Source organism: Bradyrhizobium sp. USDA 241 (assembly GCF_049739505.1).
GTDB classification, from domain to species: domain Bacteria; phylum Pseudomonadota; class Alphaproteobacteria; order Rhizobiales; family Xanthobacteraceae; genus Bradyrhizobium; species Bradyrhizobium liaoningense.
The window spans coordinates 2388256-3303941 of record NZ_JBMGPZ010000005.1 but is presented as its reverse complement, the minus strand read 5'-3'; the positions used below and the strand labels follow the sequence as shown (position 1 = coordinate 3303941).

Here is a 915686-nt window from a genome sequence, read left to right as displayed (position 1 = left end):
CCTTCGAAATTCACTCGAACAATCATCACGTCCCTGGCTGGCGGAAATGCAATTGTTGTAGCGACGCAAAGTCGCCGAGATATCGGTCACCGCCGAGTTGTACGATGAGATTGCATCTTCGCAATCAGCGCGACCGGCGAGCGTACTAGCCCGTCTTATTCGCGAGAGGGCGCCTGAGAGGCTGGCGAGCGTGGTGTAAAGCGCTGATGCGGCGTAGGATTCGGTTGCGAAGCCACCCCATCACCTTCAACCGCGAACGCCACGCCCGCCATGACCGATGATACGATTTCAGACCACTATCGAGAAGCAAGAATTCAACATAAATAAAACCTCTGCCTCGCGCTCGATCTCTTCATGCTTGATAGTCTCGTTTCGGAGGCTGAGCACCTACCGCGTCTAATAGGCCGCTCGCGCCGGTTTCTTTGGACGCGGCACGACCGCGACTCCACGTTTCGGCACAGAAATGATCGGGAGTCACTCAATCTTTCTTCAACTTAACCCGTCTTATTCGTAAGAGTGCGCCTGAGGGGTAAAGCGCTGATGCGGCGTAGGATTCGGTTGCGAAGCCAACCCCATCACCTCCAACCGCGAACGCCACGCCCGCCATGACCGACGATACGATTCCGCCCTTCTCGTTTCCAGCCGTTCACGCCAAGAAAGTCACAGCTGCCTTCGATGGTGGGCGCCTAACCTCGAACGGGGGCGTGATGCTTCTGGCGATGGCCGAGCGGCGTCTCGGTTTGGCCAACAATCTGGCCCGGGTGTTCCCGGATCGGCGCGATCCGACGCGGGTCGTGCACAGCCTGGTCGATATGTTCCGCGCTCGCATGTTCGCGATCTGCTGCGGCTACGAGGACGCCGACGACCTCGATCATCTGAGGTCCGATCCGGCATTCAAACTGGCCTGCGGTCGCCTACCGGACACGGGCCGGGATTTGTGTTCCCAGCCGACGCTGTCGCGGCTGGAGAATGCTCCGCGCCTGCGCGACGTGATCCGGCTGACCTACACTTTGGTCGACGCATGGATGGATAGCTACCCGCGCGAGCCGGCATCCGTCACGCTCGACATCGATGATACCTGCGACGTCGTCCACGGCCATCAGCAGCTCTCGCTGTTCAACGCTCATTATGACGAACGCTGCTTCCTGCCGATCCACGTCTACGACACGGAGAAGAGCCGGCCCGTGGCCGTCGTGCTGCGGCCCGGCAAGACGCCGGGCGGCGTCGAGGTGCGTGCCCATCTGCGCCGCCTGGTACGGCATATCCGGACGCGATGGCACAACACGCAAATTACGTTCCGTGGCGACGGGCACTATGCCCGGCCGGAGGCAATGGCGTGGTGCGAGACCAACGGCATCGACTACATCTTCGGTCTGTCCGGCACCAAGCCTCTCGCCAGAAAAGTCGACGAGGTCGCCGACGACATCCGCACGCGACGCGCCATCGAGAACCTGCCGGTTCTGCGTGGCTATACCGAGACGCGCCACAAGGCAAAGTCCTGGGATCGCGAACGGCGCACTGTCGCCCGTATTGAGGCGACGATGCTCGGCCTCGACATCCGCTTCGTCGTCACCAGCCTCGATGTCGGCTCGGCCGAGTGGATCTACGACAGCCTGTATTGCGCGCGCGGCCAAGCCGAGAATCTGATCAAGCTGCATAAGACGCAGCTCGCCTCCGATCGCACCAGCTGCCGTTCGGCGCTCGCCAACCAGGTCCGTCTCGTGCTCCATACGGCCGCTTATTGGCTGATGCTGACCGTGCGCGACGCCATTCCCAAAGCCCGGGAATTGGCCGCTGCCGAGTTCGCGACGCTGCGTCTTCGGCTCTTGAAAATCGCCGCCCGTGTCGTCGAGACCACGAGCCGCATTCGCCTTGCGTTTGCCGCGGCATGTCCCGAAGCCGACCTGATCTGCGGCTTGCCCGGCGCGCTGCTGCCGCTCGGTCCTTGACCGGCGGGGCGTCCGCCCCCGTTCGCCCAACCCATCCCTCAAGCGCGTTGCAAAGTACCGGTCGTCAGGCGGCGAAAAGCCGAAGGCAATCCTGTGCGCCTCGTCAGACAAGATGTGCGGCCGCATCAATCGGGCCCAAAAGCCGCACTCTCACGAATAGGACGGGCTAGTGGTCGACGTCAATAAGGTTGCGCCGCAAATAAAAAGAAACCCAATCCGCATTGTGTCGCTCCTGCTACCTGAAAGCCATCCAATCGCAACCGGAGGGCGAGGGCAATATAGCGGGAGGTGGCCGCGCTGAGCTACCGCCCGTCGCGGATGGCAATTAGGTCGCGCTCGAGATTCTCCGCTTCAACTGCGCAGGTGGCGGCCATGGCGAGCAGTGCGTCGCGCGCAGGGGAGAGTTCGGGATCAGCGGCCCATTGGCGCGCGATCTCTTCGAGCGATCGCAGCTCGCTCGCGCATCCCAATCGCTTCCCAGATGCGATTTTCTGAGCAGCAAGGGAGGCGAAAGGAAATTAACTTATTGATTTGCTTGGTGAGCGCGCTGGGGCTCGAACCCAGGACCCCGTGATTAAAAGTCACGTGCTCTACCGGCTGAGCTACGCGCTCCCATGGCCGCTGATGGCTTCGACAGAGATCGCCATCGTGCTCGGACATTCGAGAAGCATGTCTTGCCGCTGCGCTCTTAAGCTTGCGTCGCGGGGAAAAACCGGCTGTTTCCGGATCATGCTCTCGGCCCGCGCTGTGTAGGGGGAGTGGCTGCGGAGGTCAATAGTGCGGATGGTTGCCGAGGATCGCGGCAGGAGCGGGGATTCACTCGCTGCTTCCGCTGGTTAGGTCGGGAATCTCAACCTGATTGGCGGGCCGCCATCCACGCCGAACAGCGAGGATGGCCTCCCGCCCGTCAGTTCGTCTCCCGCCGCACCTCGCTCGGCACGGTTTGCGGCGCGCCGACGGGGGGCAGGGCGACCGGGCGCAGGCCGATCAGCTCGGCGGTGCGGATCGCGCTGTCGCGCCAGAACTGGAAGGAGTTGATCCGGCTGAGCTCGAGGATGGCGATGGCGACCGCGGCGAGGAACGGCAGACTCTGCAGCACCAGCACGCCGGCAAAGATGTAGATCTCGGTGATCTGCCGGAAGCTGTTGGAGGCGACCAGCACGCCGGCGCCGATCAAGAGCAGGGAGCCGATCACGGCTTCCCAGAACGCCTGGAACTCGATCGACATCCTGCTGAGGCCGCCTTTGGAGGTGCGGGCGAACGCGATGTGCTCGGTGATCAGGCCCTGCGCCACCGCGCGCGACACCGTCCACTGCACGCTCATCGCCGCGATCATCGCGCCCAGCATCTGGCCCGGCTTGATCGCAACGCGGGCGCGGTACATCGACAGGAAGTGCGCCAGCGAGACGACGAAGGCGCCGATGATCGGCAGCGTCAGGATCTTGTCGGGAATGGCGATGTCGGCGAAGGCCACGATCGGCACCCAGACGAGGTTGAGCAGCGCCACGACCACGCCGAGGCTTTCGGCACCCAGCCAGTTCAGCCAGCCGAGGCCGTATTCGCGCTTCTGGTCGGAGGTGAGCCGGCTCGCGCCCGGCAGGAAGCGGCGCCAGTGCTTCTTCACGATCTGCAGGCCGCCATAGGCCCAGCGGTGGCGCTGCTTCTTGAAGGCCTCGTAGGTATCCGGCAGCAGGCCCGCGCCATAGCGGGTGTTGGTGTAGTGGGTGGTCCAGCCGAGCTCCTGGATCGCAAGGCCGAGATCGCTATCCTCGCAGATCGTGTCGCTCGACCAGCCGCCGGCCATGTCCATCGCGGCGCGGCGGATCAGGCACATCGTGCCGTGCACGATGATGGCGTTGGCCTCGTTGCGCTGGACCATGCCGATGTCGAAGAAGCCGGCATATTCGCCATTCATGATGTAGTGCATGATCGACAGGTCGCCGTCGCGATGCTCCTGCGGCGCCTGCACGAGGCCGACGCGCGGATCGGCGAAGGCCGGCACGAGGTCCTTCAGCCAGTCGGGCTCGACGACATAGTCGGCATCGAGAATGCCGATGATCTCGGCATCGGCGGCGGTGCGGTCCATCGCGATGCGCAGCGCGCCGGCCTTGAAGCCCTGCACCTTCTCGGCGTTGATGAACTTGAAGCGTTCACCGAGCGCGCGGCAATGGTCCTGGATCGGCTGCCAGAAGGCGGGATCCGGCGTGTTGTTGATGATGACCACGCATTCGTAGTTCGGATAGTTCAGCCGCGACAGCGCATCCAGCGTCTGCTTGAGCATGTCGACCGGCTCGAAGTACGCCGGGATATGGATCGAGACCTTCGGACAGTAACTCTCCAGCACGTTCTGGACCGGCTTGCTCTTGGTGAGAAGCCGCTGCGGCGGCCGGCCGAAGGCGACCGCGGCGATCTCGTCGATGCGCGCCATCGCGATGAGAACAAGAGGAACAAGGAGGATCATGCCGAGCGTCAGCGCGAAGGCCGAGCCGAAGATGAAGTAGTGGCTGTTCCAGAAGGCGAACACGGTCGCGGCCCAGGCGCCGACGCCGTTGGCGGTCGCCGAGAGCAGGAAGGCCTGCTTCGCGGTCGCTTTCTGGATCCGCAGGATCGGCAGCGACAGCAGGATGCCGACCAGCAGCGCGATGCCCATCAGCTTCCAATAGTCGGGATTCTCCACCGGGCCGGTCCAGGCGAATTTCGGCTCGCGGCTGGCGTTGAGGATGCCCCAGTACGGACCGACGCCGCCTTCGAAGAACTTCCAGGGCTGATCGATGGCTTCGACGATGTTGTATTCCATGCCGATGGCCTCGGCACGGGTGACGAAGTCGCGCAGGATCAGCGCCTGCTGGAACGGACCCGGGTCGGCGTTGCGTAAGTTGTAGCCCTGGCTCGGCCAGCCGAACTCGGCGATCACGATGCGCTTGCCGGGGAACAGGTTGCGCAGCAGGTTGTAGCGGTCGACGGCCTGGTCCACCGCCTGGTCCGAGCGGAAGTTTTCCCAATAGGGCAGCACGTGGGCGGCGATGAAATCGACGTTGGAGGCAAGGTCGGGATTGTCGCGCCAGATGTTCCAGATCTCGCCGGTGGTCACGGGCACGCGGACCGCGCCCTTCACCTTCTTGATCATGTCGATGAGGTCTTCGACCTTCTGCTCGCCGCGGTAGATCACCTCGTTGCCGACCACGACGCCGACGACGTTGCTGTTCTTGCGGGCAAGGTCGATCGCGGCCTTGATCTCGCGCTCGTTGCGATCCTTGTCCTTGTCGATCCAGGCGCCGACGGTGACCTTGAGGCCGAACTCGGCCGCGATCGGCGGCACCAGTTCCACGCCGCCCGTGGACGAATAGAGGCGGATCGCGCGCGTCATGGTCGACAGCGTCTTCAGGTCGGCGCGGATTTTCTCGACCGTCGGAATGTTGTCGATGTCGGGATGGGCCGAGCCTTCGAACGGTGCGTAGGAAACGCTGGGCAGGAGGCCCTTGAAGTCAGGCGCGGGTTCCTTGTCGCGCAAGACCCCCCAGACTCCTGCATGGAGCACAGACACGAGCAACAGAACGGCGGCGACAACGCGCATCGCGGCTAAACCAAAAGGGGCTGAGGTGGCAGGGAAGCGGATCCGACCCCGAGATCCGACCAAGTCCGCGGCAAAGGGAGCATACCTCTGCCGCGCGGTTTCACAACTGTCATGGCCTCATGTCCTTATGAGGGCATGCCTTTTGGGATGCGTGGCAGTGCCAACCGTCTCTATCGCCGATCGTTCCTGAACGGCAGCTGAAACGATCGCGCTATTTCGAGGGAGCCGGGGACGGGCTTGCCGCAGGCGAGGGGCTCGCGGCCGGCTGCGGTGCCGGGGAGTTGCCTGCGGCCGGCGCTGCCGGCGGGGAGGCCGCGGCCGCCTGCTGCGGCTGGGCGTTCGGGTTGATCCAGCACGCGTGCACGCGGCTGTCCAGGGTCTCGGCCACCTTCGGATCGATCTGGCCGCCGAACCGGGTCAGGCAGCGGAACGCGGCCTGGATGTGGCCGCCGGGACAGCCGAAGCGATCGTAGAGGTCGAGATGGCGGAACGCGGTATCGAGGTCGTCCCGCCACATCAGCCGCACCACGCGCCGGCCGAGCCAGACGCATTCGGGGTTGCCGGCCGGGCCGTTGATGACCTGCGCCGCTTCCGCGAACTCGTCAGTGCGGCGCTGATTCTGGGCTGCGTCCTTGGCGGCGTCGGCGGGCTGGGCGGCCGCCTTGCCCTGGTCAGGGGCCGGCGTGCCGCTCTGGGCGGAGGCGCCGCCGACACCAATCAGAACGAGCAAGGAGGAGACGGCCAAGGTGGCGGCGAACTGCCGCAGGACCGCATTTCGTAACTCGAACACCCGTTGCCGCATGAATTCCCCAATATATCCGCTGACCGTCCGCGCCGAGACCTCACGGACGCGCTAGCTGATGGCGTCCAAATGGGTCTCCAATGCGGCGGAAAATTCCCGTCGAATCCCATGACCTGTATTTCGAATTTTGTCCAGCAAAGTCACGATCCTAGCCCGTCCTATTCGTGAGAGTGCGGCTTTTGGGCCCGATTGATGCGGCCGCACATCTTGTCTGACGAGGCGCACAGGATTGCCTTCGGCTTTTCGCCGCCTGACGACCGGTACTTTGCAACGCGCTTGAGGGATGGGTTGGGCGAACGGGGGCGGACGCCCCGCCGGTCAAGGACCGAGCGGCAGCAGCGCGCCGGGCAAGCCGCAGATCAGGTCGGCTTCGGGACATGCCGCGGCAAACGCAAGGCGAATGCGGCTCGTGGTCTCGACGACACGGGCGGCGATTTTCAAGAGCCGAAGACGCAGCGTCGCGAACTCGGCAGCGGCCAATTCCCGGGCTTTGGGAATGGCGTCGCGCACGGTCAGCATCAGCCAATAAGCGGCCGTATGGAGCACGAGACGGACCTGGTTGGCGAGCGCCGAACGGCAGCTGGTGCGATCGGAGGCGAGCTGCGTCTTATGCAGCTTGATCAGATTCTCGGCTTGGCCGCGCGCGCAATACAGGCTGTCGTAGATCCACTCGGCCGAGCCGACATCGAGGCTGGTGACGACGAAGCGGATGTCGAGGCCGAGCATCGTCGCCTCAATACGGGCGACAGTGCGCCGTTCGCGATCCCAGGACTTTGCCTTGTGGCGCGTCTCGGTATAGCCACGCAGAACCGGCAGGTTCTCGATGGCGCGTCGCGTGCGGATGTCGTCGGCGACCTCGTCGACTTTTCTGGCGAGAGGCTTGGTGCCGGACAGACCGAAGATGTAGTCGATGCCGTTGGTCTCGCACCACGCCATTGCCTCCGGCCGGGCATAGTGCCCGTCGCCACGGAACGTAATTTGCGTGTTGTGCCATCGCGTCCGGATATGCCGTACCAGGCGGCGCAGATGGGCACGCACCTCGACGCCGCCCGGCGTCTTGCCGGGCCGCAGCACGACGGCCACGGGCCGGCTCTTCTCCGTGTCGTAGACGTGGATCGGCAGGAAGCAGCGTTCGTCATAATGAGCGTTGAACAGCGAGAGCTGCTGATGGCCGTGGACGACGTCGCAGGTATCATCGATGTCGAGCGTGACGGATGCCGGCTCGCGCGGGTAGCTATCCATCCATGCGTCGACCAAAGTGTAGGTCAGCCGGATCACGTCGCGCAGGCGCGGAGCATTCTCCAGCCGCGACAGCGTCGGCTGGGAACACAAATCCCGGCCCGTGTCCGGTAGGCGACCGCAGGCCAGTTTGAATGCCGGATCGGACCTCAGATGATCGAGGTCGTCGGCGTCCTCGTAGCCGCAGCAGATCGCGAACATGCGAGCGCGGAACATATCGACCAGGCTGTGCACGACCCGCGTCGGATCGCGCCGATCCGGGAACACCCGGGCCAGATTGTTGGCCAAACCGAGACGCCGCTCGGCCATCGCCAGAAGCATCACGCCCCCGTTCGAGGTTAGGCGCCCACCATCGAAGGCAGCTGTGACTTTCTTGGCGTGAACGGCTGGAAACGAGAAGGGCGGAATCGTATCGTCGGTCATGGCGGGCGTGGCGTTCGCGGTTGGAGGTGATGGGGTTGGCTTCGCAACCGAATCCTACGCCGCATCAGCGCTTTACCCCTCAGGCGCACTCTTACGAATAAGACGGGTTAAGTTGAAGAAAGATTGAGTGACTCCCGATCATTTCTGTGCCGAAACGTGGAGTCGCGGTCGTGCCGCGTCCAAAGAAACCGGCGCGAGCGGCCTATTAGACGCGGTAGGTGCTCAGCCTCCGAAACGAGACTATCAAGCATGAAGAGATCGAGCGCGAGGCAGAGGTTTTATTTGTGTTGAATTCTTGCTTCTCGATAGTGGTCTGAAATCGTATCATCGGTCATGGCGGGCGTGGCGTTCGCGGTTGAAGGTGATGGGGTGGCTTCGCAACCGAATCCTACGCCGCATCAGCGCTTTACACCACGCTCGCCAGCCTCTCAGGCGCCCTCTCGCGAATAAGACGGGCTAGACCACGGCTGAACGGCCGCAGCGAAATTCCGCAGGGCGAGGAGCAGGTCGGTCGCCTGTTACCCCTTGGCAGAAGGCCTGCGAGCAGGTAATCGACGGACCCTTCGCGGAGGACGGAACCGATTTCACTTCGTACGCCACTGGCGCTTCTGCTCGTTTCATTGGGTGCGATCGCTGCCGTGTGGTGGTGGCTTGCCACGCCGATCACGCTCGCGCGCGCCCCGATCGACCCCGCCGACAAGGTCCAGTGCGTCTCCTACGCGCCGTTCCGCGGCGAGCAGACGCCTCTGGAGTCGTGGACCCATATCGAGGCCGACCAGATCGAGCAGGACCTGCGCCAGCTCGGGCAGATCACCGACTGCATTCGCACCTATTCGATGGAGAACGGGCTCGACCAGGTGCCGGCGGTTGCCGCCAAGGTCGGCGGGCTGAAGGTGCTCCAGGGCATCTGGCTCTCCAGCAACCGCACCAAGAATTTCGAGCAGGCCGCGCTCGCCGTTCGCCTCACCAAGGAATTCCCCGACATCATCAGCGCGGTGATCGTCGGCAACGAGGTGCTGCTGCGCGGCGAGATGACGACGGCGGACCTCATCTCGATCATCCGATCGGTGAAGGCGCAGGTCAGCGTGCCCGTCACCTATGCCGATGTCTGGGAATACTGGCTGAAGAACCGCGAGGTCTATGACGCCGTCGACTTCGTCACGATCCACATCCTGCCCTATTGGGAGGATTTCCCCGTCAGGGCGAAATTCGCCGCCGCCCATGTCGGGGCGATCCGCGAGCGCATGGCGGTGGCGTTTCCCGGCAAGGAGATCCTGATCGGCGAGACCGGCTGGCCGAGCGAGGGCCGGATGCGCGACGGCGCGCTGCCGTCGCGGACCAACCAGGCGCGCGTCGTCTCGGAAATCCTGAGCCTTGCGAAGACACAGAAGTTCCGCGTCAACCTGATCGAGTCCTACGACCAGCCGTGGAAGCGCAAGCTGGAAGGCACCGTCGGCGGCTATTGGGGCCTCTACGACTCGGTGCGGCGAAACCCGAAATATCCGCCCGGCCAGCCGATCAGCAATTTCCCGTACTGGAAATGGTACATGGGCGCCGGCATGGGCCTCAGCGTGCTGGTGTTCGCGGTCGCGATGATCACGCTGCGCCGGCGGCCGTGGACGCCGCGCTTTTCGGCCTGGCTCGGCGTCGGCATCTCGGCGACGACGGCGGGCATCCTGCTCGGCATCGGCATCGACAAGATGTACTATGAGAGCTACGGCATTGGCGGCTGGCTGCTGTGGGGCGCGCTGCTGCTCGCCGGCATCCTGTCCCCGATCTTCTGCGCGCAGGCGATGGTGATCGGCCGCAGCCTTCCGACCTTCCTCGATCTGCTCGGCCCGCGCGAGGGCCGGAAATGGTCGAAGCTCACCGCGGTGCTCGGCCTGACGCTGGCGGTGACGGCGGTGATCGCGGCGCAGACCGCGCTCGGCTTCGTGTTCGACCCGCGCTACAAGGATTTTCCCTACGCCGCGCTGACGATGGCGGTGGTGCCGTTTGCGCTGCTGATGCTGAACCGGCCGCAGATCGGCCAGCGTCCGATCGCGGAAGCGGTGTTCGCGGGCGTGCTGACGCTTTCGGCCGCCTATGTGCTGGTCAACGAAGGCCGCGACAATTGGCAGTCGCTGTGGACCTGCGCGATCTATCTGTTGTTCGCCCTCACGCTGTGGCGGGCGCGGGCCGAGCAAACCCAAGAATGAACAGGCCGATCGCCAGGCCCGACAGCACGACGTTGTAGAGCACGATGCCGAGGCCGGCGGCGACGATGCCGACGGTGAGCAGGACGATCGACGGCCGCATCAGGTTCAGCGTCGCCACCACCAGCGCGACGATGCCGAACACCGAATTCTTGAACAGGACGGTCGCAACCGAACGCGCCTTGCAGATCGCAGTCTGCAGGCCGGCGTCGCAGGCAAGCGCGACCGTCGAGAGCTCGATGCCGAGATAGCGCAAGTAACTGGCATAGCCGACGGAGACGAAGCCGACGACGATCAGGAACTGCACCTGGTAGGGCGTGAGGCGAAAGGGCTTTTTTGTCATGGGCGCAATATGGTCGGGATGGCGCGGGCAGGCAACAGGGCAGGCGATGTTTCCGCTGATCCGATATGGGGCGGATGTGTCCTGCCGACGCCAGGACTATTTCAACCCCAGCCGGCGCTCGACCCAGCCCAGAACGAACAGCACGAGCAACGTCACCGCGATGGCTGCGCCGACGAGCAGCCAGGCTCCCAACGCGCAGGCAATGCCGAGGCCGGCCGCGATCCAGACCGTTGCGGCCGTGGTGAGGCCGTGCACCGTCTTCGCCTTGGCGTCGTGCAGGATGACGCCGGCCCCGATGAAGCCGACGCCGGTCAACACGCCGGCAACGACGCCCTGAATGACCCTTGAGATCGCATCCGGGTGGTCGCGCAGGTTCTGGAACTCGATCACGGAGATCGAAACCAGCGCCGAGCCGAGCGCCACCAGCGCCAGGGTTCGCATTCCCACCGGCTTGTCGTTCATGTCGCGATCGATGCCGATCAACAGCCCTGTTCCAGCCGCGACGAGAAGCCTCAAGACATCATCCAGCTCGTTCATCGAAACCCACGAGTTCGGGAGCAGGCGACATTTGGATTGCGCCGGAAACGACTACAAGCTTGCTGCGAAAGAGCGGCTCACGTCCAAGCGTCCGTTGGTCGCATGTCCGCAGCTTCCGTTCGGGGCGGAGGCGTTTACCGTCTGAAGAACGACGACAGCGTCGATCCCGCAGACGTCGATGCGGCCTCCGGTTTCGCCGGTGCCGGCGCCGGCTGCGCCACGGGAGCGGGCGCGGGCTCCTCGCGCTTCGATCGTTTCGAGGAGTAGTTGCGGCGGCGCTGCGGCTTCTCGGGCTTTGCGCTCGGCGCAGCTTCGGCTTGCGGCACCGCGTCCTGATTCTTCTCCGGGCTCTTCTCTTGAACCCTGTCTTGAGTTTTCTCTTGAGCCTTTTCCTGGCTCTTCTCCTGCCCCTTTTCCTGGCCGCCACGCATCGACAAACGCTGACCATCGAACACGGTGGTCTCGCAGTGACGGTCGTTCTCGGCGAGGCTCGCGCAGAATTTTGCGGCGACGGCGGCGTTGACCAGGGGGCCGGCCCCCAAGCGGAGCTGCATGCCGAGGCCGGTGGTGCCTTCCTTGATCATGATGATCGGCCGCAGCGCCGCGATCTCCGGATTGGACTTCGTCAGGCCGCGCCAGAGCGCGCGCAGCCCGTCGATCGAGTTGGCGCCGCCGAGATCGATCGCGAAACGCGTCTGCTGAACCGCGATCGCAGGGGATTCGTTCTCGGCTGCTTCCGGTGGCTTTGGTGCTGCCGCAACGACCTCGGCCGGGGCGGGCGCCGGCTCGGCTTTCTTCTCGGCGGCCTTCTCAGCTGCCTCGGGTTGAATCAGTTTCGATGCGGACGAATCCGGCGGCGCCAATAGCGGTTTCGACGGCACTAGCGGAATGGCCGGCAGCGCCGGGTTCATTGCCGGCGTCTGTTGCACGAGCGAGGCGGCGGCCGCGGTCTGCGGCGGTGGGCTCGGCGGCTCCTTCGGCGCTTCCTTCTGAGAATCCTTGGCGGCTTCGGTGCGCGGCTTGTCGTTTGCCGGAGCTGGGGTCGAGGCGACCGGCGCGACGCTGGGAGCTGCGAGCGCTGGGTCCTGCGGCTTCGCGCCCTGCTGCGGCGTGGCGGTCTGCTTTGCAATGGCGCCCGTGACGGAATCGAGCCCTTGCTCCAGCACGGTGACGCGCGAATAGAGCCGGTCGCGATCCGTGTTCAGCGTCTCGATGGCGGCGGCGAGCCGGCGGGCCTCGTTCTGGCTCTCCTTGGTCAGCATCTGGAGCCGGTCGGCCTGGCGCGCGAGATCGGTGGCGGCAGCCTGGTCGCGCCGCCAGCCGAGCTGGGCCTGGTTGGCCATCACCGCGATGACGACCGCGCCCACGGCCGCTACACCCCACGAGCCCAGCCGCCACATCACGCGACGGTCGAACGCGCTTTCCTCCGCCAAAAGTCCGGAGAACAGCCCGCCGGTCTCCTTGGTGCCGAAGGCATCCGCCAGTCGGTCGGAATCCTTTGCCATGTACGTTAAGTGCCCAGCCCCGGTCCGGGCTTCCCCGAATCAATCAGGGAACATTAACAGGAAAAGCGCCTCGCACTTGAATTCCGGGCGTTTGCGGGGGTAGCAAGGCGATAGCTTCTGAGAAAGCTCGCTGCCCGTCGCGCCAATCGATTCGGCAATATCTGACAGGATCTCGATGACCGCCCGTTCCAGCCTCACGATCGTGCTCGCCGCCGGTGAAGGCACGCGCATGCGATCGAGCCTGCCGAAGGTGCTGCATCAAGTAGCTTCGCAGACGCTGCTCGCCCACGTGCTCGCCGCCGCACCGAAGGGAGCCGGCACCTCGCTCGCGGTCGTGATCGGCCCCGATCACCAGGCGGTCGCGGATGAAGCGAGGCGCATCCGCCCCGACGCGCTCACCTTCGTGCAGAGCGAACGCCTTGGCACCGCGCACGCGGTGCTGGCGGCGCGCGAGGCGATCGCGCGTGGTCTTGACGATCTCCTCATCGCCTTCGGCGACACGCCGCTGATCTCGGCCGAGACCTTTGCGCGGCTGCGCGCGCCGCTCGCCAGCGGCGCCGCGATCGCCGCGCTCGGCTTTCGCGCCGCCGATCCGACCGGCTACGGCCGATTCATCGTCGAGGGCGACCGCCTGGTCGCGATCCGCGAACAAGCCGACGCCAGTGCGGATGAGCGCAAGATCGATCTGTGCAACGCCGGCGTGATGGCGATCGACGGCCGCCGCGCGCTCGACATCCTCGGGCAAATCGGCAATGCGAACTCCAAGGGCGAATATTATCTGACGGACGCAGTCGAAATCGTCCGCGAAAAGGGATGGGAGTCCGTGGTGATCGAGACCAGCGAGGACGAGGTGCGCGGCATCAACACCAAGGCGCAGCTCGCCGAAGCGGAAGGCGTAATCCAGGCGCGCTTGCGCAAGGCGGCGATGGAGGCCGGCGTCACACTGATCGCGCCGGAGACGGTTTATCTCTCCGCGGACACGGTGTTCGGCAAGGACGTGACCATCGAGCCGTTCGTGGTGATCGGCCCCGGCGTGTCGATCGCGGACGGCACCGTGATCCATTCCTTCTCGCACATCGTGCAGAGCACGCTCGGCAAGAACGTCTCGATCGGTCCCTATGCGCGGCTTCGTCCCGGCACCTCGCTCGGCGACGGCGCGCGCATCGGCAATTTCGTGGAGACCAAGGCGGCGACGCTGGAAGCCGGCGTCAAGGTCAACCATCTCTCCTACATCGGCGATGCCACCATTGGCGCCAACTCCAACATCGGCGCCGGCACCATCACCTGCAACTACGACGGCTTCAAGAAGCACAGGACGGTGATCGGGCAGGGCGCGTTCGTCGGCACCAACTCGTCGCTGGTCGCGCCGGTGACAATCGGCAAGGGCGCCTATATCGGCTCCGGCTCGGTGATCACGAAGGATGTACCCGACGACGCGATGGCGCTGGAGCGCAGCCAGCAGGTCATCAGGGAAGGCGGCGCGGCGCGCTATCGCGAGATGAAGACGGGTGGCAAGAAGCCGGAGAAGTAGGCGTTTGCTATTCGTCGTCGGCGAATTCGGAGAAGATGGCGCGGGTCAGGCGCCAGCCGCGCGGCTTGGCGCGCTTCACCGGCTCGCCTTGCGAATGCTTGACGAAGACAGGCTTGCTTTCCTTGCCGCGCTGGGGAGGCGGCCAATGCGCAAGGTGTGTGCCCGTGGTCTCGCTGGCGCGGACGGACATCGATGACAGGCCTTTGCGGTCGGACGAGCCCTTCATGATCTTGTGTCTCCTGGGGGGAAATCGTTGGCTAAACCTGTTGACAACAAGTTAATGCGCGCGGTTTAAGGCCGGCCAATTCGACGCAGGCGAAGCGCAGGGCGCCCGGTGCTGTCTCAATCGGCAATAATTATTGAGTATCTGGTTCGCGGGGAATTTCGCTAAAAACTGAACGCGTCGTTTAGGCGATTTTTCGACGATTTGGGGGATAGTGATCCGCATGTGCGGGATTGTCGGCATTCTCGGGCGCGAGCCGGTTGCAGAGCAATTGGTGGATTCGCTCAAACGTCTTGAATATCGCGGCTATGATTCCGCGGGCGTCGCCACGCTCGAAGGTGCGCACCTCGAGCGCCGCCGTGCCGAGGGCAAGCTGAAGAACCTGGAGAAGCGGCTCGAAGCCGAGCCTCTGAAGGGCACCACCGGGATCGGCCACACGCGCTGGGCCACCCACGGCAAGCCGACCGTCAACAATGCCCATCCGCACGCGACCGAGCGCGTCGCCGTCGTTCACAACGGCATCATCGAGAATTTCCGCGAGCTGCGCGAGGAGCTCGAGAAGAAGGGCACGGTGTTCCACACCGAGACCGACACCGAGATCGTGCTGCATCTCGTCGACGATCTGCTCACACGCGGCAACAAGCCGGTCGAAGCCGTCAAGCTGACGCTGGCGCGGCTGCGCGGCGCCTTCGCGCTCGGCTTCATCTTCTCCGGCGACAACGACCTCATGATCGGGGCCCGCAACGGACCGCCGCTGGCGATCGGCTACGGCGACGGCGAGATGTATCTCGGCTCCGACGCCATCGCGCTCGGCCCGTTCACCGACACGATCAGCTATCTCGAAGACGGCGACTGGGTCGTATTGACCCGCAAGAGCGCGACGATCTTCGACAAGGACGGCTACACCGTCCAGCGCGACAAGGTCAGGCACGCCGCCTCGACCTCGCTGGTCGACAAGGCCAATTACCGCCACTTCATGGCAAAGGAGATCCACGAGCAGCCGGAAGTGGTCGGCCACACGCTGGCGCGCTACGTCGACATGGCGACCGAGCGCGTCGCGCTGCCGGTCGAGCTTCCGTTCGACTTCAAGACCGTCCAGCGCATCAACATCACGGCGTGCGGCACCGCGAGCTATGCCGGCTTCGTCGCGAAGTACTGGTTAGAATGCTTTGCGCGCGTGCCGGTCGAGGTCGACGTCGCGTCGGAATTCCGCTACCGCGAGGCGCCCTTGCGCAAGGGCGATCTCGCCATCTTCATCTCGCAGTCTGGCGAGACCGCCGACACCCTAGCCGCGCTGCGCTATGCCAAGGCGCAAGGCGTGCACACGGTCGCCGTCGTCAACGTGCCGACCTCCACGATCGCGCGCGAGAGCGAGACCGTGCTGCAAACGCTGGCGGGACCGGAGATCGGCGTCGCCTCGACCAAGGCTTTCACCTGCCAGCTCATGGTGCTGGCAAACCTTGCGATCGCGGCCGGCAAGGCGAGAGGCGAATTGTCCGACGAGGACGAGACCAGGCTGGTCCATGGCCTCGTCGAGGTCCCGCGCCTGATGGCAGACGCGCTCACCACCGAGCCCCAGATCGAAAAGCTCGCGCACCGGATCGCCAAGTCGCGCGACGTGCTCTATCTCGGTCGCGGCACCAGCTTCCCGCTGGCGCTCGAAGGCGCGCTGAAGCTGAAGGAGATCTCCTACATCCACGCCGAAGGCTATGCCGCGGGCGAGCTCAAGCACGGGCCGATCGCGCTGATCGACGAGACCATGCCGGTCGTCGTCATCGCGCCCCACGACCGGGTGTTCGAAAAGACCGTCTCCAACATGCAGGAGGTTGCCGCGCGCGGCGGCAACATCATCCTGATGACGGACGCCAAGGGCGCCGCGGAGGCGACCGTCGAGTCCCTCGTCACCATCGTCATGCCCGACATGGCGGCGGCCTTCACTCCGATGGTCTACGCAGTCCCCGTGCAACTGCTCGCCTATCACACGGCGGTCGTCATGGGCACCGACGTCGACCAGCCTCGCAACCTCGCCAAATCGGTGACCGTGGAATAGGCAAAACGGACATCGGTCGGTCGCTTCGTGGTCTTCCAAAACCTGCTAGAAGACCCTAGCTTGTTGCTAGCGACCGACCTGGAACCCGAATGACCCCCCGCGACGACGCGCCTGCGCCTCTTGATCCCGTCCCGGAACCGCATACCGGCCTGATGGGCCGCTTCCGCAATTATTTCCTCACCGGCCTCGTCGTGACCGGGCCGATCGCGATCACCCTGTATCTGGTCTGGTGGTTCGTCACCTGGGTCGACGGCGTGGTCCGGCCCTTCGTGCCGCTGGCCTACCGACCCGAAACCTATCTGCCCTACGTCATTCCCGGCTGGGGACTGGTTGTCGCATTCTTCACGCTGACGCTGGTCGGCTTCCTGGCAGCCAATCTGATCGGCCGGACGCTGGTCGACGTCGGCGAGACGTTTCTGGGCCGGATCCCGGCGGTGCGTGCCATCTATCGCGGCCTGAAGCAGGTGTTCGAGACGCTGTTCTCGGGCAAGGGCTCGAGCTTCCGCAAGGTCGGCCTCGTCGAGTTTCCCTCGCCGGGCATGTGGTCGATCGTGCTGATCTCGCAATCGCCGAACGAGGACATCGCGCGCAGCCTGCCGGGCCAGGAGGAGCACGTCTCGGTGTTCCTGCCGTGCTCGCCGAACCCGACCACGGGATTTTTCTTCTATGTCCCGAAGAGCAGGATCATCGAGGTCGATCTCAGCACCGAAGACGCCGCGACGCTGATCATGTCGGCCGGCGTGGTGCAGCCGGGCTCGGCACCCGATCCGAAGAAGGCGGCGGCGCTTGCCGGTGTGGCGAATGCCGCGCGCATCGCCAATGCCTCCAAGCTCCAGCCCGAACCTGCGAAGGCGGAGTAGGGCCATTCCCCCGCGGGATGGCCGCATTCACGCAGGCGTTTTCGTCATCTGCTAGTCTCGGATTGACCGAGCGCTTCGCTCGGAATGATTTGGAGTGCATGATGTCCAAGACCATTGCGATCCTCGCCCCCGGTGCCATGGGCAGCGCCGTGGCCCGCCGACTCAACGAACATGGCGCGCGCGTGCTGACCTCCTTGAAGGGACGCAGCGAGGCGACGCTCAAACGCGCGGCAGATGCCGGCATGGTCGGCGCCGAGGACGAGGCGATCGCTGAGGCCGACATCATCCTCTCGATCGTGCCGCCGGGCGAAGCCGTCGCGCTGGCCGAACGCCTGGCGTCGCTGATCGTCCGGCGCGAGAAGAAGCCGGTTGTCGTCGACTGCAACGCCGTCAATGTCGATACGGTGCAAAGGATCGAGGAGATCATCGGCTCGGCGCAGGCACCGTTCGTCGACGCCGGCATCATCGGATTTCCGCCGCAGCCCGGCGGCAAGAGCCCGGCCTTCTACATGTCCGGCGAGCACGCCAAGGAGGTCGCCGTGCTGAAGGACCTCGGCCTCGACGTGCGGATCGTCGAAGGCCCGGTCGGCGCGGCCTCTGCGCTCAAGATGTCCTACGCCGGTATCGTCAAGGGCCTCGCCGGCATCGGCTCGGCCATGGTGATCGCGGCAACGAAGGCCGGCGCGGCCGATGCGCTGCGCGACGAACTCGCGCTCAGCCAGCCGGCGATCCTGGCGCGGCTCGAAGTGGCGTTGCCCGACATGATCCCGAAGGCCTATCGCTGGGTCGCGGAGATGCGGGAGATTTCCGGCTTCCTAGGCCCGGATCATCCCGCCAGCCAGATCTACGAGGGCTTTGCGCGGTGGTTCGAGCATCTCGCCGAGGATGCGAAGGGCGAGGCGGTGGATGCGGAACTGATGAAGGCATTCGCAGAAAAGAGCGCAAAGAAGAAAGTCTAGCTGTCGGCCTCTCGCAATCAGCTTGCCGTTCCGGCAGGGCAATGGCTGAATGGTCGACGCATGCAATGGGAGTTCGAATGAGAGTGCTGGTGATCGGCGCAGGGGCGCTCGGAGGCTATTACGGCGCTTGCCTCGTCCGAGCAGGCCGCGACGTGACCTTCCTGGTGCGCGAGAAGCGGGCCGAGCAATTGCGGCGGAACGGACTGCAGGTCGTGAGCCCGCACGGCGACTTCGTGGTGCAGCCGAAGATCGTTCTGGCCGGCGATCTCAGGGAGGCCTTCGACGTCGTGCTCGTCGGCGTGAAAGCCTACTCGCTCGATGACGCGATGAGCCAGTTTGCGCCCGCCGTCGGCCCCCACACGATGATTCTGCCGATCCTGAACGGGTTGAAACACATCGACGCTCTCACCTCCAGGTTCGGCGCCGCTCGCGTCCTCGGCGGACTCGCGAATGTCAGTGCGGGGCTCGATGCGGAGGGCCGGGTCGTTCAGTTCATGGCCAACCAGACGATCGTTTTCGGCGAAATCGAGGGTTCGCTGAGCGAACGTGCGCTCGGGCTGGAGACGCTGCTCCAGGTCCCCGGCATCGACGTGCGTGCCAGCGAAGCCATCATGCAGGACATGTGGGAGAAGTTCGTCCAGCTCTCGACGCTCGCCGGCATCACCTGCCTGATGCGCGCGAGCATCGGAGACATCCTGGCCGTCCCCAACGGCGAGCAATCCATTTTCCGCCTGTTCGCCGAATGCTGCGCCGTTGCGACGGCCTCCGGTTTTGAGCCGCGCGCGCCGTTTATCGAGTTCGACCGAAAACTGTTTACGACCCTGGACTCGCCGCTCAAGGCCTCGATGCTGCGCGACATCGAGCGCGGCTCGATCACCGAGGCAGAGCACATCCTGGGCGATATGGCCAATCGCGCCCGTGCGCTCGGCATCGACACGCCGCTGCTGGATCTCGCCCGCGCGCATGTGGCGGCTTACGAAGTCGGACGGCGACGGGCGGCAGGCTAACCCGCCCCGATCAGCGGGATCGCCTCGTCCCGTTCGTACAGATACAACAGGCACCGCAGCGCCTCGCCGCGCTCGCCCTTCAGCTTGGGATCGTCCTTCAGGATGCGCAGCGCCTCGTCGCGGGCCTGGGTGATGAGCTGGCCGTGAACCTCCGAGCGCGCGATGCGGTAACCGGGCAGGCCGCTCTGGCGTACGCCGAGCACGTCGCCTTCGCCGCGCAGCTTCAAATCTTCCTCGGCGATGCGGAAGCCGTCGGTGGTCTCGCGGATGACCTTTAGCCGTGCCTTCGACATCTCGCCGAGCGGCTCGCCATAGAGCAATATGCAGGTCGACGCTTCCGAGCCGCGGCCGATGCGGCCGCGCAGCTGGTGCAGCTGGGCAAGGCCAAAGCGCTCGGCGTTCTCGATCACCATGATGGTTGCGGCCGGCACGTCGACGCCGACCTCGACCACGGTGGTCGCGACGAGGAGTTCGATCTCGTGGGCGGCGAACTGGCCCATGACGCGATCCTTCTCGGTGCCCTTCATCTGGCCGTGAACGAGGCCGACACGCTCGCCGAAACGTTTCTGCAGGCTCTCGAAACGTTTGGTCGCATTGGTCAGGTGCTCGGTGCCCTCGGCTTCGGATTCCTCGACCAGCGGGCAGATCCAGTAGACCAGCTTGCCGGTTTCGAGCGCGCGGCCGACACCGTCCATCACCTCACCGAGCCGGCTCATGGCGACGGCGCGGGTGTCGATCGGCTGGCGGCCGGCGGGCTTTTCGCGCAGCTCGGAGATGTCCATGTCGCCGAAATAGGTCAGCACCAGCGTGCGCGGGATCGGCGTCGCGCTCAGCACCAGCACGTCGACGGCTTCGCCCTTGGACGTCAGCGCAAGCCGTTCGCGCACGCCAAAGCGGTGCTGCTCGTCGACGACGGCGAGCGCGAGATCATGGAAGATCACGTCGTCCTGGATCAGTGCATGGGTGCCGACGAGCAGGTCGATCGCTCCCTCGGCGAGCCGGGCGATGATCTCGCGTCGCTCCTTGCCCTTTTCCCGGCCGGTGAGGATGGCGACGCGCATGCCGGCGCGCTCGGCGAGCGGGGCGATGGTCCTGATGTGCTGACGCGCCAGAATTTCCGTCGGCGCCATCAGCGCGGCCTGCTTGCCGACCTCGGCGACGGCGGCGGCCGCGAGCAGCGCCACCACGGTCTTGCCGGAGCCGACGTCGCCCTGGAGCAGCCGCAGCATGCGCACCGGCTGCTTCAGGTCGTCGGCAATGGCCGCCGCGGCGCTGCGCTGGGACGGCGTGAGCGCGTAAGGAAGGGCGTCGATGATCTTGTTGCGCAGGTGTCCGTCACCGGCATTGCGCACGCCGGCGGGGCGGCGCAGCTGCGCACGGATCAGCGCGAGCGCGAGCTGGCCGGCCAGCAGCTCGTCGAAGGCGAGGCGCGACCAGAACGGCTGGTCCGGCAATATGTCGGTCAGCTCGACCGGCTGGTGCACGCGATTGAGCGCGTCCGCGATCGGCGGGAAGTGGCAGCGTCGCAGCACCTCAGGGCTGATCCACTCCGGCAAGGCAGGAAGCTTCTGCAATGCCTGCGCGATCGCGCGGCGGAGCGAGCCGAGCGCGAGGCCTTCGGTCAGAGGATAGACCGGATCGATGCCCGACAGTTTCGAGATCGCCTCCTCGTCGAGCACGCGGTCCGGATGCACGATCTGCGGGATGCCGTCATACATCTGGAGCGTGCCGGAGACGTAACGCTTCTCGCCGACCGGCAGCAGTTTTTCGACATAGCCGGGCTTGGCGCGGAAGAACGTGAGCACGACATCGCCGGTGTCGTCGCTGGCGTAGACGAGATACGGCGCGCGCGCATTGCGTGGCGGGGGCGGGCGGTGGCGATCGACGGTGACTTCCAGCGTCACCATGGTTCCAACGGCTGCGTCGCGGATCTTCGGCCGGGCCCGGCGGTCGATGACCTGGCTCGGCAGATGCAGCAGCAGGTCGACCAGCCGCGGCGTCTCGCTCCGGCTGAGCAGGTACTGCAACAGCTTGTCCTGCTTCGGACCGACGCCGGGCAGGCTGGTCACGGGAGCAAACAGCGGATTGAGCAGGCTGGGGCGCATCAGTGGAATCTAAGATTGTTCCTGGCCGTCATGCCCGGCTTTATGCCGGGCATCCACGTCTTTTTTGCAGCCCCACGTGGATGGCCGGGACGAGCCCGGCCATGACGGACGGGATGAGCGACCTGTCGCAACAAAAGGCTGACACGGCCGCCTCGAATGGCTATATCACCCGGCCCGGCACGTCCGGGCTTTCTGCGTTTGACTGGATTTGAGACATGACGGGAACGACACGATCGAGCGACGGGCTGGACGACCGCCGCAAGCGGATTCTGTTCCGCTGCTGGCACCGCGGCACGCGCGAGATGGACCTGATCCTCGGCCGCTTCGCGGATGCCGAGATCGGCAATCTGTCCGACGTCGAACTCGGCGAGCTCGAGCGCCTGCTCGAGGTCAACGATCCCGATCTCTATGCCGCCATCACCGGCGACAAGGTGCTGCCGGCCGATGTCACCGGCGCGCTGTTCGCCCGCATCAAGGCGTTTCCGATCACGGACGGCAATCTATGAAGCAGGGGATGAAGTCGCCGGCCGAGCTGCTCACGCCCGGCCGCGCGCTGACGCTTGCCAATGTCGCGGAGGGCGCGGAAGGCCTCGTCGTCTCCGATCTCGCCCGTGCGATCGCGGCGCGGCCGAAGAAGCCGGCCGTAAGCCTCGCCGTGGTCTGCCGCGACGGCGGGCGCATGCAGCAGCTCGAGCGGGCGCTGCGCTTCTTCGCGCCGGATCTGCCGGTGCTGACCTTTCCGGCTTGGGACTGCCAGCCCTATGACCGCGTCTCGCCGCATGGCGGCATCCTGGCGCAGCGCCTGACCACGCTGGCCCGGCTGGCTCCTCTCACCGGCAGCGACAAGCCGCTGATCGTGCTGACGACCGTGAACGCCGTGGTGCAGCGTGTGCCCGCGCGCGAGCTCGTTGCGGCGCAGGCGCTGTCGGTCGCACCCGGCAATGTCGTGCCGATGGACACCGTCGTCGCCTGGCTCGAGCACAACGGCTACAACCGCTCCTCGACCGTGCGCGAGCCAGGCGAATACGCCGTGCGCGGCGGCATCCTCGATCTGTTTCCGGCCGGCCTCGAGCAGCCCGTTCGGTTCGATTTCTTCGGCGACAGCCTGGAATCGATCCGGTCCTTCGATGCCGAGACCCAGCGCACGCTGCTCGACATGCGTTCGCTCGACCTCGTGCCGGTGTCCGAGTTTCAGCTCGTCACCGACACCATCCGTCGTTTCCGCATGGGCTACGTCGCCGAGTTCGGCGCGCCCGAGCGCGACGATGCGCTGTACGAGGCCGTCAGCGAAGGCCGCCGCCATCCCGGCATGGAGCACTGGCTGCCGCTGTTCCAGGATCGGATGGACACGCTGTTCGATTATCTGCAAGGCGCGGCCGTCGCGATCGAGCCGCAGGCCGAGGACGCCGTGCGCGAACGCTTCAAGCAGATCCTCGACTATTACGAGGCCCGTCGCGAGGCGATGGAGCATCCCGGCAGCGGCGCCATCTACAAGCCGCTGCCGCCCGATCGGCTCTATCTGACCGACGAGGAATGGGGCAAGCGCCTCGGCGATATCCCATTGGCGCGGCTGACGCCGTTCTCCGTGCCGACCGACGGCACGAGCGTCATTGATGCCGGCGCGCGCAAGGGCCGCGACTTCGCCCCGGAACGCAACGACACCGCCGTCAACGTGTTCGAATCCGTCGTCGCGCACGTGATGGCCTTGCAGGCCCAGCGCAAGAAGGTCGTGATCGCGCTGTGGTCCGAAGGTTCGCGCGACCGCATGACTTCGATGCTGCGCGATCACAAGCTGACCCACACCACCAGCGTGAACAGCTGGCGCACGGTGCAGGCGACGCCGCGCAACGAGACCATGCTCGCCGTGCTCGGCCTCGAAAGCGGCTTCGAGACCGACGAGATCGCGCTCATCAGCGAGCAGGATATCCTCGGCGACCGCCTGGTGCGGCCGCGCAAGGCCAGCCGCAAGCTCGACAATTTCATCTCGGAGGTGACGAGCCTCAATGCCGGCGACATCGTCGTGCATGTCGATCACGGCATCGGCCGCTTCATCGGCCTGCAGACGCTCGACGTCGCCGGCGCGCCGCATGACTGCCTCGAGCTGCATTACGCCGCCGAGACCAAGCTGTTTCTCCCCGTCGAGAACATCGAGCTGCTGTCGCGCTACGGCTCCGACCAGACCGACGTCGAGCTGGATCGACTGGGCGGCTCGGGCTGGCAGACCCGCAAGGCGAAGCTGAAGAACCGCATCCGCGAGATCGCGGGCGAGCTGATCAAGATCGCCGCCGAGCGCATGCTGCACGAGGCGCCAAAACTGCTGGTGCAGCAGGGCCTCTATGACGAGTTCTGCGCGCGCTTCCCCTACGACGAGACCGAGGACCAGCTCGGCGCCATCGAGTCCACGCTGAAGGACCTTGAAAAGGGCCGGCCCATGGACCGGCTGATCTGCGGCGACGTCGGCTTCGGCAAGACGGAAGTCGCGCTGCGCGCGGCCTTTGCGGTCGCGCTCGACGGCAAGCAGGTCGCGGTGGTGGTGCCGACCACGCTGCTCGCCCGCCAGCACCACCGGACGTTCAGCGAGCGGTTCAAGGGTTTCCCGGTCAACGTTGCCCAGGCCTCGCGCCTGATCCCCACGAAACAGCTCAACGAGGTCAAGAAGGGCCTCACCGACGGCTCGGTCGACATCGTGGTCGGCACCCATGCGCTGCTCGGCAAGGCGATCAAATTCCGCGACCTTGGCCTGCTCATCGTCGACGAGGAGCAGCATTTCGGCGTCAGCCACAAGGAGCGGCTGAAGGCGCTGCGCGCCGAGGTCCATGTGCTGACGCTGTCGGCGACGCCGATCCCGCGGACGCTGCAGCTGGCGCTCACCGGCGTGCGCGAACTCTCGATCATCGCTTCGCCGCCGGTCGATCGCCTCGCGGTCCGCACCTTCGTCGCCCCGCACGATCCCCTGATGATCCGCGAGGCGCTCTTGCGCGAGCGCTATCGCGGCGGCCAGGCCTTCTATGTCGTGCCGCGCATCGACGACCTCGCCGAGGTCAAGGACTTCCTCGACAAGAACGTGCCGGAGATGAAGGTCGCGGTCGCGCACGGCCAGATGCCGCCCGCCGTGATCGAGGACATCATGACCGCGTTCTACGACGGCAAGTTCGACATCCTGCTGTCGACCACGATCGTCGAGTCCGGCCTCGACATCCCCAACGCCAACACGCTGATCGTGCATCGCGCCGACATGTTCGGCCTGGCCCAGCTCTATCAGCTCCGCGGCCGTGTCGGCCGCTCCAAGCTGCGGGCCTATGCGCTGTTCACGCTGCCGGCGCAGCAGAAGATCACGGCGCAGGCCGAGCGCCGGCTCACCGTGCTGCAATCGCTGGAGACGCTGGGCGCAGGTTTCCAGCTCGCTTCCCACGACCTCGACATCCGCGGCGCCGGCAATCTGCTCGGCGAGGAGCAGTCCGGCCACATCAAGGAGGTCGGCTTCGAGCTCTATCAATCGATGCTGGAGGAGGCGATCGTCAACCTCAAGGCCGGCGTCTCCGAGCCCGCCGCCGACCGCTGGTCGCCACAGATCACGATCGGCATGCCCGTGTTGATTCCGGACGACTATGTCAGCGACCTCTCGGTGCGGCTGTCGCTGTACCGGCGCCTTGCCGATCTCGACACCGAGGAGGAAATCGAGAACTTTGGCGCCGAGATGCGCGACCGCTTCGGCGTGCTGCCGGACGAGGTGCGTTATCTCTTCAAGGTCGCCGCCATCAAGGCGTTTTGCCGCAGGGCCAATGTCGAGAAGATCGATGCCGGTCCGAAGGGAGCCGTGATCGCCTTCCGCGACAATTCCTTCGCCTATCCCGACCGCCTCGTGACCTTCATCCGCAGCCACGGCCAGGCCGCCAAGGTGCGGCCCGACATGAAGGTTGTGTTCCTGCAGGACTGGGAGACCCCGGAAGAGCGCCTCGCCGGCACGACGGAGATCATGCGGCAACTGGCGCAGCTCGCCGAGAGCAAGAAGGCGGCGTAAGCGGTTACTTAGCCAAGTGCGGGCCAGCGCGAGCAGCGCACCGCACTTGGGCCCGAAGGGGGCGACATATCGTCACTTGCGGAATGACCAATAAATAGCCATGTTAAAACCTTCGAGTTTCGGCCGAACGACTTGGCCTCGCCGCGATTTGCGCGCCTGACTGATGACCCTCCCTCCAGATCTCGAATTCGCTGACCGCACTCCTGTGCGGCTCTAAAGACTTATCTATCTCAAAGGACGCTCCCCATGACGACGGGAACTGTGAAGTGGTTCAACAGCCAAAAGGGTTTCGGCTTCATTCAGCCGGACCAGGGAGGCCAGGATGTTTTCGTTCATATCAGCGCGGTTGAACGTGCCGGCATGAGTTCCCTCAACGAGGGTCAGAAGGTTTCCTTCGACGTCGTTGCAGACCGCCGGACCGGCAAGTCTGCTGCGGACAATCTGCGCGCCGCATAAGCTGCCGCAGCCGGCGCCTGTCGCTTTGACCATGGATGTATTGGCAGAGCTTCAGGTTCTTGCGACCCGCGACTGGTTTACCGGCCGCGGGTTTTTTGCACTGCATGCGCGGTGGTCCGCCCGCCGCAACAGCTGAGGTTCGAGCGTGTCTGCGAATATCGAGTCAGATGAGGAACATGACGACGTCATGTATCCGCAGGTTCTGCCGTTCTTGTTGATCCACGTCGGATGTGTCGCGGCGATCTGGTCGGGTGTTTCGTGGCAGGCCGCCGGGCTTTGCGTCGCGCTGTATTGGCTGCGCATGTTTGCTATCACGGCCGGGTATCACCGGTACTTCTCGCACCGGGCCTACGCGACAAGCCGGGTGTTCCAATTCATCCTTGCCTTCCTTGCCCAGAGCAGCGCCCAGAAGAGCGTGCTGTGGTGGGCCGCCAAGCACCGCCATCATCACCTTCACTCGGACACCGCGCAGGATGTGCATTCGCCGCGGCACAAGGGCTTCCTCTACAGCCATGTCGGCTGGATCTTCTACCGTCAGCACGACGGGACCGACCTCGTCAAAGTGGCCGATCTTGCGTCGTATCCCGAACTGATGTGGCTGCACAGGCTGGAGCTACTGCCGGCAGTTGTGCTGGCGGGTCTGTGCTTTATCCTTGCCGGCTGGTCCGGACTCGTGGTCGGCTTCCTCTGGAGCACCGTGCTGCTGTATCACGCCACGTTCTGCATCAACTCGCTGGCGCATGTTCACGGACGCAAGCGGTATGTGACCGGCGACGACTCCCGCAACAACTGGCTGCTGGCCCTGCTGACGATGGGTGAGGGGTGGCACAACAACCATCACGCCTACCAGGCCAGCGCCCGACAGGGATTCTACTGGTATGAGATCGATCTGACCTATTATGTCCTGGTGATTCTGTCCTGGTTCGGAATCGTCCGGGACCTGAAGATGCCTCCCGCTCAGGTTCTGCGTAATCAGCAACGGCTGGGATCACGCGTGGTCAGGCAGGCGGCGGAACAGCTCGCCGCCCGTTTCGATTCCGAGCGCATCGCGCTCGCGATCCGCACGTCGATCCATGAGACCGAATTGTCGGTCCGTGATGCTCTCGCTCTGTTGCAGCAGCGTGCCGGCGAGCGTCTGTCCAGCATGCCGACGCGCGACCAGCTGCTGGCTGAAGCGCAGCGCATGTTCGTCAAGACCATATCGCTGGACGACATTGTCGACCGTGCCTACGAGCTCTTGAACGATTCCGTCGGTTTGCTCCTGGCGGCTCCCGCTCTGTCGACCCAGGCGAAAGCGGAGGGTGGCGTTTAGCGCAGGCGATACCCATATAGGGGTATGACACATTGGCAGAAATCCAGTCCGCGACAAGCACCCAGGTCCAAGGCCGAACTCCGGGAGATGCTGACCGAAGCGGTCCGCAACACGCGACCCGTCCCTAACCGAAACCCGGCGAAGGCGACGACGATCGCCGAAGACCCGTCTATTTCCAATCAGGCGTTCAAAGTCCTCCCGGCCGTTCGCTGACCGGAGCAGAGCTGTATGCGCAAGTTTCCCGATCCCACCGAACAAGAGCTGAGCGAGGGCGCGCAAGCCGTGGCCTTCCAGATCGCGAATGGGAATATGCGGCAGAACTGCATCCTGCAGACGAACTTGCCGACCAAGGTGCAGGCGCAGCGATATCTTCTCGCGAACTGGCCGGCCGTCGAGAAGATGGCCCGCGACGCTCTCGCGCTGGGAAAGGTCGAGAACGGCGAGATCAGGCTCGCGATGCCGCCGACGTAGCGGCAGGCGTCAACGAACCAGTTAGCTCACCAGCTCAAGAGACACTTCAAACGGCTAGGATGCCGCCCGCGACGCGTCGGCGGACAGCCGCGCCAGCAGCGACCGCGCCGTATCCGACGGGGACAGCGAATCCACGCTGACCACGGGATCGCTGCGCATCTCGTGCTTGCCATTGGACGTGTGCCGCATCACCGCCGACAGGCGGCGGGCGATCATGTGCGCCGTGCGGAAGTCGGTCTCCGCAAACACGACGATCACTGAACCGTTTTTCTGCGCCGCGCCGAAATCCATCTGCCGCATCAGGCGGCTGAGGATCCGCGCGGCATCGAGCTGGGCCCGGGAATTGCCGGGATCGAAAGCGAAGCGGGCGACCGAAAGGCCGCCGCCGCGAGCGAGCGCTTGCTCCACCGCCTTGGCAAAATCGCGGGCAAAGGCCTCGACCGTGAGCAGGCCGCTGCGCGGATCGAGCCAGCCGCCCGCATCGATCGAGCGCAGCGTGCGGCTCAGCTGCGATTCCATCGCGTGCTGGCGGATCAAGGGCAGCGCATTGGCGGCGACCTTCGCAGGCTCGCCGGCAATCAGTTCGAGATTGGGCAGATCATAAGTCTGCGTCAGCTGATGCGCGGTGAGGACCACCGGCAGGCTGCGGAAGCGGGTGTCCTCCGCGAGCACCGTGAGGAAGGCATCGGTCACGCGCGGGGTAAAACCTTCGGCCAGCACGACGCCGTCGAGATCGCGGGTGTTGAGGTGTTTGGCGGCGGCCTCGATCGAGAGCGCGCCGACCACGCCGAAGCGCTCACCCAGCGCGACGGAGAGCGCGGGATAGGCTGCGCCGCGACCGATCAGGAGCACGGTGGCATCGCGGGCGGGATCGCCCTCCGGCAGCGCGAGCTTCGCTTCCGGCAGCCGGCGCAGAACCGTTGCATGCAGTGTGCGCACGCGCAGCGCGGCGCGGAGCCGCGCGATCAGGCGCTCGGGATTGCCGCCGCGCGAGGAGAAGGGCAGCGCGTTGTGCGGCAGTGTGCCCGCCGCATCCAGGGTCACGAAAGGCACGTAAGGCGATTGGTCGGCGATCTTCTTTGCGAGCGCCGTCACAGGCGGCTCGTGTCCGGCATGCATCGCAGCGAGAACCGCGGCCGGCTGCACCTCGTCGACCGCGCGCGCCGCGCTGGCCCAATCGGTGTCGACGACGGGAAAGAGCCGGGCCTCGTCCAGCGCCGCCACGAAGGCGGGGCGCTGGGCATCGGACACAAACAGGATCGGGCCCGCCTGGGACATCGACAAACTCTGATCACGCGACAGATGCCGCGCAGCCTAGTTCGGCCGCCTTAATGCAGTGTCAACGGAGCGGGCAAAACTATGCCTAGACCGGCCCGGAGCGGTCGCGAAAGGCCTCGACCATCAGGGGGTTAAGCCCGAGCTCGCTGAGCGCTTCGCGGGCGCGGGCATTGTCCTGGGCGCGTCCCGCCAGCCGGTGACCCGAGAGGCGGTCGGGCAGCGCCGTGAGCAGGGCGCCCTGGCCGAGCCGGCGCGCCCATTCCTGGAGATCGTTGGAGAGGAAGCGATAGCCGCCGACGGCCATGATGCCGGAGGGCGGCGCAGTGATGCAGATCGCGCCGCTCGGTCGGTCGAGCCGCGCGGCGTAACCGGTGTCGACATAGTCGCGCGGCGGCTGCGCGGTCAGCGTCTCGCCGACCGGCTGCGGCGGGGCGTAGGCCGCGATCGGCACCATCGCGCCGCGCAGGCCAAGCGTGCCCTTCGGCGTCAGCAGGATTTCGCCGGCAATGGAGGAGCCCGACTGCTCGCGCGGGGCGCCGTGCGGCCCGGGCATGACCGGCACCGGCATGCCGTCCTCGCCGCGGCGGGCGCCGAACAGTCCGGCCTCGCCGAACAGATAGACGTCGGTCAGCGGCGCATGCGGCGCGATCCAGGCATCGCTCGCCGCGACCTGCTCGGGCGCGCGCCACAGGCCGATGACGTTGCGCAACGAGGGCATTCGTGCCGCGAGGTCGGCAGCACCGAGCCGCAACGCGAGCTGCGCCGGCGCGATCAGCACCTCGCATTCGTGCGCGTTGATCTGCTGCTCCAGCACCTCGTTCTCGAACGGGTGATGCAGCGCCAGCGTGCCGCCCGAGAGCAGCCATACCGCGAGCGAGGAGGCGAGGCCCGCGAACGACATCGGGGCGAACGCCGCCATCACGGTCGCACCCTGCCTGATGTCGGCTTCCAGCGACATGGCGAGCCCCCCGGCGATCAGGCTGAAATGCGGCCGCGGCACCGGACGGAAGCCTTCGGCGGTGACGTCGAAGGAGATCATCGCCGCCTTGCGGCCGTCCTGGATCACGGCGCGCGTCAGGCCGGGCGGGCGGGCGAGGACGTCGTCGAGCGACGCCATGCCTTCGGGCAGGTCGCCTCCGAAGCCGCAGACGTGACGGATGGAGAAGGCTTCGGCGGCCGCATGCATCGCCAGGTCGGCATAGCTGACGCCGTCGACCGTGCTCATGGTGACGATGGCGCGCGCCGCGGTGCGGTTGAGCGCGGCGGTCAGTTCCGCATGCCGCCAGAGCAGCGGCAGCACCGCGACGACGAGGCCGGCGCGATGCGCCGCCAGCACGGTGAGCACGAACTCGACCGTATTCGGCAGCTGGATCGCGATGACGGAATTGGCCGGCAGGCCCGATTCGACGAAATGCGCCGACAGCGCCTCGATGGCCGTGTCAGCCTCGGCATAGGTCATCCGCCGCGGCTGGTGCCCGGTCACGCGCGCCTTGTTGAGGGGATCGCACAGACCGAGCGCGTGCGGCTGCCGCATCAGCGTGCGCTGAAACAGCGTGTCGAGCGTCGGCGATATTGCTGGCTGGTTCACGGCGTCACTTTGCCTGATGAGCTTGCGGCTGCCCCTTCGCCCACCAGGTCTCCGGCAAATAGCCCGAGAGCGAGGTGGCCTTGGGCCGTTCTATCCGATTCCAGCGCGCGATCCATTGCTCCGATACGTTAAACAGCGGGATTGTGTAGAAGCCCGCGATCAGAGCGCGGTCGAGCGCCCGCACCGCCGGGACGAAATCCGTATGTTCACGGGCCTCCAGCAGGGCGGCGATCATGGCGTCCACCGCGGGATCCCTGGCGCCCATGTAATTGCGCGTGCCGGGATTGTCCGCGGCAGCACTGCCCCAATAGAAATATTGCTCGTTGCCGGGCGAGAGCGACTGGTCCCAGCGGTTCTGGATCATGTCGAACTCGTAAGCGAGCCGGCGCTGGTCGAACTGCACGGGATCGACCGAGCGAACGGTCGGCTCGATGCCGGCGCGCTTGAGGTCGCGCTGGAAGGCGAGCGCGATGCGCTCCTGGTCGCGGGTCGTCACCATGATCTCGAAGGTGAAGGGCGCCTTGGTCGCACGATTGCGCAGCACGGTGCCGTCGAGATCGTAGCCGGCCTCCGACAACAGCTTCAGCGCGGCGCGCAGCGTCGTGCGGTCGCGGCCCGATCCGTCGGTGACCGGCAGGCGATAACTGCCATCCATGATATCGGGCGGAATCCGTGCGGCGAACGGCTTGAGCAGTTCGCGTTCGCGTGCATCCGCCGGGCGGCCGTAGGCCGACAGGTCCGAGCCGGCGAAATAGCCGGCAGCGCGCGAATAGAGCCCGAAGAAGTAATTGCGGTTGACCAGCTCGAAATCGAACAGCAGCGTCAGGGCCTGGCGCACCCGGATGTCGGCGAAGATCGGGCGGCGGGTGTTGAACACCAGGAATTCGGAAGGCTGCGGCACGCCGGGCTTGGCGGTGTCGCGGATCACTTCGCCGCTCCGTGCAGCCGGAAAATCGTAGCCGTCGTGCCAGCGCAGCGGCTCGTGCTCGATGCGGAAATCGTAGAGCCCGCGCTTGAAGGCTTCGAACTGGCCGTTGGCCTCGCGAAAATAGTCGAGCCGGATCTCGTCGAAATTGTAGAGCCCGCGATTGATGGCGAGGTCGCGGCCCCAATAGTCGGGATTGCGGGTCAGCGTCACGCTGGCTCCGGGCTTCACGGCCGTCACCCGATAAGGGCCCGAGCCAACCGGCGCCGCCAGCGTGGTCTCCTCGAAGGCCGCGACGTCGACTGCGTGCTTCGGCAGGACCGGCATCAGGCCGAGAATCAACGGCAGCTCGCGGTCGTTGGCGCCTGTGAGATCGAAGCGGACGGTGAGGGGATCGGGCGCCGTGGCCTTGGCAACTTTGGCGTAGTACTGCCGGTGGTTGGGGCGGCCGTGGTCGCGCAGCAGCTGCCAGGAGAACAGCACGTCCTCGGCCAGCACAGGCTTGCCGTCGGAGAAGCGGGCGCGCGGATCGAGGCGGAAGGTGACGAAGCTCCGCTCGTCGTCGGTTTCGACCGTCCTGGCGAGCAGGCCATAGAGCGTGAACGGCTCGTCATTGCCGCGTGCGAGCAGGCTCTCGACCACGTAGCTCCGCATCTGCTGCACGGCCAATCCTCTCACGATGAAGGGATTGAGGCTGTCGAAGGTTCCGAGAATCCCCCAGGTCAAGCGGCCGCCCTTGGGGGCGTCGGGGTTGGCGTAGGGCATGTGGGTGAAGTCGGCCGGCATCGCCGGCTTGCCGTGCATGGCGATGGCATGAGCCTCCTCGGCCCGGGCGCCGCCTGCCGACACTCCGGTGACCGCAGCGAGGGCGAGGACGCAGAAGCGGACGCCGAAGCCTTCGAGAAGGCGCTGGAACATGAACATCGGCACACGGTGATTCGACGACCGGCGGGACTGAATCCTATCACAGGGAATTTGGTGGGGCGTTGGCGCCAAGCCGGCCAAAGGCGGTTGTCGGCATTGATCTTTTCGTCGGCCACGTTAAAAGGCGGGCAATCGCGCAAGAGCGTCGAGCCCGTCACCTATCCGCCTCAATTGACGGGGAGAGAGCCGCGCCCAAGGCGGCCAGGTTCGGCGCTTCGGAGCGGTTCGGGCACTTCCCGTTCAGAAAGGGTTTTCCGCAATGAATTTCCGTTACTTGGCCGCGTCCGTCCGGCCGCGCGGGCGACTTCTCGCCCTGTTGACGGCGACGGCGTTGGCCATTCCGTTTGCCGCCGAGGCCCAGACCCCTGCGCCAGCCCCGGGCGCACCCAAGGCGGCTCCGGCCCCGAAAGCGGCTCCCAAGGCTGCCCCCAAGGCTCCGGCTCCGGCAGCGTCTCCGCAGGCCCAGCAGGCTCCCGCCCAGGGCGCTCCCGGGCAGCAGGGCGCGGCCCAGCCCGCTGACCAGCAGATCCAGCTGATCTACGCCCCCTGGACCAAGTTCTGTCTCAAGGGCCAGGACGCCAACGCCAAGCAAGTCTGCTTCACCGGCAAGGACGGCCGCATCGAGTCGGGACAGCCGGTCATCGCGGCCGTCATCATCGAGCCGGAAGGCGAGCCCAAGAAGATCCTGCGCGTGACGCTGCCGCTCGGCATGCAGCTCGTGCACGGCACCCGCATCATCGTGGACAACAACCCACCGCTGCAGAGCCCGTATGTGATCTGCTTCCAGAACGGCTGCATGTCGGATTACGAGGCCTCGCCCGAGCTCATCAACAACATGAAGAAGGGTCAGAATCTCGTTGTCCAGGCGATCAATGCCAACGGCGCGCCGCTGACCCTGCCGCTGCCGCTCGCCGGCGAATTCCAGAAGGCCTATGACGGTCCGCCGACCGATCCGAAGGTGTTCGAGGAAACCCAGAAGAAGCTTCAGGAAGAGCTTCAGAAGAAGGCCGACGAGCAGCGCAAGAAGCTCGAGCAGCAGGGTGGCGCGCCCGGCGCACCGCCGACTGCGCAGAAGTAATCGGGCCAGATTCCGAGTATGAAAAAGGCGCTCGTTTCGAGCGCCTTTTTTGCTGGTTTGCTGGACGCCTGTCGGCGACGATCAGTTCAGCGATGGATTGCGCGGACGATAGCCGCCGGCCTTGTCCTTGATGAAGATCTCGGCGACCTGGGAATGCCGGACCGGCTCGCCGGAATCATCCGGCAACAGGTTCTGCTCCGAGACATAGGCGACGTATTCCGACTCCGCATTCTCCGCGAGCAGGTGATAGAACGGCTGGTCCTTGTTGGGCCGCACCTCCTCCGGGATCGACAGCCACCACTCCTCGGTGTTGTTGAATTCCGGATCGATGTCGAAGATCACCCCCCGGAACGAGAAGATCCGGTGGCGAACGACCTGTCCGATCTGGAATTTCGCGGTCCGCGCTTTAATCATTCCCCGTCGATAGACCAGGATCGTGGCCGATGCTAGTGCCCTCGTCTGGAATTAACCTTCGTTTCCGGGGCGGATAGCCCCCAAGCCTTCAGAAAACACTTCATCAATGGTCGATATCCTCAATCTGGCGCTGCCCTATTTTGGTTTGATCTTCGTCGGCTTCGCCTGCGGCAAGGTCAAATCCCTCCCGGAATCGGGCCTCGCCTGGATGAACTTCTTCCTGCTCTACGTGTCGCTGCCGGCGCTGCTGTTCGCGATCATGTCGAAGACGCCGTTTTCGGAATTGAATAACCCGCCATTCCTGGTCGCGACCACGCTGTCGACGGTTGCCGCGTTCACGCTGGCGCTGGTCGTCGGTAAGGTCTTGGGCCGGCTGACGCTGCGCGAGGCGACGCTCGCAGGTCTCTCCGGTGGCTACGGCAATATCGGCTATATGGGGCCGGGCCTTGCGCTGGCGGTGCTGGGGCCGAAGGCGTCGGCGCCGACGGCGCTGATCTTCTGCTGCGACAGCATCTTCCTGTTCACGATCGTGCCGCTCTTGATCGAGCTCTCCGACCGTGACCATCCCTCGCTCGTGCACGCCTTCGGCGTCGTGCTGAAGCAGATCGTGCTCAACCCGCTGATCATGTCGGCCTGCTTCGGCGCCGCGGTCGCCGCCCTCCATATCGAGCTGCCGGTCGCGCTCGACCGCACCATCACCTTCCTCCAGAACGCAGCCGCTCCGACCGCGCTGTTCGTGCTCGGCGTGACCGTGGCGCTGCGCCCGTTCGATCGGGTGCCGTGGGAAGTGCCGGGCGTGATCGCGGTCAAGCTCCTGATTCATCCGCTCGCGGCGTTCGGCCTGATGCTGGCGTTCGGTCCGTTCGCTCAACCCTGGGCGGCCACCGCCGTGCTGATGGCCTCGCTGCCGCCGGCGCTGAACGTGTTCGTGATCGCCCGGCAGAACGATGCCTGGATCGAATCAGCCTCCGTGGCAGTGCTGCTCGGCACCTTCGCGTCGGTCGTCACGCTGACCAGCGTGATGTGGGCGATCCAAAGCGGGCGGCTGGCGTTTCCGTGAGGAGGCTTATCGCCGCCACGTCGGCGTCAGGCCTTCGCGCATGGCAAAACGGCGGAGCGGGCCGATGGCGCCGAGCAGGTGCATGCCGACGGCGCGGACCGGCTGGAGCGGCAGGAAATCGTTGAGCAAGGAGCGGTTGGCGATGTCGATCGCAAAGGTGCGGCTCAAAATGTCCGGCCGCCGCGCGCGGTCGTAGCGCCTGAGGATCTCGTCCGCGCCGGGATCCTGCCCCGAGGCGATGGCGTCGTTCGCGAGCCGGGCAATGTCGGCGGCATCGCGCAGGCCGAGATTGAGGCCCTGGGCACCGATCGGCGGAACCACATGGGCGGCTTCGCCGACCAGCGCGATGCGGTCGCGGCCGAAGGATTTTGGACGTTCGATCGCGAGCGGGAACAGGTTGCGCCCGGGCTCCACCGTCATGCGGCCGAGGATCGAATGCGACTGCTTCTCGATCGCGCCGGACAGCTCCTCATCGCTCAAGCTGCGAAGGCGCTCGGCCTCCGCTGCCGCCGAGACCCAGACGATGCTGGAGCGGTCGCCGGGCAGGGGGACGAACACGCAAGGCCCGTGCGGCGTGTGGAACTCGGTCGAGACATTGCGATGCGGCCGTGCGTGGCCGACGTTGAAGGTCAGCGCGGTCTGGTTCAGCTCGCGCCGCGTGACCTCGATGCCGGCGGCCTCGCGGCACAGCGAGTGCCGGCCGTCGGCACCGACGACCAGGCGGGCCGAAAGAAATTGTCCGGAGGCCGTGCGCACCGCGACGTCGTCGGCTTCGATGACGACGCTCTGGGCCTCGTCGTCGAAGCGGACGAGGTTGGGCAGCTCGGCCGCGCGCTCTTCCAGCGCCAGCATCAACGAACGATTGTCGATGTTGTAGCCGAACGCGTCGAGGCCGATTTCGTGACAGGAGAATCGCACCTCCGGCGCGCGGAACAGCCGGCCGGTGTCGTCGACGAGGCGCATGACCTCCAGCGCGGCCGCCTTGTCCTTGCAGCGCGGCCAGACGTCGAGGCCTTCCAGGAGATCGATGGAGGCACCCAGCAGCGCAGTGGTGCGATTGTCGGCGTAGGGCACGCGCCGTGCCACCAGCGCGGTCCGGGCACCCGCCTGCGCCAGTGCGATGGCCGCCGCAAGTCCCGCCGGTCCGCCGCCGATCACGGCCGTGTCATGGAGTGTCGATGCGTCTGTCATGGAACGACATTGGACACGGCCGGCGGCGAATTCAAGCCCGCTGATTTTTGCCTGATTTTATGACGAATTGTGCGACGGAGCGCCGCAATGGCGGATGTGCAAACCGGTCGCATTCTGATAGCAGAAGCCATGGATAGCCAGCAGGATTCCCTGAAACCGAGACCGGCGATCCGCGCCGCGGCGCTCTCGGTGCACATCTTCACCGCGTTCGGCGCGGCGATCGCGCTATTGGCGATGCTGGAGGCCGTGCGCGAGCACTGGGCCGCGATGTTTCAGTGGCTGGGCGTCGCCCTGATCATCGATGCGATCGACGGGCCGATCGCGCGCCGGCTCGACGTCAAGAACGTGCAGCCGAACTGGTCGGGTGACGTGCTCGATCTCGTGGTCGACTTCGTCACCTATGTCTTCGTGCCGGCCTATGCGATCGTGGCGAGCGGGCTGTTGCTGCCGGTCGCAGCTCCCTTGCTCGGCGTCGCCATCATCGTCACCAGCGCACTATATTTCGCCGATCTGCGCATGAAGGCCGACGACAACCATTTCCGCGGCTTCCCGGCGCTGTGGAACGCGGCGGCGTTCTACCTGTTCCTGCTGCACTGGCCGCCGCTCTGGTCGACGATGCTGGTGGCCGCACTCGTCGTGCTGACCTTCGTGCCGTTCCACGTGCTGCATCCGGTCCGCGTCGTGCGGCTGCGCTGGCTGACGATGTCGCTGATCGCGATCTGGGCGGTGCTGGGCATCTACACGCTGGCGATGGATTTCCGCGTCGGCACCGGCGTGATCGTCGTGCTCTGCGCCATCGCGCTCTGGATCAGCTTCAGCGACGCCTTGATCCGCCTGGCGAGATCCCTGGCGAGATCCTTGGCGTGATGCACCTGTTGACCAGCCCGGAAGCCTGGGCCGCGCTGCTTACCTTGACGGCGCTCGAGATCGTGCTCGGCATCGACAACGTCATCTTCATCTCGGTGATCGTCTCGCGCATCCCGGAGCAGCAGGCGTACCGCGCCCGCCAGATCGGGCTCGCGCTGGCGCTGGTGTTCCGCATCCTCCTGCTCAGCGTGCTGGTCTGGCTGATCGGCCTGACTGAGCCGGTGTTCTCGTTTGCAAGTTACGACTTCTCCTGGCGCGACCTCATCCTGATCGGCGGCGGCCTGTTCCTGATCGCCAAGGCGACGCACGAGATTCACGCCGAGGTCGAGGCCGATGATGGCGAGGGCGACGACAAGTCCGGCGGGAGCGCCTTCTTCTGGGTGATCGTCCAGATCATCGTCATCGATATCGTGTTCTCGCTGGATTCGATCATCACCGCGATCGGCATGGCGCAGGACATCGAGATCATGGTCGCGGCCGTCGTGATCGCATGCCTGATCATGTATATTTCGTCAGGCCCGGTGTCGCGATTTGTCGCGGAGCATCCGACGACGAAGATGCTGGCGCTGGCCTTCCTGGTGCTGATCGGCGTCGCGTTGGTCGCGGACGGATTGGCGTTTCATATTCCACGCGGCTACATCTATTTCGCGATTGCGTTTTCGGCGGCGGTGGAATTCTTCAACGTGCTGGCCAAGCGCAACCGCAGGAAGGCCGGCAAGTCGTCTGCTTGATCGTTGCGGCCGGCCCCGAGTTGACAAGGCTGGCGCGATGGCTTTCGCTCAGTCGCGAGAAGAGGAGGTCAAATGATGACCAAAGCCATCCGCGTGCACAAGGTCGGAGGCCCCGAGGCCCTGGTCTATGAGAGCGTCGACGTGCCGGCGCCTGGGCCGGGCGAGGTGCGCATCCGCCAGCATGCGGTCGGCCTCAACTTCATCGACGTCTATTACCGCACCGGCCTCTACAAGGCGCCGGGGCTGCCCTTCATCGCGGGCAACGAGGCCTCGGGCGAGGTCGTCGCGGTCGGGCCGGGCGTCACGAATTTTCATCCCGGCGATCGCGTCGCCTATTATCACAATCTCGGCGCCTATACCGGCGAGCGCAACATCCCCTGGGAGAAGCTGGTCAAGCTGCCCGACCACATCACCTACGAGCAGGGCGCCGTGCTGATGCTGAAGGGGCTGACGGTCTGGTATCTGCTGCACAAGACGTTCAAGGTCGAGCCGCATCACCGCGTGCTGATTCATGCGGCCGCCGGCGGCATCGGCCTGCTAGCCTGCCAATGGGCGAGGGCGCTCGGCGCGCATGTCATCGGCACGGTCGGCTCGCGCGAGAAGGCCGAGCTTGCGGAGGCCAATGGCTGCGATCACGTCATCCTCTACAACGAGGAGGATTTCGTCGCCCGCGTGAAGCAGATCAGCCGCAACGAGGGCTGCGACGTCGTCTATGACGGCGTCGGCAAGGCCACCTTTCCGGGCTCGCTGTCCTGCCTGAAGCCGCGCGGCATGTTCGTCTCCTTCGGCAATGCCTCGGGTCCGGTGCCGCCATTCTCGATCGCCGAGCTGAACAATCACGGCTCGCTGTTCGCGACCCGGCCGAAGCTCAACGACTATGTCGGCACGCGCAAGGAGCTGCTGGAGGGTGCCGACACGCTGTTCGCCGCCGTCATCAACGGCAAGCTGCACGTTCCGATCAACCACGCCTACGCGCTCAAGGACGCCGCCAAGGCGCATATCGATCTCGAAAGCCGCAAGACCACGGGCGCGTCGATCCTGAAGCCCTAACCCGCCGTCATTCCGGGGCGATGCGAAGCATCGAACCCGGAATCTCGAGATTCCGGGTTCGGCTCTTCGAGCCGCCCCGGAACGACTTCGCAGTTACGCCACCCGCCGCGCCGCGCCGGCCTTGGTCAGGATCGCGTCGAGGCGATCGACCATCTCGGCGATCTCTGCCTTCGTGACGTTGAGTGCCGGCATGAAGCGCAGCGTGTCGACCTGCGGCGCGTTCAGGAGCACGCCGGCCTCGAACGCCTGCGCAACGATCCCGGGCGCGATCGGCAGCTTGAGGTCGAGCGCGAGCAACAGCCCGCGTCCTCTTACGCCGCCGAGGCCGTGCCGGGCCGAGACCTTCTGCAACTCGCTTTCGAGCAGGAGGCCAGTCTCGGTGACCGCCTTAAGGAAGTCCGGCTTGCCGACCTCCTCGAGCACCGCGAGGCCAGCGGCACACATGATCGGGTTGCCGTTGAACGTGCCGCCCTGGTCGCCGTGCTCGAAGCAGGAGGCGCGCTCGGTCGCCAGCAGCGCGGCGAGCGGCACGCCGCCGCCGATGCCCTTGCCGAGCGTCATGATGTCGGGCGTGATCCCGGTGTGCTCATAGTGGAAGAGCTTGCCGGTCCGACCCATGCCCGTCTGGATCTCGTCGAAGATCAGCAGCAGGCCGTGTGCCTCGGTGAGCGCGCGCAATTGCTGCAGGAACTGGTCGGTCGCGGGCCACACGCCGGATTCACCCTGGATCGGCTCGAGCATCACGGCGACGGTGTTGTCGTTGATCAGCTTCTCGACCGAGGCGATGTCGTTGAGCTTTGCCTTCTTGAAGCCTGCGACCTTCGGCTCGAACAGCGGCTCGAACGCCTTCTTGCCCGACGCCGACATCGTCGCCAGCGTCCGGCCGTGGAAGCCGCCTTCGAAGCTGATGATCTCGAACGCGCCGCCCTTGTGCACGCTGCCAAATTTGCGCGCGAGCTTGATCGCGCCTTCATTGGCCTCCGCGCCGGAGTTGGCAAAGAACACCTGATCGAAAGCACTGTTCTCGACGAGCGCCTGCGCGAGTTTGAGGCTCGGCTCGTTGTAGAAGGCCGGGCTCGGCGTCAGCAGCCGCCTGGCTTGCGCGGTGAGCGCGTCGGCAATCGCGGCGGGGGAGTGGCCGAGGCAGTTGACGGCCCAGCCCTGCACGAAATCGAGATAGCGCTTGCGGCTGTCGTCCCAGAGGTAGGAGCCGGCGCCGCGGACGAACACGGCCTTGGGCCGTGCGGTGATGTCCATCAGCGCGTCATACGGATGCGTGGTCATGTCGATCTCCTCTGGAGGCGGGTGGAAAACGGGCGCAAAAAGCAGAAAGGCCGCACCTTGCGGGTGCGGCCTTCTCGAAGACTTGAGCTGAATTCTAGTGGTTCAGCGGCGTCGTCGGACATGGCGCACCCTCTCATCGTCGCGGGAGCGACGACGGAGCATTGCGGTGCGCTGGTTGGTCCGGTTGATCATGGGGCGCGGCAATACATGCGAATGCCGGGGCTTGTCAAGCGGGCGTTTTGCCGAATACCCGCTTGGCGTGCATCGGTCAGGTCAGGTGGGCGGCTTCCTCGGCATCCTCGTCGCCCCAATCCGCGTCCGCAATCGCGGTGTCGATGAGTTCGCCGCGCATCAGCTTGAGCGGCGAATTCCAGTACAGCGCGATGTTGTGGAACGGGTCGGTCAGCACCTTGAACGCCCATACCAGGCCGGTCGTGAGGTCGCGCGTGACGAAGAGCTGGAGCATGCGCGCCAGTCCGCCGCCGATGCCGATCGCGAGCCAGAGCGTGCCGACGTGCCGGATGAAGTCGAGACGCCCGGCCGGCGCATCGAACAGTCCGAACAGCGTTGGATAGAAGTACAGCGCGATCGGCGCGCTGCCCCAGACGAAGAGCAAAATGATCTTGCGGGTCTGGTTGTAGCCGACCTTGATCGCTTCCTTGTACTCGTTGCTGACGTCGTTGACGGCGTCATAGCCGTTCGGCTCGAAGAAGAAATGACCGGTCTGCCGCGTCAGCATCGCAAGCCAGCCGACGATGCCGGCGAGCGCGGGGTCTACGAACAGCAGTGCGTAGCAGAACAGGAAGATCACGGCGCTGAAGAGGTGCAGCGTCTGGTTGACGGTGCTCTGGTGGTAAAAGCGGTAATCGTCGAAGCGCTGTGTGCGCAGCATATCCGAGAGGCTCATCCTCGTTCCTCGCTCGCGTTGAAAAGCGCGGGCAGAGTTAGGCCGAGTCCGTGACCTCTGCGTGAATGCACTATAGTGTCACAATACGCTCCGCAGACAGTCTCGCGCGTAGCGCCGCGGCAGTCGAGACGACGAAGCGTGTGAGCGAGGCGATGCGATCACCGGCGCGCGCATAGTCCGCCCCCGATACCGCTGGTTTCCCGGCATTTCATTGTCGCCCCGCAGAAACCATCGCGTCGCTGGCGCGTTTGTGATCGAGATACGCGACTTGGTTCGAACCGGACGCACGGCGGCTCAGACCAAGAGGGCGGGACCAACAGACAGTTTGCAGCCTTGTCCGACACGCCTTATCCGATCGATCTCGACAGCATTCGCGGCGCATTTCCGCCGGGGATCGAGACGCCGCGGCTGCTGGTCGACTTTGCCGGCTGGCTCGAGGGACGTCCCTGGGGCAGCGTCGGCTGCTTCGCGCTGCAAGGCCAGTTCGCAGATCATGCGCCGATCGTCGACGGCAGTCCCCTGCGCGACAGGTTCTCGCTGTTCATGCGCCTGCCGGACGGCTCGGCCGTGGGCGGCTGGTATGGCGCCGGTCTCGACCGCGACGATCCGCCGATCGTGGGACTGGGGTCGGAGGGCGACTACGAGTTGCTCGCACCGAGCCTCGATGCCTTGCTCGGCAAGCTCACATCGCAGGCCTTCGACCGCGCCTGGAGCGATCTGCGGCCGCATGAGGATGTCGCGTGTCAGACGGTCGAGCTTGCGCAATGGCTCGCCGGGCAGCCGGCTGGCGACAGGTCGACATCTGAAGAAGGTGCGCCGGATCTGCCCGACTTCCGCGGCTTTGTCGAAAAATGGAGCAGGGATCGCGAGGACTATTGGGCCAATCACCGCTTGATGGCCGAGCTCGGCTGGCGGCTTGCCGCGCATCTGCCCAAGGGCAAGACTCCCTGGGACAAGACGCATTTCGAGGTAGCGATCGTCGGCAAGCAGTACGAGGCGCGCGTCCTGTCGGGCGGGCCGCAGCCGTTCGAGCAAGCCGCCTCGATCGAGTCTCTGCTGCGCGATCTGCGCGAGGAGATGCGCCGCGCGCAGCCCGAGCTCGGGTTGTGGTATTCAATGAAATTCGGCCTCTATGCCGACGGCCGCGTCATGCCGAGCTTCGAATACGATGTGCGCCCGACCATCGACGGCGAACCTGCGTTGCTGTCCGAAGCGCAAGCCGATCTCGCCCGCGCTCCGCGCCCGGAACGCTGGGTGCCGAAATGGCTGGCGGCATCCTGAAGCTCGGGATCCCGCGATCCTGCCGCCCAGCCGGCGTGCCCCCAATCTTCTGCTGTCGCTCCATCCTGACCTCGCGGGAACCGCACCTTCGATCCCCCTTGACTTAGCAGGCTGCTGCAAAACTGTTCTCGACGGCGATAATGACCTGTGATTCCGTGGAAGTGAAGGCACGGGGAGATTTGCATGCGAGGACGGGACGACCAGTCGGAAGGTTTGTTCGCATATGTTCGGCTTGAGGGGCGGATTCCGGCGGATCACCCATTGCGGGCGATCCGGGGATTGGCGGATGAGGCGCTGGGTTCGCTGAACAAGCGTTTTGATAGGCTTTATTCCTCGACGGGGCGCCCCTCGATTGCGCCAGAGATGCTGCTGCGGGCGACGCTGTTGCAAGCCTTCTTCTCGGTGCGCTCTGAGCGAATGTTGGTGGAGCAGATCAGCTACAACCTGTTGTTCCGCTGGTTCGTGGGGCTGCCGATGGACGCGGAGGTTTGGCATGCGACGGTGTTCACCCACAATCGCGATCGGCTTTTGGAGGCGGAGGTGGCGCGCGAGTTCCTGGGGGCGCTGCTGGCCTTGCCACAGGTGAAGAAGCTACTGTCGAGCGAGCACTTCTCGGTCGACGGGACACTGATCGATGCCTGGGCGTCGATGAAGAGCTTCCGACCGAAGGATGGCTCTGGCGAGCCTCCGGCGTCGGGCCGCAACGGCGAGCGAAACTTCCATCAGGAAAAGCGTTCGAATGAGACCCATAGCTCAACCACTGATCCCGACGCCCGGCTCTATCGCAAGGCGGCTGGCCGTGAGAGCCGGCTGTGCTTCATGGGGCATGTTCTGATGGAGAACCGCAACGGGCTTGCAGTCGATGCGATGCTGACACACGCGACGGGGACGGCGGAACGAGAAGCGGCGCTGACCATGGTCGATGAGGGTGTCAGTAACTCGGTGTAAGATGGTTTCTGTGAGTTTACCTTTGACAGGAGACTCACATGGCTACGGATTTTTCACCTGAGATTTTGGACCAGCTTCTTGCCGGGGGCAGCCTCAAGCCAGAAGACTTAGCCGGCGAAGACGGGCTTTTCAGACGACTGAAGAAGGCGCTTCTGGAGCGCGCACTGGGTGCGGAGCTGACCCACCACCTTGGCTATGAGAAGGGCGACCCGGCGGGCCGCGGGTCGGGCAACAGCCGCAACGGCACAAGCAGCAAAGCGCTGTTGACGGACGACGGCGAGATCGAGATCGAGGTGCCGCGCGACCGCGCCGGCACGTTCGAACCGGTGATCGTCGCGAAGGGCCAGACCCGCTTCGACGGCTTCGACGAGAAGATCATCAGTCTCTACGGGCGGGGCATGACGGTACGGGAGATCCAGGGCCATCTGGCCGAGCTCTACGGCACCGAGGTGTCCCCCGATCTGATCAGCAAGGTCACCGACGCGATTCTCGACGAGGTCCGCGAATGGCAGAGCCGGCCGCTGGAAGCGATCTATCCGGTGGTCTTCTTCGACGCGCTCAGGGTCAAGATTCGCGATGAGGGGATGGTCAAGAACAAGGCAGTCTACGTCGTGCTGGGCATCACTGCATCGGGCGAGAAAGACGTGCTCGGGCTTTGGATCGAGCAAACCGAAGGCGCCAAATTCTGGCTCAAGGTCATGAACGATCTGAGGAACCGCGGCGTCGCCGACATCCTGATCGCCGTCGTCGACGGTCTGAAGGGCTTTCCCGAGGCGATCAACAGCGTCTTTCCCAAGGCGATGGTCCAGACCTGCATCGTGCATTTGATCCGCAACAGCCTATCCTTCGTGTCCTGGAAGGATCGCAAGGCGATCCTTCCCTCGATCAAGGCGATCTATCATGCCGAGAATGCCGACGCCGCTCTGCTCAGGCTCGAGGACTTCGAAGCCGAGTGGGGCAAGCGCTATCCCGCGATCGGGGCGGCCTGGCGCCGGGCGTGGGAGCACGTCATTCCGTTCTTCGCCTTCGCGCCGGAGATACGCAAAATGATCTATACCACCAACACGGTCGAGGCGCTGAACCGTTCGCTGCGCAAGATCATCAAAACACGCGGCAGCTTCCCCAACGACGAGGCGGCGATGAAGCTGCTTTACCTCGCCATCAGAAATGCCGGCATCCATTGGCGACGACCGGTTGCATGGACGGCCGCAATGGGCCAGTTTGCCATCCAGTTCGGCGAGCGCTTTGCAGGCTCAGCGGACTGACCCTATGGGGTCAGTCCGCTGACCCCGCAAACCCCTCACAGAGACGCTCTTACACAAAACTTCTGACACTCCCGGATATCGATCTTTAACGACGATCCGCCACTCCTCCATCGGCCGCGGAGCCTTTTGTGGCAGGGCCCCCTCCCGCTTCGGCGGCCGGAAGCGGGTTCGTCCATAGACAAAGGCGCCCGCGTATGCGGGGTTCTTCAAGATCGCCGCGACGGCAGCCAGCGTCGCGCGCGTCCAGCACAAATCGCCATATCGATCACGACGCGGCAGTTCCAGGTCACGCTCGTTCAACGCTCGCATGACCTTGGCAACGCTGCGCAGCTGCAGGAATAACTGGAAGACGAGACCGAGCCGCCCTTGCACGGCCATGTCGGGATCCTTAACGACCACACCGCTCGGGTCCCGCATCAGCCCGATTGGCAGCATAACCGCAAGTTCGCCGCGTTCGGCTTTGGCCAGCAGGCCGGCGGTCAGCCGGCTGCGGATCGTATGTAGCTCAAGCTCGGAGATCGAACCCTTCAGCCCGAGAAGCAACCGTCCGTTGGGAGTGCCCGGATCATAGACACCATCGCGGTCGGCGATCAGGCAGCCACGTAGACCACAGATATCCAGGAGCGGATACCAGTCGGTACAATTACGCGCCAAGCGGGTCACGTCGATCGACAGGATGAGTCCCACTTCACTCAGGCCAACACGGCCAACGAGTTCCTTGAAGCCGTTACGCTGTGCTATAGACGCGCCGCTCAACCCGAGATCGGCATCAATCACGTCGATGGCCGCCTCACGCCATCCGAGTTCGCGGGCGCGCTGGCGAAGCGCGTATTGAAGGCGCAGGCTCTCCTGATTGCTTACGACCTGATGGGGCGTCGACTGCCGGATGTAGACTACGGCTTTGCGCGCCAAGTGGCTTGGTGTGACCAGCTCGGACTTCATGAGGGATCTCCGCCAAAATTGCGGCGACGTCTTCGACGATCTGGCGTCGGAGCGCGGGCGTCAGCGTCGACCAAAGATCGGCTGGATCCATGCTCATGTGCGTCGGGACAATCCGCTGTCGATAAAAGCTCGAGTAGAGCCTCCATACTCAGCTTAATCTGATTTGCCTCTTGCTCATAATATTCGATTGCGGTTGCTTGAATCAGAAGACTGCTTCCTGCGCGATACTCAACTTCATACGAAGCGGGAATGCCTCGGCCTCGCTGACCGATCTTCCTAATCACTCGATATGAGCGCCCCCACAAAGGATGGTGGGGGTCCCGAACCTCGACCACCTCCGGAAATGATTCGTCAGACTCACTATCAGGGACATTCCTCAATCCCCTCGTTTGAAGGGCTGAACTGGAAGCGAGTGGGCGAACGGATTGTCGCGACGCCAGCTGCGGCGAACTGACTCAGACCCGACAACCTGTTTCGCGCGGGGCTTTGGGATGATAGCTTGCGGATGTGCCGCCGTCCCCCATTGATCCCGCCCGTCTTGCAGCGTTGCCCGCCGATTTGCGCGCGCTCTTCCGCGCGCAGGAAGCGATGATTGAAGCCGAGCGTCGTCGCGCAGACGATGAATGCTCGGCGCGCCTTCATGTCGAGAGTGAACTGGCTGCGTCCAAAGAGAGCGTCGAACGCCTCGAACTGCTCGTGAAGGAGTACGAGCGCGCACGTTTCGGTAAACGCTCGGAGAAGTTCAATCCCGATCAGATGCAACTGGTTCTCGAGGACATCGAGATTGCCATCGCCGAAGTCCAGGAACGCCAGGACGATCGTGCGCGCCGCGCCGGCACGGCGCCGTCCAGCCGCCGGACCAGGCGCGCTGCCCGTGCCTTTCCCGCGCACCTGCCGCGCATCGAGCAGGTGATCGAACCCGAGAACCTCGAGTGTCCCTGCGGCTGCGGCCGGATGGTCCAGATCGGCGAGGATCGCTCCCGCCGTCTCGATGTCATGGCCGCCCAGTATCGTGTGATCGAGACGGTGCGACCGCGCTACGCCTGCGCAAAGGGCTGCACCGGTGTTGCTCAGGCGCCGGCGCCCGCCCATCTCGTGGAGGGTGGCATCCCCACCGAGGCGCTGCTGGCGCAGGTGGCGGTCGCCAAGTTCAGCGAGCACATGCCACTCTATCGTCAGTCGCAGGTTCTGGCTCGGCATGGCATCTTCATCGATCGCGCCGTTCTGGCAGACTGGATGGGAACGGTCGCCTTCCACCTCGCGCCGCTGGTCGAGCGCATGAGCGTCGTGATGAAGCAATCGGGCCGCTTGTTCATAGACGAGACCAGGGCGCCTGTGCTCGATCCGGGCCGGGGCCGAACGAAGACCGGCTATCTGTGGGCTGTCCTGCGCGACGATCGCGGCCACGGCGGCGCTGATCCACCAATCGTGGTCTACCACTACGCGCCAGGACGCGGTGGTGACCATGCTGAGCGCATCCTCGAGGGCTTCGACGGCATCCTTCAGGTCGACGGATACCAGGGCTATCATCGGCTCGCACGGCCCAAGCGCAAAGGCGGCGTGCCGCTGCGGCTGGCCGCATGCCGAGTAGGCGGGGATGTTGCCATCCCCGCCCCTCACAGACCCGGACGAGCGGATTACCCGCATCCGGTTCTTCACGCGTAAGCTTCGCTCACGGGACGGCATATTGGTGGACGATCTTGGCTGTCGGCAGCGGGTGTCGCGCGAGCATGGCCCGGAAGCGCGACCACGGCAGATTGCTGTGGCGGCCACGCCGCGCGAGCCATTTCTTCCATATCCGCGTGATCTGGTGGTGATACCATCTGATCCGTCGGCCGTTGCCGGAGATGCCGTAGTAGGCGCAGTGCCCCCGGATCACCCGCGACAGGTGCGCGTGCTGCGCCCGGAACGGGCGATGCAGGTTAAGCCGACACCATTCCGTCACGGAAGCCAGCGCGCGGGCGTAACGGTCTTTCGCCGTTATCTGTCGGACGACATTCTTACCCTTCCTCGATTGACCCCACACATGGGTGAAGCCAAGGAAGTTGAATGTGGTCCCCGCCGTCGCGGGGTGACGCCCACCCGGGCGCTTGAACCGGAAGTCTACGAAGCGGGTCTTGGTCGGATGGAGTTGAAGCCCATACCGACCGAGCCGCTTATCCAGCACGTTCAGCAATCGCTTGCCGGACAGGTGGTCCTCGAAGGCAATCACCGCGTCATCAGCGTATCGGACCAGTTGGCATCGACCTTTGAGCCGCGGTCGCGCCACCTGCTCGAACCATTCATCCAGCACGTAGTGCAGGTAGATGTTTGCAAGCAGTGGCGAGATCACGCCGCCTTGGGGCGTTCCGCCAGTCGTGCGGCGTAGGACGCCCTTTTCGAGCACCCCTGCCTTCAGCCATTTATCAATCATCCTCCGGACGATGCCGTCCGTGACTCGCTGGTCGAGGAATCGGCGCAGGTGCGCGTGGTCGATGGTGTCGAAGTATTTCGAGATGTCGACGTCCACCACCCAGCGCAGCCCTTGCTCCATGAACCCATTACGCAGGGCATGTAGGGCATCATGGGCCGATCGTCCCGGTCGGAAGCCGTACGAGCACGACAAGAAGTCGGTCTCGTAGATCGGCTCCAGCAGCAGGAGAATCGCCCGCTGTGCCACCTTGTCTTCCAATGTCGGGATGCCGAGTGGCCGTTCGGTCCCATCCGCCTTCGGGATGTAGTGCCGTCGCACCGGCGGCGCGATGTAACGTCCGGATTTGATGCGCGCCAGGAGATCACCGAGATTGGCCTCCAGATTCGCTTCATAGTCCGTCGCCATCATGCCGTCGATGCCGGGCGCGCCATCCTTGCGCGTCAGGCGATAGGCCTCGAGCATCCATTCACAGTCGATCAGGTGATGCAGCGAGGTCAGCACCCGCTTGGGATTCTTCCTCGCCAGATCGGCTATCCATTGTCGTTTCGTGGACAGGTTCGTGGGACTCAGCGTTCCCTCCCGTGTTTCTCGTCAATGGGTCTTAACGCGTGACGGCTCCCTTCCTTCGAGCGGGTCCCGGTGAGCCCAGTTCCCCGCCTTCCTCGGTACTACGAAGCCGCTACGACTCCCCGCCGCGCGCGTCCGTCGGCTTATGTCTTCACCTCGGGATTCCACATGCCTTGGTGTTTTCGTGTTCCGTGCGCGCTCCCGATGCTCGCCAAGTCGGTCATCAGGCCTGGAGCGTTGCTGTGGCCGGTGCTCCGTGCCGGCTTTCCCATGTGGGCACAAACGGGACCTCTCAGGTTTCCTGGTGTCCCATCCCGTACCTTTGCCCTGCTCAGAGACCCCGGCCGAACCGGTCAGCCTGGCCATAGCGGCTTTCCCAGTGCTGCCCCCGGATCCAACACGGCGAAGGCTTCAGCACGACCGTGATTTCGAGGCTGGTCACAGGGCTTCAGTACCCGCTGTCTACGCTTCACGAGTGACGTTGCCGTCACCCATGCAAGACTCGCTTCCGGCTGGCGGGCTCCGCCTTTGCCGGGAGGGCGTCGAACCCTCTGGGTCACGTTGAAAGGTTTCAGACTACATTCTTCCTCCTTTCCAGGACTTATCCTGACGCAAGTTGGTCCCACTCAAGGCGCAAGATCATCGCAGCGACTCCGAAAGCCGGCTCACCCATCGCCGAAGCCGTTCTCGCGCGCATCGCCGCACTCTATGCGATCGAGAAGGAGATCCGTGGCGCCGACGCCCCGGCTCGGCAAACGACCCGTAACGAGCGATCACGGCCGCTCGTCGCTGAACTCGAGAGGTTTCTGCGCGAGCAAGCCGCTCGCCTGTCGCCGGGCAGCGAGATGGGCAAGGCGATCGCCTATCTCCTGAACCATTGGGATGGCCTCACCTTGTTTCTCGACGATGGTTGCGTTGAGATGGACACCAATCCCGTCGAAAATCAAATCAGGCCGCTGACTCTGACGCGTAAAAATAGTTTATTTGCTGGTCACGACGAAGGTGGTCGTTCATGGGCGCGCATAGCTTCGCTCATCGCCACCTGCAAAATCAACAGCGTGGAGCCCTACGTCTGGATGAAAGCGACGCTCAAAGCGATCGCAACCGGTCACCCGCAGTCCCGGATCGACGAGCTCCTGCCCTGGTCGTTCGGCCGCACCTCGTAATTCTCCGTCGTTGCCGCCTCCATACCCCCCGCCAACGATTTGCAAACACGTTGATCAACAGACTGCAATCCCCACGCCAAACCTTTGCGAGTGGGACGCGAACGTCGCTTACTGTTGTCCCCAAGGTATGCCCCCCAATCCTGCACGACGCGATTGGAGGTGACGATGACGCTGCGGCGCAGTTTGTAACGCTGATGGATCAGGGTCTGCAGCAAAGTGCCGGCGTCGTCGGGGATGGCGCGTGCGAGGAATAGATCGTCCAGCACGAGGAGATCGCAGTCGATGATGGTTCGCAGCCGGACCTCGCGTTGTGCCGGAGAGTTCAGGGCGTAGCGGTGGAAGAAGTCGTCGGTCTCAAGATACTGGACCTTGTGGCTTTGCAGGATCGCCTGATAGGCAATCGCCTTGGCGATGTGCGACTTCCCGGTGCCAGGTTTGCCAACAAGCAGAGCGTTCTCGCCAGCGGCAATGAACGCCAGGGTGTGGAGCTGGAAGCAGGTCTGACGTGGCAGTTTGGGATTGAAGGACCAGTCGAACTCGGCGAGCGTCAGCTTTTCGTCGAGCCCGGATTGCTGGTATCGCCGCTCGATAAGACGGGACTGACGACGGTCCAGTTCATCCTGCAGGATAAGGGAGAAGGTCTCGAGGAAGGGCTGGTTGGCGCCCTGCGCCTGGAGCACGCGCGTCTGCAGCGTGTCGCGGACACCCGACAGGCGCAGCTGTCGTAGGCAACGCTCAATTTCCGGCATGGTCATCATGTGGCTAGGTCTCCAGTTTAAGGTGAGAAGGTGCCGCGGGAGCGCTCGTGGCGCCGGAGTTGGCCGGGGTTGCGCAGGCGACACGAGCGCGGATTGCCGTGGCGTGATCGTCGTGAGCCTCGGCCTGCCGACCATTGTCGTCGGCGTCGCGCCGCACAGCGCGGCTGAAGAGGTCGCCGTATTCCGCGGGGGTACGGATCAGCGGATGATCCTGGGTGAGCGGCGATGCCGGCTGTGGCGTCACTCCAACCTGCTCGATCGCCTGTTCGAACAACCGCTCGACGGTCGCACGCACGTGCTTGTAGCGGTAGATGCGGTTGTCGATGGCGTGCGCGCAGGCCTGCTCGACCAGCCGCGCCGGATACTTCCGGCCCAGCCCGACAATGCCCCACATCGCGCGCTGTCCGGGGCGCCCTTCGGTGTCGAACACCTGCTGGCACAAGGCCCTGGTCTGCGGTCCGATGCGCTCGGCGCTCGCCAGCAGCACGGCGGTTTGCCGCGACGGGTTGAACGGCCGTTCGCTGGTCGGCAGGACGACAGAACCGGGGTGCGCCATCCGGGAATGAACACGCAGCAGCGCACGGGTGTGGCGATCACGGATCTCGATCGTGGTGGTGTAGATGCGCACGACGACCTGGCTGCCGATCGGCGCGGGCCGCGCGGCGTAATAGCTGTTGTCGACGCGTACGGTGGTGTCGTCGCAGACAGTCCGGACGACTTCGGTGAAGATGCGGAAGGGAGCGACAGGCAGCGGCCGCAGGTGCGGCTTCTCTTCCTGGAACATCGCCTCGACCTGACGGCGCGTGCTGCCGTGGATGCGTTTGGAAGCCCAGTTCTCCTCCCAGTGCCTCAAGAACTCGTTTTGCGCCTCCAGCGTCTCGAAGCGCCGTCCGGCCAGCGCAGTGCCCTGGGTATGTTGAATCGCATTCTCGACGCATCCTTTCCGATTTGGATCGGCCACGCGCGCGGGATCGGCGACCACGGCGTAATGAGCCAGCATCGCGCTGTAAATCGGGTTGAGCTGGGGCTCGTACAAATCCGGCTTGAGGACGCCTTCCTTCAGGTTGTCGAGCACGACATAGCTGGGGACCCCGCCAAAATACCGGAACGCCTCTTCGTGGAGCTGCGCCCAGACTTGTTGGCTGGACTTCCAGACTACCCGCCGGAAGCTGCGCCGCGAGTAGCGTAGCGTCATCACGAACAGGCGGGGACGACGGTACCGCCCGCTCTTCGGATCAACCGTCGGCGCGCCCTCGCCATAGTCGACCTGAGCTTCCTCGCCGGGGAGGAACTCAAGACGATCAAACTGCTCAGGATCAGCGTGCCGCAACCGGCGCACAAACCGCTTGACACTCTGGTAGCTGGACGGAAAGCCAAATTGATCAACCAGGTCCTGGTAAATCGCCTGCGCGTTCCGCTTCAGCCGGACCTGTTCTTCGATCCACGTCCGATGCGCTTCGCAAGCCGAACGGGCCAGGCTGCTGGTGACCGTCGCTTCCGATGTCCCAAAAGCCGGTGGTCGGGGTGGAGGAATTTGGCCGTCCGCGCTCACCGAGCCGGTGGTCACTTCCCCGGGGGAATTTGCCTCCGCACCGGCCCGCAGCGCCTGATAACGCCGGATCGTCTTGCGATCGACACCCGTCAGCCGGTGAATCTCGCGCTGGCTGGTGTTGCGATCAAGTAATGTAAGTACGGTGCTTTGCAGATGTCGCTTCAAGACGTTCAACTCCCCGGCCCCTTGCTGGCTAAAGGGGTCGAACATAAACGTCCTGCCTGACCGGCTACTGCTGTTCAGCGGCGCTGACGGCGATCATCAGGTGGGGGAGTTTCAAGTGACCATACCCGGGGGATTTTGACCGACCCACGGGGTGATCGGCTCTTGAATGGCGTGATCGCCCCCATAAAGAATTGGATAGCTGATGGTCGTGATGCCGTCACCGGATCGATTGAACGGATCGGAAAGGCGAGCTATGCGGGAAACTGGGTGATGACGGAATGAGATAGGCGGCGTATCGAGGCGGGTGTCGAGCCTGCCAGAACCTCAAGGAGAGCGATACGCCATGAACGAGCATAGCAACATTGTCCCACTGCGTCAGCCCGATGAGATCGACGATCCACTGACGAATATTTTGCGATCTGGAGCTCGGCAGCTGCTTGCGCAGGCTGTCGAGATGGAAGCCGAGGCGTTTCTCGCCGCGATGAAGGGCTTGAAGCTTCCCGATGGCCGCGACCGCCTCGTGCGACACGGCCATGGTCCAGTGCGGACGATCCAGACGGGGATCGGCGCCGTCGAAGTCGCCCGGGTAAAGATTCGCGATCGCGCGGTGACCAGCGATGGCGAGCGGATCCGCTTCACCTCGGCGATCCTGCCGTTGTGGGCACGGCGCACGAAGAGCTTGGATGCACTTTTGCCGGTTCTGTACCTGCGAGGCATCTCGACGGGCGACTTCCAGGAGGCGCTGGCGGCGCTCTTGGGCAAGGATGCGCCGAATCTTTCTCCGGCGGTGGTTTCCAGACTGACGACGGAGTGGCAGCTCGAGTACGAGCGTTGGCAGAAGCGCGATCTGTCGGCGCGCCGGTACGTATACGTGTGGGCGGACGGCGTCTTCCTGCAGGCTCGCATGGAAGACCACAGCGAATGCATGCTGGTGCTGATCGGCGCGACGCCGGAAGGCAAGAAGGAACTCATCGGCTTCCAGGTCGGCGTGCGCGAGAGCACGCAGAGCTGGCACGAACTGCTCGTCGAGGCGAAAACCCGAGGGCTGAAGATCGCCCCGGAAATCGCCGTCGGTGACGGCGCGCTCGGCTTCTGGAAGGCGCTCGACGAGGTCTTTCCCGCCACGCGACATCAGCGGTGCTGGGTGCACAAAACCGCGAATATCTTGAACAAAGTCGCAGTGTCGGTACAGGCCAGCATGAAGAAGGATCTGCGCGAGGTCTATTTGGCGTCCAACCGAGCTTCGGCCGAAGTGGCGATCGATGTCTTTGCCGAGAAATACGGAGCGAAGTACGACAAGGCGGTCGAGTGCCTGACGAAAGATCGCGACGCAATGCTTGCGTTCTACGAATTCCCCGCCGAGCATTGGGACCACTTGCGGACGACGAATCCCATCGAAAGCGTGTTCGCGACGGTCCGGCACAGAACGGTGCGCACGAAAGGTTCGTTATCGTCAACGACTGCCAAGTTGATGGTGTTCAAGCTGCTCTGCGCCGCATCAAAGACCTGGCGGCGGCTGAAAGGCACAAATCAGTTGCCGAAGGTCAGCGCAGGTGTCAGATTCGAAAACGGCATCGAGGTCATCCAAGTGCCGGAAAACCACGCCGCCTGATCGCCTCGTCACCCAAAATCCCGCATAGCTCGCGATACGCCATGAACGAGCATAGCAACATTGTCCCACTGCGTCAGCCCGATGAGATCGACGATCCACTGACGAATATTTTGCGATCTGGAGCTCGGCAGCTGCTTGCGCAGGCTGTCGAGATGGAAGCCGAGGCGTTTCTCGCCGCGATGAAGGGCTTGAAGCTTCCCGATGGCCGCGACCGCCTCGTGCGACACGGCCATGGTCCAGTGCGGACGATCCAGACGGGGATCGGCGCCGTCGAAGTCGCCCGGGTAAAGATTCGCGATCGCGCGGTGACCAGCGATGGCGAGCGGATCCGCTTCACCTCGGCGATCCTGCCGTTGTGGGCACGGCGCACGAAGAGCTTGGATGCACTTTTGCCGGTTCTGTACCTGCGAGGCATCTCGACGGGCGACTTCCAGGAGGCGCTGGCGGCGCTCTTGGGCAAGGATGCGCCGAATCTTTCTCCGGCGGTGGTTTCCAGACTGACGACGGAGTGGCAGCTCGAGTACGAGCGTTGGCAGAAGCGCGATCTGTCGGCGCGCCGGTACGTATACGTGTGGGCGGACGGCGTCTTCCTGCAGGCTCGCATGGAAGACCACAGCGAATGCATGCTGGTGCTGATCGGCGCGACGCCGGAAGGCAAGAAGGAACTCATCGGCTTCCAGGTCGGCGTGCGCGAGAGCACGCAGAGCTGGCACGAACTGCTCGTCGAGGCGAAAACCCGAGGGCTGAAGATCGCCCCGGAAATCGCCGTCGGTGACGGCGCGCTCGGCTTCTGGAAGGCGCTCGACGAGGTCTTTCCCGCCACGCGACATCAGCGGTGCTGGGTGCACAAAACCGCGAATATCTTGAACAAAGTCGCAGTGTCGGTACAGGCCAGCATGAAGAAGGATCTGCGCGAGGTCTATTTGGCGTCCAACCGAGCTTCGGCCGAAGTGGCGATCGATGTCTTTGCCGAGAAATACGGAGCGAAGTACGACAAGGCGGTCGAGTGCCTGACGAAAGATCGCGACGCAATGCTTGCGTTCTACGAATTCCCCGCCGAGCATTGGGACCACTTGCGGACGACGAATCCCATCGAAAGCGTGTTCGCGACGGTCCGGCACAGAACGGTGCGCACGAAAGGTTCGTTATCGTCAACGACTGCCAAGTTGATGGTGTTCAAGCTGCTCTGCGCCGCATCAAAGACCTGGCGGCGGCTGAAAGGCACAAATCAGTTGCCGAAGGTCAGCGCAGGTGTCAGATTCGAAAACGGCATCGAGGTCATCCAAGTGCCGGAAAACCACGCCGCCTGATCGCCTCGTCACCCAAAATCCCGCATAGCTCCGGAAAGGCTGGATCGATCCGCTAACGGGAATTCGCCGATATCGACGGTGGCCGCCAAGCGCAGCTTGTAAGCCGGCGTAGCTCCGGCCGTTCGAATTGTGATCGTTGGGCCGATTGGCGTCCCAGCGCGGACTGGTCCGAAACTGCCGTGATCCACATAGACATACACCCGGAGTTGATGTTCTGCCGTGTGTCGAGCGTCGATAGCGAGGTAGACCGTGGCAATGAACAGGCCCGCAGTCGCGACAAAGAGCCAGTGTAGTCGCCGCTGTGAGTGGTTCGCGAAAGCTCCACAACAACGCCTTTAGCCCCCCGGTGTAGCGTGATGCTCCGCTGCCATTGCCGGTTGCGCTTTGCTGATTGTCGCCATCGGCTGTTGTTGGTGTTGCAATTTGCTGGGATTGATCGCCGTCCATTCCGTGCCCCCCTTGATCGTTGTCGCGACTCGATTGTTATCGCAGAACGAGAATTACGCGACGTCCGGTGGCATAGAATGCATTGCAAGCCGCCAGCAATGTCATCAAACGGCGGCGCAAGCTATGTTGAAACCTAACGGCGGGATCGAGACGCGCGCTGGCGGATGGGATTTTTATCAGAAATGAAAATGAAAACCTTGGCTCAGGTAAATCCCAAAGCAAACTATTCTTTTGATCCCGTCGATCTCGCCTCTTGCCCTCTGGAAGTATTGAGCAAGGTAACGCGCTGCATATCGATATGGTCGCTCATCGAAACGTTAGAGCTGGCCCCGCAAATTCGGACAGTAGCTTGAGTGGATTTTCTGCCTGACAGCGGCGAGGATTCTTGCTGCGAATCAGGAGCGAAGATGACGAAGAAGAGCCGCCGGACGCATTCTCCGGCATTCAAGGCGAAGGTTGCTTTGGCTGCGGTCAAAGGCGACAAGACACTGGCGGAGCTGGCGCAACTGTTTGATGTTCATCCGAACCAGATCACGATCTGGAAAAACCAGCTCCTGGAAGGCGCCGCCGGCGTGTTTGGGCATGACAAGACATCGGCCGAGACGCCGGTCGATTTGAAGGCGTTACATGCCAAGATCGGCGAGCTGGCGTTGGAAAACGATTTTTTGTCCGGCGCGCTCACCAAGGCGGGCCTGCTGAGCGCAAAGCGATGATCGACCGCGATCATGATCTTTCTATCGTGCGCCAGGCGAAGGTCCTGAAGCTGGCTCGCAGCACGGTCTACTATGAACCTCGGCCAGTTTCGGCCGAGGACCTTGCCTTGATGCGTCGGCTCGATGAGCTGCATCTCGATTATCCCTTCGCGGGAGCGCGTATGCTGCGATCGTTGCTGCGGCGGGAGGGCGTATACGCCGGTCGCCGCCACATCGCGACGCTGATGAAGCGCATGGGGATCGAGGCGGTCTATCGTCGCCCGAACACGAGCAAGCCGGCTCCGGGTCACAAGATCTACCCGTACCTGTTGCGCGGATTGAAGATCGAGCGGCCCGACCATGCGTGGGCAATGGACATCACCTACATTCCGATGCGGCGTGGCTTCGTCTATCTCGCGGCGGTCGTCGATGTGTTCAGCCGACGGGTCCTGGCCCATCGCGTCTCGATCACAATGGAGGCGGCCTTCTGCGTCGAAGCGGTCCAGGAGGCGTTGGCGAAGCACGGCAGGCCCGAGATTTTCAACACGGATCAGGGCAGCCAGTTCACCAGCCTCGAGTTCACCGATGTGCTGCTGGACGCGAAGATCGCCATCAGCATGGACGGCAAGGGCGCCTGGCGCGACAACGTGTTTGTCGAGCGGCTCTGGCGCACGGTCAAATACGAAGAAGTATATCTCCGCGCCTACGACAGCGTGTCCGAGGCGCGAGCGTCAATTGCCAAGTATCTGGCCTTCTACAATCAGGGACGCCCTCACTCGAGCCTTGACGGGCGCACGCCCGACGAGGCTTACTTCGGCACGCAAGCTATGGTGATGGCCGCATGGCCGTCGCCGACGGTTTTGTCGTCGCTCTGGTCGGGCTACGCCCTCCCGACGCAACGACAAAACCGTAAAGCCCCGCGTTCAGCATAACCCGGCAGGAATCCACTTAAATCCAGCGGGGCGCTGTCCAAACAACCGGGGCCAGCTCTGTTTGCCGCGATAGATCCGGTCGGCAAAGACATGCTCAAGCCTTGGGAAGCGGCCTCGCAAGTCCTCCAACAGGGGAACGGCACCATGGACGTCCTGAATGTTGGCGGGATGAACATATGCAGCCAGCAGAAAGCCGTTGGTGTCGGTCACGATATGGCGCTTGCGCCCATGGAGACGCTTGCCGGCGTCGAATCCACGCGGCCCGCCGGCCTCCGTTGTCGAGGCCGTCTGACTATCGATGACGGCAGCTGTCGGTGTGGGCTTTCGTCCTAGTTTCCGACGTGCCTTCCGAACCAAGGCTTCGACGATCTCCTGCCATCTACCCGTGTCGCGCCAAGCGTAAAAATAGCCCTGCACCGTCGAGTATGGCGGGAACTCCTTCGGCAAGGCTCGCCATTGGCAGCCGCTCGACAGAATATAGAAGATTGCCTGCACGATCTCGCGTAGGTCGACCTCCCGCGGCCGGCCCAATCGCCGGCGCGGCGGCATCTGCCGGGCGATCAACGCCCATTCTGCATCGGTCAGATCACTTGTGTAACGCAGCCCACTGCGCTGATACTGGAGACGAGCGGCTTTGGTCCACGGCATGGTGTCCTCCCTCGAATCTTTGCAAATCCGAAGGAATCACAGGCCCGCCAAAACCGCTCACCCTTTTTCGGTCAGGCTCTCAGGAGCAGGCTGCGCAGCAGTACTATCGCGGTGGTGGAGGCTATGGCAGATATCGTGTTCCCTGTGGTCACGGCGCAGACGTCGATGTTCGAGACGGTCAATGCTATCCCAACGGTACGGTACCGCCGCAGTGTCAGCAGGGTCGACAGGGGTACTACGGCTACGACGATTATGATCGCCGCCCCAGACGCCGCTATTATTGAGAAGCCCGCCAGCAGTGAATTGGCGGGCCTCGACTTCAGCTCTTCGTATCAGCGCCCTTCAGCGCATTCCACGCGGCTTGGTTCGCTTGATCGAACGCCTCCCGGGATTCGGCGAGCGCGGCGTTCAGGACAGACCAGGATTCACTGCCTGCCTGCTTCAGCTTTTGCAGACGTGCTTCCGCTTCGGACGCATCGGATTTCATCTGCTTGAGCGCGGCATCGACGTCGGCGGTGCGGGCCGTGGCCACTTTGCCCGCGGCCTCGCGGAATTTGTCCGCCGCTTCGCGCCAGGCCTTGGCCTGTGCCGCCGCAACGTCCTTGAACGTGGCCTGCTGCTGCTCGAGCTGCTTGCCCGCGGTTTCGAAGAAGGTCTTCATTTGGGCTTCAAACCCAGCCCATTGCTTTTCCAGGTCTGTCTTGGCGCCCGCCCAAGCGGCTTCGCCGGCCTCCGCCTGCGTCTTGAGCAAGGCCTGAAACTCATCGCGGCGCTTCCTCAGGTCCGACAGGAGTTGATCAGTCTTGACCTTGGACTCGGCCTTGGCCTCGCCGGCCTTGACCTCGAAGGAGGCCAATGCGGCATCCATTTCGTCGATCCGCTCTTTGGCCCAATTGAGGTAAAAATGCATGCTGCTCTGCTGTGACATGGCCGCCTCCGTTTACTTGCCGAGGTCAGGATTTCAGAGCTCGGGCTTGCCCGTATTGACCTGTCTCAATGACCTTGTGGTCTGAAGCGCTGGCGAACGGTCGGTGACGCACCTCCTCCTGGCGCAAAGGAGGAAAAGCGCGTCAGGAACGCCATCGAATTTGAGAGATTAGCCTGACCGGAAGCTTCACAGCGGGCAACGCATGTTCTTCTTCTTCTCAAACCGGCTGGGATGTCTCGGCTCGCTGCTGATCTCCGGCTTGATCACTGTGGCGCTGCTGTTCCTGTTCGGGATACTCCGGTTTTGATCTTCAGCGCGCGGGTCCAAGGCTGCGCCCGCGCCGGAGGGACGGCAGAAGCTGGAAGGTCTGCCTTTGCGCTCCGAACGGCGATGATGGGAACCCCTTGAGCATCCAACGCGTTTAGACGCGAATGCGAATTGCGAGGTCCACCTGCTTCAGAGTTCATCGACACTGATCCCCGGCGACACCGTCTGGCGGCGGTGCGAAGCGCGGCGTGTGGCGGTTCTGAACGATGCTGCCGCTTATTTCGCGGCCCTGCGGGAGGCGCTGCTGGAAGCGCAAGATCTCGTCTATATCGTAGGGTGGGACATCCATAGTGAAACCCGGCTGGTCGGAGCTTCCGGACGAGCCGCCGATGGCTTGCCGGAACAGCTCGGCCCGTTCCTGCGCGCGCTGGTGCAACGCCGGCCCGCCTTGCGGATCAACATTCTCACCTGGGACTTCGTCTCCTTTTACGCCTCCGAAAGGGAGTGGAATTCCGCGGCAAAATTTACCGCCGAAACGGATGGCCGCGTCCGGTTTCATCTGGATTCCACGCTTCCGTTTGGCTCGGCCCAGCACCAGAAGATCGTCTGTGTCGACGGTTCACTGGCGTTCGTCGGCGGGCTCGATCTGACGATCAGGCGCTGGGACACGAGTGACCATCGCGCCGATCACGCATCGCGCTGCGACCCCCAGGGGAAGCCATACCTGCCGTTTCATGACGTTCAATGCATGGTCGACGGGGATGCCGCGGCGTTGCTGTTCGAGCTCGCGGAGGCACGCTGGCGTGCGGCAGGTCAACCGAGGCATGATCGGCGCGCGCTGAAGAGCGTTCGGTGGCCAGCCAACGTGCCGGTCGAGGCCGAGCACTTGCCGGTCGGTATCGCCAGGACCGAGGTGGTCTGTCCTGCAGGTTCGACCATCAGGGAGGTCGAGCGTTCTCTGATTGCAGCGATCCGGTCAGCGACGAGCTTCATCTACATCGAAAATCAGTTCACCAGCGCCACCAAGATCGCGCTTGAATTGGTGGAGCAGATGCGGCGCGCGCCATCGCTTCGGGTTCTGGTGGTCGCTCCAAAACTTCATTCCTCTTGGCTGGAATCCCAGGCCATGCAGAACGGCCGTGGCGCATTCATCGACTGCTTCGGTGCAGCCGGGGTCGCAGATCGCATTCGCTTCCTCTACCCGGTCTCACGCAGCGGAGATACGGAAGTTGCCGTGATGGTGCACAGCAAGCTCATGATCGTCGATAACAGGATATTGAGAATCGGCTCGGCTAACCTTAACAATCGGTCGATGGGGGCCGACAGCGAATGTGACCTTATTTTCGAGGCCGCATCCGAGGAGCATCGGGATTTCATCGCCTCGGTTCGCCATCGCTTGATCGCCCATTTCTGCGGTCTCGAAGAACAGACCCTCGCGCAAAATGAGGATCGCCTTCTTGCTCTCCTCGACGACGTGTCGAAAGGTGATGGGACGAAGACGCTGCGGAAAGTGGAGTCCTCGGGTTTGACCAGTACACTGGCCACGATGGTTCAGCCGGTGGCGGACCCTGAGAGGCCACTTCATTTGGAGCGGGCGGCATCTCGCATGTGGAGCACGAAGACGATAATCGGGATCGTATCGATCGCCGTGGCGCTTCTTGGCTTGACGCTGGCCTGGTCGTACTCATCCTTGAGCGATTTCGCCGATGAAGGCCGCATTTCGACGCTCCTCTCTGCCTATTCGCAATCCATCTGGGGACCATTCTTTGCGATCGCAGCGTTTGTCGTCGGCGGGCTGGTCGTGTTTCCGATTCTCGTCCTCATTGCCGCAACCGCTGCTGCACTGGGGCCGTGGCTGGGTTTCTTCACTGCAATGGCTGGCGCCTTGCTCAGCGCCCTTGTCCTTTTCTCAATCGGACGGGTACTTGGTCGAGAACGCCTCCAGCATCTGCTTGGACGACGCGCAGCACGCATCCAGGAACGGATTGTGGGCAGAGGCATTCTGGCCGTCGTCGTCATCAGGATGATTCCGATCGCGCCGTACTCGATCGTGAATGTCGTGGCCGGTGCGAGCACGCTGCCGCTTCGTGACTTCATGGTTGGAACGCTGCTGGGTATCACGCCAGGGATTCTCGCCATGGCCGTTCTGGGAGCTCAGATCGCGGATCTGGCCAGGAATGCGTCCTGGAGCAACGTTTTGCTGCTCGCACTGGCGTTTCTGGGCTGGCTCGGGTTCTGCGCGGGCGCACAATTCCTCGCGACCTGGCTCGCCGGGAGGCGCTGATGGCGCCGATGCGCTTCATGACGTGGAACGTGCACGGCACGTTCAATCTCAATCCGAAATTCGATCTGGAGGGTGTTTGCTCCATCATTCGCAAGTGGTCGCCGGATGTCGTCGCGCTTCAGGAGGTGGATTCCCGATCGCGGTCGGACGATCCCTTTGCGAAGCTCGCGAGTGCGGTCGGCGATCATGGCGTCCACGCCAAGTCGATCGTCACGGAGGACGGTGACTACGGTCAGATGCTGCTGAGCCGCTTTCCGTTCTCCGGCGTGCCGGAGATCGTCGACGTGTCGTATCGGGAGCGGGAGCCACGCAGAGCGATTGCCACAGGACTGCTGACGCCTCTTGGCGACGTCCGCGTGGTCGCCACTCATCTCGGCCTGAGTATCCACGAGCGTTATGCGCAGGCTCAGGCCCTGGTGAGCCTGGTGAGGCCTGGAAGAACTGTCGTCCTCGGCGATTTCAACGACTGGTTTTGGGTGAAATCGGTGCGGCGCGTGCTCGCGCAGGCCTGCCCAAACCGTACGCGGCTGCGAACGTTCCCGGCGCGCTTGCCCTTGCTTCGGCTCGACCGGATCTATGCAACGCGCGATAGCCGGTTCGGGAAAGTCTGGACCGACGAAGAGGCGAGGGCCTATTCGGACCATTTGCCTGTGATCGCGGACATCGAGATCTGATTTGCCGGCGACGGGGCCGTTTCACTTCCCCTTTGGCCGCGGTCCCCGAAAAGGGGAACTCGGTCAGGCTCCGAGGGATGAAAGGGCTCTTGCGCCTTCAGAAAAGCGTTGTGGCAGCAGGACTTATCTACTGTGCATGGGGTTGTTTTCGCAATCTTCATGACCGGGCCTATGCCCGTGAGCGGGACCATGCGGGAACTTTTTCCTCGCCGCGGCGTTGATTTGGCATGACTGAAGACCTTTCCTTTCGACGCAAGCCCCTGACCCCCGAACAGCGCCAGGCGCGCGATGCGGCGCGCCGGATCGAGGCCGAGAAGGCCATGCGCGACCATGAAGCGGCGCAGAAGGCGTTTTACGCCAACAAGGAACGGCTGAGGGCCGAGCGGCTGGCGCGTGAAGCGGCGGAGCCGAAGGACTGAGCCGACGCGCTTGCTGCCCAATCCGTGAAGCGTTTCTCCCGGCGGCCTCTTTGGCCGCCTGTGCCGCTTGGTGGCGACCTTCAGCGGTCCGCTTCGCGCAAGGTTCAGGGTGGCGCAAGGTTCAGGGTGGAGAGGGCGCGTTGCTAAAGGCAGATCCGTTCAAGCCTTCGAAACTCCGGCAGCTCACTGTTCGGCGTCGGCTCTCGATGTCTCCGCTCCATGCGGCGCCGTGTACCCGCGTGCATCGGCAGGCTTGACGGCGTTCGGCTTCCGGGAGGAAGCTTCAGATGATCCTAAACTGACCTGAAGCACGGAGACTTTCGCTCCCAGCAAGTCCGATCCTCATCAGCGAACCAGAATGGAGCTGACCATGACCACGTTCGACAAGCGCGAGCAGGGCTTTGAAGCCAAATTCGCTCACGACGAGGAGTTCATGTTCAAAGCCGCCGCGCGATCCAACAAGCTGCTCGGGCTGTGGGCCGCAGGCCAGCTCGGGCTCAGCGGCGAAGCCGCTGCAAGCTACGCAACCGCGCTGGTGACGGACCATCTGGAGAGCCGGACGATCGACGATGTCGTGGGCAAGGTGTCAGGCGATCTCGCAGACAAGGGCGTCGCGCGCGAGCAGGTCGCGCAGAAGCTTCAGGAGTATATGCACCAGGCGCTTCAGCAGCTCCAAGCAGAATCCTGAGCGTGTGTAACTGGCGCTCACAGCTCCATGTGAACGATTTCGATGGGTTCGCCGCCGAGGCCGTGAGAGAACTGCCCTCTGCCCGTGCTTCTGAATCCGTATCGTCGGTAGAAGGCCTCGGCGTTGATCGTGGCTTCAAGACGGATCGGTCCGTCATGGCCGAGGCGAGCCTGGGCGAGGCCGATGTCGAGCAGCCGCTGACCGAGCCCGGAACCGGCCGCTTCGGGCAGGACGAACAAGCGCGTGACCTCGCCGGGCTCCGCATCGACGAAACCGACGACGATCCCGTTGCGAAGGCCGACGGTCATTCGCCCCCTGGTGATGAGATCTTCGTAGAACCGGGGTGTCCGTTCGCCCATCCAGTTTTCGATCTGGGCCTGCGAATAGCACCCACGCGACAGACCCGCGATCGAGGCTTTGGTGATGTTGAACACCGTTTCCGCATCGTCAGGACGCGCCGCCCTGAAAGACACCTCGCTATCGGCGGACATGAAACCTCTCAGGGCAGGCGGTGGGTTGCAAGCTGTGCTGGCGGCCCTCACTCCGCATGTTTGCGCATCCCGGACTCACTGAGCTTGTCGACATAGGCAATGCCGATCGCCGACACGACGAAGGTGAGGTGGATCAGCACCTGCCACATCACGGCGGTTTCGGTGAAGCCGGCGCGGTTGGAGCCGAGATTGCCGGCCTCGATGAAGGTGCGGAGCAGCGCGATCGAGGAGATGCCGATGATAGCCATGGCGAGCTTGATCTTCAGGGCGCTCGCATTGACATGGCCGAGCCATTCCGGCTCGTCCGGATGGCCCCGGAGTTCGAGCCGCGAAACGAACGTCTCGTAGCCGCCGATGATGACCATCACGAGCAGATTGGAGATCATCACGACGTCGATCAGCGCCAGCACGCTCATCATGATCTGGTGCTCGGTGAGGTCGAGGGCGTGCCAGGAGAGGTGCCAGAGCTCCTTGAGGAACAGCGCGATGTAGACGCATTGCGCCACGATCAGCCCGAGATAGAGCGGCATTTGCAGCCAGCGTGAGCCGAAAATGATCGTCGGAAGCAGGCCGAGCTGCGGCGAAGGCGGGCGGGGGCCAATTCTGGGGTCAGGCTCAACCGACATTCAGGCCGCATCCTCGCATTCGGACGATCTCGCCGTCATGTACCCCGACAAGATGGCCGGCGGAAGACGCGACGCGCTTGCCGCCTTCCATGGGCAGTGCTGTTTCGTGCTACGGTGCCGGCCGGCCGTCGCGCGACGGCCGGCATCCGGAGGTGGGAGTGTCTCGGAGCAGCCTTGGCAAGTGGTCCGGCGCAGTCGCATGCGCGGGCGCCATGCTGGTTGGTGCAGGCGGCGCCGAGGTCTCGGCGACGCCGCTGACGCCGTTTCGCTACGAGGCGCAGGCGCAGCGTCATTGCCCGCATGACAGGGTGGTCTGGCTCGATTTCAGGAAGGGCGTCTACTACCGCAAGGGTCAGAAGCGGTACGGCCAGGGATTTGAGGGCAGCTTCGTCTGCCAGAGCGAGGCCCGCGACGGCTTCTATCGCCGCTCACTGTTGGGTCTGCGCTGAGCGGCACGTGATCCAGGCTTGCGAACGCGCCGGCTATTTCTGCGCCGGCAGCTTGACCGGCACGTGCGGCGAGGTGCTGATGATCCGGGGACTTCCATCCGGATAGGTGCGGTCGCCGCGGATCAGGGATTCCAGGACCAGGAAGAATTTCTCGGCAAGCATCTGCGTCACCCTCGTTGGTGATGGCTCTCGCAATTGGTCGAGGCGCCGAACGCAGAAATTCAATCAACTGAATGGGAGCGGGACAGTCGTGCTTGCTGCGCCGCGGTGGAGCGATGTCGGAGATCGGGAAGCAGGGCCCTCAGGCAAATGCCAGGGCCATGAGGCTCGAGCAGAGCAGCACCAAGCCGCCCGCGGTCAATGCCAGGAAACCATCGGATACGAGGTCATGGTTGCGCATGGGACACCTGCTGCTCTCGTCTACGATGCTCGGTCGGATCCATCAAAATCGTCCGAACGGGCCGCCTTGAAAGAGGTGACGCTTGCTGCCCGCGCGAGTGCCTTTAGGCCCTCGTGCGGTAACCTTCGAACGCATGGGCCAGGAAGATCACTGCGCTTACCAGACCCATCAGTGCCGAAACCGTCTCGATCATCGTTAAATTCCAATCCGCCCCTGCCAGCCGAGAAAACGCGTGCGGCCTTGCACAGTCAAAAGAATTTCGGTGAGCGCCGCGACAATGGGGGTGGGGTGAGGATTTGGCGCAACAGCTTGTCCAGCAGTGGCACAGACCGGGGCGCCCAGGTTCCGTAGATCAGCGGGGAGAAGCGAACCTGCCGTTTACCATGCCGGCGTGATCGCTGTGGGCTCCCCATTTCCGCCGTGTTCGGGTTGCGTTATCCTTACTACTTCCGAGGCGGTGGTGGGCCGCCTTGGAATCACAGGACCGGATAGCGCCCTCCGTCACCAAAGCGGGTTGGGTACGCCTCCGGCGGAATGGTATTTTGGGGCGCATGGGGATCCGACGGTCAGATTCGGTTTTGCGGGCCGCGCGTGGTGTTGCGGCGGTCGCGACCTGCCTCGCGCTCGCCAATTGCGCCTCGTCCAACAAATTCGCCAGCCGCGTCGATCCGAAATACGGCGTGTCCTCGAGCCCCCGGGTGGTGGCCTGGGGCGAGCCGGTCCCGAAGGGCGGCGGCACCTACCGTGTCGGCAAGCCCTATGTCGTGGCGGGCCGGACCTACGTGCCGGAGGAGGACGTCAACTACCGCGCCGAGGGCATGGCGTCCTGGTACGGCGACGATTTCCACGGCCGTTTGACCGCCAACGGCGAAGTGTTCGACATGACCTCGCTGACCGCGGCGCACCCGACCCTGCCGATGCCGTCCTACGCGCGGGTGACCAATATCTCGAACGGCAAGTCGCTGATCGTCCGCGTCAATGATCGCGGGCCCTATCACGGCAATCGCCTCATCGACGTCTCGAACAAGGCTGCCGAACTCCTTGAATTCAAAGGCAATGGTGTCGCCAAGGTCCGCGTCGAATATGTCGGCCGGGCGCCGCTTGAAGGCTCCGACGACCGCCAGCTGATGGCCACCTTGCGCACCGGCGTTCCGGCACCGTCGCCCTCGATGGTCCGTGTCGCCTCGGCAAAGCCGTTCGTGCCGGAGCTGCCGTCATCGAACCGCGGCTCCATCCGCGGCGAGGTCCCGATGCCGGAAGGACGCCCCTACAATCTCGGCAACACCTCGGCCGACATGGCTTCGCTCAATGCGACCTCGGAAATGTCGGCCTCGAGCCGCGGCCGGGGCCGGGCGCTCCAGAACGCCCGCGCGGTGTCCTATGACGAGGACCGCCGCTACCTCGCCGAGAGCGCGCCCTCATCGGATGGCGCCGCCGAGGCGCGCAACATCCTGAGCGGCCGCGGGCTCTACTGAGCTGCGCACGCCGTCAGGAATTTCACCAGCGCCGCGTTCACCTCGTGGGGCCGCTCCTGCTGCACCCAATGGCCGGCGCCCTCGAGGATCAGCCTGCCCTTGAGATTGGGCAGCACCCGCTCGAGCTCGTTGACGCGCTTGGCGCCGATCAGGCCGGTGATCACCGCGTCTTTTGAGCCTGCGATGAAGAGGGAAGGCTGGTGGATCTGTGCGTCCTGCCAGGGCGCGGTCAGCTCCCAGTTGCGGTCGATGTTGCGGTACCAATTCAGCCCGCCGCGGAAGCCGGACTTGCGGAAGGCTTCGGTGAAATAGGCCAGATCAGTCTCGCTGAGCCAGCCGGGCAGCGACTCCTCGGCGCCCGCATGGCCGAGAAAGCCCTTGTCCTCCTGCACGAACATGGCCGCGGTGGGATCGGCGAGGCCGCGTCCGCCGAGCACGATGCGCATGGTGCGGGCGACGTCGCGCTCGAGCTCGGCCTCGGCGACGCCCGGTGTTTGGAAATACTGCCAATAGAAATTGGTCACGCCACCCTGGCGCAGCAAATCGAGCGGCCTGCCGCGCCCGCGGAACGGTGGCGGCACGCTGAGGCCCGCGACCGCCGTGAAGATGTCGGGCCGGAACAGCGCCGCGTGCCAGGCGACCGGGGCGCCCCAATCGTGGCCGACCACCATCGCCCTGGTCACGCCGAGTGCCTGGACGAGGCCGACCACGTCACCGACCGTATCGAAGATCGAATAGGCCGCAACATCAGGCGGCGCTGAGCTTTGGCCGTAGCCGCGCATGTCGGGCGCGACGACGTGAAACCCGGCCTCGGCGAGGGCGGGGATCTGGTGGCGCCAGGAGTAGGACAATTCCGGCCAGCCATGGCACAGCACCACCAGAGGTCCCTGGCCGGCTTCGCGGACGAACAGCTCGACCCCGTTGGCCTTGATCATGCGGGTTGAGGACATTCGCTTTTCCGCCTTGTTTCAGGGGTTTGGTCCGGAAATATGAGATGCCACGATAGGGGCGCGAGGAGAATCGTGCAATCTCACGGGCAAGCATCCAACCGCGTGTTGTTCGCATCTGTTCCAACTGTTAGAACGCCTTCCTCAGGGCTTCGCCATGGCATTTCGTCTTCCTTTGCTTCGTCGCAGCCGGCTCGCCGCCGGCACGCTGGTGCGCGGGCTGATCGCTGCGGCCCTGGTGGCGGGGATCGGCTGGGGCGGGGCGCTCTATGCCGCCAACCAGAGCGTCCAGGGCGCCAAGAAAGCGGAAGAGGCCGGATTCGATGGCGATGCCCCGACTGCGATCCTGATCGAAGCCTCCAGCGGCAGCGTGCTGTTCGAAAAGAACGCCGACGAGCTGCGCGCACCCTCGAGCATGATGAAGCTGATGACCGCGGAGGTGGTCTTCAATGCGATCAAGAAGGGCGACATCAAGCTGACGGACGAGTACCGGATCAGCGAGAATGCGTGGCGCCGGGGCGGCGCGCCCTCGGGCGGCTCGACCATGTTCGCGGCCATCAACAGCAAGGTCTCGGTCGACGATCTCCTGCACGGCGCGATCATCCAGAGCGGCAACGACGCCTGCATCGCGCTTGCCGAGGCCATGGCGGGCAATGAGCGGATCTTCGCGGCCGACTTCATGACCAAGCGCGCCCGCGAACTCGGCCTCACCAGATCGACCTTCGCCAATTCCACCGGCTTGCCCGACCCCGGCAACAAGATGACGGTGCGCGAGCTCGCCATGCTCGCCCGGCACATCCTTCTCGACTTCCCCGAATTCTACAAACTGTTCGGCGAGAAGGAGTTCACCTGGAACAAGATCCGCCAACCCAACCGCAATCCGCTGCTCAATTCGATGGAAGGTGCCGACGGTCTCAAGACCGGCTACACCAAGGAAGGCGGCTATGGCATGGTGGGTTCGGCCGTGCAGAACGGCACGCGGCTGATCGTCGTCGTCAATGGCCTCGAAGACCCCGAGGATCGCGCCACGGAAGCCAAGAAGATGCTGGAATGGGGCTTCCGCAATTTCGAGACCCGCACCCTGATCCCGGCCGAGCAGCCGGTCGGTTACGCCAAGGTGTTCGGCGGCGAGAGCCGCTCGGTCAAGCTCGTCGCCAGGACCCCGGTGAAGGTGATGGTGCACAAGAACGGCAGCGACAAGCTGATTGCGCGCATCGTCTACAGCGGTCCGGTGCGGGCGCCGATCGAGGCCGGTCAGCGGGTCGGTGTGGTCAAGGTCTGGCGCAGCGGCAACATCGCGGTCGAGACGCCGGTCTATGCGGCGGAAGCGATCGGAACCGGTTCGACCATGCGCCGCGCGATCGACGGTGCCAGCGAGCTCGTGATCGGCATGTTCCGCGCAGGCGCCGAGAAGCTCTGATCATGAGTGAGAGCGCGGTACAGCGGCCGTCCGGACGTGGACGCTTCATCACCTTTGAAGGCGGTGAGGGCGCGGGCAAGTCGACCCAGATCAAGAAGCTCGCTGACCGCCTCAAGGCGGCAAAGCTGCGCATCCGGGTCACGCGTGAGCCGGGCGGCTCGCCAGGCGCCGAGATCATGCGTCACTTGGTGCTGTCGGGCATGGGCAAGCTGCTCGGCCCCGAGGCGGAGACGCTGCTGTTTGCCGCCGCGCGCGATGACCATGTCCGCACCGTGATCCTGCCCGCGCTCAACCAGGGCACCTGGGTGCTCTGCGACCGCTTCGCCGACTCGACTCGGGCCTATCAGGGCAGCCTCGGCCGCGTTCCCGAGGGCCTGATCAACGCCATGCAAAGGGTCACGATCGGCGATCTCAAGCCTGATCTCACCATCATCCTCGATTTGCCGGTCGAGATTGGCCTGCAACGCGCTGCCGCGCGCCGCGGCAGCGGCTCGCCTGACAGGTTCGAGGCCGAGAAGCTCAGCTTCCACGAGGGCCTCCGCGAAGCCTATCGCAAGATCGCGGCGGATGAGCCCGCGCGCTGCGTGCTGATCGACGCCAATTCCGATCCTGACACGGTCGCGGCCCGAATCTGGACGGCGCTGCGCGATCGTCTTCTTCCTACACCGGCGTCGGTGATTTCGGCATGAGCCCGCGTCAGGCCGAGCGCGAGACCGCCATTCCCCATCCGCGTGAGACATCGCGGCTGTTCGGCCATCGAGAGGCCGAGGCCGCGCTGCTGGCGGCCTATCGCAGCGGGCGCATTCCACATGCCTGGCTGATCGGCGGACCGCAAGGGATCGGCAAGGCAACGCTGGCCTACCGCATGGCGCGCTTCGTGCTCGCCCATTCTCAGCCGCTCGCGCCCGCCGTGCAGCGCGCCGAGAACCTTGCGATCGATCCTGACGACGCGGTCGCGCGACAGGTGGCCGCCGGCTCGCATGGCGGCCTGCTGGCGCTGGAGCGAACCGTCAATGATCGCGGCGTGATGCGCACAGTGATCACCGTGGACGAGACGCGCGAGACGATCGCGTTCTTTGGCTCGACCGCGGCTGCCGAAGGCTGGCGCGTCTGCATCGTCGACACCGTCGACGAGCTCAATCCAAACGCGGCCAATGCGCTTCTGAAGATCCTCGAGGAGCCGCCCCAGCAATCGCTGTTCCTTCTGGTGAGCCACGCGCCCGCGCGCGTGCTCGCCACGATCCAGTCACGCTGCCGCAAGCTGCGCCTGCGGCCGCTCGTCACGGATGACGTGATCGCGGCCGCAGCTTCGGCAGCCGAGCTTGATCCGAACGATCCCGCGCTGCGCGAGGCGGCCGAGGCCTCCGAGGGCAGCGTCGCACGGGCGCTGACGCTGCTCGGCGGCGACGCCCTGAAACTTCAGCAGCGTACGGCGGCGCTGCTCGCGCGCCTGCCGCAGGTCGATCCACGCGAATTGCACACGCTGGGCGATTCGCTCGGCACCAGCGACCGCGTCGCGCTTGCCGCCTTCATCGACGGCATCGACCGCTGGATCGCGGAGCGGCTGCATGCGGATGAGGCCAATGCCAACCAGAACCTGCCGCGCCTTGCGCGCCTAGCTGAGGTATGGGAAAAGATCGTCCGCGCCGCGCGCGACACCGAAACCTACAATCTGGAGCGCAAGCCCTTGGTCTTCTCGGTGTTCGGCTGGCTGGCGGACGCAACGCGCTGAAGCATGATCCGGAAAAGTGCGGAGCGGTTTTCCGAAAAGATCATGCGCAAGACAACAACCTAACGCAGGTTCGTTTCCAAATTTCGGACAAGCCGGTAAAGGAATTCGTGGTGGCAACGCGAGCTAAGAAGACCGTCAAAGGCAAGAGCAGCAAGAAGAAGGCTGCCAAGAAGGCCGTGAAGAAAGCCGCCGGGAAGGCCGAGAAGGCGCGCGCGGCCAAAGTCGCCAAGAAGACCAAGAAGGCCGCCGCCAGGAAGGGCGTGACGAAGAGCGCTGCAAAGACGACGAAGAAGACTGGCAAAAAGGCTGCGAAGGGGCAGGTCGTCGCCAAGAAGGCTTCGAAGAAATCGGCTGCCAACAAGCCGGCCAAGGCTCCGGCAAAGGCTCCGGCGAAGAAGGTCGCGAAGAAGGCGGCTGCACCTGCCGTGACCGCCGCGCCGTCTCCTGTCGTCACTCCGCCGAGGGCTGTGACGCCCAAGGCGTCGAAACCCAAGACCCCGCGTGCGCCGAAGCCGGTCGCTGCTCCACAGGTTGCCGCACCCGTTGCCGCCCCCGCGCGCGACAACGTCTTCTACATCACGACCGCGATCGCCTATCCCAATGGCAGCCCGCATATCGGTCACGCCTATGAGGCGATCGCGACCGACGCGCTGGCGCGCTTTGCGCGGCTGGACGGCAAGGACGTGTTCTTCCTGACCGGCACCGACGAGCACGGTCAGAAGATGGTTCAGACCGCGGCCGGCGAGGGCATGTCCGCCGCCGCGCTCGCGACCCGCAATGCCGGCCGCTTCAAGGAGATGGACGAGCGTCTGAACGTGTCGTTCGACCGCTTCATCCGCACCACCGAGGAGCAGCATCACCGCTCCAGCCAGGAGATCTGGCGGCGCATGGAAGCGAACGGCGACATCTATGTCGACACCTATTCGGGCTGGTACTCGGTCCGTGACGAGGCCTATTACGCCGAGGACGAGACGCGCGTGAACGACGACGGCGTGCGCTTGGGCCCGCAGGGTACGCCGGTCGAATGGGTTGAGGAGAAGAGCTATTTCTTCCGCCTGTCGGCGTATCAGGACAAGCTGCTCAAGCTCTACGCGGATCACCCTGATTTCATCGGACCGGACTCCCGCAAGAACGAGGTGGTGAGCTTCGTCAAGGGCGGCCTGCGCGATCTCTCGATCTCGCGCACGACCTTCGATTGGGGCGTGAAAGTGCCTGGCGATGAAGGGCACGTGATGTATGTCTGGGTCGACGCGCTGACCAACTACATCACCGGCGTCGGCTTTCCCGATGAGAGCGACAGGAACTGGCGCTATTGGCCGGCCGACGTGCACGTCATCGGCAAGGACATCATCCGCTTCCATGCGGTGTATTGGCCGGCCTTCCTTCTGTCGGCCGGAATACCGCTGCCGAAGCGGGTCTATGCCCACGGCTTCCTGTTCAGCAGGGGCGAGAAGATGTCGAAGTCGGTCGGCAACGTCGTCGATCCCTTCAATCTCGCCGACCAATACGGCGTCGACCAGATGCGCTATTTCTTCCTGCGCGAGGTGCCGTTCGGACAAGACGGCAACTACAATCACGAGGCCATCGTGGCGCGCATCAATGCCGATCTCGCCAATGATCTCGGCAATCTCGCGCAGCGCTCGCTCTCGATGATCGCCAAGCAGTTCGGCGGCGTGCTGCCCGAGCCCGGGGACTTCAGCGACAACGACCAGGCGATTCTGGCAATGGCCGACGGCATGATCGCTGCGTCGCGCGAGGCCATGGCGACGCAGCAGATCCATCAATGGCTCAACGCCGTCTGGGCCGTGGTCGCGGAGGCCAACCGCTATTTCGCCGGGGAGGCGCCGTGGGCGCTCGCGAAGACGGATCCTGCCCGGCAGAAGACGGTGCTCTATGTCACCGCCGAAGTCGTCCGCCAGGTCGCAATCCTTGCTCAGCCCGCGATGCCGACCGCGTCAGGGAAGCTGCTCGATAGCCTCGGCATCCCCGAGACCGAGCGCAACTTCGCCATGCTAGGCGGCGCCAAGCGCATCGCGCCCGGCTCGACGCTCCCGGCGCCGACGCCGGCGTTCCCGCGCTACGTCGAGCCGGCGGCCTGAAGGCGTTCGCGCGATGCTGGTCGACAGCCACTGCCACCTGGATTTTCCGGACTTCGCGGACGATCTCGACGGGATCGTGTCGCGGGCGCGAGCGGCCGGCATCACGCGCATGGTCACGATCTCGACGCGGGTGCGCCGGCTGAAGGATCTGCTCGCGATCGCCGAACGCTATGACGACGTCTATTGCTCGGTCGGCACCCATCCGCACAACGCGGACGAGGAGGACGGCATCGCGCCGGATGAGCTCGTTGCCCTGACGCAGCACCCCAAGGTCGTCGCGCTCGGCGAGGCCGGGCTCGACTATTTCTACGACAACGGCTCGCCGGAGGCGCAGGCGAGGGGCTTTCGCGCCCACATCGCCGCCGCCCGCGCCACCGGCCTGCCGCTGGTGATCCACACCCGCGAAGCCGACGAGGACTGCGCACGCATTCTGGAAGACGAGGCGGCAAAGGGATCGTTTCGCGCCGTGCTGCATTGCTACACGGGCGGGCGCGAGCTGGCACTGAAGGCGGTGTCGCTCGGGCTCTATATCGGCTTCACGGGAATCCTGACCTTCAAGAAATCAGAGGCCTTGCGCGCGCTCGCGGCCGAGCTGCCATCGGACCGTATTCTGGTTGAAACGGACTCGCCCTATCTTGCGCCCGGCAAGTTTCGAGGCAAGCGCAACGAGCCCGCCTATGTCGTCGAGGTGGCAAAAGTGCTCGCCGAGACACGCGGCGTGTCGTTTGACGAGATCTCGCGCCAGACCACCGAAAACTTCTTCCGCCTGTTCTCGAAGGTGAGAGCTTGAGACTGGGAACCACATGACGTTGACGCTGACGATCCTGGGCTGCGGCTCCTCCGCCGGCGTGCCGCGCCCGGCGCTCGGCTGGGGCGCCTGTGATCCCAACAATCCCAAGAACCGCCGTCGCCGCTGCTCGCTGCTGGTCGAGCGGACGTCCGAGCACGGCACGACACGCATCGTGATCGACACCTCGCCGGATCTGCGCGAGCAGTTGCTCTCGACCAATGTCGACCACATCGACGCAGTGTTCCTGACGCACGAGCACGCCGACCAGACCCACGGCATGGACGATCTACGCTCGGTCGTCATGCACATGCGTCGTCGTATCCCGACCTACTTCAACCAGTCGACCGCCAAGGACATCCTGTCGCGCTTCTCCTATTGCTTCATCTCGCCGGAGGGCAGCGACTACCCGCCGATCCTGACCCGGCATTCGATCGAGGCGGGCGAGAGCCAGACCATCCTGGGGAAGGGCGGCGCGGTGACGATGACAGCCTTCCTGGTGCAGCACGGCAACATTCCCGCGCTCGGCTATCGCATCGGGGATGCCGCCTACACGCCCGACCTCAACGACATCCCGCGCGAGAGCTGGGGCGCACTGGAAAATCTGGACCTCTGGATCGTCGATGGCCTGCGCTACACCAGCCATGTCAGCCATTTCAGCATCAACGACGCGCTGTCGTGGATCGAGCGGTTCAAGCCGAAGCGCGCGGTCATCACCAATATGACCGCCGACGTCGACTACGAGGTCATCCGTCAGTCGCTGCCGGCTGGCGTGGTGCCAGCCTATGACGGGCTGCGGCTGGAGACGCACTGAACCTGGGGTAGAAATTCTGGCGTGAGCCGGCATACTCCTTGCTTGCACCCACCCCATCATGTTGATCTAACGTCTGAAAGACAGGCGTTGGACAGGGCGACATTCAGGCACGACCGGCACGGGTCGATTGAATCGCCTCGTGTGAGGATGGGGATTGCGTTGGCAGGGGACGATGTAGCGGCTCGGGGACCAGTGCGACGCGCGCTGGATCTGCTTTATCTCGGCGCGGGCTACGCCGCGGGCGTCTTCATGGTCGCGATCTTCGCAATCATGATGGTCATGTCGGTCGGGCGCCAATTTGCGATCAACATTCCCGCCGGCGACGATTTCGCGTCCTGGTGCATGGCCGCGATGGCTTTCCTCGGTCTCGCGCACACCTTCAAGCGCGGAGAGATGATCCGCGTCGGCCTGCTGCTGGAGCGTCTGCACGGGCGCACCAAGCAGATCGCCGAGATCGTGGCGCTCGGTATTGCCACCGCCTTCATCCTCTATTTCACCCGCTATGCCGTGCAGATGACCTACGACTCCTGGCGCTTCAACGATGTGGCGCAGGGCGTCGTCGCGCTTCCGCTCTGGATTCCGCAGCTCGGCTTTGCCGGCGGCCTTGGGATCCTGTCGATCGCGCTCATCGATGAAATGGTCAGTGTCGTCGGCGGCAACCGGCCGAGCTACGAGCGGGGCTCGCCGGATGAGACGCCGGACGAATTCATCGAGCGCATCTCGCAGGGCGGCGGAGGTTGACCATGGCCAATCTCGGCATGATCCAGCTGTCGTTCGTTCTGCTCGGCGTCATGATCCTGCTGCTGGGAAGCGGCGTGTGGATCGCGGTCTCGCTTGGACTTGTCGGCTTCGTGGCGATGGCGCTGACGACGAGCCTGCCGCTCGGCGCCGTGCTCGCCACCACCACCTGGAGCGCCAGCTCGTCGTGGACCCTGGCTGCGTTGCCGCTGTTCATCTGGATGGGCGAGATCCTCTTCCGCACCAAATTGTCGGAAGAGATGTTCCGGGGGCTGTCGCCCTGGGTTCAGTGGCTGCCGGGACGCCTGACCCATGTCAACGTGATCGGCTGTGGCATCTTTGCCGCCGTGTCGGGCTCTTCGGCGGCGACCTGCGCGACGATCGGAAAAATCGCGCTGCCTGAGCTGGACAAGCGCGGCTACGACAAGAGCCTGAGTCTCGGATCGCTCGCAGGGGCGGGCACGCTCGGCCTCCTGATTCCGCCCTCGATCCCGATGGTGGTCTACGCGGTCACGGCGAACGTCTCCGTGCTTCAGGTATTCCTCGGCGGATTCCTGCCGGGCGTCCTCGTGATGGTGCTCTATTCGGGCTACATCATCATCTGGTCGCTGCTCAATCCCAAGAAGGTTCCGCCGCGCGATCCGCCGATGCCGTTCCGGCAGAAGCTGCGAGAGTCGGCGAAGCTCGCACCCTGCCTGCTCCTGATCCTGGCCGTGTTTCTTTCGCTCGTGCTGGGCTTTGCGACCGCCACCGAATGCGCCGCATGGGGCGTCACGGGCGCGCTGCTGCTGGCGTGGTGGAGCGGTACGCTCACGCGCAAGAATTTCCTCGAGAGCATCATGAGCGCGACGCGCCTGACCTGCATGATCATGCTGATCCTGGCAGGTGCGGCCTACACCACGGCTGCGATGGCCTATACGGGCATTCCGGCCGCGCTCGCCACCTGGGTTCAGGGGCAGGAGCTGACACCCGGCATGCTCGCGCTGTATCTGAGCATCATGTACATTATCCTGGGATGCCTGATCGACGGCATCTCGATGATCGTTCTGACCGCCGTCATCGTGCTCCCGATGGTCAGGCAGGCCGGGCTCGACCTGGTCTGGTTTGGCGTCTATCTCATCATTCACGTGGAAATGGCGCAGATCACACCGCCGGTTGGATTCAATCTCTTCGTGCTCCAGAACATGAGCGGCCGCGATACGTTCACCGTTGCGCGGGCAGCGTTTCCGTTTTTCGTGCTATTGCTTGCTGCGGTCTTCATCATCACGGAGTACCCGCAGATCGTGATGTTCTTGCCCAAGCTGGCCTTCCCAGACTGAGCGTACGAGGTGTTCAAATTGACTGTGAGGAGAAGCCTGATGACGTCCCGTTTAATCCGCGCATCCTTGATCGCCGGCGCCGTGCTCGCCGCGACGCCCGCCATGGCTCAGACCAAATGGAATCTGCCGGCAGCGTATCCTGCGGACAATCCGCACTCCGAGAATTTGGTCGCGTTCGCCAAGGACGTCGAAGCCGCCACCTCCGGCAAGCTCCAGATCACGGTTCATCCGGGGGCCTCGCTGTTCAAGGCACCCGACATCAAGCGCGCGGTGGTGACCGGGCAGGCGCAGATGGGTGAGGTGCTGCTGTCGATCCACGAGAACGAGGATCCGCTCTTCGGCATCGACGTCGTGCCGTTCCTCGCGACCAGCTTCCCGGATGCGATGAAGCTGTATCAGGCTTCCAAGCCCGCGATCGTCAAGAAGCTCGATGCGCAGGGTCTCAAGCTGCTGTTCGTCGTGCCTTGGGCGCCCCAGGGCGTCTATGTCAACAAGCCGCTCGCCTCGATCGAGGACATGAAGGGCCTGAAATGGCGGGCCTACAATGTCGGGACCGCGCGGATCGGCGAGCTGGTCGGCGCCCAGTCGGTCACGATCCAGGCGGCGGAATTGCCGCAGGCGCTGGCGACGGGTGTGGTGAACTCCTTCATGTCGTCGGGCGGGACCGGTTACGATTCGAAGGCCTGGGAATCGCTCAAGTATTTCTATGACGTGCAGGCCTGGATTCCGAAGGACTACACCTTCGTCAACAAGGCCGCGTTCGAGGCGCTCGACAAGCCGACCCAGGAGGCCATCCTCAAGGCCGCCGCGACCGCGGAAACCCGCGGTTGGAAGGCCTGGCAGGACAAGAGCACCTGGTACATCGACCAGCTCAAGGTGAAGGGCATGACGGTCGAGCCGCCGAGCCCGGCACTCAAGGCCGGCTTCCAGAAGATCGGCGAACAGCTCACGGCCGACTGGCTCAAGAAGGCAGGCGCCGACGGTCAGGCGGTGGTCGACGCCTACAGGAAGATGTGAGAACGGAGAGAGCTTCCGCTCGCCGTGCTTGGGCGGGCGGAAGGCTCTCCAGACGCTGTTCAGGCCGAGATCGCCTTCACTGAGCCGACTTCGTTACGCAGCAGGAATTTCTGGATCTTGCCGGTCGAGGTCTTCGGGATGGGTCCGAACACGACCGCCTTCGGCGTCTTGAAGCCGCTCATATGCGAACGGCAGAAGGCGATGATGTCGGCCTCGCTGGCGCTGGCGCCGTCCTTCAATTCGACGAAGGCGCAGGGCACTTCACCCCATTTCGGATCGGGCTTGGCGACCACGGCTGCGAACAGCACGGCCGGGTGCTTGTAGAGGATGTCCTCGACTTCGACGGAGGAGATGTTCTCGCCGCCGGAAATGATGATGTCCTTGGAGCGGTCCTTGATGATGACGTAGCCATGCTCGTCGAGCACGCCGAGGTCGCCGGTGTGAAACCAGCCGCCCTCGAAGGCTTCCCTGGTTGCCTTCTCGTTCTTGAGATAGCCCTTCATCACGATGTTGCCGCGGAACATGACCTCGCCGATGGTCTCGCCGTCGCGCGGCACCTCCTGCATCGTCTGCGGGTTGATGACGGTGACGGCTTCCTCGAGCGGGTAGGGCACACCCTGCCGGCGCTTCATCCGAGCCCGCTCGGCCGCCGGGAGCTCGTCCCAGCCGGGTTGTTCGGCGCAGACGGAGGCGGGGCCGTAGACCTCAGTCAGGCCATACACGTGTGTCAGCTTGATGCCGATGCGTTCGGCGCCTTCCAGCACCGCGACCGGCGGCGCAGCGCCGGCGATCAGGCCGACGACGCGGCGGGCCGCATTGCCCTTGGGCGCATCGGGTGCGTTGATCAGCGTGTTGTAGACGATCGGCGCGCCGCACATGTGGGTGACGCCGTGCTGCTTGATCAGCTCGAAAATCTTCGTTGGCTCGACCTTGCGCAGGCAGACATTGATGCCGGCGGCGGCCGCAATGGTCCAGGGGAAGCACCAGCCGTTGCAGTGGAACATCGGCAGCGTCCAGAGGTAGACCGGATGCTGGCCGAGATTGCCGGCGAGGATGTTGCTGACGGCGTTCAGGTACGCGCCGCGATGATGGGTGACGACGCCCTTGGGATTGCCCGTCGTGCCCGAGGTGTAGCTCAGCGCGATCGCGTCCCATTCATCGCTCGGCCTGACCGCCACGAAGCCGGGATCGCCTTGCGCAACGGCTGCCTCATACTCGATCTCGCCGATGCGCGTGCCGCCCTTGAACGAAGCGTCGTCGACGTCGACCACGAGCGGCTTGGGGCCCTTCATCTGCGCGAGCGCATCGGTGATCACGCTGGAGAATTCGGGGTCGACCAGGATGATCCTGGCGCCGCCATGGTCGAGCTGGAACGCGATGGAGGGCGCATCGAGGCGGATGTTGAGCGCGTTGAGCACCGCGCCGGTCATGGGCACGGCGAAATGCGCCTCGTTCATCGCCGGAATGTTCGGCAGCATCGCCGCAACGGTGTCGCCGACGCCGATGCCCTTGCCCGCCAGCCACGACGCAAATCGCCTGCAGCGTTCATAGGTCTGTGCCCAGGTGAAGCTGCGGCCCTCATAGACGGTGCTGACGTGATCGGGATAGACGGCGGCGCTGCGCGCGATGAAGCTCAGCGGGCTCAGCGGCACGTAGTTGGCGGGTGTCTTGTCGAGGCCGATATTGTACGGGTTCTGCCGCTCACTCATCGACACACTCCTCAAATCGCGTCAAAGAAATCCGATCGAGATCCAGGGGAAGATCGCGACGATGATCAATCCCACCAGCAGCGCCAGCAGATAGCCCCAGATCGGCCTGATGCCCTCGGCCGGATCGACCCGTCCAATGGCGCAGGCTGCATAATAGCCGACGCCGAACGGCGGGGCGAATAGCCCGATACCCATGGCGAGAATGATCACCATGGCATAGTGGACCTCGTGCACGCCGACGGCGCGGGCGATCGGGAACAGCAGCGGTCCGAACAGCACGATGGCCGGAATGCCCTCCAGCATGCTGCCGAGGATGGTGAAGGCGAGGATCGAGACGGCAATGAAGGTCGCCGCTCCGCCGGGCAGCCCCGTCATGGCGGCCGCCAGCGAGCGCGAGAAGCCGGATTGGGTCAGGCCCCAGGCCATGCCGGTCGCCGTGCCGATGATCAAGAGGATCGCGCCCGACAGCGCTGCCGTCTCGACCAGCATCGGAAACAGCCGCCGCCAGTCGAAGCGGCGGTAGACGAGGAGGCCGACGAGGGCGCCATAGACGATGCCGATGGTGGAGACCTCGGTCGCGGTGGCGATGCCCTCGACGACGGCGTAGCGGATCACGAAGGGCAGCGCGAGCGCGGGCAGGGCGACGATGAAGGTCCTGCCGATCTCGGATGCCGTGGCGCGGCGGACGTGACTCATGTCCTCGTGGCGGTAGCGCCACCACACCAGCATGCACAGCGTGATCGCGAGCACGACGCCGGGCAACAGGCCGCCTGTGAACAGGGCTGCGATCGAGACGCCGGTGACCGAGCCGATCGTGATCAGCACGAGGCTCGGCGGAATCGTCTCGGTCTGGGCGCCCGTCGCCGCAAGAAGCGCGACGAGGTCGCCAGGCTTGGCACCGCGCGCTTTCATCTCGGGAAACAGCACGGGCGCGACGGCGGCCATGTCGGCGGCCTTGGCCCCGGAAATGCCGGAGACCAGATACATCGCGCCGACCAGCACGTAATGCAGGCCGCCCCTGACATGGCCGAGCAAGCTCGCCAGGAACGCCACCATGGCCCGCGCCATGCCGGTCATCTCGATCAGGAGGCCGAGGAACACGAACAACGGCACCGAGAGCAGGATGAGGTGGCTCATGCCCTCGTCCATGCGCCCGACCAGCACCATGACCGGCGTGCGCGTGGCGAGCGCGAGATAGCCAAAGATGGCCAGGCCAAAGCCGAACACAATGGGAACACCGGCAAAGACGCAGAAGCCGGCAACGCCGACGAAGAAGATGACGAGGTTGAGATTGCCGAGCTGCCGCAGGAGCGGCTCCGCCAGCCAGAACAGGCCGATTACGGCAGCAACGGTGACGAAGGCAGTTGCGACCATCCGGTAATCGGCCGCGCGCAGCAGCCGCAGCAAGGCAAAGGCCGCCATGAGGCCGATACCGATCGGCAGCGCGGCGGCGCGCCACATGTTGGAGATCTGGAGCGCCGGGGTGGTTATGTAGCTCTCTTCGTAGGCATAGTCGAAGGACGGCCAGACGATCAGCGCCAGGAACGCCAGCGCCGCGCAGGTTGCGACCAGATCGAGATAGGCCCGCGTCGCAGGCTTGGCGCTCGCGACGACCGCGGTCATGCGCATGTGCTCGGAGCGGCGGAAGGCGACCGCCGCGCCCAGCATGGCCAGCCACAGGAACAGGATCGAAGCGAGCTCGTCGGACCAGATCAGCGGCCGGTGCAGGCCGTAGCGCGCAACCACCCCGGCGAACAGGATCACGATTTCGGCGACGACGAGAATCGCCGCCGGGACTTCGACGAGGAGGCCGAGCACGCGCTCGGTCGAGCTCAGCAAAGAAGGTCGGCGAGGGGACTGCACAGCCACCTCGCCCGTTACTTCGGTCACCTCGACCTCGATATGAGCCATGACGGCCCCGACGCGTTACGACAGCTTGCCGACGGCCTTTTCCAGGAGGTCCCAGGCCTGATCGCCGTATTTGCCCTTCCACTCGGCATAGAAGCCGGCGGCGCGCAGCTTGTCCCGGAACGGCGCAACAGTCGGCTGGTTGAAGGTCAGGCCCTTGCCAGCGAGCTCCTGCTGCAGGCTGGCATTGAGCTTGGCGGTGTCCTCGCGCTCCTTCACGGCCGCGGCATTGATGTTCTTGGCGACGATGGTACGCACGTCCTGCGGCAGCTTTTCCCAGGCCCTGCGGTTGGCCAGGAACCAGAAGCCGTCCCACATGTGGTTGGTGCATCTCGATTATCCCTTCGCGGGAGCGCGTATGCTGCGATCGTTGCTGCGGCGGGAGGGCGTATACGCCGGTCGCCGCCACATCGCGACGCTGATGAAGCGCATGGGGATCGAGGCGGTCTATCGTCGCCCGAACACGAGCAAGCCGGCTCCGGGTCACAAGATCTACCCGTACCTGTTGCGCGGATTGAAGATCGAGCGGCCCGACCATGCGTGGGCAATGGACATCACCTACATTCCGATGCGGCGTGGCTTCGTCTATCTCGCGGCGGTCGTCGATGTGTTCAGCCGACGGGTCCTGGCCCATCGCGTCTCGATCACAATGGAGGCGGCCTTCTGCGTCGAAGCGGTCCAGGAGGCGTTGGCGAAGCACGGCAGGCCCGAGATTTTCAACACGGATCAGGGCAGCCAGTTCACCAGCCTCGAGTTCACCGATGTGCTGCTGGACGCGAAGATCGCCATCAGCATGGACGGCAAGGGCGCCTGGCGCGACAACGTGTTTGTCGAGCGGCTCTGGCGCACGGTCAAATACGAAGAAGTATATCTCCGCGCCTACGACAGCGTGTCCGAGGCGCGAGCGTCAATTGCCAAGTATCTGGCCTTCTACAATCAGGGACGCCCTCACTCGAGCCTTGACGGGCGCACGCCCGACGAGGCTTACTTCGGCACGCAAGCTATGGTGATGGCCGCATGACCGTCGCCGACGGTTTTGTCGTCGCTCTGGTCGGGCTACGCCCTCCCGACGCAACGACAAAACCGTAAAGCCCCGCGTTCAGCATAACCCGGCAGGAATCCACTTAAATCCAGCGGGGCGCTGTCCAAACAACCGGGGCCAGCTCTGAATTCCGCCGATATCACGCACAAGTGGCAGCGCTCGACTTCGTCAAGATAAGCGCAAACCTTGCGCAGGCCTCACGGCACAGAATCCGTTCGACACGGATCAAGCTCGCGTAGGGCACACGTTCGCGTGGCCCAGACCGGTGAGAAACCTCGCACCTGACGTGTGCTTACGGGCCCCTCGAAAGTCGCGCTTCCCGCGGCACCGAATAAGGTCCGACCAAATCAGAACCCGAGCTTCAAGGTCGGATCGACGGAGCCCTTCATTTTCAGCAATTTTTCGCCGAAATCGTCACGCATGCCGTCCGCCTCTGGCTCGGTCAGGGCGTCAATCATCTTCATGTACTCGACCCCCGCCGGCGTGGCCCGGAGCTCGATCCGATCTTCCGCATCGCGGACGGTGGCGTATTCCGCCTCGACCAGTTCGGCAGCGGGTACGATATCGGTCGAACTCACGTGCAAGCTGGTCCCGGCGCCCAAAGTCCCAACGACCTTCCGCAACATCAGAAAGGCGCCGTCAGTCAATTGGATGGGCTTTGCTGGCATTTTGAGTGCGCCTGATGTGTGCTTACCGGCCTGGAACTCGTGCTTCCTGTTCTCGGGGATGTCAAACCGGCACTGAGGTTTGAAGACAAAAACCGCTGGTATGACAGCTCTTTCTAGCCGAATATTCAACTATCAAAGCGCGCTCTGGGCAGCGATTTCCGGTTTACTTCCCATCGCACACGGCGTGACAACCTGGGCCTGTTCCACGAGGATATCGGGACGGGGGTTGCCAGCGGTTGAACTGACGGCGCCTAACTGTTGGCACTCAACGAGATTTCGGTTGGCTGAACTCCGGAGCCCCCGAGCCTTGGCTTAGATCTCCGATAGCTCTCACGCCAAAATATTCTGGCGTCAGACCGTGCTTCTGGGCAGCGAACTCCAATTTGCTTCCCATCACTCGCAACCCGCCTTGCGTACCGCTAAGCGATCAACGCGAGGCGACACTCGGACGTGGAAGGCGTGGCCGCTTCGGGCCAGATAGACGGTCGGAATGGGCATCCGAAAATCCTGGATTGGCTTGAGTGTTGCCAGCCCAGATCATAGGAGACTGTCATTACCTCGCGTGGATCACATCAAGAAATCTCTTTGAGCGCCATGGCTTAGACGCCCAACGTTCAACCGCTGGATCGGCTCGACAGACTCCAGTTGAACGCGAATGACTCAGATCGAACGCGAAACGACAATATTTGATCTGATTGTAGATAAATATATTCCATAATATACCTTATGCGAATTAGAGATTGGGCACGCAGCGTTCCCGCCTATTGAAACTTCTCTCCTGATCCGAGTCTCTTTCGGCCATTTTGAGCCTGGCCCAACGCACCGAGCCGCAGGCCTTCCCATTCGAGGAGGTTCGCCGGACGATGGGTCGTGTCTGCGCGCCAACGCTCAAACACCGAGGTGTCGACGGTCTCGTTCATCCTGGGCGTCGTGGCCTCCAGGCCGATGGGACGGTAGAACGGTCGTGAGAAAGAGCGGTGCCCGAACTCGCCGTAGGAGTTAGTCTCGCCATAGGAGTTAGCAACGGGCGGCACGACCTGCGCCGTGTCGATGACGACCTCATCTCGGAATGCGGATTCCGATTTATTCCGGCCGGGTATTCCGACTTGAAGCCGGCCATCGTTCCGATTTGAAGCCGGCCACGATTCCGAAATGAAACCGGCCGGCATTCCGATTTGAAGTCGGCCGGGTTTTTGGAAGTCGGCGTTTTCGTTTGGATCAGTCCCTCAGGCATCAAGTCCCGCGTTGATCAACGTGGGGAAGCGGATGCCGGCCAAGAGAGAACTGACCATGCGACAGATACGACAGATGCTGCGGCTTGCCCGTGATGGGGTGAGCGCCCGGGAGATTGGGCGCACGCTCGGCGTGGCGCGCAGCACCATCCAGGACAACCTCAAGCGTGCCTCGACTGCCGGGCTGGCGTGGCCTTTGGCGGGCGATCTGACCGACGCCGTTCTTGAACAACGTCTGTTTGCCCATGCCGGCGTCAGGCGCGGCTTTCGCCGGCGCCGGGAGCCGGATTGGGCCTCGCTGGCCTGTGAGCTGAAGCGGCCTGGCGTCAATCTGATGGTGCTGTGGGAGGAGTACCGGGCGGTCCACCCGGAAGGTTATGGCTACAGCCGGTTCTGCGATTTATTCCGAGAATTCGACCGGCGGCTGTCTCCGACGATGCGGCAGGACCATCCGGCCGGCGACAAGGTCTTTGTCGATTACTCCGGCAAGAAGATCATGATCGTTGATCGCGAAACCGGGGTTGTACGCGATGCGGAGATCTTCGTCGCCGTGCTTGGCGCCTCGAATTACACCTACGCCGAGGCGACCTGGACGCAGACACTTCCGGACTGGATCGAGGCCCATGTCCGGATGTTCCGGTTCTTTGGCGGGGTGCCGCGCCTCGTCGTCCCTGACAATCTGAAGTCCGGCGTGCACCGGGCTTCGTTCTACGACCCTGAAATCAATCGCAGCTACGGGATGATGGCGTCCCATTACGGCGTTGGCGTCCTTCCGGCACGGCCAAGAAAGCCGCGGGATAAGGCAAAAGTGGAGGCCGGGGTTCGGTTTGCCCAGACCTATATCCTCGGGCGGCTTCGTCGCCAGACCTTCTTCTCGTTGGCCGAGGCGAACGCAGCCATTGCCGCTGCGCTGGAGCGGATCAACGCGCACATCATGCGCCGGCTCGGTGTCAGTCGCCGTCAATTGTTCGAGACGGTCGAGATGTCGGTCCTGGCGTCGTTGCCGGACGCCGATTATCAGTTTGCGGAATGGCGCGTGGCCCGCGTCTCGCTCGATTATCATGTCGAGATCGACGGCTTCTTCTACTCAGTTCCACACGGCCTGATCCGGGAGCAGGTCGACGTCCGCGCCACCACCCGGACCATCGAGCTGTTCCATCGGGGTTCGCGTGTTGCGGCTCACCAGCGCCGCTACGGCGGCCGCCGGCACGGCACCGATCCCGACCACATGCCCAGCGCGCATCGGCGTTACGCCGAGTGGACTCCCGAGCGGTTCCGTCGCTGGGGACGATCGATCGGGCTAAACACTGAGGGTCTCGTCCTCGCCATTCTGGCCAATCGGCCTCATCCCGAACAAGGATTCCGGACCTGTCTGGGTGTGCTTCGGCTGTTCAAGGATCTCGATCCGGAACGCGCCGAGTTGATCGCGGCCCGCGCGGTTGCGGTCCGCGCGCTGACCTACAAGAGCATCGCCTCGATCATCGCCAACAAGCTCGACCGCAGCGCTCGCCCCACCGATGACGTCGTCGTCGACCATCCCAATCTGCGCGGCCCCGGCTACTTCCATTGAAAGGAAAATCCAGCATGCTGACCCATCCCACGCTCGACCTGCTGCAAAATCTCGGTCTCCACGGCATGGCCAAAGGCTTCAAGGAGCTTGATGCCCAGCCCGAAGCACGCAGCCTCGAACATGCCGAATGGCTGGCCCTGCTCCTGGAACAGGAGAAAACGCAGCGACAGCAAAAGCGGTTTGAGAGCAGAGCTCGCGCCGCCAAGCTACGTCATGCCGCTTGCGTCGAGGATGTCGACTACCGTGCCATCCGCGGGCTCGACCGCACGCTCTTTCTAAAACTCGCCGCCGGCGACTGGATCCGAGCGAGGCATAATCTCCTCGTCACTGGGCCATGCGGCGTCGGCAAGAGTTGGCTTGCTTGCGCCCTCGGCCACAAGGCCTGCCGGGACGACTTCGCCGTTGCCTACCATCGCGTCCCGCGTCTGTTCGCCGCTCTCGCACTGGGACGCGCCGACGGACGCTATACCAGGATGCTGCGGGCGATCGCACGACTTGATCTGCTGATCCTGGACGACTGGGGACCAGAACCTCTCGACGCCGACCAGCGCCGTGATTTGCTCGAAATCGTCGAGGATCGATACGAAGCCCGTTCGATCATCGTCACCAGCCAGCTGCCCGTCGATCGCTGGTACGAAATCATCGGAAACCCCACCATCGCCGACGCGATCCTCGATCGCCTCGTCCACAATGCCTACCGCATCGAACTCAAAGGAGAGAGCCTCAGGAAGCAGAAGCAACCCGCTCAAGATCAACCGGTCTCTTGACCTTCCCAGCCCTCGACGACATCATGAAATTGACCCATGCGAACGACGCCACGGGTGGCCGGCTTCAGATCGGAATACCCGGCCGGCTTCGAATTGGAATGCATGGCCGGCTTCGTTGGAATCCACATCTCGGAACGCGAGGCCGGCGTATTTGTCCATAGGCGATTTCAACGGGCGCCGCGCCAACGGGTCGCTCGCGTATCCGCCATCGAGAAGATTCGGCCGTCTAACAGCCGCGCACGACCGGCAGTGCATGTGATCCTGGCCTTCGCGGCGGGGGTCAATTACTGCCCTGCCCCTCAGCGGCTGCCTTCACATGAAAATGGAGAACGGCGCCCCTAAAGGGCGGGGACGCGCCCTTCTCCGAGTTGTCGAAGGGTCATTTGCGTGGGATCGAGCGCGCCTGCCCTGTGGGAAGATCATGGTTCGCAGCGGGGATGGTCAAATCCGATGGCGGCCTAACCGCTAAATCTCTTGACGAGCTTTGAGCCCTTGGCCGTGCTGATCTGCTGGCTGGTCAAGTCGCTTCCCGCGCTCAATCCCTTCACCATGAGGTTCTTGACGCGCTGCGACGCCTGCTTCTCGTTGGAATAGTCGATCTCGACGTGATCGAGCTCCATCAGATGGCCGAGCTCGTGCGCCCAGGCGCGTCCATTGGCGTGGTCATTGCCATACCACTGGACGAAGCTCGCGGGCTCGGGAGAGCCATTCGGGTATGAACCTCCGCCGGCGTTCAGACTTGCGATCGAATTGACCAGGAAGATGTGGACCGCATTGTCCGCGTCGTGCCGGGACGCGAGAACGCCCAGCAGGACCTCATCGCTGCTGCGCCTGCTCGGTGCCATGTCGAGCGGTTTGTCCAATATGCAATCGCTGATCACGAAGGCGATCTTCGCCTTCGACCAGATCGTATTGACGACATCGAGCGCCTTCTTCGCTGTGTCGCAGTCCCATTGCGCAGGCTCGAGGACGCCCTTGTTGGCGAATGGGGTGACATAAAGTCTAAGCGGAATGGACATGCGCCGGGCTACCGATCAGTCTTACGGCAGGAAGAACGGTATGAAGCCGATTCCGCCACCACCGCCGCCGCCTCCGCCCGCGTTAGCCTCGGGCTTCGGCGGCCTTGCAGGCCGTGCCGGAGCTTCTTCGGGGTCCCTGTACCTGCGCTCGAGCTTTGCGGATGGTGTCGGACGGGCTCTGCGCTTCTCGCACTCATCGTCATTATTCAGGAAGTAGCCCGCGGCGCAGGTGATCTTGACACACCGATCTCCATCGCGTTTCTGGCCGGATCCGCAAATTATCGGGCAAACCCGCGCCGATTTGAGCTTGATCGCGTCGAGCGCCTCGGGGCTCGCAGCCTTGGCATCGAACGTGGTGCCGGCATTCTTGTTGTACAACTCGAGCGAACGCCGTGAGGCCGCATCCCAGTCGCCATCGGCCGGTCCGGTAAAGCAACCGACCCGGCGCAACTCGGCTTGCACCGATTTTGCAAGCTCGGCCTTGGACGGCGGTGCCGGCGCGGACGTCTGTGGAGCCGGCAGCGCGGCCACTTTCGCATCCGAGTTCGGGGGAGCCTCTTGCGACGGGTCGGACCCAGCCTGAGCGCCAATTCTCGCGACGGCTATTTCAGCTTCCCGGCGACGCTGCTCGGCCTGCGCGGCCAATTGTTGCGCGGTTTCTCTGGCCTTCTCCGCCTCGGCACGAGCGTCCTGCGCTGCTTTCAAGTCCGAGGCGGCTTTGGCCAGTTGTGTCTGCTGGGCTCCCTGGTTGACGAGCCGCGCCTGCTCCTGCTCGGCCTGGCGGGCCTTTTCCGCTGCGGCCGCGCGCTTATCTTCCGCATCGATCTTGGCGAGCTGCAGCTTGGCCAGATTTGCGTAGTAGCCGTCCGGATACTGGGCAAGGAAGTAGTTCAGCGCATCCTTGTTGCCGATCTGCAGCGCGAGCTCGTAATCGTGCCGAATTTCTGCACGCGCCGAGACCGGTGGAGTTGCAGGCAGCGGTGGCGGGGCCGGTTGAGGCGCTGCGGCGGCCGCTTCCTTGGCCGGTGCCGGCACGAGCGGCACATCATCGCCACCAAGCGTACCGTACACATAGGGCTCCTGCTTGTTGCCGGTCGCCTTCATGACGTCGTCGCGGACGAAGCCGAATACCCTGCGCAGGTCCATGCCTGGAGTAGCGATATATTTCACCAGTGCCGAGGCATAGGGACTGTTCTTGCTGCCACCGTCGGACGCCGTCGAGCCAGCCTTGGCAGCGAAAGCAACCAGCGTATTCGAGGTCGCCGGCTCGATCCTGGCGAGGCCCCGGCTGACAGCCCGCGAGCCGACCGTCCGCTTCATCTTGTCGGCGAAAGGATTGTTGCGGCAAGCATCGAGGATCACGAGCCGCAGCTGCCGCGCCGGCTCGATCGCCAGCAGCACTCGCTCGAGCGAAAAGGCCTCGTCGTACACATCTGTATCGCGCTCGAGCGTCGCATCCGTGGGGATCAGGTAGTTCGTACCTTCGAGCTCGATCCCGTGGCCCGCGTAGTAGACGACGGCGACATCCGAGTCGCGCGCCACATCGGCAAAATCACGCAGCGCACGCCGCATCTCCGATGCCTGGAGATCCGTGCGGGTCTGGACGACGTCGAATCCCGCTCTCTTCAGGGTTCCCTCAACGATCGCAGCATCATTGGCTGGGTTGGCAAGCGCTGCGGCGTTCTTGTAGGCCGAGTTGCCGATGACGAGCGCGACACGGTTCGCAGCCCATGCCGGCTGACAGACAATCAGCGCAGCGAGAAGAAACAGGGTACGGCGCAATGCCACAGATCGGTGCAAATGCATGGCAGTACTACTTCTAGATTTTCTTCTTCCATCATTTGTGTCGTCACGACAGAAGCGGTTCAATGCGATCTCATGATCCGGCTGTGGAACCCACAGGGATGGCATGACTGCGCTGGCTGGCCGGTCAATTGACCTCACCGCAAGCCTGCCGTTTAATGAGGTAGGTTTCGAACAGGCGAGATCACTCCCGTGACTGGCGCGAAGCTCGATCAGGCGGGAACAGCGCGGAAGGAGATTGCCGGGCGCGGAGGCAATGCCTTGTTGGATTGGACCGCCAGGGCAGTTGTCGTAATCATCTATGGCGGGTCTGCTCTTATGGGCGCCGCCAGCGTCCCTCACCTGCTTCCGCCGGACAATTTCCACGACGGGCTTGCGCTTGCGGCCAGAATTGCCAACATCCTGTTCCTCGGCCTCGTCGCGCTGACAACCATCACCAGGCTGGCGCCGATCATGAAATCGCAGGGCATCGAGACGCGGGTCTCAGCCTTGCTGGGTACTTTCTTGAGCATCGTCCTCGCATTTCTTCCGAAGGCAGAGCTCGGGCCCGTCTGGTCGGCTGTGTCCTCGACGTTGGTCTTGGTGGGTACCTCGCTCTGCATCGTGGTGCTCCGCTGGCTCGGCAGATCCTTCAGCATTCAAGCGGAAGCCAGGCGTCTTGTGACGGAAGGGCCTTATCGGATCGTCCGGCATCCTCTCTATCTCTGCGAGGGGATTGCCCTCGTCGGCATAACACTCCAGGTCCTTTCACCGCTTGCCGTCCTCGTCGCCATCGTGATTGTGATGATCCAATGCCGGCGGATGATCAACGAAGAGCGGATCCTGAGGCGGGCATTTCCCGAATATGCCGCCTACCGCACGACAACTCCTTTTCTGATCCCCACGTGCCGGGCGATCGGCCGAATAGGCCGGGGCCAGGCACCGGCCAAGGCGATCGATCCGCACGCCTGACACCACGCTTCACATCCGCTCGATCTGCAACCAGGCGGAGTTCGATCCGAACCGACTTTCGGCCTTCTTCAGCGCTTCAGGCAAGCGATCGAACAGATCAGTAAAAGTAGACATATCAACAATTTACCTCAAAGAACCGGAGTGCGAAGAGCGCCGGCGCGACCGCTCGCCGGCCCCGAACAATCGTCCGAGGCCCTTGAACGCGTTCACTGGAATACGCGACCAATATCAGGAATGGATCGGGCTCGAGACTGTTCCTTGCACGAGCCAGGCGGTCGCCAGGAGCTATGAGTTTAGTCAGCATCTGCGCGGCCATGCCAACTTCGTTGACGCTCGCTACCATTCTTCGGCTGATGTTGGACGTCGCGCCATGAGCAATTACACGCAGATCAAGTTGTACGCTCTTCTTCTTGCTGCCTTGCTGTTCCTGACCGCTCAGCCTGCTTCCGCGACAAAGCGCGTCGCCCTGGTGCTTGGCAATGCCACATATCAAAACGCTCCCCTGCTTCCCAACCCGGCCAACGACGCCGGCGCCATCGCTGCGACGTTGAGGGCCGCGGGGTTTGACGTGGTCGACTCGAGGCTCAACCTCGCAGCGATGGACATGAAGCGAGCCCTGAGGGATTTTGCAGATCAGGCGCGCGACGCCGACATCGCACTCGTCTACTACGCAGGCCACGGGATCGAGATCGATGGCACGAACTATCTGATCCCAACCGACGCCAGGCTTGAACGTGATACGGACATCTACGACGAGGCGTTCTCGCTCGACCGTGTCTTGATGGCGATCGAGCCTGCAAGGCAGCTACGGGTCGTGATCGTCGACGCGTGCCGCAACAATCCTTTTGCCGACACGATGAAGCGAACGGTCGCCTCGCGATCGATCAGCCGCGGGCTCGCCAGGGTCGAGCCAACGGTCTCCAATACGTTGATCGCCTTCGCCGCGAAGGCCGGGTTGACGGCGCTCGACGGCAACAGCCAGAACAGCCCGTACGCGGCCGCACTGGTCAAGTATATCGCAAAGCCGGGCCTCGACCTGCGCAGGGCCTTTGGGTTCGTCCGCGACGACGTCTTGCAAGCCACGGGCAACCGGCAGGAGCCTTACGTCTACGGCTCGTTGGGCGGCGAGGACGTGGCGCTCGTGCCTGCTCCAAAGGCCGTCGAGCCTACGCCCGCGGCGGCCAACCCCCAGTCGGAGGTTCGCCGTGACTACGAACTGGCGCTGCAGCTCAACAACAAAGCCGCTCTGGGCGCATTCCTGACCCAGCATCCAGACGGATATTACGCAAGCCTCGCCAAGCTTCAGCTCAACCAGATCGAGGCGGAGGAGGCACGGGTTGCGGCGACCGAAAAGGCGCGCCAAGCCCAACAGCAGCAAGCCCGGCTTGCCTCCGAAGGCGCCCTGCGCGCAGAGCAGGAAAAGGCGGCCGCTGATCTGAAGGCTGCGGAGGACGCCCGCATTGCGGCCGAAAGAACAAAACTAGCTGCGCAACAGCAAGCGGCCGATGCCGAGCGGAATCGGACCACATCCGAGGGATCGATCAGCGCCGCGCTCACTCGGAACAAGGCCGCCGTCGATAATTCCACCACGGTGAGTCCGACTCCAGCCGCTGTGGCCGCTCAGAGTGACACAGACACGAAGGTCGCCGCTCTGAGCGCCGGGCCGCAGCAGGCCGATCCGGCCAGGGCCGATATCCCTCAGGCCGATCTCGCCAGGTCGGTACAGAGCGAATTGAGCCGTGTCGGATGCTTCACCAGTGCCGTCGATGGTGAATGGAATGCCGCTTCGCAGCGCTCACTCTCGCTCTTCAACCGCCACGCGGGAACCAAGTTCGACACGAAGCTTGCGAGTCTCGATGCGCTTGACGCAATCAAGCTCAAATCGTCGCGGGTCTGTCCGCTGGTCTGTGAACGCGGCTACAAGGCTAACGGCGACCAGTGCAGCAAGATCACCTGCGCCGAGGGCTCCTTCCTCAACGACGACAATGAATGCGAGAGGCGGCGCGGCAAGAAGCCTGTTGCAAACCGCAACACGGGCGAGCGCCCGGCCCGCGCGGATCGCCCGGCCCGCGAGAGGTTCGCGCCGGCTGCGGAGGCGCCCGCGCCACGGCGACAGGCGACTGCCAAGGGAAGCAGTGGCAGCATCTATTGTGACCAGCATATCTGCCGTCAGGTCAATCGTGGCTGCCGCCTCGAATACCGGGGCGGTGGAGGTCCCGGCGGCAACACTGGGAATGTCGAGGTCTGCAACTAGAGCCTGTTCCGTTCCGATGGAATCGGAACGGGGCTCTAGACTCTTGTTTTGACGCGTTTTTCTCCCCGCGGGTCACTTCAAATTCCTCCGGGTGTGGTCAGTCAAATTCCTCCACCCGCGAGGCAGGACAAGGGACTGTTAGTTTGAGTTTGTTTCCCGGGCAAGAGCTTCAGCGGCTTCTTTGAGCCGATAGCTGCGTCCGTCGAACTCAAGCAGATGGCAATGATGCATAAGGCGATCGAGGATCGTCGTGCTCATAGTGTTGTCCCCAAGGTATGCCCCCCAATCCTGCACGACGCGATTGGAGGTGACGATGACGCTGCGGCGCAGTTTGTAACGCTGATGGATCAGGGTCTGCAGCAAAGTGCCGGCGTCGTCGGGGATGGCGCGTGCGAGGAATAGATCGTCCAGCACGAGGAGATCGCAGTCGATGATGGTTCGCAGCCGGACCTCGCGTTGTGCCGGAGAGTTCAGGGCGTAGCGGTGGAAGAAGTCGTCGGTCTCAAGATACTGGACCTTGTGGCTTTGCAGGATCGCCTGATAGGCAATCGCCTTGGCGATGTGCGACTTCCCGGTGCCAGGTTTGCCAACAAGCAGAGCGTTCTCGCCAGCGGCAATGAACGCCAGGGTGTGGAGCTGGAAGCAGGTCTGACGTGGCAGTTTGGGATTGAAGGACCAGTCGAACTCGGCGAGCGTCAGCTTTTCGTCGAGCCCGGATTGCTGGTATCGCCGCTCGATAAGACGGGACTGACGACGGTCCAGTTCATCCTGCAGGATAAGGGAGAAGGTCTCGAGGAAGGGCTGGTTGGCGCCCTGCGCCTGGAGCACGCGCGTCTGCAGCGTGTCGCGGACACCCGACAGGCGCAGCTGTCGTAGGCAACGCTCAATTTCCGGCATGGTCATCATGTGGCTAGGTCTCCAGTTTAAGGTGAGAAGGTGCAGCGGGAGCGCTCGTGGCGCCGGAGTTGGCCGGGGTTGCGCAGGCGACACGAGCGCGGATTGCCGTGGCGTGATCGTCGTGAGCCTCGGCCTGCCGACCATTGTCGTCGGCGTCGCGCCGCACAGCGCGGCTGAAGAGGTCGCCGTATTCCGCGGGGGTACGGATCAGCGGATGATCCTGGGTGAGCGGCGATGCCGGCTGTGGCGTCACTCCAACCTGCTCGATCGCCTGTTCGAACAACCGCTCGACGGTCGCACGCACGTGCTTGTAGCGGTAGATGCGGTTGTCGATGGCGTGCGCGCAGGCCTGCTCGACCAGCCGCGCCGGATACTTCCGGCCCAGCCCGACAATGCCCCACATCGCGCGCTGTCCGGGGCGCCCTTCGGTGTCGAACACCTGCTGGCACAAGGCCCTGGTCTGCGGTCCGATGCGCTCGGCGCTCGCCAGCAGCACGGCGGTTTGCCGCGACGGGTTGAACGGCCGTTCGCTGGTCGGCAGGACGACAGAACCGGGGTGCGCCATCCGGGAATGAACACGCAGCAGCGCACGGGTGTGGCGATCACGGATCTCGATCGTGGTGGTGTAGATGCGCACGACGACCTGGCTGCCGATCGGCGCGGGCCGCGCGGCGTAATAGCTGTTGTCGACGCGTACGGTGGTGTCGTCGCAGACAGTCCGGACGACTTCGGTGAAGATGCGGAAGGGAGCGACAGGCAGCGGCCGCAGGTGCGGCTTCTCTTCCTGGAACATCGCCTCGACCTGACGGCGCGTGCTGCCGTGGATGCGTTTGGAAGCCCAGTTCTCCTCCCAGTGCCTCAAGAACTCGTTTTGCGCCTCCAGCGTCTCGAAGCGCCGTCCGGCCAGCGCAGTGCCCTGGGTATGTTGAATCGCATTCTCGACGCATCCTTTCCGATTTGGATCGGCCACGCGCGCGGGATCGGCGACCACGGCGTAATGAGCCAGCATCGCGCTGTAAATCGGGTTGAGCTGGGGCTCGTACAAATCCGGCTTGAGGACGCCTTCCTTCAGGTTGTCGAGCACGACATAGCTGGGGACCCCGCCAAAATACCGGAACGCCTCTTCGTGGAGCTGCGCCCAGACTTGTTGGCTGGACTTCCAGACTACCCGCCGGAAGCTGCGCCGCGAGTAGCGTAGCGTCATCACGAACAGGCGGGGACGACGGTACCGCCCGCTCTTCGGATCAACCGTCGGCGCGCCCTCGCCATAGTCGACCTGAGCTTCCTCGCCGGGGAGGAACTCAAGACGATCAAACTGCTCAGGATCAGCGTGCCGCAACCGGCGCACAAACCGCTTGACACTCTGGTAGCTGGACGGAAAGCCAAATTGATCAACCAGGTCCTGGTAAATCGCCTGCGCGTTCCGCTTCAGCCGGACCTGTTCTTCGATCCACGTCCGATGCGCTTCGCAAGCCGAACGGGCCAGGCTGCTGGTGACCGTCGCTTCCGATGTCCCAAAAGCCGGTGGTCGGGGTGGAGGAATTTGGCCGTCCGCGCTCACCGAGCCGGTGGTCACTTCCCCGGGGGAATTTGCCTCCGCACCGGCCCGCAGCGCCTGATAACGCCGGATCGTCTTGCGATCGACACCCGTCAGCCGGTGAATCTCGCGCTGGCTGGTGTTGCGATCAAGTAATGTAAGTACGGTGCTTTGCAGATGTCGCTTCAAGACGTTCAACTCCCCGGCCCCTTGCTGGCTAAAGGGGTCGAACATAAACGTCCTGCCTGACCGGCTACTGCTGTTCAGCGGCGCTGACGGCGATCATCAGGTGGGGGAGTTTCAAGTGACCATACCCGGGGGATTTTGACCGACCCACGGGGTTTCTTGACGCGAACCGGTGTCCACTTCGCTCGAAAACGCTCTAGCGCCACGCAAAAGAGGTGTCCGAAGGAGTGATCTAAGTGACAACCTGCGAGCTGGAGCAGAAGGATGTCGCCACCTTTCCGGGTGTGACGCTCTTCACGAAGCGGCAGGCGCCCGGCATGAGGCCGACGGCGGTCTATCTTCCACCGAAGCACGCAACGGCCGCCACCAAGTTCGATGTCGTAATCTGGCTACACGGTTTCTATGTCAGGGATCATGAATACCTGTTCCGGAACGATCCTGCACGTCTGCGCGAACAGGTCCGGGATTCGGGGAAGGATGTCGTGCTTGTCGCGCCATTCCTGGGCTACGAATATGCCGTCGGTGACACCTTTGCCGGGAACTACAGCGTGAAGGATCTGGCTTCTGCCAAATGGGGCGAACGCTATCTGGACGAGATCCTCGGGGCTCTTGCCAAGTTCGTGGCGCCTGTCGCCGGCACCGGCAACGGCACCCGGAGCATACCCCAGCTCCAGGTCGGCAAGCTCATCATCGCCTGCCATTCCGGCGGCGGGAGAGAGCTGGCCCCGGTTGTTTGGACAGCGCCCCGCTGGATTTAAGTGGATTCCTGCCGGGTTATGCTGAACGCGGGGCTTTACGGTTTTGTCGTTGCGTCGGGAGGGCGTAGCCCGACCAGAGCGACGACAAAACCGTCGGCGACGGTCATGCGGCCATCACCATAGCTTGCGTGCCGAAGTAAGCCTCGTCGGGCGTGCGCCCGTCAAGGCTCGAGTGAGGGCGTCCCTGATTGTAGAAGGCCAGATACTTGGCAATTGACGCTCGCGCCTCGGACACGCTGTCGTAGGCGCGGAGATATACTTCTTCGTATTTGACCGTGCGCCAGAGCCGCTCGACAAACACGTTGTCGCGCCAGGCGCCCTTGCCGTCCATGCTGATGGCGATCTTCGCGTCCAGCAGCACATCGGTGAACTCGAGGCTGGTGAACTGGCTGCCCTGATCCGTGTTGAAAATCTCGGGCCTGCCGTGCTTCGCCAACGCCTCCTGGACCGCTTCGACGCAGAAGGCCGCCTCCATTGTGATCGAGACGCGATGGGCCAGGACCCGTCGGCTGAACACATCGACGACCGCCGCGAGATAGACGAAGCCACGCCGCATCGGAATGTAGGTGATGTCCATTGCCCACGCATGGTCGGGCCGCTCGATCTTCAATCCGCGCAACAGGTACGGGTAGATCTTGTGACCCGGAGCCGGCTTGCTCGTGTTCGGGCGACGATAGACCGCCTCGATCCCCATGCGCTTCATCAGCGTCGCGATGTGGCGGCGACCGGCGTATACGCCCTCCCGCCGCAGCAACGATCGCAGCATACGCGCTCCCGCGAAGGGATAATCGAGATGCAGCTCATCGAGCCGACGCATCAAGGCAAGGTCCTCGGCCGAAACTGGCCGAGGTTCATAGTAGACCGTGCTGCGAGCCAGCTTCAGGACCTTCGCCTGGCGCACGATAGAAAGATCATGATCGCGGTCGATCATCGCTTTGCGCTCAGCAGGCCCGCCTTGGTGAGCGCGCCGGACAAAAAATCGTTTTCCAACGCCAGCTCGCCGATCTTGGCATGTAACGCCTTCAAATCGACCGGCGTCTCGGCCGATGTCTTGTCATGCCCAAACACGCCGGCGGCGCCTTCCAGGAGCTGGTTTTTCCAGATCGTGATCTGGTTCGGATGAACATCAAACAGTTGCGCCAGCTCCGCCAGTGTCTTGTCGCCTTTGACCGCAGCCAAAGCAACCTTCGCCTTGAATGCCGGAGAATGCGTCCGGCGGCTCTTCTTCGTCATCTTCGCTCCTGATTCGCAGCAAGAATCCTCGCCGCTGTCAGGCAGAAAATCCACTCAAGCTACTGTCCGAATTTGCGGGGCCAGCTCTGGAGCGGCATGCGCAACCTGGTCGGGAGCCTCGGAAAGTATCAGCCGAACCTGTCGGCCTGCTGGGGATTTGATTGCCTCTACGGCGCCAAAGCGCAACCGGACGACGCCACGTTCTGGTACCAATGGCTGTCGGGCCAGAGCACCTGCGCGCTCGAAATTGTCTATGGCCCGACCACCCTTTCGCAATCGGTGAAGCTGGACCTGGTCGGACGCGGACTCGCAACGCTCGACGGCAATCGTCCTCCGTCACAGCGCCCTGCTCTCAAAAACCTGACTGTGAGCGTGGGTCACTATGATGCATTTCCGGCGTTTGGGCAGATGGTCAGGGTCAATGATCTGGATCCGGCCTTCGTCGACCGCTTCATGATCCCGCAGGTCGCCGACAAACCTCCACTGGGCTACAAGCCGGCATCGCGCAATGGAGAATTCCTCAAACAGGCGATTGCCAACGTTCGCGGCGCTTTCCCCTTTCCGAAGGACATTCACTACATGATTGCCCGCGGCGGTTTCTACAGCCGCCTGAGTAGGCTGTAGCGTCGCAAAGGCCCTCCCCGGCGGGCACGAATTCGCCAGTCACCGGCTCGCTGCTTAACCTTGGCTGTGATGATGCGAGGAGACACGCAGGACATGACGGAACCACCTTTCGATCCGAACACCGCGCCGAGAGCCGGCAACTCGGCTCAGGACCGCGCCGCGATGCGAGCGGACATGAACAAGGTCGCGCTGAAGCTGCGCGAAGCCGGCATTCAGCTTTACGGATTCTACAAGATCCACGACCTCGTGCCGTACTGGAATCCGCTTGGCTTCGATTTCATGTGCGACAACTGGCGGCAACTGCTCGATGCCGCCGGCAAGGCACCGCGGCTAGGCTCCGACCAGATCAACATGCCGGGCTACGATCCGTGGCTGCAGGCCGGCGTCAAGAGCGTCGGCTTCACGCAGACCGGCAAGGCTCCGCACGTGCATCTCGACATTGCGATCGATCGGCCCGGGCTCTGTCGGATTTACATCCTGGAGAAAGACGAGGAGCGACGTCTCGACGCCCTGCGACGGGCCCGGGTGGTCACCGCGAGAGATACCGACGTATTCAGGAAGATCCACCGGCGGGTGGAGGGTCTCGGCATCGATCTCGACGATCACATCGGCTCGCACCTGGAGGCGGGGCGGCTCGTGCTCGATGGCATCAATTTCGTCGCCAAGGATCACCACCGTCTTCTCGATGCGCTGACGAACCTGAAATATCCCGCCGGCAACAATGTCTTTTTTCGCGGAGAGAGATCCGGCCGCGGTCATTTCTTCGGCATGGCCTCATTCCTGGCTACCGACGGCATCGGCTTTCGGCAAATCTGGCAGACATTTCCGGAGGAAAGGCCGGTCGCAACACCAGATCCGCGTACCGGACCGGCGATGGATCCCAAGGCTTCCGGGCGGTTCGGCGATTCACCGAACCTGCCGGATCTCACCTCGGTGCACTGTGCCGTGTCGAACCGGATCTGCAACGTCCATATCGACGAGATGGGCTTCGTGGTCACGGACAGCAAAGGCACCATCATCGTCGACCCTGACGCGCTGCGGCACATCTTCGTCGAATTGCTCTGGAAGACCAACCTGCAGGGCAAACTGCCCTTCTGGGCGCTCGACAACGTCAATTTCATCATCCCGAGCTCGCCAAACGACTTTTCCCGCGTTGGAGTCAGCGTCGACATCGCGAAGTTCGGGCGTGTCAAGATTGCGCTCAACGGGAGCTGCTCGGCCGACGGCAAGATGGAAGCAGCCGGCACGCTCACGCTCGGGTTCAAATTCTGAGACAGCCGACAGCCACGGCTCACTTGATGGAATAGGACTTGACGTCGAACGACCAATTGTTCGGCACCAGTTTTCCGCTGCCGCCGTCCGGCACACGCAGCTCACTCGTCCACGCCGACAGGTAGCTCAACGTATCGGCTTGATTCTGTAGTTTGCGCGGGAGATCCGGCAAATCGAGCAATTGCACGCGCCGTTCACTCAGGATCGCAACCATGACGGCCGAGCCGGTCGGCGGTGCGACGACATATTCAAAGCCACGTTGCCGCCCTGCCGGGGTCGGCACAACAAATTGCACGCCGGGCTTGACGAGATTGATGTCGCGGCCGTCGGACTGCTCCAACAATTCGGGTGTCGGAAAGATCTGAGACATCCGTCCGTCCGCATCGACATCCACCAGAATGAGATAGCCTGCCTTCTTCGCAGTCACGCCGAATGACACCTTGCCGCCAACGTTGACGGTCAGGCTGGGCAGGATCTCAAGGGACACACTTGCAGCATTGCTCTGCGCGGCGCTGGACTGTCCGCGCGTCGCCTGGATGCGCCAAGACCATGGTGCGCTCGCCAGGCTCGCATGTAGAGATTCGGGCCGCAGCGGCGCTGCGGGCGCGGCCCCGCTTCCCGCCAGCAGCAGGGCGAATGCGAAGCATACTCGTTTACGGCGGATCAGCTCCGATCGCCACATGGCTCCCCCCAAACAGATGTCAGGGAGCGCTGAAAAAGCCGATCGAGGCGATCCGCGCGTCCGCAGGCAGGTAGCGCTCGAGGTTCTTGATCAAGTGCCCTGAGGCACGTCGCCGATTGAGCTGAATCAGGACGGTCTCGAGATCGACCATGCGCCGCTGCGAGGTTACAGCAACGACCTGCTCGGCACCGAACGGCTCACCCACCCGGAGTGGCAGCCGCAAGTTCGATGATTTGGCCACTGCCGTATCTGTACCCACCGGGTACAACATCTGGATGGTACCGTCGCCGGATACATTGAACAGCAGCAATGCCCTTGAAGCCACGTCGGACAGTTCGACTTCGATGGTCTGACCAGCGCGCTGCTGTCGATCATCCGGCCAAATACGCATGATCTGCGGCGATCGGGTCGCCATTCGCTTGAGCTCGCGCATTGCTGCGGTGCGATCCACGACCGTCGGCAAATTGGCCACGTCCATCCCATAGGCGACGACATCGCCCCAGGCGATCACGTCATGGGAGACGGGGTCCCAGATCAGGTCGGGATTGTCCGTCGGCTGAACGGCCTGCACGGTGGCGTCCTTCGGCGTCATGCCGGCGAAATAGTTCATCTTGCCGTCGAGCGCCGCCAGACGGATCGGTGCCGTGAGACGGAGGGGCGCCGGTGCGGCGACGGTCGGGGCTGCAGCAGTCGGAGCGGCGGCAGGCGCAACCGTATTGGGTGCAGCGGCCAGCGTCGGCAGCGCCGGAGCCTTGGTCGTCGCAGCCGGCGGGGCAGCCGCCTGTCCGTCAGCAGCCTGACTGGAGGCCGTCCTCGCGGCCGGGCCCTGAATCAGCACCACGCCGCGCGTCAGCTCGAAGGCGACGGCGGTCTCCGGCGCCTGCGCCGGTGACGATATCGTCACGATGTTCTGGCGCTGGTCCGAGAGCTGATAGACCACCTGCCGGACATTGGCGAAGAGCTCCTTGAGCGTCACCTTGCCATCGCGATCGATGTCCGCGCTGCCCTCCACTGCCCGCGCCACCGCGTAGCTGAGAGCCCCGCGCAGCCCATCGATCCCGGGAATCCGTACTTCGGGCGCCTTGGTGTGGCGATCAACAGCGGCGAGGAACGCCGTATGGTCGAGATCGAGCTCGGACTTCGGACCGTTGCTGTCCGATATCGGTTTCAATTCATCGACAAGCAACGTGTAGCGCGGCACCTGCCGGAAGCTCATCTCTGCAGCCCGCGGGTCGATATCGCGCACCATTCCGCCGCCATGGCAGGTATCCGCAACGAAGATCACCTTCGCGCCGCGCAACTCGAGCTGCCGGATGAAATGGTTGAACTCGCTCCCCAGAATGCGCTCGACGGACCCCTTCGGCGTGGTTTCGAAGCCGGGCAGCAGGAACACGTTCTCCATCCCATCGGGCTCCGAGCCCTTGACGCGCTCAGGCTCCTGCGTGCCGTGGCCGGCGATCGACAGGAAGACGAGGTCGTTGTTCTTTGTGCGCGTCACCAAGGCACTGATTTCACGCAAGACGCTCGCCCTGTCCGCTTGGGCATTGGTCAACTCGACGACATCGCTAACCCCCATCGTCTTCAGGCTGGACACGAGATCTCCAGCGTCAGCGACTGCGCCCTTCAGTTTTCGGACGTGCTGGTAATCGTCGATTCCGATCACGAGCGCGCGCACGGCCGCCCCATCCGGATTGCTGATCGCCAGTGCTTCCGCTGCCTGGGCGCGCTGCAGCGGCAGACCGATCACCGCAGCAAGCGCGATGGCGGCAGCGCAGCAGATCCTGTACTTAAATCCTCTGGACCTTCGCATCGTGATCCACCTCGATGTCATGCAAGCCGGTTCCCGAACCGCGCCGGTCCGACGTGGCGGCGACACCTCGTCCGAACGTCCCGGGTCCAGCCTGCGAACAGCATTCGCTATCCATCTGTAGCGCCAGTGACACACATGGTTCAGCGTCTCTTGGTCGCGGTTTTCGCAGCCGCCGATTTGCGGCCCGCCGGCGCATCGGAGTCCTGGTAGACGTCAGCCGAAACGGTTGTCTGGTCATCGGCGAAGGCACGGAAGCGAACCGGGGTGTAGCCACGCGCAAGCAGGCTCGCCAACGGATAGATGTTGCGGCAAACGCGTCCGTTGCAGCCGCCGGTCGAGGATTCTATCACCTCCGCCTTGCGATCCGGCGTGAACCGCAGGAACAACATCACATGGGAGCCGGGCTTGTTGAGTGCATCGCCAGGCTTCAACTCCCAGGGGTTCGTCACGGGCGACGCGATCGCGGGAATGGCGGCGGTCGTGTAGTGGACCGAGAGTCCCCACGTGGCGCTGACGAACGCCGAGCAGTCGACGCCCGCCACATCCGGCCGGGGCGCGTTGCGGGTGCAGACATTCCCGGCCAACGTGCCGCTCTCGATGCGCTGCCGGAAGTTTGCGAGCGAGCCGTGACAGCCCCAGCAATAGGGTACGCCGCGCACCTCCTGGTTTACCTTGCCCTGAAGGTACCATGGGCGGCGAATGCGGTTGAATCCGCTGCACTGGCTGTCCGGATCGTTGCCATAGTTCGCCTGCGTCAGCTTCCACTGCACACCCTCGAACGCAAACGCGGTCTCGATCGCCTGCTGGCGATTTGACGGCCGCACCGCCGCTGTCGCATTGAACTTGCTGTTGTTGTAGGGCTGCGCGGTTGCCGTCCGCGACGGCCGAGCGTCGATCACCGACGCGTTGCGCAGGGGGCGGAAGCCGACGCCAACCACATCGACACCGTTTGGCTTGGTTCGCAGGAAATAGACGTCGCCGTCACCCGAGATCGTGACGAACCGCCTCGTCAGCGGGGTGTTCTCGAGGGGCAACTCGTAGATTCCCTCGAGCCGGCCGTTGGCGGCATAGCGCACGACGAAAGTGGATGCGTTCTTTCCCGACGGCGGAATGTCTTCGGCCAACACATAGAAGCGATCGCTATTGTCGATCTCGAGGAACTCGACCGTACCGAGCTGGTCACGCACGCGCAGGCCGAGCGCGCCAATGGTCTCATTGGTGACCATGGTCTGGATCTCGATGCGCACGCTGGAATTGCCCTTGTCCGGGATGATATCGGCGATGACCGAGCCCTTGCTGCGGGACGCGACGTACTGCCGGTCGGGCTGCCGGCCCGTTTTGACGACGGCCGCGCGGGTGTTCTGGTCGAGCAGCTCGGTCGCGCTGCCGGGTGGCTGCGATCCCATCTGGGCGAAGGCGGAGATGGCGACCTGGTCGTCCGTGCCGCGGCTCGAGACTTCCTCAAGTTGGATTTCGTCGCCACCGAGCCCGCGCGTGGACTGGTCTGGCGCCGCCTTCAACGTGCGGACGCCGCCGTCCCAAACCATGATGTCGCCGTTATGAACGACGAGATCGGTCGGCTGTACATCCCTCGGCATCTTGAGGACGTCAGGATCGGAATTCGGCTGCTTGGGATCGAACTGGAGAATGCGTCCGTTGACCTGATCGAGCACGAACAGGTTGCCCTGCCCGTCGGCACTGAGCGCCTGGGGGCCTGCCAGTTCCACGTCCTCGCCGGCCGGGACGATGCCGACCATGGAGGCAGCCGAGCCGCCCGAAAAGCTCCGCACGACGGTGTCCTCGGCGTGCGTCCCGGTGGCGAAAATGCTCGCACCGGCGATGAAGACCCAGATCCAACTCGTTGGACGAAACATGTTCGCCTCAATGTGCCCGAACCGATTGTCGCGCCAGATCGACTAATCCGAGATGCCGTTGATGCGGCGCGTCAATTAGTGGTGAGCAATCTCAATCGCGTTCAATTCTATCACCGGACGGTGATAGCCCGAATGTCTTCAGCTTGCGGTGCAGAAATCATGGCCAAGAATAGATTTGAGCAGGTCAACGAGATCCAGCCCGACGCCATTACGCTGGTCCTGAAACGCGACGCTGACGGCGCCACCGGATCGGTTGTGATGCCGGCTGCCAGCAGCGGCGGGAGGCTGTCCAATGACCAGGTCAGCGCCCCGTTGCCGGCCCAGGACGCCTTTCGCGGCGCGATCCGGCTGGCCAATGACGTGAAGCTCGCGATCGTGGTGTGCGATCCGGACGGCGTCTGGAAGCCCGAATGGGGCGATCTTTACCAGGCCCTCGACTGATTCATTGCCGGGCGGACCGGCACATGTTGCGACGCCGTATGGAGACGAGCATGCTGAACGGACCCCTGCCCCGCGCGTCGTTGCGGGTCCGAGCCTTGATGGTCGCGCTGTTGGTTGCGACCAACTGGCCGGCACGAGCCAACGACTCGGCCGCCGAATTGTCGATCGGGGGGCTCCAGTTCGTTCGCACCCGCGATGTGGCCATGGAGAGCGAGGACCTGCGTATCGCACTCGACAGGATCATCGTTCGCTATCAGTTCGCCAACGTCACCACCAAGCCGGTCACGCTGACTGTGGCCTTTCCGCTGCCCGACATCGACCTGTTGGAGGCCGATAACATTGCGCTGCCGTCGAACGACCCGGTGAACTTCGTCGACTTCGAGACCAGGATCGACGGTAGCCCGGCGCCGCTGACGATTGATCAGCGCGCCATGATTGGCGACAAGGATGTCAGCGCACTGCTCCGCCAGCTCAAGCTGCCGCTGTTGCCCATCGGCAGCCGCGAGATCCGCGTGACCGACCTCCCGGCAGCAACCCGAACCCGACTTGTGGACGAGGGGCTATTGATGCCTGCCGGAATGAGCGACAACGGCCGTCAGCAATATGCTCCAGCCTGGGTCACCAGGACGTCTGCCGTGCGCCAGCAGGTGTTTCCGCCCTCGCGCACCGTTGTCGTCGAACACCAGTATCGGCCGAGCGTCGGCTCCAGCGCTGACACCATACTGCGCCCGGGCCTGCGCCGCAGCAACGCACTCGGCCCGGAAGTCGCGCGTTACCGGAAGGATTATTGCGTCACGGACGGGTTCCTTGCCGAGCTCGACAAGCGCGCCGGCGACGGCACGGCCAACACCGCCAAGCTGCAGGAGCGGCGCATTTCATACGTGCTCAAGACCGGCGCGAATTGGGCCGGGCCGATCCGGGCGTTCAAGCTGACCATCGACCCGGGTGGCAGCGACCGCATGGTCAGCTTCTGCCAGGGCCGGCTCAAGGCGCCCCCGACCGGAAACACGCTTGAATATACGGCAAGCGATTTCAAGCCGGATACCGACCTGAAGATCCTGGTGATCGGAAAATTCTGAGCGCCGATCAGTTCGTAAGCATCACGTAGCGCGCGGCCGCGGTGATCGTCACGTGGTTGCGCTGGGCGTCACTCAGCGCCTGCAGGAAGAACGTGTCGGCAGCGGTCGGTCGCGGCTGGCGCAACGAGTCCAGAACCTGCGGAGTCGCTACGGCCAAGATCAGCTGCGGACCGCTCGCGCGCGGGACCGGGAGAGAAAACGACAGCGAGTCAATACCCGGCTTCAGGAGGTAAGACAGGCTCTGCACCTCACCGCGATCCGTTACCACGAGCAATTCCACCACACGATTGGCGAAGTTCTCGATGGTGCCGTTGAGGGTTTCTCCAGCCTTCAGTTCCGTCGCTGACAGGGTGACGCGCGGCACTCGCACCTGATCGCTTCCCACCTGGCTCAAGAACTTGACGGCCGGGCACTGGGCCTGGGTCACCTGCCTGACACCGACCGAAGCCTCAAATCCCTGGTCCCGCCGAAACGCCTTGTCGAACGTATCGAACGGGGCCGTCGAGGCGCCGAAGCCTTCGATCACGGCGGCGGTTTGACTGACCGCAACCGGCAAAATGAAGAAGCAATCGCCGCCGGAATATTGAGTTACATATTTGCGGATGCGCTCGGCGCGTCCCTGCCCCTCGGCTGGCGGAGTGGGCGTTACCGCCGGCGGTGGTGACAGCTTCACCGGCTCCCGGCGTCCGGGCTGTGGTGCAGAGGGCTCGACTTTCGGCGGCGACATTGTCCCCGCGAGTTTCGGAGGCGGCGGCAAGCCCGCCACGCCAGGCGCCGACCAGACCAGCTTGTAGAAGGCATATCCACCCGCGCCCAACATGAGCAGCACCGCGACTGCGCTCGCATAGAGCCAGAGACTGCGCGGCCTCCTCTGCGCGGTTGAGGGCGCCCTGTCCTGCCAGGCCGGCGCCGCGCTTTCCGGCGGCGCCAGCGGATCGAAGCCGGACAGCGGCGCGGTGGATGTCTGAGGCGGACCTGTCGGCGTCCATTTGGCGACCTCCGCCATGGTCGCACGCAACGCCGGATCGGGCTGCAGCATCCGCTCCAGCAAAGGCCTGATGCGCATGTCTACCGCACCGAGATCGGGCACACGCCGGCGCTTCTCCACCAGTTGAAACTGGCTTCCGCCCATGTCGAGCTTCTGTCCGGTCAGCGCATGGAACAGCACGAGTCCGAAGCTGTAGACGTCGGACTTCGCTGTGATCTCGTTGCCGTACAGGCCGACCTGTTCCGGAGACGCGTAGTTGTCCTTGCCGGCGAAGCCCGAACCGATGATGGTCTTGTCACCCATCTGGGTCGATCGGGCGATACCGAAATCGATGATCTTGGCGCGTCTCACATCGTCGAGCGGCACGATGATGTTGTCCGGGGAAACATCGCGATGGATGATGCCGTGCTCGTGGGCGGCCTCAAGTCCCGATGCAACGCGCTGCATCAGCTTGACCAGCGCCTCGAAAGTCAACGGCCCTTCGTCGAGCATGTTCGAGAGCGAACGGCCGTTCACGAACTCCATCGCGAGATACGGTCGCTGCAGCACGGGCTCCACGGTGAACAGGAAGTAGCGAACGATCGCATCGTGCGGGAGATTGTGAAGCGCCGCTGCCTCCCGCCGGAACAGCGCGAGCGCGGCCTCGTTGTCGACCATGTCGGGCAGCAGCATTTTCACCGCAACCGGCGATCCGGTCTGGATCTCACGGCACTTGTAGACCTCACCCATGCCGCCCGCGCCGATCACAGCTTCGATCTCGTAGATGCCGTTGAGGCGGGTGCCGGGCGGCACACCGCGGTAGCCCGACGGGAATGGATCGTTGACGGTCATGGTTGCGGCTCCCGATCCAGCGGCGATCTTGTCGGTTCTGAGGATCGCGGCACCAGCAGTCGCACAACCACGATCGTCACGTTGTCGAGCCCTCCCCGATCAAGAGCCAAAGCGAGCATGTCATCGCAAGCCGCCTGCGAGTGCCGCGTGATCGCATGCTGCAGGATCTCGTCGTCCTGCACATGCTTGGTCAAGCCGTCGCTGCAGATCACGAAGACGTCTTCCGGCTCGGCCGGACCTGTCACGACCTCGAACTCCGGATCATCGGCGACGCCAACGGCCCGCGTAATGGCATTGCTCGGCCAGTCCTTGACGTCTTCGCGCGACACCGCGCCGCCGGCAATCAGTTCCTCCAGCTCGCTGTGATCATGCGATACCTGATTGATGCTGCCCCGGTTGACCAGGTAGACCCGGCTGTCGCCCGCCCATATGCAGGCATAATAGCCGTCGCGCACGAGCAGAACCGCCGCCGTGGTGCCGACGGTGGCACCCTGCCGCTCCTTGCTGAGCGACAGGATCTGCCGGTTCGCGTGGAACAGCCGCTCCTCGCACTGCGCCAGCAAGTCGGCGGCCGAGTCCGGCAAGCCGATCATGTCAAGCGACTGCACGACGATGCGGCTGGCGAGATCGCCGGCCTCGTGACCGCCCATACCGTCGGCAACGGCCCACAGGCCGACATCGGTCCGGACCAGGCACGAATCTTCGTTTCGGGTCCGCACCCGTCCGGCATGAGTGACGCTACCGACATCGAACAAGGAAGGGACATGCACCATCGCGCGTCACCCCGTCCCGGATGCTGCACGGCCGAGATCGCCGGTCAGCAGTGTGGAATAGTGAAATGGATCCGGCAATCCGCGGCAAGCGAGCGCCATTGATGGAAAGCCTTCGCCACCCGCGGTCCACCAGAAACTTGCCGCAGCATAGATCTGCGGATTGGCAGCGGAAAGCGCGGCAAAGGACTTGGTGAATGCGTCATCCGCTGAAACCGCTCCGACGGTCGTTGCGCCCAGTGCGATCATTTGCGGTTCGTCGGCGATCGGCGCCTGCGGTCGCGGCAGCGCGAGACGATCCAGGGCACCCGATATCTGCTCAAAGGTAGAAGTTTGATCCAGGGTCGAAAGCAGGAACGCCTCCGCCTGTCCGTACCATTCATCCTGAGGATCGACGCTCGGCGGCGGCAGTAAGGCGCTTTCGTCCGACACCGCATGCAGCGTCAATGGATAATACCGCCCCACCCCGTCGAGCGAAGGCATCATTGCCCCCGCCACCGTCGTGCCGCAGATGGCGGCGCCAAGCCAGAATCGCCAGACCGGTGCGGTCAGGAACGCCTGCTGCCAGCCCGGGCCAAGCTGATGACGACTGGCCGACAGCGCAGACTGCACCCATGGCTCCCAGGCTTCCAGGAAGCTGCGCGGGGTGGCGATCGCGATGAAATCACGCTTCGCGCCGATTTTGCCGAATAGCCCACAACGCATGGTCATATTCCGGTCGGGCAACGAAACTCGCGGAGCACCGACATGTTGAGGGGATTGCGCAACGACCCGGTCGAAATCTGATAGTTGAGCTCGCGCCCCGCGACGATGAAAGTCGCGCTGGCGGTTTCCGCTTTCACCACCAAGGATCCAGCCTCGAGCATCCGGAATAACGACCAGGGACCGATGCGCTCGAGCACGGACGGCGGCCCGATATCGTTGCTGACCGAAATTGCCGTCCGCGGCGACGGACCCGGCCAGAGGACGGTGGTCGGTGCGTTGCTCTGAGGCTGCGGCGGTGGTGGCGGAGGTTGCGGCCCGCCGAACATGGACGAAGCCGTGGGCGGGCCCGGCGTGACCGGGCTGGTGATCGTCGTACCGCCAATCTCGGTCTTGACCGTCACGCCCGGTCCGGATGCCCCGGGCGGCCGGATCGCGAACGACACCGCCGGCACGCCACCGCCGGTCTGGAAGAAGGCGTCGCGGACATAGGCCGCATTCTGGAACTGCTTGAGCGTGTCGGGCGAGAACGATCGGCCGACGGGACTCTCCTTGCGCCAGGTCCAATCTGATCGCGAAGTGTCGGCGTAAGACGCCAGGAACTGGGTGAAGAATTTGTCCATGACGCCGTTCGGACTGAAAAGCTTGGCGAAGTCGGCGAGTGGCACCTCCTGATTGCTGCCGCGGACGAACGGATATCGGTTGGTCACCGTCTGCTGGCAAACCGGCGTGACCTGATCGCGCAGCGCCTGCAGGATCTGTCCGGCAGTCGAGGCGGCAATGCTGCCCTCGAACTCCGCGGCGGCCGCACGCAGCATGTCGGAGAACGGCGGCGGCATGCGCGAGGCATTGTTGCGCAGGGCCGCAACCTGGCTCTGAAGCGAAGCGGTCGCCTGCGCGGTCAGTTGCGGATTCTCGATCATCAGCGTCAGATTCTGCGCGATGTCGTTCAGGTTGGCGATGGTCGAGTCGATCGGCCGGCGGGTGCTGTCGCCTTCCAGCACCGCATGGTATGGCTTGAACTGCGCTTCGATCGTCGTCCCGAGTGGTCCATCCTGTGCGTTGGTGAACAGTGGCGGCGCGGCCACGGCAGGCGTGGCCGTATTCGTCGCAGCGTTCGCCGGCTTCGGCCGTTCCTTGGTCAGCATCGTCTCGTCGCGCACCGATTCCAGGATTTGCCGCATCGGTGAGGTCGGCGCGGAAACCGCCCTTAGCACCTCGTATTTCGGCTTGTCGGCAAGCAGTTTCTTCAGACGCAAGCTGCCCAGCGCGGTTCGCCAAGTCGTGACAAACTCGTTGGAATAGATGTTCAAGAGGTCGCCGGCGAGGTTATCGTACTGCTGGTCGATGGCCGATTGCTGGCCGGCATCGCCCAGAACCCAGCGTTCCTTCTTCATGCGCTCCGACAAACCCGGCAGTCGGGCGACGAAGTTCTGCTGGAAGCCGTTATACGTGAAGAACTGGGGCACCCGCACAGCGTCCAGAGGCTGCCCCGTCGTGGTTTCGAACACGACCGCCATGTCAGGACCGCCGCGGCGGGCGGCGATCCAGTCGCCTGCAGTCGATGAGCGAGCCTCGGATTTCAGGAATTCGTAGGCGCGCTGCGAGACGCTCAGGCGCGCGAGCGAGTTCTGCGCCTGCTTGATCAGCCGGCCGTCCAGCTCGACAAGCGGGGGCTGCTCCGTCTCGAGGTCGAACATCGCCGTGAGGTTCTCATCGAGCAGGCGCCGTCCTTCTGCGTTGGTTGCACCGGGATAGAGGTTGTCCTGCCAGTCGCGCTGCATCCAGGAGCGGATCAGCTCGCGGTCCGGCGACTGCAGGCCGCCGAGCATCAGATAGACCTTCAGCGCCTCGTAGACGAACGCAGATTCGTTGATGCGCGTGTTGAGCTGCTCCTCCAAACGATACAGCAGGCGTGGCCTGAACATGCGCTCGAGCGCCGTATGATAGGCCGCCTTGGAGGGGGACATCAGCCGCGCGTGCTGGCTGAGCCCGTAACGGGCCGACAGGGGCACCGATTCGTTGCGCGATCCGTAGCCTGCCGGGGCGTTGCGCAGCCGATAGAGCAGTGGCAACACCTTGTCGAGATCATGATCGTCGATCAGCGTCTGCTTGATGAGAGGCGCTCCGGCGGCTGCATATTCGTTGTCCGCCTGCACACTCTGCTCGATCAAGTCGGAATTGCGCTTGTAGCTGGTCAGCCATCCTGCGATCAGCCCGATCGAGACCAGACCGATCAAGGATAGCGCTGCGGTTTTCAGGATCAGTGCGCGGCGCACCGCCGCACGGTCAGTCGAGACCCAGTCGGCCTCGCCGATGATGACCTTGGAAATGAGATCGGCGAGGAAATAGCTCTTGCCCGTCCCTGAATAGGATCCGGAACCGACCTCCTCCGCGCCGAACGTGCGCGCCAGCGACCCGATCAGTTGATCGATGGGCGTCCCTTGCTGCGTACCCGAGGTGAAGTAGAATCCGCGCAGGTTCGCGTTCACGTGGTAGCGCGTTGGCTCGAAGATCTGGTTGAGGAAGTCGTGGATCTGAGGCTTGAGCCGCGCCATCTGTGCCGAGAAGCCGAACAGTTGCACGCGGTGCTGCGGCGTCGGCTCGTCCTGCAGGCGGTCGAGTGTCTCCTCGCTCAGGCGCTCCAGCAGACGGTCGAACTCGACCGGTATCTGTCCCACCAGATTCTGGGTCTTGTCAGCGGTTTGGAATGTCGCGCCCCAGACCTGGCGACGGCCGGCCTCGCCGAGATAGGCGAAGTATTCGGTGAAGCCGGCAACGAGATCGGCCTTGGTAAATAGCGCGTAGACGGGGAAGCTGACCTTGAGCTTCTGATGCAGCTCGAGCAGGCGCATTCTGATGGCGTCGGCGTGAAGCGCGAGCTCCTGCTTCGGCAGCGTCAGCACGTCCTCGATGCTGATGGCGACCAGGACGCCGTTGATCGGCTGGCGTGACCGGCTCTTCTTTAAGATGTCGAGGAAGGCCAGCCAGCTTTCCTTATCGGCCTTGGCGTTGGAATCCTGAGTGGTATAGCGGCCGGCCGTATCGATCAGCACGGCCTCCTCGGTAAACCACCAATCGCAATAGCGGGTACCGCCGACCCCCGCGACCGCAGCCGGCGTCGCCCCGCGTGCGAGCGGAAATTTGAGCCCGGAATTGACCAGCGCCGTGGTCTTGCCGGCGCCGGGCGGGCCGATGATGACGTACCAGGGCAGATCGTAGAGATAGCTCGATTTGTTGCCGCTTGCGGTCTTCAGCGTGGCGAGCGCATCCTTCATGCGCTCCTTGAGAACCGGCTCATCGCTGACGGGCTGATCTGCCGCACTGATCCCGTCGGCGATCTCCTTGGCATTCTTGCGCCGCTTGAAGAAACTGAAGGCGGCGACGCCCGCCACGGCCGTGGTCAGCAGCAGAATCGCGATCTGGCGGATGATGTGGTTCTCGAGCGGATGCCAGTCGCCGAATGCAATGAAGGGACCTGCGAAATAGATCACGGCGCCGAGCGAGCTGAGCCCAACTCCGTAGAGAATGATGCGGATGATATCCTTGGCAAGCATTGATCGGTACCTGTCGCAAACCGCGTGAGCCGTGGAGCCTGCTTATTCGCTGCGTTCGATGAATATCTCGACACGCCGGTTCTTGGCGCGTCCGTCAGGCGTCGAATTGGGTGCGATCGGCGCGTCCGCTCCCTTGCCTTCAACGTCGAAGCGCGAACCATCGGTCAGGCCGGGCTTCAGCGCGGCGGCAACCGCCTTGGCGCGCTCGACCGACAGCTCGAAGTTCGAAGGGAAGCGCACGGTGCGGATCGGCGAGCTATCGGTGTGACCGACGACCCGGATTCGTCCCGGCTCCTTGTCGAGAGTTGCTGCGACGCGGGCCGCAACCGGCTTGAAGCCGTCGAGGACGGTGGCCTGGCCTGACGAGAACAACACGAGGTCACAGACCCTGATCACGATAAAGCTCGCGGTCTGGTCCGCAGTCATGGCGCAGGCGGTGTTCTCCTTGGCGAGCGCGTTGCGAATGCGCTGCAGCTGGGTGATACGGTCCGGCGGTGGCGGCGGAGGTGGTGGAGGCGGAGGTGCAATGACCTTGCGCTTGAGCTCGATCGGATCGCTCGGATGCAGCGCCAGAGCGACTTCGGCAGCGTTCTCCGCCCGGCCGGCCAGCAGCGTCCGCAGGACGAAATAGGACCCCGTCAATAGCGCGGCGGCCACGGCTGCCACCAGCCAGACCGGAACGCGGAGACGCTGCCGGCGACCGGCCAGCGCCTGCCCCCTCCAATTGGGCGACAGGTCGCTCACCGTCTTGGGACGAACCCGGCGCAACAATTCGTAGAGGTTGCGCTGGATCACCTGCAGGTTCGCAAGCCCGCCTGCCGACGTACGGTGGATGCCCTGGAAGCCGAGCGCGAGGCAGGCATGCTGCAGTTCGAGCACTGGATAGTTGATCAGCGGATCAACCTTCAAATGATCGAGGATCTCGAAGAAGCGGACACCACCCACACGCTCGCCGAAGAATCGGCTCAGCATGGAATATTGCGTCCAGACGTGGCGTTCATCGGTCGGGATGTGCTGCACGATATCGTCGGCGGTGGCGCAGAGGATGTATTTCGCCGTGTTGGCCTGATGCTCGGAGATCCCCGCCGAACGGATATCCTTCTCGAAGAACTTGATCGCGTCGGCGACCTGCTCCATCAGACTCGCGAATGACGCACGCATGAGCGCCACGCGCAACCGGCCAAGCAGTTGCAGCAAAGGGCCGGCCGCACGCATCACCGGATTGGCGTTTGGCGCCACCAGATCGTCGACGCGCAGCGGCGGTCCGGGCGGCAGCATCCCCTGCTGCACCGGTGCCTGCGCGGGTGTCGATATCCATTCCTCGGACGGCTGGCTGGTCGGCGCAGCGGCGTAGCTCGGGTGCTGCGGAATGGGAGAAGAGGATGACGGCGAGGAAGGCGCGGGCGCGCCGGGAGACGGCACAGGTGACGGCGAATAGCTTGGACGTGCTGCGGGCCCCTCGCCCGCCGGAGGCTGAGCGGCGGGCGCCGGCGGCAACCTCCCGCCGGGATTGGGACGAATGATCGTCCGCTCGCCCCGACCGAAAGGATTGACCGGCTTGTCCCTGTCGCTCATGGCCTGTCTTCCAGGATAGCCCAAAGGTACAGCTCAAGCTCCGGCCAGTCGCCGGAGAAATGCATCCCGATCGAGGCCGCCGTGCTGAACTCCGGCCATAGCGGCGACTTGCGATCGAGATAGAAATAGACGTGATCGGTGATGGCCCGGATGTGCGGCGGCGGGGTCGGCAGGTGCACCAGCGTCAACCCTGGCAAGTTGGCGTGCACGATCTCGTTCATCTTGGTGTTCGGGCCGACCTTGAACAAATGCGGGAAGTCGTTCTGGATCTCCACGAGCGGCCGCCGTGCGGCGACCTCCAGCACCAGGGTCGCATTCCGGAACAGCGCCCGATCGCGGATCGGCGACACGAACGCATTCTGGGCGCGCTCGATGATCTCCAGGCGGATCGCCCGCCGGCCCAGCCGCGCGCTCAGGAAGTCCTGGATGTCGCTCACCAGGGGTGTGAAGATATTCTCGAGGTCGTCGTGATCGTACGCCGGATAGTTGCGAGCACGGCGTTCTGGTGTGGCAAACGTCGCAAGCTCACCGGCAAACCTCAGCAGCTCCTCGTACAGCCGTTCCGGATGAACGCTGCCCGAACGCTGGAAATGGGTCAGCACGGGAATGGTCCGGTTCAGCACCTGCAGCACCAGATAGTCGACGCTCTGCAACCCGCCCCCGGACGACGGATCGACTGCGTAACGTGCCAGCTCGTCGAGCTTGGTCTCGACCCAGCCGATGATGCGATTGAGCCAGCCGTCGATGATGGGATGTGCGGCGCAGACCAGCATCGGTGGCACGAACTTGTCGTCGAACAGGATGTTCTTGTCGCGCACTTCCAGAATGCGCGCGATGCCGAGCCCCATGTATCCCGGCTTGCTGGTCTTGCGCAGTTCGAACGACAACCGCGGATAAGCGATGTCGATCTCTTCCTCGATGCGCAGCGCCGAGGTCGAATCGATGAAGGTCTCGGACGTGCGAACATAGCGACTGGCGCTGTCGGTGCGATCCTCATCAACCTCGCGGGTGTTTGGCGCGGCGATCGGCATCATCAGCCAGACGATCTGGCCGGCGGCAGAATCCGGCACCTCGATCGCTTCCGGAATCGGGCTGTCCGCGGGGATGTCGAACGGCGTTCCGTCCGGCATGACGCCGGACGCGTTGCGCACCGCGAACTTGCTCTGTTCGGTGAGGTCCTTGTCGATCTCGAGCTGGGCGAATCCCCAGGGGTATGGCGTTGTGTAGCGAACGCGCTTTTCCAGCAAATGTTCGATATAGCGATCGTTCTGCTGCAGATGGTGCGGCCGCAGAAACAGTCCTTCTGACCAGAAAACCTTGCTGTACCAAGACATTCCTACATCCACTCAGCAGAGTTTGGCGACCGCGTGGTCGCCGATAGTCACTTTGAGCCGCCCTTGTCGGCGCGGTCGTAATAGTCCGAAAAATGCAACATGAAAGTATCGATCGGCGCGCTATTGTCGCGGCCGAGATGCGCCTTCCAGCGCGTCAGGAATTCGTCCCAGAGTTTGCCCTTGTTCGAGCCGAACCAGGAGTTTGCGCCGCGCTGAAGCTCGAGCTCGCGCGCCATGAGCGTCGGATCGATGCCGGCGACGAGCTCGTGGACGGCGTGCTGCATCGCCATGTACGTCTTCAACTGATGCGATTTGAGGTCGCTGAAGCCCTGCGCGAAGGCTCGTTGCGCGTCGAGATAGCTGCGCGTCCGCGGCCCGAACAATACGCGCATGGCCTCTTCCGAAGTCGGCGAGAACTTCAGCGGGTTGTTCTCCACGGCCTGGACAGTCGTCTGGCTGGTGCTGCGGGTCAGCTGCTTGGCCTGAGTTCGCGCCTGCAGCAGCGCCATCAGATTGTCTACGGTCATGCGCAAGATCGTGCCGAGCTGTTCGGCGAGCTCCGCGTCGGTCTTGTTGGCAAAGAAATTGTCCGGCAACCCCGCAGCACGTGCCACCAGCCGCGCGAACTCGGTGCCGCCGACCGGCTTGGCCGCGGCTGGCCCTTCGCCTACCACTTGTGCCGGGCGGGATTGCTCAATGGGTGGCCGGGCCGGCGATGGCGGCGGCTGGACGGGGGCTGTTTCATCATCGGTCCACACCAATGGCCGGCGCGGGGTCGGCATGGCGGGTGGTGTCTCGACCAGTGCTCTCGGCGTCGCGGCCGGGCCGGCCACCCAGCTCATGTCGTCCTGCGCATCGGGCTGGTGCGGAGGCGTTGGCGATGGACGTCGAAACGGATCCACTCCCGGCGCCGGGACGCTCGCGGCCCAGTCCAGAAACTCCGGATTGATCGGCCGCGCCGCCTCGCGTGGGTTCTTCAGCTGCTGCGGATCGATCGGCGGCGGCACGTCGCGGTCGGCCGCCCAAAGCTCCTGGTACCCGGCATGCTGCTGGACGGGAGAAGCGCGCGGTTGCGCTTCGCGGTCCGGGACGCGCCCGCCCGCCTCGTCCTCCAGTGAAACTCCGATGATGTAGTGGCCAATGGTAAGTCGATCGCCGTCGCGCAACCGGTGCGGCCCCCGGATGCGCTGGTCGGCGCCATTGAGAAAAGTGCCATTGGTCGAGACGTCATGCAGCCAATAGGCGCCGTCGCGAAAATGCACCTCGCAATGCTTTCCGGAAATCATCCGCGTCGGATCGGGCAACGTCCAGTCGAGGTGACGGTCCCGGCCAATATCGACCGAACGCCTGCCGGTGACCGAAAACGATACAGGGCCGCCGTCAGGAAGGTTCGGTTCGTTCTCGATATTGAAGCGAAGCACCATCTCATCGTCTCGTCAGCGCGGAGGGCGCGGTTCGCCGCGTGCCAATTGAATACCATCCTCCAGGCATGCCGTCATTATCCGGTCCCGGGACTCGCGGGGCAGCCGGCAAAGGGCGATCAGCAGGGCCGCCCGCACCGCGCGCGCGGCTTGGTCGGGCTTGGCCTCGACCGGCGCAAATTCTGCCGGAACCACGCTTCCGCCGGACCATCCGGCCGCCAGCGCCAACCATGTCGCCGGCTGCTCGGGATCGTTGGCATTGCCGACCGCCAGCGCCTTGTTCCGGGATTGCTCGTCCGGCTGCCGGACCCAGGTCTCCACGAAATTCAGCGACCTGCTGTCGTTGGCGTCGAACTGGTCGAACATCCGTCGCAACGAGCGGCATCCCCAGGCAACCGCCACGCGCCTGGGCAGCAGATAGGCGCAGAAAGAGACGGCTCCGTGCCAATTGCGCGCATCGGTGGCGTCCTGAAGGAAGTCCAGCGAAGGCTTGTCGACTTCGGCCTTTCCGACATCGTGGCGCGCCATCGGATAGGCCTGAAACAGATCCTGCACCGTAGCGAACCGAGCCTGGCTCATAGCGGTCAGCCGACAAGAGTTGGCAGGCCGTGGGCGCCCAGCGGTCCCCCGGCTGCGAGTGCCATGGCGCCCTGCGCCGTCATCGCGATAGTCGGCGCGTTGATGACGATACCTGCAGGGGTCAGGATGATCTGGCTGGGGCCAACCTGCAGGGTGATGTTGACGTTCGCCATGAGCGTGATGGACAGGCCTGCGGTGACGGACTGATCCATCGTCATTGTGATATGCTGGCCGCCCAGCGCGATGTCGAGCTTGTCGTTGCCGTTGACGAGCGTGGTCTTGCGGGTGTCACCACCGAGTGCGGCTTCGCCGATGGTCCGCGTCTCGGTGTCGCGGACCGTCACGTCGTGGTCCTTCTCGGCGTGCACCGTGATCTTCTCGGAGCCCTTCTTGTCCTCGAAGTTCCACTCGTTGTAGCCGCCGCCCCCCTTGGTGGAGTCCGATTTCAATCCCGCGATCGTCTTCTTGGACGGCAGATCGTAGGGCAGCTTGTATTCGTCGTTATACACCGTGCCGATCACCAGCGGCCGGTCCGGATCTCCTTCCAGGAATTCGACGACCACCTCCTGTCCGACGCGCGGAATGATCTGACCGCCCCATTTCTTGCCGGACCAGACCTGGGCGACGCGCAACCGGCATGACCGCTTTTTCTTCCGGTCCCAGAAGAACCGGACATAGATTTCGCCGAGATTTTCGACGTCGATCTCCTCGCTGGAATTGTCGTCCTTGGTCACCACCTTGGCGGTCTGGACGCCGTTGATCCTCGGCTTCGGCGTCAGCATCGGCGCGCGGAACGGCCGATCGCTCGGCAGAAACTCGTAGCTGCCGAAATAGACGTGTTGGCCGGCGTCGCTCGGGCCGCCGGTGCGATAGGATTCGATCGAGAACGAATGGGTGGCTCGCACCACGAGATATTCGACGTTCTGCGAGTCCTTGTGGTGCTTTTCGAGCTTGGTCAGTCCGCCGGGGAACAGGTTGACCGCGTCGCCGTTGCCACGCCGCCGCCGGTCCATGGCCTGTTCGGACTGGAGCTGGATCTTCGCGTAACGCTCGCCGTCGGATTTCTCCTTGAACTTGCCTGGATAGTCGTAGAACTCCATCTCCGACCGCGTGTAGTGCTCGTTACCCTTGGCGTCGCTGATCATCTGCGCGTTGGGCTTCTGGTAGTTGTAGTCGTTGAGCTCAACCTTGCCGGTCCGAAACCGGCGCTCCGAGACCCATTCGTAGATGTGTTGCTCGCCGCGCCGGTCGGCTCCCGTCAGCGGAATATAGGGTATCGTGGCAAGACCGTTGATCGGGCTGTGCGACGATTTGGAGTCCGCCAACACCAGCGTGTGCTTGCCGCCCTCGTGCTTGAAATAGTAGTAGATGCCGTGCTGTTCCATCAGCCGGCAAACGAAATTCAGATCGGTCTCCCGGTACTGAACGCAATATTCGAGCTTCGGACAGGAGCCCTCTTCGGTCAGCTTGGATTCATAGTCGGTGAAGCCGCGATCGTTGAAGACCTCCTTGATGATGTCGGGCGCCTTCTTGTCCTGCCAGATCCGGCAATCGGTGGTTCGCGACAACAGCCATAGCCAAGGCCTCAGTACGATCCGATAGCTGAAATAGTCGTTCTTCACCCCCAGCCATTGGGCCTCGGTGAGAATGCCGCTGAACTCGCGTTCCTTTTCGTGCAGCTTGATGGTCAGCGTACATTGCTGACCGATCGCACGGTCGAAGTCGAGATCGGCATCCTCGCTGAGACACTCGATGCGATATTCGAAGAGTTCGCTAAGTCCTTCCGAAGCCTCGTATCCGACGAAAACCAGAACGTCTTTGCCGAGAGGCGTCTTGAGCTCGCAGAGGCGGGTATCCTGGGTAAGCTGGCCCATGTGGGCGTTAACTCCCTCTTCGTCCGCGTGATCGGCACAAGTGCAGATCAGGCGTCATGCAAGAACCACGGAAATCCCTTCTGCCGCTGACAGGGCCGGCAAGTCCGCCCCGAGGGTGGGTGGCCCTTCTGACGCGCCACGGCAGCCGTCCAAAGAACCACCTCGCCCCTCAAGTATAGTCGCCTCCAAGAGCTTGCCGGTTCACGCGAAACTGTCATGATCGTTTGGGGAATGAACCAGGGCCATCATGGATCTGACCTATCAAGGCAATCAGGTCATGATCTTCCCCTGCCCGATCCGCTGGACGACACGGGCTTCGGCAGAGGGGCGGATGGCTTAGGAGACGGACGATCCTCGCATGCTCGACGTCGCATCCCTCACCCAGGCCATAGCGGCCGATGATCCCTGCGGGCCGGACCTCGACGCCGCCGGCGACATCCAGTACCTCAACTTTTTCGCAGGTGCAGAATCCCTGCTGCCGATGTCGTATTTCGAGGTCGTCAACGCCAATGGAGAGCGCGGACGTTTCGATCCGAGGGCCGTCGATATCGCGGGCCAGTTTGAGGCCGTACGGCCCCTTCTGGCGCGCACCCGCGATCTGCGCCTGAACATGCTGCTGGCCAAGTTCTCCATCCTCAACCGGGATCTCGACGGCTTTCTGAATTGCCTGAAGGCGACCAGCACGCTGCTGAGGGATCAGTGGGAAGCGGTGCATCCGAGGGCCCAGGACGGCGACTATGCGCTTCGGGCCGTTACAGTCGAAGCGATCGATGTGTTTCCAACCGTGATCAACCCCCTCCAATTCCTTCCGCTGATCGAGAACCGCAGGCATGGCAGCCTCAATTATCGGGCCTATCAGGTCGCCAAAGGCGAAATTGCTGCCGGCGATGCCGACGCGGGCGGCCCCGATCTAGCGACCATCGAGCGCATCATCGGCGATACCGATCTCGACACCCTCAAGGCCGTGAGTGCCCGGTGCTCGGCGGTCGCGGCTGAAATTTCAGGCCTCAAGGCGATCTGGCACGAAAAGTTGAACACGGGTCAACCCATCAGCCTCGATCGAGTCTCCGGAGTCGTAAACGGTATGGCCGCGTGGCTTGCGGGTCTTGTCACGGAGCGGGATCCCGCCGCAGTGGCCGCGCTACCGGACGATGCCGCACCGGTTGACGCGCAAGCGCCACTGGAGACGACCGGCGCGCTGGCTTCGTCAGCACAGGCCACCGCAGCACTTGCGGCCGTGGCGGACTATTTTTCCCGAATGGAACCGTCCAACCCGGCGCTGTTGCTGGTGCGCCAGGCGCAGGAAATGGTCGGCAAGTCATTCATCGAGGTGATGCGGATGCTGGTGCCCACCCACGTGGAGAGCGCCGCGATCAACATCGGGCGCGACAAGGTTTTCGACCTGCCGATCGAACGGATGGCGGAGCTCGCCATAACACCCTCATCCACGGTCGAGAACGCATCTCAAGATGTTGTTTTTTGTGTAGAAAACAGAACTCAAGCTCTGGGCCTGCTGGCGAAGGTGGCGGCATTTTTCCGAGCCGCAGAGCCGTCCAGCCCGATCCCTTTTTTGGTCGATCGCGCGCGCGATCTCGCGCAGCGAGACTTCCTCAGCCTCTTGAATGACGTCCTGCCCGAGGGGACGCTCAAGACAATCGACAAATCGCATTGAACCCGCTTTTCGCTCGACGGCACTAACAGGACATAAGGAAGCTTGTCGACCGCGAGTTGAGCCGCCTTATCAGCCTGCGTCGCGCAAGTCGGTTTCCAAAGCGATTTTGTAGAGAGGGCAGCCATGGCTACGGACAGCGGTCAAAAATTCATTCGGCGAAACCGCGCACCGCGCGTGCACATCACCTACGAAGATCCCTACGACGCCGAGCGGCTGATCGAGCTGCCGTTTGTCATGGGTGTCCTCTCCGACCTTTCCGGCAACAACGCCGGCGTCGAGAAGTCCAAGGTCGAGGAGCGCAAATTCCTCGAGTTCGACATGGACAATTTCGACAACCGCATGGCGGCAATTCAGCCCGGCGGTGACGACACGCGTGGCCAATCGTCTGGGCGATGCGCCCGACGAGAAGATTTCCGTCGCCCTGCGCTTCAACAAGATGGCCGACTTCTCACCGGTGGCGGTCGCCCGGCAAGTTCCAGCCACGGCCAAGCTGCTGGAGGCCCGCGAACAGCTCGCCAACCTGCTGCGCTACATGGACGGCAAGGTGGCCGCCGAGGATCAGTTGAAAAAGCTTCTCAGCGATCCGCAACTGATGGCCGCGCTGCAGGAGCGCGCAGCCAGCCAGCCGACCGAACCCGACGTTGAGAAATAAGGGAAGGACTGGGGACCATGGCAAAAGAAGCTGGTCAGAAAGCAACCGTTACTCAGCTCGGGACCGTCGAGGCTGACGAGTTCGCAACCCTGCTGAAGCAAAGCTTCAAGCCTCGCACTGAACGCGCGGCGACCGAAGTCGAGAACGCGGTATCAACGCTCGTCCAGGAAGCGTTGAAGGACACCAGCGTCATCAAGTCCGACGTCCTCGACACCATCGAGGAGATGATCGCGCGGATCGACCAGAAGCTCACCGCGCAGATGAATGAGATCCTCCACGCACCGGAGTTCCAGGCGATCGAAAGCGCCTGGCGCGGTCTGCATTACCTCGTCTTCAACTCCGAGACGGACGCCAATCTCAAAATTCGCGTGATGAACGTCTCCAAGAGTGAGCTCTATCGCAACCTCCGGCTTTACCCGGACGCCCGCTGGGATCAGAGCCCGCTGTTCAAGCAGGTCTACGAGTACGAGTTCGGCCAGCTGGGTGGCGAGCCGTTCGGCTGCCTCATCGGAGACTACTATTTCAGCCATCTGCCCACCGACGTGCAGTTGATGCGCGATCTCAGCAAGATTGCCGGCGCGGCACACGCCCCCTTCTTCGCCGGGGCCGAACCCACTCTGATGGGAATGGATTCGTGGACCGAACTGTCCAATCCGCGCGATATCGGCAAGGTGTTCGACACGCCGGAATATGCGGCATGGAAGGGTCTGCGCGACCAGGATGACTCACGCTATCTCGGTCTCTGCATGCCGCGGGTACTGGGTCGCCTCCCCTACGGCGCCAAGTCTGAGCCTGTGGAGGAGTTCGCCTTCGAGGAAGAAACCGACGGGCATACCGGCGACAAATACGGCTGGATCAACGCCGCCTACGCGATGGCAGTCAATATCAACCGTGCCTTCAAGGAGTTCGGCTGGTGCACGCGCATCCGCGGCGTGCAGTCCGGCGGCGAGGTCATCAACCTGCCGACGCACACGTTCCCGACCGACGACGGCGGCGTCGACCTGAAATGCCCGACCGAGATCGCCATTAGTGATCGTCGCGAGCACGAACTTGCAAAGGCGGGCCTTATCCCGCTGATCCATCGCAAGAACACCGACAAGGCGGCCTTCATCGGTGCGCAGTCGCTCTACAAGCCGAAGAAGTATTTCGGCGAGAAAGGCGTGGATGCAACCGCGTCCGACAACCTATCGTCACGTCTGCCCTACATGTTCGCAGTGTCTCGCTTTGCGCACTATCTGAAGTGCATGGTTCGCGACAAGATCGGATCCATGAAGGAGAAGGATGAGCTGACGGTCTGGCTGCAGACCTGGATCAACGAATACGTTGATGCCAATCCAGCCCTGTCGTCAGAAGCTCAGAAAGCGCGCAAGCCGCTGGCCGCTGCGAAGGTTGAGGTCATAGCAAACGAGGAGAACCCGGGATACTACAACGCACGCTTCTTTCTCCGTCCCCACTTTCAACTTGAAGCGATGGACGTCGGCCTCAGCCTTGTCTCGCGCCTGCCGGGCCCGAGCTCCTGACGTCACGTCATCACGACCTTCAATATCAAGATTTTTGAGAGGACTATGCTATGGCTGTCGATATTTTCTTGAAACTCGATCCGATCAAGGGCGAATCGAAGGACGACAAACATCCTGACGAAATCGATGTCTTGAGCTGGTCTTTCGGCGAAAGCCAGACCGGTACATTCCACAGCGGATCCGGCGGCGGCGCCGGCAAGGTCAGCGTCCAGGATCTCCACTTCACGCACTTCGTTGACAAGGCCACGCCGGAACTGTTCAAAGTCTGCGCGAATGGCAAGCACATTGATACCGCGATCCTCACCGTTCGCAAGGCCGGCGAGAACCCACTGGAATATCTCAAGATCGAGATGAAGCACGTTCTGGTCACCAGCGTGTCGACCGGCGGGTCGCACGGCGAAGAGCGTCTCACCGAGAACGTGAGTCTGAACTTCGCGAAGGTCAAGATGACTTACAAGTCCCAGACGGAGAAGGGCGCCGCCGGCGCGTCGCCGACCTTCGGCTGGGACGTTCCTGCCAACAAGGAATGGGCTTGAATCTACGGATCCTCGTCTGGCGCCGGTTACCGATAGCGGAAACCGGTGCCATGCGACGCGATCCCGCCCGCACCTTTCGGGCTATCCCGGTTTTCGGGCTGGACGCTTGATCACGGCAGGTCTCGCCGGACGCCAATTGCCGCCCCCGAAGCTGCATATGCGCCGGCCGACATGGGGACCGGAATGACGCTTACGCCAAAAAAGGATCGGCTTTCTCCTCCGCTCATGCTGGCCTTTCGTGCGGCTCACGAGGCACGTGATGCGCGCAAGGAGCTCAATCTGCGCGACCAGTCCGGTGAACGGATCATTGCAGGCCGGCGCAGCACGGGACGCCATCCGATCTCGGAAACATTGCTGCGGCGCGAGGTCTCCCATGACCTCGAAACGCTCCTCAATACGATCGCTCTGGAATCAACGCTGGACATGACCGGCCGGGATTGCGTGCGAATGTCGATCCTGAACTATGGCTTTCCCGATATTGCCAATCGTTCGATCGACGAAGTCACTGACGATGAACTCAGCAACGCGCTGCGCGAGACCCTGACGACTTTTGAGCCGAGGCTCGATCGCAAGACAATCCGCGTCCGCCGCGACGGCTCGGTCGGCCCTGAGCAGCTCAAGCTGCGCTTCATCGTTCACGCCGACATGAAAGCCGAACCGCTCAACGTTCCCGTGGAATTCGTCGCCGACGTCGAGCTCGACAGCGGCGATATTCAGATCAACCGACTTTAGCATGAACCGCGAATTCCTGGACTTCTACAATCGTGAACTGTCACTGCTGTACGAGCAGGCGGGAGACTTCGCCGAAGAATTCCCCGGAATCGCGGAACGCCTCGGCGGCCTGATCCGGGATCGCTCGGATCCGATGATCACCGGCCTGCTGGAGGGGGCCGCGTTTCTCGCCGCCCGCGTTCAGCTGAAGCTCAAGCACGAATTTCCGGAATTCACCGCAAACCTGCTCGAACAGCTGGTTCCGAACTATCTTGCCCCGACTCCGTCGGCCATGCTGGTCGCGGCGCGTCCACCCTATGCCGATCCGGCGCTGCGCGACGGCAAGAAGATCGCGCGCGGCGCGTATTTCGACGCCACGTACCGCGAGAGAGAACGAAGCCTCGCCTGCCGATTTCGACTTTGCCGCGATATCGTGCTCTGGCCGTTCGACCTCAGCGGCGCCGAGTACTTTTCGACAGCCGGCGCACTGCAGGCACTCGGGATACCGGTCGGCGGCGATGTCATAGCAGGACTGAGACTTTCGCTGACCCACCGTACTGCTGCCCGGCTCGATGAGGAACCGCCCGACACCGAGGCCCGGACCAAACCGGAAACCTGGTTTGCAGGCTGCCGCGTGAGCGAGCTCCCGATCTACCTCGCCGGCGCGGAATCGGATTCCATCGCGCTTTACGAGCAATTGATCTCGAATTGCAGGGGTGTCTACTTCCGCCATCTCGACGACTTCGGCGATCCCGTGGTGACGCGTGCGCCGCTCGACTGCGTTCAACAGATCGGCTTCGATGAGAACGAGTCGCTGTTTCCAAACGATAATCGGATCTTCCGAGGCTCGGAGCTGCTGCGGGAATATTTCGCATTTCCGCGCAAGTTCCTCGGGGTCAACCTGACCGGACTTCGCAGCGTGATGCCGCGGCTGCGCAGCAAGTCGATCGACATCGTCTTCGCTTTCGATGAACACAATTCCCGGCTTGCCGCCGCGGTGCGTCCCGACAGCTTCAAGCTCTATACTGCGCCGGCGATCAATCTGTTCGAGAAGACGAGCGATCGTATCCCCGTCAAATCGAATACTCACGAATACCACGTGGTGCCCGATCGTAGTCGCTATCTCGAATACGAACCGCACCAGGTGATCGAAGTCTACGCGCACCTTCCGGCGGAGAAGGACAAGCGGCTGGTGCGCCCGCTGTATTCGGCTGCCGTCGACCCGACCAGCGGATCGGTCGAGGGTCTCTATTTCACCGTCCGCCGCCTGCCTCGACGCCGCACGATGGAGGAGAAGACGTATGGCTCATCGTCCGACTACACCGGGACCGACATGTTCCTGTCACTGCTCGAGCCCGGTGAGCTGAGCGGAGAAAACCCCGTTGCCGAACTCAGCGTCCGGGCGCTGTGCTCCAATCGGCACCTCACGGAGCACCTGCCGGTTGGCCACGGCGGCGCCGACTTCCGCCTGCTGGATGATACGTCCCTCGATCTGGTGTGCGTCGCAGGTCCCACACGTCCACGGGAGCCGGTAGTGGCTCAGTTGCGCAGCCGCAGCGAGATCGCCAATAGCGGAGTTGTCAGTTGGCGGCTGATCAACATGATGAGCCTGAACTACCTTGGCCTTGTCGAGCGTGGTGGCGGCAAGAACGCCGGGGCGCTGCGCGAAATGCTGTCCTTGTTCGCCGACCAGTACGACGACGCCACGGAACGTAAGATCCGCGGCGTGCGTACGATCGAAAGCCGGCCGGTGGTGCGGCGGGTGCGAGAGCGCACGGGTAGCGGCGCGGCGCGCGGGCTGGAGATCAGCGTCGTACTCGACGAGAAGGCTTTCGAGGGGAGCGGCGTGTTCTTGCTCGGAGCCGTACTGGAACGATTCTTCGCCGACTATTCGGGCTTCAACACGTTTACCCAGACAGTCATCTCCACGCCGGAACGCGGCGAGATCATGCGGTGGCAACCGCGCATGGGCACGCGGAGACCGTTGTGACGCTGATCGACCAGATGAAGTCCGAACCCTGGCGGTTCGATTTCTTCAATACGCTGCGCCAGCTGGAGCGAGCCAACCGGGATCGACCGCGGATCGGTGACAGCGCCGCTCGCCGCGAGGAGTATGTCGACCTCGGTCAGGTCCCCTATCTGGAGTTCCCCGCCTCCAATCTTGCAGCTGTTGACGACCAGAACGGCCGGCTCAGGATACTCGTCAAGTTTCTGGGTCTGCTCGGGCCGCAGGGCGCGCTGCCGCTTGCCACCACCGATGAAAGTCTCAGCTGGTGGCTGATGCGGGATGACGCTTTCCCGCGATTTCTCGACCTGTTTAACGGGCGCTTCCTGCAGCTGTTCTTTCGCGCCTGGGCCGATGCGCGGCCGATCGCGCAGCACGATCGGCCGGCAGAGGATCGCTTCATCGCCTATGTCGGCTCCTTCGCGGGCCTAGGCTCCGACGTCTTCGCCAATCGGGACACCGTACCGGACATGGCAAAGCTCGGCTTCGCCGGGCTTGTCGCCCCAAGGGCGAAATGCGCGTCACGGCTGACGCGGTTCCTGCAGGGGCTGTTCGATGTCAAAGTCGAGATCGACGAGTTTGTCGGGACCTGGCTCGCGTTCGACCCGAGTCACTGCAGCCGGATCGGGCAGGCCCATGCCAGCCTCGGTCGAGACGCTCTGCTCGGCTCGCGGGTGTTCAGCGTCGAGGACAAGATCAGGGTTCGGGTCTTCGTCAAGAATTTTGCTCAATACGAGCAGTTTCTGCCGACCGAAAGCCGCAACTTGTCGGAGCCGCTGGCGGACGCCGTCTTCTTTTATATCGGCGACGAACTGGAGTGGGAGGTTGAACTCGCCATTCCAGCGGGAGAGGTCGCCCCGGTCAGACTCGGTCAGAGCGGACGACTTGGGTGGACCACCTGGGTCTCGCCGAACTGGACGTCCACGGAAGAATATCGCCGCGATGCCCGCTTTCAGCTTGGCGAGCGCTTGAGAGCCCGTCGGAGCAGCGCAGCGGATGCCGCGGCGATTTGAACCTATCGGCCGCCCCTGTCGTCCTAACATCATGGGATTCGAGGCAATTCCGCCAGGTGCGAGGCATCCGCGGAGCAATTGAGCAGGAGGGGCCGCCGTGACCGACATCAGCCTTGAAGCGGTAACCGGCAAACTGAACCGGGCTGGCTATGACGCCTTCATACAGGCTCTCCGCCACGCCAAGAGCGCCGGCAACCGCAACGTCGAGCTTGCGCACTGGCTCTTTCATATCCTGCAGCAGGACCGCACCGACCTCAGCCTCTCGGTCGACCATTACAAGCTCGACCGGTCACGGTTACTGTCGGATCTTGCTGGCGTCATCAACGGCTTCCGCAAGAACGAAACCGATATGCCGGGCGTCGCCAATCCGGTCATCGATCTGCTCGATCGCGGCTGGCACTACGCCACGCTCTTCTTCGGTGAAACCCAGATCCGGACCGGCCATCTGCTGGTGGCCGGGCTCAAGTCGAATGACATCCGTCGCACGCTGAACAACCTCTCCCAGGAATTTGCAAAGGTGAACGTCGACGCATTGGCCGCGGAGCGCCGCGCCGTCTGGGCCGGCTCCGACGAGGAGTCCATGCGTCCGATGGACGGCTCGGGGCTGGTCGGCGCCGGCGCCGAGGGCGCGGATCAGGCGAGCCCCAAGGGGACGACGCCGCTCGACCGGTTCTCGCAGGATCTCACAGCCAAGGCCAAGTCGGGCGAGATGGACCCGATCCTGGGGCGGGACGAAGAGATCCGCCAGCTGATCGACGTTCTGATGCGGCGGCGGCAGAACAATCCGATCCTCACTGGCGAAGCCGGCGTCGGCAAGACGGCCGTGGTCGAGGGATTCGCCCAGCGAATTGCCGCCGGCGACGTGCCGCCACCGCTACGCGGTGTCAGGCTCTGCGCGCTCGACATCGGCCTGATGCAGGCCGGCGCCTCGATGAAGGGCGAATTCGAGCAGCGCCTGCGCTCGGTGATCGATGAGGTGCAGAGTTCACCGACCCCCATCATCCTGTTCATCGATGAAGCCCACACGCTGATCGGCGCCGGCGGTGCAGCCGGCACAGGCGATGCGGCCAACCTCCTGAAGCCTCCCCTCGCCCGTGGCACGCTGCGCACGATCGCAGCCACCACGTGGGCTGAGTATCGCCAGTACATCGAGAAGGATCCCGCGCTCACGCGGCGCTTCCAGCCGATCCAGATCGACGAGCCTGACGTCGAGACCTGCTGCGTGATGCTACGGGGCCTTCTCGGCCCGATGGAAAAGCACCACGGTGTTCGCATCTCCGATGCTGCAATCGTTGCAGCCGTCAACCTCTCGCACCGCTACATTCCCTCTAGACAGCTACCGGACAAGGCCGTCAGCCTGCTCGACACCGCTTCGGCCCGCGTGGCGATCAGCCAGAGCGCGACACCGGCCTTGATCGAGGATACGCGCGTCGCGATCACCGCTCGCGAAGCCGAGAAATCGGCGCTGGTCAACGACAGCGACCTCGGCATCGAGGACAGCGAGCGCGTTGCCGCGATCGACAGCGATATCGCAACACTGAAGGACAAGTTGACGAATCTCGAGGCCGACTGGGCCAAGGAGCAGGAACTAGTCAAGGACATCCGCAGCATTCGTGACATCCTGTCCGAACCCAAGGAAGATCAGGATCCGGTCGCCAAGCGCGCTGAGCTGCGCGGCAAGTTCGAGACGCTGGAGGGCATCAATCCGGAAAAACGGATGGTCTACGCCCATGTGGACCAGCAGTCGGTGGCGTCCGTGGTGTCCGACTGGACCGGCATCCCGGTCGGCCGGATGATGCGGGACGAGATCGAAACCGTGCTGAAGCTGCCGGAGATCCTCAACCGCCGCGTCGTCGGCCAGTCCCATGGCTTGACGATGATCGCCAAGCGAGTTGAGACCAGCCGTGCCAAGCTGGACAACCCGTCGAAACCGATCGGCGTGTTCATGCTGGCCGGACCGTCCGGGGTTGGTAAAACCGAAACCGCCCTGGCGCTCGCCGAAACCCTCTACGGCGGCGAGCAGAACATGATTACGATCAACATGTCGGAGTTCCAGGAGGCGCATACCGTCTCGACCCTCAAGGGAGCGCCTCCCGGCTATGTCGGGTATGGCGAAGGCGGTCGCCTCACGGAGGCTGTCCGGCGCAAACCCTACAGTGTCATCCTGCTCGACGAAGTGGAGAAGGCCCATCCCGACGTCCACGAGATCTTCTTTCAGGTATTCGACAAGGGAGTCATGGAGGACGGCAACGGGCGACGGATCGACTTCAAGAACACCTTGATCATCCTGACCACCAACGTCGGCACCGATCTGATCATGGGGCTTTCGCGCGATCCGAAGTATCGCAATGAGCCGGAAGAACTCGCCAAGATGCTGAGGCCGGAATTGCTCAAGGTATTTCCAGCCGCACTGCTCGGGCGCATCGTCTCGATCCCCTACTTCCCGCTCTCGGACGAGATGCTCGCCGGCATCGCTCGGCTGCAGCTCGATCGCATCGGACGGCGACTGCGCGACAATCACAACGCTGCCTTCAGCTACGACGATGCAGTCGTGGAGCACATCGTGTCACGCTGCAACGATCCGGATTCCGGCGGACGCATGATCGACAACATTATCACCAATACCCTGCTGCCGGAGCTGTCGCGCGAATTCCTCAGCAAATCGCTTGCCAAGGAAGAGATCAAGCAGACACGCGTCTCGATCGCGGACGACAAGTTCGCATATTCGTGGAGCTGAGCGCGATGAACATTCAGACTGAGCATCGACATCCCGTCACCGGCCCCACACCGTACGACGAGGTTTACTACCCCGGCCACGTCTACGGGCTCACCCACCCCAATCATCTCGCAACGATCGGCACCGTTTACGGCATGCAGCCTGCTCCGGTCGAGCATTGCCGGGTGCTGGAGCTCGGCTGCGGCGTTGGCGGCAACCTGTTGCCGATGGCCTTTCAATATCCGGACAGTGAATTCGTCGGCGTCGACCTGAGCGGCGTGACGATCGAGCGCGGCCAGCAGAATATCGCGACCTTGGGTCTGAGCAACATCAAGCTTCTGCACTGCGACATCATGAATGTCGACACAAGCTTCGGGAAGTTCGACTACATCATTGCGCACGGCGTCTACTCCTGGGTACCGCCCCATGTGCGCGAGAAGATGATGGCGATCTTCAAGCAGAATCTGGCACCGCGCGGGATCTGCTATGTCAGCTACAATGCGCACCCATTCTCGCATCTTCGCGACATGGTCCGCGACATGATGCGGTATCACACCCGCCGCCTCACCGGCATGAAGGAGAAGGTCGGACAGGCCCGCGCGATCCTGAAGTTCCTGAGCGAGGGCTCCAAGGCCAACACGGTGCACGGCGCGGTCATGCGGGACCAGTATAATCGTGTCCTCAAGGCTCCGGACGAATTGTTGTTTCACGACGACCTCGACGACGGCGCAACCGCCTTCCTGCTGCACGAGGTCGCCGAGGATGCCGCCCGCCACGGCCTGCAGTATCTCGGCGATTCCCATTTCGCGCGCCGCTATCTCGCCGGCCATTCCGAGGAGGTCCGCGCCACGCTGCAGCGCTTCCCGGAGAGCGAGTTCATGGCGCGCGACCAGTATCAGGACTTTGTCGACGGCAACGGCTTCCGTCGTACCTTGTTCTGCCACGACGACGTTTCCCTCAACCGGCAGATCGACGTGGATTTCGTCAGGCGATATCACCTCCTGAGCACGACCAGCCCGCTCGATCCCGAGGTCTGCCTGACCGACGATTCCCCGATGGAGTTCGAGAACCACGACGGCAGCAGGATTACGGTGACCAATCCGATTCTGAAGGCCGCGCATTTGTGCCTCGGCCGGGCCTGGCCGCGGGCGCTGTCATTCAGTGAGCTGCTGGATGGTGCGCGCGCGCTGCTGGACGGCCGCCGAGCCGATGATGACGAACGGGCACTAACGGATGCGGTGTACATCCTGGCCTGCAGCGGCGAGGTCTCCTTCCTGGTTTCGCCGCCTTTCCTCCTGAAGGAAGTTACCGACCACCCGCAGGCGAGCTTGCTGGCCCGCAAGCAGTCGCAGACAGGTCCGCAGGTCACCAACCTGCTCCACCAAACGGTACAGTTGGAGGACGACCGGACGCGGTATTTCCTGCAACTGCTCGATGGCGCTCGTACCATCGACCAGATCACGGCCGAAATGACCGCAGCATTCGGGTCGACCATCCGGATCGAACAAAAGGACAAGGACGGGAACCCCGTCGAGCCGCTGTTGCTGTCAACCCGAGAGAGCGTCGAACGCTCGCTTGCAATGGTAGGCAAGCTGGGCTTGTTGGTCGCGTGATGCGATAGCGACCCGACTCAACGACGACGCCAGATCAGCGCCGTGGGCGGCGAGCATTCGACTGCTCTCCCCGTTCCCAATAGTAGCGCCCCGTTCGATGTTTTCGAACCGGTTTGCGGCCGTCAGCGCAGCTCAGACCGATTACTGTATCAAAGTTAGGCGTGTGTCGTCACGACGGGAGCTGGACCAGTGTCTCGCATGGGATGATTATATTGTTCAACTGTACGGTCGGGTTCATCAGGAAGCCCGTGTTGTTCTTTGTCGTGATGTGGCCCAGACCCAGGGCATGCCCGATCTCATGCGCGGGCACAATATTGGTGTTCACGCTTCCCGGCGTTGCGGGATTGAACCATAGCATCCGATTGCCGGGATCGCCGCGCCCGGCAACGTTCGAGTCTTCGTCATCGATGATTTGTGTTGAAATGAACATGGTGATCGCCGCACGATTAGTGACGAGCGGCTTCAGATCGTCAAATCGGAACTCCTGTGCCGTGCTCAGTGGGCCGAAGCCGGAGCGGATGCTGAGTTTCTTGTTCGGATCGATCGGCACTGCCCGGCCTTCGGTGGTCACGGCATCGACGATTCGGCTTGTGCCAGATGTGAACGTCAGGTTTGCCTGATTGTCGTAGATCCGACTGACGACGCTGGTAACGGCGCGCTGTGTAGCGATCATGAGGCCGTTGGCGAGCGTCGCCCGACCGAGATGGACCACGTCGATCGGAATCGAAGACGCCTTGCGCACCTGGAGGCGAACCGGGATCGGACCCCTCTGGCCTTCGACGATGACGCTCAAGTCGGCATCACCCTCCAAACGTCCGATTACCGTGACGGTGTCGCTCGTTCGTTCGAGGATTTCCACCTTAGGACTCTCGAGGGCAAATCCCACCGCGGCGCCATTTGTCCCTTTCAACTTCAGCTTCCGCGTCTTGCCGATTGGAACCATCTGGCGAACCGGCGCAAGGCCGTCGAATGCCGACCATTCGCCGCCGACCAGCCTGAGCCTTGCGGCACTGAAGCCGCGCGCATCGCATGGTCCGAATATCGGACCGTCCGGCGTAATCGTCACGTTCACGTCGAGCCCGCCGCCCTTGCGACGGTTGAACATCAGACGCATGCGCTTGATCGTATTCTTTTCAGGGTCGACGCGACCGTCGTGCAGCAGACCAGTTTGGGCATTCTGAAACACGAGAATCGCGTCGATCACCGGCTCCATGGCTTCCGGCGTGTTGGTCAGATCGTTGATATCGAGCGTTCCATCGGCCCCGCCGTCCTGGGGCGCGATGCCGTTCAACAGCGTCTTGATCACGAAGATATCGTCCGGCTCGTTCGAACCCTTCAGGCCAACGGATTCCGCGATGGAGAAGCCGATCACGTTGATGGGTTTCAGGTTGATCACCATGATCCGCTCCGTCCGATGATCTCCGCGCTTTCCGATGGGTCTCATCGGGGCCAACGAGGTTCAAATGGCATGGCAGCGATCGCGACGACTTCCCGTTTACCGTACCTTTCCCGCCTCTGACCAAACTGCGGCATCAAACAGCATCGCATGCTGCGAGCCTTCAATTCGGTCCAGTCCAATGGGAAGGATTCGGAGCTATGCGGGAAACTGGGTGATGACGGAATGAGATAGGCGGCGTATCGAGGCGGGTGTCGAGCCTGCCAGAACCTCAAGGAGAGCGATACGCCATGAACGAGCATAGCAACATTGTCCCACTGCGTCAGCCCGATGAGATCGACGATCCACTGACGAATATTTTGCGATCTGGAGCTCGGCAGCTGCTTGCGCAGGCTGTCGAGATGGAAGCCGAGGCGTTTCTCGCCGCGATGAAGGGCTTGAAGCTTCCCGATGGCCGCGACCGCCTCGTGCGACACGGCCATGGTCCAGTGCGGACGATCCAGACGGGGATCGGCGCCGTCGAAGTCGCCCGGGTAAAGATTCGCGATCGCGCGGTGACCAGCGATGGCGAGCGGATCCGCTTCACCTCGGCGATCCTGCCGTTGTGGGCACGGCGCACGAAGAGCTTGGATGCACTTTTGCCGGTTCTGTACCTGCGAGGCATCTCGACGGGCGACTTCCAGGAGGCGCTGGCGGCGCTCTTGGGCAAGGATGCGCCGAATCTTTCTCCGGCGGTGGTTTCCAGACTGACGACGGAGTGGCAGCTCGAGTACGAGCGTTGGCAGAAGCGCGATCTGTCGGCGCGCCGGTACGTATACGTGTGGGCGGACGGCGTCTTCCTGCAGGCTCGCATGGAAGACCACAGCGAATGCATGCTGGTGCTGATCGGCGCGACGCCGGAAGGCAAGAAGGAACTCATCGGCTTCCAGGTCGGCGTGCGCGAGAGCACGCAGAGCTGGCACGAACTGCTCGTCGAGGCGAAAACCCGAGGGCTGAAGATCGCCCCGGAAATCGCCGTCGGTGACGGCGCGCTCGGCTTCTGGAAGGCGCTCGACGAGGTCTTTCCCGCCACGCGACATCAGCGGTGCTGGGTGCACAAAACCGCGAATATCTTGAACAAAGTCGCAGTGTCGGTACAGGCCAGCATGAAGAAGGATCTGCGCGAGGTCTATTTGGCGTCCAACCGAGCTTCGGCCGAAGTGGCGATCGATGTCTTTGCCGAGAAATACGGAGCGAAGTACGACAAGGCGGTCGAGTGCCTGACGAAAGATCGCGACGCAATGCTTGCGTTCTACGAATTCCCCGCCGAGCATTGGGACCACTTGCGGACGACGAATCCCATCGAAAGCGTGTTCGCGACGGTCCGGCACAGAACGGTGCGCACGAAAGGTTCGTTATCGTCAACGACTGCCAAGTTGATGGTGTTCAAGCTGCTCTGCGCCGCATCAAAGACCTGGCGGCGGCTGAAAGGCACAAATCAGTTGCCGAAGGTCAGCGCAGGTGTCAGATTCGAAAACGGCATCGAGGTCATCCAAGTGCCGGAAAACCACGCCGCCTGATCGCCTCGTCACCCAAAATCCCGCATAGCTCAGGATTCGAGACGTACATCTTTCCGCGCGTTACGAAGGCGGACAATTCAAGCCCCACACCCAAAAGCGGCAAGTCAAGCACAATGACACCCGAGCCTTTGGCTGCCTCGAGTCCTCCGTACAGCGTGTGGAGTGCATTTCTCACGTTCTGAAGTATTCCAACAGCCGTAAAGGCGTTTCGCGCATTTAGCGTGGGCGCCACGTATTTACCGTTTTTCAAGCCATCGATGAAGTACTTGCTGTGATGGATGGAGAGCTATGGCTGATTTTGGGTGACGCGGCCTGATCAGGCGGCGTGGCTTTCAGTGTTCGGAATGACTTCGATTCCGTCGATGAACTTTACACCGGCGATGACTTTCGGCAACTGGTTCGTGCTCTTCAATCGCCGCCAGGTCTTCGATGCGGCGTCGATGAGCTTGAACACCATCAGCTTCGCAGTTTGTTGCGACAGCGATCCCTTGGTCCGCACCGTTCGGTGGCGCACCGTGGCGAAGACGCTCTCGATCGGGTTCGAGCTGCGTAGGTGGATCCAGTGCTCAGCAGGGAAGTCGAAGAAGGCGAGCAGCGCATGGCGATCCTTGATCAGGCACTCCACCGCACGTCCGTATTTGACGTGGTATTTCTCGACGAAGACGTCGATCGCGGTTTCAGCTTCGGCCCGGTGTGGGGCCAGATAGATGTTCCGCAGGTCGTTCTTCATGGGGCCCTGCACGGATTTGGCGACCTTGTCGAGTACGTTGCTCACTTTATGGCACCAGCATCGTTGGTGCCGCGTGCCGGGAAAGGCCTCGTCCAGTGCCTTCCAGAAGCCGAGGGCGCCGTCGCCGATGGCGAGTTGCGGGGCAATCCGTAACCCGCGTTGCCGCAGGTCGATCAGGAGTTCGCGCCAGCTCTGCGCGCTCTCGCGCACGCCGACCTGGAAGCCGATCAGCTCCTTCTTGCCTTCCGGCGTGGTGCCAATCAGCACCAGCATGCATTCGCTGTGATCTTCCATGCGGGCCTGCAGGTACACGCCATCGGCCCAGATGTAGACATAGCGACGCGCCGACAGATCGCGTCTCTGCCAGCGTTCGTACTCGACCTGCCAATCGGCCTTCAGGCCGGCGATCACCGAAGGCGACAGGTTCGGCGCATCCTTGCCGAGCAGCGCCGAGAGCGCCTCCTGGAAGTCGCCGGTCGAGATGCCGCGCAAATAGAGGACCGGGATCAAGGCATCCAGGCTCTTCGTCCGCCGCGCCCATAGCGGCAGGATTGCCGAACTGAAGCGGAGGCGGTCGCCTGGCCCGCTCGCTCCGCGGTCGCGGACCTTGGGACGAGCGACCTCCACCGGACCGATGCCGGTCGCAATCTCGCGCACCGGACCGTGCCCATGTCGGACCAGGCGCGCTCGACCGTCGGGCAGCGTCAGATTGGCCGTGCTGGCCAGAAACGCGCCAACCTCGATCTCGATCGCCCTGGCAAGCAGGTCCCGCGCGCCGGCACGAACGATATCGGTCAGTGGATCATCAACCGCGGACGGCTGACGGAAAGCAAGAACATTGGTAGTCTCGGTCATGGCGTATCGCTCTCCTCGAGAGGTTCTGGCAGGCTCGTCACCCGCCTCGATACGCCGCCTTCCTCACACCGTCATCACCCAGATTCCGCCATAGCTCTGATGGATGGATTGTAGTGCCGATTTCGAGATCAGCTTTTCGGTAAATGCGACATTGACGCCCCAGTCATTCAAGGATTCATGGTCCAACTCATATGGACCCCTGAACCCAAAGCCGATGACAGCAACGGCCCCTCCGCTGCCTCCAAGACCCAGCCCCCACCGACTGCTAACCCGTCTTATTCGCGAGAGGGCGCCTGAGAGGCTGGCGAGCGTGGTGTAAAGCGCTGATGCGGCGTAGGATTCGGTTGCGAAGCCACCCCATCACCTTCAACCGCGAACGCCACGCCCGCCATGACCGATGATACGATTTCAGACCACTATCGAGAAGCAAGAATTCAACACAAATAAAACCTCTGCCTCGCGCTCGATCTCTTCATGCTTGATAGTCTCGTTTCGGAGGCTGAGCACCTACCGCGTCTAATAGGCCGCTCGCGCCGGTTTCTTTGGACGCGGCACGACCGCGACTCCACGTTTCGGCACAGAAATGATCGGGAGTCACTCAATCTTTCTTCAACTTAACCCGTCTTATTCGTAAGAGTGCGCCTGAGGGGTAAAGCGCTGATGCGGCGTAGGATTCGGTTGCGAAGCCAACCCCATCACCTCCAACCGCGAACGCCACGCCCGCCATGACCGACGATACGATTCCGCCCTTCTCGTTTCCAGCCGTTCACGCCAAGAAAGTCACAGCTGCCTTCGATGGTGGGCGCCTAACCTCGAACGGGGGCGTGATGCTTCTGGCGATGGCCGAGCGGCGTCTCGGTTTGGCCAACAATCTGGCCCGGGTGTTCCCGGATCGGCGCGATCCGACGCGGGTCGTGCACAGCCTGGTCGATATGTTCCGCGCTCGCATGTTCGCGATCTGCTGCGGCTACGAGGACGCCGACGACCTCGATCATCTGAGGTCCGATCCGGCATTCAAACTGGCCTGCGGTCGCCTACCGGACACGGGCCGGGATTTGTGTTCCCAGCCGACGCTGTCGCGGCTGGAGAATGCTCCGCGCCTGCGCGACGTGATCCGGCTGACCTACACTTTGGTCGACGCATGGATGGATAGCTACCCGCGCGAGCCGGCATCCGTCACGCTCGACATCGATGATACCTGCGACGTCGTCCACGGCCATCAGCAGCTCTCGCTGTTCAACGCTCATTATGACGAACGCTGCTTCCTGCCGATCCACGTCTACGACACGGAGAAGAGCCGGCCCGTGGCCGTCGTGCTGCGGCCCGGCAAGACGCCGGGCGGCGTCGAGGTGCGTGCCCATCTGCGCCGCCTGGTACGGCATATCCGGACGCGATGGCACAACACGCAAATTACGTTCCGTGGCGACGGGCACTATGCCCGGCCGGAGGCAATGGCGTGGTGCGAGACCAACGGCATCGACTACATCTTCGGTCTGTCCGGCACCAAGCCTCTCGCCAGAAAAGTCGACGAGGTCGCCGACGACATCCGCACGCGACGCGCCATCGAGAACCTGCCGGTTCTGCGTGGCTATACCGAGACGCGCCACAAGGCAAAGTCCTGGGATCGCGAACGGCGCACTGTCGCCCGTATTGAGGCGACGATGCTCGGCCTCGACATCCGCTTCGTCGTCACCAGCCTCGATGTCGGCTCGGCCGAGTGGATCTACGACAGCCTGTATTGCGCGCGCGGCCAAGCCGAGAATCTGATCAAGCTGCATAAGACGCAGCTCGCCTCCGATCGCACCAGCTGCCGTTCGGCGCTCGCCAACCAGGTCCGTCTCGTGCTCCATACGGCCGCTTATTGGCTGATGCTGACCGTGCGCGACGCCATTCCCAAAGCCCGGGAATTGGCCGCTGCCGAGTTCGCGACGCTGCGTCTTCGGCTCTTGAAAATCGCCGCCCGTGTCGTCGAGACCACGAGCCGCATTCGCCTTGCGTTTGCCGCGGCATGTCCCGAAGCCGACCTGATCTGCGGCTTGCCCGGCGCGCTGCTGCCGCTCGGTCCTTGACCGGCGGGGCGTCCGCCCCCGTTCGCCCAACCCATCCCTCAAGCGCGTTGCAAAGTACCGGTCGTCAGGCGGCGAAAAGCCGAAGGCAATCCTGTGCGCCTCGTCAGACAAGATGTGCGGCCGCATCAATCGGGCCCAAAAGCCGCACTCTCACGAATAGGACGGGCTAACAATCTGGAGATCAAAGGTCTCCAAATCTCCCAGGTTCACGACGTACGCGGTCGTGCTCTCGACGCCGCCGATTAACAACTGCCCGCCAGACTTAACGCCGAAGCCAAGCCAACGCTTGAAGAATTTGCGTTCCGCCGGATAGTATTGAGGTCTCGTTTGAGGCGGCGGTGGCGGCGGTGGCGGCGGCGGATTTGGTTTATTTCAAACTGAGATGATGACACCACGCCAGGTCTCGTTTTCCACCCCATCCATTTCACCTGCATACATGGCCGCGCGTTCCCCTTTCGCCACCTCGAACGCGACTTTGAAATTGTTGGGAACTTGCTTGCGAAGCAGATCAACTACGGCCCGCAGCCTATTATGCGACAATAGCATGTTGAAATCGTCGCTACCGGTACGACTTGCAAGTCCTATGATAGAGCTGGCCCCGGTTGTTTGGACAGCGCCCCGCTGGATTTAAGTGGATTCCTGCCGGGTTATGCTGAACGCGGGGCTTTACGGTTTTGTCGTTGCGTCGGGAGGGCGTAGCCCGACCAGAGCGACGACAAAACCGTCGGCGACGGTCATGCGGCCATCACCATAGCTTGCGTGCCGAAGTAAGCTTCGTCGGGCGTGCGCCCGTCAAGGCTCGAGTGAGGGCGTCCCTGATTGTAGAAGGCCAGATACTTGGCAATTGACGCTCGCGCCTCGGACACGCTGTCGTAGGCGCGGAGATATACTTCTTCGTATTTGACCGTGCGCCAGAGCCGCTCGACAAACACGTTGTCGCGCCAGGCGCCCTTGCCGTCCATGCTGATGGCGATCTTCGCGTCCAGCAGCACATCGGTGAACTCGAGGCTGGTGAACTGGCTGCCCTGATCCGTGTTGAAAATCTCGGGCCTGCCGTGCTTCGCCAACGCCTCCTGGACCGCTTCGACGCAGAAGGCCGCCTCCATTGTGATCGAGACGCGATGGGCCAGGACCCGTCGGCTGAACACATCGACGACCGCCGCGAGATAGACGAAGCCACGCCGCATCGGAATGTAGGTGATGTCCATTGCCCACGCATGGTCGGGCCGCTCGATCTTCAATCCGCGCAACAGGTACGGGTAGATCTTGTGACCCGGAGCCGGCTTGCTCGTGTTCGGGCGACGATAGACCGCCTCGATCCCCATGCGCTTCATCAGCGTCGCGATGTGGCGGCGACCGGCGTATACGCCCTCCCGCCGCAGCAACGATCGCAGCATACGCGCTCCCGCGAAGGGATAATCGAGATGCAGCTCATCGAGCCGACGCATCAAGGCAAGGTCCTCGGCCGAAACTGGCCGAGGTTCATAGTAGACCGTGCTGCGAGCCAGCTTCAGGACCTTCGCCTGGCGCACGATAGAAAGATCATGATCGCGGTCGATCATCGCTTTGCGCTCAGCAGGCCCGCCTTGGTGAGCGCGCCGGACAAAAAATCGTTTTCCAACGCCAGCTCGCCGATCTTGGCATGTAACGCCTTCAAATCGACCGGCGTCTCGGCCGATGTCTTGTCATGCCCAAACACGCCGGCGGCGCCTTCCAGGAGCTGGTTTTTCCAGATCGTGATCTGGTTCGGATGAACATCAAACAGCTGCGCCAGCTCCGCCAGTGTCTTGCCGCCTTTGACCGCAGCCAAAGCAACCTTCGCCTTGAATGCCGGAGAATGCGTCCGGCGGCTCTTCTTCGTCATCTTCGCTCCTGATTCGCAGCAAGAATCCTCGCCGCTGTCAGGCAGAAAATCCACTCAAGCTACTGTCCGAATTTGCGGGGCCAGCTCTGATTGTAAGGCTTCCTCCGTCCCTTAATTTCGGAGCGACGACATTATTCAGCCAATTGGAATGTTCCGGCTTTATGGCGAACTTGCCGACGTCAAAGTTGAATAACTTCGCCGCAATCGTATCCGATGCCTGCGATCCGTACTCCTGGATTTTCCCGGGTGATGCCATGTTGTTTATAGCCCAACGGAGAGACCGACTGCGAAACGGGTAGAACTCAGATTGAAATATCCGCGTATTGATGGGTCGCTCTGGACGTTATGGCGGTTCATCGTCGCCCTCAGAGACCCCGTCAGCTACTTGAAGGTGCCATCGACGCCGTCGAAGCTACGAAGGCGAAGCCATAGGACACTCCGTGGTTTTGAGCGGAATGAGCGTACGCGGCGTTGGCTTCATCGTGATGTCGCAGCGAAGCCATTCGGTATTGCCTGTGTCGCGAGGACCCTGCCGAACAAGCCGCAGCATGTCGCCTTTGCCCCTTCGACGAACCGGCGCCTCGGCTAGCGAGCGTCCGTTCATCGAGGTATGGCGGACGACATTAGCCCAGGTTGAGTTCTTTGCACTCTGACCCAAAGGCGAAATTCAACGCCTGGAGTGCCAGCTTCCATGTGATCTTCGGAGTGTCAGCCGGGGAAGTCGCGGAACTCCTTGACGAGATTGAACGGAATTTTCCACCCGGCGCCTCCCCCGCGCATCAGCATCTTGATGTCTTCCGCCCTGTTTTCTTTTCCGGTTTTCGGATCGGTCTCCAACGTGTGGCCTTGGCTGTCCCAAGGTTTGCTCGCGCTCTTCGAGTAGTAGCCGAGAAAATGCCCGGCTTCATGGGCAGACGTGTTGGGCCCGCGTTGTGAGCTGATGAAGGCAAGATCTAACGATCGAGCAAACGATCCATTGGGATACGAGCCATTGGACAGAAGCTTGTCGACGCAGAAAATGGTCAGATGGGCGCCCTTAACTTTGTGTTTGACGAAGAAGCTCTTCAGTTTCTCGACCTCGATCACATCGGGAAGGGCCGCTAGGCTCGCATCCTTCATGCCAGTGGCGTTGGCGAGCTCCTGTTTGACGGCAGCCTGCGAGTCGTCGATGACCAGCCAGTCGCTTGGCACCCGCTCGAAACGGATGTTGGCCTGCGGCCTCCAGATACTGTTCATCGTCAACAATTCATCTTGCTCGTTGCAGGGCTTCTTGGCGTGAAACGCCGGAGCGCCGCCGATCCCCGGAATCATGACGTTGCGGAACGCCACCTTGATCTTGATTTCTGGCAGCACGGCCACATGGAGCCTGGCTTCGATCTTCCGGCCAGCAGACCGCGCTACGACCTCCAGGCCGGGAAAACCAATCGGCTTAATCCGGCCATTGATTTCGAAGAACCGTGCATCGCCGTTGAAGGTGGCAGGAAGTGACGCCGCCTTGAGCTGCGGATCGATATCGGGTGCGGAGAAGGTGTCCCTGGCTTGCATCACGCGTCTAAGGGTATCGGCGCTATCGATTTCCTTGATCCCGAGGGCATGGGGGTTAGGATCGACTTTGAGCTTTCTTCCAGGGTCGATCAGCGCCACGATGTTGGAGCCCCCGAACGGCACCACCATGCCCGGGGGGCTGCGGCGCTCATCGATGCCGGAGCGGCGGAAAACCTCTTGAAAGGCGGCCATGTCTGGTTCTCCTGTCCTCGTTCGGTCCGACAACGGGATATTCGCGCGCGGAAATGAGCCGTCCTGTGGGAAGTGGCTAGATCGTCCCGCCGCCGGCGAAGATTTCGACGACCACAGCGCGATTGGCGGCCCTGTTCATCACAGTCGTGTTGTCCTTCAGATACTCGTAGTGTGGAGCTGGCTTGACGGAGAAGACGCGCGAGCGGGCGCTTGGGCCGAACAGGTGAAAGACGCTCCGGGCCCGGCCCGTGCGCAGGAAGATGTTGTTCCGTTCGCCGCCGGCGCTGTCGCTGTATCCGACGATCTGAAACTGCAACGACTTGTCGGTCTCGAATCGGATGAGCTGCGCTGCCAACAGCGGATCGCGCTTGGCAATGTTCTTGAGATGCCGCCAGTCGACGCCGAAATCCCAGATGATAAGATATTGGCAGATGCCGGCCGGCGGGACCAGACTGACGTCCACACCGAGATGGCCGACCTCGGTGCGGGACGTCGCGACTTCATTGGCCAAGTAGGGAAAGACGGCGGCGCTGTGAACCTTGGCAAGTGGCGAGCACTGCGGTTGCGTCGCCATATTCGGCATCTGTTCCACCGGGCCCGGCGGCGTGTATTGCGGCATTGGCTGCGGCGCGCGTCCCATGGCCATTTCTCCCGTTGCTGGCGTGTCCTGCGCAAAGCCGAGCACTGGAGGGAGCCTCGGTTCCCACCACGGCTATGACTAGTAGTGACGCGAGCGGTCGGGAAAGTTCAAAGGCAAGGTGCGGGGCCCTCAACTGTCATTTCGGGGCGATGCGCAGCATCGAGCTATTGTTCGGATGCTGACGATGCGTGCCGGCGATGCCGCGCCATCCAGGAACGCGAGCCTATTCGCCGCCACCTAGCGACGCATCGGCGGCAATCAAGGTCGCATCGACCGCAAGGGTGGATCCCTCGACCATGCTTTTGCCGGCAGCGCTGGACCATAGTCTTGAAGAGCTTCCGCAGCAGATCGTGCCTTAACCGTGCCGCCCCGGCATGACTGGTCCAAAACCTGCGGCGCAAATGGGCAGCGATTGCGGCCCCTTCTGAGTTCAAACCTGTCTCCTCTCGGGGCGGCCCGATTGCGTTGCTCCGGCGTACTTTCCACCTGGGGTATCGCAACGGAAAGTTGAGTGAGTGTGGGCCAGTTCATAGAATTGAACGCGCGAGAGCCGCAGAATTGGCTCGCGATGGGCTTCGAGGCTTGCTGCTGCGAGGCTCGCGCGCTCGAAAAGCATGGGTCATAGATCCCATGCCCGAATAGGCCGACTATTCTTAAATAGCGTTGCATAACGAAACACGTTTCGGTTGCCGGCTGGGTCCAGGCGCGAAGGAGCCTCGAGCCGCGCGTGCGACCCCAGGGGGAGCCAGAAGCATGCGCCGGGATTTGACGATCAAGACCGGCAGCATGGCCGGCACTTCGGATTTCAGGGTCATCGCCCCGATCAAGAAGGGGTTTGTGCCGTCACTGGATGCGACGACCTACAAGACACGCGTCAAGTACGTGCTGCGCACGCTGAACGCCGGCCGGTCTGGCGCATTCGACGTCGAACTCGCCCGCGTCCTGTCCGACGCCGTGGACCGCGTCGGACGCATCCACTCCGTCGGCATCGCCGTGCTCGAGCCCGAAGACCAGGTGCTGCTGACCGTGACCTTCGACGGCGCGTGGGAAGCCTATATCCGTGTCATCTGGCAAAAGGTTTCACGGCTGCTGGACCTCATCTTTTGCAATACCGAAAGCTATGTCCTTGGCTACGAGAGCACCTACGAAGACTGGGGCGCATGGCTGAAGAGCAGCCAGTCCGAAGCTTACTTTCTCTACGCCACACCTGACTTGACGGTGGACGACACCCGCTACCTACGGACGGAGGAGCGGGTTTATCGCCGAGCGGAAGGTGCGGACGCCGAACGGCGGGTCACGGAGATCAAGATTCCCTCGCCGGAAGAGATTGCCCGGCGCTCGATCTTCCCTGTCGACGGCCTGATCGGTGTCGATCCCTTGAATTGCGGCTTCAGCAAGCCGCTCACCATCGAGGCTGCCGGGCGGCCACCGTTCCGTCACGGCGTCCGCACGCTGGTCGGCCTCTACCGCCTGGCCGACTTCTATCCCCCCGGCACAAGCGACGGACGGATCCTGCATCGTGCCGCCCACGAACTGCTGTCGGAATTCGTCGCCATGATCAACGCCGGCAACAGCTACATCGAAGGCACCGAGCGCGCGCGCCGCCGCTTTGACGAGGCCATGCTTTGGTTGATGTCTCCGCCCGAGGGCGCGGAGGTGCGCACCGACCTCCCCCTCGCCCTGCCCGCCGCGCCGCCCCTGGAGGATGCGGGGAACGTCCAGGGCGGAATTCTGAGCGCCTATGAAGGGACGGATCACGGCTGCTTGTTGTTGTTGCAATTCTCGACGCCGGCTGCGCTCGCCGCATTCCTTAACGTACTGAAGGTGACGACGGAGGCCGACAAGCTCGACCCGGGACAGTTCGCGACCAACATCGCTTTCTCGGTCGAGGGCCTGCGCCAAGCCGGCCTGTCCGATGATGAAGTGCGCAGCCTGCCAGAGGAATTCGTCCAGGGCATGGAACGGCGGGCCGGGCTGCTCGGCGACGTCCGCTGGAATCATCCCCGGCGGTGGCGTCTCCCGGCCAGCAATTGGTCGCTCGGAATCGACGCCCCGGATCTGCGCGAAGACGATCCGTCGCCTCGCATCGACATGAGCGCCGTGCATGCCATCCTTCAGCTTCGACTGGTTTCCACGGGTACCCTGGCGACGGCGGAGGCGCGAGCGCTGCTGATGGCTGAGATGAAGCGGCTGGTCGGCGCGGACCCGGGTGTAAGGCCACTTTCAATCCAGTGGATGCAGCGTCAGTACGATCGGTCTGGCAACGTGCAGGACCATTTCGGTTTCGCCGACGGCAGTTCGAACCCTGTGCTGCACAAGAGCAAGGCAGGCACGCGTTATCCCAACCACGTTCATCTCGGCGAGATGTTGTGCGGCTATCCCAACTTGGCCGACAAGACGGCCCCCTTCGGAGACCAAGCCAATCGTGTGCACAACCTGCTGCGTGATGGCAGTTTTCTGGCTCTGCGCAAACTGCGACAGGATGTCGAGGCGCTTGAGGAAGTACTCTATCGCACCACGCGACAGTCGGCCGATGCGGCCGCCGCCGGTACCCCTGCCCCGGTGCTGACGCGTGAAACGCTTCTAGCCAAGATGATGGGGCGCTGGCCCACCGGCCACCCGCAGGCAGGCGAGCCGCTGACCCCGGTTCCCCCAACAGGCGGACTCAATGACTTCAACTACGATTACGACTCGCAGGGTAAACTGTGCCCATTTCAGGCGCACATCAGGCGCGCCAATCCAAGAGTGCGGGTCACGCGGGCCGATGCGGGCGCCCGGCCGCCACGCATCGTCAGGCGCGGCATGTCCTACGGACCGCCCGTCAAAGCCGACGACGGGCAAGCCGGTAGAGACAGCTTGCAACAAGAGCGCGGCCTGATCTTCATGGCCTACAACGCCAGCCTCGGCGAACAATTCGAGGTGGTGCAGCGCTGGCTTGCGGGCGGCAACAGCTCGGGCTCCTATTCGGGAGGGAGCGACCCCTTCCTCGGCCTTGCCGAGCCGGGCCGGGTCCGGCATTTCCGTTTCGAACATGAAGGTCAGACCGTGCGTATGGCGCTGGACGGTTCGGACCGCCTGCACGATGAACCTCGCCCGTTCGTACGTCTGGAATGGGGTGCCTATTTCTTTGCGCCTTCGAAGAAGGCGCTCGCGGACATGCAGCAGTGGGCCGCGAGTCACCGCAAGCCGCCCGTGGTGTGGAACGCGGATGAGGGCGAAAAAGCGATCGCACGGCTTCGCGAGATCGAGAGCCGGGAAGGCGAAGCCGCGGCGATGGCCGCGTGGAAAACGGCGCTCGAAGATCCGGACTCGGCCACGAAATTCACCAACGCGTCGATCTGGGCTGCGATCCGCAAACGCCACGGCGGCGTGCTACGGACCCCGTTTGGGATCCTGGTGGCCGACCGGGACATGGTCCAGCGGGTCTTCGCCGATCCCGATCGCAATCTGACGATCACCGGCTACCTGCCTCGCATGGAGCAGTCGTTCGGCATTCTCTACCTCGGACGCGATGCCGGACAGGAAGATCATGCTTACGAGCAGGAATCCGAGGCCTGCAACGCCGCCATCATGGCGCTCGACCAGCCAGCCGCATTCGAGCTGGCGCGGAAGATCACACAGAAGGTCCTCGAACATCTGGTCAATGACGCGATCGGCTATGCGCGCAAGGACGGCGAAGCGACCTGGGAGCTGACCGTCGACGTGCGCGAACTGCTGGAGCCGCTACTGGGCAAATTCTGTGAAGAGTGGTTCGGACTGAGCGAGCAGGACGGTTATTTCAGCCGCGGCGGATATCGGTGGGACTGGAAACCAGGAAAGCCGCCATACTATCCCGGGCATTTCCTTTCACCCTCCCGCTACATCTTCCAGCCCCATCCGAACGAGGAAGTCGAGGCGGTCGGCTCGGCGCATGGCCGTGCCGTTCGTAGCGCCATGATCGACTTCCTCACCAAGTTCGGGATGACCATCACCGCGCCTGTCACAAGGGCGGTTCTCGATTCTCCGCGGGGCGCGGGCGACATTCCGTTCGTGGCGCGAACCATCGCCGGCGCCATGATGGGCTTCATTCCGACGGTGGACGGCAATCTGCGACGGATGTTGAACGAATGGCTGCGCGAAGGAACTCTATGGTTCTTGCGCGCACGCTACGCCGGCACCGTTGCGAGGGATTATATGGATGCCCTTAACCGGTTGAGAGACGATTTCATCCCGGCAATGCAGCTGCGGGCGGTACCCGAATTGATTTGGCGAACGGCGGTAATTCCTCACAAGCTGGGAACGGGTGCACACCAAGTGGCGGTCAAGGCGGGTGACATCATCGTTGCCGGCGCCGTCTCGGCCACCCAGCAGAACCTCGTCGAAGGGCGCCAGGATGTTTATCACGCCTTCGGGGGCAATCGTAGGGTTCAGGGGCATCCCACGCATTCGTGTCCCGGAGCAGATCCGGCACTGGCCGTGATGCTTGGTTTCTTCAGCGGGCTGGTCGAAACGCCGCTGCCGTTGCGTGCCGGCCCCGGTCCCCTGACTCTGGGTCTGGATGGACGGCTGCAGGGGCAGCCCGGTTCTCCCCTCACCCTTGCGCTGGAGACCAGAATGCTGACCGCCAATGATTTCCGTTCGTTCGATTTCCGCTCGGCGTCGATCGCCACGCTCCATGATCCTCATGCGTTTCAGATCCAGGAGGTCAAGACGGCATTGCAGGCGACGACGACCGCATTGGCGACGCTCGGCGATTCCTGGCTGTTCGAATTTCCACCCGCCTTCTTTCGGCCGAGCCTGACATCAGCGCTCAAGAAAATCGGATACGTCGTCGGTCGCGGCCTCGCCTTTGGTACATTCGGCGCGCGGCTGGAGGAGATGGCCAGCCCTGACAGCCTGGACGAACTGAGAAACTGCTTCACAAATCCCGATCCCACTCAACCTGCGCCGAAGGCGCTATTGATCGGTGGTGGCGGAAACGACGTGGTCTTTGGCTACCCCCGACCGACCACCACGCCGCTGTACAAGATGCTCGAGGTGCCAGCGGCCGGCGTCGACCCGCTGATCGAACGCGAGGTTCATGCGTTCATCGACGTCAAGATCGCCAACTTCTACCGGACCATCCTGGATTGCATCGTCCATGAATTGAAGGACCATACAGACATTCCGATCCTGATCCACGGCTACGATCATTCAATTCCCGACGGCCGAAAGGACCCGGCTGCCGGCCCATGGCTCGCTCCAATCTTCGCTGCAAGGGGCATCACCGATCCGTCAGCATCGCGAGAGATTATACGACGCTTGATCGACCGGGTCGGCACCATGGTGGCAACCGTCGCAGCCGAATATCCGGGACGCGTATTCCCGGTCAAAACGGCCGGCACTTTGGAGGCGGATCCGCGCTTTCAGCAGGACTACAAACTGCTGTGGGCCAACGAACTTCATCCGACCGACGCCGGTTACGAACTTCTCGCAAGCGTGGTCGCCGCGACAATCAGGGACCAGTTGCATATCGGCTGACCGGAGTGCTGCCGACGCTCCGAATCGCTCGCTCCGCGTGCCAGGCCATGCCCAGGGTGTTCAATCTCTCGGCGGCTTCCAGTGCGGTCTGGTGGGCCGCCTCGCCCTGCCCCTGCTGCGCGAGAAGCTCACCGCGCGCAGCCAGATTCAGGGCCGCATCGCGTAGCGAGGCCCGCAAGCCTGCGGAGTTTTCGGCCCGCTGCAACCAGCGTTGGCTTAGCCCGAAATCCCGGCGCAGGGCCGCGAGTTTCGCGAGCGAACGGCATGCCGCCGCCTCGCCCAGCCGCTCGCCTTCACGCGCGCGGCGCAGGACATGGACGGCATACCGCCGTGCCGTATCGACGTCCCCTTCGGCTGCTGCCGCCTCAACCAGCCAACTATATTGAACCGACGTGTAGAAGTGGAAGTTTCGCCTTTCCATCCATTGCGCGGCGTTCCGCAACTGCTGCAAACCTTCGGCATCGCCGGTCGCCGACCAGCGGGCAAATCCGGACGCGGCGCGGCAGTCCGCCAGCAGCAGCAGGCTGCGCATATTCTCGGCAACGCGAGCTCCTTCGACGGCGAGCCGCTCCGCCTCCTGCCACCGACCTTGCCAGATGAGCACGACCGAAATCCAGTTGCGCACCGAACCGACGACCGGGTGGGTCGAGCCTTCGACCAGGGCCATCGCTTCTCTGAAACAGTCGTGAGCGCCGTCGAAATCTCCGCGATCGGCGAGCACACTACCTTTGCACGACAACGCGTAGGCCGTGCCGATGGCGAGGGCGCCGTGCCGGCGGTTGCGTTGCTGCTTGGTCGAGTTTGCGGCGTCGATCAAGGTGATGGCTTCGTCGTATTGGCAGCTTGCGGCGAGAATCTGGCCCAGCGAAGCTTCGATCTGGGCGATCGGGCGGTGCTCACCGAGCTTGCGTGCCAGTTCCAGTGCTTTCCTTGTGTGTGTCACGGCCTCCCGAAAGCGCCCGAACGCGTAGCACATGTAGCCGAGCCATTCATACGCACTGGCCATTGCCCTAAGGTCGCCAAGCGAGGACGCAATCGCGACCGCCCGCTCGAACACCGTGGTGTCGTCGGCCAACGATAGCGGGTCGAATACACTGACCAAACCTAGTTTATTGGCCAGCAAGCACCAACGCAGGGACTGCTCGCGCGAGCGATCCGGAACGCGATCCAGCGCCTCCATGGCAAGCTGATATTGGGCACGAGCGCGGTCCAGCGCGAATGCCGCCATGGCCTTGTTACCGGCTCGCTCGGCATAATGGGCCGCACTCTCCCAATGACCTGCGCCGCGCGAGTGGTAGGCCAGGGCTTCCAGCGTGTCTTCGCGATCGGTCTGCTCGGATCGTGCCAGCAACCCGGACTCGATACGTCTGTGCAATGCCTGTCGCTCGTGCAGACCGATCGTGTCGTACACGGCGTCCCGCGTGATGCCATGTTTAAAGCGTAGGACGCCGCCCGCTGGATCGGCGTAGAGAAAGTCCGCGTCGGCCAACGCCCGCACTGTTGCCGGGTCGGGTTCGCTGCCGCAGGCCGACACCAACAACCCGTGCGGCACAGTGTTGCCAATGACTGCCGCGGCGCGCACGACATTCACCTCATCCGGCGGCAGGCGCGCCAATCGCGAGGCGACCAGCGTTGCGATCCATCCCTGCTTGCTGCGCATTTCGAACGAAAGAGGATCGTTGGCCGCTATGGAGTGGCACAACTCCTCGATGAACAGCGGCACCCCGCCGGCATAGCTGTGAACACGGGCCACCAGGAAGGGATCCGCCTGGGGCACCCAGCGTCGCACAGCAAGGTCGGTTTCCGGGCCCTGAAACGGCTGCAACTGCAGGGACGGCGCGTTGGCAATCCACTCGGTCTCGTCGTCGCGTGGCCGGCTGGCGAGGATGACGCGCGGTCCATTGGGCAATTGCAAGAGTGCCTCCAGCAACTGTCGGCTCGCGTCATCGGACCATTGCCAATCATCGATCACCAGCACCAACGGACCCTGTGTCGACAAGACGATAAAGAATCCGAGCAGGTCACCGACCACGCCATCGACGGTCATCCGGCCGCCGCGTGCATCGGCGCCGGTCGACGCCAGCGCAAGGATCGATTCAGCGCGCGGGCCGAGCTGGGCGGCCCATGGCTGCAGGCCAACGCGGGCAATCTCATCGGCCTCGACGACAGATGCGTCCGGTCGGATTCCCAGGTAGGCGCGTAGCATTTGCAGGAACGGTTGCAGGACTTCGGCGGCGGCATAGCTTTCGCAGTTGCCGCGCAGCAGCTTGAAGGGTTCGGCACCACAGTGTCGCAGCACTTCTTCCAGGAGGCGCGTCTTCCCAAGCCCGGGACCGCCGACGACGACCACGCAGCGTTGCCTGGTCGGATGTGCCTGGTTGAGAAAACCGGTCAGAAAGTTGAAAACCTCGTTGCGACCAATAAAGGGCGTCAGGCCGCGACGAGAAGTTGCCTCGAATCGGCGGGTCGCCGTGCTTCGTCTCAGCACCACGCGCGCCTGCGGCATTCCGGCCGCTGCACCCGTTGTCTGAAGGCGATCGCCGAGCTCGAAGAAATTTGCATGCGGACCGAGGGCATCGAGGCTAGCAAGAATCTGCCCCGGCGCAGCGTAGCGCGACAGGTGCGCCGCCGTGTTCACGACATCGCCGATCAGGTCGTACCGGCCAGACTCGATATCTCCCTCGGTCAGGAGCAAGGTGCCGGCGTGGATACCGGAATGCATTTGAAGCGGCATGAGAGCCGGGGACACGCCATCGTGGCGCAACTGCCCGACCCACTGGTGAATATCGAGTGCCGCCTCCGCAGCACGACGACCGTCATCTTCGCCTGACTGGGGGTAGCCGAACACAGCGAGGGCACCGTCTCCCTGCGTTCTGATGATGCGACCGCCGTGCTTCGCGACCGCGCGATGCCAGATTTGCCGCAGTTGGCTCAGGAGTTCGGAAAGGTGCTCGGACTCGATATCTCTGCCCAGCGCGGTGGATCCCACCAAGTCAGAGAAAAGCACCGTCAATCGATGACGTTCGCCTTTTCGGTCGCGCGTCTGCGTATTCATCGTCGATCGCAGCCCCGAACAGCAAGCACGGTCTCCGGCTGGTGCCAGACCGGATACCGCAAGCCATCATACGCAGCCATAGTATCTCGCCTACCCTCGGCCAGCACAAGTGGAACTCGTGGATGGCATCCTCCAAACATGGAGATTGGTGCGGCAGCGTTGGGCTAACCAATTCAAAAATCTCATGTCTTTCTCCTTAATGCGGTTCGTTGCACTGGCGAAAGCACCGCCGGCCCGACCACCCGGCAAGTCGACGCCCAGGACGGGCCAGCCCCGGCGCGCTAACAGCGGCGAGCTGGCCACCTTGCCCGTGAAGGTCCAGGCGGAGGATGCGCCAGACGCTCGAGCTGCGGCGCCTAGCGCAACGGCAGCAGATCCAGCTGGCTCTGCGCCTTCTTGACGGCGGCTGCGAACCAGCTCTGGCTTGGCGCTTCCCTGGCAAAGCACTTGGTGTAGGCGTCCATCGCCTGGTCTTCACGAGCCATGGCGTCCTGCGGGGTCTTCCTGGCCATCATCTGCTTCCAGACCTTCTCGCAGGCCGGGATTTCAGCCGTCTTCACGGCGTCCGATGTGGCGATGAAGAAGACCTTGTCGTCCTTGATGGCGACGACATCGATCTCATGCGGTGGTCCCCTGAGGCCGCCATTGCCGCGCACGCCCAGCACGGCGACCGCGGTACTGGCGGATGCGGGCTTGGTGACCGGCAGCTCGGCATATTTGGCGAAGGCCGCGTCCTGGATGGCGTAATGGTAGAAGCGGTCCGACTTGAACGCAGCATCTCTCTCCTGCGGCATGCCGTCCTCGCGGTGCTCGCGCAGCCAGTGCTTGAGCAGCCCGGTCGTGGTCACCACGGCCTGCATCTTGTCGCTCTCGGAAGCGAAGCCGAGCCCGTCGAGATGGCCGAAGCCGACGTCGTTCCTGAACAGCGTGTCGACGTTCGACTTGCCCTCGGTCGGCAGCCCCTTGATTGCCACAGGTCCCACCAGGCCGCGCAGCACGCCGGCCAGCTCCTTGAGCGCCGCATCGTGCTGCTTGTAGATCTCGTCGCTCTCCTTGGCTTTCGAGAATTTTGCGATGTAGCGATCGCGCAGGTCGAGATAGTGCTGCTCGGGCGCGGCCGCGTGGATCGGCGCAGCCAGGAGGAGCAGGCAGAGCAAGGCAAGCGATCTCATTGCAATCCGGAAGACTGGGAGCGGTCTCCAGTCTTTGTGCCTGTGCCGAACGGGAAGGTTCATCCGTCGGCGGAGTGCGGGAGCCCTACTCTGCCGGTGTCAGTTGCTGCCGGTTCAGGCGCATCGCGGCGGTCTGGCGCACGCGGACGCGGGCGCGGCGCTTGCGCCACCAGATCACGACGCCGGTGACCGACAGTGCCGCCACCACGAGACCCATGATCGAGATCAGGATGCGGCCGAACAGCCCGACGATGCGGCCCGAATGCAGCGGGAATTGCGCCTGCACGAAGATGTCGGCGGCGGTGCCGACCCAGGGCAGTCGCTCGCCGATTGGGCGGCCGTCCTCGCTGTCGTAGTAGAGTTGCGCCGGGCCGACGCCGCCTGCGCCGTGGTCGTCGCCGGGGTGGAAGAAGGCGGCGGCATAGACGCCATGGGCCGGGCCGTAATTGATCGAGCCGACCGGGGTCGTCCATCCGCGCGCCTTGCCGTCGGCCGCCGCGCGTGCGGCGATGTCGGCGAACGTCACCTTGGGCTCGATCGGATCGTCGAGACCGCGATAGGGCCGCTGCTCGTAGGGCGTCGGCGTGTAGTTCGACACCATCTTCATCAGCGGCGAGAACACCTCGAAATAGAGGTTCAGCGAGAATGCTGTGAAGGCGATGATGAACAGCACACCCCAGGTCCAGAGGCTGAAGGCCCGGTGGATGTCGAAATTGATCCGATAGCCGCTGCCCGAGGTCTTGATCGTCCAGGCCGGCGCCCAGCGCGCCCAGAAGCCGCGCTCGAGCTGGCGCGTGACTTCAGGCGCCCGCGCCGCCTTGGAACGCCGGCGCGAGGGCAGCGTCAGATAGAAACCGACGAAGCAGTCGATGGTCCAGATGATGGCGATCACGCCGAGCACACGCATGCCCCAGCGGTCGCTGCCCCAGACCTCCGGGATGTGCATCGTATAGTGCAGCTTGTAGAGGAACGAGACAGAGCTGGCCCCGCAAATTCGGACAGTAGCTTGAGTGGATTTTCTGCCTGACAGCGGCGAGGATTCTTGCTGCGAATCAGGAGCGAAGATGACGAAGAAGAGCCGCCGGACGCATTCTCCGGCATTCAAGGCGAAGGTTGCTTTGGCTGCGGTCAAAGGCGACAAGACACTGGCGGAGCTGGCGCAACTGTTTGATGTTCATCCGAACCAGATCACGATCTGGAAAAACCAGCTCCTGGAAGGCGCCGCCGGCGTGTTTGGGCATGACAAGACATCGGCCGAGACGCCGGTCGATTTGAAGGCGTTACATGCCAAGATCGGCGAGCTGGCGTTGGAAAACGATTTTTTGTCCGGCGCGCTCACCAAGGCGGGCCTGCTGAGCGCAAAGCGATGATCGACCGCGATCATGATCTTTCTATCGTGCGCCAGGCGAAGGTCCTGAAGCTGGCTCGCAGCACGGTCTACTATGAACCTCGGCCAGTTTCGGCCGAGGACCTTGCCTTGATGCGTCGGCTCGATGAGCTGCATCTCGATTATCCCTTCGCGGGAGCGCGTATGCTGCGATCGTTGCTGCGGCGGGAGGGCGTATACGCCGGTCGCCGCCACATCGCGACGCTGATGAAGCGCATGGGGATCGAGGCGGTCTATCGTCGCCCGAACACGAGCAAGCCGGCTCCGGGTCACAAGATCTACCCGTACCTGTTGCGCGGATTGAAGATCGAGCGGCCCGACCATGCGTGGGCAATGGACATCACCTACATTCCGATGCGGCGTGGCTTCGTCTATCTCGCGGCGGTCGTCGATGTGTTCAGCCGACGGGTCCTGGCCCATCGCGTCTCGATCACAATGGAGGCGGCCTTCTGCGTCGAAGCGGTCCAGGAGGCGTTGGCGAAGCACGGCAGGCCCGAGATTTTCAACACGGATCAGGGCAGCCAGTTCACCAGCCTCGAGTTCACCGATGTGCTGCTGGACGCGAAGATCGCCATCAGCATGGACGGCAAGGGCGCCTGGCGCGACAACGTGTTTGTCGAGCGGCTCTGGCGCACGGTCAAATACGAAGAAGTATATCTCCGCGCCTACGACAGCGTGTCCGAGGCGCGAGCGTCAATTGCCAAGTATCTGGCCTTCTACAATCAGGGACGCCCTCACTCGAGCCTTGACGGGCGCACGCCCGACGAGGCTTACTTCGGCACGCAAGCTATGGTGATGGCCGCATGACCGTCGCCGACGGTTTTGTCGTCGCTCTGGTCGGGCTACGCCCTCCCGACGCAACGACAAAACCGTAAAGCCCCGCGTTCAGCATAACCCGGCAGGAATCCACTTAAATCCAGCGGGGCGCTGTCCAAACAACCGGGGCCAGCTCTGTCGAAGCCGGCGCAGAACGCGCCCGAGCTGCCGGTCAAGACGACGACCGACGTCGCGGCGTCATCCTCGAAACTGCGCGCCGCCGCGGTCAGCTGCCGCAATGCCTCCGGCGAGAGTGCGTTGATGCCATCGCCGCGGTCGAAACGGACCACCGCAATCCGGCCCTCAGGCCCAAGGCCCTTCTCGATCTTCACGTAGTCCGTCACCATCATCTCCACGCTGCTTTCGGCGATGTTAGCGCACAATTGTCGTCACGAATATGGGACCCGATCACGATGCAAGGAACACTCGACAGGCCTGGGCCATTGCGCATATCTTTGCTGCCATGAGCCACGATCACGACCATCACCACGATCATTCCGAGCTGTCGGAGACCGAGCTGCGTGTGCGCGCGCTCGAGACGATCCTCACCGAAAAAGGCTATGTCGAGCCGGCCGCGCTCGATGCCATCATCCAGGCGTACGAGACCAGGATCGGCCCTCACAACGGCGCGCGCGTCGTCGCCAAGGCCTGGACCGATCCGGCGTTCAAGAAAGCGCTGCTCGAGGACGGCAGCAAGGCGATCGGCACGCTCGGCTATGTGAGCCGCGTCGGCGACCATCTCGTCGTGGTCGAGAACACGCCTGAGCGGCACAACATGGTCGTGTGCACGCTGTGCTCCTGCTACCCCTGGGAAATGCTGGGACTGCCGCCGGTCTGGTACAAGGCTGCGCCCTACCGCTCCCGCGCCGTGAAGGATCCGCGCGGCGTGCTCGCCGATTTCGACGTCACCCTGCCCAGGGACATGGAAATCCGGGTGTGGGATTCGACCGCCGAAACGCGCTTCCTGGTGCTGCCGATGCGCCCTGCAGGCACGGAGGGCTGGACCGAGGAGCAGCTCGCCGAACTCGTCACCCGCGACTCCATGATCGGCACCGGCTTTCCGCGGAAGCCTGGAGCCCCGTCATGAACGGCGTGCACGACATGGGCGGCATGGACGGGTTCGGCAAGGTCGAGCCCGAGCCCAACGAGCCGATGTTTCACGCGGATTGGGAAGCGCGTGTGCTTGCCATGGTACGCGCGATGGGCGCGGCCGGCGCCTTTAACATCGATACCTCGCGCTTCTACCGCGAGACGCTGCCGCCGCACGTCTATCTCGCGAGCTCCTACTACAAGAAATGGTTCCTCGGTCTCGAGGAGATGCTGATCGACAAGGGCTACCTCACCAGGGAGGAAGTCGCCGCCGGCCATGCGATGCAGCCCGCAAGGGTGCTCAAGCACGGCAAGTTCGATCTCGCGAACGTCGAACGCATCATGGTGCGCGGCAAGTTCGACCGCCCTGCCCCGGCGCCGGCGAAATTCAGTATCGGCGACCGCGTACGCGCGAAGAACATCCATCCGGCCACGCACACGAGGCTGCCGCGTTACGTGCGCGGCCATGTCGGCGTCGTCGAGCTGAACCATGGCTGCCACGTGTTTCCTGACACGGCGGCGATGGAGCGCGGCGAGAACCCGCAATGGCTCTACACCGTGGTGTTCGAGGGCCGCGAACTCTGGGGCCCCGACGGTGATCCGACCACAAAGGTCTCGATCGACGCGTTCGAGCCCTATCTGGACCCGGCGTGATGAGCACGACGCTTGCTGCGGCCGCGACGGCGGCCATACCGAGCATTCCCCGCGACGACGACGGCCCGGTTTTCCGGGCGCCATGGGAGGCGCATGCCTTTGCCATGGCGCTGACCCTGCACGAGCGCGGCGTGTTCACCTGGCCCGAATGGGCCGCCGCACTCGCCGACGAGATCAAGCGCGCGCAAGCGGCGGGCGATCCTGATACGGGCGAGACCTACTACCTGCACTGGCTGGCGACGCTGGAAGGCCTCGTGGCGCGCAAGGGCGTCGCATCGGCCGAAACCCTGCACCGCTATCGCGACGCCTGGGACCACGCCGCCGATCGCACGCCGCACGGCAAGCCGATCGAGCTGCGGCCGGAGGATTTCGGGTAACTTGCGGCGATTGCGGGTCGAACTCCTCGTTGCCCAATCCATTCGGCGCCATGCTTCTAGCGGCGAAATGGATTCTCTCTCTTCCTTGTATTCATAGGAACGGAAGGGCCTCGCCGCCTGATCGCGCTTTGAACTGAATCTAAGTTGGGCTTGTTGACCTCGGGCAAAAGCGCGGGGTAACGCATGCGAGCTACCAGCCGCCTCGTCATGTGAGAACTCTGTGAACACGCCAGCAGGAAAAGAATCTGCGATCACCATCATGGCCGAGGAGGAGCCCGTCGAGATTGGTTTCCCCATGGTGGCCGCCTACCATGGCCAATCAGCGCTTGCCATGGCCGCGATCGTATTCCAGGCGCAGCGGGCAGCGTTCGCCGTGCTGTCGCCCGAGAAGCCTCCGGCGCGGCGTGACATCAGCATCGTGAGCGGGCACCCAGGTCCGGGTGTGCGGGACGCGTTCGAAGTGATCACGCGCGCCGTGACCCGCGGCGCCTATAGCGTAGACCGCACGCTGACCGAAGCGAGACTTGTGCCTGGGCACGACATTTCCTACAGCTTTCAAATTACGCTCGGAGAGCGAACCGCCGAGATGGCGTTGCTGCCTGGGGTGTTGCCGGAGCGATTTTTCGAGCTCGTCTTCGCCAAGAATCGCAGCACAGCACAGCAGCGCGAGCTGAGTGCATTGAAACGGTCCATCGCCGAGGACGTTCTGGCGAAGGAACCAGGCGCTCTCTTCACCATGCGTGCGAGTTGATGACGAAGCCCGGACTTGCTCTCAGCTTCGGTTATGACGACGGGTCGCTACGTGCCCTGGCGAACGTCAAAGCCGAGCTGCGGGACATCTATGCGCTGCCCGACATCGATCTGAACGATTTCAGTGTGCTGTTCGTGAGCATGCACAGCGACCAGCGTTTCCTAGCGGCCCGCGCTGGCCAGATCGAGGAATGTCGCGGCGGTGTCGTCGTTGCGAACGGCCATCACGCCTATCCCTACCTACCGCGCATGGCAGGTTTCCACACCATCGACAATTACAAGCTGAGCGACATCACGGTGCTGCGGCTCGCCGCGCATCCCATCTGGCACGGCATTGACCCGCATGATCTGACTTTCCGCCGCGGCGTCTCCGGCTTCTACGGCCGGGTCTGGCACGACGCGCCGCCGGATGCGCTGATTATCCACGCCCTGGGCCAGCCAAACCTGCCGCTCGACTTCATCTATCCGGTCGGTCGAGGTCATGTGCTGTTCCACGGCGGAAATGACCTCTGGACGTTCGGCAGCGAGGACAAGCAGCTGGCGCCCCGGATCATGCAGTGGGTCACAGAGGGACGAAACGTTCAATGAGCCTGGCGATCCTCGACGGCGGCACGTTTTACCACCACGCGGCCATTCACGGTCGGCGCTATCGAGAGCTATTCGACAAGACCATCTACGCTCCTGAACTGACAACGGATGCCTTGGCCGGCGTCACTTTCCTGATCGTGCCGGATCGCATCAATCCGAACATTCTTCGCGCCTGCCGCGATGTCCTGATCCATTTTGCGAAAGCCGGGCACACGCTGGTCGTGTTCGGCGAGAATCGCGCCGACACGTGGCTGCCAGGCGTTACCTGGGCGGCGCGGCCGACAAACTTCTGGTGGTGGCTCGACAAGACAGCGCGTCCACCGAACCGCCTGCTGGCGCCCGACCATGAGCTCTTCCAGGCGGTGCCGTTCGAAAGCACGATATGGCACTTTCACGGCGTATTGACCCCGCCTGCAGGGGCTCGGGCGCTGATCGACGTGCCGGCCGATCCTGAGGGTCGCGACAGTGGCGGAGCGCTCCTTTACGAGGATTGGGTCACGCTGCCGGGGCGCTTGTTCGTCTCGACACTGGATCCATTCTATCATCATGGCAGCAACTTCATGCCCGCAGCCTCGAAGCTCCTCGATGGCTTTCTGCCCTGGGCGAAGCGAAAGGCTGCGCCGCAAATCGATCGCGGCGGTCGCTGATCTCAGGGGACCAGAGGCTGATCCGGAGCCTTGCTCCGCAAGCCGTGCAACGGCACGATCGCCGAGGCCGTCTCCTCGCCTGCATGGACATCGACGCGGCGCACCGGCACGCCATACATCCGAGCGAGATTGCCTTCGGTCAGCACCTCCCCGGTCGGACCGCAGACGTGAGTGCCGTTCCGCTGCATCAGCAAGGTCGTATCGGCGATACCGATTGCATGGTCCGGATGATGCGTTGTGAACAACACGGTCAGGCCCAAGGAGCTTGCGAGGCGCAGGAGCAGGCGAAGAACGACGCCCTGATTGGCGATGTCGAGCGCCGAGGCTGGCTCATCCAGCACGAGGACCTTGCAGTCGCTGGCCAGTGCGCGGGCCAGCAGGACGAGTTGCCGCTGCCCGCCGCTCAGCCGGTCGTAACGCTGCTCCGCGAGAGCCCCCAGACCGACTTCCTCGATAGACTCATATGCACGTTCCCTGTCCTTGCGGCCCGGTGAGCTGAACCTGCCGAGATAGCGGCTTCGACCCATCAGAACCATATCGACGGCACTGTAGGACTGATCGGCCGTCAATGCCTGCGGCACGAAACCCTCATGGCCGTCGATGTCGATGATTCCTTCCTTGAGGGTCAATGTTCGGCTGATCGCGCGCAGCAAGGTTGTCTTGCCGCAGCCATTCGGCCCGAGGATTGCGGCGATCCGGGCCGAAGGAAAGGTGACGGACAGCTCGCGAAAGAGCCAGTGCTGGGATCCGTACCTGTGGCCTGCATTCTCGATGCGGATCATGCTGCGCCGCTCCTGGTGGTGCGCCGGAGGAGCAGCGCGAAGATCGGAGTGCCGATGAGCGCCGTGATGATCCCGACCGGAATCTCGGCCGGCGTGAGCGACCGCGCCAGCGTGTCCGCTGCAACCAGGAAGATGGCGCCCAGGAATGTCGATACCGGCAGCAGCTGGCGGTTGTCCGCCCCCACGATCATGCGCGCAAGGTTGGGAACGATGAGTCCGACCCAGCCGATCGTTCCGCTGACCGCAACTTGAGACGAGATCGCAAGACAGGCCGCGGCCAGAAGGATCAACCGATCGCGTCCTGGATTGACGCCGAGAGTTCGAGCCTCTTCATCTCCGAGCGAAAGAACGTTGACCCGCCACCTCATCCCGATGAGTACGGCGGCTGCGACCGCGGTGCAGACCGCAATCAGACCGCAGTGCAGCCACGTCGAAGGCGCGAAGCTGCCCAGCAGCCAGAACACGATGACCTGCAATGTCGTCTCGGGATCGGCCAGATAGGTCACAAGTCCGACCAGAGCGGTGCAGAACGCGCTGACGACCACACCCGCAAGCACGAGCATGAGGATGGGCGAGAGATTGTCGCTGCGATGGAGCGCAAGCACGGCGACGAGCGCCAAGGCGGCGCCTCCAAAAGCACCGATCTGGACGAGTGGCCCGAACCCGACCAGGAAGATGACGATGACGCCGCCGAGGGCAGCTCCGGAGGAGGCTCCGATTGTCTGGGGGCCAACCAGCGGATTGCGGAAGATCGCCTGAAGCACTGCGCCGCACAGAGACAGGCCTGCGCCTGCGATAGCGGCGGTGAGCACGCGCGGCAGCCTCACCGTTTCGACGACGACGGCTTCCGTGGTCGTCCACGTCGCTTTCACTGCGACCAGGTGCGACACGATGATCGACAAAACCGTGCCGAACGGGATCTGATACCGTCCCGAAGCGATCGCCCACAAAAGGATGAGGATCAGGCCCGCAGGAGCTATGGCTGATTTTGGGTGACGCGGCCTGATCAGGCGGCGTGGCTTTCAGTGTTCGGAATGACTTCGATTCCGTCGATGAACTTTACACCGGCGATGACTTTCGGCAACTGGTTCGTGCTCTTCAATCGCCGCCAGGTCTTCGATGCGGCGTCGATGAGCTTGAACACCATCAGCTTCGCAGTTTGTTGCGACAGCGATCCCTTGGTCCGCACCGTTCGGTGGCGCACCGTGGCGAAGACGCTCTCGATCGGGTTCGAGCTGCGTAGGTGGATCCAGTGCTCAGCAGGGAAGTCGAAGAAGGCGAGCAGCGCATGGCGATCCTTGATCAGGCACTCCACCGCACGTCCGTATTTGACGTGGTATTTCTCGACGAAGACGTCGATCGCGGTTTCAGCTTCGGCCCGGTGTGGGGCCAGATAGATGTTCCGCAGGTCGTTCTTCATGGGGCCCTGCACGGATTTGGCGACCTTGTCGAGTACGTTGCTCACTTTATGGCACCAGCATCGTTGGTGCCGCGTGCCGGGAAAGGCCTCGTCCAGTGCCTTCCAGAAGCCGAGGGCGCCGTCGCCGATGGCGAGTTGCGGGGCAATCCGTAACCCGCGTTGCCGCAGGTCGATCAGGAGTTCGCGCCAGCTCTGCGCGCTCTCGCGCACGCCGACCTGGAAGCCGATCAGCTCCTTCTTGCCTTCCGGCGTGGTGCCAATCAGCACCAGCATGCATTCGCTGTGATCTTCCATGCGGGCCTGCAGGTACACGCCATCGGCCCAGATGTAGACATAGCGACGCGCCGACAGATCGCGTCTCTGCCAGCGTTCGTACTCGACCTGCCAATCGGCCTTCAGGCCGGCGATCACCGAAGGCGACAGGTTCGGCGCATCCTTGCCGAGCAGCGCCGAGAGCGCCTCCTGGAAGTCGCCGGTCGAGATGCCGCGCAAATAGAGGACCGGGATCAAGGCATCCAGGCTCTTCGTCCGCCGCGCCCATAGCGGCAGGATTGCCGAACTGAAGCGGAGGCGGTCGCCTGGCCCGCTCGCTCCGCGGTCGCGGACCTTGGGACGAGCGACCTCCACCGGACCGATGCCGGTCGCAATCTCGCGCACCGGACCGTGCCCATGTCGGACCAGGCGCGCTCGACCGTCGGGCAGCGTCAGATTGGCCGTGCTGGCCAGAAACGCGCCAACCTCGATCTCGATCGCCCTGGCAAGCAGGTCCCGCGCGCCGGCACGAACGATATCGGTCAGTGGATCATCAACCGCGGACGGCTGACGGAAAGCAAGAACATTGGTAGTCTCGGTCATGGCGTATCGCTCTCCTCGAGAGGTTCTGGCAGGCTCGTCACCCGCCTCGATACGCCGCCTTCCTCACACCGTCATCACCCAGATTCCGCCATAGCTCGGCCCGCAGCGAGCGCAACGTAAAGCAGGGCAAAGGATCTTTCACTCCGCGAGGGGAGACTCGTCGCCGATCCGGAGATAGTGCTTCCCATCAATGAGCCCGATAAGCTTCGTAGCCGGCCGACCCGGCGTTGTCCTTGAGAAACAGGATGCCGTCTATCTCCTCATCGGTTGGATTGTAATTATAGAGAAAGCCGAACCAGCTCTTCACCGAGGTACGAATGCTCTCCTGAGCAAGTTCGGGATGCAGCAGGCCGGCCAGCCAGAGCCAACCAAGTGCCGATTCGTGACTCGGCGGATCCCAGCGATAACCCCCGAGAGGAACGCGGTACACGCGGCGAGCCTGAACGGCCTCGATGCCCTGCCAGCGCGGATCGCGATACAGATCCGACGGCATCGCCGGATCGAAATTTCCAAGCAGGATGACTTGCGGATTCCACGCGAGGATCTGTTCAATGGTGATGGTGCTGATCGAAGCGGTGCCGACCGCGTTCTGTCCGCCCGCCAGCTCAATGGCGAAATCCTGCGCCGTTCCTTTGCCGCTGACGCGCAGCATGTTCGTGGCTCGATTGAAGTACAGCACGCGTGGTCGCTGCGTCGACGATAGATCGGCAAACCGCGACGTCAGCGACTGACGAGTCTCTTCCTGCTTTCGGAGCAATTCGCTCGCTCGGTCTTCCGTGCTGCCGACGGTGACCGTCGAGGCCGGAAAACCGTCGAAGCCTCGTCCCCGCGGGTCACTTCAAATTCCTCCGGGTGTGGTCAGTCAAATTCCTCCACCCGCGAGGCAGGACAAGGGACTGTTAGTTTGAGTTTGTTTCCCGGGCAAGAGCTTCAGCGGCTTCTTTGAGCCGATAGCTGCGTCCGTCGAACTCAAGCAGATGGCAATGATGCATAAGGCGATCGAGGATCGTCGTGCTCATAGTGTTGTCCCCAAGGTATGCCCCCCAATCCTGCACGACGCGATTGGAGGTGACGATGACGCTGCGGCGCAGTTTGTAACGCTGATGGATCAGGGTCTGCAGCAAAGTGCCGGCGTCGTCGGGGATGGCGCGTGCGAGGAATAGATCGTCCAGCACGAGGAGATCGCAGTCGATGATGGTTCGCAGCCGGACCTCGCGTTGTGCCGGAGAGTTCAGGGCGTAGCGGTGGAAGAAGTCGTCGGTCTCAAGATACTGGACCTTGTGGCTTTGCAGGATCGCCTGATAGGCAATCGCCTTGGCGATGTGCGACTTCCCGGTGCCAGGTTTGCCAACAAGCAGAGCGTTCTCGCCAGCGGCAATGAACGCCAGGGTGTGGAGCTGGAAGCAGGTCTGACGTGGCAGTTTGGGATTGAAGGACCAGTCGAACTCGGCGAGCGTCAGCTTTTCGTCGAGCCCGGATTGCTGGTATCGCCGCTCGATAAGACGGGACTGACGACGGTCCAGTTCATCCTGCAGGATAAGGGAGAAGGTCTCGAGGAAGAGCTGGTTGGCGCCCTGCGCCTGGAGCACGCGCGTCTGCAGCGTGTCGCGGACACCCGACAGGCGCAGCTGTCGTAGGCAACGCTCAATTTCCGGCATGGTCATCATGTGGCTAGGTCTCCAGTTTAAGGTGAGAAGGTGCAGCGGGAGCGCTCGTGGCGCCGGAGTTGGCCGGGGTTGCGCAGGCGACACGAGCGCGGATTGCCGTGGCGTGATCGTCGTGAGCCTCGGCCTGCCGACCATTGTCGTCGGCGTCGCGCCGCACAGCGCGGCTGAAGAGGTCGCCGTATTCCGCGGGGGTACGGATCAGCGGATGATCCTGGGTGAGCGGCGATGCCGGCTGTGGCGTCACTCCAACCTGCTCGATCGCCTGTTCGAACAACCGCTCGACGGTCGCACGCACGTGCTTGTAGCGGTAGATGCGGTTGTCGATGGCGTGCGCGCAGGCCTGCTCGACCAGCCGCGCCGGATACTTCCGGCCCAGCCCGACAATGCCCCACATCGCGCGCTGTCCGGGGCGCCCTTCGGTGTCGAACACCTGCTGGCACAAGGCCCTGGTCTGCGGTCCGATGCGCTCGGCGCTCGCCAGCAGCACGGCGGTTTGCCGCGACGGGTTGAACGGCCGTTCGCTGGTCGGCAGGACGACAGAACCGGGGTGCGCCATCCGGGAATGAACACGCAGCAGCGCACGGGTGTGGCGATCACGGATCTCGATCGTGGTGGTGTAGATGCGCACGACGACCTGGCTGCCGATCGGCGCGGGCCGCGCGGCGTAATAGCTGTTGTCGACGCGTACGGTGGTGTCGTCGCAGACAGTCCGGACGACTTCGGTGAAGATGCGGAAGGGAGCGACAGGCAGCGGCCGCAGGTGCGGCTTCTCTTCCTGGAACATCGCCTCGACCTGACGGCGCGTGCTGCCGTGGATGCGTTTGAAAGCCCAGTTCTCCTCCCAGTGCCTCAAGAACTCGTTTTGCGCCTCCAGCGTCTCGAAGCGCCGTCCGGCCAGCGCAGTGCCCTGGGTATGTTGAATCGCATTCTCGACGCATCCTTTCCGATTTGGATCGGCCACGCGCGCGGGATCGGCGACCACGGCGTAATGAGCCAGCATCGCGCTGTAAATCGGGTTGAGCTGGGGCTCGTACAAATCCGGCTTGAGGACGCCTTCCTTCAGGTTGTCGAGCACGACATAGCTGGGGACCCCGCCAAAATACCGGAACGCCTCTTCGTGGAGCTGCGCCCAGACTTGTTGGCTGGACTTCCAGACTACCCGCCGGAAGCTGCGCCGCGAGTAGCGTAGCGTCATCACGAACAGGCGGGGACGACGGTACCGCCCGCTCTTCGGATCAACCGTCGGCGCGCCCTCGCCATAGTCGACCTGAGCTTCCTCGCCGGGGAGGAACTCAAGACGATCAAACTGCTCAGGATCAGCGTGCCGCAACCGGCGCACAAACCGCTTGACACTCTGGTAGCTGGACGGAAAGCCAAATTGATCAACCAGGTCCTGGTAAATCGCCTGCGCGTTCCGCTTCAGCCGGACCTGTTCTTCGATCCACGTCCGATGCGCTTCGCAAGCCGAACGGGCCAGGCTGCTGGTGACCGTCGCTTCCGATGTCCCAAAAGCCGGTGGTCGGGGTGGAGGAATTTGGCCGTCCGCGCTCACCGAGCCGGTGGTCACTTCCCCGGGGGAATTTGCCTCCGCACCGGCCCGCAGCGCCTGATAACGCCGGATCGTCTTGCGATCGACACCCGTCAGCCGGTGAATCTCGCGCTGGCTGGTGTTGCGATCAAGTAATGTAAGTACGGTGCTTTGCAGATGTCGCTTCAAGACGTTCAACTCCCCGGCCCCTTGCTGGCTAAAGGGGTCGAACATAAACGTCCTGCCTGACCGGCTACTGCTGTTCAGCGGCGCTGACGGCGATCATCAGGTGGGGGAGTTTCAAGTGACCATACCCGGGGGATTTTGACCGACCCACGGGGTCGTCGCACGGCACGGCAGAATGCAGCGCGCGCGGCGCGACAAACGCAGTCGCAGGCTGTGCAGCCGGCACGAGGCCCGCAAACCGCGCAAACAGCTCCTGAAGGCACGAACAGCGATTCCCTGAAGCCCATGGGCGGCAGGCTGCCGCAAGCGGGAATTCCTCATCTTGCGGAGCAGAGCATCACGGTTGTTGACCGTGCCCAGATCGAGGCGACTTCGCCAACTGGCCTTCTCGATATTCTTGCTTCGGTCCCGGGCGTCTCGGTCGCTCGCTCCGGTGGTATCGGTGGTCAGATCTATTTGCGAGGGTTCTCTTCGAACAGCTTCCGCTCGCCGATGTTCATCGACGGCGATCGCTTCCGCGGCCGCAATACACTGCAGCTCAATTACCTCGCGCCTGACGAGGTCGAGCGCGTCGAAGTGATCCGCGGTCCAGGCTCCGTCGTCTATGGCAGCGAGGCGCTGACCGGACTGGTCAACGTCGTGACCCGCTCGTACACCGGCGATACGTCGGGGCCATTCCGGTTTACGGGTGGCGGCTGGTCGACCGGCTACGGAAGTGCCGCCAGCTCGTTCACCACCTACGACTGGGTCAAGGGCGCCGGACAGGGCTTCGATTTCATCGGCGGGTTCGCCGGGCGCTGGGGCGGCGACTATCAGACTTCGCTCGGAACGGTGCCGAATAGCGACTATCAGAGCGTCGGCGGCAATATCAAGCTCGGCTACTCGCCCGATATCGGACAGAGGCTGGAGCTCTCGTTGCGCTCTTACAGCGAGGTCGATGGGCGCGCCGGCGGTGTCGGCGGAGCGCCGGGGGCGCCGTATCTGCAGGTGCGGCAGGATCCCAACCAGGTGCATTCGGCGCGCATCGCCTATACCGGCGAACTCGACGGCCTGGTGAAGCACGTCGAGAGCTCCTTCTACGTCAACTATTTCGACACGAAACTCTCGACGATCAACAACACGATCAACGCCGCGGGCATCACCACGAGGACCGTCAAATCCACCAGCCACGTCATAGGCCCCCTCGTAATCGGCGGGCGCTCACTGGCCGAGATTCCCTGGCTCAGCCCGTGGGGTGCAACGAAGACCACGGTCGGCCTCGACGGCTTCCGGGAAGCGCGGCCGGGCAGCGAATTGACGTCCGAGACCATCACCCGCAATGGGACGACGGGGATCGTGACGAGCGATGTGTTTTCGCCTTACACCAAGCAAGGCCCCGACACGACGCAATCCAACATCGGCACGTTCGTCCTGCATGAATGGAAGCCGATCCAGCCGCTGACGCTGTCCGCAGGGGGCCGTTTCGACTGGTTCAACACGACCACTGACACCTCGCCGCTCGCGTCCACCATTCCTGCAAATGTCAGAGCGTTGTATGCGAGCAAGGCCAACGTGGATCAAACGGCTCCGACCGGAAGCCTTGGGTTCGTCTACGCCGTCCTGCCAAGCGTCGACCTGATCGGCAACGTGGCGACCTCGTTCCGTCAACCGACGAACTCCGAGCTGTTTGCCGTGACGGCCACTCAGCTTCCCAATCCGGACCTGAAGCCGGAACGCGGCGTGACGTACGAAGGAGGCGCACGCTTTCATACGACCAATGCAGAGCTCAAGGTCACGGCGTTCGATACGCACTACGAGAACTTCCTTCAAACGGTCGCAGTGACGCTCAACGGTGTCGGCGGATACACCCAGTCACAGAACGTCGGCAAGGCCGAGGTGACCGGCGTCGAACTGGAGGCGCGCTGGCAGATGACGCCGTCCGTCAACCTGTTCACGAACTTCACCCAGCTGCGCGGTACCAACACGGCAACCGACAAGCCGCTGCCTTTTCTCGCTCCGTATCGCGGGCGGGTGGGGATACAATATGCGGACCCGGATGGCGCCTACTCGATCCTCGGCGTGATCGATTGGGCCGCCAGCAAGACCCGGATCGATCCGGCGCAGGAGTATACGACTTCGGGTTACGCCATTCCCAAGCTCTATGCGACGCTTCAACTCGGCAAGCTGGTATCGCCGCAACTCGGCGATACCAAGCTGATCCTCGGCTTGGAGAACATCTTCAACACGGCCTATGTCGACGCATCGACGTTCGTGAATCGCTCATACCCGCGAAGCTTCACAAATCCCCTGGTGGAGACCGGCCGCAATATCTCGGTGAAAGTGCAGCACACCTTCTAGCCGGCATCATCTGCCCGCCGCAAACTCCTGCCAGCCCTTCGCCCGCAGGCTGCACGCCGGGCACTCGCCGCAGCCATAGCCCCACTCGTGCTGCGCGCCGCGTTCGCCGAGATAGCAGGTGTGGGAGTGCTCGCGGATGAGATCGACGAGGCCGTCGCCGCCGAGATCGTGCGCGAGCTGCCAGGTCGCGGCCTTGTCGATCCACATTAGCGGCGTATGCAGCTCGAAATTCCGAGCCATGCCGAGCGAGAGCGCGGCCTGCATGGCGCGGATGGTCTCGTCGCGGCAATCGGGATAGCCGGAATAGTCGGTCTCGCACATGCCGCCGACGATGTGGCTGATCCCGCGCCGATAGGCCAGCGCCGCGGCGAAGGTCAGGAACACCAGGTTGCGGCCCGGCACGAAGGTGTTGGGCAGGCCGTCCGCACCCATCGCGATCGCGACGTCGCGCGTCAGCGCGGTCTCGGACACGGCCGCCAGCGTCGGGATCGACAACGTGTGGTTCTCGCCGAGCCTTGCGGCCCAATCCGCGCGCAGCCCCTTGATGCCGTCAAACAACCGGTCGCGACAGGCGAGCTCGATGGCATGGCGCTGGCCGTAGTCGAACCCCAGCGTCTCCACGCGGGCAAAGCGGCTGAGCGCCCAGGCCAGGCAGGTGGTGGAATCCTGGCCGCCGGAGAACAGCACCAGTGCGGTCTCGGATGAAGATGCGTCACTCATGGCCCGCGCTTTAGCATTGCGCGACCTGCTCGCCAATCGGTGGAAATCGGCCTGTTCCGCCGTACCAGGCTGGGAACGCCGGCGCGGTTTTGGCATAAGGTTGCGGACCCAGGAGACTGCCCCGCAATGACCCCTTCCCGCGAGATTTCCCGCCTGATCGAGATCATGGCGGCGCTGCGCACGCCGGTCACCGGCTGCCCCTGGGACCTCGATCAGGATTTTGTGACCATCTCGCCCTACACGATCGAGGAAGCCTATGAGGTGGTGGACGCCATCGCCCGCGGCGATCTCGACGATCTGCGCGAGGAGCTCGGCGATCTCCTGCTCCAGGTCGTGTACCACGCCCAGATGGCTTCCGAGCAGAACGCGTTCGATTTTGGTGACGTCGTCGAAGCCATCACCCGCAAGATGATCCGCCGCCATCCCCATGTCTTCGCCGACAAGGACGGCAATCTCGCCTCCTCCCATGTCAAGGAGGTCTGGGATCGCATCAAGGCCGAGGAGAAAGCCGAGCGCGCCGCGCGCCGGCCGCCGGAGGACGCGCCGTCACACAAATCGCTGTTGTCGGGCGTGAAGGCCGGCCAGCCGGCGCTGACGCGTGCGATGGAGCTCCAGCGCAAGGCCTCCACCGTCGGCTTCGACTGGAACGACCCGCGCGCGGTGTTGCAAAAGATCCGTGAGGAGGCCGACGAGATCGAGGCGGCATTGGACCGCAACGACAAGCAGGAGATTGCGGAAGAGACCGGCGACCTGATGTTTGCCCTCGTCAACCTCGCCCGCCATGTCGACACCGATCCGGAAAGCGCACTCCGCGTGACCAATGCGAAATTCGAGCGGCGCTTCGCCTATATCGAGCGGACGCTGGAGGCGCAGGGTCGGACCCTTGAGCAGGCGTCGCTGGCGGAGATGGACGCGCTGTGGAATGCGGCGAAGGGTGAGGAGAAGCTGGTCTCAGAGGGAGGCAAGGAAGCCAGCCGGTAATCTCACTGTCGTCCCGACGAACGCTGCGCCCCCTAACCACAGGCAGCAATTTGGCGAAAGCTCAAAGTCAAGCGTTCGTCGGTACGAAGACCGCCCGACGTGGATAGATCACGCGGTATGGGTCCCGGCGTTCGCCGGGACGACAGCGGTCATGTAGCGTGATGCGGCACGGCGTCGAACCTGTTCACAACGATATCCCGCTTGGTCTCGTCCACCCGCACGGTCATGTCGAAGCGGCCGTCGTGCAGCTCCTTCGACAGGACCTCTGCGTTGCGGTGCAGCCAGCTGATGCCGGCTCCGTCCGAGGCGTCGACGGAGAGATCGAGCGTGGTGCGCTTGGCGGCGAGGCGTTCCTCGATCGCGGCGAGCAGTGGGTCGATGCCCTCACCTGATACGGCTGAGACCAGCATCGCCGGATGATCCTCCGGCCTGCGCGCAGCGATATTGAGCAGCTCTTCCCGCTGCCCGGCGTCGAACCGGTCGATCTTGTTCCAGACTTCGATGATGCGGCCGGAATCATCAGGGTTGATGCCGAGCTGGCGCAGCACCGCGTCGACATCGCTCTGCTGCGCTTCGGCGTCCTCGTGCGAGATGTCGCGGACATGCAGGATGACGTCGGCCTCCAGCACCTCCTCCAGCGTGGCACGGAAGGCGGCGACGAGCTGGGTCGGCAGATTGGAGATGAAGCCGACGGTGTCCGACAGCATCGCCTTGCCGCCATGCGGCAAAGTGAGTGCGCGTAAGGTGGGGTCGAGCGTCGCAAACAGCATGTCGGCCGCCTGCACGTCGGCCCGGGTCAGGCGGTTGAACAGCGTCGATTTGCCGGCATTGGTGTAGCCGACCAGCGCGACGACGCGATACGGTACGCGCTGGCGGCCGGCGCGATGCAGACGCCGCGTCGCCTGCACCTTTTTCAGCTCGCTCTCGAGCTTGGAGATGCGCTCCTGAATCAGGCGGCGGTCCGCCTCGATCTGCGTCTCGCCAGGACCGCCCATGAAGCCGAAACCGCCGCGCTGGCGTTCGAGATGGGTCCATGAGCGCACCAGGCGCGAGCGCTGGTAGTTGAGATGCGCAAGCTCGACCTGGAGCGAGCCCTCCCTGGTCTTGGCGCGGCGGCCGAAGATCTCCAGAATGAGACCGGTGCGGTCGAGCACCTTGGCCTGCCATTCCTTCTCGAGATTGCGCTGCTGGATCGGCGATAGCGCGCAATCCATCACCACGAGCTCGACCTCCAGACTCTTGATCAGCCCTGCGATCTCTTCGACCTTGCCCTTGCCGATATAGGTCGCGGGCCGAATCTGGCTGACCGGAGCGATGATGGCATCGGCAATGACGAGATCAATCGCGCGTGCGAGGCCCGCGGCCTCGTCGAGCCGGGCCTCGGTGTCGCGCAGGACATGGCCTTCCGATTGCGCGTCAGCATTCCCTGCACGCACCCGCAAATAGGGGCCGATGACCAGCACCCGCCCCGTATTGGCCCCTGCCGACCGCGGACGGTCGGCATCCCCGTCGAAATTCCGGGGTTCCAATCAGATCACTCTCAAGTCGGCTGATCCTCGCCGCCTTCGAACAACTGGATCGGTGCGCCCGGCATGATGGTCGAGATCGCATGCTTGTAGACCAGCTGCGAGTGACCGTCGCGCCGCAACAGCAAACAGAAATTGTCGAACCAGGTCACGATGCCCTGGAGCTTCACTCCGTTGACCAGAAAGATCGTCAGTGGCGTCTTGGTTTTGCGAACGTGATTAAGGAAGGTGTCCTGTAGGTTTTGTGCGCGGTCTGCCGCCATTGTTTTTTTCTCGCTTTGAGTTTCTTTTTATTGCGCCGGTTGCGGCCCTCTTGTGACGTTCGGGGCCTCTCCCGGTTGCTGTCCCTCATGAGATCCCCCTCGGAAGGAACAGCGGTTCGATTAGAGGACAGGTCGGGATATTAGGCAAGTCGCTTCACGCGGCAGGCCACGCCCTATTGTCCCGGAAAACTACGGAAATCGATGATCTTGCTCGCTTATTCCTGACGCGTGGCCGCAAGGTCGCGCGCTGCTATTGTTTTGACGCGTCTCCTTGACGCGAACCGGTCTCTACCCCGCTCGAAAACGCATTAGCCGACGCCGAGCGCTTTCAATTTGCGGTGCAGCGCCGAACGTTCCATGCCAACGAACTCGGCCGTACGAGAAATATTTCCTGAAAAACGGCTTATCTGCGCAATTAAATAGTCGCGCTCGAACACTTCGCGCGCCTCACGCAGCGGCAAGCCCATGATGTGCTCGCCATTGTTGCTGGTCGGCATCGCCGGCACCATCGAGCCGACGTCCTGCGGCAACATGTCGGCCGTGATGATGACCTCCGGCCCCCCTGCCGCGAGAATCATCACCCTCTCGACGTTGTTGCGGAGCTGACGCACATTGCCGGGCCAAACATGGGATTGCAGCACCGCCATCGCGTCCTGCCCGATCTGGCGCTTGGGAAGGCCGCTGCCGGCGGAAATCTGCTCCATGAAATAGTCGATCAATTCCGGAATGTCCTCGCGCCGCTCCGACAGCGCGGGCACGCGGATCGGCACCACCGAGAGCCGGTGGTAGAGGTCCTCGCGGAAACGGCCGGCCGCGATCTCCTCCTCCAGGTTGCGCGCGGTCGAGGAGATGATGCGCACGTCGACCTGCACCCTGGCGGTACCGCCGACGCGCTGGAACGACTGCTCCACCAGCACGCGCAAGATCTTGTTCTGGGTCTCGCGCGGCATGTCGGCGATTTCGTCGATGAACAACGTGCCGCCATGGGCTTCCTCGAGCGCACCGGGCTTGCGCGGCTGCTCGCCATTGGACTGCTCGATGCCGAACAGCTCGTGCTCCATGCGCTCGGGCGTGATCGCCGCCGCATTGATCACCACGAAGGGACCGTCGGCACGGCCCGAGGCCGTATGCAGCGTGCGTGCGGTCAATTCCTTGCCGGCGCCGGCGGGGCCGACGATCAGGATGCGGCTGTTGGCCTTCGCCGCACGCTCGATGGTCTGGCGCAGCTGGTTCATGCTGGGCGAGCGGCCGACGAGCTGACTGGCGCTCGGCGCGAGCTGCTTCAACTCCTTGACCTCGCGCTTGAGTCGCGAGTTCTCCAGCGCTCTGGTCGCGACCAGGATCAGCCGGTCAGCCTTGAACGGCTTCTCGATGAAGTCGTAGGCGCCGCGCTTGATCGCGGCGACCGCGGTCTCGATGTTGCCGTGGCCGGAGATCATCACGACGGGTAGATCGGCATTGTCCTTCTTGACGTGCTCCAGCAGCTGCAAGCCGTCGAGCTTGGAGCCTTGCAGCCAGATGTCGAGAAACACGAGATGCGGCCGCCGATTGGCAATCTCGGCGAGCGCCGTATCGCTGTCGCGTGCGGTCCGGGTCACGAACCCCTCGTCTTCGAGAATGCCCGCAACGAGATCCCGAATATCGGCCTCATCATCGACAATCAGAATTTCACTTGCCATGGATCGCGCCTGTGTTGTCAGCTGCCTGTTGAGGCTTCGATTTTCGTTGATTCATTGGTCTTTTCAGCCGACTCTTTGGTTCCGGCGGCCGGCTCTTTTGTTTCCAGGTCGTCGCTGGATTTCTTGACGGATTCCGTGACCGCTGCCTTGTTTTCCGGCTTGATTGCTTCGTTGGCCGCTGGCTCGGCGCCCCCGGATTTCGCGGGTTGCCCCGAGATCGCAAAGCGCATCCGCATCCAGGCGCCGCGCTGGCCTTCGCGGAAGTCGGAGGCGTCCTTCAGCTCGATCCGCCCGCCATGGTCCTCCAGCACGCGGCCGACGATGGCCAGTCCCAGGCCCGTGCCCTTGGCACGCGTGGTCACGTACGGCTCGAGCAGGCGCGAGCGCGCGACCTTGGGCAGGCCGATACCGTTGTCGATGACGTCGATCAGCACGTCGTCGCCCTCGCGCGACACCACGACGTCGATTCGGCCTTTGCCGAGCTCCTCGGGCGGGACCTGCTCGATTGCCTCGGTGGCGTTCTTGACGATGTTGGTGACCGCCTGGGAGATCAGCCGACGGTCGAACTGGGCGCGGAGCGGATCGTCCTTGAACTCGGCCTCGATATCGATCTCAGGATGGGCGACCTTCATCAGGAACACCGCCTGACGCACGGTGTCGGTGACGTCCTCGCCTTCCATCACCGGTTTGGGCATCCGCGCAAAGCGCGAGAACTCGTCGACCATGCGCCTGATGTCGTCGACCTGGCGCACGATGGTGTCGGTGCACTGGTCGAAGATCTGTTTGTCCTTGACCTCGGTGATGGACTTGCCGAACTTGCGACGGATGCGCTCGGCGGAGAGCTGGATCGGCGTCAGCGGGTTCTTGATCTCGTGGGCGATGCGGCGCGCCACGTCGCCCCACGCCGAGGTCCGCTGGGCCGAGACGAGCTCGGTGATGTCGTCGAGCGTGATGATGTAGCTGTCGTGCGGCTGGTTCTTCTCGGCGCTGACGCGGACCGACAGATTGCGCTCGGCACCGTCGCGGGTGATGGTGATCTGCCCCTGCACCAGGCGCTGGGTCCCTTCCCGCGCCGTCTTCATCATCTCGTCGAGCTCGGGCAGCACGTCCGAGAGCGGATGGCCCAGCGTCTCCGCTTCGGAGTGGCCGATCAGCTTCTCGGCCGAGCGGTTGAGGATGCCGACGCTGCCGGAAGCATCGACGCCGATGATGCCGGCGCTCGCCGAGGACAGCACGGCCTCGATGAAGCGGCGGCGGCTGTCGATGAGGTCGCTGGCATTGACCAGCTCGTCGCGTTGGCTGCGCAATTCCTGCGTCATCTTGTTGAAAGTCTCGCCCAGCTGGGCGAGATCGCCTTCCGACTGATGCACGGGCACCTTGACATGGAGGTCGCCGGTCGAGACCGTTTGCGCCGCGTTCATCAGCCGCCGGATCGGAGAGACAAGCGAGTTGGCGAAGTTGAGGCCGATCAGCACCGAGGCCATCAGAATGGTCAGCGCGATCACCGCGAACATCAGCGCGAAGGCAACCTGGATGCCAAGGCGGCGTGACTCGATCTGGGCGTATTCGGCGACGCTGACTTCGGTCTGCTTGAGCTGATTGACGACGTTCGGATCGAGCGGACGGGCGACATAGAGGAAGGTGTCGTTGAAGGCGCGCAGGCGGATCACCGCGGCGACGAAGCTCGCGTCCGGCAGGACCGCGATCTCGGGTTCGTTCTCGTTGACGTTGCTGAGGAAGTCCGGCGCGGGCGGCGAATAGGCCAGCCGCATGCCGGTGTCGGCGGATTCCAGGATATTGGTGTTCTTGTCGATGATCATCGCGCCCGGCAAGTTGCGCGAGGCGGCGCTCGCCGTCAGCATCTCCCGGAACGAGCGGCGATCCTGGTCGTACAGCGGCCTTGCGTGCGCGATATCGTTGGCCATGCCGAGAATGTCGCCGCGGATCAGCTGCGCGTGGTCCTGCATATAGGCCCGCGCGATCGTCAGCGAGTTCTGGATCACCTCCCTGGTCGGGCCGGAGAACAACCGGTCGAGGCCACGCTCGATGGTGACGTTGGCAACGACGGAGACCAGCACCGCCGGCAGCACCGCCACGATCGAGAACAGGCTGACGATCTGAACATGGAGGCGCGCCGCCGCCCTGCCCCGCCGCCGCGCCAGGATCAGCTGCCAGAGTTCCCTGACGATGATCCCCACCAGGAGCAGGATCGTCGCAGCGTTGATCAGGTAGAACGAGCGGACGACCTCGGGCGTCGGATCGATCTTGGTAAGGCCGGTCAGGACCAGGAAGGTCAGGAGGGCCGACAGCAGCGCCAGCGCCACGGCAAAGGGTGCCAGCCAGCGCCGCACCGACCAACGCCGGGGCTCTTCCGCTGGGGCCGTGTCAAAGTGTGCGGCCGAGGTATCTGCGCTGGTCATTCCGGCAATGGTGGTGATGAAAACGGGTCCGCGACGGGCGGATACTGATGTATTCGTACCACATTGTTGCCGAATTGCGACAATTCCGCGGCGCGACGCCCACGGCAGACCGGTACAATCCACAGGCAGGCTAACCAGCGGGAACGGATTCCCGCCGCTGCGGCTTGACCGAGATGGACAGGTTCTTTCTCGCGATAATGGTTTCTGCCGTTCTGCTGCTGATCGTCGCCGCCGATCTGCTGGTCAACGGTCCCGGCCTGCAGGAGCCGACGGCGGACATCGCGCGCATCCTGCCGCCCGCAGGCGCAATCATCAGGTGAATGTGTTCGCCGCCACCGGTGGCGGAAGGTCCCATTCTTGTGTGACTGCGGAACATTTCTGCCCGCTCCGACTTCTGCTCACCGCGTCAGCCACAACGGCCAGCGCGATCCGGACAGGCTCAGCTCCACCTTGGTAGGGGGGAGCTGAGCCACCGTCCGCTTCGAGAGACTAGCCCCCGCTCCGATAGACCTGGATGTCGAGATCCCGGATCTTCTTGCGCAGCGTGTTGCGGTTGAGGCCGAGCAGGTCGGCGGCACGGATCTGGTTGCCACGGGTGGCGGCCAGCGCGGCCGTGAGCAGCGGCACCTCGATCTCCTTGAGGATGCGGTGATAGAGGCCGGGCGGCGGCACGCCGTTCGGAAAGCCCTGGAAGTGCGAGGACAGATACGCCTCGACCGCGCCGCCGAGATTGTCGACACCCTGCTGGACCGCGGCGCCCGGACTGACTGAGGGCGGCGCAAGCTCGCCGTCGATGACGGAGGCCGTGATCACGTCCTGCGGATAGAGCGCGGCAAGGCGCCGGGCGAGATTTTCCAGCTCGCGCACGTTGCCGGGCCAGCGGTGCTGCTTCAGCCGCTCCAGCGCCAGCGTGTCGAGCTTCTTCGGCGGCAGCCCGTCCTTCTCGGCCAGCGCGAAGAAGTGCCGCACCAGATCCGGCAGATCCTCGATGCGCTCGCGCAAGGGCGGCAGCCGCAACGGTACGACATTGAGGCGGAAGAACAAATCTTCCCGGAACAGGCCCTGCTGGATCAGGACACGCAAATCCTTGTTGGAGGCCGCGACGATGCGCACGTCGGTCTTGATCGGGGTGCGGCCGCCGACCGTCGTGTATTCGCCCTGCTGCAGCACGCGCAGCAGGCGGGTCTGCGCCTCCATCGGCATGTCGCCGATCTCATCCAGGAACAGCGTGCCGCCCTCGGCCTGCTCGAACCGGCCGGAGGCGCGGGTATTCGCGCCGGTGAAGGCCCCGCGCTCGTGCCCGAACAATTCGGACTCGATGAGATCGCGCGGAATCGCCGCCATGTTGACCGCGACGAACGGGCCGTTGCGGCGCTTGCCGTAATCGTGCAGCGCCCGCGCCACCAGTTCCTTGCCGGTGCCGGACTCGCCCGTGATCATCACGGTGAGGTCGGTCTGCATCAGGCGCGCCAGCACGCGGTAGATTTCCTGCATCGCCGGCGAGCGGCCGACCAGCGGGATCGCCTCCATCTCGGCGTCTTCGTCCGGCGTCGAGGTCCGCTCCTTCGGCTCGGCGAGCGCACGACCGACGATGGCGATCAGCTCCTTGAGGTCGAAGGGCTTGGGCAGATATTCGTAGGCCCCGCGCTCGGAAGCGCGGATCGCCGTCATGAACGTGTTCTGCGCGCTCATGACGATGACGGGCAGATTCGGCCGCATCTTCTTGATCCGCGGCAGCAGGTCGAAGGCGTTTTCGTCCGGCATCACCACGTCGGTGATGACGAGGTCGCCCTCGCCCTGGCTGACCCAGCGCCACAGCGTTGCGGCATTGCCGGTCAGCCGCACTTCGTAACCGGCGCGGGACAGTGCCTGATTGAGAACGGTGCGGATGGCGGTATCGTCATCGGCTACGAGAATGCTACCTGCGGGCATCGTTGATCCTCATTTTGCCCCCTGTGACGCAGGCGACGACTTCCCGGCAGAGTCGGCGCGACTGCTTTGATCGGCATGTTTCACCGATGTGGAATACATCGGCATCAGCACGCGGAAGGTGGTCTTGCGCGGCTGAGATTCGCATTCGATGATGCCCCCGTGATCGCCGACGATCTTGGCGACCAGCGCCAGGCCGAGACCCGAGCCGGTCTGCTTGGTGGTCACGAACGGGTCGAACAGGTTGGGCAGCAGATCGTCCGGCACGCCCGGTCCGTTGTCCTTCACGCAGAATTCCAGCGGCAGGGATACCCTGGATTTTTGACCGGGGACTGACAGGCGCACGCCAGGGCGAAACGCGGTGGTGAGCTGGATCTCGGCGTCCGGCACGTCGATCAGGGCTTCGGCGGCGTTCTTCACGAGGTTGAGGAACACCTGAATCAGCTGATCCTGATTCGCCAGCACCGGCGGCAGCGAGGGATCGTAGTCCTCGACGAAGCGGATGTTGCGGGCAAAGCCCGACTGCGCCAGCCGTTTCACATGGTCGAGCACCGAATGGATGTTGACGGGGCCCCGCACCACGGGGCGCTCGTCGCCGAACACCTCCATGCGGTCGACCAGCGTCACGATGCGGTCGGCCTCGTCGCAGATCAGCCGCGTCAGCATGCGGTCCTCGGACGAGGCCTGCTGTTCCAGGAGCTGCGCGGCGCCGCGGATGCCGGACAGCGGATTCTTGATCTCGTGCGCCAGCATCGCGGCGAGCGCGATCACCGAGCGCGCGGCGCTGCGATGGGTGAGCTGGCGGTCCATCTTGTCGGCAATGCTGCGCTCCTGGAGCATCACCACGATGTGGCCAGGCCGCTCCGTGAGAGGGGCAACGTGCAGATCGACCTGGCGGTCGCCGCCCATGCGCGGCGTGCCGAGATCGACCTTGTATTCGTTGACCGGCGAATTCGACGAGCGCACCTGGTCGATCAGCGCCAGCAAGGGGCTGCCGAACGGCACCAGCTCCTTCAACGACTGCCGCTTCAGGAACTGCGTCGAGATCTCGAAGAAGGCTTCGGTCGCGATATTGGCGGCGACGATCTTGCCATCCGGCCCGATCATGAGCACGGGGTTGGGCAAGGCGTCCAGGATTGCGTCGCTGTCGGACTGAAGCGGCCGACGATGTTCAGCGGCTGAGCTCATGCAGCAGCGCTCCATGCGAAGTCGTCGAAGGCGTCTTGCAGTGAATTGTGAACGAGGCGCGGATCCTCCGAGACCAGGATCTTTTGGCGCCAGGATTTCAGCTTCTCCGCCGGCGCACGACTCGCCTGCGCTGCGACGTCGAGTGCCCAGCTCAGATGCTTGCGGGCATGCCTCAGTCCGATGCGCAGGCCATAGAGCGCGCAGACGCCATCATAGAGCGTGCGGACATAATGCAGCTGCGTCTCGAGCGAGGGCATCGCTTCCTTGGCCCCGCCCTGCAGGCGGCGGCCGATCTGACCGGGCAGCCAGGGCTGGCCCTGCGCGCCGCGGCCGATCATCACGGCATCGGCGCCTGAGGCCTCCAATGCTGCGAGCGCCTTCTCGTAGGACGTGATGTCGCCATTGACGACGAGCGGGATCGAGATGGCCTCGCGCACGGCGCGGATCGCGCCCCAATCGGCATCGCCCTTGTAGAACTGGCAGCGGGTGCGACCATGGACGGTGACGAGCTTGACGCCTGCGGCTTCCGCGCGCCGCGCCAGCTCCGGCGCGTTGCGCGTGCGGTCATCCCAGCCGAGCCGCATCTTCAGCGTCACCGGCACCTTCACCGCAGCGATCGTCGCATCGATCAGGCTCAGGGCATGGTCGAGGTCGCGCATCAAGGCCGAGCCGGACTGGCCGCCGGTGACGTGGCGGGCCGGACAGCCCATGTTGATGTCGATGATATCGGCGCCTTCGGCTTCGGCGATCCGGGCGCCTTCGGCCATCCAGTGCGTCTCGCAGCCGGCGAGCTGGACCACATGCGGGCCGATGCCGGTGGCTTCGCAGCGCAACCGGGACATCCGGTGGCCATTGGCGAGTTCATCGCTCGCGGTCATTTCGGACACGACGAGACCCGCTCCAAGCTCGGCGGCGAGCCGGCGGACGGGCGAGTCAGTCACACCCGACATCGGCGCCAGGAAGACCGGGGTGGCGATGTCAATATCGCCTATTTTCAACGGCTTAGAGCCGGATACTGCCGAGCCGGTCACAGGGGTCTCGTTGACTGGGCAGGGCCTCATCGCGCCTGCCATGACTTATCTTGCGCACAATTCTTGTGCAGTCAAGCGTCATGCCTACAGTTTAGACAGTTCTGCAAATCTTTCAAGTGCAGTGCAGCAAAATGCTGTTTCCCACAATCCGGGGAAACCCCCTTTTTTTGCGGGCCTGCCGTGCTAGAGGCATGCCGACAATCCCCTCCCCGACTCCTTGATGAGCAACTGAGTAATTGAGTCCTATGGCGAAATCACAGCGCACCGCAGTCGTTCTCGTCGCAGCCGGGCGTGGACTGCGTGCAGGCGCCGGCGGGCCGAAGCAATACCGCGAGATCGGCGGCGTGCCGGTGATCTATCGCGCCATGGAGGCATTCAGCCGCCACCCGGAGGTATCAGCGGTGCAGCCGGTGGTGAACCCCGACGACAGCGCCATGTTCACCGCAGCGGTCGCAGGGCTGAGGCACGAGCCGCCGACCAATGGCGGCGCCACCCGTCAGGCTTCGGTGCTCGCCGGCCTCGAAGCGCTGGCGAGGCACAAGCCGGACATCGTCCTGATCCACGACGCCGCCCGCCCCTTCGTCTCGGCAGGCGTGATCTCGCGCGCGATCGAAGCGGCGGGCCGCACTGGCGCTGCGATCCCGGTCGTTCCCGTCACCGACACCATCAAGCTCACCGGCGAGGGCGGCAATGTCGAGGATACGCCGGACCGGGCGCGCCTCAGAATCGCGCAGACGCCGCAATCCTTTCGTTTCGACGTCATCCTCGAGGTGCATCGTCGCGCGGCGAAGGACGGGCGCTCTGATTTCACCGACGATGCCGCGATTGCCGAATGGGCGGGATTGACGGTCGCAACCTTTGAGGGCGATGTTGCCAATATGAAGCTCACCACTCCCGAGGATTTCGTGCGCGAGGAAGCGCGCCTGGCTGCCCTGCTCGGCGACATAAGGACCGGCACCGGCTACGACGTGCACGCCTTCGGCGAAGGCGACCATGTCATGATCTGCGGCGTGCGCGTGCCGCACACCAAGGGCTTTCTCGCCCATTCCGACGGCGATGTCGGCCTGCATGCGCTGGTCGACGCCATCCTCGGCGCGCTCGCCGATGGCGACATCGGCTCGCACTTCCCGCCGAGCGATGCAAAATGGAAGGGCGCCTCCTCCGACCAGTTCCTGAAATACGCCATCGAGCGCGTCGCCCAGCGCGGCGGCCGCGTTGCCAATCTCGAGGTGACGCTGATCTGCGAGCGGCCGAAGATCGGCCCCTTGCGCGACACCATGCGCGCGCGCATCGCCGAGATCTCCGGCGTCGATATCTCCCGCGTCGCGGTGAAGGCAACGACCAGCGAGCGCCTCGGCTTCACCGGGCGTGAGGAGGGCATCGCGGCCACCGCGAGCGCCACCATCCGCCTGCCGTTTAGCGAAAAGACCTGGAGCGTCTAGGCCATGGGCGGCAGCGACGCACGCGCCCTCTCCCGCTCGCTGCTCGATCTATGCCGGATGCGCAAGCTGACGATCGCGACCGCGGAATCCTGCACCGGCGGCCTCGTCGCTGGCGCGCTGACCGACATCCCCGGTTCTTCCGACGTGATCGACCGCGGTTTCGTCACCTACTCCAATGACGCCAAGCGCGCGATGTTGGGGGTCGAGGCGAGCACGCTGACGAATTTCGGTGCGGTCAGCAAGGAGACCGCAACCGCAATGGCGATCGGCGCGCTGGAGCGTGCCGATGTCGATCTCGCCGTCGCCATCACCGGCATTGCCGGCCCCGGCGGCGCCACGCCCGGCAAGCCGGTCGGTCTCGTGCACTTCGCCGCCGCCGCGCGCGACGGCCGCATCATCCATCGGGAGCAGCGTTTTGGCGCGATCGGCCGCAGCGCCGTGCGCGCCCGCTCCGTGGTCGAGGCGCTGCGCATGCTGATGGACCTCGCCCGCGGCCCGCAAGTCGCGGCCAAGCCGCAGCGAACCGCCGCCAGCCGCCTGCGCCCGCGCGTGACCCGCTCGCCGCGCCGGCATGCGGTGAAGCGCCGGCCGCCACGTTCGCCGCGAGGCTGAAAGACCTGCGCCGCCGAAACGCCTACGCCGCGAGCAGCGCGCTGGCATGGTCGAGCACGCACTGCCTGACCGCGTCCGCCTGTGACGGCCTGGCCTTCGCGCTGACCGTCAACTCCACGATCGGCGACGCCGGATTGGCGACATCGACCACTCTGGAGATGTTGACGGCAGGCGCAGCCTGATCGTCCATGCGGGAGTCATTGCGCAGCTCCGTCAGGATGCGATCGGCCAGCGCCGAAGCGGCGCCGGCCGGAACCGGAAACGCCACCTTGACCTCGCCCGTGCCGGGATAGGCGCTGTGGTTGACGATCGCTGCACCCCACACCTGTCCGTTCGGCAGCAGGATCTGCGTGTTGTCGGCCGCGACGAGCTCGGTCATGAACAGCGACAGCGACCTCACCTTGCCCGCCTTGCCGGCGACCTCGACGTCATCGCCGATGCGAAAGGGCCGGAACAACAGCAGCATCACTCCGGCAGCGAGATTGGAGAGCGTGCCCTGTAGCGCCAGGCCAATGGCGAGAGATGTGGCGCCCAGCACGGCGACGAGGCTCGCGGTCTGGATGCCGAAGAGCTGCAGCACGGCGATGCCGACCACCGCGAGCACGCCATAGCGCGCAAGGCTACCCACGAACAACGTCACCAGCGGATCGACGCGATGCGTGACGCTCAGGACGCGCGTGACGAAACGCTGCATCGCGCCGGACAGATACCAGCCGACCGCGAGCAGCAGGATCGCATAGATCGCGTTCAGCCCATAGAGAACGAGCGAGGCTTTCAGCGTGTCGAAATTGACGGTCATGGCGGCTCCAACCAAGGCAATCGGTTGAGAACTCGCTGTCGCGGAAAATGATCCCCTTCGGGGCTAGCCAATCGTCAAGCGCCTGACGCGGGATCGCATAGGTGGGAGCGACGTGAAACCCGGGTACTGACCGGCCGGAATTCCAGGTTCATCGCGAATCCCGTTATTGCGCCGTTCGCTCGACACGACAGATGACGGGGAGTTTTTGCTCGATCGCCTTCGCGAGCACCGTCCCCGTGGTCCGTCCGAGCTCTCTCGCGATGGTCGTAATCGGCTTGGTGCCTGCAAGCTCCCTGAGTCGGTTGAGGTCTTCCTCGCTCCACGATTGCTTCCAGCGCGCCATCTGTTCCCGTCCAGCTCCGCAAGCCCCCGCGCCCGACTCATATTCTAGTTGAATACCCTAGTAAATACATCCCTTACAGGTGTACCGCTCGCAGACAAGGGGTGTTCCGCCGCTGCTCTACGTTTGGCACGGACCGCTCGGGTCACCGTGGCCCGCACGAAGTATGACTGCTTGATCGTGCGCCAGAGGCTTGCGCGTGGCAGCCCATCCCTACCAGCCCTTGTGCTGCCTGTCGGGCAAGACACCCAGCCGGCAGGTCAATCCGCGCCCGCGAAAATATTCCGCTTTACCGAAATTCGGCTTTGGCGTATCCGTCCGTCACCTCATCCCGGTCAGAGGGGCGTATCGCGATCGTCACGACACGCGGGGTGAGCTGCGGTGGACGCAGGCAGCATCGGCGCGAGAGGCTTTCGCAGGGCGGGCGACCGTGAGCGACAGGTCTTCGCGCACACGACCGATGCGATCTGCGTACGGCAAAACCGTGTCGTCCTGGCGCCCGGGGTCTGTGCGCCTAGTCTTGCGGTGATGTGGCGGCCCGACCGGGCGCGCGCATCAGTCATCCGCAAGGCGACGGGGGCAATAGTGCATCGCTCCCCGGGGAGAGCTCGGCATAAGCCGTCAAACCACTGCGCAGGGAAGGCCGGATGTTTGGCTTCACCTGTATGCCGCTGTGCAGCCTCTTGTAGCGCAACCTTCGCACAGTGGACCGTGGGTGCCCGGCCGGCACCCGGTCTTCCCTGCGCCCTCTGACTGACGAGGGTGTCAAGATGCAGCAAAGCTCGGGCGAGACAGCCGCGAGAGCGCAGGGTTGTGTCAGATTTTCAAAAAGCACGTAAGTTTTGTCGAATTTGATCGGGAGCGCACATGCGAAGGCCGCGACCAAACGGCATCGCGCGGGCCCGACCTTGCGCGGGAGCATATTGGCGCAATAATGCTCCGCTACTTTGTGATCCGGAATCAACCGGTCCTGTTCTTTGGAGGGTGACGAGAGTGTTCGCTCGCACCATTGCTCTGGCCATCGCCATTGCCAACTTGGCCGCTTTTGATGGTGCGGCCGCACAAACGGCCAACCAGCCACCGGACACGATGGCGGCGCGGGTCGAAGCCTGCACGCCCTGTCATGGCAATCAAGGCGAAGGCACCAGCGACGTCTATTTCCCGCGGCTTGCCGGCAAGCCGGCCGGCTATCTCTACAACCAGCTTCTTGCCTTCAAGAATGGCCGGCGAAAATATCCGCCGATGAACTATTTGCTCGAATTCCTCCCCGATCCATACCTGGAGCAGATGGCGGACTATTTTGCGGATCAACATCCGCCTCTGCCGCCGGTCACGGCAAGCGATGCAAGCAAGGAGGTGCTGCAGCACGGCCAGTCCCTGGTGTCGCGCGGCGATCCGCAGCGCCAGATTCCGGCCTGCGGAAGCTGCCATGGCCCGACCTTGACAGGAATGGAGCCGGGAATTCCGGGCCTGCTTGGACTGCGCCCGAACTATATCAGCGCGCAGTTGGGCGCGTGGCGTTATGGCACGCGCACCGCGAAAGCGCCCGACTGCATGCAGCAGGTTGCCGCCCGGCTCACCGAGGAAGACGTGACGGCGGTCGCGGCATGGCTCGCGAGCCGCCCAGCGCCGGTGAACATCGCGCCCGCGCCGAAGGGCACGTACGTGCTGCCGTTCGCCTGCGGCAGTGAACCGGATTGAGGAGACGGAATTGCGGTCGTGTTCACGAATCCTTGCCGTATCGCTGTTGCTCCTCGCCGGTCCCTCCGCCGAGGCGCAGCCGAAGTCCGGCCATGATGGCGACAGCCTCGTCGCGCGCGGCGAATATCTGGCGCGGGCCGGCGACTGCATTGCCTGCCACACGGCGCCCGAGGGGCACACCTTCGCCGGCGGACGCGCCATGCCGACGCCTTTCGGCACCCTGTATTCCTCCAACATCACGCCGGATCGCGACACCGGGATCGGCAAATGGACTGCCGAAGACTTCTACAAGGCGATGCACTCTGGCCGCTTTCCGGACGGCGGATTGATGTATCCGGCTATGCCGTTCGCATCCTACACCAAGGTCACCAGAGCCGATACTGACGCGATCTTCGCCTATCTGAGGTCGATCCCGCCCGTGAGCCAGCGAAATCGTGAGCACGACCTCCGCTTCCCCTATTCCAACCGCCAGCTGATTCTCGGCTGGCGCACGTTGTACTTCTCAGAGGGCGAATTCAAACCTGACCCGACCAAATCCGCGGAATGGAATCGCGGCGCCTACCTTGTCGAGGGCCTCGGCCATTGCGGCATGTGCCATTCGCCCATCAACGCGCTCGGCGGCACCCCGCAATCGGAAGCCTTCAAGGGCGGCCTGATCCCGATGCAGAACTGGTACGCGCCGTCGCTCACGTCAAATCGCGAGGCGGGGCTCGGTGACTGGAGCATCAAGGACATCACGGACCTGCTGCAGACCGGCGTTTCCATGCGCGGCGTCGTCTACGGCCCGATGGCCGAGGTCGTGCACAACAGCCTGCAATATCTGAACGACGAAGACACCAGGGCGATGGCGGTGTACCTCAAGAACATTGCGGAGCCCTCGCCTCCACCGCCGGCAAGCTCGACGTTGCCGACCAGCGAGAGCAGCCTGCTGGTCAGCCTCGGCAAGACCGTTTACGACAAGCACTGCGCCAGCTGTCACGGCACGCAGGGCGAAGGCAAGCCGCCGCACTGGCCGCCGCTCGCCAACAACCAGTCGATCGAGATGCAATCGGCAGTCAATCCGATCCGCATGGTGCTCAATGGCGGCTATCCGCCGGGCACCAAGGGCAATCCGATGCCTTACGGCATGCCGCCGTTCGCAGGGCTTCTGTCCGACAACGAGATCGCCGCCGTCGTTTCCTACATCCGCACTGCCTGGGGCAATCGCGGCACGCCGGTCTCGGCGCGCGAGGCCAACGAGCTGCGCTCCGCACCGCTGAACTGAGAGACGCCAGAGATCCGCCATGATCAATTCCGATCCGCCGACCAGTCCAGCCGCCGCCGACCAGGCGGTCGAAGAGGTCGTCGCGCAAGGCCCGTCCGGCGCGATCGTGCTCGCGGGCATCGCCACGGCCTGTGTGGTCGCGATGTGGCTCGCGTTCTATCTGTTCGTCTTCCTGCCACGTGGCTCGCTGCAATGAGCGCAGAGGAATCCCATCACGACAGCGCCGAGGTCGCGGCCCGCGTCGAGCGGCGCTGGGCGACCATTTCCGTGATCATCATCGTCGGCATGGCGATGCTCGCCGCATTTGCCGGCATCCATCGCGCGACCATGCCGCAGCCGCGCGTCGAGACCACCGATCCGTCGCGGCTGCATCTCTCCGGCGAATTCGTCGAAAGCAATCTCGGTAGCATGCTGGAAACCAACGGCAGTGTGACCGTGCGTGCGATCGGCCAGCAATATTCCTTCACACCGGCCTGCATCCTGGCGCCCGCGGACACGCCGATCACGCTCCGCGCCACCAGCGCCGATGTCGTGCACGGCATCCTGATCCAGGGCACCAACGTCAACACGATGCTCGTGCCGGGTTACATTTCCGAGCAGCCCTTGCGCTTTGCGAGGACCGGCGACTATCTGATGCCCTGCCAGGAATTTTGCAGTTTCGGCCACGAGGGCATGTGGGGCAAGGTCAAGGTGATCGACAAGACCGAATTCGCCGATCGTGCGAAGGGTGGCGGGAGGCCGAGCTGTGTTGGTCAATAGGAAGCTCATCCTCGCCCATTTCTGGCTGGCCTTTGCCGTGTTCGGCATAGCGCTCACGCTCGGCGCCTGGCAGATGTTCATCCGCAGCCCGATCGGCACCTGGCTCTCCAATCCCGAGCTCTATTACCGCTCGCTGACCGCGCACGGCACAGTGATGGGCTACGTCTTCCCGACCCTGGTCGCGATTGGTTTTGGCTACGCCATCAGCGAGTCCGCGCTGGAGCAGCGTCTTGTCGGCGTGCGCTGGGCCTGGGCCGGATTCTGGCTGATCGTTGCCGGCAGCACCATGGCGGTGATCCCGATCGCGCTGGGCCGCGCCTCGGTGCTCTACACCTTCTATCCGCCGCTGATCGGCAACGTCTTCTACTATCTCGGCGTCGTGCTGGTGGTGGTCGGCTCCTGGATCTGGGTCGCGCTGATGTCGATCAACCTGCGCGCCTGGCGCAAGGCCCATCCCGGCGCGCCGGTGCCGCTGGCGATGTTCGCCAATGTCGCCGGCTCGTATTTGTGGGCCTGGACCGCGGTCGGTGCCGCGCTCGAGCTGCTGCTGCAGATCATTCCCGTCGCGGCAGGGCTGAAGACCACAATCGATGCCGGGCTCGCCCGCGTGTTCTTCTCCTGGACGCTGCACGCCATCGTCTATTTCTGGCTGATGCCGACCTACATCGCTTATTACACCATCGTGCCGCGCGCGATCGGCGGCCGCGTCTATTCCGACACCATGGCGCGGATCTCCTTCATCCTGTTCCTGGTGGTGGCGATGCCGATCGGCATGCACCACACCTTTGCCGATCCGCAAGTCGGTGCCGGCTTCAAGTTCATCCATTCGGCCTTCACGGCACTGGTGACGTTGCCGACATTGCTGACAGTGTTCACGATCTGCGCCTCCGTCGAGATCGCCGCGCGCCTGCGCGGCGGGCGCGGCCTGTTCGGCTGGATCAGGGCCCTGCCCTGGGACAATCCGATGATGCTCGCGCTCGCCTTCTCCTTCGTCATGCTCGGTTTCGGCGGCGCCGGCGGCCTCATCAACATGAGCTATCAGCTCGATGCGTCCATCCACAACACGCAGTGGATCACCGGACATTTCCACCTGATCTTCGGCGGCGCCATCGTCATCATGTATTTCGCGATCGCCTATGATCTGTGGCCGCATCTGACCGGCCGCGAGCTGATTGATCTCCGGCTGATCCGCACCCAGCTCTGGCTGTGGTTCGTCGGCATGATGATCACCACTTTCCCGTGGCACTGGGTCGGCATTTTGGGCATGCCGCGCCGCATGGCCTATTTCGACTTCGGCGATCCCGGGATCGCGCCGCAGGCGCTCTCCGTCACCCTTTCGGCGATCGGCGGCTTCATCCTGCTGGCATCGGGCATCCTCTTCCTCGTCATCCTGGCGCGCGGCATGCGCGCACCACAGACTGACGCCGGCCCGTATCGCTTTGCGCTGGCCGTGCACCAGCCGGCGACCGTGCCGGTCGCGCTCAACACGCACGCGCTGTGGGTGGGGCTGATGATCGCGCTCACCCTCACCAATTACGGCTACCCGATCCTGACGCTGGCGCTGAACGAGGGCACCTCGGTGCCGGCCGTCTATGTGGGAGCGCAGTGATGATCGCGCGCGACCTCTTCACCTTCCGCAACAGGCATTTCACGGCAGCCGTCGGCGTCACCGCCGCGATCCTGATCGTGACTGCGATCGGCGGCTTCATCGTGCTGCCTTTCGCCCAGCCCTGGGTCCAGTTCGCCAATGTCTGGGATGCGATCTGCAGCGCCGCCGGACTGCCGCAGCGGGCGGCGACCGTGGTGGCGCCGGAGCAGACCAAGCGCCTGTCCGAGGTCGTGCTCACCTCCTCCACGCTGGCGCGCCCGAACCAGGAGGCCATCGGCCGCGGCGCCACGCTGGCGCAACGCTGCGCCATCTGCCACGGCCCGACCGGCATCAGCCGCGCGGACTCGCCGAACCTCGCGGGTCAGTATGCGGCGGTGATCTACAAGGAGCTGCACGACTTCCGCTCCGGCGCGCGCACCAATGCCGTGATGTCGCCATTTGCGGTCAACCTGACCGACCAGGAGATTGCCGACCTCTCGATGTACTACGCCTATCTGCCGCGGCTGCCGGCCTACCACCCGACGCCGCAGCTGCCGAGACCCAACATCGTCATCTATGGCGCGCCGATGCGCGGAATCGCGCCCTGCGGTTCCTGCCATGGCAGCCTCGACAACAAGATCGGCAGCCCGTGGCTGGAGGGGCAGTCCGAGGCCTACATGAAGGCGCAGCTCCAGGCCTTCGCCTCCGGTGAACGGCGCAACGACATCAGCCAGCAGATGCGCAACATCGCGCGCGCGATGACGCCGCAGGAGATCGATCAGGCCGCGGCATACTACGCCTCGCAGCCGCCGGATGTGGTGAAGGCGGTGGATTGATCAGGACGACGCCAGCTTCGGCCGGCCGTAGATCGCGTCCGCCCGCTTCTCGAAAGCGGTGGAGAACCGCGCGAACGCGGCATCGAACATCGAGCCCATCAGCATCGCCAGCATGCGGCTCCTGAATTCATAGGCGAGAAAGAATCCGACGTCGCAGACGCCCTCGCCCTTGGGCTCGAACGTCCAGCGGTTTTCGAGGTTGCTGAAAGGACCTTGCAGATACTCGACCAGGATCTTCAGATTGGCGCGGTCGAGCGTCACCCGGCTGGTGAAGGACTCCTTGACCAGCTTGAACGATACCGTCATGTCGGCAACCAGCACCTCGGTGCCGTCGGGCTTTGCCATGCGCTGACGAACCTTCAGCGCGCTGCACAGCGGCACGAATTCCGGATAGCGCTCGACGTCGGCGACCAGATCGAACATCTCGGATGCGCTGTGATTGACACGGCGCTTGCTGGAAAAACGGGGCATATCCGTTCAGTGGGAGTTAGCTGCCCGCGCGGCCTTCAGTCGCGCAAAGTCCTCGCCGGCATGATGCGACGAGCGGGTCAGCGGGCTCGCCGACACCATCAGGAAGCCCTTGGTGTAGGCGACCTTCTCGTAAGACGAAAACTCGTCCGGCGGCACGTACCGCATCACGGCATGGTGCTTGCGGGTCGGCTGCAGGTACTGGCCGATGGTCAGGAAGTCGACCTCGGCCGAACGCAGATCGTCCATCACCTGGAGCACCTCGTGGCGCTCCTCGCCGAGGCCCACCATGATGCCGGACTTGGTGAAGATGGTGGGATCGAGCTCCTTGACCCGTTGCAACAGCCGGATCGAGTGGAAGTAGCGCGCGCCGGGCCGCACCGTGAGATAGCGCGACGGCACCGTCTCGAGATTGTGGTTGAACACGTCCGGCTTCGCCGCGACCACGACCTCGAGGGCCCCCTCCTTGCGCAGGAAGTCCGGCGTCAGGATCTCGATCGTGGTCGTGGGGCACGCGGCCCGGATCGCGCCGATCGTCTCTGCGAAATGTTGCGCGCCGCCGTCGGCGAGGTCGTCGCGGTCGACGGAGGTGATGACGACATGGGCGAGGCCGAGCTTGGCGACCGCCTCGGCGACGTTCTGCGGTTCGGCCGCATCCAGCGCATTCGGCAGGCCGGTCTTGACGTTGCAGAAGGCGCAGGCGCGGGTGCAGGTGTCACCCATGATCATGAAGGTTGCGTGCTTCTTGTCCCAGCACTCGCCGATATTCGGGCAGCCCGCCTCCTCGCATACCGTGTGCAGGCCGTTCGCCCGCACGATGTTGCGGGTGTCGGCATAGCCGCGGGTATTCGGCGCGCGCACGCGGATCCAGTCCGGCTTGGGCGGCGAAACGGAATCAGGCCGGTTCACCTTTTCGGGGTGGCGCGGGCGCAGCGGGTTCGAGATGGTATCGACAATAACGACCATGGGGTGTCCGGCCTATTCAGGTCCTACCTAATCGGTCTGGCTGCCTGCCGCAACCCGGCTCGCGCCGCTTCAGGGAACATGGCAGATATGGGCAATATCCTGCTCTGTTCTCAGGCGATTCTCACCTCGAATGGCTCCAATCTCGAAGGCATCCATACCGCGGCTCGGCAAGCAGTTGAAGCGGACCTTTTTCGGCCGCAGCGTCCACGAGGTCGCCCCCGACCTGATCGGCGCGACCATGCTGGTCAACGGTGTCGGCGGGATTATCGTCGAGGTCGAGGCCTATCATCATACCGACCCGGCGGCGCACTCCTATCGCGGGCCGACGCCACGGAACCAAGTGATGTTCGGCCCGCCCGGCTTCGCCTATGTCTATCGCTCCTACGGCATCCACTGGTGCGTGAACTTCGTGTGCGAGGCGGAAGGCTCGGCCAGCGCCGTGCTGATCCGCGCGCTGGAGCCGACGCACGGCTTGGCTGCGATGCGCCGGCGCCGGCACCTCCAGGATGCGCATGCGCTGTGCTCAGGCCCGGGCAAGCTGACCGAAGCGCTCGGAATCACCATCGCGCACAACGCGCTGCCGCTGGACCGCCCGCCAATCGCACTGCATGCGCGGACGGAGGATGTGGAGGTCGCAACGGGCATCCGGATCGGCATCACCAAGGCTATCGAGTTGCCCTGGCGCTACGGCATCAGCGGCTCGAAGTTCCTCAGCAAGCCGTTTCCGAAATAACCGTCATTCCGGGATGGTCCGAAGGACCAGACCCGGAATGGAGCTATGGCTGATTTTGGGTGACGCGGCCTGATCAGGCGGCGTGGCTTTCAGTGTTCGGAATGACTTCGATTCCGTCGATGAACTTTACACCGGCGATGACTTTCGGCAACTGGTTCGTGCTCTTCAATCGCCGCCAGGTCTTCGATGCGGCGTCGATGAGCTTGAACACCATCAGCTTCGCAGTTTGTTGCGACAGCGATCCCTTGGTCCGCACCGTTCGGTGGCGCACCGTGGCGAAGACGCTCTCGATCGGGTTCGAGCTGCGTAGGTGGATCCAGTGCTCAGCAGGGAAGTCGAAGAAGGCGAGCAGCGCATGGCGATCCTTGATCAGGCACTCCACCGCACGTCCGTATTTGACGTGGTATTTCTCGACGAAGACGTCGATCGCGGTTTCAGCTTCGGCCCGGTGTGGGGCCAGATAGATGTTCCGCAGGTCGTTCTTCATGGGGCCCTGCACGGATTTGGCGACCTTGTCGAGTACGTTGCTCACTTTATGGCACCAGCATCGTTGGTGCCGCGTGCCGGGAAAGGCCTCGTCCAGTGCCTTCCAGAAGCCGAGGGCGCCGTCGCCGATGGCGAGTTGCGGGGCAATCCGTAACCCGCGTTGCCGCAGGTCGATCAGGAGTTCGCGCCAGCTCTGCGCGCTCTCGCGCACGCCGACCTGGAAGCCGATCAGCTCCTTCTTGCCTTCCGGCGTGGTGCCAATCAGCACCAGCATGCATTCGCTGTGATCTTCCATGCGGGCCTGCAGGTACACGCCATCGGCCCAGATGTAGACATAGCGACGCGCCGACAGATCGCGTCTCTGCCAGCGTTCGTACTCGACCTGCCAATCGGCCTTCAGGCCGGCGATCACCGAAGGCGACAGGTTCGGCGCATCCTTGCCGAGCAGCGCCGAGAGCGCCTCCTGGAAGTCGCCGGTCGAGATGCCGCGCAAATAGAGGACCGGGATCAAGGCATCCAGGCTCTTCGTCCGCCGCGCCCATAGCGGCAGGATTGCCGAACTGAAGCGGAGGCGGTCGCCTGGCCCGCTCGCTCCGCGGTCGCGGACCTTGGGACGAGCGACCTCCACCGGACCGATGCCGGTCGCAATCTCGCGCACCGGACCGTGCCCATGTCGGACCAGGCGCGCTCGACCGTCGGGCAGCGTCAGATTGGCCGTGCTGGCCAGAAACGCGCCAACCTCGATCTCGATCGCCCTGGCAAGCAGGTCCCGCGCGCCGGCACGAACGATATCGGTCAGTGGATCATCAACCGCGGACGGCTGACGGAAAGCAAGAACATTGGTAGTCTCGGTCATGGCGTATCGCTCTCCTCGAGAGGTTCTGGCAGGCTCGTCACCCGCCTCGATACGCCGCCTTCCTCACACCGTCATCACCCAGATTCCGCCATAGCTCTTCCGGGAATGACGATGGGATCACGACGCCTGCTTCAGCCGCTCCAGCGCCTCGAGCAGCTTGGCCTTGCGGGCCAGCGCGGCCTCGCGCTTTTCGCGCTCCTCCTCGACGACCTCCTCGGCCGCGTTGGCGACGAACTTTTCGTTCGCCAGCTTGGACTCGGCGCGCTTGATGTCGGCGTCGGCCTTGCCGATCTCCTTGTCGAGCCGCGTGCGCTCGGCAGCAACGTCGATCACGCCCTTCAGCGGCAACGCAGCCACCTCGCCACGCACCAGCAACTGGACCGCCCCATCAGGCGCGCGATCGGCGAAGGCGATGTCGGACAGCCGGGCCATGCGCTTGATGACATCGGTCCAGCGCGGCACGCGTTCCCGGGTCTCGGCCGAGGCGCCGGCGAGCACCAGCGCCGTCAGCGTCGCCGGCGGGATGTTCATCTCGGCGCGCACGGAGCGGATCTGCGTGACGAGGTCGATCACCCAGCCAATCTCGGCCTCGGCCGCGGGATCGGTGAAGTCGGCATGGTCGAAGATCGGCAGCACCCAGGCCGGCGAAACGAGCGCATCAGTCGGCCCCGTCGTCGCCGCGAGCATCGCGAGCTGCTCCGGCGTCGGTTCGACCTGCTTCAGCGGCCACGGCGCCAATGCCAGCAGGCCCTCGCGCTTGGCTGTCACCTCCCACAGCTCCTCGGTGATGAAGGGCATGAAGGGGTGCAGCAGCTTCAGGATCTCATCGCGCGCCCAGGCGACCATGGCGCGGGTCTCGTCCTTGGCGGGACTGTCCGGACCGAGCAGCACGGGCTTTGCAAGTTCGACATACCAGTCGCAATAGACGTTCCAGACGAAGCGATAGATGCTGCCCGCAGCGTCATTGAAGCGATAGGCTTCGATCGCCTCGGTCACCTCGCGCGTGGTGTGCGCGGTCTCATGCGCGATCCAGCGGTTCAGTGTCTCCTTCGCGTTCGCCGGCTCGAAGCCTTCAGGAACAGCGCAGTGGTTCATCTCGGCGAAGCGACACGCGTTCCAGAGCTTCGTCGCGAAATTGCGATAGCCCTCGACGCGGCTGGTGGCGAGCTTGATGTCGCGACCCTGCGCCGCCATCGCCGCCAGCGTGAAGCGCAGCGCGTCGGCGCCGTATTCGTCGATCAGGTTCAGGGGGTCGATGACGTTGCCCTTCGACTTCGACATCTTGGCGCCCTTCTCGTCGCGGACGAGGGCGTGGATGTAGATGGTCGAGAACGGCACCTCCTTCATGAAGTGCAGGCCCATCATCATCATGCGGGCGACCCAGAAGAAGATGATGTCGAAGCCGGTCACCAGCGCATTGGTCGGGTAGTAACGCTGCACCTCGGGCGTGTCATCCGGCCAGCCGAGCGTCGAGAACGGCCACAGCGCCGAGGAGAACCAGGTGTCGAGCACGTCCTCGTCGCGGGTGATGAAGCCTTCGCGCTTGTTGCGGTCGAGCGCCATCTCGCGCCCCTGCTCCGGCGTGATGACTTCCTGCTCGACGTAGTAGCCGAGCGCGTGGCTGACGGCCTCCTCCTCGGTCTCGGCCACGAACACCTTGCCATCAGGTCCGTACCAGGCCGGGATCTGGTGACCCCACCAGAGCTGACGCGAGATGCACCAAGGCTGGATGTTCTCCATCCAGTCGAAATAGGTCTTTTCCCAGTTCTTCGGCACGAAAGTGGTTTCGCCGGAGCGCACCGCGGCGATCGCGGGCCTCGCCAGCGTCTTGGCGTCGACATACCACTGGTCGGTCAGGTAGGGCTCGATCACGCTGTTCGAGCGGTCGCCGTGCGGCACCATGTGGGTGTGCGGCTCGATCCGCTCGACGAAGCCGAACGATTCGAGCCGCTCGACGATGCGCTTGCGTGCCGCGAAGCGGTCGACCTTGTGGAACTCCTCGGCGAATTGCGTGGCGCCTTCGGGCAGGTCACGCAGATAGTCCTCGTTGTCGAGGAGGTCGAGACACCCTTCCCTGTCGAGCACGCTGATTCGGCGCAGGCCGTGGCGATTGCCGACTTCGAAATCGTTGAAGTCGTGCGCCGGCGTTACCTTCACCGCGCCCGAGCCCTTGTCCGGATCGGAGTACTCGTCGGCAACGATCGCAATCTTGCGGCCGACCAGCGGCAGGATGACGTTCTTGCCGATCAGCTTCTGATAGCGCTCGTCCTCCGGATGGACGGCAACGCCGGTATCGCCGAGCATGGTCTCGGGGCGCGTGGTGGCAACCACGATGAAGCTCGAGGGATCCTCGGGGCTGAAATTCTTGCCCTCGATCGGATAGCGCAGATACCAAAGGTGGCCCTTGACTTCGGTCTGCTGCACTTCGAGATCGGAGATCGCGGTGAGCAGCTTGGTGTCCCAGTTCACCAGCCGCTTGTCCTTGTAGATCAGCCCCTCGCGGTGCAGCTCGACGAACACCTTGACGACGGCCTTCGACAGGCCCTCGTCCATGGTGAAGCGCTCGCGCGACCAGTCGCAGGAGGCGCCGAGCCGCTTGAGCTGGTTGATGATGGTGTCGCCGCTCTCGGCCTTCCATTGCCAGACCCGCTCGAGAAACTTCTCGCGCCCCATCTCGCGGCGGCCGGGCTGCTGACGCTCCAGCAGCTGCCGCTCGACCACCATCTGGGTGGCGATGCCGGCATGGTCGGTACCGGGCTGCCACAGCACGTCGCGGCCGCGCATGCGCTCGAACCGGCAAAGGATGTCCTGCAGCGTGTTGTTGAGGGCGTGGCCCATGTGCAGCGAGCCCGTCACGTTCGGCGGCGGGATCACGATGGTGAAGGGCACGGCATCACGACGGTCGGGCCGGCCAGCCTTGAACGCAAGGCTGTCCTCCCACACCACGGACATGCGAGTTTCAATATCGGCGGGCTGGTAATTTTTCTCGATCATGGGGCTGCTAGAAAGCCGCGCGAGGGGGCCAAGTCAACGAAAAGGTCAGCGCACGGGCTTTCCGGCCCGGTCGACGAGCCCAATATGGCGTACGAGCGGGGCTATATCGGGGCCGCACGGCCCTTCTCAGCGGCCGCCGCGCGAGACTCGCTCGATTTCGGCCTTCACGATACGTTCAACGAGACCCGGAAGGTTGTCGTCGAGCCAGGACTTCAGCATCGGCCGCAGCATCTCCTTGACCAAATCCTCCAGCGTCCGTGCATTGCTGCTGAGCACCGTATGGGCCAGTGAATTGAAGGCGGATTCGACCGCGGAGACCGTCGATTGCGCGAGGATCGGCTGCTGCGGCGGCAGCGGCGGGGCGTCAAAGTCCACCGGCGCGTAGGACGGCGGCGGCGTAGGCCGCGGCGGGGGCGATTCGGCGAATTCGAGATCGTCGCGCGGCTCGACCTTGCGGAAGCTGGGCGGCGGCGGAGGCGGTGTCGGATCGACCGCCATCTCGTCCGTCAATTCGAGCACGTCGGGCTCTGGTTCCGGCTCCGGCTCCGGCTCGGGAGCGCGGATCTCGGGCGCGGGCGTGGCCGCGTCGAGCCCCGCCAGCAGCGCGTCGATATCGTCCTGGTTGTTGGTGGCGTCCGCCGCGGGCGCGGGTGGCGGCGGCGGAGCCGGCTTCGCAACTGGCGGGGCCGGCTTCTCGGCAGCAGGTTTTGCGGGCGCGACCTTGGATGGCGGAATGTCGTTCATTCCCTGCGGCTTCGGCGGCGACGCGGGCGCTGCGGCCTTCTCGGGCTTGGTGGCCTCAGCCGGCGGGGGCTTTGCCTCATCGTCGGCAATGATGCGCCGGATCGAGGCCAGAATCTCCTCCATCGAGGGTTCTGTGACCTTTGCAGGCTGCGTCATCTCCGACTCCACATCATCAACGCCCTCGCATGCGTCATTTTACCACCAAGCACGACAGGATTGGCCGGTTCCGGACGGGGGGCCCCTCATTTTCGTCGCGGCAGCCCGACTTGTCCCCAGATCACGGCTCAACGTGCAGCAGTGCGCCCCTGCCCCCGGCACTCAAGCATTACGCACACGACATCAACGCGGGGCCGAATCGACCCGCATCATTCTGGCAAGGCTATGTCAGGGATTTTGACGATTGCAAGCAAAGCACCGGTCGACCTCGGCTGTCGGCGAGGTCGACCGAATCACTAAGGCATGATCCGGAGAGGTATTCCGAAAAGATCGGGCTTGAACAAAAACCTGAAGCGCGATGGCGATTCATCCTGATCGCATCGCGCTTAGGAGGATCAGCGCCCGTCGGGCGTACGCACGCCGGCCCAGCTGTCGCGGACCTGATGATAGTGAACGCTGGGGTCGTAGGTTGTGGTCCGCAGACCAAGCACCTGCGGCGACAGACGGCCGATGGTACTGAGGACCCTGTAGGAATTCACAACGCGATCATGCTGCGCGTTCACGAGATTGATGCGGGCGTTGACCAGCGCCTGCTGCGCATTGAGAACGTCGAGCGTGGTGCGCTGCCCGGCCTTTGCCTCCTCGCGCACACCGTTCAGCGCGATCTCGGATGCTGTCACCTGGGCTTGTGCCGACGTCACCTGCGCTTTGGATGCCTGGAGCAGGCCCCAGGCAGATGCGGTGTCAGCGCGAGCCTGGTCACGAGTCTGATCAAGCGTGAGACGCTGCTGGGCCAGCGATTCCTTGGACTGCCGGATCAGGGAATATTCGGAGCCGCCCGCATAGAGCTGCCACGAAGCTTGCGCGACAGCGGAGGCGGTGAACGCCCTGTTTTGAATCAAGGACTGTTCGTTTGCCTGCTGGGCGGTCGCTTGCAATGTGACCGTCGGCAGCAGCGCGCCTTCATTGATCTTCACGCTCATATAAGCGACATCGATGCCGAACATCGCTGCCGTGACTGTCGGGTTCTCAGTAAGCGCGAGCTCGACCGCTTTTGCCAGCGACGGCGGCAGCAAACGATCCACCGGCGAGCCGGGCGCAAGGTTGACAGGGTCGTTGCCGATCACACGGCGATAGGTCGCGCGCGTCGCCGTCAGCGTGGCCTCGGACTGCTGCTCCAGCGTTCGCCCTGCAGCCAACTGCGCTTCCGATTGCGCCACGTCAGTGCGGGTGACTTCGCCGACGTTGAAGCGGTCGCGGGTCTGTTTCAGCGTCTGCTCGAGGACGCGGACGTTGCTCTTGTTGACCTCGACCGTCGCCGAATCGCGCAGATAATCCATGTACGTCTGCGCCGCCAAGAACAGAACACTTTGCTCGAGATTGCGCAGCCCCTCGCGTGCGCCGGAGACCTGATGCTCTGCGCCCCGAACCCGGTTGGCGGTTTGGTTGCCGTTGTACAGAGACTGCTGAATGGTAAGGGCGGCGCTGCGGGGGACGGTGGTCCCGTTGATTGGTGCGTTGCCCGGCGCGGTCAGCGTGTCCTGATATTGATAGCCGGCGCTCGCAGTCAGCGAAACTCTCGGGCGATATCCGGACAGTGCCTGAGGCACGTTTTCGTCGGTCACACGCACCTGGGCACGCTGCGCGTTGAGTTGCGGATTGTCCTGATAGGCACGCACAAGCGCGCCTTCCATGGTCTCCGCCAAGGCAGGCGTCGGCCCGGCAAGCGCCAGCAGCAGGACCGAAACCGCAGCTCCGGTGAAGAGCTTCACCCCATGCATCCCTTGAATTCCGTTCATCTAACGCCCACCCCGTGCCCACGAGCTGGGTTTACCGTCTACGAGGAGTCATCGCCCCGCCGCAACATAGGACGGGGGCAAGCGCGACGGAACTACCTGAAGGTGGTTCTGAGCGGAAACTCTTCACGTGCAGCATCCCTGCCACACTTCTGATTCGGAACGGGATTTTGGCGGGCTTTGGCCCGTCAGAACACGAAGGCGGCGGCCCGTTCCAGCCCGGGAAGGACCGGGGCTGCGGCATCGAACAGGGCCCGATGGCCGAATTCACCGTGGGTACGGGTCACGATCATGGCGCGCGGCGGCCTGGATTCGGCCGACACCCCCACCAGGCGCCCCCCCTCCTTCAGCTGCCCGAGCAGGGCTTCCGGCATCACCTCGGCCGCTCCGTTGAGGACGATGACGTCATAGGGAGCGGCAGAAGGCTCCCCTTCGGGGCACGCCGCCGCCCGGCAGGTAACATTGGCAAGCCCTAGGGCGGTGAAGGCATCCTTGGCTTTCGTGGCCAAGGCCGAATCGCACTCGGTCGCGACGACCTGCCGCGCAAGCTTGGCGGTCAGCGCCGCGAGGTACCCCGTGGCGCAGCCGACGACAAGAACGCAGTCGTCCTCGCCGATTTCGGCGGCCTGAAGCAGCTTGCCGGTGAGCGCCGGCTTGATCAGGAACCGCTTGGCGCCGCCTTCGCTCACGTCGAGGTCGAGATCGAGATAGGCCAGCGCCTGCCGGGCGGCGGGCACTAAGGCCTCGCGCGGAACCGTGAGCATGGCATCGAGAACACGACGATCGGTGACGTCATTGGTGCGCACCTGGCCATCGACCATTTTCTGGCGCGCGGTCGAGAAACCGGACATTTGCGGACCCTGCAATGCGGACGATGCCGCGGAAGAAATTCGCGGCATCTTTGGAGCATGCTCGGTCAAAACGCAACATGGCCGTTGGCCCCGAGAGACCAAGGCTTCCGCAACTGCCCAATCGGAGGGTCGACCAGTCCTACTCGATCGCCACCGCGAGGCGGCCGATCAGAGCCGCGACCTCGTCCAGCCGTGCCGAATCCGGCGTCTCGACCGCGCGCGCAAGACGGGCGATGCATTCGTCGTCGCTGAGTTCGGGAACGTCGGCCGGCAGAATCGAGGGGGCCATGAGAGAACGGTCGGCCTGGATGTCTGGCATGGGATCAGCTCCGTGAATGTCCGGCGGTCGATGCTCGATTTGAATTGAGTCGATTTGGCGCCGTCCGCATGGCGCAACCGCGCCCGCACACACATCTGCTCAAGCGTGATTCCACGCTGGATTGCGGAAGCCGTGCTCCAACGTCAGGCGAAGAAGATCGCGCGCCGCATGAGGATGCGGGCATAAACTACTGAGTTGACAGCAAAATTTGGCTCCCCGGGCTGGATTCGAACCAGCGACCATCCGATTAACAGTCGGATGCTCTACCGCTGAGCTACCGAGGAAAAGGCGAACCGTTCGTTCGCGCGCGGCTGCGTATAACAAAGCCGCTTGCGCTTGCAAAGGACGAATTCGTCATCATCCGCAACGCGCCTGGGGGAAGGTCTGGAACGGCCCTCCTTCAGGGACCTTCCGAGGATGGGTTCTGGATTGCTTGCGTTACGCTCGCAACGACGGAGTTCGAAGCAACGCCTCTCTCCAGCGACGCAGATCTCTATTGCAGACACACGTGCGCTTCCTCGCGGCTTGTCTCGCCCGAGCTTTGCTGCATCTTGACACCCTCGTCAGTCAGAGGGCGCAGAGAAGACCGGGTGCCGGCCGGGCACCCACGGTCCACTGTGCGAAGGTTGCGCTACGAGAAGCTGCACAGCGGCATACAGGTGAAGCCCAACATCCGGCCTTCCCTGCGCAGTGGTTTGACGGCTTATGCCGAGCTCTCCCCGGGGAGCGATGCACTATTGCCCCCGTCGCCTTGCGGATGACTGATGCGCGCGCCCGGTCGGGCCGCCACATCACCGCAAGACTTGGCGCACAGACCCCGGGCGCCAGGACGACACGGTTTTGCCGTACGCAGGCCGCACCGGTCGTGTGCGCGAAGACCTGCCGCTCACGGTCGCCCGCCCTGCGAAAGCCTCTCGCGCCGATGCTGCCTGCGTCCACCGCAGCTCACCCCACGTGTCGTGACGATCGCGATACGCCCCTCTGACCGGGATGAGGTGACAGACCGATACGCCAAAGCCGAATTTCGGTAAAGCGGAATATTTTCGCGGGCGCGGATTGACCTGCCGGCTGGGTGTCTTGCCCGACAGGCACCGCAAGATCTTGTAGTCCCGTTGGCGCAACCCGGGCTGCGGACGATCACGGCCGCCGGCACACCAGATCGATCTCGATCAGCGCGTCGTAGGCAAGCCCGGTCACGCCGACGCAGGTGCGGGCCGGCAGGCGATCCGGCGCGAAGAACGTGCGGTAGGTCTCGTTCATTGCGGCATAGTCCTCCTTGAACCGGGTCAGATACACGCGCGTCATCACGACATGCTGGAGGCCGAGATCGAGGCCGGCGAGCACCACTTTCAGGTTCTCCATCACGGCGCGGGTCTGCGCGACGATGCCCTCGGGCAGCACGCCCGGCGCCTGCGGCGTGTCCGGCATCTGGCCCGTGACGAAGACGAAGCCATCGGTTTCCACCGCATGGCTGAAAGGCGCGACCGGCTTCGGTCCGCCGCTGATCATGTGGAATTTCACTTGAGTGTCCTTGTTAAGATGCGTCCTGAAACAGGCGCTTGCTGAGGATGGCGTGCACGCCCCAATTGCCGTCGACCACCTGCGTCACGCCGAAATCGACGGCGGCGGACATCAGCGCGATCGCCTCGTCCTCGCTGAGGCCTTTGACGTTCATCAGGAAGCGCCGCATCTTGCGGAACGCGTCCTTCATGGCGAGGTCGAGCGAGGACTTGGCGTAGACCTCGCTCTGCCCTTGGGCGCCGAACTCCGCGAGATAGTTCGGGTGGCTGAAGCCGGTCAGCACCCAATCGGTCTCGGTCTCGATCAGGGGGTAAGAGAGATCGGCGAAGGGCTGGCCGGCGAGATCGGCCTTCTTGTGCAGGATCACCTCGAAGGTACCGGTCATCGAGCACTCGATTGCGGTGCCGCTGAGCTCGCCGTCGCCCTGCGCGGCATGGGGATCGCCGACCGACAGCAGCGCACCGGGAACCGAGACCGGAAGATACACGGCTGCCCCCTTCCCCAGCCGCCAATTGTCGAGATTGCCGCCGAAATAGGATGGCGGCACGGAATCGACGAAATCGACCTCGCGCGGCGCCACAGCGATCACGCCGAAATGCGGACGCAGGGGGATCTTGATGCCGTCGAGTACGCCATGGCGGCGCTTGTTCGTGGCGGGTGCGACGGGAACGCCGGGGTAATCGTAGGTGGTGTGCACGACGCCAAACGGATCGGTCTGCGGCTCCCAGCGGTAGGAATAGAGCGCACGGGCGTGCGGCACCTCGGCGTCGTCGAAAATCTCGTAGATGGTAACCGCTTCGCGCGGCTTGGGACCACCGAGAAACTCGTTGTAGTGATAGCCCCACCACGCCGCGACGGAGGAGCCGAGAGCTATGCGGGATTTTGGGTGACGAGGCGATCAGGCGGCGTGGTTTTCCGGCACTTGGATGACCTCGATGCCGTTTTCGAATCTGACACCTGCGCTGACCTTCGGCAACTGATTTGTGCCTTTCAGCCGCCGCCAGGTCTTTGATGCGGCGCAGAGCAGCTTGAACACCATCAACTTGGCAGTCGTTGACGATAACGAACCTTTCGTGCGCACCGTTCTGTGCCGGACCGTCGCGAACACGCTTTCGATGGGATTCGTCGTCCGCAAGTGGTCCCAATGCTCGGCGGGGAATTCGTAGAACGCAAGCATTGCGTCGCGATCTTTCGTCAGGCACTCGACCGCCTTGTCGTACTTCGCTCCGTATTTCTCGGCAAAGACATCGATCGCCACTTCGGCCGAAGCTCGGTTGGACGCCAAATAGACCTCGCGCAGATCCTTCTTCATGCTGGCCTGTACCGACACTGCGACTTTGTTCAAGATATTCGCGGTTTTGTGCACCCAGCACCGCTGATGTCGCGTGGCGGGAAAGACCTCGTCGAGCGCCTTCCAGAAGCCGAGCGCGCCGTCACCGACGGCGATTTCCGGGGCGATCTTCAGCCCTCGGGTTTTCGCCTCGACGAGCAGTTCGTGCCAGCTCTGCGTGCTCTCGCGCACGCCGACCTGGAAGCCGATGAGTTCCTTCTTGCCTTCCGGCGTCGCGCCGATCAGCACCAGCATGCATTCGCTGTGGTCTTCCATGCGAGCCTGCAGGAAGACGCCGTCCGCCCACACGTATACGTACCGGCGCGCCGACAGATCGCGCTTCTGCCAACGCTCGTACTCGAGCTGCCACTCCGTCGTCAGTCTGGAAACCACCGCCGGAGAAAGATTCGGCGCATCCTTGCCCAAGAGCGCCGCCAGCGCCTCCTGGAAGTCGCCCGTCGAGATGCCTCGCAGGTACAGAACCGGCAAAAGTGCATCCAAGCTCTTCGTGCGCCGTGCCCACAACGGCAGGATCGCCGAGGTGAAGCGGATCCGCTCGCCATCGCTGGTCACCGCGCGATCGCGAATCTTTACCCGGGCGACTTCGACGGCGCCGATCCCCGTCTGGATCGTCCGCACTGGACCATGGCCGTGTCGCACGAGGCGGTCGCGGCCATCGGGAAGCTTCAAGCCCTTCATCGCGGCGAGAAACGCCTCGGCTTCCATCTCGACAGCCTGCGCAAGCAGCTGCCGAGCTCCAGATCGCAAAATATTCGTCAGTGGATCGTCGATCTCATCGGGCTGACGCAGTGGGACAATGTTGCTATGCTCGTTCATGGCGTATCGCTCTCCTTGAGGTTCTGGCAGGCTCGACACCCGCCTCGATACGCCGCCTATCTCATTCCGTCATCACCCAGTTTCCCGCATAGCTCAGGAGCCGAACACGCGGCCCGCATGGTTCGGATTGCGGCTCGTCCGTGGCACGATGTCGAGGATGCGCACCTCCAGCACGTCGCCGGGCTGGGCGTCCTTCACAGCGACGGGTCCGGTGCAGATGTGCACGCCAAAGCCCTCGCCGGCACCGCGGCCGAATACGCTGGCATCCATGGGCCCTGCGCCGCGGCGGTCAACGTTCTTCCTGTCCCGTGTCCAGCCGAACACGCTTTCGGCGGCGGCATCGCCGGCGATCATCAACTCGGGATCGTCGGAGGCGTGCTGCGTCAGCGTCTCGATGGTGATGGTGTCGCCCGAGGCGATCTCGATCTGCGGCGGCAGCGAGCGGCTGAAATAACCCCAATGGACGCGGCTGGCCTCGACCGGGAGATGGTGGTGACGGCGTTCGGCGGTCGTGCGCGCCTCGGCGCCGGCGCAGGCGACGCTGCTACGCGTCTCCACGCTCTGATGGACGCGAAGCTGCGCCAGGGCCTCCTGCGGCCAGCCGCGCTGGCCGGCGACGCCGTGCTGTGCCGTCGCGCGCTCCGCCTCCTGCTGGCGAAACTCGCGCGGCGGCAGGCCGAAGCGATGCCGGAAGGCGCGGCTGAAATGCGCGGAGTCGCCAAAACCGTAGGCGTAGGCGATCTCCGAGATCGAGCGATGCGCCTCGGTGGGGTTGGATAGGTCGGCCCAGGCGCGCTGGAGGCGACGCTCGCGAACGTAGTGGGTGAAATTATCCCCGACCGTCTCGAACATCTTTTGCAGGTAACGTTCGGAAATTCCCTCGGCCTGCGCGACGCGCGCCGGCACCAGATCGGGGTCGTCGAGGCGACGCTCGATGGTCTGGCAGATCCGGTGCAGCAGCGCGGCCTGCGTCGCGCTCGATCCAGCATCGGAGGCCGACGACGCCAGCTGATGCACCAGCGTCAGCAGCAGATCGACGAAGGACTGCGCGACCGAATTCCATTCGGGATCGCTCAGGGTGTGGAGGGTCCGTGCAGTGGCATCGAGCAGACGGGAGAAGACGTCGGCAAAGCCGCTGGGCGGAACGACGCGGGGCCCGCCGAGCCGCGGCTTTCCCGAGAGGCGCCCGTGCAGCGCCTCCGATGTCACCGACAGCACGATGGCGCGCATGTCGCGCTGGAACACGATGCTCCAATCGCCGCTGCGCGGCAACAGCACGAGATGACCGACGGGAACGATACGATGACTGCCGGCGCTCTTCAGCACCATGCCATCCTCGACCGGCATCAGCGCGATGGGAAGGTCTTCGCTAGCTCGTGAGAGCGGAACGACGCTCTGCGCACCCGCAGCCATGCGCGTCAGCGCGACGCCTGCGGCGTGCCGGTGCGACGCGGTCGCGTGTCCGTCCAATACACTGTGGCCACCCGCCGGCTGCAGGCCGACCGCGGCCAGCACGTCCCGCCAGGCTTCTGGGCGGTCGTCTTGCGCGTAGGACTCGCTCGTGAACGGGCGGAAGCTCATCGGATCGACCCAGATTGCAGTCGATCGAAGCAACCTCCGTGCCAGACGCACGCGGTCATCCGTTGCCGCAATGGGCCGGAGACGAGGTTCGTCGGTCACCATCCCATCCTGAAAAACGGGCTGCTCTTCAAAGCGTTAGAGCAGGACGACGTGGAGAGGTTCAGTCGCACCGGAAGATGTTCTTGCGGATCGTGCCGTGGACGCCCCAATTGGCGTCGACGACCTGGGTGACGCCGAAATCGGCCCCCACCGACATCAGCGAGATCGCCTCATCCTCGCTGAGACGATGCACGGTCATCAGGAAGCGGCGGAGCTTTCTGAACGCATCGCGCATCGCACGGTCGAGACTCGAGTGATTGGCAATCTCGGTTTGTGCATCGGCGCCGAGCGTGGCGAGATAGTTCGGATAGGTGAAACCGTAGAACGACCAGGCGTGGTCGGTCTCCAGCATCGGGTGGTCGAGGCCTTCGAGGCTGGTGCCGGCAAGATCGGCCTTCTTGTGCAGGATGAATTCGAAGTCGCCGGTCAGCGAGGTCTCGATCGCGGTGCCGCCGAGCTCGCTGTCGCCCTGCGCGGCATGGGGATCGCCGACCGAGAAATAGGCGCCGGGGACGGCAACCGGATAGAACATCCGCGCGCCCTTGCCGATGCGCCAGTCGTCGATGTTGCCGCCGGTGTAGCTCGGCGGGATCGAGCTGACGAAATCGGCTTCCGACGGCGCGAGGCCCATCGTGCCGAAATGCAGTCGCGCCGGCACCTTCACGCTGGAGAGGATGTTCTCGCGCTTCCTGATGGTGGCGTGATCGACCCGGACGCCGGGATAGTCGATGGTCGGATGCACGATGCCGTCAGGGTCAGTCTGCGGCGTCCAGACATAGTTGTAGACCGCCTTCGCGTAGGGCTCGCCGGAGGTGTCCAGCTCGAAGATGGTGACGACCTCGCGCGGCTTCGGCTCCTCGATCAGGTCGTGATAGTGAAAGCCCCAATTGGCTGCGACGTTGGAGCCGAAGCAGCGGCCGGCATGGCAGGCGCTGCAGCTCGGCCGTGGCCGGACGTCGAGGATGCGCACTTCTAGGATATCGCCGGGCTCGGCGCCTTCGATTGCGACCGGTCCGGTGAGCAAATGCACGCCGATCCCCTCGCCTGCGCCGCGGATGAACGGACCATCCGTCGGGCCGGAGCCGCGGCGCGCGACAGCCTTGTGCTCGCGCGTCCACTGGAACACGCTCTCGACGCCGGGATCGCCCTGGATCATGCGCTCGTAATCGTCATTGGCATGATGGGTCAGTGTCTCGATGGTGGCACGATCGCCTGATCGCAGCGTCAGGGCCGGCGCGACTGTCTTGGAGAAATAGCCCCAGTGGACGTTTTTCGGCGAAACCGGCAGCGTGACATGCTTCATGAGGTGGCCTCTTCGGGAGTCTTGAACCTTGCGGATGCGCCGCTCATCGCACCGCCTCCGGAGTCTTGTCGGCTTCCATCACGCTGAGGAATCGCGCCGTCAGCGGATTGCGGGGATTGGAGAGCACCTCGTGCGCCGGCCCCTCCTCGATGATCGCGCCGCCGCTCAGGAAGGCGACGCGGTCGGCGACCTCGTCGGCGAAGCGGATCTGGTGCGTCGAGATGATCATGGTGAGGCCGTCGTCGATGGCGAGGCGGCGGATCACCTCCAGCACCTCGTTGACCAGCTCCGGATCGAGCGCCGAGGTCGGCTCGTCCAGCAGCAGCACGCTCGGGTTCGGCGCCAGCGCGCGGGCGATGGCGACGCGCTGCTGCTGGCCGCCGGACAGATGCCGCGGCAGCGCGTGGGCGCGATGCGAGAGCCCGACGCGGTCGAGCAGCTCGGCGGCGCGGCGGTCGGCGTCGATGCGGGTCATGCCGTGAACCCAGCGCAGGGGACCGGCGATGTTCTCCTTCGCCGACAGATGCGCAAACAGATTGAACTGCTGGAACACCATGCCGACGCCGACGCTGGCGCGCTCATTGGCGATCGACCGCGGCGACAGCGGCTTGCCATTTTCGCTGAAGCCGAGGCGTCGGCCGCCGACGCGCACGGTGCCGGCGTCCCAGTTCTCGAGGTGGTTGATGCAGCGAAGCAGCGTGCTCTTGCCGGAGCCGCTGGGGCCGAGCAGCGCGACCACTTCGCCGACGCGCACCGTGAGGTCGAGGCCGGCGAGCACCTTCTGCGGGCCGTAGCTCTTGGTGAGGTCCTTCACTTCGACCGCGATATTGTTGCGCGCGATCGTCGCGGCGCGGCGGGCGCGCTCCTCGCGCGTCAGGGCCAGCGGCGGGGTGGCCGCGAGCTCTGCTGGCGCGGGCTCGGGATCGGCGACGGTCGCATCTGCGAGTTCGACCTTGGAGACCAGATCGACGCGGCGCCAGGGCAGATAATCGGCGAGCTTGCGCTCGCGGCGCGTGGTGCGGTCGAGATCGAGCCACCATTCGACGAAGAGCTGGATGACGCTGATGGTCGCGGTCAGCACGAGATAGAGCAGACCCGAGGCGAAGAAGATCGAGAAGAAATCGAAGGTCGAGGACGCCAGCTGCGTCGAGCGCAAGGTCAGCTCCTGCACCGCGACGACGGAGGCGAGCGAGGAATTCTTCAGCGCGCTCACCGCCTCGTTGCCGAAGGCCGGGATCATGGTGCGGATGGCCTGCGGCGCGATGATCCTGCGCATCAGCACCGACGGCGTCATGCCCAGCGCCTGGCCGGCCGTCAGCTGCCCGCGGTCGACGCCGAGCACGCCGGCGCGCAGCATCTCCGCGATGAACGGCGCCTCGTTGCAGGCGAGCGCGAGGCCGGCGGCCAGCACCGCCGGCAGCTTGATGCCGATATGCGGCAGCGCGTCGTAGGCGAACACCATCTGAAGGATCAGCGGCGTGCCGCGGAAGATCACGGTATAGGCCCTGGCGATCGCCGCCAGGGGCCAGAAGCGGGAGAGCTGCATGCCGGCGAGGATCAATCCGAGGATCAATCCGCCGCCGAGCCCGAGGGCAGTCACCTCGAGGGTGAGCTCGATGCCCGCGAGCAGATACGGCATGCTCAGGTAGTGGAGGAACAGCGACATCAGTCGGCCGTGAGAATTTCCGGCTCCATGAAGTTGTTCACATCGAGCCCGAGCTTCTTCAGAAGCTCCATGTGCGTGCCGGCCTTCTGCACCTCGATCAGCGCGGCGAGCACGGCGTCGCGGAATTTCGGCTTGTTCTTGGGCACGGCGATGCCGACGGAATATGGGATCGTCACCGCGATCGCCTTCTCCAGCTTGTCCGGATAGGCTTTTACGGCGCTGTCGACGGTGTTGACGTCGTTGATGTAGGTGTCGGCACGGCCGGCGAGGATCGCCTGAATGCAGTTGGCGTTGTTGTCGTAGAGCTGGATGGTCGGTTCGGGCTTGCCGGCCTTCTTGCACTCCGGGATCAACGCCTGGATCAGGGGCACCTCGACATAGCCGGTGTTTTCGGCAGCAGCGGCGCCGCACAGCGACATGTTGATGCCGTTGATGCCCTTCGGATTGCCCTTGGCGACCAGGACACCATCGAACACCTTCGAGTAGGTGATGAAGTCGGCGGCCTTGGCGCGCTCCTTGGTGGCGTAGATATCGGAGATCACGATGTCGGCCTGTCCCGCGGCGAGCGTGGTCAGGAGCGCCGCGAACGTCACCGCCTTGTAGGTCAGCTTGAAGCCGAGACATTCGCCGATGGCTTCGCCGAGATCGATGTCGAAGCCGATATACTTGCTGGGATCCTTGGGATCGATCGTCTCATAGCCCGGCGTGTGCGGGTTGATGGCGTTGACGAGCGTCTTGCCCTTCCAGTCCGGATACTTTTCCTGAAGCGCGGCGCAGGCGGCGGGCGCTGCGGCCTGCGCGCTCAGCGGTGCGGCGACGACGAGTCCGAGAGCAATGGCGGCGCCGAGCATGAGCTTGAGCCCTGGCAATGATGCGCGCGCCAATCCCCGCCGCGCCTGGGGCCCAACCGATCGCCAGCTCCTCTGAAATGTCATGGCGCCTGCCATGGTCCAGTGATCGGGGCGGAAGCGTGCGGGAGTGCGCCGCGAAAAGCTTGTCCGCGGACGTACAAAAAATTGGATGGAGTGCGCCCGGCGTTTGGGCAGACGGCTGCACAAAAACTGTTCGCAGGCCACGAAGCGGTGCGGGGCGGGATTTTCGAATTCGGGAGAACCAAATGATCCCGGCTGACGCAGCAAACTATCCGATCAGAGAATCATTTGGTGAGGTGATTTGACAGAGATGTGACATTTACCGATGGAGATGCGGCGTCGAACAGAAGCATCTACGGTCGGCATTCGCAGCAAATCCACCGGCCCTCCACAGCCTGTCCGCAGCATATCCACAGGCTCACTATGCCGGATTCGTCAGGCCGTGCGAGGTACTTGCTGCGCACAAACCCACAGGCCGCACAACTCAGCCGCCGGCCTGGTCGAACACCGCGGCAGGCTTCGCTGAGGCTGGACCGGTTGCGGCGCAAGCAGGCCGTGAAGGCGCGGACGTTGGGGATTTCGCCGGCGCAGAGGCGGTAAACGTCAGGGGTGCAGGCCCGTCGCTGCTCCGTTCTGCCCTGCCCGCCTGGCCTGCGGCGGGCGACTTTGGTGCGAAGAGCTCGGAGAAATAAGCCAGTGGGGATGTGATCTCTTTCACACCAACGAGGCCGTGGCGGCACGTAGGATTCGCGCGGGACTTTTTCAGGAATCGCTAACCAATCGGGTCCCGATCGCCGGATCGTTAAAATGCGAGCGATCGGGTCAATCCGAAGACAAGCCGGCTTTGCGACATTGCCTCATCCGCGTTCCGGAGGGTGTGATGAGCGAAGCCGAATTCAACTTGCTGCTGGATGCCGTCCGGGACGTCATGGTCCTTGAAGATCTGGCTCCCGCGCCGGAGGAGGAATTCGTGCCCCGCTCGTGGAGTTTCGACGCGACGTCCAGGACAACTCCGAAGGCCGCCAATGACAACGAGGGCGCTTGGCCCCTCCTGCCCTTTCCCGACGGCGCGGCCTGCTGAGGGCGCTTTCGCCTGACCGGATGCGGCCCCTCGCGCGCGGTTTGGCATTATCGAGCCCGGGCCGGGCGACCACGATCAACTCTTGACGCGTTCCTCGCCGTCCTGCGGCGCCCGGTCGGGTGCCGCCGGCGGAAAGATGCTGTCATAGATCGCACGCGCCTCACGAATGAGGCGAGCCCGCTCCAGCTCGGATTTCGGAACAAATCGGACGATCTCGCCCACAGCTTCTCCAGCGCTCGATTGATCGGACATTTCAGCTGACCGATGCGAAGTCTATGCCAGCGGGCCTAAGCCGCAGGTTTGCGCGGGGCCCGGACAAATCCGGTGTCAGCCCTCACTGCACCTTGTAGCGCCCTCGCGCTGGCGGGCTCGCGCTCGGCGTTACGAAGATGGCGCGGAAGAACCCACCCGACAATACCGGCGGCTGTGATAGCCGGCCCTGTTTGGAACTGGCGGAAGGTAGAATGCGGCCGCTCAAAAGCCGACAGATGAAGGCTGGCAATCCGCCAGCAGGGCGATGCGCCGAACCGCCGATGAAGGGATTTAGCAAGTAATCCAGAGCTTTATGATGGAGGCCACGACCAGAATTGAACTGGTGTACACGGTTTTGCAGACCGTTGCGTAACCACTCCGCCACGTGGCCCCGTAAGGGCGGAGCAATATAGGGGATGAAGCGTTTAGGCAACCGCCTTCGTCCGACTGTGGGAACGACGGGGCTCTTCCGATGTGGATCGAAGTCAGGCGCGCTTGCGACGCCGGAAGTCGCGCCGGCGGCCCTTCGGGGCCGGTTTGGGCGCCAATTCCGGCATCTCGGCCTGGACCTCGCGGTATCGGGTCAACAGCCGCTCAAAACTCGCATGCAGCGTGTCGGCGATGTCAGGACGCCGCTCGAGCCCGGCGAGGATCGTCGCCGCGGCCTCGATGGTCGAGAGCCCGTCGCTGCGCGGCTCGCGACGCAGGCGTCCGTAACGCGAGGGGTGCGCCGGATTGAGGATCACGCGCTGGCACTTGAGCATCCACGGATTGCGCCACCATAGCGCCTTGGCCTGGCTCCAGGTGCCGTCGAGCAGCACCACGCCCTCGAGCTTGCCGAGGATCGCGCGCTGGTTCTCCGCGACCTCACCCTTGCGGTTGAGCGCGACGATCTCGCCTTCGGCCTCGAGATCGGCCGCCCGCGCCGAGCCGAGGTAGAGCACGGCCCAGTGCGAGGCGTTCTCGACCGGCCGCCCCAGTGCCTTGGACAGGCTCGGCCAGGACAAGCCGACCCTCACCGTGGCATCGGCGAAATGCCTGGCAAGCAGCCGCGCGGTGCCGAGCGCCCTGTCCTGCTCCTGCGGATGCTGGAGGATCAGGAGCGACAGCCGGTTTTCGATCGGGGTGACGCTGTCGCAGATGCACAGCGGCATCGGCTTCTGGCAGTGCGGGCATTCGGGAATGGGATCGGCAACGGCCGTATCTGCTGGGTTCGACATGGGCGCGCTATACGCTTCGCGCGGAGCTTCAACAACCTATTCCGCCGGTGCCGCCAGCGGACGCGGCTCGGAACGGCGCCGCAGGCGGTCGATCAGGAGATAGATCACGGGCGTGGTGTAGAGCGTCAGGATCTGCGAGACGAACAGGCCGCCGATGATGGTGATGCCGAGCGGGCGGCGCAGCTCCGTGCCGGGGCCGGTCGCCACCACGAGCGGAATGCCGGCGAACAGCGCCGCCATGGTCGTCATCAGGATCGGACGGAAGCGCGCCTGGCAGGCCTCGAAGATCGCCTCCGCCGAGGACAGGCCGCGCCGGCGTTCGGCGTCGAGCGCGAAATCCACCATCATGATGCCGTTCTTCTTGACGATGCCGATGAGCAGGATGATGCCGACGAAGGCGATCACCGTCAGCGGCGTGTTGGTGATTTGCAGGGCGAGCAGCGCGCCGAGTCCGGCCGAGGGCAGTGTCGAGATGATCGTGAGCGGATGGGCAAGGCTCTCGTAGAGCACCCCCAGCACGATATACATCGCGACCAGCGCGCCGAGGATCAGGAGCGGCTGGCGGCCGCTGGTCCTGGCGAAGTCCCCGGCATTGCCGTCGAAGCTGCCGCGAATGCCCTCGGGCATGTGCAATTCCTCGACCGCGCGCTGGATGTTCTGCGTCGCGGCCTGCAACGGCACGTCCGGCAGCAGGTTGAACGACACTGTGGTCGAAGGGAACGACTGCGAGTGATAGACCGCCAGCGCGGCGAGCCCGCGCGTCGCATGCACCACGGCCGAGAGCGGCACCTGCGCGTCGCCCGCGCCGGCGACATAGATGCGGTCGAGGTTGGAGGGATCGACCTGGAATTTCGGGTCGATCTCCAGCACGATCATGTACTGGTTGCGCTGGGTATAGATGATCGAGATCTGCCGCTGCGCGAACGCATTGTTGAGCGCGTTGTCGATGTCCTGAACCCTGACGCCGAGCGCCGAGGCTTTCTGGCGGTCGATAGAAAGCGTGAGCTGAAGCCCGCCAGGGTCGCGATCGCTGGAGATGTCGGTGATGCCCTCCACGCTCTCCATGCGCTTGGCCACGATCGGCGCCCATTTCTGCAGCAGGCCGAGATCGGTGCTGGTCAGCGTGTACTGGTAATCGGAATCGCTCTGTCGCCCGCCGGCCCGGACGTCCTGGGCGGCGAACATGAAGAGCCGGATGCCGGGCACGGGGTATAACGCGCGCCTGAGGCGGTCGATCACGACCTGCGTCGAGACGTGGTCGCGCTCCTCCGGCGGCTTCAGGCTGATGAACATGGTGCCGCGGTTCGAGGTCGCCCCGCCCGGTCCCCCGCCGCTGCCGACGGTCGAGCCGATGCCGGCCACGGCCGGATCCTGCATCACGATGTCGGCCAGCCGTTGCTGCAGGCCGAGCATCGACTGGAACGAGATGTCGGCCGAGGCGCGCGTCGCGCCGATGATGAAACCGGAATCGTCCGTCGGGAAATAGCCCTTGGGGACCTTGATGTACAGCGTCACCGTGAGCGCGATGGTGGCGAAGAACACCAGCAGCGTCAGCAGCGGGAACTCCAGCACGGTGCGCAAGGTGCGGGCGTAGAAGGCGACGAGGCGCGACAGCGAGCCCTCGACGACGCGGTCGAACAGGGTCGCGGTGCCGGACGTGGTCTGCCGGATGTAATGGGCGCAGATCATCGGCGTGACCGTGAGCGACACCAGCGTCGAGACCAGGATGGCGAAGGTCAGCGTCAGCGAGAACTCGCGCAGCAGGCGCCCGACGATGCCGTCCATGAAGATCAGCGGCGTGAACGCCGCGATCAGCGACAGGCTGATCGAGACCACCGTGAAGCCGATCTGCTTCGCGCCCTCCTGTGCCGCCCGGAACGGCCGCATGCCATGCTCGAGGTTGCGGTACATGTTCTCGATCATGACGATGGCGTCGTCGACCACGAAGCCGACGGAAATCGCCAGCGCCATCAGCGACAGATTGTCGATCGAGAAGCCCGCGACCCACATGCCCGCGCAGGTGCCGGCCAGCGCCAGCGGCACCGAGATGCCGGCCGCGATCGTCGGGGTCAGCCGTCGCAGGAACACGAACACTACGGCCATCACCAGGAACGCGGTCGCCAGCAGGGTCCACTGCATGTCCAGCACGCTGGCGCGGATCGTGCCGGTGCGGTCGACCAAAGTGGAGACCTCGACGCCGGCCGGTATCCACTGCTTCAGCGCGGGGATCAGCGCCTTCACTCTGTCGACGGTGTCGATGACGTTGGCATCACCCTGCTTGGTGATCTGGATCAGCACCGCCGGCTGCTTGTTGAACCAGGCGATCAAGCGGGCGTTGCGGACGGAATCCTCGATGTCGGCGACGTCCGAGAGCCGCACGAAATTGCCGTTGGAGCTCTTGATGATGATGTCGCGAAACTCCTTCGCGGTGCGCATCTGCCGATTGAGCGCCAGCGTCTCGCTCTGACGCTCGCCTTCGAAAATGCCGACGGGACCGAGCGGGTTGGCGTTGATGATCGCGGTTCGGACGTCGTCGGTGGCAATACCGGCGTTCGACAGCGCCACGGGGTTGAGCTGTACCCGCACGGCCGGCTGGTCGGCACCGGACACGGTGACGTCACCGACGCCCGGCACCTGCGAGATGCGCTGCGCCAGCACGGTATCGGCGACGTCGTAGATCGCGCTTGCCGACAGCGTCTTCGAGGTCAGCGCCAGCACGAAAACCGGCGCGCCGGCCGTGTTCGCCTTGCGGAAGCGGGGCAGCGTCGGCAGGTCGCTCGGCAGGTCGACCATCGCGGCATTGATCGCCGCCTGCACGTCGCGTGCGGCCTTGTCGATATTGCGGCCGATGTCGAACTGGAGCTGGATGCTGGTGGTGCCGAGGGTCGAGGTCGAGGTGATCTGGTTGATACCGGCGATCTCGCCCAACCGCCGTTCCAGTGGCGACGCCACCGTGGCCGCCATCACGGACGGATCGGCGCCGGGCCGGCTGGCCGAGACGAAGATGGCGGGAAAGTCGACGTTCGGAACCGAGGCGACGGGAAGGAAATGGTAGGCGACGACACCCAGCAGGAACAACCCGATCGACAGCAGCGTGGTCGCGACCGGCCGGCGGATGAAGGGCTCCGAGATCGATGCCATCACTGCATCCCCTCGGTCGCGCCGGCGACCGGCGGCCCGCCGGATTCGGCGGGCGGCAGCGCCTGCTCGAGGCGGCGGTTGATGCGGTCGAGCGCGAGATAGATCACGGGGGTGGTGTAGAGCGTCAGGAGCTGGCTCAGCAGCAGGCCGCCGATGATGGAGATGCCGAGCGGGAAGCGCAGCTCGGCGCCGGTGCCACTCTCGATCGCGAGCGGCAGCGCGCCGAACAGCGCCGCCAGCGTCGTCATCATGATGGGACGAAAGCGCAGAAGACACGCCTGCACGATCGCCTCGTTCGGCGACATGCCCTGCCCGCGCTCTGCCTCCAGCGCGAAGTCGATCATCATGATCGCGTTCTTCTTGACGATGCCCATCAGGAGAATGATGCCGATCAGGCCGATCACCGAGAGATCCTGACCGCACAGCATCAGCGCCAGGATCGCACCGACGCCGGCCGAGGGCAGCGTCGAGAGGATCGTGATCGGATGGATGTAGCTCTCATAGAGCACGCCAAGCACGATGTAGATAGTGATCACGGCGGCAAGCAGCAGCCAGGGCTGTCCGGCGAGCGCCTTGGCGAATTCGGCGGCATCGCCGGCATAGACGCCGACGATGCTGTTGGGCATGCCGATGCGGGTCTCGATCGTCTTCACGGCCCCGACGGCATCGCCGAGCGCCGCGCCCGGCGCGAGGTTGAAGCTGAGCGACACGGACGGGAATTGCGCCTGGTGCGAGTTCGCGAGCGGCGCCGTTGTCCGTTTGAGCGTCGCCACGGCCGACAGCGGCACCTGCGCGTTGGGCGCGCCGACGGTGGTGCTGGCGGCGCCGGGCAGATAGAGCTTCGACAGGATCGAGGGATCGCGCTGGTACATCGGCAGCGCCTCCAGCACCACGCGGTACTGGTTGGCCTGCCCGTAAATTGTCGAGATCTGTCGCTGGGCGAAGGCGTCGTTGAGCGTGTCGGTGATGGCCTGAAGGCTGACGCCGAGCTGGCCGGCGCGGGTGCGGTCGACATCGAGCTGGGCCCGCAAGCCCCCCTCCTGCGCCTCGGAGGAGACGTCCCGGAACAAGGGATCGCGCCGCATCTCCGCAACCAGCTTGCGCGCCCATTCCGAGACCAGCGTCGCATCGGTGCCGGTCAGCGTGTACTGGTATTGCGAGCGGCTCGACTGGGTCGAGATCTGCACGTCCTGCACCGGCTGGAAATAGACGGTCATGCCGGGAATGCCTGATACCCGCTCCTTCAGCCGGGCCACGACGCCCGTGATGTCGTCACGCCGCTCGCCGCGCGGCTTCAGGCTCATGACGAGCCGGCCGACATTGGTGGTTGGGTTGACCGAGCCCGCGCCGATCACCGAGACCACGCCGACCACGTCGGGGTCGGCCCTGATGGCGTCCGCCGCCTCGGCCTGCCGTCTCTTCATCTCCGCAAACGACACGTCGGGCCCAGCCTCCGTCACCGCCGTGATCGAGGCGGTGTCCTGCAGCGGGAGGAATCCCTTGGGCGCGACGACATAGAGCACGAGGGTTGCGATCAGCGTGGCGAAGGTCACGACCAGCGTGGCGCGCTGGCGTTCGAGGACCCACAAAAGCGATCTGTGATAGCCATCGACCGTGCGATCGATGAAGCGGCTGATCGCGGCCAAGCCCGGCACTGCCAGCTCCTCATGGGCGTGCTTGAGCAGGCGCGAGCACATCATCGGCGTCAGCGTCAGCGAGACCACCGCCGACGTTACGACCGCGATGGTCAGCGTCAACGCGAATTCCCGGAACATGCGCCCGACGAGACCCGACATGAACAGCAGCGGAATGAAGACCGCGATCAGCGACACTGTCAGCGAGATCACGGTGAAGCCGATCTCGCTGGCGCCCTTCAGCGAGGCCTCCATCGCGCTATCGCCGTTCTCCATGTGGCGGACGATGTTCTCGATCATGACGATGGCGTCGTCGACGACGAAGCCGGTGCCGATCGTGAGCGCCATCAGCGAGAGATTGTCGAGGCTGAAGCCGGCAAAATACATGATGCCGAAGCTCGTGATCAGCGACAGCGGCAGCGCAACACCGGCAATCAGCGTGGCGCGCAGCGAGCGCAGGAACAGCAGCACCACCAGCGTCACCAGCACGACGGCAAGGACCAGCGTGAACTGCACGTCGCGCACCGAGGCGCGGATGGTGACGGTGCGGTCGGAGACGATGGTGAGGTTGACGCCGGCCGGGATCGCGCGCTGGACCTTTGGAATCTCGGCGCGGATCTGGCTGACGACGTCGATGACGTTGGCGCCGGGCTGGCGCTGGATGTCGATGATGACCGCCGGCGTGCCCTGGTACCAGCCGCCGGTGCGGTCGTTCTCGAGGCCGTCGACGATCTGGGCGACGTCGCCGATGGTGACGGGCGAGCCGTTGCGATAGGCGATGATGACCGGCCTGTAGGCGTCGGCGGCGGCGATCTGGTCGTTGGCGGCGATGATGTAGGATTGCTGCGCGCCGTCGAGCGAGCCCTTCGGCCCCGAGACATTGGCATTGGCGATCGCAGTGCGCAGATCCTCCATGGCGATGCCGTAGGCCGCAAGGCGCGCGAGATCAGCCTGGATGCGCACTGCCGGCTTCAGCCCGCCGAGCACCGAGACCCGTCCGACGCCCGAGATCTGGCTCAAGCGTTGCGCCAGAATGGTGTCCGCGATGTCGCTCATCACGCGCAACGAGATCGTGTCGGAGCGCAGCGCCAGCGTCATCACCGGCGCATCCGCCGGGTTCACCTTGGCGTAGGTCGGCGGATAAGGCAGCGTCTTGGGCAGCACGCCGGCCGCGGCATTGATGGCGGCCTGCACGTCCTGGGTCGCACCGTCGATATCGCGGTTGAGGTCGAACTGGAGCGAGATCTGGCTGACGCCGAACGAGCTGGTCGAATTCATCGCCGACAGCGACGGGATCTGGCCGAGCTGCCGCTCCAGCGGCGCGGTGATCAGCGAGGCGATCACGTCGGGGCTGGCGCCCGGAAGCTGCGTCGTCACCTGCACGGTTGGGAAATCGACCTGCGGCAGCGCCGAGACCGGCAGCGCGAAATAGCCCAGCAGCCCGCCGATCAGGAGCGCGATGCCAAGCAGCGAGGTCGCTATCGGCCGTCGGATGAAGGGTTCGGAGACACCCATGGGAGCTGCCTGCCGCTTCAAGCGGCTGTTGTCGGGATCATGGCTGCTTCGCTCCACTTCCCGATGCTCCCGGCCCCGGTGCCGGCCCGGTCTGTCCCTTCTGGTCGCCCTCGCTGCTCTTCCGCTTGGCGCGGAACTCGCCGTCCTTGCCTTGGCCGTCCTTCTGGCCCTCTTTGGCACCCTCCTTCTTCAGGGCGTCCGGCCCGCGCGAGCGCTTGCGCGGCGCGAGATCGGCTGACGGGGTCTGGTCGTCGCGGCCCACGATCACCTTGGAGCCATCGGACAGATTGGCAAAGCCCGTGGTGACGACCTTGTCGGTCGGCGAGAGGCCGCTGGCGATGACGGCGTCATGCTCGTTCTGCTGGGTCACCGTCACGGGCTTGGCCGAGACGATGTTGTCCTCGCCGATGACGTAGCTGAAGGTCCCGATCGGACCGCGCTGCACCGCAGAGGTCGGCACCACCAGCGCCTGCGTCAAGGTCTCGACCTTGAGGCGGACATTGACGAACTGGCCAGGCCAAAGCTGGTAGTGGGCGTTCGGAAATTCCGCCTTGAGCTTGAGCGTGCCGGTGGTCTGGTCGACCTGGTTGTCGATGCCGGTGAGCTTGCCGGTGTCGATCACGGTAGTGCCGTCATTTCCGAACACGTCGACGGCGAGAGTGCCCTTTGCGGCGGCCGCGTTGACGCGCATGATCTGCTGCTGCGGGAGGCTGAACCACACCGCGATCGGCTGCAATTGCGTAATCACCACGAGACCTGTGGTGTCGGAGGCGTGGACGATGTTGCCCTGATCGACCTGGCGCAGGCCGGCCCGGCCCGAGATCGGCGCCACGATCTTGGTGTAGCTCAGCGTCGCGGCCGCGTTGTCGATCGCAGCCTGGTCGGCTTTCACCAGCGCCTCGGTCTGCGCCACCAGCGCGCGCTGGGTATCGGCCTGCTGCTTGGAGCCGGCATTGGAGGCGGCGAGCTGCTCGTAGCGGGCCAGATCGATGCGCTGATTGGCGAGTTGGGCCTCGTCCTGCGCCTTCTTGGCCACCGCCTGGTCGTACTGCGCCTGATAGATCGCCGGATCGATCTCGCCGAGCACGTCGCCCTTCTTGACGTCCTGGCCCTCCGTGAAGTTGACGGCGATCAGCTTGCCGTCGACCTGCGAGCGCACGGTCACGGTGTTGAGCGCGCGGATCGCCCCAACGCCGTCGAGATAAACCGGCACGTCCTGGATGCGCGGGCTCGCCGCCAGCACGGGCACCGGCAGATCGGGGCGCTGGTTGCGGTTGTTGGCCTGTTGCTGATGCGTGACGATCCAGCCGAGATAGCCAAGGCCGCCCAGGATCGCGAGCGTGATCAGGGTCATGACGAAGCCGCGGCCGCGCGATTTTTTCGCCGTCCCCTCTTCCGCGCCCTGCTTCGTATCCGGCTTAAAGAGCATTGACCGGTTTTCTCCATTCGCGGCTCCCAACCACCGCCGAGCGCCTGGTACAGGCTGACGATGGCAAGAAGCCGTGCGAGTTGCGCCTGCGACAGCACGTCTTCCGCCTGGAACAGGGTCAGCTGGGTGTTGAGCACGGTCACGATGTCGGCGGTGCCGGCGCGCAATTGCTGCTCCGACAGATCGAAGGCGCGGCGCGAGGCTGCGACGACGTCGCGCTGCAATTGCAGCCGGATCGTGGTCTGCTTGATCGAGAACAGCGCATTGTCGACGTCGGCAAAGGCCTGGACGATGGTCTTGCGGTAGGTCTGGAGCAGCTCGTCCTGGCGCGCCTTGGCGAATTCGAAATTGCCGAGGATCCGGCCGCCGTCAAAGATCGGCTGCGTGGCGCTGCCGACGAGCTGGAAGAAGGCCGCGTGCGGCTGGAACAGCGAGACCAGCGCCGAGCTCTGATAGCCGCCATTGCCGGTGAGCTGGATGGTCGGAAAGAACTGCGCGCGGGCATTGCCGACGTTCGCGGTGGCGGAGGCGAGCTGCGCCTCCTGCCGGCGGATGTCGGGCCGCTGCGTCAGCAGCTCCGACGGCAGGCCGGGCGTCACGCGTGGGATCGCGATCCGGTCCAGCGAGCCGCCGAGCACGCGCACGCTTTCCGGCGGGCGCGAGACCAGCACGGCGAGCGCGTTGACGTTCTGGTCCAGCGTCTGGCGCAGCGGCGGCACCAGGGCCTTCTGGTTCGCCAGCACGCTCTCCTGCTGGGCGACGTCGAGATCGGTGCCGGTGCCGGCCCTGCGGCGCTCCCTGACCGCATCGAGGATGCGCTGCGCGCTCGCGATGTTGCGCTGTGAGGTCCTGATGCGGTCCTGCGAGGCAAGCACCTGGAAATAGGCGTTGGCGACCGCTGCGAGCGTCGTCAGCGCGACCGTGTCACGATCGAAACGATTGGCATTCGCGGTCTCCTCCGCCGTCTGCAGCGCGTCGCGGTTCTGGCCCCAGAAGTCGAGCTGATAGCTCGCGCTGAGCGAGGCCGAATAATTGACGACCTCGCGCCCGCCGATGGACAGACCGGAGGCGCTCGAACCCGAGGTGCGCGAATAGGTTTCCGACCCGGCTGTCGACAGGCTCGGCAGCAGCGCCGCGCCCGCCTGCCGCGCCTGGGCGTCGGCCTGGACGATGCGCGAAACGGCAGCGGCGATGTCGAGGTTGACGGTCTGTGCCTCCACCATCAGCTGCGTCAGCTCCGCTGAGCGGAAGCCGCGCCACCAATCCAGTGACGGCGGCACATCCCCTTTCCCGGCATATTTGTATTGCGCGGGAACATCGAGCGCGGGGTCGGGCAGATCCTGCGTCAGCACGCAAGCGCCTGAACCGGTGGAGAGGCTCAGCACCGCAAGCCAGCGCGCCGCACGACGCGTCCAGGACGCGGAGCGCAATGATCGCCACATGGCGATCGCCGGAACATGTTGTGTCACATCCACCCCCCGCCGGGCAGATCGAGCCGCCACCCCGCCGCGGGATTAGCCGATTCGCGGCAGGACGGTGGGGGGGCTTTCGGCAACTCGTTCACAGGCGATGCTTTCTGCGGAACCTCGAGCTTCATACTAGCCGGGCACGGAACAGGGGGACAGTGTCGCAGTTGCGAGATGCCCGTGCCAACGAGCGGGCGCGAAACTGACAGGAATACAAAAAATGCCTGTCTCGCAGAGACTTCTCTCACTACGTGACGTCGGGAAACGCGATCAAGCTTACCAAGATTTCATGTGATATTGCAGCCACACCGGCTCCTAAGCTTCAATTTGACTGCACACCACGCAGCTTCGGCCCAGTCGCGCCTTCGAAGCACATCACAAGACCGTCAATGCCGAAATCGATTCCGTCCATCGCGCCGATACTTCTTCGGCCTTCCACGCGCTGCCCACGCTCCTCGATTTCGACCCGTCTCGTCCCTGGCAAAAATTGGTCGCAAGACCGCTCATGACGCGCGCTATCGTTTCGTCCCCCGACGGCATTCGGTGATTTCCTCCTACCGGTCTCCCGCCTCGCGGCCGAGCGCATCACCGCCGGTCTCGCCGCTCGGAATATCACTGTTTGGGCGGGCGTTTCGGTCCGGTTCGCCGCAGCGCAAAAGCCTTCCCCTTTGGCTTCCCAAGCACTAGGTTCTGGCCAAAGCTGATCAACCCCTTGCCAGTGATTTCCCCCGACATGACCATTCGAAACGACGTTGTCGAAGCCATCGGCAACACCCCGCTGATCAAGCTGAAGCGCGCCTCCGAATTGACCGGATGCACCATTCTCGGCAAGGCCGAGTTCATGAATCCGGGCCAGTCAGTCAAGGACCGCGCCGGCAAATGGATGATCCTGGAGGCTGAGAAGCGCGGCGAGCTCAAGCCCGGGGGTCTCGTGGTGGAAGCGACGGCCGGCAATACCGGCATCGGGCTCGCGGTCGTGGCGAGCGCGCGCGGCTACCGCACCCTGATCGTGATTCCGGAAACGCAGAGCCAGGAAAAGAAGGACTTTCTGAAGCTGTGCGGCGCCGAGCTGATCGAGGTGCCGGCCCTGCCCTATGCCAATCCCAACAACTACCAGCATGTCGGCCGGCGGCTCGCCGACGAGCTGCGCAAGACCGAGCCGAACGGCGTACTGTTTGCCGATCAGTGGAACAACCTCGACAATGCCAAGGCGCATTACGAATCCACCGGCCCCGAGATCTGGGAGCAGACCGGCGGCAAGGTCGACGGCTTCGTCTGCTCGGTCGGCAGCGGCGGCACGCTGGCCGGCGTCAGCCGTTATCTGAAAGAGAAGAGCAAGAACGTCCGCATCGCCTGCGCCGATCCGCACGGCGCCGGCATGTACGAATATTTCAGGACCGGTGAGGCCAAGGCGACGCCCGGCGGCTCGATCACCGAGGGCATCGGCCTCAACCGCGCCACTGCGATCGTCGAGACAGCCAAGGTCGACGATACCCATCTCATTCCCGATGCCGAAGCCGTCAGCGCGATCTACGAGCTGCTGCAGCACGAAGGCCTGTGCCTCGGCGGCTCCACCGGCATCAACGTGGTCGGCGCGATCCGCCTTGCCAAGCAGCTCGGGCCCGGCAAGACGATCGTCACCGTGCTGTGCGATTCCGGCAGCCGCTATCTGTCGAAGCTGTTCAACGCGGACTTCATGCGGGCGAAGAACCTGCCGGTGCCGGAGTGGCTGGAGAAGCGCAGCAATATCAAGCCGCCCTTCGTGTGATCGTCGCAGGAAGGCGCACGTCGGCGACGTGCGCCCGCAAAGCGTCCCCGGTTCGGCCCATTTATGCGACCTCGCCGCGTTCCGAGGTCGCGGCACAATAGTCGCGCCAGAACTGGCGATAGCCCGCCTCGACCTTGCGCGTGTAGATCTCGACGTTGCCGGCAGGCGAAGCTGCGATCCGGGCCGGCAGTTCCGCGCGCAGCTTCGCCAGATGGGCGGGCTGCGCTGCATATTTGCACGCAATCGCGGCATAGCCTTCGTCGTCCTCGGCGACCCAGTCATCGAGACCGACGGCCGCCACGATCGAGCCACCGGCGCGCGACGAGGCGCCGTTGCCGAGCTTGGCGACGACCGGAACGCCGGCATAGAGCGATTCCCAGGTGCTGATGCCGCCGTTCTGCGGGAACGTATCAAGCGAGATGTCGACCTTCGCGAAGGCCAGCAGATGCTCGTGGCGCGAGGTCGAGCCCATGCAGGTGATATTCTCTGGGGCGATGTCGTGCGCCACGAACCGCGCCACCAGGCTGTCGCGCAGCAAGGGATCGTCAAGCAGCCCGTGCTTGATGATGATCTTCGATCCGGGCACCGCGCGCATCACCTTCGACCACACCCGGATGGCTTCGTCCGAGATCTTGTAGATGCGGTTGAACACGCCGAAGGTCACATGGCCATTGCGGAGCATGGGCAGCTCTGACGTCGGCACGTCCAGCACGGGCTCGATCGTGATCAGGCATGGCAGATCGTGAACCTTCTCGGCCAGCAGATGGCGCGCCGATTGCGGAATGAAGACCGGATCGGCGAGCACGTAGTCCATGGTCTGAAGGCCGGTCCCCGTCGCATGTCCGAAACCCGTGACCTGGATGGGCGCGGGCTTCCGGGCGAAGACATGGAGCCTGTTGCCGGTCGTGTGGCCTGAGACGTCGATCAGCACATCGACCTTGTCGGCCTGAATACGATCGGCCAGCTCGTCGTCCGAGGGCTGCCCGGCGTCGACCCAGACGTCCGCCAAAGGCTTGAAGCGTTCGGTCATCTCGTCCGGCAACGGAAAGCACGAATAGCAGATGATCTCGAACCTGGCGTGATCATGATGGCGCAACACCGGCAACAGAGTGAGCGCGGCCGAGTGGTTCCTGAACTCGGACGCGACATATCCGATCACGATCCGCTTGTCCGGATCGAGCTTGCGCGGCGCGAGCGTCCTTCGCGGCAAATTGGTGCCGACCGCATCCCACCAGGACTTTCGCGCCGCCTGCTGGACCGCGAAACCGGCCTCGGACAGATAGTCCAGCAAGAAAATCTTGCGCTCGATGGCGTCCGCATAATCCGGCCGGAGCTCCAGCGCCTTGTCGAGATGCTCGAGCGCCGTCGCGATGTCTCCCTGGCTCGCATAACACGACGCCAGCAGGGCCATGCCAATCTCGGAGCGCGGATTTTCCTCGAGCAGAGTCTTGACGGCCGAAATCGCCTTTGCCGTATTCCCCAGGAGAATGTTGACTTGCGCCTTCCCGCGCAGCGCCAGCTCGAGCGTGGGCGATTGCGCCAGCGCGGCATCGAAGTCCGCGGCGGCCTGCGGCAGCCGCGACAGATCGAAGTTGAGCCGTCCGCGCTGGGCCAGCATCCTCGCCGAATTGGGCTTGATCGCCAGTCCCGCCGCGAGCGCGGCTTCGGCCTCGTCGAAGTGCCGGAGCTCGACGCTCAGCATCCCCTTGCCGGCGATCGCTTCGGCGTGACGCGGCTGAAACAACAGGGCGCGGTCGAAACTCTCCCTGGCGCGGTCGAACTGGCCCATCATCAGTTCGGCCATGCCCCGATTGCAGAACGCATCGGCATAGTCCGGCTTCAGCTTGATGGCGCGATCGTGCAGTTCGATGGCCTGCTCGGCGAGCTTCATGTGCAGCAGGGTATTGCCGAGGTTGGTCAGCGCGAGCGGGAAGTTCGGCTTCAGCGCGATCGCCCTCTCCTGGCACCTGCGCGCATCCTCGAATTTTTTGAGGTCGAAGTACACGGTCGCGAGGTTGCTGTGGGCTTCGTACGAACGCGGATCGAGCGCAATCGCACGCTCGAGCAGCTGTTGCGCCTCCGCCAGGCGACGGCCGTCATGGGCGCACAGGCCGAGCAAATGCGTGGCATCGAAATGATCCGGAAGCGCCTTCAGGATCTCGCGGCAAAGTGCCTCGGTCTCCGCATATCGGCCCTGGCCATAGGCGCTCGCTGCGGCGGAGATGACGGCATCCGCCTGCTTCATCAGTTTCTTCTGCAATCGCGCGTTCTGGAACGCGCGCGCGCCGGCGCCGCTGCTCTGCAAGGTTGCTCTCCGAAGGATGGCCGCACGGAGAGTCTAGCTGATTCGTCGTCAAGGCCGCCCGGTCGGCCGGAACGGCGAGGCCCCCGGGGTTTCCCGGTGCTCAGGGCAAGACTGGCCCCGGCCTACGCTACATCCCCGCCTTCCGGGGCCGCGGCGCAATAGTCGCGCCAGAACTGGCGATACCCCGCCTCGACCTTGCGCGTGTAGGTCTCGACATTGCCGGCAGGCGAAGCCGCGATCCGGGCCGGCAATTCTGCGCGCAGCTTCGCCAGATAAGCCGGCTGCGCCGCATATTTGCACGCGAGTGCGGCGTAGCCTTCGTCATCCTCGGCGACCCAGTCCTCCAGACCGACGGCCGCGACGATCGACCCGCCGGCGCGCGACGAGGCGCCGCTCCCGAGCTTGGCGACGACGGGAACGCCGGCATAGAGCGATTCCCAGGTGCTGATGCCGCCGTTTTGCGGGAAGGTATCCAGCGAAATATCGACATGCGCAAAGGCCCGCAGATGCTCCTCGCGCGGGGTCGAGCCCATGCAGACGACGTCGTCTTCGGCGATACCCTGTTCCACGAACCGCGCAATCAGGCGGTCGCGCAGCATGGGATCGTCCAGCAATCCGTTCTTGATGATGATTTTCGATCCGGTCACCGTGCGCATCACCTTCGACCACACACCGATGGCCTCGTCCGAGATCTTGAAGATGCGGTTGAACACGCCGAAGGTCACATGGCCGTTGCGGAGCATGGGGAGCTCCGAAGGCTGCGCATCCAGGATGGGATCGATCGTGATCGGGCACGGCAGATCATGGACTTTCTCAGCCAGCAGATGGCGCGCGGATGGCGGAATGAAGACCGGGTCCGCGAGCACGTAGTCCATGGTCTGAAGGCCGGTCCCGGTGGCATGTCCGAAGCCCGTGACCTGGATCGGGGCCGGCTTGCGGGCGAAGACATGGAGCCTGCTGCCGGTCGTATGTCCTGATACGTCGATCAGGATATCGATCCCATCGGCCTGGATACGATCGGCCAGTTCGTCGTCAGAAAGCTGCGCGGCATCGACCCAGGCGTCCGCCAAAGGCTTGAACTGTTCGGTCATCTCATCCTGCGACGGCCAGCAGGAATAGCAGACGATCTTGAACCTGGCGTGATCATGATGGCGCAGCACCGGCAACAGCGAATACGCTGCCGAGTGGCGCCTGAACTCGGACGCGACATAGCCGATGACGATCCGCCTGTCCGGATCGAGCTTGCGCGGCGCCAGCGTCCTTCTCGGCAACTTGGCGCCGATCGCATCCCACCAGTATTTTCGGGCCGCCTGCTGCGCTACGAAATCGGCCTGCGGCAGATAATCCAGCACGAAAATCTTGTATCCGATCGCCTCCGGAAAGTCCGGCGCGATCTCCAGCGCCGCATCGAGATGCGCGAGCGCGGTCGCGATGTCTCCCTGGTTCACATGGCAAGCCGCAAGAAGTGCCAATCCCATCTCCGACCGCGGATTGACCTCGAGCAGCGTCTTGACGCCCGCCATCGCCCGCGCCGTGTTCCCCACGAGGATGTCGATTTGCGCCCTCCAGCACAGCGCGAGCTCGAGCCGTGGCGATTGCGCCAGCGCCGCATCGAGGTCCGCTGCCGCCTGCTCCAGCCGGGACAGGCTCAGATTGAGCCGTCCGCGCTGCAGCAGAATCCTGGGTGACCCTGGCTTGATCGCGAGCGCTGCGTCGAAGGCGGCGGCAGCCTCGTTGAAGTGCCTGAGTTCGAGGCTCACCATGCCCTTGCCGGCGATTGCCTCGGCATGGCGCGGCTGAAGCGACAGGGCGCGATCGAAGCTCTCCTTGGCGCGCTCGAACTTGCCGGTCATCAGCTCCGCCATGCCGCGGTTGCATATTGCATCGGCATAGTCCGGCTTCAGCCTGAGTGCGCGTTCGTGCAACCCGATCGCCTCTTCGCCGAGACCGATGTGCAGCAGCGTATTGCCGAGATTGGTCAGGGTGATCGGACAATTCGGCTTCAGCGTAATAGCCTTCTCCTGGCACGCGCGGGCGGCCTGAAATTTCTGGAGAGCGAAGTACACGGCCCCGAGATTGCCATGGGCGTCGGGCGAACGCGGATCGAGCGCAATCGCGCGCTCGAGCAGGAATTCCGCCTCATCGAGCCGGCCACCGTCGAACGCGCGCAGGCCGAGCAGGTGCGTGGCGTGGAAATGATCCGGAACCTCTTTCAAGATCTCGCGGCACAGTGTCTCGGCCTCGGCAAGTCTGCCCTGCCCGAGCGCCTCGACCGCGAAGGACATGACGGCGTCCGCCTGCTTCCTCAACTTCTTCTGCAATCGCGCGTTCTGGTATGCGCGCGCGCCGAGACTGCTCTGCAAGGTTTCTCTCCGGAGGATGGTCCGAAAAGAGACGAGCTGATTCGCATGGTGCCAAGCTTGCGGCGGCGGTCAGACCGGCGAGGCCACCGGGTTGCGGGGGCTCACCGCAGGATCTGGCTCAGGAACAGTTTGGTGCGGGCATGCCGTGGGGCGGCGAAGAATTCTCTCGGCGTGTTGGCCTCGATGATCTGGCCGGCGTCCATGAACACGACGCGGTTGGCGACCTCGCGGGCAAAGCCCATCTCGTGGGTGACGACCAGCATGGTCATGCCCTCCTCGGCGAGGTCGACCATGGTGTCGAGGACCTCCTTGACCATCTCGGGGTCGAGCGCCGAGGTCGGCTCGTCGAACAGCATCACCTTCGGGTTCATGGTCAGCGCGCGGGCGATCGCGACGCGCTGCTGCTGGCCGCCGGACATCTGCCCCGGAAACTTGTTGGCCTGGTGCGGGATCTTGACCCGCTCCAGGAATTTCATCGCGGTCGCCTCGGCGTCCTTCTTGGGGATGTTGCGGACCCAGATCGGCGCCAGCGTGCAATTGTCGAGCACGGTCAGATGCGGGAACAGATTGAAGCTCTGGAACACCATGCCGACTTCGCGACGCACGGCATCGACATGCTTGAGGTTGGGACCGAGCTCGATGCCGTCGACGACGATCTCGCCCTCCTGGAATTCCTCCAGCGCATTGATGCAGCGGATCAAGGTCGACTTGCCGGAGCCCGAGGGCCCGCAGATCACGATGCGCTCGCCCTTCGCGACCGCCAAGTCGATGTCCCGCAGGACATGGAATTCGCCGTACCATTTGTTCAGGCCGGAAATCTTGACGATGGGGGCGGACATGATGGCCTCGATCAGCTGCGGCGGTGGGCGTTGAGGCGGCGCTCGACGAACAGCGAGTAGCGCGACATTCCAAAGCAGAAGATGAAGTAAATGATCCCGGCGAAGGCGAAGCCGGTGAATGCGGTCGACGGCGTCGACCATTTCGGATCCGAGAACGATGCGCGAAGCGAGCCCAGGAGGTCGAACAGTGCCACGATCGAGACCAGCGAGGTGTCCTTGAACAGCGAGATGAAGCTGTTGACGAGATTCGGAATGACGTGACGCAGCGCCTGCGGCAGCACGATCAGGGAGGTCGTCTTCCACCACGACAGTCCGAGGGCGGCCGCCGCCTCGTTCTGCCCACGCGGGATCGCAGCGAGCCCGCCGCGGACGTTCTCGGCCTGGTAGGCGCCGGTGAACAGCGCGATGCCGATCAGCGCGCGGACCAGACCGTCGACGCTGAAATTCCCCGGCAGGAACAAGGGCAGCATGTAGGTGGCGAAGAACAGCACGGTGATCAGCGGCACGCCGCGCCAGAACTCGATGAAGGCGATCGAGAAGATCCGGATCAAGGGAATGGTGGAACGGCGGCCGAGCGCAAGCGCGACGCCGATCGGCAGCGAGGTGACGATGCCGGTGACGGAGACCACCAATGTCACCAGGAGGCCGCCCCATAGATTGGTCGTCACGATCGGCAATCCGCCGCGATCCAGGCCCATCAGCTTGATGACGATCGCGATGGCAATGGAGGTGGCGATGCTGGATGCCAAAGCCCGCCCGCCGGTGCGAATGCCGCCAGCAAGAAAGAACGCGATCAGGCTGACAATCGCGGCCGTGATGCCGAAATCGGCCCAGACCGGCTGCCCGATCACCTGGACATAGTCGCGCAGCCAGGTGAGCGGAAAGATCAGCCAGGAGATCGCCGTGCCGACCAGCACGATGAGGCTTCCGACAACCCACAGCAACGGTGCGATGGCGGACGTCTTGCTGAGACTGAGGAGCGCCTGCCCGGCACCGATGATGCTCTCGTCGAACAGTTGCAGCAGGCCGGCCGTCCAGCTCAGGCCGAAGCCCTTGATGCCGCCGCCGTGCAGCAGGAAGAATGCGACCACCGGAAAGGCAACGAAGAACAGGCCCGCGTTCAGACCCTTCGCCGGCAGCCGCGGAACGAGCAGCGGAAGCAGCAGCACGACCGCGAGCAACATCGTGAGGTCGACCCGCCAGCGCTCCGCCTCGGGATAGAAGCCGTAGATCAGTTGCGGCAGTTTCGCCTGGATGTAGGGCCAGCAGGCGCCGACCACAAAGCCGGCGTTCTCGGTGAGGCAGGCGGTGCGGTCCTGGCCGCTCCAGACCGCATCGACCATCAGGAACCTGACGGAAGGAACGATGGTGAACCAGAGCAGCAAGGCGCCCACGATCGTGAGCAGGATATTGGTCGGCGAGTTAAACAGGCGCGTACGCACCAGGCCGATGAAGCCCGTGGTCTTGACCGGCGCGGGCCGCTCGGCGAGCAGGTCCTGGCGGACGAAGCTGCTTGAGGTGATATCGGTCATGCGCCGAGACTCCGGCTGACGCGCCAACCGTAGACGCTCATGACGGCGCTGGTGAGCAGCGAGATCAGGAGATAGACGCCCATCGTCATCGCGATGATCTCGATCGCTTGCCCGGTCTGGCTCAGCGACGTGCCGGCGAACACCGACACCAGGTCGGGATAGCCGATCGCGACCGCCAGCGACGAGTTCTTGGTGAGATTGAGGTACTGGTTGGTCAGCGGCGGCACGATGACGCGCATGGCCTGCGGTATGACGATCAGACGGAGCGTGGCGCCGCGGCTGAGACCGAGCGAGGATCCCGCCTCCATCTGTCCCTTGTGAACGGACAGGATGCCGGCACGCACGATCTCGGCGATGAAGGCGGCGGTATAGGTCGACAGCGCCACCGTCAGCGCCACGAATTCCGGGATGATACGCGAGCCGCCCGCGAAGTTGAAGCCCTTGAGCTGCGGCAGCTCGAAGGTGAAGGGCAAGCCGAACACCAGCATGGTCGCGACGGGCAGCCCGAACAGCAGGCCCAGCACATAGGGCCAGATCCGGATCACGCGCCCTTCCTGGAACAGCGCGCGCCGCGCACGGAAGCGCAGGGCCAGTGACGCCACGATGCCGAACACCAGCATCGCCAGGAACGGCTCGAGGCCGCTCTCGCCGATGGGGCGCGGAATGACGAGACCGCGATTGCTGATAAAGGCGATGCCGAACAGGGAAATGCTCTGCCGCGGATTGGGCAGTGCCGCGAGCACCGCGAGGTACCAGAACAGGATCTGGAACAGGAGCGGAAGGTTGCGAATGACCTCGACATAGAGCTCGCCGACGCGCGACAACAGCCAATTGGGCGACAGCCGACACAGCGCGACGATGAAGCCGATCACGGTGGCGAAAACGATTCCCACCACCGAGACGACGAGCGTGTTCAGCAACCCGACCACGAACACGCGCAGGAACGTGTCCGAGCCGGTATAGGGGATCAGGGTCTGGTTGACGTCGAAGCCGGCATTGTTCCTGAGGAAGCCGAAGCCGGCGGCGATGTGCTGGTTCTCGAGGTTGGCGCGGGCATTGGAGACGATTTCATAGCCGATCCAGCCCAGGATCGCCGCGAAGGCAAACTGGACGGCAACGCCGTTCCAGCCTGCCTTGCCGCCCAGGATGCGCCGGATCTTCAGCGCAATCTGGGCCGGCGGTTTTCGGGCCTCGGTGCTCATGCCGTTGCCGGCCGATCGGGGCGATCAGCGGATCGGCGGCGCGTACTGAAGACCGCCCTTGTTCCAGAGATTGTTCAGACCGCGATTGATGGCGAGCGGCGAGCCCGCGCCGACGTTGCGGTCGAACACCTCGCCGTAATTGCCGACCGCCTTCACGATCCGCACCACCCAATCCTTGGTCAGGCCGAGCTGTTCGCCGAAATTGCCGTCGCTGCCGAGCACGCGCTTCAGCTCCGGATTTTCCAGCTTCGCCTTCTCGTCGACGTTCTTCGAGGTGACGCCGAGCTCTTCAGCGGTGATCATCGCAAACAGCGTCCATTTCACGATGTCGAACCACTGGTCGTCGCCGTGGCGCACCATCGGACCGAGCGGTTCCTTCGAGATGATCTCGGGGAGCACCATGTGGTCGTTGGGACTGGCGAGCTTCAGACGATTGGCGTACAGGCCCGACTGGTCGGTGGTGAAGACGTCGCAACGGCCGGCTTCATAGGCCTTGACGGTTTCGTCGTTGGTGGCGAACGCGATCACCTCGTACTTCATGTTGTTGGCCTTGAAGTAGTCGGCGAGATTCTGCTCGGTGGTGGTGCCGGTCTGCACGCAGACCGATGCGCTGTTGAGTTCGAGCGCCGAATTCACCTTGAGGGACTTCTTCACCATGAAGCCCTGCCCGTCATAATAGGTCACGCCGGTGAAATTGGCGCCGAGCGAGGTGTCGCGCGAGATGGTCCAGGTGGTGTTGCGCGAGAGCACGTCGATCTCGCCGGATTGCAGCGCCGTGAAGCGGTCCTTGGCGGACAGCGGCATGTACTTGACCTTGGTCGGATCGTTGAAGATCGCCCCCGCAATGGCGCGGCAGACGTCGACGTCGATGCCGGTCCAGTTGCCCTTGTCATCCGGAGAGGAGAAGCCGGGCAAGCCCTGACTGACGCCGCAGGACAGCATGCCCCGGTCCTTGACGGTCTTGAGCGTTTGCGCATCGGCGGCTTCGGCAGAGAGGCCGGCGGCGAGAGCAAGGGTGAGAGCCAGGGTTACGCGTTTCATGGGCTTTGGGCCTTTCAAGGTCGTCTCAAGATCAGGAAGTTGTCTGTGGGGTCATCTCTGCCAGGGCTACTCGTACCAGGGCTAGCCTTGCAAGAGTCATGCTGGAACACCTTGCCGAACACCCGCCGATCCCGGGAGGCCATACCTTAATCCCCGCCGCAGGCGCCGGCCATTACGGCTGTGGCGCAAGGTCCGGTCAGACATTGGATCGAAGGTCGCGGCAGGCCCCTCAACATGCGGCGACTGAATAGCACCTGCGCATCACAGAACGACTGGCCTGCCGGGTCAAGGGGTTGACGAGACTCTTCTGTGTTCTGTTATTAACGACGATGGCCTTTCGGCCCGCCCGCGGGCGCAACGCACCCCGCGGAAACGCGATTTTGAAAGCAGACGCATGGATTCCTCGCACCCCCAGCAGCAGCACGCCGAGACCCGGCTGGTCACCTCCGGCCGCGACACCAAGGCGCAGAAGGGGTTCGTCAATCCGCCGGTGTTCCACGGCTCGACCGTGCTCTATCCGACCGCCGAAGACCTGCACGCCCATCGCGGCGAGTTCACGTATGGCCGCCACGGCACCCCGACGACCAAGGCGTTCCAGGACACGCTGATGGCGCTGGAGGGACCGCAATGCGCCGGCGTCGGCATCGTGCCGTCCGGGCTGTCGGCGATCTCCACCACCCTGCTCTCGGTACTGAAGACCGGCGACCATATTCTGGTCGTCGACAACGTCTACCGGCCTTCGCGCAATTTCTGCAACGGCATGCTGGCCCGCTATGGGGTCGAGACCACCTATTTCGATCCGCTGATCGGTGCGGGCGTCGACAAGCTGTTCAAGCCCAACACGCGCGCAGTGCTGGTCGAGGCGCCGGGCTCGCAGTCGTTCGAGATGCCCGACATCCGCGCCATCGCCGAGGTCGCGCATACCCGCGGCGCGCTCGTCATCGACGACAACACCTGGGCGACCCCGCTCTATCACCGCTCGCTTGATCAGGGTGTCGACATCAGCATGCAGGCGGCCACCAAATATATCGGCGGCCATTCCGACATCATGTTCGGCACGATCTCTGCCAATGCCAAGGCTTGGCCGCAGATCGTCGAGGGCATCCGCCTGCTCGGCGTCTGCGCCGGCCCCGACGACGTCTTTCTGGCGCTGCGCGGACTGCGCACGCTGTCGGTGCGATTGGCGCAGCATCATCGCTCCGGGCTCGACATGGCGCGCTGGCTCGCTGCCAGGCCCGAGGTCGCGCGCGTGCTGCATCCCGGGCTCGAGACCGATCCCGGCCATGCGATCTGGAAGCGCGACTTCACCGGAGCGTCAGGCCTGTTCAGCATCGTGCTGAAGCCGGCGCCGCAGAAGGCGGTCGACGCCATGCTCGATACGCTGAAGCTGTTCGGCATGGGCTTCTCCTGGGGCGGCTTCGAGAGCCTCGTGATCCCCTTCGATTGCGATGCCTATCGCACCGCGACCAAGTGGGCGCCCGGCGGCCCGACGCTGCGTCTGCACATCGGGCTCGAGAACGTTGACGACCTCAAGGCCGATCTCGATCGCGGCTTCGCTGCCCTGAAAGCGGCAATCTGAGCCTGCTCGCGAGGCAACGCGCCTCGGGACACGGCAACCACGCTCCAGCGGACGCGCAATCGCGCGCCGCGGGAACGCACCGCTGCCGCAAACGTTAACGCCGATGCGCCGACAAAGGGTTTGATCGGCTCCCGTTTGGCGCTAGCCTCACCAATCGACTCCAATCCGGACACGGAGCATGGGAACGTTGGTTCTGCTCGATCTCATGGGCGGCGTTGCACTATTGCTGTGGGGCCTGCACATGGTCCACAGCGGCATCTTGCGCGCCTTCGGTCCCGACCTGCGGCGGCTGCTCGGCAAGGCGCTGAGCAATCGCGCCAGCGCATTCGCCGCCGGCCTCGGGCTCACAGCGCTGCTTCAGAGCAGCACGGCGACGGCGCTGATCACGAGTTCGTTCGCGGCCGAGGGCCTCGTCAGCCTCGCCGCTGCGCTCGCCATCATGTTGGGCGCCAATGTCGGCACGACGCTGATCGTGCAGGTGCTGTCGTTCAACATCGCAGCCGTTGCGCCGGTCCTGTTCGTGCTCGGACTCGTGGCCTTCCGCTCCGGCCCGCGCTCGCGGATCAAGGACATCGGTCGCGTCTGCATCGGCCTCGGCCTGATGCTGCTCTCGCTGCACATCCTGCTCGACACGCTGGCGCCGGCGGAGAACGCGCCCGGCGTCCGCGTCGTGATGTCGGCCATCACCGGCGACCCGGTCCTGTGCATCGTCATCGCCGCCCTCGTCACCTGGGCGGTGCATTCGAGCGTCGCCAGCGTGCTGCTGATCATGTCGCTGGCCTATTCGCAGTTCATTACGCCCGATGCGGCGTTGGCGCTGGTGCTGGGGGCCAATCTCGGCAGCGCCATCAATCCCGTGTTCGAGGGCGCCAGGCGTGACGATCCCGCGAGCTATCGCCTGCCGGTCGGCAATCTCGTCAACCGCGTGGTCGGGATCGCCCTCGTCCTGCCCTTCCTGGGCGTGATCGCCGAGCACATGCACGCCTGGCAGCCCGATCTCGCCAAGATGACCGCGGCTTTCCATATCGCCTTCAACCTCGGCACGGCCGTCGTCTTCATCGGCCTGCTCGACACCATGTCGCGCCTGCTCACCCGCCTTTTGCCGGATCGCGTGCAGGAGGCCGACCCGGCCCGGCCGCGCTATCTCGACGAGACCGCGCTGGAGACACCGTCCCTGGCGCTCGCTGACGCCGCCCGCGAGACGTTGCGCATGGGCGATCTCGTCGAGGTGATGCTGCGCAAGGTGATGGCCGCGATGATGACCGGCGATCGGGCGCTGGTCGACCAGGTCTCGAAGATGGACAATCTCGTCGACGGTCTCGACGAGGCCATCAAGCTCTACGTGACCAAGCTGATGCGGGGCAGCCTCGACGAGACCGAAGGACGCCGCTTGATGGAGATCATTTCCTTCGCCATCAACCTCGAGCACATCGGCGACATCATCGACAAGAGCCTGAGCGAGCTCGCCACCAAGAAGATCAAGCGGCGCTTTCAGTTCTCGGCGGAAGGGGCCGACGAGCTCGCCGCCTTCCACAAGCGCACGATGGACTCGCTGCGTATCGCGTTCGGCGTCTTCATGTCGGGCGACGCCAACGAGGCGCGCAAGCTGCTGGTGGAGAAGACCGCACTGCGCAACACCGAGCTTGCCGCGACCGAGCGGCATCTCGACCGCCTGCGCGAGGGCCGTCCCGAGACCATCGAGACCACGTCGCTGCATCTGGACGTGCTGCGCGACCTGCGCCGCATCCACTCGCATATCTGCTCGGTCGCCTATCCCGTGCTCGACGCGGCCGGCGAGCCCTATCGCAGGACCGAGGCGGACACAGCCACCCTGCCCGCGTCAGGCACGGCGTCGGCACTGCCGCGATAGATCAGCGATCCAGCGTCTTCGAAGCGCTGCCGCGGTTCTTCCAGATCAGCATGATGTTCCTGATGTAGATGACGGTCGCGAGCGACTGTCCGAGGATGATGACCGGCTCGCGCTTCACGACGCCGTAGACCAGCGTCATCAGCCCGCCCCCCATCGAGCAGAACCAGAACGCCATCGGCACCACGCTGTTGCCGGCGCGCTCGCTTGCGATCCACTGCACCAGGAAGCGCGCGGTGAAGAACAATTGCGCGACGAGCCCGAATGCGAGCCAGAAATCGAATTTGGCGACGAAGACGTCGTATAGATAATTGCTCAGCGCCTGACCGTATTGAATGATCATGCGTTCACCTCGGTCACCTCAGGAGTCGGCTTCTTGCGGCGGATCAGCCACCACACCCCGGCGAGATCCATGATGCCGATCCACAGCCGGTCGAAGAAGCCGTAGTTCGATACGCCGGAGTGGCGTGGCCGGTCGATCACATCGACATAGGCGATCTCGTAGCCCTCGCGGCGCACCAGCGCCGGCAGGAAGCGATGCAGCCCGTCGAAATAAGGCAGCATCAGGAAGACGTCGCGCCGGAACGCCTTCAGCCCACAGCCGGTATCGCGCGTGCCGTCTTTCAGGATGGCGTTGCGAACGCCGTTCGCCACGCGCGACTGGAACTTCTTGAAGCCGGTGTCCTTGCGCCCGACCCGCTGGCCGGCGGCCAGCCCGACCCGCGCGCTTTTCTCGACCGCCGCGATCAGGTCCGGGAGGAAGGCAGGATTGTTCTGGCCATCGCCGTCGAGCGTGGCCACGATTTCCCCGCGCGCCACACGCACACCACTGCGCACGGCCGCTGATTGGCCGCCAGACCGCGCATGACGGAGCTGACGCAGATTGCTCCGCTGCTTCATGATCGCGGCAAAACGCTCGCCGGTCGCGTCGGTGGAGCCATCGTTGACGTAGATGATCTCATAGGCCCAGCGGCCATCGAGCGCCGCACCGATCTCCGCGATCAGCGGCGCAATGTTGTCGGCTTCGTTGCGCACGGGAACGACGATGGAAACCGAAGGCTGGGGCGTCGACAAAGGAGGCTCTTGGTTGGATTCGGGCCTGCGCCTTGGGGAACCGGCGGTCCCGGCAGGCAGCCGCTTTTATGGGGCGGATGCCCCGTGGGCAACCCTTTTGAGGCGGCCCCGGGCCGCTCCCGGAAGAGGCACGATGGTGCCGTCGGCGCGGATGGCAAAGCCGAGCCGCCGGGCCGCGAACCAGTAACGCACCGTCATGGCGCCGACCATACCGACCAGGGCGCCGGCCACGACGTCGCTCGGGTGATGCGCGAGCAGCACCAGGCGCGTCAGCAGGATCACGATTGCGTAAGTGAACATGAACACCCGCAGGCGCGGCCACAGCGCCGAGACCGCAAACGCCAGGGCGAACGCTGCCACCGCATGTCCCGACGGCAGGCTCGCATAGGCCCCCGTTCCCTCGAACGGCACGAAATTGAACGGATTGGCCTTGCCGCCGACGAACGGGCGGCCGCGGCCGATGAGATATTTCAGGATCTCGGCGACAAGCGCCGACACGGCAACAGACAGAAATATGTATTGAAGCCGCGTGCCGAAGCCGAGCAGCACTGAGCGGCGCGTCCCGTGCAGCCCTGCCGCAACGAACGCCACAGCCACCAGCGCAGCCCCCAGCACGATCAGCAGATACTCGTCCTTGCCGAAATCGGTGAGGATGCGGATCGGCCACAGGCTTGGCGTGCCGCGCGGCGGCATCAGCTCGATCTCGGTCTGATCGAGCCCGACCATCAGCACGATGACCAGCGCCGCGCCCACCGCGCTGAGCCAGAGCGAGTGCCGCGCCAGCTTTCGGGCGGCCTCGGCCCGGCGCGAATGCGAGGGCGACCGCACGAGCTGCGCCAGCGCCCCCCAGGACACGGCGAGCAATTGTGCGAGATAGCCGGCACGCGGCGCAATGTCGGTCGGCGCCCGCATCCTACTCGGTGCCTTCCGAGCGGAAGATCGAGATCGAGATCGCGCGCCCTTGCGAGAAGTTGTAGCCGTCGATGCGCGCGCCGACCTTGTAGCGCAGCCCGATCGCCTCGGCGCGCTGCACGAAGCTGCGCTCCGAGCGCTGCTCGATCAGCGCGAAGCGGCAGCTGCCCTGCCGCAGGAAATCCGCCGCACCGGAGCCGTCGGTGAGCAAGGTCCGGGTCCCCACCAGGAAGACGAGGCTCGGCTCGTGATAACCGGCCGCAGCCGCTTTCGGCCCGACGCAGGTGACGTTGCGAAGCGCGCGCGCGATCTCGATGCTCGGAAACAGCGGCGTCAGTGACGGCAGGACGATGCCGTAGACCGTCACCGCCAGCATCAGGGCTGCGACCAGCGCGTTGAGCAGCGAGCGCTCGGCACGATTATTGTCGTAGAGCCACCAGGCGAACAGGCCAAAGATCAGCGAGGCCGCGATGAACGGCCAGGCCACGAAGGCCGGCTGCCGCGTCAGCATCACCGACCCGACGACCGCGATGATCGAGGCGGCTGCGGGGATCGCGAACCACCAGGCCGAACCGCGCATCAACCAGGAACGCGACAGCACGCGCCGCTCCACCGCGCCTGCGGTGAGGATCGCGATCGCCGGATAGAGCGGCAGCACGTAATGCGGCAGCTTGGTCAGCACGGCCTCGAACACGATCCAGGACGGGATCAGCCAGGCCAGCAGGAACTGCGCGCCGGGCTCGCGCCGCGCCCGCCACACCGCGGGCGCCGCCATCGCCGCAAGCGGTGCGCCCGGCCAGAACGTGATCCAGAACAACGCGAGGTACAGTCCGGGCGGCGCGCCATGGGATTCCTGGGCGCCCAACTTGCTCAGCATGTCGCCGCCGACGGAATCGGCGAAGAAGGTCTCGCCCGCACGCCAGAAGATCGCGAGGAACCAGGGCAGCACCAGCACCAGCATCCACATCAGGCCCCAGAGCGGGCGCAGCTTCCACAGCCAGGAGGCATCGCGATCCTGGATCGCAAGCACGACGATGGTGAGACCAGCGAACATCAGGATCAGCGGGCCCTTGATCAGGACGCCGACAGCGAGCGCGGTCCAGAAGATCGCGGGCCAGCTCCAGGGCGGATGCGTCTCGTCCTCGGCGCGCTGCCAGGACAGATAGGCCCGCGCCATCGCGCCCATCGCGGCGACGACGCAGAGCAGCAGCATGGCATCGGTCTTCGCCAGCCGCGCCTCGACGCCGAGCAGCACGGACGCGCACATCATCAGCGCCGCCAGCACGGCGGCACGCCGCGTGACGAATCCGAGCGCGGCCCAATAGGTCATGAGCACGGCGCCGATCGCGCCCATCAGCGACGGCAGCCGGTACACCCAGATGCGCAATTCTGCCTTCGGCAGCTTGAGCATCGACGCAGCTTCGACGGTCGCCGATTGCAACCAGTAGATGCCGACCGGCTTCTTGTAGCGGACGTCCTCCTGAAAGCGGATGTCGACGTAGTCGCCGCTCTCAACCATCTGCTTGGTGGCCTGGGCAAACCGTGCCTCATCGCGATCGATCGGCGGGATGGTGAAGAAGCCCGGCAGGAACAGCAGCAGCGCGCACAGCACCAGGAAGCCGACCGCGCGCGGGTGGCTGGCCGTGACGATGTCGAGCATGCGCACGAGCCCGCTGCCCGGATTTGCGGGTGATTTCGACTCGCGGGGTGCACCAAAACGGGGGCTTGGGTAGGTCTCGGCCATTGGTTCCGCTTACGCTGAAACCGCCATCGCCACAACCGCTTGAGGCAGGGTCATTGAATTCGAATGACGACTGTGTCCGCGGCGCCCGTGGCGTCGATCACGGTGAGCCGTGCAAAGCCCGGGCCGGGCGGATCGATCAGCCGCTGGCGGCGGCCGTCGATCTCGCCGAGCGCGGTGCCGTTAACCATGATCGTCATGGGCAGCACGCCGCCGGCGACTTTGACCGGCATGGCTGCGTTCTCCCGGCTGCCTGATCGATCGACATCGATCCGCGAACCGTTGAGCGGAAACTGAATGTGCAGCGCCTGCTCGCTCCCCCGGTGCGCACCAAATCCCCGACCGGGCGGAACCGCTTCAGGGGCAGCGGCAGCTTGGCGTTGCCCGCCACCGGGGTTCCCCTGGGCGCCTTCGGCAGCGGGGCGAGCGTCTTGCCGGTCCTGGCAAAGGCGTCGAACAGGATCGGCGCGGCAGCGACGCGCCCGATCAGGCCGGGAACCGGGGCGCCGTCGGGCCGGCCGACCCAGACGCCGATGGTCATGCGGCCATCGAAGCCGACCGACCAGGCGTCGCGATAGCCGTAGGACGTCCCGGTCTTGAATGCGATCCGGTTGTGGGCAGCGTTCTCCGGCGGCGGCGTTCCCAGCAGCACGTTGCCGACCTGCCAGGCCGCGACCTGATCCAGCAGCCGGAGCGGCTCGCGGTCGTCCTGTTCAGTCACGACCTCACGCAGCGGCTTGGTGGTGCCGAGACGGGCGAAACCCGCATAGAGCTGGGCGAGGTCCTGGAGCGTCACGCCCACCCCGCCGAGCCCCATGGCGAGCCCCGGCGTCTCGTCCTTGGGCAGAACCAGGTTGCCGCCGGCCTGCCGCAACCGCGAGGTCAGGCGGCTGGAGCCGACGCGGTCGAGCAGCACGATGGCCGGCACGTTCAGCGACAATTGCAGCGCCTTCCTCACCGGCACCGTGCCCTGGAAGGTCATGTCGAAATTCTCCGGCGCGTAGGAGCCGAAGCGGACCGGCCGGTCGTCGATCAGGCTGTCGGGATGGACAAAGCCGTCCTCGAAGGCGAGCCCGTAGATGAAGGGTTTCAGCGTCGAACCCGGTGAGCGGACGGCGCGGGTCATGTCGACCTGCCCTGCCCGGCTCTCGTCGAAATAATCCGCCGAGCCGACACGCGCGAGCACGTCGCCGCTTTCGTTGTCGACGACGATGATCCCGACCGAGATGTTCGGCCCAAGCGCGATGGCGCGGTCGCGCGCCAGCGGCTCCAGCACCTTCTGCAGGTTCGCGTCCAACGTGAGCTTGATGACCGGCGCGTCCTTGACCGTCGAAAGCGCGGTGTCCGAGGCATGCGGCGCCAGGATCGGCATCGGCTTGCGCAGCTTTGGCACGGGCACCGCCTTGGCCTGCCTGGCATCATCTGCGCTGACCACATGCTCCTCGACCATGCGGTCGAGCACGCGGTCGCGCGCCTTGCGTGCCGCCTCCGGATGGCGGTCGAGCCGGCGGGTTTCCGGCGATTGCGGCAACGCGACCAGCAGCGCGGCCTCCGCCAGCGACAGCCGCTTCGGCTCCTTGCCGAGATAGGCGATGGAGGCGGCGCGGATGCCTTCGAGATTGCCGCCGTAAGGCGCGAGCGCGAGATAGAGATCGAGGATCTGCTCCTTGCTCAGCGTCCGCTCCAGCTCGATCGCGCGTACGATCTGCCGCAGCTTCGCATGAAGCGAGCGCTGCCGCCGCGGCTCCATCAGCCGGGCAAGCTGCATGGTGATGGTCGAGCCGCCCGAGACGATGTGGCCGCGCGTTCCGAGCTGCAACGCCGCGCGCCCCAGCGCCAGCGGGTCGAGGCCGTTGTGGGCGTAGAATCGCTGGTCCTCATAGGCGAACAGCAGTTTCAGGTACGTCGGATCGACGCTGGTCTTGGCGTCGACCGGCAGCCGCCAGCGCCCATCCGCCATGGCATAGGCACGCAGCAGCTTTCCATTGCGGTCGACGATGGTGGTGGAGACCTGACGCGCCTCGTCGAGCGGGAGGGGACCGAGCGAGTAGACCCAGCCGACGAAACCGACGATGGCGAGGATGAAGGTGAACGCGAGGGCTGAGAGGGCACGAAGGCCCCTGCCCCGCACTCCGTCATGGCCGGGCTTGTCCCGGCCATCCGGTGCGCCCATAGCGCGAGGGATTGTACATGTCCTCGACATAGGCCTGCGGCAGCACATATTTGCCGGGCGACACCGCGCGCACGACATAGGCGACGGTGAACACCGATTTGGAATCCGAGGCCCGGTCGACCGCCGCGGTGAAGCGGTCGTCGCGGAACTCGGTATCCTCGGGCTCCTCGCCGTCCTCGATCCAGTCCAGCGTGCCGCTGTCGCCGGAGGACACCAGCTTGGGATTGTCGATCTCCAGGCCCGCCGGCAGATAATCCGACACCATGATGTGGCCGTACTCGGGCTTCGCCTCGGTGATCTTCAGCACCACCGCGAAGCGCTGGTTCTGCTTGACCTTGCTGATGTCGGCGGGCTTGCCGTCGAGCGTGAAGTAGCTGCGCTCGATCTTGAAGCCGTTCGACGCTGCCGGCTCCGGCGTCACCGGCGAGCCCGACACCGAGACCACCGCCTGCACCGGCGCATCGCCGGTGTTGGTGATCTTCAGCGGCTTGCCGCTCAGCGTGTCCGCCTTGTAGCTGCGGTACAGCGCGGTCTTGACCGGCTGGCCGTCCACTTCCATGGAGAGGTTCTCCCTGGCCAATGCCCGCGCCGCCAGCACCAGCCACGCATTCTCCTGCGTAGAGGTGTAGGGCGTCAGTCCGCGCGCGGACTCGACCCGCGAAACTGCCTGCGTCAACGTCGCCTTCGGCGCGTTGCCCTCGCTGGCGAGCGAGACAAGCGCTGCGGCATCGCGCAGCTGCGAACCGTAATCGGTGCGGCCGAATTCCAGCACCGGCTTGGGCGCGAGGCTGTCGAGCGCGGCAGCATAGACCCGCTCGGCGCGATTGCGGTCGCCGACCAGTGCAAGAGCTGCCGCAAGCTGCGACTTCGCGATCGGCGTCGCAAGATTGTTCAGCTTGGTGTCGGCGAGATAGCGGAGATCGCCGATCGGCGCCGCGCCGTTGCGTGCCAGCACGTAGAGGCCATAGGCGAGATCGCGGCCGCCATCCTTCTCCGGCTCGTCGGCATTGACGACGGAGTTGCGGATGCGATCGAGCGCGTTCTTGAACAGCACGTCCGGCACCGCAAAGCCCTTTTCGCGGGCGCGGGTGAGGAAGTCCGTCACGTAAGCATCGAGCCAGGCATCGTCGCCGCCCGCCGACCACAGGCCGAAGGAGCCGTTCGAGCCCTGGCGGGCCAGCAATCGCTCGATCGCGTCGCGGATGCGCTGGTCGACCTCGGTGTCCATGGCGAGATGCGCGCCGGCGGCGAGATCGTTGACATAGAGCAGCGGCATGGCCCGGCTCGTGATCTGCTCCGAGCAGCCATAGGGATAGCGATCGAGCGCTTTGAGGATCGTCGCCGCATCGAGCGCGGTGGACAGGCTGGCCGAGACCGAGACGCTGCCGGTGCCCGGCACGAGGTCGGAGAACATGTCCGAGGTCAGCGTCAGGCTCTCGCCTTTCGCCAGGGTGCGGATCGAGCGCCGTGCCAGCACCTGCGTCGCCGCCTTGACGTCGAAGGCATAGTGGCGCGCCAGCGCGAGGCCATTCGGGCCCCTGATGTCGACGTCGAGCGTTGCCTGCCCCGCCGCAGTCGCGTCGATCGCGAGCGAGAACGCGTTGCGCTGCTTGGCGGCGAGCTTCACGGTGGTCGCGGGATTGCCGGTCATCTTCACCGGGCCGCCCGTCTTCACGTTGATGACGTAGTCGCCAGCCTGGCCCTCGACATTGTCGATCTCGAGATTGACCGTGCCGTGGTCGCCGTTGAGCAGGAAGCGCGGCAGGGTCGTGGTCAGCACCACGGGATCGCGGATCACGACGTCGGTGTTGCGGCGCCGGCGGCTTGTAATTGGTGAGGTTGAGGATGCCGACATCGACCGCGGCGATGACGACCTTGGCGTCCTCGCCCGGATTGAGCCCGTCGAGCTTGACCGGGATCTTCAGCGTGGAGTTCGGCCGGATCAGCGAGGGCGGCGTCAGCTTCACCTGCAGCGTCCGGGCCTGCTTGTCGATGCCGAACCATTTCAGCCCGATCGCGCGGCCCGGCATGCGCTGGGCCGCCGCATCGAGCGGCCGGCGCAGCGTCGCCACGACGTAGGCGCCGGTGCCCCAATCCTTGCCGACCGGGAGCTTCACCTGGGTGGTGCCTTCCTTTACGTCGATCGTCTGCGTCGTCAGCAGGCGATCGCCGACCACGTTGACGGTCAGCTTGCCGGCGCTGCGGACGTTGACCGACACCGTCATGGTGTCACCCGAGGCGTATTGCGGCTTGTCGATCGAGGTCTCCAACAGATCCGGCGTGTCGGCGCTGCCGTCGGAATACCAGCCGACGTCGAACTGCACCGAGGTCACCGGGCCGTCGGCATCGTTCGATTTCACATCGAGCCTGTAACGACCGGGCTGGGGGCTGAGCGAGATGCGCGATGGCTTGTCGGCAGCGATCGTGACGTCGCCGTCGGCCACGCGCGAGGTCGACTTGACCGGCTCGTACTCCCAATAATTGTTCTGGCGGTACCACTGGTAGCGCGACTCCATCTTCAGGAGCTCATAGCGCAGACCATCACGCGGCAGCGTCTTGCCCTCGGGCGAGACGAACACGATTTCGAACTCGGCCTTGTCGCCCTCGGCGACGTTCTTGTCGCCGAACAGGGGCTTGATGCCGATCTGCGCCGAGACGGGCGCGACCGGCAGCACAATCTTGCGCTCGACGGCGCGGCCGCCGGTCTCGACCATGCGGATGAAGATCTGCGCCTCCTGCGGCCGGGTCGAGGCCGGCTGCTTGTCCAGCGTGACCGGGAAAGTCGCAACGCCGTTGGCGTCCGCCTCGGGCAGGTTCTCGAGCGGCGTGCGCTCGTTCGAGCTGGTCTCCTCGTCGTCGACACCGAATTGGTAGCCGGCAAAGCCCGGACGCTCGCTCGCCGGCGCCACCAGCATGTCGCCTTCGAGCTGGAGGCCGGAAGCCGGCGCGCCATAGAGGAAATGGCCGTCCGCCTTCAGCTCCACTGGAGCATTAGCTTTGATCAGCTTGTCCTTGGTCGACAAATCGAATTCGATCCGATCCGGGACGTAATCCTCGACCAGGAAGGTGGTCTCGCCGACGGACGATCCCTTCGGATCGGTGAAGGCGCGCACCCGCCACGTTCCGGTGGGGACGGCCGAGTTGAGGGGGCAGGGCCAGCGTACGGCCGCCGGCGCCCTGGTCGGCCAGTACGGCACGGCGGAATTCGACGCCGTCGGGACGCTCGATCACCAGCGTCATCGGCCCGCCGGTGACGGCATTGCCCTGACCGTCACGCAACAGCGCGGTCAGATAGACGGTCTCGCTGGAGCGGTAGACACCGCGCTCGGCATAAACGAACGCGTCGGCGCCGGCCGGCACCGCACGTCCCGAAACGCCACGGTCGGAAAGATCAAAGGCGGAGGACTTGAGGCTGAGGAAGGCATAGTCGGCTTTCTCGCCGGTGACGGTGAGCATCGCCGGCGACAGGCCGCCCTCACCGCGCGCGAGCCCGGCTTCGAACAGCACGTGGCCGCTGTCGTCGGTCTTGCGGGTGGCCAAAATCTCGTTGTTGCGGGCAACCAGCCACACCTCGGCCTTGCCGACCGGATCGGTCGAGGCCAGTGAGTTGACGAAGACATGGATGCCGTCATTGCCGGAATAGGCGGAGACGCCGAGGTCGGAGACGATGAACCATTGCGTCGCGAGCTGGGACTCGTCGTCCGAGCCCGGGCCCTTGGCCGCGGCGGTCATCACGTACACCCCGGGTTGGAGCTCGCCGAGCGCCTGGTCCACCGGGAAAGCGGTGGTGACGTCCTGGTTCAGCGTCATCGCGGTCGCGAGCTCGCCGGACCAGACCTTGACGCCGCGCTGGTCGCCGAGATCGGAGAGCTGGTATGTCGACAGCGTCCTCTGGAAGTCGCTGTCGACCACCGTGTTGATCAGATTGCGGTCGCCGATCCGGAAGACGTTGATGTTGACCGCGGGCGTGTTGACGCTGACCACGGGAATGCCGCGCTGGCCGGTCCGCGGCAGCACATAGGCGCGGCTGGTGAAGCGCACGAAGGGCTTGCGGTCGCGGACATAGATGTTGAACTCGGCCGATTTCGGCAGGCCCTCCTTCACGGTGGACGGCAGGCCGGCACGCAGATTGATGTTGTAGCGCTCGCCGTGCTTCAGTCCGTCGACGCAGAGCTGCTTGCCTTCTGCCGACAGCGCCGGCTTGTCCTGCCCCGCCAGCGCCAGGAAAGGCGCGAAGTCGGTTCGCTTGGCAAGCTCTTCCGAGAACTGGAAGCAGGCCCGCGGGCTCGCCGAATCCGAGTCCACGGTGTAGTCGAGCAGCCGGAAGCCGTGCTCGTCGCGCATCTTCTCATATTGACCGCGGACGTCGGCGACCTCACGCATGTCGAGCGACAGCCGCAATGCATCCAGCGCCGGCCGCCACAATTTTCGTTCGGCCAGCGATTTGCCGAGCACGGCGAGTGCGTCGGCCTCCTCGCCCGGGTTTCCGGCGCGCTGATAGGCGATATAGGCGGCGGTCGAGGCGCGCTCGAGCAGGAAGGTCTGCTCGCTCGAGCTCTTGGGCGAGATCTGGAAGATGACCTTGGCAAGCCGCAGCCAGTTGCCGGCATCGTCCGGCGTGGTGGCCGCGATCTGGCCGAGCACCGACAGCCCGGTGCGGTAATCATTGCGCCGGAAGGCGGCGTCGGCATCCGTGCGCAGCGTCGCGCTGGACTTGGCGACCGGCCCCGCCTCGCTCTTGATCTGGGCCTCCAGCTTGATCGCGGAATCGGCGAGATCGTCGCGTTTGAAGGACTTGTCGGCGGCCTGCGCAGCCGTAAGGCCAAGCGCCAGCGCGGCGCAGATTGTGACGGCGCGAAGAAGACCGATCATGGATGGACTCCCGGAAATCGCGGACGAACGCCGCTTGTCGCAAGAAATGCGCGGAAAGGTGACGGCCTCAAGGCGATGGAACCAAAGGTGCAAATCGTCGCAATCGCCATGACAAGGCAAGCCCAGATGAGACCGATCAAGATACCGCCGCACACGCCGTCCTGATGGCGCAGCAATACCGGACCAGTCGACCAGCGGCGGTGTCCCGGAAGCTCCTCAGCGGTCCCGGCGATGTGATCCATCGTCCAGTCCGCTGCCGCTCAACCCGGCACCCTGACACGCCACTGTTCCACTTTGTCGCGGCATTGAGGAAAACGGTTCGGTTCAGGCTTGGCGAAACACCAGATTTTTCATATTGGCATGTTAGATGAACGGCAGCCCCAAACCGGGCGGCTCAAAACGGTCCCGTAGCTCAACTGGATAGAGTAGCGGATTTCTACTCCGCGGGTTGCAGGTTCGAGTCCTGCCGGGATCGCCAGTCTTCGTCTTGCCGACGAGCCTCATTCGTGCATCGGCGTACGCCTCCACAACCGTACGGTGGCTTGACGCGCCATACGACGCGCCGGCGCCGATCCATCGTCCTTCACGAATGCGTGGGTCACTCCGCTCCGGGCTTTCAACCGAGCACATCGGCCCTATCTATCCGCGGGGCGAAGTGTGCCCGAAAAGGATCCCGATGCCTCAATCCGAATGGACGAGAATGGCTGTCGCATCTGCGGTGGCGATTGTCGCGATGTCGTATTTGGCGATTGACGCAGGCCTCGTGAACACCAACGTGGTCACAAAGCCCATCAAGGTGGCGCAGGCATCGATCGTCGGCGCCGCGATGGGTCAGCATCACATTGCCTTCGCCGTTCAGGAGTGGGCGCGTCGCGGCCACGAGAGGCCCGCCCTGGAGCACTGCCTGGCGATCGATTGATGCGGGGCGCACCTCGTGCGGCTGTCGCCGAGACCTCGCATTCACCCTTCACCTCTGATGCGCCATCCACCACCGCGCAATGGCCGCGGTGAGATCGGCCCACACCTCCGTCGGAAGATCCGGGACCGCCACCCGGACGCTATATTCGTCCGTGGTCGCATCGTGAAACCATTCGGTCGCCGCGAAATCGAAGCCGAAGCTGCCGGCGTGGCGGATGGGAAAGCCCTCCCCGCGCAATTCGCTGCTCATGTCTTCGGCAGCCTGCCGCGCTGCCGCCTCGTTGAGCGCCCGCTTTCCTCGGAGAGTCACGTACAGACCATGGGTGAAATGAAGCTCGGCCGAGAGCGATGGAAGCTTCGCAGCAAAATATCGAGCCGCGCTTCGGCCGTTGCGCAAGATCGCCGCGACACGCCTCTGCGTGAGGGCCCAGTACGCCGCGCTGCCTGCGAAGGGCGGGAAGTGCGCCGGCAACGCCGCGCCGCCGAGCAGCCGCACCGCGTTTCGGGTTTCGGACGCGAGACGAGCCCATTCTACGCCCCCTGCCCGCTGCTGCTGATGCTCGTTCCCTTGCACGAAAACGGCTGAGCCGAGCCGGCCATATTCCGCTCCGAGCGAATCGAGCTTGTTGTGGCTTCGCACCAACACCAGCGGGATTCCGTATCGCCGGGCCCATCTCAGGACACGCCTGATGCGGCCTGACCTGCCGGCGAAACATGTCGTATCGAAAACCAGGAGATCGAGGCCCGAACCGTCGCAGCGCAGCGCCGCCTCGTAAGCGCCGGCGAGGGAGCAGGAATCCAACAGAAGTATTCGCGGCGAGTTCGCCGGAGCAAACGCATCGCCCAGAGGCAGCTTCAAGACCTCGAGCCGCAAATGCGGGACGAAGCCCCGGATCAGCTCCAGCGTCTCTCCATAGGAGCCTGGAAGCACCAGGACATCGGCCTTCTCGACGATTTGCGCGGAAGCGAGCAGCACGGCGGAGATCGCGGCCATGCCCGAGGCGGTATAGACCGCGCTGCTCGTGCAGCCGCAGTCGAGCTCATAGAACGAAGGACCGCGCACCGTGAGATCGGCCCGCTGGTAGTCGTAACTGAACGCGAACGGCCCGTTGGCGGGATCGGCCGTATGCGACCAGGCTGTCTCCGTCGCCTTCCACTCCTGCAACTCGTGCTCCGCCCTCAGCGCGGCAGTGATCTGGAATTTGGACCTGACGACCTCGTCGACGGACTCCGGACATGCCAGATCAAGCCGGCTTCTCAGGCAGTCATTCAACAGCCTGAGTTCCTCGTGCTTTCGCTCCAGATAGGCTCGAATGGTCTCCATGCGCTTCTTGACAGTTCCGATGGGACGTCAACGTCCGGAAGACGCCGTGGGTCCAACGCGCCCGCTGCAACGAACACGCGTCCTCGCAGTTGAATCCACGCAAGGAGGACAGCATGGCTGACATCAGAGAGCACATGAAGATCATCGGCAAGGACGGCGCACATGTCGGCACCGTCGATCGCGTCGAGGGCAATCGCATCAAGCTGACGCGCAAGGACAGCCCGGAAGGTCACAAGGACCATCATCACTACATCGATACGAAATATGTCGGCGCCGTCGAAGGCGATATCGTCAAGCTGTCGGTGAATGCCGACGCCGTACCGAAGACGGAAGCCGCCTGAAACACTGAGCTGAAACACTGAGCTGAAACACTGAGCCCCTTCGGGGGCTTTTTGTTTGTTCACGATCCGACTCCGCTTCGTTCGCAAAGCACGAATCGCGATCGCAAATTACGAGGCCGAGGATTCGTTAATAGCCGGTTCAGCCAGGTCGGTCATGCACTCACGAGCACGGGCCGCAGCCGATAGGCATCGATCGCGGCATTCGACAGCAGCAGCCTGCGTCGCTCTCCACGCAACATCAAGCGGTCGATCCGGTTCAATATGAAGCGGGCGGAATCCTTGTGCTCGCCCGTGAGCAGGCCGGACTGGTCGAGATATCGCCAGGCGATCTCGAAAGACTGTGCGCGTAGCTCGGGATCGGTCATAGCCGCACAACGCTGCCGTGGAACGAATGTTCCTGCGCCAAGCGCACGAGCCGTGCAGGAGTTCAGCGGCGCGGATCGATGCGGAACGAACGCGCAATCAGGGCGTTGGACATCCGACTCGAGTGGTGCCGACCTGCCAACCCCGGTCGGCTTTGAAGGACCCCGTGCTTGTCCCCCGAGCACGGGGTTTTTCTCATTCGGCCGCCCTATTCAATCCGAGCCATGTGGCCGCCTGTCGATGAGGAGTCGGCATGCTCATCGTGTGGATCGCGGGCGAGCTGATGCCACGCCAGGGCCAGCTGGATCAGCCGTTGCCGGTCGGCACCTTCGGCCTCCGCGGCCCGCTTCATTGCGGCCTCGGCTTCGTGCTGTGGATCGTACTCGGTGCACATGGGGCGACCCTAGCCGGTCATCTGGACAAGCCCATGGCAATTTCGTCCGTATGATTGCGGGGTGCTTTGAGGCCTCACGGACAGATCTGTGAACTACGTCACAGCCTGTCCCCGGCAATTTCCGCTAAACAGCGCTTCGACGCTTCCTGGATGAGGCCCGGTCATGACACGCAAAGCAGCCACGGAAGTCATCGTCCCGAAGCAGCGACATAGCTCGAACCTGCTTGGCATCGCGTACCTCGGCACCATCGGCGTGGTGATGGTGGCCTGGATCGGCAGCCTGGTCTGGGCCACGATGGCATTCTTCAGCTGGCTCGTGTCCTGACGCGCGAGGCGATTGAGCAGCTCTTAACGCGCATAGGTTGCATACGCCAATCCACGCGCCACGACATTATCCGGGCAAGTGCGCCGCGGTTTTCCCTCGCGACAAGCGCGGAACGCGTTTGCGCGAACATCATGCTGAAGCAAAACAACCTAGAGCATGAGACGATTCATCCTCGTCCCATTGCGCTTTAGAACAGGCAAGACAGCGCCTGAGAGAGTTTGATCCCGCCGCAAACGATCATGGCCCAAAGCGCCACGCTGATCTGGATGGCATCCAGCATGTCCCACATCCCCTCGAATCATCCGGATATTTTTCTTTTGAGACTTGCGTGAGGCGGCCGCCAGCGCCAGCGCTCATTTGAAGCCGGCGCACAAAAAAAAGAGGCGGGCCTGGGCCCGCCTCCACCACGCTCAATCCGCTTGGAAAACTCAGTAGCACGCCCGCGGATCGGCCTGCACATATTGGCCGTTCGGATAGCGGTAGTAGCAGGTGCCCTGCGCCCAGTAGTAGCCGGGCTGGGATGCAGCGGTGGCGCCGGCGATCGCGCCCGTCGCGCCGCCGAGAACCGCGCCCGCGGCGGCTCCTGTTGCGTTGCCCGAGATCAGGCCACCCAGCACGCCGCCGACGATCGCGCCGCCGAGCGCGCTGGCGCCGGGGTCAGCCGGAGGCGGAGGCGGAGGTGGTGGCGCGTAGGCGACGGGAGGCGGGGCATAGGCCACCGGCACGTCGTCGATATAGTCCTCCGAAATGTAGGCAGGCGGGCCAGCCATTCGCTGCGGATAATAATACCAGACGCCGCCAACGTCCCACCACCAGCCGGAGCGTCCGTTGCGGACCTCATGACGCCAGCGGCCGCCTTCCCAGGCGCGATTGCCGCGATAGGCGTGTCCGCCCCAGTCGCGCTCCGGAGCGGGCCCGCGGGCGACGTGACGTCCCGGCGGCGGGCCGCCGGCACTGTGCCGACCGGGACCCGCATGGGGCTGCTGGTCGACGGGCCGGACCGCCTGCTGTGGCGGGGGACCTTTGCGCATGTTCTGATTGGTCGGGGCTGGAGCACCTACGCCCTGGCGGCCCGGCGGCGGACCGGCATCCCTCGTCGGCCTGGCGTCCTGAGCCTGCGCCGAAAGCGCGAGCAACGACACGGCCGAAACCATTGGAATGATGATCTTCATGCGTTTGGACGCACTCATGCGTGCTCGCCCCCTACTCTCTCGATCGCCGTCATTCCTGCGCGATAGACGATTCGCTCGCGCCGGGCTTGTACCGGCCGACATAACTGACCTGCTTGATCGGCTAAGTCCCGTTACAAATGATTAAGATCACGGCAATTTTTGGCCTCAACGGGCTCCCGGCGGGCCGCACTGAAGCGCCTCTAGCGAGCCGGCTCAATCACGTTGCAATTGCTTCGCCCGGACATCAGGCAATCCTGCATCTTGCTGGCTGCGGTGAGATCCCGGGCAAGCCACCAGCCGACTCCAAGAATCACGATCGCGATGATCAATCCCGCGATCGCGCCGCGGCGGTCGTTCCCGGACTGGCGCTGGGGTCGACTGTTCGGGCGAGGATTCGGCTTCTCGCCGGGGTCGGGTTCGGATTTGGGCTTGGACATGGCCGCCTGATCGCGCTGGCGAGCCGGCTTTATCACCTCCGCGGCGTCGCGTCACATCCGGATCGGCCTGCCCCGAATTCAGCCCCGGGGCGGCGGGGTCGCGTCCTTGCGTGAGGTTTCGATGGCCGGGATCGCCCGCTGGACCCGCGGTGCGCAGGTCGTGAGCACGAATGCGGTCTGGCTGCATTCCCAGTCCGCCCCCAGCACGGCACTTTCGACCGTCTGCGGGCGCGCGAACAGCACTGCGGCGCCGGTCACGCCTGCCAGGACGAAGGCGATTGCGAGCGCCTTCAGGCTCGGTCGGAAGGTCATCATGCCCGTGCTCCGTCTCGTTCCGGGCGGACGCTAGGCGTCGCGCTCGTGCTCCCTTATGAGGGACATCACAATTCAGCAGTTTTTTCGGGCTACGAGAGATCGTCGGGAGGGGGGCGATTTTTCGTTGACCTGATCGGCTGCGATTATGGGTGGCTTCGCGACGCGCGCCGATGTACACGCTACAGCGTCGCGTGGCGCCTGCTATGCCCAGCCGACGTACCAACAGGCACGGATGTAGGATCGAAAGCGAGGAAGACAAGGCTCGTAGATGAGTGGATTCAGGGAACCCGGCTTCACAGACCGGCAAAAGGCGGCGCAGGAAGCCCGCAAAAATCTTTTGAACAAATTCAAATCACAACCGGGCCCCGACGATCCGGCGGTGCTCGCGCGCCGTGCTGAACGCGAGGCTCTCGCGGCCAAGCGCGCCGAGGCGAAGGCTGCGCGCGAGGCGGAGAAGGCCGAGCAGAAGCGCCTCGAGGAAGAAGCCAAGGCGGCCGAAGCCGAACGGATCGCGCGCGAGGCTCAGGAAGCCGTCGAAAGACAGGCTGCGATCGAAGCCGAGCAAAAGGCCAAACGCGACGCGCGCTACGCCGCCCGCAAGGCGAAGCGCAAGTAACAAGTAAGGTGCGCTCGTAGCGCCCCATTGAACTTGAACCAAGGCACAGTTCCGGAGGCGGTCTCAGAGGCCGCCGCCGGAATTGGAGGGTGCGCGGCCCGCCCGAGGCAGACGCTGCGCGAGGACGACGAAGATCAATTCTTCTTCATCATCCCGTCGTCTTTCTTCATGCCGTCCTTCGACATGTGGTCCTTCTTCATGCCGTCGTCCTTGGACATGGTGTCCTTCTTCATCATGCCGTCCTTGGACATCGTGTCTTTCTTCATCATGCCGTCATCCTTGCCCATCTTGTCCTGAGCAAAGGCGGCCGGGGCAAAAGCGAGGCCGAGCGAGAGAGCGGCAGCCGAGAGGCCGAGCACGATGCGGGTGCGAATGGTCATGGTTCAACTTCCCTTCGAGATGGAGTTTGTCAGCGACGGACGCCGCTATTCAATCCTGACGGGTCGCCAGCCGACGTTGTTACGCCGCCGCCAACAAATTTCGGTGAGCCTTCCCCTATTTCTCGTTCGACGTACTTCCGGACCGCAACTGGGAAGTGTGCAGCGCAGCACGGCCAGCACTTGCCCGGACGTTCGGTCTCGAACTATCAGATGAGAGAATATCGGGTGAAAGACCGGCTAGGATGGGCCTACCTGCTGGTCTGAAGGACTAGACCGAAATCACACAAACAAGAATCGTCCAAGGAAATCACGCCATGCTCACGCGCCGCCATCTGCTCGCGACCGCCGTCGCTGCGCCCGCCATCCTCCGCTTCGGCACCGGTACGGCGCGCGCCGCGACCACGCTGAAGATCTCGCACCAGTTCCCGGGCGGCACCATCGACAAGGGCGATTTCCGCGACCGGCTCTGCCGCATGTTCGCCGCCGAGGTCAGCAAGCGCAGCAATGGCGACATCGCCGCCGAGATCTATCCGAACTCCTCGCTGATCAAGACCAACGCGCAGTTCTCCGCGATGCGCAAGGGCGCGCTCGACATCAGCCTCTATCCGATGCCCTATGCCGGTGGCGAGGTGCCGGAGACCAATATCGGCCTGATGCCGGGCCTCGTGACCACCTACGACCAGGGCCTGCGCTGGAAGAAGGAGCCGGTCGGCAAGGCGCTGACCGATTTCCTCGCCGACAAGGGCATCATCCTGCTCACCTGGGTCTGGCAGGCCGGCGGCGTCGCCAGCCGCTCCAAGCCGATCGTCGCGCCCGAAGATGCCAAGGGCATGAAGGTGCGCGGCGGCTCGCGCGAGATGGACATGGTGCTTCAGACCGCCGGGGCTTCGGTGCTGTCGGTCCCCTCCAACGAAATCTACGCGGCGATGCAGACCGGCGCCTGCGATGCCGGCATCACCTCCTCAACCAGCCTGATCTCGTTCCGCCTCGAAGAGGTCGCGAAGTCCCTGACCTCGGGCGCGGGCGCCTCCTACTGGTTCATGCTCGAGCCCCTGATGATGTCGAAGGCGATCTTCGACAAGCTGCCGAAGAACCACCAGGACATCCTGCTCGCGGTCGGTACCGAGCTCGAAGCCTTCGGCCGCAAGGGCGCGCAGGACGACGACGTCGAGGTCGCCAAGGTCTACGAGAAGGCCGGCGCCAAGGTCTCCGCGCTCGACGCCGCGACCGTCGGCAAGTGGCGGGACATCGCCCGCGACACCGCCTGGAAGGACTACAGCGCCAAGACGGCGACCGCGGCAAACCTGCTCAAGCTCGCCATCGACGTCGCGGCATGAGTCACGGTCCGCTTCCGGACCGCGACGACAAGACGATCGCTGCCGCAGGGACCGGCCTTGCGCCAGCGATCGATCGCGGTCTCGCCGTCCTCAACAGCATCATCGTGGTGTTCGCGTCGATCGCGCTGGTCGCGGCCTGCACCATCCTGAGCTACAGCGTGCTCAGCCGCGCTCTGTTCAAGGCCGCCAATTACTGGCAGGACGAGGCTGCCGTGTTCCTGCTGGTCGGCGCGACCTTCATGACGGCGGCCTATGTGCAACAGAACCGCGGCCATATCGGCATCGAGGCCTTCGTCGGGCTGCTCTCGCCGCTGGCGAACCGGATCCGGCTCTGGCTGGTCGACGCCGCCACGTTCCTGTTCTGCGCCTTCTTCACCTGGAAATCCTGGACATTGGCCCATGAAGCCTATGTCGACGGCCAGGTCTCGAACTCGATGTGGTCGCCGCCGCTCGCCATTCCCTATTCGCTGATGGCGCTCGGGATGAGCCTGCTCTGCATCCAGATCCTCGTGCAGCTTGCGCTGCCATTCGTCGGAGCCAAGCGGCCATGAGCGTTTTCGGTATCGGCGTCGCTTACGGCATCGTGACGCTGCTGGTGATGTTCTCAGGCATGCCGATTGCGTTCGCCCTCGGCGCGGTCGCCGTCGTGTTCATGGGCATCTACATGCCCTCGGCCTCGCTCGATACGGTTACGCAGAACGTCTACGAGGAAATGGCCTCGATCACGCTGCTGTCGATTCCGCTCTTCATCCTGAAGGGCGCCGCGATCGGTAAATCGCGTGCCGGCCAGGATCTCTATTCGGCCCTGCACGCCTGGCTGCACCGGGTCCCCGGCGGCCTCGGCGTCGCCAACGTGTTTGCCTGCGCGCTGTTCGCGGCGATGGCGGGCTCCTCGCCCGCGACCTGCTCGGCGATCGGCTCGGCCGGCATCCCCGAGATGCGCAAGCGCGGCTATTCCGGCGGCTTTGCCGCAGGGATTATCGCCGCCGGCGGCACGCTCGGCATCCTGCTTCCGCCCTCGATCACCATGATCCTGTTTGCGGTTGCGGCCGAAAAGTCGCTGGGACGGCTGTTCCTCGCCGGCATCGGGCCCGGCCTGCTGCTGGTCACGCTGTTCGGCGCCTATGCCGTCATCCGCTTCCGCCAGGAATATGCCGCGGCCGAGGCGGCCTACAAGAACGGCGGACCAGAGGCTCCGATCCTGCAGCGTGACGAGTACACGCTCGCCGAGCGCTTCAGCGTACTGCCGCGCGTGATCCCGTTCGTGCTGCTGCTCACCGGCGTCATGATCGCCCTCTATGGCGGCTACGCCACGCCGTCGGAGACCGCGGGGCTCGGCGGCCTCCTCGCGCTGGCGCTGATCGCCGCGATCTACAGCGTGTGGCGGCCGAGCGACCTTGCCCCCATCATGAAGTCGACGATCCGGGAATCGACCATGCTGATGATGATCATCGGCATGTCACTGCTCTATTCCTACGTGATGAGCTATCTGCACATCTCGCTCGGTCGCCGAATCCATCGTCGCGATGCACCTGCCGCGCTGGGAGCTGCTGTTCGCGATCCTCGTCATGGTGGTCGTGCTCGGCTTCTTCCTGCCGCCCGTCTCGATCATTCTCATGACCGCGCCGATCATCCTGCCGCCCCTTCGCGCCGCCAATTTCGACATCATCTGGTTCGGCGTGGTCATGACCATCGTGATGGAGATGGGGCTGATCCACCCGCCTGTCGGCCTCAACATCTTCGTCATTCGCAACGTCGCGCCGGACATTCCCCTGCGCGAGGTGATCTGGGGCACCCTGCCCTTCGTGCTCTTGATGATGCTCGCGGTGCTGCTGCTGTGCTTCGTGCCGGGGATATCGACCTGGCTGCCGGACCTCGTGATGGGACCGGACGGGAGCAGGTAGGCAAGCTATCGTAGGGTGGGCGAAGCGTGCCCACCATCTGTCGCAGACGTTCACCGTTTGGTGGGCACGGCGCAAATGCGCCTTTGCCCACCCTACGATTTCTCCTTCCCCCGCGACTTCGGCGCCGTCGCCACGACCTGCAACAGGTCCTTGCGCACGGCCTCGATGTGCCGCTCCAGGAAGCGGCAGGCCTCCTCCACCTTTTGCGCGCGGCAGAGCGCGATCAGATGGGCGTGCTCCTTCTCGGCGGTCCCCATCGCCTTGGTGTTGGAAAGCTGCAGGCGCGTGTAGCGGTCGCTGGTCTGGAGCAGCGACAGCACGATCGCGCGCGTGCGGGGCTGCGGCGCGTGCACGTACAGCGCCATGTGGAAGTCGGCGTTGAGCTGGCCCCATTCGCTGACATTGCGCGCCTTGATCGCCTTTTCGAAGCTCTTGTGGATGTCGTCGAGCCCCTCGAAATCCCCTGCGCCGAAGCGAGGCGCCGACTGCGCCAGCAATCGTGGCTCCAGGATGCGGCGCAGGTCGAAGACGTCGTTGATCTCGTCCAGTGACAGCTCGGAGACGATGGCGCCCTTCTGCGGCACGATCCGCACCAGGCCTTCCGCCTCGAGCTGGAACAGCGCCTCTCGCACCGGGATGCGGCTGACGCCGTAAGCATCCCCGAGCGCGTCCTGGCGCAGCTGCGATCCGGCCGGATAGGTGCCGTCGAGGATCGCCTGCCGGAGCTGATCGACGATCGCAGCCGACAGGGTGCGATGCTTCAGAGGCTGTTTCATCTGACCTTCTGTTGTCCTTCCCGACTCGTACGGCCGACGCGGTCCCTGTCTTGCATGTCGAGGTGCCCGGCAAAAGCCAGGCGCTCCAAAAGCAAAGTGCTCAGTAAAACCGCGCCCTGCCGCAGAAATGACCGCAAACTTCGTTTGACTCCCAAAATGTATAAATTATACATTTGGCAATCGCACGACAATTCTTCGAGAGTTGGGGCCTCTTTCATGATCGAGCAGACCATGCCGGCCACGCGCGCGCTCAGCCTCCGACGTTCGGTCGTCCGGATGTCGGGCGGCCTGCTCGCGGTCGAGCGTCTCGCGCTGATGGGCCTGATGTACCTGCTCACCGGACTGATCCTGGTGAACGTCGTCACCCGCTACTCGCATTTCCCGATCTACTGGATCGATGAATCCGCGGTCTATTGCGTGGTCTGGCTGACCTTCATCGGCGCCTCCGCGATGACGCGGCTGCGGCTCGACTTCGCGGTCACGATGCTGACGGAGCGGCTGTCGCCGCAGCACCAGAAGATCGCCAAAGTAATCTCGACCGGTCTCGTCGTCGTGTTCGGTGTCGCCCTGATCGTCACATGCGTGCTCTGGATGGACCCGGTCGGTCTCGCCCGCGCCGGCTTCGACGGGCGCAAGCTCGCCGCCGAAACCTTCAACTTCCTCTACACCGAGCGCACCCAGACGCTGAACTGGCCGACCTGGGTGCTCTATCTGACTCTGCCGATCTTCGCGGTGTCGATGACCATTCACGGTCTCGCCAACCTGCTGGAAGATCTCGAGCTGGTCCCGCGCACCGCGCCGAAAGGCTTTCAGCTCTCCGAGCTGGACGGGGTCAACTGATGATCACGTCAGCGGCCTTCATGGCGTTCATGCTGGTCGGCGTGCCGATCGGCCTCTGCCTGTGTCTTGCCGGCCTCGTCTACATCGCGGCATCCGGCAATCCGGTGCTGTTCCAGTCCTATCCGCTCCAGCTGTTCGGCGGCGTCGATAGCTACGGCCTGATCGCCATCCCGCTCTTCATTCTGATCGGCGAGATCATGAACGGCGGCGGCATCACGCGGCGCATCGTCGACATGGCGATGGCCTTCGTCGGCTCGCTCAAGGGCGGGCTCGCCTACGTCAACATCCTCGCCAACATGTTCATCTCCTCCATCCTGGGATCGGCGACGGCGCAGGTCGCGATCATGGCCCAGATCATGGTGCCGGAGATGGAGAAGAAGGGCTACGACAAGACCTTCGCAGCCGGACTGACCGCCTATGGCGGCATGCTCGGCCCGATCATCCCGCCGTCGGTGATGTTCGTGGTCTACAGCGTGCTGGCGCAGGTGTCGGTCGGCGACATGCTGATCGCCGGCATCGTGCCGGGCGTCATTCTCACCGTAATGTTCTGCCTCGTCATCGCGCTGATGGGATACATCTACAACTATCCCCGCGCGGACTACCAGACGCCGCGCCAGCGCGTCATGAGGATCCTGCGGACCTCGCCGACGCTGCTGATCCCGATCGTCATCGTCGGCACCATCCTCGGCGGCCTTGCCAACGCCACGGAATCGGCGGCGGTCGGCGCGGTCGCTGCGGCACTGGTCGGAAAATACTGGACCAGGGAGTTCCAGTTCTCTCAGCTGCCGCAGATGATGCTGCGTAGCGCCATCTACTCAGCGATCGTGCTGTTCCTGGTCGCAGCCGCCGCCGTGTTCTCCTGGGTCCTGATCTTCGGCAAGGTGCCGCAGGAGACCGCCGCCTGGATCCAGACCGTCGCCAAGGACCCGGTCAGCTTCATGCTGATCTGCAACGTGATCCTGCTGGTGATCGGCACGGTGATCGACGGCATTCCCGGCCTGATCATGACCGTGCCGATCCTGCTGCCGGTGGCAACCGAAATCTATCACATCGACCCCCGGCAGTTCGGCGTCGTGGTGGTGATCAACCTGGTGCTCGGCCTGCTGTCGCCGCCGGTCGGGCTCTGCTTCTTCGTCGCGGCCGCCGTCACCGGCGCCAAGCCCGGCAAGATGTTCATGGTGACGCTGCCCTTCTTCGTCATCTCCTGCGTCCTCCTGGTGCTGCTCTCGCTCTTTCCCTCGCTCTCGCTGATCCTCGTCAAATAGGCCATCCAATAGGAGCCCGACCATGTCGCTTTCACGCCGCCGCTTTCTCGCCGCCAGTGCCGCCGCCTCGGTGTTTGCCCCGTCGCTGGCGCTCGCCCAGGCCAAGGAATTCCGCCTCGGCCTGATCACGCCCAACGGCCATTCCTGGAACAAGGCCGCGCTCAAATTCGGCGAGGATCTCAAGTCCGCGACCAACGGCCGGCTGACATTGACCGTGTTCCACTCCGGCCAGCTCGGCAACGAAACCGCGATGATGCAGCAATTGCAGTCCGGCGCGCTCGACATGGGCTTCATCCAGGCCGCCGAGCTCGGCTCGCGCGTGCCGCACATCGCCGCGATCAACGCGCCCTACATCGTTCGCTCGACGCCTTCGGTCGCAAAGTTCGTGCGACATCCGGCGGCGGTGAAACTGTTCGACGTGCTGCCGCAGGAAACCGGAACGATCGGGCTCGGCTGGGGCATCACGGGCATGCGCGCCGTGTTCTCGTCCAAGGACCTGAATTCGCTCGCCGACATCAAGGGCATGAAGCTGCGCATCAATCCGACGCCGGTCTATCGCGATTTCTACTCCTCGCTGGGCGCCGCCCCGACGCCGATCCCGACGCCGCAGGTGTTCGACGCCATGGCCAACGGCCAGGTCGACGGCCTCGAGGCCGATCTCGAATTCTCCTGGAATCAGCGCTTCGACAAGGTGTCCAAGGTCATCCTGCAGATGAACGCCGTCTTCATGCCGATGGCGGCGGTCGTCTCCGGGCGGGTCTGGCAGTCGCTCCCCGCAGCCGACCGCGAACTGATCACCAAGACGATCAAGACGACGCTGGACGCGCAGATTGACGAGCTCGCCGGCAATGAGCCCGCGCTGGTCGAGAACTTCAAGAAGGCGCCGATCCCGATCCGCCAGGTCGACGCCAAGGACACCGAGGCCGTCATCGCCGAGTTCGACAAGATCTGGTTGCCGAAAGCCCCCGTCCTCGCCGAGCTACGCAAGGTCGGCGCGACGCTCTGATCCCCACCCATCGCCCTCACGTCAATGCCCGGCGGATCGAACGATCCGCCGGCACAATTCCAATCGGAGCCAAGCAATGAGCCCACGCATCTCCTGGGAAGGCGTCTTCCCGGCCGTCACCACGCAGTTCAACGACGACCTGTCGCTCAACATCGACGCGACCGCCAGGGTCATGGATGGGCTGATCCGCGACGGCGTTTCCGGCCTGATCGTCTGCGGGTCGGTCGGCGAGAACACCTCGCTCGAGCGCAAGGAGAAGGTCGCGATCATGGAAGCCGCGAAGTCGGTCGCGGCCGGCCGCGTGCCCGTGCTGTGCGGCATCGCCGAATTCACCACGGCCTTTGCGGTCGAGACCGCCAAGGAAGCCGCGCGCATCGGCATCGACGGCGTGATGGTGATGCCGGCGCTGGTCTATTCCTCCAAGCCGCACGAAACCGCCGCGCATTTCCGCGCGGTCGCCAGCGCCACCGACCTGCCGGTGATGCTCTACAACAACCCGCCGATCTACAAGAACGACGTCACGCCTGATATCCTCGCCTCGCTGGCGGACGTCGAGACCGTGGTCTGCTTCAAGGACTCGTCCGGCGACACGCGGCGCTTCATCGACACCAGGAACATGGTCGGTGACCGCTTCGTGCTGTTCGCAGGCCTCGACGACGTCATCGTCGAGAGCGTCGCCATGGGCGCCGTGGGCTGGGTCTCTGGCATGTCGAACGCTTTCCCACGCGAGGGCGAGACGCTGTTCCGCCTCGCCAAGGCGGGGCGCTTCGCCGAGGCGATGCCGCTTTACGAATGGTTCATGCCGCTGCTGCACCTCGATGCACGTCCGGACCTCGTCCAGTGCATCAAGCTGTGCGAGCACATCATGGGCCGCGGCACCGCGCTGACCCGCCCGCCCCGCCTGGCGCTGCTGCCGCACGAAAAGGCCGAGGTCGAGGCCATGATGGCCAAGGCGCTCAAGAACCGGCCGCGCCTGCCGGATGTCGGGTTGAAGGCGGCGTAAGCGGGCTTAAGTCGCAGCCCGCTTCCGCTTGGCGTTCAGCGCGGACGCCACGCGGCTCACGGGCGGCTTGCCGAGCACGCCGCTCATCGCGTTGGTGGCCGCGAGCAGCTTGTCCAAGTCGACACCGGTCCTGATCCCCATGCCCTCGAGCATGTAGACGACGTCTTCGGTCGCGACGTTTCCGGTCGCGCCCGGCGCATAGGGGCAGCCGCCGAGGCCGCCCGCGGCGGCGTCGATGACGCGGACACCCTCCTCCATCCCGGCATAGAGATTGGCGAGCGCCTGGCCGTAGGTGTCGTGGAAATGCATCGCGAGCCTGGCGGGAGGAACGCTGGCACTGACCGCGCGCAACATCTCTTTCGCCTTGCTTGGCGTGCCGACCCCGATGGTGTCGCCGAGCGAGATCTCGTAGCAGCCGAGCTCGAACAGCGTGCTGGCGAGATCGGCGACCGCCTTCGGCTTGATCTCGCCGTCGAAGGGGCAACCGAGCACGCAGGAAATATAGCCGCGCACCGGAATGCCATCGGCCTTGGCGCGCGCCAGCACCGGCTTGAACCGCTCGATCGACTCCGCGACCGTGCAGTTGATGTTGGCGCGCGAAAACCCTTCCGAGGCCGCCGCAAACACCGAGACCACTTTGGCGCCCGCGGCACGCGCGGCGTCATACCCCTTTTCGTTCGGCACCAGCACGTGGAATTCCGCGCCCTTGATATGGCCGACACCCCGCAGCACCGCGTCCGAGCTTGCCATCTGCGGGATCGCCTTCGGCGAGACGAAGGCACCGACCTCGACCGTCTTGAGCCCCGCCGAGACCAATGCCTCGACGAAGGCGATGCGGGCCTCGACGCTCACGGGCGTTTTCTCGTTCTGGAGACCGTCACGCGGCCCCATTTCGATGATGCGGACGGGATCGCTCATGTCACTCTCCGGAAGGCTCGACCACGGCGAGCTCGACGCCCTCCTGGACGATGTCGCCGACCTTGCACTTGATCGACTTCAGCACGCCGGCAAAGGGCGCGCGCAGCGTCTGCTCCATCTTCATCACCTCGAGCGTCAGGATCGGCGCGCCCTTCTCGAGTTTCGCTCCCTCCTCGGCGAGCACGGCAACGACCGTGCCCGGCAGGGGCGCCGCGATCTTGTCCTCGCCAGCCTGCTCCTCGCTCTCGCCGCCGAACGGATCCACCCAGTGCAGGTCGAAGCGGCCGTTGCGCGTGCGCAAGTAAAGCTCGTGGCCGTCGATCACGGCCGCAACCTGCGATTTGACGCCGTCCAGCGTCAAGTCGAAGCCGCCTTCCTTCGCCGTGGTCGTGAACGCCAGTTCGCGCTCGCCGACCACCAGCGTCGCGGGGCCACTTCCGTAATTCAGCGTGATCTTCTGCTCCGGCCCGTGCCCGACGCGGAAGGCAAAGTTGCGCTGGCGGCGGCCGACCGGCTGCCAGCCGAAGGTCTGCCAGGGCGAACCCGCCTGCGCACGTGCGGCCTGTTGCTCGTCATTGAGGATCGCAGCCACCGCCGCGCAAAGCTCGAGCTCGCCGGGCGCCGGCGCGGCCTGTGTCAGGACCGCCAGCTCGCGCTCGATGAAGCCGGTGTCGATCGCATTCGTGCGCACCTTGGGATGCGTCATCAGCGCCGACAGGAACGGGATGTTCGTCACGATGCCGCGGACGTCGGACTCTTCCAGTCCCCGATTGAGCCGCTCGATCGCGACGTCCCGCGTCGGCGCCCAGGCGATCATCTTGGCGAGCATGGCGTCATAATACGGCGAGACCGCATCACCTTCGCGATAGCCGGCGTCGATGCGCAAGCCTCCGGCTTCCGCCGGCAAGCGCCAAGTCGAGATCCTCCCGACCGACGGCATGAAGTTCTTGGTGGGATTCTCCGCATAGACGCGCGCCTCGACGGCATGGCCGTTGAGCCGGATCTCGTCCTGCTTCAGCGGCAGCGCCTCGCCGAAGGCGACACGCAGCTGCCACTCGACGAGGTCGATGCCGGTGATCAGCTCGGTCACGGGATGCTCGACCTGGAGACGCGTGTTCATCTCGATGAAGAACACGTCCCTGCCGTCGGAGACGAACTCGATCGTGCCGGCGCCGACATAGTTCACCGCTCCGGCGGCCTTTCGCGCGGCGGCGCAGACCGTCTCGCGCTGGGCAGCATTGAGCGTGGGCGACGGCGCCTCCTCGATCACCTTCTGGTGCCGGCGCTGCAGCGTGCATTCGCGCTCGAACAGCGAGAGCAGATTGCCGTGGCTGTCGCCGATCACCTGCACCTCGATATGCCTGGGATTGTCGACATATTTTTCGATCAGCATGCGATCATCGCCGAACGCCGCCAGAGCCTCGCGTTTGGCGCTGACGATTGCGGGCCCAAGCTCGGCGGCCGAACGCACGATGCGCATGCCGCGGCCGCCGCCGCCGGCCGACGCTTTCACCAGGATGGGGAAGCCGATCTTGTCCGCCGCCTTCGCAAGCGTCGCCTCGTCCTGGGCCTCGCCGTGATAGCCAGGCACCAGCGGAACGCCGGCCTTTTCCATCAGCGCCTTCGAGCCGGACTTCGAGCCCATCGCATTCATCATCCCAGCGGTCGGGCCGACGAAGACGAGGCCCGCTTCAAAGCAGGCTTGTGCGAAATCGGCGTTCTCCGACAGGAAGCCGTAGCCGGGATGCACGGCCTCTGCCCCGGTCTTCCGTGCGGCCTCGATCAGCCGCTCGACATTGAGATAGCTGTCGCGGGCCCGGGCGGGCCCCAGCAGCACGGCCTCGTCCGCGAGCGCGACATGCATCGCGTCGCGGTCGGCCTCGGAATAGACCGCGACCGTGCGCAGGCCCATGGCGCGGGCGGTGCGGATGACGCGGCAGGCGATCTCGCCCCGGTTGGCGATCAGGAGCGTGCGAAAACGCCGGTAGAGCTTGGAACGGTCCATCGCATCACATCCTGAACAGGCCGAATTTCGTCGGTTCGATCGGCGCATTCGATGCGGCCGAGAGGCCAAGGCCGAGCACGAGGCGGGTGTCGGCCGGATCGATCACGCCGTCGTCCCAGAGGCGCGCGGTCGCATAATACGGGTGCCCCTGGCTCTCATACTGCGCACGGATCGGCTCGCGGAATTTGTCTTCCTCTTCCTTCGACCAGCTGTCACCCTTGGCTTCGATGTTGTCGCGGCGGACCTGGCTCAGCACCATCGAGGCCTGCTCGCCGCCCATCACCGAGATGCGCGCGTTCGGCCACATCCAGAGGAAGCGCGGCGAGTAGGCGCGGCCGCACATGCCGTAATTGCCGGCGCCGTAGGAGCCGCCGATCACGACGGTGAACTTCGGCACCGAGGCGGTCGCGACCGCCGTCACCAGCTTGGCGCCGTCGCGTGCGATGCCGCCGGCCTCGTATTTCTTGCCGACCATGAAGCCGGTGATGTTCTGCAGGAACACCAGGGGAATGCCGCGCTGGCAGCACAGCTCGATGAAATGCGCGCCCTTCAGCGAGCTCTCGCTGAACAGGATGCCGTTGTTGGCGATGATGCCGACCGGATAGCCCCAGATATGGGCGAAGCCGCACACCAGCGTCGTGCCGTAGAGTTTCTTGAACTCGTCGAACTCGGAGCCATCCACCACGCGCGCGATGATGTCGCGCACGTCGAACGGCTTGCGGCCGTCGACTGGCACCACGCCGTAGATCTCCTCCGCCGCAAACAGCGGCTCGCGTGGCGGATGCATGTTCAGGTTCGGCCGTGCCGACGGCTTCAGCGTGCCGACGATGCGCCGCGCGATGCCGATCGCGTGGGCATCGTTCTGGGCATAGTGATCGGTCACCCCGGACTGGCGCGAATGCACGTCGGCACCGCCGAGCTCCTCCGCGCTCACCACCTCGCCGGTCGCGGCCTTCACCAGCGGCGGGCCGCCGAGGAAGATGGTGCCCTGGTTGCGCACGATGATGCTCTCGTCGGACATCGCCGGCACATAGGCGCCGCCGGCGGTGCAGGAGCCCATCACGATCGCAATCTGCGGGATTCCTTGTGAGGACATCTGCGCCTGGTTGTAGAAGATGCGGCCGAAGTGCCGCTCGTCCGGGAAGATCTCGTCCTGCAACGGCAAGAAGGCGCCGCCGGAATCGACCATGTAGACGCAGGGAAGATTGTTCTGCCGCGCGATGTCCTGCGCACGCAGATGCTTCTTCACCGTCATTGGGTAATAGGTGCCGCCCTTGATGGTGGCGTCGTTGGCGACGATCACGCATTCCCGACCCGAGATGCGCCCCACCCCGGTGACGACGCTCGCCGAATGCACGTCACCGCCATAGAGGCCGTAGGCCGCGAGCGGCGACAGCTCCAGGAACGAGGTGCCGGGATCGACCAGCAGATCGACGCGCTGGCGCGCCAGCATCTTGCCGCGCGCTGTGTGGCGGTTGCGCGAGACCTCGCCGCCGCCGCCGGCGACCTGGCTGAGTTTTTCGCGCAAGTCAGCGACAAGCGCACGCATGGCCTCGGAGTTGCGCGCAAAGTCGGATGAAGACGGATCGATGCTGGAATGAAGCGGCATGAAAGTCCCGCGTATCTGGTGATCTGACGAGAGGCCGCGAGCAGGTTGGACCAGTCTCGCGGCAATTCCAATTGCGTGCAGGATCTAGGCCGTCTCGGCCATGAGCTCGCGACCGATCAGCATGCGGCGAACCTCCGAGGTGCCGGCGCCGATCTCGTACAGCTTGGCGTCGCGCCAGAGGCGCCCGACCGGGAATTCGCTGGTATAGCCGACGCCGCCGAGCGCCTGGATCGCCTCGCCCGCCATCCATGTCGCCTTCTCCGCGGAATAGAGAATCGCAGCCGCGGCATCCTTGCGCAAGCTGCGCGCGTGGTCGGCGCGATCGCAGGCGCGGCCCACGGCGTAGACATAGGCACGCGTGGCCTGCCAGGTCGAATACATGTCGGCGAGCTTGCCCTGCATCAGCTGGAAATCGCCGATCGGCTGGCCGAACTGCTTGCGCTCGTGCATGTAGGGCACCACCGCGTCCATGCAGGCCGCCATGATCCCGAGCGGGCCGCCGGAGAGGACCGCGCGCTCATAGTCCAGGCCCGACATCAGCACCTTGACGCCCTCGCCCACCTTGCCGAGCACGTTCTCCTCGGGGACCTCGCATTCGTCGAAGAACAGCGGATAGGTGTTGGAGCCGCGCATGCCGAGCTTGTCGAGATGCTGGCCGTGGGTGAAGCCCTTGAAATCCTTCTCGATCAGGAAGGCCGTCATGCCGCGCGGACCGGCGTCCGGATCGGTCTTGGCGTAGACGACCAGCACGTCGGCATCGCCGCCATTGGTGATCCACATCTTGGAGCCGTTGAGCACGTAGCGGTCGCCGCGCTTGTCGGCGCGCAGCTTCATCGAGACGACGTCGGAGCCGGCGCCGGGCTCGGACATCGCGAGCGCGCCCACATACTCACCCGAGATCAGCTTGGGCAGATAGCGCTGGCGCTGCGCATCGTTGCCGTTGCGGCGGATCTGGTTGACGCACAGGTTGGAATGGGCGCCGTAGGACAGGCCCACGGCGGCCGAGCCGCGCGAAATCTCCTCCATCGCGACGATGTGGGCTAGATAGCCCATGTTCGAGCCGCCATATTGCTCCGGGGCGGTCATGCCGAGCAGGCCGAGGTCGCCAAAGCGCTTCCACAGGTCTGCAGGGAACAGGTTGGCCTTCTCGATGTCGGCCGCGCGCGGGGTGATCTCCGCCTCCACGAAGGCGCGGAGCGTGTCGCGCAGCATGCCGATGTCTTCGCCCAGATCGAAATCGATGCTCGGGATGTTCAAGGCGATTCCTCCGTATTTTGGGGTCCGAACCTAGCGGGGTCCCGGGCCTCTTGCAGTCGAAAAGGTTGCATTTTCCGCCAAACTTGGCGAGGATTTTCAGGAGGGATTTCCGATGCCTTTTCAAGCCGCCACCGCGATCCCGCGCCGCGCCGTCACCCCCGCCGCCTTCGTCCGCGGCGTGATCGCCGCCTATGAGCGATACGGCCGCGATCCCGCGGAGGCATTGAACCGGGGCCAGGTCGCGCCGGACCTTGTCAATTCTCCGGATGGACGGGTCACCGCCGCCCAATTCGAGGCGCTGGCGGGCCATGCCATGCGCGAGCTCGACGACGAAGCGCTCGGCTGGTTCTCGCGGCGACTGCCTTGGGGCACCTATGGCATGCTGTGCCGCGCCTCGATCACCGCGCCGACGCTGGAGGTCGCACTCAAGCGCTGGTGCCGGCATCACCGCCTGGTCACCGAGGATGTGCTGCTCGATCTCGAGCTCGGCGACGAGACCGCGGTCGTGTCGATCCGTGAGCGACGCGACCTCGGGCCCTGCCGCGAGTTCTGCCTGGTCACGCTGTTCCGCTACGTGCTCGGCTTCTCGTGCTGGGCCGTCGATTCCCAGATCGCGCTCCGCGCGGCTGAATTCCCCTACCCGCAGCCCGGCCACGTCTCGGTCTATCCGACCATCTTCTGCCGGGCCGTCCGCTTCGATGCGGACCGCGCCGGCATCGTCTTCGACAAGCACTATCTGTCGCTGCCGCTCACGCGCAGCGCGGCCGATCTCGACAACATGCTCAAGGGCGCGTTGCGGCTGACCGTGCTGCCCTACCGGCGCGACCGGCTGCTGGTCGAGCGCGTGCGCCGCGTGCTCCGTAATGCGCGCGGGCGCATTCTCGGCGCCGAGGACGTCGCGCGCGAACTGGCGCTGTCCACTCGCACCATGCACCGGCGCCTGCGCGAGGAGGCAACCTCGCTGCGCGATCTCAAGGAAGAGGCAAAGTTCGAGCTTGCCAAGCAGGAGCTGATGCGCGGCCGCACGCCGATCAAGCGCATCGCGGAGATCGCCGGCTTCCACAACGAAAAGAGCTTTTCGCGCGCCTTCCGCAGCTGGACCGGGACCTCCCCGCGCGAGTTTCGCGGCCGGTACCGGTGAGCGAGCGCGTGCGCTGCGTGGCCGTCATGAATTGCGGCCCCCGAGTTGGATCTCGGAGGCCGTAACATCTCTGAACCGGTCTGATTGGCAGCGTCAGTTCGAGTTGGTCTGGCCGCCCGGCCGGAGCTTGCGCGAGTGGGTCTGCTTCGGCTGCTGGGCGAACGCGTCGTTCGAGGCCTTCGCTCCGCCGCTCTGCGAGCAGGTGCCGCCGATGCCGCCGGCCGCGGCGCGGCACGCTTCCATCGTCGGGTAGCCGCAGCCGTGAGCGGCCTGCGCGCCGTTGGTGATGCAGAAGTCATCGGCCTTGGCAGCCGGTGCGGTCATCATGAGAAACGCGGATGCAAACAGCGTCGCAGCGGATGCGACGAACGTCTTCGAATTCGATGTCATGGTGTCTTTTCCTGCTTCAGAGTCTCACAAAGAGAGGCCTCGGCATGCCAACACGCTGAGGGTTCGCACCTCGCATCTAAGCGGCGCAGGGGAACCGGCAATCACGGCTCAGCGCATTGCAGGGCTTCCCAAATCACATGTCACAGTTAGGTGAGTGACTCATGTATTTCGGTTCGGATTGCATGAAATCCTGGTTTGGCCGCACGGGAGCATTTCCGGTCCTATCCTGCCGGCGCCGCCGCGGCGACCTCCTGCAACGGCAGCGGCACATCCTTGGCGACGCCGAGCACCGGGAAGCTGCGGACGTTCTTCACATCAGGCATCGCCGCGAAATGCAGGAAGCTGCTGGCGCATGCTCTCGACGCTCGGCGCCACGCATTTCAGCAGATAGTCGGTGTCGCCCGAAATCCGCCAGCACTGCTGGATGCGCGGGATCGCTGATATCGAGCTCTCGAACGCCTCCAGCACCGGCTGGGCCTGGCTGCCGAGCTGGATCGAGACGAACGACACCACCTCAAAGCCGAGCCGCCGCTCGTCGATGACGGCGCGCACCGCCCGGATCACGCCGCGGCTGAACAGCGATTTCAACCGCCGCAGGCAGTTCGGCGCGGACACCCCGACGCGCAGCGCCAGCTCGTTGTTGCGCACCCGCCCGTCCTGCTGCAGCTCGGACAATATCTTCAGATCGACGCCGTCGAGCTGGTCACGCCCCGCCATACCCCGCCTCGCCATGAGCTCGTCACGCGAGGCAGCGAAGCACGTGGCGGAATTGATGCCAACCACCTTAAGCGTCCCCGAGGCTAAAAGCGTGGCGGGAAGCTTGCCTGCGGCCCATCCTTCGAGACGCCCGCCCCGGCGGGCCCTCAGGATGAGGTCACGCTTCGCGGCAAGATATCAGACCCTCATGGTGAGGAGCCCGCCAAAGCGGGCGTCTCGAACCATGCAGGCCGAGCTCATGCGGCCAAAACGTGGATGCCGGGACAAGCCCGGGCAATGACGTGCCGATAGAGCTTGCCGAGCCTCAATGCGTCCAGGGCTCGCCGCGGCGGAACGAGAAATTGTCCGCATAGGCGACCGGCCGGCGAATCGATTCCTGGGGCTCGATGACCTGGTAGGCGATGCCCTTGCGCTCGCAATAGGCGACCGCCTCTTCCTTGCTGTGGAAACGCAGCGTGATCTGCTGCTTCATGTCGCCGGACGACGTCCAGCCCATCAGCGGCTCGACCGAGCGCGGCTGCTCCGGCTCGTAATCGAGCTGCCATTCCTTCGTCTTGGACCGGCCGGATTGCATCGCGTTCTTGGCAGGCTTGAAAATGCGTGCGGTCATGGCTGGTCCGGGCCTCTTCGTCTTTTCGTTCGATTTCGATGCGTCACGGTGGCAGTTGGTGGAAACCTCAGGGATAGTATAGAGAAACCGATCGGGACTTGATCGGTGATTCCGGCCCCCCGGCCCCTCGCCAACGGTATAGTCATTATGCTGCACCGTGACAATTCCGTACCTGCCCTCGGCGCCGGGATCCCGCCCGGCGGCACTGCCTCATCAGCCTATCCGATCTCTTCGAGAGCTCCCGTCGCATGGCCTTCCTGAACATCAGTGCAACGCTTCCCGACAAGGGCCGCGATCTCCGGCTCGACCTGTTTCGCGGCGTCGCGAACTGGGCGATCTTTCTCGACCATATCCCCGACAACGTCGTGAACTGGATCACGACCCGCAACTACGGCTTTTCCGACGCGGCCGACCTGTTCGTCTTCATCTCCGGCTATACCGCTTCCTTCGTCTATGCGCGGATGATGCTGGAGCGCGGCTTCATCGTCGGCGCCACGCGGCTGACCAAGCGGGTCTGGCAGCTGTATGTCGCCCACATCATCCTGTTCGTGATCTACATCGCCTCGATCAGCTATCTGGCGTTGCGCTTCGGCGATTCCGAGATGATCAACGAGTTCAACGTTGCCGGCCTCGTCGACAATGCCACCGAGACGTTGCGCCAAGGCCTGTTCCTGCGCTTCAAGCCGCTCAATCTCGACGTGCTGCCCCTGTACATCGTGCTGATGGGCCTGTTTCCGCCGGTGCTCTGGTTCATGCTGCGCAAACCCGACCTGACGATGGTCCTGTCGATCGTGCTGTGGCTGGCCGCGCGCCACTATGGCCTCAACCTGACGGCCTATCCGGCCGGTCAGTGGTACTTCAACCCCTATTGCTGGCAGGTGCTGTTCGTGTTCGGCGCCTGGTGCGCGCTGGGCGGTGCACGCCGTTCGATGACGCTGATCAATTCGCCGATCACGCTGTGGGTCTGCCTCGGCTATCTCCTGTTCGCGCTGGTCATGACCATGGCCGGCCGCTTCCCCACCCTCGGCGGCATGTTCCCGGAATGGCTGTTCTCGGCCTTCAACCCGAATGACAAGACCAACCTTGCGCCGTATCGCTTCCTCCATTTCGTGGTGATCGTGATTTTGGTGATCCGCTTCGTGCCGAAGGAGTGGCCGGGGCTGGAGTGGAGGGTGTTCGATCCCTTGATCGTCTGCGGCCAGCAGTCGCTCGCCGTGTTCTGCGTCGGCGTGTTCCTGTCGTTCGTCGGCCATTTCGAGCTGTCGATGAGCTCGGGTTCGCTGCTCGCGCAGATCTTCGTCAGCATAGCCGGCATCGCGATCATGACGACGGTGGCCTATTACATCTCGTGGTCGAAGAAGCAGGACAAGCCGCTGAAGCCGCCACCGCCGAAGCCGGGGGCAGCCGCGACGAAGGCGGCCTGAACTGGCGCCTTCGGAGCGCGAGGCCTCCGTTGCCCCGCTTGTCGAGCCGGGATCGAATTGACTTGGGTCAACAGAGGCGGCGCCGTCCCGCATAATGTCGCGGCGACATGCGCCGCCGCGCCGACCGCGGCGGACTCCTCTCGCACAAGGCAGAACCCATGCCCTCTCATTTCCACGCCGTGATATGGATCGACCACTCGCAGGCCAGGATCTTCCATTTCGGCCTCGGCGGCTCCGACGAAATCACGCTGCATCCGCATCTGGCGACACGCCATCTTCATCACAAGGCGAATGAGATCGGCAGCGGCCATGCAGCTCCCGACAAGGCATTTTACACTGAGGTGACCAAAACCCTCGCCGATGCCGGCGAGATCCTCATCATCGGTCCGGCGAGCGCGAAGACGGAGCTTGCCAGCCACATTCGCGCGAGCGCAGCCGATTTGGCCAAGCGGATCGTCGCGGTGGAAGCGGCCGATCATCCCTCGGACGCCGAGATCGTCGCCTATGCGAAGCGTCACTTCAAAATACCGCTGCCGCGCGTGCAGACACCGGGCTCGGCAGCAGGCGAGCGGCACTCGGGTTAGGACTGGAAGGCCTCAACAGCCCGGGGCGCGATGATGTCTCGTCCCGGTCTCAGCGCGCTTCAGGCCGCCTCTTCGCCGTCGAACTCGGTGAATTTCTTGTAGATCCAGTCGTGGCCGTCGCGGCGGCGCCAGACCTTGCCGACCACGAACTGCCCATTGATGGAGCGGCGCGGCACGATCACTGTCCAGAGGTGCCAGATATCGGTCCAGCTGGACTGCGGACCAATGGTCTTGAGGTTGCGATCAAGAGACATGTGGCGGAACTCGCTGGCGCAGAACTCAACCGATGGGCACCGTGGCGAACCGTGATCTGTGGTCGCACGGATCGAAGGCCGCCCATCGCGAGCCGGGACAGACCTGATAGCAGCCGCCCGGACGGCCGCAACAAACGCTCGCCTTTAACCTAACCGATCAACCTTACTTCTTGGGATGGAGCGGCGAGATCGGTTGTAAGCCGGCGCCGGGTTTTCTAGACTGCACGTGATTTGAGAACGAACGCTGTTTCAGGCGCATGGTGATTTTCCAGCTGACGTCGAACTTTGAAGCGATCTGACGTTTGGAGATCATCGACGCGCCGGGATGACAATAATGAAACTGCAATGCGCATCTCTGCGCCTCGCGCTGCGAATGACGCCGCCTGCGGCGGTTGCGAAGACGCCGCCGCAAGAGCGGCCGAACGCCGCCAACGACAACGAGGCGATCTGGCCGTTGGTGCCGTTTCCACCCGGCTGGCACGCGTCGAGCTGACCGGCCCGGCCGGAAAAGCGCAACGCCGCGCAAGCGCAATATCATCGCTTGGCGGCGTCCGTTAGGCATTGGGCGCTGAAATCCCCAACACACTTATGTCTGTGGCAACAGCCAAAGGTTCGATGAATCTTTGGCAATTCTGCGCGGCGCGGCCCCTCACCAATGCCTTGAAAAATCGCGCAGAAGTCGTGTGGCGCAGGCTATGAACGCCAGGGGTTCGAAGGAGACATCTCGCAAACGGCTCACGACGCAATGCGCCACCTGCCCTGCCTCGGCGATCAAGCCGACTGGGACGTGGCGCTGGCGCTGGACGCGCTGCCGGACGCGTTCTGGGCATTGGTCCCGAGCGCGCCTTGTGCGTTGTAGGTCTGCCCGGACGGACTGCCCTGACTGGCTTGCGTGCTCACGGAGGTCTCGACCTCCGTGGTGCCGTCCGAATAGGTGGTGGTAGTGGTGGTGACGCCGTCGATGGTCATGGAGACCTCGCTGACGATGGTCTTGGCCGAGCCGCCGCCGCCCGATCCCAAGCTTCCACCCGCCGATTGCGAGGACGATTCCGACGAGGTCGATGAGGCGGCCGCCGTCGACGAGGCCGCCGAGGTTGAGGATGCCGCCGACGTTGAGGATGCCGCAGACGACGACGCCGTCGCGGTCGGTGCGGACGTCGTCACGGCCGCGGTGGTGGATGCAATCGCGCTGATCGACATGGAGACCTCGCTCGATGGAGACATCGGGCAAAGCGCCGGTTGCGCGCCCCCGATCCTCCCTTCAACGCACACAGCCCGCAAAGCAGGCGCGGCCCTTCGAAAATTCTGCCCAGCAGGCATCTTACGGGCTCGGAAGGAGCAACCAAACGCAGCACCGCGCGTTGCAGGTTTTTCCCACCGATCTTGAGGCGTCCGTGAATGTCGACGATCAGCGCGCGCCCGCCATGGACGGATAGTGGTCTCGTCTCACGTCCGTGTGAGCAGGAGCGCAGCCGGTGAATTTCTGCGAGCGGGCCGAGACCAATGATGAGCAGGCCGCATGGCAAGGGGGAGCAGTGAGCCAGATCGATACGACCGAGAAACTATCCGACGACCCCGAGACCGGAAGCTCGCTGTTGCCGCTCTGCGGACTTGGCGTGGCCGGGATTGCAATGCTGGGCTGGATCTGCGCGCCTCGCCTGGGGCGCCTGGCGGCTTGTTGACTGGCTGCTGTTCTGAGGGAGTTGCGGTCGCAGGTCTGCGATCCCATACCCTGCGAGCCTTCTCGGGACTGGTCGGGGCAGCTGGATTCGAACCAACGACCTGCAGTACCCAAAACTGCCGCGCTACCAGGCTGCGCTATACCCCGAATGTCCGGCGAGCCCCGTCGATACACGCTTCCCAAGGCGCCAGCAAGCTTCCAGAAGGCGCCAAAAGGGCCCAGCAAGGCCGGCAATCGCCTCGCCCGCCCCTATTTGCTGCCGAACAGGGGGTGGCCGACGCGGTCACCGGGGCGGATGCCGTACTTCTGCGCCGTTCCCGCCACCACCTCCAGTACGGCCCGGGCCGGGCCCCGGGACGAGATGATCTTGGTCGACAGCGGCTCGGTGTTCTCGGCGATGCGCAGGATGCGGCCGTCGGCGCGGATGAAGATCATGTCGAGCGACACATACGTGTTCTTCATCCACATCGACACTTCCTGCTCGGGATTGAAGTCGAACAGCATGCCTTTGCCGTCCGCCAATTCCTTGCGATACATCAGGCCGGTCTGCTTCTCCTCCTCGGTCGTCGCCATTTCCACCGAGAAAACCTGCACGCCGTTCTTGGTGACGATCTCGAGCGGCTGGAAGCTGGCGGCGCCGACGGGCGCGCTGGCGACGACACAGCCGATGATGACGAGGATGGCGGCAAGCCAGCCCTGCGCAGCGGACCGGACGGCCTTTCGATCAGAATTCATGGGGCTCTCGAGGCGTGGGGGACTGGGCAAGTCCTTACGCGGCGGCCATCGGAAAAGAAAGAGGCGCGCCGGCCAGCCGGCACGCCTCTGCTCACGATCGCGAGAATTGGTGGTGTTCAGTGCGACTGCAATCCCGGCGATCCGGTCTCGGGATGGATCTCGGCCGCCATCATGCCCTTGGAGCCGGGCCCGAAGCGGACCAGGACGTACTGGCCCGGCCTGAGTTCAGTCATGCCGAAGCGGCGCAGGGTCTCCATGTGCACGAAGATGTCGGGCGTGCCCTCGCCGCAGGTCAGGAAGCCGAAGCCGCGCCGCCGGTTGAACCATTTGACCTGGGCCCGTTCCAGCCCGCTGGTCGGGGTGACCATGACGTGGGTGCGCGGCGGCAGCATCTGCGCCGGATGGATCGCGGTCGACTCGTCCATCGAGACCACGCGGAAGGCCTGGTAGCCCTTGGTGCGCTGAATGCACTCGACGACGATGCGGGCGCCTTCATAAGCGGTCTGGAAGCCGTCGCGCCTGAGCACGGTCACGTGCAGGAGCACGTCGGGCCAGCCATTGTCGGGAACGATGAAGCCATAGCCTTTGGAGGCATCGAACCATTTGATGACGCCATGGACCTCGACGAGATTGGCGCTGGTCTCACCGAGCCCGCTGAAGGGGCTGAGCCCGCTGTCGCGGCCGGCACCGCCGTGCTCGCCCGGCGTCATCCGCCCGGGCGATACCCCCTGCCCGGGAACTCCGAGCTTCTTGGACTCAAATCCGTCCGACGACCCCATAACCCCGGACCCCACACTGCCATGCCATCCGCCACATTGGCGGCGCTCGAATCACGCGTCTTTTGAAAATGTTCTCAACTCGACGCGACGCGAATCTTCCGACTCAAAAGATAACACTCCCGGTTGAGAGGCATAGACAAAAAAGAGATTCGCCGGAACCTATGAACAGCTTGCATCGCCGCGAATCAAATTGATTCGTCTCAATTGCCGACGAAGGGACCGAGCGTCTCGCCGATGTCGTGATGGATGACGAGGTCGGCGATGTCGTCCTGCTCGGTCGGCTCGCGGTTGATGATGACCAGACGTGCACCGGCGCGCTTGGCCATGAGCGGAAAGCCCGCGGCCGGCCAGACCACGAGCGAGGAACCGATCGCCATGAAGAGGTCGCAGGATTGCGACAGCGCGGTCGCGCGCTGCATTTCGTCGTCCGGCATCTGGCCGAAGGAGATCGTGGCGGTCTTCACCGGCTCGTCGCATGCCGTGCAATTGGGCGCCGCGCCATCGTCGTCGAAACGGCGCCTCACCCAGTCGAGCGGATAGGCCTGCCCACATCCGATGCAGCGCGCATAAGTGGTATTCCCATGAAGTTCAACCACGTGTTCGCTGGCGAAGCCCGAGGCCTGGTGCAGATTGTCGATGTTCTGGGTGATGACGGCGGGAACCTTGCCGGCGCGGTAGAGCGAGGCCAGCGCGCGATGGCCGCGGCCGGGCTTTGCTGCGGCAAACACCTCCTCCATCGCGAACCGGCGGCGCCAGGATTCGTTGCGCGCCTCCGGGCTCGCGACGAATTCGTCGAACGGGATCGGACGGTTGCGCGTCCAAATTCCGCCCGGCGAGCGGAAGTCGGGAATGCCGCATTCGGTCGAGATGCCGGCGCCGGTGAACGGCACGATGGCCCTGGCCTCGGCGATCATGTCGCCGAGCCGCTCGACGCCGCTCTGAAGATCCGATGCGATCAATCGCGCCTCCCGACTCGTTTGGACTGACAGCAATATGCACAAGCGACAAGATCGCTGACGTACTTATCAAGCGCGAACGCAACGTGCTCGGCAACTTTTTCTTCCGGCCTTCGCTTATCACAATCCTGCAATGCCTCCTCCCCATTGACGCCCCATTCAGGAGCGCCAATGGATGTGTTGACGCGACTCAACGTGATTGCGGCGGCAGCGCTTGAGTTCAGATGTGCACATACTCAGGTGTGTAGGGGATTTCACATGACCGAAGACGAAGAACGCAAAGCGCGCGAGCGCGATGAGATCGCCGCCTTCCGTGCTACGCAAGAGAAGTTCCAGCGCGAGCGCGAAGAATACTTCGTGTCGACGCTGGAGAACGCCCGCAAGGTGGAACGGCCATCGCTCTGGCCCTAGCATCGTCGCGCAGGCAAGCGCGAGGACATGCGAATGAAAAAAGCCCGGAGCAACGCTCCGGGCTTTTCGCTATTGGCGGCTACCAATGGCGCCAGTGGTGATGGCGGTAGTACGGCCCGCCGCCGTAGGCGTACGGACCCGGCCCGTAATAATAGCTCGGGCCGCCATAATAGCCGTAACCAGGACCGTAATAGCCATACGGTCGGGAGGCTGCGACCGCGCCCGCGGTGATGGCGCCGGCGGCAAGGCCGAACGCGAGGCCCGGGCCGATGCCGCGACCGCGCGCCTCGGCCGGCGCAGGCGCCGCGACGGCGGTCACGCCAACGGCCGCGATCGTGGCCAGAACTGCCAATGTCTTCTTCATGCTCCTCTCCTTCGCGTCTTGCGGGATAACCGCGAGTGCCTGCGATGGTTGCGCAACCCGCGGAAAGCCAGCGCGGTCAAAAAGCGTTGATGCGAGGGGAACGAAATCGCCGGACGCGGATTGGTTTGCCAAGTGCGGGAGCCTTCGCCATCCGGGTTGAGGCAACAGCACGAAGACCCCGTCAGTATCTCCGCGATGCTGGCGGGGTTTTTCAGTTTAACGGGAGCCAGTGGCAGCAGACCGCAACTGCTGCCAGCGGGGCGGACGATCGAGGAGGAATTTTTGCCATTATCCGCTTTGCTGGCCCGTATCCGCAGGTTGGTTCCCAGATCTGACGATCAGCACTACGACGAGATCGTCCGCAGCTTCGGTGTCGGCACCCTGCGCCCGCCGCCGACGCCGATGAGCGATGGCGAACTGGCGCGGGCGATCGCCGAGTTCCTGAAGGAGCAGCCGTCGAGCGAATCCGTCGCAGCCCTCGGCCGCCGGCTCGACCCCTCCTCTCCGGTTTGAGTTCCTTTTGGGAGCAGGGAACCAGGATTGCGCGCGGACGTTGAGTCCTTCCTCACGCTGAGCGGAAGGAAAGAGGCCCGACATGCCCGCGTGGCTCGAAGTCTTGCTCAACCTGTCCGGCTATGCCGGCTTCGTGGCGCTCGCCTCGCGCGGCGGCGTCGCTTGCCCGCAGACGCCGGCCGACGATCGCATCTACGGCGACGAACGCTAAAGCATGGTCCGGAAAAGTGCGCAGCGGTTTTCCGAAAAGACCATGCCCAAACAACAACCTGAAGCGCGATGTCAATTGATCCGTAAGCGACGTTCGCGTCCCACTCGCAAAGGTTTGGCGTGGGGATTGCAGTCTGTTGATCAACGTGTTTGCAAATCGTTGGCGGGGGGTATGGAGGCGGCAACGACGGAGAATTACGAGGTGCGGCCGAACGACCAGGGCAGGAGCTCGTCGATCCGGGACTGCGGGTGACCGGTTGCGATCGCTTTGAGCGTCGCTTTCATCCAGACGTAGGGCTCCACGCTGTTGATTTTGCAGGTGGCGATGAGCGAAGCTATGCGCGCCCATGAACGACCACCTTCGTCGTGACCAGCAAATAAACTATTTTTACGCGTCAGAGTCAGCGGCCTGATTTGATTTTCGACGGGATTGGTGTCCATCTCAACGCAACCATCGTCGAGAAACAAGGTGAGGCCATCCCAATGGTTCAGGAGATAGGCGATCGCCTTGCCCATCTCGCTGCCCGGCGACAGGCGAGCGGCTTGCTCGCGCAGAAACCTCTCGAGTTCAGCGACGAGCGGCCGTGATCGCTCGTTACGGGTCGTTTGCCGAGCCGGGGCGTCGGCGCCACGGATCTCCTTCTCGATCGCATAGAGTGCGGCGATGCGCGCGAGAACGGCTTCGGCGATGGGTGAGCCGGCTTTCGGAGTCGCTGCGATGATCTTGCGCCTTGAGTGGGACCAACTTGCGTCAGGATAAGTCCTGGAAAGGAGGAAGAATGTAGTCTGAAACCTTTCAACGTGACCCAGAGGGTTCGACGCCCTCCCGGCAAAGGCGGAGCCCGCCAGCCGGAAGCGAGTCTTGCATGGGTGACGGCAACGTCACTCGTGAAGCGTAGACAGCGGGTACTGAAGCCCTGTGACCAGCCTCGAAATCACGGTCGTGCTGAAGCCTTCGCCGTGTTGGATCCGGGGGCAGCACTGGGAAAGCCGCTATGGCCAGGCTGACCGGTTCGGCCGGGGTCTCTGAGCAGGGCAAAGGTACGGGATGGGACACCAGGAAACCTGAGAGGTCCCGTTTGTGCCCACATGGGAAAGCCGGCACGGAGCACCGGCCACAGCAACGCTCCAGGCCTGATGACCGACTTGGCGAGCATCGGGAGCGCGCACGGAACACGAAAACACCAAGGCATGTGGAATCCCGAGGTGAAGACATAAGCCGACGGACGCGCGCGGCGGGGAGTCGTAGCGGCTTCGTAGTACCGAGGAAGGCGGGGAACTGGGCTCACCGGGACCCGCTCGAGGGAAGGGAGCCGTCACGCGTTAAGACCCATTGACGAGAAACACGGGAGGGAACGCTGAGTCCCACGAACCTGTCCACGAAACGACAATGGATAGCCGATCTGGCGAGGAAGAATCCCAAGCGGGTGCTGACCTCGCTGCATCACCTGATCGACTGTGAATGGATGCTCGAGGCCTATCGCCTGACGCGCAAGGATGGCGCGCCCGGCATCGACGGCATGATGGCGACGGACTATGAAGCGAATCTGGAGGCCAATCTCGGTGATCTCCTGGCGCGCATCAAATCCGGACGTTACATCGCGCCGCCGGTGCGACGGCACTACATCCCGAAGGCGGATGGGACCGAACGGCCACTCGGCATCCCGACATTGGAAGACAAGGTGGCACAGCGGGCGATTCTCCTGCTGCTGGAGCCGATCTACGAGACCGACTTCTTGTCGTGCTCGTACGGCTTCCGACCGGGACGATCGGCCCATGATGCCCTACATGCCCTGCGTAATGGGTTCATGGAGCAAGGGCTGCGCTGGGTGGTGGACGTCGACATCTCGAAATACTTCGACACCATCGACCACGCGCACCTGCGCCGATTCCTCGACCAGCGAGTCACGGACGGCATCGTCCGGAGGATGATTGATAAATGGCTGAAGGCAGGGGTGCTCGAAAAGGGCGTCCTACGCCGCACGACTGGCGGAACGCCCCAAGGCGGCGTGATCTCGCCACTGCTTGCAAACATCTACCTGCACTACGTGCTGGATGAATGGTTCGAGCAGGTGGCGCGACCGCGGCTCAAAGGTCGATGCCAACTGGTCCGATACGCTGATGACGCGGTGATTGCCTTCGAGGACCACCTGTCCGGCAAGCGATTGCTGAACGTGCTGGATAAGCGGCTCGGTCGGTATGGGCTTCAACTCCATCCGACCAAGACCCGCTTCGTAGACTTCCGGTTCAAGCGCCCGGGTGGGCGTCACCCCGCGACGGCGGGGACCACATTCAACTTCCTTGGCTTCACCCATGTGTGGGGTCAATCGAGGAAGGGTAAGAATGTCGTCCGACAGATAACGGCGAAAGACCGTTACGCCCGCGCGCTGGCTTCCGTGACGGAATGGTGTCGGCTTAACCTGCATCGCCCGTTCCGGGCGCAGCACGCGCACCTGTCGCGGGTGATCCGGGGGCACTGCGCCTACTACGGCATCTCCGGCAACGGCCGACGGATCAGATGGTATCACCACCAGATCACGCGGATATGGAAGAAATGGCTCGCGCGGCGTGGCCGCCACAGCAATCTGCCGTGGTCGCGCTTCCGGGCCATGCTCGCGCGACACCCGCTGCCGACAGCCAAGATCGTCCACCAATATGCCGTCCCGTGAGCGAAGCTTACGCGTGAAGAACCGGATGCGGGTAATCCGCTCGTCCGGGTCTGTGAGGGGCGGGGATGGCAACATCCCCGCCTACTCGGCATGCGGCCAGCCGCAGCGGCACGCCGCCTTTGCGCTTGGGCCGTGCGAGCCGATGATAGCCCTGGTATCCGTCGACCTGAAGGATGCCGTCGAAGCCCTCGAGGATGCGCTCAGCATGGTCACCACCGCGTCCTGGCGCGTAGTGGTAGACCACGATTGGTGGATCAGCGCCGCCGTGGCCGCGATCGTCGCGCAGGACAGCCCACAGATAGCCGGTCTTCGTTCGGCCCCGGCCCGGATCGAGCACAGGCGCCCTGGTCTCGTCTATGAACAAGCGGCCCGATTGCTTCATCACGACGCTCATGCGCTCGACCAGCGGCGCGAGGTGGAAGGCGACCGTTCCCATCCAGTCTGCCAGAACGGCGCGATCGATGAAGATGCCATGCCGAGCCAGAACCTGCGACTGACGATAGAGTGGCATGTGCTCGCTGAACTTGGCGACCGCCACCTGCGCCAGCAGCGCCTCGGTGGGGATGCCACCCTCCACGAGATGGGCGGGCGCCGGCGCCTGAGCAACACCGGTGCAGCCCTTTGCGCAGGCGTAGCGCGGTCGCACCGTCTCGATCACACGATACTGGGCGGCCATGACATCGAGACGGCGGGAGCGATCCTCGCCGATCTGGACCATCCGGCCGCAGCCGCAGGGACACTCGAGGTTCTCGGGTTCGATCACCTGCTCGATGCGCGGCAGGTGCGCGGGAAAGGCACGGGCAGCGCGCCTGGTCCGGCGGCTGGACGGCGCCGTGCCGGCGCGGCGCGCACGATCGTCCTGGCGTTCCTGGACTTCGGCGATGGCAATCTCGATGTCCTCGAGAACCAGTTGCATCTGATCGGGATTGAACTTCTCCGAGCGTTTACCGAAACGTGCGCGCTCGTACTCCTTCACGAGCAGTTCGAGGCGTTCGACGCTCTCTTTGGACGCAGCCAGTTCACTCTCGACATGAAGGCGCGCCGAGCATTCATCGTCTGCGCGACGACGCTCGGCTTCAATCATCGCTTCCTGCGCGCGGAAGAGCGCGCGCAAATCGGCGGGCAACGCTGCAAGACGGGCGGGATCAATGGGGGACGGCGGCACATCCGCAAGCTATCATCCCAAAGCCCCGCGCGAAACAGGTTGTCGGGTCTGAGTCAGTTCGCCGCAGCTGGCGTCGCGACAATCCGTTCGCCCACTCGCTTCCAGTTCAGCCCTTCAAACGAGGGGATTGAGGAATGTCCCTGATAGTGAGTCTGACGAATCATTTCCGGAGGTGGTCGAGGTTCGGGACCCCCACCATCCTTTGTGGGGGCGCTCATATCGAGTGATTAGGAAGATCGGTCAGCGAGGCCGAGGCATTCCCGCTTCGTATGAAGTTGAGTATCGCGCAGGAAGCAGTCTTCTGATTCAAGCAACCGCAATCGAATATTATGAGCAAGAGGCAAATCAGATTAAGCTGAGTATGGAGGCTCTACTCGAGCTTTTATCGACAGCGGATTGTCCCGACGCACATGAGCATGGATCCAGCCGATCTTTGGTCGACGCTGACGCCCGCGCTCCGACGCCAGATCGTCGAAGACGTCGCCGCAATTTTGGCGGAGATCCCTCATGAAGTCCGAGCTGGTCACACCAAGCCACTTGGCGCGCAAAGCCGTAGTCTACATCCGGCAGTCGACGCCCCATCAGGTCGTAAGCAATCAGGAGAGCCTGCGCCTTCAATACGCGCTTCGCCAGCGCGCCCGCGAACTCGGATGGCGTGAGGCGGCCATCGACGTGATTGATGCCGATCTCGGGTTGAGCGGCGCGTCTATAGCACAGCGTAACGGCTTCAAGGAACTCGTTGGCCGTGTTGGCCTGAGTGAAGTGGGACTCATCCTGTCGATCGACGTGACCCGCTTGGCGCGTAATTGTACCGACTGGTATCCGCTCCTGGATATCTGTGGTCTACGTGGCTGCCTGATCGCCGACGCGATGGTGTCTATGATCCGGGCACTCCCAACGGACGGTTGCTTCTCGGGCTGAAGGGTTCGATCTCCGAGCTTGAGCTACATACGATCCGCAGCCGGCTGACCGCCGGCCTGCTGGCCAAAGCCGAACGCGGCGAACTTGCGGTTATGCTGCCAATCGGGCTGATGCGGGACCCGAGCGGTGTGGTCGTTAAGGATCCCGACATGGCCGTGCAAGGGCGGCTCGGTCTCGTCTTCCAGTTATTCCTGCAGCTGCGCAGCGTTGCCAAGGTCATGCGAGCGTTGAACGAGCGTGACCTGGAACTGCCGCGTCGTGATCGATATGGCGATTTGTGCTGGACGCGCGCGACGCTGGCTGCCGTCGCGGCGATCTTGAAGAACCCCGCATACGCGGGCGCCTTTGTCTATGGACGAACCCGCTTCCGGCCGCCGAAGCGGGAGGGGGCCCTGCCACAAAAGGCTCCGCGGCCGATGGAGGAGTGGCGGATCGTCGTTAAAGATCGATATCCAGCCTATATCGACTGGCCAATTTATGAAAAAATCCGATCCGTCATCAGAGATAACCGAGCCGAATACATGCGCATCAAAACCCGCGGCGCGCCTCGCAATGGCGAGCTCCTGCTCCACGGCATTGCCTGGTGCGCACGATGTGGCCATAAGATGTACGTCCGCTACAAGGGCGGCGGCGAATATGTATGCAATCACCTGCGTACCCAGGAAGGTCAGCCAACCTGCCAACACATCCGCGCCGCCCATTGAGCTATGGCGGAATCTGGGTGATGACGGTGTGAGGAAGGCGGCGTATCGAGGCGGGTGACGAGCCTGCCAGAACCTCTCGAGGAGAGCGATACGCCATGACCGAGACTACCAATGTTCTTGCTTTCCGTCAGCCGTCCGCGGTTGATGATCCACTGACCGATATCGTTCGTGCCGGCGCGCGGGACCTGCTTGCCAGGGCGATCGAGATCGAGGTTGGCGCATTTCTGGCCAGCACGGCCAATCTGACGCTGCCCGACGGTCGAGCGCGCCTGGTCCGACATGGGCACGGTCCGGTGCGCGAGATTGCGACCGGCATCGGTCCGGTGGAGGTCGCTCGTCCCAAGGTCCGCGACCGCGGAGCGAGCGGGCCAGGCGACCGCCTCCGCTTCAGTTCGGCAATCCTGCCGCTATGGGCGCGGCGGACGAAGAGCCTGGATGCCTTGATCCCGGTCCTCTATTTGCGCGGCATCTCGACCGGCGACTTCCAGGAGGCGCTCTCGGCGCTGCTCGGCAAGGATGCGCCGAACCTGTCGCCTTCGGTGATCGCCGGCCTGAAGGCCGATTGGCAGGTCGAGTACGAACGCTGGCAGAGACGCGATCTGTCGGCGCGTCGCTATGTCTACATCTGGGCCGATGGCGTGTACCTGCAGGCCCGCATGGAAGATCACAGCGAATGCATGCTGGTGCTGATTGGCACCACGCCGGAAGGGAGCTATGGCGGAATCTGGGTGATGACGGTGTGAGGAAGGCGGCGTATCGAGGCGGGTGACGAGCCTGCCAGAACCTCTCGAGGAGAGCGATACGCCATGACCGAGACTACCAATGTTCTTGCTTTCCGTCAGCCGTCCGCGGTTGATGATCCACTGACCGATATCGTTCGTGCCGGCGCGCGGGACCTGCTTGCCAGGGCGATCGAGATCGAGGTTGGCGCGTTTCTGGCCAGCACGGCCAATCTGACGCTGCCCGACGGTCGAGCGCGCCTGGTCCGACATGGGCACGGTCCGGTGCGCGAGATTGCGACCGGCATCGGTCCGGTGGAGGTCGCTCGTCCCAAGGTCCGCGACCGCGGAGCGAGCGGGCCAGGCGACCGCCTCCGCTTCAGTTCGGCAATCCTGCCGCTATGGGCGCGGCGGACGAAGAGCCTGGATGCCTTGATCCCGGTCCTCTATTTGCGCGGCATCTCGACCGGCGACTTCCAGGAGGCGCTCTCGGCGCTGCTCGGCAAGGATGCGCCGAACCTGTCGCCTTCGGTGATCGCCGGCCTGAAGGCCGATTGGCAGGTCGAGTACGAACGCTGGCAGAGACGCGATCTGTCGGCGCGTCGCTATGTCTACATCTGGGCCGATGGCGTGTACCTGCAGGCCCGCATGGAAGATCACAGCGAATGCATGCTGGTGCTGATTGGCACCACGCCGGAAGGCAAGAAGGAGCTGATCGGCTTCCAGGTCGGCGTGCGCGAGAGCGCGCAGAGCTGGCGCGAACTCCTGATCGACCTGCGGCAACGCGGGTTACGGATTGCCCCGCAACTCGCCATCGGCGACGGCGCCCTCGGCTTCTGGAAGGCACTGGACGAGGCCTTTCCCGGCACGCGGCACCAACGATGCTGGTGCCATAAAGTGAGCAACGTACTCGACAAGGTCGCCAAATCCGTGCAGGGCCCCATGAAGAACGACCTGCGGAACATCTATCTGGCCCCACACCGGGCCGAAGCTGAAACCGCGATCGACGTCTTCGTCGAGAAATACCACGTCAAATACGGACGTGCGGTGGAGTGCCTGATCAAGGATCGCCATGCGCTGCTCGCCTTCTTCGACTTCCCTGCTGAGCACTGGATCCACCTACGCAGCTCGAACCCGATCGAGAGCGTCTTCGCCACGGTGCGCCACCGAACGGTGCGGACCAAGGGATCGCTGTCGCAACAAACTGCGAAGCTGATGGTGTTCAAGCTCATCGACGCCGCATCGAAGACCTGGCGGCGATTGAAGAGCACGAACCAGTTGCCGAAAGTCATCGCCGGTGTAAAGTTCATCGACGGAATCGAAGTCATTCCGAACACTGAAAGCCACGCCGCCTGATCAGGCCGCGTCACCCAAAATCAGCCATAGCTCGCCGGAAGGCAAGAAGGAGCTGATCGGCTTCCAGGTCGGCGTGCGCGAGAGCGCGCAGAGCTGGCGCGAACTCCTGATCGACCGAGGGTGTCAGTAACTCGGTGTAAGATGGTTTCTGTGAGTTTACCTTTGACAGGAGACTCACATGGCTACGGATTTTTCACCTGAGATTTTGGACCAGCTTCTTGCCGGGGGCAGCCTCAAGCCAGAAGACTTAGCCGGCGAAGACGGGCTTTTCAGACGACTGAAGAAGGCGCTTCTGGAGCGCGCACTGGGTGCGGAGCTGACCCACCACCTTGGCTATGAGAAGGGCGACCCGGCGGGCCGCGGGTCGGGCAACAGCCGCAACGGCACAAGCAGCAAAGCGCTGTTGACGGACGACGGCGAGATCGAGATCGAGGTGCCGCGCGACCGCGCCGGCACGTTCGAACCGGTGATCGTCGCGAAGGGCCAGACCCGCTTCGACGGCTTCGACGAGAAGATCATCAGTCTCTACGGGCGGGGCATGACGGTACGGGAGATCCAGGGCCATCTGGCCGAGCTCTACGGCACCGAGGTGTCCCCCGATCTGATCAGCAAGGTCACCGACGCGATTCTCGACGAGGTCCGCGAATGGCAGAGCCGGCCGCTGGAAGCGATCTATCCGGTGGTCTTCTTCGACGCGCTCAGGGTCAAGATTCGCGATGAGGGGATGGTCAAGAACAAGGCAGTCTACGTCGTGCTGGGCATCACTGCATCGGGCGAGAAAGACGTGCTCGGGCTTTGGATCGAGCAAACCGAAGGCGCCAAATTCTGGCTCAAGGTCATGAACGATCTGAGGAACCGCGGCGTCGCCGACATCCTGATCGCCGTCGTCGACGGTCTGAAGGGCTTTCCCGAGGCGATCAACAGCGTCTTTCCCAAGGCGATGGTCCAGACCTGCATCGTGCATTTGATCCGCAACAGCCTATCCTTCGTGTCCTGGAAGGATCGCAAGGCGATCCTTCCCTCGATCAAGGCGATCTATCATGCCGAGAATGCCGACGCCGCTCTGCTCAGGCTCGAGGACTTCGAAGCCGAGTGGGGCAAGCGCTATCCCGCGATCGGGGCGGCCTGGCGCCGGGCGTGGGAGCACGTCATTCCGTTCTTCGCCTTCGCGCCGGAGATACGCAAAATGATCTATACCACCAACACGGTCGAGGCGCTGAACCGTTCGCTGCGCAAGATCATCAAAACACGCGGCAGCTTCCCCAACGACGAGGCGGCGATGAAGCTGCTTTACCTCGCCATCAGAAATGCCGGCATCCATTGGCGACGACCGGTTGCATGGACGGCCGCAATGGGCCAGTTTGCCATCCAGTTCGGCGAGCGCTTTGCAGGCTCAGCGGACTGACCCCATGGGGTCAGTCCGCTGACCCCGCAAACCCCTCACAGAGACGCTCTTACACAAAACTTCTGACACTCCCGATCGACCTGCGGCAACGCGGGTTACGGATTGCCCCGCAACTCGCCATCGGCGACGGCGCCCTCGGCTTCTGGAAGGCACTGGACGAGGCCTTTCCCGGCACGCGGCACCAACGATGCTGGTGCCATAAAGTGAGCAACGTACTCGACAAGGTCGCCAAATCCGTGCAGGGCCCCATGAAGAACGACCTGCGGAACATCTATCTGGCCCCACACCGGGCCGAAGCTGAAACCGCGATCGACGTCTTCGTCGAGAAATACCACGTCAAATACGGACGTGCGGTGGAGTGCCTGATCAAGGATCGCCATGCGCTGCTCGCCTTCTTCGACTTCCCTGCTGAGCACTGGATCCACCTACGCAGCTCGAACCCGATCGAGAGCGTCTTCGCCACGGTGCGCCACCGAACGGTGCGGACCAAGGGATCGCTGTCGCAACAAACTGCGAAGCTGATGGTGTTCAAGCTCATCGACGCCGCATCGAAGACCTGGCGGCGATTGAAGAGCACGAACCAGTTGCCGAAAGTCATCGCCGGTGTAAAGTTCATCGACGGAATCGAAGTCATTCCGAACACTGAAAGCCACGCCGCCTGATCAGGCCGCGTCACCCAAAATCAGCCATAGCTCCCGCCCATATCGATGCAGCCGTTGGCGACGCATTCCTAACCGCACTAGCGCCGGCCGAACTCGATGCCTTGTCGCGCTCCCGCCGGGTGCAGCAGCAGACGAACAATGCGCTACGCTCCAGTGCAGAACGAGAGCTCGAGCGCAAGCGATACACGGCGGCGCTCGCCGAACGGCAGTTCAACCGAGCTGATCCAGATAATCGGTTGGTCGCCTCGGAACTCGAGCGTCGATGGGAAGCGGCGCTAAACGACGTGCGCGCCGCCGAAGAGGCGCTTGCCCGACAGACGCCGCCCAAAGCCATCACACAAGTGGCCATAAGCAAGGAGCTCAACGACAAGGTCATCAGCCTCACCGGCCGCCTCCCGCAGATATGGGGTGACGAGACTATCTCGGATGCGCATCGCAAGGCGTTGTTGCGATGTCTCATCGAAAAGGTCGTTCTCGACCGCGGTGAGCGCGACTTGGCCCTGGCTAGGATCGTCTGGCGGGGAGGCGCCGTGACGGAGCTCGAAGTGAAGATGAGCGTCAACTCCGTCACCAGATTGACGCGAGGCACAGAGATGCGGGAACGCCTTCTGACGCTCGCTCGCGACGGCGTCCCAGACGACAAGATCGCCACAATCCTTACTCGGGAAGGTCACCGCTCTCCCCGTTGCGCCGATAAGGTGCTGCCTATCACCGTTGGGCGGCTCCGTCGTGCCGCCGCCATCAAGGTAACTGCCCAGCGCAGCCGATGGGAGCATGACGACTCATACCTCAGCCCGCCCGAACTGGCCCGAAGGCTCGAGATTCCAGTAAACTGGCTCTATGTTCAGATCCGAACCAAGCGTTTGCTAATTGATCGCCAGCCCAGCGGCGCCTATCTCTTCCCGAATACACCATCCGTTCTTCACGCCATCGGAGACCTTCGAAACCACGTCATCGCGCAACTTGATCTAAGAATCTGTCAGCCTAACAAGGAGGGGCATCAACATGGGTGATCGAACAGCGCTTCGAACTGCACGCGCGTCAGATGCATGACGCCGTCGCTGATCTGCGGCCACTCGAAACGACCATCGCGGCCAAGGCGCTTGTAGACCAAAACGAGGCCCGTGCCGTCCCATAGCAAAATCTTCAGCCGGTCGGCGCGCTTCGAACGAAAAACCACGATCAGGCCCGAATGCGGATCGAGCCCAAGCGTGTTTTGCACAAGACCGGCCAGCGCGTCGTGCCCGCACCGGAAGTCAACAGGACGCACAGCAAGCACAATCCGCAGTCCCTGCGCCGGAATGATCATGCGCCGCGCTCGATCGCAGTCACGATCTCCGCGATCCGCACCGCCGACACGTCCGCATCCAGGCGGACCGAAACCTTGCCAATCGTAATCTCGACGGGCCCCTCGCTCTTGCCTGACGCCACTGGATCGCTCAGCTCGATCGACACGAAATCCGCCGCGTCGTCCGTGACCAATGCGAGCCGGCCAGCACGCGCCAATCTGCGCCACGTCGTCAACTGCTGGGCCTTCACACCATAACGCCGTGCGACATCACATACCCGGGCGTCGGGCTTCATGCTCTCGAAAACAGCGCGCCCCTTGATCTCCGCAGACCATAACCGGCCTCCAGAACGCGTCCGGCGCGTAAGCTTCCCCACAAAGCCATCAGCTTCGGCTTCCTCCCCCGATTGTTCCATCGCCTTCAGTCTCCTCTCGGCTCTCTGACAAGCCAAGGATCGCAGAGCGAAAGCCGAAGCGAAACCAGTCAATCAAATGGGAGAAAAGCTCCGCTTACGGACAACACTATGAGCACGACGATCCTCGATCGCCTTATGCATCATTGCCATCTGCTTGAGTTCGACGGACGCAGCTATCGGCTCAAAGAAGCCGCTGAAGCTCTTGCCCGGGAAACAAACTCAAACTAACAGTCCCTTGTCCTGCCTCGCGGGTGGAGGAATTTGACTGACCACACCCGGAGGAATTTGAAGTGACCCGCGGGGGCCGATCACCGTCAACTTCTCGCAGAGAGCCATCGATCTACTCAAGATCGACCATCACAGGCTCTATGTTTTTGGCGGCGTCAAATACCAAGACATTTTTTGGATTCGAGCGAAGATACGACTTTTGCTTTAGCTTTAATGCCGCCCCTAACAGCCCCATCAAAGCGGCTCAGGAAGACGGCTGCGACCGATACAACAAGCCGGGCTAGCAGCGTTCAGGCTGTGACGCGTGGCTGATGGGACGGATTGCTCGCGCCCGCGCCAATCGATGATCCCCCGGTCAAAGCGCCGTGACCGACCAGGAACAGACGGGAACGTTCAGGAGCGTGGTTAGTCGCTCTTGGTGAGTCGAAAGTCTTAAATATTGAAATTATTGGCTTTTTGGCTTGACCTGGCGGAAGGGGTGGGATTCGAACCCACGGTACCCTTGCGGGCACGCCGGTTTTCAAGACCGGTGCCTTAAACCACTCGGCCACCCTTCCCTGTCAGCGGGCTCAAGCACTTAGCCAATGGTGGCGTTGAACGCAAGGCGAACGAATAATCTGGTCCTGAACCGCGCCGCCGCTCCCGCATGATCAGGCCGAGGCGGGGCAGAGCTGGCCCCGCAAATTCGGACAGTAGCTTGAGTGGATTTTCTGCCTGACAGCGGCGAGGATTCTTGCTGCGAATCAGGAGCGAAGATGACGAAGAAGAGCCGCCGGACGCATTCTCCGGCATTCAAGGCGAAGGTTGCTTTGGCTGCGGTCAAAGGCGACAAGACACTGGCGGAGCTGGCGCAGCTGTTTGATGTTCATCCGAACCAGATCACGATCTGGAAAAACCAGCTCCTGGAAGGCGCCGCCGGCGTGTTTGGGCATGACAAGACATCGGCCGAGACGCCGGTCGATTTGAAGGCGTTACATGCCAAGATCGGCGAGCTGGCGTTGGAAAACGATTTTTTGTCCGGCGCGCTCACCAAGGCGGGCCTGCTGAGCGCAAAGCGATGATCGACCGCGGTCATGATCTTTCTATCGTGCGCCAGGCGAAGGTCCTGAAGCTGGCTCGCAGCACGGTCTACTATGAACCTCGGCCAGTTTCGGCCGAGGACCTTGCCTTGATGCGTCGGCTCGATGAGCTGCATCTCGATTATCCCTTCGCGGGAGCGCGTATGCTGCGATCGTTGCTGCGGCGGGAGGGCGTATACGCCGGTCGCCGCCACATCGCGACGCTGATGAAGCGCATGGGGATCGAGGCGGTCTATCGTCGCCCGAACACGAGCAAGCCGGCTCCGGGTCACAAGATCTACCCGTACCTGTTGCGCGGATTGAAGATCGAGCGGCCCGACCATGCGTGGGCAATGGACATCACCTACATTCCGATGCGGCGTGGCTTCGTCTATCTCGCGGCGGTCGTCGATGTGTTCAGCCGACGGGTCCTGGCCCATCGCGTCTCGATCACAATGGAGGCGGCCTTCTGCGTCGAAGCGGTCCAGGAGGCGTTGGCGAAGCACGGCAGGCCCGAGATTTTCAACACGGATCAGGGCAGCCAGTTCACCAGCCTCGAGTTCACCGATGTGCTGCTGGACGCGAAGATCGCCATCAGCATGGACGGCAAGGGCGCCTGGCGCGACAACGTGTTTGTCGAGCGGCTCTGGCGCACGGTCAAATACGAAGAAGTATATCTCCGCGCCTACGACAGCGTGTCCGAGGCGCGAGCGTCAATTGCCAAGTATCTGGCCTTCTACAATCAGGGACGCCCTCACTCGAGCCTTGACGGGCGCACGCCCGACGAGGCTTACTTCGGCACGCAAGCTATGGTGATGGCCGCATGACCGTCGCCGACGGTTTTGTCGTCGCTCTGGTCGGGCTACGCCCTCCCGACGCAACGACAAAACCGTAAAGCCCCGCGTTCAGCATAACCCGGCAGGAATCCACTTAAATCCAGCGGGGCGCTGTCCAAACAACCGGGGCCAGCTCTGAGCAATCCCGTTCTTGAACAGATCGTCCCATCATTGAGACGGATCAACACGCGGCGTTCGCCAGCGGAGCTATGCGGGAAACTGGGTGATGACGGAATGAGATAGGCGGCGTATCGAGGCGGGTGTCGAGCCTGCCAGAACCTCAAGGAGAGCGATACGCCATGAACGAGCATAGCAACATTGTCCCACTGCGTCAGCCCGATGAGATCGACGATCCACTGACGAATATTTTGCGATCTGGAGCTCGGCAGCTGCTTGCGCAGGCTGTCGAGATGGAAGCCGAGGCGTTTCTCGCCGCGATGAAGGGCTTGAAGCTTCCCGATGGCCGCGACCGCCTCGTGCGACACGGCCATGGTCCAGTGCGGACGATCCAGACGGGGATCGGCGCCGTCGAAGTCGCCCGGGTAAAGATTCGCGATCGCGCGGTGACCAGCGATGGCGAGCGGATCCGCTTCACCTCGGCGATCCTGCCGTTGTGGGCACGGCGCACGAAGAGCTTGGATGCACTTTTGCCGGTTCTGTACCTGCGAGGCATCTCGACGGGCGACTTCCAGGAGGCGCTGGCGGCGCTCTTGGGCAAGGATGCGCCGAATCTTTCTCCGGCGGTGGTTTCCAGACTGACGACGGAGTGGCAGCTCGAGTACGAGCGTTGGCAGAAGCGCGATCTGTCGGCGCGCCGGTACGTATACGTGTGGGCGGACGGCGTCTTCCTGCAGGCTCGCATGGAAGACCACAGCGAATGCATGCTGGTGCTGATCGGCGCGACGCCGGAAGGCAAGAAGGAACTCATCGGCTTCCAGGTCGGCGTGCGCGAGAGCACGCAGAGCTGGCACGAACTGCTCGTCGAGGCGAAAACCCGAGGGCTGAAGATCGCCCCGGAAATCGCCGTCGGTGACGGCGCGCTCGGCTTCTGGAAGGCGCTCGACGAGGTCTTTCCCGCCACGCGACATCAGCGGTGCTGGGTGCACAAAACCGCGAATATCTTGAACAAAGTCGCAGTGTCGGTACAGGCCAGCATGAAGAAGGACCTGCGCGAGGTCTATTTGGCGTCCAACCGAGCTTCGGCCGAAGTGGCGATCGATGTCTTTGCCGAGAAATACGGAGCGAAGTACGACAAGGCGGTCGAGTGCCTGACGAAAGATCGCGACGCAATGCTTGCGTTCTACGAATTCCCCGCCGAGCATTGGGACCACTTGCGGACGACGAATCCCATCGAAAGCGTGTTCGCGACGGTCCGGCACAGAACGGTGCGCACGAAAGGTTCGTTATCGTCAACGACTGCCAAGTTGATGGTGTTCAAGCTGCTCTGCGCCGCATCAAAGACCTGGCGGCGGCTGAAAGGCACAAATCAGTTGCCGAAGGTCAGCGCAGGTGTCAGATTCGAAAACGGCATCGAGGTCATCCAAGTGCCGGAAAACCACGCCGCCTGATCGCCTCGTCACCCAAAATCCCGCATAGCTCTCGCCAGCGCCGACGGAAACGGTGCGCATATCCCCCCAATAGGCTCGACGGCTGTCCCAGGCCGGCACATGAACCCTGGCACGCGCCATGCAGACCTATGTTTCACCGGGGATTTTGCACTTCCCTCCCTGGGGCTGGAGCAACGCCGCCTGCCATCATTTCAAACAGGCGGCGTTGCTGTTTCCGCGGCCTGCGGATCGGGCGCCCCCGCATCAACGATCCTATTGCGCCGGCGATCACGGAAGTTCTGCCTGTCGCGCTGAAGTGGCACCGGCAAAAAAAGGCGGCGCCCCCGAGGGAGCGCCGCATGATGCTCTTCCCTGTCAGCTCAGTAGCCGCAGGACGCGCAGCCCATCTGCACCGGGGCGTAGTAGGAATAGCCAGGCGAGACCATCTCGACGCGCTGGCGGGTAGCGTATTGCGGCGGGATGCGCTCGTACTGGACGCTCGGTGGCGCGACCATCACGGTCTGCGGCACCATGACGGTGCGGTACTGCGCCGGCGTGCGGTGCGCGACCACGGCCCCCGGCGACACCATCACGGTCTCGTCGACGCTGCGGTATTGCGGCGGCACGTATTGCTGCTGATAGCAGGTCGTGCAGGGCGGCGGTGCGTAGCAATTGTAGCAGCCGGCGGAGGCCGCGCCCGTCATGGAAACCGCGGCGACGGCAGTCGAGAAGACGACGGCGAGAGTACGAGACATTGTGGTGTTGCCCCAGTTGCCCGAAATGGATTTGCGAAGGTCGGCGCATTATACGCCGCAAAACCTTGCTTTGCCGAACTACGTCGGGGCATCCTTAATGCGAACGGCCGGCTTGCGCCGGCCGTTCAGAACTTGTTGACCATGCGCGTCAGGCGAATGGCGCGTGCTCAGTTCGAGCGACGCTTCACCTCGCGCACCGCGCCGCGCGCGGCGCTGGTGGTGAGCGCGGCATAAGCCTGCAGCGCGGTCGAGACGTTGCGCTTGCGGCCCGTCGCCTGCCAGGCGGCGTCGCCCTTCGCCTCTTCTGCTGCGCGGCGGCTGGCGAGTTCCTCGTCGGAGACCTCCAGCGTGATGCTGCGGTTCGGAATGTCGATGGCGATGACGTCGCCCGTCCGCACGAGACCGATGTTGCCGCCTTCCGCCGCTTCCGGCGACAGATGGCCGATCGACAGGCCGGACGAGCCGCCGGAGAAACGGCCGTCGGTGACGAGCGCGCAGGCTTTGCCGAGGCCCATCGATTTCAGGTAGCTGGTCGGATACAGCATCTCCTGCATGCCGGGGCCGCCGCGCGGGCCTTCGTAGATGATGACCACGACCTCGCCGGCGACGACCTTGCCACCCAGGATGCCTTCGACCGCGGCGTCCTGGCTTTCGAACACGCGCGCAGGGCCGGAGAATTTCAGGATCGAGGCGTCGACGCCGGCAGTCTTCACGATGCAGCCGTCCTGCGCGAGGTTGCCGTAGAGCACGGCCAGGCCGCCGTCCTTGCTGAAGGCATGCGCGAGATCACGCACCACGCCCTTCTCGCGGTCGGCATCGAGCTCGTCGTAGCGGCGCTCCTGGCTGAAGGCGACCTGGGTCGGGATGCCGCCGGGCGAAGCACGGTAGAAGGTGCGCACGGTCTCGCTCTTGGTGCGCTTGATGTCCCAGCGCTCCAGCGCCTCGCTCATGGTCGGCGCGTGCACGGTCGAGACCGAAGTGTCGATCAGCCCGGCGCGGTCGAGCTCGCCCAGAATGCCCATGATGCCGCCGGCGCGGTGCACGTCCTCGACGTGAACGTCGGCGACCGACGGCGCCACCTTGCACAGCACGGGCACGCGGCGCGAGAGGCGGTCGATGTCCTGCATGGTGAACGCCACCTGCCCTTCGTGGGCGGCGGCCAGGAGATGCAGCACGGTGTTGGTCGAGCCGCCCATCGCGATGTCGAGCGTCATCGCGTTCTCGAACGCCTTGAAGTTGGCGATGTTGCGTGGAAGCACGCTGGCGTCGTCCTGCTCGTAATAGCGGCGGACGAGATCGACGATGGTGTGGCCGGCCTCGACGAACAGGCGCTTGCGGTCGGCATGGGTGGCGACCACCGAGCCGTTGCCGGGCAGCGCCAGCCCAAGCGCCTCGGTCAGGCAGTTCATGGAGTTGGCGGTGAACATGCCCGAGCAGGAGCCGCAGGTCGGGCACGCCGAGCGCTCGATCACCTTGACGTCCTCATCGCTGACCTTGGAGTCGGCCGCGGCGACCATGGCATCGATGAGATCGACGGCCTTGGTCTTGCCGGCCAGCTTGACCTTGCCGGCTTCCATCGGGCCGCCAGAGACGAACACGGCGGGGATGTTGAGGCGCAGCGCCGCCATCAGCATGCCGGGCGTGATCTTGTCGCAGTTGGAGATGCAGACGAGGCCGTCGGCGCAGTGCGCGTTCGCCATGTACTCGACGCTGTCGGCGATCAGCTCGCGCGACGGCAGGCTGTAGAGCATGCCGTCATGGCCCATGGCGATGCCGTCGTCGACGGCGATGGTGTTGAACTCCTTGGCGACGCCGCCGGCCTGCTCGATCTCGCGGGCGACGAGCTGGCCGAGGTCCTTGAGATGCACGTGGCCGGGCACGAACTGGGTGAAGGAGTTGACGACCGCGATGATCGGCTTGCCGAAATCGCCGTCCTTCATGCCGGTCGCGCGCCAGAGGCCGCGGGCGCCCGCCATGTTGCGGCCGTGGGTGGTGGTGCGGGAGCGATAGGCTGGCATGGCGGTTTCCGTCCTCGGGTTTGGGACCGGGCGGGAAAATGTGGAGCCGCCTCAGGCCTTTCCGGCCGGATAGCGCACGGGGTGATCAGGCGCAACGGGAACTTGGACATGACAGGGCTCCCCTGCTCCCGGCGCGTGGGCACAGGCGGTCTCAGCCGTCATGCCCGGGCTTGTCCCGGGCATCCACGTTCTTGGTTCTGCGCGGCAAAGACGTGGATGGCCGGGACAAGCCCGGCCATGACGGAGCATTTACTGCAGGGTCGGATCGAGCCGGTCGCGGAGCCAGTCGCCGATCACGGAGACCGCCAACGTAGTGACGACGATCGTGGTGGCCGGCGCCAGCATGATCCAGGGCGCCCGGGTGAGGTATTCCCGGCCATAGCCGACCATGTTGCCGAGGCTGGTCATTGGCGGCTGTACGCCCAGGCCAAGGAAGGACAGCCCGGATTCCATCAGGATCACTTCGGGGAACACCAGCGTGGTCGAGACGATCAGGGTCGAGGCGATGTTGGGCAGGATATGCCGGAGGTAAATCCGCGACGGCGTCGCCCCCAACTGGCGCACCGCCGCCGCATAGCCTTGCGCATTGGCGGAGATGGCGAGGCCGCGCGCGATACGGGCATAGCGCTCCCAGCCGAACAGGCCCATCAGGCCGATCAGCAGGGGCAGCGAATTGCCGAAGAAGGCGAGCACGGCCAGCGCCATGATCAGGAAAGGCATGCTGGCCTGGAAGTCGGTCAGCATCAGCACGAGTTGCTCCGCGGCGCCACGGAAGTGCGCAGCGAGGAAGCCCAGCGTGGTGCCGACGATTGCCGAGATCGCGGTGGCACCGAAAGCGATCAGCAGCGAGATGCGGATGGAAACCAGAAGCCGCGACAGCACGTCCCGGCCGAGCTCGTCGAGCTATCGCCAAATTTTGGTGACGGCCGGGCCGGTCAGGCGGCGGCGGTTTTGGGCTCACGGACAGCCGTGCTTGGCGATGACCTCAATCCCGTCGTTGAATGTCACACCGAGCACGAGTTTTGGCAACTGGTTGTGACCATCGAGTCGACGCCAACTTTTCTGCGCGGCCTCGGCCAGTTTGAAGACCATCGCGAGCGCCGTCCTGTTGGACAGGCAACCCTTCGATCGGATCGTGCGGTGGCGCACGGTGGCGAAGGTGCTTTCAATGGGATTGGTCGTCCGCAGGTGTTTCCAGTGCTCGGCGGGGAAGTCGTAGAAAGCCAGCAGCGTGTCCCGATCCTTGCCGAGGCAGTCGGCCGCCTTTTCGTATTTGGGTGTGTAGCTCTCGATGAAGGCGTCGAATGCCAGCTCGGCGGTGGCCTTGGACTCCGCCATCCAAATCTCCTGCAGCGCGCGTTTGGCTTTCGGCTGCTGGCTCTTTGGCAGCTTGGCGAGCACGTTGGTGGTCTTGTGCACCCAGCAGCGCTGCTCGCGCGTTGTCGGCCAGACCTCACCGGCGGCCTTCCAGAACCCGAGCGCGCCGTCGGCAATGACGAGCCGCGGCGACACGTCGAGCCCACGCCGCTTCAGATCGAGCAGCAGATCGCGCCAATCGTGCGCGCTCTCGCGGGCGCCATCGGTGAAGCCGACCAGTTCCTTGCGGCCTTCCGGCGTCGCGCCGATCAGCACCAGGATGCACTGCTTCTCGTCCTCGAGGCGAGCTTCGAGATGGATGCCATCGGCCCAGATGTAGACATAGCGCCTGGCCGAAAGATCGCGCTTTTGCCACGCGGCGTACTCGTCGAGCCAGCCGTCCTTCAGGCGACCAACGGCGGATGCCGACAACCCGGCAGCATCCTTGCCGAGCAGCGCCGCCAGCGCCTCGGAGAAGTCGCCGGTCGAGATCCCCTTCAAATAGAGGATCGGCAGCAGCGTCTCGATCGACTTCGACCGCCGCATGTAGGGCGGCACGACCGATGGCGAGAACCGGATACGGTCGGGATCGGCGGCGGCGGCCTCGCGATCGCGCACACGCGGCTGGCGGACGGAGACTGGACCGATCCCGGTCATCACCTCGCGCTCCGGCAGGTGACCGTGGCGGACCACACGCTGCTGGCCGTCCTCGGTCTTCACATCGGCATGCTTGCCGAGAAAGTCCGCGACCTCGGCCTCGACCGCCTGCGCCAACAGAGCGCGGGCCCCGTTACGCAAGATTTCGGTGAGTTGGTCGTCGAACACTCCTGGCTGAATCAGCTTGGTGACGTTATCGTTGGACACGGCATATCGCTCCTTCGGTGGAGAAGTGGAGGCGTCAAGCACCCCCACGATATGCCGCCTTCCCGATTCCCGCCGTCACCAACTTTCAGCGATAGCTCGAGCTCGTCCGTGCCGAGCCAGTGCGCTGCATTGCCGGGTGCGGCGAGGCGATTGCGCAGGTCGAGCTGGGTAAAGCTGTAAGGCGCAATCTTCTCCGCGAATGCCGCGATCAGCAGCATCGCGATGATCCAGGCGACCGCGAGCGCGACCGAGACCGGAATTGCCGGCAGGCTGATACGGCGGCGAACGCTAGATTCTAGTCTTGACGCGTTTTCTTTACGCGAACCGGAATCCACTTCGCTGGAAAACGCTTTGGTGTCCTTCAGTGTCGCGTCGGTCATGCGTGGGCTCCTTTCGCGCGCAGCCGCGGGTCGAGGAAGCCGTAGAGGAAGTCGACGATCAGGTTGGACGTCACCATGGTCATCGCGACCAGCAACAGGATGCATTGCACGACCGCGAGATCGCGATTGGCGACGGCGACCACGAGCAGGCGCCCTACTCCCGGCCAGGCGAACACGCTCTCGACCACGACCGCACCCGCGATCAGCGTCCCCACCATGAAGCCGAGAATGGTGACGGTCGGAATCGCCGCATTCGGCAGCGCATGCGACGTCACCACCCTGCGCCACGGCACGCCCTTGGCCGAGGCGGTCCGGATATAAGGCTGGCCGAGCACTTCGAGCATCGCGCTGCGGGTGAAGCGCGCCAGCACCGCAGCGCCGCCAAGGCTGAGGGTTGCGATCGGCAGGATGGCGTGGCGCCAGCTGTCCTGCCCGCCAGAGGGCAGCCAGCCGAGCTGCACCGCAAAGACGAGCACCAGCAGCAGCGCCAGCACGAAGCTCGGCACCGTGAAGCCGGCGACCGCCGTCATCATCACGGCGCGGTCGATGGCGGAGCCGCGATGCAGCGCGGCGTAGATGCCGGCGGGAACGCCGAGCGCGACCTTGAAGAAGAAGGCCGGCAAGGTCAGCGCCAGCGTGGCCGGGATACGCTCCAGCACGAGCTCGATCGCAGGCCGTCCGTCGCGCATGGAGCGGCCGAGCTCGCCCTTGGCGATGGCGCCGAAGTAATCAAGATACTGGAACCAGATGGGATCATCGAGGCCCCAGGCCTTGCGGAAGGCGGCCAGCACCTCGGGCGGCGCCTCGGGTCCCAAAATCATCAGCGCGGGATCGCCGGAGAGGCGAAGCACGACGAAGGCGAAGGTGACGACGAGCACGATCGTCAGCGCCGCGCGCCCGATCCGAATGGCGAAAAAGCGTCCCATCAGGCTGCGTCCCGTGTCGCGGCGCCCGCAACGAGATGACAGGCGACCTGCCTGTTGCCGCCGACGGCCGCGAGTGTCGGTACCTCGCTCGCACAGCGCGCGATGGCGCGCGGGCAGCGCGGGTGGAAGGCGCAGCCGCTCGGCCGTGCCGCCGGATTCGGCGGATCGCCCGACAGGACGATGCGGCCGGCGCTGCGGCGGCCCGGTGCCGGCGATGCGGAGACCAGCGCCTGGGTGTAGGGATGCTCGGGCCGCGCGAACAGGTCGTCGGCGCTGCCGATCTCGACGATGCGGCCGAGATACATCACGGCAACGACATTGCTGATCTGCCTGACGACCCGCAGATCGTGGCTGATGAACAGCAGCGTCAGCGCCAGCCGGGCCTGGAGATCAGCGAGCAGGTTCACCACCTGTGCCTGGATCGAGACGTCGAGCGCGCTGACCGGCTCGTCGCAGACCAGGAAATCAGGTTCGGTGGCGAGCGCTCGCGCCAGCACGATGCGTTGGCGCTGGCCGCCGGACAGTGCGCCCGGATAGCGCGCACCATGCGCCGGCGTGAGCTCGACGGCGCGCAGCAACTCGCGGACGCGCTCCTCGCGCTCGGCGGGCGTGCCGAGGCCATGGATGTCCAGCGGCTCGCGGATCTGCGTCGCCACCGGCAGGCGGCGGTCCAGCGCGCCGAGCGGATCCTGGAAGATCATCTGCATGCGTGCACGCTGCGCGCGCCAGGCGGCCGTCCCGGCAGCGGCCATCGGCTTGCCCTGGAAGCGCACTTCGCCCTTATCGGGCGGCTCGAGGCCGAGCACGATACGCCCCGTGGTCGACTTGCCCGAGCCGGACTCGCCGACGAGCCCCAGCGTTTCGCCCTTGGCGATCGTGAGCGATACGCCATCGACCGCGTGCACGGCCGTGCTGCGGCCGAACATTCCGGAACGCATGGCATAGCTGCGCGAGATCGCAGACACCTCGACGAGCGGCGGGCTCATTCAGCCGCGACCCCAAGCAGCGCGCGGCGCGAGGCCTCGGCGCGGATGCAGGCGACGCTGCGGTCATCCGCGATCGGCGCCAGGCTGGGAGCGGCAAGACGGCACGGTTCGGCCGCCAGCGTGCAGCGCGGCGCGAAGGCGCAGCCGCTCGGCATGTGCGCCGGATCGGGCACCGTCCCGGGAATGGCGGTGAGACGCCGGCGCGGGCCATCGAGCGGCGGCAGCGCGCCGATGAGGCCTTGCGCATAGGGATGCACGGGATCGGCGAAGAGCTGGTTGCTGGGCGCCTGCTCGACGATGCGGCCGGCATACATCACCGCGACACGGTCGCAATTCTCGGCGACGACGCCGAGATCGTGGCTGATCAGCACCATCGCCATGCCGAGCTCGCGGCGGACCGTGGAGAGCAGCTCCAGGATCTGGGCCTGGATGGTGGCATCTAACGCCGTGGTCGGCTCGTCCGCGATCAGGAGATCGGGATTTCCGGCGAGCGCCATCGCGATCATGATGCGCTGGATCTGGCCGCCGGAGAATTCGTGCGGATAAGCCTCTAACCGCCGCACCGCGTCGGGAATGCCGACGAGATCAAGCAGCCGGCGCGCTTCCGCCTTCACGCCGCTGCCTTGGAGATCACGATGCAGGGCCAATGCTTCGCAGAGTTGCTTGCGGATGGTCAGCACCGGGTTGAGCGCGCTCGCCGGATCCTGGAAGATCATGGCAATGCGTCCGCCCCGCACGCGATCGAGTGTAAACGGTACGAGAGGCCCACGGAGCCACGGACTTGGTGCGGACGGCCTACGCACCGCGCTTGAAGCGTATAGGCATCCAGAACTGCCGGAGGGCCTCGACGGTTGCTGGAATGTTGCGCCAGGCGTTTTGGATGATGGGCTGCGTTCCCAGCGTGCGCCGGGCCGGGGGTAGCAAGGGTCGACCGGCGTCGTCGATGCAATGGACCAAGATCGGCCGCAGCATAAGGTGTTCGGTTCCATTCGGGGGGAGAAGCCGCGACCAGACGAGAAGCCGAAGCTTCATGACGGCGTAGAAGCCCATGCACCAGGGCTGCGGGTCGACTTCGCCGTCCGGTGATCGCACGAACAGCGGCTCGAAGCTCTCCGGTCTCGTCGACAGCGTCTCGCTGATAGCGTTGTGGCGCATCAGCGTGGCGGCGATTGCCGAGAACTCCTCGGTGTCGTGATTGAAGGCGTCGGGATCTACGCCGAGGAGCGGGCACACCCATTCCTCGGACGCCATCGAGACCGGCCCGGCGACGACCGCGGCCACCGCGCCATCGAGCATGGAGAGCGACGTCGCCCGCGGATGCCGAAGCGTCGGCGACCTGGCGCGCTTGCTGATCCATTGCCCGAGCCGTTCGAACGACATGGCATAGTCCGCCATCGTCGTCTTGCGTGCTTTTCGCGTTCCCCGCCCTTGCTTCGGCTTCGTCATGCCACGGCCCGCTTTTCGGCTTCGCGTGCGGCCTTCCAGTTCCAGGCCAGAAGTTCGTGAAGCTGGTTGGTCTTCGTGGCGCCGCTCACCATGCGATCGAGAACGTCGACGAGATACGCCTCGGGGTCGAGGCCATTCAATTTCGCTGTGTTAAGAAGCGAAGCGAGTATCGCCCAGGTCTCGCCCCCGCCTTCGTCACCACTGAACAACGAGTTCTTTTTTCCGATCGCAATTGGCCTGATCGATCGTTCGACCGTGTTGGTGTCCGGCTCGAGCCGCCCGTCATCCAGGAACGTCGTCAGGCCCTGCCAGCGTTCGAGCATGTAGTCGATCGCCTTGATGAGCGTCGAGCGGCGGGAGATCCCGTCCTTCACCGCGATCAGACGGGCCCTCAACGCCTCCATCAGCGGCTTCGTCTCGGCCTGTCGCGTCGCGCGGCGTTCCCCAGCATCGAGACCGCGGATCCTCTCCTCGATCGCGTAGACGGCCGCAATGCGCTCGATGACCTCCGCGGCGAAGGGTGAGTTCGTCGTCTTGTGCACCCTCACGAAGTTGCGGCGCGCGTGAACGAGACAATACGCCAGCTGGATCTGGCCCGACATCATCGCATCGCCCGCCAGCGAGGCGTAGGCGGCATAGCCGTCGACTTGCAGCACGCCTTCGAAGCCGGCTAACTGCGCCACGATCTCCTTTTTGCCGCGACCACCTGCGAACACGTAGGCGACCGCCGGCGGCGCCGGCCCCTTCCACGCCCGATCGTCCGTCGCGTGCGCCCAGAACTGGCAGATCCTCGTGCGGCCGCGTCCCGGATCGAGCACTGGCATCGGCGTCTCGTCGCAGAACAGCCGCTCGAAGCCGTGCATAGTCTTCAGTTGCAGATCGTAGAGGCCCCTGACCAGCCACGCCGCGCTCCCCATCCAGCGCGCCAGCGTCTGACGGTCGACGACGACACCCTGACCCGCCAGGATCTGCGTCTGGCGATAGAGCGTCGATTGCCAGGCATATTTGGCCGCGGCGATATGCGCGATCAGCGCCGTCGTTGCCATGCCGCCCTCGACGAGCCGCGCCGGTGCCGGGGCCTGGACAATCGGGCCCTCACAGGAGCGGCAGGCGTATTTTGGACGGATCGTGCGGAGCACGCGCAGCCACGCGGGAACCCGATCGAGCGCTTCGCTGCTCTCCTCGCCGATCCGATGCATCTGACCCGTGCAGCACGGGCACAGCGTGGACGCCGGCTCGATCACCCGCTCGACCCGAGGCAGATGCGCCGGCAGCGCGCCGATGTTGCGCTTCGCTTTGCGCCGCTCCGGCCGCGGCGCGTCCGGTTTGTCGTCATTGGCCGGGAGCTGTGAGCCGGCGGTCCGTTCCAGATCAAACGCGATCTGTTCGGCGCAGACGATCGCCGCGCGCTCCGATCGTGCGCCGAAGATCAGGCTCTTCAACGTGGCGATCTCTGCGCGCAGATCATCGTTCTCGCCTTCGAAAGCCAGCACCATCTCGGCAAGAGCCGCAGGGTCAGAGGGGAGATCTTCGGGGCGAAGCGCCATATCGCAGAGCTACACGAACGCACTCGCAATCGCCAGCAAAACAAGACGCTTCAGGCAACCTTCGTCGGCCGCTTCGTCACCTTCGGGACCACACGCGACCACTCCGCAAGACCTTCAATCAGCATCGCCAGTTGCGCCCCCGTCACCGGCATCGTACCCTCGCGAACAGGTGGCCAGGCAAAGCCCCCATTCTCCAGCCACTTCGTCGCTAGAACCATTCCCGAGCCGTCAAAAACCAGTAGCTTCAAACGATCCGATCGCTTCGATCGGAAGACATAAACGTCACCGCTGTAGGGCTTGCCGCCTAATCCCTCCGCTACCAGCGCGACAAGGCCATGAACGCCTTTACGAAAGTCAATCGGCTGCGTCGCGACGAACACACGGACCATTGGACCGAAAGAGATCATCGCGTCGATCTCACCGCCGCCAGCACGCGCTCCAGCGTCGCGGCGTCGACGCCGACGGGCACGCGCACCGTCGCGCCCGCGATCATCACCTCGATCCGCTCGGCCGGATCCGTCAGAACATGCGCCTTATCGATCGCGTTCGGCTGCGCCTCGACGGCGGCCTGGAGCCTGACTTGCACGAACTGCGGCGCTTCGCTCGACGCGAGCCGCGCCTGGCGCCGCCACACACTGAGCAGTCCCCGGTTCACCCCGTTGCGTCGAGCCACCTCGGAAATGCTCGTCTCCGGATCGGCACTCTCGGCCACGATCCGCGCCTTCTCCGCATCGCTCCAACTGCGCCGTCGCCTCTCCCCTGTGATCACCTCGATCCGCTGATAGGAGGCGGCATCATGCCCGTCTTGATGTCTGTCTTGATGCATGGAACGAGCGTCCCTCGCGTTGTCAAATCCACGCGCGAGTCTCGCTCATCCCGTCCACCTAAACGAGGTGGGGTCGTCGTACCGCTATCGATCGAGTTCGGCAGCCGACGCGCCGAGGATCTCTCGTCCCTCGAGCCGCACCGAGCCGGAGACCTGCGCATGGCGCGGCAGGAGGCCCAGCGCGCCGAGCCATGTGACCGACTTGCCCGACCCGGACTCGCCGACGAGGCCGAGGGCCTCGCCCTTCTCCAAGGTGAGATCGACGCCGCGCAGGACCGGCACGCCGCTGAAGGCGACGCTCAGGCCTGCAATGCTGACCAGCTGCGGCACGTCAGGCCTCGAAATTGCCGGCGCGGAAATCCATCGCGAAGGCGGGAGATGCCTTCCACTTGATCGATTTCGGCTTGGCGGTGAAGGTCGCGTTCTGGTGCAGCACCGTGTAGGCGGGGTCCTCGCGCTCGGCGATCTCCAGCATGCGGCGGAACGCCTTCTTGCGGGCGGCGCGGTCGGTCGAGGTTTCCAGGAACTCCGAGAGCTTGTTCAGCTCGACATTGGTCCATTCGCCGATCTGCTGCTGCTGGCCGTTCGGCCCGTGCTGGGCGACCAGCGAGGAGACTGGGTCGTTGAACGCGGCCGAGTTCGACCAGTCGCGCACGGCGCGCGCGGGTCCCCGCTCCATGACCTGCGACCAGTTCTCCTTGGTCTCGATCTGCACGTTGAGGCCGACCGACTTCCACATCTCGACCAGAATCTGCGCGGTCGCGACCTGGTTGGTGTAGTAATTGTTGAGCAGACGATAGGGAATCGGATCGCCCTTGTAATTGGCCTGCTTGAGCAGATCCTGCGCAAGCTTGGGATCATACGCGGGCACGCTCCAGTCGGCATTGAACATGTCGCCGTAGAATTCCCATTGCAGGCCCTTCGGCACGCGGGTGCGGCCGGCCCACAGGCTGTCGACGATGGCCTGGCGGTCGATCGCATGGGTGAACGCGCGCCTCACCAGCGGATTGGCGAGCTGGGCGTGGTTCTTGTCGAACACGGTCAGGCGATGATTGAGGATGGTGCCGCCCTGCACTTCGAATGCGGCGTTCTTCTCGATGCCGGCGATCTGGTCCGGCGGGATGTCGCAAGCGAACTGGTATTCGCCCGACAACAGGCCATTGATGCGGCTCGCGACTTCAGGCACTTCGAGGAAGCGGATGCGCTTGAGCGGCGGACGGCCACCCCAATATTCGTCGTGGCTTCGAGCGTGAGCGAGACGTCGGGCTTGAGCTCGACGACCTTGTAGGGACCGGTGGTGATCGGCTTGCGCGCCCAGTCGAGATAGCTCGCAGACTCATCCCAGGCGCGGCGGTTCATGATGTCGGAACCGTAGCGCGACAGCCGGCCCTCGATGGTGACGTCGGGCGTCGCGTTGTAGAAGCGCACGGTGTACTTGTCGACGGCATCGACGCGCACGAGGTCCGGCCAGATGCGGCGGGCGACGGCCGGCACATCCGGCGGCAGCTCCTTGCCCGGCCGCGGCGTCGGGATCTTCTCGAACGCCTTGATGGTGGAGCGGTTCTTGGCCTCTGTCTCGCCGAACATGCGTTCGCGGCTGAAGGTGAAGACGACGTCGTCCGCCGTCAGCTCGTCGCCATTGTGGAACTTGACGCCCTGGCGCAGCTTCACCTCGACGGTCTGATCGTCGATGCGGCGCCATTCGGTGGCAAGGCCGGGCACGGCTTCGAGATTGCCACGCCAGTTCTTGGAGATCAGGCCTTCCCAGACCGAGGAGAAGAATACGCGCTCGCCGACATTGGACTGCTCGCGCAGCACGTCGAGCACGTTCGAGTTGGTGACCTTCTGCACGGCGATCGTGACCGACGGACGGTTGTCGCCTTGCGCGATCGCAAAGCGCGGCAGTAACAGCGTGCTTGCGGCAACGCCGCCGGATTTCAGGATGCTGCGACGGGTGAGCTTGCTCATGATGATGACCCTTGCCCTGTGATGACGGCTATTCGGCGAGGCCGAGCGCGGCGAGATGGGCGGCGCCGGCGCGGACGTCGTCGTGATTGCGGAGCTCGAGGATCAACCGCGGATTTGACGTCAGACGGCCAAGGGCGCGGAACACGGCCACCCACGGGATATTGCCTTCGCCCGGCGCCCAGTGCCGGTCGGCAAAGCCGTCGGTGTCCTGGAGGTGCACGTGCGTGAGCATGTCGCCGGCGGTCTCGACGTAATAGTCGACCGGCGGCGCGCCGGTGGAGATGTGCGCGTAATTGGCGTGCCCGGTGTCGAGCGAGACGCGGACCTTGCTGCTTTCGAGCGCCCTGGCGAGGCGCACGCGGTCGCGCGGATCCTTGTCCTCGATGTTCTCGATGACGATCTCGCAGCCGATGGTTTCAGCGCGCGCAATCACCTCGGCGAGCGTCGCCTTGACGCGTTCGACGATGTTGCCGCGGTTATCGGGATAGAGATCGAGATTGTTGTGGTCCCACGTCGTGAACGGCGAGTGGACCACCATCTGCGTCGCGCCGAGGAATTCGGCGGCATCCAGCCCCTGAAGCAGGCGCTTGGTCACCGCCTGGCGGATCATCGGATCGTGGCTGTCGATCTTGAAACCCCAGAACGGCCCGTGGATGCCGAGCCGGCCGGTATGGCCGGAAAGCATCTGCTTGATCTCGCCCGCCGTGCTCCGCCAATCGCTGTCGAGCAGATCGGCGCGGAAAAAATCCTGGATCTCGAGATCGCGCTGCCGTTCGAGAAGCCAGTCGCGATGCGCGGGGATCGATTTGATGGACAATGCGGCGCCCAGCACCGGCTTCGACATGGCTTGCTCCTTGACCGTCGGCGATGACGGGAGCAGCGCTAGACCAGTTCAATGACAGGCCCGTGAATGTGTCTTCGGCGGCGCTGACGAGATGTGGACACCCCGTGGGTCGGTCAAAATCCCCCGGGTATGGTCACTTGAAACTCCCCCACCTGATGATCGCCGTCAGCGCCGCTGAACAGCAGTAGCCGGTCAGGCAGGACGTTTATGTTCGACCCCTTTAGCCAGCAAGGGGCCGGGGAGTTGAACGTCTTGAAGCGACATCTGCAAAGCACCGTACTTACATTACTTGATCGCAACACCAGCCAGCGCGAGAAGAGCTGGCCCCGCAAATTCGGACAGTAGCTTGAGTGGATTTTCTGCCTGACAGCGGCGAGGATTCTTGCTGCGAATCAGGAGCGAAGATGACGAAGAAGAGCCGCCGGACGCATTCTCCGGCATTCAAGGCGAAGGTTGCTTTGGCTGCGGTCAAAGGCGACAAGACACTGGCGGAGCTGGCGCAACTGTTTGATGTTCATCCGAACCAGATCACGATCTGGAAAAACCAGCTCCTGGAAGGCGCCGCCGGCGTGTTTGGGCATGACAAGACATCGGCCGAGACGCCGGTCGATTTGAAGGCGTTACATGCCAAGATCGGCGAGCTGGCGTTGGAAAACGATTTTTTGTCCGGCGCGCTCACCAAGGCGGGCCTGCTGAGCGCAAAGCGATGATCGACCGCGATCATGATCTTTCTATCGTGCGCCAGGCGAAGGTCCTGAAGCTGGCTCGCAGCACGGTCTACTATGAACCTCGGCCAGTTTCGGCCGAGGACCTTGCCTTGATGCGTCGGCTCGATGAGCTGCATCTCGATTATCCCTTCGCGGGAGCGCGTATGCTGCGATCGTTGCTGCGGCGGGAGGGCGTATACGCCGGTCGCCGCCACATCGCGACGCTGATGAAGCGCATGGGGATCGAGGCGGTCTATCGTCGCCCGAACACGAGCAAGCCGGCTCCGGGTCACAAGATCTACCCGTACCTGTTGCGCGGATTGAAGATCGAGCGGCCCGACCATGCGTGGGCAATGGACATCACCTACATTCCGATGCGGCGTGGCTTCGTCTATCTCGCGGCGGTCGTCGATGTGTTCAGCCGACGGGTCCTGGCCCATCGCGTCTCGATCACAATGGAGGCGGCCTTCTGCGTCGAAGCGGTCCAGGAGGCGTTGGCGAAGCACGGCAGGCCCGAGATTTTCAACACGGATCAGGGCAGCCAGTTCACCAGCCTCGAGTTCACCGATGTGCTGCTGGACGCGAAGATCGCCATCAGCATGGACGGCAAGGGCGCCTGGCGCGACAACGTGTTTGTCGAGCGGCTCTGGCGCACGGTCAAATACGAAGAAGTATATCTCCGCGCCTACGACAGCGTGTCCGAGGCGCGAGCGTCAATTGCCAAGTATCTGGCCTTCTACAATCAGGGACGCCCTCACTCGAGCCTTGACGGGCGCACGCCCGACGAGGCTTACTTCGGCACGCAAGCTATGGTGATGGCCGCATGACCGTCGCCGACGGTTTTGTCGTCGCTCTGGTCGGGCTACGCCCTCCCGACGCAACGACAAAACCGTAAAGCCCCGCGTTCAGCATAACCCGGCAGGAATCCACTTAAATCCAGCGGGGCGCTGTCCAAACAACCGGGGCCAGCTCTAGATTCACCGGCTGACGGGTGTCGATCGCAAGACGATCCGGCGTTATCAGGCGCTGCGGGCCGGTGCGGAGGCAAATTCCCCCGGGGAAGTGACCACCGGCTCGGTGAGCGCGGACGGCCAAATTCCTCCACCCCGACCACCGGCTTTTGGGACATCGGAAGCGACGGTCACCAGCAGCCTGGCCCGTTCGGCTTGCGAAGCGCATCGGACGTGGATCGAAGAACAGGTCCGGCTGAAGCGGAACGCGCAGGCGATTTACCAGGACCTGGTTGATCAATTTGGCTTTCCGTCCAGCTACCAGAGTGTCAAGCGGTTTGTGCGCCGGTTGCGGCACGCTGATCCTGAGCAGTTTGATCGTCTTGAGTTCCTCCCCGGCGAGGAAGCTCAGGTCGACTATGGCGAGGGCGCGCCGACGGTTGATCCGAAGAGCGGGCGGTACCGTCGTCCCCGCCTGTTCGTGATGACGCTACGCTACTCGCGGCGCAGCTTCCGGCGGGTAGTCTGGAAGTCCAGCCAACAAGTCTGGGCGCAGCTCCACGAAGAGGCGTTCCGGTATTTTGGCGGGGTCCCCAGCTATGTCGTGCTCGACAACCTGAAGGAAGGCGTCCTCAAGCCGGATTTGTACGAGCCCCAGCTCAACCCGATTTACAGCGCGATGCTGGCTCATTACGCCGTGGTCGCCGATCCCGCGCGCGTGGCCGATCCAAATCGGAAAGGATGCGTCGAGAATGCGATTCAACATACCCAGGGCACTGCGCTGGCCGGACGGCGCTTCGAGACGCTGGAGGCGCAAAACGAGTTCTTGAGGCACTGGGAGGAGAACTGGGCTTCCAAACGCATCCACGGCAGCACGCGCCGTCAGGTCGAGGCGATGTTCCAGGAAGAGAAGCCGCACCTGCGGCCGCTGCCTGTCGCTCCCTTCCGCATCTTCACCGAAGTCGTCCGGACTGTCTGCGACGACACCACCGTACGCGTCGACAACAGCTATTACGCCGCGCGGCCCGCGCCGATCGGCAGCCAGGTCGTCGTGCGCATCTACACCACCACGATCGAGATCCGTGATCGCCACACCCGTGCGCTGCTGCGTGTTCATTCCCGGATGGCGCACCCCGGTTCTGTCGTCCTGCCGACCAGCGAACGGCCGTTCAACCCGTCGCGGCAAACCGCCGTGCTGCTGGCGAGCGCCGAGCGCATCGGACCGCAGACCAGGGCCTTGTGCCAGCAGGTGTTCGACACCGAAGGGCGCCCCGGACAGCGCGCGATGTGGGGCATTGTCGGGCTGGGCCGGAAGTATCCGGCGCGGCTGGTCGAGCAGGCCTGCGCGCACGCCATCGACAACCGCATCTACCGCTACAAGCACGTGCGTGCGACCGTCGAGCGGTTGTTCGAACAGGCGATCGAGCAGGTTGGAGTGACGCCACAGCCGGCATCGCCGCTCACCCAGGATCATCCGCTGATCCGTACCCCCGCGGAATACGGCGACCTCTTCAGCCGCGCTGTGCGGCGCGACGCCGACGACAATGGTCGGCAGGCCGAGGCTCACGACGATCACGCCACGGCAATCCGCGCTCGTGTCGCCTGCGCAACCCCGGCCAACTCCGGCGCCACGAGCGCTCCCGCTGCACCTTCTCACCTTAAACTGGAGACCTAGCCACATGATGACCATGCCGGAAATTGAGCGTTGCCTACGACAGCTGCGCCTGTCGGGTGTCCGCGACACGCTGCAGACGCGCGTGCTCCAGGCGCAGGGCGCCAACCAGCCCTTCCTCGAGACCTTCTCCCTTATCCTGCAGGATGAACTGGACCGTCGTCAGTCCCGTCTTATCGAGCGGCGATACCAGCAATCCGGGCTCGACGAAAAGCTGACGCTCGCCGAGTTCGACTGGTCCTTCAATCCCAAACTGCCACGTCAGACCTGCTTCCAGCTCCACACCCTGGCGTTCATTGCCGCTGGCGAGAACGCTCTGCTTGTTGGCAAACCTGGCACCGGGAAGTCGCACATCGCCAAGGCGATTGCCTATCAGGCGATCCTGCAAAGCCACAAGGTCCAGTATCTTGAGACCGACGACTTCTTCCACCGCTACGCCCTGAACTCTCCGGCACAACGCGAGGTCCGGCTGCGAACCATCATCGACTGCGATCTCCTCGTGCTGGACGATCTATTCCTCGCACGCGCCATCCCCGACGACGCCGGCACTTTGCTGCAGACCCTGATCCATCAGCGTTACAAACTGCGCCGCAGCGTCATCGTCACCTCCAATCGCGTCGTGCAGGATTGGGGGGCATACCTTGGGGACAACACTATGAGCACGACGATCCTCGATCGCCTTATGCATCATTGCCATCTGCTTGAGTTCGACGGACGCAGCTATCGGCTCAAAGAAGCCGCTGAAGCTCTTGCCCGGGAAACAAACTCAAACTAACAGTCCCTTGTCCTGCCTCGCGGGTGGAGGAATTTGACTGACCACACCCGGAGGAATTTGAAGTGACCCGCGGGGGACATCCTGCGCATTGCGAGCAACGATGTTGAGCAGCGGTGCTGCCGTCAATGCAGGCATCTGCAGATTCCCGCAGCAGCAAGTTCGATCGTGTCCGTAGTGATCCGGATTTGAATCCTATTCAGATCTCGCGTACATCGCGCGACATCGATCGGCGGCACTTCAAGAGGCATCACCTTCTGATCGCGCACCTCGGGGTTGGGGGACCACATGGGGCGGGGGATCTAAGGCTGGGGCAAGGTGACGAGGTCCGGACTCCTAGCCCGTCCTATTCGTGAGAGTGCGGCTTTTGGGCCCGATTGATGCGGCCGCACATCTTGTCTGACGAGGCGCACAGGATTGCCTTCGGCTTTTCGCCGCCTGACGACCGGTACTTTGCAACGCGCTTGAGGGATGGGTTGGGCGAACGGGGGCGGACGCCCCGCCGGTCAAGGACCGAGCGGCAGCAGCGCGCCGGGCAAGCCGCAGATCAGGTCGGCTTCGGGACATGCCGCGGCAAACGCAAGGCGAATGCGGCTCGTGGTCTCGACGACACGGGCGGCGATTTTCAAGAGCCGAAGACGCAGCGTCGCGAACTCGGCAGCGGCCAATTCCCGGACTTTGGGAATGGCGTCGCGCACGGTCAGCATCAGCCAATAAGCGGCCGTATGGAGCACGAGACGGACCTGGTTGGCGAGCGCCGAACGGCAGCTGGTGCGGTCGGAGGCGAGCTGCGTCTTATGCAGCTTGATCAGATTCTCGGCTTGGCCGCGCGCGCAATACAGGCTGTCGTAGATCCACTCGGCCGAGCCGACATCGAGGCTGGTGACGACGAAGCGGATGTCGAGGCCGAGCATCGTCGCCTCAATACGGGCGACAGTGCGCCGTTCGCGATCCCAGGACTTTGCCTTGTGGCGCGTCTCGGTATAGCCACGCAGAACCGGCAGGTTCTCGATGGCGCGTCGCGTGCGGATGTCGTCGGCGACCTCGTCGACTTTTCTGGCGAGAGGCTTGGTGCCGGACAGACCGAAGATGTAGTCGATGCCGTTGGTCTCGCACCACGCCATTGCCTCCGGCCGGGCATAGTGCCCGTCGCCACGGAACGTAATTTGCGTGTTGTGCCATCGCGTCCGGATATGCCGTACCAGGCGGCGCAGATGGGCACGCACCTCGACGCCGCCCGGCGTCTTGCCGGGCCGCAGCACGACGGCCACGGGCCGGCTCTTCTCCGTGTCGTAGACGTGGATCGGCAGGAAGCAGCGTTCGTCATAATGAGCGTTGAACAGCGAGAGCTGCTGATGGCCGTGGACGACGTCGCAGGTATCATCGATGTCGAGCGTGACGGATGCCGGCTCGCGCGGGTAGCTATCCATCCATGCGTCGACCAAAGTGTAGGTCAGCCGGATCACGTCGCGCAGGCGCGGAGCATTCTCCAGCCGCGACAGCGTCGGCTGGGAACACAAATCCCGGCCCGTGTCCGGTAGGCGACCGCAGGCCAGCTTGAATGCCGGATCGGACCTCAGATGATCGAGGTCGTCGGCGTCCTCGTAGCCGCAGCAGATCGCGAACATGCGAGCGCGGAACATATCGACCAGGCTGTGCACGACCCGCGTCGGATCGCGCCGATCCGGGAACACCCGGGCCAGATTGTTGGCCAAACCGAGACGCCGCTCGGCCATCGCCAGAAGCATCACGCCCCCGTTCGAGGTTAGGCGCCCACCATCGAAGGCAGCTGTGACTTTCTTGGCGTGAACGGCTGGAAACGAGAAGGGCGGAATCGTATCGTCGGTCATGGCGGGCGTGGCGTTCGCGGTTGGAGGTGATGGGGTTGGCTTCGCAACCGAATCCTACGCCGCATCAGCGCTTTACCCCTCAGGCGCACTCTTACGAATAAGACGGGTTAAGTTGAAGAAAGATTGAGTGACTCCCGATCATTTCTGTGCCGAAACGTGGAGTCGCGGTCGTGCCGCGTCCAAAGAAACCGGCGCGAGCGGCCTATTAGACGCGGTAGGTGCTCAGCCTCCGAAACGAGACTATCAAGCATGAAGAGATCGAGCGCGAGGCAGAGGTTTTATTTGTGTTGAATTCTTGCTTCTCGATAGTGGTCTGAAATCGTATCATCGGTCATGGCGGGCGTGGCGTTCGCGGTTGAAGGTGATGGGGTGGCTTCGCAACCGAATCCTACGCCGCATCAGCGCTTTACACCACGCTCGCCAGCCTCTCAGGCGCCCTCTCGCGAATAAGACGGGCTAGGCACTCTGGACCTCGAAACTTTCGACATCGAACGCAATCGCGCCGCCCGGCTGGTTTCTGCCGGGCGGCGCGTTGTCGTTTCAGCGTCGTCGCAGTCAGCGCGTCTGCGGCTCGATCGTCACCGTGCAGTCGCCCTGCCCTTGCGTTGCGACCACGATGTTGCCCGCGGGAGCGCCGAGCGCGATCGGCGCGGACGAGCCGCCGTCGGGCATCTGGACCGTCACGCTCAGGGAATCGGTGCGCGCAGTCGAGCCAACGGTCGAGGGTTCCGCTTGGGCGACATTGCCCGAGGCGTCACGCCGCATGATCTGGCAGTTCAAAGGGCTTCCGCCGGCCGCCGCCATGCTCGACGAGGAGCTGGCGCCCATTTGTGCACGCGCCCGCGACGGATCGCGGGGCACCTGGCTGACGATGCGATGCGTCCGGGGCTCGACAATGACCACCTCGTCGTCCGTTGCGAAATATTCGTAGTCCCGATATTCGGGCTCGATCGAGACGATCTCGGGCGGCAGCCGGTGGAGACGCACGCGCGGCGGAATCGTCTCGCCGATCCGGATCGAGATGTTCAGATTGCGCTCCGGCTGCGCCAGCCGCGCGCGGCTCATCGTTTCGGAGATCCGCACCTGCTTCTCGGTCGTCACCTGGGCCTGCTGATTGACCTGCGTGGTGGTCTGGGTGGCTTGATTGGCCTGATTGGTCTGTTGCGCTGGCTGCTGTTGCTCGGCGGCATTGCGCGGCGGCTGAGCTTGATTGCGCTCGTTCTGGTTGGCCGCGGCCCCGGTACGCTCGTTCTGCTGGCCAGTTGGGGCGGTCCTAGACTTCTCGGACTCGGCCGTTGATTTCTGCGGCGCTGACTTGTCTTGCTTCGTCTCCGCGCTGCTCTTGCCGCTGTCGCGACCCGGCTTCGCGCTCTCAGCCTCGCGGTTGCGATCGCGTGAAGGTTCGCGAGAGTCTCGTGCCTGATCCTTCGCCTTCGGTTGATCGCGCTCGGCAGAAGGGGCCGGCTGGCGCTTGTCGTCGGCGGCCTCGCGCTTCGCCGCGCCGCCTTTGTCGTCGCGTCCCGCTCCCTGCAGTCTCTCTTGAGCGCCCTGCGCGCGCTCTTGAACGCGCTCTTGAGCGCCTTGGGCCGCGCCACCGCGCTGCGGCGCGGCGCCTTTCGCCGGCTCCTCGGTTCGTTTCGGCTCGTCCCTTCGCTCACCGGGCGCCTGAGCGTAGGCGAATCCGGATGCGAGCATGAGTCCGATGGCCGCAGTCGATAGCATCAAGTGTTTACGCATGGTCCCTCTCCTCAAAATTCGCAACAACAGACGCGAACGTTCTGTCCTTGCGAAGGTTCCTGAGTGGGAACGTAGCGTTTCACCAGCGAGCCGATCAGTCCGCGTTCACATCGCATCCTTGAGCGTCAGCCGCGCCGTGAACGTCACGCTGGTCTTGCCGACCAGTGCCATGCCTTCGACCTCCGCACCGCCGGGAAAATAGTCGCCGGAGAAGCCGCAGGTGACCTCCCTGCCGCCGAATGCAAGCGTCCTGCCGACCGCCTCGGTGTGCTGGTTGACGGTCATGTCGCCACGCCACTTGCCGTTCCGGAAAGTGTAGCTGCCGGTGTAGTAAAAGTAGCTGTCGCCGCCCATGATGCGGCCCTCGCAGAGCACGACCACGCCTCTCGCCCGCCCGCGCTTGCCATCACGCATTTCGATGTCGAAGATGTAGAGGCCGTTGGTGACCTTGGCCTCCTCGCTCGTTTGCGCCCCATCTCCGGCCGACATCGATCGTCTCCCAACAATGCCGATCGGCCGCACCGATCAGTTCGGCACGTTCCGTTCGAGATCCTCGAGCCAAGCGGCCGCACTCGAATCCGACGGCGCACGCCAGTCGCCGCGCGGCGACAGCGAGCCGCCGGCCGAGACCTTCGGCCCGTTCGGCATGGCCGAGCGCTTGAACTGGCTGAAGGCGAAGAAGCGGCGCAGGAACACTTCCAGCCAGCGCCGGATCTCCGGCAGGTCATAGGCCCTGCGCCGATCATTCGGGAATGCTGGCGGCCACTCGCCCTTGGCGACGTCCTTCCACGCCTGGAAAGCCATGAAGGCGATCTTGGACGGCCGCATGCCGAAGCGCAGCGTGTAGAACAGGTTGAAATCCTGCAGCTCGTAAGGCCCGACGGACGCTTCCGTGCTCTGCGGCTTCTCGCCGGGCTGCACCGGCACCAGCTCGGGCGAGATTTCAGCGACCAGGATCGAGCCAAGTGTCCGGTTGACGTCGTCGCTGAACTGCCTGGATGAGATCACCCAGCGGATCAGGTGCTGGATCAGCGTCTTCGGCACGCCCGCATTGACGTTGTAGTGCGCCATCTGGTCGCCGACACCATAGGTGCACCAGCCCAGCGCGAGCTCGGAGAGATCGCCGGTTCCGATGACGATGCCGCCGTGATGGTTGGCGAGCCGGAACAGATAGTCCGTCCGAAGGCCCGCCTGCACGTTCTCGAAGGTGACGTCGTAAACCTTCTCGCCCTCGCCGAAGGGATGGCCGATGTCCTTCAGCATCTGGGTTGCGGTGGTGCGGATGTCGAGCTCCTGCCAGCTCGTCCGCAACGCCTGCATCAGCGCCAGCGCATGGGTCTTGCTCTCGCTGCCGGTGGCAAAGCCCGGCATGGTGTAGGCCAGGATGTTTTCGCGCGGCAGGCCGAGCAGATCGATCGCCTTGGCGGCCACGATCAGTGCATGGGTGGAATCGAGCCCGCCGGATACGCCGATCACGACGCGCTTGGTACCAGTCGCGCGCATGCGCTGCACCAGCCCGGCGACCTGGATGTTGTAGGCCTCGTAGCAATCCTGCTCGAGCAGGCTCTCGTCGCTCGGCACGAACGGAAAGCGCTCGACCTTGCGCAGGAAGCCGATGTCGGCGGCTGGCGGCTTCAGCGCGAATGTCACCTTGCGGTAAAAGGCCTCGCGCTGCCGCCGGTTGTCGTCGAACGTTCCCATCAGGGCGCGTTCCTGCCTGAGCAGGTCGAGATCGACGTCGGCCAGCGTGATCTGGCCGCCCTGGCGGAATCGCTCGCCCTCGGTCAGCAGCACGCCGTTCTCGAAGATCGAGGTCTGGCCGTCCCAGGCGAGATCCGTGGTCGATTCCCCTGCCCCGGCGGCCGCATAGACGTAAGCCGCGAGGCAGCGCGCCGACGTCGATTGGCACAGCAGCGCGCGCGAGCGCGCCCGGCCGATCGTGATCGGGCTGCCGGAAAGATTGATCAGAACACTCGCACCCGCGAGCGCGAGCTCCGAAGCCGGCGTCACCGGGATCCACATGTCCTCGCAGATCTCGACGCCGATGGTGAGGCCCGGAACGTCCTCGGCGGCGAACAGGAGATCCACGCCGAACGGGGCCTGCAGGCCGCCGAAGGCGATCGTCTCGCCGGCGATGCCGGCGCCGGAGGCGAAATGCCGTCCCTCGTAGAACTCGCGGTAGGTCGGCAGGTAGGATTTCGGCACCACGCCGAGGACGTTGCCGTGATGGATGACGACAGCGCAGTTATAGATGCGATGACCAAAGCGCAGCGGCGCCCCGACGATCAGGACCGTCATCAGCCCCGCGGAGGCCTCAACGATCGCGGCGAGCCCACGCTCGACGGCATCGAGCAGCGGATCCTGCTTGACCAGATCCTCGATTGCATAGCCGGACAGGCTCAGCTCGGGAAAAACCGCGACTGCCGCCGACTGCTCGTGGCAGGCCTCTGCCGCTGCCAGGACGGCCTTGGCGTTGGCCGTGGGATCGGCGACATGGGACGTGGTGACACAGGCCGCCACGCGCGCAAATCCGTGAGCGTAGATCGAGTGGAAAGTCATCGAGCGCAGTACCCTTAAATCTATCCGCTGCCGAAGCCGTCAGCTCCGGATCATATGTAGCCCATCGACCGGGTCCCGTGCGAGCCATCCGCCGGCATGCATAACGGACTTGCAGCGCCCCGCCCGGCGCCGGCGAGCTCAGGCGCTGCGGGCCAGCACGCCGGGCAGATCGTCGCGCAGCCACCCGGCGATCCGGCGCCAGACATGCGCGTGGGTGCGCGCGCCCATGAACAGTCCGAGATGATTGCTCGGCTCGGAAGCCGCCGCAATGAAGGCGGGCGGTGTGCCGACAAGCCCGGCGGTGGCGAGCGCTTGCGTCGCGGGCACCACATCGTCGTCGAGCCCGGCGAGCAGGAAGATCGGCGCCACGACGTCCTTCAGATGAATCGGGCGGCCGAGCGCGACGAAACTGCCCTCGGCAATCCGGTTCTCCCGGAAAATCCTGTTGACGATCTCGAGATAGTAAGTGCCCGGCAGATTGAGCGTCTCGGCGTTCCAGCGGTCGAAGCGCGCGAGTAGCGCGGCGCCCTGCTCGTCCGAGAGATCCCGCTGCAATGCCGCGACGATATCGTCGCGGCTCGGCGCCTTGGACCAGAAACGCAACATCTCCTCACCGCTGACATTGCCGCCGCCGCGCGAGACGAGCTGGTCGTAGACCTGCTCGGGCGCGTTGCGGGCGAGGCGGGAGAGCGAGGAATCAATCGACAAATCCACGGGAGCACCGACCATCACGAGCCGCCGCACCTTGGCTGGAAAGCGCGCCGCGTAGAGCAGCGACAGCCATCCGCCCTGGCAAAGGCCGACGAGATCGACCGGCGCACCGATCTCGTCGATGGCGACGTTGAGATCGGCGAGATAGCTGTCGATCGAGAGATAGCGCATGCTCGGGGTGGCCGACCGCCAGTCGGTGACATAGACCCTGTCGACACCGCCCTCTTGCAGCGACTGCACCACGCTATGGCCTGGCGCGAAATCGGCGATCAGGGCCCGATGCAGCGCATAGGGGGCGCAGACCAGCGCCGGCTGGCCGGACCGGATCCGCGAGCAATCGCGCAGCTGCATCGTTGCGAGCTCCAAGGCAACGCTGTTGGGCGTCGTCCATGGCAGGCTGCTCTCACCCTGCTTCGCGGGCCCCCGCTCCAGCCACCAGAAGCAGGCATCCATGGCTAGCTGCGCCGCCGCAAACGGCCACAGCCGTGGATCGTCAGGGGCATGCCCTGGTCCGCGTGGCTGTTTGGCGCTCCTCTCCACCATGGCTACCTCAATATCCTCACAGGAACGCCTCGAGGCTGACGACAGCGATACCGAGGTCCCTGAAACTTTGATGGGTCGCGGCCACCGAGCCGTCGAGATCGATGCCACGGCAGGCATCCTCGATGACGGCCACCTCCAACCCCGCCTTTCGCGCATCCTCCGCCGAGAAGCGGACGCAGAAGTCCAGCGCCAGACCGGCGACGAAGACGGTCTTCAGTTCGCGCTCGCGCAAATAACCGAGCAGTCCGGTCGGCGTCCGATGATCGTTCTCGAACAGCGCCGAATAGGAATCGATGCCACGGCGAAAGCCCTTGCGCACCACGAGGCCTGCCGGCGTCACGTCGAGATCGCGATGAAATTCAGCGCCCGCCGTGCCTTGCACGCAATGCGCCGGCCATAGCACCTGCGTGCCATAGTCGAGCTCGATGGTCTGGAACGGCTGCTTGCCCGCATGGTTCGACGCGAACGAGACGTGGTCACTCGGATGCCAGTCCTGGGTCAGCACCACATTGGTGAATTTTTGGGCGATCCGATTGATGGCAGGGACGACCTTCTCGCCACTGGGAACAGCGAGCGCTCCGCCGGTACAGAAGTCGTTCTGTACGTCGATCACCAGCAACACGTCGCGGTCGGAAATCTTCATTGCAAGGCCCCACTCGATCCGCCCGGCGTCAGGCGCCGGACGCTCCTTCCCAATGTCGATCTTCCGGCGCAGCTTAGCAACCACCGACCGCGTGCGGCGATACCGCGCTGACGGCCGGGATTTGCCTAGAATGCAACGGTTTGACCTTGTCCGTGTTGACTAGGAACAACCAAGCGAGGATTCTCAGACCGTCCGCGGTTTGCGGATCGGATCAGGAACGGAGGCGAAGGTTCCCGAGGGCCGCAAGGCCGCGGAAGCCGCAAGGCTATGGGCATCGGCAAGACAGGAACCATTCTTCTCGCCGATATCGGCGGCACCAATGCGCGCTTCGCGCTGAGCCGGAACGATCAGACCGGACCGATCGACTACGTGAAGGTCGCTGACTTCCCGACCGTACGGGAAGCCATCGCGGATGTCCTGGCGCGCCGGTCAGGCGGCGAGCAGCCCCAAAGAGCGGTGCTGGCCGTGGCCGGTCCCGTCACCAACAACCGCTGCGTCATGACCAACAGCCCCTGGGTCATCGACGGCAACGAGCTGCAGCCCGCGCTCGGCTTCGACAGCGTGCACGTGCTGAACGACTTCGAGGTGGTGGCCTGGTCCCTGCCCGCATTGCAGCCTGCCGATCTGGTCCCGCTCGGCGGAGGCGACGGCCTGCCCGGAGAGCCGTTGCTGGTCGTCGGGCCCGGAACTGGCTTCGGTGTCTCCTGTCTGATCGAACGCCATGGTTCGCGACTGGCCGTCGTCACTGAGGCCGGACATGCGACCCTGCCGCCGGAGAACGAGCGCGAGGAACGCGTGATCGCCTGCTTGCGCCGGCGCCTCGGCCATGTCTCCATCGAACGTGGCGCCCTCTCGGGCTCCGGACTGCAGAACCTCTATGAAGCCTTGGGCGAGATCGATGGCGTCCAGATGCCGCACCGCGATGCCGCCGCCATCACCAAGGCTGCGCTTGAGGGCAGCTGTCCCGTCAGCCGCGCGACGCTGGAGATGTTTTGCGCCATCCTTGGCTCGGTTGCCGGCAATCTCGCGGTGACCTTCGGCGCGCGCGGCGGGGTCTATATCGCCGGCGGAATCGTGCCGCGCTTTCGCGAGTTCCTCGCGGCCTCCGCGTTCCGGGCGCGCTTTGAAGCCAAGGGACGTTTCCAGGACTATCTGCGCGACATCCCGACCAGGCTGGTGATCAAGCCCGATGCGAGCTTCGTCGGCCTGAAGATGTTTGCCGACCATACTGCGGATTGACGGACGATCTCGCTCCGCTGCCGGCGTGTTTCAGTAATTCACAGATGATTCAGCACGCGCCCGGTTCCAGGCAGGAACGTGCTTGCGTGCATGTTTCAGATGCGAAACAATCTCCCCGTGTGTGGCGTAGTTGCGGGGGCGTGACATGCGTAAGCAGGATCTGGGTTTCGACTATCACCGCTATCACCGTCTGCTGAGCGAAGCGGACAGCGAAGACAAGCGGCTGGCCCTGATCGAACTCCTGATCGAGGAAAAGGCGCGCGACCGGCTGGCTGCTCAGCGCGCGTCGGATCGCGCAGCCATGACGGCCCACACCATTGCCAGGGTGCTGAGGAACGGCCGCAACTGCTGAATCACCCTGGCAGCCGTGCGCGTCGGGCGTGATCGGTCAGCCCTGAGTTTTGGTTGACGGCCCGGGAAACATCGAATCGATCATCGCCTTGAGCTGATCCATTGCGATCGGCTTGCGCAGGATCGGCCTGCGCCGGAGCAAGGACGGCAGCAGTTCCGGACCGTAGCCTGTGGCGAACAGAAACGGCTTTCCGCGACGCTCGATCAGGTCGGCGACGGGATCGACGTAGACGCCCATGAGATTGATGTCGAGGATGGCCATGTCGTATTGCGCGGTCATGGCAAAGGCGCTGGCGTCGCGCACATTGTCCGCTTCCGCGACGACGTGGTGGCCGAGTTCCGCCACCATGTCGGCCATCATCATCCGGATCAACGCCTCGTCTTCGACCAGGAAAACGGAGAGTCCGTCCGCCATATCAACCCCGCAGTCAGCTTACGAAGCTAACCCGTCCTATTCGTGAGAGTGCGGCTTTTGGGCCCGATTGATGCGGCCGCACATCTTGTCTGACGAGGCGCACAGGATTGCCTTCGGCTTTTCGCCGCCTGACGACCGGTACTTTGCAACGCGCTTGAGGGATGGGTTGGGCGAACGGGGGCGGACGCCCCGCCGGTCAAGGACCGAGCGGCAGCAGCGCGCCGGGCAAGCCGCAGATCAGGTCGGCTTCGGGACATGCCGCGGCAAACGCAAGGCGAATGCGGCTCGTGGTCTCGACGACACGGGCGGCGATTTTCAAGAGCCGAAGACGCAGCGTCGCGAACTCGGCAGCGGCCAATTCCCGGGCTTTGGGAATGGCGTCGCGCACGGTCAGCATCAGCCAATAAGCGGCCGTATGGAGCACGAGACGGACCTGGTTGGCGAGCGCCGAACGGCAGCTGGTGCGATCGGAGGCGAGCTGCGTCTTATGCAGCTTGATCAGATTCTCGGCTTAGAGCTGGCCCCGGTTGTTTGGACAGCGCCCCGCTGGATTTAAGTGGATTCCTGCCGGGTTATGCTGAACGCGGGGCTTTACGGTTTTGTCGTTGCGTCGGGAGGGCGTAGCCCGACCAGAGCGACGACAAAACCGTCGGCGACGGTCATGCGGCCATCACCATAGCTTGCGTGCCGAAGTAAGCCTCGTCGGGCGTGCGCCCGTCAAGGCTCGAGTGAGGGCGTCCCTGATTGTAGAAGGCCAGATACTTGGCAATTGACGCTCGCGCCTCGGACACGCTGTCGTAGGCGCGGAGATATACTTCTTCGTATTTGACCGTGCGCCAGAGCCGCTCGACAAACACGTTGTCGCGCCAGGCGCCCTTGCCGTCCATGCTGATGGCGATCTTCGCGTCCAGCAGCACATCGGTGAACTCGAGGCTGGTGAACTGGCTGCCCTGATCCGTGTTGAAAATCTCGGGCCTGCCGTGCTTCGCCAACGCCTCCTGGACCGCTTCGACGCAGAAGGCCGCCTCCATTGTGATCGAGACGCGATGGGCCAGGACCCGTCGGCTGAACACATCGACGACCGCCGCGAGATAGACGAAGCCACGCCGCATCGGAATGTAGGTGATGTCCATTGCCCACGCATGGTCGGGCCGCTCGATCTTCAATCCGCGCAACAGGTACGGGTAGATCTTGTGACCCGGAGCCGGCTTGCTCGTGTTCGGGCGACGATAGACCGCCTCGATCCCCATGCGCTTCATCAGCGTCGCGATGTGGCGGCGACCGGCGTATACGCCCTCCCGCCGCAGCAACGATCGCAGCATACGCGCTCCCGCGAAGGGATAATCGAGATGCAGCTCATCGAGCCGACGCATCAAGGCAAGGTCCTCGGCCGAAACTGGCCGAGGTTCATAGTAGACCGTGCTGCGAGCCAGCTTCAGGACCTTCGCCTGGCGCACGATAGAAAGATCATGACCGCGGTCGATCATCGCTTTGCGCTCAGCAGGCCCGCCTTGGTGAGCGCGCCGGACAAAAAATCGTTTTCCAACGCCAGCTCGCCGATCTTGGCATGTAACGCCTTCAAATCGACCGGCGTCTCGGCCGATGTCTTGTCATGCCCAAACACGCCGGCGGCGCCTTCCAGGAGCTGGTTTTTCCAGATCGTGATCTGGTTCGGATGAACATCAAACAGTTGCGCCAGCTCCGCCAGTGTCTTGTCGCCTTTGACCGCAGCCAAAGCAACCTTCGCCTTGAATGCCGGAGAATGCGTCCGGCGGCTCTTCTTCGTCATCTTCGCTCCTGATTCGCAGCAAGAATCCTCGCCGCTGTCAGGCAGAAAATCCACTCAAGCTACTGTCCGAATTTGCGGGGCCAGCTCTATGCCGTACCAGGCGGCGCAGATGGGCACGCACCTCGACGCCGCCCGGCGTCTTGCCGGGCCGCAGCACGACGGCCACGGGCCGGCTCTTCTCCGTGTCGTAGACGTGGATCGGCAGGAAGCAGCGTTCGTCATAATGAGCGTTGAACAGCGAGAGCTGCTGATGGCCGTGGACGACGTCGCAGGTATCATCGATGTCGAGCGTGACGGATGCCGGCTCGCGCGGGTAGCTATCCATCCATGCGTCGACCAAAGTGTAGGTCAGCCGGATCACGTCGCGCAGGCGCGGAGCATTCTCCAGCCGCGACAGCGTCGGCTGGGAACACAAATCCCGGCCCGTGTCCGGTAGGCGACCGCAGGCCAGTTTGAATGCCGGATCGGACCTCAGATGATCGAGGTCGTCGGCGTCCTCGTAGCCGCAGCAGATCGCGAACATGCGAGCGCGGAACATATCGACCAGGCTGTGCACGACCCGCGTCGGATCGCGCCGATCCGGGAACACCCGGGCCAGATTGTTGGCCAAACCGAGACGCCGCTCGGCCATCGCCAGAAGCATCACGCCCCCGTTCGAGGTTAGGCGCCCACCATCGAAGGCAGCTGTGACTTTCTTGGCGTGAACGGCTGGAAACGAGAAGGGCGGAATCGTATCGTCGGTCATGGCGGGCGTGGCGTTCGCGGTTGGAGGTGATGGGGTTGGCTTCGCAACCGAATCCTACGCCGCATCAGCGCTTTACCCCTCAGGCGCACTCTTACGAATAAGACGGGTTAAGTTGAAGAAAGATTGAGTGACTCCCGATCATTTCTGTGCCGAAACGTGGAGTCGCGGTCGTGCCGCGTCCAAAGAAACCGGCGCGAGCGGCCTATTAGACGCGGTAGGTGCTCAGCCTCCGAAACGAGACTATCAAGCATGAAGAGATCGAGCGCGAGGCAGAGGTTTTATTTGTGTTGAATTCTTGCTTCTCGATAGTGGTCTGAAATCGTATCATCGGTCATGGCGGGCGTGGCGTTCGCGGTTGAAGGTGATGGGGTGGCTTCGCAACCGAATCCTACGCCGCATCAGCGCTTTACACCACGCTCGCCAGCCTCTCAGGCGCCCTCTCGCGAATAAGACGGGCTAACCATAACCGAATTGCGGGGAGGATTCACGAATTCGTGGCAGGGCCGTTAATTCAGCCCCGCCCGGACCGATTCAACTTGATCAGTCCAGTCCACGCTCGTGACTGAGGCGCACCATCTCCTGAATGAAAACCTGCCTCTGCTTGTCGTCGAGGCTCGAATAAAGCGGCTCGGCGGCGTCGGCAACGTTGCGCTGGTCGGCGGCGCGATCAATCAGGAACTGGGCCTCGTTGCGCATCTGCTCGATGATGTCGTCGGGCGGATCCCGCTTGGCGCGCGCAACCCTCAGGTTGAGCCGCTCTGCACCATTATGCCCGAGGTAGTGCATCGCGCTCGAGAAGCCGTACCAGTGCTTCTCCTGTTCCGGCGTGAGGTTCAGCTGGGTCTTGATCCGCTCGATGTAGGAATCGCTGTTGGCGACGATCTGTTCGGCGGTCAGCTGCGGCGTGCCGGGCTGGGTGAGAACCGTGACGTCCTTGTTGCCCTTGTCCTGCGGCGCGTTCTTCGCCTCTTTGGTCGCCTTGGCGCCCTTGCCCGGCTTGGCGCTCTTGGCATCCTTGTCCTTGGCTGCGCCTTGCTGCTTGGCGTCCTTGCTGGACTCCCTGGCCGCCGGCGGAGGATTGCCGCTGTTGTTGTTGCCGACACCGAGCACGCCCGTGAAGACGCCAACCACGCCGCCGATTGCGCCGCCGAGCACGCCACCGACCGGACCTGCCGCCTTGTTCCCGGCCGCAGCGCCTTCCTGAACCCCTTTGACCAATCCCTGAGCATTCGCCCAAGTCGCTGCGCCGAGCAACAGCGCGAGCATGGACCCCAGCGCGAGCCATCGTCGCAGGTAAGGCCGCGCTGGCGGCGCTGCATTGATCATTCTCGTCTCCATCGTCGATCCAATTGGTCTTGGCGGGCGGAAGCAAACCACCAGCTGAACTCTATCGTTTCCAGCGCTTTGCGGTCCAGACACGGCCGAGTGCTGTCCACGCCGGAAAAGTCTGTCGCGCGAAGCGGTTATGCAGGCTCATTCGAAACTGCGGCGTAATTGCGCAACGGACCGTTCCGGGTCGGTCTGTGCGCAGTGTGCGTCGCAAAATGTGCGTTCGCGGTCCACATTCGACGCATGGTTCTGAGATGCAGCGACGCGCGTCCTGGACACAACGTTAGTTTTAGACGAGGAGCCGCTCGGCTTTCTCGACAGACGCCATCAATCATGATCTGATCGCGCTACCAATTTGCCCCGGGCGGCGTGAATTTTCGCGTCGGCCGCCGGCATCAATAAGAAAATTCGAAAACAAGAAACTCAAAAGTCTCTCAGAGGAAACTCCAACAACAACACCCAGGCGAGGAAACGAGATGTCACGCAAGACACTGACGCGACGTCAATTTGTGGCTGCCACTGCAATGTCCTCCGCGGCGCTGATCGCAGCGCCCTACGTCCGGGGCGCTTACGCCGCCGGCAAGCTCTCGATCGGCTTCTGGGACCATTGGGTTCCGGGCGCCAACAAGGCCTCTACCGATCTGGTCAACGAATGGGCCGCGAAGGAGAAGGTTGAAGTCTCCATCGACTACATCACCAGCAACAACAAGAAGCTCGAACTGACGGTCGCCGCCGAAGCGCAGGCGAAATCCGGCCACGATATTTTGCAGATGCCGACCTGGTGGCCGCATGCCTATGCGGACAACCTCGAGCCGGTCAATGACGTGATGGAGCCGATCATCAAGCAGAACGGCGAGGTCAACGACACGGTCAAATATCTGGGCCAGGCCGGCGGCAAATGGCTGGCTATCCCGGCAACCGTCGGCAGCCAGATCAAGGGCCCATGCTCACGGATCGACCTGATGAAGAAGCATGCCGGCATCGACGTGCAGGAGATGTACCCGGTCGGCGCACCGCCAAAGGTGGACAATTGGACGATGGAGACCTTCCTGAAGGCCGCCGAAGCCTGCCACAAGGCCGGCTTTGCGTTCGGCATCGGTCTCGGCGAGACCACCGACAGCGTCGATACCGCCGGCGCCATCTTCAGCTCTTTCGGTGCGGACCTCGTCAATGCCAAGGGCGACGTCACGGTGAAGACCGATGCGGTTCGTCAGGCGCTCGAGTTCTACAAGAAGCTGATTGCCGTCCTGCCGCCTGACGCGGCGTCGTGGGACGATGCGTCCAACAACAAATGGCTGATCTCGGGCCGCGGGGCGATGATCCTGAACCCGCCGAGTTCCTGGGCGGTCGCCAAGCGCGACGCGCCGCAAGTGGCCGAGCAATGCTGGACCCACGGCTTCCCGTCCGGACCGAAAGGGCGCTTCGCACCCTTCCTGCCATACTTCTGGGGCGTCTGGAGCTTCGGCAAGAACAAGGAGGCCGCCAAGAGCCTGCTCGTTCATCTGTCGCAGCCGTCATCGATCGAAAAATTCGTCGCGGCGAGCGGCGGCTACGATCTTCCGGCATTCGCCAACATGACGAAGCTCAAGACATGGGCCGAGGAAGGGCCACCGAAGGGCACGCTCTTTCACTATCCCGATCCCTACAAGCACCAGACGATGTCGATCGCGGCCGCTCCGGCACCGCCGAAGATCGCACAGCAGATCTACTCGCAGGCGACGTTGACCAAATTGGCGCTGCGTTATGCGCGGGGCGAGACCATGGAGCAGGCGCTCGCCTGGGCCGAAGGCGAGTGCGAAGGCTTCATGCGGAGCTGATGCCTGTGCGTCACGGCGGCTCACGTGCCTGGGTGTGAGCCGCCGATGATTCCGCCCGTCCCCTTGTCGGGGGAAGCCGACCGATGCGGCCGGCTTCCCCGTTGAATCTTCCGTAAGAAAGTTTGACCATGGCCGATGTCGTCGTTGAGCAGGGTCGCTCCGTCCGCGCCGCGAGCCCGCGCAAACGCACCAGCTTACATAACGCGCTCAGGCGGAAGTCGACGGTGGCGTTCTTCCTGACGCTTCCGCTGATTCTCCTGATCGCGCTGCTGGTGCTCTATCCAGCCTTCTACTCCGCGCATCTCGCGATGCTGAACAAGTCGATGCAGAAGTTCGTCGGCTTGAGCAACTTCACGTTCCTCTTCAAGCGCGACACGTTCTGGATGGTCGTGAGGCAGTCCTGCATCTTCGCCATCACCGCGGTGTTCTTCAAGGCGTTGCTGGGCTTCATCGTCGCTCATTTCGTCCACAACCTGCCGGCCAAGGGCCAGCGCAAATGGCGCGGCATGCTGCTGGTGCCGTGGGTGATCCCGCCCGCCATGAGCACGCTGGCCTGGCTGTGGCTGTTCGACCCCTCCTACAGCGCCTTCAACTACACGCTGTCCGTCTTCGGCATCGGCCCGATCCCGTGGCTCGGCGATACCTTCTGGGCGCGCTTCTCGGTCATCCTCGTCAACGTCTGGTACGGCGCACCGTTCTTCATGATCATGTACCTGGCGGCGCTGAAATCGGTGCCGGACCAGCTCTACGAGGCGGCGGCCATCGACGGCGCCAATTGGTGGCAGCGGATCTGGTACGTGACGTTGCCGATGATGCGCAACATCATCGCCATCACGACGCTGTTCTCGTTGATCGTGACCTTCGCCAGTTTCGACATCGTGCGCATCCTGACCTCGGGCGGCCCGCTGGACTCCACGCACATATTCGCGACGTGGGCGTTCCAGGTCGGCATTCAAAGCAGCGACATTCCGCTGGGCGCCTGCGTCTCGCTGTTCATGGTGCCGATCCTCGCAGTCGCGGCAATCTTCATTCTGCGCGACGTCAACAAACGTGGGAACGAAGCCTGATGAGCACGCTTGCAATCGACAAGGGCGGCCCCACGCGCAAGGTCAAATACCGGAGCATGAGCCGGGATCGCACCTGGGCGCTGCGCTGGTCCTACTTCTTCCTGGTGCTGTTCGCGATATTCTCGCTCACTCCGCCGATCTACATGCTGATCACCTCGCTCAAGAGCAGCGCGGAGATTTCGGCGGCGACCAATCCCTGGTGGGTGTTTCATCCCACCCTGTCCAACTACGTCGAGCTTCTGACCTCGAACCAGTTTCTGCGCTTCTTCTGGAATTCCGCCATCGTCTCCATCGTGGTCGTGATGGTCACCATGCTGATCAGCATCCCCGCGGCGTTCGCGCTGGCGCGGATGAAATTCTGGGGCTCGACGACGCTCGCGACCGGCGTGTTCCTCACCTACCTCATTCCGGACAGCCTGCTCTTCATTCCGCTGTTCAAGATGCTCGCGGTGGTCCAGGACCTGACCGGCATCACGCTGCTCAACCGATGGTACGTGCTGCTGTTCATCTATCCGACGCTGACCGTGCCGTTCTGCACCTGGATCATGATCGGCTATTTCGCCTCCATTCCGAAGGAGCTGGACGAGGCCGCCCTCATCGACGGCGCCTCCTGGCTGCAGACCCTGACGCGGATATTCATCCCGGTCGCCCTGCCCGGGCTGATCGCGGCGACCATCTTCGCCTTCACCGTGTCCTGGGCGCAGTTCCTCTATCCCCTGGTGTTCACGACGTCGGTCGATCAGCTCGTGCTGCCGGTCGGCATCACCACCACGCTGATCAAGGGCGACGTCTTCAACTGGGGGCAGATCATGACCGGCGCGCTGCTGGGCGCCGCGCCGCCGCTGATCATCTACGCCTTCCTGATGGACTATTACATTGCCGGCCTGACCGCCGGCGCGACAAAGGGTTGATGGCTCATGGCTGAAGTTGCTTTGCGGAAGGTAGTCAAGCGTTACGACGACGTCGAGGCCGTGCGCGGCATCGATCTCGACATCGCCGACCACGAGTTCATCGTGCTGGTCGGCCCCTCCGGCTGCGGCAAGTCGACGACGCTGCGCATGATCGCAGGCCTCGAGGACATCAGCGACGGCGACATCATGATCGGCGGCGACGTCGTCAACGACGTGCCGCCAAAGGACCGCGACATCGCGATGGTGTTCCAGAATTACGCGCTCTATCCGCACATGACGGTCGCCGAGAACATGTCGTTCGGGCTGCGCCTGAAGCACTACCCCAAGGCCGAGATCAAGGCACGGGTGACGGAGGCCGCCCGCCTCCTCGACATCACCGACCTGATCGACCGCAAGCCGAAGCAGCTCTCCGGCGGTCAGCGCCAGCGCGTCGCGATGGGCCGGGCCATCGTACGTAACCCGAAGGTCTTCCTGTTCGACGAGCCGCTGTCCAATCTCGACGCCAAGCTCCGCGTGCAGATGCGGATCGAGATCAAGAAAGTGCACCAGAAGGTGCGCACCACCACGGTCTACGTCACTCACGACCAGGTCGAGGCGATGACGCTGGCCGATCGCGTGGTGGTGATGAACAAGGGCCGGATCGAGCAGATCGGCACGCCGAACGAGCTCTACCACAAGCCGGCGACGCGCTTCGTCGCGGGCTTCATCGGCTCGCCGGCGATGAACTTCATTCCGTGCCGGCTCGAGGATGTCGGCGGCAGGCTCCAGATCCGCCTCACCGACCGCATCGCCTTCCCGCTGCCGCCGGCCCGCGCCGCGCGCTACAACGCGCTGCCGCGCACCGACAAGCTGCTGCTGGGCCTCCGGCCCGAGCATCTCACCGAGTCGCATGCGCATCTGGAGCCCGGCGTCGAGACCTTCGACACCGTGCTCGACGTCACCGAGCCGATGGGAATGGAGACGCTGGTCTATTTCGGGCTCGAAGGCACGCCGGTCTGCGGCCGCGTCAATCCCAATGCCGGCGCCAAGGACGGGGCACCCATGCGCCTGGCGATGGACCTCAACAACATGCACCTGCTAAATGAAGAAACCGGCGTCGTGTTGTGACGCCGGCTTAAGAAACGCGAGGCAGGCAGGGGAGCGATGGCGACCAACAAGAAGAAGATATTCGTTACACAAACTTTGTCGCAAGGGGCACGCGCCCTCCTCACCCAGCGGGACGATATCGAGCTCGTCGAGTTTGCGAACCTGATCTCGGCGAAGGACTTCGAGGCCTTGTTGAAGAGCCATGCTCCCGTCCACGGCGTGGCGCTCGGCGCCACCGCCTTCGGCGAGATCGAGCTCGAAGCCGCCGGGGACATGAAGGTGGTGACCCGGATCGGCGTCGGCTACGACGCCGTCGACGTGCCCGCCCTCTCCCGCCGCAAGGTGCCGCTGATGGTGGCCGGCAGCGCGAACTCGCCCTCGGTCGCGGAAGCGGCGCTGTTCATGATGCTGACGCTGGCCAAGCGCGCGCAGGAGATGCACGCCTGTGTCAGGGACGGCAAATGGGCCGACCGGCTCGGCATGCTGCCGTTCGACCTCTACGGCAAGACCGTGCTGATCGTCGGCTTCGGCCGCATCGGCAGCCGCACCGCCAAGCGCTGCCTGGCGATGGAAATGAAGGTGCAGGTCTACGATCCCTTCAAGGAAGCCGCCGAGATCAAGGCGGCAGGATGCGAGCCGGTGCCTGACCTCGACGCCGCGCTGCCAATCGCCGATTTCGTCACCATCCACTGCCCGAAGACGCCGGCAACCGTCGGCCTGTTCGACGCGGCACGGATCGGCCGGATGAAGCCGAAATCCTACCTCGTCAACACCGCGCGCGGCGGCATCGTGAAGGAGGCTGCGCTGTACGACGCCCTGGTCTCCGGCAAGCTCGCCGGCGCCGGCATCGACGTCTTCGAGGTGGAGCCGCCGCCGGTCAGCAACGCGCTGTTCGCGCTGCCCAACGTCATCGTCGCCCCGCATGTCGCCGGCGTGACGGTCGAGGCCGTCCAGCGCATGAGCGAGCAGACCGCGCGCAACATCCTGAGTGTGCTCGACGGCGATCCGATCCGGCAGAACGTGATCAACCAGGACGTGCTGGGCTGAGGCGAACTCCGGGCGGGCGACGGATGCGCCCGCCTTCGGAGCGCCAGAAAGCGTCCCATTTTGGTGCAGATCGAGCCCCAACTCAGCCTTAATCAAACGCGCGTAATAAGACCCGCCGCGGCGGCCGTGGGACAGACTGGCCGGCCGCGTCGAGCTGGAGGATGAACCCTTGTCAGAGATCGACCCGACCGACCACGCGCTCGCGACCATCGCCAGCATCCTGGAGCACCCCGAGCCCGTCCTCGTCGTTCGCGAGACCGAGACCATCCGGGAGACCGAGATCGTCGTCGTCGGTGAGCAGCCGTCCGTCGAAGAGCATCATGCGGTCGACGAGCATCCAATGGTCGACGAGCATCCGATGGTCGACGAGCAGCCGCTGGTGCCGGAGCACACCGATGCGGATGGCTACAGCAAGGTTGGCCCCGGTCCGATGGTCGCGATCCGCCTGAAATGGACTGTCCATCGCGGCGATGACGGCCAGTTCTACGTCCATGAGACCATCGGCGAGCAATCCGCCCCCGTGGTCAGCGGTCCGATGACGAGCGAGGCCGCCGTGCGCTTCGTTGACGAGCGGGAAGACGAGTCACATCGTCGCTTCGAAGAGCTGCGCAGCGAGATCGCCGGCCGAAGCTCGCTCGCCGACTACGAGCGCAAGGGCGAAGCGTAAGCTCTACCGCCGCCCGAGATAATCCTTCTTCACCAGCTCGACGCCGGCGTGCCGCAACAGGTCGTAGGCGGTGGTGACGTGAAAGAAGAACTGCGGGACGCTGAACGTCAGCAGCAGCGTCCGCCCGGTGAAGGGCAGCTCGGTCCCGTTCTTCAACCTGAAGAAGACGTTTCGTTCCGCAGCCGCATCGATCTCCGCGCGCGGCAGGCTTTCGATGAACTCGATGGACGTTGCGATGCGTGCCTGAAGCCCGGCCATGTCGTGCTCGAGGGCCGGCAGCGCCGCCGGCTCGCACTGCGCCAGCAAGGCCGGCGCGACCACCGCGTGACGGCAGGCTTCGCCGACCTGCTGCGCCAGATCGTACATGTTCGGCGCAAGGCGCATGCCGAGCAGAACCGTCGGATTGAATTTGCGGGCCTCCGCATGGGCGACGCCCTTGTCGAGCAGCGCGGACAGGTTGCGCAAATAGGGCACGAAGAGGCCGACTGAGGCCTCGTGCATCGAGATCGTCACCTCAAGGATTCCCCTTCAATATTCTGCCTCACCACCGGGTGGCATCTGGTCCAAATCCACCGCTCAAGGGCTGCACAATGACAGCTTGGGCATGGGTGGAAAAGAGATGATCGTTCGGTTCTGGACGGCTTTGGCCGAGGCGTTGCTGGTGACATGGCGCAGTCCCTCGGCAAGACGCTCGGCGTCAAGATTGATTGGCTCCAGCGCGACATGGCACTGAAAGCCTTCGTCGACCAATGGCTGCATATTTCCATGGAGGACGGCAGCTACAGAATATCTACGCCGCCTGGTTCGACTAGGTCTTTAGCCGCGTCCTCCTGTCGCTTGCCTTGGCCAAAGTTTGGACCGGCTCCGGGCCTATTGAACCCGGAACCACCGGAAGACGACTCATACCAACGACAGTGATCTAGATCACTTTTTGCGAGCGAGCCGGCGCGTAAGCGTCGGTCCGGGGACCACCTGTTCAGGAGACGGAAATGAGGAAGCTGTTGGCCACCGCCGCATTCCTTTTGGCGAGCACCGCCGCACAGGCGCAGTACACGTTCGAATATGGCGGGCGTACCATCCGCATCGATCCGGACCGCGGCACGGTGCAGATCCCCGGCGTCTACGACAACACCGGCCAGAGCAAGCCCAAGAAGGCAAAGAGGAACGAGACGACCCCGGGCCAGCAAGCGCCGCAGCAAGCTACGGTCGAGCCGCAATCGCCAGCCGCGCCCGCTCCCATCGCCCCACCGCCCGCGGCTGCGCAGGCGCCTGTGCCTGCTGCACCCGCCGCAGCAGCACCGCCTGCTCCGCCTCCGGCGGCAACCGCCAGCAATGCGCCGGCCGAGACTGCCGTGCTGCCGCCGCCCGCGCCGCCTCCGGCGCCTGCACCGGCCACGCAGCAGGCAGCTCCCGCCGTGACACCACCGCCGGCCCCGGCCGTGACTGCGGCCCCTCCGGCGCCGCCCGCTCCGCCCCCGGCAACCGCGCCAGTTCAGGCGGCTGCCGTCGCGCCGCCTGCTCCTGCAGCGGCGCCCACGCGCGATCTCAATTCACCGCTCGGCGTCTGGCTGACCGAGGAGAAGGAAGGCAAGGTCCGCATCGAGCAATGCGGCAGCAATCTCTGCGGCTATTCGGTCGACAGCAGATCGAACCAGAACGGCGAGCAGGTCCTGATCAACATGAAGCCCGGCAAGGACCAGAAATGGTCCGGCCGCATCCTCGATCCGAACTCCGGCTCGACCTACGATTCCACGATCGCGATGAAGGGCACCGACCGGCTGCGCGTGCAGGGCTGCGCCTTCGGCGGCATGTTCTGCGGCGGCCAGACCTGGACGCGCGTGAATTGAGTTTTTTGCACTCTCCAATACCGAGTCATTCCGGGACACGCGAAGCGTGAACCCGGAAGCTCGAGATTCTCAGGTGCGCAATTGCGCACCATAGTCGGCTCAATAAGCCGCCCGGAATGACTCTTGAGCAGCGTGCGCCGGCTCACAGAGACGCTTGCGCACGTGACAGCCCTCACATCGCCGGTTCCACGCCCATGCCATGATCCCCGCATGGTCACCCACAGGGGCGTGTCATGCACGGCTTTCGCAAAGGTCTCTTCGCCCTCGTCGCCATCGCCTTCCCGCTCACGCAGGCTGATGCTGCGACAAGCACTTTCGACGGCACATGGAATGTCCGCATCTCGTCGTCGAGCGAAACCTGCGGCAACGGCGCAACCGTCGCAATCGGCATCAACAACGGTCAGATCGCTTCGAGCAGCGCCGCGGTGAACGCGTCCGGTCGCGTCGCCGGTGCCGGCAGCATCAACGTCACCTTGAGCACCGGCATCAAGCGCGCCGTCGGCTTCGGCCGGCTCAGCGGCAGCTCGGGCTCCGGCACATGGCGCGGCGCGATGTGCACGGGGACGTGGACGGCGGAGCGGATGTGAGCTTCCGTGTCCCGGACGCGCTGCAACGCGCCAGCGTTGCTGCGCAGAGCCGGGCCCCAGTGCTCTTGGTGGCGCGAAGACTCTGGGTCCCGGATCGGCGACGCATCGCCTTGGGCGACGCGTCTTGTCCGAGACACGGCGCGTCAGCCGACCGCGGCCCCGTACTCCGCCTCGGTGACCGGCTCGAGCCAGGTCGAGTAGACGCCGTCGAGCGCTTCCTGCATGGCGATGTGGCACATGGCGTTGGTCGGCGATGCCCCGTGCCAGTGCAGTTCACCCGGCGGAATCCAGACAGTGTCGCCAGGACGGATCTCGCGGATCGGCCCGCCCTTGGACTGGATGCGGCCGACGCCGGAAATGACGTAAAGCGTCTGCCCGAGCGGATGATGATGCCAGTTGGTGCGCGCGCCCGGCTCGAACGACACGCGCGAGCAGTTCAGCCGTGCCGGCGCGGGCGCCATGATCACGGGGTCCTGCAAGACAGTGCCGGTGAAGTGTTCCTTGGGCGCGTGGCGGGTCGGCCGCGTGCCTGCAACAGTGATCTCCATCGAAATGACCTCTCTTCTTCCCGGTTACTTCTTGCTCGCGGCGTAGCGCGCCTTGGTTTCGGCATTCATGGGGTAGAGGCCGGGCAGCGCCGCGCCGTTGTTCACCTCGTTGACGATCCAGGCCTCCATCCGCTCCTGCTCGACGCCCTCGGCGAGGACGTGATCAAGCATCGCCTGCGGGATCAGCACGCAGCCGTCCTGGTCGGCGACGACGATATCGTTCGGGAAAACGGCAACGCCGCCGCAGCCGATCGGCTCGCCCCAGCCGACGAAGGTGAGGCCCGCGACGGAAGGCGGCGCGGCATAGCCGTCGCACCATACCGGAAGATTGGTGCCAAGCACGCCCTCGACGTCACGCACGACGCCATCGGTGACCAGCGCGGTGACGCCGCGCTTGACCATGCGCGCGCACAGGATGTCGCCGAAGATGCCGGCATCGGTGATGCCCATGGCGTCGACCACGGCAATGCATCCTTCCGGCATCGCCTCGATCGCGGTGCGGGTCGAGATCGGCGACGACCAGGATTCCGGCGTCGCCAGATCCTCACGCGCCGGCACGAAGCGCAGTGTGAAGGCCGGGCCCACCAGGCGCGGCAGGCCCGGGCGGAGCGGACGGGCGCCGCGCATCCACACATTGCGCAGCCCCTTTTTCAGCAGGACCGTGGTGATCGTGGCGGTGGTGATGCCGGCGAGGGTCTTGCGGGCTTCGGGTGACAGCGACATGGACGAGAACGAGCTCCGGATAGGCGGGAAAGAACGCGCGCATCTTGCGAGCCGCAGCCCTTGCGTCAAGGGCCAAGAGGGTCCCAATTACGCAAGGCCGCCGAGCTGTTATGCGACGTAACAAGGCGTTATCGGCTCCCCCTGCATTAATTTATTGGACTTGCGGGCGCATTTACGCGAAGCAGGGGTGACGCGGAACTCAACGTCGAGCCCGCGCGCTTCCAAAAGTCCGATTTCGACAGCTCTTCAACAGCTCAATGGCCGCGACGCTTCCCCCGCCCCGCCTTCTGCCCAGTGGCGACAGCGCCGTCACGGTCGAGTTCAGCCGTACCATCGACGAGAACGCCAACCAGCGCGTGCTGGCGCTCGACAAGGCGCTCGCAGCGAGCCCCATCGACGGCATCACCGAGACCGTGCCGACCTATCGCTCGCTGCTGGTCCACTACGACCCCGAAAAGATCGGTTTCGACGCTCTCGGCGAGAAGATCCTCCCGATCGCCACCCGGCCGCTGCCGCCGGTCACCAAGGCGCGGCGCTGGCGCATTCCCGTCGCCTATGGCGGCGAGCATGGCATCGACCTCGAGGATGTCGCGAAGGCGCTCAACACCACGCCCGACGACATCATCGCCCGGCATGCGGGCGGCGACTACAAGGTCGCCATGATCGGCTTCACGCCGGGCTGGTCCTATCTCAGCGGCCTCGACAAATCGCTGCACATGTCGCGGCGGCAGAATCCGCGGCTGCTGACGCCGGCCGGCACGATCTCGATCGGCGGCATCCAGGCCGGGATCCAGTGCCTGGCCGCGCCGAGCGGCTGGCATCTGCTCGGCCGCACGCCGGTGCGAACCTATCAGCTCCACCGCAAGCCGACCTTCCTCACCGAACCCGGTGACCGCGTGACGTTCTTCGCCATCGACCACAAGACCTTCGCGGACCTGGATCGCGCCGCGGAAGCCGGCGAGATCGTCGCCGAGCAGGTGGACGCATGAGCCGCCTCGTCGTCGCCAGCATTGGCCCTGCGAGCTCGGTCCAGGATGGCGGCCGTTTCGGCGCGCAGCGCTACGGCTTGACGGTCAGCGGGGCAATGGACCGCCTGTCGCTCGCGGCGGCGAATACGCTCCTCGGCAACGAGCCTTTCGCGGCCGTCGTGGAGATCGGCCCGTTCGGCGCCTCCTTCACTGCCCGCGGCGGCGCCGTCCGCGTCGCGATATCAGGCGCGCCGCGCAATGCGGACATCGCCGGAACCCCGGTCGCGATGGACACATCGGTGACGCTGAAGGACGGCGAGACGCTGACGCTCGGTTTTGCCCGCGGCGGCGCCTTCACCTATCTTGCGATCGAGGGCGGCATCAGGGGCGAGCCGGTATTCGGCAGTCTTGCGGTGAATGCCCGCGCCGGTCTCGGCAGCCCCTACCCGCGCCCGCTCCAGGCCGGCGACGAGTTCAGCGTCGATGCCGCGAGCGGCGCGCCGGAGCTACGCATCGAATTGCCGAAGCCTGCGACAGGTCCGATCCGGGTCCTGCTGGGCCCGCAGGATGACGAGTTCGACGAGGCCAACAAGGCGCTGTTCCTGAACAGCGAGTGGAAGATCTCGGCGACCTCCGACCGCATGGGCTACCGGCTTGAAGGTCCCGCCATCAAGCATCTGCACGGCCACAACATCGTCTCCGACGGCACCGTCAACGGCAGCATCCAGGTGCCCGGCAACGGCGCGCCGATCGCGCTGATGATGGATCGCGGCACCTCCGGCGGCTATCCGAAGATCGCAACCGTGATTACGGCCGATGTCGGCCGCCTCGCCCAGACCTCGGCGGGAACCGCGTTCCGCTTCAAGGCCGTCAGCATGGCCGAAGCGCAGGACGAGGCGCGCAGGTTTGCCCAGTTGATCCGCAGCATGCCCGATCGCCTGCGCTCCTCTGACACCGTCGCGCTCAACATCGCGGCGCTCAGCGATGCTAACGTGGCAGGCTATGCGGTCAGCGCGGTCGATGCCGGGACCTGGCAGGTCACGGCCGAGCCGTAAAGCCACAACGAAGACCAGAGGCGGAGAGCACCCATGAAGACAGTCGATCTCAATTGCGACCTCGGCGAGGGTTTTGGCGCGTGGGAGATGGGCAACGACGCCGCCATGATCGAGCTGGCGAGTTCGGTCAACGTCGCCTGCGGCTTCCATGCCGGCGACCCTGATATCATGCGCCGGACGGTCGAGTTGGCGAAGGCCCGCGGCGTTTCGGTCGGCGCGCATCCCGGCTACCGCGACCTGCACGGCTTCGGCCGGCACCCGATCGCCGGCCTGAAGGCCTCCGAGATCGAGAATCTCGTCGCCTACCAGATCGGCGCGCTGCAGGCCATCGCGACCGCGGCCGGCCACAAGGTGACGCATGTGAAGGCGCATGGTGCGCTCTCCAATGTCGCCTGCGAGGACGACATGACCGCGAAGGCGATTGCCGCCGGCATCAAGGCGGTCGATCCCAGCCTGATCTTCGTCGTGCTCGCGAATTCGAAGCTGGTGAAGGCCGGCGAAGCGGCCAATCTGCCGATGGTGCACGAGGTCTTCGCCGACCGCGCCTATGAGGACGACGGCAACCTCGTCTCGCGCAAGAAGCCCGGCGCGGTGCTGCACGACGCCAAGGCGATCGCGGATCGCGTCGTGCGGATGGTGCAGGACGGCGCGGTGGTGTCGGTGACCGGCAAGGTTATCAAGATGCGCACGGATACCGTGTGCATCCACGGCGACACGCCGGGCGCAGTCGACATCGCGCGCGGTGTGCGTCAGGCGCTGAAGGATGCGGGGATCGAGGTCGCGCCGTTCAAGCGCGGGTGAGGTACGACAGGCGCCGTAGGGTGGGCAAAGCGAAGCGTGCCCACCAAACCGAATATATTGAGAGATGGTGGGCACGGCACGCGAAGAGCGCGCCTTTGCCCACCCTACGAGAACTCTAAAACGGATGCACCGAGAGCGTGCCGAACACGATCGCCGCGATGACCGCAAACGCGCTGTAGAGCGCCAGATGATGGGCGTTCGCCCGGGTCTGCCGCGAGAGCGAGCGCGCGTAGAAGTGCAGCCTGGCTTCCGCCGATAGTTCGCGCATGGTCGATCTCCAACGCCCCATTTGCGGGAGTATGAGGGATCAACCAGGGCGGGAGGCAAGATGGTGGCAAAAATAGCGATGCGCCTCCTCCGAGGCGGCCGTCTCGCAGACGTAAATTCTCTTAGGGCCCAGGTTCCGAGAATCTTATTCGTTCAAATCCGAGCCAGTCGGAACCGGCTCGGATAACGGTGAGCGCAGCGCTCAGTACACATCCGCCTGGAATCGGCCGGTCTTCTTCAGCTCGGCGACAAAACTGACGGCCTCATCCGTCGAACGCGCACCGAACTGGGCGATGATGTCGACCAGCGCACGCTCGACGTCCTTGGCCATGCGCTTGGCGTCGCCGCAGACGTAGAAATGCGCGCCGTCGGCAAGCCAGGTCCACAATTCGCGGCCGACCTCGCGCATGCGGTCCTGCACGTAGAACTTCTTCTCGCCGTCGCGCGACCAGGCCAGCGACAGGCGCGTGAGCACGCCCGATGTCTTCATGGCGTTGAGCTCGTCCTGGTAGAAGAAGTCGCAATCGCTGCGCTGATGGCCGAAGAACAGCCAGTTCTTGCCGGGCGCGCCGGTCGCCTTGCGGTCGAGCAGGAAGGCGCGGAACGGCGCGATGCCGGTGCCGGGACCGATCATGATAACAGGCGTCTTCGGGTCCTGCGGCAGGCCGAAACCGTGCGCCTTCTGCACATAGACCTTGAGCTTGTCGCCCTCGTTGATGCGCTCGCCGAGGAAGGTCGAGGCGACGCCGAGCCGCTTGCGCTTGCCGATGACGTAGCGCACGGAGTCCACCGTCAGCGACAGCTTTCCGGGCGTCGCATTGTGCGAGGACGAGATCGAGTAGAGCCGCGGTTGCAGCGGCTCCAGCGCCTCGACGAAGGCCTCGGGATGCGGCCGCGTGCCGGAGAATTTCTGCAGCGCCGCCATCACGTCGAGGGAGGCGGCATCGCCGTCGGGATCCTCGCCCTGCGCCAGCGCCCGCGCCTTCTCGCGCGCCGCGCCGCCGGTGATGAAGGAGATCAGCTCGAACAGCGTGTCCGGTGCCGGCGACAGCGACACGTCGTCGATCAGCACCTCGCGCAGCGTTTTGCCATTGACCCTGGTCGTGTGGGAAGCGCCGAGCAGCGCGATGATCTGGTCGACGAGGCCGACATCGTTGCGTGCGAACACGCCGAAGGAATCGCCGACGACGTAGTCGAGCTTGCTGTCGGAGAGATCGAACTCGACGTGATAGGTCTCCTTCTCCGACTTCCCCTTGTTGAGAAGGCGGCGCGACAGGAAGGTTGCGGTCACAGGGTTGTCGCGCGAGCGGCCCGGCTCTGCGATCGTCACGGTCACGGCCGGCGCCGCCGCGTCCGGCTTGTCGGCCGATTTGGCCACCGGGGCCTTGTCGAGCTCTTCGTACAGCGACTTCAGCATCCGCGCGGTTTCCTTGCCGCCGGGGACACAGAGGTTGAGCCGTGCTTCGCTGCGGCTCGCGATCGCCTCCGAATAATCGTGGCAATTGTAGCCGCACTGGCCGCAGTCCTGCTGCGCCATCGCCGCCATCATCTTGCGGCGCAGGGGGCGCCCCTCGGCGAGCTTCATCCGCTCGGCAATCGGCATGGTCTGGTCGTGCCACGGCGCTTCGCCATCGTCGCCGTCGCCAGCTGCGCCTTGCATGACGGCAGCGCCCTGCTCCGCCGATAGCGGCGCGGCGACGTCGGGCGACAGCAGCCCGGCGAAGAAGCCGTTCAGCCAGGAGCGCTGCGCGTCCGAGAACGGGGCGCTGGGTGGAATGATGTCGAGCTTGGGCGGAGGGGTGATCTGGTTCATGCGGACACCTGTGCATCGGCAAGCTTGCGCAGCGTTTCGCCGTCATGGCGGCGCGAAAAAGCCAGGAACGTTTCTTCGGGAGAGGAGCGATGGGCGATGTAGGCCTTGAGCAGTGCTTCGACCGTCTTCGGCGCGTCCTCGGCCTTGAGGTCATGATAGACCTCCTGGCCGACATCGGCGTCGGGACCGAACCCGCCCCCGGTGAAGAGATGGTAGCCCTCGACCGTGTCGTCTTCGCCGACCGGCACACGCGCGCCGATCAGGCCGATGTCGCTGATGTAGTGCTGCGCGCAGGAATGGTGACAGCCGGTGACGTGGATGTTGACCGGCTTGTCCATCGCGACGCGCGGCTCGCACCAGTCGCCGATCTCGGCGGCATGGCGCTTGGTGTTCGCCGCGGCGAAGCGGCAGCCGGCGTTGCCGGTGCAGGCGATCAGGCCGGCGCGGATATGCGAGGCTTCCACCGCGAGCCCGATCTGCTTGATCGCCGCGATCGCAAGCTCGGCATTCTCGTCGCGCACACCCGGGATCAAGAGGTTCTGCCAGACCGTGAGGCGGATCTCGCCGTCACCGAGATCCCGCGCGACCTTGGCGAGGCCGCGCATCTGATCGGAGCTGAGCTTGCCGAGCGTCAGCGACACGCCGATCCAGTTGAGGCCCTCCTGCTTCTGCTTGTGCACGCCGACATGCGCCATGCGATCCGCGGCGGGCCGCGGCGCGAACGCTTCTTCCGGCACAAGCGTGAACGGCGTCTTCAGCCGCTCTTCAACGAGCTTGAGGAAGCCGTCATGGCCCATGGCATCGAGCACGTATTTCAGCCGCGCCTTGTTGCGGTTGGTGCGGTCGCCATGGTCGATGAACACGCGCACGATGGCGTCGGCGACGGCCGTCGCCTGCTCCGGCTTGACGATGATGCCGGAATATTTTGCGAAGTCCTTGTGGCCGGTGATGCCGCCAAGGCCGAGGCGGAACCAGACTCCGGGCTCGACGCCGAACCCCTCCTTCACCTCGTATGCGGTGAAGGCGATGTCGTTGGTCTCCTCGAGCACCGCGATCCTGCCGGCGCCGTCGAAGGCGACGTTGAACTTGCGCGGCAGGCCGTAGAGCGAGCGGTCATTGAGGATGTGGTAGTGCCACTCGCGCGCATAGGGCCGCGTGTCGATCAGCTCCTGCGGATCGATGCCGGCCGTCGGCGTTCCCGTCACGTTGCGAATGTTGTCGGCGCCGGAGCCGCGCGAGCACAGGCCGAGGTCCTGGATGCCTTCGATCAGCTTCACCGCGTGCTTCGGCGGAATTTCGCGGAGCTGGAGATTGGCGCGCGTTGTGACGTGGCTGTAGGGGCCGCAGAGTTCGTCGGCGAGATCGGCAAGGCCCGACAGCTGCCAGTGCTTCATGATGCCGTTCGGAATGCGCAGGCGGCACATGTAGGAGTCCTGCGTCGGCGCGACGTAGAAGATTCCGTAATAGCGCCAGCGGAAATTGTCAGCCGGGCTCGGCGGGGTGTTGTCGTGCGCCTGCTGGCGCAGCCGCGGATAGGCATCGAAGGGATGCTCGTCGCGCTTGAACTTCTCCTGGTCGGCGAGCTTCTTGCCGGACGCGATGACCTTGTCCTGCGCCTTGATGTGCACGGCGTCGGGACCAACAGGCTCGGCATTCGCTTTGCCGGCACCCGCGCCGAGACCGCGACCCACCCGGCTGATCTGCAAGCCGGTGGTGAAGCCTTCGAGATAGCGTTTCTGCTCGTCGCTGAAGTCGACTGAGAGCGTTTCGATTTTCATGGTCGGTAACGAAGCTCCTGCGGCCACCAAAGTGGCTTCGACGGAAATTGTGCGACCCGCGGGAAACTCGGCCGGCTCAAGAGCCCGCTTCGCAACCCGACGGTCCATTCAGCTTCGTTGCTGTGGGACTTGGCTCAGCAGGCATCTATGACAAGCTGGCCGCACCGCAACATTCAAGTTGCGTGCCAGCTTGATCGAAATAAAAAGTCTCCTAATATCAGGCGATTAGGAAACGCCTCCGGGGAATACCGGTCAGAGAACACTCCCGAAATTCGAGCAGTCAGCCCAAACATTAGCCAACGAACTTACGTGCTCGAAAACGAAGCAGATCCGAATCAGGCCTTCCAGCGCCCGACCTCGAAGGCCTCGAGATGCCCCCGGATGTTGTCGGGATCGAAGGCTGGCCCGGCGAAGGCACCGAACGCCGCTGGAGCTTCAATGGGCGCCCTGTTGCCAAGGGCTGCGTCGTAAAGGTCGGGCCTGAACACCGCCATCGCCGTCTTGACGCCGTCCGGGGTCAGGGCCGTCTGCCCCCAGCGCACCATCTGGGCATAGAGCCAGGCGGCCTGGACCGGATCGGGGCGCCCTGCCCCTTCTCGCCCGACGAGGAGGTAGCGGCCGCTTTCACGGAAGGTACCGTCGGGCGAGATCTTGAGGCGTCCGGTGAGGGTACGCTGGATGACCTCGGCATCGACGCCGATCCGCTCCGGCTGGGCCAGGATCTGCGCCGCCTCCGTGCGGTTCTCGGGATGCTCGATGAACTCGGCGGCTTTCACGGCCGCGCGCACCAGTGCCGCGACCACATCCGGATTCTTGTCGGCCCAGGCCTGGCGGACCGCCAGCACCTTCTCCGCCGCACGGACCAGGATGTCGGAGACGAAATGCAGGATATGCCCGATGCCGAGATCGACCGCGACCGAATTCCAGGGCGCGCCGACGCAGAACGCATCGACATGGCCGTTCTTGAGGCTGTCGACCATGAAGGGCGGCGGCAGCACCACGAGGCGCACGTCCTCGTCGGGATCGACGCCCGCTGCAGCCATCCAGAACCGCAATTGATAATTGTGGGTGGAGAACGGGAAGGTCATGCCGAAGGTCAGCGGCTCGGCCCCCGCCTTGCGCCTGATGGCAACGACCTTCGCCAGCGCCTTCGCGGTCGCCATCGGGTCGAACCGATCGCCGTCGATCTCCTCCATCAGCGCGGCATGGAGCGCCGGCGACACCGTGATGGCATTGCCGTTGATGCCGAGATTGAAGGGCGCGGCGATCGGCACCTTGACGTGACCGAGCCCGAGCGAGGACGCGATCGCCACCGGCGCCAGCAGATGCGCGGCGTCGAACAGGCCGATATTGAGCTTGTCGCGGACGTTGGACCAGGACACCTCGCGCACGAGCTCGACGTCGAGCCCTTCGGCTGCGGCAAATCCCTTGTCGACGGCGACGATCAGGGCGGCGGCATCGACCAGCGGAATGAACCCGATGCGGAGGGGAACGGTCATTTCAGCATCTCCGACGCGGTGATGATCGACTGTGCGATCTCGCCGATTTTCTTCTTCTCGCGCATTGCGGTGGAGCGCAGCAACACATAGGCCTCGTCTTCGGTCAGGCCCTTCACCTTCATCAGAATGCCCTTGGCGCGCTCGATGACCTTGCGGTCCTCCAGCTGCGACTTGGTCCGCTCCAGCTCTTCCTGGAGCTTGGCGAAGGCGTTGAAGCGGGACACGCAGAGATCGAGAATCGGCTTGATGCGCTCCTTCTTCAACCCGTCGACGATATAGGCGGAGACCCCCGCCTCGACCGAGGCCTGGATCGAGGCTGAATCGCTTTGGTCCACGAACATGGCGATCGGCCGCTTCACGGCCCGGCTGACCTGGAACATCGCCTCCAGCACGTCGCGGCTCGGGTTCTCCAGGTCGATCAGGATGATGTCGGGGTCCACCGCGTAAATACGGGCGAGCAGGCTCTGCATTTCGCTGATATGGACGACCTGGGTAAACCCGGCGTCCCGCAACCCTTCCTCGAGGATCGCGGCCCGGATCGGGCTTTCGTCGACGATCACGATTTTGGGCGACTGTTCGGCGCTCATGGCTCACTCGCGGCGGGTGATTCATCCATAGCATGCCGGTACGCCCTGCAAAGGGTTGTAATTATGGGCAATTGGGACTAGCTCAGGCCGGTCAATCAGGCAGATCAGATATGGATCAGACGGCTGCGCCCAAGGTCAGCTTCGTGTCGCTCGGGTGTCCCAAGGCATTGGTGGATTCCGAGCGCATCATCACGCGCCTGCGCGCGGAGGGCTATGAGCTCGCCCGCAAGCATGACGGGGCCGACATCGTCATCGTCAACACCTGCGGCTTTCTCGACAGTGCCAAGCAGGAGTCGCTCTCGGCGATCGGCGAGGCCATGGCCGAGAACGGCAAGGTGATCGTGACAGGCTGCATGGGCGCGGAACCGGAAGCGATCGAGCAGGCCTATCCCGGCGTGCTCTCCATCACCGGCCCGCAGCAATATGAGAGCGTGCTCGACGCCGTGCACCGCGCGCTGCCGCCGGCGCACAATCCGCATGTCGACCTGGTGCCGCCCCAGGGCATCAAGCTGACGCCGCGGCACTACGCCTATTTGAAGATCTCCGAGGGCTGCAACAACCGCTGCACGTTCTGCATCATCCCGAAGCTGCGCGGCGACCTCGTCTCGCGCCCGGCCAACGACGTGCTGCGCGAGGCCGAGCGGCTGGTCGGCGCCGGCGTCAAGGAGCTCTTGGTGATCTCGCAGGACACCTCGGCCTACGGCGTCGATCTGAAATACGCCGAGAGCCCTTGGAAGGACCGCCAGGTCCGCGCCAAATTCCTCGACCTCGCGCGCGAGCTCGGCGAGTTGGGTGCCTGGGTCCGACTGCAATATGTCTACCCCTACCCGCATGTCGACGAGGTCATCGCGCTGATGAACGAGGGCAAGGTGCTGCCCTATCTCGACATCCCGTTCCAGCATGCTAGCCCCGAGGTCTTGAAGGCGATGAAGCGTCCAGCGGCGCAGGACAAGACGCTGGCGCGGATCAAGCGCTGGCGTGAGGAATGTCCCGATCTCGCTTTGCGTTCGACCTTCATCGTCGGCTTCCCCGGCGAGACCGATGCCGACTTCGCCTATCTGCTCGACTGGCTCGATGAAGCGGAGATCGACCGGCTCGGCTGCTTCAAATACGAGCCGGTCGCGGGCGCGACGTCGAATGCGATCGAGAACCCGGTGCCGGAAGAGGTCAAGCAGGAGCGCTACAACGCGCTGATGGCGCGCCAGCAGAAGATCTCGGCACGCCGGCTGAAGCGCAAGGTCGGCACGCGCCAGCAGATCATCATCGACGAGGTCGGCCCGACCGTCGCCAAGGGTCGCTCCAAGTCCGACGCGCCGGAGATCGACGGCGCGGTCTATCTCTCCAGCCGCCGCCCCTTGCGCGTCGGCGAGATCGTCACCGCGAAGATCGAGCGCGCGGACGCGTACGATCTGCACGGCAGCGTCGCGGGGTTTTGACGGCGCTCGCGTGCACCAATGCTGCCACAACGTCATGGCCGGGCTTGTCTCGGCCACGCGTTGACACCCGGCATGACGGCCTCTCGAGAATAGGCGCACGCAAGCGCAGCCGCTAGCGTCGCTGGAGCCACAGCTCAATCAAACCAGCCATTTCGGCTCCAGCGTTCCGGCCGCGGCACGCGGGCAAGACCCGCGCGTCTCAGGCATTCCACCGGCCCGCGTTCAGGCTGGGCGCGCCGTACTACGGGGTTGCGCGATACACGGCGCCGACGCCCCAGGTTCCAACGAGCAGGTCACCATTCGCCATCCGGCCGAGCGCGACGACGCTGCCATCGAGGCCGTTCACGACCACTCGCGACAGGCCGCCAAACGACACGCGGCGCACCACGCCAGCCCCGTTGTCGATCGCAAGGACTGCATCGGGGCCGTCTGCCACGATGCCTACGCCAGGCCGATCGAAGCTCTCGCCAAGTTCTTGGGTCTTGCCATCCGGAAGAACGCGCGTCAGCCGTCCGCCATATTGTGTGGCGACCAGACTGCCGTCCGCCATCTCCACCACGCCCACCGGCAAGGACAGCGAACGCGCGACGACCCTGCGGTCGCCGCTGACGGCATCGATGCTGAGAATCTCGCCTGAAGACCGGTTCGCGACGAGCAGCCTGCCATTTCGGCTGAGGGCGATACCGGCCGGCGTGGCAAGATCCTTGGCAACGCGCGTGCGGGTGCCGTCTGGTGCGACGCGCTCGATATAGTCGCCAGAGTAGGACGAGATGTAGACGCTGCCGTCCGCACCAATGGCAAGGCCCGCCGGTGACGAAATTGCAGTGGCGAACACGGATCGACCGCCATCCGGTGTGATCCGCTCGACAGTGTCGCCGCTCCAGTTGGACACATAGACCGTTCCGTCGGCGCCGACGGCAATGCCGGTCGGCGACTTGAAGCCGTCCCATAATTTCTCCGGCGACGAGTGCTGGGCGCGGACCGGCGCCGGGGCAAGGCACGTGAGGGAAGCTGCAATGCCCAGGCTGCCGAGCAGAAAGAGAGTTTGGAGCAGGTTGGTCATGTCGCTTCTCCCGACGCCTGCCGTACGTCATAGGCGGCGAACACCTCCTTGGCTGCGAACAGCCCGTTCAGCGCGGCCGGGAAGCCCGCATAGACGGCCATCTGCATGATGATCTCCACGATCTCGTCGCGAGACAGCCCGACGTTCAGACCCGCCTCGAGATGCACTTTGAGCTGAGGCGTGGCATTTCCGAGCGCCGTCAGCGCGGCGATCGTCGCGATCTCTCGATCGCGCAGGCCGAGGTCCGGGCGGCAGTAAATGTCGCTGAACGGAAACTCGATCACGTATCGCGCGAAATCCGGAGCTATGTCGGCGAGTGAAGCGACGACCTTTTCGCCGGCACTGCCGTCAATGCGTGACAGGGCCCGCTGGCCGCGATCGAAGCGGCTTTCGGCTTGTGTTTGGGCGTGCGTCATTTTCCTTCGTCCTCTGTTCGCCGCCGGCATAGCCGGCGATCTTGGTATCAAGGACGAGCAGGCATTCCTGGAGTTCGGCAATCTGCGTGCGAACCTGTTCCCGGTGGATTTCCAGCATCTGCTGCCGGGCGGGCCCGGTGGCTTCGCCTTCATCACGAAGCGCCGCATAACGCAACATGTCTCGGATCGGCATTCCCGTGGTCTTGAGCCGACCGAGGAATGCGATCCATGTGAGGATCGATGCGTCAAAGTCACGCTGGCCGGAGCGATCCCGGTCAGCGTATGGCAGCAGTCCGATGCGCTCATAGTAACGCAGCGTGTGAGTCGACAAGCCGGTTCGTTTTGCGAGGTCGCCGATCTTCATGTGTGCCCGTTCTCGTACTGACGCACGTACAGATACCCCTTCGAGCGCGCTCTAACAGGCTGCTGAAGAAGTCTCGCTTTCGTGTGATTTAAGTCGTTTTGCAGGGGCGGGTCGAGATCGGATGTCGGACAAACGAGCTGGAACGCTGTCGCCTTGTCTCAGGCGATGGCTGGAGCCAGTAGTTTTGGAATGCGGATCAGATTGTAGGCAGCGACCGCAAACGTGAACACCGCGTTGGCCTTGGCAAGTCCTCGCACCTTGACCTGATCGAGGCCGGCCTGCGCCTTGATCCAGCCGAACACTTCCTCGATCCGCTTGCGCGAGATTTGGCTGATCCCGTAGCCCGCATGCCGCGTGGTGCGGCCATCGACCGCCGTCTTGCGGACCACGCCATGCTTGCTGACCGTGCCGTTGATCGCAACGTGCGGCGTCACCTCGCGCTTACGCAAATGTTGGACAAAAGAGGTCGCGTCGTAGGCCTTGTCCGCGCCCAGCGTCATGCGACGCTTTTGCTTCCTCCTCCTGCCTTTCCGACGATCGACCAGGGAGTGTCAGAAGTTTTGTGTAAGAGCGTCTCTGTGAGGGGTTTGCGGGGTCAGCGGACTGACCCCATGGGGTCAGTCCGCTGAGCCTGCAAAGCGCTCGCCGAACTGGATGGCAAACTGGCCCATTGCGGCCGTCCATGCAACCGGTCGTCGCCAATGGATGCCGGCATTTCTGATGGCGAGGTAAAGCAGCTTCATCGCCGCCTCGTCGTTGGGGAAGCTGCCGCGTGTTTTGATGATCTTGCGCAGCGAACGGTTCAGCGCCTCGACCGCGTTGGTGGTATAGATCATTTTGCGTATCTCCGGCGCGAAGGCGAAGAACGGAATGACGTGCTCCCACGCCCGGCGCCAGGCCGCCCCGATCGCGGGATAGCGCTTGCCCCACTCGGCTTCGAAGTCCTCGAGCCTGAGCAGAGCGGCGTCGGCATTCTCGGCATGATAGATCGCCTTGATCGAGGGAAGGATCGCCTTGCGATCCTTCCAGGACACGAAGGATAGGCTGTTGCGGATCAAATGCACGATGCAGGTCTGGACCATCGCCTTGGGAAAGACGCTGTTGATCGCCTCGGGAAAGCCCTTCAGACCGTCGACGACGGCGATCAGGATGTCGGCGACGCCGCGGTTCCTCAGATCGTTCATGACCTTGAGCCAGAATTTGGCGCCTTCGGTTTGCTCGATCCAAAGCCCGAGCACGTCTTTCTCGCCCGATGCAGTGATGCCCAGCACGACGTAGACTGCCTTGTTCTTGACCATCCCCTCATCGCGAATCTTGACCCTGAGCGCGTCGAAGAAGACCACCGGATAGATCGCTTCCAGCGGCCGGCTCTGCCATTCGCGGACCTCGTCGAGAATCGCGTCGGTGACCTTGCTGATCAGATCGGGGGACACCTCGGTGCCGTAGAGCTCGGCCAGATGGCCCTGGATCTCCCGTACCGTCATGCCCCGCCCGTAGAGACTGATGATCTTCTCGTCGAAGCCGTCGAAGCGGGTCTGGCCCTTCGCGACGATCACCGGTTCGAACGTGCCGGCGCGGTCGCGCGGCACCTCGATCTCGATCTCGCCGTCGTCCGTCAACAGCGCTTTGCTGCTTGTGCCGTTGCGGCTGTTGCCCGACCCGCGGCCCGCCGGGTCGCCCTTCTCATAGCCAAGGTGGTGGGTCAGTTCCGCACCCAGTGCGCGCTCCAGAAGCGCCTTCTTCAGTCGTCTGAAAAGCCCGTCTTCGCCGGCTAAGTCTTCTGGCTTGAGGCTGCCCCCGGCAAGAAGCTGGTCCAAAATCTCAGGTGAAAAATCCGTAGCCATGTGAGTCTCCTGTCAAAGGTAAACTCACAGAAACCATCTTACACCGAGTTACTGACACCCTCCGATATCCAGCCTATATCGACTGGCCAATTTATGAAAAAATCCGATCCGTCATCAGAGATAACCGAGCCGAATACATGCGCATCAAAACCCGCGGCGCGCCTCGCAATGGCGAGCTCCTGCTCCACGGCATTGCCTGGTGCGCACGATGTGGCCATAAGATGTACGTCCGCTACAAGGGCGGCGGCGAATATGTATGCAATCACCTGCGTACCCAGGAAGGTCAGCCAACCTGCCAACACATCCGCGCCGCCCATATCGATGCAGCCGTTGGCGACGCATTCCTAACCGCACTAGCGCCGGCCGAACTCGATGCCTTGTCGCGCTCCCGCCGGGTGCAGCAGCAGACGAACAATGCGCTACGCTCCAGTGCAGAACGAGAGCTCGAGCGCAAGCGATACACGGCGGCGCTCGCCGAACGGCAGTTCAACCGAGCTGATCCAGATAATCGGTTGGTCGCCTCGGAACTCGAGCGTCGATGGGAAGCGGCGCTAAACGACGTGCGCGCCGCCGAAGAGGCGCTTGCCCGACAGACGCCGCCCAAAGCCATCACACAAGTGGCCATAAGCAAGGAGCTCAACGACAAGGTCATCAGCCTCACCGGCCGCCTCCCGCAGATATGGGGTGACGAGACTATCTCGGATGCGCATCGCAAGGCGTTGTTGCGATGTCTCATCGAAAAGGTCGTTCTCGACCGCGGTGAGCGCGACTTGGCCCTGGCTAGGATCGTCTGGCGGGGAGGCGCCGTGACGGAGCTCGAAGTGAAGATGAGCGTCAACTCCGTCACCAGATTGACGCGAGGCACAGAGATGCGGGAACGCCTTCTGACGCTCGCTCGCGACGGCGTCCCAGACGACAAGATCGCCACAATCCTTACTCGGGAAGGTCACCGCTCTCCCCGTTGCGCCGATAAGGTGCTGCCTATCACCGTTGGGCGGCTCCGTCGTGCCGCCGCCATCAAGGTAACTGCCCAGCGCAGCCGATGGGAGCATGACGACTCATACCTCAGCCCGCCCGAACTGGCCCGAAGGCTCGAGATTCCAGTAAACTGGCTCTATGTTCAGATCCGAACCAAGCGTTTGCTAATTGATCGCCAGCCCAGCGGCGCCTATCTCTTCCCGAATACACCATCCGTTCTTCACGCCATCGGAGACCTTCGAAACCACGTCATCGCGCAACTTGATCTAAGAATCTGTCAGCCTAACAAGGAGGGGCATCAACATGGGTGATCGAACAGCGCTTCGAACTGCACGCGCGTCAGATGCATGACGCCGTCGCTGATCTGCGGCCACTCGAAACGACCATCGCGGCCAAGGCGCTTGTAGACCAAAACGAGGCCCGTGCCGTCCCATAGCAAAATCTTCAGCCGGTCGGCGCGCTTCGAACGAAAAACCACGATCAGGCCCGAATGCGGATCGAGCCCAAGCGTGTTTTGCACAAGACCGGCCAGCGCGTCGTGCCCGCACCGGAAGTCAACAGGACGCACAGCAAGCACAATCCGCAGTCCCTGCGCCGGAATGATCATGCGCCGCGCTCGATCGCAGTCACGATCTCCGCGATCCGCACCGCCGACACGTCCGCATCCAGGCGGACCGAAACCTTGCCAATCGTAATCTCGACGGGCCCCTCGCTCTTGCCTGACGCCACTGGATCGCTCAGCTCGATCGACACGAAATCCGCCGCGTCGTCCGTGACCAATGCGAGCCGGCCAGCACGCGCCAATCTGCGCCACGTCGTCAACTGCTGGGCCTTCACACCATAACGCCGTGCGACATCACATACCCGGGCGTCGGGCTTCATGCTCTCGAAAACAGCGCGCCCCTTGATCTCCGCAGACCATAACCGGCCTCCAGAACGCGTCCGGCGCGTAAGCTTCCCCACAAAGCCATCAGCTTCGGCTTCCTCCCCCGATTGTTCCATCGCCTTCAGTCTCCTCTCGGCTCTCTGACAAGCCAAGGATCGCAGAGCGAAAGCCGAAGCGAAACCAGTCAATCAAATGGGAGAAAAGCTCCGCTTACATTGATCCCAATCGCATCGCGCTTTAGTTGGCGTGCGCCGCCTGGCCCGCCGTGCGCACCAGCCTGTCGGCCTTGACCGCCACGCGCGTGTCCTCGGCCTGCGGCCGCAGCGAGAAGCTGATCACCACGAAAGCGAGACAGAACAGCGTGCCGACGACGGCGACGCGCCGGTAGGTGTGTCGGTCGCCTTGGTAGAAGGACGGCGTCGAAAAAGGCGTCATGACAAAATTGCTTCTTGGCAAAGTCGCTTCTTGCTTCTTGCCAGACACCTATCCCAGCCCGCAGCAAGCGCAACGCGATTGGGCTTTTAACCTAACCGAATAGGGTTATCGGCGTCCGCGCAAGCACTCGTTAGGCACATCAGAGGCGGCACCTCTGCCGTCGGGACAGGCGAAAGACCGGCCGACTTTGTTCCGGCTTCGACTCCATTTCGTTCTCGAAGAACGAATCGGAATCGCAGAAATGGGTGCGGAGCAGTTCTTAACAAGCACTTTGCGACCTCGATCAGGGCAGTCCGCATCCATGGCGCTTTCCTCGCCTCGCGCTTTCGGAGAAGCCACGCGCGGGGCCGGGCATCACTCCGTCTCCTTCCGACTGCGGGGCCGCATCGCCGCCGCCAGGCGCCCCCGTTCTGCATCCGACTCCATTTCGTTCTCGAAGAACGAATCGGAATCGAGAAAACCGGTGCGGAGCGAATCCTAACGATCGATGAAGGCGCGAACTCTCGCACCTTCGGCGGCACAGCTCTTCGCCGGTGAACTCTTCGGCGGCAAATCGCGCGAGAGCGGATGGACCGCGATCACGAGCGCGGGCTGGTCTCGTCGACGCTGATCAAGCCGCCCGCTTCGTCTTCTTGGAGAAGCATTCGAGGATCTGGATGCGGAGCTCTTCTGCGGCAGGCCCCTCGAGCTTCCTGAGCTCGTTCCAAAGCCTGATCACTTCGCGCTGTTTTTCGACAGTCATGAGTCACCTCCAAAAAAGTCTCCCAAGGCGGCCCACACTAGAACAAAATGAGAACAAAAAGTCCAGCCCCTTCCAGCTAAATTTCGCTGGCCTCCCGTTGAACCTTTTCGGAGCGGCATAGACTTACGGAAGCTGGGGATTTCAGCGCCCAGTCACACAGCAGCGCCGCCTGACGAACATACTCCGTCACCGCGGCGCTGTTGCTTTTTAGATTTTCAACCTTAAGTTTGAAATACGGTTGGCGGCCAGGCGCTGAAATCCCAATGCCGTCAGCCAAGAGAGCCCCGCGCGAAAGCGCGGGGCTTTTCTCTTGAAGTCGGTGACTCTCTTGAAGTCGGCGACTTGGCGACGCGCGCGGATTGCATGCTGGCGAAACGAAGCCTCGCCCTTGCGCATCGACCGGCCGAAATCCAGTGGGCCGGCAACGGTGCGGCGCAGCCGTTCGACGCCACGGAAGCCGGCATCGCGAGCTTCGTCATCGAGGGCCGATGATCTGCGAGGTCTGTGAGAACGAAACCTCTGCCGGTCTGCGCGGCTTGCGGGAACCGCAGAGCCTGCCCGGCCAGAGCGACCGGCGCTCCCTATGGTTGTCCTGATCATCCGGTGATGTTCGGACGTCGCCTTCGCCGAGCACCACCTCTTCAGCCATTGTTCGTCGCGCGGCCTTGCGAAAGTGCCCGCCGCAACGATATCGCCTGCGCCTCAGACGGCGTCCTTGGCGACCTTCAGCGGCGAAGCCTTGACCGATTTGCTCGCGGGCTTCGCCGCAAACTGCATCGGCTCCTTGGTGAAGGGATTGACGCCCATGCGCGCTTCGGTCGCCGGCTTGTTCACGACCGACATCTTCACGAAGCCGGGAATGACGAACTCACCGGACTCATTGAGCTCCTTGTAGCCGACCGTCGCCATGTACTCGATCACCGACTTCACGTCGTTCTTCGAAAGCTGCGTGCCCTCGGCAATTGCATCGATCAATTGGGTCTTCGTCATCTTCGCCATGTCTGAATTCCTTTGAATGGGGGCGCGCGAGCAATTCCCGGAGAGGACGCGGCCGGACCGCGGGGGCGCGCTGCTGATTCATGCCAGAGGTCATGAAGTGTCCGGGCTTAGAACCCATCGAGGCCGAAAACGCAAGCACGGGTTCGCAGGGACTCCCTTCCTCCTGTGAACGATGCCCGCTCTCTTTTTGAACCATTCGGCGGCTGGCGCGTCCTGGGATTGAGGTCCCCAAGCCTCCCCCAGAGAGCCCCGCCTCCCCCCAGGCGGGGGTTTTCGCTGTCGAGACTTTTGTTGATCCGCCTGCTGTGTCACCTGCACGTGAAACCTGTGGCTCGGCCGGCGTTGTTGACACTTCGGTAACCTAACGCGGCCAAGCTTCAATCAGGTCTGTTGCGTTGGAGTATCCCACAGTGCTGGATTTTGACGAGCTGCGTGAACTCGCGGCTGATGTTCGTATTTTTGTCGAGGTCGCCGAAGACAAGGCCGAAGCGCTCAGGGCCGTCATCGCGGCTTACGACGTCGTGCTGGCGATCTTCCCCACTGAAGAGGGCATGGGTCTCCACGTCATCAAGGGCCGCGAGATCCTGGACGGGATTGCGAAGTCGCGGACGCATGCGATGTACAGCCACACCGCCATCGCGGTTCCCGACCTCGCACATGCAGAAGCGCTCAAGTTCCTGACGACACCTGTCGACCACCGGCTTGCGGCCTAAAGCATGATCCGGAGAAGTGCGTAGCGGTTCTCCCTCGCGACAAACGCGGAACGCGTTTGCGCGGAGATCATGCTTGAACAACAACCTGAAGCGCGATGACGATTCATGCTGGTCGCATCGCGCTTTAGCCGCTGGTGCGAATGTGCCGGTCTCGCCGCGAGGCACGGCCGACGCGGCGCGCGCTCAGCTCGCGAATGAAGCCATATGCGCTTGCCCGGCAGGTCCGGCTGTGGATTTTTCTTTTGAACTTTCTGCCGGCTCGCGCGTCTTACAGTTGAAGCGTCCCCAAGCTTCACCCCCGACAGAGAACCCCGCTTCCCCCAGGCGGGGTTTTCGCTTTTTGGCGCGCTCGCGCTGCATCGGCTCGCCCGGAATTTCAAGCCTCTCTTTGCCGTTGACCCGGCTCCCCTCCCGAAGCACCTTTTCGGCGGGCAGGCTTTTGAGGAGGAGTTATGCCGATAACCCTTGTGGAATTCAGAGCGCAGAACCTTCGTTTGCTGGAACGGCTTTGTCCCGATGATCCCCGATACATCCAGGCCTGGTTGAAGCAATTCGACGAGCAGAACGGGATTGCACCCGAAGCGCGTCCGAAGCCCGGCAAAACGCGACGGACTGCTCCGCCGAGGAAGGCCGCTTCGCCCGGTCGGACCAGGTCAGCGGCCTCCTCCTCGGTCTCGCCACGCTGATCGGCGCAACGACCGCGCATGTCTTCGCTCCTGTTGCCCTTCGTAACGGGAGCGCAGAAGACAGTGCGATGACGGCCACGCCTGCGCGTCGCATCTCGAACGGGACACCGGCGACATGCCCCGATGCGATGCACGAGCAACGATACGAGGGCAGCCGCTCACGGAATATCCGCGGCCTTCCGGCTGTCGCCGATCGAAACCGGCTTGTTCAGGAAATACTCGCGGTTGCCTGTCGCGGCTTCCGCGTACTGGTCGATGGCCACGATGATGGCCTGGACGTGGGCGTAGCACCACCCTTCCCGCGTCGCCTTTCTACGAACGTCCTCGAGCGCGGTCAGGAAGGGCGACAGCTCTCTCTCGTCGTCGAACCAGCGCCTGCTCACCATGTCCTCCCGCCGAGCACCCTGCCCTTGTTGTGATGCGGCTCTGCGCTCCTCAGCGCGTCGCGCTGGGCGCAGAGACCTTCAACCTTCGCCTCCATCCGCGACAGCAGCGCTTCGGCCGAGGCGGTCCCGACGCCCGCCCGCTGCAGCTGCAGGATCTCCTTTCTCTGCCTGCCCATCTGGATGCGCATCCGTTCGATCTCCCGCCTGACAAGGTCCAGGTCCGGCATGTTCAGCCCTCGCTGATATGAATATGGCCCAAGAGAACAAAAACGGAACGAAGAGTCGAGTCCGGCGTTTGACGGAAAAGGAGATTTGCGATGGCGGACAACACCCGGAAGGAACCGAAGGACTGGGTTTCCGGGGACGACCCGATGACGGGAGCCCAGGAATCCTACCTCAAGACCCTCGCCGAGCAGGCGCATCGGGACCTGCCCGAGGAGGAACTGACCAAGGCCGAGGCCTCGGAGCTGATCGACGAGATGCGGCAAAAGGCCGGGCTGGAGCGGTGACCCGTATTCTTGCGGGAATCCGGAGCCATGTGTATGCAAACGAAATTGGGAATCGAAAATGCCTTATTTCGTTTGCGCCCGCGACGGAGCGGGCCAGATCATTTTGAAGCGCGACACAAGGGAAGCGGCCGAGAAGAAGGCCGCCGACCTCCGTGACATGGGCTATTTCGAAGTCGAGGTCGTCGTGAAGGATGTCGAGAGGGCGGCGTGAGGGAGTGGGCACGGTCGGCGGAGTTGGCCGTGCATGATCAAACAAGCGCTGCGGCCTCGGCTGCTTTCAAGGTCGAGCCAATCTGCCCCGCGGTGCCCCAAGGCGCAGCAACCCTGGGGGGGCGTGGCTCATCTCCTAATCAAGCTCGCCTCGCTACGGCGATGACCAGAGCTATGGCTGATTTTGGGTGACGCGGCCTGATCAGGCGGCGTGGCTTTCAGTGTTCGGAATGACTTCGATTCCGTCGATGAACTTTACACCGGCGATGACTTTCGGCAACTGGTTCGTGCTCTTCAATCGCCGCCAGGTCTTCGATGCGGCGTCGATGAGCTTGAACACCATCAGCTTCGCAGTTTGTTGCGACAGCGATCCCTTGGTCCGCACCGTTCGGTGGCGCACCGTGGCGAAGACGCTCTCGATCGGGTTCGAGCTGCGTAGGTGGATCCAGTGCTCAGCAGGGAAGTCGAAGAAGGCGAGCAGCGCATGGCGATCCTTGATCAGGCACTCCACCGCACGTCCGTATTTGACGTGGTATTTCTCGACGAAGACGTCGATCGCGGTTTCAGCTTCGGCCCGGTGTGGGGCCAGATAGATGTTCCGCAGGTCGTTCTTCATGGGGCCCTGCACGGATTTGGCGACCTTGTCGAGTACGTTGCTCACTTTATGGCACCAGCATCGTTGGTGCCGCGTGCCGGGAAAGGCCTCGTCCAGTGCCTTCCAGAAGCCGAGGGCGCCGTCGCCGATGGCGAGTTGCGGGGCAATCCGTAACCCGCGTTGCCGCAGGTCGATCAGGAGTTCGCGCCAGCTCTGCGCGCTCTCGCGCACGCCGACCTGGAAGCCGATCAGCTCCTTCTTGCCTTCCGGCGTGGTGCCAATCAGCACCAGCATGCATTCGCTGTGATCTTCCATGCGGGCCTGCAGGTACACGCCATCGGCCCAGATGTAGACATAGCGACGCGCCGACAGATCGCGTCTCTGCCAGCGTTCGTACTCGACCTGCCAATCGGCCTTCAGGCCGGCGATCACCGAAGGCGACAGGTTCGGCGCATCCTTGCCGAGCAGCGCCGAGAGCGCCTCCTGGAAGTCGCCGGTCGAGATGCCGCGCAAATAGAGGACCGGGATCAAGGCATCCAGGCTCTTCGTCCGCCGCGCCCATAGCGGCAGGATTGCCGAACTGAAGCGGAGGCGGTCGCCTGGCCCGCTCGCTCCGCGGTCGCGGACCTTGGGACGAGCGACCTCCACCGGACCGATGCCGGTCGCAATCTCGCGCACCGGACCGTGCCCATGTCGGACCAGGCGCGCTCGACCGTCGGGCAGCGTCAGATTGGCCGTGCTGGCCAGAAACGCGCCAACCTCGATCTCGATCGCCCTGGCAAGCAGGTCCCGCGCGCCGGCACGAACGATATCGGTCAGTGGATCATCAACCGCGGACGGCTGACGGAAAGCAAGAACATTGGTAGTCTCGGTCATGGCGTATCGCTCTCCTCGAGAGGTTCTGGCAGGCTCGTCACCCGCCTCGATACGCCGCCTTCCTCACACCGTCATCACCCAGATTCCGCCATAGCTCCGATGACCACCACGATCAGAACAGCAGCCCCGATCGCCCAGACGCCGTCAGCGCTGATGCTCGCGCCCCATAGATTGACCAGAAGTTTGTCCGACATGATGCAGCTCTCCATTTGAAAAACTTGAAGAGCGAATCGTTCAGGGGGGACTTTTCTACTTAGGCACATCCCGCCAAATCTGCGCAAAAAGGCTGGCACAGATAAAGTGGTAATCGAGCGATTCCAGATAGTTAGATTGCAACATCGCACATATATTTAAAGCGCCGTGGCTCGCTATGTGAGTTAGTGATTGATCTGACAGGCGAATTCCGATGCGTTATGCGGGAATCTTTACCGCCGTCAGTCATCCATATCGGTGCACGAGACGGTCCAGAAGGCCCCTAGCCCGTCTTATTCGCGAGAGGGCGCCTGAGAGGCTGGCGAGCGTGGTGTAAAGCGCTGATGCGGCGTAGGATTCGGTTGCGAAGCCACCCCATCACCTTCAACCGCGAACGCCACGCCCGCCATGACCGATGATACGATTTCAGACCACTATCGAGAAGCAAGAATTCAACACAAATAAAACCTCTGCCTCGCGCTCGATCTCTTCATGCTTGATAGTCTCGTTTCGGAGGCTGAGCACCTACCGCGTCTAATAGGCCGCTCGCGCCGGTTTCTTTGGACGCGGCACGACCGCGACTCCACGTTTCGGCACAGAAATGATCGGGAGTCACTCAATCTTTCTTCAACTTAACCCGTCTTATTCGTAAGAGTGCGCCTGAGGGGTAAAGCGCTGATGCGGCGTAGGATTCGGTTGCGAAGCCAACCCCATCACCTCCAACCGCGAACGCCACGCCCGCCATGACCGACGATACGATTCCGCCCTTCTCGTTTCCAGCCGTTCACGCCAAGAAAGTCACAGCTGCCTTCGATGGTGGGCGCCTAACCTCGAACGGGGGCGTGATGCTTCTGGCGATGGCCGAGCGGCGTCTCGGTTTGGCCAACAATCTGGCCCGGGTGTTCCCGGATCGGCGCGATCCGACGCGGGTCGTGCACAGCCTGGTCGATATGTTCCGCGCTCGCATGTTCGCGATCTGCTGCGGCTACGAGGACGCCGACGACCTCGATCATCTGAGGTCCGATCCGGCATTCAAACTGGCCTGCGGTCGCCTACCGGACACGGGCCGGGATTTGTGTTCCCAGCCGACGCTGTCGCGGCTGGAGAATGCTCCGCGCCTGCGCGACGTGATCCGGCTGACCTACACTTTGGTCGACGCATGGATGGATAGCTACCCGCGCGAGCCGGCATCCGTCACGCTCGACATCGATGATACCTGCGACGTCGTCCACGGCCATCAGCAGCTCTCGCTGTTCAACGCTCATTATGACGAACGCTGCTTCCTGCCGATCCACGTCTACGACACGGAGAAGAGCCGGCCCGTGGCGGTCGTGCTGAGGCCCGGCAAGACGCCGGGCGGCGTCGAGGTGCGTGCCCATCTGCGCCGCCTGGTACGGCATATCCGGACGCGATGGCACAACACGCAAATTACGTTCCGTGGCGACGGGCACTATGCCCGGCCGGAGGCAATGGCGTGGTGCGAGACCAACGGCATCGACTACATCTTCGGTCTGTCCGGCACCAAGCCTCTCGCCAGAAAAGTCGACGAGGTCGCCGACGACATCCGCACGCGACGCGCCATCGAGAACCTGCCGGTTCTGCGTGGCTATACCGAGACGCGCCACAAGGCAAAGTCCTGGGATCGCGAACGGCGCACCGTCGCCCGTATTGAGGCGACGATGCTCGGCCTCGACATCCGTTTCGTCGTCACCAGCCTCGATGTCGGCTCGGCCGAGTGGATCTACGACAGCCTGTATTGCGCGCGCGGCCAAGCCGAGAATCTGATCAAGCTGCATAAGACGCAGCTCGCCTCCGATCGCACCAGCTGCCGTTCGGCGCTCGCCAACCAGGTCCGTCTCGTGCTCCATACGGCCGCTTATTGGCTGATGCTGACCGTGCGCGACGCCATTCCCAAAGCCCGGGAATTGGCCGCTGCCGAGTTCGCGACGCTGCGTCTTCGGCTCTTGAAAATCGCCGCCCGTGTCGTCGAGACCACGAGCCGCATTCGCCTTGCGTTTGCCGCGGCATGTCCCGAAGCCGACCTGATCTGCGGCTTGCCCGGCGCGCTGCTGCCGCTCGGTCCTTGACCGGCGGGGCGTCCGCCCCGTTCGCCCAACCCATCCCTCAAGCGCGTTGCAAAGTACCGGTCGTCAGGCGGCGAAAAGCCGAAGGCAATCCTGTGCGCCTCGTCAGACAAGATGTGCGGCCGCATCAATCGGGCCCAAAAGCCGCACTCTCACGAATAGGACGGGCTAGCCCAAAATTTCTTGCTTTCAGTCGGTACAGCAAAAGACACACGGCAAGGAGCTATGGCTGATTTTGGGTGACGCGGCCTGATCAGGCGGCGTGGCTTTCAGTGTTCGGAATGACTTCGATTCAGAGCTGGCCCCGGTTGTTTGGACAGCGCCCCGCTGGATTTAAGTGGATTCCTGCCGGGTTATGCTGAACGCGGGGCTTTACGGTTTTGTCGTTGCGTCGGGAGGGCGTAGCCCGACCAGAGCGACGACAAAACCGTCGGCGACGGTCATGCGGCCATCACCATAGCTTGCGTGCCGAAGTAAGCCTCGTCGGGCGTGCGCCCGTCAAGGCTCGAGTGAGGGCGTCCCTGATTGTAGGAGCTATGCGGGAAACTGGGTGATGACGGAATGAGATAGGCGGCGTATCGAGGCGGGTGTCGAGCCTGCCAGAACCTCAAGGAGAGCGATACGCCATGAACGAGCATAGCAACATTGTCCCACTGCGTCAGCCCGATGAGATCGACGATCCACTGACGAATATTTTGCGATCTGGAGCTCGGCAGCTGCTTGCGCAGGCTGTCGAGATGGAAGCCGAGGCGTTTCTCGCCGCGATGAAGGGCTTGAAGCTTCCCGATGGCCGCGACCGCCTCGTGCGACACGGCCATGGTCCAGTGCGGACGATCCAGACGGGGATCGGCGCCGTCGAAGTCGCCCGGGTAAAGATTCGCGATCGCGCGGTGACCAGCGATGGCGAGCGGATCCGCTTCACCTCGGCGATCCTGCCGTTGTGGGCACGGCGCACGAAGAGCTTGGATGCACTTTTGCCGGTTCTGTACCTGCGAGGCATCTCGACGGGCGACTTCCAGGAGGCGCTGGCGGCGCTCTTGGGCAAGGATGCGCCGAATCTTTCTCCGGCGGTGGTTTCCAGACTGACGACGGAGTGGCAGCTCGAGTACGAGCGTTGGCAGAAGCGCGATCTGTCGGCGCGCCGGTACGTATACGTGTGGGCGGACGGCGTCTTCCTGCAGGCTCGCATGGAAGACCACAGCGAATGCATGCTGGTGCTGATCGGCGCGACGCCGGAAGGCAAGAAGGAACTCATCGGCTTCCAGGTCGGCGTGCGCGAGAGCACGCAGAGCTGGCACGAACTGCTCGTCGAGGCGAAAACCCGAGGGCTGAAGATCGCCCCGGAAATCGCCGTCGGTGACGGCGCGCTCGGCTTCTGGAAGGCGCTCGACGAGGTCTTTCCCGCCACGCGACATCAGCGGTGCTGGGTGCACAAAACCGCGAATATCTTGAACAAAGTCGCAGTGTCGGTACAGGCCAGCATGAAGAAGGACCTGCGCGAGGTCTATTTGGCGTCCAACCGAGCTTCGGCCGAAGTGGCGATCGATGTCTTTGCCGAGAAATACGGAGCGAAGTACGACAAGGCGGTCGAGTGCCTGACGAAAGATCGCGACGCAATGCTTGCGTTCTACGAATTCCCCGCCGAGCATTGGGACCACTTGCGGACGACGAATCCCATCGAAAGCGTGTTCGCGACGGTCCGGCACAGAACGGTGCGCACGAAAGGTTCGTTATCGTCAACGACTGCCAAGTTGATGGTGTTCAAGCTGCTCTGCGCCGCATCAAAGACCTGGCGGCGGCTGAAAGGCACAAATCAGTTGCCGAAGGTCGTCGCAGGTGTCAGATTCGAAAACGGCATCGAGGTCATCCAAGTGCCGGAAAACCACGCCGCCTGATCGCCTCGTCACCCAAAATCCCGCATAGCTCTGATTGTAGAAGGCCAGATACTTGGCAATTGACGCTCGCGCCTCGGACACGCTGTCGTAGGCGCGGAGATATACTTCTTCGTATTTGACCGTGCGCCAGAGCCGCTCGACAAACACGTTGTCGCGCCAGGCGCCCTTGCCGTCCATGCTGATGGCGATCTTCGCGTCCAGCAGCACATCGGTGAACTCGAGGCTGGTGAACTGGCTGCCCTGATCCGTGTTGAAAATCTCGGGCCTGCCGTGCTTCGCCAACGCCTCCTGGACCGCTTCGACGCAGAAGGCCTGTCAATCGGCGTTTGACTGGGACCCCCTATCGGCCTCCAAAAGGGACCCCTTTGATCGGCGTGCTCTGCTGGTAGCGCTCGGGTCGTCGGAGCTGGTCGGGGTTGCGGAGACGGCGCGAGCGCGGGTTGTTTGAACATCGTCGCGGCTTTTGAATCGCCAGCTGTCGTTGCCGGTCTCGACGATGTCGCAGTGATGGGTCAATCGGTCGAGTAGCGCGGTGGTCATTTTGGCATCGCCGAACACGCTCGGCCATTCGCCGAACGCAAGATTTGTGGTGACAATGACTGAGGTGCGCTCGTAGAGCCGACTGATGAGATGGAACAAGAGCTGACCGCCGGATTGCGCGAACGGCAGATAGCCCAGCTCGTCGAGGACGATGAAGTCCATGCGGGTCAGATGCTCGGCGAGCCGTCCCTGCCGACCGTTGCGGGTTTCGGTCTCGAGCCGGTTGACGAGGTCGACGACGTTGTAGAAGCGTCCTCTAGCGCCATTGCGGATGCAACTTCTGGCGACGGCAATGGCCAGGTGTGTTTTGCCTGTACCGGTGCCGCCAACCAGCACGACGTTGCGTTGTTGGGCGATGAAGCCGCCGTCAGCGAGATCATTGACGAGAGTCTGATTGATCGGCGTGCCGTCGAACTGGAAGTCGGCGATGTCCTTGGCGAGCGGCAGCTTGGCAATGGTGAGCTGGTATTTGATCGACCTGGCTTGCTTCTCGTTGATCTCGGCGTTGAGCAGGTCGCCGACAATGCGCTGAGGTTCGTGCTGGCGCTTAACGGCAGTTGCCATGATCTCGTCGAAGGCAGCCTTCATGCCGTAGAGCTTGAGTTCGCCCATGAGGTCGAAGATTTGGGTTCGTTCCATCAGATGGTCCTCCGGAGGTTGTCGTAGCGGGCACAATCGGCGATCGGTGCATGACGGAGCGTCAGTGCGGCCGGCGTCATGATGTTGGCCGGTGGGGCGGGTTCACGTTGACGGGCCAGGATATTGAGAACGACATCGGCGGAATGAACGCCATGAGCGACCGCCTCGGCGCAGGCGGCTTCCACCGCGGGCAATCCGTCTGTCAGCACCGCATTGAGGATGTCGACCATCTGTCGATTGCCATCGTCGGCACCGGCGAGTTTGCGCCGTACACGCTCAATCGCTGCGGGCAGCACCCAGTCCTTGAAGGGAGCGCCATTACGCAAGGCACCGGGCTTGCGCACCAGCACGGGCACATAGTGCCAAGGGTCGTAGACCGTCTCGCCGCGACCGAATGATCGCGGGTGCTCGGCAACGATACGTCCATCCTGACGGATCACGATGCGATCGGCATAGGCTTGAACCTCGACCGGTCGTCCGACTGCGCTGGCTGCGACCGAGTACTTGTTGTTGTCGAAGCGCACCAGGCAGGTCTTCGAGACCGATGCCGTCACCGCATGGAAGCCGTCGAAGCGGCCGGCATAGGGAACGAGTTTGGGGCGTTCGGCTTCGAACACGTCCCAGATCGTCTGATCGGTCAGCTCCGGATGGCGATGAGCCTTGGCGTAGGCGATGCATTTGTCGAGCAGCCAGGCGTTTAACTCGTCGAGGGTTTTGAACCGCAGCCGCGGCGTGAAGAAGCGTTCCCGGACCAGCCCGACCTGGTTCTCGACTTGCCCCTTCTCCCAGCCCGACGCTGGCGTACAGGCGACCGGATCGACCAGATAGTGGCTGCACATCTGCAGGAAGCGGCGATTGTAGAGACGGCCTTTACCGACAAAGATCGTCTCCACCGCGGTCTTCATGTTGTCGTAGATGCCGCGGGTGCAGGTGCCTTTGAACAAGGCGAATGCCCGGTCGTGGGCGTCGAACACCATCTCCTGCGTCTCCCGCGGATAGGCCCGCACGAACAGCATGCGGCTGTGACAGAGCCGGACATGAGCAGCCTTCACCATCACCGTGGTGCCGCTCAGCAGGACGACCTCGTGGCTCCAGTCGAACTGGTAAGCTTCGCCGGGTGCAAAGCTCAGCGGCACATAAGCCGACGCTGTCGAGGTGCCGCGTTCCTTGCTCCACCGTCGTGCGTATCGACGAACCGCATCATAGCCGCCGGCATAACCCAGGCCGCGAAGCTCCTCGAATAGCCGGATCAGCGTCAGCCGTTCCCGCGCCGCCTTGCTCTCATTCCCTGCCAGCAACCGATCAAGCTCGGCACTCCAGGCACCCATCTTCGGGAGCGGCTGCGTCTCGCGCTCGTACCGGAACTCCGTCGCTTGAGAACGAATGACCTTGCGAACCACCTTCCGCGATACGCCAAGTTCTCGGCAGATCGCCTTGATCGGACGACCATCAACAAAGTAGGCGCGACGGATCTTACCAATCGTCTCCACCACCAGCATCCCAACCTCGGCTTCCATGACTCGATGGAAGCCACTGTGGACCCTTATCCCGGGGTCCCGATTGGATGCCGATCACCCCGAAAACGGGGTCCTTATTCCATGCCGAAACACACAAGGCCGCCTCCATTGTGATCGAGACGCGATGGGCCAGGACCCGTCGGCTGAACACATCGACGACCGCCGCGAGATAGACGAAGCCACGCCGCATCGGAATGTAGGTGATGTCCATTGCCCACGCATGGTCGGGCCGCTCGATCTTCAATCCGCGCAACAGGACGGGTAGATCTTGTGACCCGGAGCCGGCTTGCTCGTGTTCGGGCGACGATAGACCGCCTCGATCCCCATGCGCTTCATCAGCGTCGCGATGTGGCGGCGACCGGCGTATACGCCCTCCCGCCGCAGCAACGATCGCAGCATACGCGCTCCCGCGAAGGGATAATCGAGATGCAGCTCATCGAGCCGACGCATCAAGGCAAGGTCCTCGGCCGAAACTGGCCGAGGTTCATAGTAGACCGTGCTGCGAGCCAGCTTCAGGACCTTCGCCTGGCGCACGATAGAAAGATCATGATCGCGGTCGATCATCGCTTTGCGCTCAGCAGGCCCGCCTTGGTGAGCGCGCCGGACAAAAAATCGTTTTCCCCCGCGGGTCACTTCAAATTCCTCCGGGTGTGGTCAGTCAAATTCCTCCACCCGCGAGGCAGGACAAGGGACTGTTAGTTTGAGTTTGTTTCCCGGGCAAGAGCTTCAGCGGCTTCTTTGAGCCGATAGCTGCGTCCGTCGAACTCAAGCAGATGGCAATGATGCATAAGGCGATCGAGGATCGTCGTGCTCATAGTGTTGTCCCCAAGGTATGCCCCCCAATCCTGCACGACGCGATTGGAGGTGACGATGACGCTGCGGCGCAGTTTGTAACGCTGATGGATCAGGGTCTGCAGCAAAGTGCCGGCGTCGTCGGGGATGGCGCGTGCGAGGAATAGATCGTCCAGCACGAGGAGATCGCAGTCGATGATGGTTCGCAGCCGGACCTCGCGTTGTGCCGGAGAGTTCAGGGCGTAGCGGTGGAAGAAGTCGTCGGTCTCAAGATACTGGACCTTGTGGCTTTGCAGGATCGCCTGATAGGCAATCGCCTTGGCGATGTGCGACTTCCCGGTGCCAGGTTTGCCAACAAGCAGAGCGTTCTCGCCAGCGGCAATGAACGCCAGGGTGTGGAGCTGGAAGCAGGTCTGACGTGGCAGTTTGGGATTGAAGGACCAGTCGAACTCGGCGAGCGTCAGCTTTTCGTCGAGCCCGGATTGCTGGTATCGCCGCTCGATAAGACGGGACTGACGACGGTCCAGTTCATCCTGCAGGATAAGGGAGAAGGTCTCGAGGAAGGGCTGGTTGGCGCCCTGCGCCTGGAGCACGCGCGTCTGCAGCGTGTCGCGGACACCCGACAGGCGCAGCTGTCGTAGGCAACGCTCAATTTCCGGCATGGTCATCATGTGGCTAGGTCTCCAGTTTAAGGTGAGAAGGTGCAGCGGGAGCGCTCGTGGCGCCGGAGTTGGCCGGGGTTGCGCAGGCGACACGAGCGCGGATTGCCGTGGCGTGATCGTCGTGAGCCTCGGCCTGCCGACCATTGTCGTCGGCGTCGCGCCGCACAGCGCGGCTGAAGAGGTCGCCGTATTCCGCGGGGGTACGGATCAGCGGATGATCCTGGGTGAGCGGCGATGCCGGCTGTGGCGTCACTCCAACCTGCTCGATCGCCTGTTCGAACAACCGCTCGACGGTCGCACGCACGTGCTTGTAGCGGTAGATGCGGTTGTCGATGGCGTGCGCGCAGGCCTGCTCGACCAGCCGCGCCGGATACTTCCGGCCCAGCCCGACAATGCCCCACATCGCGCGCTGTCCGGGGCGCCCTTCGGTGTCGAACACCTGCTGGCACAAGGCCCTGGTCTGCGGTCCGATGCGCTCGGCGCTCGCCAGCAGCACGGCGGTTTGCCGCGACGGGTTGAACGGCCGTTCGCTGGTCGGCAGGACGACAGAACCGGGGTGCGCCATCCGGGAATGAACACGCAGCAGCGCACGGGTGTGGCGATCACGGATCTCGATCGTGGTGGTGTAGATGCGCACGACGACCTGGCTGCCGATCGGCGCGGGCCGCGCGGCGTAATAGCTGTTGTCGACGCGTACGGTGGTGTCGTCGCAGACAGTCCGGACGACTTCGGTGAAGATGCGGAAGGGAGCGACAGGCAGCGGCCGCAGGTGCGGCTTCTCTTCCTGGAACATCGCCTCGACCTGACGGCGCGTGCTGCCGTGGATGCGTTTGGAAGCCCAGTTCTCCTCCCAGTGCCTCAAGAACTCGTTTTGCGCCTCCAGCGTCTCGAAGCGCCGTCCGGCCAGCGCAGTGCCCTGGGTATGTTGAATCGCATTCTCGACGCATCCTTTCCGATTTGGATCGGCCACGCGCGCGGGATCGGCGACCACGGCGTAATGAGCCAGCATCGCGCTGTAAATCGGGTTGAGCTGGGGCTCGTACAAATCCGGCTTGAGGACGCCTTCCTTCAGGTTGTCGAGCACGACATAGCTGGGGACCCCGCCAAAATACCGGAACGCCTCTTCGTGGAGCTGCGCCCAGACTTGTTGGCTGGACTTCCAGACTACCCGCCGGAAGCTGCGCCGCGAGTAGCGTAGCGTCATCACGAACAGGCGGGGACGACGGTACCGCCCGCTCTTCGGATCAACCGTCGGCGCGCCCTCGCCATAGTCGACCTGAGCTTCCTCGCCGGGGAGGAACTCAAGACGATCAAACTGCTCAGGATCAGCGTGCCGCAACCGGCGCACAAACCGCTTGACACTCTGGTAGCTGGACGGAAAGCCAAATTGATCAACCAGGTCCTGGTAAATCGCCTGCGCGTTCCGCTTCAGCCGGACCTGTTCTTCGATCCACGTCCGATGCGCTTCGCAAGCCGAACGGGCCAGGCTGCTGGTGACCGTCGCTTCCGATGTCCCAAAAGCCGGTGGTCGGGGTGGAGGAATTTGGCCGTCCGCGCTCACCGAGCCGGTGGTCACTTCCCCGGGGGAATTTGCCTCCGCACCGGCCCGCAGCGCCTGATAACGCCGGATCGTCTTGCGATCGACACCCGTCAGCCGGTGAATCTCGCGCTGGCTGGTGTTGCGATCAAGTAATGTAAGTACGGTGCTTTGCAGATGTCGCTTCAAGACGTTCAACTCCCCGGCCCCTTGCTGGCTAAAGGGGTCGAACATAAACGTCCTGCCTGACCGGCTACTGCTGTTCAGCGGCGCTGACGGCGATCATCAGGTGGGGGAGTTTCAAGTGACCATACCCGGGGGATTTTGACCGACCCACGGGGTTTCCAACGCCAGCTCGCCGATCTTGGCATGTAACGCCTTCAAATCGACCGGCGTCTCGGCCGATGTCTTGTCATGCCCAAACACGCCGGCGGCGCCTTCCAGGAGCTGGTTTTTCCAGATCGTGATCTGGTTCGGATGAACATCAAACAGTTGCGCCAGCTCCGCCAGTGTCTTGTCGCCTTTGACCGCAGCCAAAGCAACCTTCGCCTTGAATGCCGGAGAATGCGTCCGGCGGCTCTTCTTCGTCATCTTCGCTCCTGATTCGCAGCAAGAATCCTCGCCGCTGTCAGGCAGAAAATCCACTCAAGCTACTGTCCGAATTTGCGGGGCCAGCTCTCCCGCTGTGCCACCTTGTCTTCCAATGTCGGGATGCCGAGTGGCCGTTCGGTCCCATCCGCCTTCGGGATGTAGTGCCGTCGCACCGGCGGCGCGATGTAACGTCCGGATTTGATGCGCGCCAGGAGATCACCGAGATTGGCCTCCAGATTCGCTTCATAGTCCGTCGCCATCATGCCGTCGATGCCGGGCGCGCCATCCTTGCGCGTCAGGCGATAGGCCTCGAGCATCCATTCACAGTCGATCAGGTGATGCAGCGAGGTCAGCACCCGCTTGGGATTCTTCCTCGCCAGATCGGCTATCCATTGTCGTTTCGTGGACAGGTTCGTGGGACTCAGCGTTCCCTCCCGTGTTTCTCGTCAATGGGTCTTAACGCGTGACGGCTCCCTTCCCTCGAGCGGGTCCCGGTGAGCCCAGTTCCCCGCCTTCCTCGGTACTACGAAGCCGCTACGACTCCCCGCCGCGCGCGTCCGTCGGCTTATGTCTTCACCTCGGGATTCCACATGCCTTGGTGTTTTCGTGTTCGCGTGCGCGCTCCCGATGCTCGCCAAGTCGGTCATCAGGCCTGGAGCGTTGCTGTGGCCGGTGCTCCGTGCCGGCTTTCCCATGTGGGCACAAACGGGACCTCTCAGGTTTCCTGGTGTCCCATCCCGTACCTTTGCCCTGCTCAGAGACCCCGGCCGAACCGGTCAGCCTGGCCATAGCGGCTTTCCCAGTGCTGCCCCCGGATCCAACACGGCGAAGGCTTCAGCACGACCGTGATTTCGAGGCTGGTCACAGGGCTTCAGTACCCGCTGTCTACGCTTCACGAGTGACGTTGCCGTCACCCATGCAAGACTCGCTTCCGGCTGGCGGGCTCCGCCTTTGCCGGGAGGGCGTCGAACCCTCTGGGTCACGTTGAAAGGTTTCAGACTACATTCTTCCTCCTTTCCAGGACTTATCCTGACGCAAGCAGGTGTCACGCCCGCTGCATTTCGGGGATTACGGCGGCCTGCCGCTCAAGATCATCTGGGCGCTTCTCGACTTCGCCGCCATCGTCGTGCTCGCGAGCGGCGTCTATCTCTGGCTCGGCAGGTGCAAATCGCCTCGGATCACTACGCGCGCGCAGGACCGGCCGCCTGTCGCAGCGACATCCGGAATTCGTCCATGACTCGCAAGCGCCACACCACGGGCGAGATCTTTCGCTGGCCGCTCCTGCTCGGAGTGCTCATCCTTGTCGGGCTAGCGTCAGCGCTGTTCGGAGACGATGGCTGGGACGCGCTGTCCTGGGCAGCACTGGCGATTCCGCTAGCCGTGCTCGGCTGGAAGGCATCGCGCCGGCCGCATCTTCCACGATCATAGGCCGGACACCGGCACGTCGCGCCATGCCGGTCCTGTCAAGTCGATTGCAACCGTCGACAGGGAACCGAGAGCTGACGGGATCTGCTTGAGCTACGAGCCGTTCCCGTTCTCGCCGTTGCCGCTTTCCGCCTCTTCCGTGATGTGCTCGACCGAGACGACGTGCTCGTCCTCGGCCGTGTCGAACACGATCACGCCCTGGGTCGAGCGGCCGGCGATGCGGATGCCTTCGACCGGGCAGCGGATCAGCTGGCCCTTGTCGGTGACCAGCATGATCTGGTCGGCATCTTCCACCGGGAAGGAAGCCACCAGATTGCCGTTGCGGTTGTTGACGCTCATGGCGACGATGCCTTTGCCGCCGCGGCCGGTGGTGCGGTACTCGTAGGACGAGGTCCGCTTGCCGTAGCCGTTGACGGAGACGGTCAGCACGACCTGCTCCTGCGCCGACATCTCGGCATAACGCTCCTGGGAGAGCTGGAAGCTGCCGGACGTCTCCTCGGCCTCGGCATCGGCCGGGACCTCTTCCGCCGCGGCTTCGCCGGCCACCGCTCGGCGCATCTTCAGGTACGCCGAGCGCTCGTCGGACGTGGACTCGACATGGCGCAGGATCGCCAGCGAGATCACCTTGTCGCCCTCGGCAAGCGCGATGCCGCGCACGCCCATCGAGGTGCGTCCGGTGAACACGCGCACGTCGGTGACCGGGAAGCGGATGCACTGGCCGCCGGCCGCCGTCAGGAGCACGTCGTCGCGCTCGGTGCATATCTGCACGTCGACGATCGCCTCGTTGTCGTCGAGCTTCATCGCGATGATGCCGGAGCGGCGGACGTCGACGAAGTCGGACAGCTTGTTGCGGCGGACGTTGCCGCCGGTGGTGGCGAACATCACGTCGAGATTGCCCCAGGTCGATTCATCCTCCGGCAACGGCATGATGGTGGTGATGCGCTCGCCCTGCTCCAGCGGCAGGATGTTGATCATCGCCTTGCCGCGCGCGTTCGGCGCGGCCATCGGCAGCCGCCAGACCTTTTCCTTGTAGACCTGGCCGCGCGAGGAGAAGAACAGCACCGGCGTGTGCGTGGAAGCCACGAACAGGCGGCTGACGAAATCCTCGTCGCGGGTCTGCATGCCGGAACGGCCCTTGCCGCCGCGGCGCTGGGCGCGGTAGGCCGACAGCGGCACGCGCTTGACGTAGCCGGCGTGGGAGACGGTGACGACCATGTCCTCGCGCTGGATCAGGTCCTCGTCCTCGACCTCGCCTTCCTGCTCCATGATCACGGTGCGGCGTGGCGTGGCGAACTCCGCCTTCACCTCGGCAAGCTCGGTCTTGATGATGCCCAGCACGCGCTCGCGCGAGCGCAGGATGTCGAGATAATCGGCGATCTCGCCGGCGAGCTTGTCGAGCTCGTCGCGAATTTCGTCACGGCCGAGTGCGGTAAGGCGCTGAAGGCGCAGATCGAGAATAGCTCTCGCTTGTTCCATCGACAGCCGGATCGTGCCATCCGCACTCATGCGGTGACGCGGATCGTCGATCAGCGTCAGCATGTCCTCGACGTCCCGGGCTGGCCAGTCGCGCGACATCAGGGTGTCGCGGGCGGTAGTCGGGTCGGGCGAGCTCCGGATGACGCGGATCATCTCGTCGATATTGGCGACCGCGATCGCGAGACCGACCAGGATATGCGCCCGATCGCGCGCCTTGGCGAGCAGGTACTTGGTGCGCCGCGTGACGACCCGCTCACGGAAGTCGACGAAGATCGTCAGCAAGTCCTTCAGATGCATGATCCGCGGACGGCCGCTGTCGAGCGCTACCATGTTGACGCCGAAGCTCGTCTGCAGCGGCGTGAATCGATACAGCTGGTTCAGCACCACATCCGGCACGGCGTCGCGCTTCAACTCGATGACGACGCGGTAACCTTCGCGGTCGGATTCATCGCGCAGGTCGCCGATGCCCTCGATCTTCTTTTCCTTCACCAGCTCGGCGATGCGCTCGACCATCGTCGCCTTGTTCACCTGGTACGGAATCTCGGTGATGATGAGCGCCTCGCGCTCCTTGCGGATGGTCTCGATCGCGACCTTGCCGCGCATGACGATCGAGCCGCGGCCGAGGTGATAGGCGGCGCGGATGCCCGCGCGGCCGAGAATGACGCCGCCGGTCGGGAAGTCAGGTCCCGGCACGATGTTGATGAGTTCGTCGATGGTGAGCGCAGGGTTGTCGATCAGAGCGACGCAGGCGTCGATGACCTCGCCGAGATTGTGCGGCGGGATGTTGGTTGCCATGCCGACCGCGATGCCGCCCGCGCCGTTGACGAGAAGGTTCGGGAACTTGGCCGGCAAGACCGACGGCTCGGTCTCGTTGTTGTCGTAGTTCGGCTGGAAGTCGACGGTGTCCTTGTCGATGTCGGCCAGCAGCGCCAGCGCCGCCTTCGTCAGGCGCGCTTCGGTGTAACGATAGGCGGCCGGGGGATCGCCGTCGACCGAACCGAAATTGCCCTGGCCGTCGATCAGCGGCACGCGCATCGAGAAGTCCTGCGCCATGCGGACCATGGCGTCGTAGATCGACTGGTCGCCGTGCGGGTGATACTTACCGATGACGTCGCCGACCACGCGGGCGGACTTGACGTACTTCTTGTCGGGCGTGTGCCCCTGCTCGTTCATCGAGAACAGGATGCGGCGATGTACCGGCTTCAGGCCGTCGCGCGCATCGGGCAGCGCACGTGCCACGATCACGCTCATGGCGTAGTCGAGGTACGACTTCTTCATCTCCTCGAAGATGGAGACGGGGCGAATGTCCGAGGGTTGCGCCGGCTGGTCGCCGGGCTTGTTGTCGTCGTCAGCCAAGGGGGAATCCGGTGAGATTTTGTCTGGGAATCATATAGCGCATCGGGGGGCGGATAACCACCCTCGCGGCGGGTCGAGAAGCGCTTTTTCCGCTTATTTTTCCAATGGCTTACGGCTTAGAACAGGATATCTCGGACAACCCCGGAAATGCCTTGCGGAACCTCCTCCATGCCTCGAAATCCGCGCAGCCAGGGAGGCCCCGCGAGCCCGTCCGCAGCAGCCGGGAGCCGCGACGGGCCATCTCCTCGATGTCGGAACGATTTGAGTTCAAGCCGAACATGAAGCGGGCCCGGAAAACCCGAGCCCGCTCCATCGATTAAGCAGAATTGCTGACACGAAACGCCAAGCTCCGTCCGCGCGGCGTTTCTCGATACTCGTCCTCAGAACGGGATATCGTCGTCCATGTCGCTGTTGCGGCCGCCGCTGGCGGCGACGGGACGGCGCGGTGCGCTGCTGACGGGACCGGAGGAGCCGAAATCGCCGCCCGGCTCGTCGCCGAAGCTGCCGCCTCCTCCGCCGCCACCGCGGCCATCGAGCATCGTCAGCGTCGAGTTGAAGCCCTGGAGCACGACCTCGGTCGAGTACTTCTCGACGCCGCTCTGGTCGGTCCATTTGCGGGTCTGCAGCGCGCCCTCGATGTAAACCTTCGCGCCCTTCTTCAGATACTGTTCGGCAACCTTGCAGAGCCCTTCATTGAAGATCACGACGCGGTGCCACTCGGTCTTCTCCTTGCGCTCGCCGGTCGCCTTGTCACGCCATGTCTCGGAGGTGGCGATGCTCAAATTCGCGATCGGCCGCCCGTCCTGGGTGCGGCGGATTTCAGGATCCTTGCCGAGATTTCCAACCAGAATGACCTTGTTGACGCTTCCCGCCATCGCCGCTCTCCACTCCGAATGCCACTGAATTTCAAATGGGCGAATCCCGCTGCCCGCGTTCCTCTGCGCCCCGCTGAGGCGACCCTATACGCTTGCGGGCACCGATCAGCCCGCCACCCCCACGGTTATCCCCACATATAGCATCGCGGCCGGCTTCGTTCCAGATTTGTTCTTTCGTACTAAGAGCCAGAACAGATTCTGGACACAGGTCGACAGTCAAGGGAACCCGATGGAACTTTTCCGGGTTCCCGAGAAGGACGAAAACCCCTTAACTTTCATCAAGTTGCGGACTTCAATCGGTGCGCGACTGTGGCATTTCGGAGACGGATTTTGCCCGTTTCTTGGGCTATGGTTGCCTTGGAATTAGTTCATATGGGCGTCGCGCCTGATCCGCCGCTTTCGGGGACCTCGAGAAGCGGACGAAACTGGGGAGACTGCAATGAATAAGATTCTGTTTAGTGCAATCAGTGCAATGGCGTTGGGGCTAGCGGCCCCCGCAAGCGCGGCCGATCTTGCCGCCCGTCCCTATACCAAGGCGCCAGCGCCGATTGCCGCCATCTACGACTGGAGCGGCTTCTACATCGGCATCAACGGCGGTGGTGGCACAAGCCGCAAGTGCTGGGATTTCGTGACCCCGGCGACCGGCGTTCTGGTCGGCGAGGGTTGCCACAATGCGACCGGCGGCACCGTCGGTGGCCAGGTCGGCTACCGCTGGCAGTCGACGAACTGGGTGTTCGGTTTCGAGGGCCAGGGCAACTGGGCCGACTTTACCGGCGACAACATCAGCGCGGTGTCCGGTCTTCGCAACAGTCCAAGATCGACTCTTTCGGTTTGATCACCGGGCAGATCGGCTACGCCTGGAACAACGTATTGCTCTACGTGAAGGGCGGCGCCGCCGTCGTCGGGGATCGCTATCGGACCTACGATGTGGCGACCGGCCTCGAGTTCGACCGGGCCAACGAGACCCGTTGGGGCGGCACGGTGGGCGTGGGCGTCGAGTTCGGATTCGCGCCGAACTGGTCGGTCGGCTTCGAGTACGATCACATCTTCCTCGGCCACCGCACGATCGACTTCACCGGATCCGGCAATTTCGTCGCTGCTCCGCTCGGTGCTTTCACTGCCTCCAATCGCATCGGCCAGGACGTCGATATCGGTCTCATCCGGTTGAACTATCGCTGGGGCGGCCCGATGATCGCGAGGTACTGATATCTCGCTGATATTGTTGGAGATCAAAGGCCGGCCTTGCGCCGGCCTTTCTGCTTTGGGCGCGTATTGGTTGCCGGGAAAACGAGTCAGTAACCATTACCTTTTGCGTCGTTGTGGCTTTTCGGAGACACAACTTGCGGCTTTGGTGGTGTAAACACAACCTCAGTTGGGCCGTTGAGTCCGCTGCCCTTCCGGTCACGGAAGGCGACAACAGAAACTGGGACTGGGATTTAGTTAAGATGAAGAAGGTTTTGTTGGCTTCGGCCTGTTTGTTCGCTCTTGCCGCTCCGGCCTCGGCCGCCGACCTCGCGGCTCGCCCTTATACCAAGGCTCCGATCGCTCCGGCCGCTGTTTACAACTGGACCGGCTTCTATCTCGGTGTCGTCGGCGGCGGCGCTTGGGAAGAGTCCTCGACCGATCCGAAGATGAACGGCGGCTTCGTCGGCGGTACCGCCGGCTACAACTGGCAGACCGGCAACGTCGTGTTCGGTCTCGAGGCCGACGGCGCCTGGGCTGACGTCAGCGCTTCGGTCACCGGCGCGACCGTTGTCCCCGGCTTCGGCGTTGCCACCGCCACGCTGAGCTCGAAGACCGACGCCATGGGCACCGTGCGCGGCCGCATCGGCTGGGCCGTCAACAACGTCCTGCTGTACGGCACCGGTGGTTACGCCTGGATCGACAACAAGGTCACCCTCAGCGCACTCGGCGTGAGCGTCTCCGACAGCAAGTGGCACTCCGGCTGGACCGTCGGCGCTGGCGTCGAGGCGTTCTTCGCGCCGCAATGGTCGGTCAAGGGCGAGTACCTCTATCGCAGCTTCGGCAGCGAGAACTACTTCTCCAACCTTGGCGTTCCGGTGGCGTCTGGCACGATCAACTTCCACACCGTCCAGGTCGGCGTGAACTATCACTTCGGCGGCCCGATCGTCGCGAAGTACTGAGCTTCGTCTCCGACGCTCTTGCGTTACGAAAGGCCGGCCTCGCGCCGGCCTTTTTGTTTGGCGGCACGCTCCAGCGCAGTTCCGCACGCCCCGCTGCTGCCAGATGCCGCCAGCACGCCAACAATCCGTTGACGATTCGCAAGTCGCACTGGAAATCCGCCGCCGTTCTTCCTACGTTCGCTGCCATACCCATCGGCGCCGTTCCCGGTTCCGGGCGAAGCGCGCCTTCAACATTGGCGCGATCGCGCGTCTTTGGATTCCTTAAGGACCAGCGGGATGGACGAAGTGATCAAGGCGAAGCGCCAACAACAGAACGCGGGCTCGAGCCTGCGCGCAATTACGATCCGTGGCGCGCGCGAGCACAACCTCAAGAATATCGACGTCGAGATTCCCCGCGACAAGCTGGTGGTGTTCACCGGCCTCTCCGGCTCCGGCAAATCCTCGCTCGCCTTCGACACCATCTACGCCGAGGGCCAGCGTCGCTACGTCGAATCGCTGTCGGCCTATGCCCGCCAGTTCCTCGAGATGATGCAGAAGCCCGACGTCGACCAGATCGACGGCCTGTCACCGGCGATCTCGATCGAGCAGAAGACGACGTCGAAGAACCCGCGCTCCACGGTGGGCACGGTGACCGAGATCTACGACTACATGCGCCTGCTCTGGGCCCGCGTCGGCGTACCCTATTCGCCGGCCACGGGCCTGCCGATCGAGAGCCAGACCGTCTCGCAGATGGTCGACCGCGTGCTGGCCCTGCCCGAAGGCACCCGCCTCTATCTGCTCGCGCCGGTCGTGCGCGGCCGCAAGGGCGAGTATCGCAAGGAGCTTGCCGAATGGCTCAAGAAGGGCTTCCAGCGCGTCAAGATCGACGGCACCTTCCATGAGCTCGCGGAAGCGCCGACGCTGGACAAGAAATTCCCGCACGACATCGACGTCGTCGTCGACCGCATCGTGGTGCGCGCCGACATCGGCCAGCGCCTCGCCGAAAGCTTCGAGACCGCGCTGAAGCTCGCCGAGGGCCTTGCCGTCGTCGAGTTCGCCGACGCGCCGGCGGCCGCGCCTGCCGAAGAGAAGGAGAAAAAGAAGACCGCGAAGATCCACGACAAGAGCGGCCCCGAACGCATCCTGTTCTCGGAAAAGTTCGCCTGCCCGGTCTCCGGCTTCACCATCCCCGAGATCGAGCCGCGGCTGTTCTCGTTCAACAATCCCTATGGCGCCTGCCCGGCCTGCGGCGGCCTCGGCGTCGAGCAGCATGTCGACGAGGATCTCGTCGTCCCCGAAAAGGACCTGACGCTGCGCAAGGGCGCGATCGCGCCCTGGGCCAAGTCGTCATCGCCCTATTACGTGCAGACGCTGACCGCGCTCGGCAAGCACTACAAGTTCACGCTCGACACCAAGTGGAAGGATCTGCCGAAGAAGACGCGAGACGCGATCCTCTATGGCTCCGGCGACGATGAGATCAAGTTCTCCTACGAGGACGGGGTGCGCTCCTACGACACCAAGAAGCCGTTCGAGGGCGTCATCACCAACATCAACCGCCGCTATCGCGAGACCGAGAGCGAATGGGCGCGCGAGGAGCTGGCGAAATACTTCCATGATGTCCCCTGCGAGGGCTGCAAGGGTTTTCGGCTCAAGCCCGAGGCGCTCTGCGTCAAGGTCGGCGGCAAGCACATCGGCGAGATCTCGGAGCTGTCGGTCAAGAAGGCCGGCGAATGGTTCGCGGACGTGCCGGAGACGCTGAACAAGCAGCAGAATGAGATCGCCGGCCGCATCCTGAAAGAGATCCGCGAGCGTCTGACCTTCCTGCTCGACGTCGGCCTCAACTATCTCACGCTGTCCCGTTCCTCCGGCACGCTGTCCGGCGGCGAGAGCCAGCGCATCCGCCTCGCCTCGCAGATCGGCTCGGGCCTGACGGGCGTGCTCTACGTGCTGGACGAGCCTTCGATCGGCCTGCACCAGCGCGACAACGCCCGCCTGCTCGACACGCTGAAGCGGCTGCGCGACCTCGGCAACACCGTGGTCGTGGTCGAGCATGACGAGGATGCCATCCGCCTTGCCGACTACGTCCTCGACATCGGCCCTGGCGCCGGCATGCATGGCGGCCACATCGTCGCCGAAGGCACGCCCGCCGAGATCATGCGCAACCCGAAATCGCTGACCGGCAAGTACCTGACCGGCGAACTCGAGGTCGAGGTGCCGGAGCGGCGTCCGCCGAACCATCGCCGCACCATCAAGGTGGTCAACGCGCGCGGCAACAACCTCAAGAACGTCACGGCGGAGATTCCGCTCGGCCTGTTCACCTGCGTCACCGGCGTCTCCGGCGGCGGCAAGTCGACGCTGCTGATCGACACGCTCTACCGCGCCATCGCCCGCAAGCTGAACAACGCCAGCGAAGGCGCCGCCCCTCACGACCGCATCGAGGGCCTCGAGCACATCGACAAGATCATCGACATCGACCAGTCGCCGATCGGCCGTACCCCGCGTTCGAATCCGGCGACCTATACCGGCGCCTTCACGCCGATCCGCGAATGGTTTGCGGGCCTGCCCGAAGCGAAGGCGCGCGGCTACGAGCCGGGCCGCTTTTCCTTCAACGTCAAGGGCGGCCGCTGCGAGGCGTGCCAGGGCGACGGCGTCATCAAGATCGAGATGCACTTCCTGCCCGACGTCTACGTCACCTGCGACGTCTGCAAGGGCAAGCGCTACAATCGCGAGACGCTCGAAGTCCTGTTCAAGGGCAAGAGCATCGCCGACGTGCTCGACATGACCGTCGAAGAGGCCGCCGAGTTCTTCAAGGCGGTGCCGCGCGTCCGCGAGACCTTCCAGACCCTGCACCGCGTCGGCCTCGACTACATCCATGTCGGCCAGCAGGCCACCACGCTCTCGGGCGGCGAAGCCCAGCGCGTCAAGCTGGCGAAGGAGCTGTCCAAGCGCGCCACCGGCCGCACGCTCTACATCCTGGACGAGCCCACCACCGGTCTTCATTTCCACGACGTCAAGAAGCTGCTTGAGGTGCTCCACGAGCTGGTCGCCCAAGGCAACACGGTCGTCGTCATCGAGCACAATCTCGAAGTCATCAAGACCGCCGACTGGGTCATCGACCTCGGTCCCGAAGGCGGCGACGGCGGCGGCGAGATCGTCGCCTGGGGCCCACCGGAAGACATCGCGAAAGCGCCGCGGAGCTATACGGGCAAGTTCCTGGCGCCGGTGCTGGAGAAGGCGCGAAAGCCGAGGCGGAGACGGACGGCGAGCGAGGCGGCGGAATAGCGCCGCCCGCTGGGCCGACCGGCTGAAGCTGCCGTGGAGTGGTCTCCATGCTGAGCCGAACTTATACACTCTTTCGCGACGCAATCCTCGCAGAGCAGCAGGTGACCTGCGTCTACGAGGGTCGTCCTCGCGAGCTCTGCCCGCACATCATCGGCACCAACAAGGCTGGCGAGGAGGCTGTGCTGGCGTGGCAGTTTGCCGGCGAGAGCACCGGATCGTTGCCGCAATGGCGGTGTCTCAAGCTGGCAAATGTTAGCGGCGCCCGGGCGCGCGACGGGTGCTGGCACGAAGGCGGCTCGCATCGGACAACGCAGACTTGCGTGAACAACATCGATATCGACATCAATGTTCATGTTCGCAAATTGCGTTGATTCATTTCCCAGTGCAGCACGCGTGGCTATCCTAACATTCTGCCCCATCGCGTTTTGTCAGCGAATTCCAGAACCCGCCTCCATGCCCTACTCCCTCGCCATCTTCGATCTCGACGGCACCCTCGCCGACAGCTTCCCGTGGTTCCTGCGCACCATCAACGATGTCGCCGATCGCTTCAATTTTCGCCGCGTGAAGGATGAGGACATCGAAGAGCTGCGGCATGCGTCGAGCCGCGAAATCCTCGCACGACTCGAAGTGCCGCTATGGAAGCTGCCGGCGATCGCGCGGCATGCGCGGCGGTTGAAGGCGGAGGCGGCCGCAGAGATTGCGCTGTTCGCGGGCGTCGAGGCGATGCTGCGGACGCTGGCCGAGAACGGCGTGCAGCTGGCGCTGGTGACCTCGGACAGCGAGGCCAATGCGCGCGAGAAGCTTGGCGAGGCTGCCGCCCTGTTCGCGCATTTCGACTGCGCGGCATCGCTGTTCGGCAAGCCCGCGAAATTCCGCCGGGTTGTCAGGCGCGCAGGCGTCCAGCCCGAAAGTGTCATCGCGATCGGCGACGAGGTCCGCGACATCGAGGCGGCGCGGGCCGCGGGAATTGCCTGCGGGGCCGTATGCTGGGGCTATGCGGCGCCGGCGGCGCTGCGGGCGCTGGGGCCGGATCATGTGTTCGAGCGGATGGATGAGATTGCGCCGACGCTAGCGCGGACTGGTAGGGTGGGTTAGCCCTGCAGATGCGCAAAGCGCATCTGCAGGGCTAACCCACCACTTCTGTCTCCGCGGAATCCAAAGAGGTGGGTTACGCCTTCCGACTGCGCTTCGCGCAGCCGCAAGGCTAACCCACCCTACACACCCCTACTCCGTCCTGCGCAAGAACGCCCCGAATGCGCGCGGGCCATCGCCGACTTTGATCTCGCCGATCACCTTCAGCTCGCTGGCATCGATGATATTAAGCACGTTGCTCTCCCAGCACGCGACGATGATGCGCCTGCCGTCGGCGGTCGTCGCAATGCCTTCGGGATAGTCGCCGACAGTGATGCGCCTGATCGGCTTCAGGCTCGCGAGGTCGAACACGCTGACGGTGCCGCCATATTGGTCGGTGACGAAACCGCGCCCCTGCGTCAGCGCCACCGCATAGGGCCGCATGCCGACCGGCACACGGCCGATCTCGCTGGCCTCCGCGATATCGATCACCGAGACATCATCGGAGCCGACATTGGCGGTATAGGCGCGCTTGCCCTCGCCATCGATCGTGACGCCGAACGGTCGGGTGCCGACCTTGATGGTCGCCTTGCGCTGGCCCGTCGCGGTGTCCACCACCGAAACGCTGTCGTCGTCACGATCCGCCGAGAGCAGCAGCCTTCCGTCCGGCGTCACCGCGAGGCCCGACGGCGAAGCACCGACCGCGATGCTGGCCGTGACGCTGCGGCTCGCCGTATCGATCACCCGCACCGCAGCGGCATACCAGTCGGCGACATAGACGGTGCGGCCATCGGGCGCGACGGCAATGCCGAGCGGCCCGCCGCCGACCTCGATCCGCCCCGCGACTTGCCGCGCGGCCGCGTCCACCACCGTCACCGCCCTGGCGTCGGGACTCGTCACATAGGCAAAACGTCCGTCCGCGCTGACGGCGACGCCCGCCGGCTTGCCGCCGATCGGGATCGTCGCAACGCTGCGCGACGTCGCGAGATCCACGACCATCAGATCATCGCTGAGCTGGTTGGTGACGAACGCCTCTTCAGCGGACGCGCCGCCGACACCGGCAAGGCAAAGGCTGGCAGCGAGCGCCGCCAGGACCAGCGCCCGCACTGTCAGCTTCCGCTCTCGATCTTCTTCTTGAGCGCTTCGAGCCCGGTCTTGTACAGACCGCTCACCGCGGTCCTGGCGGCCTCGTCGCTCAGCTCCGGCGGCGGATCGTTGTTGGGATAGCCGCGATAGAACGCGCCGGCCCATTCCAGCTTCGCCTTGCCATCAGGCGCGGGCGACACCGTCAGTGTCGAGGAATAATTGGTCACCGGCAGCACCTTCACGTCGACCTTGGTGATCCGATACGAATAGCTCAGCATGTCGGGCTCGTATTTGTAGAGCTCCTCCTCGACCGTTGCGCCGCCCGTGAGCGTCAGCGTCCGCGTCGCGCCGATCTCGTTGCCCTTCTCGCCCGTGGTCTTGGTGACCGGCTGGAGCCAGCTCATGTCCTGAAAATTGCCGATCACCGCCCATACCTTGGCCGGGGCCGCGTTGATCTCGATGGATTCCCTCACCTTCTGCCGGGTCGGCCCGTGGGCCCAGACTGGCTCGAACGCCGTCGTCAGTGCCATCCCCGCCACCGCCAGCGCCGCCACCCCGGCGATCGCCGGTCCCATCGTCATCCTCATGTCGTTTCCTCACTTGATCCTGCGCGACTTGAAGCGCGCTGGAAGCATCGTAGCGCATTTTTGGACGGTGGGGAGACCGGTTCGTGGCGCGGCTGTGGCGGCGCGCTCCCCACTATCACACCATCCGTTGCGTTGCCTGACGGGCAAAACACGCCAGACCACGGTCAACTCCTGCGAGCGGAAATAATTCGCTTTACTCGAATTCGGAATTGTCGCATGTTTTGGCCATCCCAGCCCGGGCCGAGGGGCGGATCGCGATCGTCACGAACGCGGGATGGGAATGTGGTGGACGCAGGCAGCGTCGCGCGCAGGCGGTTTGCAGGGCGGGTCACTCCGTGAGCAGACGAGGCGCGCACACGACGGGCGCAGCCAGCGTACGGCAAAATCGTGTGGTCCTGGCGCCCGGGGTCTGTGCGCCAAGGCTTGTGGTGACGTTGCGGCCCGACCGGGTTCGCATCGTCAGTCATCCGCAAGGCGACGGGGGCAATAGTGCATCGCTCCCCGAGGAGAGCACGACATAAGCCGTAAAACCACTGCGCAGGGAAGGCCGGATGTTTGGCTTCACCTGTATGCCGCTGTGCATCACCTCCAGCGCAATTCGCGCACAGCGGACCGCGGGTGCCAGCCGGCACCCGGCCTTCCCTGCGCCCTCGGCACTCTTGAGGGCGGCAATCGACGCAAAGCTCGGGCGCGAAGCGCCGCGAGAATGCGAAGCCGCGCGTATGATGCGGGTAGCAATGCTAGAGAAATTCAGGCTCTCGTGCCCCGGACGCAGCGCAGCGCCCCTTCGGCGGTGCGCTGCTGAGCCGGGGCCCATGCAGCAGCCGACGCGCGGGCTCCTGGGTTCCGGCTCTGCGCCGCAACGCTCACGCGTTGCAGCTTTGTCCGGGACACGCGTGTGGGCGTCGGTGCGCCCCTACTCCGCCAGCGTCGCCTCCACGAACCCGCGTGGATCGGCACAAAACTCCCGCATCACCCGGTAATGATCGGTCTGCTCCACCGTCGTGGGCTGCAGGCCGTATTTCCCGAGCCGCAGCAGCCGCGCGTTGGGATAGGCCATCAGCACCGGCGAATGCGTTGCCATGATCACCTGGCAAATGCGAGACTCTTCCATGCGGCGCAGCAGCTTCAGGAATTCGATCTGGCGCGCCGGCGACAGCGCCGATTCCGGCTCGTCGAAGATGAAGATGCCCTGGCGTTGGCAGCGTTCTTCGAAGAAGCGCAGGAAGCCTTCACCGTGGGAGTGCGAGAGGAAATCGGGACCGGCCTGGCCGGCGTCCCGTGCGGCCTTGTCCAGATATCGCGCAACCGAGAAAAAACTCTCCGCACGGAAGAACCAGCCATTGGTGATCTTCGGCAGCCAGCTTGCGCGCAGCGCCTTCGAGAGTTGGCCGCCCATCTTCTCGCGTGCTTCGGAATGATCGACCGGCATGTAGCCCTTGCCGCCACCGGCATCGTCATAGCCGGCGAGCGCTGCGATGCCCTCGAGGATCGTCGACTTCCCGGTCCCGTTCTCTCCCACGATGATGGTGATGGCCGCGTCGAAGTTGAGCTCGAAGTCATCGGGGAAGATGGGCAGGCAAAACGGATAGGCCTCGCGATCGTGAACTTGCGACGGATCGAGCCAGACCCGCTTCAGATACGGCGCAGGCAGGTTGATCGTTCTTCGGCTCATGCCAGCTCCTAATTCGGACCTATCCCTGAACTGGAACATATCAGGAACACAACCCTCGCGAAAGCTGCATTTGGGAAACATCCAGAAACATCAGGAGATAAAGTCGATCTGCGTTACTTGATCTGCGCTATTTGGGCGCGAGCTGACCACGAGACAGTCTTGCTGGCATGATGCCAGCTTCCACCTCGCGACCCCGCAATGATTGACGGACGTCCGGGACTGCAAAGCCGCGAGGGATGCGAGATGGTGACAACGTATTTCAGCTACAGCTACATCACGCACAATCTCAAGCAGTCCCTCACCCGGGTCGAACAGCAATCGGACGTCGCGCGGAAGGCCGCCTATTACAAAGCCAACATCGGCAAGGTGAAAACCATTGACGATTTCATGAAGGACTATCGCCTGTATCATTATGCGGTGAAGGCATATGGCCTGGAGGACATGGCGTATGCCAAGGCTTTCATGAAGCAGGTGCTCGAGAGCGACCTCAACGACTCAAAAAGCTTCGTCAACAAGCTGGTCGACAGTAAACGGTACGAGAGGCCCACGGAGCCACGGACTTGGTGCGGACGGCCTACGCACCGCGCTTGAAGCGTATAGGCATCCAGAACTGCCGGAGGGCCTCGACGGTTGCTGGAATGTTGCGCCAGGCGTTTTGGATGATGGGCTGCGTTCCCAGCGTGCGCCGGGCCGGGGGTAGCAAGGGTCGACCGGCGTCGTCGATGCAATGGACCAAGATCGGCCGCAGCATAAGGTGTTCGGTTCCATTCGGGGGGAGAAGCCGCGACCAGACGAGAAGCCGAAGCTTCATGACGGCGTAGAAGCCCATGCACCAGGGCTGCGGGTCGACTTCGCCGTCCGGTGATCGCACGAACAGCGGCTCGAAGCTCTCCGGTCTCGTCGACAGCGTCTCGCTGATAGCGTTGTGGCGCATCAGCGTGGCGGCGATTGCCGAGAACTCCTCGGTGTCGTGATTGAAGGCGTCGGGATCTACGCCGAGGAGCGGGCACACCCATTCCTCGGACGCCATCGAGACCGGCCCGGCGACGACCGCGGCCACCGCGCCATCGAGCATGGAGAGCGACGTCGCCCGCGGATGCCGAAGCGTCGGCGACCTGGCGCGCTTGCTGATCCATTGCCCGAGCCGTTCGAACGACATGGCATAGTCCGCCATCGTCGTCTTGCGTGCTTTTCGCGTTCCCCGCCCTTGCTTCGGCTTCGTCATGCCACGGCCCGCTTTTCGGCTTCGCGTGCGGCCTTCCAGTTCCAGGCCAGAAGTTCGTGAAGCTGGTTGGTCTTCGTGGCGCCGCTCACCATGCGATCGAGAACGTCGACGAGATACGCCTCGGGGTCGAGGCCATTCAATTTCGCTGTGTTAAGAAGCGAAGCGAGTATCGCCCAGGTCTCGCCCCCGCCTTCGTCACCACTGAACAACGAGTTCTTTTTTCCGATCGCAATTGGCCTGATCGATCGTTCGACCGTGTTGGTGTCCGGCTCGAGCCGCCCGTCATCCAGGAACGTCGTCAGGCCCTGCCAGCGTTCGAGCATGTAGTCGATCGCCTTGATGAGCGTCGAGCGGCGGGAGATCCCGTCCTTCACCGCGATCAGACGGGCCCTCAACGCCTCCATCAGCGGCTTCGTCTCGGCCTGTCGCGTCGCGCGGCGTTCCCCAGCATCGAGACCGCGGATCCTCTCCTCGATCGCGTAGACGGCCGCAATGCGCTCGATGACCTCCGCGGCGAAGGGTGAGTTCGTCGTCTTGTGCACCCTCACGAAGTTGCGGCGCGCGTGAACGAGACAATACGCCAGCTGGATCTGGCCCGACATCATCGCATCGCCCGCCAGCGAGGCGTAGGCGGCATAGCCGTCGACTTGCAGCACGCCTTCGAAGCCGGCTAACTGCGCCACGATCTCCTTTTTGCCGCGACCACCTGCGAACACGTAGGCGACCGCCGGCGGCGCCGGCCCCTTCCACGCCCGATCGTCCGTCGCGTGCGCCCAGAACTGGCAGATCCTCGTGCGGCCGCGTCCCGGATCGAGCACTGGCATCGGCGTCTCGTCGCAGAACAGCCGCTCGAAGCCGTGCATAGTCTTCAGTTGCAGATCGTAGAGGCCCCTGACCAGCCACGCCGCGCTCCCCATCCAGCGCGCCAGCGTCTGACGGTCGACGACGACACCCTGACCCGCCAGGATCTGCGTCTGGCGATAGAGCGTCGATTGCCAGGCATATTTGGCCGCGGCGATATGCGCGATCAGCGCCGTCGTTGCCATGCCGCCCTCGACGAGCCGCGCCGGTGCCGGGGCCTGGACAATCGGGCCCTCACAGGAGCGGCAGGCGTATTTTGGACGGATCGTGCGGAGCACGCGCAGCCACGCGGGAACCCGATCGAGCGCTTCGCTGCTCTCCTCGCCGATCCGATGCATCTGACCCGTGCAGCACGGGCACAGCGTGGACGCCGGCTCGATCACCCGCTCGACCCGAGGCAGATGCGCCGGCAGCGCGCCGATGTTGCGCTTCGCTTTGCGCCGCTCCGGCCGCGGCGCGTCCGGTTTGTCGTCATTGGCCGGGAGCTGTGAGCCGGCGGTCCGTTCCAGATCAAACGCGATCTGTTCGGCGCAGACGATCGCCGCGCGCTCCGATCGTGCGCCGAAGATCAGGCTCTTCAACGTGGCGATCTCTGCGCGCAGATCATCGTTCTCGCCTTCGAAAGCCAGCACCATCTCGGCAAGAGCCGCAGGGTCAGAGGGGAGATCTTCGGGGCGAAGCGCCATATCGCAGAGCTACACGAACGCACTCGCAATCGCCAGCAAAACAAGACGCTTCAGGCAACCTTCGTCGGCCGCTTCGTCACCTTCGGGACCACACGCGACCACTCCGCAAGACCTTCAATCAGCATCGCCAGTTGCGCCCCCGTCACCGGCATCGTACCCTCGCGAACAGGTGGCCAGGCAAAGCCCCCATTCTCCAGCCACTTCGTCGCTAGAACCATTCCCGAGCCGTCAAAAACCAGTAGCTTCAAACGATCCGATCGCTTCGATCGGAAGACATAAACGTCACCGCTGTAGGGCTTGCCGCCTAATCCCTCCGCTACCAGCGCGACAAGGCCATGAACGCCTTTACGAAAGTCAATCGGCTGCGTCGCGACGAACACACGGACCATTGGACCGAAAGAGATCATCGCGTCGATCTCACCGCCGCCAGCACGCGCTCCAGCGTCGCGGCGTCGACGCCGACGGGCACGCGCACCGTCGCGCCCGCGATCATCACCTCGATCCGCTCGGCCGGATCCGTCAGAACATGCGCCTTATCGATCGCGTTCGGCTGCGCCTCGACGGCGGCCTGGAGCCTGACTTGCACGAACTGCGGCGCTTCGCTCGACGCGAGCCGCGCCTGGCGCCGCCACACACTGAGCAGTCCCCGGTTCACCCCGTTGCGTCGAGCCACCTCGGAAATGCTCGTCTCCGGATCGGCACTCTCGGCCACGATCCGCGCCTTCTCCGCATCGCTCCAACTGCGCCGTCGCCTCTCCCCTGTGATCACCTCGATCCGCTGATAGGAGGCGGCATCATGCCCGTCTTGATGTCTGTCTTGATGCATGGAACGAGCGTCCCTCGCGTTGTCAAATCCACGCGCGAGTCTCGCTCATCCCGTCCACCTAAACGAGGTGGGGTCGTCGTACCGCTATCGGTCGACAAGCGGTACCGGGAGTTTGCCGCGGCATTCTCCTTCGCCGGCGGCACGACGCCGGTCGCGCAATCGGAGCACCAGACCGATGAGATGATCGGCCTGTATACGGCGACCAAGAAGAGCCAGGTGGATGCACTTGCGGACGACTCGAAATACTACAGCGCCCATATCGGCAGTATCACAAGCGCAGACCAACTCCTGAACGACGACCGTCTGCGTAACTATGTCTATTCGGCATACGGGATCGATCAAAGCAAGTGGCCTCGTGACACGATCAGTCAGGTCCTGCGCAGCGACCCATCCGATCCAAACAGCTACGTCAACACCACCTTTGCTTCCCAGTTGAATGGCCTCAAGGCCCAGCTTGCTCAAGCCCAATCCGATGTCAGCGCCGCAAATTCAAAAATAGCCGACTACACGGCCCAACTATCGCAACCGGGCGCTAATGTGACCCAGCTGAAGGTCCAGATCCTGGTCGAGAAACATCATCTGGAGTCTTACGCAACCAACATTTCCAGCCTCAGCGACCAGATCGCGACCATTAACGGGTTCGTGGACCTGGCCGGCGCCTTCGAGTTTTCGCCCGACGGATCGCTTCCGTCAGGCGTGTCCGCACAGACTGCTGCAAATGTCACGATCACGAAACAGCGGTTCGACGACAGCAAGGCGGCCGTCTATTCGGCGGCAAGCCCGCTGAACGAAGCTTTCGCAATCAGGCAATTCAGAACGGCTCTCCTCACCGTCAATTCGGTCGACGCGTTCATATCGACGCCGGATGTGTATGTCTTTGCGCTGGGCGCCGTCGGCCTCGATCCCAAGGAGGTCTCCCAGGCCACGATCAAGGCCGTTCTCGAAAGCGACCTGAGCGATCCCAAGAGCTACGTCCATACCCTCAAGGACGATCGCTATGTCCAGCTCGCGCGCGCCTTCAATTTCGATGCAAAGGGCAATCTGACGACCCCCCTGGTGGCCCAGGACGCTGCTGAAGTGCTCGAGATCACAAGGGACTACGTCATTTCAGCGGTGAAGAGCGCAAGCACGGCGAGCCCCCAGCAGCAGGCGGCAGTTCGGGCCCAGGCAACCAAGGATGCGACGGATTATCAGGAGGCGATTGCAGGCATCGACAGCGTGTCCGATCTTCTTGCAAACAGGCCGATGGTCGATTTCATTCTCTTGGCCAAGGGTTTGGATCCCAGGAAGGTCAGCACCGATTTTCTCAAGAAAATCTTCGCCTCCAACCTGAACGATCCAAAGAGCTTTGCGAACACGCAGAGCGATCTCCGCTTTGCCGACATCGCGGCGTCGTTCAACTTCGACAGCAAGGGCAACGTCGCGCGCCTCCCGATGATGGGTCCCCAGCAGCAAGATCAATTTCGGGAAACCCAGGCGAACTATCTCCAGCAAAGCCTGGAGCAGCAGCAAGGGGACACGAATCCCGGCGTGCGCCTGGCGCTCTACTTCCAGCGAAAGGCGGGCGACATCACGTCGGCATACGACATCCTCGCCGACAAGGCGCTTTCGGAGGTGTTCAGGACCACCTTCAATTTGCCTGATCAGATGGCGGCGATGCCGATCGATCAGCAGGCCAAGTTCGTGGACAAATTCATGAAGATCAAGGATCTGTCCGATCCTGCGAAGGTTGCAAAGCTGTTGAATCGTTTCTCCGCCATGTATGATATCAAAACCAGCCAGAGTATCGGCCAGGGACAATCCCCCTTGCTCAGCCTCTTTCAGGGATCCAGCTCAGGGGTCAGTGAATCCACGTTCTTGGCCATTGCCAAGCTACGTTCTCGCCCCTGATGTTCACTCGCCGCTACTAGCCCAACACCTCGAGCACCAACTCCATCGTCATCAGAACGGGATTGTCGCCACGGACCATTCGCCCCTCCGCGATGCCACCGGTGTAGTCGACCAGCGCAACGTCAAGCGCCGCTTCGAGTGCGCCCGAAGGGCCAGCCGCAATTGTCCCGGCCGTGATCGCCAGCTCCGTCGCAAACGGCTCGGTGATGCCGCCATGGGTGAAACGCGCGCCGATGGTCGAGCCGACGCCGCCGTGAATTTTCGCACGCGCAATACCGTGTGCACGACAGAAGTCCTCGAGGCCGCCGGCAAAATCCTGATTGGGCCGCAGCCGCAATGCGAAGCTTCGGCTCGTCGTGCGAGCGCCGGTGCTCGCGACCGCGACGGGCCCGAACAGCTTGAAATTGGTCTCCGGATCGGGTTCGGCGGCGAACATCGCGCCATCGATGCCGAACGCCTCGACCTCGAAGGGCTCGACCACAACAGTCTCGTCCGGCAGCATGTGGCCGCCGCTGGCCTTGCCATCGGCTTCGGTCCAGAGCCCGTGGCAATGAAAGAACGGCGCGCCATCGCGCATGCCGAGCGTCATGCTGCCAAGCTTCGTGCGCGTCACACCTTCGGGCCGATACGTGTCACTGTAGAACGCCGCGTTCTCGCCGGTCTTCGACAACGCCGGCATGACATAGGCGAACGGCCCGAGCGCACCGCGGCCGAAATTCAGTACGCCGCCGGCAAATCCCTCTGCCGCAAATCCGCGACGTGCAGCTTCCAGCAGCGGCAGACCGGCCTGAAGCGTGAAGGAAAAGGCACGCCCCCTCGCCTCCACCCATTGAATGCGTTCGGCGACGGGCGGGCCCGGCTGCTTGATGCTGCGCATGACGCCTGCTCAGCTGGCCTTGATCTTGTCGAGATCGAGCAGCCCGCGCGCCTCGAGCTCGTCGCGCACCATCCGCTTCGGCACCTTGCCGTAGCCGGATTTGGGCAGCGCCTCCCAGAAGAAAAACCGCTTCGGCATTTTGTAGCGCGGCACTTTTGGCGAGAGGAACGCCGCCATCTCTGCTTCGCTCACTGGCTTCGCGCCTTCGCGCGCAACGCAGACAGCTATTCCGACCTCGCCCCAGGTCGCATCGGGCACGCCGAGCACGGCGACCTCGCCGATTGCAGGATGCGTCAGGATCTTCTCCTCGATCTCGCGCGGATAGATGTTGGAGCCGCCGGAGATGTACATGTCGGAGGCACGTCCCGTGATGTAGACGAAGCCCTCCTCGTCCATGTGGCCGAGATCGCCGGTACGGAACCAGCCGTTACGAAACGCCTTCGCATTGGCTTCGGGATTGTCGTAGTAGCCGGCGAACACCGCAGGCCCGATCACGCAGATCTCGCCGCTCTGGTTGGCGGCAAGCTCCCGTCCCTCGTCGTCCTGGATCGAGACCTGCATGCCCGTGCGCTCGAAGCCGCAGGTGCCGATCTTCGCGTGTGGGCCGTCCTCGGGATCGTGCAGCGCGGCCGGCAGCACGGTAATGTTGCCGGTGACCTCGCCAAGGCCGAAATACTGCACGATGACCTTGCCGAGCTTCTTCAGCGCGGCCTTCTGGTCCTCGCGATACATTGGCGCGCCGGCGTAGATCACATGGCGCAGCGAGGAATGATCGTATTTGTCGGCGGCGGGATGCTCGACCATCATCTTGAGGATCGTCGGCACCGTGAAGAGATTGCTGACGCGATGCGCCTCGATCAGGCGGAACGCCTCGTTGATGTCGAATTTTTCGGTCGGCAGCAGCACCGTGCATGCGCCGCGCGCGGTCTGCATCAGCTGATGCACGCCGGCGCCGTGCGACAGCGGTGCCACCACCAGCGAGGCATCCTGCTCCGTCACACCTGGCGTCAGATCGGCGAGATGATTGGTGACGACGAACCCCATCTGGCCGTGGGTGAGCACGGCCGCCTTGGAACGACCGGTGGTGCCGGAGGTGAAGAAGAACCAGCAGGGATCGTCGTGTTCGACGGCGACGTTCTCGACTGCCGTTCCCGCCCGCGAGGCCATGGCCTCGGCAACCGACATATCCGCGAATGGCGCCTTGCCGTCGATGCTCCAGGTGAATTCGAGTGCGCCGCCCTTCACCGCCGCCGCGTGCTCAGGGAAATCGACATGGCAAAGGAACGCCTTGGCGCCGGAGGCCTGCGCGAGATAAGTGACCTCGTCCGGCATCAGGCGGAAATTGGTGGGCACCCAGACCGCACCGAGCCGGAACGCGGCGAACATCGAGACGAACATCTCCTCGCCGTTCTTGGAATGGACGAGGATGCGGTCGCCCCTGGCAATGCCGCGTGCGGCGAGCGCCGCGGCCAGCGCCGAGACCTGCGCATCGATCTCGCGCCAGGTCCAGGACTTGTCACCCCAGACGAAGCCGGGGCGCGATCCATGCCGCCGCGCATTCTGGGTCAGCATGTAGGCGAGATTCATGACGCGGCGGGACATGCGCAGGGGCTGCATCGGGCTTCCTCTTCGACGACGGACAGCGCACAAGCCGCCCGCTCATTGCCGCCCATTTATCGCCATCGCCAGCGCCCCTGCAAGGCCAGCGGCCGCGGACCAGCTCTACGGCTGCTTGAACGCAAACGGCGTCGCCGTAATGGCCTTCGCCTTCCAGCAGGCCTGCGCACCGAAGCCGCCGCAGAAGCTGCCGTGCAGATCGAAACGGATGGTGCGCGCGGCACCGCGTTTCATCGGCGGCGCCATGATCTTGTAGCTGCGGACATAGCCGCCGAACACCTCGCGCTCGCTGCCGTCCGGCAGCGTCACCAGGATCTTCATGACGCAGCCGCCGGTTCCGCAATACGTCGTCTCGCGATCGCCGCATTTGGTGTCCTGGAAATCGACGATGTAGTCCTCGCGGCCATCGCCCGTGAGATCGATCTTGCGCACGGTGTTTGGCGCGAAGGTCACCTTGCCGCCCTCCTGGGCGTCGCATTCCTCATTGGCGTAGCGCAGCGCCGTCTGCACGCCCGGTGGATGGTCGGCCGGATTGAACGGCTTTGCGTCGTCGGCGCACGCGCTGGTCACGTGCAAGGTGAGCAGAAGGATCAGATATCGCATTGGCGTTGGTCGCAGCCACGATCGCAATTGTTCAGGGAATTTTAAACATGATCGGCGCACCCTCCATCCGTCTTCGCGTACAGAGTGCATTCCATGATCAAAGCGCCGGCCGTCATCCTGCTCACGCTGGCGCTCGCCGGATGTGCCGTTGCGCCACAGGCGCATCTGGCTTCCGATCCCGCCTTCAAGCCTGCGCGTTATGCCTGGGATGGCGCCGGCGAGGATCCCAACCGGCCGCGCGCTGCTTCACAACCAACGCGCACCGCTGCCCACTCCGAGCGCAACAGGTCGCAAGCCGGCGTTCAGCCCTATTCGAAGGAATGGTGGCAGGCGCAAGACGGCATCGAGGCCGAGCAGGACGCCAGGGTCAACCGCTCCCTGGTCATCTGCCAGGGTTGCCTTCGCCCGCCGCCACAGCCCGAAGATGCCAGGCTGGCCAAAGCGACCGATTGAACCGAACGACAGCAACATCGGAAACCTGCCGACCCGACCGCGCGTTACGGTCTCGTGCGCGAGGCTGGCAGCTGGAGGGGCCACGACATGAGCGACGTCATCAACAACAAGGCCCAACACCGCTACGAGCTCGCGGTGGAAGGCCATCTTGCGACCGAGCATTACAAGCTCGATGGCAACGTGATCACGTTCGAGCATACGGACGTGCCGAAGGAACTTGGTGGCAAGGGCATTGGTTCGAAGCTGGTACAAGGCACACTCGACCAGGTCCGCGCCGCCGGATTGAAGCTGATCCCAGAATGCCCGTTCGTGAAGGCGTGGATCGACAAGCACCCGGACTATGCAGATCTCGTAACAAAATAAGTGCACAGGCCCGCCGCCCATGGCCGGCGGGCCTGCCGGCATCTACGGCCTATTGCCCGTGCTTGAGCAAGTCCTGGTCAGTCTGATCCCAGTCCTGCCACAACTGGAGTATGCCGAGCAGCACCACCACCGCACCGAGGGTCGTGTGATAGATGCGGAGGAAGCCGTCAGCGGAGTAACCGATCACGTAAGGCGAAGCGATGAGCCACAGCCCGACCAGAATCGTGGTCACCTCTTGCCACCGCTGCAAGGCCACGTACTCGAGCTGGCTGAGGCCGAACACGATCAGACCGATCGCGACGGTGTTGAGGATGGCCGTCTGGTGTCCGGTGATCGCCTGATCCTGGACGGGAAACCACGGCGAAGCCACGATCGCCGCGCCGAGCAGCATCCCGCACCAGTCTTCCCATGTTCGATGAGTCTTCAAGAAACCAGAGTCCGACATCGTACCCTCCTGCAAAAGAGGCATACGTCTGCGGCTGGCGATCACGACACTCCGAATATCTGGCGACCCTGCCGGCCGCATTCGGGCGTATGTCCTTTCCAGGACGTGGGAACCGAACTTCGGCTTGCAAGAGCCGTATCGAGGAATATTTGCGGTCGCCGCGCCATGCTCGCAGGGCGCGACTTCCATACTGCACTGCGGTCACCGCGGCGCATTTGCGGATATCTCCTCTGCGCCAATCTGCCTTTGCCTCACCTTGGCAAGGGCGAAGTCAGAGTCCTAGATCAGGAGGCAATCTGCATTTCGGAAGGATTCCTCATGGCGGCATCGGTACGCGACAACAAGGACAGGAGCCGCTTCGAGCTCGATGTCGGCAGCGACGTCGCCTTCGCCAATTACCGGCTGACGCCGTCCGCCGTCATCATCACCCATACCGAGACGCCATCCGCGCTGCGCGGCCGCGGCATCGCCTCCGAGCTGGTCAAGGGCGCGCTGGACTTGATCCGGCGCGACGGAAGGAAGGTGATCGCCGGCTGCGGCTTCGTCGTCGACTATCTCGACAGGCATCCGGAGGATGCGGATCTGGTCGCCTGAGTGCAAAAGGGCCCGCGAGATCGCGGGCCCCTCCGGCACGACCCGGCGCGGGTCAGTGCTTAATCTCCGGCGGCAGCTTGCCGCCGTTGGCGGCGAGCTTGGACATCACCTGCTTGTGCAGCCAGACGTTCATGCTGGCCGAGTCGTTCATGTCTCCGCCGTAGCCGAGCTCCTTGGCGAGATCCTTGCGCGCAGCGAGGCTGGAATCGATGTCGAGCGCCTTCATGAGGTCGACGATCGAGGTGCGCCATTCCAGCTTCTCGCCCTTGTGCGCGGCCGCCGCCTTGTCGACGATCGCCGCCACGTCGACGGCAGCCATGGGCGCGGCGGCCGGCGACGAAGCGCCTGGCGCGCTTGCGGGCGCGCCGGGCGAAGCTGTGCCACCGGCGGGCGCGGCGGAGGCCGGCTCGCTGCCGAAGATCGCGCTCATGATTTTCCCGAAAATGCTCATGTCTGCTCCCCGAAAAGGAATCCGTTGGAAGGGCCTTGAGTGGCACTTATAGACGAAGTTGCCGCGCTGCGCCCGCGAAGTTCCGTGGGCTAACAGCAGCATCAGCTTATCTGCGGCGAAATGACGACAGAATGGCGTCGTTGTGGTTGCGGCGCGGCATCGAATTTCACCCAAGCATCAGGGACAGGACTTGGACTTGGGAGTATGGTTGGCGTTCAGCTCGCGATGCCAGCCGGAATTCGCGTGTGGTCGGGATCGCGAGATTTCAGAGAATGGCGGCCGCTTGCGCCGTTTGCCGGCGCCGGTCTTGGCTGCCTGGCAAGGGAGCTAGCGACCATGGCCACACTCTACCAGGGCAATGTTCCTACGATGGGCCAGCCCGCGGATGCGGCTGGACCAGTGATCCGAACCATCCGACTGTCCGATCTGCAGGACGCGCTCAGGCGCGGCTGGGAAGACTTCAAGGCCGTTCCGAGCCACGCCATCATCCTGTGCCTGATCTACCCGGTGCTCGGCCTCGTGCTCGCCCGCGTGGTGATGGGCTATTCGGTGCTGTCGCTGTTGTTTCCACTGGCTGCCGGTTTCGCGCTGATCGGGCCCTTCGCGGCGCTCGGACTTTACGAGCTCTCCAGCCGGCGCGAGCGCTATGAACCGGCCAGCGCCTGGGATGCCCTGGAGGTGCTGCGCTCGCCTTCGTTCGGTGCGATGCTGGGCCTCGGCACGTTACTGCTCGCCCTGCTCGTCACTTGGGTCGCGACCGCGCAGGCGATCTACATCGCAGCGTTCGGCTACGAGGGCGTGACCGGACTCTCGGACTTCGTGACGCGCGTGCTGACGACTCAACAGGGCTGGTGGCTGATCGCGGTTGGCTGCGGCACCGGCTTCCTGTTCGCGCTCGCCGCGCTCTGCATCAGCGTCGTGTCGTTCCCCTTGATGCTCGACCGTCATGCCGGCGCATTCGAGTCGATGGTGACGTCGCTGCGGGTCGTCGCAAAAAACCCCGTGCCGATGGCGGCGTGGGGCTTCATTGTGGCGGTGCTGCTCGCGCTCGGCACAATACCGGCCTTCCTCGGCCTTGCCGTGGTGATCCCGCTGCTCGGCCATGCCACGTGGCACCTCTACCGCAAGGTGATCGTCTCGGAGCCCGGGGCGCGCCCGGTGCCGCCCCCGCCGCATCGTCCGCGCAAGCCAGCCGCCGACTTCCCGGCCAACCTCTTCCCCTGGCGCAATCGGACCGACGCCTGACGATATCGTGACATGCGATCCTGCCTTGCCCTGGCTCGGGCAGGATCGCATGCTGCTGTGCGCCTTGCTTTGGCCGCGGTTCCGACCGAGATTGCGCCGACCGGTCAGATCGCTTCATGGAATTCATTTACACGAATGACCCCGACGATTTCTCGTCTTGCTCTCGCAGCCTTCGCCCTCTCCGCTGCAATCCTGTCAGCCCAGCCAGCGCTCGCTGCTGTTGCCTGCGGCTCGGGCAATTTCGACGCCTGGCTTGCGGATTTCAAAACCGACGCTGCGGCGAAAGGCATCTCGCAGCAGGCCATCACCACCGGGCTTGCCGGCGTGACGCTCGATCAGAGCGTCCTCAACCGCGACCGCTCGCAAAAGGTCTTCACCCAGTCCTTCGAGGAGTTTTCCGGCCGCATGGTGCCGCCACGCATGCAGCGCGGCTCCAACATGATGAAGCAATACGGCTCGGTGCTGTCGCGCATCGAGCAGGCCTATGGGGTGCCCGGCGAGATCCTGGTTGCGATCTGGGGTTTGGAGACCGATTTCGGCGTCAACACCGGCAAGTTCGCGACGATCCGCTCGCTGGCAACGCTCGCCTATGACTGCCGCCGCTCCGAGCAGCTTCGCGCCGAGCTGATGGATGCGCTGCGCATCGTCCAGCGCGGCGATCTCGCCCCGGCCGACATGAAGGGCGCCTGGGCCGGTGAGCTCGGCCAGACCCAGTTCATGCCGTCATCCTGGATGAAATATGCCGTCGATTTCGACGGCAATGGCAAGCGCGATCTCCTGCATAACGCGCCCGACGTGCTCGCCTCCACCGCCAACTATCTCGCCGGCTATGGCTGGCAACGAGGCAAGGATTGGCAGCCGGGCAGTCCGAATTTTGCGGTGCTTCAGCAATGGAACAAGAGCGAGGTCTATTCCAAGACCATCGCTTATTTCGCCACCCAGCTGGCGCGCGCCCCTTAGACCCTCGGACAAGCGAGTAAGGGCCGATCGCGCAGCGATCGGCCCTTTCTTCGATGCGCTGACTTCTCAGCTTTTATTTGGTTCTATTTGGCCATGGTGGCCTGCATCGCCTTGTTCAGATGCGCACCGCACACACCCATCTTGCCGTTGAGCAGCGCGTCCTGCGCCGCCGCGATTTCCTTCTGCGCGACGAACTTGCCGTCGCCGTCGGCCATGTTCTCGATCGCGGTCTCCGTCTTCTCCAGATTCGTCCCGCTGCAGCCGCCCGCGGCGTGCTTGGCGGCCTCAGCCGGCGCAACGGCGAACGCGACGGCAGCAATTGCGATAACCCCGAGTAACTTCGACATGACGTTACCTTCCTTCTTGTTCCTTGCACAGACCAGCGACATTGCCGGATTCTGCGGCATGACTTTCATCTAGGCGCGTCAACTTGTCGCAATAAATTCTCCGCGAGAATTGCGTGATGTTGCGCATGGCACAGAGCGGCATGCAGAAATTCTGTTCTTCATGACAGCCTTGTAATGAAGACTGCGCGCAAAGCGTGCATTCAGCGCGCCGGGCGTTTATCGGTCGAAAGCGATAAGCATCCAGGCGGATCCACAGCAGATATGAATGAATATAAATTCATATTTTTTGTTCCAGACACATGCGAATCGCGCATGTGTGACTTGGGTTCAGTAGCTAGTTCGGGTCCTTGGCAGGTCCAGGAAACGCAACATATTTCCTGGCGCATCCAGCTCACGCTGCCGCCATAAGTCCGTGAATTCACGGATATTTGTTGCTCGTTGCACGAGACTGTGCCCGCTGCTTGGGCGGGAGCGCCTTCGGGTTAATCGTTCGTTACAGGCGCTATGCGCCATGCGCTTAGCTGCATCGCAACATAGGAACTTTCGCACTGCACTACTCCCATCTATATTCACTTCAACGATGAGGCTCGGGCAAGGGCTGAATCGAACTACAGGAGACTACCAATGCTGCTCTCGCTCATCCGCATGATCCAGGCCTTCCGGGACTATCAGCGCAATGTTGCCGAGCTGTCCCAGCTCAGCGATCGCGAACTGGCCGATATCGGCCTCGATCGCTCGGACATCCCGCGCGTTGCCGCCGGTCAGTATCAGGGCTGATAATTTCAGCCCCAACCGGACGACCCGATAGCGCCCGCTTCGTGCGGGCGTTGTCGTCTCTGGTGACAGAAAACTCGATCTCGGCGATTCCACTCTCCGCCGAAAAGCGCTACCTGTCCGTCCCATGACAGGACCCCAATCCAACATCGTCCACGTGATCGGCGCCGGTCTCGCCGGCTCTGAGGCTGCCTGGCAGGTGGCGAAATCCGGCGTGCCGGTGGTGCTGCACGAGATGCGGCCGACCCGCATGACGGAGGCGCACCGCACTGACGGGCTCGCCGAGCTCGTCTGCTCCAATTCATTCCGCTCGGACGACGCCGCCAACAACGCCGTCGGCCTCCTGCATGCGGAGATGCGCCGGCTCGACTCGCTGATCATGCGCGCGGCCGATGCCAACCAGGTGCCCGCCGGCGGCGCACTCGCGGTCGACCGCGACGGCTTCTCGGCGGCCGTCACAAAGGCGCTGAAAGACCATCCCCTGATCGAGATCGCCCGTGGCGAGGTCGCAGGCCTGCCGCCGGCCGACTGGAGCAACGTCATCATTGCCACCGGCCCCCTCACCTCCGCGCCGCTGGCCGACGCCATCCGCGAGCTGACCGACGAGAACGCGCTCGCCTTCTTCGATGCCATCGCGCCGATCGTGCACCGCGAGTCCATCGACATGTCGGTGGCCTGGTTCCAGTCGCGCTACGACAAGGTCGGCCCCGGCGGCAATGGCGCCGACTACATCAACTGTCCGATGACAAAGGAGCAGTATGACAGCTTCGTCGCCGCGCTGATGGCCGGCGAGAAGACCGAATTCAAGGAATGGGAGACCAACACGCCCTATTTCGACGGCTGCCTGCCGATCGAGGTGATGGCGGAGCGCGGCCCCGAGACGCTGCGCCATGGTCCCATGAAGCCCGTCGGCCTCACCAATCCGCACGATCCCGCCACGAAGGCTTATGCGATCGTGCAGCTCCGTCAGGACAACAAGCTCGGCACGCTCTACAACATCGTCGGCTTCCAGACGAAATTGAAGTATGGCGAGCAGCAGCGCATCTTCCGCACCATTCCCGGTCTGGAGAAGGCCGAATTCGCCCGCCTCGGCGGCCTGCATCGCAACACCTTCCTGAATTCGCCGAAGCTGCTCGACACCCAGTTGCGGCTGCGCGCACAGCCGCGTCTGCGCTTTGCCGGCCAGATGACGGGCTGCGAGGGCTATGTGGAATCCGCCAGCGTCGGCTTGATCGCCGGTCTCTATGCGGCAGCGCAGGCACGCGGCGAGACGCTTGTCAGTACACCTGGCACGACCGCGCTCGGATCGCTGCTCGGCCACATCACCGGCGGTCATCTCGAGACCATTGAGCCGGGCACACGGTCGTTCCAGCCGATGAACGTCAATTTCGGCCTGTTCCCGCCGCTCACGACGGTACCGACGAAGAAGCCCGATGGCACGCGATTGCGCGGCAACGAGAAGACGGTGGCCAAGAAGCAGGCGCTGAGCGCACGGGCGCTCGCCGATCTCGATCGCTGGATCGCCGATCACCTTCGCATTGCCGCCGCCGCATGAGTTTTCGATGAGCCTCCCCAAAGACGACGCCGCAGAGCTGTCGGCGCGCTGGACCGAAGGCGTGCTGCTCAAGCGCGACGTGTTCTCGACCGTCGAGCGCGGCCGCTTCCGCACCGAGAGCGGCGAGACCGACGCGGTGCTGCGCCGGCTCGACGAGGTGCCATGGTGGTCGTTTCCGCTGGCACGCCATCTGTTCGCCCGCGAGAAACATGCGCTGGTGCGCGCCAAAGGCCTCAACGTCGGTCCCGAGCTGCTGTGGGCCGGACGCCGCGCGCTGGTGCGCGGCTTCGTCGACGGCGTCGCGCTGCATCTGGCAAAACCGCATGGCGATCTCGCCTATTTCCGCTCGGCCAAGGCCGCACTGCGCCGGCTGCGCCGCGCCGGTATCTGCCACAACGATCTCGCCAAGGAGCAGAACTGGCTGGCCGGCCGCGACGGCCGCGCCTACGTGACCGATTTTCAGCTTGCCGCGTGCTTCAACCGTCGCGGCCGGCTCTATCGCATCCTGGCCTATGAAGACCTGCGGCATCTGCTGAAGCACAAGCGCTCCTACGCGCCGGAGGCGCTGACGCCGCGGGAGCGGAAGATCCTGGCGAAGAAGTCGTTCGCCGCGCGCCTGTGGCTCGCCACCGGCAAGAAGGTCTATCGCGCCATCACCCGCGGCCTGTTCAACTTCACCGACCGCGAGGGCGGCGGCCGCCGGCTCGTCAACGACGCGCCGGTGCTCGCCGAGCTGATCCGCCGGAATCCTGCCGTGCGCGATACCGCCATCGTCGCCTTTGCCGACCGCCGCTCCGGCGTCGGGCTCTATGCCTTCGTCGAAGCCGATCAGGCCGCGCTCGAAGGCCAGCTCCGCAGCGAGCTTGCCGCCGCCAAGGGACCGAAGCCGCCCGAGCACATCCAGATCGTGCACGCCTTGCCGCGCAACGCGAGCGGCGCGCCGCGCACCGAGGTCCTGCAACTGGTCGCCATGAATCAGCTCGACCTGATCGAGCCGATGATGAAGAACGAGCAGGACCGCGCCTTCCTGAAAGACATCCTGGAGCAGCGCAAGAACCTGCGCGACCGCTTCAATTTCGAGGCGAAGCTGCCGGCGGGTTAGCATTGCGGCGTGCCTTGAAGCGTCCACATTGGCGATAGAGAAACGCTTGGATAGCGCAGGGCTGGCAAAGATCATGGGCACTCGGGGGACGATGATGCATCGTGTGATTGGCGGGATGATCGCCGGCCTTCTGCTGCTGGCAGGCGCGCCCGCGATGGCTGACTCGCCGGCCGAGCTGATCTCGAGCTTCCGTCTCAAGCATGGTGAGGTCCGCGTCGTTCGCGATGCCACCCTCGACCGCATCGCCATGGATCAGGCCCGCGCGATGGCGGCGAAGGACGACCTCAGTCACGATGCGCTCGGGCCCTTCAACCGCCGCGTCGCGCCGGCGGGCGCGGGCCGCGCCGCCGAGAACATCGCCTACGGCTACGACAATTTCGAGAAGACGCTGGGACAGTGGATCGACTCGTCCGGGCACCGCAAGAACCTCCTGCTGCACAACGCCTCCCGCGTCGGCATCGCCAGCGCCAAGAATGCCAGCGGCAAGCGCACCTATTGGGCCATGGTGATCGCCGGCGACTACGAGCCGAAGGGCAAGGGTAAGGGCAAGAAGGACAAGGAGCCGCTGGTTGCCGTGAAGCGCGAGGCGGCGCCCGCAACCAAGCCCAAATCCAGCACCTGCACCATCAAGCTGCTCAGCCTCTGCATCTGAGCCAAGACTGCGCCGTCTTGCTCGCAGTCCTCGACGCGTCTAATTCATGCATGAAGATCGCGAGAAGCGGAGGCGTAAGTGATCGACCTCGACCGGATACGCGCCGACACGCCTGCCGCCTCCCGGCTCGCATACCTGCACAATGCGGGTGCGGCTCTGATGCCGGCGCCGGTCGTCGCGGCGATCAAGAGACATATCGACCTGGAAAGCGAAATTGGCGGCTATGCCGCCGCCGACCGTGAGTCCGATCGGCTCGACGCGGTGTATGGCTCGGTGGCGCGTCTGCTCAATGCCGCACCCGACGAGATCGCCCTGGTGGAGAACGCGACGGTTGCCTGGCAGATGGCGTTCTACGCGCTTCCGTTTCGGAAAGGAGATCGGATCCTGACGGCCGAGGCCGAATACGCCGCCAATTATGTCGCCTTTCTTCAGGTCGCGAAGCGAACCGGCGCGACGATCGGTGTCGTGCCTAGCGATGCCAGCGGCGAACTCGACGTGCACGCGCTCGAAGGCATGATCGATGAGCGCACAAAGCTGATCGCCATCACCTGGGTTCCGACCAATGGCGGGCTGGTCAATCCGGCAGCGGCGATCGGCAAGATCGCGCGAGCACATGGTATTCCCTATCTGCTCGACGCCTGTCAGGCGGTCGGCCAGATGGCAGTCGACGTCGATGCCATCGGCTGTGACATGCTGTCGGCCACGGGGCGAAAGTTCCTGCGCGGCCCGCGCGGCACGGGCTTTCTCTACGTCCGCCGGGCTCTACTGCAACAGCTCGAACCACCGATGATCGACCATTTCGCCGCACCCTGGGTCTCGCGGGATGAATATCGGCTCCGCGAAGATGCACGCCGTTTCGAGACCTGGGAGAACAATTATGCGACCCGGCTCGGGCTCGGCGCTGCCGTTGATTATGCACTGTAAGCGACGTTCGCGTCCCACTCGCAAAGGTTTGGCGTGGGGATTGCAGTCTGTTGATCAACGTGTTTGCAAATCGTTGGCGGGGGGTATGGAGGCGGCAACGACGGAGAATTACGAGGTGCGGCCGAACGACCAGGGCAGGAGCTCGTCGATCCGGGACTGCGGGTGACCGGTTGCGATCGCTTTGAGCGTCGCTTTCATCCAGACGTAGGGCTCCACGCTGTTGATTTTGCAGGTGGCGATGAGCGAAGCTATGCGCGCCCATGAACGACCACCTTCGTCGTGACCAGCAAATAAACTATTTTTACGCGTCAGAGTCAGCGGCCTGATTTGATTTTCGACGGGATTGGTGTCCATCTCAACGCAACCATCGTCGAGAAACAAGGTGAGGCCATCCCAATGGTTCAGGAGATAGGCGATCGCCTTGCCCATCTCGCTGCCCGGCGACAGGCGAGCGGCTTGCTCGCGCAGAAACCTCTCGAGTTCAGCGACGAGCGGCCGTGATCGCTCGTTACGGGTCGTTTGCCGAGCCGGGGCGTCGGCGCCACGGATCTCCTTCTCGATCGCATAGAGTGCGGCGATGCGCGCGAGAACGGCTTCGGCGATGGGTGAGCCGGCTTTCGGAGTCGCTGCGATGATCTTGCGCCTTGAGTGGGACCAACATGCGGCCAGCCGCAGCGGCACGCCGCCTTTGCGCTTGGGCCGTGCGAGCCGATGATAGCCCTGGTATCCGTCGACCTGAAGGATGCCGTCGAAGCCCTCGAGGATGCGCTCAGCATGGTCACCACCGCGTCCTGGCGCGTAGTGGTAGACCACGATTGGTGGATCAGCGCCGCCGTGGCCGCGATCGTCGCGCAGGACAGCCCACAGATAGCCGGTCTTCGTTCGGCCCCGGCCCGGATCGAGCACAGGCGCCCTGGTCTCGTCTATGAACAAGCGGCCCGATTGCTTCATCACGACGCTCATGCGCTCGACCAGCGGCGCGAGGTGGAAGGCGACCGTTCCCATCCAGTCTGCCAGAACGGCGCGATCGATGAAGATGCCATGCCGAGCCAGAACCTGCGACTGACGATAGAGTGGCATGTGCTCGCTGAACTTGGCGACCGCCACCTGCGCCAGCAGCGCCTCGGTGGGGATGCCACCCTCCACGAGATGGGCGGGCGCCGGCGCCTGAGCAACACCGGTGCAGCCCTTTGCGCAGGCGTAGCGCGGTCGCACCGTCTCGATCACACGATACTGGGCGGCCATGACATCGAGACGGCGGGAGCGATCCTCGCCGATCTGGACCATCCGGCCGCAGCCGCAGGGACACTCGAGGTTCTCGGGTTCGATCACCTGCTCGATGCGCGGCAGGTGCGCGGGAAAGGCACGGGCAGCGCGCCTGGTCCGGCGGCTGGACGGCGCCGTGCCGGCGCGGCGCGCACGATCGTCCTGGCGTTCCTGGACTTCGGCGATGGCAATCTCGATGTCCTCGAGAACCAGTTGCATCTGATCGGGATTGAACTTCTCCGAGCGTTTACCGAAACGTGCGCGCTCGTACTCCTTCACGAGCAGTTCGAGGCGTTCGACGCTCTCTTTGGACGCAGCCAGTTCACTCTCGACATGAAGGCGCGCCGAGCATTCATCGTCTGCGCGACGACGCTCGGCTTCAATCATCGCTTCCTGCGCGCGGAAGAGCGCGCGCAAATCGGCGGGCAACGCTGCAAGACGGGCGGGATCAATGGGGGACGGCGGCACATCCGCAAGCTATCATCCCAAAGCCCCGCGCGAAACAGGTTGTCGGGTCTGAGTCAGTTCGCCGCAGCTGGCGTCGCGACAATCCGTTCGCCCACTCGCTTCCAGTTCAGCCCTTCAAACGAGGGGATTGAGGAATGTCCCTGATAGTGAGTCTGACGAATCATTTCCGGAGGTGGTCGAGGTTCGGGACCCCCACCATCCTTTGTGGGGGCGCTCATATCGAGTGATTAGGAAGATCGGTCAGCGAGGCCGAGGCATTCCCGCTTCGTATGAAGTTGAGTATCGCGCAGGAAGCAGTCTTCTGATTCAAGCAACCGCAATCGAATATTATGAGCAAGAGGCAAATCAGATTAAGCTGAGTATGGAGGCTCTACTCGAGCTTTTATCGACAGCGGATTGTCCCGACGCACATGAGCATGGATCCAGCCGATCTTTGGTCGACGCTGACGCCCGCGCTCCGACGCCAGATCGTCGAAGACGTCGCCGCAATTTTGGCGGAGATCCCTCATGAAGTCCGAGCTGGTCACACCAAGCCACTTGGCGCGCAAAGCCGTAGTCTACATCCGGCAGTCGACGCCCCATCAGGTCGTAAGCAATCAGGAGAGCCTGCGCCTTTTAAGTGGATTCCTGCCGGGTTATGCTGAACGCGGGGCTTTACGGTTTTGTCGTTGCGTCGGGAGGGCGTAGCCCGACCAGAGCGACGACAAAACCGTCGGCGACGGTCATGCGGCCATCACCATAGCTTGCGTGCCGAAGTAAGCCTCGTCGGGCGTGCGCCCGTCAAGGCTCGAGTGAGGGCGTCCCTGATTGTAGAAGGCCAGATACTTGGCAATTGACGCTCGCGCCTCGGACACGCTGTCGTAGGCGCGGAGATATACTTCTTCGTATTTGACCGTGCGCCAGAGCCGCTCGACAAACACGTTGTCGCGCCAGGCGCCCTTGCCGTCCATGCTGATGGCGATCTTCGCGTCCAGCAGCACATCGGTGAACTCGAGGCTGGTGAACTGGCTGCCCTGATCCGTGTTGAAAATCTCGGGCCTGCCGTGCTTCGCCAACGCCTCCTGGACCGCTTCGACGCAGAAGGCCGCCTCCATTGTGATCGAGACGCGATGGGCCAGGACCCGTCGGCTGAACACATCGACGACCGCCGCGAGATAGACGAAGCCACGCCGCATCGGAATGTAGGTGATGTCCATTGCCCACGCATGGTCGGGCCGCTCGATCTTCAATCCGCGCAACAGGTACGGGTAGATCTTGTGACCCGGAGCCGGCTTGCTCGTGTTCGGGCGACGATAGACCGCCTCGATCCCCATGCGCTTCATCAGCGTCGCGATGTGGCGGCGACCGGCGTATACGCCCTCCCGCCGCAGCAACGATCGCAGCATACGCGCTCCCGCGAAGGGATAATCGAGATGCAGCTCATCGAGCCGACGCATCAAGGCAAGGTCCTCGGCCGAAACTGGCCGAGGTTCATAGTAGACCGTGCTGCGAGCCAGCTTCAGGACCTTCGCCTGGCGCACGATAGAAAGATCATGATCGCGGTCGATCATCGCTTTGCGCTCAGCAGGCCCGCCTTGGTGAGCGCGCCGGACAAAAAATCGTTTTCCAACGCCAGCTCGCCGATCTTGGCATGTAACGCCTTCAAATCGACCGGCGTCTCGGCCGATGTCTTGTCATGCCCAAACACGCCGGCGGCGCCTTCCAGGAGCTGGTTTTTCCAGATCGTGATCTGGTTCGGATGAACATCAAACAGTTGCGCCAGCTCCGCCAGTGTCTTGTCGCCTTTGACCGCAGCCAAAGCAACCTTCGCCTTGAATGCCGGAGAATGCGTCCGGCGGCTCTTCTTCGTCATCTTCGCTCCTGATTCGCAGCAAGAATCCTCGCCGCTGTCAGGCAGAAAATCCACTCAAGCTACTGTCCGAATTTGCGGGGCCAGCTCTGCCAGTCACCTGACTGACGCTGCGTCAGCCCGTCCTTCTTGACCTCCAGCGAGATCGTGTTGCGGCGTGCGAGGTCGGAGAGGTCCATCACGTCACCTTCTTCTTCATCTGCTTCGCGATGCGCTCCGCGAGCAGCTTGATGAGATTGATCTCGGGCGCGATCTGCTGCGCCAGGCTTGGCGCTGCCGCCTCGACCGGCATCTTCTCGGGCATCGTCGGCTTCGGCATCTGCTGGCTGGTGGTGCGCAGCGCGTTGCACTTTGGGCAGCGATGCTCGCGGCGCACCCGGCCGATGAACCAGCCGCGCGGCACCAGCCTGCGACGCACGAACTGGATTTCAACGGCATCCTGATCGCGCTCAGAGGTCGCCGGTCTCGCATGGGTATTGTACGGGAGCCGCTCCTCCGTGCCGCACGGGCAGCGCACGATGATGCCGCGCGACAGCTTGTTGTCCTCGCCGAACACCATCGGTGCATGTCCGAATGCCTGCGCCTCATGCGTCATGGGCGGCTCCTCCGAGCTGTTCGGCCTTCGCCATCACGAGCGCCTTGAGCATCTCGACCTCCTCGTCGCTCAGCTCGTAGCGGCGGCGCGCCGCCCTCTGCCCGTCGCTCCTCCACCACTCGCCCAGCTGCTCGCGGCTGGTGAACTCGTTGGCGATGGTGGCCTTGAGGTGCTCGATGAACTCGGCGCGCTTGGAGGCCAGAGCCTGCCGACGGCGCAGCTCGCTCTCGTCCACCACGTTGAGCTGCTCCTTGTCGTAGAGCGCGAGGCCGAACGGATTGCCGAACGTCATGAGCGCGCGCTTCATCGCGTCGGTCTCGGCTTCCTTGATCGCGCTCTCGTGGGCGAGACCACGGTCGCGGTCGATGCCGTGACCGGAGCCGCAGCCCTCACGCACCACGTCACCCACGGTGACGCGGACCTTGCAGACGTAGGTCACGCCGAAGCCCGGCAGCTTGTTCTCGCCGATCTCGCGCTCGTAGTCCGCGACGACGGTGGCGAAGATGGTTTCGCGCTGCCAGCCGTCGTAGCCGAAGATGCGGTTGGCTTCGGCGATCACCTGCCAGCCCTCGATGTAGGAGAACTGGCGGCCTCCCTGCTTGCGCTCCTTGACGTAGGCACGATTGAGCGGGGCGTTCAGGCTGTCTTTCTGATCATCGCTGAGCATCACGTCGCCCCCTCACTGCTTCGGACCTTCAAGGTGGCGCAGATCGTGGTAGCCCTTGATCACGAGGCTCGCGATCAGCTTGCTGAGCCGCGTGTTGCCATCGTCGCCGGAGCGCGCGAGCTTCTCGATGGTGTTGGCCATGTTGAGGATCATGGTCTGCTGGTCGGAGAGCGTCTGCTGCAGCTCCACCCGCGCGGCGCGCTCATCCTCCAGCAACTTCAGCATCCCCTCGACATCGCTCTTGAGGCGGCTGTTGTCGGAGCGGTTGCCGGTGTTCGGCAGGTTGCCATAGGCCTCGCGACGCAGATTGCCGACCGAGTTGAGCGGCAGCTTCAGCTCGCGGGCGACGCGGGCGTCGTCCCAACCGTCAGCATATTTGCAGGTGGTGTCATCAACCCTGACAATCACCTCACGCAGCTTGTCGTTGATGCGAATGTATTCAAGACGATGGATGCGAACCGGGTTTTTCTTTCCCATAAGTTTTCTCCTACTTCACGGTGACGACGACAGAGGGCGGGGAGTTCGAGAGCGCGAGGCCGGGCAGCTCGCGGCCCGCCTTCAGCGCGTCCTTGATCTTGGTCCGGTCGGGCTTGCGCTCGATCTTGACGAGATCGTCCGGCAGCGAGTCGGCATCGGGTTCGCCGACGAGCTGCGGCGTGTTGTTGCGCAGGAAGACGGTGCCTTCCGGCAGCTCGACCTTGCGCAGGTTCGCCGCATCCAAGATCGACAGCATCAGCGCGCGCGTGAACTCGACGCGCCGCTCGAACCGCTGCGCGCGCGCCTTGAGGTCGTCCTGGCGCGCCTTGGTCGCGGCGCTCATCGCCTTCGCGTCCTCGCCCATGCGGATCAGGTCGGTGAGCACATCGGACAGCCCGGTCTCGCCGTCGAGCATGTCGGCGCGCAGCACCTCGTCCGTCGCGATCTCGGGATACTGCCGGATCAGGTTCTCGATCTCGGCGCGGAGCATGTTGGCTTCACGTTCGTTCATCGCTTGATCACTCCCTCCCATTCGGCGCGGTCGAGGACGCTCGACAGGTTGTCGCGGGCGTCCTGCAGGATCAGGAACACGGCGCGGGCCTGCGCCTTGGTCATCTCGTTTTTGAGGATCAGCGCGTCGCTCTGCATACGCAGGACGCGCTGCTCCATTTCGATGGTGGGCGAGCTATGAACCAGCTCCAGTGTCATGGGGCTTCTCCCTGTACGCATCGAGCGCGCGGGAGACCTGACGCAGCGAGTACGTCAGGGCGTCCTTGGTCAGCACCAGCTGGCCTTCGGCCCACGCCTCGAAATCGGGTTGCAGATGCATCGCGTTGACGACACGCAGGATCGCGTCGGCGTGCCACCTGATCTCGTCGAGGCGTGGTCCGATCCGTTGGTCCCACTGGTCGAGGCTGATGCCCATGCGCGTTACTCCAGACCGCGCATGCCCCAGAGACGCGGGTCCGCAATCGCACGACGACGCCGCAGCGCGCGGCTCATCACGACATACGTGGACGCAGGGAATGCCCCTGCGCGACCCGGCCAGTTCTTCGCGGTGTTGATGTTCGTGTCCGTCAGGACCGCCACCTTCGACAAACCGCCGAGGTGATCGACCACTGCCTTCGCGGTCGTCAGTCTGCGCATGCTCGACCTCAGTTCGCAGGCCTGATTGTTATCGAACTCAGTTCGAGTTGCTCACGAAGGCGGAATTGCGGCGGGGATTAAAAGGACGGTCGAGCTAGAAATTCGTACTCATTGCGCAGGCGCATTAAGTGCGATACAACTTCGCGCAGGTTGCATGACCTATGTGTATACCAGTTATAGGTATCTTTCTGCACACACGCGCTGGGGCGAGATTGCATGAAGAAGATCAAGGGCTTCGAGAAGGACGCCGACGCGTACAAGGCGCGGCTGAGACTATTGCGAGAGGTCGTTGCGGCGGGGAGCCAGCAAGTCTTTGCCGACAAGATCGGCATCGACATGAAGCGGTGGAACAATTACGAGCGCGGCTACCCGATCCCGCGCGAAATCGCCTTCCTTCTCAGGGAGAAGCTGAAGGAACCGCTCGCCGAGTGGCTGTGGTGGGGACTGGACAAACACTTATCCCCGCAATTCAGAGCCAGCCTAAAAACCGCCGAGCAGCGTGCAACAGCGCGCGCCAAGGCGGAAGCTGAACTGGCGGCAGCGAAAAAGCAGGTCGAGCTGCTGAAGAAGAAGGTTCGGGCCTAGATCGAACGCAGTTGCGTTTCGTACTGAGTACGAGATACGCTCCCCGCTCTCAACAAGAGAGCAAGGGGGGTTTCGTCCATGGACGCATACGCTCGCCAATCCGACACACACAGAAATGAACGCGACCGCATCGCCGCCCTGCGCGACGAGATCGAGCGGTCGGCCACGCGCATCTATCCGGCGCATCCGCCTGCACCGCAGCAGCCCATGGTGCAGCCACCCACCTACGGCGCGCCGCAGCGCGACGCTATCAATTCGCTGGTCGATAAGGTCGTCGGCGATGTCTGCGACCGCATCGTCGAATTGAAGAAGCAGCTCGACGCCCTGCAGCAGCAAATCTTGGTCGGCGGTGCCGCCACCAAGGTCACGCTCAACGAGCAGATCGACGCCTGCATGCGTGTCAACGACGAGACCACGCGCATCGGCGATGCGGTCGGGGAGATTGCCGACCGGCTGCTGAGGCTGTGACCATGGCGCAGCATGATCCCTTCATGGGCGTCGGCGATGTCGAAGCGCCGACCCCGGCACCAGCCCCGAAGAAGCCCGAGCGCCTGCTGAGCCTCGACGAGCGCAAGGCGCTTAACTGGTTCAAGGCGAACACCCCCGCCAGCTCCAACGCGAAGGGGTTGCCCAAGAGCGAACACCGCGCCGTCCTGATGGCGCGGTGCCTGATCGAGATCAGCCCGGAGCGCAAGCGCTACGACCCCATCAGCTACTCGATCACCGGCAAGGGGATCGAGGAGACCAACCAGCGCCCGGCAGGCGCGCCTGAACCCGTCTACAAGCGTTAGGAGGGCCGCCCGTGAGCAACCGCGACCAGAGCACCGAGACCACCACCAACGAAAACGAACGCACCGACGAGTCTGCCTCCGAGGAGAGCTGGCCCCGGTTGTTTGGACAGCGCCCCGCTGGATTTAAGTGGATTCCTGCCGGGTTATGCTGAACGCGGGGCTTTACGGTTTTGTCGTTGCGTCGGGAGGGCGTAGCCCGACCAGAGCGACGACAAAACCGTCGGCGACGGTCATGCGGCCATCACCATAGCTTGCGTGCCGAAGTAAGCCTCGTCGGGCGTGCGCCCGTCAAGGCTCGAGTGAGGGCGTCCCTGATTGTAGAAGGCCAGATACTTGGCAATTGACGCTCGCGCCTCGGACACGCTGTCGTAGGCGCGGAGATATACTTCTTCGTATTTGACCGTGCGCCAGAGCCGCTCGACAAACACGTTGTCGCGCCAGGCGCCCTTGCCGTCCATGCTGATGGCGATCTTCGCGTCCAGCAGCACATCGGTGAACTCGAGGCTGGTGAACTGGCTGCCCTGATCCGTGTTGAAAATCTCGGGCCTGCCGTGCTTCGCCAACGCCTCCTGGACCGCTTCGACGCAGAAGGCCGCCTCCATTGTGATCGAGACGCGATGGGCCAGGACCCGTCGGCTGAACACATCGACGACCGCCGCGAGATAGACGAAGCCACGCCGCATCGGAATGTAGGTGATGTCCATTGCCCACGCATGGTCGGGCCGCTCGATCTTCAATCCGCGCAACAGGTACGGGTAGATCTTGTGACCCGGAGCCGGCTTGCTCGTGTTCGGGCGACGATAGACCGCCTCGATCCCCATGCGCTTCATCAGCGTCGCGATGTGGCGGCGACCGGCGTATACGCCCTCCCGCCGCAGCAACGATCGCAGCATACGCGCTCCCGCGAAGGGATAATCGAGATGCAGCTCATCGAGCCGACGCATCAAGGCAAGGTCCTCGGCCGAAACTGGCCGAGGTTCATAGTAGACCGTGCTGCGAGCCAGCTTCAGGACCTTCGCCTGGCGCACGATAGAAAGATCATGATCGCGGTCGATCATCGCTTTGCGCTCAGCAGGCCCGCCTTGGTGAGCGCGCCGGACAAAAAATCGTTTTCCAACGCCAGCTCGCCGATCTTGGCATGTAACGCCTTCAAATCGACCGGCGTCTCGGCCGATGTCTTGTCATGCCCAAACACGCCGGCGGCGCCTTCCAGGAGCTGGTTTTTCCAGATCGTGATCTGGTTCGGATGAACATCAAACAGTTGCGCCAGCTCCGCCAGTGTCTTGTCGCCTTTGACCGCAGCCAAAGCAACCTTCGCCTTGAATGCCGGAGAATGCGTCCGGCGGCTCTTCTTCGTCATCTTCGCTCCTGATTCGCAGCAAGAATCCTCGCCGCTGTCAGGCAGAAAATCCACTCAAGCTACTGTCCGAATTTGCGGGGCCAGCTCTGTCCACGGCCGATCTCAAGTCGATCGCGGCATCGAGCGGCGAACGGCAGCAACGCGCGATCGCAGCCCGCGCGCCGATCGATCCGCGGGTGATCGAGACGCTGATCGAAGGCGGCTTCCGCAGCGTTTGTATTGCGCTGATCGCCAATACGGAGGCACGGTTCTCTGACGCCGCCTACGCCGCGCTGGTCGGGAAGTGCCTGACGGATGATGAACTCACGAAGGCGCTGGCGCTCAGGCCGGACACGCCCGACGCGATCATGCGGAAGTTGCTGTCGGCCTTACCGGCTCCGACATCCGGCACAGGGCCGAAGGCGACCGTCTCGCTTCAAGCCGCAGCGGCCGCGCCGATCGTCCCCAAGCTGCCCTGCGCGGCCGCCTATGCCGGCGCGCGGCCGGAGATCGTCGCGCTCAACCGCATCGGCAAGCTCAACGATTCCACGGTGAACCGCTTCGCCATCCGCGGCGAGACCGCCAACCTCGTCACGGCCCTATCGGTGCTTTCGGGGGCTCCCATCGAAATCGTCGAGCATGTTATGACCGACGACGATTGCGAGGGTCTCGTGATGGCCTGCCGTGCCTCGCGGCTGAACTGGCAGACCACGTTGGCCATCTTGGGCAATCGCTGCGGCAGAAGGCTTTCCTTCGCCGAGCGCGAACGCGCGCAGCACATTTTCGAGACACTGCTTCTGTCCACCAGCCAGTGGACGGTGCGTTGGGGGGAAATTGCCGCGAACGCCACGGAGAGCAGTCGGGAACATCGCGGCGCAAAGATGGGGATTAGCCGATGAAATTCGACGGTCGCAAAGCCTCTCGCGTGAAAATGGACCACAGGCAGCCGGTCAACCTCATGGGGTCGGACGGCACCTGGCGACGCCGTTGCGTATTGCTGGACGTGTCGCAAAGCGGCGCCAAGATCGAGGTCGAGGGCACGCTCGACGTGCTCCAGGCCAAGGAGTTCTTCATGCTGCTGTCGTCGACCGGCCTCGCCTACCGGCGCTGCGAACTGGTCTGGATCGACGGCACCACGGCTGGAGTTCACTTCGTTACGGCTGACGGCAAGAAGAAACCTGCAGGCGCACCAGCGCCTGCGCAGACCGCGGTTCAGAGCAAATAGATTCGAACATTCCACCTCGCGTTTGACATTTATACAGTCGCAAAGTGCAGGTCAGATCGTGCAGCACGCGCCAACCAGATCCGGCCCGGTCAATGGTGAGGGCGGCATCCGTCAGACGCGAACGGATCGCCCCTTCCTGCATGTGCTGGCCGACACGTCCGACAAGCTCTCGGGCGTCTGCGCAATCCTCGAAGAGAAATTCACCATTGCCGGCGAGCGACTCGATGCCGATTCCAGGCTGTCGCAGACGCCGGCCGCCATCGTCATCCGCGCGGAGCTGCGCGACGTCGATAACATCGCCGCGATCAAGAAGCGGGCCGGCAAGCTGGCGAAGGCCAGGAAGCGCATCTTCCTGCTCGAGCACGCCTCCCATGTCTGCATCTCGCAAGCCTACGCGCTCGGGGCGACGCTGGTCCTTCCCAGCACGGTCAGCCGGACCAGGCTGCTGGCGGCGCTGGCCGATCCGGCCGACGGTCCATCCACTTCGTCAGGCGACACGTCGCAACCGGACAACGCCGCGACCGCGATCGCATCGATGTTCACGGCTGTGACCCTGGGCCAACCGCTCGACGTCGACGGCACCAAGGAAGCCGGTCGCCAGATTGCCGACCGTATCATCCAGCATGGCCTGACGGAGTGGCTCATGACGGTGCGGCGCCATCACGAAGGAACCTATCAGCATTGCCTGCTCGTGACCGGCGTGGCCATCGACTTCGGACTGAGCCTCGGCGTCGGCAGGACCGACCTGGAACGTCTCTACTCGGCTGCCATGTTCCACGACATCGGCAAGGCGCAGATACCGCTCGCCATCCTCGACAAGCCGGGCCGACTCGATGCCGCCGAACGCGCGCTGATCGAAACGCATCCGGCCGCCGGTTACGAGTTTCTCAAGGGACATGACGGGATCTCGCCGGAGATACTCGATGCCGTTCGCCATCATCACGAATACCTCGACGGGAGCGGTTATCCCGACGCGCTGTGCGCCGAGAGCATTGGCGACATCGTACGAATTCTGACGATCTCGGACATTTTCGCCGCGCTGATCGAGCACCGGCACTACAAGCCGACCATGCCGCGCGCGGAAGCCTACAACATTCTGTGCGGGATGAACGGGAAGCTGGAGAAGGCGCTGGTCCACTCATTCAAGCAGGTCGCGCTCTCGCGGTGAGCGCGGCAGACCGGTCTCGAACGCGGCCTAATGAGTAGCGCGATGGCTGGCGCGGCGCGGGATGGACCGGCAGGCCAGCCCCTCGGCCAGCAGCTTCATGTCCTCGTGCCGGCCGCTGCGTATCAGCCGGCCGAACTCTTTGGGTGTGAAAGGAAGACTTGGATCGTCATCGATCTTGTGCCGGACTCGCGGACCGAAGAACCGTCGAACCAGACTAGCCAGCCGCCGCATGTCAATTCCCTCGCGCCAGCAACAAACCTCTCAGTCCGCACATTGTTCCTCCTGCATCTTCGAGATTGCAAGAGGCCGCTTGGGACTCCGCAGCAAAAATTTCTGCCAGAGAATAATCTCCTCCCGTCGTGCTAGTCGGCAAAACCCACGTAACGCACGAACTCGTGGTTGTGCTCGCGGTCCGAGCGAACGGCGTTCGCGGCAAAGCTGTCGTCGGGATAGCCCATCGCAACGCAGGTCATGATGACCTCGTCCTCCGGAATCCTGGCGACCTCGCGCACGATGTCGGAACGCATGATGCCCTGTCCGTTGATCACGGAGCCGAGGCCGCGGTCCCATGCCGCGAGCACGATGCCGTAGCAGAGCGCGCCGAGATCGAAATGGCAGACCGCGCCGGGATCAAGCACACGGTCGTAGGTCAGGACCAGCGAGACCGGCGCGTCGAACTGGCGGAAGCCGCGCAACACCCAGTCCTGCCGCATCGGCTTGTCGTCGCGCGCGATTCCCATCGCACCGAACAGCTTCTTGGCGATGTCGACCTGCCGCGCGCGGTGCACACCCTGGTACTCGCCGTGGCTGACGATGTCGCGCTTGACCTTGGCGCCACCGACCATCTCCTCCATGTTGCGGCGGCGCACCTCTTCCAGCGGGCTGCCGGTGAGCACGTGGACATGCCAGGGCTGGGTGTTCATCGACGACGGCGCGCGCTTGGCGCTCTCGATGATCGCCTCGATCACCGCGCGCGGCACCGGCTCGTTCCTGAAGCCGCGCACGCTGCGGCGCGACTGGACCAGCGTTTCGAATTCCACCTCGTGAACCTCCCTGCCTCGTTCGTTCCGCCGACATTGCAGCGCGGTGCCGGTTGCCGATGCCGCGCGCAAAACCTATGCTCGCGACCAAGCAAGACCAAGAACCCCGTGAGGACTCAAATGGCCGCGCCGCTCGATCCCGTCATCGCCCAGATCATTCCGCTCATGCCGATGCGCGATCCCGCCACGATGACGCCACAGAGCGCCCGCGATTCCTTGCGCGCACTGGCTGCCTCGCGCGCGGCTATACCGCCCCCGCCCGTCGATACCGTGCGGGACATCAAGGTGAAAGGCGGCGCCGGGCCGCTCGATGCACGCGTCTATCGGGTCGGCACTACGCCGGCACCGACCGTGGTGTTCTTCCATGGCGGCGGCTGGGTCGCGGGCGACCTCGAGACCCACGACCGGCAGGCGCGCAACCTTGCGATCGAGACCGGCGCGGTCGTGGTGTCCGTCGACTATCGCCGCCCGCCCGAGACGCGCTTTCCCGGCGCCTTCGAGGACGCCTTCGCTGCAGTCGGCGACGTCTTCAACCGCGTCGCGGAATTTGGCGGCGATGCAAGGCGCCTCGGCGTTGCCGGCGACAGCGCCGGCGGCAATCTCGCAGCCACCACCGCGATCGCCTGCCGCGATGCCGGCATCAAGCTCGCCGCGCAATTGCTGGTCTATCCCGTGACCGACGTTCTCGGCGCTTACGCCGATGCGCGCGAGAACGCGCGCTATCCCTCACGCACGGAGAACGCGGACGGCTACTTCCTCACGCGCGCCACGATGGAATGGTTTTGCGGCCACTATCTCGCCGATCCCGCTCACGCGACCGACTGGCGTGCCTCGCCGCTGCGCGCCGCATCGCTTGCCGGGCTGGCACCTGCAATCGTGACCACGGCCTGGTTCGATCCCCTGCGCGACGAGGGTGCGGCCTACGCGCGGGCGCTCGAGGCGGCCGGAGTCCGCGTCAAGCACCACGAGGGCCCCGGTCTGATCCACGGCTATTTCGGCATGGGCGACGCCTCCGAGGTCGCGCGCGCCGAGGCGCAGCGCGCACGCGCCGACTTCAAGGCCTTGCTCGCGCGAGGCGCCTGAGGAGGTACTAGCCGCGAGATGCCCGTTGCGCGCCGGTATGCCCCCAGGTCTCGTCCCAGTCCTGACCGGCGGCGTCGACGACGCGGCCGTCGGCTTCGAAGAACTTGTTCGGCACCTGGAAGATCGCGAGGATCAAGGCGCCGTCCGGACACCAGGCGGCGTGGCGGCTGCCCGCCTCGCGCCAGATGAATTCGCCGGCCTTGCATGCGATGCCCTCGGCCGGGCCCTCCTTGTCGACGAGCGCGCCTTCGATCACCCAGCTCTGCTCAATGCCGACATGCTCGTGGTCCGGCAGCACCGATCCCGGTGCAAAGCGCATCAGGGCGGTCATCAGGCCCGTGCGGCGATCGAACAGCAGCGTCTTGGCCTCGCACCCCGGAAAGCGAGTCTTCTGCCAGTCCATGTCCTGGGGCCGAACCAGATGGGAATGCCGATCGGCAGATTCTCCGTCCTTCGGGATCGTGGCGTCCATGACGATGCTCCATCCAGCTAAGCTGATCGAAGCTAGCAGGATCGCGCGGCGGGGTCAGCGAGCAGTGCAACAAGGATGGACGGCCGCCGACCGCGCTCGAAAAATCGGTACGTCGACCGGACGACGTCCGCTCATCCTGCTTGATTGCGCCATGATTCCCGGCTCCAATCCGGCCGCCATTTCTGGTTTAGGGAGACACCCATGATGAAGCGGATATTCCTGGCGGCGATCGTTGCCACCTTTGCGGCGGGCTCTGCCTTCGCGCAGGAAACCTGCGAGAGCAAAGCGATCGGCAAGGACGGCAAGCCGCTGGCCGGCGCCGCCAAGACCTCGTTCCTGAAGAAGTGCAAGGCGGACGCCTGCGCACCCAAGGCGGTCAGCGCCGATGGCAAGCCGCTCGCCGGCGCCGCCAAGAACAGCTTCATGAAGAAGTGCGAGACCGGCGCGTAAGGCGCTGCGAATCCGCTGCTTCTTCAGCGAGCGATTGCTCCACGAACGCGTCATGCCCGGGCTTGTCCCGGGCATCCACGTTCTTGTTTCCGTGCGGCAAAGTACGTGGATGGCCAGGACAAGCCCGGCCATGACGGAAAGAGTCACTCCCGCTTGAAGCGGTAATCGAACGCCCCATCCAGCGGCCTGATCCACCCCACCGTCGGCGTCGGAAAATGCACCGGCAGGATCAACGTGTCGGTATCCGCAACCGAAGCAAAGAATTTTCGCCGAGAGATCGCCGACTGCCTCTCATCCCAATCGGGCTTGGCCGACCAGTCCGGCTCGCGGCACTGGATCTGGTGATGCATGAGATCGCCCGCGACCACCGCACGCTGCCCCTTCGAAAAGATGTTCACGCAGCAATGGCAGGGCGAATGCCCCGGCGTCGGCGTCAGCGTGACTGTGTCGTCGAGCGCGTAGTCGTCATCGACCAGCAGCGCCTGCCCGGCTTCGACAATCGGCAGGCAATTGTCGCGGAAGACCGTGCCCGGCGGATTGTTGCCCCTGGCATTGCTCGGCCTCCCAGGCCGCGTACTCGTCCTTGTGGAAGACGTATTTCGCGTTCGGAAACGTCGGCACCCAGCGGCCGTCGCGCAACGTTGTATTCCAACCGGTGTGGTCGATGTGAAGATGCGTACAGAAGACGTAGTCGATCTGGTCGAAGCCAATGCCGAGCGCGAACAGCTCGTTGCGCCAACGCTCCTTGCCGGGAAAATCGAAGGGCGCCGGATGTCCTTTCTCCTCGCCGGTGCAGGTGTCCACCAGAATCGTGTAGCGCGGCGTGCGCACCACGAAGGTCTGATAGGTGATCACCATCATGCCGCGCGCGGCGTCGAACACCTCCGGCTCCATCGTCGGCAGGTGGCGGGCGAACACGGCCTCGTCATAAGCCGGGAAAAAATCCTGCGGCCGCCGCCACGGCCCCTCCCGCTCGATCACCGCATCGATGGTGATGTCGCCGATCCGGATTTGCTTCATCGTTGTTCGCTCCCTTTTTTGAGAGAGCGTAGCGGGAGGCGTCAACGCGTCAAGCCGCGCAGCGGAATGCTAGCTCCGCAATCCCGGCGCTTCCTGCCCGGTGCGCGCGACATATTCCGTGTAGCCGCCGCCATATTGGTGGATGCCATCAGGCGTCAGCTCCAGCACCCGGTTCGATAGCGTCGCCAAAAAATGCCGGTCATGCGAGACGAACAGCATGGTGCCCTCGAAATCCGACAGCGCATTGATCAGCATCTCCTTGGTGGCGAGGTCGAGATGGTTGGTCGGCTCGTCCAGCACCAGGAAGTTCGGCGGATCGAACAGCATCTTGGCCATCACGAGGCGCGCCTTCTCGCCGCCGGACAGCACGCGGCAGCGCTTCTCGACGTCGTCGCCGGAGAAGCCGAAGCAGCCGGCGAGCGCGCGCAAGGAGCCCTGCCCGGCGGTCGGAAACGCATATTCGAGTGACTCAAACACCGTCTGCTCGCCGTCGAGCAGGTCCATCGCGTGCTGGGCGAAATAGCCCATCTTGACGCTGCCCCCGAGCGCCACCGTGCCCTGGTCCGGCTCGCTCGCGCCCGCGACCAGCTTGAGCAGCGTCGACTTGCCGGCGCCGTTGACACCCATGACGCACCAGCGCTCCCTGCGGCGGATCATGAAGTCGAGGCCGTCATAGATGCGCTTGCTGCCATAGCCCTTGTGCACGTTCTTGAGCGCCACGACGTCCTCGCCCGAGCGCGGCGCCGGCAAAAAGTCGAACGCCACGCTCTGGCGGCGGCGCGGCGGCTCGACCCGTTCGATCTTGTCGAGCTTCTTCACCCGGCTCTGCACCTGCGCGGCATGAGATGCGCGCGCCTTGAAGCGCTCGATGAACTTGATCTCCTTGGCGAGCATCGCCTGCTGGCGCTCGAACTGGGCCTGCTGCTGCTTCTCGTTCTGCGCCCGCTGCTGCTCGTAGAATTCGTAATCGCCGGTATAGGTTGTGAGCGAGCCGGAATCGATCTCGATCACCTTGGAGATGACGCGGTTGATGAACTCGCGGTCGTGCGAGGTCATCAGCAGCGTGCCTTCGTAATCGTGCAGGAATTTTTCCAGCCAGATCAGGCTTTCGAGATCGAGATGGTTGCTCGGCTCGTCGAGCAGCATCACGTCGGGACGCATCAGGAGAATACGGGCCAGCGCCACGCGCATCTTCCAGCCGCCAGAGAGTTTTCCGACGTCGCCGTCCATCATCTCCTGGCTGAAGCCGAGGCCGGACAGCGCTTCGCGCGCACGGCCATCGAGCGCATAGCCGTCCAACTCCTCGAAACGATGCTGCACCTCGCCGTAGCGCGCGATGATCTCGTCCATCTGGTCGGCCTTGTCGGGATCGGCCATCGCGGCCTCGAGCTCGCGCAGCTCGGCCGCAACCTCGCTGACGGGGCCGGCGCCATCCATCACCTCGGCCACCGCGCTGCGGCCGCTCATCTCGCCGACGTCCTGGTTGAAATAGCCGATGGTGATGCCGCGATCGGTCGAGACCTGCCCCTCGTCGGGCAGCTCCTCGCCGGCGATCATCCGGAACAATGTGGTCTTGCCGGCGCCGTTCGGCCCGACGAGGCCGATCTTCTCGCCCTTGTTCAGGGCGGCGGAAGCTTCGATGAACAGGATCTGGTGGCCGGCTTGCTTGCTGACGTTGTCGAGGCGGATCATGAGGTCTTTTGGGGGGATTTTTGCGTTGCAGCGTCATAGGCCATACGGGCTTCCAGGGGAAGCCCGGGACCAGCGCACCACCCGGCCGCAATACCGTCGTTCAAACCGGAGCTTTCGGGATTATAGACCCCCGATGACCCACCTGTTGGTGGTCGAACCGCCGCCCGGTCTTGACGATCGTCACTTCTTGAGGATGCCCGTATTGGTGTTTCCAAGCTGCTGGATGGCAGCGTTGGCGGCCGGCGTGTTGTAAGTCGGTCGAGATCCGCCACCTTCCTGATCAGAAGGGGTTGCACCGAGTTTCGCGCCCGTCACTCCCCGATTTTTTGCATTGAGCGTGTTGGGGCCTGGCGAACCGCCAGTTCCGCTGAGCGTCGTCCCATTCGAGAGCGTCGAGCCACCCGCGCCGCTCGAACCAGCCGCGCCCGCGCCGCCGCCGGATGAAGAGCCGCCTGAAGAGCCTCCCGAGCTTTGCGCCATGGAGAACGAAATGGTGCCCAGAAGAATGGTCACGACCGCCGCCGGAAGCCTCATTTATCCTCTCCCTCCATCTGCCAGCCAGCTCCGAATCGGGTTCCTCGCGATGAAACGCGCAAGCTACAGCCCCTATCGGCGGCGGGCGATCCATGCTCCGGCCAGGAAAGCGACAAGCAAAGACCTTAAAGGCGCCTTCACTGTCACCTCGCGCAACTGGTCGGCCCATCGCTTTGCGGAGTCCGACCGGGGCGCGTGGGGCTGCGGGCTGGCAGCCCCTCTTTGCTCTCCGGAAACCGGCCGCGGGCTCGAAGCCTGCTCTATGCCGCCCTGATCGTCCGTCAGCCCGGAGGATTCTGTCATTGCCGCGGCTTCCTTCATGTCCATGGGCGCGCTCCAATTGGTGCGGTTGCGGAACAACGACTTGATCTCGGCTGCCCGTCCGGCTCTGGCGAGAAGCGCGTTGGGAACCGATGGGAGCAGCTATGGCGGCGGCATTCATGCGAACTATATGGTCTGTCGAAGCCCCTGCCGTACTGCTCCCTTGAAGAAGCCCTTGCTCATCCTTCTGTTCCTCGTGGTCGCACCGCTTACCGCATCAGCGGCGAGATATTTCTGGCTGGGCGATGGCCGCCAGAATTGGCAAACGGCCGATCGGTCGAGCGCGGGGCTTCTGACCGCCGCGGCCGATCATCGCGAAGCCGTCGTACGGGTATTCGGGGCGAGAACGGTGAGATGGCGCAGCATCTTCGCAATTCACACCTGGATCGTCGTAAAAGAGAAGGATGCGGCGACCTACACCCGGTATGACTACACGGCGTGGGGCGAGCCGATCCGCACCAACGGCTTCGCTCCGGACGGGCGGTGGTTTGGCGCCGCGCCGGAAACCATTGTGGCTGTAGATGGAGAGCGCGCGGAGGCCCTGATCCCGAAAATCAGAGATGTGATCGAAAACTACAAGTTTCGATCCTATGGAGATTACAGCGTCTGGCCTGGGCCCAATTCGAACACCTTCGTGCAGGCCGCACTCGACTCCGTCCCTGAGCTTCGGGCGGTCCTGCCGCCGACCGCGATCGGCAAGGACTTCCCGTATACCGGTAAATGGTTCGGCGTAACGGCGTCCGGCACAGGCATCTATGCTTCGCTTGCCGGATACGTTGGCTTCTCGATCGGCTGGGTCGAAGGCCTGGAGATCAATTTCTTCGGTGCCGTGCTCGGCATCGACATCCGGCGCCCGGCGCTCAAACTACCCGGCCTCGGCCGCTTCGGGGTAACTCCGGGCCTGTAAGAGCGGGGAGCCGGACGCCGGTTTGGCTTTCGCCTCGTTGCCGGTTCAAGCCGCTGCCACTGCCGCCACGAACCTTTCTGCGATGATGTTGTCGGGAGCTGCACCCAGCCCGATCGCCATGCGGCGCGCGCTGTCGGCCATTGCCGGCGGACCGCACAGATAGACATCGTGCCCTGAAAGAGATCGCCCCCCGATCAGGTCGGTGACCAGTCCCTGGCTGATACCCGTCGGGCTCGGCCCATGAGCGACCGCTATCCGCACGTCCAGTTGCGGAATTGCCCTGGCGAGCGCGTTCAGCTCCTCCACGAAGAACAGATCATCGGCAGAATTCACGCCGAAGCAAAGCGTGACCTCGCGGCCCTCGCCGGGCGCCGTGATTTGCCGGAGCATGGACATCATCGGCGCCACGCCCGTTCCGCCCGCCACCATCAGCACCGGTCGTTCGCCGGATCTCAGATAGAAAACGCCCTGCGGGCCGCGGCACTGAACAACGTCGCCTGCCGCGGCGCGCTCTGTCAGATAGCGTGACATCTCCCCGTCATCGAGCAGGCGAACGAGGAACTCGAAAGTACGATCGTCGCCGGGCGAATTGGCCATGGAATAGGAGCGCCAGTACGTCGTGCCCGGCACCTGCAGATTGACGTACTGGCCCGGCAGAAACGGGATCGGTGAAAGTCCGAGGGTTCGCGCAACGACTCGGACCACAGAGGCGCTCAGCCGTTCGATGCTCTCGAGCTTCATCGCGAATGGCTTCGCCGGGATCAGCTTGCCGCGCTCATAGGGCAGCTTGATCCGCACGTCGGTGCAGGCGCTGGCCACGCAGGGCAGCATCTCGCCGGCGTCGATCTCGTCCTGCGACAGCGACACAGACGTGCCGTCTTCGTAGCCGAGATCGCCGCCGAGACACGTCGCGCGGCAGGTCTGGCAATCGCCGACCTCGCAGTCCGAGCTCAGCGGGATACCGGCGCGGCGCGCCGCAGCGAGAACCGTCTCACTGGGCTTCGCCTCGATGCGCACGCAGTCGCCATCCGCAAAGCTGAGGAAAAGGGTCGGCATGGCTTGCTCCTGTGGCCAGCGGCGGTCACTGCGCCAGGGTGAACTTGCCGTCCTTCACGGTCAGCATCACGACGCTGTCGGCCTTTGCGCCGAAATGATCGTCGGGGCCGTAGGAATACACCGCGGTCACACCGACATAGTCCTTCAGACCCTCGATGGCGTCCCGAATTCCGGCGCGATCGGTGCCGGCCTTTCCGATCGCCGCAGCGATCATGTTGACGGCGTCATAGGCATTCCCCGCGAACGTCGCGGGCGGCTTGCCGTACTTGTTCTGGTAGTCGGTCACGAAGCGCCGCAGCGCGGCCTTCTGTGGATCGGAGTCCTTGAGGGAATCGATCACGTAGATCTTCGACGAGGGGATCAGCACGTCGTCGGCCGAGCCGCCGGCCAGCCGGAGGAAATTGAAGTCGTTGGCGGCGTGGGACATGTACAACGGCGCGGTCAGGCCGAGCTGACGGTAGTTCTTCGCCGCGATCGCCTGGCCCGGCCCGGTCGCCCAGATCACCACCGCATCCGGCTGCGCGCTGCGGATCTTGGTGAGCTGCGGCGTCATGTCCTTGTCGGCGTTGGCGTAGGATTCCTGGGCGACGAGCGTCAGTCCGAACGAGCCTGCATTCTTCACGAGCTGGTCGCGGCCGCTGGTACCGAACGGCGAGTCTGCATACAGCAGCGCGATCTTTTTGGCGCCGCGCTTCTGCATGTCCGTCATCATGACGCTCTGCACCAGCACGTCGGTGAGCGGCGACAGGAACAGCCATTTCTTGTCCTGCGCGGGCAGGACGATGCCACGCGAGCCCCCGTTCGAAATCATCGGCGTTGCGGCATTCTGGACGGTGTCGATGATCGCGTAGGACGAGCCGCTGTTCATCGGCCCGACGAGAGCGACCACGCCGCTCTGCTCGACCAGCCGCTTGGCGGCGGTCACCGTCTTGGTGTTGTCGCCCTCGGTGTTGACGTTGTCGAGTTCGAGCTTCTTGCCGGCGACGCCGCCCTTGGCGTTGATCTGCTCGATTGCGAGCATCGCACCCTCGAGTCCGGGCTGACCGAGCGAGGCCAGCGGTCCGGAGGTCTCGAGCAATCCGCCGATCTTGATCGTGTCTTCCGCCTGCGCGCCGACGGCGGACGTCATGAGTATCAGCGCAGCCAGCATGGCCTTGGTCGTCATCATCAGATCCCCTGGGTTTGGAAAGTCGTGGGTGCGATCGAAGCGACCGCGGCGGCGAACGGATCCCGGGGCGGCCGGTAGATTCCGCCGCCGATGCGGCCGTTGTGTCCCTTGCGATCGAGAATGCCGAGGACCACCTCGAGCGGCATGCCGCCGGACACGAGGGCCCGCGCGACGGTCCCGACCCTGATCGCGCTTCGCGCGAAGCCGGGATGAGCCGCGGGTAGCAGCTTGGCTGCTTCCGCCGCGGGGCCGCCGTCTCCCGGGAGCGACCGCGCGGTCATCGCGCCGAAGCCCATGGCGTCGACCAGCGCGCTGTCTCCGATCGCGCCGAGGCGATCGCCGCTCTGAAATCCCGGCAGCAGATTGCCTTCGGGCGGTTCCGCCGCGGCGACGAACCAGCGCCGGCCGCTGCCGCCGAGCTTGACGCCGCAATCGACCCCGTTGCCGCCGAGCGCAGTGACGATGCTGCTACCCTCTCCTGCTCCTGCCTTGGCAATGCACTTCATTGCCGCCATCCAGAGATTGAGGAAGAAGGCCGAGGCACGGTCGAGAAAGCGGCGCTCCGGCGTGTCGCCGCCGAGCCGCGGTGCAAGCTCTTCGATCAGACGACGCGTCGCCGCCGACGTGCGCGAATGGCAATCGTCGCCCTCCATCAACGCGCGGTCGGCAATCTCGATCAGCGGGATGTCGCGGTCGGCGATGATCTCGAGGGTCGCGGCAAGATTTCCGTTCATCCACCGCAGATGCGTCAGCACTTCGCGGCTGCACAAACCCAGCCGTTGTGCCAGCGTCATTCCACCGTTCAGGGGACTGAACGAGACGTTGGTCGCGTCGGCGGCATCGGCCACGATCTGCACGGCCATGCCGGGCGAGAGCACCGCGGCGAGCGGCACCATCGCGTCGAAATCCTGGGCGGGCGCCAGCCGCACCTCCCCCCGCATCAGCATCGCCCGGGCCGCCCCCTCGTCCGCCGCCCAGCGCTCGAACAGGATCGCCATCACGGCGCTGTTGACGATTGGCGCAGCGATCGCATCGAGCCGGACCGGAGGGCCGGCATGGAGGATGGTGCGGTCCGGAAGCGCCATGACGTCCCGCGCCGCCGCGACGCCTCGCCAGACCGGCCGCACCGCATGCATCCGCGCCAGCGCCGCGCGATCGGCAGCGTGAAGGCCGGTCTCGACCCGGCGTTCCATCATTGTGGAGGAAGGATTGGACAATTCAGCCTCCGTTGATGGCGACGACGTTACGGCCCGGCCCGGCGCCGTCCGCCTCGACCTCGCCCGACCCGAGATAAGCCTCGGTGAGGCCGCGGTCCTGAAGCAGCGTCCGACCCGCGCCCTCCGCGATGACCCGCCCGCCTGCGAGCACATAGCCGCGGTCGGCGATCGACAAGGCGGCGGACACGTTCTGCTCTACCAGCAGAATCGTCAGCCCCTGGTCGCGCAACCGTTCGACGCAGCGCAGAATTTCGGTGAGGACTTGCGGCGCCAGGCCAAGCGACGGCTCGTCCAGCATCAGCAATTTCGGCTCGCCCATCAGGGCGAGACCGATCGCCACCATCTGCTGCTGCCCGCCACTGAGCGTGCCCGCGAGTTGGTCCGCGCGTTCCCGCAACACCGGGAAGAGCTGATACACGGTTTCGAGGCGCTGATCGAAAGCGCTTCGCTCGGCCGAGTTGCGCCAGATGACGTGATGGAAGCCCCGCGCCCGCCGCAACGCGTAGCGCCCAGCCGCGAGGTTTTGCAGCACCGTGAGCGAGCGAAACAACGCACGCCCCTCCGGCACCAGGCTGATGCCGCTCGCCACGCGCCGATCCGCCGTCGTGCCGCGCAAGTCGCTCTGATCGAACGTCAGTTTCTCTGCGCTGCAGGGCTCCACCCCCGCGATCGCCCGCAGCAAGCTGCTCTTTCCTGCGCCATTGGCGCCGACCAGCGCAACGATTTCTCCGCGGCCCACCCCGAGCGAGACGCGATCCAGCGCCAGAAGCCCGCCATAGTTGACGCCGAGACTGCCGATCTCCAGCAGCGGTGATGTGACGGCCCGGATCACCTTCGGCGCCTCCTGGGCGACGTCGCGGCGCCCGAGATAGGCATCGAGCACGCGGGGATTTCGCCGCACGTCCGCCGGCTCGCCGTCCGCGATGATGCAGCCCTGGTCGAGCACCAGGATCCGGCGTGCCAGCCGGCTCACCAGCGGCATGTCGTGGTCGATGAACAGGATGGTCTTGCCTGCGCGCGAGAGTGACAGGATGATGTCGCCGAGTGCGCGCTTTTCGCGATCGTTCAGTCCGGCCCCGGGTTCGTCGAGCACGAGCATGCGCGCTCCCGAGGCCAGCACGCGCGCGATGCTGAGGAGCCGCCGCTGGCCGGCGGTCAGTATCGACGCGGGTTGATCGGCGAGGTCTGCCAATCCGACCGCCGCGAGATGTTCGTCGCCCTCCCGCCGCAGCCGCCCGTGGTCGAGCACCGCCGTCCCGCGACCGATCATCGAGGACAACAGACCCATGCGATGCCGCGCGACGCCGCCGACCATCACGTTCTCGCGCACCGACAGATTCTGGAACGGCTCGGCTGCCTGGAACGTCCGCGCCAATCCGCGCGCGACGATGTCGTGCGGCGCCTCGCCCGTGATGGTCTCGCCGTCGAATTGCACCGAACCGGTCTGCGGAGCGATCTCTCCGGAGAGGACGTTGAGCAGCGTGGTCTTGCCGGCGCCGTTCGGGCCGATCAGCGCGACCAGTTCGCCGGCATCGACGTCGAAGCTGACATCGGTGAGCGCGCGAAAGGCGCCGAAACTCACCGACGCGGACCTGACCGAGAGTAGCGGAGCCGTCATTGCATGCTCCCCGCGGTTGCCATCCGCCGGGCACGCGCGGCGAGCGCGGCGATGCCGCGCAACAGTCCATTCGGGCAGTAGATCACGCTGACGACCAGCAGCGCCCCGTAAGCCACGATGTCATAGGCACCAAGCGGCTTCAGCACCTCGCCGATCAAGGTGATGAAGACGACGCCGAGCACCACGCCCCAGACGTCGGCGAAACCACCGATCGCCACCATCAGCAACAGCTTGATGGAGAAACCGACGTCGAACGGGCCGGGACTGAGATAGCCGATGTAGTGCGCGTAGAGCCCGCCGCCGAGCGCGCAGAACACGCCGCTTACCATCATGATCAGCCGCTTGATCGACTGGACATCGTTGCCGACCGACCGGGCCGTGGCTTCGTTTTCGGCGATCGCCCGCATGGCGAGACCGGTCGGCGAGGTCACGAGATTTTGTCCGGCCAGGATCGCCGCGATCGCCGTCAGCCAGACCACCGCGAGCATGGCGATATCGCTGCGCAAGGAGAGTCCGAACAGGCTCAGCGGCGGAATGCCCGTCAGCCCGTCCTGACCGCCGGTGACACCATGCATTTCGGTGAAGCAAATCTGCACGATGATGCCGAACGCCAGCGTCGCCATCGCAAGGTAGTGGCCCTTGAGACGAAACACGAGCCATCCGATCGCCCAGGCCACCAGCGCCACCATCGCAGTCGACAGCGCAATATCGATCCAACCGGGAACACCGAGCCATCGGCCGATGAGCGCAGCGCCATAGGCTCCGAGACCGTAGAAGGCGGCGTGACCGAGCGAGATCTGACCGGTGAAGCCGGCGATCAGCGCGAGACCGATCGCGGGCAGCGCCTGCAGCCCGATCACCACCAGCAGGCTGATGACGTAGCCGTTGCCCGTCGCGGAGCAAGCCAGGAGGGCGCCAGCCAGGGCGAGGACGCGCCACCGCATCATGCGCGCACCCGATCGTAGTCGCCGAGCAGCCCGCCGGGACGGAACAGCAGGAAGCCGAGCAGAAGCGCGAAGGCGATCGCGTTCTTGTATCCAGAGGACACGTAGCCTGCGGAGAACGCCTCCAGCACACCGAGCACCAGGCCGCCCACGGCGGCGCCGACCGGGCCGCCGAAGCCGCCGACGATGCAGGCCACGAAGCCCTTGATTCCCAGTTGCAGGCCGCTGTCGTATTGCGTCAGCGCGATGGGCGCGACGACGATGCCGGCGATCGCACCCAGCGCGCCCGACATGACGAAGCCAACCAGGCTCATCGTCTCGACCTTCATGCCGACCAGCCGCGCTGCGAACGGATTCATCGCGCAGGCCCGAAACATCTGGCCGAGATAGGTGCGACGAAACAGCAGGTCGAGACCTCCCATCGCCAGTATGCCGACCCCGATCACCCATAGCGACTGCGGCATCACGGTCGCGCCGAGAAGGTGGATCAACTTCTCGCCCGAGAACGCCGGCATCGGCTGCGCATCGGTACCCCAGACGATCGCGGCGAGACCTTGCAGCACCACTCCGACCCCGATGGTAACGATGATGCCGCGCATGACGTCGCCGCGGACCGGCTGGATGGCAGTGCGTTCGATCAGGACCGCCACGGCGCTGGTAATCAAGATAGCAAGCAGGATGGCGAGCCACAGCGGCGCGCCGGCTGCGTTCAGCGCAATCGCGCTCATCGCCCCCACCATCGCGAAATCGCCCTGCGCGAAGTTGACGATTCCGGTGACGTTGTAGATGCAGGTGAAACCGACGCCGATCAGCCCGTAGATGCTGCCCACCACCAGTCCACTAATGAGAAACTGCAAGGCGTCGGACATCGTCCCTCCTCCGCGTGTTAAACTTGCATCCAGGATTCCGAGAACGCCAGGAACGCAGTGCTCTTGCGAGTTCCTGCGAAATCCCGCTGCACCACCTTGCCGGCCAGTGGACGACCGTTGATGGTCACCGAGCCTTCGCCGGCGTCGAGGAACAGGCTGTACATCTGGTGGAGCTTGGTCGGGCCGTTTTCAGCGGGCATGTCCACTGCATAGGGTGCGCCGAGCTTCGACCAGGTCGCGACCACCTCGAGGTCGGCGGCTCGCACGATTTCCGAATAGCTCGACAGTGTGCTGCCTTCGCGGCGGCACTCGATCATCGGCAGGTATGTCAGCGCGCCTATGCCGGGCGACACTCGGAATGAGGCGAATTTCGAGAAGAACTCCGCAACCAGATATCTGGCGAGCGGCTCGTTGTCGCTGATGCAGAAATTGTCGGCATCGGGACGGCCTTTCGCAAGATCGGGTTTGTCCAGGACCACGATGCCGCTGCCCATGCCGTGCGCGGAGTAGAAGATGCGGAAGAAGCACATCAGCCCGGTCCACGGACCGTCCTGGGTGTCCTTCAGATAGATTCCGGGATTCTCGCCGGTCCAGGCCACCGCGCCGGGATGAATGGGACTTTTGCTCGACACGTTCATACCCTCTTCGTTCAAGGCTCAGGCCGCGGCCTGCGATGCGACGCTGCTTTCGTATTCGCTCAGAAGCTTGCGGACGATGTCGTGCCGGTCGTCGGCGGCGTGATGGTCGCCCGAGATCACGATCTCGGTGACGCGGCGCCCGACCTCCTCCTGCAGCTCGAGATCGTCGACACCCGCGATCGGCGGGATTGCAAGGACAGTGTCATGGCAATAGGTGGGGATCGCGCCGCCGGAGCGGAGCGTCGAGCGCGGCGGCTCTTCGCCGGCGGCGACCTTGCGGATGTCGCGGCGCAGCAGCTTGCGCAGCATCACCACGCCCTTGTCGCAGTAAGTGAGATGCTCGAGCCCATGCAGCGCGATGGGACGCTGCGTGACGATCGCGTCGTAGTCACCGGGCAGGCGCTGCCGCTCCTCGAACGAACCACCGGCGCCCTGGCCGTAGAAGTCCACCTTCTCCAGGCCGCAATCCTCTTCCTTGCCGATCCCCCTCGGATTGACCTCGGGATGGAAGTGCCGCCACCCGATCACCTTGCAGGTCCTGTTGTCGATCGGCGTGGTCCAGCGGGTGATGCCGACGCGGCCGAACTGCTTGGCGTCCTGGCCGTCTTCCCAGATGTGGCCGACCTGCGCGAGGTTCGGCATGATGATGTCGTTGGAGCGGACCCAGACCTTGTCCTTCCAGCGCCGCGTCGTGACGTAGATCATGCCGGTCGGCGTCTCCACGAAGTCCATCACCGGCAATTCACCCCACGTGTCGGAGAAGTGCGAGAAGGTGACGCGGGTGTGCAGGAATACGGCGTGCGCCGGGTCCATGACGTTTTCCTGCACCTGCAGCCAGTTGCAGGGATAGGTGATGCAGTACGGCACCAGTCCGTCGCCCGGGTAGTCGTAGCTGTCGAAGATCGGAAATTCCGGAATGCTGTCGGGCGGCCCGAAGTAGCCGAAGATCAGCCCCTTGTATTCCTTGCAGGGATAGGCGCCGTGGAACAGCCGGTCCTTGAGCGCGCTACCGGGGGGATCGCCGGGCGTTTCCAGCACCTGCCCGTTCACACCGAACAGCCAGCCGTGATAGCAGCACCGCAATCCATTCTCCGTCGGCAGGCCGAACTCCAGCGACGTGCCGCGATGGCTGCAATGCCGGTCGAGAATGCCGTACTCGCCCTGGGTGGTGCGGAACACCACGAGGTCTTCGCCAAACATGCGAAAGCCAAGCGGCACGTCGGTGAGCTCGGACGTCAACGCGATCGGCTGCCAGTAGCGGCGTAGCAGCTCGCCGGCCGGCGACCCCTTCTCCACGTGCGTGAGTTCCACGTTCTCTCCGGGAATCTCCTGCTTGAGGTAGCCACCATAGGCGGTCGTCAGAAACTGCTTTTGCGCAACCATCGCTGCCCTCGTTCCGCTCGCGCGGGTCGTTGGAATTAGTCTCATTCGAGTATTGTGTGCGGCTCTGGTTCTGCCAATAATAGTTACATGCAAGACGAGTTTGGAAATCTTGAACTGCTCAATAGATCAGCGACAGCGCTCATGATCCGAGCAGACACTGCCTGAAAATGGACCTTTGCGAGGTGAACCGGTTTGGCGAGCGAAAAATACAGGGACCAGATCGAGGTCGGCGAGGCCGTTCCTAACCCGTCTTATTCGCGAGAGGGCGCCTGAGAGGCTGGCGAGCGTGGTGTAAAGCGCTGATGCGGCGTAGGATTCGGTTGCGAAGCCACCCCATCACCTTCAACCGCGAACGCCACGCCCGCCATGACCGATGATACGATTTCAGACCACTATCGAGAAGCAAGAATTCAACACAAATAAAACCTCTGCCTCGCGCTCGATCTCTTCATGCTTGATAGTCTCGTTTCGGAGGCTGAGCACCTACCGCGTCTAATAGGCCGCTCGCGCCGGTTTCTTTGGACGCGGCACGACCGCGACTCCACGTTTCGGCACAGAAATGATCGGGAGTCACTCAATCTTTCTTCAACTTAACCCGTCTTATTCGTAAGAGTGCGCCTGAGGGGTAAAGCGCTGATGCGGCGTAGGATTCGGTTGCGAAGCCAACCCCATCACCTCCAACCGCGAACGCCACGCCCGCCATGACCGACGATACGATTCCGCCCTTCTCGTTTCCAGCCGTTCACGCCAAGAAAGTCACAGCTGCCTTCGATGGTGGGCGCCTAACCTCGAACGGGGGCGTGATGCTTCTGGCGATGGCCGAGCGGCGTCTCGGCTTGGCCAACAATCTGGCCCGGGTGTTCCCGGATCGGCGCGATCCGACGCGGGTCGTGCACAGCCTGGTCGATATGTTCCGCGCTCGCATGTTCGCGATCTGCTGCGGCTACGAGGACGCCGACGACCTCGATCATCTGAGGTCCGATCCGGCATTCAAACTGGCCTGCGGTCGCCTACCGGACACGGGCCGGGATTTGTGTTCCCAGCCGACGCTGTCGCGGCTGGAGAATGCTCCGCGCCTGCGCGACGTGATCCGGCTGACCTACACTTTGGTCGACGCATGGATGGATAGCTACCCGCGCGAGCCGGCATCCGTCACGCTCGACATCGATGATACCTGCGACGTCGTCCACGGCCATCAGCAGCTCTCGCTGTTCAACGCTCATTATGACGAACGCTGCTTCCTGCCGATCCACGTCTACGACACGGAGAAGAGCCGGCCCGTGGCCGTCGTGCTGCGGCCCGGCAAGACGCCGGGCGGCGTCGAGGTGCGTGCCCATCTGCGCCGCCTGGTACGGCATATCCGGACGCGATGGCACAACACGCAAATTACGTTCCGTGGCGACGGGCACTATGCCCGGCCGGAGGCAATGGCGTGGTGCGAGACCAACGGCATCGACTACATCTTCGGTCTGTCCGGCACCAAGCCTCTCGCCAGAAAAGTCGACGAGGTCGCCGACGACATCCGCACGCGACGCGCCATCGAGAACCTGCCGGTTCTGCGTGGCTATACCGAGACGCGCCACAAGGCAAAGTCCTGGGATCGCGAACGGCGCACTGTCGCCCGTATTGAGGCGACGATGCTCGGCCTCGACATCCGCTTCGTCGTCACCAGCCTCGATGTCGGCTCGGCCGAGTGGATCTACGACAGCCTGTATTGCGCGCGCGGCCAAGCCGAGAATCTGATCAAGCTGCATAAGACGCAGCTCGCCTCCGATCGCACCAGCTGCCGTTCGGCGCTCGCCAACCAGGTCCGTCTCGTGCTCCATACGGCCGCTTATTGGCTGATGCTGACCGTGCGCGACGCCATTCCCAAAGCCCGGGAATTGGCCGCTGCCGAGTTCGCGACGCTGCGTCTTCGGCTCTTGAAAATCGCCGCCCGTGTCGTCGAGACCACGAGCCGCATTCGCCTTGCGTTTGCCGCGGCATGTCCCGAAGCCGACCTGATCTGCGGCTTGCCCGGCGCGCTGCTGCCGCTCGGTCCTTGACCGGCGGGGCGTCCGCCCCCGTTCGCCCAACCCATCCCTCAAGCGCGTTGCAAAGTACCGGTCGTCAGGCGGCGAAAAGCCGAAGGCAATCCTGTGCGCCTCGTCAGACAAGATGTGCGGCCGCATCAATCGGGCCCAAAAGCCGCACTCTCACGAATAGGACGGGCTAAGCTTTCGCTGCGACAACTCACGTATTTTCTCGCTACTGCGAACCACGAGAGCGTCTTGCGCGCCTCGGAAACGCTGAACGTATCGTCTGCCTCCATTTCGACTGCGATCGCCCAGATTGAGGAATTTCTGCAGACTCAATTGTTCATCCGCCGTCACGCGCGCGGTCTTGTGCTGACCTCGGCCGGACAGGATCTCGCCGCCCACGCTCGGAACATTCTCCTCCACGCCCGCGAAATCGAGGCCGTTGCGCAACGAGGACCGTTTCGAGCCGCCGGCCGCATCAACGTCGGATGCCTTGCGACGATCACCCCCTATCTGATCCCGCTGGTGTTGCGCGACCTCCAGGAGAAGCAGAGCTATGCGGGAAACTGGGTGATGACGGAATGAGATAGGCGGCGTATCGAGGCGGGTGTCGAGCCTGCCAGACCCTCAAGGAGAGCGATACGCCATGAACGAGCATAGCAACATTGTCCCACTGCGTCAGCCCGATGAGATCGACGATCCACTGACGAATATTTTGCGATCTGGAGCTCGGCAGCTGCTTGCGCAGGCTGTCGAGATGGAAGCCGAGGCGTTTCTCGCCGCGATGAAGGGCTTGAAGCTTCCCGATGGCCGCGACCGCCTCGTGCGACACGGCCATGGTCCAGTGCGGACGATCCAGACGGGGATCGGCGCCGTCGAAGTCGCCCGGGTAAAGATTCGCGATCGCGCGGTGACCAGCGATGGCGAGCGGATCCGCTTCACCTCGGCGATCCTGCCGTTGTGGGCACGGCGCACGAAGAGCTTGGATGCACTTTTGCCGGTTCTGTACCTGCGAGGCATCTCGACGGGCGACTTCCAGGAGGCGCTGGCGGCGCTCTTGGGCAAGGATGCGCCGAATCTTTCTCCGGCGGTGGTTTCCAGACTGACGACGGAGTGGCAGCTCGAGTACGAGCGTTGGCAGAAGCGCGATCTGTCGGCGCGCCGGTACGTATACGTGTGGGCGGACGGCGTCTTCCTGCAGGCTCGCATGGAAGACCACAGCGAATGCATGCTGGTGCTGATCGGCGCGACGCCGGAAGGCAAGAAGGAACTCATCGGCTTCCAGGTCGGCGTGCGCGAGAGCACGCAGAGCTGGCACGAACTGCTCGTCGAGGCGAAAACCCGAGGGCTGAAGATCGCCCCGGAAATCGCCGTCGGTGACGGCGCGCTCGGCTTCTGGAAGGCGCTCGACGAGGTCTTTCCCGCCACGCGACATCAGCGGTGCTGGGTGCACAAAACCGCGAATATCTTGAACAAAGTCGCAGTGTCGGTACAGGCCAGCATGAAGAAGGATCTGCGCGAGGTCTATTTGGCGTCCAACCGAGCTTCGGCCGAAGTGGCGATCGATGTCTTTGCCGAGAAATACGGAGCGAAGTACGACAAGGCGGTCGAGTGCCTGACGAAAGATCGCGACGCAATGCTTGCGTTCTACGAATTCCCCGCCGAGCATTGGGACCACTTGCGGACGACGAATCCCATCGAAAGCGTGTTCGCGACGGTCCGGCACAGAACGGTGCGCACGAAAGGTTCGTTATCGTCAACGACTGCCAAGTTGATGGTGTTCAAGCTGCTCTGCGCCGCATCAAAGACCTGGCGGCGGCTGAAAGGCACAAATCAGTTGCCGAAGGTCAGCGCAGGTGTCAGATTCGAAAACGGCATCGAGGTCATCCAAGTGCCGGAAAACCACGCCGCCTGATCGCCTCGTCACCCAAAATCCCGCATGGCTCGGAGAAGCATCCCGACATCGAAATGCGCTGGCGCGCGGACAAGCACGAAGCGCTGCTCGACGGTCTGCACAACGGAAGCTTCGACCTGATCATTGTCTACGACTACGATATTCCGACGACGCTTCACGCCTCACCGCTGCGATCAATGCCGATCCAGGTGGTCCTGCCGAGTGCACATCCCCTGGCCTCCAGTCAGAGTTGCAGCCTCTCCGACCTGGTCGCACTGCCCATGGTGCTGCTCGATCAGCCGCGGACGCGCGACTACATCCTGTCGCTGTTCGCAAACCGCGGCCTCAGTCCAACCGTGGCGTACCGCGTCGACTCCTTCGAGATGGTCCGCAGTCTCGTAGCGAACGGATTCGGCTACGCGCTGCTGAACTTTGTGCCACCCTACAATGTCTATGGCCATGGGACGCTAACGTCCCGGCCCCTTGCCGATGTGGACCGACCGCAGCAGCTCGTGCTCGCCCGATTGTACCGATTTCGAGCTCCGCGGCTCGTCGACGAGTTCTTCAAAAGCGTCAGCTTCGCCGCCCAGCAGCTGACAATATCGACCCTATAGCCATAGCACCGTGTGCGAAGCGGCCGGCATGGCAGCTGCCCGAGCCGGCACGATATTTGCTCGCTCAAACCAAGACGAGGTCAGATGCGATGCGGTCGATGTTTCTCGATGCAATGAAGGCAGCGGTGAAGTTTCTCGCCGAGGGCGCGAGGTTCGTTCCCTACCATTGAGCGGGCGGCGGGATTACGCTCTTCGCATCAGCTTGAGCGAGGCTGCGAGGCGCAGGCTGCGCTTGCCGGCGAGCGCGATGCCTTCGAGTTCGCCGCTGTCTTCCGTGCAAGTCCCGGAGAAGCCGATACCGACCTCGTAGCCGCCGAACACAGGGTTCTCCCCTTTCGCCGGCGTGTGCTCCTGGTTCAGCATCTCGCCCTTCCAGCGGCCGTCCGCCGAGGAATAGGAGCCGAGATAGTAGAAGAACGCATCGCCGCCGAGGATGCGGCCATCGATCAGGAGCATCACGCCGGACAGTCCGGCATCGACCCCGTCGAGCGCGCGCAGGCTCATCCCATAGAGTCCGTTGACGATGCCGCCCGGCCCAATCGTGCCGCTCGCCGGCAGCGCCCCATCATCAAGCCGCGTGAGATTGGCCCAGAATCTGGCGCTCGGCATGGTATTCGCGCCGCCCTCGAGACGGATCTGGTTGCCGTAGAGCCGGCCGCGCGCCCCGATCGAGGCGACATCGGCTCCGAGCAGCGGCTTGTAGTTTGGATCGTGGTTATGCCGCTCGGTGATGACCTCGGCGATGATCTCACCGTCGCGCTCGACATAGGTGCCAAGATGCGCAAAGCCCGAATTGCCGCCCAGCATCTTGCCGTCATGCAGGCACATGATGCTGCAGCCGAACGCATCGTTCACGCCGTATTCAACCTTGTAGAGCCCGTCCAGCAACGCCTGAACCCGCAAAATGGAAAAAGGAATGCGGGCTACCTAGCATCGTCGCCGCATTGAAGCCACCGGCTTTTCCGCGCAGGGCCGATCCCGGAACGCTCGCCCGCCACGGTGCCAGTATGCCCCTGTTTTGCGCGACGGGTCAAATCGATTTCGCAAAATCAGCAGCCCTGTGATTTCAGTGGCTTGGCTACTGTGCATGGGGTTGTTTTGCGACTTTTTGCGTCCGGCGCGCGGAAAAGGCCCTTCACGCGTCAATGGCGCTTGAAGTACTGCACCTCGCGCTCGTGCTTCTCGGCGGCTGCACGGCTCTTGAACGTACCGAGGTTGCGACGCTTGCCGGTCTTCGGATTCACCTTGCGTGAATAGAGGCGGTATTCGCCCGATGCCAGTTTGCGGATCATGATCGCGCTCCGTTTTGTCCGGACGTCAACGACGTACGCGCGAACCGGGTTCCGTCAGGTCCCGGCTCTGCTCAGAAGCACAACGTGGTGACGAGCTTGCCCTGCTTGTCCTTGATCGCATAGGGACAGCGAATGCGCTCCAGCGCCTTCTTGGCGTCCTCGTCGCCGAGCGCCGCGGCGCGCTCGTAATAGGCCTTCGCGACGTCCTTGTCCTTGGGACCGCCGCGGCCTTCCTGCGCGAAGGCGCCCATCCGCTCCAATGCGCCGGGATGGTTTTGTGCCGCCGCCTTCTCGAACAGCGCACGCGCCGCGACGTCGTCCTTCGCACCACCCGTGCCTTCGGAGAGCATCAGGCCGAGCTGGTACTGCGCTTCCGCGTTGGTCTCGGCAGCCTTGCCGAGCAGCGCGCGCGCCTGCGCGGGATCGGCTGGCGCGGCGCCACCTGCGCCGCCGAGCGCGGCGAGATTGCTGACGCCACGGGGGTTGCCGGCCTGCGCCGCCTTCTCGAACAGCTTTCGCGCCTGCGCCTCGTCCTTGGCAACGCCCGCGCCGGTGGCATAGGCCACGCCGAGTTCGACCATGGCCGCGCTCGATCCCTTGTCGGCGGCCTTGCGCCAGGCCGCGATCGCCTCCGCCGTCTGCCGGTTCGCCGAATAGGCGCGGCCGAGCGCGAACATTGCGCGCCGCGAGGATGGCGCGGCCTGCTTGCAGAACCTGACCGCGGTTGCAATGTCGGAGGCCGCAATCTCCGCCACGCCCTTCACGTCGGCCGGCTTGTCGGGATCGCTGGGATCGGCGGCGACCCGGTCGCACAGAACGAGGTCGGCCGATTGCGCCTGCGCCGTCAGGGGCACGGCGAGCGCGAACAGCATGGCAAGGAGGTAAGTCCGCATGGTCATCACGTTGCGTCCCCGTCCCGGCAAATTCAAGGCTCGAGTCCTGATTGGCGCAGCACGGGCACGACATCAGGCGATGCCAGATAGCGCAGCAGCCGGTCGGCAGCGTCGGCATGTTTCGCGTTCGTCATGCGGCCGGCGGAGAACACGGCCGGCGTCTGCAAATCGTGCGGGATCGGGCCGACGACCTCGATGCCGCCAACCTGCTTCAGCTCGCTGATCTGCTGCACGGCGAGGTCCGCCTCGCCGGTCACGAGCCGCTCCGCCGTGAATCCCTGCTCGACGATGGTGGCCCTGGCGTTGATCTCGGCCGCGATCCCCATCCGCACGATCAGCTTGGCGAAGTACACGCCGCTCGCCCCGAGCCGCGAATAGGCGACGGACCGCGCTGCGAGCAGGGTTGTGCGCAGCGCCGCTTCGCTGCCTGCCCGGCCCGCACGGCGATGCCGACGAAGGACCGTGCCAGATCGGCCGCACTGCCGGCAATCACGCGCCCCTCGCCGATCATCTCGTCGAGCCCCTCGCGGGTGAGGATGACGAGGTCTGCGGCCGCGCCCTCGCGCAACCGCTTGAGCAGCGCCAGGGTCGGTGCGAAATCGGCCTCGACATGGATGCCGGTTGCAGTCTCGAAGGCCGAGGACAGGCTGCGCATCGCGCCCATCAGGCCAAGCGTCGAGAGCAGACGAACGTTTTCCATGAGCAGTTCCTGGCGCGATCAGGCGCGATGCATCAGCTTGAGCGCGGCGGTCAGGCGCAGGCTGCGCTTGCCGGCAAGCGCTGTCGCCTCGAGCACCGCCTGCTCCGCATCGTAGCTGCCGGAGAAGCCGATGCCGACCTCGTGGCCGCCGAAGATCGGATCGTCCTTGGCCGGCGTGTGCTCCTGGTTGAGAATCTGGCCCTTCCAGCGGCCCTTCGCGGCGGTGTAGCTGCCGAGATAATGGAACGACGCGTCGCCGCCGAGGATGCGGCCCTGATTGAGCAGCATCACGCCGGTGAGGCCGCCGTCGAGACCGTCGAGCATCCGCAGATGGATCGAGTAGAGACCGTTGGCGATGCCGGCCTCGCCGACGCCGCCGGCGATCGGCACTTCGTCATCCGTGATCGGCGTCATCACCGACTGGAACGGCACGCCGGGCAGCTCCTTCAGCTCGCCCTTGAAGCGATAGAGATCGCCGTCCGCCCAGCCCTTCGCGATCAAGGTCGCATCGTCCGTGCCCGCCATGGCGCGGTAGCTCGGATCCGGGTTATGGCGGACGGTGCTGATCACGACGTCCACGCCCTCGCCGGTCTTCACGTAGGTGCCGATATGCGCGAAGGCCGAATTGCCGCCGAGCATCTTGCCGTCGCCGGCATGCATCACGCTCCGGCCGACGGTATCGCCGAGCTGAAATCTCACCTTGTAGAAGCCTTCAAACACCAGCCGTGTCCCCGGCCCTGCGCGCATCCTGGGCCACTCTATCCCGCTTTCGGCGGCAATGGACAAGTTTCGCAAAGCGGAGGTCGGCAGACACGGAAACGGCCGTCATTCAAACGCAAAAATCCGCCGGAGCCTTGCAGCTCCGGCGGATTGAGACCAACCCGGGCCAGCCCCCCAGCCCGGGCCGGGAGGATCTTAGGCCGCGGCCTTCTTGTCGGTCGGCACGGACGCGATCGTCTTCAGGATCTGCGAAGCGATCTGGTAGGGGTCGCCTTGCGAGTTCGGACGGCGATCTTCCAGATAGCCCTTGTAGCCGTTGTTGACGAAGGAGTGCGGAACGCGGATCGACGCGCCGCGGTCGGCAACGCCGTAGCTGAACTTGTTCCACGGCGCGGTCTCGTGCTTGCCGGTCAGACGCTTGTCGTTGTCCGGGCCGTAGACGGCGATGTGGTCCATCAGGTTCTTGTCGAAGGCGGCCATCAGGGCTTCGAAATACTCCTTGCCGCCGACCGTGCGCATGTACTCGGTCGAGAAGTTGGCGTGCATGCCGGAGCCGTTCCAGTCGGTGTCGCCGAGCGGCTTGCAGTGGAACTCGATGTCGATGCCGTACTTCTCGGTGAGGCGCAGCATCAGGTAGCGGGCCATCCACATTTCGTCGGCGGCCTTCTTGGAGCCCTTGCCGAAGATCTGGAATTCCCACTGGCCCTTGGCGACTTCCGCGTTGATGCCTTCGTGGTTGATGCCAGCAGCAAGGCAGAGGTCGAGATGCTCTTCGACGATCTTGCGGGCGACGTCGCCGACGTTGGAGTAGCCGACGCCGGTGTAGTACGGGCCCTGCGGCGCCGGATAACCCGAGGCCGGGAAGCCGAGCGGACGGCCGTCCTTGTAGAAGAAGTACTCCTGCTCGAAGCCGAACCAGGCGCCGGCGTCGTCCAGGATGGTGGCGCGCTTGTTGGACGGATGCGGGGTCTTGCCGTCGGGCATCATGACTTCGCACATCACGAGCACGCCGTTGGTGCGCGCGGCGTCCGGAAACACGGCGACCGGCTTCAGCACGCAATCGGAGCTGTGGCCTTCGGCCTGCTGGGTGGAGGAGCCATCGAAGCCCCAGAGCGGAAGCTGCTCGAGCGTCGGGAACGACGCGAATTCCTTGATCTGAGTTTTGCCGCGCAAATTCGGAGTCGGCGTATATCCGTCGAGCCAGATGTACTCGAGCTTGTACTTGGTCATTGAGCCTCTCTGTAGATGATGCGAAAGGTTGGGGGCCTGGAGGCCCCCGCACGTTTTGTACCCGGCCATCATCGGCCGGTGCTTCCCGAGCATTTTACGTGCCAAGAAGCCGCAGGTACGGGCGGTTTTCCACCGCGGGACCCGCTCTCCGCGCCAGTGACGACTCATCCACGACCCTGTGCGTCATAGCCGCGCACCCCTCACGCAAAGCTGCACCGCAAAAATCCCGCGGAAACGCCCGATTCTGGAGCAGCCAGAGTCGCCCCGCAGGTTGCCGACTAAACGCGCATCAACGTCCGGCAATTTTCGCAAACTATCTGACCCCTGCCCCGCAACCTTCGGAATGGCCCATGCGTTGGTCAGCAGGATCGTGCCTTAGAGGGTGCAGAAGGCTGCCTGCCCACAAATTGGGCGGAAACTGATTTCCTTTTCAGCACTTTCCAATCCGGGAAGGGCGGCCGATATGGGCATTCAGTAACCACAATCGAACGAGTCGGGCGCACCATGGAGGGCCAATGGCGCTTCGACCAAGGAGAAATCGCAATGATGAACAATGGTCTGAGTCACGGATCTGCGCAGATCTACCAATTCCCTGTCGGCGGCCGTGCGGCCCTCGGGGGACGCCGTTATGGCGAGACCCGCTTTCCCGCCGATCACGCCGCGCTGCCCTCGAACGTCTCGATCTGCAGCGACAGCTGGTATCACCAGGATGCGGTCGACGAAGCCAAGCCGAAATGGGATCGCTGATGCCCACGGCCTGTTTGTTACCGCCGCGCCCTCGCAAGCGCCCGGCGGCAGTTTGAAAAGGGTCGAAACAACGAAGTTTCGGCCTTTTTTGATTCTTGCACGAGCGATGCCGTTTCAAGTCACTCCGCAGGCCATGACCGGCCGCTTCAGGTGCTTGACTGTAGCCCCGTCTTCCCGATGGTCAGCGTGATACCGGCCCCCGAATAGCGCACGCCAGCAACCGCCGACCGCTTGGCGAGCGTGACGGCTTCGCCGTCGATCTGAAGAAAGGCGCGCAGCAAATTCCGCCCGCCAGCATGGTGACCGCCAAAAGAATGGCCTTGTGGCAGCCCATGATCGCCCCCTCTAGCCCGTCTTATTCGTAAGAGTGCGCCTGAGGGCTGGCGAGCGTGGTGTAAAGCGCTGATGCGGCGTAGGATTCGGTTGCGAAGCCACCCCATCACCTTCAACCGCGAACGCCACGCCCGCCATGACCGACGATACGATTCCGCCCTTCTCGTTTCCAGCCGTTCACGCCAAGAAAGTCACAGCTGCCTTCGATGGCGGTCGCCTGACCTCGAACGGGGGCGTGATGCTTCTGGCGATGGCCGAGCGGCGTCTCGGCTTGGCCGACAATCTGGCCCGGGTGTTCCCGGATCGGCGCGATCCGACGCGGGTCGTGCACAGCCTTGTCGATATGTTCCGCGCGCGCATGTTCGCGATCTGCTGCGGCTACGAGGACGCCGACGACCTCGATCATCTGCGGTCCGATCCCGCATTCAAGCTGGCCTGCGGACGGCTGCCGGACACGGGCCGCGATCTGTGTTCCCAACCGACGCTGTCGCGGCTGGAGAATGCTCCGCGCCTGCGCGACGTGATCCGACTGACCTACATTTTGGTCGACGCATGGATGGATAGCTACCCGCGCGAGCCGGCATCCGTCACGCTCGACATCGATGATACCTGCGATGTCGTCCACGGCCATCAGCAGCTCTCGCTGTTCAACGCTCATTATGACGAACGCTGCTTCCTGCCGATCCACGTCTACGACACGGAGAAGAGCCGTCCCGTGGCGGTCGTGCTGAGGCCCGGCAAGACGCCGGGCGGCGTCGAGGTGCGTGCCCTTCTGCGCCGCCTGGTACGGCGAGGGTGTCAGTAACTCGGTGTAAGATGGTTTCTGTGAGTTTACCTTTGACAGGAGACTCACATGGCTACGGATTTTTCACCTGAGATTTTGGACCAGCTTCTTGCCGGGGGCAGCCTCAAGCCAGAAGACTTAGCCGGCGAAGACGGGCTTTTCAGACGACTGAAGAAGGCGCTTCTGGAGCGCGCACTGGGTGCGGAGCTGACCCACCACCTTGGCTATGAGAAGGGCGACCCGGCGGGCCGCGGGTCGGGCAACAGCCGCAACGGCACAAGCAGCAAAGCGCTGTTGACGGACGACGGCGAGATCGAGATCGAGGTGCCGCGCGACCGCGCCGGCACGTTCGAACCGGTGATCGTCGCGAAGGGCCAGACCCGCTTCGACGGCTTCGACGAGAAGATCATCAGTCTCTACGGGCGGGGCATGACGGTACGGGAGATCCAGGGCCATCTGGCCGAGCTCTACGGCACCGAGGTGTCCCCCGATCTGATCAGCAAGGTCACCGACGCGATTCTCGACGAGGTCCGCGAATGGCAGAGCCGGCCGCTGGAAGCGATCTATCCGGTGGTCTTCTTCGACGCGCTCAGGGTCAAGATTCGCGATGAGGGGATGGTCAAGAACAAGGCAGTCTACGTCGTGCTGGGCATCACTGCATCGGGCGAGAAAGACGTGCTCGGGCTTTGGATCGAGCAAACCGAAGGCGCCAAATTCTGGCTCAAGGTCATGAACGATCTGAGGAACCGCGGCGTCGCCGACATCCTGATCGCCGTCGTCGACGGTCTGAAGGGCTTTCCCGAGGCGATCAACAGCGTCTTTCCCAAGGCGATGGTCCAGACCTGCATCGTGCATTTGATCCGCAACAGCCTATCCTTCGTGTCCTGGAAGGATCGCAAGGCGATCCTTCCCTCGATCAAGGCGATCTATCATGCCGAGAATGCCGACGCCGCTCTGCTCAGGCTCGAGGACTTCGAAGCCGAGTGGGGCAAGCGCTATCCCGCGATCGGGGCGGCCTGGCGCCGGGCGTGGGAGCACGTCATTCCGTTCTTCGCCTTCGCGCCGGAGATACGCAAAATGATCTATACCACCAACGCGGTCGAGGCGCTGAACCGTTCGCTGCGCAAGATCATCAAAACACGCGGCAGCTTCCCCAACGACGAGGCGGCGATGAAGCTGCTTTACCTCGCCATCAGAAATGCCGGCATCCATTGGCGACGACCGGTTGCATGGACGGCCGCAATGGGCCAGTTTGCCATCCAGTTCGGCGAGCGCTTTGCAGGCTCAGCGGACTGACCCCATGGGGTCAGTCCGCTGACCCCGCAAACCCCTCACAGAGACGCTCTTACACAAAACTTCTGACACTCCCGGTACGGCATATCCGCACGCGGTGGCACAACACGCGAATTACGTTCCGTGGCGACGGGCACTATGCCCGGCCGGAGGCCATGGCGTGGTGCGAGACCAACGGCATCGACTACATCTTCGGTCTGTCCGGCACCAAGCCTCTCGCCAGAAAAGTCGACGAGGTCGCCGACGACATCCGCACCCGACGCGCCATCGAGAACCTGCCGGTTCTGCGTGGCTATACCGAGACGCGCCACAAGGCAAAGTCCTGGGATCGCGAACGGCGCACCGTCGCCCGTATTGAGGCGACGATGCTCGGCCTCGACATCCGTTTCGTCGTCACCAGCCTCGATGTCGGCTCGGCCGAGTGGATCTACGACAGCCTGTATTGCGCGCGCGGCCAAGCCGAGAATCTGATCAAGCTGCATAAGACGCAGCTCGCCTCCGACCGCACCAGCTGCCGTTCGGCGCTCGCCAACCAGGTCCGTCTCGTGCTCCATACGGCCGCTTATTGGCTGATGCTGACCGTGCGCGACGCCATTCCCAAAGTCCGGGAATTGGCCGCTGCCGAGTTCGCGACGCTGCGTCTTCGGCTCTTGAAAATCGCCGCCCGTGTCGTCGAGACCACGAGCCGCATTCGCCTTGCGTTTGCCGCGGCATGTCCCGAAGCCGACCTGATCTGCGGCTTGCCCGGCGCGCTGCTGCCGCTCGGTCCTTGACCGGCGGGGCGTCCGCCCCCGTTCGCCCAACCCATCCCTCAAGCGCGTTGCAAAGTACCGGTCGTCAGGCGGCGAAAAGCCGAAGGCAATCCTGTGCGCCTCGTCAGACAAGATGTGCGGCCGCATCAATCGGGCCCAAAAGCCGCACTCTCACGAATAGGACGGGCTAGTAGCCCTCGAGAACGCCCGTCATGCGTCCAATGGAACATAACCCAAGCTGATCTGATGTCAGACTCCCCTGCCCGCCATCTCGCCCTGCAAGGCGCCAGCAATTTTCGCGATCTCGGCGGCTATCCGACCACCGATGGCCGCATCACGCGCTGGCGGCACATCTTCCGCTCCAATCATCTCGGCCAGCTCACCGCAGCCGACGTCGAGATCGTCCGCGCGCTGGGCGTCAGAAGCGCATTCGATTTCCGCGGCCTGGAGGAGCGCGCAGCCGGCATCTGCGTCGTGAACGAGATCACGGTGCATTCGCTGCCGATCGAGCCGACCGTCGTCGCCGCGCTGCGCGCGGAGCTTGCCCGGGGCACGCTCACCGCGCCTGTGGCGCTCGAGCTCATGCGCGAGTCCTACCGGAACTATGTTCGCCACAACACGCACTGCTTTCGCGCGCTGTTCGGCCATTTGCTGGAAGACCGTGCGCCGCTGGTGATCCACTGCACCGCCGGCAAGGACCGCACCGGCTTCGCCAGCGCGCTGATCCTGCATGCGCTGGGCGTGCCCGACGACGTCATTGCCGAGGACTACCTCTTGACCAACCGCCACTACAGGCGCGCCCCGTCGAACGCTTCCGATCTCCCCACTGATGTTCTCGACGCGATCGGCAGCGTCGAGGCCTCGTATTTGGCCGCCGCTTTCGAAGCGGTCGGCAGCGAATACGGCGATCTCGAAACCTATTTGCGCGACGGGCTCAAGCTCGGCACGGCAGAGCGCACCGCACTGAAGGAGCGTTATCTGCAGGCGTGATCAGGGCTTCACTCCGGCCGATAACCAGCCGGCCGACATGGTCGCATCGGTGATCGCCTGACACAACGCTTTGGAAACCTGGAGCGTGCTCCAGTCGCTCTGATGAAGCATGTCGGGCCGATCGGTTGGATCGAGCAACTGCTCGAATGACGCGCCGTTCTGCACATGCCAATGCCGCATCAAGGCCCAACGCTGAAACAGATTCACCCTTGCGGCCTTTCCGATCTCGCGGATCGCCAGCACGATCTTCTCCGAGAGTTCGGCCTTTTCGTCGCGAAGCATGGCGGTCACGTATTGCGGATCAATCAGCACGACGTCCATCGGAGGCTCGCGCGACTGAAGCAATTGCTGCACCCCTTCGGTGATCGCGTCGACGACATCCTTGAACTTGTACTGGTCGTCGTGAAACACAGCGTTGGTTCCGACCTGCCAGAGCACCAGCGAGGGGGTATCGCGAAAGATGTCGGCCTCGAAGCGCTTGAGTTCTTGCGGCGCCTCCTCCCCACCCTTGCCACGGTTCAATACGTCGATCCGTACGTTCGGTAACTGTTCTGCGTAGTGCCGCCTTAGATACATTTCGAGACGATAAGGGTAAGGCACAACGTCCTCTCGCCCTGCCGTCGAAGACGAACCCATCGCCACGATACGAACGGGCCCCTGTCCGCGCAGCGCGTCGAAGAAACTGCGCAGCGGATGCTCAAGCTTGATGATGCCTTGGGGAAAGTCCACGGCCGGCAGACTCTCGCACATATCAGGCCCCTCCCGCCATCCAAGGTTGCAGCGACCATTCAGCCTTGACGCCGCCGCCATTGCAAGTCCAATTCGGACCGCGCAATAGTCGGCGCAGTTTTCGACGGACGGAGAAGCACCGTGCAGGGAAAAGTCATCATCGTGACCGGCGCGCTCGGCGCACTCGGCAAGGTCGTTGCCGAGGCCGCGCAGTCGCGCGGCGCGCGGATCGCCGGCATCGATCACGCGCCCTCGCAACTGTCAGCGACGCCCGAACGCATCGAGATCGGCGGTGTCGACCTGTCCGACGCAGCGCAAGCGAAGAACGCCGTCGATGCGGCCGCACAGCATTTCGGCCGGCTCGATGCGCTGATCAACATTGCCGGCGGCTTCGCCTTCGAAACCATCGGCGACGGCGACATGAAAACGTGGCAGCGCATGCATGCGCTCAACGTGCTCACCGCGCTCAACGCCTCGCGCGCGGCGCTGCCGCAGCTCGCCGCGTCCAAGGCCGGCCGCATCGTCAATATCGGCGCGATGGGTGCGCTCCAGGCGGGCAGCGGCATGGGGCCCTATGCGGCCTCGAAGGCCGGCGTGCATCGCCTCACCGAGGCGCTCGCCAACGAATGGAAAGGCAAGGTCACCGTGAATGCCGTGCTGCCCTCGATCATCGACACCGCGGCCAATCGCGCGGACATGCCGAAGGCCGATTTCTCCAAATGGGTGACGCCGCAGGAGCTCGCCGAGGTCATCCTGTTCCTCGCCAGCGACGCCGCGAGCGGCGTCACCGGTGCGCTGATTCCGGTGGGTGGACGGGTGTGATTGCGCTTTGATCGGATCGCCCGAACACCGGCTTGATTCAATCGGAGACGAGAAGGCACTAGACTAGCCGCAACTGATTCTGCGATCGGAACTCCCTTGGAAACCGCGCTATACCTGCCCGTCAAACGCTTCCTCGAAGAGCTTGGCTTCACGGTCAAGGGCGAGATCGGCGGCTGCGATCTCGTCGGTCTCAGCGCCGGTGATCCGCCGGTCGTGGTCATCGGCGAGCTCAAGCTTGCCTTCAATCTCGAGCTGATCCTGCAGGCGGTCGACCGCGCGCCGTCCGGCGACGAGGTCTGGATCGCGGCGAAGATGTCGGTGCGCGGCAAGGGACGCGAGAGCGATGCGCGCTACCGCAATCTCTGCCGCCGTCTCGGCTTCGGCATGCTCGGGGTGACCGATCGCGGCCAGGTCGAGGTGTTGGTGAAGCCGCCGACCGCGGCGCCGCGCCGCGAGCCGAAGGTGCGCTCGCGCCTCGTCGCCGAGCATCAGCGGCGCCAGGGTGATCCCGTGCTCGGCGGCAGCACCCGCGCACCGATCATGACGGCCTATCGGCAGCAGGCACTCGCCTGCGCGTCGGCGCTTGCCGAGGGCCCGAAGCGCGTGCGCGAGTTGCGCGAACGCTGTCCCGATGCCGGCAAGATCTTGCTTAACAATGTGTATGGCTGGTTCGAACGCACTGAGCGGGGAATTTACCGGCTCACCGACGCCGGAGACGCAGCTCTGAAACGCTGGCCTCAGCAACGGGTAGAGGTCGTTGGAGGTGCTGTGTCACCGCCATGACACCCGAACGGTGCATAGCTGAGCTGCCACGCCGATTTCATATTGCAATGCAACATTCAGGGCACTAGGTATCCCGGCATCAAAACGAGGCCGTTATGAGCGCAGACTGGAACACCAAATATGGCACGCGGCGCGTGCGCCACGATCCGCCTACCCTGGATGAGGCGATCTTCGCCGCCGTTGGCATCACCGACGATCAGGCGCAGCAGGCCGAGATCGCCGCAGCCTTGATGGGAATGCCGCTCGACGTCGTCCAGGCCGAGGTGAAGAAGCAGGCCCGCACCAACAGCCGCATCACTGCCACGCGCGTCATCGCCGGCGAACAGGGCGCGCAGCGCTCCGTGGTGGTCGAACGCCGCGTCGTCCGCCGTTTCGGCAACGACAAGCGCACCGGCACCTGAGCGTTCATTTCACCACCCAGAATACGAAAGCGGACCGGCCGTGCCGGTCCGCTTTTTGATTCGTATCCGTTGCCTTTAGGCTATGCGGCGCGACTGCCGTACATGCTCGAGATCAGCTTCCAGCAAGTGCTGTTGAAGCTGAGAAGAGCGCGCCCGGCCGTGAATGGCGAGGCCGCGAGATCGGCGAGCTCAGCCTCAGGCGTCTTGGCGAGATCGATCGTACCGGTCGATTCGCCCTGGCGGAAAGCCAGATACGCCCCGAACTTCCTGGCGAGCGCTCGCATCGCGTGATTCTCGGCACCAGTGGTGATGCGCAGCTGCTTGTAGCCTTTCCAGCGCGCCTCCGCGATCAGGCGGCGGAACAGCACTGTGCCGACACCCTGGCGGCGCGCAGACGCTTCCACGCTGAAGGCGACTTCGGGCAGGCAATCATCTTCCGGCGGATGTAGTTCGGCCGCGCCGCGGACCACGCCGTCGACGATATAGGCAACGATCACGGTGCCGTCCTCGGCGCAGCGGGCGGCGTAACGCTCGATGAAGCTATCGTCGAGAAAGCCCGTTGAAACGGTCGTGTCGGCTGCCGGCATCGAGCCTCAGCAGATGATCACGCAGGAGCGGCAGTTCTTCCTGCTGGATCAAGGTCCGTACATAGCCGGGAGCGGTGCGGACAGTCTCTTCAAGTACCACGTCAGAACTCCTCTTGGTGTCCCTCGAGGAGGCGTTCGAATCCCTAGGCCTCCTATATTATGCATCGCACCATAATTTTCAAGACGGACACCTGCCCAAGTTAGAGGCAGCGGGAGCGACTAATTCGTTAATGAAATCAAACTCCCGTAGTCTCACAGGACCAGCTGCGTCTGGGTCACCACGGCGACCAGCTTGCCGTCCTCGGTTTCCAGCCGGGTGGTCCAGATCTGGGTCCGTCGGCCACGATGAACCGGAGTGGCCGTGGCGATGACTGTGGTTCCCTCCTTAGCCCCGCCGATGAAATTGGTCTTGCTCTCCAGCGTGGTCGTGCCCTTGGCGTCCTCAGGCAGGTTGATCACGGTCGCCGCCGCGCCGACGGAATCGGCCAGCGCCATCACTGCCCCGCCATGGATGGTGTGGTGAAGCGTGCAGAGATCGGGCCGGACCGTCATCCGCGCCACCACGCGATCCTTCTCGGCCTCGACAAACTCGACGCCCTTGAGCTCGGCGAACGGCATCTTCATCGCTTTAAGTTTCTCGAGCGGCGTCATCACATCTCCTCCCAATTTGTTGTGCTTTCAGGGTGAATTGCTTCGCGCGGCAAAGCAATGACGTCCGAGGTAATGGCCATGCTGACATCGGCGCCCGCATTTGCGCATATGCTCCTCCCATGCGCCACTTCCCGCCCCGCCGCATCGTCTGCCTGACCGAAGAGACGGTCGAAACGCTCTACCTGCTCGGCGAGCAGGATCGCATCGTCGGCGTCTCCGGCTACGCCGTCCGCCCACCGCAGGTGCGGCGCGAGAAGCCTCGGGTGTCGGCCTTCGTGTCGGCGGACATCCCGAAGATTCTGGCATTGGAACCGGACCTCGTACTGGCCTTCTCCGATCTCCAGGCCGGGATCGTCGCCGACCTCGTCCGCGCCGGCATCGATGTGCACGTCTTCAATCAGCGCGACGTCGCCGGAATCTTGGCGATGATCCGCACGCTGGGTGCGCTGGTTGACGCCGCCGGGCGCGCGGAAGACCTCGCGCAAGGCTTGGGGCGGCGCGTCGCGGCGATCGCAGCTACGCCCCGCCCCTCGCCTCGACCAAGGGTCTATTTCGAGGAATGGGACGATCCGTTGATCTCGGGCATCGGCTGGGTGTCCGAGTTGATCGAGATCGCTGGGGGCGCGGATGTCTTCCCGGAACTGCGGCATCGGCAGGCGGCAAAGGATCGCATCGTTTCGGCGGAGGCGGTGCGCGAGGCCGCACCTGACGTCATCCTCGCCTCTTGGTGCGGCAAGAAGGTCGCCCCTGCCCGTATGCGTGCGCGCAATGGCTGGAGCGACATCCCCGCCGTGCGCAACGGCCGCATCGTCGAGATCAAGTCGCCGATCATATTGCAGCCGGGACCGGCGGCACTGACGGACGGCCTCGAGGCAATCGTGACGGCGTTGTGGGGGACACACTCGAGCCTGTCTAACCCGCCGTCCTGAGGTGTGAACTGCGCGGTCCGAAGCACCGTGCTGGGAGCCTCGAAGGATGCGAGGGTGTCAGTAACTCGGTGTAAGATGGTTTCTGTGAGTTTACCTTTGACAGGAGACTCACATGGCTACGGATTTTTCACCTGAGATTTTGGACCAGCTTCTTGCCGGGGGCAGCCTCAAGCCAGAAGACTTAGCCGGCGAAGACGGGCTTTTCAGACGACTGAAGAAGGCGCTTCTGGAGCGCGCACTGGGTGCGGAGCTGACCCACCACCTTGGCTATGAGAAGGGCGACCCGGCGGGCCGCGGGTCGGGCAACAGCCGCAACGGCACAAGCAGCAAAGCGCTGTTGACGGACGACGGCGAGATCGAGATCGAGGTGCCGCGCGACCGCGCCGGCACGTTCGAACCGGTGATCGTCGCGAAGGGCCAGACCCGCTTCGACGGCTTCGACGAGAAGATCATCAGTCTCTACGGGCGGGGCATGACGGTACGGGAGATCCAGGGCCATCTGGCCGAGCTCTACGGCACCGAGGTGTCCCCCGATCTGATCAGCAAGGTCACCGACGCGATTCTCGACGAGGTCCGCGAATGGCAGAGCCGGCCGCTGGAAGCGATCTATCCGGTGGTCTTCTTCGACGCGCTCAGGGTCAAGATTCGCGATGAGGGGATGGTCAAGAACAAGGCAGTCTACGTCGTGCTGGGCATCACTGCATCGGGCGAGAAAGACGTGCTCGGGCGGATCGAGCAAACCGAAGGCGCCAAATTCTGGCTCAAGGTCATGAACGATCTGAGGAACCGCGGCGTCGCCGACATCCTGATCGCCGTCGTCGACGGTCTGAAGGGCTTTCCCGAGGCGATCAACAGCGTCTTTCCCAAGGCGATGGTCCAGACCTGCATCGTGCATTTGATCCGCAACAGCCTATCCTTCGTGTCCTGGAAGGATCGCAAGGCGATCCTTCCCTCGATCAAGGCGATCTATCATGCCGAGAATGCCGACGCCGCTCTGCTCAGGCTCGAGGACTTCGAAGCCGAGTGGGGCAAGCGCTATCCCGCGATCGGGGCGGCCTGGCGCCGGGCGTGGGAGCACGTCATTCCGTTCTTCGCCTTCGCGCCGGAGATACGCAAAATGATCTATACCACCAACGCGGTCGAGGCGCTGAACCGTTCGCTGCGCAAGATCATCAAAACACGCGGCAGCTTCCCCAACGACGAGGCGGCGATGAAGCTGCTTTACCTCGCCATCAGAAATGCCGGCATCCATTGGCGACGACCGGTTGCATGGACGGCCGCAATGGGCCAGTTTGCCATCCAGTTCGGCGAGCGCTTTGCAGGCTCAGCGGACTGACCCCATGGGGTCAGTCCGCTGACCCCGCAAACCCCTCACAGAGACGCTCTTACACAAAACTTCTGACACTCCCAAGGATGCAGCCCCGATGCAGCAGCGCCGTCGCCTTCGAGGCTCGCTCGCGCTTCAGGATGACGGTCAGAGGTTTAAAGCGTTCTGCTGCTTCAAGCTCGACATCGCGAGCACATAGAATTCTTCTCGAACGCCTCACGCTCGGCTGCCCCGCTATTCCTTCCCAGCACAAAGGCCGGGCGCACATAAGCAAGACGCTCCGTCGGCCCTTCGCTAGCGTCTGATCCGACGAACCCTTCGCAACCCAGAGGCTTTTCCATGCGCAATCGTCTGATCCTCAACTGCTTCTCGATGAACGTCGTCTCCCACATCTATCACGGACTCTGGCGCCACCCCGACAGCACACAGATGCATTTCGACAAGCTCAGCACCTGGATCGAGCTGACCAAGCTCCTGGAGCAAGGCTGCTTCGATGCGTTGTTCCTCGCTGACGTCGTCGGCATCGATCCGGCCTACAAGGGATCGTGGGACACCTACATCAGGGAAGGCCTGCAGATCCCCTGCAACGATTCCGCTGCGCTCTCCGCGGTACTGATCGGCGTCACGGAAAATCTCGGTCTTACCTTCACCAGCTCCATCATGTCGGAGCACCCGTTCAGCTTTGCGCGCCGACTGTCGACGCTGGATCATCTCAGCAACGGGCGCATCGGCTGGAACATCGTCACCAGCGTCAGCCACAACGCCGCACAGAACTTCGGCTTCGACGAGATCATCCCGCATGACGAGCGCTACCGCCGCGCCGACGAGTACATGGAAGTCGTCTACAAGCTCTGGGAAGGCTCATGGGACGAAGGCGCGGTGCTTGGCGACAGGGAGAACGGCGTCTATGCCGATGCCAGCAAGATCCATCGCATCTATCATTCTGGCGAGCGCTACAGGGTGCTGGGGCCGCATCTCTGCTCCCCCTCACCGCAGCGTACGCCGGTGCTATACCAGGCCGGCGCCTCGCCGGTCGGCCAGTCCTTCGCTGCCCGCAATGCGGAAGGCACCTTCGTGCTCTATCCAACCATCGAAGGCGCGCGCAAGGGCATCGCTGCGACCCGCGCCGTCGCGGAGGCGAACGGACGGCGGCCGGAGGACCTGAAATTCATCCAGGGCTTCTCCTTCGTCGTGGGTAGCACCGAGGAAGAGGCCTGGCGCAAGTCCGATGAGATCGACAAGGGCGTGAGCTATGACGGGCTCGCCGCACATATCAGCCGGGACATGGGCATCGACCTCGGCATGCTCGACCGCGACATGCCGATCGATCAGGCCAACATCGAGGGCCTGCGCGGATTCATCAGCATGTTCGAGGCCAGCACCCCCGGCAAGAAGGCGCGCGTCCAGGACCTCGCCTACGCGCTATCCTACAACAGCCGCATCGTCGGCACGCCCGAGAGCATCGCCGACCAGCTCGAAGCCTGGCAGGATGCGGGCGTCGACGGCATCAACATGATCTGCCAGTATTTTCCGGGCTCCTATCGCGACTTCATCGAACACGTCATCCCGGTGCTTCAGAAGCGCGGCCTTGCCCAGCGCGAATACGCACCGGGCACGTTGCGCGAGAAAATGTTCCCCGGCAGCGGCGGCCGCCTGAACGACCGCCACCCCGCCTCGCGCTATCGCGGGGCCTTCAAGGGCGGCGGCGAGAAGAGCGCAGGCAGCACCGGCGTCAAGTGGCAGACGGAACGCGCCTGATGAACGAGACTGTCATGGACCGTTCAGAGCCTGGCTTCGACGCGATGTCGAGGGCCAACGCCTTCAAGTCGGGGATGCGAAGATTTGCCTCCGGCGTCGCGCTCATCACGAGCGCCGCCGCCGGACACCGCGCCGGGCTGGTTGCAACCGCGATCAGCTCGGTCAGCACGGCGCCACCGACCCTGCTGGTCTGCATCAACAGGAACGCCTCGGCGCATGAGGTCATCGATCGGTCCAAGGTCTATGCCGTCAACTTGCTGGCCGCCGCCGACCTCGACCTTGTCGACGTCTTTTCAAAATCAGCGCGCCGCGCAGAGCGGTTCACGTCCGGCGATTGGCAGACGCAGATCACGGGCGCGCCCGTGCTGGCTTCGGCGCTCGCCGCGTTCGATTGCAAGGTGGTGCAGCGGCTGGCCTGCGAGACCCACACCATCTTCCTGGGCGAGGTCCTGCAGGTCGGAATCGCGGGGCAGGACGTCGATCCCCTGCTCTACATGGACAGCGCATTCAGGCGGCTGGAGCGGGCTGCCTGACAGGACGCCGGGGCGGTTCACGCTCGCTCACTGCGATATTCCCGCGGCGTCTTTCCGAACCGCTGGCGAAATGTCCTGCTGAAATGCGAGAGGTCGTTGAAGCCCCAGCGCAAGGCGATCTCGGTCACCGTCTCGCTATCCGCCTTCTGCTTCGCGAAATCCCTGGCGCAACGCTCGAGGCGCTGCTCCAGGACGAGGCGGCCGAACGAGCGACCGCCCTCCTCCAGGACCTTGTGCAGATAGCGCACGGAGATGCCGAAATGGTCGGCGACCTTGGCCGGCGCCAGCTCGGGATCGGCGACGTTCGTCTCGATGTGAGTGACCAGGGAGGCACATAGCGCCCGCCGCGCGGAGCCCCGCGCCATCTCCTGGGTCGCCTGCGTTGCACCGAGCGATATGGCCACGAGCTCGACCATGCTGCTGCTCAGTGTTGCGCCGGTCGGCGACAGCCCCTCCACATTGCGCACGATCGACTTGAGCAGATCGATGGCGACAGTACCAATCCCGCCATTGTCGGCGACGATCGTGGCCGTCGCCTTGTCGGGATTGCGCAGCAGCGGACGCAGCAGATGCCGCGGAATCCGGAACGAGTACTGCTCCCAATCGTCACTGCAGTAGTCGTTGAGATAGGGCTCCGTCGAGTCCACGATCGAGAACTCGCCGGGATTGAGCAGCGCGGCACGGCCGCCCTGCTGCATGCAGCATTGCCCCCGGAGCTGGAGATTGAGGAAATAGACTTCCGTCGGCATGCGGCTGATCTCGGAGCGCCCGCGATAGATCTTCTGACGGCCCGACGAGATGGTGGTGACGTTGATCGTCGAAAGCGGATGGGCGGTGACATGCCCGGCAAAGCCGCCCACCGCGGGCTCGCGCACCGGATTGAGCGCGATATAGGCCTCGCAGAGGACCTCTCTCCAATAGCTGAACTGATCGCGCTCGGGCAGATCGTTCGTGGTCCAGGTCTCCATGGCAAATCCTCGACACAGTGACACTGTATCTGAAAAAGCACTTTCCATGCCAGAACAGCATCAGCACGCAGCACAAACATTCGGCAACGGATGAGACAGAACGACTGCCCAATACAGTTCGTTCACTGTCAGCACAAAATCCGGGCGCTGTCGGGCAAGACCGTTACTGCGCACGCACATAGGCTTCTTCCCGTCAATCAGGGCGCGCCACGGGACGGCGCGTCGATATGTCTCGAGGTCTTGAGGAGGAAGCCATGCCGATCGATTTCACGCTCAGCCCGGAGCAGGCCGCGCTTCGCGAAGGCGCGCGCAGCTTCGCCAACACGGTGCTGAAGGACGTCCGCGCGACGATCCGCCAGTATAGCAGGCCGGACGAGCGCTTCTATGCAACGCGGCCGTTTCACAAGAAGGCGGTCGAAGCCGGCTTCGTCAAGGGACTGTTTCCGAAGGAGGTAGGCGGCACCGACGTTCCCGCACTCGACTTCGCCATCGCCGCCGAAGAGCTGGCCGCGGTCGATGTCAACGTGCCCAGCACGCTGCTCGGGACCGGTCTCTGCGTCAAACCCATCGTGTTCTTCGGGACGGAGGCGCAGAAGAAGCGCTTCCTGCCTGACTTCATCGAGGATGGAACCCGGCTCGGCGCGCTCGCCTTCACCGAGGTGACGGGCGGCGCGAACTTCGATGCCGTCGATCCGCGCTACGGCGTGAAAACCTTTGCCAGGCGCGAGGGCGACGAGTGGGTGATCAACGGCGAGAAGCACTACACGACGAATGGGACCGGCTGGGACGGCAAGAACTGCCATCTGTATGCAGTCGTGTGCCGAACCGATCCCACCAAGGGCGCGCAGGAGTCGCTAGCCGTCATCATGGTGCCAGGCAACCTGCCCGGCGTGCAGGTGACGGGAATTCTGGATACGGCGGGACACCGGGCGACGATCTCGCCGCGAATGAAGTTCGAGAACGTCCGCGTCCCCGCCGACAACATCATCGGCAAGCCCGGCGACGGGATCAAGATCGTCTCCACCAACTTTGCCTGGACCGCTGCGCTGATCGGCGCCGCCTGCGTCGGCGTCATGCGAGCTGCCTTCGATCATGCCCTCGACTTCGCCAGGAATGATGCCCGCTCCGGGCCGCACCCCATCATCGACTATCCGACCGTTGGCTACATGCTGGCCGACATCAAAATGAAGATCGAGGCCTGCCGCTACCTGACCTGGAAGTCCTGCCATCAATACGATCTGTCGGGCGGAAAGGAGCACGAGCTCGCCGTGATGACGAAAGTGTTCTGCTCGGAGACCTGCGTGGACGTCGTCTACGACTGCATGCGCGTGGTCGGGGTCGACAGCTACACCGACATGCACCCGCTGGCAGAACTCATGAACGATGCGATGTGCTTCCCGCTCTATGACGGCGGCAACATGGGGGCTCGCCGTCGGCAGCTCCACAGCATCATCAAGGGCTCGTCCTACGATGCGCATTTCGCGCCTTACGGCACGTTCGGCGCATGAATGCGGGGAGGATCCGCCCGCGGTGCCGGTCCTCCCTGCTCACGTCACGGCGTTCACGACCTGATACTCCGGCCGGCGCCACACCTCGCCTGCGATCACATCCTCGATGATCTCGGCCGCCCTCACTATCTCGCTCTCGCCGATATACAGCGGCGTGAGGCCGAACCGCATGATGTCGGGCGCGCGGAAATCGCCGATGACGCCGCGCGCGATCAGGGCCTGCATGGCGGCGTAGCCGCCCCCGAATGCGAAGGAGACCTGCGAGCCGCGGCGCTCATGCGCGCGCGGGGTGACCAGGTTCAAGGACGGGCAGCGGCGCTCGACCTCGGCAATCAGGAGATCACCGAGCGCCAGGGAGCGGGCGCGGACCTCGGCGAGGTCGACGCGGTCCCAGATGTCCAGCGAGGCCTCCAGCGCCGCCATGGCCAGCACCGGCGGCGTGCCGACACGCATGCGCTCGACGCCGCCGGCGGCGGCATAGGCGAGCTCGAAGGCAAAGGGCTTGGCATGACCCATCCAGCCCGACAGCGCGGCGCGCGCAGTATCGGCGTGGCGTGGCGCGACGTAGAGGAAGGCCGGCGAGCCGGGACCGGCATTGAGATATTTGTAAGTGCACCCCGCGGCGAAATCGGCGCCGCTCCCGGCGAGGTCGACCGGCAGCGCACCGGCGGAATGCGCGAGATCCCAGACCGTGACGATGCCGAGAGCATGCGCTTTCGCCGTCAGTTTCGCCATGTCGTGGCGGCGGCCGGTGCGATAGTCGACCTCGGTGAGGTAGAGAACGGCGACCTCCTCTGACAACGAGGCCTCGATTTCCTCCGGCGCCACCACGCGCAATTGATGGCCGCGCCCGAGCGTTTCGATCAGGCCCTCGGCCATGTAGAGGTCAGTCGGGAAGTTACCGGTATCCGACAGGATCACCTTGCGCGAGGCGTTCATTTCGAGCGCGGCGGCGAGTGCCTGATAGACCTTGAGCGACAGCGTGTCGCCGACCATGACGGAGCCCGCTTCCCCGCCGATCAGCCGCGCGATGCGGTCGCCGACATGACGCGGCTGGGCGTACCAGCCGGCGGTGTTCCAGGCGCGGATCAGCTCGTTGCCCCACTCGTCCGTGATGACGCGATTGACGCGCTCGGCAACGCCCAGCGGCAGCGCGCCGAGCGAGTTGCCGTCGAGATAGATCACGCCGTCGGGCAAATGGAACAACGCCCTGGTGTCGTCGTAGACGCGAAGCCGGGTCATGGACATCCCTACAGAATCGTGCGCACGCGCCAGAGTTCGGGAAACAGCTCGACCTCCAGCATGCGCTTGAGATAGCTGACGCCGCCAGTGCCCCCGGTGCCGCGCTTGAATCCGATGACGCGCTCGACCGTCGTCACGTGGTTGAAGCGCCAGCGGCGGAAATAGTCCTCGAAATCGACCAGCTTCTCGGCCAGTTCGTAGAGCATCCAGTGCGTCTCCGGCGCCTCGTAGACGATACGCCAGGCCTGCAGCACGCCTTCGTTGAAGCTGTGGGTCTCACGGACATCGCGCGCCAGCACCGCCGCAGGCATCTTGAGCCCGTTGCGGTCGGCGAGGCGCAACACCTCGTCATAGAGGCTTGGCGTTGCAAGTTCCGCTTCGAGCAGCTTGGTCGTCTCCGCATCGTGCGCGTGCGGCTTCAGCATGGCGTGATTGCGGTTGCCGAGCAGAAATTCGATCAGCCGGTATTGCCGCGACTGGAAGCCCGAGGATTGCCCGAGCTGCGAGCGGAAGCGGGTATATTCGCTGGGCGTCATCGTGCGCAGCACATCCCAGGCGCCGTTGAGCTGCTCGAAGATGCGCGACATCCGCGCCAGCATCTTCATGGCGGGCTGCACCTCGTCCTTCGCGATGGCCCGACGCGCGGCACTGAGCTCGTGGATAGCAAGCCGCATCCAGAGCTCCGTGGTCTGATGCTGGATGATGAACAGCATCTCGTCATGCGCCTCCGACAGCGGGTGCTGCGCGCCGAGGATCGCATCCAGTGCAAGGTAGTCGCCGTAGGACATCCGCCGAGCGAAATCGGTCTCGGCGCCTTCGCTCGTAGGATCGTAGTCACTGGACGTCATGACAGGTCCTTTCGATCGATCTTCCCGGGCTTTGCTCAGTCGAGGCCGACCAGGCGGGCGGTGATCGGCGATGACGGATCCTTCAGCCCGTCGATCACGGTAAAATGGTTGAGGCCGGGCTCGACGACGAGGCGGGTCGGCACGTCGAAGCCGGTCCAGACATTGGCCATCAGATCGGACTGGCGAATGAATTCGGGCCGCTCGCTGCCGCCGACCCAGACGGTCACAGGGGAATGCCCGCGCGGCAGATGCAGCGCCGCGCTTTCCAGCGTCGCCTCCTCCATCGTCATGCGCAACGTCTCGTTCATCTTGGTCTTCAGCAGCGGACGCAGATCGTGCAGGCCGCTGATCGAGAGTGTGCCGGCGATGCGGTTGTAGACGGCGGACTCGAGGCGGCTGTCGTCGCATAGCATGCGGGTGACGAGATGGCCGCCGGCGGAATGGCCGGCGAGCCGGATCGGACCTGCGACCAGCGAGGCCGCCTTGGCGATCGCGGCGGCGATCTCGGCTGTGATGTTGGAGATGCGCGCGGCCGGCGCCAGCGTGTAGCTCGGCAGCGCCACCGTCCAGCCATGATGGCGCGCGCCTTCGGCGAGATCGGTCCAGGTCGATTTGTCGAAGCGCAGCCAGTAGCCGCCATGGTCGAACACGACGAGGCCCTTGCTGTCGCCGTCGAGCAGGACCAGGTCGAGCTTCTGGCGCTCGCCGGCGCCATAGGCGATGTCCGGGCGAAACTCCTTCAGCGCGGCGCGATAGGCCGCCGCCCGCTCCGCCCAGAGCGCCGGCATCTTGTCCGAGCCCGCGATATGGGCCGAATTGGCGTAAGCGTCATCCCAATCGCGCGTCATGATTTCCTCGATGGACTTAAGGCTCCGCGAACCGAACGCCAGTCTGCCACCGGCAAGGCCGCCCTCCTAGTCTTTATTTTAAGCTTAAAGGATTCGGACACGCCCGAGTTTCGGGCAGCGGAGCAGCAGATATTCCGCCTGAATGGGGATCTGATGGACCGCTTCTCTCATTTGCGAGCGCAGCAAAGCAATCCAGGATCTTGCCGCCGGCAGCCTGGATTGCTTCGTCCATCGCTGCTCACAGCGACGGCTGAGAGAGCGACGCTCGACCGCGCTAGGCCTTCTCCACTCCGCACCATTCGGCAATGAACAGCGCCATCGCCTTGGTCGTCTTCTTCAGCGACTCCAGCTCGACGAACTCGTTGAAGCCATGCATCTCGCCTCCGCTGGCCCCGAAACACAGACTCGGAATGCCGTGATTCAGGCCGTAGAAGCGCGTGTCGGTGAGCGCGGTGAAGACGAGGTCCTCGACCGCGCCGCCATAAACCTTGCTGAAGGCCTTGCCGAACGCAGCTTCCGGCGCGGCGGCGTCGGTCAGTTCATAGCCTTCCGACAGGAAGCCCGACCATTCGATCTCCGGCGGATTGTTGGCCAGGAAGCGGTGGTTTCGCGCAGCAGCAGCAACGCAAGCCATGATCTCCTTCTGGTGATCGGCGATCGACCAGCCCGGCAATACCGCAATCCGGCAATCAACGTCGCACCAGGCCGGCACGCTCGAGGCCCAGTCGCCGCCCTTGATGATGCCGGGGTTGAAGTTGATGGGATGGTTGAGCGTCTTGAAGTGACGATCGGCCTTGGCGCGCTCGTTCCATTCGATCTCGAGCTTTTGCAATGCCTGGATCAGGTGATACGCCGCCATGATCGCGTTCGCGCCCGAGCCTGCGAAGGCAACGTGGGTCGGATGCCCCTTCACGCGCAGGCGAAACCAGATCACGCCAACCTGCGAGCGCACCATCTTGCCGCCGGTCGGCTCCGGAATGAAGCAGGCGTCGGCGCGATATCCGCGCTGCAGGGTCGAGAGTGCGCCGACGCCGGTGCTCTCTTCCTCGATCACGGACTGGAAGTGGATCCGCGCCGTCGGCCTGAAGCCGGCGGCCTTGATCGCGTCCAGCGCATAGAGCGCACCGATCGTGCCCGACTTCATGTCGCAGGCGCCGCGGCCGAACATCTTGCCGTCCTTGATGACCGGCGAGAATGGCGGCGTATCCCACAATTCCAGCGGGCCGGCCGGCACCACGTCGCAGTGCCCCTGCAGGATCAGCGATTTACCGCCATTGGTCTGCGGACGGTAAGTGCCCACCACGGAACGTGCCTTCGAGAAATCGTGCTCGATCGGACCGAAGCCGCGCAGATCCTTCAAATCGTCGACATTGATGTGCCAATCGTCGACCTCGTAGCCGCGTTGCCGCAGGAGATCGCCGATCATGTCCTGGCACGGCCCCTCCGCCCCGCGGGTCGAAGGGATCGCAACGAAATCGCGGGTGATTGCAAGCTGAGCTTCGAAGCCGCTGTCGACGGCGTCAAGAATCCTCTGCTGCGTTTCGGCATTCATCAGGGCAACTCCAGGCATCTCAATTGCTCTCAAGGAGTGCGCAAACTAGCCGATTTCAGCCGTTCGGGTACTCCACAAAATATGCATCCCGCAATGCATCTTCGAGCAGCCGGCCTTCGGAATAGCCATTCAGCGTCGCGGGCCGGCTCACACCGTCGAGCAGGCGCGGGCACGGCTCCGGGGCGCCGAGCACGGTGCGGACCGGAATGCGCTCAGCGTAGATCGGCAACGCATAGTCCTCGTCGTCGTCAGCGACACCTTTGGCCCGAATCTTGGCCGAGGCTTCCTCGATCTCCATCGCGATGAAGGAGGTTGCCTTGATCTCCTGCGCGGTGCTCTGCCGCAGGCCGGCGGTGCGATCCGGGAAGAAGCGGTCGACCATGGCGATCACCGCCCGCTCCTTCTCCTCGGGGTCGGTGACGAGATAGGCCGTGCCGAATGCCATGACCGCGCGGTAGTCGGCGGAATGGTTGAAGCCGCAGCGCGCCAGCACGAGGCTGTCGAGATGGGCGACCGTCAGGCAGACGCGCTCGCCCCTGCTCTGGTTGCGCAGCATGCGGCTGGCGCTCGAGCCGTGCCAGTAGAGCCGGGTGCCCTCGCGCCAGAAGAAAGTCGGCGTGCAATAGGGCTGGCCGTCGACCACATAGGAGACGTGGCACAGCATCGAGGCATCCAGGATGCGGTGGACCGTGGCGTGATCGTAGAAGCCTCGATCGTGCCGGCGCTTCACCTGGTTGCGCGCCGACGTCGGATAGGAATTTGAGGTCTCAGTCTGGCTCACGGCCGCTCCCGCTCGGATTGGAAGAATTCCAGCGCAGTTGTAGCGGGGCTTTTGGTCTGCGATAGTTCCAATTACATGCGAAAAATTCCGACCAATTCCTCCGCGCCCGGCAAGACCGAACTGCCCCTCGACCTCACGGGGCCGCACATCACGGCCGGCGCCTCCGCCGCGCACCGGCTCTATCAGGCGCTCTGCGAGACGATCGTCTCCGGCCTCGTCAAGCCCGGCGAGCTGCTGCCGCCATCGCGGACGCTGGCCAGGCAGACCGGCCTCCGGCGCAACGCCGTCGTCACCGCGTATGAGCGTCTGATCGCCGACGGCTTTGCCGACGCAACCGTTGGCTCCGGAACGTTCGTCGCCGCACGAATCCCTGCGCGGGTGGCCGAGCGGAACAAGCCGAAGGTGGTTGTCGAAACGCCCGGGCAAGGCGCGTTCGCGCTCGGCTGCACCCATATCGACGAGCGCGCGGTGCAGCGTTTTCGCGCCTTCGTCGGCCGCCGCATGCGTGCGTTCGGGGCCGAGCACCTGCATTATGGCGATCCCCGCGGCAGCCGCGAGCTCCGCGCGGCGATTGCCGATCATCTGCTGTCGGCGCGCGGCCTGCGCTGCGATCCCGATCAGATCATGTTGACGTCGGGCACGCTGCACGCGCTGCGCATCGTGCTGAGCGCGATCCTGAGGCCCAACGACCAGGTGTGGTGCGAGGACCCCGGCTATCCGGCCGCGCGAAAAACCATCGCGCATTGCAGCTATCGCGCGGTACCCGTCCCCGTCGACGAACACGGGATGCGTGTCGCCAACGGCCGCATCGCGGCGCCGGCCGCGCGCGCAGCCTACGTCACACCGTCGCATCAATTTCCACTTGGCGTGCAGATGTCGATGCCGCGGCGGCTCGAGCTTCTGGATTGGGCAAGGCAGGCCGGCGCATTCGTGCTCGAGGACGATTACGACAGCGAGTTCCGCTATGACGGCGCACCGCTGATGTCGCTCGCCGGCATCGATCGCCTCCAGCGCGTGATCTACCTGGGCACGTTTGCCAAGACGCTGTTTCCGGGCCTGCGCATCGGCTATTGCGCCCTGCCCGAACGCCTGATCGCGGACGTGGCGGCAGCGCACGCGGCGCTCGATCGCTTTCCCGGCACGCTGATGGAAGGCGCGGTGGCCGACATGCTCAATTCCGGCGCCTTCGCCGCGAACCTGAAGCGCGTGCGAAAACTCTATCGCGAGGCGCGTGATGCGCTCGCCGAGACGCTGGAGGCGAGATCCGACGGCGCTCTAACCGTGCCGGTGCCATCCCACGGACTGCATCTTGTCGCCCGGTTCGATCCTTCGGTCGACCTGTCGGTGGCAGCGCTGGCCAAACGAGCGGCCGGCGCCGAGGGCTGGCTATTGGCCGACACTTATTCGCGCGCGCGTCCACTGCCCGGCTTCGTGCTGGGATTTTCGGGGCATGCAATTCCGCAACTCGTGGCGTCCGCCGAGCGGCTCGCGCGGGAATCGCGCTCGGCCTTGCGCGCCAAGAGCAGATCTGGCCGGCGGGCGTAACCAAGCTTCACTATCAGAATCGCTGACCGGCCCCTACATTGCGGCTTCAATTCCGGGAGCTTCCGTCATGTCACTTCTTCGCACCGCCTGCTGTTCGCTCCTGATCGCCACCGCGCTTGCCTCGACGGCGCGTGCTGGCAGCGTCGGACGCGAGCAGGACATCGTCGATCTGAAGCTCGGTCAGCGTGTGCTCGTGGATGACGGAACCTGCCCCGCCGGTCAGGTCAAGGAGGTGCGCGGCGCCAAGATGACGGACAAGGGTGTCTCGCGCACGAGTTCCTGCGTGCCGCGGAACGGTCCGAAATCGAAATGATCAGCTGAGAAGCTACTTCGCCGGATCGAACATGCACTGCAAGGTCGGCTTGGCGATCTTGGTGAAGGTCGGGCCGATCTCACCCTGCTTGGATACCGGCACCCAATCGGTCTCGATCGTCGGCACGCCGGTCTCGGTGATGCCGCGCAGCAGCGCCTCGCGCAGATCGCGGTCCTCGACGGCAGCGGCGGCATGGTCGTGGAGGCAGCCGCAAACCGCTTCCGGATGCTCCCAGCGCCCGAGCATGCGCGGCGCGCACTGGCGCACGAATTCGCTGCGTGGATCGGGCAGCCGGGAGGGTGTGCGAACCTGCGCCTGAACGGAACCGACCGTCAGAAGGGACACGAACGCCGCGGCGCAGAGACGAAGCAACATGATGGCCTTGCCGGCTGTTGTCTTGTGTGCGGTCAGAAGCGCGCGGCGACCAAGATCGGCTGCGCTGGCGTGATGGTCACGGGAGAGCCGCTGTACTGGAAGGTGCCGACACCGGGGAGATTGCCGTCAGGCGCCCCCGCGAACGAGGAGCCGGCGAGCACGAAACCGAAAGCAAGGATGAAGCTGAGCGCGCGCATGATCTTTTATCCCAATTCGGTGGCCGGCGGTGCGCCGTCGTCGTTGTGACGCTGATAACCATGGGCGGTTTCGCGCGTGATGCGCGAAAAGCTGAAAATGGTTTCGTCGCCGTGAGAATTGTTTCGTCCCGTCCGTGACGACGAAACAATTTTCGGAAAATGCCAGTCATTTCAGAGAGGTCAGGCTACAGCTCAAAGTGGCCCGGCAAGTTCCGGCTCCAGCGCGGAAACGCCCCCTGCACCGGCGCCGTCATGTTCCCGCCTCAAGCGCTTCATACGCATTTTACGTTTTTCTGCTGAACAGGGCAGCAATCGAGGGCCGGGTCGATCCTATTGAACCAGGCGCGGTTCGGCCGCGACCCAAGCCATCGAAACCGAGACGCCTGATTGATCGGGCGCGTTCACGTGAGGAATGGCCACCATGAAGGCGGGAAATCGCGCAACGCCGCGCGATGCGGATCCACCGAGGGATCGCGGAGATGAACCACCCGTTCGCGGCAACGCCGGCGAAATGGCGCTGCAATCGAGCCGCGGCTTCGAGGCGGTACCGCAGATGTTCGTGCGGCTGACCGGTTCGCATCTCGCGAAACCGGGCGATCGTCTCTGAGCCAACGCAAGCGCGTCACTGAGTGAAGAACTCGCCGCACTTCTGGACGTTTGTGTCCGCCGGTCCCCACGGCATGATCGGCACGGTCGAGGTCGAGTTCTTGGGCGACCCCTCGATCAGCCTGTCCGAATAGACCATGTAGACCAGCACGTTGCGCTTGGCGTCGCAGCCGCGCACGATCTGCATCTTCTTGAAGAACAGCGAGCGCCGCTGCCGGAACATGTCGTCGCCCTGCTCCATCTTGTGCTTGAACCTGATCGGGGCGACCTGGCGGCAGGCGAGCGAGATGTCCGAGACCTCCTCGGCAAGGCCCAGCCACCCCTTGAAGCCCCCCTTCTCCGGCACCGTGAAATGACAGGCGACGCCCTCGACTTCCGGATCGTCGAGACCATAGGTCGCGAGCTTGTCGTTCGGGCTCATCCATTTGAACACGGTCGAGCGGCGGAAGATCAGATCGGGCTCGTCGGCGGCGGATGCCGACGCCATTGGCGCAGTCAGAGCCAGGAGGAATAAAGCGAGGCCTTTCAAGCGGATGCCTGAAAGACCGGGGAAACGAGATGACATGAAGCTCTCCGGTAACAAGTCCCCGCAATGTAGGAACGCGACAGCCCGACAGGAAGACGACCGGCAGCCCGGCGCGGCCGCCGTTTACCGCTCCGTGAGGCTTTTCTGCTACCGCTTGGACAAAAGTAGCTGATCGCAGAACCACCCTGCTGGTGAACGCGTATCCTCTTTGCGAGACTAACGTCTGATTTGGATTGTGGATTCGAGGATGAACAGCGTGAGTGGGTCGGGTTCTTCCGCCAAGTCGGCACGGCTTTGGCAGGTCGCTATTTTGACGGCAGCGGGTGCGATCGGCACGACCAGCCACGCAGACGCGGCGTTCTACTATTGGACGGATTATTCCGACGGCTCCTATTACGTCCGGCAGCGTCCCGAGCCACTGCGCCAGAAGCCGCAGAAGCGCCAAACAGTCGGCAAGAAAGAAGTCGCCGAGAAGGAAGCCGGCACCAAGCCGCAGGGACCGCTCGTCATCGTCGTATCGATCGACCGGCAGAAGGTGACGGTCTACGACAGCAAAGGCGCGTTCGCGGAATCCCCGGTCTCGACCGGCATGAAGGGTCATTCGACGCCGATGGGTGTATTCAGCGTCATCCAGAAGCACAAATTCCACCGCTCCAACATCTATAGCGACGCGCCGATGCCGTACATGCAGCGGATCACCTGGTCCGGCGTCGCCATGCATGCCGGCGTGTTGCCGGGTTATCCGGCCTCGCACGGCTGCATCCGCATGCCGATGTCGTTCGCCGTGAAGATGTGGAACTGGACCAGGATGGGCGCGCGCGTCATCGTCGCGCCCGGCGAGATGACGCCGCACAGCTTCTCGCATCCCCTGCTCGCCTCCGTGCGTGTGCCGCCGCAGCCCACGGCGAGCCTCGAACCGCAGACTACCGTCGGCGAGAAGGGCGACAAGGCCGCCGAAACCAAGCCCCTGGAGGCGAAGACTGCAAGCGCCGACAACGTGCTCGAGCTGCGCGCGTCGGTCGGCCATGGCGTGATGTCGGATGTGACCACGGGCAGCGCGCCCGCGCGCGAGGAAGCCGTCGCACCGGCCGACAAGGCCAAGACGGCCGAGGCATCCGGTACGGTCAAGCCAGGTCACGACGACAAGCCCGCCAACAAGGTCGAGGCGGTCAAAGCCGAGCCGGTCAAGACGGAGGCGGTGGACCCTGCGAAGACGCCCAATGCGCCGGCCACGGCGCCGACAATGACTGCTTCACCCGACGCAAAGAAGGACGAGACGCGCGTTGCCGACCCGGCGCCAGTTGCAAAACCGGAAACGCCCAAGCGGGCCGGCCAGATTGCCGTCTTCATCAGCCGCAGGGATTCCAAGCTCTATGTGCGGCAGAATTTTGCGCCGCTGTTCGAGGTGCCCGTCACGATCGCCGCGAGCGACCGGCCGCTCGGCACACATGTCTTCACCGCCGAAGTCGACAAGGCCGATGCCAATTCGCTGCGTTGGTCGGTAGTGTCGCTGCCCGTCTCCGCCCGTTCCGCGGCGCGCGCGGACGACAGCCGCCTCGCGCGCGGCCAGCGCGGCGCCGCCGTGATCCCCGTCGCCGCCAGGCCCGTGGTCACGCCGGACGGTCCGGCCGAGGCCCTCGACCGCATCTCGATCCCCGCGGAGACCATGGCGAGGATCAACGAGATGCTGACGTCCGGCGGCTCGATCATCGTCTCCGACCAGGGCATCAACCAGGGCGAGACCGGTGAAGGCACCGATTTCATCGTCCGCCTGTACTAGGGTCTGTACCTAAATAGCGCCACGTGATTCTCTTGCCTACGTGTTGATTCGGGGGCGAGAGAATGCGCGCTGGTTTGTTTTGGCTGAACGACAGGCAATGGGCGCGTATCGAACCGCATCTGCCGAGGGGACTGACGGGGCCGGATCGGGACGACGACCGACGCATCGTCAGCGGCATCATTCACATGCTGCAATCGGGTGCACGATGGCGTGATTGTCCACGTGAATACGGCCCTTACACGACGATCTACAATCGCTTCAATCGCTGGGCCAAGCGAGGACGATGGTGCGCAATCTTCGAAGCGCTGGCCAAGCCTGGCGAAGACGGCGTCGTACTGTCGCTCGACTCGACCTCGATTAAAGCTCACCGGTGTGCCTCCGGCGGAAAAGGGGGGAGCACAATCAAGCAATCGGCCGCTCGCGCGGAGGCCGCACGACAAAAATCCATGCGCTGAGCGATCCGCTCTGCCGGCCGGTCGTCCTGCATCTGACTCCAGGCCAGGATGCCGATATCGCTGCGGCTCCCGATGTCCTGGCGCTCGCGCCACCCATGAGCGTGCTCCTCGCCGACAAAGGGTATGATGGCGACAAGCTTCGCGGCGAAATCATTCGTCGTGGCGCCAAGCCCGTAATCCCCAATAAATCTAACCGTGTCGTCATCCATCGCTTCAACAAACGCGCCTACAAAGGACGAAATGTCATCGAACGCTGCTTTTGCAGGCTCAAGGACTTCCGGCGCATCGCCACGCGATATGACAAGCTCGCCCGTAATTTTTTGGCCGCTGTTCATCTCGCCGCTCTCGTCGCATATTGGCTCAATTGAGTCTGGACCCTAGCACTACTTTGGCAGAATGTGTTTTGGCCGCTGTTTTTCAAGGATTTGCTTTCGGCAATATGGGCATTGCTGAGGCGGCGGCCGAAGGATGAGATCGACGATGGCATGGCGTACGGCGGGCATGGTTGGTTGAGGCGGAGGCCCGTTGATTCTTTTTTTTCCGCCCCGCGTATGCGAGGCGACGATGTTGCAGGAAGGCGTAGGCAATCATTGTCATAAGGGCGTGGCGATGAAGACCTTGCCATGATCGCCCTTCGAAGTGATCAAGTCCAAGCTCCTCCTTCAACTGTTGATGCGCCTGCTCACAAATCCACCGTGCCTTGATGGTGGCGGCCAGCGTGCGCAGATCCGTCGTCGCCGGAAGATTGGCGAGATAGTATTTGCTCTCCCCGGAGGCACGTTGCTCGCCAATGAGCCAGACTTCGTCGCCTGGGAGATGCTGCTGACCTTTATCCCATATCCGCTGCGGAGGGCCGTCGGCGGTGCGGACACGGAGGGCAGCAAATCGGGCTTTGAGCGATAGCGGTACGACGACCCCACCTCGTTTAGGTGGACGGGATGAGCGAGACTCGCGCGTGGATTTGACAACGCGAGGGACGCTCGTTCCATGCATCAAGACAGACATCAAGACGGGCATGATGCCGCCTCCTATCAGCGGATCGAGGTGATCACAGGGGAGAGGCGACGGCGCAGTTGGAGCGATGCGGAGAAGGCGCGGATCGTGGCCGAGAGTGCCGATCCGGAGACGAGCATTTCCGAGGTGGCTCGACGCAACGGGGTGAACCGGGGACTGCTCAGTGTGTGGCGGCGCCAGGCGCGGCTCGCGTCGAGCGAAGCGCCGCAGTTCGTGCAAGTCAGGCTCCAGGCCGCCGTCGAGGCGCAGCCGAACGCGATCGATAAGGCGCATGTTCTGACGGATCCGGCCGAGCGGATCGAGGTGATGATCGCGGGCGCGACGGTGCGCGTGCCCGTCGGCGTCGACGCCGCGACGCTGGAGCGCGTGCTGGCGGCGGTGAGATCGACGCGATGATCTCTTTCGGTCCAATGGTCCGTGTGTTCGTCGCGACGCAGCCGATTGACTTTCGTAAAGGCGTTCATGGCCTTGTCGCGCTGGTAGCGGAGGGATTAGGCGGCAAGCCCTACAGCGGTGACGTTTATGTCTTCCGATCGAAGCGATCGGATCGTTTGAAGCTACTGGTTTTTGACGGCTCGGGAATGGTTCTAGCGACGAAGTGGCTGGAGAATGGGGGCTTTGCCTGGCCACCTGTTCGCGAGGGTACGATGCCGGTGACGGGGGCGCAACTGGCGATGCTGATTGAAGGTCTTGCGGAGTGGTCGCGTGTGGTCCCGAAGGTGACGAAGCGGCCGACGAAGGTTGCCTGAAGCGTCTTGTTTTGCTGGCGATTGCGAGTGCGTTCGTGTAGCTCTGCGATATGGCGCTTCGCCCCGAAGATCTCCCCTCTGACCCTGCGGCTCTTGCCGAGATGGTGCTGGCTTTCGAAGGCGAGAACGATGATCTGCGCGCAGAGATCGCCACGTTGAAGAGCCTGATCTTCGGCGCACGATCGGAGCGCGCGGCGATCGTCTGCGCCGAACAGATCGCGTTTGATCTGGAACGGACCGCCGGCTCACAGCTCCCGGCCAATGACGACAAACCGGACGCGCCGCGGCCGGAGCGGCGCAAAGCGAAGCGCAACATCGGCGCGCTGCCGGCGCATCTGCCTCGGGTCGAGCGGGTGATCGAGCCGGCGTCCACGCTGTGCCCGTGCTGCACGGGTCAGATGCATCGGATCGGCGAGGAGAGCAGCGAAGCGCTCGATCGGGTTCCCGCGTGGCTGCGCGTGCTCCGCACGATCCGTCCAAAATACGCCTGCCGCTCCTGTGAGGGCCCGATTGTCCAGGCCCCGGCACCGGCGCGGCTCGTCGAGGGCGGCATGGCAACGACGGCGCTGATCGCGCATATCGCCGCGGCCAAATATGCCTGGCAATCGACGCTCTATCGCCAGACGCAGATCCTGGCGGGTCAGGGTGTCGTCGTCGACCGTCAGACGCTGGCGCGCTGGATGGGGAGCGCGGCGTGGCTGGTCAGGGGCCTCTACGATCTGCAACTGAAGACTATGCACGGCTTCGAGCGGCTGTTCTGCGACGAGACGCCGATGCCAGTGCTCGATCCGGGACGCGGCCGCACGAGGATCTGCCAGTTCTGGGCGCACGCGACGGACGATCGGGCGTGGAAGGGGCCGGCGCCGCCGGCGGTCGCCTACGTGTTCGCAGGTGGTCGCGGCAAAAAGGAGATCGTGGCGCAGTTAGCCGGCTTCGAAGGCGTGCTGCAAGTCGACGGCTATGCCGCCTACGCCTCGCTGGCGGGCGATGCGATGATGTCGGGCCAGATCCAGCTGGCGTATTGTCTCGTTCACGCGCGCCGCAACTTCGTGAGGGTGCACAAGACGACGAACTCACCCTTCGCCGCGGAGGTCATCGAGCGCATTGCGGCCGTCTACGCGATCGAGGAGAGGATCCGCGGTCTCGATGCTGGGGAACGCCGCGCGACGCGACAGGCCGAGACGAAGCCGCTGATGGAGGCGTTGAGGGCCCGTCTGATCGCGGTGAAGGACGGGATCTCCCGCCGCTCGACGCTCATCAAGGCGATCGACTACATGCTCGAACGCTGGCAGGGCCTGACGACGTTCCTGGATGACGGGCGGCTCGAGCCGGACACCAACACGGTCGAACGATCGATCAGGCCAATTGCGATCGGAAAAAAGAACTCGTTGTTCAGTGGTGACGAAGGCGGGGGCGAGACCTGGGCGATACTCGCTTCGCTTCTTAACACAGCGAAATTGAATGGCCTCGACCCCGAGGCGTATCTCGTCGACGTTCTCGATCGCATGGTGAGCGGCGCCACGAAGACCAACCAGCTTCACGAACTTCTGGCCTGGAACTGGAAGGCCGCACGCGAAGCCGAAAAGCGGGCCGTGGCATGACGAAGCCGAAGCAAGGGCGGGGAACGCGAAAAGCACGCAAGACGACGATGGCGGACTATGCCATGTCGTTCGAACGGCTCGGGCAATGGATCAGCAAGCGCGCCAGGTCGCCGACGCTTCGGCATCCGCGGGCGACGTCGCTCTCCATGCTCGATGGCGCGGTGGCCGCGGTCGTCGCCGGGCCGGTCTCGATGGCGTCCGAGGAATGGGTGTGCCCGCTCCTCGGCGTAGATCCCGACGCCTTCAATCACGACACCGAGGAGTTCTCGGCAATCGCCGCCACGCTGATGCGCCACAACGCTATCAGCGAGACGCTGTCGACGAGACCGGAGAGCTTCGAGCCGCTGTTCGTGCGATCACCGGACGGCGAAGTCGACCCGCAGCCCTGGTGCATGGGCTTCTACGCCGTCATGAAGCTTCGGCTTCTCGTCTGGTCGCGGCTTCTCCCCCCGAATGGAACCGAACACCTTATGCTGCGGCCGATCTTGGTCCATTGCATCGACGACGCCGGTCGACCCTTGCTACCCCCGGCCCGGCGCACGCTGGGAACGCAGCCCATCATCCAAAACGCCTGGCGCAACATTCCAGCAACCGTCGAGGCCCTCCGGCAGTTCTGGATGCCTATACGCTTCAAGCGCGGTGCGTAGGCCGTCCGCACCAAGTCCGTGGCTCCGTGGGCCTCTCGTACCGTTTACCTTTGAGCCGACCTTTCGTCCCGCTACGCCAACTCACGGTTTTCCATTTGGCGCTGGCCAGCATTTGTTCTGCCGCAATCGATAAGATATCGGGCACGTGGTGCTTTCGTGGTTTGCCACGGACTTTGGTGATCGGCCAAATGAGCTTCACATCGACGGGATACACTTTCTGGTGCCGAGGGATACCGACCGCCCAGGCCAGCCCGCGCTCTGTTAGCCCTTGTCGAAACGGTGCGCTGAGGCCGTATCCTGCATCCGCCAGCACACATCCAAAGCGCATGTTGGCTGCCATCGCGCGGTCAATCTCGGCCAAAGCGATCTCCGGCTTGGACCGTGGCGTTCGGTGTTCGATTGGCACGCGAGCGCGCTTCAAACGGGGCATGTCGCTTGTCCAGCTGTCAGGCAGAAAGAGACGTAACGCGACCATCACTGGCACTTCGCCGCGCGCAAGCGTTAAAGACACCAGCGTTTGGCAATTTGCAGTTTTACCGAGAGCCGATGCGTATTGCGCCGCAACACCGACCGATCGCTCACCCTTCTTCGGCAGTGAGGTGTCATCAATAACCAGCACCGCATCCCTGCCGCCGACGAGTCGGTCCGCCTGGTTGAGCAGCTCTGTCTCCAGCGGCGTCGCGTCCCAGACACCGTCGGCAATGAAATGGTGCAACTGGTCGTAGTTGCTCGTGACGAGCTATGCGGGAAACTGGGTGATGACGGAATGAGATAGGCGGCGTATCGAGGCGGGTGTCGAGCCTGCCAGAACCTCAAGGAGAGCGATACGCCATGAACGAGCATAGCAACATTGTCCCACTGCGTCAGCCCGATGAGATCGACGATCCACTGACGAATATTTTGCGATCTGGAGCTCGGCAGCTGCTTGCGCAGGCTGTCGAGATGGAAGCCGAGGCGTTTCTCGCCGCGATGAAGGGCTTGAAGCTTCCCGATGGCCGCGACCGCCTCGTGCGACACGGCCATGGTCCAGTGCGGACGATCCAGACGGGGATCGGCGCCGTCGAAGTCGCCCGGGTAAAGATTCGCGATCGCGCGGTGACCAGCGATGGCGAGCGGATCCGCTTCACCTCGGCGATCCTGCCGTTGTGGGCACGGCGCACGAAGAGCTTGGATGCACTTTTGCCGGTTCTGTACCTGCGAGGCATCTCGACGGGCGACTTCCAGGAGGCGCTGGCGGCGCTCTTGGGCAAGGATGCGCCGAATCTTTCTCCGGCGGTGGTTTCCAGACTGACGACGGAGTGGCAGCTCGAGTACGAGCGTTGGCAGAAGCGCGATCTGTCGGCGCGCCGGTACGTATACGTGTGGGCGGACGGCGTCTTCCTGCAGGCTCGCATGGAAGACCACAGCGAATGCATGCTGGTGCTGATCGGCGCGACGCCGGAAGGCAAGAAGGAACTCATCGGCTTCCAGGTCGGCGTGCGCGAGAGCACGCAGAGCTGGCACGAACTGCTCGTCGAGGCGAAAACCCGAGGGCTGAAGATCGCCCCGGAAATCGCCGTCGGTGACGGCGCGCTCGGCTTCTGGAAGGCGCTCGACGAGGTCTTTCCCGCCACGCGACATCAGCGGTGCTGGGTGCACAAAACCGCGAATATCTTGAACAAAGTCGCAGTGTCGGTACAGGCCAGCATGAAGAAGGATCTGCGCGAGGTCTATTTGGCGTCCAACCGAGCTTCGGCCGAAGTGGCGATCGATGTCTTTGCCGAGAAATACGGAGCGAAGTACGACAAGGCGGTCGAGTGCCTGACGAAAGATCGCGACGCAATGCTTGCGTTCTACGAATTCCCCGCCGAGCATTGGGACCACTTGCGGACGACGAATCCCATCGAAAGCGTGTTCGCGACGGTCCGGCACAGAACGGTGCGCACGAAAGGTTCGTTATCGTCAACGACTGCCAAGTTGATGGTGTTCAAGCTGCTCTGCGCCGCATCAAAGACCTGGCGGCGGCTGAAAGGCACAAATCAGTTGCCGAAGGTCAGCGCAGGTGTCAGATTCGAAAACGGCATCGAGGTCATCCAAGTGCCGGAAAACCACGCCGCCTGATCGCCTCGTCACCCAAAATCCCGCATAGCTCGCTCGTGACAAGGCGTTCCGCCATCGGCTGAACGCTCTTGCGATCGCCAGGACCGATCAATCCCGCAACATACAGAGGACACATCCGCTGCCGGGTCTTATGACCCAGCCGGTCCAAGAACGGCATCAGCCAGCGTTCGAGTTCGTCTTCCCATCCCGGCATGGTCAGCCCTCCAAGAGCCGACCACCCATGAATCATTGAAAAATTGATTCGGGAATCTGGAGGGTTCTGTGAGGTCGCGCTCACGCGAGGGCGCGGCAAGCGCTTGTAACGCGACCTCATTGAAGCCGGATTGAACGTAAACGGTACGAGAGGCCCACGGAGCCACGGACTTGGTGCGGACGGCCTACGCACCGCGCTTGAAGCGTATAGGCATCCAGAACTGCCGGAGGGCCTCGACGGTTGCTGGAATGTTGCGCCAGGCGTTTTGGATGATGGGCTGCGTTCCCAGCGTGCGCCGGGCCGGGGGTAGCAAGGGTCGACCGGCGTCGTCGATGCAATGGACCAAGATCGGCCGCAGCATAAGGTGTTCGGTTCCATTCGGGGGGAGAAGCCGCGACCAGACGAGAAGCCGAAGCTTCATGACGGCGTAGAAGCCCATGCACCAGGGCTGCGGGTCGACTTCGCCGTCCGGTGATCGCACGAACAGCGGCTCGAAGCTCTCCGGTCTCGTCGACAGCGTCTCGCTGATAGCGTTGTGGCGCATCAGCGTGGCGGCGATTGCCGAGAACTCCTCGGTGTCGTGATTGAAGGCGTCGGGATCTACGCCGAGGAGCGGGCACACCCATTCCTCGGACGCCATCGAGACCGGCCCGGCGACGACCGCGGCCACCGCGCCATCGAGCATGGAGAGCGACGTCGCCCGCGGATGCCGAAGCGTCGGCGACCTGGCGCGCTTGCTGATCCATTGCCCGAGCCGTTCGAACGACATGGCATAGTCCGCCATCGTCGTCTTGCGTGCTTTTCGCGTTCCCCGCCCTTGCTTCGGCTTCGTCATGCCACGGCCCGCTTTTCGGCTTCGCGTGCGGCCTTCCAGTTCCAGGCCAGAAGTTCGTGAAGCTGGTTGGTCTTCGTGGCGCCGCTCACCATGCGATCGAGAACGTCGACGAGATACGCCTCGGGGTCGAGGCCATTCAATTTCGCTGTGTTAAGAAGCGAAGCGAGTATCGCCCAGGTCTCGCCCCCGCCTTCGTCACCACTGAACAACGAGTTCTTTTTTCCGATCGCAATTGGCCTGATCGATCGTTCGACCGTGTTGGTGTCCGGCTCGAGCCGCCCGTCATCCAGGAACGTCGTCAGGCCCTGCCAGCGTTCGAGCATGTAGTCGATCGCCTTGATGAGCGTCGAGCGGCGGGAGATCCCGTCCTTCACCGCGATCAGACGGGCCCTCAACGCCTCCATCAGCGGCTTCGTCTCGGCCTGTCGCGTCGCGCGGCGTTCCCCAGCATCGAGACCGCGGATCCTCTCCTCGATCGCGTAGACGGCCGCAATGCGCTCGATGACCTCCGCGGCGAAGGGTGAGTTCGTCGTCTTGTGCACCCTCACGAAGTTGCGGCGCGCGTGAACGAGACAATACGCCAGCTGGATCTGGCCCGACATCATCGCATCGCCCGCCAGCGAGGCGTAGGCGGCATAGCCGTCGACTTGCAGCACGCCTTCGAAGCCGGCTAACTGCGCCACGATCTCCTTTTTGCCGCGACCACCTGCGAACACGTAGGCGACCGCCGGCGGCGCCGGCCCCTTCCACGCCCGATCGTCCGTCGCGTGCGCCCAGAACTGGCAGATCCTCGTGCGGCCGCGTCCCGGATCGAGCACTGGCATCGGCGTCTCGTCGCAGAACAGCCGCTCGAAGCCGTGCATAGTCTTCAGTTGCAGATCGTAGAGGCCCCTGACCAGCCACGCCGCGCTCCCCATCCAGCGCGCCAGCGTCTGACGGTCGACGACGACACCCTGACCCGCCAGGATCTGCGTCTGGCGATAGAGCGTCGATTGCCAGGCATATTTGGCCGCGGCGATATGCGCGATCAGCGCCGTCGTTGCCATGCCGCCCTCGACGAGCCGCGCCGGTGCCGGGGCCTGGACAATCGGGCCCTCACAGGAGCGGCAGGCGTATTTTGGACGGATCGTGCGGAGCACGCGCAGCCACGCGGGAACCCGATCGAGCGCTTCGCTGCTCTCCTCGCCGATCCGATGCATCTGACCCGTGCAGCACGGGCACAGCGTGGACGCCGGCTCGATCACCCGCTCGACCCGAGGCAGATGCGCCGGCAGCGCGCCGATGTTGCGCTTCGCTTTGCGCCGCTCCGGCCGCGGCGCGTCCGGTTTGTCGTCATTGGCCGGGAGCTGTGAGCCGGCGGTCCGTTCCAGATCAAACGCGATCTGTTCGGCGCAGACGATCGCCGCGCGCTCCGATCGTGCGCCGAAGATCAGGCTCTTCAACGTGGCGATCTCTGCGCGCAGATCATCGTTCTCGCCTTCGAAAGCCAGCACCATCTCGGCAAGAGCCGCAGGGTCAGAGGGGAGATCTTCGGGGCGAAGCGCCATATCGCAGAGCTACACGAACGCACTCGCAATCGCCAGCAAAAACAAGACGCTTCAGGCAACCTTCGTCGGCCGCTTCGTCACCTTCGGGACCACACGCGACCACTCCGCAAGACCTTCAATCAGCATCGCCAGTTGCGCCCCCGTCACCGGCATCGTACCCTCGCGAACAGGTGGCCAGGCAAAGCCCCCATTCTCCAGCCACTTCGTCGCTAGAGAGCTGGCCCCGGTTGTTTGGACAGCGCCCCGCTGGATTTAAGTGGATTCCTGCCGGGTTATGCTGAACGCGGGGCTTTACGGTTTTGTCGTTGCGTCGGGAGGGCGTAGCCCGACCAGAGCGACGACAAAACCGTCGGCGACGGTCATGCGGCCATCACCATAGCTTGCGTGCCGAAGTAAGCCTCGTCGGGCGTGCGCCCGTCAAGGCTCGAGTGAGGGCGTCCCTGATTGTAGAAGGCCAGATACTTGGCAATTGACGCTCGCGCCTCGGACACGCTGTCGTAGGCGCGGAGATATACTTCTTCGTATTTGACCGTGCGCCAGAGCCGCTCGACAAACACGTTGTCGCGCCAGGCGCCCTTGCCGTCCATGCTGATGGCGATCTTCGCGTCCAGCAGCACATCGGTGAACTCGAGGCTGGTGAACTGGCTGCCCTGATCCGTGTTGAAAATCTCGGGCCTGCCGTGCTTCGCCAACGCCTCCTGGACCGCTTCGACGCAGAAGGCCGCCTCCATTGTGATCGAGACGCGATGGGCCAGGACCCGTCGGCTGAACACATCGACGACCGCCGCGAGATAGACGAAGCCACGCCGCATCGGAATGTAGGTGATGTCCATTGCCCACGCATGGTCGGGCCGCTCGATCTTCAATCCGCGCAACAGGTACGGGTAGATCTTGTGACCCGGAGCCGGCTTGCTCGTGTTCGGGCGACGATAGACCGCCTCGATCCCCATGCGCTTCATCAGCGTCGCGATGTGGCGGCGACCGGCGTATACGCCCTCCCGCCGCAGCAACGATCGCAGCATACGCGCTCCCGCGAAGGGATAATCGAGATGCAGCTCATCGAGCCGACGCATCAAGGCAAGGTCCTCGGCCGAAACTGGCCGAGGTTCATAGTAGACCGTGCTGCGAGCCAGCTTCAGGACCTTCGCCTGGCGCACGATAGAAAGATCATGACCGCGGTCGATCATCGCTTTGCGCTCAGCAGGCCCGCCTTGGTGAGCGCGCCGGACAAAAAATCGTTTTCCAACGCCAGCTCGCCGATCTTGGCATGTAACGCCTTCAAATCGACCGGCGTCTCGGCCGATGTCTTGTCATGCCCAAACACGCCGGCGGCGCCTTCCAGGAGCTGGTTTTTCCAGATCGTGATCTGGTTCGGATGAACATCAAACAGTTGCGCCAGCTCCGCCAGTGTCTTGTCGCCTTTGACCGCAGCCAAAGCAACCTTCGCCTTGAATGCCGGAGAATGCGTCCGGCGGCTCTTCTTCGTCATCTTCGCTCCTGATTCGCAGCAAGAATCCTCGCCGCTGTCAGGCAGAAAATCCACTCAAGCTACTGTCCGAATTTGCGGGGCCAGCTCTCTTGAACCATTCCCGAGCCGTCAAAAACCAGTAGCTTCAAACGATCCGATCGCTTCGATCGGAAGACATAAACGTCACCGCTGTAGGGCTTGCCGCCTAATCCCTCCGCTACCAGCGCGACAAGGCCATGAACGCCTTTACGAAAGTCAATCGGCTGCGTCGCGACGAACACACGGACCATTGGACCGAAAGAGATCATCGCGTCGATCTCACCGCCGCCAGCACGCGCTCCAGCGTCGCGGCGTCGACGCCGACGGGCACGCGCACCGTCGCGCCCGCGATCATCACCTCGATCCGCTCGGCCGGATCCGTCAGAACATGCGCCTTATCGATCGCGTTCGGCTGCGCCTCGACGGCGGCCTGGAGCCTGACTTGCACGAACTGCGGCGCTTCGCTCGACGCGAGCCGCGCCTGGCGCCGCCACACACTGAGCAGTCCCCGGTTCACCCCGTTGCGTCGAGCCACCTCGGAAATGCTCGTCTCCGGATCGGCACTCTCGGCCACGATCCGCGCCTTCTCCGCATCGCTCCAACTGCGCCGTCGCCTCTCCCCTGTGATCACCTCGATCCGCTGATAGGAGGCGGCATCATGCCCGTCTTGATGTCTGTCTTGATGCATGGAACGAGCGTCCCTCGCGTTGTCAAATCCACGCGCGAGTCTCGCTCATCCCGTCCACCTAAACGAGGTGGGGTCGTCGTACCGCTATCGATTGAACGAAGCCGCGGGAGAATATGCACGGTGGTGCGGCTATGGGGATAGTTTGAGATCGCGGGTTGCTATCGGCAGACTGCGGAGCTGACGCGGCGACGTTTTGGTTGCGCAATGGCGGCAACTTGAGACAGAGAGCATTTTACCGGCTGTAGCGATCGATGGCCCGCTGCATCGAACAATTTCCATCGCGCTGTTTGGCCGCACGGATTCGGCAGCGTCTGCGATGATCGAGACGATGGGATCATAATGACGAATGACGATCTTCGTGCACGGTATAAGTTGGCTCACGATGTGTCGCACCGGTACGATTGGGTGGGAGCGCCGGAACAGCTGAAGCTGTGTCGAAAGCGCTCGATGATGCGCATGACGCCACCACAATCAGGGCAGGCGGGAGCCTTGGCCCACGCCAGAGCGTCCGAATCCACAGGCGACGGCTCGCCATCGTTTGGCGGTGTCCGCTCACGATCGAGAAGTTTGCGGCAAAGAGCAAGTTTGGCAGCGCGATGGCCGTTGGCCATGAAGCCGAAGTGGCGGATGCGATGGAAGCCATCGGGCAGCGTGTGAAGAAGGAAGCGGCGGATGAACTCGTCGGGCTTGAGCTTCATGATCTTTGTCGCGCCATTCTGGCGGTAGTCCTTCCAGGTAAAGGCGACGTGATCCTCGTCGAGGGCGACGAGCCGGCTGTTGGCGATTGCAACGCGATGGGTATAGCGGCCGAGATAGGCCAGCACCTGCGCGGGGCCGCCGAACGGCCGTTTGGCGTAGACGACCCAGCTGATGCGCCGCATAGCGACGAGGTGAGCTGCGAAGGCGGCAGGCTCGGCCAGGGATGCGAGATCGCCGAAGAAGTTCAGGGTGCCGGCGTCGAAGGCGGCGGTCAGACGTTCGAGGAACAGGCGTCTGAACAGCCGGGCGAGCGGTTTGACGGCCAGGAAGAAGTTTGGTCGGCTGGCGATCCAGTGCGCGCTATCGGGCGAGAGGCCGCCGCCCGGCACGACGCAGTGGACGTGGGGATGGTGCGTCAGCGCCTGCCCCCAGGTGTGGAGGACGGCGACGACGCCGATCCCGGCGCCGAGCCGGCGTGGATTGGCGTCGAAGGCGGCGGTCAGACGTTCGAGGAACAGGCGTCTGAACAGCCGGGCGAGCGGTTTGACGGCCAGGAAGAAGTTTGGTCGGCTGGCGATCCAGTGCGCGCTATCGGGCGAGAGGCCGCCGCCCGGCACGACGCAGTGGACGTGGGGATGGTGCGTCAGCGCCTGCCCCCAGGTGTGGAGGACGGCGACGACGCCGATCCCGGCGCCGAGCCGGCGTGGATTGGCGGCGAGCGTCGACATTGCCTCGGCGGCGGCTTTGAACAGGATCGCATAAACGATGGCCTTGTTCTGAAAGGCGATCGCGGCGATCGGAGCCGGCAGTGTGAAGACGATGTGGAAATAGGGAACCGGCAGCAGGTCGGCTTCTCGCGCGGCGAGCCACGCGGCTCGTCTGGCCCCTGACACTTCGGACAGTGCCGGTTGCGACAGGAATTATAGGCGATCCGCGTCATGCCGCAGTCGTCGCAAGCCTCCATGTGGCCGCCGAGCGCCTCGGTCCGGCACGCCACGATCGCGCTCATCACGCGCCGCTCGACCCGACCGAGATGACCGGCATGTACACGGCGATAGGTGTCGCCATGCCGGCGCAGAATATCGGCGATCTCGATGGCGGGCCTGTTGCAGCGGCTGTCGGGGCGGATCATCACCCGCATCCCGCCGCGGCCAGCGACAGGCGATCGAGCGGGCTCTGCGTCGCCCGGATCGTATCGGTGGCGACCTGCGTGTAGCGCGCTGTCGACGACAAATTATTGTGCCCGAGCAAGACCTGGATGATCCGGATATCGGTTCCGTTCTCGAGAAGATGCGTCGCGAAGCTGTGGCGCAGCGTGTGGAGCGTGACGCGCTTGGTCAGGCCCGCAGCCTTCACCGCAGACCGACAGGCGGCGTGCAACACGGTCTGATCGATCGGATGATCTTCGTCACGACCAGGGAACAGATAAAGCCGCGGCCGGGCGAGCCGCCAGTACGTGCGCAGGATACCCAGCAGCTGGGGCGACAGCATCACGTTGCGGTCCTTCGCCCCCTTGCCGTGGCGCACCTGGATGACGCCGCGGGCGCTGTCGATGTCTTCGATCCGCAGTCCCGCGACTTCGGAGGCCCTGAGTCCGGCCGCATAGGCCGTGGTGAGCGCGGCGCGGCTCTTCAGGCTGGACACGGCCTCGAGGAACTGAACCACTTCGTCGGCGCTGAGCACGACCGGCAGCTTGCGCGGTTCTCGCGCATAGGGAATGCGCTCCGGGATCAGTGCCTCGCCGAGCGTGACGCCGTAGAAAAACCGTAGCGCACAGACGATCTGGTTCAGCGCCGGCCATGAGATGCCGGTCGAGACCAGATGCACCTGGAAGGCGCGGACGTCTTCCAGCTCTAACCGGTCAGGCGATCGGCCAAAATAGCGGCTGAACTTCGAAACCGCGCTGATGTAGGATCGTTGCGTCGCCGGCGACAGATTGCGGACGGTCATGTCTTCGATCATGCGGCGGCGAAGAGGGCTCAAATCGGCCATCTCATACTCCTGTCTGAGGGGGTGGGCTCTAACACCCACATCCTCTCAGCCAGGAGGCGATCTACGCCACCTTGCCCCTCACGCCGCGGCAGCGGCTTCGTTCAATCCTATAAAACGCGGCAAAATCAACAATCTGCCAAAGTAGTGCTAGGCTTCGTCGCTCCCGATAACGCGGTGTTGAGCAGTCCGGTCGTGCCGCCGGGGTAACATGCGGCCCGGATCATTTCGGGGGACGCCGTCATGATGAATCGCAGGACCATGCTCGTCGCAACGGTTGCTGGCACGATCGCGCCGGCAGCACGCGCTTTTGCCGATGGCGGCATGAGCCGGATCTCGGCCTACGCCTTCTCCTTCCCCGCATTGTCTGGTGACGACATCCGCCTCGCCGCGTTCACCGGCAAACCGCTGCTGGTGGTGAACACTGCCTCGCTCTGTGGCTACACGCCGCAATATGCCGGCCTGCAAGAGCTATGGAACGATTTCCGCCCCCGCGGGCTCACCGTGATCGGCGTACCTTCCAACGACTTCGGGGCTCAGGAGCCCGGCGGCGCGAGCGAGATCACGGAGACCGCGCACCACCAATATGGTGTTACCTTCCCGGTTACGGCCAAGGCCGTGGTGGTCGGAGCGAAGGCGCATCCATTCTACAGATGGGCTGCCGAGGCGCGACCGAAGGAAGTTCCGAAGTGGAACTTCCACAAATACCTGATCGGCCGCGACGGCTATATCGCCGACGTCTTTGCGTCCGCGGTCGACCCGGCCGACACGCGAATCAAGACGGCCATTGCCAGGGCGCTGGCCGACAGTTGACGCAGGTACGCCATCCGGCTGGGCACAAGTGTCGGGGCGCGTCAAACAGCCGTTGCAATGGCGATGCCGCACCATCTAGGCTAGGATCGTTTGGGGCAGGATGGTTTTTGCCACAGGCGAAGAGCCGCGGCGGGACAACGGGGCCAATCTCGAGGACAACACCATGCGTGTGGCGGCAGGACTGATTCTGGCAGGCGCGATGTCGGTTGCGATGACCGGCGCAGCATGGTCGCAGACACCGGCCGCAAAGCCGGCAGCCGCGACGCAAGCCGCACCGGCGGCGACGCCGGTCGCGTCGGCGCCCGCGACGGCTCCGGCCGCCGCTCCCGCGACAGGCGCCGCGCCAGCTGGATTCGTCAATCCGCCTCCGCCCAAGCAGCCGCCGCAGCCGGCGCGCGCGGCCTGCAACACGCCGGGCGCGCTCGGCGTCGCCCGCACAGTCGAGATCGACACCACGGGCGGTCCCGGCTTCGGCTTCGAGCACTTCAAGGAGCTCGACTTCCTGCGCGACAAGGAAGTGGTGCTGACCTTCGACGACGGCCCCTGGCCGCGCAACACGCCCGCGGTGCTGAAGGCCCTCGCCGACGAGTGCACCACCGGCATCTTCTTCTCCATCGGTAAGCACGCGACCTATGAGCCGGAGATCCTGAAGCAGGTCTACGCAGCCGGCCATACGGTCGGCGCCCACACCTGGTCGCACGCCAATCTCAACAACAAGAAGCTCACCGAAGCGCAGCGCAAGGACGAGATCGAGAAGGGCTTCAGCGCCGTGAGATGGGCGCTCGGCGGCATCTCGCCCTCGCCGTTCTTCCGCTTCCCGGCGCTCCAGCATCCGCCGGAGATGGTCACCTATCTCGGCAACCGCAATGTCGCGATCTTCTCCTGCGACATCGACTCGTTCGACTTCAAGGCCTCCAAGCCCGAGAAAGTGGTCGAGACCGTGATGAAGAAGCTCGAGACCAAGGGCAAGGGCATAATCCTGATGCACGACTTCCAGAAGCACACCGCGGAGGCCCTGCCCGAGCTGCTCAAGCGGCTGAAGGCCGGCGGCTACAAGGTGGTGGCGATGCGCGCCAAGTTCCCGGCATCGACACTGCCGGAATACGACCAGGAACTGCTCAAGGACGCCAAGCTGCCGACGGTGAGCCAGCGCCCGGTCAATTCCGTGGTGACGACCGTTTCCGAATAGAAGGCCGTTGTCTTTCCGTATCGAAGGCTACGTCATCGTCTCGGCGGACGGCATGCTTGCCGACGCCGATCGCGTGATGCCCGAAAGCCTCAAGTTCGAAGCCGACAAGCTGTTCTTCGAGCAGGCGCTCGATCGCGCCGCGCTGATCGTGCATGGCCGGCACTCGCACGAGCAGCAGCCGAATTCGCCGAAGCGCAAGCGGCTGATCCTGACCCGCAAGATCAGGGACCTCACCGTCGACCCGGAGATGCCGAACGCGACGCTGTGGAATCCGCAGCACGCGAGCTTCGATGAGGCCTGCGCCTTCGCGGACGTCGCCTCCGGCATGATCGCCATCATCGGCGGTCCGGTCGTGTTCGACATGTTCATGGACCGCTACGACGCGTTCTGGCTATCGGAAGCCCCGCATGTGCGGCTGCCCGGCGGCGAAGGTTGTTTCGGCGGCGTGCCGGCGCGGACGCCTCACGAGGTGCTGGCTTCGCACGGATTGAAGCCGGGCGCCCCGTACGTGCTCGACGCGGCACATGAGGTGACCGTGACGCCGTGGCGGCCGGCGTAGCTTCCCGGCATGGCCGGCTGGCTTTCGCTCACACCGGTGGGACGAGGCTCCGGTAAGAATCGGAGGAACAACCCCATGCACAGTATCGGTATCAAGACACCTTTGTCTATTCTGCCGGTTTATCAAGCAAAATTGGCGCCGCCGCCGGCCAGCGCAAAGCCGGCTAGCATATTGGCCGAGGCCCGATAATCGGCCCCGACGGCGGTCATGGCGCTATAGCCAACGTCCGCGGCGCCGCGTCAATACGGGCTGACGACTGAGAAACACCGGATCAATAGACTGAGACAAAAGCGCAAAACTGGACGGCCTGGATCGTGGCGGAAGACGCCTGCCCGCCCCGAGACGGCAACATTGGTACACAAACGAGCCGCTTTCCCTCTGCGGAATGATCACCATATACGCCAGGGCTCGGGTCTCCCGCCGAAGCCCTCCGCGACCTCCGGAAATCCTTGCGATGACTGGCCCGGCTGGCCGGCTCCGGCCCCAACGCGACCACGGACACCATGAACGACGACTGCACGACGACAGGTCCGACAGACGCCTCCGGACTGACTGATGATGCAGCCCCGATTTCGTCCCTGCTACCGGCATTCGGCTTCACTGCCGATCGGATGGAGGCAGATGCGAACGTCGCCGCCTGGCGAGAATCTGTCGCCACGCTGTTCGACGTCGACGAGCTCGCCGCCGACGAACCGGGCCCGTTTCGCGCCGACATCAGCTCCTACGCCATGGGGCCGGTGCTGATCGGGCTGAGCCGCGCCAGCGGCCAGCGTTTCCGCCGCACCCCCGAAACGATTGCGCGCAGCGGCGTCGACCACATCATTCTCCAGCTCTATCTCAAGGGCGGCTATGACGGCGTCGCGGGCACCCGGCCGATCCGTGTGCGCGCCGGCGACATCTGCCTGTTCGACCTCGCCCAGACCCTGGAGACCAAGGCGACGGCTTTCGAGAACATCACGCTGGTCGTGCCGCGCCCGATGTTCGGCACCCATCTCTTGCGAGTCGACGACCTGCACGGCCTGGTCCTGCCCGGCACCAGCGTGATCGCAAGGCTGCTGGCGGGACATCTCACCGCTCTGGTCGAATTTGCTCCCCGCATGACACTCGACGAATGCCAATCGGTGGTCGAGGGCACGGTTTCGCTGCTGGCCGCGTGCCTGCGCAACGAGCTCGAACGTGGCGACGCCGACCATACCGTCACTGCGAGCCCGTCCTTGATGCGGATTCGGCAATATATCGAGGCTGGCCTTGCCAGCGAGGATCTGTCGGCCAATTCGATCGCGGCCCATTTCGGCCTGTCCCGGGCTTCACTGTACCGGTTGTTCGCGCCCGTCGGCGGCATCGCGGACTACATTCGCAGCCGTCGGCTGCACCGCGCGTTCTTCGATCTCGCCAATTCGGGCTCGCGTGGTCCGCGCATCAGCGAGGTCGCGCGGCGCTGGCAGCTCGGCACCGACGCGCATTTCACGCGCTCGTTCAAGGCAGCCTACGGCATTACGCCCCGCGCAGCGCGCGAGGCCGCATTGCTTGGCCTGCAGCACGGCACCGATGCAACGAACAGCGCAACGATTTCCCGCTGGATGCGCGAGATCGCGCCCCCAAGGGCGCATTGATCGCTACACGTCGCCGTAGGCCGCCTCGGCCGGACGCGTGGCGCGGCCGTAGCCGATGATCATGCAGAGCGCGCCGATGATCGACAGGTTCTTGAGCGCGTCGACCAGCATCTTGGCGTTGTCCGGCGGGGTCTGGTTCCAGAAATCGTAGAACAGGACGGTCGCGACGGCGACGTAGATGATCAGCAGCAGCGCGAAGAAGCGCGCGCCAAGATTCAGCGCGATCATCAGCCCTGCGATGACCTCGAGTCCGCCGACCGCGATCGCCAGCAGCTGCGGCGTCGTCATGGCCGTCGCCGCCTCGACCTGCGTGGCGTAAGGCGCGATGACATCGGGCAGCACGAGCTTGGTGGCGATGAAGTCCGCGGTCGCCTGAATGGCAAAGAGCTTGGTCGCGCCCGTGTAGATGAACAGCACGGCGAACAGGATTCGCCCGAAAGTCACGAACGCTGGCATGATCGGCCTCTTGGCAAAGCGCTACAGCACGGAACGCTTGAGGGGATTATGAAGAGTCCGTTCGCGGTTTTCAAACAGGGAAATGGAGAACTGCGAGGAATTCAAAAGGGAGCGGCGCTCCGTTCGGTTGGCGCTCCCTAGAGCGCGATGCGATTAGGATGACTCGTCATCGCGCTTAAGGTTGTTGTTTAAGCATGATCTTTTCGGGAAACCGCTACGCACTTTTCCGGATCATGCTTTAGCGGGATCGAACCGAGAGCAGTGTGATCGGCCAAAACGCTCTCGGCGTCATAGCCGGGCTTGACCCGGCCATCCACGGCTTGCCTCGCGGGACGAAGAACGTGGATGCCCGGGACAAGCCCGGGCATGACGAGTTTGCCGAGCGAGCGCTCCCTAAATATCTTGAGGGGGTACGAAGCAACTAAGTGAACAACGTCGGCTGCTGCCGGGCGGCGCGCTCTTGCGCTTCGACGACTGCAACAGCCGTCATGTTGAGGATGCCGCGCGCGGTCACCGACGGCGTCAGGATATGCGCGGGGTGCGCCGGGCCGACCAGGATCGGGCCGACGGGCAGCGCGTCCGCCAGCGACTTGATCATCTGATAGGCGACGTTGGCGGTGTCGAGGGTCGGCATGATCAGGATGTTGGCCTCGCCCTCCAGCTTGGAGTGCGGCAGCACCATCCTTCGCGCAGCGGCGGAGAGTGCGGTATCGCCCTGCATCTCGCCGTCGGCCTCGATCTCCGGATGCTTCTCCTTCAACAGCTGGGTCGCCCGCCGCATCTTGCGCGAGGATTCGGTGTCGTAGCTGCCGAAATCCGAGTGCGAGACGAAGGCGATCTTCGGCTTGATGTTGAAGCGCTGCACGTGGACCGCGGCGAGCGATGCGATCTCCGCGAGCTCTTCCGCGCTCGGGTTGGGCCGAACCTGCGTGTCGGCGATGAAGAAGGCGCCCTTGCTGGTGATCAGCAGCGCAAGCGCCGCGTAGTCGCTGATCCCCGGCGAGAAGCCGATGATCTCGCGGACATGGCGCAGATGGCTCATGTAGCGGCCCTCGACGCCGCAAAGCATGGCATCCGCCTCCCCACGCGTCACCGCGAGCGCGGCGATCACGGTGTTGTTGGTGCGCACCACCGTGCGGGCTGCATCCGGCGTGACGCCGCGACGGCCGGCAACCTCGACATAAGACTGCACATAGGAGCGGTAGCGCGGATCGTCCTCGGGATTGACGAGGTCGAAGTCCTTGCCGGCGCGGATCGAGAGCCCGAAGCGCTTGATGCGCGCCTCCACGACCGAAGGACGGCCGACCAGGATCGGCCGGGCCAGGTTCTCCTCGAGCACGACTTGCGTCGCGCGCAGCACGCGCTCGTCCTCGCCCTCGGCATAGATCACCCGCACCGGCTGGGTCTTGGCCTTGGCGAACATCGGCTTCATGACAAGGCCGGAGCGGAAGGCGAAGCGCTCCAGCAGCGCAGTGTACTCGTCGAAATTGGTGATGGGCCGCGTCGCGACACCCGACTCCATCGCCGCCTTGGCGACAGCCGGCGCGATGCGCAGAATCAGGCGCGGGTCGAACGGACTTGGGATCAGCGAGCCCGGGCCGAAGCCTTGGGTCTCGCCCGTGTCAAAACCCTGCGCGACCGCATCCGACGGCGCCTCGCGCGCGAGCTGCGCGATGGCCTCGACGGCGGCGTGCTTCATCTCCTCGTTGATCGCGGTGGCACCGACGTCGAGCGCGCCGCGGAAGATGAAGGGAAAGCAGAGGACGTTGTTGACCTGGTTCGGATAGTCGGAGCGGCCGGTGCAGATCATGGCGTCGGGGCGCGCCTTTCGCGCCTCTTCCGGCATGATCTCTGGCACGGGATTGGCAAGGGCCATGATCAAGGGCTTGTCGCCCATCGCCTTGGCCATCTCGGGCTTGAGCACGCCGGGTGCCGAGAGCCCGATGAAGATGTCGGCGCCGCCGATGACGTCGGCGAGCGTGCGCTTGTCGGTCTTCTGCGCATAGACCGCCTTCCAGCGGTCCATCGAGGTGTTGCGCCCCTCATGCACGAGACCGTCGATGTCGCAGACCCAGATGTTCTTCCGCTGCGCGCCCATCGAGACGAGCAGGTTCAGCGTGGCGAGCGCGGCGGCCCCTGCCCCCGAGGCCACGATCTTGACCTCCGACAGCTTCTTGCCGTTCAGCCTGAGGCCGTTGGTGATCGCCGCGGCGACGATGATGGCGGTGCCGTGCTGGTCGTCATGGAAGACCGGGATCTTCATGCGCTCCTTCAAGCGCGTTTCGATCTCGAAGCATTCCGGACCGCGGATGTCTTCCAGATTGATGCCGCCGAAGGTCGGCTCGAGCGCCGCGACGGTCTCGACCACGCGGTCGATGGTGTCGGCGGCGATCTCGATGTCGAACACGTCGATGCCGGCGAATTTCTTGAACAGGACCGCCTTGCCTTCCATCACCGGCTTGGAGGCCAGCGGGCCGATATTGCCGAGGCCGAGCACCGCGGTGCCGTTGGAGACCACCGCGACCAGGTTGGCGCGGGTGGTAAGCGTGGCCGCCTCGGCCGGGTTCTTGGCGATCTCGGTGCAGGCCGCGGCAACGCCCGGAGAATAGGCAAGCGCGAGGTCGCGCTGATTGGCAAGCGGCTTGCTTGCCTGGATCTCGAGCTTTCCGGGGCGCGGCAGACGATGATAGGCGAGCGCCGCCTGGTGGAGATCATCAGAATAGGACGACATGCGGAGTCTCGCCTCACGTTACCGGCATCGAAATGCATGATCCGGAGCTGCCGCCCAAGCGAAACGGTATTTCCGGGTCATGGAAACGGGATGAAGCACGCCGGGTGCCCCGGTGGCAACATCCGATTGCGCCCCCATCAACAGGGCGCGCAGTCAACTGTCTGAAAACCATAGCTTTCCCTGGACCGCGCGGCCTTTGCCGAATATGGCAGGTTGCGCGGTGTAGAACGAGCAACTGGAGCTGGGAATGAAGCGAATCCTGATCGGCCTGATCGTGGCAGCCGTGCTCGGCGCGGGCGGATGGTTCGGCTTCAATCTCTACGTCCGGCACCGGGCCACCAGCGAGGTCGAGGCAGCCTTCGAGCAGATGCGCTCGGGCGGCGGCAAGGCCAGCCACGGCAAGATCACGTTCGAGCTCGCGACCCGGACGCTGACGATCGAGGACATCGACGTCGCGCCCGCCCAGCCGCTGCTCGCCAACGTCAAGGTCGCAAAGGTCACGGCCGTCGGTGTACGCCAGCCAGATGAAGCCCATTTCTCGGCCGACAGCATTGAAGCGTCGGGGGTCGAGGTCGGCTTCACATCCACCGAGCGGACAACGGTGAAGGCGAACTACAAGATCCCGCAGATCAGCGCGCGCGACTTTTCCGGTCCCACCCGTGCAGCCAACGCTCCGCCGTCCGGCTCGATCATCGACATGTACCGCTTCATGCTCGCGCAATACGCAACCGTCTCGGCATCCTCGATCGCGGTCCCGACCGTCGCGGTCAACGTCGATGCGGGCACCGGCAATACCGGCAGCGGAGATTACGTCTATTCGGGGAGCTATGGCTGATTTTGGGTGACGCGGCCTGATCAGGCGGCGTGGCTTTCAGTGTTCGGAATGACTTCGATTCCGTCGATGAACTTTACACCGGCGATGACTTTCGGCAACTGGTTCGTGCTCTTCAATCGCCGCCAGGTCTTCGATGCGGCGTCGATGAGCTTGAACACCATCAGCTTCGCAGTTTGTTGCGACAGCGATCCCTTGGTCCGCACCGTTCGGTGGCGCACCGTGGCGAAGACGCTCTCGATCGGGTTCGAGCTGCGTAGGTGGATCCAGTGCTCAGCAGGGAAGTCGAAGAAGGCGAGCAGCGCATGGCGATCCTTGATCAGGCACTCCACCGCACGTCCGTATTTGACGTGGTATTTCTCGACGAAGACGTCGATCGCGGTTTCAGCTTCGGCCCGGTGTGGGGCCAGATAGATGTTCCGCAGGTCGTTCTTCATGGGGCCCTGCACGGATTTGGCGACCTTGTCGAGTACGTTGCTCACTTTATGGCACCAGCATCGTTGGTGCCGCGTGCCGGGAAAGGCCTCGTCCAGTGCCTTCCAGAAGCCGAGGGCGCCGTCGCCGATGGCGAGTTGCGGGGCAATCCGTAACCCGCGTTGCCGCAGGTCGATCAGGAGTTCGCGCCAGCTCTGCGCGCTCTCGCGCACGCCGACCTGGAAGCCGATCAGCTCCTTCTTGCCTTCCGGCGTGGTGCCAATCAGCACCAGCATGCATTCGCTGTGATCTTCCATGCGGGCCTGCAGGTACACGCCATCGGCCCAGATGTAGACATAGCGACGCGCCGACAGATCGCGTCTCTGCCAGCGTTCGTACTCGACCTGCCAATCGGCCTTCAGGCCGGCGATCACCGAAGGCGACAGGTTCGGCGCATCCTTGCCGAGCAGCGCCGAGAGCGCCTCCTGGAAGTCGCCGGTCGAGATGCCGCGCAAATAGAGGACCGGGATCAAGGCATCCAGGCTCTTCGTCCGCCGCGCCCATAGCGGCAGGATTGCCGAACTGAAGCGGAGGCGGTCGCCTGGCCCGCTCGCTCCGCGGTCGCGGACCTTGGGACGAGCGACCTCCACCGGACCGATGCCGGTCGCAATCTCGCGCACCGGACCGTGCCCATGTCGGACCAGGCGCGCTCGACCGTCGGGCAGCGTCAGATTGGCCGTGCTGGCCAGAAACGCGCCAACCTCGATCTCGATCGCCCTGGCAAGCAGGTCCCGCGCGCCGGCACGAACGATATCGGTCAGTGGATCATCAACCGCGGACGGCTGACGGAAAGCAAGAACATTGGTAGTCTCGGTCATGGCGTATCGCTCTCCTCGAGAGGTTCTGGCAGGCTCGTCACCCGCCTCGATACGCCGCCTTCCTCACACCGTCATCACCCAGATTCCGCCATAGCTCCTATTCGGGTGTGGCGGTCCAGAACGTAAACCGCGGCAAGGTCGAAACGGCGAAGACGGACCGCATCACCTATACGATCGACTTGGCCCAGCCGGGCAAGCCCACGAAATTGAACGGCGAGCTGTCCGGTCTGGCCGCCTACGATTTCGACGCAACCGCCGTGAGGGCCGCGCTCGATCAGCCAGGGTCGAGCGACGACGGTTTCCACAGGATCTATCGACGCATCTCGGCCAATTCATACGTGGCGACAACGGCACCGGGCGTGCGCGTGCAGGTCGACGGCATCACCTTCGACGACATTGCGATCCGGCCCTCGAAATTCCGCCCGGCCGAGATCATCGCACTCGTGCCGGCAGACGGCTCGATCCCGACGCCGGCGCAGTCGCGCGACATGATCGAGAAGGTGGCCGACTTCTTCGAGGGCTTTCAGATCGGCAAGGTCGAAATCGGCAGGCAAACGGTCGAGACGCCGCAAGGGACGGGGCGGATCAACGCCGTCAAATACGATCCGGACAATATCGCGCTGGAAGGCCTCGACATGCCGCTGCCACAGGGGCAGCTCAAGATGGAACGCTTCGCGCTGAAGTCCTTCAGCGCCGCGAATCTGATGCGCTGGGCGGCAAGCCTCAAAACTCCCGGGCAGCCGCCCTCGCCCGACCAGATGCTGGGCCTGTTCCGGGTGCTCCAAGGCGCCGAGATCAAGGGCGTTGTCTCACCCTACAAGAACACGCGTCAATTCGTTACCATCGATACGATCAGCCTGAACTGGGGCCAGCTGGTCGGCTCGATCCCCAGCAAGGCCAATCTGGTCGTGAAGATGGTCACGCCCACGGATACCGCCAATCCGGCACTGCGGCCGCTGATCATGGCGGGTGTCGACAAGCTCGCGATCGACCTCGATGTCGGCGCCGCCTGGACGGAATCGTCCGGCGCGTTCGCGCTCGCGCCGGCGAGCATCGAGCTCGGCGACCTCGCCAAGGCGCAAGCCCGCTTCGCGCTCGCCAATGTGCCGCGCGGCCTGTTCACCGCGACTGCCCCGATGGAGGCGATGGGTCAGGCGGCGCAGGTCGAGACCGGCGCGATCGAGCTCTCCTTGCGCGACGGCGGCGTCGTCGATCTCGTCGTGGCGCAGTTCTCGCGCATGCAGAATGTCAGCCGCGACACCGCGCGCAACGCCATCGTCCAGATGATCCGGGCGCAGGGCGAGAAGATCGCGGCGTCGAATGCCGACGTGAGAATGGCGATCGATGCGCTGGCCGGCTTCGTGGAAACGTCGGGGCAGACACTGAGCATCAAGCTCACGCCCCGCGCCATGGTCCCGCTCATGCAATTGATGCAGCTCTCGCAAAGCGACCCGGAGAGCGCGCTGGCGCAGTTCAGGATCGAGGCGTCGACGGGGCTGTAGGAGAGCTGTCTCGTGTCCCGGACGCGCTGCAACGCGCCAGCGTTGCTGCGCAGAGCCGGGACCCAGAATGCTCGCTGTTGGCTGAGAGATGGGCCCCGGCTCTGCAGCGCACCGCTGAAGTCGCGCTGCGCTGCGTCCGGGGCACGAGACCAAAACCGCCGCACGCTCACTTCTGCGGCAGGTTCACCCGGATGTGCAGTTCGCGGAGCTGCTTGGTGGTGGCCTCCGACGGCGCGCCCATCAGGAGGTCCATGGCCTGCTGGTTCATCGGGAATAGCGAGATCTCGCGCAAGTTCGTGGTGCCGCACAGCAGCATCACGATGCGGTCGACACCCGCGGCCATGCCGCCATGCGGAGGCGCGCCGTACTGGAAGGCACGGTACATGCCACCGAAGCGGTCGACCACTTCCTGCTCGCCGTAACCTGCGATCTCGAACGCCTTCACCATCGCTTCCGGCACGTGGTTTCGGATGCCGCCGGAGGCGATCTCGTAGCCGTTGCAGGTGATGTCGTACTGGAACGCCTTGATGGTCAGGGGATCCTGCGACTTCAGCGCGTCGAGACCGCCCTGCGGCATCGAGAACGGGTTGTGCGAGAAATCGACCTTCTTGTCGTCCTCGTTGTACTCGTACATCGGGAAATCGACGATCCAGGCGAGCTCGAACCGCTCCTTGTCGGTGAGGTTCAACTCCTCGCCGACCTTGTTGCGGGCAAGGCCCGAGAATTTCCAGAACTTGTCGGGGTCGCCGGCGACGAAGAAGGCGGCGTCGCCTTCCTTTACGCCGAGTTGCGCGCGGATCGCGGCAGTGCGCTCAGGCCCGATGTTGTTCGCAAGCGGACCTGCACCCTCGCCGCCCTCGCGCCACATGATGTAACCGAGCCCAGGCTGGCCTTCGCCCTGCGCCCAGGAGTTCATGCGGTCGCAGAACGCGCGGCTGCCGCCGCCCGGTGCCGGGATCGCCCAGACCTGGTTCTTGGGGTCTTCGAGCATGCGCGCAAAGACCTTGAATCCGGAGCCGCGGAAGTGCTCGGAAACGTCCTGCATCTCGATCGGGTTGCGCAGGTCCGGCTTGTCGCTGCCGTATTTGCGCAGCGCCTCGGCGAACGGAATCCGACGCCAGCCCTTGGTGACCGGCTTGCCCTTCGCGAACTCCTCGAACACGCCGGTGATAACGGGCTCCATCGCGGCGAAGACGTCTTCCTGCGTCACGAAGCTCATCTCGACGTCGAGCTGGTAGAACTCGCCCGGCAGACGGTCGGCGCGCGGGTCCTCGTCGCGGAAGCAGGGCGCGATCTGGAAGTAGCGGTCGAAGCCCGACATCATCAGGAGCTGCTTGTACTGCTGCGGCGCCTGCGGCAGCGCGTAGAACTTGCCGGGATGGATGCGCGACGGCACCAGGAAGTCGCGTGCGCCTTCCGGCGAGGACGCGGTCAGGATCGGCGTGTTGAACTCGAAGAAGCCCTGCCCCTCCATGCGACGGCGCATCGACTTGATGATCTCAACGCGCGTCATGATGTTCTGGTGCAGCTTCTCTCGGCGCAAATCGAGGAAGCGATATTTGAGGCGGATGTCCTCGGGATATTCCTGGTCGCCGAACACCGGCAGCGGCAGATCGCCGGCCGGGCCCAGCACCTCGATCTCGTTGACATAGACCTCGACCTTGCCGGTCGGCAGGTCGTCATTGTCGGTGCCCTCGGGGCGGCGGCGGACCTTGCCGTCCATCTTGACCACGAATTCCGAGCGCAGCTTTTCGGCCAGGGAGAACGCCGGCGAGTCCGGATCGACCACGCACTGGGTCAGGCCGTAATGGTCGCGCAGGTCGATGAACAGCACGCCGCCATGGTCGCGAACGCGATGGACCCAGCCTGACAGGCGGATCGTCTCGCCGATGTTGCTCTCGCGGAGCGCGCCGCATGTATGTGACCGGTAGCGATGCATGGTCGTCCCAAAAATCAATGTCGGAGGATGCGAATCGAACGGCCTGTCATGGCCGGTCCGAAGTTGCGGCAGGGTTTACCTCGCTAGGACCAAGGCGGCAACCAAGGGAACGCCCTGTTTTGGGCTGGAAATGCCCATTTTCAGGGGCCGAGCCTTTGCCATCAGGCGTTCCAGCCCTATCTTGAGCCTATGACGGTGCATTTCCCCTTCCAGAACTCCTATTCGGCGCTGCCGGACAGCTTCTTTGCCCGCGTCGCGCCGACCCCGGTCGCCGCCCCCCGGCTGATCAAGCTGAACCGGCCGCTGGCAATCCAGCTCGGGCTGGATCCGGACCTGCTGGAAACCCCTGAGGGTGCCGAGATCCTGGCCGGCAAGACGGTTCCGGCCGGAGCCGATCCCATCGCGATGGCCTATGCCGGCCACCAGTTCGGGCATTTCGTGCCCCAGCTCGGCGACGGCCGCGCCATCCTGCTCGGCGAGGTCATCGACAAGGGCGGCGTCCGCCGCGACATCCAGCTCAAGGGCTCGGGCCCCACCCCGTTCTCCCGCCGTGGCGACGGCCGCGCCGCGCTGGGTCCGGTCTTGCGCGAGTACATCGTCAGCGAAGCGATGCACGCGCTGGGCATCCCGACCACGCGCTCGCTCGCCGCCGTCGTCACCGGCGAGCACGTCATTCGCGAGACCGCGCTGCCCGGCGCGGTGCTGACCCGCGTCGCCTCCAGCCATATCCGCGTCGGCACCTTCCAGTTCTTCGCCGTCCGCCGCGACACCGAGGCGGTGCGCAGGCTCGCCGACCATGTGATCACCCGCCACTATCCGGACCTTCTTCAAGCGGAGCGGCCGTATCACGATTTGCTTGCCGCCGTCGTCGCGCGCCAGGCCGAGCTCGTGGCGCGCTGGCTGCTGGTCGGCTTCATCCACGGCGTGATGAACACCGACAACACCTCGATATCAGGCGAGACCATCGATTACGGCCCCTGCGCCTTCATGGACGCCTACAACCCCGCGCAGGTGTTCTCCTCGATCGACGAGATGGGCCGCTACGCCTATGCCAACCAGCCGCGCATCGCGCTGTGGAATTTGACGCGCCTCGCCGAGTGCCTGCTGCCGCTGTTCTCCGACGAGCAGGAGAAGGCGGTCGCCGAAGCCCAGGACATTCTCGGCGCCTTCTCCGACACATTCAGCGCGGCCTATCAGGCCGGCCTGCGCAGGAAGGTCGGCCTGTTCACGGAGCGCGACGGCGACGAGGCGCTGATCCAGGATCTGCTCGACGCCATGGCGAAGAACCAGGCCGACTTCACCCTCACCTTCCGCAAGCTCGGCGACGCCGCAGGCGGCGACGCAGCCGACGCGCGCGCGCAGTTCATGGAGCCCGGCGCGTTCGACGAGTGGGCCGGACGCTGGCGCGAGCGCCTCGTGCTCGAACCGCACACGGCGGCGGAGCGGCAAGCCGCCATGCACGCCGTCAATCCGATGTTCATCCCGCGCAACCACCGCGTCGAGGCCGTGATCCAGGCCGCGGTGAACGATGACGATTACGCGCCGTTCGAGGAATTGGTGAAGGTGCTGGCGAGGCCGTTCGATGACCAGCCGGACTACGCCGCCTACGCCGATCCGCCGCTGCCGGATCAGCGGGTGCTGCAGACGTTCTGCGGGACGTGAGGCAAGCTCGACCGCGCACCACCATCTTGAATTGATCCGCGGCAGGGATTGCGCCTTGCGCTGGTCATTTCTGTCCGCGGGCGTTGTGGACACGTCGCGTCCCGCGGAACCACTGTCATCAAACTGAAACACACGCGCTCTAACCGCCTGTCAGGGTCGTCTTGCCGGAGACGTCCATCCTCCAACCGTCCCGACAGCGCGCCATGCCCTTCAAATTCATCCACCTCACCGATACGCATCTCGCGAATCCCGGGCTGAAGCTCTACGGCCTCGACCCGCGCGCACGGCTGGATGCGGCGATCGCCGACATCAACCAGCATCAATCCGATGCCGCCTTTGCGGTGGTGACCGGCGATCTCACCCATTGGGGCGAGCCGGACTCCTACACCAATTTCGCCGAGGCGATGGCTGCGCTGAAAATCCCCTACATCGCCATGGTCGGCAATCACGACCGCCGTGTCACCTGCCTCGATGCGCTGAAGGCCGCGCCGCGCGATGCCAACGGCTTCGTGCAGGGCACGCGCACCACCGAGCACGGCCTGTTCGTCTTCCTCGACACCCTGGACGAGACCAGCCATGCCGGCGAGATGTGCGCCAAGCGCCTCGGCTGGCTGGCGAGCACGCTCGCCGCCGCGCCCGCGGACATGCCGCTCGTCGTGTTCATGCACCATCCGCCCTTCCCGGTCGGCGTGCACGCGATGGACGAGATCGGGCTGAAGCAGAGCGCGGAATTCGCCGAGGTGATCGCGCCCTATCGCGCGCGCATCCGCCATCTCTTCTTCGGCCATGTGCACCGGCCGATCTTCGGCAGCTGGGGCAGGATCCCGTTCTCGACCCTGCGCGGCACCAACCACCAGGTCTGGTTCGAGCTCGACCAGAGCGCGCCGCACCTCGCCAGCCACGAGCCGCCGGCCTACGGCGTCGTGCTGATCGACGACGAGAACCTCGTCGTGCACAGCCACGACTTCCTCGACCAGAGTCTGCGCTTCCCGTTCGCCCCGCCCGCGGGAATGGATGGCCGCGACTACGCGCTCAGTTTCCCGGCGCGGTGAGATGAGCCTCGCCGAACCCGCGACTCTCTCCGTCGCGACCCCGGCAGCGCCGCGCCTGCACATCCTCAAGCGCGTCACGAAGCGTCTCAAAGCCTCGCTGCCGGCCTATCTGCTGCTGCTGCCCTCGCTGGTCTTCCTCGCGCTGTTCACCTATGGCGCGATGGGCCGCGTGCTCATCGATGCGCTCTATCAGCGCGCCACACCGAAGGCGCCGCTGCGCTTCGTCGGTCTCGACAATATCGCATCGGTGCTGGCCGATCCTGCCTTCACCGGCGCCGTCGTCAACAACCTGATCTACGCCGTGGGCACGGCGGTGCCGAGCATCGCCCTCGCGCTGCTGTTCGCGCTGGCGCTTGCGCGCACCCATGCCGTGAACAGCGCGCTGCGCGCCGCGCTGTTCCTGCCGGTGTTGATCCCGATGGTCGCGGCGTCCGCGCTGTTCCTGTTCATCTTCCTGCCCAATGTCGGCCTGCTCGACTACTATATCGGCCGGCTGCTTCCGGTGCTGCCGAACTGGCTCGGCGATCCCGACATCGCGCTCTATGCGATCATGGTCATCACGATCTGGAAGAACGCCGGCTACTACATGCTGTTCTTCCTCGCCGGCCTCCAGGCCGTGCCCGAGGACGTGATGGAAGCCGCGCATCTCGACGGCGCGGGCCCATATCAGCGCCTGCGCCACATCATCCTGCCGGAGCTCAAGCCCACCTTCCTGTTCGTCACCGTCATCGCGATCCTCAACGCGGTGACGCAGGTCGACCACGTCTTCGTCATGACGCAGGGCGGGCCGTCCAATTCGACCAGTCTGGTGCTGTTCTACATCTACCAGCAGGCGGTGGAGCATTACGACATCGGCAAGGCCTCGGCTGCGACGCTGCTGACGCTGGCCGCGCTGATGAGCCTCACCGCGCTCTCCTTCCGGACCATGGCCAACCGCGAGGGCGGGTCATGAAGCTGGTCGACCGCCTGTTCAGGGATGCCCCGCTCGCCACCCGGGGCGAGATCACGCCGAAGCTCGGCTTTCTGCTGACCGTGCTGCTCGCGATGGTCTGGCTGATCCCGTTCCTGTGGATGGTCGTGGCGACGCTGCGCCCGGCCTCGGACGGCATCAACGCCATGGCCGAGCTGATGCCGAGCCTGAAGCCGACGCTCGACAATGTCAGGGATGCCTGGGAGATCGGCGATTTCCCGCGCTACACGCTCAACACGACGATCATCTGCACCGGCATCCTGCTGGTGCAGTTCGTCACGATCACGCTGGCGGGCTTTGCCTTCGCCCGCCTCGACTTCGCCGGCAAGACGCTGATCTTCTACCTGTTCCTGATGCAGCTGATGCTGGTGCCGGTGCTGCTGATCGTGCCGAACCTGACGCTCGTGGCGCAGCTCGGCCTCTACGACACACTCGCCGGCGTGATGATGCCGTTCTTCGCCTCGGCCTTCGGCACCTTCCTGATGCGCCAGGCGTTCGAGGCGATCCCGACCGAGCTGGAAGACGCCGCCCTGATCGATGGCGCCAGCCTGTTCCAGCGCATCCGCCACATCTACGTGCCGCTGTCGATGCCGAGCTTCTCGGCGTTCGCCATCATCTCCGTGACCAGCCACTGGAACGACTTCCTGTGGCCGCTGATGGTGATCAATTCGCCGGACAAGCGTCCGCTCACGGTCGGCCTCTCGGTCTTCACCAAGACCGCCGAAGGCACGCAGGCCTGGGGCACCATCGCCGCGGGCACGCTGATGGTGATCGCGCCGCTGCTCGTCACCTTCCTGATCTTCCAGAAACGCTTCATCAGCTCTTTCGTCACCTCAGGCATCAAATAGGAGATTTTCCGATGCTATTCTCCCGCAGGCTCATGCTCGGCCTTGCCATGATAGGCACTATGGCAGGCGCCCTCGCCGTCCCGGCGAAAGCCGAAGGTCCCACCGAGATCGATCTGTTCTTCCCCGTTCCCGTCGATGGCAAGCTCGCCCGCGACATGGGCACCTTGATCAAGGAGTTCAACGAGACCCATCCCGGCGTCAAGGCGACCGCCGTCTACACCGGCTCCTATGACGACACCCTGATCAAGACGCGCGCCGCGATCAAGGCCGGCAAGCCGCCGGCTGCCGTGATCATGTCGGCGAACTTCCTGCTCGACATGCAGATCGAGAACGAGCTCACCAATCTCGACAGCCTGATCGCTGCGGACGGCACCACCAAGGAGAAGTTCCTGGGTCAGTTCTTCCCGGCGCTGCAGGGCAATGCCGTGATCAACCGCTCGGTCTACGGCGTGCCGTTCCACAATTCGACGCCGCTGCTCTACATCAACGCCGACAAGGCCAAGGAAGCCGGCCTCGATCCGAACAAGCCGCCGCAGACCTGGGCCGAGTTCACCGACTGGGCCAAGAAGCTGACCAAGCGCGACGGCGACAAGGTGACCCAATGGGGCATCGCGATCCCCTGCGCCTACGATTATTGCGGCTGGATGATGGAAACGCTCACCATGAGCAATGGCGGGCGCTACTACAACGAGGAGTTCGGCGGCGAGGTCTATTACGACACGCCCTCGATGCTCGGCGCGCTCACCTGGTGGAACGACCTCATCTACAAGCACAAGGTCCACGCGCCCGGCGCGACGCCCGGCCCTGCCGTCAGCACCTCCTTCATCTCCGGCAATGCCGCGATGATGATGCTGTCGACGGGCTCGCTCACTTACGTGCGCGACAACGCCAAGTTCGCCTACAAGGTCGCCTTCATCCCCCGCAACGTCCGCAACGCCGTGCCGATCGGCGGCGCCTCGCTGATCATGCCGGCAGGGCTCGATGCCGACAGGCAGAAGGCCGCCTGGACGCTGATCAAGTGGATGACCTCGCCGGAGAAGAGCGCCTGGTGGAGCCGCGCCACCGGCTATTTCGCGCCCAACATGGCCGCCTACAAGACGCCCGACATGGTCGAATTCCTCAACAAGAACCCGGACGCCAAGACCGCCGTCGAGCAGCTCGACGTCGCCAAGCCGTGGTTCGCGACCTACAAGACCGTCCCTGTCCGCAAGAACCTCGAGGACGAGGTGATGCTGGTCCTGAACGGCAAGAAGCAGCCGAAGGAAGCCCTCGCCGCCGCCCAGAAGGCCGCCGACGAGACGCTCAAGCCGTACAACGCGGAGACGTCGCTGAAACTGCCGTAAGTCCGGCTTCGCGCCAAATGCGCGATCTCGCAGGGTGGGCAAAGGCGCAAAGCGCCGTGCCCACCATTCGCGTCTCCACTCGATCGACAGGGTGGGCACGGTTCGCTTTGCCCACCCTACACGCGGCTCCGGCCTCCCCCATTAACCTCCCGTCCACCATCTGACCCGGCCTGCCGCCGGTAACCACGAGAATTAACAGACCCTCAACGTGCCACCGACAAATCTATCAATGTTTCTGGAGGTTTCGCCGTGGATCTGTTGGTTATCGAGTTCCTGGGACTGGCTCTGGTCGCCATGTGCGTCCTCGTGGTGGCGCTGCCCTGCGCGCGAAAATCCTCGCAGCGGGTCCGGTACGAATAGGATTATCGTCGGTAAAAGGTGCCTCCGGCCCAAAAGCAAGGCTCGAATTCGCTCAGAGCCCCTTGACATCACAGCACTTTCGGCAGAACGGCTGATATCACGTGTCATGGGCCGTTCATGGATTTGATTACCACCACCGCTGACCTCGCGGCTGCCTGCAGCCGGCTGGCCAAGCACCCCGTCATCACCGTCGATACCGAGTTTCTGCGCGAAACCACCTATTACCCGCTGCTGTGCGTGGTGCAGATGGCCAGCGCCGACGAAGCCGTGGTCATCGACACCTTGGCCGAAGGCATCGACCTCAAGCCGTTCTTCGAGCTCATGGCCAACGAGGGCGTGCTGAAGGTATTTCACGCCGCTCGCCAGGACATCGAGATCATCTGGCACCAGGCCAATATCATCCCGCATCCGGTGTTCGACACCCAGGTTGCCGCGATGGTGCTCGGCTACGGCGACAGCATCGCCTACGACGCGCTGGTCGAGAAGGTGACTGGCCACCGTCCGGACAAGACCCACCGCTTCACCGACTGGTCGCGGCGGCCGCTGACCAAGGAGCAGATGCATTATGCGGTGTCCGACGTCACCCATCTGCGCGACGTGTTCGCAGCGCTCGACGCCGACCTGAAGAAGCGCCGCCGCAGCGAATGGGTCTCCATCGAGATGGAGGTCCTGACCTCGCCCAGGACCTACGACTTCCACCCCGAGCGCGCCTGGGAGCGGCTGAAGACGCGGGTGCGCAAGCCCAAGGACCTCGCGGTGCTGATGGAAGCCGCGGCCTGGCGCGAGCAGGAGGCGCAGAGCCGCGACGTGCCGCGCGGCCGCGTGTTGCGCGACGAGGCGATCACCGACATCGCGACCCACGCGCCGACCACGCTGGAGAAGCTCGCGCATCTGCGCTCGGTGCCCAAGGGGTTCGAGAAATCCAAATGGGGCGCGGACATCATCGCCGCCGTCGAGCGCGGGCTGGCGCGGGATTTGTCGAAGCTGCCCAAGCTGGAGAAGCCGCGCAACAACTCCAACGGCGCCGCCATTGTCGAGCTGCTGAAGGTGCTGCTGCGGATGACCGCCGAGCGCCATGCGGTCGCAAGCAAGGTCATCGCGACCGTCGATGATCTCGAAGAGATCGCGGCGGACGACGAAGCGGATGTACCGGCCTTGCGCGGCTGGCGCCGCGAGCTGTTCGGCGATGCCGCGCTGAAACTGAAGCGCGGCGAGCTCGCACTGGCGATCGAGAAAGGCCGCGTGATCGGGGTTCAGCGGGCTTAAAGCGGAATGGCTTAGTTTGAATCGATTGCCGCGGCTCCTTCACCTCTCCCGCTTGCGGGAGAGGTCGGCGCGAAGCGCGGGGTGAGGGCTTTCTCCTCTTGGGGATTGTCCCATTGCGGAAATATCCTCTCCCCGACGCTCTCCCGCGAGCGACCCGCGAGCGGGAGAGGGAGTGCACCTCCGTCGTTGCAGCGATCTTCGCTCCCCGCAATGACGCGGAGAGAGCGAGCCCCTACGCCGGCGTCAGCTTCGCCACCTCGCCCTTCATGTCATTCAGCACGCCGGCGATCGCTCCGACCAGCTCGTCGATCTGGGCCTTGGTCGTGATGAGCGGCGGACAGATGGCGATGGCATCCAGCATGTTGCGCGAGATCACGCCGCGCTCCTGGAGCATGCGGCTGGCGATGCCACCGACCGCGCCCGGCGTCGCCGCTGCGGTCTTGCGGCCCTTGTCGAGCACGAGCTCGAGGGCTGCGATCATGCCGACGCCGCGGACCTCGCCGACCAGCGGGTGGCTGGTGAGCTCACGCAGCTTGCCCTGCATGTAGGCGCCGAGCTCGGCGGCATGCGCGACCAGGCCACGCTCCTCGATGATCTTGAGGTTCTCCAGCGCAATCGCCGAGCCGACCGGATGGCCGCCCGCGGTGAAACCGTGGCCGAGCACGCCGATCTTGTTGCCCTCGTCCGCGATCGGCTCGAACATGCGATCGTTCAGGATGATCGCCGACAGCGGGAAATAGCTCGAGGTGATCTGCTTGGAGACCACGATCGCGTCGGGCTTGATGCCATAGGTCTCGCAGCCGAACATCTTGCCGGTGCGGCCGAAGCCGCAGATCACCTCGTCGGCAACCAGCAGGATGTCGTACTTCTTCAACACCTTCTGGATCTTGTCCCAATAGGTCGCCGGCGGCACGATGACACCGCCCGCCCCCATCACCGGCTCACCGAAGAAGGCGGCGATCGTGTCAGGTCCCTCCTTCTGGATCAGCGCATCGAGCTCCTCGGCGCGGCGCGTGGCGAAATCTTCCTCGCTCTCGCCGGGGGCGCCGTCCTTGTAGAAATGCGGCGAGCCCGTGTGCAGGATGTTCGGCAGCGGCAGGTCGAACGAACGGTGGTTGTTCGGAAGGCCGGTGAGGCTCGCGGAGGCAATGGTGACGCCGTGATAGGCACGCAGGCGGCTGATCACCTTCTTGCGCTGGGGCTGACCGAGCGCGTTGGAGCGATAGGCGATCAGCTTCAACACCGTGTCGTTCGCCTCCGAGCCGGAATTGGTGAAGAACACCTTGCTCATCGGCACCGGCGCAAGCGCGACCAGCTTCTCGGCGAGGTCGATCGAGGGCCCGTGCGATTTGGCGGAGAAGGTGTGGTAGAACGGCAGCGCCTGCATCTGCTTGTGCGCCGCCTCGACCAGCCGCTTCTCGTTGAAGCCGAGCCCGACGCTCCACAGGCCGGCCATCGCCTCGAAATAGCGCTTGCCCATCGCGTCGAAGACATAAGGCCCCTCGCCGCGCTCGATCACGAGGGGACCGGCCTGCTGATGCGTGCGCGCGTTGGTGTAGGGATGGAGCTGATAGGCCACATCCCGGGCCTCTTGCGAATTGGGCAGCATGGACATTTGCGGAGATCCTTGAAAGCGTCACGTCGCAGGCAGAGCCGGCGTCATCACTTGATGGCAAGTACCTTGGCTATTGCGACAGCGCAAAAGGGAGTGTCAGAAGTTTTGTGTAAGAGCGTCTCTGTGAGGGGTTTGCGGGGTCAGCGGACTGACCCCATGGGGTCAGTCCGCTGAGCCTGCAAAGCGCTCGCCGAACTGGATGGCAAACTGGCCCATTGCGGCCGTCCATGCAACCGGTCGTCGCCAATGGATGCCGGCATTTCTGATGGCGAGGTAAAGCAGCTTCATCGCCGCCTCGTCGTTGGGGAAGCTGCCGCGTGTTTTGATGATCTTGCGCAGCGAACGGTTCAGCGCCTCGACCGCGTTGGTGGTATAGATCATTTTGCGTATCTCCGGCGCGAAGGCGAAGAACGGAATGACGTGCTCCCACGCCCGGCGCCAGGCCGCCCCGATCGCGGGATAGCGCTTGCCCCACTCGGCTTCGAAGTCCTCGAGCCTGAGCAGAGCGGCGTCGGCATTCTCGGCATGATAGATCGCCTTGATCGAGGGAAGGATCGCCTTGCGATCCTTCCAGGACACGAAGGATAGGCTGTTGCGGATCAAATGCACGATGCAGGTCTGGACCATCGCCTTGGGAAAGACGCTGTTGATCGCCTCGGGAAAGCCCTTCAGACCGTCGACGACGGCGATCAGGATGTCGGCGACGCCGCGGTTCCTCAGATCGTTCATGACCTTGAGCCAGAATTTGGCGCCTTCGGTTTGCTCGATCCAAAGCCCGAGCACGTCTTTCTCGCCCGATGCAGTGATGCCCAGCACGACGTAGACTGCCTTGTTCTTGACCATCCCCTCATCGCGAATCTTGACCCTGAGCGCGTCGAAGAAGACCACCGGATAGATCGCTTCCAGCGGCCGGCTCTGCCATTCGCGGACCTCGTCGAGAATCGCGTCGGTGACCTTGCTGATCAGATCGGGGGACACCTCGGTGCCGTAGAGCTCGGCCAGATGGCCCTGGATCTCCCGTACCGTCATGCCCCGCCCGTAGAGACTGATGATCTTCTCGTCGAAGCCGTCGAAGCGGGTCTGGCCCTTCGCGACGATCACCGGTTCGAACGTGCCGGCGCGGTCGCGCGGCACCTCGATCTCGATCTCGCCGTCGTCCGTCAACAGCGCTTTGCTGCTTGTGCCGTTGCGGCTGTTGCCCGACCCGCGGCCCGCCGGGTCGCCCTTCTCATAGCCAAGGTGGTGGGTCAGCTCCGCACCCAGTGCGCGCTCCAGAAGCGCCTTCTTCAGTCGTCTGAAAAGCCCGTCTTCGCCGGCTAAGTCTTCTGGCTTGAGGCTGCCCCCGGCAAGAAGCTGGTCCAAAATCTCAGGTGAAAAATCCGTAGCCATGTGAGTCTCCTGTCAAAGGTAAACTCACAGAAACCATCTTACACCGAGTTACTGACACCCTCGCGCAAAACATGCAACGCCAATTCGTCGGCAGCAAACGCTCAGCAGCGATGCACAAAGAGCTATGGCGGAATCTGGGTGATGACGGTGTGAGGAAGGCGGCGTATCGAGGCGGGTGACGAGCCTGCCAGAACCTCTCGAGGAGAGCGATACGCCATGACCGAGACTACCAATGTTCTTGCTTTCCGTCAGCCGTCCGCGGTTGATGATCCACTGACCGATATCGTTCGTGCCGGCGCGCGGGACCTGCTTGCCAGGGCGATCGAGATCGAGGTTGGCGCGTTTCTGGCCAGCACGGCCAATCTGACGCTGCCCGACGGTCGAGCGCGCCTGGTCCGACATGGGCACGGTCCGGTGCGCGAGATTGCGACCGGCATCGGTCCGGTGGAGGTCGCTCGTCCCAAGGTCCGCGACCGCGGAGCGAGCGGGCCAGGCGACCGCCTCCGCTTCAGTTCGGCAATCCTGCCGCTATGGGCGCGGCGGACGAAGAGCCTGGATGCCTTGATCCCGGTCCTCTATTTGCGCGGCATCTCGACCGGCGACTTCCAGGAGGCGCTCTCGGCGCTGCTCGGCAAGGATGCGCCGAACCTGTCGCCTTCGGTGATCGCCGGCCTGAAGGCCGATTGGCAGGTCGAGTACGAACGCTGGCAGAGACGCGATCTGTCGGCGCGTCGCTATGTCTACATCTGGGCCGATGGCGTGTACCTGCAGGCCCGCATGGAAGATCACAGCGAATGCATGCTGGTGCTGATTGGCACCACGCCGGAAGGCAAGAAGGAGCTGATCGGCTTCCAGGTCGGCGTGCGCGAGAGCGCGCAGAGCTGGCGCGAACTCCTGATCGACCTGCGGCAACGCGGGTTACGGATTGCCCCGCAACTCGCCATCGGCGACGGCGCCCTCGGCTTCTGGAAGGCACTGGACGAGGCCTTTCCCGGCACGCGGCACCAACGATGCTGGTGCCATAAAGTGAGCAACGTACTCGACAAGGTCGCCAAATCCGTGCAGGGCCCCATGAAGAACGACCTGCGGAACATCTATCTGGCCCCACACCGGGCCGAAGCTGAAACCGCGATCGACGTCTTCGTCGAGAAATACCACGTCAAATACGGACGTGCGGTGGAGTGCCTGATCAAGGATCGCCATGCGCTGCTCGCCTTCTTCGACTTCCCTGCTGAGCACTGGATCCACCTACGCAGCTCGAACCCGATCGAGAGCGTCTTCGCCACGGTGCGCCACCGAACGGTGCGGACCAAGGGATCGCTGTCGCAACAAACTGCGAAGCTGATGGTGTTCAAGCTCATCGACGCCGCATCGAAGACCTGGCGGCGATTGAAGAGCACGAACCAGTTGCCGAAAGTCATCGCCGGTGTAAAGTTCATCGACGGAATCGAAGTCATTCCGAACACTGAAAGCCACGCCGCCTGATCAGGCCGCGTCACCCAAAATCAGCCATAGCTCATGCACAAAGCCGAATGTCACAAATCCGCACATGACAGAAACGCACATCACAGAGCCACACGGTGGCAGCTCTCACGCAGCGCCGTCGTCGCCCCCATCGTCGGCGGCGGCACCGGCTTCCCTCACCTCCACCAGCGCCATCGAGAGCAAGTAGAGTGTCGTGGGCAGACCAAGCCTGCGCGCCCTCTCGGCGGCACGCGACAGATCGCTCGCCAGTTCCTTGAGCTCCTCTCCCCGTGACAATCTCTCACCCCATCCGCCGGTTGCGGACGCCTACACCGCAACGGCGCCGCTGGTTCTGATCAGTTCGGCGCTGGACTGCATTGTAGCAAAATTTCCGATGACATTCACTACCGCATGCCTGTAGGCGGCGGCATCGTCCGTGCCCGGCTGCCGGCAGGCCGCGGCGTCCGTGACCACCTGGTAGCGATGGCTGCGATGAAACCCGTCGACGGCGGTGGCCAGGATGGTCTCGTCCAGGGAAAAGCCGATCAGAATGCAGCGCGTGGTGCGGATACTGGACATGTAGTCTACAAACCGCGACGAGCTGTAGGCGGACGGCAGCGGGTGCTCGAACGTCATCTCCCCCGGCCGCGGCCTGGTTTCCGCGATCCAATCGGTCAGCCCGGATGCCGGATTGAACCAGGCCGCCTGCGCGATGCGCTTCAGATGCATGACCGGCCACAAATTGCTGCGCCACAGCGTGAGGAGTTCCAGGCAACGCGCCGTCACCGCATCGCCGTCGAGGACGACATGGCGACGGCCTGGGGTCAGATATTCGACCTGAAGATCCGCACAGACCAGTATCGGCGGATCATCCTGCATGGAAGCCAGCATTTTGTTGCGCGCAGCTGCACCAGTTTCAACGGTCGGCAAATGCGAGGTCTCGCAGCGGTGAGGTCACCGCCCGCCCCGCCGAGGCATCAAGCACGCCCGGCCGGTCCCAATCGCCCTCGGGACGGATGATCACATAGGGATCGCTCTCCAGCGTGATGGCGTCCGGGCCCGGCTCGATCTCCAGCAACATTTCTGTGTAGGAGAAATCCGAGAACGTGATCTTGCGGTTGTGACCGAGCGGCTTGGCGCCGAAATGAGCCCAGAAATCGACCAGCCGGTCCTGCGCCTGGCCGTAGATCTTGCGAAAGCCCTTGCGCTTCACATAATCGACGCTGGCCTGCACCAGCTTGAACGAGACGCGCGAGCGCCGATATTGGTGACGCACCGCGAGCCGCTCCACCTTGGCGAAATCGCCGAAGAACCGCACCCGCAGGCAACCCGCAGGCTCGTTGCCGACGAAGCCGATGAAATGCGCGGCGACCATGTCGTTGCCGTCGAACTCCTCCTCGAACGGACAATCCTGCTCGGCGAGATAGACCGCCGAGCGGATGGCGGTCACCAGCATGAGATCGTTCGGATCGCGCGCGAGGCGGATGCTGATGGCGCGGGAACAGGGCTTGGCGAGAGGAATCCTAGTACCGTGCATCTGCAAAGCTCCTTGATTGGATGATCGCGCCTGGCATGCGCATCGGCTGCCGATGCCAGGGACGCTCGTAGCACCAAAGGTCGGGTTGGAAGCTCGGGACAGGGGCAAAGCCCGTCGCCTTCATGATGTCGCGTCCGGCCACCGTTGACGGCTGCGCATAGCAATCCGCGCCGCGAAACCTTATCTGCCGCAGATGAGCCGCGGCCTTGCCGAGACCGGCGATGCCGCGCCCCGTCGCTGCGATCGCCCAGATGTAGATGGCTGCGACGTCTTCGTCCGCCGACGCGAGATGGCGCGTCTCGGGCGCGGTGAGGCAGATCTCGTCGAGCAGCAGCGCATCGTGTCCGCGATCATTGAGAAACAGGAAGGCCATGCCGCCGACGAGGCTGCCCTTCCGGCTGAACGTCAGGATGCTCTGAGGATCGAACGTGAAGTACCTCGCAAGCCCCGCTGCGCCGATCTGCACGCCTGGCACCAGCCGATGCGCCATATCCGAAAGCGCCGCAATTTCGGAGAATTGCGCGCAGCGCACGTCGACATCCGGGCTCAGCGGCAAGGCATCGAAATCGTGCCTTGCGGCAAACGGGCCCCTTTCCATACTCATATCACGCCTCTATCGTTCGAGGCTTTCGTGCCCCGCTACGACGATGAGCTTAGCGGTTGGGGATCAGGAGTATGCAGCAGTTATTGCACCGGGGTGCTGCGATGATGCAGCACCGTGAAGAAGCCCTGGATGCGTCCTGGGACGATTTAAAGCTGTTTTTAGCGTGCGCAAAATATAAAAGTTTCCGCAATGCGGCCGAAGAACTCGGGCTCACCTCCACGACCTTGATGCGCCGCGTCGATCGGCTCGAAGAGAGGATCGGGTGCAAGCTGTTCCTGCGCGACCAGAGCGGACTCACGCTCAGCGATGAAGGCACAGCAATGATCGCCGACGTTGCGCATATGGAGCGTCATGCCTTCAACATCTTCCGCCGCGCCTCGCGATCGTCGAACGACACCTCGGGCACCGTGCGCGTCGCGGTGACGGAAGGCCCCGGGAATTTCTGGATCCTGCCGCGACTGATCGACTTCCAGAAGACCTACCGCAAGATCACGGTCGACCTGCGCTGCGCGATGGAGCAGGCCGACGTCGCGCGGCTCGAATCCGATATCGCGATCCAGCTCGAGCCGCCGACCAATCCCGATCTGATCGTCGCCAAGCTCGGCCGTCTCCACATCTATCCCTTCGTCTCCAAGGAGTACGAGACTCTCTACGGCGTGCCGGCAACGCTCGCCGAATTGAAGAACCACCGCATCATCAAGCAGAGCGCGCCGCAGGTCGACGACGGCGCCTATGCCCGTGTGCTCGGACTGAACTCGCTCGAGGGCATCGTCGGGATCAAGACCAATTCGTCGGTCGGCGTGCTCTATGCCGTCGAACGCGGCGCCGGCATCGGCTTCCTGCCGACGGTGTCGATCGCACTCGGTGCGTCGCTCGTTGCCGTCGATCTCGGCGTCAGCCACCACGCCGATCTCTGGCTCACCTATCACAGGGAGTTCCGCACCTCCGAGCGTCACAAGGTCGTGGTCGACTGGCTGAAGAAGATCTTCGACGCCAGGACCTATCCCTGCTTCCGCGACGAGTTCATCCATCCGAATGCGCTGGTGCCGATGATGACGGCCGCGCGCGAGGGGTTTGGATTGGCGGGCTATGTCGCGGCAACACCGACCTGAGCGTGGACGAGCTTCAGCTCACCATTTGTATTCGAAGCCGACGGTACCCTGGTGCAAGGTGAGCTCGTTGCGGAACTTGCCGTCGTAATTGACGTAAAGCCGTGCCACGTTGGTCAGGCTGAGCGAAGCCGAGGCTCCGGCATCCGCGCCGTAGCGGCTCTCGCCGATGCCGGGGACCACGATGCTCTGGGCGCCCAGACTGACCTGAATCGATCCCAGGTCCTGGTGGAAATTGTCGACGAGCTTGCCGTAGGCCAAGAGGTCCAGAATCTTCTGGTCGAAGATGAAGTAGCGGCCGATCTCGGCGCCGACCATCACGCGTGCGCGGGAGAGCGCCGTCGAGCCGACGCTGAGCGGATCGAGGCCGCCGGATTCCTGGAACGCGGCACTGGTGGCGCGCACATATTCGAGCGCGCCCTTGGGCACGATGCGCATCTGGTCCTTGGTCCAGTAATAGCTGATCTCGGTCAGCGCGCCGTCGACCGCGGCGCGATAGCCGGCGGTCGCAAGGCCAAGACCGGTGTCGCGGCTGGACCGGACCTTGCCGAAACCGTGCACCACGGCAAAGGCCCAGGTCCATGGACCCTTGTCGACCGAACCATTGAAGCCAAGCTGGGTCAGGTCGAGCGTGGCCGACTGGAGCGCGAGCGGCACGTCGATGTCGGTGTGGCTCTGGTCGATGGAGAAGCCGATGTTGACACCGGGCGCGAGCCGCGCGCCGAGCCCCGCGACGCCGCCAAACGTCCTGCGCTTGTCGCCGACGAAATCGCCCTGCGCGTCGGTGCGGACCGAGATGCCGTAGCCTTCGAACCAGGTACGGTAGCGCGGATCCTCCGTGCTCGCGGAGGCACCGCCGCCGCCGGGATTGGTCCGGAACGACCGGTTGAAACCATTGGCGGCCTGGTTGCCCAGCCGCTCCAGAAATCCCGAGCCGAAATTGAGCATGCTGTTGCCGGCCGACTGATCGTAATTGGTCGCGGTCGGCATCGGGATCGGGGTCGGCGACGGTGTGGGCGTCGGGGTCGGCGTGGGTGTCGGGGTCGGCGTGGGTGTCACACTTTGCGCGAAGACGGATGTCGCGGCCGACATCGTTACGACCAGCGCAAGCGCGACGGCTGCAAAGGTGTTGGCGACCGCTGCCGCGATCCGGCGGACGCGGTTCAGCCCGATCGTCTGCCGTGTCCCGGACGGCTGCGAGGTGCAGCGCATGACGACTAAATCCCAAAGCAAAGGGCGGCCCGCAAAAATGCAACACGAGCGGCTCGCGCCGTGTGGCGATTTGTGCCGAACTGCAACGGAGGGTCAACCGGTTGGCCCGCTCTCTCCGAGGCTATTGCCCTCGATTGTGGTTCCGCGGCCACAGGTCGCAAATTGCAGACGATGGTGCCCACCCCGGTCTTGAAATTCGCGCTCTGCTTGCTAACGCGCGATTTTCATGTTGCAATATCGGACACAATCGGAATTGGCCGCTCTGCTGTGCGTTTCGCGACATTGAGACTCAAGACTCGAACAGACTTCCGGAAAACCCGTTTGTGGCGTGGCACGCGAAAAGCGGCCGCGTCTTTTTTATCTAGTGGAGGAGACTAGCGATGCCGCAAAAGGGCACCGTCAAATGGTTCAACCCGACCAAGGGCTATGGGTTCATCAAGCCGAACGGCAGCGACAAGGACGTGTTCGTCCATATCTCCGCCGTCGAGCGTGCTGGACTCTCCACCCTCAACGAGAACCAGGCGGTTGAATTCGACCTCGTGGAGAACCGCGGCAAGACATCCGCGGAGAACCTCAAGGTCTCCTGATTTCTCTCGAGTTTGACAAGCGAGAGATCATGACGTTGCCCCCGGCTCTGCCGGGGGATTTTGTTTGGGAATCCCATTTCTTGCGGATGGACTTTGCCCGCGCATTCCCGGTTATATTTCCGGAAAGATCCTCAAGGCGAGCCGTGGCAACGAAATCCCAGCGAAAGGCCACCCGCACCCATCGACGCCGCGCCGCGGCGCGCGGTCTGGTACGAGTTGAAGTCCAAGCCGCCAAGAAGGACGCGAGCCTCATCCGCGCCCTGGCGGAAACTCTGCGCGACAAACCGGACAGAGCTGCTGCACTTCGATCGACGCTCGCCAGCGCCCTCCTCGATCCCGACGTCAAGACAGCCTTTGACGTCTTTGGCTCCGAGCTTCCCGATGAAGCCTTCGACGGAGTGTTCGATCAGCCGCGGCGTGACGGCTGGCGAGAGGTTGACTTGTGAAATTTCTGGTCGATACCAACGTCATTTCCGAAATACGAAAACGCGAGCGTGCCGACCCGGACGTCATTCGTTGGGTCAATCAGACTCCGGCCGCGGATATCGGAACCAGCGTTTTGGTCCTGGCGGAAATTCGCCGAGGCATTGAACTGAAAAGGCGAAGCGATCCGCTCCAGGCGAAATCTCTCGACCGATGGTTTTCACAGATGAAGACGCAACTCACCGAACGGGTTCTTCCCATCGATGAGACCGTTGCCGAGACTTGGGCCCCTCTTGGAATTCCTAATCCGCTGCCGCTCGTTGACAGCCTGCTCGCCGCCACAGCGAAGGTCCACGGCCTGACGCTGGTGACGCGCAACATCGCCGATATCGAATCGACCGGAGTAGCTCTGCTCGATCCGTTTGCCACGCCGTGAGCGATAGACGGATGATTGAACGGTCGGAATATTTCTCTGTCGCAAATGACACCAAATGGCGCGAGCTCCGGGGCTGAACTGAGATGCCCGGCTCAGCGCACCACCGGCGACACCAGAAAATTCTCCGACGCCGTGCTTCCGTCCGTTCTGCAGACATCGCCCTCGATCCGGACCTTGCCGGTCGCGAGCAGCCGCAGCGCTTCGGGATAGATGCGGTGCTCGACTTCGAGGATGCGCTCCGACAGCGTATCCCCCGTGTCGTGGTCGCTGACGGGCACCGCGCCCTGCATCACGATCGGGCCGGCATCGGTCTCGGGGATCACGAAGTGCACCGTCGCGCCCGACAGCTTGACGCCGGCGCGCAGGGCCTGGCCGTGCGGATCGAGGCCGGGGAAGCACGGCAGCAGCGAGGGATGGATGTTGAGCATCCGCCCGTACCAGGCCCTGGTGAATTCCGCCGTGAACAGGCGCATGAAGCCGCCGAGACAGATCAGCTCGATGCCGTGCCGATCGAGCGCTGCCTGCAGCACCTTCTCGAAGCCGGCCCGATCCTTGCCGAACGGCTTGCTCTCGATCACCTCGGTCTTCACCCCGCTCGCCCTCGCCTTTTCCAGTCCGAGCGCATCGGCCTTGTTCGAAATGACGAGCGATATCTCCGCCGGGAAATCCGGGGCGGCGGCGGCCCTGATCAGCGCGGCCATGTTGGAGCCGCGTCCGGAGATCAGGATGGCAACGCGGCGCTTCATCACAGCGCCAGATCGAGGTGGCCGTTATAGACGACGCGGTGCTCGCCTTCAGCAGGGATCACGGTGCCGAGCTGCGCCACGGTCTCGCCGGCGTCGGTGAAGACCTCGACGACCTCATCGACCTTGTCGGGCTCGACGATCGCGATCATGCCGATGCCACAATTGAAAGTGCGCAGCATTTCCAGCTCGGCGATGCCGGCCTGCGCGGCCAGCCATTTGAACACCGGCAGGACCGGCAGACGTGCGAGGTCAATGCCCACGCCGAGATGCTTGGGAAGCACGCGCGGGATGTTGTCGGTGAAGCCGCCGCCGGTGATATGGGCAAGCCCCTTCACCGCGCCGGTCTCGCGGATCGCGCGCAGGCAGGATTTGACGTAGAGCCGCGTTGGCGTCAGCAGCGCGCCGCCGAGCGTCATCACGGGCGCGAACGGCGCCTGTGCCGCGAAGCCGAGACCGGATTGTTCCACGATCTTGCGCACCAGCGAGAAGCCGTTGGAATGCACGCCTGACGAAGCAAGACCAATCACGGCGTCGCCTGCGGCGATGTCCTTGCGCGGCAGCAGCGTACCGCGCTCCGCAGCGCCGACGGCAAAGCCGCCGAGGTCATAATCGCCGTCCTTGTAGAGGCCGGGCATCTCCGCGGTCTCGCCGCCGATCAGGGCGCAGCCGGATTCGCGGCACCCCTCCGCGACGCCCGCGACGATCGCGGCGGTGGCCTCGGGATCGAGCTTGCCGCAGGCGAAATAGTCCAGGAAAAACAGCGGCTCGGCCCCTTGCACCACGAGGTCGTTGACGCTCATGGCAACGAGGTCGATGCCGATGCCGCCATGCAGCCCGGTCTCGATCGCGATCTTGACCTTGGTGCCGACACCGTCGGTCGCGGCCACGAGGACCGGGTCCTTGAAGCCGGCCGCCTTGAGGTCGAACAGGCCGCCGAAGCCGCCGATCTCGGCGTCGGCGCCCGGCCGTGCGGTGGCGCGCACCATCGGCTTGATGAGGTCGACCAGGCGGTTGCCCGCGTCGATATCGACGCCTGAATCGGCGTAAGTGAGGCCGTTTTTGCGGTCGGTCATGCCCGATTTCCAGTGGGTTTGCGGCTGGTTACGTCGAATTCCGGGGACACGCAATGGCTCGCATGGCGCTCCTGCCTATACTATGTAGATATCAACCGGTTCAGCCTCCCGCGGGGGCCGGATTTGAGGTCAGACCGGGTGCCGGGAAGCGCTTTCGTGAGTATTCCGAACATCATTACTCTGGGCCGCATCATGCTGGTCCCGATCATCGTCTGGGCCATTGTGTCGAGCCAAATGGAGGTGGCGTTCGCCGTCTTCCTGATCGCCGGCATCAGCGATGCCGTGGACGGCTTTTTGGCCAAGCGCTTCAACATGACGAGCGAGCTCGGCGCCCTGCTCGATCCGCTCGCGGACAAGGCACTGCTGGTCTCGATCTACATGGCGCTCGGCATCTGGGGCGCGATCCCGCGCTGGATCGTGATCCTGGTGGTCTCGCGCGACATCATGATCGTCGCCGCCGTGATCGTATCCTGGCTGTTCGACCGGCCGGTCGAGATGAAGCCGTCAAAAGTGTCCAAGCTCAACACCGTGGCGCAGGTGGCGTTCGCGGCGCTGGTGCTGGCGGCGCTTGCATTCGGATTCAAGCCGGCACCTTATGATATCATCCTGATGGGCCTCGTCACGATCTTCACGCTCTCCTCCGTGTCGCTCTATCTCGTCGAGTGGCTGCGGCACATGAGCACGATCGAGGCCAAATGAGCCGGGATGCGGCCCCGCAAAAGGCCAAGTCTCGCACGATCAAGTCTCGCACGATCAAGTCGCACCTCTTCAAACGGGCCGGCGCGCCGGCATGGAGCAAAGCAAGCGTGGCAGGCCGCGTCCATCCCCGACAATTGGCGTTCGCACTTCCGCATGCGGAGAGCCTCAGCCGGGACAACTTCCTCGAAGGCCCCGCCAATGCGGCTGGTCTCGGCCTGATCGACAGCTGGCCGGAATGGCCGAACCGGATCATGTGGCTGGCCGGCCCGGAAGGTAGCGGCAAGAGCCATCTCGCCGCGATCTGGGCCGAGGAAGCCGGCGCCCGCTCGACCACGGCCAATGCGCTGACCGCGGCAGGCGTCCCGGGCGCGCTCGCCACCGGCGCGCTGGTGGTCGAGGATCTCAAGGCCAGGGATTTTGACGAGCGGGCCCTCTTTCATCTGATGAACCTCGCCCGCGAGGACGGCGCCTACGTCCTCCTCACCGGACGCGAGGTGCCGGCCTCGCTGGAGATCGAGCTTCGCGACCTGCGCTCGCGTCTGCGGGCTGTTCCGGTGGTCGCGCTGCTGCCTCCCGACGACCAGCTCTTTCGCGGCCTCATCGTCAAATTCTGCGCCGACCGCCAGCTCACCGTGGACGAGAGCGTGGTCGGCTACCTCGCCACCCGCCTGGAGCGGTCCTCGGCCGCGGCCCGGCAGGCCGTGGAGCTGCTCGACAGCGAAGCCCTACGGCTCGGCCGCCCCGTGACCCGGGCGCTCGCCGCCGAGCTGCTCCGGGACCCCTGATCGGCCCCTTGTACCCCGACGCCTTCTGCAACGGCTTGACGCGGCGGAACGGCGGAACATCAATGTCATCGAAACGTCATCGCTGTAACACATGCTCCCCGGGGTTTTGCGCATAAGTCGCAAAGTGAGGCGAGACAGGATGGACCGACTTCTGATGGACTCTGCGCAAGCTATTGAAATTAAAGAAAAAGCTGCAGAGGCCGAGGGCCTGCCGGCGATCGCGTCCAGCCCCGAACGGTTCATCAACCGCGAGCTGTCCTGGCTGCATTTCAACCGCCGAGTCCTGGAGGAATCGGTCAATCCCAGCCACCCCGTGCTGGAGCGGGTTCGGTTCCTGTCGATTTCGGCGAATAACCTCGACGAGTTCTTCATGGTCCGCGTTGCCGGCATCAAGGCCCAGGTGCGCGAGGGCATTGCCGAACGCAGCCCCGACGGCCTGACGCCGTCGGAGCAGCTCGCCCTGATCAATCGCACCGTCTCCCAGCTCGCCTCGGACCAGCAGGCGATCTGGCGCGACCTGCGCAGCGCGCTGGCCGAGGTCGGCATCGTGCTGGTCGACGGCAAGGACGTCTCCAAGTCGGAACGGACCTGGATCGAGGACTATTTCCTCAACAACGTCTTCCCGCTGCTGACGCCGCTTGCGATCGATCCGGCCCACCCCTTCCCGTTCATTCCGAGCCTTGGCTTCACCATCGCGCTCCAGCTCACGCGCGCCGCCGACGGCAGGCAGATGAACGCGCTGATCCGCATGCCCGGCAAGATCGACCGCTTCATCCGCCTGCCCGCCGAAGGCACGGTGCGCCTGATCTCGCTGGAGCAGGCGACTGCCCTGTTCATCAACCGCCTTTTCCCCGGCTACAATCTGCACGGCCAGGGCTCCTTCCGGATCATCCGCGACTCCGAGCTCGAAATCGAGGAAGAGGCGGAGGACCTCGTCCGCCTGTTCGAGACCGCGCTGAAGCGCCGCCGGCGCGGATCCGTGATCCGGCTCGAGATCGACGCCAAGATGCCGGAGCAGTTGCGCAGCTTCGTGCAGCATGCGCTGTCGGCGGCCGATGACGAGGTGTTCCTGGTCGACGGCGTGCTCGCCATGAACGAGCTCTCCCAGCTCACGCGACTCGACCGGCCTGACCTAGAATTCACCCCCTACGTGCCGCGCCACCCCGAGCGCGTGCGCGAGCATGGCGGCGACATCTTTGCCGCGATCCGGCAGAAGGACCTCGTCGTCCATCACCCCTACGAATCCTTCGACGTGGTAGTGCAGTTCCTTCAGCAGGCCGCGCGCGACCCTGACGTCGTCGCGATCAAGCAGACGCTCTACCGCACCTCTAACAACTCGCCGATCGTGCGCGCGCTCGCGGAAGCGGCCGAAGCCGGCAAATCGGTCACGGCGTTGATCGAGCTGAAGGCGCGGTTCGACGAAGAAGCCAACATCCGCTGGGCGCGTGATCTCGAACGCGCCGGCGTGCAGGTCGTCTACGGCTTCCTCGAATTGAAGACGCACGCAAAACTCTCGATGGTGGTGCGCCGCGAGGGCGGCAGCCTCACGACTTACGTCCATACCGGCACCGGCAACTATCATCCGGTCACCGCGCGCATCTACACCGACCTCTCCTACTTTACCTCCGATCCGACCATCGGCCGCGATGCCGCGCGCGTGTTCAATTTCATCACCGGCTATGCCGCGCCCAGCGACCTCGAGAAGATGGCGGTGTCGCCGCTGACGCTGCGCAAGCGCATCATCGAGCACATTCAAGGCGAGACCGCGCATGCGCGACACGGCCGGACCGGCGCGGTCTGGATGAAGATGAACGCGCTGGTCGACCCCGACATCATCGACGCGCTCTACGAGGCCTCCCAGGCCGGCGTCCAGGTCGAGCTCGTGGTGCGCGGCATCTGTTGCCTCAGGCCCGGCATCCCCGGCCTGTCGGAGAACATCCGGGTCAAGTCGATCATCGGGCGCTTCCTGGAACACGGCCGAATCTACTGCTTCGGCATGGGCCAGGGCCTGCCGAGCGCGAAAGCGGCTGTGTATATCTCGTCCGCCGACATGATGCCGCGCAACCTCGACCGCCGCGTCGAGGTGCTATGCCCGCTGCAAAATCCAACGGTGCATCAGCAGGTTCTCGAACAGATCATGGTCGCCAATCTGAAGGACAATGAGCAGAGCTGGCAGTTGTTGCCGGACGGGTCGTCAACGCGTATGAAGACCGCGAAGGGCGAGGAGCCTTTCAACGTCCACAACTACTTCATGACAAATCCGAGTCTGTCTGGCCGTGGAAAGTCGCTCAAGGAATCCTCGCCGCGTCGTCTCACGCGCCGGAACGAACGTCATCCATCCTGATCGGGGATCTGCGACGTGAAGCGGCCGCGCAAGCGCGGCTCGAGCGTCGCGGTTATCGACATCGGCTCCAACTCGGTCCGTCTCGTCGTCTACGAGGGACTGACGCGGAGCCTTATCCCCATCTTCAACGAGAAGACCCTGTGCGGCCTCGGGCGCGAGGTGCAGAGCACGGGTCTGCTCGCGCCCGACGCCGTCGACAAGGCGCTGACCTCGCTCAAGCGCTTCCGCGCATTGTGCCGCGTGATGCAGGTCGGACGCGTGTTCGCGATTGCAACCGCGGCCTGCCGCGACGCCTCCAACGGTCCCGACTTCATCGCCAAGGCCGAGCGCATTTGCGCGGTGAAGATCGAGATCCTGTCGGGTCCGCGCGAGGCTCGGCTGTCGGCGCTCGGCGTGATCTCCGGCATCCACCTTCCCGACGGTATCGTCGGCGACCTCGGCGGCGGCTCGCTCGAGCTGATCGACGTGCGCAGGAACAGCGTGCGCAGCGGCGTGACGCTGCCGCTCGGCGGTCTCGCGCTCCAGGACCTCGCGCACAAATCGCTCAAGCGGACCGATCGCATCGTGCGCGAGGAGCTCGACGAGTTGCCGCAGCTGACCGCGGGCCGCGGTCGCACTTTCTACGCCGTCGGCGGCACCTGGCGCGCGCTCGCGCGCATCCACATCATCCAGAGCGGCTATCCGCTCCAGGTGATGCACGGCTATTCGATTTCGGCCGCCGAGGCGCTCGACTTCTCCCGCCGTCTCCGGCGCCTCGTTGCCGCCGACATGCTCGCCGACATCGAGATCGTCGCCGACGCGCGGCGCCCGCTCCTCACCTATGCGGCGCTGGTGCTCGAGCACATCATCCGCGTTGCAAAGCCGAAGAACATCGTGTTCTCGACCTTCGGTGTGCGCGAGGGCCTCCTGCACGAGAAGCTGCCGGAGGCCGAACGCAACAAGGACGGGCTGATCTGCGCGGCCGAGGAGCTGAACCAGTTGCTGTCACGCTCGGCGAAACACGCCCGCGAGCTGATCGCCTGGACCGACCGCCTCGTCCGCGTCGTGAAGCTGCGCGAGACCGAAGAGGACCGCCGCCTGCGCCGCACCGCGTGCCTGCTGTCCGACATCGGCTGGCGCGTGCATCCCGACCATCGCGGCGAGCAGACGCTCAGCCTCGTCGTCAACGGCAATTTCGGCGCGATCACCCACACCGAGCGCGCCTTCGTCGGCCTGTCCGTGTTCTATCGCTATGCCGGTCTGAGCGAGGAAAACCAGCCGCCGACCATCATGCAGGGGCTGCTGACGCCGGCCCAGCTCGAACGCGCGCGCCTGCTGGGCGCCGCATTCCGCGTCGCCCACCTGATCTCGGCGGCGCGTCCGGGCGTCCTGCCCGCCACGCATTTCCGCAGCGAGGGCCGCAAATTGATGCTGGTGTTCGAGCACCGGCTCGGCGACATCGTCGCCGACCGAGTCGGCAGCCGCTTCCGCCAGCTCGCCCGCCTGATCGGCCGTGCCGGCTCGATCGTGAGGCGCTGACGAACAGAAACAGCGCAACGCTGCCCGGGGTCGTCGGGTCGCGCAACGAGCAGACCAGTCACGCAACGAGGCGGCGGCTGTCCTGCGGCGCGACGATGGCTTTCAGTCCGCCGAGTTCGGAATCGGTGAGAACAAGCTGCCATCCATAGGCGCTGAGCACGTCCTGAACGATCGCGAGGCCGAGGCCGGCACCTTCGCCGCGCTCATCCAGCCTTACACCGCGTTCGAGCACGCGGGCGCGTTCAGCGGACGCGATTCCCGGACCGTCGTCCTCGACCGAGATCGCCGGATTCGCGCAGGCATCGGCGCCAATACGCACCTTGCTCGTGGCGTGACGGGCGGCATTTTCCAGGAGATTGCCGAGCACCTCGGCCAGATCAGTGCGATCGAGCGGCGCGCTCGGCTCGCCAGTTATGAAGGTCCCGAATTCGAGCCGCTGGGCAGCCGGCGTGCGCGCCAGCGTGAGCACCAGGGATTCGACAAGCGGTCTGAGGGGCGTGGAAATACCGCCGCGTTGTCGTGCCGTCCCCCGCGCCCGGGCGCGTGCCAGCTCGCGGTCGACGTGACGGCTCATCGTGTCGCCGACGGCTTCGATTGCCTGGGCGACATCCCGCTCACCTCGCTGACGCAAACGCGCGACATCGGCCGCGAGTGCGGCGAGCGGCGTCTTCAGCCCATGCGCCAGGTCAGCGGCGCGGCTGCGCGAACGCTCGATCTCGCGTTCCTGGGCGTCGATCAGGCTGTTCACCTCTTCCACCAGAGGCTTCACCTCCGCAGGGACGTCGACGGGGAGATGCTTCCGGTGCCCGGAGCGGACGTCCGCGACGCCGCGGCGAAGTGCGTCGAGCGGACGTAAGCCCAGTCCGACCTGGATCGAGGTGGCCGCCGCCAGCACCAGCCCGAGCAGGCCGAGTGCCAGCGCCAGCTCCCTGGCGAATTGCGAGCCGGCGGCCGACACGCGGGCGAGATCTGCCGCCACAACGACGCGCACCGGCGCACGACGGTCGCCGACGGCGAGCAGCACGCGGCGTTCACTGACCAGGAGCCGTGCGTTCGCAGGCCCGGGGATGACGTGACGGTGCAATTCGCTCGGCGACGGCTCGTCCTGCGGCAGATCCAACGCCGTGTCCCACAGCGAACGCGAACGCAGCACCTGACCGGCGTCGTCTGATACCTGCCAGTACAAGCCCGAAAGAGGATCGGCAAAACGCGGATCGGCCGGCGGCCGGCCTACCACCAGCTTGCCCTGCGCATCGGCGTCGATACCCGCAACGAGTTGCTTCAGATAGATGTCGAGGTCGTCGCCGATGGAGCGCATAACGTGGCGTTCGAACAGCAGCGTCAGCCCGGCGCCGGCAATCGTCAGCGCGATCAGGATAGCTACAAGTCCGCCAGCGACCAGTCGCAGCCGCAGCGAGCCCCAGCTCATGGCGGCGTCTCCGGTACCAGATAGCCGAAGCCGCGCCTGGTCTCGATCAGATCGGCACCGAGCTTCTTGCGCACTCGGCCGACCAGCACCTCGAGCGCGTTCGACTCGTGGTCCTCGCCGTGGCCATAGACGTTTTCCTCGAGTTCTTGCTGAGACACCACGCGGCCGCGGTGGCGCAGGAGAAAAGCGATGAGGCGGTATTCCAACGGCGACAACGCGACGGGTACGCCGCGCAGCGTCACCTTCATCTGACGCTCGTCGAGTTCGACGTCGCCGGCGACAATCCGTGGGGATGCATGCCCCGCCGAGCGGCGCACGATCGAGCGCAGCCGCGCCAGCAACTCCTCCATGCGAAACGGCTTGGGAAGGTAGTCGTCGGCGCCCGCGTCGATCCCATCGACGCGCTCGGCCCAGCTGCCGCGCGCCGTCAGGATCAGCACCGGCATCGACCGTCCGTTGGCGCGCCAGCGCTTGAGTACCGCCAGACCGTCCATGCCGGGCAAGCCGAGATCGAGGACGATGGCGCCGTAATCCTCGGTATCACCGCGGAACCAGGCTTCCTCGCCGTTGCGAACGGTCTCGACCACATAGCCGGCCGCGCGCAGCGACTTCTCCACATCGGCCCTGCGATCCGTCGGTCATCCTCTACAAGCAGCAGGCGCATCACTTCTCCTTGATGTGTTCGATCTCGCCGCTGCGCGCGTCCACGTACGCTTCGTAGAGCCGGCCCTTGTCGTCGACGAGGCGAAACTCATAGAGCCAGCGGCCGCGCTCGCGCTCTATTTCGACGCCGGCAACCTCGCCCGGCAGCTTGCCACGGACGGATGCGAGGATGTCGGCGAGTGACTTGATTTCGCCCGCCTCGACCGCGCGGCGCACCGCGTCGGGCGCGCCTTTATCGTGGTCGCTTGCTGCCACAGGCACCGACGCGAGCAAAACTCCCGCCAGCAATGGCACCGCGAGGAATTCCAAAATGCGAGATGGTTGCATCTACGAAGTATGCCGTAATCGACCTGACAGATCGCTGACGTGGATCAACAGGCGGCGGTCAGGGCGCGTCTGCCAATGTCCGCGCATTGCCTCGCCGCATGATGTGGCCGGGCCACACACACCGGAGAGAACCGTGCGCAAGATCACCATCTTCACTGCTGCTGCCGCCGCCCTGCTCGCAGCGGCCGCGACCGCTCATGCCGGCAGCCTCGGGCGTCCCTGCACTGCAGCTCCAGCGAGCCGTTGGCTGCCGCTCGAAGAACTGCAGGCCAAGATCGAAGCCCAAGGCTACAAGGTTCAGAAGGCCAAGCTCAAGAATGCCTGTGGCGAACTCTATACGATCGACAAGTCCGGCAGCCGGGTCGAACTGTTCGTCGATCCGACCAGTGGCCAGATCGTCGGCCAGCTGTAAAGGGCGTCACCATGAGCGCCATCAACGACGGGATCGAGGCCGGCGGCGAGACGCCGCCGGCATCGGTCAGGGTCTGGGACCCCTTCGTGCGCGTGTTCCATTGGTCGCTGGCCGGGCTGTTTCTGCTCGCTTATGCGACGGGTGACGAGATCGAGAACGTCCATATCGCCGCCGGATACACGATTGCCGGATTGCTTGCGCTACGGATCGCGTGGGGCTTCGTGGGACCGCGCAACGCGCGCTTCAGCGACTTCGTGCGCTCGCCGCGCGCGGTGCTCGCCTACATGCGCGACTTGGCGTTGCTCAGGGCGCCACGTTATCTCGGCCACAATCCAGCCGGCGGCACGATGGTCGTGGCGCTGATCGTCATGCTGATCGTCACCTGCTCCACCGGTTACATGATGACGACCGGCACCTTCTGGGGAGCAAAATGGGTCGAGGAGGTGCATGAGGCGTTCGCCAACCTCACGATCGGCCTCGTCGTCGTCCATGCGCTTGGCGTCCTGGTGGCGAGCTTCGAGCACAGCGAGAACCTGGTGAAGGCGATGATCACGGGAAGGAAGCGTCCATCGTAAGCGAGGCCGGGGAGCCCGGTACGAGAGCTTCTCGCTATCTCGACGAATCGGCTCCCGTTCCATCGCAGCGTTCGGCTCTTGCCGCTCCGTCCAGAACTTCAAGGAAGGCCTGATCGCGGGAAGAAGACAGCCGAACGTCGTGAGCGTGGACGGCCAGCACACGCCCATAACGTCCGCTTTTCGAGACATACACCTGGTGCAGGCAACCTGCGGACCTGCAATGAACCGCCCTGTTACGACAATGGAATCGTCGAAATGAAGAGCCTGGAATTGAGCTCCCGGCACGGTCAGATAGAGAGCAAAGCGTCGGGCGGCAGCGATCGGGCCACCGCACGCAATTGGGTATCTCGCTTGAGCCGCTTGAGGCAGATCAACTCACCAACGCGGTGGTGGAGTAAGCCAAACCTACAATCGAACAGCACTTCGCTCGCCGGTGAGCGTGGGACATTCCTCATGCGATTCCGTCACGAAATTCCCCTTCTCGCCTCTTCTCGCGGCGCGCTCGCTCGTACGCTCGCTGCGATTGCATTGAGCTTGCTACCTTCCGTGGCGATGGCGCAGGACAAGCTGAAGCTGAGCGATGCGCAGGCGCGCAATCTCGGCGTGCGTGTGACCCACCCGGTCGCGATCCGGACCGATCTGACGCTGCCCTATCCCGTCAAGATCGTGATTCCCACACAGCAAATGTGGGTCGTCAGCGCGCCGGTGGCGGGCATGGTCGCCACTCTCCTCGTCGGGCGCGGTGACCGCGCCTCGGCCGGCCAGCCGCTTGTCACGCTGGAGAGTCCAAGTTTCGTCTCTCAGCAGCGCGACTACCTGCACGCGATCGCGCAGGAGCATCTCGCCAGCCAGCAGCTCAAGCGAAACATGGATCTGTTCGAGGGCAAGGCGGTGCCCCAGCGCGTGCTTGAGGCCAGCCAGGCCGAAGCGCGCCAGGCCGCCCTCGTGGTCGCCGAGCGGCGCCAGATGCTGCATCTGAGCGGGATGTCCGACGAGGCAATTCTTCGGCTCGGCCAGGAAGCGGCGATCAGCGGCACGCTCACGGTCAATGCGCCGCAAACCGCATCCGTGGTCGAGGTCACGGTGTCGCCGGGGCAGCGACTCGAACAATCCGCTCCGCTCGTCAAGCTGGCGCGGCTCTCACCGCTATGGGCGGAGATCGCGATCCCTGCAGCCAATATTCGAGCAATCCGTACCGGCGCGAAAGTCGAGATCGAGGGCTATTCCATCCCCGGCAAGGTCGTGCTGGTCTCCGAGACCATCGACCCTGCCACCCAGACCATTTTGGTTCGCGCGGAAATCCCCAACGATGGAGAGCTGCATCCCGGTCAGACCTCCGCTGCCCGCATCGGCTTTCTCTCCGCCGGCGAAAGCGCGTGGGAAATTCCCTACAGTGGGCTGGTGCGGCGGGGCGAACGGACCGCGGTGTTCGTTGCCACAGCCGGTGGCTTCCGGCTGGTCCCGGTCAAGCTTGTTGCGGACGACCAGGACCATGTCGTGGTGTCCGGTCCCATCACGGAGCAGGACGAGATCGCGATCGGCGGCATCTCGGCGCTTCGCGGCATTCTCTCCGGCCTGGGGCAATAGATGCCCCGGCGCCTGGTCGCGTTCGCGCTTTCGCAGCGATTGTTCGTTCTGCTGAGTGTGCTGCTGCTGATGGGCGCCGGTGCCGTTCTCCTGCCCGGCCTGCCGATCGACGCGTTTCCCGATGTCTCTCCGGTTCAGGTGAAGATCATCATGAAAGCGCCGGGCCTGACGCCCGAAGAGGTCGAGCAGCGCATCACGGTCCCGGTCGAGCTCGAACTGCTTGGATTGCCGCACAAGAAGGTCCTTCGTTCGACCACGAAATATGCACTGGCCGACATCACGGTCGACTTCGAGGACGGCACCGACATCTACTGGGCGCGCAACCAGGTATCGGAGCGGCTATCGAACATCGCGCGTGATTTCCCCGACGGAGTGAGCGGAGGTCTTGCGCCGATCACGAGCCCCCTCGGCGAGATGTTCATGTTCACGATCGACAGTCCCGAGCTCTCGCTCGCCGAGCGCCGAACTTTGCTGGATTGGGTGATCCGTCCCGCGCTGCGGACGGTCCCCGGCGTTGCGGACGTCAATGCGCTCGGCGGCTATGTCCGGGCCTTCGAAATCGTGCCGCGCAACGATGCACTTGCCGCGCGCGGCATTTCGTACGACGTGTTTCGCCGCGCCATCGAGGCCAACAGCCGTAACGACGGTGCTGGACGGGTGAACCAGGGCGAGGACAGCGCCCTCGTCCGAATTGAAGGCAGCATCCGATCGATCGAAGACATCAAGGCCATCGTCGTCGACACCCGCGAAGGCGTGCCGATCGTGGTCAACGACGTCGCGAGCGTCAAGATCGGGACGCTGACGCGCTATGGGGCAGTCACGTCGGACGGCAACGGCGAGACGGTCGAGGGGCTCGTCCTCGGCTTGCGCGGCGCCAACGCGGGTCAGCTCGTCCGCGACGTGCGTGCCCGGCTCGCTGAGTTGCAACCCTCGCTGCCGAAAAGCGTCTCCATCAACGTGTTCTATGACCGCAGCCACCTCGTCAACCGCGCGGTCGGCACCGTGGTGCGGGCGCTCGGCGAGGCCACTGCCCTCGTCATCGTTCTCCTGCTGCTTTTCCTCGGCAACTGGCGAGCCTCGCTGGTGATCGCTCTCAGCCTGCCGCTGGCCATCGTCATCGCATTGATCGCCATGCGCGTGGTCGGGATGTCGGCCAACCTGATGAGCCTCGGCGGACTTGCGATCGCGATCGGCATGTTGATCGACGCGCTGGTCGTCGTGGTCGAGAACATCGTCGGCAATCTCGGCAAGCACGAACCGGGCAAAGCCGCCTCGGTGATTCACCTGGTGTACCGCTCGGTTTGCGAAGTCCTGGAACCGGTGGCCTCGGGCGTCCTCATCATCATCATCGTGTTCATACCCCTGCTGACGCTGCAGGGATTGGAAGGGAAGCTGTTCATCCCAGTCGCCCTGGCCATCATCTTCGCGCTCACCGGCTCGCTACTGCTGGCGCTCACCGTGGTCCCGGTCATGACCTCCTATGTGCTCAAGTCCGGGGCGCATCGCGATCCCATGCTGGTCCGTGCGGCGCAACGGGTCTACGCGCCTGCTTTGGACTGGGCCCTGAACAACGAGCGCAAGGTGATGGCTGCGGCGCTGATCAGCCTGATCGCTGCGGGATTCGCCTATACGAAACTCGGCAAGACCTTCATGCCGACGATGGACGAAGGCGACGTCATCGTCAGCGTGGAGACGTTGCCCTCGGTCAACCTCGACGAGTCGCTCGCCATGAATGCGCGGCTCCAGAAGGCACTTCTGGCTGTGCCGGACATTGCCGGCATCGTTGCGCGAACCGGGTCGGACGAGCTCGGCCTCGATCCCATGGGCCCCAACCAGACCGACACGTTCCTCGTGCTCAAGCCGGCTGCCGAGAGGCAGACCGACAATCGCGAGGCCCTGCTGCAGAAACTCCGCGAGGTTCTGGCCGGCTTTCCCGGCATCTCGCTCGGCTTCACCCAACCCATCGACATGCGGGTGCAGGAGATGATCAGCGGCGTGCGCGGCGACGTCGCAGTCAAGATCTTCGGTCCCGACATCGCCAGGCTGAACGAAACTGCGGCCAAGCTGTCGGCCATCCTGTCCAGCATCGACGGTGCCGAGGACGTCTACACGACTCTGAACGAAGGCGCTCAATACTACACGGTTGCGGTCAATCGCATGGAAGCCGGCCGCCTCGGCCTGACCGTGGATTCCATCGTCAACTCGCTCCGTACCCAGATCGAGGGCCGAACGATCGGGACCGCGCTCGAGGAGGGCCGTCGCACGCCGATTCTCGTCCGCGGCAGCGAGACGACCAGGGAGGCGCCTACGCTGCTGGCGAGCCTGCCGCTGATGCTCGTCTCCGGACAGCATGTCGCGCTGTCGCAGGTCGCGCGAATCCAGCGCGTGGACGGGCCGGTGAAGATCGACCGCGAAGATGGCGCGCGCATGAGCGTGGTTCGCGCCAACGTCCGCGGCCGCGACATGGTCGGATTCGTCGAAGCGGCCCGCCAGAAGGTTGCGACCGAACTTCCACTTCCGAACGGCTACCGGCTGACCTGGGGCGGGCAGTTCGAGAACCAGCAACGCGCCGCCGCACGCCTGTCCATCGTGGTCCCGGTTGCGATCGGTCTCATCTTCCTGCTGCTCTTCACCACATTCGGCGCCATCCGGCAGGCCTTGCTGGTGCTGGTCAACATTCCCTTCGCCCTGATCGGGGGCGTCTTCGCACTGGTCCTGACCGGTGAGTATCTGTCGGTGCCGGCCTCGGTCGGATTCATCGCGTTGCTCGGCATCGCCGTCCTCAATGGCGTCGTTCTGGTGTCCTACTTCAACCAACTCCGGGCGCATGGCCTGAGCGAGGATCGTATCGTCGTCGAAGGTGCCATGCGCAGGCTTCGGCCGGTGCTGATGACCGCGAGCATCACTGCGCTGGGCTTGATCCCGCTGCTGTTCGCGTCCGGGCCAGGGTCCGAAGTGCAGCGGCCGCTCGCCGTCGTCGTGATCGGAGGGCTGATGTCCTCCACCCTGCTCACCCTGATTCTCCTGCCGATCCTGTATCGCCGCTACGGCGGAACGTCGAAGGTGGCGAAATGAGCGATCGGCCGGTCTGTCTCACGCTGATTGTACCGCGTCAGCTTTGCGACGAAGTATTCGACTTTCTCATCGAACAGACCGACCTCGTTTCGGGATTCACGGCATCGCACGGAGCCGGTCACGGCGCCGAAGTCCGATTGCAGACGGCCGCCGAACGCGTCAAGGGCCACGCCGATCAGACCGCCGTGCAGACGATCCTGGTGGAGAGAGATGCCAGCAGCCTGCTCGACCGGCTGCGGGTCTCGTTTGCCGGAACGAAGCTCGTCTATTGGACGATGCCCGTGACGGAGTTCGGCACGATCGATTGAGCCCCCTCAGAAATCCGTCGACATCGACAAGAGCAGGGTTCGCGGCGCCCCTTGCGCCAGTGCCGAGTAGCTTGCGACGCCGGCCCAGTAATTGGTGTCGAACACGTTCTGGACCAGGGCCCGCAGCGTGACGGGCCGATTGTTGATCCGCGTGGTGTAGCGCGCACCGAGGTCGAGCCTGGTCCAGGCCGGAACGACCTGCGTGTTTGCACCATTCAGATATTGGTGCCCGGTATAGATGGCGTTTGCGACCAGCGTCAGTCCGGGTGCGAACGGGGTGTCCCATTCAGCGGACAGATTGGCCTGCACCTCGGGCACTCCGATCGGCGTCTTGCCGAGATTGGCAAGCGTGCTCGTCTTCGTCAGAACGGCGTCGATCAGCGTCACGCCGCCAAGGACGCGAATGCCCGGCTGCACTTCTCCGAACACGGTGAGTTCCACGCCGCGATTGCGCTGTTCCTGATCGGCCCGGTAGACGTTGTCGGCTCCCAGCTGGCCCGACGGCTTGGTGATCTCGAACAGGCTGATCGTGGTGGCGAGCATGCCGAAATCGACCTTGATGCCCGCTTCCTTCTGCTTGCTGAGATACGGCGCAAGAACCTCGCCTTGATTGCTCGCCGTCGTCGGAGCGACGTCGCCTTTGCTGAGCCCTTCGATGTAATTGGCGTACAGCGAAACGTTACTCAAGGGCTTGACCACGAGGCCGACCATCGGCGTGTATGCCGTCTGATCGTAGGCGGAGGTCACGGCTCCCGTGGTGGTGTTGTAGTTGTTCGACTTGACGCCCTGTTGCCTGACGCCGAGCGTCAGCTGAAGGCGCTCCTGGAAAACCGACATGGTGTCGGCCAGCGCGAGACCGGTCAGCTCGGTGTCCGACAGCTTCGGCACGGTCGCGGGAGCCGGAACGAGCTGCTGGGGACGAGCGATCGGCGCATAGATGTTGGATAGCACCGGCGTGCCGTTCACCGAGCCGCGCGAAACCTCGTCCATGTAATAGCTGCCCTGGAAGGTCACGGCGTGACTGATCGCAGCGGTGTCGAACCGGGCGCGAAGGCCGGCGTCGGCCACGTTCCTGTCGATGTCGAATTTGAACCGTCCCGGCGTCGACGTGGTGTCACCGGCCGCGTTCAGGATCGTCGGCGTGCCGAACAGACGATCGACCTGGGTCCTGCCACCGCCGGCATCAGCGAACACCGTCACGCTCTCAGTGACATCGTATTCGGCGCGCGCCAGCAGCGAGTTGTCGTGAACCTTGGCCCATTCCCAGGACTGCGTGACATTGCGCCGCCCGACCGGCGCCGTCGGGACGGCGACGCCCGTTGCGACCAGAAACGGCCTCGTGGGCGCGTCGAACTTTTCTTCCTGATCGATGAAGTCGAGCGAGGCTCTGAATTTCTCGCCGCGATAGTCGAACGCCGCGGAGCCGACATGCGCCTCCCGGGTCTGGTTGTCCAGCGGCGTATCGCCATTGTGATAGCTGCCGTTGACGCGAATGCCGAATTCGCGGTTCTCGCCGAACCGTCGGCTCACGTCGACATGGGTGCCGAGCTGGGTGCTCGTCGCATAGTCGGTCGTGACCCGCGTGAGGTCGACGTCACCGGCGCGCTTCGGAACGATGTTGATGGTGCCGCCGACGCTGCTGTTTGGCGCCATGCCGTAAAGCAGCGCAGTCGGGCCCTTGATGATCTCGATGCGCTCGACGTAGTCGGTGAACACACGGTAGTTCGGCGCAACGCCATAGACGCCGTTGAAGGCAATCTCTCCGACATTCCCCTCGCCGATCGGAAAGCCGCGGATGAAGAAGGAGTCGAGGATGCCGCCGGCCTGGCCGGTGAAACGGACCGACGGATCGTTGCTGACGACGTCGGCGACGGTGACGGCCTGTTGATCTTCGATCTTCTTCGCGGTGTAGCTCGTGATATTGAACGGCGTATCCATGAAATCCTTGTTGCCGAGCAGGCCGACCTGGCCTCCACGTGCCACCTGCCCGCCTGCGTAGGTCGGCGGCAGTGCACCGGGCCTCGCAGCCGTCGGAGTCGCTTCCGCCGGCAACTTGGCCCGATCATTCGCAGGCGCGCCGCGGCCCGCCCTCCTGACGGGATTGGCCCGTGGACGCACGCGCGGCTTCGGCGCGTCCGCGGTGACGGTCACCGCCGGCAACGTGCTTCCCCCCGCCGCCTCGGGCGCGGCGCTCTGCGCGCTGGTGCCGTGCAGGACGCCGTCGCTGCACAAGGCAATGGAGACCACGGAAACCGCGAAGGCTCTCGGGCTGGCGCACGTTAGAAGCGTCTTGATGCGAGCGGCAACAACGGCAACTGGACGACAAAGCACTTTCGACGGCATCGCACCTTCCGATTTCATGAACATGAACGTCGGGGCGAGGTGCCGTGGGAACCTTCATCGAGTCAACGAAAGTACCCTTGAATCTCAGTAGTTTATAATGAGACAAGATCTAAATCGCGTGAGGGTTGCGCAGGACGCCTCTCCACGCAACGTCCGCGCGCACGACGCGAGCTCCCGCGAAGCGCGATGCACGCCGGTCATACGAGCGCAACGATGGAGGGATTCGGGCGCCTGCGCCGAACCTGTGGCCGGTGATCGCTCGCGTCCTGCCGACGCGGCACGCGTCTCGGTGATGTGGTCGCCTCTCATCGCTGGAGAGGACGCCCGCGCCGATCAGAGCCGCAGCGTCACTCCGCCGAGGCCTTGGCGTGGCGCTCGGAGGATTCGAGCGCTGCCTGGGTCAGGCTGCGTCGGCGCCAGATGTAGCCGACCACCAGCACGACCACGACGCCGAGCACGGCACAGAGATATTCGCCGCCTGCCCCGCCATGTCCGAACTGCGGCGGGATGCGCAGCGCGCCGAGCATGCTGTCCAGCGAGGTGCCCAGCGGGCCGTCGAGCAGCGTGTGCAGCTTCGGCGCGACGCCCGGGTCAGTCGCGATCACCTCGCCCGCGACCCAGCCGAGCAGCGCAGCGCCAGCCCAGACCAGGACCGGCAGCTTTGCGAGCAGCGCCATGATCAGCGCGGCGCCGGCGACGATCAGCGGCACGCTGATAGCGAGGCCGAGGATCAGGAGCGGCACGCTGCCATTGGCAGCGGCGGCGACCGCAATGACGTTGTCGAGACTCATGACGATGTCGGCGACCACGACGATCTGGATGGCGTGCCACAGATGCGAGGCGGACTCGACGTCGTCCTCGTCATCGTTTTCCGGTACCAGCAGCTTGGCCGCGATCACGATCAGCGCGAGACCGCCGATGAGCTTGAGGTACGGCAGCCCCATCAGGGTGGCGACGATGCCGGTGAAGATGATTCGCAGCATCACCGCCGCGCCGGCGCCGAAGATCATGCCCCAGAGCCGGTGGCGCGGCGAGAGGCCGCGGCAGGCGAGCGCAATCACCAGCGCGTTGTCGCCGGAGAGCAGGATGTTGATCCAGATGATCTTGCCGACCGTAATCCAGAAGGTCGGTTCGGCCATCTCGTTGCGGAACTGGGTGAAGAATGCCCCGATCGTAGCGGGATCGAAGATCTGCCAGAGCCAGTCCACAATCAGTCCTTTCGCCCGTCGTCCCTAACCTGTCGGCCGATGGATCAGCCGACGATCTCGTTGCCCGAGAAGAACTGCGCGATCTCGATCGCGGCCGTCTCCGGCGCGTCCGAACCGTGCACCGAGTTCTCGCCGATCGACTTTGCGTAGAGCTTGCGGACGGTGCCCTCGGCGGCCTTGGCCGGATCGGTCGCGCCCATCACCTCGCGGTACTTGGCGATCGCGCCCTCGCCTTCCAGAACCTGAACCACCACCGGGCCGGAGGTCATGAACGCGACGAGCTCGCCGAAGAACGGGCGCGCCTTGTGGACGGCATAGAAGGTCTCGGCCTGCTCCTTGGTCATGCGGATGCGCTTCTGCGCGACGATACGCAGGCCCGCCTTCTCGATCACGGCGTTGACCGCACCGGTCAGGTTACGCTCGGTCGCGTCGGGCTTGATGATCGAGAAAGTGCGTTCGATGGCCATAATGTTGTCCTTGGGAAGAAGAAAGCGGCGGTTCGGAGTTGCGGGGCTTATATCGGCGCCTTTGCCGGACGGCAAGCGACCCGCCGAAACGGCCCGCACAGGCGCTTGCCGCGGGGCGGCTGCCAATTCCAGCATGGATGACAACGATTTCACCCAGATGAACCCAATCTGAAACCGCCGTCAGGGATCGGTTCAGCTTCACCGGCGTAAGGTCGGACCCATCGAAACCGAAGCCTGATCACCAGGCGGATCGTTTCGGCGGCCTTTCCATCGGCGCGATAGCCCCGCGCCGGCAGTCTTTAGGAGATCACCATGTGGAGGAAACTTTCGCTTGCCGCCGTCGCCGCGGTCGCGCTGGGAGCCGCGCTGGCACCGACCTCGGCCTCCGCGCACTGGCACGGCGGCCGGGGCTGGCACGGCGGCGGCTGGCACCACGGCCACGGCTGGGGCGGACCGCGCTTCTACGCCGGCGGCCCCGTCTCCTACGGTTATGGCGGCTGCTATGTGCGCCGGCTGGTCCCGACCCCCTGGGGACCCCGCTGGCGGCTGATCAACCGCTGCTACTGAGCCCGTCAGCACCTTCCCGAGGGTACCCCAAGCCCCCCAGGTACCTTCCAGGAGAAGCCCCGGCGCCCCCTCGCCGGGGCTTTGCCTTGAGCGGATATGCCGTGGTTCATACAATTTTTACGAGAATGCCCGACATGGCCCGCCGCCGGCGAAACTATTTGGGCGGCAATGACTTGGTCCGTGTCCTTACTTTGAGAGCACGGAACTCGCGATGGCTGGCCTCCTTGCCAATGACAGCGAACAGATCGACCGCCGCACCAGCCGCTCGATTTGCGATGCCGTGGGCGAGCGGCTGCAGCAGAGCCTTCGCCCCGAGCCTCGCCTCCCGACCCATATCGAGCAGCTCCTCAACGAATTGAGGCAGCGCGAGCGGGAGACGCACTGACGGAAAAACGAGTTGCGTTCGACGCGCCTTGCGGTGACAAGGCCGCATGCTGTCCATCACCGACCTCTCCATCCGCCTCGCCGGACGCCTTTTGATCGACCAGAGTTCCGTGCAGATCACGCCCGGATCACGCGTCGGCCTGGTCGGGCGCAACGGCACCGGCAAGTCGACGCTGTTCAAGGTGATCCGCGGCGAGCTCGCGGCCGAGCACGGCTCGGTGACCCTGCCGCCGCGCTGGCGCATCGGCAGCCTCGCGCAGGAAGCGCCGAACGGCCCCGAAAGCCTGATCACGGTCGTGCTCAAGGCCGATCTCGAACGCGACGCGCTGCTCGCCGAAGCCGAGAGCGCGACCGATCCGCACCGCATCGCCGAGATCCAGACCCGGCTTGTCGACATCGACGCGCATTCGGCGCCGAGCCGCGCCGCCGCGATCCTCTCCGGCCTCGGCTTCTCGGCTGCCGACCAGCTGCGCCCCTGCGCGGAATTCTCCGGCGGCTGGCGCATGCGCGTCGCGCTCGCCGCCACGCTGTTCGCGGCCCCCGACCTTCTGCTGCTCGACGAGCCCACCAACTATCTCGACCTCGAAGGCACGCTGTGGCTGGAGGACCATCTCGCGCATTATCCGCGCACGGTGATCGTGATCAGTCACGACCGCGACCTCCTGGAAAGCTCGGTCGACCAGATCCTGCATCTGGAGCGCGGCAAGCTCTCGCTCTACAAGGGCACCTATTCCTCCTTCGAGGAGCAGCGCGCCGCGCGCGAGCTGCTCGACGCGAAGGCGGTCAGGCGCCAGGAGGCCGAGCGTGCGCGCCTGCAGGCCTTCGTCGATCGCTTCAAGGCGAAGGCCTCCAAGGCGCGCCAGGCGCAATCGCGCGTCAAGATGCTGGAGCGGCTGAAGCCGATCACGGCGCTGGTCACCGAGGATGTGCGCGAGATCAGCTTTCCGGCGCCGGAGAAAATCCTGTCGCCGCCGATCATCGCGGTCGACAACGCCTCGGTCGGTTACGATCCGGCGAGCCCGGTGCTGAACCGCGTCACCCTGCGCATCGACAATGACGACCGTATCGCGCTTCTCGGCGCCAACGGCAACGGCAAGTCGACGCTGGTCAAACTGCTCGCCGGACGACTCGCGCCGTTCTCCGGCAGAGTAACTCGCGCCGACAAGCTGTCGATCGCCTATTTCGCGCAGCACCAGCTCGACGAGCTCAACGAGGACGCCTCCGCCTACGACCATGTCCGCAAGCTGATGGGCGATGCGCCGGAGGCGAAAGTGCGCGCCCGCGCCGGCGCGATGGGCTTCTCCGGCAAGGCCGCCGACACCAAGGCCGGCAAATTGTCGGGCGGCGAGAAGGCGCGGCTCTTGCTGGGTCTTGCGACCTTCTTCGGCCCCAACATGATCATCCTGGACGAGCCGACCAACCATCTCGACATCGACAGCCGCGCCGCGCTGGCGGAAGCCATCAACGAATTCCCCGGCGCCGTCATCATGGTCTCGCACGACCGCTACCTGATCGAGGCCTGCGCCGATCGGCTCTGGATCGTCGCCGATCGCACCGTGACCAACTACGACGGCGACCTCGACGAATACCGCCGCCTGGTGCTGTCGGCACGCAACGCGGAAGCCCCGCGCGAGCGCAACGGCGCAAGCGAGAAGCCGCAGCGCGTGAGGTCGGACAATCGCGGCTCGCTGAAGAAGCGCATCGCGGAAGCCGAGGCCGAGATCGCCCGCGTCAGCGAGATCATCGCCAAGATCGACACCGCGCTCGCACTGCCCGACATCTTTGCGCGCGACCCCAAGCAGGCCGCGCAATTGTCGAAGGCCCGCGCCAATGCCGCCGACGCGCTGGCGCGCGCGGAGGAGCAGTGGCTAGAGGCGAGCTCGCAGTACGATGAGGCGGCGGGGTAACGCCTTGACCCACGAGGCCGCGCCATCAAAAACGTGCGAAACAACCCCATGCACAGTACCGGCATTATAACACCGGCAAGCTAGCCCTTGATTCGACTGCGCTTTACACGCTCAGATTGGCCCCCGCGCACTGTAATAGCTCAATCCGCGTACTGCCCGGCTGCCTTGATGATCGGCGCCCAGCGGTCGATCTCACTCGTCAGCATCGCGCCCAGCGCCTCGGGCGTCGCCTTGTCCTGCGGGACCGGCTCGGTGTTGATGTCGTTGAACCGGGCGATCAGCACCGGATCCTTGAGTGCGGTCTGGAGCGCCGCCGTCAGCTTCTGAACGACCGCCGGCGACGTGCCCTTTGGCGCATAGATGCCGTGCCAGACGCCGAGCTCGAAGCCTTTGAGGCCGGCCTCGTCGGCCGTCGGCAGATCTGGCAGGCTCTTCAGCCGCTCCTTGGTGGTGATCGCATAGGCCTTGACCTGCTTGGCCGTGATCGGACCGGTGGTGTTCGTCGCCTGGTCGCAGGTGAGATCGATCTGCTTGCCGAGCAGATCGTTCATGATCGGGCCGTTGCCCTTGTAGGGCACCGTGGTGAGCTGCTTCTGGATCGCCGTCATGAACAGCATGCCGCAGAGATGCGATGCCGCTCCAAGGCCGGCATTGGCGTAGGTCAGCTTGTCGCCCTGCTGCTGGGCGTAGGCGACCAGTTCCTTGAGCGTGTTGGCCGGGAAATCCGGACGCGCGATGATGGTCATCGGCGCGTTGGTCACGAGCCCGATCGGCGCAAAGGCCGTCTTCGTGTCATAGCTCAAATTGCGGTACAGCGTAGCGGCAGTCGAGATGCCGACATGATGGATCAGCAGCGTGTAACCGTCCGGCTGAGCGCGCGCCGCGCGGGTCGTGCCGATGGTCCCGCCGGCGCCGGTCGCGTTCTCGACGATGACCTGCTGTCCCAGGGACTTCGCCATGCCCGCCGCGGTCAGGCGTGCGATGGTGTCGGTCGGCCCGCCGGCGGCGAACGGCACCAGCATGGTGATGGGCCTCGTCGGATAGTCCTGGGCGACGGCCGCGCCGAGCGGCAGAAGCAGAGCCGCCACGAAGGCAGTGAACCGCATGGTTTCCTCCGGATTGTTGTTGGCCCCATCAAAGCGCATTCCGGGGCGCATGGCCACTACGAAAGCAGGCTCTGTCAATGCCGCCGGGACGCACGGCCGTGGCGCCAGAGCGGAACCATCGGCGTTGCAAGCAGGATGACAATTAATGCTTCCGCACCGCTGGCTTTGATGATGCATGTTCAGGTGGCGCCGCCGAAACCGCGAACGTCACCCAGGTGCTCCACGTGCTCGCGCGGTTTTCGACTTCCAGATCCTTGTAGCCCCTCAGATTGAGATAGCCCTGGTACCCGTCGGACATGGGAATGATGAACCCGATCTGAGGTCCGATGCCGATCGCGCGTCCCCTGAAACCTCCGAGCTTCGCGCCCGGACCGGAATCGTCGGTGATCTGCTGGTAGAAGTAGCCGGCCACGCCGATCTGGAAATTCTTGCTCAGGAATTGTGACGCCGCCCAGTCCACATGGAAGTCGATGCCGTTCTGGTATTGCAGATACGGATTTGGCAGGCTGTAGGTCAGCCCGCCGACGATCGAGAATTCATGCCCGGTCTTCGGGTCGAAGTAGGTGTAGCCGGCACCTGCATCCCAAGCGACAAAGCCAAGGTTCAGGTTGGCGAGACGATTCGGATCATAGGTCCCGCTGGGGATATTGCCGGTGATGTAGACCATCTCATTGTGGACACCCTGATTCCACTTGAGCGTGCCTTGATAGAATACATCGGAAACCGTAGTCCGATTGTCGGTTCTGACCCCTGAAATGGCATTTCCGGCAGGGCCAGTCAGCGTGGCGTCGATGCCGAGACCGACATTGCCCGGCGCCGTGAGGATTGAAACCGCAGCCTGGCCCCCCAACACAGGGAGAGGCGACGTGTAAGTGATGCCCAGTGCGAGAGCATCGCCATGCGCGTTCAGGCCTGTGACAACCGAGCCGCTGGCTCCGCCGCTGGTGACGAAATTCTTGGTGGCTCCCGCATCAGCCTGCAGGTGCAGATAGATCGAAGCATAGGCCCAGCCGGGCACAGTCGGCGCGGCGGCAAGACTGCCGAAAATGCCGGGCAGCCAGAACCCGACACCGCCGGCGTCGGCCCAGGCTTGGGAAGGAAGCGAAGTCATCACGCATCCAAGTGTCGCAACAGCCGCGAGTGATGCCTTGGTTCTCATGGCGCCCTCCCCTTCAGAACGGAACGACGTAGTTGAGGATCGCGATCTGCCGCAGCAGCACTTTGCGGATGACATGACTGACGACGACGCGATCCGTGAAGATGGCAGCCGTTCCAGTCGCGCCGGCCGGCAAAGTTTTCGCGGCCTCGCCGTCATCGAGCGTCACTCGCACGACGAACGGCACGGTCTCGATCGCTTTGGGCATGACGGCCTGCCCCGAGACCTGGATCTGCCCGGTCGCGACCGCCTGCAGGATGCTCTCGACCTTGCCGGTGAGAATCCTTCCGGGAGCAAACTTGAAGGCGATTTCGACGTTCTGACCGGGGACGACATATCGGGCATCGATTTGATTGATCTCGATTGCGACGTCGGTCTCCGAGGTATCGATGAACGCCATCGCCGGCGAAGCCGACAGGTTTCCGACGCGCGCGCCCTTCCGAAGTGCAACGTTGGTCGCGTAGCCGGCAGCGGGTGCCCGCACGACGGTCTTATCCAGATTCCATCGCGCGTTCTGCAGTTGGGCCTTCAACTGGTCGACCTCCGACTGCCGCTGCTCGACATCGAAACCGCGGCCGGCATCCCGTTCGTACAGCGACGTCATCTGGGTCAGGCGCGTGCTCGAAAGCTTGAGTTGAGCTTCGATCGCCTTCACCTGGGCGTCGTAGGGCGTGGGGTCGATCCGGAAGAGGACGTCGCCCTGCTTCAAAGGCGCGTTCGGCCGGACAGGCACGTCGACGACCTCGCCGGCGACGTCCGGAACGATCGAGACGGCGTTCCGATAGACCAAAGCCTTACCCTGAGGCGCGCCCCATCCCATCGGGATGAACAGTCCGATGTTCAGAAGAAGCAGCACGATCAGAGGCGAGGCCTTCCAGAACGCGTTGAAGCGGATCGCGCCAACCCAGACCAGCGTGAACAGCAGCGCCAGATAGAGCGCCATGAGGGCGATCATCATGGCCGGGGCTCCGCTGTCCGCTTCGCCGGGACGTCGACGTAGGCCCAGATCATTGCGACCGGCCACAGCACGAAGCCGAAGATCAGCGTGATCCAGCCGGCGACCCCGACCGCTTCGGCCCAGGGGTGTCCACGCCGCCGCGCCACGTGGCCCGGCATCGAGCCCATCAGCCAGATGACGAGGACGATCACGGCCAGGACGATGGCCAGAACTATCCAGGCGAAGAGATCGAGACCGCTCATCGGGTCGCCGGCTCCGCTTGCGGGAATTTCCATTTGCCGTCGAGTATCTCGGCCCTTGGCCGATACAGGCGCACCATGTAATTCCAGCCCTTCATGATGGGCAGGCAGTTCGGCAGCCCGCCGCCGCAGCCGCCGAAGTGGATCGTCACCGAACCGTCCTGAGCCTTTTTCGCCGTGATGTTGTTCAGCGTGTAGCTGTCGAATGGATTCTTCTGGTAGTAGCCTTCGGCGTTGTACAGGCTGATCGACCAGAAACCATCAACGGGAACATCCGCAACCATCAGCTTGTATTCGGTCGTCCCGTCGTTCTGGTCAGGGACGACGTTGAGGTAGATCGCATCGCGGGGCGCGTTCGCGCCCCAGGCGGATGCGGCCCCGATCAGGTATTGGACCGGATCGACCTCGTCCTTGGTGCCGAAGGCGCGCCGCGTGTCTGTGACAGTGCTCGCCAGGACGAGCAGGGCCTCGCGGACCTTCTTTTGGCTCGCCTTGTCCCAATCCGGAATCTCGAATTTCCCCGGCCCTCCTGGCTGCGACACTTTGATCGCGTCCTGCAGGGCGTGGACCCGTTTAACGTCCTCCGGATCGTTCGGGTCGACTAGGGTCCGAACGCCGGCCAGCGCGTATCGCGTGCCGATCTTGGCCTTGTCGAGCGTGTGCGGTCCCGCCCCGTACTCGGTCGTCGTGTACTGGTCCTCGGTAATGATCTGGAACGACATGAAGCGTTGCCCCGCATTGGGCAGCGTGACCGTCGCTGGCCCGGCATCGAGGTCAAAGACGCGCGTCGAGTAGAGCGTGTCGCGATTGCCGCGGATGACGGTCTGATGGTCTATGGGCAGCAATTGTCGGACGTGATGCCATTCGCCGAAGCCCCCAGCCTTCACGGAATTGCCGAAATAGAGATCGGTCTCGGCCCGCACGAAGTTGTCGACCGTAACAGGAATCGTTCTTTGTGCGAGTGCCGGCGCTGAAATCATCCACGCGAGCAAGAGAGCGGCGGCCGCTTCTTTCACCCTGAAGGTCACGTTCGTCATTGCGCCACGATCCTCTCGATGTCCGGCAGGCGCCAGCTCTTCTCGAAAAGAGCTTTCTGCGGGCCATAGAAGCGGAAGATGATTTCCCATCCTCCACCGGCTTTGGTCGGAACCCAGTTGGACTCCTTGCCGCCGGGAGCGTTCGGGCCGAAGAAGATGTCGGCGGAGCCGTCGGGGTTGGTCTGCAGCCCTGGCGTGTTCGAGCCCCGGCTCGACCACTTCGTATCCCTGATGAGGCCATGCGTCTCGCGATCGTAGACTGTGCCGGACCAGTAGAGAGAAACCGGCGCGTTGGCCGGCACCCTCAGACGGTAGGTGCTTCCCCCGTCGAGCGTCTTGCCGTCCTTGTCCCGGATCGTGACGAGATAGAACTGGCCGGTGCCCAGGTGCTTCACGCTCGAGAATGCGAACGAGTAGAACGCGCCGCGGTCGTCGACCGGGTAGACGTTTGGCTTGGCGAAGAGATTGGCCAGCCCTTCGGTGACGTCGTGCGCAACCGGCAGCGCCCATTGTCCGCCTTCATAGAAGGGCGGCTTGAAGAGACTTTCATACCGGAGATCAAGCCACTCGCGAGCGTCTCGTGCCGCCTCCTCAAGCATCTTCTGCGCTTGAGGACCGGGATCGAACGGTTTGCCCTTCTCGATGCCGATCGACTTGATCTGATCGATCATGGCCTTGTCGCGTTCGAGCCACGGCTCCCGCTGGATGAAGCGGTCGAGCGACTGGAAAAAGCGTATGTCGTAGGGGATCGTGCTGTCGTACGTGACGTCGACCACGTCGATGAAGGCCGTCGACGGCGGAGCGGCCGCCTGGGACAGCGGGTAGAGTTTGATCTGTTTTGCGTAGGCGACCGCCTTTGCGACGTCGGCCTCGCTGCCGCTGCCGACGTTGGAGCGCAGCAGCGCGTAACCCATGTCCGTGTCGGATGCGAGCGGGATGTAGCCGTCAGGGGTCTTCTCGGCGTAGCCTGGCGGAAGGATCAGGTACTTTCCGCCCTTGCCCTTGTCCGCTCCCGCCGGTCCCACGTCATCAAGCGCAGCTTGCCAGGCGTCCATGATCGTTCCGGTGATTTCGCCTCCGCTCGCCGGCGGGATCACTAGCACCATCGGACCTGTACTCTTCGTGTTGAAGAACGGCATCAGGTAGATCGTGCTGGGATTGGGCGTGAGTGTCTGGTTCTTCCAATCGGGAATTCGCGACCAGAATACGATCTGGTTTTCCCTGGCTCCGGCCTTCAACGCCGCTTGCAGCATCAGGTCGAAGTTGACGGCGGGCATGCCCCAGATCACGGCCTCGACGGCGCGGCTGCGCACGCGGCTGTCATCGATAGACGGCGCTTGCGCGAAGGCGACGCCGGAAAGGCAGAATAGTGCGAACGCGACGGCCAGTCTTTCTTTCACCCAAGCCTCCCTCGTTCACCCCTAATGCGCCGGCTCCAAACTCTTCTGCATCTTCTCGACTAACTGATCGATGCTGAAGCTCGATGGTCGCTGGCTCGGCGGATAATCCTTGAAGGTCGCGAGAAAAGGCCCGACGATCGACTGGGAGGCCAGGAATGGCGCCGAATTCGACATGAACCAGTCGTAGTAGGAGTTCGACGTGATGTCGGCCCGTTCGAATGGGTCGGCCCGCAAGTCAAACATTTTCGGAACTCGGAGTTTGGTGAATGGCTCGGCCCAGATTCGCAGCGTGCCAGTCGCGCGCTGCTCGTCGAAAACGATCTTCCAGTTTTCGTAACGCATGGCGACGAGATCGCCGTCGTCATCGAAGTAGACGAACTCCTTGCGCGCGCCGTTCGGCTGCTGACCCGTGAGGTACGGCAGTTGATTGTAGCCATCGAGGTGGACCTTGAAGGTCTTGCCCGCTACCTGATAGCCGTTGAGCAGCTTGCTTTTGATGTCCGGCTCGCCCACCGCGGCAAGCAGCGTGGGCATCCAGTCGAGGCCGCTGACGATGTCATTCGAGATCGAGCCCGGCTGAATTCGGCCTGGCCAGCGGATCATGCAGGGCACGCGGAACGCGCCCTCCCAGTTGGTGTTCTTTTCGCTGCGGAACGGCGTCGTTCCGGCATCCGGCCAGGAATTTTGATGCGGGCCGTTGTCCGTCGTGTAGAGCACGATGGTGTCGTTCGCGATGCCGAGATCGTCGAGCGCTTTGAGGATATTGCCGACGACCGCATCGTGCTCGATCATGCCGTCGGCGTATTCGGTCCTCGAGGTCAGGCCGGGCTTGTCACGATGCGAGTCCCGCACATGTGTACGGAAGTGCATGCGGGTCGAGTTGAACCAGCAGAAGAAGGGCGTGTTCGCCCGGGTCTGCCGTTGCATGAAGTCGATCGCGGCCGCCGAGGTTTCGTCGTCGACCGTTTCCATGCGCTTCCGGGTGAGAGGGCCGGTATCCTCGATCGTCTGCCTGCCGACCCGTCCCCAGCGCCGCTCCTCGGTCGGATCGTCCCGATCCGAGGCCTTGCAACGCAGGACGCCCCGTGGGCCAAGCGCTGCAAGAAACCGCGGGTCGCGCGGGTAAGTGCGGGATTCCGGGTCCTCTTCGGCATTGAGATGGTAGAGGTTGCCGAAGAACTCGTCGAAGCCGTGCACGGTCGGGAGATATTCGTTGCGGTCTCCGAGATGGTTCTTGCCGAACTGGCCGGTGGCGTAGCCGAGCGGCTTGAGCAATTCAGCGATGGTGACGTCGCGTGCCTGCAGTCCGACCGTCGCACCCGGCATGCCTACTTTCGATAGTCCGGTGCGCAGAGTGCATTGTCCCGTGATGAAACTCGACCGTCCGGCCGTGCAGCTCTGCTCGGCGTAGTAGTCGGTGAACATCATGCCTTCGCGGGCGATCCGGTCGATGTTGGGCGTCCGGTAGCCCATCAGCCCGAAGGAATAGGCGCTGACATTGCTCTGGCCGATGTCGTCGCCGAATATGACGAGGATGTTCGGCCTGCGGCCGGATGGGCTCGCGGCCGGGACGGGAGAACCCGGTGCGGCCTTCTGCGCCTGCGCAAACGCGTCGGTTGCGACCGTCGCAGCGACGAGCGCCGTTCCACTCAGAAGGATGCTGCGGCGATCGAGATTTGACTGCTTCTTTTCGCTCATCGTTCACTCCCATTTCTAACGACGCATCGGAAGCCGACGTGACTGGTCGAGGTATCGATCGGCTCGGCGTGCCGTGCGGCAGGCCGATAGCGGCGGCAATAGTTGGGCGCACAAAGGTGGGAGCCGCCCTTCAACACTTTCCTTGGGATCCTGATGTGAGGCTGGGAGCAATCGAAGCTGGCGCTCTCGGGACCTCCGCGCGGATTTTGTGGAATGCAACAAGGCTCGTGCGCATCGGCTTCATGCCGGGCCGACCACCAGTCGGCGGTCCATTCCCAAACGTTGCCGATCATATCGTGGACGCCGTATCCATTGGGCGGGAAGGCCATCACTGGCGAGGTGCGTTCGAAGCCGTCTTCGCAATGGTTTTCCAGCGGGAAGAAGCCCTGCCAGGTGTTGGCCATGTGCCGACCGCCTGGATTGAGCGTATTGCCCCAGGCGAAATCTTCGCCATCGAGTCCACCGCGCGCGGCGAATTCCCACTCAGCTTCGGTCGGCAAATCCTTCCCGGCCCATTTTGCGTAGGCCAGCGCGTCGCTGTAGGACACGTGGACCACCGGGTGGTCGTCCAGATTCCTGATGTTGCTGCTCGGACCGTAAGGGCGACGCCAGGTGGCGCCTTTCATGAACGTCCACCATTGGCTCCAGTCGTGGAGATCGGCCACCCGCGATGGCGGCGAGAACACCAGCGACCCCGCATAGATCATCTCCGGACGGGCACCGGGATATTGCTTCGGGTCCGGAACGATCTGCGCCGTGGTGACGTGGCCGGTCGCGTTGACGAACGCCTTGAACTGCCGGTTGGTCACAGGCGTGCGATCAATCCAGAAGCCGTCAACGGCGGCGCTGTGGCTCGGAGCTTCTTCGGGATAGTGATGGTCGGACCCCATTCGGAACGTGCCGCCGGGAATCCAGACCATGTCGTCGGTCGACGCCTCACCCTGACGACGATGATCGATCTCTGCCTGCAACATGATGGCGGCCCATCCGCTTCGCGGTTACTGGCAATAGTCCCAGAAGCCCTGGGTGCGTGAGGGATCTGTATAGTACCAGCACATTCCGGGCGCGGGTGCGGCACCCGCCCACGCCGCTGCAGTCCCTGCTGTCACGAAACCGATCGCTGCGCCGGCGGCGATCGCGCCGCCGGCCGGCCAGCGATACCAGCCGGGCCGTGCCCAGCGCACGCCGCCGCCGTGATAGCCAGGCCGGACCACTGTCGTTCGACGCACCGCAACGTTGCCTCGCGGTCCGACCACGGCGGTGCCACGCCGGACAACGGCACCGCCTCGCGGTCCGACCACAGCGCGTCCGCGATGCACGGTTGCACGCACCTGTGTGAGATCGTCTTGGAATCGGAAGGCTGATTGGTGAGGCGCCAAGGGCGCTGCGTGAGTTGTTCCCGGGACGGCGCAGCAAACAGCGACCGTGAACAAAATCGTCGGCAAGATCCGGGAACCGACGGCAGATTGTATATAACCGAAGTCCAATCGACATGACTGCATTGTCAGGCCCTCCAATTTCTCATCGGCCCGCGAACCGCGCGAGCGCCTATGTCGGCCTCTCGTGTCCCCGTTCGTCCTCCCGTTGAATGCGACACTCTTTGAGAGCGTCCCGCAGTGGTTGCAAAGCAATGGTATCTCCCCTGACTGCTCCTGTGATGCGCAGTTTGTGCCGATGCGACGCCTTGTCGCTTTCGGCCGAAAAATTGGCGGCCTTTCAATCGGATGAGGTGCGCGCGGTTTGATGTGAATTGCCCGCGCCGCTTTTCGGTCGCAATGGAGGCGAAGCATACGACGCGGAGTCGGAGAATGAGACATGCCGGGCGTCGTCGGGATCATCGGTCGGAACGACGATCTCAGCACCATCGGTTGCACCGAGATCGCGATCAACGGCTTCGAGCAACTTCAGGCCGCCACGCCGACGAGCAGTTCCGAGATCATCCAGATCCAGCCCGGCCGCATGCAAGGTCGTCTGAAGCATGCGAGCGTCGCCGGACTATCGCTCGGTTTCGGCGCGTTCTCGCACGGGGTTATTTCGCGCGGGGTCTACAGCGATGACCGCGTGACGATAGGTTTCCTCACGGAGACCGGCAGGCAAAGAGTTCGCCAGCGCGGCATTGGCATCATTCGGATCTGGTCTCCCGGCGTAGAGCACCAGAGCCGGTACGCCGCTGGCGTGTCCTTTGGTGCCATCTCGGCCTCGACCGGGGATATGGCCCGTTTCTTCGGACCCGACAGCCGGTTCAGCGAGCCGACGGCATGGCTGAGAAAGAGCGCGTTCCACACCAGCCCTGAGACGGGCGACGCTTCGGCCGGGGTCCTCAGACGCATCATGGCCGGCTTCGATCGACACGCGCGCAGGTTGGGGCCGTCCGAGGCGGAGTACTGGAAGCGGGCCATCATCGAAAGCGCGTGCTACGCGATTGCGAACTCAGAACAATCGGACGTCTTCGTTTCTTCACCGCAACGGCTGGTGAGGAGAACTCAGGAATACCTCGACGGTGCAGGCAATGCTCCCGTGCACATCTCGGAGCTTCTCTCGCATTTGCGGGTGTCCCGACGCGCGCTGCATCGAGCCTTCGACGAGATCCTTGGCATCCCGCCGATGAGGTACCTTCGGCAAAAGCGGTTGTGCGAGGCGCGGCTGCTTCTGCAACACGAAGTTGCAACCGATGTCACCGTGGCGGAGGTTGCCTTCAGGCAAGGCTTTGCCGATTTCAGCCGATTCTCGGCCTACTACCGCGCCCTCTTCGGTGAAAATCCATCCGAGACGTTGAACAGACATTCAATACGGAGCTGACAGCACGCCGTCGAAATCAGCAACCCGCATACCACTTACGCGTGCTTCTTCTTCGGCTTCACCGCCCTCGGCACCGGCTGCGGCTCGGGATTGCCCTCGATCGAGGACAGACGTCCGGCGGCGAAGGTGTAGATGCCGGCGCGCGGACCGGTGGTCCAGGTGACGACGGCGACGCGTCGGCCGATGGCGTCGGTGGACAGGTTGACGTTCGAAGGCGCGCCGATGCCGCGCACCACATCGCATTCGGTATGCCCGAGCGCGACCGTGCCGCCCATCGGAACTGGCGCCGTCGTCGATGCATTGGCGTCGGCCGGCCCGGGAGGCGGCGCCATGCCCGGACAGGCGCCATCGGCGCTGACGAGGTCCTCGGCTCCCACCGGCTTGTCAGGCGTGAGCGGCGGCGATTCGATCGAGATGTTCTTGATGAAGAGACGGCCCGGCTTCTGGAACCATTCTGCGTCCTTCGACAGCAGATCAGTGCCCGAGCAGCCCGCGACCAGCGGTGCTACGGCGGCCAACGCAATCATGAGCGAGCCGGGAAGCTTTTGATGTCGCACGATAAACTAATTCCCCGCCTGAAGGACCAGCCCTAAACGATTGTCCCAACATCCCTTTGCGGCACGAAGGTGGCCGAAGCCAGTATCGTTCGCAAAGTGCAAATTATCATTAATTGCCGACGGCCGCTAATTCCGCTTCTGCCACCGGCCCCGCTCGTCGGCCTGCCAGTAGGTGACATCAAACCCCCGCGCCTTGCAATCGGTCCAGGCCGCGCGGGCGAGCGCAAGCGCATCCGGATCGTCGCCGTCGAACAGCAGGACCATGCGCTCATAGCCCTGCGAGTCCTCCGGCAGCACGGCATTGTCGATCAGGAAGCGGACATTGGCACCGTTGGGATTGCCCCCCTCGATCGCCAGCACGATCGGCTGATCGGCAACGTCGTTCACCCGCCATGTCGCGTGCGGCAGGAAGGAATCTTCGCGATAGGTCCACAAATGCGAATCGAGCGCATCGGCGCGTTCCTCCGAGCTCGACTGCACCACGACGCGCCAGCCGCGCTCGAGCGATTTCTCGAGAAGCGGCGGCAACACATTCTCCACCGTTATGTTTTGGAGATGGTAGAACAATACTTCAGTCATCTCGGATCATTTGCGCTCGTAATGGTCGGAGACCAGGCGATCGAGCAGGCGGACGCCGTAGCCGCTTCCCCAGCTCTGGTTGATGTCGGTCTTCGGCGCGCCCATGGCGGTGCCTGCGATGTCGAGATGCGCCCAGGGCGTGCCGTCGACGAAGCGCTGGAGGAACTGCGCCGCAGTGATCGAGCCGCCATGGCGGCCGCCGGTGTTCTTCATGTCGGCAAACTGGGAATCGATCAGCTTGTCGTATTCGGGGCCGAGCGGCATCCGCCAGACCTTCTCCCCACTCTCGACGCCGGCCACGAGCAGCCGGTCGGCGAGTTCGTCATTGTTGGAGAACATGCCGGCGTGCTCGGTGCCGAGCGCCACCATGATCGCGCCGGTCAGCGTCGCCAGGTCCACCATGAATTTCGGCTTCACCTTCTTGGCGACGTACCAGAGCACGTCGGCGAGGACGAGGCGGCCCTCCGCGTCGGTATTGATGATCTCGATGGTCTGACCGGACATCGAGGTGACGATGTCGCCCGGCCGCTGGGCGTTGCCGTCAGGCATGTTCTCGACGAGGCCGATGGCGCCGACCACGTTGACCCTGGCTTTACGCGCAGCGAGCGCATGCATCAGGCCGACGACGCAGGCCGCGCCTCCCATGTCGCCCTTCATGTCCTCCATGCTGCCGGCCGGCTTGATCGAGATGCCCCCGGTGTCGAAACAGACACCCTTGCCGACGAAAGCGACCGGTGCCTCGCCCTTGCTGGCCCCGTCCCAGCGCATGATCACGGTGCGGCTCGGCCGCGCCGAGCCCTGGCCGACGCCGAGCAGCGCACCCATGCCGAGCTTCTGCATCGCCTTGACGTCGAGCACCTCGACCTTGACGCCAAGCTTGCGGAGCTGACCGGCGCGGCGCGCGAATTCCTCGGGGAAAAGCACGTTCGGCGGCTCGTTGACGAGGTCGCGCGCGATGATCACGCCGTCGATGACGTGGGCGGCCGAGGCAAACGCCTTCTTCGCAGCACCGGCATCGCCAACCGCAAGCGAGATGTCGGCGCGCGTGCCGCCCTCCTCGCCCTCCTTCTTCTTCGTCTTGTAGCGGTCGAACTTGTAGGTGCGTAAGCGAAGGCCCGAGGCGATCGCCACCGCCTGCTCGCTCGTCATGGCGCCGCCCGGCAGCTCCGCCATGATGGTCATGGCGCTGGTGCCGGAGGGCAGCTTGCTGGCTGCCACCCCGCCGAATTTGAGGAGATCGTTCGCCTTCAGGCCGGTCGCCTTGCCGGCGCCGATCACGATCAGCCGGGTCGCCTTCACGCCCTCCGGCGCCAGAATGTCGAGCGCGGCCGCGCTCTTACCTCTAAAGGCGGCGGCGGCGGCCGCGCGCTTCACAAGATCGACAGCGCCACCCAGTGCCTTGGCCGTCGCCGGACCGAGCTTCAGGCCGTCATCGCAGAACACCACCAGGATGCCACGGGGGGCGGCAGACAAGGGGACAAAGCCGACCTTGATGGCATCGGACATGGATAACTCCTTTAATGCATGTAACTTTTCGCCGTTCGGCGGTGCCGGTCCCAGCCGAAGCTGAACGGCGATTCACTGAGGCTTGCCCTACTATGGGCCAGCGGCCCGCCCGATGCCAAGCGCCGCCGTGGCCGCCGGCCACAACCAGCGAAATATTAACCATATATTGAAGGTGCCACGGGGCAGCCATTTTGTTGACGGATCAAAGGGATGGTAGTGAGAAAGTGAACCGCCGGAAGAGCTGATGGCCAACCTTGGGGATCCCCTGATCGGGGATTGGTTGGACAGCCGGAATTCTGGTCGACATCGGGGCTGATGGGGATTCGTGCGGTAGCGCATGGGGTCGATCGATAGGTATATTTTCCGCACGACGCTGGCGTCGTTTGCGTTGGTCCTGGTCAGCCTCACCGGCGTGATCTGGATTACGCAGGCGTTGCGCGGCATCGACCTGATGACGAGCCAGGGTCAGACCATCCTCACCTTCCTCGGTATCACCAGCCTGGTCATCCCGGCCCTGGTCCTGATCATCTCGCCGATCGCGCTGATGATCGCGATCTCGCACACGCTGAACAAGCTCGCGACCGATTCCGAGATCATCGTGATGAATGCCGCCGGCTTCTCGCCGTTCCGGCTGTTCTATCCGTTCTTCTATGCCACCTGCGTGGTGGCTCTGCTGGTTGCCTTCATCGCGGCCTATCTCGCCCCCGACGGGATGCGGCGGATCAAGCAGTGGGACGCCGAGATCACCGCGGACGTGCTCACCAACATCCTCCAGCCCGGCCGCTTCGCCCAGCTCGACAAGAACCTCACGATCCGGATCCGCGAGCGCCTGCCCGGCGGCATCCTCGCCGGCATCTTCATCGACGACCGCCGCGATCCCAACGAGCGCGTCTCGATCGTGGCCGAGCATGGCGAGGTCGTGAAGAACGAGACCGGCTCGTTCCTGGTGCTGGAGACCGGCAATCTCCAGCGCTTCGAGGCGGGCAAGCGCGATCCCGCGCTGGTGGCCTTCGGCCGCTACGGTTTCGACATGTCGAAGTTCTCGGGCCAGGGCCGCGACGTCACCCTCGGCATCCGCGAACGGTATCTCTGGGAGCTGTTCTCGCCGTCCGAGGACGATCCAGTCTACAAGCAGATGCCCGGCCAGTTCCGCTCGGCCCTGCACGACAGCATCTTGGCGCCGGTCTATCCCTTCGCCTTTGCGGTACTGACCTTCGCCTTCCTGGGCGCGCCTCGCACCACCCGCCAGAGCCGCAATTTCTCGATCGGCTCCTCGATCATCGCGGTGTTCGGCCTGCGCATGGCCGGCTTCGCCTGCTCGGTGATGGCGGTGAAATCTCCGGGCGCGGTGCTGGCCCAATACGCGATGGTCATGGGCGCCATCGGCATCGGGCTGTGGATGATTGTCGGCGGCCTCGTGGTCGAGCCGCCCCCTGGCCTGATGGAGGCCATCAACAGGTCGAACGCACGGATCGCGCGGCTGTTCGGACGCCCGGCGGCCGCATGAGCATGCTCACCAACACACTCGGGCGCTATTTCGCCGGCCGCTTCGTGGTGGCGGCGCTCGGCGTGTTCGCGAGCATCTTCCTGCTGCTGGTGCTGGTCGACTACATCGAGATGGTGCGCAAGACCTCGGGCCTCGCATCCGCCTCCGCGATCATGGTGGCCGAGACCTCTCTGTTCCGGGTGCCGCAGCTGCTGGAGAAGCTGACGCCGTTCTGCATGCTGATCGGCGCCATGACCTGCTATCTCGCCCTCTCCCGCCGGCTCGAGCTCGTGGTGGCGCGCGCCGCCGGCATCTCCGCATGGCAGTTCATCTCGCCGGCGCTCGGCAGCGCGCTTTTGATCGGGGTGATCGCCACCGTCGCCTACAATCCGATGTCGGCCAATTTACGCGAAGCCTCCAAGCGCATGGAAGCCGAGCTGTTCGGCTCGGCGCCCGGCGGCGGCATCCAGGACGCCTCCGGCTTCTGGCTCAATCAGGTGACGAGCGACGGCCAGACGATCATCAATGCGGCGCGGAGCGAGCAGCAGGGCATCCGGCTCACGGGGCTCACGCTATTCCGGTTTGACCCGGACCAGCACTTCAAGGAACGGGTCGAGGCACGCGAGGCGACGCTCGAGGCCGGCCGTTGGCTGTTCAAGGGCGTCCGCCGCTTCTCGCTGGACGCGCCGCCGATCGAGCAGGCCAGCCTGGAGATTCCCACCACGCTGACCGAGGCGCAGGTCCGCAACAGCTTTTCCACACCCGAGACTGTGTCTTTTTGGCAACTACCGAGCTACATCCGCTCCTCCGAAAGCTCGGGCTTCGCGACAGCCGGTTACCGACTCCAGTATCAGAAGCTTCTGGCACAGCCGTTTTTGCTTGCGGCCATGGTGATGCTCGCGGCCTCCGTGTCGTTGCGCTTCTTCCGGATGGGCGGCGTGCAGAAGATGGTTTTGAGTGGCGTGGGCGCAGGCTTTCTGCTCTACGTTCTGTCGAAAGTAACTGAGGATTTGAGCAAGGCTGAGTTGATGCATCCGATCGCTGCGGCGTGGTTGCCCGTTGTGGTGGGCGGCCTCACCGGCTTTTTGGCCTTGCTCTATCAGGAGGACGGATAGTGACTGCCGTCCACCGAGGGCTCGTGTCTCGTTTGACGCGGCGCACGTTGGTGCGTGCGGACGGGTGCGGCTGGTCCATTCGCAGGCTCCTGCTCGCTGTCGCCGCTGCCGCCTCGCTCGGCGGGCTGATCGGCGCTGCCACCGTGGCGCCGGCCAACGCCCAGAGCTTCACCTACAATCCGCTGCCGCCGCGTCCGAAGCCGCCGAGGGTCGCCAACGACAACCAGATGCTGGTTCAGGCGACCGAGGTCGACTACGACTACAACAATTCGCGCGTCTCCGCGGTCGGTAACGTCCAGCTGTTCTACAACGGCACCAGCGTCGAGGCCGACAGGGTCATCTACGACCAGAAGACCAAGCGGCTTCATGCCGAAGGCAACATCCGCATGACGGATGCCGACGGCAAGATCACCTATGCCGAGATCCTGGATCTCTCCGACGATTACCGCGACGGTTTCGTCGATTCGCTGCGCGTGGACACGGCCGACCAGACCCGCATGGCCGCGAGCCGCGCCGACCGCTCCAGCGGCAACTACACGGTGTTCGAGAACGGCGTCTACACGGCCTGCGCGCCGTGCAAGGACGATCCGAAGAAGCCGCCATTGTGGCAGGTCAAGGGTGCGCGCATCATCCACGACCAGCAGGAGAAGATGCTGTATTTCGAGACCGCACAGCTCGAATTCTTCGGCGTGCCGCTCGCCTACATGCCCTATTTCTCGACGCCCGACCCGACCGTGAAGCGGAAGAGCGGCTTCCTGATACCCGGTTATATTTCCGGCACGGACAATACGGGCTATGGCGTCGAGGTTCCCTATTATTGGGCGATCGCGCCCGACATGGACGCAACCTTCACCCCGCGCTTCCTGTCGCGGCAAGGCGTGCTGCTGCAGGGCGAATTCCGACAGCGCCTGCTCGACGGCGCCTACCAGATCCGCGCGTACGGCATCAACCAGCTCGATCCCGGAGCGTTTGCCGGGCAGCCCGGCGACCGCGACTTCCGCGGCGCCATCGACACCAAGGGTCAGTTCGCATTGAACGACAAATGGGTCTGGGGCTGGGACGGCGTCCTGATGTCCGACTATTATTTCTTCTCGGACTACCGGCTCTATCAGTACCGCGACCCGCTCGGCTCGTTCCTGCTGCTGCCGACGGAAGCGCTGTCGCAGCTCTATTTGACCGGCGTCGGCAACCGCAGCTTCTTTGATGCGCGTACGATGTACTGGCTGAGCTATTCGGGCAACCAGAGCCAGGTGCCGATCGTCTATCCGGTGATCGACTACTCCAACGTGCTCAACTATCCCGTGTTCGGCGGCGAGTTCAGCTACAAGACCAATTTCGTGAACCTGTCGCGTGACGAGGCGGTGTTCGATCCGATCACGACGGTCGCCAACACCAGCAGCCTGTGCACCACGGCGTCGGCCGATCCGCTGGCCCGTACGCCCTCGCAGTGCCTGCTGCGCGGCTTCCCCGGCACCTACACCCGCCTCACGGCGGAGGCGCAGTGGCGCAAATCCTTCACCGATCCGCTCGGCCAGATCTGGACGCCGTTCGCCAGCCTGCGCGCCGACGCGATCAACTCCTCGGTCTCCAACCAGCCCGGCGTGTCGAACTACCTGCCTGTCGGCGACACCCAGGCGTTCCGCCTGATGCCGACCGTGGGCCTGGAGTACCGCTATCCGTTCATCAACATCCAGCCCTGGGGCTCGACCACCATCGAGCCGATCGCGCAGATCATCATCCGCCCGAACGAGACCTATGCCGGCAAGCTGCCGAACGAGGACGCCCAGAGCATGGTGTTCGACACCTCGAACCTGTTCAGCGTGGACAAGTTCTCCGGCTACGATCGCGTCGAGGGCGGCGGCCGCGCCAATGTCGGCGTGCAGTCCACCACGCAGTTCGACCAGGGCGGCGCCGTCAAGGTGCTGTTCGGCCAGTCCTACCAGCTGTTCGGCCTGAACTCCTACGCGGTCCAGGACACCATCAATACCGGCCTGGATTCCGGCCTCGACAAGCCGCGGTCCGATTACGTCGCGAGCGCCAGCTATTCGCCCAACAGCACCTACACGTTCAGCGTCCGCTCCCGCATGGACGAGCAGACCTGGAACGTGCAGCGCTTCGAGGCGGAAGGCCGCGCCAACTTCAATCGCTGGTCGGTCAGCATGCTGTACGGAAACTACGCGGCCCAGCCGGAGCTCGGCTATCTGACCCGTCGCGAGGGTATCCTGACCACAGGCTCGCTGAAGATCGCGACCAACTGGGTGGTGTCGGGCTCGGCACGCTGGGACCTCGAGGCCAACAAGCTCAACCAGTATGTGGTCGGGGCCGGCTATGTCGACGATTGCTTCGTGCTGGCGGCGAACTATGTAACTTCGTATAGCTATTCCGCGGGCACCGCACCGCCCGTGCTGAGCCACGCGTTCATGTTCCAAATCGGCCTGCGCACGCTGGCGAACTCGTCGACGACCAGCAGTTCCAGCGGCCTCCAGTGAACGGGTTTGAAGTGCCGGCCGCGTTTGCCCATCACGACGCGGCTGACATGCGAGCGACATCATGACGACCCCATTTCCTGTCTTCCGCCTCCTTCTCGCCCTCGGTGCCGGCCTGCTGCTGCTGACCGCCCTGCCCTCGCCGTCGCGCGCACAGAACATCGTCGTCATGGTCAACGGCGATCCGATCACCGATTTCGACATCGAGCAGCGCTCCAAGCTGGACCAGCTGACGACGCAGAAGACCCCGAGCCGGCAGGAGGTCATCAACGAGCTGATCGACGACAAGGTGAAGCTCAAGGAGGGCAAGAAGTACGGTGTCGACCCCGGTGTCTCCGACATCAACCAATCCTATGAAGGCATGGCGCAGCGCATGCGCATCACGCCGGATCAGCTCACCAAGTCGCTTGAATCCAAGGGCGTCCGACCCGAGACCCTGAAGGGCCGCATGAAGGCCGAGATGGTCTGGACCAGCCTGGTGCGCGGCCGCTACAAGGAGCGCCTCCAGGTCGGCGAGCGCGACGTCGCGCAGGCCGTGCAGGCCCAGACCGGCGAGAAGCTTCAGGTCGAAGGCACCGAATACAAGATGCAGCCGATCGTGCTGATCGTGCCCCGCGGCTCGTCCGCTGCGTTCCTGGAAACGCGGAAGAAGGAAGCCGAGACCTATCGCGCGCGCGTCGGGAGCTGCGAGGAAGCCAATTCGCTGTTCCGCTCGACGCCGAACGCCACCATCCGCGACGCCGTCACCAAGACCACCGCGGAGCTGCCCGAGCCGCTGCGCAAGGTGCTCGACGACACCCCGATCGGCCATCTGACCGCGCCCGAGGTGACCAAGGCGGGCATCGAGATGGTTGTCCTTTGCTCGCGCAAGCCGACCATGATCGACACGCCGAAGAAGCGCGAGGTCCGCGAGAAGATGTACCAGGAGAAGTACGAGAAGACCCAGAAGGCCTATCTCGATGAGCTCCGCAAGGCCGCGATGATCGAATATCGCAACCGCTGATGGCCAAGTCCCTCCTAGAGCCCTCCGCCAAGCCCCCAGCCGAGTCCGCAGTCAAGCCCCTTGCCCTGACCCTGGGAGAGCCCGCCGGCATCGGCCCCGACATCACGATCGCGGCCTGGCTCAGGCGCCGTGAGCTGGACCTGCCCGCCTTCTACCTGCTCGGCGACGAGGCGCTGATCGCGCGGCGCGCCAAGGCGCTCGGCGCCGATATCAGGATCGCCACGGTGAGCCCCAGTGAGGCCGCGTCCGCCTTCACTGATGCCCTGCCCGTGGTCGAGACCGGCGAGCGCGCGACCGCCGAGCCCGGCAAGCCCGACGCATCCAGCGCGCCGGCCGCGCTCGCCTCGATTCGTCAGGCGGTCATGGACGTGCGCGCGGGTCGTGCCGGCGCCGTCGTCACCAACCCGATCGCCAAGAGCGTGCTCTACCGCGCCGGCTTCCGCCATCCCGGCCACACCGAATTCCTCGCCGAGCTTGCCGCGGAGAACGGCCGCGTGCCGCAGCCGGTGATGATGCTGTGGTCGCCACAGCTCGCCGTGGTGCCCGTGACCATCCACGTCTCGATGCGCGATGCGCTGGGAGAGCTCACCAGCGCCCTGATCGTCTCGACCGTACGCATCGTCGCCACTCAACTGAAGTCCCGCTTCGGCATCGCAAAGCCGCGCATCGCGGTCTCCGGCCTCAATCCGCATGCCGGCGAAGACGGATCGCTCGGCCACGAGGAGCAGACCGTCATCGCGCCGGCGCTGAAAGTGCTGCGCAACGAGGGCATCGAAGCCAGGGGTCCGCTGCCCGCCGACACCATGTTCCACGAGGCTGCGCGACAGACCTATGACTGTGCGGTCTGCATGTATCACGACCAGGCGCTGATCCCGATCAAGACGATCGCATTCGACGACGCCGTCAACGTCACGCTCGGCCTGCCCTTCATCCGCACCTCGCCCGATCACGGCACCGCCTTCGACATCGCCGGTACGGCCAAGGCCAATCCGGCGAGCCTGATCGCCGCGCTCAAGCTTGCGCGCCGCATGGCCGCTTCCCAAAGCTGATGGGCGCGGTCGACGACCTCCCGCCGCTGCGCGAGGTCATTCGCCAGCACGCGCTGTCGGCCAGGAAATCGCTCGGCCAGAACTTCCTGCTCGACCTCAATCTGACCGCGCGCATCGCGCGCGCGGCCGCGCCGCTGGACGAGGCGACCATCGTCGAGATCGGCCCCGGCCCGGGCGGGCTGACGCGGGCGCTCCTCGCGCTCGGCGCCCGGCGCGTCATCGCCATCGAGCATGACGAGCGCGCGATCCCCGCCTTGCAGGATATTTCGGCGCGCTATCCCGGCCGGCTCGAGATCGTGCATGGCGACGCCATGACGTTCGATCCGCGCCCGCTGCTCTCAGGCGAACGCGCAAAAATCGTCGCCAACCTGCCCTACAACATCGCGACCCAGCTTCTCATCAACTGGCTCACCATCGAGCCCTGGCCGCCGTGGTACGAGATGATGGTCCTGATGTTCCAGCGCGAGGTCGGCGAGCGCATCGTGGCGCGCGAGGACGAGGAGGCCTATGGCCGGCTCGGCGTGCTCGCCAACTGGCGCTGCGAGACCAGGATCCTGTTCGACATTGCGCCGTCCGCCTTCGTGCCGCCGCCGAAGGTCACCTCCTCCGTCGTGCGCCTGACACCGCGCGCAGAGCCGCTTCCATGTGACCGAAAACTGCTCGAGCAGGTCGCTGCCGCAGCCTTCGGGCAACGCCGCAAGATGCTGCGGCAGAGCCTGAAATCACTGGGTGTTGATCCCGCGCGGCTTGCGCAGGCAGCCGGCGTCGATGCGACGCGGCGCGCCGAGACCATTCCGATTCCGGGCTTTGTTGCCATGGCGCGTGAATTGGCCGATATACGCAGCGAAACGTGACAATCAAAATTTCGGAGGAAGGAATATGGCGTTGATGCGTCGGCAATCCCTGGTCAAGTTCGATGCGCCGCTGTGCGAGACCATAGTGGACACGCCCAAGCCGCAGGGCCGCGAGGTGCTGGTACGCATCGAGCGCTGCGGTCTCTGCCATTCCGACCTGCATATCCAGGACGGCTATGCCGATCTCGGCGGCGGCAAGAAGCTCGACACCACGCGCGGCATGACGCTGCCTTTCACGCTCGGCCACGAGATCGCCGGTGTCGTCGACGAAGTCGGCCCCGACGTCGCGGCCAGCCTCGTCGGTGCCAAGAAAGCCGTCTTCCCGTGGATCGGCTGCGGCCAGTGCCGCGATTGCCGGAACGGCGACGAGAACCTCTGCGTCAAGCAGCGCTTTCTCGGCGTCTCCATCGACGGCGGCTTCGCCACCCACGTGCTGGTGCCCGACGCGAAATATCTGCTCGATTACGATCCCCTTCCCGTCAACCAGGCCGCAACCTTGATGTGCTCCGGCGTCACCGCCTACGGCGCGCTCAAGCGCCTGGTCGACCGTCCGCGCCAGCGCAACCTCTTGCTGATCGGCCTCGGCGGCGTCGGCATGATGGGCCTGTCGTTCGCGCAGGCGATGTTCAAGCAGCCGATCACGGTCGCCGACCTCTCGCCGGCCGCGCGCGAGACCGCGCTCAAGAACGGCGCGGCCTTTGCCTATGACCCGGCCGAGCCTGACGTCATCAAGCGCATCCTCAAGGAGACCGAGGGCGGCTTCGACGAGGTCGTGGATTTCGCCGGCAATGAGAAGTCGATGGCTTTCGCGGTTGCGGTCGCCGCGCGCGGCGGCAAGATCGTGGTCTCCGGCCTGATGGGCGGCCAGTTCACGCTGCCCATGGTGCAATGGGTCTACAAGCGCATGACCATCGAAGGTTTCATGGTCGGCACGCTCGCCGAAGCCCACGAGCTGATGGCGCTGGCGCGCGCCGGCAAGATCAAGCCGACGCCGATGCGCGAGGAGCCGATGGGCGACGTCCAGAAATGGATCGACGAACTGCGTGCCGGCAAGGTCGTCGGGCGCATCGTGCTGAAGAACTGACTCCCTCAGCGGCGGGCCTGACCGAAGTCTCGCCCGCCGCACGGAACGCCTTCAGCCCGGCCGCGTTGGCTGCGCATGTCCATTCGCTACACCGTCGAAAGCGCGTTCTTCATCGCCTGGAGCTGCCTGGAGACGAGCGGCGAGCTCGGTCCACCGGACGAGAGCGCGAACTTCCTGCTCGACTCCATCGAAGCGCAGCTCAGGACCGGTGAGCGCCGGCAGTTGATGCTGGCGAACAAGGCGATCGATGCCTACCGCGCGCACGCCGCGCTAAGCCGATCTTCGCGGGACTGCGAAGCGCATTTCAGATGAAGGATCCATAGCCTCCCGCGCCGGCCCGGCGGCGTTCGGGCAGGATCGAGGACGGGGGCCGTCGGGCAAGGCCGGAAATCCCGGAAGCTGGAGGCGTAGTTTTCGACGTCCGGACATCCGTTGTGTGCACTTTGGAACCGTCGGTTCCGCCGCGGAAAAGTAGGTTTCCCGCTGGCGCCGATTCCCGGCCCGCCAAGAGAACACATTGTGACCGGTCGGCCCCAGAACGATCTGCTCCGGCAGCTCAATCACCAGGACTTCGAACTGCTCGCGCCTCACCTCCAGTCGGTCGAACTCGAGGCGAGCCACATCCTGCATCACGCCGGCGACGACGTCGCAGCGGTTCATTTCCCCTGCGGTCCCGCGCTCGTGTCCTTCGCGGTGCCGGTCGAGGATGATCGCGAGGTCGAAAGCCTGCTGGTGGGACGCGAGGGTGCGGTGGGCATTGCCGCCGGCCGAACGCCTTCGCTCGCCTATTCGCGCATCGTGGTGAAGCTCGGCGGCACCCTGGTCCGGCTGCCGCTGCGCGCGCTCGAACAGGCACAGCAGAGGTCGGCCACGCTCCAGGAGGTCTTCTTGCGCTATGCCGACTGCCAGTTCGCGCAGCTGCTGCAGACCGCGGCCTGCAACCCCGTGGGTCGGTCAAAATCCCCCGGGTATGGTCACTTGAAACTCCCCCACCTGATGATCGCCGTCAGCGCCGCTGAACAGCAGTAGCCGGTCAGGCAGGACGAGAGCTGGCCCCGGTTGTTTGGACAGCGCCCCGCTGGATTTAAGTGGATTCCTGCCGGGTTATGCTGAACGCGGGGCTTTACGGTTTTGTCGTTGCGTCGGGAGGGCGTAGCCCGACCAGAGCGACGACAAAACCGTCGGCGACGGTCATGCGGCCATCACCATAGCTTGCGTGCCGAAGTAAGCCTCGTCGGGCGTGCGCCCGTCAAGGCTCGAGTGAGGGCGTCCCTGATTGTAGAAGGCCAGATACTTGGCAATTGACGCTCGCGCCTCGGACACGCTGTCGTAGGCGCGGAGATATACTTCTTCGTATTTGACCGTGCGCCAGAGCCGCTCGACAAACACGTTGTCGCGCCAGGCGCCCTTGCCGTCCATGCTGATGGCGATCTTCGCGTCCAGCAGCACATCGGTGAACTCGAGGCTGGTGAACTGGCTGCCCTGATCCGTGTTGAAAATCTCGGGCCTGCCGTGCTTCGCCAACGCCTCCTGGACCGCTTCGACGCAGAAGGCCGCCTCCATTGTGATCGAGACGCGATGGGCCAGGACCCGTCGGCTGAACACATCGACGACCGCCGCGAGATAGACGAAGCCACGCCGCATCGGAATGTAGGTGATGTCCATTGCCCACGCATGGTCGGGCCGCTCGATCTTCAATCCGCGCAACAGGTACGGGTAGATCTTGTGACCCGGAGCCGGCTTGCTCGTGTTCGGGCGACGATAGACCGCCTCGATCCCCATGCGCTTCATCAGCGTCGCGATGTGGCGGCGACCGGCGTATACGCCCTCCCGCCGCAGCAACGATCGCAGCATACGCGCTCCCGCGAAGGGATAATCGAGATGCAGCTCATCGAGCCGACGCATCAAGGCAAGGTCCTCGGCCGAAACTGGCCGAGGTTCATAGTAGACCGTGCTGCGAGCCAGCTTCAGGACCTTCGCCTGGCGCACGATAGAAAGATCATGATCGCGGTCGATCATCGCTTTGCGCTCAGCAGGCCCGCCTTGGTGAGCGCGCCGGACAAAAAATCGTTTTCCAACGCCAGCTCGCCGATCTTGGCATGTAACGCCTTCAAATCGACCGGCGTCTCGGCCGATGTCTTGTCATGCCCAAACACGCCGGCGGCGCCTTCCTGGAGCTGGTTTTTCCAGATCGTGATCTGGTTCGGATGAACATCAAACAGTTGCGCCAGCTCCGCCAGTGTCTTGTCGCCTTTGACCGCAGCCAAAGCAACCTTCGCCTTGAATGCCGGAGAATGCGTCCGGCGGCTCTTCTTCGTCATCTTCGCTCCTGATTCGCAGCAAGAATCCTCGCCGCTGTCAGGCAGAAAATCCACTCAAGCTACTGTCCGAATTTGCGGGGCCAGCTCTACGTTTATGTTCGACCCCTTTAGCCAGCAAGGGGCCGGGGAGTTGAACGTCTTGAAGCGACATCTGCAAAGCACCGTACTTACATTACTTGATCGCAACACCAGCCAGCGCGAGATTCACCGGCTGACGGGTGTCGATCGCAAGACGATCCGGCGTTATCAGGCGCTGCGGGCCGGTGCGGAGGCAAATTCCCCCGGGGAAGTGACCACCGGCTCGGTGAGCGCGGACGGCCAAATTCCTCCACCCCGACCACCGGCTTTTGGGACATCGGAAGCGACGGTCACCAGCAGCCTGGCCCGTTCGGCTTGCGAAGCGCATCGGACGTGGATCGAAGAACAGGTCCGGCTGAAGCGGAACGCGCAGGCGATTTACCAGGACCTGGTTGATCAATTTGGCTTTCCGTCCAGCTACCAGAGTGTCAAGCGGTTTGTGCGCCGGTTGCGGCACGCTGATCCTGAGCAGTTTGATCGTCTTGAGTTCCTCCCCGGCGAGGAAGCTCAGGTCGACTATGGCGAGGGCGCGCCGACGGTTGATCCGAAGAGCGGGCGGTACCGTCGTCCCCGCCTGTTCGTGATGACGCTACGCTACTCGCGGCGCAGCTTCCGGCGGGTAGTCTGGAAGTCCAGCCAACAAGTCTGGGCGCAGCTCCACGAAGAGGCGTTCCGGTATTTTGGCGGGGTCCCCAGCTATGTCGTGCTCGACAACCTGAAGGAAGGCGTCCTCAAGCCGGATTTGTACGAGCCCCAGCTCAACCCGATTTACAGCGCGATGCTGGCTCATTACGCCGTGGTCGCCGATCCCGCGCGCGTGGCCGATCCAAATCGGAAAGGATGCGTCGAGAATGCGATTCAACATACCCAGGGCACTGCGCTGGCCGGACGGCGCTTCGAGACGCTGGAGGCGCAAAACGAGTTCTTGAGGCACTGGGAGGAGAACTGGGCTTCCAAACGCATCCACGGCAGCACGCGCCGTCAGGTCGAGGCGATGTTCCAGGAAGAGAAGCCGCACCTGCGGCCGCTGCCTGTCGCTCCCTTCCGCATCTTCACCGAAGTCGTCCGGACTGTCTGCGACGACACCGCCGTACGCGTCGACAACAGCTATTACGCCGCGCGGCCCGCGCCGATCGGCAGCCAGGTCGTCGTGCGCATCTACACCACCACGATCGAGATCCGTGATCGCCACACCCGTGCGCTGCTGCGTGTTCATTCCCGGATGGCGCACCCCGGTTCTGTCGTCCTGCCGACCAGCGAACGGCCGTTCAACCCGTCGCGGCAAACCGCCGTGCTGCTGGCGAGCGCCGAGCGCATCGGACCGCAGACCAGGGCCTTGTGCCAGCAGGTGTTCGACACCGAAGGGCGCCCCGGACAGCGCGCGATGTGGGGCATTGTCGGGCTGGGCCGGAAGTATCCGGCGCGGCTGGTCGAGCAGGCCTGCGCGCACGCCATCGACAACCGCATCTACCGCTACAAGCACGTGCGTGCGACCGTCGAGCGGTTGTTCGAACAGGCGATCGAGCAGGTTGGAGTGACGCCACAGCCGGCATCGCCGCTCACCCAGGATCATCCGCTGATCCGTACCCCCGCGGAATACGGCGACCTCTTCAGCCGCGCTGTGCGGCGCGACGCCGACGACAATGGTCGGCAGGCCGAGGCTCACGACGATCACGCCACGGCAATCCGCGCTCGTGTCGCCTGCGCAACCCCGGCCAACTCCGGCGCCACGAGCGCTCCCGCTGCACCTTCTCACCTTAAACTGGAGACCTAGCCACATGATGACCATGCCGGAAATTGAGCGTTGCCTACGACAGCTGCGCCTGTCGGGTGTCCGCGACACGCTGCAGACGCGCGTGCTCCAGGCGCAGGGCGCCAACCAGCCCTTCCTCGAGACCTTCTCCCTTATCCTGCAGGATGAACTGGACCGTCGTCAGTCCCGTCTTATCGAGCGGCGATACCAGCAATCCGGGCTCGACGAAAAGCTGACGCTCGCCGAGTTCGACTGGTCCTTCAATCCCAAACTGCCACGTCAGACCTGCTTCCAGCTCCACACCCTGGCGTTCATTGCCGCTGGCGAGAACGCTCTGCTTGTTGGCAAACCTGGCACCGGGAAGTCGCACATCGCCAAGGCGATTGCCTATCAGGCGATCCTGCAAAGCCACAAGGTCCAGTATCTTGAGACCGACGACTTCTTCCACCGCTACGCCCTGAACTCTCCGGCACAACGCGAGGTCCGGCTGCGAACCATCATCGACTGCGATCTCCTCGTGCTGGACGATCTATTCCTCGCACGCGCCATCCCCGACGACGCCGGCACTTTGCTGCAGACCCTGATCCATCAGCGTTACAAACTGCGCCGCAGCGTCATCGTCACCTCCAATCGCGTCGTGCAGGATTGGGGGGCATACCTTGGGGACAACACTATGAGCACGACGATCCTCGATCGCCTTATGCATCATTGCCATCTGCTTGAGTTCGACGGACGCAGCTATCGGCTCAAAGAAGCCGCTGAAGCTCTTGCCCGGGAAACAAACTCAAACTAACAGTCCCTTGTCCTGCCTCGCGGGTGGAGGAATTTGACTGACCACACCCGGAGGAATTTGAAGTGACCCGCGGGGGCAACGCTGCGCATTCGATCGAGCAGCGCGCCGCCAAGTGGATCATCTCCGCGCAGGAACATATCGGCGGAGCCGAGATCCCTCTCACCCATGAGCAGCTCGCCGGCATGCTGGGCGTCTCCCGCAGCTATGCCAGCCGTGTCATCCAGATGTTCAAGGCGAGGCGCATCCTCGCGACCCGCCGCGGCGCCATCCTGATCCTCGACGCATCGGCACTCGAAGCAAGAGCCTGCTGTTGCAACAACTGGGTGAACAAGTATTTCGATGAGGTGCGGGGTGCAGCGGCAACCGCCGAGGGCTAATGTCCTCGCCTCAGGCACGCGGCGGCGACTGCCGCTTCAGGTGCAGATAGACCGGACTGAAATCTCCGAGCCGCTGCAGCTCTCGCCATTTCAGCACGATCAGCTCTCCCTCGCGCAGATCCATGACGCCGCTTCGCCTGAGGTCGGCGAGCGTCCGGTTAACCGTCGCGATCGCCATGCCCAGCGTCTCGCCGAGTTGGGCCAGGCTGATCGGCACGCGGCAGCGATTGCCGCAGACCAGCTGCGCCGAGCGGGCGCGGTAGAACAGCTCGCAAAACAGGTGTGCCATGCGCGCCTGCATCGACCGGGCGCTGTTGTTGGTGATGGCCTCGCGGAAGATCGCGGCATCGAGCAGCGTCTCGCGCCACACGGCCAGCGCAAAGGTTGGCCGCCGCCGGAAGGCGATGAACAATTCGCGATGCGGGATGAAGGCGACTGTGGCCGGTCCCAGGGCACTCAATCCGTGGTCCATCTGGTCGATGAACAGCCCCTGCGCATCCGGAAGGTCGCCGGTGAGATGGAACGCCAGGTACTGCCGCCGCCCGCTCCCGAGCAGGTGGTAGCGCGCGACCATGCCGGAGACGACCAGCACCGAATGTTCGGGTTCGTCGCCCTGACGGATGAAATCCTCGTTGGGCTCCAAATCGCGCAGCGTGAAGGTGAGCGCCCGGATTTCCGCGATGTCCTCGCCTGCCAGATCGGTATGCTCGGAGAGGTTCCGGATCAGTACGTCGTGGGCTTTTTCCATGGGGCGCCAAAAATCGCGCCGGTTCTATCAAATGATACGTCCGGCTTGGGTTCAGCGGACTAGAACGCTGGTCGGAAGCACAGGTTGCTAACCGGCTTGCGACGTACCGGATCGCAGCCGCATCCCTAATCTCGCACCGAGCCGGCCTTCTCATGAGCCCTACGACGATCCTGGAACGCATCTGCGGCCTGTTTGTATCTGACACGAACGAGCACCTGCACAGCATCAGCGACGCCCTGCTCAAGGGAACGCTGCAGGAGCCGGCCCACCCGATGTCGGATCAGGAGTTGGCCCGTGCCATCCGCGAGTTCCGCTCCGTGCCGGTCTCGGACCGGACCATCGCAAGACTCTCGCAGCGCCCGCTCGAAGCGTCCCGGCGGGACGTCTGAGCGCGCCACTGGTCCCATGCCGCATCCGAAGTTCATCGCACGTCTCCAGGCGGTCGAAGGCCTGTCCGAGGACGAACGCCGGCAGATCGCGGGCTTGCCGTCCACGCTGCGCCAGGTTGCGGATGGCGAGATCGTGCTGCGCCAGGGTGAGGCCGCCTCACGCTGTGTCTTCGTCGTCAGCGGCTTCCTCTACCAGGCCCGCATCGTCGCCGATCGCAGCCAGATCGTCGCCTTCCACGTGCCCGGCGACATGCCGTGCCTGCACACCCTGCTGGTCTCGCGGATGGATGCGGACCTCGTCGGGCTCGGTCCGACCATCGTCGGCACCGTCGCGCACAGCCAGCTGCGCCAGCTTCTCGACGGCTCGATCCACCTGACCCGCGCCTTCTGGCGTGAGACGCTGATCGACGCGGCGATCTCGCGGCAATGGATCGCGCGTCTCGGCGCGCAGGCAGCGCTGCCCAAGGTCGCGCATCTCATCTGCGAACTTGCCGCAAGGCTGGAGATCGTCGGCCTTGTCAGGGACTGCAGTTTCCAGATTCCGATGACGCAGCGGCACGTTGCGGACGCCTGCGGGCTCTCGATCGTCCACGTCAATCGTACCATCCAGGAACTGAGGCATCGCGGGCTGATTGCATGGGAGGGCAGCGAGATCGAGCTGCTCCAGCCCGACGAGCTGCGCAGGCTTGCGGACTTCAGGCCCGACTATCTGGGCTGAGCGGGCCGGCAACGAGGCGCTAGCTCGTGCGTCGAATCTCCTCCCGCCGGGTCTCGACCTCCTCGGCGTCCTCGTCGTCGACCTTCATGACGTGGTCGCGGCCGGCCACCTTGAGCAGTTCGTCGAGCTTGGCATGGATCGCCTGGGTGTCGCGGTGCTCGGCGCGCTGGATCACCAGCGTCATGCCCCATGTCGCCAGCGTCGCGAACGAGTGCCATTCGAGTCCGTTGCCCAGCGTGATCCAGGCGATGCCATAGGCCAGGAAGACGGCAAACGCGGCCGGGCGCGAGGTGGCGACGCCGATCTCGGTAAGCCAGCCTTTTGACTTCGGAAGAGACATGTGCGGCAACTCGCGTAGGCCGCCAGCGTTCCCGGAGAAGCTGAAGAAGCGCTGGCCGAGTCTCCCCCTCTAAGATCGCGACGAATGCGGCCGCCAGTGTCTGAGCAGCGGACCTCCGGCCCCCAGCACAGGATCCGTCTTCGGCTTGCGGACCTTGGCGATGCTCCGCGGATTGCGCGCGGCGGCGACGACGTTGTCCCCTTGTGCCAGCCTGGCAATGAGAGTCACTTGGGACATGATGATTTCCTTGGAGTAGGCAGGGCGGCGGGCATTTTCACTTGGCGCACCGGTCACCGCGATGGAGAGGCCCTATTCGGCCAAAGCAGCGGGATAGACAGCTTCCCACACATCGGCCGCACCGTTGGTAAGCGACCAGAAGCCATCCGCTACGCCGTCGGCCTCGGCCGAATGCGGAGTGATCAAGGTTGCGACGGTCATCATTGCGATACGAATATTGCGCTCCGCGAGCTGGGGCGCGATCGCTTGCACGACGTTTCGCAGCGCGCCCTTTCCCATGCCGAGGCTGGCGTAGCTATAATGCGGGGCTATCGCGAGGCCGCCTCCCGTGACGAGAATTGTTCCGCCGCTCTTGTCAAACAGTTCGGCCGCCGCACGAATTGCATGGAGCCCACCCGCAACATTGACGTTGAGATCGCTCAGCACTTCGGCATCGGTCATGGTGAACAGGTCTTGCTGACGCACGAATGCGGCGTTGTAGAGGACCCCTGTCAGCCCGCCCGTGATCCGGTCGGCATTACGAACCGCAGAACGCACGGCTTGCGCGTCGGTAGCGTCGAGGACGATCCCGTGGGCGGTGATACCTTTGCCGACGAGTTCGGCCACCAGCGGATCGAGATTGCGAGGGTTGCGGCTGGCCATAACAATGGTCCAGCCCTCGCGGCCAAAGCGTTCAGCGGTGGCCTGGCCGATGCCAGGCCCTGCGCCGATGATGAATAGTGATTTGGACATTTGCGTCACCTTTCGCTGGAGCAGTCAGTTCAACACTTCAGCCAGTTCGATCAAGTTGCCGAAGGGATCGCAGAAGAAAGCCAGCTTGCGGCTGATGGCCGGCAGAACGAACGGTTCCGTGACGATGGTGACGCCGCGCGCACGCAGCTTGGCGACGGTCTCTTCGACGCTGCCGACGTTCAGACAGAAATGGTGGTAGCCGCGGTATTTCAGGCTGTCGGCCAGATCCGTGTACGGCCGCACTTCCCCAGGCGCCGGCTCACCCCCGCCAAGGATCTCGACATAGAAGCGATCGTCGTTGGCTGGGGCGACGTAGGCGAGTTTCTCGTCGGCATAGTCCCATGTCGCGACAACGCGAAAGTCGAGCTTCTCGACGTAGAAGGCCAGCGCGGTTTCGAGGTCAGGTGTGCGCACGGCAACGTGGTGCCCTTTCATATCGGCAAAGGGCGAGTTGGCGTTCTTCGCGGGGGGAATGAAATCGGCCATGTGCATCTCCTTTCGTGGCCGGCATCAGCGCCGGACATCGCCAAAATGGCCGATCCAAGTGCCCTTGATTAGGTAGATAATCTTGAAGATAATACTGAAGAGGATTCAGCAATGAGAGCGACTGACCTTAGCGAATTGGCGGCCTTTGATGCCGTCGCCCGACATCGCAGTTTCCGCCGCGCAGGCGAGGAACGGGGCGTGACCGCATCTGCTATCAGTCATGCCGTATCCAGTTTGGAGGCCCGCCTCGGTATCCGTCTTCTCAACCGCACGACTCGAAGTGTGTCACTAACAGACGCAGGCGCCATGCTGATGGCACGACTTTCTCCGGCCTACGCCGACATCGGTTCGGCCCTGGACAGCCTGAATCAGTTTCGAGACACACCGTTCGGCAAGGTGCGCATCAATGTACCCTCGTCCATCGCATCCTTTGTCGTCGGTCCGGTCTTGAAGCCGCTTCTGGTCAACAATCCGAACCTTCAGCTCGAGATCGTTGCGACCGATCGTCTCGTCGACATCGTTGAAGAAGGTTTTGATGCCGGAATACGATTGGGAGAAAGTCTCCGGGATGGCATGACTGCAGTGAAGATCAAGACGCGATTGCGCTTTGCGGTCGTGGGCTCACCGAGCTACTTCAGAGCGCGTCCAATTCCAAAATCCCCGCATGACTTAAAGCATCATATCTGCATCCAAAACCTGTACCCCAGCGGAGCGCGATATGCCTGGAGCTTTGCAAAGGGCGGCAAGGAAGTGGAATTTCAGCCGAGCGGCCCGCTATCGCTGGATGACCACGCTCTCATGCACCAAGCCGCACTTGATGGTATTGGTCTGGCTTATCTTTGGGAAAACTATGCTGTTCGAGCGATTTCCGAAGGCAAGTTGGTCCGTGTGCTGGACGCATGGTGTCCGCCTGAAGATTGGCTCTATCTGTACTATCCCGCCCGAAAGTATCTCTCTGCAGGCTTGAGGGCGGTGATTTCCGCGCTTAGAGCTTAGGCTCGCAGCCGAACAACAAAAATCCGCTACCTTGAGGCTTCTCTTCTGATCGTGCCAGTTCGCTGATGGCCAGAACCGGACTCCCGAGGCGTCACTCGATGACCTGGTCGGCCGTGGCCAGCAGCGAATGCGGAACGGTGAGACCGAGCGCTTTCGCGGTCTTCAGATTGATGACCAGCTTGAGACGAGTGGGCTGCTCTATGGGCAGATCGCCGGGCTTTGCGCCTTTCAGGATCCTGTCGACATAGCCGACCGCCCGCCGGAAATGATCGGGAAAATCCGGACCATAGGATAGCAGCAGGCCGTAAGGGACCTGTTCAGCGTTTGATGCAATTGTCGGCACCTTATGCGCCATGGCTGAGGCGCCCACCTGTACCCGTTCATTGTACATCGGCGGCCCAACAGCAAATGCGCCATCAAAGCTCTCGCGTGCAATGACCGAAAAGGCCGGGTCAATTTCATCCGCCGTCGTCACTTCGAACACTTTGATCAGGCATCCCGCAGCTCTCCCCGCTCTTTCGTTGGCGATGGCGGTGGGCTTGGAAGACGGCTCGCGCGGATCGAGCACGAGGGCCAGGCGGCTCAATTTCGGAACGATTTCCTTGAACAGCGCGAGCCGCTTGCCGGAGAGATCAACGGTCATCAGTGAAGAGCTATGGCTGATTTTGGGTGACGCGGCCTGATCAGGCGGCGTGGCTTTCAGTGTTCGGAATGACTTCGATTCCGTCGATGAACTTTACACCGGCGATGACTTTCGGCAACTGGTTCGTGCTCTTCAATCGCCGCCAGGTCTTCGATGCGGCGTCGATGAGCTTGAACACCATCAGCTTCGCAGTTTGTTGCGACAGCGATCCCTTGGTCCGCACCGTTCGGTGGCGCACCGTGGCGAAGACGCTCTCGATCGGGTTCGAGCTGCGTAGGTGGATCCAGTGCTCAGCAGGGAAGTCGAAGAAGGCGAGCAGCGCATGGCGATCCTTGATCAGGCACTCCACCGCACGTCCGTATTTGACGTGGTATTTCTCGACGAAGACGTCGATCGCGGTTTCAGCTTCGGCCCGGTGTGGGGCCAGATAGATGTTCCGCAGGTCGTTCTTCATGGGGCCCTGCACGGATTTGGCGACCTTGTCGAGTACGTTGCTCACTTTATGGCACCAGCATCGTTGGTGCCGCGTGCCGGGAAAGGCCTCGTCCAGTGCCTTCCAGAAGCCGAGGGCGCCGTCGCCGATGGCGAGTTGCGGGGCAATCCGTAACCCGCGTTGCCGCAGGTCGATCAGGAGTTCGCGCCAGCTCTGCGCGCTCTCGCGCACGCCGACCTGGAAGCCGATCAGCTCCTTCTTGCCTTCCGGCGTGGTGCCAATCAGCACCAGCATGCATTCGCTGTGATCTTCCATGCGGGCCTGCAGGTACACGCCATCGGCCCAGATGTAGACATAGCGACGCGCCGACAGATCGCGTCTCTGCCAGCGTTCGTACTCGACCTGCCAATCGGCCTTCAGGCCGGCGATCACCGAAGGCGACAGGTTCGGCGCATCCTTGCCGAGCAGCGCCGAGAGCGCCTCCTGGAAGTCGCCGGTCGAGATGCCGCGCAAATAGAGGACCGGGATCAAGGCATCCAGGCTCTTCGTCCGCCGCGCCCATAGCGGCAGGATTGCCGAACTGAAGCGGAGGCGGTCGCCTGGCCCGCTCGCTCCGCGGTCGCGGACCTTGGGACGAGCGACCTCCACCGGACCGATGCCGGTCGCAATCTCGCGCACCGGACCGTGCCCATGTCGGACCAGGCGCGCTCGACCGTCGGGCAGCGTCAGATTGGCCGTGCTGGCCAGAAACGCGCCAACCTCGATCTCGATCGCCCTGGCAAGCAGGTCCCGCGCGCCGGCACGAACGATATCGGTCAGTGGATCATCAACCGCGGACGGCTGACGGAAAGCAAGAACATTGGTAGTCTCGGTCATGGCGTATCGCTCTCCTCGAGAGGTTCTGGCAGGCTCGTCACCCGCCTCGATACGCCGCCTTCCTCACACCGTCATCACCCAGATTCCGCCATAGCTCATCAGTGAAAGTCCGGTCACGTTGCCACCAGGACGCGCGAGGCTCTCGACGAGCCCCCTGCCGACCGGATCCGGGTCGGCGACAAGCACGATGGGGATAGTGCTGGTCGCTCGCTTGGCCTCCCTGGCGCCAAGTCCCGTCACAGCGACGATCACATCGACTTTGCCTTCCGCAAGTTCCTGCGCCATTGTGCGAAATCGTTCAGGTTGCTCGGCAGGAAAGCGGTGCTCCAGTTCGATATTCTTGCCGTCGAAGTAGCCAAGCTCCTGAAATGCCTTGGTCAGGACAACCAGATATTCCTCTTCCTGCTTGGCGTCGGCGGCATGCCAGAGAACGCCGACGCGCGGGTTCGGTTTGCGTCGCTGCGCGCGCGAGGCTACTGGCCATGCTGCAGCAGTGCTTCCGAGAAGCGTAATGAATTCGCGGCGTTTCATTCGATCACCTCGCCACATTCCGGCTGAGCTGCGGACCGCATTGGAGAACGATCCAAACGACGTGAAACACAGGTTGCTACGAGCTGTTGCGAATGCTTCGCCCAGAACGCAAGCACCGCCTGATCATAGGCGTCGGCGGCACCGGCGAAAGGTATTGCTGGACGACATTTCTGCCTCCGCGCAATTGCGGTTCGCTACGTCGGATCTCGTCTCGGAGACGTCCTCAACGACGAACCCTTGCAGCGATCCCGGCAAGCAACCAGGAGAACAGATTGCGCACTCCTTGTGAATGAACACCGGGGAGGATCTTTTCAGAAAGCACGATTGCCCTCCGGAGAAAATGTCTGCTTCGGTCACAGGCGGCGGCCGAGGCGAACGCGCCCCGCGTCCGGGTGACCGCCGATAGCCTATTGTCGCACGCCAGTGTCCATGCGCCCTTTGGCCTCCATCGGGCCATCGCACGGCATGTCACCCGCTTTTCGTCCGCGCGCCGGGCTGGTAGGATGGCGCCGTTATTTTGAGGCATTTTGATGCGCGCGAGGATTTTCAATCGCGTCCTGGGGTTGGCCGCGCTGGTCGCCGTCATGCTCGCTGCCACGACGCTTCAAGCCTCGGCCGAGAGGCGCATCGCGCTCGTGGTCGGCAACTCCGCCTACAAGAACATCACGCCGCTGGACAACCCGGCAAAGGACGCGAGCCTGATGGCGGAGACGCTCGGCGCGCTCGGCTTCACGCTGGTCGGCGGACGCGCGCAGCTCGATCTCGACAAGGGCGCGATGGACCTCGCGGTGCAGAGCTTTGGCCGGCAGGTCCAGGGCGCCGACGTCGCGCTGTTCTATTATGCCGGCCACGGCGTGCAGGTGGCGGGCTCCAACTACCTCGTGCCCGTCGGCGCCAACCCGACCCGCGAAGCCGACGTCGATTTCCAGATGACCGACGTCAACCTCGTGCTGCGCCAGATGCAGGGCTCCGGCACGCGGCTCAACCTCGTGATCCTCGATGCATGTCGCAACAACCCCTTTGGCTCACGCGGCTTGCGCGCCTCGGACGGCGGCCTGGCCCAGATGCGTGCGCCCGAGGGCACGCTGATCTCCTACGCGACCCAGCCCGGCAACGTTGCCCAGGATGGCAGCGACGGCCACAGTCCCTATACTAAGGCGCTGGCGACCACGATCCGGGTCGCTGGCCTTGACGTTTTTCAGACCTTCAACCAGGTCGGTCTTGCCGTGAAACGCGCCACCGCGGGCGCGCAGCAGCCCTGGGTGTCGTCCTCGCCGATCGACGGCACGTTCTATTTCGTGCCGCCGACACAAACCGCTCCGCCTCAGGTCGCGGCGATGCAGCCCGATCCCCTGCCCGCGGAGCGCCTGCGCGCCGACCCCGACCGCGTGCCCTTGCGCGACGCCGCGCTGCTCAGTGAATTGAGCGAGCGGCTCTACGAGCTCAATTTCGATCCTGACACGGCCGACGGCCTGACGCGCGCCATCACGAAACTTCAGCAGCGGATTTCGATGGCCGCGACCGGTGAAGCAACCGAAGGCCTGCTGCTGCGAATGCGCAAGATGGAAGACCTGAAGCCCTGGGGCTCGATCGTCTACGGGCCCGACAGCAGCAAATGGGGCATGTCGTGGAACCACGCTTCGCGGCGTGCCTCGGTCGCGGATGCGCGTGGCAATTGCGCCGGCGCCAAATGCCCGATCGAGCTCTCGTTCTACGGCCGAAGCTGCGGTGCCTTCGCCATTTCCGACAAGTCGTGGTCGCTGGTCCAGCGCGACAGCGTGCAGCGCGCGAAAGACGCCGCGCTTGACGAATGCGGCAAGGCTGGCAAAGCTTGCCGCATTATCGGATCCGTCTGTGCGGACGGCTCCGGCCGCTGATACATTTCTTGTTTGGATTTTTCACTCATGGCCAATGCCGTCACCCGTACGACTGCCCTCGCCTTTCTCCTCAACCTCGCCATCGCCTCGTCGGCCGCCTACGCGCAATCCGGCGGCGCCGGCGGCTCGATCGGTAATGACGAGAAGTCACTGTCGGGGTCGCGTTCGGAGCGCTCGGCCGAACCGGCTCCGTCCGCACGCCGGAGCAAGCCGGCCGAAGAGCCGCGCGCGTCGTCCCGGCGAAGCGGTGGCGGAGGCGGCGGTGGCGGCTTTGACGGCGCCTGGGTGGTGACCAGCGTCGGCTGCGGTGGCACCACGTCCGGTGCGGTCGTCGTCTCCTCGGGCAAGGTCATCGGCCAAGGGGTCAGCGGTACCGTCAGCCCGAGCGGCGCCGTCAGGACAGTCGGTCAAGGCGATGGCGTGACCTTCACGGGCTCCGGCCGTCTCGGCGGCCGCAGCGGGTCCGGGACGTGGCGTCGCTCCGACGGCTGCGGCGGAACCTGGAGTTCAGCCAAGCAGTAAGGCGGAAAAGCCCGACATCGCGGCGGAACGCACGCGCCACAGGCCCGATTCAAGCCACATCCTCTCCGGATTTGCGGCTCATTGCCACCCAACTCTTTGACGAGAAAGGGCTGGTTGAGAGTTGCGTCATGCGTAACCGGGAGACCAGGATGGGCAACCGAACCGCAAAATTCGTATCTGCGCTTATTGGCGGCATCATTGCCGGCGCACCGCTGGCTGCCGTGTCGCAGAACGCGCCGGCCCCATCGAGCGCTGCTAGCACGGCTTCCGACTGCCTCGCAGCGCCAAAGGGCGCCGCACCGCAGGGACAGCACTGGTACTACCGCCTCGAACGCACCACCAAGCGGCAATGCTGGTACCTGCGTGCCGCCGGCGACAAGGACAGCGCGAAGGCCGCACAGACCGCGCAGGCGCCGAGCGATACTCCGGCGGCAGATGCGCCGGCGCCGCAGCAGCACGCGGTGCAGGACGCGCGCGCCGAATATCCGACGCCGCGGAGCAGCGCCGCCGCGAAGACGCCGAACGCCCCCGCGCAAGCCGCCGCCGCAACACCGGTCCAACAAGTCGCGGAGCAGACCGCTGACGGCAACGCGCAGCAACCCGCCGCCGCGCCCTGGCCCGATGTCTCCACGGCGTCCGCTCCGCCGGCACCAACCGTCGTCGCAGCCCCCGCACAGCCGGGCGCAAAGCCGTCAAAATCCCCGTCGCCGGTGGCGCTCGCTGCGGCAGACAGCACGACCGACAAGCCGACCGGCTCGCTCCAGACGCTGCTGCTCGTGATCGGTGGCGCGCTGGCGCTCGCCGGAATCCTCGGCAGCGTCATCTACCGCCTCGCCGGCGCGCGCGCCCGCCGCCAGTCCGCCGACCGCCACGGACATTGGGGCGATCGGGAGATACAGAACGAGGACGGAAGCCGTGCGCCCTGGCTCGCTTCAACGCCGGCCGACGCCCGGCCGCCGCACCCCATCGACTTCGATGCGGTACGTCCGCAGCCGAAACAACAAGGGACAAAACTCGCCGCGATCGGCCGCGAGATCGAGCTGATCGACGCGCGCAGGCAACGGGCCGCCGCCCCGGCCGCAGAACCTGTCGAGGTCAGAAGAGACAAGCTCGAGAAGAAGGCGGTCGACAAGACAATCGCGACCATGGCCGCAGCTCCGCAGCTCGCCGCCAACGAGATCGGCGAGAATCGCGATGACGCGCCGGCAGGCCATGACGCCGATGCCGTCGACATCGACGTCATCACGACGATGCTCGAACAGCTGGCGAAGGAAGGACCGCGCCTGTCGCGGCCTAACCTTGAAGCTGACCTTGCAAACTTCGCACGAAGCCTACGAGGCCGATCCGCCGCTCGCGCTTGAGGCGTTCGGCCTTCAGGATCGACTGCACCTCGGCGAAGGCCTCGTCGATGTCGTGGTTGATCACGATGTAGTCGTACTCGGCCCAGTGGCTCATTTCGTGACTTGCACGGCTCATGCGCTTGCGGATCACCTCGTCGGAATCCTGTGCGCGCGAATGCAGGCGCTTCTCGAGATCGCTGGCCGAGGGCGGCAGGATGAAGACGCTGACGACGTCAGCGCGCGCCTTCTCGCGCAGCTGCTGCGTGCCTTGCCAGTCGATGTCGAACAGCACGTCCTGCCCGGCCGACAGCGCCGCTTCAACCGGCGCGCGCGGCGTGCCGTAGCTGTTGTCGAACACGGTCGCCCATTCCAGCAGCTCGTCGCCCTTCACCATGGCGTCGAATCTGGCGTTGTCGACGAACAGATAGTCGCGCCCGTCGACCTCGCCGGGGCGTTTGGCGCGCGTGGTGGCGGAGACCGACATCCTGAGGCCCGGCATCCGCTCGATCAGGAGCCGGGACAGTGTCGTCTTGCCCGCGCCCGAGGGCGAGGACAGCACGAACATCAATCCGCGCCGCTCGACACCGTCAGTTCCGTGACCGCCCGTCGTCATCGATCACTCCAGATTCTGGACCTGCTCGCGGAACTGCTCGACCACGTTCTTCATGGCGAGGCCCGTGTTGGTCAGCTCGATGTCGTTCGACTTCGAGCAGCAGGTGTTGACCTCGCGGTGAAACTCCTGCGCGAGGAAGTCGAGCTTGCGTCCGATCGGGCCGCCCTTGCCGATCAGCTCGCGCGCCTGCGCGATGTGGGAGGCGATGCGGTCGAGCTCCTCGCGGATGTCGGCCCTGGTCGCGATCAGGATCGCCTCCTGCATCAGGCGGTCGGAATCGAACCGGTCGGAGGTGTCGAGCAGGGCTGCGATCTGCTCGGCGAGCCTGGCCTTGATCGCCTCCGGCTTGCGGCCCGGCGCTGCTTCCGCCTTGCTCGCAAGCTGCTCGATCTCATCGACACGCTGGGTCAGGATCTGCCCGAGCGAAATCCCCTCGCGCCTGCGCATCTCGACGAGGTCGGCGAGCGCCTTGTCGAAGGTTTCGGCCGCGGCGGCACGCGCGGCCTTGTCCTCCTCCTCGTCGCCCTCGGGCTCGGCGATCTCGACCACGCCCTTGATGGCGAGCAGACCGTCGATGCTCGGCGCCACCGCGTCGACCTTGCCGGAGATCAGCGCGGCAGCCTTGAGGACCGCATTGAGCACGTCCTCGTTGATGCGGACCGTGGCGGCCGCATTGGTGCGCTTGACGTTCAGATTGGCGTAGACCGTTCCGCGCGACAGAAGCTCGCCGGCGCGCTTCTTGGCATGGGCCTCCAGTTCCTCGAAGCCCTGCGGCAGCCGCACCCTGAGGTCAAACCCCTTGGCGTTGACCGACTTCAATTCCCATTCGAACGTGTACGGCCCGCTCGCGCCGTGGCTTCGGGCAAAGCCGGTCATGGACGACAGCGCCATCGGTTCAGATTCTCCAGGAACACGGGATTCGCGAGGCTATCAAGCCACGCGAATCTTAAGACTATTTTGCCGGAAAGTGGAATCCGCAATGTCCGCAGGCAAGGTCCGCAAGCCTAAAGCATGATCTTTTCGGAAAACCGCTGCGCACTTTTCCGGATCATCCTTTAGCGCTGGACCACCGGCGGCGCGGACTGCACCGCGCCCTGCCGGGCCGGCGCAGGATTGGCGGGACGAGTGGCCGGCGGTTTCTTCTGCTGGCTCGGCCGCGCCGGTGTGGTCGCGGTCGGCGTATCGGCGGCCGCCGGCGCGCTGCCCGCCGGCGGCTGCGCCTCCTCGGCCGGCTCGACCGTGTCGTTCTGGATCTGCTTTTCCATCGCGCGGAGCTTCGCGACGTTCTTCTGATGCGCGTCGTAGGTCTCGGTGAAGGCATGCCCGCCGGTGCCGTCCGCGACGAAATAGAGGTCGCGGGTGCGGGCCGGATTGGCGGCGGCCTCGAGCGAGGCCCGGCCCGGATTGGAGATCGGGCCCGGCGGCAGGCCCTCGATCACATAGGTGTTGTAGGGCGAGGGCTGCGTGATCTCGCTGCGCTTGATCGGCCGGCCCAGCGTGCCCTTGCCGCCGACGAGGCCGTAGATGATCGTCGGATCGGACTGCAGCTTGATCCTCTGCTTCAATCGGTTGACGAACACCGCGGCGACCCGGCTGCGCTCGTCGGGCTTGCCGGTTTCCTTTTCGACGATGGACGCCAACGTGACCAGCTGCTCCGGCGTCTTGACCGGAATGTCCGGATTGCGGCGCTCCCAGATCTCGGCCAGCACGCGCTTGTGCGCCTGCTGCATGCGCTGGACCACCTGCTCGCGCGGTGTGCCGCGCGGGAACTTGTAGGTCTCCGGCAACAGCGTGCCTTCGCGCGGCAGCTCGCGCACGCTGCCGGTGAAGATGTCGTTGTCGGACAGCCGCGCCACGATCTGCTCGGAGGTCAGGCCTTCCGGAATCGTGACGGCGTGCTGCACCACCTTGCCCTCGACGATGGTGGCGATGACGTCGCGCAGCGACGCGTTCTTCTGGAACGAATACTCACCCGGCTTGAGGTCCGAGCTCGCCTTCAACGCGGCGACGCTGGCGATGAACAACCCAGGGATTGATGTCGGTCACCCCTTCCCTGTTCAGCGTCTCGGCGATGTCACGCTTGCCCGCACGCTGCGGGATGTTGACGATCTTGTCCTCCGTAAGCGGCCCGGGTGCTTCGAGCAGCTGCCGGCCGTAATAATAGACGCCGCCGGCGCCGAGCATGGTGATCAGCAGGAGGGTGATGATGGCGTTGCCGACGATCACGAGCGGATTGCGCGCGCGGTCCGATCGCTTGGGCGGCGGCGGGAGCTGCTCGGGCTCGAGCGCTGCCCGCGGACTCCGGGGTGAAATGGGCGGCCTTTCACTCATCGAGACAACCTGAATCCTGCCGGTTCAACCGCGGCCGACAATCGCTTGCCCTGCCAAAATGCACGCGCCCACGTCCATGACTATCGCCGAATGCGGCAAAACGGTGGTTTCGTCTCAAACGCAAACTAACTGGCCAAGCGGCGGAAGATCACCGACGCATTGGTACCGCCAAAACCAAAAGAGTTCGATAACGTGACGTTGACCTCACGCTCCTTCGACTTGTGCGGCACGAGATCAATCGCGGTCTCGACCGAGGGATTGTCGAGGTTAATCGTTGGCGGCACGACGTTATCGCGAATCGCGAGAATCGCGAAGATCGCTTCGATCGCACCGGCTGCGCCGAGGAGATGGCCGGTCGACGACTTGGTCGAGGACATCGCAACCTTGGAGGCGGCATTGCCGAGCAGACGCTCGACCGCGCCGAGCTCGATCTCGTCGCCGAGCGGCGTCGAGGTGCCGTGCGCGTTGATGTAGTCGAGATCGGACGGCGTGAGGCCGGCGCGCTTCAGCGCCGCCAACATGCTGCGGAAGCCGCCATCACCGTCGGGCGACGGCGAGGTGATGTGATAGGCGTCGCCCGAGAGGCCATAGCCGATCACCTCGGCGTAGATCCTGGCGCCGCGGCGCCTGGCGTGATCGAGCTCTTCCAGCACGAGGACGCCGGCGCCCTCGCCCATCACGAAACCATCGCGGTCCTTGTCGTAGGGACGCGAGGCCTTCTCGGGTGTCTCGTTGAAACCGGTGGAGAGCGCGCGCGCGGCGTTGAAGCCGGCAATGCCGATGCGGCTGATCGGCGACTCGGCGCCGCCCGCGACCATCACATCGGCATCGCCGAGTGCGATCAGGCGGGCAGCATCGCCGACCGCGTGCGCGCCGGTCGAGCAGGCCGTGACCACGGCATGGTTCGGCCCCTTCAGCCCGTGCGCGATCGAGACGTAGCCGGAGGCGAGATTGATCAGGCGGCCCGGAATGAAGAACGGCGACACCCGGCGCGGTCCGCGCTCCTTCAGGAGGATGGCGGTTTCGGCAATGCCGTTGAGGCCGCCGATGCCGGACCCGATCATGGTGCCGGTCGCGCACTTGTCCTCTTCAGTCGCGGGATGCCAGTTGGCGTCGTCGAGCGCCTGGCCGGCCGCGGCCATGCCGAAGATGATGAAGTCGTCGACCTTGCGCTGGTCCTTCGGCTCCATCCACTTGTCGGGATTGAAGCTGCCGTTGGTCCCGTCGCCGCGCACCACCGTGCAGGCGATCTTGGTCTGAAGATCGGAGACATCGAAGGTCTCGATCCTGCGCGCACCGCTTTCGCCGTTGAGGATGCGCTTCCAGGTCGGTTCGACGCCACAGCCGAGTGGCGAGACCATGCCCAGGCCCGTGACGACAACCCGCCTCATATCCGAAAACTCCGCATCGAAAGACTCACGGCCAATAACAAGAAACCGGCTGACCGCTGCGAAGCGGCCCGTCCGGTTTCAATGTTGTCCCCGCGAAAATAGAAGAGCTTAGCTCTTCGCGTTCTTCTCGAGAAACTTCGTGGCGTCGCCGACGGTGAGAATCGTTTCCGCAGCGTCGTCCGGAATCTCGCAACCGAATTCCTCCTCGAACGCCATCACCAGCTCGACGGTATCCAGACTGTCGGCGCCGAGGTCGTCGATGAAGCTCGCGTTGTCGACAACCTTCTCGGGCTCAACACCAAGGTGTTCGACCACGATCTTCTTAACCCGCTCGCCAATGTCACTCATTGCTTAACCTCGTGTTGTTCCCTGTAGACCCGACCCCCCGGGACGATACGAGCCGTCGTGGTCGTTTGACTGCCTTCGCTTACGAACTTGATTTGGCCCATCCTAACCGATGCAGGCCCGGCGAACGACGGCCAAAGGCTCCGCATCGCCAATATACAGGGTTTCAAAAACCTGCAATGGCGTTCTTTGCCCATCCGTTGAAGGTCCGGTTATCATACTTCAATTGCCTTGACTACAAGCCTCATTTCGCTCCGGAAACGGCCGTTTGCCGCATCCGGCACCGCCTTGACGGCAGTGCGGCACGAGGCGTCAGATCATGGCCATGCCGCCGTTGACGTGGATGGTCTGCCCGGTGACATAGGATGCTTCGTTCGAACTCAGGTAGACCGCGGCTGCCGCAATGTCTTCGGGCGTCCCCAGGCGGGCGGCCGGAACCTTGGTTAGAATCGTTTCACGCTGCTTGTCGTTGAGCGCATCCGTCATCGGCGTCTTGATGAAGCCGGGCGCGATGCAGTTCGCGGTGACGCCACGCTTGGCGTATTCGGCACCCAGCGTCTTGATCATGCCGATCAGGCCTGCCTTCGACGCAGTATAATTGCCCTGCCCCGGATTACCGGTGACACCGACCACCGAGGTGATGGCGATGATGCGGCCGAAGCGCTTGCGCATCATCAGCTTGGTCGCGGCGCGCGCCAGGCGGAAAGTCGCGGTCAAATTGACATTGATGACCTCGTCCCAGTCCTCGTCACGGAGTTGCACGAAGAGGTTGTCGCGCGTGATGCCCGCGTTGGCGACGAGAATGTCGACCTGGCCCATCGCAGCTTCCGCAGCCGGCACCAGCGCCTCGACCTCGTCTGCCTTGGAAAGATTGCAGGGCAGCACATGGGCGCGCTCGCCGAGCTTGCCCGCAAGCTCGTCCAGCACGTCCTTCCGCGTCCCCGATATCGCGACGGTGGCGCCCTGCGCGTGCAGCGCCTGCGCGATCGCGCCGCCGATGCCGCCGGTCGCGCCGGTGACGAGCGCCTTTCGGCCAGTCAGATCGAACATCGATAACTCCTCCAAAGCACGACCCGGAAAAATGCGCAGCGGTTTTCCGGAAAGATCGTGCGTCAACTCGAGAACTCAAGCGCGGCGACCATTCATCGCGCTTCAAGCCTGCTTCGCAGCGGCCAATGCATCCCTGGCGGCGGCAATATCGTTCGGACCGCCGACCGCAACGCCCACGGCACCGTCCGCGATGCGCTTGACGAGACCCGTCAGCACCTTGCCGGCGCCGATCTCGAAGAAGCGGGTGACACCCTGCCCGGCCATGTAAGCGACCGACTCGCGCCAGCGCACCGTGCCGGTGACCTGCTCGACCAGGCGGCGGCGGATCTCGTCGGGATCGGTGATGGCGCTCGCCAGCACGTTCGACACCAGCGGCGCGGCCGGCGCCTTGATCGTGACCTCGGCCAGCGCGGCCGCCATGGCGTCCGCAGCCGGTTGCATCAGCTTGCAATGGAACGGCGCGGACACCGGCAGCAGCATCGCACGCTTGGCGCCCTTGGCCTTGGCGATCTCGACGGCGCGATCGACCGCGGCCTTGTCGCCCGAGACCACCACCTGCCCGCCGCCATTGTCGTTGGCGGCCTGGCAAACCTGCCCTTGCGCCGCCTCGCCCGCGACCTCCATGGCGGCTTCGTAGTCGAGACCGAGCAGCGCGGCCATCGCGCCGGCGCCGACCGGGACGGCCTTTTGCATTGCGAGACCGCGCGTGCGAAGCAGACGGGCTGTATCCGAAACCGTCAGGCTGCCGGCCGCGGCCAGCGCCGAATATTCTCCAAGCGAATGACCGGCGACGAAGGCCGCATCTCGTCCCACGGAAAAACCAGCCTCGGCCTCCAGGACGCGCAGCGTGGCGACAGACACCGCCATCAGCGCCGGCTGAGCGTTCTCGGTGAGCTGGAGGGTTTCGGCCGGACCTTCCCAGATGGTGGCCGTCAGCTTCTCGCCAAGCGCGGCATCGACCTCGTCGAACACGGCGCGCGCCATCGGAAAGGCGTCGGCCAGGGCCTTGCCCATGCCGACCGCCTGGGAACCCTGCCCAGGAAATGTGAATGCAGCCGTCATCGGCGCTCCCTGCTTGTCGGGCATGGTCCCTGCGAGAACCGGCAGCCGATGTGGCACGGCCTTAGGCCATGGCTCCGGATCATGCTCCAAAGGGGGCCGTAGACACCGTCCGGGGCTGCACTGTCAAGCCGAGATGGGAGCTTCGGCCGGCATTCAACCGGGAATGCGCCTCCTCAAAACCCGCCGGCGGTCTGGTTGGCATCGACGTCCGCCCCGGCCTGCGCGCGGCGCGCACTGTTGACAAGTTGCCCCGGCCGATCCTCGCCGTTCGGCCTGGCCGTCGCCAGCCGCAACACCGCCGCGTAGTTCGGCTGCACTTCCATGCGGCCGGCGTACCGGCTCGCACTGAGGAGGCGATGCACCTTCGGCAGATTATAGCAGGGCACGTAGAACAAGAGATGATGCTCGAGGTGATAGTTCACGTAGTACGGCGCGATGAACAGGCGCTCGAGAAAATTGGCATGCGTGGTGCGGGTGTTGCGCAGGGGATCGCTGCTATCGGGGACGACGGCGTGCTCTGCAATGTTGCGGATGCGCGTGATGACCATCATCCAGGTCAGGAGCGGCACCAGCCATAGCAGCGGATAGGCCCACCACACGCCAGCCGCAGCGAGCGCCGCAAACATGATCGCGTTGACGACACATTGCGGGCCAAGCTTCTCCCAGAAATGCGCCGCACGTTGCCGCCACGGCCAGTCCTTTGGCCCAAGCGCGTTGAGCAGTTGCGCCTTGCGCTGCTGGTAGCCGGTCTGGCCGGTGATGTCGCGAACGAACTTGCGGCGATAGCTCAGCTTGGTGATCGGAAACGGCGCCGACAGCACGAGATCGGGATCGTCCTCCTGCTGGGTCCGCGCATGGTGCTGAAGGTGATAGCGCCGGTAGCTGCGCGTCTCCGCAAACAGCGGATAGGCGCAGAACCACTGGCTCAGCGCCAGATTGGTCTTCTCGTCGGCGGACAGGCAGCCATGAGCACCGTCATGCATCAGGATCGCAAGGCCGAGCTGGCGCGAGCCGATGATGGCGACGGCCAGGACGTAGGTGATCGGATTGGGCCACCACGCGACGAGCGCGATGGCTGCAATGATCAGCGCCCAGGCGTGCGCGATCAGCGCAGCGCCTTTCCACGTCGCGCGCTGGCGTACCTCAGCCAATTGATCATCGGTCAGGAAATCTCGGGCACGCATACGAAGCGCGGTCATGGCCTAACCCTCTCCATTGGAATTGTCGGATGCCTCGCGCGCCTCGACGAGACGCAGGCGCCCGGTGTCTTCAGTGGATTTCGCCTGCTCGCCCAGCACGCGCAGCATCTCGGCGCAGAGCTCCTCGGGCGAGCGGCCCATCGCATGGCCTTCGAGAATGACGCCGATGGCGACCGCCCAGAAGCGCCGCGAGCTTTCGTCGGGCGCGCGCAGCGAGCGCCAGCCGTGCCGCTCGACCTGCCCCGCATAAGCGCGCGCACCCTCGCTGTGCAGGCGCTCGATGGTACGCTCCACCAGCGGCGCGAGATCCTGACGACGACGCGTCAATGTCAGCGCTTCCGCGAAGAAAGCGACCGAATCGCTCGCCGTAACCGTCGCGGCCAGCGCGTGGGTATATTCCCGCGGCGTGCGCGCCCTCAGCGCCGCCTGCTCGGTCGCACGCGCCAGATATAGCAGATCGCGGCAGGCGCATTCGACGAACAGCGCCTCCTTGGTGCGGAAGTAATAGGTGATCTGGCTCGGGAACGCGTCCGCGGCAGCCGCGATGTCGGTGATTGCCGTGCCGGACAGCCCCCGCTCCCGAAACAGCGGGCTCGCCGCATCCAGGAGCAGCGACCGCATTTTACGGCCGGCCGAGCGCGTCGCGCGCGCGGCGTGCTTGGGGTCGCCTGCCGCTTCGAGCGGCCCGCGGGCCGAGCCTTCTGCCATGGAGGTCCTCTTCGTCGATTTATTTGTATGACATACAAACAAATGGGTCAAGCGCATATGGTATCAGAGGATGGTCCGGTTTCGCCGGCGCGTGATCGGGCCGAAACCTGACCCCCAAACTTGCAAAGCCGGCCAAAATCCGTATAAGGCGCGCATCCGCAGACCCCGGCCGGGAGCTGAACGGACGGTCTCAGCAAATCATTCGTGATTTTGGTGTGGCAGGGCCAGTCGGCCCGTCGTCCCGTGTTTCCGCCTTCTGAGCTTGATCCCAGAGTCCTTTCCGAAGGCCTCTTAAGGGTTTGACGCCGGGCGATGCGCCAACATGAGGAAAGGACGTCCATGGCTCTTTACGAGCATGTTTTTCTCGCGCGTCAGGACGCGAGCCCGCAGCAGGTCGAAGAGCTGACTGCGCAGATGACCGGTATCGTCGAGGGTCTCGGCGGCAAGGTCACCAAGACCGAGAATTGGGGCGTGCGCTCCCTCACCTATCGCATGAACAAGAACCGCAAGGCGCATTTCGTGCTGCTCAACATCGACGCGCCGTCCGCGGCGATCGCCGAGATCGAGCGCCAGGAGCGCATCAGCGAAGACGTGATCCGCTATCTCAGCGTCCGCGTCGAGGAGCTCGAGGAAGGCCCGTCCGCGATGATGCGCAAGGCCGACCGCGATCGCGAGCGTGACGATCGTGGCGGCGGCTTCCGCGGCGAGCGCGAAGGCGGCTTCCGGGGCGACCGCGAGGGCGGTTTCCGCGGCGATCGCGGTCCGCGCCGTCCGCGCGACGAAGCTGAAACCACGGATGGGGAGTAAGACCAATGGCTGAAGCTGGTGCACGTCGCCCGTTTTTCCGTCGTCGCAAGAGCTGCCCGTTCACGGGCGCCAATGCGCCGAAGATCGACTACAAGGACTCCAAGCTGCTGATGCGTTACGTCTCCGAGCGCGGCAAGATCGTGCCGAGCCGCATCACCGCGGTGTCCGCAAAGAAGCAGCGTGAACTCGCCCGTGCCATCAAGCGCGCGCGCTTCCTGGGCCTGCTGCCCTACGTCATTCGCTGATACGACCAATTCGACCGGCGGCCGCGGGCCGCCGGTCGTGACTTTCTGAACTCATAAGGCTTCCGGGTCGTCCGGTCGCCGATGGTTGGGGCAAACGACGCCTCTAACCGCTCGAAGGGAGCGGGACAGCTGATGATGGCATTTGTACTCATTGCCCTGATCGCCGGCGCCGCGTCGGCCCTGATGTTCGCCTCGATCATCTCGGGCGCAATGATCTCGCTCGTCCTGTTCTATCTCGCACCGCTGCCGCTGATGGTCGCCGCGATCGGCTGGGGACCGCTTTGCGCCAGCCTCGGCGGCATTGCCGCCGCGATCGGCCTCGGCGCGCTGTTCGGCCTGCCCTACTGCATCGCCTTCGCCGTCACCGTCGCGTTGCCGGCCTGGTGGCTCGGCCATCTCGCCCTGCTCGGCCGGCCGGTGGGAAGTCTCGCGCCGGACGCCGCCTCCGCCAAATCGCCGCCGGAACCCGGGATCGAGTGGTATCCGGTCGGCCGCCTCCTGCTCTGGATCGCAGGCTTCGCCACGCTGACCACGATGGCCGCCCTGCTCACGCTCGGCAGCGACGCCGAGACCATCACCGGCACGCTGCGGCGCGGGCTGATGCGCCTCCTGCGCACCACCGACCCGCAGACCTCGGGCGAAGCCGGCCAGTTCGTCGACGCGCTGGTGCGCATGGTACCGGCCGGCGCCACGATCATCGCGATGATGACGCTGACTCTCAACCTCTGGCTCAGCGCAAAGGTGACCGCGACGTCGGGCCGGCTGCGCCGTCCCTGGCCGGATCTGATGGCGGCCGAGCTGCCGCCGATGACCCTGGTGGCGCTCTGCATCGCGCTCGCCTTCTGCTTCACCGGCGGGCTGCTTGCCATCGTCGCGCAGATCGCCACGGCCGCGCTGATGATGGCCTATGCGCTGACCGGTTTCGCCGTGCTGCATACGCTGACACTCGCGCTGAAGAGCCGCACATTCTGGCTCGGCTCGACCTACGTCGTCGTCGTCGTGTTCGGGTGGCCCGTGATCGCGATGGTCATCCTCGGTCTTGCGGATGCCGTGTTCGGCTTTCGCGAGCGCTTCCTGCGCAGCCGGCAGCCGCCCCCACTGCCAACGCCTTAAGTCACCCCGAAACTGAAACCTACTGAGCACTTCAAGAGGAGAACGAATATGGAAGTCATTTTGCTGGAACGCGTCAACAAGCTCGGCCAGATGGGCGAAGTCGTGAAGGTTCGCGACGGCTACGCTCGCAATTTTCTGCTCAAGCGCGGCAAGGCGCTGCGCGCCACCGCCGACAACCGGGCCAAGTATGACGGCATGAAGGCCGAGCTCGAGGCCCGCAACCTCGCCTCGAAGGCCGAGGCGTCCAAGGTCGCCGAGAAGATCGAAGGCAAGAACATCATCGTGATCCGCCAGGCGTCGGAAGCCGGCCAGCTGTTCGGCTCGGTCAACGTGCGCGACATCGTCATCGCGTTCGAAGCCGATGGCGTTTCGCTGGCTCGCCCGCAGATCCAGCTCGATGCGCCGATCAAGACCATCGGCAAGCACACGATCACCGTCGCCGTTCACCCCGAGGTCGAGGTCGAGATCACCGTGACGGTCGCGCGCAGCCAGGACGAGGCCGAGCGCATCAACCGCGGCGAGGATATCTCGACCCGCAACGAGGACCGCGATGCGGCTGCCGAGGCGATCGCCGCCGCCGGCGAGTTCTTCGATCCGGACGCCCAGCCCGAGGACGTCGAGCCGGCCCCGGCTGCGGAAGAGAAGTAAGCCACAAGCCGTCATTCCGGGATGGTCCGAAGGACCAGACCTCAGGTGCGCAATTGCGCACCAGAGTTCTCGCTTCGCGAGCCCCGGAATGACGGCAGTGGAGATCAGCCCGGTCGCCTCAGGCGGCCGGACTTTTCATCTTGCCGGCGACGTCCTCGCTCAGCATCGCGATCGAGGCCAGCGCGGTTGCCGTATGCTTCTCGACTCCGTCGCTGACGCAGAACACATCGGCCGCAACCACAGCGACCTGTCGGCCCGGCTTGATCACCTTTGCCCGGCAGATCAGCTTTTCACCGACCGCTGGCGACAACAGGTTGAGCTTGTATTCGGCCGTCAGCGCCGCCTGGCCGCGCGAGGTCGCGGCCGCGATCGTCGTGGCGTTGTCGACCAGGAACGCGGTCACGCCGCCATGGAAGAAGCCGTGCTGCTGAAGCAGCTCCGGTCGGCGCTCCACGGCGATGGTGCAGGTACCGCGCGACAATTCGGAGAGCTCGGCGCCCACCAGGTTCATGAAACCCTGCCGGCCGACATTGGCGTGGATGCGTTCGGCAATTGGCGCGAATTCCGGATCAGCTTCGGCCTGCATGCGGTCTCTCCCTATTGCTTGTTGATGCGATCGAGTGGCCTCAGCGCACGAATGGCGCACGCGATCAGCGTGTCGGCCTCACTGCGCGGATCGGTGCGATCGCGCCCCGACAGAAAGGCACGGCAGAAGATCTGCGCCGGACCGATGAGCTGGCTGACGAACATCACCGGCGTCATCGGCAGAAGCTCGCCGCCTGCAACCAGCGGCGCCCGCCAGCGCTCGATGCCTTCGGCAAGCCGCGCGTTCTGCGCGCGCTGGGCATCGCGCACGTCCTCGCCCCATTCGCTGCGTGAGATCTCGAAGAGGTAGCGCGCCTCGCGCCGGCTGGTCACGACCCAGTCGAGATGAGCCCGGATCAGGCGATCGATGCCCTGCTCCGCATCGGGCACGGGATCGAGCGCGGCCAGCACCGCGGCGTGATAGTGCCGCAAGACCTCCAGGAACAGCGCACCGGCGAGCTCCTTCTTCGAACCGAAGGCATGAAAGAAGCTGCCGTTGGAGGCGCGGGCCCGGGTGCGGATCGCGGCCACCGTCGCGGCTTCGAAGCCGACGCGGTCGAACACCAGCAGCCCGGCTGCCAACAGATCGTCTCGCACGCTCGCCGCCATCGACGCCTCCTAGAGTATCACTCTAGAGCAGCACTCTAGATGCGGTCAATACGATGCGGAGACCGCGTTGAAGCGGCCTCCGCATGTCAGGCTGAGAACGTAGCGGATCTAGCGCGAGATCGGCGGCACCGGCGGGCCGGACGACTGCGCCGGCGGGGCTGCAGCGGTCGCGGGCGGTGCCGGGTCCTGCTGCGGCCTGGGCGCCGGTTCGGGGCTGGCTGCAGGCGCGACCGGCTTGGAAGCGGCCTCGTCCGCCGGCTTGGACGACGCCGGTTCGGCGGGCTTTGCCGCGGCAGGTGCAGCCGGCGCCACCTGCGGCACCGGGTCGGGTCGCAGTGCCGGAGCTTCGCTGCCGCGCGGCTCGACCTTCGAGCTATCCGGCCTGGGCTCAACGGGCTTCTCGGATGCCTTGCCGCTGTCGGGCTCGGCCTTGGCGCTGTCGGGCTTGGCGCTGTCGGGCTTGACGGCCTCAGGCTTTGGCTCGCTCTTCTTGTCCTCGGTCGCCGGCGCGGCGGCATCGACATTGGGGGCTTCCTCAGTGCCCGGCTTGGCGCGCCGCTTGCCTTTGCGCGGCTCGGGCGCTGCCTGTCCCTCCGGCGTCGCACCTTCCTCGGCGGGTCGCGCCGCGCGCTTCTGGCGCGTGCCCTCGGGGGCCGGAGCAGCACCCTCGCCCTCCGGCCTGGCGGCCTCTTGCGAGCGGTGGCGGCGGCCCTGATGCTCAGGCGACTGGCCCGGAGCGGAGTTGGCTTCCTTCTCCCTGGCGCCGTCCTTCTTACCGTCCTTGGCCTGGTAGCGGGTGTCGGTGGCACCGTTGGAGACCAGGTAGGAGGCGAGGACGCCCGCCATGTCCGAGCTCGTGGTGTAGTGCTGGCGCAGGAATCCCGGCAACGAACCCGGCGTCACGGACTTCAAGAGTCCGCGCGGGCTCTTGTGGCAGGCATTGCAGGTCTGCGCGAAAAGCTGGGACGGGGTCTTGCCGGCCTCGAGGTTCGTCGCCTGCGCGAGAACGGTGTCAGCCGCGCCGAAGCCCATCAGAAGCAATACCGTCGCGAGGCTGAGCGCTCGGCTCGACATTCCCATCATCTCCATTGAATTCCGCGAATGCAGCCGGCCTCCGGCGCGGCGGCGGTCACCTTTTAACCGATTGAGCTGCGAATGGAAGCAGGCTCCGCGCGCAAGGATGTGATTAAGCCATTTTCGAATATCGGCTTTGAATACAGCGCAATAGCGCAGCCGGAACCGCCTCGCTAGATTTGGATGCAAACGCATAGGAACCGCTGCGGCGCCTGGGCGTCAGATGTGAAAGCCGGGTTAGTCGCATCTTTCGGGTTCGCTCGAGAGGAAATGTCGATGGACCGTTTGTTGCGTAGCTTCCTGTCTCAATTCATCCGGCGCGGGTCGATGACGGTGACCAGCGCAAACGGATCGAAGTTCACCGTCGGCGACGGCTCCGGCGAGCCGGTCGCGGTGCGCTTCGTCACCGCGGACGCGGAGCGGAAGAGCCTCATCAATCCCGAGCTCGGGCTCGGCGAGGCCTATATGGACGGCGAGTTCGTGGTCGAGCGCGGCACCATAGCTGATGCCCTCGCGATCCTGCTCGATCAACCCGACCTATTGCCGCACTGGGCTAAACCGTGGTGGCACCTGCGCTACCTGACGCGGCACCTGAAGCAGTTCAATCCCCGCACCCGCTCCCGCCACAACGTCGCCCATCACTACGATCTCGACGGCCGGCTCTATTCGCTCTTTCTCGATGCCGACAAGCAATATAGCTGCGCCTATTTCGAAACGCCCGAGGTGCCGCTCGACGACGCGCAGCTGGCCAAGAAACGGCACATTGCAGCGAAGCTCCTCATCAAGGACGGCCAGCGCGTGCTCGACATCGGCTCCGGCTGGGGCGGCCTCGGGCTCTATCTCGCCGAGATCGCGGGCGCCGATCTCACCGGCATCACGCTGTCGACCGAGCAGTTGCAGGTCGCCAATGCACGCGCTGCCGAAAAGGGCCTGACGGACTCGGCCAGATTCCAGCTCCAGGATTATCGCGACATTGACGGTACCTTCGACCGCATCGTCTCGGTCGGCATGTTCGAACATGTCGGGGCAAGGTTCTACGACGCCTATTTTCAGCGCTGCGCCGAATTGCTGAGCGAGGACGGCGTCATGCTGCTGCACGCGATCGGCCGTTCGCAGGGCCCGGACTCGACCAATCCCTGGATCGCCAAATACATCTTCCCCGGCGGCTACATCCCCGCCCTGTCGGAAGTGCTGCCGGCGATCGAGCGGGCGGGCCTGCTGGTCTGCGACATCGAGATTCTACGCCTACACTATGCCGAGACGCTGAAGGCCTGGCGAGAGCGCTTCATGGCGCGGCGCGAGGAGGCGGTGCAGCTCTACGACGAGCGCTTCGCCCTGATGTGGGAGTTCTATCTGGCGGCCTGCGAGATGACGTTCCGCAAGCAAGCCATGATGAACTTCCAGATCCAGCTGACCCGTCGTCAGGGCGTGGTGCCGATGACCCGCGACTACATCCAGCGGGAGGAAGCCCGGCTGCGGGCGCGTGAGGCCTCGGCCATGCCCAGGCTCAAGCTGGCAGGTGAATAGATCCTAGCCCGTCCTATTCGTGAGAGTGCGGCTTTTGGGCCCGATTGATGCGGCCGCACATCTTGTCTGACGAGGCGCACAGGATTGCCTTCGGCTTTTCGCCGCCTGACGACCGGTACTTTGCAACGCGCTTGAGGGATGGGTTGGGCGAACGGGGGCGGACGCCCCGCCGGTCAAGGACCGAGCGGCAGCAGCGCGCCGGGCAAGCCGCAGATCAGGTCGGCTTCGGGACATGCCGCGGCAAACGCAAGGCGAATGCGGCTCGTGGTCTCGACGACACGGGCGGCGATTTTCAAGAGCCGAAGACGCAGCGTCGCGAACTCGGCAGCGGCCAATTCCCGGGCTTTGGGAATGGCGTCGCGCACGGTCAGCATCAGCCAATAAGCGGCCGTATGGAGCACGAGACGGACCTGGTTGGCGAGCGCCGAACGGCAGCTGGTGCGATCGGAGGCGAGCTGCGTCTTATGCAGCTTGATCAGATTCTCGGCTTGGCCGCGCGCGCAATACAGGCTGTCGTAGATCCACTCGGCCGAGCCGACATCGAGGCTGGTGACGACGAAGCGGATGTCGAGGCCGAGCATCGTCGCCTCAATACGGGCGACAGTGCGCCGTTCGCGATCCCAGGACTTTGCCTTGTGGCGCGTCTCGGTATAGCCACGCAGAACCGGCAGGTTCTCGATGGCGCGTCGCGTGCGGATGTCGTCGGCGACCTCGTCGACTTTTCTGGCGAGAGGCTTGGTGCCGGACAGACCGAAGATGTAGTCGATGCCGTTGGTCTCGCACCACGCCATTGCCTCCGGCCGGGCATAGTGCCCGTCGCCACGGAACGTAATTTGCGTGTTGTGCCATCGCGTCCGGATATGCCGTACCAGGCGGCGCAGATGGGCACGCACCTCGACGCCGCCCGGCGTCTTGCCGGGCCGCAGCACGACGGCCACGGGCCGGCTCTTCTCCGTGTCGTAGACGTGGATCGGCAGGAAGCAGCGTTCGTCATAATGAGCGTTGAACAGCGAGAGCTGCTGATGGCCGTGGACGACGTCGCAGGTATCATCGATGTCGAGCGTGACGGATGCCGGCTCGCGCGGGTAGCTATCCATCCATGCGTCGACCAAAGTGTAGGTCAGCCGGATCACGTCGCGCAGGCGCGGAGCATTCTCCAGCCGCGACAGCGTCGGCTGGGAACACAAATCCCGGCCCGTGTCCGGTAGGCGACCGCAGGCCAGCTTGAATGCCGGATCGGACCTCAGATGATCGAGGTCGTCGGCGTCCTCGTAGCCGCAGCAGATCGCGAACATGCGAGCGCGGAACATATCGACCAGGCTGTGCACGACCCGCGTCGGATCGCGCCGATCCGGGAACACCCGGGCCAGATTGTTGGCCAAACCGAGACGCCGCTCGGCCATCGCCAGAAGCATCACGCCCCCGTTCGAGGTTAGGCGCCCACCATCGAAGGCAGCTGTGACTTTCTTGGCGTGAACGGCTGGAAACGAGAAGGGCGGAATCGTATCGTCGGTCATGGCGGGCGTGGCGTTCGCGGTTGGAGGTGATGGGGTTGGCTTCGCAACCGAATCCTACGCCGCATCAGCGCTTTACCCCTCAGGCGCACTCTTACGAATAAGACGGGTTAAGTTGAAGAAAGATTGAGTGACTCCCGATCATTTCTGTGCCGAAACGTGGAGTCGCGGTCGTGCCGCGTCCAAAGAAACCGGCGCGAGCGGCCTATTAGACGCGGTAGGTGCTCAGCCTCCGAAACGAGACTATCAAGCATGAAGAGATCGAGCGCGAGGCAGAGGTTTTATTTGTGTTGAATTCTTGCTTCTCGATAGTGGTCTGAAATCGTATCATCGGTCATGGCGGGCGTGGCGTTCGCGGTTGAAGGTGATGGGGTGGCTTCGCAACCGAATCCTACGCCGCATCAGCGCTTTACACCACGCTCGCCAGCCTCTCAGGCGCCCTCTCGCGAATAAGACGGGTTAGACGCGGTAGGTGCTCAGCCTCCGAAACGAGACTATCAAGCATGAAGAGATCGAGCGCGAGGCAGAGGTTTTATTTGTGTTGAATTCTTGCTTCTCGATAGTGGTCTGAAATCGTATCATCGGTCATGGCGGGCGTGGCGTTCGCGGTTGAAGGTGATGGGGTGGCTTCGCAACCGAATCCTACGCCGCATCAGCGCTTTACACCACGCTCGCCAGCCTCTCAGGCGCCCTCTCGCGAATAAGACGGGCTAGCCCGTCCTATTCGTGAGAGTGCGGCTTTTGGGCCCGATTGATGCGGCCGCACATCTTGTCTGACGAGGCGCACAGGATTGCCTTCGGCTTTTCGCCGCCTGACGACCGGTACTTTGCAACGCGCTTGAGGGATGGGTTGGGCGAACGGGGGCGGACGCCCCGCCGGTCAAGGACCGAGCGGCAGCAGCGCGCCGGGCAAGCCGCAGATCAGGTCGGCTTCGGGACATGCCGCGGCAAACGCAAGGCGAATGCGGCTCGTGGTCTCGACGACACGGGCGGCGATTTTCAAGAGCCGAAGACGCAGCGTCGCGAACTCGGCAGCGGCCAATTCCCGGACTTTGGGAATGGCGTCGCGCACGGTCAGCATCAGCCAATAAGCGGCCGTATGGAGCACGAGACGGACCTGGTTGGCGAGCGCCGAACGGCAGCTGGTGCGGTCGGAGGCGAGCTGCGTCTTATGCAGCTTGATCAGATTCTCGGCTTGGCCGCGCGCGCAATACAGGCTGTCGTAGATCCACTCGGCCGAGCCGACATCGAGGCTGGTGACGACGAAACGGATGTCGAGGCCGAGCATCGTCGCCTCAATACGGGCGACGGTGCGCCGTTCGCGATCCCAGGACTTTGCCTTGTGGCGCGTCTCGGTATAGCCACGCAGAACCGGCAGGTTCTCGATGGCGCGTCGGGTGCGGATGTCGTCGGCGACCTCGTCGACTTTTCTGGCGAGAGGCTTGGTGCCGGACAGACCGAAGATGTAGTCGATGCCGTTGGTCTCGCACCACGCCATGGCCTCCGGCCGGGCATAGTGCCCGTCGCCACGGAACGTAATTCGCGTGTTGTGCCACCGCGTGCGGATATGCCGTACCAGGCGGCGCAGAAGGGCACGCACCTCGACGCCGCCCGGCGTCTTGCCGGGCCTCAGCACGACCGCCACGGGACGGCTCTTCTCCGTGTCGTAGACGTGGATCGGCAGGAAGCAGCGTTCGTCATAATGAGCGTTGAACAGCGAGAGCTGCTGATGGCCGTGGACGACATCGCAGGTATCATCGATGTCGAGCGTGACGGATGCCGGCTCGCGCGGGTAGCTATCCATCCATGCGTCGACCAAAATGTAGGTCAGTCGGATCACGTCGCGCAGGCGCGGAGCATTCTCCAGCCGCGACAGCGTCGGTTGGGAACACAGATCGCGGCCCGTGTCCGGCAGCCGTCCGCAGGCCAGCTTGAATGCGGGATCGGACCGCAGATGATCGAGGTCGTCGGCGTCCTCGTAGCCGCAGCAGATCGCGAACATGCGCGCGCGGAACATATCGACAAGGCTGTGCACGACCCGCGTCGGATCGCGCCGATCCGGGAACACCCGGGCCAGATTGTCGGCCAAGCCGAGACGCCGCTCGGCCATCGCCAGAAGCATCACGCCCCCGTTCGAGGTCAGGCGACCGCCATCGAAGGCAGCTGTGACTTTCTTGGCGTGAACGGCTGGAAACGAGAAGGGCGGAATCGTATCGTCGGTCATGGCGGGCGTGGCGTTCGCGGTTGAAGGTGATGGGGTGGCTTCGCAACCGAATCCTACGCCGCATCAGCGCTTTACACCACGCTCGCCAGCCCTCAGGCGCACTCTTACGAATAAGACGGGCTAGGTCTCCAGTTTAAGGTGAGAAGGTGCAGCGGGAGCGCTCGTGGCGCCGGAGTTGGCCGGGGTTGCGCAGGCGACACGAGCGCGGATTGCCGTGGCGTGATCGTCGTGAGCCTCGGCCTGCCGACCATTGTCGTCGGCGTCGCGCCGCACAGCGCGGCTGAAGAGGTCGCCGTATTCCGCGGGGGTACGGATCAGCGGATGATCCTGGGTGAGCGGCGATGCCGGCTGTGGCGTCACTCCAACCTGCTCGATCGCCTGTTCGAACAACCGCTCGACGGTCGCACGCACGTGCTTGTAGCGGTAGATGCGGTTGTCGATGGCGTGCGCGCAGGCCTGCTCGACCAGCCGCGCCGGATACTTCCGGCCCAGCCCGACAATGCCCCACATCGCGCGCTGTCCGGGGCGCCCTTCGGTGTCGAACACCTGCTGGCACAAGGCCCTGGTCTGCGGTCCGATGCGCTCGGCGCTCGCCAGCAGCACGGCGGTTTGCCGCGACGGGTTGAACGGCCGTTCGCTGGTCGGCAGGACGACAGAACCGGGGTGCGCCATCCGGGAATGAACACGCAGCAGCGCACGGGTGTGGCGATCACGGATCTCGATCGTGGTGGTGTAGATGCGCACGACGACCTGGCTGCCGATCGGCGCGGGCCGCGCGGCGTAATAGCTGTTGTCGACGCGTACGGTGGTGTCGTCGCAGACAGTCCGGACGACTTCGGTGAAGATGCGGAAGGGAGCGACAGGCAGCGGCCGCAGGTGCGGCTTCTCTTCCTGGAACATCGCCTCGACCTGACGGCGCGTGCTGCCGTGGATGCGTTTGGAAGCCCAGTTCTCCTCCCAGTGCCTCAAGAACTCGTTTTGCGCCTCCAGCGTCTCGAAGCGCCGTCCGGCCAGCGCAGTGCCCTGGGTATGTTGAATCGCATTCTCGACGCATCCTTTCCGATTTGGATCGGCCACGCGCGCGGGATCGGCGACCACGGCGTAATGAGCCAGCATCGCGCTGTAAATCGGGTTGAGCTGGGGCTCGTACAAATCCGGCTTGAGGACGCCTTCCTTCAGGTTGTCGAGCACGACATAGCTGGGGACCCCGCCAAAATACCGGAACGCCTCTTCGTGGAGCTGCGCCCAGACTTGTTGGCTGGACTTCCAGACTACCCGCCGGAAGCTGCGCCGCGAGTAGCGTAGCGTCATCACGAACAGGCGGGGACGACGGTACCGCCCGCTCTTCGGATCAACCGTCGGCGCGCCCTCGCCATAGTCGACCTGAGCTTCCTCGCCGGGGAGGAACTCAAGACGATCAAACTGCTCAGGATCAGCGTGCCGCAACCGGCGCACAAACCGCTTGACAGATAGCGGTACGACGACCCCACCTCGTTTAGGTGGACGGGATGAGCGAGACTCGCGCGTGGATTTGACAACGCGAGGGACGCTCGTTCCATGCATCAAGACAGACATCAAGACGGGCATGATGCCGCCTCCTATCAGCGGATCGAGGTGATCACAGGGGAGAGGCGACGGCGCAGTTGGAGCGATGCGGAGAAGGCGCGGATCGTGGCCGAGAGTGCCGATCCGGAGACGAGCATTTCCGAGGTGGCTCGACGCAACGGGGTGAACCGGGGACTGCTCAGTGTGTGGCGGCGCCAGGCGCGGCTCGCGTCGAGCGAAGCGCCGCAGTTCGTGCAAGTCAGGCTCCAGGCCGCCGTCGAGGCGCAGCCGAACGCGATCGATAAGGCGCATGTTCTGACGGATCCGGCCGAGCGGATCGAGGTGATGATCGCGGGCGCGACGGTGCGCGTGCCCGTCGGCGTCGACGCCGCGACGCTGGAGCGCGTGCTGGCGGCGGTGAGATCGACGCGATGATCTCTTTCGGTCCAATGGTCCGTGTGTTCGTCGCGACGCAGCCGATTGACTTTCGTAAAGGCGTTCATGGCCTTGTCGCGCTGGTAGCGGAGGGATTAGGCGGCAAGCCCTACAGCGGTGACGTTTATGTCTTCCGATCGAAGCGATCGGATCGTTTGAAGCTACTGGTTTTTGACGGCTCGGGAATGGTTCTAGCGACGAAGTGGCTGGAGAATGGGGGCTTTGCCTGGCCACCTGTTCGCGAGGGTACGATGCCGGTGACGGGGGCGCAACTGGCGATGCTGATTGAAGGTCTTGCGGAGTGGTCGCGTGTGGTCCCGAAGGTGACGAAGCGGCCGACGAAGGTTGCCTGAAGCGTCTTGTTTTGCTGGCGATTGCGAGTGCGTTCGTGTAGCTCTGCGATATGGCGCTTCGCCCCGAAGATCTCCCCTCTGACCCTGCGGCTCTTGCCGAGATGGTGCTGGCTTTCGAAGGCGAGAACGATGATCTGCGCGCAGAGATCGCCACGTTGAAGAGCCTGATCTTCGGCGCACGATCGGAGCGCGCGGCGATCGTCTGCGCCGAACAGATCGCGTTTGATCTGGAACGGACCGCCGGCTCACAGCTCCCGGCCAATGACGACAAACCGGACGCGCCGCGGCCGGAGCGGCGCAAAGCGAAGCGCAACATCGGCGCGCTGCCGGCGCATCTGCCTCGGGTCGAGCGGGTGATCGAGCCGGCGTCCACGCTGTGCCCGTGCTGCACGGGTCAGATGCATCGGATCGGCGAGGAGAGCAGCGAAGCGCTCGATCGGGTTCCCGCGTGGCTGCGCGTGCTCCGCACGATCCGTCCAAAATACGCCTGCCGCTCCTGTGAGGGCCCGATTGTCCAGGCCCCGGCACCGGCGCGGCTCGTCGAGGGCGGCATGGCAACGACGGCGCTGATCGCGCATATCGCCGCGGCCAAATATGCCTGGCAATCGACGCTCTATCGCCAGACGCAGATCCTGGCGGGTCAGGGTGTCGTCGTCGACCGTCAGACGCTGGCGCGCTGGATGGGGAGCGCGGCGTGGCTGGTCAGGGGCCTCTACGATCTGCAACTGAAGACTATGCACGGCTTCGAGCGGCTGTTCTGCGACGAGACGCCGATGCCAGTGCTCGATCCGGGACGCGGCCGCACGAGGATCTGCCAGTTCTGGGCGCACGCGACGGACGATCGGGCGTGGAAGGGGCCGGCGCCGCCGGCGGTCGCCTACGTGTTCGCAGGTGGTCGCGGCAAAAAGGAGATCGTGGCGCAGTTAGCCGGCTTCGAAGGCGTGCTGCAAGTCGACGGCTATGCCGCCTACGCCTCGCTGGCGGGCGATGCGATGATGTCGGGCCAGATCCAGCTGGCGTATTGTCTCGTTCACGCGCGCCGCAACTTCGTGAGGGTGCACAAGACGACGAACTCACCCTTCGCCGCGGAGGTCATCGAGCGCATTGCGGCCGTCTACGCGATCGAGGAGAGGATCCGCGGTCTCGATGCTGGGGAACGCCGCGCGACGCGACAGGCCGAGACGAAGCCGCTGATGGAGGCGTTGAGGGCCCGTCTGATCGCGGTGAAGGACGGGATCTCCCGCCGCTCGACGCTCATCAAGGCGATCGACTACATGCTCGAACGCTGGCAGGGCCTGACGACGTTCCTGGATGACGGGCGGCTCGAGCCGGACACCAACACGGTCGAACGATCGATCAGGCCAATTGCGATCGGAAAAAAGAACTCGTTGTTCAGTGGTGACGAAGGCGGGGGCGAGACCTGGGCGATACTCGCTTCGCTTCTTAACACAGCGAAATTGAATGGCCTCGACCCCGAGGCGTATCTCGTCGACGTTCTCGATCGCATGGTGAGCGGCGCCACGAAGACCAACCAGCTTCACGAACTTCTGGCCTGGAACTGGAAGGCCGCACGCGAAGCCGAAAAGCGGGCCGTGGCATGACGAAGCCGAAGCAAGGGCGGGGAACGCGAAAAGCACGCAAGACGACGATGGCGGACTATGCCATGTCGTTCGAACGGCTCGGGCAATGGATCAGCAAGCGCGCCAGGTCGCCGACGCTTCGGCATCCGCGGGCGACGTCGCTCTCCATGCTCGATGGCGCGGTGGCCGCGGTCGTCGCCGGGCCGGTCTCGATGGCGTCCGAGGAGAGGGTGTCAGTAACTCGGTGTAAGATGGTTTCTGTGAGTTTACCTTTGACAGGAGACTCACATGGCTACGGATTTTTCACCTGAGATTTTGGACCAGCTTCTTGCCGGGGGCAGCCTCAAGCCAGAAGACTTAGCCGGCGAAGACGGGCTTTTCAGACGACTGAAGAAGGCGCTTCTGGAGCGCGCACTGGGTGCGGAGCTGACCCACCACCTTGGCTATGAGAAGGGCGACCCGGCGGGCCGCGGGTCGGGCAACAGCCGCAACGGCACAAGCAGCAAAGCGCTGTTGACGGACGACGGCGAGATCGAGATCGAGGTGCCGCGCGACCGCGCCGGCACGTTCGAACCGGTGATCGTCGCGAAGGGCCAGACCCGCTTCGACGGCTTCGACGAGAAGATCATCAGTCTCTACGGGCGGGGCATGACGGTACGGGAGATCCAGGGCCATCTGGCCGAGCTCTACGGCACCGAGGTGTCCCCCGATCTGATCAGCAAGGTCACCGACGCGATTCTCGACGAGGTCCGCGAATGGCAGAGCCGGCCGCTGGAAGCGATCTATCCGGTGGTCTTCTTCGACGCGCTCAGGGTCAAGATTCGCGATGAGGGGATGGTCAAGAACAAGGCAGTCTACGTCGTGCTGGGCATCACTGCATCGGGCGAGAAAGACGTGCTCGGGCTTTGGATCGAGCAAACCGAAGGCGCCAAATTCTGGCTCAAGGTCATGAACGATCTGAGGAACCGCGGCGTCGCCGACATCCTGATCGCCGTCGTCGACGGTCTGAAGGGCTTTCCCGAGGCGATCAACAGCGTCTTTCCCAAGGCGATGGTCCAGACCTGCATCGTGCATTTGATCCGCAACAGCCTATCCTTCGTGTCCTGGAAGGATCGCAAGGCGATCCTTCCCTCGATCAAGGCGATCTATCATGCCGAGAATGCCGACGCCGCTCTGCTCAGGCTCGAGGACTTCGAAGCCGAGTGGGGCAAGCGCTATCCCGCGATCGGGGCGGCCTGGCGCCGGGCGTGGGAGCACGTCATTCCGTTCTTCGCCTTCGCGCCGGAGATACGCAAAATGATCTATACCACCAACGCGGTCGAGGCGCTGAACCGTTCGCTGCGCAAGATCATCAAAACACGCGGCAGCTTCCCCAACGACGAGGCGGCGATGAAGCTGCTTTACCTCGCCATCAGAAATGCCGGCATCCATTGGCGACGACCGGTTGCATGGACGGCCGCAATGGGCCAGTTTGCCATCCAGTTCGGCGAGCGCTTTGCAGGCTCAGCGGACTGACCCCATGGGGTCAGTCCGCTGACCCCGCAAACCCCTCACAGAGACGCTCTTACACAAAACTTCTGACACTCCCTCCGAGGAATGGGTGTGCCCGCTCCTCGGCGTAGATCCCGACGCCTTCAATCACGACACCGAGGAGTTCTCGGCAATCGCCGCCACGCTGATGCGCCACAACGCTATCAGCGAGACGCTGTCGACGAGACCGGAGAGCTTCGAGCCGCTGTTCGTGCGATCACCGGACGGCGAAGTCGACCCGCAGCCCTGGTGCATGGGCTTCTACGCCGTCATGAAGCTTCGGCTTCTCGTCTGGTCGCGGCTTCTCCCCCCGAATGGAACCGAACACCTTATGCTGCGGCCGATCTTGGTCCATTGCATCGACGACGCCGGTCGACCCTTGCTACCCCCGGCCCGGCGCACGCTGGGAACGCAGCCCATCATCCAAAACGCCTGGCGCAACATTCCAGCAACCGTCGAGGCCCTCCGGCAGTTCTGGATGCCTATACGCTTCAAGCGCGGTGCGTAGGCCGTCCGCACCAAGTCCGTGGCTCCGTGGGCCTCTCGTACCGTTTACGCTTGACACTCTGGTAGCTGGACGGAAAGCCAAATTGATCAACCAGGTCCTGGTAAATCGCCTGCGCGTTCCGCTTCAGCCGGACCTGTTCTTCGATCCACGTCCGATGCGCTTCGCAAGCCGAACGGGCCAGGCTGCTGGTGACCGTCGCTTCCGATGTCCCAAAAGCCGGTGGTCGGGGTGGAGGAATTTGGCCGTCCGCGCTCACCGAGCCGGTGGTCACTTCCCCGGGGGAATTTGCCTCCGCACCGGCCCGCAGCGCCTGATAACGCCGGATCGTCTTGCGATCGACACCCGTCAGCCGGTGAATCTCGCGCTGGCTGGTGTTGCGATCAAGTAATGTAAGTACGGTGCTTTGCAGATGTCGCTTCAAGACGTTCAACTCCCCGGCCCCTTGCTGGCTAAAGGGGTCGAACATAAACGTCCTGCCTGACCGGCTACTGCTGTTCAGCGGCGCTGACGGCGATCATCAGGTGGGGGAGTTTCAAGTGACCATACCCGGGGGATTTTGACCGACCCACGGGGGATGCCGAAATGCTCGGCAAAGACGGTGGCGAGCATGATGTGCGGGGAGACGGTGGAGTAGCCGCAGAGGATGCCGTCGATGTCCGAGCGTGTCAGCCCGGCATCGTCGAGCGCGGCTTGCGCCGCTTGGCTCATCAGGTCGAGCGAGGACGAGCCTTCGTGCTTGCCGAACGGCGTGAGGCCGACGCCGGTGATGAAGCTCATGGTGTCTCCTCCTCGTCATTCCGGGGCGCGCCCACTTGGGGCGCGAGCCCGGAATCCATACTCACGATGGTGGTTATGGATTCCGGGTTCGCGACTTCGTCGCGCCCCGGAATGACGGATGAGAGAGTCGTGGCCATTTTCTCTCTTTACTCCGGCGCTGACCGCGTAACGCCGTCGCGCACCATGGCCGCGATCTCGTCGGCCGAGTAGCCGATCTCGCGCAAGATCTCGACGCCGTGCTCGTTGAGCCGCGGCGCCAGGCGCACCGGCTCGGCCTCGGTCTCGGACCAGGTCGCCGTCACCTTCATGCTGCGAATCGGACCCTCGGTCGGATGCGTGACGACCGGGAAGAAACCGGTCGCCTCCAGATGCTCATCGTGGAGGATCGAAGCGAGATCGTGCATCGGCATGACCGGCACGTCGGCCTTGGTGAGCAAATCGATCCACTCGGCCGTCGTGCGCGTCTCGAAGATGCGCGCAAGCTCAGCGTAGACAACATCGATGTTGGCGGCGCGGCCGGCGAAGGTCGCGAATTTGGGATCGGCGCGCAGATCGTCGCGCCCGGTGGCCTTGAAGAAATTCTCCCACTGCTTGTCGTTGTAGACGATGACGCTGAGATAGCCGTCCGAGGTCTTGTAGGGCCTGCGGTCGCGCGAGAGGTGGCGGGCATAGCCGCCCTTGTCGAGCGGCGGCTCGAAGGTGAGCCCGCCCATGTGATCGCCCATGACGAAGCCGGCCATGGTCTCGAACATCGGGATGTCGACGCGTTGGCCACGGCCGGTGCGGTCGCGGTGCACGAGGCTGGCGCAAATCGCCCCGACGGCGGTGAGGCCGACGATGCGATCGACCAGCGCATTCGGCACGTAGCGCGGCACGCCGTCGCCGGTCTGCGCCATCAGAGCCGGCAGCGCGGTGGCGCCCTGGATCAGATCGTCATAGGCAGGTTTCGCGGCATAGGGCCCATCCTGGCCGAATCCGAACACGCCGGCATAGACCAGGCGCGGATTGATGGCGGACACGACATCGTAGCCGAGCTGAAGCCGCGCCATGGCCTGCGGGCGGACGTTGTAGACCAGGACATCGGCGTCCTTCAGCAGCCGCAGCACGGCCTCGCGGCCGGCGGGCTTTTTCAGGTCCAGGCAGATCGAGCGCTTGCTGCGGTTGGTGTTGAGAAACACCGGGCCCATGCCGGCGTGTCGCATCGGGCCGATCAGCCGGGTGACATCGCCGTCCAGCGACTCCACCTTGATGACATCAGCCCCGTAGTCGCCGAGCATCTGGGTCGCATAAGGACCCATCAACACGGTGGTCATGTCGATGACCTTGATGCCCTTCAGCGGCCCCATCGTTCGCTCCCGATTGCGCGAGGCTCAAGGCGCGGCCCGCGAATTCGGTCCAGCTAACGGCAGCGCCGCCGCTCGCGCAAGGGCGGGCGGCGTATGGCGGCATGCGCAGCGCGGCGGCGATATCGGCCGCTATTTCTTCTGGCGGGATTCCCGGATCATCAGGAGCCGGTCGAGCTCTTCGTTCTGCTGGCTGATCCGGTCGGCGATGCGCGACTCGTTCTGCTCGCCCGAGGCGGCGGCGGCCTGCTCGATGAGCTGGCGGATATTGTCCTCGAGGATCGCGATGCGGTCGTTCAGCGCGTCCATCGACAGGGAGTCTTCGTAGTCAGTGCTCATGATGCCTTCCCGCAAATCAATCAGGAGCGGTAGGGTGGGCAAAGCGAAGCGTGCCCACCATGATCTAGCGCAAGGAAAATGCTGGGCACGGCGCTTACGCGCCTTTGCCCACCCTACTAGTACCCGGAATCAGAGCTGAGTGATACGGCGGCCTTTGAAACGGCGTTGACGGACCTTTTTCTTGGTCCAGACGAAGGGCTCGGCTCTGTCGTTGTATGCGTTGACGTAGGCATCGATGTGTTCCTGAAGCTGCTTGAGGCTCGTGAAGGAGGTGCCGCTGAGCGACTGCCCCTGCAAGATGGAAAACCATACTTCGACCTGATTGAGCCATGACGCACTTGTCGGCGTGAAATGAAATTGCACGTTGGGGTGGGCCTTGAGCCAGTCCTCGTTCTTTTTATGGGTGTTGAGGTTGTCGAGGATGACGTGAAGCTTGCGGTTCGGAAAAGCCGCAGTGACGCTGTTCATGAAATCGAGAAACTCGACGCGGCGCCGGCGTTTTGAATGGGTCGCGATGATCTTTCCGGTGGCGACTTCGAGCGCCGCAAACAATGTTGTGGTGCCATGCCGCTTGTAATCGTGGCTTTGGCCGGTCAAGGCGCGGCCATTGGGCAACTTCAGATAACCCTGCGCTCGCTCCAAAGCCTGGATCGAGGGCTTCTCGTCCACGCACAGTGTGGATTCCAACGAAGCCGGCCATGCATTCCAATTCGAAGCCGGCCGGGTATTCCGATCTGAAGCCGGCCACCCGTGGCGTCGTTCGCATGGGTCAATTTCATGATGTCGTCGAGGGCTGGGAAGGTCAAGAGACCGGTTGATCTTGAGCGGGTTGCTTCTGCTTCCTGAGGCTCTCTCCTTTGAGTTCGATGCGGTAGGCATTGTGGACGAGGCGATCGAGGATCGCGTCGGCGATGGTGGGGTTTCCGATGATTTCGTACCAGCGATCGACGGGCAGCTGGCTGGTGACGATGATCGAACGGGCTTCGTATCGATCCTCGACGATTTCGAGCAAATCACGGCGCTGGTCGGCGTCGAGAGGTTCTGGTCCCCAGTCGTCCAGGATCAGCAGATCAAGTCGTGCGATCGCCCGCAGCATCCTGGTATAGCGTCCGTCGGCGCGTCCCAGTGCGAGAGCGGCGAACAGACGCGGGACGCGATGGTAGGCAACGGCGAAGTCGTCCCGGCAGGCCTTGTGGCCGAGGGCGCAAGCAAGCCAACTCTTGCCGACGCCGCATGGCCCAGTGACGAGGAGATTATGCCTCGCTCGGATCCAGTCGCCGGCGGCGAGTTTTAGAAAGAGCGTGCGGTCGAGCCCGCGGATGGCACGGTAGTCGACATCCTCGACGCAAGCGGCATGACGTAGCTTGGCGGCGCGAGCTCTGCTCTCAAACCGCTTTTGCTGTCGCTGCGTTTTCTCCTGTTCCAGGAGCAGGGCCAGCCATTCGGCATGTTCGAGGCTGCGTGCTTCGGGCTGGGCATCAAGCTCCTTGAAGCCTTTGGCCATGCCGTGGAGACCGAGATTTTGCAGCAGGTCGAGCGTGGGATGGGTCAGCATGCTGGATTTTCCTTTCAATGGAAGTAGCCGGGGCCGCGCAGATTGGGATGGTCGACGACGACGTCATCGGTGGGGCGAGCGCTGCGGTCGAGCTTGTTGGCGATGATCGAGGCGATGCTCTTGTAGGTCAGCGCGCGGACCGCAACCGCGCGGGCCGCGATCAACTCGGCGCGTTCCGGATCGAGATCCTTGAACAGCCGAAGCACACCCAGACAGGTCCGGAATCCTTGTTCGGGATGAGGCCGATTGGCCAGAATGGCGAGGACGAGACCCTCAGTGTTTAGCCCGATCGATCGTCCCCAGCGACGGAACCGCTCGGGAGTCCACTCGGCGTAACGCCGATGCGCGCTGGGCATGTGGTCGGGATCGGTGCCGTGCCGGCGGCCGCCGTAGCGGCGCTGGTGAGCCGCAACACGCGAACCCCGATGGAACAGCTCGATGGTCCGGGTGGTGGCGCGGACGTCGACCTGCTCCCGGATCAGGCCGTGTGGAACTGAGTAGAAGAAGCCGTCGATCTCGACATGATAATCGAGCGAGACGCGGGCCACGCGCCATTCCGCAAACTGATAATCGGCGTCCGGCAACGACGCCAGGACCGACATCTCGACCGTCTCGAACAATTGACGGCGACTGACACCGAGCCGGCGCATGATGTGCGCGTTGATCCGCTCCAGCGCAGCGGCAATGGCTGCGTTCGCCTCGGCCAACGAGAAGAAGGTCTGGCGACGAAGCCGCCCGAGGATATAGGTCTGGGCAAACCGAACCCCGGCCTCCACTTTTGCCTTATCCCGCGGCTTTCTTGGCCGTGCCGGAAGGACGCCAACGCCGTAATGGGACGCCATCATCCCGTAGCTGCGATTGATTTCAGGGTCGTAGAACGAAGCCCGGTGCACGCCGGACTTCAGATTGTCAGGGACGACGAGGCGCGGCACCCCGCCAAAGAACCGGAACATCCGGACATGGGCCTCGATCCAGTCCGGAAGTGTCTGCGTCCAGGTCGCCTCGGCGTAGGTGTAATTCGAGGCGCCAAGCACGGCGACGAAGATCTCCGCATCGCGTACAACCCCGGTTTCGCGATCAACGATCATGATCTTCTTGCCGGAGTAATCGACAAAGACCTTGTCGCCGGCCGGATGGTCCTGCCGCATCGTCGGAGACAGCCGCCGGTCGAATTCTCGGAATAAATCGCAGAACCGGCTGTAGCCATAACCTTCCGGGTGGACCGCCCGGTACTCCTCCCACAGCACCATCAGATTGACGCCAGGCCGCTTCAGCTCACAGGCCAGCGAGGCCCAATCCGGCTCCCGGCGCCGGCGAAAGCCGCGCCTGACGCCGGCATGGGCAAACAGACGTTGTTCAAGAACGGCGTCGGTCAGATCGCCCGCCAAAGGCCACGCCAGCCCGGCAGTCGAGGCACGCTTGAGGTTGTCCTGGATGGTGCTGCGCGCCACGCCGAGCGTGCGCCCAATCTCCCGGGCGCTCACCCCATCACGGGCAAGCCGCAGCATCTGTCGTATCTGTCGCATGGTCAGTTCTCTCTTGGCCGGCATCCGCTTCCCCACGTTGATCAACGCGGGACTTGATGCCTGAGGGACTGATCCAAACGAAAACGCCGACTTCCAAAAACCCGGCCGACTTCAAATCGGAATGCCGGCCGGTTTCATTTCGGAATCGTGGCCGGCTTCAAATCGGAACGATGGCCGGCTTCAAGTCGGAATACCCGGCCGGAATAAATCGGAATCCGCACGCACAGCACAATGGCCTTCGCCGGCGGCGCGACATAGAGGCCGACAACATCGGCGGCTTTGGCCGTAAAGTTCGGGTCGTTGCTCTCGCACCAGGACTTGCGAGCCACCAGGTCAATCTTGTGGCTGCGCAGGAACCGCCAGACATATTGGACATCGACATCGCCCAGCGCCTCGGCCAGCAGGGGGCCGGTCCAGCGCGCAAACCCTTGCGGTGGCGGCTTATCCAGCAGCTTCAGAATCCGCTTGTCGGTCGTCTTCGTATAGATCGGCTGCTTGCCAGGCCGCGGCTTGTCTTGCAGCCCTTCAAGGCCATGGTCGGCATAGCGATGCCGCCAAAGGCTGACAATCCGCGGCTGGACCCCAACTTCCTTGGCGATCGACCGGGTGCTGCGCCCATCCGCCGCCAACAGAACTATCCGCGCCCGCTTCAAATCGCGCTGCAACGTCACCGGTGAGCGACAGCACGCCTCAAGCACCTTGCGATCTTTCCTCGAAAGGTGGACTTCTCTTGCTTCGGGTATCATCCCGACCTTGAATCACGACTCACGTTCCAAGAAAAGTGGGTACTAGACCTACTTCAGCGGCTCCAACACGGAAACGTAGTTGGCGACGGCAGCGCCGCCCATGTTGAAGATGCCGCCGAGCTTGGCGTTCTTGAGCTGCATGCCCTCGGGGGCCTGCCCGGCGAGCTGCATCGCGGTCATGACGTGCATCGAGACGCCGGTGGCGCCGATCGGATGACCCTTGGCTTTCAGGCCGCCGGAGGGATTGACCGGCAGTTTGCCGTCCTTGAGCGTCCAGCCTTCCTTGATGGCGCGGGCGCCCTGCCCCTTCGGCGTCAGGCCCATCGCTTCATACTCGATCAGCTCGGCGACCGTGAAGCAGTCATGGGTCTCGACGAAGGAGAGATCGGACAGCGTCACACCGGCCTTTTCCAGGGCACGCTGCCAGGCGACCGTGCAGCCCTCGAACTGGAGGATGTCGCGCTTGCTCATCGGCAGGAAGTCCTGGGCGTGCGCGGTGGCGCGGAAGCCAATCGACTTGCTCATGCTCTTCGCGGTCTCGGCATCGGCCAGCACCAGCGCCGCGGCGCCATCGGAGACCAGCGAGCAATCGGTGCGCTTCAAGGGGCCTGCGACGTAAGGGTTCTTCTCGCTCTCGGCGCGGCAGAAGTCGAAGCCAAAGTCCTTGCGCATCTGGGCGAAGGGATTGGCGACGCCGTTCTTGTGGTTCTTGGCCGCGATCAGCGCCAGCGCATCGGACTGGTCGCCGTATTTCTGGAAATAGGAACTGGCGATCTTGCCGAACACGCCCGCGAAGCCGCCGACGGTGTCGCCGTCCTCGGGCAGGTAGGACGCCTTGAGCAGGTTCTTGCCGATCTCGGCGCCAGGGGTGCGCGTCATCTGCTCGACGCCGACGACCAGGACGATCTTGGCGGCCCCTGCGGCAATCGCGCGCAGGCCCTGGTGCACGGCGGCGGAGCCGGTGGCGCAGGCGTTCTCGACCCGGGTCGCCGGCTTGAAGCGCAGCTTTGGATCGGCCTGGAGCACCAGCGAGGCGGTAAAATCCTGCGGCGAGAAGCCGGCGTTGAAATGGCCGAGCACGATCTCGTCGACGTCGCCGGCCGAAATGCCGGCATCGGCCAGCGCCTCGTTGGCGACCCGCACGACGAGGCTTTCCACGGTCTCGGTGTCGAACTTGCCGAACGGCGTATGCGCCCATCCGACGATGCTGGCGGTCATGATGTTCTCTCCCTGGGGATCTCTTCCTGAGCTAAGTCTTAGCCCAGAGATGGCAAGACTTCACGCGGCTTTCAGGGCCTGGACGGTGCGCTGGCAGATGGCAGTTATGCCGGCCCAGTTCCCAGCCCGGATCTCCGCCGTCGGGCACAGCCAGGAGCCGCCGACCGCAACCACGTTGGGCTCCGCCAGCCAGCTCGCCGCATTGGCCTCGCCGACGCCACCGGTAGGGCAGAACCGCACGTTCGGGAACGGCCCGCCGAGGGCGCGCAGGCCCTTGATGCCGCCGGCCTGCTCGGCCGGGAAGAATTTTGCGACGTCGAAGCCGTAGGACAGCGCCATCATCAGCTCGGACGCCGTGGCAATGCCCGGCGCGAAAGGCAAGGAGCTGTGAGTTGCGGCCTTGAGCAGATCGGGTGTCAGGCCCGGGCTGATGCCGAACGCGACGCCGAGCTTCTCGACGCGGGTGAAGTCGGCCGGATTGAGAATCGTGCCGATGCCGACGACCGCCTCGGGCACCTCGGCCATCATCGCCCTCGCAGCTTCGATCGCGACAGGGGTGCGCAGGGTCACCTCCAGCGTGCGGACGCCGCCGGCAACCAGCGCACGGGCCAGCGGCACCGCATCCTGGATGCGCTCGATGGTGAGGACGGGAATGACGGTCGCCGCCTTGAACAGCGCGACGAGGTGATTTTGTTGGGCGGTCGTGGTCATAGGTCTCGATTCATTTGGTCGCCTGGCGAGAGGCCGCCGGCCGGTGCCGCTTCTTCGGAGGCATGGCATAGCCCGGAATGATGGCGCCGGGATAGCAGATCACGAGGCTGGCGAGGCGATGTCCGGCCTGAGCGGCCTCGACCGGATCGGAACCGGCGAGCCGCGCCGCGATATAGGCCGCGGCGAAGCTGTCGCCGGCGGCGGTGGTGTCGACGACCGGTTTCGTCATCGGTTCGGCGCGAACCTCGCCGGTCCCGCCAGGAAAGCGCAGCAGGCTGACGGGCTCGGTGAGCCGGAACACCAGCTCCGGGCTCGGGATACGCGCCATCAGCTGGTCGTGGGTCTCGCCGGGATAGAGCGCGAGCAGGTCCTCGGTCGAGGTCAGCACGATGTCGGCGGCCGCGAAGGCTGCGGCAAAGACCTCGCGGGCGACGTCGCGATCCGGCCAGCCCCGCGCGCGAAAGTTGGTGTCGAACACGAAGCGGGTGCCGAGCAGGCGGGCACGCTTGATCGCCGCGAACAGGCGCTCGCGTCCGGGAGCGTCGTAGATCGAGAGCGTGATCGCGGAGAGATAGACGATGTCATAGCTCATCAGCGAGTTGAGGATCTCGTCCGTTTCCGGCAGGCTCATCAGCTGCCGCGCTGCCGCGCCGTCACGCCAGTGGAAGAACTGCCGCTCACCCCTCGCATCCAGCTGGATCATGTAGAGGCCGGGCAGCTTGCCCGCCAGCCGCACGACACGCCGCGTGCCGACGCCCTCCGCATTCCAGGCCGCGATCATCTCATCGCTGAGACCGTCATCGCCGAGCGCGGTGAGATAGTCGACCTTGATCTCGAGCCGCGCCAGATAGACGGCGGTGTTGAGGGTATCACCGCCGAAGCCGCGCGAGTACAGGCCGCCCCCCTGCCCGGCGGACGCACCTCCCTGCGCCTGCCTGAGCTCGACCATGCATTCGCCGATGCAAGCAACGCTCGCCATCACTTGACCCGCTCAGTCAGAGGTCTCAGGCGACGAAATTGCCGCCGAGCTCGTCTTCGATGTGGATGCGGATGATATCGTCGAAAGTCTTCTCGGCCGTGGTGAAGCCGAGCTCGCGCGCACGCTTCGGGTCGAAATTGCGCGGCCAGCCGCCGACGATGCCGACGATGAAGGGATCCGGCTCGCGTTTGATGCGGGCGGCAACCTTCTCGCCGGCGACGCGCTTCAAGGCCGCGATCTGCTCGCCGACCGTCGCCGACAGGCCCGGCATGGTCAGGTTGCGGCGCGGGCCGACGGTGGCAAGATCCATGGTGCCGGCGTGAAGCAGGAAGCCGACGGCCGAGCGCGGCGTGGCGTGCCAGTGGCGGACGTCCTCGGACACCGGCAGGATCGCTTCCTTGCCGGCAAGCGGCTCGCGCAGGATGTTGGAGAAGAAGCCCGATGCCGCCTTGTTGGGCAGGCCCGGCCGGATGCAGATGGTCGGCAGGCGGATGCCGATGCCGTCGAGGAAACCGCGGCGCGAATAGTCGGCGAGCAGCAATTCGCCGATTGCCTTCTGGGTGCCGTAGCTGAGCAGCGGCGTGTGGAAGAACTCGTCGCCGATCGCATCCGGAAACGGGGCACCGAACACCGCGATCGAGGACGTAAAGACCACGCGCGGCTTGTAGCCGCCGCCGACGAGCCTGATCGCGTCGAGCAGCATCCGCGTGCCGTCGAGATTGATCCGGTAGCCCTTGTCGAAATCCAGCTCGGCCTCGCCCGAGACGATCGCGGCGAGATGGAAGATCACGTCGGGGCGGCCGGCGATCAGCTTCTCGGCCGCGCCCGGCACGGCGAAATCGCCCGACACGGTCTCGACCGGGAAACCGGCCTTCTCCGGCTTCTTCGGCTCGACCACGTCATGCATGGTCAATTTCGTGATGTCGCTCTTGCCGAGCCGGCCGTCGCGCAACAGCCGTTCACAGAGTTTGCGGCCGACCATGCCGGCGGCGCCCAGAACCAGAATGTGCAAGAGCCTACTCCTTCTTATTGGCTGGAGCGCACCGCTCCTGATGCGCCCTCGGCAAGCCCCGCGATCATTCCTTCACGGCGCCGGTCATCGCCGACACATAATGCTCCACGAAGAAGGCGTAAAGGATCACGAGCGGCAGCGAACCGGCCAGGGCTCCGGCCATCAGCGAGCCCCAGCGGTAGATGTCACCGTCCACGAACTCGTTGACGATCGCGACCGGCACCGTCTTGTTGCTGGTCGACTGCAGGAAGGTCAACGCATAGATGAACTCGTTCCAGCACAGGGTGAAGCAGAAGATGAAGGCCGAGATCAGGCCGGGAATCGCGAGCGGCACCACGATCTTGACCAGAATCTGCCAGCGGCTCGCCCCGTCGATCAGCGCGCATTCCTCGAGCTCGAAGGGGATGGTCTTGAAATAGCCCATCAAGAGCCAGGTCGAGAACGGGATCAGGATCGTCGGATAGGTCAGGATCAGCGCCAGCGGCGAGTCGAAAAGACCGTACTGATACACGACGGTGGCGAGCGGAATAAACAGGATCGACGGCGGCACGAGATAGGCGAGGAAGATCAGCCCCCCGACGAGATTGGCGCCCTTGTAGCGCAATCGCACGATGGCGTAGGCCGCGAACACTGATGCGACGATCGAGAGCACCGTGGCGCAGATCGCCACGTACATCGTGTTCCAGAGCCAATGCGGATAGTAACTCTCGAACAGCAGCTTGTGGAAGTGCTTGAACGTCGGATTCCAGGTCCAGAACGGATTGTACTTGTCGAGATCGAGCAGCTGCTCGTCGGGCTTCACCGACGTCAGCGCCATCCAGTAGAACGGGAACAGCAGGACGACGACGATGATCGTGAGCGGCAGATAGAGCGTCACGAGCCTGCGTGGCACCGACTGCAGGTAGCTCATGCCCTCGCTGTTGTCGACGCGCGACGGCGCCGATATGACAGCCTTGAGATCGACTTTCGAGGCAGGAAGATCAGTCATTGCTCTCTCCCTGCTGCCACTTGCGGCGCTGCAGGCCGAACCAGGACACCATGATCGCAGCGAGCAGGAACGGAATCATGGCGCTGGAGATCGCCGCGCCCTCGCCGAGCTGCCCGGCGATGATCGCCCGCTGATAGGACAGCGTTGCCATCAAATGGGTGGCGTTGACCGGGCCGCCACGGGTCATCGCCCAGATCAGCTGGAAGTCGGTGAAGGTGAAGAGCACCGAGAAGGTCATCACGACGGCGATGATCGGCGTCAGCAGCGGATAGGTGATGTAGCGGAAATTCTGCCACCGCGTGGCGCCGTCGAGCGTTGCCGCCTCATAGAGCGAGGGCGAGACGGTTTGCAGGCCCGCGAGCAGCGTGATCGCCACGAACGGAACGCCGCGCCAGACATTGGCGAAGATCACGCAGATCCGCGCCCAGGTGGTGTCGCCGAGGAAGTTGATGTTCTGGCTGATCAGGCCGAGCTGCTTCAGCGACCAGGAGATGATCGAGAACTGCGAGTCGAAGATCCACCAGAAGGCGAGTGCCGAGAGGACGGTCGGAACGATGAACGGGATGAGCACCATCGCGCGCAGCATCGCCTTGAAGGGCATGTGCTCGTTGAGCAGCAGCGCGAGATAGAGTCCGATCGCGAATTTGAAGGCACTGGCGACGAAGGTGTAGAGCAGCGTATTGAATACGGACAGCCAGAAGATGGAGTCGTCCCAGAGCCACTCGTAGTTCTCGGTGGCGACGAACTGCCCGACCCTGCCGATGCGCGTGTCGGTGAACGACAGCCAGATGCCGAGCCCGAGCGGATAGGCCAGGAAGAAGATCAGGAACGCCATGGCCGGCACCATGAACCAGAAACCGAGCCAGTTGCGATTGTATTTGAGCTGGGTCCAGGCGCTCGCCTCGCTCATCTGAGGCTTGGCCCGGGGAATTGCGACATCAGCCATGCCCGATATCCCTGATCGAAATGTTGACGAGCGGGCGGCCGGAAGGCCGCCCGCTCCGTGACCGTCAGCGATAGATGCGCTTCAGCTGGCGCTCGGCATCCGCCATCGCGCCCTTCGTATCCTTGGCGCCGGTGCAGTAGTTGGCGAACATGTCGACGACGATGAAATCGGCGATTGCGGTCGCCGCCTTCTCGCCGACCGTACCGATACCGGACGCCGGCAGCGTGCGCTTGGAGGCCTGCGAGAACACGGCGTTCTTGGGATCCGCCGTCCAGATCGGCGCCGTCTCATAGGCGTTCAAGGTCTGAGTCAGGTATCCCTGCGCGCCATCCAGCCACTTCTCGTAATTCTCCTTCTCCAGCATGAAGGCAATGAAGGCCTTCGCCGCGTTCGGATATTTAGTGAAGTTGAAGGCGAGGATCGGAAGCGCGAGCTGCAGTTCGGTCGGCTTGCCGATCGGACCGACCGGCCAGAGCGCGTGATAGGTGTCCGCGGCAAGCTCTTTCTTGCTCGCGTCGGTTTTGGCGGCGACGTAGATCGATATGCCGTTCGCCGTGCAATAGAGCTCTCCGGCGAGGAATGCCTTGTTGTTGGAGGAGTCGTTCCAGGACGCCGTGCCCGGGATGAAGCTCTCGTACAGCGCCTTGCAGTACTCCAGCGCCTTCGCCGTCTCCGGCGAATTGATGATGATCTTGTCGTTCTGGTCGACCGTGTAGGCGCCGTGCCCCCACAGCACCCAGTGCAGCCAGGAATTGCCGTCGCCCGATGCGTGCCCGAGCGCGAAGCCGGCCGGCGTGTTGTTGGCCTTCAGGGCCTTGCACATTTCGAGGAAGCCGGGGAAATCCTTCGGGAATTCCTTGAAGCCAGCCTTCTCGAGTGCCGACTTGCGGTAGTTCATGTAGCCGCCATTGGTCGCGACGGGAATGCCGAGCCAGTCGTTGCCCTGCTTGCAGGTCTTGGCGGCCGCATCGGTCCAGCCGCCGTATTTCTGGCCGAGATAATCGGCGACGTCGTTCATCTTCAGCACTTTGGTGGGGAACAGCTGCGGCAGCGTGTGCAAGCCCCAGGCGAGATCGAGCCCGGAGCCGGTATTGGCCGCAACCGAGGCCTTCGGCTGCACGTCCTCGAAGGATTCGCTGAACACGTTCATCTCGGTGCCGGTCGCAGTCTTGAACGCCGCCACCATCGCGTTGAACGCTTCGTCCTCCTGCGGTACGAAGCGCTTCCAGCGCATCACGGTGAGCTTGGCGCCGGGCTCGGCCTTCCAGGGCGCGCTCTGCGCCCAGGCCTTGGCGAAGTCGAACAGTGCCGGCCCGGTCAGCATGCCGGTCGCAGCCAGTGCCGTTCCGCCTTGAAGCAGAGTCCGGCGGGTAAAGTCTTGCATGTTGTCCTCCCTGTGATGCTTTTTTTGTCGTCTTATACTTTGTCGTCTGATGCGCTACGCGTTCATGCGCTTGCCTGTCGCATCGTCGAACAGATGAACCAGTGACGGGTCGGGCTTCAGCCGCACCTTGTCGCCCGGGTTGAACTGGTGACGCTCGCGGAAGACCGCGACGACCTGTTCGCCGCCCACCTTCGCGAACACCTGCGTCTCCGAGCCGGTCGGCTCGACCACGATGATCTCTGCCTCGGCGCCGTCATCGGCGATGGTGAAGTGCTCCGGCCGCACGCCGTAGACTGCGGGCCGGCCGTCCGAGCCCGCCGGCGCGGTCTTGAGCGGCAGCTTGACGCCGTTCGGCCCCTCGAAGGTGGCAACGCCGTTGACGCGAACATGACCCTTGAGGAAATTCATCGCGGGCGAGCCGATGAAGCCCGCGACGAACTGGTTGTCGGGCTTGTCATAGAGCTCGAGCGGCGTGCCCATCTGCTCGACGATGCCGTCATGCATGACGACGATCTTGTCGGCCATGGTCATGGCCTCGATCTGGTCGTGGGTGACGTAGACGGTCGTGGTCTTCAGCCGCTGGTGCAGCTCCTTGATCTCGGTGCGCATGGCGACGCGCAGCTTGGCATCGAGGTTCGACAGCGGCTCGTCGAACAGGAAGACCTGCGGATCGCGCACGATGGCGCGGCCCATGGCGACGCGCTGGCGCTGGCCGCCGGAAAGCTGGCGCGGGTAGCGGTCGAGCAGCGGCGACAGCGCGAGGATCTCGGCGGCGCGCTTGACGCGCTTGTTGATCTCGTCCGAGCTGGCATTGCGCAGCTTCAGCGAGAATCCCATGTTCTCGGCCACCGTCATGTGCGGATAGAGCGCGTAGTTCTGGAACACCATCGCAATGTCCCGCTCCTTGGGCTGGACATTGTTGACGACGCGGTCGCCGATCGAGATCGTGCCGGAGGTGATGTTCTCGAGACCGGCGAGCATGCGCAGAAGCGTCGACTTGCCGCAGCCGGAAGGGCCAACCAGGACGACGAACTGGCCATCCTCGATCGGAATCGTCACGCCGTGCAGGACTTCAAAATTGCCGAACGATTTCCGCACGTCGCGGATTTGCACAGACGACATCTAGCTCCCTCCTCGAAAGTCCACGACGCCTCTCGCGCCGCGACCGTCTTGTTTTTCAGACTTCACCGAACGAAGCCCGATCTTAGCGGGCGACATTGTCGGTAGTTTGTGCGGTTTTGGCAATTTGTCTTTGGTTAGTCGTTGCTGGTAGCGCTGTCAACGTTCCTTTGTTTGCAGGACTGACTGTGTTAAGAGCAGCAAATGGGTCGAAAACGCACCAAGTCAGGCAAAATCCGGCTGGCCGAAGTCGCCGAGCTCGCCGGCGTCAGCCCGATTACCGCGTCCCGCTTCTTTCGCAATCCGGAGGCCCTGTCGGTCGCCAAGCGGACGCGGGTCGAGAGCGCCGCCAAGGAGCTCGGCTATGTGCCCAACCTTGCCGCACGCGCACTGGCCTCGCAACGCACCGAAGTCATCGGTGTATTGATCCCCTCCCTCACCAATAACGTGTTCTCGGACGTGTTGCGCGGCATCTATGACGCGTCAGAGGGCAGCCGTTACTCGATCCAGTTGTCCAACACGCGCTACAGCATTCTCCAGGAAGAGAAGTTGCTGCGCCTGTTTCTGGCGCAGAAGCCGGCCGGGCTGATCGTCACCGGCATCGACCAGACCGCCGAGTCCCGCGCGATGCTGGAGGCCGCGGACTGCCCGATCGTGCAGATCATGGAGATCGGGCCGGATCCGGTCGACATGATGATCGGCTTTTCGCACTATGATGCAGCCCGCGCGGCGGTTGCGCACCTGTTCGAGCAAGGTCACCGCAAGATCGGCTTCGTCGGTGCGCGCATGGACCCGCGGGTGCAGCGGCGGCTGGACGGATATGTCTCGGCCATGAAGGACGCCGGACTGTTCGAGCAGCGCCTCGTCGTCACGACGGCCGCGCCGACTTCGGTGACGCTCGGCGGAGCCCTGTTCACCGATCTCCTGGCGCGGGAGCCCGACATCGATGCGGTGTTCTGCGCCAATGACGACCTCGCGCTCGGCGTGCTGTTCGAATGCCGGCGCCGGGAGATCGCAGTCCCCGGGCAGATCGCGATCGTCGGCTTCAACGACCTCGAATTCATGGCCTCCGCCGTCCCGACCCTCACCAGCATCCGCACCAACCGCTACGAGATGGGAAAGACGGCCGCCACCATGCTGATCAACGCGATCGAAGGGCGGCGCCCGGAGCAGCCGGTGCACGATCTCGGCTTCAAGGTGATCGAGCGTCAAAGCTCGTTGGCACGACGTTCGGACAGCAGGCCAGCCGTTTCCGGCGCGGGTGCGGTGAACAAAATGATAGCGTTACCAAGTAGCCACGACTAGTATTCGGACTCGTGAGGAAACGACCCGCCAGCCGGGAAGGCAGATCATCGCTCGCGCCGTTGGGCATCGCACATGCCGACACCATGAGACGGACGCCAGTGCGTTTGCATTGCAGGAGAAACCAATGACAAAGAAACCAACCAATGGGCATGCCGCCGGCAGCAACGGTTCTCGCCGCCACCTACGCTCGCAGGAATGGTTCAACAACCCGCACAATCCGGGCATGACCGCGCTCTACATGGAGCGGTACCTGAATTACGGCCTCACCCGTGCCGAGTTGCAGTCAGGCAAGCCGATCATCGGCATCGCCCAGACCGGCAACGATCTCTCTCCCTGCAACCGCCACCACATCGAGCTCGCCCATCGCGTCCGCGAGGGCATCCGCGAAGCCGGCGGCATCGCGATGGAATTCCCGACCCACCCGATCCAGGAGACCGGCAAGCGCCCGACCGCGGCGCTCGACCGCAACCTCGCCTATCTCGGCCTGGTCGAGGTCCTCTACGGCTATCCGCTCGACGGCGTCGTGCTCACCACCGGCTGCGACAAGACCACGCCGGCCTGCATGATGGCGGCGGCCACCGTGAACCTGCCCGCGATCGTGCTGTCGGGCGGACCGATGCTGAACGGCTGGCACAATGGCGAGCGCACCGGCTCCGGCACCATCGTATGGAAATCGCGCGAGCGGCTCGCGGCCGGCGAGATCGACTATGAAGAGTTCATGGAGATCGTGGCCTCCTCGGCGCCCTCGGTCGGCCATTGCAACACGATGGGCACCGCCTCGACCATGAACGGGCTTGCCGAAGCGCTCGGCTTCTCGCTGCCGGGCTGCGCAGCGATCCCCGCCCCCTATCGCGAGCGCGGCCAGATCGCCTACGAGACCGGAAAACGCATCGTCGAGATGGTCTGGGAGGACCTGAAGCCCTCGGACATCCTGACCCGCAAGGCGTTCGAGAACTGCATCGTGATCAACTCGGCCATCGGCGGCTCGACCAATGCTCCGATCCATATCAACGCGCTGGCCCGCCATATCGGCGTCGAGCTCTCGATCGAGGACTGGCAGAAAGTCGGCCACGACGTGCCGCTGCTCGTCAACATGCAGCCGGCCGGCTTCTATCTCGGCGAGGAATTCCACCGCGCCGGCGGCGTGCCGGCGGTGGTGCGCGAGCTGATGAAGCACAAGCGCATCCATGAGGACGCGGTCACGGTCAACGGCCGCGGCATCGGCGAGAACTGCAGGAATGCGCCGGAGCCCGACAACGACGTGATCTGGGCTTACGACAAGCCGCTGGTGAAGGATGCCGGCTTCCTGGTGCTGAAGGGCAACCTTTTCGATTCCGCGATCATGAAGACCAGCGTGATCTCCAAGGAATTCCGCGACCGCTACCTCAGCAACCCGAAGGACCTCAACGCCTTCGAGGGGCGCGCCATCGTGTTCGAGGGCCCGGAGGATTATCACGAGCGGATCGACGATCCCTCACTCGACATCGACGAGCGCTGTGTGCTGTTCATCCGTGGCACCGGGCCGATCGGCTATCCCGGTGGCGCTGAGGTCGTGAACATGCAGCCGCCGGCAGCATTGATCAAACGCGGCATCCTGTCCCTGCCCTGCATCGGCGACGGCCGGCAGTCCGGCACCTCGGGCTCGCCCTCCATCCTCAATGCTTCGCCGGAAGCCGCCGCCAATGGCGGTCTTGCGATCCTGAAGACCGGAGACAAGGTGCGTATCGACCTCAACAAGGGCAGCGCGAACATCATGATCTCGGACGAGGAGCTGAAGAAGCGCCATGCCGAGCTCAGGGCCAATGGCGGCTTCAAGCATCCGCCGAACCAGACGCCATGGCAGGAGATCTATCGCAACACCGTCGGCCAGCAGTCGACCGGCGCCTGCATGGAGCTTGCCACGCGTTATCAGAACGTCGCCGGCACGTTTGGCGTGGCGCGGGACAACCACTAGGAAAGATTGCCATTCCGGGATGCGCCGCAAGGCGCAGGCCCGGAATCCATATTCCCGATCGTGGTTATGGATTCCGGGCTCGCGACTGCGTCGCGCCCCGGAATGACGAGAGACAATTCAAAGGAGAACAACATGGCAGACCGCCTCAAGGGCAAGCGCACCGTCGTCACGGCTGCTGCGGCAGGCATCGGGCGCGCATGCGCCATCGCATTCGCGCGTGAAGGCGCAACCGTGATCGCCACCGACGTCAACGAGGCCGGAATCGCGAGCCTGACCAAGGAGGGCATCGCCGAGGTCGCCAAGCTCGACGTCCGCAACACCGCCGACGTCAACGCCTTTGCCAAGCGCGTCGGCAGGATCGACATCCTGCTCAACGCTGCGGGCCTCGTGCACCACGGCACCATCCTGGAATGCTCGGAAGAGGATTTCGACTTTTCATTCGACCTCAACGTCAAATCGATGCACCGGACCATCAAGGCCTTCCTGCCGGACATGCTGGCGGGCGGCGGCGGCAGCATCGTCAACATCTCGTCCTGCGCGGCGCTGCGGCCGCCGGCCAACCGCTACGTCTACAGCGCGTCGAAAGCGGCGGTGTCGCTGCTGACGCGCGCGGTCGCGCTCGACTTCATCACCAAGGGCATCCGCTGCAACTCGATCTGCCCCGGCACCGTCGAGACGCCCTCGATGCTCGACCGCGCCGCCGCGCAAGGACCGCAGGGCAAGGAGATGTTCATCTCCCGCCAGAAGATGGGCCGGCTCGGCACCGCCGAGGAGATCGCGTCCATGGCGGTCTATCTCGGCAGCGACGAGAGCGCCTTCACCACCGGCGTCGATCTGGTCGTCGACGGCGGCTACATGCTCTGACGCTCGGGAGCAAATCTCATGAACAAGATCGATCTCAACGGCCGCGTCGCCATCGTCACGGGCGGCGCGCAGGGCTTTGGCCGCGCCATCACCGAGCGCTTCGTCGCCTCCGGCGCCAAGGTCGCGATCTGGGATTTCGACGCGGCACTCGCCGAGAAGACGGCAAAGGAGATTGGCGGCGAAACAAAAGTCTTCAAGGTCGACGTCACCGACACCGCGGCCGTCGAGCAGGCGCGCGATGCGACGCTGGCCGCCTTCGGCAGGATCGACATTCTCGTCAACAATGCCGGCATCGCCGGGGTCAACAAGCCGGTCTGGGAGACTGATCTCGATGAATGGCGCAAGGTGCTGCGCATCAACCTCGACGGTCCCTTCATCTGCTGCAAGGCGATCGTGCCCGCGATGCTCGAGCGGAAATACGGGCGCATCGTGAACATCGCCTCCATTGCCGGAAAGGAAGGCAATCCGAACGCGGCGCACTATTCGGCGTCCAAGGCCGGACTGATCGCGCTGACGAAATCGCTCGGCAAGGAGCTCGCCGCGCACGACATTCTCGTCAACGCGGTGACGCCGGCGGCGGCGAAGACCGCGATCTTCGACCAGATGACGCAGCAGCACATCGACTTCATGCTGTCGAAGATCCCGAAGGGGCGCTTCGTGCTGGTGGAGGAGCTCGCCGCGATGGTGGCCTGGCTCGCATCCGAGGACTGCGCGTTCTCGACCGGTGCGGTGTTCGACATCTCCGGTGGACGCGCAACCTATTGAGGAGCGCCATGATCCGGAAAGGTGGCTGCCGGTGCGGCGCGTGCGGTTCAAGGCGCAGGACGAGCCGCTCAACGTCCGCATCTGCCACTGCGATGAGGAGAGCTTGATGGAGTTCTATTGGGAAGCCAAGGACGACAAATGGTTCCTGCGTCCCGCCGTCGAGGCGCCGGAGCAGGCTCCTATCACCGTCGAGCAGGAGGACTGGTATTGGCTGGTGAAGATCGCTGGTCGTCCTCTCAATTTCCGCTTCACGGGTCTGATAGGAGCGAGGCAAAGCGCTTGGGAGTACGTCAAGCGCTACAGTCACATGCACTATGGCATCAAGTCGGTCACGCTGCGGTCGATCGAGGAGCCTCAGCGATCAGCTTCATGATGACCATCGAGCTTGTTCATCGCCTGCCTTTGCCCGCGGTCGTCGCGATCCAGATCCCGGCAAACACCGCGACGATGCCCGCCGCCAGATTCCAGCGCAGCGGCTCGTTCAGCAGCCAGGCCCCGACCAGCGATGCCGTGATCGGATTGACCGTCACCGAGATCGCGACGCGCGTCGGCGTCGTCCGCTCCAGCGCGAAGGCCCAGAGATAGAAGGTCAGCGCTGCGCCGAAGACACCCAAATAGAGGGCTCCCAGCCACTGCGGCATCCCGAAGCCCGCGACGGGCGCAAAACTGCCGTGGATAGACGAGAGCAGGATGAGGCAGGCCGCGCCGGCCGCCATGCTCATGGTCGTAAAGGCGATCGGACTGGAGCGCCGGATCAGCGGCTTCGACCAGATGCCGTACAGCGCCATGCACAGTGCAGCCGCCATCATCAGGAGATCGCCGCGCCAGGCGCCCGACGGGGCTGATGTCAGGTCGGACAGAAGCGCCACAGCAACGCCAAGGGTCGCGATCACGACACCGACCGATTTGCGCCAGGTCAGGGCTTCGGCGCCGAGCGCAGCCCCGATCACGAGCGACAGCAAAGGAAGCGTCGACAGAGCCAGCGCGCCGCGCGCTGCGGTCGTGAAGATCAGCGACGCGTTGAACAGGATCGGAAACAGCGCGAAGAACAGGATGCCGAGCGCGACGGCCGCAGCCCAGTCCCCTCGCTTCGGCCAGCGATCGCCGCGCAGCAGCGCCAGCGGCAGCAACAGGAGAAAGCCGATGCCGAAGCGGAAAGAGCCGATCGCGAGCGGATCGATGCTCCCGACGAGATAGCGCGTGGCACCAATGGACGTCCCGCCCAGCGCGCTCGACAACACGGCGGCAAAAACGCCAAGAACCTCGCCCACGATTCCTCCCGATGGTTTTCGGGCAGCATAGGAGACGCGCCGAAACGGGGAATGGAATTTCCGTCATGCCAGGATAAGTTTTCGTCATGACCGCGTCCGATCTCGACCCCGACCTTCTGAGGGCCTTCCTCGCCGTTGCCGATCATCGGTCGTTCACGCGCGCGGCGCGATCCTCAACCGCACCCAATCGGCGGTAAGCGTCCAGATCAGGCGCCTCGAAGAGCGGCTGAACGTCAGGCTGTTTCACCGCACGAGGTCGGGCGTGGCGCTGAGCGCGGCCGGTCACGAGCTGCTCGTCTATGCAAGGCGGCTTCTCGACCTCAATGCAGAAGCGGTCGACGCGCTCCGCCCGCGCAAGCGCGATGCCGTGGTCCGCCTCGGCGTGATGGACGATTACGGCACTATCGTCATTCCGCCATTGCTGGCGCATTTTGCCAGAAGCCGTCCGGAGATCCGGGTCGAGATCGAGACGGGGCTGACGGCGACGATGCCGGCCCGGCTCGGCGAAGACTATGACCTCGTCATCGCCATGCATCCGGAACGAAGCGGCAATGGCGAGCTGCTGCGACGCGAGCAGGCAGTCTGGGCCGCAGCCGCGTCATATTCAGCCGGGCCGCACACGCTCCCCGTCGCACTCTACCCGCCGGGCTGCCTGTTCCGGCGGTGGGCCACAGAGGCCCTCGATGCCGCCGGCCGCCCGTGGCGGCTCGCCTTCGTCAGCCGGACACTTGCGGCGGTGGAAGCGATCGCGGCAGAGGGACTCGCGATCACGGTCGTGAAGGCGGGCACCCTGCCGCCTCGCCTGCGCGTTCTGTCCGAGCGCGACGGCCTGCCGCCGCTGCCGGCGGCGGACATCCGCCTCCACCGCGCCCGCAACCTGTCGCGTCCGGCGACACTGCTGGCGGATCATTTGCAGCGGGCAATTTCGCAATCGGGCGCCATATAACAGTAGATCGTAAAGGGTTGTGGCCCTATACGGCGTGCCTTGCAAAGCGCGCGTGCGAACCGGAACGGACGAGCCGTGAACATCTCCCTCTATGATCTTTCCGTCTGGGTGCTGCCGCTGGTGCTCGCGATCACCTTTCATGAGGCCGCGCACGCCTTCGTCGCGGACCGACTCGGGGATAATACGGCCTCGCAGCTCGGCCGCGTCAGCTTCAACCCTGTCAGGCATATCGATCCGTTCGGCACCCTGATCCTGCCCGCGATGCTGCTATTCGCGCATTCGCCATTCCTGTTCGGCTATGCCAAGCCGGTGCCGGTAAACTTCCGCAAGCTGAACAACCCCAGGCTCGACATGGTCTGGGTGGCGCTGGCTGGGCCCGTCACCAACATCCTGCTGGCGCTGGCCGCGGCCCTCGCCTTCCATGCCCTGCCCCTTGTGCCCGCGAGTTCGGCGAAATGGGTTGCAGACAACCTCAAGAATGCCCTCGTGATCAACGCGATCCTGGCCGTGTTCAACATGATGCCGATACCGCCGCTCGATGGCGGACGCGTTGCGGTCGGGCTGCTGCCCCGCCCCCTCGCCGCGCCGCTGTCCCGGCTCGAGCCGTTCGGTATGTTGATCCTGATCGGCCTGTTGATCCTGCTGCCGCTTGCGGGTTCGCAGTTCGGTCTAAATCTTGATGTTATTTCAGCAATACTGCGAACGTTGACCGGTTATGTGATTCAGGCTGTTCTGTTTCTGACCGGCAACGTTTAGTTGAATAGAATTCTCCCACGCCGAAGGGCCAGAGGCCGACTTGGTCAAAGCTGCCGATATGCTGATCGCGCGACGCGCCGACACCCGCGCCCGCGCCGATTTTGCCACCTGGAACATGATGGCCAAGCTCAACGGTGCGTCCGCACTGCCACCGGAGGCCCAGGAGTTCCTCGCCAGCTACAGGAACCTGCTGACGCAGATGAGCGAGAACGAGGCCAGCGAAGCCACCATCGGCGCGATCTACAGGGCCTATTATGTCGAGATGGGCGGCGCCGGATCGCCACCCGACGTCCGCACCCGTCCGCCTGAACCAGCGGCGGACAATGTTACCGCCTTCCGCCGGCCGGCGCCGAAACCGAAGAAGGCCGCCTCCTTCGGAGCGGCGGCGTTCGCTGGAAGCCAGAAACGGCCGCTCCCGGTAGCGCTGATCTTTGCGTGCCTGGTCGTGGTCTATGTCGGGATCCGGCTCTACTGGCGCTGAGCCGTCTTTTTCTTCTTCGCGTCCGGCGGAGTGAAGATGATGTCGACCGTACGTTCGAACCGGTCTTCGGTCAGTCCGGCGGGCGGCTGCGGGATGGGATCGGACTTGCGGACGATCGACACCGCCGCCGCATCGTAGGCTGCGTCCCCCGACGACTCCACGACATCCACCGACAGCACGTTGCCCTTCCGGTTGATGGCGAAGCTCACCTTGACCTTCTGGTTATGGGGCACTTTGCCGTCCGGATTGACCTTGTGCAGCGCCAGATGCGCGCTGATCTTGCGGTTCCAATCGGCCGTCAGCTTCAGGATGTCCTTGCCGATACCGATGACGGGCGCCATCGCCCTCTCGGCCTCGCGGGCATCCTCCTCGAGCGTCTGCCGCGCGGTCGCAACCGATTTCGGCGAGGCTTCGGCGGCCGGAGTCTCGACCGCCTGAATCTTCGGATCGTCCTCTGTCGATTTCTTCGCGTTGTTCTCGGTCACGACGCGGTCGGGATCCTCGACCTCCTGCGACTGATCCTTTGGAAGCTCCGTCTCCTTGGTCTCGGCCTTCTGCTCGGGGAGCGCCTGCTGTTCCTGCATCGCTTCGCTGTCGGGTCCGGGCGGCAGATCGGTCTCGGGCGCCTTGGGCGATGCCATCTCGACGGCGAACTCTGCACCGTTGGCACCAAGGCCGTCGCCGTCATCGTCGGTGCGCAAATGGGCCAGCGCGAGCGCAGCACCACCCAGATGGAGCGCGAGCGCCGCCACTGCCGCCAAGATCCAGAGCCTCCGGGATGGTCTGAGTTCGTCCGACATGGCAGGCCTTTAAGGCTGAGCGGTGCCTGGCGCAGGCGCCCCAGGCGCGCCTTCCAGCGCGACCAGTTTCACCCGCGTATAGCCGCCTGAGCGCAAGAGCTCCATAACTCCCATCAATTCGCCATACGGCACCGAACGATCGGCGCGCAGGAACACATACTTATCCTTGCTCATGTCGGACAGGCCGTCGAGGGTCCCGATCAACTCTACCCGGTGAACCGGGTTCTCTCCGATCGCGAGCGTCAGATCGGGCTTGATGCTCAGATAGGTCGGCTTGTCCGGCTTTTTCTGCGGCGTCGCGCTCGACGTCGGCAGATCGATCGGCAAGTCGACCGTGGAGAGCGGCGCTGCGACCATGAAGATGATCAGCAGCACCAGGATGACGTCGATGAACGGCGTGACGTTGATGTCATGCGTTTCCGAGAAATCGTCGTCTTCGCCGTCGTTGTCTGCGAGCGAAACACCCATGGTTCACTCCGCTGCGCGCGAATGCACGCTGCCGTGGCTGCGGTCGAGATCGCGCGAGAGCAGCCGTCCCGCCGCGCCTGAGGCGCGGCTGACGAGTTCGAGATAGCCCTTCGTCACGCGCGAAAAATGGTTGTAGATGATGACGGCGGGAATGGCGGCGACGAGGCCGATCGCAGTGGCGAGCAGCGCTTCGGCAATGCCGGGCGCGACCACGGCGAGATTCGTGGTCTGCGACTTCGAGATTCCGATGAAGCTGTTCATGATGCCCCAGACCGTGCCGAATAGGCCCACGAAGGGCGAGGTCGAGCCGATGGTCGCGAGCACGCCCATGCCGATCCGGATGCGCCGCTGTTCCGCGCGCACGATCTCGGAAAAGCTGGAGGCCGCGCGCTCCTTGATGCCGGCATCGCTGGACAAGCCGGCCGACATCCGCGCCTCACGCAGCGCTGCCGCCAGGAAGGACGGCAGGATGCCCTGCTTGGTGCCGAGGGCCATCTGCGCTTCGGCGAGCGAGCGCGCCTCCGCAATCTTCTTCAGCGCCGACCGGAGCTTTGTAGATGCGACCGAGAGCTCGATCGACTTGGCAATGAAGACTGTCCAAGTCATCAGCGAGGCGAAGGCGAGCCCGATCATCACCGCCTTCACGATGACGTCCGCCGACATGAACATCACCCAGGGCGACAATTCCTTCATGGCCGGCGCAACGGCGGCGGCATCGGGCTTTGCGGTCGTCGAAACGGTGGCTGCGGGAGGCGCCGGGGGAGCGGCTGGCGTCGAAGCCGAAGGCGCCTGGATTGTGGGCGCGGAGGCTCCTGGCGCCATCGGGGTCGGGCCGGCCGGGGCCGGTTGAGCCACCGATTGCGCCGGTGCCGGGGGGCTTTGTGTCTGGGCAGAAACGGGGGATGCGAGCCAGGCGGCCGCCAGCATCAAAGCTGCGGCAAGGCTTGCTTGGAAGGACATGGTCTTCATACTTCGGCCCAGTAGCGAATGAGGTTGTGATAGATACCCGTCAATTTGACCGTTTCGGGATCGTCACGCCCGAGCCGTTCCACCAGCGCCTGTATCGCGGTGTCGAGGTCAAAGATCATGCTCCGAGCTTGATCGTCCCGTATCATGCTCTGAAGCCAGAAGAAAGACGCAACCCGCGTTCCCCTGGTCACGGGGGTGACCAGATGGAGGCTGGTCGAGGGATAGAGCACGCAGTCCCCGGCTGGCAACTTGACCTGGTGCGAACCATAGGTGTCCTCGATCACAAGTTCGCCACCGTCATAATCTTCCGGCTCGGCGAGGAACAGCGTAACCGACAGGTCTGTGCGGATGCGAAGACCGGTCAGGCGATCGCCGCGGATCGCATTGTCGACGTGCAGGCCGAAATGATGGCCGCTATCGGCCGCATAGCGGTTGAACAGCGGCGGGAAGATCTGCAGCGGGATCGCCGCCGCAATGAAGCGCGGGTTCGAGGTCAGCGCCGAGATGATGCGGTTGCCGAGCTTGCGCGCGACCTCGCTATCCGCAGGCAATTGCTCGTTGCGCTTGACCATCGCCGACTGCGCGCCGGCGGTGGAGCGACCGTCCTCCCAGTCGCTGGCGTCCATGATGCGGCGGAAATCCGCCACATCATCCTTGCTGAGAACGCCAGGCAGGCAGGTCAACATGATCAGAACTTCGCTGTCGTCACGACGTAGAATGCCCGCCCCGGCGCGACGGCCACGAACGGAACGTTGCTGCGATAGAACGAGTCGTAATAGAGCTTGTTGGTCAGGTTCTGCGCGTAGAGCTTCATGGTCCAGTTCTGGTCGATCTTCTTCTCGACGAACGCATCGAAACGCCAATAGCTCGGCAGCTCGTTGGTGTTGGCCGCGAACGTGCCGCCATAGACCTTCGAACGGTACACCGCCTGCCCGCCGAGCTCCCACCCGCCGTCGAACTTGTACTTGGTCAGCATGCTGAACGACTGGTGAGCGATGTTCGCGAGCTGCAGCCCGATATTCGAAGCAACGCCGCTCTGCGTGACCTTCGACTGCATCAGCACCAGGCCGCCGAAGATGCTCCATCGATCGGTGATCTTACCCTCGGCTTCGATGTCGATGCCTTGGATCCTGTAGGCAGCACCCGATGTGAGCAGGTTGTTGACGGTCTCGCGCGCGTTGTCCTTGGTGGTCTGGAACAGCGCACCGGTCACCAGCAAGTGGCGATCGGCGAGCTCCCATTTGGTGCCGAGCTCGATCGCCTTGTTGCGCTCGGGCCCGAGCAGGATGGTCGAGTTGGGGGGAACGCCGCCGTATTCGGTGCCGGTCGCGTCCAGCTCCGAACCGAACGGATTGGCCGACGTCGCATAGGCTGCATAGACGCTGCCGATCGACATCGGCTTGTAGACCACACCGACGTTGTAGTTCACGAGATCGGAGTTCTGCTTCACATAGTTCGGGCTATTATTCGAGGCACTCTGGCTGTAGCCGTCGTAGCGCACGCCGCCGTTGACGATGATGGTGTCCTGCCAGTTCGCGGTGTCCATGACGTACACGCTGCTGGTGTTGACGCCATAGCGGGTCGGATTTCCAAGCAGAGACGGCGTACCGAAGGGAATATTGGTGTATTGCGGGGAGTAGAGATTGACGTTCTGGACGGCACCGTTGCTCGTGAAAGCAGAGCCGGACAGTTCTGACGCCAGACCGGCGTAGCGGTCGATCGAGATGTTCTCGTTCGAATATTCGACGCCGAACACCGCAGTGTGCTTGACCCCGCCAGTGTCGAGCTTGAACGTGGCCTCGTTCTGGTTGGCCCATACGTCCACGTTCTGGTAGCGGCTCTGCGCGCTCGCCGTCGTGGTCCAGAGCAGCGGATTGGAGCTGGTCGTGTTCGGGTTCTGCGGCAGCGTGCCGATGTAGTTGAGCAGCGAGTGCTCGCCGCGCACCTTGCTGGTCAGGGTGATGGCCTCGTTGACCTTGTACTCGATGGAGCCGGTGCCGAAATCCTGCCGCGCGGTCTGGAAGTCGCGGTTGAGGAAGCCGTACCAGTTCTCACGCGGAATGCCCGCCGAGGTCACCGGCACATTACCCTGCTTGTAGTAGGGCACGCCGAAATCGGGATAGCCGCTGAGATCGGTATGGACGTAGTTCGTCGTGATCTTGATGTCGTTGGTCGGGGTGTACTTGGTCGAGATGAAGCTGCCCCAGCGATTGTCGGTGACGTAGTTGCGCCCGGCGACGTTGGCGTCCTGGAACAGGCCGCCGGTGCGCACCGAGAAGGTCGGATCGATGACCTGGTTCACGTCGAGCGTGACGCGCTTGGTCATGTCGGTTCCGAACTCGCTATCCATCCGCTTGAAGTTGACGTCGCCTGCCTGCTTGGTGACGATGTTGATGGCGCCGCCGGCGGTGCCGCGACCGGCATAGGAGGATGCCGGTCCGCGCAGAATCTCGATCTGCTCGGTGAAGAAGTTCTCGCGGATGGAAACGGCGGGATCGCGGATGCCGTCGATGAAGACGTCGTTGCGTGCATCGAAGCCGCGAATGAAGAAGCGATCGCCGAAAGCGTTGCCGCCCTCGCCCGACCCGAGCGTCACGCCCGCGGTCGAGCGTCCGATCTCCTTCAGCGTCGTCGCGTTCTTGTCCTCGAGCACTTCCTTGCTGAGCACGGTAATGCTCTTGGGCGTGTTCAGCATCTTCTCGGGAAACTTGCCCGAGGCCTGCACGTGATCGACCTTGTAGGGCGCCGCGGGATCGGCATAGGGATTGGCGTCGGCGGGGCCTGACGGTGTGACGGGAGCCGTCTGCTGCGCCTGCTGCCGCTGCGCGGCGCGGCGAAGCGCGTTGCGGGCGCGGACCTGCTCGGGCGAGGGCTTCGAGGCAGTCGGACGCGGACGCTCGACCGGCGCATCGACCGTCACCGGCGGCAGGTTCGACTGCTGCGCTTGCGCGCCGCCCGACACCGACGCCACCGCGATCAAGCTTGCAACCGCCGAAGCCTTTTTGCCGGAAACGCCCGCGAACCTCTCATCCAACGAATCTAATGCTGCGACCGAACGCAACGACTTCGGTGCGACCACCTGCCCCATTACCAAACGCCCCATCTTCCTGTTCGCTCATTCACTTCGACGAACGATGGCTGTTGGTATCGGCCACAAAATAGCGGGTCAATGCGAGCCGCTCGCGAGAACCCTTGAATCAATCCAGATCAAAGCGATTCTAAACTGCAGTTTGAAATCGTTCTAAAACGAGATTGGACTCGTTCTAAGGACAACGCAGAAAGACGTTCGCTCTCAGTCGCTGCTCGGCGGCTTCATCAGCGAGAACAATTCGTCGACCGTCTTCTGCGCGACGGCGCGCACGCGATCGGTACTGTCCATGCCGGCGATGTTGACGCCGTTCACGACGGCTTTGATCTCGTCGCGAAAGTCGGTGAGGAAGCGCAAGGGATCGCGCTGCTCGTTGGCGACACGCGCGATCAATCCCGTGATCAAAATCTGACACGCGATCAGCTTGCCGTTCAGCTCGTCCATCCTGCGCTCCATTCATGGCGGCGCCGATATGAACGATGCCGAAATCCCTGACAACCGAAACGGCCTCCGCGCGATTTAGAACCGTTCTCGTGACTGATCCGAACCAGGACTCAGCGCGGCGCCATTCGGCCTGAGCGCACCGCTATCGGAGCTGCGCAAGAGGGGGGCACGCCGATCGGTCGCGCCCGGAAAAATGCAGCTCTGCACAGCGCGGCGCCAGAGCACTGCCTAGGGGGTGCAAAGCTTTCCAATTGTTTAGGTTTCCGCACCGATAGTGCTGTTTACACTGGAACTTGGCGTGTATTATACAAGCGCGCTGGAACCGTATGATTGGCCCCATAATTCATAAGCGTAGGGCACAAGAGCCGACACGAGACGATATGAAAAAGTCCCGGCCGATCCTCTGGATTTTGATCATCGCGGCCGTGGCCTCCGCAGGTTACTATGGATGGCAGGGGTTCGGCTCGGCCGGACAGACCCAGACAGCCCAGAAGGCGTCGCCCCGCCCGTCCGCTATTCCCGTCAGCGTCGCGCCGGTCCAGAAGACCGACTTCCCGGTCTACCTGACCGGTCTCGGCACGGTTCAGGGCTTCAACACCGTCCAGGTCCGCAGCCGGGTCGACGGCCAGATCATCAGGCTCGAGTTCAAAGAGGGCCAGATCGTCCAGCAGGGCGACCTTCTGGTCTCGATCGATCCCCGGCCCTATCAAGCCGCGCTTGACCAGGCCAAGGCCAAGAAGGCGCAGGACGAGGCAAACCTCGCCAACGCCAATCTAGAGCTCCAGCGCGCCGTGAAGCTCGGCGAATTCGCAACAACACAGCGGGTGGATACCCAGCGCTCCACCGTCGCCCAACTCACCGCCCAGATCGCCGCCGACGAGGCCGCGATCGCCAACACCCAGACCCAGCTCGACTACACGCAGATCAAGGCACCGATCACCGGTGTCGCAGGGCTCCGCCAGGTCGATATCGGCAACATCGTGAACGCCTCGACCCAGACGGGCATCGTCACGATCTCGCAGGTCGAACCGATCGCCGTGATCTTCACCGCTCCGGAAGACCAGCTCCCCTATATCACCGAAGGCCAGAAGGCCGGCGCGCTGAAGGTGATCGCCTTCACGACCGACGGCAAGAAGACGCTGGCCGAGGGCAAGCTCGCGGTCATCAACAACCAGGTCGACACGACCAGTGGAACGATCCGTCTCAAGGCGGTGTTCGACAACAAGGACCACGCGCTGTGGCCGGGCCAGTCGGTTTCGACGCGGCTCCTGGTGCGGACGCTCAAGGATGCGACCGTTGTTCCTGATGACGCGGTCCAGCATTCCACCAACGGCCTCTACGCCTATACGGTCAATCAGGACAACAAGGCCGAGGTTCACAAGGTCAAGGTCAGCTATGGCATCGATGGACGTTCGGTCATCGAGGAAGGCTTGAGCCCGGGCCAGCAGGTGATCGTCGGCGGCCAGTTCAAGGTCCAGCCCGGAAGCCTCGTGTCGACGGCAGTGGCAAGCTCCGATCCGGCCCAGAGCAAGGTACGACAGGAATGACCGAAGGCGGGATTTCGGCACCTTTCATCCGTTATCCCATCGGCACCTCGCTGCTGATGGCGGGGATCCTCTTCGTCGGTCTCGTCGCCTATCCGCTGCTTCCGGTCGCGCCGCTGCCGCAGGTGGACTTTCCGACCATCCAGATCACCGCCAACCTGCCCGGCGGCAGCCCCGAGACGATGGCCTCCTCGGTGGCGCAGCCGCTGGAGCGGCAGTTCGCCCAGATCCCCGGCATCGCTCAGATGACCTCGACGAGCTATCTGGGCACGGCATCGATCACCATCCAGTTCGACCTCAACCGCAACATCGATGGCGCGGCGAATGACGTCCAGGGCGCCATCAACGCTGCCAGCGGCCAGTTGCCCAAGAACCTGCCCTCGCCACCGACCTACCGCAAGGTCAACCCGGCCGACGCGCCGATCCTGCTATTGTCGGCGACATCAGAGACGCTGCCGCTGACCAGCGTCAGCGACGCGGTCGACGCCCAGCTTGCTCAGCAGATCAGCCAGCTCTCGGGCGTCGCCCAGGTCTTCATCGGCGGCCAGCAGAAACCCTCGATCCGCATCCAGGTCGACCCGGCGAAGCTCGTCGCCAAGGGCCTGTCGCTGGAGGACGTGCGCAGCCAGATCGCGATCACCACGGTCGACAGCCCCAAGGGCAACATCGACGGCGAAAAACGCGCCTACACGATCTACGCCAACGACCAGCTCACCCAGTCGAAGGACTGGAATGACGTCATCATCGCCTATCGCAACGGCGGCCCGTTGCGGATTCGCGACATCGGCCGAGCGGTCAGCGGCGCTGAAGACGCCAAGCAGGCGGCCTGGGCCAACGGCAAACGCGGCGTCTTCCTGGTGATCTTCAAGCAGCCCGGCGCCAACGTCATCGAGACCGTGGACCGGATCAAGGCGACCCTGCCGCGCCTCGTTGCAGCGATCCCGCCCGCGATCAAGATCGAGCTCATCAGCGACAGAACCACCACCATCCGCGCCGCGGTCGAGGACGTCCAATTCACGCTGCTGCTGACCATCGCGCTCGTGGTCATGGTGATCTTCATTTTCCTGCGCAGCTTCTGGGCGACGGTCATTCCTACCGTCACGGTTCCGCTGGCGCTGCTGGGCGCGTGCGCCCTGATGTGGCCGGTCGGCTATTCGCTCGACAATCTGTCGCTGATGGCACTCACCATTGCGGTCGGTTTCGTGGTCGACGACGCCATCGTGATGCTCGAGAACATCACCCGCTACATCGAGGAAGGCGACTCGCCGATGGAGGCCGCCTTCAGGGGCTCCAAGGAAATCGGCTTCACCATCGTCTCGATCAGCATCTCGCTAGTCGCGGTGCTGATCCCGCTGCTCCTGATGGGCGGCATCATCGGGCGCCTGTTCCGCGAATTCGCCGTGGTGCTGGCGATGACCATCTTCGTTTCGATGTTCGTGTCGCTGACGCTGACGCCGATGATGGCCTCGCGCTTCCTGCGCGCCCATGGCGAGGTGCAGCACGGCCGCTTCTATCAATGGAGCGAGCGCGCCTTCGACGCGATGCTGCGCGGCTACGAATATGTGCTCGATCACGCCCTCGCCTGGCGGCGCACCACGCTTGCGATTTTCTTCGTCACGCTCGGACTGTCGATCTACCTGTTCGTCCTGATCCCGAAGGGCTTCTTCCCGCAGCAGGACGTCGGCCTGATCACCGCCACCTCGGAAGCCTCGCAGGACATTTCGTTCAAGGAGATGACCCGGCGCCAGGAGGAGCTCGGCAAGATCATCATGGCCGATCCCGACGTTGCCAGCGTTGCCATGTCGATCGGCGGCAGCGGCCGCGCCGGCAACAACGGCAACCTGTTCATCACGCTGAAACCTCGCGATCAGCGCGAGGCCTCCGCTCAGCAGATCATCGCGCGGCTGCGTCCGCAGTTCGACAAGGTCGAAGGCGCCCGGCTTTACATGCAGGCGGCCCAGGACGTGCGGCTCGGCGGCCGGCCGACGCGCACGCAGTTCGAATTCACGCTGCAGGATGCCAATCTTGACGAGCTCAACGAATGGGCGCCCAAGATCCTCGCCAAAATGCAGACCCTGCCGGAGCTGCGCGACGTCGCGACCGACCAGCAGACGCAGGGCACAACGGTGCAGCTCAAGATCAACCGCGACACCGCCGCCCGCTACGGCATCCAGCCGCAGCTGATCGACGACACGCTCTATGACGCCTTCGGACAGCGGCAGGTCACGCAGTATTTCACCCAGCTCAACACCTACAAGGTCATTCTCGAGATCCTGCCGGAGATGCAGGGCAATCTCGACAGCCTGAACAAGCTCTATCTGAAATCGCCGTTGACCGGCGACCAGGTGCCGCTGTCGACCTTCGCAACCTGGACCACCGACCCGGTCCGCCCGCTCTCGATCAGCCATCAAGGCCAGTTCCCATCGATCACGATCAGCTTCAACCTCGCGCAAGGCGTGGCGCTCGGCCAGGCCACGGAGGCGGTGCAGCGGGCAATGGCCGATCTCGGCGCACCGCCGACGCTGAACTCCAGCTTCCAGGGCACCGCGCAGGCGTTCCAGCAGTCGCTCGGCACCGTGCCGCTCTTGATCCTCGCCGCCCTCGTCGTGGTCTACCTGATCCTCGGCATTCTCTACGAGAGCTACATCCACCCGATCACGATCCTGTCGACGCTGCCCTCGGCCGGCGTCGGCGCGCTCGCAATCCTGATGGCGGCGGGTTTCGACTTCAGCCTGATCGCGCTGATCGGCATCATCCTGCTGATCGGCATCGTGAAGAAGAACGGCATCATGATGGTCGATTTCGCGATCGCCGCCGAGCGCGACGAGCACAAGACGCCGGAGGAATCGATCCGCCAGGCCGCGTTGTTGCGTTTCCGCCCGATCATGATGACGACGATGGCCGCGCTTCTGGGCGGCGTGCCCTTGATGCTTGGTCACGGCACCGGCGCCGAGATCCGTCAGCCGCTCGGCTACGCCATGGTCGGCGGCCTGATCGTCAGCCAGGCGCTGACGCTGTTCACCACGCCGGTGGTGTATCTCTATCTCGACAAGCTCAACAATTGGTTCGCCACCTGGGGCCGTTCGGGCGACGGCGAAGGCGACGAGGCCCCCGAGCACGGCAGCGTCAAGGAAGCCGCCGAGTAAGCTTGCGCTGCGGCTTCCGCGACGCTACAGCGAGGCGCCCGTTTCACGCCAGCGCAGTTTCGCCATGCTCATGCAATCCAGACTTGTCGCCCTTGCCGCAGCTGTCTTGTTGTCAGTTGGCGCCGCGCATGCCCAGCAGGGCGCCAAGAGGAACGCCGCGCCCCCTGCCCCGGCCACACAGCCTGCGCCTGCCCCGACGCAATCACAGGCGGACGGCACTCCTGGGCAGTCCGGCTGGATCGTCCGCTGCAGCAGCGCCGGCCGTGATGCGCCGCTCGAATGCGCGATGGAGCAGAACGCAGTGCTGACCAAGACCGGCCAGACCGTCCTCCTCATCAACATCCGCATCGCGCCCGACACCCGCACGCCGGTGGCGCTGCTGCAATTGCCGCTTGGCCTCAACCTTCCCATCGGTGCCAAGCTCCAGGTCGACGAGGGCAAGACGGTCGATCTCCAGATCCAGACCTGCGAGAACCGCGGCTGCTACGCCTCGACCCCGATCGCGCCGGACCTGCTCGCCGCCTTGCGGACAGGCAAGCAGCTCAAGGTCTCCTTCCAGAACATGGCCAAGGAGACCATCGCGATCCCGATGCCGCTCGGCGATTTCGCGGCGGCCTACGACAAGATCAAGTAGCGGTGACGGCGACGCCGCAAGCTGCCCGGCGGCGGTAGCTGCTGCAGCCGGAGCTATGACAGACCTTCCTCGCGCAAGATTTGTTTCGCCTCCTCGTCGCCAAGCGCCGCTGCCTTTCTGAGCCAGTAAATCGTGCGGTCAGTGTCCTTCGGCGCACCATTGAGACCTTCAAAATAGTTGACGATCATCTCTCGAATGGTCGCCAGATGGCCGGCCTCCGCAACCCGCTCTCTCAGTCCGAAGGCTCGGAAGTAGCGCTCCTGGGCCGTTCCGGTCCCGAGCCCCCGTCGCAAAGCGCCGGCGAGATAAAGCCACGACTCGCAATCGTCGACGGCGATCGATGCCTCCGCTCGCTCCATCCACGCCAGGCTCGCGGACCGATCACCCGTGTCATTCAGATACTCGGCCATCTCGATCATGGCCATGACAGAACCTTTCGCGATGAACTCTTCCAGATAGGCAACGGCTTCGCCGTCGTCATCCTGTCTCAAAAGTCTGGCGACCCCGACATCGAAGCCGAGTGAATCCGAGAACACGATCCAATCCCGTCTTGGAAGTCGTAGGAGCGTAACACCATGACCCGACACCTGTCATGGCTGCTCGAGCGAAGCCGATCAGCCGACATCGAGATGCGCACCGGATTTCTCTCGCGCTCCATCCGCGCTCAGGCCGCCTCGTTTGTTGCCGACAGTATCTGTCAGCTCACGACGTCGCTCGCCCGGAGCAGCGTCGTGAAGCCGCCATAGATCATGCGCTTGCCGTCGAACGGCATGCCCTCCATTTTCAGCCGGGGATCCGCCATCACCTTCTTGTTGATGGCATCGCGGCTCTCCCGGTCCCGGTAGACGATCCAGGCGAACACCACGACCTCGTCCTCCTTCGCGATCACAGCGCGCGGAAACGAGGTGAGCTCTCCATAGGGAACGTCGTCACCGATGCATTCGACATAGTCGAGCGCGCCGTGCTCCATCCAGATGGCGCAGGCGGTCGTCGCCATCGCCTTGTAGGCCTCGAGGTTGTCCTTCGGCACGGCGAGAACGAAACCATCGACATAGGGCATTTGCGGATCTCCTTGGGGTTGTGCAGCCCAAGGACGATCGGGCGCGCGTCGATCCGACTTGGGAATGCGAATGTCGGGTGAGGCAAACCGCCGCGTGTGCTGAAGCGGCGATGCACGCCAAAGCGCTTTGGAACCGCATCGTGGGGAGACCGCCCGGAAATGGCTGGGGAACCTGGACCCTACGCCAATAGGTCCAGAACACTGGAAATACTGCGAAAATAGGCCTATATCTATCCCTGCGTTAGGGGCGACCCGTTGGGGGCACCGTTAGGGGCAGGCCAAGTGAACGTTATTCTGAGAGCGGAAAAAGGTGGCGGCGACCGGCGCTATCTAACCCAACCCCGGGGCGAAGGGACGACTTGGTACGCGGTCGCTGAGGTCCCCAGGACGCTACGGCGGGCCATTGGTAAGAAGCGGCTTCTGAAGTCCCTGGAGACCACCGACCTCCGGGTGGCCCGCATTGCCCGCTGGAACGCCGTTGCGGATTTGAAGTCCGAGATTGCCAAACACCGGACACCCGGGCCCGAGGATCAGGACCCGCTGCTCTTGGAAGCCATGGCTCTCCGGGAGGAGTTCGTCCGAGCAGATGCCGCGCGGCGCAACGACCTCATGTATCAAATAACGGACCGGGCCGAGGAGATCGACCTCGCAGCCGGCGGCTCCCGGGACGACTACCACCCCTTTGAAGAACCCCGGACAGCGACTAAGCAAGCCACCGAGTTCGTTCAACTGGCGTCCGCAAAGGTCACGCCCGCCGACCTCTACATTGAACGGTGGCTAGCGGCTTCGACTTATAGCGAGCGCACCAAGGCCGACGCCCGCACGGCACTAGCGCAGTTCAAGGACTGGTGCACGAAGGCCAGCCAAGCTTTTTTCATCGAGACCACGACCGATCGGGTTGCCGCCGATTTCCGTGATGAGGCCTTCGTCAAGGCTGGCGTGCACTTCAAGACGGCCAATAAGAAGCTATCCGCCTTACGGCAATACTGGACTTGGCTGGAGAAGAGCTTCGGCGTGAAGTCGAATCCGTGGATGCGCAAGTCGCTCCCCAAGGTCAAGGCACACAGGATAGCGCCGGACGGTCCAATGGGCCCCGAACGGCCGTTCACGGATGATGAGGTTCGCATCCTTCTTGCCGGCCCGGCAGACACCGACATGGCCAACACCATGAGGATTTCGGCCCTTTCGGGAATGCGCCTCGATGAGATCGGACAGCTTCGCGTCGGTGACTGCCGCGACAACACGTTTAGCGTCACTCGAAGTAAATCTGCGGCTGGTGTTCGCACCATTCCGATTCATTCCGCGCTGCGCCCCACGATTGCGCGCCTCATCGGTAAGCGTGATGCCACGTCATTTCTGTTCCCGGATTTTCCGGACACCGGCTGGGATGGCAACCGAACCATGGCGCTCTCTAAGCGGTTCACCTACTACCGCAAGAAACTTGGCGTTGACGACAAGAGGCCCGGCGCACGGCGATCGAAGGTAAACTTCCATAGCTTCAGACGATGGTTTGCGACCAAGGCGGAAGATGCAGGACAGCGGGAGAACGTCGTGGCGGACATCATGGGTCACGAAAGCGAAGTCGGCATCACCTTTGGGCTATACTCAAACGCTCAATTGAAGCGATTGAAGTCGGCTTGCGTGGAGTCAGTGAAGTTACCGTCCTAAGAGGATCGAGTGCTCCCCTAGATCAAGGCAAGGGAGGAGACCCCTGCCTGATTGCCCACACTCCTGATCCTTTCTCGCTAACTTTAAACACATCAAAGCGACGCGTGAATGCGTCAGAATCTGATGAATGCTGCTCTAAGTTCTTCCGGACGAGCGCCTTATATGATGGAGGTAGAGAGCTGGCCCCGGTTGTTTGGACAGCGCCCCGCTGGATTTAAGTGGATTCCTGCCGGGTTATGCTGAACGCGGGGCTTTACGGTTTTGTCGTTGCGTCGGGAGGGCGTAGCCCGACCAGAGCGACGACAAAACCGTCGGCGACGGTCATGCGGCCATCACCATAGCTTGCGTGCCGAAGTAAGCCTCGTCGGGCGTGCGCCCGTCAAGGCTCGAGTGAGGGCGTCCCTGATTGTAGAAGGCCAGATACTTGGCAATTGACGCTCGCGCCTCGGACACGCTGTCGTAGGCGCGGAGATATACTTCTTCGTATTTGACCGTGCGCCAGAGCCGCTCGACAAACACGTTGTCGCGCCAGGCGCCCTTGCCGTCCATGCTGATGGCGATCTTCGCGTCCAGCAGCACATCGGTGAACTCGAGGCTGGTGAACTGGCTGCCCTGATCCGTGTTGAAAATCTCGGGCCTGCCGTGCTTCGCCAACGCCTCCTGGACCGCTTCGACGCAGAAGGCCGCCTCCATTGTGATCGAGACGCGATGGGCCAGGACCCGTCGGCTGAACACATCGACGACCGCCGCGAGATAGACGAAGCCACGCCGCATCGGAATGTAGGTGATGTCCATTGCCCACGCATGGTCGGGCCGCTCGATCTTCAATCCGCGCAACAGGTACGGGTAGATCTTGTGACCCGGAGCCGGCTTGCTCGTGTTCGGGCGACGATAGACCGCCTCGATCCCCATGCGCTTCATCAGCGTCGCGATGTGGCGGCGACCGGCGTATACGCCCTCCCGCCGCAGCAACGATCGCAGCATACGCGCTCCCGCGAAGGGATAATCGAGATGCAGCTCATCGAGCCGACGCATCAAGGCAAGGTCCTCGGCCGAAACTGGCCGAGGTTCATAGTAGACCGTGCTGCGAGCCAGCTTCAGGACCTTCGCCTGGCGCACGATAGAAAGATCATGATCGCGGTCGATCATCGCTTTGCGCTCAGCAGGCCCGCCTTGGTGAGCGCGCCGGACAAAAAATCGTTTTCCAACGCCAGCTCGCCGATCTTGGCATGTAACGCCTTCAAATCGACCGGCGTCTCGGCCGATGTCTTGTCATGCCCAAACACGCCGGCGGCGCCTTCCAGGAGCTGGTTTTTCCAGATCGTGATCTGGTTCGGATGAACATCAAACAGTTGCGCCAGCTCCGCCAGTGTCTTGTCGCCTTTGACCGCAGCCAAAGCAACCTTCGCCTTGAATGCCGGAGAATGCGTCCGGCGGCTCTTCTTCGTCATCTTCGCTCCTGATTCGCAGCAAGAATCCTCGCCGCTGTCAGGCAGAAAATCCACTCAAGCTACTGTCCGAATTTGCGGGGCCAGCTCTTATCCCTTCGCGGGAGCGCGTATGCTGCGATCGTTGCTGCGGCGGGAGGGCGTATACGCCGGTCGCCGCCACATCGCGACGCTGATGAAGCGCATGGGGATCGAGGCGGTCTATCGTCGCCCGAACACGAGCAAGCCGGCTCCGGGTCACAAGATCTACCCGTACCTGTTGCGCGGATTGAAGATCGAGCGGCCCGACCATGCGTGGGCAATGGACATCACCTACATTCCGATGCGGCGTGGCTTCGTCTATCTCGCGGCGGTCGTCGATGTGTTCAGCCGACGGGTCCTGGCCCATCGCGTCTCGATCACAATGGAGGCGGCCTTCTGCGTCGAAGCGGTCCAGGAGGCGTTGGCGAAGCACGGCAGGCCCGAGATTTTCAACACGGATCAGGGCAGCCAGTTCACCAGCCTCGAGTTCACCGATGTGCTGCTGGACGCGAAGATCGCCATCAGCATGGACGGCAAGGGGAGCTATGGCTGATTTTGGGTGACGCGGCCTGATCAGGCGGCGTGGCTTTCAGTGTTCGGAATGACTTCGATTCCGTCGATGAACTTTACACCGGCGATGACTTTCGGCAACTGGTTCGTGCTCTTCAATCGCCGCCAGGTCTTCGATGCGGCGTCGATGAGCTTGAACACCATCAGCTTCGCAGTTTGTTGCGACAGCGATCCCTTGGTCCGCACCGTTCGGTGGCGCACCGTGGCGAAGACGCTCTCGATCGGGTTCGAGCTGCGTAGGTGGATCCAGTGCTCAGCAGGGAAGTCGAAGAAGGCGAGCAGCGCATGGCGATCCTTGATCAGGCACTCCACCGCACGTCCGTATTTGACGTGGTATTTCTCGACGAAGACGTCGATCGCGGTTTCAGCTTCGGCCCGGTGTGGGGCCAGATAGATGTTCCGCAGGTCGTTCTTCATGGGGCCCTGCACGGATTTGGCGACCTTGTCGAGTACGTTGCTCACTTTATGGCACCAGCATCGTTGGTGCCGCGTGCCGGGAAAGGCCTCGTCCAGTGAGCTATGGCGGAATCTGGGTGATGACGGTGTGAGGAAGGCGGCGTATCGAGGCGGGTGACGAGCCTGCCAGAACCTCTCGAGGAGAGCGATACGCCATGACCGAGACTACCAATGTTCTTGCTTTCCGTCAGCCGTCCGCGGTTGATGATCCACTGACCGATATCGTTCGTGCCGGCGCGCGGGACCTGCTTGCCAGGGCGATCGAGATCGAGGTTGGCGCGTTTCTGGCCAGCACGGCCAATCTGACGCTGCCCGACGGTCGAGCGCGCCTGGTCCGACATGGGCACGGTCCGGTGCGCGAGATTGCGACCGGCATCGGTCCGGTGGAGGTCGCTCGTCCCAAGGTCCGCGACCGCGGAGCGAGCGGGCCAGGCGACCGCCTCCGCTTCAGTTCGGCAATCCTGCCGCTATGGGCGCGGCGGACGAAGAGCCTGGATGCCTTGATCCCGGTCCTCTATTTGCGCGGCATCTCGACCGGCGACTTCCAGGAGGCGCTCTCGGCGCTGCTCGGCAAGGATGCGCCGAACCTGTCGCCTTCGGTGATCGCCGGCCTGAAGGCCGATTGGCAGGTCGAGTACGAACGCTGGCAGAGACGCGATCTGTCGGCGCGTCGCTATGTCTACATCTGGGCCGATGGCGTGTACCTGCAGGCCCGCATGGAAGATCACAGCGAATGCATGCTGGTGCTGATTGGCACCACGCCGGAAGGCAAGAAGGAGCTGATCGGCTTCCAGGTCGGCGTGCGCGAGAGCGCGCAGAGCTGGCGCGAACTCCTGATCGACCTGCGGCAACGCGGGTTACGGATTGCCCCGCAACTCGCCATCGGCGACGGCGCCCTCGGCTTCTGGAAGGCACTGGACGAGGCCTTTCCCGGCACGCGGCACCAACGATGCTGGTGCCATAAAGTGAGCAACGTACTCGACAAGGTCGCCAAATCCGTGCAGGGCCCCATGAAGAACGACCTGCGGAACATCTATCTGGCCCCACACCGGGCCGAAGCTGAAACCGCGATCGACGTCTTCGTCGAGAAATACCACGTCAAATACGGACGTGCGGTGGAGTGCCTGATCAAGGATCGCCATGCGCTGCTCGCCTTCTTCGACTTCCCTGCTGAGCACTGGATCCACCTACGCAGCTCGAACCCGATCGAGAGCGTCTTCGCCACGGTGCGCCACCGAACGGTGCGGACCAAGGGATCGCTGTCGCAACAAACTGCGAAGCTGATGGTGTTCAAGCTCATCGACGCCGCATCGAAGACCTGGCGGCGATTGAAGAGCACGAACCAGTTGCCGAAAGTCATCGCCGGTGTAAAGTTCATCGACGGAATCGAAGTCATTCCGAACACTGAAAGCCACGCCGCCTGATCAGGCCGCGTCACCCAAAATCAGCCATAGCTCTCGTCCAGTGCCTTCCAGAAGCCGAGGGCGCCGTCGCCGATGGCGAGTTGCGGGGCAATCCGTAACCCGCGTTGCCGCAGGTCGATCAGGAGTTCGCGCCAGCTCTGCGCGCTCTCGCGCACGCCGACCTGGAAGCCGATCAGCTCCTTCTTGCCTTCCGGCGTGGTGCCAATCAGCACCAGCATGCATTCGCTGTGATCTTCCATGCGGGCCTGCAGGTACACGCCATCGGCCCAGATGTAGACATAGCGACGCGCCGACAGATCGCGTCTCTGCCAGCGTTCGTACTCGACCTGCCAATCGGCCTTCAGGCCGGCGATCACCGAAGGCGACAGGTTCGGCGCATCCTTGCCGAGCAGCGCCGAGAGCGCCTCCTGGAAGTCGCCGGTCGAGATGCCGCGCAAATAGAGGACCGGGATCAAGGCATCCAGGCTCTTCGTCCGCCGCGCCCATAGCGGCAGGATTGCCGAACTGAAGCGGAGGCGGTCGCCTGGCCCGCTCGCTCCGCGGTCGCGGACCTTGGGACGAGCGACCTCCACCGGACCGATGCCGGTCGCAATCTCGCGCACCGGACCGTGCCCATGTCGGACCAGGCGCGCTCGACCGTCGGGCAGCGTCAGATTGGCCGTGCTGGCCAGAAACGCGCCAACCTCGATCTCGATCGCCCTGGCAAGCAGGTCCCGCGCGCCGGCACGAACGATATCGGTCAGTGGATCATCAACCGCGGACGGCTGACGGAAAGCAAGAACATTGGTAGTCTCGGTCATGGCGTATCGCTCTCCTCGAGAGGTTCTGGCAGGCTCGTCACCCGCCTCGATACGCCGCCTTCCTCACACCGTCATCACCCAGATTCCGCCATAGCTCCGGCAAGGGCGCCTGGCGCGACAACGTGTTTGTCGAGCGGCTCTGGCGCACGGTCAAATACGAAGAAGTATATCTCCGCGCCTACGACAGCGTGTCCGAGGCGCGAGCGTCAATTGCCAAGTATCTGGCCTTCTACAATCAGGGACGCCCTCACTCGAGCCTTGACGGGCGCACGCCCGACGAGGCTTACTTCGGCACGCAAGCTATGGTGATGGCCGCATGACCGTCGCCGACGGTTTTGTCGTCGCTCTGGTCGGGCTACGCCCTCCCGACGCAACGACAAAACCGTAAAGCCCCGCGTTCAGCATAACCCGGCAGGAATCCACTTAAATCCAGCGGGGCGCTGTCCAAACAACCGGGGCCAGCTCTGAGAGACGGAATTCTCTCGGAAGTTTACGAAGTAAAGACCGGCGTGGGACGGCAGATGCTTTACACCGCGCTCGGACAGCTCGTAACCCACGCAACGAATGGCAGTAAGCAAGTGGCCAAGTATCTCGTGCTTCCCTCTGACGAAAGCGTCCCAGAAGACTTGGAACGAGCGATTTCGTACCTCGGGATCAAAGTCAGGCGCTTTTCGCTGAAGGGCAAAGGCAGAGATAAATCTGTCGAGATCGACTAGGATTCGGGATGCGCCTTGGGATCACACGGCAGATGCCCGGACGCTTTAGGTCTGGTCGAGCATTTTCAGGACAGCCTCAACCTGCTGCAACTTTCGCCACAGGGCTTCCCCCTCGGCCCTGTTGTTAAAGATGCGCCCGTGAAGGTCGGCATGAAGCCGCTCCAATGTCTGCATCGCGGGTTTGCGAGATGGGACTTTCTTTGGTCGCAGATACTCATCCCCTAAACCTAAAAGATGTGCGAACTCCGCAAGGTCAGGTAGCTCTCCACTTTGCAGGATATCAGCAAGGCGTTTGGAATCGCGGTCTGCATCGGACATTAAAAATTCAGACATCCGTTAAGGGCGAGCGTTAGGGGCGGCGTTGGGGTACAGCGGGCACCCAGCCTAAAAACATTCAGCGTTTTCAAAAGGTTGCGCCATAACGCGACAGATGGCTGGGGAACCTGGATTCGAACCAAGACAAACAGAGTCAGAGTCTGTTGTGCTACCGTTACACCATTCCCCAACGGAATAGCCGAACAAATTCAAAGGCCTGCCTGATTTGTTCGACTGTGGCCGGGAAGCGCATCGCGCCAATCGCGGCTCAGGCGTGGCAGCCTTCTACCCGCTCGCATCCGGGCTGGCAAGCGCTGCGGTGGATGGATCGGTGTCAGGGCGCGTTGATCAGACGACGATGTGGTCGAAATCTGCGGCGATCCGGGTGTTCGGGAAGATCCTTGCCGCCTCGGCGAGGATCTCCTCGTCTTCGTAGCGCCCCGACATATGGGTCAACACGAGGTGGCCGACGTTGTTGGCCAACGCAAAGGAAGCCGCTTCGGCCGCGGTGAGATGGCCGTAGCTCCGCGCGATCGGCGCGTCGCGATCGAGAAACGTGGCCTCGATCACCAGCATGTCGGCGTCGGCCACGTATTGCGACAGCCCCTCGGTGGTCTCGGTGTCACCGATCACGACGAGCTTCCTGCCGCCGCTCGGCGGGCCGAGGACGTCTTCCGGATCGATGGTCCGGCTGGCAAGCATGATCGGCCGGCCCGCGGCCAATTCGCCGCGCAACGGACCGTCGGGGACACCAAGAGCTTTGAGGCGATCAGGCAGAAGACGACGGCGCGCGGGGCTCTGGAACACGAAACCAAAACTGTCGGTGTCGCGGTGGCGAACCGGAAAACAGTCGATGGTGAATTCACCGGCGTCGATGACCTGTCCTTCGGTCAGCGGCGCGAACGCGACCGGGATCGGCGCCCTGCCCGCGCCCCACAGGCCTGCGAGCATGCGGATGACGATGTCGAGCGTTCCTTCCCCGCCGTGAATTGTCATCACGTCGGAAGTCTGCCGCAAGCCGAGCGTCGAGAACAGGCCGGGGATGCCGAGCATGTGATCGAGATGCGCGTGCGTCAGCAGCATGCGGTCGAGCCGCCGAAAGCCGGCGCCGCTGCGCAGCAGCTGGCGCTGTGTGCCCTCGCCGCAATCAATCAGGATGCGCGTGCCCGACGCCTCCACCAACAGCGCCGGATGGTTGCGCTCCGCCGAGGGAACGCTGGCGGAAGTCCCGAGAAATGTCAGGGCGAACATGGTCGTCACGAGCCCAGAAGGTGGTTGAGGCCGCCCGTCCGGCCGGCCTCACCGTCCCCAATGCCACGCGAGCAGCAACGCGTACAGGGCCATCGACGCGACGTAGAGCGCGGCAAGCAGTGCGTAGCCCGCGAACTGGCGGCCGAGCGTCGCCGTCGGCCTCACCCACCAGTCGAGCGCCCTGAAGGCGGCGGGCACCAGCCACCAGCCGAGCAGCTGGGTGCTGACGAGATTGCCGACGAAAAGCGACAGCCAGACCGGCACGCCGTTTCTGTCGATCAAGGGTGCGCTGATGAAATAGCCCCAGAGATAGACCACGGGATAGAGCACCAGGAGGACGATCAGGTTGCTCTTCCAGATGAATCCCGGCCCTTGCTCGGGAGCCGGCGTCTTGCCGGTCGGGAACCAGAAATTGAAGCCGTAGCTCGCCCGCCTCACGCTCATGCCGGCATTGAAGCGCTCGCCCTCCTCGAGAAGGGTTTGCCGCAAGGGCGAGTCGAGCCACGCATTAAGATTGGCATCCGAGTCGAACGACAGGATGATGATCCATTCGTCGTGCAGGCCTGGAATCGGCCGCTCGATCTTGTGGCGCAGGAAACCCTTGAACTCGGCCTCCGCCGCCTGGATGCGCTGCTGCCACTTCAGGAACGCATCCTCGAGCCCATCAGGGACATTGAACGAGATGACGGCCGAGACCGCGCTGTCGCGCTGAACGCCGGTGTCGGGCAGGATATGGACGTCCTCCGAACCGACGAAGAAGCGCTGCACTTCCGCGATGAGTCGCGCCCGCACATCGCTCTGGAGCCAGGCGCGTGCAGCGGAGGGGCTGGCGAAACGCAGGATCGTCACCCAGTCCACATGCGCCGGCGGTCGCGGCGGCACCACCTCCTGGCCGAGAAAGCCGGGCCATGCCTTGAGCACCTCGCCGACCTCGCCGTTCCATCGCGCGAACGCAGCAAAGCCGTCGTCAGGCAATGCGGCGCTGGATCACGAGGGCGACCTGCTGGTGGGCTGTGTCAGGGGATGCGCTCATGAGCTGCCGTCTCAGCTCTTCTTGTAGAGACGCTTGCCCATCACCCAGGTCTCGTCGACGCAGCGATCGTCGCCGACCATCATGACGGCGAACAGCATGCTCGCGGCCTCATCCATCGTACGCGGGCCGGCGCCGTCGGCGATCAGCGACTGATGCCACGCTTGCGCGGCCTGCCCGCCGTTCGGATCGAGCGCCACGAAATCGGCCTCCTTGCCGGGCTCGAAATTGCCGAGCTTATCGTCGATGTAGAGGCCTTCTGCGCCACCGAGCGTGATCGACCAGAAGCCGCGATAGGGCGAGAGCTTGTTGCGCTCGGCCTCGGCAAGGTCCTTCCGCGTGGGATCGATGCTGCCGTCGAGCAGCGTGTTGTTGCACATGCCGACCTTGTAGGCGTCATCGAGCACGGAGATCATCGAGAAGCGGTTGCCGCCGCCGACGTCGGTGCCGAACGACATCTTGACGCGATGCTCGGGATCGGTGGCGCGGCCGAGGCGAAACAAGCCGCTGCCGAGGAACAGGTTCGAACATGGACAGAACACGACCGCGGCGCCCTTCTTCGACATGCGGCGGAACTCGTTGTTCGAGAGATAGACGCCGTGGCCGCCCGAGAACTTTGGACCGACCAGGTCGAACTTTTCGTAGACGCCGAGATAGTCCTGGCAGTCCGGATGCTCGACCAGCACGCCGCTGCATTCGGCCGGGTTCTCGGAGATGTGGGTGTTGACCCAGCAGTCCGGGTGCTCGTGCTTGAGGCGCTGACACGCTCTCAGCAGTTCCGGCGAGGCACCGAAGGCAAAGCGCGGCGTGATGGCGTAGAGGTTGCGGCCCTTGTTGTGGTACTGCGCGATCAGCCGCTTGCTGTCGCGATAGAAATTGTCGGGGGTATCGATGAAATCGGCCGGCGCGTTGCGATCGATCCCGGTGAGGCCCGCGATGACGCGCATGTTGCGTCTGCTCGCTTCCTCGAACAGCTCTTCGGTCGAGACCGGCGAGGAGCTGGTGAAGGCTTGGCATGTGGTGGTACCGGCGGCGAGCAATGCGTCAAGAAAACGCTTCACGCCCTCGCGCGCGTAGTTGCGATCCCGGTATTTGAGCTCTTCCGGATAGACCCACTTCTGGAGCCACGGCAGCAACTGCTCGCCATAAGCCCCCAACACGCGGGTCTGCGGCAGATGAATGTGGCCGTCGATGAAGCCCGGGACGATGATGCGGTCCTTGATATGGGTGATCTCGACGCCCGGATGCGCGGCGGCAATCTTGTCATAAGGGCCGAACGCCTTGATCACGCCGTCGGTGACGACCATGAGGCCGTCCTGGTGAAAGCGCGCCGCGGCCTGCTCGTCGCCGACGTGCTTCCAGGGATCATCGACGAAGTCGAAGAACGTGCCGCGAATAGCAACGGTGGTCATGATTGGTTCCTCCCTTAAGTCTGTGTCGAGTGGCGCGCCGATGGCAGCGAGATCGCGAGCAACATTCCGGCGACGGCGCAGAGGCCGAGATAGAGCCATCCGATCGGCGCCTGCGTTGCTTCAGGCAGGACCGCCGCGATCGCCATAACGCCGCTCACCGCGAGATAGCAGAGCGCGCTGATCAGGCCGCCGATCAGGCCGTGGTCGCGTTCGAACAGGCCGAGCGCCATGCCGTACATCATCGGGCACAGCACGCCGCAGCCGCCGAGCACCAGCGCACCGCCGATCGTGATCGACATGAAATCCAGACCGAGGGTCATGCCTGTTACGGCCAGGACCGCAGCGCCGGCGAGAAACAGCGCGAAGGCGCCGAAGCCCATCGCGCGGGCCGGCATGAAGCGTGCGAAATGCGCGCAGCCCAGTTCGCCTGCGAGATTGACGCCACCCAGGCCGAGCGCGACGAGGCCGTAGATGGCCGCCGAATAGCCGAGGCCGGTCTGGTAGAAGAACGGCGCGACGACGCCGAACGCCAGTTGCGCGCTGGCGGCAGCGGCGAAGACCAGCACGAAGGCCAGGAAGCCCCGACGAACGAGTGCCTCGCGCAAGATACCGGCAGTGCGGCGCGGATCGAACGGCGCACGCCGTTCCGCTGGCAACGTTTCAGGCAGAAGAAATACGACGATCGTGGCAACGATCGCCGCGGCGATGGCAATGACCACGAAGACACCGCGCCAGGACGTCAGCTCGACGATGAAGCCGCCGGCTGCCGGCGCAAGCACGGGCGCCAATCCCCACGCGGCTCCTAGCAGTCCCGAAATCGCAGTGAGCTCGCGGCCGCGGAAGCAATCGGCCGCGACCGCATAGGCGACGACGAGGCAGGTGCAGCCGCCGATGCCTTGCAGGAAGCGCAGTGCGAGCAGCAGCGAGGCGCTGGTCGCCAGCGCGCAGGCGATGCTCATCGCGATCAGCACCGAGAGCCCTGCGAGCAGGACGTTGCGGCGGCCGAGCGTATCGGAGGCGATGCCGACCGGCACCAGGGCAAGGCTCATGCCGAGCATGTAGGCGGTGACGGTGTTCTGCATCGACGCCGCGTCAGCGGCGAGATCCACCACCATCTGCGGCAGGCCGGGCGTATAGGCATCGAGCGGGATCTGGCTGAACGGCACGACGCACAGCAGGATCGGCACGATCCCACCCTTCGCGCGACCGGCGTCCGAAGCAAGTGCAGTCATCGCTCACGCCCCCTCGATGCCCGCAGGCCCCCGTCTTTTCGTGCGCGCAATGAGAGGCGACGATGCAGGTTGCGGATCTTGACGCGCAGAGCGTGCCAGAACTGTGTATAAAAACTCTTAGGAGGTCCCGTCGCGATACGGAATCTGACAGCTGATGCTGTGGCCGCGGAGCGCGCCGACAAAAAAAGCGAAAACAACCCCATGCAAAGTAGAAATCACTGAAGAATTTCGCCCGCCGCGACACTTGCCCTGTCGGCACGAAGGTTTGACTCGTCGGGCAAAACAGGCGCAGAATTACATCATCGCCAATTGCGAGTTCGTCGTTGCACCGACGCCATTAACCGCTCGGAAGGCATCGCTGCTTCCGATACGCGACCGGCTCTGGCCGGGCGAAGATCAGAGCAAGAATCCCTCGAGAGCTCCGAGAAACTGCCGCGGCGATTGAAGTTGCGGCACATGCGCGCAGCCTGGAATGACCTTGAGTTCGGCGCGCGGCAATCCCGCGGCAAGCTCGTGCGACATCGGCGGAGGCGTTGCTTCGTCGTGCTCGCCGACCAGAACGAGGACCGGAACTTTCACCGCGGCAAGCTCGGCGCGGAGATCGAGGCTAGCCAACGCATCGCATGCGCTGCGAAACACATCGGGATCGGTCCGTAAGAATGCTGCACGACGATCCTGCATCACCTCCGGATGCCGCGCCTGAAACTCGGGCGCGAACAGGCGCCGCATCGCGACGTCAGTGATGGCCTCCAGCCCCTTTGCCCGGGACACCTTCGCCATGTTGCGAAATGCCTCGCGTCCGGGCTCCGAAAAGGCCGCGCCGCAATCAGCGAGAACAAGCCGGCTGACGATCTTCGGATGCCGGATCGCCATCTGCAGGGCGACGAAGCCGCCATAGCCATTGCCGAGCACGATCGCCGGCGCGCCGCCCGCGGCATCCCGCACAGCCTCTGCCATCCGGTCCGCGACAGCAGCAAGTCCGCCCTCGACCGTGCGTGAACGGCCGAACCCGGGCAACTCCGGCACGATGGTCTGAAACGATTGCGCAAGCTCCGGCACGATCGCATCGAAGCTGGCCCGATCCGATAACAGCGAATGGAAAAGAAAGAGCGGAGGTCCCTCGCCCGCTTGCGCGGCGTTGACGGTCCCGTTGGCAAGAAGCCTGTCCATATTCGGTCTTTCCCTAGCTTCGTCGGTGGCTGGCATGCCGCGGAGGCCCCTTGATTGATAAATCAACTGTCAGGGAATTCAAGCATTTGGCTCTTGACGTGAAATATCAGTATTGTCAGATTATGGCCAACGAGGTCCAAAGAACCATGCTTTTGCGCGAAAATATCTACGATCTCCTCAGGGCTGATATTTTAGCTTGCCGCCTTACGCCGGGCGATGAAATGCGCGAGCAAGTCCTTGCCGAACGCTATTCCGTGAGTCGGCAGCCGGTTCGGGATGCGCTTCTGCGGCTCCAGCGCGAGCACCTCGTGACGGTGCAGCCGCGCCAGGGCTACCGAGTGACGCCGATCTCGCTCTCCGATGCCCGCGACCTCCTGCGCTTCCGACTCGCACTGGAGCCGGCCTGCGTTGCTGAAGCGATCGAAAGCGCACCCGACAGCGTCTTGAAATCGCTCGACGAATTCCGCCGCTTCTCGGGCAATCACGAGGACTTCATCGCCTACAATCGCGGCTTCCACACTGCGCTGGCCCATGCCTCCGGCAATCGCCGCATGGCGACGGCGCTGTGCGACCTGATCGGCCAGGCCGACCGGCTGGTCCGCGTCAGTATTTCCAACCTGAAGGGCCACGACCCCGCAAAGCTCGTCGCAGAGCACGTCACACTGATCGACGCCATGCAGCAGCGCGAAACGCGCACCGCGGCGCGCATCATCAAGGCCCACATCGGGGACACCGAGAAACGCGTTCTGCCGGCGCTCAAGCGCAACGCCGTCATCGTCGAAGAGAGGTCATCATGAACGTTCCCTCGAAACCCGCGTCGATCGACGTCGAAACCCACGGCAATTTCATCGATGGACGGGAAGTCGAAGCCGGAGACGGCGCGATGCTGGACGTCCGCAATCCCGCGACCGGCGATGTCATTGCCCGCATTCCCAATTCAACCGCTGAGGATATCGACCGCGCCATGAAAAGCGCGCGCGCCGCGTTCGACGGCAAGGCCTGGGGCGGCATGGACACCCGCGCCAGGGCCAGGCTGGTCAACAAGCTCGCCGATGCGTTCGAGGCCAATCTCGACAGCCTGTACCGGCTCGAGACTCTCAACAACGGCCGCCCCGTCAACGAGACCCGCGCCCAACTGTCCCGCCTGCCCGATTTCTTCCGCTACTTCGCAGGCCTCGCTTTGTCGCGCCGTGACTCCGTGATCCCCGTCGAAGGCGCCTATCTGAACTACACGCTCCGCACGCCGATCGGCATCGTCGCCAATTGCACCCCGTTCAATCACCCGCTGATGATCCTGTGCAAGTCGCTCGCCGTTGTGCTGGCGACCGGATGTGTCACCGTGGTGAAGCCGTCCGAATACACGCCGCTCACCACCCTGAAGCTCGCGCAGATCTTCACGGAAGCGGGCCTGCCGCCCGGCGTCTTCAATATCGTGCTCGGCCTCGGCCCGAGCGCCGGCAAGATGCTGGCCGAGCATGGCGACATCAACAAGCTGGTCCTGACCGGCGGCACCGAGGCGGGCCGCATCGCCGGCAGCGCAGCCGCAAAAGTGTTTGCGCATCAGACCATGGAGCTTGGCGGCAAGACGCCGGTGATGGTGTTCGACGATTTCGACGTCGACCGCGCCGTCAACTATGCCGCCTTCGGCGCCTTCATCGGCGCCGGACAGACCTGCGTCTGCGCCTCGCGCCACATCGTCCAGGCCTCGATCTACGACGAGTTCGTCGAGAAGCTGCAGGCCAAGACCCGCACGATCCGCGTCGGCGATCCCTTTGATCCCAGCACCCAAATGGGCCCCGTGATCTCGGCCAAACAGCGCGACCGCGTTCTCGCCTATGCGGGCTATGGTCACGCCGACGGTGCGCGTCTCCTCACCGGCGGCGTTGCCGCCAAGGTACCGGGCCACGACAACGGCTATTTCGTCGAGCCGACGGTGTTCGCCGACGTCAAATCCGACATGCGCATATTCCAGGAGGAAGTGTTCGGTCCCTTCACCTCGGTGACGCCGTTCAAGGACGAGGCCGATGCGCTTCGGCTCGCCAACGACTCGCCGTTTGGCCTCGCCGCAGCGATCCGCACCCGCGACGTTGCCCGCGCCCACCGTGTCGCTGCCGCGGTCAAGGCCGGCATCGTCTGGATCAACGATCATCACCGGCTCGATCCGGCCTCGCCCTGGGGCGGCGTCGACGATTCCGGCATCGGCCGGGAATGCGGCACCGAAAGCTTCGACGACCACTTCAACACCAAGAGCGTGATGGTCGCGACCCACGAGCAGCCGTTCGACTGGTATCGCGACACGGCCAATCAGAAGCGGCTGAACTAGTACCCACTTTTCTTGGAACGTGAGTCGTGATTCAAGGTCGGGATGATACCCGAAGCAAGAGAAGTCCACCTTTCGAGGAAAGATCGCAAGGTGCTTGAGGCGTGCTGTCGCTCACCGGTGACGTTGCAGCGCGATTTGAAGCGGGCGCGGATAGTTCTGTTGGCGGCGGATGGGCGCAGCACCCGGTCGATCGCCAAGGAAGTTGGGGTCCAGCCGCGGATTGTCAGCCTTTGGCGGCATCGCTATGCCGACCATGGCCTTGAAGGGCTGCAAGACAAGCCGCGGCCTGGCAAGCAGCCGATCTATACGAAGACGACCGACAAGCGGATTCTGAAGCTGCTGGATAAGCCGCCACCGCAAGGGTTTGCGCGCTGGACCGGCCCCCTGCTGGCCGAGGCGCTGGGCGATGTCGATGTCCAATATGTCTGGCGGTTCCTGCGCAGCCACAAGATTGACCTGGTGGCTCGCAAGTCCTGGTGCGAGAGCAACGACCCGAACTTTACGGCCAAAGCCGCCGATGTTGTCGGCCTCTATGTCGCGCCGCCGGCGAAGGCCATTGTGCTGTGCGTGGACGAGAAGCCCTCGATCCAGGCTTTGGAGCGAGCGCAGGGTTATCTGAAGTTGCCCAATGGCCGCGCCTTGACCGGCCAAAGCCACGATTACAAGCGGCATGGCACCACAACATTGTTTGCGGCGCTCGAAGTCGCCACCGGAAAGATCATCGCGACCCATTCAAAACGCCGGCGCCGCGTCGAGTTTCTCGATTTCATGAACAGCGTCACCGCGGCTTTTCCGAACCGCAAGCTTCACGTCATCCTCGACAACCTCAACACCCATAAAAAGAACGAGGACTGGCTCAAGGCCCACCCCAACGTGCAATTTCATTTCACGCCGACAAGTGCGTCATGGCTCAATCAGGTCGAAGTATGGTTTTCCATCTTGCAGGGGCAGTCGCTCAGCGGCACCTCCTTCACGAGCCTCAAGCAGCTTCAGGAACACATCGATGCCTACGTCAACGCATACAACGACAGAGCCGAGCCCTTCGTCTGGACCAAGAAAAAGGTCCGTCAACGCCGTTTCAAAGGCCGCCGTATCACTCAGCTCTGATTCCGGGTACTAGCAGAATTGCACCGGGCCGACCGCCCATAGAAGGCGGGCCGTATCAACCAGAACAACAGTCAAGGGAGAGCGTCAATGTCGACATCGGTGAACGCGGGCAGCCGTCTTGATCGGCTTCCGATCGGTCCATTCCACCGCCGCATCATGCTGCTGATCGGCATCGGAATGTTCTTCGACGGTTTCGACATCTACATTGCCGGGACGGTGCTCAGCGTCACGCTGAAATCAGGCTTTTCGACGCTCGCTCAGAACGCGGCCTTCATCTCCGCGACGTTCGTCGGCATGATGCTGGGGTCGTTCGGCACCGGCTTCCTCGGCGATCGCCATGGGCGCCGCTTCACCTATCAGTTCAATTTGCTCCTTTTCGGCATCGCTTCCCTTGCCGCGGCATTCGCGCCGAACATGACCTTCCTGATCGCCTGCCGCTTCGTGATGGGCGTCGGGCTCGGCGCGGAGAACGTCGTCGGCTATTCGACGATGACGGAGTTCGTGCCCGCCCGCACCCGCGGCAAATGGCTCGGCCTCACCGCCGTATGCGTCGTGACGGGCCTGCCAGCGGCACTTTTGATCGCATCCGTACTGGTTCCGCAATTCGGCTGGCGCTCGATGTTCGTGCTCGGCGGCATCGGCGCGCTCGTCGTCTGGTACATGCGCAAGTCGCTGCCGGAATCCCCGCGCTGGCTCGAAGCCGTGGGACGCACCGCCGAGGCGGAAGCGTTGATGCAGGCGATCGAGAAGGAAGGAGCACAAGGACAGCCCTTGCCTGCTCCGGCGCCCACGACACCCGCTCCGGTCGCTCCCGATCTCGGCACGTTGTTCACTGCGCCCTTGCTGTCGCGGATGATCGTCGGCGCCATCTGCCTGATCACGATCAACACCCTGCTCTATGGCTTCGTGACCTGGCTGCCCGTGTTCTTCGTCAAGCAGGGCCTGTCGATCGCGACATCGTTCGGCTATTCGCTGCTGATGGCGCTCGGCGCGCCGATCGGCGCGGCCATCGGCGCATTGACCGCCGACCGCTGGGGCCGCAAGCCAACGATCATCGGCGCGTCGCTGATCTCGGTGGCGCTCGGCATCCTCTATCCAATGATCTCGGATCCGATCCTGCTGCCGGCCGTGGGCTTCGCGCTGACGGTGCCGATTTACGTCCTGGTCGCGCTCCTGTTCGGCATCTACATTCCAGAGCTGTTTCCGACCGAGGTCCGGCTGCGTGCGTCGGGCATCGTCAATACGCTGGGGCGCGGCGCCACGATCGTCACGCCGTTCCTGGTCGTGTCGCTGTTCGAGTCGCGCGGCATGGCGGGCGTCATGGCCCTGATGATCGGCTTGCTCGTGGTGCAGATCATCACGGTCTGGGTACTCGGCATCGAGCCGACATCGCAGCCTCGAGGAACTCAAGGCCGAAGAGACTGCCGCGCCGGTCCTCAAGGAGGCGTCCTGAGAGGCTGACGAACGAGAGCGGCCGCATGGTTCGAGACGCCCGCCTGCGGCGGGCTCCTCACCATGAGGGTCTGACATCTGGCTACATAACGCGACCTCCTCCTGAGGGCCCGCCGCAGGCGGGCGTCTCGAAGGATGCCCCGCGGGCAACCTGCGGGTTGCCGGCGACCGCGGCTCCGATCGAGCGCACGGCGTCAGGCTTGCCAATCGGCGTTCAGATCATCAGGCCGTATCTAAAGCATGATCCGGAAAAGTGCGCAGCGGTTTTCCGAAAAGATCATGCTTAAACAACAACCTAAAGCGCGATGACGATTCATCCTAATCGCATCGCGCTTTAGAGGACCGCACCACGATTGCGTTGGCCGAACTGATCGAACGTGAGTTCGGCGGCTTCGTCCCGCCGCCATCGCTATCTGCAATGCGATCTGCGAGATAGCTACGTCTTGTCAGTCGATTGCGCTTCCACCGCCTGCACGGCGACGCTCGCGACCTGCCGCAAGGCTTCGCGGTCCGCGCCCGAGGACGCCATCACGCCCATGCCGACCGACACCGCGGAGACATAACGCGCGAGCGCGGCAGGATCGGAGGTTGGCTTGAGATCACCTTCGGCCTTGGCGCGAATGAAACGGTCGCGGAGCTGGTCCTCGTTCTGGGCGCGGCGCGTGGCCAATTCGAAGGGGACGTTCTCGGAGCCGCTGCCGCAGGCGATGCCGCCTTGCACCAGCAGGCAGCCGGGCGGATTGGCAGGATCGGTCTGCTTGTCGGCGATGCCCATCAACATCCGCTCGGCGACGGCGCGGGCAGTGGGCGCTGCTACCACCTCCTCCATCCAGATGTTGCGCAGCTTGGTGTAGCGGTCGAGCGCGGCCTTCAGCAGGCCCTCCTTGTTGCCGAAGCAGGCATAGAGACTGGGCGGGTTGATGCCCATGGCCTCGGTGAGCTGGGCAATTGTCGCGCCCTCATAGCCATGGCGCCAAAACACTTCCATCGCCTGGTCCAACGCCATTTCGGCATCGAATTCGCGGGGGCGTCCCATGCCCATGTGCCTGTCTCCTCGGAATTCGCGTTCTGCAGAAGGCTTAACGTCGAATCCTAACTATTTGTTCTAATTCTACTTTCCCAGGGTCTTCCAATTCTTGCGGTATGCCGCTACAATTTTCTTAGTGAATGGTACATAAGTATCTTGCACTGCGGTATCCAGCTCCACATCTGTAGCCCGTCCTATTCGTGAGAGTGCGGCTTTTGGGCCCGATTGATGCGGCCGCACATCTTGTCTGACGAGGCGCACAGGATTGCCTTCGGCTTTTCGCCGCCTGACGACCGGTACTTTGCAACGCGCTTGAGGGATGGGTTGGGCGAACGGGGGCGGACGCCCCGCCGGTCAAGGACCGAGCGGCAGCAGCGCGCCGGGCAAGCCGCAGATCAGGTCGGCTTCGGGACATGCCGCGGCAAACGCAAGGCGAATGCGGCTCGTGGTCTCGACGACACGGGCGGCGATTTTCAAGAGCCGAAGACGCAGCGTCGCGAACTCGGCAGCGGCCAATTCCCGGACTTTGGGAATGGCGTCGCGCACGGTCAGCATCAGCCAATAAGCGGCCGTATGGAGCACGAGACGGACCTGGTTGGCGAGCGCCGAACGGCAGCTGGTGCGGTCGGAGGCGAGCTGCGTCTTATGCAGCTTGATCAGATTCTCGGCTTGGCCGCGCGCGCAATACAGGCTGTCGTAGATCCATCGGCCGAGCCGACATCGAGGCTGGTGACGACGAAACGGATGTCGAGGCCGAGCATCGTCGCCTCAATACGGGCGACGGTGCGCCGTTCGCGATCCCAGGACTTTGCCTTGTGGCGCGTCTCGGTATAGCCACGCAGAACCGGCAGGTTCTCGATGGCGCGTCGGGTGCGGATGTCGTCGGCGACCTCGTCGACTTTTCTGGCGAGAGGCTTGGTGCCGGACAGACCGAAGATGTAGTCGATGCCGTTGGTCTCGCACCACGCCATGGCCTCCGGCCGGGCATAGTGCCCGTCGCCACGGAACGTAATTCGCGTGTTGTGCCACCGCGTGCGGATATGCCGTACCAGGCGGCGCAGAAGGGCACGCACCTCGACGCCGCCCGGCGTCTTGCCGGGCCTCAGCACGACCGCCACGGGACGGCTCTTCTCCGTGTCGTAGACGTGGATCGGCAGGAAGCAGCGTTCGTCATAATGAGCGTTGAACAGCGAGAGCTGCTGATGGCCGTGGACGACATCGCAGGTATCATCGATGTCGAGCGTGACGGATGCCGGCTCGCGCGGGTAGCTATCCATCCATGCGTCGACCAAAATGTAGGTCAGTCGGATCACGTCGCGCAGGCGCGGAGCATTCTCCAGCCGCGACAGCGTCGGTTGGGAACACAGATCGCGGCCCGTGTCCGGCAGCCGTCCGCAGGCCAGCTTGAATGCGGGATCGGACCGCAGATGATCGAGGTCGTCGGCGTCCTCGTAGCCGCAGCAGATCGCGAACATGCGCGCGCGGAACATATCGACAAGGCTGTGCACGACCCGCGTCGGATCGCGCCGATCCGGGAACACCCGGGCCAGATTGTCGGCCAAGCCGAGACGCCGCTCGGCCATCGCCAGAAGCATCACGCCCCCGTTCGAGGTCAGGCGACCGCCATCGAAGGCAGCTGTGACTTTCTTGGCGTGAACGGCTGGAAACGAGAAGGGCGGAATCGTATCGTCGGTCATGGCGGGCGTGGCGTTCGCGGTTGAAGGTGATGGGGTGGCTTCGCAACCGAATCCTACGCCGCATCAGCGCTTTACACCACGCTCGCCAGCCCTCAGGCGCACTCTTACGAATAAGACGGGGTAGTGAACACTACATATCTGGAGCGCGCAAATGCCCCCCTCCCAAAACACCTCTCGTACCGGCCGTTTCCGCCGCCTTCTGGGCGGCGTCGCCATCGTGGGCGCCCTCGCCGCGGCCGGCTCGATTGCGACCGGCCGCTACTTTCACGCGGCGCAAGCGACGGCACCGGCCGCCGCGGCCGAACAAGCCGTTTCCGTCACCGTCGCGATGATCGAGCCACGGCAGACCGTGCTGTGGGAAGAATTCTCCGGCCGGCTGGAGGCCATCCACCGCGTCGAGCTCCGCCCGCGCGTTGCGGGTGCGATCCTGTCGGCGAACTTCACCGAAGGGGCGCTGGTGAAGGCCGGCGACGTGCTGTTCAAGATTGACCCCGCCCCTTATGCGGCCGAGGTCGACAAGGCCGCAGCCCAGCTCGAAGCTGCGAAAGCGCGCGTCGTCTTCACACAGAGCGAGCTCGAGCGCGGTGCGCAGCTCGTCGGCAACGCCGTGGTGACGCGCCGCGACTATGACCAGCGCGACAACGCCAACCGCGAAGCCATCGCCAACGTGAAGGCGGCCGAGGCGACGCTCCAGACCGCGAAGCTCAATCTCGACTACACCGAGGTGCGCGCGCCCGTGGACGGCCGCGTCGGCAAGATCGAGATCACCGTCGGCAATCTCGTCGCCGCCGGCACCGCGTCCCCGGTCTTGACCTCGCTGGTCTCGGTCAATCCGATCTACGCCTCGTTCGATGCGGATGAAGAGGTCGTGCTGCGCGCGCTGAACTCGATCGCGGATGCCTCCGGCAGGCGCGGCGAGCTCGACCAGATCCCGGTCGAGATGACCACGTCGGGCGGCCTGTCGGCGAAGGGCCACATCCAGCTCATCGACAACCAGGTCAACGGCCAGAGCGGCACCATCCGTGTCCGCGCCGTATTCCGCAACGAGGATGGGCGCCTCATCCCCGGCCAATTCGCCCGCGTGCGCATGGGCCAGCCGAAGCAGCAGGCACTGGTGATGATCGACGAGCGCGCGATCGGCACCGACCAGGACAAGAAGTTCGTGATGGCGGGCGACGACAACCGCGCCGTCTACCGGACAGTCACGCTCGGCGGCACCGTCGATGGGCTTCGTATCGTCACCTCGGGTCTGAAGTCCGGCGACCGCATCGTCGTGAACGGACTACAGCGCGTGCGTCCCGGTGCCCTGCTCAAGACAGAGATCGCGGCAATGGGGGCGCGCGGGCAGCAAGCGGCCTCCAACCACAGCAACCAGGACGTGGTGCAACGCTAAGTCATTCCGGGGCACGACGCAGTCGTGAACTCCGGTGCGCAATTGCGCACCTGAGAATCTCGAGATTACGAAGCTCCGGTCATCTCACCTCTGGATTCCGGGTTCGCGCGCGATGCGCGCGCCCCGGAATGACGGTGAAGCGGTCGGAGATAGGGAAGATATTGCCCAGGGGCAAAGCCAATGAATCTCTCAAAGTTTTTCATCGACCGTCCGATCTTCGCCGGCGTGCTGTCGGTGCTGATCTTCCTGGCGGGCCTGATCTCGCTGTTCGCGATGCCGATCTCGGAATACCCGGACGTGGTGCCGCCCTCGGTCGTGGTGCGCGCGACCTATCCCGGCGCCAATCCCAAGGTGATCGCGGAGACGGTGGCAACCCCGATCGAGGAGCAGATCAACGGCGTCGAGAACATGCTCTACATGTCGAGCCAGGCGACCACCGACGGCGCGATGACGCTCACGGTGACGTTCCGGCTCGGCACCGACCCCGACAAGGCGACGCAGCTGGTGCAGAACCGCGTGCAGCAGGCCGAGCCGCGCCTGCCGGCCGTGGTGCGCCAGCTCGGCATCATCACCAAGAAGTCGTCGCCCGACCTCACCATGGTCGTGCACTTGCTGTCGCCGAACGGCCGCTACGACATGACGTATCTGCGCAACTATGCGGTGCTCAACGTCAAGGACCGGCTGGCGCGGATCGACGGCGTCGGCGACGTCCAGCTTTATGGCGCCGGCGACTATTCGATGCGGGTCTGGGTCGATCCTCAGAAGGCCGCCGAGCACGGCCTGACCGCGAGCGACATCGTGCGCGCGATCCAGGCGCAGAACGTCGAGGCCGCCGCCGGCGTGGTCGGCTCCTCCCCGAACGTCAAGGGTATCGACCTGCAATTGTCGATCAATGCGGAAGGCCGGCTCGCGAACGAGGAGCAGTTCGGCGACATCGTGGTCAAGACCGGCGCACGTGGCGAGGTCGTACGCTTGCGCGACGTCGCGCGCGTCGAGCTTGGCGCCTCCGAATACGGCCTGCGCTCGCTGCTCGACAACAAGCAGGCGGTAGCGATTCCGATCTTCCAGGCGCCCGGCTCCAACGCGCTGCAGATCTCCGACAACGTTCGCGCCACCATGGCCGAGATCAAGAAGAACATGCCCGAGGGCGTGTCCTACCAGATCGTCTACGACCCCACACAGTTCGTGCGCTCCTCGATCGAAGCCGTCATCCACACGCTGCTGGAGGCCATCGCCCTTGTCGTGCTGGTGGTGATCCTGTTCCTCCAGACCTGGCGCGCCTCGATCATCCCGCTCCTGCCCGTGCCGGTATCGATCGTCGGCACGTTCGCGGTGATGCACGTGTTCGGCTTCTCCATCAACGCGCTGAGCCTGTTCGGCCTGGTGCTCGCGATCGGCATCGTCGTCGACGATGCCATCGTCGTCGTCGAGAATGTCGAGCGCAACATCGAGGCGGGCCTGTCGCCGCGCGATGCCACGTACCAGGCGATGCGCGAGGTGTCGGGTCCGATCATCGCAATCGCCATGGTGCTGATCGCGGTGTTCGTGCCGCTGGCCTTCATCTCCGGCCTCACCGGGCAGTTCTACAAGCAGTTCGCGCTGACGATCGCGATCTCGACCGTGATCTCGGCCGTCAACTCGCTGACGCTGTCGCCGGCGCTGTCGGCGCTGCTGCTCAAGGGCCACAACGAGCCGAAGGACAAGCTGACGCTGGTCATGGAAAAGAGCCTCGGCTGGTTCTTCCGCGGCTTCAACAAGGCCTTCACGCGCTCCTCCGAGAACTACAGCGGCAGCGTTGGCAAGGTGATCTCGGGCAAGGCCGCCGTGATGGGCCTCTACGTGGTCCTCGTCGGTATCACCGCCCTCTTGTTCCAGCAGGTGCCGAGCGGCTTCGTGCCGGGACAGGACAAGCAGTACCTCGTCGGCTTCGCCCGCCTGCCCGATGGCGCGACACTCGACCGGACTGAAGAAGTCATCCGCAAGATGAGCGACATCGCGCTGACCCAGCCCGGCGTCGAGAGCTCGGTCGCCTTCCCCGGCCTGTCGATCTCAGGCTTCACCAACTCGTCCAACGCCGGCATCGTGTTCTCGACGCTGAAACCGTTCGACGAACGCAAGGACCCCTCGCTCAGCGGTCCCGCGATCGCGGCCGAGCTGAACAAGAAGTACGCGGGCATCCAGGAAGCCTTCATCGCCATGTTCCCGCCGCCGCCGGTCAACGGCCTCGGCACCATCGGCGGCTTCAAGCTCCAGATCGAGGACCGCGCCGGTCTCGGCTATGACGCCTTGAACGAAGCGACGAACGCATTCATGGCTGCGATGCAGAAGGCACCCGAGATCGCCGGCGTGTTCTCGAGCTTCCAGGTCAACGTACCCCAGCTGTTCGCCGACATCGACCGCACCAAGGCGCTTCAGCTTGGCGTACCCGTGACGGAGGTGTTCAACACGCTCCAGATCTACTTGGGCTCCTATTACGTCAACGACTTCAACAAGTTCGGCCGCACCTATTCCGTCCGGGTTCAAGCCGACGCGCCGTTCCGCGCGCGCGCCGACGACATCAGGCAGTTGAAGGTGCGCTCGTCCTCGGGCGACATGGTGCCGTTGTCCGCGCTGCTCACGATCCGCCAGAGCGCGGGTCCGGAGCGCGCGATCCGCTACAACGGCTTCCTGTCCTCGGACATCAACGCGGCGGCCGCGCCCGGCTTTTCATCAGGCCAGGCGCAGGAGGCGGCGACGCGGATCGCCGCAGAGGTGCTGCCGCCGGGCTTTGCCTTCGAATGGACCGACCTGACCTATCAGGAGTTCATCGCCGGCAATTCCGGCATCTGGGTGTTTCCGCTGGCGATCCTGTTGGTGTTCCTGGTGCTGGCCGCGCTCTATGAGAGCCTGACCCTGCCGCTCTCGATCATCATGATCGTGCCGATGGGCCTCCTGGCAGCGATGTTCGGCGTCTGGATATCCAAGGGCGACAACAACGTCTTCACCCAGATCGGCTTGATCGTGCTGGTCGGCCTCTCCGCCAAGAACGCGATCCTGATCGTCGAATTCGCGCGGGAGCTCGAATTCGCAGGCCGCACGCCGATTCGGGCCGCGATCGAGGCGAGCCGGCTGCGGCTGCGTCCGATCCTGATGACGTCGATGGCATTCATCATGGGCGTCCTGCCGCTGGTGCTCTCGACCGGCGCCGGCTCGGAAATGCGGCGAGCCATGGGCGTTGCCGTGTTCTCCGGCATGATCGGCGTCACGGTGTTCGGCCTGTTCCTGACGCCGGTGTTCTATGTGCTGCTGCGGACCGTCACCGGCATGAAGCCGCTGATCCATCACGGCAGCGACATCAGCGCGGCTCCGGTCCAGGGGCCTGCCGAGTGAACCGCGTCCCGCCGCGGCGCGCCCCCGGCGGGACCAACAAGATCGGATCGATTATTTCCGGTTCTCTTCGCAGAATTTCAGCGCCGCCAGCGCCTCGCCGGCACGCGGGATCTGCATCTCGATGCTGTCGTCATCGTCGTCCTCGAAATCGAGCGCGAGGCGCTTGGCCGTGGCGAGCCGATCCATGATCGATTGATCGTAGGCGAAGATGCCGCGCACGGTGGTCTTGTCCATGACCTCCCACTTGGCCTTCTTCATGATGTCGGCGTCATCGGTGCCGAGGTCGGCCCGGAGGACCTCGCCGGCCTTGTCCCATTCCCAACCATCGTAGATCATCACGATCACGATCGCCTGCTCGGAATAGGTGATCACGATGACGTAGTCGCGGTTCTCGTCATCCTTGTCCTTGTAGCCGCGGCTCGCATTGCAATGCGTGTCCTGCGCGCGCCTCTCGATGGTCCAGTCGCCGACTTTGGATTGTTGCGCAAGGGAGGGGCCGGCGCTCAAGATGCCTGCAAGCAATGCAGCGCCGCGAATGAATCGACTCATATCGGCCTCCAGCGTCGCTTCCCGTGCTGAGATGACCACCTCTGCCGGCGGCCCGCAAGGATTTCAGTCGCCCGCACGGAACGCGCCAGTGCCTACCCCCGGCGCGGCACGATTGCGATCGGAGTAAAGGTGTAAACCTCCTCGCCGTTCTGGTTGAACATGGTCCATTTCACCAGCGCTATACCCTGCGGCTTCGACTTGGACGGCGTCAGGCTCATGACCTCGCCGACCAGATGCAGCCGGTCGTCGGGGCGCACCGGCATCGTCCAGCGCAGGCCATCGACACCGGCGCCAATCAGCGGATGCGGGCCGAACGGGCGGGTCTGGATTGCGAGGTTCATGGCGATCGCGGCGGTGTGCCATCCTGAGGCGGCGAGCCCCTTGAACAGGGTCGTCTTGGCGGCCTCGTGATCGAGATGCATCGGCTGCGGATCGAACTCGGCGGCAAAGCGCTTGATGTCGGCCTCGGTGACCACAACTTCGGGGGACTTGAACCGCATTCCGATGGTGAGATCGTCGAACCACTCGACCTGCGCCATGATTTGCCTCGCAATATGGTGCGCCGCCCCGAAGAGGCGGCCCAAAGGGCTTGGATAATAGCGGGATATAGCGAGCCCGCAGCGCGTAAACCAGCGCCGGGTTCCGCGCGAAACCCCTTTCCCGATGCGACGAAACACGCCTGAAACAGATCGCCGGTTAAGTGGTTGTCAAAATAAGTACAGGGACGGCCACCATGCAATTCATCCTCGACCTGATCTACGAATACTCCTGCTGCCAAAATCTCGTCGCCCAGCCGCTACGGGAGGACGAGCTATGATCGAGCTGATCTCAGCCCTGCTCGCGCTTTGCAGCATCGGCGTCTTCGCGGCGCATGCGCTGGACGCCTACCGCTCCTCGCATTACTGACGGCCTCGGCCTTCCCGGCGCTAGTACCCACTTTTCTTGGAACGTGAGTCGTGATTCAAGGTCGGGATGATACCCGAAGCAAGAGAAGTCCACCTTTCGAGGAAAGATCGCAAGGTGCTTGAGGCGTGCTGTCGCTCACCGGTGACGTTGCAGCGCGATTTGAAGCGGGCGCGGATAGTTCTGTTGGCGGCGGATGGGCGCAGCACCCGGTCGATCGCCAAGGAAGTTGGGGTCCAGCCGCGGATTGTCAGCCTTTGGCGGCATCGCTATGCCGACCATGGCCTTGAAGGGCTGCAAGACAAGCCGCGGCCTGGCAAGCAGCCGATCTATACGAAGACGACCGACAAGCGGATTCTGAAGCTGCTGGATAAGCCGCCACCGCAAGGGTTTGCGCGCTGGACCGGCCCCCTGCTGGCCGAGGCGCTGGGCGATGTCGATGTCCAATATGTCTGGCGGTTCCTGCGCAGCCACAAGATTGACCTGGTGGCTCGCAAGTCCTGGTGCGAGAGCAACGACCCGAACTTTACGGCCAAAGCCGCCGATGTTGTCGGCCTCTATGTCGCGCCGCCGGCGAAGGCCATTGTGCTGTGCGTGGACGAGAAGCCCTCGATCCAGGCTTTGGAGCGAGCGCAGGGTTATCTGAAGTTGCCCAATGGCCGCGCCTTGACCGGCCAAAGCCACGATTACAAGCGGCATGGCACCACAACATTGTTTGCGGCGCTCGAAGTCGCCACCGGAAAGATCATCGCGACCCATTCAAAACGCCGGCGCCGCGTCGAGTTTCTCGATTTCATGAACAGCGTCACCGCGGCTTTTCCGAACCGCAAGCTTCACGTCATCCTCGACAACCTCAACACCCATAAAAAGAACGAGGACTGGCTCAAGGCCCACCCCAACGTGCAATTTCATTTCACGCCGACAAGTGCGTCATGGCTCAATCAGGTCGAAGTATGGTTTTCCATCTTGCAGGGGCAGTCGCTCAGCGGCACCTCCTTCACGAGCCTCAAGCAGCTTCAGGAACACATCGATGCCTACGTCAACGCATACAACGACAGAGCCGAGCCCTTCGTCTGGACCAAGAAAAAGGTCCGTCAACGCCGTTTCAAAGGCCGCCGTATCACTCAGCTCTGATTCCGGGTACTAGAAGGGCCGCCGGTAGAAATGCTCGGAATGCGTGGCCGGCGGAAACCGGTTGGCGAGCGCCAGCGCTCCCTTCTCGTCCGTCTCGAGCGCGATCTTCTGCGCCAACATCACGTCGCCTGGCACCAGGAAGCCTGACGGGACGAAGCACCAACCCATCGTCGCGCGCCCGTCGCCGTCGATCTCGTGCACATTGGCGGCCGTGCCATAGTGGATGCGATAGGTTCTGCCGGTGTCGCAGCCGACAACGTCGAAAAACCGGTGCTGCTCGAACTGCGCGCGCTGTGCCGGCGACAGCCATTCGGCCAGAAGCCGGCGGCCGCGCGCATCCGGCGTGTTCTCGCCGAAGAAGCGGCGATAGAGTTCGCGCAGCGCATGCAGACGCGCACGCGCCGGCGCGCGGAGCCAAACTGCCGCGATCATGGGCAGCTCAGATCAACCGCCGACCAGGCGGGGATAGAACAGCGTTTCCTGCGCGGTCGGGTCGAACGATCGGATCCGGATAACTTCGCCGGGCCCGGTTCGAAGAGCGGCGGTGAAGCCGGCTCCGGTCAGCTCCCGAAAGCGCCGTTCGGCTCGCGCCAGCGCTTCGGCATTGCCAGGATCAAACTCGTGGCGCGTGTCGCCAGTTTGGTCCATCACGATCTGGGTAGCCATGTTGAGTCTCCTCATGCCCAGCCCTGAACTCGATCAAAGCAAACGTCGTGCCGTCAGTTCCAGTTGGCAACAACTTTCTCGCGCCGGCGCATCACTCCTTGCTGAGCAGCCCAAAACGAGACGAGATTGTCATCGCGTTCTAGGCTCTTGTTTAAGCATGATCTTTTCGGAAAACCGCTGCACACTCCTCCGGATCATGCTTCAGCGCGAGGCCGCGGCGCCTCCGCCCTCGTCGATCTGCCGGCCCATCAGCGCGATTGCCTTCTGATAGACGCCTGCAGCATTCCAAGCCTCGATCGCGGCAAAATTCGGCTCGCCGGGCTGGTACCCGGCTCCCGCGCGCCAGCCATGGGCCTTGAGGAAATTCGCGGTCGAGCTCAGCGCATTGGCGGCAACTTCGAGGTTGCCGGTGCCGTAGGCCAGAATGCTCTTGGGCATGAACTGGGTCTGACCGACCTCGCCATGCATGGAGCCGCGGGTTGATCCCGACAGCGTACCGCGGTCGATCAGCTTCAAGGCAGCATAGAGCTGGTCGGTGAAGAATTCGGGCCGGCGGCAGTCATAGGCAAGGGTCGCGATCGACGACAGCATGTTCTGATTGCCGCGCTGGCTGCCGAAGCCTGTCTCCATGCCCCAGATCGCGATCAAGGGTCCGGGCGGGACGCCATAGCGCTGCTCGATCGAGGCGAACAAGGCGGCATGCGACTGCTTGAGCTGCCGTCCCTTGGCAACGATGGTGGTGGCGCCGCGCTTGGCGAGGAACTGATCGAGCGTCAGCGAAAAGCTGCGCTGGCCGCGGTCGGCCGCGATGGTGGCGCTGGCATAGTTCGTCTGCATCAGGGCCGAGAGTGCGGTTGGGCCGACGCCCTTGCCCTGCGCCTCCGCGCTGAATTCGCGTTTCCAGGCCTCGAAACCCGCCGGCGAGCTGCCGCATTGCGCAGCCTCGGCCGAGGAGACCAGGCAACCGAGCAGCGTCATTGCGCCAAAAACCGCTCCCGCAACAGCCCTGCCCCTGATCATACCAATCTCCGTCCTGTACCGCTCGGCGGCGCCATCTTAACCGGTGGAACGCGCCGACTCCATGGCCGGATCATAGGACAATTCGAGGCCTTCCATATCGCCCTCCTTGCGCCATTTATCGAGCAGCCGCAGGAATGCCATCGGCCCGCGCCAATATTGGCTGTTTCTTGCCGCGATCGGATCGAACACGCCTTCGTTGTTGTAGTAGCCCGGCGTGCATTCGGCGAGATAGGTCTGCCGGCCGAGTGCGGCCCTGACGACCTCGTCGACCCAGGCGTTCTCGGCGGCAAGCGTCGGCTCCAGGGAGCGCGCCTTGCGCTTACGGGCCTCCTTGATGACATAGGCGATGTGCTGCGATTGCTCGTCGATAATGTGCGGAAAATTGGCGCTCTGTCCGGCCTGCACCGTGACGATCAGGAAGCAGTTCGGGAAACCGCGGCTGTAGAAGCCGTGCAGCGTCTTGACGCCGTCGCGCCACCGCTCGGACAGGCTAATGCCGTCGCGGCCATACACCTCGAAGCCCATGCGGCGCGCGTAGTCGGTGCCGACCTCGAAGCCGCTGGCATAGATCAGGCAGTCGAGCTCGTAGGGCTTGCCGTCGACGACGACGGCATTCTCCGTGATGCGCTCGACGCCCTGCCCTTTGGTGTCGACGAGATGCACGTTGGGGCGATTGAAGGTATCGAGATATTCGTCGTGGAAGCACGGCCGCTTGCAGAATGCCTTGTACCAGGGCTTGAGCGCAGCCGCGGTCGTCTCGTCCTCGACCACCGCGTCGACGCGGGCGCGGATCTCCTCCATCTTGCGGTAGTCGGCCTGCTCGATCACCTTCAGTGCCTCGTCCATCGAGGTCACCGGCTGGGGCTGACGACGCGGCGCCAGCAGGATCTCGCCGAGCAGGCCGGTCCAGCCGTCCTGCACCAGATCCTGTTCGAACGGCTCGCCTGAAATCACGGCGGTAAAATTGTCCATGCGTTCACGCTGCCAGCCCGGCTTGAGGCTCTGCGCCCAGGCCTGATCCGTCGGACGGTCGTCGCGAACGCCGATCGCAGACGGCGTGCGCTGCAACACATAGAGCTCCTTCGCCGAACGGCCGAGATGCGGCACACATTGCACGGCGGTGGCGCCGGTGCCGATGATGCCGACGCGCTTGTCGGCGAGGCCGGTCAGGCCACCGTCCGCATTGCCGCCGGTGTAGCCGTAATCCCAGCGGCTGGTATGAAAGCTGTCGCCCTTGAACGTCTCGATGCCGGGAATGCCAGGCAGCTTCGGGCGGCTCAGCGGACCGCCGGCCAAAATGACGAAGCGCGCACGGATGCGATCGCCCCGATCGGTCTCGACCAGCCAGCGTGCCTCCTGCTCCTTCCATGTCATCCGCGAGATGACGGTCTGAAACAGCGCGCGCTCGTAGAGACCGAAATGACGGCCGATGCGGCGCGAATGCTCATAGATCTCGGGCGCCCGCGCGTATTTGCGCACCGGCATGTAGCCGGTCTCTTCCAGGAGCGGCAGATAGATGTAGCTCTCGGTATCGCAGGCGGCGCCGGGATAACGATTCCAGTACCAGGTGCCGCCGAAGTCGGCCGCCTTTTCCACGATACGAAAATCCTCGATGCCGGCATCGCGCAACCGCGCACCACACAACAGACCGCCGAAGCCGCCACCGACGATGAGCACTTCGGTCGCTTCGCTGACGGCGGCGCGCGCAAACCCCGGATCGGCCCAGGGGTCGTCGAGATAGCGGCCGAATTCGCCCGTGACCTCGACATACTGCGCCTTGCCCTCGGCGCGCAGACGACGGTCACGCTCGTCGCGGTAGCGGGCACGGAGCGCGGAAACGTCGACCGTAGATGCGCCGGTTGTGCCGGTCTTGTGTCTTTCCGCTGACATTCATCTCCTCCACCGCGAACGCTGCTTCGCCGGCAGCTCACCTCACGTTAGCTCTGAAAAAGTGCCGCATGCAATCATGCTCGCTGTTTTTTGCGTGAACGCCGCGTGGCGTTCCGCTAACCTCGCGCGCAAAATCACAAGCCTGCGCCATGCAACGACGCGGCGATCTGGAGGAGACCATGCAGGGATTGATGATGGACATGCCGCTTCTGATCAGCGGCCTGATCCAGTACGCAGCCGACTATCACGGCGAAGCGGAGATCGTCGCGCGCGAGATCGAAGGCGACATCCATCGCTACACCTATGCGGACGCGCATCCACGCATCAAGCGCATGGCGCTGGCGCTCAAGCGGCTCGGCACGAACCCCGGCGACCGCGTCGGCACACTGGCCTGGAACACCCATCGCCATTTCGAAATGTTCTACGCGGCGCCGGGCATGGGCTACGTGCTCCACACCGTCAACCCGCGGCTGTTTCCCGAACAGCTCGTCTACATCATCAATCATGCCGAAGACCGTCTGTTGTTCATCGACCGCGCCACGCTGCCGCTCGTCGAGGCGATCGCGCCGCAGCTCAAGACGATCGAGGCCTATGTCGTGATGTCCGCGCGCGAGCGCATGCCCGAGACGAAGCTCGCGAACGTCCATTGTTACGAAGAGCTTCTAGAGAGGGAGAACGAGGCCGGCTTCGCCTGGCCGGAGTTCGACGAGAAGTCCGCCTCGACCATCTGCTACACGTCGGGCACGACGGGCAATCCCAAGGGCGTGATCTATTCGCACCGCGCCGCGATCCTGCAGACGATGACCTGCTGCAATTTCGACTTCCTGCCGGGCCATGTCGAGGGCGTTCGCGAGGTGATGATGCCGATGGCGCCCCTCTTCCACGGCAATGGCTGGAACATGCCGTTCACGGCTCCCTATACCGGCTCGAAGCTGGTGCTGCCCGGCCGCAACTACGAGCCCGACAAGCTCTATGAATTGCTTGAAGGCGAGAAGGTGACGCTCTCGGCGGGCGTGCCGAGCTTCTGGCTGATCCTGCTCGACTGGCTCGGCCGCACCGGCAACAAATTCTCCACGCTGCGCGCAACGTTGTCGTCCGGCTCGGCGCCGCCGCGGGCGATGGTCGAGAAGCTGAAGCGCGACTATGGCATCGATTATATCCAGGCCTGGGGCATGACCGAGGCCCTGGGCTGCTCGATGCCGGGCTTGCGGCCCGGCTCGGAGCACCTCAGCGAGACGGAGAAATTCGACCGACGCCAGGTCTCGGGACGCGCCTGCTTCGGCACCGCGTTGCGCATCGTCGACGATGCCGGCAACGAGTTGCCGCGCGACGGCAAGACCGTCGGTCATCTGCGCGCCCGTGGCCCGTGGGTCGCTTCCGGCTACATGAAGCTGGAGGAAGGCCTCGATCGCGACGGGTGGCTGATCACCGGCGACATGGCGGTGATCGACCCGCAGGGTCACGTCACGTTGACCGACCGCTCCAAGGACGTGATCAAGTCAGGCGGCGAGTGGATCTCGTCGATCCAGCTCGAGGACATCGCCTTGTCTCACCCCGATGTGCTGCAAGCCGCCGTCGTCGCGATCGCGCACGAGAAATGGCAGGAGCGTCCCCTGCTCCTCGTCGTCCGCAAGAAGGGCGCGACCGTCGACGGCAAGACGCTGCTCGACCACATGCGCCCAAAGATCGCGAGCTGGTGGATGCCGGACGCGGTGGAATTCCTGGACGAATTCCCGATGACCGGCACCGGCAAGGTGCTGAAGTCGGCTCTGCGCGAGAAGTTCAGGGAATACCACGTCGCGTGACGCGACGCATCATCGCGCGGAAGTCCGCGCCGCCCTCGATCCAGGAGACGAAAGATGCTCTACCCGATGTCACCCAAAGTCGTCGAGCTCAAGCGCAAGCTCGAAAGCTTCATGGACCGGCACATCTATCCGAACGAGGAGCGCTTCTATCGCGAGGCCGAGGAGCTCGGGCCGTGGAAGGTCTATCCCGTCGTCGAGGAGCTGAAGCCGCTGGCGCGCGCCGAGGGGCTCTGGAATCTGTTCCTGCCGGAGTCCGGCCACGGCGCGGGTCTTTCCAATCTCGAATATGCCCCGCTCTGCGAGGTGATGGGGCGCTCGCACCTCGCGCCCGAGGTGTTCAACTGCTCGGCGCCCGATACCGGCAACATGGAGGTGCTGGAGCGCTACGGCACCGAGAAGGACAAGGAGCGCTGGCTGAAGCCGCTGCTTGCAGGCGAGATCCGCTCCTGCTTCGCCATGACCGAGCCCGCGGTCGCCTCGTCGGATGCGACCAACATCGAGAGCTCGATCGTGCGCGACGGCGACCACTACGTCATCAACGGCCGCAAATGGTACACGACGAATGCGACCGACCCGCGCTGCAAGATCTGCATCTTCATGGGCAAGACCGATCCCGACAATCCTGACCGCCACAAGCAGCAATCCATGATCCTGGTGCCGATGGACACGCCCGGAATCGAGGTGAAGCGTCCCCTGCCCGTGTTCGGCTTCTACGGCGTGCCCGACCGCGCCTCCGAAGTCGTGTTCACCAATGTGCGCGTGCCCAGGGAAAACATGCTGCTCGGCGAGGGCCGCGGTTTCGAGATCGCACAGGGCCGCCTCGGGCCCGGCCGCATCCATCACTGCATGCGCCTGATCGGTCTGGCCGAGCGCACGCTGGAGAAGATGTGCCGCCGCGTGCGCAGCCGGGTCGCCTTCGGCAAGCCGGTCTCGGAGCAGACGGTGACGCAGGAGCGCATCGCGGAAGCCCGCATCATGATCGAGCAGGCCCGGCTGCTGACGCTCAATGCGGCCCACGCGATGGACACGGTCGGCAACAAGGTGGCGAAGGCCGAGATCGCCATGATCAAGGTCGCCGTGCCCAACATGGCCTGCCAGATCATCGACTGGGCCATTCAGGCCCATGGCGGCGGCGGGACCTCGAACGATTTCGGCTTGACCCAGGCCTACGCCACCGCGCGCCTGCTGCGACTTGCCGATGGACCCGATGAGGTTCACCGCAACCAGATCGCACGGCTGGAGCTGAAGAAATATTCGAATGCGTAGCTGGGCATTGTCTGTTTCGCTAACCGGCGGCGGCGACTTTCTTCCTTCTCCCGTTGTGGGAGAAGGTGGCGCGAAGCGCCGGATGAGGGGTATCCATCCGCACGCACGAATTTAGAGTTTCGCGCGCGGAGACATACCCCTCATCCGAGTTAGCTTTTGTCTACGAGCGGAGCTGCCCTCTCCCACAAGAAGGGGAGACGGCGCAATAATGCGCAGCGTCTCAGCCCTCAGTTCACCACATACACATCAGGATCGGCGCTCGAGCTCGGCTTCTTGAAGGCGTTGCGCAAGGCCGGAGACATCGGGACGTTGTAATTGAGGCCGTTCGGCGGGGTCGGCGATTGCAGCCACTTCCTGTAGAGCACCTCGATCTCCGGGCTTGCGTAGAGCTCCGCTGTGGCGCGGTCGGCAAGCGCCTTGAATGGCGCGTCCTCCCGCCGCAGCATGATGCCGTAGGGCTCCGGCTTGGAGAACGCCTCCTCGCTGATCATGTAGGCTTGCGGCTCCTTCGAGCGGGCGATCGCAACCGCGAGCTGGACGTCGTCGAGCGCATAGGCCTGGGCGCGGTCGGTTTCCAGCAACAGGAAGGCCTCGGCCTGGTCCTTGGCCGGCATCACATTGATGCCGAGATTGCGCTCGGTGTTGACCTTTGCAAGCTGCGTCAGGTTGACCGATCCCGCCACCGCGGTGACCGCCTTGCCCTTGAGATCGTCGATGGTGTTGATCTTGGCGGCCTTCTTGGCCGCGAACCGCGTCGCGCTGAGGAAATGCGTGTTGGTGAAGGCGACCTGCTTCTGACGGTCGGCATTGTTGGTGGTCGCCGAGCAATGCAGATCGAGCGTGCCGTTGACCATCAAGGGAATCCGGTTCGACGAGGTCACGGCGAGCGTGTCGACGGCGATGTCGGGCATGCCGAGCTGCTTCTTCACGGCCTCGACGATCTTGAGGCAGATGTCCATGGCAAAGCCGACCGGCTTCTGGTTGCCGTCCAGATAACTGAACGGGACCGAGGCCTCCTGGTAGCCCAGCGTGATCTTCCTGCTCTCCTTGACCTTCTGAAGCGTGCCCGTGAGGTCCTCGGCTGATGCTGCGCCCGCAAGACATGTCAGGGCCAGGATAAGGGTGGGTAGACGCATCGGCTGCTCCTGGATGGGTCGTCGACCGGGGTCGAGACGAGAGATCGCGGAGGTGATAACCGACACAGGCGGCGTCCACCAGACGGGACAGCGACTACCAGCCATCGCACTTTTCGATCCTGTCCGAACGGGAGGCGCTTCACTGACATGTCAGCTGCTGTTCGAACCAGCCGCTCAAGCGGTCCGACAGGGGTTGCCACATCCGCTGGAAGTTCGCGAGCTTGCCCGCGCCGGTCCGATACAGCGCCCGCAATTCCTGCTCGATGGCCGGCAGATCAACGCCGGAACAGACCCCGTCCCTCACGATCGTCTTGCTGGCGACGACGACCTCCTTCACCAGGGACGCATTGCCGCGCGCGAACAGCAGCGCCATGGGGTCGACCGGCATGATCCGGTCGCGGTCGAGCCGGTCGAGATCGATCACGACGTAGTCGGCGGGGTTTCCGGGACCGAGCTCGCCGCTCCCGGGCGCGCCGGTGGCGCGGCGCCCGTTGCGGATGGCGAGCGAGAACATCTCGGCCGGCGTCCACGTCTGCCTGAAGCCGAGGCCGCCATGGGCCATCTGCACCAGCCTCATTTCCCGCAGGATGTCGTCGTCCTCGTCCAGCGCCAGCCCGTCGACGCCGACAGCGATGGCGCAGCCGCATTTGTGCGCGGCGGCAATCGGAGCGAGCCCCGAGCGCAGATGCATGTTCGAGCTGAAATTGGTGACGATGCGCGTACCGGAGGCCGCGATCATCTCAAGCTCATCCGGGCGGGCGTGGATGCAGTGCGTCAGCGTCAGCCGCTCGGAGAGGAAGCCAATGTCGCGCAGCCAGCGCACCATGTCCGGAAAATTCTGATCGGCCCAGGCGCGCTGGTACACGGTCTCCAGCAGATGCATGTGGATCCGGCGGCCGGTTCGCGCCGAATTCTCCGCCACCGCTTCCAGCAGCGGCTTTGAGCACCATTGCACGCCGGCAGGCCCGAGCTGCACGTCCACCATCGGACCGGCGATGGCCGCGGCAATGGCGTCCGTGAGCTCAATATACGCCTTTGGCGGCATCGGCGCGCGGACGAACAGCTCCTCGACGGTCTTGCGAGCATCGCCGGAGAGACGCGAGAGCACCGGCTCGGCATCACCGTAGACGATCGGATTCTGGTCACGCACGGCCATCGCGAACGCGATGCGGATGCCGACGTCGGACGCAGCCTTCGCGATGGCTTTCGCCTCGTCGACCAGGGGCATCGTCCCGCTCGGGCGTGTGTAATGCACCATCATCGCCGCGCAGCCGGCCCTGGCGGAACGCGCCAATGCGGAGGCCGCGGTCAGATAGGGATCGACAGGCGTGCCCAGCGCGGTGCGCAGGATCCAGCTCTCCAGGGGCATGCCGACCGCGCCGAAGGACGACGCGGTGGCACGGGCGTGGTCATGGGCGTTGACGAAGGCCGGGATGACGAAGGAACGTGGCCCCCGCCCCGCGCCTTCCGCGATTTCGGTGATGACGCCGCCATCGTGCCGCAGCACGACATTGTCGCAGACACCGAGGTCAGGGCCACGGAACAGGCTCGTTGCCGAAATCTCCGTGGCCATGGCCGTCGCTCCGGGATCAGTTGGCCGTATACACCAGCTCCCGCTCCGCGCGGGGCGGCAGGAACTCGCGCGAGAACACCTCCGCCGGCGTCGGCGTCCGGGCCAGCTGATAGCCCTCGACCACGATGCCGATGGCGCGTGCCATGCGGTCATCCTTGATGTCGCCGATGCCGATTTCCTTCATCTCCGGCGAGACGATCAGCTTCTCGAAGGAATATTGCAGCCGGCGCTTCTCGACGTCGGCGTTGATGAGGTTGTCGTAGTTCGTCGCCGCCTTCATGCCGGCATTCTGGTCCTTGGCAACCGCGATCGCGCCCTTGTTGATGGCGCGCACCAGGCCCGCGACGGCCTTCGGGTTCGAGGCGATCAGCTTGCGGGAGACCATCACGCCGTTCGAATAAAGATCGAGGCCGTACTCACCGAACGAGAACCATTTGAAATCCTTGTCCGGATCCTGGCGGTTCAGCACCAGGTTGAAATAGCTGGTGATGTTGAAGACGAGGGCTGCATCGATGTCGCCCTTGATCAGCATCGGCTCCTGCAGGTTCGGCGCCATGTTGGAGATCTTGATTTTCTCGCCGTCGAGACCGTTCTTGCGTGTGAACACCGGCAGGAGGCGCGTCGTCGGCGTGCCCTGCGCGCCGCCGAGCGTGTGGCCTTCGAAATCCTTGATGGTGTTGATGCCGCTGGTCTTCTTGGCGACGATCGCGAACGGCGGCTGGTTCCACATCATGTAGACCATGACGGGCGCCTCCTGCGGCTTGCTCGAGGCATTCTGGATGATGGCATTGACGTCGCCGAAGCCGGCGTCATAGGCGCCGGACATCACGCGCGTGACGGTGGCGCCGGAGCCCTCGCCCTGGTCGATGATGACGTTGAGGCCCTCCTCCTTGAAGAAGCCGTTGTCCTTGGCATAGAAGAACGCGGCGTCGCTGCCCTGGGTCTTCCAGCCCAGCGTGAACTTGATCGTGGTTTCTTCCGCCGTGGCGGCTCCTGCGGACAGCGCCAATCCCACCAGCGCCGCACTTAACTTCCTCAACATCGAGACCTCCTCAGTTTCGTTGCGTGACGGTTCAGGAATTTCAGGTTGCGATCACGTCGTTCTTGCGCGTCGCCCAGCCGGTGACCCGACCCTCGATCAGCGAGAACACGACGTAGAGTGCGACGCCGAGCCCGGCGAGCACGAACAGGCCGGCGAACACCAGCGGCACGTTGAAATTGGAGGACGCGGTCATCATGACGTTGCCGATGCCGCGGTTGGAGGCGACGGTCTCCGACAGCACCGCGCCGACGAAAGCGTACGAGATCGCGACCTTCAGCGAGGCGAAGAAGAAGGGCATGGTCCTGGGCAGGCCGACGTTCCAGAGGATGTCGAGCTTGCTGGCGCCGAGCGCCTTCAAGACATCCTCGAGCTCGGGCTCGGTGGTCGCAAGGCCCGTGGCGATGTTCACGACGATCGGGAAGAAGCAGATCGACAGCGCGGTCAGCACCGCCGGCACCGTGCCGGAGCCGAACCACAGCACGAAGATCGGCACCACCGCGACCTTGGGGATCGAGGAGAAGCCGATCAACAGCGGGTAGCAGGTGTCATAGGCCGTCTTTGACACGCCGATGATGGCGCCGAGGGCGACGCCGAGCGCGACACCGAGGACGAAGCCGAACATCGTGGTGGCCAGTGTCTGCACGATGTGCGGCCACAGCACCGGGAAGCGCTGGTACAACGTCACGAACACCTGCGAGGGTCGCGGCAGCACGAGATCCGACATGCCGGTCATCAGGCAGAACAGCTCCCAGGCGACGAAGAACAACACGATCAGCCCCGCCGACCCGCTTTCTGCCTGATATCGATCCCGAACATCAGCCCGCCCCCTGCTCAGCCGCGCTGCGCGCATCCTCGATGAAGGTCCGCAGCTTCTGGTTCAGCGCGACGAATTCCGGCTCGAAGGTCATGGCGACGGTGCGCGGGCGCGCAAACGCGACGCGGCTGTCGTCGAGGATGCGGCCGGGACGCGCGCTCATCACGCAGATGCGGCTGGCGAGAAAGCCGGCCTCGCGCAGATCGTGGGTGACCAGCAGCACCGTCGGCTTGTGCGTCATCCAGAGGTTCTGCAGGATCGCCCACAGCTCTTCGCGGGTGAACTGGTCGAGCGCGCCGAACGGCTCGTCCAGCAGCAGCATGCGCGGTTCGTGGATCAGGGCGCGGCAGAGATTGGCACGCTGGAGCATGCCGCCGGAGAGCTGCCAGGGGTAACGGCTGCCAAAACCCTTGAGGCCGACCTGCTCCAGCAGCGCGTTGGCCTTGTCGCGAAACTCAGTCTTGCGCAGCCTGCGGAAGTTGGAGCGGAACGGCTCGACGATCTTCAGCGGCAACATGATGTTCCGCTCGATCGTCATCCACGGCAGCATGGTCGGATTCTGGAAGGCCATGCCGACCCGCATCGCTCGGGCCGCGACCTCGCGGCCGCCGACGATGACGACGCCGCTGGTCGGCTGCACGAGGCCGCTGACGAGACGCAGAATGGTCGATTTGCCGCATCCTGACGGACCGACCAGTGCGACAAACTCGCCGTCGGCGATCTTCAGCGTGGTTTTCGACAGGGCGGGCACGGCGCGGTCGCCGCGCCCGAAGGTCACGGAAGCCTCGGACAGTTCGATGGCCGTGGCGGCGGCGCCTTCGGGAACGGGCTGGCCGTCAAACTGGGCGTTGGGTTGCATGCGCATCACAGCCAAAGTGCATGCAAGCTGGGTGCCAGTCCAAGGTCCCCCGCAAATTCAATGATTTGCCAAATGCCCGCGGCGAACGGCCGGATTCCTTTTAGGCAATCTCGACATCAAACTGCATGCAATTGGAGCGCCGGATCGCTGCAGGACTGTGCTAAAGAGAGGCTTCGACCCATCTCAAGGATTCGCCGATGGCGGCGCGCCCCAGCAGCAAGACTTCTGAATCGTCGGACAAGGTCAGCGTGATCTGCCGCGCGCTCAGGCGCGCGATCATCGAGCAGGCGCTGGAGCCCGGCGCAAAGCTGCCGGAGGATGCACTCGGCGAGCGTTTCGGCGTCAGCCGCACCATTGCCCGCCATGCGCTGGGCCAGCTCGCAGCGGAAGGCCTCGTCGAGCTGCGCCGCAACCGGATCGCGGTGGTGGCAACGCCGAGCTGGCAGGAGGCGCGTGATGCCTTCGACATCCGTATCGAACTCGAACGGCTCGTCGTGCGCCAGCTCGCGGGCAAGCTGACCAAGGCGCAGATCGCCGAGCTGAACGCCCATGTCGACGCCGAGGATCGCGCGCGCGGCGGCACGGATGCGGTCTCGATCCGGCTCGCCACCGAATTCCACATCCTGCTCGCGCACATGACGAACAGTCCGATCCTGGTCCGCTATGTCAGCGAGGTCGCCTATCGCTGCTGCCTGACGCTGTCGCTCTACAGCCGGCCGCATTCCAGCGAATGTGCTATCAACGAGCACCGCGCCATCATCGCCGCGCTCGCAAAGGGCGACGAGGCCAAGGTGATGGAGCTGATGCATCATCACCTTGATTCCGTGGCCAATCGCGCGCTGGTGGCTCCTACCCCCCAGCGCGGCCGGGATCTGCTCGATATCCTCGCCCCCTATGCCGACGAGGTGACGAGCGATCGCGTCGTCAAGCTGCCGAAAATCGCGCGGAGGGGCTAAGCCTCGATGCCGCGCTGAACGAGGATGCGCTCGACGCTGTCGTTCCACACGTCCATCTTCACGATCTGGCCGCCCTTCACCACGAAGCGATCGACATAGCGATTGCCCTCGAATGGCGTGCCGTCCATCCATTCGCCATAGAGCGTCCCGACGCTGTAGACGACGGTCTCGTCCGCACCGGGGCAGACATCGAAGCGGTCCATCTTTTTCTTCACCCAGCGATACCGCCTGGCGTTGAATCCGGTCGGCCCGCGCGGATGATCGAACTCGCGCCCGCCGGTAAACGTGATCACCGTGCCCGGCTTCATATAGGCCGCCGCGGCATCGGGATCGGGAATCATCGACGCCGTGAGATAGGCTTCGACGATCTCGGCGTCAGTCATCGGACGTTCGGCGTTTGCGGGGGCGGACATGGCGGGGTTCTCCAGGTGGGAGATATCTTACGATCCATGGGCCAAAGTGCATGCACATTTTTTGAACAGCGGAGCGGCATAAGTGCACACAATCTGGAGCTGCCTGCTCCTCCAGCTTCGGCTAGCTTGCCAAGGCTGAATCCAACGCCATGACCACCGAGACCGCCTTCGACCTCATCTTCCGCAACGCGCTGTTGCGCTCATCCGCCGCACCCGTCGATATCGGCGTGAACGGCGGCCGCATCGCCGCGATCGAGCCGAAGCTGACCTGCGAAGGGGGGCTTGCCTGCGAGGCCGTCGAGGTCGGCGGCCGCCTCGCCCTGCCCGGTTTCGTCGATACCCACATCCATCTCGACAAGGCCTGCCTGCTCGGCCGCTGCGGGCACGATCACGGCAGCGTCTCGGAAGCGATCCGCGCCGTCGCCGGGATGAAGAAGGATTTCACCGTCGAGGACGTCTACGCGCGCGGCGCAAGAGTGCTCGAACGCGCCATCGTGCACGGCACCACGCGCATGCGCACGCATGTCGAGATTGACCCGCGCATCGGCTTGCGCGGATTTGAGGCGGTGAAGGCGCTCAAGCGCGACTACGCCTGGGCGATCGATCTCGAACTCTGTGTGTTCCCGCAGGAAGGGCTGACCAACGATCCCGGAGCCGAAGAACTGCTGATCGAGGCGCTCCGCGAGGGCGGTGAAGCCATCGGCGGCTGTCCCTACATGGACACCGACCCGAATGCGCATCTCGCGCGCATCTTCGATCTCGCGCAGGAATTCGACGTCGACATCGACCTCCATCTCGATTTCGATCTCGACCCCTCCTGGTGGCATCTCGACCAGGTCTGCCGTCAGACCGAGCGGCGCAACTACGGAGGACGCGTGGCGATCGGCCACGCTACGAAGCTGTCGGCTTTGCCGCCGGAGCCGCTCAAAGCCGCCACCGCGCAGCTGGCAAGAGCCGGCGTTGCCGTCACCGTGCTGCCCGCGACCGATCTCTATCTGATGGGGCGCGAGGCCACCCACAACGCGCCGCGCGGACTGACACTCGCCCACAAGCTTGCGGGCGACGGCATCGTGTGCTCGGTCGCGACCAACAACGTGCTCAATCCCTTCACGCCGTTCGGCGACGCCTCGCTGCTGCGGATGGCAAATTTCTACGCCAATGTCGCGCACGCCTCGGTGAGCGATTTCGACACCTGCCTCGATCTGGTGACCGAGCTGCCGGCCCGGCTGATGAACCTTGACGATTACGGCATCAAGGTCGGCAATCCCGCCGACCTCATCGTGCTCGATACGCAAGACAGCCGCTTCGCTGTCGCCGAGTTGCCCGATGTCCTGATGGGCTTCAAAGGCGGCCGACAGACATTTGCACGGCAACGGCCCACCCTGTTCACTCCCAAGAGCTGAGAGCGGTTCCGCTCATATCCCGGACATCGCGCGATGCTCCACCCGGGCGTTCCGAGTCGGTCATCACGACGTCCGGACACCTGCCTGGCCATGGAGTTTTATTTTACCGCCGGATCGAGCCCGCCCTAGACCGGTAGAATCCCGGACCGTAGCCGAACGCGTTGCGAGGCCGGCGACGCCGACCATAACTACGATCCGCCCTGACCACCTGCGTTCAGTGGAGAAGTATCGGTATGTTCAGCTCATTCGGCAGCATCGATGATGAAACGCCCACCGATACGGCGGTGAAGCGGCTCGACGGCATCGGCCACGTTCTTTCGGGTCTCGATATCTCGGCGATCCAGACGCAGGACGACATGAACCGCACGCTCTGGACGCTCGACGCGGCCAGCAAATGCGTTCGCGCCGTGCTGGCGGAGTTCCGCACGCAGCCGGCCACGGAACAGCTGGTCCGCAAATCCAGACATCTGATCGACCTGATCGAACGCGCCCGCGATCAGGTCGTGAGCTTTCAGGAAAGCCGCGCGGTCCTGAGCTGACTACTTGGTGCGCTTCATCTTCGCGAGGATCCGGTCGGCCTCGGTCCGCCAATCCGCGCTACGGGCGAAGTCTTCCGTGCCCCTGGCGCCGAACAGCCCTTCATCGGCGAGATCAGCCACCCAGGCCTGCCGTTCGGCAGTGCCTTGCGCGGACCATGGCGTCAAACCCGCCTCGCGCACGGTTTCGGCGACCTCACGCACCTCCTCGGCGCGGCGACGGCCGTGCTCGATCACGCGCTGGAAGCAATAGGCGCCCTGTTTCTCCCAGTCGATGCCGGGGAACGTCTCCGCGAGCGAGGCCAGCACCGCGTCCTCGACACCATAGGCGCGCGCGGTGGTGAAGCTTTCGATCACCATCGCCTCCAGGCCCTTGATCATGATGCTGCGGCACATCTTCACCGCAGAGGATACGCCGAGCCTGTCGCTCGCAACCTTCGCGGCAAAGCCGATCGCGTTCAACAGCGGCTCCAGCTCCCTCGCACCGGGCCCGCCGAGCAGCAGCGGCACCTTGATGCGATAGGGCGGCACCGAGGTCATCACCGCGCCCTCGACATAGCGCCCGGCAGCGCCGTCGATCAGGGCGGCGGCGCGCTGCTTGGCACCCGGCGATGCCGAATTGAAATCGAGAAACCAGGTGCCCTGATTGATCGCCGCCGCGCAGGCCTTTGCGACCGGAACGGCCTGGCTGGCGGTGACCGCGGAGATGATGAAATCGGATTTCGCGGTCAGCTCGGCGTGAGACCCTGCGAGCACCACGCCGAACCTCGCGGCATGCTCCTTCAGCGGCGCACCCTGCTCGCCACCGAGCTTGATGTCATAGGCGGAGACCCTGATGTCCTGCTGACGCAAATCCTCTGCCAGAATCCTGCCGACCTCGCCATAGCCGACCAGTCCGATCTGCCAGCGCCTTGGATCACCTGCCATCAGTTCAATCCTCGTGTCGTCTCGTCGAAGAGATCCTCGACCGCATAGCGGCGCGGGATCAGCGATTGCTGGAAGGCGTAGTCGACGATCAGCTCGAGCGGCCTCCTGTTCGCTTCGATCCCGAACGGGATGAGGTCGGGCGTCGCCGCGGGCCCTGCCCGCTCCTTGCTCCGCTTGAGCAGATCATAGACGCCCGCGACCACGTCAGGACGCGATTTCGCAAGCTTCTCAGTCACGACCACGAGATGGTTGACCGGCACGATGCCGCGACGGGCGTACCATTTGGCGGCCTCGGCGGCGGGATCAGGGAATAGCGGCTTCAGCTTGGGATTGTCAGAAGTCTCGCCGAGCACGGCATCGAGCTCGCCGTCGATCAGCATCTGGAGAATGTTCTTGTCCTTCGGCGCGCGCTCGGCGGTGTCGACATATTCGGCCACGTGCGGATCCTCGAAGGTCACCCAGCGGATCCTGTCGAGATCGACGCCGTAGTCGTTGGCGAGGATGCCCCTGATCCAGGCGCCCGTCGTGGTCGTGAAGGAGCGGATACCGACACGCTTGCCTTCGAGATCGGTCGGCCCGAGCGTCCCCCTTTCAGGATTGTAGAGCGCGTAGGCATGCTGGAAGCGTCCGAGCATGGTCGCCGGCAGCAATACCAGCGGCTTGCCGTGCGCCTTCGCCATCAGGTAGGTGACGATCGCCATCTCGCAGACGTCGAAGGCCTGCTCGCGCACCATCGGTTTGAATGCCGTGTTGGTCGGCGTATACGCGATGAAGTCCAGATCGAACAGATCAGAGCGGAGCTCGCCGCTCTTCACCGCCTGGACATGAGGGTGGCTGCCGAGAACGGCTTTCAGCTTGAGACGATCCATCCGCCCGCTCCGCTTTCCGTCGCTTCAGACGTCCTCGGGATTGTCGACATACACCAGTCCGGCCTTCGTCAGCGCCTCGCGCATGCCGTACATGTCGAGGCCGAGTTCGCCCGAGGCGAGCCGCTTGCGCTTGCCGCCCTCATCCGCGTTGCGCTTTTTCGCCCTCTCGGCCACCTCGGCCGCATAGCGCTTCGGCACCACCACCACGCCGTCGTCATCGGCCACGACGATGTCGCCGGGATCGACATTGACGCCGGCGCAGACCACGGGAACGTTGACCGAGCCGAGCGTGGCCTTGACCGTGCCCTTGGCGGAGATCGCGCGTGACCACACTGGAAAGCGCATCTCGTGCAGCGCTTTGACGTCGCGGCATCCGGCGTCGATGATCAATCCCTGGACGCCCCGCGCCTGCAGCGACGTCGCAAGCAGCTCGCCGAACATGCCGTCGGTGTTGTCGGTGGTGCAGCCGACGACGAGGACGTCGCCCTTCCTGCATTGCTCGACCGCGACATGGATCATCCAGTTGTCGCCGGGCTGCGCCAGCACCGTCACCGCCGGTCCGGCGATCGACGCGCCCGCCCAGACCGGACGCAAGTAAGGCTTCATCAGGCCGATGCGGCCATAGGCCTCGTGCACGGTTGAGACACCGTATTCTGCCATCCCGGCGGGATCGGCGCGCTTGATGTTGCAAACGACGACCGGCTTCATGCCAATTCCTCGGCGACGGTCGGAAACAAGCGCTGATAGGCCTCGCCATAGGTCATGGGCACGCCGGTGTTGCGGCTGCCCTGGATGCCGCGGTTGAGCGCGACGCGCTCGTAATAACCCCATAGATGCTTCTGCGCGGCGAGGATCTGGAACGCCTCGTACTTCTCCTTCCAGACCTCGTCGATCTTGAGGAGGAGGTCCGGCTTGTAGTTGCACTGCTCCGGCTGATGCGGCTCGAACAGGAACACCGGCGGCGCGGAATATTTGTATTGCGCGCCGGGCTTGTGGCCCATCGCCTGCGCGACCACGCGCGTCTCCTGCGCGAAATGCGCCGCATTCGGATGGTCGAAATTATAGGGATCTTCCAGCGCGTGCGTCAGTACGAAGCTCGGATTGAGCTCGCGGTAGATGTCGACCATGCGGTCGAAATGCGCCTCGGTGAGCTTGAGCGGATAATCACCACAGTCGAAGAACTCGATCTCGGCACCCAACAGCTTTGCGGCCCGCTCCGCCTCGTCCTTGCGGCCGGCCTTGACCGATTCAAGCGTCGCGCCTTTCTCCTTCCAGGCGAACTGGCTCTCGCCGCGCTCGCCGAACGACAGGCAGACGATCTTCATGCGATAGCCCTTCTTCGCATGCAGCGCGATGGCGCCGCCGGCGCGCCAGACGAAATCGCCGGGATGGGCGGTGATCACGAGACCAGTTTTCATGGGACGAACTCCCTTCTTTCGTTTGTAGGCATCATATTGATCGGAGCCCCTTCATTGGTCGAAGCCAAACAGGCGCGCGGGATTGTCGACCAGAATCTTCTGCTGAAACTCCGGCTCCGGCGCGAACAGCGGGATCAGATCGACGAGGTCGCCGTCATTCGGCATCACCTTGACGTTGGGATGCGGCCAGTCCGTGCCCCAGATGACGCGATCCGGCGCGGCCTCGACGATCTTTCGCGCGAACGGCACCGCATCCGTGAACGGCGGACCGGCCGAGGACACCCGCTCCGAGCCGCAGATCTTGACCCAGCACTTCTCGTCGCGTTGCATCAGCTCGATCAGGATCCTGAACGGCAGCTGATCGAGCCCGTCGGCAGTCTTCACGCGGCCCATATGGTCGATGGTGTAGTTCAGCGGCAGCTTTGTCAGCATGTCGGCATATTCCGGCAGGTCGATCGCATCGAAGTGCAGATCGATGTGCCAGCCGAGCGGCGTGACCATCGCGACGATGCGGTCGAACACACGTTTGTCGGGCACGCCGCCGAGATGGCGAACGAAATTGAAGCGGCAGCCGCGGAAGCCGCCGTCATGCAGCACGCGGAGCTCGCGTTCGGTGATGGTGTCGTCGATATTGGCGACGGCACGGTAGGCACCGCTGCTCTGCGCGATGGCATCCAGCGCGACCGTGTTGTCGGTGCCGTGCACGCTGGCATTGACGATGACGGCGCGCTCGACGCCGAGCTTGGCGTGCAGCGCGCGAAAATCCTCCAGCGGCGCGTCAGGCGGCGTGTAGGAGCGATCCGGCGCGTAAGGATATTTCGCGCCGGGCCCGAAGATGTGGCAATGCGCATCGCAGGACAGCTTCGGCAGCTTGAACTTCGGCGTGCGCGTGTTTGGATCGGGCGGCGGAATGGTTGGCGTGTACATCATCGTCGTCAGGTGAGCCCGCCGAAGCGAGACCGCTTGTTTCAAGGCTTGCTGCTGATGACCGGACGCCGCCGCGCCGGCGCGGCTTGATCGAGCGCGGGTGCCTGGAATGCGGCGACCGTGGCCTGCACCAATTGCTCGATGGCCCCTGCGGCATCGCCGCCGTCGGCCTCGCCGCGCGACAAGCGCGAAACGCGCTCCGGCGTCACCAGCGAATAATAGAGCGCACCGAGCAGAAAGTGGCTGCGCCAGACGATGTCCGTACGCGGAATGTGCGGCAGGCTCTCGTGGATCGCATCGATGAAGGCATGGCTGGTGTCGTCGAAGGTCTGCGCGATGATTTTTCGCACGACCTCGTTGCCCTCCGCCGACATCACCGCGCGCAGCCGCGTGAATCGCGCGCCGCCGCCCGCGAGATCGCTGCCCGAAGTGAAGGCCGGCACCACATAGGCGCGCACGATCGCCTCCAGCCGATCCTGCAGATCGCGCACACGCCTGGCGGCGGCAAGCAGCTCGGAACGGCGCAGATTCATCGGCCCGCAATGGCGCCGGTAGATCTCCAGCAACAACCCGTCCTTGGTCCTGAAATGATAGGTCACACTGCCCGGATTGGCCCCGGCGGCATGCGCGATGTCTCGCACCGAGACGGCATTGAATCCGTTGGTGGCGAACAGCTCCTCGGCCGCGGCGAGGATCGCCTCGCGCATGTTCGGCTTGCGGGCTGTTTCCCTGCGGGTGGGCTTGCGTATCATGTGATTTGTACTATCGTACAAAAGATCAGGTCTCGTCAACAAAAACGATGGCAGGGTACAGTCGGCCTGGAAAGAGCGCCACTGGAATGCGAACGCCGCCTATGGAGTGCTGGGAATATGTTGGATTTGAACAAGAAGATCGGCCGCCTGCTGCTGGGCGCCACATTGCTGCTGGCAGCGGGCGCAGCTCAAGCCGACAACTATCCGAGCAAGCCGGTCCACATCCTGGTGCCCTATGCAGCGGGCGGAGCAGTCGACGTGCTCGCGCGCACGCTGGGCCAGGCGCTGGCGAAGACCTGGGGGCAGCAGCCCGTGATCGACAATCGTCCCGGCGCGGGTGGCATCGTCGCCTCGCAAACGCTGACCAAGTCCGCGCCTGACGGTTACACGCTGATCCTGGTCGCGAGCGGCCATCCGCTCAACCAGTTCATCTATCCAAGCGTACCCTACGACACATTCAAGGATTTCACCGCGATCACCGAAGTCGCCTCGTCCCCGCTCGCGATCGTGGTGGCCAAGGACAGCCCTTACAAGACGCTCGGCGATCTCCTTGCCGCCGCCAGGAAGGAGCCGGACAAGCTCTCCTACGGCATGTCCGGCAACGGCACCTCGGCGCATCTTGCGGGCGAGCTGCTGAAATACATGTCCGGCACCAAGATCGTCGCGATCCCCTACAAGGGCGGCGCGCCGGCGCTGACAGCCGTGATCGCCGGCGAGATCCCGCTCAGCATCAATCCGCTTGCCGAAGCGATCGGCCAGCTCGAGGGCGGCCCGGTGCGCGCGCTGGCGGTGACCTCCGCCGAACGCTCGAAGGCGCTGCCGGATGTTCCGACCATCGCCGAGGCCGGCGTGCCCGGCTACGACGTCTCGGTCTGGTGGGGCGTTCTTGGACCGGCAAACATGCCGCCGGAGATCGTGTCCAAGCTCGAAGCCGACCTGAAGGCCGCGCTGCAGGATCCCGGCGTGCTATCGACGCTCAGCAAGATCGGCGCAGCGCCGGTCGGCTCCTCCGCCAAGGAGTTCGACGCCTACATGCACGCCGAGGCGACCAAATGGGAGCCGGTGCTGAAGGCCGCCAACATCCGCGCGCAGTGAGGCTCTGCACACTTCCAGGTGCATCGCGCGCACCGCCCTGCTTGCATCAGTCGTTGCTTCGCTGACGGCGCTCGCCCGCGCCGACGGCGAAGCAAGGCTACTTGCGCCGGACAGCAAGCCGCTTCGCCAAGGCAGTACGCGAATGGGTCGCATTCGCTGTCGGCGCGCGGATCGGCCAGCCGACGCGGCCGTGGTCGGCGCCGGCTGATCGCGGAGTCAATTGCGCCCGCCTGCCCGCATCTTCTCCGGCGGCGTGACGCGCCGCACGAAATCAGCATCATCGTCGCCAGGCGGGATCAGGATCGCGCGGTCGCGCGGCAGCGCCTCCGGCATCTCGTCCCGGATGAAGGCCACCAGCTTCTCCCTGATCTCGCAGCGGAGGTCCCAGGACTGCGGTGCATTCCTGGCGCTGACCAGCGCCCGAAGCTCGATGGTGCGCGCATCGGCATCGATCACCTGGAGATTGACCACCTCACCGTCCCACAGCTTTGACTGCTTTACCGCCTGCTCCAGCCAGTTCCTGATGCGTTGGACGTCGGCACGATAGTCGACATGAAGCGCGATTACGCCGATGAGGGATGCGGTGTCGCGCGTCCAGTTCTGGAACGGTTTTTCGATGAAATAGGACAGCGGCACCACCATGCGGCGCCAGTCCCACAGCCGGATCACGACATAGGTCGAGGCGATGTCCTCCACCCAGCCCCATTCGTTCTCGATGATCACGGCGTCCTCGATGCGGATCGGCTGGGTGATCGCGATCTGCAGGCCCGCGATCAGATTGCTCAGCAGCGGGCGGGCGGCGAGACCGACGATGATACCGGCCGCGCCCGCGGAGGCGAACAGACTGACGCCGTATTGCCGGACCGAATCGAACGTCATCAGCGCGGCCGAGATCGTGATGACGACGATGATGGTATCGGTGACGCGCTTGAACACGCGCACTTGCGTGACGTGCTTGCGTGCGACGAAATTCTCGGTGACGTCGCGAAAGTTCTGGAGATAGCGCGCAGCACTCATGTCGACGATCCGGATCGAGATCCAGCCGATCAGCGCGATGAAGGCCACGACGAACAGCCGCATCAGCGGCGTGCGGATCGCGTCGTCCAGCGGCGCGAGCGGCAGCACCAGTGCGACGGCGGCGAGACAGAGAGCGAGTTGGGCGGGGCCCGCGGTCCGATCGATGAACACGCTCAAAAGGGGAAAGCGGGTGCCGAATGCGCGGCCAAGCAGCCATATGGCGACCCGATAGACCAACAAGGCGAGCAGGATCGCGCCGGCAACGAGGCTGAGGCCAACGAACCATTGGGGTATCCAGCCGAACATCCTGTCGATGTCGGCCATGAGGGCCTGCCAATTCATTGCTGTCCCCGTCATTGCATGCGCACCAGCGCGCTCAACGCCTTCCCGGCCGGCTTGGCTCCCCCGTTCAGTGCAACGCAGCATCCCGCTGATGCAACCGTCGCCGAATTGCACTAGATTGAACCGCATGACTCGACGAACCGGCAGCGCCGATCTCCCTCTTCACACCGGCCGGGTTCCGCCGTGGCTGGCAAGTCGCATGTCGTCGCTGGGAGCGATCGTCACCCAGGCGATCGTGCATCATTACGGCCGCGATGCGTTCCTCCAACGGCTGTCGCATCCGTTCTGGTTCCAGTCGTTCGGCGCAGTGATGGGAATGGACTGGCACTCTTCCGGCATCACCACCTCCGTGATCGGCGCACTGAAGCGCGGGCTCGGACCGCTTCAGGACGAGCTCGGAATTTATGTCTGTGGCGGCCGAGGTCAGCACTCGCGCAAGACGCCGGACGAGTTGTTGCAACTCGCCGACCGCGTCGGCTTCGACGGCGCAAAGCTGACGCGCGCCAGCCGCTTGGTGGCCAAGGTCGACAGCGCCGCGGTCCAGGACGGTTTCGACCTTTACCTGCACGGCTTCTTCGTGACGGCCGACGGCAAATGGACGGTGGTGCAGCAGGGCATGAACGGCGACAAGCGGCAGGCGCGACGCTATCACTGGCATTCCGAGGCGCTGAAGAGCTTTGTCGATGCGCCGCACAGCGCAATCGACGGGCCGCAGCAGGGGGAGATCGTCAATCTCACCGATCATCGCGCCGACATTTCTCGGACGGCGCAGCTCGAACTACTCTGCGATCTCGGCCCCGATCGCATCGTCTCCGAATTCGAACGGCTCATCGGGACCGAGTCCACGCCGGCACAAGGCACGCTGCCGCATCTGATCATGCCCTCCCATCACGACGTCCGTCCCAAGGACGTATTCGCGCGCCGCCTGCACGGTACGCTGGCCGCCGCAGCCGAGCGGGGCCCCGTCGATTTCCCGGAGCTGCTGCTGACGCCGGGCGTCGGCGCGCGCACCGTGCGTTCGCTCGCGATGGTCGCGGAGGTCGTGCACGGCGCACCCTATCGCTTCAGGGATCCCGCGCGTTTCTCGCTCGCCCATGGCGGCAAGGACCGACATCCCTACCCCGTTCCGATCAAGGTCTATGACGAGACCATCCGGGTGCTGAAGGGCGCGATCCAGAACGCGAAGCTCGGACGCGAGGAAGAGATGCATGCGATCAAGCGTCTGGACGACCAGGCGCGGCGGCTGGAGCGGACCGCGCGCGGCCCTTCGGTTGAGGCTTTCATCGCCACCGAGCGTGCGGCCTCCGCGGATCTCGATGGCCGTTCGGTGTTCGGCTGGGAGCGCGATCTTGCGCCCACAAGAAAGCGGACCGGCTGAACACCGGTCCGCAAGTTGGCGGGAGGAACGATCTCAGGTCTCGTCGGCCTCCGGCGTCCCGTCGAGCCGGTTCGCGGCGTGGTCCTGATATTGTTCAGTCTGGATGGACTTGCCGTCCATGCCACGAATATCCGAATGCTGTTTCTTGTCACGGTTGGACAGCACCATGTTGTCGCCGATCATATCCTTGGGGACGTCGGTCAGTCCGCCGGTGCCGTCGCCCTTGCCGTGCATGCCCGATCTGAAATGCGTTTTGCTGCCATGCCCACTCGGCATTTGTCTCTCCTCTTGCAGTGACCTTCCAAAGACCTAGTGCTTCTGTTGCGCCGGCGTCGGTTTCGGCTTGTGCCCGCTCTGACCGGGAATGTTGTGATCGCTCCCCGGCGGCTTCTTAACCTCCAATGGCGCCTTGGCTTTCTCATGAGGCCCCGGGTCCGACCTGACGGATGCTGTTCGGGGTCTTGGCGGATATCGACATGGGATGTCGCTCTCCTCAACGATCTTGCTGGTAGCCTTGATTGGTCGTGTTCTGCTTGATGTTGCCCTGCTGTCCCTGCTGGTCCGGATTCTGAGCACGTTGCTGGCCGTGTGGCGCCTGATCGGCCGACGTTTGCTTGCTGTCGTCAGTTCCCTTGCGGCTCTGATTGTCGGGCGGAACAGGTGGCATTTTGCTGGTCACGATCTTGTCTCCCGTTAAGACGTCGATCTGCGAGATGCACGGCCAAGGAATTCGTTGCCGCGCGTCCAGGAGACAACAGGTCCAGCGGCACACCGTTCCTGACTGATCGCGCGCGGCAGAGATTTTCCGAAGGGCGCGGATCTCAACCCGCCGCGGTGAGGGAACGCCCAAGGCGCGCTCCCGCGCGCTCCGGTGTTCCACGGCTCTCAGCCGTGACGGGAAGTTTCGTGATCGCGCGCAAGCCCGGCCGCCTGCGCCAATGGACCTCGGCGGGATCGACGGCAAGACCGAGTTTCGGCCATCGCACGAACAGCGCTTCCAGCGCGCAGGCTGCCTCGATGCGCGCAAGCTGATGGCCGAGGCAGAAATGGATTCCAGTGCCGAATGAAATATGACGGTTCGGCTTGCGCTCGAGTCGAGTCGCTCGGGACAATCGTGCACCGCCGGATCCATGTTCGCGGCGGCGAGCATCACCATGACGCGGTCGCCCTTCTTCAGGCACACGCCTTCGACCTCGACGTCGCGGCGCACATAGCGAGGCTTGGAGAATTGCACCGGCGACACGAAGCGCAGGAACTTCTCCACCGCAAGCCCGACACGGCTCCAGTCCTGTTCCAGCCAGTCACGCAAGCCGGGATTCCTGAGAAGCTCATACACCGAACCGCTAATGAGATGAGTGGTCGTCTCGGATCCCGCCGCGAGCAGCAGAAACACCATCGAAACCATCTCGTCCGGCGTGATCTGACCGCCTTCGCGCTCGACCTGGACCAGTTCGGCAATCAGGCCCTCGCCGCCCTTGACGCGCGCGATCTGCAACTGTTGCCTGAGGTAGACTCGCATCTTGCGGAACGCGAACAGCAAGCGGAAGAAGCTGACGACATTCGTCAGCGAGGACATTTCGTTGGCCCAGGCGATGAACTTCGGGCGATCGGCCGGCGGCAGGCCCAGGAGTTCCGAGATGACCGCGAGCGGCAGGATGCGCGCGTAGCGCTGAACGAGATCGGCCGGGCTTCCTGCTGCAAACAGTTCGTCCGCAAGCGTGTCGGCGATGGCACGGATGCGCGGCTCCATCGCAACGATCGCGCGGCGGCGAAACGCCTCGTCCACGATGCTGCGCAGCCGCGTGTGATCCGGCTCGTCCATCGTCAGCATGTTGTTGGCGATGGTCCTGACATATCTGGGCATCCACCAGCGCAGACCCGCGACGTCGCCGTCCTCCTTGCGCAGCGTGAAGGTCGCGCCGTCCTTCAGCACCTGTGCTGTCGCATCATGGGTCGTGGTGATCCAGACATCGCCGACGATAGGAAATCGCGTCGCAACCACCGGGCCGGACATGCGCAACGTCGCGATTGCCTTGGGCGGATCGCGGAAAAAAACCTCGCTGGCAAAATCGAGGCGCACAGTCATGGAATCACCGGACCGATTGCTGGCGTTTCACCCAGATGGTGCGCGGCGCGACCGCCGCAAGGGGCGCCTTGTGATCGACCGCAGGCGTGGGGGAGATGCCCCTATCCGCGCCCGGGCGAACGCTGGCCGGTCTTGCGCTGCTGGGTGTAGGCGTCCCAATGGCTCCAGCTGCCATTGCTGAGGCTCTGCAGGTCGGTTGCGAGCGGACGGCGCGTGCGCTTGTCGTGATCGGCGATCGCGCGCTCCGACTGTGCGATCTTCCGCTTGAGTTCCGCGATCGACTTTGGGGTCTGGCCATCCCGCTTCGATGAGGCGATCTCGCCCATCGTGAAGCGCGCGGTCTCCAGCGCCTTCAACTCGGCGCGGTTCTTCTTCAACTGAACCCGGTGCCAGGCGATGTTGCTGTCGCTGTCCGCAACCATGTGGGAACTCCGCTGATTCGCTCCCACAGTGTATCAAGCGCCGAATCGGCGCCGCAACGGGCCCCACGCGGCGAAAATACGGTCTTATCGCGCGGGAATTGCGAGATTACCGCTCGGCGAAGGCCTTTTCGACCACGAATTGGGCGGGCTCGCCGTGATTGCCCTCGGCGAAGCCGCGTTCGCGCAGGAGCACGCGGGTGTCCGCGACCAGCGCAGGGCTGCCGCAGATCATGACGCGGTCATGCGCGGCTTCCAGCACCGGCAGGCCAATATCGGTGAACAGCTTGCCTGACGTGATGAGGTCCGTGATGCGGCCACGGTTGCGGAAGGGATCGCGGGTCACGGTCGGGTAGTAGATCAGCTGATTGCGAATGTATTCGCCGAGCAGCTCGTCCTTCGGCAGATGCTCGGTGATCATCTCGCCATAGGCGAGTTCCTTCACGTGCCGGCAGCCGTGCAGCAGCACGACCTTCTCGAACCGCTCATAGGTCTCGGGGTCCTTGATCACGCTCAGGAAAGGCGCGAGGCCGGTGCCGGTGCCGATCAAATAGAGGTTGCGCCCCTCTTCCAGGTTGTCGATGACCAGTGTGCCGGTCGCCTTGCGGCTGACGATGATCTCGTCGCCTTCCTTCAGGTGCTGGAGGCGCGAGGTCAGCGGGCCGTCCGGGACCTTGATCGAGAAGAACTCCAGCGTGTCCTCGTAATTGGCACTGGCGACGCTGTAGGCCCGCAGCAGCGGCTTCTCGCCGACCTTGAGCCCGATCATGGTGAATTCGCCGTTGCGGAAGCGGAAGGTCGGGGTGCGGGTGGTCTTGAAGGAGAACAGCGTGTCGGTCCAGTGGTAGACGCTCAAAACGCTTTCCTGATTGAAATTGCTCATCTCACCCTTCCGTGTCGCTTGCTTGCGGTGCCGAGGCGGTCAGCTATGCGTCGTTTGTACACGATCATTCGTATACTAATGAATAATCCTGCTTGATCCCGCGGTCAAGGCTGCCCAAGATCGAAAGCGTTGCAGTTGAGAATAAGGAGCCCCTTCCATGGCGCATGACGCACCCCAGGCCACCGGACCATCCAAGCTCGTGATCCGCAATATCGGCCTGATCCTGTCCGGCGCTTTGGAAAAGCCGATCCTGGACGGCGACACCATCGTCGCCGAGAACGGCAAGATCACCGCGATCGGCCGCTTCAAGGACTGCAACGTCGAAGGCGCGACCACCATCGTCGACGCCCAGGGCACCACGGTGGCGCCGGGCCTGATCGACAGTCACGTCCACCCCGTCGCCGGCGACTGGACGCCGCGCCAGAACCAGATCAACTGGATCGACAGCTACCTCCATGGCGGCGTCACCACCATGATCTCCGCCGGCGAGGTTCACATGCCCGGCCGCCCCCGCGACGTCGTCGGCCTCAAGGCGATGGCCGTGTTCGCCCAGCGCGCGTTCTGGACCTTGCGTCCCGGCGGCGTGAAGGTTCACGCCGGCGCGCCGGTGATCGAATGCGAGATGGTCGAGGAAGACTTCAAGGAGATGGCCGCCAACGGCGTCAAGCTGCTCGGCGAAGTCGGCCTCGGCGGCGTCAAGGACGGCCCGACAGCGCGGAAGATGGTCGGCTGGGCCCGCAAATACGGCATCCAGAGCACCATCCACACCGGCGGCCCCTCGATCCCAGGCTCCGGCCTGATCGACAAGGACGTGGTGCTGGAGGCCGACACCGACGTTGTCGGCCATATCAATGGCGGCCACACCGCCCTGCCCGATGACCAGATCCGTTGCATCTGCGAGGGCTGCAAGCGCGGGCTCGAGCTCGTGCACAACGGCAATGAGCGCTCGGCCTTGTTTACGCTGCGCACCGCGCGCGAGATGGGCGATCTGCATCGCGTCATCCTCGGCACCGATGCGCCCGCCGGCTCCGGCGTGCAGCCGCTCGGCATTCTGCGCATGGTCTCGATGCTGTCCTCGCTCGGCGATCTGCCGGCCGAGATTGCGTTCTGCCTTGCCACCGGCAACACTGCGCGGATGCGGCAGCTCGATTGCGGCCTGATCGAAGTCGGCCGCTCCGCCGATTTCGTCATCATGGACAAGGCGCAGCACTCGCCCGGCAAGAACATCCTGGAGAGCGTCCAGCTCGGCGACCTCCCCGGCATCGGCATGACCATCATCGACGGCATCGTGCGTACGCAACGCAGCCGCAACACCCCGCCGGCCGGGAAGGTGCCGGAGGTGGTGGCGAAGTAGGATTAGACGAAAGCCAGACCCGTCATCCTGAGATGCGAGCACGCGGCGCGATGGCGCCGTGTGCGGGCCTCGAAGGATGAACGGCCAAGATGCAGCCGGGCCGTCGCCCTTCGAGGGCCGCTGAAGAAGCGGCCACCTCAGGGTGACGGTGAGAGAGCAGAATTCACCGCTCCTGTAGGGTGGGCAAAGCGAAGCGTGCCCACCATTCTTTCTCCAGCCGCAGAAATGGTGGGCACGGCGCTCGCGCGCCTTTGCCCACCCTACGAGACCGACATCACCGCAGCTTGTTCAATAGTGCCATCAGTGTCTCGCGCTCCCTCGCGTCGAGCGGCGCCAGCGTCTCGCGCGTGATCGCCAGCGCATTGGGCGCCAGCTTCTCCGCAAGCTGCTGACCCGCACGCGTCAGGCTGACCAGGAGCCGCCGTCCGTCATCGGGATCCTGGCAGGTCTCGGTCAGGCCGCGCGCGGTGAGACGATCGATCACGCCCTTGATGGTCGCGACGTCCATCGCCGTCAGCCGCCCGAGCTGGTTCTGCGAGCATGGCCCGGTCTCGGCCAGTTTCGACAATGCCGCCCATTGCGTCGGCGTCAGATTGGTGCCGATGTCGCGGGCGAAGATCGAGCTATGGCGCTGCCAGACCTGGCGCAGAATGAAACCGACCTGCTCGTCGAGCACGTAAGGCGGCCTGTTAAACGCTTTGGCCGGTTTGACGTTCTTCTTCGCCGTCACGCTTCTCGCCATCCGTTCCCCGCCCTCACAACGACAGATGCGCGTCGCGGATATCAGGACGCGCGTCGAGCTCGGCCATGGTGCCGCCGAAGCAGATCCGGCCGCGCTCGATGATGTAGGCGCGATCCGAAATCAGCCGCGCGAAATGGAGGTTCTGCTCGGAAACGACGATGCTGACGCCCTCCTTCTTCATGGTCAGGATGGCATCGACCATCTGCTCCACGATCTTCGGCGACAGGCCCTCCGAAGGCTCGTCGAGCAGCACCAGCGAGGGATTGCCCATCAGCGTGCGCGCGATGGTGAGCATCTGCTGCTCGCCGCCGCTCATGCGGCCGCCGGGACGGTTTTTCATCTCGCCCAGATTTGGAAACAGCGCGAACAGTTTCTCGCGCGTCCAGTGCGGCGCGTTCGGGCGCTTCGGCTGGCGGCCGACTTCGAGGTTTTCCTCGACTGTCAGGTCAGTGAAGATGCGCCGCTCCTCCGGAACGTAGCCGAGCCCCTCGCGCACGATCTCGTGCGTCGGCTTCGCCGAGACGTCCTTGCCCTCGAATGTGATGCGGCCGGAGCGCTGCGCGACGAGGCCGACGATCGAGCGGAACGTCGTCGACTTGCCCGCGCCGTTGCGCCCAAGCAATGCCACCACCTCACCCTCACCGACCTCGAAGCCGATGTCGAATAGGATATGGGCCGGGCCATAATGGCTATTGAGGTCTTGCACCGTGAGCTTCATGCCGATGTTCCCTCGCGGTGGCGGGCATCGTAGACGAGGCCCTCGCCGAGATAGACCGCCTGCACCTGCGGATTGCCGCGCACCTCCGCCGGCGAGCCTTCGGCGATCAACGTCCCGCGGTTGAGCACGATGATACGGTCGGCATGTTCGAACACCACGTCCATGTCGTGCTCGGTGAAGAGCACGCCGATCGACTTCTCCCGCGCGATGCTCGCGGTCAGCCGCATCAGATCGACGCGCTCGCGCGGCGCCATGCCCGCGGTCGGCTCGTCCATCAACAGCAGCTTCGGCTGGTTGGCGAGCGCGACCGCAAGCTCGAGCCGCTTGAGGTCGCCATAGGCAAGCTCGCCGCAGGGACGGTCCGCATAGCCGCCCATGCCGACCAGCTCGAGCAGACGGCCGGCCTCGCCGCGGTCGAACTTCGGCGCCGATCCCCAGAGGTTGTAGAGCTGCTTCCCGTGCGAAATCAGCGCGACCTGGACGTTCTCACGCACGGTCATGGTGGCGAAGGTCGCGGTGATCTGGAACGTGCGCCCGACGCCGAGCCGCCAGACCTCACGCGGCTTCCTGCCTGTGATCTCTTCGCCGAGCAGGCGGACATGGCCGCTATCAGGCTTGTTCTGGCCGTTGAGCATGTCGAAGCAGGTGCTCTTGCCGGCGCCGTTAGGGCCGATCAGCGCCAGGATCTCGCCCGCGCGTAGCGAGAACGAGACGCCGCGCACCGCATGGATGCCGCCATAGGATTTGGTCAGGCCTTCGACCGCGAGAAGTGGGGGTGCAACGCTCATTCGGCAGACTCGATCGGCTTGGCAAGCAAGGGAGAGCCCGGCGGCGAAGACTTTCGCCGGCGCTGCGCCAGCAGTTCGAGCATGCCGACGATGCCCTTGGGGAAGACGACGACGATCAGCATGATGAAGCCGCCGAGCACGAGCTTCGACAGATCGGTCTGGCTCACCAGCCAGATGTTCAAGGCCTTGTAGACGATGGCCCCGATCACCGCGCCGGACACCGTCTCGACGCCGCCGAGCAGCACCATGACCAGCGCGTCGACCGACAGCGAGATGCCGAGATTGTCGGGGAAGACGCTGCCCTTGAGGTAGGCGAACAGCGCGCCGCCGATGCCGGCGGTCGTGCCGGCGATCACGAAAGCGGTCCACTGGATCCGCTTGGCATCGATGCCGATCGCTTCGCTGCGAAGAAGCGAGTCGCGCGTTGCGCGGAGCGCGTAACCGAACGGCGAGAACACCATGGCCCGCAGCGCGACGGTCACCAGCGCCGCGACGCCGAGCGCAAGCCAGTAAAAATGCGACGGGCTCGCCGCCCAGCTCGACGGCCAGAGACCGAGAATGCCGTTGTCGCCGCCGGTCACGCTCACCCATTGGAACGCGATCGACCACACGATCTGCGCAAAGGCGAGCGTCAGCATCGCGAAATAGACGCCGGAGAGCTGCACTGCGAAGAAGCCGAACACGGCGGCGCCCATGCAGCCGAGCAGCGGGCCGAGCAACAGACACACGATCATCGGCAGCCCCGCCATCTTGGCGAGGAAGGCGATGCCGTAGGCGCCGAGCCCGAAATAGGCGGCATGGCCGAAGGACGCGAGACCGCCGACCGACATCAGGAAGTGCAGGCTGACCGCGAAGATCACGAAGACCGCGATCTCCGAGCCCACGGTGAGCAGATAATTGCCCGCGAACAGCGGCAGCATCGCTGCGACGACGAGCGCAGCAACCGCCGCCAGCCGTTCGTTCGACGTCAGCGGCCGCCAGGGATTGACGGTGAGGCCAGGCGTCTTGCGCGCGGCCGCCTCCGGCTTGCCGAACAGGCCCCAGGGCCGCACGATCAGCACCACCGCCATCACCAGGAAGACCAGAATGACGGAGATCTTCGGGAAGATCAGGATCCCGAAGGCATTCAGCTCCGAGACCAGCACGGCAGCGACGAAGGCACCGACGATGCTGCCGAGGCCGCCAATCACGACCACGACAAACACCTCGACGATGATGCGCAGATCCATGGCGTGATGCACGGCATCGCGCGGGATCTGAAGCGCGCCGCCGAGGGCTGCGAGGAAGACGCCGACCGCGAACACCGACGTGAACAGCCATTTCTGGTTGACGCCGAGCGCGGCAACCATGTCGCGGTCCTGCGTCGCCGCGCGCACCAAGACGCCCCATCGCGTGCGCTGGAACAGCAGCCAGAGAATGCCGAGCACGACGGGTCCCAGCACGATCAGAAACAAATCATAGCTCGGAATGTTCTGGCCGAAGAAATCGATGGCGCCCCTGAAGCCCGGCGCGCGGCGGCCGACGAGATCGTCGGGCCCCCAGATCAGGACCACGAGGTCCTCGACCATCAAGGTCAGGCCGAAGGTCGCGAGCAGCTGGAACAATTCGGGCGCGTGATAGATGCGACGGAGCAGCACCATCTCGACGATGACGCCGATCATCGCCACGGCCAGCGCGGCAAGCACGATGCTGCCCCAGAACCCAAACGCACCCGAAAGCCGCTCGGTGAGCGTGAAGGCGATGTAGGCGCCGATCATGTAGAAGGCGCCATGCGCGAAATTCACGATCCGGGTCACGCCGAAGATGATCGACAGGCCCGAGGCCACCAGGAACAGCGACGCTGCGCTGGCGAGACCGGTCAGAAACTGTACGACATAAAAGGCCATCGGCGGTCCGGGTTGGTTGGATCTCAGTACTGGGCTTCATCCTTCGAGACGGCGCTCCGCGCCTCCTAAGGATGAGGTCCGGGACCCTCATGGTGAGGAGCGCGGCGACGCCGCGCGTCTCGCCCCCATGGAGGCCCCGATCTCTCTTGCTTCAATCTTTCGGGCGCAGCTTCGCGACTTCGGCGTCGCTCGGCAGATAGTCCGCGCCCTTCTTGTAAGACGAATCCACCATCACGCCCTTGCCGTCCTTCAGCGCGGTCTTGCCGACATAGGCACCGAGCGTCGACTGGTGGTCGATCTTGCGGAAGGTGATCTCGCCGAACGGCGACGGCATGGACAGCCCTTCCGCCGCGGCAATCAGCTTCTCCGGATCGGTCGAGCCGGCCTTCGCGAGAATGGCGGCGGCCGACTTGATGGTCTGGTAGCCGACGATCGAGCCGAGGCGCGGATAGTCGTTGTACTTGGCCTGATAGGCCTTCAGGAACGCGTCATGCTCGGGCGTCTTGATCGAGTACCAGGGATAGCCGGTGACGATCCAGCCCTCCGGCGTCTCGTCCTTGAGCGGATCGAGATATTCGGGCTCGCCCGTGAGGAACGAGACGACCTCTCGCCCCTTGAACAGGCCGCGGGTGTTGCCTTCGCGCACGAGCTTCACGAGGTCGGCACCGAAGGTGACGTTGAGGATCGCTTCGGGATTGGCGGCGGCAACCGCCTGCACCACGGGACCTGCGTCGATCTTGCCCTGCGGCGGCCACTGTTCGTCGACCCACTGGATGTCGGGACGCTTCTCCGACATCAGCTTCTTGAACACGGCGACCGCCGACTGGCCGTATTCGTAGTTCGGCGCGATCGTGGCCCAGCGCTTGGCCGGCAGCTTCGCAGCCGCTTCGACCAGCATCGCCGCCTGCATGTAGTTGGAGGGACGCAGGCGGAAGGTGTATTTGTTACCCTTGGACCAGGTGATGGCGTCCGTCAGCGGCTCGGCCGCGAGGAAGAACACCTTCTTCTGGTTGGCGAAGTCGCTGACCGCAAGGCCGATGTTGGACAGGAAGGTGCCTGCGAGCATCGCAACGCCCTCGCTCGAGACGAGTTCGTTGGCCGCGGTCTGCGCGTCGGCCGGCTTGCCGCCATCATCCTTGGAAATGACGACGAGCTTCTTGCCGTTGATGCCGCCTGCCGCATTGATCTCCTCGACCGCAAGCTGCCAGCCCTTGCGATAGGGCTCGGTGAACGCCGGCAGCAGCGAGTAGCTGTTGATCTCGCCGATCTTGATGTCCTGCGCCAGGGCCGAATGAGCCATGCCGCCCGCCAGAAGCGCTACGGCCGCGCCGACGATAGTATTTCTTGCTCGCATCCCAACCTCCAGTTTGAAATCTACTTCTTGAGCATGATTTCATCGGAAAACCGGTTTCCACTTTTCCGGATCATGCTCTATCTCAGACCGTCTTCGCCCTTGATCTCCGCGACCGTCAGCCCGCCGACGCGCGGCAACGGACGGCCGCTGTCGGTGACGGCGACCGCGACCATGATCTCGTTGGCGCGCGGTGCGTCGTTGATCTGCACTTCCATGCCATCGAAGTGACTGCGCACGAAGGCAGCATCCTTGTGCCCGAGCGGAATGTCCAGCGTCGTGCCCGGGCCGCTACGCTTCTTCGAGGAGGGGATCAGAGCGGCGCCCTTGCCCAGCACTTTGCGCACCGGCGCGCCCATCTTGGGGTGGAGGATGGCGGCGGCATGCTCCAGCTCGCCGTTCTCGCCGACGGCGGCGGCCTTGCCGTAGCTCTGCGCCTTGGCGCCATCGATGCCGAGCGCGGCCACCGCGCGCTTCGACAAGAGTTCGCCCAGCTCCTCGCCGATCGCGATCAGCGGCGAAAGATCCTCGACATATTTTCCGGCGAATGGATTCTCGATGACGGCAATCGCAGCCGCACGCCGGGTCGGCGGCGACACCTGCCGGCCCATCTCCATCTGCGTCTCTTCGACGACGGTGACGATCTTGCGGATGATCGCGCTCATGATTGTGTCCTTAGGCTCTTCCCTGTTCAGGCATGAACCGCGTTCTCCAGCTGACGCGGGCGCGCTTCTTGCCGTTCAATATCTTTCGGTCCAATGACAAGCATATCACCACAAAGCTGCAACACCGCACCTTTGATCAGTCGACGATCGAATAAATGCCGTGCACATTCCGCGCCAGATTCGAGCGCGGCGGCGATCTCATCGTGAGACAGTTCGCCGACATCGCAGGTGACGAGGCGCGCGCCCAGATCGCTGTCGGGTTGAAGCTCGTTCGCGGGCCTGCGGATGATGGCGGGATGCCCGGGATCGACGGCATTCGCGATCACCGTCGCCGCCGCATCGGCTTGCGACGCGGTCGCCGCCAGCACCGTCACGGCATCGGCGATGCCGAGCGAAAAGCTGCGGCCGTGGCGTCCGCTGGTCGCGACGCCCCGCGACGGGTCATTCGCATCGATCCTCATCGTCCGCATCACGCCGTCGCGGTCGGGCCGATCCATCAGTCCGACCGAAAAATGCGTGCCTTCAGCGAGATGAAGCGCGATGTCGCCACCATTGTTGACGTAAGCGCGATCGAGCGCCGCAGCGCGCAGCATCGCCCCCAGAATCTCCTCGGCCACGCTGCCGGCAACAGCCGCCATCGGCGTGATGAAGCAATCGGCGGCATAGGGCGCGACAGCGGCATGCATACGACGCGCGACGGCGCCGGTCAGCGAAGTTCGCGTCGCAGCATCCGCACGCAATTCAGTCAGTTCCGCGCATAGCTCGTCGAGAAGCCCGGTGAACCGGCGGGCCGCAGCCTCATAGGCTGTGCGCACCTCGCCCGCACGTCCCCTCGCCTCCACGATCAGATCAATCGGTCCATCCTGCAAATGCAGCCGCCGGCCATCAGACAGCAATGCGATTTGCGGGCGCCTCGTCATGTCCGGCGTCCCGGAATCGGGTGATGCCAGGGCAACTGGCGGACATCGTCGCCGTTCTGCACCTCGGAGAGCGGCTTCACATAATCCATGTGGCCGCCGAGCGCGGCGTAGTCGGACAGCTTCATCGTGAACTCGATCGGCGCGACCAGCGCCGGCGTCGGCACATAACCGAACGCGCCTGACGGCATCTGCGTCACGTCGACCATGTAGGTGATGCCGCCACCGGGCCAGACATAGACCGGCGCGCCGCCGCTGGTGACGCGCGTCAGCGCATCCTTCACCGAACGCGTCAGTCGCACCGGATTGTCGGTGACACCGGCACGCAGTGAGCCACCGGCGCCGGCCATGAACAGCACGGTGCACAGCGCGGGCTCGCAGTTTTCCTGGATACGCTCGACCGAGAATCTCAACTCGGCCGGCATCTCGGTCTCGGTCGGCTTCAAGGCTTCGTCGAGCACGTAGTACGACGAATGCTCGCCCGTGGTGGAGACCATCAGCATGGTCAGACCGGGCTTCGCTTCCTTGGCATCGAACGGCCCGAGGATCGACAAGGGATCCGAAATGTTGGTGCCGCCCCAGCCCGTGCCGGGATCGGCGACCTGGAAATAGCGGCCGGGCGTCGAGCGCCGTCCCTTCATCTTGATGCCGGTATCGGCGATGTCGAGAAGCTTGCCGGCCTGATGCTCCGAGAGCACGCCGGTGATGTGGTCGTCGACAACCACGACCTCGTCGACCTTGCCGTGCCATTGCTTGGCGAACATGCCGATCGTCGCCGAGCCGCAGCCGACGCGCATGCGCTCTTCTTTCATGCCGTTGACGATCGGCGGCTGCCCGGCCTGCACCACCACGGTGGCGCCACCGTCAATGGTGAGCTCGACCGCCTTGCAGTTAGCAAGGTCCATCAGCGTGTCGCAAGTGACGCGGCCTTCCTTCTTGGAGCCACCGGTGAGATGATGCACGCCGCCGAGCGACAGCATCTGCGAGCCATATTCGCTGGTCGTGACGTGGCCAACCGCCTCGCCCTGCGCCCGCACGGTCGCAGTCTCCGGACCAAGATAGCGATCGGTGTCGATCTTCACCTTGATCCCGCAATAGGAGAAGATGCCCTCGGTGACCACGGTCACCATGTCGACGCCGTCGACCTCCGCGGAGACGATGAACGGCGCCGGCTTGTAGTCGGGATAGGTCGTGCCCGCGCCGATCGCGGTCACGAAGGTCGAGGGTTCGTGGACGATCTTGCCGTCCCAGTCTTCGGTGCGACTGAACGGGACGAGCTTGCCGCCATGCGAGACCGTGCGCTCCAGGATCACATGCGGATCGACACGGACGAGCTTGCCGTCGTGATTGGCGTAGCGGTCGCAGGCGCCCGCTGCGCCCGGCTTGATGTAGCACATCACCGGACAAGCATCGCAGCGGATCTTGTCGATGACGGCGCTCGTCGTTTCAATCACCATATCGGAGCCGGCGGCCACTGCGGTTATCATTCGTACACGAACAATGTTGCGCCCGGTCCCCTGGCGCTGTCAAGCGGCGGTGCAACGCAAAAGATGCGGCTGCCGCATAAAACCTCATTTGCCTATCGGCTCTGTCCACAAAGAAGGCAACCACGCTGCAGTGCGGGATGCACCGCTTGCACGTTTGTGTACAAACGGTATCGTTCGCACGGTAGAGTTATGCGCGCTTGGGAACGAGGATGACGAAGACACCGATCCGCCTCACCGTGAACGGCAGGATCCACGAAGTCACGGCGGAGCGCCAGACGCCGCTGCTCTATGTGTTGCGCAACGAGCTCGCGCTCAATGGCCCCAAATATGGTTGCGGCCTCGGCGAATGCGGCACCTGTACTGTCCTGATCGACGGCGCGGCGGCACGCTCCTGTGTGATTCCGGTGAGCGGCTGCGCCGGCCGCGACATCGTGACGCTCGAAGGACTTGGCACCCGCGACAAGCCTGATGTGGTGCAACAGGCCTTCATCGACGAGCAGGCCGCACAATGCGGCTATTGCCTCAACGGCATGATCATGACCACCAAGGCGCTGCTTGCGATCAACCCGCGGCCGACCGAGCAGGAGGCGCTGGCGGCGCTGCGTTACAATCTTTGCCGCTGCGGTACCCATGTCGAGATCCTGCGTGCGGTGATGCGGGCATCCGGCCAGTTCGCCGAGGCCGCGGACTGATGGCCTCCCCTGTTTCGAACGGAGCTGAGCGGCCATCGGGCTCGCTCGTGGTCGCCCGCACCGTGGACGAGGTCACATCCGAGACCTTCGTCCGCATCACCGCGGACGGGACGGTCACGGCCTATAACGGCCATGTCGATCTCGGCACTGGCATCCGCACCGCCCTTGGCCAGATCGTCGCCGAAGAGCTCGACGTTTCCTTTGCGCGCGTCGTGGTCGTGCTCGGCGACACGTCGGTGGTGCCGAACCAGGGTCCGACGATCGCCAGCGAAACCATCCAGATCACAGCCGTGCCCCTGCGCAAGGCGGCGGCGCAGGCGAGGCACTTCCTGATCGCGCGCGCGGCCGAGCAGCTGGAGCTGCCGGCCTCCGAGTTGCGGATCGAGGACGGCCTCGTGCGCGGGCACGACAACCGCAGCGTCAGTTATGGCGAGCTGATCGGCGGCGAAGAGATCCGGCTCGAGCTTGCCGACGATGTCGCGGTCAAACCTGTCGGCGACTACGCGATCGTCGGCCAGTCGATGCCGCGCGTGGATATGCCCGCCAAGGCCACGGGCGAGCTGACTTTCGTCCACGACATCCGCGTGCCGGGCATGCTGCACGGCCGCGTGGTGCGGCCGCCCTATGCTGGCGTCGATGCCGGACCGTTCGTCGGCACCAGCCTGCTCGCGGTCGATGAATCCTCGGTGCGCGACATTCCCGGGCTCATAGCCGTGGTTCGCATCGGCGATTTCGTCGGCGTTGTCGCCGAGCGCGAGGAGAATGCGATCCGCGCGACAGAGCAGCTCGAGGTGAGCTGGAAGCCGACACCAACCCTCACCGACCTTGCCGACGTCGAAACCGCGCTGCGCGCCAATCCATCGACGCCGCGCACGCTGATCGACAAGGGCGACGTCGATGCGGCGATATCAGGCGCTGCCAGGCCGATGCAGCGCACTTATCTCTGGCCGTATCAGATGCACGCCTCGATCGGCCCATCCTGTGCCGTCGCCGACTACAGGGACGGTAATATCCGCGTCTGGTCGGGCACGCAGAACCCGCACGTGCTGCGCAGCGATCTTGCGTTCCTGATCGAACGTCCCGAGAGCGATATCGAGGTGATCCGGCTCGAAGCCGCAGGCTGCTACGGCCGCAACTGCGCCGACGACGTCACCGCCGACGCACTGCTGCTGTCGCGCGCGGTCGGCCGGCCCGTTCGCGTGCAATTGACACGCGAGCAGGAGCACGCCTGGGAGCCCAAAGGCACCGCGCAGCTCATCGACGTCAACGGCGGGCTCGATGCCGACGGCGGCATTGCCGGTTACGATCTCGCAACGCGCTATCCCTCGAACGCCGCGCCGACTCTGGCGCTGCTGCTGACCGGCCGCATCTCGCCCGATCCGGCCGTGCTCCAGATGGGCGACCGCACCGCGATCCCGCCCTACGATTACGACCACATGCGTGTCGTCGCCCACGACATGCCGCCGATCGTGCGCGCCTCCTGGTTCCGCGGCGTCTCGGCACTGCCGAACACCTTTGCGCATGAATCCTATATCGACGAGGCCGCGACCGAGGCCGGCGTCGATCCGATCGAATATCGGCTGCGCTATCTCAAGGACCAGCGCGCGATCGACCTGGTCAATGCAGTAGCCGAGCGCGCGGGGTGGACGCCGCGGCCGGTCCGTGAGGAGAAAGACGGCGAGGTCGTGCACGGGCGCGGCTTTGCCTACGCGCTTTATGTCCACAGCAAGTTTCCCGGCTATGGCGCGGCGTGGTCGGCCTGGGTCGCCGACGTCGCGGTGAACAAGACGACCGGCGATGTCAGCGTCACGCGCGTCATCGCGGGACAGGACTCCGGCCTGATGATCAATCCGGACGGCGTGCGCCACCAGATCCATGGCAACGTCATCCAGTCCACCAGCCGCGCGCTGATGGAGGAGGTTTCGTTCGAGCGCGGCGCGGTGGCGGCGCGCGAATGGGGCGCCTATCCCATCATCCCCTTCCCGGACGTGCCCAAGGTCGACGTCCTGATGCTGCCGCGTCAGGATCAGCCGCCGCTCGGCGTCGGCGAATCCGCCTCGGTGCCGAGCGCGGCGGCGATCGCCAACGCGATCTTCGATGCCACCGGCGTGCGCTTTCGCGAGCCGCCGTTCACGCCTGAACGCATCCTGAAAGGGCTGCACGGCGATGCGGCGGTGATGCCGCAGGCGCTGCCCGCGCCCGCGGTGTCGCAGCCGGCCGGCATCTGGCAAAACCCGTTCGCAAAGCGCGCCGGCGTCTTCGCGACCATTGCGGCTCTCTGCACAGCTGCAATCGGCGTCGGCGCGGCGCTGCTGCCCGGACGTGCGATTGCACCCATCGCGCGCCCCGACGCGTCAGTCTATTCCGCGGCGACGATCGCGCGCGGAGAGCTGCTCGCGGCGCTCGGCAATTGCGCGGAGTGCCACACCTCGACCGGCGGCGCGCTCAACGCCGGCGGCCGCGCGCTTGAAACGCCGTTCGGCACGATCTACGCGACCAACATCACGCCCGACGTCGAGACCGGCATCGGCGCCTGGTCCTATCCCGCCTTCGAGCGCGCCATGCGTGACGGGCTGCACCGTGATGGGCGGCAGCTCTATCCGGCCTTTCCCTACACGCATTTCGCCAAGACCAGCGACGCCGACATGCAGGCGCTGTACGCTTACCTCATGGCCCAGCCTGCGGTGCGCGCGACGGCTCCGGACAACAAACTCGCCTTCCCGTTCAATCTTCGCCCGCTGCTCGCGGGCTGGAATGCGCTGTTCCATCAGAGCCGAGAGTTCAAGCCCGATCCCGCCAAGTCCGAGCTTTGGAATCGCGGCGCCTACCTGGTCGAGAGCCTCGGCCATTGCAGCGCCTGTCATTCGCCGCGCAACGCGCTCGGCGCCGAGCAGCGCGCAGCCTATCCCGCCGGCGGCTTTGCCGAGGGTTGGGAGGCGCCGGCGCTGACCTCAGTCTCGCAGGCACCGATCCCGTGGAGCGAGGATGAGCTTTTCGCCTATCTGCGCACCGGCCATTCGCGCTATCACGGCGTCGCGGCCGGCCCGATGGCACCGATCGTCCGGGACCTCAAGGCCCTGCCCGACCAGGACATCCGTGCGATGGCGGTCTACCTCAACTCGTTCAACGACGCCGCGCCCGACCGGCAGGCGCAGGATGCACTCGCCACCCGGCTCGAGAGCGCGACACAAGTCACCGTCGCGTCCTCTGCCGGCGCGCGGTTGTACCTGGGCGCCTGCGCCGTCTGCCACGAGGTCGGCGGCCTGCCGCTGTTCGGCACTCGCCCCTCGCTCGCGCTGAACAGCAACCTGCACAGCGCGACAGCGGACAATCTGGTCCAGGTGATCCTGCATGGGATCGCCGAACCGGTCACAAGCGATCTCGGCTACATGCCCACCTTCAAGAACAGCATGAGCGACACGCAGGTCGAGGAGCTCGTCACGTTCCTCCGCAGGCAGTTCGCACCTGACAAGCCAGCATGGACCAACCTGCGCGAGACGATCGTGCGCGTGCGGGCGCCAGCGCATTGACGATATGACCGTCATTCCGGGGCCCGAGCGTAGCGAGGGAGCCCGGAATCCATAATCACGAAACGGGGTTATAGATTCCGGGCTCGCCGCTTCGCGCCGCCCCGGAATGACACCGCGTGAGTGGAACGTCAGAAGTGTAACACTAGCCGTGCTTCTTCACCTCGACCGGCGGCGTGCCATGGGTGTGGAACGACTCGATCGTCTTCAGACCCCAGGCCTGGCCCTTCTTGCGCTCCTCCTCAGTCCACACGATCGGCTTCCAATCCGGCGCGAGAATGAGACGCGCGCCGGCATTGGCGACCTCGACGCGGTTGCCGCCCGGCTCGTAGACGTAAAGAAAGAAAGTCTGCTGGATCGCGTGCTTGTGCGGGCCGGTCTCGATGTGCACGTCGTTCTCCAGAAAGATGTCGGCGGCGCGAAGAATCTCCTCGCGGCTGTCGAGCGCATAGGTGACGTGGTGGAAGCGGCCCGGCACGCCCGAATGGTCGAGCGAATAGGCGAAGTCGTAGCTCTTGTTCGACATCGTCAGCCACATCGCCGCTTCCCGGCCGTCATTGAGCACGATCTGCTCGGTGAGACGGCAGCCGAGATAGGTCTCGAAGAACTCGCGGTTGGCCTTGATGTCGGCGGCGAGGCAGTTGAGATGGTCGAGACGGCGGACATTGACGCCGCGGGCCGGAAAGCGCTGCGCCTGGTTCTTCAGCGCTGGCTTGAGTTCGGGCGGCGCCTGATACCATTCGGTCTCGTAATAGAGCTCGACGATGTGGCCGTCGGGATCGCGGCAGCGGAAGGTCGGCCCCTGCCCCATGTCGCCGTCGATCCAGCCGATGTCGAAGCCGGATCCTTTCAGCGCGGCAACACGGCGCTCCAGCGCCTGCTGGCTGCGCGCGCGTAGCGCCATGTGGCCCATACCCGATGTCTTCGACGCCGTGAGCTTGAGCGAATAGCGCTCGTAATCGTCCCAGCCGCGCAAGTAGACCGACTCGCCTTGTCGTCCGCTGACGGTCATGCCCATGACATCGACGAAGAATTTCAGGCTCTCGTCGGGCTTCGGCGTCAGCAGCTCCATGTGGCCGAGATGGGCGAGATCGAGGATTGGTTCGGGCTGCATGATTTCCTCCAGGGACGTCGCTACGATCCGCCTCACCGGACGGCGCGATTGAACGCGAGGCACACCGACGCGCACGGCGCCGGTGGCAGCGAACATTTGTACTAATGTACAAATGATTAGGTCCCGTCAACAAATCAAGCCGCCATGCCACTGCAAACAGTGGCCGAGCCGGGGCCGGCGGGTCTTCCAAACGAGCGGTCGGCCGCCTGAATGGTAAAGTCTTCCTTAAGGCCGGCCCGACGCAATGGCCTGGAAAAGCAGCAATTTCCCGGCGATTCCGCCCATGAGTATGCATCAGGACCAAACCCGTTGACCGAATTGTCGCGGATTTAACGAAGCGCCCGCGCCTACCGCTTAACCCTTTGTCCAGCGACGGCCGCGCATAGTCCGGAACAAATCCCTTGCTCTTGCCGGGTTCATTCATCGTGACATCCTTTGGACGCGTGATTTCGGTTCGCGGATCGCTCGCCCGGGTCGGGCTATTGGCGGCAAGCCAGATGCCGATCTCGGAGGTTCGGGCGACTGTCGGCCGTTTCGTCAGCATTCGCTGCGCCAGCTCCGTCATCGTTGCGATGATCACCGAGGTCTCCTGCGAGAACCTGTCGAGCTCCGACGGCTACATCGCCATCGCCTCGGTCGACCTGCTCGGCGAGATCCTCAACGCCGCGGACAAGGCCAAATTCCAGCGCGGCGTCACCAACTATCCGACCATCGGCGATGCCGTCGACCTGATCACCAGCCAGGAGCTGCGCACGATCTACGCGCCGACCGGGTCGGACCAGATCAACGTAGGTTTCCTCCAGCAGGACCGCTCCGTCGTCGCCTATGTCGATGTCGAGGAGATGCTGTCCAAGCATTTTGCCGTGCTGGGCTCGACCGGCGTCGGCAAATCGACCGGCGTCTCGCTCCTGCTCAACGAGATCCTGAAGGCGCGGCCGAACCTGCGCATCTTCCTGCTCGACGTGCACAACGAATATGGCCGCTGCTTCGGCGACCGTGCGCTGGTGCTGAACCCGCGGAACCTGAAGCTGCCGTTCTGGCTGTTCAACTTCGAGGAAATCGTCGACGTGCTGTTCGGCGGCCGCGCCGGCGTGCCGGAGGAGCTCGACATCCTCGCCGAGGTGATCCCGCTGGCCAAGGGCGTCTACACCCAGTACCAGAACGCCGACCGCATCGGCCTCAAGCGCATCGATCCCAAGCAGATCGGCTACACGGTCGACACCCCGGTACCCTATCGCCTGGTCGACCTGTTGTCGCTGATCGACGAGCGCATGGGCAAGCTCGAGAACCGCTCCTCGCGCATCATCTATCACAAGCTGATCTCGCGCATCGAGGCCGTGCGCAACGACCCGCGCTACGCCTTCATGTTCGACAACGCCAATGTCGGCGGCGATACCATGGCCGAGGTGATCAGCCATCTGTTCCGCCTGCCGGCCAACGGCAAGCCGATGACGGTGATGCAACTCGCCGGTTTCCCGGCCGAAGTGATCGATTCCGTCGTCTCGGTGCTGTGCCGCATGGCCTTCGACTTCGGCCTGTGGAGCGACGGCGTCTCGCCCTTGCTGTTCGTCTGCGAGGAAGCGCATCGCTATGCGTCCGCCGACCGCAACGTCGGCTTCGGGCCGACCCGCAAGGCGGTGTCGCGCATCGCCAAGGAGGGTCGCAAATACGGCGTCTACCTCGGCCTCATCACCCAGCGCCCCGCAGAGCTCGACGCCACCATCATCTCCCAGTGCAACACGCTGTTCACGATGCGTCTCGCCAACGACCGCGCCCAGGCGCTGCTGCGCGCCGCAGTGTCGGATGCCGCCGCGAACCTGCTCTCCTTCGTGCCGTCGCTCGGCACGCGTGAAGTGCTGGCCTTCGGCGAGGGCGTCGCCCTGCCGACGCGCCTGCGCTTCAAGGAGGTGCCTCCGCACCAATTGCCGCGCGGCGAGGCCACCATCAGCAGCGTGCCGTCCGTCACCTCCGGCCACGACATGCATTTCGTCAGCGCCGTGCTCGAGCGCTGGCGCGGCGCCACCTCGCAGCGCGACGTGCCCAACGACCCCGTGTTCTCGGCGCCGCCGGCGAAGACGATGTCCAGCGTCGAAGCCCCGATGCTGCAACCATCGATGGGCCTCGATCCGGACCGCTTCTCGCTGTTGAAGAAGCCGCTGCGGTAGGGGACGAACACCGCCTCCGCAAATTCCGGCGTCATGCCCCGCGAAGGCGGGGCATCCAGTACGCCGCGACTTCTCGATTGAATCACAAGCGGCTCTGGAATACTGGATCGCCCGATTGAATCGGGCGATGACAGCAAGCGTGTGGCACGCGCCTTCCGCGTACCATAGCGCGTTGAGCCCGCCACCCGCATCGACTATGGTTGCCGGCCCCAAGCCGGAACCATGCCCATGACAAAAAAAGCCGCGCCACGCTTCCCCGCACCCGCCCTCGATACGCTGCCCGACGACATTCGCACGCGGCTTCTCGCCGTACAGGAGAAGAGCGGCTTCGTGCCGAACGTGTTCCTGACGCTGGCCTATCGTCCCGACGAGTTCCGCGCCTTCTTCGCCTATCACGACGCGCTGATGGAGAAGGACGGCGGCCTCACCAAGGCCGAGCGCGAGATGATCGTGGTGGCGACTTCGGCCGCGAACCAGTGCCAATATTGCGTGATCGCCCACGGTGCGATCCTGCGCATCCGCGCCAAGAACCCGCTGATTGCCGATCAGGTCGCGGTGAACTACCGTAAGGCCGACATCAGCCCGCGGCAGAAGGCGATGCTCGACTTCGCGATGAAGGTCTCGACTGACGCGCAGCGGATTTCCGAGGACGATTTCGCCGTGCTCCAACCGCACGGCTTCAGCGACGACGACATCTGGGACATCGCCGCGGTCGCCGCCTTCTTCGCATTGTCGAACCGGCTGGCGAATTTCACCGGCATGCGCCCGAACGAGGAGTTCTACCTGATGGGACGACTGCCGAAGACGTGACGGGCAAGACATGACCGAGCTGGACTGGCCCGAAATCCTGCTTCGCCTCGGCGCGGCGACGCTCGCCGGCGGCGCGATCGGCCTCAACCGCGACCTGCACGGCAAGCCGATCGGGCTGAAGACGCTCGGCATCGTCGGGCTCTCCACCGCAACCGTCGTGCTGCTCGCAGTCCAGTTCGCCGAGCCCGGCAAGATGACCGACGCGACGAGCCGTGTGATCCAGGGCATCCTGACCGGCATCGGCTTTCTCGGTGCCGGAGTCATCGTCCACGAGAGCGACCGCTTTCGCGTGCGGGGCCTGACCAGCGCGGCCTGCACCTTTCTCGCCGCCTGTCTCGGCATTGCCTGCGGCGCCGGACAATGGAAGATCGTCCTGCTCGCGCTCGCTGTCGCCTTCGTGCTGCTCACGATCGGCCGCCGCATCGAGCGCTGGCTGCATCGCGCTCTCGGCGGCAAGGAGGATCCGCATCGGCCGCAGAGCCCGCCGTCTGCGGGTCCCCGCGATAGCGGCTAGCGAATATCAGATCGTCCAGGTGGCCTTGCTCACGTCTTCCGCCGCAGGCTCCAGACACTTCCAGCGCCCAGAATGGCGGTCACGAGCAGAATCGCAACGAAGGTCTGGATGATCGTGAAGTTCAGGGCATCGCGCGCAACGAACAGCGCGGTGACCGCGCCCGCGATGACGAAGAGGATGCGAAAGATGATGCTCATGGCCATGTCTCCGGTCAGCATGACCTGGAGCCCACCTCGCCCACGACATCGGGACGCAACGCTGCTTCGGCAATCATGCAGGCGGACCATAGCCGCCAGCCGCCGCCGCAATTTTGCGGAAGATCAAGCCTGCCCGGGCAGCCGCCAAGCCGCTAGCGCTTTGTCATCAACTCGAGCGCCGGGGCAAAACGCTCGGCAAATGTCAATGTCTTGGCGTGGTGAACTGCGGCAAACGATGCCGAAATCCCTGCTGAGGCGACGGCGAGCAAGGCAATGGCAAGAACCAGACGGCGCATTCCGGCCTCCTGTGTAAGCTCGATACCCCAGAGAGATGGGGTGCCCCTGTTTCAGGACCGCTTCATGGAGACGGGAAAGTGATTTCGCTCAAGCGACCGTGATGTGGTGCGGCTGGTGGTGCCGCTGGGGCCACGGCCCTAGTCATCGTCCTCCGGACCGCACCAGCCCGGCAGATAGACGGCATTCTTGCTTCTGGCCGCGGCCATCGCCTTCTCGATCGCCCTGTCGAAATCGGATTCCACCACCTTTCGCGAGACCTGTCGGCGCAGGAAATCGGCCCACAGAAATTCGGAGAACGGCGTGGTGTCTTTGGCAAAGCCGCCCATGCGGCGCAATTCGCCGGCAAGGCTGCGAAACGGATCGTCCTTGAGGTCGGCGACCGATTTCGGCAGGTCGCGGAACGATCGCCGCTCGCCCTTTGCGTCGTAGGGATAGGCCCAGCGCTTGTTGTCCATGACGCCCCAGAAGGCCTTGCGCTCGACCATCCTGAGATCGCCGACGATGGTCACCAACACCTCCTTGACGCCTTCATCGTGCAGCGCGCGGCCGAGATGATGATGATCGATCACGTAGTAGCGCGAATCGGGGCCGTAGACGACGGGGATCATGTGCTTGCCGAGCAGATCAGCCTGCTTCTCCTCGTCGCGCTCGCGCCAGCGCTTGCGCTTCTCCCTGACCTCGCGCATGCCGACCGTCATCTGCGTCGGCCGGAGCGACAGGATCGGGACAGGATGCACTCGCGGCTCGCGCGTATTGGTCATGATCGATAGGTCCTCAGATGGTCCGGCTTCCCGCGACTATGCCATGGGCCCCGCGGCGACAAAATGCGTTCGGAAAGGACGCCGAGATCACAAGTAAGTACTGGCGGGACGGAGGGACGAACTCCGTGGCCGTTGCGATCCCTGTCGTTGCGGCGCAACCCGCGCCACCACCACGACGGCCGGTTCCCGGAGGGCTCCACACCGGCCCATGCACAAATAGTGCAAATGCACAAATGCACGCGAGCATTGAGAAGGTTTTCTGCAACGCGCGCGTCACGTATGCTATCTAAATCGCTGCTTCGGAGTGATCCCCGCCCCATGAACAACCAGCGGCCCATAAGCTCGGATGACGAGCACCGGGTGCTCCAGTTCAGGCCGCGCACCTCGCCTCCCACGTCGGCCCAGCGCGGCAACGGCACCGTACAACCGTTGCGCGTCGCTCCCGAACGGCTGGACCTGTCGCGCTACGAGCGGCCCCGCGCCGAACCCGACAATTTCCGCCAGCGCATGCTTGCCAACATCGCGGCGCTGGCCATCACCATCGCGCTGATCGCGATCGGGATCTGGCTCGCGGTCAGCATCGCCGACCTGCGCCGGACCCAGGATTGCGTGCTGATGGGTCGCCGCGACTGCGTCAAGATCACGACGCCGCATATTTAGGGACCGGCCCGCCGCTGGCCGTCCGGCGGAGGGGTCCCAGTGGGCATCCCCAAGCCTGTCCCTTTGCGATCCCCTTGGCCTGCCCGGCTCCATTGAACTCGGGGCGGCGCTCCGATATACGGGCTTTCGACCCGGCCAGAGGGGGGTTTGAGGGCGTCATTCGGGGCGCGATGCCCACCCACCGTGCCACTCTGGACAACCTGATAAATACCCGCAATATATCAAAGGCTTAGTGATGTCCTCCACATTCGATCAGGTCGCCACGATCATCGCTGAAACCTGCGACATCCCGCGCGACACGATCACGCCCGATAGCCACGCCATCGATGACCTCGGCATCGACAGCCTCGATTTTCTGGACATCGCGTTCGCGATCGACAAGCAGTTCGGCATCAAGCTGCCGCTGGAGAAGTGGACTCAGGAGGTCAACGACGGCAAGGCGACCACCGAGCAGTATTTCGTGCTGAAGAACCTGTGCGCCCGCATCGACGAACTGGTTGCGGCCAAGGGCGCGAGCGCCTAAGGGCGCAGTCATGCAACTCGAATACTTCCACATGATCGACCGCATCGTCGACCTCAAGGTCGACGAGAAGACGATCGTCGTCGAAGCGCAGGTCCCGAAGGAAAGCACCATCTTCGAGGGGCACTTCCCGGGCTATCCCTTGATGCCCGGCGTGCTCCTGATCGAATCGATGGCGCAGGCCTCGGGCTGGCTTCAACTCGGCGTGTTCAAGTTCGAACGTATGCCGATCCTGGCCGCCGTGAAGGAGGCCAAGGTCCGCGGCTCGGTCTTCCCCGGCGATCTCATGAGCATCGAGGCGCGCCTCACCCATGAAGGCTCCGGCTATGCGATGACCGAAGCCAAGATCAGAGTCGGCGGCAAGCTGCGCGCCAATTTCGGCACTCACCTTCACGCTGATCCCCTTCCCCAATGCGGATATGCGCTTGCACATGGACGCGATCGCCAAGCGCGTCGGATTTCCGCAACAGGCCGTATCGACATGATTGACACTCCCGCTTCGAAGCCCGGCCAGACCGAGGTCTGGATCACCGGCATTGGGTTGGCCACCTCGCTCGGCGAGGGTCTGGACGCCAACTGGGCCGCGCTTCAGGAGAAGCGAATCAATGTCGACGAGAAGGGCTTTGCGCCCTACATCGTGCATCCACTGATGCCCGTTGCCTTCGACAGCCAGATCCCGAAGAAGGGCGACCAGCGCCAGATGGAAGCCTGGCAGCGCATCGGCACCTACGCCGCAGGTCTTGCGCTCGATTCCGCCGGCATCAAGGGCAACAAGGACATCCTGTCGAAGATCGACATGGTCGTCGCCGCCGGCGGCGGAGAGCGCGATCTCAACGTCGACAGCGGCGTGCTGACGGCCGAGGCCAAGGGCGCCAACGCGCCCGGCTTCCTCAACGAGCGCTTGATGAGCGATCTCAGGCCGACGCTGTTTTTGGCCCAGCTCTCCAACCTGCTCGCCGGCAACATCGCCATCGTGCACGGCTTGGGAGGCACTTCGCGCACTTTCATGGGCGAAGAGGTCGCCGGCGCCGATTCCGCCCGCATTGCGCTTGCGCGCATCGCCTCGGGCGAAAGTGACATCGCGCTGGTCGGCGGCTCGCACAATGGCGAGCGCAAGGACCTGTTGGTCCTCTACGAATTCGGCGACTTCAACCTCAAGAACAAGTTCGCTCCCGTATGGGCGCGCAAGGACCACGCCGGCTTCGCGCTCGGCTCCGCCGGCGCCTTCCTGGTGCTGGAATCGAAGACGCATGCGGAAGCGCGCGGCGCAAAGCCGTTCGCCAAATTGTCGAGCGTCGTCGCGGACCTCGCCAAACGCAAGCGGCCCGGCGACATGGCCGCGACGCTGGAGAAGCTGTGGGCCAAGCTGCCGAAGCGCGAGGGCAAGGGCGCCATCATCACCGGAGCGACCGGTGCGGAGCCCGCGACCTCGGAAGAGCGCGACTTCCTGAAGAGCCATGCCGACTTTCCGGTGCGCTCGACCGGCACGGTGTTCGGCCACGCCATGGAGACGCAATTCCCGCTCGGAATTGCGCTCGCTGCGCTGTCGATCTCGCGTGGTGCACTGTTCCCGCCGAACGATTCGACCGGCACCGAGATTGAAATGCAGGGTGCGCCCACCCAGATTGTGGTGGTGGGAGCTGGACACTGGCGCGGCGAAGGCATGGCGCTAGTCGAGGCAATTTAGTTAGCTCAAGCGGGGATCGACATGACTGCAGCACGCGACAAATTCGGGCGCCCCGTCGTCGTCGTCACCGGCATGGGCATCTTGACGTCGCTTGGTGCGGGCAAGACCGACAATTGGGCGAAGCTCGTCGCCGGGGAATCCGGTATCCGCACCATCACGCGTTTTCCGATCGACGGCCTGAAGACCACGATGGCGGGCACGGTCGATTTCGTCAGCGTCGATCCGTTCTCCTCCACCGCGCTGTCCGAACGGATGGCCGAGATCGCGACGCAGGAAGCGCTGGAGCAGGCCGGCATCGGCGCCAAGGCCGATTTCCCCGGCCCCCTTTTTCTTGCCGTTGCGCCGGTCGAGGTGGAATGGCCGCAGCGTCGCGAACTGGGTCGCGCCGTCGGCCAGCTCGACATCAACTATGACGATCTGCTGCGCATTTCCGGCGGCGGCAAGTACAGCGCCTACCATCATCGCTTCATGTTCGGCTCGGTCGCAGCATCTCTCGCCGAGACGTTCGGCACCAAGGGGTCGCCGATCTCGCTGTCCACGGCCTGCGCCTCGGGTGCGACCTCGATCCAGCTCGGCGTCGAGGCGATCCGCCGCGGCGAGACCGATGCCGCGCTGTGCGTCGCCACCGACGGCACCGTGAACCCGGAAGCGCTGGTGCGCTTCTCGCTGCTGTCGGCGCTGTCGACCCAGAACGATCCGCCGCAGGCGGCCTCCCGCCCCTTCTCCAAGAACCGCGATGGTTTTGTGATGGCCGAAGGCGCCGGCGCACTGGTGCTCGAAAGCTACGAGGCGGCGACTGCGCGCGGCGCGAAGATCCTCGGCGTGATTGCCGGATGCGGCGAGCTCACCGATTCCTTCCATCGCACCCGGTCCTCGCCCGACGGCAAGCCGATCATCGGCTGCATGAACAAGACGCTGGCCGATGCCGGCATGACGCCGGACCAGATCGACCACATCAACGCGCACGGCACCTCGACACCCGAAAACGACAAGATGGAGTTCAACACGACATCGGCCGTGTTCGGCGAGCTCGCGCAGAAGATTCCGGTCACCTCCAACAAGTCGATGGTCGGCCACACCATCTCGGCCGCCGGCGGGGTGGAGGCGATCTTCTCGCTGCTGACGCTCGAGCATCAGCGCATTCCGCCGACGATCAACTACGACAATCCTGATCCCGCGATCCTGTTCAACGTCGTCGGCAACAAGGCGCGCGACGCCCGCGTGACCGCGGTGATGTCGAATTCGTTCGGCTTCGGCGGTCAGAACGCCTCGCTGATCCTGACCCGCGAACCGGTCTGACCGGACGCATGTCGCGCCTTCCTGCGAGCATGAAGGCCCGCGCGCGGGAGGCTGCCAAATCGCTCGGCGGAAGCCTGATCGGCGCGGCGACGGTCGCGATGCTGCGCACCACGCGCTATTTCGATCCGGTCAAGACCTCGGACTTTTTCGCACGCGCCGTGAAGCTGATCGGCCCGCGCCTGCGTGAGCACCGCATCGGCCGCGCCAATCTCACCGCCGCCTTTCCGGAGAAATCGCCGGAGGAGATCGAACGGATCCTGATGGGCGTCTGGGAAAATCTCGGCCGCGTCGGCGCCGAATTCGCCCATATGGACCGCGTCTGGGACTACGATCGCGACCATCCGGAGAAGAGCCGGATCGAATTGTCCGAGCGCAGCATCGAGCTGTTCGACCAGATCCGCGACGACGGCAAGCCGGCGTTGATCTTCGCCGCGCATCTGGCCAATTGGGAATTGCCGGCGCTCGCCGCCGTCGCGCATGGACTCGGGACCGCGATCCTCTATCGCCGCCCGAACATCGCCTCGGCCGACCGCATCATCCAGGAGATGCGCCAGGTCAACATGGGCACGCTGATCCCGGCGGGCCGTGACGCCCCGCTCCGGCTCGCGCAGGCCCTGAAGGACGGCAAGCACGTCGCGATGCTGATCGACCAGTATCTGACCGGCGGCGTCGAAGTCACCTTCTTCGGCCGCAAGACTCGCGCCAACCCCATGCTGGCGCGGCTTTTGCGCCAGATCGAATGCCCGATCCATGGTGTGCGCATCATCCGCCTGCCCGGCGGCCGCTTCGGCGGCGAGCTGACCGAAGAGGTCAAGCCGGTGCGCGATGCGGACGGCAAGATCGACATCCAGGGCACGACGCAGGCGATCACGAGCGTGGTGGAAGGCTGGGTGCGCGAGCATCCGGAGCAGTGGCTGTGGCTGCACCGAAGGTGGCGGTAGCCGGCGCAACTCCTGCCGTCTTGGCCGGGCCCGTCCCGACCATCCACGCATCGCCAAGCGGCAGGAAAGACGTGGATGCCCGGGACAAGCCCGGGCATGACAGCTGAGCAAGGGAGCGTCTGCTCCGTCTCAGCCGCTCAGCGCCCCGTCTTCACCTTGGTCCAGAGCCGGTTGATAATCCGCTGCGTCGCCGGCTCGCGCGCCGTGATGACGAACAGCTTTGCGAGCGTCGCCTCGTCCGGATAGATGTTCTTGTCGTTCAGGATTTTCGGATCGACCAGCTTCTGGCTGGCGAGATTGCCGCTCGCGTAGGACAGGAAGTCCGAGTTCTTGGCGGCGACATCGGGGCGATAGAGATAGTTGATCAGCTCGTAGGCTTCCTTGACGTTCTTGGCATCCGCGGGGATCGCGAGATTGTCGAAGAACATCTGCGCACCCTCCTTCGGAATGGCGTAGCCGATCTCGATGCCACTCTTGGCTTCGGCCGCGCGGGCGCGGGCCTGCATGATGTCGCCGGACCAGCCGACCACGAAGCAGATCTCGCCGGTCGCGAGCGCGCTGAGATATTCGGACGAGTGAAACTTGCGCACCGACGGGCGAACCTTCGCGACGGCCTCGGCGGCCTTCTCGAGGTCCGCCTGCTTGGTCGAATTCGGATCGAGCCCGAGCCAGCTCAGCGCCGCCGGAAAGATGTCGTCGGCGGAGTCGAGCATGTGCACGCCGCAATCTTTAAGTTTTGCCAGGTTCTCCGGCTTGAAGACGATGTCCCAGCTGTCGATCTTCGCGTCCGGCCCGAGGATCTGCTTCACCTTGGCGACGTTGTAGCCGATGCCCGTCGTGCCCCACATGTAGTTGGCGGCGTAGACGTTGCCGGGATCGTAGATGCCGAGACGCTGCGTCACCACCGGCCAGGCATTGCTGAGGTTCGGCAGCTTCGACTTGTCGAGCTTCCTGGAAGATGTTGGCCTTGATCTGGCGCTGGAGGAAGTACGCCGTGGGCACCACGACGTCATAGCCGGACTTGCCGGCCATCAGGCGCGTCTCCAGGGTCTCGTTGGCATCGAAGGTGTCGTAGACCACCTTGATGCCGGTCTCCCTGGTGAAAGCCTCCAGGACATCCGGCGCCATGTAGTTGGACCAGTTGTAGAAGTTGACGACGCGCTCCTCGGCCCCTGCCGGGGGCGAAAGCAACGTCAGCGCCGCGGCGATTGCAACACCGAGGCGAAACCCGGAGCGGCTGACGCTCGTCATCTCTCGTCTACCTCTTGCGCCCGCGCACCGCGTCGGACAGCCGCTCCAGCGCGGTGTCGAGCGTCTCGTCCTTCTTGGCAAAGCAGAAGCGCACCACCGAGGTTACGGGGTCCTGCTCGTAGAAGGCCGAGACCGGGATCGCCGCAACCTTGTAGTCTTTCACGATGCGCCAGCAGAATTCCGTGTCGCTCTCGTTCAGCCCGAGCGGTGACAGGTCCACGGTGAGGAAGTAGGTGCCTTGCGACTTCAGTACGGGGAACCCGAGGCTCTCCAGCCCCCTGGTCAGGCGGTCCCTGCTCCGCGTCAGATCCTTGCGCATCGACAGGAAGTAGTCGTCGGACTTGCCGAGGCCGTAGGCGACGGCGGCCTGCAGGTTCGGCGCGGTGGTGAAGGTCAGGAACTGGTGCACCTTGGCGGCGACGCGCAGCAAGGGCGGTGCCGCGCAGACGAAGCCGATCTTCCACCCGGTCAGCGAGAAGATCTTGCCGGCCGAGCCGACCTTGATGGTGCGCTCGCGCATGCCGGGAATGGTGATGAGCGGGACGTGCTTGTGCTCGTCGAAGGTGACGTGCTCCCAGACCTCGTCGCAGATCGCGATGACGTCGAACTCCTGGCAATAGCGCGCCAGCAGCTCGAGGTCCTCGCGCGGATAGACCACCGCGGACGGATTCAAGGGATTGTTGAACAGCACCGCCTTGGTCTTTGAATTGAAGACGCTTTTCAGCATGTCCTCATTCAGCCGCCAGTGCGGCGGCTCGAGACGGACCAGGCGCGGAATGCCGCCCGCCTGGCGGATGATGGGCAAATAGGAATCATAGACCGGCTGGAAGCAGACCACCTCGTCGCCGGGCTGGACCACCGCGAGGATCGCCGAGGTCAGCGCCTCGGTGCCGCCGGAGGTGACCATCACTTCGCTCATCGGATCGAGCGTGAGGCCGTGCCAGTGGCCATAATGGGTGGCGATTGCCTGGCGCAGCTCCGGCAAGCCCATCATCGACGGGTACTGGTTGTAGCCGTTCAGCGAGACCTCGGCCGCGGCGCGGCGGATGTCCTCAGGGCCGGGATCGTCGGGAAAGCCCTGGCCGAGATTGATGGCATTGTTGTCGCGGGCGGCCTGCGACATCGCCTCAAAGATGGTGACGGGAAGGTCGGCAAAGACCTTGTTCAGGGAAGAATTGGACATCGGGCCGATCAGCCACCGACCTTGCTGGGGAGCCCCGCCGCCTTCCAGCCCAGCATGCCGCCGGCCAGATGCTTGTTGTAGGGAAGGCCCGCCGCCTGCGCCGCCAGCGAGGCCGTCACGGAGCGTTTTCCCGAGCGGCAGGCGAACACGACCTCCTTGCCGGCGGGATCGGGAATCGCCTTGGGATCGAAGGTCGAGAGCGGCACCACGACGCCGTAGGGATAGGCCTCGGCCTGAACCTCGTTCGGTTCGCGAACGTCGACGAGCAGATAGCGCCCTTCCGCGACACCCTTGGAAACCTCGTCCGGGGTCAGATCCTGTACTTGATTCGCCACATCATCCTCCAACGTCGCAGGCGCATGCCGGGGCGACCCGGCCGGCGGCAACCTCGCCTCTCGGGAGGCGAAAATCAAGCGCTGCAAAGGCTTGAGCCGCCCGGCGCAAGTTAAAGCTAAATCACAGCGACTTGAAGTCCGCTGCGAATCCCCGCCCTAGATGGTCACCTGTGTGCCGACCTCGACCACGCGGCCGGACGGGATCTGGAAATAGTCGGTGGCGTCGTTGGCGGAGCGGCTCAGCGAGATGAACAGCCGGTCCTGCCACCGCGGCATGCCGGAATGGACGGCGGGCTTCAGCGCCCGGCGCGACAGGAAGAACGAGGTCGACATGATGTCGAACTGCCAGCCCAGCTTGCGGGCGATCGCCAGCGCCTTCGGCACGTTGGGCGATTCCATGAAGCCGAACTTCAGCGTCACCTTGGAGAAGGTCGGTGAGATCTGCTCCAGCCTGACGCGCTCGGACGGATCGATGCGCGGGGTCTGCGCGGTCTCGATGGTGAGAATGACGTTCTTCTCGTGCAGCACCTTGTAGTGCTTCAGGCTATGCATCAGCGCGGTCGGCGCGCTGATTGGGTCCGAGGTGAGGAATACCGCGGTTCCCGGCACCCGCTGCGGCGGCCGCTTCTCCAGCATGGCGACGAGGTCGGCGAGCGGGAACTCGAGCTTGCGCGACTTCTCGAGACAAGAGCCGGCTGCCGCGCCGCCACGTGTACATCAGGATGATCATGAGCGCGCCGAGCGCCAGCGGCACCCAGCCGCCCTCGAACACCTTGAGCAGGTTGGCGGAGAGGAAGGTCAGGTCGAGGAACAGGAAAGGCGCAATGAGAGCGGCGGCGGCGAATGGCGACCACCGCCAGACCTTCCAGATCACGACAAAGCCCATCATGGCCGTGACCACCATGGTGCCGGTGACCGAGATGCCGTAGGCCGAGGCCAGGGCACTGGAGGAGCGGAACATGAGCACCAGCAGCACCACCGCGACCAGCAGCAACTGGTTGATGCGCGGGATGAAGATCTGGCCGGAATGGGCTTCCGACGTATGGCGAATTTCAAAGCGCGGCAGCAGGCCGAGCTGGATCGCCTGCCGCGTCAGCGAATAGGCGCCGGTGATGACCGCCTGGCTTGCGATCACGGTCGCCATGGTCGCCAGCACGACCATGCAGCCGCGGACAAAACCTTGCGGAAACAGCTGGAAGAACGGGCTGACGATCGCGCCGGGGTCGCGGAGGACGAGCGCTCCCTGCCCGAGATAGTTCAGCGCCAGCGAGGGCAGCACGATAGAGAGCCAGGCGAACTGGATCGGCCGCTTGCCGAAATGGCCGAGGTCGGCATAGAGCGCCTCGGCGCCGGTGACGGCCAGGAACACCGCGCCCAGCGTCACGAAGCCGATCAGGCCGTGGTGGAGCATGAAGGACACGGCGTAGAGCGGGTTCAGCGCGTACAGCACCTGCGGCTGCTCGATGATCGGATGGATCGCCGCCAGCGCGAGCACCGCGAACCAGACACACATGATCGGGCCGAAGAAGGCGGCAACGCGCGCCGTGCCGCGGGACTGCACGGCGAACAGAGCGACCAGGATCACCACGGTCAGCGGAACGATGTAAGGCTCGAACTTCAGGGTGACGTCCTTCATGCCTTCGATCGCCGACAGCACCGAGAGGGCCGGCGTAATCACGGCATCGCCGTAGAACAAGGCTCCGGAAATGATGCCGAGCAGCACGATGGTCGTGCTGCCGGCGCCGGTGCCCACCGCGCGCTGGGCCAGCGCCATCAGCGCCAGCGTGCCGCCCTCGCCGTTGTTGTCGGCGCGGAGCAGGATCACGACATATTTGAGCGTCACCACGATGATGAGCGCCCACAGGATCAGGGAGAGCACGCCGAGCACGGCCGCAGCCGTCGGCAGGCCGTCGTGTCCGGAAGCCGCCGTCACCGCCTCGCGGAACGCGTAGAGCGGGCTGGTGCCGATATCGCCATAGACGACGCCGATGCTGCCGAGCGTCAGCGCACCGAAACCGGCGGTGGTGTGGGCCTCACCATGCCCATTGACCGCCGCCGTTTCCGGGGCGGTAATCGCTGCGTCGTTTGTCATGGGAGAGCCCGGTGGCCTCTAAAATGCTTCACTGCACAACGGCGGAGGAGCGCGCGGCTTATAGTCCTGCGCTGTCGGCATAGCCTAGCCCGTTTTCGGGCCCTGGTCATGCAAATCTGCATGACTCGCATAATTGCGGTTAGATGGTGACTTGGGTTCCGACTTCAACCACCCGCCCGGTGGGAATCTGGAAGTAGTCAGTGGCGTCATTGGCTGACCGGCTGAGCGCGATGAACAAATGGTCCTGCCACAGCGGCATGCCCGATTGCGCCGAGGCCTTCAGCGATCTCCGCGACACGAAGAACGACGTCGACATGATGTCGAACTGCCAGCCCTGTTTGCGCGCGATGGCGAGCGCCTTCGGCACGTTCGGCTGCTCCATATAGCCGAAGCGCAGACGGACCTTGGAGAACTTGTCGCTGATCTTCTCCATCCTGAACCGCTCCGACAGATCGACCCGCGGCGTATGCGCGGTCTCGATGGTCAGGATCACGTTGTGCTCGTGCAGCACCTTGTTGTGCTTGAGATTGTGCAGCAGCGCGGTCGGCACGAAGGCCGGATCGCTGGTGAGGAACACCGCCGTGCCCTTGACGATATGCGGCGGCCGCTTCTCCAGGCTCCGGATCAGATCGTCCAGCGGCACCTCGATCCGTCGCGTCTTCTGGATCAGGATTGCGGAGCCCTTGCGCCAGGTCCAGATCGTCCCCGCCATGAGGACGCCGAACAGCAGCGGCACCCAGGCGCCTTCGAGCAGCTTGAGCAGGTTGGCGCTGAAGAAGCTCAAATCGACGATGACGAGGGGGACGATCACGGCCGCGGCCGTCGCCGCGCGCCAGTTCCACAGCTTCCAGATCACCACGAAGCCCATGATGCCGTCGGCGACCATGGTGGTGGAGACCGCAATGCCGTAGGCCGAGGCCAGATTGCTGGGGGTGTGGAACAGCAGCACCAGCAGCATTACGCCGATCAGCAGCAGGCGGTTCACGCGCGGCAGATAGATCTGGCCCGCGTGGGATTCGGAGGTGTAACGCACCTCGAAACGCGGCAGGAGCCCGAGTTGTACGGCCTGGTAGACCAGCGAATAGGCGCCGGTGATCACCGCCTGGCTCGCGATCACTGTTGCGGCAGTCGCAAGTCCGACCAGCGGCAGCACCAGGCTCTCGGGCACCATGCGATAAAAGGAGTGTTCGATCGCGCTGGGATCGGACAGCACCAGCGCACCCTGCCCGAAATAGTTGATCAGAAGCGCGGGCAGCACGAAGAACATCCAGGCCGACTGGATCGGCTTGCGGCCGAAATGGCCGAGATCGGCATAAAGCGCCTCGCCGCCCGTCACGGCCAGGAACACGGCGCCGAGTGTCACGAGGCCGATCACGCCGTGCGACAGCACGAACTGCACCGCGTAATAGGGATTGATTGCCGCCAGCACGGAAGGGTCGTCGGCGATGTGGACGGCCCCCATCACGGCGATGACGGCGAACCAGACCACCATCACCGGCCCGAAGGCCGAGGCGACCAATGCGGTTCCCTTGCTCTGGACAGCGAACAGCAGCACCAGAATGAGAACGGTGAGCGGCACGACATAGTGCTCGAGCGCGGGGGTCGCTAGCTTGAGGCCCTGGACCGCCGAGAGGACCGAGATCGCCGGCGTGATCATGGAATCGCCGATGAACATGGAGGCGCCGACCACACCGAGGGCGAGCAGGACCCAGCTTCGCCGCCCGAGCGCGCGCTGGCCGAGGGCCATCAGCGAGAGCGTGCCGCCCTCCCCGTTATTGTCGGCGCGCAGCAGCAGCAGGACGTATTTGGCGGTGACGACGATCAGCAGCGCCCACAGAATCAGCGAGAGCACGCCCAGCACGATGACCCGCGAGACCGGCTCGCCGTGGGCCGCGCCCTTGACGGCCTCGTGAAATGCGTAAAGCGGCGAGGTGCCGATATCCCCGAAGACGACGCCGATGCTCCCGAGCGTAAGGGCCCAAAAGCCTGATGTGACCGGCTGCCCGTCCTGGGTCTCGGTCGATGTGATGCTCGCCGTCATGGGGGTGAGAAACGCTTCGTCCCTGAATTTGATCCGGCGCCTATTGACGCTTCCGTCGCGCCTGTCAATCGGCCCAGCACCATAGCAGGCGCCGCGGCAGAAGCTGTGACGCCGTGGCAACGTTCATCGCCAGAGCGACGACATGCCTCAGGTAAAACGGTAGCGCAAGGGGGGGGTTACGGCTTCAGATTCGGCGGCAGTGGCGGATCTTCACGCATCAGGGTGATGGTCACCCGACGGTTGGCCGCAAGCCAGGGATCGTCCGGAAACAGCGGCTGGGTATCCGCCTTGCCCGAGACGGCGAAAATATGCGACGGCGGCAGACCTTCGCGTTCGAGGATCTGGCGCACGGCGTTGGCGCGGTCGGCCGACAGATCGAAGGCGCCGTAGTCGCTGCGGGTCGGTACAAATCCTGCCGCGGTGTGGCCGGCGATGGACACGCGCAGCGGCGTGGCCTTGAGCGGAATCGCAAGCTTCTCGACCAGGCGCCGGGTACGATCATAGGGCACCTTGGAGCCGTCGGCGAACATCGAGCGGCCGTCCTGGTCGACGATCTCCAGGTTGAGGCCCTGCTTGGTCTCCTCGAACATGATGTGCTTGGACATCTCGGTCAGTTCCGGCATGTCCTGCAACGCTTGGCGCAGCGAGGCCGCGGCCAGCGCGAAATTACGGTCGACCTTGATCTTCGCGCCGGACGTCTTGTCGCGGTCTTCCTGGTCCGGCGTCGGCGTGTTGGAGGCATCCTCGGGCTGGATGTGATCGACGTTCTTCAGCCGCGGACGGGTCGGCAGGCCGTCGGATTCGACGATGCCGGAGTAGCGCGCTTCGCTCTGAACGCCGAACGCCTCGCGCATCGAGCCCGCCACAATCTTCAGCTTGTTGGCGTCCTGCGTGGAGAACGCAACCAGCATCACGAAGAACGCCAGCAGCAGCGCCATCAGGTCGGCGAAGGTCACGAACCAGCCGTGACCGCCGCCGTGAGCATTGCCGCGCTTCTTCTTGGCCATCTCTCAAATCCCGGCGGGCGGCCTTACGCCGGCACCGGCTCTCCCTCGGTGTGACGATGCTTCTCCGGCAGATAGGCCAGCAGCATTTCGCGCACGAGCGTCGGGCTCTTGGAATCGCGGATCATCAGGATGCCGTCGATGATCAAGGTGCGGTTCGTTTCTTCGTCGAGCAGCTTGCCGTGCAGCTTGTCGGCAATCGGCAAACAGACCAGGTTGGCGACGACCGCGCCATACAGCGTCGCCAGCAGCGCGGTGGCCATGAACGGGCCGAGCTTGGAAGGGTCCGACATGTTGGAGAACATCTGCACCATGCCGAGCAGCGTGCCGATCATGCCGAAGGCCGGGGCGCAGTCGCCGACGGCGCGATAGATCTTGCTGCCTTCGTCGAGATGCATCAGGAAGTTGTCGCGGTCGCGCTCCAGATTGTCGCGAATGAAGTCGAGGTCGTAGCCGTCGGCGACGTAGCGGATGCCCTTGGCAAGGAACGGCTCGTCAGTCTCGACCTTTTCCAGCCCGACCGGGCCCTGCTTGCGAGCGATTTCGGCGATGCGGGCGAGTTCGTCGACGAGGTCGTGGGCCGAAAGGCGGCTTAGGGTGAAGGCAAACTTTGCGCCCAGCGGCAAGCCATGCACCATGGCCGACAATGGAAAGCGGATCATCGTTGCGGCGAACGAACCGCCGAAGATGACGATCACGGCGTGGATGTCGTAAAACATCCCGAAGCTGCCGCCCATCAGGATCAGCGTCGACACAACAGTGGCGCCCGCGGCCAGGCCGACAAGTGTTGCGATATCCATTATCGACTCCAACGCGTACGCGACAACGGCCGTCCTGGCCGCTGGTGCGGCCCGACCCCGAACCGCACCGGAAACCCTAGCCCGTCTTATTCGTAAGAGTGCGCCTGAGGGCTGGCGAGCGTGGTGTAAAGCGCTGATGCGGCGTAGGATTCGGTTGCGAAGCCACCCCATCACCTTCAACCGCGAACGCCACGCCCGCCATGACCGACGATACGATTCCGCCCTTCTCGTTTCCAGCCGTTCACGCCAAGAAAGTCACAGCTGCCTTCGATGGCGGTCGCCTGACCTCGAACGGGGGCGTGATGCTTCTGGCGATGGCCGAGCGGCGTCTCGGCTTGGCCGACAATCTGGCCCGGGTGTTCCCGGATCGGCGCGATCCGACGCGGGTCGTGCACAGCCTTGTCGATATGTTCCGCGCGCGCATGTTCGCGATCTGCTGCGGCTACGAGGACGCCGACGACCTCGATCATCTGCGGTCCGATCCCGCATTCAAGCTGGCCTGCGGACGGCTGCCGGACACGGGCCGCGATCTGTGTTCCCAACCGACGCTGTCGCGGCTGGAGAATGCTCCGCGCCTGCGCGACGTGATCCGACTGACCTACATTTTGGTCGACGCATGGATGGATAGCTACCCGCGCGAGCCGGCATCCGTCACGCTCGACATCGATGATACCTGCGATGTCGTCCACGGCCATCAGCAGCTCTCGCTGTTCAACGCTCATTATGACGAACGCTGCTTCCTGCCGATCCACGTCTACGACACGGAGAAGAGCCGTCCCGTGGCGGTCGTGCTGAGGCCCGGCAAGACGCCGGGCGGCGTCGAGGTGCGTGCCCTTCTGCGCCGCCTGGTACGGCATATCCGCACGCGGTGGCACAACACGCGAATTACGTTCCGTGGCGACGGGCACTATGCCCGGCCGGAGGCCATGGCGTGGTGCGAGACCAACGGCATCGACTACATCTTCGGTCTGTCCGGCACCAAGCCTCTCGCCAGAAAAGTCGACGAGGTCGCCGACGACATCCGCACCCGACGCGCCATCGAGAACCTGCCGGTTCTGCGTGGCTATACCGAGACGCGCCACAAGGCAAAGTCCTGGGATCGCGAACGGCGCACCGTCGCCCGTATTGAGGCGACGATGCTCGGCCTCGACATCCGTTTCGTCGTCACCAGCCTCGATGTCGGCTCGGCCGAGTGGATCTACGACAGCCTGTATTGCGCGCGCGGCCAAGCCGAGAATCTGATCAAGCTGCATAAGACGCAGCTCGCCTCCGACCGCACCAGCTGCCGTTCGGCGCTCGCCAACCAGGTCCGTCTCGTGCTCCATACGGCCGCTTATTGGCTGATGCTGACCGTGCGCGACGCCATTCCCAAAGTCCGGGAATTGGCCGCTGCCGAGTTCGCGACGCTGCGTCTTCGGCTCTTGAAAATCGCCGCCCGTGTCGTCGAGACCACGAGCCGCATTCGCCTTGCGTTTGCCGCGGCATGTCCCGAAGCCGACCTGATCTGCGGCTTGCCCGGCGCGCTGCTGCCGCTCGGTCCTTGACCGGCGGGGCGTCCGCCCCCGTTCGCCCAACCCATCCCTCAAGCGCGTTGCAAAGTACCGGTCGTCAGGCGGCGAAAAGCCGAAGGCAATCCTGTGCGCCTCGTCAGACAAGATGTGCGGCCGCATCAATCGGGCCCAAAAGCCGCACTCTCACGAATAGGACGGGCTAGAGCGCCGCCCTTAAAGCCGCGTAAAGGTTAAGTCCGGACAGTGTGCTGCATGCCGCAGCGCCCGCTGCGATTGCCGTTCGGCGACAGGAACTTCAACACTTCGCTAACCATTGGCGGGGCGCGCCACGACGTCACATCGGCTGCGGCCCTCCGCCACATCGTGACCAGGGATCGATTGGTGTCTGGTACTGGTGCGGCATGCTCGATCGCGGGAGCCATCGCCATGTTGACGCTGTTCGGTCTTCTCACCGCGCTTCCCGCGGTGCTGGCGCTCCACCTGCTGGAGCCGGAACTCGTCCTGCCGGCCTTCAGCCTCGTGCTCTTTGCCGAGGCCGCCTTCGCGGTGATGGCAGCGCGCTTGATTCACCTCCCGGACAATGCGGAGGGTATCACGCTATGGGACCTTGCCGGCGGCTTCACCCTGATCGGATGCGCCGCCGCAGTGTTCGGCGAGCCGGATCAGGCGGTCCTGTTTCTGACGGAACAAGGCGACCCACGGCCATCGCGGCCGTAGGTCGTTCGATCACCGCCTCTAAAGCATGATCCGGAAAAGTGCGTAGCGGTTTTCCGAAAAGACCATGCTTAAACAACAACGTAAAGCGCGATGACGATTCATCTCGCATCGCGCTTTAGTGGATCTCCGCCGAGCGCTTCAGCGCGGCCTTCAGCTTCTCCAGCGAGAAGTCGGGGCTGCGGGCGATCTCCAGGATCGGCGTCTCGCGGCGGCCGCATAGTTCGGCGGCTTCCGGCAGCTTTGCGGCGACGTCGAGTGGGATCACGATGGCACCGTGCCGGTCGGCGTGGATGAGATCATCGGACTTCACGGTCATGCCGGCGACGCGCACTTCGCCGCCAAAGCTCTCCGCATGCACCCAGGCATGCGACGGGCCGATCGAACCGGCCAGCGCCTGGAAGCCCGGGGCCCATTGCGGGATGTCGCGGATCGAGCCGTCGGTGATGACGCCGAGGCAGCCGAGCGCCTTGTGCACGTTGCTCTGCACCTCGCCCCAGAATGCGCCGTAGCCGACGTCGGGGCCGTCGATATCCTGGATCACCGAGATGCGCGGGCCATGGCCGGTGCCGACATATTCGTAATAGTCGATGCGACGCCTGGACTGTTCCTCGGCCGGGAGCGATGATTTCAGCACCGAGCGGATCGCAACCGTGCGGGCGTAGCCGACGATCGGCGGCAGGTCGGGGAACGGACAAACCAGCGGCTTGGTGGTGTAGCCGATCAGACGCCGCTCGGGCGCCACGATCTCCATGGCATTGCAGATCGTCGGCGTGTCATAACGGCCCAGCGCCTCGAGGACGGAAGCGGGCAGCGGCCCGGTCGCGGAATTGGTCACGGCGTTCTCTCCCAGATGGGCGGCTGTTGATTGCGCGATGCCGCCGGCACAGGGGCGATATAGCCGAGATCGGGCCTCGGCCCAACTCAGGCAGGCCTCATGGCAGATATCCGCGAGGAGCGTTCAGTGCAGACGTCCGGGCCGGTCGTCCTCGTGCGCCGGCTCCGACAGGTTCGACAGCGTCGGCGCCGAAGTCGGTGACGGGACCTCGCCTCCCGCCGGCGCGGCAGCTTCCATCGCTCGCGCCTGGTCGCGATAGGATTTGTAGCCGAGCGGCAGGCAGAGCAGATAGAGCACCGTGCCGATCGACAGCACGTGCCAGGGATAGGCGATCAAGAGCGCGATGAAGACGATCACGGCGACGAACGCCGGCAGCACCAGTTCCGGCGGCACGCGCATGCGCTTGGTCTTGCCCGAGAATACCGGCAGGCGCGACACCATCAGAAACGCGATCAGAAGCGTATAGGCCGCCGTCACCGCCGCAGGGGTGCGGCCGAGCTCGAGGAACGCGATGTAGATCGGCAGCAGCACCGTGATGGCGCCGGCGGGCGCCGGCACGCCGGTGAAGAAATTGGCCGCGAAGGCCGGCTTGTTCGGATCATCCATGGTGGCGTTGAAGCGCGCCAGCCGCAGGCCGCCGGAGATCGCGAAAACCATCGCGGCGATCCAGCCGGCATTGCCGAGCTCGTGCAGCTGCCAGAAGTACAGCATCAGGCCCGGCGCTACCCCGAAATTGACGAAATCGGCGAGGCTGTCGAGCTCGGCGCCGAACTTGGACTGGCCCTTGATCATGCGCGCGATGCGGCCGTCGATGCCGTCGAGCGCGGCCGCGAACACGATAGCGTAGACGGCGAGCGTCATCCGCCCCTCGATCGACAGCCGGATCGAGGTCAGGCCGGCGCAGATCGCCAGCAGCGTGATGACGTTGGGCACCAGCATCCGCACCGGGATCGGTCGAAACCGCCGGCGGCGCACATCGGGATCTTTGAAGTCATAGGGCGTCATTGCTCACCTCGAGGCGAGATATAGCAAGCCGCGCCCCCCTCCGCCATTGCGGCGGAAGGCCCACAAGCACGACTATTGGTCAATTGGCGCGGTAGGCGCGGCTCGGGTCTTCGCCGGCAAGATCGGCCAGGATCGTCTCTCCGGCGATCGCGGTCTGCCCTTCGGAGACCAGCGCCTTGGTGCCCTGGGGCAAATAGACGTCGAGGCGGGAGCCGAAGCGGATCAGGCCGAAGCGCTCGCCGGCACCGATCGCCTGCCCTTCCTTGACGAAGCAGACGATGCGCTTGGCGACGAGGCCGGCGATCTGGACCACGCCGATCCGCGCCGTCGGCGTCGTGATGACCAGCGAGTTGCGCTCATTGTCCTCGCTCGCCTTGTCGAGCTCGGCATTGATGAAGAGACCGGGCCGATAGGCGATGCGATCCACCCTCCCCGCCACGGGCGCGCGGTTCACGTGGCAGTTGAACACGCTCATGAACACCGAGATGCGCGGCAGCGGCCGGTCGCCAAGCCCGAGCTCGGCCGGGGGCAGCGCCATGGTGATCATCGAGACGCGGCCGTCGGCCGGTGACACGACCAGCCCCTCACGCACGGGCGTCACGCGGACGGGATCGCGGAAGAACAGCGCGCACCACACGGTCAGGATCGTGCCGATCCACCCCAGCGGCGACCACAACCAGAACAGGACCAGGCTTGCCAACGCGAAGCCGCCGATGAAGGGATAACCCTCCTTGTGGATCGGCGGGATCTGGCGCTGGATCGAATCGAGAATGGACATCGCTATCTGCCGCTCGGGGTTAATGGCACGGGTCGTCGCGCGCGCTTGTTTAGGCCAGAGTTGGGACCGGAGACAAGGTCAGTCGACCGCCGCAGGCGTCGTCAGGATGTCATCGACCGGCGGCGGCTCCCGGTTGGGCGCCGCGCTGGCGTCGGCCATCTTGGCCAGTTTCTCGCGTGCCGCCTCGGCCTCGCGCTGCCTGTTCCACATGCTGGCATAGAGGCCGCCGTGCGCGAGCAGTTTGGCGTGGGTGCCGCGCTCGGCGATGCGGCCCTGGTCCAGCACGATGATCTCGTCGGCGCCGACGATGGTCGAAAGCCGGTGCGCGATCACCAGCGAGGTGCGGTTCTTCGCCACGCGCTCGAGCGCACCCTGGATCTCGTGCTCGGTGTGGGTGTCGAGCGCCGAGGTCGCCTCGTCCAGCACCAGGATCGGCGGCGCCTTGAGAACCGTACGCGCGATTGCGACGCGCTGCTTCTCGCCGCCCGACAGCTTCAGGCCGCGCTCGCCGACCTGGGTGTCGTAACCCTTCGGCGCCATGCGGATGAAGTGGTCGATCTGCGCCAGCCGCGCCGCCTCCTCGACCTCGGTATCAGTCGCGTCCCAGCGGCCATAGCGGATGTTGTAGCGGATGGTGTCGTTGAACAGCACGGTGTCCTGCGGCACCATGCCGATCGATGCCCGCAGGCTCGCCTGCGTGACATCGCGGATGTCCTGGCCGTCGATCAGGATCTTGCCGCCGGAGACGTCATACAGGCGGAACAGCAGCCGCGAGATGGTCGACTTGCCTGCGCCCGACGGGCCGACGATGGCGACGGTCTTGCCGGCCGGCACCTCGAAGCTGATGCCCTTCAGGATCGGGCGCGCCGGCTCATAGGCAAAGCGCACGTCCTCGAAGCGCACCCTGCCGGCGGAGATGACCAGCGGCTTCGCGCCAGGCGCATCCTTGATCTCGGCCTCGCGGCCCAGCACATTGAACATCTTCTCGATGTCGATGATCGCCTGCTTGATCTCGCGATAGACCATGCCCATGAAGTTCAGGGGCTGGTAGAGCTGGATCATCATGGCGTTGACCAGCACGAAATCGCCGACGGTGTTGGTGCCATTGCGCACGCCGATCGCGCACATCAGCATGGTCGCGGTCAGGCCCAGCGTGAAGATCGCGGCCTGCCCGGTGTTGAGCACCGCGAGCGAAGTGTAGCTGCGGACGCTCGCCTCCTCGTAGCGCTCCACCGATTTGTCGTAGCGCTGCGCCTCGCGCGCCTCGGCACTGAAATATTTAACGGTCTCGTAGTTGAGCAGCGAGTCGATCGCCTTGGTGTTCGCCTCGGTGTCGGAATCGTTCATCTTGCGGCGGATGCCGATCCGCCACTCGGTCGCGATGTAGGTGTAGTACATGTAGAGCGTGACCGTGATCAGGGTCACGACCACGTAACGCCAGTCGAATTGCCAGAGCAGCACCGCCATCAGCAGCGAGACCTCGACGATGGTCGGGATCAGCTGCAGGATCACCATGCGCACGATGACCTCGATGCCCTCGCGGCCGCGCTCGAGCACGCGCGTCAGGCCGCCGGTCTTGCGCTCGAGGTGAAAGCGCAGCGACAGCTCGTGCATGTGAATGAAGGTGATGGTGGCGAGCTTGCGCACCGCATGCATGGCGACGCGCGCGAAGATGCCGTCGCGCCATTGCGTCAGCACCGCCATCAGGATGCGCATCACGCCGTAGCTCGCGGTGAGGAGCAGCGGCGAGGCGATCACCCAGAGGTGCCAGTTGTCGGCAGCGACCGGCGCGGTATTGGCGCCGGTCAGCGCATCCGTCGCCCATTTGAAGCTGAACGGCACGGCCAGCGTGATCAGCTTGGCGGCGAGCAGCAGCACCAGGGACCAGACCACCCGCATCTTCAGATCGACGCGATCGCCCGGCCAGATATAGGGCCACAGATGCGCCAGCGTGCCCATCAGCGTGGCCCGCTCAAGGGGGCCTCCGGCGGGAGGAACAGGAACGTCGGCGCCGTCGAGCGATTGAGGTTGGTCCATCAAGAAACCTGAAAGCCCGCCGGATGCGGGCGAAACTGCGATTAACGATTTTCGTCCGTCATATAGAGCCTTCCCGATGCCCGTGCACCCCGCCAAATGGCGAATCTTTGATTGTTTATCGTCATTTACCGGTAGATTTCCGGGAGTATCGAATCACCGATTGGGCTTGACGCCTGTTCGCTGCAATGCATCATGGCACCAATGAGCACGATCAAAACCGTCTGCGTCTATTGCGGCTCCGGCCCTGGAACCAATCCCCGCTTCGCCGAAGGCGCCAAGGCGTTCGGCAAGGCGCTCGCCGAAAACAACATCCGCTTGGTCTATGGCGGCGGCTCGCTCGGCCTGATGGGCGCGGTCGCGACCTCCGTGCTCGACCACGGCGGCACCGTCACCGGCATCATTCCCGACTTCCTGCGGATGCGCGAGAACGCGCTGACGCGCGTGCAGGAGATGATCGTCACTCCCGACATGCACGAGCGCAAGCGCTTGATGTTCGAACGCTCCGACGCCTTCGTGGCGCTGCCGGGCGGCGTCGGCACGCTGGAGGAGCTGGTCGAGCAGATGACCTGGAAGCAGCTCGGCCGACACGCCAAGCCGGTGCTGCTCGCCAACATCGACAATTTCTGGGAGCCGCTGTTCTCGCTGCTGTCGCACATGCGTCAGACCGAGTTCATCCGCGCGGGCCTTTCGATCGACGTCCTCAAGGCCGATCGCGTCGAGGACATTCTGCCGAAGCTGAAGGCGGCAGTTGCCCAGCTGGCCGAAGCGGAAAAGCAGCTAGCCCCGGAAATGGCGCGCAAGCTGTAAGGCCCTACTCTGCCGGAAACGTCACCGCCTCGATCCGGTTGCCGTCGGGATCGTTGATGAAGGCTGCGTAATAGCGCACGCGGTCGTGCGGGCGGATGCCGGGCGCGCCATCGGAGCCTCCGCCGGCGAACAGCGCTGCGGCGTGAAACGCATCGACCTCGCTTGTGGTCTTCGCGCGCAGGCAGATGTGCACGCCGCTCTCCGGGGCCACACGCGGCATGCCTTCGCGCAAATTGATCCAGAACTCCGGATAGGTCTTGCCGAAGCCAACTGTCCGCGGCCGCGTGACGAGGCGCGCGAGGCCCAGCGATGCGAGCGTCGTCTCGTAGAATCTTGCGGCGCGTTCGAGATCGCTGACGCCGACGGAGATGTGGTCGATCATACTTCTGCCGCTCCCCCATTGTCCGTAGCCCGGATGAGCGAAGCGACATCCGGGAAAGTCTATCGGTGCGTCGTATACCGCCCCGGATATCGCTTCGCTCATCCGGGCTACATCTTGCTTACGCCGGCGCACCCGACTTCACGAGCTTGTAGATTACCGAATCCATCAACGCCTGGAAGGAGGCGTCGATGATGTTCGGGGAGACGCCGACCGTGGTCCAGCGGTCGCCGTTCTCGTCCTCGCTCTCGATCAGGACGCGCGTGACCGCGCCGGTGCCGCCGTTGAGGATACGGACGCGATAGTCGATCAGCGTCAGGCCCTCGATGTATTTCTGGTACTTGCCGAGGTCCTTGCGCAGGGCGACGTCGAGCGCATTGACGGGACCGTTGCCTTCGGCCGCCGAGATCAGATGCTCGCCGGCGACGTCGACCTTGACCACCGCGAGCGCCACGGTGACCCGCTCCCCCAGCGCGTTGTAGCGCTGCTCGACATTGACGTCGAACTGCTCGACCTCGAAATAATGCGGCACCTTGCCGAGCGTGCGGCGCGCCAGGAGCTCGAACGAGGCATTGGCAGATTCATAGGCGTAGCCCGCCGCCTCGCGCGCCTTCAACTCCTCGACGAGGCGCGTCAGCTTCGGATCGCTCTTCTCGTAAGGGATGCCGGCGCGGTCGAGCTCGGCGATGACATTGGAGCGGCCGGCCTGATCGGACACCAGCACCTTGCGGTGATTGCCGACCAGCTCCGGCAACACGTGCTCGTAGGTCTGCGGATCCTTCAGCACGGCGGAGGCATGGATGCCGGTCTTGGTGACGAAGGCGCTCTCGCCGACGTAAGGAGCATGCCGGTTCGGCACGCGGTTGAGCATGTCGTCGAGCGTGCGCGAGACCTTGACGAGCGTTGCGAGCTTCTCCGCGGTGACGCCGATCTCGAAGGCGTCGGAAAACTCCTTCTTCAATTTCAGCGTCGGGATCAGCGAGCAGAGATTGGCATTGCCGCAGCGCTCGCCGAGACCGTTCAGCGTGCCCTGGATCTGCCGCGCGCCGGCGCGCACCGCGGCCAGCGAATTGGCCACCGCCTGCTCGGTGTCGTTATGGGCGTGGATGCCGACGTGATCGCCGGGAATGTGCTTCGTCACCTCGGTGACGATGGTTTCGATCTCGTTCGGCATGGTGCCGCCGTTGGTGTCGCACAGCACCACCCAGCGCGCGCCCGCCTCATAGGCCGCCTTGGCGCAGGCCAGCGCGAAGCTCGGGTCTTCCTTGTAGCCGTCAAAGAAGTGTTCGCAGTCGAGCATCACTTCGCGACCGGCGGCCTTCGCGGCTGCGACGCTGTCGCGGATGGAGGCGAGGTTCTCCTCCTTCGTCGTCTCCAGCGCGACGCGCACCTGATAGGCCGAGGATTTTGCCACGAAGCAGATCGCGTCCGCCTTCGCCTCCAGCAGCCCGGCGACGCCAGGATCGTTCGAGACTGACCGCCCGGCCCGCCGCGTCATGCCGAACGCGGTGAACCGCGCATGATTGAGCTTCGGCCTGGCCGCGAAGAATTCGCTGTCGAGCGGATTGGCGCCGGGATAGCCGCCCTCGACATAGTCGATGCCGAGATCATCGAGCATCGCCGCGATGACCTGCTTGTCGGTCAGCGTGAAGTCGACGCCGTTGGTCTGCGCGCCGTCGCGCAGCGTGGTGTCGAACAGATAGAGACGCTGCTTGCTCATTGCCCCGCTCCAAGCGTCTTCTTCATGGTGGTGTTGGCGAGCCACTCATCGTTCATCGTGACGCTGTTGCGCTGCTGGGCGGTGTAGCCGCGCTTGGCAAAGAAGCCCTGCGCAGTGTCGCTGGCATCGACCGAGAGGCTCTCGGCGCCGCGGCTGCCTGCGAGCTTCTCCAGCGCGTCGACCAGCATGGTCGCGATGCCCTGCCCGGCCACGGCCGGATGCACATAGAGCATGCGGATGTGATCGTTGCCGCGCAGCGAGGCGAAGCCGACCGGCGAGCCCTCCAGCGTCGCGATCAGAGTGAGGTCGGACGCAAGCCGCTTGCCGAACGCTTCGTCTTCGGCCGCCTGCATCCAGGCTTCCTGCTGCGCCTCGCTATAGTCGTCGCCGGTCAGCTCCTCGATGCTGGCGGTGAAGATCGCGGCGAGCACCGGCACGTCGTCAGGCAGGAAGGGCCGCAGGGCGGGCTTTGGCAAACTCTGTCCCATCGTCTTCACCACATCCCATAGAGCTTGAGCACCAGCGCCACGGCGCCGGCGAGCAGCGCGATCTTCAGCGCGATGTAATAGAGCCAGTGCCGCGGGAACGGCGTGTCGGGCCGCTTCATCGCGCGATCTCCCAGGTCGTGCCTTCCTTGGAGTCCTTGATCGCAACGCCCATCGCGGCGAGTAGATCGCGGATGCGGTCGGATTCCCTGAAGTCCTTGCGGCCACGGGCGGCCGTCCGCTCCGCAATCAGGCGTTCGACTTCCGTGGCATCGACGCCGCTCGCCTGCTGCTTGCGCCCTTCCCACTGCGCCGCGCTCTCGGCCAGGAATCCGAGCAGCCGCAACGAGCCGGCCAACGCATTCACGTCGCCTCCGCGCAGACCATGCAGCGCCGCAATCGCCAGCGGTGTGTTGAGATCGTCGAGCAGCGGCTCGATCACGGACGCGGCCGGCTCTGTGGGCGCGACATCGGCGGCGACGCGATACCAGTCGTCGAGCGTCTTGGCGCTCTCCTCCAGCGACTTCATGGTCCAGTCGATCGGCGAACGATACTGCGTCTTCAGCATGTTCAGCCGAAGCACCTCGCCCGGCCAGTCCGCCAGCAGCTCATGGATGGTGATGAAGTTGCCGAGGCTCTTCGACATCTTCTCACCCTCGACCTGCAGGAAGCCATTGTGCATCCAGGTGTTCGCCATGCGCTCCCGGTGGAAGGCGCAGCAGGTCTGCGCCACCTCGTTCTCGTGATGCGGAAACACGAGATCGATGCCGCCGCCATGGATGTCGAAATGCTCGCCGAGATGCTTCCAGGCCATCGCCGAGCACTCGATATGCCAGCCGGGACGGCCCTGCGCGGCGATGCCGGCCGGCGACGGCCATGAGGGCTCGCCGGGCTTGGACGGCTTCCACAACACGAAATCGGTGTTGTCCTTCTTGTAAGGCGCGACATCGACGCGGGCGCCGGCGATCATCTCGTCCAGCGAGCGGTTGGACAGCGCGCCGTAGCGCGGCAGCACCGAATTGGCGGCGTTCATCGCCTGCGGCGAGAACAGCACATGGTCCTCGGCAACGTAGGCAAAGCCACCGGCGACCAGCCTCTCGATGATCTCGCGCATCTCGCCGATATGCTCGGTCGCACGCGGCTCGACGGTCGGCCGCAAGCAGCCAAGCGCATCGACGTCGGCATGAAACTGCCTGCCGGTCTGTTCGGTGACCTTGCGAATGGCCTCGTTCAGCGGCAAGCCGGGGAAATCCCGCGCGGCGCGGTCGTTGATCTTGTCGTCGACGTCGGTGATGTTGCGGACATATTTGACATGCGCTTCGCCGTAGAGGTGGCGCAGCAGCCGAAACAGCACGTCGAACACGATCACCGGCCGCGCATTGCCGATATGGGCGAAGTCATAGACGGTCGGTCCGCAGACATACATGCGGACGTTGTTCGCATCGAGCGGCACAAAGGTCCGCTTTTCCCGGCTCAGCGTATCGTAAAGACGCAATTCCATGACAACCCATCCCTCTCGGCCGGGCGTCCAAGGCTCTCAATGCATTTGAGAAAAGACGGCTCCAGCCAGCGAATCGCTAGCTCGTAATCTCGCGGCAAATGGCGCAGATGGCGAGGAGACCGTTCATGGGGCGACATATGGGCTATGAGGCGGCCCCACGTCAAGAGAGCCGCGAAAACGCCGTTTTGTCTCCGCAGAGCGCGCGGCTCGCCCCGATGGTTCATGATCCCCTAACCATTTGAGGGCATTCTGGAACCGGCGGTTCCTTCCTTTTTTGCCCCGGTATTTTCATGCGATCTGCACTCGCGCTCATTTTCAGCGCCTCGATCCTCGTGTCATCCAGCGCGTTCGCCGAAACCCGCGTCTTCATCATCGCCAACCAGGCGGATGGCTACGGCAGCGACCGGTGCCTGGCCAAGGGCGAGACATGCGGTGCCTCCGTCGCGCGCACCTATTGCCAGTCACGAGATTTTGCCCAGGCATCAAGCTATCGCCGGGTCGATCCCGACGAAATTACCGGCTCTGTCCCCAAAACCGGCGCAAACTGCTCTCATGGCCGTTGCGACGAATATGTCGCAATCACCTGCCAGCGCTGAATTCGCTCGGAGCTGTCGGACCTTAGGCCCAATCATTGGCCCTTGAAACGACGTGACGATGGCGCGGGAAGCGGCTATTGGAGGGCGCGCTTCGGCCCCCAACGTCACATTGGGCCGTGACCTCGCTAGAATGGCGGATATGCCTGAATTCTTGTCTCTCCCCCGTGCCCGCTTCTCCCTTGCCTGCACCGTGCTCCTGAGCGCGGTCGTGCTCGCCACCGGCGCTTTCGCGCAGGCCGGACCGCCCGGTCCGCCGCCTCAGCCCGGCCAGAACGGGCTGGGACCGAACCCGATGTGCGTGCGGCTGGAAGGCCAGCTCGCGGCGCTCGATCGTGGCGGCGGCGGTGACCCCGCACGCGAGGAGCAGATCCGCCGCTATCAGGATTCCCAGGCCAAGCAGCAAGCCGAGCTCGACCGCGTCACCATGCAGGCCAAGCGCATGGGCTGCGATTCCTCCGGCTTCTTCTCGCTGTTCAACGGCCAGTCGGCGCAATGCGGCCCGGTCAACACCCAGATCCAGCAGATGCGCGCCAATCTGGACCAGATCACCGTCAATCTCGAGCGGCTGCGCGGCGGCGGTCCCGGCGGCTCCAGCCCGGAGCGCGACAACCAGCGCCGCTCGGTGCTGATGGCGCTGGCGCAGAACAATTGCGGCCCGCAATATGCCAATGCCGCGCAGTCACAAGGCGGCGGCAACTTCCTGACCAATCTATTCGGCGGCGGCAACAACCCGAACAATCCGCAAGCCGTGCCGCCCTCCGACCTCGGGCCGCAATCCGGCACCTACCGCACCGTGTGCGTTCGCACCTGCGACGGCGCCTATTTCCCGATCTCGTTTGCGACGGTGCCGGCGCGCTTCCCCGACGACGAGAAGACCTGCAAGGCGCTGTGCCCGGCTGCCGAAGCCGTGCTCTACACCCATCGCAATCCCGGTGAAGACATGAATTCGGCGGTCTCCATCGGCGGTCAGCCCTACACCGCGCTACCGACTGCCTTCAAATTCCGCAGCGAGTTCAACCCGTCCTGCTCCTGTAAGGCGGCGGGCCAGACCTGGGCGGATGCGCTGAAATCAGCCGACGACAAGGCCGCGGCCGAGCAGCAGGGCGACATCATCGTCACCGAAGAGAGCGCCAGGAAGATGCAGCAGCAGCGGCTCAACAAGGGCACGCCTGCGAACGCGAAGAAGGGCGCAGCTCCTGCGCCGACGACGGCGAATGCGCCGGCTGCTACGCCGCCCGCGGATACCGGCACCGCCGCGAGCTCCGAGAACAAGCCGATCCGCTCGGTCGGCCCGACCTTCCTGCCGCAGCAGCAGAAGTAGCGTAAGGCGCCTGCTCCGTTTCCAACTGTCATGCCCCGCGCAGGCGGGGCATCCAGTACTCCGCGGCGGTAGTTTCGTTTTCACAACACCCGCCGCGGAGTACTGGATCATCCGCCTTCGCGGATGATGACGGCGTCTTGTGTGGCTAGCGATCGTCCAACCGCCCTCTAGCCCTCGAACGCGTCGATCGACGCCCGGCTGCCACGCGACATCAGCGTCTCGTCAGGCGCGGACACCCCCTCGCCCTTGTCACGGAACCGGTTGGTGATCGGATAGCGGCGGTCGCGGCCGAAGTTCCTCGCAGTCACCTTCACGCCGGGCGCGGCCTGGCGGCGCTTGTATTCGGCGACGTTGAGGAGACGGTCGATGCGGGTGACGATCTCGCGGTCGAAGCCGGCGGCAATGATCTGGTCCAGCGGCTGCTCGCGTTCGACCAGGCGCTCCAGGATGGCGTCGAGCACGTCATAGGGCGGCAGCGTGTCCTGGTCGGTCTGGTTCTCGCGCAGCTCCGCTGTCGGCGGCCGCGTGATGATGTCGGGCGGAATGACCTCGCCCGCAGGGCCGAGCGCGCCTTCCGGCTTCCAGCCGTTGCGCAAGCTTGCGAGGCGAAACACCTGCGTCTTGTAGATGTCCTTGATCGGGTTGAAGCCGCCATTCATGTCGCCATAGAGCGTGGCGTAGCCGACCGACATTTCCGACTTGTTGCCTGTGGTCACCACCATCAGCCCGGTCTTGTTGGAGATCGCCATCAGCAGCGTGCCGCGGGTGCGGGCCTGGAGGTTTTCCTCGGTGATGTCGGGCGGCAGGTTCTTGAAGATGCCGGACAGGATGGTCTCGAAGCCGTTCACGGCCTCGGCGATCGGCAAAACCTCGTAGCGGATGCCGAGATGGCCGGCGAGCTCGCTGGCATCGGCGATCGAGTGTGCGGCCGTGTAGCGATAAGGCAGCATCACACCATGCACCTGGTCGGCGCCGAGCGCATCGACCGCGATTGCCGCGCACAGAGCGGAATCGATGCCGCCGGAGATCCCGAGCAGCACGCCGGGAAAGCCGTTCTTGGAGACGTAGTCGCGCAAACCCAGCACGCAGGCGGCGTAGTCGGCCTTGTCGCCCTCGGGCTGTTCGGCGATCGGGCCCGTGCAGCGCCAGTCCTCGCCGTTACGAGTGAAGCGCAGCGTGACGATGCTCTCCTCGAAGGCCGGCAATTGCGCTGCAAGCGAGAGATCGCCGTTGAGCGCAAAGGAGGCGCCGTCGAACACCAGCTCGTCCTGGCCGCAAACCTGATTCAGATAGACCAGCGGCAGGCCGCTCTCGGTCACGCGCGCCACCGCGACCGACAGGCGCACGTCGTTCTTGTCCCGGGCATAAGGCGAGCCGTTCGGCACGAGGATGATCTCGGCGCCGGTCTCCGCCAGCGTCTCGACCACGTTCTCGTAATCCTCGGACTCCTCCAGCCAGATGTCCTCGCAGATCGGCACGCCGATGCGAACGCCACGCACGGTCACCGGCCCTGCGGCAGGGCCGCGCGCAAACAGTCGCTTCTCGTCGAATACGCCGTAGTTCGGCAGGTTGCACTTGAAGCGCAAGCTCGCGATGCGGCCGCCGTCGAGCAGCGCGCAGGCATTGTAGAGCCTGCCCTCCTCGACCCAGGGCGTGCCGACCAGCATGGCCGGACCACCGTCCGCGGTCTCGCGCGCGAGGCTTTCGATCGCGGCGCGGCAGGCGGCCTGGAAGGCCGGCTTCTGCACCAGGTCCTCCGGCGGATAGCCGGCGATGAACAACTCCGGAAACAGCACGAGATCGGAGCCATCGGACTTGGCCTGCGCACGCGCGGCACGCGCCTTGGCGGCATTGCCCTCGATGTCGCCCATGGTCGGGTTGAGCTGGGCGAGCGTGACCGCGAATTCATTGAGACGTTCGGTCATGGCGCTCCCATTCCCAGGCTAGAGGAACCCCAGCCGCTCGATGATGGCGATGATCCAGAACGCGCCGGCCATCAGCAAGGCAACGCCGACCGCGGCCGAGCCCATGTCCTTGACCCGGCCGATCTGCTTGTCGTGATCCATCGTCAAGCGATCGGCGAGCTTCTCGATCGCGGTGTTGAGCAGCTCGACGACCAGAACGAAGGCGACGGAACAGACCAGCTCGACCGCGCGCATCGCAGTCGCGCCGATGAACCAGGCGAGCGGCACCGACAGCAGGAGCGCAAAGATCTCTTCGCGGACGGCCTGCTCCGATCGGAACGCAAAGGCCAGACCGTTCCGGGAATTGATCGTGGCCTTCCAGATCCGCAGCAAGGTTTTAGAGCCCCGCTGCGACCGGAATCGGCTGGGCCTTGCCGGCGCGCTCCTGCTTGAGGAGCTCCGCGATCAGGAAAGCCATGTCGATGGATTGCTCGGCATTGAGACGGGGATCGCAGACCGTGTGGTAGCGGTCGTTGAGGTCCTCGTCCGTGATCGCGCGGGCGCCGCCGAGACACTCGGTGACGTTCTGGCCGGTCATCTCCAGATGCACGCCACCGGCGTGGGTGCCTTCGGCCGCGTGGATCGCGAAGAACGACTTCACCTCGAACAGGATGCGGTCGAACGGCCGCGTCTTGTAGCCGGACGTGGAGGTGATGGTGTTGCCGTGCATGGGATCGCACGACCAGACCACGACCCGGCCCTCGCGCTTCACGGCGCGGATCATGTTCGGCAGGTGCTCACCGATCTTGTCCGAGCCGAAGCGTCCGATCAGCGTCAGCCGGCCCGGCTCGTTATCGGGATTGAGCACGTCGATCAGCTTCAAGAGCTCGTCGGCCTTCAGCGAGGGGCCGCATTTGAGCCCGATCGGGTTCTTGATGCCGCGGAAATATTCGACATGGCCGTGATCGAGCTGACGGGTGCGGTCGCCGATCCAGATCATGTGGCCCGAGGTCGCGTACCAGTCGCCGGTCGTGGAATCGACGCGGGTCATGGCCTGCTCGTAGCCGAGCAGCAGCGCCTCGTGGCTGGTGTAGAAATCGGTGGCACGCAGCTCGGGATGGCTCTCGAGATCGAGGCCGCAGGCGCGCATGAAGTTGAGCGCGTCCGAGATGCGGTCGGCCAATTCCTTGTAGCGGCGGGACTGCGGCGAGTCCTTGAGGAAGCCGAGCATCCATTGATGCACGCTGCCGAGATTGGCGAAGCCGCCGGTGGCGAAGGCGCGGAGCAGGTTCAGCGTCGCCGCCGACTGGCGATAGGCCATCAGCTGGCGCTGCGGATCCGGCACACGCGCTTCCCTGGTGAAGGCGATGTCGTTGACGATGTCGCCGCGATAGCTCGGCAACTCGACGCCGTTGACCTTCTCGATCGGCGATGACCGCGGTTTTGCGAATTGGCCGGCAATGCGGCCGACCTTCACCACGGGGACGGCGCCGGCATAAGTCAGCACCACCGCCATCTGCAGCAGCACGCGGAAGAAGTCGCGGATGTTGTTGGCGCCGTGCTCGGCGAAGCTCTCGGCACAGTCGCCGCCCTGGAGCAGGAAGGCGTCGCCGGCCGCAACGCGCCCCAGGGCCTTCTTCAGGTTGCGCGCCTCGCCGGCGAACACCAGCGGCGGAAAGGTCGCAAGCTGCGCCTCGACGTCGGCCAAAGCCTTGGCGTCGGGATATTCGGGCACCTGTAGCACCGGCTTGCTGCGCCAGGACTCGGGCGTCCACCGCTCGGACATCGCAATCTCTCCGTGAAGCAAAAAGCACAACCTGATCTAGGGGTTGCGAGGGCCGCCTTATACACAGGCTGGCTTCCGGCCGCCAGTTGTAAATCCAGTTCGCATCGCAAACCCTTGCGGCCAAAGCTGAATTCGCATTTGCTTGGGCAGGCAGGGAAACTGGCAGGACGCTGACCGCCCATGGACGCGGCACTGGACGACGTTTTCATCGACGAGATCAGCTTCCCCGCGACCGACGGCTATGCGCTGGCCGGCACCCTGTTCCTGCCGCGCGGCGCCAAGCACCATGCCGTCCTGATCAATTCGGCGACCGCCGTGCCGCGCAAGATCTATCGGGGCTTTGCCTCCTACCTCGCCCATCGCGGCTGCGCGGTGCTGACCTACGACTATCGCGGCATCGGCGACTCCCGGCTGCCGGCGATAGTCGGCTACAACCGGCCGAAATCGCTGGTCGGCTTCAAGGCCTCGATGTCCGACTGGGCCGAACTCGACGTCACCGCCGCGGTCAGCTGGATGCGCGAGCGCTACAGCACCCTGCCGCTGGCCTATGTCGGCCATTCCTTCGGCGGCCAGGCGCTCGGACTGATCGCGAACAACGGCGAAATCTCGCGCGCCGCGTTCGTGGCCTCGCAGGCCGCGACGTGGCGATTGATGACCTCCCCGGAGAAATACCGCGTGGTGGCCTTCATGAACCTGATTGGGGTACCGCTGGCCCACGCGCTGGGCTACGCGCCGGGCTGGGCCGGCGTCGGCGAGGATTTGCCCAAGGGCGTCTTCCTGCAGTGGGCCGAATGGGTCTCCAGCCCCCGCTACCTCTTCGATTCCAAACTGCCGGCGCTGGAGAATTTTACCAGGTTCAAGGGCGAGCTGCGCGCGCTGTGCTTCTCCGACGATCCCTGGGCCACGCGGCCTGCGGTCGAACTGCTCGCGAGCGGATTCACGGCGATCAAGCCGGAGGTGCTCGACGTCAAGCCGTTCGACGTCGGCGCCAAGGCGATCGGCCATTTCGGCTTCTTCCGCCCCGATCACCGCGACACGCTATGGCGCGGCGTAGCGGAATGGCTTCAGGGAGAATGAGGCGACGTCAACGGATGATCGTCGTCAGGGAAGAGTAGCGCCTGTTCGGCTTGGCTTCGCCCGGCGCGAACTGTGCGAAGGCGTCGCTGACGCGCACCGCCGGCGGCGTGTCACCGGCGAAGCGGAATTCCATCGGCCGCGGCGCGTAGAAGCTGGCGCGGTAATATGCGTCGTCGAAACGCGTCTCGCCGACGCCGAACAATGCGTCGCAGACGAACAGGAGCGCGTAGACTCCCGCGACCGCTGCGATGATCTCCCTGAGAATTAACATGCCGATGCCCTGCCCTGTTGCGGGCAGGATGCAGATCGGTTCCAAAATCGAAGTTTAAGGCTGCGCGGTTCTTGTCCGCTGGGTTTGCCGCCGCTGAACGGATAGCAGACAATTTTATCGATCCGGGGAACGCCCGCAGCAGTCGGCGGCTTTACTGCCGCGCGCTCAGAAGGCAGGCCGCAAGTTCGGTCCGGTTGTGCACGCCGAACCGGCGGCACAGATTGGCGACGTGCTCCTTCACGGTCTGGTCGGAGATCCCCATTTCGCGGGCAATCTCCTTGTTGGTCTGGCCGCGGCAAACCCTGATGGCGACATCAGCCGAGCGCGGCGGCAGCGATGCCGACAGCGTCCCGGCCTGACGGCTCGGGCTACGGTGGGTTTCAATCTCGCCCGCATTCATCATGTTGGTCAGCGCCAGCGAGCCGGCGCGGCATAGCATCTCCATGCGCAGTCGTGCGCGCGGCGTATAGGGTGCGCCCGTCTCCGTCGTCGCAGTGAAGAGCACGCCGATGATCTTCTGGCCACACCACAATGGCCCGCCCATATTGTAGGCGAAGCCCCATTCATGCAGCATCTCGAAGGTCGGGCTATGTCGCCAATGCTGCGGACCGATCACGGTTTCGCCGTCGACCGCGCAGCCGCGGGTCATGATGCAGTCGAGCACCGGGTCGTGCTTCCAGAAGCCGGCCTTGTAATTGTCGAGCAGGCCGTCTGCGACGTAGCGGCTGTAGACCAGGGCAGGCTCGAGCCCGTCGAGCAGGTAGAGGCCGACAGTCGGCGATCCCGTGAGTTCGGTGATTGCTGAGCAACAGGCCACGCCAAGCGCACGCACCGAACGGCTCTCGGCGATCGACATCAAACGATCCGCCAGCCGGCCTTCGGGCAGACCGTCCAACTGCTCCTGCTTGGCCCTCACCGCCACTCCTCGCGCGACGTGCGCCCATTGGGATTTGTTATAGGCTTAAAATTTCTTCTTCGCCTGTTCTCCGGTCAAGCGAAAAGAAGCGGCAGAACCGTGCTTCTCCGGCTCAGCTTTACGGCACGGCAGCAACGGCGATCCCCCCATGATGGGGGATTGCCGGTCTGCCCACTTCATCCCTAGCATTCGGCCATCGTGATCGCGTGACGACATCACGCGGTTCCGACGGGGTCACGTCACCATCGCGAATTGCCTGCTCACCCGCGCGCCAACAGCCTTGGCACGCGACGGCGGAGCCTTGCCGACGGACGCCGTCCCCGCCGGTCCCGATCCTCCCCGCCGATCGCACGGCGGAGCAACAGCTTGACGTGGAGATACCGACCATGAGCCTTTCCATGCAACGCGCCGCCAGGCCCTCCACGACGCCATCAGTGGCCGAGTTCCACGCGCGCCTTGACGCCGTGCTGCCACTGGTCGAGTCCCGCGCGGCCGAGGCCGAGGCGCAGGGCTATCTCACCGACGACGTCGTCGCCGCGCTTCGCAAGGCCGGCATCTACACGATGCTGTTTCCCCGCGAGGTCGGTGGCGCCGAACTTCTGCCCTACGACGCCATGACCGTGATCGAGCGCCTTGCCTACACGCATGCGTCCGCCGGATGGTGTGCGATCGGCAACAACATGGAAGGCACGACGCTCGCCATCTACGTCGAGGACGAGGGCATCAAGAAGGTCTTCGCAAAAGGCGCCGACATCACCATCGCCGGCAACGGCGTCCCGCGGGGCTTCGCCCGTCCGGTCGATGGCGGCTACATGATCCGCGGCAACTGGGCCTATGGCAGCGGCATCCAGCACGCCGAATGGGTCCATTCCGGCTGCTTCGTCACCGACGCCTCCGGCAAGGACATGGTGTTCGGTCCCAACGGACAGCCCAAGATCGTCGTCACCCACCATCCGCGGGCGACCATCAAGCTGATGGGCAATTGGGACGTGCTCGGCCTGCGCGCCACCGGAAGCTTCGACTACACGCTCAGCGAGGGCGACGAGCTGTTCGTGCCGACACACATGACCTACGATTTCGACATAGGCGCGCCACGTCGCGGCGGCGTGCAGGGCGCGCTGGGGCTCGCCGGCTATAGCGCCTGGTCGCACTCGAGCTGGGCGGTCGGAGTCGGCCGCCGCATGCTCGACGAACTCGTGAAGGTCATCGTCCCGCGCCAGGATCCCTTCGGCAAGTCGTGCGAGAGCGCCAGCTTCAAGTTCCAGTTCGCGCAGGCCGAGGCTCGTTTTCGCGCGGCACGTGCGCTTGTGCACGAAACCTGGAAGGAGGTCTCCGAGACCTGCGCCGGCGGCGAAAGTCCCTCGCTGGCGCAGATGACAATGATCAAGCTGTCGCTGCGGCACATCCACGACGTCCTGTCCGACGTCTCGACCTTCGCGCACCGCGCAGCCCGAGGTGCCTCGCTGCACAACACGCCGATGCAGCGCTTCTATCGCGACATCCACTCAGGCACCCAGCACATCCTGATGGCCGACCAGATCGTCGAGGAATGCGGCCGTGCGCTGCTCGGCCTTCCCGGGCCCGGCGCGCAATGGACAGTGTTCGGGGTGACCGGCTGAGCGCGCAGGAGGTCGGCGTGAACAGATCCCGCATCGTTGGCTTCTGCGGCAGCAGCTGGCGCCCGGCTAAGTCGCGCGGGCTTGTTGAAGCCGTTGCGGCCGATCTCCTGGCACAACACGCGCTCAAGACCGACATCCTCGACCTCGTCGATGCCGGCGAAGGCATCGCCGCGTTTACCCGCAACGGGCTGGACGAGCGCGCGCGCGACCTCGTCGAGGCGATCGAGCATGCCGATGGCCTGGTGATCGGTTGCCCGGTGTTCCAGGGCTCGTATCCCGGCCTGTTCAAGCATGTCTTTGACCTGATCAAGCCCGGCGTGCTGCGCAATCGCCCGGTGCTGCTGACAGCGGTCGGCGGCGGGCTGCGCCACTCGCTGGTGGTCGAGCATCAGCTCCGTCCGTTGTTCGGGTTCTTCGAGGCCTGCACGGTGTCGACCGCGATCTATGCGAGCAGCGACGAACTGGCGCCGGGCGCCCCCTTGGCGCCGATGATTGCCGCTCGCCTCGCCAACGCGGTGGAACAATTCGCAGCGCTTGTCGGCGACCGCCGGGCCAAGGCCGCATGACCCCTCTTCCACTGCGGTGCCCAGACAGGCTGCCTTCAACCCGAGACATCCATCATGCTTGAGACCGTCAAACCCTCGCCCGACCTCACCGGCTTTGCTCGCGCGGAATACGACATCAACGGCGTGCGCACCGTCGTTCACACCATCGGAAGCGGCCCCCCGCTGGTGTTCCTGCACGGTACCGGAACGTTTACCGGCTTTGAGATGGCGCGCGACTGGGCGAAGCGGCACACCGTCATCATTCCCTATCAGGCCGGTTTCGGCGACTCCGGCGATGCGGTCTGGATCGATACGATCGAGGATCATGTCCTCCAGACCACGGACTTGCTCGACAAGCTGGGACTGGCGACGTTCGATCTTGCCGGATTTTCGCTCGGCGGGTGGCTCGCCGCCGAGTTCGCCATCCGCCAGCCGCATCGCGTCCGCAAGCTGGTGCTGGTCGCGCCCGCCGGCCTCGTGGTTGCGAGCGCGCCGGCCCCCGGCCTGTTCGAGATCGCGCCACAGGATTTGCCGGCCTATCTCGCGCACGATCCGTCAAACGCGCTGCGTTACTTTCCCACGGCGCCAGATCCTGCGTTCGACGCCCGCCTCGGGCGCGAGGTGACGGGCTTCGCCAAGCTGATCCGCAGCGATCCGCAGGGCAATCCAAAGCTCGCGCACTGGCTGCACCGGATCACGATGCCGACGCTGGTCTTGTGGGGCGCCGCGGATCGCCTGCGCCCAACGGCGCAGGCCGGGGCCTGGAAGGCCGGGCTGCCCCACGCGCGCGTGACGCTGGTGCCGGACACGGGACATCTGGTGTTCGAGGAAACGCCCTCCGCCGCGCATCACGGAGCTATGGCTGATTTTGGGTGACGCGGCCTGATCAGGCGGCGTGGCTTTCAGTGTTCGGAATGACTTCGATTCCGTCGATGAACTTTACACCGGCGATGACTTTCGGCAACTGGTTCGTGCTCTTCAATCGCCGCCAGGTCTTCGATGCGGCGTCGATGAGCTTGAACACCATCAGCTTCGCGGTTTGTTGCGACAGCGATCCCTTGGTCCGCACCGTTCGGTGGCGCACCGTGGCGAAGACGCTCTCGATCGGGTTCGAGCTGCGTAGGTGGATCCAGTGCTCAGCAGGGAAGTCGAAGAAGGCGAGCAGCGCATGGCGATCCTTGATCAGGCACTCCACCGCACGTCCGTATTTGACGTGGTATTTCTCGACGAAGACGTCGATCGCGGTTTCAGCTTCGGCCCGGTGTGGGGCCAGATAGATGTTCCGCAGGTCGTTCTTCATGAGGCCCTGCACGGATTTGGCGACCTTGTCGAGTACGTTGCTCACTTTATGGCACCAGCATCGTTGGTGCCGCGTGCCGGGAAAGGCCTCGTCCAGTGCCTTCCAGAAGCCGAGGGCGCCGTCGCCGATGGCGAGTTGCGGGGCAATCCGTAACCCGCGTTGCCGCAGGTCGATCAGGGGTTCGCGCCAGCTCTGCGCGCTCTCGCGCACGCCGACCTGGAAGCCGATCAGCTCCTTCTTGCCTTCCGGCGTGGTGCCAATCAGCACCAGCATGCATTCGCTGTGATCTTCCATGCGGGCCTGCAGGTACACGCCATCGGCCCAGATGTAGACATAGCGACGCGCCGACAGATCGCGTCTCTGCCAGCGTTCGTACTCGACCTGCCAATCGGCCTTCAGGCCGGCGATCACCGAAGGCGACAGGTTCGGCGCATCCTTGCCGAGCAGCGCCGAGAGCGCCTCCTGGAAGTCGCCGGTCGAGATGCCGCGCAAATAGAGGACCGGGATCAAGGCATCCAGGCTCTTCGTCCGCCGCGCCCATAGCGGCAGGATTGCCGAACTGAAGCGGAGGCGGTCGCCTGGCCCGCTCGCTCCGCGGTCGCGGACCTTGGGACGAGCGACCTCCACCGGACCGATGCCGGTCGCAATCTCGCGCACCGGACCGTGCCCATGTCGGACCAGGCGCGCTCGACCGTCGGGCAGCGTCAGATTGGCCGTGCTGGCCAGAAACGCGCCAACCTCGATCTCGATCGCCCTGGCAAGCAGGTCCCGCGCGCCGGCTCGAACGATATCGGTCAGTGGATCATCAACCGCGGACGGCTGACGGAAAGCAAGAACATTGGTAGTCTCGGTCATGGCGTATCGCTCTCCTCGAGAGGTTCTGGCAGGCTCGTCACCCGCCTCGATACGCCGCCTTCCTCACACCGTCATCACCCAGATTCCGCCATAGCTCCGCATCACGTCACCGATTTTCTAGCCGAGTAGCTCAGACAGAAGGACACCACCATGATCGAGATGCCTCCGGGCGTTACCCCCGCCAAAGACGGCTTTGGCAACATCGTCTGGAGCATTCTGGGCCAGACGTACACGCTGAAGCAGCACTCCGAGGCGTCGATGGCTTGGCATGCCGTGTTTCCCGACGGCACCTTCGTGCCGCCGCACGTTCATCCGACCCAGGACGAATTCGTCTACGTCCTGAGCGGCCGTTACGATCTCTGGCTTGACGGGAAGGACCTGGTGGCGACCGCCGGGGACCTCGTGCGCATGCCCAAGGGCATTCCCCACGGCATCTTCAACAAGTCCGGCGAAACCGCGACCAGCCTGTTCTGGGTCGCGCCGACGCGATCGCTCAAGGAGCTGTTCGAACGCATCCACAACCTGCCCGATCCGCAGGAAGTCGTTCGGCGTGCCGCCGAGCACGAGGTCAATTTCCTGCCGCCCCCGGCCTGATGCTCGTCTCCGCTGAAAGCTCAAACCGCGAGGATCGATCATGACGATCAACTGGACCACCATTTCCGAGAGCGATCGCTGACGGATTGCCGTCTGGCAAAAGTGCATGCTGGCACTCGCCATCTTCTGCGAGATATTCCTCGCGGCCGACTGGTACGCCTTTGCGGCCGTGCTGCCTTTCGTCTCAGAGAGCCTGAAACTCAATCCCGCCGAGGCCGGTCTGGCGCAGGGCATCTTCGCTTTCCCCGCGGGTCACTTCAAATTCCTCCGGGTGTGGTCAGTCAAATTCCTCCACCCGCGAGGCAGGACAAGGGACTGTTAGTTTGAGTTTGTTTCCCGGGCAAGAGCTTCAGCGGCTTCTTTGAGCCGATAGCTGCGTCCGTCGAACTCAAGCAGATGGCAATGATGCATAAGGCGATCGAGGATCGTCGTGCTCATAGTGTTGTCCCCAAGGTATGCCCCCCAATCCTGCACGACGCGATTGGAGGTGACGATGACGCTGCGGCGCAGTTTGTAACGCTGATGGATCAGGGTCTGCAGCAAAGTGCCGGCGTCGTCGGGGATGGCGCGTGCGAGGAATAGATCGTCCAGCACGAGGAGATCGCAGTCGATGATGGTTCGCAGCCGGACCTCGCGTTGTGCCGGAGAGTTCAGGGCGTAGCGGTGGAAGAAGTCGTCGGTCTCAAGATACTGGACCTTGTGGCTTTGCAGGATCGCCTGATAGGCAATCGCCTTGGCGATGTGCGACTTCCCGATGCCAGGTTTGCCAACAAGCAGAGCGTTCTCGCCAGCGGCAATGAACGCCAGGGTGTGGAGCTGGAAGCAGGTCTGACGTGGCAGTTTGGGATTGAAGGACCAGTCGAACTCGGCGAGCGTCAGCTTTTCGTCGAGCCCGGATTGCTGGTATCGCCGCTCGATAAGACGGGACTGACGACGGTCCAGTTCATCCTGCAGGATAAGGGAGAAGGTCTCGAGGAAGGGCTGGTTGGCGCCCTGCGCCTGGAGCACGCGCGTCTGCAGCGTGTCGCGGACACCCGACAGGCGCAGCTGTCGTAGGCAACGCTCAATTTCCGGCATGGTCATCATGTGGCTAGGTCTCCAGTTTAAGGTGAGAAGGTGCAGCGGGAGCGCTCGTGGCGCCGGAGTTGGCCGGGGTTGCGCAGGCGACACGAGCGCGGATTGCCGTGGCGTGATCGTCGTGAGCCTCGGCCTGCCGACCATAGAGCTGGCCCCGCAAATTCGGACAGTAGCTTGAGTGGATTTTCTGCCTGACAGCGGCGAGGATTCTTGCTGCGAATCAGGAGCGAAGATGACGAAGAAGAGCCGCCGGACGCATTCTCCGGCATTCAAGGCGAAGGTTGCTTTGGCTGCGGTCAAAGGCGACAAGACACTGGCGGAGCTGGCGCAACTGTTTGATGTTCATCCGAACCAGATCACGATCTGGAAAAACCAGCTCCTGGAAGGCGCCGCCGGCGTGTTTGGGCATGACAAGACATCGGCCGAGACGCCGGTCGATTTGAAGGCGTTACATGCCAAGATCGGCGAGCTGGCGTTGGAAAACGATTTTTTGTCCGGCGCGCTCACCAAGGCGGGCCTGCTGAGCGCAAAGCGATGATCGACCGCGATCATGATCTTTCTATCGTGCGCCAGGCGAAGGTCCTGAAGCTGGCTCGCAGCACGGTCTACTATGAACCTCGGCCAGTTTCGGCCGAGGACCTTGCCTTGATGCGTTGGCTCGATGAGCTGCATCTCGATTATCCCTTCGCGGGAGCGCGTATGCTGCGATCGTTGCTGCGGCGGGAGGGCGTATACGCCGGTCGCCGCCACATCGCGACGCTGATGAAGCGCATGGGGATCGAGGCGGTCTATCGTCGCCCGAACACGAGCAAGCCGGCTCCGGGTCACAAGATCTACCCGTACCTGTTGCGCGGATTGAAGATCGAGCGGCCCGACCATGCGTGGGCAATGGACATCACCTACATTCCGATGCGGCGTGGCTTCGTCTATCTCGCGGCGGTCGTCGATGTGTTCAGCCGACGGGTCCTGGCCCATCGCGTCTCGATCACAATGGAGGCGGCCTTCTGCGTCGAAGCGGTCCAGGAGGCGTTGGCGAAGCACGGCAGGCCCGAGATTTTCAACACGGATCAGGGCAGCCAGTTCACCAGCCTCGAGTTCACCGATGTGCTGCTGGACGCGAAGATCGCCATCAGCATGGACGGCAAGGGCGCCTGGCGCGACAACGTGTTTGTCGAGCGGCTCTGGCGCACGGTCAAATACGAAGAAGTATATCTCCGCGCCTACGACAGCGTGTCCGAGGCGCGAGCGTCAATTGCCAAGTATCTGGCCTTCTACAATCAGGGACGCCCTCACTCGAGCCTTGACGGGCGCACGCCCGACGAGGCTTACTTCGGCACGCAAGCTATGGTGATGGCCGCATGACCGTCGCCGACGGTTTTGTCGTCGCTCTGGTCGGGCTACGCCCTCCCGACGCAACGACAAAACCGTAAAGCCCCGCGTTCAGCATAACCCGGCAGGAATCCACTTAAATCCAGCGGGGCGCTGTCCAAACAACCGGGGCCAGCTCTCATTGTCGTCGGCGTCGCGCCGCACAGCGCGGCTGAAGAGGTCGCCGTATTCCGCGGGGGTACGGATCAGCGGATGATCCTGGGTGAGCGGCGATGCCGGCTGTGGCGTCACTCCAACCTGCTCGATCGCCTGTTCGAACAACCGCTCGACGGTCGCACGCACGTGCTTGTAGCGGTAGATGCGGTTGTCGATGGCGTGCGCGCAGGCCTGCTCGACCAGCCGCGCCGGATACTTCCGGCCCAGCCCGACAATGCCCCACATCGCGCGCTGTCCGGGGCGCCCTTCGGTGTCGAACACCTGCTGGCACAAGGCCCTGGTCTGCGGTCCGATGCGCTCGGCGCTCGCCAGCAGCACGGCGGTTTGCCGCGACGGGTTGAACGGCCGTTCGCTGGTCGGCAGGACGACAGAACCGGGGTGCGCCATCCGGGAATGAACACGCAGCAGCGCACGGGTGTGGCGATCACGGATCTCGATCGTGGTGGTGTAGATGCGCACGACGACCTGGCTGCCGATCGGCGCGGGCCGCGCGGCGTAATAGCTGTTGTCGACGCGTACGGCGGTGTCGTCGCAGACAGTCCGGACGACTTCGGTGAAGATGCGGAAGGGAGCGACAGGCAGCGGCCGCAGGTGCGGCTTCTCTTCCTGGAACATCGCCTCGACCTGACGGCGCGTGCTGCCGTGGATGCGTTTGGAAGCCCAGTTCTCCTCCCAGTGCCTCAAGAACTCGTTTTGCGCCTCCAGCGTCTCGAAGCGCCGTCCGGCCAGCGCAGTGCCCTGGGTATGTTGAATCGCATTCTCGACGCATCCTTTCCGATTTGGATCGGCCACGCGCGCGGGATCGGCGACCACGGCGTAATGAGCCAGCATCGCGCTGTAAATCGGGTTGAGCTGGGGCTCGTACAAATCCGGCTTGAGGACGCCTTCCTTCAGGTTGTCGAGCACGACATAGCTGGGGACCCCGCCAAAATACCGGAACGCCTCTTCGTGGAGCTGCGCCCAGACTTGTTGGCTGGACTTCCAGACTACCCGCCGGAAGCTGCGCCGCGAGTAGCGTAGCGTCATCACGAACAGGCGGGGACGACGGTACCGCCCGCTCTTCGGATCAACCGTCGGCGCGCCCTCGCCATAGTCGACCTGAGCTTCCTCGCCGGGGAGGAACTCAAGACGATCAAACTGCTCAGGATCAGCGTGCCGCAACCGGCGCACAAACCGCTTGACACTCTGGTAGCTGGACGGAAAGCCAAATTGATCAACCAGGTCCTGGTAAATCGCCTGCGCGTTCCGCTTCAGCCGGACCTGTTCTTCGATCCACGTCCGATGCGCTTCGCAAGCCGAACGGGCCAGGCTGCTGGTGACCGTCGCTTCCGATGTCCCAAAAGCCGGTGGTCGGGGTGGAGGAATTTGGCCGTCCGCGCTCACCGAGCCGGTGGTCACTTCCCCGGGGGAATTTGCCTCCGCACCGGCCCGCAGCGCCTGATAACGCCGGATCGTCTTGCGATCGACACCCGTCAGCCGGTGAATCTCGCGCTGGCTGGTGTTGCGATCAAGTAATGTAAGTACGGTGCTTTGCAGATGTCGCTTCAAGACGTTCAACTCCCCGGCCCCTTGCTGGCTAAAGGGGTCGAACATAAACGTCCTGCCTGACCGGCTACTGCTGTTCAGCGGCGCTGACGGCGATCATCAGGTGGGGGAGTTTCAAGTGACCATACCCGGGGGATTTTGACCGACCCACGGGGCTTTGACCTATGGCATCGGGATGATGGTGTGGTCACCGGTGAGCCGCTCGATGACGGCGCGCAACATGCTGCTGATCGGACTTGCCGGCACCGGTCTCGGGATGATGCTTCAGGTGTTCGTCCAGACCTACACCCAGCTTGTGCTGCTGCGGCTCCTGATCGGCTTCTTCGATGCCGGCATTTTCATCGGCAACATGAAGCTGATCTTCGGCTGGTTTCCGCAGAGCCGGCGCGGGTCGGTGGTCGGAATCATCCTTGCGGCCTACAGCCTCGCCATCACCCTGGATTTCGCACTCGGCATTCCCCTGACCATTGCGACCGGATGGCGGACCTTCTTCGCAGTACTGGCGGTCGGCACCCTGATCGTCGCTGCGATTAACGCGCTCGTCGTTCGCAATAGCCCGCGCGAGATCGGCATCGTCGACTTCACCTGGGGGAACGAGACGCCTCAGAAGCACCTGCCGCTTGGCGAAATCTTCCGCTCGAAATGGATCGCAGTCGGTGGCTTCGGCATCGTGGCCTGTACCTTCGCAATCGCCGGCACGGCGACCTGGGTGGTGCCCGCCTTTATCGCCGTGCAGCACATGCCGCCGGAAGCCGGCGCCGTGATCGGCACCGTGATGGGGCTCTCGCAGGTCCTGTTCCTGGTGATCGGCGGCTACATGTCCGACCGGCTCGGCAAGCCGTTCATGATCAAGCTCACCGCGGGGCTCGCTTTCCTGACCGCACTGATGTTCCTCTGGAGCGTCGTTACGCCGATGCCGTTCGGTGTGCTGGTGCTGTTCGCAGCCCTCAGCGGCGTCGCGCTGCTCGGCGGCGGCGCGATCTTCGCGCTGCTCAGCGAAAAATACTCCGACGCGCTCGCACCGGCGGCGATCGGCTATGCGGAGGTGTTCGGCATCTTGTCGGCTTTCGTGGCGCCCTGGATGATGGGCGCCATCGTCAACGCCTCTTCCGGCGCGTTCACCGGGGCTTTCGTCGCCTTCGCGGTGGTCGAGTTGATCATCGTCGGCCTTCTGCTGATCCTCGCCCGCGAAGACGTCAGGCAGGGTGCGGTCGTCGGCAGTCCAGCGGAATGAATACGCTCTCCACAGAGCGGAGGCGACGGCATCCCGCGAGCTCTGCGGACAGAAACCATGAACGGACGCCGGCCACCTCCCGTCAGAGGGCTGGATGGTCGTTCTAAAGTATGATCCGGAAAAGTGCGCAGCGGTTTTCCGAAAAGATCATGCTTAAACAACAACCTAGAGCGCGAACACGATTCATCCTAATCGCATCGCGCTTTAGCAAACATCACCTGCTCATCGGCAGCTTGTGATGCCTCGCGAGGAGCTACAAGACGACGTTTGGCGAGGCTCCGCCGATACGGTGGCGGGGCCGCCGCCTCACGGCGCGGCCCCATTCGCAAGGCTCAGCCGTGGCCGGCCTCCTTGCGATGGCCGCTCTCGCTGAGGCGGTCGACCCAGGCGATACCGATCGCCGAGATGATGAAGGTCATGTGGATCAGGACCTGCCACATCACGCCGCTCTCGGTGAAATTGCTGCGGTTGGTGCCGAGATTACCGGCCTCGATGAAGGTCCTGAGCAGCGAGATCGAGGAGATGCCGATGATCGCCATCGCGAGCTTGATCTTGAGCACGCTGGCATTGACGTGACCGAGCCATTCCGGCTCGTCGGGATGGCCGCTGAGGTTCAGCCGGGAAACGAAAGTCTCGTATCCGCCCACGATCACCATGATCAGAAGGTTCGAGATCATGACGACGTCGATCAGCCCGAGCACGACCAGCATGATCTGCTGCTCGCTGGCGTCGAACGAGTGCAGGACCAGGTGCCAGAGCTCCTTCAGGAACAACAGCACATAGACGGCCTGCGCGACGATGAGGCCGACATAGAGCGGCAATTGCAGCCAGCGCGAGCCGAAGATCAGCTTCGGTAGCAGGCCGACCGGCGGCCTTGGCGCGGCCGGCGCCGAAGGTGCCTTGGGTTCAGACGTCATGGATCGCTCCGGATTGCAGACAGGAATGCGCCTCAGAGACTCGCGATGACAGGCGCGAGCTCGAGCGAGCCCCGATAGATCATCTCGAAGGCGACGTAAATGATGATGGCGAGGCCGACATAGGCGATCCAGCGCTGCTTCTGGAGCACGCGGCCGAGCAGATCGGCGGCGACCCCCATCATCGCGACGGACAGCAACAGGCCGAAGGCGAGGATGTACGGATGCTCGCGCGCGGCACCCGCGACCGCGAGCACATTGTCGAGCGACATCGAGACGTCGGCGGCGACGATCTGCACCGCCGCCTGGCCGAAAGTCTTTCGCTGTGCCGGGGCGGCATCCGCGCCGCCGCCATTGCTGAACGCGAGCTGCTCCGAATGCGTGGCCTGCTCGCGCAACTCGCGCCACATCTTCCAGCAGACCCAGAGCAGCAGCACGCCGCCGGCGAGCAGCAGCCCGATGACCTGCAGGAGCTGGGTCGCAACGCCGGCGAAGGCGATGCGCAGCACGGTGGCGGCGGCGATGCCGACGATGATGGCGCGGCGGCGCTGCTGGGCCGGCAGGCCCGCCGCGGCGAGGCCGATGACGACGGCGTTGTCGCCGGCGAGCACGAGATCGATCAGGACGACTTGAAACAGCGCGGTCAGCGCCTCGGCGGTGATGAATTCAGTCATGTTTGATCATTTTTCGATGTCGACGGATCGAGCCAATGCGGCTTGCGGCGCTCGATCCAGTCGAAGACCTTCGAACGGGAGGAGCGCAGCGCCGGTACGTCCTCGGCGAGCAGCGCAAGGCCGAGCGGCAGCATCCAGACGCCGAGCAGCGGCAGGAAGGAGAGCACGCCGCCGGCGACCAGCAGCGTGCCCGAGGGGATCCTGACCCAGCGGCTGGACGGCTTGAGCAGATAGGTGAAGGTGTCGCCCATGCGCCCCGGCAGGCGGTCGACGAGCTTGGCCAGGCGCGGGTCTCCACCGGCGATCTCGCCGGTGGTGCCCACGGCTTCGGTGGTGCGCTCGTCCGAAACTGTGCTCATGCTTACTCCTTCAGGGCGGCCTGGAGCGTGGCGTCCGCTGCACTGGGCACGACCGGCTTCGCGCGCGGCAGCACCAGCGTCAGCAAGCGCAACAACTTGATTGCCTGGACTTCGTGGGGATGGACGTCCTCATCTGCGGCAGCAACGCGCTCCGACAGCTCCATCAAATGGGACGAGAGCGACAGATTCGAAACCGGCCGCAGCGTGTCGATCACGACGTTGGCAAAATCCGGCTCCTCGAGCCGTTCGGCGAGGTCATCGAACATCGCATAGAGCCGTTCGTCTGAAATGTGCGGCGCCAGCTTGCGGTCCCTGATGAAACGGATCACCTCGTCGCGCTCGACCGGCGAGACGCGCCGGTCGGCAACCGCAACCAGCGCGCCCACGATCACCAACGCGACCGCCGCCTGCTCGTTCAGGCTCGACGGCTCCGTGATCTCGATTTCCATCGGATTTGAAGTTCTGGCGTCAGACATCGTAGCTCCCTTAACTTGCGAAATGGCCGCACGGAGCTGCGATGGGGACGGATAGTCGGAGAGAACGAACAAAGGCCCGACGATCGGCCGATCCATCGCATTCGCGCGGGACAGGTCATCCGACATCACGAGGTTTGCCGACATGGTCGGCGTCCTCGCCAGAGGGGCCCGGATTCTTGTTCTGCTCAGACATAAAGGCGGCTCTGTCGGAATCAAGGCAACATGACTGCGACCAGCCGCCGCATCGGTTCCATAGCGATGAAACCGCGTCCGGGGCGCGCTGCAACGCCCTTCGCGTTGTGGCGCAGAGCCGGGATCCGGAAGGCGATACGCTCCGCCTATCGCGCAAGCGGCGACGACATCGCAACCGTGTCACGATTGATCGCTACATCTACATCTCGGGAACGAGCGTCTGCGCCGCCATAGCGCTCGCGCAAGCTTCGGCAGCGAATATGTCGCCCTTGAATCCGATGAGCGCGGAGAAGCGCATGAATCGCACCACATCCTGCACCGGCTGCGGCCATGCGCTCGTCCCGATGCTGACGGCCAAAGGCCGCGTGGAACCGAGCTGCCTCTGGTGTGAAGGCCTCGACGCCCGCGCGCTGGACATGGCGAAGTGGGCGGATAGCCCGTTCGGCAAGCCCGAGCGGAGCGTCCGTCAGTCGTTCGAATGAACGGCTTGAGACACTGAGCCGCCGGGCATTTGCCTTTCGCCGCGAGCTTGCACGGCTGCATGCCCCTGCAGGACCTGCCGACAAATTAGACAACCTAGGTCGCTCTACCGAACTCACGGACCTGCGCGGAAAGGTCAGGCAGGTTGGCGAACCCGTGGTCTAACCTTTGGTGCAAGCTCGCTTTTCTTACTCGCCGCCTGCGGACGGCGAGCCTGCGCGCGCACTGCGCGCCGACTGGCCCAAAATTCGCAAGACAGCATCTGGCCCAATTCCCTGCCCGCCCACGATAGAGAGCGGAAAGTTGCGTGCGCCCAGCTCCGGGATGGACGGCCCCAGATCGGAGAATGCCATGAACGTGCATGCTGCCGGAGATCTCAAATTCACCGGTCTCACCCATCCGAACGGCGCGCGGCTGCGTCTCAACGACCAGGACTTCGTGGCGATCGATCGCGACCGGGATGCGAAGTTCGAGGCGACGTACCGGCCGCAGGCCCTCTACAATCGCGCCAACGAAGGCTTTCACGCCAACAACGAGACCTTCCTGCTGCACGAGGTCGCGACCAATCTGCCGATCTACCGGCCCGACACCGGCCCCACCGATTTCCATCTTCATCTTCCGCCGGGCGGCTTTCAGCTCGTGCTGGTCACCTCGGGCGCGTTCACCTTCGACTATGACGGGCGCTTCTACAATGTCGGCCCCGGCGCGGTGATGCTGCAAAGCGCGATCGTCCACCGCCAGCTGTTCTACACCTGGTCGGGACTGTCGACCGAAGAGAATCTGAAGACGCCGCAGACCGTGGTGCCCGATCCGATCTCGATGGGCTATTCGGGCAAATTCCTCGAAGCCTTCATCACCGATCCGACGACGTTTCCCAACCCGACCATCGTCGGTCCCGACCAGATCAACGAGGCCGAGACGCCGCGCGTGGCCTGGAGCCACCCTCTGCACGACCGGCCGGCCGATGCCGGCTTCTGGCTCCAGGACCCCCTGGCTTTGGACGCGCTGTTCAGGCCGCTCACCGATGGCTCGGTCAAATCGGCCATGCCGGTCCACGTGCGCGATATCGGCATCGAGATTCCGAGTGGCCATCTCGTCGCTGGCCACATCATCGCAACCGACCCGCGCGGTCAGTCGCTGCTGCCGAAGAGCACGTCGGCCGCCGCGGACGCGAGCTGTTTCGCCAAGGGCGAGGTCGAGATCTATCGCGTCATTCGCGGCACCGCCGAGTTCAAGAGAAAGACCGGCGAGAGCTTCGAACTGTCCGCCGGCGACGTGGTGACGGCGGGCAGGGATTCCATCAGCCTCACAGCTGTCGGCGAAAACACCCAGGTGCTGCGGCTCGGCCTGCTCAAGGGCATGAACGAGCTGCGCAGCTGGACGCCGACGCAGCGTGACGAGATCGACGGCCTCGCCGGTCAGATCATCACCCACAAGGACGTCCGTCCCCTGCGCACCGAAGGCAAGCCGGTCGGGTATCTCTACGGCTGAGCGCCGAGCTTACTCCGCCGCCTGACGCACGTGGCGCGCGGTCGGCGTGCGCATCGTGACGAGCTCTTCGGCCGCGGTCGGATGCAGCGCGATGGTCGCGTCGAAATCCGCCTTGGTCGCCTTCATCTTCACCGCGATTGCGACGGCTTGCGTGATCTCGGCGGCGGCATCGCCGACGATGTGGCAGCCGAGCACGCGATCAGTCGCGCCATCGACGACGAGCTTCATCAGCACGCGGGTATCGCGGCCCGACATCGTCGCCTTGATGGGGCGGAACGTCGTCTTGTAGATGTCGACGTGGCTGAATTGCGCGCGCGCCTCGGTTTCCGTCAGGCCAACCGTGCCGACCTCCGGCTGCGAGAACACGGCCGTCGGGATGTTGGCGTGATCGACCCTGACCTCGCGCTTGCCGAACACGGTGTCGGCAAAGGCATGGCCCTCGCGGATCGCGACCGGCGTCAGGTTGAAGCGGTGGGTGACATCGCCGATCGCATAGATGCTGTCGACCGAGCTCCTGGAGAAATGGTCGACGGCGATGCCGCCATTGTTCGGGTTGATGGCGACGCCGGCCTTCTCGAGCCCGAGATTGGCGATGTTGGGATGGCGGCCGATGGCGAACATCACCTGGTCGGAGCCGATGCTCGATCCGTTCGACAGATGGGTGGTGAAGCTCTCGCCGTGGCGGTCGACCTTGGTCACCGTGCAGCCGGTGAGAATGGTGATGCCCTGCTTCTCCATCTCGCTGCGGACATGGGTCCGGACATCCTCGTCAAAGCCGCGAAGGATGTTGTCGCCGCGATAGATCACGGTGACGTCGGAGCCAAAGCCGGCGAAGATGCCGGCGAATTCCAGCGCGATGTAGCCGCCGCCCTGGATCACGATCCGCTTCGGCAGCTCCTTCAGGTGAAACGCCTCGTTGGAGGAGATCACGTGCTCGATGCCGGGAATCGCGGCGCCATGGTTGGGCGCGCCGCCGGTAGCGATCAGGATGTATTTCGCGGTGATCTTCCTGTCGTTCTCGAGCAGGCGGACGGTGTGCTTGTCCTCGATCACCGCGCGGCTCTTGACGATCTGCGCGCCCGACTTCTCGACGTTCGTCGTGTAGGCCGCCTCCAGCCGCGCGATCTCCTTGTCCTTGTTGGCGATAAGCGTCGGCCAGTCGAAGCTGGCCGGCGGAACGGTCCAGCCGAAACCCGCGGCGCTCCTCGATGTCCTGACGAAAATGCGAGCCGATCACGAACAGCTTCTTCGGCACGCAGCCGCGGATCACGCAGGTGCCGCCCATGCGGTACTCTTCCGCGATCATCACGCGGGCGCCGTGCCCGGCCGCGATGCGGGCGGCACGCACGCCGCCCGAACCACCACCGATGACGAAGAGGTCGACGTCGAATTCAGCCATGGTCCACTCCGACCTCTTTCAACAATCTCTGATCAAATAGGATCGATCAGATCTCCTTGCCACGCTTGCGCATCTCGGCACGGAAGGCGCCCATCACGGTCTCGGAGAAGTTCTGGGCCCAGGAGTTCATGAAGGCCATGCTCAGCCCGATGGCGCGCGGCTCGGCCTCGATCAGCTTCTTGCCGAGCGGCGACTTGTAGAAGGTGACGAGATCCTTCAGCTCCTGCTCGGTGAACTCGCTGGCATAGATCTGGGCCATGCCTTCGCCGATCTCGTTCTGGCGGCCGTTGAGCTGCTGGGCCACGATCGGGGCGACCTCGTTGAGCTCCTTCTGGTAGTTGAGGTTCTGCTGGATCAGCGCGATCTTGGTCTTCTCGACGACGCCGGGCACGGCACCGGCATACATCGCGGTGGCGTTCTTGATCTGCAGAATCTCCCTGGCCGCCGCGATCGCAGCCGGCGACGCCTTCGGCTGGGCCGGTGCGGCGGCAGCCTTGGGCTGGGCCGGCTGCTGGGCGACGGCCGGGGCGGCCGAAACGGCCAGTCCCACAGCGAGAGTCGCGGCCGGCAAGAATTTCAACACGTTCTTCATTCCTGGTCTCCTTTCGGCTTGCGCCGTTCAATCACGCGAATTCCTTCGCCGCCCGCCAGAACGGCCGAGCTAGCCAAGCCGATGAACAAACCATGCTCGACCACCCCGGGGATGGCGCTCAACGCCTTGGCGAGACCGGGGGGATCCACAATACGTCCGAGCTGGGCATCGACGATCCAGTGGCCGCCATCGGTGACGAAAACGTGGCCGCCCCTTGTCCTTGCGGACCGCCATTTGCCCGGAAACGCCGCATTCGGCAAATGCCTTTTCGATCGCGCGGCGCGTCGCTCCGAGCCCGAACGGGATAACCTCGACCGGCAGCGGAAACTTGCCGAGCGTCGGCACCCATTTGGTGTCGTCCGCAATCACGATCATGCGATCCGAGGCGGCCGCCACGATCTTCTCGCGCAGCAGCGCACCGCCGCCGCCCTTGATCAGATTGAGCTCGGGATCGATCTCGTCGGCGCCGTCGACGGTGATGTCGAGATGGTCGATCTCATCCAACGTCGTCAGCGGCACGCCGCAACGTTCCGCATCAGCGCGCGTGGCTTCGGAGGTCGGCACGCCGACCACCTTGAGACCGGCGGCGACGCGCTCGCCGAGCAGCTCGACGAAATGCTTGGCCGTCGAGCCGGTGCCGAGCCCGAGCTGCATGCCATCGCGCACCTCCTCGAGGGCGCGGGCAGCAGCCTGCCGCTTCAACTGGTCCATGTTCACGTGTGCGCCCGCCCTGGATTCGGAGGATGAGCCGCCGATCGCGGCCGCTTTCGGCGGCCTATGTAGCCTCGTTTTCCTCGCGGGAACAGGCCTATAAGGTGATCTTATGGGCCCGCCCCTTGCGCGGATGCGACCGGGCCGGTAGCGCTGGGACCATGACCTCCTTCAAAGGGACTTGCCCTCACACCATCGTCTTCGATCTCGACGGCACGCTTGTGGATACGGCGCCCGACCTGATCACCGCGCTGAACTATGTGCTCGACCGCGAAGGCCTGCCGCCCGTGCCGATGGCCTCCGCCCGCAACATGATCGGCGCCGGTGCCCGCAAGCTGATCGAGCGGGGGCTGGAGGCCGAGGGCCGCACCGTCACCCCCAAAGACATGGACCGGATGACCGCGGATTTCATTGCCTATTACGCCGACCATATCGCGGTCGAATCCCGCCCCTTTGAGGGGCTCGAGGCCGCACTCGACCAGTTCGCGGCGCGAGGCCATCGCCTCGCGGTCTGCACCAACAAGCTGGAATGGCTGTCGAAGCGGCTGCTCGACCAGCTCGACCTCAGCCGCCGTTTCGCGGCGATCTGCGGGGCGGACACTTTTGGTGTCCAGAAGCCCGATCCGACCATTTTCCGCGAAACCGTGGCCCGGGCCGGCGGAGACGTGAAGGCCAGCATCATGGTTGGCGATGCCGGTACCGACGTCGGGGTCGCCCGGCGCGCCGGAGTGCCCGTGATCGGGGTCAGCTTCGGCTACACCGACGTGCCGATCGCCGAATTGAAGCCGGACCGGCTGATCCATCACATGCGCGATCTGCCAGCGGCCGCCATCAGCCTGATGACAGCTTCACCCGTCGCAACCAGCTGATACAACTAGGTTATTCTAGCGACGCCCTGCGTTAACCATCAATTACCTATGCGCCGCGCGCCAATTGCCTGCCCCAAACGACACTCCTAAGGTCGCGCCGGGGATGTGGCGGTTCGTCGCAATAGAAGTGGATGGTTCATGCGTCGTGTCATCGCGATTGCGCTAGCCCGTCTTATTCGCGAGAGGGCGCCTGAGAGGCTGGCGAGCGTGGTGTAAAGCGCTGATGCGGCGTAGGATTCGGTTGCGAAGCCACCCCATCACCTTCAACCGCGAACGCCACGCCCGCCATGACCGATGATACGATTTCAGACCACTATCGAGAAGCAAGAATTCAACACAAATAAAACCTCTGCCTCGCGCTCGATCTCTTCATGCTTGATAGTCTCGTTTCGGAGGCTGAGCACCTACCGCGTCTAATAGGCCGCTCGCGCCGGTTTCTTTGGACGCGGCACGACCGCGACTCCACGTTTCGGCACAGAAATGATCGGGAGTCACTCAATCTTTCTTCAACTTAACCCGTCTTATTCGTAAGAGTGCGCCTGAGGGGTAAAGCGCTGATGCGGCGTAGGATTCGGTTGCGAAGCCAACCCCATCACCTCCAACCGCGAACGCCACGCCCGCCATGACCGACGATACGATTCCGCCCTTCTCGTTTCCAGCCGTTCACGCCAAGAAAGTCACAGCTGCCTTCGATGGTGGGCGCCTAACCTCGAACGGGGGCGTGATGCTTCTGGCGATGGCCGAGCGGCGTCTCGGTTTGGCCAACAATCTGGCCCGGGTGTTCCCGGATCGGCGCGATCCGACGCGGGTCGTGCACAGCCTGGTCGATATGTTCCGCGCTCGCATGTTCGCGATCTGCTGCGGCTACGAGGACGCCGACGACCTCGATCATCTGAGGTCCGATCCGGCATTCAAACTGGCCTGCGGTCGCCTACCGGACACGGGCCGGGATTTGTGTTCCCAGCCGACGCTGTCGCGGCTGGAGAATGCTCCGCGCCTGCGCGACGTGATCCGGCTGACCTACACTTTGGTCGACGCATGGATGGATAGCTACCCGCGCGAGCCGGCATCCGTCACGCTCGACATCGATGATACCTGCGACGTCGTCCACGGCCATCAGCAGCTCTCGCTGTTCAACGCTCATTATGACGAACGCTGCTTCCTGCCGATCCACGTCTACGACACGGAGAAGAGCCGGCCCGTGGCCGTCGTGCTGCGGCCCGGCAAGACGCCGGGCGGCGTCGAGGTGCGTGCCCATCTGCGCCGCCTGGTACGGCATATCCGGACGCGATGGCACAACACGCAAATTACGTTCCGTGGCGACGGGCACTATGCCCGGCCGGAGGCAATGGCGTGGTGCGAGACCAACGGCATCGACTACATCTTCGGTCTGTCCGGCACCAAGCCTCTCGCCAGAAAAGTCGACGAGGTCGCCGACGACATCCGCACGCGACGCGCCATCGAGAACCTGCCGGTTCTGCGTGGCTATACCGAGACGCGCCACAAGGCAAAGTCCTGGGATCGCGAACGGCGCACTGTCGCCCGTATTGAGGCGACGATGCTCGGCCTCGACATCCGCTTCGTCGTCACCAGCCTCGATGTCGGCTCGGCCGAGTGGATCTACGACAGCCTGTATTGCGCGCGCGGCCAAGCCGAGAATCTGATCAAGCTGCATAAGACGCAGCTCGCCTCCGATCGCACCAGCTGCCGTTCGGCGCTCGCCAACCAGGTCCGTCTCGTGCTCCATACGGCCGCTTATTGGCTGATGCTGACCGTGCGCGACGCCATTCCCAAAGCCCGGGAATTGGCCGCTGCCGAGTTCGCGACGCTGCGTCTTCGGCTCTTGAAAATCGCCGCCCGTGTCGTCGAGACCACGAGCCGCATTCGCCTTGCGTTTGCCGCGGCATGTCCCGAAGCCGACCTGATCTGCGGCTTGCTCGGCGCGCTGCTGCCGCTCGGTCCTTGACCGGCGGGGCGTCCGCCCCCGTTCGCCCAACCCATCCCTCAAGCGCGTTGCAAAGTACCGGTCGTCAGGCGGCGAAAAGCCGAAGGCAATCCTGTGCGCCTCGTCAGACAAGATGTGCGGCCGCATCAATCGGGCCCAAAAGCCGCACTCTCACGAATAGGACGGGCTAGCGGGAGCGAGCCTAGGTGGCTGCTCCTCGATGTCCTGGGACATGTTCAAATCAGCACCACCGACCGTCCAGGTCAGGCTCGAATCCAATCCGCCCGGGGCTGACGCCACCACCTCACTCGGTCAGGGCTGCAAGACCCCCTGCTCGGTCTCGGTTCCCGCACCCGATGCGCCTTTCACGGTCGCTTTCGCCCTGCCCAAGTTACCAGCCAGCGAGCGTCCCGGTGAACGTGGTCAAGAATCCCGGCGATTTCACCACACCCGCCTCCGTCACCACCGATCCGAATCCGGTGTTTGCGGAACTCCAGCCGGCGGTGCCGCCGAAACCGGTCCGCAAGCCGCACCGGCCGAAGAAGCCCAAACCAGCCGCGTCCGCCGCAGCGCCGGCCGAGGCGGCACCCGCAGCAGCCTCGCCGTTCCCCGATCCGAATGCGGACAAGCGCTGATCTGCCCATACCACCGGATTGTCCTAGCCGCGTCCGATGCTTAGATTGCTTTCTCAGCACCGCTGAAGCAAAGGTGCGCCCGTCGCCGCAAGTGACAAGGCATTTGGTATGAACGGACTTTCTGCGAGCCCCCGTGCCGCGCTGTCGGGCGCGATGACCGATCCGTTCGGGCGGACCATCAGCTATCTGCGAGTCTCGGTCACCGACCGCTGCGATCTGCGCTGCTTCTACTGCATGTCGGAAGACATGACGTTCCTGCCCAAGGCTGACCTCCTGACGCTGGAGGAGCTTGACCGGCTCTGCACGGCCTTCATCGCCAAGGGTGTGAAGAAGCTGCGGCTCACCGGCGGCGAGCCGCTGGTCCGCCGCAACGTCATGACGCTGGTGCGCTCGCTGTCGCGGCATCTGTCGACCGGCGCATTGAACGAGCTGACGCTGACCACCAACGGCACCCAGCTTGCAAAGCACGCGCGCGAGCTCGCCGATTGCGGCGTCCGCCGCATCAACGTCTCCCTCGACACACTCGATCCCAGGAAGTTTCGCGAGATCACCCGCTGGGGCGAGATCGACAAGGTGCTCGAGGGGATCGAGGCCGCGCGCGCCGCAGGGCTTGCGGTGAAGATCAACGCCGTCGCCCTGAAGAATCTCAACGAGGACGAGCTGCCCGAACTGATGCGCTGGGCCCACGGCAAGGGCATGGGCCTGACGCTGATCGAGGTCATGCCGATGGGCGAGATCGGATCGGGACGGATCGACCAGTATCTGCCCCTGTCGCTGGTGCGCGCCCGCCTCGCCCAGCAATTCACGCTGACGGATCTGCCCGAGAGCACCGGCGGTCCGGCCCGCTATGTCAGCGTCGCCGAGACCGGCGGCAAGCTCGGTTTCATCACGCCGATGACCCATAATTTCTGCGAATCCTGCAACCGGGTGCGCATCACCTGCACGGGAACGCTGCACACCTGCCTCGGCCACGAGGATGCCTCCGATCTGCGCAAACCTCTGCGTGCATCGAGCGATGACCTGCTGCTTGCGGATGCGATCGACCGCGCCATCGGGCTGAAGCCCAAGGGGCACGATTTCATCATCGACCGCCGCCACGACCGCCCCAGCGTGTCCAGGCACATGAGCGTCACCGGCGGCTGACACCGTCGGATTACGGGCCTTATTCCCCTTAACTACCAACAAACTTCCAATTGACTGCCGGCACGCCCGCTGGTTTGGTGCCTGCTGCCTCAAGCCGTTGCGGCGAGACAAGCCGCGCGCCGCGTCGGCGTAATCAAGACGGCTGGGGTGAAATCGGGGGAGGACCTATCGTTGCAAGCGCTCCTTAAGCTGAGCCAAGGGATCGACGCGTTCACGCGCTGGACGGGCAAGCGCCTCGCGTGGTTGATCGTGCTCGCCGTCATCATCTCGGCGGTCAATGCAATCATCCGCAAGACGTTCGATACGTCCTCGAATTCATGGCTCGAGCTGCAATGGGTGCTGTTCAGCATCGTCTTCCTGCTCTGCTCGCCCTGGACGCTGCTCGACAACGAGCACATCCGCATCGACATCGTGAACAACGCGCTGCCGAAGAAGGCTCGCAACTGGATTGACGTGGTCGGTCACCTGTTCTTCCTCATTCCGCTGTGCATCGTCATGATCATCACGGGAGTGCCGTTCTTCCAGCGCTCCTTCCACATCAGCGAGCAGTCCGGCAATGCCGGCGGGCTGCCGCAATGGCCGACCAAATCCCTGATCATGATCGGGTTCGCTTTCCTGCTCGTGCAAGGCATCTCCGAACTGATCAAGCGAATTGCGGTCATGCGCGGGCTGATCCCCGATCCGCATGAATCCCAGGTGTCGGCGCTCGAGGCGGAAGTCGAGCATCTCGTCGAAGCGATCGAGAAGAAGTAGCCGTTGGCGACGGTGTAGGGGGAATCATGACCGCATTCATCATCGCCAATATGGCGCCCATCATGTTCGCGTCGCTGGTCGTCGTGCTGCTGCTCGGCTATCCCGCGGCATTCTCGCTCGGCGCCGTCGGCCTCTTCTTTGCCGTGATCGGCGTCGAGCTCGGCCAATTCCACCCCGACTTCCTGCAGGCGCTTCCGGAGCGGGTCTACGGCGTGATGAACAACGACACGCTGCTGGCCATTCCCTTCTTCACCTTCATGGGACTGGTGCTGGAGCGGTCGGGGATGGCCGAGGACCTGCTCGACACCATCGGCCAGTTGTTCGGTACCATCCGCGGCGGCCTTGCCTATGCGGTGATCTTCGTCGGCGCGCTGCTCGCGGCGACGACGGGCGTGGTCGCGGCGTCCGTGATCTCGATGGGTCTGATCTCGCTGCCGATCATGCTGCGCTACGGCTACGACCGCCGCGTGGCGGCCGGCGTCATCGCCGCATCCGGCACGCTCGCGCAGATCATTCCGCCCTCGCTCGTCCTGATCGTGATGGCCGACCAGCTCGGCAAGTCGGTCGGCGACATGTACGAAGGCGCCTTCATCCCGGGCCTCGTACTCGCCGGCCTCTACGCCCTCTACGCCTTCCTGGTCAGCATGATCTTTCCGAAGGCCGCGCCGGGCCTGCCGAAGGAGGCGATCGGCTTCCGCGAAGGTGACGGCAGCCGCGGCCTGGTCTCGCTCGGCATGCTGTTCCTCGCGAGCTGCGTGTTCGGATGGTTCATGATGCGCAATTCCGAGACGCATGGCGCCGATTACGTCGTGCTCAGCATGTTCTACGGTATCGTCTTCGCATTCGCTGTCGCCGTGGTGAACTGGCTGATCGACAAGCTGACCGGTTTCCGTTTCCTGTCCAAGATGGCGCAGCAGACGACCTTCGTCATGGTGCCGCCGCTGTTCCTGATCTTCCTGGTGCTGGGCACGATCTTCATCGGTATCGCGACTCCGACCGAGGGCGGCGCGATGGGTGCCGCCGGCGCCCTCCTCCTCGGCGCCGCAAAGCGGCGGCTGAGCTGGGACCTGATCCGGCAAGCCACGGAATCGACCGCCAAGCTGTCGGCGTTCGTCGTGTTCATCCTGGTCGGCGCCCGCGTGTTCTCGCTGACATTCTACGGCGTCAATGGCCACGTCTGGGTCGAGCACCTCTTGACCTCCCTGCCCGGCGGCCAGGTCGGCTTCCTGATCTTCGTCAACGCGCTTGTTTTCGTGCTGGCCTTCTTCCTCGACTTCTTCGAGCTGGCCTTCATCGTGATCCCGCTGCTCGGACCTGCCGCCGAGCACCTCGGCATCGACCTGATCTGGTTCGGCGTCATTCTCGGCGTCAACATGCAGACCTCGTTCATGCATCCGCCGTTCGGCTTCGCGCTGTTCTATCTGCGATCGGTCGCGCCGAAGGAGCGATACACCGATCGCCTCACCGGCAAGCGGATGGATCCCGTCACCACGGGCCAGATCTACTGGGGCGCGGTCCCCTTCGTCGTCATCCAGGTCATCATGGTCGGACTGGTGATCGCATTCCCCGCCATGGTGATGCACTACAAGGGCGTCCAGTCGAACATCGACCCCAGCACGATCAAGATCGAAGTGCCGCAGATCGACCTGCCGCCGCTGGATCTCGGCCCGCCGCAGAAGTAGCCGCGGATGGCGCGACTGCTGCCCTCTTACCCTCCCCTGGAGGGGGAGGGTCGGCGCGAAGCGCCGGGGTGGGGTGATCTCTCCATTCGGGCAGTGCGCCACGCCGAGAGACTGTCACCCCACCCCGCTCGCGCTGCGCGCGATCGACCCTCCCCCTCCAGGGGAGGGTGAAGAGGCCACCTCGTTCGCCGGCCGAAACCGCAGCGTGAACTCCGCGCCGCCGCCGGGGAGGTTTGCCACCGCAACCGTGGCCGCGTGATCGTCCGCCACCGCGCGCACGATCGAGAGTCCCAGGCCTGCGCCGTCGCTGCGCCGGCGGTCGGCGCGCCAGAAGCGCTGGAAGATCAGCTCGCGCTCGGCTTCCGCGATGCCCGGGCCGCAATCGCGCACGCGCACCGAACCGTCGTCGCGCACCTCGACCTCGACGCAGGTGTCCTTCGCGGTGAACTTGATGGCGTTTTCGGCGAGGTTGAAGATCGCGCGCTGAAGCATCTCCGAATTGCCGTGGACCCTGACCGGCGCGTCGGTCCCCTTCAGGGCGATGTCCTTGTGCTGCGCGATCGCGAACGGGGCGATCGAACCGACCACCTCGGCGCAGACCGCGCGCAAATCCGCGGTCTCCCCGGGATCGAGCACCAATGTGTCGAGCTCGGCGATCTCCAGCAACTGGGCGACGAGGCGGCTCATGGCCTCGATGTCGGCAAGCAGCGCCTGCCGTGCGGCGCGGTCGTCGAGCGACTCGATCCGGGTGCGCAGGATCGCGAGCGGTGTGCGCAGCTGATGCGCGGCGTCCGCCGTGAACTGCCGCTGCACGCGAAAGCCGCCCTCGAGGCGATCGAGCGCCTGGTTCACGGCGGTGACCAGCGGCATGATCTCGCGCGGGATCTGCGCCGTCGGCAGGCGGATATCGGTGCGCGCCGGACCGATATTGCTGGCCTCCTCCGAGGCTCTCCACAGCGGCGCAATCGCGCGGCGGAAGATGATGATGTCGGTGGCAAGCAGGACCAGGAGGATCGGGATGGTGATCCACCCCACCCGCCGGAAGAAGTTCGAGACGATGTCGTCGATGATGACGTCGCGATGCGCGAGGTCCTCGGCAACCTGGATGCGGACCGTCTTGCCGGCAATATCGCGGGTGACGCCTGCGCCGGAGATCGTCTGGGAGAAGCGTGATGCGGCCGCAGCGGCTGAGCGACGGTGCGAGGAGAACAGCAGCCGGCCGTCGGCATCGCGAATGTCGAACTGGTAGCGGCCGTAAGCGTCGGAGTAGAGGCCCTTGAGACTGTCGGGCAGGTTGAAGCTCAACGTGCCGTCCGGCTGCGCGACGATACGCTCCGCCAGCACCTCGGCCTGCGCGCGCATGGCGTCTCGATGCAGCTGGTCGATCTCGGAATTGAGCAGCCAGAACAGCACCAGCGGCAGGAAGATCGCGACCACCGCGACCGCGACGATGTGCAGGAACACGATGCGCGAGATCAGCGATTTGAACGTGAGCGATCTGGCCTGGCCCCCGGCGGGCACGCTATTTCTCCGCGGTCATGAGATAGCCGACGCCCCGGATGGTGTGGATCACCACTCTGGCGCCGTGTTCAGCCAGCTGCTTGCGCAGCCGCGAGACGTAGACTTCTACCGCGTTGGAGGCGACCTCGCCTTCGAGCCCGAAGATGTGGTCCTCGACGTTCTTCTTCGGCACCACCCGCCCCTGCCGGCGCAACAGGATCTCGAGCACCGAGCTCTCGCGCGCGGAGATGATCCGCGGCTGGTCGTCGATGAAGATCTGGCGGCTCTCGGTGTCGTAGACGAGGTTGGCGAGGCTGAGCGAGCGGCCGAGCAGCTGGCCGGGCCGGCGCAGGATGGCCTCCAGCCGCGCCACCAGCTCCTCCATCGCAAACGGCTTTGCGAGATAGTCGTCGGCGCCGCTGCGCAGGCCGGTCACGCGGTCCTGCAAGCCGCCGCGGGCTGTCAGCACCAGGACCGGCAGCGGCTCCATCTGCCGGCGCAGCTCGCGCAGCACCGACAGGCCGTCGTCGTCGGGCAGGCCGAGGTCGAGGATCATCGCGGCATAGTTGACGCTGCTCACCGCCTCGCGCGCCTCGGCCGCGCTGCCGACGATGTCGCTCTCATAGCCGGCCGCGGCCAGCCCGGCAGCAACGAGCCGCGACAGCTCGGCATTGTCCTCGACGATCAGAAGGCGCATCGATGTTCCGGTGTCACCGCACGGCTCGCGCCGAAATCTTCGCCGCTCTTTTCCAGCATTCGGGACGGCTGGGCCAGCGAAAAAACGCGCGGTGAGCCGATCGCCCCGATGTCAGCCTCGTGTAAGCCGATCGGACCCGCCCTCACGAGGCCTGGAACGGCGGGCCGGCATCCGGCCGCTGGATCGAATACTCCCTGCTCGATCTAAACGTCGCCTTCGACGCGCGCAAACGGATTGCCGTACACGGAATAGGCCAGCCAGGTCAGTTCCTTCCGGCTTTTGGCTGCCTCGCGAGCCGTTCGGACCGCTTCCACCAGCACGTTTCCGTCCTTGAGCGAGTGATAGAACGCCTCGGCAAAACTGTAGGCGAGCTTGTCGTCCACCGACCAGAGCGCTCCGACCAGCGCGCCCGCGCCGAGTTCGGAATACGGCCGCAGGAATGCATCGACAAAGCCGGCGACACCTCCGCCGATACCGCGTCCCGACCGCCCGGTCTGGCAGGCATTGATGAAAATGGTTGGTCTCGGTCCGCTTTCTGCGAAGCGGGCAAAAGCCTTGACCTGATCCGCCGATAGCGAATCCTGCGCAAAGCTGCCGTCCACCGTGGACCCCGTCATCAACAGGTCGGCCGTCATGACCGCCCGCTGCGCCGCTTCGCCGTGGCAGGCAAAGTGCAGAACGTCACACTCCCTGGCATGCTGTTGGAGGAAGCCCGTCACCGAGATGCTGTCGGCCGGGACCTCGCGGGGATTGCCGAACAGCTTGGCCAGCATCTCGCGTTCGGCACCGGCGCCTTCGAGCTGCAGGGCGGGATCGAGATAGGCCGGGATCACGTAGTTGACGCGATCGCTGCGCATCGCAAGGTTCGGACCGGGCCATGGCGTGCTGTGCAGCCAGCGGACCAGCCCCCATTCGGCGAGGAATCCCTTGCCGGCCTGCCCGGACTTCCGATCATTGATGTAAAGCAGCTCCCAGGGAATGAACGGCTCCTCCGAGATGACCTGGATCGCGCGGATCGCCTCGCGATGGGTCCACAACGCCTCGCGGACCTTGTCCGGCAACAACTCGTTCGCCATGACAATTCCGTTTGCCTGGAGGCGCGCCAGGAACTGGTCATACAACCGGTTGGTTGCGAGCCAGGAAGTCTCGATGCCCTTGAATATCTCCGCAACGTAGACGTCGCGAGAGAACCCCCCGGGAAGGGTGCGCGATTCCGAAACTGCGATGTTGGGGTCGACGCAGGCAAGGTCGAAGCGCAGCGTCACCTTGCCGCTCTCCACGATCTCGTAGATCCTCAGCACCGCCGGCTCGTTCGGGCGTGCCGCCATGGCCAGCCCGACCTGGCTCCGGCGCAAGGTCTTGCTGTCTGCATCGACGAATACGGGAGCCAGGGTGAAGGACGCCAGAATGCGCGGACCCTGCCGCGCTTCGACGAGGATGTCCGCTGCGCCCTCTGCGGTACCTTCCACGACGAACCGCAGCGCCTCCGCCCGTCGTTCCCGCGGCGTGTCGATCTCTGCGCTGGATTCGCCAAGGACCCGGCAGTTTCTGCGCGCGATGACTTCAACGACGATGGCGCGGGACGCGTCGATGTTGACCGGGGTATCCGAGGCGCTGGACGTTTGTGTTTCCGCAGCCTGGATCCTCTCGCGCGAAACCGTGACAAACAGCGGGACCGGCTTCCTGGGCGGCGGATGAGACTCGATCTCTGCCGCAAAATAGCAGGCGGCGGTTCTTGGATCAGGAGAAGGTGCCAACGGCGCCATCTCGGCTGCGACAGACGCCTGGCTCGGCACGGGCGATGCAGCCGCAGGAGCCGCACGCGTTGGCACTCGTCGCAGCGTTGTTGTGTCCGACATCGAGTCGGCTTCGAGGCTCTCCAGATGGGGAGAAGGCAGAACGGCTCCCAGCGAGTGTTCACCGCGGGACGCCGCTCTCCGCGTCGCCCGGCGCGATGCTGTCCGCTGCAGGTCAAATTGCTCGCCGAGGCGAACTGCGCCAACCCCCAGCCATTCACTCAATTTCAACGGAACGACATCCGTCGCAAAGTAAGTGGTGTGAAAGACGTCGTCCGTATTGCCGAAAGCAAAGGTCGCGTCGCCGGCGAGGCGCGAGCCGCGGGTCCCGAACGAGGTCATCGACGAGGTATCCACCACCAGATCGTTGTCGAGCCGGAACAGGCGATTTGTCACGCGATCGGCAATGAACTCGGCGAACTCCCTCGTCACCCCCTTGCTGGGTTCGACCTGCGCGACGAAATTCGAAGTGATCGCATAATAGGTCGCGAGCTTGTCGAGAGGACCGGCCGCTCCGTTCAACTCCCTGACGAGATCGCTCGTGGGCCGCATCGCTGCAAGTCCGGGTACTCTTTGCTCGTCGATGGCGACTTCCGAAAACGCCTGGACAAAGCGACCGACAGTCTTGATCCCCTGCGCCACGATGGGGCTCAACGCAGCCCCGCCCACCAGGTACGAAACCGCACGGACGCCGGCCATGATCCCGTTGGTGTAGAGATCGATCATCGCCGCCCAGTTCTCGGGCTCGGCAAGATGCGTCCCGGCGTTCGTGCAGCCGACAAAGATGGCCTTGCCGAGCCGGATGTCCGGTCGTTGCTCCGCAAGCCGATTTTCCACCACGCGATAGACAAGTCCGCCGCGGCTGTGGACGACCGCGTCGATCGACGACCTCTCCGGGATTCCCAGCGCCTGCAACGCCGCAACAAGAGCGGCCGCATTCTGGCCGGGCGTTGCGGTCAGGGTCTTGTGGTCGAAGCCGAGCACGGCGTCGTAGTGCTGATTGGCCCTCGAAAGAAATGCCTGCCCGCTCTCGGAACCGGCAAGCTGCGCGAAGCCACCCGCGGTCGATGAGAACGTGCCGTGCACCATGAGCAGGATCTTGAGCGGGCGACCTTGCGGCAAGCGCGGCCGCTCGGATCGCGACGGGGTCCATGCTGCCGGATCGACCCCGGTCATCATCACGATCCCCTCCTCCCGGTCTCCCTCGATATAGTCGGTCGCCGCATCGACGGCCGTTCTGGCGACGAACTTCAGCACATAGGCGCAGACCGGATCGATCAGCTTGTCGGAGACCCAGTCGAGAACCGGGCCACGCTTGCCGCGTGCCGTGGAGATTCCACGGGTGCCGCTCGTTTCCGCCGTCAGCGGGAACACCAGAACTTGTCTACCGCCGCGTTGCCGCGATGGACGGGCAACCTGCTGCGGGTAGCTCCAGGCATAGACGCCGCCTGCCCCTTCGATCAGCACCATCGCCCGTTCGGACGGGCCGACCTCGACCTCAATCTGCGTCGGCGTCTGCGCGTCCCGTCGCAGGGCGCGCGTTCCGGGCCGCGTCGGCGCCAATTCAACTTCGGCCGTGATCGTGAAGTCGGACGCCGACAGCGCCCTCTTGAGTTGATCGGTGCCCCTCATCTGGCTCGTGGAGGCGCGGCGCAATCCCCGGCGGGAAGCGACGTCCTGAACCAACCTGACCTCGACATCGTCGGGACTTTGAATCACGATCCCGTTTGCTATCTCGATTGTAGCCATGTCCTTCCCCCTGTACAGATGCGTTCTTCGTTACGTCCCTCAAATGCCGTGGGGCGCACGTCGCGCGCCCCTCCGACAGCGCGAGGTCAAGGCTTGACAGTCGACTGCGACGCAGGCGCGGCCCAACCGAGCAGATTGCCATCGAGCGCCGACGACTTCCGGATCAGCTTGTTGGATTCGATGTAGGCTTCCGCCGTCGAGGGCACGAGGTATCCGACCACGAAGCCGAGAACTCCGAAGGACGCGACGATGCCGGCGTACCACGACAACGGGATCGTCGGCATTTCCAGACCATAGGCCCTGGTCACCAATACGAAGCTGACGAGAAGGCTGAACATCAGCGACGCCATGACCACCGCATGGGTCGCGCCGTCCTTCAGTCTCGCCTCGTGATAATCCAGCCGATCCGCCCTCAGCCGCACGTCGAGAAGAATGCTCAGGACCAGCGTGTTGACCAGGAAGATCAGGGAGAACAGCGAGCTCGCCGCAAACGGATGATTCTTCGCCAGCCAGCCTTCAGCGATCGGAATCGTGCTGTAAGTCAACCATAGTATGAAGTTGCCCGCCAGATACGAGCACGCCCCGAAGACCACGTAAGAGCTCCAGGGCAACGCGTACAGCGAGGGGCGCGCGAAATTCGTCGAGGCCTTCGGATAGATTGCAAAGAAGATCGAGATCGTCAGCGCGACCGCGTGTGCGAGGGACGATAGGCCTCCGGCCAGCGAACCAACCGCAAACTTCTTCGGCAGATCGAGGAAGAACAGCGGCGCGACAGAGACCGCGAAGTCGAGGACGAAGATCGTCACCAGGGGTGCAAACGGCAATGGCTGGGGCAGAACGGTCTGATACCCGAAGCTGGATATCAGCTCCGTCCGGGAATCGCGCCTGTCGACGACCGACAAGGTCGCCTCGGCCAGACGACGCTGGTATGCGACCCGCAAATCCTCACACTCTTCCGCGATGAAATCGGAGATCTCGAGCACCAGCTCCCGCTCGTCGACATCCGACACCATGATGTCTTCCGTCAGCAGGAGGGCCCGCGCCGACCGCCGCAGCATTCGCCGATACTGCCTCTCCAGCTCGTCAAACGCGGCTTTCCGCGCGCGGAAGAATCTCTCGAAGCGCGGGTTGCCGCGCAGTTCGACGAAACTGGTGTGAAGCGAAGCAACCTGCATGATCATGGCCGTCGCGCCGACGGCAAGCACTTCGTCATCCTGATTGAGCGCCTTCTCGATCAGCCTCGCGGGAACGCCATATCCTTCGAGCTCGCGCTGCAACTCCGGCTTTGCCCGCTCCGTCACCCGGATGGGCGAACGCGCGATGGCCACGATGACGGTCTCCACGGCCTGCGGGTAGCGCGCCAGCGTCTGCATCATGGTTCTCAGAAGTCCGATCACCCGAGATAGAATCGGCAGGTGCGGCGCCAGCACCATGAATGCGATCGTCGCCGGTACGGCAACGAGCAGGCCGGCGTCCCGTCCGGGATAGAGCTGATTGGTCAGCCAGCGGACCTGGCTGACCATGAACACAAAGAAGATCACGGCGATCGTGACGTAGGCGAGGACCGCGAAATAATAGCGGTCGCGCATCACGGCATAGCGGATCTCCACGGTTTCGAAAGGAGCGTGAAAGTCGATCGCACTGACGATGCAGATCGCGATCGCACCGAGGCCGAGAGCAACGACGGACGGGTCAAAGCCGTACATTGATGAACATCCGCTAGGGTCCAGCCCGGTCCACGAAAATTTCACCGTCGAGGCCGCGCATGTAGAGAACCGGAGAAATCCATTCGGCGAAGTGGCGCGCCTTCAATTCGGCCCTCGTATGCGCCAGAGCGGCCTGAATCGATACGTTGTCGGCGAGATAAGTGTAGAACGTATCGGCGAACGCGAGCCCCATGTTGTCGCTGATCTCGAACTGCATGGCGATCACCGCAGGGACGCCGCCTTGAATGAGCTCGGCAGCGGTGCTCGAGAACAGGGGACCGTCGGATTGCGCCCCGCTGCAGGAGTTCAGAACGACGAGGCTCGGCGTTTGGCCGGGCTGGGTAAGGAACACTTTCAACGTGTCGGCATACAGCCGAATCCCACTCGATCCTCCCTCTTCCTGCACCACGATGAAGCCCATCTGCCGATCCGGATCGTGTCCGCCGTGACCGATGAAGTGAAACAGATCCCACCGTTTGCCATCATCTCCCCTCAGGAAACGACGGTTGAGATCGCGCGCCTTTGCCGAAGGAATCCAGGACAGCTTCAGTCTCTTGCCGTCGTTCAATTCGTTCAGTGCCTTCTTGATCGCGACCTGCTCGGCGTCGACCTCGATCTCATCCAGCGGAAATCCGTTCAGAACCTTGACCCTCGCCGCCATGCCCAGCACCCGTATCGGCCTTGCCGCGCTCATCCGACGTTCTTCGCCATAGTTGTCGACAGCACGCGTGAACGGTGTGCTCTGGGAGGTCGTCACATAGATGCGGTTCTTCTTGTCGTACATCGTTTCCCAGGGCACGTAGGCAAGCGCGGGATCGCTGACTCGCAAGCGGATCAGGAACGGCTCGTCGTCTCTTCGCGCCGCCTGGAAACATTCCTGATAGAGTTCGAGTATCTTTCGCTGAAAGATGAAGTCGAAGAGTTGCGAACCGATTTCCTGGACAATTCGCTCGTCCGATCCCGATATCAGAGCTCCGGCAGCATCACGTATGGCGGGTCTTGCTTCATTGCCGCCATTTGCCGTGGCCACATCCGGGCTTCGCGGGCGTAGCGCGGCCTCGGCGCTGCGCGCGGCAGGGCTCTGGAGAATCGCTTCCTGCAGCGGTCTCAGGTTCTGGCGAAAACTCGGCTTGAGCTTCTCGACCTCGATCTCGCGGCTCGACGAATTGTATTCCGCAACGATGCGGCAATGGTCTTCGCCACAATCTTCAATGGTCAGATTGAAAACGACCTTCGCCACGACGCAATCCTCAGCCGCGCACTGTCAGCGCAAAAAGGCGCCTTGCAAGAAAGTCCCTGGCAGCCAGCAAGGCCCACACGGCATATGGCGGGCGTCGTGCCGCGGCATTCCCGCGCTCCGCACCTGAGAAGCGGTGGCCGCAACCCGTAATTTTGGCAGCCGGCGTTCTGCCGGCCCAGGACGCACACCCCGAGTTCGGGTGGGCTTTCGTCTTGGCCTGCGCGGCCCTGCTCGCGGCGGCGCACCGCACGGCATCGGTCGGCGCAATCAAGGAAAGCTCGCTAGCTTCCCGGAATTTCTAGCGAATTTCTCTCGACGTGACTGTGAACCGCTTCACACCTCTCGCTTTGGTGATCACTGTGAAGGACCGGCAGCGACTCCATCTGCCGGCGCAGCACCGACAGGGTGTAGCGCCGACGGAGGTCAAGAGTTCAGACATCTACTTGGGCGCAATGCCGTGGATCGGCCTGCAGGCGATCATGGCTGCAGTCGTCATTGCATTCCGATAACGGTGACTGGGCTGCTCGACGCGCCCACCAAAGTGGACCTGGACAAGATCAAGATCCCGGACATCGAGCTGCCACCGCCACTCGATTTCGGCCAGCCGAAGAATTGACCCGCGGAACATACGCTTTTGCACGCGGTTGAATCCGGGGCTGAGGATCAGTGCCTGGAGGAGCCCGATGCCTTACTTCGCTTCTGGCCAAGACCAAGACTTCCGCATCTGCAAGGTGCTTGCCGACGTCTTTTGCGCGATCTTGCTCGGCACCTTTTCCATCATCTTTTTCGGCTGGCTCGGCGGCATTGTCGCCGTCGCCATCCTCGAGGCCGCTCTGCTCGGACTCGATTGGCTCATGCCAAGCACGAAAGACGCGGCCGGCGTCGTTCGCTGATGTTTTTCCCCAATGCTTGGAAACCGGCCGGTAGCGCGTCCTGGATTTGATCGGGGTCGAAGCTCAGTGGATTTCTCGGGTCCGGCACCGAGGCCCCAATTCGGATTATTCGATTATGGAATTCTACCACTGTTTTGCCCGACGCATCAAGCGAATTCGGCAATTCCGCAGAAGCGCACGATAAGCCGCCAAGTCATTGATAAAGCTGTCCCCGCCTACTGTGCATGGGGTTGTTTTCCATGTTTTTGTTTGGACACCCTCCGGAACGCTGCAACGACAACGCCCCGGAGCCTTCGCTCCGGGGCGCTGCCTGCGACGGATAGCGCGATCAGCTCTGCGAGCGCCGCGCCATAAAGATGTCGTAGCCGACCTCGGCAACCTGGAACCAGGCGTAGCCGTCGCTCGTGAACTTGGCGAGCGAGTCGTGCACCTTCTTGAAGTTGGGGTTGGTCGCAGCGACTTCGGCGTGCAGCTCCTTGGAGGCCTTGTAGCAGGCATCCATGATCGAGGGCGAGAAGGCATGCAGCTTGGTGCCGCCCGCGAGCAGCTTCTTCAGCGCCAGCGGATTGGCGTTGTCATAGCGTGCCATCATATAGTTGTTGGCGTAGTGGCCGGCCTGCTCCAGCACGCTCTGGTAATATTTCGGCAGCGCGTTCCATTTGTCGAGGTTGACGAAGGCCATCAGCATCGGCCCGCCTTCCCACCAGCCGGGATAGTAGTAGTGCGGCGCGATCTTGTAGAAGCCGAGCTTCTCGTCGTCATAGGGACCGACCCATTCGGCGGCATCGATGGTACCCTTCTCCAGCGCGGGATAGATGTCGCCGCCGGCGAGCTGCTGCGGCACCACGCCGAGCTTCTGGAGCACGCGGCCGGTGAAGCCGCCGATGCGGAATTTCATGCCCTTGAGATCCTCGGGCGTGTTGACCTCTTTCCTGAACCAGCCGCCCATCTGGCAGCCGGTGTTGCCCGCGAGCAGCGAGACGACGTTGTAGCTCTTGTAGAACTCGTTGAGCACGTCGCGGCCGCCGCCGAGCATGTACCAGGCCTGGTTGATGCGCATGTTGGGACCGAACGGCACGGCCGAGCCGAAGGTGAAGGTCGGGTCCTTGCCGAAATAATAGTAGGAGGCCGTGTGGCCGATTTCGCAGGTGCCGTTCTGCACGGCGTCGAGCACCTGGAGGCCCGGCACGATCTCGCCGGCCGCGAAGATCTGGATCTGGAATTTGTTGTCGGTCGCCTCCGCGACCATCTTGCACATCATCTCGGCACCGCCAAACAGCGTGTCGAGCGATTTCGGCCAGCTCGTCGGCATGCGCCATTTGATTTCCGGCATCGACTGCGCGATCGCGGGAGCCGCGAGCGTGGCGGCGCCGGCCGCACCAAGTCCTGTGACCTTGATGAAGTCTCTTCTCTTCATGATTTCCTGCCCTGATGGATCGTGATTGTGGGCCTTCTTGTCGAGGCTTGCCGCCAGCATGGCGTAAGCCGCGGCCGAATGCCATCCCGATCGCACTGCGGCAAAGAAAAAGCCCGGCCTCGCGAGCGAGGCCGGGCGATTTGGTCCTGCGAATTAAGCCGCAGATCAGCCGCGTGTGCGCGAGCGGATCATGAAGCTGTCGTAGGTATATTCGGCGACCTGCCACCACAGATATTCGTCGGAGCGGTAGGCCTGCATGGCGTCGATCGACTTCTTGAAGTCGGCGTTCTTGGCCGAAATCTCAGCCCACAGCTCGTTGGTCGACTTGAGGCAGGCTTCCAGCACTTCGTTGGTGAACGGACGAAGCTGGGTGCCGCCGGCAACCAGGCGCTTCAGCGCGGCCGGGTTCTGCATGTCGTAACGCGCAGCCATCCAGGTGTTGGCGTTGGCCGTCGCGTTGGTGAGGATCGCCTGGTAGCTCTTCGGCAGCGCATTGAACTTTTCCAGGTTGGCGAAGGCATGGACGGTCGGACCGCCTTCCCAGAAGCCCGGATAATAGTAGTACTTGGCGACCTTGGCGAAGCCGAGCTTCTCGTCATCGTAGGGGCCGACCCATTCGGCGGCGTCGATGGTGCCCTTCTCCAGCGCCGGATAGATGTCGCCGCCGGCGAGCTGCTGCGGCACCACGCCGACCTTCTGAAGCACCTGGCCGGCGATGCCGCCGATGCGCATCTTGAGGCCGGAGAGGTCGGCAACGGTCTTGATCTCCTTGCGGAACCAGCCGCCCATCTGGGTACCGGTGTTGCCGCAGGGGAAGCCGATCACGTTCGACTTCTTGAAGAACTCGTTGGCGAGCTCGTTGCCGCCGCCCTGATAGAGCCAGGAATTCTGCTGGCGCGCATTGAGGCCGAACGGCACCGAGGCGAAGATCGCAAAGGTCGGGTCCTTGCCGACGTAGTAGTAGGAGACGGTGTGGCACAGGTCGACCGTGCCGTTCGAGGTCGCATCGAGCGCCTGGAGGCCGGGGACGATTTCGCCGGCGGCGAATACCTGGATCTGGAACTTGTTGTCAGTCATCTCGGCGACGTACTTCGCCACCTGGTCGGCGCCGCCATAGATGGTGTCGAGCGACTTCGGGAAGCTCGAAGTCAGGCGCCACTTCACCTCGGGCGAGGACTGCGCGATCGCCGGCGAGGCCACTGCGGTCGCCGCCGCGCCTGCTGCCGACACTTTCAGAAAATCACGACGCTTCATCTTCAGGTCTCTCCTTGCTGGGGCGTTTCCCCTTGACTTCTCTTATGCCGCCGCTCATTCCGGCGACGCGTCGATGTCGCGTCGAACCGAAGGGGCTTGACTGCCGTGCGCCTTTAACACGGACCGCGCGGTTACGGAACGCGACAATGGCATGACGGGGCTCTACAAAAGTCGCATGTCCCCGGGGGCCCGCGGCCGGCCGGTTCAGGCTGCGGCAATGACGCCCTTCAGCTGGTCCCGAACCTGCCCTGCGATGGCGCGGTAGATCGCCGCATGAGGACCGTCCGGCTCGCTGTCGACGACGGGATTACCGGCGTCCGAAGTGGCGCGAATCGCCATGTGCAGGGGGATCTCGCCCAGGAATGGCACCTTGAGCTTTTCGGCCTCGTGCCGTGCCCCGCCGTGGCCGAAAATGTCCGACTTGGTCCCGCAATGCGGGCACTGGAAGTAGCTCATATTCTCGACGATGCCGAGGACGGGCACGTTGACCTTCTTGAACATGGCAAGCCCCCGCCGCGCGTCGATCAGGGACAGGTCCTGCGGGGTCGAGACGATCACGGCGCCCTTGAGCGGCACGTTCTGGGCCAGCGTGAGCTGGGCATCGCCGGTGCCCGGCGGCATGTCGACGACCAGCACGTCGAGCTTGCCCCACTCGACGTCGCGCAGCATCTGCGTCACGGCCGACATCACCATGGGACCGCGCCAGATCATCGCGGTCTCCTCCTCGACCAGGAAGCCGATCGACATGATGGCGAGGCCGAAACGCCGAAGCGGAATCATCTTGCGCTCGTCGTTCAGCTCCGGCTTGTCGCGCAGGCCCGTCAGGCGCGGCACCGAGGGGCCGTAGATGTCGGCATCGAGCAGCCCGACCTTGAGGCCGAGGTCGCGCAGGCCCAGCGCCAGATTGAGCGCCGTGGTCGACTTGCCGACACCGCCCTTGCCTGAGGCGACCGCAATCACAGCGGCAACGCCCGGGATTTCCGATTGCCGCGCCATCGGCGACTGGCTCCCCTGCGGCGGCTTGTGGGCATGGGCCGGCTGCACGCCGGGCGTGCCGCGGCTCGGCTGCGGCGCTGGCGGCGGCGCGGAGCCCGGCTTGCGCTCGGCGGTCAGCGCCACCATGACGGTGGTGACGCCGGGGATGGCCCGTACCGCGGCCTCCGCTTCGGCCCGGATGGATTCCCAGGCCCTTGCCTCGGCGGCATCGACATTGATCGAGAAGAACACCTTGCCTTCGGACGCGCTGATCGCGCTCAGCACATTGGCATTGGTGAGCGCGACCCCGCGGGGCGACTTGACCCTGGCGAGACTGTCGAGAACCTGTTGCTGCGTCACGCTCAAAGCGCATCTCCTGAACGGAGCATGATCCGGACCCGGAGGACGGCGCCAGCGCAAAGTGTGGAGCGGTCTTCCGATAAGATCATGCTCGAGGCTTTAGGATGCCCCATTAGAGCGGAAACGCCCAAAAGGCTACTGCCTGCCGATATCGTCAGCCTTTTCCACGGGCGCCGCCCCCTGCTCGCTGGCGGGCCTCGTAATTCAGCTCGATCATGACCCCATTGGGGTCATGGACGAAGATCTGCCAGAGATCGCCGCCGGGCACCTGGCGGGCCTCGAACTTCATCCCCTTGGACGCCAGCCGCTGCTTCATGCCGTCGAAGCCGCGACTGACGAAGGCAACGTGGTGGACAACGCCGGAATCCGGCTTTTGTGGCTCGGCGGTCGCAGAAATGTCGACGAGGTGCACCACCGGTTTGCCCTCGCTGTACATCCAGGCGCCCGGGAAGGCGAAATTCGGCCGTGCGCCTTTTTCCAGGCCCAGCACGTCCGCGTAGAAGCGGACGGTCTCGGCCAGATTCCGGGTCCGGATGTTGAAATGATCGAGGACGCCAACGCTCACGCCGCCCATGCTCTCGCTCCTTTTTTTGAAGTTCTTGGGTCCGCCATCCTAGCACAGGGGGCCGCCAAACGAAGCCGTTGCCCTCCGGCCTCAAGGGTTTATGGTGCGCCTCCAATCCGCCCTCACCGCGGAACCCAGGCGCCCCTCGCCTGGCAAGAACCGTAAAACCCAAACTACGGACAAGGTACCACAGATGGCTAAAGTCGCTTTCCTCGGTCTCGGCGTGATGGGCTTCCCCATGGCCGGACACCTCGTGAAAAAAGGGGGCCATGAGGTCACCGTCTACAACCGCACCGCGGCCAAGGCGAAGGAATGGGCGGACAAATTCGGTGGCAAGACCGCATCGACCCCGAAGGCCGCCGCCGAAGGCCAGGATTTCGTGATGTGCTGCGTCGGCAACGACAACGATCTGCGCGCGGTCACGATCGGCCCCGACGGCGCGTTCGCCGGCATGAAGAAAGGGGCGACCTTCGTCGACCACACCACCGCCTCCGCCGAGGTCGCGCGTGAGCTGGACGCAGCCGCCACTAAGGCTGGCTTCAAATTCGTCGACGCCCCGGTCTCCGGCGGCCAGGCCGGCGCCGAGAACGGCGTGCTGACGGTGATGTGCGGCGGCACGCAGGACGCATATTCGGGCGTCGAGCCGATCATCACAGGCGCCTATGCGCGGATGTGCAAACTGCTCGGGCCCGCTGGCTCCGGCCAGCTGACGAAGATGGTCAACCAGATCTGCATCGCCGGTCTGGTGCAGGGTCTCTCTGAGGGTATCCACTTCGCCAGGAAGAGCGGCCTCGACGTCGCCGCAGTGATCGAGACCATCTCGAAAGGGGCCGCGCAATCCTGGCAGATGGAGAACCGCTACAAGACCATGAACGAGGGCAAGTACGATTTCGGCTTCGCCGTCGAATGGATGCGCAAGGACCTGTCGATCTCGCTGGCCGAGGCCCGCCGAAACGGCGCTAGCCTGCCTGTCACCGCGCTGGTCGACCAGTTCTACGCCGAAGTCGAGAAGATGGGCGGCAAGCGCTGGGATACGTCGAGCCTGCTCGCACGCCTGCAACGCTGAGGCTCTGTGGCGGCCTCTTCTAGGGCCGCGCAGCATCGTACGTCGTCGCGACTCCGGCCGCGACGACGTTCAAAACGTGCTAACCGAAACAAGCATAAACTTCTGGGGGAGCCTTGCTTAGCGTGATCGTCGCCATCCTCGTCGTTGCCTGCGCCAGCGTCGCGTCGGAGCTTCGACCCGGAATCGCCGGGATCGCCGCGGGTGGTGCCTGCCGGCGGGGATCGCGCCTCATTGCTCGCCTGCTCCCGGTCGCGCTCCTGATCCTGCTTGCATCACCTTCGCAGGCGCTCGCCGCATCGCTCGACGGGGCGAGCATTCGCCCGCAATGGGCGCTCCCCTTCGCCGGCATGCTGCTGTCGATCGCGATATTTCCACTCGCAGCGCCTCACTTCTGGGAGCACCATCAGGGCAAGATTGCTGCGATGTGGGCCGCCCTGATCGTGCTGCCGCTTGCCGTCTGGTACGGCACGCTTCCAACCATCCAGGCACTCGTCCATACCGCGCTGCTCGAATACATCCCCTTCATTCTGCTGCTCCTTGCTTTGTTCACTGTGGCCGGCGGCATCGTGGTGCGCGGCAATCTTCACGGCTCCCCGGTTCTGAATGCGTTGCTGCTCGCTCTGGGCACTCTGATTGCGAGCGTCATCGGCACGACCGGCGCGTCGATGGTCATGATCCGGCCGGTCATCCGCGCCAATGACGACCGGCGGCACAACGCGCACGTCGTCATCTTCTTCATCTTTCTGGTGTCCAATATCGGCGGCTCGCTCTCGCCCCTGGGAGATCCACCGTTGTTCTTGGGGTTCCTGCGCGGCGTGGACTTCTTCTGGACGACGACGCACCTGTTCCCCCAGACCACGTTCGTGGCCTGGATTCTGCTCGCCCTGTTCTTTTGCATCGACACTTATCTTTATCGCAAGGAAGGCCGCGTCAAACCGGACCCGACTCCGGACAATCCCTTGCGGATCAGCGGCGGCCTCAACTTCGCTCTGATGGGAGTCATCATTGCTGCGATCCTCTTGAGCGCCAAGCTCGACCTCGGCGGATTTGAGGTTCTCGGCACGCACCTCCAGCTGCAGAATCTTCTGCGCGATGCCGTAATGATCGGTATCGTGTTTGCATCTCTTGCCGTCACGCCGAAGGAGGACCACGACGCGAACGGCTTCTCTTGGGGCCCCATAATCGAAGTGGCCAAGCTGTTCGCCGCCATCTTCATCACCATCATTCCCGTGCTTGCGATCCTCAACGCCGGCAAATCCGGCGCGTTTGCCTCCGTCGTGAACATGGTCACCAACGTCGACGGCACGCCGAACAATGCCGCCTATTTCTGGTTGACCGGCTTGCTCTCATCCTTTCTCGACAACGCGCCGACCTATCTGGTTTTCTTTGAGCTTGCTGGAGGCGACGCCAAGCATCTGATGACGAATGGCGCCATGACCCTGGCCGCGATCTCCGCAGGTGCGGTGTTCATGGGCGCAAACTCTTACATCGGTAACGCGCCCAACTTCATGGTTTACGCGATCGCGCGAGCGAGCGGCGTCGCAATGCCGGGCTTCTTCGGATACATGGCCTGGACCTCCGTCCTGCTGCTGCCTGTGTTCGCGTTGGTCACGCTCGTTTTCTTCAGGTGAAGGGGCTGCGGGTTCCGCGAGCAGAGGTCGGAACCGGGCATTGGATTAACGCCGGGTTAACGCAATTCTTTAGCTCCTTAAGTCAGCTCTTAAGGATTTCTTGCCAGAGATAGACAACGCAGAAGTCCCGCGCCCGGCGTGGGCAGGAATTGTGTTGTTTGATGAGTAACCCCGCTGAAAAGCCCGAGGTTGTGCAGCTGCCGGCCGAGCCGGTGAGCGCGCCATCGGCGAGCAGCCGAAGGGCTGCGGCGCAGCGGGTGCGCGAGGCGCGGGACAAGTTAACGTCGACCAGTGGAACCCGGCCGGCTTTCGACGCCGAGATGCTGCGGCAATACGCCCAGACGCGGCTGTCCGCCTCCTATGTCGTGATGCTGCTAGTGGTGGCCACCGGCGTGCTGTTCGGGCTGTGGATGCAGCCGGTCCCGGCCGCGGCCTGGACCGTCGGCATGCTCTGCATCCACAGCGCCATGATCCGCAGTTGCCGGCGCTTCCTGACCGAACCCGCCTCGCCCGCGGCGACGCGCGCGTGGCGGACGCGCTTCGTCGTGCTCGACCTGCTCTATGGTCTGTGCTGGATGGCGATCCTGATCCATCCCGTGCTCGACATGGTCACGGAAACGCTGATGATGTTCCTGATGCTGCTGGTGATCGCAGTATCGAGCATGCTCGCTGCCAACCTGCCGATCGCAGCCCTTGCCGCCACGGCGCCGGTCGCGGTCGCGATGGCGCTGAGCTTTGCAGTGACCGGTTCGCTGGACAACTACATCCTGGCCGCGCTGGCGCTTGCCGCCGAAGGCTATTTCGTCCTGCTGGCGCACCGCCTCCACTCCTCGACCTTCGCCACGCTGGAAGCGCGCGCAGAGAAGGACGCGCTGATCGGCGAGCTGGAACAGGCCAAGGCGATCTCGGACGAGGCGCGCCACCGTGCCGAAGCCGCCAACGTCGCCAAGTCGCGCTTCCTCGCGCAGATGAGCCACGAGCTGCGGACGCCGCTGAATGCCATCCTCGGCTTCTCCGAGGTGATGAAGAGCGAGATTTTCGGCGCGCACGCGGTGCCGGTCTACAAGGAATATTCCGCCGACATCCATAATTCCGGCGTGCACCTGCTCAACCTCATCAACGAGATCCTCGATCTGTCGCGGATCGAGGCCGGCCGCTACGAACTCAACGAGGAAGCGGTGTCGCTGGTCGGCATCGTCGCCGACTGCCATCATTTGATGAAGCTGCGTGCATCGAGCCGCGGCATCACCATCCACGAAGTGTTCGAGCAGGCCATGCCGCGGCTCTGGGCCGACGAGCGCGCGATCCGGCAGGTGGTGCTCAATCTGCTCTCCAACTCGATCAAGTTCACCCCGCAGGGCGGCGAGATCTGGCTCAAGGCGGGATGGACCGCCTCGGGCGGACAATATCTCTCGGTGAAGGATTCCGGCTCCGGCATCCCCGAGGACGAAATTCCGGTCGTGCTCGCCTCGTTCGGCCAGGGCTCCAATTCGATCAAGTCGGCCGAACAGGGCGCCGGTCTCGGCCTGCCGATCGCCAAGAATCTGATCGACCTGCATGGCGGCACGTTCACGTTGAAATCGAAGCTGCGCATCGGCACCGAGGTGATCGTCACCTTCCCGCCGGAGCGGGTGATGAGCGCGCTCGCCCCGCTGTCGGATGATTCTCCGCCGCTCCAGCCGGAGAGTTCCGGCCTGCCCGACGAGAAACGCCGGCCGCGCCACAAGCCGATCATGAGTGCGGGCACAGGCTCTTAACGAGATGCTTGCAGAGATGTCCGACGATCCCTCACTATGTCCGAATGAGCAAAGAAACACCGTGCGTCGCCGTCTGCATGATCGATCCCAAGACCAAGCTGTGCTTCGGGTGCGGCCGGACCTTGCCCGAGATCGCGCGCTGGCATGCCATGGAAAGCGCAGACCGGCTCGCGATCATGGCCCTTTTGCCGGCGCGCATGACGGAAGCTGGACTTGCGCCGATCGCGGGATCGCCGAAACGCATCTGATCCGCCTGCGGGCCGTCGGGGGCGCGCGATGATCCGCTTCCTGCTCGTTCTGGTCATGCTCGCCGGCACGGCAGGTGCCGTGGTCGCCTATGGCGACGCCGACCAAATCGCGCGGGCCAGCCACAAGGTCTCGCACATTTTCCGCGGACAGACCGCCTCCCCTGCACCGGCCGTACAGATCCCGCGCGGCCAGGGCGGCGAATTCACGCTGCGTGCGAAGATCAACGGCGTCACCGCGCCGATGGTGATCGATACCGGCGCGACATCGGTGGTGCTGACCTGGGAAACCGCGAAAGCAATCGGGCTGCCGCTCGAGATGCTCGAATATGACGTCGACCTGGAGACCGCGGGCGGCCACACCAAGGCGGCGCGCCTCACGCTCGACCGTCTCGCCGTCGGCCATCTCGTGGAGAAGTCGGTGCCGGCCCTCGTCGTGCAGCGCGGCCAGATGAAGACCAATCTGCTCGGCATGAGTTTCCTCGACCGCCTCGAGAGCTGGGGGGTGCGCGCCGACACGCTGATGCTCACCGGTTATCCGGAACTCCAGCGTGGTCATCGCCGCTCGCGCATGGCAGTCGACTAGCTGACCTACGCCGCCTCCGCCGGCGCGCGCGCAGCGACGCGCGCGATCGCATCGCGCAGCACTTCGAGACCAGCGCCCGGCTTCACCCCTTGCTCGGCCAGATGACGGCGGAAGGCCCGCGCGCCCGGCACGGCATGGAATGCACCGACGAAATGCCGCGTGATCGCATGCAGTCGCGTTCCGCGCGCGAGCTGCTGCTCGATGTAGGGCATCATCGCCTCGAGCGCATCCTGCATGATCGCATGCGGCGCCGCTTCGCCGAAGATCTCCCGATCCACGGAGAGCAGCCGCCACGGCTCCTGATAGGCGGCGCGGCCGAGCATCACGCCGTCGACATGTTCGAGATGTACCTTCGCCTCCTCGATGCTAGGAATGCCGCCGTTGATGACGACAGGCACATCAGGCATTGCGCGCTTGAGGCGATAGACGCGGTCATAATCGAGCGGGGGAACGTCGCGATTCTCCTTCGGAGACAACCCGTTGAGCCAAGCCTTGCGGGCATGCACGATCAGCGCGTCGCAGCCGGAGGCGACCACCGCATGTGCAAGCGCATCGAGCGCGACCTCCGGATCCTGCTCATCGATGCCGATGCGGCACTTCACGGTAACGGGAATCGCGACGGTGCGTTTCATCGCGTCGACGCACCTCGCCACCAGATCCGGCTCTGCCATGAGGCAGGCGCCGAAGCGGCCATCCTTTACGCGATCGGACGGACAGCCGACATTGAGATTGATCTCGTCATAACCGAACGCCTCGCCGATCCGCGCAGCCTCGGCCAGTTCGCGCGGATCCGAGCCGCCGAGTTGAAGCGCCACCGGATGCTCGCACCGATCGAACCCGAGCAGCCGCTGCCGATCGCCATGAATGACGGCGCCGGTGGTGAGCATCTCCGTATACAGCAGCGCCCGCCGCGTCAGATGACGATGGAACACCCGGCAATGCCGGTCCGTCCAATCCATCATGGGGGCGCAGCTAAATTTCCAATTATTTTCAACCACTTAGGATTCTCTGTTGGTCCCAGTCCTGGGAAGACACGGCAACGTATCTATACTGATTTAGTTGGGTTTTTGAGGGTTGGTTCGATTATCTAGCCAGTTTTTGCCAGCGCTTTGCTACCAAATTTGCTACCGAACCCGCCCGCGCAATGCCTTTGCGATTCATAGCAAAACAAGCGGAGGCAGTTCGATGCGTGCAAGTAGTCATGCAATCCGGCCGAAGACCACACGTTCGCCGTAGTAGCCGTTCGAAGTGCCCAACCGTCCACATAGCTTTTGATGGTAGCATTGCGGACGTCCGTCACTCGCTGATTTCGACAATTTCGAAGGACGGCCCGGCCTTTGAAAGTACATCGACGCACCCCCATCCAGTGATGAATTCGTAATGGCAAACGGGATGGTGAACCCGCTTCCAAGTCTCCGACTGCGTGTCCGCAAAGATCGAGCCTTCTACGCGATAGGCGAAATGTCCCGAGACCAATCCTTCGTTCTTCGTACCTCGCTCGGTGCTGAGCGGCATGCACGGCCGAGATCCGGTCGACACGGAGGCGGCTGTTGGGCGTCGAGCACCGCGTTATCGGGATGGCGCAGATCGATGCTGAAGCTGACACGCGACGGCACCACGGACGGCGCGTACGGCACGACGGCGACCCGGCCGATGGTGAATTTGATGTCGGTATCGATGGTGCCGATCTCGGCATGGAGCGCCGACGCCATCCGCGCAAAAGCCGCGAGCGCATCCCGCCTCTCCGACTGCGCCAGCGTGCCGGCGTGTCCTTCGCTCCCCTCAACCACCACCTGAAAAGTCTTCTTGCCCTGGATGCCGGTGACGATACCGATGGTGCAGGCGGCTGCTTCCAGCAATGGCCCCTGCTCGATGTGCAATTCGAGATAGGCACTGGTGGTGAAGCCGAGCGGCCTGTGCGGCACATCAGGAAGCGCCTGGTGGACACGATCGAGCGCTTCGCCGACGCTGACGCCATCGGCATCGCGCGCGGCGCGGATCGCATCCATGTCGCGCTCGCCGGTGAAGGCTTCCGAGCCCATCATGCCCGGCGCGAAGCGCGAGCCCTCCTCGTTCATCCAGGCGACGACGATGACGTCGCGCGCAGGCTTCTCGTCTTGGCCGGCGAGCGAGACCACCGCTTCGAGTGCCGCCATCACGCCGGCCGCACCATCGAACTTCCCGCCGGTCGGCTGGCTGTCGAGATGACTGCCAAGGAGGAGCGGCGGCACGCCGCGATCGCGGCCAGCCAGCGTCAGGAACAGGTTTCCCGCGGCGTCGGTCGACGGCGTCAATCCTGCCTCGCCCGCCCAGCCGATCACGCGTCGCCAGGCCGCGATCTCGCCATCGCTCAATGCCTGACGGTTGACCCCGCCGGCCGGCGTCGCGCCGATCTCGGCGAGTGCCATCAGGCGGCTCCAGAGCCGGTCGGCGTTGATCAGGGGCTGGCTCGTCATCGACTACTTCGTGCGCATGATCTGGCCCGGCAGCGCGCGCGGATCGCGCGCCAGCCAGCGTCCGGCCTCGACCTGGGCGATGAATTCGGCAAGCAGCGCGTTGAACGCCGCCGGCTCTTCGAGATTGAGCGTGTGGCCGGTCTTGGGGAAGACCGAGAGGCCGCAGGCGGGAATGGTCTTCTTCAGGAAGATGCCGGGCTGCAGACAGTGGTCGTCCTCGTCGCCGACGATAACCAGCGTCGGCACCATCATCTTTTTCAAGCCGTCTTCGAGATCATAGAACGACGGCCGCCGCGCCTGGACGCCGCGCATGGTGTTGGCGGCGCCGCGATCGGAGTGCGTGGCGAGGCGATCGGCGAATTCCTGCCAGCCGCGCGGATCCTTGTTCTGGAACTGCACCCGGCTCGCGCCGAGCGCATAGATCTTCGAGAATTCCCTGGCGCCCTGCTTCTCGAAATTGTCGGCGACTTCGAGCGAGACGCCGCGAAAATATTCCTCGAACTCCTTCTCGCAGCCATAGCCGGCGCCGGCCACCGTGAGAGATAACGCACGCTCCGGCGTACGCAAGCCGAAATGCACCGTGCAGAACCCGCCCATGGAAAGGCCGACGATGTGCGCCTTCTCGATCTTGAGTGCGTCGAGCACCGCGACCGCATCGTCAGCAGCAATCGTCTGCGAATAGGCTTCCAAGCTGTCAGGCACGTCCGACGGCGGATAGCCGCGCGCGGCGTAGCTGATGCAGCGATGGCGCCGGCTGAAATAACGCAGCTGCGGCTCCCAGCTTTGGTGATTGCCGCCGAACTCGTGGATGAAGAGGATCGGCGTTCCCTCGCCCGCTTCCTCCACGTGCAGCTTCACGCCATCTTTCGCTGTGATCGTCGTCATCGGCATCGTCCCTAGAATTAGAATTGCGGCGGCAGGTCGTTGAGCGTGCGCGCCTGCGCGACCATCTCCGGCAACAGCGTACAAAACTTCTCGACCCAGGCTTGCGGCACCGAAGTGCTGATCTTGACGAAGCGGTCGCCGAAGCGCTGGGTGTGATAGGTGCCCTGCCGGATCATGATGCCCTGGCGGCGATAGCATTCGACCAGCGCCTCCGGGCGGATGCCCGCCGCGATAGTTTCGAGCACGAGGAAATTACCGTGCGAGGGCATGATCGGCAGCGCCAGCCCGTCGATCGCGGCGGCGGCCTCCTGGATCATCGCCTTGTTGGCCCGGTCGGTGCTGCGGACCTTCTTCATCCATTCGGCCTTGACCGACAACCCTGCCTGCGCCGCGCGCTGGGCGATGACGCTGGCGCCGAGCACGCTGGTAGAGGTCTGCGCCAGTTCCTCGAACAGGTCGGGCGCGGCGACGAGGGCTCCGATGCGGAGGCCCGCGAGCCCTAGCCATTTCGAAAAGCTGGTCGAGACCACCGAGCCTTTCGGGGCAACATGCAGTGCCGGGGTATGGCCGTCGGCAAAATCGCGATAAGTGCAGTCGTGCACCAGCAGCGCGCCGCAATCGCGCGCGATCGCCGCAAAGCTCTCGATCTCCTCGCGGGTGTAGCGGATGCCGAGCGGATTGTTGGGATCGACGAGATAGATGATCGCGGTGCGCTCATCGACATTCGCCTTCAAGGCCTCGGGCGTCAGGCGGTAGTTGCAAGCGGGATCGTAGATCGGAATCTCGATCACCTCGGCGCCTTGCTGGCGCGCGAACAGGCACGGCCATTTCCAGGTCGGGTCGGTCGTGACCAGCGTGGTGCCGGGCTTGCAGCGCGCGCGGCAGATCATCGCCAGCGCGTTGACTCCGCCCTCGGTCACCAGCGCTTCTGCGGCGGGCACGCCGAGATCGGCGACGATCGCCGCGCGCAGCGCCTCGAAGCCGAGCGGCGGCGCATAGGCATTGAACTCGCCCGCCTCGATCGAGCGCAGCATCGCCTCGCGCACGGCGGGATGGCTCTCGATGTGGTTGGTATTCTGGCCGAGCCAATAGAGTCCCGGCGTCGCCGAGAGCTCGTCGAAATAACGGTTGCGGACCAGCGCGGCGGATTGAGGCTTCGACATCGGCGCCTCAGATCACCGAGCCGCGCGCGGCGATGCCGCCGTCGATCGTCACAACGGTGCCGGTGATGTAGCCGGAGCGTGGCGAGGACAGGAAGGCAACGAGATCGGCGACCTCCTCCGACCTCGCAGGCCGTTTGCCCGGATATTTGTCGAACAGCTCCTCCCAGCGGCCTTCGTCGCCGAGCATGTCGATCGCCTTGCGCTTCATGATCTTGAGCATGCGGTCGGTGGCAACCGGCCCCGGATTGACGGCGACGACGCGGACGCCGTGATCGAGGCTGCGGCCGCCGAGCGCCTTGGTGAAGGACATCAGCGCCGCATTGCCGGTCGAGCCTGCGATATAGCTCGCGTCCCAGTTCTCACCGGAATTGCCGATGATGTTGATGATAACGCCGTCCTTGCCCTTCATGCGCGGGTAATAGAGACGCGACAGCGTGATGTAGCCGAACACCTTGAGATCGAAGCCGCGCCGCCAGGCGGCATCGTCGAGGATTTCCAGCGAGCCCGCGGGGATGTCGCCGGCATTGTTGATGAGGATGTCGATATCGCCGACCTCGGCCGCGAGCTTTTCCATCGCCGCCGTGCTCGACAGGTCGAGCGCATGGATCGTGATCTTCACGCCATGTCGGGCTTCGAGCTGCTTCTTGGCCTCCAGCATCGCCTCGCCGTTACGGGCGGCGAGATGCAGATGACACCCCTCCGCGGCGAAGAGCTCGGCCACCGCAAGTCCAATCCCTTTCGACGCGCCGGTGATGAGGGCGGTCTTGTTCGTCAGCTTCAGGTCCACTCCGGGTCTCAACCTGTTCGATCAGCCGAATGGCTTGTGCTTCTCGCCGGACGAGAAGCTGCTCTATGTCAACGACACCGTGCAAGCCCTGATCCGCGTATTCGATGTCAATAGCGACGGTTCGCTGTCGAACGCACGGGTGTTCGCGAGTGGCATCAAGTCCGAACTCGAATCCGGGCTGCCCGATGGCATGAAGTGCGATCAGCACGGCAATATCTGGGTCACCGCACCGGGCGGCGTCTGGGTCTATTCGCCGCGCGGCGAACTGCTCGGCAAGGTCCGCGTGCCGGAGCTGGTCGCCAACCTCACCTGGGGCGGGCCGGACTTCCGCACGCTTTATCTCACCTCGACGCATTCGGTGTACGCAATCCCGACCAGGGTCGGGCCCCGCCACGAGCCTTACATGAGCGGCAAGCGCGCAGCCGGCGGAGCAGGCCCGAGCTCATCGCCAACCTCGCCTGTTCTGACCGAAGGCGAGATGCGGCTCGATCCGCAGCGCTGCGCCATGATCATCCAGGATCTCCAGAACGACGTCATCATGGACGGCGGCGCTTTCGCCGAATCAGGCGCGCCGGGTCACGCTAGGCAGCAGCATGTCGTGGAGAATGTGCGACGTCTGGCGGAGGCCGCACGTGCCCGCGGTGTCGCCATCATCCACGTCTGGTTCGTCGTCGAGCCCGGCGCCCCCGGTGTCACGCTGAATGCACCATTGTTCGAGGGCCTCGTCGACAGCAAGGCGATGGTGCGCGGAAGCTGGGGCGCCGCGCCCGTTTCCGGCCTCGAGCCGCGGCCCGGCGATTTCGTGGTCGAGAAGATGCGCATGAGCGCCTGGGAAGGTACGCGGCTTGAGACGATTCTCAAGGCCACCGGCCGCGACATGATCATCAATACCGGCGCGTGGACCAACATGTCGGTCGAGCACACCGCTCGCACCGGTGCTGACAAGGGCTATTTCATGATCGTGCCCGAGGATTGCTGCTCGACGATGAATTCCGACTGGCACAATGCCTCGATCAATTTTGCCATGCAGAACGTCGCGGTCGTGACCAGGGCCGATACCGTAATCAGAGCGCTGGGATGAACTGTGGCGAAGCTGCTGCACCTGACCTGCTCGCCCCGCGCCGATTCCGAGTCGAGTGCCGGGGCGCACATCTTTCTCGACGGATTTCGCCAGGCGCGCCCGGATTGGGACGTCGACGTCGTGGACATCTGGCGCGAGCGGATGCCGGAATTCACGGGCCCGATCGTCGAAGCCAAATATGCACGCATGAAGGCTCAGGCCTTCAACGACACCCAACGCGACAGCTTCGCCGAGGCCGAGCGAATGGCGCTGCGTTTTTCGCTTGCCGATCGCGTTCTGATCTCGACCCCGATGTGGAACTTCGGCATCCCCTACAAGCTCAAGCAGTGGTTCGACATCATCGTCCAGCCCGGGCTCACCTTTCGCTTCGATCCGTCGCAGGGATATTTCCCACTGCTGCAGGATCGGCCGACACTTGTAATCCTCGCCAGCGGCAGCGATTTTTCCACCGGCATGAACCGCGGCCGCACCGATATGGCAACGCCTTACTTACGGGAAATCCTGCGCTTCATCGGCATCAACAATGTCCGTTTCGTTCTGATCGGTCCAACCACCGGACCTCAGCAGCCGATCGATGCCGCCCGTAGAAGAGCCCATCAACGCCTCGCCGCAATGGCCACGACCTTCTAGAACTCCGCCTGACGGCGCATCGAGCTGGATCAGAGCAGGCTCGACTTGCCCCGGCTCAGCACATTACCTGCCCCCTTGGCGCCGACGATCCGACCCTGGTGATAGACCACTTGGCCGCGGGCGATCGTCGTCACCGGCCATCCCGTGACCTCGAAGCCTTCCCATGGCGTGTAGTCCGAGCCGTGATGCAGATCGGCCTGCCGGATCGGCTTCTTCAATTTGGGATCCCAGAGCACGATGTCGGCATCAAAGCCGACGCCGACCGAGCCCTTGCGCGGATAGAGGCCGTAGATCCGGGCGTGGTTGGTCGCGGTCAGCTCGACGAACTTTTGCAGGGTGATGCGTCCCTTCGAGACGCCCTCGGAGAACAGGATCGGCAGCCGGGTCTCGACGCCGGGGATACCGTTCGGCACCCAGCGGAACGAGGTGCGCGCATTCGGCGTCAGCTTGCCTTTGGGATCGTCATAGCGAAACGGGCAGTGATCGGACGAGAAGGTCTGGAACACGCCAGTCGTGATGCCCTCCCAGATCGCGTGCTGGCTCTCGACGTCGCGCGGCGGCGGCGAGCAGACATATTTCGCGCCTGATATGTCCATGTTCAGGCCCTTCATGTCTTCGGCCGTCAGCGTGATGTATTGCGGGCAGGTTTCCACATGCACTGGCAAGCCGCGCTGCTGGGCCCAGCGCACCTGCTCCATCGCCTCTCGGCCCGAGACGTGCACGATCATGATGGGAACGCCGATCACCTCGGCATGGCTGATGGCACGATGCGTCGCCTCGCGCTCGACGGCCTGGGGCCGCGAGGTGCCGTGATAATAGGGCGCGATATGGCCTTCACGTTCCAGCTTGCTGGTGAGGAAGCGGATGGCGTCGTAGCCCTCGCAATGGACCATGACCAGCGCCTCCTCGCGGCGCGCCACCTCGAACACCTCGAGCAGCTGCTTGTCGCTGAGCACGAGGTCGTCATAGGTCATGAACACCTTGAACGAGGTATAGCCGTCCTTGACGAGAGCCGGCAGCTCCTGGCCGAGCACGATCGCAGTCGGATCGGAGATGATGAGATGGAACGCCGTGTCGATATAGCACTCGCCTTCGGCAAGCTTGCGGTAGTTCTCGACGCAGGTCCGCAGGGAGGTGCCCTTCTCCTGGAGCGCGAAGGGCAGCACCATGGTGTTGCCGCCGGCAGCAGCCGCGCGCGTCGCCGAGGCAAAGTCGTCGGCCATCACCACGTCGGGGCCCGAGGGCTGGGAGATGTGGACGTGGCTGTCGATCCCGCCCGGCAGCGCGAGCAATCCCGTCGCATCGATCTCGCGTGCCGCGCCCTCGATGCTGTCTGCAATGCTGACGATACGGCCGTCACGAATGCCGATATCGGCGCGAAACTCGTCGCTGGCCGTCACGATGGTGCCGCCGCGAATGGCGAGATCGAGCTGCGTCACTGAGGCCTCCGTCACTTGATGGCTGGCATTGTCTGGAAGATCCGGCCCCGTTGCGCAAGGGTCGTGATGTCTCCGCCGGCGAGGCCGAGGGATCGCCAAAGCGTCACCGCGACCGAGTCGAGCACGGCGATGTCCAGCTCCCGCTCCAGCGTGGCCGCCAGCGCGGCGCCGTCGAGATTGGTACAGAGGATGACGATCGCGTCGGCACCCTCCGCCGCCACGGCCCGGATCATCTCGGCGATCGTCGCAGGCGCGACCTCACCGAAGGAAAAATTGTCGCGCAAGCCGAGATGCCGCTCGGCATGCGGCGCGACTCCCTCCCCGGCCCAGACGTCCACGATGCGTTGCTGCACGTCATCGGTATAGGGCGAAACCAATCCGACATGTCTGGCCCCGAGCGCGCGAGCGGCGTCAATGCAGGCAAGCGTGGACGTTGTCGCCGGGATACCCGTGCGCGCCGCGATCGCCTCGCACAGGCTTCTGTCGCGGCCGATCCCGAGCCAGCTCGCGGAGGTGCCGTTCCAGGCGATGGCGTCAACCTTGGCATCGGCCAGCAATTCCGCGGCCGGAAGCATCACGGACGCGTCGAACTGGTTCAGCGCGGCGGCGTCGAGCGCAATCTCCGTGACGCGGAAGCGCGAGAAATGCGCAGTGACGCGGGGAGCGTCGGCCAGCATGGCGCTGGTGACGGGCTCGAGCACCGAGTTGGAGGACGGCGTGATCATGCCGAGACGCTTGCGCATGCCGAAACCTTACGACGCCTGCGCCAGGCGCGTCGACTCCTCGCGGATCAGGGACAGGATGTGGCGTTTTGCGTCGTTGAACTCGGGCCTGGTGATATCGCGCGGGCGCGGCAGGTCGAAATTGACGGCCTCCCGGATCCGGCCCGGCCGCTTCGTCATCACCACGATCTTGTTGCCGAGCACCAGCGCCTCGTCGACGCTGTGGGTGACGAACACGATGGTACAACGGCGCTTCTGCCAGATTGCGACCAGCTCCTCCTGCATTTCGAGCTTGGTCTGGGCATCCAGCGCCGCGAACGGCTCGTCCATCAGGATGACGCTCGGGTTCATCAACAGTGCACGGGCGATGCCCACGCGCTGATTCATGCCGCCCGACATTTCGGAGGGATGGTGGTGCTCGAAACCGCGAAGGCCGACGAGATCGATGAACTCCATAGCGCGGTGGTGCCGCTCGGCCTTGGCGACGCCCTTGAGCTTGAGATGGAAGGCGATGTTGTCGATGGCCGTCAGCCACGGCATCAGGGTCGGTTGCTGGAACACCACGCCACGGTCCGAGCCGGGCCGCTCTACCTGCCTGCCATCCACCAGCGTGCGGCCGGAGGTCGCCTGCTCGAAGCCGGCGATGATGTTCAGGAGGGTCGACTTGCCGCAGCCAGAAGGGCCGAGCAGGCAGACGAAATCATTGGCCTCGATGTCGAGATTGATGTTGTCCAGCGTCAGCAGGTCGCGGCCGCGCCGCTTGTCGGAGAACACCTTGACGATGTTGCGAAGCTCGATTGCCGCCATCAGCCCGCCCTGCCCTGAACGGTGGTTGTCTGCTGCCAGCGCAGCGTGCGCGCCATGATCGCCTTGAGGCCGAGGTCGGAGAGATAGCCGAGCAGCCCGATCGATATCATCGCCGCGAGCACGATGTCGTAGCGCAGGAAGTAGTAGGAATCCCAGAGCACGTAGCCGAGGCCGCTCTTCACCGCGACCATCTCGGCCGTGACCGTCAGCATCCAGGCCGAGCCGACCGCAATGCGTAGCCCGGCGAAGATCGAGGGCAGCGCCGCCGGCAGCACGATGTCGGTCAGCATCTGCCGTCCGTTCGCGCCCATCATCGCGCCGGCCCGCACGAGATTGTGGTCCACGGTCTTGACGCCATGGATGCTGTTCATCAGCACCGGAAAGAATGCGCCGAGGAAGACCAGGAAGATGGCCGGCTTGTCGGCGATCCCGAACCAGATGATCGCGAGCGGAATCCAGGACACCGGCGGGATCGGGCGCAACATCTGCAGTGTCGGCTCCAGCGTCTTCTCGAACAGCCGCGACCAGCCGATCGCGACCCCGGCGAGGATGCCGAGCAGGCTGGCCAATGCAAAGCCGCCAAAGACGCAAAGGGCGCTGGCGAGCGCATCACGCAGCCAATGGCCAGAGTAGGTCTGCGTGGTCTCGTCGAAGCCGAACACCCAATCGCCGAGCGCATGCAGCACCGCACTCGGTGCCGGCAGCAGCGCGGGCGGAAGCATGCCACTGCGGGCAAAGGCCTCCCAGCCCGCAATCAGCAGCGCGGGGACGACGAGGCGTTCGAGCCCCTGGAACGCCCGCGTCAGCCGGAACGTTGGCCTCGCGGGCGAGGCGTCAGTAACCGAGGTCATTCTTGGCCTTTCCCGTGGCCTTTTCCAGGAACGAATAGTCCATGTTCTTCTCCGCTTCCGCGGAGACGTCCTTGGAGATGTACTTGAGGTCGCGCATCATCGCCGCGATCGCCAGCGTCTGCGACCGATGGATCGCAGGATCGGGCGAGGCATTTTTCAGCGCCTCCGTCGCGACCGTCTTGTCGAGGCCGGTGAGCTTGTTGATGACCTCGATCCACGGCCCCTTGTCGGCGATCAGCTTGTTGTCGAGCTCGACTACGGCGGCGACGACGCCCTGGACGCCGGCGCGCTGGCCCGCGATCACATCGGAGCGGGTGACGATCAAGTTGGTCAGATTGCCCGCGGCCTGTTCATACGGCAACACGAAGTGCTTGCCGGCACCGGCGAGCCGGATCTGCGATGCAAACGGCTCGACCGAACAGATCATGTCGACCTCGCCGCGCTGGAGTGCTGCGAGATGGTCGGACGGATTGGGGATGTTGATGAACTGGATGTCCTTGTTGGGATCGACGCCCTGCTTGAGGAACGCGCCGCGCATATGGATGTCCTGCGCGTTGCCGCGGGACGCTGCGACCTTCAGCGGCTGCCCATCGCTCTTCGCCTTCGCAACGGTCGCCTTGAACGTAGCCCAGTCCTCGGGCGGCAGGCTCAGCTTCGCGGAGGACAGGCATTCAGAGCCGCCATTGATCTGACCGGACACGGCGACGACGTCAAAGCCTTTGTCGAGCGCGGTGATGTAGTGGAGATAGGTGACCTGCGCGACGTCGATGCTCTTCGATATCAGGGCGGTGAGAACGTCGTTCCCCGAGTTGAAGCCGGTGGCCTCGACCTCGACACCCTTGGCCATGCCTGGGATCAGCGACATCGGCAGGCAGTGCGCGCATTTGGCGTAGCCGAGCTTGATCTTCGCCGTCTGCGCCGAGGCGAGATCGCCTCCGCCAAGCATTGCCGCCATTGCCACCAGACCCAGTCGCAAACTCGTCCGCATCGCTTACTCCGCTCCGAAGGCGCGATATCCGCGCGTTGCGCAGGATCATCCGTCGCCCTTCGCCGCAACGCAATCCACTTTCTGCATGCTGCATACAATTTGCGCGCTATGCCATTGTTTTCAGCGAGATACGTCGATATTTTTGGCAAGCAAAGGCGCCGGAAACGGCTAAGATCAACGTGATAAGCGAGGCACGCGTGCAGCCAAAACCGGAAGCGTCAAAGGGACGAAAGTCGCCCAAACTCAAGCGGATGGGCCTGCATGAGCGTGCCGCGGCGCGGATGCGGACGATGATCATTCGCGGCGAACTGCCGCCGGGTTCGCAGACCCAGGAGACCTGGCTGTCGAAGGAGCTCGGCGTGTCACGCACCCCCTTGCGCGAGGCCATGAAAGTGCTTGCCGCAGAGGGGTTGATCGAGCTTCGTCCCAACCGCAGCCCGCGCATTGCCGATATCGCGGCGGACGGCATCTCGGAATTGTTCGAGGCGCTCGCCGGTATCGAGCGGCTCGCCGCCGAGCTCGCTGCGGAGCGCGCGACCGAGCGCGACCTCGCCCGCCTGCGAACGCTTCAGGCCCGCATGGAGGGTCATCACCGCAGCGGCAAGCTGGACGACTATTTCGCCATCAACGGCGAGATCCACAACACCATCGTCCGCATGGCCCGCAACACGCCGCTGCGGGAAGCCCACGAAACGCTGATCTCCCGGGCCGAGCGCGCGCGATATCTCGCCCTCGGCGCCGACCGCCGCTGGAGCAATTCGGTCGACGAGCACGCCGATATCCTGGCCGCCCTCGAAGCGCGCGACGGCGAAACGGCGGGCCGCCTGCTCGGCGCGCATGTCGCACGCACCGGCACGGCCCTGCTCGAAGTCCTCGCCGCCTCTCAGGCCAAGCAGACGGCGGCATAGTCATGAAGCTGCTGCTGCTCAACCCGAACACCAGCGCCGAGGTCACGCACCTGATGATGGGTGTCGGGCAGCGGGCGGTCTCGCCCGGGACGGAGCTGATCCCCTGCACAGCGACCCGCGGCGTGCCCTATATCGCGACGCGCACCGAGGCGCAGATCGGCGGGGCCATTGCGCTGGAGATGCTGGCCGAGCAGCACAGGACGGTCGATGCCGCGATCATCGCAGTCTTCGGCGATCCCGGCCTGTTCGCCGCGCGCGAGACCTTCGACATTCCCGTGGTCGGCATGGCGGAGGCGGCGATGCTGACCGCCTGCATGGCCGGGCGTCGCTTCGCCATCGTCACCTTCGCCCAGGCGCTTGGTCCCTGGTACGAGGAGTGCGTCCGCGCCCACGGGCTGTGGGAGCGCTGCGCCGGCATCCGGATGCTCGATACGCCTTTTCAGGCCATCTCCGAGGTCGGCACCGAGAAGGAGGACGTGCTGGTCGAGCTCGCCCACCGCGCCATCGTCGAGGACAAGGCCGATGTGCTGATCTTTGCCGGGGCCCCGCTCTCCGGCCTCGCCGAGCGCGTCGCCGACCGGATTCCCGTTCCCGTGGTCGATCAGGTCGTCGCCTCAGTGAAGCAGGCCGAAGCGCTGGTTGCCTTGCACCTGCGCAAGGCAGCGGCGGGAACGTTCCGCCGGCCCGCCGCCAAACCGACCCTCGGTCTCGCTGCTGCGCTCGCCGCCCGGATTGAGCATCGCGACAGCTGATCAGAGAGGCGGCCGACGATGCGAAAAGCCCAATTCGTTCTGGAGAACACGGCCGAAGGCAAACAAGCGGGATTCACCGCCGGGCGGCGCGACGACCTGAATGCCGAAGGGCAATTCGTTCGGTTCTCGCCATACCGGCACGGTCAGGACGGGAAAGCCGACCAGCGACACGATGAAGGTGACAGCGAGATAGTCGATCGGCGTCGACAATGCCACCCCGTCAATTGCGGTGACATCGTTGATCTCGTTCGGCCAGGGGAAGACGGACGCGGCCGGCGCAATCAGGAAATCGGTACGGGTGAACAGCTCGCGAAAGCTGCGGTAGATGGCGGTGCGACGTCGTTCTGCGTTGAGGTAGTCCTGCGCGGACAGTTTCGTGCCGGCCTCGATATTCCAGATTACCGTCGGAGTGAGTTCCGCACGCCGGGCCCTCAGCAGCTCGCCATAGCTGTTGGCGATGTGCGCAGCGCGCAGCACGCGAAAGGTTTCGACCGCGCCGCTACAATCGGGCGACGACGGCACGACGTCGGCAACCCGGGCCAGCGCCTCACACGCGGTGGTGAAGCGCGCGCGAACGTCGCGTGCGATCGGTGCAACACCGAGATCGGGCGTGACGGCGATCCTCGGACGTCCCGCGTTCGACCAATCGTCGCTGCCGAGGCCGATCGATACGGGGTCGCGCGCATCGCTTCTCTCGCACACCGACAGTGCAAGCGCGAGGTCATCGACACCGCGAGCCAGGAAACCGTGGGTCGCCAGCATGTCCCAGCCGAGCGGCCGGCGCGGCGACGGCATGCGGCCTGGCGTCGGCCGGATCGAGGCGACGTCGCAGAAGCTTGCGGGCGTGCGTACCGAGCCGCCGAAATCGGTGCCATGCGCCAGCGGCACCATGCCGGCCGCGACCGCGACGGCAGAGCCGCCGGACGATCCGCCGGAGGTCAGTGCGGAATCGTAGGGATTGCGCGTCGGCCCGCACAATCGGTTGGTGCAGACCGCGCCGAAGCCGAACTCCGGCGTGTTGGTCTTGCCCAGGATGATCGCACCGGCGCGGCGCAGCCGCGCGACCACCAGATCGTCCTCGGCCGGAACGTGATCGCGAAACAGCATCGATCCATAAGTCGTCTTAAGCCCGCCGGTGTCGGTGAGGTCTTTGATCCCGATAGGCACACCGTGCAGCGGACCGAGCGGCTCCGATGCTGCATCGCAAATCTACGCGGCACGGCGAGCACCGTCCACATCGACCGTCACGAACGCCGCCAATTGACTGTCGAGACTCGCAATCCGCGCAAGATGCGCTTCAACGGCCTCACGCGAGGACAGTTCACGCCTCGCAATTGCGCGGGCAAGCTCCGTGGTTGTGAGGTCGCAAACCGATCGATCCGATGTCATCGGGCCAACATGCCTGAGCGCGCGCCGAAAAGCGACAGGCGCGGGCATGAGACTTGCTTTCTCCTCTGGGGCAACGGAAGGCAACACCATGGCTGAAACGCAAGGCGGCCGATCGCTCGTCGTCGACGCGGTCACCCACCGGTACCCGAGTGGCGCGCTTGCAGTCGAGAACATCAATCTCGACATCAAGGGTGGCGAGATCATCGCCCTGCTCGGCCCGTCCGGCTGCGGCAAGACAACGCTCTTGCGTATCATCGCCGGCTTCATCGCGCAGACGCAAGGACGGATCATCATCGGCGACGACATCGTGGACACGATGCCACCGAACCGCCGCGCCGTCGGGATCGTGTTCCAGAACTACGCGCTGTTTCCGCACCTGTCGATCAGTGAGAACGTCGCCTACGGCCTCGCCGCCCGCGGCATCGACAAGGCGACGCGCCAGCGCGAGGCGCAGCGCCTGCTGGACCTGGTGCAGCTGCCTGCTATGGGCGAGCGGCTGCCGCGGCAACTCTCCGGCGGCCAGCAGCAGCGGGTCGCGCTGGCCCGAGCGCTCGCGATCAAGCCGTCGATCCTGCTGCTCGACGAGCCCTTCGCCGCGCTCGACAAGAATCTGCGGCTTGACATGCAGATCGAGGTCAAGCGGCTGCAACGCGTCTCCGGCATCACCACGCTCATCGTCACTCACGACCAGGAAGAGGCGCTGTCGATGGCGGACCGCGTCGCCGTGCTGAGCCACGGCAAGCTCGAGCAGTTCGGCACGCCGTCCGACGTCTACGACCGGCCGCAGACATTGTTCGTCAACACTTTCGTCGGTTCGACCAACCGCATGCCCGGCGTGGTGGTCTCGGCGGACCGTACCGCCGCCAAGATACGCCTCGACGCCGGCACGGAGATCATCGCGCGGCCCGCCGGCGGGGCGCTCAGCGAAGGTGGCCGCGTCACCGTCTGCATCCGTCCCGAGCATCTGCAATTCGTCGGCGACGAGACCGGCTTTGCCGGCGTGGTCGGCATGTCGCTGCCGCTGGGAGCCACTGTCGTGCACGAAGTCACCACTGCCGACGGCTCCGGCGTCAAGGTCTCGCAGGCGCGCATCGGCGAGACGCGCGCGCTGGAGAACGGTGCTGCGGTGCGCCTCGCGCCGCTAGCCCCGTCGCTCGCCAACGCTTTTCCTGCAACGCTCTAGATTTTAGTCTTGTCCATAGGGAGTTCGACATGATCCTGAACCGCCGAAGCCTGATGACGACCGCACTTACCCTCGGCGCCATGAAGGCGTTTCCGGGCTTGAGCTACGCCCAGGCCCGCCCACTGGTGTTTGCGACATTCACCGGAAGCTGGGAGGAAGCGCACAAGGCGGTGCTGGTGCCGGCCTTCCGCAAGGCCAACGCGGACGCCGCAATCGTGCTCGACCCCATGCTCTCGGTCGACCAGATCGCGAAGGTCAACGCCGCCAAGGCCAATCCGCCGATCGACGTCATGCTGCATGATCCCGGCCCTGCACTCGTTGCCATCGGCCAGGACCTGGTCGAGCCCTATCCGGTCGAGAAAAGCGCCCATTACAAGGACCTGATCGCCGAGGCGCAGGAGCCGATGGGCCCCGCCCCGTTCTTTCAGGTCGTCGGCCTCACCTACAATCCGGAAGCCGTCAAGACGCCGCCGACATCATGGGCCGATCTCTGGAAGCCCGAGTTCAAGGGCCGCGTCGGTATCACCAACCTCAACTCGACGCTCGGCACCGGATGGCTGGTCGAGATCGCCAAGATGCGCGGCGGCTCGGAAGCCAATGTCGATCCCGCCTTCAAGGCGCTGGAGGAGCTCAAGCCCAATCTCGCCGCGGTCGCCGCCAATCCCGGCGCACTCGCGACCCTGTTCCAGCAAGGCCAGATCGACATCTCGCCCGGCAACTTCAACGCCATCCAGATCCTGAAAGCGCGGGGCGTGCCGGTCGAGTTCGTGGCGCCCAAGGAAGGCGCCATCGCCTTCAAGACCACGATCCACATTGTCAAGAACTCGCCGAACCGCGAGCTCGCCTTCAAGCTGATCGAGGCCGCGCTGACGCCGGAGGTGCAGACCACGCTGATGAACCCGCCCTATCTGATCGTGCCGACCAATTCCAAGGTCACGATGGGCGGCGAGATCGCGCGCGTGCTGGCCAAGGACACGGCCGAGCTGAAGAAGAAGTTCGTGTTCCAGGACTGGAAGAAGATCAACGAGCAGCGCTCGGCCTGGATCGAGCGCTTCAACCGCGAAATCAAGATCTAAGCCATGGGTGCAGCACCGGCATCACGCGATGTGACATCCTACGGGATGGGATTGGCAGCGCCGCTGGCGCTGTTCTTCCTCCTCTTCTTCGTCGCGCCGCTGCTGCAATTGTTCTGGCTCTCGCTGCACAACGACACGGCCGGGCTCCACTGGGGGCTCGGCCAGTACCTGCACTTTCTCACCGATCCATTCAGCCTGGGCGTGCTCGGCTCGACACTGCTGCTGGGCGCCGAGGTAACTGCCGTCTGTCTCGTGCTCGGCTTTCCCATCGCGTGGCTCTATCAACGAGTCGGACCAAAGCTTCAGACCATCATCATCCTGATCGTGCTGCTGCCGCTTTTGACCAGCGTAGTCGTCCGCACCTTCGCCTGGATCGTCATCCTGGGCCGCCAGGGCATCATCAATGCGACACTGCAAGCGCTCGGGATCATCGATACCCCATTGAAACTGCTCTATACACAGTTCGGCGTGGTGATCGCGCTGGCGCAGGTGCAGATGCCGCTGATGACGCTGCCGCTGATCACCGCGCTCGGCCGCATCGACCCCAATCTCGACGATGCCTCCTGCTCGCTCGGCGCTGGAAGCTGGCGCACCTTCTTCCGTGTCGTGCTGCCATTGTCATTGCCCGGCGTGATCGCCGGCTGCACACTGACCTATGCCGCCGCGATCACCGCCTTCATCACCCAGTCGCTGGTCGGCGGCGGGCAGATGCTGTTCATGCCGATGTATCTCTATCAGCAAGCCTCCACGCTCCAGAACTGGCCGTTTGCGGCGGCGATCTCGATCATCTTCCTGCTCGCCGTGCTCGCGGTCGTCTCGGTCTTCACCACGCTTGGCCGCCTGTCGCGCGGCTATGGAGGCGCGTGATGAGCGGCCGCAAGCGCACCCTGGAAGCCCTGAGCTTCGAGCTGGTCATGACCGTGACCGCGGTGATCGCGCTGATCATCATCATCGCACCGTCGCTTGTCGTTCTGATCGTCTCCTTCACCAGCGGCTTCTCGCTGCGCTTCCCGCCGCCGGGCTATTCGCTGCGTTGGTACACCGAATTGTGGAATGCCTGGCAGCTGCATTTCGCGGCGAAAAACAGCCTGATCGTGGCGTTATGGGCGACGGGCCTCTCTGTCGTGCTCGGCGTCGCGGCGGCGCTCGCAATCTCGCGGTCGCGGACGCTGTCCGCACGGCTGCTCGATTCCCTCTTCATGTCGCCGCTGGTCTTGCCGGCGCTCGCCTTCGGCCTTGCCGCCCTGATGCTGTTCTCGCTGGTCGGCCTGCCGGTGTCGCCGCTGACGCTGGTGATCGGACACACTGTGGTCTGCGTCCCCTATGTCGTGCGCAACACGGTCGCGGCCCTCGCCCAGCTCGAGCCGACCCTGCTCGAAAGCTCGGCCGTGCTGGGGGCAAGCCGTCTCTATACGTTCCGCCGCATCGTGCTGCCGCTGATCCGGCCCGGCATCATCGCGGGCGCCTTCATCGCCTTCATGTCGTCCTTCGACAACGTGCCGGTGTCGCTGTTCCTGCGCGATGCCGCGACCGACATGCTGCCGATCCGGATGTGGCAGGATCTCGAAGGCAAGCTGGATGTCACCATCGCGGCCCTCTCGGGCGTGCTGATCATCGCCACCATCGCGTTGGTCGCAATCATGGAGCGCGTCACCGGCCTGTCGCGGCGGCTGACGAACTGATCAGGCACCGCGAAACAGCGAGTAGCCCCAGCGCGTGAATTTCAACGGCAGATGAAAATGCTCGTCAACGTTCTTGATGCGGAACCGGAACGGCGTCACGGTCAGGAAGCCGTCGCTGTCGCCAAAGAACTCGCCGAGATGAAACAGCACCTCGTACTCGCCGGCCGTCACGCCAGCGCCTTGCGCGACCGCATGATCGAGCACGCCGTTGGCGCCGAGCCGCCCGTCGGCGATGCGCGCGGAGTCCGGATCGATCCGCCAGATCTCGACGCGCAGCCCCTGCGCCGGCCGCCCGCTCGCCACATCGACCGCGTGAATGGAAATGCCGCCTGCCACCTTGTTCCTCCCATGAGCAAGCCGCCATGGTAGACGGAAACGCAGCCGTTCGGCCAGCACCCGCATTGCTGCCGGCCCTTGGCGCGATGACCTTGCTGCAGGCCCTCGTTGCGTTTGCCTTGTTCGCGCCTGGCGTGGTCGCGCCGCGCGCCCATATCGAGGTCTGGCAGCTCTCGATGTTCTCCTGCGCGGTGTTCGCCGTTGGCATCCCGGCCTCGTTCTGGGGCGGCGGCTTCATCGCTCGGGCCGGCTCGCTGCGGATCGCGAGCCTGTGCGCGGCGGCCATCGTCGTCGCCATGGCGCTGGCCGCGCTCGGATCGACCGCCGCCCTGCTGGCCGCGGGCATCTGCCTTGGCCTTGCGATGGGGCCCGAGACACCGGCGAGCGCGGCGCTGCTGGCGCGGCTCGTGACCGCCGAGCGGCGCACCTTCGTGTTTTCGGTGCGCCAGACCGGCAACCAGGTTGGCGCTGTCTGCGGCTCGCTGGCCCTGCCCACGATCGCCATCGCGTTCGGGCCGTCCTGGTGCTATGCGGTGGTGGGCCTCTGCGCGCTGCTGGCGATCGTTCTGTTTGAATGGTTGCGACCGGCCTACGCCGTCAAGCTCGTCCCACCCCCGTCGCTCGATCTCCGCGCGCGGCTGGCGCTGATGACGGCGGACCGGCGCATCGCGATGCTGGCGCTGGCCTCGATGCCGTTCAGTGCGATGCAGGTGTCGCTCAACACGGTGTTCGTCACGCTCGGCACCCGCGAACTCGGCCTCAGCCATATCGAGGCCGGCATGGCGCTCGCCTGCGCGCAAGCCGGCGGCCTCGTCGGCCGGCTCGGCTGGGGATTTGTGGCGATGCGGCTCGATGCTCCGCGCATGGTGCTCATCGTCATCGGTCTCGGCATGGCCTTCTGCGCCGCGCTGCTCGGCCTCGACGGCGGATCGCTCAGTCGCACCTGGCAGTTCGTGATTGCTGCGCTGTTCGGCTTGACGGCGTCGGGCTGGAATGGCGTCTTCATTGCCGAGATCGCCCGCCTCGCCCCTCAAGACCGGATCGGCGAAACCACCGGCGCGGTGCTGACCGCATCCTATGCCGGCCTGCTGGTGGCGCCCGCGCTGGTATCAATCCTTGATGGTGTGGCCGGCCTCGGCGCGGCTTTCTTTGCCTTGGCGTGCCTGGCCCTCTGCGGCACGGTGGCGCTGATCTGGGGAGGCCGTGACAATGCCAGCGCATAGTGCCCACGAGATCGCGGCCGATGTCGCAGCCGGGCGGACGAGCGCCATCGAAACCGCAAAGGCCGCGCTCGCGCGGATCGAGGCCGCCAAGGCGTTGAACGCGGTCGTCACGATCGATCCCGCACGCACGCTGGCCGACGCTGCGGCGGTCGACGATCGCCTGCGTGCCGGCGAGGCGATGCCGCTCGCCGGCGTCCCCGTCATCGTGAAGGACAACATCTGGGTCGGCGGCTGGCGTGTGACGCAGGGCTCGCGGCTATTCTGCGATTTCATCGTACCGCACGATGCCATCGCGATCGAGCGCCTGCGCAGGGCCGGAGCGGTCGTCGTCGGCATCGGCGCAACGTCCGAGTTCGCCTGCAAGGGCGTCACCACCTCGCCGCTGTATGGGCCAACGCGGCATCCCCTCGATCCCGCGCTGACGCCCGGCGGCTCATCGGGCGGCCCGGCCGCGGCCGTCGCCGCCGGCCTCGTGCCGCTCGCGATCGGCACCGATGCGGGTGGCTCGAGCCGCAGGCCGCCAGCCCATGTCGGGGTCGCCGGCTTCAAGCCGTCCTATGGCGCGATCCCCTATGGGCCAGGTTTCGCCGAGCCCTTCTTTGGCCTCTCCGTCATCGCGCCGATCGCAGCTGATGCGGCCGATATCGCACTGGCGTTCGAAGCCATGGTCGGCGCCGATCCGCGCGATCCGGATTCTTCCGTCGTTGCGCTGCAGGCCGAAGACATCGGCGGTCGGCGCATCGCGTTCTCGCCGCGCCTTGGCCTCGATGTCGCGATTGATGACGTCGTCGCGAATGGGCTCGCCTCCGCCATCGACCGCCTTTCCGCGGCAGGTTTGTGCATCACGCAACGCGATCCCGTCTGGCCGGCAGGCGCCACGGAAGACGCCATCATGCCGCTTCAGCATGCGGGTCTCGCGGCGCTCTATGGTGACTCCTTCCGCAAGGATCCCACCATCTTCGATCCCGACATCGCCAGGCAGATCGAGCGAGGTCTCTCCTGGTCGGGTGCTGAGGTTGCCGGAGCGCTGCTCGCGAGCGCTGCGATCGCGAATGCCTTCGCGGCTTTCTTCACCGAAGTTGACCTCTTGCTGACGCCGACGGTGCCATGCGTCGCGTGGCCGCTCACGCAGCTCGGCCCGGACATGATCGGCGGAAAAGCCGCAAGTCCGCGCGCCCACGCGGTGTTCACGCCGTTTGTCAATCATGCCCACCTGCCCGCGATTTCGATTCCGTGCGGAACGGATCGGTGCGGACTTCCATTTGGCCTTCAGGTCATCTCCGCGCGCGGACAAGACCGCTCGCTGCTTAGAGCAGCGCAAGAGATTGAGGCCATCCTGCGAGTGTAGATCCTGCCGTCACTGCGCGGCACATCGACCTCGAACACCTGCTCGCCATGCGCATCTCGGAGCGCTCGGCCATAATGGGCCCGTCGAGCCGACTGCGGAGCCGCTCGTATCAGTCCAATGCCTTCTGTTTCAAGGCTGCGGGATCGCCTCCTCGATCGACCGGTCCATCAATGCATAGTGCGCGATGCCTCCGACAATAGTCCTGCAGAAGTTCAGAGTGAAGCGACCGTAAAGAGCGCCTAAGAGCTGGCCCCGGTTGTTTGGACAGCGCCCCGCTGGATTTAAGTGGATTCCTGCCGGGTTATGCTGAACGCGGGGCTTTACGGTTTTGTCGTTGCGTCGGGAGGGCGTAGCCCGACCAGAGCGACGACAAAACCGTCGGCGACGGTCATGCGGCCATCACCATAGCTTGCGTGCCGAAGTAAGCCTCGTCGGGCGTGCGCCCGTCAAGGCTCGAGTGAGGGCGTCCCTGATTGTAGAAGGCCAGATACTTGGCAATTGACGCTCGCGCCTCGGACACGCTGTCGTAGGCGCGGAGATATACTTCTTCGTATTTGACCGTGCGCCAGAGCCGCTCGACAAACACGTTGTCGCGCCAGGCGCCCTTGCCGTCCATGCTGATGGCGATCTTCGCGTCCAGCAGCACATCGGTGAACTCGAGGCTGGTGAACTGGCTGCCCTGATCCGTGTTGAAAATCTCGGGCCTGCCGTGCTTCGCCAACGCCTCCTGGACCGCTTCGACGCAGAAGGCCGCCTCCATTGTGATCGAGACGCGATGGGCCAGGACCCGTCGGCTGAACACATCGACGACCGCCGCGAGATAGACGAAGCCACGCCGCATCGGAATGTAGGTGATGTCCATTGCCCACGCATGGTCGGGCCGCTCGATCTTCAATCCGCGCAACAGGTACGGGTAGATCTTGTGACCCGGAGCCGGCTTGCTCGTGTTCGGGCGACGATAGACCGCCTCGATCCCCATGCGCTTCATCAGCGTCGCGATGTGGCGGCGACCGGCGTATACGCCCTCCCGCCGCAGCAACGATCGCAGCATACGCGCTCCCGCGAAGGGATAATCGAGATGCAGCTCATCGAGCCGACGCATCAAGGCAAGGTCCTCGGCCGAAACTGGCCGAGGTTCATAGTAGACCGTGCTGCGAGCCAGCTTCAGGACCTTCGCCTGGCGCACGATAGAAAGATCATGATCGCGGTCGATCATCGCTTTGCGCTCAGCAGGCCCGCCTTGGTGAGCGCGCCGGACAAAAAATCGTTTTCCAACGCCAGCTCGCCGATCTTGGCATGTAACGCCTTCAAATCGACCGGCGTCTCGGCCGATGTCTTGTCATGCCCAAACACGCCGGCGGCGCCTTCCAGGAGCTGGTTTTTCCAGTCGTGATCTGGTTCGGATGAACATCAAACAGTTGCGCCAGCTCCGCCAGTGTCTTGTCGCCTTTGACCGCAGCCAAAGCAACCTTCGCCTTGAATGCCGGAGAATGCGTCCGGCGGCTCTTCTTCGTCATCTTCGCTCCTGATTCGCAGCAAGAATCCTCGCCGCTGTCAGGCAGAAAATCCACTCAAGCTACTGTCCGAATTTGCGGGGCCAGCTCTATGCCCCACATCGCGCGCTGTCCGGGGCGCCCTTCGGTGTCGAACACCTGCTGGCACAAGGCCCTGGTCTGCGGTCCGATGCGCTCGGCGCTCGCCAGCAGCACGGCGGTTTGCCGCGACGGGTTGAACGGCCGTTCGCTGGTCGGCAGGACGACAGAACCGGGGTGCGCCATCCGGGAATGAACACGCAGCAGCGCACGGGTGTGGCGATCACGGATCTCGATCGTGGTGGTGTAGATGCGCACGACGACCTGGCTGCCGATCGGCGCGGGCCGCGCGGCGTAATAGCTGTTGTCGACGCGTACGGTGGTGTCGTCGCAGACAGTCCGGACGACTTCGGTGAAGATGCGGAAGGGAGCGACAGGCAGCGGCCGCAGGTGCGGCTTCTCTTCCTGGAACATCGCCTCGACCTGACGGCGCGTGCTGCCGTGGATGCGTTTGGAAGCCCAGTTCTCCTCCCAGTGCCTCAAGAACTCGTTTTGCGCCTCCAGCGTCTCGAAGCGCCGTCCGGCCAGCGCAGTGCCCTGGGTATGTTGAATCGCATTCTCGACGCATCCTTTCCGATTTGGATCGGCCACGCGCGCGGGATCGGCGACCACGGCGTAATGAGCCAGCATCGCGCTGTAAATCGGGTTGAGCTGGGGCTCGTACAAATCCGGCTTGAGGACGCCTTCCTTCAGGTTGTCGAGCACGACATAGCTGGGGACCCCGCCAAAATACCGGAACGCCTCTTCGTGGAGCTGCGCCCAGACTTGTTGGCTGGACTTCCAGACTACCCGCCGGAAGCTGCGCCGCGAGTAGCGTAGCGTCATCACGAACAGGCGGGGACGACGGTACCGCCCGCTCTTCCCCCGTGGGTCGGTCAAAATCCCCCGGGTATGGTCACTTGAAACTCCCCCACCTGATGATCGCCGTCAGCGCCGCTGAACAGCAGTAGCCGGTCAGGCAGGACGTTTATGTTCGACCCCTTTAGCCAGCAAGGGGCCGGGGAGTTGAACGTCTTGAAGCGACATCTGCAAAGCACCGTACTTACATTACTTGATCGCAACACCAGCCAGCGCGAGATTCACCGGCTGACGGGTGTCGATCGCAAGACGATCCGGCGTTATCAGGCGCTGCGGGCCGGTGCGGAGGCAAATTCCCCCGGGGAAGTGACCACCGGCTCGGTGAGCGCGGACGGCCAAATTCCTCCACCCCGACCACCGGCTTTTGGGACATCGGAAGCGACGGTCACCAGCAGCCTGGCCCGTTCGGCTTGCGAAGCGCATCGGACGTGGATCGAAGAACAGGTCCGGCTGAAGCGGAACGCGCAGGCGATTTACCAGGACCTGGTTGATCAATTTGGCTTTCCGTCCAGCTACCAGAGTGTCAAGCGGTTTGTGCGCCGGTTGCGGCACGCTGATCCTGAGCAGTTTGATCGTCTTGAGTTCCTCCCCGGCGAGGAAGCTCAGGTCGACTATGGCGAGGGCGCGCCGACGGTTGATCCGAAGAGCGGGCGGTACCGTCGTCCCCGCCTGTTCGTGATGACGCTACGCTACTCGCGGCGCAGCTTCCGGCGGGTAGTCTGGAAGTCCAGCCAACAAGTCTGGGCGCAGCTCCACGAAGAGGCGTTCCGGTATTTTGGCGGGGTCCCCAGCTATGTCGTGCTCGACAACCTGAAGGAAGGCGTCCTCAAGCCGGATTTGTACGAGCCCCAGCTCAACCCGATTTACAGCGCGATGCTGGCTCATTACGCCGTGGTCGCCGATCCCGCGCGCGTGGCCGATCCAAATCGGAAAGGATGCGTCGAGAATGCGATTCAACATACCCAGGGCACTGCGCTGGCCGGACGGCGCTTCGAGACGCTGGAGGCGCAAAACGAGTTCTTGAGGCACTGGGAGGAGAACTGGGCTTCCAAACGCATCCACGGCAGCACGCGCCGTCAGGTCGAGGCGATGTTCCAGGAAGAGAAGCCGCACCTGCGGCCGCTGCCTGTCGCTCCCTTCCGCATCTTCACCGAAGTCGTCCGGACTGTCTGCGACGACACCACCGTACGCGTCGACAACAGCTATTACGCCGCGCGGCCCGCGCCGATCGGCAGCCAGGTCGTCGTGCGCATCTACACCACCACGATCGAGATCCGTGATCGCCACACCCGTGCGCTGCTGCGTGTTCATTCCCGGATGGCGCACCCCGGTTCTGTCGTCCTGCCGACCAGCGAACGGCCGTTCAACCCGTCGCGGCAAACCGCCGTGCTGCTGGCGAGCGCCGAGCGCATCGGACCGCAGACCAGGGCCTTGTGCCAGCAGGTGTTCGACACCGAAGGGCGCCCCGGACAGCGCGCGATGTGGGGCATTGTCGGGCTGGGCCGGAAGTATCCGGCGCGGCTGGTCGAGCAGGCCTGCGCGCACGCCATCGACAACCGCATCTACCGCTACAAGCACGTGCGTGCGACCGTCGAGCGGTTGTTCGAACAGGCGATCGAGCAGGTTGGAGTGACGCCACAGCCGGCATCGCCGCTCACCCAGGATCATCCGCTGATCCGTACCCCCGCGGAATACGGCGACCTCTTCAGCCGCGCTGTGCGGCGCGACGCCGACGACAATGGTCGGCAGGCCGAGGCTCACGACGATCACGCCACGGCAATCCGCGCTCGTGTCGCCTGCGCAACCCCGGCCAACTCCGGCGCCACGAGCGCTCCCGCTGCACCTTCTCACCTTAAACTGGAGACCTAGCCACATGATGACCATGCCGGAAATTGAGCGTTGCCTACGACAGCTGCGCCTGTCGGGTGTCCGCGACACGCTGCAGACGCGCGTGCTCCAGGCGCAGGGCGCCAACCAGCCCTTCCTCGAGACCTTCTCCCTTATCCTGCAGGATGAACTGGACCGTCGTCAGTCCCGTCTTATCGAGCGGCGATACCAGCAATCCGGGCTCGACGAAAAGCTGACGCTCGCCGAGTTCGACTGGTCCTTCAATCCCAAACTGCCACGTCAGACCTGCTTCCAGCTCCACACCCTGGCGTTCATTGCCGCTGGCGAGAACGCTCTGCTTGTTGGCAAACCTGGCACCGGGAAGTCGCACATCGCCAAGGCGATTGCCTATCAGGCGATCCTGCAAAGCCACAAGGTCCAGTATCTTGAGACCGACGACTTCTTCCACCGCTACGCCCTGAACTCTCCGGCACAACGCGAGGTCCGGCTGCGAACCATCATCGACTGCGATCTCCTCGTGCTGGACGATCTATTCCTCGCACGCGCCATCCCCGACGACGCCGGCACTTTGCTGCAGACCCTGATCCATCAGCGTTACAAACTGCGCCGCAGCGTCATCGTCACCTCCAATCGCGTCGTGCAGGATTGGGGGGCATACCTTGGGGACAACACTATGAGCACGACGATCCTCGATCGCCTTATGCATCATTGCCATCTGCTTGAGTTCGACGGACGCAGCTATCGGCTCAAAGAAGCCGCTGAAGCTCTTGCCCGGGAAACAAACTCAAACTAACAGTCCCTTGTCCTGCCTCGCGGGTGGAGGAATTTGACTGACCACACCCGGAGGAATTTGAAGTGACCCGCGGGGCTTCGGATCAACCGTCGGCGCGCCCTCGCCATAGTCGACCTGAGCTTCCTCGCCGGGGAGGAACTCAAGACGATCAAACTGCTCAGGATCAGCGTGCCGCAACCGGCGCACAAACCGCTTGACACTCTGGTAGCTGGACGGAAAGCCAAATTGATCAACCAGGTCCTGGTAAATCGCCTGCGCGTTCCGCTTCAGCCGGACCTGTTCTTCGATCCACGTCCGATGCGCTTCGCAAGCCGAACGGGCCAGGCTGCTGGTGACCGTCGCTTCCGATGTCCCAAAAGCCGGTGGTCGGGGTGGAGGAATTTGGCCGTCCGCGCTCACCGAGCCGGTGGTCACTTCCCCGGGGGAATTTGCCTCCGCACCGGCCCGCAGCGCCTGATAACGCCGGATCGTCTTGCGATCGACACCCGTCAGCCGGTGAATCTCGCGCTGGCTGGTGTTGCGATCAAGTAATGTAAGTACGGTGCTTTGCAGATGTCGCTTCAAGACGTTCAACTCCCCGGCCCCTTGCTGGCTAAAGGGGTCGAACATAAACGTCCTGCCTGACCGGCTACTGCTGTTCAGCGGCGCTGACGGCGATCATCAGGTGGGGGAGTTTCAAGTGACCATACCCGGGGGATTTTGACCGACCCACGGGGGCCTTATGCATCATTGCCATCTGCTTGAGTTCGACGGACGCAGCTATCGGCTCAAAGAAGCCGCTGAAGCTCTTGCCCGGGAAACAAACTCAAACTAACAGTCCCTTGTCCTGCCTCGCGGGTGGAGGAATTTGACTGACCACACCCGGAGGAATTTGAAGTGACCCGCGGGGGAATCAGGAACCCCGCGCTGTTGAGCTTGATCGGCAGCACAGCTTCGCGCACCGGCAGTTGCCGCGCGCCGACATTGAGCGCGCCGAACTCGACCCGAACATTTCGCCGTGCGCCTTCGACAAGCACGATCACAGCGATGGTCGCGACCCAGAACACGGCGTGGAAGACCACGAGATTGCCGGAGATCGTCCCGCTCCGCACAACATCTGCGATGCCGGCGACGTCTCGCGGCAAGGAAGCGAGCATGCCGACACTCAAAATCAGCGCCAGACCGTTGCCAATGCCGTAGCGGGTGATCTGTTCGCTCAGCCACACCAGCACAAAAACGCCGCCAATCATCGAGGCCGTGGCCGTCATCACGAACCAGCCGTCGGGATCCCTGACGAGCTGCGGAATGGAGATCAGCGCGGAGGAGATGCCGTAAGCCTGAAAGGCGGCAAGAGCCAGCGTGAGTCCGAGCGTAGCGCGGGCCACCTTGCGTCGGCCGTCCTCGCCCGACCGCTCGAGCGAACTCAGGCCGCGCCACACCGACGACAGCAACCGGACAAAGATCGCCGCAGTCAGATAGGGAATGAGGCCGAGCGAAAACAGCGAAAGGCGGCCGTTGAAATCGGGTAGCGACGAGAGGCGCGAAACATCCAGCCCCGCAATCGGGATCTGCGTGCCCAGCCTGAAGAGGAGAAGCGCGCCGATCGTGAAAGCGATTCGGCGCGCGAGCTCCCGGTTCATCTACGGCGGCCGCGCAGCTTGGACTTCCGGATCAGGCCTTCATACTGATGGGCCAGAAGATAGCCCTGGACCTGCGCCACCGTATCCATGGTGACACTGACGACGATCAGCAGCGAGGTGCCGCCGAAATAGAACGGCACCGACGCGTAGGAGATCAGGATCTCGGGAATCAGGCAGACGATCGCCAGATAAATCGCGCCGAGCACGGTAATGCGCGACAGCACGTAGTCGATATATTCGGCGGTGCGCTCGCCAGGACGGATGCCCGGGATGAAGCCGCCATGCTTCTTCAGATTGTCCGCGGTCTCGGTCGGGTTGAACACGATCGCGGTGTAGAAGAAGGCGAAGAACACGATCAGCGCCAGATACATGATCAGGAACAGCGGGCGGCCATGGCCGAGCTGGGTGTTGATCCACTGGAACCATTCCGGCCCGCTGCCCGCATTGAAGTTCGCCACCGTGGTCGGCAGCAAGAGCAGCGAGGACGCGAAGATCGGCGGGATCACGCCCGAGGTGTTGAGCTTGAGCGGCAGATGCGAGGACTGGCCCTCGAACATCTTGTTGCCGACCTGGCGCTTCGGATACTGGATCAGGAGGCGGCGCTGCGCGCGCTCCATGAACACGATGAAGGCGATCACGGCGACGGCCATGATGATGACGACCAGGATCAGGCCGGTCGACATCGCACCCTGACGGCCGAGCTCGAGCATGCTGGCGAGCGCCGCGGGCAACTCGGCGACGATGCCGGCGAGAATGATCAGCGAGATGCCGTTGCCGATGCCACGCGAGGTGATCTGCTCGCCCAGCCACATCAGGAACATGGTGCCGCCGGTCAGCGTGATCGCCGTGGACAGGCGGAAGAACATTCCGGGCTCGCTGACGACGTTGCCGGCGCCTTCGAGACCTACCGCGATCCCGTAGGACTGGAATGCGGCCAGGATGACCGTCAGATAGCGGGTGTACTGATTCAGCGTCTTGCGGCCTGCCTCGCCTTCCTTCTTCAGCGCCTCGAGCTGCGGCGAGACGGTGGTGAGGAGCTGGATGATGATCGAGGCCGAGATGTACGGCATGATGTTCAGCGCAAAGATCGCCATGCGGTGGATGCCGCCGCCGGCGAACATGTTGAACATGCCGAGGATGCCGCCCGCCTGCGAGCGGAACACCTGCTCCCAGATGTTCGGATCAATGCCGGGCAGCGGGATGTAGGTCCCGAGCCGATAAACGAGCAGCGCACCCAGGGTGAACCAGATGCGCTTCTTCAGTTCGTCGGCCTTGGCAAACGCGCCGAAATTGAGATTGGCTGCCAGTTGTTCCGCTGCAGAGACCATCTTGGACTTTCTCCCGCCGCCTGTTGCGCCGTCATGCCCGCGGCCGGGCTACTTTAGCGGACGCCGGACATTATCTGGGGCTCGGCTTCGATAAGTCCACGTCCCGCATGCGTAAAGGCCCGCGAGCCGCGGGCCAATGACGCAGTTGTTACGCCGCCTCGCCTTCTTCCTTGGCAGGGGCGAGGATCTTCACCGAGCCGCCGGCCTTCTCGACCGCCGCGATTGCGGTCTTGGTGGCGCCATGCACTTCGATGTTGAGCTTGGACTTGAGCTCGCCGCGGCCGAGCAGCCGCAGGCCGCCCTTGGCGCGGCGCAGCACGCCGCCCTTCACCAGGGCCTCGACGTTCACGACGCTGCCGGCGTCGATCTTCTTGGCATCGACCGCTTCCTGGAGCCGGTCGAGATTGATCTCGGCGAACTCGATGCGGAAGATGTTGTTGAAGCCGCGCTTGGGCAGACGGCGATGCATCGGCATCTGGCCGCCTTCGAAACCCTTGATGCGCACGCCCGAACGCGCGGTCTGGCCCTTGCCGCCGCGGCCGGACTGCTTGCCCTTGCCGGAACCGATGCCGCGGCCGACGCGCATACGCTTCTTGCGCGAGCCGGCGTTGTCGGCGATATCGCTGAGCTTCATCGCCCTTCTCCTTGTGTCTTGCGCACGATCTTCACCGAAAACCGCTTCCCGCTCTTCGGGATCGTGCGCCTTTGCTTACTTCTCGTCGACGATACGGACGAGATGGTGAACCTTCTCGATCATGCCGCGGACCGCCGGGGTGTCCGGCAGTTCGCTGATACGGCCGATCTTGTTGAGCTTGAGCCCGATCAGCGTCGAACGCTGCGAGTGATGGCGGCGGATCGCGCTGCCGGTCTGCTCAAGCTTGATCGTCTTTGCGGCCTTGGCCATCGTGGTCTACTCCGAAAAGCTTCCGTTAGTCGGCAGCCGCCTCTGCGTCGCCACCGATACGGCGGGACTGGAGGGTGGACACCTTGATGTTGCGACGGGCAGCGACCGAGCGCGGCGAATCCTGATGCTTCAGCGCGTCAAAGGTCGCGCGCACCATGTTGTACGGGTTCGACGAGCCGATCGACTTCGCCACAACGTCCTGGACGCCGAGCGTTTCGAACACGGCGCGCATCGGACCGCCGGCGATGATGCCGGTGCCGGCCGGAGCTGCACGCAGGTAGACACGGCCCGCGCCATGACGGCCGGCGATGTCGTGATGGAGCGTGCGGCCCTCGCGCAGCGAGACGCGCGTCAGGTTGCGCTTGGCGGACTCGGTCGCCTTGCGGATCGCCTCGGGCACTTCGCGCGCCTTGCCGTGACCGAAGCCGGCACGACCCTTCTGGTCGCCGATCACGACCAGCGCTGCGAAACCGAAGCGCTTGCCGCCCTTGACGACCTTGGCCACGCGGTTGATGTGGACGAGCTTGTCGACGAACTCGCTGTCGCGCTCCTCGCGCTCCCTGCGTTCACGCCCGCCGCCGCGTTGATCGCGTCCACCACGTTGTTCGCGTTCAGCTGCCATGGTTTTTCCAATCCTTCAGAGGCTTGCGCCCCAATCCTCAAATTCTGTTAGAAGCTCAGCCCACTCTCACGCGCCGCGTCGGCCAGAGCCTTGACGCGCCCGTGGTAGAGATAGCTGCCGCGATCGAACACGACTTCCTTGACGCCCTTCTCGGCCGCGCGCTCGGCCAGCAACTTGCCGACCGCCTTCGCCGCATCGATGTCGGCGCCGGTCTTGCCGCCGTCGCGCATCGACTTCTCGAGCGAAGAAGCGGAGGCCAGCGTCTCGCCCTTCAGGTCGTCAATGACCTGGGCGTAGATATGCTTGGACGAGCGGAACACTGACAGGCGCGGACGGCCGCCGGCGGAACGGCGCAGCTTCAGCCGCACACTCCGCTTGCGCCGGGCATTCGTAACCTTGGCTTTCGACATGACCGGCTCCGTTACTTCTTCTTGCCTTCCTTGCGGAAGATGAATTCGCCCACATACTTCACGCCCTTGCCCTTGTAGGGCTCCGGCGGACGATAGGAGCGGATCTCGGCGGCGACCTGGCCGACGCGCTGGACGTCGCTGCCCGCCACCGTGATCTCGGTCGGCTTCGGCACCGTGATCGTGATCCCCTCGGGGATCGGATAGATCACGTCGTGGCTGTAGCCGAGCGCGAGCTGCAGGTTCTTGCCCTGCATCGCGGCGCGATAGCCGACGCCGGTGATCTCGAGCTTCTTCTCGAAGCCCTTGGTGACGCCTTCGACCAGATTCGCGACCTGGGCGCGAGCGGTACCGTACAGCGCCCGCGCGCGGTTGGTCTCGGTCCGCGGCTTGACCTTGACCTGACCGTTCTCGAGCTTCACCTCGACGTCGTCATGGACGATGAACTGAAGCTGACCCTTCGGCCCCTTCATCTTGACGGTCTGGCCGTCGACGGTCGCGGTAACGCCCGACGGCACCGTCACAGGCTTTTTGCCAACACGTGACATGGATCGAAAATCCTTCTCAGAACACCGTGAAGAGGACTTCACCGCCCACATTCGCGTCGCGCGCGCTGTGGTCGGCCATGATCCCCTTCGGCGTCGACAACACCGAAATCCCGAGTCCGTTGTTCACCCGCGGCAGGTTCTTCACCGAGGCGTAGACGCGACGCCCGGGCTTGGAAACGCGCTCAATCTCGCGGATGACGGGCTCGCCGTCGAAATACTTCAGCTCGATCTCGATCTCGCTGCGGCCCGAGGAATGCTCGAGCGTGGCGTAACCGCGGATGTAGCCCTCGGTCTTCAGAACCTCGAGCACGTTCTCGCGCATCTTCGAACCCGGCGTGGAGACCTTGGTCTTCGAACGCATCTGCGCGTTGCGGATACGGGTGATCAGATCGCTGATTGGATCGTGCGTTGACATCTAAACGACCCTCCTTACCAGCTGGACTTCACGAGGCCCGGGACCAGGCCCCTGGAGCCAAGGTCGCGCAGCGCGATACGGGACAGCTTGTTCTTGCGGTAGTTCGAGCGCGGGCGGCCCGACAGCTCGCAGCGCAGGCGGATGCGGGTCGCCGACGAATTGCGCGGCATTTCCGCCAGCTTCAGGGTCGCGGCGAACCGCTCCTCCATCGGCAGCGCCTTGTCGGCGATGATCGCCTTCAACTGCTCGCGCTTGGCGGCGGCGTTCTTCACCATCCGCTTGCGCCTGTTGTTCTTCTCGACTGAACTCTTCTTTGCCATGCTTGGCTCCTGGGTATCCGCGTTTGAGAGGCTCTAGGTCAGCGTCTCACTGCCGGAACGGGAAATTGAAAGCGGTCAACAAGGCCCTCGCCTCTTCGTCGGTCTTGGCCGTGGTGCAGACGGTGATGTCCATACCGCGGGCTTCCGTGACCTTGTCGAAGTCGATCTCGGGGAAAATGATGTGTTCCTTGATGCCGAGCGAGTAGTTGCCGCGGCCGTCGAAGCTCTTCGGGTTCAGGCCGCGGAAGTCGCGGACGCGCGGCAGTGCGACCGTCACCAGGCGATCGATGAACTCGTACATACGGGCCTTGCGCAGCGTGACCTTGCAGCCGATCGGCTGGTTCTCACGCAACTTGAAGGTCGCGATCGCGATACGCGAATAGGTCACGATCGCCTTCTGGCCGGCGACCTGGGTCAGCTCGGCAGCGGCGGTCTCGGCCTTCTTGCGGTCGTTGACGGAATCGCCAACGCCCATGTTCAGCACGACCTTGTCCAGGCGCGGAACCTGCATGACGTTCTCGTAACCGAACTTCTCGGTCAGAGCCGTGCGGATCTTCGCATCATATTCCGCGCGCAGGCGCGGCGTGTAAGCGGCCTCAGCCATCGATCTCAGCTCCCGAGCTCTTGGCGATGCGGACCTTCTTGCCGTCCGCCAGAATCTTGAATCCGATGCGGGTCGGCTTTCCGTCCTTGCCGACATACGCGATGTTGGACAGTTGGATCGGCGCCTCTTTCGAGATGATGCCGCCCTCCTGGGCCTGCGTCTGCTTCTGGTGACGCTTGACCACGTTGATGCCGCGCACGAGCGCGGTACCGGCGTCGGGACGCACCTCGAACACCTCGCCGGTGCGGCCCTTGTCGCGGCCGGTCAGCACGACGACCTTGTCGCCCTTGCGGATCTTCGCAGCCATCACAGCACCTCCGGCGCGAGCGAGATGATCTTCATGTGGTTCTTGGCGCGCAGCTCGCGCGGCACGGGCCCGAAGATACGGGTGCCGACCGGCTCGGACTGGTTGTTGATCAGCACGGCGGCGTTGCGGTCGAAGCGGATGACCGAACCGTCGGCGCGGCGGATGTCCTTGCGGACGCGCACCACGACGGCCTTCATCACGTCGCCCTTCTTCACCTTGCCACGCGGAATCGCTTCCTTGATCGACACGACGATGATGTCGCCGATCGTGGCGTAGCGGCGCTTGGAGCCTCCGAGCACCTTGATACACATGACACGGCGTGCGCCAGAATTGTCGGCCACGTCGAGGTTGGTCTGCATCTGAATCATTGATGCACCTCGTCCTCTTTCTCTTTGCGCCAGCCCAGCCGGCGCTCAACATTTCCCTGAAGTCAGTCGGCTAGAGCCAACAGATCAGGCGCTTTTCTTGTGTTCGCCCCGGATCACGACCCAGCGCTTCAACTTCGAAATCGGCTTCGTTTCCTCGATCCACACCATGTCGCCCGGCTTGAACTCGTTGCTCTCGTCGTGCGCGTGGTAGTTCTTCGACCGGCGGATGGTCTTCTTGTAGATCGGGTGCGTGAAGCGGCGATCGACCCGCACCACGATGGTCTTGGCTTGCTTGTCGCTGACGACCACGCCCTGCAAAGTACGTTTCGGCATCTTCGTAAGCCTCTTACTTCTTCTTGGCGCGCGTCTGCGCGGCGACGGTCTTGATCCGGGCGATGTCACGGCGAGCCTCGCGCAGGCGCGAGGTGTTCTCGAGCTGCCCGGTGGCGCGCTGGAAGCGCAGGTTGAAGCGCTCCTTCTTCAGATTCAGGATGGCGTCATCCTGCTGGTCGGGGCTCATCGCGCGGATGTCTTCGATCTTCATCTGGGCCATGGCCATTACTCCGCAATGCGCTCGACGAAGCGCGTCTTGATCGGCAGCTTGGCTGCCGCCAGGGTCAGCGCCTCACGCGCGGTCTGGGTGTTGACGCCGTCGATCTCGAACAGCACCCGGCCCGGCTTGACGCGCGCGACCCACAATTCCGGCGAACCCTTGCCGGAGCCCATGCGGACTTCGGCCGGCTTCTTGGACACCGGAACGTCGGGGAACACGCGGATCCAGACGCGGCCGGCGCGCTTCATGTGACGGGTCAGCGCGCGGCGGGCGGCTTCGATCTGGCGCGCGGTAACACGCTCAGGCTCGGTCGCCTTGAGGCCGAACTGGCCGAACGCCAACGTCGCGCCCGAAGACGCAACGCCGTGGATGCGGCCCTTGTGCGCTTTCCGGAACTTCGTTTTCTTAGGTTGCATCATGGCTTTAAGCCCTCAAATTCCTGTGCGGCTTTAGGCTGCAGCCGTGTCGCGGCGCTGACGGCCACGGTCACCACTGCCACCCGTCTCGCCTTCGGCCATTCTCTTGTCCTGGGCCATCGGATCGTGCTCTAGGATCTCGCCCTTGAAGATCCAGACCTTGACGCCGCAGGTGCCGAAGGTCGTGAACGCGGTCGCAACGCCGTAGTCGATGTCGGCACGCAGCGTATGCAGCGGCACGCGACCTTCACGGTACCACTCCATGCGCGCGATTTCCGCACCGCCCAGACGTCCCGAGCAGTTGATGCGGATGCCCTCCGCGCCGAGGCGCATCGCCGACTGCACGGCGCGCTTCATGGCGCGGCGGAACGCCACGCGGCGCTCCAGCTGCTGAGCGATCGACTCGGCCACCAGCGTCGCATCGAGCTCCGGCTTGCGGATCTCGACGATGTTGATGACGACGTCGGACGAGGTGATGTCTGCGACCTTCTTGCGCAGCTTGTCGATGTCAGCGCCCTTCTTGCCGATCACCACGCCCGGACGGGCCGAGTGGATGGTGACGCGGCACTTCTTGTGCGGACGCTCGATCACGATGCGGGCAACGGCCGCCTGCTTCAGCTCCTTGTGCAGGATCTCGCGGATCTTGACGTCCTCGTGCAGCAGCTTGCCGTATTCCTGCTTGCCGGCGAACCAGCGGGAATCCCAGGTCCGGTTGATGCCGAGACGCAGACCGATCGGATTGATCTTTTGACCCATCGTGTTCTCCTGCGCCCTTAAGCGGCTGCTTCGGCTTCGACCTGACGAACGATGATCGTCAGCTGCGAAAATGGTTTGTAGACGCGACCCGAGCGGCCGCGGCCGCGGGCGGCAAAGCGCTTCATCACGAGGCCGTTGCCGACAAAGGCCTGCGCCACGACGAGATCGTCGACGTCGAGGTCATGGTTGTTCTCGGCGTTGGCGATAGCCGATTCCAGGCACTTCTTGACATCGACCGCGATCCGCTTGCGCGAAAACTGCAGATCGGCGAGCGCGGCAGACGCCTTCCGGCCGCGAATGAGCTGGGCGACCAGGTTGAGCTTCTGCGGGCTCACCCGCAGCATCCGGGCGACCGCCTTGGCCTCGTTCTCGGCGAGGCTCCGTTCGCGCTTAGGTTTGCTCATCGTGTAATCCTCAAGCCTTCTTGGCTTTCTTGTCGCCGGAGTGGCCATGGAAGGTCCGGGTCGGCGAGAACTCGCCGAACTTGTGACCGACCATTTCCTCGTTGACGGCCACCGGCACGTGCTTCTGACCGTTGTAGACTCCGAAGGTCAGGCCGACGAACTGCGGCAGGATCGTCGAGCGACGGCTCCAGATCTTGATGACGTCGTGACGGCCGGACGCGCGCGCGGCATCTGCCTTCTTGAGCAGAGAACCCTCGACGAACGGGCCTTTCCAGACTGAACGAACCATGTCCGGCGTTCCTTACTTCTTCCGCTTGTGGCGGCTTAGGAGAATGAATTTGTTGGTCGACTTGTTGGTGCGGGTCTTCTTGCCCTTGGTCGGCTTGCCCCACGGAGTGACCGGGTGGCGACCGCCCGAGGTACGACCTTCACCACCGCCATGCGGATGGTCGATCGGGTTCATCGCGACACCGCGGTTGTGCGGCCTGCGGCCCATCCAACGCTTGCGACCGGCCTTGCCGATCGAGGTGTTCATGTGATCCGGGTTCGACACCGCGCCGATCGTGCCGCGGCAACGGCCGTGAACCAGGCGCTGCTCGCCCGAATTCAGGCGGATGATGACGTAGTCCTGGTCGCGGCCGACGAGCTGGGCATAGGTGCCCGCGGAACGAGCGAGCTGGCCGCCCTTCCCGATCTTGACCTCGATGTTGTGGATGATCGTGCCGACCGGCATGTTGCCGAGCGGCATGACGTTGCCCGGCTTCACGTCGACGTAGTTGCCGGCGACGATCGTGTCACCCACGGCCAGGCGCTGCGGCGCCAGGATGTAGGCCTGCTCGCCGTCCTGATACTTGATCAGAGCGATGAAGCCGGTGCGGTTCGGATCGTACTCCAACCGCTCGACGGTCGCGGGAACGTCGACCTTCTCGCGCTTGAAGTCGACGGTACGCAGCGTCTGCTTGTGACCGCCACCGCGGAAACGCACGGTGATGCGACCGGTGTTGTTGCGGCCGCCCGAGGACTTCTTGCCCTCGGTGAGCGCCTTGACCGGCTTGCCCTTGTACAGGGCCGAACGATCGACCATGACCAGCTGGCGCTGGCCGGGCGTCGTGGGATTGAATGTCTTCAGTGCCATCGTCGTACGACCTTACAGACCGGTGGTCACGTCGATCCGGTGACCCTCTTCGAGGGTCACGATCGCGCGCTTGGAGTTCGACTGCGAGCCGAGATTGCCGCGGAAAATCTTCGTCTTGCCCTTGCGGACCAGCGTGTTGACGCTCTTGACCTTGACGTCGAACAGCTTCTCGATCGCTTCCTTGATCTGCGGCTTGGTCGCCTTTGCGGCCACCTTGAACAGCACCTTGTTGTGCTCCGAGGCGATCGTCGCCTTCTCGGTCACGACCGGCGACAGGATCACGTCGTAGTGGCGAGGCTCGATGTTCTTCGTCATTTGAAGCGCGCCTCCAGCGCATCGATGGCGGCCTTGGTCAGAACAAGCTTCTGACGGCGCAGGATGTCATAGACGTTGATGCCCTGGATCGGCAGCACGTCCATGTTCGGGATGTTGCGGGCCGCAGCGGCAAAACCGTTGTTGAGCTCGGCGCCGTCGATGATCAGCGCGTTGGTGAGCCCGAGGCCCGAGAAGTGACCGAGCAGCGCCTTGGTCTTGGCGGCTTCCAGCGCGGCCTCCTCGATCACGACGAGGTCGCCGTCCTTGGCCTTGGCCGAGAGCGCATGCTTGAGGGCGAGCGCACGAACCTTCTTCGGCAGGTCGGTAGCGTGCGAACGCACCACCGGACCGAAGGCACGCCCGCCGCCGCGGAACTGCGGCACGCGGGCCGAGCCGTGACGAGCACCACCGGTACCCTTCTGCTTGTACATCTTCTTGCCGGTGCGCCAGATCTCGGCGCGACCCTTGGCCTTGTGCGTGCCGGCCTGGCGCTTATTGAGCTGCCACTGCACGCAGCGCCCGATGATGTCCTCACGCGGCTCGAGGCCGAAAATGGCGTCGGAGAGCTGGACCGAGCCGGCTTCCTTACCTTCGAGGGTGGTGACCTTCAATTCCATCTCACGCCTCCTGCGCAGCCGGAGCGGCTTCCGCGTCGCCAGCAACCTTGAACTTGCCGGGCTTCGGAGCTTCCTTCGGCAGCGGCTTCTTGACGGCGTCGCGCACGCGGATCCAACCGCCCTTGGAGCCGGGAACGGCGCCTTCGACGAGGATCAAGCCGCGCTCGACATCGGTCTGGACGACGCGAAGGTTGAGCGTGGTGATGCGGTCGACACCCATGTGGCCGGGCATCTTCTTGTTCTTCCAGGTCTTGCCGGGGTCCTGACGGCCACCGGTCGAACCGATCGAGCGGTGCGAGATCGACACACCGTGCGTGGCACGCAGACCGCCGAAGTTCCAGCGCTTCATGCCGCCGGCGAAGCCCTTACCGACCGAGGTGCCGGTGACGTCGACGAACTGGCCGACGACGAAGTGATCCGCCTGGATCTCGGCGCCGACCGGGATCATCGCATCTGCGCTGACCCGGAACTCCTCGACCCGGCGCTTCGGCTCGACCTTGGCGACCGCGAACTGGCCGCGCTCGGCCTTCGGCATGTAAACGGTCTTGCGGCTGCCAGAACCGAGCTGGAGCGCGACGTAACCGTTCTTCTCTTCGGTGCGGTGGCCTACGACCTGGCAATTGCCGAGCTTCAGCACGGTCACGGGGATATGTTCGCCGGCCTCCGTGAAGACCCGCGTCATCCCGACCTTTTGTGCGATCACTCCGGAGCGCATCGGCTTGCTTCCTGTTCTTTCTGTCCTTGCGGACTAGCTAATCTTCGTAGTGAGCAAGTCCCGGTCCGAGAACCGATGCCCACTCCTCGGGGTCTTGCTCAGAGCTTGATCTCGACGTCGACACCGGCGGCCAGGTCGAGCTTCATCAAAGCATCGACGGTCTGCGGGGTCGGATCGACGATGTCGAGCAGGCGCTTGTGCGTGCGCATCTCGAACTGCTCGCGGCTCTTCTTGTCGACGTGGGGCGAACGGTTGACGGTGAACTTCTCGATGCGCGTCGGCAGCGGAATGGGTCCGCGGACCTGCGCGCCGGTGCGCTTCGCCGTGTTCACGATCTCACGGGTCGACGTATCGAGGATACGATGGTCGAACGCCTTGAGACGGATACGAATGTTTTGGCCGTTCATTGCCGTGCTTTCTTTGAGTAGAGTGGCGAGTAGCGAGTAGCGAATAGAATCCCCTATTCGCCACTCACCATTCCCTATTCGCTTGTTACTCGATGATCGAGGCGACGACGCCGGCGCCGACGGTGCGGCCACCTTCGCGGATCGCGAAGCGGAGCTTCTCTTCCATCGCGATCGGCACGATCAGGTGCACTTCCATCGCGATGTTGTCGCCCGGCATCACCATCTCGGTGCCTTCCGGCAGGTGCACGACACCGGTCACGTCGGTGGTGCGGAAGTAGAACTGCGGACGGTAGTTGGTGAAGAACGGAGTGTGCCGGCCGCCCTCTTCCTTGGTGAGGATGTAGGCCTCAGCCTTGAACTTGGTGTGCGGCTTGACCGAACCGGGCTTGGCCAGAACCTGGCCGCGCTCGACGTCCTCGCGCTTGGTGCCGCGGAGCAGCGCGCCGATGTTGTCGCCGGCCTGGCCCTGATCGAGCAGCTTGCGGAACATTTCAACGCCGGTGACGGTGGTCTTCTGGGTGGCGCGGAGACCGACGATCTCGATTTCCTCGCCGACCTTGACGACGCCGCGCTCGACACGGCCGGTCACCACGGTGCCGCGGCCCGAGATCGAGAACACGTCTTCAACCGGCATCAGGAACGGCTGGTCGATCGGACGCTCCGGCTGCGGGATGTACTCATCGACGTTGCGCATCAGCTCGAGGATGGCGTCGTGGCCGAGCTTCTTGTCGGAGTCTTCGAGAGCGGCGAGCGCCGAACCCTTGATGATCGGGATCTTGTCGCCGGGGAACTCGTACTTCGAGAGCAGTTCGCGGACTTCGAGCTCGACGAGCTCGAGCAGCTCCGGATCGTCGACCATGTCGCACTTGTTGAGGAACACGACGAGCGCGGGAACGCCGACCTGGCGGGCGAGCAGGATGTGCTCGCGGGTCTGCGGCATCGGGCCGTCAGCAGCGGACACGACCAGGATCGCACCGTCCATCTGGGCGGCGCCGGTGATCATGTTCTTCACGTAGTCGGCGTGGCCGGGGCAGTCGACGTGGGCGTAGTGGCGATTCTGCGTCTCGTACTCGACGTGCGCGGTCGAGATCGTGATGCCGCGGGCCTTCTCTTCCGGCGCCTTGTCGATCTGGTCGTACGCGGTGAACGTCGCACCGCCGGTCTCGGCGAGGATCTTGGTGATCGCCGCGGTCAGCGACGTCTTGCCATGGTCGACGTGACCGATGGTGCCGATGTTGCAGTGCGGCTTGTTACGTTCAAACTTTGCTTTGGCCATTTGACTCTCCGTTCAATCGTCAGCTTGAGACCGACGACAATCAGGCAAACTTCTTCTGGACTTCTGCCGACACGTTGGCCGGCGCTTCTGCGTAGTGGTCGAACTGCATGGTGAAGGTCGCGCGACCCTGGCTCATCGAGCGCAGATTGTTCACGTAACCAAACATGTTCATGAGCGGCACCATCGCGTTGATGACGTTGGCGTTGCCGCGCATGTCCTGTCCCTGGATCTGACCGCGCCGGGAATTCAGATCGCCGATGACCGAGCCGGTGTAGTCTTCCGGGGTCACCACTTCGACCTTCATGATCGGCTCGAGCAGGACGGACTTGCCCATCTGCAGCGCTTCGCGGAAGCAGGCGCGCGAAGCGATTTCGAAGGCGAGCGCCGACGAGTCGACGTCGTGGTACTTGCCGTCGACGAGCGTCACCTTGACATCGACCACGGGGAAGCCCGCGACCACGCCCGACGACAGCACGCTCTCCAGGCCCTTCTCGACGCCGGGAATGTATTCCTTCGGCACCGCGCCGCCGACGATCTTCGATTCGAACTCGTAGCCCTTGCCGGGCTCGTTCGGCTCGACGATGAACGACACGGCCGCGAACTGGCCGGTACCGCCGGTCTGCTTCTTGTGGGTGTAGCTGTGCTCCACCCGCTTGGTGACGCGCTCACGGAAGGCCACCTGCGGCGCACCGATATTGGCGTCGACCTTGTAGGTACGCTTGAGGATGTCGACCTTGATGTCGAGGTGGAGTTCGCCCATGCCCTTGAGGATGGTCTGGCCGGACTCGTGGTCGGTCGACACGCGGAAGGACGGATCCTCCGCAGCGAGCTTTGCCAGCGCCACGCCCAGCTTCTCCTGGTCGGCCTTGGACTTCGGCTCGATCGCGATCTCGATGACCGGCTCGGGGAATTCCATCTTCTCCAGGATCACCTGCTTGTCGGGATCGCACAGCGTGTCACCGGTGCGCGCTTCCTTCAGGCCCGCCAGCGCGACGATGTCGCCGGCATAGGCTTCCTTGATGTCCTCGCGGTTGTTCGCATGCATCAAGAGCATGCGCCCGATCCGCTCCTTCTTCTCGCGGGTCGAGTTCACGACGCCGGTGCCGCTCTGCAGAATGCCGGAGTAGATGCGGCAGAAGGTGATGGTGCCGACGAACGGGTCGTCCATGATCTTGAACGCGAGCAGCGCCAGGGGCTCCTTGTCGTCCGCCTTGCGCACGACTTCGTTACCCTTGTCATCGGTGCCCTTGATCGCAGGCACGTCGAGCGGCGACGGCAGATAATCGACGACGGCGTCGAGCAGCGGCTGCACGCCCTTGTTCTTGAAGGCCGAGCCGCACAGCACGGGATAGAACGCGCCAGTCAGCACCGCCTTGCGGATCAGCCGCTTCAGCGTCGCCTCGTCCGGCTCCTTGCCATCGAGATAGGCGGCCATGGCGTCGTCGTCGAGCTCGACGGCCGCTTCCACCATCTTCTCGCGGTATTCCTTGGCCTGGTCGACGAGGTCTTCCGGAATGTCGACATAGTCGAACTTGGCGCCGAGCGATTCATCGTTCCAGACGACGCCCTTCATCTTCACGAGGTCGACGAGACCCTTGAAGTTGTTCTCGGCACCGATCGGAAGCTGGATCGCGACGGGCTTCGCGCCAAGACGGTCGACGATGTCGGACAGACACTTGAAGAAGTCCGCACCGATCTTGTCCATCTTGTTGGCGAAGACGATGCGCGGAACCTTGTACTTGTCGCCCTGGCGCCAGACGGTCTCGGTCTGGGGCTCGACGCCCTGGTTCGAGTCGAGCACGCAGACGGCGCCGTCGAGCACGCGCAAGCTGCGCTCGACCTCGATGGTGAAGTCGACGTGGCCAGGCGTGTCGATGATATTCAGGCGCTTGCCGTTCCAGAACGCGGTGGTGGCGGCCGAAGTGATCGTGATGCCACGCTCCTGCTCCTGCTCCATCCAGTCCATCGTCGCGGCACCTTCGTGCACTTCGCCGATCTTGTGGCTCTTGCCGGTGTAATAGAGGATGCGCTCGGTCGTCGTGGTCTTGCCGGCGTCGATATGCGCCATGATACCGAAGTTACGGTAGTCCTCGATGGCATGTTGGCGGGGCATGGGCGTTCCTTGCGAGTCCGAGTGTGTCGCCGTTACCAGCGATAGTGCGAGAAGGCGCGGTTGGCTTCCGCCATGCGATGCACGTCTTCGCGCTTCTTGACGGCGTTCCCCCGATTATTCGATGCGTCCAAGAGCTCCGCCGAGAGCCGCTCGGTCATCGTCTTCTCGTTGCGCTCACGCGCAGCCGCGATCAGCCAGCGGATGCCCAAGGCCTGACGGCGGGTCGAACGAACCTCGACCGGAACCTGGTAGGTCGCGCCGCCGACGCGGCGGGAGCGCACTTCGATGGTCGGCATGACGTTCTCGAGCGCCTGCTCGAACACGCCGAGCGGGTTCTGCTTGGTCTTGCTTTCGATGATGCCGAACGCGCCGTAGACGATACCTTCGGCGACCGACTTCTTGCCGGCGTACATCACCGAGTTCATGAACTTCGTGACGATGATGTTCCCGAACTTCGGATCGGGAAGGACTTCACGCTTTTCAGCAGAATGGCGACGAGACATGGACCTGGTTCCCGCTTACTTCGGACGCTTGGCGCCGTACTTCGAACGACGCTGCTTACGGTTCTTGACGCCCTGGGTATCCAGAACGCCGCGGAGGATGTGGTAGCGCACGCCCGGCAAGTCCTTGACGCGGCCGCCGCGGATCATGACCACCGAGTGCTCCTGGAGGTTATGGCCCTCGCCGGGGATGTAGCCGATCACCTCGAAGCCGTTGGTCAGGCGCACCTTGGCGACCTTACGAAGCGCCGAGTTCGGCTTCTTCGGGGTCGTGGTGTAGACGCGAGTGCAAACACCACGCTTCTGCGGCGACTGCTGCAGCGCCGGCACCTTCTTGCGCGACTTCTGCACTTCACGCGGTTGAGCGATCAGCTGGTTGATCGTCGGCATCCTGGCCTTACCCTTTGTTCTGCCGCGGCCCCTTCCGGGTCCGCTGTCTTGCCGCGGCCCGTTGCCGGAACCGCAAATTCTTTCGAGCCACCCGCCCGACGAGGCCACCTCATGCGAACAATCCGCACAAAGCGAAATTGCGCCAACCGCTCGATCAGCGAGCGGAAAGCGCTTCGACGCCACAGAGGACCGCAGTATCGAAGCCGTTCAGCGTATAGCCGCGGCCCGCGCACTGAGGTCATGCATCCGAATTCGATCTCAAGAGAACGTGCTCAAGAGAACTAAAGTCGCACTGGCATTGCCTAGCTATGATCGACAGCGTTTGAGCGGCATTCGTCGAGGTTGGTGCCCGTCTTGCACGATCCCTCGTGGACTTGGTCCTTTGGGATCAACGGGTGGCCCGTTCCGACGCTGGCGATGCTCACCGCCTGTCGTTAAGTGAGGCGCTTTCTATAGGCGAGAATCGGTCCAGTCAAGGCGAAACGACAGTCAGAAAGCGCTTCATGCGCCTGCAGAAATAGCGTCTTCGGTGCCCTCACCACGCCAGCCCGATCGCGGAACGAAGGGCCTGCTCTGTCAGCTCCGACGACATTATACCCGGATTAAATATACTTTTATTGCCAAACCGAAGCTCTTTTCCGCTGCCATGACCGAATCCGCCTTGTGCGGCGGGGATCCAGGGCAATCGCCTGCCGTGAAACCCGGTCGCGCCAGCGATCTCCGGGCAGCGTGGATCCGTCGGCGGGAGTTGATGCCGCCCAACCTAAGGAAACCAAGAATCAGCGGCTCCGCTCCCGCCGAACGATTTGCATCCGGGAATCACCGAGCCTGAGCTGCAGTGCCCAGCCCGGTCACTACTCGTCCTCTTCGTCATCGAGATCGTCTTCGTCGTCATCGCTTCTGTCGTCGTCGTGAGCCGGCGCGCCATGCGGCTGGTGGATCTGGTCGTTCCACAGCTTGCGATAGGAACCGTTCTTGGCGAGCAATTCGGCGTGGGAGCCGCGCTCGATCGCCCTACCCCCTGAAATCACGATGATCTCGTCCATCTCGACCACCGAGGTCAGGCGGTGAGTCGACCAGATCATGGTGCGGCCCTTGGCGATCTTGAGCAGCGTGCGGTTGATCGCGGCTTCCGTGGTCTGGTCGAGCGCCGAGGTGGCCTCGTCCAGCAGCAGCACCGACGGGTTGCGGATGATTGCGCGCGCGATTGCGATGCGCTGGCGCTGGCCGCCAGACAGCGTGTCTCCACGCTCGCCGACCGGCGTGTCGTATCGCTGCGGCAGGCTCATGATGTAGCGGTGGATCTCGGCCTTCTTGGCCGCCTCCTCCACCTCCGCGTCGGTCGCCCCCTCCTTGCCGAGCCGGATGTTCTCGCGGATCGACATGTTGAACAGCATGTTCTCCTGGAACACCACCGCCATGCTCCGGCGCAGCGAATCCAGCGTCACCTTGCGAACGTCGACGCCGTCGATGGTGACGCGGCCTTCGTCGGGCACGTAGAGCCGCAGGATCAGATTGAGCAGCGTGCTCTTGCCGGAGCCGCTCGGACCGACGATCGCGATGCGCTTGCCGGCATTGAGCTTGAGGCTGAGATTGTCCAGCACCGGCGTCTGGCTGCCCTCATACCGGAAGGTGACGTGATCGAAAGTGATGTCGTTGGTGATACGCGGCAGATCGGGCGCGCCGGGGCGATCGGCGCCGCGGGTCGGCTCGTCGAGCAGTTCCTGGATGTGGCGAATCGCGGCGGCCGAGGAGATCGACACCGGGATGAAATGCATCACATGAGCGATGTTGTAGGAAACCTCCCAGAACGCGCTCTCGAAGGTGACGAAGGTGCCGATCGTGATCTGGCCCTTGGTCGCGAGATACGCGCCGATCGCGAGCACCACGAGGTGCAGGAGGAGCACCGAGATGGTGACCGTCCGCTCTACCATGGTCGAGAGGAACGCCGCCGAGGCGATCTTGTTGCGGGTCTCGTCATTGCGCAAGCTGAAGAAGCCGAACATCTTGCGTTGCAGGCTGAACGCCTTGATCACGGCCTGGGCGGCCACGTTCTCCTGCACCATGCCGAGCAGCGCCGACTCGTTGAGCTTCTGCTCGTAGTTGGCCTGCACCGCCTTGGACGTCAGGATCCGCGGGCCGATCAGCGTGATCGGAAACACCAGCAGCGCGACGACGGCGAGCTGCCAGTTCAGGAACAGCATCAGGATGATGCCCGCGACCAGTTCCAGGAACGGCAGCGCGGCACTGTTGGCAAAGGTCTTGACCGAGCCTTCAAAGGCCGAGAGATCGACCGAAAAGCGCGACAGGATCTCGCCGCGCCTGGTGCGGCCGAAATAACCCGCCGGCAGGTCCTGGACGTGCTCGAACAGCCGCTTGCGGACGTCGGAGATGATGCAGGCGGCGAGCCGCGCATCCCAGCGCTCGTACCAGACGGCAACGATCGAGGTGAAGATGCCGGCGACCGCAAGCACGCCGAGGATCTTGTACAGCGCCTGGAAATCCTCCTCCCCGAGCGCCTCGTCGATCAGGAACTTGAGGCTGAGCGGCATGATGACGTTGAACAGCGTCTCCACGAAGACGCCGAACGCCACGTATGACAGCATCCGCTTGTAGTTCGTCAGATAGGGTTTGACGAATCCGACGATGGTCGCGAGCGCGCCGGCGGCTTCGCGCGCGGTAAAGACGACGAGGTCCTCGTCCTCATCGTCATTATCATCGTCGAGCGCGTCATCCCCCTCGTCTTCGCCGTCCTCGTCCTCTTCGAGGTCCGGCTTGGCAGCGGAGGCGAGCTTGTCGTCGAGCTCGGCCGCCTCTTCCGCGGCGAGCTTCTGTTTGTCGGGCGAGAGAGGCTTGGAAGCCATGAAACCAACCGATGCTGACGGCCGGCATGACCGCAGAGAAAGCAGGACATAGCGGCAACCGCTATTGCAGCGATTCTATGCGATCAAGATGAATTCGGCAAAACAATTGCCGATTCGATCCGCGCCCCGCGGCTAGTCCTCGTCCTCGACCTTGTCGAAGAAGGAATAGCGCAAGCTGTCGGCGTCGGCGTACCACTGCCCCGGCCCCTTGTTGGCGGCGAGCGTCGCCTCCCAGAGGGCATCGGTGCAATCCTTGCGGTGCATCGACAGGTCGAAACCGTTGCCGAAGAACAGTTCGGACCATTCCCACCAGGTGCCGAGCTTCTTGACCCCGCGCAGCAGGTCGTAGCGGTCGATCAGGGCCGGCGCCATATCCGAGGTGACCGAGCCGAACACGAGGCCGGTCTTGACCACGCGGTTGAGCTCGCGGATCGCACGGGCCACCTGCTTCGGGGAAACGTGGCAGAGGCTGGTCTCGAACACGAAGTCGAACGTGCCGTCCTTGAACGGCATGTCGGTGATCGAGCCGAGCTTGTTGTACTTCTTCAGCGCTTTCGGCGTCTTGGCGTGGATGGCGCGGTTGTTCTCGATTCCCCGTGCATCGATGCCGCGATCGCGCAGCGCGCCGACCAGCTCACCGCTGGCGGCCCCCGCGACCAGCAGCTTGGCGCCCGTTGCCTTGCCCCAGACGATCCCGATCAGCTTGGCGAGATAGTCGGGATCGGTGAAGTGGCGCCACGCCTCGTGATAGGGGCCGAGGCCGCGGTAGTTCTCGAAATAGTCGCGGTCGATCTTGTCCGACAGCGGCTTGTCGTCCTGTGCGCGCTCGCGGCGCAGGCGCATCATCTCGGTCAGGATGATGTCGGTCGCCGCATCCGAAGAATCGAGCAGGCCGTTCAGCGTCGAGTCGAACAGATAGTCGCCGACGACCACGATGCCGGGATGCTCCTTCGGCTCGGGCCGGTGGTTGGTCATCACGTCGCGCACGGGCAGACCGCCGGGAATCGCGTTCACCGACGACAGCCAGCGGTGGATCTTGCCTTCCATGAAATGCGAACGCGCATCGCCGAGAGAAGCCGGCAGCGATTTCAGGGCGGCATCGATCAGCTCCTGATCCGACAGATTGGCAAAAGCCAGCGCGTCGGAGCCGGGAATGAGCCAGTTCAGAACGCCATGCTTGCCGACGTCGTGGCGCGCGCCCTCGTTGTAGACGCAGCAGCCGCCGAAAGCCTCCGACATGAACCAGGCGCCTGGAATCTTCTCGCCCCAGAACGGCTCGTCGAACAGAATCGAGACGCGCAGATAGTGCGCGGGGCGATCGAAATAGGCGACGTGCTTGACCATCGACTTGCGCAGCTGCTCGCCCTCCCAGCTGAGGGTGGCGAGCCACGAATGCGGCAGGCAGACCAGGACGAGATCGAAGTCGCGCGTCTCCGGTCCCTTGCCGTTCATCATCTTGAGCTGATAGCGGCCGGTCGGCGCCTTGCCGACGGTGAGCACGCGGTGATTGAGCTGGATGTCGGCATTGACCTCCGACTGCAGGCACTCGATCAGCTGCTCGTTGCCGTTCTGGATGGAATAGAGGCCGATATAGCCGTCGACATCCATCAGATAGTTCTTGAGCGCGTTGAGACCGTTCGTGTTGTGGCTCTCGGTCGCGATGTCGGAGCGGGCCATGACCTTGAAGAAACGCTTTGCCGTCTCGTCCTCGACCTCCTCGTCGAGCACCTGCTCGGCGGTCTTGTAAGCCCAGGGATTCTCGTTGTCGTGCGCGCCGACGCCCTCGTAATATTCGACCGGCGACAACATCTCGGTGCAGCGCTCGCGGAATGCCTCGATCGCGGCCGCGGTCTTGGCGCCGTATTTGCGGCGCATGCCGGGCACGTCATTGAGGAGCTCGCCGCCGAAATGCACCTGCTCGGCATCCATCGGAATGGTCTGGAGGCCGAAATGCTGGATCAGCTCGCGCAGCGGGTCCGGCCCCGTCATCGAGTAGTCGTAGATCTCGGCAACGCCGGCCTCGTACATCGCGGGCGCCGAATCGAATTTGCGCGTGACGATCTTGCCGCCAAGCCGGTCGGAGGCCTCGTAGATGGTGACGCGGCAGAGATCGCCGAGCTTACGCTTCAGATACCAGGCGCTCATCAGCCCGCCGGGGCCGCCGCCTACGATTGCGAGATCAAGCATATGAGTTCCGTGGTCCTCCGGCGCTGCCCCCCATCACGGGACCACCGGTCTAAGCTCTCCTAGCAGAAGCGCTTTTACGGCTGAAGGAAAGATGAACAAAGGCTGATCCTGCATCGCAGCAAGCAAAGAAAGCAGCAAAAAGGCCGGCAAAAGCCGGCCTTTTCATTGTCCTCGGTATTCCTACGGATGAACGATCATTCCGCAGGCGGCAGCGCAGGAAGCTCAGCTTCCGGTGCCGGCGACACGACGGCCGTCTGCTTTTCGCGCTCGTCCAGGATCAGCTTGTCGCGCTTCATGGCGACTTCGCGGATCTTGGCCATGGAGGCGCCGGTGCCCGCCGGGATCAGCCGGCCGACGATGACGTTCTCCTTGAGGCCCTCGAGCGGATCGATCTTGCCGTTGACCGCCGCCTCGGTGAGGACGCGTGTGGTCTCCTGGAACGATGCCGCCGAGAAGAAGGACCGGGTCTGGAGGCTCGCCTTGGTGATGCCGAGCAGAACCGGCGTTCCCGTGGCGGGCTTCTTGCCCTCTTCCTTGGCCTTCGCGTTCAGCGCGTCGAACTCGATCTTGTCGACCTGCTCGCCGGAGATCATGTCCGTATCGCCCTGATCGGTGATTTCCACCTTCTGGAGCATCTGACGAACAATCACCTCGATGTGCTTGTCGTTGATGAGCACGCCCTGCAGCCGGTAGACCTCCTGGATCTCGTTGACCAGATAGGCCGCGAGTTCCTCGATGCCCTTCACCGCTAGGATGTCGTGCGGCGCCGGATTGCCCTCCACGATGAAGTCGCCCTTTTCGACGACGTCGCCGTCCTGAAGGTGGATGTGCTTGCCCTTCGGGATCAGGTACTCGCGCGGCTCGTCGGTCTTGTCCATCGGCTCGATCGAGATGCGGCGCTTGTTCTTGTAGTCGCGCCCGAACCGGATGGTGCCCGCGATTTCGGCGATGATCGCCGCATCCTTCGGACGCCGAGCCTCGAACAGTTCCGCCACCCGCGGCAGACCGCCGGTGATGTCACGCGTCTTGGCGCTTTCGGTCGAGACACGGGCGAGGATGTCGCCCGGCTGTACCTTGGCACCGATGTCGACCGAGAGAATGGCATCGACCGACAGCATGTAGCGGGCATCGCCGCCACGGGCGAGCTTGAGCACCTTGCCGTCCTTGCCCTTCACCACGATGGCCGGACGCAGGTCCGCGCCGCCGCGCGTCGAGCGCCAGTCGATGACCACGCGCTTGGCGATACCGGTGGCTTCGTCGAGCGTTTCCGAGATCGACTGCCCCTCGACCAGATCCTCGAAACCGATGGTGCCTTCGACTTCGGTGAGCAGCGGCCGGGTGTAGGGATCCCACTCGACGATGCGCTGGCCGCGCTTGACCATGTCGCCCTCGTCGACGTGCAGGCGCGAACCGTACTGGATACGGTGCGTCGCACGCTCGGTGCCGTCGGCATCGACGATCGCGACGACCATGTTGCGCACCATCGCGATCAGGTGACCTTCGCTGTTGCGGGCGATGGCCTTGTTCCTGATCACGATCTTGCCGTCGAAATTGGCTTCGACGAACGACTGCTCGTTGAGCTGCGCCGCACCGCCGATGTGGAAGGTGCGCATGGTGAGCTGGGTACCCGGCTCGCCGATCGACTGCGCCCGCGATGACGCCGACTGCTTCGCCGTGGTTGACCGGCGTGCCGCGGGCGAGGTCGCGGCCGTAGCACTTGCCGCAGATGCCGTTGACGAGCTCGCAGGTCAGTGCCGAGCGGATCTTCACCTCCTGCACGCCACCCTGCTGAATGGCCTCCAGATGGCTCTCTTCCATCAGCGTATCGCGCTTGATGATCACCTTGCCCGAGCTGTCACGCACGTCTTCGCAGGCCGTGCGTCCGAGGATACGCGAGCCGAGCGAGGCGACCACGGTGCCGGCATCGACGATGGCGCGCATCTTGATGCCGAGCTTGGTGCCGCAGTCGCTCTGCGTGATGATGCAGTCCTGCGCCACGTCGACGAGACGACGCGTCAGGTAGCCGGAGTTCGCGGTCTTCAACGCGGTGTCCGCGAGGCCCTTACGGGCGCCGTGGGTCGAGTTGAAGTACTCGAGCACCGAGAGGCCTTCCTTGAAGTTCGAGATGATCGGCGTCTCGATGATCTCGCCCGACGGCTTGGCCATCAGGCCGCGCATGCCGGCGAGCTGGCGCATCTGGGCCGGCGAACCGCGGGCACCGGAGTGGGCCATCATGTAGATCGAGTTGATGTCGGCGTCGGCTCCGCTCGCCGTCTTCTTGGTGGCGGAGATCTCCTTCATCATCGCCTTGGCGATTTCTTCCGTGGCCTTCGACCAGGCGTCGACGACCTTGTTGTACTTCTCGCCATGGGTGATCAGACCGTCGTTGTACTGCTGCTCGAAATCCTTCGCCAGCGTACGGGTGGTGTCGACGATCTTCCACTTGCCGTGCGGCACGACCATGTCGTCCTTGCCGAACGAAATGCCGGCCTTGAACGCGTTGTAGAAGCCGAGCGCCATGATGCGGTCGCAGAAGATCACCGTCTCCTTCTGGCCGCAGTGGCGGTAGACCTGGTCGATAACGCCGGAGATCTCGCGCTTGGTCATCAGCTTGTTGATGATCTCGTACGAGATCCGCGGGTTCTTCGGCAGCAGGTTGCCGAGCATGACGCGGCCGGCGGTGGTCTCGATCCAGCGCCTCGAGACCTTGCCGGTCTCGTCCATGCCTTCCCACCGGTACTTGATCTTGGTGTGGAGGTGGATGACCTTCGCGTGCAGCGCGTGCTCGAGCTCGGCCATGTCGCCGAACACCTTGCCCTCGCCGGGCAGGCCTTCGCGCATGATCGAGACGTAGTACAGGCCGAGCACGATGTCCTGCGACGGCACGATGATCGGCTGGCCGTTCGCCGGATGCAGGATGTTGTTGGTCGACATCATCAGGACGCGCGCTTCCAGCTGCGCTTCGAGCGACAGCGGAACGTGCACGGCCATCTGGTCGCCGTCGAAGTCGGCGTTGAACGCGGAGCAGACCAGCGGGTGGAGCTGGATCGCCTTGCCCTCGATCAGCACGGGCTCGAACGCCTGGATGCCGAGGCGATGCAGCGTCGGCGCGCGGTTGAGCAGCACCGGATGCTCGCGGATCACCTCGTCCAGGATGTCCCAGACCTCGGGCCGCTCCTTCTCGACCAGCTTCTTCGCCTGCTTCACGGTTGTGGACAGGCCCTTGGCGTCAAGCCGCGAATAGATGAACGGCTTGAACAGCTCGAGCGCCATCTTCTTCGGCAGGCCGCACTGATGCAGGCGCAGTTCGGGACCGACCACGATCACCGAACGACCCGAATAGTCGACGCGCTTGCCGAGCAGGTTCTGACGGAAGCGGCCCTGCTTGCCCTTGAGCATGTCGGCGAGCGACTTCAGCGGGCGCTTGTTGGCGCCCGTGATGACGCGGCCGCGGCGGCCGTTGTCGAACAGCGCGTCGACGGCCTCCTGAAGCATGCGCTTTTCGTTGCGGATGATGATGTCGGGTGCGCGCAGCTCCATCAGCCGCTTCAAGCGATTGTTGCGGTTGATGACGCGGCGGTAGAGGTCGTTGAGGTCGGAGGTCGCGAAGCGGCCGCCGTCGAGCGGCACCAGCGGACGCAGATCCGGCGGGATCACCGGGACCACGGTCATGATCATCCATTCCGGCTTGTTGCCGGAGTGGCGGAACGCTTCCACGATCTTCAGGCGCTTGGCGAGCTTCTTGTGCTTGATGTCGGAGTCGGTCTCCTGCATCTCGACACGCAGGGTAGCCTCGAGCTTCTCGAGGTCCATGCCCTTGAGCAGCTCGCGGATCGCTTCGGCGCCGATCATGGCGGTGAAGGAATCCTGGCCGTACTCGTCCTGCGCCTTCAGATACTCGTCTTCCGACAGCAGCTGACGGTCCTTCAGCGCGGTGAGGCCCGGCTCCAGCACGACGTAATATTCGAAGTAGAGGATCCGCTCGAGATCCTTCAGCGTCATGTCGAGCAACAGGCCGATGCGCGAGGGCAGCGACTTCAGGAACCAGATGTGGGCGACGGGAGCTGCGAGCTCGATATGGCCCATGCGCTCGCGCCGGACGCGCGACAGCGTGACCTCGACCGAGCACTTCTCGCAGATAATGCCCTTGTACTTCATGCGCTTGTACTTGCCGCACAAGCACTCGTAGTCCTTGATCGGCCCGAAGATGCGGGCGCAGAACAGGCCGTCGCGCTCGGGCTTGAAGGTCCGGTAGTTGATGGTCTCCGGCTTCTTGATCTCGCCGTAGGACCAGGACAGAATCTTCTCTGGGGACGCGATCGAGATCCGGATCTGGTCGAAGACCTGAGCCGGCGTCGTCGGGTTGAAGAGATTCATAATTTCTTGGTTCATCGTCTTCTCCTCGCGTGCCGGTCGCCTCCGGCCGCAAATTCGAAAATCATTCAACGAGGCGCCCTGCCCTCAAGGCCTCGGGAAGGGCGCCGATGCCCGGCCGCGAAGGCCGGGCATGAAAGGTCGAATTACTCGGCCGCTTCCGACGTCGGCGCCGGTCCCATCTTGGAGTTGTGCAGGTCGACGTTGAGGCCGAGCGAGCGCATTTCCTTGACCAGCACGTTGAACGATTCCGGAATACCGGCCTCGAACGTGTCGTCGCCGCGCACGATCGCCTCGTACACCTTGGTACGGCCGGCGACGTCGTCCGACTTCACCGTCAGCATCTCCTGGAGCGTGTACGCCGCGCCGTAAGCCTCGAGCGCCCACACCTCCATTTCGCCGAAGCGCTGGCCGCCGAACTGCGCCTTGCCGCCCAGCGGCTGCTGGGTGACGAGCGAGTACGGACCGATCGAACGCGCATGGATCTTGTCGTCGACCAGATGGTGCAGCTTGAGCATGTAGATGTAGCCCACCGTCACCTTGCGATCGAACGGATCGCCGGTGCGGCCGTCATAGACGGTCGACTGACCCGAAGCGTCGAGACCGGCAAGCTTCAGCATCTCCTCGATGTCGGCTTCCTTGGCACCGTCGAACACCGGCGTCGCGATCGGCACGCCGCGGCTGAGGTTATGGCCGAGTTCAAGCAGCTCGTTGTCGTTGAGCGACTTGATCGTCTCGTCCTCACCGTAGACCTTCTTCAAGGTTTCCTTCAGCGGCTTGATGTCCTGCTTCGACAGGTACGCATCGACCGTCTGGCCGATACGCTTGCCGAGGCCGGCGCAGGCCCAGCCGAGATGGGTCTCGAGGATCTGTCCGACGTTCATGCGCGAGGGCACGCCCAGCGGATTGAGCACGATGTCGGCATGCGTGCCGTCTTCGAGGAACGGCATGTCCTCGATCGGCACGATCTTCGACACCACGCCCTTGTTGCCGTGGCGGCCGGCCATCTTGTCGCCGGGCTGGATCTTGCGCTTCACCGCGACGAAGACCTTGACCATCTTCATCACGCCGGGCGGCAACTCGTCGCCGCGCTGAAGCTTCTCGACCTTGTCGAGGAAGCGCTGTTCCAGCCCCTTCTTCGACTCGTCGTACTGCTTCCGCATGGCCTCGATCTCGGCCATCAGCTTGTCGTTCGGCGAAGCGAACAGCCACCACTGCGACTTCGGGTACTCCTCGAGCACCGCACGGGTGATCTTGGTGTCCTTCTTGAAGCCTTTCGGACCCGCAATGCCCTGCCGGCCCTCAAGGAGCTCGGCGAGACGGTTGTAGACGTTGCGGTCCAGGATCGCCTGCTCGTCGTCGCGGTCCTTGGCAAGGCGCTCGATCTCTTCCCGCTCGATCGCCAGCGCACGCTCGTCCTTGTCGACGCCGTGACGGTTGAACACGCGCACTTCAACGATCGTGCCCTGCACGCCCGGGGGAACGCGCAGCGAGGTATCGCGGACGTCGGAGGCCTTCTCGCCGAAGATGGCGCGCAGGAGCTTCTCTTCCGGCGTCATCGGGCTTTCGCCCTTCGGCGTGATCTTGCCGACCAGGATGTCACCGGCGCGCACTTCCGCGCCGATGTAGACGATACCGGCTTCGTCGAGGTTCTTCAGCGCTTCTTCCGAGACGTTCGGAATGTCGCGGGTGATTTCCTCAGGTCCGAGCTTGGTGTCGCGGGCCATCACCTCGAACTCCTCGATGTGGATCGAGGTGAAGACGTCTTCCTTCACGATCCGCTCGGAGAGCAGGATCGAGTCTTCGAAGTTGTAGCCGTTCCACGGCATGAACGCGACCAGCACGTTGCGGCCGAGCGCGAGCTCGCCGAGATCGGTCGACGGACCGTCAGCGATGATGTCGCCCTTCTTGACGATGTCGCCGACCTTCACCAGCGGACGCTGGTTGATGCAGGTCGACTGGTTGGAGCGCTGGTACTTCATCAGACGATAGATATCGACGCCCGACTTGGTGGGATCGAGATCTTCCGTGGCACGGATGACGACGCGGGTGGCGTCGATCTGGTCGATCACGCCCGAACGGCGCGCCGCGATCGCGGCGCCCGAGTCACGGGCAACCACGCCCTCCATGCCGGTACCGACGAACGGCGCCTCGGCGCGAACCAGCGGCACCGCCTGACGCTGCATGTTCGAGCCCATCAGCGCGCGGTTGGCGTCGTCGTTCTCGAGGAACGGGATCAGCGCCGCGGCGACCGAAACGAGCTGCTTCGGCGACACGTCCATGTAGTCGACCTTGTCGGGCGTCATCGGCACGACGTCGCGGGTCCCGCTCGAGCGGCAGACCACGAGGTCTTCGGTGAAGCGACCCTTGGCGTCGACCGGCACGTTGGCCTGGGCCACCGAATAGCGCCCCTCTTCCATCGCCGACAGGTACACCACCTCGTCGGTAACGCGGCCGTCCTTGACCTTGCGGTACGGCGTCTCGACGAAGCCGTACTTGTTCACGCGCGCGAAGGTCGCGAGCGAGTTGATCAGGCCGATGTTCGGACCTTCCGGCGTCTCGATCGGGCAGATGCGGCCGTAGTGCGTCGGATGCACGTCGCGCACCTCGAAGCCGGCGCGCTCGCGGGTCAGACCGCCCGGTCCGAGCGCCGACAGACGGCGCTTGTGGGTGATCTCCGACAGCGGGTTGGTCTGGTCCATGAACTGCGAGAGCTGCGAGGAACCGAAGAACTCGCGCACGGCGGCGGCCGCCGGCTTGGCGTTGATCAGGTCCTGCGGCATGACCGTGTCGATATCGACCGAGGACATGCGCTCCTTGATCGCGCGCTCCATGCGCAAGAGGCCGATGCGGTACTGGTTCTCCATGAGTTCGCCGACCGAACGCACACGGCGGTTGCCGAGATGGTCGATGTCGTCGATCTCGCCCTTGCCGTCGCGCAGATCCACCAGCGTCTTGATGACGGAGAGGATGTCCTCCTTGCGCAGCGTGCGCTGGGTGTCGGGCGCATCGAGGTCGAGGCGCATGTTCATCTTGACGCGGCCGACCGCGGACAGGTCGTAGCGTTCGGCGTCGAAGAACAGCGACTGGAACATGGCCTGCGCCGATTCCAGCGTCGGCGGCTCGCCCGGACGCATCACGCGGTAGATGTCGAACAGCGCATCCTCACGCGTCATGTTCTTGTCGGCCGACAGCGTGTTGCGGATGTAGGGGCCGACATTGACGTGGTCGATGTCGAGCAGCGGCAGCTCCTTGTAACCCTGCTCGTTGAGCGCCTTCATCAGCTTGTCGGTGATTTCCTCACCGGCCTCGGCGTGGATCTCACCGGTCTTCGGGTTGACGAGATCCTCGGCGACGTAGTTGCCGACCAGCTCCTCGTCGGCCATGCGCAGCGCCTTCAGCCCCTTCTCCTGGAGCTGGCGGGCGGCGCGGACGGTGAGCTTCTTGCCGGCCTCGAGCACGACCTTGCCGGTGTCGGCGTCGATCAGGTCGTTGACGGTCGAGTAGCCGCGGAAACGGTTGGCGTCGAACGGAACGCGCCAGCCTTCCTTGGTCCGCTTGTAGAGTATCTTCTTGTAGAACGTGGACAGGATCGCCTCGCCGTCGAGACCGAGGGCGAACATCAGCGACGTCACCGGAATCTTGCGGCGACGGTCGATACGCGCATAGACGATGTCCTTGGCGTCGAACTCGATGTCGAGCCAGGAGCCGCGATACGGGATGACGCGGGCGGCGAACAGCAGCTTGCCCGAGGAATGGGTCTTGCCCTTGTCGTGGTCGAAGAACACGCCGGGCGACCGGTGCATCTGCGAGACGATGACGCGCTCGGTGCCGTTGACGATGAAGGTGCCGTTCATCGTCATGAGCGGGATGTCGCCCATGTAGACGTCCTGCTCCTTGATGTCCTTCACCGACTTCGCGCCGGTTTCCTCGTCGATATCGAACACGATGAGGCGCAGCGTCACCTTGAGGGGCGCAGCGAAGGTCATGCCGCGCTGGCGGCACTCGTCGACGTCGTATTTGGGCTGCTCGAACTCGTAGCGGACGAATTCCAGCATCGAGGTGCCCGAAAAGTCGGAGATCGGAAACACCGAGCGGAACACCGCCTGCAGACCCTCGTCGAGACGGCCGCCCGGGGGTTCGTCGACCATCAGGAACTGGTCATAGGACGCCTTCTGAACCTCGATGAGGTTCGGCATCTCGGCGACTTCCTTGATGTGTCCGAAGAACTTGCGAACACGTTTGCGACCGGTGAATGTCTGCTGCGCCATCGTGGCCTCTCATTTTCGTCGCCCGCTCTGGGCGCGCCGTCCGGAACGCGGCTGCCACCGCTCTCCGGGTTGAATTTTCGAACCCGCCTTGGGGGCCAGAGACGCAGCTTCAGGCTTGAATGTCCTGAATCTGTTCTTCAGACCTTCAAAACGCAAAACGACGCGCGGGGCGCAAGAGCGCACCCGCCCGTCACAACGATCGTCTTCACGGACTGCAAAAGCCCGAAATAGCCTGCTCTCCCAACGGCTTACAGGGAAATCCGGCATCCCTGCCCACCGCGCTTTCGTGCTGCCGACCCGATATGGGGCGACAATAGTGCAGATTCGAGGGGTAAACCCTCAAATCCCCACACTTTTTCGTGTTCGGCCTGCGTCGGGACGTTCCGTCGCACGCCTTTTGCATCTGGTCCACCCCTTGAGGAGCGGACCGGGATCCCGGACCTCGCCGATGCGCGGCCGGGATCCCGCCAGCAAGCGTTGCTTACTTGAGCTCGACCTTGGCGCCAGCCTTCTCGAGCTGGGCCTTGATCTTGTCGGCCTCTTCCTTGTTCACGCCTTCCTTCACAGGCTTCGGAGCACCCTCGACGAGGTCCTTTGCTTCCTTCAGGCCGAGACCGGTGATGGCGCGGACTTCCTTGATGACCTCGATCTTCTTGTCGCCGGCGCTGGCGAGAACGACCGTGAACTCGGTCTTCTCTTCCGCCGGAGCGGCAGCGGCGCCACCAGCAGCCGGGCCGGCCACGGCGACAGCCGCGGCGGCCGAAACGCCCCACTTCTCTTCGAGGAGCTTCGCCAGTTCGGCAGCTTCGAGCACGGTGAGGCTCGAGAGGTCGTCAACGATCTTCTGCAAGTCAGCCATTGTTCAGTTTCCTTGAGTGTAAGTCTGGTTCGGGTTTGAGTTTTGCGAAGGGCGTCAGGCCGCTTCGCCCTTTGAGGCATGAGCCTGGATGACGCGCGCGAGCTTGCCCGCGGGCGCGTTGGCGAGCTGGGCCAGCTTGGTCGCCGGGGCCACGATCAGGCCGACGATCTTGCCGCGCAGCTCGTCAAGCGACGGCAGCGAGGCAAGCGCCTTCACGCCGTCGACATTCAGGACGGTCTTGCCCATCGACCCGCCAACGATGACGAACTTTTCGTTCGCCTTGGCAAATTCGATGGCGACCTTTGGCGCCGCTACCGGATCGTTGGAAGTTGCGATCACGGTCGGCCCCTTCAGCAGGGAGCCGATGGCAACGACGTCAGTGCCTTCAAGAGCAATTTTGGCGAGACGGTTCTTCGAGACCTTCACCGACGCACCCGCCTGCTTCATCTGCTGGCGCAGCTTCTGCATCTGGGCGACGGTGAGGCCGGAATATTGAGCAACGATCGCGACGCTCGTGGTCTTGAAGACCTCGTTGAGCTGTTCGACCGCCTCTTTTTTTGCCGCTCGTTCCACAGCAAGCTCTCTCCGGTTGGCGGTCATCGCGAGAAGCGGGACCGCCGGGTTGCACCCATCGTCCCGCCGAACCTGAACCTCCGGGCCAAAAACCCATCGGACACGCCGGGCAAGACGACAATTCAAAGCCTGCCCTCCGGGAGCCCCTTGGAGGCCCACGGCGTGTCGAGGTCCGAACCAGACCCGTTTCGCGAACCCAACCGTTAAAGCTGGGCGCGAAGTGAAATCCGGTCTTCACCCGTCTATGCAGGCCATGCGATTAAGCCGTTGAGAAATCGAAATTTCCCGCAGGCGCCTGCAGTCTTGGACAGGACGAGGCCAGCCGGCGAACCGTCCGACCTCTGCCCGCATCCCACCAACCGACGGGTTTTCCTTCCTTTTCGGGCAAATCCTTGCGGACGTCCTGAAAAGGAATGATCTCCTGTCGTGTCAGGTTTTCGGAATGCGTGCACGAACGCGCCAGCCGAGGCCGGCACGTCCGGAGGCGGTTCTTTAACCGCTCTCTGCCTGCTTGCCAAGAGCAAAATTCACACCAGTTCCAATCGATTGCCGACCAGGCTTGATCTCGGCTGACAAGGCCCGATTCAGGACGATTTGACCGCGTAAGGGAGTGGTTTGCCCTCGAAGAACGCGGTCAGGTTGCCCAGAACGCAATTCTGCATGGCAACGTGCGATTCCAGGGTGTGGCCGCCGATATGCGGGGCGAAGACCACGTTCGGCAGCGCCGTCAGCGCATCGGGGGCGTGCGGTTCCGTCTCAAAGACGTCGAGGCCGGCGCCGGCGATGGTCTTGTCGGCGAGCGCCGCGACCAGGGCTTTCTCGTCGATGACGGAGCCGCGGGAAATGTTGACGACATAGCCGTCCGCGCCGAGCCGCCGAAGGATATCGGCACTGACGACGTGCTGGGTGTCGGCCCCTGCCCGGACCGCGATCATCAGGACGCTGCACCAGTCGGCCAGCGCCTCCAGAGAGGAAAAATATCGATAGGGCAGATCGTATCTGGTGCGGCTGAAATAGCCGACCTCGCTCTCGAAAGCCGCGCAGCGCAAGGCGATCTTGCGGCCGATCTCGCCCATGCCGTAGACGCCGATGCGGCGGCCGGGCATGCCGGCCTGAGGCCGCATCATTGGCGACTGTTTTGACGCCGCCCAGTCGCCACTACGGACATAGTGGTCGGCGACCAGCAGGCGCCGCGTCGCCGCGAGCATCAGGGTCATCGCAATATCGGCGACCGAGGCCGCATTGGCGCCCGGGCTGTGGCCGACGGCGATGTTGCGCGCGGCGGCCGCCTTCAGATCGACGCCGTCATAACCGGTGCCGTAGCAGATGATAGCGCCGAGATTTGGAAACAGATCCATCGCCTCCGCGCCGAGCGGGGTCCCGCCCGCAGTCAGCATCGCGCGGATACCCCTGAGCTCGTCCGCCGGAAAAACCTCGTGCGCGGGCTTGCCAGCGGTGTCGAGCAGTTCGAACCGCTCGGCGAAACGCGCCATCATCGTCTTGGGAAAGCGCGAGTAGATCAGGACTTTGTCAGCCATTGTTCTTGCTTCCGGAGAGCGCCGCCACAAACGACGAGGGGCGGAATCGGTTGCCCAATTCCGCCCCTCGCCTCATGCAATTTCCAAACCTTAGCCGAGAATGGTGCCCGGCTCGACCTTCACGCCCGGGCCCATGGTCGAGGACACCGCAACGCGCTGGATGTAAGTACCCTTGGAACCAGCCGGCTTCGCCTTGGAGACGGCATCCGCCAGGGCCTTGATGTTCTCGACCAGCTTCTCCTCGGAGAACGAGGCCTTGCCGACGCCGGCCTGCAGGATGCCGGCCTTCTCGACGCGGAACTCGACCGAGCCGCCCTTGGCACCCTTCACCGCGCTGGTGACGTCCATGGTCACGGTGCCGATCTTCGGGTTCGGCATCAGGCCGCGGGGGCCGAGCACCTTACCCAACCGGCCGACCAGCGGCATCATGTCGGGGGTGGCGATGCAGCGGTCGAAATCGATCGAGCCGTTCTGCACCTTCTCGACCAGGTCCTCGGCGCCGACGACGTCGGCACCAGCCGCCTTGGCCTCGTCGGCCTTGGCGCCCCGGGCAAACACGCCGACGCGGAGCGTACGGCCGGTGCCGTTCGGCAGGGTCACGACACCGCGGACCATCTGGTCGGCGTGACGCGGATCGACACCGAGATTGATCGCGACCTCGATGGTCTCGTCGAACTTCGCCTTGGCGCGCTCCTTGACCATCTTGATGGCGTCCGCGAGCGGGTAAAGCTTTTCGCGATCAATGCCTTCGCGGGCTTTGTTCAAACGCTTTCCGATTGCCATGACCGCTTACCCCGCAACTTCCAGACCCATCGAACGGGCAGAGCCCTCGACCATCTTCATGGCCGATTCGATGGTGTCGCAATTCAAGTCCTTCATCTTCTTCTCGGCGATCTCGCGCACCTGCGCCTTGGTCACCTTGCCGGCCTTGTCGCGGCCCGGCGCCTTCGAGCCGGACTGGATCTTGGCAGCCTGCTTGAGGAAGAAGGACATCGGGGGGGTCTTCATCTCGAACGTGAACGAACGATCGGCGTAGATCGTGATCACGACGGGAATCGGGGTGTTCTTCTCTTCCTTCTGGGTCTGGGCGTTGAACGCCTTGCAGAACTCCATGATGTTGAGACCGCGCTGACCGAGCGCGGGACCGATCGGGGGCGAAGGATTCGCCGCGCCGGCCGGGACCTGAAGCTTCAGGTATCCGGTCACTTTCTTTGCCATTTATCACTCCTGTTGTGCCGGCATTTCGCCGGCGGTTTCAGGTTCGTGGTCGGGATCGATGTGCGGCTGGCAACCGCCCTCGTCCTCCCACGGCCTCTTGTCGCGCAAGGCCTGAAGCCTCACGCCTCGTCCGGTCAGACCTTCTCGACCTGACCGAATTCCAGCTCGACCGGCGTTGCGCGGCCGAAGATCGACACCGCGACCTTCACGCGCGAGCGCGCCTCGTCGATCTCCTCGACGACACCCGAGAACGAGGCGAACGGGCCGTCGGCCACACGCACGTTCTCGCCGATCTCGAACGAGACCGACGCCTTCGGCCGTTCCACACCCTCCTGCACCTGGTGCAGGATGCGCATGGCCTCGGCCTCAGAGATCGGCATCGGCTTGTTTTCCGCGCCGAGGAAGCCCGTTACCTTCGGCGTGTTCTTGATCAGATGGAACGCCTCGTCGGTCAGCTTCATCTTCACCAGCACATAGCCTGGGAAGAACTTGCGCTCGGCATCGATCTTGCGGCCGCGGCGCACTTCCGTGACCTTCTCGGTCGGAACCAGCACCAGCTCGAACAGATCCTCGAGGCCGCGCTGCTTGGCCTGCTCGCGGATCGATTCGGCGACCTTCTTCTCGAAGTTCGAATAGGCGTGAACGATGTACCAGCGCTTGTCGGACAATTGAGCGGTTGCCGTTGCCATCAGTGAATGCCCAGGAGGAAGGTGATGAGGTAGCGGATGATCTGGTCGGCAGCGAAGAAGAAGATCGAGGCGACGGCGACCATGACGAACACCATGATGGTGGTGATCGTGGTCTCACGACGGGTCGGCCAAGTGACCTTGGCGGTCTCCGAACGCACTTCCTGCAAGAACTTGAACGGGCTGACTGCCATCGTTTTGATGTCCAACGTCCGTCGACAGACGCGAATGAATTTCGGGGATCCGAACAGCCGCCGTTGGCCCAGCCCTCTGTCTCGAAGGATGAGCCGGAAACCGGGCTCGATTGTTCGGGGATTTCAAAGCCGCGCCGGAAATCCGCGTCTAACGGGCCGGCTGCGAGTGCGGGGTAAATACTGCGGATGGGGCCAAAGGTCAAGATATGGGGGGCTTCGCGGCGAGAAGCCGGCGTCCTCAGGCGACCATGCACACCCCAAGGAGGATCAAGGACTTATCCTCCGTCCCAGCGGGGGCGAGATCAGCCCGGAACCTCCCTGACCAACCCGCCGCCCGGATCAGTCGGCCCGGTCGACCATGGAAACACCCGGTAGCGGCACCAGGAACTTTCCACCCTCGGCGAAATAGCGGGCGTGCTTGGCCCGGATCGGGTCGACGTAGCGCCAGGCGAAGACCACGACAAACGCTGGCTTGCGCTCGTAAAGGGCCGCCGGGGGCAGAATCGGAATGTCGTAACCCGGGCCTGCCATCACATTCCCCTTCTTGGGGTCGTCGTCCACCAGGAAGTCGATCTTGTTCTCCAGGCCGAACTGCGGGAGCAGCGTCGTGGTGCCGACCGAGACACCGTAGCCGGCGACCAGCTGCCCCCGCGCATGGGCGGCATCGGCCATCGCGACCAGCTCGTCGCGGATGGCCGCGATCCTCTTCACATAGGGCGCATAATAGGCCGGCTGATCGACGCCGAGCCGGTCCTCCTCGGCGATGAACTTCGCGACCTCCGCTGACGGCTTCTTCGCACCGCCGGCGCGCTGGACCGTCACGCGGATCGAGCCGCCCTTGGTCCAGATGTGCTGAACGTCGATCACTTCCATGCCGAGCCGCGCGAAGAAGCGCGTCAACGGCTTGATGTTAAAATACGACAGATGCTCGTGATAGACGGTGTCGAGCAAGTTCTTCTCGGTGACATCGACGCCGTACTGCGTCTCGAAGACGAACAATCCGTCCGGCGCGAGCACGTCGCGAACCCCGATCACCAGCGGATCGAGATTGTCGACATTGGCGATCATGTTGTTGGCGATCATGACGCTCGCCGCACCATGGCTTTGCAGGATGCGGTGCCCGATCGCGTCCGTGAAGAAATCGCCGATGGTCTCAATCCCGGCTTCCGTCGCACGCCGCGCGATGTCGACAGCGGGATCGACACCCAGCACCCGCATGCCGCGCTCCTTGAAGAAGCCGAGCAACGATCCGTCATTGCTGCCGAGCTCGACGACAAGCGAGCCCGGCGCGATCCCGAAGCGGCTGACGACGTCGTTGGCATAGCCTGCGAAATGCTCCCGCAAGCCGAGCGAGAGCGAGGTGGTATAGACGTAGTTGCGGTACTGGATCTCCGGATTGCCGACATGGAGAATCTGGAGGTGGCCACAGTCCCGGCACAGATGCAGAGCCATCGGTACCGCGGCCCGGAAGACGGGATCGTCGACGCTGGCGTCCGGCACCTGGAAGTTCGGCGTGCCAATGGGCATGCCTGCCAGCGGGACGACCAGCTCCTGCTTGTCCGAATGGCAGAGGCGGCAAGTTTGGCGGACGTAGCCCGTCCTATTCGTGAGAGTGCGGCTTTTGGGCCCGATTGATGCGGCCGCACATCTTGTCTGACGAGGCGCACAGGATTGCCTTCGGCTTTTCGCCGCCTGACGACCGGTACTTTGCAACGCGCTTGAGGGATGGGTTGGGCGAACGGGGGCGGACGCCCCGCCGGTCAAGGACCGAGCGGCAGCAGCGCGCCGGGCAAGCCGCAGATCAGGTCGGCTTCGGGACATGCCGCGGCAAACGCAAGGCGAATGCGGCTCGTGGTCTCGACGACACGGGCGGCGATTTTCAAGAGCCGAAGACGCAGCGTCGCGAACTCGGCAGCGGCCAATTCCCGGGCTTTGGGAATGGCGTCGCGCACGGTCAGCATCAGCCAATAAGCGGCCGTATGGAGCACGAGACGGACCTGGTTGGCGAGCGCCGAACGGCAGCTGGTGCGATCGGAGGCGAGCTGCGTCTTATGCAGCTTGATCAGATTCTCGGCTTGGCCGCGCGCGCAATACAGGCTGTCGTAGATCCACTCGGCCGAGCCGACATCGAGGCTGGTGACGACGAAGCGGATGTCGAGGCCGAGCATCGTCGCCTCAATACGGGCGACAGTGCGCCGTTCGCGATCCCAGGACTTTGCCTTGTGGCGCGTCTCGGTATAGCCACGCAGAACCGGCAGGTTCTCGATGGCGCGTCGCGTGCGGATGTCGTCGGCGACCTCGTCGACTTTTCTGGCGAGAGGCTTGGTGCCGGACAGACCGAAGATGTAGTCGATGCCGTTGGTCTCGCACCACGCCATTGCCTCCGGCCGGGCATAGTGCCCGTCGCCACGGAACGTAATTTGCGTGTTGTGCCATCGCGTCCGGATATGCCGTACCAGGCGGCGCAGATGGGCACGCACCTCGACGCCGCCCGGCGTCTTGCCGGGCCGCAGCACGACGGCCACGGGCCGGCTCTTCTCCGTGTCGTAGACGTGGATCGGCAGGAAGCAGCGTTCGTCATAATGAGCGTTGAACAGCGAGAGCTGCTGATGGCCGTGGACGACGTCGCAGGTATCATCGATGTCGAGCGTGACGGATGCCGGCTCGCGCGGGTAGCTATCCATCCATGCGTCGACCAAAGTGTAGGTCAGCCGGATCACGTCGCGCAGGCGCGGAGCATTCTCCAGCCGCGACAGCGTCGGCTGGGAACACAAATCCCGGCCCGTGTCCGGTAGGCGACCGCAGGCCAGCTTGAATGCCGGATCGGACCTCAGATGATCGAGGTCGTCGGCGTCCTCGTAGCCGCAGCAGATCGCGAACATGCGAGCGCGGAACATATCGACCAGGCTGTGCACGACCCGCGTCGGATCGCGCCGATCCGGGAACACCCGGGCCAGATTGTTGGCCAAACCGAGACGCCGCTCGGCCATCGCCAGAAGCATCACGCCCCCGTTCGAGGTTAGGCGCCCACCATCGAAGGCAGCTGTGACTTTCTTGGCGTGAACGGCTGGAAACGAGAAGGGCGGAATCGTATCGTCGGTCATGGCGGGCGTGGCGTTCGCGGTTGGAGGTGATGGGGTTGGCTTCGCAACCGAATCCTACGCCGCATCAGCGCTTTACCCCTCAGGCGCACTCTTACGAATAAGACGGGGTAGAACAGGTTTTTCATCGTGGAACCGAGATATGAGATACGCGAGCGAATGAGATAATCCCACCCTGTGAAGACCAGATCGGCAATGGGCTTATGCAGGTCATGAGTGGCTCGAGACTTCCGTGCCCTGCCCCAGCGCGAAACCGGGCGCTTCCTCCGCCGCCCTGGCGGCCTTGTCAGCGGAATACGACCCGCGCTCCGGACTCGCCAGCCAGATCACGCCGCCGGCGAGGCCAACGATCACGCTGATGGCACCCAGCAGGAGTGAAACCGACAGCGCTTCCTCGGACGGCACACCCGCAAGACCGAGGCAGGCAACCATCGCCCCCTCACGCACGCCCCAGCCGCTGATCGAGATCGGAACGGCCGTCAACAGCACGACCGGCGGGATCAGGATGCCCGCGTCCAGCACGGAAAGCTGCGCTCCGACTCCGCGCGCCAGGGTGTAGCAGGCGGCCGCCGTCACGAGATGGATGAGAAGCGCGGATCCGAACAGCAAACCGCGGCGCTCGGATTGCAGCAGAAGAAACCTGACGAGCGCTCCGAACCGGACAAAGCTTGCGATCGCGGGAAGCGCGATGAGGCGTTTCGGCAGACGGTCGAGCGTCAACAGGACCACGGTGCCGGCGACGCCCGCCAGCGTCAATCCGCCGATGGCCAGGATCGCGGCCGGATTGGACACGCGTGACAGCAGAAACGGCAATCCGGCCACCATCAGCACGATCAGCCCGATCAACGCCGTGAAGCGGTCTGCCGCAACGCCCTTGACCGCCTCCGACCACTGCACGCCACGTTGGCGGAGCAGCCACATCCGCACCGCGTCCCCGCCGACCGACGACGGCAACACCTGATTGAACCAGAGGCTGATCATGAGGATCCGCCAGCCCGCGAGCCAGTTCAGCGGCACGCCCAGCGCGCGCATGATCAGCTTCCACCGGCCGTTGAGCACGAAGGTCTGGAAGAAGATCAGCGCAAACGCGACGACGAACAGGACAGTCGAGCAATTCGCCGACCCCGCTCCGATCCTGGCCGAGATCGGCCGGCTGGTGGCGACCGGTGACTTCACCCTTGGCAAGCCCGTCGCCGAATTCGAAAAGCGCTTTGCCGAGCTGATCGGCGTGCGTCACGCCATCGGCGTCGGATCAGGCACCGACGCGCTCAAGCTGCCGCTCAAGGCGCTCGGCATCGGCCATGGCGACGAGGTCATCACCGCCGCCAACACGTTCATCGCCACTGTCGGCGCGATCGCGGAGACCGGCGCGACGCCCGTGCTGATCGACTGCGACGACTCCTTCTGCATGAACGTCGACCAGGTCGAAGCCGCGATCACTGAGAAGACCAAGGCGATCATGCCGGTTCAGCTCACCGGCGAGGTCACCGACATGGGCAAGCTGATGGCGATCGCCCAGCGCCACAATCTTCCAGTTGTCGAGGATGCCTGCCAGGGCATCCTGTCGGAGTTCGCGGGAAAGCGCTCCGGCACCCACGGCATCGCCGCCGGCTTCTCGCTGCATCCGCTCAAGAACCTCAACGTCTGGGGCGATGCCGGCGTCGTCGTCACCAATGACGACGGGATGAACGAGCGGCTCCGCCTCATCCGCAACCACGGCATGAAGAACCGCGACGAGATCGCGATACTCGGCTGCAACTCGCGGCTCGATTCCCTCCAGGCGGTTGTCGGCAACTGGCTGATCGGCCAGACCAGCGAGATCACCCGGCGCCGGATCGAGAATGCGGCCTATTACGACGCGGGGCTTGCCGGCCTGCCCGGCCTGCGCATCCCGCCGCGCCGGCCCAACGTGAAGCACGTCTACCATCTCTACATGGTGTTCGCCGAGCGCCGCGACGAGCTCTACAAATACTGCCTGGACAACGGTATCGAGGCCAAGATCCACTATCCGATCCCGCTGTATCAGCAGGAAGGCCTCAAGCATCTCGGCTACACGCCCGGCACCTTCCCGGTCACCGATCGCCATGCCAAGGAAGTCATCAGCTTCCCCGTCGACCAGCATCTGACGCGCGCACAGCAGGACCGCGTCATCGAGACCGTCAGGAAGTTCTGCCATGGACGCTGACACCGGCCGCCGGCGCATCGGCTACGTCAATCTTCCCGCGCAATTCGAGGAAGAACGCGCCGAGATCATGCAGGCGGTCGAGGGTGTCTTCCAGCGCGGCGATTTCATCGGCGGGGCGGCGGTTGCGAAGCTCGAGGAGGAATTGTCCGCCTATCTCGGCTCCTCGCATGTCGTGACGCTGAATTCCGGCACCGACGCACTGATCCTCGCCATGCGGGCCCTCGACATCGGCCCCGGCGACGAGGTGATCACCCCGCCGAATTCGTTCGTGGCATCAACCGCCGCGATCATCGCGGTCGGCGCCACGCCGGTATTTGCGGACGTGCTGCCGGACCAGAACATCGATCCTGCCGCGGTCGAGGCTGCCGTCACCCCCCGCACCAAGGCGATCATGCCGGTGCATCTGACCGGGCGCATGGCCGACATGACCCCGCTGATGGCGATCGCGGACAAGCACGCGCTCGCCGTGATCGAGGACAGCGCCCAGGCGATCGGCTCGACCTATGACGGCCGGATGAGCGGCACCATCGGCACGTTCGGCTGCTTCTCCGCCCACCCGCTGAAGAATCTCAACGCCGCCGGCGATGCCGGCTTCCTCGTCACTGCCGATGCCGAACTCGCCGCGCGAATCCGCCGGCTGCGCAATCACGGCCTGATCAACCGCAGCGACGTCCAGGAATGGGGCATCGTCTCGCGGCTCGACACGCTTCAGGCCGAGGTGCTGCGCATTCGGCTGCGTCACCTGCCGTCGGTGATCGAACGCCGGCGGCGCAACGCCGCGCAATACCGCACCGAGCTCGCCGGCCTGCCGCTGTTCATTCCGCCCTGCCGCAACATCGAGTTCAACACCTTCCACACCTTCGTCGTGCAGACCGACCGTCGCAACGACTTCCAGAAATATCTTGCAGACAAGGGCATCGAGACCGCGATCCACTATCCGGTCCCGATCCACCTGCAGCCGGCGGCTGCGCATCTGGGTCTTGGCCGCGGCGCGTTCCCGGTGACGGAACGGCAGGCAGACCAGATCCTCACCCTCCCCATCAACCAGTTCCTCTCGGCCTCCGACATCAGCTATATTTGCGCGACCGCCCGGGAGTATTTTGCATGACGGACACGGACTTCCTCCACGCCGACGAGCAGGCGCTGGCGCAGCGCTTCATCGACGATGGCTTCGTCACCACGCCGGCTGACGATCGCGCCGGCCTCGACCGGATCCAGCGTCGTGCCGCCGAGCTCGCGGCGGACTATCTCAAGCTGCCGCACAGCAACGATCCCTACGCGATGCTCGACACCATCCACACGCGGGTGAGCGTGGACGATCTCAATGGGCTGCGGCTGCACGTGTTCAACGGCCTCAACGCCGAACCGTGGTTCCGGCCGACCTACTTTCGTCTGGCGCGCTCGACGATCGAGACCATCGTCGGCAACGAGCTCTGCATGCAGCGGCGCGTCAATCTCAGCATCCAGCTCCCCGGCGACAGCTCGTCGCTGCTCGCCACCCATTCCGACGTCTGGTCGGGCGACTCGCCGTTCGAGGTCGTGGTGTGGGTGCCGCTCGTCGACGTCCGCCGCACCAAATCGATGTATCTGCTGCCGCCGTCCCTGAACGGCGAGATGCAGGACCGGATGGCCAGCCTGCGCAGCGCCGAAGAGCTGTACAAGACCATCAAGCCGCACGCGACCTTCATCGAGATCCCCTACGGTTACGTGATGCTGTTCAACCAGACCCTGATGCACGGCAATCGCGTCAACGAGGAAGCCGGCACGCGCTGGAGCATGAACTGCCGTTTCAAGAGCATCATGTCGCCCTACGCGGACAAGCGCTTCGGCGAGTTCTTCGAGCCGATCCTGCTCCGCCCGGCAACGCGAGTAGGCATGCAATACAAGCTGCCCGGAGGCTTCCATGGCTGAGCGAGCCGGCCATCGCGGCTATATCGGCGCCCGGCCGCTGAACGGCAGCCGCACCCCGCAACACGTCCAGAACATCGTGATCCGCGACTACGCGCGGCGCAAGAACCTGCATTATCTGCTGAGCGCCGCCGAGCACACCATGCCCGGCAGCTACATGGTGCTCGAGGACATCCTGGACGAGCTGCCGCGGCTGCATGGTCTGATTCTTTACAGCATCTTCATGCTGCCGCCCGACGAGGCACGGCGGCGGCAGATCTACGACCGCGTGCTGCGCGAGGGCTGCGACCTCCACGCAGCGGTCGAGGAGATCACGCTGTCGTCGCAGAAAGACATCCAGACGGTCGAGGACATCCTGCTCGTCAATAAGTTCGCGACCATCCTGTGACGATGGCGCGGACCGGTTCGCCCCCATGACCGCGATCAACCTGCTCCAGCCGATGCACGCATCGACCAAGCGGAACTACGTCCAGCGCGTGGTCGAGCACGACAAGGCGGAATCCGCCACCGTCGCACGGCAATGGGGCCGCGACTACTGGGATGGCGACCGGCGCTACGGCTACGGCGGCTATCGCTATGACGGCCGGTGGCGCCCGCTGGCCCAGACCCTGATCGATCGCTACGGCATCAAGCCGGGCATGAGCGTGCTCGACGTCGGTTGCGGCAAGGGCTACCTGCTCTACGAGTTCACCCAGCTCGTCCCCGACCTCCGGATCGCCGGCATCGACATCTCCGACTACGGCATCGCCAATGCCAAGGAGGAGGTGCGGCCGCTGTTGACGGTCGGCAGCGCCGTCGAGCTCCCCTATCCCGATCACAGCTTCGATCTCGTGGTGTCGCTCGGCGTGCTGCACAATCTTCCGCTCGAGGACGTCTTCCGCGCCGTGTCGGAGATCGAGCGCGTCGGACGCGGCGCCTCGAAATATCTGATGGTCGAATCCTTCCGCAACGAGCGCGAGAAGGCCAATCTGCTTTACTGGCAGCTCACCTGCCTGAGCTTCCACGGTCCGGAAACATGGGCCTGGATCTACGACAAATGCGGGTATCGAGGCGACCATGGGTTCATCTTCTTCGAATGAAGCAGGCCTGCGCCGGCCGACCTCGTTGCGCGCGCAAAATCCGGAAGTGTACTATTCGGACGACGCGATCGTCACGGCAGACGACGCCACGATCGCGGAGCTGAAGCGTATCGCCACCGGCAACCCGCGCCTGCGCAGCCGGCTGTGCACGCATCCCGATCCCTCGTCGGGCCTGCACGAGATGCTGATCGTGCATCATCGCGAGGCCTATGTCCGACCTCACAAGCATTTTGGCAAACCTGAATCGTTTCACCTGATCGAGGGTACCGCGCAGGTCGTGATCTTCGAGGACGACGGCCGCATTCGCGACGTGCTCGAGATGGCACCCTACGGACATGCCGCCCTCTGCTATTACCGGATGCCCGAGAAGGTCTATCACTCGATCCTGATCACCTCGGAGTGGCTGGTGTTTCACGAAACCACCGCCGGCCCTTTCGATCCCTCCCGCACCGCATTTCCCGACTGGGCCCCGGACGGCAGCGACGCTGCCGCGGTCCAGGACTATGTCACGAAGATCGGCGCGCTCGCCGCGGAATATCTGAACAAACGAGTCAAAGCTTAGGACCATGGCCAATTCCGCCGGGTTCGATGATTCTCGAGTGAATGCAGGTCCAAGAGCAGCGGCTCTCCGAGAACGGGAGCGAGCGGGCGCTGGATATGTCTACGTGGGTCTGGCTCTCGCCTTTGTTGCGAGCGTGCCCGCGCTGTTCGCGCGAGAGATCTTCGGCGACGATTGGACTGTGTACTAGCCCGTCCTATTCGTGAGAGTGCGGCTTTTGGGCCCGATTGATGCGGCCGCACATCTTGTCTGACGAGGCGCACAGGATTGCCTTCGGCTTTTCGCCGCCTGACGACCGGTACTTTGCAACGCGCTTGAGGGATGGGTTGGGCGAACGGGGGCGGACGCCCCGCCGGTCAAGGACCGAGCGGCAGCAGCGCGCCGGGCAAGCCGCAGATCAGGTCGGCTTCGGGACATGCCGCGGCAAACGCAAGGCGAATGCGGCTCGTGGTCTCGACGACACGGGCGGCGATTTTCAAGAGCCGAAGACGCAGCGTCGCGAACTCGGCAGCGGCCAATTCCCGGGCTTTGGGAATGGCGTCGCGCACGGTCAGCATCAGCCAATAAGCGGCCGTATGGAGCACGAGACGGACCTGGTTGGCGAGCGCCGAACGGCAGCTGGTGCGATCGGAGGCGAGCTGCGTCTTATGCAGCTTGATCAGATTCTCGGCTTGGCCGCGCGCGCAATACAGGCTGTCGTAGATCCACTCGGCCGAGCCGACATCGAGGCTGGTGACGACGAAGCGGATGTCGAGGCCGAGCATCGTCGCCTCAATACGGGCGACAGTGCGCCGTTCGCGATCCCAGGACTTTGCCTTGTGGCGCGTCTCGGTATAGCCACGCAGAACCGGCAGGTTCTCGATGGCGCGTCGCGTGCGGATGTCGTCGGCGACCTCGTCGACTTTTCTGGCGAGAGGCTTGGTGCCGGACAGACCGAAGATGTAGTCGATGCCGTTGGTCTCGCACCACGCCATTGCCTCCGGCCGGGCATAGTGCCCGTCGCCACGGAACGTAATTTGCGTGTTGTGCCATCGCGTCCGGATATGCCGTACCAGGCGGCGCAGATGGGCACGCACCTCGACGCCGCCCGGCGTCTTGCCGGGCCGCAGCACGACGGCCACGGGCCGGCTCTTCTCCGTGTCGTAGACGTGGATCGGCAGGAAGCAGCGTTCGTCATAATGAGCGTTGAACAGCGAGAGCTGCTGATGGCCGTGGACGACGTCGCAGGTATCATCGATGTCGAGCGTGACGGATGCCGGCTCGCGCGGGTAGCTATCCATCCATGCGTCGACCAAAGTGTAGGTCAGCCGGATCACGTCGCGCAGGCGCGGAGCATTCTCCAGCCGCGACAGCGTCGGCTGGGAACACAAATCCCGGCCCGTGTCCGGTAGGCGACCGCAGGCCAGTTTGAATGCCGGATCGGACCTCAGATGATCGAGGTCGTCGGCGTCCTCGTAGCCGCAGCAGATCGCGAACATGCGAGCGCGGAACATATCGACCAGGCTGTGCACGACCCGCGTCGGATCGCGCCGATCCGGGAACACCCGGGCCAGATTGTTGGCCAAACCGAGACGCCGCTCGGCCATCGCCAGAAGCATCACGCCCCCGTTCGAGGTTAGGCGCCCACCATCGAAGGCAGCTGAGAGCTGGCCCCGGTTGTTTGGACAGCGCCCCGCTGGATTTAAGTGGATTCCTGCCGGGTTATGCTGAACGCGGGGCTTTACGGTTTTGTCGTTGCGTCGGGAGGGCGTAGCCCGACCAGAGCGACGACAAAACCGTCGGCGACGGTCATGCGGCCATCACCATAGCTTGCGTGCCGAAGTAAGCCTCGTCGGGCGTGCGCCCGTCAAGGCTCGAGTGAGGGCGTCCCTGATTGTAGAAGGCCAGATACTTGGCAATTGACGCTCGCGCCTCGGACACGCTGTCGTAGGCGCGGAGATATACTTCTTCGTATTTGACCGTGCGCCAGAGCCGCTCGACAAACACGTTGTCGCGCCAGGCGCCCTTGCCGTCCATGCTGATGGCGATCTTCGCGTCCAGCAGCACATCGGTGAACTCGAGGCTGGTGAACTGGCTGCCCTGATCCGTGTTGAAAATCTCGGGCCTGCCGTGCTTCGCCAACGCCTCCTGGACCGCTTCGACGCAGAAGGCCGCCTCCATTGTGATCGAGACGCGATGGGCCAGGACCCGTCGGCTGAACACATCGACGACCGCCGCGAGATAGACGAAGCCACGCCGCATCGGAATGTAGGTGATGTCCATTGCCCACGCATGGTCGGGCCGCTCGATCTTCAATCCGCGCAACAGGTACGGGTAGATCTTGTGACCCGGAGCCGGCTTGCTCGTGTTCGGGCGACGATAGACCGCCTCGATCCCCATGCGCTTCATCAGCGTCGCGATGTGGCGGCGACCGGCGTATACGCCCTCCCGCCGCAGCAACGATCGCAGCATACGCGCTCCCGCGAAGGGATAATCGAGATGCAGCTCATCGAGCCGACGCATCAAGGCAAGGTCCTCGGCCGAAACTGGCCGAGGTTCATAGTAGACCGTGCTGCGAGCCAGCTTCAGGACCTTCGCCTGGCGCACGATAGAAAGATCATGATCGCGGTCGATCATCGCTTTGCGCTCAGCAGGCCCGCCTTGGTGAGCGCGCCGGACAAAAAATCGTTTTCCAACGCCAGCTCGCCGATCTTGGCATGTAACGCCTTCAAATCGACCGGCGTCTCGGCCGATGTCTTGTCATGCCCAAACACGCCGGCGGCGCCTTCCAGGAGCTGGTTTTTCCAGATCGTGATCTGGTTCGGATGAACATCAAACAGTTGCGCCAGCTCCGCCAGTGTCTTGTCGCCTTTGACCGCAGCCAAAGCAACCTTCGCCTTGAATGCCGGAGAATGCGTCCGGCGGCTCTTCTTCGTCATCTTCGCTCCTGATTCGCAGCAAGAATCCTCGCCGCTGTCAGGCAGAAAATCCACTCAAGCTACTGTCCGAATTTGCGGGGCCAGCTCTCTGTGACTTTCTTGGCGTGAACGGCTGGAAACGAGAAGGGCGGAATCGTATCGTCGGTCATGGCGGGCGTGGCGTTCGCGGTTGGAGGTGATGGGGTTGGCTTCGCAACCGAATCCTACGCCGCATCAGCGCTTTACCCCTCAGGCGCACTCTTACGAATAAGACGGGTTAAGTTGAAGAAAGATTGAGTGACTCCCGATCATTTCTGTGCCGAAACGTGGAGTCGCGGTCGTGCCGCGTCCAAAGAAACCGGCGCGAGCGGCCTATTAGACGCGGTAGGTGCTCAGCCTCCGAAACGAGACTATCAAGCATGAAGAGATCGAGCGCGAGGCAGAGGTTTTATTTGTGTTGAATTCTTGCTTCTCGATAGTGGTCTGAAATCGTATCATCGGTCATGGCGGGCGTGGCGTTCGCGGTTGAAGGTGATGGGGTGGCTTCGCAACCGAATCCTACGCCGCATCAGCGCTTTACACCACGCTCGCCAGCCTCTCAGGCGCCCTCTCGCGAATAAGACGGGCTAGCCCGTCCTATTCGTGAGAGTGCGGCTTTTGGGCCCGATTGATGCGGCCGCACATCTTGTCTGACGAGGCGCACAGGATTGCCTTCGGCTTTTCGCCGCCTGACGACCGGTACTTTGCAACGCGCTTGAGGGATGGGTTGGGCGAACGGGGGCGGACGCCCCGCCGGTCAAGGACCGAGCGGCAGCAGCGCGCCGGGCAAGCCGCAGATCAGGTCGGCTTCGGGACATGCGGCGGCAAACGCAAGGCGAATGCGGCTCGTGGTCTCGACGACACGGGCGGCGATTTTCAAGAGCCGAAGACGCAGCGTCGCGAACTCGGCAGCGGCCAATTCCCGGACTTTGGGAATGGCGTCGCGCACGGTCAGCATCAGCCAATAAGCGGCCGTATGGAGCACGAGACGGACCTGGTTGGCGAGCGCCGAACGGCAGCTGGTGCGGTCGGAGGCGAGCTGCGTCTTATGCAGCTTGATCAGATTCTCGGCTTGGCCGCGCGCGCAATACAGGCTGTCGTAGATCCACTCGGCCGAGCCGACATCGAGGCTGGTGACGACGAAACGGATGTCGAGGCCGAGCATCGTCGCCTCAATACGGGCGACGGTGCGCCGTTCGCGATCCCAGGACTTTGCCTTGTGGCGCGTCTCGGTATAGCCACGCAGAACCGGCAGGTTCTCGATGGCGCGTCGGGTGCGGATGTCGTCGGCGACCTCGTCGACTTTTCTGGCGAGAGGCTTGGTGCCGGACAGACCGAAGATGTAGTCGATGCCGTTGGTCTCGCACCACGCCATGGCCTCCGGCCGGGCATAGTGCCCGTCGCCACGGAACGTAATTCGCGTGTTGTGCCACCGCGTGCGGATATGCCGTACCAGGCGGCGCAGAAGGGCACGCACCTCGACGCCGCCCGGCGTCTTGCCGGGCCTCAGCACGACCGCCACGGGACGGCTCTTCTCCGTGTCGTAGACGTGGATCGGCAGGAAGCAGCGTTCGTCATAATGAGCGTTGAACAGCGAGAGCTGCTGATGGCCGTGGACGACATCGCAGGTATCATCGATGTCGAGCGTGACGGATGCCGGCTCGCGCGGGTAGCTATCCATCCATGCGTCGACCAAAATGTAGGTCAGTCGGATCACGTCGCGCAGGCGCGGAGCATTCTCCAGCCGCGACAGCGTCGGTTGGGAACACAGATCGCGGCCCGTGTCCGGCAGCCGTCCGCAGGCCAGCTTGAATGCGGGATCGGACCGCAGATGATCGAGGTCGTCGGCGTCCTCGTAGCCGCAGCAGATCGCGAACATGCGCGCGCGGAACATATCGACAAGGCTGTGCACGACCCGCGTCGGATCGCGCCGATCCGGGAACACCCGGGCCAGATTGTCGGCCAAGCCGAGACGCCGCTCGGCCATCGCCAGAAGCATCACGCCCCCGTTCGAGGTCAGGCGACCGCCATCGAAGGCAGCTGTGACTTTCTTGGCGTGAACGGCTGGAAACGAGAAGGGCGGAATCGTATCGTCGGTCATGGCGGGCGTGGCGTTCGCGGTTGAAGGTGATGGGGTGGCTTCGCAACCGAATCCTACGCCGCATCAGCGCTTTACACCACGCTCGCCAGCCCTCAGGCGCACTCTTACGAATAAGACGGGCTAGACTAGGGTCCAGACTCAATTGAGCCAATATGCGACGAGAGCGGCGAGATGAACAGCGGCCAAAAAATTACGGGCGAGCTTGTCATATCGCGTGGCGATGCGCCGGAAGTCCTTGAGCCTGCAAAAGCAGCGTTCGATAACATTTCGTCCTTTGTAGGCGCGTTTGTTGAAGCGATGGATGACGACACGGTTAGATTTATTGGGGATTACGGGCTTGGCGCCACGACGAATGATTTCGCCGCGAAGCTTGTCGCCATCATACCCTTTGTCGGCGAGGAGCACGCTCATGGGTGGCGCGAGCGCCAGGACATCGGGAGCCGCAGCGATATCGGCATCCTGGCCTGGAGTCAGATGCAGGACGACCGGCCGGCAGAGCGGATCGCTCAGCGCATGGATTTTTGTCGTGCGGCCTCCGCGCGAGCGGCCGATTGCTTGATTGTGCTCCCCCCTTTTCCGCCGGAGGCACACCGGTGAGCTTTAATCGAGGTCGAGTCGAGCGACAGTACGACGCCGTCTTCGCCAGGCTTGGCCAGCGCTTCGAAGATTGCGCACCATCGTCCTCGCTTGGCCCAGCGATTGAAGCGATTGTAGATCGTCGTGTAAGGGCCGTATTCACGTGGACAATCACGCCATCGTGCACCCGATTGCAGCATGTGAATGATGCCGCTGACGATGCGTCGGTCGTCGTCCCGATCCGGCCCCGTCAGTCCCCTCGGCAGATGCGGTTCGATACGCGCCCATTGCCTGTCGTTCAGCCAAAACAAACCAGCGCGCATTCTCTCGCCTCCGAATCAACACGTAGGCAAGAGAATCACGTGGCGCTATTTAGGTACAGACCCTAGATCTACTGGACTCAGGGTCCAGCCGGCGTTGCTCGCGTGCTGTGGGAGTCGGCACACGCCGGCTTCGCAATTCCCATGACGCTGTTCGTGACGCTTTTGAACGATACTCCCGATGTCGCCGCACGGGTCATCGGACTGGGCTGTCATCTGGTTAACGGCTTGTTGCTCCACTCCATCCTGTCACGATCACCATATACGAGAAGGATCGCCGCCCTTGTCACGGCCATGTTCCTGCTCAGCCCTTTCTATGCAATTCGCCTGACACTCAACGCGGTCTACGACTTCTTCTTGCTGTTCTATTTGCTGTCCTACGCGTTCACATATTCGAAGTTACGGGCACTTCGATGGGCGGCGCCGTTCGCCTTGTTTTTCTCGTTGTCGCTTGAAATTCTGATCGCGCTTGAATCGCTCCGCATCATGCTGACCTGGTCCTCTCGCGAGCCGTGGAAGCGTAGGCTCGCGCGCCTTGCCCCATTCTGGCTGGTGATCGCGGCCGTGATCATGCTGCGTCTAACCATCCTGGGAAAGAGCGGTCACTACGGGCAGTACAGTTTTGTGCACGACCTCACCGTTATAGGCAACGCGCTACTCGAGCACCTCGCGCCCAAGGGCCTGTCCTACGCCGCCTCTCAAGGGATCGCACTACTGGGTGATTTCGTCTGGACGCTGCTGACGTTGGCTGCCATGGCGAGCTTCGCTCTCCTCTCTTCCAAGGCGTTATGGACACCTTGGGTGCTCGAGGGTCACGGCTCAATCAGACGTGTGCTGGCGCTGCTGATCCCGTACCGAAGGTCGTGAAGCTCCAGATAGAGAACAGCACCATCATCTCATTTCGGTCCCGGTGTCTCGGCGCCAATGACGTGAACGTTGGACAGATGATGTTGCGCGACGAAAAATGCGGGCGATCGTATGTCTATACAGATTATTGCGGAGATTTTCAGAACCCTGACCTCGTCCCGAGTGGCAACTGCACCGTTTCCTATCTCGAATTTTTCCCTGCCCGCCACGGCGAGAGACCTGGCGCTATCGCGCTACGCCGGGAATTCCGCCGCCCAACGACATCGGATTCGCCGCACTAATGAAGGCCGTCCTCGAGGAAGCGCCTTCGGCCACGCAAGGGCGTGGCGAGCTCATGCAACTGAAGGACGATCTGCCGACTGGCAAGAGGAGAATACCGACCACCTCGCCGCCGGCCTGGAGTACGCGGGTCCGCTTGGCTGCTGGCTCTACCCACGCCCGCCTGCGAGGATTCCGTTTCAGGAGCTCGATAGGCGCACTGCGGTGGTTAGGTTATACTATGGCGCCACCTGATGGTCGCAGCAGCGTCTGTCTCGACATCAACAAGTTGGATCGAGTCATCCCACTCATTTCGCCGCACTACACGGAACTGCAGCGGTGAGCGGGATGAGCCGGATGGGTTGTTCAAACGCGGCCGTGTTGTGACGCCGCGCTGTTCTGGCCGCCGGTGGCGCCGGGACAAGGCAACTTAGGAATTGTGGCGCAGGCTGAGCCACTATATAGGCTTCAACTACGTTGAGTTTTCACCGAGCTATGGCTGATTTTGGGTGACGCGGCCTGATCAGGCGGCGTGGCTTTCAGTGTTCGGAATGACTTCGATTCCGTCGATGAACTTTACACCGGCGATGACTTTCGGCAACTGGTTCGTGCTCTTCAATCGCCGCCAGGTCTTCGATGCGGCGTCGATGAGCTTGAACACCATCAGCTTCGCAGTTTGTTGCGACAGCGATCCCTTGGTCCGCACCGTTCGGTGGCGCACCGTGGCGAAGACGCTCTCGATCGGGTTCGAGCTGCGTAGGTGGATCCAGTGCTCAGCAGGGAAGTCGAAGAAGGCGAGCAGCGCATGGCGATCCTTGATCAGGCACTCCACCGCACGTCCGTATTTGACGTGGTATTTCTCGACGAAGACGTCGATCGCGGTTTCAGCTTCGGCCCGGTGTGGGGCCAGATAGATGTTCCGCAGGTCGTTCTTCATGGGGCCCTGCACGGATTTGGCGACCTTGTCGAGTACGTTGCTCACTTTATGGCACCAGCATCGTTGGTGCCGCGTGCCGGGAAAGGCCTCGTCCAGTGCCTTCCAGAAGCCGAGGGCGCCGTCGCCGATGGCGAGTTGCGGGGCAATCCGTAACCCGCGTTGCCGCAGGTCGATCAGGAGTTCGCGCCAGCTCTGCGCGCTCTCGCGCACGCCGACCTGGAAGCCGATCAGCTCCTTCTTGCCTTCCGGCGTGGTGCCAATCAGCACCAGCATGCATTCGCTGTGATCTTCCATGCGGGCCTGCAGGTACACGCCATCGGCCCAGATGTAGACATAGCGACGCGCCGACAGATCGCGTCTCTGCCAGCGTTCGTACTCGACCTGCCAATCGGCCTTCAGGCCGGCGATCACCGAAGGCGACAGGTTCGGCGCATCCTTGCCGAGCAGCGCCGAGAGCGCCTCCTGGAAGTCGCCGGTCGAGATGCCGCGCAAATAGAGGACCGGGATCAAGGCATCCAGGCTCTTCGTCCGCCGCGCCCATAGCGGCAGGATTGCCGAACTGAAGCGGAGGCGGTCGCCTGGCCCGCTCGCTCCGCGGTCGCGGACCTTGGGACGAGCGACCTCCACCGGACCGATGCCGGTCGCAATCTCGCGCACCGGACCGTGCCCATGTCGGACCAGGCGCGCTCGACCGTCGGGCAGCGTCAGATTGGCCGTGCTGGCCAGAAACGCGCCAACCTCGATCTCGATCGCCCTGGCAAGCAGGTCCCGCGCGCCGGCACGAACGATATCGGTCAGTGGATCATCAACCGCGGACGGCTGACGGAAAGCAAGAACATTGGTAGTCTCGGTCATGGCGTATCGCTCTCCTCGAGAGGTTCTGGCAGGCTCGTCACCCGCCTCGATACGCCGCCTTCCTCACACCGTCATCACCCAGATTCCGCCATAGCTCGTTTTCACCCGGGGCTGTTGTCCCCGTGTCATTCCTGCAAAGAGCCAGACCAGTGACCGACCATTGCCGCCTTTGCCATTCGGCCAACCTACGACCGGTCATCGACCTCGGCCTGATGCCGATTGCGCATAGGCTTCGGCACAGCCGAAACGAGCAGGAGGAACGGTATCCGTTCGAGGTGCTGGCTTGCGGTGAATGTGGCCTGCCGCAGATCGTCAAGCCCATCGATCCCGAAATTCTTTATCGCCAATTCAATTACAATTTCAGCAGCTGGAAGCCGGAGCCGCACCAGGCGGACGAGCTCGACACCATCGCGAAGTTCTCGAAACATCAGTCCGTGTTCGAGATCGGATGCAACGATGGCCTGTTCATGGACAAGCTGCGCGAGCGCGGCGCGAAGGTCTTGGTGGGCGTGGAGCCCAACCCTGTGTCGGGCAAGATCGCCCGCGAGCGCGGCATCAAGGTCTATTCCGACATGATCAGCCCGGCACTGTGTCACGACGCCGTTGCCCAGGCCGGCAAGTTCGACCTCGTCGTCTCGCGCCAGGTGCTGGAGCACATCGTCGATTTCGAGAACTTCTTCGACTGCGTGAAGATCGCGCTGCGCGAGGATGGGCTGCTGTTCATCGACGTGCCCGACTTTGATCCCGGTTCGACGGCGGGCGACCTCTCCGTCCTTTGGGAGGAGCACGTCAGCTACTTCACCGAGCCGACCCTGCTCGCGCTGCTGGCCCGCCGCGGCTTCGAAGCGATGTCCGTGAAGAAGTACAATTTCAGCGGCGGCAGCCTCGCGATCGCCGCTCGTCGTGCCGCTGGCCGCGTGACGCCGCCGGCTGCGCCGTCGGGAGTCGGCGAGAAGTTCGGTCAACGTGCACGGGAATATGGCGCGCGGCTTCGTCCGATCCTCGCCAAGGCCCGGGCCAATGGCGCCGAGATCGCCATCTACGGCGCCGGCTGCCGCGCCTGCACCTTCACCAATGGCCACGAGCTGGCGGATCTCGTCGACCTCTCGGTCGACGATCAGAAAGAGCGCCAAGGCTTGTTCCTGCCCGGCACCGGCATTCCGATCCGCTCGCCGGAGGATCTCGCCAGCAAGTCGGATCCGCTCGTCTGTCTTCTCGCCGTGAACCAGGAGAACGAAGCCAAGGTCAGTAGCCGGCTGCGCGAGAATGTGACGCGGCCGCTGCACATCGTTTCGATCTTCGCGCCCTCCGACATCTGGAGCGAGCTTGATCGTCTCGAGGCGGCCGCAGGGTCGCGGCATGGCTGAGGACAAGCTCTTCAACTACTACGAACGTCAGGACGTTCTGCCGACGTTCGGAAATTTCAAGTCGTCCGCCGAGCTCGAGGCTTACGGCGGCCAGCGGCGCGAACTGTTCTCGGACAAGCTGGTGCTGCCGCCGCGGCTGTTCCGCAATGCCGAGGTGCTCGAATTCGGTCCTGATTCCGGCGAGAATGCTCTGGTGTTTGCGGGCTGGGGCGCGAATATGACGCTCGCCGAGCCGAACCGGCATGCACACCCGAAGATCCAGGCCTATTTCGCTCATTTCGGCCTGACCGAACGTCTCCGCGAGCTCGCACTGGCCGATGTCGAGGGATTCCGCAACGACCGCGGATTCGACATCATCGATGCCGAAGGATTCATCTACACGGTGCAGCCGACCGAAAATTGGCTCGGCGTCTTCCACCGGCTGCTCAACCCCGACGGTTACGCCGTTGTGTCCTATTACGAGCGCCATGGCGGCTTCTTCGAGCTCGCGCTCAAGGCGATCCATGCGGCGAGCAAGACATTGACAGGCCGTCCTGCGCTCGAAACGGCGACGATGCTGTTCGATGCGAAATGGAGCAGCATTCCGCACACCCGCAGCTTCGAATCCTGGCTGATGGACGTGCTCGAAAATCCCTTCGTCCGGCATCGGTACTTCCTCGACGCGGCGGCCCTGTGCACCGCGGCGCATGAACAGGGCTTCGATATCCATTCGGCATGGCCGGCCTATCGCGACAGCTTGGACGTCTACTGGCACAAGAAGGTTCTGCCCGACGACGAGAAGCTGCGGCGCGCGGCGCGCCATCTCGACCGCAGCCGCCTGAGCTTCCTTGGCGGACGAAAGCTCTATCTGGTCGGCAACGCCGATGGAGTGGAGGCGATCTCGGCATCTATCGAGACGCTGGTTCTCGATGTCGATGCGATGATCGACCATCCCTTCGGCGAGAGCCTGCCGCGCGTGGTCGCGAGGCTCGCGTCCCTGCGCGAGACGATCCGGACGACGGACATTCTCGCGGACGATGCTGCCGACATCGAAGCCATCACGGCAACGCTCGACAGTTTCCATCGCATCTTTGGCGCGATCTTGCGACGGGATGCGTCCGCGGTCACTGCCCTTACCCAGACGGATCCGGCGTTCATCAACGCCTGGGGACAGCCGGCGCACTTCCTCGTCATCCGAAAGCGCTCCAAGGAATCATAGCCAGTGAAGCCAGGCATTGGCATCATCGGGACGGGCATGGTCGGCCAGATGTGCCACCTCGCCAATTTCGCTGCCAATCCCGCCTGCCGCGTCGTCGCGATCGCCGATCTCCGGCCGGATCTTGCTGCCGCCGCGGCACAGAAGTTCGGTATCTCACGGGTCTACGGCACGCACCGGGAGTTGCTTGCGGACAGCGAGGTGTCCGCCGTGGTCGTCGTCACGAAGCGGCGCGCGACCGGACCGATCGTCCTGGACGCGTTGAACAGCGGCCGCCACGTGCTGTCGGAAAAACCGATGGCCTACACGACGGTTCAGGCCGAGACACTGGTCGAAGCCGCGCGGCGACAGGACCTCATCTACAGCATCGGCTATATGAAGCGACACGACGCCGGTGTGGCACGCGCGCTGGCCGAGTTGGCGCGTATCCGCGCAGACCAGTCGCTGGGACGCATCGTCGCCGCGCGAGGCTGGTGCTTCGGCGGCGACACGGGCCGGGCGCAGGACAATTTCGTGATGACCGGCGAAGCGCGGCCGGACGGGCTCGAGCTCTGGGAGGATGGCCCCGACTGGATGCCGCACGCGATGCGGCCGGGCTACGACACCTTCTTGAATGTCTTCAGCCATGTCATCAATCTGGCGCGCTACCTGCTCGGACCAGCGCCGACGCTCCTCGAAAGCACGATCGAGGCTTCGGGTGCCGCGCGCATTGCCCTCGACTTCAACGGCATCGGTTGCACGTTGGATCTCGTGAACCGAGCCGAAGGTTCCTGGCGCGAGGGACTAACGTTCGATTTTGAGCGCGGCGGCCTGACCATCGAATTGCCCGCTCCCTTCGCCGACCAGGAGGCACAGGTCATCGTCGATCAGGACGGCGCATCCACCCGGCTGGTGCGCACAGCCAGTTGGGCATTTCGGCGCCAAGCCGACGCCTTCGTCGCCGATATCGTCGACCGGAAAATACCCCTGGCGTCAGGCGCGGACTCGGTGACCGACATCTCACTGGCGGAGATGGCCTACAGGCGGCGAGCCAGCGGCACAGCATGATCCGGAAGTTTGCGCAGCCGCCTCCAATGAGATCTGGCCTGGGGCTTCACGGCGTGATCAGGATTCAGGCATGACTCTGAAGCTTTGAGCCGCTTTGCGCCTTCAAGATCCCTTCTGCAATCGATCTATCGCGTATTCGATTGCCTGACCGAACTCGGGACTATCGTCATACGGCGTTACAAAGAACTTCGGAGTATGACGTTTGAACCCTTCCCCAGTCAGGCAGGCGAGGACGAGCGGGAATGTGCCAACGAGCGTCAGATCGGGAGCGAGGCTGTTGTTGCACGATGCGGGAAGACGGATCGCGTTAAGCACGCCGATCCTCGCATCGGCGAACTCGTCTTGCACTTTGTCACGGTGACTGGCGAGAATCACTATTTCGGCCTGTCGTTGCGTGATGCTGTGAATCTGCTGCTGCGATGGCAGCACGATGTAAAGCAGATCGCTTCAGCTCTCGCTGAAGGCACCGCGATAAGTTGCGAAGTCGAAGTGTCGACCAAACCGACGGTGAACTAGCCCGTCTTATTCGCGAGAGGGCGCCTGAGAGGCTGGCGAGCGTGGTGTAAAGCGCTGATGCGGCGTAGGATTCGGTTGCGAAGCCACCCCATCACCTTCAACCGCGAACGCCACGCCCGCCATGACCGATGATACGATTTCAGACCACTATCGAGAAGCAAGAATTCAACACAAATAAAACCTCTGCCTCGCGCTCGATCTCTTCATGCTTGATAGTCTCGTTTCGGAGGCTGAGCACCTACCGCGTCTAATAGGCCGCTCGCGCCGGTTTCTTTGGACGCGGCACGACCGCGACTCCACGTTTCGGCACAGAAATGATCGGGAGTCACTCAATCTTTCTTCAACTTAACCCGTCTTATTCGTAAGAGTGCGCCTGAGGGGTAAAGCGCTGATGCGGCGTAGGATTCGGTTGCGAAGCCAACCCCATCACCTCCAACCGCGAACGCCACGCCCGCCATGACCGACGATACGATTCCGCCCTTCTCGTTTCCAGCCGTTCACGCCAAGAAAGTCACAGCTGCCTTCGATGGTGGGCGCCTAACCTCGAACGGGGGCGTGATGCTTCTGGCGATGGCCGAGCGGCGTCTCGGTTTGGCCAACAATCTGGCCCGGGTGTTCCCGGATCGGCGCGATCCGACGCGGGTCGTGCACAGCCTGGTCGATATGTTCCGCGCTCGCATGTTCGCGATCTGCTGCGGCTACGAGGACGCCGACGACCTCGATCATCTGAGGTCCGATCCGGCATTCAAGCTGGCCTGCGGTCGCCTACCGGACACGGGCCGGGATTTGTGTTCCCAGCCGACGCTGTCGCGGCTGGAGAATGCTCCGCGCCTGCGCGACGTGATCCGGCTGACCTACACTTTGGTCGACGCATGGATGGATAGCTACCCGCGCGAGCCGGCATCCGTCACGCTCGACATCGATGATACCTGCGACGTCGTCCACGGCCATCAACAGCTCTCGCTGTTCAACGCTCATTATGACGAACGCTGCTTCCTGCCGATCCACGTCTACGACACGGAGAAGAGCCGGCGAGCTATGCGGGATTTTGGGTGACGAGGCGATCAGGCGGCGTGGTTTTCCGGCACTTGGATGACCTCGATGCCGTTTTCGAATCTGACACCTGCGCTGACCTTCGGCAACTGATTTGTGCCTTTCAGCCGCCGCCAGGTCTTTGATGCGGCGCAGAGCAGCTTGAACACCATCAACTTGGCAGTCGTTGACGATAACGAACCTTTCGTGCGCACCGTTCTGTGCCGGACCGTCGCGAACACGCTTTCGATGGGATTCGTCGTCCGCAAGTGGTCCCAATGCTCGGCGGGGAATTCGTAGAACGCAAGCATTGCGTCGCGATCTTTCGTCAGGCACTCGACCGCCTTGTCGTACTTCGCTCCGTATTTCTCGGCAAAGAGAGCTGGCCCCGCAAATTCGGACAGTAGCTTGAGTGGATTTTCTGCCTGACAGCGGCGAGGATTCTTGCTGCGAATCAGGAGCGAAGATGACGAAGAAGAGCCGCCGGACGCATTCTCCGGCATTCAAGGCGAAGGTTGCTTTGGCTGCGGTCAAAGGCGACAAGACACTGGCGGAGCTGGCGCAACTGTTTGATGTTCATCCGAACCAGATCACGATCTGGAAAAACCAGCTCCTGGAAGGCGCCGCCGGCGTGTTTGGGCATGACAAGACATCGGCCGAGACGCCGGTCGATTTGAAGGCGTTACATGCCAAGATCGGCGAGCTGGCGTTGGAAAACGATTTTTTGTCCGGCGCGCTCACCAAGGCGGGCCTGCTGAGCGCAAAGCGATGATCGACCGCGGTCATGATCTTTCTATCGTGCGCCAGGCGAAGGTCCTGAAGCTGGCTCGCAGCACGGTCTACTATGAACCTCGGCCAGTTTCGGCCGAGGACCTTGCCTTGATGCGTCGGCTCGATGAGCTGCATCTCGATTATCCCTTCGCGGGAGCGCGTATGCTGCGATCGTTGCTGCGGCGGGAGGGCGTATACGCCGGTCGCCGCCACATCGCGACGCTGATGAAGCGCATGGGGATCGAGGCGGTCTATCGTCGCCCGAACACGAGCAAGCCGGCTCCGGGTCACAAGATCTACCCGTACCTGTTGCGCGGATTGAAGATCGAGCGGCCCGACCATGCGTGGGCAATGGACATCACCTACATTCCGATGCGGCGTGGCTTCGTCTATCTCGCGGCGGTCGTCGATGTGTTCAGCCGACGGGTCCTGGCCCATCGCGTCTCGATCACAATGGAGGCGGCCTTCTGCGTCGAAGCGGTCCAGGAGGCGTTGGCGAAGCACGGCAGGCCCGAGATTTTCAACACGGATCAGGGCAGCCAGTTCACCAGCCTCGAGTTCACCGATGTGCTGCTGGACGCGAAGATCGCCATCAGCATGGACGGCAAGGGCGCCTGGCGCGACAACGTGTTTGTCGAGCGGCTCTGGCGCACGGTCAAATACGAAGAAGTATATCTCCGCGCCTACGACAGCGTGTCCGAGGCGCGAGCGTCAATTGCCAAGTATCTGGCCTTCTACAATCAGGGACGCCCTCACTCGAGCCTTGACGGGCGCACGCCCGACGAGGCTTACTTCGGCACGCAAGCTATGGTGATGGCCGCATGACCGTCGCCGACGGTTTTGTCGTCGCTCTGGTCGGGCTACGCCCTCCCGACGCAACGACAAAACCGTAAAGCCCCGCGTTCAGCATAACCCGGCAGGAATCCACTTAAATCCAGCGGGGCGCTGTCCAAACAACCGGGGCCAGCTCTAAGACATCGATCGCCACTTCGGCCGAAGCTCGGTTGGACGCCAAATAGACCTCGCGCAGATCCTTCTTCATGCTGGCCTGTACCGACACTGCGACTTTGTTCAAGATATTCGCGGTTTTGTGCACCCAGCACCGCTGATGTCGCGTGGCGGGAAAGACCTCGTCGAGCGCCTTCCAGAAGCCGAGCGCGCCGTCACCGACGGCGATTTCCGGGGCGATCTTCAGCCCTCGGGTTTTCGCCTCGACGAGCAGTTCGTGCCAGCTCTGCGTGCTCTCGCGCACGCCGACCTGGAAGCCGATGAGTTCCTTCTTGCCTTCCGGCGTCGCGCCGATCAGCACCAGCATGCATTCGCTGTGGTCTTCCATGCGAGCCTGCAGGAAGACGCCGTCCGCCCACACGTATACGTACCGGCGCGCCGACAGATCGCGCTTCTGCCAACGCTCGTACTCGAGCTGCCACTCCGTCGTCAGTCTGGAAACCACCGCCGGAGAAAGATTCGGCGCATCCTTGCCCAAGAGCGCCGCCAGCGCCTCCTGGAAGTCGCCCGTCGAGATGCCTCGCAGGTACAGAACCGGCAAAAGTGCATCCAAGCTCTTCGTGCGCCGTGCCCACAACGGCAGGATCGCCGAGGTGAAGCGGATCCGCTCGCCATCGCTGGTCACCGCGCGATCGCGAATCTTTACCCGGGCGACTTCGACGGCGCCGATCCCCGTCTGGATCGTCCGCACTGGACCATGGCCGTGTCGCACGAGGCGGTCGCGGCCATCGGGAAGCTTCAAGCCCTTCATCGCGGCGAGAAACGCCTCGGCTTCCATCTCGACAGCCTGCGCAAGCAGCTGCCGAGCTCCAGATCGCAAAATATTCGTCAGTGGATCGTCGATCTCATCGGGCTGACGCAGTGGGACAATGTTGCTATGCTCGTTCATGGCGTATCGCTCTCCTTGAGGTTCTGGCAGGCTCGACACCCGCCTCGATACGCCGCCTATCTCATTCCGTCATCACCCAGTTTCCCGCATAGCTCGAGCCGGCCCGTGGCCGTCGTGCTGCGGCCCGGCAAGACGCCGGGCGGCGTCGAGGTGCGTGCCCATCTGCGCCGCCTGGTACGGCATATCCGGACGCGATGGCACAACACGCAAATTACGTTCCGTGGCGACGGGCACTATGCCCGGCCGGAGGCAATGGCGTGGTGCGAGACCAACGGCATCGACTACATCTTCGGTCTGTCCGGCACCAAGCCTCTCGCCAGAAAAGTCGACGAGGTCGCCGACGACATCCGCACGCGACGCGCCATCGAGAACCTGCCGGTTCTGCGTGGCTATACCGAGACGCGCCACAAGGCAAAGTCCTGGGATCGCGAACGGCGCACTGTCGCCCGTATTGAGGCGACGATGCTCGGCCTCGACATCCGCTTCGTCGTCACCAGCCTCGATGTCGGCTCGGCCGAGTGGATCTACGACAGCCTGTATTGCGCGCGCGGCCAAGCCGAGAATCTGATCAAGCTGCATAAGACGCAGCTCGCCTCCGATCGCACCAGCTGCCGTTCGGCGCTCGCCAACCAGGTCCGTCTCGTGCTCCATACGGCCGCTTATTGGCTGATGCTGACCGTGCGCGACGCCATTCCCAAAGCCCGGGAATTGGCCGCTGCCGAGTTCGCGACGCTGCGTCTTCGGCTCTTGAAAATCGCCGCCCGTGTCGTCGAGACCACGAGCCGCATTCGCCTTGCGTTTGCCGCGGCATGTCCCGAAGCCGACCTGATCTGCGGCTTGCCCGGCGCGCTGCTGCCGCTCGGTCCTTGACCGGCGGGGCGTCCGCCCCCGTTCGCCCAACCCATCCCTCAAGCGCGTTGCAAAGTACCGGTCGTCAGGCGGCGAAAAGCCGAAGGCAATCCTGTGCGCCTCGTCAGACAAGATGTGCGGCCGCATCAATCGGGCCCAAAAGCCGCACTCTCACGAATAGGACGGGCTAGATGTCTATGGCAACATTGCAGATCAACGTTGTCCCGCGGCGCATGCTGACCAAGGCGGAGGCAGCGCATCACTGCGGCCGTTCGGTGCGGCGGTTCGAAATCGAATGCCCTTCCTCACCGGTGGAATTCCCGAATGGCGATCGCCGGTGGGACGTGCAAGACCTCGACCGTTGGCTCGATAGCCTTAAGGCGGGCCACGCGGATCATGATGCCGACTCCATAGTAGGAAAACTGGCGTGACCAGCATCCGGGTGAAGGGTTTCAAGATATTCCGGGACCGTCATGGGAAGTGGCGCTGCTATCATCGAAAGTCCGGCACCGCCATTGACCTGACAAAGCACGATCTCGGCTCGGCCGAGTTCTTCGCTGAAGTGGCGCGCATCGGCGCGCTGACAACGGCCGCGGCGGTAAAGCCCGGCACGCTAGGTTTGTTGATCCAGGAGTATCGGAAGCACGCGGCATTCGCGGACCTGGCACCGCGAACCCGGTCCGACTATGCAATCAACTTCGACTATTTGAAGCCGATAGCCGATACACCGCTTGTGAAGTTCACCAAGCCGCTGGTGGTCCGGATCCGGGATAAGGCGGCGACGACGCGCGGTCGCAAGTTCGCCAACGACCTGAAGGCTCGGCTGTCCACGCTGTTCAATTGGGGAGCTGAGCGCGGCTACCTGAGTGGCAATCCGGCAGCTGGCATCAAAGACATTCGCCGTAAGAAAGATCAGCCGGACGCGAACCGGCCCTGGGCCGACGAGGAGCAGCACGCGGTGCTCGCGGAGGTGCCGGCGCACATGAAGCCGGCGATCGGGCTGATGATGTTTACGGCGTTGGGCCCGAAAGACGCCCTCACCCTGCCCCGCAACTTCTACCGCGATGGTGAGATCGCGACCAACCGCTCAAAGACCGGAGAGCCAGTGTTCTGGCCATGCCCCGAGCCGCTGGCCGCGATCCTAGACGCCGCCCCAGCGCACAGCGCGGTGACGCTGGTGGCGAATTCCAGGGGGCTGCCCTGGACGCTAAGCGGCTTCCGCGCATCGTGGAGGCCGGTGCGGCTGCAACTTGAGAAACGCGGTGCCGTCGGACCCGACCTGACGCTGTACGGCCTCCGGAAGACGGTGGCCGTGATCCTGAGGGAGATTGGCTATGACGAGCGCACCATCGCGGACGCGCTTGGCCAGAAGACCGTCGAGATGGCGAGGCACTACGCGAAGGGCGCCGACCTCAAGCCGAAGATGCGCGGCGTGGTGCGAGCCTTCGAGGACGAGTTGAACAAGCGGCGAACGAAAACTGTCAAACCGGGCGATTGAAAGTGTCAAACCATCTGGAACTGGAAGATAGGCAAAACGAAATGGCTAGCAGTACCAGACTCTTAGCTGGCAGGAGTGGCAGGGCTCGAACCTGCGACCCCCGGTTTTGGAGACCGGTGCTCTACCAATTGAGCTACACTCCTACGAACCCGCGTCACCGCGGATCAGGAGCGCTTTCAAGCACAAGGGACGGCCGGTTTGCAAGGGTGAACCCAGCTTCGCTTGTTTATGCCGGGGCTTCTGGGCCACAGTTCGTTCACGAAACAAAAACAACCGGGAGTGCCCATGACTGCGACAGCGACCGCCACAGCCGCCCCACAGGCCACGACCGCGCTCCAGACCCCGCCCGTGCCGGAAGCCCGCCCCGAGACGCTCGGGCTGTCGCGTTCCCTTCTCCAGGCCATGTCGGACGCATTCAAGCGCGAGATCGACAAGGGAACCGTTCCCGGCGTCACCGTGCTGGTGGCCCGGCGCGGCCAGATCGGCTGGTTTGAGGCGCTCGGCAAGCAAGGCCCGACGGGCGACGCAGCGATGGCGCGCGATTCGATCTTCCGCATCTTCTCGATGACCAAGCCGATCGTCTCGGTCGGCATCATGGCGCTGGTCGAGGATGGCCAGCTCCTGCTCGGTGACGCCGTCGCAAAATTCATCCCGGAATTTGCGAGCCAGAAGGTCGGCGTCGTCAAGGACGGCAAGTTGGAGTTGGTGCCCCCGACACGGCCCATGACGGTGCAGGACCTGCTCCGCCACACCTCTGGCCTCACCTACGAGCACCAGGGCGACGGCCCCGTGCACAAGCTCTACCAGGAATCGCGCGTCCGCAGCCGCAAGATCAGCAACGCCGAGCACGCCGCGCTGGTGGCGAGCTTTCCGCTGGTCTGCCAGCCCGGTGCCGAGTTCAACTACAGCCGCTCCACCGACATCCTCGGCCGCATCATCGAGGTCGTCAGCGGCAAGACGCTCGGCACCTTCCTCACGGAGCGCATGCTCGCGCCGCTCCAGATGGCCGAGACCGGCTTCTCCACATCCGAGGCCAATGCCGGCCGGCTCGCCGAGCCGTTCGCGGCCGATCCCTGGACCGGCGACAAGGTCGCGCTGTTCAACATGCTCGAGCAGCCGGTGATGGAGTCCGGCGGCGGCGGCCTGGTGTCGACCACGATGGACTATGCGCGCTTCTGCCTGATGCTACGCAACGGCGGCACGCTCGACGGCAACAGGGTCATCGGCCGCAAGACGCTGGAGCTGATGGCCGCCGATCACCTCGGGCCAGGCGTTGCAATCAACGGCACCCTGCTCTCGCCTGGCCACGGCTTTGGCCTCGGCTTCGCCGTGCGCAAGGTGGCTGGCATCGCGCCCTTCCCCGGCAGCGTCGGCCAGTACTTCTGGAGCGGCATCGCCGGCACGTTCTTCTGGATCGATCCGAAGGAGGATCTGTTCGCGGTGTTCATGAGCCAGGGCCCCGGACAGCGCGACTACACGCGGACCTTGGTGCGGGATCTGGTTTACGCGGCGGTGGAGTGACCGCTGGTTGAATCGAATGATCGGGCGGCGAACTCGGTGCTCCCTCTCCCGCTTGCGGGAGAGGGAGCGCATTGCTCTTCGCGGCCACACCTCGACCTGATCTCACACCTCAACTGATCGTCGCGCCGCCGTCGATCACCATGGTCTGGCCGGTCATGAAGTCGCCGGCCTTCGAGCCCAGGAACACCGCCGCGCCGGCGATCTCGTCAGGGATGCCGATGCGCAGCAGCGGCGAGCGCGAGGTCGAGGCTTTCAAATTCTCCGGATTGTCCCACAGCGCCTTGGCGAAATCGGTCTTGATCAGGCCGGGGGCGATGCAGTTTACGCGGATGTTGTGCGCGCCGTATTCGCAGGCGAGGTTGCGCGCGAGCTGCATGTCGGCGGCCTTGGAAATCGCGTAGGCACCTAGGATGGTCGAGCCCTTGAGGCCGCCGATCGAGGAGACGATGATGATCGAGCCGTCCTTGCGCTCGACCATCTGCGGCACCACCATCGAGATCAGCCAGTTGTTGGCGACGATGTTGTTGTCGAGGATCTTCCTGAACTGATCGTCGGAGATGCCGGCGAGTGGACCGTAATACGGGTTCGAAGCGGCGTTGCAGACCAGCACGTCGATCTTGCCGAAGGCGCGGTTGCTCTCGTCGACGAGGTTTTGCAGATTCTCCTTCGACGAGATGTTGGCGGCGACCGCGACCGCGGTGCCCTTGCCGAACTTGTCGTTGATCCCCTTGGCGACCTGCTCGCAGACGTCGGCCTTGCGCGAGGAGATCACCACCTTGGCGCCGTGCTCGGCCATGCGCTCGGCGATCGCAAGCCCGATGCCGCGCGTCGATCCCGTGATGACGGCGACTTTCCCCTTCATGTCGAACAAGGTCATGTGTCTCTCCCTGAGTACGATTTGATTGGCCCGAAACTCATGTCGCTCGCGCGAGCGACAGCCGCTTCAGGCGAGCTTCTTGACTTCCGGCCCCGCCGGCTGGTGCATCGCTGCGTGCGCAGCATCCGCAATCCACGGCTGCTGGTTCACCATCGGTAGCCGCCAGACGGTGCGCTCGGGACTTGCAAAATAGTCCAACCGCGTCACCGAGCAATTGTCGATGTCGAACGACAGCCCCCGCTCCGGCTGGCCGTCGAGCGCGAGTCCCAGCGCCGCCTTGATCGTGCCGCCATGCGCGACTGCGATGATGTCCTGCCCTCCCGCCTCATTGGTGATCCGCTCGATGGTGCGGCGCGTGCGGTTGTAGAGGTCCATGAAGCTCTCGCCGCCGGGCGCGGGCTCGTTGACGTCGGCGAACCAGCTGGCGCCGACGGGGCGGCTCGCGATGAACTGGGCCCTGTTCATGCCCTGCCAGCGGCCGAGGTTCTGCTCGGCGAGGTCCGCCTCCCGCTTCATCGACGCGGGCCTTGGGAAGCCGGCCGCCCAGATCGCCTCGGCGGTCTGGTGGGTGCGCATCAGATTGCTCGAATACCAGACCGCCGTGCGTGGCAGCACCTTGGCAACGGCATTGAACACATAGGTATAGCTGGTATCGCAGGCGATGTCGGACTGTCCGTAGATGTTGCCGCCGTCATTGCGCACCGGCGCGTGACGGACCCACCACCATCGCGTGACGACCACATTTGGCTTGTCTGCACCTGCCATCGAAACCCTTCCATCCCGTTTGATGTCGCTGTACGTGAGTAGCGAACGTGTCTCAAGACACTTTACCGTTTGAAATCTTGTTTGAAATTCCGCCGCGCGGCAAGCGCCACGCGGGGCACCACAAGGGAGAAACGCATGGGCCGCCTGCAAGGCAAATCCGTCATCATCACCGGCGCCGGCAGCGGCATCGGTCGCGCGGCTGCGCTGCTGTTCACCAAGGAAGGGGCCAAGCTGATCGCAGTCGATCGCACCGAGGCCGTGAAGGAGACCGTCGAGGAGGTGAAGAAGGCCGGCGGCATCGCGGAAGCCATGATCGCGGATGCCGGCTCCGAAAAGGACGTCATCGCCGTGATCGACAAGGCGGTGAAGGCGCATGGCCGGCTCGACGTGATCTGGGCCAATGCCGGCATCTCCGGCGGGCTCGTTCCGCTCGCCGAGCAGACGGTGGAGCATTGGCAGGAGATCCTGCGCATCAACCTGATCGGGCCGTTCCTCGCGGTGAAATACGCGATGCCGCACATGGTCAAGCAACAGTCCGGCGCGATCGTGCTGACCGCCTCCGTCGCAGGCCTCAAGGCCGGCGCCAGCGGCCATCCCTATGCCGCCAGCAAGGCCGGCGTGATCAGCCTGGTGCAGACCACGGCCTATTCGCTCACCGGCACCGGCGTTCGCATCAACGCGGTCTGCCCTGGCCTGATCGAGACCGGCATGACCAAGCCGATTTTCGACCGCGCCAAGGAGCGCGGCACCCAGGACAAGATCGGCCAGCTCAATCCGCTCAAGCGGCCCGGCCAGCCGCACGAGCTCGCCGCGATGGGACTGTTCCTGGCAAGTGACGAGGCGTCGTATGTCAACGGCCAGGCGTTCCCGGTGGACGGAGGCCTCACCGAGCTATGCGGGAAACTGGGTGATGACGGAATGAGATAGGCGGCGTATCGAGGCGGGTGTCGAGCCTGCCAGAACCTCAAGGAGAGCGATACGCCATGAACGAGCATAGCAACATTGTCCCACTGCGTCAGCCCGATGAGATCGACGATCCACTGACGAATATTTTGCGATCTGGAGCTCGGCAGCTGCTTGCGCAGGCTGTCGAGATGGAAGCCGAGGCGTTTCTCGCCGCGATGAAGGGCTTGAAGCTTCCCGATGGCCGCGACCGCCTCGTGCGACGGCCATGGTCCAGTGCGGACGATCCAGACGGGGATCGGCGCCGTCGAAGTCGCCCGGGTAAAGATTCGCGATCGCGCGGTGACCAGCGATGGCGAGCGGATCCGCTTCACCTCGGCGATCCTGCCGTTGTGGGCACGGCGCACGAAGAGCTTGGATGCACTTTTGCCGGTTCTGTACCTGCGAGGCATCTCGACGGGCGACTTCCAGGAGGCGCTGGCGGCGCTCTTGGGCAAGGATGCGCCGAATCTTTCTCCGGCGGTGGTTTCCAGACTGACGACGGAGTGGCAGCTCGAGTACGAGCGTTGGCAGAAGCGCGATCTGTCGGCGCGCCGGTACGTATACGTGTGGGCGGACGGCGTCTTCCTGCAGGCTCGCATGGAAGACCACAGCGAATGCATGCTGGTGCTGATCGGCGCGACGCCGGAAGGCAAGAAGGAACTCATCGGCTTCCAGGTCGGCGTGCGCGAGAGCACGCAGAGCTGGCACGAACTGCTCGTCGAGGCGAAAACCCGAGGGCTGAAGATCGCCCCGGAAATCGCCGTCGGTGACGGCGCGCTCGGCTTCTGGAAGGCGCTCGACGAGGTCTTTCCCGCCACGCGACATCAGCGGTGCTGGGTGCACAAAACCGCGAATATCTTGAACAAAGTCGCAGTGTCGGTACAGGCCAGCATGAAGAAGGACCTGCGCGAGGTCTATTTGGCGTCCAACCGAGCTTCGGCCGAAGTGGCGATCGATGTCTTTGCCGAGAAATACGGAGCGAAGTACGACAAGGCGGTCGAGTGCCTGACGAAAGATCGCGACGCAATGCTTGCGTTCTACGAATTCCCCGCCGAGCATTGGGACCACTTGCGGACGACGAATCCCATCGAAAGCGTGTTCGCGACGGTCCGGCACAGAACGGTGCGCACGAAAGGTTCGTTATCGTCAACGACTGCCAAGTTGATGGTGTTCAAGCTGCTCTGCGCCGCATCAAAGACCTGGCGGCGGCTGAAAGGCACAAATCAGTTGCCGAAGGTCGTCGCAGGTGTCAGATTCGAAAACGGCATCGAGGTCATCCAAGTGCCGGAAAACCACGCCGCCTGATCGCCTCGTCACCCAAAATCCCGCATAGCTCGCCTCACCGCCTCGATGCCGTATACGGGCAAGCCGGTTTAATTGAGATCCCGTGTCCCGGACGCGCTGCAGCGTTCTTACGCTGCTGCGCAGAGCCGGCAACTGTTATGTTGGGTTGGTCTGCAGGTATGGCTTCCTATCGCGCATCATGGCGTTGAGGACGGTCAACATCTTCCTGGCGACAGCGATGAGGGCGAGCTTGGCTGGTTTTCCGGCCTGTCGCAGTCGGGCGTAGAAGGACTTGAACGGCTCGGCTCGGCGAACCGCGTTCAGCGCAGCCATGTAGAGGGCATCGCGAACGCGCTTTCGGCCGCCGGCGATCTTGCGCTTGCCACGGAAGGCGCCGCTGTCGACGTTGAAGGGAGCCAGGCCTGCCAGCGCCGCCACCTGTTTCGGTCCGACCTTCCCGAGTTCAGGCATCTGCGTGATGAGTTGCATGCAGGCCACGGGGCCCACGCCGGGCAGTGAGCGCATCAACTGCGCATCATCCGAGATCTCCGGCTCAGTCTTGATCAGCACCTTGATGTCAGCCTCGATCTGGACGATCTCGCTGTCGAGGACCTCGATGAGACGGCCGATCCGATCGGCGATGGCGCGGTCGTCGGCCTCGCTGCGCCGGTTCTTCTCCTGGGCGCGCATGAGAACCAGTTGATCCCGCCGTTTTGCAAGCCTGGCCAAGGCGTTGCGGGCCGGGTTGGCGGCCGGCTCGGTGGCCGGCTGCATGGCCTGCGCAAAGGTGGCCAGCATCCGCGCGTCAATCGGGTCGATTTTGGCGAGTTGGCCGCTGGCGCGCGCAAAGTCGCGGGCTCGGGCCGGGTTGATCCGGGCGAAGCGGATGCCGGCCTGGCTTAGCGCCTCGCGAAGCGCGAGGTCGTACACCCCCGTCGCCTCGAAGACCACCAGCACATCGCATCGCCAACGCGCCACGATCTGTGTAATGGCCTGCGTCGCGTTGGCGATGCGCTCCGGCACGCCTAAGCCGGCATCGAAGATATCGAGATATTGTTTAGAGACGTCGATTCCGACGCAACGAGCGGGTATAATCACGGTGCCTGTCCCTGTGATGCGAGGTCTGTTGCTGCAGCCTCGTGCAACTGTTCAGGTTGATAGATGGAACGGGCGGGAGACCGAGCCGGCTCACGGCGTCAAGCGCCAAGGACCCAACGGCTTCCCGCCCACCTCATCTTGACAGACTTCCAAGACACAGGGACCCAGAATGCTTGGCGAAGGCATCGAACCATGCAACTCTTGAGCGCATCTTCGCCAAGATTGCACGACCGTGCCTTACTTCGTATACATCCTTGCAAGCAGACGAAACGGTACTCTCTACATCGGCGTTACGAACGACCTCGTCCGCCGAATTGGCGAGCACAAAGCCAAGGTCATCCCCGGCTTCGCGCGGCAGTATGACGTGACACTGTTCGTCTATTTCGAAGCGTTTGAGTCGGTACTCGAAGCACGCTCACGCGAACATTCGTTAAAGCGCTGGCGACGTGCGTGGAAGCTCAAGCTGATCGAAGAGCTCAATCCGGATTGGCGCGATCTCATGGATGAGCTGCAATCCTTAGCAAACTAGCTGGGTCCCGGCTCTGCGGAGCAGCACTTCGTGCTGCACCGCGTCCGGGACACGAGAGGCGAGCGTTCAGATACAAGAGAGGCCGCGGCCATCGGCTGCGTCTCTGGCGTCCCTACACCGCGCCCGCCTTCTGCGCGTAGTCCCATGAGGCCTTCGACAGGGGCACCGTGCGCTTGGCTGACTCCAGCGCCTTGGCATTCGCCGCGGTGCCGTCGCGAACGCGGCCAGCGATGCCCTGGGTGATGCCGGCGAGACGGAACAGATTGTACGAGAAGTACCAGTTGAGATCGGGCACCGTCATCTTCGTGACGTTGCAGTAGATTTGTGCCGCCTCATCCAGGGTCGGGATGTTGAGCGCCTTGAGGTCGGCACCCTCGAGGCCCGGCATGATCCACTGCATCAACAGATAGGTGAAGTCGGCCATGGGATCGCCGAGCGTCGACAGCTCCCAGTCCAGCACCGCCTGCACGCGCGGTTCCGTCGCGTGGAAGATCATGTTGTCGAGGCGATAATCACCATGGACGACCGAGACGCGCGCCTGCTCCGGCACTGTCCGCGGCAGCCATTCGGCGACCTTCTCGAACTCGGGAATGTGCTGCGTCTCGGAGGCGCGATATTGCTTGGTCCAACGGTCGATCTGGCGCGCGAAATAGTTGCCGGGCTTGCCGAAATCGGCGAGGCCGATCGTAACAGGATCGAACATGTGGAGCTTCGCCAGCGTCTCGATCTTGCTGGTGAAAATCTTGCGCCGGTCGTCCGGCGCCTGGCTCGGCAGCGTCGGATCCCAGAACACGCGACCCTCCTCCATCGACATGATGTAGAAGGCGGCGCCAATGACGCTGTCGTCCTGGCACAACGCATAGGCACGCGCGACCGGAAAGCCCTGTTTGCCGAGCGCCGCGATCACGCGATACTCGCGATCGACCGCATGCGCCGACGGCAGCAGTTTGCCGAACGGCTTTCTGCGCATCACGTAGGAGCGGTTCGGCGTGTTGAGGCGATAGGTCGGGTTGGATTGGCCGCCCTTGAACTGGAGCACGACCAGCGGCCCCTCGAAACCTTCGACGTTCTCGCGCATCCAGGCTTCCAGGCGCAGCTCGTCGAAACGATGCCGCTCCTCGACCGGCTTGGTGCCCGAGAACTCCTCGTCTTTCCTGACGCCGTCAGCCACGGTGACGCTCCCTCTTCAGTCCTGACCATCAAAGGTCGAGCATGATCCTAATCGGTAACCGCTGACGCACTTGCGTCAAGCGGTCACCGTATCATGCCCTATCGCTTCTTCAGATCGGGAGCGCCTCCCGGCCCTCCCTCTCAATGATTGGGAGAGTTTGCATACTTCCGAACCTCGAGCCTGGCAATGGCGCGATTGTGCACCTCGTCGGGACCGTCGGCGAGACGGAGCGTGCGGATGTGGGCGTAGTCCTTGGCAAGGCCGGCCTCGTCCGACACGCCGGCGCCGCCAAACGCCTGGATCGCCTCGTCGATGATCTTCAGCGCCATGTTGGGCGCGGCGACCTTGATCATGGCGATCTCGGCCTGCGCGGTCTTGTTGCCGACCTTGTCCATCATGTCGGCGGCCTTGAGGCACAGAAGACGGGTCATCTCGATGTTGGTGCGGGCTTCGCCGATGCGCTGCTCCCACACCGAATGCTCGACGATCTTCTTGCCGAAGGCGGTGCGCGAGGTGAGCCGCTTCACCATCTTCTCCAGCGCCTCCTCGGCCTTGCCGATGGTGCGCATGCAGTGATGGATGCGGCCGGGGCCGAGACGGCCCTGCGCGATCTCGAAGCCGCGCCCCTCGCCGAGCAGGATGTTCTCCTTCGGCACGCGCACGTTCTCGAGCAGCACCTGGGCATGGCCGTGCGGCGCATCGTCGAAGCCGAACACCGGCAGCATCTTCTCGACCTTGATGCCGGGGGTGTCGAGCGGAACCAGGATCTGCGACTGCTGCTGGTGCTTGGCCGCCTTGAAATCGGTCTTGCCCATCAGGATCGCGATCTTGCAGCGGGGATCGCCGACGCCGGACGACCACCATTTGCGGCCGTTGATGACGTAGTGATCGCCGTCCCGCTCGATGCGGGTCTCGATGTTGGTGGCGTCAGACGAGGCGACCGCAGGTTCCGTCATCAGGAAAGCCGAGCGGATCTCGCCGTCCATCAGCGGACGCAGCCATTTGCGCTTCTGCTCCTTGGTGCCGTAGCGCATGAACACTTCCATGTTGCCGGTATCAGGCGCGGAGCAGTTGAACATCTCGGAGGCCCAGGTGACGCGACCCATCTCTTCGGACAAGAGCGCGTATTCGAGATTGGTCAATCCCGCACCGCGGAATTCATCATCTTCATGCTCGTTCGGCGGCATGAACATGTTCCAGAGGCCTTCGGCCTTCGCCTTCTTCTTGAGGTCTTCCAGGATCGGGATGACCTTCCAGCGGTCGCCGCTCTTGTCCTGCTGGTCGTAGATCGGCACCGCCGGGCGCACGTGCTTGGCCATGAAGGACCGTACGCGATCGAGCCATTCCTTCTGCTTGGTGGACAGATCAAAATCCATGGGACGCTCCTCGTTTTCTCTCTCGCAAACCCTTTTGCGCCGGACTGTCCTCCCGCGGCGCGCGGCCCGCAAGCGCGAATGCGCGAAGCTGCGAGGCGCACCGGAACCCACCGCAGTTGCGAACGAGTCCCGATTGCGGATTGACTTTTCCCGGCCTTCAAACGATAGTTTCATACAACTGTTTGAATTGCAACTCCCCTCCCCGAGGGCTCCCATGGCCAGCGATCATACGAGGTCTGCCATTCTCGCCGCCGCCGAACGGCTCTATGCCGATCGCGGCTTCGGCGACGTGACGCTGCGCGACATCGTCGCGGAGGCCAATGTCAACCTGGCGGCGGTGAACTATCATTTCGGCTCGAAGGACGAGCTGATCGCGGAGCTGTTCGTCACACGCTCGATCGCCACCAACCGCGAGCGCCTGCGCGAATTGAAGGCGGCGGAGGAGCAAGGCGGCGGCCGCGCGCCGATCGAGGTGATCTTGCGGGCGCTGGTCGGGCCGACCTTGCGCGGCTGCCTCGGCCCGGCGAACCAGCGCTCCACCGCGGCGCGCTTCATGATCCGCGCCTCGATCGAATCCGTGCCGCCGATCCGCCGCATCAAGAACCGCGAAATCGATCATCTGCGGAAATTCGCCGGCGCGATGCGCCGCGCCCTGCCCGAGCGCAGCGAGGTCGATATCTACTGGGGCCTGAACTTCGCGCTCGCGATGGCGCACCACACCATCCGCGAGAGCGAACGGCTGACAAAGCTGTCGGAAGGCAAATGCGACCTCGACGACGTCGAGGACGTGGTCGCGCGCGTCGTCAGCGTCGCGACGATGGCGCTGACGGCGGGAAAGGTCGAGGCAAAGCCGCGCGCCCTGGCGCGGGATGCGCGCTGATCAACGAAGATCGATCGAAAGCCGCGCGAGGTCAGTCCCGCTTGCGGCAAGACCTCGGAATTCCACCTGTAGCAGCGACAGCGGTTACGCCTGCTGCGGCATCTCCTCGGCCTCTTCCTTGGCGAGCAGCAGCAGCATCTCGATACCCATTTCGCCTTCCTGCGGCGAGCGGATGAACTTTATTTCGTCGGCGCTCTGCCGCAGCGCAGCAATGATGGCGACGGCCTGATTGGCGGTGGCCGCCTCGGTCGCCAGAATGGCCTTCTGGTCCTTGGCCTGGAACCCGATCGTGTAGGACATTCACTTCCCTCCCGAACTCAAGTGGAGAGATCGAATCAGAGTCTCGCGCGAAGGGGAAGCCTGTGCGACTACGGACAGGGATTATTTGGGGATTGTGCGCAAGCTTCAGGCAAGCCCCGGCGTGGCGCGTGGGTCCTCGTCATCGCAACCGGCGCGCCGAGGCTCGCGCTCCCTCCGGCTAGATGATCCCCTGCTGCTTCAGCTGCTCGATCTTGCCGGCATCATAGCCGAGCTTGCCGCCGAGCACTTCTTCGGTATGTTCCCCTAACAGCGGCGGGGCGCGGTAGGTCTGGATCGGCGTCTCCGAGAGGGTCAGCGCGTTGCGGACCAGCGAAAGATCGGGTTTGAAGGGGTGGTCGACCTTCACCCGCATGCCGCGCGACTGGACGTGCGGATCGGAAAACACCTGCTCGAAATTGTTGATCGGACCTGACGGCACGCCGGCCTCCTCCAGCTTTTCCAGCCAGTAGGCCACCGGCTGTTTCAGGAACAGGCCGGCAAAGATCGCCATGATCTCCTTGCCGTGCACGACGCGATCGTTGTTCTTGACGAAGCGCTGATCGTTCGCGAGCTCGGGCTCGCCGAGGACGGCGCAGGTGCGCTGAAACTGGCCGTCATTGCCGACCACCAGCATCAATTCGCCGTCGGCACAGCGGAACACGCCGGCCGGCATGCCGCCATTGCCCCAGGTGCCGCGGCGCGGCGGCGTCTTGCCGTTGACGAGATAGATCTGCAGCCAGTGCGACAAGGATGCGATGACGGTATCGAACAGGCAGACGTCGATGTGCTGTCCCTGCCCGCCATTGGCATCACGATGGTAGAGCGCCGAGAGAATTCCGATCGAGGAGTTCATGCCGGTCATGTAGTCGACGATCGACGGGCCGACCTTCATCGGGCCCTCGCCCGGCTCGCCGTCGATATGGCCGGTGACGCTCATCAATCCGCCCATCGCCTGCAGGATGGCATCATAGCCGGCACGCGGCGCATACGGCCCGGTCTGGCCGAAGCCCGTCACCGAGCAATAGATGATGCCGGGATTGATCGCCTTGATGGTCTCATAGTCGAGGCCGTAGCGCTTGAGATCGCCGACCTTGTAGTTCTCCATGAAGACGTCGGCATCCTTGGCGAGCTCCCGGACGATCGCCTGCCCTTCCGGCTTGGCGATGTTGACGGTGACGGACTTCTTGTTGCGGTTGGCGCAGAGATAGAACGAATTGTTGTTGTTGGCCTTGCCCTCGGGGTCGTTGAGGTAGGGCGGTCCGAAGGCGCGCGCGTCGTCGCCGGTGCCTGGCCGCTCGATCTTGATCACCTCCGCGCCGAGATCGCCCAGCATCTGGGCCGACAGGGGCCCGGCAAGCACGCGGGTGAGGTCAAGGATCTTGATGCCTGAGAGCGGCAAGGCCAACATGTCGATTTCCTCCGGGGGACTGATCTTGGCGCGGCGGCGAGATCGAAAGGCCACGCTCCCTGCGGATACACTATTTTCGCGACCTGAGCACTGCACTGACGGCATACGGCCATCTCCTGCCGGGCAGCGGCGCCAATTCCTGCCCGCAACTTTCCGCAGCGCGAATATCGCCTCGACGTCTCAAGTTGCGCCCGCCGCGACCACCCGGGGCCGGCGGCGGCCGAGCAGGACCAGGATCAGCACCGCTGCGCAGGAGAAGACGAAGGTGAGACCGAGCGCACCGCGGCTGCCGAACTGGGTCAGCAAACCGACGAGGAGCGGCGGCGAGACCGCCGATGCCAGATTGAGCGGCAACGCGATCATCGACATGGCCTTGGCGAACTCGGCCTGGTCGTAGAACACGAGCGGGATGGTCGCCCGCGCCACCGCCATCGCGCCGCTGCCAGCGCCATAGAGCAGGATGAACACCGCGACCGCCCAGGTGGCGCCCTCGCTCATCATCAGCAGCAGCATGGCGACCGGCAATGCGGTGCCCGCAACGAGCCCGGTCGTGATCCCGTCCCATCGGCCTCCACCGAGAAAATCGAGCCCTCGGGCGCTGACCTGGATCACGCCAAGCATCGAGCCGAACGCCAGCGCCTGAGCCGGCGCCAGCCCCTCCGCCCGCAACAGCTCGATCAGGGTAGCGCTGATGCCGAAAGTGACGAAGGCGTTCAGCGTGATCGCGGCGACGACGAGGCCGAACGTGCTCCTTGGAATCGCAGGCGGCCGCGACCGCCTTGTCGGCTCGGCGCCATCGTCCTCCGCGACGGACCGGCGCGGCGCGAAAAACGCATAGAGCGGGAGACTGACGACGAGCATCATCGCCGCGTAGACGAGGCATGTCCCCCGCCAGCCGAGGTGACCGCTCAGGAACGAGGTGGTCGGCCAGAAGATGCTGCTGGACAGGCCCGTCACCAGCATGAGCGCGCCGATCGCGCTCTTGGCCCGCCGCCCCGCAACCTCGTTCAGCATGATATAGGCGCCGGTCGACAGCGTGGCGCTGCCGGCGATGCCGAGCACGATCCACGCGGCGAAATAAAGCATCGGCTCGCGCGCGAGCGAGAGCAGCACGAAGCCCGGCGCAGTGACGATCTGCCGACCATCATGACCGTCCGCGCGCCATGCCGCGCAAACGATTTGGCGAGCAGCGGGCCGCACAGCCCCATCGAGACGTAGAGAACGGATGTCCCGGCGAACACCGCCGGCAGGCTCATGCCGAGATCGGCCGCGAGATCGCGCCCGACAATGGCGGGAAGCCCGATCGTGCCCCATCCGACCAGCTGCGTGATCGCGAGCACCAGCAGGACGCCGATGAGCCTGCCGTCAGATTTCAAGAACCGCATTCCAAACGTCGCCTGCCCACGAGGCGCGGATCGCGCCCGGCGGCACGTCATACCCGGTATACGGGCCGAGCGGGAATGTCGGTTCCGAATGGCACCGCGGCGCCAGCCGCAGAGCGATTGTCAGGAGGTGTGGCCGGGATCGATGTGCTTCGGCGTCTTCTTGTCCCGCTGCGGCGTCATCTTGGCCGGGTCAGGCGCACCGGGCACACCGCGCGGACCGAGCTGCTCGCGCTGGATGTCGTCCTCGGACCGGGGCGGCTCGACGCCGTTCTGCTCACGGAGTTTGGTTACCTCGGCCTCCTTCTCTCGGACGCTCTACACACCGAGCGCGTTGTCGTCGGCTTCGCGGCCAGGCACGCTGACATGGACTTCATGTCCCTCGCGAAGGGCCAGGGATGCCGCGGCCACCGCCGACTCGAAGGCGGCTTCCTTGGTGGCGTATCGGCTCTTGACGTCGCCGTCATGCAGCACGCCCCATTCGTCCTGCACCGGTACGATGGCATATTGAGCGAGGCCCATTGTCGAACTCCTCCCGTTCTCGATGTCTAATGTTGCGTCAGTTGCGGATGCGCCGCGCTCACCCGCCAGACCGTGTTGCCGCTGTCGTCTGCGACCAAAAGCGCGCCGGTCTTGTCGATGGCGACGCCGACCGGGCGGCCGCGGGCCTGGTTGTCGCCGTTGAGAAAGCCCGTGACGACGTCTTGTGCCGGACCGCTCGGCTTGCCGTCCGTGAACGGCACGAACACGACCTTATAGCCGTTGAGTACCTGCCTGTTCCAACTGCCGTGCTCGCCGACAAACGCTCCGCCGCGATAGGCGGCCGGCAGACCGGTGCCGGTGTTGAAGGCGAGCCCGAGCGGTGCGACGTGCGAGCTCAGGGCATAGTCCGGCACGATCGCCTTGGCGACGAGATCCGGCCGCTCCGGCTTGACGCGGGGATCGACGTGCTGGCCGAAATAGCTGTAGGGCCAGCCGTAGAAGCCGCCGTCCTTCACCGAGGTCATGTAGTCGGGGACGAGATCGGGGCCGAGCTCGTCGCGCTCGTTCACCACCGTCCACAGTGCGCCGGTCTGCGGCTCGAAGCTGAGGCCGTTCGGGTTGCGCAGACCGCTTGCGAACACGCGCCAGCGGCCGCTGGCGCGATCGATCTCGAGGATGGCGGCACGGTTGTGCTCGGCCTCCATGCCGTTCTCGGTGATGTTGCTGTTGGAGCCGACGCCGGCATAGAGCTTCGATCCGTCGGGACTGGCGACCAGGCTCTTGGTCCAGTGATGGTTGATCGGTCCGCCCGGCAGCGGCGTCAGCACCGTGCCCGGCGCGGTGATCTTCGTATCGCCTTCCGTGTAGGGATATCTGACGATCGCGTCGGTGTTAGCGACATAGAGATCGTTGCCGACCAGCGCGACGCCGAACGGCGAATTGAGATGGTCGAGGAACACGCTTTGCGTCTCCGGCACGCCGTCGCCATTGCTGTCGCGCAGCAGCGTGATGCGATTGCTCGCGCCGGTATCGCCGCCGGAGGTCGCCCAGGACTCGACGAAACCCATCACGATCTCTTTGGGCCGTTTGATCGGTGCGCCCTTCGGCGCCTTGGATTCCACCACCAGCACGTCGCCATTGGGCAGCACGTAGAGCGAGCGCGGGTGCTGCAAGCCCGTGGCGAAAGCCTTGGCCTGCAAAGCTTGCGCGACGGTCGGCGTCTCGTCCTTCTTCCAGCCGACGATACGGGCGATATGGATCGGCGGCACCAAATATTGCTGGATGTCGGGGAGCGTCGGGTTGGCACCTACTTGCGCCCTGGGATCGCCGCTGCCGTCATTGCAGCCGGCCAGAAACAGCAGCGACGAGCACAACAGCGCGTGGGTGAACAAGTGCTTCATCGCGCAACTCCCACGCCGTGGCGATAGACCATGGCCCAGCCGAGCCAGCCCGTGATCGGCAGGATCAGCACGGTGATCGCGGACAGAACGAGCCCGCTCGGCCACACCGAGGTCCAGGCATCGCGCGTGTGGATCATCGAGTTGAAGATCGCCAGGATCAGCACCACCGCATTGCCGATCAAATGCGGCCAGGCCGGCGGCTGCGCCCGCACCAGCCGGTTGCCGAGGAAATCGGTCAGGCCCGCGATGGCCGCCAGCACGCCGAAGATGACGCCGACGAGCAAAAGCCAGGCCGAAAAATCCGCCCACATGATCTCGGCGCTGACGACATAGGCGATGTCCGTCAGCAGCGCCCCGACAAAACACGCGATCGGGATCGGCACCAGCATCGGATGAATGGGATGACCCGCGATCTGCGCGGTGCTGCGCACGCGCACGTCTTCTTGCACGATTGGCCTCGTGTGACTTTGGCCCCTGCCCGTCGGCCAAATCAGGCTAGCGATGAAGGTTCCTACCGTTGTGCAGCAGGCCGTGCGCAGACCTCACACGCCGCACATGCGCGCTTTCGCCATCAGGAACCGAGGACATGGCTCTCGCGCCCATATCCCACGGGAACAACGGCCGGGCCAAATCCTTCACGGTAGTCGCGAGCTTCGAGCCCCAAGGCGCAGCCGATCGCTCCGCGCCAATGCGGCCCGAGGCATCCAGCTACTAAACCATCATGCACAATTCAGTGATGGAGCACCTACGTCCGCAAGCTGTGCTTGTTCAGAACCCTGACCGTGCTGGCCTGCGGCCCCTTCTCTCCGCGCTCCTCAACAAAGCTGACACGCGAGCCGACGGCGATGCTCGCGCGCCCCTCCACAACACTGTTACGATTGAAATAGACCTCCTGGCCGTCGGCCCCTTCCAGAAAGCCGAACTCGCCGCTGGGATCGATACGCACGACGGTCCCAACCGGCGAGCTTGGTCTGGCCGTGCATCACGCGCACCTGGTCCTGCAGCTGCCGCCGTGCGCGCTTGAATGCATCGTCCACCGCAAAGGTCAGATCGGCGTACCTCTCATCCTGCTTGGGCGTCCGTCCGACATTGACCTCGCGCCCTTCCGGAAGGGACAGCCGGATGCTTACCTGGTATTGACCGCCCGTCTTGTGACGATCACCGGGGCCTCTCACGATGATGCGGCCCGCCGTCGCTCGACCGTAGCGCTTTTCCAGCTCAGCGATGTGCCCGTCGATCGCAGCTTGCAGCTTCGGCGACGCCGTCACGTGCTCGAACTCGATTTGAGCCGGGGTTTGCATGGTCGCGCTCCTCCTATCGAACGGACATTCTGAGCACACGGTGCGCCCAAAACTTTGCGCGAGATCAACCCGATCCGATTGGCAATCCGCCGTGGGAACCTTGCGGCACGTCAAAGCAGGCCAGCCCGAGCCCGCGAATAATCAACGATCTGTCTCTGGTCCGGGAGCAACATCATGAGCATATCCACCGGTGTGACTGCGTTGGACCATTCGGTCCAGGAAACAAATGTCTGGCTCAAGGCCATCGACGAGCAGCTGGCCCTGGAGAACCGCCATCAGGCCTACAGTGCATTGCGAGCCGTTCTGCATGCGTTGCGCGATCGGTTGCCGCCGGAGGTGGTGGTCAAGCTCGGGGCTCAGCTGCCGATCATGGTGCGCGGTATCTACTACGAGGGCTGGCGCATGGCGGCAACGCCGACCAAGGAACGGCATATCGAGGAATTTGCGGCACATGTCGCCAAGGAGCTTCCACCGCAGTTCCCGCTCACTGCGCTCGGCGCAGCCCGCGGCGTTTACGAAGTGCTGTGGGAAAAGCTGGATCCCGGCGAATTCGAGAAGTTGATGGCCCATCTTCCGGCGCCGCTTAGAAATCTACAGGGCTGACCAGACCGGGGGGCGGTGCATGAAAAGCGATCAATCGCTCGACGTTCTCATGCCGCCGCTGTGGCTGGCAGGAACGCTGACGCTGCCGGAAAATGCCCGTGGCCAGGTTCCGTTTGCGCACGGCAGCGGCTCCAGCCGGTTCAGCACCCGGAGTATCGCGGTCGCGCGGGGACTGAACGCATGCGGCCTCCCGACGTATGCTGGCGATCAACCCGGCAGAATGCTCAAAAGGCCCAGGGGACTTTCTCATGACGAACATCATGGTGGCAACTGACGGATCGAGCGGCGCATGCCGCGCGATCGACGTGGCGGCAGAGCTTGCCAGAGCGTTGGCATGCGATCTCCTGATCGTCACGGTTGCCGATCGACTTCTGGGGGAAGAGGTTCGGCAACTTCCGCACGGCGGAGCCACCGCCGGTGACCTGTTGGAAGCCTTGACAGGGCAGACCCTCAAGGCCGCGCAAGCCCGTGCGCGCGAAGCAGGTCCCATCCACATTGACGTTCGGACATGCTGGGGTGACATCACCCAATCCCTGATCGATCTCGCGGCCCAGACGTCGACCAAGATGATCGTCGTGGGACGGCGCGGACGCGGCCAGCTGGCCGGCTTGCTGCTCGGCAGCGTCTCCCAAAAGCTCGTCAGCCTCGCTCCTTGCGCTGTGGTCGTCGTTCCCTAGAGCCGGATCGGCCGCAAACCGTCGATGGGCGGACGCAGAATTAACGGACGGCGCGCCGGATCCATGCTATCGGAAGTGATGAGAGCGCTCATTATGGTTTTGCTTTTGGCCTGTTGGCCGGCTGCGGCTTAAAGCAAAGAGGAGCTCTCCCGGAATCAGATCAAGGCCATCCGCGCAAAAGAAAACGCGGATGAAGCGACAGGCCGCCCGAAGGAGCGAGCATGGGATCGCGATGCGCGCGGCAGGCGTCCTTGGGATGATGGCCGGGACGGCCAGAAGTGAGGCAACATCGTTGTCCTCGTGCGCTTTGCTTCGCTACCAAATCGCCACGGCCTTCATGAGTTCAGCTGGTTGCAGTGGCTTGCTGAGAAAGCGCGCTTGCGAGGGCATTTCAGTTACGTGAGGATGCCTCTTACCCGACATCAGGACCAATCTGACGGGCGGCCATCGATCTCTCACCGCGCTCGCCAGCTGCAGTCCATCCATGGAACCCGGCATGTCGATATCGGTTAGCAGCAGGTCGAACATGCTCTCCGCCAGCATCCGGACGGCAACATCGGCGTTCTCTGCCACGGCCACCTCGTGCCCTGCTTCCAGGAGTTGAACTTCAACATCCATGAGAATGAGGGGCTCGTCTTCGACGATCAAGATCTTCAACGGCCCGCTCCTGAGATGAGACCAATTCGTTCCAAGTCCCCCGCTCGAGCTAGTACCCACTTTTCTTGGAACGTGAGTCGTGATTCAAGGTCGGGATGATACCCGAAGCAAGAGAAGTCCACCTTTCGAGGAAAGATCGCAAGGTGCTTGAGGCGTGCTGTCGCTCACCGGTGACGTTGCAGCGCGATTTGAAGCGGGCGCGGATAGTTCTGTTGGCGGCGGATGGGCGCAGCACCCGGTCGATCGCCAAGGAAGTTGGGGTCCAGCCGCGGATTGTCAGCCTTTGGCGGCATCGCTATGCCGACCATGGCCTTGAAGGGCTGCAAGACAAGCCGCGGCCTGGCAAGCAGCCGATCTATACGAAGACGACCGACAAGCGGATTCTGAAGCTGCTGGATAAGCCGCCACCGCAAGGGTTTGCGCGCTGGACCGGCCCCCTGCTGGCCGAGGCGCTGGGCGATGTCGATGTCCAATATGTCTGGCGGTTCCTGCGCAGCCACAAGATTGACCTGGTGGCTCGCAAGTCCTGGTGCGAGAGCAACGACCCGAACTTTACGGCCAAAGCCGCCGATGTTGTCGGCCTCTATGTCGCGCCGCCGGCGAAGGCCATTGTGCTGTGCGTGGACGAGAAGCCCTCGATCCAGGCTTTGGAGCGAGCGCAGGGTTATCTGAAGTTGCCCAATGGCCGCGCCTTAACCGGCCAAAGCCACGATTACAAGCGGCATGGCACCACAACATTGTTTGCGGCGCTCGAAGTCGCCACCGGAAAGATCATCGCGACCCATTCAAAACGCCGGCGCCGCGTCGAGTTTCTCGATTTCATGAACAGCGTCACCGCGACTTTTCCGAACCGCAAGCTTCACGTCATCCTCGACAACCTCAACACCCATAAAAAGAACGAGGACTGGCTCAAGGCCCACCCCAACGTGCAATTTCATTTCACGCCGACAAGTGCGTCATGGCTCAATCAGGTCGAAGTATGGTTTTCCATCTTGCAGGGGCAGTCGCTCAGCGGCACCTCCTTCACGAGCCTCAAGCAGCTTCAGGAACACATCGATGCCTACGTCAACGCATACAACGACAGAGCCGAGCCCTTCGTCTGGACCAAGAAAAAGGTCCGTCAACGCCGTTTCAAAGGCCGCCGTATCACTCAGCTCTGATTCCGGGTACTAGGTTCCAGAGACCACCAGAAATGGCGCCAGCCCACCGCGACCTCGCAGACATCATCATCACGGATGAACTCGCAAAAAGGGCCTCGGAGCCGCCCGACTATCTGCGCGAGAAGCTTGCGTTTCGGGATTTGGCCGATGACATGGCCGATAATCCGAAAGCGGTGCTGCCTCGCCTGGTGCGGCTTGCGATGGAGGCCTGCGGAGCAGAATCGGCGGGTATTTCCCTCCTGGAGCACGAGGTTCGCGAGTTCAGGTGGTTTGGACTTCATGGTGCTCTCGCGGCCTTTGAAGGAACACGAACCCCGCTTGATTACAGCCCTTGCGGGGTGACGCTGCAGCAAAATGCTCCAGTCCTGATGAAGCATCCGGAGACGGTCTATGGCTGGATCAGGAGCGCGGGCATCTCCATCCCCGAAGTCCTGCTCGTCCCCTTGCACTTGCGACGGCCTGCCGAGGATGGCGGCGCAGGAACGCTCTGGGTCGTCGGTTCGGAGCCGGGCTTCTTCTCCCTGGAGCATGTACGTGTCCTGACCGAGCTTGCCGCCTTCTCGAGCGTCGCGATCCGAATGATACAGGCCGAGGAAGTCGTTCAGGCAGCTTTGCAGGAGCAAGAGCAACTCACGCGTGAAATGTCCCATCGCATCAAGAATCTTCTCGCCATCACGGACGGCATGCTACGATTGACCGCGCGCACCGCGACCACCAAGGAGGAGTTGGTGGCCAAGATGTCGGGGCGGTTCCTCGCACTTGCGAACGCCAATCAGCTGGTCAGACGGCCCTTTGCTCACGACACCATATCGCGGGTCGGGCTTCAGCAGCTGATGGAGACCATCCTCAAGCCGTATGAGCGCGTCTCGACGAAGGGGCTCGACGTTGCGCTGGGCGATCATGCGATCAACAGCATGGCGCTCGTTTTTCATGAGCTCGCCACCAATGCCGCCAAGTACGGTGCGCTGAGCCGCGACGAAGGACAGGTCAGTGTAGGCTGGTCAATTCATGACGATCGTCTGGAGGTGACATGGAATGAATCCGGCGGGCCGCGGGTCTGCCAACCCGAAACGAGAGGTTTCGGATCCACTTTGATCGAGACGACAGTCCGCCGTCATAACGGGACGATACGGTATTCCTGGCTCGATGACGGCCTGACCGCTGCGATCATCCTCCCGCTCTCCAGCCTCGCCCGATAGGCGGACCGATTGGGGTCGGCAGCCTCGTTGATCGTGCGCGCATCGCGCGTTTCAACTGTCGGCATTTCCGCTGAGGATTTGCTCCTCGCCCACCGATGAGCGTCTCTCCATCCCTGACGTCGAAACAGCAGCGCTGCCGAACACGTCCCTATTTGCGTCGACCAGTCGACTTGGCTTCCCGAGCCAAGCGCTCCGCCTTCAGGCGCTCGCGGTTGTCTTGAAACGACTGTTGCGCCATTTCATAGTCACTCGGCTGTTTCGTCTTCGTCGTGTCGACCTGCTTGAACAGCTTGTCGGCCTCGCGCTTGGCACGAGCCGTGCGATTGTCATTCGTCCTCATTTCGTTGTCCTTCGATTGAGTGAACGCGGCGCCTGCCGGTCACATTGCCTGATTGTCTGAGGCGAATAGCGCTTGCAAGCAGCTTGATCGATCGTCGTGGCTGGCCACCACGGTGCTTGCGCTCATGGCATCTTCGGGCGCGGCTGCTCGCAAGCCAATCCAAGTCAACACATCGTTCGACCATGAGTTCCCTACCTCCAGACGAGCCCGGATCGAAGAAGAATTAGCTTGGAACATCGGACCTCTTGCCCCATATTTTCAGGTATCATCGACATCAGCCAACCATGGGCGTCGGTGGCTGAGAGACCACGCGCGCTCCCGCCTGCAGAGGGTGCGCCGTGATGACCCGGTATTACTTCGACATTAGAGACGGCCAGGATCTCTACCCCGACGAAGAGGGCCTTGATCTCGCCGATCAGAAGGCGGCCGAGATCGAAGCTGCAAGAGCGTTAGGCGATTTGGCCAAGGACCTTCCCCCACTCGATGAGCGCCAGCACATGGCGATCGAGGTTCGAACGATGAGCGGACCAATCTTCCAGGCCGCCTTTGTATTTGAGATTGCCCGGCTGAAGCAATAGGCCGAGTGCTTTTGAGATGCCGCTCGTCTTGCAATCCGCCTGCCGCCTCTACCCCAGCAAGGGACGGAGACACTCTCTTGATGCGAAAACAATAGCCCCGCGGGTCACTTCAAATTCCTCCGGGTGTGGTCAGTCAAATTCCTCCACCCGCGAGGCAGGACAAGGGACTGTTAGTTTGAGTTTGTTTCCCGGGCAAGAGCTTCAGCGGCTTCTTTGAGCCGATAGCTGCGTCCGTCGAACTCAAGCAGATGGCAATGATGCATAAGGCGATCGAGGATCGTCGTGCTCATAGTGTTGTCCCCAAGGTATGCCCCCCAATCCTGCACGACGCGATTGGAGGTGACGATGACGCTGCGGCGCAGTTTGTAACGCTGATGGATCAGGGTCTGCAGCAAAGTGCCGGCGTCGTCGGGGATGGCGCGTGCGAGGAATAGATCGTCCAGCACGAGGAGATCGCAGTCGATGATGGTTCGCAGCCGGACCTCGCGTTGTGCCGGAGAGTTCAGGGCGTAGCGGTGGAAGAAGTCGTCGGTCTCAAGATACTGGACCTTGTGGCTTTGCAGGATCGCCTGATAGGCAATCGCCTTGGCGATGTGCGACTTCCCGGTGCCAGGTTTGCCAACAAGCAGAGCGTTCTCGCCAGCGGCAATGAACGCCAGGGTGTGGAGCTGGAAGCAGGTCTGACGTGGCAGTTTGGGATTGAAGGACCAGTCGAACTCGGCGAGCGTCAGCTTTTCGTCGAGCCCGGATTGCTGGTATCGCCGCTCGATAAGACGGGACTGACGACGGTCCAGTTCATCCTGCAGGATAAGGGAGAAGGTCTCGAGGAAGGGCTGGTTGGCGCCCTGCGCCTGGAGCACGCGCGTCTGCAGCGTGTCGCGGACACCCGACAGGCGCAGCTGTCGTAGGCAACGCTCAATTTCCGGCATGGTCATCATGTGGCTAGGTCTCCAGTTTAAGGTGAGAAGGTGCAGCGGGAGCGCTCGTGGCGCCGGAGTTGGCCGGGGTTGCGCAGGCGACACGAGCGCGGATTGCCGTGGCGTGATCGTCGTGAGCCTCGGCCTGCCGACCATTGTCGTCGGCGTCGCGCCGCACAGCGCGGCTGAAGAGGTCGCCGTATTCCGCGGGGGTACGGATCAGCGGATGATCCTGGGTGAGCGGCGATGCCGGCTGTGGCGTCACTCCAACCTGCTCGATCGCCTGTTCGAACAACCGCTCGACGGTCGCACGCACGTGCTTGTAGCGGTAGATGCGGTTGTCGATGGCGTGCGCGCAGGCCTGCTCGACCAGCCGCGCCGGATACTTCCGGCCCAGCCCGACAATGCCCCACATCGCGCGCTGTCCGGGGCGCCCTTCGGTGTCGAACACCTGCTGGCACAAGGCCCTGGTCTGCGGTCCGATGCGCTCGGCGCTCGCCAGCAGCACGGCGGTTTGCCGCGACGGGTTGAACGGCCGTTCGCTGGTCGGCAGGACGACAGAACCGGGGTGCGCCATCCGGGAATGAACACGCAGCAGCGCACGGGTGTGGCGATCACGGATCTCGATCGTGGTGGTGTAGATGCGCACGACGACCTGGCTGCCGATCGGCGCGGGCCGCGCGGCGTAATAGCTGTTGTCGACGCGTACGGTGGTGTCGTCGCAGACAGTCCGGACGACTTCGGTGAAGATGCGGAAGGGAGCGACAGGCAGCGGCCGCAGGTGCGGCTTCTCTTCCTGGAACATCGCCTCGACCTGACGGCGCGTGCTGCCGTGGATGCGTTTGGAAGCCCAGTTCTCCTCCCAGTGCCTCAAGAACTCGTTTTGCGCCTCCAGCGTCTCGAAGCGCCGTCCGGCCAGCGCAGTGCCCTGGGTATGTTGAATCGCATTCTCGACGCATCCTTTCCGATTTGGATCGGCCACGCGCGCGGGATCGGCGACCACGGCGTAATGAGCCAGCATCGCGCTGTAAATCGGGTTGAGCTGGGGCTCGTACAAATCCGGCTTGAGGACGCCTTCCTTCAGGTTGTCGAGCACGACATAGCTGGGGACCCCGCCAAAATACCGGAACGCCTCTTCGTGGAGCTGCGCCCAGACTTGTTGGCTGGACTTCCAGACTACCCGCCGGAAGCTGCGCCGCGAGTAGCGTAGCGTCATCACGAACAGGCGGGGACGACGGTACCGCCCGCTCTTCGGATCAACCGTCGGCGCGCCCTCGCCATAGTCGACCTGAGCTTCCTCGCCGGGGAGGAACTCAAGACGATCAAACTGCTCAGGATCAGCGTGCCGCAACCGGCGCACAAACCGCTTGACACTCTGGTAGCTGGACGGAAAGCCAAATTGATCAACCAGGTCCTGGTAAATCGCCTGCGCGTTCCGCTTCAGCCGGACCTGTTCTTCGATCCACGTCCGATGCGCTTCGCAAGCCGAACGGGCCAGGCTGCTGGTGACCGTCGCTTCCGATGTCCCAAAAGCCGGTGGTCGGGGTGGAGGAATTTGGCCGTCCGCGCTCACCGAGCCGGTGGTCACTTCCCCGGGGGAATTTGCCTCCGCACCGGCCCGCAGCGCCTGATAACGCCGGATCGTCTTGCGATCGACACCCGTCAGCCGGTGAATCTCGCGCTGGCTGGTGTTGCGATCAAGTAATGTAAGTACGGTGCTTTGCAGATGTCGCTTCAAGACGTTCAACTCCCCGGCCCCTTGCTGGCTAAAGGGGTCGAACATAAACGTCCTGCCTGACCGGCTACTGCTGTTCAGCGGCGCTGACGGCGATCATCAGGTGGGGGAGTTTCAAGTGACCATACCCGGGGGATTTTGACCGACCCACGGGGAACAATAGCAGCGCCGACGCTGGATGCTTGCCTCTGGCTCAACAGCGACCAGCATCCCGACTGGATTTCGGTCACTTATTGCGGCTAGCGGAAGATGACCATGCTGGCGTGTCCTTCCTCCAGCTCGCCGCAAGGTACAGCATCCTGGCATTTCGCCAGCGAAGTGCGGGGCGGTTTCGATCTCTGCGCTATCGCATCGCGAAGAGTTCCTGATGGAACCTCTCACCGACAGGAAAGCCGTGCATGGCGAAGTCTCGCCTGAGCGCTTCACCGAAGGCGGTCGGGCCACAAAACCAGACACTCGCCGTGCGCCATTCCGGCGTCGCTTCGCGAATGCGCTCGCCACTCAGTCGTCCATCACGGGCGTCGACAAGAACGTGCAGGCGCACATCAGCCGAGCGCGCATCTGCTGCAAGCTTTCCCAGCGCCTCCTCGTCGACATCAGCCGTGGTGTGAAAGAGGTGAACCGTCGGCGCAACGGTGCAAGCGGGAGTACCCGTCCGCATGGCCAGTTCCTTCATGCGGGCGACGAAAGGCGTGATGCCAATGCCTCCGCCGATCCAGATCTGGTGCGCGCAATCGTCGTCGAAAGTGAAGCAACCATAGGGCCCTTCCACCTTTACTTCCTGCCCGACCCGGAGCATCTCCCGCAGCCGGCTGGTGTGGTCGCCTAGTTCCTTGGTGATGAAGGTGATCCTGGGATTCTCAGCGTTCCAGGCGGACGCGATCGTGTAGGGATGGGCGCCCTCCGAGGTGTCCGACGTGGCGAAGGCAAACTGGCCCGGTCTGTGTCCCGGCCAGCCGCGCGGCACGTCGATTTCGGTCTCGATTGCTCCGACGCCGGGATAGTATTTCAGAGAGGTGATCCTGCCATTGACCTGCCGCCCAGCGCCCACGCGCCGCAGGAGCGCAAGAACGGCCGCCCACGTGCCGCAGGCAAGCAGCCCGCCCATGATCCAGCCGAGCGGGGACATCCAGTAGCTGAACTTCATCAGAGTGACGGCATGAAAGACCAACACGAGGTACGCAAGGGCGATAAGCCGATGCGTTTTGTAGAACAGCCGGTAGGGAAACCACTGAACGAGTGCCAGAACGATCAGCACCACAGTCCCATAGAATGCCCACTCGCCGAGCCCCTCCGCCAATCCGCGCAGACCGGCAAAGAAGGCTTCAATGGGATTCTCGATGATGGGCCTCGCCCCACGCTCCGGTCGCGCCAGTAGACCCCAGCCGACTGCCCATTTCGGGCCATTGGCCCATAGCCAATGAACAATGGCCGTCACAAGGGCCGCGATGCCGAGCCATTTGTGCAAGCCGTACATCTTGTCGAGGCCGCCGAGCCACGCCTCCGGCCAGCGCGGTCGCAGCGCGAGGATCATCGCCATGCTCATGCAACCGATTGCCAGGACGCCGCTTAACTGCACCATCCTCTCGCGAAGCGGGAAAAAGGGACCGGTCCCAAATGGACGGGGTTCCGCAACCAGCCAGAGCAGGACGAGAACCGCCAGACTACCCCAAAATGCCCGCTTGGGATTTTGCATGTGGGCCCTGTCTCATGCCGACATCGGCGTGACCGATCGCAAGGCACAATGCAGCTGATCGAGCCGTGTCGCATTGAGCTCACTCAATGCTGCATACATCGGAAGCCACAAAGGCAGTTGTGGGAGGCCAGCTTCTCCTGTCTGGCAACCCTTCCAGCGTTGATCCACGTCAAGACAAATGGATCGAACTGCGGGCAGGCTTTGACAGGTGTTTCGCTGAACCGGAGCACCGCGATGAGAATGCTGCTCGTCGCAGTTACAGTTGCGGCTTGCACCACAACTTCAGCATTTGGTCAGACCGGTCCTGTCGCCGCGCTATGCACGCAAGATATCCAAGGGGCCGGAGCAAATAGGGAGCCAAGTTTCCGGCCAGCTACTGGGGCTCCGGATGCGCTGCCGATGTCTCGACTAACTGGCGATCGGATCTGGAAGTCGATTGCCGCAGGTATTGCCGGCAGTATCGCCCATTCGCTGCTGATGTATCTCAAATCTCGCGCAGGGCTGCTTCCATCGTTTCAGCCCTACAACAATCTCCAAGCAACGCTCAGTCATTTGGTTGGGAGCTCCGTCGATCCGATGGTGCCGTGGGCGCTATCATTCCTGAACGGATCCACACTGGTCGGGCTTGTCTTCGGATACTCTTATCAGCGGTTACCCGGCAAGACTGGGGTGACGAAGGGTGCCGTGTTCGGAGTCTTCGGATGGATCATCATGGGGCTGGCATTCTTCCCGATCATCGGCCTCGGCTTCTTTGCACTCGATGCAGGGCTCGGCATCTCGCCGGCATTGTTCTCTCTGATGATGCTGCTCAGCTACAGCATCGTCATGGGCGCTGTCTACAATGCGCTCTACGCCAAGGACGGAAAGACCGGCAAAGACCGGCTACAGCATTGGTGAGATCGCCAGTACACTTCCAATATTTGAGCGACAGGAGGAGCAGGGAATCCCTCCAGATCAACCTTGGCCCGCCCGCATATCGAGCTGTCGCCTATGCCGCCACGGCTTCGTAGATATCCTCCTCCTGAGCCGTGTGCATGCGCACCAACGTTTCAATCGCCTCGATGACCCGCTGAGCGTCCCGGACCAGATAGCGATCGATCTTCTCAGACGGAATGTCCTCGACGATCCGAGCGAGCAGCCGGGCGAGGTGCAGGATCTCCCGATGCGCGCGGCTCATGGCAGACAGGCCATGGCGGTCGCGCAGAACCTCTGCAAGTTTTGGATAGACGCTGTCCTCATCCTCGCGCTCGTGCATCACGACGCTAGTCTGAACCAGGCGGTGGGCTTCCCCGATCAACGCCGCGGCGGATTCAGGCGTCACGTCGTCCAGCGCGTCGACGATCTCGCGCAGCCGGTCGAGATCCTTGAAGAGGGCCTGATGATCGTGATGCAAGGACAAGCCTTGCTCTGTCGTGATGCGCGAGCCGGCCCTGACCAGGGCCGGCGTGAGCGCCCGCAGCGCGTTCAGAATGACCGCAACATCGATCACCTCCTGGACGATCGCCGCGGGCACGGGATCGAGCCAGCCAAGAGTGGCGGCGACCATTGCCGCCAGTGACAGCCCCATGCCGACGACAATGCTCTGCACGGCGATACGCCGTGCCCGCTGTGCAATCACGATCGCTTCGCCAACCCGATCGAGCCGGTCCGCCAGAATCACGACGTCTGCAGCCTCGGACGAGGCGCTCGCGCCCCGAGCGCCGAGCGCGACCCCGATGTCGGCCACGGCCAGCGCCGGGGCATCATTGATGCCGTCGCCGACCATGATGGTCGGATGCTGGCGCTGTTCGGTACGCACCGCCTCGACCTTGTCCGAAGGAACGCGGTCGGCCAGCACGGCATCGAGATCGAGCGCCGCACCGATTGCCTGCGCCGCTGCGGCGCGATCGCCGGTGACCATCACCATCCGCACAATGCCGGCATCGCGCAGCAGCCGGATCGCGCGTGGCGTATCGGGCCGCAGCTCGTCGGCCAGCAGCAGTGCGCCGATTGGTCGCCCATCAACAGCAATGAATACGATCAACGCCGAACGCCACGAGGCGCGCCGGATGGCGCGCAGTTCCCACGGCGATAGCTCGGCATGCGAGAGAAGCATCTCTCGCGAGCCGGCGGTGACCTGGCGTCCATCGATCAGGCCGCTCAGGCCAGACCCCATGGTCTCCTTGACATGTTCCGGCGGCCTCAGCTTGAGACCGCGATCGACGGCGGCAGCAACGACCGCCTTCGCGAGCACATGATGCGAGGCTTGCTCGAGCGATGCCCCAAGCCTCAGGACCTCGTCCGCGTCCTGCCCCGGCGCGACCTCGACGGAGAGCAACCGCGCCCCTCCCACGGTCAGGGTGCCGGTCTTGTCGAGCAGGACGGTGTGCGCGCGCGCCAGCGCCTCCAGCGCCGCTCCGCCCTTGACCAGGATGCCGCGGCGAGCCGCCTGCGCCACGCCGGCGATGAAGGCGACCGGTGCGGCCAGGATCAGTGGACAAGGTGTCGCCGCCACCAACACGGCAAGGCTACGGGTCAGATCGCCGGAGATGCGCCACGCCACGAAGGCCATGACGAGCGTCACCGGCAGAAAGATCAGCGCATAGCGGTCGGCCATTCGCACGAAGGGAGCCTTCGCCGTCTGGGCCGCCGTTACCATGCGCACGATGCCGGCGTAGGTGCTCTCGCCAGCCGGCGCGGTCACGGTCAACTCGAAGGTCTCACCCGCATTCAGTGAGCCCGAAAGCACTGCGCCGCCGCGTGTCTTCTCGACCGGAATGGGTTCGCCTGTTACCGCGGACTCGTCGATCGTGGCCGAGACCGAGCCGACGATACCGTCGACAGGCACAATCTCGCCTGCCCGCACCAGGAGCTGTTCGCCGACTGCGACTTCCTCGATCGGCACGTCCTCGATCCGCTCGTCGTTCTTGCGATGAGCCTGCCGCGGTGCCCGATCGACCAGGGATCGCAGGTCGCGCTCCGCCCGCGCGATCGCGATGTCCTCCAGCACATTGCCGCCGGAATACATCAGCGCAACCACGGCGCCGGCAAGTGGCTGGCCCAGCGCCAGCGCCGCGCTCATCGACAGCAGCGCAATCGCATCCACGCCCAGACGGCCGCCCAGCAGGTCCCTGACGATCGAGACCGCCAGTCCGCCGATCACGGGCGCAGTGCCGAGCGCCCATGCGAGATCGGCCAGATCGAGGCGGCCGGCGGCTCGCGCAAGAATACCCGCGGCCAATCCGGCGATTGCAATCGCAACCAGGGTCCATCGCAAAACCCGCTCAAACGACATGGTTTGGTCCCACAGCTAACGGAACGTTACTCTCTCCCGAAACCAGCACCGTTGTTTGAGCAGGATCAACCGCAGAGATGAAGAAACACCAATTCGCAAGCGCTCCTTCACAGGGATCATTGCAAGGCTGGCCACAACTGGCGTATGGGCGATAACGAGAATCTCTGCCAACTCACGGACCGCGACGTCTCAGGTTCTATCCACTGCGCCCGAACGAAATCCCGTGCGGCGGCAACATTCTCAGCCACGTTCAACGAGATCGCGGGCTTGCGACATCGCTGCGGCCGCCAGATTGAGCGAAATCAAGTGGTCTGGCGGCGGCCTCGCCGATAGTTCCAGCCGCTGGTCCTTGCATGAGATAACTCAAAGTGGATACCGTGCCGGGATCTCCTGTCGCATCTCCGGCACGCTCGCGGCGGATGCATGCGATGCTGCCGTTCATTGCTGTCGTCGTCGGCCTCACTTTTCCCGAGCCAGCGGGCGTGGCACTTGATCTATTGCTGCCCGCGGTGACCTGACGATGATACGAATCTGGCGGGATTGGGCAGCAGTCGCGATCGAAGCACCGCCACAAGCACAAGAACGTGACGCCGTGCAGTACACATGATGGATTTTCTGAAGCCGAGCCTAAGCCCCGACGTCATCGTCATCATCGTTGCACTCGGCATCGGGCTCCTGATCGGTCTCGAGCGAGAACGCCGCAAGGGCGAGGGACCGGGGCGCTCGCCTGCCGGGCTGCGTACCTTTGCCGCGGCATCACTCGCCGGCGCCGTCAGCGTCATGATCGGCGGCAAGGGCCTGCTGGCGCTCGTGACCGCGGGGATCATGGCCATGACCGCGATCGCCTATCTCCGGTCCAGGAGCGACGATCCCGGCTTGACTTCGGAGATCGCACTCATCCTGACGGTTCTGCTTGGCGGACTGGCCACCCAGCGTCCCCTTTTGGCCGCGGGCGTTGCCGTCATTCTGGCCATTCTGCTTGCAGGCCGTGCGGCATTGCACGACTTCGTCCGAAAGGTGCTCAGCGAAGACGAGGTCAAGGACGGCCTGATCTTTGCCGCCGCCACGCTCGTTGTCCTACCCTTGCTTCCGGATCGATCTGTCGGCCCCTATGGCGCGCTCAATCCACGCGCGATCTGGATCATCGTCATTCTGGTGATGGCCATCGGCGCCGCCGGGCATGTTGCAATACGCCTGCTCGGCGCAAGAGGCGGTCTCGCCATCTCAGGCTTCGCCTCGGGCTTTGTCTCCAGCACGGCCACGATCGGAGCGATGGGGGCGCGGGCTCGCAAGGCACCGGAGCTGCTTGGCGCCGCTACCGCCGGCGCAACGCTTTCGACCGTCGCAACGATCGTTCAGCTCGTCGCGGTGCTCGCAGCGACAAATCTCGCTACGTTGCGGAGTCTGACGATTCCGCTCCTCTGTGCCGGTGCCGCGGCAGGTCTCTATGGCGCGATCTTCACGGTCAAGGGCATGCGAGAGACGAGCGCCGCCGAGCTCCAGCTCGGACGTGCTTTCAGCCTGCCGTCGGCCTTGTTGCTGGCGCTGACGCTCTCCGGAGTCCTCGTGCTCGCTGCCGGCCTGCGGGACGCGTTTGGGGAAATCGGCCTGCTGGTCAGCGCGGCCGTAGCCGGGCTCGCAGATACGCATTCGCCGGCCGTCGCCACAGCCACCCTCGCCGCCTCAGGAAAGATCAACTCCGCCGACGCTGTGACTCCGATTCTGGCGGCGCTGTCGACAAATACGCTCAGCAAGATCGTCGTTGGCTGGGTCAGCGGTGGGCGCTCCTTCGCGCTGCGGCTGATCCCCGGCCTCGTGCTGGTCATCGCGGCCGCGTGGGCCGGTGCAGTCGGTCCTGATGTCGCTCACCAAATGTTTCGGAGATAGCCGGAAGAGGCGCAGGTCTGATGCCGAAAAGCGATTTGATGCATGAAGTTGGACTGACACCAGCGACCGCGCATTCGTTGCCGGCGAGCGAGATCCTTCGCGCGCTTCAAGTCGAGCCCGAGCAAGGCCTCGCGGAACATGACGCGACGGAGCGCCGCATCCGCTTCGGTTCAAACGCGATCGCTGCAAGGAAGCGGATCAGCGCCCTGACCATACTTCTTCACCAGCTGCAGACCCCGGTGGTCTACCTGCTGGCGGCAGCCGCTGCGCTCGCCTTCTGGTTCGGCGAACTCGCGGAAGGCGTGGCGATCGTCGCGGTTCTTGCGCTCAATACCCTCATCGGTTTCGTAACCGAAATCAGGGCAGCACGATCGATCGAGGCACTGCGCGCGCTTGGCCGGACATCGGCTCGCGTGCGACGCGACGGTCACACGCGCGTGCTCCCGGCCGAGGACCTCGTACCCGGCGACATGCTCCTCGTCGAGGCGGGCGACGCGATCTCGGCTGACCTGCGCATCGTGGAAGCCTCGCGGCTTGCAGCCGACGAGTCGACCCTGACAGGCGAGTCGGTGCCGGTCGACAAGTCGCCCGAGCCGGCTGCCGAAGATGCGCGGATCGCCGAGCGCACATCGATGCTGTTCAAGGGCACGGCCGTGACGCGCGGCAGCGGCCTTGGCGTCGTCGTCGCGACGGGCTCCCGGACGGAACTCGGCCGGATCTCTCACCTCGTCGAAAAAGCGGAGCCCGAGAGCTCACCGGTTGAACGCAGGCTCGCACGGTTGTCCGGGCAGCTCGTTTGGGCGGTCGGGCTTCTGACCGTTGTGATCGCGGCGGTTGGAATGGCCAAGGGACAAGATGCTTTCCTGGTTGTGGAATCGTCGATCGCGCTCGCTGTGGCCGCCATTCCCGAGGGCCTGCCGATTGTGGCCACCCTCGCGCTTGCCCGCGGGATGTGGCGCATGGCCCGCCAGAATGCACTTCTGGAGCGGCTCTCCGCGGTCGAGACATTGGGCGCGACCACAGTGATCCTGACCGACAAGACCGGCACGCTCACCGAGAACCGGATGGCGGTGCGGCGGTTGTGGGTCGAATCCGGCGAAGTCGAAAAGGCCGGCGTGGAGGAGCTTGCCGGCGATGCGCTGCTCCAGCGGCTGCTGCATACAATGGTACTTTGCAACGAGGCCTCGCTTGGCCATGGGGGAGTAGCCCATAGCGGTGATCCCATGGAAGTGGCGCTGCTGCAGGCTGGCCGGGCGGCAGGTTTGAATCGCGGCGAGCTGCTGCGCGGCTTTCCGATCGTGGCCAAGCACGCCTTCGACAACGAAAGCAAGATGATGGCGACCGTGCACCAGCGCGGCGACGCGTATTTCTATGCCGTGAAGGGTGCACCGGAGCATGTGATCGCGGCGTGCACCGGCATACTCACCGAGAACGGCGAGACGACACTGGACGAAGCCGCGCGCCGTCTATGGAGCGGGCGGATTGCCGAGCTCGGACAGCACGGCCTGCGCGTGCTCGCCTGCGCGACCAAACTGGCGACATCGGCAGATGCTCAGCCCTATGGCGAGCTGATATTCGTGGGCCTCGTTGGCCTGGAAGATCCTGCGCGCGCCGACGTTCCGCAGGCGATCCGCGATTGCCGTCATGCCGGCATCCGCGTCGTCATGGTGACGGGCGATCATGCCGTCACGGCCCGCAGCATAGGCCGTGCGATCGGGCTCGAGGCTGACCATGTGGCAGAAGGCCGCCATGTCGAGCATCTCATCGAAAAGCATCCGCAGGAGCTGAAGCGCGTTGGCATCTTCGCCCGCGTCAGCCCGGCGGAGAAACTTGCGATCGTACGCGCGTATCAGGCGTCCGGTGATATCGTCGCGATGACCGGGGATGGCGTGAACGATGCACCGGCGTTGAAGCAGGCCGACATCGGCGTGGCCATGGGCCTGCGCGGAACGGACGTCGCGCGCCAGGCGGCAGCGATGATCCTGCTCGACGACGCCTTTCCGACGATCGTCAAGGCGGTTCGGGAAGGCAGAATCATCTTCGGCAATATCCGTCGGGCCGCCGCTTACCTTCTGTCCTGCAACATCAGCGAGGTCCTGGTTGTTGGGATCGCGATCGCGGCGGCACTGCCCCTGCCGATCCTGCCGCTGCAGATCCTGTACTTAAATCTCGTGACCGACGTATTCCCCGCGTTCGCACTGGCAATGGGCGAGGGAGAACGCGATATTCTCGAGCGGCCGCCGCGCCATCCGCAGGAGCCGATCCTCGGTCGTCGGCAATGGACAACGATCGTGCTGCAGAGCATTCCGCTGGCGGGCGGAACTTTCGCGGCGCTTGGGCTGGCGCTTTCGGCCGGCTGGACCGGCGAGGCAGTGGTCACCACCACATTCCTGACGATCGCATTCGCGCAACTCTGGCACGTTTTCGACATGCGCAGCAGCCGCTCGGGTGTCGTCGCCAACGAGGTCACGCGCAATCCATGGATCTGGGCCGCCGTCGGCCTCTGCGGCGCTCTGCTCGCCGTTCCTCCCTACTGGCCGCTGATGGCGGAGGTCTTGCACGTCACCTCCCCGACGGCGGCGATGTGGGCCGTCATCATGGGCTGCAGCCTGGCGCCATCGCTGCTCATTCAGGTCGGCCGCGCCATCATCGCGCTTGCCAATCGAGATCACTAAATCGCCGCCGCCAGTCGCGCCTGCAATGTTCTCCGCGAGCGCCGCCGCGCGGCCCTTTGGACCCGGAGCAACGGGATCGGGATGGAGCGGGTGAAGGGAACCGAACCCTCGTATTCAGCTTGGAAGTCGTGGAAATTCCCAGCGCGTTCAAGCCCTATTCCGGTATTTTGCAGCCTTCAAGCGGCCGATTGCGTTGTCGGCATCCAGCTCTTGTCCTCCTGCACCGCTGCTGCCGCGGCAATCTTGGATCCGGCTGCGGATTCGGGAGTGTTGGCATGTCCCAGTTCACGGGCCAGCACCTCGCGGTCACAGGCGTTCTCCCACAGCGAAACGGTGATGGCAGCGACACAGTTGCTGATCATGCTGGTCAGTGCCCGCGCCTCTGACATAAAACGGTCGATACCGACGAGCAGCGCCACGCCGGTCACGGGCAGGTCCGGCATGACGGAGAGGGTCGCGACAAGCGCCACGAAGCCGCTACCGGTGACGCCGGCCGCCCCTTTGGACGTCAGCAACATCAATCCGAGCATCGCCGCAATCTGCCCCCAAGACAGATGAATGTCGCAGGCCTGGGCGATGAAGATGGACGCCAGGGTGAGATAAATGGCGCTGCCGTCCAGATTGAAAGAGTAACCCATCGGCAGCACAAGCCCCGACACGCCTTTCCGGCACCCGAGTTGCTCCAGTTTGCGCAACGCGCCAGGCAGCGCCGGCTCCGACGATGACGTGCCGAGCACGATCAGCAGCTCTTCCTTGAAATAGCGGATGGTCTTCAACAGGCTGAAGCCATTCAGCCGCGCCAGCGTCCCAAGCACGACGACCACGAAGACGGAGCAGGCGATATAGAACGTCAGGATCAGCAGTCCGAGTGAGCCAATCGAACGGATGCCATAGCGGCCCACCGTGAACGCCATAGCGCCAAAGGCGCCGAGCGGGGCAAGTTTCATGACGAAACCGAAAGCCACAAACAGCACGTGAGAGAACGAGGTGACGGCCTTGGTCACCACCACACCGTCATCACCGGCGCGGCTCAGCCCAAAGGCGATGAGGATGGAGACCAGCAGGACCGGCAGCACTTCGCCATCGGCAAACGCGCCAAAGAACGAATGCGGGATGATGTGCAGCATGAAATCCGCAAATCCGCTCGCACCAGCCTGCTTGGTGAATTTCGCGGCCACCGACGGATCGAGCGTATTGACGGACACATGCATGCCCACGCCAGGCTGGATCAGCGACACCGCGATCAGCCCGGCCAGCAGGGCGAGCACGGTCAGCAGGTAGAACAGCGTCATGGATTTCACCAGTGTGCGGCCGACCTCGCGGGAATCACTGATGCTGTTGATGCCGCTGACGATGGTGCAGAATACGATCGGCGCGATCATCATCTTGACGAGCTTGACGAAGCCGTCTCCCAGGGGCTTCAGCGCGGCACCAAATTCAGGCTAGAGATGGCCGGTCAAGACACCCAGCACGAGGCCAATCAGCACCTGGATGTAAAGGATCCGATAGAATGGCTTTCGCGCCTCGATGCGCACAGACCCGGCCAGCGCTTGCGTGTGCATTCTCGTTTCTCCCATGGCTTTGATTTTTCTTGATGGATGAAGGCGGACCGAGTTCAAGCCGCCAGGATTGAATAAGGCACGTGCGCTCGCCGCGCGAAAACGTGACCCTGGAAAATTCGGCGGGCGGTCCGCTGCACCCGGGCCACCGGGCCGGGCTCCAGCCGAACCACGAGCTCGCCGGAGGGATGGGCGAGCGTGATCGGCACCGGCGGCGCCAGTGGTCCGACCATCTCCGCCGCGATCGTACCTGACGTCACACAGGCCGTCGCGATCGCAACTGCGCCGGTCACCGCCAGCGCGCTATGGCAGTCGTGCGGCATGAAGTACCGCGTGTTCAACGTCGCTTCCGTCGCGGGAGCAATCAGGACCGGTTTCGGAATCACCATGGCCGCGGAATTCGGAAAGCCCATCCGACGTCCGGCCTGGACGCGCAGGCTTTCGAGCCGCGCGCGGAAGCCGCTGTCGGCGAACTCCAAAGCTGCCTCGCGGCCGGTCCATCCCAAATCCACCGCGCGGACCAGCATAACGGGCATGGCCGCGTCGATGCAGCTGACATCGATCCCTTCGATACGGTCAACCGGTCGTCCTGTCGGCAGGAGGCGGCCGGTGCGTGCGCCGGCCGCGTTGGGGAACGACAGTTCGATGGGCGCGGCCGTTCCCGGCACCCCGTCGATCCGCGCCTCGCCCTCATAGGTCACCTTCCCCCCAGGGGTGGAAACCGTGGCGTCGATCAGCTTGCCGGTGTTGACATTGTGGATGCGGACCTGGGTGCAACCTGCGGCAGCGGCGACCAGACCGGCTTCGATCGCGAACGGACCCACCGCTGCCAGCATATTCCCACAGTTCGGCGACGTATCGACGATCCCTTCGCGCACCCTGACCTGAGCGAAAAGGTAGTCGACATCGGCGCAGGGCACCGATGCCGGTCCGATGATCGCGACCTTGTTGATGACGGCATTGCCGCCGCCGATTCCATCGATGCCCAGATCGTGCCCGCCCCCCATCACCGACAACAGGACCGCATCGCGCGCCCTGGGATCGGCCGGGAGATCGCTGGCCAGGAAAAACGGCCCGCGCGAGGTACCGCCGCGCATGACCACACAGGGAATGGCAATCTGATCGTTCATTGGAGCTTTCCGTTCGGCGACATCTCGTGCGAACAGAGCATGGGCTCTTGCAACTCTTCTGTAAAATGCAAATATCTGAACTATTAATGCGTCATACGACATAATGGGAGCCAGCCATGAACGCAGAACTGCTCGACCTCAAGGCGTTCATTACCGTCGCGGAGACTGGAAGCTTTGTCCGCACCGCCAAGGCGCTGAACCTGTCGCAACCGGCGCTCAGCCGACGCATTCAGAAGCTGGAAGAAAGCCTCGGTGCGCCGTTGCTCGAACGCTCGACGCGTCACGTCAATCTCACCATGACCGGCCGCGACTTTCTGCCGAAGGTGCGCCGTCTCATCGACGAGTTCGAGACCTCGGTGCTCGCCATCCATGATATCGGCGCGCGAAGTTCAGGCCTGGTCTCGGTGGCTGCGGTGCCGACGGCGGTGTTTTATTTCCTGCCGCGTGCGATCGGCCGTTTTGCCGAGGCGTATCCGCGCATTCGCATCCGGGTTCTGGACATCGGGGCCAATGAGGGATTGGAAGCGGTCGCTCGCGGAGAAGCCGACTTCGGCATCAATTTCATCGGTGCTTCGCATGCCGAAATCGAATTCGAGAAACTGGTTGAAGATCCGTTCGTCCTGGCCTGCCGCCACGACCATCCGTTGGCATCGCGTAAACAGGTAAGCTGGTCGGAGATCGTGTCGCACCGGGTTATCACCGTCGGTCGCAACAGTGGCAACCGCGCGTTGATCGACAACGCGCTGGCGCGACACGGCCTGCAACTGAACTGGTCCTATGAAGTTGCTCACCTCTCCGGCTCGCTCGGTCTCGTCGAAGCGGGACTGGGCATCGCCGTACTGCCGAGGCTCGCGACGCCGGCCGCCGGCCATCCGATCATTCACACCATTCGGTTGACCGAGCCGGAGGTGTCGCGGACGATCGGAATCGTGCGCAGGCGCGGGTCGACGCTATCCCCTCATGCCAGCCAGTTACTCAAGATGCTCCTCGAGGCATGGCGCTCTCCTTCACGGGCGACCAGTCGAGACAGGCCGCGGCGGCGCTCCTAAGGCTTCAATCGCTCCAGGAAAGCCGCCTCGGGCAAGAAGCAGGAGCGGAAAACCTTGTTGCAACAATCACGACATGCGCGATGCATCACCTCTGGCTGCACTGCACGAGCGACCGGGTTCGCCGGATTGCTTGTCCGTTGGCTCTCAGAGATACGCCTTCGGCAGCAGCATGTGAATGCCTTTGTTGCCGTCGACGAGTTGCGTGACGCGCAGATTGCCGACCAATGAGCATAGCATGTAGGCTTGGTTGCGCGACAGGTTGGTACGGTCGCAGACGTGCTTGACCATCTCGCGAACCGCCTGCCTGGCAGCGTCGTCGAGATCTTCGTCGAGGCCGATCGACATCAGGTGCGTGGGGCTTTCCGCGAACGGCCAGGTCAGGTCCATGTCCTTGCGAACCGTCAGCCTGAAAGTGCCGGTAACGCCGGTTTCCAGCGCGGTGATGCAGACTTCGCCATCGCCCTGGACGCCATGGCCATCTCCGGCGAAGAACAGCGCGCCCTCATTGAACACCGGCAGATACAAGGTCGTGCCGGCACGCAGTTCCTTGTTGTCCATGTTGCCCCCAAAGACGCGCGGCACCGGCGATCCGCACCGGCCCCAGGCCGGCGGCGGCGCGGTGGCGATGATACCGAAGAACGGATCGAGCGGGATCTCCGTTCCCCACGGCATGATGCAGACATTGCGGTCGTGATCGACCTTGGGATGAATGGTCTCATACTCGGTGAACTCGTCCGGCAACGTACCGAGCAACGGCAGGATCGACACAAATCCCCAGTCTTGGCGCACCTTGACGCTGAGGATGTCGACCTGCAGCACGTCGCCAGGCTTGGCACCCTTCACGTGCACCGGGCCGGTGATGAAATGCGGGCCCGGCCCCTGTAGCATGGTGTCGAGCGCGTTCAGATAGTCCGCTGGCACGATACTGCGGTCTTCCGGTAGCGTTTCCCTGCCCCCAGCCGGAAACGAATGCAACGTCACGGTATCACCAGAGGCGACCTCGAGCACTGGCGGCGTGGCGCTGTCGAGATAGCCCCACACCATGTTTTCGGGCGTCGCTGGAATTTCGTGGCGGCGGGACATCGCATGGCTCCGTTGGGATGTTGAACAGGGATCAGATCGAGATATGGCGGGCAAGTGTTTCGCGGCTGGTACAATCGATGCGACCGGCTTCGGCGACGCTGCCGCGCGAGAGCACCACGAAGGAGTCGGCGAGGCTGACGGCAAAATCGAGATACTGCTCAACCAGCAGCAGCGACATCCGACCCTTGAACGCGGCCAGCACGTCGCGGATCATCGCGACCAAATTGGGTTGGATGCCTTCGGTCGGCTCGTCGAGGATCAGCAGGCCCGGCTTGGTCACTAGCGCCCGCACGATCGCGAGTTGTTGCTGCTGGCCGCCGGACAGCGCGCCCCCGGGTCGTCGCCACATCTGGCCAAGCACCGGAAAGAGCCCGATCGCCTCGTCCATAGACGGGGTTCCGAACGTACCATGGGCGCGCGCCGCGGCCTCAATGTTCTCGCCGACCGTCAACTCCGGAAAGATTTCGCGGCCCTGCGGCACATAGGCGAGGCCGGCAGTGGAGCGGCGATGCGACGACCAGCCGGTAATGTCGGTGTCGTCGACAAGGATTTTACCACGCGTCACCGGCAGCACACCCATCAGGCATTTCAGCAGCGTGGTCTTACCGGCGCCGTTGCGGCCGAGCACGGCAAGGCATTCGCCCGGAGCAATTTCGAAATCGACGCGGCGCAGCACCTGCGCGCTGCCATAGTGTTGGTCGAGACTTTCGACGCGGAAGCGCATCGTCATCGCCCCAGATAGACGTCGACGACCCGCGCATCGGCGCGGGCGTCTTGCATCGAGCCTTCGAACAGCGTCCTCCCCTCGTGCAACACGGTGACGCGATCCGCGATTTGCTCAACGAAGTCCATGTCGTGTTCGACCACAACGATGGCGCGATCGGGACGTCGAAGCTTGCGGACCAGCGCGACGGTGCGCTCGGTCTCCTCGTCGGTGAGGCCCGCGACGGGCTCGTCCAGCATCAACACCTTGGGTTGGGAGGCCAGCACCATGCCGATCTCCAGCCACTGCTTCTGGCCGTGCGCCAGTTCGGACGCTGAGCGAAGCGCCAGATCGGCAAGCCCGATCTCCACCAGCACGTCGTCGATGCGCCTTGCGAGAGCGTCAGGCGACAGCGTACGCCGCAGCCCGCCTTGCGCGCCGATCGCGATATGCTGACGCACATCGAGCCCCTCGAAAATGCTCGGCTTCTGGAATTTGCGGCGCACGCCGGCGCGTGCGATCTCGGATTCGCTCGTCCGGGTGATGTCGATCGCATCGTCGAATACCACCCGCCCCTGCTTGGCCCGCGTGATGCCGGAGACGACGTCGAGCATGGTGGTTTTGCCGGCGCCGTTCGGACCGATCACGGCGCGCACTTCGCCGAAATCGATCGCCAGCGACAGGGCGTCGATGGCACGGAAGCTGCCGAACTCCACCGTGACATCGTCGATCAGCAGCGCCGCCGCCATCAGGCAGCTCCAGTTCGGAGGCCAAACGCTTGGCACCCATTGGCCGCGTCAGCTTCCACTTGGCGAGATCGATCAGCCCGTTGGGAAATACGAGCACGACCAGGACTATCAGGCCAGACAAGATGAATGGCCACAATTCCGGCGCCGCTGCGGACAGCCAGAATTTCAGCGCGTTGACCGACACGGCGCCGATCACCGCGCCGATCAGATGTCCGCGTCCGCCGATCGCGACCCATACGGCGATTTCCAACGACAATTCGGGCGACAGCAGCCGCGGATTGATGATGCCGACCTGCGGTACGTAGAGCATACCGGCAAGGGTGGCGATCAGCGCCGACAGGCACCACACCGCAAGCTTGAGCCGTAGCGTCTCGTAGCCCAGTGTTCGCAGCCGCACCTCGTCGTCCCGCGTCGCGATCATCAGCATGCCGAAACTGCTGCCGAGCAACAGCCGGCAGCCAAGCAGGACCATGGCCAGCAGCAGCACAGAGACCACCGCCATCGCGATCACCACACCGCTGCCGCCGATCGGCCAGCCGAACAGCACCGAAAAGCCGGTCATGCCGTTGTTGCCTCCGAACCCGGTATCGTTGCGGAACATCAGCAGCATGGCGACATAGACCAGCGCCTGGGTGATGATCGCGAAATACACGCCGTCGACCCGCGAGCGAAACGACACGTAGCCGAACACGCCAGAGATCAGAAGCGTCATTACCGCCGCGAACAGCAACGCGTAGGGGAAGAAGCCGAGCCCGGCCCAGTAGAACGGATAGCTCGACCAGCCCATGAACTGCATGAAGTCCGGCACCCGGCCGGTGACTTCGCTCGAATGCTTGAGCAGATGCATCGCCACGACGTAGCCGCCGATGCTGAAGAACAGTCCGTGGCCGAGCGACAGGATGCCGAGATAGCCCCAGATCAGGTCGAGCGCGAGCGCCAGCACGGCGAAAGCCGCGAGCTGCCCGATGGCGTTCGCGAGATAGGCCGAAATGCCGAACGGCGCGACCATCGACACGGCGAGCAGCGCGGCGACCGTCAGCACGACGGCGAGCAGGATCTGAAACGGGCGATCGGATGCCAGCGGCTTCATTTGCGGCGGCCCTTGACGGCGAACAGCCCTTCCGGTCGCCATTGCAGAAAGGCGATGATCATCAGCAGCACGATGACCTTGGCTGCGACCGCGCCCCACAGCGGCTCGATCAGCACGTTGACCTGGCCGATGCCGAGAGCCGCCACCACGGTACCGACGATGGTGCCGACGCCGCCGAGCACCACCACCATGAAACTGTCGATGATGAAGTTCTGCCCCATCTGCGGATTGACGCTGTAGATCGGCGCCAGCGCCAGGCCCGCTAGTACCCGGAATCAGAGCTGAGTGATACGGCGGCCTTTGAAACGGCGTTGACGGACCTTTTTCTTGGTCCAGACGAAGGGCTCGGCTCTGTCGTTGTATGCGTTGACGTAGGCATCGATGTGTTCCTGAAGCTGCTTGAGGCTCGTGAAGGAGGTGCCGCTGAGCGACTGCCCCTGCAAGATGGAAAACCATACTTCGACCTGATTGAGCGATGACGCACTTGTCGGCGTGAAATGAAATTGCACGTTGGGGTGGGCCTTGAGCCAGTCCTCGTTCTTTTTATGGGTGTTGAGGTTGTCGAGGATGACGTGAAGCTTGCGGTTCGGAAAAGCCGCGGTGACGCTGTTCATGAAATCGAGAAACTCGACGCGGCGCCGGCGTTTTGAATGGGTCGCGATGATCTTTCCGGTGGCGACTTCGAGCGCCGCAAACAATGTTGTGGTGCCATGCCGCTTGTAATCGTGGCTTTGGCCGGTCAAGGCGCGGCCATTGGGCAACTTCAGATAACCCTGCGCTCGCTCCAAAGCCTGGATCGAGGGCTTCTCGTCCACGCACAGCACAATGGCCTTCGCCGGCGGCGCGACATAGAGGCCGACAACATCGGCGGCTTTGGCCGTAAAGTTCGGGTCGTTGCTCTCGCACCAGGACTTGCGAGCCACCAGGTCAATCTTGTGGCTGCGCAGGAACCGCCAGACATATTGGACATCGACATCGCCCAGCGCCTCGGCCAGCAGGGGGCCGGTCCAGCGCGCAAACCCTTGCGGTGGCGGCTTATCCAGCAGCTTCAGAATCCGCTTGTCGGTCGTCTTCGTATAGATCGGCTGCTTGCCAGGCCGCGGCTTGTCTTGCAGCCCTTCAAGGCCATGGTCGGCATAGCGATGCCGCCAAAGGCTGACAATCCGCGGCTGGACCCCAACTTCCTTGGCGATCGACCGGGTGCTGCGCCCATCCGCCGCCAACAGAACTATCCGCGCCCGCTTCAAATCGCGCTGCAACGTCACCGGTGAGCGACAGCACGCCTCAAGCACCTTGCGATCTTTCCTCGAAAGGTGGACTTCTCTTGCTTCGGGTATCATCCCGACCTTGAATCACGACTCACGTTCCAAGAAAAGTGGGTACTAGCCCGGCAAGCCCCGAGCCCAGCCCGAACGCCAGCATGTCGACACGGCGGACCGGAATGCCGATGCAGCCCGCCATGGTGCGGTTCTGCGTCACAGCGCGAATGTTGAGGCCGAGCGGCGTCAGCCGGATAAGGCTCCAGGTCAGCCCCAACGTGATCGCCGCGAAGGCGATCGCGAACATCCGGTTCCACGTGAAGATGAAATCGCCGATCACCGGCACGCCACCAGTGACGTAGAAAGGCGTGACAAAGTTCAGATTCTGCATGCCGAACGTCACTCGGACGATATTGATCAGGAACAGGCTGACCGCCCAGGTCGCCAGAAGGCTCATCAACGGCCGGCGATACAGATGCCGCAGCAGAGCCGCTTCGAGCGCGATGCCGATCGCGGCGGTGACCAGGAACGCGACGGGAGCGGCGATGATCAGGTAGTATTCGATCAGCGCCGGCGCGAACCGCTGCAGCGCCTCCTGTACCAGCCAGGTGGCGTAGGCACCGATCATGATCAGCTCGCCTTGCGCCAGGTTGATCACGCCCATCAGGCCGAAGATGACCGCGAGTCCGATCGCCGCCATGAACAGGATGCTGGCGAAGCTCAGGCCGTTGTACAGCGTCGCCAGCACGTCACCGATCTTGATGCCGCGCTCGATCCTTCTGACCGCCGCGTCGACCGCAGCTTTGAACGCGGGATCCGCGGCATAGGCCGGATCCTTGGTCAGAGGACCGACCTTGGCGAGCGCGCGCCGGTCCGGGGGCGCGGCGATGCGCTGCAATGCTACGATGCGCTTCGCCGGGTCGGCGGAATTGAGCGCCGCGGCTTCCGCAACCGCGCTGATCTGCCCCCTCAGCACCGGATCGCTTTCCTCCGCGGCCGCGGACTCGAACAGGAGTTCCGGCAGAGTTGCGGCCTGCCGCTCCAGCGTGCGAAGGGCCGCCGCGCGCCGTCCCGGGTCGGACGAGCTACGTAGCGCCAGTGCCGCATCGGCCATCTCGAACACGCCGCGGTTCTTGAGGCTGAGCAAGGGCGATCGAGCGCTCGCAGCAGCGATGCGCAGCGCGCCGCTGAGTACATCCCGGCCGCCATCGGCGGTCGTCATCACTGCGCCCTCGCCGTCGCATGCCAGCTTGCGGTCCACCATCGCCCGCGCGATGGGCGCGGCCCAGTCGCGATCGGCCGCGGGGCCCTCAGCGGCGATGCCCATCAAGAAGCGACCCGCCCTCGCCGACCGCAGCCGCATCGCCGCACAGCCGGCTGATCAGCCCCGCGCGATCCAGCTCGGCGGCCGT

General features: G+C 63.9%; 796 protein-coding genes, 8 tRNA genes and 88 pseudogenes (1 of these 892 running past the window's edge). 374 read left to right on the top strand and 518 right to left on the bottom strand.

The window, feature by feature from the left end; translation table 11 throughout:
* Positions 1–605 precede the first annotated feature (605 nt).
* Entirely contained in the window at positions 606–1949 is a 1344-nt protein-coding gene (locus tag ABIF91_RS37780; RefSeq protein WP_208086440.1) for an IS1380-like element ISBdi2 family transposase, read from the top strand.
* Between the two features lie 536 nt (positions 1950–2485).
* On the opposite strand, the gene ABIF91_RS37775 is transcribed toward ABIF91_RS37780, so the two are convergent.
* From ABIF91_RS37775 to ABIF91_RS37760, 4 genes are all read right to left on the bottom strand, one after another.
* Positions 2486–2561, bottom strand: a tRNA-Lys gene (locus tag ABIF91_RS37775).
* A gap of 295 nt (positions 2562–2856) precedes the next feature.
* A complete protein-coding gene (locus ABIF91_RS37770; RefSeq protein ID WP_028182177.1) occupies positions 2857–5523 on the bottom strand; it encodes a glycosyltransferase in 2667 nt (888 codons plus the stop codon).
* 211 nt (positions 5524–5734) lie between these two features.
* Entirely contained in the window at positions 5735–6325 is a 591-nt protein-coding gene (locus ABIF91_RS37765; protein ID WP_028182176.1) for a hypothetical protein, read from the bottom strand.
* Positions 6326–6643: 318 nt separating this feature from the next.
* Entirely contained in the window at positions 6644–7987 is a 1344-nt protein-coding gene (locus tag ABIF91_RS37760) for an IS1380-like element ISBdi2 family transposase (RefSeq protein ID WP_208086440.1), read from the bottom strand.
* Between the two features lie 638 nt (positions 7988–8625).
* On the opposite strand from ABIF91_RS37760, the gene ABIF91_RS37755 reads away from it, so the two are divergent.
* Positions 8626–10185: a beta-(1-6) glucans synthase gene (locus ABIF91_RS37755; RefSeq protein ID WP_424579703.1), complete on the top strand. Its 1560-nt coding sequence runs from the start codon at positions 8626–8628 to the stop codon at positions 10183–10185.
* On the opposite strand, the gene ABIF91_RS37750 is transcribed toward ABIF91_RS37755, so the two are convergent.
* The 3 genes from ABIF91_RS37750 to ABIF91_RS37740 all read right to left on the bottom strand — a co-directional run bounded on the left by ABIF91_RS37750 (position 10145) and on the right by ABIF91_RS37740 (position 12567).
* Complete coding sequence (locus ABIF91_RS37750) at positions 10145–10525, bottom strand: hypothetical protein (protein WP_028178746.1); 381 nt, start codon at positions 10523–10525, stop codon at positions 10145–10147. The two genes, ABIF91_RS37755 and ABIF91_RS37750, sit on opposite strands and share 41 nt — an antisense overlap.
* Before the next feature lie 96 nt (positions 10526–10621).
* On the bottom strand, positions 10622–11062 hold the full coding sequence (locus ABIF91_RS37745; RefSeq protein ID WP_028178747.1) for an MgtC/SapB family protein: 441 nt from the start codon (positions 11060–11062) through the stop codon (positions 10622–10624).
* Between the two features lie 134 nt (positions 11063–11196).
* A complete protein-coding gene (locus ABIF91_RS37740) occupies positions 11197–12567 on the bottom strand; it encodes a hypothetical protein (protein WP_028178748.1) in 1371 nt (456 codons plus the stop codon).
* A gap of 175 nt (positions 12568–12742) precedes the next feature.
* Between ABIF91_RS37740 and glmU the strand changes: the two genes are divergently transcribed.
* The gene (glmU, locus tag ABIF91_RS37735; RefSeq protein ID WP_028178749.1) at positions 12743–14098 is read left to right on the top strand and encodes a bifunctional UDP-N-acetylglucosamine diphosphorylase/glucosamine-1-phosphate N-acetyltransferase GlmU; all 1356 of its coding nucleotides are present in this window, start codon (positions 12743–12745) and stop codon (positions 14096–14098) included.
* Positions 14099–14105: 7 nt separating this feature from the next.
* Here the strand turns inward: glmU and ABIF91_RS37730 are convergent, their stop codons facing one another.
* A complete protein-coding gene (locus tag ABIF91_RS37730; RefSeq protein ID WP_035673956.1) occupies positions 14106–14324 on the bottom strand; it encodes a hypothetical protein in 219 nt (72 codons plus the stop codon).
* A gap of 220 nt (positions 14325–14544) precedes the next feature.
* Between ABIF91_RS37730 and glmS the strand changes: the two genes are divergently transcribed.
* The 4 genes from glmS (at position 14545) to panE (ending at position 19197) form a co-directional block, all read left to right on the top strand.
* Positions 14545–16371: a glutamine--fructose-6-phosphate transaminase (isomerizing) gene (gene glmS / locus ABIF91_RS37725; protein ID WP_424579702.1), complete on the top strand. Its 1827-nt coding sequence runs from the start codon at positions 14545–14547 to the stop codon at positions 16369–16371.
* An 89-nt stretch (positions 16372–16460) separates the two neighbouring features.
* Positions 16461–17231: a DUF502 domain-containing protein gene (locus ABIF91_RS37720; protein WP_028178752.1), complete on the top strand. Its 771-nt coding sequence runs from the start codon at positions 16461–16463 to the stop codon at positions 17229–17231.
* Between the two features lie 101 nt (positions 17232–17332).
* Positions 17333–18190: an NAD(P)-dependent oxidoreductase gene (locus ABIF91_RS37715; RefSeq protein ID WP_028178753.1), complete on the top strand. Its 858-nt coding sequence runs from the start codon at positions 17333–17335 to the stop codon at positions 18188–18190.
* A 77-nt stretch (positions 18191–18267) separates the two neighbouring features.
* A complete protein-coding gene (panE, locus tag ABIF91_RS37710) occupies positions 18268–19197 on the top strand; it encodes a 2-dehydropantoate 2-reductase (protein WP_424579701.1) in 930 nt (309 codons plus the stop codon).
* Here the strand turns inward: panE and recG are convergent.
* Positions 19194–21302: an ATP-dependent DNA helicase RecG gene (recG, locus tag ABIF91_RS37705; RefSeq protein WP_028178756.1), complete on the bottom strand. Its 2109-nt coding sequence runs from the start codon at positions 21300–21302 to the stop codon at positions 19194–19196. The two genes, panE and recG, sit on opposite strands and share 4 nt — an antisense overlap.
* A 215-nt stretch (positions 21303–21517) precedes the next feature.
* On the opposite strand from recG, the gene ABIF91_RS37700 reads away from it, so the two are divergent.
* The 6 genes from ABIF91_RS37700 (at position 21518) to ABIF91_RS37675 (ending at position 27562) form a co-directional block, all read left to right on the top strand.
* Positions 21518–21808, top strand: a complete 291-nt coding sequence (locus ABIF91_RS37700; protein ID WP_028178757.1) for a succinate dehydrogenase assembly factor 2 — start codon at positions 21518–21520, stop codon at positions 21806–21808.
* On the top strand, positions 21805–25323 hold the full coding sequence (gene mfd, locus ABIF91_RS37695; protein WP_028178758.1) for a transcription-repair coupling factor: 3519 nt from the start codon (positions 21805–21807) through the stop codon (positions 25321–25323). Before ABIF91_RS37700 ends, mfd begins: the two co-directional genes overlap by 4 nt.
* Before the next feature lie 246 nt (positions 25324–25569).
* The gene (locus tag ABIF91_RS37690; RefSeq protein WP_028178759.1) at positions 25570–25779 is read left to right on the top strand and encodes a cold-shock protein; all 210 of its coding nucleotides are present in this window, start codon (positions 25570–25572) and stop codon (positions 25777–25779) included.
* A gap of 187 nt (positions 25780–25966) precedes the next feature.
* Positions 25967–27091 carry an acyl-CoA desaturase gene (locus ABIF91_RS37685; RefSeq protein WP_085966334.1) on the top strand — a complete coding sequence of 375 codons (1125 nt, stop codon included), beginning with the start codon at positions 25967–25969 and terminating at the stop codon, positions 27089–27091.
* 87 nt (positions 27092–27178) lie between these two features.
* Positions 27179–27304, top strand: coding sequence for a hypothetical protein (locus ABIF91_RS37680; protein ID WP_424579700.1), 126 nt, complete (start codon positions 27179–27181; stop codon positions 27302–27304).
* Positions 27305–27319: 15 nt separating this feature from the next.
* Positions 27320–27562: a hypothetical protein gene (locus tag ABIF91_RS37675; protein ID WP_028178761.1), complete on the top strand. Its 243-nt coding sequence runs from the start codon at positions 27320–27322 to the stop codon at positions 27560–27562.
* Between the two features lie 54 nt (positions 27563–27616).
* Here the strand turns inward: ABIF91_RS37675 and ABIF91_RS37670 are convergent, their stop codons facing one another.
* The 3 genes from ABIF91_RS37670 to ABIF91_RS37660 all read right to left on the bottom strand — a co-directional run bounded on the left by ABIF91_RS37670 (position 27617) and on the right by ABIF91_RS37660 (position 32277).
* Entirely contained in the window at positions 27617–28840 is a 1224-nt protein-coding gene (locus ABIF91_RS37670; protein WP_284279472.1) for a GGDEF domain-containing protein, read from the bottom strand.
* Positions 28841–28925: 85 nt separating this feature from the next.
* Positions 28926–30428 carry a class I adenylate-forming enzyme family protein gene (locus ABIF91_RS37665; RefSeq protein WP_028178763.1) on the bottom strand — a complete coding sequence of 501 codons (1503 nt, stop codon included), beginning with the start codon at positions 30426–30428 and terminating at the stop codon, positions 28926–28928.
* Between the two features lie 4 nt (positions 30429–30432).
* Positions 30433–32277, bottom strand: coding sequence for an extracellular solute-binding protein (locus ABIF91_RS37660; RefSeq protein ID WP_028178764.1), 1845 nt, complete (start codon positions 32275–32277; stop codon positions 30433–30435).
* Positions 32278–32536: 259 nt separating this feature from the next.
* Between ABIF91_RS37660 and ABIF91_RS37655 the strand changes: the two genes are divergently transcribed.
* Entirely contained in the window at positions 32537–33355 is an 819-nt protein-coding gene (locus ABIF91_RS37655) for an invasion associated locus B family protein (RefSeq protein ID WP_028178765.1), read from the top strand.
* Between the two features lie 81 nt (positions 33356–33436).
* Here ABIF91_RS37655 and hspQ read toward each other — a convergent pair whose 3' ends face one another.
* Positions 33437–33769, bottom strand: coding sequence for a heat shock protein HspQ (gene hspQ / locus ABIF91_RS37650; protein ID WP_028178766.1), 333 nt, complete (start codon positions 33767–33769; stop codon positions 33437–33439).
* A 106-nt stretch (positions 33770–33875) separates the two neighbouring features.
* Here hspQ and ABIF91_RS37645 point away from each other — a divergent pair, with 106 nt between their 5' ends.
* Complete coding sequence (locus tag ABIF91_RS37645; protein ID WP_028178767.1) at positions 33876–34829, top strand: AEC family transporter; 954 nt, start codon at positions 33876–33878, stop codon at positions 34827–34829.
* A 6-nt stretch (positions 34830–34835) separates the two neighbouring features.
* On the opposite strand, the gene ABIF91_RS37640 is transcribed toward ABIF91_RS37645, so the two are convergent.
* On the bottom strand, positions 34836–36020 hold the full coding sequence (locus tag ABIF91_RS37640) for a UbiH/UbiF family hydroxylase (RefSeq protein WP_028178768.1): 1185 nt from the start codon (positions 36018–36020) through the stop codon (positions 34836–34838).
* Between the two features lie 87 nt (positions 36021–36107).
* On the opposite strand from ABIF91_RS37640, the gene pcsA reads away from it, so the two are divergent.
* From pcsA to ABIF91_RS37625, 3 genes are all read left to right on the top strand, one after another.
* Entirely contained in the window at positions 36108–36887 is a 780-nt protein-coding gene (gene pcsA, locus ABIF91_RS37635; RefSeq protein WP_028178769.1) for a phosphatidylcholine synthase, read from the top strand.
* Positions 36884–37618: a TerC family protein gene (locus ABIF91_RS37630; protein ID WP_028178770.1), complete on the top strand. Its 735-nt coding sequence runs from the start codon at positions 36884–36886 to the stop codon at positions 37616–37618. The genes pcsA and ABIF91_RS37630 overlap by 4 nt, the downstream gene beginning before the upstream one ends.
* Positions 37619–37693: 75 nt before the next feature.
* Positions 37694–38668, top strand: a complete 975-nt coding sequence (locus ABIF91_RS37625) for a quinone oxidoreductase family protein (RefSeq protein WP_028178771.1) — start codon at positions 37694–37696, stop codon at positions 38666–38668.
* Between the two features lie 93 nt (positions 38669–38761).
* On the opposite strand, the gene ABIF91_RS37620 is transcribed toward ABIF91_RS37625, so the two are convergent.
* Both ABIF91_RS37620 and ABIF91_RS37615 read right to left on the bottom strand, forming a co-directional pair.
* Entirely contained in the window at positions 38762–39952 is a 1191-nt protein-coding gene (locus ABIF91_RS37620; RefSeq protein WP_028178772.1) for an acetylornithine transaminase, read from the bottom strand.
* 268 nt (positions 39953–40220) lie between these two features.
* Entirely contained in the window at positions 40221–40859 is a 639-nt protein-coding gene (locus tag ABIF91_RS37615) for a hypothetical protein (protein WP_028178773.1), read from the bottom strand.
* 333 nt (positions 40860–41192) lie between these two features.
* Between ABIF91_RS37615 and ABIF91_RS37610 the strand changes: the two genes are divergently transcribed.
* From ABIF91_RS37610 to ABIF91_RS37600, 3 genes and pseudogenes are all read left to right on the top strand, one after another.
* A complete protein-coding gene (locus tag ABIF91_RS37610; RefSeq protein ID WP_028178774.1) occupies positions 41193–42140 on the top strand; it encodes a hypothetical protein in 948 nt (315 codons plus the stop codon).
* A gap of 183 nt (positions 42141–42323) precedes the next feature.
* Positions 42324–43064, top strand: a pseudogene (locus tag ABIF91_RS37605) (IS5 family transposase); the annotation flags it as partial.
* 62 nt (positions 43065–43126) lie between these two features.
* Positions 43127–44353, top strand: a complete 1227-nt coding sequence (locus ABIF91_RS37600) for an IS256 family transposase (protein WP_424578759.1) — start codon at positions 43127–43129, stop codon at positions 44351–44353.
* On the opposite strand, the gene ABIF91_RS37595 is transcribed toward ABIF91_RS37600, so the two are convergent.
* The gene (locus ABIF91_RS37595) at positions 44342–45295 is read right to left on the bottom strand and encodes a recombinase family protein (protein WP_424579699.1); all 954 of its coding nucleotides are present in this window, start codon (positions 45293–45295) and stop codon (positions 44342–44344) included. The two genes, ABIF91_RS37600 and ABIF91_RS37595, sit on opposite strands and share 12 nt — an antisense overlap.
* Positions 45296–45853: 558 nt before the next feature.
* On the opposite strand from ABIF91_RS37595, the pseudogene tnpC (ABIF91_RS37590) reads away from it, so the two are divergent.
* Positions 45854–46879: pseudogene (tnpC, locus tag ABIF91_RS37590) on the top strand (IS66 family transposase); the annotation flags it as partial.
* A gap of 88 nt (positions 46880–46967) precedes the next feature.
* On the opposite strand, the gene ltrA (ABIF91_RS37585) reads toward tnpC (ABIF91_RS37590), so the two are convergent.
* The gene (gene ltrA / locus ABIF91_RS37585) at positions 46968–48209 is read right to left on the bottom strand and encodes a group II intron reverse transcriptase/maturase (protein WP_080587079.1); all 1242 of its coding nucleotides are present in this window, start codon (positions 48207–48209) and stop codon (positions 46968–46970) included.
* Between the two features lie 578 nt (positions 48210–48787).
* On the opposite strand from ltrA (ABIF91_RS37585), the gene tnpC (ABIF91_RS37580) reads away from it, so the two are divergent.
* Positions 48788–49441, top strand: a complete 654-nt coding sequence (gene tnpC / locus ABIF91_RS37580) for an IS66 family transposase (RefSeq protein WP_309249068.1) — start codon at positions 48788–48790, stop codon at positions 49439–49441.
* Here the strand turns inward: tnpC (ABIF91_RS37580) and ABIF91_RS37575 are convergent.
* Together ABIF91_RS37575 and istA (ABIF91_RS37570) are read right to left on the bottom strand one after the other, a co-directional pair.
* Complete coding sequence (locus ABIF91_RS37575; RefSeq protein WP_424579698.1) at positions 49384–50199, bottom strand: ATP-binding protein; 816 nt, start codon at positions 50197–50199, stop codon at positions 49384–49386. The genes tnpC (ABIF91_RS37580) and ABIF91_RS37575 overlap by 58 nt on opposite strands.
* 4 nt (positions 50200–50203) lie before the next feature.
* Positions 50204–51961, bottom strand: a complete 1758-nt coding sequence (gene istA / locus ABIF91_RS37570; RefSeq protein WP_100214066.1) for an IS21-like element IS1631 family transposase — start codon at positions 51959–51961, stop codon at positions 50204–50206.
* A 298-nt stretch (positions 51962–52259) separates the two neighbouring features.
* On the opposite strand from istA (ABIF91_RS37570), the gene ABIF91_RS37565 reads away from it, so the two are divergent.
* From ABIF91_RS37565 to ABIF91_RS37555, 3 genes and pseudogenes are all read left to right on the top strand, one after another.
* Complete coding sequence (locus ABIF91_RS37565; RefSeq protein WP_014497957.1) at positions 52260–53528, top strand: IS256 family transposase; 1269 nt, start codon at positions 52260–52262, stop codon at positions 53526–53528.
* Between the two features lie 41 nt (positions 53529–53569).
* The gene (locus tag ABIF91_RS37560) at positions 53570–54838 is read left to right on the top strand and encodes an IS256 family transposase (protein WP_014497957.1); all 1269 of its coding nucleotides are present in this window, start codon (positions 53570–53572) and stop codon (positions 54836–54838) included.
* Between the two features lie 854 nt (positions 54839–55692).
* Positions 55693–56801: pseudogene (locus ABIF91_RS37555) on the top strand (IS3-like element ISRj2 family transposase); the annotation flags it as partial.
* 123 nt (positions 56802–56924) lie between these two features.
* On the opposite strand, the pseudogene ABIF91_RS37550 reads toward ABIF91_RS37555, so the two are convergent.
* Positions 56925–57557 (bottom strand): annotated as a pseudogene (locus tag ABIF91_RS37550) (IS5 family transposase); the annotation flags it as partial.
* Between the two features lie 319 nt (positions 57558–57876).
* Positions 57877–58485, bottom strand: a complete 609-nt coding sequence (locus ABIF91_RS37545) for a hypothetical protein (protein WP_424579697.1) — start codon at positions 58483–58485, stop codon at positions 57877–57879.
* 517 nt (positions 58486–59002) lie between these two features.
* Here ABIF91_RS37545 and ABIF91_RS37540 point away from each other — a divergent pair.
* The 4 genes from ABIF91_RS37540 to ABIF91_RS37525 all read left to right on the top strand — a co-directional run bounded on the left by ABIF91_RS37540 (position 59003) and on the right by ABIF91_RS37525 (position 62817).
* Positions 59003–61036, top strand: a complete 2034-nt coding sequence (locus tag ABIF91_RS37540) for a VTT domain-containing protein (protein ID WP_028179880.1) — start codon at positions 59003–59005, stop codon at positions 61034–61036.
* Positions 61036–61710, top strand: coding sequence for an endonuclease/exonuclease/phosphatase family protein (locus ABIF91_RS37535; RefSeq protein WP_028179879.1), 675 nt, complete (start codon positions 61036–61038; stop codon positions 61708–61710). Before ABIF91_RS37540 ends, ABIF91_RS37535 begins: the two co-directional genes overlap by 1 nt.
* Before the next feature lie 227 nt (positions 61711–61937).
* Positions 61938–62129: a hypothetical protein gene (locus tag ABIF91_RS37530; protein WP_028179878.1), complete on the top strand. Its 192-nt coding sequence runs from the start codon at positions 61938–61940 to the stop codon at positions 62127–62129.
* Between the two features lie 370 nt (positions 62130–62499).
* Positions 62500–62817, top strand: coding sequence for a DUF1476 domain-containing protein (locus ABIF91_RS37525; protein WP_028179877.1), 318 nt, complete (start codon positions 62500–62502; stop codon positions 62815–62817).
* Between the two features lie 17 nt (positions 62818–62834).
* On the opposite strand, the gene ABIF91_RS37520 is transcribed toward ABIF91_RS37525, so the two are convergent.
* On the bottom strand, positions 62835–63308 hold the full coding sequence (locus tag ABIF91_RS37520) for a GNAT family N-acetyltransferase (RefSeq protein WP_028179876.1): 474 nt from the start codon (positions 63306–63308) through the stop codon (positions 62835–62837).
* A 47-nt stretch (positions 63309–63355) separates the two neighbouring features.
* Entirely contained in the window at positions 63356–63934 is a 579-nt protein-coding gene (locus ABIF91_RS37515) for a TIGR00645 family protein (RefSeq protein ID WP_028179875.1), read from the bottom strand.
* 212 nt (positions 63935–64146) lie between these two features.
* Between ABIF91_RS37515 and ABIF91_RS37510 the strand changes: the two genes are divergently transcribed.
* Positions 64147–64383 (top strand): hypothetical protein, encoded by a 237-nt coding sequence (locus ABIF91_RS37510; RefSeq protein ID WP_244430074.1) that lies wholly within the window; start codon positions 64147–64149, stop codon positions 64381–64383.
* 33 nt (positions 64384–64416) lie between these two features.
* On the opposite strand, the gene ABIF91_RS37505 is transcribed toward ABIF91_RS37510, so the two are convergent.
* Positions 64417–64545, bottom strand: a complete 129-nt coding sequence (locus tag ABIF91_RS37505) for a hypothetical protein (RefSeq protein ID WP_283805401.1) — start codon at positions 64543–64545, stop codon at positions 64417–64419.
* A 789-nt stretch (positions 64546–65334) separates the two neighbouring features.
* Between ABIF91_RS37505 and ABIF91_RS37500 the strand changes: the two genes are divergently transcribed.
* Positions 65335–66258: a septal ring lytic transglycosylase RlpA family protein gene (locus ABIF91_RS37500; protein ID WP_050995171.1), complete on the top strand. Its 924-nt coding sequence runs from the start codon at positions 65335–65337 to the stop codon at positions 66256–66258.
* On the opposite strand, the gene ABIF91_RS37495 is transcribed toward ABIF91_RS37500, so the two are convergent.
* Positions 66252–67208 (bottom strand): alpha/beta fold hydrolase, encoded by a 957-nt coding sequence (locus ABIF91_RS37495; RefSeq protein ID WP_028179872.1) that lies wholly within the window; start codon positions 67206–67208, stop codon positions 66252–66254. The genes ABIF91_RS37500 and ABIF91_RS37495 overlap by 7 nt on opposite strands.
* Positions 67209–67362: 154 nt before the next feature.
* Here ABIF91_RS37495 and ABIF91_RS37490 point away from each other — a divergent pair, with 154 nt between their 5' ends.
* From ABIF91_RS37490 to ABIF91_RS37450, 9 genes are all read left to right on the top strand, one after another.
* The gene (locus ABIF91_RS37490; protein WP_028179871.1) at positions 67363–68625 is read left to right on the top strand and encodes a D-alanyl-D-alanine carboxypeptidase family protein; all 1263 of its coding nucleotides are present in this window, start codon (positions 67363–67365) and stop codon (positions 68623–68625) included.
* Between the two features lie 2 nt (positions 68626–68627).
* The gene (tmk, locus tag ABIF91_RS37485) at positions 68628–69314 is read left to right on the top strand and encodes a dTMP kinase (protein ID WP_028179870.1); all 687 of its coding nucleotides are present in this window, start codon (positions 68628–68630) and stop codon (positions 69312–69314) included.
* Positions 69311–70357, top strand: a complete 1047-nt coding sequence (locus ABIF91_RS37480; protein ID WP_028179869.1) for a DNA polymerase III subunit delta' — start codon at positions 69311–69313, stop codon at positions 70355–70357. Before tmk ends, ABIF91_RS37480 begins: the two co-directional genes overlap by 4 nt.
* 110 nt (positions 70358–70467) lie before the next feature.
* Positions 70468–72456 carry a methionine--tRNA ligase gene (metG, locus tag ABIF91_RS37475; RefSeq protein ID WP_080659941.1) on the top strand — a complete coding sequence of 663 codons (1989 nt, stop codon included), beginning with the start codon at positions 70468–70470 and terminating at the stop codon, positions 72454–72456.
* Between the two features lie 13 nt (positions 72457–72469).
* Entirely contained in the window at positions 72470–73246 is a 777-nt protein-coding gene (locus tag ABIF91_RS37470; protein ID WP_028179867.1) for a TatD family hydrolase, read from the top strand.
* Positions 73247–73259: 13 nt separating this feature from the next.
* Entirely contained in the window at positions 73260–74057 is a 798-nt protein-coding gene (locus ABIF91_RS37465; protein WP_028179866.1) for an MBL fold metallo-hydrolase, read from the top strand.
* Between the two features lie 147 nt (positions 74058–74204).
* Positions 74205–74798 (top strand): TRAP transporter small permease, encoded by a 594-nt coding sequence (locus ABIF91_RS37460; protein ID WP_028179865.1) that lies wholly within the window; start codon positions 74205–74207, stop codon positions 74796–74798.
* Between the two features lie 2 nt (positions 74799–74800).
* Positions 74801–76114 carry a TRAP transporter large permease gene (locus tag ABIF91_RS37455; RefSeq protein ID WP_028179864.1) on the top strand — a complete coding sequence of 438 codons (1314 nt, stop codon included), beginning with the start codon at positions 74801–74803 and terminating at the stop codon, positions 76112–76114.
* Positions 76115–76153: 39 nt separating this feature from the next.
* The gene (locus ABIF91_RS37450; RefSeq protein ID WP_028179863.1) at positions 76154–77131 is read left to right on the top strand and encodes a TRAP transporter substrate-binding protein; all 978 of its coding nucleotides are present in this window, start codon (positions 76154–76156) and stop codon (positions 77129–77131) included.
* 59 nt (positions 77132–77190) lie between these two features.
* Here the strand turns inward: ABIF91_RS37450 and ABIF91_RS37445 are convergent, their stop codons facing one another.
* The 3 genes and pseudogenes from ABIF91_RS37445 to ABIF91_RS37435 all read right to left on the bottom strand — a co-directional run.
* A complete protein-coding gene (locus ABIF91_RS37445) occupies positions 77191–78840 on the bottom strand; it encodes an acyl-CoA synthetase (protein ID WP_028179862.1) in 1650 nt (549 codons plus the stop codon).
* Between the two features lie 21 nt (positions 78841–78861).
* Positions 78862–80751: a TRAP transporter large permease subunit gene (locus tag ABIF91_RS37440; RefSeq protein ID WP_424579696.1), complete on the bottom strand. Its 1890-nt coding sequence runs from the start codon at positions 80749–80751 to the stop codon at positions 78862–78864.
* 15 nt (positions 80752–80766) lie between these two features.
* Positions 80767–81075: pseudogene (locus ABIF91_RS37435) on the bottom strand (TRAP transporter substrate-binding protein); the annotation flags it as partial.
* Here ABIF91_RS37435 and ABIF91_RS37430 point away from each other — a divergent pair.
* Positions 81074–81769: pseudogene (locus ABIF91_RS37430) on the top strand (IS3-like element ISRj2 family transposase); the annotation flags it as partial. The pseudogenes ABIF91_RS37435 and ABIF91_RS37430 overlap by 2 nt on opposite strands.
* A gap of 368 nt (positions 81770–82137) precedes the next feature.
* On the opposite strand, the gene ABIF91_RS37425 reads toward ABIF91_RS37430, so the two are convergent.
* A complete protein-coding gene (locus tag ABIF91_RS37425) occupies positions 82138–82437 on the bottom strand; it encodes a hypothetical protein (protein ID WP_424579695.1) in 300 nt (99 codons plus the stop codon).
* Positions 82438–83219: 782 nt separating this feature from the next.
* Entirely contained in the window at positions 83220–83627 is a 408-nt protein-coding gene (locus ABIF91_RS37420) for a hypothetical protein (protein ID WP_424579694.1), read from the bottom strand.
* Positions 83628–83724: 97 nt separating this feature from the next.
* On the opposite strand from ABIF91_RS37420, the gene istA (ABIF91_RS37415) reads away from it, so the two are divergent.
* Positions 83725–85260 carry an IS21 family transposase gene (gene istA / locus ABIF91_RS37415; RefSeq protein WP_424578659.1) on the top strand — a complete coding sequence of 512 codons (1536 nt, stop codon included), beginning with the start codon at positions 83725–83727 and terminating at the stop codon, positions 85258–85260.
* 14 nt (positions 85261–85274) lie between these two features.
* Positions 85275–86027, top strand: coding sequence for an IS21-like element helper ATPase IstB (gene istB / locus ABIF91_RS37410; RefSeq protein ID WP_038943657.1), 753 nt, complete (start codon positions 85275–85277; stop codon positions 86025–86027).
* Positions 86028–86485: 458 nt separating this feature from the next.
* Here istB (ABIF91_RS37410) and ABIF91_RS37405 read toward each other — a convergent pair whose 3' ends face one another.
* Both ABIF91_RS37405 and ABIF91_RS37400 read right to left on the bottom strand, forming a co-directional pair.
* Positions 86486–86908 (bottom strand): hypothetical protein, encoded by a 423-nt coding sequence (locus ABIF91_RS37405; RefSeq protein ID WP_424579693.1) that lies wholly within the window; start codon positions 86906–86908, stop codon positions 86486–86488.
* Positions 86909–87067: 159 nt separating this feature from the next.
* Entirely contained in the window at positions 87068–88852 is a 1785-nt protein-coding gene (locus ABIF91_RS37400) for a caspase family protein (protein WP_035719068.1), read from the bottom strand.
* A 189-nt stretch (positions 88853–89041) separates the two neighbouring features.
* Between ABIF91_RS37400 and ABIF91_RS37395 the strand changes: the two genes are divergently transcribed.
* Both ABIF91_RS37395 and ABIF91_RS37390 read left to right on the top strand, forming a co-directional pair.
* Positions 89042–89800: a methyltransferase family protein gene (locus tag ABIF91_RS37395; RefSeq protein ID WP_035678730.1), complete on the top strand. Its 759-nt coding sequence runs from the start codon at positions 89042–89044 to the stop codon at positions 89798–89800.
* A 370-nt stretch (positions 89801–90170) separates the two neighbouring features.
* A complete protein-coding gene (locus ABIF91_RS37390) occupies positions 90171–92054 on the top strand; it encodes a caspase family protein (RefSeq protein WP_028181958.1) in 1884 nt (627 codons plus the stop codon).
* A 138-nt stretch (positions 92055–92192) separates the two neighbouring features.
* On the opposite strand, the gene istB (ABIF91_RS37385) is transcribed toward ABIF91_RS37390, so the two are convergent.
* Together istB (ABIF91_RS37385) and istA (ABIF91_RS37380) are read right to left on the bottom strand one after the other, a co-directional pair.
* Positions 92193–92960 (bottom strand): IS21-like element IS1631 family helper ATPase IstB, encoded by a 768-nt coding sequence (gene istB / locus ABIF91_RS37385; RefSeq protein ID WP_038952109.1) that lies wholly within the window; start codon positions 92958–92960, stop codon positions 92193–92195.
* 4 nt (positions 92961–92964) lie between these two features.
* A complete protein-coding gene (istA, locus tag ABIF91_RS37380) occupies positions 92965–94722 on the bottom strand; it encodes an IS21-like element IS1631 family transposase (protein WP_100214066.1) in 1758 nt (585 codons plus the stop codon).
* A gap of 188 nt (positions 94723–94910) precedes the next feature.
* Between istA (ABIF91_RS37380) and ABIF91_RS37375 the strand changes: the two genes are divergently transcribed.
* On the top strand, positions 94911–95432 hold the full coding sequence (locus tag ABIF91_RS37375; RefSeq protein WP_245285565.1) for a hypothetical protein: 522 nt from the start codon (positions 94911–94913) through the stop codon (positions 95430–95432).
* Between the two features lie 103 nt (positions 95433–95535).
* Here ABIF91_RS37375 and ABIF91_RS37370 read toward each other — a convergent pair.
* A protein-coding gene (locus ABIF91_RS37370; RefSeq protein ID WP_129557670.1) for an IS3-like element ISRj2 family transposase occupies positions 95536–96665 on the bottom strand; the annotation gives its coding sequence in 2 pieces (ribosomal slippage) (positions 95536–96413 and positions 96413–96665; 1131 coding nt in all).
* A 96-nt stretch (positions 96666–96761) separates the two neighbouring features.
* Here ABIF91_RS37370 and ABIF91_RS37365 point away from each other — a divergent pair.
* Positions 96762–97289: a hypothetical protein gene (locus ABIF91_RS37365; RefSeq protein WP_245285452.1), complete on the top strand. Its 528-nt coding sequence runs from the start codon at positions 96762–96764 to the stop codon at positions 97287–97289.
* 351 nt (positions 97290–97640) lie between these two features.
* The gene (locus ABIF91_RS37360; RefSeq protein ID WP_424579692.1) at positions 97641–98561 is read left to right on the top strand and encodes a hypothetical protein; all 921 of its coding nucleotides are present in this window, start codon (positions 97641–97643) and stop codon (positions 98559–98561) included.
* Positions 98562–98580: 19 nt separating this feature from the next.
* Here ABIF91_RS37360 and ABIF91_RS37355 read toward each other — a convergent pair whose 3' ends face one another.
* From ABIF91_RS37355 to ABIF91_RS37345, 3 genes are all read right to left on the bottom strand, one after another.
* A complete protein-coding gene (locus tag ABIF91_RS37355) occupies positions 98581–99243 on the bottom strand; it encodes a DUF4384 domain-containing protein (protein ID WP_028178541.1) in 663 nt (220 codons plus the stop codon).
* A 19-nt stretch (positions 99244–99262) separates the two neighbouring features.
* A complete protein-coding gene (locus ABIF91_RS37350; RefSeq protein ID WP_050995165.1) occupies positions 99263–101053 on the bottom strand; it encodes a caspase family protein in 1791 nt (596 codons plus the stop codon).
* Between the two features lie 140 nt (positions 101054–101193).
* The gene (locus ABIF91_RS37345) at positions 101194–102927 is read right to left on the bottom strand and encodes a hypothetical protein (RefSeq protein ID WP_028178539.1); all 1734 of its coding nucleotides are present in this window, start codon (positions 102925–102927) and stop codon (positions 101194–101196) included.
* A 159-nt stretch (positions 102928–103086) separates the two neighbouring features.
* Between ABIF91_RS37345 and ABIF91_RS37340 the strand changes: the two genes are divergently transcribed.
* On the top strand, positions 103087–103368 hold the full coding sequence (locus tag ABIF91_RS37340) for a hypothetical protein (RefSeq protein WP_028178538.1): 282 nt from the start codon (positions 103087–103089) through the stop codon (positions 103366–103368).
* A gap of 98 nt (positions 103369–103466) precedes the next feature.
* Complete coding sequence (locus tag ABIF91_RS37335; protein ID WP_028178537.1) at positions 103467–104447, top strand: DUF4424 domain-containing protein; 981 nt, start codon at positions 103467–103469, stop codon at positions 104445–104447.
* 7 nt (positions 104448–104454) lie between these two features.
* On the opposite strand, the gene ABIF91_RS37330 is transcribed toward ABIF91_RS37335, so the two are convergent.
* Genes ABIF91_RS37330 through ABIF91_RS37290 form a run of 9 tightly spaced genes read right to left on the bottom strand, consistent with a single transcriptional unit; the run spans position 104455 to position 118078 of the window.
* Entirely contained in the window at positions 104455–106266 is a 1812-nt protein-coding gene (locus ABIF91_RS37330; protein ID WP_028178536.1) for a serine/threonine-protein kinase, read from the bottom strand.
* Positions 106263–107039, bottom strand: a complete 777-nt coding sequence (locus tag ABIF91_RS37325; protein WP_028178535.1) for a PP2C family protein-serine/threonine phosphatase — start codon at positions 107037–107039, stop codon at positions 106263–106265. Before ABIF91_RS37325 ends, ABIF91_RS37330 begins: the two co-directional genes overlap by 4 nt.
* A gap of 6 nt (positions 107040–107045) precedes the next feature.
* Positions 107046–107747, bottom strand: a complete 702-nt coding sequence (tagF, locus tag ABIF91_RS37320; protein WP_028178534.1) for a type VI secretion system-associated protein TagF — start codon at positions 107745–107747, stop codon at positions 107046–107048.
* Complete coding sequence (tssM, locus tag ABIF91_RS37315) at positions 107744–111295, bottom strand: type VI secretion system membrane subunit TssM (RefSeq protein WP_284279237.1); 3552 nt, start codon at positions 111293–111295, stop codon at positions 107744–107746. Before tssM ends, tagF begins: the two co-directional genes overlap by 4 nt.
* Before the next feature lie 42 nt (positions 111296–111337).
* Positions 111338–112870, bottom strand: coding sequence for a type VI secretion system protein TssL, long form (tssL, locus tag ABIF91_RS37310; RefSeq protein WP_028178532.1), 1533 nt, complete (start codon positions 112868–112870; stop codon positions 111338–111340).
* A complete protein-coding gene (tssK, locus tag ABIF91_RS37305) occupies positions 112867–114204 on the bottom strand; it encodes a type VI secretion system baseplate subunit TssK (protein ID WP_026201979.1) in 1338 nt (445 codons plus the stop codon). The genes tssL and tssK overlap by 4 nt, the downstream gene beginning before the upstream one ends.
* A 47-nt stretch (positions 114205–114251) precedes the next feature.
* Positions 114252–115628, bottom strand: a complete 1377-nt coding sequence (tagH, locus tag ABIF91_RS37300) for a type VI secretion system-associated FHA domain protein TagH (protein WP_028178530.1) — start codon at positions 115626–115628, stop codon at positions 114252–114254.
* Between the two features lie 12 nt (positions 115629–115640).
* Positions 115641–116180 (bottom strand): DUF6931 family protein, encoded by a 540-nt coding sequence (locus ABIF91_RS37295; protein ID WP_244430064.1) that lies wholly within the window; start codon positions 116178–116180, stop codon positions 115641–115643.
* 29 nt (positions 116181–116209) lie between these two features.
* Positions 116210–118078 (bottom strand): type VI secretion system Vgr family protein, encoded by a 1869-nt coding sequence (locus ABIF91_RS37290; protein WP_028178528.1) that lies wholly within the window; start codon positions 118076–118078, stop codon positions 116210–116212.
* Between the two features lie 358 nt (positions 118079–118436).
* Here ABIF91_RS37290 and ABIF91_RS37285 point away from each other — a divergent pair, with 358 nt between their 5' ends.
* The 9 genes and pseudogenes from ABIF91_RS37285 to ABIF91_RS37245 all read left to right on the top strand — a co-directional run bounded on the left by ABIF91_RS37285 (position 118437) and on the right by ABIF91_RS37245 (position 130516).
* Positions 118437–119750 (top strand): ImpA family type VI secretion system protein, encoded by a 1314-nt coding sequence (locus ABIF91_RS37285; protein ID WP_028178527.1) that lies wholly within the window; start codon positions 118437–118439, stop codon positions 119748–119750.
* Between the two features lie 123 nt (positions 119751–119873).
* Positions 119874–120402, top strand: a pseudogene (tssB, locus tag ABIF91_RS37280) (type VI secretion system contractile sheath small subunit).
* Positions 120403–120419: 17 nt separating this feature from the next.
* Positions 120420–121922: a type VI secretion system contractile sheath large subunit gene (gene tssC / locus ABIF91_RS37275; RefSeq protein WP_028178525.1), complete on the top strand. Its 1503-nt coding sequence runs from the start codon at positions 120420–120422 to the stop codon at positions 121920–121922.
* 50 nt (positions 121923–121972) lie between these two features.
* Positions 121973–122458 (top strand): Hcp family type VI secretion system effector, encoded by a 486-nt coding sequence (locus ABIF91_RS37270; protein ID WP_028178524.1) that lies wholly within the window; start codon positions 121973–121975, stop codon positions 122456–122458.
* Positions 122459–122641: 183 nt separating this feature from the next.
* Positions 122642–123190, top strand: coding sequence for a type VI secretion system baseplate subunit TssE (gene tssE, locus ABIF91_RS37265; protein WP_028178523.1), 549 nt, complete (start codon positions 122642–122644; stop codon positions 123188–123190).
* A gap of 1 nt (position 123191) precedes the next feature.
* On the top strand, positions 123192–125159 hold the full coding sequence (gene tssF, locus ABIF91_RS37260; RefSeq protein ID WP_028178522.1) for a type VI secretion system baseplate subunit TssF: 1968 nt from the start codon (positions 123192–123194) through the stop codon (positions 125157–125159).
* A complete protein-coding gene (gene tssG / locus ABIF91_RS37255; RefSeq protein WP_028178521.1) occupies positions 125123–126187 on the top strand; it encodes a type VI secretion system baseplate subunit TssG in 1065 nt (354 codons plus the stop codon). Before tssF ends, tssG begins: the two co-directional genes overlap by 37 nt.
* A 97-nt stretch (positions 126188–126284) precedes the next feature.
* Positions 126285–128924, top strand: coding sequence for a type VI secretion system ATPase TssH (gene tssH, locus ABIF91_RS37250; protein ID WP_028178520.1), 2640 nt, complete (start codon positions 126285–126287; stop codon positions 128922–128924).
* A 5-nt stretch (positions 128925–128929) separates the two neighbouring features.
* The gene (locus tag ABIF91_RS37245; RefSeq protein WP_035674192.1) at positions 128930–130516 is read left to right on the top strand and encodes a methyltransferase regulatory domain-containing protein; all 1587 of its coding nucleotides are present in this window, start codon (positions 128930–128932) and stop codon (positions 130514–130516) included.
* Between the two features lie 169 nt (positions 130517–130685).
* On the opposite strand, the gene ABIF91_RS37240 is transcribed toward ABIF91_RS37245, so the two are convergent.
* Positions 130686–131915, bottom strand: coding sequence for a matrixin family metalloprotease (locus tag ABIF91_RS37240; protein WP_035717802.1), 1230 nt, complete (start codon positions 131913–131915; stop codon positions 130686–130688).
* 287 nt (positions 131916–132202) lie between these two features.
* Between ABIF91_RS37240 and ABIF91_RS37235 the strand changes: the two genes are divergently transcribed.
* Positions 132203–133471, top strand: a complete 1269-nt coding sequence (locus ABIF91_RS37235) for an IS256 family transposase (protein ID WP_014497957.1) — start codon at positions 132203–132205, stop codon at positions 133469–133471.
* Positions 133472–133787: 316 nt separating this feature from the next.
* Here the strand turns inward: ABIF91_RS37235 and ABIF91_RS37230 are convergent, their stop codons facing one another.
* Positions 133788–135056, bottom strand: a complete 1269-nt coding sequence (locus ABIF91_RS37230) for an IS256 family transposase (RefSeq protein WP_038952271.1) — start codon at positions 135054–135056, stop codon at positions 133788–133790.
* Between the two features lie 725 nt (positions 135057–135781).
* On the opposite strand from ABIF91_RS37230, the gene ABIF91_RS37225 reads away from it, so the two are divergent.
* Complete coding sequence (locus ABIF91_RS37225) at positions 135782–137125, top strand: IS1380-like element ISBdi2 family transposase (protein ID WP_208086440.1); 1344 nt, start codon at positions 135782–135784, stop codon at positions 137123–137125.
* A gap of 734 nt (positions 137126–137859) precedes the next feature.
* Here the strand turns inward: ABIF91_RS37225 and ABIF91_RS37220 are convergent.
* The 3 genes from ABIF91_RS37220 to ABIF91_RS37210 all read right to left on the bottom strand — a co-directional run bounded on the left by ABIF91_RS37220 (position 137860) and on the right by ABIF91_RS37210 (position 141366).
* Positions 137860–138989, bottom strand: a protein-coding gene (locus tag ABIF91_RS37220) for an IS3-like element ISRj2 family transposase (protein ID WP_424579849.1) whose coding sequence is annotated in 2 segments (ribosomal slippage) — positions 137860–138737 and positions 138737–138989 — 1131 coding nt in all. Because the reading frame shifts where the segments join, the coding sequence is not laid out codon by codon here.
* A 708-nt stretch (positions 138990–139697) separates the two neighbouring features.
* Positions 139698–140726, bottom strand: coding sequence for a hypothetical protein (locus tag ABIF91_RS37215; RefSeq protein ID WP_028180174.1), 1029 nt, complete (start codon positions 140724–140726; stop codon positions 139698–139700).
* A 76-nt stretch (positions 140727–140802) separates the two neighbouring features.
* Positions 140803–141366 carry a hypothetical protein gene (locus ABIF91_RS37210; RefSeq protein WP_028180175.1) on the bottom strand — a complete coding sequence of 188 codons (564 nt, stop codon included), beginning with the start codon at positions 141364–141366 and terminating at the stop codon, positions 140803–140805.
* 753 nt (positions 141367–142119) lie between these two features.
* Here ABIF91_RS37210 and ABIF91_RS37205 point away from each other — a divergent pair.
* Positions 142120–146865, top strand: a complete 4746-nt coding sequence (locus ABIF91_RS37205; RefSeq protein WP_424579691.1) for a hypothetical protein — start codon at positions 142120–142122, stop codon at positions 146863–146865.
* Here ABIF91_RS37205 and ABIF91_RS37200 read toward each other — a convergent pair.
* From ABIF91_RS37200 to fsrB, 3 genes and pseudogenes are all read right to left on the bottom strand, one after another.
* Complete coding sequence (locus ABIF91_RS37200) at positions 146840–149920, bottom strand: ATP-binding protein (RefSeq protein WP_080659960.1); 3081 nt, start codon at positions 149918–149920, stop codon at positions 146840–146842. The two genes, ABIF91_RS37205 and ABIF91_RS37200, sit on opposite strands and share 26 nt — an antisense overlap.
* Before the next feature lie 356 nt (positions 149921–150276).
* Positions 150277–151092: a hypothetical protein gene (locus ABIF91_RS37195; RefSeq protein WP_284279436.1), complete on the bottom strand. Its 816-nt coding sequence runs from the start codon at positions 151090–151092 to the stop codon at positions 150277–150279.
* Between the two features lie 85 nt (positions 151093–151177).
* A pseudogene (gene fsrB / locus ABIF91_RS37190) lies at positions 151178–152116 on the bottom strand (siderophore utilization protein FsrB); the annotation flags it as partial.
* Positions 152117–152156: 40 nt separating this feature from the next.
* Between fsrB and ABIF91_RS37185 the strand changes: the two are divergent.
* A protein-coding gene (locus ABIF91_RS37185) for an IS3-like element ISRj2 family transposase (protein WP_129557670.1) occupies positions 152157–153286 on the top strand; the annotation gives its coding sequence in 2 pieces (ribosomal slippage) (positions 152157–152409 and positions 152409–153286; 1131 coding nt in all).
* 146 nt (positions 153287–153432) lie between these two features.
* On the opposite strand, the pseudogene ABIF91_RS37180 reads toward ABIF91_RS37185, so the two are convergent.
* Positions 153433–153639: pseudogene (locus ABIF91_RS37180) on the bottom strand (enoyl-CoA hydratase/isomerase family protein); the annotation flags it as partial.
* 119 nt (positions 153640–153758) lie between these two features.
* On the opposite strand from ABIF91_RS37180, the gene nthA reads away from it, so the two are divergent.
* The 6 genes from nthA (at position 153759) to ABIF91_RS37150 (ending at position 157400) form a co-directional block, all read left to right on the top strand.
* Positions 153759–154382 carry a nitrile hydratase subunit alpha gene (gene nthA / locus ABIF91_RS37175; RefSeq protein ID WP_028182019.1) on the top strand — a complete coding sequence of 208 codons (624 nt, stop codon included), beginning with the start codon at positions 153759–153761 and terminating at the stop codon, positions 154380–154382.
* A complete protein-coding gene (gene nthB, locus ABIF91_RS37170; RefSeq protein ID WP_028182020.1) occupies positions 154379–155038 on the top strand; it encodes a nitrile hydratase subunit beta in 660 nt (219 codons plus the stop codon). The genes nthA and nthB overlap by 4 nt, the downstream gene beginning before the upstream one ends.
* Positions 155038–155415, top strand: coding sequence for a nitrile hydratase accessory protein (locus ABIF91_RS37165; RefSeq protein ID WP_028182021.1), 378 nt, complete (start codon positions 155038–155040; stop codon positions 155413–155415). Before nthB ends, ABIF91_RS37165 begins: the two co-directional genes overlap by 1 nt.
* A 220-nt stretch (positions 155416–155635) precedes the next feature.
* Positions 155636–156166, top strand: a complete 531-nt coding sequence (locus ABIF91_RS37160; protein ID WP_028182022.1) for a hypothetical protein — start codon at positions 155636–155638, stop codon at positions 156164–156166.
* Positions 156166–156753 carry a hypothetical protein gene (locus ABIF91_RS37155; RefSeq protein WP_051394027.1) on the top strand — a complete coding sequence of 196 codons (588 nt, stop codon included), beginning with the start codon at positions 156166–156168 and terminating at the stop codon, positions 156751–156753. The genes ABIF91_RS37160 and ABIF91_RS37155 overlap by 1 nt, the downstream gene beginning before the upstream one ends.
* A complete protein-coding gene (locus ABIF91_RS37150) occupies positions 156750–157400 on the top strand; it encodes a hypothetical protein (protein WP_035719145.1) in 651 nt (216 codons plus the stop codon). The genes ABIF91_RS37155 and ABIF91_RS37150 overlap by 4 nt, the downstream gene beginning before the upstream one ends.
* Positions 157401–157402: 2 nt before the next feature.
* Here ABIF91_RS37150 and ABIF91_RS37145 read toward each other — a convergent pair whose 3' ends face one another.
* From ABIF91_RS37145 to istA (ABIF91_RS37120), 6 genes and pseudogenes are all read right to left on the bottom strand, one after another.
* A complete protein-coding gene (locus tag ABIF91_RS37145; RefSeq protein WP_035719147.1) occupies positions 157403–158182 on the bottom strand; it encodes an ABC transporter ATP-binding protein in 780 nt (259 codons plus the stop codon).
* Positions 158179–159138, bottom strand: a complete 960-nt coding sequence (locus ABIF91_RS37140) for a FecCD family ABC transporter permease (protein ID WP_424579848.1) — start codon at positions 159136–159138, stop codon at positions 158179–158181. The genes ABIF91_RS37145 and ABIF91_RS37140 overlap by 4 nt, the downstream gene beginning before the upstream one ends.
* A 50-nt stretch (positions 159139–159188) precedes the next feature.
* Positions 159189–160457 (bottom strand): IS256 family transposase, encoded by a 1269-nt coding sequence (locus ABIF91_RS37135; RefSeq protein ID WP_038952271.1) that lies wholly within the window; start codon positions 160455–160457, stop codon positions 159189–159191.
* A 187-nt stretch (positions 160458–160644) separates the two neighbouring features.
* A pseudogene (locus ABIF91_RS37130) lies at positions 160645–161223 on the bottom strand (ABC transporter substrate-binding protein); the annotation flags it as partial.
* Positions 161224–161356: 133 nt separating this feature from the next.
* Complete coding sequence (istB, locus tag ABIF91_RS37125) at positions 161357–162124, bottom strand: IS21-like element IS1631 family helper ATPase IstB (protein WP_424579690.1); 768 nt, start codon at positions 162122–162124, stop codon at positions 161357–161359.
* 4 nt (positions 162125–162128) lie between these two features.
* On the bottom strand, positions 162129–163886 hold the full coding sequence (gene istA, locus ABIF91_RS37120; protein ID WP_424579201.1) for an IS21-like element IS1631 family transposase: 1758 nt from the start codon (positions 163884–163886) through the stop codon (positions 162129–162131).
* A gap of 90 nt (positions 163887–163976) precedes the next feature.
* Here istA (ABIF91_RS37120) and ABIF91_RS37115 point away from each other — a divergent pair, with 90 nt between their 5' ends.
* A complete protein-coding gene (locus tag ABIF91_RS37115; RefSeq protein ID WP_424579689.1) occupies positions 163977–166175 on the top strand; it encodes a TonB-dependent receptor in 2199 nt (732 codons plus the stop codon).
* Positions 166176–166181: 6 nt separating this feature from the next.
* Here ABIF91_RS37115 and queC read toward each other — a convergent pair whose 3' ends face one another.
* Complete coding sequence (gene queC, locus ABIF91_RS37110) at positions 166182–166895, bottom strand: 7-cyano-7-deazaguanine synthase QueC (RefSeq protein WP_035675694.1); 714 nt, start codon at positions 166893–166895, stop codon at positions 166182–166184.
* Positions 166896–167021: 126 nt separating this feature from the next.
* Between queC and mazG the strand changes: the two genes are divergently transcribed.
* A complete protein-coding gene (gene mazG / locus ABIF91_RS37105; protein ID WP_028179550.1) occupies positions 167022–167876 on the top strand; it encodes a nucleoside triphosphate pyrophosphohydrolase in 855 nt (284 codons plus the stop codon).
* 149 nt (positions 167877–168025) lie between these two features.
* On the opposite strand, the gene hflX is transcribed toward mazG, so the two are convergent.
* The 4 genes from hflX to ABIF91_RS37085 form a co-directional block, all read right to left on the bottom strand.
* Positions 168026–169405: a GTPase HflX gene (gene hflX / locus ABIF91_RS37100; protein ID WP_028179549.1), complete on the bottom strand. Its 1380-nt coding sequence runs from the start codon at positions 169403–169405 to the stop codon at positions 168026–168028.
* Between the two features lie 11 nt (positions 169406–169416).
* On the bottom strand, positions 169417–169665 hold the full coding sequence (gene hfq, locus ABIF91_RS37095) for an RNA chaperone Hfq (RefSeq protein ID WP_028179548.1): 249 nt from the start codon (positions 169663–169665) through the stop codon (positions 169417–169419).
* A gap of 308 nt (positions 169666–169973) precedes the next feature.
* Complete coding sequence (locus ABIF91_RS37090) at positions 169974–171344, bottom strand: sigma-54-dependent transcriptional regulator (protein WP_035696789.1); 1371 nt, start codon at positions 171342–171344, stop codon at positions 169974–169976.
* Between the two features lie 17 nt (positions 171345–171361).
* Complete coding sequence (locus ABIF91_RS37085; protein ID WP_028179546.1) at positions 171362–173764, bottom strand: sensor histidine kinase NtrY-like; 2403 nt, start codon at positions 173762–173764, stop codon at positions 171362–171364.
* 164 nt (positions 173765–173928) lie between these two features.
* Here ABIF91_RS37085 and ABIF91_RS37080 point away from each other — a divergent pair, with 164 nt between their 5' ends.
* Positions 173929–174084: a hypothetical protein gene (locus ABIF91_RS37080; protein ID WP_155251905.1), complete on the top strand. Its 156-nt coding sequence runs from the start codon at positions 173929–173931 to the stop codon at positions 174082–174084.
* A 169-nt stretch (positions 174085–174253) separates the two neighbouring features.
* Here the strand turns inward: ABIF91_RS37080 and ntrC are convergent, their stop codons facing one another.
* From ntrC to dusB, 3 genes are read right to left on the bottom strand one after another with little or no spacing between them, the layout of a single operon-like run.
* Positions 174254–175696: a nitrogen regulation protein NR(I) gene (gene ntrC, locus ABIF91_RS37075; protein WP_011087260.1), complete on the bottom strand. Its 1443-nt coding sequence runs from the start codon at positions 175694–175696 to the stop codon at positions 174254–174256.
* 9 nt (positions 175697–175705) lie between these two features.
* Positions 175706–176881, bottom strand: coding sequence for a two-component system sensor histidine kinase NtrB (locus ABIF91_RS37070; RefSeq protein WP_028179545.1), 1176 nt, complete (start codon positions 176879–176881; stop codon positions 175706–175708).
* Positions 176878–177879: a tRNA dihydrouridine synthase DusB gene (gene dusB / locus ABIF91_RS37065; protein ID WP_085966438.1), complete on the bottom strand. Its 1002-nt coding sequence runs from the start codon at positions 177877–177879 to the stop codon at positions 176878–176880. The genes ABIF91_RS37070 and dusB overlap by 4 nt, the downstream gene beginning before the upstream one ends.
* 278 nt (positions 177880–178157) lie before the next feature.
* On the opposite strand from dusB, the gene ABIF91_RS37060 reads away from it, so the two are divergent.
* The gene (locus ABIF91_RS37060; RefSeq protein ID WP_035675662.1) at positions 178158–179354 is read left to right on the top strand and encodes a bifunctional 2-C-methyl-D-erythritol 4-phosphate cytidylyltransferase/2-C-methyl-D-erythritol 2,4-cyclodiphosphate synthase; all 1197 of its coding nucleotides are present in this window, start codon (positions 178158–178160) and stop codon (positions 179352–179354) included.
* 3 nt (positions 179355–179357) lie between these two features.
* Positions 179358–179966 (top strand): CinA family protein, encoded by a 609-nt coding sequence (locus tag ABIF91_RS37055; protein WP_028179542.1) that lies wholly within the window; start codon positions 179358–179360, stop codon positions 179964–179966.
* A 22-nt stretch (positions 179967–179988) separates the two neighbouring features.
* Here ABIF91_RS37055 and ABIF91_RS37050 read toward each other — a convergent pair whose 3' ends face one another.
* Entirely contained in the window at positions 179989–180765 is a 777-nt protein-coding gene (locus tag ABIF91_RS37050) for a mechanosensitive ion channel family protein (RefSeq protein WP_028179541.1), read from the bottom strand.
* A 163-nt stretch (positions 180766–180928) separates the two neighbouring features.
* Positions 180929–181108 carry a hypothetical protein gene (locus ABIF91_RS37045; RefSeq protein WP_028179540.1) on the bottom strand — a complete coding sequence of 60 codons (180 nt, stop codon included), beginning with the start codon at positions 181106–181108 and terminating at the stop codon, positions 180929–180931.
* 990 nt (positions 181109–182098) lie between these two features.
* Between ABIF91_RS37045 and ABIF91_RS37040 the strand changes: the two genes are divergently transcribed.
* Genes ABIF91_RS37040 through ABIF91_RS37015 form a run of 6 tightly spaced genes read left to right on the top strand, consistent with a single transcriptional unit; the run spans position 182099 to position 187253 of the window.
* Entirely contained in the window at positions 182099–182806 is a 708-nt protein-coding gene (locus ABIF91_RS37040) for a c-type cytochrome (protein ID WP_028179539.1), read from the top strand.
* Positions 182807–182816: 10 nt separating this feature from the next.
* Positions 182817–184070, top strand: coding sequence for a cytochrome c (locus ABIF91_RS37035; protein WP_028179538.1), 1254 nt, complete (start codon positions 182817–182819; stop codon positions 184068–184070).
* 19 nt (positions 184071–184089) lie between these two features.
* Complete coding sequence (locus ABIF91_RS37030) at positions 184090–184266, top strand: hypothetical protein (protein WP_027542758.1); 177 nt, start codon at positions 184090–184092, stop codon at positions 184264–184266.
* Positions 184263–184829, top strand: a complete 567-nt coding sequence (locus ABIF91_RS37025; RefSeq protein WP_028179537.1) for a cytochrome c oxidase subunit II — start codon at positions 184263–184265, stop codon at positions 184827–184829. Before ABIF91_RS37030 ends, ABIF91_RS37025 begins: the two co-directional genes overlap by 4 nt.
* The gene (locus ABIF91_RS37020; RefSeq protein ID WP_028179536.1) at positions 184816–186438 is read left to right on the top strand and encodes a b(o/a)3-type cytochrome-c oxidase subunit 1; all 1623 of its coding nucleotides are present in this window, start codon (positions 184816–184818) and stop codon (positions 186436–186438) included. Before ABIF91_RS37025 ends, ABIF91_RS37020 begins: the two co-directional genes overlap by 14 nt.
* Positions 186438–187253: a c-type cytochrome gene (locus ABIF91_RS37015; protein WP_028179535.1), complete on the top strand. Its 816-nt coding sequence runs from the start codon at positions 186438–186440 to the stop codon at positions 187251–187253. The genes ABIF91_RS37020 and ABIF91_RS37015 overlap by 1 nt, the downstream gene beginning before the upstream one ends.
* Here ABIF91_RS37015 and ABIF91_RS37010 read toward each other — a convergent pair whose 3' ends face one another.
* Together ABIF91_RS37010 and lipA are read right to left on the bottom strand one after the other, a co-directional pair.
* Entirely contained in the window at positions 187254–187724 is a 471-nt protein-coding gene (locus ABIF91_RS37010) for a type II toxin-antitoxin system RatA family toxin (protein ID WP_028179534.1), read from the bottom strand. It lies immediately after the preceding gene.
* 6 nt (positions 187725–187730) lie between these two features.
* A complete protein-coding gene (lipA, locus tag ABIF91_RS37005) occupies positions 187731–188687 on the bottom strand; it encodes a lipoyl synthase (protein WP_028179533.1) in 957 nt (318 codons plus the stop codon).
* Positions 188688–188817: 130 nt separating this feature from the next.
* On the opposite strand from lipA, the gene ABIF91_RS37000 reads away from it, so the two are divergent.
* Positions 188818–189420, top strand: coding sequence for a DNA-3-methyladenine glycosylase (locus tag ABIF91_RS37000; RefSeq protein WP_028179532.1), 603 nt, complete (start codon positions 188818–188820; stop codon positions 189418–189420).
* A 73-nt stretch (positions 189421–189493) separates the two neighbouring features.
* Here the strand turns inward: ABIF91_RS37000 and ABIF91_RS36995 are convergent, their stop codons facing one another.
* The 14 genes and pseudogenes from ABIF91_RS36995 to ABIF91_RS36930 all read right to left on the bottom strand — a co-directional run bounded on the left by ABIF91_RS36995 (position 189494) and on the right by ABIF91_RS36930 (position 206810).
* Complete coding sequence (locus tag ABIF91_RS36995) at positions 189494–190762, bottom strand: IS256 family transposase (RefSeq protein WP_038952271.1); 1269 nt, start codon at positions 190760–190762, stop codon at positions 189494–189496.
* A gap of 117 nt (positions 190763–190879) precedes the next feature.
* On the bottom strand, positions 190880–193756 hold the full coding sequence (locus ABIF91_RS36990; RefSeq protein WP_028176395.1) for a valine--tRNA ligase: 2877 nt from the start codon (positions 193754–193756) through the stop codon (positions 190880–190882).
* Between the two features lie 126 nt (positions 193757–193882).
* Positions 193883–194656 (bottom strand): PopZ family protein, encoded by a 774-nt coding sequence (locus ABIF91_RS36985; protein WP_028176396.1) that lies wholly within the window; start codon positions 194654–194656, stop codon positions 193883–193885.
* Positions 194657–195051: 395 nt separating this feature from the next.
* A complete protein-coding gene (locus ABIF91_RS36980) occupies positions 195052–196437 on the bottom strand; it encodes a TolC family outer membrane protein (protein WP_028176397.1) in 1386 nt (461 codons plus the stop codon).
* Positions 196438–196640: 203 nt separating this feature from the next.
* Positions 196641–197303 carry a protein-L-isoaspartate O-methyltransferase family protein gene (locus ABIF91_RS36975; protein ID WP_028176398.1) on the bottom strand — a complete coding sequence of 221 codons (663 nt, stop codon included), beginning with the start codon at positions 197301–197303 and terminating at the stop codon, positions 196641–196643.
* A gap of 139 nt (positions 197304–197442) precedes the next feature.
* A complete protein-coding gene (locus ABIF91_RS36970; RefSeq protein WP_028176399.1) occupies positions 197443–197622 on the bottom strand; it encodes a hypothetical protein in 180 nt (59 codons plus the stop codon).
* 209 nt (positions 197623–197831) lie between these two features.
* Positions 197832–197906: transfer RNA gene (locus ABIF91_RS36965), tRNA-Asn, on the bottom strand.
* Between the two features lie 853 nt (positions 197907–198759).
* A complete protein-coding gene (locus ABIF91_RS36960; RefSeq protein ID WP_028176400.1) occupies positions 198760–199143 on the bottom strand; it encodes a RidA family protein in 384 nt (127 codons plus the stop codon).
* A gap of 13 nt (positions 199144–199156) precedes the next feature.
* Positions 199157–200011 (bottom strand): annotated as a pseudogene (locus ABIF91_RS36955) (acetamidase/formamidase family protein); the annotation flags it as partial.
* Between the two features lie 30 nt (positions 200012–200041).
* A complete protein-coding gene (locus tag ABIF91_RS36950) occupies positions 200042–201310 on the bottom strand; it encodes an IS256 family transposase (RefSeq protein ID WP_014497957.1) in 1269 nt (422 codons plus the stop codon).
* A 96-nt stretch (positions 201311–201406) separates the two neighbouring features.
* A pseudogene (locus tag ABIF91_RS36945) lies at positions 201407–202891 on the bottom strand (helix-turn-helix domain-containing protein); the annotation flags it as partial.
* A 160-nt stretch (positions 202892–203051) separates the two neighbouring features.
* On the bottom strand, positions 203052–204293 hold the full coding sequence (locus tag ABIF91_RS36940; protein ID WP_028176402.1) for an acetamidase/formamidase family protein: 1242 nt from the start codon (positions 204291–204293) through the stop codon (positions 203052–203054).
* Positions 204294–204336: 43 nt separating this feature from the next.
* A complete protein-coding gene (locus ABIF91_RS36935; protein ID WP_028176403.1) occupies positions 204337–205959 on the bottom strand; it encodes an amino acid ABC transporter permease/ATP-binding protein in 1623 nt (540 codons plus the stop codon).
* A complete protein-coding gene (locus ABIF91_RS36930) occupies positions 205959–206810 on the bottom strand; it encodes an ABC transporter substrate-binding protein (RefSeq protein WP_424579847.1) in 852 nt (283 codons plus the stop codon). Before ABIF91_RS36930 ends, ABIF91_RS36935 begins: the two co-directional genes overlap by 1 nt.
* A 901-nt stretch (positions 206811–207711) precedes the next feature.
* Here ABIF91_RS36930 and ABIF91_RS36925 point away from each other — a divergent pair.
* Positions 207712–207912, top strand: coding sequence for a hypothetical protein (locus ABIF91_RS36925; RefSeq protein WP_424579688.1), 201 nt, complete (start codon positions 207712–207714; stop codon positions 207910–207912).
* Positions 207913–207987: 75 nt separating this feature from the next.
* On the opposite strand, the gene ABIF91_RS36920 is transcribed toward ABIF91_RS36925, so the two are convergent.
* The 7 genes and pseudogenes from ABIF91_RS36920 to ABIF91_RS36890 all read right to left on the bottom strand — a co-directional run bounded on the left by ABIF91_RS36920 (position 207988) and on the right by ABIF91_RS36890 (position 218578).
* Complete coding sequence (locus ABIF91_RS36920) at positions 207988–208134, bottom strand: hypothetical protein (RefSeq protein ID WP_162832026.1); 147 nt, start codon at positions 208132–208134, stop codon at positions 207988–207990.
* 347 nt (positions 208135–208481) lie between these two features.
* Positions 208482–208555, bottom strand: a tRNA-Cys gene (locus tag ABIF91_RS36915).
* A 94-nt stretch (positions 208556–208649) separates the two neighbouring features.
* On the bottom strand, positions 208650–209384 hold the full coding sequence (locus ABIF91_RS36910) for a tRNA-uridine aminocarboxypropyltransferase (RefSeq protein ID WP_028176406.1): 735 nt from the start codon (positions 209382–209384) through the stop codon (positions 208650–208652).
* Between the two features lie 36 nt (positions 209385–209420).
* Positions 209421–212525 carry an efflux RND transporter permease subunit gene (locus ABIF91_RS36905; RefSeq protein ID WP_028176407.1) on the bottom strand — a complete coding sequence of 1035 codons (3105 nt, stop codon included), beginning with the start codon at positions 212523–212525 and terminating at the stop codon, positions 209421–209423.
* Positions 212525–215674, bottom strand: a complete 3150-nt coding sequence (locus ABIF91_RS36900; RefSeq protein WP_424579687.1) for an efflux RND transporter permease subunit — start codon at positions 215672–215674, stop codon at positions 212525–212527. The genes ABIF91_RS36905 and ABIF91_RS36900 overlap by 1 nt, the downstream gene beginning before the upstream one ends.
* A gap of 37 nt (positions 215675–215711) precedes the next feature.
* A complete protein-coding gene (locus ABIF91_RS36895) occupies positions 215712–217103 on the bottom strand; it encodes an efflux RND transporter periplasmic adaptor subunit (protein WP_028176409.1) in 1392 nt (463 codons plus the stop codon).
* Positions 217093–218578: pseudogene (locus ABIF91_RS36890) on the bottom strand (efflux transporter outer membrane subunit). Before ABIF91_RS36890 ends, ABIF91_RS36895 begins: the two are co-directional and overlap by 11 nt.
* Positions 218579–219302: 724 nt before the next feature.
* Here ABIF91_RS36890 and ABIF91_RS36885 point away from each other — a divergent pair.
* Positions 219303–220337 carry a cysteine synthase A gene (locus tag ABIF91_RS36885; protein WP_028176411.1) on the top strand — a complete coding sequence of 345 codons (1035 nt, stop codon included), beginning with the start codon at positions 219303–219305 and terminating at the stop codon, positions 220335–220337.
* Positions 220338–220398: 61 nt separating this feature from the next.
* On the opposite strand, the gene ABIF91_RS36880 is transcribed toward ABIF91_RS36885, so the two are convergent.
* The 6 genes from ABIF91_RS36880 to ABIF91_RS36855 form a co-directional block, all read right to left on the bottom strand.
* Positions 220399–222642, bottom strand: coding sequence for a tetratricopeptide repeat protein (locus ABIF91_RS36880; protein WP_028176412.1), 2244 nt, complete (start codon positions 222640–222642; stop codon positions 220399–220401).
* Between the two features lie 122 nt (positions 222643–222764).
* Positions 222765–225005 carry a tetratricopeptide repeat protein gene (locus tag ABIF91_RS36875; RefSeq protein ID WP_424579686.1) on the bottom strand — a complete coding sequence of 747 codons (2241 nt, stop codon included), beginning with the start codon at positions 225003–225005 and terminating at the stop codon, positions 222765–222767.
* Between the two features lie 101 nt (positions 225006–225106).
* The gene (locus tag ABIF91_RS36870) at positions 225107–225844 is read right to left on the bottom strand and encodes an amino acid ABC transporter ATP-binding protein (protein ID WP_028176414.1); all 738 of its coding nucleotides are present in this window, start codon (positions 225842–225844) and stop codon (positions 225107–225109) included.
* 11 nt (positions 225845–225855) lie between these two features.
* On the bottom strand, positions 225856–227376 hold the full coding sequence (locus ABIF91_RS36865) for an amino acid ABC transporter permease (protein WP_028176415.1): 1521 nt from the start codon (positions 227374–227376) through the stop codon (positions 225856–225858).
* Entirely contained in the window at positions 227373–228578 is a 1206-nt protein-coding gene (locus ABIF91_RS36860) for an amino acid ABC transporter permease (protein WP_028176416.1), read from the bottom strand. The genes ABIF91_RS36865 and ABIF91_RS36860 overlap by 4 nt, the downstream gene beginning before the upstream one ends.
* Before the next feature lie 24 nt (positions 228579–228602).
* Positions 228603–229619, bottom strand: a complete 1017-nt coding sequence (locus ABIF91_RS36855) for an amino acid ABC transporter substrate-binding protein (protein WP_028176417.1) — start codon at positions 229617–229619, stop codon at positions 228603–228605.
* Positions 229620–230013: 394 nt separating this feature from the next.
* On the opposite strand from ABIF91_RS36855, the gene metC reads away from it, so the two are divergent.
* Positions 230014–231198, top strand: coding sequence for a cystathionine beta-lyase (gene metC, locus ABIF91_RS36850; protein ID WP_035670367.1), 1185 nt, complete (start codon positions 230014–230016; stop codon positions 231196–231198).
* A 178-nt stretch (positions 231199–231376) separates the two neighbouring features.
* Positions 231377–233068, top strand: coding sequence for a Na/Pi cotransporter family protein (locus tag ABIF91_RS36845; protein WP_028176419.1), 1692 nt, complete (start codon positions 231377–231379; stop codon positions 233066–233068).
* Position 233069: 1 nt separating this feature from the next.
* Here ABIF91_RS36845 and ABIF91_RS36840 read toward each other — a convergent pair whose 3' ends face one another.
* From ABIF91_RS36840 to ABIF91_RS36815, 6 genes and pseudogenes are all read right to left on the bottom strand, one after another.
* Entirely contained in the window at positions 233070–233408 is a 339-nt protein-coding gene (locus tag ABIF91_RS36840) for a lipid-A-disaccharide synthase N-terminal domain-containing protein (protein ID WP_028176420.1), read from the bottom strand.
* Positions 233405–234139: a glycosyltransferase family 2 protein gene (locus tag ABIF91_RS36835; protein WP_028176421.1), complete on the bottom strand. Its 735-nt coding sequence runs from the start codon at positions 234137–234139 to the stop codon at positions 233405–233407. The genes ABIF91_RS36840 and ABIF91_RS36835 overlap by 4 nt, the downstream gene beginning before the upstream one ends.
* A 66-nt stretch (positions 234140–234205) precedes the next feature.
* On the bottom strand, positions 234206–235051 hold the full coding sequence (locus ABIF91_RS36830; RefSeq protein WP_028176422.1) for a phosphatase PAP2 family protein: 846 nt from the start codon (positions 235049–235051) through the stop codon (positions 234206–234208).
* A 1-nt stretch (position 235052) separates the two neighbouring features.
* The gene (locus ABIF91_RS36825; RefSeq protein ID WP_284281389.1) at positions 235053–236795 is read right to left on the bottom strand and encodes an ArnT family glycosyltransferase; all 1743 of its coding nucleotides are present in this window, start codon (positions 236793–236795) and stop codon (positions 235053–235055) included.
* A gap of 50 nt (positions 236796–236845) precedes the next feature.
* Positions 236846–238965: pseudogene (pbpC, locus tag ABIF91_RS36820) on the bottom strand (penicillin-binding protein 1C).
* Positions 238928–243837 (bottom strand): annotated as a pseudogene (locus ABIF91_RS36815) (alpha-2-macroglobulin family protein). Before ABIF91_RS36815 ends, pbpC begins: the two co-directional pseudogenes overlap by 38 nt.
* 401 nt (positions 243838–244238) lie before the next feature.
* Between ABIF91_RS36815 and ABIF91_RS36810 the strand changes: the two are divergent.
* Together ABIF91_RS36810 and ABIF91_RS36805 are read left to right on the top strand one after the other, a co-directional pair.
* Positions 244239–244315, top strand: a tRNA-Arg gene (locus tag ABIF91_RS36810).
* A 198-nt stretch (positions 244316–244513) separates the two neighbouring features.
* Positions 244514–244756 carry a hypothetical protein gene (locus ABIF91_RS36805; RefSeq protein ID WP_028176426.1) on the top strand — a complete coding sequence of 81 codons (243 nt, stop codon included), beginning with the start codon at positions 244514–244516 and terminating at the stop codon, positions 244754–244756.
* Between the two features lie 48 nt (positions 244757–244804).
* On the opposite strand, the gene ABIF91_RS36800 is transcribed toward ABIF91_RS36805, so the two are convergent.
* Positions 244805–246079: a hypothetical protein gene (locus tag ABIF91_RS36800; protein ID WP_028176427.1), complete on the bottom strand. Its 1275-nt coding sequence runs from the start codon at positions 246077–246079 to the stop codon at positions 244805–244807.
* Between the two features lie 113 nt (positions 246080–246192).
* On the opposite strand from ABIF91_RS36800, the gene ABIF91_RS36795 reads away from it, so the two are divergent.
* A complete protein-coding gene (locus ABIF91_RS36795; RefSeq protein ID WP_028176428.1) occupies positions 246193–246420 on the top strand; it encodes a DUF2171 domain-containing protein in 228 nt (75 codons plus the stop codon).
* A gap of 152 nt (positions 246421–246572) precedes the next feature.
* On the opposite strand, the gene ABIF91_RS36790 is transcribed toward ABIF91_RS36795, so the two are convergent.
* Positions 246573–246785 carry a hypothetical protein gene (locus ABIF91_RS36790; protein ID WP_028176429.1) on the bottom strand — a complete coding sequence of 71 codons (213 nt, stop codon included), beginning with the start codon at positions 246783–246785 and terminating at the stop codon, positions 246573–246575.
* A 251-nt stretch (positions 246786–247036) separates the two neighbouring features.
* Here ABIF91_RS36790 and ABIF91_RS36785 point away from each other — a divergent pair, with 251 nt between their 5' ends.
* Positions 247037–247231, top strand: a complete 195-nt coding sequence (locus ABIF91_RS36785; protein WP_028176430.1) for a hypothetical protein — start codon at positions 247037–247039, stop codon at positions 247229–247231.
* Positions 247232–247340: 109 nt separating this feature from the next.
* Complete coding sequence (locus tag ABIF91_RS36780) at positions 247341–247502, top strand: hypothetical protein (RefSeq protein ID WP_028176431.1); 162 nt, start codon at positions 247341–247343, stop codon at positions 247500–247502.
* Between the two features lie 428 nt (positions 247503–247930).
* Here the strand turns inward: ABIF91_RS36780 and ABIF91_RS36775 are convergent, their stop codons facing one another.
* From ABIF91_RS36775 to ABIF91_RS36765, 3 genes are all read right to left on the bottom strand, one after another.
* Positions 247931–248692: a hypothetical protein gene (locus tag ABIF91_RS36775; RefSeq protein ID WP_028176432.1), complete on the bottom strand. Its 762-nt coding sequence runs from the start codon at positions 248690–248692 to the stop codon at positions 247931–247933.
* A 182-nt stretch (positions 248693–248874) separates the two neighbouring features.
* Positions 248875–249111 (bottom strand): hypothetical protein, encoded by a 237-nt coding sequence (locus ABIF91_RS36770; protein ID WP_028176433.1) that lies wholly within the window; start codon positions 249109–249111, stop codon positions 248875–248877.
* 78 nt (positions 249112–249189) lie between these two features.
* A complete protein-coding gene (locus tag ABIF91_RS36765; RefSeq protein ID WP_028176434.1) occupies positions 249190–249426 on the bottom strand; it encodes a hypothetical protein in 237 nt (78 codons plus the stop codon).
* Positions 249427–249694: 268 nt separating this feature from the next.
* Here ABIF91_RS36765 and ABIF91_RS36760 point away from each other — a divergent pair, with 268 nt between their 5' ends.
* The gene (locus ABIF91_RS36760) at positions 249695–250042 is read left to right on the top strand and encodes a DUF6481 family protein (RefSeq protein WP_028176435.1); all 348 of its coding nucleotides are present in this window, start codon (positions 249695–249697) and stop codon (positions 250040–250042) included.
* A 134-nt stretch (positions 250043–250176) separates the two neighbouring features.
* Here the strand turns inward: ABIF91_RS36760 and ABIF91_RS36755 are convergent, their stop codons facing one another.
* The gene (locus tag ABIF91_RS36755) at positions 250177–250422 is read right to left on the bottom strand and encodes a pentapeptide MXKDX repeat protein (RefSeq protein WP_028176436.1); all 246 of its coding nucleotides are present in this window, start codon (positions 250420–250422) and stop codon (positions 250177–250179) included.
* A gap of 314 nt (positions 250423–250736) precedes the next feature.
* Here ABIF91_RS36755 and dctP point away from each other — a divergent pair, with 314 nt between their 5' ends.
* From dctP to ABIF91_RS36740, 3 genes and pseudogenes are all read left to right on the top strand, one after another.
* Complete coding sequence (gene dctP / locus ABIF91_RS36750) at positions 250737–251759, top strand: TRAP transporter substrate-binding protein DctP (protein WP_028176437.1); 1023 nt, start codon at positions 250737–250739, stop codon at positions 251757–251759.
* A complete protein-coding gene (locus ABIF91_RS36745; protein ID WP_028176438.1) occupies positions 251756–252310 on the top strand; it encodes a TRAP transporter small permease in 555 nt (184 codons plus the stop codon). Before dctP ends, ABIF91_RS36745 begins: the two co-directional genes overlap by 4 nt.
* Positions 252307–253663 (top strand): annotated as a pseudogene (locus ABIF91_RS36740) (TRAP transporter large permease). Before ABIF91_RS36745 ends, ABIF91_RS36740 begins: the two are co-directional and overlap by 4 nt.
* A gap of 92 nt (positions 253664–253755) precedes the next feature.
* On the opposite strand, the gene ABIF91_RS36735 reads toward ABIF91_RS36740, so the two are convergent.
* Positions 253756–254439 (bottom strand): GntR family transcriptional regulator, encoded by a 684-nt coding sequence (locus tag ABIF91_RS36735; protein ID WP_028176439.1) that lies wholly within the window; start codon positions 254437–254439, stop codon positions 253756–253758.
* Between the two features lie 231 nt (positions 254440–254670).
* On the opposite strand from ABIF91_RS36735, the gene ABIF91_RS36730 reads away from it, so the two are divergent.
* The 4 genes from ABIF91_RS36730 (at position 254671) to ABIF91_RS36715 (ending at position 258553) form a co-directional block, all read left to right on the top strand.
* Positions 254671–255279 (top strand): TRAP transporter small permease, encoded by a 609-nt coding sequence (locus tag ABIF91_RS36730; protein WP_028176440.1) that lies wholly within the window; start codon positions 254671–254673, stop codon positions 255277–255279.
* Positions 255279–256544, top strand: coding sequence for a TRAP transporter large permease (locus ABIF91_RS36725; RefSeq protein WP_028176441.1), 1266 nt, complete (start codon positions 255279–255281; stop codon positions 256542–256544). Before ABIF91_RS36730 ends, ABIF91_RS36725 begins: the two co-directional genes overlap by 1 nt.
* Before the next feature lie 22 nt (positions 256545–256566).
* Positions 256567–257550, top strand: a complete 984-nt coding sequence (locus ABIF91_RS36720; RefSeq protein WP_028176442.1) for a TRAP transporter substrate-binding protein — start codon at positions 256567–256569, stop codon at positions 257548–257550.
* A 76-nt stretch (positions 257551–257626) separates the two neighbouring features.
* A complete protein-coding gene (locus tag ABIF91_RS36715) occupies positions 257627–258553 on the top strand; it encodes a dihydrodipicolinate synthase family protein (RefSeq protein WP_271528455.1) in 927 nt (308 codons plus the stop codon).
* A gap of 6 nt (positions 258554–258559) precedes the next feature.
* Here ABIF91_RS36715 and ABIF91_RS36710 read toward each other — a convergent pair whose 3' ends face one another.
* From ABIF91_RS36710 to ABIF91_RS36695, 4 genes are all read right to left on the bottom strand, one after another.
* Entirely contained in the window at positions 258560–259471 is a 912-nt protein-coding gene (locus ABIF91_RS36710; RefSeq protein WP_028176444.1) for a hydroxymethylglutaryl-CoA lyase, read from the bottom strand.
* A gap of 1 nt (position 259472) precedes the next feature.
* Positions 259473–261476 carry an acetyl/propionyl/methylcrotonyl-CoA carboxylase subunit alpha gene (locus ABIF91_RS36705; protein ID WP_028176445.1) on the bottom strand — a complete coding sequence of 668 codons (2004 nt, stop codon included), beginning with the start codon at positions 261474–261476 and terminating at the stop codon, positions 259473–259475.
* A gap of 4 nt (positions 261477–261480) precedes the next feature.
* Complete coding sequence (locus tag ABIF91_RS36700; protein ID WP_028176446.1) at positions 261481–263085, bottom strand: carboxyl transferase domain-containing protein; 1605 nt, start codon at positions 263083–263085, stop codon at positions 261481–261483.
* Between the two features lie 84 nt (positions 263086–263169).
* Entirely contained in the window at positions 263170–264297 is a 1128-nt protein-coding gene (locus ABIF91_RS36695) for an isovaleryl-CoA dehydrogenase (protein ID WP_155251747.1), read from the bottom strand.
* A gap of 157 nt (positions 264298–264454) precedes the next feature.
* Here ABIF91_RS36695 and ABIF91_RS36690 point away from each other — a divergent pair, with 157 nt between their 5' ends.
* Positions 264455–265483: an AraC family transcriptional regulator gene (locus tag ABIF91_RS36690; protein ID WP_028176448.1), complete on the top strand. Its 1029-nt coding sequence runs from the start codon at positions 264455–264457 to the stop codon at positions 265481–265483.
* A gap of 93 nt (positions 265484–265576) precedes the next feature.
* On the opposite strand, the gene ABIF91_RS36685 is transcribed toward ABIF91_RS36690, so the two are convergent.
* The 3 genes and pseudogenes from ABIF91_RS36685 to ABIF91_RS36675 all read right to left on the bottom strand — a co-directional run bounded on the left by ABIF91_RS36685 (position 265577) and on the right by ABIF91_RS36675 (position 267200).
* Positions 265577–265873, bottom strand: a complete 297-nt coding sequence (locus ABIF91_RS36685) for a DUF3551 domain-containing protein (protein WP_028176449.1) — start codon at positions 265871–265873, stop codon at positions 265577–265579.
* 221 nt (positions 265874–266094) lie between these two features.
* Positions 266095–266590, bottom strand: a pseudogene (locus ABIF91_RS36680) (Lrp/AsnC family transcriptional regulator).
* A 304-nt stretch (positions 266591–266894) separates the two neighbouring features.
* Entirely contained in the window at positions 266895–267200 is a 306-nt protein-coding gene (locus tag ABIF91_RS36675; protein WP_008567648.1) for an ETC complex I subunit, read from the bottom strand.
* 248 nt (positions 267201–267448) lie between these two features.
* Here ABIF91_RS36675 and ABIF91_RS36670 point away from each other — a divergent pair, with 248 nt between their 5' ends.
* Positions 267449–268624 carry an OpgC domain-containing protein gene (locus ABIF91_RS36670; RefSeq protein WP_028176450.1) on the top strand — a complete coding sequence of 392 codons (1176 nt, stop codon included), beginning with the start codon at positions 267449–267451 and terminating at the stop codon, positions 268622–268624.
* Between the two features lie 158 nt (positions 268625–268782).
* Positions 268783–269208 carry a hypothetical protein gene (locus tag ABIF91_RS36665; RefSeq protein ID WP_028176451.1) on the top strand — a complete coding sequence of 142 codons (426 nt, stop codon included), beginning with the start codon at positions 268783–268785 and terminating at the stop codon, positions 269206–269208.
* A gap of 59 nt (positions 269209–269267) precedes the next feature.
* Here the strand turns inward: ABIF91_RS36665 and ABIF91_RS36660 are convergent, their stop codons facing one another.
* The gene (locus ABIF91_RS36660; RefSeq protein ID WP_028176452.1) at positions 269268–269462 is read right to left on the bottom strand and encodes a hypothetical protein; all 195 of its coding nucleotides are present in this window, start codon (positions 269460–269462) and stop codon (positions 269268–269270) included.
* A 771-nt stretch (positions 269463–270233) separates the two neighbouring features.
* On the bottom strand, positions 270234–270431 hold the full coding sequence (locus ABIF91_RS36655; protein WP_244430068.1) for a hypothetical protein: 198 nt from the start codon (positions 270429–270431) through the stop codon (positions 270234–270236).
* On the opposite strand from ABIF91_RS36655, the gene ABIF91_RS36650 reads away from it, so the two are divergent.
* Both ABIF91_RS36650 and ABIF91_RS36645 read left to right on the top strand, forming a co-directional pair.
* Positions 270424–270849 (top strand): hypothetical protein, encoded by a 426-nt coding sequence (locus ABIF91_RS36650; RefSeq protein ID WP_424579685.1) that lies wholly within the window; start codon positions 270424–270426, stop codon positions 270847–270849. The genes ABIF91_RS36655 and ABIF91_RS36650 overlap by 8 nt on opposite strands.
* A gap of 88 nt (positions 270850–270937) precedes the next feature.
* Positions 270938–271144: an RNA-binding protein gene (locus ABIF91_RS36645; RefSeq protein WP_424579684.1), complete on the top strand. Its 207-nt coding sequence runs from the start codon at positions 270938–270940 to the stop codon at positions 271142–271144.
* A 69-nt stretch (positions 271145–271213) separates the two neighbouring features.
* On the opposite strand, the gene ABIF91_RS36640 is transcribed toward ABIF91_RS36645, so the two are convergent.
* The 4 genes from ABIF91_RS36640 to ABIF91_RS36625 form a co-directional block, all read right to left on the bottom strand.
* A tRNA-Pro gene (locus tag ABIF91_RS36640) sits at positions 271214–271290 on the bottom strand.
* 102 nt (positions 271291–271392) lie between these two features.
* The gene (locus ABIF91_RS36635) at positions 271393–271878 is read right to left on the bottom strand and encodes a DUF192 domain-containing protein (protein WP_028176455.1); all 486 of its coding nucleotides are present in this window, start codon (positions 271876–271878) and stop codon (positions 271393–271395) included.
* Between the two features lie 116 nt (positions 271879–271994).
* Positions 271995–272657, bottom strand: a complete 663-nt coding sequence (locus ABIF91_RS36630) for a cold-shock protein (RefSeq protein WP_424579683.1) — start codon at positions 272655–272657, stop codon at positions 271995–271997.
* A gap of 200 nt (positions 272658–272857) precedes the next feature.
* Positions 272858–273616: an SIR2 family NAD-dependent protein deacylase gene (locus ABIF91_RS36625; RefSeq protein ID WP_424579682.1), complete on the bottom strand. Its 759-nt coding sequence runs from the start codon at positions 273614–273616 to the stop codon at positions 272858–272860.
* A 255-nt stretch (positions 273617–273871) separates the two neighbouring features.
* On the opposite strand from ABIF91_RS36625, the gene ABIF91_RS36620 reads away from it, so the two are divergent.
* Entirely contained in the window at positions 273872–274024 is a 153-nt protein-coding gene (locus tag ABIF91_RS36620) for a hypothetical protein (protein ID WP_196233499.1), read from the top strand.
* A gap of 79 nt (positions 274025–274103) precedes the next feature.
* On the opposite strand, the gene ABIF91_RS36615 is transcribed toward ABIF91_RS36620, so the two are convergent.
* The gene (locus ABIF91_RS36615) at positions 274104–274388 is read right to left on the bottom strand and encodes a hypothetical protein (RefSeq protein ID WP_424579681.1); all 285 of its coding nucleotides are present in this window, start codon (positions 274386–274388) and stop codon (positions 274104–274106) included.
* A 156-nt stretch (positions 274389–274544) separates the two neighbouring features.
* Between ABIF91_RS36615 and ABIF91_RS36610 the strand changes: the two genes are divergently transcribed.
* Together ABIF91_RS36610 and ABIF91_RS36605 are read left to right on the top strand one after the other, a co-directional pair.
* On the top strand, positions 274545–274901 hold the full coding sequence (locus tag ABIF91_RS36610; protein WP_244430070.1) for a hypothetical protein: 357 nt from the start codon (positions 274545–274547) through the stop codon (positions 274899–274901).
* Between the two features lie 82 nt (positions 274902–274983).
* Positions 274984–275112, top strand: coding sequence for a hypothetical protein (locus ABIF91_RS36605; protein ID WP_035682211.1), 129 nt, complete (start codon positions 274984–274986; stop codon positions 275110–275112).
* Between the two features lie 194 nt (positions 275113–275306).
* Here ABIF91_RS36605 and tnpC (ABIF91_RS36600) read toward each other — a convergent pair whose 3' ends face one another.
* A complete protein-coding gene (tnpC, locus tag ABIF91_RS36600; RefSeq protein ID WP_224518180.1) occupies positions 275307–275921 on the bottom strand; it encodes an IS66 family transposase in 615 nt (204 codons plus the stop codon).
* Positions 275922–276538: 617 nt separating this feature from the next.
* Here tnpC (ABIF91_RS36600) and ltrA (ABIF91_RS36595) point away from each other — a divergent pair.
* On the top strand, positions 276539–277780 hold the full coding sequence (gene ltrA, locus ABIF91_RS36595) for a group II intron reverse transcriptase/maturase (protein WP_080587079.1): 1242 nt from the start codon (positions 276539–276541) through the stop codon (positions 277778–277780).
* 88 nt (positions 277781–277868) lie between these two features.
* Here the strand turns inward: ltrA (ABIF91_RS36595) and tnpC (ABIF91_RS36590) are convergent.
* A pseudogene (gene tnpC / locus ABIF91_RS36590) lies at positions 277869–278894 on the bottom strand (IS66 family transposase); the annotation flags it as partial.
* A 558-nt stretch (positions 278895–279452) separates the two neighbouring features.
* Between tnpC (ABIF91_RS36590) and ABIF91_RS36585 the strand changes: the two are divergent.
* From ABIF91_RS36585 to ABIF91_RS36555, 7 genes and pseudogenes are all read left to right on the top strand, one after another.
* Positions 279453–279866, top strand: a complete 414-nt coding sequence (locus tag ABIF91_RS36585) for a recombinase family protein (protein ID WP_424578660.1) — start codon at positions 279453–279455, stop codon at positions 279864–279866.
* Positions 279851–280570 (top strand): recombinase family protein, encoded by a 720-nt coding sequence (locus ABIF91_RS36580; RefSeq protein WP_424579680.1) that lies wholly within the window; start codon positions 279851–279853, stop codon positions 280568–280570. Before ABIF91_RS36585 ends, ABIF91_RS36580 begins: the two co-directional genes overlap by 16 nt.
* 95 nt (positions 280571–280665) lie before the next feature.
* Positions 280666–281280: pseudogene (locus ABIF91_RS36575) on the top strand (transposase); the annotation flags it as partial.
* Positions 281281–281376: 96 nt separating this feature from the next.
* Entirely contained in the window at positions 281377–282645 is a 1269-nt protein-coding gene (locus tag ABIF91_RS36570) for an IS256 family transposase (RefSeq protein WP_038952271.1), read from the top strand.
* 178 nt (positions 282646–282823) lie between these two features.
* On the top strand, positions 282824–284050 hold the full coding sequence (locus ABIF91_RS36565) for an IS256 family transposase (RefSeq protein WP_424578759.1): 1227 nt from the start codon (positions 282824–282826) through the stop codon (positions 284048–284050).
* A 77-nt stretch (positions 284051–284127) separates the two neighbouring features.
* Positions 284128–284712: pseudogene (locus tag ABIF91_RS36560) on the top strand (IS256 family transposase); the annotation flags it as partial.
* A 119-nt stretch (positions 284713–284831) separates the two neighbouring features.
* Entirely contained in the window at positions 284832–285725 is an 894-nt protein-coding gene (locus ABIF91_RS36555; RefSeq protein ID WP_249169981.1) for a hypothetical protein, read from the top strand.
* Here the strand turns inward: ABIF91_RS36555 and tnpB (ABIF91_RS36550) are convergent.
* Positions 285713–286021, bottom strand: a complete 309-nt coding sequence (gene tnpB / locus ABIF91_RS36550; RefSeq protein WP_060907863.1) for an IS66 family insertion sequence element accessory protein TnpB — start codon at positions 286019–286021, stop codon at positions 285713–285715. The two genes, ABIF91_RS36555 and tnpB (ABIF91_RS36550), sit on opposite strands and share 13 nt — an antisense overlap.
* Complete coding sequence (locus ABIF91_RS36545) at positions 286018–286416, bottom strand: transposase (RefSeq protein WP_026192391.1); 399 nt, start codon at positions 286414–286416, stop codon at positions 286018–286020. Before ABIF91_RS36545 ends, tnpB (ABIF91_RS36550) begins: the two co-directional genes overlap by 4 nt.
* An 87-nt stretch (positions 286417–286503) precedes the next feature.
* On the opposite strand from ABIF91_RS36545, the pseudogene ABIF91_RS36540 reads away from it, so the two are divergent.
* Positions 286504–286644 (top strand): annotated as a pseudogene (locus ABIF91_RS36540) (ATP-binding protein); the annotation flags it as partial.
* Positions 286645–287111: 467 nt separating this feature from the next.
* Here the strand turns inward: ABIF91_RS36540 and ABIF91_RS36535 are convergent.
* Positions 287112–287201 (bottom strand) — tRNA-Ser (locus tag ABIF91_RS36535).
* A 198-nt stretch (positions 287202–287399) separates the two neighbouring features.
* Here ABIF91_RS36535 and ABIF91_RS36530 point away from each other — a divergent pair.
* Both ABIF91_RS36530 and ABIF91_RS36525 read left to right on the top strand, forming a co-directional pair.
* Positions 287400–288529, top strand: a protein-coding gene (locus ABIF91_RS36530) for an IS3-like element ISRj2 family transposase (RefSeq protein WP_086023025.1) whose coding sequence is annotated in 2 segments (ribosomal slippage) — positions 287400–287652 and positions 287652–288529 — 1131 coding nt in all. Because the reading frame shifts where the segments join, the coding sequence is not laid out codon by codon here.
* A gap of 308 nt (positions 288530–288837) precedes the next feature.
* Positions 288838–290106 carry an IS256 family transposase gene (locus ABIF91_RS36525; protein WP_014497957.1) on the top strand — a complete coding sequence of 423 codons (1269 nt, stop codon included), beginning with the start codon at positions 288838–288840 and terminating at the stop codon, positions 290104–290106.
* Positions 290107–290465: 359 nt separating this feature from the next.
* Here the strand turns inward: ABIF91_RS36525 and ABIF91_RS36520 are convergent, their stop codons facing one another.
* The 15 genes and pseudogenes from ABIF91_RS36520 to ABIF91_RS36450 all read right to left on the bottom strand — a co-directional run bounded on the left by ABIF91_RS36520 (position 290466) and on the right by ABIF91_RS36450 (position 304001).
* Complete coding sequence (locus tag ABIF91_RS36520) at positions 290466–290789, bottom strand: hypothetical protein (RefSeq protein ID WP_035678793.1); 324 nt, start codon at positions 290787–290789, stop codon at positions 290466–290468.
* A gap of 218 nt (positions 290790–291007) precedes the next feature.
* On the bottom strand, positions 291008–292858 hold the full coding sequence (gene ilvD, locus ABIF91_RS36515; RefSeq protein ID WP_284279002.1) for a dihydroxy-acid dehydratase: 1851 nt from the start codon (positions 292856–292858) through the stop codon (positions 291008–291010).
* 249 nt (positions 292859–293107) lie between these two features.
* Positions 293108–293758: pseudogene (locus ABIF91_RS36510) on the bottom strand (ABC transporter permease); the annotation flags it as partial.
* 35 nt (positions 293759–293793) lie between these two features.
* A pseudogene (locus tag ABIF91_RS36505) lies at positions 293794–295078 on the bottom strand (IS256 family transposase).
* A 98-nt stretch (positions 295079–295176) separates the two neighbouring features.
* Positions 295177–295458: pseudogene (locus tag ABIF91_RS36500) on the bottom strand (ABC transporter permease); the annotation flags it as partial.
* Positions 295455–296384, bottom strand: coding sequence for an ABC transporter permease (locus ABIF91_RS36495; protein ID WP_028182014.1), 930 nt, complete (start codon positions 296382–296384; stop codon positions 295455–295457). The pseudogene ABIF91_RS36500 and the gene ABIF91_RS36495, both read right to left, overlap by 4 nt.
* Entirely contained in the window at positions 296384–297370 is a 987-nt protein-coding gene (locus ABIF91_RS36490; protein ID WP_028182013.1) for an ABC transporter ATP-binding protein, read from the bottom strand. Before ABIF91_RS36490 ends, ABIF91_RS36495 begins: the two co-directional genes overlap by 1 nt.
* Positions 297367–298116 (bottom strand): annotated as a pseudogene (locus ABIF91_RS36485) (ABC transporter ATP-binding protein); the annotation flags it as partial. The gene ABIF91_RS36490 and the pseudogene ABIF91_RS36485, both read right to left, overlap by 4 nt.
* Before the next feature lie 49 nt (positions 298117–298165).
* The gene (locus ABIF91_RS36480; protein WP_063712394.1) at positions 298166–298816 is read right to left on the bottom strand and encodes a UPF0149 family protein; all 651 of its coding nucleotides are present in this window, start codon (positions 298814–298816) and stop codon (positions 298166–298168) included.
* A complete protein-coding gene (gene tnpC, locus ABIF91_RS36475) occupies positions 298813–300363 on the bottom strand; it encodes an IS66 family transposase (RefSeq protein WP_035681142.1) in 1551 nt (516 codons plus the stop codon). The genes ABIF91_RS36480 and tnpC (ABIF91_RS36475) overlap by 4 nt, the downstream gene beginning before the upstream one ends.
* A gap of 50 nt (positions 300364–300413) precedes the next feature.
* Positions 300414–300770 (bottom strand): IS66 family insertion sequence element accessory protein TnpB, encoded by a 357-nt coding sequence (tnpB, locus tag ABIF91_RS36470; RefSeq protein ID WP_018273742.1) that lies wholly within the window; start codon positions 300768–300770, stop codon positions 300414–300416.
* Positions 300767–301189, bottom strand: coding sequence for an IS66-like element accessory protein TnpA (tnpA, locus tag ABIF91_RS36465; protein ID WP_424578819.1), 423 nt, complete (start codon positions 301187–301189; stop codon positions 300767–300769). Before tnpA (ABIF91_RS36465) ends, tnpB (ABIF91_RS36470) begins: the two co-directional genes overlap by 4 nt.
* An 87-nt stretch (positions 301190–301276) precedes the next feature.
* Positions 301277–301519, bottom strand: a pseudogene (locus ABIF91_RS36460) (ATP-binding cassette domain-containing protein); the annotation flags it as partial.
* Between the two features lies 1 nt (position 301520).
* A pseudogene (locus ABIF91_RS36455) lies at positions 301521–303157 on the bottom strand (ABC transporter substrate-binding protein).
* A 28-nt stretch (positions 303158–303185) separates the two neighbouring features.
* Positions 303186–304001, bottom strand: a complete 816-nt coding sequence (locus ABIF91_RS36450) for a sugar phosphate isomerase/epimerase family protein (RefSeq protein WP_028182011.1) — start codon at positions 303999–304001, stop codon at positions 303186–303188.
* A 207-nt stretch (positions 304002–304208) separates the two neighbouring features.
* On the opposite strand from ABIF91_RS36450, the gene ABIF91_RS36445 reads away from it, so the two are divergent.
* The 4 genes and pseudogenes from ABIF91_RS36445 (at position 304209) to istB (ABIF91_RS36430) (ending at position 308105) form a co-directional block, all read left to right on the top strand.
* Positions 304209–304346, top strand: a complete 138-nt coding sequence (locus tag ABIF91_RS36445) for a hypothetical protein (RefSeq protein ID WP_424579870.1) — start codon at positions 304209–304211, stop codon at positions 304344–304346.
* A gap of 59 nt (positions 304347–304405) precedes the next feature.
* A protein-coding gene (locus ABIF91_RS36440; RefSeq protein ID WP_129557670.1) for an IS3-like element ISRj2 family transposase occupies positions 304406–305535 on the top strand; the annotation gives its coding sequence in 2 pieces (ribosomal slippage) (positions 304406–304658 and positions 304658–305535; 1131 coding nt in all).
* A gap of 148 nt (positions 305536–305683) precedes the next feature.
* A pseudogene (gene istA / locus ABIF91_RS36435) lies at positions 305684–307333 on the top strand (IS21-like element IS1631 family transposase); the annotation flags it as partial.
* A 4-nt stretch (positions 307334–307337) separates the two neighbouring features.
* The gene (gene istB / locus ABIF91_RS36430; protein WP_038952109.1) at positions 307338–308105 is read left to right on the top strand and encodes an IS21-like element IS1631 family helper ATPase IstB; all 768 of its coding nucleotides are present in this window, start codon (positions 307338–307340) and stop codon (positions 308103–308105) included.
* A 503-nt stretch (positions 308106–308608) separates the two neighbouring features.
* Here the strand turns inward: istB (ABIF91_RS36430) and ABIF91_RS36425 are convergent.
* The 6 genes from ABIF91_RS36425 to pncA all read right to left on the bottom strand — a co-directional run bounded on the left by ABIF91_RS36425 (position 308609) and on the right by pncA (position 316145).
* Complete coding sequence (locus tag ABIF91_RS36425; protein WP_424578703.1) at positions 308609–309952, bottom strand: IS1380 family transposase; 1344 nt, start codon at positions 309950–309952, stop codon at positions 308609–308611.
* A 555-nt stretch (positions 309953–310507) separates the two neighbouring features.
* Positions 310508–311689: a DUF1236 domain-containing protein gene (locus ABIF91_RS36420; protein ID WP_028181736.1), complete on the bottom strand. Its 1182-nt coding sequence runs from the start codon at positions 311687–311689 to the stop codon at positions 310508–310510.
* A 105-nt stretch (positions 311690–311794) separates the two neighbouring features.
* Positions 311795–312178 (bottom strand): GrlR family regulatory protein, encoded by a 384-nt coding sequence (locus ABIF91_RS36415; protein ID WP_028181737.1) that lies wholly within the window; start codon positions 312176–312178, stop codon positions 311795–311797.
* Between the two features lie 36 nt (positions 312179–312214).
* Positions 312215–314248: an NAD(+) synthase gene (locus tag ABIF91_RS36410; RefSeq protein WP_028181738.1), complete on the bottom strand. Its 2034-nt coding sequence runs from the start codon at positions 314246–314248 to the stop codon at positions 312215–312217.
* Between the two features lie 138 nt (positions 314249–314386).
* Positions 314387–315502, bottom strand: a complete 1116-nt coding sequence (locus ABIF91_RS36405) for an alpha/beta fold hydrolase (protein WP_028181739.1) — start codon at positions 315500–315502, stop codon at positions 314387–314389.
* A 16-nt stretch (positions 315503–315518) separates the two neighbouring features.
* Complete coding sequence (pncA, locus tag ABIF91_RS36400) at positions 315519–316145, bottom strand: bifunctional nicotinamidase/pyrazinamidase (RefSeq protein WP_035718820.1); 627 nt, start codon at positions 316143–316145, stop codon at positions 315519–315521.
* A 267-nt stretch (positions 316146–316412) separates the two neighbouring features.
* Here pncA and glk point away from each other — a divergent pair, with 267 nt between their 5' ends.
* Positions 316413–317384 (top strand): glucokinase, encoded by a 972-nt coding sequence (gene glk / locus ABIF91_RS36395; protein ID WP_028181741.1) that lies wholly within the window; start codon positions 316413–316415, stop codon positions 317382–317384.
* A 145-nt stretch (positions 317385–317529) separates the two neighbouring features.
* A complete protein-coding gene (locus ABIF91_RS36390) occupies positions 317530–317736 on the top strand; it encodes a hypothetical protein (RefSeq protein ID WP_028181742.1) in 207 nt (68 codons plus the stop codon).
* A gap of 36 nt (positions 317737–317772) precedes the next feature.
* Here ABIF91_RS36390 and ABIF91_RS36385 read toward each other — a convergent pair whose 3' ends face one another.
* From ABIF91_RS36385 to ABIF91_RS36365, 5 genes and pseudogenes are all read right to left on the bottom strand, one after another.
* Entirely contained in the window at positions 317773–318150 is a 378-nt protein-coding gene (locus tag ABIF91_RS36385) for a response regulator (protein WP_028181743.1), read from the bottom strand.
* Positions 318151–318346: 196 nt separating this feature from the next.
* Positions 318347–318661: pseudogene (locus tag ABIF91_RS36380) on the bottom strand (transposase); the annotation flags it as partial.
* 148 nt (positions 318662–318809) lie between these two features.
* A protein-coding gene (locus ABIF91_RS36375; protein WP_086023025.1) for an IS3-like element ISRj2 family transposase occupies positions 318810–319939 on the bottom strand; the annotation gives its coding sequence in 2 pieces (ribosomal slippage) (positions 318810–319687 and positions 319687–319939; 1131 coding nt in all).
* 88 nt (positions 319940–320027) lie between these two features.
* Positions 320028–320684 (bottom strand): annotated as a pseudogene (locus ABIF91_RS36370) (IS1380-like element ISBdi2 family transposase); the annotation flags it as partial.
* Between the two features lie 540 nt (positions 320685–321224).
* The gene (locus ABIF91_RS36365) at positions 321225–322010 is read right to left on the bottom strand and encodes a Spy/CpxP family protein refolding chaperone (RefSeq protein WP_028179731.1); all 786 of its coding nucleotides are present in this window, start codon (positions 322008–322010) and stop codon (positions 321225–321227) included.
* A gap of 479 nt (positions 322011–322489) precedes the next feature.
* On the opposite strand from ABIF91_RS36365, the gene ABIF91_RS36360 reads away from it, so the two are divergent.
* From ABIF91_RS36360 to ABIF91_RS36335, 6 genes are all read left to right on the top strand, one after another.
* Complete coding sequence (locus ABIF91_RS36360) at positions 322490–323830, top strand: ABC transporter substrate-binding protein (protein WP_028179732.1); 1341 nt, start codon at positions 322490–322492, stop codon at positions 323828–323830.
* A 128-nt stretch (positions 323831–323958) separates the two neighbouring features.
* A complete protein-coding gene (locus ABIF91_RS36355) occupies positions 323959–324897 on the top strand; it encodes a carbohydrate ABC transporter permease (RefSeq protein WP_028179733.1) in 939 nt (312 codons plus the stop codon).
* Positions 324897–325808, top strand: coding sequence for a carbohydrate ABC transporter permease (locus tag ABIF91_RS36350; RefSeq protein ID WP_028179734.1), 912 nt, complete (start codon positions 324897–324899; stop codon positions 325806–325808). The genes ABIF91_RS36355 and ABIF91_RS36350 overlap by 1 nt, the downstream gene beginning before the upstream one ends.
* Before the next feature lie 6 nt (positions 325809–325814).
* Positions 325815–326915 carry an ABC transporter ATP-binding protein gene (locus ABIF91_RS36345; protein ID WP_028179735.1) on the top strand — a complete coding sequence of 367 codons (1101 nt, stop codon included), beginning with the start codon at positions 325815–325817 and terminating at the stop codon, positions 326913–326915.
* 36 nt (positions 326916–326951) lie between these two features.
* Complete coding sequence (locus tag ABIF91_RS36340) at positions 326952–327941, top strand: hydroxyacid dehydrogenase (RefSeq protein ID WP_028179736.1); 990 nt, start codon at positions 326952–326954, stop codon at positions 327939–327941.
* Between the two features lie 169 nt (positions 327942–328110).
* On the top strand, positions 328111–328608 hold the full coding sequence (locus ABIF91_RS36335) for a hypothetical protein (RefSeq protein WP_028179737.1): 498 nt from the start codon (positions 328111–328113) through the stop codon (positions 328606–328608).
* A 3-nt stretch (positions 328609–328611) separates the two neighbouring features.
* On the opposite strand, the gene ABIF91_RS36330 is transcribed toward ABIF91_RS36335, so the two are convergent.
* Positions 328612–329109 (bottom strand): DUF1993 domain-containing protein, encoded by a 498-nt coding sequence (locus ABIF91_RS36330; protein WP_035676939.1) that lies wholly within the window; start codon positions 329107–329109, stop codon positions 328612–328614.
* 75 nt (positions 329110–329184) lie between these two features.
* A complete protein-coding gene (locus ABIF91_RS36325; RefSeq protein ID WP_162131074.1) occupies positions 329185–329358 on the bottom strand; it encodes a hypothetical protein in 174 nt (57 codons plus the stop codon).
* Here ABIF91_RS36325 and ABIF91_RS36320 point away from each other — a divergent pair.
* The 3 genes and pseudogenes from ABIF91_RS36320 to ABIF91_RS36310 form a co-directional block, all read left to right on the top strand.
* Positions 329308–329420 (top strand): annotated as a pseudogene (locus tag ABIF91_RS36320) (transporter substrate-binding domain-containing protein); the annotation flags it as partial. The gene ABIF91_RS36325 and the pseudogene ABIF91_RS36320 sit on opposite strands and share 51 nt — an antisense overlap.
* Positions 329421–329597: 177 nt before the next feature.
* A complete protein-coding gene (locus ABIF91_RS36315; protein ID WP_028179740.1) occupies positions 329598–330455 on the top strand; it encodes a DUF2147 domain-containing protein in 858 nt (285 codons plus the stop codon).
* Positions 330456–330688: 233 nt separating this feature from the next.
* Complete coding sequence (locus ABIF91_RS36310; RefSeq protein ID WP_028179741.1) at positions 330689–331042, top strand: hypothetical protein; 354 nt, start codon at positions 330689–330691, stop codon at positions 331040–331042.
* 143 nt (positions 331043–331185) lie between these two features.
* Here ABIF91_RS36310 and ABIF91_RS36305 read toward each other — a convergent pair whose 3' ends face one another.
* Together ABIF91_RS36305 and ABIF91_RS36300 are read right to left on the bottom strand one after the other, a co-directional pair.
* Positions 331186–331590, bottom strand: coding sequence for a (R)-mandelonitrile lyase (locus tag ABIF91_RS36305; RefSeq protein WP_028179742.1), 405 nt, complete (start codon positions 331588–331590; stop codon positions 331186–331188).
* 24 nt (positions 331591–331614) lie between these two features.
* Positions 331615–332313 (bottom strand): ribonuclease activity regulator RraA, encoded by a 699-nt coding sequence (locus tag ABIF91_RS36300; RefSeq protein WP_024341888.1) that lies wholly within the window; start codon positions 332311–332313, stop codon positions 331615–331617.
* 257 nt (positions 332314–332570) lie between these two features.
* On the opposite strand from ABIF91_RS36300, the gene pxpB reads away from it, so the two are divergent.
* Genes pxpB through ABIF91_RS36285 form a run of 3 tightly spaced genes read left to right on the top strand, consistent with a single transcriptional unit; the run spans position 332571 to position 335137 of the window.
* Positions 332571–333302: a 5-oxoprolinase subunit PxpB gene (gene pxpB, locus ABIF91_RS36295; RefSeq protein WP_028179743.1), complete on the top strand. Its 732-nt coding sequence runs from the start codon at positions 332571–332573 to the stop codon at positions 333300–333302.
* Entirely contained in the window at positions 333299–334336 is a 1038-nt protein-coding gene (locus ABIF91_RS36290) for a biotin-dependent carboxyltransferase family protein (RefSeq protein ID WP_028179744.1), read from the top strand. The genes pxpB and ABIF91_RS36290 overlap by 4 nt, the downstream gene beginning before the upstream one ends.
* A gap of 33 nt (positions 334337–334369) precedes the next feature.
* On the top strand, positions 334370–335137 hold the full coding sequence (locus tag ABIF91_RS36285; protein WP_028179745.1) for a LamB/YcsF family protein: 768 nt from the start codon (positions 334370–334372) through the stop codon (positions 335135–335137).
* 115 nt (positions 335138–335252) lie between these two features.
* Here the strand turns inward: ABIF91_RS36285 and ABIF91_RS36280 are convergent, their stop codons facing one another.
* The 5 genes from ABIF91_RS36280 to ABIF91_RS36260 form a co-directional block, all read right to left on the bottom strand.
* The gene (locus ABIF91_RS36280; RefSeq protein ID WP_035677849.1) at positions 335253–335405 is read right to left on the bottom strand and encodes a hypothetical protein; all 153 of its coding nucleotides are present in this window, start codon (positions 335403–335405) and stop codon (positions 335253–335255) included.
* A 201-nt stretch (positions 335406–335606) separates the two neighbouring features.
* Entirely contained in the window at positions 335607–337217 is a 1611-nt protein-coding gene (locus ABIF91_RS36275) for a sulfite reductase subunit alpha (RefSeq protein ID WP_028179746.1), read from the bottom strand.
* A complete protein-coding gene (locus ABIF91_RS36270) occupies positions 337214–338995 on the bottom strand; it encodes a NirA family protein (protein ID WP_028179747.1) in 1782 nt (593 codons plus the stop codon). The genes ABIF91_RS36275 and ABIF91_RS36270 overlap by 4 nt, the downstream gene beginning before the upstream one ends.
* A 335-nt stretch (positions 338996–339330) precedes the next feature.
* Entirely contained in the window at positions 339331–340494 is a 1164-nt protein-coding gene (locus tag ABIF91_RS36265) for a CmpA/NrtA family ABC transporter substrate-binding protein (protein WP_028179748.1), read from the bottom strand.
* Positions 340491–341081, bottom strand: a complete 591-nt coding sequence (locus ABIF91_RS36260) for an ANTAR domain-containing response regulator (RefSeq protein ID WP_028179749.1) — start codon at positions 341079–341081, stop codon at positions 340491–340493. The genes ABIF91_RS36265 and ABIF91_RS36260 overlap by 4 nt, the downstream gene beginning before the upstream one ends.
* Before the next feature lie 110 nt (positions 341082–341191).
* On the opposite strand from ABIF91_RS36260, the gene rimO reads away from it, so the two are divergent.
* Positions 341192–342517, top strand: a complete 1326-nt coding sequence (gene rimO / locus ABIF91_RS36255; protein ID WP_028179750.1) for a 30S ribosomal protein S12 methylthiotransferase RimO — start codon at positions 341192–341194, stop codon at positions 342515–342517.
* A 241-nt stretch (positions 342518–342758) separates the two neighbouring features.
* Here rimO and ABIF91_RS36250 read toward each other — a convergent pair whose 3' ends face one another.
* From ABIF91_RS36250 to ABIF91_RS36230, 5 genes and pseudogenes are all read right to left on the bottom strand, one after another.
* Entirely contained in the window at positions 342759–343580 is an 822-nt protein-coding gene (locus tag ABIF91_RS36250; protein WP_028179751.1) for a virginiamycin B lyase family protein, read from the bottom strand.
* Entirely contained in the window at positions 343577–343996 is a 420-nt protein-coding gene (locus ABIF91_RS36245; protein WP_424579679.1) for a carboxymuconolactone decarboxylase family protein, read from the bottom strand. The genes ABIF91_RS36250 and ABIF91_RS36245 overlap by 4 nt, the downstream gene beginning before the upstream one ends.
* Entirely contained in the window at positions 343929–344360 is a 432-nt protein-coding gene (locus tag ABIF91_RS36240) for a MerR family transcriptional regulator (protein WP_028179753.1), read from the bottom strand. The genes ABIF91_RS36245 and ABIF91_RS36240 overlap by 68 nt, the downstream gene beginning before the upstream one ends.
* 158 nt (positions 344361–344518) lie before the next feature.
* Positions 344519–344869 (bottom strand): annotated as a pseudogene (locus ABIF91_RS36235) (transposase); the annotation flags it as partial.
* 108 nt (positions 344870–344977) lie between these two features.
* The gene (locus tag ABIF91_RS36230; RefSeq protein ID WP_038960272.1) at positions 344978–346204 is read right to left on the bottom strand and encodes an IS256 family transposase; all 1227 of its coding nucleotides are present in this window, start codon (positions 346202–346204) and stop codon (positions 344978–344980) included.
* Between the two features lie 137 nt (positions 346205–346341).
* Here ABIF91_RS36230 and ABIF91_RS36225 point away from each other — a divergent pair, with 137 nt between their 5' ends.
* Complete coding sequence (locus ABIF91_RS36225; protein ID WP_224517727.1) at positions 346342–347493, top strand: zinc ribbon domain-containing protein; 1152 nt, start codon at positions 346342–346344, stop codon at positions 347491–347493.
* Here ABIF91_RS36225 and tnpB (ABIF91_RS36220) read toward each other — a convergent pair.
* From tnpB (ABIF91_RS36220) to ABIF91_RS36200, 5 genes are all read right to left on the bottom strand, one after another.
* The gene (gene tnpB / locus ABIF91_RS36220) at positions 347481–347789 is read right to left on the bottom strand and encodes an IS66 family insertion sequence element accessory protein TnpB (protein WP_060907863.1); all 309 of its coding nucleotides are present in this window, start codon (positions 347787–347789) and stop codon (positions 347481–347483) included. The two genes, ABIF91_RS36225 and tnpB (ABIF91_RS36220), sit on opposite strands and share 13 nt — an antisense overlap.
* Positions 347786–348184 (bottom strand): transposase, encoded by a 399-nt coding sequence (locus ABIF91_RS36215; RefSeq protein WP_026192391.1) that lies wholly within the window; start codon positions 348182–348184, stop codon positions 347786–347788. The genes tnpB (ABIF91_RS36220) and ABIF91_RS36215 overlap by 4 nt, the downstream gene beginning before the upstream one ends.
* A gap of 121 nt (positions 348185–348305) precedes the next feature.
* Positions 348306–348503, bottom strand: coding sequence for a hypothetical protein (locus tag ABIF91_RS36210; protein ID WP_035682375.1), 198 nt, complete (start codon positions 348501–348503; stop codon positions 348306–348308).
* 610 nt (positions 348504–349113) lie between these two features.
* Positions 349114–349245 (bottom strand): hypothetical protein, encoded by a 132-nt coding sequence (locus tag ABIF91_RS36205; protein WP_283805432.1) that lies wholly within the window; start codon positions 349243–349245, stop codon positions 349114–349116.
* A gap of 76 nt (positions 349246–349321) precedes the next feature.
* Positions 349322–349522 carry a hypothetical protein gene (locus ABIF91_RS36200; protein ID WP_155252139.1) on the bottom strand — a complete coding sequence of 67 codons (201 nt, stop codon included), beginning with the start codon at positions 349520–349522 and terminating at the stop codon, positions 349322–349324.
* A 65-nt stretch (positions 349523–349587) separates the two neighbouring features.
* Here ABIF91_RS36200 and ABIF91_RS36195 point away from each other — a divergent pair, with 65 nt between their 5' ends.
* Entirely contained in the window at positions 349588–349737 is a 150-nt protein-coding gene (locus tag ABIF91_RS36195) for a hypothetical protein (RefSeq protein ID WP_157783746.1), read from the top strand.
* A gap of 210 nt (positions 349738–349947) precedes the next feature.
* Here the strand turns inward: ABIF91_RS36195 and ABIF91_RS36190 are convergent, their stop codons facing one another.
* Positions 349948–350244 carry an HU family DNA-binding protein gene (locus ABIF91_RS36190; protein ID WP_018323108.1) on the bottom strand — a complete coding sequence of 99 codons (297 nt, stop codon included), beginning with the start codon at positions 350242–350244 and terminating at the stop codon, positions 349948–349950.
* A 410-nt stretch (positions 350245–350654) separates the two neighbouring features.
* Here ABIF91_RS36190 and ABIF91_RS36185 point away from each other — a divergent pair, with 410 nt between their 5' ends.
* Entirely contained in the window at positions 350655–350957 is a 303-nt protein-coding gene (locus ABIF91_RS36185) for a hypothetical protein (RefSeq protein WP_028182152.1), read from the top strand.
* Between the two features lie 844 nt (positions 350958–351801).
* Here ABIF91_RS36185 and ABIF91_RS36180 read toward each other — a convergent pair.
* Together ABIF91_RS36180 and ABIF91_RS36175 are read right to left on the bottom strand one after the other, a co-directional pair.
* A complete protein-coding gene (locus ABIF91_RS36180) occupies positions 351802–352029 on the bottom strand; it encodes a hypothetical protein (RefSeq protein ID WP_028182153.1) in 228 nt (75 codons plus the stop codon).
* Positions 352023–352256: a hypothetical protein gene (locus tag ABIF91_RS36175; RefSeq protein WP_028182154.1), complete on the bottom strand. Its 234-nt coding sequence runs from the start codon at positions 352254–352256 to the stop codon at positions 352023–352025. The genes ABIF91_RS36180 and ABIF91_RS36175 overlap by 7 nt, the downstream gene beginning before the upstream one ends.
* 90 nt (positions 352257–352346) lie before the next feature.
* Here ABIF91_RS36175 and ABIF91_RS36170 point away from each other — a divergent pair, with 90 nt between their 5' ends.
* Together ABIF91_RS36170 and ABIF91_RS36165 are read left to right on the top strand one after the other, a co-directional pair.
* Entirely contained in the window at positions 352347–352538 is a 192-nt protein-coding gene (locus tag ABIF91_RS36170) for a DUF3072 domain-containing protein (protein ID WP_028182155.1), read from the top strand.
* Between the two features lie 58 nt (positions 352539–352596).
* Positions 352597–352749: a hypothetical protein gene (locus ABIF91_RS36165; RefSeq protein WP_155252140.1), complete on the top strand. Its 153-nt coding sequence runs from the start codon at positions 352597–352599 to the stop codon at positions 352747–352749.
* Between the two features lie 201 nt (positions 352750–352950).
* Here ABIF91_RS36165 and ABIF91_RS36160 read toward each other — a convergent pair whose 3' ends face one another.
* A complete protein-coding gene (locus ABIF91_RS36160; RefSeq protein WP_038952271.1) occupies positions 352951–354219 on the bottom strand; it encodes an IS256 family transposase in 1269 nt (422 codons plus the stop codon).
* Between the two features lie 935 nt (positions 354220–355154).
* Between ABIF91_RS36160 and ABIF91_RS36155 the strand changes: the two genes are divergently transcribed.
* Positions 355155–356498: an IS1380-like element ISBdi2 family transposase gene (locus tag ABIF91_RS36155; RefSeq protein ID WP_208086440.1), complete on the top strand. Its 1344-nt coding sequence runs from the start codon at positions 355155–355157 to the stop codon at positions 356496–356498.
* Positions 356499–356935: 437 nt separating this feature from the next.
* Here the strand turns inward: ABIF91_RS36155 and ABIF91_RS36150 are convergent, their stop codons facing one another.
* Complete coding sequence (locus ABIF91_RS36150; RefSeq protein ID WP_424579869.1) at positions 356936–357133, bottom strand: hypothetical protein; 198 nt, start codon at positions 357131–357133, stop codon at positions 356936–356938.
* Between ABIF91_RS36150 and ABIF91_RS36145 the strand changes: the two genes are divergently transcribed.
* Entirely contained in the window at positions 357122–358390 is a 1269-nt protein-coding gene (locus ABIF91_RS36145; RefSeq protein WP_424578651.1) for an IS256 family transposase, read from the top strand. The genes ABIF91_RS36150 and ABIF91_RS36145 overlap by 12 nt on opposite strands.
* A 33-nt stretch (positions 358391–358423) precedes the next feature.
* On the opposite strand, the pseudogene ABIF91_RS36140 reads toward ABIF91_RS36145, so the two are convergent.
* From ABIF91_RS36140 to ABIF91_RS36105, 8 genes and pseudogenes are all read right to left on the bottom strand, one after another.
* Positions 358424–358699, bottom strand: a pseudogene (locus ABIF91_RS36140) (transposase); the annotation flags it as partial.
* Positions 358700–358705: 6 nt separating this feature from the next.
* Positions 358706–359569 (bottom strand): IS21-like element helper ATPase IstB, encoded by an 864-nt coding sequence (gene istB, locus ABIF91_RS36135; RefSeq protein WP_038952122.1) that lies wholly within the window; start codon positions 359567–359569, stop codon positions 358706–358708.
* Positions 359478–361068: pseudogene (gene istA, locus ABIF91_RS36130) on the bottom strand (IS21 family transposase). Before istA (ABIF91_RS36130) ends, istB (ABIF91_RS36135) begins: the two are co-directional and overlap by 92 nt.
* Positions 361069–361168: 100 nt before the next feature.
* Positions 361169–361698: pseudogene (locus ABIF91_RS36125) on the bottom strand (IS3 family transposase); the annotation flags it as partial.
* A gap of 83 nt (positions 361699–361781) precedes the next feature.
* The gene (gene istB / locus ABIF91_RS36120; RefSeq protein WP_038952109.1) at positions 361782–362549 is read right to left on the bottom strand and encodes an IS21-like element IS1631 family helper ATPase IstB; all 768 of its coding nucleotides are present in this window, start codon (positions 362547–362549) and stop codon (positions 361782–361784) included.
* A 4-nt stretch (positions 362550–362553) separates the two neighbouring features.
* On the bottom strand, positions 362554–364311 hold the full coding sequence (gene istA / locus ABIF91_RS36115) for an IS21-like element IS1631 family transposase (RefSeq protein ID WP_100214066.1): 1758 nt from the start codon (positions 364309–364311) through the stop codon (positions 362554–362556).
* 108 nt (positions 364312–364419) lie between these two features.
* Positions 364420–364668, bottom strand: a pseudogene (locus ABIF91_RS36110) (transposase); the annotation flags it as partial.
* Between the two features lie 59 nt (positions 364669–364727).
* Complete coding sequence (locus ABIF91_RS36105; protein ID WP_424579678.1) at positions 364728–365024, bottom strand: hypothetical protein; 297 nt, start codon at positions 365022–365024, stop codon at positions 364728–364730.
* Positions 365025–365707: 683 nt separating this feature from the next.
* On the opposite strand from ABIF91_RS36105, the pseudogene ABIF91_RS36100 reads away from it, so the two are divergent.
* Positions 365708–365905: pseudogene (locus ABIF91_RS36100) on the top strand (PepSY domain-containing protein); the annotation flags it as partial.
* A gap of 281 nt (positions 365906–366186) precedes the next feature.
* Here ABIF91_RS36100 and gyrA read toward each other — a convergent pair.
* Together gyrA and ABIF91_RS36090 are read right to left on the bottom strand one after the other, a co-directional pair.
* Positions 366187–368925 (bottom strand): DNA gyrase subunit A, encoded by a 2739-nt coding sequence (gyrA, locus tag ABIF91_RS36095; protein WP_028180869.1) that lies wholly within the window; start codon positions 368923–368925, stop codon positions 366187–366189.
* A 380-nt stretch (positions 368926–369305) separates the two neighbouring features.
* Positions 369306–369800 (bottom strand): single-stranded DNA-binding protein, encoded by a 495-nt coding sequence (locus tag ABIF91_RS36090; RefSeq protein ID WP_028180867.1) that lies wholly within the window; start codon positions 369798–369800, stop codon positions 369306–369308.
* Positions 369801–370239: 439 nt separating this feature from the next.
* Between ABIF91_RS36090 and ABIF91_RS36085 the strand changes: the two are divergent.
* The 5 genes and pseudogenes from ABIF91_RS36085 to ABIF91_RS36065 all read left to right on the top strand — a co-directional run bounded on the left by ABIF91_RS36085 (position 370240) and on the right by ABIF91_RS36065 (position 376300).
* Positions 370240–371006, top strand: a pseudogene (locus ABIF91_RS36085) (outer membrane protein).
* A gap of 239 nt (positions 371007–371245) precedes the next feature.
* Positions 371246–371944, top strand: coding sequence for an outer membrane protein (locus tag ABIF91_RS36080; RefSeq protein WP_028180865.1), 699 nt, complete (start codon positions 371246–371248; stop codon positions 371942–371944).
* 276 nt (positions 371945–372220) lie between these two features.
* Positions 372221–375205 carry an excinuclease ABC subunit UvrA gene (uvrA, locus tag ABIF91_RS36075; protein ID WP_035677482.1) on the top strand — a complete coding sequence of 995 codons (2985 nt, stop codon included), beginning with the start codon at positions 372221–372223 and terminating at the stop codon, positions 375203–375205.
* Between the two features lie 38 nt (positions 375206–375243).
* Positions 375244–375576, top strand: coding sequence for a hypothetical protein (locus tag ABIF91_RS36070; protein ID WP_155252005.1), 333 nt, complete (start codon positions 375244–375246; stop codon positions 375574–375576).
* 82 nt (positions 375577–375658) lie between these two features.
* Positions 375659–376300, top strand: a complete 642-nt coding sequence (locus tag ABIF91_RS36065; RefSeq protein WP_028180862.1) for an HAD family hydrolase — start codon at positions 375659–375661, stop codon at positions 376298–376300.
* Between the two features lie 129 nt (positions 376301–376429).
* On the opposite strand, the gene ABIF91_RS36060 is transcribed toward ABIF91_RS36065, so the two are convergent.
* The 3 genes from ABIF91_RS36060 to ABIF91_RS36050 form a co-directional block, all read right to left on the bottom strand.
* Complete coding sequence (locus ABIF91_RS36060; protein ID WP_028180861.1) at positions 376430–377383, bottom strand: cytochrome D1 domain-containing protein; 954 nt, start codon at positions 377381–377383, stop codon at positions 376430–376432.
* A gap of 2 nt (positions 377384–377385) precedes the next feature.
* Entirely contained in the window at positions 377386–377949 is a 564-nt protein-coding gene (locus ABIF91_RS36055; protein ID WP_028180860.1) for an SRPBCC family protein, read from the bottom strand.
* A 916-nt stretch (positions 377950–378865) separates the two neighbouring features.
* A complete protein-coding gene (locus ABIF91_RS36050; protein ID WP_028180859.1) occupies positions 378866–379624 on the bottom strand; it encodes an AAA family ATPase in 759 nt (252 codons plus the stop codon).
* Between the two features lie 243 nt (positions 379625–379867).
* Here ABIF91_RS36050 and ABIF91_RS36045 point away from each other — a divergent pair.
* Positions 379868–380161 (top strand): annotated as a pseudogene (locus ABIF91_RS36045) (DUF1217 domain-containing protein); the annotation flags it as partial.
* 37 nt (positions 380162–380198) lie between these two features.
* On the opposite strand, the gene ABIF91_RS36040 reads toward ABIF91_RS36045, so the two are convergent.
* Genes ABIF91_RS36040 through tnpA (ABIF91_RS36025) form a run of 4 tightly spaced genes read right to left on the bottom strand, consistent with a single transcriptional unit; the run spans position 380199 to position 383222 of the window.
* Positions 380199–380849 carry a UPF0149 family protein gene (locus tag ABIF91_RS36040; protein ID WP_063712394.1) on the bottom strand — a complete coding sequence of 217 codons (651 nt, stop codon included), beginning with the start codon at positions 380847–380849 and terminating at the stop codon, positions 380199–380201.
* Positions 380846–382396, bottom strand: coding sequence for an IS66 family transposase (tnpC, locus tag ABIF91_RS36035; RefSeq protein ID WP_035681142.1), 1551 nt, complete (start codon positions 382394–382396; stop codon positions 380846–380848). The genes ABIF91_RS36040 and tnpC (ABIF91_RS36035) overlap by 4 nt, the downstream gene beginning before the upstream one ends.
* Positions 382397–382446: 50 nt before the next feature.
* Positions 382447–382803 (bottom strand): IS66 family insertion sequence element accessory protein TnpB, encoded by a 357-nt coding sequence (tnpB, locus tag ABIF91_RS36030; RefSeq protein ID WP_018273742.1) that lies wholly within the window; start codon positions 382801–382803, stop codon positions 382447–382449.
* Positions 382800–383222, bottom strand: a complete 423-nt coding sequence (tnpA, locus tag ABIF91_RS36025; RefSeq protein ID WP_424578819.1) for an IS66-like element accessory protein TnpA — start codon at positions 383220–383222, stop codon at positions 382800–382802. The genes tnpB (ABIF91_RS36030) and tnpA (ABIF91_RS36025) overlap by 4 nt, the downstream gene beginning before the upstream one ends.
* On the opposite strand from tnpA (ABIF91_RS36025), the gene ABIF91_RS36020 reads away from it, so the two are divergent.
* A complete protein-coding gene (locus tag ABIF91_RS36020) occupies positions 383193–385112 on the top strand; it encodes a DUF1217 domain-containing protein (protein WP_424579677.1) in 1920 nt (639 codons plus the stop codon). The two genes, tnpA (ABIF91_RS36025) and ABIF91_RS36020, sit on opposite strands and share 30 nt — an antisense overlap.
* 16 nt (positions 385113–385128) lie before the next feature.
* On the opposite strand, the gene ABIF91_RS36015 is transcribed toward ABIF91_RS36020, so the two are convergent.
* The 3 genes from ABIF91_RS36015 to ABIF91_RS36005 all read right to left on the bottom strand — a co-directional run bounded on the left by ABIF91_RS36015 (position 385129) and on the right by ABIF91_RS36005 (position 388209).
* Complete coding sequence (locus tag ABIF91_RS36015) at positions 385129–385989, bottom strand: PCC domain-containing protein (protein ID WP_028180820.1); 861 nt, start codon at positions 385987–385989, stop codon at positions 385129–385131.
* A 9-nt stretch (positions 385990–385998) separates the two neighbouring features.
* On the bottom strand, positions 385999–387606 hold the full coding sequence (locus ABIF91_RS36010) for an acyl-CoA synthetase (protein WP_035677960.1): 1608 nt from the start codon (positions 387604–387606) through the stop codon (positions 385999–386001).
* A 105-nt stretch (positions 387607–387711) separates the two neighbouring features.
* Complete coding sequence (locus tag ABIF91_RS36005; protein ID WP_028180822.1) at positions 387712–388209, bottom strand: hypothetical protein; 498 nt, start codon at positions 388207–388209, stop codon at positions 387712–387714.
* Positions 388210–388302: 93 nt separating this feature from the next.
* Between ABIF91_RS36005 and ABIF91_RS36000 the strand changes: the two genes are divergently transcribed.
* Positions 388303–388662, top strand: coding sequence for a hypothetical protein (locus ABIF91_RS36000; RefSeq protein ID WP_028180823.1), 360 nt, complete (start codon positions 388303–388305; stop codon positions 388660–388662).
* 87 nt (positions 388663–388749) lie between these two features.
* Positions 388750–389025, top strand: a complete 276-nt coding sequence (locus ABIF91_RS35995; protein WP_028180824.1) for a GNAT family N-acetyltransferase — start codon at positions 388750–388752, stop codon at positions 389023–389025.
* A 49-nt stretch (positions 389026–389074) separates the two neighbouring features.
* Here the strand turns inward: ABIF91_RS35995 and ABIF91_RS35990 are convergent, their stop codons facing one another.
* A complete protein-coding gene (locus ABIF91_RS35990; protein ID WP_028180825.1) occupies positions 389075–389470 on the bottom strand; it encodes an SPW repeat protein in 396 nt (131 codons plus the stop codon).
* Positions 389471–389788: 318 nt separating this feature from the next.
* Here ABIF91_RS35990 and ABIF91_RS35985 point away from each other — a divergent pair, with 318 nt between their 5' ends.
* Positions 389789–390064, top strand: a complete 276-nt coding sequence (locus tag ABIF91_RS35985) for a GNAT family N-acetyltransferase (protein WP_028180826.1) — start codon at positions 389789–389791, stop codon at positions 390062–390064.
* Positions 390065–390116: 52 nt separating this feature from the next.
* On the opposite strand, the gene ABIF91_RS35980 is transcribed toward ABIF91_RS35985, so the two are convergent.
* A complete protein-coding gene (locus tag ABIF91_RS35980) occupies positions 390117–390515 on the bottom strand; it encodes a DUF3597 domain-containing protein (RefSeq protein ID WP_028180827.1) in 399 nt (132 codons plus the stop codon).
* A gap of 336 nt (positions 390516–390851) precedes the next feature.
* Here ABIF91_RS35980 and ABIF91_RS35975 point away from each other — a divergent pair, with 336 nt between their 5' ends.
* Together ABIF91_RS35975 and ABIF91_RS35970 are read left to right on the top strand one after the other, a co-directional pair.
* Positions 390852–391760 carry a DUF2189 domain-containing protein gene (locus ABIF91_RS35975; protein WP_424579676.1) on the top strand — a complete coding sequence of 303 codons (909 nt, stop codon included), beginning with the start codon at positions 390852–390854 and terminating at the stop codon, positions 391758–391760.
* A gap of 135 nt (positions 391761–391895) precedes the next feature.
* A complete protein-coding gene (locus ABIF91_RS35970) occupies positions 391896–392720 on the top strand; it encodes a lytic murein transglycosylase (RefSeq protein ID WP_424579675.1) in 825 nt (274 codons plus the stop codon).
* 83 nt (positions 392721–392803) lie between these two features.
* Here ABIF91_RS35970 and ABIF91_RS35965 read toward each other — a convergent pair whose 3' ends face one another.
* Complete coding sequence (locus ABIF91_RS35965) at positions 392804–393127, bottom strand: hypothetical protein (RefSeq protein ID WP_028180830.1); 324 nt, start codon at positions 393125–393127, stop codon at positions 392804–392806.
* Positions 393128–393691: 564 nt separating this feature from the next.
* Here ABIF91_RS35965 and ABIF91_RS35960 point away from each other — a divergent pair.
* The 5 genes and pseudogenes from ABIF91_RS35960 to ABIF91_RS35940 form a co-directional block, all read left to right on the top strand.
* Positions 393692–393844 (top strand): DUF1127 domain-containing protein, encoded by a 153-nt coding sequence (locus ABIF91_RS35960; protein ID WP_007590701.1) that lies wholly within the window; start codon positions 393692–393694, stop codon positions 393842–393844.
* Positions 393845–393968: 124 nt separating this feature from the next.
* On the top strand, positions 393969–395396 hold the full coding sequence (trmFO, locus tag ABIF91_RS35955; protein WP_028180831.1) for a methylenetetrahydrofolate--tRNA-(uracil(54)-C(5))-methyltransferase (FADH(2)-oxidizing) TrmFO: 1428 nt from the start codon (positions 393969–393971) through the stop codon (positions 395394–395396).
* A 7-nt stretch (positions 395397–395403) separates the two neighbouring features.
* The gene (locus tag ABIF91_RS35950) at positions 395404–396498 is read left to right on the top strand and encodes an AMP-binding enzyme (RefSeq protein WP_028180832.1); all 1095 of its coding nucleotides are present in this window, start codon (positions 395404–395406) and stop codon (positions 396496–396498) included.
* 94 nt (positions 396499–396592) lie between these two features.
* Positions 396593–397150, top strand: a complete 558-nt coding sequence (locus tag ABIF91_RS35945; protein ID WP_035677946.1) for a CAP domain-containing protein — start codon at positions 396593–396595, stop codon at positions 397148–397150.
* Positions 397151–397228: 78 nt separating this feature from the next.
* Positions 397229–398071, top strand: a pseudogene (locus ABIF91_RS35940) (aminotransferase class V-fold PLP-dependent enzyme); the annotation flags it as partial.
* Between the two features lie 111 nt (positions 398072–398182).
* On the opposite strand, the gene tnpC (ABIF91_RS35935) reads toward ABIF91_RS35940, so the two are convergent.
* From tnpC (ABIF91_RS35935) to ABIF91_RS35895, 9 genes are all read right to left on the bottom strand, one after another.
* A complete protein-coding gene (gene tnpC / locus ABIF91_RS35935; RefSeq protein ID WP_224517700.1) occupies positions 398183–399727 on the bottom strand; it encodes an IS66 family transposase in 1545 nt (514 codons plus the stop codon).
* A gap of 803 nt (positions 399728–400530) precedes the next feature.
* A protein-coding gene (locus ABIF91_RS35930) for an IS3-like element ISRj2 family transposase (RefSeq protein WP_129557670.1) occupies positions 400531–401660 on the bottom strand; the annotation gives its coding sequence in 2 pieces (ribosomal slippage) (positions 400531–401408 and positions 401408–401660; 1131 coding nt in all).
* 175 nt (positions 401661–401835) lie between these two features.
* A complete protein-coding gene (locus ABIF91_RS35925) occupies positions 401836–402252 on the bottom strand; it encodes a hypothetical protein (protein WP_028182190.1) in 417 nt (138 codons plus the stop codon).
* Positions 402242–402919 (bottom strand): RAD52 family DNA repair protein, encoded by a 678-nt coding sequence (locus ABIF91_RS35920; protein WP_050994871.1) that lies wholly within the window; start codon positions 402917–402919, stop codon positions 402242–402244. The genes ABIF91_RS35925 and ABIF91_RS35920 overlap by 11 nt, the downstream gene beginning before the upstream one ends.
* Before the next feature lie 12 nt (positions 402920–402931).
* The gene (locus ABIF91_RS35915) at positions 402932–403396 is read right to left on the bottom strand and encodes a hypothetical protein (protein ID WP_028182189.1); all 465 of its coding nucleotides are present in this window, start codon (positions 403394–403396) and stop codon (positions 402932–402934) included.
* Positions 403397–403406: 10 nt separating this feature from the next.
* A complete protein-coding gene (locus tag ABIF91_RS35910; RefSeq protein WP_050994873.1) occupies positions 403407–403907 on the bottom strand; it encodes a siphovirus Gp157 family protein in 501 nt (166 codons plus the stop codon).
* The gene (locus tag ABIF91_RS35905) at positions 403904–404104 is read right to left on the bottom strand and encodes a hypothetical protein (RefSeq protein ID WP_155252146.1); all 201 of its coding nucleotides are present in this window, start codon (positions 404102–404104) and stop codon (positions 403904–403906) included. Before ABIF91_RS35905 ends, ABIF91_RS35910 begins: the two co-directional genes overlap by 4 nt.
* Positions 404082–404321 (bottom strand): hypothetical protein, encoded by a 240-nt coding sequence (locus ABIF91_RS35900; protein ID WP_424579674.1) that lies wholly within the window; start codon positions 404319–404321, stop codon positions 404082–404084. Before ABIF91_RS35900 ends, ABIF91_RS35905 begins: the two co-directional genes overlap by 23 nt.
* A 5-nt stretch (positions 404322–404326) precedes the next feature.
* Positions 404327–404542: a hypothetical protein gene (locus tag ABIF91_RS35895; protein ID WP_028152704.1), complete on the bottom strand. Its 216-nt coding sequence runs from the start codon at positions 404540–404542 to the stop codon at positions 404327–404329.
* Positions 404543–404758: 216 nt separating this feature from the next.
* Here ABIF91_RS35895 and ABIF91_RS35890 point away from each other — a divergent pair, with 216 nt between their 5' ends.
* The 4 genes from ABIF91_RS35890 to ABIF91_RS35875 all read left to right on the top strand — a co-directional run bounded on the left by ABIF91_RS35890 (position 404759) and on the right by ABIF91_RS35875 (position 406070).
* Entirely contained in the window at positions 404759–405127 is a 369-nt protein-coding gene (locus ABIF91_RS35890) for a hypothetical protein (protein WP_028152705.1), read from the top strand.
* 78 nt (positions 405128–405205) lie between these two features.
* On the top strand, positions 405206–405595 hold the full coding sequence (locus ABIF91_RS35885) for a hypothetical protein (RefSeq protein WP_028152706.1): 390 nt from the start codon (positions 405206–405208) through the stop codon (positions 405593–405595).
* A 2-nt stretch (positions 405596–405597) separates the two neighbouring features.
* The gene (locus ABIF91_RS35880; RefSeq protein ID WP_028182186.1) at positions 405598–405918 is read left to right on the top strand and encodes a hypothetical protein; all 321 of its coding nucleotides are present in this window, start codon (positions 405598–405600) and stop codon (positions 405916–405918) included.
* 11 nt (positions 405919–405929) lie between these two features.
* A complete protein-coding gene (locus ABIF91_RS35875) occupies positions 405930–406070 on the top strand; it encodes a hypothetical protein (RefSeq protein WP_424579673.1) in 141 nt (46 codons plus the stop codon).
* Between the two features lie 78 nt (positions 406071–406148).
* On the opposite strand, the gene ABIF91_RS35870 is transcribed toward ABIF91_RS35875, so the two are convergent.
* Positions 406149–407278, bottom strand: a protein-coding gene (locus ABIF91_RS35870) for an IS3-like element ISRj2 family transposase (protein WP_129557670.1) whose coding sequence is annotated in 2 segments (ribosomal slippage) — positions 406149–407026 and positions 407026–407278 — 1131 coding nt in all. Because the reading frame shifts where the segments join, the coding sequence is not laid out codon by codon here.
* Here ABIF91_RS35870 and ABIF91_RS35865 point away from each other — a divergent pair.
* The 3 genes from ABIF91_RS35865 to ABIF91_RS35855 are packed head-to-tail and all read left to right on the top strand — an operon-like array spanning position 407242 to position 409650.
* Positions 407242–408156 carry a DUF2336 domain-containing protein gene (locus ABIF91_RS35865; RefSeq protein WP_424579672.1) on the top strand — a complete coding sequence of 305 codons (915 nt, stop codon included), beginning with the start codon at positions 407242–407244 and terminating at the stop codon, positions 408154–408156. The genes ABIF91_RS35870 and ABIF91_RS35865 overlap by 37 nt on opposite strands.
* Entirely contained in the window at positions 408153–408482 is a 330-nt protein-coding gene (locus ABIF91_RS35860; RefSeq protein ID WP_284279662.1) for a PilZ domain-containing protein, read from the top strand. Before ABIF91_RS35865 ends, ABIF91_RS35860 begins: the two co-directional genes overlap by 4 nt.
* 58 nt (positions 408483–408540) lie before the next feature.
* The gene (locus ABIF91_RS35855) at positions 408541–409650 is read left to right on the top strand and encodes an HD-GYP domain-containing protein (protein ID WP_028181669.1); all 1110 of its coding nucleotides are present in this window, start codon (positions 408541–408543) and stop codon (positions 409648–409650) included.
* Between the two features lie 362 nt (positions 409651–410012).
* Here ABIF91_RS35855 and ABIF91_RS35850 read toward each other — a convergent pair whose 3' ends face one another.
* Positions 410013–410690 carry a nitroreductase gene (locus ABIF91_RS35850; protein ID WP_028180753.1) on the bottom strand — a complete coding sequence of 226 codons (678 nt, stop codon included), beginning with the start codon at positions 410688–410690 and terminating at the stop codon, positions 410013–410015.
* A gap of 120 nt (positions 410691–410810) precedes the next feature.
* On the opposite strand from ABIF91_RS35850, the gene ABIF91_RS35845 reads away from it, so the two are divergent.
* Complete coding sequence (locus ABIF91_RS35845; protein ID WP_028180754.1) at positions 410811–411773, top strand: alpha/beta hydrolase; 963 nt, start codon at positions 410811–410813, stop codon at positions 411771–411773.
* Positions 411774–411780: 7 nt separating this feature from the next.
* On the opposite strand, the gene ABIF91_RS35840 is transcribed toward ABIF91_RS35845, so the two are convergent.
* Complete coding sequence (locus tag ABIF91_RS35840; protein WP_028180755.1) at positions 411781–412245, bottom strand: cupin domain-containing protein; 465 nt, start codon at positions 412243–412245, stop codon at positions 411781–411783.
* 201 nt (positions 412246–412446) lie between these two features.
* On the opposite strand from ABIF91_RS35840, the gene ABIF91_RS35835 reads away from it, so the two are divergent.
* Positions 412447–412695 (top strand): hypothetical protein, encoded by a 249-nt coding sequence (locus tag ABIF91_RS35835; protein WP_035672623.1) that lies wholly within the window; start codon positions 412447–412449, stop codon positions 412693–412695.
* 143 nt (positions 412696–412838) lie between these two features.
* On the opposite strand, the pseudogene ABIF91_RS35830 reads toward ABIF91_RS35835, so the two are convergent.
* From ABIF91_RS35830 to ABIF91_RS35820, 3 genes and pseudogenes are all read right to left on the bottom strand, one after another.
* Positions 412839–413715: pseudogene (locus ABIF91_RS35830) on the bottom strand (MBL fold metallo-hydrolase).
* Positions 413716–413784: 69 nt separating this feature from the next.
* The gene (locus ABIF91_RS35825) at positions 413785–415407 is read right to left on the bottom strand and encodes an ABC-F family ATP-binding cassette domain-containing protein (RefSeq protein ID WP_028180757.1); all 1623 of its coding nucleotides are present in this window, start codon (positions 415405–415407) and stop codon (positions 413785–413787) included.
* Between the two features lie 180 nt (positions 415408–415587).
* Complete coding sequence (locus ABIF91_RS35820) at positions 415588–415920, bottom strand: hypothetical protein (protein WP_157785735.1); 333 nt, start codon at positions 415918–415920, stop codon at positions 415588–415590.
* A 472-nt stretch (positions 415921–416392) separates the two neighbouring features.
* On the opposite strand from ABIF91_RS35820, the gene ABIF91_RS35815 reads away from it, so the two are divergent.
* Positions 416393–417169 (top strand): DUF3750 domain-containing protein, encoded by a 777-nt coding sequence (locus tag ABIF91_RS35815; protein WP_407059923.1) that lies wholly within the window; start codon positions 416393–416395, stop codon positions 417167–417169.
* Positions 417170–417214: 45 nt separating this feature from the next.
* On the opposite strand, the gene ABIF91_RS35810 is transcribed toward ABIF91_RS35815, so the two are convergent.
* From ABIF91_RS35810 to ABIF91_RS35775, 8 genes are read right to left on the bottom strand one after another with little or no spacing between them, the layout of a single operon-like run.
* Entirely contained in the window at positions 417215–418225 is a 1011-nt protein-coding gene (locus ABIF91_RS35810; protein ID WP_028180760.1) for an FAD-binding oxidoreductase, read from the bottom strand.
* A gap of 25 nt (positions 418226–418250) precedes the next feature.
* Positions 418251–419393: an ABC transporter substrate-binding protein gene (locus tag ABIF91_RS35805; RefSeq protein ID WP_050994875.1), complete on the bottom strand. Its 1143-nt coding sequence runs from the start codon at positions 419391–419393 to the stop codon at positions 418251–418253.
* Positions 419393–420586, bottom strand: coding sequence for a DUF1116 domain-containing protein (locus ABIF91_RS35800; protein WP_035672658.1), 1194 nt, complete (start codon positions 420584–420586; stop codon positions 419393–419395). Before ABIF91_RS35800 ends, ABIF91_RS35805 begins: the two co-directional genes overlap by 1 nt.
* A gap of 25 nt (positions 420587–420611) precedes the next feature.
* A complete protein-coding gene (locus tag ABIF91_RS35795; RefSeq protein ID WP_424579671.1) occupies positions 420612–422228 on the bottom strand; it encodes an ATP-binding cassette domain-containing protein in 1617 nt (538 codons plus the stop codon).
* A complete protein-coding gene (locus ABIF91_RS35790; RefSeq protein WP_063709763.1) occupies positions 422225–423175 on the bottom strand; it encodes a branched-chain amino acid ABC transporter permease in 951 nt (316 codons plus the stop codon). Before ABIF91_RS35790 ends, ABIF91_RS35795 begins: the two co-directional genes overlap by 4 nt.
* Entirely contained in the window at positions 423172–424041 is an 870-nt protein-coding gene (locus tag ABIF91_RS35785; protein WP_028180764.1) for a branched-chain amino acid ABC transporter permease, read from the bottom strand. Before ABIF91_RS35785 ends, ABIF91_RS35790 begins: the two co-directional genes overlap by 4 nt.
* A 17-nt stretch (positions 424042–424058) precedes the next feature.
* The gene (locus ABIF91_RS35780; RefSeq protein WP_028180765.1) at positions 424059–424673 is read right to left on the bottom strand and encodes a hypothetical protein; all 615 of its coding nucleotides are present in this window, start codon (positions 424671–424673) and stop codon (positions 424059–424061) included.
* Positions 424674–424697: 24 nt separating this feature from the next.
* Positions 424698–426062, bottom strand: coding sequence for an aromatic ring-hydroxylating dioxygenase subunit alpha (locus ABIF91_RS35775; protein WP_050994877.1), 1365 nt, complete (start codon positions 426060–426062; stop codon positions 424698–424700).
* A gap of 701 nt (positions 426063–426763) precedes the next feature.
* Between ABIF91_RS35775 and ABIF91_RS35770 the strand changes: the two genes are divergently transcribed.
* The 4 genes from ABIF91_RS35770 to ABIF91_RS35755 all read left to right on the top strand — a co-directional run bounded on the left by ABIF91_RS35770 (position 426764) and on the right by ABIF91_RS35755 (position 430588).
* Complete coding sequence (locus tag ABIF91_RS35770; RefSeq protein WP_208086440.1) at positions 426764–428107, top strand: IS1380-like element ISBdi2 family transposase; 1344 nt, start codon at positions 426764–426766, stop codon at positions 428105–428107.
* Between the two features lie 93 nt (positions 428108–428200).
* Entirely contained in the window at positions 428201–428665 is a 465-nt protein-coding gene (locus tag ABIF91_RS35765) for a LysR family transcriptional regulator (protein WP_424579670.1), read from the top strand.
* Positions 428666–428726: 61 nt separating this feature from the next.
* Positions 428727–429995 carry an IS256 family transposase gene (locus tag ABIF91_RS35760; RefSeq protein ID WP_014497957.1) on the top strand — a complete coding sequence of 423 codons (1269 nt, stop codon included), beginning with the start codon at positions 428727–428729 and terminating at the stop codon, positions 429993–429995.
* On the top strand, positions 429881–430588 hold the full coding sequence (locus tag ABIF91_RS35755; RefSeq protein ID WP_283805427.1) for a LysR substrate-binding domain-containing protein: 708 nt from the start codon (positions 429881–429883) through the stop codon (positions 430586–430588). The genes ABIF91_RS35760 and ABIF91_RS35755 overlap by 115 nt, the downstream gene beginning before the upstream one ends.
* Positions 430589–430771: 183 nt before the next feature.
* Here ABIF91_RS35755 and ABIF91_RS35750 read toward each other — a convergent pair whose 3' ends face one another.
* The 6 genes and pseudogenes from ABIF91_RS35750 to ABIF91_RS35725 all read right to left on the bottom strand — a co-directional run bounded on the left by ABIF91_RS35750 (position 430772) and on the right by ABIF91_RS35725 (position 435423).
* Complete coding sequence (locus tag ABIF91_RS35750) at positions 430772–431476, bottom strand: hypothetical protein (RefSeq protein ID WP_028181965.1); 705 nt, start codon at positions 431474–431476, stop codon at positions 430772–430774.
* A 254-nt stretch (positions 431477–431730) separates the two neighbouring features.
* On the bottom strand, positions 431731–431880 hold the full coding sequence (locus tag ABIF91_RS35745) for a hypothetical protein (RefSeq protein WP_007609497.1): 150 nt from the start codon (positions 431878–431880) through the stop codon (positions 431731–431733).
* Positions 431881–431951: 71 nt separating this feature from the next.
* The gene (locus ABIF91_RS35740) at positions 431952–432773 is read right to left on the bottom strand and encodes a tetratricopeptide repeat protein (RefSeq protein ID WP_028181964.1); all 822 of its coding nucleotides are present in this window, start codon (positions 432771–432773) and stop codon (positions 431952–431954) included.
* Between the two features lie 32 nt (positions 432774–432805).
* Positions 432806–433473 (bottom strand): annotated as a pseudogene (locus tag ABIF91_RS35735) (substrate-binding domain-containing protein).
* Positions 433474–433491: 18 nt separating this feature from the next.
* Complete coding sequence (locus ABIF91_RS35730; protein ID WP_028181963.1) at positions 433492–434193, bottom strand: GrlR family regulatory protein; 702 nt, start codon at positions 434191–434193, stop codon at positions 433492–433494.
* Positions 434194–434388: 195 nt separating this feature from the next.
* Complete coding sequence (locus ABIF91_RS35725; RefSeq protein ID WP_035672635.1) at positions 434389–435423, bottom strand: glutamine synthetase beta-grasp domain-containing protein; 1035 nt, start codon at positions 435421–435423, stop codon at positions 434389–434391.
* 543 nt (positions 435424–435966) lie between these two features.
* Here ABIF91_RS35725 and ABIF91_RS35720 point away from each other — a divergent pair.
* Positions 435967–436170, top strand: coding sequence for a DUF2735 domain-containing protein (locus tag ABIF91_RS35720; protein WP_028181961.1), 204 nt, complete (start codon positions 435967–435969; stop codon positions 436168–436170).
* A 146-nt stretch (positions 436171–436316) separates the two neighbouring features.
* Here the strand turns inward: ABIF91_RS35720 and ABIF91_RS35715 are convergent, their stop codons facing one another.
* Positions 436317–436451 carry a hypothetical protein gene (locus tag ABIF91_RS35715; protein ID WP_424579669.1) on the bottom strand — a complete coding sequence of 45 codons (135 nt, stop codon included), beginning with the start codon at positions 436449–436451 and terminating at the stop codon, positions 436317–436319.
* Positions 436452–436639: 188 nt separating this feature from the next.
* Here ABIF91_RS35715 and ABIF91_RS35710 point away from each other — a divergent pair.
* The 4 genes and pseudogenes from ABIF91_RS35710 to ABIF91_RS35695 form a co-directional block, all read left to right on the top strand.
* Positions 436640–437293 (top strand): annotated as a pseudogene (locus tag ABIF91_RS35710) (IS1380-like element ISBdi2 family transposase); the annotation flags it as partial.
* Positions 437294–437356: 63 nt separating this feature from the next.
* On the top strand, positions 437357–438583 hold the full coding sequence (locus ABIF91_RS35705; protein WP_038960272.1) for an IS256 family transposase: 1227 nt from the start codon (positions 437357–437359) through the stop codon (positions 438581–438583).
* Positions 438517–439353, top strand: coding sequence for an IS1380 family transposase (locus ABIF91_RS35700; protein WP_424579668.1), 837 nt, complete (start codon positions 438517–438519; stop codon positions 439351–439353). The genes ABIF91_RS35705 and ABIF91_RS35700 overlap by 67 nt, the downstream gene beginning before the upstream one ends.
* A gap of 225 nt (positions 439354–439578) precedes the next feature.
* Positions 439579–440322, top strand: a complete 744-nt coding sequence (locus ABIF91_RS35695) for a tyrosine-protein phosphatase (protein WP_424579667.1) — start codon at positions 439579–439581, stop codon at positions 440320–440322.
* Here the strand turns inward: ABIF91_RS35695 and ABIF91_RS35690 are convergent, their stop codons facing one another.
* The gene (locus ABIF91_RS35690) at positions 440323–441072 is read right to left on the bottom strand and encodes an SGNH/GDSL hydrolase family protein (protein WP_028182082.1); all 750 of its coding nucleotides are present in this window, start codon (positions 441070–441072) and stop codon (positions 440323–440325) included.
* A 120-nt stretch (positions 441073–441192) separates the two neighbouring features.
* Here ABIF91_RS35690 and ABIF91_RS35685 point away from each other — a divergent pair, with 120 nt between their 5' ends.
* The 3 genes from ABIF91_RS35685 (at position 441193) to ABIF91_RS35675 (ending at position 443057) form a co-directional block, all read left to right on the top strand.
* The gene (locus ABIF91_RS35685; protein WP_028182081.1) at positions 441193–441873 is read left to right on the top strand and encodes an SDR family oxidoreductase; all 681 of its coding nucleotides are present in this window, start codon (positions 441193–441195) and stop codon (positions 441871–441873) included.
* Positions 441874–441969: 96 nt separating this feature from the next.
* Entirely contained in the window at positions 441970–442656 is a 687-nt protein-coding gene (locus ABIF91_RS35680; protein ID WP_028182080.1) for a DUF2161 domain-containing phosphodiesterase, read from the top strand.
* Between the two features lie 95 nt (positions 442657–442751).
* Positions 442752–443057: a hypothetical protein gene (locus ABIF91_RS35675; RefSeq protein ID WP_028182079.1), complete on the top strand. Its 306-nt coding sequence runs from the start codon at positions 442752–442754 to the stop codon at positions 443055–443057.
* An 80-nt stretch (positions 443058–443137) separates the two neighbouring features.
* On the opposite strand, the pseudogene ABIF91_RS35670 reads toward ABIF91_RS35675, so the two are convergent.
* Positions 443138–443744 (bottom strand): annotated as a pseudogene (locus ABIF91_RS35670) (N-acetyltransferase family protein).
* 152 nt (positions 443745–443896) lie between these two features.
* Entirely contained in the window at positions 443897–444295 is a 399-nt protein-coding gene (locus ABIF91_RS35665) for a PaaI family thioesterase (RefSeq protein ID WP_028182077.1), read from the bottom strand.
* Between the two features lie 119 nt (positions 444296–444414).
* Between ABIF91_RS35665 and ABIF91_RS35660 the strand changes: the two genes are divergently transcribed.
* From ABIF91_RS35660 to ABIF91_RS35645, 4 genes are all read left to right on the top strand, one after another.
* Complete coding sequence (locus tag ABIF91_RS35660; protein ID WP_028182076.1) at positions 444415–445224, top strand: cobalamin-binding protein; 810 nt, start codon at positions 444415–444417, stop codon at positions 445222–445224.
* 112 nt (positions 445225–445336) lie between these two features.
* On the top strand, positions 445337–446560 hold the full coding sequence (locus ABIF91_RS35655; protein ID WP_424579666.1) for an IS256 family transposase: 1224 nt from the start codon (positions 445337–445339) through the stop codon (positions 446558–446560).
* A gap of 330 nt (positions 446561–446890) precedes the next feature.
* Entirely contained in the window at positions 446891–448309 is a 1419-nt protein-coding gene (locus tag ABIF91_RS35650) for an LLM class flavin-dependent oxidoreductase (protein ID WP_035718339.1), read from the top strand.
* Positions 448309–448842: a flavin reductase family protein gene (locus ABIF91_RS35645; RefSeq protein ID WP_035693599.1), complete on the top strand. Its 534-nt coding sequence runs from the start codon at positions 448309–448311 to the stop codon at positions 448840–448842. Before ABIF91_RS35650 ends, ABIF91_RS35645 begins: the two co-directional genes overlap by 1 nt.
* A gap of 17 nt (positions 448843–448859) precedes the next feature.
* On the opposite strand, the gene ABIF91_RS35640 is transcribed toward ABIF91_RS35645, so the two are convergent.
* On the bottom strand, positions 448860–449810 hold the full coding sequence (locus ABIF91_RS35640) for a helix-turn-helix domain-containing protein (protein WP_028180725.1): 951 nt from the start codon (positions 449808–449810) through the stop codon (positions 448860–448862).
* Between the two features lie 254 nt (positions 449811–450064).
* On the opposite strand from ABIF91_RS35640, the gene ABIF91_RS35635 reads away from it, so the two are divergent.
* A complete protein-coding gene (locus tag ABIF91_RS35635; protein ID WP_035718342.1) occupies positions 450065–451318 on the top strand; it encodes an acyl-CoA dehydrogenase family protein in 1254 nt (417 codons plus the stop codon).
* 39 nt (positions 451319–451357) lie between these two features.
* Here the strand turns inward: ABIF91_RS35635 and kynU are convergent, their stop codons facing one another.
* The 5 genes from kynU to ABIF91_RS35610 all read right to left on the bottom strand — a co-directional run bounded on the left by kynU (position 451358) and on the right by ABIF91_RS35610 (position 456589).
* Positions 451358–452560 (bottom strand): kynureninase, encoded by a 1203-nt coding sequence (gene kynU / locus ABIF91_RS35630; protein WP_028180726.1) that lies wholly within the window; start codon positions 452558–452560, stop codon positions 451358–451360.
* 8 nt (positions 452561–452568) lie between these two features.
* Entirely contained in the window at positions 452569–453408 is an 840-nt protein-coding gene (kynA, locus tag ABIF91_RS35625) for a tryptophan 2,3-dioxygenase (RefSeq protein ID WP_028180727.1), read from the bottom strand.
* 35 nt (positions 453409–453443) lie between these two features.
* Positions 453444–454256, bottom strand: a complete 813-nt coding sequence (locus tag ABIF91_RS35620; protein WP_424579665.1) for an alpha/beta hydrolase — start codon at positions 454254–454256, stop codon at positions 453444–453446.
* Between the two features lie 274 nt (positions 454257–454530).
* Positions 454531–455808, bottom strand: coding sequence for an ArgE/DapE family deacylase (locus ABIF91_RS35615; protein WP_028180729.1), 1278 nt, complete (start codon positions 455806–455808; stop codon positions 454531–454533).
* A gap of 55 nt (positions 455809–455863) precedes the next feature.
* Positions 455864–456589, bottom strand: coding sequence for a pyridoxamine 5'-phosphate oxidase family protein (locus ABIF91_RS35610; protein WP_028180730.1), 726 nt, complete (start codon positions 456587–456589; stop codon positions 455864–455866).
* 75 nt (positions 456590–456664) lie between these two features.
* Here ABIF91_RS35610 and ABIF91_RS35605 point away from each other — a divergent pair, with 75 nt between their 5' ends.
* Both ABIF91_RS35605 and ABIF91_RS35600 read left to right on the top strand, forming a co-directional pair.
* A complete protein-coding gene (locus ABIF91_RS35605; protein WP_424579664.1) occupies positions 456665–458134 on the top strand; it encodes a PLP-dependent aminotransferase family protein in 1470 nt (489 codons plus the stop codon).
* A gap of 67 nt (positions 458135–458201) precedes the next feature.
* Positions 458202–458447, top strand: a complete 246-nt coding sequence (locus ABIF91_RS35600; protein ID WP_028180732.1) for a DUF6719 family protein — start codon at positions 458202–458204, stop codon at positions 458445–458447.
* 12 nt (positions 458448–458459) lie between these two features.
* On the opposite strand, the gene ABIF91_RS35595 is transcribed toward ABIF91_RS35600, so the two are convergent.
* The 3 genes from ABIF91_RS35595 to ABIF91_RS35585 form a co-directional block, all read right to left on the bottom strand.
* Positions 458460–458822, bottom strand: a complete 363-nt coding sequence (locus ABIF91_RS35595) for a hypothetical protein (RefSeq protein WP_028180733.1) — start codon at positions 458820–458822, stop codon at positions 458460–458462.
* A gap of 32 nt (positions 458823–458854) precedes the next feature.
* Positions 458855–459019 (bottom strand): hypothetical protein, encoded by a 165-nt coding sequence (locus ABIF91_RS35590; RefSeq protein WP_162832001.1) that lies wholly within the window; start codon positions 459017–459019, stop codon positions 458855–458857.
* 622 nt (positions 459020–459641) lie between these two features.
* Entirely contained in the window at positions 459642–460190 is a 549-nt protein-coding gene (locus tag ABIF91_RS35585; RefSeq protein ID WP_028180735.1) for a CreA family protein, read from the bottom strand.
* A gap of 208 nt (positions 460191–460398) precedes the next feature.
* Between ABIF91_RS35585 and ABIF91_RS35580 the strand changes: the two genes are divergently transcribed.
* The 7 genes from ABIF91_RS35580 (at position 460399) to ABIF91_RS35550 (ending at position 466397) form a co-directional block, all read left to right on the top strand.
* On the top strand, positions 460399–461931 hold the full coding sequence (locus ABIF91_RS35580) for a L,D-transpeptidase (protein ID WP_028180736.1): 1533 nt from the start codon (positions 460399–460401) through the stop codon (positions 461929–461931).
* A gap of 62 nt (positions 461932–461993) precedes the next feature.
* A protein-coding gene (locus ABIF91_RS35575; protein ID WP_110115998.1) for an IS5 family transposase occupies positions 461994–462754 on the top strand; the annotation gives its coding sequence in 2 pieces (ribosomal slippage) (positions 461994–462333 and positions 462333–462754; 762 coding nt in all).
* 271 nt (positions 462755–463025) lie between these two features.
* Positions 463026–463289, top strand: coding sequence for a hypothetical protein (locus ABIF91_RS35570; protein WP_424579663.1), 264 nt, complete (start codon positions 463026–463028; stop codon positions 463287–463289).
* 84 nt (positions 463290–463373) lie between these two features.
* Positions 463374–463796, top strand: a complete 423-nt coding sequence (gene tnpA, locus ABIF91_RS35565) for an IS66-like element accessory protein TnpA (protein WP_424578819.1) — start codon at positions 463374–463376, stop codon at positions 463794–463796.
* Complete coding sequence (gene tnpB, locus ABIF91_RS35560) at positions 463793–464149, top strand: IS66 family insertion sequence element accessory protein TnpB (protein WP_018273742.1); 357 nt, start codon at positions 463793–463795, stop codon at positions 464147–464149. The genes tnpA (ABIF91_RS35565) and tnpB (ABIF91_RS35560) overlap by 4 nt, the downstream gene beginning before the upstream one ends.
* 50 nt (positions 464150–464199) lie before the next feature.
* Positions 464200–465750, top strand: a complete 1551-nt coding sequence (tnpC, locus tag ABIF91_RS35555; RefSeq protein ID WP_035681142.1) for an IS66 family transposase — start codon at positions 464200–464202, stop codon at positions 465748–465750.
* Complete coding sequence (locus ABIF91_RS35550; RefSeq protein WP_063712394.1) at positions 465747–466397, top strand: UPF0149 family protein; 651 nt, start codon at positions 465747–465749, stop codon at positions 466395–466397. The genes tnpC (ABIF91_RS35555) and ABIF91_RS35550 overlap by 4 nt, the downstream gene beginning before the upstream one ends.
* 43 nt (positions 466398–466440) lie before the next feature.
* Here ABIF91_RS35550 and ABIF91_RS35545 read toward each other — a convergent pair.
* Positions 466441–467136, bottom strand: a pseudogene (locus ABIF91_RS35545) (IS701-like element ISBj6 family transposase); the annotation flags it as partial.
* Positions 467137–467228: 92 nt separating this feature from the next.
* Between ABIF91_RS35545 and ABIF91_RS35540 the strand changes: the two are divergent.
* Positions 467229–468497, top strand: coding sequence for an IS256 family transposase (locus tag ABIF91_RS35540; RefSeq protein ID WP_014497957.1), 1269 nt, complete (start codon positions 467229–467231; stop codon positions 468495–468497).
* Positions 468498–468525: 28 nt separating this feature from the next.
* Here the strand turns inward: ABIF91_RS35540 and ABIF91_RS35535 are convergent.
* The 9 genes and pseudogenes from ABIF91_RS35535 to ABIF91_RS35495 form a co-directional block, all read right to left on the bottom strand.
* A pseudogene (locus tag ABIF91_RS35535) lies at positions 468526–468726 on the bottom strand (transposase); the annotation flags it as partial.
* Between the two features lie 148 nt (positions 468727–468874).
* A complete protein-coding gene (locus ABIF91_RS35530; RefSeq protein WP_063712394.1) occupies positions 468875–469525 on the bottom strand; it encodes a UPF0149 family protein in 651 nt (216 codons plus the stop codon).
* Positions 469522–471072, bottom strand: a complete 1551-nt coding sequence (gene tnpC / locus ABIF91_RS35525) for an IS66 family transposase (protein WP_035681142.1) — start codon at positions 471070–471072, stop codon at positions 469522–469524. Before tnpC (ABIF91_RS35525) ends, ABIF91_RS35530 begins: the two co-directional genes overlap by 4 nt.
* A 51-nt stretch (positions 471073–471123) precedes the next feature.
* Positions 471124–471324 carry an IS66 family insertion sequence element accessory protein TnpB gene (gene tnpB / locus ABIF91_RS35520; protein WP_424579846.1) on the bottom strand — a complete coding sequence of 67 codons (201 nt, stop codon included), beginning with the start codon at positions 471322–471324 and terminating at the stop codon, positions 471124–471126.
* Positions 471325–471431: 107 nt separating this feature from the next.
* Positions 471432–472561 (bottom strand): IS3-like element ISRj2 family transposase gene (locus ABIF91_RS35515; protein WP_086023025.1). Its coding sequence is split into 2 segments (ribosomal slippage): positions 471432–472309 and positions 472309–472561, totalling 1131 coding nucleotides; the frame shifts between segments, so codons are not numbered across the junction.
* Positions 472562–472620: 59 nt separating this feature from the next.
* The gene (tnpB, locus tag ABIF91_RS35510) at positions 472621–472848 is read right to left on the bottom strand and encodes an IS66 family insertion sequence element accessory protein TnpB (RefSeq protein WP_424579662.1); all 228 of its coding nucleotides are present in this window, start codon (positions 472846–472848) and stop codon (positions 472621–472623) included.
* Positions 472845–473267 (bottom strand): IS66-like element accessory protein TnpA, encoded by a 423-nt coding sequence (tnpA, locus tag ABIF91_RS35505; protein WP_424578819.1) that lies wholly within the window; start codon positions 473265–473267, stop codon positions 472845–472847. Before tnpA (ABIF91_RS35505) ends, tnpB (ABIF91_RS35510) begins: the two co-directional genes overlap by 4 nt.
* 377 nt (positions 473268–473644) lie before the next feature.
* A pseudogene (locus ABIF91_RS35500) lies at positions 473645–475098 on the bottom strand (IS91 family transposase).
* Positions 475098–475958, bottom strand: coding sequence for a tyrosine-type recombinase/integrase (locus tag ABIF91_RS35495; protein ID WP_035695117.1), 861 nt, complete (start codon positions 475956–475958; stop codon positions 475098–475100). Before ABIF91_RS35495 ends, ABIF91_RS35500 begins: the two are co-directional and overlap by 1 nt.
* A gap of 240 nt (positions 475959–476198) precedes the next feature.
* Here ABIF91_RS35495 and ABIF91_RS35490 point away from each other — a divergent pair, with 240 nt between their 5' ends.
* The 4 genes from ABIF91_RS35490 to ABIF91_RS35475 all read left to right on the top strand — a co-directional run bounded on the left by ABIF91_RS35490 (position 476199) and on the right by ABIF91_RS35475 (position 480129).
* Complete coding sequence (locus tag ABIF91_RS35490) at positions 476199–476768, top strand: glutathione peroxidase (RefSeq protein WP_028181744.1); 570 nt, start codon at positions 476199–476201, stop codon at positions 476766–476768.
* 163 nt (positions 476769–476931) lie between these two features.
* Positions 476932–477957, top strand: coding sequence for a polysaccharide deacetylase family protein (locus tag ABIF91_RS35485; RefSeq protein WP_028181745.1), 1026 nt, complete (start codon positions 476932–476934; stop codon positions 477955–477957).
* A gap of 7 nt (positions 477958–477964) precedes the next feature.
* Complete coding sequence (locus ABIF91_RS35480; RefSeq protein ID WP_028181746.1) at positions 477965–478516, top strand: dihydrofolate reductase; 552 nt, start codon at positions 477965–477967, stop codon at positions 478514–478516.
* 503 nt (positions 478517–479019) lie between these two features.
* Positions 479020–480129 carry a helix-turn-helix domain-containing protein gene (locus tag ABIF91_RS35475; RefSeq protein WP_028181747.1) on the top strand — a complete coding sequence of 370 codons (1110 nt, stop codon included), beginning with the start codon at positions 479020–479022 and terminating at the stop codon, positions 480127–480129.
* A gap of 3 nt (positions 480130–480132) precedes the next feature.
* Here ABIF91_RS35475 and ABIF91_RS35470 read toward each other — a convergent pair whose 3' ends face one another.
* Positions 480133–480585: a DoxX family protein gene (locus tag ABIF91_RS35470; RefSeq protein WP_028181748.1), complete on the bottom strand. Its 453-nt coding sequence runs from the start codon at positions 480583–480585 to the stop codon at positions 480133–480135.
* A 421-nt stretch (positions 480586–481006) separates the two neighbouring features.
* Positions 481007–483316 (bottom strand): NADP-dependent malic enzyme, encoded by a 2310-nt coding sequence (locus ABIF91_RS35465; RefSeq protein ID WP_028181749.1) that lies wholly within the window; start codon positions 483314–483316, stop codon positions 481007–481009.
* A gap of 247 nt (positions 483317–483563) precedes the next feature.
* Between ABIF91_RS35465 and ABIF91_RS35460 the strand changes: the two genes are divergently transcribed.
* Complete coding sequence (locus tag ABIF91_RS35460) at positions 483564–484151, top strand: hypothetical protein (protein ID WP_028181750.1); 588 nt, start codon at positions 483564–483566, stop codon at positions 484149–484151.
* Between the two features lie 20 nt (positions 484152–484171).
* On the opposite strand, the gene ABIF91_RS35455 is transcribed toward ABIF91_RS35460, so the two are convergent.
* Complete coding sequence (locus ABIF91_RS35455; protein WP_038952271.1) at positions 484172–485440, bottom strand: IS256 family transposase; 1269 nt, start codon at positions 485438–485440, stop codon at positions 484172–484174.
* Positions 485441–485547: 107 nt separating this feature from the next.
* On the opposite strand from ABIF91_RS35455, the gene ABIF91_RS35450 reads away from it, so the two are divergent.
* On the top strand, positions 485548–486942 hold the full coding sequence (locus tag ABIF91_RS35450) for a hypothetical protein (RefSeq protein WP_348522422.1): 1395 nt from the start codon (positions 485548–485550) through the stop codon (positions 486940–486942).
* Between the two features lie 166 nt (positions 486943–487108).
* On the opposite strand, the gene aspS is transcribed toward ABIF91_RS35450, so the two are convergent.
* Complete coding sequence (gene aspS, locus ABIF91_RS35445) at positions 487109–488881, bottom strand: aspartate--tRNA ligase (protein ID WP_028181079.1); 1773 nt, start codon at positions 488879–488881, stop codon at positions 487109–487111.
* Positions 488882–489070: 189 nt separating this feature from the next.
* On the opposite strand from aspS, the gene ABIF91_RS35440 reads away from it, so the two are divergent.
* From ABIF91_RS35440 to rnd, 6 genes are all read left to right on the top strand, one after another.
* Complete coding sequence (locus tag ABIF91_RS35440) at positions 489071–490543, top strand: protein adenylyltransferase SelO (RefSeq protein WP_028181078.1); 1473 nt, start codon at positions 489071–489073, stop codon at positions 490541–490543.
* A 203-nt stretch (positions 490544–490746) separates the two neighbouring features.
* The gene (locus ABIF91_RS35435; protein ID WP_028181077.1) at positions 490747–491595 is read left to right on the top strand and encodes a phosphodiesterase; all 849 of its coding nucleotides are present in this window, start codon (positions 490747–490749) and stop codon (positions 491593–491595) included.
* Position 491596: 1 nt separating this feature from the next.
* Complete coding sequence (locus ABIF91_RS35430; protein WP_028181076.1) at positions 491597–492547, top strand: carbohydrate ABC transporter permease; 951 nt, start codon at positions 491597–491599, stop codon at positions 492545–492547.
* Positions 492544–493413 (top strand): carbohydrate ABC transporter permease, encoded by an 870-nt coding sequence (locus ABIF91_RS35425; protein WP_028181075.1) that lies wholly within the window; start codon positions 492544–492546, stop codon positions 493411–493413. The genes ABIF91_RS35430 and ABIF91_RS35425 overlap by 4 nt, the downstream gene beginning before the upstream one ends.
* Positions 493414–493424: 11 nt before the next feature.
* Positions 493425–494756 (top strand): ABC transporter substrate-binding protein, encoded by a 1332-nt coding sequence (locus ABIF91_RS35420; protein WP_284281366.1) that lies wholly within the window; start codon positions 493425–493427, stop codon positions 494754–494756.
* 477 nt (positions 494757–495233) lie between these two features.
* Positions 495234–496382 carry a ribonuclease D gene (gene rnd / locus ABIF91_RS35415; RefSeq protein WP_028181073.1) on the top strand — a complete coding sequence of 383 codons (1149 nt, stop codon included), beginning with the start codon at positions 495234–495236 and terminating at the stop codon, positions 496380–496382.
* Between the two features lie 232 nt (positions 496383–496614).
* On the opposite strand, the gene ABIF91_RS35410 is transcribed toward rnd, so the two are convergent.
* Both ABIF91_RS35410 and ABIF91_RS35405 read right to left on the bottom strand, forming a co-directional pair.
* A complete protein-coding gene (locus ABIF91_RS35410) occupies positions 496615–497997 on the bottom strand; it encodes an aspartate aminotransferase family protein (protein WP_028181072.1) in 1383 nt (460 codons plus the stop codon).
* Positions 497998–498159: 162 nt separating this feature from the next.
* Positions 498160–499386, bottom strand: coding sequence for an IS256 family transposase (locus ABIF91_RS35405; protein ID WP_038960272.1), 1227 nt, complete (start codon positions 499384–499386; stop codon positions 498160–498162).
* Between the two features lie 216 nt (positions 499387–499602).
* On the opposite strand from ABIF91_RS35405, the gene ABIF91_RS35400 reads away from it, so the two are divergent.
* Positions 499603–500871, top strand: coding sequence for an IS256 family transposase (locus ABIF91_RS35400; RefSeq protein ID WP_038952271.1), 1269 nt, complete (start codon positions 499603–499605; stop codon positions 500869–500871).
* A 306-nt stretch (positions 500872–501177) separates the two neighbouring features.
* On the opposite strand, the gene ABIF91_RS35395 is transcribed toward ABIF91_RS35400, so the two are convergent.
* From ABIF91_RS35395 to ABIF91_RS35385, 3 genes are read right to left on the bottom strand one after another with little or no spacing between them, the layout of a single operon-like run.
* Positions 501178–501741 carry an isochorismatase family protein gene (locus ABIF91_RS35395; RefSeq protein ID WP_028180519.1) on the bottom strand — a complete coding sequence of 188 codons (564 nt, stop codon included), beginning with the start codon at positions 501739–501741 and terminating at the stop codon, positions 501178–501180.
* A gap of 25 nt (positions 501742–501766) precedes the next feature.
* Complete coding sequence (locus ABIF91_RS35390) at positions 501767–502387, bottom strand: GNAT family N-acetyltransferase (RefSeq protein WP_028180518.1); 621 nt, start codon at positions 502385–502387, stop codon at positions 501767–501769.
* Positions 502374–502991, bottom strand: coding sequence for a hypothetical protein (locus ABIF91_RS35385; RefSeq protein WP_028180517.1), 618 nt, complete (start codon positions 502989–502991; stop codon positions 502374–502376). The genes ABIF91_RS35390 and ABIF91_RS35385 overlap by 14 nt, the downstream gene beginning before the upstream one ends.
* Positions 502992–503062: 71 nt before the next feature.
* Here ABIF91_RS35385 and ABIF91_RS35380 point away from each other — a divergent pair, with 71 nt between their 5' ends.
* Positions 503063–504103: a LysR family transcriptional regulator gene (locus tag ABIF91_RS35380; protein ID WP_028180516.1), complete on the top strand. Its 1041-nt coding sequence runs from the start codon at positions 503063–503065 to the stop codon at positions 504101–504103.
* A gap of 18 nt (positions 504104–504121) precedes the next feature.
* On the opposite strand, the gene ABIF91_RS35375 is transcribed toward ABIF91_RS35380, so the two are convergent.
* Positions 504122–505312, bottom strand: a complete 1191-nt coding sequence (locus ABIF91_RS35375; RefSeq protein ID WP_035675732.1) for an autotransporter outer membrane beta-barrel domain-containing protein — start codon at positions 505310–505312, stop codon at positions 504122–504124.
* A 380-nt stretch (positions 505313–505692) separates the two neighbouring features.
* Here ABIF91_RS35375 and ABIF91_RS35370 point away from each other — a divergent pair, with 380 nt between their 5' ends.
* From ABIF91_RS35370 to ABIF91_RS35360, 3 genes are all read left to right on the top strand, one after another.
* Positions 505693–505899, top strand: a complete 207-nt coding sequence (locus tag ABIF91_RS35370) for a cold-shock protein (RefSeq protein WP_028180514.1) — start codon at positions 505693–505695, stop codon at positions 505897–505899.
* Between the two features lie 143 nt (positions 505900–506042).
* Complete coding sequence (locus ABIF91_RS35365; protein WP_155251979.1) at positions 506043–506345, top strand: hypothetical protein; 303 nt, start codon at positions 506043–506045, stop codon at positions 506343–506345.
* A complete protein-coding gene (locus ABIF91_RS35360) occupies positions 506342–506758 on the top strand; it encodes a type II toxin-antitoxin system VapC family toxin (protein WP_028180512.1) in 417 nt (138 codons plus the stop codon). The genes ABIF91_RS35365 and ABIF91_RS35360 overlap by 4 nt, the downstream gene beginning before the upstream one ends.
* A gap of 92 nt (positions 506759–506850) precedes the next feature.
* Here the strand turns inward: ABIF91_RS35360 and purN are convergent, their stop codons facing one another.
* Both purN and purM read right to left on the bottom strand, forming a co-directional pair.
* Entirely contained in the window at positions 506851–507504 is a 654-nt protein-coding gene (gene purN / locus ABIF91_RS35355; RefSeq protein WP_028180511.1) for a phosphoribosylglycinamide formyltransferase, read from the bottom strand.
* The gene (gene purM / locus ABIF91_RS35350; protein ID WP_028180510.1) at positions 507504–508577 is read right to left on the bottom strand and encodes a phosphoribosylformylglycinamidine cyclo-ligase; all 1074 of its coding nucleotides are present in this window, start codon (positions 508575–508577) and stop codon (positions 507504–507506) included. Before purM ends, purN begins: the two co-directional genes overlap by 1 nt.
* A gap of 156 nt (positions 508578–508733) precedes the next feature.
* On the opposite strand from purM, the gene ABIF91_RS35345 reads away from it, so the two are divergent.
* The 4 genes from ABIF91_RS35345 to ppx all read left to right on the top strand — a co-directional run bounded on the left by ABIF91_RS35345 (position 508734) and on the right by ppx (position 513923).
* Positions 508734–509276 carry a CDP-alcohol phosphatidyltransferase family protein gene (locus tag ABIF91_RS35345; RefSeq protein WP_028180509.1) on the top strand — a complete coding sequence of 181 codons (543 nt, stop codon included), beginning with the start codon at positions 508734–508736 and terminating at the stop codon, positions 509274–509276.
* Between the two features lie 107 nt (positions 509277–509383).
* The gene (locus tag ABIF91_RS35340) at positions 509384–510061 is read left to right on the top strand and encodes a DnaA ATPase domain-containing protein (RefSeq protein WP_028180508.1); all 678 of its coding nucleotides are present in this window, start codon (positions 509384–509386) and stop codon (positions 510059–510061) included.
* A gap of 154 nt (positions 510062–510215) precedes the next feature.
* A complete protein-coding gene (locus tag ABIF91_RS35335; protein ID WP_035670118.1) occupies positions 510216–512405 on the top strand; it encodes an RNA degradosome polyphosphate kinase in 2190 nt (729 codons plus the stop codon).
* A 15-nt stretch (positions 512406–512420) separates the two neighbouring features.
* A complete protein-coding gene (gene ppx / locus ABIF91_RS35330; RefSeq protein ID WP_028180506.1) occupies positions 512421–513923 on the top strand; it encodes an exopolyphosphatase in 1503 nt (500 codons plus the stop codon).
* 58 nt (positions 513924–513981) lie between these two features.
* On the opposite strand, the gene ABIF91_RS35325 is transcribed toward ppx, so the two are convergent.
* The 3 genes and pseudogenes from ABIF91_RS35325 to ABIF91_RS35315 all read right to left on the bottom strand — a co-directional run bounded on the left by ABIF91_RS35325 (position 513982) and on the right by ABIF91_RS35315 (position 516342).
* Positions 513982–515352 carry a sensor histidine kinase gene (locus tag ABIF91_RS35325; RefSeq protein WP_424579661.1) on the bottom strand — a complete coding sequence of 457 codons (1371 nt, stop codon included), beginning with the start codon at positions 515350–515352 and terminating at the stop codon, positions 513982–513984.
* Positions 515349–516016 (bottom strand): annotated as a pseudogene (locus ABIF91_RS35320) (response regulator transcription factor). The gene ABIF91_RS35325 and the pseudogene ABIF91_RS35320 overlap by 4 nt, the downstream one beginning before the upstream one ends.
* Entirely contained in the window at positions 516016–516342 is a 327-nt protein-coding gene (locus ABIF91_RS35315; protein ID WP_284280362.1) for a PepSY domain-containing protein, read from the bottom strand. The pseudogene ABIF91_RS35320 and the gene ABIF91_RS35315 overlap by 1 nt, the downstream one beginning before the upstream one ends.
* 133 nt (positions 516343–516475) lie before the next feature.
* On the opposite strand from ABIF91_RS35315, the gene ABIF91_RS35310 reads away from it, so the two are divergent.
* From ABIF91_RS35310 to ABIF91_RS35290, 5 genes are all read left to right on the top strand, one after another.
* Positions 516476–516754: a PepSY domain-containing protein gene (locus tag ABIF91_RS35310; protein WP_028180503.1), complete on the top strand. Its 279-nt coding sequence runs from the start codon at positions 516476–516478 to the stop codon at positions 516752–516754.
* A gap of 11 nt (positions 516755–516765) precedes the next feature.
* Positions 516766–517329 carry a cytochrome b/b6 domain-containing protein gene (locus ABIF91_RS35305; RefSeq protein ID WP_028180502.1) on the top strand — a complete coding sequence of 188 codons (564 nt, stop codon included), beginning with the start codon at positions 516766–516768 and terminating at the stop codon, positions 517327–517329.
* A gap of 453 nt (positions 517330–517782) precedes the next feature.
* On the top strand, positions 517783–518916 hold the full coding sequence (locus tag ABIF91_RS35300) for an efflux RND transporter periplasmic adaptor subunit (protein ID WP_035670013.1): 1134 nt from the start codon (positions 517783–517785) through the stop codon (positions 518914–518916).
* Positions 518917–521991 carry an efflux RND transporter permease subunit gene (locus ABIF91_RS35295; RefSeq protein WP_424579660.1) on the top strand — a complete coding sequence of 1025 codons (3075 nt, stop codon included), beginning with the start codon at positions 518917–518919 and terminating at the stop codon, positions 521989–521991. It begins immediately after the preceding gene.
* Positions 521988–522299, top strand: a complete 312-nt coding sequence (locus tag ABIF91_RS35290) for a DUF3240 family protein (protein WP_028178710.1) — start codon at positions 521988–521990, stop codon at positions 522297–522299. Before ABIF91_RS35295 ends, ABIF91_RS35290 begins: the two co-directional genes overlap by 4 nt.
* Before the next feature lie 6 nt (positions 522300–522305).
* Here the strand turns inward: ABIF91_RS35290 and ABIF91_RS35285 are convergent, their stop codons facing one another.
* The 3 genes from ABIF91_RS35285 to ndk all read right to left on the bottom strand — a co-directional run bounded on the left by ABIF91_RS35285 (position 522306) and on the right by ndk (position 526317).
* Positions 522306–524237 carry a TonB-dependent receptor gene (locus ABIF91_RS35285; RefSeq protein ID WP_244430913.1) on the bottom strand — a complete coding sequence of 644 codons (1932 nt, stop codon included), beginning with the start codon at positions 524235–524237 and terminating at the stop codon, positions 522306–522308.
* Positions 524238–524989: 752 nt separating this feature from the next.
* A complete protein-coding gene (locus ABIF91_RS35280) occupies positions 524990–525850 on the bottom strand; it encodes a TerC family protein (protein WP_028178708.1) in 861 nt (286 codons plus the stop codon).
* A gap of 44 nt (positions 525851–525894) precedes the next feature.
* On the bottom strand, positions 525895–526317 hold the full coding sequence (gene ndk / locus ABIF91_RS35275) for a nucleoside-diphosphate kinase (protein ID WP_035670008.1): 423 nt from the start codon (positions 526315–526317) through the stop codon (positions 525895–525897).
* Between the two features lie 312 nt (positions 526318–526629).
* On the opposite strand from ndk, the gene ABIF91_RS35270 reads away from it, so the two are divergent.
* The 3 genes from ABIF91_RS35270 (at position 526630) to ABIF91_RS35260 (ending at position 529175) form a co-directional block, all read left to right on the top strand.
* Entirely contained in the window at positions 526630–526884 is a 255-nt protein-coding gene (locus ABIF91_RS35270) for a hypothetical protein (protein ID WP_028178706.1), read from the top strand.
* Between the two features lie 211 nt (positions 526885–527095).
* Positions 527096–527269, top strand: a complete 174-nt coding sequence (locus tag ABIF91_RS35265; RefSeq protein WP_162832003.1) for a hypothetical protein — start codon at positions 527096–527098, stop codon at positions 527267–527269.
* 46 nt (positions 527270–527315) lie between these two features.
* Positions 527316–529175, top strand: coding sequence for an ABC-F family ATP-binding cassette domain-containing protein (locus ABIF91_RS35260; protein ID WP_028178705.1), 1860 nt, complete (start codon positions 527316–527318; stop codon positions 529173–529175).
* A gap of 140 nt (positions 529176–529315) precedes the next feature.
* Here ABIF91_RS35260 and ABIF91_RS35255 read toward each other — a convergent pair whose 3' ends face one another.
* The 9 genes from ABIF91_RS35255 to ABIF91_RS35215 form a co-directional block, all read right to left on the bottom strand.
* Positions 529316–530281, bottom strand: coding sequence for a tripartite tricarboxylate transporter substrate-binding protein (locus tag ABIF91_RS35255; RefSeq protein ID WP_028178704.1), 966 nt, complete (start codon positions 530279–530281; stop codon positions 529316–529318).
* A 142-nt stretch (positions 530282–530423) separates the two neighbouring features.
* Positions 530424–531440: a SphA family protein gene (locus tag ABIF91_RS35250; protein ID WP_028178703.1), complete on the bottom strand. Its 1017-nt coding sequence runs from the start codon at positions 531438–531440 to the stop codon at positions 530424–530426.
* Between the two features lie 13 nt (positions 531441–531453).
* Entirely contained in the window at positions 531454–532395 is a 942-nt protein-coding gene (locus tag ABIF91_RS35245) for an HlyD family secretion protein (RefSeq protein ID WP_424579659.1), read from the bottom strand.
* Positions 532392–532637 (bottom strand): DUF3302 domain-containing protein, encoded by a 246-nt coding sequence (locus tag ABIF91_RS35240; RefSeq protein WP_028178701.1) that lies wholly within the window; start codon positions 532635–532637, stop codon positions 532392–532394. Before ABIF91_RS35240 ends, ABIF91_RS35245 begins: the two co-directional genes overlap by 4 nt.
* Positions 532634–533671 (bottom strand): DUF1254 domain-containing protein, encoded by a 1038-nt coding sequence (locus ABIF91_RS35235; RefSeq protein WP_081500836.1) that lies wholly within the window; start codon positions 533669–533671, stop codon positions 532634–532636. The genes ABIF91_RS35240 and ABIF91_RS35235 overlap by 4 nt, the downstream gene beginning before the upstream one ends.
* Positions 533668–534984 (bottom strand): DUF1254 domain-containing protein, encoded by a 1317-nt coding sequence (locus tag ABIF91_RS35230; protein ID WP_424579658.1) that lies wholly within the window; start codon positions 534982–534984, stop codon positions 533668–533670. Before ABIF91_RS35230 ends, ABIF91_RS35235 begins: the two co-directional genes overlap by 4 nt.
* 108 nt (positions 534985–535092) lie before the next feature.
* Complete coding sequence (locus ABIF91_RS35225) at positions 535093–536769, bottom strand: arylsulfatase (RefSeq protein ID WP_028178699.1); 1677 nt, start codon at positions 536767–536769, stop codon at positions 535093–535095.
* Complete coding sequence (locus ABIF91_RS35220) at positions 536766–537743, bottom strand: formylglycine-generating enzyme family protein (protein WP_028178698.1); 978 nt, start codon at positions 537741–537743, stop codon at positions 536766–536768. Before ABIF91_RS35220 ends, ABIF91_RS35225 begins: the two co-directional genes overlap by 4 nt.
* A 24-nt stretch (positions 537744–537767) precedes the next feature.
* Entirely contained in the window at positions 537768–537998 is a 231-nt protein-coding gene (locus ABIF91_RS35215; protein WP_244430912.1) for a hypothetical protein, read from the bottom strand.
* Positions 537999–538584: 586 nt separating this feature from the next.
* Between ABIF91_RS35215 and ABIF91_RS35210 the strand changes: the two genes are divergently transcribed.
* The gene (locus tag ABIF91_RS35210) at positions 538585–539568 is read left to right on the top strand and encodes a helix-turn-helix transcriptional regulator (protein ID WP_028178697.1); all 984 of its coding nucleotides are present in this window, start codon (positions 538585–538587) and stop codon (positions 539566–539568) included.
* A gap of 35 nt (positions 539569–539603) precedes the next feature.
* Here the strand turns inward: ABIF91_RS35210 and ABIF91_RS35205 are convergent, their stop codons facing one another.
* The 3 genes from ABIF91_RS35205 to ABIF91_RS35195 all read right to left on the bottom strand — a co-directional run bounded on the left by ABIF91_RS35205 (position 539604) and on the right by ABIF91_RS35195 (position 542210).
* Entirely contained in the window at positions 539604–540086 is a 483-nt protein-coding gene (locus ABIF91_RS35205; RefSeq protein ID WP_028178696.1) for a hypothetical protein, read from the bottom strand.
* Positions 540087–540251: 165 nt separating this feature from the next.
* The gene (locus ABIF91_RS35200) at positions 540252–540704 is read right to left on the bottom strand and encodes a DNA polymerase III subunit chi (RefSeq protein WP_424579657.1); all 453 of its coding nucleotides are present in this window, start codon (positions 540702–540704) and stop codon (positions 540252–540254) included.
* 6 nt (positions 540705–540710) lie between these two features.
* On the bottom strand, positions 540711–542210 hold the full coding sequence (locus tag ABIF91_RS35195) for a leucyl aminopeptidase (RefSeq protein WP_028178694.1): 1500 nt from the start codon (positions 542208–542210) through the stop codon (positions 540711–540713).
* A 337-nt stretch (positions 542211–542547) separates the two neighbouring features.
* Between ABIF91_RS35195 and lptF the strand changes: the two genes are divergently transcribed.
* The 9 genes and pseudogenes from lptF to ABIF91_RS35150 form a co-directional block, all read left to right on the top strand.
* Entirely contained in the window at positions 542548–543717 is a 1170-nt protein-coding gene (gene lptF / locus ABIF91_RS35190) for an LPS export ABC transporter permease LptF (protein ID WP_028178693.1), read from the top strand.
* Positions 543714–544811: an LPS export ABC transporter permease LptG gene (gene lptG / locus ABIF91_RS35185; RefSeq protein WP_028178692.1), complete on the top strand. Its 1098-nt coding sequence runs from the start codon at positions 543714–543716 to the stop codon at positions 544809–544811. The genes lptF and lptG overlap by 4 nt, the downstream gene beginning before the upstream one ends.
* On the top strand, positions 544811–547300 hold the full coding sequence (locus ABIF91_RS35180; RefSeq protein WP_028178691.1) for an LPS-assembly protein LptD: 2490 nt from the start codon (positions 544811–544813) through the stop codon (positions 547298–547300). Before lptG ends, ABIF91_RS35180 begins: the two co-directional genes overlap by 1 nt.
* Positions 547301–547361: 61 nt before the next feature.
* Positions 547362–548300: a SurA N-terminal domain-containing protein gene (locus ABIF91_RS35175; protein WP_028178690.1), complete on the top strand. Its 939-nt coding sequence runs from the start codon at positions 547362–547364 to the stop codon at positions 548298–548300.
* Positions 548300–549349, top strand: a complete 1050-nt coding sequence (gene pdxA / locus ABIF91_RS35170; RefSeq protein ID WP_035669988.1) for a 4-hydroxythreonine-4-phosphate dehydrogenase PdxA — start codon at positions 548300–548302, stop codon at positions 549347–549349. Before ABIF91_RS35175 ends, pdxA begins: the two co-directional genes overlap by 1 nt.
* A complete protein-coding gene (gene rsmA, locus ABIF91_RS35165; protein WP_028178688.1) occupies positions 549349–550203 on the top strand; it encodes a 16S rRNA (adenine(1518)-N(6)/adenine(1519)-N(6))-dimethyltransferase RsmA in 855 nt (284 codons plus the stop codon). The genes pdxA and rsmA overlap by 1 nt, the downstream gene beginning before the upstream one ends.
* A gap of 25 nt (positions 550204–550228) precedes the next feature.
* The gene (locus tag ABIF91_RS35160) at positions 550229–551287 is read left to right on the top strand and encodes an alcohol dehydrogenase (RefSeq protein WP_028178687.1); all 1059 of its coding nucleotides are present in this window, start codon (positions 550229–550231) and stop codon (positions 551285–551287) included.
* Positions 551288–551362: 75 nt separating this feature from the next.
* Positions 551363–551599 carry a hypothetical protein gene (locus ABIF91_RS35155; RefSeq protein WP_424579656.1) on the top strand — a complete coding sequence of 79 codons (237 nt, stop codon included), beginning with the start codon at positions 551363–551365 and terminating at the stop codon, positions 551597–551599.
* A gap of 207 nt (positions 551600–551806) precedes the next feature.
* A pseudogene (locus ABIF91_RS35150) lies at positions 551807–552229 on the top strand (Crp/Fnr family transcriptional regulator); the annotation flags it as partial.
* A gap of 249 nt (positions 552230–552478) precedes the next feature.
* Here ABIF91_RS35150 and ABIF91_RS35145 read toward each other — a convergent pair.
* A protein-coding gene (locus ABIF91_RS35145; RefSeq protein ID WP_424579845.1) for an IS3-like element ISRj2 family transposase occupies positions 552479–553608 on the bottom strand; the annotation gives its coding sequence in 2 pieces (ribosomal slippage) (positions 552479–553356 and positions 553356–553608; 1131 coding nt in all).
* A gap of 94 nt (positions 553609–553702) precedes the next feature.
* On the opposite strand from ABIF91_RS35145, the gene istA (ABIF91_RS35140) reads away from it, so the two are divergent.
* From istA (ABIF91_RS35140) to ABIF91_RS35130, 3 genes and pseudogenes are all read left to right on the top strand, one after another.
* Complete coding sequence (istA, locus tag ABIF91_RS35140) at positions 553703–555460, top strand: IS21-like element IS1631 family transposase (RefSeq protein ID WP_424579105.1); 1758 nt, start codon at positions 553703–553705, stop codon at positions 555458–555460.
* A 4-nt stretch (positions 555461–555464) separates the two neighbouring features.
* Complete coding sequence (istB, locus tag ABIF91_RS35135) at positions 555465–556232, top strand: IS21-like element IS1631 family helper ATPase IstB (protein WP_038952109.1); 768 nt, start codon at positions 555465–555467, stop codon at positions 556230–556232.
* A 65-nt stretch (positions 556233–556297) separates the two neighbouring features.
* Positions 556298–556609, top strand: a pseudogene (locus tag ABIF91_RS35130) (Crp/Fnr family transcriptional regulator); the annotation flags it as partial.
* Between the two features lie 10 nt (positions 556610–556619).
* Here the strand turns inward: ABIF91_RS35130 and ABIF91_RS35125 are convergent.
* Positions 556620–557357 carry a Crp/Fnr family transcriptional regulator gene (locus tag ABIF91_RS35125; RefSeq protein WP_424579655.1) on the bottom strand — a complete coding sequence of 246 codons (738 nt, stop codon included), beginning with the start codon at positions 557355–557357 and terminating at the stop codon, positions 556620–556622.
* 152 nt (positions 557358–557509) lie between these two features.
* Between ABIF91_RS35125 and ABIF91_RS35120 the strand changes: the two genes are divergently transcribed.
* Both ABIF91_RS35120 and ABIF91_RS35115 read left to right on the top strand, forming a co-directional pair.
* Positions 557510–557746, top strand: coding sequence for a hypothetical protein (locus ABIF91_RS35120; RefSeq protein WP_424579654.1), 237 nt, complete (start codon positions 557510–557512; stop codon positions 557744–557746).
* A 16-nt stretch (positions 557747–557762) separates the two neighbouring features.
* Complete coding sequence (locus ABIF91_RS35115; protein ID WP_028182065.1) at positions 557763–558464, top strand: Crp/Fnr family transcriptional regulator; 702 nt, start codon at positions 557763–557765, stop codon at positions 558462–558464.
* A gap of 19 nt (positions 558465–558483) precedes the next feature.
* On the opposite strand, the gene ABIF91_RS35110 is transcribed toward ABIF91_RS35115, so the two are convergent.
* The 3 genes from ABIF91_RS35110 to ABIF91_RS35100 form a co-directional block, all read right to left on the bottom strand.
* Positions 558484–558804: a low affinity iron permease family protein gene (locus tag ABIF91_RS35110; protein ID WP_028182064.1), complete on the bottom strand. Its 321-nt coding sequence runs from the start codon at positions 558802–558804 to the stop codon at positions 558484–558486.
* 309 nt (positions 558805–559113) lie between these two features.
* Positions 559114–559773, bottom strand: a complete 660-nt coding sequence (locus ABIF91_RS35105; protein WP_028182063.1) for an SDR family NAD(P)-dependent oxidoreductase — start codon at positions 559771–559773, stop codon at positions 559114–559116.
* A 24-nt stretch (positions 559774–559797) separates the two neighbouring features.
* The gene (locus ABIF91_RS35100) at positions 559798–560259 is read right to left on the bottom strand and encodes a VOC family protein (RefSeq protein ID WP_028182062.1); all 462 of its coding nucleotides are present in this window, start codon (positions 560257–560259) and stop codon (positions 559798–559800) included.
* Between the two features lie 111 nt (positions 560260–560370).
* On the opposite strand from ABIF91_RS35100, the gene ABIF91_RS35095 reads away from it, so the two are divergent.
* Positions 560371–561255 (top strand): LysR family transcriptional regulator, encoded by an 885-nt coding sequence (locus tag ABIF91_RS35095; RefSeq protein ID WP_028182061.1) that lies wholly within the window; start codon positions 560371–560373, stop codon positions 561253–561255.
* Positions 561256–561346: 91 nt separating this feature from the next.
* Here ABIF91_RS35095 and ABIF91_RS35090 read toward each other — a convergent pair whose 3' ends face one another.
* The 3 genes from ABIF91_RS35090 to ABIF91_RS35080 all read right to left on the bottom strand — a co-directional run bounded on the left by ABIF91_RS35090 (position 561347) and on the right by ABIF91_RS35080 (position 563738).
* Positions 561347–561898, bottom strand: a complete 552-nt coding sequence (locus tag ABIF91_RS35090; RefSeq protein WP_051394033.1) for an ABC transporter substrate-binding protein — start codon at positions 561896–561898, stop codon at positions 561347–561349.
* A 40-nt stretch (positions 561899–561938) separates the two neighbouring features.
* Positions 561939–563207, bottom strand: a complete 1269-nt coding sequence (locus ABIF91_RS35085; protein ID WP_038952271.1) for an IS256 family transposase — start codon at positions 563205–563207, stop codon at positions 561939–561941.
* Between the two features lie 63 nt (positions 563208–563270).
* On the bottom strand, positions 563271–563738 hold the full coding sequence (locus tag ABIF91_RS35080) for an ABC transporter substrate binding protein (protein ID WP_051393936.1): 468 nt from the start codon (positions 563736–563738) through the stop codon (positions 563271–563273).
* A 530-nt stretch (positions 563739–564268) separates the two neighbouring features.
* Here ABIF91_RS35080 and ABIF91_RS35075 point away from each other — a divergent pair.
* The 3 genes from ABIF91_RS35075 to ABIF91_RS35065 all read left to right on the top strand — a co-directional run bounded on the left by ABIF91_RS35075 (position 564269) and on the right by ABIF91_RS35065 (position 567498).
* Complete coding sequence (locus ABIF91_RS35075) at positions 564269–565615, top strand: caspase family protein (RefSeq protein WP_028180255.1); 1347 nt, start codon at positions 564269–564271, stop codon at positions 565613–565615.
* Positions 565616–565642: 27 nt separating this feature from the next.
* Positions 565643–566137, top strand: coding sequence for a hypothetical protein (locus tag ABIF91_RS35070; RefSeq protein ID WP_028180254.1), 495 nt, complete (start codon positions 565643–565645; stop codon positions 566135–566137).
* A 149-nt stretch (positions 566138–566286) separates the two neighbouring features.
* Positions 566287–567498 carry a hypothetical protein gene (locus ABIF91_RS35065; RefSeq protein WP_028180253.1) on the top strand — a complete coding sequence of 404 codons (1212 nt, stop codon included), beginning with the start codon at positions 566287–566289 and terminating at the stop codon, positions 567496–567498.
* Here ABIF91_RS35065 and gmk read toward each other — a convergent pair.
* The 9 genes and pseudogenes from gmk to ABIF91_RS35020 all read right to left on the bottom strand — a co-directional run bounded on the left by gmk (position 567431) and on the right by ABIF91_RS35020 (position 576176).
* Positions 567431–568090: a guanylate kinase gene (gene gmk / locus ABIF91_RS35060; protein ID WP_028180252.1), complete on the bottom strand. Its 660-nt coding sequence runs from the start codon at positions 568088–568090 to the stop codon at positions 567431–567433. The genes ABIF91_RS35065 and gmk overlap by 68 nt on opposite strands.
* 3 nt (positions 568091–568093) lie before the next feature.
* A complete protein-coding gene (locus tag ABIF91_RS35055; protein ID WP_028180251.1) occupies positions 568094–568981 on the bottom strand; it encodes a YicC/YloC family endoribonuclease in 888 nt (295 codons plus the stop codon).
* A 164-nt stretch (positions 568982–569145) separates the two neighbouring features.
* Positions 569146–570421, bottom strand: a pseudogene (gene mltG, locus ABIF91_RS35050) (endolytic transglycosylase MltG).
* Between the two features lie 125 nt (positions 570422–570546).
* Entirely contained in the window at positions 570547–571812 is a 1266-nt protein-coding gene (gene fabF / locus ABIF91_RS35045; protein ID WP_028180249.1) for a beta-ketoacyl-ACP synthase II, read from the bottom strand.
* Positions 571813–571920: 108 nt separating this feature from the next.
* On the bottom strand, positions 571921–572160 hold the full coding sequence (locus tag ABIF91_RS35040; protein ID WP_008551805.1) for an acyl carrier protein: 240 nt from the start codon (positions 572158–572160) through the stop codon (positions 571921–571923).
* 309 nt (positions 572161–572469) lie between these two features.
* Positions 572470–573207: a 3-oxoacyl-[acyl-carrier-protein] reductase gene (gene fabG, locus ABIF91_RS35035; RefSeq protein ID WP_028180248.1), complete on the bottom strand. Its 738-nt coding sequence runs from the start codon at positions 573205–573207 to the stop codon at positions 572470–572472.
* A 102-nt stretch (positions 573208–573309) separates the two neighbouring features.
* A complete protein-coding gene (gene fabD / locus ABIF91_RS35030) occupies positions 573310–574269 on the bottom strand; it encodes an ACP S-malonyltransferase (RefSeq protein ID WP_028180247.1) in 960 nt (319 codons plus the stop codon).
* 173 nt (positions 574270–574442) lie between these two features.
* A complete protein-coding gene (locus tag ABIF91_RS35025) occupies positions 574443–575468 on the bottom strand; it encodes a fatty acid desaturase family protein (protein WP_028180246.1) in 1026 nt (341 codons plus the stop codon).
* A gap of 3 nt (positions 575469–575471) precedes the next feature.
* Positions 575472–576176, bottom strand: coding sequence for a TetR/AcrR family transcriptional regulator C-terminal domain-containing protein (locus ABIF91_RS35020; protein WP_028180245.1), 705 nt, complete (start codon positions 576174–576176; stop codon positions 575472–575474).
* Between the two features lie 339 nt (positions 576177–576515).
* Here ABIF91_RS35020 and rpsF point away from each other — a divergent pair, with 339 nt between their 5' ends.
* The 4 genes from rpsF to rplI all read left to right on the top strand — a co-directional run bounded on the left by rpsF (position 576516) and on the right by rplI (position 578989).
* Positions 576516–576983, top strand: a complete 468-nt coding sequence (gene rpsF, locus ABIF91_RS35015; protein WP_028180244.1) for a 30S ribosomal protein S6 — start codon at positions 576516–576518, stop codon at positions 576981–576983.
* Between the two features lie 5 nt (positions 576984–576988).
* Positions 576989–577228: a 30S ribosomal protein S18 gene (gene rpsR, locus ABIF91_RS35010; RefSeq protein ID WP_007592020.1), complete on the top strand. Its 240-nt coding sequence runs from the start codon at positions 576989–576991 to the stop codon at positions 577226–577228.
* A gap of 132 nt (positions 577229–577360) precedes the next feature.
* Positions 577361–578341, top strand: a complete 981-nt coding sequence (locus ABIF91_RS35005) for a DUF2232 domain-containing protein (protein ID WP_028180243.1) — start codon at positions 577361–577363, stop codon at positions 578339–578341.
* Positions 578342–578389: 48 nt separating this feature from the next.
* Positions 578390–578989 (top strand): 50S ribosomal protein L9, encoded by a 600-nt coding sequence (rplI, locus tag ABIF91_RS35000; RefSeq protein ID WP_028180242.1) that lies wholly within the window; start codon positions 578390–578392, stop codon positions 578987–578989.
* Between the two features lie 118 nt (positions 578990–579107).
* On the opposite strand, the gene ABIF91_RS34995 is transcribed toward rplI, so the two are convergent.
* From ABIF91_RS34995 to ABIF91_RS34985, 3 genes are all read right to left on the bottom strand, one after another.
* Positions 579108–579575, bottom strand: a complete 468-nt coding sequence (locus ABIF91_RS34995) for a PaaI family thioesterase (protein WP_028180241.1) — start codon at positions 579573–579575, stop codon at positions 579108–579110.
* Between the two features lie 11 nt (positions 579576–579586).
* Positions 579587–580183, bottom strand: coding sequence for a TetR/AcrR family transcriptional regulator (locus tag ABIF91_RS34990; protein ID WP_028180240.1), 597 nt, complete (start codon positions 580181–580183; stop codon positions 579587–579589).
* Positions 580184–580291: 108 nt separating this feature from the next.
* Entirely contained in the window at positions 580292–581257 is a 966-nt protein-coding gene (locus ABIF91_RS34985) for a hypothetical protein (protein WP_028180239.1), read from the bottom strand.
* A gap of 276 nt (positions 581258–581533) precedes the next feature.
* On the opposite strand from ABIF91_RS34985, the gene ABIF91_RS34980 reads away from it, so the two are divergent.
* On the top strand, positions 581534–582784 hold the full coding sequence (locus tag ABIF91_RS34980; protein ID WP_028180238.1) for an SAM-dependent methyltransferase: 1251 nt from the start codon (positions 581534–581536) through the stop codon (positions 582782–582784).
* Between the two features lie 173 nt (positions 582785–582957).
* On the opposite strand, the gene ABIF91_RS34975 is transcribed toward ABIF91_RS34980, so the two are convergent.
* The 3 genes and pseudogenes from ABIF91_RS34975 to istA (ABIF91_RS34965) form a co-directional block, all read right to left on the bottom strand.
* Positions 582958–584301, bottom strand: a complete 1344-nt coding sequence (locus ABIF91_RS34975; protein ID WP_208086440.1) for an IS1380-like element ISBdi2 family transposase — start codon at positions 584299–584301, stop codon at positions 582958–582960.
* An 877-nt stretch (positions 584302–585178) separates the two neighbouring features.
* Entirely contained in the window at positions 585179–586522 is a 1344-nt protein-coding gene (locus ABIF91_RS34970; protein ID WP_424578699.1) for an IS1380-like element ISBdi2 family transposase, read from the bottom strand.
* Between the two features lie 120 nt (positions 586523–586642).
* A pseudogene (istA, locus tag ABIF91_RS34965) lies at positions 586643–587992 on the bottom strand (IS21-like element IS1631 family transposase); the annotation flags it as partial.
* 87 nt (positions 587993–588079) lie between these two features.
* Between istA (ABIF91_RS34965) and tnpA (ABIF91_RS34960) the strand changes: the two are divergent.
* The 6 genes and pseudogenes from tnpA (ABIF91_RS34960) to ABIF91_RS34935 all read left to right on the top strand — a co-directional run.
* Positions 588080–588502 carry an IS66-like element accessory protein TnpA gene (tnpA, locus tag ABIF91_RS34960; protein ID WP_424578819.1) on the top strand — a complete coding sequence of 141 codons (423 nt, stop codon included), beginning with the start codon at positions 588080–588082 and terminating at the stop codon, positions 588500–588502.
* Positions 588499–588855, top strand: a complete 357-nt coding sequence (gene tnpB, locus ABIF91_RS34955) for an IS66 family insertion sequence element accessory protein TnpB (RefSeq protein WP_018273742.1) — start codon at positions 588499–588501, stop codon at positions 588853–588855. Before tnpA (ABIF91_RS34960) ends, tnpB (ABIF91_RS34955) begins: the two co-directional genes overlap by 4 nt.
* A 50-nt stretch (positions 588856–588905) precedes the next feature.
* Positions 588906–590456 carry an IS66 family transposase gene (tnpC, locus tag ABIF91_RS34950; RefSeq protein WP_035681142.1) on the top strand — a complete coding sequence of 517 codons (1551 nt, stop codon included), beginning with the start codon at positions 588906–588908 and terminating at the stop codon, positions 590454–590456.
* Positions 590453–590746, top strand: coding sequence for a hypothetical protein (locus ABIF91_RS34945; protein WP_424579566.1), 294 nt, complete (start codon positions 590453–590455; stop codon positions 590744–590746). Before tnpC (ABIF91_RS34950) ends, ABIF91_RS34945 begins: the two co-directional genes overlap by 4 nt.
* Complete coding sequence (locus ABIF91_RS34940) at positions 590724–591950, top strand: IS256 family transposase (protein WP_038960272.1); 1227 nt, start codon at positions 590724–590726, stop codon at positions 591948–591950. The genes ABIF91_RS34945 and ABIF91_RS34940 overlap by 23 nt, the downstream gene beginning before the upstream one ends.
* 79 nt (positions 591951–592029) lie before the next feature.
* A pseudogene (locus ABIF91_RS34935) lies at positions 592030–592473 on the top strand (UPF0149 family protein); the annotation flags it as partial.
* A 46-nt stretch (positions 592474–592519) separates the two neighbouring features.
* On the opposite strand, the pseudogene ABIF91_RS34930 reads toward ABIF91_RS34935, so the two are convergent.
* From ABIF91_RS34930 to ABIF91_RS34855, 16 genes and pseudogenes are all read right to left on the bottom strand, one after another.
* Positions 592520–592939, bottom strand: a pseudogene (locus ABIF91_RS34930) (IS21 family transposase); the annotation flags it as partial.
* A gap of 107 nt (positions 592940–593046) precedes the next feature.
* Positions 593047–593250: pseudogene (locus ABIF91_RS34925) on the bottom strand (thiolase family protein); the annotation flags it as partial.
* Positions 593251–593396: 146 nt separating this feature from the next.
* A complete protein-coding gene (locus tag ABIF91_RS34920; protein ID WP_035695673.1) occupies positions 593397–594596 on the bottom strand; it encodes a CaiB/BaiF CoA transferase family protein in 1200 nt (399 codons plus the stop codon).
* A 129-nt stretch (positions 594597–594725) separates the two neighbouring features.
* Complete coding sequence (locus ABIF91_RS34915) at positions 594726–594932, bottom strand: hypothetical protein (RefSeq protein WP_028182379.1); 207 nt, start codon at positions 594930–594932, stop codon at positions 594726–594728.
* A gap of 129 nt (positions 594933–595061) precedes the next feature.
* Positions 595062–595610: pseudogene (locus tag ABIF91_RS34910) on the bottom strand (IS630-like element ISRj1 family transposase); the annotation flags it as partial.
* Between the two features lie 124 nt (positions 595611–595734).
* Positions 595735–596487 (bottom strand): IS21-like element helper ATPase IstB, encoded by a 753-nt coding sequence (gene istB, locus ABIF91_RS34905; protein WP_038943657.1) that lies wholly within the window; start codon positions 596485–596487, stop codon positions 595735–595737.
* A 14-nt stretch (positions 596488–596501) separates the two neighbouring features.
* Complete coding sequence (gene istA / locus ABIF91_RS34900; protein ID WP_424578659.1) at positions 596502–598037, bottom strand: IS21 family transposase; 1536 nt, start codon at positions 598035–598037, stop codon at positions 596502–596504.
* Between the two features lie 194 nt (positions 598038–598231).
* A pseudogene (locus ABIF91_RS34895) lies at positions 598232–598759 on the bottom strand (IS630-like element ISRj1 family transposase); the annotation flags it as partial.
* A 48-nt stretch (positions 598760–598807) separates the two neighbouring features.
* The gene (locus ABIF91_RS34890) at positions 598808–599977 is read right to left on the bottom strand and encodes an acetyl-CoA acetyltransferase (protein ID WP_028179116.1); all 1170 of its coding nucleotides are present in this window, start codon (positions 599975–599977) and stop codon (positions 598808–598810) included.
* 60 nt (positions 599978–600037) lie between these two features.
* Positions 600038–600688: a bifunctional 4-hydroxy-2-oxoglutarate aldolase/2-dehydro-3-deoxy-phosphogluconate aldolase gene (gene eda, locus ABIF91_RS34885; RefSeq protein WP_028179115.1), complete on the bottom strand. Its 651-nt coding sequence runs from the start codon at positions 600686–600688 to the stop codon at positions 600038–600040.
* 10 nt (positions 600689–600698) lie between these two features.
* Entirely contained in the window at positions 600699–601667 is a 969-nt protein-coding gene (locus tag ABIF91_RS34880; RefSeq protein WP_028179114.1) for a sugar kinase, read from the bottom strand.
* A gap of 25 nt (positions 601668–601692) precedes the next feature.
* Entirely contained in the window at positions 601693–602679 is a 987-nt protein-coding gene (gene denD / locus ABIF91_RS34875; protein WP_028179113.1) for a D-erythronate dehydrogenase, read from the bottom strand.
* Between the two features lie 64 nt (positions 602680–602743).
* Complete coding sequence (locus ABIF91_RS34870) at positions 602744–603667, bottom strand: carbohydrate ABC transporter permease (RefSeq protein WP_028179112.1); 924 nt, start codon at positions 603665–603667, stop codon at positions 602744–602746.
* Complete coding sequence (locus ABIF91_RS34865; protein WP_193374349.1) at positions 603660–604577, bottom strand: carbohydrate ABC transporter permease; 918 nt, start codon at positions 604575–604577, stop codon at positions 603660–603662. The genes ABIF91_RS34870 and ABIF91_RS34865 overlap by 8 nt, the downstream gene beginning before the upstream one ends.
* A 100-nt stretch (positions 604578–604677) precedes the next feature.
* Positions 604678–605997 (bottom strand): ABC transporter substrate-binding protein, encoded by a 1320-nt coding sequence (locus tag ABIF91_RS34860; RefSeq protein WP_028179110.1) that lies wholly within the window; start codon positions 605995–605997, stop codon positions 604678–604680.
* A gap of 54 nt (positions 605998–606051) precedes the next feature.
* Positions 606052–607119, bottom strand: coding sequence for an ABC transporter ATP-binding protein (locus ABIF91_RS34855; RefSeq protein WP_028179109.1), 1068 nt, complete (start codon positions 607117–607119; stop codon positions 606052–606054).
* 201 nt (positions 607120–607320) lie between these two features.
* On the opposite strand from ABIF91_RS34855, the gene ABIF91_RS34850 reads away from it, so the two are divergent.
* The 5 genes from ABIF91_RS34850 to ABIF91_RS34830 all read left to right on the top strand — a co-directional run bounded on the left by ABIF91_RS34850 (position 607321) and on the right by ABIF91_RS34830 (position 612377).
* Complete coding sequence (locus ABIF91_RS34850) at positions 607321–608421, top strand: LacI family DNA-binding transcriptional regulator (RefSeq protein WP_424579653.1); 1101 nt, start codon at positions 607321–607323, stop codon at positions 608419–608421.
* 124 nt (positions 608422–608545) lie between these two features.
* The gene (locus tag ABIF91_RS34845; RefSeq protein WP_028179107.1) at positions 608546–610375 is read left to right on the top strand and encodes an IlvD/Edd family dehydratase; all 1830 of its coding nucleotides are present in this window, start codon (positions 608546–608548) and stop codon (positions 610373–610375) included.
* A 132-nt stretch (positions 610376–610507) separates the two neighbouring features.
* Positions 610508–611239 (top strand): SDR family oxidoreductase, encoded by a 732-nt coding sequence (locus tag ABIF91_RS34840; RefSeq protein WP_028179106.1) that lies wholly within the window; start codon positions 610508–610510, stop codon positions 611237–611239.
* A gap of 18 nt (positions 611240–611257) precedes the next feature.
* On the top strand, positions 611258–612004 hold the full coding sequence (locus ABIF91_RS34835; protein ID WP_028179105.1) for an SDR family NAD(P)-dependent oxidoreductase: 747 nt from the start codon (positions 611258–611260) through the stop codon (positions 612002–612004).
* Complete coding sequence (locus ABIF91_RS34830) at positions 611985–612377, top strand: hypothetical protein (protein WP_028179104.1); 393 nt, start codon at positions 611985–611987, stop codon at positions 612375–612377. The genes ABIF91_RS34835 and ABIF91_RS34830 overlap by 20 nt, the downstream gene beginning before the upstream one ends.
* 16 nt (positions 612378–612393) lie before the next feature.
* On the opposite strand, the gene ABIF91_RS34825 is transcribed toward ABIF91_RS34830, so the two are convergent.
* Positions 612394–613275, bottom strand: coding sequence for a DMT family transporter (locus tag ABIF91_RS34825; protein ID WP_028179103.1), 882 nt, complete (start codon positions 613273–613275; stop codon positions 612394–612396).
* A 73-nt stretch (positions 613276–613348) separates the two neighbouring features.
* On the opposite strand from ABIF91_RS34825, the pseudogene ABIF91_RS34820 reads away from it, so the two are divergent.
* From ABIF91_RS34820 to ABIF91_RS34805, 4 genes and pseudogenes are all read left to right on the top strand, one after another.
* A pseudogene (locus tag ABIF91_RS34820) lies at positions 613349–613507 on the top strand (helix-turn-helix domain-containing protein); the annotation flags it as partial.
* A gap of 30 nt (positions 613508–613537) precedes the next feature.
* Positions 613538–614221 (top strand): LysR substrate-binding domain-containing protein, encoded by a 684-nt coding sequence (locus ABIF91_RS34815; protein WP_424579652.1) that lies wholly within the window; start codon positions 613538–613540, stop codon positions 614219–614221.
* Positions 614222–614296: 75 nt separating this feature from the next.
* Positions 614297–614977, top strand: a complete 681-nt coding sequence (locus ABIF91_RS34810) for a site-2 protease family protein (RefSeq protein ID WP_028179101.1) — start codon at positions 614297–614299, stop codon at positions 614975–614977.
* A gap of 58 nt (positions 614978–615035) precedes the next feature.
* Positions 615036–615458, top strand: coding sequence for a hypothetical protein (locus ABIF91_RS34805; RefSeq protein WP_035674567.1), 423 nt, complete (start codon positions 615036–615038; stop codon positions 615456–615458).
* Here the strand turns inward: ABIF91_RS34805 and ABIF91_RS34800 are convergent.
* From ABIF91_RS34800 to ABIF91_RS34775, 6 genes are all read right to left on the bottom strand, one after another.
* Positions 615446–616258, bottom strand: a complete 813-nt coding sequence (locus ABIF91_RS34800; protein ID WP_028179099.1) for an energy transducer TonB — start codon at positions 616256–616258, stop codon at positions 615446–615448. The genes ABIF91_RS34805 and ABIF91_RS34800 overlap by 13 nt on opposite strands.
* A gap of 9 nt (positions 616259–616267) precedes the next feature.
* Complete coding sequence (gene exbD / locus ABIF91_RS34795) at positions 616268–616726, bottom strand: TonB system transport protein ExbD (RefSeq protein ID WP_028179098.1); 459 nt, start codon at positions 616724–616726, stop codon at positions 616268–616270.
* 3 nt (positions 616727–616729) lie between these two features.
* Positions 616730–617695 carry a tonB-system energizer ExbB gene (exbB, locus tag ABIF91_RS34790; RefSeq protein WP_028179097.1) on the bottom strand — a complete coding sequence of 322 codons (966 nt, stop codon included), beginning with the start codon at positions 617693–617695 and terminating at the stop codon, positions 616730–616732.
* On the bottom strand, positions 617692–618381 hold the full coding sequence (locus ABIF91_RS34785) for a Fe2+-dependent dioxygenase (RefSeq protein WP_028179096.1): 690 nt from the start codon (positions 618379–618381) through the stop codon (positions 617692–617694). The genes exbB and ABIF91_RS34785 overlap by 4 nt, the downstream gene beginning before the upstream one ends.
* 2 nt (positions 618382–618383) lie before the next feature.
* Complete coding sequence (locus tag ABIF91_RS34780; protein WP_028179095.1) at positions 618384–620783, bottom strand: TonB-dependent receptor; 2400 nt, start codon at positions 620781–620783, stop codon at positions 618384–618386.
* Between the two features lie 204 nt (positions 620784–620987).
* Positions 620988–621227: a hypothetical protein gene (locus ABIF91_RS34775; RefSeq protein WP_027571757.1), complete on the bottom strand. Its 240-nt coding sequence runs from the start codon at positions 621225–621227 to the stop codon at positions 620988–620990.
* A 380-nt stretch (positions 621228–621607) separates the two neighbouring features.
* Here ABIF91_RS34775 and ABIF91_RS34770 point away from each other — a divergent pair, with 380 nt between their 5' ends.
* From ABIF91_RS34770 to ABIF91_RS34760, 3 genes are all read left to right on the top strand, one after another.
* Positions 621608–622774, top strand: coding sequence for an efflux RND transporter periplasmic adaptor subunit (locus ABIF91_RS34770; protein WP_028179094.1), 1167 nt, complete (start codon positions 621608–621610; stop codon positions 622772–622774).
* Positions 622771–625917 (top strand): multidrug efflux RND transporter permease subunit, encoded by a 3147-nt coding sequence (locus ABIF91_RS34765; RefSeq protein ID WP_028179093.1) that lies wholly within the window; start codon positions 622771–622773, stop codon positions 625915–625917. The genes ABIF91_RS34770 and ABIF91_RS34765 overlap by 4 nt, the downstream gene beginning before the upstream one ends.
* A gap of 64 nt (positions 625918–625981) precedes the next feature.
* Positions 625982–626551, top strand: a complete 570-nt coding sequence (locus tag ABIF91_RS34760) for an invasion associated locus B family protein (RefSeq protein ID WP_028179092.1) — start codon at positions 625982–625984, stop codon at positions 626549–626551.
* Positions 626552–626604: 53 nt separating this feature from the next.
* On the opposite strand, the gene ABIF91_RS34755 is transcribed toward ABIF91_RS34760, so the two are convergent.
* The gene (locus tag ABIF91_RS34755; protein WP_028179091.1) at positions 626605–627087 is read right to left on the bottom strand and encodes an SEL1-like repeat protein; all 483 of its coding nucleotides are present in this window, start codon (positions 627085–627087) and stop codon (positions 626605–626607) included.
* Between the two features lie 161 nt (positions 627088–627248).
* Positions 627249–627611: a DUF1428 domain-containing protein gene (locus ABIF91_RS34750; RefSeq protein WP_028179090.1), complete on the bottom strand. Its 363-nt coding sequence runs from the start codon at positions 627609–627611 to the stop codon at positions 627249–627251.
* Between the two features lie 282 nt (positions 627612–627893).
* Between ABIF91_RS34750 and ABIF91_RS34745 the strand changes: the two genes are divergently transcribed.
* Positions 627894–629279, top strand: coding sequence for a tyrosine-type recombinase/integrase (locus ABIF91_RS34745; protein WP_424579651.1), 1386 nt, complete (start codon positions 627894–627896; stop codon positions 629277–629279).
* Positions 629280–629600: 321 nt separating this feature from the next.
* On the opposite strand, the gene ABIF91_RS34740 is transcribed toward ABIF91_RS34745, so the two are convergent.
* A protein-coding gene (locus ABIF91_RS34740) for an IS3-like element ISRj2 family transposase (RefSeq protein ID WP_129557670.1) occupies positions 629601–630730 on the bottom strand; the annotation gives its coding sequence in 2 pieces (ribosomal slippage) (positions 629601–630478 and positions 630478–630730; 1131 coding nt in all).
* 88 nt (positions 630731–630818) lie between these two features.
* On the opposite strand from ABIF91_RS34740, the pseudogene ABIF91_RS34735 reads away from it, so the two are divergent.
* A pseudogene (locus ABIF91_RS34735) lies at positions 630819–631295 on the top strand (IS3-like element ISRj2 family transposase); the annotation flags it as partial.
* A 26-nt stretch (positions 631296–631321) separates the two neighbouring features.
* Here ABIF91_RS34735 and ABIF91_RS34730 read toward each other — a convergent pair.
* Positions 631322–631834: pseudogene (locus tag ABIF91_RS34730) on the bottom strand (transposase); the annotation flags it as partial.
* A gap of 95 nt (positions 631835–631929) precedes the next feature.
* Here ABIF91_RS34730 and ABIF91_RS34725 point away from each other — a divergent pair.
* The gene (locus ABIF91_RS34725; RefSeq protein WP_038952271.1) at positions 631930–633198 is read left to right on the top strand and encodes an IS256 family transposase; all 1269 of its coding nucleotides are present in this window, start codon (positions 631930–631932) and stop codon (positions 633196–633198) included.
* Between the two features lie 26 nt (positions 633199–633224).
* On the opposite strand, the pseudogene ABIF91_RS34720 reads toward ABIF91_RS34725, so the two are convergent.
* Positions 633225–633998: pseudogene (locus tag ABIF91_RS34720) on the bottom strand (IS256 family transposase); the annotation flags it as partial.
* 98 nt (positions 633999–634096) lie between these two features.
* Between ABIF91_RS34720 and ABIF91_RS34715 the strand changes: the two are divergent.
* Positions 634097–634318, top strand: a pseudogene (locus ABIF91_RS34715) (integrase core domain-containing protein); the annotation flags it as partial.
* Positions 634319–634759: 441 nt separating this feature from the next.
* Here the strand turns inward: ABIF91_RS34715 and ABIF91_RS34710 are convergent.
* The 7 genes from ABIF91_RS34710 to ABIF91_RS34680 form a co-directional block, all read right to left on the bottom strand.
* Positions 634760–635032 carry a hypothetical protein gene (locus ABIF91_RS34710; protein WP_028181208.1) on the bottom strand — a complete coding sequence of 91 codons (273 nt, stop codon included), beginning with the start codon at positions 635030–635032 and terminating at the stop codon, positions 634760–634762.
* A gap of 113 nt (positions 635033–635145) precedes the next feature.
* A tRNA-Gln gene (locus ABIF91_RS34705) sits at positions 635146–635219 on the bottom strand.
* Positions 635220–635377: 158 nt separating this feature from the next.
* A complete protein-coding gene (gene rnz, locus ABIF91_RS34700) occupies positions 635378–636280 on the bottom strand; it encodes a ribonuclease Z (protein WP_035676681.1) in 903 nt (300 codons plus the stop codon).
* Between the two features lie 48 nt (positions 636281–636328).
* Complete coding sequence (locus ABIF91_RS34695; protein ID WP_424579650.1) at positions 636329–637255, bottom strand: antibiotic biosynthesis monooxygenase; 927 nt, start codon at positions 637253–637255, stop codon at positions 636329–636331.
* 69 nt (positions 637256–637324) lie between these two features.
* Entirely contained in the window at positions 637325–638722 is a 1398-nt protein-coding gene (guaD, locus tag ABIF91_RS34690; protein ID WP_028181211.1) for a guanine deaminase, read from the bottom strand.
* Between the two features lie 14 nt (positions 638723–638736).
* Complete coding sequence (locus ABIF91_RS34685) at positions 638737–639954, bottom strand: multidrug effflux MFS transporter (protein ID WP_028181212.1); 1218 nt, start codon at positions 639952–639954, stop codon at positions 638737–638739.
* 396 nt (positions 639955–640350) lie between these two features.
* Positions 640351–641124 (bottom strand): alpha/beta fold hydrolase, encoded by a 774-nt coding sequence (locus ABIF91_RS34680; protein ID WP_028181213.1) that lies wholly within the window; start codon positions 641122–641124, stop codon positions 640351–640353.
* Between the two features lie 146 nt (positions 641125–641270).
* Here ABIF91_RS34680 and ABIF91_RS34675 point away from each other — a divergent pair, with 146 nt between their 5' ends.
* The 5 genes and pseudogenes from ABIF91_RS34675 to ABIF91_RS34655 form a co-directional block, all read left to right on the top strand.
* Positions 641271–641921, top strand: coding sequence for a GntR family transcriptional regulator (locus tag ABIF91_RS34675; protein WP_028181214.1), 651 nt, complete (start codon positions 641271–641273; stop codon positions 641919–641921).
* Positions 641918–643447, top strand: a complete 1530-nt coding sequence (locus tag ABIF91_RS34670) for an aldehyde dehydrogenase (RefSeq protein ID WP_028181215.1) — start codon at positions 641918–641920, stop codon at positions 643445–643447. The genes ABIF91_RS34675 and ABIF91_RS34670 overlap by 4 nt, the downstream gene beginning before the upstream one ends.
* A gap of 42 nt (positions 643448–643489) precedes the next feature.
* Positions 643490–644554 (top strand): IS630-like element ISRj1 family transposase, encoded by a 1065-nt coding sequence (locus ABIF91_RS34665; protein WP_026192128.1) that lies wholly within the window; start codon positions 643490–643492, stop codon positions 644552–644554.
* An 87-nt stretch (positions 644555–644641) separates the two neighbouring features.
* On the top strand, positions 644642–646015 hold the full coding sequence (locus ABIF91_RS34660) for an MFS transporter (RefSeq protein ID WP_196233538.1): 1374 nt from the start codon (positions 644642–644644) through the stop codon (positions 646013–646015).
* Positions 646016–646146: 131 nt separating this feature from the next.
* Positions 646147–646442, top strand: a pseudogene (locus ABIF91_RS34655) (hypothetical protein); the annotation flags it as partial.
* Here ABIF91_RS34655 and ABIF91_RS34650 read toward each other — a convergent pair.
* Both ABIF91_RS34650 and ABIF91_RS34645 read right to left on the bottom strand, forming a co-directional pair.
* Positions 646443–647048, bottom strand: a complete 606-nt coding sequence (locus ABIF91_RS34650) for a TetR/AcrR family transcriptional regulator (protein ID WP_028181216.1) — start codon at positions 647046–647048, stop codon at positions 646443–646445.
* A 339-nt stretch (positions 647049–647387) separates the two neighbouring features.
* A pseudogene (locus ABIF91_RS34645) lies at positions 647388–648730 on the bottom strand (IS1380-like element ISBdi2 family transposase).
* Positions 648731–648881: 151 nt separating this feature from the next.
* Between ABIF91_RS34645 and ABIF91_RS34640 the strand changes: the two are divergent.
* The gene (locus ABIF91_RS34640) at positions 648882–650123 is read left to right on the top strand and encodes an efflux RND transporter periplasmic adaptor subunit (RefSeq protein ID WP_028179230.1); all 1242 of its coding nucleotides are present in this window, start codon (positions 648882–648884) and stop codon (positions 650121–650123) included.
* A 180-nt stretch (positions 650124–650303) separates the two neighbouring features.
* Positions 650304–653492 carry an efflux RND transporter permease subunit gene (locus ABIF91_RS34635; RefSeq protein ID WP_028179229.1) on the top strand — a complete coding sequence of 1063 codons (3189 nt, stop codon included), beginning with the start codon at positions 650304–650306 and terminating at the stop codon, positions 653490–653492.
* Between the two features lie 51 nt (positions 653493–653543).
* Here the strand turns inward: ABIF91_RS34635 and ABIF91_RS34630 are convergent, their stop codons facing one another.
* Together ABIF91_RS34630 and ABIF91_RS34625 are read right to left on the bottom strand one after the other, a co-directional pair.
* The gene (locus ABIF91_RS34630) at positions 653544–654041 is read right to left on the bottom strand and encodes a hypothetical protein (protein ID WP_028179228.1); all 498 of its coding nucleotides are present in this window, start codon (positions 654039–654041) and stop codon (positions 653544–653546) included.
* Between the two features lie 92 nt (positions 654042–654133).
* Positions 654134–654580, bottom strand: coding sequence for a MaoC family dehydratase (locus tag ABIF91_RS34625; protein ID WP_028179227.1), 447 nt, complete (start codon positions 654578–654580; stop codon positions 654134–654136).
* Between the two features lie 433 nt (positions 654581–655013).
* Between ABIF91_RS34625 and ABIF91_RS34620 the strand changes: the two genes are divergently transcribed.
* The gene (locus tag ABIF91_RS34620; RefSeq protein ID WP_026192128.1) at positions 655014–656078 is read left to right on the top strand and encodes an IS630-like element ISRj1 family transposase; all 1065 of its coding nucleotides are present in this window, start codon (positions 655014–655016) and stop codon (positions 656076–656078) included.
* A 9-nt stretch (positions 656079–656087) separates the two neighbouring features.
* Here ABIF91_RS34620 and ABIF91_RS34615 read toward each other — a convergent pair whose 3' ends face one another.
* The 4 genes from ABIF91_RS34615 to ABIF91_RS34600 form a co-directional block, all read right to left on the bottom strand.
* Positions 656088–656510 (bottom strand): hypothetical protein, encoded by a 423-nt coding sequence (locus tag ABIF91_RS34615; protein ID WP_028179226.1) that lies wholly within the window; start codon positions 656508–656510, stop codon positions 656088–656090.
* A gap of 12 nt (positions 656511–656522) precedes the next feature.
* Complete coding sequence (locus ABIF91_RS34610; protein WP_028179225.1) at positions 656523–656744, bottom strand: hypothetical protein; 222 nt, start codon at positions 656742–656744, stop codon at positions 656523–656525.
* Positions 656745–656945: 201 nt separating this feature from the next.
* The gene (locus ABIF91_RS34605; protein ID WP_028179224.1) at positions 656946–657764 is read right to left on the bottom strand and encodes a lytic murein transglycosylase; all 819 of its coding nucleotides are present in this window, start codon (positions 657762–657764) and stop codon (positions 656946–656948) included.
* A 36-nt stretch (positions 657765–657800) separates the two neighbouring features.
* Positions 657801–659654, bottom strand: coding sequence for a flavin-containing monooxygenase (locus tag ABIF91_RS34600; protein WP_424579649.1), 1854 nt, complete (start codon positions 659652–659654; stop codon positions 657801–657803).
* Between the two features lie 179 nt (positions 659655–659833).
* Here ABIF91_RS34600 and ABIF91_RS34595 point away from each other — a divergent pair, with 179 nt between their 5' ends.
* Positions 659834–661459 (top strand): long-chain fatty acid--CoA ligase, encoded by a 1626-nt coding sequence (locus ABIF91_RS34595; RefSeq protein ID WP_028179222.1) that lies wholly within the window; start codon positions 659834–659836, stop codon positions 661457–661459.
* Between the two features lie 54 nt (positions 661460–661513).
* On the top strand, positions 661514–662725 hold the full coding sequence (locus ABIF91_RS34590; protein ID WP_028179221.1) for an acyl-CoA dehydrogenase family protein: 1212 nt from the start codon (positions 661514–661516) through the stop codon (positions 662723–662725).
* A 227-nt stretch (positions 662726–662952) separates the two neighbouring features.
* Here the strand turns inward: ABIF91_RS34590 and ABIF91_RS34585 are convergent, their stop codons facing one another.
* The 5 genes from ABIF91_RS34585 to ABIF91_RS34565 all read right to left on the bottom strand — a co-directional run bounded on the left by ABIF91_RS34585 (position 662953) and on the right by ABIF91_RS34565 (position 668149).
* Positions 662953–663861: an amino acid ABC transporter substrate-binding protein gene (locus tag ABIF91_RS34585; RefSeq protein WP_028179220.1), complete on the bottom strand. Its 909-nt coding sequence runs from the start codon at positions 663859–663861 to the stop codon at positions 662953–662955.
* Between the two features lie 139 nt (positions 663862–664000).
* Positions 664001–665434: an amidohydrolase family protein gene (locus ABIF91_RS34580; protein WP_028179219.1), complete on the bottom strand. Its 1434-nt coding sequence runs from the start codon at positions 665432–665434 to the stop codon at positions 664001–664003.
* A gap of 16 nt (positions 665435–665450) precedes the next feature.
* Positions 665451–666476, bottom strand: coding sequence for an ABC transporter substrate-binding protein (locus ABIF91_RS34575; RefSeq protein ID WP_028179218.1), 1026 nt, complete (start codon positions 666474–666476; stop codon positions 665451–665453).
* A 40-nt stretch (positions 666477–666516) separates the two neighbouring features.
* Complete coding sequence (locus ABIF91_RS34570; RefSeq protein WP_424579844.1) at positions 666517–667209, bottom strand: ABC transporter permease; 693 nt, start codon at positions 667207–667209, stop codon at positions 666517–666519.
* An 82-nt stretch (positions 667210–667291) separates the two neighbouring features.
* Positions 667292–668149 (bottom strand): ABC transporter ATP-binding protein, encoded by an 858-nt coding sequence (locus ABIF91_RS34565; RefSeq protein ID WP_035677604.1) that lies wholly within the window; start codon positions 668147–668149, stop codon positions 667292–667294.
* Between the two features lie 197 nt (positions 668150–668346).
* Between ABIF91_RS34565 and ABIF91_RS34560 the strand changes: the two genes are divergently transcribed.
* On the top strand, positions 668347–669105 hold the full coding sequence (locus ABIF91_RS34560; protein WP_028179215.1) for a GntR family transcriptional regulator: 759 nt from the start codon (positions 668347–668349) through the stop codon (positions 669103–669105).
* Here the strand turns inward: ABIF91_RS34560 and ABIF91_RS34555 are convergent.
* The gene (locus ABIF91_RS34555) at positions 669102–669518 is read right to left on the bottom strand and encodes a hypothetical protein (RefSeq protein ID WP_028179214.1); all 417 of its coding nucleotides are present in this window, start codon (positions 669516–669518) and stop codon (positions 669102–669104) included. The genes ABIF91_RS34560 and ABIF91_RS34555 overlap by 4 nt on opposite strands.
* A gap of 149 nt (positions 669519–669667) precedes the next feature.
* Here ABIF91_RS34555 and ABIF91_RS34550 point away from each other — a divergent pair, with 149 nt between their 5' ends.
* Both ABIF91_RS34550 and ABIF91_RS34545 read left to right on the top strand, forming a co-directional pair.
* On the top strand, positions 669668–670921 hold the full coding sequence (locus tag ABIF91_RS34550) for an amidohydrolase family protein (RefSeq protein ID WP_028179213.1): 1254 nt from the start codon (positions 669668–669670) through the stop codon (positions 670919–670921).
* Between the two features lie 284 nt (positions 670922–671205).
* Positions 671206–671460 carry a hypothetical protein gene (locus ABIF91_RS34545; protein ID WP_348522394.1) on the top strand — a complete coding sequence of 85 codons (255 nt, stop codon included), beginning with the start codon at positions 671206–671208 and terminating at the stop codon, positions 671458–671460.
* Here the strand turns inward: ABIF91_RS34545 and ABIF91_RS34540 are convergent, their stop codons facing one another.
* From ABIF91_RS34540 to ABIF91_RS34515, 6 genes are read right to left on the bottom strand one after another with little or no spacing between them, the layout of a single operon-like run.
* Complete coding sequence (locus ABIF91_RS34540; protein WP_028179211.1) at positions 671461–672384, bottom strand: DUF1932 domain-containing protein; 924 nt, start codon at positions 672382–672384, stop codon at positions 671461–671463.
* A complete protein-coding gene (locus ABIF91_RS34535; RefSeq protein WP_028179210.1) occupies positions 672384–673253 on the bottom strand; it encodes an ABC transporter substrate-binding protein in 870 nt (289 codons plus the stop codon). Before ABIF91_RS34535 ends, ABIF91_RS34540 begins: the two co-directional genes overlap by 1 nt.
* A 24-nt stretch (positions 673254–673277) precedes the next feature.
* Positions 673278–673961, bottom strand: a complete 684-nt coding sequence (locus ABIF91_RS34530; protein ID WP_028179209.1) for a 4-carboxy-4-hydroxy-2-oxoadipate aldolase/oxaloacetate decarboxylase — start codon at positions 673959–673961, stop codon at positions 673278–673280.
* Positions 673958–674671: a PIG-L deacetylase family protein gene (locus ABIF91_RS34525; protein WP_008552603.1), complete on the bottom strand. Its 714-nt coding sequence runs from the start codon at positions 674669–674671 to the stop codon at positions 673958–673960. The genes ABIF91_RS34530 and ABIF91_RS34525 overlap by 4 nt, the downstream gene beginning before the upstream one ends.
* Before the next feature lie 51 nt (positions 674672–674722).
* On the bottom strand, positions 674723–675601 hold the full coding sequence (locus ABIF91_RS34520; RefSeq protein WP_035717990.1) for an amidohydrolase family protein: 879 nt from the start codon (positions 675599–675601) through the stop codon (positions 674723–674725).
* Positions 675602–675639: 38 nt separating this feature from the next.
* Positions 675640–676350: a TetR/AcrR family transcriptional regulator gene (locus ABIF91_RS34515; RefSeq protein WP_028179207.1), complete on the bottom strand. Its 711-nt coding sequence runs from the start codon at positions 676348–676350 to the stop codon at positions 675640–675642.
* Between the two features lie 117 nt (positions 676351–676467).
* On the opposite strand from ABIF91_RS34515, the gene ABIF91_RS34510 reads away from it, so the two are divergent.
* Positions 676468–677445: a tripartite tricarboxylate transporter substrate binding protein gene (locus ABIF91_RS34510; RefSeq protein ID WP_028179206.1), complete on the top strand. Its 978-nt coding sequence runs from the start codon at positions 676468–676470 to the stop codon at positions 677443–677445.
* A 216-nt stretch (positions 677446–677661) separates the two neighbouring features.
* Here ABIF91_RS34510 and ABIF91_RS34505 read toward each other — a convergent pair whose 3' ends face one another.
* Entirely contained in the window at positions 677662–678804 is a 1143-nt protein-coding gene (locus ABIF91_RS34505) for a mechanosensitive ion channel family protein (RefSeq protein WP_028179205.1), read from the bottom strand.
* 127 nt (positions 678805–678931) lie between these two features.
* Between ABIF91_RS34505 and ABIF91_RS34500 the strand changes: the two genes are divergently transcribed.
* Positions 678932–680182, top strand: coding sequence for a DUF763 domain-containing protein (locus ABIF91_RS34500; protein WP_035674661.1), 1251 nt, complete (start codon positions 678932–678934; stop codon positions 680180–680182).
* Between the two features lie 33 nt (positions 680183–680215).
* Here the strand turns inward: ABIF91_RS34500 and ABIF91_RS34495 are convergent, their stop codons facing one another.
* From ABIF91_RS34495 to ABIF91_RS34475, 5 genes and pseudogenes are all read right to left on the bottom strand, one after another.
* Positions 680216–680458, bottom strand: coding sequence for a hypothetical protein (locus ABIF91_RS34495; protein ID WP_028182284.1), 243 nt, complete (start codon positions 680456–680458; stop codon positions 680216–680218).
* Between the two features lie 217 nt (positions 680459–680675).
* Positions 680676–680861 carry a hypothetical protein gene (locus tag ABIF91_RS34490; RefSeq protein ID WP_424579648.1) on the bottom strand — a complete coding sequence of 62 codons (186 nt, stop codon included), beginning with the start codon at positions 680859–680861 and terminating at the stop codon, positions 680676–680678.
* 142 nt (positions 680862–681003) lie between these two features.
* Positions 681004–682268 (bottom strand): annotated as a pseudogene (locus ABIF91_RS34485) (cytochrome P450).
* Positions 682269–682369: 101 nt separating this feature from the next.
* A complete protein-coding gene (locus ABIF91_RS34480; protein ID WP_028178542.1) occupies positions 682370–682690 on the bottom strand; it encodes a hypothetical protein in 321 nt (106 codons plus the stop codon).
* Between the two features lie 106 nt (positions 682691–682796).
* Positions 682797–683570 carry a ferredoxin--NADP reductase gene (locus tag ABIF91_RS34475; protein WP_028178543.1) on the bottom strand — a complete coding sequence of 258 codons (774 nt, stop codon included), beginning with the start codon at positions 683568–683570 and terminating at the stop codon, positions 682797–682799.
* 157 nt (positions 683571–683727) lie between these two features.
* Here ABIF91_RS34475 and ABIF91_RS34470 point away from each other — a divergent pair, with 157 nt between their 5' ends.
* A complete protein-coding gene (locus tag ABIF91_RS34470; protein ID WP_028178544.1) occupies positions 683728–684924 on the top strand; it encodes an amidohydrolase family protein in 1197 nt (398 codons plus the stop codon).
* 274 nt (positions 684925–685198) lie between these two features.
* On the opposite strand, the gene ABIF91_RS34465 is transcribed toward ABIF91_RS34470, so the two are convergent.
* The 8 genes from ABIF91_RS34465 to ABIF91_RS34430 form a co-directional block, all read right to left on the bottom strand.
* Entirely contained in the window at positions 685199–685666 is a 468-nt protein-coding gene (locus ABIF91_RS34465) for a MarR family winged helix-turn-helix transcriptional regulator (protein ID WP_028178545.1), read from the bottom strand.
* Between the two features lie 13 nt (positions 685667–685679).
* A complete protein-coding gene (locus ABIF91_RS34460; RefSeq protein ID WP_028178546.1) occupies positions 685680–686384 on the bottom strand; it encodes an ABC transporter ATP-binding protein in 705 nt (234 codons plus the stop codon).
* Positions 686381–687172 carry an ABC transporter ATP-binding protein gene (locus tag ABIF91_RS34455; protein WP_035674655.1) on the bottom strand — a complete coding sequence of 264 codons (792 nt, stop codon included), beginning with the start codon at positions 687170–687172 and terminating at the stop codon, positions 686381–686383. Before ABIF91_RS34455 ends, ABIF91_RS34460 begins: the two co-directional genes overlap by 4 nt.
* Complete coding sequence (locus ABIF91_RS34450; RefSeq protein WP_028178548.1) at positions 687169–689058, bottom strand: ABC transporter permease; 1890 nt, start codon at positions 689056–689058, stop codon at positions 687169–687171. The genes ABIF91_RS34455 and ABIF91_RS34450 overlap by 4 nt, the downstream gene beginning before the upstream one ends.
* A gap of 151 nt (positions 689059–689209) precedes the next feature.
* Positions 689210–690412: an ABC transporter substrate-binding protein gene (locus tag ABIF91_RS34445; RefSeq protein ID WP_028178549.1), complete on the bottom strand. Its 1203-nt coding sequence runs from the start codon at positions 690410–690412 to the stop codon at positions 689210–689212.
* A 77-nt stretch (positions 690413–690489) separates the two neighbouring features.
* Complete coding sequence (locus ABIF91_RS34440; protein WP_024338309.1) at positions 690490–691074, bottom strand: amino acid synthesis family protein; 585 nt, start codon at positions 691072–691074, stop codon at positions 690490–690492.
* 26 nt (positions 691075–691100) lie between these two features.
* A complete protein-coding gene (locus tag ABIF91_RS34435; RefSeq protein WP_424579647.1) occupies positions 691101–691994 on the bottom strand; it encodes a UPF0280 family protein in 894 nt (297 codons plus the stop codon).
* On the bottom strand, positions 691991–693448 hold the full coding sequence (locus tag ABIF91_RS34430; protein ID WP_028178551.1) for a hypothetical protein: 1458 nt from the start codon (positions 693446–693448) through the stop codon (positions 691991–691993). The genes ABIF91_RS34435 and ABIF91_RS34430 overlap by 4 nt, the downstream gene beginning before the upstream one ends.
* Before the next feature lie 239 nt (positions 693449–693687).
* Here ABIF91_RS34430 and ABIF91_RS34425 point away from each other — a divergent pair, with 239 nt between their 5' ends.
* Both ABIF91_RS34425 and ABIF91_RS34420 read left to right on the top strand, forming a co-directional pair.
* A complete protein-coding gene (locus ABIF91_RS34425; RefSeq protein ID WP_028178552.1) occupies positions 693688–694170 on the top strand; it encodes a (2Fe-2S)-binding protein in 483 nt (160 codons plus the stop codon).
* A complete protein-coding gene (locus tag ABIF91_RS34420) occupies positions 694170–697700 on the top strand; it encodes a molybdopterin cofactor-binding domain-containing protein (protein ID WP_028178553.1) in 3531 nt (1176 codons plus the stop codon). The genes ABIF91_RS34425 and ABIF91_RS34420 overlap by 1 nt, the downstream gene beginning before the upstream one ends.
* A 142-nt stretch (positions 697701–697842) precedes the next feature.
* Here the strand turns inward: ABIF91_RS34420 and ABIF91_RS34415 are convergent, their stop codons facing one another.
* Entirely contained in the window at positions 697843–698811 is a 969-nt protein-coding gene (locus tag ABIF91_RS34415; protein WP_028178554.1) for a catechol 2,3-dioxygenase, read from the bottom strand.
* 425 nt (positions 698812–699236) lie between these two features.
* Here ABIF91_RS34415 and ABIF91_RS34410 point away from each other — a divergent pair, with 425 nt between their 5' ends.
* The 3 genes from ABIF91_RS34410 (at position 699237) to ABIF91_RS34400 (ending at position 702300) form a co-directional block, all read left to right on the top strand.
* Positions 699237–700976: an ATP-binding protein gene (locus ABIF91_RS34410; protein ID WP_424579646.1), complete on the top strand. Its 1740-nt coding sequence runs from the start codon at positions 699237–699239 to the stop codon at positions 700974–700976.
* A 228-nt stretch (positions 700977–701204) separates the two neighbouring features.
* Positions 701205–701786, top strand: a complete 582-nt coding sequence (locus ABIF91_RS34405; RefSeq protein WP_028178556.1) for a peroxidase-related enzyme — start codon at positions 701205–701207, stop codon at positions 701784–701786.
* 10 nt (positions 701787–701796) lie between these two features.
* Positions 701797–702300 carry an MgtC/SapB family protein gene (locus tag ABIF91_RS34400; protein ID WP_028178557.1) on the top strand — a complete coding sequence of 168 codons (504 nt, stop codon included), beginning with the start codon at positions 701797–701799 and terminating at the stop codon, positions 702298–702300.
* 29 nt (positions 702301–702329) lie between these two features.
* Here ABIF91_RS34400 and ABIF91_RS34395 read toward each other — a convergent pair whose 3' ends face one another.
* The 3 genes from ABIF91_RS34395 to ABIF91_RS34385 all read right to left on the bottom strand — a co-directional run bounded on the left by ABIF91_RS34395 (position 702330) and on the right by ABIF91_RS34385 (position 703555).
* Positions 702330–702518: a hypothetical protein gene (locus ABIF91_RS34395; RefSeq protein WP_035674627.1), complete on the bottom strand. Its 189-nt coding sequence runs from the start codon at positions 702516–702518 to the stop codon at positions 702330–702332.
* Between the two features lie 131 nt (positions 702519–702649).
* Positions 702650–702793, bottom strand: coding sequence for a hypothetical protein (locus tag ABIF91_RS34390; protein WP_162832029.1), 144 nt, complete (start codon positions 702791–702793; stop codon positions 702650–702652).
* Positions 702794–702931: 138 nt separating this feature from the next.
* Positions 702932–703555 (bottom strand): ParB-like protein, encoded by a 624-nt coding sequence (locus ABIF91_RS34385; RefSeq protein WP_028178558.1) that lies wholly within the window; start codon positions 703553–703555, stop codon positions 702932–702934.
* Between the two features lie 318 nt (positions 703556–703873).
* Between ABIF91_RS34385 and ABIF91_RS34380 the strand changes: the two genes are divergently transcribed.
* The 6 genes and pseudogenes from ABIF91_RS34380 (at position 703874) to ABIF91_RS34355 (ending at position 708662) form a co-directional block, all read left to right on the top strand.
* The gene (locus tag ABIF91_RS34380; RefSeq protein ID WP_028178559.1) at positions 703874–704215 is read left to right on the top strand and encodes a hypothetical protein; all 342 of its coding nucleotides are present in this window, start codon (positions 703874–703876) and stop codon (positions 704213–704215) included.
* Between the two features lie 235 nt (positions 704216–704450).
* Positions 704451–704738: an acyl carrier protein gene (locus tag ABIF91_RS34375; RefSeq protein WP_007592476.1), complete on the top strand. Its 288-nt coding sequence runs from the start codon at positions 704451–704453 to the stop codon at positions 704736–704738.
* A gap of 10 nt (positions 704739–704748) precedes the next feature.
* Positions 704749–705220, top strand: a pseudogene (locus tag ABIF91_RS34370) (3-hydroxyacyl-ACP dehydratase FabZ family protein).
* On the top strand, positions 705217–706422 hold the full coding sequence (locus ABIF91_RS34365; RefSeq protein ID WP_028178561.1) for a beta-ketoacyl-ACP synthase: 1206 nt from the start codon (positions 705217–705219) through the stop codon (positions 706420–706422). Before ABIF91_RS34370 ends, ABIF91_RS34365 begins: the two are co-directional and overlap by 4 nt.
* A 21-nt stretch (positions 706423–706443) precedes the next feature.
* On the top strand, positions 706444–707721 hold the full coding sequence (locus ABIF91_RS34360) for a beta-ketoacyl-ACP synthase (protein WP_028178562.1): 1278 nt from the start codon (positions 706444–706446) through the stop codon (positions 707719–707721).
* 8 nt (positions 707722–707729) lie between these two features.
* On the top strand, positions 707730–708662 hold the full coding sequence (locus ABIF91_RS34355) for a lipid A biosynthesis lauroyl acyltransferase (RefSeq protein WP_028178563.1): 933 nt from the start codon (positions 707730–707732) through the stop codon (positions 708660–708662).
* Positions 708663–708799: 137 nt separating this feature from the next.
* On the opposite strand, the pseudogene ABIF91_RS34350 reads toward ABIF91_RS34355, so the two are convergent.
* The 7 genes and pseudogenes from ABIF91_RS34350 to ABIF91_RS34320 all read right to left on the bottom strand — a co-directional run bounded on the left by ABIF91_RS34350 (position 708800) and on the right by ABIF91_RS34320 (position 717368).
* Positions 708800–709913, bottom strand: a pseudogene (locus ABIF91_RS34350) (polyamine ABC transporter substrate-binding protein).
* Between the two features lie 7 nt (positions 709914–709920).
* Positions 709921–711096, bottom strand: coding sequence for an aminotransferase (locus tag ABIF91_RS34345; RefSeq protein WP_028178565.1), 1176 nt, complete (start codon positions 711094–711096; stop codon positions 709921–709923).
* A gap of 8 nt (positions 711097–711104) precedes the next feature.
* Positions 711105–711431: a rhodanese-like domain-containing protein gene (locus ABIF91_RS34340; RefSeq protein WP_028178566.1), complete on the bottom strand. Its 327-nt coding sequence runs from the start codon at positions 711429–711431 to the stop codon at positions 711105–711107.
* A gap of 156 nt (positions 711432–711587) precedes the next feature.
* Positions 711588–713523: pseudogene (locus tag ABIF91_RS34335) on the bottom strand (potassium transporter Kup).
* A 139-nt stretch (positions 713524–713662) separates the two neighbouring features.
* Positions 713663–715564 (bottom strand): potassium transporter Kup, encoded by a 1902-nt coding sequence (locus ABIF91_RS34330; protein WP_028178568.1) that lies wholly within the window; start codon positions 715562–715564, stop codon positions 713663–713665.
* 176 nt (positions 715565–715740) lie between these two features.
* Positions 715741–716571 carry an OmpA/MotB family protein gene (locus ABIF91_RS34325; RefSeq protein ID WP_028178569.1) on the bottom strand — a complete coding sequence of 277 codons (831 nt, stop codon included), beginning with the start codon at positions 716569–716571 and terminating at the stop codon, positions 715741–715743.
* 23 nt (positions 716572–716594) lie between these two features.
* Positions 716595–717368, bottom strand: a complete 774-nt coding sequence (locus tag ABIF91_RS34320) for a motility protein A (RefSeq protein WP_028178570.1) — start codon at positions 717366–717368, stop codon at positions 716595–716597.
* A 200-nt stretch (positions 717369–717568) separates the two neighbouring features.
* Here ABIF91_RS34320 and ABIF91_RS34315 point away from each other — a divergent pair, with 200 nt between their 5' ends.
* Both ABIF91_RS34315 and ABIF91_RS34310 read left to right on the top strand, forming a co-directional pair.
* Positions 717569–718912 carry an IS1380-like element ISBdi2 family transposase gene (locus ABIF91_RS34315; protein WP_424578699.1) on the top strand — a complete coding sequence of 448 codons (1344 nt, stop codon included), beginning with the start codon at positions 717569–717571 and terminating at the stop codon, positions 718910–718912.
* Between the two features lie 219 nt (positions 718913–719131).
* A complete protein-coding gene (locus ABIF91_RS34310) occupies positions 719132–719596 on the top strand; it encodes a hypothetical protein (protein WP_284279853.1) in 465 nt (154 codons plus the stop codon).
* 115 nt (positions 719597–719711) lie between these two features.
* Here ABIF91_RS34310 and ABIF91_RS34305 read toward each other — a convergent pair whose 3' ends face one another.
* From ABIF91_RS34305 to ABIF91_RS34290, 4 genes are all read right to left on the bottom strand, one after another.
* Positions 719712–720431 (bottom strand): RraA family protein, encoded by a 720-nt coding sequence (locus tag ABIF91_RS34305; RefSeq protein ID WP_028179973.1) that lies wholly within the window; start codon positions 720429–720431, stop codon positions 719712–719714.
* A gap of 123 nt (positions 720432–720554) precedes the next feature.
* The gene (locus tag ABIF91_RS34300; RefSeq protein ID WP_028179972.1) at positions 720555–721436 is read right to left on the bottom strand and encodes a CDP-alcohol phosphatidyltransferase family protein; all 882 of its coding nucleotides are present in this window, start codon (positions 721434–721436) and stop codon (positions 720555–720557) included.
* Positions 721437–721515: 79 nt separating this feature from the next.
* Positions 721516–722238: a phosphatidylserine decarboxylase gene (locus ABIF91_RS34295; RefSeq protein ID WP_283805404.1), complete on the bottom strand. Its 723-nt coding sequence runs from the start codon at positions 722236–722238 to the stop codon at positions 721516–721518.
* A gap of 54 nt (positions 722239–722292) precedes the next feature.
* Positions 722293–724251 (bottom strand): ABCB family ABC transporter ATP-binding protein/permease, encoded by a 1959-nt coding sequence (locus ABIF91_RS34290; protein WP_028179970.1) that lies wholly within the window; start codon positions 724249–724251, stop codon positions 722293–722295.
* A gap of 201 nt (positions 724252–724452) precedes the next feature.
* Here ABIF91_RS34290 and ABIF91_RS34285 point away from each other — a divergent pair, with 201 nt between their 5' ends.
* On the top strand, positions 724453–725058 hold the full coding sequence (locus tag ABIF91_RS34285; protein ID WP_028179969.1) for a TIGR00730 family Rossman fold protein: 606 nt from the start codon (positions 724453–724455) through the stop codon (positions 725056–725058).
* A gap of 4 nt (positions 725059–725062) precedes the next feature.
* On the opposite strand, the gene ABIF91_RS34280 is transcribed toward ABIF91_RS34285, so the two are convergent.
* From ABIF91_RS34280 to cysS, 4 genes are all read right to left on the bottom strand, one after another.
* A complete protein-coding gene (locus tag ABIF91_RS34280; RefSeq protein WP_028179968.1) occupies positions 725063–725440 on the bottom strand; it encodes a VOC family protein in 378 nt (125 codons plus the stop codon).
* Between the two features lie 118 nt (positions 725441–725558).
* Positions 725559–727157, bottom strand: a complete 1599-nt coding sequence (gene cimA / locus ABIF91_RS34275) for a citramalate synthase (RefSeq protein WP_028179967.1) — start codon at positions 727155–727157, stop codon at positions 725559–725561.
* On the bottom strand, positions 727154–727645 hold the full coding sequence (locus tag ABIF91_RS34270) for a GNAT family N-acetyltransferase (protein WP_028179966.1): 492 nt from the start codon (positions 727643–727645) through the stop codon (positions 727154–727156). Before ABIF91_RS34270 ends, cimA begins: the two co-directional genes overlap by 4 nt.
* Positions 727646–727760: 115 nt before the next feature.
* Positions 727761–729143 carry a cysteine--tRNA ligase gene (cysS, locus tag ABIF91_RS34265; protein WP_028179965.1) on the bottom strand — a complete coding sequence of 461 codons (1383 nt, stop codon included), beginning with the start codon at positions 729141–729143 and terminating at the stop codon, positions 727761–727763.
* Between the two features lie 290 nt (positions 729144–729433).
* Here cysS and ABIF91_RS34260 point away from each other — a divergent pair, with 290 nt between their 5' ends.
* Both ABIF91_RS34260 and ABIF91_RS34255 read left to right on the top strand, forming a co-directional pair.
* A complete protein-coding gene (locus ABIF91_RS34260) occupies positions 729434–729739 on the top strand; it encodes a hypothetical protein (protein ID WP_035673197.1) in 306 nt (101 codons plus the stop codon).
* A gap of 130 nt (positions 729740–729869) precedes the next feature.
* A complete protein-coding gene (locus tag ABIF91_RS34255) occupies positions 729870–731060 on the top strand; it encodes a DUF2865 domain-containing protein (protein WP_028179963.1) in 1191 nt (396 codons plus the stop codon).
* A 167-nt stretch (positions 731061–731227) separates the two neighbouring features.
* On the opposite strand, the gene ABIF91_RS34250 is transcribed toward ABIF91_RS34255, so the two are convergent.
* From ABIF91_RS34250 to ABIF91_RS34240, 3 genes are read right to left on the bottom strand one after another with little or no spacing between them, the layout of a single operon-like run.
* Positions 731228–732985 carry an NAD+ synthase gene (locus ABIF91_RS34250; RefSeq protein ID WP_028179962.1) on the bottom strand — a complete coding sequence of 586 codons (1758 nt, stop codon included), beginning with the start codon at positions 732983–732985 and terminating at the stop codon, positions 731228–731230.
* Between the two features lie 18 nt (positions 732986–733003).
* Positions 733004–733357 (bottom strand): diacylglycerol kinase, encoded by a 354-nt coding sequence (locus ABIF91_RS34245; RefSeq protein WP_028179961.1) that lies wholly within the window; start codon positions 733355–733357, stop codon positions 733004–733006.
* 4 nt (positions 733358–733361) lie between these two features.
* Complete coding sequence (locus ABIF91_RS34240; protein ID WP_028179960.1) at positions 733362–734750, bottom strand: class II 3-deoxy-7-phosphoheptulonate synthase; 1389 nt, start codon at positions 734748–734750, stop codon at positions 733362–733364.
* Positions 734751–734930: 180 nt separating this feature from the next.
* Between ABIF91_RS34240 and ABIF91_RS34235 the strand changes: the two genes are divergently transcribed.
* Positions 734931–735827 (top strand): alpha/beta fold hydrolase, encoded by an 897-nt coding sequence (locus tag ABIF91_RS34235; RefSeq protein ID WP_028179959.1) that lies wholly within the window; start codon positions 734931–734933, stop codon positions 735825–735827.
* Between the two features lie 7 nt (positions 735828–735834).
* On the opposite strand, the gene ABIF91_RS34230 is transcribed toward ABIF91_RS34235, so the two are convergent.
* Entirely contained in the window at positions 735835–736098 is a 264-nt protein-coding gene (locus tag ABIF91_RS34230) for a hypothetical protein (protein WP_028179958.1), read from the bottom strand.
* A 151-nt stretch (positions 736099–736249) separates the two neighbouring features.
* A complete protein-coding gene (locus tag ABIF91_RS34225) occupies positions 736250–736954 on the bottom strand; it encodes a LuxR C-terminal-related transcriptional regulator (protein WP_424579645.1) in 705 nt (234 codons plus the stop codon).
* A gap of 446 nt (positions 736955–737400) precedes the next feature.
* Between ABIF91_RS34225 and ABIF91_RS34220 the strand changes: the two genes are divergently transcribed.
* Genes ABIF91_RS34220 through ABIF91_RS34210 form a run of 3 tightly spaced genes read left to right on the top strand, consistent with a single transcriptional unit; the run spans position 737401 to position 740054 of the window.
* On the top strand, positions 737401–738633 hold the full coding sequence (locus tag ABIF91_RS34220; RefSeq protein WP_051393930.1) for an acyl-CoA dehydrogenase family protein: 1233 nt from the start codon (positions 737401–737403) through the stop codon (positions 738631–738633).
* A gap of 17 nt (positions 738634–738650) precedes the next feature.
* Positions 738651–739199 (top strand): NAD(P)H-dependent oxidoreductase, encoded by a 549-nt coding sequence (locus ABIF91_RS34215; RefSeq protein ID WP_028179955.1) that lies wholly within the window; start codon positions 738651–738653, stop codon positions 739197–739199.
* A 54-nt stretch (positions 739200–739253) separates the two neighbouring features.
* Positions 739254–740054 carry an alpha/beta fold hydrolase gene (locus tag ABIF91_RS34210; protein WP_424579644.1) on the top strand — a complete coding sequence of 267 codons (801 nt, stop codon included), beginning with the start codon at positions 739254–739256 and terminating at the stop codon, positions 740052–740054.
* A 10-nt stretch (positions 740055–740064) separates the two neighbouring features.
* Here the strand turns inward: ABIF91_RS34210 and ABIF91_RS34205 are convergent, their stop codons facing one another.
* A complete protein-coding gene (locus ABIF91_RS34205) occupies positions 740065–741333 on the bottom strand; it encodes an IS256 family transposase (protein WP_424579643.1) in 1269 nt (422 codons plus the stop codon).
* A gap of 150 nt (positions 741334–741483) precedes the next feature.
* On the opposite strand from ABIF91_RS34205, the gene ABIF91_RS34200 reads away from it, so the two are divergent.
* Both ABIF91_RS34200 and ABIF91_RS34195 read left to right on the top strand, forming a co-directional pair.
* Positions 741484–741927 (top strand): cupin domain-containing protein, encoded by a 444-nt coding sequence (locus ABIF91_RS34200; RefSeq protein WP_028179953.1) that lies wholly within the window; start codon positions 741484–741486, stop codon positions 741925–741927.
* A gap of 106 nt (positions 741928–742033) precedes the next feature.
* Positions 742034–742249 (top strand): hypothetical protein, encoded by a 216-nt coding sequence (locus ABIF91_RS34195; RefSeq protein WP_028179952.1) that lies wholly within the window; start codon positions 742034–742036, stop codon positions 742247–742249.
* On the opposite strand, the gene istB (ABIF91_RS34190) is transcribed toward ABIF91_RS34195, so the two are convergent.
* On the bottom strand, positions 742246–743013 hold the full coding sequence (istB, locus tag ABIF91_RS34190; RefSeq protein WP_424579642.1) for an IS21-like element IS1631 family helper ATPase IstB: 768 nt from the start codon (positions 743011–743013) through the stop codon (positions 742246–742248). The genes ABIF91_RS34195 and istB (ABIF91_RS34190) overlap by 4 nt on opposite strands.
* A 4-nt stretch (positions 743014–743017) precedes the next feature.
* Positions 743018–743164 carry a hypothetical protein gene (locus ABIF91_RS34185; protein WP_424579868.1) on the bottom strand — a complete coding sequence of 49 codons (147 nt, stop codon included), beginning with the start codon at positions 743162–743164 and terminating at the stop codon, positions 743018–743020.
* A gap of 72 nt (positions 743165–743236) precedes the next feature.
* Between ABIF91_RS34185 and ABIF91_RS34180 the strand changes: the two genes are divergently transcribed.
* A protein-coding gene (locus tag ABIF91_RS34180) for an IS3-like element ISRj2 family transposase (RefSeq protein ID WP_424579816.1) occupies positions 743237–744366 on the top strand; the annotation gives its coding sequence in 2 pieces (ribosomal slippage) (positions 743237–743489 and positions 743489–744366; 1131 coding nt in all).
* 78 nt (positions 744367–744444) lie between these two features.
* On the opposite strand, the gene istA (ABIF91_RS34175) is transcribed toward ABIF91_RS34180, so the two are convergent.
* Complete coding sequence (istA, locus tag ABIF91_RS34175) at positions 744445–746142, bottom strand: IS21 family transposase (RefSeq protein ID WP_424579641.1); 1698 nt, start codon at positions 746140–746142, stop codon at positions 744445–744447.
* 109 nt (positions 746143–746251) lie between these two features.
* Here istA (ABIF91_RS34175) and ABIF91_RS34170 point away from each other — a divergent pair, with 109 nt between their 5' ends.
* The gene (locus ABIF91_RS34170; RefSeq protein WP_284281488.1) at positions 746252–747328 is read left to right on the top strand and encodes an MFS transporter; all 1077 of its coding nucleotides are present in this window, start codon (positions 746252–746254) and stop codon (positions 747326–747328) included.
* 332 nt (positions 747329–747660) lie between these two features.
* Here ABIF91_RS34170 and ABIF91_RS34165 read toward each other — a convergent pair whose 3' ends face one another.
* The 4 genes from ABIF91_RS34165 to ABIF91_RS34150 are packed head-to-tail and all read right to left on the bottom strand — an operon-like array spanning position 747661 to position 749751.
* On the bottom strand, positions 747661–748245 hold the full coding sequence (locus ABIF91_RS34165) for a TIGR00645 family protein (RefSeq protein ID WP_028181518.1): 585 nt from the start codon (positions 748243–748245) through the stop codon (positions 747661–747663).
* A 32-nt stretch (positions 748246–748277) separates the two neighbouring features.
* Positions 748278–748916, bottom strand: coding sequence for a TerC family protein (locus ABIF91_RS34160; RefSeq protein ID WP_028181517.1), 639 nt, complete (start codon positions 748914–748916; stop codon positions 748278–748280).
* Positions 748913–749275, bottom strand: a complete 363-nt coding sequence (locus ABIF91_RS34155) for a hypothetical protein (RefSeq protein WP_028181516.1) — start codon at positions 749273–749275, stop codon at positions 748913–748915. Before ABIF91_RS34155 ends, ABIF91_RS34160 begins: the two co-directional genes overlap by 4 nt.
* Before the next feature lie 2 nt (positions 749276–749277).
* Positions 749278–749751 (bottom strand): TerB family tellurite resistance protein, encoded by a 474-nt coding sequence (locus tag ABIF91_RS34150; RefSeq protein ID WP_028181515.1) that lies wholly within the window; start codon positions 749749–749751, stop codon positions 749278–749280.
* A 176-nt stretch (positions 749752–749927) separates the two neighbouring features.
* On the opposite strand from ABIF91_RS34150, the gene ABIF91_RS34145 reads away from it, so the two are divergent.
* Both ABIF91_RS34145 and ABIF91_RS34140 read left to right on the top strand, forming a co-directional pair.
* The gene (locus tag ABIF91_RS34145; protein WP_244430927.1) at positions 749928–750425 is read left to right on the top strand and encodes a hypothetical protein; all 498 of its coding nucleotides are present in this window, start codon (positions 749928–749930) and stop codon (positions 750423–750425) included.
* Between the two features lie 349 nt (positions 750426–750774).
* Complete coding sequence (locus ABIF91_RS34140) at positions 750775–751914, top strand: hypothetical protein (RefSeq protein WP_028181513.1); 1140 nt, start codon at positions 750775–750777, stop codon at positions 751912–751914.
* 9 nt (positions 751915–751923) lie between these two features.
* On the opposite strand, the pseudogene gor reads toward ABIF91_RS34140, so the two are convergent.
* The 3 genes and pseudogenes from gor to rpiA form a co-directional block, all read right to left on the bottom strand.
* Positions 751924–753313 (bottom strand): annotated as a pseudogene (gor, locus tag ABIF91_RS34135) (glutathione-disulfide reductase).
* A gap of 46 nt (positions 753314–753359) precedes the next feature.
* The gene (locus tag ABIF91_RS34130; protein WP_028181511.1) at positions 753360–753905 is read right to left on the bottom strand and encodes a DUF2059 domain-containing protein; all 546 of its coding nucleotides are present in this window, start codon (positions 753903–753905) and stop codon (positions 753360–753362) included.
* Positions 753906–754009: 104 nt separating this feature from the next.
* Positions 754010–754559: pseudogene (rpiA, locus tag ABIF91_RS34125) on the bottom strand (ribose-5-phosphate isomerase RpiA); the annotation flags it as partial.
* 218 nt (positions 754560–754777) lie between these two features.
* Here rpiA and ABIF91_RS34120 point away from each other — a divergent pair.
* The 6 genes and pseudogenes from ABIF91_RS34120 to ABIF91_RS34095 all read left to right on the top strand — a co-directional run bounded on the left by ABIF91_RS34120 (position 754778) and on the right by ABIF91_RS34095 (position 761643).
* Complete coding sequence (locus tag ABIF91_RS34120) at positions 754778–755485, top strand: HAD family hydrolase (RefSeq protein ID WP_035673219.1); 708 nt, start codon at positions 754778–754780, stop codon at positions 755483–755485.
* A gap of 622 nt (positions 755486–756107) precedes the next feature.
* Positions 756108–757451 (top strand): IS1380 family transposase, encoded by a 1344-nt coding sequence (locus ABIF91_RS34115; RefSeq protein ID WP_424579640.1) that lies wholly within the window; start codon positions 756108–756110, stop codon positions 757449–757451.
* 199 nt (positions 757452–757650) lie between these two features.
* A pseudogene (locus ABIF91_RS34110) lies at positions 757651–758065 on the top strand (hypothetical protein).
* 108 nt (positions 758066–758173) lie between these two features.
* Positions 758174–759208 (top strand): GTP 3',8-cyclase MoaA, encoded by a 1035-nt coding sequence (gene moaA / locus ABIF91_RS34105; protein WP_028179687.1) that lies wholly within the window; start codon positions 758174–758176, stop codon positions 759206–759208.
* A 171-nt stretch (positions 759209–759379) separates the two neighbouring features.
* Entirely contained in the window at positions 759380–759961 is a 582-nt protein-coding gene (locus ABIF91_RS34100) for a TRAP transporter small permease subunit (RefSeq protein ID WP_028179686.1), read from the top strand.
* A 26-nt stretch (positions 759962–759987) separates the two neighbouring features.
* Positions 759988–761643 (top strand): TRAP transporter large permease, encoded by a 1656-nt coding sequence (locus ABIF91_RS34095; protein WP_028179685.1) that lies wholly within the window; start codon positions 759988–759990, stop codon positions 761641–761643.
* A 114-nt stretch (positions 761644–761757) separates the two neighbouring features.
* On the opposite strand, the gene ABIF91_RS34090 is transcribed toward ABIF91_RS34095, so the two are convergent.
* The 5 genes from ABIF91_RS34090 to ABIF91_RS34070 all read right to left on the bottom strand — a co-directional run bounded on the left by ABIF91_RS34090 (position 761758) and on the right by ABIF91_RS34070 (position 770331).
* A complete protein-coding gene (locus ABIF91_RS34090) occupies positions 761758–763164 on the bottom strand; it encodes a sensor histidine kinase (RefSeq protein ID WP_028179684.1) in 1407 nt (468 codons plus the stop codon).
* Position 763165: 1 nt separating this feature from the next.
* On the bottom strand, positions 763166–763840 hold the full coding sequence (locus tag ABIF91_RS34085) for a response regulator (protein ID WP_028179683.1): 675 nt from the start codon (positions 763838–763840) through the stop codon (positions 763166–763168).
* Positions 763841–764043: 203 nt separating this feature from the next.
* The gene (locus ABIF91_RS34080) at positions 764044–767385 is read right to left on the bottom strand and encodes a DUF7379 domain-containing protein (RefSeq protein WP_424579639.1); all 3342 of its coding nucleotides are present in this window, start codon (positions 767383–767385) and stop codon (positions 764044–764046) included.
* Between the two features lie 86 nt (positions 767386–767471).
* On the bottom strand, positions 767472–769136 hold the full coding sequence (locus ABIF91_RS34075; protein WP_424579638.1) for a hypothetical protein: 1665 nt from the start codon (positions 769134–769136) through the stop codon (positions 767472–767474).
* Positions 769105–770331, bottom strand: coding sequence for a CHAT domain-containing protein (locus ABIF91_RS34070; RefSeq protein ID WP_028179680.1), 1227 nt, complete (start codon positions 770329–770331; stop codon positions 769105–769107). Before ABIF91_RS34070 ends, ABIF91_RS34075 begins: the two co-directional genes overlap by 32 nt.
* 401 nt (positions 770332–770732) lie before the next feature.
* On the opposite strand from ABIF91_RS34070, the pseudogene ABIF91_RS34065 reads away from it, so the two are divergent.
* A pseudogene (locus ABIF91_RS34065) lies at positions 770733–770947 on the top strand (C4-dicarboxylate ABC transporter); the annotation flags it as partial.
* Positions 770948–771062: 115 nt separating this feature from the next.
* The gene (locus ABIF91_RS34060) at positions 771063–771224 is read left to right on the top strand and encodes a hypothetical protein (protein ID WP_244430080.1); all 162 of its coding nucleotides are present in this window, start codon (positions 771063–771065) and stop codon (positions 771222–771224) included.
* A gap of 328 nt (positions 771225–771552) precedes the next feature.
* On the opposite strand, the gene ABIF91_RS34055 is transcribed toward ABIF91_RS34060, so the two are convergent.
* From ABIF91_RS34055 to ABIF91_RS34040, 4 genes and pseudogenes are all read right to left on the bottom strand, one after another.
* On the bottom strand, positions 771553–772641 hold the full coding sequence (locus ABIF91_RS34055; RefSeq protein WP_028179677.1) for a TRAP transporter substrate-binding protein: 1089 nt from the start codon (positions 772639–772641) through the stop codon (positions 771553–771555).
* A gap of 165 nt (positions 772642–772806) precedes the next feature.
* Positions 772807–773895, bottom strand: coding sequence for a TRAP transporter substrate-binding protein (locus tag ABIF91_RS34050; protein ID WP_028179676.1), 1089 nt, complete (start codon positions 773893–773895; stop codon positions 772807–772809).
* A gap of 204 nt (positions 773896–774099) precedes the next feature.
* A complete protein-coding gene (locus tag ABIF91_RS34045; protein WP_028179675.1) occupies positions 774100–775236 on the bottom strand; it encodes an Mrp/NBP35 family ATP-binding protein in 1137 nt (378 codons plus the stop codon).
* A gap of 129 nt (positions 775237–775365) precedes the next feature.
* Positions 775366–775804: pseudogene (locus ABIF91_RS34040) on the bottom strand (VOC family protein).
* Between the two features lie 184 nt (positions 775805–775988).
* Between ABIF91_RS34040 and ABIF91_RS34035 the strand changes: the two are divergent.
* The 5 genes from ABIF91_RS34035 to ABIF91_RS34015 all read left to right on the top strand — a co-directional run bounded on the left by ABIF91_RS34035 (position 775989) and on the right by ABIF91_RS34015 (position 781080).
* On the top strand, positions 775989–776861 hold the full coding sequence (locus ABIF91_RS34035) for an NAD(P)-dependent oxidoreductase (protein WP_028179673.1): 873 nt from the start codon (positions 775989–775991) through the stop codon (positions 776859–776861).
* 239 nt (positions 776862–777100) lie between these two features.
* Positions 777101–778492 carry a sodium:proton antiporter gene (locus tag ABIF91_RS34030; RefSeq protein WP_424579843.1) on the top strand — a complete coding sequence of 464 codons (1392 nt, stop codon included), beginning with the start codon at positions 777101–777103 and terminating at the stop codon, positions 778490–778492.
* A 161-nt stretch (positions 778493–778653) separates the two neighbouring features.
* Positions 778654–780249, top strand: coding sequence for a sensor histidine kinase (locus ABIF91_RS34025; RefSeq protein WP_028179671.1), 1596 nt, complete (start codon positions 778654–778656; stop codon positions 780247–780249).
* Positions 780250–780293: 44 nt separating this feature from the next.
* Positions 780294–780497 (top strand): DUF1289 domain-containing protein, encoded by a 204-nt coding sequence (locus tag ABIF91_RS34020; protein ID WP_027571622.1) that lies wholly within the window; start codon positions 780294–780296, stop codon positions 780495–780497.
* Between the two features lie 28 nt (positions 780498–780525).
* Positions 780526–781080 carry a TIGR02281 family clan AA aspartic protease gene (locus tag ABIF91_RS34015; protein WP_028179670.1) on the top strand — a complete coding sequence of 185 codons (555 nt, stop codon included), beginning with the start codon at positions 780526–780528 and terminating at the stop codon, positions 781078–781080.
* A gap of 5 nt (positions 781081–781085) precedes the next feature.
* Here ABIF91_RS34015 and dusA read toward each other — a convergent pair whose 3' ends face one another.
* The 5 genes from dusA to ABIF91_RS33990 all read right to left on the bottom strand — a co-directional run bounded on the left by dusA (position 781086) and on the right by ABIF91_RS33990 (position 786371).
* Positions 781086–782078, bottom strand: a complete 993-nt coding sequence (gene dusA, locus ABIF91_RS34010; RefSeq protein WP_284278861.1) for a tRNA dihydrouridine(20/20a) synthase DusA — start codon at positions 782076–782078, stop codon at positions 781086–781088.
* A gap of 447 nt (positions 782079–782525) precedes the next feature.
* Positions 782526–783536: a hydantoinase/carbamoylase family amidase gene (locus ABIF91_RS34005; protein ID WP_424579637.1), complete on the bottom strand. Its 1011-nt coding sequence runs from the start codon at positions 783534–783536 to the stop codon at positions 782526–782528.
* Positions 783537–783539: 3 nt separating this feature from the next.
* On the bottom strand, positions 783540–784421 hold the full coding sequence (locus ABIF91_RS34000; RefSeq protein WP_028179844.1) for an alpha/beta fold hydrolase: 882 nt from the start codon (positions 784419–784421) through the stop codon (positions 783540–783542).
* A gap of 17 nt (positions 784422–784438) precedes the next feature.
* On the bottom strand, positions 784439–785584 hold the full coding sequence (locus ABIF91_RS33995; protein ID WP_284278864.1) for a pyridoxal phosphate-dependent aminotransferase: 1146 nt from the start codon (positions 785582–785584) through the stop codon (positions 784439–784441).
* Positions 785585–785591: 7 nt separating this feature from the next.
* Positions 785592–786371 carry an SDR family oxidoreductase gene (locus tag ABIF91_RS33990; protein WP_028179846.1) on the bottom strand — a complete coding sequence of 260 codons (780 nt, stop codon included), beginning with the start codon at positions 786369–786371 and terminating at the stop codon, positions 785592–785594.
* A 10-nt stretch (positions 786372–786381) separates the two neighbouring features.
* Between ABIF91_RS33990 and ABIF91_RS33985 the strand changes: the two are divergent.
* Both ABIF91_RS33985 and ABIF91_RS33980 read left to right on the top strand, forming a co-directional pair.
* Positions 786382–787452, top strand: a pseudogene (locus ABIF91_RS33985) (isochorismatase family protein); the annotation flags it as partial.
* Positions 787453–787455: 3 nt separating this feature from the next.
* Positions 787456–788082 carry an FMN-dependent NADH-azoreductase gene (locus ABIF91_RS33980; RefSeq protein ID WP_028179847.1) on the top strand — a complete coding sequence of 209 codons (627 nt, stop codon included), beginning with the start codon at positions 787456–787458 and terminating at the stop codon, positions 788080–788082.
* Between the two features lie 29 nt (positions 788083–788111).
* Here the strand turns inward: ABIF91_RS33980 and hydA are convergent, their stop codons facing one another.
* Genes hydA through ABIF91_RS33955 form a run of 5 tightly spaced genes read right to left on the bottom strand, consistent with a single transcriptional unit; the run spans position 788112 to position 792889 of the window.
* Positions 788112–789521 carry a dihydropyrimidinase gene (gene hydA, locus ABIF91_RS33975; protein ID WP_424579636.1) on the bottom strand — a complete coding sequence of 470 codons (1410 nt, stop codon included), beginning with the start codon at positions 789519–789521 and terminating at the stop codon, positions 788112–788114.
* Between the two features lie 11 nt (positions 789522–789532).
* Positions 789533–790264 carry a maleate cis-trans isomerase family protein gene (locus tag ABIF91_RS33970; RefSeq protein WP_028179848.1) on the bottom strand — a complete coding sequence of 244 codons (732 nt, stop codon included), beginning with the start codon at positions 790262–790264 and terminating at the stop codon, positions 789533–789535.
* A 9-nt stretch (positions 790265–790273) separates the two neighbouring features.
* Entirely contained in the window at positions 790274–791050 is a 777-nt protein-coding gene (locus tag ABIF91_RS33965) for an ABC transporter ATP-binding protein (protein ID WP_424579635.1), read from the bottom strand.
* Positions 791050–791901, bottom strand: a complete 852-nt coding sequence (locus tag ABIF91_RS33960) for an ABC transporter permease (RefSeq protein ID WP_424579634.1) — start codon at positions 791899–791901, stop codon at positions 791050–791052. Before ABIF91_RS33960 ends, ABIF91_RS33965 begins: the two co-directional genes overlap by 1 nt.
* Positions 791885–792889, bottom strand: a complete 1005-nt coding sequence (locus tag ABIF91_RS33955) for an ABC transporter substrate-binding protein (protein ID WP_028179851.1) — start codon at positions 792887–792889, stop codon at positions 791885–791887. Before ABIF91_RS33955 ends, ABIF91_RS33960 begins: the two co-directional genes overlap by 17 nt.
* A 128-nt stretch (positions 792890–793017) precedes the next feature.
* Between ABIF91_RS33955 and ABIF91_RS33950 the strand changes: the two genes are divergently transcribed.
* Both ABIF91_RS33950 and ABIF91_RS33945 read left to right on the top strand, forming a co-directional pair.
* Positions 793018–793797 (top strand): GntR family transcriptional regulator, encoded by a 780-nt coding sequence (locus ABIF91_RS33950; protein WP_155251930.1) that lies wholly within the window; start codon positions 793018–793020, stop codon positions 793795–793797.
* A 2-nt stretch (positions 793798–793799) separates the two neighbouring features.
* Positions 793800–794549, top strand: coding sequence for an aspartate/glutamate racemase family protein (locus tag ABIF91_RS33945; RefSeq protein ID WP_424579633.1), 750 nt, complete (start codon positions 793800–793802; stop codon positions 794547–794549).
* Here the strand turns inward: ABIF91_RS33945 and ABIF91_RS33940 are convergent, their stop codons facing one another.
* Entirely contained in the window at positions 794550–795758 is a 1209-nt protein-coding gene (locus ABIF91_RS33940; RefSeq protein ID WP_283805400.1) for an amidase, read from the bottom strand. It lies immediately after the preceding gene.
* A 268-nt stretch (positions 795759–796026) separates the two neighbouring features.
* Here ABIF91_RS33940 and ABIF91_RS33935 point away from each other — a divergent pair, with 268 nt between their 5' ends.
* Genes ABIF91_RS33935 through ABIF91_RS33920 form a run of 4 tightly spaced genes read left to right on the top strand, consistent with a single transcriptional unit; the run spans position 796027 to position 799879 of the window.
* Positions 796027–797121, top strand: coding sequence for an ABC transporter ATP-binding protein (locus ABIF91_RS33935; RefSeq protein ID WP_028179854.1), 1095 nt, complete (start codon positions 796027–796029; stop codon positions 797119–797121).
* A gap of 29 nt (positions 797122–797150) precedes the next feature.
* A complete protein-coding gene (locus ABIF91_RS33930) occupies positions 797151–798197 on the top strand; it encodes an ABC transporter substrate-binding protein (RefSeq protein WP_028179855.1) in 1047 nt (348 codons plus the stop codon).
* 3 nt (positions 798198–798200) lie between these two features.
* Positions 798201–799064, top strand: a complete 864-nt coding sequence (locus ABIF91_RS33925) for an ABC transporter permease (protein WP_028179856.1) — start codon at positions 798201–798203, stop codon at positions 799062–799064.
* A complete protein-coding gene (locus ABIF91_RS33920; protein ID WP_028179857.1) occupies positions 799064–799879 on the top strand; it encodes an ABC transporter permease in 816 nt (271 codons plus the stop codon). Before ABIF91_RS33925 ends, ABIF91_RS33920 begins: the two co-directional genes overlap by 1 nt.
* Here ABIF91_RS33920 and ABIF91_RS33915 read toward each other — a convergent pair whose 3' ends face one another.
* A complete protein-coding gene (locus ABIF91_RS33915) occupies positions 799880–800215 on the bottom strand; it encodes a hydroxyisourate hydrolase (protein WP_028179858.1) in 336 nt (111 codons plus the stop codon). It lies immediately after the preceding gene.
* 26 nt (positions 800216–800241) lie between these two features.
* Between ABIF91_RS33915 and ABIF91_RS33910 the strand changes: the two genes are divergently transcribed.
* Both ABIF91_RS33910 and ABIF91_RS33905 read left to right on the top strand, forming a co-directional pair.
* Positions 800242–801438: an MFS transporter gene (locus ABIF91_RS33910; protein WP_028179859.1), complete on the top strand. Its 1197-nt coding sequence runs from the start codon at positions 800242–800244 to the stop codon at positions 801436–801438.
* Positions 801425–802786: an amidase gene (locus ABIF91_RS33905; protein ID WP_035718085.1), complete on the top strand. Its 1362-nt coding sequence runs from the start codon at positions 801425–801427 to the stop codon at positions 802784–802786. Before ABIF91_RS33910 ends, ABIF91_RS33905 begins: the two co-directional genes overlap by 14 nt.
* A 388-nt stretch (positions 802787–803174) precedes the next feature.
* Here ABIF91_RS33905 and ABIF91_RS33900 read toward each other — a convergent pair.
* Both ABIF91_RS33900 and istA (ABIF91_RS33895) read right to left on the bottom strand, forming a co-directional pair.
* A pseudogene (locus tag ABIF91_RS33900) lies at positions 803175–804303 on the bottom strand (IS3-like element ISRj2 family transposase).
* Positions 804304–804390: 87 nt separating this feature from the next.
* Positions 804391–805257 (bottom strand): annotated as a pseudogene (gene istA, locus ABIF91_RS33895) (IS21-like element IS1631 family transposase); the annotation flags it as partial.
* Positions 805258–805347: 90 nt separating this feature from the next.
* Between istA (ABIF91_RS33895) and istA (ABIF91_RS33890) the strand changes: the two are divergent.
* Positions 805348–807105 carry an IS21-like element IS1631 family transposase gene (gene istA, locus ABIF91_RS33890; protein WP_100214066.1) on the top strand — a complete coding sequence of 586 codons (1758 nt, stop codon included), beginning with the start codon at positions 805348–805350 and terminating at the stop codon, positions 807103–807105.
* 4 nt (positions 807106–807109) lie between these two features.
* On the top strand, positions 807110–807877 hold the full coding sequence (gene istB / locus ABIF91_RS33885) for an IS21-like element IS1631 family helper ATPase IstB (protein WP_038952109.1): 768 nt from the start codon (positions 807110–807112) through the stop codon (positions 807875–807877).
* Positions 807878–807952: 75 nt separating this feature from the next.
* Here the strand turns inward: istB (ABIF91_RS33885) and ABIF91_RS33880 are convergent.
* Positions 807953–808486: pseudogene (locus ABIF91_RS33880) on the bottom strand (IS21 family transposase); the annotation flags it as partial.
* Between the two features lie 109 nt (positions 808487–808595).
* Here ABIF91_RS33880 and ABIF91_RS33875 point away from each other — a divergent pair.
* Positions 808596–808691: pseudogene (locus ABIF91_RS33875) on the top strand (ATP-binding protein); the annotation flags it as partial.
* Positions 808692–808785: 94 nt separating this feature from the next.
* Here ABIF91_RS33875 and ABIF91_RS33870 read toward each other — a convergent pair.
* From ABIF91_RS33870 to ABIF91_RS33670, 41 genes and pseudogenes are all read right to left on the bottom strand, one after another.
* Positions 808786–809496 (bottom strand): annotated as a pseudogene (locus tag ABIF91_RS33870) (preprotein translocase subunit SecY); the annotation flags it as partial.
* The gene (gene secY / locus ABIF91_RS33865) at positions 809493–810824 is read right to left on the bottom strand and encodes a preprotein translocase subunit SecY (RefSeq protein WP_028177975.1); all 1332 of its coding nucleotides are present in this window, start codon (positions 810822–810824) and stop codon (positions 809493–809495) included. The gene secY and the pseudogene ABIF91_RS33870, both read right to left, overlap by 4 nt.
* A gap of 148 nt (positions 810825–810972) precedes the next feature.
* Positions 810973–811458 (bottom strand): 50S ribosomal protein L15, encoded by a 486-nt coding sequence (gene rplO, locus ABIF91_RS33860; RefSeq protein ID WP_028177974.1) that lies wholly within the window; start codon positions 811456–811458, stop codon positions 810973–810975.
* A 75-nt stretch (positions 811459–811533) separates the two neighbouring features.
* Positions 811534–811728, bottom strand: coding sequence for a 50S ribosomal protein L30 (gene rpmD / locus ABIF91_RS33855; protein WP_027554162.1), 195 nt, complete (start codon positions 811726–811728; stop codon positions 811534–811536).
* Positions 811729–811753: 25 nt separating this feature from the next.
* Complete coding sequence (rpsE, locus tag ABIF91_RS33850; protein WP_014494507.1) at positions 811754–812350, bottom strand: 30S ribosomal protein S5; 597 nt, start codon at positions 812348–812350, stop codon at positions 811754–811756.
* Positions 812351–812397: 47 nt separating this feature from the next.
* A complete protein-coding gene (rplR, locus tag ABIF91_RS33845) occupies positions 812398–812760 on the bottom strand; it encodes a 50S ribosomal protein L18 (protein ID WP_024342458.1) in 363 nt (120 codons plus the stop codon).
* A gap of 11 nt (positions 812761–812771) precedes the next feature.
* Entirely contained in the window at positions 812772–813305 is a 534-nt protein-coding gene (gene rplF / locus ABIF91_RS33840) for a 50S ribosomal protein L6 (protein ID WP_028177973.1), read from the bottom strand.
* 16 nt (positions 813306–813321) lie between these two features.
* Positions 813322–813720: a 30S ribosomal protein S8 gene (rpsH, locus tag ABIF91_RS33835; protein WP_027554158.1), complete on the bottom strand. Its 399-nt coding sequence runs from the start codon at positions 813718–813720 to the stop codon at positions 813322–813324.
* Between the two features lie 14 nt (positions 813721–813734).
* A complete protein-coding gene (gene rpsN / locus ABIF91_RS33830; protein ID WP_424579632.1) occupies positions 813735–814040 on the bottom strand; it encodes a 30S ribosomal protein S14 in 306 nt (101 codons plus the stop codon).
* 46 nt (positions 814041–814086) lie between these two features.
* Complete coding sequence (gene rplE, locus ABIF91_RS33825; RefSeq protein ID WP_028177971.1) at positions 814087–814644, bottom strand: 50S ribosomal protein L5; 558 nt, start codon at positions 814642–814644, stop codon at positions 814087–814089.
* Positions 814637–814951 (bottom strand): 50S ribosomal protein L24, encoded by a 315-nt coding sequence (gene rplX, locus ABIF91_RS33820; protein ID WP_028177970.1) that lies wholly within the window; start codon positions 814949–814951, stop codon positions 814637–814639. Before rplX ends, rplE begins: the two co-directional genes overlap by 8 nt.
* Positions 814951–815319, bottom strand: coding sequence for a 50S ribosomal protein L14 (rplN, locus tag ABIF91_RS33815; protein WP_007603030.1), 369 nt, complete (start codon positions 815317–815319; stop codon positions 814951–814953). Before rplN ends, rplX begins: the two co-directional genes overlap by 1 nt.
* 84 nt (positions 815320–815403) lie before the next feature.
* Positions 815404–815652, bottom strand: a complete 249-nt coding sequence (rpsQ, locus tag ABIF91_RS33810; protein ID WP_028177969.1) for a 30S ribosomal protein S17 — start codon at positions 815650–815652, stop codon at positions 815404–815406.
* A gap of 13 nt (positions 815653–815665) precedes the next feature.
* On the bottom strand, positions 815666–815872 hold the full coding sequence (gene rpmC / locus ABIF91_RS33805) for a 50S ribosomal protein L29 (protein WP_011088144.1): 207 nt from the start codon (positions 815870–815872) through the stop codon (positions 815666–815668).
* A 5-nt stretch (positions 815873–815877) separates the two neighbouring features.
* On the bottom strand, positions 815878–816291 hold the full coding sequence (rplP, locus tag ABIF91_RS33800; RefSeq protein ID WP_008136349.1) for a 50S ribosomal protein L16: 414 nt from the start codon (positions 816289–816291) through the stop codon (positions 815878–815880).
* A gap of 30 nt (positions 816292–816321) precedes the next feature.
* On the bottom strand, positions 816322–817044 hold the full coding sequence (rpsC, locus tag ABIF91_RS33795) for a 30S ribosomal protein S3 (RefSeq protein ID WP_028177968.1): 723 nt from the start codon (positions 817042–817044) through the stop codon (positions 816322–816324).
* 17 nt (positions 817045–817061) lie between these two features.
* Positions 817062–817448 carry a 50S ribosomal protein L22 gene (gene rplV, locus ABIF91_RS33790; protein ID WP_024342451.1) on the bottom strand — a complete coding sequence of 129 codons (387 nt, stop codon included), beginning with the start codon at positions 817446–817448 and terminating at the stop codon, positions 817062–817064.
* Positions 817449–817458: 10 nt separating this feature from the next.
* Complete coding sequence (gene rpsS, locus ABIF91_RS33785; protein ID WP_008136357.1) at positions 817459–817737, bottom strand: 30S ribosomal protein S19; 279 nt, start codon at positions 817735–817737, stop codon at positions 817459–817461.
* Between the two features lie 12 nt (positions 817738–817749).
* Complete coding sequence (gene rplB, locus ABIF91_RS33780; RefSeq protein WP_028177967.1) at positions 817750–818583, bottom strand: 50S ribosomal protein L2; 834 nt, start codon at positions 818581–818583, stop codon at positions 817750–817752.
* Between the two features lie 12 nt (positions 818584–818595).
* Positions 818596–818898, bottom strand: a complete 303-nt coding sequence (locus ABIF91_RS33775) for a 50S ribosomal protein L23 (RefSeq protein WP_007603019.1) — start codon at positions 818896–818898, stop codon at positions 818596–818598.
* On the bottom strand, positions 818895–819515 hold the full coding sequence (rplD, locus tag ABIF91_RS33770) for a 50S ribosomal protein L4 (RefSeq protein ID WP_028177966.1): 621 nt from the start codon (positions 819513–819515) through the stop codon (positions 818895–818897). Before rplD ends, ABIF91_RS33775 begins: the two co-directional genes overlap by 4 nt.
* A gap of 1 nt (position 819516) precedes the next feature.
* Positions 819517–820230: a 50S ribosomal protein L3 gene (gene rplC / locus ABIF91_RS33765; RefSeq protein ID WP_024342448.1), complete on the bottom strand. Its 714-nt coding sequence runs from the start codon at positions 820228–820230 to the stop codon at positions 819517–819519.
* Positions 820231–820328: 98 nt separating this feature from the next.
* A complete protein-coding gene (gene rpsJ / locus ABIF91_RS33760) occupies positions 820329–820637 on the bottom strand; it encodes a 30S ribosomal protein S10 (RefSeq protein WP_002712302.1) in 309 nt (102 codons plus the stop codon).
* 85 nt (positions 820638–820722) lie between these two features.
* Entirely contained in the window at positions 820723–821913 is a 1191-nt protein-coding gene (gene tuf / locus ABIF91_RS33755) for an elongation factor Tu (RefSeq protein ID WP_028177965.1), read from the bottom strand.
* A 40-nt stretch (positions 821914–821953) separates the two neighbouring features.
* Entirely contained in the window at positions 821954–824026 is a 2073-nt protein-coding gene (gene fusA / locus ABIF91_RS33750; RefSeq protein ID WP_028177964.1) for an elongation factor G, read from the bottom strand.
* Between the two features lie 32 nt (positions 824027–824058).
* Positions 824059–824529, bottom strand: a complete 471-nt coding sequence (gene rpsG, locus ABIF91_RS33745; protein WP_018647239.1) for a 30S ribosomal protein S7 — start codon at positions 824527–824529, stop codon at positions 824059–824061.
* Positions 824530–824544: 15 nt separating this feature from the next.
* A complete protein-coding gene (gene rpsL / locus ABIF91_RS33740) occupies positions 824545–824916 on the bottom strand; it encodes a 30S ribosomal protein S12 (RefSeq protein ID WP_007603006.1) in 372 nt (123 codons plus the stop codon).
* An 854-nt stretch (positions 824917–825770) separates the two neighbouring features.
* Positions 825771–827780: an ABC transporter ATP-binding protein gene (locus tag ABIF91_RS33735; protein ID WP_028177963.1), complete on the bottom strand. Its 2010-nt coding sequence runs from the start codon at positions 827778–827780 to the stop codon at positions 825771–825773.
* A 132-nt stretch (positions 827781–827912) separates the two neighbouring features.
* A complete protein-coding gene (locus ABIF91_RS33730) occupies positions 827913–829967 on the bottom strand; it encodes an FAD-dependent oxidoreductase (RefSeq protein ID WP_028177962.1) in 2055 nt (684 codons plus the stop codon).
* Between the two features lie 194 nt (positions 829968–830161).
* Positions 830162–834359, bottom strand: a pseudogene (rpoC, locus tag ABIF91_RS33725) (DNA-directed RNA polymerase subunit beta').
* Between the two features lie 128 nt (positions 834360–834487).
* Positions 834488–838612: a DNA-directed RNA polymerase subunit beta gene (rpoB, locus tag ABIF91_RS33720; RefSeq protein WP_027574048.1), complete on the bottom strand. Its 4125-nt coding sequence runs from the start codon at positions 838610–838612 to the stop codon at positions 834488–834490.
* 481 nt (positions 838613–839093) lie between these two features.
* Entirely contained in the window at positions 839094–839471 is a 378-nt protein-coding gene (gene rplL, locus ABIF91_RS33715) for a 50S ribosomal protein L7/L12 (protein ID WP_028177960.1), read from the bottom strand.
* 54 nt (positions 839472–839525) lie between these two features.
* Positions 839526–840044, bottom strand: a complete 519-nt coding sequence (rplJ, locus tag ABIF91_RS33710) for a 50S ribosomal protein L10 (RefSeq protein WP_028177959.1) — start codon at positions 840042–840044, stop codon at positions 839526–839528.
* Positions 840045–840628: 584 nt separating this feature from the next.
* Positions 840629–841582: a 2-hydroxyacid dehydrogenase gene (locus ABIF91_RS33705; protein ID WP_028177958.1), complete on the bottom strand. Its 954-nt coding sequence runs from the start codon at positions 841580–841582 to the stop codon at positions 840629–840631.
* 90 nt (positions 841583–841672) lie between these two features.
* On the bottom strand, positions 841673–842365 hold the full coding sequence (rplA, locus tag ABIF91_RS33700; RefSeq protein ID WP_028177957.1) for a 50S ribosomal protein L1: 693 nt from the start codon (positions 842363–842365) through the stop codon (positions 841673–841675).
* Between the two features lie 6 nt (positions 842366–842371).
* On the bottom strand, positions 842372–842800 hold the full coding sequence (gene rplK / locus ABIF91_RS33695) for a 50S ribosomal protein L11 (protein WP_008136439.1): 429 nt from the start codon (positions 842798–842800) through the stop codon (positions 842372–842374).
* 134 nt (positions 842801–842934) lie between these two features.
* On the bottom strand, positions 842935–843489 hold the full coding sequence (gene nusG, locus ABIF91_RS33690; RefSeq protein ID WP_028177956.1) for a transcription termination/antitermination protein NusG: 555 nt from the start codon (positions 843487–843489) through the stop codon (positions 842935–842937).
* Complete coding sequence (secE, locus tag ABIF91_RS33685; RefSeq protein ID WP_007611620.1) at positions 843489–843680, bottom strand: preprotein translocase subunit SecE; 192 nt, start codon at positions 843678–843680, stop codon at positions 843489–843491. Before secE ends, nusG begins: the two co-directional genes overlap by 1 nt.
* Positions 843681–844019: 339 nt before the next feature.
* Complete coding sequence (locus tag ABIF91_RS33680) at positions 844020–845312, bottom strand: methyltransferase domain-containing protein (protein WP_424579842.1); 1293 nt, start codon at positions 845310–845312, stop codon at positions 844020–844022.
* Between the two features lie 128 nt (positions 845313–845440).
* Positions 845441–846784 (bottom strand): IS1380-like element ISBdi2 family transposase, encoded by a 1344-nt coding sequence (locus tag ABIF91_RS33675; protein ID WP_208086440.1) that lies wholly within the window; start codon positions 846782–846784, stop codon positions 845441–845443.
* A gap of 207 nt (positions 846785–846991) precedes the next feature.
* The gene (locus ABIF91_RS33670; RefSeq protein ID WP_051393895.1) at positions 846992–847957 is read right to left on the bottom strand and encodes a lysylphosphatidylglycerol synthase transmembrane domain-containing protein; all 966 of its coding nucleotides are present in this window, start codon (positions 847955–847957) and stop codon (positions 846992–846994) included.
* Between ABIF91_RS33670 and ABIF91_RS33665 the strand changes: the two genes are divergently transcribed.
* The 6 genes from ABIF91_RS33665 to ABIF91_RS33640 are packed head-to-tail and all read left to right on the top strand — an operon-like array spanning position 847938 to position 852515.
* The gene (locus ABIF91_RS33665) at positions 847938–848966 is read left to right on the top strand and encodes a DegT/DnrJ/EryC1/StrS family aminotransferase (RefSeq protein ID WP_424579631.1); all 1029 of its coding nucleotides are present in this window, start codon (positions 847938–847940) and stop codon (positions 848964–848966) included. The genes ABIF91_RS33670 and ABIF91_RS33665 overlap by 20 nt on opposite strands.
* Positions 848956–850074, top strand: coding sequence for a DegT/DnrJ/EryC1/StrS family aminotransferase (locus ABIF91_RS33660; RefSeq protein WP_028177953.1), 1119 nt, complete (start codon positions 848956–848958; stop codon positions 850072–850074). The genes ABIF91_RS33665 and ABIF91_RS33660 overlap by 11 nt, the downstream gene beginning before the upstream one ends.
* Positions 850071–850877: a sporadic carbohydrate cluster 2OG-Fe(II) oxygenase gene (locus ABIF91_RS33655; protein ID WP_028177952.1), complete on the top strand. Its 807-nt coding sequence runs from the start codon at positions 850071–850073 to the stop codon at positions 850875–850877. The genes ABIF91_RS33660 and ABIF91_RS33655 overlap by 4 nt, the downstream gene beginning before the upstream one ends.
* Positions 850870–851262, top strand: coding sequence for an LIC12192 family sporadic carbohydrate cluster protein (locus ABIF91_RS33650; RefSeq protein WP_028177951.1), 393 nt, complete (start codon positions 850870–850872; stop codon positions 851260–851262). The genes ABIF91_RS33655 and ABIF91_RS33650 overlap by 8 nt, the downstream gene beginning before the upstream one ends.
* A 25-nt stretch (positions 851263–851287) precedes the next feature.
* Positions 851288–851953, top strand: a complete 666-nt coding sequence (locus ABIF91_RS33645) for a class I SAM-dependent methyltransferase (RefSeq protein WP_028177950.1) — start codon at positions 851288–851290, stop codon at positions 851951–851953.
* Positions 851931–852515, top strand: a complete 585-nt coding sequence (locus ABIF91_RS33640) for a WbuC family cupin fold metalloprotein (RefSeq protein WP_050995247.1) — start codon at positions 851931–851933, stop codon at positions 852513–852515. The genes ABIF91_RS33645 and ABIF91_RS33640 overlap by 23 nt, the downstream gene beginning before the upstream one ends.
* Positions 852516–852868: 353 nt before the next feature.
* On the opposite strand, the gene ABIF91_RS33635 is transcribed toward ABIF91_RS33640, so the two are convergent.
* From ABIF91_RS33635 to ABIF91_RS33620, 4 genes are all read right to left on the bottom strand, one after another.
* Positions 852869–854203 (bottom strand): IS1380 family transposase, encoded by a 1335-nt coding sequence (locus ABIF91_RS33635; protein WP_424579841.1) that lies wholly within the window; start codon positions 854201–854203, stop codon positions 852869–852871.
* Between the two features lie 97 nt (positions 854204–854300).
* Positions 854301–855430 (bottom strand): IS3-like element ISRj2 family transposase gene (locus ABIF91_RS33630; RefSeq protein ID WP_129557670.1). Its coding sequence is split into 2 segments (ribosomal slippage): positions 854301–855178 and positions 855178–855430, totalling 1131 coding nucleotides; the frame shifts between segments, so codons are not numbered across the junction.
* A gap of 775 nt (positions 855431–856205) precedes the next feature.
* Positions 856206–857549, bottom strand: coding sequence for an IS1380-like element ISBdi2 family transposase (locus tag ABIF91_RS33625; protein ID WP_424578699.1), 1344 nt, complete (start codon positions 857547–857549; stop codon positions 856206–856208).
* A 138-nt stretch (positions 857550–857687) separates the two neighbouring features.
* Positions 857688–858448 (bottom strand): IS5 family transposase gene (locus ABIF91_RS33620; RefSeq protein ID WP_110115998.1). Its coding sequence is split into 2 segments (ribosomal slippage): positions 857688–858109 and positions 858109–858448, totalling 762 coding nucleotides; the frame shifts between segments, so codons are not numbered across the junction.
* Between the two features lie 141 nt (positions 858449–858589).
* Between ABIF91_RS33620 and ABIF91_RS33615 the strand changes: the two genes are divergently transcribed.
* Entirely contained in the window at positions 858590–859312 is a 723-nt protein-coding gene (locus ABIF91_RS33615; RefSeq protein WP_035696257.1) for a hypothetical protein, read from the top strand.
* A 781-nt stretch (positions 859313–860093) separates the two neighbouring features.
* Here the strand turns inward: ABIF91_RS33615 and ABIF91_RS33610 are convergent.
* A complete protein-coding gene (locus ABIF91_RS33610) occupies positions 860094–861362 on the bottom strand; it encodes an IS256 family transposase (RefSeq protein WP_038952271.1) in 1269 nt (422 codons plus the stop codon).
* Between the two features lie 212 nt (positions 861363–861574).
* Between ABIF91_RS33610 and ABIF91_RS33605 the strand changes: the two genes are divergently transcribed.
* The 5 genes and pseudogenes from ABIF91_RS33605 to ABIF91_RS33585 all read left to right on the top strand — a co-directional run.
* Complete coding sequence (locus ABIF91_RS33605) at positions 861575–862729, top strand: methyltransferase domain-containing protein (RefSeq protein ID WP_424579840.1); 1155 nt, start codon at positions 861575–861577, stop codon at positions 862727–862729.
* Positions 862722–863927: a class I SAM-dependent methyltransferase gene (locus ABIF91_RS33600; RefSeq protein ID WP_028182220.1), complete on the top strand. Its 1206-nt coding sequence runs from the start codon at positions 862722–862724 to the stop codon at positions 863925–863927. The genes ABIF91_RS33605 and ABIF91_RS33600 overlap by 8 nt, the downstream gene beginning before the upstream one ends.
* Before the next feature lie 3 nt (positions 863928–863930).
* The gene (locus ABIF91_RS33595; protein WP_028182221.1) at positions 863931–864971 is read left to right on the top strand and encodes a Gfo/Idh/MocA family protein; all 1041 of its coding nucleotides are present in this window, start codon (positions 863931–863933) and stop codon (positions 864969–864971) included.
* Between the two features lie 195 nt (positions 864972–865166).
* Positions 865167–865487, top strand: a complete 321-nt coding sequence (locus tag ABIF91_RS33590; protein WP_035696254.1) for a hypothetical protein — start codon at positions 865167–865169, stop codon at positions 865485–865487.
* Positions 865488–865943: 456 nt separating this feature from the next.
* Positions 865944–866519 (top strand): annotated as a pseudogene (locus tag ABIF91_RS33585) (transposase); the annotation flags it as partial.
* A gap of 32 nt (positions 866520–866551) precedes the next feature.
* On the opposite strand, the pseudogene ABIF91_RS33580 reads toward ABIF91_RS33585, so the two are convergent.
* Positions 866552–866911 (bottom strand): annotated as a pseudogene (locus tag ABIF91_RS33580) (transposase); the annotation flags it as partial.
* Positions 866912–866985: 74 nt separating this feature from the next.
* Here ABIF91_RS33580 and ABIF91_RS33575 point away from each other — a divergent pair.
* A protein-coding gene (locus tag ABIF91_RS33575; RefSeq protein WP_086023025.1) for an IS3-like element ISRj2 family transposase occupies positions 866986–868115 on the top strand; the annotation gives its coding sequence in 2 pieces (ribosomal slippage) (positions 866986–867238 and positions 867238–868115; 1131 coding nt in all).
* A gap of 148 nt (positions 868116–868263) precedes the next feature.
* On the opposite strand, the pseudogene ABIF91_RS33570 reads toward ABIF91_RS33575, so the two are convergent.
* Positions 868264–869187 (bottom strand): annotated as a pseudogene (locus ABIF91_RS33570) (IS256 family transposase); the annotation flags it as partial.
* Positions 869188–869283: 96 nt separating this feature from the next.
* Here ABIF91_RS33570 and ABIF91_RS33565 point away from each other — a divergent pair.
* The 3 genes and pseudogenes from ABIF91_RS33565 to ABIF91_RS33555 form a co-directional block, all read left to right on the top strand.
* Positions 869284–870057: pseudogene (locus ABIF91_RS33565) on the top strand (IS1380-like element ISBdi2 family transposase); the annotation flags it as partial.
* 176 nt (positions 870058–870233) lie between these two features.
* Positions 870234–870467: a hypothetical protein gene (locus ABIF91_RS33560; protein WP_424579630.1), complete on the top strand. Its 234-nt coding sequence runs from the start codon at positions 870234–870236 to the stop codon at positions 870465–870467.
* Positions 870464–871534, top strand: coding sequence for a tyrosine-type recombinase/integrase (locus ABIF91_RS33555; protein ID WP_028182277.1), 1071 nt, complete (start codon positions 870464–870466; stop codon positions 871532–871534). Before ABIF91_RS33560 ends, ABIF91_RS33555 begins: the two co-directional genes overlap by 4 nt.
* A gap of 67 nt (positions 871535–871601) precedes the next feature.
* Here the strand turns inward: ABIF91_RS33555 and ABIF91_RS33550 are convergent.
* A tRNA-Trp gene (locus ABIF91_RS33550) sits at positions 871602–871677 on the bottom strand.
* A gap of 142 nt (positions 871678–871819) precedes the next feature.
* Here ABIF91_RS33550 and ABIF91_RS33545 point away from each other — a divergent pair.
* Positions 871820–873055 (top strand): serine hydrolase domain-containing protein, encoded by a 1236-nt coding sequence (locus ABIF91_RS33545; protein ID WP_028182276.1) that lies wholly within the window; start codon positions 871820–871822, stop codon positions 873053–873055.
* Positions 873056–873164: 109 nt separating this feature from the next.
* Here the strand turns inward: ABIF91_RS33545 and ABIF91_RS33540 are convergent, their stop codons facing one another.
* Together ABIF91_RS33540 and ABIF91_RS33535 are read right to left on the bottom strand one after the other, a co-directional pair.
* Positions 873165–873932 (bottom strand): SDR family NAD(P)-dependent oxidoreductase, encoded by a 768-nt coding sequence (locus ABIF91_RS33540; protein ID WP_035678577.1) that lies wholly within the window; start codon positions 873930–873932, stop codon positions 873165–873167.
* 66 nt (positions 873933–873998) lie between these two features.
* Positions 873999–874697, bottom strand: a complete 699-nt coding sequence (locus tag ABIF91_RS33535) for a histidine phosphatase family protein (protein WP_284279912.1) — start codon at positions 874695–874697, stop codon at positions 873999–874001.
* A gap of 135 nt (positions 874698–874832) precedes the next feature.
* On the opposite strand from ABIF91_RS33535, the gene ABIF91_RS33530 reads away from it, so the two are divergent.
* Together ABIF91_RS33530 and ABIF91_RS33525 are read left to right on the top strand one after the other, a co-directional pair.
* Complete coding sequence (locus tag ABIF91_RS33530; protein ID WP_424579629.1) at positions 874833–875624, top strand: SDR family NAD(P)-dependent oxidoreductase; 792 nt, start codon at positions 874833–874835, stop codon at positions 875622–875624.
* Positions 875625–875680: 56 nt separating this feature from the next.
* A pseudogene (locus ABIF91_RS33525) lies at positions 875681–876947 on the top strand (IS256 family transposase).
* Between the two features lie 135 nt (positions 876948–877082).
* Here the strand turns inward: ABIF91_RS33525 and ABIF91_RS33520 are convergent.
* The gene (locus ABIF91_RS33520; RefSeq protein ID WP_424579628.1) at positions 877083–878024 is read right to left on the bottom strand and encodes an IS110 family transposase; all 942 of its coding nucleotides are present in this window, start codon (positions 878022–878024) and stop codon (positions 877083–877085) included.
* A 232-nt stretch (positions 878025–878256) separates the two neighbouring features.
* Here ABIF91_RS33520 and ABIF91_RS33515 point away from each other — a divergent pair, with 232 nt between their 5' ends.
* Positions 878257–878553: a GIY-YIG nuclease family protein gene (locus ABIF91_RS33515; RefSeq protein WP_028181111.1), complete on the top strand. Its 297-nt coding sequence runs from the start codon at positions 878257–878259 to the stop codon at positions 878551–878553.
* 112 nt (positions 878554–878665) lie between these two features.
* Here the strand turns inward: ABIF91_RS33515 and ABIF91_RS33510 are convergent, their stop codons facing one another.
* The gene (locus ABIF91_RS33510; protein ID WP_028181112.1) at positions 878666–879724 is read right to left on the bottom strand and encodes a phosphotransferase family protein; all 1059 of its coding nucleotides are present in this window, start codon (positions 879722–879724) and stop codon (positions 878666–878668) included.
* Between the two features lie 140 nt (positions 879725–879864).
* A complete protein-coding gene (locus ABIF91_RS33505) occupies positions 879865–881100 on the bottom strand; it encodes an acyl-CoA dehydrogenase family protein (RefSeq protein WP_424579627.1) in 1236 nt (411 codons plus the stop codon).
* Positions 881101–881314: 214 nt separating this feature from the next.
* Between ABIF91_RS33505 and ABIF91_RS33500 the strand changes: the two genes are divergently transcribed.
* Positions 881315–881980 carry a TetR/AcrR family transcriptional regulator gene (locus ABIF91_RS33500; protein ID WP_028181114.1) on the top strand — a complete coding sequence of 222 codons (666 nt, stop codon included), beginning with the start codon at positions 881315–881317 and terminating at the stop codon, positions 881978–881980.
* An 84-nt stretch (positions 881981–882064) separates the two neighbouring features.
* On the opposite strand, the gene ABIF91_RS33495 is transcribed toward ABIF91_RS33500, so the two are convergent.
* From ABIF91_RS33495 to ABIF91_RS33460, 8 genes and pseudogenes are all read right to left on the bottom strand, one after another.
* Complete coding sequence (locus ABIF91_RS33495; protein WP_028181115.1) at positions 882065–882280, bottom strand: hypothetical protein; 216 nt, start codon at positions 882278–882280, stop codon at positions 882065–882067.
* A 178-nt stretch (positions 882281–882458) separates the two neighbouring features.
* On the bottom strand, positions 882459–883688 hold the full coding sequence (locus ABIF91_RS33490) for a CaiB/BaiF CoA transferase family protein (RefSeq protein WP_028181116.1): 1230 nt from the start codon (positions 883686–883688) through the stop codon (positions 882459–882461).
* A gap of 180 nt (positions 883689–883868) precedes the next feature.
* A pseudogene (locus ABIF91_RS33485) lies at positions 883869–885073 on the bottom strand (MFS transporter).
* A 315-nt stretch (positions 885074–885388) separates the two neighbouring features.
* Entirely contained in the window at positions 885389–885592 is a 204-nt protein-coding gene (locus ABIF91_RS33480) for a hypothetical protein (protein ID WP_035696250.1), read from the bottom strand.
* Positions 885593–885618: 26 nt separating this feature from the next.
* Positions 885619–886953 (bottom strand): PQQ-dependent sugar dehydrogenase, encoded by a 1335-nt coding sequence (locus ABIF91_RS33475; RefSeq protein ID WP_028181118.1) that lies wholly within the window; start codon positions 886951–886953, stop codon positions 885619–885621.
* On the bottom strand, positions 886950–887402 hold the full coding sequence (locus ABIF91_RS33470; RefSeq protein ID WP_028181119.1) for a DUF2231 domain-containing protein: 453 nt from the start codon (positions 887400–887402) through the stop codon (positions 886950–886952). Before ABIF91_RS33470 ends, ABIF91_RS33475 begins: the two co-directional genes overlap by 4 nt.
* Before the next feature lie 296 nt (positions 887403–887698).
* Positions 887699–887899, bottom strand: coding sequence for a cold-shock protein (locus ABIF91_RS33465; protein WP_424579626.1), 201 nt, complete (start codon positions 887897–887899; stop codon positions 887699–887701).
* Positions 887826–888254, bottom strand: coding sequence for an HPF/RaiA family ribosome-associated protein (locus ABIF91_RS33460; protein WP_424579625.1), 429 nt, complete (start codon positions 888252–888254; stop codon positions 887826–887828). The genes ABIF91_RS33465 and ABIF91_RS33460 overlap by 74 nt, the downstream gene beginning before the upstream one ends.
* Before the next feature lie 174 nt (positions 888255–888428).
* Between ABIF91_RS33460 and ABIF91_RS33455 the strand changes: the two genes are divergently transcribed.
* Genes ABIF91_RS33455 through ABIF91_RS33445 form a run of 3 tightly spaced genes read left to right on the top strand, consistent with a single transcriptional unit; the run spans position 888429 to position 889534 of the window.
* On the top strand, positions 888429–888857 hold the full coding sequence (locus tag ABIF91_RS33455) for a DUF2267 domain-containing protein (RefSeq protein WP_035674993.1): 429 nt from the start codon (positions 888429–888431) through the stop codon (positions 888855–888857).
* 19 nt (positions 888858–888876) lie between these two features.
* A complete protein-coding gene (locus ABIF91_RS33450) occupies positions 888877–889131 on the top strand; it encodes a hypothetical protein (RefSeq protein WP_155252021.1) in 255 nt (84 codons plus the stop codon).
* Positions 889106–889534, top strand: coding sequence for a universal stress protein (locus ABIF91_RS33445; RefSeq protein WP_035674991.1), 429 nt, complete (start codon positions 889106–889108; stop codon positions 889532–889534). Before ABIF91_RS33450 ends, ABIF91_RS33445 begins: the two co-directional genes overlap by 26 nt.
* A gap of 315 nt (positions 889535–889849) precedes the next feature.
* Here the strand turns inward: ABIF91_RS33445 and ABIF91_RS33440 are convergent, their stop codons facing one another.
* Positions 889850–890191: a response regulator gene (locus ABIF91_RS33440; RefSeq protein WP_035674989.1), complete on the bottom strand. Its 342-nt coding sequence runs from the start codon at positions 890189–890191 to the stop codon at positions 889850–889852.
* A gap of 95 nt (positions 890192–890286) precedes the next feature.
* Here ABIF91_RS33440 and ABIF91_RS33435 point away from each other — a divergent pair, with 95 nt between their 5' ends.
* Together ABIF91_RS33435 and ABIF91_RS33430 are read left to right on the top strand one after the other, a co-directional pair.
* Positions 890287–891351 (top strand): IS630-like element ISRj1 family transposase, encoded by a 1065-nt coding sequence (locus tag ABIF91_RS33435; RefSeq protein ID WP_011084514.1) that lies wholly within the window; start codon positions 890287–890289, stop codon positions 891349–891351.
* Between the two features lie 32 nt (positions 891352–891383).
* The gene (locus ABIF91_RS33430; protein ID WP_028182357.1) at positions 891384–892550 is read left to right on the top strand and encodes a sensor histidine kinase; all 1167 of its coding nucleotides are present in this window, start codon (positions 891384–891386) and stop codon (positions 892548–892550) included.
* 148 nt (positions 892551–892698) lie between these two features.
* Here ABIF91_RS33430 and ABIF91_RS33425 read toward each other — a convergent pair whose 3' ends face one another.
* The gene (locus ABIF91_RS33425; RefSeq protein WP_028182356.1) at positions 892699–892890 is read right to left on the bottom strand and encodes a hypothetical protein; all 192 of its coding nucleotides are present in this window, start codon (positions 892888–892890) and stop codon (positions 892699–892701) included.
* Between the two features lie 341 nt (positions 892891–893231).
* Here ABIF91_RS33425 and ABIF91_RS33420 point away from each other — a divergent pair, with 341 nt between their 5' ends.
* Entirely contained in the window at positions 893232–893468 is a 237-nt protein-coding gene (locus ABIF91_RS33420; protein ID WP_028182355.1) for a DUF6894 family protein, read from the top strand.
* A 170-nt stretch (positions 893469–893638) separates the two neighbouring features.
* On the opposite strand, the gene istB (ABIF91_RS33415) is transcribed toward ABIF91_RS33420, so the two are convergent.
* The 3 genes from istB (ABIF91_RS33415) to ABIF91_RS33405 form a co-directional block, all read right to left on the bottom strand.
* Positions 893639–894406 carry an IS21-like element IS1631 family helper ATPase IstB gene (istB, locus tag ABIF91_RS33415; protein ID WP_038952109.1) on the bottom strand — a complete coding sequence of 256 codons (768 nt, stop codon included), beginning with the start codon at positions 894404–894406 and terminating at the stop codon, positions 893639–893641.
* A 4-nt stretch (positions 894407–894410) separates the two neighbouring features.
* Positions 894411–896168, bottom strand: coding sequence for an IS21-like element IS1631 family transposase (gene istA / locus ABIF91_RS33410; protein ID WP_100214066.1), 1758 nt, complete (start codon positions 896166–896168; stop codon positions 894411–894413).
* Between the two features lie 295 nt (positions 896169–896463).
* Entirely contained in the window at positions 896464–897816 is a 1353-nt protein-coding gene (locus ABIF91_RS33405; protein ID WP_284282877.1) for a ferredoxin reductase family protein, read from the bottom strand.
* Positions 897817–898056: 240 nt separating this feature from the next.
* On the opposite strand from ABIF91_RS33405, the gene ABIF91_RS33400 reads away from it, so the two are divergent.
* Positions 898057–898713 (top strand): DUF6789 family protein, encoded by a 657-nt coding sequence (locus tag ABIF91_RS33400; protein ID WP_424579624.1) that lies wholly within the window; start codon positions 898057–898059, stop codon positions 898711–898713.
* Between the two features lie 91 nt (positions 898714–898804).
* Here ABIF91_RS33400 and ABIF91_RS33395 read toward each other — a convergent pair whose 3' ends face one another.
* Entirely contained in the window at positions 898805–901090 is a 2286-nt protein-coding gene (locus tag ABIF91_RS33395; protein ID WP_028180522.1) for a heavy metal translocating P-type ATPase, read from the bottom strand.
* Positions 901091–901458: 368 nt separating this feature from the next.
* Between ABIF91_RS33395 and ABIF91_RS33390 the strand changes: the two genes are divergently transcribed.
* From ABIF91_RS33390 to ABIF91_RS33380, 3 genes are all read left to right on the top strand, one after another.
* A complete protein-coding gene (locus tag ABIF91_RS33390; RefSeq protein ID WP_424579623.1) occupies positions 901459–901608 on the top strand; it encodes a hypothetical protein in 150 nt (49 codons plus the stop codon).
* Between the two features lie 85 nt (positions 901609–901693).
* Positions 901694–902977 carry an MgtC/SapB family protein gene (locus ABIF91_RS33385; RefSeq protein WP_028180523.1) on the top strand — a complete coding sequence of 428 codons (1284 nt, stop codon included), beginning with the start codon at positions 901694–901696 and terminating at the stop codon, positions 902975–902977.
* A gap of 20 nt (positions 902978–902997) precedes the next feature.
* Positions 902998–905652 (top strand): cation-translocating P-type ATPase, encoded by a 2655-nt coding sequence (locus ABIF91_RS33380; protein WP_284282878.1) that lies wholly within the window; start codon positions 902998–903000, stop codon positions 905650–905652.
* Between the two features lie 176 nt (positions 905653–905828).
* On the opposite strand, the pseudogene dctA reads toward ABIF91_RS33380, so the two are convergent.
* Both dctA and ABIF91_RS33370 read right to left on the bottom strand, forming a co-directional pair.
* Positions 905829–907214, bottom strand: a pseudogene (gene dctA / locus ABIF91_RS33375) (C4-dicarboxylate transporter DctA).
* Between the two features lie 53 nt (positions 907215–907267).
* Entirely contained in the window at positions 907268–908341 is a 1074-nt protein-coding gene (locus ABIF91_RS33370; protein ID WP_035674982.1) for a 4-oxalomesaconate tautomerase, read from the bottom strand.
* A 116-nt stretch (positions 908342–908457) separates the two neighbouring features.
* On the opposite strand from ABIF91_RS33370, the gene ABIF91_RS33365 reads away from it, so the two are divergent.
* Positions 908458–909390 carry a LysR family transcriptional regulator gene (locus ABIF91_RS33365; RefSeq protein WP_028180526.1) on the top strand — a complete coding sequence of 311 codons (933 nt, stop codon included), beginning with the start codon at positions 908458–908460 and terminating at the stop codon, positions 909388–909390.
* A gap of 144 nt (positions 909391–909534) precedes the next feature.
* On the opposite strand, the gene ABIF91_RS33360 is transcribed toward ABIF91_RS33365, so the two are convergent.
* The 8 genes and pseudogenes from ABIF91_RS33360 to ABIF91_RS33325 all read right to left on the bottom strand — a co-directional run.
* Positions 909535–910473 carry an acetamidase/formamidase family protein gene (locus ABIF91_RS33360; protein WP_028180527.1) on the bottom strand — a complete coding sequence of 313 codons (939 nt, stop codon included), beginning with the start codon at positions 910471–910473 and terminating at the stop codon, positions 909535–909537.
* A 31-nt stretch (positions 910474–910504) separates the two neighbouring features.
* Positions 910505–911203 (bottom strand): ATP-binding cassette domain-containing protein, encoded by a 699-nt coding sequence (locus ABIF91_RS33355; protein WP_028180528.1) that lies wholly within the window; start codon positions 911201–911203, stop codon positions 910505–910507.
* Complete coding sequence (locus tag ABIF91_RS33350) at positions 911200–911925, bottom strand: ABC transporter ATP-binding protein (RefSeq protein WP_028180529.1); 726 nt, start codon at positions 911923–911925, stop codon at positions 911200–911202. Before ABIF91_RS33350 ends, ABIF91_RS33355 begins: the two co-directional genes overlap by 4 nt.
* Positions 911926–912004: 79 nt before the next feature.
* Positions 912005–912934, bottom strand: a pseudogene (urtC, locus tag ABIF91_RS33345) (urea ABC transporter permease subunit UrtC); the annotation flags it as partial.
* Between the two features lie 77 nt (positions 912935–913011).
* Positions 913012–913272 (bottom strand): ABC transporter permease subunit, encoded by a 261-nt coding sequence (locus ABIF91_RS33340; RefSeq protein ID WP_283805410.1) that lies wholly within the window; start codon positions 913270–913272, stop codon positions 913012–913014.
* 18 nt (positions 913273–913290) lie between these two features.
* Entirely contained in the window at positions 913291–914355 is a 1065-nt protein-coding gene (locus tag ABIF91_RS33335; RefSeq protein ID WP_424579622.1) for an IS630-like element ISRj1 family transposase, read from the bottom strand.
* Positions 914356–914374: 19 nt separating this feature from the next.
* Positions 914375–915601 (bottom strand): ABC transporter permease subunit, encoded by a 1227-nt coding sequence (locus tag ABIF91_RS33330; protein ID WP_051394071.1) that lies wholly within the window; start codon positions 915599–915601, stop codon positions 914375–914377.
* Positions 915585–915686, bottom strand: the 3' end of a protein-coding gene (locus ABIF91_RS33325; protein ID WP_424579621.1) for a hypothetical protein. 105 nt of this gene lie beyond the right edge of the window; 102 of the gene's 207 nt are visible here — the last part of the coding sequence; its start codon lies off the right edge, out of view — the gene reads right to left on this strand; the stop codon is at positions 915585–915587. Before ABIF91_RS33325 ends, ABIF91_RS33330 begins: the two co-directional genes overlap by 17 nt.

Bases quoted from the DNA above. Each gene is read 5' to 3' on its own strand.
- ABIF91_RS34845 (WP_028179107.1), top strand. From the start codon at position 608,546: ATGACAAAGAAACCAACCAATGGGCATGCCGCCGGCAGCAACGGTTCT.
- ABIF91_RS37530 (WP_028179878.1), top strand. From the start codon at position 61,938: ATGACTGAAGACCTTTCCTTTCGACGCAAGCCCCTGACCCCCGAACAG.
- ABIF91_RS37245 (WP_035674192.1), top strand. From the start codon at position 128,930: ATGAACATTCAGACTGAGCATCGACATCCCGTCACCGGCCCCACACCG.
- ABIF91_RS35305 (WP_028180502.1), top strand. From the start codon at position 516,766: ATGAGCGCCATCAACGACGGGATCGAGGCCGGCGGCGAGACGCCGCCG.
- ABIF91_RS34750 (WP_028179090.1), bottom strand. From the start codon at position 627,611: ATGCCCTATGTCGATGGTTTCGTTCTCGCCGTGCCGAAGGACAACCTC.
- ABIF91_RS35115 (WP_028182065.1), top strand. From the start codon at position 557,763: ATGCCGCATCCGAAGTTCATCGCACGTCTCCAGGCGGTCGAAGGCCTG.
- ABIF91_RS34660 (WP_196233538.1), top strand. From the start codon at position 644,642: ATGTCGACATCGGTGAACGCGGGCAGCCGTCTTGATCGGCTTCCGATC.
- ABIF91_RS35815 (WP_407059923.1), top strand. From the start codon at position 416,393: ATGGTCTGTCGAAGCCCCTGCCGTACTGCTCCCTTGAAGAAGCCCTTG.
- ABIF91_RS35155 (WP_424579656.1), top strand. From the start codon at position 551,363: ATGTCCATTCGCTACACCGTCGAAAGCGCGTTCTTCATCGCCTGGAGC.
- ABIF91_RS35225 (WP_028178699.1), bottom strand. From the start codon at position 536,769: ATGAGCGAAAAGAAGCAGTCAAATCTCGATCGCCGCAGCATCCTTCTG.
- ndk (WP_035670008.1), bottom strand. From the start codon at position 526,317: ATGGCCATCGAACGCACTTTCTCGATCATCAAGCCCGACGCGACCGAG.
- ABIF91_RS35790 (WP_063709763.1), bottom strand. From the start codon at position 423,175: ATGATGCGGTGGCGCGTCCTCGCCCTGGCTGGCGCCCTCCTGGCTTGC.
- ABIF91_RS34115 (WP_424579640.1), top strand. From the start codon at position 756,108: ATGACCGACGATACGATTCCGCCCTTCTCGTTTCCAGCCGTTCACGCC.
- ABIF91_RS33590 (WP_035696254.1), top strand. From the start codon at position 865,167: ATGACGTTTGAACCCTTCCCCAGTCAGGCAGGCGAGGACGAGCGGGAA.
- ABIF91_RS36795 (WP_028176428.1), top strand. From the start codon at position 246,193: ATGGCTGACATCAGAGAGCACATGAAGATCATCGGCAAGGACGGCGCA.
- ABIF91_RS36895 (WP_028176409.1), bottom strand. From the start codon at position 217,103: ATGCTCTTTAAGCCGGATACGAAGCAGGGCGCGGAAGAGGGGACGGCG.
- rplK (WP_008136439.1), bottom strand. From the start codon at position 842,800: ATGGCAAAGAAAGTGACCGGATACCTGAAGCTTCAGGTCCCGGCCGGC.
- ABIF91_RS35110 (WP_028182064.1), bottom strand. From the start codon at position 558,804: ATGTCTCTTCCGAAGTCAAAAGGCTGGCTTACCGAGATCGGCGTCGCC.
- istB (WP_038952122.1), bottom strand. From the start codon at position 359,569: ATGGAACGAACCCAAATCTTCGACCTCATGGGCGAACTCAAGCTCTAC.
- ABIF91_RS36980 (WP_028176397.1), bottom strand. From the start codon at position 196,437: ATGCATGGGGTGAAGCTCTTCACCGGAGCTGCGGTTTCGGTCCTGCTG.
- ABIF91_RS34285 (WP_028179969.1), top strand. From the start codon at position 724,453: ATGAGCACGATCAAAACCGTCTGCGTCTATTGCGGCTCCGGCCCTGGA.
- ABIF91_RS33730 (WP_028177962.1), bottom strand. From the start codon at position 829,967: ATGCTTGATCTCGCAATCGTAGGCGGCGGCCCCGGCGGGCTGATGAGC.
- ABIF91_RS35965 (WP_028180830.1), bottom strand. From the start codon at position 393,127: ATGCCGCAGAATCCGGCAATGTCGCTGGTCTGTGCAAGGAACAAGAAG.
- ABIF91_RS35400 (WP_038952271.1), top strand. From the start codon at position 499,603: ATGACCGAGACTACCAATGTTCTTGCTTTCCGTCAGCCGTCCGCGGTT.
- ABIF91_RS36690 (WP_028176448.1), top strand. From the start codon at position 264,455: ATGCCTTTTCAAGCCGCCACCGCGATCCCGCGCCGCGCCGTCACCCCC.
- rnd (WP_028181073.1), top strand. From the start codon at position 495,234: ATGGATTTGATTACCACCACCGCTGACCTCGCGGCTGCCTGCAGCCGG.
- ABIF91_RS36780 (WP_028176431.1), top strand. From the start codon at position 247,341: ATGACACGCAAAGCAGCCACGGAAGTCATCGTCCCGAAGCAGCGACAT.
- ABIF91_RS35705 (WP_038960272.1), top strand. From the start codon at position 437,357: ATGGCTACGGATTTTTCACCTGAGATTTTGGACCAGCTTCTTGCCGGG.
- nusG (WP_028177956.1), bottom strand. From the start codon at position 843,489: ATGGCAACGGCAACCGCTCAATTGTCCGACAAGCGCTGGTACATCGTT.
- ABIF91_RS33455 (WP_035674993.1), top strand. From the start codon at position 888,429: ATGAGCATATCCACCGGTGTGACTGCGTTGGACCATTCGGTCCAGGAA.
- ABIF91_RS35065 (WP_028180253.1), top strand. From the start codon at position 566,287: ATGGGCAACCGAACCGCAAAATTCGTATCTGCGCTTATTGGCGGCATC.
- exbD (WP_028179098.1), bottom strand. From the start codon at position 616,726: ATGGGTGTTTCGCTCGCAGACAACGACGGCGAAGACGACGATTTCTCG.
- ABIF91_RS36545 (WP_026192391.1), bottom strand. From the start codon at position 286,416: ATGGAACAATCGGGGGAGGAAGCCGAAGCTGATGGCTTTGTGGGGAAG.
- ABIF91_RS37240 (WP_035717802.1), bottom strand. From the start codon at position 131,915: ATGGTGATCAACCTGAAACCCATCAACGTGATCGGCTTCTCCATCGCG.
- ABIF91_RS37055 (WP_028179542.1), top strand. From the start codon at position 179,358: ATGGGCGGCAGCGACGCACGCGCCCTCTCCCGCTCGCTGCTCGATCTA.
- ABIF91_RS33380 (WP_284282878.1), top strand. From the start codon at position 902,998: ATGCCGAAAAGCGATTTGATGCATGAAGTTGGACTGACACCAGCGACC.
- ABIF91_RS36050 (WP_028180859.1), bottom strand. From the start codon at position 379,624: ATGAGCCGAAGAACGATCAACCTGCCTGCGCCGTATCTGAAGCGGGTC.
- ABIF91_RS34160 (WP_028181517.1), bottom strand. From the start codon at position 748,916: ATGACTGAATTCATCACCGCCGAGGCGCTGACCGCGCTGTTTCAAGTC.
- rpsL (WP_007603006.1), bottom strand. From the start codon at position 824,916: ATGCCGACGATCAACCAGCTGATCGCTCAACCGCGTGAAGTGCAGAAG.
- ABIF91_RS33430 (WP_028182357.1), top strand. From the start codon at position 891,384: ATGGCGCCAGCCCACCGCGACCTCGCAGACATCATCATCACGGATGAA.
- ABIF91_RS34515 (WP_028179207.1), bottom strand. From the start codon at position 676,350: ATGATACGCAAGCCCACCCGCAGGGAAACAGCCCGCAAGCCGAACATG.
- ABIF91_RS36390 (WP_028181742.1), top strand. From the start codon at position 317,530: ATGCGTAAGCAGGATCTGGGTTTCGACTATCACCGCTATCACCGTCTG.
- ABIF91_RS36290 (WP_028179744.1), top strand. From the start codon at position 333,299: ATGAGCCGCCTCGTCGTCGCCAGCATTGGCCCTGCGAGCTCGGTCCAG.
- ABIF91_RS33995 (WP_284278864.1), bottom strand. From the start codon at position 785,584: ATGTCGAAGCCTCAATCCGCCGCGCTGGTCCGCAACCGTTATTTCGAC.
- ABIF91_RS33400 (WP_424579624.1), top strand. From the start codon at position 898,057: ATGCTGCTCGTCGCAGTTACAGTTGCGGCTTGCACCACAACTTCAGCA.
- rpmD (WP_027554162.1), bottom strand. From the start codon at position 811,728: ATGGCCAAGGCCGCAAAGACGATCAAGCTTGAGCAGACCGGCAGCGCG.
- ABIF91_RS34210 (WP_424579644.1), top strand. From the start codon at position 739,254: ATGCTTGAGACCGTCAAACCCTCGCCCGACCTCACCGGCTTTGCTCGC.
- ABIF91_RS36360 (WP_028179732.1), top strand. From the start codon at position 322,490: ATGTCACGCAAGACACTGACGCGACGTCAATTTGTGGCTGCCACTGCA.
- ABIF91_RS34380 (WP_028178559.1), top strand. From the start codon at position 703,874: ATGAACAACCAGCGGCCCATAAGCTCGGATGACGAGCACCGGGTGCTC.
- ABIF91_RS36910 (WP_028176406.1), bottom strand. From the start codon at position 209,384: ATGTCGAACCCAGCAGATACGGCCGTTGCCGATCCCATTCCCGAATGC.
- ABIF91_RS35420 (WP_284281366.1), top strand. From the start codon at position 493,425: ATGCTATTCTCCCGCAGGCTCATGCTCGGCCTTGCCATGATAGGCACT.
- ABIF91_RS36840 (WP_028176420.1), bottom strand. From the start codon at position 233,408: ATGATCATTCAATACGGTCAGGCGCTGAGCAATTATCTATACGACGTC.
- ABIF91_RS36855 (WP_028176417.1), bottom strand. From the start codon at position 229,619: ATGAAACGCGTAACCCTGGCTCTCACCCTTGCTCTCGCCGCCGGCCTC.
- ABIF91_RS36495 (WP_028182014.1), bottom strand. From the start codon at position 296,384: ATGGGACGCTTTTTCGCCATTCGGATCGGGCGCGCGGCGCTGACGATC.
- ABIF91_RS36420 (WP_028181736.1), bottom strand. From the start codon at position 311,689: ATGCGTAAACACTTGATGCTATCGACTGCGGCCATCGGACTCATGCTC.
- ABIF91_RS36010 (WP_035677960.1), bottom strand. From the start codon at position 387,606: ATGCAGCCCCTGCGCATGTCCCGCCGCGTCATGAATCTCGCCTACATG.
- ABIF91_RS35495 (WP_035695117.1), bottom strand. From the start codon at position 475,958: ATGGCCGATTTGAGCCCTCTTCGCCGCCGCATGATCGAAGACATGACC.
- ABIF91_RS36630 (WP_424579683.1), bottom strand. From the start codon at position 272,657: ATGGGGTCGTCGGACGGATTTGAGTCCAAGAAGCTCGGAGTTCCCGGG.
- ABIF91_RS37330 (WP_028178536.1), bottom strand. From the start codon at position 106,266: ATGACCGTCAACGATCCATTCCCGTCGGGCTACCGCGGTGTGCCGCCC.
- ABIF91_RS33615 (WP_035696257.1), top strand. From the start codon at position 858,590: ATGACGCTGTTCGTGACGCTTTTGAACGATACTCCCGATGTCGCCGCA.
- rpsN (WP_424579632.1), bottom strand. From the start codon at position 814,040: ATGGCAAAGAAGAGTTCAGTCGAGAAGAACAACAGGCGCAAGCGGATG.
- ABIF91_RS36705 (WP_028176445.1), bottom strand. From the start codon at position 261,476: ATGGACCGTTCCAAGCTCTACCGGCGTTTTCGCACGCTCCTGATCGCC.
- ABIF91_RS36330 (WP_035676939.1), bottom strand. From the start codon at position 329,109: ATGCACGAGGCCTCAGTCGGCCTCTTCGTGCCCTATTTGCGCAACCTG.
- ABIF91_RS33480 (WP_035696250.1), bottom strand. From the start codon at position 885,592: ATGGGCCTCGCTCAATATGCCATCGTACCGGTGCAGGACGAATGGGGC.
- ABIF91_RS37660 (WP_028178764.1), bottom strand. From the start codon at position 32,277: ATGTTCATGTTCCAGCGCCTTCTCGAAGGCTTCGGCGTCCGCTTCTGC.
- glmU (WP_028178749.1), top strand. From the start codon at position 12,743: ATGACCGCCCGTTCCAGCCTCACGATCGTGCTCGCCGCCGGTGAAGGC.
- ABIF91_RS34465 (WP_028178545.1), bottom strand. From the start codon at position 685,666: ATGGCGAGAAGCGTGACGGCGAAGAAGAACGTCAAACCGGCCAAAGCG.
- gmk (WP_028180252.1), bottom strand. From the start codon at position 568,090: ATGACGACGGGCGGTCACGGAACTGACGGTGTCGAGCGGCGCGGATTG.
- ABIF91_RS33545 (WP_028182276.1), top strand. From the start codon at position 871,820: ATGACTGCGACAGCGACCGCCACAGCCGCCCCACAGGCCACGACCGCG.
- ABIF91_RS36790 (WP_028176429.1), bottom strand. From the start codon at position 246,785: ATGACCGATCCCGAGCTACGCGCACAGTCTTTCGAGATCGCCTGGCGA.
- ABIF91_RS36765 (WP_028176434.1), bottom strand. From the start codon at position 249,426: ATGATGACCTTCCGACCGAGCCTGAAGGCGCTCGCAATCGCCTTCGTC.
- trmFO (WP_028180831.1), top strand. From the start codon at position 393,969: ATGACAGGACCCCAATCCAACATCGTCCACGTGATCGGCGCCGGTCTC.
- ABIF91_RS34400 (WP_028178557.1), top strand. From the start codon at position 701,797: ATGACCGAGCTGGACTGGCCCGAAATCCTGCTTCGCCTCGGCGCGGCG.
- ABIF91_RS36300 (WP_024341888.1), bottom strand. From the start codon at position 332,313: ATGTCGCTGTCACCCGAAGCCCGCAAGACCCTCGCCGGCATCACCACC.
- ABIF91_RS33675 (WP_208086440.1), bottom strand. From the start codon at position 846,784: ATGACCGACGATACGATTCCGCCCTTCTCGTTTCCAGCCGTTCACGCC.
- ABIF91_RS34555 (WP_028179214.1), bottom strand. From the start codon at position 669,518: ATGTCCGCCCCCGCAAACGCCGAACGTCCGATGACTGACGCCGAGATC.
- ABIF91_RS34920 (WP_035695673.1), bottom strand. From the start codon at position 594,596: ATGGGGCCGCTGAAGGGCATCAAGGTCATCGACATGACCACCGTGTTG.
- ABIF91_RS37640 (WP_028178768.1), bottom strand. From the start codon at position 36,020: ATGACAGACGCATCGACACTCCATGACACGGCCGTGATCGGCGGCGGA.
- tnpB (WP_424579662.1), bottom strand. From the start codon at position 472,848: ATGATCTCTTTCGGTCCAATGGTCCGTGTGTTCGTCGCGACGCAGCCG.
- nthA (WP_028182019.1), top strand. From the start codon at position 153,759: ATGAGCCACGATCACGACCATCACCACGATCATTCCGAGCTGTCGGAG.
- ABIF91_RS36930 (WP_424579847.1), bottom strand. From the start codon at position 206,810: ATGCTCGGCGCCGCCATTGCTCTCGGACTCGTCGTCGCCGCACCGCTG.
- ABIF91_RS34420 (WP_028178553.1), top strand. From the start codon at position 694,170: ATGGCCTCCCCTGTTTCGAACGGAGCTGAGCGGCCATCGGGCTCGCTC.
- ABIF91_RS36175 (WP_028182154.1), bottom strand. From the start codon at position 352,256: ATGCCGGACCTGGACCTTGTCAGGCGGGAGATCGAACGGATGCGCATC.
- guaD (WP_028181211.1), bottom strand. From the start codon at position 638,722: ATGACCACCGTTGCTATTCGCGGCACGTTCTTCGACTTCGTCGATGAT.
- ABIF91_RS37535 (WP_028179879.1), top strand. From the start codon at position 61,036: ATGGCGCCGATGCGCTTCATGACGTGGAACGTGCACGGCACGTTCAAT.
- tnpA (WP_424578819.1), bottom strand. From the start codon at position 301,189: ATGCATCAAGACAGACATCAAGACGGGCATGATGCCGCCTCCTATCAG.
- ABIF91_RS36605 (WP_035682211.1), top strand. From the start codon at position 274,984: ATGCCCGCGTGGCTCGAAGTCTTGCTCAACCTGTCCGGCTATGCCGGC.
- ABIF91_RS35675 (WP_028182079.1), top strand. From the start codon at position 442,752: ATGAGCGCAGACTGGAACACCAAATATGGCACGCGGCGCGTGCGCCAC.
- ABIF91_RS33605 (WP_424579840.1), top strand. From the start codon at position 861,575: ATGCCGATTGCGCATAGGCTTCGGCACAGCCGAAACGAGCAGGAGGAA.
- ABIF91_RS37780 (WP_208086440.1), top strand. From the start codon at position 606: ATGACCGACGATACGATTCCGCCCTTCTCGTTTCCAGCCGTTCACGCC.
- ABIF91_RS34915 (WP_028182379.1), bottom strand. From the start codon at position 594,932: ATGAGCACTGACTACGAAGACTCCCTGTCGATGGACGCGCTGAACGAC.
- ABIF91_RS34650 (WP_028181216.1), bottom strand. From the start codon at position 647,048: ATGGGCATGGGACGCCCCCGCGAATTCGATGCCGAAATGGCGTTGGAC.
- ABIF91_RS34770 (WP_028179094.1), top strand. From the start codon at position 621,608: ATGAAAAAGTCCCGGCCGATCCTCTGGATTTTGATCATCGCGGCCGTG.
- ABIF91_RS35380 (WP_028180516.1), top strand. From the start codon at position 503,063: ATGCAGCAGTTATTGCACCGGGGTGCTGCGATGATGCAGCACCGTGAA.
- ABIF91_RS34505 (WP_028179205.1), bottom strand. From the start codon at position 678,804: ATGAATTGGCAGGCCCTCATGGCCGACATCGACAGGATGTTCGGCTGG.
- ABIF91_RS34120 (WP_035673219.1), top strand. From the start codon at position 754,778: ATGACCTCCTTCAAAGGGACTTGCCCTCACACCATCGTCTTCGATCTC.
- istA (WP_100214066.1), bottom strand. From the start codon at position 896,168: ATGTTCGACCCCTTTAGCCAGCAAGGGGCCGGGGAGTTGAACGTCTTG.
- lptG (WP_028178692.1), top strand. From the start codon at position 543,714: ATGAGCATGCTCACCAACACACTCGGGCGCTATTTCGCCGGCCGCTTC.
- ABIF91_RS37150 (WP_035719145.1), top strand. From the start codon at position 156,750: ATGAGCCTGGCGATCCTCGACGGCGGCACGTTTTACCACCACGCGGCC.
- ABIF91_RS35615 (WP_028180729.1), bottom strand. From the start codon at position 455,808: ATGAATGCCGAAACGCAGCAGAGGATTCTTGACGCCGTCGACAGCGGC.
- ABIF91_RS37335 (WP_028178537.1), top strand. From the start codon at position 103,467: ATGGTCGCGCTGTTGGTTGCGACCAACTGGCCGGCACGAGCCAACGAC.
- ABIF91_RS33650 (WP_028177951.1), top strand. From the start codon at position 850,870: ATGGCTGAGCGAGCCGGCCATCGCGGCTATATCGGCGCCCGGCCGCTG.
- ABIF91_RS34860 (WP_028179110.1), bottom strand. From the start codon at position 605,997: ATGCAAGACTTTACCCGCCGGACTCTGCTTCAAGGCGGAACGGCACTG.
- ABIF91_RS37030 (WP_027542758.1), top strand. From the start codon at position 184,090: ATGATCAATTCCGATCCGCCGACCAGTCCAGCCGCCGCCGACCAGGCG.
- ABIF91_RS34315 (WP_424578699.1), top strand. From the start codon at position 717,569: ATGACCGACGATACGATTCCGCCCTTCTCGTTTCCAGCCGTTCACGCC.
- ABIF91_RS37290 (WP_028178528.1), bottom strand. From the start codon at position 118,078: ATGGGCCAGCTTACCCAGGATACCCGCCTCTGCGAGCTCAAGACGCCT.
- ABIF91_RS37135 (WP_038952271.1), bottom strand. From the start codon at position 160,457: ATGACCGAGACTACCAATGTTCTTGCTTTCCGTCAGCCGTCCGCGGTT.
- ABIF91_RS36720 (WP_028176442.1), top strand. From the start codon at position 256,567: ATGTCGCTTTCACGCCGCCGCTTTCTCGCCGCCAGTGCCGCCGCCTCG.
- ABIF91_RS34195 (WP_028179952.1), top strand. From the start codon at position 742,034: ATGCTGGCACTCGCCATCTTCTGCGAGATATTCCTCGCGGCCGACTGG.
- ABIF91_RS34890 (WP_028179116.1), bottom strand. From the start codon at position 599,977: ATGACCGCCAGCATCGTCGGATGGGCGCATACGCCGTTCGGCAAGTTC.
- ABIF91_RS37625 (WP_028178771.1), top strand. From the start codon at position 37,694: ATGACCAAAGCCATCCGCGTGCACAAGGTCGGAGGCCCCGAGGCCCTG.
- ABIF91_RS35840 (WP_028180755.1), bottom strand. From the start codon at position 412,245: ATGGACGCCACGATCCCGAAGGACGGAGAATCTGCCGATCGGCATTCC.
- ABIF91_RS37050 (WP_028179541.1), bottom strand. From the start codon at position 180,765: ATGACCGTCAATTTCGACACGCTGAAAGCCTCGCTCGTTCTCTATGGG.
- ABIF91_RS34360 (WP_028178562.1), top strand. From the start codon at position 706,444: ATGACTGCAGCACGCGACAAATTCGGGCGCCCCGTCGTCGTCGTCACC.
- ABIF91_RS36020 (WP_424579677.1), top strand. From the start codon at position 383,193: ATGCCCGTCTTGATGTCTGTCTTGATGCATGGAACGAGCGTCCCTCGC.
- ABIF91_RS33365 (WP_028180526.1), top strand. From the start codon at position 908,458: ATGAACGCAGAACTGCTCGACCTCAAGGCGTTCATTACCGTCGCGGAG.
- ABIF91_RS35915 (WP_028182189.1), bottom strand. From the start codon at position 403,396: ATGGGAAAGAAAAACCCGGTTCGCATCCATCGTCTTGAATACATTCGC.
- ABIF91_RS35695 (WP_424579667.1), top strand. From the start codon at position 439,579: ATGTCAGACTCCCCTGCCCGCCATCTCGCCCTGCAAGGCGCCAGCAAT.
- tnpA (WP_424578819.1), top strand. From the start codon at position 463,374: ATGCATCAAGACAGACATCAAGACGGGCATGATGCCGCCTCCTATCAG.
- ABIF91_RS35770 (WP_208086440.1), top strand. From the start codon at position 426,764: ATGACCGACGATACGATTCCGCCCTTCTCGTTTCCAGCCGTTCACGCC.
- istB (WP_038952109.1), bottom strand. From the start codon at position 362,549: ATGATGACCATGCCGGAAATTGAGCGTTGCCTACGACAGCTGCGCCTG.
- tnpC (WP_035681142.1), top strand. From the start codon at position 464,200: ATGGCGCTTCGCCCCGAAGATCTCCCCTCTGACCCTGCGGCTCTTGCC.
- ABIF91_RS37700 (WP_028178757.1), top strand. From the start codon at position 21,518: ATGACGGGAACGACACGATCGAGCGACGGGCTGGACGACCGCCGCAAG.
- ABIF91_RS35950 (WP_028180832.1), top strand. From the start codon at position 395,404: ATGAGCCTCCCCAAAGACGACGCCGCAGAGCTGTCGGCGCGCTGGACC.
- tagF (WP_028178534.1), bottom strand. From the start codon at position 107,747: ATGACCATGCGTTGTGGGCTATTCGGCAAAATCGGCGCGAAGCGTGAT.
- ABIF91_RS36310 (WP_028179741.1), top strand. From the start codon at position 330,689: ATGCACGGCTTTCGCAAAGGTCTCTTCGCCCTCGTCGCCATCGCCTTC.
- pxpB (WP_028179743.1), top strand. From the start codon at position 332,571: ATGGCCGCGACGCTTCCCCCGCCCCGCCTTCTGCCCAGTGGCGACAGC.
- ntrC (WP_011087260.1), bottom strand. From the start codon at position 175,696: ATGCCCGCAGGTAGCATTCTCGTAGCCGATGACGATACCGCCATCCGC.
- ABIF91_RS37025 (WP_028179537.1), top strand. From the start codon at position 184,263: ATGAGCGCAGAGGAATCCCATCACGACAGCGCCGAGGTCGCGGCCCGC.
- ABIF91_RS33910 (WP_028179859.1), top strand. From the start codon at position 800,242: ATGGTAGACGGAAACGCAGCCGTTCGGCCAGCACCCGCATTGCTGCCG.
- ABIF91_RS34415 (WP_028178554.1), bottom strand. From the start codon at position 698,811: ATGCAGCCCGAACCAATCCTCGATCTCGCCCATCTCGGCCACATGGAG.
- ABIF91_RS34535 (WP_028179210.1), bottom strand. From the start codon at position 673,253: ATGGATCGTCTCAAGCTGAAAGCCGTTCTCGGCAGCCACCCTCATGTC.
- ABIF91_RS37765 (WP_028182176.1), bottom strand. From the start codon at position 6,325: ATGCGGCAACGGGTGTTCGAGTTACGAAATGCGGTCCTGCGGCAGTTC.
- ABIF91_RS35465 (WP_028181749.1), bottom strand. From the start codon at position 483,316: ATGTCGTCCTATTCTGATGATCTCCACCAGGCGGCGCTCGCCTATCAT.
- ABIF91_RS36865 (WP_028176415.1), bottom strand. From the start codon at position 227,376: ATGACCGATATCACCTCAAGCAGCTTCGTCCGCCAGGACCTGCTCGCC.
- ABIF91_RS33955 (WP_028179851.1), bottom strand. From the start codon at position 792,889: ATGCGGACGAGTTTGCGACTGGGTCTGGTGGCAATGGCGGCAATGCTT.
- ABIF91_RS36080 (WP_028180865.1), top strand. From the start codon at position 371,246: ATGAAGAAGGTTTTGTTGGCTTCGGCCTGTTTGTTCGCTCTTGCCGCT.
- rplI (WP_028180242.1), top strand. From the start codon at position 578,390: ATGGAAGTCATTTTGCTGGAACGCGTCAACAAGCTCGGCCAGATGGGC.
- ABIF91_RS34000 (WP_028179844.1), bottom strand. From the start codon at position 784,421: ATGACGACGATCACAGCGAAAGATGGCGTGAAGCTGCACGTGGAGGAA.
- ABIF91_RS36735 (WP_028176439.1), bottom strand. From the start codon at position 254,439: ATGAAACAGCCTCTGAAGCATCGCACCCTGTCGGCTGCGATCGTCGAT.
- ABIF91_RS34005 (WP_424579637.1), bottom strand. From the start codon at position 783,536: ATGACGAGCCAGCCCCTGATCAACGCCGACCGGCTCTGGAGCCGCCTG.
- ABIF91_RS35385 (WP_028180517.1), bottom strand. From the start codon at position 502,991: ATGAGTATGGAAAGGGGCCCGTTTGCCGCAAGGCACGATTTCGATGCC.
- ABIF91_RS37645 (WP_028178767.1), top strand. From the start codon at position 33,876: ATGGTCGATATCCTCAATCTGGCGCTGCCCTATTTTGGTTTGATCTTC.
- ABIF91_RS34460 (WP_028178546.1), bottom strand. From the start codon at position 686,384: ATGAAGCTCACGGTGCAAGACCTCAATAGCCATTATGGCCCGGCCCAT.
- ABIF91_RS37515 (WP_028179875.1), bottom strand. From the start codon at position 63,934: ATGTCGGTTGAGCCTGACCCCAGAATTGGCCCCCGCCCGCCTTCGCCG.
- ABIF91_RS35745 (WP_007609497.1), bottom strand. From the start codon at position 431,880: ATGATCCGCAAACTGGCATCGGGCGAATACCGCCTCTATTCACGCAAG.
- ABIF91_RS34300 (WP_028179972.1), bottom strand. From the start codon at position 721,436: ATGACGCCCTATGACTTCAAAGATCCCGATGTGCGCCGCCGGCGGTTT.
- ABIF91_RS35285 (WP_244430913.1), bottom strand. From the start codon at position 524,237: ATGGATACGCCGTTCAATATCACGAGCTACACCGCGAAGAAGATCGAA.
- exbB (WP_028179097.1), bottom strand. From the start codon at position 617,695: ATGAAGACCATGTCCTTCCAAGCAAGCCTTGCCGCAGCTTTGATGCTG.
- ABIF91_RS35175 (WP_028178690.1), top strand. From the start codon at position 547,362: ATGACGACCCCATTTCCTGTCTTCCGCCTCCTTCTCGCCCTCGGTGCC.
- ABIF91_RS37365 (WP_245285452.1), top strand. From the start codon at position 96,762: ATGCGCAACCTGGTCGGGAGCCTCGGAAAGTATCAGCCGAACCTGTCG.
- ABIF91_RS36040 (WP_063712394.1), bottom strand. From the start codon at position 380,849: ATGACGAAGCCGAAGCAAGGGCGGGGAACGCGAAAAGCACGCAAGACG.
- ABIF91_RS35590 (WP_162832001.1), bottom strand. From the start codon at position 459,019: ATGCGCGCGCTCAGCTTCATCCTTGCTTTCGGTTTCGTGCTCGCCGGC.
- ABIF91_RS35640 (WP_028180725.1), bottom strand. From the start codon at position 449,810: ATGGAGACCTGGACCACGAACGATCTGCCCGAGCGCGATCAGTTCAGC.
- eda (WP_028179115.1), bottom strand. From the start codon at position 600,688: ATGACCACGACCGCCCAACAAAATCACCTCGTCGCGCTGTTCAAGGCG.
- ABIF91_RS36260 (WP_028179749.1), bottom strand. From the start codon at position 341,081: ATGAGCGCCGAACAGTCGCCCAAAATCGTGATCGTCGACGAAAGCCCG.
- rplN (WP_007603030.1), bottom strand. From the start codon at position 815,319: ATGATTCAGATGCAGACCAACCTCGACGTGGCCGACAATTCTGGCGCA.
- ABIF91_RS34615 (WP_028179226.1), bottom strand. From the start codon at position 656,510: ATGATCGCGGCAGTTTGGCTCCGCGCGCCGGCGCGTGCGCGTCTGCAT.
- ABIF91_RS37270 (WP_028178524.1), top strand. From the start codon at position 121,973: ATGGCTGTCGATATTTTCTTGAAACTCGATCCGATCAAGGGCGAATCG.
- ABIF91_RS37465 (WP_028179866.1), top strand. From the start codon at position 73,260: ATGACGTTGACGCTGACGATCCTGGGCTGCGGCTCCTCCGCCGGCGTG.
- ABIF91_RS35655 (WP_424579666.1), top strand. From the start codon at position 445,337: ATGGCTACGGATTTTTCACCTGAGATTTTGGACCAGCTTCTTGCCGGG.
- glk (WP_028181741.1), top strand. From the start codon at position 316,413: ATGGGCATCGGCAAGACAGGAACCATTCTTCTCGCCGATATCGGCGGC.
- ABIF91_RS36700 (WP_028176446.1), bottom strand. From the start codon at position 263,085: ATGCCGCTTCATTCCAGCATCGATCCGTCTTCATCCGACTTTGCGCGC.
- ABIF91_RS34620 (WP_026192128.1), top strand. From the start codon at position 655,014: ATGATACCCGAAGCAAGAGAAGTCCACCTTTCGAGGAAAGATCGCAAG.
- ABIF91_RS34405 (WP_028178556.1), top strand. From the start codon at position 701,205: ATGACAAAAAAAGCCGCGCCACGCTTCCCCGCACCCGCCCTCGATACG.
- ABIF91_RS37440 (WP_424579696.1), bottom strand. From the start codon at position 80,751: ATGGCTCATATCGAGGTCGAGGTGACCGAAGTAACGGGCGAGGTGGCT.
- ABIF91_RS33395 (WP_028180522.1), bottom strand. From the start codon at position 901,090: ATGTCGTTTGAGCGGGTTTTGCGATGGACCCTGGTTGCGATTGCAATC.
- ABIF91_RS33775 (WP_007603019.1), bottom strand. From the start codon at position 818,898: ATGACGAAGAACATCGAGCCTCGCCACTACGACGTGATCCTGTCGCCG.
- ABIF91_RS36585 (WP_424578660.1), top strand. From the start codon at position 279,453: ATGAAGTCCGAGCTGGTCACACCAAGCCACTTGGCGCGCAAAGCCGTA.
- rplL (WP_028177960.1), bottom strand. From the start codon at position 839,471: ATGGCTGACTTGCAGAAGATCGTTGACGACCTCTCGAGCCTCACCGTG.
- ABIF91_RS34630 (WP_028179228.1), bottom strand. From the start codon at position 654,041: ATGAGTCGATTCATTCGCGGCGCTGCATTGCTTGCAGGCATCTTGAGC.
- ABIF91_RS35995 (WP_028180824.1), top strand. From the start codon at position 388,750: ATGAGCGACGTCATCAACAACAAGGCCCAACACCGCTACGAGCTCGCG.
- ABIF91_RS37445 (WP_028179862.1), bottom strand. From the start codon at position 78,840: ATGAGTGAGCGGCAGAACCCGTACAATATCGGCCTCGACAAGACACCC.
- istA (WP_424579201.1), bottom strand. From the start codon at position 163,886: ATGTTCGACCCCTTTAGCCAGCAAGGGGCCGGGGAGTTGAACGTCTTG.
- ABIF91_RS36480 (WP_063712394.1), bottom strand. From the start codon at position 298,816: ATGACGAAGCCGAAGCAAGGGCGGGGAACGCGAAAAGCACGCAAGACG.
- ABIF91_RS34450 (WP_028178548.1), bottom strand. From the start codon at position 689,058: ATGGCCTTTTATGTCGTACAGTTTCTGACCGGTCTCGCCAGCGCAGCG.
- ABIF91_RS35160 (WP_028178687.1), top strand. From the start codon at position 550,229: ATGGCGTTGATGCGTCGGCAATCCCTGGTCAAGTTCGATGCGCCGCTG.
- ABIF91_RS34600 (WP_424579649.1), bottom strand. From the start codon at position 659,654: ATGTCAGCGGAAAGACACAAGACCGGCACAACCGGCGCATCTACGGTC.
- ABIF91_RS37510 (WP_244430074.1), top strand. From the start codon at position 64,147: ATGCTGGTTGGTGCAGGCGGCGCCGAGGTCTCGGCGACGCCGCTGACG.
- ABIF91_RS36905 (WP_028176407.1), bottom strand. From the start codon at position 212,525: ATGGCATCGATCTCGGAGCCCTTCATCCGCCGGCCGGTCGCGACCACG.
- ABIF91_RS35800 (WP_035672658.1), bottom strand. From the start codon at position 420,586: ATGGAACGCCGGGTCGAGACCGGCCTTCACGCTGCCGATCGCGCGGCG.
- ABIF91_RS36015 (WP_028180820.1), bottom strand. From the start codon at position 385,989: ATGCGCAGCATCAAGCAGCCGGGCCCGCCCGTCGCCGAACGCATTCAA.
- ABIF91_RS36315 (WP_028179740.1), top strand. From the start codon at position 329,598: ATGAGGAAGCTGTTGGCCACCGCCGCATTCCTTTTGGCGAGCACCGCC.
- ABIF91_RS35925 (WP_028182190.1), bottom strand. From the start codon at position 402,252: ATGACGCATGAGGCGCAGGCATTCGGACATGCACCGATGGTGTTCGGC.
- pncA (WP_035718820.1), bottom strand. From the start codon at position 316,145: ATGAAGATTTCCGACCGCGACGTGTTGCTGGTGATCGACGTACAGAAC.
- ABIF91_RS34390 (WP_162832029.1), bottom strand. From the start codon at position 702,793: ATGCGCCGTCTGGTTCTTGCCATTGCCTTGCTCGCCGTCGCCTCAGCA.
- ABIF91_RS36165 (WP_155252140.1), top strand. From the start codon at position 352,597: ATGCCTTATTTCGTTTGCGCCCGCGACGGAGCGGGCCAGATCATTTTG.
- uvrA (WP_035677482.1), top strand. From the start codon at position 372,221: ATGGACGAAGTGATCAAGGCGAAGCGCCAACAACAGAACGCGGGCTCG.
- ABIF91_RS36845 (WP_028176419.1), top strand. From the start codon at position 231,377: ATGGGAACGTTGGTTCTGCTCGATCTCATGGGCGGCGTTGCACTATTG.
- ABIF91_RS35690 (WP_028182082.1), bottom strand. From the start codon at position 441,072: ATGTGCGAGAGTCTGCCGGCCGTGGACTTTCCCCAAGGCATCATCAAG.
- ABIF91_RS34095 (WP_028179685.1), top strand. From the start codon at position 759,988: ATGACCGCATTCATCATCGCCAATATGGCGCCCATCATGTTCGCGTCG.
- ABIF91_RS34840 (WP_028179106.1), top strand. From the start codon at position 610,508: ATGGCAGACCGCCTCAAGGGCAAGCGCACCGTCGTCACGGCTGCTGCG.
- ABIF91_RS35290 (WP_028178710.1), top strand. From the start codon at position 521,988: ATGAGCGATCGGCCGGTCTGTCTCACGCTGATTGTACCGCGTCAGCTT.
- ABIF91_RS35905 (WP_155252146.1), bottom strand. From the start codon at position 404,104: ATGACACTGGAGCTGGTTCATAGCTCGCCCACCATCGAAATGGAGCAG.
- ABIF91_RS35440 (WP_028181078.1), top strand. From the start codon at position 489,071: ATGACGGTGCATTTCCCCTTCCAGAACTCCTATTCGGCGCTGCCGGAC.
- ABIF91_RS37560 (WP_014497957.1), top strand. From the start codon at position 53,570: ATGAACGAGCATAGCAACATTGTCCCACTGCGTCAGCCCGATGAGATC.
- rplC (WP_024342448.1), bottom strand. From the start codon at position 820,230: ATGCGCTCCGGAGTGATCGCACAAAAGGTCGGGATGACGCGGGTCTTC.
- ABIF91_RS35665 (WP_028182077.1), bottom strand. From the start codon at position 444,295: ATGACGCCGCTCGAGAAACTTAAAGCGATGAAGATGCCGTTCGCCGAG.
- ABIF91_RS33640 (WP_050995247.1), top strand. From the start codon at position 851,931: ATGGGTTCATCTTCTTCGAATGAAGCAGGCCTGCGCCGGCCGACCTCG.
- ABIF91_RS37215 (WP_028180174.1), bottom strand. From the start codon at position 140,726: ATGGCCGCCTTTCAAGAGGTTTTCCGCCGCTCCGGCATCGATGAGCGC.
- ABIF91_RS34395 (WP_035674627.1), bottom strand. From the start codon at position 702,518: ATGCTGACCGGAGACATGGCCATGAGCATCATCTTTCGCATCCTCTTC.
- ABIF91_RS33600 (WP_028182220.1), top strand. From the start codon at position 862,722: ATGGCTGAGGACAAGCTCTTCAACTACTACGAACGTCAGGACGTTCTG.
- pcsA (WP_028178769.1), top strand. From the start codon at position 36,108: ATGGCGGATGTGCAAACCGGTCGCATTCTGATAGCAGAAGCCATGGAT.
- ABIF91_RS36160 (WP_038952271.1), bottom strand. From the start codon at position 354,219: ATGACCGAGACTACCAATGTTCTTGCTTTCCGTCAGCCGTCCGCGGTT.
- ABIF91_RS35865 (WP_424579672.1), top strand. From the start codon at position 407,242: ATGCCGGAGAATGCGTCCGGCGGCTCTTCTTCGTCATCTTCGCTCCTG.
- ABIF91_RS36885 (WP_028176411.1), top strand. From the start codon at position 219,303: ATGACCATTCGAAACGACGTTGTCGAAGCCATCGGCAACACCCCGCTG.
- ABIF91_RS34425 (WP_028178552.1), top strand. From the start codon at position 693,688: ATGACGAAGACACCGATCCGCCTCACCGTGAACGGCAGGATCCACGAA.
- istB (WP_038943657.1), top strand. From the start codon at position 85,275: ATGCTGACCCATCCCACGCTCGACCTGCTGCAAAATCTCGGTCTCCAC.
- ABIF91_RS36145 (WP_424578651.1), top strand. From the start codon at position 357,122: ATGAACGAGCATAGCAACATTGTCCCACTGCGTCAGCCCGATGAGATC.
- mazG (WP_028179550.1), top strand. From the start codon at position 167,022: ATGACCCCTTCCCGCGAGATTTCCCGCCTGATCGAGATCATGGCGGCG.
- ABIF91_RS34670 (WP_028181215.1), top strand. From the start codon at position 641,918: ATGAACGTTCCCTCGAAACCCGCGTCGATCGACGTCGAAACCCACGGC.
- ABIF91_RS36995 (WP_038952271.1), bottom strand. From the start codon at position 190,762: ATGACCGAGACTACCAATGTTCTTGCTTTCCGTCAGCCGTCCGCGGTT.
- ABIF91_RS34775 (WP_027571757.1), bottom strand. From the start codon at position 621,227: ATGGACGAGCTGAACGGCAAGCTGATCGCGTGTCAGATTTTGATCACG.
- ABIF91_RS37600 (WP_424578759.1), top strand. From the start codon at position 43,127: ATGGCTACGGATTTTTCACCTGAGATTTTGGACCAGCTTCTTGCCGGG.
- ABIF91_RS33420 (WP_028182355.1), top strand. From the start codon at position 893,232: ATGACCCGGTATTACTTCGACATTAGAGACGGCCAGGATCTCTACCCC.
- tnpA (WP_424578819.1), bottom strand. From the start codon at position 473,267: ATGCATCAAGACAGACATCAAGACGGGCATGATGCCGCCTCCTATCAG.
- ABIF91_RS34605 (WP_028179224.1), bottom strand. From the start codon at position 657,764: ATGATCAGGGGCAGGGCTGTTGCGGGAGCGGTTTTTGGCGCAATGACG.
- tssL (WP_028178532.1), bottom strand. From the start codon at position 112,870: ATGAGCGACAGGGACAAGCCGGTCAATCCTTTCGGTCGGGGCGAGCGG.
- ABIF91_RS36520 (WP_035678793.1), bottom strand. From the start codon at position 290,789: ATGACGGGCGCGGCCTCCGCCGGCTGCTACAATTGCTACGCACCGCCG.
- tmk (WP_028179870.1), top strand. From the start codon at position 68,628: ATGAGTGAGAGCGCGGTACAGCGGCCGTCCGGACGTGGACGCTTCATC.
- istA (WP_424579641.1), bottom strand. From the start codon at position 746,142: ATGTTCGACCCCTTTAGCCAGCAAGGGGCCGGGGAGTTGAACGTCTTG.
- ABIF91_RS37155 (WP_051394027.1), top strand. From the start codon at position 156,166: ATGACGAAGCCCGGACTTGCTCTCAGCTTCGGTTATGACGACGGGTCG.
- fusA (WP_028177964.1), bottom strand. From the start codon at position 824,026: ATGCCCCGCCAACATGCCATCGAGGACTACCGTAACTTCGGTATCATG.
- ABIF91_RS36925 (WP_424579688.1), top strand. From the start codon at position 207,712: ATGAGCGAAGCCGAATTCAACTTGCTGCTGGATGCCGTCCGGGACGTC.
- ABIF91_RS35425 (WP_028181075.1), top strand. From the start codon at position 492,544: ATGAAGCTGGTCGACCGCCTGTTCAGGGATGCCCCGCTCGCCACCCGG.
- ABIF91_RS37675 (WP_028178761.1), top strand. From the start codon at position 27,320: ATGCGCAAGTTTCCCGATCCCACCGAACAAGAGCTGAGCGAGGGCGCG.
- ABIF91_RS34625 (WP_028179227.1), bottom strand. From the start codon at position 654,580: ATGGCGCAGGTCGAGTGGTTCGACGATCTCACCATCGGAATGCGGTTC.
- ABIF91_RS35375 (WP_035675732.1), bottom strand. From the start codon at position 505,312: ATGCGCTGCACCTCGCAGCCGTCCGGGACACGGCAGACGATCGGGCTG.
- ABIF91_RS36635 (WP_028176455.1), bottom strand. From the start codon at position 271,878: ATGAATTCTGATCGAAAGGCCGTCCGGTCCGCTGCGCAGGGCTGGCTT.
- ABIF91_RS37205 (WP_424579691.1), top strand. From the start codon at position 142,120: ATGCGCCGGGATTTGACGATCAAGACCGGCAGCATGGCCGGCACTTCG.
- ABIF91_RS35220 (WP_028178698.1), bottom strand. From the start codon at position 537,743: ATGTTGCAGGCAGAGATCGATCATCGTCGTCAGGGTGAGGCGTCGACC.
- ABIF91_RS36190 (WP_018323108.1), bottom strand. From the start codon at position 350,244: ATGGCGAAGATGACGAAGACCCAATTGATCGATGCAATTGCCGAGGGC.
- fabD (WP_028180247.1), bottom strand. From the start codon at position 574,269: ATGACGGCTGCATTCACATTTCCTGGGCAGGGTTCCCAGGCGGTCGGC.
- ABIF91_RS37455 (WP_028179864.1), top strand. From the start codon at position 74,801: ATGGCCAATCTCGGCATGATCCAGCTGTCGTTCGTTCTGCTCGGCGTC.
- ABIF91_RS35455 (WP_038952271.1), bottom strand. From the start codon at position 485,440: ATGACCGAGACTACCAATGTTCTTGCTTTCCGTCAGCCGTCCGCGGTT.
- ABIF91_RS36265 (WP_028179748.1), bottom strand. From the start codon at position 340,494: ATGACCGTTCCCCTCCGCATCGGGTTCATTCCGCTGGTCGATGCCGCC.
- ABIF91_RS33960 (WP_424579634.1), bottom strand. From the start codon at position 791,901: ATGACCTCGGTTACTGACGCCTCGCCCGCGAGGCCAACGTTCCGGCTG.
- ABIF91_RS34970 (WP_424578699.1), bottom strand. From the start codon at position 586,522: ATGACCGACGATACGATTCCGCCCTTCTCGTTTCCAGCCGTTCACGCC.
- rpsH (WP_027554158.1), bottom strand. From the start codon at position 813,720: ATGTCAACGCACGATCCAATCAGCGATCTGATCACCCGTATCCGCAAC.
- ABIF91_RS37500 (WP_050995171.1), top strand. From the start codon at position 65,335: ATGGGGATCCGACGGTCAGATTCGGTTTTGCGGGCCGCGCGTGGTGTT.
- ABIF91_RS35075 (WP_028180255.1), top strand. From the start codon at position 564,269: ATGCGCGCGAGGATTTTCAATCGCGTCCTGGGGTTGGCCGCGCTGGTC.
- ABIF91_RS34520 (WP_035717990.1), bottom strand. From the start codon at position 675,601: ATGATGTACACGCCAACCATTCCGCCGCCCGATCCAAACACGCGCACG.
- ABIF91_RS34995 (WP_028180241.1), bottom strand. From the start codon at position 579,575: ATGCAGGCCGAAGCTGATCCGGAATTCGCGCCAATTGCCGAACGCATC.
- ABIF91_RS36250 (WP_028179751.1), bottom strand. From the start codon at position 343,580: ATGACCAACCTGCTCCAAACTCTCTTTCTGCTCGGCAGCCTGGGCATT.
- ABIF91_RS35845 (WP_028180754.1), top strand. From the start codon at position 410,811: ATGGCCGCGCCGCTCGATCCCGTCATCGCCCAGATCATTCCGCTCATG.
- ABIF91_RS35990 (WP_028180825.1), bottom strand. From the start codon at position 389,470: ATGTCGGACTCTGGTTTCTTGAAGACTCATCGAACATGGGAAGACTGG.
- ABIF91_RS35470 (WP_028181748.1), bottom strand. From the start codon at position 480,585: ATGCCAGCGTTCGTGACTTTCGGGCGAATCCTGTTCGCCGTGCTGTTC.
- ABIF91_RS33930 (WP_028179855.1), top strand. From the start codon at position 797,151: ATGATCCTGAACCGCCGAAGCCTGATGACGACCGCACTTACCCTCGGC.
- ABIF91_RS36570 (WP_038952271.1), top strand. From the start codon at position 281,377: ATGACCGAGACTACCAATGTTCTTGCTTTCCGTCAGCCGTCCGCGGTT.
- ABIF91_RS34140 (WP_028181513.1), top strand. From the start codon at position 750,775: ATGAACGTGCATGCTGCCGGAGATCTCAAATTCACCGGTCTCACCCAT.
- istB (WP_038952109.1), top strand. From the start codon at position 807,110: ATGATGACCATGCCGGAAATTGAGCGTTGCCTACGACAGCTGCGCCTG.
- ABIF91_RS35265 (WP_162832003.1), top strand. From the start codon at position 527,096: ATGGCTGGCCTCCTTGCCAATGACAGCGAACAGATCGACCGCCGCACC.
- ABIF91_RS34785 (WP_028179096.1), bottom strand. From the start codon at position 618,381: ATGTTGACCTGCCTGCCTGGCGTTCTCAGCAAGGATGATGTGGCGGAT.
- ABIF91_RS36445 (WP_424579870.1), top strand. From the start codon at position 304,209: ATGTTCGACCCCTTTAGCCAGCAAGGGGCCGGGGAGTTGAACGTCTTG.
- ABIF91_RS36665 (WP_028176451.1), top strand. From the start codon at position 268,783: ATGCCCTCTCATTTCCACGCCGTGATATGGATCGACCACTCGCAGGCC.
- ABIF91_RS35270 (WP_028178706.1), top strand. From the start codon at position 526,630: ATGTGGAGGAAACTTTCGCTTGCCGCCGTCGCCGCGGTCGCGCTGGGA.
- ABIF91_RS37210 (WP_028180175.1), bottom strand. From the start codon at position 141,366: ATGGGACGCGCGCCGCAGCCAATGCCGCAATACACGCCGCCGGGCCCG.
- tnpC (WP_035681142.1), bottom strand. From the start codon at position 300,363: ATGGCGCTTCGCCCCGAAGATCTCCCCTCTGACCCTGCGGCTCTTGCC.
- ABIF91_RS36410 (WP_028181738.1), bottom strand. From the start codon at position 314,248: ATGACTTTCCACTCGATCTACGCTCACGGATTTGCGCGCGTGGCGGCC.
- ABIF91_RS34255 (WP_028179963.1), top strand. From the start codon at position 729,870: ATGGCGGATATGCCTGAATTCTTGTCTCTCCCCCGTGCCCGCTTCTCC.
- ABIF91_RS34525 (WP_008552603.1), bottom strand. From the start codon at position 674,671: ATGAAAACTGGTCTCGTGATCACCGCCCATCCCGGCGATTTCGTCTGG.
- ABIF91_RS34085 (WP_028179683.1), bottom strand. From the start codon at position 763,840: ATGCGCCTTCTGATCGTCGAGGACAATGCCGAGCTGTCGCGGCTCGTT.
- ABIF91_RS33350 (WP_028180529.1), bottom strand. From the start codon at position 911,925: ATGGCGGCGGCGCTGCTGATCGACGATGTCACGGTGGAGTTCGGCAGC.
- ABIF91_RS33330 (WP_051394071.1), bottom strand. From the start codon at position 915,601: ATGGGCATCGCCGCTGAGGGCCCCGCGGCCGATCGCGACTGGGCCGCG.
- ABIF91_RS34680 (WP_028181213.1), bottom strand. From the start codon at position 641,124: ATGGACAGGCTTCTTGCCAACGGGACCGTCAACGCCGCGCAAGCGGGC.
- ABIF91_RS37690 (WP_028178759.1), top strand. From the start codon at position 25,570: ATGACGACGGGAACTGTGAAGTGGTTCAACAGCCAAAAGGGTTTCGGC.
- ABIF91_RS35120 (WP_424579654.1), top strand. From the start codon at position 557,510: ATGAGCCCTACGACGATCCTGGAACGCATCTGCGGCCTGTTTGTATCT.
- rplE (WP_028177971.1), bottom strand. From the start codon at position 814,644: ATGGCTGAGGCCGCTTACACGCCGCGCCTGCGCGCGGAATATGATGCG.
- ABIF91_RS33490 (WP_028181116.1), bottom strand. From the start codon at position 883,688: ATGTTGGCCTTGCCGCTCTCAGGCATCAAGATCCTTGACCTCACCCGC.
- purN (WP_028180511.1), bottom strand. From the start codon at position 507,504: ATGAAGCGCCGCGTTGCCATCCTGATCTCCGGACGCGGCTCCAACATG.
- ABIF91_RS37470 (WP_028179867.1), top strand. From the start codon at position 72,470: ATGCTGGTCGACAGCCACTGCCACCTGGATTTTCCGGACTTCGCGGAC.
- dctP (WP_028176437.1), top strand. From the start codon at position 250,737: ATGCTCACGCGCCGCCATCTGCTCGCGACCGCCGTCGCTGCGCCCGCC.
- ABIF91_RS35595 (WP_028180733.1), bottom strand. From the start codon at position 458,822: ATGTTGCTTCGTCTCTGCGCCGCGGCGTTCGTGTCCCTTCTGACGGTC.
- tnpA (WP_424578819.1), top strand. From the start codon at position 588,080: ATGCATCAAGACAGACATCAAGACGGGCATGATGCCGCCTCCTATCAG.
- ABIF91_RS34870 (WP_028179112.1), bottom strand. From the start codon at position 603,667: ATGACTGATCTTCCTGCCTCGAAAGTCGATCTCAAGGCTGTCATATCG.
- ABIF91_RS35720 (WP_028181961.1), top strand. From the start codon at position 435,967: ATGATGAACAATGGTCTGAGTCACGGATCTGCGCAGATCTACCAATTC.
- ABIF91_RS34455 (WP_035674655.1), bottom strand. From the start codon at position 687,172: ATGAGCGTTGCACCCCCACTTCTCGCGGTCGAAGGCCTGACCAAATCC.
- ABIF91_RS36760 (WP_028176435.1), top strand. From the start codon at position 249,695: ATGAGTGGATTCAGGGAACCCGGCTTCACAGACCGGCAAAAGGCGGCG.
- ABIF91_RS36990 (WP_028176395.1), bottom strand. From the start codon at position 193,756: ATGATCGAGAAAAATTACCAGCCCGCCGATATTGAAACTCGCATGTCC.
- ABIF91_RS34050 (WP_028179676.1), bottom strand. From the start codon at position 773,895: ATGAAGCGTCGTGATTTTCTGAAAGTGTCGGCAGCAGGCGCGGCGGCG.
- ABIF91_RS34675 (WP_028181214.1), top strand. From the start codon at position 641,271: ATGCTTTTGCGCGAAAATATCTACGATCTCCTCAGGGCTGATATTTTA.
- metC (WP_035670367.1), top strand. From the start codon at position 230,014: ATGGATTCCTCGCACCCCCAGCAGCAGCACGCCGAGACCCGGCTGGTC.
- ABIF91_RS34240 (WP_028179960.1), bottom strand. From the start codon at position 734,750: ATGTCCGAGCGGTGGACGCCCGAGTCCTGGCGCAGCAAGCCGGTGCTA.
- ABIF91_RS35435 (WP_028181077.1), top strand. From the start codon at position 490,747: ATGCCCTTCAAATTCATCCACCTCACCGATACGCATCTCGCGAATCCC.
- tnpB (WP_060907863.1), bottom strand. From the start codon at position 286,021: ATGATCATTCCGGCGCAGGGACTGCGGATTGTGCTTGCTGTGCGTCCT.
- ABIF91_RS35620 (WP_424579665.1), bottom strand. From the start codon at position 454,256: ATGACGCGCGATTGGGATGACGCTTACGCCAATTCGGCCCATATCGCG.
- ABIF91_RS35760 (WP_014497957.1), top strand. From the start codon at position 428,727: ATGAACGAGCATAGCAACATTGTCCCACTGCGTCAGCCCGATGAGATC.
- ABIF91_RS35835 (WP_035672623.1), top strand. From the start codon at position 412,447: ATGATGAAGCGGATATTCCTGGCGGCGATCGTTGCCACCTTTGCGGCG.
- ABIF91_RS35605 (WP_424579664.1), top strand. From the start codon at position 456,665: ATGCGAAAAATTCCGACCAATTCCTCCGCGCCCGGCAAGACCGAACTG.
- ABIF91_RS37450 (WP_028179863.1), top strand. From the start codon at position 76,154: ATGACGTCCCGTTTAATCCGCGCATCCTTGATCGCCGGCGCCGTGCTC.
- ABIF91_RS36230 (WP_038960272.1), bottom strand. From the start codon at position 346,204: ATGGCTACGGATTTTTCACCTGAGATTTTGGACCAGCTTCTTGCCGGG.
- istA (WP_424578659.1), top strand. From the start codon at position 83,725: ATGCCGGCCAAGAGAGAACTGACCATGCGACAGATACGACAGATGCTG.
- kynA (WP_028180727.1), bottom strand. From the start codon at position 453,408: ATGACGTCCAGTGACTACGATCCTACGAGCGAAGGCGCCGAGACCGAT.
- ABIF91_RS34015 (WP_028179670.1), top strand. From the start codon at position 780,526: ATGATCCGCTTCCTGCTCGTTCTGGTCATGCTCGCCGGCACGGCAGGT.
- ABIF91_RS34250 (WP_028179962.1), bottom strand. From the start codon at position 732,985: ATGACCGAACGTCTCAATGAATTCGCGGTCACGCTCGCCCAGCTCAAC.
- ABIF91_RS35195 (WP_028178694.1), bottom strand. From the start codon at position 542,210: ATGTCCGATGCCATCAAGGTCGGCTTTGTCCCCTTGTCTGCCGCCCCC.
- ABIF91_RS33610 (WP_038952271.1), bottom strand. From the start codon at position 861,362: ATGACCGAGACTACCAATGTTCTTGCTTTCCGTCAGCCGTCCGCGGTT.
- ABIF91_RS33370 (WP_035674982.1), bottom strand. From the start codon at position 908,341: ATGAACGATCAGATTGCCATTCCCTGTGTGGTCATGCGCGGCGGTACC.
- ABIF91_RS35090 (WP_051394033.1), bottom strand. From the start codon at position 561,898: ATGACCGTTGATCTCTCCGGCAAGCGGCTCGCGCTGTTCAAGGAAATC.
- ABIF91_RS34155 (WP_028181516.1), bottom strand. From the start codon at position 749,275: ATGAGCACAGTTTCGGACGAGCGCACCACCGAAGCCGTGGGCACCACC.
- ABIF91_RS35900 (WP_424579674.1), bottom strand. From the start codon at position 404,321: ATGGGCATCAGCCTCGACCAGTGGGACCAACGGATCGGACCACGCCTC.
- ABIF91_RS33530 (WP_424579629.1), top strand. From the start codon at position 874,833: ATGGGCCGCCTGCAAGGCAAATCCGTCATCATCACCGGCGCCGGCAGC.
- ABIF91_RS35020 (WP_028180245.1), bottom strand. From the start codon at position 576,176: ATGGCAGAAGGCTCGGCCCGCGGGCCGCTCGAAGCGGCAGGCGACCCC.
- ABIF91_RS37235 (WP_014497957.1), top strand. From the start codon at position 132,203: ATGAACGAGCATAGCAACATTGTCCCACTGCGTCAGCCCGATGAGATC.
- rimO (WP_028179750.1), top strand. From the start codon at position 341,192: ATGGATCAGACGGCTGCGCCCAAGGTCAGCTTCGTGTCGCTCGGGTGT.
- ABIF91_RS33505 (WP_424579627.1), bottom strand. From the start codon at position 881,100: ATGGATTTTGATCTGTCCACCAAGCAGAAGGAATGGCTCGATCGCGTA.
- ABIF91_RS34290 (WP_028179970.1), bottom strand. From the start codon at position 724,251: ATGGACCAACCTCAATCGCTCGACGGCGCCGACGTTCCTGTTCCTCCC.
- rplP (WP_008136349.1), bottom strand. From the start codon at position 816,291: ATGATGCAACCTAAGAAAACGAAGTTCCGGAAAGCGCACAAGGGCCGC.
- ABIF91_RS37670 (WP_284279472.1), bottom strand. From the start codon at position 28,840: ATGTCCCAGGCGGGCCCGATCCTGTTTGTGTCCGATGCCCAGCGCCCC.
- ABIF91_RS36365 (WP_028179731.1), bottom strand. From the start codon at position 322,010: ATGATCAATGCAGCGCCGCCAGCGCGGCCTTACCTGCGACGATGGCTC.
- ABIF91_RS34055 (WP_028179677.1), bottom strand. From the start codon at position 772,641: ATGAAGAGAAGAGACTTCATCAAGGTCACAGGACTTGGTGCGGCCGGC.
- ABIF91_RS34025 (WP_028179671.1), top strand. From the start codon at position 778,654: ATGAGTAACCCCGCTGAAAAGCCCGAGGTTGTGCAGCTGCCGGCCGAG.
- ABIF91_RS33405 (WP_284282877.1), bottom strand. From the start codon at position 897,816: ATGCAAAATCCCAAGCGGGCATTTTGGGGTAGTCTGGCGGTTCTCGTC.
- tnpB (WP_060907863.1), bottom strand. From the start codon at position 347,789: ATGATCATTCCGGCGCAGGGACTGCGGATTGTGCTTGCTGTGCGTCCT.
- ABIF91_RS36935 (WP_028176403.1), bottom strand. From the start codon at position 205,959: ATGTCGCTGTTCCTCCACTACCTGAGCATGCCGTATCTGCTCGCGGGC.
- ABIF91_RS36655 (WP_244430068.1), bottom strand. From the start codon at position 270,431: ATGACCATCGACGGCGTCACCACCACTACCACCACCTATTCGGACGGC.
- ABIF91_RS35530 (WP_063712394.1), bottom strand. From the start codon at position 469,525: ATGACGAAGCCGAAGCAAGGGCGGGGAACGCGAAAAGCACGCAAGACG.
- rpsE (WP_014494507.1), bottom strand. From the start codon at position 812,350: ATGGCAGCTGAACGCGAACAACGTGGTGGACGCGATCAACGCGGCGGC.
- rplV (WP_024342451.1), bottom strand. From the start codon at position 817,448: ATGAGCAAACCTAAGCGCGAACGGAGCCTCGCCGAGAACGAGGCCAAG.
- ABIF91_RS33435 (WP_011084514.1), top strand. From the start codon at position 890,287: ATGATACCCGAAGCAAGAGAAGTCCACCTTTCGAGGAAAGATCGCAAG.
- glmS (WP_424579702.1), top strand. From the start codon at position 14,545: ATGTGCGGGATTGTCGGCATTCTCGGGCGCGAGCCGGTTGCAGAGCAA.
- ABIF91_RS34475 (WP_028178543.1), bottom strand. From the start codon at position 683,570: ATGAGCAATTTCAATCAGGAAAGCGTTTTGAGCGTCTACCACTGGACC.
- ABIF91_RS35775 (WP_050994877.1), bottom strand. From the start codon at position 426,062: ATGGTTGCGCAAAAGCAGTTTCTGACGACCGCCTATGGTGGCTACCTC.
- istA (WP_100214066.1), bottom strand. From the start codon at position 51,961: ATGTTCGACCCCTTTAGCCAGCAAGGGGCCGGGGAGTTGAACGTCTTG.
- tuf (WP_028177965.1), bottom strand. From the start codon at position 821,913: ATGGCCAAAGCAAAGTTTGAACGTAACAAGCCGCACTGCAACATCGGC.
- ABIF91_RS35585 (WP_028180735.1), bottom strand. From the start codon at position 460,190: ATGTCATCTCGTTTCCCCGGTCTTTCAGGCATCCGCTTGAAAGGCCTC.
- ABIF91_RS35880 (WP_028182186.1), top strand. From the start codon at position 405,598: ATGGCGCAGCATGATCCCTTCATGGGCGTCGGCGATGTCGAAGCGCCG.
- ABIF91_RS34985 (WP_028180239.1), bottom strand. From the start codon at position 581,257: ATGTCGAGCCGAGCGCTCAGCCTCGCGACGGTATTGCTTCTGATGGGC.
- ABIF91_RS35970 (WP_424579675.1), top strand. From the start codon at position 391,896: ATGACCCCGACGATTTCTCGTCTTGCTCTCGCAGCCTTCGCCCTCTCC.
- ABIF91_RS33945 (WP_424579633.1), top strand. From the start codon at position 793,800: ATGAAGCTGCTGCTGCTCAACCCGAACACCAGCGCCGAGGTCACGCAC.
- ABIF91_RS35070 (WP_028180254.1), top strand. From the start codon at position 565,643: ATGGCCAATGCCGTCACCCGTACGACTGCCCTCGCCTTTCTCCTCAAC.
- ABIF91_RS34500 (WP_035674661.1), top strand. From the start codon at position 678,932: ATGACTCGACGAACCGGCAGCGCCGATCTCCCTCTTCACACCGGCCGG.
- secE (WP_007611620.1), bottom strand. From the start codon at position 843,680: ATGGCAGTCAGCCCGTTCAAGTTCTTGCAGGAAGTGCGTTCGGAGACC.
- ABIF91_RS37360 (WP_424579692.1), top strand. From the start codon at position 97,641: ATGCCGGGCTACGATCCGTGGCTGCAGGCCGGCGTCAAGAGCGTCGGC.
- ABIF91_RS36770 (WP_028176433.1), bottom strand. From the start codon at position 249,111: ATGTCCAAGCCCAAATCCGAACCCGACCCCGGCGAGAAGCCGAATCCT.
- ABIF91_RS35890 (WP_028152705.1), top strand. From the start codon at position 404,759: ATGAAGAAGATCAAGGGCTTCGAGAAGGACGCCGACGCGTACAAGGCG.
- ABIF91_RS36565 (WP_424578759.1), top strand. From the start codon at position 282,824: ATGGCTACGGATTTTTCACCTGAGATTTTGGACCAGCTTCTTGCCGGG.
- ABIF91_RS36830 (WP_028176422.1), bottom strand. From the start codon at position 235,051: ATGCGGGCGCCGACCGACATTGCGCCGCGTGCCGGCTATCTCGCACAA.
- ABIF91_RS34560 (WP_028179215.1), top strand. From the start codon at position 668,347: ATGGCGGCGCGCCCCAGCAGCAAGACTTCTGAATCGTCGGACAAGGTC.
- ABIF91_RS33450 (WP_155252021.1), top strand. From the start codon at position 888,877: ATGAAAAGCGATCAATCGCTCGACGTTCTCATGCCGCCGCTGTGGCTG.
- ABIF91_RS35210 (WP_028178697.1), top strand. From the start codon at position 538,585: ATGCCGGGCGTCGTCGGGATCATCGGTCGGAACGACGATCTCAGCACC.
- ABIF91_RS37740 (WP_028178748.1), bottom strand. From the start codon at position 12,567: ATGGCAAAGGATTCCGACCGACTGGCGGATGCCTTCGGCACCAAGGAG.
- ABIF91_RS34165 (WP_028181518.1), bottom strand. From the start codon at position 748,245: ATGACGTCTGAACCCAAGGCACCTTCGGCGCCGGCCGCGCCAAGGCCG.
- istB (WP_424579642.1), bottom strand. From the start codon at position 743,013: ATGATGACCATGCCGGAAATTGAGCGTTGCCTACGACAGCTGCGCCTG.
- ABIF91_RS37400 (WP_035719068.1), bottom strand. From the start codon at position 88,852: ATGCATTTGCACCGATCTGTGGCATTGCGCCGTACCCTGTTTCTTCTC.
- ABIF91_RS34710 (WP_028181208.1), bottom strand. From the start codon at position 635,032: ATGTCCGATGCAGACCGCGATTCCAAACGCCTTGCTGATATCCTGCAA.
- ABIF91_RS35260 (WP_028178705.1), top strand. From the start codon at position 527,316: ATGCTGTCCATCACCGACCTCTCCATCCGCCTCGCCGGACGCCTTTTG.
- istA (WP_100214066.1), bottom strand. From the start codon at position 364,311: ATGTTCGACCCCTTTAGCCAGCAAGGGGCCGGGGAGTTGAACGTCTTG.
- ABIF91_RS33735 (WP_028177963.1), bottom strand. From the start codon at position 827,780: ATGGCTTCCAAGCCTCTCTCGCCCGACAAACAGAAGCTCGCCGCGGAA.
- ABIF91_RS34035 (WP_028179673.1), top strand. From the start codon at position 775,989: ATGGCTAAAGTCGCTTTCCTCGGTCTCGGCGTGATGGGCTTCCCCATG.
- ABIF91_RS34530 (WP_028179209.1), bottom strand. From the start codon at position 673,961: ATGAAGCCGGTCGTCGTTTGCAACATCAAGCGCGCCGATCCCGCCGGG.
- ABIF91_RS34150 (WP_028181515.1), bottom strand. From the start codon at position 749,751: ATGTCTGACGCCAGAACTTCAAATCCGATGGAAATCGAGATCACGGAG.
- ABIF91_RS37070 (WP_028179545.1), bottom strand. From the start codon at position 176,881: ATGAGCTCAGCCGCTGAACATCGTCGGCCGCTTCAGTCCGACAGCGAC.
- ABIF91_RS36525 (WP_014497957.1), top strand. From the start codon at position 288,838: ATGAACGAGCATAGCAACATTGTCCCACTGCGTCAGCCCGATGAGATC.
- rplR (WP_024342458.1), bottom strand. From the start codon at position 812,760: ATGTCGAAAGCCAAGGTTACGAATGCCCGGCGCAAGCGGAGTGTGCGG.
- ABIF91_RS36940 (WP_028176402.1), bottom strand. From the start codon at position 204,293: ATGAAGCATGTCACGCTGCCGGTTTCGCCGAAAAACGTCCACTGGGGC.
- ABIF91_RS34580 (WP_028179219.1), bottom strand. From the start codon at position 665,434: ATGGCCACGGAGATTTCGGCAACGAGCCTGTTCCGTGGCCCTGACCTC.
- tnpB (WP_018273742.1), bottom strand. From the start codon at position 382,803: ATGATCTCTTTCGGTCCAATGGTCCGTGTGTTCGTCGCGACGCAGCCG.
- pdxA (WP_035669988.1), top strand. From the start codon at position 548,300: ATGGCCAAGTCCCTCCTAGAGCCCTCCGCCAAGCCCCCAGCCGAGTCC.
- ABIF91_RS36240 (WP_028179753.1), bottom strand. From the start codon at position 344,360: ATGAAGATCGGCGACCTCGCAAAACGAACCGGCTTGTCGACTCACACG.
- ABIF91_RS33535 (WP_284279912.1), bottom strand. From the start codon at position 874,697: ATGGCAGGTGCAGACAAGCCAAATGTGGTCGTCACGCGATGGTGGTGG.
- ABIF91_RS34725 (WP_038952271.1), top strand. From the start codon at position 631,930: ATGACCGAGACTACCAATGTTCTTGCTTTCCGTCAGCCGTCCGCGGTT.
- ABIF91_RS36730 (WP_028176440.1), top strand. From the start codon at position 254,671: ATGCCGGCCACGCGCGCGCTCAGCCTCCGACGTTCGGTCGTCCGGATG.
- ABIF91_RS35335 (WP_035670118.1), top strand. From the start codon at position 510,216: ATGGACTCTGCGCAAGCTATTGAAATTAAAGAAAAAGCTGCAGAGGCC.
- ABIF91_RS35635 (WP_035718342.1), top strand. From the start codon at position 450,065: ATGCCGATCGATTTCACGCTCAGCCCGGAGCAGGCCGCGCTTCGCGAA.
- tssC (WP_028178525.1), top strand. From the start codon at position 120,420: ATGGCAAAAGAAGCTGGTCAGAAAGCAACCGTTACTCAGCTCGGGACC.
- ABIF91_RS35430 (WP_028181076.1), top strand. From the start codon at position 491,597: ATGAGCCTCGCCGAACCCGCGACTCTCTCCGTCGCGACCCCGGCAGCG.
- ABIF91_RS35795 (WP_424579671.1), bottom strand. From the start codon at position 422,228: ATGACGGCTCCGCTACTCTCGGTCAGGTCCGCGTCGGTGAGTTTCGGC.
- ABIF91_RS35960 (WP_007590701.1), top strand. From the start codon at position 393,692: ATGCTGCTCTCGCTCATCCGCATGATCCAGGCCTTCCGGGACTATCAG.
- cysS (WP_028179965.1), bottom strand. From the start codon at position 729,143: ATGGAATTGCGTCTTTACGATACGCTGAGCCGGGAAAAGCGGACCTTT.
- rnz (WP_035676681.1), bottom strand. From the start codon at position 636,280: ATGTTCGCCCTGACATTTCTCGGGACTTCCGCCAGCGTTCCCTCGGCG.
- ABIF91_RS36150 (WP_424579869.1), bottom strand. From the start codon at position 357,133: ATGCTCGTTCATGGCGTATCGCTCTCCTTGAGGTTCTGGCAGGCTCGA.
- ABIF91_RS36205 (WP_283805432.1), bottom strand. From the start codon at position 349,245: ATGACTGTCGAAAAACAGCGCGAAGTGATCAGGCTTTGGAACGAGCTC.
- ABIF91_RS35485 (WP_028181745.1), top strand. From the start codon at position 476,932: ATGCGTGTGGCGGCAGGACTGATTCTGGCAGGCGCGATGTCGGTTGCG.
- ABIF91_RS35040 (WP_008551805.1), bottom strand. From the start codon at position 572,160: ATGAGTGACATTGGCGAGCGGGTTAAGAAGATCGTGGTCGAACACCTT.
- ABIF91_RS36985 (WP_028176396.1), bottom strand. From the start codon at position 194,656: ATGACGCAGCCTGCAAAGGTCACAGAACCCTCGATGGAGGAGATTCTG.
- ABIF91_RS36755 (WP_028176436.1), bottom strand. From the start codon at position 250,422: ATGACCATTCGCACCCGCATCGTGCTCGGCCTCTCGGCTGCCGCTCTC.
- ABIF91_RS35295 (WP_424579660.1), top strand. From the start codon at position 518,917: ATGCCCCGGCGCCTGGTCGCGTTCGCGCTTTCGCAGCGATTGTTCGTT.
- ABIF91_RS37000 (WP_028179532.1), top strand. From the start codon at position 188,818: ATGGCTCCAATCTCGAAGGCATCCATACCGCGGCTCGGCAAGCAGTTG.
- ABIF91_RS34020 (WP_027571622.1), top strand. From the start codon at position 780,294: ATGAGCAAAGAAACACCGTGCGTCGCCGTCTGCATGATCGATCCCAAG.
- ABIF91_RS37525 (WP_028179877.1), top strand. From the start codon at position 62,500: ATGACCACGTTCGACAAGCGCGAGCAGGGCTTTGAAGCCAAATTCGCT.
- ABIF91_RS35405 (WP_038960272.1), bottom strand. From the start codon at position 499,386: ATGGCTACGGATTTTTCACCTGAGATTTTGGACCAGCTTCTTGCCGGG.
- ABIF91_RS35025 (WP_028180246.1), bottom strand. From the start codon at position 575,468: ATGACCGCGCTTCGTATGCGTGCCCGAGATTTCCTGACCGATGATCAA.
- ABIF91_RS35550 (WP_063712394.1), top strand. From the start codon at position 465,747: ATGACGAAGCCGAAGCAAGGGCGGGGAACGCGAAAAGCACGCAAGACG.
- ABIF91_RS34865 (WP_193374349.1), bottom strand. From the start codon at position 604,577: ATGAGCGAGGCGAGCGCCTGGACCCAGCTCAAATACAATCGCAACTGG.
- ilvD (WP_284279002.1), bottom strand. From the start codon at position 292,858: ATGCCAGCCTATCGCTCCCGCACCACCACCCACGGCCGCAACATGGCG.
- ABIF91_RS36805 (WP_028176426.1), top strand. From the start codon at position 244,514: ATGCCTCAATCCGAATGGACGAGAATGGCTGTCGCATCTGCGGTGGCG.
- ABIF91_RS37680 (WP_424579700.1), top strand. From the start codon at position 27,179: ATGCTGACCGAAGCGGTCCGCAACACGCGACCCGTCCCTAACCGAAAC.
- ABIF91_RS34310 (WP_284279853.1), top strand. From the start codon at position 719,132: ATGCCGCAGCGCCCGCTGCGATTGCCGTTCGGCGACAGGAACTTCAAC.
- tssK (WP_026201979.1), bottom strand. From the start codon at position 114,204: ATGTCTTGGTACAGCAAGGTTTTCTGGTCAGAAGGACTGTTTCTGCGG.
- ABIF91_RS34280 (WP_028179968.1), bottom strand. From the start codon at position 725,440: ATGATCGACCACATCTCCGTCGGCGTCAGCGATCTCGAACGCGCCGCA.
- ABIF91_RS37575 (WP_424579698.1), bottom strand. From the start codon at position 50,199: ATGATGACCATGCCGGAAATTGAGCGTTGCCTACGACAGCTGCGCCTG.
- ABIF91_RS35650 (WP_035718339.1), top strand. From the start codon at position 446,891: ATGCGCAATCGTCTGATCCTCAACTGCTTCTCGATGAACGTCGTCTCC.
- ABIF91_RS37230 (WP_038952271.1), bottom strand. From the start codon at position 135,056: ATGACCGAGACTACCAATGTTCTTGCTTTCCGTCAGCCGTCCGCGGTT.
- ABIF91_RS34550 (WP_028179213.1), top strand. From the start codon at position 669,668: ATGACCACCGAGACCGCCTTCGACCTCATCTTCCGCAACGCGCTGTTG.
- ABIF91_RS35460 (WP_028181750.1), top strand. From the start codon at position 483,564: ATGAAGCGAATCCTGATCGGCCTGATCGTGGCAGCCGTGCTCGGCGCG.
- ABIF91_RS37090 (WP_035696789.1), bottom strand. From the start codon at position 171,344: ATGGCAAGTGAAATTCTGATTGTCGATGATGAGGCCGATATTCGGGAT.
- ABIF91_RS35490 (WP_028181744.1), top strand. From the start codon at position 476,199: ATGATGAATCGCAGGACCATGCTCGTCGCAACGGTTGCTGGCACGATC.
- tnpC (WP_035681142.1), bottom strand. From the start codon at position 471,072: ATGGCGCTTCGCCCCGAAGATCTCCCCTCTGACCCTGCGGCTCTTGCC.
- ABIF91_RS36615 (WP_424579681.1), bottom strand. From the start codon at position 274,388: ATGAAGAAGACATTGGCAGTTCTGGCCACGATCGCGGCCGTTGGCGTG.
- ABIF91_RS33705 (WP_028177958.1), bottom strand. From the start codon at position 841,582: ATGGCTGACAAAGTCCTGATCTACTCGCGCTTTCCCAAGACGATGATG.
- tnpA (WP_424578819.1), bottom strand. From the start codon at position 383,222: ATGCATCAAGACAGACATCAAGACGGGCATGATGCCGCCTCCTATCAG.
- panE (WP_424579701.1), top strand. From the start codon at position 18,268: ATGAGAGTGCTGGTGATCGGCGCAGGGGCGCTCGGAGGCTATTACGGC.
- ABIF91_RS34200 (WP_028179953.1), top strand. From the start codon at position 741,484: ATGATCGAGATGCCTCCGGGCGTTACCCCCGCCAAAGACGGCTTTGGC.
- rplB (WP_028177967.1), bottom strand. From the start codon at position 818,583: ATGGCACTGAAGACATTCAATCCCACGACGCCCGGCCAGCGCCAGCTG.
- ABIF91_RS33475 (WP_028181118.1), bottom strand. From the start codon at position 886,953: ATGAAGCACTTGTTCACCCACGCGCTGTTGTGCTCGTCGCTGCTGTTT.
- ABIF91_RS35985 (WP_028180826.1), top strand. From the start codon at position 389,789: ATGGCGGCATCGGTACGCGACAACAAGGACAGGAGCCGCTTCGAGCTC.
- ABIF91_RS36950 (WP_014497957.1), bottom strand. From the start codon at position 201,310: ATGAACGAGCATAGCAACATTGTCCCACTGCGTCAGCCCGATGAGATC.
- ABIF91_RS35325 (WP_424579661.1), bottom strand. From the start codon at position 515,352: ATGAGCTGGGGCTCGCTGCGGCTGCGACTGGTCGCTGGCGGACTTGTA.
- ABIF91_RS34835 (WP_028179105.1), top strand. From the start codon at position 611,258: ATGAACAAGATCGATCTCAACGGCCGCGTCGCCATCGTCACGGGCGGC.
- ABIF91_RS37520 (WP_028179876.1), bottom strand. From the start codon at position 63,308: ATGTCCGCCGATAGCGAGGTGTCTTTCAGGGCGGCGCGTCCTGACGAT.
- ABIF91_RS36285 (WP_028179745.1), top strand. From the start codon at position 334,370: ATGAAGACAGTCGATCTCAATTGCGACCTCGGCGAGGGTTTTGGCGCG.
- ABIF91_RS36155 (WP_208086440.1), top strand. From the start codon at position 355,155: ATGACCGACGATACGATTCCGCCCTTCTCGTTTCCAGCCGTTCACGCC.
- rplX (WP_028177970.1), bottom strand. From the start codon at position 814,951: ATGGCTGCGAAGATCCGCAAGGGCGACAAGGTCGTCGTGCTGACCGGC.
- ABIF91_RS34945 (WP_424579566.1), top strand. From the start codon at position 590,453: ATGACGAAGCCGAAGCAAGGGCGGGGAACGCGAAAAGCACGCAAGACG.
- ABIF91_RS34345 (WP_028178565.1), bottom strand. From the start codon at position 711,096: ATGTCCAATTCTTCCCTGAACAAGGTCTTTGCCGACCTTCCCGTCACC.
- ABIF91_RS37225 (WP_208086440.1), top strand. From the start codon at position 135,782: ATGACCGACGATACGATTCCGCCCTTCTCGTTTCCAGCCGTTCACGCC.
- rplO (WP_028177974.1), bottom strand. From the start codon at position 811,458: ATGAAGCTCAGCGATATCGCCGACAACGCCGGCTCGCGCAAGAAGCGT.
- tnpC (WP_035681142.1), top strand. From the start codon at position 588,906: ATGGCGCTTCGCCCCGAAGATCTCCCCTCTGACCCTGCGGCTCTTGCC.
- hfq (WP_028179548.1), bottom strand. From the start codon at position 169,665: ATGGCGGCAGACCGCGCACAAAACCTACAGGACACCTTCCTTAATCAC.
- ABIF91_RS33360 (WP_028180527.1), bottom strand. From the start codon at position 910,473: ATGTCCCGCCGCCACGAAATTCCAGCGACGCCCGAAAACATGGTGTGG.
- tnpB (WP_018273742.1), top strand. From the start codon at position 588,499: ATGATCTCTTTCGGTCCAATGGTCCGTGTGTTCGTCGCGACGCAGCCG.
- ABIF91_RS35785 (WP_028180764.1), bottom strand. From the start codon at position 424,041: ATGTCCGACGCCTTGCAGTTTCTCATTAGTGGACTGGTGGTGGGCAGC.
- rplA (WP_028177957.1), bottom strand. From the start codon at position 842,365: ATGGCAATCGGAAAGCGTTTGAACAAAGCCCGCGAAGGCATTGATCGC.
- lptF (WP_028178693.1), top strand. From the start codon at position 542,548: ATGGGGTCGATCGATAGGTATATTTTCCGCACGACGCTGGCGTCGTTT.
- rsmA (WP_028178688.1), top strand. From the start codon at position 549,349: ATGGGCGCGGTCGACGACCTCCCGCCGCTGCGCGAGGTCATTCGCCAG.
- ABIF91_RS34330 (WP_028178568.1), bottom strand. From the start codon at position 715,564: ATGACGGCGAGCATCACATCGACCGAGACCCAGGACGGGCAGCCGGTC.
- purM (WP_028180510.1), bottom strand. From the start codon at position 508,577: ATGACCGACCGCAAAAACGGCCTCACTTACGCCGATTCAGGCGTCGAT.
- ABIF91_RS33970 (WP_028179848.1), bottom strand. From the start codon at position 790,264: ATGCGCAAGCGTCTCGGCATGATCACGCCGTCCTCCAACTCGGTGCTC.
- ABIF91_RS36660 (WP_028176452.1), bottom strand. From the start codon at position 269,462: ATGTCTCTTGATCGCAACCTCAAGACCATTGGTCCGCAGTCCAGCTGG.
- ABIF91_RS36870 (WP_028176414.1), bottom strand. From the start codon at position 225,844: ATGTCCGCCCCCATCGTCAAGATTTCCGGCCTGAACAAATGGTACGGC.
- ABIF91_RS37490 (WP_028179871.1), top strand. From the start codon at position 67,363: ATGGCATTTCGTCTTCCTTTGCTTCGTCGCAGCCGGCTCGCCGCCGGC.
- istB (WP_038943657.1), bottom strand. From the start codon at position 596,487: ATGCTGACCCATCCCACGCTCGACCTGCTGCAAAATCTCGGTCTCCAC.
- tnpB (WP_018273742.1), top strand. From the start codon at position 463,793: ATGATCTCTTTCGGTCCAATGGTCCGTGTGTTCGTCGCGACGCAGCCG.
- ABIF91_RS34880 (WP_028179114.1), bottom strand. From the start codon at position 601,667: ATGGCGAGCGTTGCTTGCATCGGCGAATGCATGGTCGAGCTCAGGCAG.
- ABIF91_RS35475 (WP_028181747.1), top strand. From the start codon at position 479,020: ATGAACGACGACTGCACGACGACAGGTCCGACAGACGCCTCCGGACTG.
- ABIF91_RS37495 (WP_028179872.1), bottom strand. From the start codon at position 67,208: ATGTCCTCAACCCGCATGATCAAGGCCAACGGGGTCGAGCTGTTCGTC.
- ABIF91_RS34080 (WP_424579639.1), bottom strand. From the start codon at position 767,385: ATGGCTACAATCGAGATAGCAAACGGGATCGTGATTCAAAGTCCCGAC.
- ABIF91_RS37010 (WP_028179534.1), bottom strand. From the start codon at position 187,724: ATGCCCCGTTTTTCCAGCAAGCGCCGTGTCAATCACAGCGCATCCGAG.
- ABIF91_RS37615 (WP_028178773.1), bottom strand. From the start codon at position 40,859: ATGAGCCTCTCGGATATGCTGCGCACACAGCGCTTCGACGATTACCGC.
- istB (WP_424579690.1), bottom strand. From the start codon at position 162,124: ATGATGACCATGCCGGAAATTGAGCGTTGCCTACGACAGCTGCGCCTG.
- ABIF91_RS35125 (WP_424579655.1), bottom strand. From the start codon at position 557,357: ATGGAAAAAGCCCACGACGTACTGATCCGGAACCTCTCCGAGCATACC.
- ABIF91_RS33965 (WP_424579635.1), bottom strand. From the start codon at position 791,050: ATGGCGGCAATCGAGCTTCGCAACATCGTCAAGGTGTTCTCCGACAAG.
- tssF (WP_028178522.1), top strand. From the start codon at position 123,192: ATGAACCGCGAATTCCTGGACTTCTACAATCGTGAACTGTCACTGCTG.
- hspQ (WP_028178766.1), bottom strand. From the start codon at position 33,769: ATGATTAAAGCGCGGACCGCGAAATTCCAGATCGGACAGGTCGTTCGC.
- ABIF91_RS33445 (WP_035674991.1), top strand. From the start codon at position 889,106: ATGACGAACATCATGGTGGCAACTGACGGATCGAGCGGCGCATGCCGC.
- ABIF91_RS34850 (WP_424579653.1), top strand. From the start codon at position 607,321: ATGGGTCGAAAACGCACCAAGTCAGGCAAAATCCGGCTGGCCGAAGTC.
- fabG (WP_028180248.1), bottom strand. From the start codon at position 573,207: ATGTTCGATCTGACTGGCCGAAAGGCGCTCGTCACCGGCGCGACCGGC.
- ABIF91_RS35395 (WP_028180519.1), bottom strand. From the start codon at position 501,741: ATGCTGGCTTCCATGCAGGATGATCCGCCGATACTGGTCTGTGCGGAT.
- ABIF91_RS34375 (WP_007592476.1), top strand. From the start codon at position 704,451: ATGTCCTCCACATTCGATCAGGTCGCCACGATCATCGCTGAAACCTGC.
- ABIF91_RS35920 (WP_050994871.1), bottom strand. From the start codon at position 402,919: ATGCTCAGCGATGATCAGAAAGACAGCCTGAACGCCCCGCTCAATCGT.
- ABIF91_RS34640 (WP_028179230.1), top strand. From the start codon at position 648,882: ATGCCCCCCTCCCAAAACACCTCTCGTACCGGCCGTTTCCGCCGCCTT.
- ABIF91_RS37195 (WP_284279436.1), bottom strand. From the start codon at position 151,092: ATGAGATCGCTTGCCTTGCTCTGCCTGCTCCTCCTGGCTGCGCCGATC.
- ABIF91_RS35105 (WP_028182063.1), bottom strand. From the start codon at position 559,773: ATGTCCAAATCACTATTCATCATCGGCGCAGGGCCTGGCATCGGCCAG.
- ABIF91_RS34510 (WP_028179206.1), top strand. From the start codon at position 676,468: ATGTTGGATTTGAACAAGAAGATCGGCCGCCTGCTGCTGGGCGCCACA.
- istB (WP_038952109.1), top strand. From the start codon at position 307,338: ATGATGACCATGCCGGAAATTGAGCGTTGCCTACGACAGCTGCGCCTG.
- rpsQ (WP_028177969.1), bottom strand. From the start codon at position 815,652: ATGCCGAAACGTACTTTGCAGGGCGTGGTCGTCAGCGACAAGCAAGCC.
- ABIF91_RS34445 (WP_028178549.1), bottom strand. From the start codon at position 690,412: ATGCGAGCAAGAAATACTATCGTCGGCGCGGCCGTAGCGCTTCTGGCG.
- ABIF91_RS35895 (WP_028152704.1), bottom strand. From the start codon at position 404,542: ATGCGCAGACTGACGACCGCGAAGGCAGTGGTCGATCACCTCGGCGGT.
- ABIF91_RS34260 (WP_035673197.1), top strand. From the start codon at position 729,434: ATGCGATCTGCACTCGCGCTCATTTTCAGCGCCTCGATCCTCGTGTCA.
- recG (WP_028178756.1), bottom strand. From the start codon at position 21,302: ATGCGCCCCAGCCTGCTCAATCCGCTGTTTGCTCCCGTGACCAGCCTG.
- ABIF91_RS37730 (WP_035673956.1), bottom strand. From the start codon at position 14,324: ATGAAGGGCTCGTCCGACCGCAAAGGCCTGTCATCGATGTCCGTCCGC.
- ABIF91_RS34470 (WP_028178544.1), top strand. From the start codon at position 683,728: ATGGCGCATGACGCACCCCAGGCCACCGGACCATCCAAGCTCGTGATC.
- rpsR (WP_007592020.1), top strand. From the start codon at position 576,989: ATGGCTGAAGCTGGTGCACGTCGCCCGTTTTTCCGTCGTCGCAAGAGC.
- ABIF91_RS37685 (WP_085966334.1), top strand. From the start codon at position 25,967: ATGTATCCGCAGGTTCTGCCGTTCTTGTTGATCCACGTCGGATGTGTC.
- ABIF91_RS36800 (WP_028176427.1), bottom strand. From the start codon at position 246,079: ATGGAGACCATTCGAGCCTATCTGGAGCGAAAGCACGAGGAACTCAGG.
- ABIF91_RS36355 (WP_028179733.1), top strand. From the start codon at position 323,959: ATGGCCGATGTCGTCGTTGAGCAGGGTCGCTCCGTCCGCGCCGCGAGC.
- ABIF91_RS34760 (WP_028179092.1), top strand. From the start codon at position 625,982: ATGCTCATGCAATCCAGACTTGTCGCCCTTGCCGCAGCTGTCTTGTTG.
- tagH (WP_028178530.1), bottom strand. From the start codon at position 115,628: ATGGTGCTTCGCTTCAATATCGAGAACGAACCGAACCTTCCTGACGGC.
- ABIF91_RS37460 (WP_028179865.1), top strand. From the start codon at position 74,205: ATGGGGATTGCGTTGGCAGGGGACGATGTAGCGGCTCGGGGACCAGTG.
- ABIF91_RS35910 (WP_050994873.1), bottom strand. From the start codon at position 403,907: ATGAACGAACGTGAAGCCAACATGCTCCGCGCCGAGATCGAGAACCTG.
- ABIF91_RS37715 (WP_028178753.1), top strand. From the start codon at position 17,333: ATGTCCAAGACCATTGCGATCCTCGCCCCCGGTGCCATGGGCAGCGCC.
- ABIF91_RS33560 (WP_424579630.1), top strand. From the start codon at position 870,234: ATGGCAACATTGCAGATCAACGTTGTCCCGCGGCGCATGCTGACCAAG.
- ABIF91_RS37145 (WP_035719147.1), bottom strand. From the start codon at position 158,182: ATGATCCGCATCGAGAATGCAGGCCACAGGTACGGATCCCAGCACTGG.
- ABIF91_RS36065 (WP_028180862.1), top strand. From the start codon at position 375,659: ATGCCCTACTCCCTCGCCATCTTCGATCTCGACGGCACCCTCGCCGAC.
- kynU (WP_028180726.1), bottom strand. From the start codon at position 452,560: ATGACCCGGCTTCGCGTCTACGACGACACCAGGGCGTTGTTCCATTTG.
- ABIF91_RS34665 (WP_026192128.1), top strand. From the start codon at position 643,490: ATGATACCCGAAGCAAGAGAAGTCCACCTTTCGAGGAAAGATCGCAAG.
- fabF (WP_028180249.1), bottom strand. From the start codon at position 571,812: ATGAGGCGGGTTGTCGTCACGGGCCTGGGCATGGTCTCGCCACTCGGC.
- ABIF91_RS35055 (WP_028180251.1), bottom strand. From the start codon at position 568,981: ATGGCGCTGTCGTCCATGACCGGCTTTGCCCGAAGCCACGGCGCGAGC.
- ABIF91_RS35885 (WP_028152706.1), top strand. From the start codon at position 405,206: ATGGACGCATACGCTCGCCAATCCGACACACACAGAAATGAACGCGAC.
- rpsF (WP_028180244.1), top strand. From the start codon at position 576,516: ATGGCTCTTTACGAGCATGTTTTTCTCGCGCGTCAGGACGCGAGCCCG.
- ABIF91_RS35945 (WP_035677946.1), top strand. From the start codon at position 396,593: ATGCATCGTGTGATTGGCGGGATGATCGCCGGCCTTCTGCTGCTGGCA.
- ABIF91_RS36715 (WP_271528455.1), top strand. From the start codon at position 257,627: ATGAGCCCACGCATCTCCTGGGAAGGCGTCTTCCCGGCCGTCACCACG.
- ABIF91_RS36710 (WP_028176444.1), bottom strand. From the start codon at position 259,471: ATGAGCGATCCCGTCCGCATCATCGAAATGGGGCCGCGTGACGGTCTC.
- ABIF91_RS37285 (WP_028178527.1), top strand. From the start codon at position 118,437: ATGCTCGACGTCGCATCCCTCACCCAGGCCATAGCGGCCGATGATCCC.
- ABIF91_RS36005 (WP_028180822.1), bottom strand. From the start codon at position 388,209: ATGCGATATCTGATCCTTCTGCTCACCTTGCACGTGACCAGCGCGTGC.
- ABIF91_RS36620 (WP_196233499.1), top strand. From the start codon at position 273,872: ATGACCGAAGACGAAGAACGCAAAGCGCGCGAGCGCGATGAGATCGCC.
- ABIF91_RS33655 (WP_028177952.1), top strand. From the start codon at position 850,071: ATGACGGACACGGACTTCCTCCACGCCGACGAGCAGGCGCTGGCGCAG.
- ABIF91_RS36180 (WP_028182153.1), bottom strand. From the start codon at position 352,029: ATGGTGAGCAGGCGCTGGTTCGACGACGAGAGAGAGCTGTCGCCCTTC.
- tnpC (WP_224517700.1), bottom strand. From the start codon at position 399,727: ATGATTGAAGCCGAGCGTCGTCGCGCAGACGATGAATGCTCGGCGCGC.
- ABIF91_RS34570 (WP_424579844.1), bottom strand. From the start codon at position 667,209: ATGACCGGCATGTCGGATCTCGTGCTGCCGCGACCCTCGCAGGTGTTC.
- ABIF91_RS34235 (WP_028179959.1), top strand. From the start codon at position 734,931: ATGGACGCGGCACTGGACGACGTTTTCATCGACGAGATCAGCTTCCCC.
- ABIF91_RS36245 (WP_424579679.1), bottom strand. From the start codon at position 343,996: ATGACGCACGCCCAAACACAAGCCGAAAGCCGCTTCGATCGCGGCCAG.
- ABIF91_RS37565 (WP_014497957.1), top strand. From the start codon at position 52,260: ATGAACGAGCATAGCAACATTGTCCCACTGCGTCAGCCCGATGAGATC.
- moaA (WP_028179687.1), top strand. From the start codon at position 758,174: ATGAACGGACTTTCTGCGAGCCCCCGTGCCGCGCTGTCGGGCGCGATG.
- ABIF91_RS34590 (WP_028179221.1), top strand. From the start codon at position 661,514: ATGCTCTACCCGATGTCACCCAAAGTCGTCGAGCTCAAGCGCAAGCTC.
- ABIF91_RS34575 (WP_028179218.1), bottom strand. From the start codon at position 666,476: ATGTTGAGGAAGTTAAGTGCGGCGCTGGTGGGATTGGCGCTGTCCGCA.
- ABIF91_RS36225 (WP_224517727.1), top strand. From the start codon at position 346,342: ATGCGCATCAAAACCCGCGGCGCGCCTCGCAATGGCGAGCTCCTGCTC.
- ABIF91_RS36340 (WP_028179736.1), top strand. From the start codon at position 326,952: ATGGCGACCAACAAGAAGAAGATATTCGTTACACAAACTTTGTCGCAA.
- istB (WP_038952109.1), bottom strand. From the start codon at position 894,406: ATGATGACCATGCCGGAAATTGAGCGTTGCCTACGACAGCTGCGCCTG.
- ABIF91_RS36275 (WP_028179746.1), bottom strand. From the start codon at position 337,217: ATGAACCAGATCACCCCTCCGCCCAAGCTCGACATCATTCCACCCAGC.
- ABIF91_RS34225 (WP_424579645.1), bottom strand. From the start codon at position 736,954: ATGTCGATCGCCGAGAGCCGTTCGGTGCGTGCGCTTGGCGTGGCCTGT.
- ABIF91_RS37620 (WP_028178772.1), bottom strand. From the start codon at position 39,952: ATGACCACGCATCCGTATGACGCGCTGATGGACATCACCGCACGGCCC.
- ABIF91_RS37355 (WP_028178541.1), bottom strand. From the start codon at position 99,243: ATGTGGCGATCGGAGCTGATCCGCCGTAAACGAGTATGCTTCGCATTC.
- ABIF91_RS35805 (WP_050994875.1), bottom strand. From the start codon at position 419,393: ATGATGACGACCAAGGCCATGCTGGCTGCGCTGATACTCATGACGTCC.
- ABIF91_RS33460 (WP_424579625.1), bottom strand. From the start codon at position 888,254: ATGCAAACCCCGGCTCAAATCGAGTTCGAGCACGTGACGGCGTCGCCG.
- ABIF91_RS34220 (WP_051393930.1), top strand. From the start codon at position 737,401: ATGAGCCTTTCCATGCAACGCGCCGCCAGGCCCTCCACGACGCCATCA.
- rpsG (WP_018647239.1), bottom strand. From the start codon at position 824,529: ATGTCTCGTCGCCATTCTGCTGAAAAGCGTGAAGTCCTTCCCGATCCG.
- ABIF91_RS36055 (WP_028180860.1), bottom strand. From the start codon at position 377,949: ATGAGGATGACGATGGGACCGGCGATCGCCGGGGTGGCGGCGCTGGCG.
- ABIF91_RS37760 (WP_208086440.1), bottom strand. From the start codon at position 7,987: ATGACCGACGATACGATTCCGCCCTTCTCGTTTCCAGCCGTTCACGCC.
- ABIF91_RS33500 (WP_028181114.1), top strand. From the start codon at position 881,315: ATGGCCAGCGATCATACGAGGTCTGCCATTCTCGCCGCCGCCGAACGG.
- ABIF91_RS34355 (WP_028178563.1), top strand. From the start codon at position 707,730: ATGTCGCGCCTTCCTGCGAGCATGAAGGCCCGCGCGCGGGAGGCTGCC.
- ABIF91_RS35240 (WP_028178701.1), bottom strand. From the start codon at position 532,637: ATGAGCGGTCTCGATCTCTTCGCCTGGATAGTTCTGGCCATCGTCCTG.
- ABIF91_RS35100 (WP_028182062.1), bottom strand. From the start codon at position 560,259: ATGGCCGATTTCATTCCCCCCGCGAAGAACGCCAACTCGCCCTTTGCC.
- ABIF91_RS36385 (WP_028181743.1), bottom strand. From the start codon at position 318,150: ATGGCGGACGGACTCTCCGTTTTCCTGGTCGAAGACGAGGCGTTGATC.
- rpsJ (WP_002712302.1), bottom strand. From the start codon at position 820,637: ATGAACGGCCAAAACATTCGTATCCGTCTCAAGGCGTTCGACCATCGT.
- istA (WP_424578659.1), bottom strand. From the start codon at position 598,037: ATGCCGGCCAAGAGAGAACTGACCATGCGACAGATACGACAGATGCTG.
- tnpC (WP_035681142.1), bottom strand. From the start codon at position 382,396: ATGGCGCTTCGCCCCGAAGATCTCCCCTCTGACCCTGCGGCTCTTGCC.
- ABIF91_RS37085 (WP_028179546.1), bottom strand. From the start codon at position 173,764: ATGACCAGCGCAGATACCTCGGCCGCACACTTTGACACGGCCCCAGCG.
- ABIF91_RS33335 (WP_424579622.1), bottom strand. From the start codon at position 914,355: ATGATACCCGAAGCAAGAGAAGTCCACCTTTCGAGGAAAGATCGCAAG.
- cimA (WP_028179967.1), bottom strand. From the start codon at position 727,157: ATGAGCAAGCAGCGTCTCTATCTGTTCGACACCACGCTGCGCGACGGC.
- ABIF91_RS35085 (WP_038952271.1), bottom strand. From the start codon at position 563,207: ATGACCGAGACTACCAATGTTCTTGCTTTCCGTCAGCCGTCCGCGGTT.
- ABIF91_RS34805 (WP_035674567.1), top strand. From the start codon at position 615,036: ATGCTGATCGCGCGACGCGCCGACACCCGCGCCCGCGCCGATTTTGCC.
- ABIF91_RS36970 (WP_028176399.1), bottom strand. From the start codon at position 197,622: ATGCCAGACATCCAGGCCGACCGTTCTCTCATGGCCCCCTCGATTCTG.
- ABIF91_RS35200 (WP_424579657.1), bottom strand. From the start codon at position 540,704: ATGACTGAAGTATTGTTCTACCATCTCCAAAACATAACGGTGGAGAAT.
- ABIF91_RS34800 (WP_028179099.1), bottom strand. From the start codon at position 616,258: ATGTCGGACGAACTCAGACCATCCCGGAGGCTCTGGATCTTGGCGGCA.
- ABIF91_RS36860 (WP_028176416.1), bottom strand. From the start codon at position 228,578: ATGAGCACCGAGGCCCGAAAACCGCCGGCCCAGATTGCGCTGAAGATC.
- ABIF91_RS33625 (WP_424578699.1), bottom strand. From the start codon at position 857,549: ATGACCGACGATACGATTCCGCCCTTCTCGTTTCCAGCCGTTCACGCC.
- ABIF91_RS36345 (WP_028179735.1), top strand. From the start codon at position 325,815: ATGGCTGAAGTTGCTTTGCGGAAGGTAGTCAAGCGTTACGACGACGTC.
- istA (WP_100214066.1), bottom strand. From the start codon at position 94,722: ATGTTCGACCCCTTTAGCCAGCAAGGGGCCGGGGAGTTGAACGTCTTG.
- ABIF91_RS37595 (WP_424579699.1), bottom strand. From the start codon at position 45,295: ATGAAGTCCGAGCTGGTCACACCAAGCCACTTGGCGCGCAAAGCCGTA.
- rplF (WP_028177973.1), bottom strand. From the start codon at position 813,305: ATGTCACGTGTTGGCAAAAAGCCTGTGACGGTGCCGTCGGGCGTTACC.
- ABIF91_RS36305 (WP_028179742.1), bottom strand. From the start codon at position 331,590: ATGGAGATCACTGTTGCAGGCACGCGGCCGACCCGCCACGCGCCCAAG.
- ABIF91_RS35700 (WP_424579668.1), top strand. From the start codon at position 438,517: ATGGACGGCCGCAATGGGCCAGTTTGCCATCCAGTTCGGCGAGCGCTT.
- ABIF91_RS36215 (WP_026192391.1), bottom strand. From the start codon at position 348,184: ATGGAACAATCGGGGGAGGAAGCCGAAGCTGATGGCTTTGTGGGGAAG.
- ABIF91_RS34365 (WP_028178561.1), top strand. From the start codon at position 705,217: ATGATTGACACTCCCGCTTCGAAGCCCGGCCAGACCGAGGTCTGGATC.
- ABIF91_RS35410 (WP_028181072.1), bottom strand. From the start codon at position 497,997: ATGTCCATGCTGCCCAATTCGCAAGAGGCCCGGGATGTGGCCTATCAG.
- ABIF91_RS35080 (WP_051393936.1), bottom strand. From the start codon at position 563,738: ATGAAACGCCGCGAATTCATTACGCTTCTCGGAAGCACTGCTGCAGCA.
- ABIF91_RS34130 (WP_028181511.1), bottom strand. From the start codon at position 753,905: ATGAAGAACGTGTTGAAATTCTTGCCGGCCGCGACTCTCGCTGTGGGA.
- ABIF91_RS34480 (WP_028178542.1), bottom strand. From the start codon at position 682,690: ATGGTTGCGGACAGCGACAGCAACATCGCCTGGCACCGGGTTCAGTTG.
- ABIF91_RS36675 (WP_008567648.1), bottom strand. From the start codon at position 267,200: ATGACCGCACGCATTTTCAAGCCTGCCAAGAACGCGATGCAATCCGGC.
- istB (WP_038952109.1), bottom strand. From the start codon at position 92,960: ATGATGACCATGCCGGAAATTGAGCGTTGCCTACGACAGCTGCGCCTG.
- ABIF91_RS36745 (WP_028176438.1), top strand. From the start codon at position 251,756: ATGAGTCACGGTCCGCTTCCGGACCGCGACGACAAGACGATCGCTGCC.
- ABIF91_RS35540 (WP_014497957.1), top strand. From the start codon at position 467,229: ATGAACGAGCATAGCAACATTGTCCCACTGCGTCAGCCCGATGAGATC.
- ABIF91_RS34780 (WP_028179095.1), bottom strand. From the start codon at position 620,783: ATGGGGCAGGTGGTCGCACCGAAGTCGTTGCGTTCGGTCGCAGCATTA.
- ABIF91_RS36405 (WP_028181739.1), bottom strand. From the start codon at position 315,502: ATGGTGGAGAGGAGCGCCAAACAGCCACGCGGACCAGGGCATGCCCCT.
- ABIF91_RS34440 (WP_024338309.1), bottom strand. From the start codon at position 691,074: ATGAGCGCGATCATCCGCAAGATCGTCACCGTCGTCGAAGAGACGCAG.
- ABIF91_RS36785 (WP_028176430.1), top strand. From the start codon at position 247,037: ATGCTCATCGTGTGGATCGCGGGCGAGCTGATGCCACGCCAGGGCCAG.
- ABIF91_RS34230 (WP_028179958.1), bottom strand. From the start codon at position 736,098: ATGTTAATTCTCAGGGAGATCATCGCAGCGGTCGCGGGAGTCTACGCG.
- ABIF91_RS35600 (WP_028180732.1), top strand. From the start codon at position 458,202: ATGTCACTTCTTCGCACCGCCTGCTGTTCGCTCCTGATCGCCACCGCG.
- ABIF91_RS35300 (WP_035670013.1), top strand. From the start codon at position 517,783: ATGCGATTCCGTCACGAAATTCCCCTTCTCGCCTCTTCTCGCGGCGCG.
- ABIF91_RS34435 (WP_424579647.1), bottom strand. From the start codon at position 691,994: ATGACGAGGCGCCCGCAAATCGCATTGCTGTCTGATGGCCGGCGGCTG.
- rplD (WP_028177966.1), bottom strand. From the start codon at position 819,515: ATGGAATTGAAGGTCACCACCCTCGAAGGTAAGGAAGCCGGCTCGGTC.
- ABIF91_RS33385 (WP_028180523.1), top strand. From the start codon at position 901,694: ATGATGGATTTTCTGAAGCCGAGCCTAAGCCCCGACGTCATCGTCATC.
- ABIF91_RS36270 (WP_028179747.1), bottom strand. From the start codon at position 338,995: ATGAAAATCGAAACGCTCTCAGTCGACTTCAGCGACGAGCAGAAACGC.
- ABIF91_RS37390 (WP_028181958.1), top strand. From the start codon at position 90,171: ATGAGCAATTACACGCAGATCAAGTTGTACGCTCTTCTTCTTGCTGCC.
- istA (WP_100214066.1), top strand. From the start codon at position 805,348: ATGTTCGACCCCTTTAGCCAGCAAGGGGCCGGGGAGTTGAACGTCTTG.
- ABIF91_RS37545 (WP_424579697.1), bottom strand. From the start codon at position 58,485: ATGTCACAGCAGAGCAGCATGCATTTTTACCTCAATTGGGCCAAAGAG.
- ABIF91_RS33925 (WP_028179856.1), top strand. From the start codon at position 798,201: ATGGGTGCAGCACCGGCATCACGCGATGTGACATCCTACGGGATGGGA.
- tssE (WP_028178523.1), top strand. From the start codon at position 122,642: ATGACGCTTACGCCAAAAAAGGATCGGCTTTCTCCTCCGCTCATGCTG.
- ABIF91_RS36350 (WP_028179734.1), top strand. From the start codon at position 324,897: ATGAGCACGCTTGCAATCGACAAGGGCGGCCCCACGCGCAAGGTCAAA.
- istB (WP_038952109.1), top strand. From the start codon at position 555,465: ATGATGACCATGCCGGAAATTGAGCGTTGCCTACGACAGCTGCGCCTG.
- ABIF91_RS36685 (WP_028176449.1), bottom strand. From the start codon at position 265,873: ATGACATCGAATTCGAAGACGTTCGTCGCATCCGCTGCGACGCTGTTT.
- ABIF91_RS34990 (WP_028180240.1), bottom strand. From the start codon at position 580,183: ATGGCGGCGAGCGTGCGAGACGATCTGTTGGCAGCCGGGCTGCTGGTG.
- ABIF91_RS37745 (WP_028178747.1), bottom strand. From the start codon at position 11,062: ATGAACGAGCTGGATGATGTCTTGAGGCTTCTCGTCGCGGCTGGAACA.
- nthB (WP_028182020.1), top strand. From the start codon at position 154,379: ATGAACGGCGTGCACGACATGGGCGGCATGGACGGGTTCGGCAAGGTC.
- ABIF91_RS35740 (WP_028181964.1), bottom strand. From the start codon at position 432,773: ATGCGGACTTACCTCCTTGCCATGCTGTTCGCGCTCGCCGTGCCCCTG.
- ABIF91_RS37505 (WP_283805401.1), bottom strand. From the start codon at position 64,545: ATGCTTGCCGAGAAATTCTTCCTGGTCCTGGAATCCCTGATCCGCGGC.
- rpsS (WP_008136357.1), bottom strand. From the start codon at position 817,737: ATGGTTCGTTCAGTCTGGAAAGGCCCGTTCGTCGAGGGTTCTCTGCTC.
- ABIF91_RS35980 (WP_028180827.1), bottom strand. From the start codon at position 390,515: ATGAGCATTTTCGGGAAAATCATGAGCGCGATCTTCGGCAGCGAGCCG.
- ABIF91_RS34980 (WP_028180238.1), top strand. From the start codon at position 581,534: ATGGACCGTTTGTTGCGTAGCTTCCTGTCTCAATTCATCCGGCGCGGG.
- ABIF91_RS36825 (WP_284281389.1), bottom strand. From the start codon at position 236,795: ATGGCCGAGACCTACCCAAGCCCCCGTTTTGGTGCACCCCGCGAGTCG.
- ABIF91_RS35005 (WP_028180243.1), top strand. From the start codon at position 577,361: ATGATGGCATTTGTACTCATTGCCCTGATCGCCGGCGCCGCGTCGGCC.
- ABIF91_RS34975 (WP_208086440.1), bottom strand. From the start codon at position 584,301: ATGACCGACGATACGATTCCGCCCTTCTCGTTTCCAGCCGTTCACGCC.
- ABIF91_RS37720 (WP_028178752.1), top strand. From the start codon at position 16,461: ATGACCCCCCGCGACGACGCGCCTGCGCCTCTTGATCCCGTCCCGGAA.
- ABIF91_RS37345 (WP_028178539.1), bottom strand. From the start codon at position 102,927: ATGTTTCGTCCAACGAGTTGGATCTGGGTCTTCATCGCCGGTGCGAGC.
- ABIF91_RS36450 (WP_028182011.1), bottom strand. From the start codon at position 304,001: ATGTCGAAGCCGGTGCTGGGCGCCGCATTGTCCATCAAATCGATCCCC.
- ABIF91_RS34635 (WP_028179229.1), top strand. From the start codon at position 650,304: ATGAATCTCTCAAAGTTTTTCATCGACCGTCCGATCTTCGCCGGCGTG.
- ABIF91_RS35235 (WP_081500836.1), bottom strand. From the start codon at position 533,671: ATGACGAACGTGACCTTCAGGGTGAAAGAAGCGGCCGCCGCTCTCTTG.
- ABIF91_RS33495 (WP_028181115.1), bottom strand. From the start codon at position 882,280: ATGTCCTACACGATCGGGTTCCAGGCCAAGGACCAGAAGGCCATTCTG.
- ABIF91_RS34205 (WP_424579643.1), bottom strand. From the start codon at position 741,333: ATGACCGAGACTACCAATGTTCTTGCTTTCCGTCAGCCGTCCGCGGTT.
- ABIF91_RS35390 (WP_028180518.1), bottom strand. From the start codon at position 502,387: ATGCACGGTACTAGGATTCCTCTCGCCAAGCCCTGTTCCCGCGCCATC.
- ABIF91_RS34565 (WP_035677604.1), bottom strand. From the start codon at position 668,149: ATGCAACCCAACGCCCAGTTTGACGGCCAGCCCGTTCCCGAAGGCGCC.
- ABIF91_RS34610 (WP_028179225.1), bottom strand. From the start codon at position 656,744: ATGGCTACCCAGATCGTGATGGACCAAACTGGCGACACGCGCCACGAG.
- ABIF91_RS37350 (WP_050995165.1), bottom strand. From the start codon at position 101,053: ATGCGAAGGTCCAGAGGATTTAAGTACAGGATCTGCTGCGCTGCCGCC.
- ABIF91_RS36695 (WP_155251747.1), bottom strand. From the start codon at position 264,297: ATGCTGCGCGACACGCTCCGCGCCTTCGTGGAGGCGGAGATCACCCCG.
- ABIF91_RS35660 (WP_028182076.1), top strand. From the start codon at position 444,415: ATGCGCCACTTCCCGCCCCGCCGCATCGTCTGCCTGACCGAAGAGACG.
- secY (WP_028177975.1), bottom strand. From the start codon at position 810,824: ATGGTCTCTGCAGCGGAACAACTGGCAGCCAATCTCAATTTCGGCGCG.
- aspS (WP_028181079.1), bottom strand. From the start codon at position 488,881: ATGCATCGCTACCGGTCACATACATGCGGCGCGCTCCGCGAGAGCAAC.
- mfd (WP_028178758.1), top strand. From the start codon at position 21,805: ATGAAGCAGGGGATGAAGTCGCCGGCCGAGCTGCTCACGCCCGGCCGC.
- ABIF91_RS36900 (WP_424579687.1), bottom strand. From the start codon at position 215,674: ATGGGTGTCTCCGAACCCTTCATCCGACGGCCGATAGCGACCTCGCTG.
- ABIF91_RS37200 (WP_080659960.1), bottom strand. From the start codon at position 149,920: ATGAATACGCAGACGCGCGACCGAAAAGGCGAACGTCATCGATTGACG.
- ABIF91_RS34765 (WP_028179093.1), top strand. From the start codon at position 622,771: ATGACCGAAGGCGGGATTTCGGCACCTTTCATCCGTTATCCCATCGGC.
- ABIF91_RS37750 (WP_028178746.1), bottom strand. From the start codon at position 10,525: ATGACAAAAAAGCCCTTTCGCCTCACGCCCTACCAGGTGCAGTTCCTG.
- ABIF91_RS33660 (WP_028177953.1), top strand. From the start codon at position 848,956: ATGGACGCTGACACCGGCCGCCGGCGCATCGGCTACGTCAATCTTCCC.
- ABIF91_RS34855 (WP_028179109.1), bottom strand. From the start codon at position 607,119: ATGTCGTCTGTGCAAATCCGCGACGTGCGGAAATCGTTCGGCAATTTT.
- ABIF91_RS34940 (WP_038960272.1), top strand. From the start codon at position 590,724: ATGGCTACGGATTTTTCACCTGAGATTTTGGACCAGCTTCTTGCCGGG.
- ABIF91_RS37045 (WP_028179540.1), bottom strand. From the start codon at position 181,108: ATGGCGCGCTGGAAGCAATCGTGGAGCGAGGAAGACCTCAACCGACTC.
- rpoB (WP_027574048.1), bottom strand. From the start codon at position 838,612: ATGGCGCAGCAGACATTCACCGGTCGCAAACGTGTTCGCAAGTTCTTC.
- ABIF91_RS37060 (WP_035675662.1), top strand. From the start codon at position 178,158: ATGGCGAAATCACAGCGCACCGCAGTCGTTCTCGTCGCAGCCGGGCGT.
- ABIF91_RS36490 (WP_028182013.1), bottom strand. From the start codon at position 297,370: ATGAGCCCGCCGCTCGTCGAGGTGTCTGCGATCTCGCGCAGCTATGCC.
- rpmC (WP_011088144.1), bottom strand. From the start codon at position 815,872: ATGGCCCAGATGAAGATCGAAGACATCCGCGCGATGAGCCCCGACCAG.
- ABIF91_RS36000 (WP_028180823.1), top strand. From the start codon at position 388,303: ATGATCAAAGCGCCGGCCGTCATCCTGCTCACGCTGGCGCTCGCCGGA.
- ABIF91_RS33645 (WP_028177950.1), top strand. From the start codon at position 851,288: ATGACCGCGATCAACCTGCTCCAGCCGATGCACGCATCGACCAAGCGG.
- ABIF91_RS36090 (WP_028180867.1), bottom strand. From the start codon at position 369,800: ATGGCGGGAAGCGTCAACAAGGTCATTCTGGTTGGAAATCTCGGCAAG.
- rpsC (WP_028177968.1), bottom strand. From the start codon at position 817,044: ATGGGTCAAAAGATCAATCCGATCGGTCTGCGTCTCGGCATCAACCGG.
- ABIF91_RS36775 (WP_028176432.1), bottom strand. From the start codon at position 248,692: ATGAGTGCGTCCAAACGCATGAAGATCATCATTCCAATGGTTTCGGCC.
- ABIF91_RS36415 (WP_028181737.1), bottom strand. From the start codon at position 312,178: ATGTCGGCCGGAGATGGGGCGCAAACGAGCGAGGAGGCCAAGGTCACC.
- queC (WP_035675694.1), bottom strand. From the start codon at position 166,895: ATGAGTGACGCATCTTCATCCGAGACCGCACTGGTGCTGTTCTCCGGC.
- ABIF91_RS35810 (WP_028180760.1), bottom strand. From the start codon at position 418,225: ATGCCGACCCTTTTCCTCAGCTTTGCGGATGGCGACTGCGTGCGCATC.
- tnpB (WP_018273742.1), bottom strand. From the start codon at position 300,770: ATGATCTCTTTCGGTCCAATGGTCCGTGTGTTCGTCGCGACGCAGCCG.
- ABIF91_RS36210 (WP_035682375.1), bottom strand. From the start codon at position 348,503: ATGACGCCTTTTTCGACGCCGTCCTTCTACCAAGGCGACCGACACACC.
- ABIF91_RS35860 (WP_284279662.1), top strand. From the start codon at position 408,153: ATGAAATTCGACGGTCGCAAAGCCTCTCGCGTGAAAATGGACCACAGG.
- ABIF91_RS35095 (WP_028182061.1), top strand. From the start codon at position 560,371: ATGAGAGCGACTGACCTTAGCGAATTGGCGGCCTTTGATGCCGTCGCC.
- ABIF91_RS37340 (WP_028178538.1), top strand. From the start codon at position 103,087: ATGGCCAAGAATAGATTTGAGCAGGTCAACGAGATCCAGCCCGACGCC.
- ABIF91_RS36170 (WP_028182155.1), top strand. From the start codon at position 352,347: ATGGCGGACAACACCCGGAAGGAACCGAAGGACTGGGTTTCCGGGGAC.
- ABIF91_RS34595 (WP_028179222.1), top strand. From the start codon at position 659,834: ATGCAGGGATTGATGATGGACATGCCGCTTCTGATCAGCGGCCTGATC.
- ABIF91_RS33935 (WP_028179854.1), top strand. From the start codon at position 796,027: ATGGCTGAAACGCAAGGCGGCCGATCGCTCGTCGTCGACGCGGTCACC.
- ABIF91_RS33355 (WP_028180528.1), bottom strand. From the start codon at position 911,203: ATGACGATGCGCTTCCGCGTCGAAAGTCTCGACCAACACTATGGCAGC.
- ABIF91_RS35825 (WP_028180757.1), bottom strand. From the start codon at position 415,407: ATGATCCGCCTCGACAACGTCAGCAAGCAAGCCGGCCACCAGATCCTG.
- ABIF91_RS34430 (WP_028178551.1), bottom strand. From the start codon at position 693,448: ATGGTGATTGAAACGACGAGCGCCGTCATCGACAAGATCCGCTGCGAT.
- ABIF91_RS36975 (WP_028176398.1), bottom strand. From the start codon at position 197,303: ATGTCCGGTTTCTCGACCGCGCGCCAGAAAATGGTCGATGGCCAGGTG.
- ABIF91_RS37015 (WP_028179535.1), top strand. From the start codon at position 186,438: ATGATCGCGCGCGACCTCTTCACCTTCCGCAACAGGCATTTCACGGCA.
- ABIF91_RS33425 (WP_028182356.1), bottom strand. From the start codon at position 892,890: ATGAGGACGAATGACAATCGCACGGCTCGTGCCAAGCGCGAGGCCGAC.
- ABIF91_RS37325 (WP_028178535.1), bottom strand. From the start codon at position 107,039: ATGGTGCATGTCCCTTCCTTGTTCGATGTCGGTAGCGTCACTCATGCC.
- istA (WP_424579105.1), top strand. From the start codon at position 553,703: ATGTTCGACCCCTTTAGCCAGCAAGGGGCCGGGGAGTTGAACGTCTTG.
- ABIF91_RS34585 (WP_028179220.1), bottom strand. From the start codon at position 663,861: ATGCGTCTACCCACCCTTATCCTGGCCCTGACATGTCTTGCGGGCGCA.
- ABIF91_RS35245 (WP_424579659.1), bottom strand. From the start codon at position 532,395: ATGATGATCGCCCTCATGGCGCTCTATCTGGCGCTGCTGTTCACGCTG.
- ABIF91_RS35645 (WP_035693599.1), top strand. From the start codon at position 448,309: ATGAACGAGACTGTCATGGACCGTTCAGAGCCTGGCTTCGACGCGATG.
- ABIF91_RS36280 (WP_035677849.1), bottom strand. From the start codon at position 335,405: ATGCGCGAACTATCGGCGGAAGCCAGGCTGCACTTCTACGCGCGCTCG.
- ABIF91_RS33905 (WP_035718085.1), top strand. From the start codon at position 801,425: ATGCCAGCGCATAGTGCCCACGAGATCGCGGCCGATGTCGCAGCCGGG.
- ABIF91_RS35255 (WP_028178704.1), bottom strand. From the start codon at position 530,281: ATGCGGTTCACTGCCTTCGTGGCGGCTCTGCTTCTGCCGCTCGGCGCG.
- ABIF91_RS37165 (WP_028182021.1), top strand. From the start codon at position 155,038: ATGAGCACGACGCTTGCTGCGGCCGCGACGGCGGCCATACCGAGCATT.
- ABIF91_RS34325 (WP_028178569.1), bottom strand. From the start codon at position 716,571: ATGGCCAAGAAGAAGCGCGGCAATGCTCACGGCGGCGGTCACGGCTGG.
- ABIF91_RS35315 (WP_284280362.1), bottom strand. From the start codon at position 516,342: ATGCAACCATCTCGCATTTTGGAATTCCTCGCGGTGCCATTGCTGGCG.
- ABIF91_RS37480 (WP_028179869.1), top strand. From the start codon at position 69,311: ATGAGCCCGCGTCAGGCCGAGCGCGAGACCGCCATTCCCCATCCGCGT.
- ABIF91_RS34385 (WP_028178558.1), bottom strand. From the start codon at position 703,555: ATGACCAATACGCGCGAGCCGCGAGTGCATCCTGTCCCGATCCTGTCG.
- ABIF91_RS37420 (WP_424579694.1), bottom strand. From the start codon at position 83,627: ATGCCGGCCGGTTTCATTTCGGAATCGTGGCCGGCTTCAAATCGGAAC.
- ABIF91_RS35975 (WP_424579676.1), top strand. From the start codon at position 390,852: ATGGCCACACTCTACCAGGGCAATGTTCCTACGATGGGCCAGCCCGCG.
- lipA (WP_028179533.1), bottom strand. From the start codon at position 188,687: ATGGTCGTTATTGTCGATACCATCTCGAACCCGCTGCGCCCGCGCCAC.
- ABIF91_RS35370 (WP_028180514.1), top strand. From the start codon at position 505,693: ATGCCGCAAAAGGGCACCGTCAAATGGTTCAACCCGACCAAGGGCTAT.
- ABIF91_RS36425 (WP_424578703.1), bottom strand. From the start codon at position 309,952: ATGACCGACGATACGATTCCGCCCTTCTCGTTTCCAGCCGTTCACGCC.
- ABIF91_RS35725 (WP_035672635.1), bottom strand. From the start codon at position 435,423: ATGACCAAGTACAAGCTCGAGTACATCTGGCTCGACGGATATACGCCG.
- tssM (WP_284279237.1), bottom strand. From the start codon at position 111,295: ATGCTTGCCAAGGATATCATCCGCATCATTCTCTACGGAGTTGGGCTC.
- ABIF91_RS34270 (WP_028179966.1), bottom strand. From the start codon at position 727,645: ATGGGACAGAGTTTGCCAAAGCCCGCCCTGCGGCCCTTCCTGCCTGAC.
- ABIF91_RS35250 (WP_028178703.1), bottom strand. From the start codon at position 531,440: ATGAGAACCAAGGCATCACTCGCGGCTGTTGCGACACTTGGATGCGTG.
- ABIF91_RS35580 (WP_028180736.1), top strand. From the start codon at position 460,399: ATGAACAGCGTGAGTGGGTCGGGTTCTTCCGCCAAGTCGGCACGGCTT.
- ABIF91_RS36650 (WP_424579685.1), top strand. From the start codon at position 270,424: ATGGTCATGGAGACCTCGCTGACGATGGTCTTGGCCGAGCCGCCGCCG.
- ABIF91_RS34320 (WP_028178570.1), bottom strand. From the start codon at position 717,368: ATGGATATCGCAACACTTGTCGGCCTGGCCGCGGGCGCCACTGTTGTG.
- ABIF91_RS33920 (WP_028179857.1), top strand. From the start codon at position 799,064: ATGAGCGGCCGCAAGCGCACCCTGGAAGCCCTGAGCTTCGAGCTGGTC.
- ABIF91_RS36725 (WP_028176441.1), top strand. From the start codon at position 255,279: ATGATCACGTCAGCGGCCTTCATGGCGTTCATGCTGGTCGGCGTGCCG.
- ABIF91_RS33540 (WP_035678577.1), bottom strand. From the start codon at position 873,932: ATGACCTTGTTCGACATGAAGGGGAAAGTCGCCGTCATCACGGGATCG.
- ABIF91_RS36670 (WP_028176450.1), top strand. From the start codon at position 267,449: ATGGCCTTCCTGAACATCAGTGCAACGCTTCCCGACAAGGGCCGCGAT.
- ABIF91_RS37655 (WP_028178765.1), top strand. From the start codon at position 32,537: ATGAATTTCCGTTACTTGGCCGCGTCCGTCCGGCCGCGCGGGCGACTT.
- ABIF91_RS34685 (WP_028181212.1), bottom strand. From the start codon at position 639,954: ATGACTGCACTTGCTTCGGACGCCGGTCGCGCGAAGGGTGGGATCGTG.
- ABIF91_RS34540 (WP_028179211.1), bottom strand. From the start codon at position 672,384: ATGGCAGGTGATCCAAGGCGCTGGCAGATCGGACTGGTCGGCTATGGC.
- ABIF91_RS34495 (WP_028182284.1), bottom strand. From the start codon at position 680,458: ATGCCGAGTGGGCATGGCAGCAAAACGCATTTCAGATCGGGCATGCAC.
- ABIF91_RS37770 (WP_028182177.1), bottom strand. From the start codon at position 5,523: ATGCGCGTTGTCGCCGCCGTTCTGTTGCTCGTGTCTGTGCTCCATGCA.